The sequence below is a fragment of the Mucilaginibacter gilvus genome, from assembly GCF_004054195.1.
GTDB lineage: Bacteria > Bacteroidota > Bacteroidia > Sphingobacteriales > Sphingobacteriaceae > Mucilaginibacter > Mucilaginibacter gilvus.
Genome location: NZ_SBIW01000003.1, coordinates 230687 through 932502 on the forward strand (window position 1 = coordinate 230687; position 701816 = coordinate 932502).

A 701816-nucleotide genomic window follows, 5' to 3' on the forward strand; every position below is an offset into this window, starting at 1 on the left:
CAATCGCTAAAAAACCTGTATGGGGTAAGTAGTATTGAACTGGATACCATAACCGAATACAGCCGTTTTTACAAAGGCGTAATAGGAGCAAGGATGGCAGGATATGGCTTTGGATGTAGTGTGATAGCGTTGGTTAAAATGGATGCTTTCGCAGGGTTTAAGGAGGATATGATATCCTATTATACCGATCTGATAGGATATCCGCCAACGGTTTATCAAACTTCGGTAGGCAACGGAATTGGTGAACTTATCAATTAAAATTCACAGGTTTGATAAAAATAAGCAATATGAAATACATCAGCCTGATTGCAATACTGCTAACCATAACCGTGAAACAAACAGCACAATGCCAGCCTGGCAATACTATCGGTTATAAACTGGTATGGGCCGATGAGTTTAATAATGAAGGGCCAGTAGATGCCAAATACTGGAAGTTTGAGCATGGTTTTACCCGCAATAACGAGTTACAATGGTATCAGCCACAAAATGCGGTGTGCCATAACGGCGTGCTGGTAATTGAGGCACAAAAAGTTCATTTGCCCAACCCAAATTATGCCGCCGGCAGCAAAAACTGGAAAACAAACCGCGAGTTTATTGAATACACGGCATCCAGCATGAACACAGGCGGACTAAAAGAATTTCGATATGGCCGTTTTGTAATGCGCGGCAAGATAGACGTCGATTCCGGCTTATGGCCCGCGTTTTGGACGCTGGGCGTAAAAGGGCAATGGCCATCAAACGGCGAAATTGATATTATGGAGTATTACCGCGATATGTTGCTCGCCAATATTGCCACCGGCACAGACGTAGCCTATAAAGCGAAATGGTTTAGCACCAAAAAAGAGGTAAAACTATTTGGCCCTGAATGGAGCAGGCAATTCCATATATGGAGAATGGATTGGGACGAGAATGCCATTAGCCTTTATGTAGATAATGAATTGCTAAACCGCGTGGAAATGAAAGACCTGAACAACAGTGACGCCGAAAAAATAAACCCTTTTAAGCAGCCCCATTATATATTACTAAACCTGGCAGTAGGCGGCGACAACGGCGGCGATCCATCTGTAACTAAATTTCCCAAACGTTTTGAGGTAGATTACATAAAAGTTTACCAAAAACAGTAGCTAAAAAGTAAAAAACATGAACATTATAGCAGTTAAAAGAATAATAGTAACTACCCTGATTGGTGTAACATACGGGTTTGGCGCGATTGCACAAACACAAACCGTTCAGGCTGCAGATTTTGCTCTCCCAAAAATTGGAAAAGATAGCGCCTACTTGTTTGCTTATTTTACCGGGAATGGCAAGGGAGAGGAAGCCATCAGGTTTGCGTTGAGTGCCGATGGTTATAATTACAGGGCGCTTAACGCGAATAACCCTGTGGTATCTTCCGAAAAAGTAAGTTCGACAGCTGGCTTGCGCGATCCGCATATTTTACGCGGTGCAGATGGCAAAACCTTTTACATGGTGGCTACGGATATGAACGTGTCAAAAAATGGATGGGGCGCTAACTATGCCATGGTGTTCCTGAAATCGAAAGACCTGATCAACTGGAGCAGCAGCATTGTTAATATCCCAGACAACGTGCCGGAATTTGCCGATATAAACCGGGTTTGGGCACCACAAACCATTTATGATCCGTTGGCGAAGAAATATATGGTGTACTGGAGCATGCGCAAAGGAAACAGTGCAGATATCATTTACTACGCCTACGCAAATGCCGGTTTTACAGGTATTGAAGGAACGCCCAAACAACTTTTTTACAAACCAGACGGCGGTGCATGTATTGATGCTGATATTGTTTATAAGGACGGCTATTACAATTTGTTCTTCAAAACCGAAGGGCAGGGGCTCGGCATAAAAAAAGCGGTTTCTAAGACGCTAACAGGCGGTTACGAACTTTTTGATAACATCCTGAACCAAACTACCGACGCAGTAGAAGGTGCCGATGTTTTTAAACTCATCAACTCGGATACCTGGATATTGATGTACGATGTTTATATGAAGGGCAAGTACCAGTTTTGCAAAAGTACCGATCTGGAAAACTTCAAGGTAATAGATAACGAGGTCTCGATGAATTTTCACCCGCGGCATGGCACCGTGATGCATGTTTCGGCAAAAGAGTCTAAGAAGCTGATCGCGTTTTGGGGTAAAAGAAATCTTAAAGCCTCTTTTTAGAAATATTACCCATATTAAACTTTTGCCACACATCAAAGGTTTAGCTTTGGTACATGGCGAGAACGCGCAACACCATACCAACTACCGATATTACCTTTAAGCAGCGCCTTTCGGCATTGAAGAACCTGCCCGAGCTTTTTCGGTTGGTTTGGCAAAGCAATCCTTCAAAAACATTGTTGAGTTTTTTGTTGCGCATTACCAGGTCTGCCATGCCTGTTTTGCTGCTGTATGTGGGTAAGCTTATTATCGACCAGGTGGTAGAGCTTAACCGTTCCGGCGGCAGCCAGCAACATCTTTGGGAACTGGTTGCCATTGAGTTTGGGCTTGCCGTGGCAACGGATGGCCTCAACCGGATGATCAATTTGGTAGATAGTCTGCTGGGCGACCAATTCTCCAATTACACCTCCATTCGTATTATGCGCCACGCCGCCACGCTCGATCTTGACCAGTTTGAGGACTCGGTGTTTTATGATAAGCTGGAGCGGGCAAGGCAGCAAACCGTTGGGCGAACGGTACTACTCTCGCAGGTAATGAGCCAGGTGCAGGATCTTATCTCTATGGGTTTCCTGCTCACTGGGCTCATCGCGTTCAACCCCTGGCTTATCGTGCTGCTGTTGGTCGCCATTATTCCGGCCTTTCTTGGCGAGTCGTATTTCAATAGCCAGAACTACGCTCTCAGCCGTAGCCAAACCCCAGAACGCCGCGAATTGGATTACCTGCGCTACCTGGGTGCCAGCGACGAAACCGCCAAAGAAGTGAAGATATTTGGCCTGGCCGATTTTATTATTGGCCGCTTTAAAAAACTGTCTCAAAAGTTTTATACCGACAATAGTAAACTTGCGGTGCGGCGGTCGGGTTGGGGGACTTTCTTTTCTGTCATCGGCAGTATTGGCTATTACGCGGCTTACGGCTTCATTATTTACAATACCGTAACGGGTAAAACCTCTATAGGCGGGCTTACTTTTTTGGCAGGTTCTTTCCGCCAGCTTAGCAGCCTGATGGAAAATATGCTGAGCAGGTTTACATCGGTTTCGCAAGGTGCCATATATCTTAATGATTTTATCGAGTTTTTCGCCATTCGTCCAAAAATAACAACCGCCGCAAAACCATTGCCTTTTCCTAACCCTATTAAGGAAGGGTTTACTTTCGAAAACGTAGGTTTCCAATATCATAACGCACAGCTTTGGGCAAACAGGCATCTTAACTTCACTTTGCATACCGGCGAAAAGCTGGCGCTGGTAGGCGAAAATGGCGCAGGCAAAACAACACTTGTTAAACTGCTGGCCCGTTTATATGATCCTACCGAAGGGCGTATCCTGTTGGATGGAATAGACCTAAAGGAATACAATATTGAAGAGCTGAGACTCAACATGGGCATTATCTTTCAGGATTACCTGAGGTATCAGATGACCCTTTCTCAAAATATTGCCGTGGGGAATATCACGGAGATAGATAATACAGAACTCATTCATAAGGCGGCACAAGAGAGCCTGGCCGATGCTTTGGCCGAGAAACTCCCCGGGCACTACGAGCAATGGCTTGGCAGGCGGTTTAATGAGGGTATAGAACTATCGGGAGGGGAGTGGCAAAAGGTAGCACTGGCACGTGCTTATATGAAAGATGCGCAGTTACTTATCTTGGATGAACCTACCGCGGCATTGGATGCCCGTGCAGAATACGAGGTGTTTCAACGTTTTGCCGAACTCACCAAAGGTAAATCGGCAGTGTTGATATCGCACCGATTTTCCACCGCGCGCCTGGCCGATAGGATCTTGGTGCTTGATAAAGGAACTATTTTGGAAGTGGGTTCGCACACCGAATTGCTGGCTAAGAACGGCCGGTACGCCGAGTTGTTCAAACTGCAGGCAATGGGCTATCAATAAATCATCCTTAATAAAAAACGGGGGCTATTAACCCCCGCTTATTTATTGGCTACGCTTAGTAAGTAGTCATGTTGTACATTTCAATTTGCTGGCCTGTAGGGGTAGAACCTCCGTACCAGTGGTTGGTACCTACAAAATAGTAAAACTTGTTGTAGTAGCTGCCGCTGTTGTTGGTGAGGGTGCAGTTATAAACGCCGTCCACATAAAAATCAACCATGTGGGTGTTGTTGGCGCGTGCCTGGCATTTAAAGGTGTGGTAACCGTTATCATTATGCGATATCAATGCGGTAATGTACTGACCGCCACCCTGTAAGTAGGCTTTCAGGTCGTTGTTTTCCAGTGTTTTAACAAATCCCATCTCGTTGCCGTTCCACTGGGTTACATTATCGCATACAAAAACTGCTTCTTCACTTGCACCACTGTTGGCATTACTGCCGCCTTTAAAGGCACCGTTAAATTGCATCCCGGTAGCGTTTTGCCCGGTGTTTTGCTGGGCGGCGTCAATATCGGTACTGCAGTTACCAACCGGGATAGCGATACCATTAGTGCCCGAAATGTTGTAAGGCGTGCCGTTACAAGTTTTCCAGAGGTTAAAGGCGCTTTGTGGCAAAGCAGCGCGTGGCACCGTTGTTTTTGTCCCATCGCCAGAAGTGGTTGATTTGTTGGCATCTTTTGCGCAACCGAGAGCCAGTGTAAGCAGCATAAAGCCGCCAATCGTTAGTTGATCAATTTTTCTCATAAAATTGTTTGTTAGGTGAATAATTGATCAAAGCTATATTGCCTATAACTTAAACAACTCCACAGGAATTTCTTTTTAGTACACTATTTTCTCAAACGGAAAGAATACCGGTCATGGGTAAGAAATAGCTGATCGGGGCAATTGCTTGATATTTGAATTTTAAATAAATGTTTATTCGTTCTTTAACCTTAACGCTTGCAACCTTTTCCTCAATATTGCCGGGGCTTGCTTTTACTTTCTTCCTGTACTCGTAGTGAGAGATGCCCATTAACTTGGTGAACATCCTGGTAAAATAGTATTGGTCCTCTATCCCCAGGCTTAAAGCGATGTTTTTGATAGACATGGTGGTAAACGAGATATACTGGCAGGCCTTTTGAACTTTTAACTGGTTGAAATACTCGATAGGGGAATAGCCCGTTTTTGCCCGGAAGATAGCAGAGTAATGCGATGTGGAAAGCCTGGCATAGCCGCTTAGCTCATCAAGCCGTATCATGGTATTAATGTTGTCCTGCATATAACGGATCGTTTTTTCCACCGTATCGTTATCAGCTGGTTTATCGTCTAAGTGGGCGTTCCGCGTAATGGTGCATGGCTTTTGGGTAATAGCGAATTTGCTTTCTGGAATGAAAAAATAGACTAACCCTTTTTTTGCAACTCAGAAGCATCAGGCTTAGAAAAACAGAATAATTATTGGTTCATATATTGGTTGACTTAAAGCCGGTAGCGTATTTAGCTTGCCGGCTTTTTTTCGAATACAAAACTCTACAGCCCGTTTATTGCCGCATCGGCAACGATTGCGTAGTTTTAATTTACAGTATTCTTTCTTAATTGCCGTGGAGTAATTAATCTTGTTTAGTTTACGCTGCAAGCCATTATACCAAATAAATATTATGAAAAAAACAGTACTGCAATTATTGTTGCTACTCACAGGCATTAACGCGTTTTCGCAGGAAACGGTTATTAAATATTTATCCGGTACGGATAAGGACCATACCGTGCAATGGGATTTTTATTGCACCGATGGCCGTAAAAGCGGCAACTGGACAAAAATACCCGTACCATCAAACTGGGAGCAGCAGGGTTTTGGTACCTATAATTATGGGCACGATAAAGTAAAGGCCAACGAAAAGGGCTTATACAAATACGAATTTGCGTTGCCCGGCACGTCGGGCAAAAAGGTATTCATCGTTTTCGAAGGCTCAATGACCGATACTAAGGTAATGGTTAACGGCAAACAAGCCGGCCCTATACACCAGGGGGCTTTTTACCGGTTTAAATATGATATAACCGATCTGCTTAAACCCGCCGGGAAAAACCTGTTAGAAGTTACGGTTGATAAAACCTCGGCAAATTCATCTGTAAATGACGCAGAGCGCCGCAATAGCGATTTTTGGGTTTTGGGTGGTATTTATCGCCCGGTTTACCTGGAAATAGTGCCTGCAACATTTATAGCAAGAACATCGGTAAATGCCAAAGCCGATGGCTCGTTCTTGCTCAATGTTTTTACGCGGAATTTAAAAGGAAACGAAACCATTGTTGGGCAGGTACAGAAGCTAAATGGCCAAAATGTCGGCACGCCCTTAACCGTTAAGGCAAATACCACCGTAGATAGTCTCCAGCTACAAGGCAGCTTTAATAAACCACAGTTGTGGAGTGCCGAATTCCCAAATCTATACCAGGTAATTGTCAGCATTAAAAATAAGCAGGGCGTTGTACACCGTATCAAACAAAAGTTTGGTTTCCGTACGGTGGAAGTGCGAGCCAATGATGGGTTTTACGTAAACGGCGCAAGGGTGATCTTAAAAGGCACCAATCGACACAGCTTTTGGCCCGAAACGGGGCGCACGCTAAGCAAGGCTGTCCATTTGATGGATGCACGGCTGATGAAAGAGATGAATAACAACGCGGTGCGCATGTCTCACTACCCGCCCGATCATGAGTTTTTGGATGTGTGCGATTCCCTGGGCCTTTACGTGCTGGACGAACTCACCGGCTGGCAGGCAAAATACGATACCGTAGTAGGGCATAAGCTGGTAAAGGAATTGGTACTGCGCGATGTAAATCACCCTTCCGTTATATTCTGGGATAATGGCAACGAGGGAGGCTGGAACCGCGGACTTGATAACGATTACGCCCTTTACGACCCTCAGAAACGTACCGTATTGCATCCCTGGGAAAAATTTAACGGTACCGATACCAAGCACTACCCCGATTATAAATATATGGTTAAAGCCGCTGCAACCGGTCAGGAAGTATTTTTCCCTACCGAATTTATGCACGCCTTATATGATGGCGGGGCAGGGGCTGCGCTTGATGATTTTTGGGGCGCAATGATGAAGCACCCGCATGGCGCCGGTGGATTTATATGGGCCTTTTTGGATGAAGCGCTTATCCGTACCGATAAGAACGGGGTGTACGACTCCGACGGTAACCACGCGCCGGATGGCATTGTAGGCCCGCACCGCGAGAAAGAAGCAAGCTTTTATACCATCAAAGAGATCTGGTCGCCGGTTTATATTGATCCGCAGCCGATTGATGAGCACTTCGACGGAAATATCCCGGTGGAGAACAGGTACTCGTTCACCAATTTCGGCCAGTGTACTTTTAAATGGAAGTTGGTTAAATATCCATCGGCAAAAAGTAAAACTACGGTAGCCATTGTACAAGCCACAGGTATACCCGCTGCCCTGAATTTAAAACCGGGCGAAAAAGGCGTGTTCAATTTAGGCCTGCCATCATTATGGAGAAAAAGCGACGCGCTTTACCTTACCGCTTACGGTCCCGATAAAAAGGAAATTTTTACCTGGAGCTGGGCTATCCACGCGCCTGTTGGCGTGCCAAACATTGTTCCTGCACCTGCAAACACACCAGGCATAAAAATTACTGAAACCGAGAACACATTGAGCGTAAAATGCGATGGCATCAGCTATTATTTCGATAAAACTACCGGGTATATTCAAAAAGTAATTAAGCCAACCGGCACGGTCTCTTTATCTGGCGGCCCAGTATTAGCCGGGGTGAATACTATCTTAAAGCAGTTTACCTATAAAGCAGATAAAGCCCGATACACCATAGAAGCCGACTACCAGGGCGCGGCACCGCTGCACATTAAATGGACCTTTTCACCCGGCCAGCCGGTTAAGCTGGAATACCGGTATACGCAGCAGGGCGATGTAGACTTTATGGGTATTACCTTTAATTATCCCGAAGAAAAAGTTACGGGTATGAAATGGCTCGGCCGTGGCCCATACCGTGTTTGGAAGAACCGGCTAAAAGGCCAGCAGTTTGGCGTTTGGCACAAAGCCTACAACAATACCATAACCGGCGAAACCTGGGGCTATCCCGAATTTAAAGGTTACCACGCCGAAATGAATTGGGCCGTTATAGAAAATAAGGAATCACCATTCACCGTTTACACCGCCGATAAAAACACCTACCTGCAAATGTATCAACCCGCCCGTGAGCAGGCCGCGTTAAGCAATAACAATGTGGGACCCGTTTTCCCGGCAGGCAGTATCGGGTTTATGAAAGCGATAAACCCTATTGGTACCAAATTTCAATCCGCCGATGTGATGGGCCCGCAAAGCCAAAAAAACCATGCAGATGGCAAGCCGGTGAGCGGCACCCTATGGTTAGATTTTACTAACTAATTTATAAAGTATTAAAACCAATATAACCCAAATGAAAAAGCAGCTGCAAAATAAAGCTACCTCAAAATTTTTATCCGTTTTACGCTCCGTTATGGTGCTGTGTTGCCTTGGCCTCGTTGTAGTATTGTTACCCTCCTACATCAGCAAAAAACAATCCGCGCCGGACGCAGGGCTGCCAGCAATAACGGCAAAAGTGCAGCTGATAAGCGATGGTCTCCATTCGCCAACCTCGGTTACTTTCCCGGGCAACGGCGATGTTTGGGTAACCGAACAAACCGGGTTCATCAGGGTAATAAAAAATGGCAAATTGCTTACCGATCCCTTGCTGGATCTGAGGAGTAAAATGATCAAGGTGAATGGTGGTTACGAGGAACGGGGCTTGCTGAGTATAGCGCTGCATCCCAAGTTTAAATTCAACAAAAAGTTCTACGTTTTTTACAGTGCGCCAGCCACCGCCGGGTTAGACCATAAAGGTGTTGTGGCCGAATATCAATTAACCGCTAAAGGCACGGTTGATCCCAACAGCGGGCGGGTTATCCTCAGCATTGACGAACCCGAGGGCAACCACAATGGTGGCTGCATCCAATTTGGGCACGATGGCTATCTGTACATTTCATCAGGCGATGGCGGAGGCCAGGGCGATAAGCATGGCGAGTTTGGAAATGGGCAAAATATGAATACCTGGCTGGGCAAAATTCTTCGTGTAAATATCAATACCAAAGCAGGCTATTTGGTGCCAAAAAGCAACCCTTTTGTTGGGAAAATTGGTTATAAACCAGAGATATGGGCATACGGTTTTCGTAACCCTTACAGGTTCTCTTTTGATAAACTGACCGGGCAACTCTTTGCCGGCGATGTTGGCCAGGACCTTTGGGAAGAGGTTAATATTATAAAAAAAGGTGCCAATTATGGCTGGAAAATAGTAGAAGGCACGCATTGCTACAGCCCCGCGACGGGCTGCGATATTAAAGGCATAACCATGCCGATAACCGAATACAGCCACAAAGAAGGGATCAGCGTAATAGGCGGCTATGTATACAACGGCGTGCAACTGCCTGCCCTAAAAGGCAAATATTTGTTTGCCGATTGGATAGGGCAGGTATATTATTTAAAAAACACGGGGAAGGCATGGCAAAGGGGAAACATCACCTTGCAAAATATCCCGCCAAACTTAAAAGTGCTGGCATTTGGCGAAGATGAGGCAGGTGAGGTATATGTGCTTACAAATGCCGATATTGGCCCTGCTAATCCTAAGGGAGCCATTTACAAAATGGTAAGGAACTAAATACATCAAACTTAATTACTTATATATGAGAGGTCCACTCAGAAAATTTGTAAGCAGTGCGGTATTGGTTTTTTTTGCGTCAACAACGCTAAAAAGCCAGCCCAGGCAAACCTATACAAAGTATGTAAACACTTTTATAGGTACCGCGCCGCTTAATGATCCCAAAATTCTCGGTTACGAACTGCCTAAGGGATGGCGTTCGTGGGCGGGATTAACCTTCCCCGGCAGTTCGCTGCCAAATGCAATGGTACAGCTTAGTCCGGTTACCGCTTATGGCTCGGGAGCTGGTTACCAGTACGAAGATTCGGTGATCCTCGGGTTTACGCACACCAACAAGGGGCACTGGAACCTTTGCAATATCCCAATCCTGCCCGTATCCGGAGCGAGTGGCAAATTTGGATCGCACTTTACGCATAAAAAAGAAAGTGCATCTCCCGGTTTCTACGAGGTTTATTTGGATGATTACCATGTGGACGTAAAGCTCACATCCACCTTAAGATGCGGTTATCATCAGTATATCTATCAAAACAACACTAACAGGCAAATACTTTTCGACCTGGGCAAAGCCAACAGCAGGGTAACTACCTGGAATATAATGCAGGTGGGCGACAACGCCGTGCAAGGCTTCCAAGGGGGTGAGAACATTTATTTTTATGCCGTAATAAACGCTAAAATTGAAAAGTTAGACCGAACGGATGAAGGCAAACGTACCGGCTACTCGCTGATCACCCTTGCCGACGGTATTACGGGTCCGGTTGAACTTAAAATAGGGTTATCGTTCGTGAGCGCGGAAAATGCAAAGCAGAATCTCGAAAAGGAGATAGGCGATAAGTCTTTTGAAACCATCCGTGAAGAGGGAACTCGAACCTGGGAAAAACTCCTTTCATCTATACAGGTAACAGGCGGCAATGCTAAACAAAAGCAAATGTTTTACTCCTGCCTGTACCGGTCGTTTTTATGGCCGGCTTTGCGCAGCGATGTAAATGGGGAGTTTACGGATGCTAAAAAGAATGTGGTAAAAACGGGCTTTAACTACTATACCGAGCCTTCACTGTGGGATACCTACCGCAATAAAGATGTGCTTTTGGGTTTGATAAGTCCACAAGTTACACTTGATGTTATTAAATCTATGAAGGATGTAGGCGATAAAACAGGCTTTATACCCACCTTTTTTCATGGTGATCACGGGGCATCCTCTATCGCCGGTGCTTACCTCCGCGGGATAGATAACTTTGATATAAAAGGCACTTACCAGTTATTATTAAGAAATGCAAACGTAGCAGGTGGTGCCCGCCCGTATATTGCCGAGTATATTCAAAAGGGTTACATATCCGACCCGGATATAGCCAATCCGCAGGTAGAAACCAAGGCCAAAGCCGGCGTTTCAAAAACTTTAGAGTATTCTTATGATGATTATTCGGTGGCGCAGATAGCCAAGAAGTTAGGCGATACAGCAAACTACCGTATCCTGATGACCCGCTCCAAAAACTATAAAAACATGTTCGATCCCTCAACGCGTTTCATGCGAGGGCGCCTGGAGAATGGCGACTGGATAAAAAACTTTAACCCCCAATTCCCTTATTACGAGTACATGTATCGCGAAGCAAATGCCTGGCAGGTGTCGTTCTTTGCGCCGCATGATATGCCGGGTTTAATTCAGCTGTATGGCGGGCCAAAGGGCTTTGAATCTAAGCTCGATTCGCTATTCACCCTGCCTTGGAACCCCAATTACATTGCACGCAACGTAGAAACCATGATAGGCCAATATTGCCAGGGCAACCAGCCCGACCATGAAGCACCATTCGCTTATATCTTCATTAACAAGCCTGCTAAATCTCAAAAGATATTAGATCATATTATGAATGATCTGTATGGTATCGGCAAAGAAGGACTGGAACTGAGCGGGATGGATGATGCCGGCGAAATGTCGTCCTGGTATGTGTTCAGTGCATTAGGCTTGTACCCGTTCTCGGCTACAGATCCTAAATATATTGTTACCGCCCCGCTTTTTGATGAGGTAAAATGGCGAACCAGCAACGGTAAATTGCTCACCATTACCAAACCCGGAAAGGGCAGGGCCATTACCTCGGTAAAAGTGAACGGCGCAAAGATGAATGGATACTTTGTATCGCATGATCTGTTCAAACAGGGAGGTAAGATCTCTATCGCCACAAAATAGTCGCCCGGCGCAACAACACATTAACACAATTAAACTATGTCGTAATTAACCGTTTGTTTAAGTATCGGAAGAACGACGATTCTTATGCGCGTAAAATGTACGTACGGGCAAGAAAAATGAACGATCTGATCATACGGTAAATCATAATGTCGTACAGGTTCAATATCTTCGCCCAACTGAATATGGGAATGATCTGATACATTCCCCGCCGATAAAAACAGGAACACAACAATAATTATAAATATACATGAATCTAAACGTCTCAAAGACGGGTCTTACAGCCACCCTCTGGCTTTGCGGAACCCTGTTGGCATTTGGCCAGCGTATTGATCTTAAAGATCTGTCTGCTTTTAAAAATCCTGGAGGCTCCTGGTCGGTAGTCGGTAATGTTTTTGCCGATCTAAACGGTGAAAATGTATTAAAAACCACCAAAGGCGATGGGGTTTTGGTTAACCAGTCCACAGCCAAAAAAGCAGGGTCGGATCTGTATACTGTAAATGAATATGGGGATGTTGCCGTTGAATTGGATTATTTAACATCAAAAGGCGCAAACTCGGGTATTTACCTCCAGGGAAACTACGAGATCCAGATAGACGATGCCTGGGGTTTAAGAAAAGCAACGTCGCATAATAATGGTGGTATTTACCAGCGTTGGGACGATAGCAAACCCGAAGCCGAAAAAGGTTACGGTGGTATTGCACCCCGCCAAAACGCGAGCAAAGCGCCGGGACTTTGGCAGCATATCAAAATTATCTTCCAGGCTCCCAAATTTGATGCGGCCGGAAAGAAGATCAGCAACGCGAAAATACTAAGCATCGACCTGAACGGTGTAACCATCCATGAGAATGTAGAATTGTTTGGCGCGACAAGAGGAGCTGCCGGCGCTGAAAAAGCAACCGGTGCTTTGCGCTTACAGGGCGATCATGGTTCTGTTGCATTTAAAAATATTTCTATTACTCCCTTAACAGAATTGCCGAAAGTTAGACAGGGGAATGATGCCGATCCTATCTATATTGATGCGGCCAGCAATAACATGATCCGCAGTTTTGTGGATGTGGTTCCTGGCGTTCGTTCGGTACACGCTATTTCGGTTGGCGGGCCCGAGCGTACCGCTTACAGCTACGATCTGGATAACGGTACATTACTACAGGGATGGCATGGTGATTTTATTGATGCTACCCCTATGTGGGATGGCCGTGGTAATGGTACTTCGCGCGCCTTAGGGAGCGTTACCCGTTTTACTGCAAAACCGATCCTCGCTGTTTCAAAATTGGTAACCGCCCTGGATAAATGGGTAGCTGATACTGCCGGCACAGGCTTTTTTACCAAAGGCTATATATTGGATAGCCAGGAAAGACCAGCGTTTAAATATTTCATCTACGGTAATACGGTTACCGATGATGTAAAAGTAATGGAGAACGGCCAGGGTTTACGCAGGGACGTTTCGGTTGAGAAACCTGCAAATGACCTGTACTTTCTGCTTGCTACCGCACCCGATATTGAAGACCTGGGAGGCGGCTTGTATTTGGTGGGCGATAAAGCCTACTACCTGCAGCTTGCTGATGGAACGGCAAAGCCAATTATTAGAGATGTTGATGGCAAGAAACAAATGATTGTAGCCATTGGCAATAAGTTAAGTTATACCCTATTATTTTAAGCCGATTTGCAATGACATATACTTTTAAAACGATACTGACACTGGCATTAAGCTTAAGTTTTTCAACGCTTTTTGCCCAGGAAACTCCGAAGGAGGAAGATTTTTTCAAGATAACTAAAGTGCGTGTACCCGAGGGGCCAATTTTAGAGGTTGGCGGATTGATTACGTTACCTAACGGCGATTTAGGCGTATCTACCCGCAGGGGCGAGGTGTACATTGTAGAAAACCCTACAAGTACCAAGCCTTACTGGCGCAGGTTTGCTTACGGCTTACACGAGATATTGGGCATCGCTTATAAAGATGGTGCCATTTACGTAGCACAACGCGGCGAATTAACCAAACTGGTAGATAAAGACCAGGATGGCAAAGCAGAGATCTACGAAACCGTTTATGCATGGCCATTAAGCGGACACTACCACGAATATAGCTTTGGACCTAAACTAATGCCCGATGGCACATTTATGGTTACAGCCAACGTTGCCTTTGGCGATGAAGAATGGTGGAGAGCCGAAAGCCGTGTACCTATGCGGGGTTGGGCTATGAATATTACCGAAGGAGGCAAAATGATGCCTTATGCAGCGGGTTTCCGGTCGCCGGCGGGTATTGGAATTATAGACGGCCAATTTTATTATACCGAAAATCAGGGCGACTGGGTGGGATCGGGCGGTTTATGGAAAATAAACAAAGGCGACTTTATGGGTCACCCCGCCAGCTTAAGGTGGACAAGCCTGCCAAATTCACCTGTAAAACTGCAGTCAGATTTCTTTTACTCGCAAATGGATGAGCGCCGCCTTAAAAATGAGCAAGGCCGGTATATTAAACCCGAAAACCGGGTGAACGAATCGTTCAAAACCTTGTTCGAGATGAAGAAAGTGTTCCCTGAATTGAAGTTGCCATCGGTTTGGCTGCCATACGGTATCCTGGGTATCTCATCATCTGAGCCGGTTAAAATACCTGCTAATACATTCGGCCCCTTTGCCGGTCAGATCTTAGCGGGCGACCAGGGCATGAGCATCATTTCGAGGATCTTCCTGGAAACGGTAAAAGGGCAGGAGCAAGGTGCGGCCTTCCTATTCCGTAAAGGTTTCCGCTCGGGTGTGTTAAGACTGGAATGGGGAACAGATGGTTCCTTATTTGTAGGCGAAACTAACCGCGGCTGGGGTTCGGCAGGTGATGCCAACGAAGGCCTGGAAAGATTAGTCTACAACAACAAAATACCTTTCGAAATGAAAGCTGTAAGAGCGATGCCTGATGGTTTTGAAGTTGAATTTACCGCGCCGGTAGATCGTAAATCTGCAGAAGACCTGGCATCATACAATGCTGAGAGCTTTATTTACAAATATCACCCGGTTTATGGTTCGCCGCCGGTAAATACCGAAAAACTAAAAATTGCCGGTGTTAAGATTTCTGCTGATGGTTTAAAAGCGAGGATCATCGTTCAAAATCTTCGTCAATACTATATCCATACATTAACATTAGATGGCTTAAGGTCGCAGGATGGTTTCTATTCTTTGGTACACCCGGTAGCATACTACACCTTAAACCAAATCCCTGATGGCGGTAAGCTTTCTATGAGCGAAGTGAGTACTAAAAATTCAGCGGCAACTCCTGCCGCTGCTCCGTCAACCAAAAAAGCAACCGCACCGGTAAAAGGCGGGGCTGCTGCTACTAAAACCACCAGCACAAAAGCACCAACCTTTAAAGAGGTGGAAGGCTTGCTGACAAAAAACACTTGCTTATCGTGCCATAACCCAACAAAAAGGCAAATTGGCCCGCCGTTCGCAGAGATCGCGAAGCGTAAGTATTCACCAGAGAAGATCTTCTCGCTGATCCATAACCCACAGCCGCAAAACTGGCCGGGTTACTCCACCGAGATGCCGCCAATGCCACAGGTAACCAAAGCCGAAGCATTTAAAATCGCGGGTTATATCAACTCGTTACGGTAAACAAATTCAGATATCAACAAAAGAGGGTTAGCAGTCCAAAAATGCTAACCCTCTTTTGTTATAAAGTCGTTTTGTGGTTTATTTCAATATCCTAAATATAACCACCAGCACAAAAATATCGCGCAGCGCCTTAATGGCATTGTGGAGTGTGTTGTATATTGTGCGCTCGGTAAGGCCGGTTTGCAAGGCTATCTCGGCAAAACTCTTCTCATCAAAATAGCGCATCCGGATGATCTCTATTTGCCGCGGCGATAGCTGGTTCAAAGCTTTCTGCAACCGTTTTTTGGTTATCTCATCGTGCTGGCTGGCTATCAGGATGTTCTCGTATGGCTGTTCGGCCCCGGCCATGGTAATAGTATCCTCATCCAAAGTAGAGGTGAGCGTGTTGCGGGTATAAAGCTGGTACGTTTTATAAAGGATGCGCTTATATATGGTAAGTACGTATTGCTGTACGTTCTGCACATCGGCCAGTTTATGCTGTATGCGCCAAAGCTCGATAAACAGGTTGTTGATGCCCTCCTTCACCAGCTCGGGGTTTTTATACATCGATAAGCCAAAGCGGTACAGGTCGTCGTAAAAAATATCAAAGCACGCGTAAAGCCCTTGTTCACCACCTTCTGCAAGCAGTGCCCAGTTCTTCTTTTCGTGTGTGATCTTGTTACTCATTTAGCTGTTTTACAGGCAGGTTAAAGCCCGGCATATTAATTAATGATGAAATTAGTAAAATCTTTTTAAAATAATTTAAAAAGCGTTGGTAAAAACGAATAATCTTTTGCACTTGTGTGTAAATACCAACTAAATGGACTATAATAATTATAATGTCGAGGATTTTTTAACGGACGAAAGCTTTATTAACTACTGCTATGATTTAAACGAGGCAGATAAAGCGCATTGGGAAGACGTCATCCTTACGCAGCCGTTGTTAAAAAAGAAGATAGCCGATGCCCGCGAGCTTTGCCTGTTATTAGCAATACGGGTTACCAAAGCCGATAAGCAAAAAGAACTTGAAAAATTAAAGGCGGCCATTGCCCTCGAAAAACTCGAAAGCGTTCCTATTGTCAAAGTGCGCCGCTTATGGATTCCGCGCCTGGCTATAGCCGCTACTATATTGGCCCTGGTAATTGCCTATGGCGTTTACAAATTCAGCGCGCCGGTATCGGGTGCGATGTTGTACAGCCGGGTGAATAACTCAACCTACCACATGGTTGCCCAAACAGAAACCAGCAGCCGTAAAATTGTGGTACTGCCCGATGGTACGGTAGCTACACTAAACGGATCGAGTTCGCTGCAAATGGCGAACGACTACGGCCGAAGCGACCGCCACGTAGTACTTGTGGGCGAGGCGTTCTTTGAGGTTAAGAAAGATAAAACCCGCCCCTTTGTAGTGCTTACCAACAAAACCGCCACTACCGCGTTGGGTACGTCATTTAAAGTAAGCAGCTATGTTAATGCTAAAACCGCGAGTGTAATGCTCGCTACCGGTAAGGTAAAGGTAGAAGCCACCCAGCCGCAATCCGGCATTATCACTCAATTCTTAACCCCGGGCCAGCAGGTTGTGTTAGCTAAAGGCGCAAATACCTTCAAAAAATCAGGTTTCGATCAAAATGAGATCAAGAACTGGTTGGGTATTAAAATGGTGTTTACCAACGCCAGCTTTAGTCAGATAGCCGATAAGATAAACTATACCTACGGCGTGCGCTTAGTGGCCGATGGCAAAGCAGCAAACAAGATCATGTTCACCGGCCGGTTTGATAACAAAAGCCTTACCGAGGTGCTTGATGCCATTGGTTTCGTAAACAACTTCAGCTACGTGCAGAAGGGCGATACCGTAAAAATTGTGTTTTAAACTCAAAATCACGCTATACAATCAACTCATCCCTAATTCTTAAACTATGCTAAAAAAACTACCCGATCCGCATTTTATCTCTAAAATGTTATTGAGGATGCTTGGCGCAGTGTTCCTGGTAATTTGTACCAGCGCGCACGCCCAATCAGCGCCTCAAACCCTCTACACCTTTAACTGGCAAAAAGTGCCTGTAGAAAAAGTGTTTAAGCAAATAGAAGATGCCACCAAGGTACACTTCTCTTACAACCCCGCCGACGTAGACCTCAGCCAAAAAATAAGCCTGAAGGTTACCGATAAGCAGCTGGTTGAAATTATGGAAGCTTTAGCTGCCCAAATACCGGTTAAGTATAAGATCTCCGGCGAAACGGTATTGATACAGGCGGTAAAAACCAACAAAGGCGCAGCGGTATTTACCCTGCGTGGTAAAGTGTTGGATCCTGATAAGATGGTGTTGCCAGGCGTAACGGTTACAAACACCAAAACCGATAAAATAGCGGTAACTAACACAGCCGGCGAGTTCTCTATCGAGGCAAACAATGGCGATGCGATCACCTTTAAAATGCTTGGTTTCGAGCCGTCATTGCTTATCGCTAATGAGCAAGCTAACACCATTGTTGTAAACTTAGCCCTTAGCAATACCGAACTGAAAACAGTTGTGGTAACCGCCTTAGGCATCAAACGCGAACAACGTGCCTTAGGCTACGCCTTAACCGAAGTTGACGGTAACGACCTTAAAAAGGCCCGCGAAACCAATGTGATCAACTCGCTTGCTGGTAAAGTGCCGGGTTTAATTATCAATAGTACGGCGGGCGGCCCTGCAGGTTCATCAAGGGTAATTATCCGCGGTAATACTACCATTACCGGTAACAACCAGCCATTATATGTGGTAGATGGTGTGCCGATAGACAACTCTAACTACGGCCAGGTAGGTGGTGGCAAATATAGCGGCGGTCAGGATTTTGGGGACGCTATTTCGGCCATTAACCCCGATGATGTAGATAAGATAAGCGTACTGAAAGGCCCTGCTGCTGCTGCACTTTATGGTAGCCGCGCGGGTAACGGTGTTATTTTGATAACTACCAAACGTGGTGGTAACCGCAAAGAACTGGGTATAGAATTTAACAGCACCTCATCCGTAGAAAACCAGCTAACCACATTGGATGGCAACCAGTTTATATACGGACAAGGATCTGCCGAGCAACTGGTGATTGATGCTGCGCAGGCAAAAAATACCCTGTTCAATAACTTCGGGCCACGTTTAGACCCGAGTTTGAATGTGATTGGCTTCGATGGCGTTTATCGCCCGTTCGCGTTGGTGAAGGATAATATTAAAGATTTCTTCCGCACGGGTTCAACGTTTACCAATACGGTTGCATTTTCTAATTCAACTGATAAAACATCCTTCCGCCTTTCTATATCCGATCTGCGTAACCGCGATATCGTACCCGGCAGCAATATCCGCCGCAACACCTTTAACTTTAATGGGACGTCCAAATTCGGCAGCAAAGTTACTTTAGAGGCAAGGGTAATGTACATGAACGAGGATGTAATTAACCGTCCCTCGCTTGCAGATGATCCGGGTAACATCGGTAATAACTTTATCGGTTTGGCCAATAACGTAGATCAGTCTTACTTTAAAACCGGCTACAAAGATGCAGAGGGAAATTACGTAGAATGGGGCGGCGGTCAATACCGGTTGGATCCATACTGGGTGATCAACCAAATGAAGAACCAAACTAAAAAGAACCGCATGATAGGCGGCTTGCAAGGGAACTATACCATCACCAGCTGGTTAAATTTGCAGGGCCGTGCTTCAACAGATTTCACTTACTTCGATTACTCTAAGTTCAGCCCACGCTCTACACCGGGTTCGTTAACCGGCAGATTGGAAACCACTAATCAGAAGGTACAAACTACAGAAGCGGATATATTGTTAACTGCTCAGAAACAGCTCACACCATCATTTAACTTGTCGGGCCGTTTGGGTGCAAGTATTTCGCACACCTTTAATCCTGGTTACACTGGTAATTACATTAACATGGTGGCAACGGATGTAATAAGCTCTAACAGTTTCTCTGATAAAACCATACTGGATTTATCGCCCCGCGGCCGCGAAACGCGCTCGGTTTATGGCTTATTGAGTGCTGGCTACAAAAGCATTTTATATGTAGATGCAACCCTCCGCCGCGACGCGGTGTCTACGCTGCCATCAAACAATAATACTTATACCTATCCATCCTTAACAGGTAGTTTCATTTTTACCGATGCATTTAAGATTGATAAATCTATCCTGTCGTTCGGTAAGTTAAGGGCCTCTGTTGCCGAAGTTGGTAGCGATACCGACCCCTATCAACTGAATTTGGTTTACGCGCTTAGTCCGCAGAACTTTAACGGCACGCCGATAGGCGGTATTGGTAGCACCATTTTGCCGCCACTTGGCTTAAAACCAACCCGCACCCGCTCTTACGAGTTTGGTACCGAGCTGAAGTTTTTTACCGACCGGATAGGATTGGACGTAACCTACTACACCTCCAAATCGCGCGATCAGATCAACGTGGTGAACATCCCGTTATCAACCGGTTTCTCTCAGCAATTGATCAACGCGGGAGTTATCAGCAACAAAGGGGTTGAAGTTCAGTTGAACACCAAGCCTATTGTGCTGAAAGATTTTAACTGGGATTTGAACGTGAACTTTGCCCGCAACATCAACAATGTAGAGTCGCTTGCGGAAGGCGTACCTTATTTAACCTTATCTGATGCCCGCTGGTTGGGTACATCGGTAGTGGCAAGGCCGAACACTGCTTATGGCGCTATCTTAGGCTACGGAGCACAAGTTGACAAAGACGGTAACGCCGTGCTCGACCCGGTTACTTTAGCACCACTGCAAACCACCGACCGCCAGGTATTGGGTAAAGGTACCTGGAGCTGGACAGGCGGTATCAGCAGTTCGTTCTACTACAAAAATTTTGGCTTAAGCTTTATTGTTGATATTAAACAAGGGGCAAGCCTGTTCTCTATGACCAATCTTTTCAACGTCATCCGCGGTAGCAGCTTAACAACTTTACCGGGTCGTGCCGAGTGGATAAAATCTGAAGAAGACCGCCAAACCGCGGGCATGAGCATTGAGCAATGGACAGCAGCGGGTAATGTTAAAGGTTATGTTCCGCAGGGTGTGGTGCAAACCGGTACTGATGGCAGCGGCAACCCGGTTTACGCTAAAAACACGCGTGCGTTAGATCCATCCATTTATTGGGCAAATTACTATAGCGATGGCAACGGTGTAGCAACACCTTTCATCTATGATGCCAGCTATGTTAAAATGCGCGAGATCACTTTAAGCTACCATATACCAACGGTTATTTCGTCAAAATGGGGTATCAAAAGCATGACGGTTGCATTGGTAAGCCGTAACCCGTTCATCATCCACAAAAACGTACCCAATGTTGACCCTGATTCTAACTACAACAACGGCAACGGGCAGGGGCTTGAGTATGGTTCGTTACCATCCCGCAAAAGCTGGGGCTTTAACCTAAATGTGAAATTCTAACGAGGGTATTGAAATAGATAATCATAAAAAGATGAAAAGACATATAAATAAATTAACTATCATGCTTTTAACGGTTACCATGATTTTGGTATCGTGTAAAAAGTTTAATGATTTCGGTGACATGAACACCGACCCCACCAAATCGAGTAACCTCGAGCCGGTGAACCAATTGGTGCTTACACAGCTGCGCTATTCGGGCGAGCTAACCATTAATGAGCGTACAGGCATCATCATGACCATGCCGCTGGTGCAGCAAATTGGCGGCGCGTATTACACCCGCTACGGTTTTGAATACGTGAAGAACAGGCAATACATGTCGGAATTGTGGGAGCTTGGCTACCCCAACGATGTGCTGAACATTGTTGACGCTGCGGACCGCTCTGCTAAAAACCCGCTTAAACCGAACCTTACCGCCATGTGCCGTATTATGAAGGTTTACATTTTCGACAGGATAACAGACCTTTATGGCGATATTCCTTACAAGCAGGCTGGTGCCGGTTATATCTCAGGTGTTATCCGCCCTACTTTCGATGCGCAAAAAGACATCTATGATGATTTCTTTAAAGAGCTAACCGAAGCATCGGCCCAGTTAGATGCATCGAAGGATAATGTATCTGCAGATATATTTTACCAGGGTAATATTGCCGCCTGGAAAAAGTTTGCCAATTCTTTGCGTCTGCGTTTGGCCATGCGCTTAAGCAAGGTTGACCCCGAGAAAGCAAAAGCACAGGTACTTGCTGCTTACGCCGCCGGTGTATTTACCAGCGCTGCGGATAATTGCATTACCCACCATGCCGATGTGCAAAATAGCTATGCCGATATCCGCGGTAACTCGGTTTCGGTTGCCATAAACCAATACCCGGACGAAGGCCGCCCGCGTGTTTGCAATACATTACTTGATGCAATGAAGAGCACCAACGACCCGCGCCTCCAATACATTGCCCGTGCTTATTGGGTAAACCCCGATAAACCATCGGAAAGGCTGGATGTTACCGACGGCGTAAAAGCGCAGGTAGGTATCATAGGCGTTGGCCCCGGCAAGTATAACTACGATGATTACTTAGGTGCCATAAATGTAGACCTTGGCGGTGGCCGCGTAGTGCAGGTGCCAAACAACGGGCAAAAGGTGCAATTGGCCAACTGGATGATCACAAACGACGCGCCTTTCTTCCACATTACCTATGCCGAAACTGAGCTTTTATTAGCAGAAGCAGCTCAGCGCTGGGGCTTAAGCCTGGGTGCTAACGCGGCTACGCATTTTCAAAATGGTGTATCTGCTGCTATGAAACAGCTTGCCGAATTTAAAGGCGGTCCGGTTTTAAGCGATACGCAGATCCAAAACTTTAAAACAGATAACCCGCTTGCACCCGGCAACGAGCTAAAGCAGATAGATACACAACTATGGGTAGCTTTATTGCTTAACGGCCCCGAGGCTTATGCCAACTGGCGCCGCACCGGGTTCCCTGTTTTAGCGCCTGCCATTACCGGCGAATCTACGGCCACAACAACGCCGCGCAGGTTTGAATACCCGCTTACCGAAACCGAGCAAAACCTGACCAACATTAACAAGGCCATCGCTTTGATACCGGGAGGGCAGGATGACTGGACAGCGCGCGTTTGGTGGGATAAACTATAATATAACAATGATGAGCAAGAATATTTGGTGCGCCATTTTCATGGTGATAGGTATGATAAGCTGCAAAAAAGGCGGCGCAAAACCCGAGGTTAAGGTTGATGATACAACCCCAACTGTAAGCGCCTCCTTTAGAGTAGTAGGCTACCTGCGCGCGCACAACGTGGAGGACGGGCAGGCTATAAAGTTTGATTTCAGTAAGCTAACCCACCTCAACATCGCCTTCATTAATCCTGATGCTGCGGGTAATTTCACTGCGGTGGAGGGTTTGAGCGCTTTGGTTGCTGCTGCACATGCTAAAAACGTAAAGGTGCTCGCATCTATAGGCGGCGGGCTTGCCCCGGCGTATTATACCACGCTGATAGCTGATAAAGGTAGTCGCGCCAAACTGGTGAGCAGCATTGCAGCGCTGACAGATCAGTATAACCTTGATGGTATCGACGTTGATCTGGAAGGCAGCTTTGTGGACGGTAATTACGAAACTTTTATAGTCGACCTGAAGAAGGCCCTGCAGCCCAAAAGTAAGTTGCTTACCACCGCCATCGCCACTGTTTATGCCACGCAGTACACCAACAAGGCGCTGGCGCAGTTCGATTTTATTAACATCATGTCGTACGATAAAACCGGCCCCTGGAAACCCGAGAAACCCGGTCAGCACTCGCCCTATAATATGGCGGTAGAGGATTTGGATTATTGGGCAGGTACACGTGGCATCGCCAAAGAAAAACTGAGCCTGGGCCTGCCTTTTTACGGCTACGGTTTTGGTGCAGGTGTTCGCGAGGATATGACCTTCGCCGATATCATCAAAACCTATCCCGGTGCCGAAGATAAGGATGAGGTTACCGTGGCAGCCGGTGGCACCATGTATTACAATGGTAAGCCTACCATCAAAAGCAAAACCACGCTGGCACTGCAAAAGGCCGGCGGTATAATGGTTTGGCAGCTTTTGCAGGATGCCGGTGGCACAAATTCATTGCTCAATATTATTGATGCCGAAGTAAAAGCGGCGAAGAAATAAATTACAGATTACGGAATTTCAAAACATAAGAAAATGAAAAAGATCTATCAAAAAGTATCGTTCCTGCTGGTTTTGCTGGCGGCCATAAGCGCCGGATGTAAAAAAGATGTAGCGCAGGAGCAAGAGGCGGCTAACCCGCTTCAGCCGCGCATATTTGATATCCTGCGGCAGTTCTCGGGCGCGCAGGTGATCAGCGAGGGCGATACCGCAAAGTTTACCGGCGTGGAAATTACCCCGGCAGATAAAGCGATTGTGAGCTGGCAGGTGAACAATGTAGAAGTATCTAAGGATAAGAAATTTGTGTTTGCACCAAAAGCAGGCGGCGAGTTCACCATCAAACTCAAAGTTACCTACAACGGCGATTCTACTGTGCGCAGTACGAAAGTTTTGGTAAACCCTACCACCTATACCTTTAAGCCCTACACGCATATCAGCATGAGCTACCTTACAGGCGATGCATCAGCAGCCAATGTGAATTTTAACAACGTTACGCACATTGCCTACAAGGTAGGTTTGGTTTCCCCTGAGGGCGACCTGGATGTATCATCGGGCGAGGTTAACCAAAAAGCCAACGAATTGGTTGCGCGTGCGCATATTGCACATGTGCCCGTTATTATGGGCATCAGCGGCAGGCTCTCGGGTATCGACGGCTGGGCCATCTACGAAACCAACGATTTTGGTACCGCCATTCGCGATGCGGGCAAACGCGCCAAAGTTATAGCTGCCGTAAAGGCTTACGTCGCCGCAAAAAGGATGGACGGGGTGGATATCCTGATGACGGATATCAACTCGGGCAACGCGCCGGATAATATCCACGCTATCGGCCCGTTCCTTACCGAATTAAAGGCAGCTTTACCTGCCACAGCAATTGTTACGGTTACTGCAACGGTGAACTATCAACACTGGGAGTATCCCAATCTTTCTGCCGCAAGCTGGGTAAATATCCACGCTTACGAGGATAACGGTCACATAGGACCAGATGCACCGGTTGATCAATCATCCAGCTACGATTTTATGGTGAGCAGCGCCAACATCTGGACAAACTTCCACCTGCCGGCCAGCAAAATTGTGGTAGGTATGCCGGCCTTCGGTTTACGTTATAACGAATTGAATGCCGCGGGCAACAACGCCAGTTGGGGTTCGTACGATTACGCAACTTACAAAGCTATCATAGCTGCCGACCCGGCTGCTTTCGCCAACGAAGTAACCACTAAGCTGGGCGTAAAGACTTATTACAACGGTGTGCCTTTGATCAGCAAAAAATCGCAGTATGTAAAAGCCAGCGGTTTTAAAGGCGCCTATTTATGGGGTGGCGATTATGATACACAGGATGCAAACTCCTTAATGCTCGCGCTTTATAACGGCCAGAAATAAGTGGACCCCAACACCAATTAAACCTAATGATGAAAAGATTATTCGGGGCCGCAGTTGTATTGCTTTTATTGGCTGTGCATGGTAATGCAAATGCCCAAACAAAAACTATTAAATGGTGTGGCTACACCTGGAACGTAAAAGAACCTGCGGAACCTACTGGGCCGGGGCCAAATTACTGGTCGGCAAGTAATGTATGGGTTGATGGGAGCGGCTGGCTGCATTTAAAAATAAGTAAGAACGCGGCTAACGGCCGCTGGGAATGCGCCGAGGTCAGCAGTACCGACAGTTTCGGCATGGGTACTTACCAATGGCAGATAGATGCCGACCTGGACAAGTTTGATAAGAACATTGTGCTGGGTTTGTTCAACTACTCGGGTGTTGATGCAAGGGATGAAATGGATATTGAGTTTGCACGATGGGGCAACAGTGCTTACCCAAACCTCAATTACACCGTTTACCCAAAGGCCGGCGATCCGCCCAAACATACGAGCTATTCAACAGAATTTACCTCGCCAAATGGTACCTACACCACCCAGCGTTTCATCCGTACGCCCGAAAGTGTTACGTTTAAAACCCTGTACGGCCATTTAGATACCGACAGCCGCGACAACCTGTTTTTAACAAAGGAGTTTAAAAGCCCGGCGGTATCTATCAGTAGCGTAAGTATGCCGGCTTTCTTAAACCTGTGGTTATTTAAAGGGCTCGCCCCAAGCGATGATAAACCCGTTGAGGTAGTTATCCATAGCTTTAAGTTTACAGGGAAATAGATTAATATCGAACACCGAATGTCCAATACCGAATAATGAAGTAAAGTAAAAAGTACTTCGGCGTTCAAAATTCGATATTATTTTTCCTTACCCGGTTGCCTAAAGGCAGCCGGGTTTTATTTTTTTAACCGGGTTTCCTTACCATTTCAATGTGTTCTATGCCGTCTTCGTCGTAGCGGTCGCCATCTTCCACAAAGCCCAGCGAAGTATAAAACGGCAGCGCATAGGTTTGTGCGCCGATACGGATAGTTTGAGGGCCAAACAGTTCTTCGCAGCCTTGTATGGAAAGCTCCATCAACTTACGGCCCAATCCGCTGCCCCTGAACGCGGGTGAAGTAACCACCCGCCCGATGGCCGGTTCCGCATACGATAAATCGGCAGGCACCAACCGGCTGTACGCGGCAAGCTGGTCATCAGCATACAACAGCAGGTGATAGCATTGCTGATCCTTATCGTCCTGGTCTAAAAATACACAGTGTTGTTCTACCACAAATACTTCGCTGCGCAGGCGGAGGAGTTGGTAAAGCTCGTCTACATTAAGCTGGTGGAAGGGGAGGATTTTATGGGTGAGGTGCATTGGAGATGTTATTGGGGCGAAAATAATTGAATAATTTGATTATCCCGCGTCTTATTGTCACACTGAACTTGTTTCAGAAACAGGCTACCTTACACCACTCGCCCCGCCCCCTCCATCACCCTCTCCCTAACAATATTCTCTATCTGCTGCAACTGCTCGGCGGTTAACTGCTTTATGTTTTCCTGGCTCAGGATGGTATTGTTTATCTGGATGTAGTTGTTTTGCGCGGTTACAAGGGTGTTGGTGCCGGGTTTATTTATGGCGCCAACCATTTCAAAATAAAGCCTGGCCGCCCGCATGTTGCCGTTACGGCCAAACTTAAATACGTTGGCCAGCATTTCGTGGCTCATAAATTTAAATTGCTCGGCTTCGGCTATAAATTCCGGGTGCGACTTGTATTCTTTTAAATGCTTGATCACCGTTTGCCGGCTGAGGCCCGTTTCTTCGGCTATGGCGCTTTTGGTGGGCATAACGCCATACTGGCGCATAAAATCCGAAATGGCACTGCGGATCACGGTATGATTATGTTCCCACAGGTCGTTTTTTGTCCTGTCGGGGAGGATCGAGTCTATTTTAGCTAAAAGGTTGTCTCGTTCTGCGCCTTTCGAGTCTGCTAATATTTGGGCGAGCCTTTCCTGGAACATTTCACGCTCGGCAACGGTGAGTTCCTCCAAATTTTTTACTGTGATTTTTTTCAGCGCAAGCAGTTCATCCACTTTATGTCGCGCAACAGTTAGCGTTGCCATGGCGGTTGTTTTCTTATTCATCTTATTCTTTATTTATAAAGATAAAAATAAAGAATAATCTTTATAAATGCAAACGTCATTATGTTTATTTTTATAAAAAAGTGTAAACCCACTATAAAGTGTAAATATTTAATAATCAGTTATTTATAAAAAATATTTTGAAATAGTGTAAACTTTTGTAAACCCTGTCGGGTACTTATTGCGCTGCTTTGTTCTGTAGGTATAGGAAACCGATGGTTTGGATGTAAGGCTGTACAAAAGCATAACTGGTAAAAAATTTATAGCAGATATTGCTAAATTTGCTGAAGTGGTAGAACTGAACGAATACGAATGTGAAATGCTGGACGCGGTGCTGGAAGCCTTTGGCATCCCGGATAGCTTAACACGCAACCAATTGCTTACCCTGTTCGACCAGGATGAAGCTTCCGCCTTCGCCCTCGTTCAAATATTAATAAGGGAGGGCCTCGTAGCCGAAACCGGCAAGCACGGCGATTACGACCTCCCCGAAAAACTGGTACTGAAGCTAAAGGGAGATAAGTTCCTGAAAGCGGGCGGCTTCCTCAAACGCTACCAGGCGGAACAGGCAAAACCAACAGAGGTGAACAGCATCCTATCCAAATTACAGCAACAAAACCTTTCCCTCCAGAACGAAAAGCTCCTGAACCAAAGGGCAATTGCCGGCCTTAAAATGCGCCAATACATTTGGTGGGCGCTTATTGTGGTCGCCCTCATCATAGGCTATTTTGTGGGCCATGCAGTAAAAAAATAATTTCTCCCGATAACATCTGCATCAATAGTTTTTAACTATTTCCTATAGAATTAATCGATTGGGATTATCCCTTTCAAAACCCTAATTTTATAATTCTCTGTAAAACCAAATACTTAACAGAAACCTATAAAAAATGGAAAACGATTCAAACGACATCAGCAAATGCCCGTTTCATAACGGTGAGATGAAACACAATACTGCCGGTGGCGGTACCCGCAACCACGACTGGTGGCCCAATCAGCTAAAACTGAATATCCTGCGCCAGCAGTCATCTTTATCAAACCCAATGGGTAACGATTTTAACTATGCCGAAGAATTTAAAAGCCTCGACCTGGAAGCAGTTAAACAAGATCTTCACGCTTTAATGACCGACTCACAGGATTGGTGGCCGGCAGACTTTGGCCACTATGGAGGCTTATTTATCAGGATGGCATGGCACAGTGCTGGTACTTATCGTGTAGGCGATGGCCGTGGCGGGGCAGGAGCAGGGTTGCAACGTTTTGCACCGTTAAACAGTTGGCCCGATAACGTAAGCCTTGATAAAGCCCGCAGGCTGCTTTGGCCAATTAAACAAAAATATGGCCGTAAAATTTCATGGGCAGATCTGATGATCCTTACCGGTAACATAGCACTGGAATCGATGGGTTTTAAAACGTTTGGTTTTGCAGGCGGGCGCGAAGATGTTTGGGAGGCGGATGAATCGGTTTATTGGGGCTCCGAAACCACCTGGCTGGGCAACGATAAGCGTTACCCGGATGGTTCGCCGGGTGTTGAGGGGCATGGTGTACTGGTATCTGATGAGGATGCTGTTGGCGAACATCATTCACAGAATTTGGAAAAACCGCTTGGGGCCGCGCACATGGGTTTAATATATGTAAACCCTGAAGGCCCGGATGGTAATCCTGACCCCATCGCTGCCGCCAAAGACATCCGCGAGACTTTCGCGCGCATGGCTATGAACGATGAAGAAACAGTTGCACTCATAGCAGGGGGGCACAGTTTTGGTAAAACCCACGGGGCCGCCACTTCTGACCATGTGGGTAAAGAACCAGAAGCTGTAGACGTTGAGATGCAGGGATTTGGCTGGAACAATAGCTACGGTTCGGGTAAAGGAGCGGATACCATTACCAGCGGCTTGGAGGTCACCTGGACCACAACACCTACGCAATGGAGCAATAATTTTTTCGAAAACCTGCTCGGATTTGAATGGGAACTATCTAAAAGCCCTGGCGGCGCTCATCAATGGGTTGCAAAAAATGCAAAGGCTATTATTCCTGATGCGTACGACAGCTCAAAAAAGCACTTGCCAACCATGCTTACTACTGATCTTGCTTTAAGGTTCGATCCATCTTACGAAAAAATATCAAGGCGTTTCCTGGAAGACCATGGAGCGTTCTCGGATGCCTTTGCGCGCGCCTGGTTTAAATTAACCCACCGCGATATGGGCCCACGTGCCCGTTACCTTGGTAATGATGTACCACAAGAGGTATTGCTTTGGCAGGACCCTATCCCCGCAGTTGATCATGCTTTAATAAATGATGCCGATATTGCAGATCTCAAAGCAAAGGTTTTAGGTTCTGGCTTAAGCGTATCTGAACTGGTTTCCACAGCCTGGGCCTCGGCTTCTACCTTCCGCGGTTCTGATAAGCGTGGCGGTGCTAATGGTGCCCGTATCCGTTTAGCACCGCAAAGGTACTGGCAGGCAAATAACCCGTCGCAGTTGCAAAAAGTGCTGGGTGTACTGGAGGGTATTCAAAAGGAATTTAATAGTGCAGATGGAGGGAAGGTTTCGATGGCCGACCTGATTGTACTTGCCGGTAGCACAGGCGTTGAAAAAGCGGCAAAAGATGCAGGGAAAGATATTACGGTAGCGTTTACACCTGGCCGTGCCGATGCTTCACAGGAACAAACCGATGTAGAATCATTTGGCTACCTGGAGCCTGCTGCAGATGGTTTCCGTAATTATCGTAAATCAAAGATCGCGGTTTCAACTGAAGAATTGCTGATAGATAAAGCGCAGCTGCTCACACTTACAGCCCCTGAATTAACCGTGCTTATTGGTGGTTTGCGCGTGCTGAGTACAAACTTTGACGGTTCTAACCACGGTGTATTCACTTCTACACCAGGCCTGTTAACCAACGACTTTTTTGTAAATCTGCTGGACATGGGCACTGCATGGAAAGCAGCAGCCACCGGAAGGGAGATTTACGAAGGAAGAAACCGTAGCACCGGTGAAGTAAAATGGACGGCAACCCGTGCCGACCTTGTATTTGGTTCCAACTCCGAACTCAGAGCCCTTGCCGAAGTGTACGCAAGTGCAGACGCCGGCGATAAGTTTGTAAAAGAATTTGTGGCCGCCTGGAATAAAGTAATGAATCTGGATAGGTTTGATCTGGTGTAAGATGGGTTAAGAGCAAATTAAAGTGATATACAAGAGGCTGTTTCATATTGATGAAGCAGCCTCTTTTTTTATGTCGCGATGCATGTTTTTAAGGCAGCCGTAGTTCAAATAAGGGTATCTACTAATTGTCCTATGAAAATTACAGGCGGCAATGTCTTTTATTGATGATGTGATATTTACATTTGCCTCGTTTTGTAATAATGATATAAATGGAAATGAAGATAAGGACCTTTGGATCGATAGACGCTCAAACATTTCTTTTAGGTAGAAGACGGTTGATGATAAGAAACTTATTTTTCATGGGCTTTGTAGGATGCATAATCTTAGCATCCTGCGGCGGTAAAAAACAACAGAGTGCCGGTGCGCCGGGCACCCAGGTACTGGGTTATAAGGTGCTTGAATTACAGCCGCACAGCGCTACCTTAAATGTTGATTATCCTGCAAGTATACAGGGCCAGCAGAATATTGAAATAAGGCCCAAAGTTGACGGCTACGTAGAAAAAATATTTGTAGACGAAGGGAGCATTGTAACCAAAGGCCAGTTGCTTTTTAAAATAAACGCCCCGCAGTACGAGCAGGAAGTGCGTACTGCCAGGGCAGGCATTAAGACTGGCGAAGCCGATCTTGCGCTCGCACGGATGCAGGTAAACAAAGTAAAACCGCTGGTTGAAAAAGATATCATCAGCAAATATGAGCTGGAATCGGCCGAGTATACGCAGCAATCTAAGGCTGCTGCTTTGGCACAGGCAAAAGCAGCGCTGGCAAATGCGCAGGTTAACTTAGGTTATACCACCATTACCAGCCCGGTAAGCGGGGTTATTGGTTCATTGCCATTTAAATTGGGCAGTTTGGTAAACGGCACTACAACAGATCCATTAACCACGGTTTACAATACTGCCAATGTATATGCCTACTTCGCCATGAACGAAAAGCAATTGCTTGATCTGAACAGGGATAGCACGGGGACCAGATCGTTAAAAGCGGTTATCAGTAAAATGCCCAATGTATCGCTTATTTTATCAGACGGAACTACTTATGAGCATACCGGCCGGGTTGAAACCGTGAACGGCCTTATTAATACTGCAACTGGTGCCGCCAATGTACGTGCCAATTTTGTTAACCCACGCGGGCTCATCCGCAGCGGAAGCAGCGCCACATTACGAATCCCCAATATCATAAAAGATGCCATTTTGGTACCGCAAAGCGCCACTTACGAATTACAGGACAAACGTTTTGTGTACGTTGTAGATGCACAGAATAAGGTAAAAAATGTGGCTGTAAAAGTAATGGATAACACAGCCGGCCAATTTTATGTTGTTACCCAAGGGGTAAAAACCGGTGATAAGATCATCCTGGAAAGCTCTGGCAATATAGCCGATGGCACAATAGTTAAACCTATTATAGTGAGTGCAGCATCCGTTTACAGCGCCCTTAAATAAATAAACCTTTTTAGCTTATACATTAAAGCAATATCATGCTTAAAAAATTCATAGAACGCCCGGTTTTATCTACCGTAATATCAGTGATATTGGTAATACTGGGTGTTTTGGGCCTTATTACCCTCCCAGTTTCTCAATACCCGGATATAGCGCCGCCAACCGTGCAGGTGCAGGCTTTTTATAGCGGCGCAAATGCCGATGTAGTTTTAAAAAGTGTTATCATCCCGATGGAGGAGCAGATAAACGGGGTGGAAAACATGACCTACATGACCTCCAGCGCCAGTAATGATGGATCTGCATCCATCACCGTATATTTTAAAGTAGGCACCAATCCCGACCTTGCAGCTGTAAACGTACAGAACAGGGTATCGCGCGCAACAAGTTTACTACCACTGGTGGTAACACAGTCGGGGGTATCGGTATCCAAAAGTCAAAGCAGTAACCTTATCATTTTTTCGCTTTACAGCGAGGACAAAACCTACGACGAAACCTTTCTGCAGAATTACACCAAGATAAACCTGGTGCCTGCCATACAGCGTGTAACAGGCGTTGGTAATGCCATGGTATTCGGCTCTAAAGATTACTCCATGAGGATTTGGCTGAAGCCCGATGTAATGTCGCGCTATGGTTTGATACCCGATGATGTTACCGAGGCGCTGAACGAGCAAAATATAGAAGCCGCGCCGGGCAAGTTTGGCGAGAACAGCCACGAGCCCTTTCAGTATGTGATCCGTTATAAGGGGCGCTTGCAATCTGCCAAGGAATTTGGTGATATTATCATTAAATCGGTAGGGAACGGGCAGCTATTGCGCTTGAACGATATTGCCCGGGTAGAACTTGGCGCGCTTGATTATTCTTTCCAGGAAGTGACCAATGGGCATGAGTCAGTTGGTGTGGCCATCAGCCAAACCGCGGGCTCAAACGCCCGTGATGTGATCGACAATACCAAAAAGATCTTGGATGAAGCATCCGAAAAATTTCCGAAGGGCGTAAAAATAGCCTACCTGGTTGATGCCAATGAGTTTTTAAATGCATCGATAGAGAAAGTTATCAGCACGTTGATAGAGGCCTTTATACTGGTGTTTATAGTTGTGTTTGTTTTTTTGCAGGATTTCCGCTCTACACTCATTCCTGCTATAGCGGTACCCGTGGCTATTTTGGGTACATTCTTCTTCCTTAACCTGTTTGGCTTTACCATTAACCTGCTAACGTTGTTTGCGCTGGTGCTGGCCATAGGTATTGTGGTGGATGATGCAATTGTGGTGGTAGAAGCGGTGCATGCCAAATTGGACAAGGGCTATAAATCGGCACGCAAGGCATCTGTTGATGCTATGAACGAGATCTCGGGTGCTATTATTTCCATCACATTGGTTATGTCGGCAGTGTTTTTACCGGTTACGTTTATCTCTGGTTCAACAGGGGTGTTTTACAAACAATTTGGTATTACTCTGGCAGTGGCCATTTTATTATCGGCCGTAAATGCCTTAACGTTAAGCCCTGCCTTGTGCGCGCTGTTTTTAAAACCGCACCAGAAAGGGACTAAAAAGCATGGTTTTATCAATCACTTTTATGTAGTATTCAATACCGCCTTTGATGCGGTGAGCGGTAAGTATAAAAAATCTATCGGCTTTTTATCTCATCGCAAATGGATAGCGCTTTCGGCTGTGGCCGTATTTTCGGCAGTGTTTGTTTACCTCGTTAAAACCACGCCATCCAGTTTTGTGCCTAACGAAGACCAGGGGACTATATTCGCGGCTATTAGTTTGCCACCGGCCTCGTCAATGGAACGTACTTCGGCAGTTGCAAGTAAAATAGACAGTATAGGCCGCACTTTTCCCGAGGTTGAGAACTCGCTAAAACTGGTTGGCTTTAACTTTCTTGCAGGCTCGGGTAGCGCGTATGCTATGGTGATCTTAAAACTGAAGGACTGGGATCAGCGTAAAGAGAAGGAGCAGAGTCTGGAAAGTATTATCGGCAAGCTGTTTTATAAAACAAAGGATCTGCGCGAGGCAAGTGTATTTTATTTTTCGCCGCCCACGCTACAGGGGTTTGGCAATAGCGACGGATTTTCGTTCGAATTGCAGGATAAAGGCGGCCATACGGTTGATGAATTATTTAAGGTGAGTAACAGCTTCCAGGCGGCACTTAAGCAACGCCCGGAGATACAGAGCTTAAACTCATCTTTCAATCCAAATTTTCCGCAGTTCCAGGTGGATGTAAACGTGGCTAAATGTAAAGAGGCGGGTGTAACCGTAAACTCGGTATTGAGTACATTACAGGGTTACTATGGTGGTTTATACGCTTCAAACTTTAACCAGTTTGGCAAGCAGTACCGCGTTATGGTGCAGGCCGATTACGATTACCGCGCCAACGAAACAGGGTTAAGCAAAATATTTGTGCGTAACAAAGCCGGTGTAATGGCACCTATTACCACATTTATTACTTTAAAAAGAGTGTTTGGGCCCGAGGCTATCTCCCGCTTTAACCTGTTTACCGCAATATCGGTATCGGGTTCGCCAAAACCGGGTTACAGCACCGGCGACGCCATAAAGGCCATTAAAGAAGTTGCAAAAACACATTTACCCGCGGGTTATGATTATGAGTTCTCGGGTTTAACGCGCGAGGAGTTGAGCACCGGCTCACAGTCGGCTTACATATTTATCTTGTGTTTGGTATTTGTGTATTTTTTATTGAGTGCGCAGTACGAAAGCTATATTTTGCCTTTTGCAGTATTACTTTCACTACCGGTTGGTTTGGCAGGTACTTATCTGTTCGCCACAATATTTGGTATTGGCAGTAACATCTATCTGCAAATATCGCTCATCATGCTCATTGGACTATTGGCCAAAAACGCCATTTTGATAGTGGAGTTTGCTTTGGACCGCCGCAGAGCGGGAATGGATCTTATTCCATCGGCCATTGCCGGGGCCGAAGCGCGTTTACGCCCTATATTAATGACTTCCTTCGCCTTTATCTTCGGTATTATGCCATTGATGTTCTCTACCGGTGCGGGCGCTAATGGTAACAGGTCTATTGGTGTAGGCACGGTAGGCGGCATGTTTGTGGGGACAGTGTTTGGTGTATTTGTGATCCCGGTGCTGTTTATCATCTTCCAGCATTTGCAGGAGAAGGTGGGCCGGGATAAATCGCACGATGATGAAGATGATGATGTGGTTGAACTAAAACCGGCTAAATAATTTTGAAGATATTTTAATGATGAACAGATCTATAATAAAATATATAGCCTTTTTTGCTGTAATGACGGGTGTCCTGTCGGCCTGCAGAATTGGTAAAACCTATAAAACGCCCGATGTAAATACCGGCGGTTTGTACCGGGGTGTTGCGGCAACGGATAGCGCCACCATGGCTGCCCTGCCCTGGCAAAGCCTGTTTGCCGACATCGCCTTAAAAAGCTTGATACAGGAAGGCATTAACAATAATCTCGACCTTAAATCGGCCGTGCAACGGATCCTTGCCGCGCAAGCTACGCTGCAACAAAGCAAGGCTGCGTTTCTGCCAAGCCTCGGTGCCAGCGCAAATGTAACCCGCTCAAAACAATCTCAGGCTGGTTTGAATTTCCCGGCAGGTGTAACTATAAACACGCTAACTACCAACTACCAGGCTGGTTTAAGTACAGCCTGGGAAGCTGATATATGGGGCAAATTAAGCGGTACTAAACGTGCAGCCTTAGCCAGTTTTTTGCAGAATGACGCCGCAAAGCGTGCTGTACAAACACAGTTGGTAGCCGATATTGCAAATAACTATTTTACCTTACTGGCTTTAGACAAGCAATTAGAGATAACCCTCGAAACCCTGAAAAACAGGATAAAGGACGTGGAGACGATGAGGCAGTTGAAAGAAGGTGCCGTGGTTACCGGTGCCGCCGTGGTACAAAGCGAGGCTAACCGGTATGCTGCAGAGGTATCTCTCCCCGATATTAAACGCAGCATTCGCGAAACTGAGAATGCTTTAAATGTTTTACTCTCGCGCCCGCCTGGCCCGGTCAGCAGGGCTACACTGGCAAGCCAAAAAATAGCGAGCGACCTGCAAACCGGTTTCCCGGCGCAACTGCTAATAAATCGCCCCGACGTGCAGCAGAGCGAGCTGGCCTTTAGGGTAGCGTTTGAGAATACCAACGTTGCCAAAAGCTACTTTTACCCTCAGCTAACCATCACTGCGCAGGGTGGCTTGTCCAGCCTGCAATTGAGCGATTTTTTTAACAAATCGATATTTTATAATGCCATAGCCGGGCTTACCCAGCCTATATTTAACCAGGGTATTAATAAAGCCCGTTTACACACAGCGCAGGCTCAGCAGCAGCAAGCATTAAACAGTTTCCAGAAAACCCTTTTGGTAGCGGCGCAGGAGGTATCTGATGCCTTGTATGCCCATCAAACAGCTATAGAAAAAGAAGATGCCCGCGGCAAGCAGATAACCGCGCTGCAAAAATCGGTAGAGTACACCCAGGAATTATTACGTTATAGCTCGGCTACCAACTATACGGATGTTTTAACATCCGAGCAAACCCTCTTATCTGCACAATTAAGTGGTGTTAACGATAAGTTGCAGGAGCTGCAGGCAATTGTGAACCTATACCGCGCTTTGGGTGGCGGCTGGCGGTAATGAAAAAGGAGATGCTCTAATTAAACATCTCCTTTTTAGGATTAGGAAGGTTAAAATCTAAATTACCCCTTTTTTGTAACTTTAACCCAGTCCACCAGCATTTTTGCTTTATGATTTTTAATTAGTTTCAATGCATCTTCGGATAGGCCATAATAAGGTTTTTTAAGTCCATTTATTTTGAAAGGGTATATGCCGCCTACTGCAAAGTTCAGTATCAAATATTGTTTATCGGTAAACACCCAATTACCGTAATGCTGTGCCATGGTTTTGGTCACCCGGAACATTGGCACGCCGTCATATTTAAAAACAAGGCTTTGGGGCGTCCAGTCTACCGCGTAAGTATGCCATTTAGTAGCATCATTGTTTTTGTTAAAATATAAGCGGTTAACAAAAGGGGTTTCGCCGCTATAACCCGGGCCGTGTACGGCAGCACTAACCCAATCGGCCTCGCCAATAAATTCCATAATATCGGTTTCACCGCCGGCTGGCCAGTTAGGGTAGCCCAGCATCCACCAGGCGGGCCATAAGCCATCGGCTCCCACTAGTTTAATACGGGCTTCGGCAGTGCCGTAAGTGAAATCGAACTTATTTATGGTAGTGAGCCTGGCTGATATAAAATCGAAGGTCTGCCCGTCGAACGTTTTAAACCCCGGCGAATACATCGGGCTTAAAACCAGCGCACCATTACTCGCCCCCCCGGCAGCTGCACCGTTTGCGAAAGAAATTACATTGGCCGAATCTACGTAAGCCTGCAACTCTCCATTTGTGTGGAAACCAGTTACTATAGGCGTCCATTTGCTGCGGTCGAGCTTGTTTCCCGCAAAGTCATCGAAAAATATTACCTCGCCAGTTGTTTTTGCAGCGACCGTTTTTTTTACCTGGGAAAAGGCAGGAAGGGCAATTATCGCAGCCATGGTGGCAGCAAAGAAATGTTTTTTGTAAAGCATAAATTAATAAGGGATTATTATAATAAAAAGAGCACCGTTATGGTGCTCTTTTTATTGATGTTATTATCTGTAAACTCGTACGTACTCAACTTCCAGAGTGGCGTTGGTGATGCTTGTATCTACCGCGCCGCCAAAGTTGCCGCCCATCGCCAAGTTCATGATCAGGAAGAAATTGTCATTAAACGGTGTGCTTGCACTGTTGGCAAAAGTATGGAACACCGTGCCATCAACAGCAAACTTCATTTGGGTAGGGGTCCATTCCATGCTATAAACATGGAATTCGGTTGATGCGGTAGGTATCATGGTGGTGTTGCCTACGCCATTACCGCCAGAATGGCCCGGATAATGCAGCGTAGCGAATATTTTGTTTTGCTGATTACCTACGTGTTCCATAATATCAATTTCGCCACAGGCAGGCCATGGGGTGGTATCTATACTGCTGCCCAATGCCCAAAGCGCAGGCCAGGTACCGGCGCCTGCAGGTAGTTTTGCCTTAAACTCCACACGGCCATATTTAAAGTTGAATTTCCCTTTAGACAGTAAACGGGCAGAGGTATAGTTGTAGCCACTGAAGTTCTCCTTCTTGAGGGTGATCTTTAGCTTACCATCTGCCACGATAACGTTATCGGCGCGGTTGGTATAGTACTCCAACTCGTTGTTACCCCAACCGTTGTTGTTGCCCAGGTCGTAACCCCATTTGCCGGGATCCGGTGCTCCGGCTTTATCAAATTCGTCTGAAAAGATGAGCGACTCGCTCGCTGCCACGGTAACCTGCGAGGTTTGCGTAGTTGTGGTGCCTGCGGCGCTTTTAACGGTAACCTTTACGGTGTAAGTGCCCGCAACCGGGTACTTGTAAGTAACCGAGCCGGTAGTTGAAGTTTGGTAAACACCGTTGCCGAAATCGAACTCGTACGATGCCGCGTTGGTGGCCGTAACCGTAAATGTTACGTTACCGCTGTTATCCGCACTCGGAACTGTTTTTATCTCAATACTCGCCGGCTTTGTAGAGTCGGTTTTGTTATTGTCTTTGCTGCAACTTGTGAACAAGGCCACAAGTGCAATTACCATATAGATGTTTAAGTTTTTCATATCTTATTATTTAACTTTAAATTTCTGATACCAGGCAAGCCCGTCGATACCGATGTTACGCAGGGTAATTGTGCTTGCGGTGATCGACAGTATTTCATAAGTATTGCCACCAGTGCCAAAGTTTATTAAACCGTTACCTGGAACTACGAATTGTATGCGCGTAGAGTTTGCGGCTGTTGAGCTGGAAGTTGCATTCATGAAGGTAAGCTTACGTGGTGCCGAAACATCAATGGTGTAGCAATTGTCGCCGCCGGATGCACCGTAAGAAGCACTTGCAGCAGCTATAGAGAACGATTGCCCCTTGTTGTTAATAGTAAGGGTCACGTTGTTATTGGCATCCTTGCTAAAGGTCATCTCATCATCATATAAGCACTCGGCACGCTGGTTAGGGTCGGCGCTGTAATAGTCTGAGCTGTATGTGTTAGTAGGGCCAACACCTACGTGCCCGGGAGTTTCGCGGGCAGACACCCAGGTTTTAGCGCCACTGCCGGTGAGGTTTACCAATAGAGCAGAAGGTATCTCGAACGCTACAAAAACGGTTATCTTTTTGGTAGTGGTTGAGGTTACCCCACCGGTACCTATTGCACTAACAATTATGGTATAATCGGAAGTGCCGGGGTTGGAATATTTGTGCGTTACCTTACCGGTTGGCACAATTTCCACATTGCCATCACCATAATCTACCTTGTAGGATACTGCACCGGTTGCTGTGGTAGTAATACTTACATTACCACTGCCACCTCCATTTGGGTTAGCTGCATCTACACCTTCAATTTGCGTAGTTACAGCCACATCGGTAGGGGTGATGATCTTCCCGAAGGTATACTCCTGCTTTTTACAGCTCACCACCGCTATAACAGCCAGCAGGCAAGCCGCTGTTAATACTTTTATATTGATCTTCATTGTTGTTAAATTAATTAAGTGTTATATCATCAAAATAGAAAGTGTAATTGGCCGACCCATCGCCTGCTGTACCGTTATCAAATATGAGTACTATCTTTTGATAATAGTTTGCGGTATTGATGGCGCTATAATCGAAAGTTAATTCTTCCCATTCATTAGCTTTTGTAGTCGATACCTCTTTTTCGAAACTGATACCGCCGTTGGTAAGGTTCTCTACTTTAAGCAGTACCTTAGCGCCAACCCTTGGCGACCATACCTTCATTTTAAAGGTCTTCTTGGTGAAGTCGATCGGGTTATCAAGCGTAATAAAGCTGCCGCCATAAGTTGCGCCCGGATTTTTTATCATCTTGGCGACTTTTGTACTGGTGTTTATACCACCCGAAGCCGGGTTATTTACCACGGTAACGTTACCGCCTTCAAAATCGGTAAAGGCGTAGTTTAGCGTTGACGATTGAAAATCGAGCGGGATACCTAAAACCGATGAAGGAGCAGGTAAAACTTTTAAATCATCCCAATAAAATACTTTGCCAGAACCGGCTACGCCAAAGTCGAAAAATACAGACGCTTTATCGTAATTAGTAGTTGCGCTAAAGGCCGGTGTACCTGCCGAATTGTTCAGGAAGTTGAACGTTAAGGTTTCCCATTGGTTGGCTAATGTGGTTACTACGTCTGTCTCAACAGATTTTGCGCCGTTGGTATGATCTTCCAATTTTAATTTGATGGTTAAGCCAGCCGCCGGGGAGTATACGCGCAGTGTCATTTGAGCAAAACCCGCTGTTATAGGTACTTTGGTTGCAAAGCCTGCCGGGGTACCAATGGTAACACCTGCCCAAACTTCGGCACCACCGGGTTTAGTGGTCTTTTTAACCTTATTAGCGGCGTTGACCGGGTCAACTGCATCTATAGTGCTGTTGTTGCCAAAATCGGTAACGGTGTAATCTGTATTTAATGCATCAAACGTTACCGGTAAGCTAATTTGTTGGATAGGCACGCTCATTTTCAGGTCGTCCATATAAAACACTTTACCGCTTCCGCCCGTGCCAAAGTCAAAAAACATCGAAGCTTTATCATAAGTAAACGCCGGGTTAATAGCCGGGGTACCTGCCGAGTTGTTTTTAAAATCGAACGTTAAGGTTTCCCATGTATTGGCCACGGTTGTTTTTGTGTCTGTTTCAACAGAATTTGCGCCGTTGGCATGGTCTTCTAACTTTAACTTGATAGTTAAGCCGGCAGCAGGAGAGTAAATTCTCGCCGTCATTTTCGAGTTAGCTACAGTAATGCCAACTTTGGTTGCAAACCCGGTTGCTACGCCTAAAGTTGTACCCGCCCATACCTCGGCACCGCCTGGTTTAGTAACTTTTAAAACTTTGTTCGCGGCATTTGCAGGGTCGGCTGCTACGCCGGATTGATTGCCACCAAAATCGCTGGTTGTATAATCGTAGTTAGGGTCGTCAAAGCTTAGCGGTAAGTCTATCTGCTTGCCAACCTTAATAACCTGCGTAGCCTGGGTGGTAGCTACGCCGCCGCTGAGTGCGACAACGCGTACGGTATAAGTACCGGCTGCTTTGTAAGTATGTGCGGCTGGCTGACCTTCCAGGAAGGTGTCGAACGGTTCAGGGATAGTGCCAGTTTCATCACCGTAGTAAACATGATACATGGTCTCATAGTCTGCTTTTGCATCTACCGTAACCGTTAAACCATTGGTGGTTACAGCCGATGTGAGGTTTGCGGGAGCGCGGAATGATACGGTAAGCGCCTGGGTAAACTCAACGGTTTTACCGCCAATGTTGTGCCCAACCAATTTTACAGTATAAGCGCCCTCTGCATACTTATGGTTGATGGTTTTGCCTGCGTTTACCTTGGCATAAGTATCGCCGACGTCGCCAAAATAAACATCGTAGCTGGTTACACCTTCACCGCCCGGTATAATGGTAACCAGGCCGGTATTATCCTGTGTAATGTTGAATAACACAGCCAGTTTACCGGGCGCGGCGGCCTGGGAAACAAACGATGTGTCAATATAATCCTTTTTACAGCCCGCTACTGCGGCCAGTGCCAGGGTTAATGCTAAATAATATTTTATTGCCTTCATATCTGTAATAATTAAGGTTAATAGCCGGGGTTTTGTGTGATACCTGTAATGGTTATCTCTGTCTGTGGGATAGGGAACAACTCATTTTTACCTGCTGTAAAACCGGTAAGTTTGGTTGCTGCCTGCCCGGTTCTAACAAGGTCGAAAAAGCGGTCGCCGTCCATAGCCAGCTCCAGCCTGCGCTCATCCCAAATAGCTTGTTTAAGCGCATCGCCCGTGGCAGTAGCATCGTGTGCATTATCTTTAAATGCACGGCGGCGTACCTGGTTAAGATAATTCAGCGCTTTCGCATTATCACCACCGCCGCGGTTTAGAGCTTCGGCAGCCATCAGCAAAACTTCTGAATAACGCATCACACGGAAGTTATTGAGGTAGTTTAACTCTATCTGGCCCGACGTTTCTCCCTTGCGCGGTAAATATTTGCCGTTGTAAAGGCCGGTGTTTTTATAAGGCGCAACCTGGTAGCTGATGCCATAGTCGGGGTGTGCTGCTTTATATGCCTCGATATTGAAAGCGGTGATATCCTTACGCTGATCGCCGGCTGCATAAGCGTTAGCCAGATTTTGCGACGGCAGATTGGTGCTCCAGCCCGCTGCGTAAGGCATTGCGCCGCTGCCGCTAATGCCTCTTATACCGTTTTGCTGTACAGCGTAGTTGCCCTGGCCGCGGGTTGCACCACCCCAGTTGTAATATGGCGAACCGTTGGTGTATTGGATCTCGAAAACAGATTCGCTGCCGTTTTCGCCTGATGCCAGGTATATGGATGGATAATCGGCAACCAGGGTAAATGCATTAGCTGCAATTATTGGCTCCAGCACGGCATCTGCTTCCTGGAATTTATTCTCGTACAAATAAACTTTTCCTAATAGGCCCTGGGCAGCGTATTTAGTAATGCGGCCCTGTTGCGATTGTGTTGCGGGTAAAGCGGCAATTGCAGCAATCAGGTCCTTCTCTATCTGTGCATACACTTCGGTTTTTGGCGAGCGCGCGAGTGTTCTTGCATCGGTAAGCGAGATGCGCTTATCAAGGAACAAAGGCACATCGCCCCACATTTTTACCAATGTAAAGTAGTAGTAGGCGCGCAGGAAATAAACCTCGCCGTACATGGCATCCTTACCACTGAAATTAATGGTTTCACCAGCAGGGTTCTTGTCCTTGTTTTGAACAATGTAGTTGGTGCGGTTAACGCCTTCATAGGCTACCCTATACAGGTCCTCAAGCGCTGAATTTATCGGCGTAAGCGTAAAATCGTCTATCTGTTGCAGCGCAAGCACATCAGAGGCACTCTCGCCACCTGCAACTGAATTGTCAGATGCTACATCGCCAATTACGGTAGCCTGGTTTAACCATTGCACAGGTGTGTATGCACTGTTAACCATGGCGCGGTAATCGCTTTCAGATTTAAAGTAATCCAGATCGGTTACGATAAAATCTTCGTGCGGATTATAATCAATAAACTTTTTACATGAACCCATTATCGTTGCAACAACAACCAGGGCAATCATCTTCATATATATCTTTTTCATTGTTTTCCGGTTTAATTCATTACAAGTTAATATCAAGCCCTACTGCGTAAATGCGTGCCTGGGGGTAGGCGCCACGGTCAATACCATTCTCTAACAGGTTTCCACCGCCCGATATTTCAGGATCGTAACCGTTGTATTTAGTGATAGTGAATGCATTTTTTACCTGGGCGTAGATCCTTACCGATTTAAACACATTTTTTAGCGTAGCTTTTGAGAAGGTGTACCCCAACTGGATGTTTTTCACTTTCACAAAAGAACCATCCTCAACATACCTGTCAGATACGCGGATGTTGCTGTTAGGGTCGGTGAACGAATAACGCGGGTTGCGTGCATCGTTTGTAGTGCCTTCGCCTGTCCATCTTGCCAGTACCGCGCGGTATTTATTGCTATAGTTGGCGTTACGTTCATAAGCACGATAAATATCGTTCCCTATTGACGCGTAGGTTAAGGCGCTAAAATCAAAGCCCTTGTAAGCCATGCTAAGGTTCCAGCCTAAAGTAAAATTAGGAAAGGGGTCGCCTATTTTTACCTGGTCATCGGCGTTTATTAAACCGTCTTTATTGGTATCAACAAAGCGGATATCGCCGGGCTGTGCGCCGGCTTGTGTTGGCGCTGCAGCAATTTCAGCCGCGTTTTGGAACAAACCATCAGTTTTATAACCGTAGAAGTAAGCAGGCGTTTGGCCTTTTTCAAACACGGTAACGGTTTGCGACTGGCCATTAAAGAAACCACCACCCAGGATACGTGCAGTACCATCAGAGTTGGTAGCCGTTACCATGTTTTTAATGGTAGTAACGTTGAACGAGTTGTTTAGTTTAAACCCAGTGCCAATGGTTTCGTTATAGGCAATGGTAATATCTAAACCGGTGCTTTTTGTTGAGCCGATATTATAAGGCGGTACGGGTAAAGTACCATATACACCTGGCGCATTTGGTGTAAATAATAACCCACTAACCCTTTTTTGGTAATAATCGGCAGAGATAGACAGCTTGTTGTGAAACATGGTAAGATCGAACCCGATGTTGCCCTGTTTTTGTTTCTCCCATGCCAAATCATCATTACGTGAGGAAGCAAGGGTTGAGCCTGTGTAGAAAACGTTACCAAAGTTATAGCCGTTACTATTGGCTGTAGAGCCGTAATCCGGGCCGCCCGTGTTTATTTTATTATACTGAGGGGATACGTTTTCGTTACCGGTTACACCGTAGCTGCCGCGGATCTTTAAAAAATCGATGAACGAAGGTTTAAAGAACTCTTCGCTGGTAACCACCCAACCTAACGAACCTGCATAAAAATCGGCAAACTTGTTGTTCACACCAAATGCGTATGAACCATCGCGGCGTGCCGAAAATGATGCCAGGTAGCGGTTCTTATAATCGTAGTTAACACGGCCAAAGTAGGAAAGGTTCCTTCTGAAGTATTGGTAGTACCCGCCTGTTTGGGCATTTGGGTTATCGGCACTGTTGGTGCCTGTTGCAGCAGAGTAATCAGCAAATTCCCATGAGTTGAACGGAACGTCCTGCCTGCCTACATTCATACCGTTACCGGTGATCTTGGCCATCGAAAAACCTAATACGGTTTCGAAGTGATGGTCTGTAGCAACGTTGAAACTGTAGTTGGCAAAGTTCTCCCAGGTGTAGTTAAAATTGCTGTTTTTGCTTTGGTTTACACTGTTATGCCTACCTGTAATAGGGTTACCTGAGGCATCAAGGCCGTTTTCAACGTTCAGCGGGCCTAAGAATACCAGTGGTGTAAAGCTTTTAGATTTATCGTCGTATTTGGTGTAACCAAACCGGCTGTTAACTTTTAAGCCTTTGATAATATCATACTGCAATTCAAACTTGCCGTAAATTTTAGTCCCGGTGTTGGTGTTGTAAGTGTTATCTAACTGGGTAAGCGGGTTAGATATCTCAGATATCAACAGGTTGCTATAGCCGTACTTGCTCGTTACATTCGGGTCGGTATTGAGAACAGATACGGTTGGGTCGAAGTTAAGCGCGTTACCTATGGTGCTGTTAAAGGAGTTTTCCTGCACACCTTTGTTGTTGAGTAAAACGCCGGTGGTGTTTACGATGAACTTCAGTTTTGAGGTAAAATCGAAAGTGAGGTTAGCCGTGAAGGTACCACGATTAAAGTGCGATTTATCATAACCGCCAACTATACCACCCTGGCTAAGATAGCCTCCTGACAGGAAATAAGCCATTTTTTCGCTGCCGCCACGTGCCGATATGTTATGCGATTGCATTGGCGCAGTGTGGAAGATCTCTTTCTGCCAGTTAGTACCCGCACCTAATACAGACAAGTCGGGGAAAATAACGTTACCGCCTGCGGCTACGCTGCCTTCGTTTACAATGGCCCCGTATTCGGATGCATTAAGTACACCAATGCGGCGGGAAACATCCTGAACGCCGTAGTTGCTGTTGATAGAAAATTCTGTTTTTTGATTTTTGCGGCCCGATTTTGTGGTTACCACAATAACGCCGTTACCGCCCTTAAGGCCGTAAATAGCTGTAGTAGCCGCATCTTTAAGCACGTTGATAGATTCGATATCCGATGGATTGATGGAGTTGAAATCATCGAGCGTTTGGATAGAACCGTCAACTACCACGGTTGGGTCGTTACCCGAGAAAGATGGGATACCCCTTACCAGTACCGTAGGCCTTGCACCCGGCGAACCGGGCGTTAGTACCGTAACACCCGATACCTGGCCTTGTAGTGCCTCTTCGGCACGTACAGCGTTCAGCTTTTTAATATCCGAGCTTTTTACTACAGATATAGCACCCGATATGTTGGTTACTTTTTGTGTGCCGTAGCCTACTACAACTACTTCGTTAAGTGCCAGGGCGTTGTCATCCAAAGCAAAGTTTTCAGCGCCGGCTGTGGTAACGTTTTTTTCAACACTTGTCATACCGATGAAAGAAACCATTACTACGCCACCACCTTGCGGCAGGTTGAGCGCATAATTGCCATTTACATCTGTTACTGTACCCAAAGTGGTGCCTTTAATGGCAACGGTAGCACCGGGTACGCCTTTTCCATCGGATTTCTGGGTTACTTTACCGGTTAAGCGGAGGGTTTGTGAATAAGCCTCGCCAACAAAACAAAACAGCAAAGCGATAACCACAAGAAACTTGAGTTTAAATTGCATAAGGTTAAATGTTAGTTTATAATTAATTTAAAGGGGCCTAAGCCCACGGTTGGTTGTAAAAGTTTTTTCCTAAAAAGATTTAGGTGCATGAAAATGCACACGGTTAGGTTAGATCATAAATTTGGTTATACGTTATATTGGTTTATAAAAAGCGAAGGATGCGCTGTTCATGGGGTCAAATGTATGTGATAGGTTATCGTTTGTACGAATATGGGACTACATCACTACTACACCAAGGCTAAAAAAAGTGATAAAAAAAGCGATATTAGTATCACCATTTATACCTCTGATTAACGATGTTTTCTATCTGCTGCAAGATGCTGTATTTCAGATTTTTACTTATAATTATTTTTATGGCAACGGGCAGTGCTGCCTTGTCGCAAACCTATATTGCGCAACGAAAAACAGTTAATTACGAAAAACGGCAGTACAACGCAGGCACTCAAAACTGGAAAATACGCCAGGATGGGCAGGGGCGAATGTATTTTGCCAACAATGAGGGCGTCTTAGTTTTTGATGGTGCCAACTGGCAACTTTTTCCGTTGCCAAACCGCACTATTGTACGTTCAATGGAATTTGGCAGCGATAAAAAACTGTATGTTGGCGGGCAGGACGAGATCGGGTATTTTTCACCGGGCAACAATGGATCGCTGGTATTTACTTCTCTCAAGGGGCTTATTCCCAAAAACGACCAGGTGTTTTCCGACCTGTGGGATATTATAAGTTATGGTGACGATATTTTCTTCCGATCTAACGACAAGTTGTTTAAGTATAGCAATGGTAAAATAACGGTATATCATAGCCGGTCATGGCTGTTTTTGGGATGCTACCAGGATAAACTATTGGCGCACGATGAACAAAAGGGCCTGCTGGAATACGTTAAAGGTAGTTGGCAACCTTATATTGATAAAAAAGACCTTCCCAATGGTTTTTATATTACGTCAATATCCAAATATAGCACGTCGTTTAGCTTGATTACTACAGCTAAGGATGGTGTGTTTTTACTCAGCGATAAAACATTGCGTAGTTTTAAGCTTTCGGGCTCGGGTATAGATAATCATCAGCATTTTTCGGCAGCAGTGGCGTTAAACGATGACACTTACCTGCTAAGTACTTTTTTAAACGGTGTGTACCAAGTTGACCGTACCGGCAGGGTAATAGAGAACATTGCGAAAAAAGAAGGGCTGCAAAATATATTTGTGCGCAGTATGTATACCGATGCCAACCACAATGTTTGGCTGGGGTTGGATAATGGTATTGATTTTATAGCTTACAATAACGCGGTAAAACACATTAGCCCGGATATATTTAAAGATGGCGGGGGCTACGCTACCGCGTTATATCACAATAAAATTTACTTTGCGCTTTCAAACGGCATTTACCAGGTACCCGTAACCGATATGGGCGACCTAAGCTATGTGAAAAATAACTTTAAAGTTGCTGCCGAGGGGCAAACCTGGAACATCGCCGCAGTAGGGGGGCACTTGTTAGCCGGCCGCGACGATGGGTTATTTGAAGTGGGGGACGGCAAAATATCACCCATTTATAACGCCACAGGATTTTGGATCTTTCAGCAATTGACGGATAAACTTGGGTTGCAAATGATAGCTGCAGGTAATTACTATGGCGTACGTTTGTTTGAAAACAAAGGCGCATCCCTCACAGAGAGAGGTAATTTGGGTGCGTACTATGAATCTGCCAGGTTTTTGCAGGTTGATGAAAATAATATTGTATGGACATCTCACCCTTATCGCGGTGTCTACCGGCTCAACCCCGAAACTAAACAGGTAAAAAACTATACCAAAGAACAGGGGTTACCCTCGCCCTTGAATAATTTTGTGTTTAAGGTAAAAGGGCGTGTTGTTGTAGCCACGGAAAAAGGTATTTATGAATATGATGCAGGTACCGACACGTTTAAACCCGCGGAGGCGTTCAAAACAATATTCGGTACGCGTAGCATAAGGTATTTAAATGAAGATGCCACAGGCAATATTTGGTTTGTAGAAGGTAAGAGCCTGGGCGTGGTTGACTACTCAGCATCGCCAACTATCATCAATTTCCCTGAGCTAAATAACCGTATTCTTAGTGGTTTCGAGAATGTTTACCCAATTGATGCTGAAAATATATTTGTTGGGAGCGAAAACGGATTTTATCATATCAATTATGCAAAGTATAAGCAAAATATTCAGCCATTAAAAGTTTACATCCGCAGTGTGAGATCCGGGTCGGGTGCCGACAGTTTACTATTCGGCGGGTACAACAATAATATAAACAGCGGCTATAACCAGGCGGCTAACGATGCGCTGGACCTGGGCTACGGCTTTAATTCGCTTCATTTCGAATATTCGTCACCTGTTTTTGAAGAACAATCTAACGTAGAATACAGCTACCTGCTAAAAGGCTTTGACGAAGGATGGTCCGAGTGGTCAAAAAGATCCGAAAAAGATTATACCAACCTGCCCGCCCGCAAGTATGTGTTTGAAGTAAAAGCCCGCAATCATCATAATAACGAATCGGTTGTTACTGTTTACAATTTTACCATTAACCCGCCGTGGTATCAAACCATATTGGCATACTTATTATATAGCATTATAATTGCCGGCGTGCTTTACCTGTTGTATCAGATGCAGGAACGCCGACATTTGTTGAAACAGCAAAAAGGACTGCAGTTGCAGCAACAGAAAAATAACGAAGAGCAACGGCAGCTTGCTTATCAGCACCAGTTAGAGCTCGAGCGATCGGAAAAAGAGCTTGCTAACCTGAGAAGTGAGAAATTGCTGGCCGAGGTGGAGTATAAAACATCCGAACTGGCATCCTCTGCATTAAACCTGGTGCAGCAAAAAGAGTTTTTAACCAAGATAAAAGAGGAGTTACTGCGTTTACAAAAGCCGGGCACAGATGCGGTTGATGTAAAGGAAATTAAAAAGATCCAACGCATGCTCATTGAAGAGGATAAGCTGAACGAGCAGTGGCAGCAATTCTCTATCCATTTTGACAGGGTACACGCCGGCTTTTTGTCTTTACTTAAAGATACGTACCCTACCATTAACCAGCAGGAACTGAAACTTTGCGCATACCTCATCATGAACCTATCCAGCAAGGAAATTGCCCAATTGATGGCTATATCTGTACGCGGCGTGGAGGTAAGCCGATACCGCCTGCGTAAAAAACTCCAGATCCCCACCGAGGTGAATCTTTTTGAATTTTTGTTCAACATTCAGCGGGAGTTGATGAAGTAGTTGCCTTGCTGGTTTAAGTATTCTTTCAATTCAAACGAAGTTAAAATGCCCCATCGTTAAATTTTCATCCATTGCATAGCATTCGAGCTGCCAGACTTGGACACGGCGGCTTACTGTTCTTTTACAATGGCTGAAGTTGCGGGCGTTGTAACATGCTAATTATTATCAGAAAGCTTTTTTATCCGGTCTTCGGCATTTTTATTTTTTGGATCTAACTTTAATGCCATTTTGTAGTTGACCAGGGCATCTTTTTTATTATCCGTTAATTCCAAAACTTCGGCATAACTGTCATAAGTATTTGCGCTGGTGGGATAAAGCGTTGTGTTTAATTTAAAAATAGTAAGTGCTTCGGCAGGTTTCTTTTGACTGAGCAGCTGATACCCCCATTCATTTAAAGCCTTTTCCTCTAAATTGAAACCAGCGTTCCCTTTTTGCAGATCGGCAGCAACGCTGGCCGCGTGATTAAAGCCTTGTTTTAACAAGCCCGCTCTAAGCTTTTTAATATCAGGAGATAAGCCAAAGCCGTTGGCCTCATGCAGTTCGGGGACGTAGTAGCCGGCTATTTCATCTATAAATTGATCAGGGTTGCCTCCCATTAAGTTGGTGAGTACAACGATAGAAAGGTCATCTTTAAGGTAGATAAACAATGCGGACCTGCCGCCACCTACCGGGCCTACAGCGGGATGATCATTTCGGGTTAGGGTTGGCCAGCCTAAAGCGTAGCCATTGGTGAGCCTGTTAAATCCACCAACTTTGCCATTATTCAGGATCGCGGGTGTCCACATGGTTTCTATACTTGACTTTTGTTTAAGTAATTTTCCTTCTTTCAGCGCAATTATCCAATTTGCCATGTCGGCGGCTGTGGATTGGATGCCTGCCGCGGTTCTGAAAAACAGCGGGAACTGTATATAACCTACGCCAGGTGTTTGGTTTCTGACAAATTGCCCGTTTACCAATTTAGTCATGGTGTAGGCACCAGCGGAGTTTGGAACCACATCATAAGAGTCGCCAAACCTGGTTAAAGGCATTCCGGCTATTTTAAACTGCCTTTCTTCAATAAACTTAGTGAAATGCATGCCGCTCAGTTTATTAATAATTTGGCCAAGTAAAACATACCCGGTTTGATTATAACTAAACTTATCACCTATGCTAAACTCCATAGGTAGTGCTTTTGCCTTTTGTAAAGCCGCTTTTTCAACGCCATTGCCCAGTATTTGTTCATCTTCATCCAATATATCCGGCAGCCCCGAAGTGTGTGTTAAAACTTGCTGCAAAGTTATTTTTTGCCAGGCATCGGGTAGGCTGTCAAGATACACAGACAGGCGATCTGTTGTTTTAAGCTTGCCTTCTTCTGCCAGTTGCATAATAGCAACACCTGTAAATGCCTTGGTGATAGAATTGATGGAAAAAATGCTCTGATCTGTAGCCGGAATATTATTTTCGAGATTGGCAGTGCCGTAGGTGCTCAGTTTAACCACTTTATTGTTGCGGATAACCGATAATTGTAGAGCAGGTATGTGTTTTTGAAGCATTTTAGTCTTGATGAAGACGTCGATACTATCTGATGTAAGATCTTGCGCACTGGCAAAAAGCGGGGCTAAAAGAATGAAGAATAGCAGGCGGGCAAAATGGCGTTTAAGGTTCATAGTGTTAACAGTATAATGATAAGAGTTGCTATCATAGGGTATGTTACATATAATTTACAGTTGAAACAAACCTATGGTTTTTCCGCTGGCTGCGTTTTAATTTTCAAGATGCGCTGCAATTGCCTGGCGGTTTTGAATCCGCACTGTGCCGCAATGTATTCTATGGTATATTCGGGGTTATTAAGCATAGTGCTGGCAAACTCTTTACGAAGCAGGGTATGATACTCCAGGATCGTTGAGCCTGTTTTTTCTTTAAATACACGGCTCAGGTTACGGGGGCTCATGTTTACCAATGATGCGAGTGTTTCGATACTATTTTCCTTCGACAGGTTCTCGATAAGATAATCCTGAACCTCGTGTACCTGGGGGTTGATATGGTTTCGGTAATCAAGGTAGATGCTTTGCTGCTTGTGTCTTCCGCTCCTGCGGTGGTAAACCACCAGCCCACGGGCTACTTTATGGGTAAATAACGGGCCTTTTACGTCCTCCAGAATAGATAGTGCCAGGTCAATTCCGGCGCTGATACCCGCGCTGGTATAAATATTATTGCTTTTAACATACAGGATATCTGATTGCACCTTCGCCTGTGGAAACCGTATTTGCAATTCCTTTACCCTGCGCCAGTGTGTAGTGCATTCGGTATCTTTTAACAGGCCGGCCATCCCCAATGCAAATGCTCCGTTGCAAATAGAACAGATGGTAATTCTCTTTTCCGAACATTCCTTTAACCAGTTGAAAAAAGGGCGCTGGGCGCCGAATTGGATGCTGCTGACATATTCAAAATCCATTCCCGGGACGAAAATGAGATCACTTTCCCCAAGCTTAGCCTCGGTAAAATGAGCTACACGCCCAAATCCGAGGCCGGCTGTTGATTCAGGTTCGGGTGTGAAAGCGTAATATTCAATATCCACTTCAAATCCGTAAAACCTTGCTTCTGTAAATACCTGTACTGGTCCCGCCAGATCGAGCAGTTCAACCGAGGGCGGGATAATAAACGCGATTCTTTTCATTTGTAAGGTGACTTATATTATGCAATAAAGTTAACGAATAAGCCATTGCCCGGGAGGACAACAACAGGTCGTAAACAGACAATCAATAAGTAAAAGTAATGCCCGCTCCATAGCCCATATCGCTGTCGTAATGCGTGGAGGCGGAGATGTATTTGGTGAGCACATACCTCAGCCCGGCCATATACTCTTTATCAGAATTCACCATGAAGTTTAAACGCATGCGTGAGGATACCGGGACATCCTCCCTTGAAAGCTGAAAACGAATTCTGCCTTTAGTATCAAGGCGTGCATCTGCGGTGATCAACATTGGTAATGTGTATTCCAAACCAATACAGAATGCCCTGCGATCTGTTAAGGAGCTTTCGCTCCCAAAGATATTCCGTTCGGCCGCGTCTCCTTTTTTATGGCGGAAATCCCAGCCCACATATGGCAGCAACCACTGTATGGCACCAATATAGCGGCCTATATGGCTCTCGGTTTCGTAACCATCGGTGTTATTTAATCCAATGCGCCACTCTGTTTGAAACCGGTACCGGGTGTTGTTGAAGTTTAGCTCGCCGTCGCTACCGTTAGTTTCCAGCCCAATTTTAGCGGCGAGGTGGATCTTCCTATCATCCGCGTATATTTTGCGCAGCCCCGCAGCAGGGTCCGGGATCTCCGGGTTTGCCCGCGAATTTTCGTAACTGAAGATGCGACCCATTCCGCTCATCATGTGGTAAAGGATATGGCAATGGAAAAACCAGTCCCCGCTTTCTGTTGCTGCAAATTCCAGCGTGTCTGTCTCCATTGGCATAATATCTACCACTGTTTTTAACGGAGAGTATTCTCCCTGTCCGTTAATGAGTCTGAAAAAGTGCCCGTGAAGGTGCATCGGGTGCCTCATCATGGTGCCATTATATAGAATAATGCGGATGTTTTCGCCTTTTTTGATCAGGATCTTATCCGTTTCTGATACCGCTCTATTATTAATCGTCCATACATACCTGTTCATATTTCCCGAAAGATTAAAATGCAATTCCCTGGCCGGGGCATCGGGCAGCATAGTTTTTTCGGGCGAACGTAGCATGGCATAATTTAACGTAACTGTTTTGTCCAAATTTTCAGCGTACATTACCGTATTCATATCCATCTGTTGCAGGCTCATTTTCATGCCCATATCGTTCATGCTGCCGTCCATATTCATCATGCCATTCATCATTTTCATTCCGTCGAAATACTTCAGTCTTGGTAACCGGGTAGCAGGTACGGAATCACCATTTCCGAGCCAAAGGGAGGCTGATTTCGTCCGGTCTTCAGCGGTCGCTAAAAACTCATAACTTTTGTCGTTGGGCATGGTCACTATAACATCGTAGGTTTCCGAAACGCCTATCAGCATTCGGTCGGCATCAATGGGCATTACATCTTTGCCGTCATTAGCTACAACGGTAAGCGGGCCGCCGGCATAGTTTAACCAAAATAGGTAGATGAACTGCCGTTGATAATCCGGAGCCTAACTTTTTCGCCTGCTTTAAATTCAGGCGCTTTCTGCATCGCCTTGCCATTTATAAAAAACAGATCGTAATAAACATCGCTCACGTCCATTGCGGCCATTCGTTTCCATTCGTTGGCAAGCTTGGTTTTTAAATGCCCCGCCTTAATGGCTTCCCAGTAACTCTGTGTGCTCCCTTTGCGGATGCCATACCAATCGGTCGCGTTATGAAGCGACCGGTCTACTTCATCAGGATTTTCGTTGGTCCAGTCGCTCAATAGCAAGGTGTATTCTTTCATAGCAGGTTCTGCTTTCTTATGAATAATGAAAGCCCCATACAAGCCGCTCTGTTGTTGCATCATGGTATGGGAGTGGTACCAGTAGGTGCCATTTTGTACGATAGGGAAGGTATAGTAATGGGTTTCGCCCATTTTTATTGGCGAGGTAGTAAGATAAGAAACCCCATCGTATCGGTTGGGCAGAATGAGCCCGTGCCAATGAATAGATGTTTCCATCATCATGGTATTATGCACGTAGATCTCTGCCGTATCGCCTTCGGTGAAATTAAGGGTGGGCGCAGGGATAGAGCCATTGATAGCCAGTGCGGGTCTGTTTTTGCCGGTATAGTTTACTATAGTATCAGTGAGGTATAAATGGTATATGGCTCTGTTGCCCTTACGGGTAAAGAATGGTATGCGCTGTTCAGTGCCAGGTTTTCCCATATCGTCCATATTCATCATTTTAACCATCGGCTTTTTGTTTTTTGCCGTATCCACCGGCATTGCGATGGCACTGGGTGTTGCGGCAATTTTATTCGATGATTCCATCCGCATAGGTGATGGAACTCCTGAGTTTATGCTGCCTTGTTGCGCCAGGCAAAAAACAGGAAGAAATAAAAACAAAAGGAGGGCTCGAATGAACATGGCTGATAAGGTTATTTTATCGGGTTAATTGTTTCGGTGACGCTTCCGCAGGTAAGCATGGCCCTGCCGTAATAAGGGTTACTAATGGCTTGTACATTGCTGAGCCAATAGGCCTTTTTCATGGGGCAATATGCCCTGTAGACAGGCTCTTTTGAAAAAGAGGTGGATTTTATGAACGAATACATATCTGAAGACAGCGCAGCGAAAAGAAGCCGTTGTGCTGCGAGGTCAGTTGTTGCGGCTATTTTGTGTGCATTGGTTTGCAGTTTTTTAATAACGGTATTGTTCTTATCCGTATTTAAATTGACTACGGCAGATGCGAACACGCCTGCCTTTTCGCCGGCAGCATGTGCGTCGCCGTTTACTAATGCGTTCTTGATATCGTAGTACGTTTGCAGGATGCTGGTATTGTTGGAATTGCCCTGGCCGCTAACTTTTATGAGTGATGACAGGCAAAAGATGGCGATAAAAATTAATTGTTTCATGATATTTAAATTGAGGTAAAATTACGTGGTGTTGGTGTGGTGCCTGCGCCACAAGTGCGTCAGATACGGACAAGATAGAACAGGTTATTTCATGATGAAGATCATGCTAATACTCATCCCTATCATTATTGCATCTTCTATGATGGTTATGGTACTCATTGGCAGGTTAAATACCGCGCCCAGGCACGCGCATTTGATCTTACGTTTATTCAATACGCTTTGCAGAACACCAATAATACTGATGGCCATAACCGGGAGTGTGATATAGTTTATAATTACCGGCTGGAAATTGGCCGCGTAACTTAAGCCCAAACCCAGTTCAACAAAGGCATATATATAGCCCCATTCCCTGAACTTTTTGGCGACTATATCATACATAGCGTAACTATCAGCAAAACCATCCAGGTTGAGCAGCTTAAAGAAAGAGAAGACGATGAAAAAGCCCGCCATAAAAATTCGCATAAAGTACCTTAAGCTGAAGTTATCGCCCGAGGCAGCGGCAATGAATGAAATGGTTGTTATGTAAAAGAAGATAAGGAGGATGGGTTTGTAGGTTTCACCCCATGGCTTTCGCTCGTCGGCAGGTTCTTCGAAAGCAACTGGTGTAGGTGCAATTTTTTCTGATAGCTGGTATTTAGGATAGGCCCGCAATGCATCTTGAAACGAACGGGTTGAAATGTGGTGTGCCATTTCGATAGTTGCTTCGCCATTAGCAAGATTGATATCGATTTTGTTTACACCAGCAACCTGGTAAAGAAGGTCTTGAACCTTACGCTGGCAGCCGCCGCAGGTCATTCCGGTTATTTGATAAGTATGTGTCATGATGTTTTATTTTGACACAAACATACCGGGAAGCGGTGCCCGGTATGTTATAGAATTATGGGTGGGATTTATATCAGGATGAAATATTAAACCTCATTCAGGAATTTACGCAGGTGGATGCCGTTCTTGCGGAACTGGGTGGGCGTAAGCCCCGTTATTTTTTTAAACTGTGCCGACAGATGCGCTACACTGCTGTAATTGAGCTCGTAAGAGATCTCATTAAGGTTCATTTCATTGTATATTAGCAGTTCTTTAACTTTCTCTATCCTTTGCAGAATGATATATTGTTCTATGGTGATACCCTCGGTTTCAGAAAATAGTTTACTGAGCACGGAGTAATCCCTGTGTAAGGCTTCGGCCAAAACTGCTGATAAATTAAATTTTTTATCGCCCTGGTAGTGGATCCGATTGATGATGACAGATTTTATCTGATCGATCTGTTGTTTGTGATTATCATCCAGCAATTCGAAACCCAGTTGCTTTAACTGGCTCCGCAAGTCTTCGATCTGTTTTATCGTCAAGTCTTCGTGAAGAATCACTTCTCCCAGTTTTACATAGGCAGCGTTTGCACCAATTCCCTGGAAAATTTGTTCAACCGCTCTAATGCAACGGGGGCAGACCATATTTTTGATGTACAGGTTCATTGGTGCAAATGTCTATAAAGAAAATGATTTTTTGTTTCTGTAATACAGTACAAAAAGATAAAATCCCATTGTAAAATCAATAGACATGCAAAATAGGTCGTAGTGCGGCGGAAGCAAAGTAGGCGTAAATGCCAGGTCATAGGCCATGTCCCACATTCCGTGAAGGAAATAGCCGCCCACTAACAACAATGAGCTTTTTTTACTACCATAATACGCGATAAAAAGAAATACTATCGCCTGCAGGCAACAAAAGCACCCGGTAGGTAGGTCCGTCCACGTAAAGCCTACGTATAAGAAACCGATTGCTGAGAGGATAAGGCCATAGATCAGTTGTTCGTCAATGTTTCTGAGTAACCTGATAGAACCGATAATGAGGAGGCCGGATGATACACCTATTATTAATGCTATCATGATTTAATGCGTTGAAAGTAAGCGGTACGTCCGAAGAAAGAGATACCTATGTATCCGCGGACTTTTAAAATATCCCCTTTCAAGCTCATTTTGCAATCGTATGTTTTTCCGCTTTCCGGGTCATAAACTTTACCCGAAGTGTATGCGCCATCATTGTAATGGAAGCCGCTAAACAGGTCGATGCCCAGTAATTCGCGGTTCTTGAGTGTTTCATTCGGGTTTTTATTGTCTCTCCTGGGGTGTGCTACCCATACCGACTTTCCAAAATATTCCACGCCTTTTTTATAGATCTCAACTTTTGCGTCTTTTTCAGGTGACCAGTATAAACCTGTTATTTCATCACCCTTTGCTGGGCTCTGTGCCAAAGCAGCCGAGGACAGCATCATCCAGGCCGCAATGGCGGAGAGTGTTATTTTAAAAATTCTCATCATTTTAGTTTTGAATGGTTTGTTGTAATTCTGACCGGTAAATAAGCCTTTTGAACGCGAAATGGAATATCTCAGTGGTGTATGTCCTTACCGGATAGGCGTTAATGAATGACCACCCCAGCCTGCCCATATAGTTCATGGCGTCGATAATGGTGTTGAATTTTTTCACCTTGCCTTCCAGTGTTTTGATCCTCGTTTCAGTCCAGTAGTTTTTCTCATCACCAAAATCTACGTCGATGGTCACCTTGTTGCTTAACAACCTTGGTACGGCAATGATCTGGCAAAATTGCTCCACTTTTACAGAATCGGTCTGCGCCAGCGTGCGGAGTGACATTAGTATAAATGCCATTAGGAATATCTTTTTCATGATGTTAATTTGTTTTGGTTTAATTGTAATCCAGCATCAGTTTAACCACGTTTTGGAATTTGTCTCCATAAAGCTTACCTATGCGCTCCAGGCAGGCATCTATCGGATACTGTTTTTTTGTATCGTATCTAACGATCTCTGCACTGCCGAGCAGTGAATTGATGGCTTCTTTATTATCCAGAGAAAGCACGTGTACTTCATCCAGGTCTTTCGTGTTGTTCCCGCCGGTACTCACCAGTGCCAGGCCAAATTTGGTATGAACGGTTGCATCTGACGGTGTGAAGCATTTAAACGATTTAGGAAACGACCGGTTGTAAGTATCAATAATACTTACCATCTCAAATTCATTGATGCCTTCCTGCAGCAATAGGCCTAGCCTGCGGTTCTTCTCTACAACTACTTTGGTGACTGCGGTAAATTCGTTGCCAAAGCTAATGGCCGTGCTCAAGTGATTCGTTAAGATCTCCGGATGAGGATAGTGAATGTCATTAGCTGCAGAATGCATGGTCTCGCTGCCAAATAGATCATTAATAACCATTAAGGCACCTTCCACGGCGTTAGATACACCGGCGGTGCTGTACAAATTTCCACTATGCGCAACATTTACCTGTTGTATCCATTGCGGTTTTGGGAAGTGAGATCTCACCATTTCAAAATCAGATGCATGGCAGGTGATTGGTTTGCCATCAAATATGCCGGTAGCAGCAGCAGTAGATGCCCCGTCGCAAACGGCAAGGATTTTTGTGGTTGGTGTAAAATGGTCTTTAATAAAGGATATTAAAATGAGATCTTGTTTTTCATCACGCTTTGATAGGGCCGGGATAACGATCACATCGGCGACAAGCTTCATCGAATCTGCTTCATGGAAGGTAAGCTGGGGCAAAATAAAGAGGTCTTTTTTTATGCCTACAGGAGCCTTTTCTTTAGCAACGATGAACACATTTAATTTACCGGTGGTATTAAACAGGTAGAAGGGGGCCAGCATATCAAACATTTCTGTCACCTTGTTATCGGCAATGATGAGTACTGTTTTCTTGGATGGATCATAGGCAGGCTTTTTCCAATCAAATTTGTTATCGCCCGAATAGGAAGGTAGCTGGCCAAGGGCGATGATCGGCTGCAGCAATAAAACAAGCGTACTCCCTGCGACAATCACTGTCGATAAAGAAATGAGCAATACTTTTTTAAACTTTTTCATTGTGATTAATTTAATTATTACATCACAAAAGTGTTGCAAAAACAAAGGGGTCTGATGACAAGGAGATGTCAGATACGGACAGGTATAATGTAGCAGTAAGCGGCCAATATGCGCGACTATCAGAACCCCATAACTGGATATCTAATAAAACGTGACGGCGAGTGTAGCATTGGACAAGGTTGTTTCTGACAGATTATTACATAATCTGTCCCCTTTTGTGGTTCCTGAAATTATTTGATTGTTAAGGTGAGCCGGAGGGGGTAAATAATAAAACATCTGGTCAATTATACAGACACAGGCTGATGGTTTTGCAAATATGCGGGCATTTTATTAAGAACGATATCTATTCCTATAGTTTTAAAGTGAAATTCCCCTTTTTCATGGAATGAAGTCATTCTGCCCGCGATTAACCAAATCATAAGTTTCAACTCTTTTTTAACGATTGCATAAACTGTAAAGGCGATTTGCCATATTCCTTTTTAAATGCCCGCGAAAAATTAGAGTTACTTTGCAAACCTATCCTGTCGGCTACTTCGTTCATAGCTACGTCTTCGTGGGTCATGATCTGGATAGCTTTTTTGAGGCGGATGGTCCTGATAAATTCTCCCACGGATTGATCTGAGATGCTTTTTATCTTTTGATACAGCTTGGTACGGCTGATGTACAGGTGGTCGCACAGGAAATCCACATCGAGGTTCAGGTCCCGCATATGAACTTCTATCACCTTCAAAAGTTTATTCAGAAACTCTTTATCTTTTTCAGAATGGACCAGTTCGGTAGCTTCAGACAGGTAATCCTTAGCATATCGCTGCTTCATTTTTTCGCCCTGATCAAATATATTATGAACGGTTAGCAGCAAAAGATCCACGCTAAGTGGTTTGGCAAAATAATAATCGGCACCAGATTCCAGCCCCTCAATTTTTGTATCCAGCGCATCCTTGGCAGAGAGGATAATAAAGGGGATATGGCTGGTTTCAAACTGTTCTTTTATTAATTTACAGAGCTCTATCCCGTTCATGCCGGGCATCATTACATCGCTGATGATCAGATCCGGCACTTTTTCGATTGCTATTTTAATACCCTCATTACCGTCTTCGGCCTCATGAATAACGTAATAGTTTTCAAATGCCTGTTTTAAAAACGTGCGCAATTCCTGGTTGTCCTCTACCAATAAAATGTGTTTACGCGCTTTTGCCGAGGCAGCGGTTACGTGGTTTTCCTGCTCGGGGAGGGGTAGTAGTGTTGCATTGTCTATTACTTCCAGTTGGGCTTCAACAGCTATACCAGAGGTGTTTTTCTCCGTGTCGGTGTAATTTTCTTCGCCCCATGGGATGCCGATGATAATCTCGGTGCCTTTATACCTGTCGCTGTAAACATAAATATCGCCTTTATGCAGTTCGGTAAGGCTTTTTACGATGGAAAGCCCCACGCCCGAACCGAGATGGTTTTTACTGATGCGGTAGTAACGGTCGAAGATCCGGGTGATTGAATCGCTGGAAATCCCTATCCCCGTATCGGCCACCCTGAAATAGATGTACTTTTTGGCGCGATGTTCCTTGTTCAACAGCTCGAAGCCAGTATTAAACGAGGGTCTAAACCGGTCGATATCAAAAAACAATTCGAACGAGACGCGGCCTCCGGTATTGGTGTATTTAAATGAGTTATTTAAAAGGTTAAAAAGTATTTTTTCCAATATCTGCACATCAAAATACCCGGTAAGGGGCTGGCCAGCCGGGGTTTCGGTGTGGTCGACCACTTCAAAGCTGAGGCGTTTGCTTACAGCCATGTTTTGAAACTCCCAGGCGAGGTCCTTACAAAACTGGTTGATGCCAAGTGGCTGCACCTGCAGCCTGATAACGCTATCGGCAACCTTTTTGAAGTTCATCAGCTCGCTAATGAGGTTGATGAGCCGTTTGGCATTACGGTACATCAGCTGGTAGGAGTAATCGAGCGCAGTGTTTTTATTCTGGCTGATCAAACTCTCCAGCGGCCCCAGAATCAACGTCAAGGGCGTGCGAAACTCGTGCGAAACATTGGTGAAGAACATCAGCTGCTGCTGGTAGAGTTCTTCGCGCTGCTTGTGCATCTCCTCGCGTTTTTTCTCGTTCACGGCGCCCACCGCTATTTCCCTTTTTAGCCTATACCACCTTGCCTGGTAAATGTAAATGCCTGCCAGTGCCGAGAGTACCAACAAAACGTAAATAATCTTGGCACCTGCAGATTTCCACCAGGGAGGTGTAATGGTAATGGCCGTTTCAGTTTGTACTTTGCTCCATATGCCGTCATTATTAGTGGCCTCCACCACAAATTTATAGATGCTGTAATCCAGGTTACTGTAGGCCGCGCTTGGGTTTTTTCCATCCGTGAATTTCCAGTCCTTATCAAAACCGATCAGCTTATAACGGTATTTGCACTTTAGCGGGTTGGCAAAATGCATCGACGAGAAAGAGATAACAAAGTTGTTTTGCAGGTAGCTAAGCGTAAGGGTTTTACAATAACCAATAGCTTGCTTGATAGCGTTTTTTGAGGTGCCGGCCTCGCCGTATTCTGGTTTTTGGTTATTGATAAGAATATCCGTTAGCACCGGCATCGCTTCGATGTTGTTAGCCTTTATCTGGCTGGGGTAAAAGTAGTTTAGACCGTTTATTCCGCCAAAATACAGCCTGCCATCGGCCCCTTTGCTGGATGAGCCTACTTTAAAACTGTTGCCCTGCAGCCCATCGTTCTTATCGTAGCGTATTAGCCGGCCGGTTGCAGTGTTAAGGCATTCCAGGCCGTTACCGCCCATCCAAATGTTGCCGGCATCGTCTATTTCCATGCTCTCTACGTCTTTAAAAACCCCGTAGTCATCTGTATAGGCTTTTATGGTATAAGCATTTGTCTTTGTATTTAGTAGTAGCCTGTCTACCCCGCCACCGATAGTTCCTATCCAGTAGGTGCTGTCGTTTTGTTTAACTATAGGGTAGGTATAGTTAGAGCTTAATGAATTCGGCTTTGCCGAAGCGGTATACTGAAAAGTTTGGGTGATGTTGCCGGTTTTATCATACAATACCCGTTTTAAACCATGTGTGCTAGAGATCAGTAGCTGCGGGCGGTCTTTATCAGCAAAAATAAAAAAGCCTTCACCGTAGTATTTTACGTGGTAATAATTCTTTTCATCCTTCCATATTACACCAAATTTATCGGAGTGGTTACCAAACCAAATGTTGCCGTAGCAATCTTTCACAAAGGTATCTATCACGTAAGTAGGAAAGTGCTCGTAACCCGGCGGCCGCCATAATTCACGACCTCCGGGCTTTAAGATTTCTATCCCGCCCGAACTCCCTATCCATAAATTATGGCCATTATCCAAGGCAACTGCGGTAATTACATCATTTTTTAACCTGATAGGAGTGTTGTAGGTATTATAATAGGTGAATGCCTGTGTTTTTAAATTATACTTGTTTAAGCCATTGGCTGTTGTGCCAATCCACAAATTATCACCATCGGCGAGTACAGATCGGATGTGGTTGCCGCTTAACGAATTTGTATTTGCCGGGTTATGCTGCAAGGTGTAAAACAGTTTCTCGTTCAGGTCGCAATAATTTAGCCCGCCACCAAACGTACATACCCACAAACAGTCAGTGCGGTCGATAAAGGCCTTGCTCAGCGAGTTGGAGTTTAACCCGTGCGGAGAGCTTTGCGTATTTACCGCCTGTATAAGGTTAAGGTTGCTATCTAGCTTCAGCAGCGCGGAGCCGGTGTTTACCCAATAATCAAGCTTGCGGTCGCGCACAATATCCCTGATGTAGCGGTAGCCCGTGCACGTAAACTGCTTGCCTACGGTTAGAAATGTTCCGCCGGCGTGTTGTGTCCTCGCAATCCTCACTACCTTGTTACCGCTGCCCAGCAGCATGTTGTTAAATTTATCAAAGTAGATGCGGGAAAGTTCTGTGTCCGTAAGGCCTGTTATAACTACACGTTTAAACCTGCCGCTTGCATCCAGTGTGAAAACGCCTTTATTACTCGAGAGATGGAGCAAGCCATTTTTATCCGGCTCCATGGATGAGAAACGAACATCTGCCGGCGGAGTCAAATGTATCTCTTTGATAGTGTTGCCCGCTATGCGGTACATTTTTACCAGATTGTTTGTATAACCATAGATGATGTTACCGGCGGGTTTGTAAAGCTTCCAAAACGTGGTGGGGGTGGTTTTATTCAGTTCTTTAATATCGGTGTACTTTTCCGTTCGCGAATTAAAGTATTGCAGCCCGCCCTCTGTACCCAGCCATATATTTCCATCGCCGTCGGGATAAATACATCCTATCCTGTTTTTAAAGGCATTGTTTAGCGGTGTATTGCTGTTGTAATATTTTTTAACCGAGTAGCCGTCGAACCTGTCGAGCCCAAAATAGGTGCCCACCCAAATGTAACCTTTTTTATCCTGCGCAATATCGTTGGCATCGGTATGCGATAGCCCCTCATCCACCGTAAGGTAGCTGAATTTATAAGGATAAGACTGGCAAACCCCAAACCGCGGAACGATAAAAGTTGCCATTAGTAAAAGTAGCACGGTTTTTAAACCGTGGCCTGTAAACCCAACGAAGCTTCTTAGTTTCATTTAAGCAAAAATTCAAGTAATAGTAGCAAAAAAAAGCGCCCGAAAACGCGGTCTTTCTCTTACCTATATAATTAAAATATTGGTGTTAATAATTGGTGTGCCTACTGTTGATGAATTAACGGCCGTGTTTTATTTAACAAGAGCAAAAATGGCTTTATATGTGGAATAATATAATTATTGGATTATTAAATGTACGGCACGCTAATTAATATGTACGATTTGACAAGCCGGCAAAATAATTAATTAGAGTTATTTGCGGCGTAAACCTGCCGTCATAGTCTGCTTTAGGTTTATCGCATCAGGCTCCTGCCATTTTTAGTTGATTAGCGCTGTAACGCCCCGGGATGAGATCCGGGGCGTTATTTTTTGAAGTATTGTTAATTATAAATATTAAAGCAGGCTGTGTAAATAGTGCCATGACCTATGATCCAGTTAAACACAAGCTATCCTTTATCAAATTTTAACGCAGGATACTGAAATGCATTTCATGTCAAGAAATATGTATGCTGTGGCAACCTCCCGCCTCAATTAAGCAAGTTCTTTGTCCCAGCCAATTACTGTAACAAAACAAATACTTAGCTGATACAGCTTTTTCTGCAAAAGTTCTGCAACGCAACATTCACCGGCCAATTAAACGGCGGTAATGCCGGGGCGGGAGTGAAGCCGGATGTGTAGTTTTTTTTAAAGCCAATTTAACCCAATTAATAACCTGTAAACCCATGATTAAAAACCAGAGATCAACACCATTAACCTCAATTAAATCAACCTCTCATTATGTGCAATTAAAAGTTCAATTATGAAAAAGACTTTACTCAAAAAAAAATCTATTGTTAAAAAGCCCCAATTCTACCTGGGCAGTATTGCTCTTTTATTTTTCTCAGGTCTTAGTTCTGCTCACAATTTAACCGGCGTTATCAATACCCACCCCTACGCCTTTGTTAAGAGTACGAACGAGAATACGGTAACTATAAAAGGTAAGGTTACCGACCGCCTGGACGGCCAAAGCCTGCCCGGTGTTTCTGTGAAAATAAAAGGGACAAAAATTGGTACCGTTACCGATGTTAACGGAAATTTCTCGCTGCAGGCTGATGATAACGCAGTGCTTGTATTTTCTTATATAGGGTACGACGCCGTAGAGGTGGCTGTTAATGGTAAGTCGGATATCAGCGTAAGCCTACAATCATCATCTAAAAACTTAAACGAAGTAGTTGTTGTAGGCTACGGCACACAAAAGAAAACGTCTACAACGGCAGCGGTATCTACCCTTGCCGTGAAGGATATTGTACAAAAACCGGTAGTTAACTTAACTAACTCGCTGGTTGGTCGCGTATCGGGCGTTATTGCACGGCAGGGAAACGGCGAGCCCGGGCAGGATGGTTCACAGATTACTATAAGGGGAGCTGCTACAACCGGCCGTACAGGAGCCTTAACAGTTGTTGATGGCGTACCACGTGATTTTAGCCGTTTAGACCCCAATACCATAGCTACTTTAACTGTATTAAAAGATGCTGCTGCGGTAGCGCCTTATGGCGTAGCCGGTGCAAACGGGGTAATATTGATCACCACAAAGCAGGGGAAAGCAGGTAAGCCTCAATTAACTTACAATGGGTATTACGGTTTTCAGAACCCAACGGTGATCCCCAAATTTGTTGATGCTGTGCAATATGCCAGGTTGAAAAATGAAGCTGCAGTTAACGATGCGCCAATTGGTGCAGTTGTTAATCTTCCGTATACCGACAGGGATATTGAATTATTCGGAAACGGACAGGATCCTGACGGGCACCCCAATGGGCAGCCGATAAAAGACATCATCCGGAAAAATGCTCCAATACAATATCATAACTTTACGCTATCGGGAGGTACCGATGATGTTAAGTACTTTGCTTCTCTTGGCTATAACCGCCAGGATGGTATGTGGAGCACCACCTATATTAATAAATTTAACGGGTCGCTTGGTTTAACCGCAAAGGCTACGCAATCAACCACGGTAGATATAAAAGTAAATGGGTACCAGGAAGATCAGCACTACCCTGGCCAGGGAGCCGGTACAATATACAGGCAGGCCTACAGGCAACCTCCTATTAGCCCCGTGCGGTACAGCAATGGCTTAGCTGCAGCTTATATAGGCCAATCTTTATATGGTGAGATTTATGGCAGTGGCTACGAACAGACTAAAATTAATTCCTTGTTCACCCAATTATCCATTGATCAAAAGCTGCCGCTTAAAGGTTTAAGTATTAAAGGCGTGGTAAGTTTTGATAAAGGGAAGGACCCGTTGGATTTTAGCCCTGTTCAAAATTCTATTACTCGCAAATATAATATACCGATACCTTTTGCTACCGCCCAGCTTCCTGCTGGTGTTACACAATACGGCCCTGGTGTAAATTATCTTTACCCCATAAGTTTTCAGGGACAAGCCAAGCCACTATTTAGGCAAACGTATAACGACAATAACATGCGTACCTATCAGGGTATATTAAATTACGCTGGCACTTTCGGTAAAAGTGAATTTACAGGGCTTTTTGTTGCAGAATCCCGTAACGTACAATGGCAAACTTTTTATGCAGAACGTGTAAACTATGATTTAACCTTTGACGAGTTGGATTTTGGAGGAACAGCTCCGGCAGATTCACGAGTTGGCGGCGTTTCTGGTGGCCAAAAGCAACTGGGGTATGTTTACAGGTTTAACTATGGCTATGCCGGTAAATATTTTGTAGAAGCCGCAGGCCGGTATGATGGAAGTTACGTGTTTGCACCGGGGCACCGTTTTGGGTTTTTCCCGGCGTTTTCACTCGGATGGCGCCTTTCTGAGGAGAAATTTATCAAAGATAATTTTAGCTGGATAGATAACTTAAAACTTCGCGCATCATACGGCCAGTCGGGTAACTATCCAAGCGGTGGTCAGTATCAATATTTAAGCCAGTTTGGTGTTAATGCAAACTCTTCTGTAATTGGCGGTAGTACAACCCAGGGCGTTTCAGAAAATTTACAGGGAAACCCTGCCATTACGTGGGAAAGAGCTAAAAAAACAGATATTGGTTTTGAAGGAAGTTTCTGGAATGGCGCTTTAGGTATTGAGGCGGATTACTTTTACGAAAAGCGCTCTAACTTCTTAGTTAACCAGGTAGGTGTAATACCGGCAGAGTATGGTGTTACGTTAGGGCAGGTTAACGGTGGGATTTTATCAAACAGAGGTGTTGATTTAACGCTTTCAACTTTTAAGCAATTTGAAAATGGCTTACGTTTAGATGTAAGAGGCACCTTTACCTTCGCTAAAAGCAATGTAATACAGAAGTTTGAGAACGCTTCTACATTCAATAACCCTAACAGGAGAGAAACGGGACGCCCATTAGGCGAGCAGTTTGGGCTCGTTTCTGCAGGCTACTACACCTTAGATGATTTTGTAGACCCTACACTTAAAAGCCTCACTTTAAAACCGGGAATACCCGTGCCGAATTACGGAGCTGTTAAACCGGGCGATATTAAATATGCCGACATAAACAGTGCTTCTTTTGATGGTAAACCAGATGGTAAGGTTGATGCTAATGACAGGACAGATATAGGTAACCCGGAAATACCTCAAATAATTTATTCGCTTGCGCCGCACCTAACCTATAAGAATTTTGATTTGGATCTGCTTTTTCAGGGTACCGGCAGAAGCAATCTCCAACTTGGCGGCTTTTATGCGTTCCCATTCAATGAGTCTGGTTCGGCCACCCAGTTAGTGTACCTCGATCACTGGTCGCCTACTAACCCGAATGCTGCATATCCCCGCGTACAAGCTACGCCCAGCTCTAACAACACGCAGTTTTCAACGCATTGGATGAGAAATAATGCTTACATCCGCTTAAAGAGCGCAGAGCTTGGGTATACGTTTTCGAAAAAAGTATTAGGCAAAGCCTTCAGTTCTCTGAGGATATACAGTGCAGGCCAAAACCTGTTTTTATGGACTCCCTGGATGAAAGAGAAAATAGACCCTGAAAACGCTGGAAATTTTCAAAATTACTTTCAGCAAAAAGTAATAACGTTTGGACTTAATGCAACATTTTAACTTTAAGAACATGAAATTTAAATACAGTAAAAATATAGCAAAGATTTTTTTGGCCGGTATGCTGGTTATAAGTATCGGCTCCTGTAAAAAAGATGGCTTTCTGGATGTACCTGCAAGCGGTACTTTAACCAGCAAATCTACTTTTGAAACTCAGGCCAACGCCAATCTTTTTGTAAACGATATTTATGACCGCTTGCCGGATGGCAATAACGCAACCGACCAAACCCTTGAAGGCTGGACCGACAATAATAATTGTACAGCAACAGGCCACACAGGGCAGGCAGTTATACGCAATAACGGCCTTAGCGCAGGGAATTCTACCGACGGTCCTTCCGGGCAATTAGGATGGGTTCGTAATTTTGAGCAGATCAGGAGGTGTAATGTATTTTTGAAAGAAGCAGAAGCCAACAAAAGTGCATACGATGCTGCCTGGTATGAACAGCGGGTTGCAGAAGTTAGAGCGTTGAGAGCGTTTTTCTATTCAATTTTATTCAGGAATTATGGTGGTGTGCCTATAATTAAGGTGCCTTTAAGTAATTTAGATGGAAGCGATATATTATACGCCAGATCTACAATTGACGAAACGGTAGCATTTATAGAAACAGAGTGCGATGCAGTTGCTGCCGTTTTACCTACTACACAAACAGGCGCAAATGTTGGGAGGATGACAAAGGGTGCGGCGTTAATGATAAAAGGAGATGTACAACTTTTTGCGGCCAGCCCTTTGGTCAATAAAGCTAACGACGCGGCTAAATGGTCAAAAGCAGCTGCAACCCTTAAATCGGTAATGGATCTAAACGTGTATAGCCTGTTCAAAACTTCAAATGGTCCGGCTACAGGACCAGGGCCTTTAGCTATCAATTCAACTACTGGTTCCGGCACTACTTCGTCCGCTTATAGAGATCAGTTTTTGGCTATAAATAACTGGAATTCGGAAACCATTTTGGCACGCGGCTACGCATTGCCCAGCAAGGGCCATAGGCGCGAAGGCTTTATGGGCCCCGTTGTGGTAAACGGCGGCACGCAGGCTTGGGGAGGGTTTTCGCCTACACAGGGCCTGGTTGATGATTATGATATGGATAACGGTTTGCCAATTACAGACCCGGCATCCGGTTATGATCCGCAACATCCTTACTTGCACAGAGATTCGAGATTTGAACAATCCATCATATATGATGGATCTTACTGGCAGGGATATTTGATCACAACCAGGGTAGGGGGTAATAATGCCATTGACCTTGGCTCGGCCGGTGATATTTCAAATACCGGATATTATGCCCGTAAAACACTGGATGAATCTATTAAAGGCCAGGCCAGTTTTGGGGCTATCAATACGTCTAACTACATATTTTACCGTTATGCAGAAACATTGTTAAGTTATGCAGAGGCGCAAAACGAAGCCGTTGGCCCCGATGCAAGTGTTTATGAAGCAATGAGGTTAGTTAGGGCACGTGTTTTAATGCCCGCGCTTACTCCCGGCATGTCTCAGGCTACTATGCGGGCAACTATCCGCAGGGAACGCCATGTAGAACTGGCTTTTGAAGACAGGCGTTGGTATGATATCAGGAGATGGGAAATTACTACCAAAGGCGATGCCGTTTTAACCAAACCGATGGTTGGTATGAAAATCACCGGCACCGATGGCAGTCTTGTTTACACGCCGGTAGCCGGGTTCCAAAACAAATATTCCGATTATATGAATTGGCTGCCAATACCTACAGATGTTTTGAATAAGAATTCAAAACTTGTTCAAAACCCCGGATATTAACACAATTAAATTAGTTATAGTTTATCACAGCTCCCGGTTTTTACAGGGGCTGTGATTTTTTCTTTTTATAGATTTTTTTGCGCAAGCGGCGCATTACCATGCAAATAATCAGCAAAAATGAACATAAATGTGCGCGTAAGTTTAAGAATTTTCCCCGTTCTGCTTATGATAATATTGGCTTGCGGTTGTCGCCGGTCCGGCCCCGGCAATGAACCGAGAGAAGCAAAGGACACGCTTTTTAAATTGCTGCCGGCCGGGCAAACCCACATCGATTTTAGCAACACCTTAACCGAAGGCTTAAACACCAACGTGCTGATGTACGAGTATTTTTATAACGGCGGCGGCGTAGCCATAGGCGACCTGAACGGCGATGGGCTGCAGGATGTTTACTTTACAGGGAACATGGTTGATAATAAACTGTATTTAAACCGTGGCCAAATGCAATTTACCGATGTTACTGCCGAAGCAGGTGTAGCAGGACGCCCCGGCCCCTGGAAAACGGGCGTAACCATGGCCGACGTAAATGGCGATGGTAATCTGGATATCTATATCTGCTATTCGGGCAAGGTGCGGAGCGATAAGCGCATCAATCAATTGTTGATAAACCAAGGTAATGACAACAAGGGCGTGCCGATTTTTAAGGATATGGCAGCAGATTACGGCTTGGCTTTCCCATCCTACAGCACACAAGCCTACTTTTTTGATTACGACCGCGATGGCGATCTGGACCTGCTGCTGATGAACCATAACCCAGCACGTATCAGCACCGTAGATGAGATATCTGTAAAAGACATGATGAGCAGGCCAGATGCAGAATCTGGCATACGTTTGTTAAAAAATGAGAAGGGGCACTTTATTGATGTTACCGCGAAGACAGGCATCATCAATACCTCATTCTCTTACGGCTTAGCCGCCGGTATTGCCGATGTAAATGGTGATGGATGGCCCGATATTTATATATCTAATGATTATAGCGTACCCGATAGATTGTACATCAATAATGGCAAGGGGGGGTATTCCGATCAGCTTCAAAAACAAATTGGCCATACTTCCTTCTACTCCATGGGGAACGATATCGCTGATATCAATAACGATAGCAAGCCGGATATCTACACGCTGGATATGCTGCCGGAAGATAACAAGCGCCAGAAACTATTATTCGGTGCCGATAATTACGACGCCTTCGACCTGAACCTGCGGGTAGGTTTTTACTACCAGTATATGCGCAATATGCTGCACATCAACAATGGCAATAATACTTTCAGCGAGGTGGGGCAGCTGGCCGGTGTATCCAATACCGACTGGAGTTGGGCACCGTTGTTCGCCGATTACGATAATGACGGCTGGAAAGACCTTTTTGTAAGCAACGGTTATACCCGCGATTACACCAACATGGATTTTTTAAAATACATGGGCGATAACCTGCGCGACAGGAATGTAATGCGGCAGGACCTGTTGAACATTGTGAGCCAGATGCCATCGTCGCAAATGAAGAGCTACTTTTTTAAGAACAACGGCGATGCGAATTTCACCAATACCAGTGCCGATTGGGGCATCACCCAAACATCAAACAGTAACGGAGCCGCCTACGCCGATTTGGATAACGACGGTGACCTGGACCTGGTAACCAATAATGTAAATCAGGCGGCTTTTGTTTATGAAAACCAGGCCGTAAAACAAAATGGCAACCATTATTTAGCTGTAAAATTAAAAGGCGGCGACGCCAACACACAGGGGATAGGCGCAAAGTTCACCATATACCAAGGCAATAAAACTCAATATCTCGAACAGATGCCCACCCGCGGTTTTCAATCTGGGGTGTCGCCCATATTGCATTTTGGGTTGGGAAAAGACAAACAGATCGACTCGTTAAGAATAACCTGGCAGCGCGGTAAATCGCAACTGCTTCAACATATAAAGGCCGACCAACAGATAACCTTAAAGGAAGAGGATGCCGGATCAATAAGTACCCCCAAAACACAAAGTAAGGCCTTGTTTACAGAGGTTGCCTCGCCCATTGCCTGGCGCGAAAGTGAAACTACCACCAACGATTTTAAACGCCAGCCGCTGATGGTTAATCCGCTTTCTTACTCAGGAGCGAGCCTTACCAAGGGAGATGTGAACGGCGACAGGTTGGAAGATATTTATGTCGGCGGGCATGATGGCGAAGCCGCTGCTTTATACCTGCAGCAAAAAAGTGGTGGTTTTATAAAGAGGCCAAACGCTGCATTTGATGCAGATAAAGCAAGTACCGATGCAGCCGCTGTGATCTTTGATGCCAATGGCGACGGCAAACCCGACCTGTACGTGGCCTCCGGCGGTTATGCCGATTATTTGCCCGATGACCCCAAACTACAAGATAGGCTATACCTGAACGACGGTAAAGGCAATTTTACCAAAGCAAACAACGCGTTGCCAAAAATGCTGAGCAGCAAAGGCTGTGTAAAAACGGCCGATATTAATGGTGACGGCTTTGCAGACCTGTTTGTAGGTGGCAGGGTAGTGCCGGGCCGCTACCCCGAAACGCCGGAAAGCGCTATTCTGATCAATGATGGCAAGGGGCATTTTATGGATGCTACCGCTAAATATAACCCGGCCTTAAAAACCATTGGCATGGTAACCGATGCCGCCTGGGTGGACATGAACGGCGATAAAAAGCCCGACCTCATCCTCGCCGGCGAGTGGATGCCCATAACCGTTTTTGAGAATTTAAACGGTAAGCTGATGGATGCCACCCTGAAATACTTTGATAAAAAATATAACGGCTGGTGGAACTGCTTGCAGGTAAGCGATATTAACCACGATGGCCACCCGGATATTGTCGCGGGCAATCTTGGTTTAAACAGCCAGTGCAGGGCAAGTGATGCCGAACCTGCCGAGATGATCTACAAAGATTTCGACGACAACGGCTCGGTAGACCCGATGCTGTGCGTTTACATTCAGCATAAAACATACCCCTACGTAACCCGCGATGAACTGCTGGACCAGATGAGCATGATGCGTACCCGCTTCCCCGATTATAAAAGTTACGCCGAGGCTACCATGGACAAAGTGTTCACCCCCGAAGAAATGAAGGATGCGAAACAGCTTAGCGCAAATCATTTAGCAACAAGTATTTTTATCAGCAACGCAGGCGGAAAATTGCACGAAGTGGCCTTACCCGTGCAAGCGCAATACGCGCCTGTTTATACCATCACCACGCTGGATTACAACAAGGATGGCAAGGATGACCTGCTGCTGTGCGGCAATATCAACCACAGCCGCATTCGCTTTGGTAAGTACGATGCCAATTATGGCGTATTGGTTGTTGGGGATGGCAAGGGTGGTTATCAATACTTTACACAGCAGAGATCGGGCTTTAAGCTCAGCGGTGATGTTCGCGGCGTAGTTCAACTAAATGATGTTTTGCTTTTTAGCCTGGATAAAGGCAGACTAAAAGCTTACAAACAACAATAAGCAACATGAAAAGGAATTTAATAACCATACTATCAGCTATATGCCTACTGCTTGTTGTTCGCTGTGCCGAAAAGAGGCAGCAGCCGGTATTAACCAATAAAGATGTAAGCAAAGTAATAGCCCGCATGACGGATGTAATGGTACACGATGTTACCAACCCGCCGCTGGCTTCCCGGTTTTTTGCCTATACCTGCCTGGCGGGTTACGAAGTAATGGCCCAAAATGATAAGCAGGTAAAAAGTATGCAGGGTACCTTAAATCAATACCCGGTTATCAGCGTACCCAAACAAAACGAGATATACAACGCCCAGTTGAGCGCTGTGCTGGCCATGTTCGAAACCGCCGCCAAACTGCAGCCATCGGGGAGTTTGATGGGTAAGTACGAGGAGGGTTTTTTAGACTCCTGCCGCACAATAGGTTTTACGGATGAGGTGATCGATAGCTCAAAAAGCTATGCCAAATTCATCAGCAAAAAGATCCTGGCTTATGCCAAAGCTGATGGATACCGCAAAATAAGCAACTATCCCCGGTACAAACTAAAACGCACGCCCGGCAGTTGGGACTTAACCCCGCCGGCCTACATGGTTCCTGTGGAGCCTTACTTTAACACCGTTCGCACGCTGGCTATTGATTCTGCTTCGCAGTTTGTGCCCGATGCGCCGGTGCCTTTCTCTACAGATAAAAACTCGGATTTCTACAAATTTTTGCAATTGAGCTACAGTAAAAGCGGCGACAAGCTTACTCAGGAAGAAAAAAACATTGCCAATTTTTGGGACTGCAACCCCTTTGCCGTACAAAACGACGGTCACATGCTTATCGGCCTTAAAAAAATATCGCCCGGAGCGCATTGGATGGGAGTAACCGCTATCGCGTGCAGCCAATCGCAAGCCGGCTTCGCCAAAACCATAGAGGTGAACACCATGGTGGCCATAGGCTTAATGGATGCCTTTATTTGCTGCTGGGATGATAAGTACCGCACCAACCGCATCCGCCCCGAAACCGCTATTCGCAGGTATATCGATCCGCATTGGAAACCCTTGTTGCAAACGCCGCCGTTCCCGGAGTATATCAGCGGCCACTCAGTAATCTCTACCACATCAGCGGTTATCCTAACGCATTATTTTGGTAACAGCTTTAAATATACCGATGATGTGGAAAAGCAATTCGGCGTACCCCCAAGGCAATTCAATTCATTTACCCAAGCCGCAACCGAAGCCGCAATCTCGCGTTTTTGGGGCGGCATCCACTTTATGGATGCTATAGATAACGGCATTTTGCAAGGTAACAGGGTAGGGAATTGGGTAGTTAACAAAGTAAGCGGTCGCAAAGGATCAAAATAAATAGTACACTAAATGCCTGGCGACGGATTTCCGCGCTCCGTTGATGTTGTTCGCTTAATTTATGGTACACCATGCCAATAAATATGCATGATATGGCAATTTGCCGGGCCAAAATTTATAGTTCTTTGCCACACCGTGCAATTATCCACGGCCTCCTTTAAAAATAATTTTAGTATAACGATATATGAATAAAACCTTATTTGGTAAAAAAACAACCTGTGTTTTATTAGGCTTGTTTTTTGTTTTTAGCTACAAAACAAGTGTCGCGCAGCAACCAACGGCAAACTTCCTGTCGAAGTCTGATACTGCGTTTGTGCCAAAAGAAATTGAGGACCCCGAGAACATCGGCATAAACAAAGAAGCCAGCCATGCTACGCTGATGCCTTATGGCTCGTTAAAAGAAGCGCTGGCAGCAAATCGCGCCGCGTCGTCATTCAGCCGCAGTTTAAACGGTTTGTGGAAGTTTAACTGGGTAGACTGGCCCCAAAAACGTCCGGTTGATTTTTATAAAACCGACTACGATGTTTCTAAATGGAAGGATATCAAAGTACCATCAAACTTCCAGGTAGAAGGTTACGGAACGCCTTACTACAGCAATTTTAACTTCATCTTCCAAAAGGATTTTCCGCGGATAATGAGTGCCCCGCCGGAGAAGTTTACCGCCTATAAAGAGCGTAACCCCGTTGGCAGCTACCGCCGCGATTTTACAGTGCCTGCAGCCTGGACGGGCCGCCGGATCTTCATCTCGTTTGACGGGGTTGATGCCGGATTTTTTATATGGGTGAACGGCAAAAAGGTTGGCTACAGTGTAAATAGCCGCAATGTTGCCGAGTTTGACCTTACCCAATATGTGCAGCCCGGTAAAAATACACTCGCGGTAGAGGTTTACCGCTTTACATCGGGAAGCTATCTCGAGGATCAGGATATGTGGCGCCTGAGCGGTATCTTCCGCAATGTTACCTTATGGAGCAGCCCACAGCAGCACATCAGGGACTATTTTATAAAAACGGATCTGGACGATCAGTATAAAAATGCCGACCTTGCCGTTAGCGCCAAAATTAAAAATTACGGTACCACTACTATAAAGGCGCGCGAACTGGAAGTTTGCTTATTTAACGGCGCGGTTTTAGTGCCCGGCGCGGTTGCCAAAAAAGCTATCCCGGCTTTGCAGCCCGGTGAAGAAGTTGTGGTAAATGCCACCTTCCACGTAAACAACCCGCAAAAATGGACAGCCGAAACACCGAAGCTTTATACTACGGTTATCAATATTAAAGATGGTACAACCACATTGGAAACCCTTTCGTCCCGTACCGGTTTCCGCGAGATAGAGATAAAAGGGCGCTTGTTTTTGGTGAATGGCGTTCCTATAAAATTGAAAGGCGTAAACCGCCACGAAAACTGGCCGGATGATGGCCATGCCGTTACCGAGGCGCAGATGATCCGCGATATTATCCTCATCAAACAAACCAACAGCAACCACGTGCGTACCTGCCACTATTCGGACGACCCGCGCTGGTACGAATTGTGCGACCTGTATGGCATCTACCTCGTTGCCGAAGCAAACGTAGAATGCCATGGTGCCATGAATGAGTTTAATGATGAGCCGCGCATTAAAGCCGCAATTATCGACAGGAACGTAGCCAATACCGAAAACTTTAAAAATCATCCCTCGGTGGTGGTATGGTCATTAGGGAATGAGAACGGCAGCGGTGGCGGCAACTTCAGGGCTGCGCTGAAAGCTGTGAAAGAAATAGACCCGACCCGGCCTACCCATTACGAAGGTTTTGGCACTGGCGATAACCGCAACCCGGCCGATATGGATAGCCAGATGTACACCAATGTGGTAAGCCTGGAGAATGCCGCCAAAGACCCTAAACTCACCAAGCCATTTTATTTATGCGAGTATGCCCACGCCATGTTCAATTCCATGGGTTCGGTAGATATTTATAACGAATTGTTTGATAAATACCCGGCTTTATTGGGCGGCGCGATATGGGAGTGGCAGGATCAGGGCATCTACAACAACCGCGACCCAAAACATCCCATAACCGCGTTTGGTGGCGGTTTCGGTGAGTATCCCAACGATCGTTACTTTATTCATAAGGGCGTTGTATTTTCGGATAGGTCGCCCAAACCTCATTTTCCCGAGCTAAAGCATGCTTACCAGTGGATCAGCATCAAAGCAAAGGACCTGAAGAGCCAGACGTTCAGCATCAAAAATCGCTACCAGTTTACCAACCTCAGCAGTTTTACTGCCAAATGGGAGCTTAGCGAAAACGGTACAACCGTATCATCGGGTAACCTGCTTGTTGGCGCTGTTGCCCCAGGTACCGAAAAGAATGTAAAAGTGCCATATAAAATAATAGCAAAAGCTGGTGCCGAATATTTTGTGCGTATATCGTTCCGGTTAGCCACTGATAAGCTATGGGCCGCAAAAGGTTTCGAGATAGCTTCACAACAATTTGAACTGAAAACGCCTGTGCCTGCGGTAGTAAACAAATCGCAGGGGGGCAGCTTAGCGCTAAGCGACTCGAAAGATTTCATCAAGGTAAAAGGAACAGATTTTAGCCTCGAGTTTGATAAAGAAAAAGGCACCTTCTCTAAAATAGAGCAGAGCGGCAACAACATCCTGCGTGTCGAGGGTGGCCCCAAATTGCATTTATGGCGTGCGCCTCATCAAAAGGATGATATGTGGGCCTACGAAAACTGGGATAAATACGGCCTGCAAAATATCAACTGGGTTGCCACCGATGTAAAAAGCATGCAGGTTGCTACCAATGTGGTAGAGATTAGTGTAAACTTAACCGGCACGGGTAAGCAAAACTTTAAAGTGCAGCACAAAGCGGTATACACCATCAACGGCAATGGCTTAATAACCGCCGTTAACGATATCACCTTTAGCGAAACCGACCCGAAACTGGTACTTGCCCGGATTGGTGTACGCATGTTTCTGAATAAGGAGCTTGACCAGTTTGACTACCTGGGCCGCGGCCCTATGGAGAATTATGCCGACCGCAAAAGCGGCTTTGATGTTGGCCACTACGCCAGCACCATAGCACAGCAGCTAACACCATACGAAAAACCGATGGAATGCGGTAACCATGAGGACGTTCGCTGGGCAAATGTCAGATCGGCCGCTGGCCTGGGCATCTGTATTAAAAAAGTAGATTCTTTGATACAAGTAGGTGCGTTGCCCTACAGTGATGAAGAAATGACCCCGGTAGAGTACAAGATAGACTTGCCGAAAAGCAAAGGCACGGCATTATGCATCAGCAGCAAAACTTTGGGCGTAGGATCCAACGGTTGCGGGCCAAGGCCGCTGGAGCCTTACATGGTACGTACAAAGCCAACAACCTTTTGTTACCAGGTACAATTGCTGAAAAGAAATAGAAGATAACTATAATTGGTAATAGTTGGTTTAATTAAGCCGGATAGGGTGCAAACAGATTTGTTTAATGATCTGTTGCCCCTTTCCTGTGCTTGCCAGGCCCTTACCGGTTAATTCCACAGGGAGCCTGCCGATAAATTGCAGTGCTGGTTCCGCAAAGCCAAAAAAACCATTTAGATGGAAAGCCGGTTGGCGGCACCCTATGATTCGATTTTACTAACTAATTTATAAAGAATTAAAACCCATATAACCCAAATGGAAAAAGGATCAAATTGGGTTTCGTTGCATACAGGTAAAAGGCACGCAAATATTATTGAATGGTAACCCCGTGTTTTTAAAAGGCGTAAGTTTTCATGAAGAAGTACCCTAGCGCCAGGGCAGAGTAACCAGCGATGCCGATTCGAGGCAACTATTAACGTGGGCTAAAGAGCCGGGATGTAATTTTGTACGAACCGCGCATTATCCGCAAAATGAGCGCACCGTACGCATGGCCGAAACTATGGGTATAATGATGTGGGAGGAAATACCCGTATGGCAGGGCATAGCATTCGACGAACCCATTATATTAGATAAGGCTAAAAATATGCTTACCGAAATGGTTACGCGCGATAAGAACCGCTGCGGCATCATTATCTGTAGCTAGCTAACGAAACTACACCATCGGCTAATAGGGAAAAAGTATTAAAGCAAATGGCATCAAATTGTCGTGACCTGGATTCGACAAGGTTGGTTTCATCAGCTTTCGACCACTTTAAATACGAAGGTAACAAGATCATCATTAAAACACGCTATAGCGATAATGAACTGGGAGAACTCAGGGAACTGATCACCGACAAGATAAGGGTCGCTCGCGAAGAGTTTCTTTCCCTCGCAGGCTCCCTGAATTCTGCTAATAGCAATGGTACCGACGATACCGCCGCTGCCGGAAAAACACTGGAGGACGGTTCTGATTCACTGGAAAAAGAATCCATTAATCAGTTGGCGTCGCGGCAGAAAAAATTCATTGAACAATTGGAGGCGGCACTCATCCGGATTCAAAATAAGACCTATGGAATTTGCCGGGAAACGGGGAAACTCATCCCAAAGGAAAGGTTGCGCGCGGTACCGCATACCACACTCAGCATGGAAGCAAAAATGAAACAGCACTGATCATTTACGTTGGCGTGAGGGGTTGAAAGCGATAAGGTAAGTTGGCGGGACCGGACGGACACGTCTATCAGCCGGCTCTTCCGGCGCTATCTGATCTAAGTTGAGTTCGTTACCCAGGATCGCGGCTATCTCTTTTAGCACTTCGGTTTCGCCGCTGATATGAAGTGTGGGGTAATACTGTTTGAGGATAGTAGTTTTTTCCGCATCGTTGGCCAAGGTGATTGCCCAGCGCTCATCGGGTTTAAACCAGTGTTCTTTCGCTAAGTTGGCGAGGTCGTATAAAAATAAGCGGGCTTCCGCCTGGGGTTCGTTCATAATGAAGCAACGCTGCAGGCTGAATTTAGTTTTCAGTTAAGCCACACAGATGGGGCACTTTAGATGTTATCAAAATTCAAAACTGAACAAATCATGGCTGAATTACCAGATCTTACCGTTTTCGCAGCTATCCTGTCCCGGAAATTTAAAGGCCGCGTTTTGGACAAAATGGACATCACGGAAGTTCGGAAGTTAAATGTGCATGCGTCGAAACTAAGAGCAGCGCTGGAAGGAAGGGAATTAACCTCGGTGAAGCGGGAAGGCAAAACTTACAGTTTGACTTTGCAGGTGAGATATTGGGTTTACATTTGATGCTAAGAGGAGAACTGATTGATCTGGCGTTAAATGAATCGCCGCGATTCCAGATAATGACCTTCCATTTCAAAGGTGGCGGAGGCTTCGCGGTGATCGATTTGCAAAAACAGGCCACGCCAACACTCCAGCCAAAGGCCGCCGATGCACCAGACGCACTGGATATAGACGCAGCTTATTTTACCGCCTTACTGGCAAGGAAACGCTCAGTTATCAAAACCCTACTCATGGATCAAAAGCTGCTGCGGGGGATAGGTAATTCGTACGCCGATGAAATCCTCTACCATGCCGGCATATCTCCTTTTTCTACAGCAAACTCCATACAGCCCAAAGCAGTCACGAAGCTCTTTACCAGCATCCGATTTGTGCTCGAAAAAGCGATCAGGGATATTGCCGAAGCCAATGGCGATGAACTAAAAGGTGAATTAAAGGATTTTATGGAGATACACAGCGCTAAGCTTAAACTGACGGCGAAGGGAGAGGTGATCAAATCGGAAAAGATCGGCGGCCGCACGACCTATTATACGGAGGGGCAGGAACTTTTCAACTAATCCTTAAATAGGCGTCCGTACACAATTATGTAACAGGTCAACGATCTGCTACACTTCCTTTTCAAAAAGCCGGTTACCAAGATACCGTCATTCGAAATAACCGATCCCGTTGAATTGTAACTCGCCTGTTAAGGCACTCCAAAAATCGCAGCTAAGGGCAGACAATAGAGATTGTTCATTGGTTCTCTCGACAAGATCTTAATCAATCTACTTAGGAGTTAATAATGGTAATGTAAAGTAAAACTCTGACCCGGAGGCATCGCTGTTTACCCCTATGGTTCCACCATGGCGCTTAATGATCTCCGCTGAGATATAAAGCCCTAACCCCAGGCCTGAAAATTTTTTTGACGATTCCTGTACCCGATAAAACCTGTCAAATACGTACTGCTGCTTTTCGAATGGTATACCGATACCGAAATCCCTCACCGAAAGCTTAACGGTATGATCGGTTATATCACTTCTGATGATGACTTTTTCGCCCCCCGGCGAATATTTGATAGCGTTGGATAAAAAATTATTGATGACCTGTTCCAAACGGTGCTGTTCGCCATTTAATTTGGCAGAAACATGATGGGCTATAATAACTTGATGAGTTTGTGTGGTAACCTGTACTTGCGCTACTACCTCTTCGATGAGATTTTTTAAATCTATCTCCGCATAATGGTAAACCATTTGACCAGCGTGAATCTTGCTTACATCAAGGAGGTCATTAATTAGGGAGGTAAGTTTGCCTAACTGTTTATTGGCTTTAAGAATAAAATCTCCGGCGGTGGAGTTTTCCTGCGGAGGGATCAATTTTTGAAGGATCTGAAGATATGCTTTTGTGGTAGTAATGGGCGTTTTGAGTTCGTGGCTGGCGACATTCATAAACTCATCCTTCTTTTGCATCAATTCTTCAATCGCCTTTTTGTCTTTCTTTTGTTCAACAAGGGCATCTTTCAAATGCAAGCGCATAACATCAATGGTCGCCGCTAATTTTTCGGCTTTGGTCACTGCCTTATCAGCAAAATCGATGCGGGCTTGAGTACTGAATTCAACAAGTTCCCTAGTAAATAAATTTATCAGGATAGGCAAAATTTCTATTAACGGCCTGATCTGCTCATCTGTTGGTATTCCGCCCAGGAAAACAATCACTGACTGTTCCGGGCCCAGAAAACCTTTGGAGTTTTGTAAGGTGTTAGCCTCAGGGAAAGGTAACAAGCCCTGTTGGTGCCCGTTTTTAGAACATCCTGAAGTGAAGTCCAGCCAAAGTTTTCCATTGGGTAAAGTTTGGGGGAAACCTGGCGCAGGTAGCAATATCCCGATTTCACGATCAACAATAAATACAAATAAATTCGAGCACCCCAAAAAGTGCGCTAACTTGTTTGCTGCCTGAAACCGGTTGGTCGGGTCATTTAAGCCTGCTACTAATGATGACAACATTTAATCGGGAATTACGCAAACCACAGCGGTGCAATTCTGAAATCCGCTAAATTGCCCGTTTACCCTTGCCACTTGCCCATAGGTATTGCAGCCCGCATAATTTGCCCCTTGAAGCGTCTCATTGACTTTTTCCAGTTCGAAATCAAATTCTTTTCCCATTCGAAGCCTTGTGGCTACACAGTCAAAAAACAAGGCTACGTTTGGCTTATGATCGCCGAGTTGTTTTATCGCGCCCGCGGCTGCTTCGACCGCCGCTTGTTTTGAACAATCGTTATCTGTCGCCATAAAACTAACATAGGCGCCGTTTGGGATATCGCTTGCCATGGCAACGGAACCATCGGGAAGAACCGCTAATGGCACCCTAAGTTTATAATCACCGGCAACCTCGATCCCAATAATATTATGCAGGAAAAAAGAAATAGGCTCATCAGCATTGAAATTTTGCCCGGTGGTTTATGCATGGTCTTTAAATAATTCCACAGCAGAACGACCGTTTAAACTAACGAGTTTCATTCCATCGGTTTCTGTCACACGCATCCTGGAACCAACAGGCTTCCAGCCATGGGCAGCGCCAACACCAATAGGCTTGTTTGACAATATTTCCAATATAACTGCAGCATCAGTGTAAGCTTCCGTGTCGTAAAATACGTGCGTCTTTTGAAAATTTGCGTTATCGCCCGCGCCGCCGCCAAAAAACTGGTATTTTCCCGTCGTTTTTTCAGTTAACAACTCTATCAGTTCATCGGTAAACCCCGATAACGCGTCGGCAAATACCATTGCAGAATAATATTGATATTGGTAGTCATGCACAGGAGATAAGACGTTTAACAACTCATCAGCTACTTTGTCGCGGCTGGCAGTTATGGCTTCTCCAATGCCGGCCCTGAATTGCAACTCAGTAGAATACAAGGCTATTGCACAAGCGGAATTAGTGCCGAAATCATTTGAAGTAAATTCACCGGCCGAAGAACTGCCCACCAGAATTCCCGGGATGCATGTTTCCTTTATCGAACGGAGTAGCGCAGCGTAATCATACACGGAGGAGGCAAAAACGATCACTACATTTGGTGTTTTGTCAACAAGTTTTTCGATGATCTTTTCTCCAAGCTCTTTTCCGGCAGCGTTGCCCTCGTTTTGTTGGGTGAAAACAATTGCGGATTTAGTCATTGTTTTTTAAATATAGGTCTTTTAAGTATTTAATCGAAACAACGATCTATAGATTTTGATTTAAAAAAGCTAAAATTTTCTGTCAATTTAGTTATTGGGCATAATGGGTAACGCAGACAAAGCCATATTCACCCTTTGGAATAATACCTGCTATAATATTTAATTGGTTACATTTCCTTTTCTGTTACTTTTTTACGGATTCGGAACCGATAACATTGATCGATACGACCATGTTTAGCGATTTATTACCACGGATTTTTATCCATAAGGATAATGGACAGGAAATCAGATTGACCGACCCCGATAAAAACCTTAGCCCCGAAGAAGTATGTGACAGCTACTCTGTGCTATACGCCATACTGGCTACTGCCAAAATAGTGGGGCCGGAATTTAAGAACGACACCGCCGAATACCTACCCGATGCGCAGGACGTCTTAAAGGACAGAGCAAAATCAGCCCCCGTGCATCAGGTGCCGATGGTTTTTAAACCGCAGCTTTATGCCACTTTGTGAACCCGCCAAACACCTGCCTGAACAGGGGACAACCGAAACAGGTTTTTTTAAATCATCGGCACATTTAGGTAAATTGCATGACCTGACCTTATCAGATGTGAGCGGGTACAGTTATCCCTATAACATTTTACTTGCCCACCGTGACATAAAAGCCAAGCTGAACAGACAACCCTACGATAGAGAATTATTGATTACTCAAACAGGTAAAGGATAAACAGGTTTCCTTAGTGACCGAGCCGGTTTTTGAAGTTGGCAACCAACTCTTTTATATCCCTGTCGTTCCGCTTTTCCGCTTTTTGCGGAAGAAAGAAAATAAACAGTGTGGTGAATTATTGCTTGCCGTGATGAGTTATCTCTACCGTGAAGCGGGTGTACCATACTATCGTGATGAGGGTTGGTTTATGTTCAATGAATATGAAATGAACAAGGAGTTTTTTTTTAGAATGCCGTATCGAATAACCCGAGGAACACGAGGAAGATATTTCAGACATTCTAAAAAACGATATCTGCGGGGACATCATGCAACGTAAGTTGTTTAATCCTTACCACCAGGATGGCAAAGTTTGCTTCGGCACGGTGACTATCCAAATCCCAAGAGAGTGCAGGTTAGAGGAATTTATGCGCCAATGGGAAATCTACTTTTTTAATAGTTTTTTCAGCCATACCCTTGGTATAATTGGCAACGTTTGCTGCCCATTTACTGTTTTGGCTAAACGAAACGCAGATTTGGATAAATCCGGCTGGCTAAACCAGCCCATCTTTGTAGTAACAAAAGAAATCAAATTATGCGTGTTTTCGTCACAGGAGCCACAGGCTTCATAGGTACTGCCATTGTGCAGGAGTTAATAGGTTCCGGTCATCAGGTATTGGGCTTAGCCCGTTCAGATGTATCGGCTCAAAAGCTGATCGATGCGGGTGCAGAGGTTCACCGGGGCGACCTGGAAGATCTCGATAGCCTCCGTAACGGTGCCGCCCAATCAGACGGTGTGATCCATGCCGGATTTATCCATGACTTTACCCGCTTCGCGGAAGTTTGCCAGGTTGATAAAACAGCGATCGAAACGATTGGTGAGGTATTGGCAGGTTCCGACAGGCCATTTATAGTTACTTCCGGCACAGCGCTGGTTAGTCCGGGAAAGCTGGCAACAGAAGATATTACTCCACCGATCAACCCCGCCTGGCCGCGCTCTTCCGAACAAACAGGCGATGCTGTTCATGCGTCAGCCATTCGATTATCGCCATCGGTGCATGGCGACGAGGATAAACACGGATTCATACCCATACTGGTCAACAGCGCTAAAGAAAAAGGTATTTCGGCGTATATCGGCGAAGGACAGAATCGCTGGAATGCGGTACACCGGCTGGACGCGGCGCATTTGTACAGGCTGGTTTTAGAGGCCCCGGTAAGGGCACCCCGTTACCACGCTTGCGCCGAAGAAGCCGTTACCGTTAAAGCGATAGCCGAAGCCATAGGCAAACAACTGAATTTACCGGTAGTTTCAATACAGCCGGAGGATGCCGCTGAACATTTTGGCTGGTTCTCGCACATGGCCGCTATCGATTGCCCAACATCAAGCCAGTGGACGCAGGAGCATTTGAACTGGCTCCCAACACATTCTACCTTACTCGCCGATATCGGGAATGGCATTTATACCAAATAGGAAGTGATGAACTATTAGTTTACCGATAGGTGCATCACCGTTAAAGAACAAATTAAAAGAATGAAAATTATAGTAACAGGCTCCTTAGGAAACATCAGTAAGCCGTTGGCAGAAATGCTGATCGCCCAGGGAAATGCGGTAACCGTTATTGCCAGCGATCCCCAAAAAAAAGCCTCTATCGAAAATTTAGGCGCTACACCGGCCATTGGCTCTATCTCCGACATTAACTTTCTGACCAATACTTTCAACGGCGTTGAAGCTGTTTATGCCATGATCCCGCTGAGTTTCACCGAGCCTGATCTGGGGGGATATATGCACAGGATGGCGCAAAATTATGTACAGGCACTTCAACAAGCCGGCACCAAGCGAATCGTGCTCCTGAGTGGCTGGGCGGCAGATCTGGTTAAAGGCGAAAATGTAGAACACTTATTTGACGGGCTGAACTCCTCTATAACCATCATGCGGCCCGGTTCTTTTTATACCAATTTCTACCAGTCCATCGACCTGATTAAAGGAAAGGGTTTCATCGGCAAATTCCTGACGCTGCGTTATTCCGGGCTTTGGGCATTGCTGACAGGTAAGACCGGTCTGCTCATGGGGAACTATGGGGGAGAAGACCGGATCGTTTTTGTATCGCCAAATGACATCGCGGCTGCGGTTGCTGAGGAACTGTTGTTGTTGCCCAAAGAGAAAACGATCCGTTACGTAGGCAGTGAGGAAATGACCTGCAATGAAGCGGCAAAGATAATAGGCAGCGCCGTGGGCAAGCCCTGGTTAAAATGGGTGCTGCTATCGGACAAGGAAATGCTGCAGGGATTAAAGATGGCTAAATTGCCGGAAAAGCTGGCAGAAACCTTAGTAGAGATGCAGGCGATAATGCACAGCGGCAAAACTCTGGAGAACTTTCACCGGAACAAGCCGAAAATGGGTAAAGTTAAGCTTACTGATTTTGCAAAAGAGTTTGCCGTAGCTTACCATAAAAAATAACGAACTTTAACCTACTATGAATAGTACCCAACTTTTTCATTTTCATACGATCACCGAATATCACCGGGCTGCGGGTTTGCCAAAACCCGCGCACCCGCTCATTAGCCTGGTGCACATGGAGGACCTGAACAGGCCATTGGTTGAAGGCCCGTTCAGTATCGTTTATGACTTTTATTCGATCTCGATGAAAAGGATGAAGAACGTTAAATTCAAATACGGGCAACAGGCCAGTGATTTTGACGAAGGGGTATTGTTCTTTATGTCGCCCGGCCAGGTCTTTGGGATGGAAATTGAAAAGGGCAGTGTGATGCACCGACCTGAAGGCTGGATGATACTGATCCACCCGGATTTTTTATGGAGTACCCCGCTGGCTAAAACTATTAAGCAGTACGAGTTTTTTTATTACTCTGTTTATGAAGCGCTTTACCTTTCGGACAAGGAAGAAACGATGCTTACCACCATCACGCAAAATATTGAACAGGAATATCATGCCAATATTGACAAGTTTAGCCAAAGCGTAATTATTGCTCAGCTTGAACTATTACTCACCTATTCAGAAAGATTCTATCAGCGCCAGTTTATAACCCGGAAGATCGCCAATCATGAGATATTAACTAAGTTAGAACATTTGCTCACCACTTACTTTAACAACGGTGATCTTGCTCAAAAAGGACTGCCCAGCGTTACTTATATTGCCGAAAATTTGAATATCTCACCGGGCTACCTGAGCGGGCTGCTCAAATCCCTTACCGGTCAGAATACCCAGCAGCATTTGCACAACAAGTTGATTGAACTTGCCAAAGAGAAACTTTCGACCACCAATCTTTCGATTAGCGAGATAGCTTATGAGTTGGGTTTTGAACACCTCCAATCCTTTAGTAAACTTTTTAAAACCAAAACCAGTTTCTCACCCCTGGAGTTCCGCCATTCTTTTAATTGATCTCCGTCTCAACAAGTACCAGTACTATTATCTTTTCTACTTAGCATTTTAGCATCTGCATAAGATAGGCCAGTTAACAACTAAATACAAAGACATCCTTCTGTGTACAATATATAATTCAGAAAACTACTTAATATATTTGTACATGAACCTTCTGATTGAATCGATTCGACGTTACATTGCACTTTCCGAAGCGGATGAAGCAAGCATCAAATCATTATTTCGCGAACAAAAACTGGAGAAAGGGCAACATCTCCTGGAAGCGGGTAATGTCTGTAAAAACATTATTTGTATCGGGCAGGGCTTGGTTCGATATTATACGATAATTGATGGTGAGGAAAAAACAACCTATTTTAATAAGGAAGGCGAATTTGTGTGCGACTATGCAAGTTTTCTGCCGCAAATACCTTCACAGATCAATATCCAGGCCTTAGAGGCCTGTCTGCTATATACCATCAGTCACGCTAACATCCAACTGTTTTATGAACGGGTACAGCATGGCGAAAGATTCGGACGGCTGGCCCTTGAAGTAGTTTATCTCAACCTGATCAACCAGGTACGGTCACTTTATAATGATCCTCCCGAAATTCGCTACCAATTATTTTTATCGAAGTTTCCTGACATCGGGCAACGAGTGCCCCAATACTACATCGCTTCCTACGTCGGGATAAAGCCACAGTCACTAAGCCGGATCAGAAAACGGCTGACCGGAAAGCATTAGTTAACCTGGGTGAACGGCTGTTTGTTTTTTGTTAGAGACCTTCGTGTTGTAAATAAATTATAACATGAAAATAAAAAATGAAATGGCTGATTGGGGCCTTCGCTCGGCATCCTACTGGATGACCTTGTTCATCGCTGTGGGAATTATTATTGTAGGCGTAAGATTTATACTGTTTCCCCGAGTTGGTGCGGCGGGATTTGGAATTCCGCTTTCCAATAATGCAGACCTCGCCTTTGGCAGGATAAAAGGGATACGTGATATATTTTCCGGTTTGGCGCTTTTACCCTTGCTCTTTTTTAGAATGAAGAAGGCCACTGCATTTGTTTTTACGGCGGCTATTATAGTCCCCGTTACAGATTGCTTCCTGGTTTACTTAAACAACGGGCCAGACCCGTCACAGCTCGTCCCCGGAATAACAGCAGTTTTTATGGCGATCACGAGTTTTCTATTGTTTATGAACACTCAAAAAACCATAGCCTGATATGAGTATATTAACGATGCAAAAACTGCTGCTGATCGCACATCTTTCCGGCCTTGTATTAATGGTTGGAACAACAGTCACCGAATTTGTCGCTTTTCGTATTTTGACCGTTCAGGTCAAAGTTAATAAGCAAGTGCCGGACGGTATTATGAAGCTTCTGTCAAGCTTAACGGCAGTTTTAACTGCAGGCGGTATATTATTGACCATATCCGGTATAGGCCTGGCTTGGATAACCGCTGGTATTTTTCTTCATCAGTTATGGCTTCAGCTAAAGTTATCACTGGTTGTTCTGCTTGCACTAAATGGTATGTTATTTGGAGGCAAGCAGATGAAGCATTTGCAAAATAGCTGGCTTACAAACAGTATCGATAACTGCGAGGAAAGCAAAGACCGCATAATTAAAATTAATATTTTTTATAGCATTCAGCTGTTGTTTTTCCTCGCCATTGTTGCGCTGGCGGTCTTTAAACCTAATTAGAGCTATTATATTAAGAAAGTCGGTTACATCTAAACGCTTTATATTAACCGATTAGGTTCTTCAGTCGTTGGGAAATATGATGTGCCGTAGATCTGTGTAAGTTCAAAGCCGTTGCTCCCGTGCAATGCCTAAGATCACTTGGTCGTGCGGTCTGTACATTTGACCATTGGTAAGCATTGCAGTGACTCAGATGTTTGTTATACGAATAAGAAAGACAAACCCAGGGAGTTGACTTTTTTTAACGAACAAGCACTGTCAATAAAAGGGCTGAAAAGGATTTCATCCGCGCCCTTTGCTAGCTTTGAAACTTCATTTATTTTAATAAAAATGCCATTCAACAAAATCGTAATAGTGGATGATACTGGGTTAGGAAGTCGGGCGATCCGCGAACTCGAACAATTTGCAGTTGGAGGAGTGATAAAATATGATGATATCCCTAAAACCGAATCAGAAATAATAAAGAGAGTTGACGATTCGGAATGTGCTTTAGTATCCTGGAATACGCGTATCTCTGAAGATGTCCTAAAAAAATGCCCCGGCTTAAAGTATGTTGGTATGTGTTGCAGTTTATATGATGAAGCATCGGCCAATGTGGATATTAAGTTTGCCCGGGAAAACAATATTGTTGTAAAAGGTGTGCGGGACTATGGCGATGAGGGTTTGGTAGAATATATATTAGCTGAATTGATCAGGCTGGTAAAAGGCATAGGTCCCCATCAATGGAAAGAGGGCAGGTTGAATTAACGAACAGAAAAATCGGAATTATCGGGCTCGGTACAACAGGGAGGATGTTGGCAGATAGAGCATTGGTATTTAAAATGGATGTAAGTTACTATAGCCGTACCAGAAAGGAAGAAGCTGAAGACAGTGGGCTAAAATATTTGCCTTTGGATGAGCTTTTAAAACAGTCGGAAATAATTTCCATACATCTCCCAAAAAGCTCTGTAGTTTTAACCGAAAGAGAATTTAACCTGTTTGGAGAAGGCAAAATTCTGATCAACACTTCATTAGGCCTAACATTTGAAAAATCGTCATTCTTGAAATGGATGCAAATACCCAGCAACTTCTCGATTTTTGACGGCGACGGTATTGGCCAATTTAAACAAGAATTTGGTGAGTATGAGCGAATCATTTCAAGCGATGTTGTGTCAGGTTGGACGATGGAGGCAAAAAAACGGTTAGCGCAAAAGGTGATTGAGAACATCAAGAATTACCTTAATGTATAGCATTTGAATTGGGTCAGTTGCTCAATAAAACATATGGAATTATGTTCCAAGTCTTAAGACTTCGTTCTTCGTTCTTTTCTGGTAGGAGAGTTTTTAGGCAATTCAAAATGGAAATCTAATAGTTCCCTCGGATGAACCTCTAAGGCCTTTGCTAAAGCTTCCAATGTGGAGATCGTTAAATTGCTTTCGCCACTTAAAATCTTCCATACTTGTTTTTGAGTAAAACCTGTCCTGTCAACTATATCCTCATGAACTATACCTTTTACCTTCTTATTTCAGATATCTTTTCGATAATCTGGTTGATAAAGTTTTGGTTTCGGTACTGTTTTCCCATTCCTCAAATATAAGTAAAAACGAAACGTAAATACTAAATTTGCGAATCATTCAATATACCGAAGCATTCGCTTTGAGTCAATTTGTACTACCAAAATGGTATCTATCGAACACCGACTATGCTCCCTGGGTTGGATCATAACTATCTGATAATGAAAGAAAAAGGATTGCTTGAAATTGAAAAAAAAAGGGATAATCTAACGATTATCCCTTCGGGTGGAGCCGGAGGAACTCGAATGTTATTTTTGTCGTTTCATTAGATTTCGCTATTTTATACTCAATTTCAGCTATAATCATACTTTTTTTTAACCTTTAAAATTAAGGCAGATTAAATAAAGCCAAGTGAAATAAAGTTTTTTTGTCCCCTCGTTTGTCCCCCAATTAAAATTGTTCTTATATTCGGTTATCTAAATTAATCGAATGGCAGAGGCGAAATTTGTTCTTAAAGAACCGAAGGCTACAGATAAGACACTTGTCTACCTGTTTTACAATTTCAATTACAACAGGCTAAAATATTCTACTGGCGAAAAGATCAGCCCTAAGTTTTGGAATCCCGCAAATCAGAGAGCGAAGGAGTCAAAACAAAATCCTGAACATACTGAATTTAATTCGAGGCTGCGCAAAATTGAAAATGCCGTGAATAATTCCTATCGGAAATTGCTGAATGACGGTATTGAGATCACTACCGAAAAGTTAAAAGAGCAGTTAGAAATAGAGTTAGAAATAAGAGAGGCAAAAAAGAAAATTTCTCTATTCAATTTTATTGAGAAATATATTGAAGATAGCAAGTCCTTTAAAGCAATCGGGAGTGTAAAGATTTATAGAACTACATTCAATCATCTCAAGAACTATTCGAAAGTAAAGCAAAAACGGGTCGACTTTGACACCATAGATTTAGAATTCTATAATGATTATGTGATCTACTTAATGAAGGATATTAATCTTTCTGCAAATACGATCGGCAAGAACATTAAAACATTAAAAACCTTTTTGAATGAAGCCACAGAACGGGGATTAAATACAAACCTTGAATTTAAAAAGAAAAAGTTTAAGGGGTTTAGAGAGGATTCCGATAAAATTTATTTAAGCCAAGAGGATATACAAAAACTGGTCGATTTAGATTTGTCGGCCAAGCCATATTTAGATAGAACTCGTGATTTGTTTTTAATAGGTTGTCATACTGGCCTTAGATTTTCGGACTACTCACAAATTAAAAAGGAAAATATTTTAGAGGAAAATAAACTTAAAATTAGCACCCAAAAAACCAAAGAAACCGTAGTAATCCCTATTGGGCGAGTTGTTAAAAGCATACTCGAAAAATATGACTACATTTTACCAAAGCCAATATCAAATCAAAATACTAATCAGTATCTTAAAGAAATTGGCAAGCTTGCAAATCTTAACTCTGATATTGAAACGGGTATTACCAAAGGAGGAGTAAGGCAGAAACAAGTTTCTGAAAAGTATGAACTCATAAGTACTCATACGGCTCGGCGAAGTTTTGCTACAAATCTGTACCTGGCGGATGTTCCCGCAATAACCATAATGAAAATTACAGGTCATAAATCTGAAAAAGTATTTTTACAATATATTCGTGTAACTCAAGAACAGAATGCTAACAAGCTTCTTAATCATCCTTTCTTCAAATAATCACTTAGTCCAATGTTCACTACTGAATTTACAAAAGAACAGATTGCCAAATTTGAATTTGACTTTAGAGAGCTGAAAACTGTCAAAGACAAATATGCCTTTTGGAAGAATACGCTTTTAGAGAATTATAGCCTTTATGTTTCTGATAATCCTCAATTCAAAATTAATCCTAACACTCCTAAAGAATTTGAAGATTTGAACAAATTGATTTTAGAGGATGAGATAACGAAAAGTAAAAATCCTTTCGCAAACGTTGTTTTAACAATTGAAGGGTTGAGGTCAAAATTCTTCAACGATATTTTAAATGTTGTGGATAAGAAAAAATTTATTCAGTTTGAGATTTCGACAGTAATTGAAGAAATTAATTTAACATCTCGACCTGAGATTGTAAAGCCACAAATGTTGGGTCGATCATTTTGGAACCACCCTGACAATAATAATGTTCAGCGCGAGTGTTTTGTAAAAGCTTACAAGGATTGTTATCTAAATGGTAAAGTTGTCGAGTTTGATAAAGAGGTGTATTCGCCCTACCTTTTAGTTCCGTTAAATAATGGAATGGTTTACGCTCAATACCACATATTTTTAAATGATCAGTTAGATAGTTTAAATGAAAAAAAGAGCAAAAAGGAAGTTACTACGCTGCCTAAACAACTTTTATTGTTGCATTACTTGGGCATTCTTGACAAGTTCGATTTAAGCGATAACAAGAAATCATCGCTATTTTCAATTCTGCTAAATGGAGATAAGGAAAATATACGGAAAGCTTTGCCGAATTTCATTGGTAACCAGTTAAGAGAAATTAAGAACGAAAAACATTTGCAAGAAATAGCAAATTTGTTGAAAGAATCAGGCTTAAACAAAGAATATCAAACCGTTCAAAATGATATACTTAAGTTAAAAACAGGAAAACTGTAGTACCCCAACTTTACTACCCATGGGGCGGCTTGATAGTAATCTTGTGGCATGAAAACAAATAATAATTATAAGCAACCTGTAATGTTTACGGGTCTTAGCCTGGGAGATTTAAAGGATTTTTTTACCGAAATATTTGAGGAGCAATTTGGCAGAAAGCTGGAAAGTGGTTCGGAGTTCTACTTTAATGGGTTACCGATTGGGAACGGTAAAAAAAGCAACCCTGCACCTAAAGATACAACCGTTTATTTAACAAGGGGAGAGGTTTCCAAACAACTCCAAATCTCGCTCCCTACTTTACATAACTACACTAAAGAAGGACTTATAAAATCTTACCGCATGGGTGGGAAAGTAAGGTACAAAGCAGAGGAGATTGAACTCGCTTTAACGGAACGCAATTTTAACGCTGTTAACAGGAAAGGCGGGAACCGTGCAGCATAAAAATGATTACACCGTTATTGCTTTCTTTCCCGATAAGTCAGCCAAGAAATGGAACTACGTCCACAAGCTGGACGGCTTTGTAAAGTTCTTGAATCAAAAGTTTGGTAACTGGGAATATATCAATGTTTACGATAGGCGAACAAGAGAATATCTCCAAAGGATAAGAAGAGATGTTCAGCCGCCTCCTTTTCTGAAAGCTACTTAGTCAGTAGCTTTTTTTTTAACCTTTAAAATTCACCTTTAAACCTTTATGGTATTTATAAACCTGCAACTATTCAGATTCTATGATTTTAAAAAACACCTATGGCTGTACGTTAGTTCTGGACATTCCCGAACGTGCCGCAGGCTACGAAAACAAGTTTAGCGGTTCATCTTTAGATCGCCCCAAAAGCAACCCTAAACCCAAAACTAAATTCGGTTTTTCTGCGGAGGGTGCCGCCTCCAATATTCTTATTAATGAAGATCGCAAGAAAGGTAAGAATAAAGATCCCGATAAGACATTCAAAATGTCGCAACGGACTAAGACTAAGATTCGCAAAAAGTTGATTGCATTTTCCCGTGTATACAATAAGCTGAACTTTCTAGCTTTAACATTCGTAAACCAAGTGGCCGACGAAAAAGCGATTATTATACTCCGTAAATTTTTAGACAACACCAAGAAGAGAAGCGAGGATTTTCAATATATATGGGTTGCAGAGCGGCAACTAAAAAACACAACTTTTGCAGGGAACATTCACTTTCATATTGTGACCAATAAAAGTTGGGATATAGACAAGTATTGGAACTACTGGCTAACACTTCAGCGGGATAATGGAGTTGTCCCACGTGAGGAGGGTTTTAAGCCCTCCTCCGCCTTCGATATAAGGCGTATAAACAAAGAAAATATCAAAGCTATTCAGTTATACCTAACCAAGTACATATCTAAGAATACAGACGAGTTTAAATGCCAGGTGTGGAACTGCTCAAAGAAGATAAGTCAACTCTATACTGACTTCTATACCAAGGCAGAATTTTTAGATAATGCCTATAAGTTAGAAGGGGATAATATTTATGAAGCTTATTCAGAGAGGTGCACTTTACATTTTATTCCGTTAAACCAAAAATCAATTAAAATTTATGCGAAATTGGATGAGAAAAATATACTAAACAAATGAGCCGTTTGTGTCAATTTTAAATTCTTGATGACCGTAATAATCGCTAGAATATTTTGGGTGTTGACTTGGCGCACTGAATGTTTCAATGTGACTCATGACAACTTTTACTGCTTTGTTGATACTAATTTGTTTAAGTGTACCGATGTTATTTGTCGAGTGAATTTTAAACGAATTCTCTTCGAAATATTTTACTACATCGCTATTTGGATGCCTGTAAATGTTATCACCTACTGAAAAAACTATTTTGGTATCCTCTAATTTTTTTCTTTTGCTCCAAAATGTATTATTGTGACTACTCTGCGCTCCATGATGAGCGCTTTGGGCGACTCTAAGAGACTTTTCACAATCCCTTAAGGTGGTTTTGTCTAGTCGAATCAATGTTTCCTTTAAGCAATCACTCGTTAATAAAACATACCAATTAGAAGTATGAATCTTAATAGCCGTCGAAAGCCAGTTTGCTGCCGGATGGTTTTTCACATCGCTGTCAACATACGCATTTAACTTGATTCCTTTAATGAACTTTTGTTCTTCAAAAAATGTTGGTGAAAGGAAAGTTAAAGTTAAATCATCATTTAGCTTTACATCGCTATTCGGACCGACTGAGATTATACCCAAATCGAAGTGTTTGGCATTGTAATGAGTGATAATTGAGTGAAATAATTTATAAATATCACTTGAAGCCTTTGGCGAGGCTCTCGAAATAGTCCTTATCATTTCAGGCTGAGAACTCCCCGTATAAAGAAAATATTTAATATTTACTGAGTTAGAAATACAATAATCTAACAATTCAACCATTCCCGAATAATGGTCGTGATGGGGGTGTGATAAAATGACGTAATCAATTTCGGTTATAGAGTTATCCTTAATGTAATTTATGGTTTCATTGCCATTAATAGTTAAATTGCAATCTAATAAAATTGTGCCCAATCTATCAGGTTTAGACCAGTGGATAATGATAGAGTCGCCTTGGTTAACATTTAAAAATTTAACCTCAAGCATTTTCAGATTTAAATACTTTAATTGATGCCTTTTTGAACGCAGTTTCGAGCCTTTCCCATGAATCATTCATCTCAAATAAACTTAGGTCGACGAAGTTTTTGCCGTCTACGACATCAATTCTAATAGATCCCGATTTTGACTTTATACTAATCAATACAGGCTGGCCTTTTTTTAGATGGTCGATACTTTCAAAAACAACGGCGGGAAAAGAACGTGTTTGAAAAATCTTTTGTTCTTTGTCAATTAAGCATTCGCACTGTACTAAGTCATTGTTAAAGGATACAACTAAAGCTTGTAGATTGACAATATTCGCCCATTTTTCGTTAATAATTACAGCACGTGATTTAAACAAGTCATCTTTTGGCTCATTTTTTATTAATGTTTCCTCAGATTTTGCCTTTAAACCATGCGAAAACTTATCGCACGGCTCAAACAGGTATTGCACCCCACAGCCTTTTGAATTATCCCAATCCTTAATTTCAGAGTATATACGACGTTCGCGTATATGGTCAATTGCCTTAATTTTATAAAGAGAATAAACAAAATCTAAGTGTATAAACTTTTCGTTAAACGACACCCTTTTCGGTAAGACTTCGTCTTTATAATCAATTTCAGTGATAACAAGGTTATCGATTACATTCTTTTCCATATTCTAGTTAATACGATATTTGCCTTTTCAGCAAAGCCTTGGTAGGTTTTAAAATCGACTGAATCTACTTCGTCAACAATTTTTAGATCTGAGAAAACCCCTCCTGCCGTTCGTAATTCTTCTTCGTGTATTAATGAGTATTTAATTTTCCTATTAGTCAAATCTTCAATACCTACGTATGGACCAAATGACACTTCCGTTACATTATTATTGACTATTTCATTTAAAGTTATAGCAACATCTTTATATGGTAGAATTTCATTTAAATCATCCTTTAAGAATACTTTTTTGAAGTTTTCCAATTTATAATCGGCATTTACATTGATGGTAACGATATTAAATAGGCAATTTAAAATATTACCAAATTCATCTAATGAAGTAATCTTTTTAAAAATGGAAAAAAAAGGTTCTTCAACAATAGAATTACTTTCAGCTAAATTTTTTAAATTACTAGATGTTTGAAATATAATTCGGTCCCAAAACAAAGAAATATTAAAACCTTCACTATCAAAAATTAATGTAATCCTTTGTTTGATTAAATTTTCATTTTCAATATTTACTGAGCTAGTTCTAGTTAAATAGGGAGCAATAATTGTTCTAGATAAAATATGAAAATTTAAAATTGGCGTAAATCGAATTTCAAATTGGTGAAAAGATTGGATGATTGCCATAGTTTTACAGAGTTAAGCAAAATTAATGAACCAAAAACGACAAAATGTTATTTTTTCTTAATTTTATTCGTCCCCTTATTCGTCCCCTAAAACAAGAATCGCCCCTAAATACTTGATTTAAAGGCGATTGCTTGATCGTTAAGTGGAGCCGGAGGGATTCGAACCCTCGTCCAAACATGGTATAAGGTAAGCTTTCTACATGCTTAGCTGTTATTTAATTGTAGGGACTATGGAAGGTTAACCGCTTACCTATACCTTAATCCTTAGGTGCTTTGTTTCGCTTGCTTACCACACCTTTAAGCAGGCTATTTCCGTTTTTCGATGCCCCGGTTGCCGATCCAACAGAACAGAGAACCGGCGGGACAAAAGCTATGCTAATTCTAAATTAGGCAGCTAAGGCGTAGTTATTTTCGCCATTTGTAAGTTTGAGCGTTCAGATTTTAGCGCTAATTCACCCAACGCGCTGCATGCTTACTTATTTATCTCCATCCTGTCAATTCCGGTCGACCCCATTTTTTAGAGTTTACAGATAGCTGTTTCCAGTTTGCAGATAAGGCAAAGATACGCTTATTTTTGGATTTTGCCGACCTGAAAAGCCCGATTACACAGATGTAATTGATTGGATTTGCAAACTGCCAACCAAGCGCCGCAAACTGATTGCTACACAACCAAATATTTTAGCACTGGTATTTTGCTCATCAGCCACACCAATAACCACGATATTAAAAAGCATAACACAGCCACAGCAGGTATGCTGAGCCAAGGATTAAATACCTGGTAGGTGATACCGTTCAGTTCTAAAATGTTCAATATCAGTGCGTGGACAAAGTAAATACCAAGGGTGTATTTGCCGGCGTTTTCGCAAATGAGGATGAACTTGATGGGTAGCCTTATAACGGTGTTCTTTGCGATGAGGAATGCACTGGCAGACAGCATCACCACAAATGGCCCCACCGGTTCGTAAAAATAAGTGCTCAATTCTTTTGTCTTCACCACTACGTAAAAAGTGCCGATGGTGGCAATAATTGCGAAGCAGATGAATACTAAAACCGCTATAAAAACCACACCGGGGAAATTGAATTGTTTATTCGCTAAATAATAGCCGAGTACCAGGTAACCGATGTATCCGCTAAAATAACGTAGTTCTACAGCTGTTTCAAAACGGGTGAGGTAGGGGTTGCTTATCAGTATCGTAATAAACCAGATCGCCAAAAAGTACAGGAGTTCTTTCTCTGAGGCGTTCCGCACAAATTTGCTGATGATGGGGATAATTAAATATAGCCCCACTAACAAGTATACATACCATAAATGATAGGAACTGCCAATTTTAAGCTGATGTAATACCAGGTTAATATTGCCCCATAGCCCGCCATGGAAATAAATAATTTCTTCATACCATTGGTACGCCACATAAACCAGGCTCCAGAACAGGAAGGGGAGGAGCAACCGGCCAAGCCGTTTCTTCAGAAAATCGCCCAGTTCATAATCCTTCCCCAATAGCAATGCCCCTGTAATCATCACGAATACAGGCACCGCAAACCTGACCGCTGCGTTGTAAACATCCGCAGCCATCCAATTGCCCAGTGCAGACGTTTTATAATTGAAAAGCAGGGGCGATGCCGTATGCAAAACCACCACGGCCAACATGGCTATCAGTCGCAGGTTGCTAATCCAGCTTAGTTTGATTTGGTTCACTGGTTCAATAGTTCATTGGTGTATGAATGTATACAAAGCGAACTGCAAACTGATTAAACTCTTCCCGGATATGCTTTCAGGCCTTCAGCTAAGCAAACCATCGCTTTGTTAAGGTCATTATTATTCAGTACATAGGCCATGCGCACTTCGTTAGTGCCGGCGCCGGGTGTGCTGTAAAAGCCGGTAGCAGGTGCCATCATTACGGTTTGGTTTTCGTAACTAAAACTTTCCAGCATCCACTGGCAAAATTTATCAGCGTTATCTATCGGGAATTTGGCCACCACATAGAATGCGCCGCCGGGGTTAGGGCAGTACACGCCTTCAATTTTATTCAATGCCGATACCAGGGTATTGCGGCGTAGGGTATACTCTTTATTAACGGCGGTAAAATATTCATCCGGGGTATCCACGGCTGCTTCGCCTGCAATTTGCTCTACCATACCTGCAGAAAGCCGTGCCTGTGCAAATTTTAAACCTGCTGCAATAACCGCTTTGTTTTTGGTGATAAGGCAACCTAAACGGGCACCGCAGGCGCTGTAACGCTTGCTTACGGTATCCATTACAATTACGTTCTCGTCCAGTCCATCCAGATGCATGGGGGATATGAAAGTGCGGCCATCATAGCAAAATTCGCGATAAGCTTCATCGCTGAAAATGTACAGGTCGTATTTCAACGCCAGCTCTTTCAATCCATCCAGCTCTGCTTGCGAATACAGGTAACCTGTTGGGTTATTAGGATTGCAAATAATGATCGCCTTTGTTTTAGGACCTATCAGTTTCTCAAACTCACTGATAGGAGGCAGCGCGAAACCGTTATCTATAAACGATAAAATGGGTTTTACCACCACATCGGTTTGGTTGGCAAAGCCGTTATAGTTTGCATAAAAGGGCTCGGGGATAATTACTTCGTCGCCATCATCCAGGCAACTCATCATCGCAATAGTGATCGCTTCCGAGCCGCCGGTGGTAACAATTATATTTTCGGGCGTAATGTTGTAGCCCAGTTTGTTATAATATTCTGTAAGTTTTTTGCGATAGCTCAGCGTGCCTTCAGACGGCGTGTAAGCCCATACCTTAAAATCTATATTTTTAATGGCGTTCAGCATCCCTTCCGGGGTTTCAATATCCGGCTGGCCAATGTTTAAATGGTATACTTTTTTGCCGTCCAGCTTAGCTTTATCGGCAAATGGTGTTAGTTTACGTATAGGTGAGGCAGGCATCCGCTCTCCCTTTTGAGAAATTTTTGGCATGGTGCAAAATTAGTAAAAAAATATAGCCCAATAAGCGCCATTGTAAAGCCTTTTGGCCTTGCAAAAGATCTGCGGGCCTTTTTTACGCGGAAGTGTTCCAATTTAAATGTGGAACACTTATTTTTAAAACAATATTGATAATCAGCATTTTACAGTTTTTCATGAAACACTTTGGAATACCCCTGTTCGTTAAGTAATCCTTATAAGTTACTGATAATAAAGTAATTAACAAAAAATACAAATTCGACTCAAAACAAGGTAAAACACTTTTTTGGAACACCTATTTCAGGACGGGCTGGGTTGTACGATTCGCATAGTGTTTACCGCGGAATGATAAAAGTGGGGCGATTATCAGAACTATAAACAAAAAAAAGGCACCGATAAAATCGGTGCCTTTAATATTTTCACTCCCTCTCATTTGGAGGGGACAGGGGTGGATATTTATTTACTACTTGCTGTTACTTTCTCAACAACTTCGCCAGATATAATTAAATATTTGGTTGGGGTTTTAGAGTTTGATGTAACTACAATGGTTTTGTTAAATGCCGATACACCAGCTGCATTGTAAGTGATCTTAATTGAACCTTTACCGCCTTTTAATACCGGTGTTTTGGTATAATCGGCAATGGTACAGCCACAGGTAGGGCGTACATCGGTTAAAATAAGAGGCTCCTGGCCAACGTTGGTATACTCAAATACGGTGGTAACGGGTATACCCTTTGGTATTTTACCGAAATCGTGTTTTTCTTCGGTGAATTTAAACTCGGCTTTGGTATCATCCTGCGCCATCGCGGTATTTGCAGTGAAGGCAAGGCCTAAAAACACTGCGCAAATCATCATTATTTTTTTCATGGTTCCTGTTTGATTCTTACAAATATAAAAGGTTTAACGTAAATTAAAAACTATTGCACAAACTATATGTTTTACTAATACCAATTACAAAAACAGAATAGAATTTTATAATTTTACCGCCTAAACAAAATATTGTATGCCCGAAACTGTAATACACCATGGCAATGAACTAAAAGCTGCCGAACTCAGTTTTGATGATTTCAAAAAAATTGTGGTCAACGATTACCGCGTTGGTTACGAGAGCAGGCAGGCCAGTATTTTGGGCCGCAGGGAAGTACTTACAGGTAAAGCCAAGTTTGGCATTTTTGGCGACGGTAAAGAAGTTGCTCAGCTGGCTATGGCCAAAGTTTTCCGCAATGGCGATTGGCGCGCAGGCTACTACCGCGACCAGACTTTTATGTTTGCCACTGGTATGAGTAACCTTAAGGAGTTCTTCGCGCAGTTATACGCGCACCCTGATATTGAGAAAGACCCGGCATCGGCAGGCAGGCAAATGAATTGCCACTACGCTACACGTTATGTTGATAAAGATGGTAACTGGGTAAACCAGGCCGAAACAAAAAATACCGCGTCTGACCTGTCTACTACAGGTGGGCACATGCCACGGCTACTGGGCCTGGCTTATGCATCTAAACTATACCGCCAAAATAAAGAGCTGGAATACCTTAAACAGTTCTCGGTTAACGGTAACGAGGTTGCTTTTGGTACTATCGGCAATGGCTCTACCTCGGAAGGTTTGTTTTTTGAGACATTTAATGCCGCAGGTGTTTTACAGGTGCCAATGGCTATTTCTATATGGGATGATGCTTACGCGATATCTGTCCCGGCCAAGCTGCAAACCACCAAAGAAGATATTTCTGAAGTACTAAAAGGTTTCCAGCGCGATACCAGGGGTGCCGGTTACGAAATATTTAAAGTAAAGGGCTGGGATTATGTTGCGCTTTGCGAAACATACGAACGCGCTATCAAGATCTGCCGCGAAGAGCATGTACCGGTTATGGTACACGTAATAGAGATGACCCAGCCACAAGGGCACTCTACCTCGGGCTCGCACGAGCGTTATAAATCAAAAGCCAGGCTGGGTTGGGAAGATGAGCACGATTGCCTGGTACAGATGCGCAAATGGATGATAGAATCGGCCATCATCACTACCGAAGATATTGACGAACTGGAGGCGACTGCTAAAAAGCACGTGCGCGAATGCCAGAAAGAGGCATGGGCCGACCTGGAAGGTGAGATAAAAACCGAAATGGACGAGGCTGTTGAACTGATAGAGAATATTGCCGAATATTCGCCAAAACATAACGAGTTACACACGCTAACGCACGAACTGCAAAGCTGCGTTGACCCGGGCCGCAGGGATACTATTGCTGCCGTGCGGAAAGCATTGCGCATCACACTTGGCGAAAATTCGCACGAACGCACGGTGTTGGCCGATTACCTGAAGGATGAATTTGTAAAAAACAAAGAACGTTTCAACTCTAAGTTATTTACAGATACCCCGTATTCGCCGCTATTGGTGCCGGTTGTTAAAGCCGAATATGCAGAGGATGCCAGGCTTTTAGATGGCCGCGAAGTGCTAAACGCCTGCTTTGATGCCAATTTCGAGCGCGATAAAAGTATTGTAGCCTTTGGCGAAGATGTAGGTGCCATTGGCGATGTAAACCAGGGTTTTGCCGGGTTGCAAGCTAAATACAGCGATCTGCGGATCACCGATACCGGTATCCGCGAAGCTACCATAATAGGGCAGGGGCTGGGGTTGGCCATGCGTGGCTTAAGGCCCATTGCCGAGATTCAGTACCTCGATTACCTGTTATATGCCCTCACTGTTTTAAGCGATGATGTGGCCAGCTTAAGCTACCGTACCCGTGGTGGCCAAAAAGCGCCGCTTATCGTCCGCTCGCGTGGGCACCGGCTGGAAGGCATCTGGCACTCAGGCTCACCGCTTGGCACCATCCTAAACTCCATGCGCGGTATGCACATTTGCGTACCCCGCGATATGACACAAGCCGCAGGAATGTACAATACGCTGCTACGCGGCGATGAGCCCGCGCTGGTAATAGAGTGCCTTAACGGGTACCGTTTAAAGGAAAAACTACCAACCAATGTTGGCGAGTTCACCGTACCATTGGGTAAGGCGGAGATATTAAGGGAAGGCAACGATATTACGGTAGTAACTTATGGCTCAACCCTCCGCATTGTTATGGAAGCAGCCGTGGAACTGGAGAAAATGGGCATCAATATAGAAGTGGTTGACCCGCAAACCCTGTATCCATTTGATACCGAGAACGTATGTGCCAATTCGCTACGTAAAACCAATAAGCTACTGGTGGTTGATGAAGACATCCCCGGTGGAGGTTCGGCTTATATCCTGCAAAAAGTGATAGAAAAGCAAAAAGGCTATTACTCACTGGATGCGCAGCCAAAAACCCTTTGCGGCGCCGAGCACCGCCCGCCATACGGCTCAGACGGCGATTACTTCAGCAAGCCATCGCTCGACGATGTGATAGAAGCCGTTTACAGCGTAATGAACGAAGCAAACCCCGGGAAGTATCCGGCGATGTATTAAGAGATTATAATTGAAAATTTAGATTTGACAACTTTTTAAAAGTTGTCAAATCTTTTTCCCAGTGAAATCCAAGACTAAAATATCCTCAGCACGGCAATTGACTGGGAGCTAAACATATTATGTCGGCAATTACTTCATAAAATTTCATATGCCTGGTTACCTTATCAAAAATACATTCTGCATAGTAAGCTCACCTTCACACAGATCAAGGGAAAGTTTGAGGCGGCCATCGGTTTTAACTTGTCCGAACTTGGCACTCCCCAGAAAATATTTTTTAGGCAGCCAGGCAATTCGGATGTCTTCAGCGGCATTTTATCATTAGGAAGTTTTAAGCTCACAGGAGAGGATGGCAGGAATGGATTTAGACCGGAGGCGACAGTTCAATTTGTTGACGTACCAGAAGGCACATTATGCACAATTACTATAATACACCAACTCCCCACGTTTGTCTTCTTAATTGGCGCAGTTGCTTTTGTAGTGATAGGTGCCTGCTATACAATGATCGCAGATATTATTAATAGCAATTTTAGGGTTGAAAGCCTCTTAGTATTTTGTTTCTTACTGCTCATCTATTTGATATCCGCGATGGGGTTCAATATTGAATTGCCGGAGTTAAAAGGTTTTATAAATAAGTTATTGGAGTTAGATTCTACAAACTAATTTTCATTTTTTCTTCCTGTTCTCCAGCATCGCCACAATGCTTATCCTGGCGCAATCTGCAATTAACTGGGTGGCTACATCCATCGGCATCGCTTCCTCACTGGCAAAATTAACGCAGCCTTTCTGGAATTTGGCTAAAGGCAGCAACGGCTCATATTTTTGATGTATCGCCGGGTTCATATACATGGGCAGGCAATGTAACGAGATATGCGCTTTTACGCCCGATAGTGCGTATTTCATGGTTGTAGCCTCTTTGTAAATGATCATCTCTTTGCCCATCATGGGTTCTACAACGGGCGTTACGGTTTTATCGTTGGCCATGATTGCGTCGTGGATGGCGTTCATGATAGGCTGGCGTTCGGGGAGTTGCTCGCTGAGGTATTCGGTTGGGGACATGGGGGCTTAAATTGGTTAGCTAATTTACATAAATTATAAGACCAGCATATATTTATTGTGATTATGAAAAAGCGTCTTTCAAAATTAAGCCCCGTAAATCTTATTTCTTATCGCCTTAACAATCCTATAAATAACATATCCCCAAAATAGGATATTTACAATGTTCCAAAACCAAAGGCCAATTACAGCTGCTTTATCTAAAGTTTTATAGCTGGACCATTTGTAATAGTCCGGTTCGGTGCCGTTATGCGAATCATCATAACCCATCATTATTACACCTAACAAGGCATAAACCGCCAAGTCGATAATTACCGCGGCTGCCCCTAATGTCCATAGTTTCCATTGTGCCATATATCTGTTGCGATATTAAATAATGATTTAAACTGAAATTAGGCTTTTTTACCCAATTAAATTCTGTTCGCCTGTAAATTTTAACAAAAAATAAAATTATCTCTTGACAAATTGATTTTTACTTGTACATTTACGGCATAACAACAACAATGAACAATTCACGTGCATATTTTTATGGTTTCTACTTTTACTTTAGCAGTAAAAGCCGGGACTGATATGTACTAACAAAACATACAAAAAACTGAAAAGTCCCGGCCCAAAAAGGCGGGACTTTTTTGCTTTAACACAATGATGAAAACCGAAATACCAAGAGTTGCCATACAGGGGATCCGCGCTTCCTTCCACGAGGAGGCCGCATTTAAGTTTTTTGGCGAAAAGATCCACACGGTAGAGTGCAACTCGTTTAAACAAACCTTCGAGGCGCTGAAGAACGGCGAGGCCGACTACATTGTAATGGCCATAGAAAACAGCATTGCCGGCAGCATCCTGCCCAATTACTCGCTGTTGATGAGCTACAGCTTCCCGGTGGTGGGAGAGGTATACGTGCCCATACAGCTGCACCTGATGGCTTTACCGGGCGTAAAGTTTGAGGATGTAAAATACGTAACATCGCACCCCATTGCTATTCGCCAGTGTGTTGATTTTTTTGATGAATACCCCAACCTGAAAATAGTAGAGAGCAACGATACCGCAGCCTGTGCCAAACGCATCCGCGATGAGCAACTGACAGATACGGTTGCCATTGCCAATTCGCTTGCCGCCAACCTTTACGGACTCGATGTTTTAGAGCGCCGGATAGAATCGAACAAAAAGAATTTTACCCGCTTTTTGATCCTCACTACGCACGAGAATGCTAAAAAGAAAGGCGGCAATAAGGCGTCCCTTTGTTTCCAGGTGAGTAATGAGGTAGGCTCGCTGGCTAAGGTGCTCAACATCTTCGCGCAGGAGAACGTGAACATGAGCAAGATTCAAAGCATGCCGGTTTTAGGTAAGCGTAACGAATATAATTTTTATGTAGACATAGAGTGGACGGAAACCAAGCATTACGATGCCTGCATCCGACAGATCTTAAAATACACTCAAAACTTCAATATTTTGGGCGAGTATGAACGATACGAGGAAGAAATAGCACCGCTGCTGCCAAAACCAACAAAAGCAAAAAAGTATATCACGATAAAGAAAATAGAATAAAGCCTGGTGTCGGAGGTCGGAAAGTCCGAAAGAAAACAATAGAACCAAATCATAACAATAACCTAATATAATTAAAAAACTACTTCCGGATTTTAGCCGGACAAATAACAACGATATGAAACTTAATTTAAACATACAACCGCTTAATACCTGGATCAACAAAACAGGTATCGAACCATTGGTAATTGCCGGCCCATGCAGCGCTGAAACTGAAGATCAGCTGGTGGCTACCGCTCACCTTTTAGCTAAAACAGGTAAAATAAGCGCTCTCCGCGCAGGTATCTGGAAACCACGTACCCGTCCCGGAGAATTTGAAGGTATCGGCAGTATTGGTTTGGAGTGGTTAAAACGCGCCAAAGCAGAAACCGGCTTGCCAACAGCTGTTGAAGTTGCCACCGCTAAACACGTCGAAGAAGCTTTAAAAGCAGGTGTAGATATCCTTTGGGTTGGCGCACGTTCAACCGTTAACCCGTTCACCGTACAGGAAATTGCTGATGCGCTGCGTGGCGTTGATGTACCTGTAATGGTAAAAAACCCGGTTAACCCCGATCTTTCTTTATGGGTTGGCGCTTTAGAGCGTATCAACAACGCTGGTATCACCAAACTGGCGGCTATTCACCGCGGGTTCTCTTCTTACGAAAAGTCTGCTTTCCGTAACGAACCCATGTGGGACCTGGCCATCGGCTTAAAAACACTTGCTCCACACTTGCCGATCATTAACGATCCAAGCCATATCACCGGTAACCGCGACCTGATCGGTTACATCTCGCAAAAAGCGTTAGACCTTGATATGCAGGGCCTGATGATAGAATCGCACATCGACCCAAGCGTAGCCTGGACAGATGCCGCGCAACAAGTTACGCCTGCCGCCTTGTCTGATATCATCACCAATCTGCACCTGCGTAAACCGGAAGTTCGTAACACCGAACTGAACGATAAATTGGCCGAACTGCGTAACCAAATAGACAAAATTGACGACCTGGTGATCCAAAAAATGGCCGAGCGTATGAAGATAGTAGAGAAAATTGGTCAACACAAAAGGGATAACAACATCACCATTTTGCAGGTAAACCGTTGGGACGAGATCTTGCACAAACGCACCAGCTACGCAAAAGCTTTAAAACTGAGCACCGAGTTTACCGAGAAATTACTGGAGCTGATGCACAGCGAATCTATCCGTAAACAAACGGAGATCATGAACAAAAGCGAAGCAGGCCAGGCAGCAGAAAAATTAACACACGCGTAAGGAGCCTCACCTAAATCCTCTCCAAAGGAGAGGACTTTACAATATTTTTTTAGAACCCTCTCCTCTGGAGAGGGCAGGGTGAGGCATAAACGATTTAAAATGAAGCATAACATCATACTTACCAAAACAGGCAGATCGGCCAATGGAACCATACAACTCACCGGATCAAAGAGTGAGTGTAACCGGGCATTGATCATTGAGGCGCTGAGCGATGGTAAGGTAAAAGTGAAAAATGTATCCGATGCGGCCGATGCCGTTTTATTAGCCGGGATTCTGAGGAAGTCAAAAGTCGAAAGTCAAAAGTCGAAAGTTGAAAGCCCGGAGGTAGTTGTGGGCACAGATGAAGTGCATGAGGTAGAAGTAATAGATGAGAATCTTTCGTCTTCAGGCTATGAACCATCAACTATTAACCATGAACCAAAAACCGTCAACATCGGTCCTGCTGGTACGGCCATGCGTTTTTTAACGGCGTACTATGGCATCGGGAATGAAGAAGTAATATTAACAGGCAGTGAGAGGATGAAGCAAAGGCCAATAGGTGTATTGGTTGATGCGCTGAGGACGTTGGGTGCCCAAATTGATTATGAAGAGCAGGAGGGGTATCCCCCTATCAAACTTAAAGGTAGCTTTGAGCAGCAAACTCGTAAGATCAGTATAAAAGGTAATATCAGCAGTCAGTATATCACTGCGCTATTACTCATCGCTGTCAAGCTGCCTTTTGGTTTGGAATTACATATCGAAGGCGAGTTAACCTCGCGCCCTTATGTAGAAATGACGTTAGCTATGCTTAAGGAGGCTAATATACTGCACACCTGGGAGGGGAACGTTATTTCTATACCAAATCAGGAGTTTGCAACCACATCGTTACACATCGAACCGGATTGGAGCGCGGCATCTTACTGGTACGCTATAGCGGCGCTAAGTGATGAGTCGGAATTATTTCTGCCAGGCCTAACCTCTTACAGCCTGCAGGGCGATAGCGTTATCACCGAGATCATGGCCAACTTTGGCATCACTTCGCAGTTTAAAGATGGCGGCGTGCATTTAACCAAAGAAGTTAAGGCAATCTTCCGCAAGATCTTTGATATGAAGGAATGCCCGGACCTGGCGCAAACCGTTATAGTAGTGTGTGCTGCTTTAGGCCATGAGGCAACCTTCACCGGGCTGGAAACTTTAAAAATTAAAGAGACAGACCGGATATTGGCCCTGCAAATCGAGTTGGCAAAAATTGGCGTTAAACTGATAGAAAAAGGGCAGGTTTACAAACTGGATTGCAGCGAAAAGCAATTGCCGCAGCGCATGTTTGTAAGCACTTACCACGATCACCGCATGGCCATGGCCTTCGCGCCGCTGGCTATACTTATACCAGAACTTGAAATTGAAGATGCCGACGTGGTAGAAAAATCATACCCGGCATTTTGGACCGATCTGGCGAAGGTGGGGTTTAACGCGAGCCCCCCAACCCCCTGAAGGGGGAGCGGGAGTTTTAATCGGGCTTAATTTATAAATTCACAATACAAAACATTCCCCCTTCAGGGGGTTAGGGGGCCACATGGCAGGTAACTCATTCGGGCAATTATTCAGGATAACAACTTTTGGCGAATCGCATGGCGAGGCTATCGGCGTAATAGTAGATGGCTGCCCGGCGGGCTTAACTGTAGACCTCGACTACATACAGGGCGAACTGGATAAACGCAAGCCCGGCCAAAGTAAAATAACCACGCAACGCAAAGAGGCCGATACGGTGAAGATCCTTTCGGGTACGTTCGAAAGGAAAACCACCGGGACGCCAATAGCTATGATCATTCCGAATGAAGACCAGCGTTCTAAAGATTATGGGCATAATGTGGATGTTTTCCGTCCATCGCATGCCGACTATACCTACCAAACCAAATACGGCATCCGCGACCATCGTGGTGGCGGCCGTTCATCTGCCCGCGAAACCGCGGCGCGTGTTGCAGCTGGCGCACTGGCAAAACTATTGCTGAAAACACAAGGCATCGAAGTACTGGCCCACGTAAGTAGCGTTGGTAAAATAGACGCGCCAAATGTGAGCATTACCAGCGCCGAGGAGTTTTTAGCCGAAAGAGAAAAGAACATTGTCCGTTGTGCCGATCCGGCTACAGCAGAAGAGATGATAGAATTTATCGACAGAATTCGCAAGCAGGGCGATACCGTTGGCGGTAAAGTAAGTTGTCATATCCAAAATTGCCCGGTTGGCCTTGGTGACCCGGTTTTTGATAAACTCCATGCCGACCTTGGTAAAGCAATGCTCAGCATCAACGCCGTACATGGTTTTGAATTTGGTTCAGGCTTTTCGGGCAGCGAAATGCGCGGCTCGGAACATAACGACATTTTTGTAAAGAGCGAGACAGGTAAAGTAACTACCATCACCAATTTCAGTGGCGGCATTCAGGGCGGCATCAGCAATGGTATGCCTATCGATTTTAAGGTAGCTTTTAAGCCAGTGGCAACCATCATGCACAATCAGCAAACAGTTGATAGCGAAGGTAATGCCGCCGAAATTTCTGGCAAAGGCCGCCACGACCCATGTGTGGTTCCCCGCGCCGTACCTATTGTAGAAGCCATGGCCGCGTTGGTATTAGCCGATCATTGGTTGAGAAACAGGAATTCAAGGCTATAACTAAAAGCAAAAAGTCTAAAGCAGAAAGCCTAAATTTTAATTCGAGTTCAAAAAAATGCTCCGTCAGGAGCTACCGCTTTGTAGCCAGACAGAAAAGAATTCCTGCGTGCCGTAGGTACGCTTCCACATGTTTATGCAATTATTGCCATAGGATAACAATCATTTGCACGCCTATTCTATAAATTTACCGTTCAAAACCCTGTCCGCCGTGCCATCAATTGTTCAGCTTTACAAAAACGCTTATAGCGGGCTCTCCCGCAACAACTGGTATTTAAGCATTGTGATGCTTATTAACCGGGCAGGGACTATGGTGGTGCCTTTCCTTACGCTGTACTGCATCAATCAACTGCATTTCACGGTTAGCCAGGCAGGTATTATTATGGCTCTTTTTGGGCTGGGTTCCATCATCGGCGCTTACATCGGCGGTTGGCTGGCCGATAGGATAGGTTTTTACGATATGCAAACAGGCACCCTGCTTGCCGGCGGCTGTATGTTTATCCTGCTGGGTTTTCAAACCACGTTTCTGCACATGGCTATAGGGGCATTTATGTTGAGTTTCTGTAACGAATCCTTCCGCCCGGCAAATTCTATGGCTATTGCCTATTACAGCAAGCCCGAAAATAAGACACGTTCCTATTCCTTACACAGGTTGGCCGTAAATTTGGGCTGGGCCGTTGGTGCGGGCACGGGCGGCGCTTTGGCAGGCATCAACTACCATTTATTGTTTTGGGTAGATGGCTGCACCAATATCCTTGCTGCGCTGATGCTGCTGAAACTTATTCCGCGTTCAAGCTTCACCAAGGCCGCAAAGGTGATAAGTACCGCCGTAGCAACCGTTTCGGCCTATAAGGATAAAACTTACCTGTTGTTTATAGGCCTCACCACTTTCTTCAACATCTGCTTCTTCCAGTTCTTTTTAATGGAACCGGTGTTTTATAAACTCGAATGGAATTTCAGCGAAAGCCTTATTGGCTTTTTACTTGCCCTCAACGGCATCCTGATAGTAGTGGTAGAAATGGTGATGATAAACTACCTCGAAGGTAAAAAGCACCCCTTAATTTTCATCGCCAGCGGGGTTGCGGTTACGGGCATAGGCTACGTATTGCTCAACTTTTTACCGCCCGGCGTAGCGGCGGGTTTGCTGGTGGTGGTTATTATCACCTTTGGCGAAATGCTGAGCATGCCCTTTGGTACTTCCTTTTGGGTAACGCGCTCATCAGAACATAACCGCGGGCAGTACGCGGCCCTGTATACCATGTCGTGGTCGGCAGCGCAGGTGATCGCGCCCGCTTTGGGCAGCCAGGTGATACAGCACGGCGGTTTCCGGGTATTATGGTGGTTGCTGGGTGGTATTTGTGCGGCCGTTACCATAGGCGTGTTGCTCATGTATCGCTTTAATGCCGAAACCAAAGTAGTGGCCGATATTAAGCTGGCCAAAGAGGAGATGCAGGAGTAGGAAAGGATCTGGGAGGTTGACTGTCGTAGATGTTGCGCAAAATACCGCATTGCCAATCGATCCACAACCTCCCCCTCTCTCGTTCCGAAAGAGGGGGAGGTTGTGATTAAAATTTTTCTTAACCTTCTTTACCGCAGGTAGAGAGGGTCGACGCACGAAGTGCCGTCGGGGTGAGTCGACTTACCAAGCGGTTTGCCGAAAAGTTTACAACCCCCGAAAAGTCGTCCCCACGGCAAGCAATATAAATCCGATCATTACCAGCGTAAAGCTGTATATCGTTAAATATGGAACTGCTATTAAATGGCCAATAATACCGGCAATGCCGCAGGCTAAGCCAATTATCCAGGTGATTCTTTTCGGGGCGGATGGGTTTGTCATGATAGGGTGGGTGTTGTTGTAAGTTACTAATTATAAATATCTTATGCCATAACCCGGCTTTGATGAAAAGGTTTTACCTGTAGCATTATTATTTAGCCTATATATGAATAAACAGAATAGCCTATATTGCCGCTTATGAAACGCGTACTCATCCTCGATCTTGATAACACCATCTATCCCGTAGATTCCATCGCTAACCACCTATTCGGTAAACTTTTTAAACTGATTGACGAGCAGCTGGAACCCGGCGACGGCGATATGGTTAATAAAGCTAAAGACGAACTTACCCGCCGCCCTTACCAGCACGTAGCCGATGAATTTGGTTTTAGCGTACAGCTTAAGGAAAAAGGTATGGAGCTGCTTAATAACATTGAGTTTACCGATGCCATGCATGCTTTCCTCGAGTATGCAGATATCCGATCAATAGATATTGATAAATACCTGGTAACAACCGGCTTTACCAAACTACAATTGAGTAAGGTTAAAATGCTGGGCATCGAGGCCGATTTTAAAGGGATTTACATTGTAGATCCGGAAAAGTCTACCCAAACCAAAAAGGATGTTTTCGGGATGATCATGGCAGATAATGGCTACACTGTTGAGGATGTTTTAGTAATAGGGGATGATCCCAAATCAGAAATAAAAGCGGCAATTGATTTGGGCATCGACACTTTCCTTTTCGACCCGGGTGATAAGCATACCGAGGCAACTGTAACGCACAGGGGGAAGGATTATAAGGAGGTAGTAAGGATAGTAGGGAGGTAGAGTTAAGAAAAATGTCGAGGTAAGTGCAGCGACGAGAAATCTTCTACGCTAACACATTAACGCTAATGCATGATCGGAATGCTCCTTACAGGGCGTCTAAGTTTTCTCTTTCGCCACGTGCTCTATCGAAATTACTGTAGTGTTTATTTGTTGTTGCTATTAATCTACTCCCTACTTACCATTCACCCCTCACCACTTTCACCGTAACAATCAACTGCCCCAAGTGCCGCATAGTATGCTCTGCCGAGTGTGTATAAAGCCCGATAACCGTAGACGGTAACTTGCTCCTGCCCACGGGCCGGTAATCGTTTAGAGAAGCTGTATCGACACTGCTTAATTGAGTTAGCGCCGCATCCACTTGCTTGTTAAAAGCATTTACCAAATATGGGGTAGTGTATATTTTACTGGTCGGCTTGCCCTCTTTGCTTAAATAATCAAGCTGGTTTGGGGTAAGCATTTCATTTTGTGCATAAGTAAAAAGCCTGTCCAGCACGCCGGTTAAATGCTGCAAATGAAAGCCCGGTGATGCCATACCGACAACTTTCTCCCACAATAACTCATCGGGGAACCCTACCATCAATTCGTTCAGTTCTTCGCACGCCTGCAATAGGGCATGTGCTACCGGCTGCAATAAAACAGGGATATCGGGCAGGGGGCCGCGCAGCCAAACTTCGGGTTGGGTGCTCATGGGTTATGGCTTGGTGGCCAATCTATCCTTCACATCATCATGGTTAAGCGTTTGCGGCAGGTTGTAAATTTCTTTTGCGCGCCCTTTGGGGTTATCTGTCCAAAGCCAGCTGGTCCATGTCATAAACCAAAGCCATTTTGGCTGCGCCTTAAGTACCTGTGGATTAGGGATCTCGCCGTTCTCCGTCAACGCAATGGGCTTGCCTGCAGCCAGTGCAAGCAATTCGTTATAGTCGCTTTGCTCGTAATCGAAGTGGTAAACATCGGTGCCTAAAATATCTACATAATTAGCCCCGGGGTAATAATCTTTATAATGATATGCCTCATCCTCAGGGATATCGCGCAGGCTGTTGGCCCCCCATATCCAAATCAGGTTATTTAAATGATGGTAATTGGTGTACCTGTCATACATCATTTTGTAAAGCTTAGCAACGCCATCAGGCCCTTTTTTATTTCCCCACCAAAACCAAACGCCGTTCATCTCGTGATAAGGGCGCCAAAGCACAGGTACCTTAGCATCTTGTAATTGCTTCAAATAGCCGGCAATAACATCTATTTGGGCCATCCATTTTTTGTTTAACGCGGTGCCGGGTGTAGTTAATTCCGTCCATTGCGCAGGTGTTAATTTCCCTTGCACACTTTCCTTCCAGCCGTAGGGCGGGTTATCAATAGGCCTGCCCTGGTGCCACATCAGGGTAACTAAATAGCCCTCTCGCGATTTTTTGATAGACTCGTTCACAATGTTCTGTCCGAGGTCTTTATCACCCCATAAAATAAAATCGGTACCCCAAAGTGCCGGATACTTGCCGGTAATGGCCTTTGCCGAATCGGAAAATACGTTCAGATCGCTATTGTAGTTATGCTGACCCGATAGGATGTGCTTACCATTTATTTCGTACAGATAAGCCAAAAGGTCGGTAGCTTCTTTACTGGCATTTTTGTTTACCGGCTTAAAAGTTTGCGCCATTGGGCTGCAGGCAACAAGGAGTAAGAAGGGGATCAGGAATACTATTTTTCTCATAGGGTTTAACAAGCTTTATCTCCGGAAATAAACGTTTTAAATGAATTTAGAATTGTGGTATAGCTATTGCTATATGCAATCAAAATTAATATATTATAATTCATACCGATGATAAACTTCAACTTAAAAAAAATCTCTTTTATGCCCGCGCTGCTCTTGTTTGCAGCTTTGTTGTTGGTGTGCCAGAGCTGTAAAAAAAGCCGGTCGGACCTGGGCGCTCAACTCTACAAAAAAACCAAGAACAAGGTTTTTAAAGATGCCACCCCCGAGGGCCTTGCTGATGTATTTAAACAGGTTTTGGTGGATGAACGCAAAAACATGACCAACCCAAACCTCATCACTGCTTATTACGAGCAAAACGATTATGACCCCGCCTTTGTTATGGATCATATTTTCAACGGTGATGTAGACCTTACCGCCAATTACTTCGAAAAAGTAAGCCAGCACGGGTTGGATCCAAAAATGTTCAACGCCGATAAAATAAAGGCGCTGGTTGATAAATTCCAGGATAAAAAAGCTATCAAGAACATTAATGAGGCTTACCACGATATCGCCCTGCTGGAGATCACTACGGCAAATTCGCTCATAAATTATTCTAACGCTTTACAGTACGGTATTTTAAGCCCGCGTAAAATATACGAGCGCTACTTTACCGAAACTAAACGCCCTGATAGCGCAGGGATGGCCAAGGTATTTTACATTACTAACATGAAAGCTTACCTGGATAGCATCCAGCCTAAAGACCCACAATATTTAGCCTTACAAAAAGCTTTAATCGATGGCAGCACAGCACCGGGTATGAGCAAAGAGGAAACCACTCGTTACCTCGTTGCTAACATGGAGCGCCTGCGTTGGAAGAACAAACCAAGCCAGGCCAAGTACGTGATCGTGAATATTCCTGATTACCGTTTAGATGTAATGGAAAACGGCCAATCGGTGCTTAATATGAAGGTATGCGTAGGCGAGGGGCGTAATAAGGATAAACAAAATTCACTGGTAGATTATGACGAAAGCGATAAAATTGACCGTCCATTCAGCCGCGAAACCCCGCAGTTGAACAGTATGATCCACAGCGTACAGGTTAACCCGGTTTGGAATATACCTGAGAGCATAGCCAGTAAAGAAATAATGGTAGAAGCCGCTAAAGACCCGTACTACCTTGACAATAAGAATATTGATGCTTACGAGAATGGCAAGAAGATAGAAAATCCTGAAACTATAGACTGGGCATCGGCTCCGAAAGATAAATTTGAGTTTAAACAACGCCCGGGCGATGACAACGCTTTAGGGAAGATCAAATTCCTTTTCAATAATAAAAGCAGCGTTTACCTGCACGATACCCCGGCTAAGGAGCCATTCAATTGGGCAATGCGCGCGGTTAGTCATGGCTGTGTACGTCTCGGCAACCCGCAAGGCCTGGCCGAACAATTATTTGGACAAGGTGCTACATTTGATAGAATTTCCAAAGCCATGGGTGAAGATAACCCGGAACCAACCACCATTGGTGTGCCCACCAAAATGCCGGTGTACATTACCTATGTTACCTGTTGGGCAGATAGCAGCGGCATTATCCAGTTCCGCCCCGATGTTTATGGGTTAGATATTGTACTATACGGCCATCTGCAAAAGTTTTTACCAACTACAGATCAGTTGGCGAAATTGTAGATAGGCGACGTTAGATATTAGATTTGAGATAAGAATGAAAATCTAATCTATGAGATCCTTATAAATAATAAAGCCCGGCATCAAAGATGATACCGGGCTTCTTATTTATAATTGATTAGTACTATTAAAGGCTGGCAACACGGCTCGAATCTACTGTCGCAGTATTGTTACCGGCAGGCATCAGGTAGTTTAAAGGAGCACTTTCATCCAAAAATTTAGATGTATAGTTGCTGCTGTTACCATTGATAAATAGCATTGAATGTCCTTTAATGGTGTTGATAACCATGTCAGACACGGCAGGGCTTACTGCCGGGCAACCAAAGCTACGGCCTAAGCGGCCAATAGCGTTAATAGTACCCTGGCTCACATAGTCAGCGGCGTGTACAACAATACCACGTGTTAAAGCACCACTGTTGATGCCCTCGTCTAAGCCGTTAAGGCGTAACGAACGACCGTGTTTGCCAAAGTAAACATCATCGGTCAAGTAAAAACCAAGGCTGCTCTGGTGCGATTCGTTATTGTTTGAAAAAGCGGTAGCCATATCATTACCACTGCCTTGTCCGTGAGCAACAAGAGTGTTCAGCAACAGTGTTTTGTTAACCACGTCGATAATCCACATCCGTTTTTCGCGGCTCGACTTATTAAAATCGATCACGGTTATAATATTGCTGTTTTTGGGCAGTTTGTTGGCCAGTTTCAGGTTTAAATAGCCGGTGATCGCTTTCTGAAAAACGGCAACATCCATACCCGATTGCTGCAGTTGCGCAGCTTGGTAAATATCGTTTACGTATTGCGCAAAATATTCTTTCGCACCTAACGTAACTGCCGATTTTACTTCAATATTTTTTAACGCGTTTGAAGGTTTCCAGCTGATAACAGTTGTAGAAATTAACAATAAAACGCAGATAGTCCACCAAAGATTCTTTTTCATAATTTATACGGTTTAATCCAATAATTTAATCAAGTCAGGGAACGCAGGAGCAGGGTTTGTTGGTTTACAAATTGTGATTTGTTAGAACAAATATACGCAATATAGGTAAAAATATTGTCATTGCAAAGCAATCGTATACTTTAAGGATAATTTGTTTCAAATTGGTTAATTCATGTCTTTTAATAAAAAACAAAAAGCCCCATTCAATTCCATCTTAAATAAGGAATTGAATGAGGCTTTTTATACGTGGGAAGCCGGCGTTTTGTTGTTATTTATTCCAGGTGATCTTTTCTTCAATCGGAGTTTTGCGTACACCGGCAGGCTGGGTTTCGGTATAACCTAAATAGATAACCCCTAATACGCTGTCTTCTGCGCCCAAGCCAAAATGTTCTGCAAATGCAGGTTTTAAGGCCATGCCGCCTGTACTCCAAAATGCGCCGATGTTTAAGGCAGTAGCACCTAAAAGCATATTTTGCACCGCGCATGATGCTGCTATAACTTCTTCAAATTGCGGGATCTTTGGCAGGTCGCCACGTTTTTGGTAAGCGATTACCACGTGCGATGTGTTATTACCCTGGCTGCTTAAGTTAGCGAATGTGGTTGCGTTAAAAGTTTCTTCGGTAGTGCCGGCTTTGTAGATCTCGGCGTGCTGCGCGCAATATTTCAAAGGCTCTTCAAATACAATGAAACGCCAAGGCTCGGTTAAACCGTGCGTAGGTGCCCAGTCGGCCAGTTCCAAAATAGAGGCCACGTGGCCGTTTGGTATTTTATTACCGTTCATGGTAGACGGCTTGATGGTGCGGCGTGCCTTGATATTGTTGGCAATGGTTGCGAAAGTAGTTTCCATAGTATATTATTGTGCTGAGGCGCAAAAGTAGCAAAAATGGGCTTTGATTGGGCCAAAAAAGCCTTATAGAATTGTCAAATTTAAAAAGCCCTTAGAAGGGTAGCGGTAGCCGCAATTTAATGCGATAAAATTTTTACCTTTCGCCAATGCCGGTTACGGCCCGCACTACTGTATATATGAATAACTGGATAAAAAATTATAGCGGGATAATTTGGCTGCTTACCGGGATCCTCGTCGGCTCTGTAGTGGGCGTTGTACTTGGCAAAAATGCGGAAGTATTAAAACCCATCGGCGATATTTTTCTTAACCTGCTGTTTGTAGCGGTTATCCCGCTGGTTTTCTTCGCTATTGCTTCGGCTATAGCCAACCTGCAGGGCACGCAAAAGCTAAGCCGAATTATGGGTGTAATGACCGCGGTTTTTCTGGGAACTGTATTGGTGGCCGCTATATTAACCATTATCGCCTTATGGATCCTGCCGATTGGCAACAGCATGGGTGCAGCATCAGTGGATATATCAGGCGAAGCCGGCAAAAAATTCACCGGCGATTCTGTTGTGCAGTTATTTACCACCAGCGAATTCTTCAACCTCTTATCGCGCAAGAACATGCTGGCCATGATCATCTTTGCCATATTAGTGGGCTTCGGCGCATTACGGTCGGGCGATAAAGGTAAAGCGTTTGCCGGTTTCTTAAATTCCGGTAACGAGGTTTTCAAACAAGTGTTCATCATTATAATGAAAGCCGGCCCGGTTGGCCTGGGCGCATACTTTGCTTACCAGGTGGCTGTTTTCGGGCCGAGCTTATTTGGTACTTATGCCCATGTTTTAGGGATCGGTTACGGGGTTAGCCTGTTTTTATACGCTGTGTTTTATTCGCTATACGCTTTTGTAGCAGGCGGTGTCAGCGGTATCAGGCGGTACTGGCGTAATAATATTATCCCATCTGCCACTGCTGTTGCAACCTGCAGCAGTATTGCTACCATCCCTGCAAATTTAGATGCGGCCAAGAAAATGGGCGTGAGCAACGTAATAGCCGGTATCACAATCCCATTGGGTGGCACATTGCATAAAGATGGTTCCAGTATTTCCTCTATATTAAAAATGGCGGTTGTTTTCGCCATGTTCGGCAAAGGCTTTGATAGCCCTGGGGTAATTGTGCTGGCATTAGGGATGACAGTTTTGGTAAGCATTGTAGAAGGTGGTATCCCCAACGGTGGCTACATTGGCGAACTGCTTTTTATATCAGCCTATGGTTTCCCGCCGGAGGCATTACCACCTGCCATCATCATCGGCACGTTGATAGACCCTGTGGCAACCTTATTGAACGCTACCGGCGATACCATAGCCGCTATGATGATAACCCGGTTTGCGGAAGGTAAATTGGTGGCCGAAGAGGGGTAAACGCTAAGCGATTAAACTTCCCCCTTCTTATATTCCCGTTGCATCACCCTCGCCGTTTGTGTACTTCCATCATGGCTCCAGCCCGGTGGGTTAACAAAATACAAAAGCTTATTCTTTAACCCCGGCGCATGTTTTACATCATGCAAAAGGGCTTTCCATTCGTGGAAGAGGATGTTTACCGGTCCGAGATCTTCGGGTTGATGGGTGAGGCCGTATTTTACGGGTTCGGCAAGGTCTTCATCATGGAAGGTGCCGAAAAGCCTGTCCCAAATGATAAACATCATCCCCATGTTTTTATCAAGGTAGGGGATGTTGCTTGCATGATGCACCCGGTGATGCGCAGGCGTTACAAAAATATAGCCGTACCATTTGGGCAGCGGTATTTGGTATTGCGTATGCACCAGGTTGCCGTATAATTGGGTAAGCAGGTAGGCGTATAAAATATCCACCGCGCTAAAGCCAAACAGCGCCAGCGGCATATAAAAGAAAGTGCGGTACAACGGTTCGAACACGGTGGAACGGAAACCCGTACTAAAATTAAAATGCTCCGAGGAATGGTGGGTTATGTGCATAGCCCAAAACAGCCGACAATAATGCCCGGTATAGTGCAGCACCCAGTACAAAAAATCCTGCGCTACTATCAGCACAAACCAATATACAAACAGGTTATTGATCTGAACGAACTTGAACTGGTAAGCATAGTTCAGCAGAAAGAAAGCCATGCCGTTTACCAGCAGGTTCATGAAAAAAGCAAGCGTAGTAAGGTATAGGTTGGTGAGCGTGTCCCTCTTTTCGTAGTAATGCCGGTTTTCGCGATAGCTAAACCACATCTCGGTTAAAGTAAGGACCACCAGCAAGCCTACCAGTATCGCTACAGTTTCGTTTCGGGCATTTAAAGGGGGCATTTTTCTATAAAGTAGTGTAATATCTCAAACTGTCGCAAAGTTCTTGCTCCGTGCAGATATTATCAATACTGTATTGCCCAATGCTTGTCAGCAGGGTGCAATTTATTTGGCCGTTTTGATTTTTCTTATCGTTCTGCATGAGTTGGAACAATGCAGGATAACAATCATCGGCGATAGAATGTTTAGGATAAAGTTTACCAAATACTTCAGCTATCTCCGCCAGTTGCTCATCAGGCAGGCAAACTTTTTTATTGGATAACCAGGCCTCGCATACCATACCAACGGCAATGGCTTCGCCATGGGTGAGCGGGTTGCTATCGTTCAGCATAGAGTAAGTTTCCACGGCGTGGCCAACGGTGTGCCCAAAATTCAAAGCCTTGCGGATGCCTTTTTCGTGCGGATCCTCAATTACCACCTCGTTTTTGATCTCTACAGAACGGTGTACCAGTTCGATGGCTGGCAGGCTCAGGTCGCTGGTTTTTAGTTTATCCCAGTAAGCGGCATCGCAGATCAAGCCGTGTTTCAACATTTCGGCAAGGCCGGAAAGGATCTGGCGTTCGGGCAGGGTTTTAAAGAAATCCGCCACCATAAATACCGCTTTTGGCTGTGTAAAAGTGCCGATAATGTTTTTAATGCTATCCAAATCTACACCGGTTTTCCCCCCAACAGAAGCATCTACCTGCGAAAGCAGGGTAGTAGGCACCTGCACAAAATCGATGCCGCGCTTGTAGGTAGAGGCCACAAAGCCACCAAGATCGGTAACTACGCCGCCGCCAAGGTTTATCATCAGGGCCTTACGGTCGGCACCAAAATCTATCAGCATTTTCCAAACGCCTATGCAAAAATCAAGGTTCTTGCTTTCCTCGCCCGCGTTTATTTCAATGATATCGAAATTATCCGCTTCGGCAAGGTATTGCTGTAACAGGGGCAGGCAGTGCACCGCGGTGTTCTCGTCGGTTAAAACAAAACTGCGTGAGTATTTGCCTTCTTTTATAAAATTAACCAGTTGGGTTAAACTGTCTTCGAAAAATATCTGGTAGCCGTCGCTTTGTATCGTATCCATATTATATCACCTTGATCTGCTGACCTCTGAATTCAACCAAATCGCCGGGTTTAACTTTCAGGCGTTTGCGGTAATCTATGGCGCCGTTATAGCTTACTTCGCCATATTGCACAGCTATTTGGGCCTCGCCGCCGGTTTGTACCAGGCCGGCCGCCTTTAGCAGTTGTATCATGGGGATATAGTCGCCGATTACCTTAAATTCAATCATGGGTGGCAAAAATAAACTATTCGTGCAATAATGGGTTATCATTTTATAATTTTGCATTTTAGTTCATAGATCATAGTTGATAGTTCATAGCGCTTTTGGGTTTGCGATTGTAGCGGCCCTGTCCCACTAAACTTCTGCCATGAACCATGAACCATCAACCATGAACTATAGATGAATAACAAACTTTCCTTCGAAAATACCGAGATCGCTTTTAAACACTCCACTAATACCGACCTTAGCCGTGCCTACTGGCTGTTTAAGGTTATCAACGTGAACTTTTTGGTGAAGATAGGCCCGCCCATCACCAACTTTTTTATGAAGATTGGCCTGCCGATCAAAAGCATCATCAAAGCCACCATATTCAAGCATTTTTGCGGCGGCGAAACCATTGAGGAATGCAACAAAACCATCAAAAACCTGGCTGATGGCGGTGTGGGTACCATCCTCGATTATTCGATAGAAGGGGAGGATGATGAGTCTGTTTTTGATAACACCCGCGATGAGATCATCCGCACTATCGTTCGCGCATCTAAAGATAAGGCTATCCCGCTTACTGTATTTAAAGTTACAGGCGTGGGCCGCTTTTCTTTGTTGGAGAAACTGGACGAGAACCTGAAGCTGAACATGGACGAGCAGATAGAATGGCAAAAAGTTCAGGACCGTGTGCTGGAGATCTGCGAAATGGCACATAGCGAAGGCGTGCCTGTGATGATAGATGCCGAAGAAAGCTGGATCCAAAAAACCATAGACCACCTGGCTATTAACATGATGCGCTTTTTTAATAAAGAACAGGCCATTATTTACAATACCTACCAAATGTACCGCCACGATAAGCTGGCTTCCATTATTACCGATTTTACCGTTGCCGAGGATGAAGGCTTTATATTAGGCGCCAAAATAGTGCGCGGCGCTTATATGGAAAAGGAACGTAAACGTGCAGAAGAACGCAGCTATCCGTCACCCATACAGCCGGATAAAGCCGCTACCGACCGCGATTACAACGACGCGCTTGTTTTTTGTGCCGACCATGTAGATAAGATAGCCATTGTAGCCGGTACGCATAACGAAGATAGCTGCCGCCTGCTTGCCGACCTGCTCGACGAGAAGAAAATAGCCCACAATAACCCCCACGTATATTTTTCTCAACTGCTGGGCATGAGCGATAACCTGAGCTTCAACCTGGCCGATGGTAGTTACAACGTAGCCAAATACGTGCCTTACGGACCAATAAAGGCCGTACTGCCATACTTATTCCGCCGGGCGCAGGAAAACACCGCTATTGCCGGGCAAATGAGCCGCGAGCTGAGTTTGATTGTTAAGGAGAAGAAGAGAAGAAACTCGTAAAAATTTCGGAATTCGGATGTTGGAATTCGGATTTATTTGGAGCAGGATTTAACGGAGATTCATTTTGAACGTGTTACAAATCCTAAATCCCCAATCCGACATCCGAAATCAAAACTACTCCCTTACCACATCCGTATCCACCGGGATATAGCCCAGTTGACGGCTCATATTCATTACCTGTCCTTTGTGGTGAAATTCATGCGTTATGGCATGTGTGAAAATTTCAAATGGTGACCGGGTAAGCTGGCTGCCATCGGGCCGGGTAATAAGAATTTGCTGGCCCAGTGAATCGGTAAAATGATGCAGAAAATCATTCATCACAAGGTCTACCTGCCCGTATGCGTTGCGCACAGCGGTCAGGTTCTGATGCTCCTCGTTTTTAAAATACGGGCGCTGTTGCTGCATAATAGATTTTGATAACCAAAACAGGTAGCAGTTGGCCACATGCATCAACTGGGTTATCATACTTTCGTTGTTGAAGGTTGCGAGCGGCCTAAGCAGGTCTTCCGTTTTTACCGTTTCGCAATAATCAAACAAAGCCGTACGGGCAGAGAGTACTAACTGGTATTGGTGCAGCAGGGTGGTGTACATGGGTGCTAAATTAAATGTTCGCGTTGGGCGAAGGCCTGCAGGGTATCGGGCGCGGTCATTAAAAAGGTTTTTAAGCCTAACGTTTTGGCTGCCTCCAGGTGCTGCGGACTATCGTCAATAAACAACGTTTCGGCGGGAATAAGGTTGTTCTCTTTTAGCACTTGTTCAAAAATATGCGGTTCGGGCTTGCGTTTGCCCACCAGGTGCGAGTAATAGGTTTTCTCGAAGAGATGCTCGTTATCATCAAAACCAAATTCATCCTTCAGATACTTCATGATATAAGTGTAATGGATATCATTGATATTGCTGAGCAGAAAAGTGCGGTACTTGTCTTTCAGTTTCAATAACAGATCGTGGTTGCCGGGGGCGATGCCCAATAAAAGGCTGTTCCAGGCGTCGGTGATCTGCTGGTCGGTAACATCCGGGTTGCCTATCTTCTCTTTTACATAGGCACGAAACTCAGTGGCGGTAACCTCGCCACGATCGAATTTATCAAAGATCTGGTCCTGTTGGCGATGCCCGAAGAAGCCCTCGGCATCGGTAACGCCCAGTTTTTTAAAAGCCTGCTGCGCGATGCGAAAATCAATACTGAAGATAACGTTACCGTAGTCGAATATGATGTTTTTGATGTTTTCCATAAACATTTTGTAATTTGATGGCAAATATGTGCAAACGGCTTTAAAATTCTGTTGCGCACAAGGCCAAATTTAAACCTTTAATGCAATGCTAAGCAGCAAAAACGGGCAATTATTACTCATACCTTTACTTTGCCTGGTGGCATTTATCATCCTCAGCGTTTTACAAAAACCGGTTGCCGGCTGGATGCTTACACTCGCTTTTGTATCGGTGGGTATTTCGTTCAGAAGCTATCCAAAACTAAAAGGCTTTTCGTTCACCATGATGATCTTCGCGGCCTTTATTGTGGCGATGTATTATCCGCAATATTTCAGGCAGGTGGGCGGGTTTAAACTGTCGTTACTCATTATTCCGCTGTTGCAGGTAATTATGTTTGGCATGGGCGCGGAGCTGAGCTTTAAAGAACTGGCGGGCATTGTTAAAATGCCCAAAGCCATATTAGTCGGGGTAATTTGCCACTATACCATTATGCCTTTGATCGGGTTCGGGCTGGCCAATATCTTCCATTTCCCCAATGAAATTGCAGCGGGTATTATTTTGGTAGGCTGCTGCCCCAGCGGGCTGGCCTCTAATGTTATGGCTTATTTAGCGAGGGCAAACCTGGCGTTATCGGTAGCAGTAACCACGGTATCAACTTTACTGGCACCTTTATTTACACCATTGCTGATGCGTTTATTGGCTGGCAAGTTCATCGAAGTGCATTTTTGGGATATGGCCTGGGACACCACCCGCGTAGTGATTATCCCGATACTCGCCGGGCTGTTATTTGATAAACTGGTGCGTGGCCGCTTAAAATGGCTGGATAAGCTGATGCCCGTGATCTCCATGGCCGGCATTGGTCTCATCATTGTGGTGATCACCGCCGCCGGGCGCGATAGCCTCATTAAGGTGGGCTTTTTATTATTTGTAGCGGTGTTTATACACAATGTTTTGGGCTATACCCTGGGTTATTGGTTTAGCCGTCTGCTACGCTTTAAAGAAAAGGATTGCCGTACCATATCGCTGGAAGTAGGGATGCAAAACAGCGGGCTCGCCGCAGGTTTAGCCCTGCTGATGGGTGGAATGGGCACGGTTGGGCTGGCCGCTGTTATCTTTGGCCCGGTAATGAATATTTCCGGCTCCTCATTATCTACCTGGTGGCATGGCAGGCCACCCAAAGAGGATGGTGAGGTAAAAGCGGATTGATACCCCTTATTGATCTTTTAACAGTTTTTTGAAGAAGGGGTTAAGCTGCTCCGCTAAAATAGCATGGTCCTCCACACTGGGGTGCCCACTGCATCCGTGCGAATCCATCGGCGGGAAAAAGAAGGTGGCAACGGGCTTATCTTTAGGGTAAAGGGCGTCGATTTTGGTTTTGATGGATCTTAGACAGTTCTCCAAGATCTTACCCGATTCACCCTTTACCATTGGGCTGCTCAATAGCGCTATCTGCGCTTTTGGATATTTAGTTTTTACCAACTGAATAAATTTGACAAAATGAGCTTCATAAACCGCGGTATCAAAAGGTTTGCGCGCGTGTACGCCATCGCCTCTGCTGATATCATTAGTGCCTAAGGCGATGCTTACAATTTTTGGGCTGTAGGTATTAAAATCCCATTTTTGTTGCTGGGCCACCTGGAAATCTACATTCTCATAAACCTGCGGCATAGAGGGGCTATCCATGTTCCAGGTGCGGTAAATACCGATGCCGCTTACACTGCTTAAAACAAAATTGGCCTTCAGTGCCCGGGCTACCCTTGGGCCGTAGGCCATATAAGCGTTATGCTGATCGTGATAGGAGCCGGTGCTACAAGGCACCTCAGATGCATCTGCCGCGGCGCCACAGGTTATGCTGTTACCAATAAATTCAATTAAGGGTAGTTTTTGTACCGATAGCGGCGTTACTTTATTTGCCGCAACCTTCTCTATTATTATTGCCCCGGTATGTGCCTCGGTGGCTTTATAGAACCAGATGGTATGCTTGCCGGGCGTGGCGCTTATTACGATGGGCGCCTTTGAGTTTCCATTGAAGCGCAGCTTTTTCTGGTACACGCCATCCAGTTCGTATTGCAGGTAATTATGCGCGTTGGTATCGGCAAGGCTGACGTATACGGCGCATTCTTCGCCGGTAAAACTAACACCAAAATGCACTGCCGAACTTATCAGTTCCAGGTTGTGCTGCTGGTTATACATATAGCGACCGTATGGCTTTAATTGAATGGCTGTAAGGGTATCTGTTTTGGCGACAGATTGCGCATTGCATATTCCGTTAACTGAGAATGCGATAAACGCAAGTATAAATAAATGCAGCCGGGTTGCCATAGGTGTAAATAATTGGTGGATACAAGTATAATGCCTGCGCATGGTAAACCCAAACGCGTAGCTTCATTTACAAACAAAATGCTAAAAAAGTACCACGAATTTAAGTGAGCGCGTTTTTTCGACTTAGTTAATATGATTTATTATCCCGAATATTTTTAAATTTGGATAAGATTGATTTGTATGCACCTATACCTTACTGCATGAGGAAACTTTTACTTGTCGTATTTTTTTCAACGGCTTTCTTCCTTATTGCTGGCAGCGTACAGGCGCAGGAAAGCCAAACCGTAACCACAGGGGATTTCACCAAACCGGTGGTGTTCCCGGGCGGAAACTGCGTTTACCGGTGGACCAACAGCAACCCTTTTATTGGACTGGCTGCCGCAGGCGGAACCGGCAATATAGGGTCTTTTAAAGCTATCAATACACTTCCGATCCCGGTTGTAGCCACTTTTACGGCCGAGCCTATGGCATCCGATTTTGCGTATGTTCCTATTAGCTCCACAAATAGTGTTTCGGTTATCAGCACTGCAACTCATTCCGTAGTCGCAAGCATACCCGTGGGCGATTCGCCATTCGGCGTTGCCGTAAATCCTCAGGGTACTTTTGTTTACGTCGCAAATTCTAACGTTAATGCTACCGGAAACACAGTTTCGGTGATCAGTACGGCAACAAATAAAGTAGTTGCAGCTGTTTTTGTTGGAGAAGGCCCGCGTGGGATAGTGGTTGGCGCAGATGGGAGCCGCGTTTATGTAGCAAATTCCACGTCGGATAACGTATCGGTAATTAATGCAGCAAATAATGAGGTGATAGCCACTATCCCTACAGGGCAAACGCCGGTAGGGGTGGTTATAAGCCCCGATGGCAGCAAATTATACGTCGCAAATACAAACGGGGGTTCGGTATCGGTTATAGCGCTTTCAGATAACAGCGTAATTGCCACAATTCCGGTGGAGAAATTCTCCAACTTCCTGGCTGTTAGCCCCGACGGGAAAACCCTGTATGTAACCAACGGGGCCGGGACAACGGTAACTGTAATTAACGCAGCAACCAATACTATAAAAAAAACAATAGAAGTAGGCTCAAATCCATGGGGGATAGCGATATCTTTCGATGGCAGCAAAGCCTATGTAACCTTAACCACGGGTGCAACGGCTTAATAGACCTTGTTACCGGCACTGTTTCCACCCGGTCGACGCCCTCCCGGCCGCAAGGCATATCTATTGCTCCCGATGGTACTATTTACATTACCGATGGTGAGAGTGGCAACGTAAATTATTATAATGCCGATTTCTCCTACGGCGGGCAAATATCCGTCGGCGTTGGTGTGGCACCGGTTGGTAATTTTATTAAAAAAAGTCAGCCCTGCACGGCCGACCCGGTAACGTTTACTATTACGGTTAACCCGGCATCAACTGCCACCATAACCAACGGCCCGGTTAGCGGTGATATTTCTTCGTGTATTGGCGCGGCTTCTGCAAGCCCGTTTATACAGCAGTTTAAAGTAACAGGCACGGGCTTAACTGATAATATTACTGCCACCGCCCCAACGGGTTTCGAGCTATCACTTGCCCCGGCAAGCGGCTACGCAAATTCGGTGAGTGTTCTGCAGAGTGGTGGTACCGTAGGCGAGGTGCGGGTTTACATAAGATCTGCCGCCACGGCAAGCGGTGGCTATATATCCGGTACGGTGGCTTTGGCATCGACGGGCACGCCTGTAAAATACGTGGGTGTGAACGGTTGGGTAAATAAATTGCCCGCGGTGAATAACCCGGGCGACAAAATTGTTGCTAAAGGCGAAACGCTGCCGGCCATTAATTTAGCAGGCACCGCAAATATTTACCGGTGGACAAATGATAACCCATCCATTGGCCTTGCGGCAAGCGGGGAGGGGGATATTTCATCTTTTACGGCTATCAATACCGGTAGCACCCCGGTTGTGGCCAACATTAGGGTAACGCCCGTGCCGGCGCAGTTGGCCTATATTACAAACTTCAACGACAATACTGTTTCGGTGGTTGATATTGCCGGTAGCAGGGTATTAAAAACCATCCCGGTTGGTAAAAGCCCCAACGGTGTAGCCGTTACCCGCGACGGGAGCATGGTATTTGTCAGTAATTATGACTCGAATGACATATCGGTGATCAGCCCTTTTTCAAACACGGTGATAAAGACGATAACAGTTGGGCAGAACCCGTCGGCGATAACCGTTTCGCCAGACGGAAGCAGGTTATATGTGGCAAATAACGGCACCAATAAGGTAGCGATTATTAGCACCGCAACTTTTAAAACGCTGGATATTATAACTGTTGGAGAAAACCCCAATGGGCTCATCGTAAGTCATGATGGTACGCGGCTTTATGTTTTAAATTATGGCAGCCTGTCCATTTCTGTGATAGATGTGGCGTCGAACGCCATTGTGGCAACTATGACCATTATGAACAGCCCCGCCTTAGACTTTTGTTTAAGTCCGGATGACAGTAAGTTATATATTTCGACCCCCAGTTTTGACGATATCCTGGTATATAGTACAGTCACAAATTCTTTAGAAACAAAAATAAAACCCCCGTACGGGCTTCGGTATTTAGCCATAAGCCCCGACGGAAATACGCTGTATGGTAACACGGGGTTGGTAATGGACATACCAACAAGTACATTTAAACCCAGAACACCTGCTTACTCACAAGTGACAGGGTTCGCAATATCTGCCGATGGCCAGCTGTTACTTACAACCAATGATTTTGAAAATAATTTGACGATAGTGAATACGGCCAGCAATGCTGTTGTTGGTAAAGTTACTGTTGGCAAGTTTCCGTTAGTGATGGGTAATTTTATAAAGGAAAACCCCGGTTGCGACGGGCAGCCAATTGATTTTAAGATAACCGTAAACTCTACTAACATCCCACTTATTACCGCTACCCCGGCAACGGGTACCATTTCTGTCTGTTCAGGCAATGTATCGTCGGGGACCAATACACAGCAGTTTAAGGTATCGGGTACCAATTTATCAGCAGGTATAACGGGCAATGCACCGGCAGGGTTCGAAATATCGCTGACGGCTAATGGCGGTTATGGAACTGCCGTTACCATGCCCCAAACCAACGGAAAGGTAAGCAACACGGTAGTATACGTACGTTCAGTAGCTTCCAATACCCCGGGCACTATCTCGGGTGACGTTATTTTAAGTTCGGTTGGCGCAGAAAATACTACTGTTCGTGTTGCTGCTTTTATTAATGCTTTGCCTGCCGTTAATGATCCAGGCAACCAGGTTGTTGATAATGGCTCGATGACGAAGCCTGTTAGTTTTACGGGCGTAGGCAATATCTTTACCTGGACAAACGACAACCCGTCTATTGGTTTGGCTGCAAGCGGCACAGGCGATATTTCTGCGTTCACCGCCAGTAATACCGGTACCGGCCAGGCTATCGCCACAATTACCGTTACGCCAAAAATTAAGGGTTTTGCTTATATATCAAGCGCCTTAGATAATACCATATCGGTAGTTGACCCGGCAGACAGGCAGATTGTAAAAACCACCCCGGTTGGCCAATACCCTTATGGCGTGGTAGTTAGCCCCGACGGAACCAGGGTTTATGTATCCAACATTCTCGATAAGTCGATGTCGGTTATCAGTACAATAACAAACGATGTTATTGCAACCTTCCCGGTTGGCGATCATCCTTTAGGGATATCCATAAGCCCGGACGGTAGCCGTATTTATGTAGCCAACGAAGAATCTAATAACGTATCTGTCATAAACGCGTCAACAAATTCGGTTATGGCAACCATACCCGTAGGTATTTATCCTACGTTTACCCTTATAAGCCCTGATGGCAGCAGGCTGTATGTGGGCAATCAAAACAGCCAAACCATTTCGGTTTTCAATACGGTTAATAACGCCCTGGTAACTAATATACCAACCGCCGGGCGCGAGCCGTCTCAAATGGCCGTAAGCCCGGATGGGGCACTGTTGTATGCAGTAACGCTTGGGACTTACGATAATTTTGTTTTGGTTATAAGCACAACCACCAATAGCGTTGTAAAATCAATATTAGTTGGCAAAACCCCTCATGGGATAACCATAACACCAGATGGCAGTAAACTATACGTAGCAAATACCAGCGATAACAATGTTTCGGTGATCAACACTTCAGATAATGCTGTAGCGGCCACCATAGCTGTTGGTGTTTCTCCCACAGGTATATCGGTAACACCTGATGGTGATTTTGTGTATGTAGCAAACGAAACCCCTAACGCGCAGGGGACGGTATCAGTTATCGGCACCGCTATAAACCAGGTGCTTTATACCTTTGTGGTTGGCCATTCACCCGTATCGTTCGGTAATTTTATAGCCCCCGGTGTAGATTGCGCCGGCGACCCGGTTAGTTTTACCATCACCGTGAATCCCCCGCCGCAAGCCACCTTATCGGCATCGGGTACGCTTTTGCCGTTAACTACCATATACGGCACACCTTCGTCATCAGAGAGTTTCACTGTATCGGGTACAAATATTATTTCGGGCGTTTCAATTGCCGAACCTGCCGGTTTTGAAGTGAGTGCGGATAACCTTACGTTTAACAGCACGGCTACCGTAGCCGGCACAGGCACCATTCCGGCAACGCCGGTGTATATCAGGCTGACATCAAAAGCGACAGTTGGTACTTATGGGGGCGATATTTTAGTAAGCACGGGTGCTGCTACATTTGCAACGGTGGTAATGCCCAATAGTACGGTGACGCCCGCCCCGCTGATTATTACAGCCGATAATAAAACCAAAGCTTTCGGCGCAGTAAACCCTTCACTCACCGTAAGTTACAGCGGTTTTGTAAATAACGATAACGCCACAAAACTTTCGCGGCAACCGAGTGTGTCTACCAGCGCGACCACCGCATCCGAGGCGGGAGATTATCCCATAATTGCCAGCGACGCGGCTGCTTTAAATTACACTTTCAGCTATCTGCCGGGTGTGTTAACCATTGGGCCATCAGTAGCGCTGGTATCTATCCCAAATACTTTTACGCCCAATGGCGATGGCATAAACGATACCTGGAACCTCCAGTTTTTGCAGGGATACCCCAAGTCCACGGTGAACATATTAAACAGGTGGGGCGATAAGGTGTATTCATCCATAGGGTATGGCGTGCCCTGGGATGGCAGACTCAAGAACATTCTTTTACCCAGCGGCACCTATTATTACGTTATAAATCGCAAAGACGGACAACCCGTTATGAGCGGCTGGGTAGCGCTCGTGCGTTGATGTTCCAAATGGCCTTCGACCCAATTTATTTGACTGCCGACAACCGGTGCTTTGCCCGGTACTCATTCGGCGAACAATTGTAGATCTTTTTAAACTCCCTGAAGAAATAGGTTTTGTTATTGAACCCGGTGCGGTAAAATATTTCGGATACCGTGAGGTCTGACGCGGTTAACAGTACCGATGCCTTTTGCAGGCGAATATGTCTGATGAGTTCGGTCGGTGTCATATCCGAGAGGGTTTTTATCTTTCGGTACAGTTGAATTTTGCTAAGATTAAGCGCGTTCTCTAAAAAGGCACCGTCGAGTTCTTCGTCAATGTTGTCCTCAATTACGCGGGTTACTTTTTCAATAAAGCTTTTGTCGCTGGCATCCAGGTCGCGGGTATCTAACTGCAACCCGTTGCTGCCCGCGCTAAATACCTTGTGCAGTTTGTCGCGGTATTCCAGCAGTTTTTGCACACGCACCAACAGGTGCTCGGTTTGGAATGGCTTGGGGATATAGGCATCCGCACCACAGCTGTAGCCCTCTGTCATGTGTTGGATGGTGGTACGGGCAGAGAGCAATACAAACGGGATATGGCAGGTTTCGGCTGTGTTTTTTACGAGTTCGCATAGCTGCAATCCGTTCATATCGGGCATCATAACGTCGCTAATAATGAGATCAGGCATGGCACGGTTGATCACCTCGATGGCCTGTTTACCGGTTGATGCTTCGTACATAATATAGCCCTCGCCTAAAATATCTTTCAACAAAAAGCGGATCAGCTCTTCGTCGTCCACTATTAAAATAGCTTTCTTCTCCTCCTGTTCAAAGCTTTTTACCAGCGAGCGTTTGTTGTTATCCGCCAGGTTAAAATGACCAACCGGGTTCTGCGTATCCGGCAGCGAGCCGAAGATATAGGAAGCACTGTCGTTTTTATCGCTAATCTCAACGGTTTGGTGCGCATCAGCAGGTACAAAATTCAAGGGGAGCAGCACTTTAAAAGCTATCCAGTTGTTTTCGCAGCTTACGCTGATCTCGCCGCCCAGCAGGTTTACCAACTGGCGGGTAAACGCCAGCCCAATACCAGAACTGATCTTATTTTGCTGACTGCCATCAAGTACAAAAAAACGGTCGAATAGCTTGCCGGTTTCTTTATCGGTCAGTTTACAGCCGGAGTTAGCCACTACAATTTCCATCATCCCGGTCCCTTTTTTGGGGTAGGCATCAAATATGATATACTCTTTAGCCTCGCAGTGTTTAAAGGCATTGGAGAGGAGGTTGAAGATGATCTTCTCCAGTTTATCCTTATCCATCCACATACTCATATCGCCATCTACATTGCAGGAAAAATCGAGCTGTTTTTGTTCCACCAGGGCATTGAATAATCCCGAACGGTTAACCATCAATTCTGACACATTTAAATAGCTGTAATGGTTCTGTAGCTGGCCCGATTCTGCCTTGCGGAACTCTAATAATTGGTGTACCAGGAAATGCAGCCTCGATGCTTCCTGTTTTACGATGGAAAGGAAATTACCCCCTTTTTCTTGCTGCCCAGTGTTTTTTGATTTGAACAGGTAGCGCTCCAGGGAGCCTAATATGAGTGTTAATGGCGTTTGCAGTTCGTGCGCTATATTGGTGAAAAAGTTGAGTTGTTCCTGGTGCAGGTGCTCGTCTTTCTCGCGCAGCAGGTGTTCCATTTTTAATTCCTGCGCCATCACGAACTTATTTTTACGATAGCGTACGAACAGGGAAACCGCACAAAAAATAACGGTGATATACCCCGCGAACGCGATAGGGGTGAGCCACCAGTACTGCTTAACTGTAACGGTGAACGCGGTTACACCGGGTGTCCAAACACCCTCGCCATTGCTCCATTTTATCCGCAAGGTATAATCGCCGGGAGGGAGGTTGTTGTAGATGATCTTTTCGTGCTTGCCTATAAAGTGCCATCCTTTATCGCTGCCGGCCAAAAAATAAGCGTACTGGCATTTTTGCGAATTGGTATAGGTGATAGGCTGTAAGTTAAGCTCGAAATAATTATCCTGTGGCTTTAAAACGTAATGCTGGTTAATTACGGAGCCATTTTTAGTCAATACTTTTAGCCCTCTTTCGGGCGCGTTCTTACCAGCGAATTGCATATCCGAGATAAGCAGGTGGGGTTGCTCATTACTTACATTGATGTGCTGCGGCATAAAGTAATTAAAGCCGTAAATACCGCCGAAGTACAGCATCCCAGCCTTATCTTTCCAAACGGCGTTATCACTAAACTCATCGCTTTGCAGGCCGTCCGACTCCTTATAATGAACAATTTTTAACGTCTGCGGATTGATCTTGGCGAGGCCTTTATTGGTACTGATCCAGATGTTGTTTTGGTTATCATCATTAATGGCGTGGATGGTGTTGTTTGGCAGGCCGTTCTCGGTATTCAGTTTTTTAAACACCGGTCGGTCTGATTCTGCCGCTTCTTTTTCGTTTATCCAATTGAGGCCAAAGCTGGTACCCACCCAAAGCCGTTGCGCCTTATCTACAAAGAGCGACAGGACATCATTATTAGATAGGCTGCCATTGTACGAGAATGCCTTGAAGGTTTTAAAAGTCCTTGTCGCTTTATCAAATACGTTTAGCCCACCGTAACGACAACCGATCCATATATGGTTGTTGCTGCCTTGTGCCAGCGTATAGATCACATCATTGGCCGGGCCTCTGTTATCGCCAGTGAAGCGGTAGGTTTGCAGATAATTTATCCTTACCTGCCCCGCAGCGTTTTGCTCAAGCTTTAAATGCACCAAACCTGTTTCGTTTAACCCAAGCCAAACCGAACCATCCTTATCCGGCAGCACGCAATGCACCGAGCCGAATGAAGGATAATCTTTACTGTTGATGATCTCGCTCCAGCGGATAAAACTTTTGCGTTTGAGGTCGTAAACAGTTATCCCCTCGGCATCCGAGCCAATATAAGCCAGCCCGTCCTGCCCTTTTTCAATGGCGTAAACGCAATTGTCCAGCAGATCCACATTGGTGTGGAACGAATTGATAGAAGAGAAGGACACGTTTTTGCTGCCCCAGTCTTTTATAGTGATGATCCCGTTACCCTTGGTGCCGATCCACAATTCGCCGTTGATATCCGAGAATGCCCTTACCGGGATATGGAACGACTGCCCGTTCGGTTGCTTTTGTACGATGCCGAAGTAATTCTCCTTTTTGGCCACTTTCATTACACCGTTACCATCGGTACCAAACCAAAGCAGACTGGTGGCATCATTCATCAGCGAGGTGATCCGCACATTTTGCAGTACGGGGATTTGCACGGCAATAACGGGGGTGGGTTTAAATTGCTCATCATATTCACCAATGCCCTTTGATGCCCAGGCAAATACATAATGATTTTTAAAAAAACTCATCGAACGTACCTCGTGAGGCAGGCTGGCCAGTTGTTGTTTTTGATACTGCTTGTTTATCAAATTCAGCTGGCCGGTTTTGGTGGTGTAAAATACGTGGTGATTGCTGAAGAAAACGTTATCGATATCTTGTACCGATCTGAATTGCTTCACCGCTTCAAAACCCTGTTTGGTGCGCTTAAAGGCTTCGAGGATGCCATTATCCTTTAATAGCCATAGGTTATCCTGTTCATCAAAAAGGATCTTCACCAGCATAAAATCGGGCAGACCTTTGATGGCAATGTTATCAAAGCTGTCTTTTTGTTTATTGTAGTGATAAAGCTGCGAACTGTTTTTGTTTGCCGCGTACACCTCGTCGTGGCTGTCTATCGCCACGGTAAACCCGCTCGATTTGATCTTTTTAGCGTTGTAGAAGTAGTTGGTAAAATCGCCGGTGTTTTTATTGAATTTGCTGAGGCCCTGCACCGTACCGATCCAGATGTTGCGGCTTTTATCACCTTCTATCTGGTAGATCACATTGCTCGCGAAGGCGTTTTTGTTGCCGGCCTTTTCGTAGTTAAAAACGTGGATATTGTTGCCGTCGTAGTAGTTGAGTCCGTCCCAGGTGCCAAACCAAATGATGTTGTCGCTATCCTGGTAAATGGCGTTGATGCAACTGTTGGATAAGCCGCTGCTGTTATCTATTTGCTGAATGGTGAACTGCGCTCTGCAAATATTTGCAAACAGCGCGAACGGAAGCAATAGGATGAATGCTCGTAAAAATCTCATACAACCGGCATATTAATTTAAGCAGAAGCTGATACGGACAGATAGCAGAAGAGCATACCGACCGATCATTTATAATTGTATACCAAAGCTATGTTTTGGGGCTAAAATAAAGTAATACTATTTTAACATTTAGCAGTGATGAGGGCTTATAAACGGTGTTTGCGGCGTTTGAGACAATATTTTTACAATACAAAATTTGCACCTAAGCCATCAAATGTGCCGATTGAACCACTTTTACGATTGTATTAGCATATTAGCGGGGTGAGGTATCGGTTCACTATGATAAAGGTGCAAAATATGTTAACCCTTAAAAAATTAATTATTTGATAATCAGATAATTAACAAAAGTAACATTGAATTGTGTTAACTTTTGTAAACTTTTTTCAATGAATTTCATCGCCAAAAGTAAACAAGATTGGGCGGAGATATCCCCGCCCAATCAACCAATATAAACTAAACTATAATCTTACCAACCCGGCATTTTATCAAGGTTCACCACTCTTGGCGATGTATACAGTGCTTTAATATTCGCCTCCGTATTGCCCGAAAAGGTAAGTTCCGACCAGCTCATGAAGAACGTCCACTTTGGCTGGGCGGATAGCTCATCAGCTGTGGGCAGCTTTTCGCATTCGCCAATGGCAATGGGCTTACCGGCCGCTGCTGCTACCATAATATCGTATTTTGCTTTAGTGTAACCGCTGCCATCGTATACATCCAGCGCTGCTACATCCCAGTATGCATCGCCAGGCTTGTAGGCCGATGCATCGCTGCTTAAAGAGCCAAAATCCTGGATATCCCAAACCCAGATGAGGTTGGTGAGGCCTTTTGTTTTGGTCATGTAATCGTGTAGTTGCTCGTAAAGCTTGCGGGTACCGTTGGCACCGGGGCGACCGCCCCACCAAAATGCGCCCTGGTTCATTTCGTGGTATGGGCGCCAAAGCACCTCCACGTTTTTGTCTTTCAATTGCTGCAGGTACACGCAGATCTCATCTACCAAACCTTTCCATTTAGTGTTGATGACGGTGCCGTCGGTTAGTAGTTCCGTCCATTGCGCGTCGGTAAGTTTGCTTTGCACACCTGTGGCGTCGAAGCCGCAAGGTTCTGCCAATGCAGGGTTGCAAGAGTGCCACATAATATTTACCAGAGCGCCTTTTTTAAATTCGGCTGCTGCCTCGTCCGTCATTACCTGGCGGTTCATAATGTTATCCGCCTGGAACAGGAAGTCACCACTCCATAGCGCTGGGTATTTGCCGGTAACGCTGAATGCTTTATTGGTCCATGCCGCGGGGGTGGAGTTTGGCTCGCGGTTATGGATGCCGCTCAGCACTTTTGTGCCGCTAATGCTGTACAAATATTTTAACGATTTAAATGGCGTGTTAGGTATCACGGGCACAATTACCTCCGGTGCCGGCGGCGATTGTTTAACCTCTTTTTGGCAGGCGTAAAAGACAAATGCCATCGCCATTAAGCCTATTGCTGAAATTATAGCTCTCTTTTTCATAGATAACGATCTTAAGTACCGTATTACCGGCTGTTTTTTTATGGCGTATGCAAGTGAACTTGCGTTTGCCGTTTTCTTACTGATTTGCAGGGTATTCACCATCAGGCTTAAGTGTTAACAGCGGGCATAAACATTACGCCCGCTGTTATAAATTTACTATTGTTTTTTAACATCAACCCAAAGCTTGTATGGGCGCTTTACTATCTTATCATAGTCGCTGTAGATATTGCCGTAATCATCAGCACCCGCAATAGCGAATGTGAATGCATTGTCGGTAATGGTTTTCTTCAGACCATTGCCCAAGTCGCTGGTGCCCGCGCCATCAAACGTACACACCTTGGTTGTTCCATCGGTAAATGTGAACGTGATGGTATTGTTAGCATAGTTATGCAGCCATTTGCCGGTGCCTTTCGGGATAACGCGGTACTTGCCGTTTACATCGGTAACCGGGTTTTTGATATAGGTGAAATCGGCGTAAGCGCCATCGGCACCCGCCGCGTTTACCACATCGCCCTGTGTATTGCCATCGGCTGTGATGCCGGTGTAAGTAAAGGTTAAAGTGTTATCATACTCCGACGCCGGGCCGTTTGCCGGCCATACCGATTTGGACGCCATATTCAACACCGAACCACCGCCATACTGCGGGCCGGTACCGCCATACAGGGTGTAATCCTGAATGGTAAAGGTGCCTAAAAGCGCCTCGGTAAAGGGTTGGATGATCACCGTCCACTCGCGGGTTTCGCCCGTTTCGGAGGTTACGGTGTATTTAGCCCGATTGCTATTCGCGGCAAAATCTACCACCTGGCCGGATGCCGGGGTAACCGATGATTTGTAAGAGGTTTGGATAGTAGGCTTTACCGCGTTAAATGTAGTGCCTGCTTGTAGCAGTACACGTACTGTAACGGTAGCGTTCGGCCTGTCTACCACGGCGGGGCCAACCTGTACCAGCCCATCGCTCAGGCTTACGGCCTCTATGGCGCGCTCGTGGCTTTGAATGCCGGCCGCAGGGTCTTTTTTACAGGCCGCGAAGAGCAGCACCGTAAGTATAAATAGATAGTTTATGCGTTTCATCTTCTTGATTCTTTTTTCGTTTAAAGATTTGGGTTCCTGTCAACTTCCGATTGCGGGATGGGGAAAAAGTACGGGTCGCCGGTTACGGATTTACCGTATTTGGTTACCAGTATGTTCTCGATGTTATGCGTACGGCGCAGGTCGAAAAGGCGCTGCCCCTCAAAGCATAACTCCCATGAACGTTCCTGCAAAACCGCGTCGCGGAATTGCTGCACGGTTAATCCCGGCGGAAGATCGCCAAGCCCAGCACGGGTACGGATGGCTTTAACAGCCGCGTAGCCTTCGGTAGTTGGGCCGCTTGCTTCGGCGTAAACCAATAACACATCCGAATAGCGGAGGATAGGCGTGTTGCAGCTGGTTTGGTCGCCCGCCTGCCAGCCCGAATCGTTAAACTTATTGCTGAACGGACGGGTATACGAATCGGTAATACTTAAATTCTGTGTTGGGCCGGTGCCGGAGTTACCGCCGTTTACATCGCTGATGGTAGAGATGATGAGCTGGGTTTTCCGTTTATCATTCGCATCGAAACTGTTATACAGCGCAGATTCTGTTAAAAACTCATTGAAGCCACCTGGTACAAATACACCACCCGGCAACCTGAAATTGAGGTTAGGCATAAACATTTTTGGCAATTTGGAATAAAGGCCTTCGTTGGTGCCGGTACGGTCGGTACTGGCATCCCAAAGGTGTTCGGGGCCTGCCTTCTTGTTCACATCGTAAATGGCAACCAGGCTTGGGTCTAAGCCATAGGCGGTTTGCTCGTTGATCACCTTGGCCGAAAACTCTTTTGCTTTGGCGTACATCTCATCAGCTCCGGCCACAAAATCGTAACCTGGCGAGCCGCTTGCTTTACCTGATGCCAGCGTTAAGTACACTTTAGATAGCAGCCCCCAGGCACCAACCTGGTTTACACGGCCAAGGCGACGGGTTTGGTCCATCATGCCGGCAGCCTTGGTCAAATCTTCTATTATTTGTCCGTAGATCAACTGGATAGATGATTTGGCAAGGTTGGTTTTGCTCGGGTCATCAACTGGCTCTAAATGCATCGGCACTGCGCCAAATAAACGCACCAGGTTAAAGTAATGCAGGGCGCGCAGCGTGTATGCTTCGCCTATGATCTCGTTTTTGGCGGCATCGCTTATTTTGGTGATGGCCGGCACATAGGCGATAACCAGGTTGGCCCGGTTGATACCTACATAAGGCAGCTGAAAGCCCGGCCTTAAAACGCTGTTAGTTGGCGTGGCCGATAGTTTATCCAATAATACCTCGTCGGCATTTTTACCCGCCGCTATTTCGATATCTTCGGTTGGCGATTCGGTTAGGGTGATGAAATTACGCGAGTAATAATCCAGATCGGGTAGGATAGAGTAGGCGTAGATCAACGCCGAATTAGCATCTGCCTCTGTTTTGTAAAAGTTCTCGGTAGAAAGAAATCCGTACGGCTTTTCTTCCAGTTGTTTTTTACAGGCGGTGAAGCCGGTAACAGCTAAAACCAGCGCTATATATTTTAATTTTTTCATGTTGTTTGCTCTTAAAAATTAGAAACTAACGTTTACGCCCAGTGAATAAGTCCGTGGTTTGCGGTAGTTGCCACCAAATTGCCCGTTCTCCTGCACCTCAGGATCGAAGCTTGGGTTGAACTTGGTGAAGGTGTACAGGTTGCTCCCCGAGAAGTAAACCCGCAGGTTGGAAATACCTTTGATGGTTTGCGGCTTAAGCGTGTACCCTAAATTCACATTCTGGATGCGCAGGAACGAGCCGCTTTCGATATACCAATCCGACGCGTAGTTAACCCTCGTAGAGTTTACGCTTGGGAAAAGGTTCGTTGGGTTATCTGGCGTCCAGCGTTGCAATTGCGCGCTTGGGGTGAATTTAGAAAAGTTGAATACATCGTTCCCTTTTACACCGTAAAATTGGGTAGATAAGTCGAACCGCGCGTACTTTAAGCTGGTGTTAAAACTGTAAGTAAAATCGGGGTTGGGGTTACCAATAATGTACTTGCCGTTTTGGCCAACCGCCAGCGGACCGCCTGCAATATATTTCAGGTCGCCAGCTTTTTGTACCGTGCCGTCTACCGGGGAAGTACCGCCGGTTTGCTGTACAATACCATCGAACAAATACCCTACAAACACCTGCGCCGGGTAACCATTAATGTAGTAGTTAAGCGGCGCGCGAATTGCCTCAATATCGCCTTGCGCGGCCTCGATAGAGTTGCCACCACCAATGTTAAGCACCTTGTTGCGGTTTAAGTTGAAGTTACCGCCAACACTCCAATCGAATTTACCTTGTAGGATCTGCGCGTTCACGCCCATCTCAAAACCTTTGTTATCAATCACCCCATCGTTGATCTGGATAACGCTGTAGCCTGATGAAAGAGCTATCTGGTTCAATCTTAGCAGGTCGGTTGTGTGTTTAAAGTAGTAGTCGGCGTTGATGGTAAAGCGCTGGTTAAATAACCCAAGGTCTATACCAATATCCAGCTGACGGGTAGTTTCCCATTTCAGGCTTTTGTTACCTAAGCCGTTGAATACTTTACCATTGGTATTGGAGCCATCGTTAAAAAACGGCGGGCCGTAACCGGTTTGGAAGCCGCCATCGGTAAAGTATTTGTAGCTGCCCAACAGGGATAGCGATTGGTAAGGCGAAATGCCCTGGTTACCAACGATACCGTAGCTACCGCGCAGTTTTAATTCTGATACCTGCGGGATGTTTTTCATAAACGCTTCTTCGTTCACTTTCCAGGCTACTGCGCCGGTAGGGAAGAAGGCATATTTGTTGTTGGCGCCAAACTTCGATGAACCATCTGTACGGCCCGTAAAGGTGAACAGGTAACGGTTGAGGAAGCTGTAGTTGAATCTGCCGTAGTACGACTCCAATACCGATTTAGTGGAGTTGTTGCCCACCAGGTAAGTGGTTGCACCGGCAAGGTTCTCGTCTTTTAAAATATCATTCACAAAACCCTGGCCCTGTATGCTTGAGGTGCGCACGGTTTGGGCTTCGTAACTGGTACCTGCCACAAAGTTGATGTGGTGTTTGGTGCCGAAGTCCCTGTCGTAGGTTAAAAAGTTCTCTACGATGAGGTGGTTCGAATCATAATTGCTCACGGTACCCAAACCCTGGAACTGGTAGCCCGATGAAGTAGCATCCCTTGGCTGGTAATTATCGCTGATGGAGTTACCAAAGGCGTTGCTGATACGGGTACGGAAGTTTAAACCTTTAACGATATCCCAACTGATATAGGCCGACGACAAGAGGTCTAACGTTTTGCTTTTGTTAAGCACCTCGTTGGCAATTTGCACCGGGTTATTATAATCGTTACTGCCGATGTGGAAGTAAGTACCATCGGGATTGTAGGCCGGGAAAATGATGTTCCTGTCTACAGATAGGCCTTGCCCGTAGTTCTTGGTCCAGGTGGCGATGATGTTTACGCCAAGGGTAACGTTCGATTTTAGTTTTTGCTCCAGGTTGGCGCGGCCGATGTATTTTTCGTAACCGTTTTTAATGGCCAGGCCCTGCTCATTGTAATAATTGCCCGATACGGAGTATTTGGTTTTATCGGTACCGCCATCTGCCGAGAGGGTATAGCTCTGGGAGATAGGGTTGCGATAAACCAGGTCGACCCAGTTGGTATTGTATGGCCATGGCTGTTTTGTCGGGTCGATACCACGCAGCTCGGCAACAGAAGGGTAGTAGGTGCCACCGATGACCTGACCAACATACTGGGGCGCTTCGCCACCGTTGATACGCGATTCATTGTTGATGCTTGCCACATCCACCGGGTCGGTAAACAGATCGAGTTTGTTACCCAGGGTTGATACCGTGGTCAACGCCGTCAAACCGATGCGTGCCTGCCCGGTTTTGCCGCGGCGGGTAGTGATCAAAATAACCCCGTTGGCACCACGCGAGCCATAGATAGCTGCTGATGATGCATCTTTTAATACCTCGATAGATTCGATATCATCCGGGTTAACCTGCTTAATGCCGCCTGCATCCCCCAAGGGGATCCCATCGATAACCACCAATGCGTTGGCATCGCTGCGCGAGCCGTATCCACGTACACGAATAGTTGCACCTGCACCGGGCTGGCCCGACGGCGCGATAACCTGCACACCGGGGATTTTACCCTGTAAAAGCTGGTCTACGTTCGCCGACGGTACACGGTTAAGATCGCTGCCTTTGATGGAGCCAACCGAGCCGGTAACGTCGCTCTTTTTGGTAGTACCGTAGCCTACAACCACTACCTCGTTAAGGTCGCGACTGGCGTTTTGAAGCGATACATCAATTTTGCTTTGCCCGGCAGCCACTTGCACCTCGCGGGTTTGCATCCCTATGAACGAAAAAACAAGCGTGGCCTGCTGGCCGGGTAAAGAGATGGAGAAAGCGCCTTTAGCATCTGATACTGCCCCGGCGGATGTGCCTTTTACCGCGATGGTAACACCGGGCAGGGTAATTCCCTGCTGATCGGTCACCACGCCGGTTACCTGCCGTTGCTGTGCCAACGCTGTAGCAGCGCTGATACAAAGCCAGATGACACACATGAAAGTTGTGTAAATTGTCCTCATAAATTTTGAATTGGTTTATGAGAACAATGTTACCTGTGCCGTTATAAAAGCTATTCCACTATTGTTTCAATATGGTACACCGTTTGTTTAATTAATTTATATTCAAATAGTTAGATATTTAGTAGGTCTTGTCTTCCCTATCGACCAAGCAAACCCAACGCTAAAATAAAAGAGCAGCTACCGGATGGGCAGCTGCTCTTTTGCTGTTGTACATTGATAAGTGTTTTCGGAACTCGTGTAGAGTCTATCGGGTACGGCTGTACTGTTCGTCGGTAACCTGTTCCATCCAATCTACCGGCGAACCGTTTAGTTTTTCCTGTATCGCTATATGGCTCATGGCTGTTGTGGCGGTAGCACCGTGCCAGTGTTTTTCGCCCGGGGTAAAATATACCACGTCGCCCTGGTGGATCTCCTGCCTCGCTTCGCCCTCACGCTGCACCCATCCAGCCCCTGCGGTTACAATAAGCGTTTGCCCAAAAGGGTGGGTATGCCAGGCAGTACGGGCACCCGGTTCAAAAGTAACCAGTGCCATAGTCACGCGCGATGGCTCCGGCGGGCTGATCAGTGGATCTATCCTAACCGTTCCTGTAAAGTATTCGGCGGGGCCCTTTCCAGAAGGTTGCGTGCCATTGCGTTTTATTTCCATGTTGATCTATTTAAATTAGTCGTTTTATTGGAGGTAAATTACCTGCCAATTTACAGATATCAAAGATACCCCGGCCATGGGCGTAGTGTTAACAATCACCAAACAAAAAAGTGTATAATTCAAACAAATTTAAACCGAAATGAGCGCTAATTATATTTAGCCTTATAATCTAAAGGAGATACCCCGGTTATCTTTTTAAAAACTTCCCTAAACGCTTTATCGTCCGAATACCCCACATCGTTCATTACCTCAAAAATCGTTTTCCTGCCCTTTTCTAAAGTGTTTTTGGCAACTTCCACTTTTACCCGCTGCATGTATTCTACCGGCGTATTGCCCGTGGCTCGTATAAAACGCCTGTCGAAAGTTCGCCTGCTGATAGCCAGCTTGGAAGCCAGCTCCTCAAAAGAGATCTTCGCGCTTAAGTTCGCCTCAATAAAAGCCTGTGCCTGGCCAATCAATTCGTCACCATGGTTTTTTTGCGCCTGGAAGATAAAGAAAGGTGACTGCGAAGTCCTGTCCATATCGATTTGAAAAACTTTGGAGCAGAAGATAGCCGTTGCCCTGTCGAAATATTTTTCTACCAGTAAAAGCATCAGGTTTAAAAACGAGTAAGCCCCACCATTGGTGTAGATGCCTTGGTCGGCCGTTACCAATTTATCGGTATGCAGCTCAATATTTGGGAATAACCTTTTAAATTCACTGGCGGCATTCCAATGGGTAGAACATATTTTGCCATCCAACAAGCCGGTAGCCGCAAGTAAAAACGCACCGGTGCAAATGCTCGCGATTTCGGCGCCTGTTTTATACTGCTCCCTTATCCAATTAATAAGTACGGCGTTGTGCTTAATTACGTTCACATATTCGTGCGAAACAGAGGGGATGATGATGAGATCGGTTTTGGGCAGATCTTCAATATTTACGGGATGGATGGAGAAGAAACCACCATCCAGTTTTAGTTCGGTCATGAAACCGGCAATACGTACCTCCATTTTAGGCTTGTTCCCGAGCCCCAACCAATAGCCGTTTGCGCGGGCCAGGATCTGGAACGCGCCTGTTACACTGGCCAGGTTAGCATATTCTTTAGGGACAATGATTACAACTTGTTTCATACCTCGGGTTTTTTTAACAAATATACGTGCATGTTATGTCCAAATCAACCCGGTATAATGTCTGTTTCGCACCATGATACTGTGGTATTAAGACACTAGATTTGTTTATCAGTTCATCACAATAATTGAATAATGTATAACTATAAATTCATGAGAGGGGTTTTAATGGTGATGCTGAGCATATCCGCCATATCCTCTTTTGCTCAAAAAAAACAAAACAAAAACAAAATGAGTACAGCAGATTTTACAACTACCATAATGGTAGGCCAAACTCCAAAAGAAGCTTTCGACGCCATTAATAATGTACGCGGTTGGTGGTCCAAAGAGATTGAGGGCAATACAGCCAAACTCAACAGCGAGTTTAAGTATCATTACCAAAATGTGCATCGCTGCCAAATGAAAATAATAGAATCCGTGCCCGGTAAAAAGGTGGTTTGGCTGGTGATGGATAACTATTTTAATTTTATAAAGGATAACAGCGAATGGAAGGGAACGAAAGTGATCTTCGAGATTTCGGAGAAGGATGGCCAGACGGCTATTGTATTCACCCACGCGGGGCTGGTGCCTCAATATGAGTGTTACGAAGTATGCAGGGGTGCCTGGACAAACTACATCCAAAACAGTTTGCGCAACCTCATTACCACGGGTACGGGCCAGCCTAATGGCAAAGATAAGCCGCAAACCGAAGACGAAAGAAAACTTGGGACAGTCCAATAATGCCGAGGTGAATTAATGATCTGTGAATAAAATAAAATCAAAAAATATATGAACGATTACAAAAAAAGTATCAGCGTAAACAATTCGGCTGATGAAGTATATAAAGCCCTAACCGAACACATACAAGATTGGTGGAGCGACGATTTTTCTGGCGCGGCAGCGCAAAACGGCGACCAGTATAATATCGCCTTCGGCGAAACAAAAAAAACTTTCGAGATAGCGGACGCAATACCCGGCCAGCAAGTTGTGTGGGTATGCCTGAAAGCCTATATTGATATGGATACCCTGAAAAAAAAGGATGAATGGGTAGGCACAAGAATAATTTGGACCATAGCCAGCGAAGCAACCGGTACAACACTAACCATGCTGCACGAAGGACTGAACCAAACCATTGAGTGCTACGATGTATGCGAGCCGGGTTGGAACTATTTTATCCAAAGCTTATATACCTTCTTAGCCACCGGGACAGGAACGCCTTACCTTAAGAAAGAAGGTACGCTGGAGTGGGAAAACAAATAACCCTCCCAAAACAATAAGACGCAACCTGCCTTGGTGACGCCATTGAGGATGCTTGCGTTTTATTTACACGGCTATAGTTTTAGCACAGAGAAAATACCTAACCATCATTTCCCGCCATTATCAGATTTTAACGACTGGAAGTCTTCAATTTTTGATTTATCGGTGATAGTTTTTATGGTTTCATCCAGTTCATTGGCCGAAATTAAAAGATAATCGAGTATCTCTTTCTGTTCCTCTGCAGTGTTGCTAAAATCCTTCAGCATTGGTATCAGCCCCATTATCCGTGATAGGGGAGCGCGTACGATGTGAGATTGGATCCACGAAATTTCGCGTAAGCGTGTGTTTTGACTTTCAATTGCCTTGATGTAATTCTGTATTTCCGTTATGTCCGTGGCTATCGCAATGTTGGCTTTAATGCCCAAATACTTAATTGGTGCCACCTGGATTTCAACACTCATTAATTCACCGTTCCTTTTTTTATGGGTCAGGATTCTGCTGTAAGTACCATCCTTTTGATTGGCTCGTTCACTAACAGCACGCAGCATATCGGGGATTTCTTCAACTGGCCTTATCACATCTAAACTCATTGACAAAAACTCTTCACGCGTATAGCCATAATGCTGTACCGCCGCATTATTAACATCCAGAAACCGGAAGTTATTAATATCTGCAACCCATGCCGGCAAAGGGCTAAGATTAAAAAGTTCGCTATACATTTTTTTCGAGAGTTCCAGGTCGGCGTTAGAAACAGCCAGTTCCTCAGCTTGTTGTTGCAAATTCTTGTTCAACTTCTTCAACTGCTCAAGAGCATTTCTCCTTTCGGTAATATCGATGCCCGAAATACATAGCCCTATTACCTTTTTGCCATCATGAACAGGTTTTACGTTTGCGATAAAATAGTGAGAAACTCCATCTTTTGTATATGATATTTCATAATCTTCTGATTGGTTTGTTTGTATCACCCGGTCGTATCTTGCAAGCGCATTTTCTCGCCTGTCGGGTAAAAGTGAATCAGCCATATTACCTCCAGCCCGCAATTCCATACCGGCAGCATGAAAGTAAATATCTTTCATGTGTTTGTTAATAGCAATAATATTGTATTTAGTATCAAACAACATGTATGATACGTCCGTAGTTTCGAACATCGACTTTAGATTAGCTTCCGACCTTTTCAGCTCGTCATAAACTGCTTTTCGGTCAGTAATATTCACCATGGTGCCAATAAGCGCCGGCTGCCCGCGGTATAAAGTTGCTCCTCCTAATATTTCGAACCATATGGGCTGGCCATTCTTTTTAACTATCCGGGTCTCATACCTGCTGGTTGATGTGATCTCATTATCCACCCGTTGCTTAATGTTTTCTCTAACCACCCCGATGTCATCCGGATAAATAAATTTTTCGAAAGTTTCATTAATGATCTCTTCCTCGCTATACCCCATATCTTCAATAACCCTTGGGTTTACGTATACGATCTTGTCGTTTTGGATGATGTATACACCGACGATAAAGTTCTCCACGAGGTTTTGAAACTTATATTGCGATTCTATTTTCTCGGTGATGTTTTCTACCTGGGCAACAAGATATAGCGGACGCTTATCCATATCTGTTATGAGCGATACATTCAGGTTGATCCAAACGATGCTTCCATCTTTATGGATATACCTTTTTTCCAACCGATAGGTTTCCGATCTCTCTTGCAGGATACTACCCTGGGCGGCCAGGTCTTTTGCAAGGTCTTCAGGGTGCGTAACATCCATAAACGTGAGCGATAATAGCTCCTCCTCGGTATACCCCAGCATTTCATATAAAGACCGATTTACTTTTATCCACCGCCCCATCGAGTTTTCTTCTATCGAAGTAATCCCCATGCCAATTGCCGAATCTTCAAAAGCACCGCGGAACCTGTTTTCTGACTCCACCAGTTCTGCCTGTTGGCTATCCTCGTCAAAGTAAACCTCTATGGCTTCGGCTATGGAATTAATAAGGCTGCGCTCTTCCTTCAGGAATAGCCCTTCTGCTTCCGGTGGCATGTTCGCCGTATAAATTACTTCAATACTTCCTTTTCTGCCATCAAGTAAATTGAAATCGGCTTTCTGTCTGTTTATCGAATCCCGGTAGCCTTGCGTTTTGTATTCTTTGCCATCAAACAATATTTTCGCCTCACACACTTCCGGGTATTGCCAGCCCGGCGGCAATACTTCCACTATTTGCTGTAGCAATGTATCCGTATCTACATGCTCCTGCTGAAGTATCTGGTTAACCTTGTAAATAGTGGTGAGTTCTTTTACGCGCTCGTGTAACTGGTGCTGTGAGTCCTCTTTTTCTTTGCGGATATTGATGTTTTGTACCGCGATGGATAAGTTAGCTGCAAGGCGCTTAAGTGTAGACACCTCTTCTTCATCGAATGCATTGGCTTTGGCGGAATAGATGCCTAACGCCCCGCTTTTATCGCCGCCGAGGTTAAGATGCAACGAGGCCGATGATTGGATACCAAACAAATTTGCATCTTTTACAAACTGACCGAAATACGTGGAATGGGCAACATCGTTATTAACGACAGTTTTACCGGTGAGTAAAGCTATTGCGGTTGGCCCGTTAGATTGCTCGGGGTCATCAAGCACTATCTTTGCATCTTTTAAATATTCGGTAGCGCCAATTGCCACCAGCGGAACTACTGTTTGGTTGGCATCATCCGCATTGGGTTTATGGCAGATCCATGCAAGTGAATACCCACCCGATTCCACAATACAGCTACACACCCGGCTGTAAAGCTGATGAATGTCGTGTTCGGCCAGGATAACATCGTTGATCTGATTAAGCAGGTTTAGCTCTATATTCGTTTTATTGATCTGGGTAGTTTTGACGTTGATTATTTGTTTTAGTTTGTAAGGCTCCCGCATTTTTCTATAAGCCATTAAACCTGCAGCAAGCGATAGCAGGATGCCCATGCCCGATAATTCAAAGGGGAATCTATCAGCAACATAACCCTCACTGTAGCTGATGCGCAGCAGCCAGTCGCCCTCAGGTATTTCAATATCAATATATTCGCTTTCCCTGGCAGGTTTGGTGTAAGATAGGGGGAAAGGGGCAATAACCTTGTTCTGGATCTTTAGTAACTGATATGCGAACTTTTTCTTGTCAACCCGTACTTGCTCAAGCTCTTTTTGAATTACAGCCAGCCGCGTAAGTACCGTGGCAACAGCTTTTACTTTGTTGTTAATAATTATGGGCACCTTACCCAATATCCCTGTATCGCCAAAGCGCAGGCGCCTTGGCCCTGCAAAGTAAATGTCTTTCCGGTCTACGGCACGGGCTTCTTCCACTCTGCGTACGGGATCGGCATTAACGTTGCTGCCAATGGTGCCTTTATAGACCGCATCGGGGTAAACATTTTTTACTATACCGTTTTCGGTTATCTGTAGGGCCTGCGCGTAAGGGCTATTGCTTAGTATCTGGCGGGCTATGCTGTCAAACCTGGCGGGAACCCCATATTGCTTGTATATAATTGCAAGCGTATTGGCGGCAGCCACATCACTAAACAAAATATTACGGAACCGGTCTTTTGTAGCGGCAGCCTCATGTTCTAATTCGTTTTTCTGTTTAGCTTTTGAGATTTTATACTGTTGATAGGTAAGGAATTGGGTAAGTACAACCATGCCCAAAAACACAATAGCAAAAACTAAAGAGGGCAGCTTGTACATACTGGCGACAGAGGTTTATAAAGTATATGCAATGTAAACAAAAGTAATTGGCTATTTAACGAACACGTGGAAAAATGGTTTCAAAATATCTTGATACCAAAATTTAACTTCCTCCATATTACAGGGCTATCACGCTCAAAAATAGGAGAGAAGGCCATTATCGCTATTTCTCATTTAGGCTACAATTGTCCTCAGTCAGGCTACAAATAGCGAACGGGCACTGCTGACCTTTGATGTATCAATAACAAGAAAAGAAATCATGAAAAATAAGAATGAAACTACAGGCGTTGGCTCTGCTCAAACGCCCGGTACCAATAACAAAGTTTGGTTTATAACCGGAGCTTCCCGGGGATTCGGCCGCATTTGGGCCGATGCGGCGCTTAAGCGTGGAGATAAGGTTGCAGCCACTGCACGAACATTGTCGAGCATAGCCGACCTGAACGATAAATACGGCGATAACGTGCTTACTTTGGAACTGGATGTAACCAAGCCCGAGCAAGTGAAGAGAGCGGTTACGCAGGCACACGCGCATTTCGGGCGGTTGGATATTGTACTTAATAATGCCGGTTACTCATTAGTAGGTACAATTGAGGAAGCAGGTGCAGACGATGTTAGGGCGATGTATGAAACCAATGTTTATGGCCCGCTTGCAGTGATCCAGGCGGCATTGCCCTTGCTTAGGGCACAGGGTAGCGGGCACATACTGGGTACATCAAGCAACCTTGGGCACGTAACCTTACCTGTAATTGGTTACTATTGCTCCTCAAAATGGGCGTTCGAAGCTATCCACGAAAGCTTAGCGGCAGAAGTAAAGAATTTCGGTATCAAAGTAACTATTATTGAACCGGGTGCTTACGCCACCGAATTTGGCAGCCAGGAATCGTTGAAATTTGCAGCAGGGCTTGATATTTACACCGACTATAAAGCACAGTTTTTTGATAGTTTAAGATCGATGGAACGCGGCGACCCCAACGCCACCCCACAAGCTGTTTTTAAAATGATAGATTCGGAAAACCCTCCGTTGCGGTTCAACCTCGGCAGTCACAACTTAGAATGGACACGCTCTGCCTATGCCGAACGGTTGGCAACATGGGAAGAGTGGGGTGCTGTTTCCAGCTCGGCCCAAGGCGTATCAAAGTAATTATACTTGCTAACAAAAGAATGATAACCGATATTTATAAAACTTATCGGTTATCATTTTATATAAGTGCTAAAGATGAAAAAAGAACAAAACAGCCCTGTGCAAATTGCATCGCTATCTCAGGCGCACCAGTTTTTTGGTTTACCAAAACCCATGCATCCGTTGGTTAGTCTGATAAATGGTCGTCAGGTGCAGGCCGAAAATATGGCGCTGCCGCAACACCATGTGCTGGGCTTTTATAAAATATCTTACAAGCCCAAATTGGGCGGTAAGCTACAGTATGGCCAGAGTTATTATGATTTTGATGAAGGTGGCTTATTATTCATATCTCCCGGCCAGGTTATAGGTAACACCGGTAGCGATGGCGCGGTGTGTTCGGAATATACTTTGCTCATTCATCCCGATTTCTTTTTAGGGCATTCTTTGGCTAAAAACATCAAGCAATATGGTTTCTTTTCTTATGCTACTAATGAGGGTTTGCATCTTTCGGAAGAAGAAAAGGCAACCATTATGGAGATCTTTAAAATGATAGAAAAGGAGCTGAACAGCCGCATTGACGATTTTAGCCAGGACGTGATCATTTCACAGGTGGAATTATTGCTCAATTATGCCAACCGGTTTTACAAACGTCAGTTTATAACCCGCAAAGCAGTGAGCAACGATCTGCTGGCAAAGCTGGATGACCTGTTAGCCGATTATTTTAATAACGAAAGATCGTTAACACAAGGCCTCCCAACCGTTCAATTCCTTTCCGAAAACCTGAACATATCGCCAAGTTATTTAAGTGATATGTTGCGTTCGCTCACCGGTCAGAACGCGCAGCAGCACATCCACAATAAACTCATAGAAAAAGCCAAGGAAAGGTTATCAACCACCAATCTATCGGTAAGCGAAGTTGCCTACGCCCTGGGTTTTGAACATCCACAGTCGTTTAATAAGCTATTCAAAACAAAAACTAACCTTTCTCCCTTAGAGTTCCGGCGGTCGTTTAATTAAGCAATCATAGTGTTATTGGCCATCATAGGCTCGTTGCAGGGCCGCTACGTCCGGTTTTTTCATGTCCATAAAAGCTTGCGTAATGCGTACAATTTGTTCAGGGCTGCCGTTTTTCAGTCCTTCTAACATAACCGTTGATGCAACCTGCCAGGATACGCCGTATTTATCTTTTAGCCAGCCGCACTGCCCGGGTTTGCCATCAGCAGAAAGCGCTGCCCAATAGTAATCAATCTCATCTTGCGTTTCACAAGGTACCAATAGCGACACCGCGTCGTTAAAGCTAAAACCGTGTGGATGCGCGCTGTCCATGGCAGCCATCCAGGTTTGGTCTGCATGAAAATCAGCGAACATCAAACTACCTGCGTTATCTGGTCCCATTTCTTCAGTGCGAGGGGCCGTAGTACCGCGTTTACCGTCTTTAAACACCGAGCAGTAAAAGTCAATGGCTTCATTGGCTTTACCGGCCACCTGGCCGGTGTACATCAACGAAGGGACGATCACCGGCCTTTCTTCACCATCCGGGTTGGTGAGTATCAGTTGCCAGGACACACCGTATTTATCGCTTACCCAACCATAGCGCTCGCTGAAAGGGTAGCGGTCCAGCGGCATCATCACCGATCCGTTGTCTATCAGTTTATTCCAAACTTCGTTAATTCGGCTGGCGGCATCCGAGGAATCAAAATTGATCATGAAGGAAATAGCAGGGCTAATCTTTAGTCCCTTCCCTGCGCTGATCCCCAGGAACGACTGGCCGGCCATGTTGAATTCAACTATTTCGCATTCTCCGCCGGGCATAGGAAAATGGCTAACATAGTCTAAAGCCGAATTGGGTATTAACGAAGTGTAAAATTCGGCAGCTTCTTTGGCTTTATCCTGGTCGAACCAGATGTGTGGTTTGATAGGTAACATATGTAAATGATTTGGTGTTGATGTATTAAAAATTGTAAGCGCTATTGGTTTTGATAGATCATACAGCTATAACCTTTATAGATGATCTGTTTTTATTTTAGCGGCTTAACTATCTCAAAATTAACTTCTTTTTAAATATTAGAAAGGGGAAAAGGAGACATTTTAGGGGCGTATTGCGACAGCATTTAAGTTAAGATCAAACCATCGAACTAAATAAAGAGCCCTTTATCTTATATTGCGTACTCATAAAAACGCATGAAAAACCGATGCCCTTTGCTTCTTGCTGGATTACCTGCCTGCCAGCATTATCGAGTAATTGCTCTACCGTACGGTAAGAAAGTATCTTACTGACAGATCTCCCCATCAGCTAAAAATGAAGATTTTGTTTTACTGTCAAAGGATTTGATCGGCTTAAAGCTAAATACGATTATTCATCAGGAATACATTATTTTTGTGCTCATAAATGGAACAGACTGATGAATAACGACGAAGGAGAAGATGCGCGTACTGACAATGATAACGCAATTGGGAACGACCCCTTCAGCACTGTTGACATAGCCCAAGTCGCGGTCCATTCCGCAAATGCCGGCGTATGGATCATTGATACCGCAACTCAAAACTTCCTGTCATCGGCGCGTACTAAGGAGTTATTCGGCTTTTTACCTGAAGAGGAAATGTCTTTAGAGGCTGCGATGTCGCAGATCGTGGAAAAACACCGGAAGACTGTTTTGAAAGCGATGGATAACGCTTTTAAAACACGCAGTAATTTATATATAGAATACCCGGTTGTAGGATATCATGATCAACAACATCGTTGGCTGAACGTCACCGCCGGGTTTAGTGAATCGGATGCCAGCAATACTTATTTTTCGGGGATCGTTATGGACATTACTGATCAAAAACAAAATGACCTGCGCAGGTCTAAGTTTATCGGCATGGTCAGCCATGAGTTGAAAACCCCGCTGACAGCTTTGAAAGCTTATGTGCAAATGTTAAATAACTGGGCCAAAAAACAGAAGGACAATTTTACGATCGGCGCGTTATCGAAAGTAGACAAACAGGTCCGGAAAATGCTCAACATGATCAATAGCCTGCTTAATTTATCCGGCGCAGAAACTGGTAAGATCCATCTGAATAAACAAAATTTTACGCTGAATGAACTCATCAGCGAGGTGATTGAAGAAACCTTATTTATTACCTCATCGCATCATATTGTAATGTTGCCGTCTGAGTTGATCAACGTCAACGCGGACCGGGAGAAAATAGAACAGGTGCTGGTAAATCTTTTAAGTAACGCTGCCAAATACTCTGATAAAACGGCCCCAATCGAAATCGGCTGTACGCGAATAGACGATACGGTAACGGTCAGTATCCGGGACGAGGGCCTCGGTATCGCCCAGGATGATATCGCAAAATTATTTCTTCCCCACTACCGGGTGGAAAGTAAGGAAACGGAGAAGATCAGTGGTTTTGGTATTGGCTTATATTTGTGTGCAGAGATCATTCAAAGGCACCAGGGTGAAATTTGGGTGGAAAGCGAACTGGGAAAAGGGAGTACTTTCAAATTTACACTTCCTGGCTGTTAATTACCATCATGGAAAAAAAACTTATCAAAACACGTTACAGCGACAATGAACTGGCCGAATTCCGGGAACTGATCACTGAGAAGATAAAAATAGCGCGCGAAGAATTTCTTTCTCTCGCAGGTTCTTTGAACTCTACGAATAGCAATGGTACCGATGATACGGCCGCCGCGGGAAAGACACTGGAGGACGGTTCCGATTCACTGGAAAAAGAATCCATTAATCAATTAGCATCGCGACAGAAAAAATTCATCGAACAATTGGAGGCGGCGCTCATCCGGATCCAAAATAAGACCTATGGGATTTGCCGGGAAACTGGCAAACTGATCCAGAAGGAACGACTGCGCGCTGTACCTCACACCACCCTGAGTATGGAAGCGAAATTGAAACAGCACTGATGCTGCATTCGGTTAACAGTAATCCTCGGTCAAAGTTTTGACATCTTGCTTGATGCGTTGGTAATTCAATGACACTTCTTTGAGGGTAAGCTCGCGACCCCAGGTATTTCTTGGTAAGCGCTTTCTTCCTGCGCAATAGCGTCATGGTCATTCTGTATTTGACAATGGAAAGTTTTGAGATTGATAGTGTTGGTCGGATCATCGGCCAACATACCCACAAATTCATCTAATGACAAGCCTGCTATTTTAGAGGCTGGTATAGCATAATCTAATTGGGTGGAGCGGCTAACGGAAGTATCGCTGCTGTTGATAGATAGGCTTTCTTTTTGCTGGTTGATCTTGCCAAAACGATCAGATAGTTGTTTTGCAGTATCTCCGGTGACCTGCCCGCAAATAATATTACCGACAATGTTCATAATGACCTCCGCCTGTTGCCGGCTCATTTTCGGGGGCAGAGGGTTTGTATTTCCAGTCTTTTCGAGTACATTATGACCCTTATTTAAAGGATATAACTATTTATTATACAAGTGCTTAACTCTTTCTTGGCCCCCAAATGTAAAAACTAATTCCGGGGGTCCGGATTGGTGTTCCAAAGTGTGTATTCGTAAGGACTGAAAAGGATTGGAATAAAATAGAAAACCCTCTAAATCACCGATTTAGAGGGTTTGTGATTCTTCAAAAATCACATTTTGTGCGCCCACCTGGGCTCGAACCAGGGACCAAAAGATTATGAGTCTTCTACTCTAACCAACTGAGCTATAGGCGCTGAAAATAGTTGTTATTTTCGAGGCTGCAAATATGTAAAAATGCAGCCGGAATTACAAAAATCATTTCACTTTTTCCCGCGGGTATGTAATTGCCTGTTTTATAGGTGATTTATTTAAAGTCGGCAAAAGAATTATTCGGGCGAGGTATACAATTACCCGCAAGCCGTGCCCGGATTAAGCAAACGACTTACCGGTTCTACTATTAATGGAAATTTCTTCCCTTATGAAATGCTCCTTCTGTCGAAACTGCAGGCACCGTAGACCGCAGGTCATAATCGTATGGCTTGGTTGTTTCGTCGCCGCGTGCGAGGGTTTGCGGTAGTTCATCGGTTGTTTCTGTTAAACTCCGCAGTAATGCCGTTAAATTAAAGCAGCGCTGCACCACCAGGTGTGTTACGCCATTGGCAATTTGCAATTTCCCCGCCACCATCAACAAACGCGACTGCACAATCTCCTTGCGGTATTTGTCAAATAGCTTTTGCCATACCACAAGGTTGGCCGAACCTGTTTCATCTTCCAGTGTCATAAACAAAACCCCTTTGGCTGTACCCGGTCGCTGCCGAACGGTGATCAAACCGGCAACGCATACATAATCTCCATCTTTTTTATGCGAAAGATCGCTTACCCGTATGTTACGCAACTGGGTAAGTTTGGCGCGCAGCAAACCAACAGGATGATCTTTCAGCGAAAGGCCGGTAGAAATGTAATCCTGTACTACGTGCTCGCCGCGCGTCATTGGCGGCAGATCCGGTGCTGCTTCCAAAAAGCTTTCAGAGAATTGGCCATCAAATAAGCCTATTGGCCTGTCGGCTAAAGCAGATACTTCCCATAAAGCCATGCGGCGGTTGGCACCCAATGAGCGAAAAGCATCTGCATCTGCCAGTTTTTCGAGGGCAGCCTCCGGAATATCCACCGCTCGCAACTGGTCTATGTGGCTATAACCTTGGTTACGCATGGCTACCAATATGGTCATATCGTCTTCCTTTAGCCCCTTTACTTGCCTGAAGCCTAATCTAACGGCATGATGTCCATGGCTTTTTTCTTCGAGCGTATTATCCCATTCAGAATGGTTTACATCTACGGGTAGCACCTGTACGCCGTGGTCGCGCGCATCCCTAACAATTTGTGCCGGCTGGTAAAAACCCATTGGCTGGCTGTTGAGCAATGCCGTGCAGAATACATCCGGATAATGGCATTTAAGCCAGGAGGAAATATAAACCAGCAAGGCAAAAGAGGCCGCATGGCTTTCGGGGAAACCATACCCTTCAAAACCCTGCAATTGTTTAAATACCCGGCGTGCAAAATCTTCCTCGTAATCTCGAGCCATCATCCCTGCAACCATTTTGTCCTCGTAGTGCTTTAGTTTACCATTAGCCTTGAAGGAAGCCATGCTGCGCCGCAACTGGTCTGCCTCGCCCGGGGTAAAACCTGCTGCTACAATGGCAATTTCCATGGCCTGTTCCTGGAAAAGCGGTACGCCCAATGTGCGGCTTAATATTTCTTTAAGTTCATCTTTAGGGTATTCTGCATCTTCTTCGCCGTTCCGTCGCCGTAGGTAAGGATGCACCATATCGCCCTGTATGGGCCCCGGCCTTACAATGGCTACTTCTATTACCAAATCGTAAAACACGCGGGGTTTTAACCGCGGCAACATACTCATCTGCGCCCGGCTCTCTATCTGGAAAACGCCGATGGTATCTGCCCGGCAGATCATATCATAAACCTTCTCGTCGTCCTGCGGTACATTGGCCAGGGTCAGTTTCTCTCCGTAATGACGCAAAACCAAGTCAAACGCCTTGCGGATCATCGTCAGCATACCTAAACCGAGCACGTCTATTTTCAGGATTCCCAAGTCTTCCAGGTCATCTTTGTTCCATTCTACTTGCGTGCGGTTCTCCATCCGCGCATTCAGTATGGGGCAAAAATTGGATAGCTGGCCTTCGGTAATTACAAAACCACCTGTATGCTGGCCCAATTGTCGGGGAAAACCCATTAGGTCGCAGGTGAGCTGCAATACTTTTAATATCAGCGGGTCTTTGGGGTTCAGCCCCTGGTCAAGTAAGCGCTTTTCATCAAAACCTTCCTCGTAAAAATCCCAAATGGTAGCGCCGATGCGTTTGATAGTATCTTCGGATACGCCCATTGCCTTGCCTATATCGCGGATAGCACCTTTGTGACGCTCTTGCGTAACGGTGGCCACAATGGCCGCCCTATCGCGCCCGTAATCATCATAAATAAACTGGATGATCTCTTCGCGCCGTTCGTGTTCATAATCCACATCAATATCCGGCCATTCATCCCGCGCATCCGACATAAAGCGGGAAAACAATAAGCGCGATTCTTCGGGATTAACAGCTGTAATACCCAAACAAAAACAAACTGTAGAGTTAGCTGCCGAGCCGCGCCCCTGGTGTAAAATACCCAGTTCTTCGGCTTTTTGCGTTTTTTTATAAACCCGCAAAAAATACCAGGCCAGGTTACGCTTTTTAATAAAATCCAGTTCAAATTCAATCTGCTTTAGGTGTTTCTCGGGGATAGGGTCTCCCAAACGCTCGTTTGCGCCGACCCAGGTTAGTTTTTCTAAACGCTGCTGGCGGGTTAACCCATTCACCAGTTGTTCCTCGGGCTCCAGGTATTTGAGCATGTCTAATGAAAAGGTACAGGCATCAGCAATAAATAATGCGTTTTGAATGGCCTGAGGATAGCCGCGAAATAATCGTTCAATCTCCTCCAATGGTTTCAAAAAGCGTTCGGCGTTGGAGTGCAGCCTAAACCCTGCTGTATGGATGGTACACTTTTCCCTAATACAGGTGAGTACATCCTGCAGTTCGCGCCGACCGGCAATATGGTAATACACATCACCGGTGGCCACTAAAGGTACGCCTGTTTCCGTAAGGCGAAACAGGCGTTTGGCATCCTGACCCTGGTAATTAAAAGAGGCGGCTAAATAAAGCGAACTGCCAAAATGTTGCCGGTATGCCAGCAGGTCTTTTTTAAATGCTTCATCAAAATCAAACTTGCTGTTTAATTTATCCGGCGCAATCGCCACAAACAACAGGCCTTCTGTATGTTCATATACATCCGCCTTATATAATTCACATTTACCCTTCTCTGTACGCAGATTGCCTTTGGTAAGCAATGCCGATAGGCGCCCGTAAGCTGCAATATCAGTAGGGTAGGCCAACAAGCTGGTGCCATCCATCAAATCCAGTCGGCAGGCCGGGATAAAGCTAATACCAGTCTGCTTAGCGGCAATATGCCCGCGAACAATTCCGGCCAAAGAGTTCCGATCAGTTATAGCAATGGCCGAATAGCCTAATCTTTTGGCTTCCTCTGCCAGTTCGTGCGGATGCGAGCCCCCTCGCAGAAAGCTAAAATTGGATGTTACCTGTAGTTCCGCGTATGCTATCATCCTGTTCTAAGCAAAATAACCATGTAAATACCATTGTGCATCGCCACCATCATAATATCCCGAGCGAAACACCCAGTAACGCTGCCCATCGGTATCTTCCACAACATAATAATCCCGGTGCTCGCCGCTGTCGCGCCACCATTCGCGGCCAATGCGTTCAGGCCCATCCGCTTTGGTGATGTTGTGCCGTTTGCCTTTATAAATAAATAGCTTGGGCGGGTTATCCGGCACCAGTGCCATCACTTCAATGGCTTCGGGAGGGTTTAACAAACGCATAGGCCGCATTTGCATGGGCCAGGTAGTTTCGGGTTCTTCGGTGATGGACTTTGCTGCTTTTACAGAGCGCTCGGGCCAGTAATGTTCGGCAGGTAAAAAGCGCTGGATGGTTTGCGACCCTACTTTACCTGCTACACGGTCAAGCATTTCGGCCAACGAGGTATCCTCTAAGCCTTTATCCAGCGCCCACAGCTGTTCCTGCGGGGTTTCCATTTCTTCAACCTTTGGCACTTCCAGTACAAATAATTCTATCCCCAGGGCAGGTTCTATTTTAGAGATCTGCAGCTCGAAAAGCTTTAAAAGATGCGAAACACTATGTGAACCCCGGTTGGTGGTGATGCCTGTTTGCACCGTGCGGCCGTCTATCCGGTAACATTTAAGTACTGCTTTACGTACCCCTTTGCCTTCGGCCTGTAAGCGCATACATAATGCAGATAATAGTTTTTCGATAGCTATAGCGATGCCCGGCGCGTTACGGATCGGTTCCAAACAAGGCAACCGCTCCACGTACGGAACAGGCGGTATCAATGGTTCCGGGTATTCTGCTGCGCGACCCAAAGCCTGGTCTAACCGTAACAGTAATTCTTTGCCGAAACGCCGCCGTAAAGCCTGGGCGGGTATTGATAATAAAAGCCCGATAGTACGAAAGCCTAATTTTTGCAACCGCTCTAAAATTTCATCGCTTAACCTTAAAGCAGCCGGCGGTAAACCGGCAATGGCCTTAGCCTGTGCATCGGCCTCTACAATGGGCCTGGAAACGGCAAAATGGGCTACTGCCCAGGCAGCGCCGGGAGTATCTGCAATGGCCGCGCGGGCATCAAAACCCGCATTACGCAATTTTAAAACGATCTCTTTCAGGTAGCCGTGTTCGCCAGCCCAAAGGTGGGTGCAGCCGGAGATATCAAGAATTAAACCATCAGGCAGATCTACAGACACGATAGGGGTGTAGCGAATGCACCAGAGGCCTAACAAGCGCAGTAACTTTGCCGCTTTGCCGGGTATATCATCCACTACCACCAGTTCGGCTACGGCTGCCCGCGCATCGGCTACGGCCATACCGGTGAATGCGCCCTGTTGTTCTGCCAGCGGACTGGCTGCAGTGATGATAACGCGGTTTTTTACCGGTGCAGCCAGCACAAAAGGGTTTTCCTTCAATTCGGGCCGACGAAGCGCCAGGGCATCCGTTAGCAAATGGCGGAACACGATAACCATATAACGTTTGGGCATGTTTCAACCTACCTGCCTTTCTTCTATGAGGGTTAATTCCTCAACCGGGATAAACCGCCCTTCCTGCCATTCTAATATCCAGCTACCCGTTTGCCCATTGCGTACTTTTAGCAAGTCTACCTGCCAGCGCAGATAGCCTATACCTGGTAAACCGTCCATATCGGCACTTGGCAGGGATCTGACCTGCCAGCGCGCCGCACAGGAAGTAGAGCCGAGTTTATCAGCAGCATTGCGTAACACAAAACCGGTTACCCGGCTTTGTTCCACCGCCAGTTGCAGGCGGCGCGATTGCTTAAAATTTATTTCGCCCAACTCGCAAACCACTGCTTTTAGTCCGGGGCATTTTAAAGCTTCCTCCATCACCCATAATGCATCTTTATCTTTGGTGAGGCTGATAAAGATCACACGGTGTGCTTCTACGCCAAAAAGCGTGAGTGCCGGGGCAAACAACCGCCTTGCGCGCCCTATCCATACGCAAACGCCGCCCTGCTGCATCAACACAGAAAGAATGCCGGTAACCAGCCCCCCGGAAGCAGCCGCTTGTTCGCTGCTGCCACAAACCAGTTCATGGATAGCACCTACCGGGAACACACCATTTGGAAACGCGGCCTCTACCAAACCCAAACCTACCAAATTGCGCATACCCACAGGTGGAGGCCTATAGCCTTCCCATTGCAAAATATTTTTCTGCAGCCTTTCAATCATCTCTCTTTTTTCAACGGCCATGATAAACGACTTTGGGACTGTAAAGCTATGCTAATATTTTTAGTATTTTGTAATTATTACACATTTATTTTAACAAACGGTGTTAAATAATTAAAATATGATAAACCCTTCCATTTTGGAAAAAGCATGTTAGAATGATAAGAGATGAATGCAGCTTTACCGTAAAAAAGGCTAATTTTATGCAACAGGCCGATAAATAAAAAACTTGGCATAAGTTTGGGGCGTACGCTGTTTTACATCTTATACCATGCAACAAAACATACTTATTATTGATGATGAAAAAAAGCTGAACGGCCTTTTAACCCGCATTATAGAACTGGAGGGCTATAAGGTTTTCCAGGCGTATACCGGCAAAGAGGGGCTGAAGGTTTTGTCGCAGGAAGAGATCCAGGTAGTAATAAGCGACGTAAAACTGCCCGACGTAAACGGCGTTGAACTGGTAAAACAGATAAAAGAAAAGCAGCCCTACGTGGAGGTGATCAACCTTACCGCCTTCGGCACCATTGCCGATGGTGTGCTCTCCATTAAAAACGGCGCTTTTGATTACATCACCAAAGGCGATGATAACGACAAAATACTCCCCATGCTTGCCCGCGCTATGGATAAGGCGCAGTTGCAACTGCAGGTATTTAAACTGCAAAACAAAATTGTAAAGCAGTTTACGTTTGACGGTATTGTGGGGCGCTCAAAGGCCATTAATGCCGCTATAGATCTTGCCAAAAAAGTTTCGATTACCGGTACCACCGTGTTACTGCTTGGCGAAACGGGTACGGGTAAAGAGGTTTTTGCCCATGCTATCCATTACAACAGCAAGCGTAAAACAGAGAACTTTGTGGCGGTAAACTGCAGTTCCTTTAGTAAAGAACTATTAGAGAGCGAACTGTTTGGGCACAAGGCAGGTGCCTTTACCGGCGCATTAAAAGATAAAAAAGGTCTTTTTGAGGAAGCCGATGGCGGCACCCTGTTTTTGGATGAGATAGGCGAAATGGATATTAACCTGCAAGCCAAGATCCTCCGCGTGATTGAACAGGGCGAGTTTATTAAGGTAGGTGATACCAAAACCAGTAAGGTAAACGTGCGCATCATTGCCGCCACCAACCGCAAACTGGAAGGCGAAATAGCCAAGGGTAATTTTAGGGAGGACCTGTTCTATCGCTTATCTGTATTCCAGATCACGCTGCCATCCTTAAACGAGCACCGCGATGATATCGCTTTATTAGCAAAGCATTACCTGAAAGAATACACCCGCAAAGTGGGGCAGAAGATAGGGGATATGAGTCCGGAATTTTTAGCCGGATTGGAAAAGCATAACTGGAAAGGTAACATCCGCGAACTGAAGAACATCATCGAACGCGCGGTAATTATCTGCGATGGCAACACCCTAACGGCCGATCTGCTTCCGCTGGATTTTTATGATAATTTGGACAGCGCGCCATCCTCCTTCGCGCTTTCGGCCATCGAGAAAAATCACATCAACAAAATACTCCACTACACCAAAGGCAACAAAACCGAAACCGCCCGCTTGCTGGGTATCGGGTTAACCACGCTGTACCGTAAAATTGACGAGTACGGGTTGGAGGGGTAATTAATACATCCTAAATACTACTGCCTGTTAATTTAACCACAGAGAGCACGGAAGTTGCACGGAGAGTCACAGAGAATTTTATCTCATTCCTCTCTGTGTAACTCTGCGTTTTCCTCTGCTACCTCTGTGGTTAAATCCCATTCGCAAATCAATCCTAATCCACTCCAATTCAATAACCAACCCTTCCAAAACGGAAGGGTTTTTTGCGTTATAGTTTTTTCTTGTTAATGGTAAATGTCTATAAATTGTTATTTATCAGTTACTTATAAGTAAATCTACGAAAGTGGTATCTCTATTGGCATAGGTGATGAAAATAATAAGACAATGATCACCATAATCCTCTTCCTCTCCATGCTTTTGATAAGCCGGGTAATTTTTAAATCAATCGACTGGTTCGAAAAAATCTAACACATCATGATCGCATTATTCATTATCTCCATCGCAGTTTTCTTATACATGGTATACGTGCTGCTTAAACCCGAAAACTTTTAACCTTCAAACACAATGAACACAGAATTATTAGGAATCGCGGTCTCCTTTTTGCTGATGCTGGTTATCGGCATCCCACTGGGAAAATACCTGGCAAAAATGTTCGCCGGCGAAAAGGTATGGACCGATTTTATGAAACCCATCGAAAACGGAATCTATAAATTATCCGGCATTAACCCTAACGAGCCTATGGACTGGAAACAGTTTTTAAAAGCCATGATGTGCATCAACATGCTTTGGCTGGTTTACGGCTTTTTTGTTTTAATGAACCAGGATAAGCTTCCCCTTAACCCCGATGGCAACCCCGGCATGACTGCCGACCTGGCCTTTAACACCATCATTAGCTTTGTGGTAAACTGTAACTTACAGCACTACAGCGGCGAAAGCGGCGCCAGTTATTTAATACAGCACTTTATATTTATGTTTCTGCACTTTACCAGTGCGGCTACAGGTATTGCCTGCGCGGTTGCTTTCTTTAAAGCCTTCCGCGATAAAACCACTACAAACCTGGGTAACTTTTGGAATTACTTTGTAAAAGCTATCACCCGTTTACTGTTGCCATTATCAATTGTGGTAGCCTTAATATTAACCTTTAACGGCACGCCAAGCAGTTATGCAGGTAAAGATCAGTTCATTTCCCTGCAGGGCGATACCGTACATGTATCGCGTGGGCCTGCTGCACAAATGATAGCCATTAAACACTTAGGTACAAACGGTGGCGGTTGGTTTGGCGCAAACTCGGCAAATCCGCTGGAGAACCCTAACTATCTAACCAACATCACCGAAATTGTTTCGCAGATGATCATCCCTATAGCGATGGTGCTGTGCTTCGGCTATTTTATCGGCCGTAAAAAATTGGGCTGGGTAATATTTGGTGTAATGATGATAGGTGCTTTAATGCTCCTTATTCCAAGTATCAGCAGCGAAACCGGCGGAAACTCTGCCATAGCCAAAATGGGTATCTCGCAGCCAACCGGTGCAATGGAAGGCAAGGAGGTCCGTTTTGGGCCAACGGCTACTGCCTATTGGAGTACTTTTACTACCATCGTATCAACAGGTTCTGTTAACGGGATGCATGATAGTACCATGCCCCTTACCGGTTTATGGCAATTGCTGGGCATGATGATCAACGGTTTCTTTGGCGGTTGCGGTGTGGGTGTGCTCAACTACTTCATCTATCTCATTATCGCGGTGTTTATCTCCGGGTTGATGGTTGGGCGTACACCGGAATTTTTGGGCCACAAGGTGGAGGCGCGCGAAGTAAAGATAGCCGCTTTGATCACCCTGCTTAGTCCGTTTTTAATTATGGCGGGTACAGCCATAGCCGCCTTTGTTTTCACCAACCATGGCAATGCCGATTGGGCCGTGAAACCGTCTGCTTGGTTAAACAACCCCGGTTACCATGGCTTTAGCGAAATGCTGTACGAGATGACCTCGGCCAACGCCAACAACGGCTCCGGCTTTGAAGGGTTGGGGGACAACAACATCTTTTGGAACGTAAGCACCGGCGTCCTGATGATCCTGGGCAGGTTCTTGCCAATTATAGGCCCGGTAGCTATTGCGGGCTTGCTGGCCAAAAAGAAATTCATCCCCGAATCGGCAGGTACGCTGAAGACCGATACCGTAACATTCGGCCTGATGACCTTCGCTGTAATATTGGTACTAAACGCATTATCCTATTTCCCTGCGCTGGCTTTAGGGCCTATTGCAGAGTATTTTTCAATGCCTAAATAATCTTAAATCATGACAACCAGATCAAATAAATTGTTCGAACCGGCCTTGGTGAAAACTGCGCTGAAAGAGTCGTTCATTAAACTTAACCCAAATGTAATGCTGCGCAACCCGGTAATGTTTACCGTAGAAGTGGGCACCGTAATTATGGCTTACATGTGTGTGTACAGCTTTTTGCACACCGGCCAGGGTTCGTTCACCTATAACCTTATCATCTTCATTGTACTGCTGCTCACCTTGTTGTTTGCCAACTTTGCAGAGGCCATTGCCGAAGCGCGCGGTAAGGCACAGGCCGATAGCCTCCGTAAAACCCGTGAGGAAACACCCGCCAAGGTTTTGCTGAAAGACGGCAGCATTGTAAGCAGATCATCAAACGAGTTACGCAAGGGCGATGTGTTTGTATGCGAAACGGGAGATGCCATCCCAACTGACGGTGAAATTATTGAAGGTTTGGCTACGATAGATGAATCGGCCATTACAGGCGAATCTGCCCCGGTTATCCGTGAGGCAGGTGGCGATAAATCATCGGTAACCGGTGGTACCAAAGTGTTATCAGATAATATTAAAGTAATAGTAACCACCGAGCCGGGTGAAAGCTTTCTGGATAAAATGATCGCCCTGGTAGAGGGTGCATCCCGCCAGAAAACACCTAACGAGATAGCTTTAACTATCCTGCTGGCCAGCTTTACGCTGATATTCGTTATCGTATGTGTTACGCTTAAACCTTTTGCCGATTATGCAAATACCCCTATCACTATAGCCGCGTTAATTTCGCTCTTCGTCTGTTTAATTCCCACAACTATCGGTGGCCTGTTATCGGCCATCGGTATTGCGGGGATGGATAGGGCGCTGCGTGCAAACGTGATCACCAAATCTGGCAAGGCGGTAGAAACCGCAGGCGATATTGATGTGCTGCTGCTTGATAAAACAGGTACCATTACCATTGGTAACCGTAAAGCCACCCAGTTTTGGCCGGCCCCGGGCGTATTGCCCGAAACTTTGGTAAAGGCTGCTGTACTTTCTTCCCTTGCCGATGAAACCCCCGAAGGGAAATCTATTATAGAGCTTGCCCAGCACAGCGATATGAAAATTTCGCTTACCGCACCAGCCGGGTCAGAGTTTATTAAATTTACCGCGGAAACACGGTCCAGCGGGATAGATACTAAAGATGGCCTGCGCATCCGCAAAGGTGCGTTCGATTCTATCAGGAATATGTCGGTAGCCGCAGGTAACAAATTCTCTCCCGATGTGGAAGAACGCGTAAAGGCCATCGCATCAAACGGTGGTACGCCGCTGGTGGTAGCACAAAACGAGGTGGTTTTGGGTACCATAGAATTGCAGGATATTATTAAACCCGGCATTGCCGAACGTTTTGAACGCCTGCGCAAAATGGGGATAAAAACCGTAATGGTAACTGGTGATAACCCGCTTACCGCCAAGTTTATTGCCGAAAAAGCTGGTGTGGATGATTTTATTGCCGAGGCCAAGCCTGAGGATAAAATGAACTACATTAAGCAGGAACAAGCCAGCGGCCGCCTGGTAGCCATGATGGGCGATGGTACAAACGATGCCCCGGCATTGGCACAGGCAGATGTAGGTGTAGCCATGAACAGCGGTACACAGGCAGCCAAGGAGGCAGGTAACATGGTTGATTTGGATAACGACCCAACCAAGCTCATCGAGATAGTAGAAATAGGTAAGCAACTGCTCATCACCCGCGGTACGCTTACTACCTTTTCCATCGCTAACGACGTAGCCAAGTACTTCGCCATTGTGCCGGCCTTGTTCATCGCTTCTATCCCCGCTTTGCAGGCTATCAATATCATGCACCTGCATAGTCCGGAAAGCGCGATCTTATCGGCTGTCATCTTCAACGCTATCATCATCCCAATGCTGATACCATTGGCTTTAAAAGGGGTAGAATACAAACCTATCGGTGCCAGCGCATTGCTTCGCCGTAACCTGCTCATCTACGGTTTGGGCGGTGTTATCGCGCCATTCATCGGTATTAAACTGATCGATTTACTTATCTCATTAGCTTTTTAATAATTAGAAATCATGAAAAATCTTGTAAAATCCATACGCCTTACATTAGTGTTAATTGTGCTATTGTGCGTAGTATATCCCGTGTTTATTTCCTTCGCCGGTAAACTTTCTAAAGGCCAGGGTAATGGCGAAACCATCAGTGTAAATGGCAAAGTGGTTGGCTATGCCAACGAGGGCCAAAGCTTTACCCAGCAAAAATACTTTTGGGGCAGGCCATCGGCAGTTGGTTACAATGCTGCGGGATCAGGAGGTAGCAATAAAGGCCCAAGCAATCCCGATTATTTAAAGGACGTAGCCAGCCGTATAGATACCCTGCTTAAATACCACCCGTATTTAAAACGCAGCGAGATCCCCGCCGAAATGGTAACCGCATCGGGCAGTGGTTTAGACCCGGATATTTCACCCGCCGCCGCTAAGATCCAGATAGAACGCATAACACACAACCGCCAGTTAACCGTTATGCAGGTTACCGACCTGGTTGCCGCCCATACCGAAGCACCACTGTTAGGTCTGTTCGGCCCAGCCAAAGTGAATGTGTTGAAATTGAATGTAGCGCTTGATGATTTAGCAAAGCCTGCGAATTAACCACAGAGGGCACAAAGAGAGAACCACAGAGTTGCACAGAGAAAAAAATGAGATAGAAAGCCGCTGTGTAACGCTGCGAAACCTCTGTTAACTCTGTGGTTAAAATAAATGAGAAGAGTATCATGGCACAAGAGCAAAATCGTAAAGACGACTCTGTAAAAAACTTCATCGAACTGGTGAAGAAAAGCAGGCGCGGCAAGCTGAAGATCTACATTGGCATGAGTGCCGGTGTGGGTAAAACTTACCGGATGCTACAGGAAGCGCATGCCCTGCTCAAAAATGGGATAGATATCCAAATAGGCTACATAGAGACCCATAACCGCGCCGAAACACATGCCCTGCTGGCCGGTGTTCCGTTCATTGGCCGCCGTAAAATATTTTACAAAGGCAAAGAGCTGGAAGAGATGGACCTGCAGGGCATTCTTAACCGCCACCCCGAAGTGTTGATTGTAGATGAGCTTGCCCACAGCAATATGGAGGGGAGTAAAAACGGCAAGCGCTGGCAGGATGTTAGGGATATTTTAGAAGCGGGTATCAGCGTGATAACTGCCGTAAACATTCAGCATTTAGAGAGCCTGAACGAGGAGATAGAATCCATCACCGGCATCGCCATCACCGAGCGAGTACCTGATAAAGTGTTGGAACTGGCAGATGAGATCGTGAACATCGACCTGACCGCCGATGAACTGATCAGCCGTTTAAAAGAAGGCAAGATATACGATAAGGCTAAGGTAGCTACCGCACTGCAAAACTTTTTCCGTAACGAAAAGATATTGCAACTGCGCGAGATTGCTTTGAAGGAGGTTGCCCACCACCTGGAACGGAAGATAAACGTGGAGGTGCCCAAGCAGATAAAACTACGGCCCGAAAAATTTTTGGCTTGCATCTCCTCCAACGCCGAAACGGCTAAAATTGTGATTCGAAAAACCGCCCGGCTGGCTTCGTATTACCGCTCGCCATGGATAGTGCTTTACGTGCAAAGCAGCAGCGAAAGTCTGGATAGGATAAAACTGGATAAACAACGCCACCTCATCAATAATTTCAAACTGGCAACCGAACTTGGTGCCGAACTTATCAAAATAAAAAACGATGCCATCACTAAAACCATTATGCAGGTAGCCGAAGAGAAGGAAGTTACCACCATTTGCATTGGTAAGCCCCATTTAAATTTGTGGCAGGTGATATTAAGAACGGCTATATTTAACGAATTACTCACCAAAATTGCAGCGACGGAAACGGACCTGGTTATATTATCATGAAAGTAAAAACTAAACTCCGGTTAGGCTTCGGCTTTTTATTTGTAGTGGTGCTGTTTTTTGGCGCAACCGCATTGTTCTACATTCGCGATATCTCGGAGAACTCTAAGATCATCCTTAAAGATAACTACGAATCACTAAATTTTGCGCGCGAGATGCGGAATATATTAGATGGGAATGACTTGCCATTAAATAGAGGTTCCCTGGATAAATTCAATAGTTACTTATTAAAACAGGAAAATAATATTACAGAACCGGGTGAGCGGGAATTGACTCATAGTGTAAGAACTGCGCTTGATTGGCTCTCCGGATCTAAACCAATCATCGAAAAACAAAAATACGCATGTAGACTGATAAGGAAAGACCTTGCGGAGATCGAACGGCTTAACATGCAAGCCATTGTCCTCAAAGACGAGAATGCACGAAAGGCAGTAAGCAAGGCCACCTTATTTTTAGGGCTGGTAGGCAGCTTTACCTTTTTAGTGCTGTTTAGTTTCAGTGTGAATTTCCCCGGGTTTATTGCCAACCCGTTACGTGCATTGCTAATAGGTATCCGCGAAATTGGGCAAAAGAAGTATGATACCCGCCTCCATTTTGAAAAAGACGATGAATTTGCCGAAGTGGCCAACGCTTTCAACTCCATGGCGGCAAAACTGAATGATTGGGAGAACAGTAACCTCGCTACCGTAATATCAGAAAAGCGGCGCATCGAAACTATTATTGAGCAGATGCAGGATGCCATCATTGGTGTGAGCGAAAAACGGGAGGTGCTTTTTATAAATGATGCTGCCCGTAAAATACTCAATATCAGCGATGATAAAGTGGTAGGTAAAAACACCGACGCGCTTATCAAGGGTAACGACCTGTTCCGCTCCATCATTGGTGATGAGGCCACCGTTAAGCAGTTAAAGGTTGTTTTAGATGGCCGGGAGGCTTATTTTCAATTACAAAGCAGCAGTATTGTGGTGCCTAACGTAAATCAATCTGCCGATGTTTTGCAGCTTGCCAGCCGTTCGGCAGGGAAGGTGTACATCCTCAAAAATATCACCGAATTTAAGGAGCGCGACGAAGCGAAGACAAACTTCATCGCCACTATTTCGCATGAGTTGAAAACACCCATTGCATCCATAAAAATGAGTCTTAAATTGTTGAACGATGACCGTGTAGGGGCGATGAACACCGAGCAACACCAATTGATAGCGCACATAAAAGATGATAGCGACCGTCTGCTAAAGATCACCAGCGAACTGCTGGAACTATCACAGGTAGAAACAGGCAATATTCAACTGAATTTTGCGCGTGTAAACCCCATGAAGATAGTTGATTATGCCATCACTTCCATTAAATTCCAGGCGGAGCAAAAAAAGGTGACTTTAGAAATATTGCAGGATAACACCCTGCCCGAGGTACACGTAGATATTGAAAAAACGGCATGGGTGTTGGTGAACTTCCTCTCCAATGCCCTGCGTTACAGCGCCGAAAAATCAAAGATAGTGATACAGGTGGCGGCCAAAAATAATAAGGTGGAGGTCTCGGTGAAAGATTTCGGCAAAGGTATAGACGAAGCTTACCAAAAGCGCCTGTTCGACCGCTACTTCCAGGTACCAACCGATGGGCAGAATAAATCAGGCTCTGGTTTGGGGCTGGCTATCTCCAAAGATTTCATTAACGCGCAAGGCGGCACCATCGGCGTGGAAAGCGAAATAGGCGAGGGGAGCAGGTTTTATTTTAGTTTGCCGGGCAGTTAGCCCATAACCGATGGTCCATAGACGATAGTTGGATTTGATTCCAATCTCATTTTGCTATGGACTATCGACTATGGTCCATGGACTTTCTACATAAAACTATCCACTTCCCTATATGCTTTTATCAGCGCAAGTTCACCTTCTTTTCCTTTGCCGGCGTTGCCGTGTTCCATGCCCATTACGCCGCGGTAGCCTTTATCGTAAATGTGTTTAAAAATGTTTTTGTAGTTTATTTCGCCGGTGCCGGGTTCGTTTCGGCCCGGGTTATCGCCTATTTGGTAGTAGCCAATTTCGTCTATACACAGATCAAGCGTAGGGATAATGTTGCCTTGGTTGCGCTGCACGTGGTACATGTCATACAGTATTTTGCAGTTTGGGCTGCCAACGGCTTTACATATTTCGTAACCCTGGTCGGGCGTGCGGAGGAACAGGTTGGGGTTATCGCTCAGGGGTTCCAATACCATAATAATGCCGTGCAGTTCAAAAATGGCGGTCCCTTTTTTTATGGCTTCTATTACATGCCCGGTTTGCACACCAATGGGCAGCCTGCGCTCAAAATCACCCGGGACAACAGTTACCAGCTTGCTGTTGATGCGTTTGGCCACTTCCACCGCTTGCTGGCACGATTTAATGAAATTTTCGGTATGCTCGGCTTTGCCCGATGCCAGCATATTGCCGTCGTTGCTTAGGCCGGGCTGTACAAACACGCCCATAGCCATCCCCAGTTTAGCCAGTGTGTCGCCTATTTTTTTCTGCTGCTCAACAGGGCGGCCGCTCATGCCATTATCCTCGATAGCGCGAAAACCCTGCTCGTAAGCAAACTTTATCTGCTCCACAAAATCGTCGCCAGCGTGGTTTTTAAACATGCCATCGTGGATGCCATAATTTAAATTAAAGGTTTTGCCCGCTGTGGCCGAAGTGTTTTTATCAGATGCAGCGGCTTTTAAAACACCACTTGCTAATAAGGCGCCACCCGCCAATACCGAGCTTTGCACAAAGTTTCTTCGTTTCATATATAGGTTTATTTGGAGGAGGAAAGATAGCGTAAACAGGCGGAATGGCAAAGAGGATTATTGACCGCTCTCTTCAAAAACCCTCACCGTTTTCATATATCGCCCCACGTAATAGCTGTTCATGGGGGTTTCGGTAACGCCAAGGTTATCATGGCCCGAGGTGGAGTGGATAAACCGCAGTTCCTGCCCGGGTGTAGCTAAAATAATACCCATGTGGCCAACCACGCGCACGGTGCTGTCGGTACCGGTGAAAAGCACCAGGTCGCCGGTTTTGGCGTCTTTCAGGTTCACCTCGCGGTGCATATAGGTGAAACTTTCGGATGTACGGGGCACGGCGATGCCGAAGTGGTTAAATACGTAAGTAATAAACCCCGAGCAGTCGAAACCCTCAGCCGGGTCGGTAGAACCGTATTTATAAGGTACACCTGTAAGTGAGCGTGCAAAGGTAACCAGTTCTAAAGGAGTGGTTTGCCCGGTTACAATGCGGGTAGTTTGCCCGGCGCTATCCGGCGCAGGTGGCTGTATAATGCCTTCAGGGGTTTTCTTAACGGTATCGCCAGCGTCGGTTATTACATAGGTTGGCTCGTTGGGGCCGCCGCAACCCATGGTGGCAATTAGTAATATAATGTATAGCAGTATCCGTTTCATGTCTATACTACACCAGTTCAGCAGTTTAGTTTTAGGTAATAATACAGTGATGCCGCCTTGCGGGTTTACCGGGCCTGCCGGTATGTCGATGAGAGAAAACGCCGCTTCTTACAATTATTGTCAAGCATACATTTTTGCATTTGCGCCGTTTTAAACTGCAATATTTTTCTTTACTTGCATACCAATTATCAACCACTATGAAACGCTGCTGCCTTACCCTTGATTTACAGGACGACCCCTCCCTGATAGCAGAATATGAAGCCTATCACCAACAGGTATGGCCCGAGATTTTGCAGAGCATCAGCGGCAGCGGGATAGAGAACATGGAGATCTACCGCCATGCTAATCGGCTATTTATAATTATGGAGGTGAATGAGAGCTTTAGTTTTGAGGCCAAGGGTGCAGCAGATGCCGGCAACCCTAAAGTGCAGGAGTGGGAGGAACTGATGTGGAGATATCAAAAGCCCCTGCCAACTGCAAAGCCCGGCGAAAAGTGGCTGTTAATGGATAAAATATTTCAGTTATAAATTTATGCAGAAGATAGATGCGCACCAGCATTTTTGGAAGTTCGACCCGGTGAGGGATTCCTGGATCAGCGATGATATGGCCGTAATTCAGCGCGATTTTTATCCGGAGCATCTTGCGCCTGTTTTGGCGGAAAATGGCATAGATGCCTGCATTGCCGTACAGGCCGATCAAAGCGAAACGCAAACCAATTTTTTAATAGACTTTGCCAAAAGTAATCCGTTTATAATAGGTGTAGTAGGCTGGGTAGACCTGCGTGCAGATGACCTTTACGAGCGCCTGCAACACTACAGTAAGCGCAGCGTTGTGAAAGGCTTTCGCCATGTTTTACAAGGTGAAGCGGGAGAATTTATGCTGGGCGAGAAGTTTATGCGGGGGATCTCCATGCTCAATCAATATGGCTTTACTTATGATGTTTTGATCAGGCATGATCAGCTCAGTTATGCCGAACAATTGGTAGCCGCTTTTCCGCAGCAAAAATTTGTGATAGATCACTTGGCCAAACCAGCCATTAAAGCGCAGGAAACCGCACCATGGGCACAGCAGATAGCCGCTATTGCGCAGCATGAAAATGTATATTGCAAGGTAAGTGGTTTTTGTACCGAGGCCGACTGGGCCAACTGGCATCCATCAGACGTAAAACCTTACTTAGATGTGGTATTCCAGGCGTTCGGTACCGATAGATTGATGTTTGGTTCCGATTGGCCGGTGAACCTGGTGGCGGGTGGTTACAATAAAACAGTTGAGTGCCTCAATGCATACCTGGCCCCGTTTTCGCCAGCCGACCAGGAGAAATTCTGGGGTGACAACGCGGCATCATTTTATAATTTATAAAAAATGGACTTACAGCTTAAAGATAAAGTAGTAATAGTAACCGGCGGCGCACGCGGCATAGGTAAAGGCATAGCGGTAACCCTGGCCCGGGAAGGTGCCATACCCTTCATCATCAGCCGTACCGAAGCAGAGAACCTGATCACTTTAAACGAGATAACGCAGGCTGGTGGGCATGCCCACCATACCGTTGCCGAACTAACCGACCCCAAAGCCTGCGAGCGCGCCGTAGCCGAAGTGATAAAGCAATGCGGCCGTATAGACGGGCTGGTGAACAACGCCGGTGAGAATGATGGTGTAGGGTTGCAAAACGGCAGTTACGAGCGCTTTATGCAATCACTGCACAAAAATTTGATCCACTATTACCTAATTGCCCATTTTGCCCTGCCCGAGCTGATCAAATCGCAGGGAAGCATCGTTAACATCACTTCAAAAGTAGCTGATACGGGGCAGGGGGGGACATCGGCCTATGCGGCATCAAACGGTGGCCGCAATGCCATGACGCGGGAGTGGGCGGTGGAGTTGTTGCCGCATAATATCCGCGTAAACGCTGTTGCTGTAGCCGAATGCTATACCCCTTTGTACGACCGATGGATAAAAACCCTCGACAACCCTGAAGAAAAACTCGCATCCATTACGGCCAATATCCCATTAGGAAAACGGATGACCACTATTGATGAGATAGCCAATGCCACAGTGTTCCTGCTGTCGCCGTTATCAAGCCATACTACCGGCCAAATTACCTATGTAGATGGCGGATATACGCATTTAGACAGATCGTTGTAAGCAGTATCGGAGGTATTTTTGCGGCGAAGTAGCATATTCTGAAAGTAAATCGTATTTATTCAATTTTTCTACAGGTTTTATAGGGATTTTAGGAGATAAATTCATAAAGCCCCTACCAAATGAAAAAACTGCTAACCCTTATTTTTACTATTGCCTGCCTTTATGCAAAAGCGCAAACAACCGAAGGAGAATCGTATTCAAGCAAGGCGCTAACTATCGGCCCCGAATTTAACGCTACCGTTAAAAGCATATATAAATATGGTTACGGCGCTGCCGCCAAAGTAGAATGGCCCATAACCAGCGAAGCGGAGGTTACCTTATCAGCAGCTTACAACCGGTATTTTTATAAAAACAGCGATGGCTACAGCAGTGCCTGGCCACCGGCGGTTTTTATCCCGGTTAAACTGGGTTCCCGGTTTTTTTTTGTTGACAAGGTATATGGCGATTTAGACCTGGGTGCATCCATTGGCACTAACTACGATAAGCAAGCCGCTTTTATATATGAATTTGGCGTAGGTTATATCCTCCCCGCCGGCAAACATTCGGGCCTTGATGTGGGTATCAGATACGAGCGCTGGGGCAAAACCGTTTTAAAACAGGCCGTACTAAAAGTGGCGTACCGTTTTAACTGGTAAAGCCGCAAGCGCCGCGCTAACTTGTGGGCGCAATGATCTCATTCATAAGGTATGTTTGACGTTGGTACTTGCTTAACCAGTTAAGCTGGTTTGCGTTTGTTCTCGTACCAGTATCTCGCCAGCACAATGGGCAGGGCAACACAAGTGATGAGAATGGCGCAATTTTTCACAGCATTAAACCAGTTAAATGGATTAACATGGATAAGCGTGAGTGGTACCACTATCCGGTTCATCAATATGAAAATAAATATCCCGTACAGGAATGCGACGACCCCCGCATTTTTGCGCAAAAACGCGATACGGGGATATATTAAAAAGAAAAAAAGCGTAAAACTTGCAGCAATAATATAATGGAAGAAAAGTCCCAGCAAAATGGTCGGTGTCCCGCCACCATACGCACTTTCTTTACCCATAACCGCGCTGGATATATACTGAAATACAACAAGCTGACCGCCGGCAAGGATAAAAACGGCGGCGAGCGCGTCAAGGGTGCCGGCTATCAGGGCAGCTATAACGCCAGTTTGCAGCAATCCGGGTGTATTTGTATTGGGCATATATAATGTGGTTATAAAAAAGTTGGTTATAAAATAACGGGTTAAGCGGCTTTACGTTTGTTCTCGTACCAGTATCTGGCCAGCACAATGGGTAATGCAACACAAATAATGAGAATGGCAATGCCGGTAATGGTACCCTTAAACGTAAATTTGTTTATATCTAACTTCAATTTGCTAACCGGCAAAACCAGGAAATTCATTACCACCCACATCAGTGTGCCATAAATAAAGGCTACTACACCTGCGTTCCTGCGCAAAAGTGCTTCGCGCTGGTAAAGGATAAAGAAGAACAGCGTAAAAATGGCGGTTATAAGGTAATGAAAAACCACACCTATCAGTATCGAACGATTCCCGCCCAAAAAAGCGGCTTCGCGGCCAATAGCGCCTGCAGCAATGTATTGAAACACCATTTTGGCCTGCCCTGCGGCAAGTATGTAAATGGCGGCGAGGGCGTCAAGGGTGCCGGCTATCAGGGTGGCTATAATACCGGTTAGTAGTAATCCGGGTATATTTTGGTTGGACATGTATAAGGTGCTTATAAAAGGTGGGGTAAATATGCATATTTATTACCGTATAATATCGGCCATAAACAACAAAAGCCCCCTCACACTCGCTGCTTGGGGGCTTTAACCTAAACCTTATCACAATAGTGGCAGACGCCACCAGTAATAGATTCTGCAAATTTATTAAATAGTATTTGATATCACCAAGTGTTTTGTATAAGTATCAATGAATTTAACGTATTCGACAACACTTTTTCTTATAGGTTGTAGTGGGTTGCTTATAAATGTGTTTGTATGACACATAGTCGGCATTTTTCCTTACTCACGTCATATTTTTATGTGTTTAAACAGTGAATTTGATTTGTTTTTTATCAAAAGTGCAAGGAATTTATAATTTTATAAAAAATCTGCACCTGCCACTTTCTCCACCCTGCCGCAGCGAGGGGTGTAGATGTATTTATGGCGTGAATGATATATGATTTTAATTCGTTTTATATATTATATACTAATAATATTATGGGCTGTACCCCCGATGAACAATTCATCCTATTCACCTGCCTGGGCCGTGCCGGTGATATGGGCAAAGGCGACCTGTACCTCGACGTAAAAACGCCGTAGGTAACTGTCAACTATGCATGAACGCTTAGCAATTGGTGACCTGTCCTATCGTGAGATTGCTTCGTGCCTCGCAAAGACGCGCGGAGTGTTCGTGTTCAAACAAAGCGTCGTTCCCTTAAGTCCAATATTTGCAACTTCTCTATAGCCACTAATTATCCAGGGTCTAACCTCTTAAAAAGCCGTTCGTCAACACCTCCCCACCGTTCGTCAAACTAATTTCCCTACCTAACCGCCACTCTATTCTTTTGAATAAAAATCAAAGAAAATGGAAACCACGCAACGACAAACCTACCTGGACTGGCTCAGAATAATCTCCATTGCAGGTGTACTTATTTTTCATTCCGGAATGCCCTTTGCCGACGATGAGTCATGGCATATCCGCAACCAAGATACCAGCCAGCTGATGGCCATGAGCAATTATTTTATGCACCTGGTGCGGATGCCGTTGCTCTTCTTTATCAGCGGTACGGTGAGTTATTATATGATGCAGCGCCGTTCGGCATGGAGTTTTATTGGGCTGCGCTTTACACGTCTGTTCATCCCGCTGCTGGTGGGTATGCTCATCATCGTGCCGCCGCAGATCTATATGGAGCGCCTTACCCAGGGCTTTACGGGTAGCTATTGGAACTTTTATAAAACCGTATTCAACACAGGGGCTTACCCTAAGGGCAACCTTAGCTGGCACCATCTGTGGTTTATTTGCTATCTTTTTGTGTACGACCTCGTTTTCGCGCCGGTGTTTATGTGGCTCATTTCGCCAAAAAGCGCCCGGTTTAAGCAAGCGTTAAACACATTGGGTAAAGGCAAATGGGTGTATTTGCTTGCCGTCCCGTCTATCGTATGGTATACCATGTTTGCCCGCAAATTCCCCGAAACTAACGACCTGTTGCACGATGCCTGTTTTATTGTTTACTGGTTGCTGTTTTTACTGGCGGGGTTCGTATGCATTTTGCAGCCCAGCCTGATGGAGAGCCTGCAGCGCAACCGCCGCTTTGCCATCGCTATTGGCTTTATCAGCCTCGTGCCGATCTATTACTTTTGGCTCAACCCGCCCGCTAACGGTGCCGAATGGAGCGCTTTGCGCGGTTACAGCTTCCGGGCGTTTTCGGTAATTGTGGCCTGGAGTTGGGTTTTAGGATTAGTGGGCTACGGCAAGCAATATTTAAACAGGCCGCACCGTTCGCTGGCTTATTTAAATCAGGCGGTGTACCCGTTTTATATCCTGCATCAAACCATAATTGTTATTTTAGCCTACTACATTGTAAAAACCAACGATACGGTGATCATGAAGTACATTTACACGGTAGGGGTAACGCTATTCTTCACCATGGGCATTTATCATTTATTTATAAGGCCCTATGCGGTAACGCGGTTTTTATTTGGGATGAAGCCGTTGGAGAAGAAGAGAACAGAGGTTAGTAAATTAGAGATCAGTAAGATAGACGTTTTAGTGGAAGAAAAAGAGGCGGCGCTGGCATAGTCCGCTCAACTCACCCCGACTACGCTGTGCTGGTCGACCGTCTCTGCTCCGCAAAGAGGGTTAAAGAAAAATGAGCTTACCCTCTTTACCGCAGGTAGAGAGGGTCGGGCAGCGAAGCGAACCCGGGGTGAGTCAGCAACAGCCAGGCAATAACAGATAAATATGAAGCAATTCCTTAAAAATATATTCCCTGCCGTTTACGGGCTGCTCAACTACTTTACCATCAGGTTGCTGCAGGATACCGATTCCCACTCGCACTTTTGGAGGCGCCCATGGCAAACCACCGCTATTGAAATGGTCATGAGTATGGCCATAGGTTATGTGGTGCTGCTTGGCGTAACAAAAATATGCCGTTACAGCGATAGCAGGCAGCCCAATGCATCTCTCAGTACTGAGCTGGTTTACGTGATCATTCTGTCCTTGTTGGTGAATAACCTGCTGCTGGTGCCGATAGCTGCCTTTACCGACGATGGACTGTCGCTGAGCGATTTTGCCGAGATAAACATCATCCCACTATTATACACCGCTTTATATTACGGTATGGTACGCAGCCGCAGCTACCTTAAGGCTTATGTTGCCCACCAGCTCTTGGTAGAAAAACTGACGAACGACCAGCTGGAAACCGAGCTGAAATTTCTGCGGGCGCAGTATCACCCGCACTTTTTGTTCAACGCGCTCAACACTATCTATTTCCAGGTGGATGATGATGTGCCGGGAGCGAAGAAAAGCATAGAACTGCTCTCGGAATTGTTGCGCTACCAGTTGTACGACCGACAACACGAGGTGAGCATTAAACAGGAACTGGAGTACCTGCAAAACTATATCCTGCTACAAAAGGTGCGCGCCAGTAAAAAGATGGTGTTGCATGTGGATTTTGATGCCGCGCTTGCCGAACAGCAAATTTACCCGCTGCTGTTTTTGCCTTTGGTAGAGAACGCTTTTAAATACGTTGGCGGGAAGTACGGCATCAGCATTACTGCCGGAAGCCACGCTGACTGTATTTTATTTAAGGTTGAGAATCACCTGCCGGAGCAATACCAGCCAAATAATGAAAACAGCGGCATCGGTATAGAAAACCTTAAACGCAGGCTGGAGCTTTTGTATCCCGACGGGCATAATTTAACTTTGGATAAACAGGCGGATAAGTTTACTGCTATACTCCAAATCAATTATTAATATGAAACCCATCACCTGCATTATCACCGACGATGAACCCTACGCCCGCAAAGGCCTGCAGGCTTATGTGGAAAAAACCTCGTTCCTGCAATTGAAGGGGCAATGTGAGGATGCTATGGAACTTGGCGAAATGCTAAAACAGCAACCGGTGGATCTGCTGTTCCTCGATATCCAGATGCCGCATATTACCGGGGTGGAGTTTCTGCGATCGCTGAGCAACCCGCCCAAGGTGATATTCACTACCGCCTTTAAGGAGTATGCCATAGAAGGGTTTGAACTGGATGTGCTTGATTATATGCTGAAACCTATCAGCGAGGAACGGTTTAAGAAGGCGGCTTATAAAGCGAAGGATTATTTTGACCTGAAGGGCACAACCGAAGCCCCTACTTACCTTTTTGTAAAAGCAGAAGGCAGGCTGGAGAAGATAGTTTTTGATGAAGTGCTATACCTGGAGGGTATGGAGAACTACGTAGTTATTCATACCGCAACAAAGAAGATAATTACCCACAGTACGCTAAAAGCGTTGATGGATAAGCTACCCCGGCAACAATTTATGCAAACCCACAAATCATTCATCGTTTCGTTGGATAAGGTAAATACAATAGAAGGGAACATCTTGCATGTTGGCACCCACCGCGTACCCGTTAGCCGGCAACTTCGCGAGCCGGTGATGGAGCGGCTGATAAATCGGCGGTAGGGTACACACATATTCGCTCCCCTGTGAGCTACCGTGTACCACATCTTTTCTGTACCCCGTTAGGTGTTACCGCTTTGTAGTATTTGCAGGGAAAGTTTTTTTTTCGCCGTAGGTGCAACCCTGAAATGCTAATTAACCACCCATGCAAGCGATAGGATAGCCTTACAGGGCAATTTAATAACTCATTTTCGTTGCTCCAAAGCCATCGGCCCGATGGGGACATAAAGGGGTTTTCATTGTAAAAGATGTGGGTACACAGTAGCCCTGGGATGGGTGTGATGGCCTCAAAGGAAGGGAGGGGGTTTCTACGATATGCATGAACAAGTAGCGGTGAATGTCCCAATAAATTGTACCTTGCTGCTCCAATCTAAAACCTCCATTAATGAAAAAAATAGCCCTAATATGCCTTGCTGCCGCTTGCTGCGCGTTTATCTATAACGCCGCCGATACCGGCAAGCCTTACCAAAACAAAGTGCAGCAACTACCCGGCAGGTTGGAATGTGAATTTTATAACGAGGGAGGAGAAGGCATCGCTTATCACGATACGGATAGCCTTAACAACGGTAGCGGCAAGCTAAACCCGGCAAACGGTACATTTTTAAACGAATTCAGGATGAAGGAGGGGGTGGATATTTCTTATACCAAACCTCACCCGGTAGATGATAACCCTTACGGTATGGTAGCCCCGGTATTGGGTAAACTTTATGTGGGCTGGACAAAACCCGGTGAATGGCTCAACTACACCATTAAAGTAACCAAGCCGGGCAAATACCCCATCGGGCTGATGTACACCAGCAACGGCGACGGATTGATTTCTTTAGACATCGATGGTAAGGACGCAACAGGCCCTTTAAAAGTATCAACCACACATAATGACCGCGATACCGTAGCCTGGCGCCAGTGGCACCACTGGAACAAGGCAGATGCTATCGGCAGCATCAGCCTAACAAAAGGCCTGCATGTGCTCACCATACATATTGTTGCCCATGGTGATATGAACCTGGATTATTTGGCCATTGGAGCAAGAAAAGAGTAGAGCCCCGGGTGCCAATGAGCAATAGATTACTCACCACCACTACTTACAACTTACCACTATTCACCACGCACTTTTTTTATCGCCCTCGCCAGTATATCTACCGCTTCTTCCAGTTCCTTCACGTTCATGGATGCGAAACCCAGACGCACAAAATTGTGCCTTACCAGCGGGTCGTTATAGTGCTCGCAGCCGCTGCCGATAGTAAGGCCCATTTCAGCGGCTCTTTGGGTTACCTTAAGCCGGTCGATGCCGTTCTTGTACTCCATCCACACCGCGAAGCCGCCGTTGGGGATATTAAAGGATACATCGTCGCCCAGTTTTTCCTTTAGCAGGTGGCAAAGCACGTCGCGCCGTTCGTGGTAAAGTTTATTGGCTTTTTTAAGATGGCGGCCTATATCGCCGTTTTTTAGCAGGTTGGCCATTGCTTCCTCTAAAAGTTGTTCACCCTGCCGGTCAATCAAACGTCGCAAGCGGGTAGCCTGGTCTATAAGGTTTTGCGGGGCTATCATAAAGCCAATACGCAGGCCCGATGCAATGGTTTTACAAAACGACCCTACATATATTACACTGCCATAATCATCTGCGCTGGCAAGCGGTAAAATAGGGCTGCTGGCGTAATGGAAATCATAATCGTAATCGTCCTCAATAATGGCGAATTTGTAGGTTTTGGCCAGTTCCAGCAGTCGCATCCGCCTTTCGGAACATAAGGTGACGGTGGTGGGCTGGTGGTGATGCGGTATTACAAACAGCATCCTTATTGGCTGCTTTTTGCAGATCTCCTCCACGGCATCCAGGTTAATGCCAAATTCATCAACTGGCACCGTGGCAATTTGTGCCCCTGCCTGTATGAAAACCTCGTTGGCCATACTGTACCCGGGGTCGCCCACAATAACGGTATCGCCTTTGTTCAGCAAAACCTGGCTTATAATATACAGCGCCATTTGCACGCCTTTGGTAATAATAATATTATCGGCAGTTACATGCATCCCCCGGGTTTCCGAAAAGAATTTGGCCAGTTCTATCCTTAGGTTTTCAGAGCCTTGCTCAGGGCCGTACATCAGGTACTTGGTATTAAATTTTTGCGATGCAAGGCGGCGGTATTCGCGGATCATCAGTTCCAGCGGTGCTATACGCGTATCCGGCGACCCATTGTTAAACACCAGGTTACCTTCGGGGGGTGCCACAAACATATCCTGGCATATAATACGGGTATCATCTACATCGTAGAGGGTTTTGCGGGCAAATCCTACCGGGTGCGGAGCTTCTGTTAATGCTCTCGGCGCTATATTGGGCAGGTTTTTGGCCACAAAGATGCCTTTGCGCGGCAAAACATCCACCCAGCTTTGGGCGTACAGCTCATCATAAGCAGCAACCACGGTTTTACGGTGGACATTGAGTGACTGCGCCAGCACGCGGCTGCCCGGCAAAGCTACACCCGGTTTTAAAATGCCCTTGCGGATAGAGCAAATCACTTCGTTGGCTACCTGCAGGTACACCGGCACCTGCAGGTTTTTGTCAATGCAAACAAGGCTTTCTAATAATTCCATCTGGACTATCTTGATTGTTATTTCTGGACTATACGTATAGTCCACCAAGTACGTAATTTTATATCAACAAAACAAATCACATTATGCAACTCGCCGGAAACTTCAAGGCCCCGTCCGTTTTTTTAAGAATAGCCATTGCCGCAAGCTACCTGTGGGCATCAGCCGATAGGTTAGGTATTATAGGTGCCCATGGCCAGCCACATGTAGGCTGGGGCGACTGGCAACATTTTTTAGACTATTGTAAGCAGGTAATGAGCTTTTTACCTGATGCACTGGTAACGCCTTTGGCTGTTATAGCAACCGCGAGTGAAGTTATTATTGGGCTGCTGCTCATTATGGGCCTGTTTACCCGTATAGCGGCTGTTGCCAGCGGCCTGCTGAGCGTTAGTTTCGCGTTATCGATGGCTATTTCCTTCGGTATCGACGCGCCACTGAACTATTCGGTATTTACGGTAAGCGCCGCGAGCTTCGTACTGGCAACCGCGCCTTATTACGTTTACAGCCTGGATGCTTTGAAGGGAAAACAACCGTTCAGGTGACTGAATTATTACGCAGGTGACCACCTGATAGATATCATCAGGTAATACTTATTTTTTCTACAATATATATATATAAACTACACACAATGGAAACCAGATCTATCAACAAACTCTCTACCTTATTAGTTGTAGTAGCATTTGCTACGGTATACGTGGTATGGGGTTCCACCTACTTCTTTATACAAATGGCCTTGAATGGCATACCGCCCATGATAATGGGTGCCATGCGCTTTGTAGCCGCCAGCGTTTTATTACTGGGCTGGTGTTACTTAAAAGGCGATAAAATATTCGATAAACAAACTATCAAAGCATCCGTCATCAGCGGGCTATTTACCCTTTTTATAGCCAACGGCATTGTAATATGGGTAGAGAAATTCATCCCCAGCGCCATGGTGGCCATTATGGTATCGGCAAACCCTATTTGGTTTGTGATACTGGATAAAGTGAACTGGAAGGTGAACCTGAAAAGTCGCAGTACCATTTGGGGGCTCGTTATAGGCTTTAGCGGTGTGATTTTGTTATTTGGCGAGGCGTTTTCCAAATCGGTTGCCGGTGGGGTAGATACCCAGCATCTTGTTGGTTTGCTGCTGCTTATTGTTGGCCCCATTGCCTGGGCGGGTGGTTCGTTATATTCCAAAAAAACAGCTACAAACGCGCCGGTGCGTGTAAACACCGGTTGGCAAATGATGGCGGCGGGCATTGCGTTTATCCCCGCAGGGTTTATTGATAATGAATACGCCACATTTCACATCAGCGCGGTACCTGCACAGACATGGATGGCGGTGGTATACTTAATATTCTTTGGGTCGATAGCGGCGTTCAGCGCTTATGTTTGGCTCTTGCAGGTAAGGCCGGCTACACAGGTAAGTACGCACTCGTACGTAAACCCGGTTATAGCGGTGCTGCTGGGCGTGTTTTTCGCCGGGGAAGTAATCAGTTGGATGCAGGTTTTAGGGCTTGTTATTATCCTGTTGAGCGTATTGCTGGTGAACTTGAGCAAATACTCGTTTAGTAAAACTGCGGCGGTAAAAGCCATTAAACCAGCGCCTTTAAAAAAGACTGATGCCGTATTGGTGGAAAAGCTATGCGGCGTAAATCCTTGATCAGTATAGTTAATAGTGTGAAAGGCTGGTGGTTGTAATAGCTGCCGGCCTTTTTATTTTACCGTGTGGCCAATCAGTATTAAGCCAACAATATCCCATAAAAAATGACAGGCCATCAGTACTTTAATATTGCGGTACTTTTGGTAATGATAAGCAAATATAAACCCGATGAACATGGGGCCCAAAACGTTTACAATAGTGCCCCAGCGCATATGGGCCAACCCAAATAAAACCGAAGTGATAATTACCGGCCAGTGTACACTTTTATAAAATAGTTGCAGCCTGGGCATTAAATAACCCCTGAACACAAATTCCTCCACCACAGCGGCGGTGAGCGAAATAAATACTTTTAATAAGATGCTAAACTGGGCGATACCCGCCATGGCGTCGCTGCGCTTAAATAGCTTAAAAACCATTAAAAGCCCGGCAATAATATTGGTGCCGATGACGAACGTAAGCAGGATTCCGAACACGGATGCTAAATAAAAGCCGGCTCCGTAGCGTTTTTCGGGCCAAAGCAGTAAGGGCTGATGCTCCAGCCGCCATGCATACACAAAAATGAGAGCCAGCCAAACCCAGTAAAAAAACCTTGATATGGTGAACGATAGCGGCGACCATTCAGAAATACCAATGGCGGCGTTAATGCCGCGGTTAACAAAGGAAATAATAAAAAAGAATAAAACGGTTAAAACCATTCCCCGGATAACAATGGCGTGTTGAGATGTTGATTGTTCGGCGTTGAGCTGCATGTGTTAGGGTTTGTGGGAAATTAGAGTACCCAATATAGCTAATTATCGTCACAATCAGGCATGTTGTCCGGCTTCCTTCGCCAATAAAATAATATCCTTTCCTTCCATCACTTTTTTGCCGAATGGGTGGTTTACCACCTGCAGCATGGCGGCAGCCAGCTCTGGCAGGGTACAAAAGCCAGCCAGGTAAACAGCACCCCCTATCGGGAACATCCAGTTGATGTACTGTAATAACTATGCGTTTTGCTGAGCGCCTTTATAGGTTTAATAAAGCCGGGGCGGAACGCGTACACCTGTTTAAAAGGCCGCTTCATCAGGTCATTCTCGGTTTTACCCTTAACCCGCGATATGGGTATAATGCTAAACGAGTTAATTAGTTTGGGAGCTTGGCAATTCCCTTCCCTTGGGGAGATATAGCGCATTAAAAGACAGCTTAATCAATTTTGTAAGCCCTACTATGAACCGCTTCAATTTAGCCCTCTTTTACTAACCATCAAACATTCTTGCGTAGGATTTAGTGTCACCATAAATCCTAAAATCTTTTACTATAGAACTGTGAAGAAATTTAATAAACACAGTTTTCCGACGGGCTATTTCTCTTTGGAGAGTGCGGCTGCCCGGGCGTAAAAGGCGGGGCGGGGTTTAGCCGCTATGTAGTAATGCACAGTTCAATAAACCCCTGCCTCCTCTTCCCTTGGGAAGGGATCGCAATTTGGCCGCGCTTTTTTGGAATCTACCGCTCCCCCATCAACCCGTCATTAAACTTCAGCAGTAAATTAAATAGGTCTTCGTGCTCGTTCAGCGGCAGGGTAGCGCTGATATCATAAATATCGTGATAAGCCTTGATGCCGCCGAGCGTATACATAAAAAACGCCGGTACGCCTTTCTCGCTGAAAAAGTAATGGTCGCTGTTGGCGGCTTTGCCGCGGGAGTTCACTTTTACTAAATAATTGCCTTTTTCGTTCACTTGTTTCAGCAGCGCGAATTCCTTTGGAAATACGGATGCATTTACCACCGTAATGCCTTCTATGCCGGTACCTTCCAAATCGAGGTTGATCAAAAAACGGATGTTCTTTAGGTCGATCAAAGGATGTTCGGTAAAGTATTTAGAGCCTAATAAACCCGCTTCTTCCCCGGCAAAAAATATAAAAGCCATGGTATAGGGCTGCGGGTGCTCGCCGTAATATTTAGCAAGGCTGAGCACTTGTGTAACACCGCTCGCATTATCGTTAGCCCCCGGGAAAAAGGTTTTATCTCCCATGCCGCCCAGGTGATCGTAGTGCGCGGTGAAAACAATGATGGAATCGGGCTTTACTGTGCCCTTTACTACGCCGCAGATATTGCCGGTTTTAAAATTCGGGATGAATTTATTCTCGATATCAACCTTTATAGTTTGTGGCAGGGTTGTTTGCAGTTTTTTATCCAGCTGAATAACCGTATAATCCAATACCGTTTGCTCTGCCGACCAGGTGAGCTTGTTCTCCAGCGTAACTATGATGCGGTTTGCCTGGTCTATAAAATGGGTGCTATCCTGCTGCGTTAATTTGCCTTCGCCTTTTACGCCCTTGCTATCCGGTGTAATCAAAAAATCCTTGCCGGGCACAAGTGCTATACCATTTATTTCCACCTCCACTTTACCGGGGAAGGCATTTACGGAGTAGCTAAACTCCTGCAGGTAGCTTTTGCCGCTCATGGGTTTTACACCATAACTTTTGAGTTGCACGCTGATGAAATCTGCCGCTTTGCCCATCCCATCATTAGTGTAACCGCGACCCCAGAAATATTTGGACGTAAGCGTATCCACCATTTTACGGGCGAATTTGATATCCTGGGCCTGGGTGAGTTGGGTGGCGAGTAATAATAAGGTTAGGAGTTTGAGTTTCATAATTGTGTAATGGAGGTACTAATCTACAAAACAATGTTTACGAATTTCACGATTGCGGCTAATTCCACAAATTAAGATGAGGTGGTAATTCATTAATGTTGCGGCATTTAAAATTCGTGTAATTGGTTTTAATTCGTGAAATTAGTGTCTCTCAATTCTCTCAAACCTAATATGAAATTTCTCTACAAGTTTTGCTTCGCGATAGCATGTTTATTTAGCTTTAGTGCTAATCTTTCGGCACAAAACAAACTGCCGCAGTTATTGATCCGGCTGGATGATATCGGCATGAACCATTCGGTTAATATGGCGATGGAGCAAGTGGCCAAAACGGGAATGCCGTTTTCAGCATCGGTGCAGTTTGCCTGCCCCTGGTACCAGGAAGCAGTGGCTATACTGAAGAAGAACCCGCAGATCAGCGTGGGCGTGCATCTTACCTTAACTTCCGAGTGGCGGTATTACCGCTGGGGGCCGGTGCTGGGTAAACAGGCTGTGCCGAGCCTGGTGGATGGGGTGGGCTATTTCCGCCAATCGACCGGCGACTTTGCCAAAGGCGGCTACAAAATGGACGAGGTGGAACGCGAGCTTTCAGCCCAGATAGAACGCGCCCAAGCATCCGGTTTAAAAATAACGTATATCGATCCACATATGGGCGTGGCATTATCCACCCCGGCAATGCGCGCCTTAACCGAAAAACTGGCTCATAAATACAAACTGGCCATATCGCCGCTGAGTACGGTAAGCTATTTTGGCGAAACTTACCTGGAAATGTGGGGCGAACCTGTCGCCACTAAAAAGAAAGCGTTTTTGGCTTACGTAAGCAGCAAGCTTAACCCAACCCGCCCTAACCTGGTGGTGATCCACGTTGCCCAAATGGGGCCCGAGATGGACGCCCTATTTGACATGAACGCCGGTATGATGAACACCAAAGAAGGTAAACCCCTTACCAGCTATCATCGCCAAACCGAGTTGAATATGCTGCTCTCGCCCGAGTTTAAAATTATGCAGGGGAAGACGTTTGTGGCTATCAATTATGAGGAAATGTTGAAAGGGAAGGATATTAGTGTGCTGAAAGCAGTGGATGGGAAATAAAAGCTTATTGGAATGAAAAAGCACCTACACTTTTTTATAGTCCTGCTTATTGTCGCTTTATTTCCGGGAGAAGTCCGTGGGCAAGACCCAACTTGGGGGAAAATTTATAAAGTCGGCGACTTTCTCATCCACTCAAAAGATGTGATGAAGATTGATCTGTATGTAAAGCCCAACAATATTCAAAATCCTCAACATCGGGATACTTTATACGAGGATGAAAAGTATAGGATATTAGGCAATGCGGATATGTTGCTTGGCATATACAGGAAATATAAAGTTGGCTTTAAATTTTCTGATTACAGGGTTGCCTTGTACAAAGGCAAACTCGCCCCACCAAATTTCAAAAATGACCCGGCGGCCTATGAATTTCGTACCCAAATAAAAGATCAGTGTAAAATAAGGGCATTAGTTTTGCCGGGCATTTTACTCTGGTACAATGGGGATGTGGAACAGAATGCGCACAAACAGCTATTGTGGATAGAATAACGGGAAGTGTTTTTTATTCAAAATTGAATGAGCCATACAACTTTGCTTTCAACACTATTAAATACGAATCAAATAGTACTATGGTAATCATGAACGATTGGATGATTGAGGGATTTAAAGGATATGTTTATTGTGATAGGCCATATTGGAAATTGAAAGTAGCCAATTGGAGCGGTACCAAATTCGAGCTCTTGTCAAAACAGGACTAAACCGGCATCGTTGGGTCCACCTTCTCGGTAACCTTTTTATAAATAGAAAACCCACCGTAAGCGTACACAACAGCGATAAATACATACACCCAAACCGATATGTTACGCCCGGCTATTATTAAGTAGGAATAAGGGATGCTGAAACATACGCACGCGATGAGCAACTGCGTCATAAACGGTTTGCCGCTCCTCATGTTCTTGATCACCCAGCCGAGAAAGAAGAAAAATAACGGTTTACTTACCAAATAAAGAATGGCGAGCAGCAGCGGATTTACATCGTGCTTTTCGCCGAGGCTGAACAGCCAATCCTTAAAGTCGTAGATATATTCCATCATCGGATGCAAGGTAGGATTTTCTTGCTAATCTGCAATGTCGAGGCGGTCTGAATTGAGTATAGCGAAGGATTTCCTTCGGGACCGTCCTACAGCGAAAGCAAATGTAGACACTCGCATTTGCTAGTCAATAGAAAATAATATTGAAATTTTGTGATTTGCTAGATAAATTAAAGCCCTGAAATATTTCATCAAATATGATTTCAGGGCGACTGTTGAGATGGTCAACTAAACGGGTTAATTTAGAATGTCCATCGATTTGATTTATTATTGTTAATTGGTTCTTGTTAGCCCTTGTTATCGTTATAGTACAATTGAATTTAATCGCATCAGTGATATCGTCCGAAAAAAGGCTTGCCTTTACCTGTCGACCTTTTGCTATATGAACAACCTTAATATCAATAATTTTTAATCTTTTACTAGAAAATCCTAATAGAAAAAGTAATCGTTGTTTGAGGATTTTGTATTTTAATTTAGCATCAGTAAGCCACAATAATTCTTGAAAAAAAACAGCTATAATACCAAAGTATTGGTGTAGGTATTCGTTTTTTTTTACCCTTAATAAATTAAGTTTAGGTAATTTATTTTCAACATCTTCCTTGAATTCTTCATATGGTTCTTGTGATTTAATGAGTTCCAAAGAACCGTTTGAGGCGTTAATAATTCTCTCAAGGTCTTCGTTTTTGCCTTCGTGAAATTCGCCCCCATTATGCATGATTCTGTTACGGAGATACTGTAAATCCTTGAATTTCGTTTCCAAATATTCCAGTGACTTAATATCGACCTCAATTACTTTCTCCAAATAATTTAAGCAGGTTTTCACATAATTTCTGTCGTCCAAATCTTCAACTGACAAACGTTTACCAAAAATTAATCTTAACAAATCACAATATCTACGGAGTTGATTTTCGAACATAGCGTAAGTAATGACTAAGGAGGATTTATTAAAGTAATCCGCCATTGTGCTAAACCGATAGGTAAGCTGCTCATCATCTATTTGATGATTCTGTTCAATTTCATCGTGGCCAGATTCGTAAGAGGCTAAGTAGTGACTTTCTTCATCATTTTCACTTGTAGGATCGTAGTGAGAATCGTATATTTTTTTTGCCTCCTGTAAAGCGACATTAAATTCTTTTTCTAACTCAGCTTTAGCCTGCTTGTATTCCGCTCTATACAGTTTAGTGGTTGTTTCTGCGTTGAACTCGTGCATTGTCAGCATTTGTTGCAAATCAAAAAAATAAATATCAATAGCTGATTTCTTTTTGAGGAATAGAAAATACCATACTAAGCCAAAATCCATATTTGTTTTAGAGTAAATCATCAGCAAAGTACTCATTTATGATTAATATGACGTTACTATAGTTTTGGAATAAAAAAACGCCGGACTAAAAGCCCGGCGTTCCATCACAATTATATCACAGGTATTAATCCGCTTTTAGACCATACTTCTCACTGAACTTTCTATACAGTTGCTTGTGCAGGTTATCCAGGTTAATGCTGCGGCCTTGTATAAAGGCTGTTTCTACCTTTAGGGTGATCATATCCAGCGCGTCGCCGGCGGAGATGAACAGCGTAGCATCTTTACCAACTTCGAGTGAGCCGGTAGTTTTATCGATACCCAAAATTTTAGCGTTATTCAGGGTGATCATGGATACGGCCTGCTCTTTGGTTAGTCCGTAACCCACGGCTTCGCCTGCCTCAAACGGCAGGTTGCGCTGGCGCCAAAAGCCGGTACCGGTAAGGCCGTATAATACACCTGCATCCTGCAATATTTTTGGCATTTTGTAGGGTAGGTATACATCGTCCTCATCCTTATCCGGTAAGGCCTGGGTTTCGCGGAGGATCACCGGTACGTTGTTCTCTTTTAACGTTTCGGTAACCAAATAGGCTTCCTTGCCACCAACAATTACGGCTTGTACGCCAAACTGTTTGGCAAAGGCAACCGCCTGCATAATTTGTTTGGCGGCATCAGCGTTAACGAACAGTTTTTTGCTGCCATTAAACAAACCCTTCATCGCTTCGAAACGGAGGTTGCTTGTCGCGGGTTTTGCACCCTCGCCATAAGCTTTTGCTTCGGTGAAAAGGCGGGTAAGGGCATCTATCGCTTTTTGCGCGCGTTCGGCAGGTGTTTCCGCACCGGGAACAGCGGGGCCTCTGCGGCGACCAGCTGCTGCAGATGGCCAGTTAAGGTGAATGGCCATATCCGTTTTATAGGCAGCATCTTCCCAGTTCCAGGCATCCAGCTGCACTACAGATGATTCTCCCGGGATAAGGCCGCCGCTTGGTACCGGCTGAGCCAGTAAAATACCGTTGCTGCGTACCGTAGGGATCACCTTACTATCGGTGTTGTAGGCGATGATAGAGCGTACATGCGGGTTTAATTCGCCGGTTTCTTCGTCATCTACGGTGCCGCGCGCGCCCGATTCTACTTCTATCAAACCCAGTGTGGTCATGGGGGCTATAAAGCCGGGGTATATTTGTTTGCCGGCAGCGTTAACTACTTCGTAACCGGTAGCCGGGCCGGCCCCTTCGCCAATGGCGGTAATTTTTCCTTTATCGAATGCTATGTAGCCGTTGTTGATCACCTGCCCGTTGCCCACGTGGATGGTAGCTCCGGTGATGATAACGGGTTTGCTTTGCGCTTTTGCGGGCGATATATTGGCCTGCGCAAAGGCGAGGGTAGTGCCAAGCAATAATCCCCCGATGCTTAAAATTGTTCTTTTCATGGTTGTTATCATTTGGGGTTATCTAATTTTGCTGGCTGCCTGTTTCGCGGCGCGTTCTTTTTCCATTTCGGTGTACTCATCTGCTATTGCAAAGTTTTCTTCTTCTAAAGTTTCGCATTGATAGGAGCGTGGCCTGCGCGCGCCGGCTGGTCTTTGGGTATTTTGCCCGGCGTTTTTCAGCTCCAGCATTTTTTGGATGATACGGGCCGCATCTGCTTTAACCGTTTTTTGTTTTTCTGCATCCTGCGAGTAATCCCAATATAAAATGCCATCTACATAAGTTTTCTCCGCAACAGCGTAAATGCTCAGCGGGTTGGCCGACCATATCACAATGTCAGCATCTTTACCGGCTTTTATACTGCCAATGCGGTTATCCACATGCATCATTTTAGCGGGATTAAGGGTAACCAGTTTCAGGGCTTCCTCCTGGCTCATGTTGCCGTAGGTTACCGCTTTGCCGGCTTCCTGGTTTAGGCGGCGGGCCATTTCTTCATCATCAGAGTTAAAGCCGGTTACCAAGCCAACTTCGTGCATCAGCTTGCCGTTGTAGGGGATAGCTTCGGCAACTTCGTTTTTGTAGGCCCACCAATCGCTAAAGGTAGAACCGGCGATGTTATGCGCTTTCATTTTGTCGGCCACTTTATAGCCTTCCAAAATGTGGGTAAAGGTGTTGATCTTAAAGCCTATCGAATCGGCCACGTGCATCAGCATGTTAATTTCTGATTGTACGTAGGAGTGGCAGGTGATAAAGCGCTTGTTATCCAGTATTTCGGCAAGGGCATCCAGCTCCAGGTCGCGGCGCACGGTGTTGCCTTTTACGGCACGTGCGGCTTTGTATTCCTTAGCGCGGGTAAAGGCATCAATATAAACCTCCTCCACACCCATACGTGTTTGCGGGAAACGCAGTACCGAACCCGGGGTGATGTTGTTGTTGCTTCCCTTTACATTCTCGCCCAAGGCGAACTTGATAAAGCCATCAGCGCCCTCAAACTTAATTTCTTCGGGCAATAAGCCCCAGCGGTGTTTAATTAACTGGGTTTGGCCGCCAATAGCATTTGCCGAGCCATGCAGAATATGCGAGGTAGTAACCCCACCCGCCAGCTGGCGATAAATATTAATGTCTTCGGCATCTATTACATCGGCAATGCGTACTTCGGAGGTTACCGATTGCGTGCCCTCGTTAATGCCGCCGGTTGCCGCAATGTGCGAATGCTCATCTACAATACCTGCGGTAATGTTTTTGCCCGTGGCATCAATTACTTTAGCGCTGCCTGCTGCCAGGTTTTTGCCTATGGCCTTTATTTTGCCATTCTCTAACAATACATCAGTGTTTTGCAGGATGCCGTCTTTCTCGTTGGTCCAAACGGTGCCATTCTTCAGCAATACGGTTTCCACCTTAGGCAATTCGGTATTACCAAACGGCGCGAAGGGATAAATAACCGGGCCAACCGCCAAATTTGGTTTAGGTGCTGGCTTTGGTGTTTGCCCTGCAGGCGCGGCACCGGTGTAGGTGGCACTGAATCCTGTCGAGCTTCCATCAGGCAATATAGCGTTACCACGGATGGTAATTGGTGATACCGACGAAATATGCCCCGCCAAACGGATGACGCCCGCAGGCTTGGCTTTATAGTTAAAGTAGATGTTTACATCATCGCCGGCGCGGGTGATGGTGCCGCTTACTTTTACGCTATCGGTGCCGGTGCGCTCAATATTTACATTGTAGCTGGCGGGTGTGCCGCCAATTTTTAAAACGGTGTTGGCAAATCCGTCGCCGGTAAGGGCATAAGTTCCGCGCAGGTCTGCTACATCCATTTTTGATACCACGTACTGGCGGCCTTCTACCCAGTTCTCATAGATCACGTTCTCGGCCTTAAATAGGCTATCAGATGTGATGATAAAGCTGGCCATTTTGCCTTTTGCCAGGGTGCCCACTTTGTCGCTTACGCCCAGCATTTCTGCGGGGATGGTGGTTAGGGCATTCAGCGCTTGTTTCTCGGTAAGTCCGTAACTGATGGCGCTGCGCAGGTTGGTCCAGAAATCTTTAGCGCTGGCTATACCGTAAGAGGTCAAAGCGAATTTTACGCCTGCTTTTTCCAGTACGCCGGGGTTGGTAGGGGCAAGTTCCCAGCCTTTTAGTTGCTCGTAACTTACGCTGCGGGCATCCAGCGGGTCCTCAATATCATAAGGGGCGGGGAAGTTAAGCGGGACAATCAGTGTGCTGCCGGTAGCTTTTACAGCGGCGATGCGCTGGTATTCCAGTCCGTCGGTTTTTAGGATGTATTGTTTGCCGAACTCTTTAGCGATCTTCACCGCGCGGAGGATAGATTGCGGGTCGCCCACCTCAAAGATCTGCGGGAGCGCCTGGGTGCGGTTAAATTCATCCAGCGAAATATTGTACTCGGTTTTTTGAGTTTTGTACCATGCGGCATCCAGGTAAGTTTGGCGCAGCAGGGCTATGCTCCCCATTAACGATGATGGGTAATTGGTAGCAGCGGTTCCTTTGCTGAAAGAGTAATGCGCGGCGGCCTGGTCGTTCAGGATCACAAAATTATCGCGCTCATCAGCAAGGCTCACCACTACAGAGGTACCGCGAGCAATACCATCATGGATTAGTGATTGCACGGTGCCGAAACCGTTTTTCTTCAAAGTTTCGGCTGCATCGGCATTTACATGGAAAAGGGTTTTGGCATTGATCTCGGGGCGGATAGCCTCGTTCCAGCCGTAAGCGCCGGGCTTGGTTGATGTGTAAACACGCGGGCCGCCAAAGCCGCCGCCAACTGTGCGGGGCGCATCGGGGATACCATAAGTGGTGTAAGCATCTACCAAGCCCGGGTAAATGAATTTGCCTTTCAGATCGATAGCGATGTAACCCTTTGGTACGGTAACCTGCGCACCAACGGCCTCAATAACGCGGTCGTTAATTAAAAGGGTGGCTTTGTTGATGGTTTGGTCGGCATTTACCACGATGGTGGCGTTGGTAAACGCATATTTCCCGGGGCGGATATCCCAGCTGCCGTTTACCGGGAAAGTTTCCTGGGCGCGGCATAATTGAAATATCAGCAGGAAAAAACAAAAAAGTAAAGGTTTTTTCATTTGAAGTGATTGTTTACTGCTAAACTATTAAATTTTCGTTTGGGAATTATTGGGTAAGGCAAAATCATACAATTGTTACATCTGTGGGGGGAGGGTGGTGTCATAGCGATGAGTTTCAAACCCATTGCTATAGAAAATCATTTATTCAACCCCTGCTGACATACAGTTGTCACTCCGCCCTTCTTTCTTTGCCATCCCGTGCAAACGAATAACATTAATCTTGTTTAAATAAATGAAAGCTGAACCACGATATTGGATAACCGTTGTGTCAAAAGAACATCTGGAACGCGGCGTTGCCAGAGGTTTTATGCAGGCCAACCATGGCAAGGAAGGTTCGCTTAAACGGCTGAATGAGGGCGACTGGATTGTATTTTACTCGCCAAAACTGAGTTATAGCGGCAAGGAACCCCTGCAGGCTTTTACCGCAATTGGCAGGGTAAGCGACGGTAACATATATCAGCATAAAATGGCGGAAGACTTTACACCTTACCGCCGTAACGTGGACTTTTATGAGGCCGAAGAAGCACCAATAGCGCCGCTGATTGACGGGCTTGAGTTTATAGAAAACAAAAAAGCCTGGGGATTTAAGTTCAGGTTCGGCTTTTTTGAGATAGGCGAACTGGACTTTAGGGTGATTAGATCGGCAATGATAACAGGAGAATTGACACCTACTACCAAAACATAAACAATGGAAACTTTAAAATTAACAACCGAAATTACTTTCAACGCGCCAAAAGCAGCAGTGTGGAACGGACTAACCGACCCCGAAATGGTGAAGCAATACTTCTTTGGTACCAACCAGGAGTCGGCCTGGATGGAGGGCAGCCCTATCGTTTGGAGCGGCGAATGGGAAGGTAAAGCTTACCAGGATAAGGGCACGATACTGGAAATTACGCCCGGCGAATATGTGAAATATACCTACTGGAGCAGCATGAGCGGCCTGGAAGATAAACCGGAAAATTACCAGACAGTCAGCTATCAACTTAATGAAAAAGATGGGGTTACCGCCCTAATTATAAACCAGGATAACATCAAAGACGAGGCGGCCAAAGAGCACTCTGATGGGAGTTGGCAGGCGATATTCGGCGGCTTGAAGAAGTTATTGGAGGAGGTATAAGAACGGCAATAGAGTAGGGCAGGGGCATAAATATATGTTGTTGCTTCCTCTTTTTTTGCCCTAAATAGCTATTGTATTTATACCATGTATTTTGTATCGGTAACGCGTTTAAGGGTAAGAAGCTATCGGTTTTTACGCTCTTTTTCCCGGCTGATAAAAGTTAGGTAAAGTTGATAAAAACCATAGAACGCTTTTTTAACGGTAAGGAATTGATGAAAAATCTTACCTTTTGTGCAACTACTGCGGACGAAAAGCCGAGCGTAAGCTCGTTCGGATATAAATAGACAGAAGGTGTTAGGTGGTTTTAGAATGGCTGTTTGTTAGTTAATTATAAACTGGTATAACAAATAGTAACTGCAAAATAAGCTATAACATAGTAGTATGCCCTCATTCGCTAAAATATAAATAGTTTATTAATATAAATCCTATAATAATCTGTTAATTAGTATAATTATAAACCTATATAACAATTAGTGGTAGTGTATCAGTTTGAAATCGGGCTATTTATACTTGATGCTTGACCGAAGAAGTACTAATTTTGCTTTGTCTTATAACTTATACGAATAATGGCAAAGAGAGATATTAACGAAACGGCGTTCTTTATACTGGAACAGGTAACAGGTGAGAACCCAATAGAGCATGTAAAGAATGAATCAGCGGTTGCGCTCGGGCGTTTAGGAGGCTTGAGAGGCGGTAAAGCGAGAGCGGACAAGTTAACCCCCGAACGGCGTAAAGAGATAGCCCAGAAGGCTGCAGCAAAGCGGTGGGGTAAAAAAGATTAGTAAAAAAGTGTTACATTTGATGGAACGAAATTAAAGACGCATATGAGCCCCGTAGATCGAAATTAGTACGGTTCGAAACGGAACAAAGTAGTGAGGGGATCATGTGGATTTTAAATCTTCAATCATTAATTCTATTTTATCTGATACTCTATTAATATCAGCAATTAATTTTTGATATTCTTTCTCTGAATACCAAAGTATCTTTACACTGTCTCTAAATTCCGCTAATCCAATAATATTTTCGTCAATTGTAGATGGCATTACCATTATATAATGGGCGAAATAAATTCTATGGTCGTTTAATCTTCTTATTTCATCAAAAAGCGCACTTTCTGGATATTTGTTGTTTTTGGATTTTTTAAACCCATTCTTTACCGACCTCTTATCTATAATCGATTTAAAAGATGCTCTCTTTGCCTCAAAAGTTAGCCTATCCAACAGCACATCTGACATTTCGTTTTGCATATTGCTATCTCCCAAAAAATAGGTAACGATAAACCTTTCAATCTTTTTTTCAAGACCGGAAAATTCATTTATGAGCAAACCTCTTAAATAGTGGCCATGGTTCAAATGATTGAATTGCAATTCAGTTATATCTAATTTTTTGCTCATATAGTTGTTTTGTGGTGACAAAATACAGGTTATTATATATATAACAACAACACATCGAACTATTTAATTTCAAAATGATTTTTATGCTTGACAAATGATATTAATCATTATGTTTGCAGTATGAATTCGTTACCAACAGAAAAGAGAGTACAGATAATCAATTGCCTTGTTCAGGGCGTTAGTTTACGGGGTACGTCTGAAATTACCGGAGCATCCGTAAATACTATCACCAAAGTATTAGTTGATACTGGCAAGGCATGCCAAATATTCCACGATGAAAATGTACACTCATTAAATACCACCCGTGTGGAGTGTGATGAGATATGGTCGTTTGTCGGGATGAAAGATAGAAAGGCTACAGCAGCGGACAAAGCGGACGGTATGGGTGATGCTTGGACTTGGACTGCCATAGATGCTGATAGTAAAATGATTGTTTCTTACTTGGTTGGTAACAGGGATGCAACATCAGCTAACGAATTCATGCTTGACCTAAAGAGCAGGTTAAACAACAGGGTACAATTAACAACAGATGGTTTAAAGGCGTATGTAGAGGCTGTAAGGAACTCTTTCGGTCGTAAGGTAGACTTTGCCCAGTTGGTGAAGATATACGCCTCTGACAACCCTAAAGGCGCAAGGAAGCACACGGAGAGCCGTTATAGCCCCTCACCACTTACTAAAACAGAAATTAAGTATGTTTCGGGCAATCCTGATAGCAAATTAGTTTCAACCTCTTATGTAGAGAGGCAGAATTTAACCATGCGTATGCACATGCGCAGGTTTACGAGGTTAACTAATGCATTCAGCAAGAAGTTAGAGAACCATTGTTATGCAATATCGTTGCACTTTGTTTATTACAACTTCTGTAAGATACATAAGACACTACGTGTTACTCCTGCAATGGAAGCGGGGATAATGAAAGATGTAATGAGCATTAAGGATATTGCCAACCTTGCAAGGATTGAAGCACCTAAAACAAGGGGAGCATATAAAAAGAAAGTAGCCTAAATAATTATAATTTGATTAGGTTTATAACCCACAAAAAACCTAATATCCAATGAACAAATTACCCTATACTTTTTCTAAGGTTATAATAACAAATCAATCCAATGGGCATAAAAATATCGCTTTTGTGATTGATAATATCATAAACGCATCAATGCTATATGCTGTAATTGGACAGTCACAAGATGCTTATATTGTATATCGACGGGTGAGCGATTATTATTTAGATGTGATAGTTACTTTCCATGATTTAGAACAATATATTGAGGTCAATTACACAGAAGTTGAAGTCCCTGATTTCGCTACTATTATAGATAACCAACTAATCACAACTATGTCATTGTGTTATCCTCTTGCTGAGGGACAGTTTGGTGTGTTAAATGAACCGATTCCTCTAAAATACCATAACGCTCAAAATAGCTAATAGGGGTGGTTATTATCGCTCCCTCTTTTAATGGCCATTGTTCTCTCGGTATGTCTGATTTAAGCAATGATTCTTCGCTGAATAAATACTCTGTCTTTTCCATAATACTATTTTATTTAATCCCCCAAATCCCATTACCACAAGTTATAACGGTAATTAAACTACCTTTATATTTCAAACTGATACACTACCCAATTAGTAATACAGCAAAGTGGACTTTAAAACAGTAGAATCACCCATGTTTTACGTAGCAGGCATCTCCGTGCGTACCATCAACCAGGAAGGCCGGGCGGATAAAGATATCGGCAGCCTTTGGCAGCGCTTCACCCAGGAGAACCTGGCCGACAAATTGGAAGACAAGGAAGGCAACGAACTCTATTGTGTATACACCGATTATGAATCGGATCATACCGATTACTACACCGCAATCCTTGGTTGTAAAGTAAGTTCTATTGAATACCTGCCCGAGGGTTTTACCGGCAAAGCTATCGCGCCGGGTAAGTACGATGTTTACACGCCAGTGGGAAAATTTCCGGCAAACATCGCGGCCACTTGGCAGCATATTTGGGCCACTGCCGAAGGCCGGGTCTACACTGCCGACTTTGATGTTTACGATGTTGCCGGCAAAAGTTTTGAGGACATTGAATCGAAGGTTTACGTAGCCGTAGATTAAACGAATTTCGGGAGCGGGTTATTTCTCGCTCCCGTCGTAATTATAATCTGCAAGCGTCCAGTCTATCATCACTTGTTGTACCCAATCAATGAAGCTGTTGTTGCAAACTTCTACATTGCTTAACGATAGGTAGGTAACACTGTGCTCCCAAAAAACTACCGGGCAAAGGCCATTTGTTATTTTAGAAAGATCGAGGCAATAGTATTTGCCGGTGCCATCCGGCGAAAAAGGCAGGAAATGGGCGGGCATGGGGTTGCCGGCCCCGAAGTGTTCAAAATGATAAATCTTGTTTAACGACGATTCTTTCAATTCATCATCAAGTCCATAAACCTCGGTTCCCATTAATGATATGCCGTTGTGCAGGGTGAGGATATATTTAAAGTCGAGCGGCAAATTAAAACCGATCCCCTTCTCGAACAGCCGGATACTGTCGTCGTTTATATTGCTCCCCAGGTCCAGCATTTCACTGTCGAATTTGGATAGCTGATCCAGTAGCCGGTCGCATTGCGGGTAAATTGCTTTGTTGTCCATCATAGCCAAAGTAAAATTTTAATTACGTTGTTTAAAGGTTAATTTTTTGGGGCGAAAAATGTTTTGGTTTAGGTACATTTGAAAAAGCACTGATCGTAAACCAAATTATTTTCCCATGTTCCGGAAGTTGCATCTCGTATGGCTTTTGATAGCCGGTTGCATTTTATATTGCCTGCACGCCTGCAACTCCGCAGGGCAGCAGATGGAAGAGGAGCAGATCCCCGATACGGTGAGCTACAATTTTAACATCCGCCCTATACTTTCTGATAAGTGTTTTAAGTGCCATGGCCCCGATGCCGGACACCGGGAAGCCGACTTACGGCTGGACATCCCGGAGATTGCATACAGCGCTTTAAAAGATAACCCCGAAGCACACGCGCTTGTCCCCGGCGACCCCTCCCTGTCGGAAGTTTACCGCCGCATTTCTACCAAAGACACCGCCGAGCAAATGCCGCCCGCATCATCTAACCTAAAAAAGCTTAGCCCATTTGAAGTAGACCTGGTAAAAAAATGGATAAAGCAAGGCGCTAAATACGAGAAGCACTGGGCCTTTGTAGCGCCGCACGCTGCAGCTATCCCGCAGGTAAAAAATACCGCATGGATAAAAAATCCTATTGATAATTTTGTACTGCAAAAAATGGAGCAAAAGGGTTTCGAGCCCAACCCGGAAGCTGATAGAGAACGCCTGCTGAAAAGGTTGGCGCTGGATCTTACCGGTTTGCCGCCAACCCTCAAAATAATGGATAGCTTTTTGGCCGATAAAAACCCGGACGCTTATCAAAAAGTGGTGGATGAATTAATGGCAAGCCCGCAGTATGGCGAGAAAATGGCACTGCATTGGCTGGATGTTTCGCGCTATGCCGATTCGCACGGTTACCAGGATGATAATTACCGCAGCCAGTGGCCATGGCGCGATTGGGTGATCCATGCTTTTAACGAGAACCTGCCCTACGATAAATTCATCACCTGGCAGCTCGCCGGTGACCAGATGCCTAACGCCACCAAAGAACAGATATTGGCAACGGCATTTAACCGCAACCATAAAATTACCGAAGAGGGGGGCGTAATAGATGAAGAGTACCGGGTAAGCTACGTTACCGACCGTACAAACACTTTCGGCAAGGCCATGCTTGGTGTAACGCTGGAATGCGCCCACTGCCACGACCATAAGTACGACCCATTCTCGCAAAAAGAATACTACGAGGTATTCGCTTTTTTCAACAGCGTGAAAGAAGTGGGGCTGCAATCTACCGTCGGCGGCCCAGAAACTTATGCCAAGCGGCCCATGATGCAGATCAGCAACGACGATGTGAAAAAGGTGCTGAAATTCATTAATAAGCAAGATACTGATAAGCTTATCGTATCCATTATGGCTGATAGCGATAAGGTGCGCCCCACCTACATTTTAAAACGTGGTAATTATGATACCCATGGCGATGAAGTTAGCGCGGGTACGCCAAAATCAATCCTGCCGTTTACAGGGAACTATCCAAAGAACAGGCTGGGCCTGTCGGAGTGGCTCTTCAATAAAAACAACCCGCTTACGGCAAGGGTTTTTGTGAACCAGGTTTGGCAGGAATTTTTTGGCAGGGGCATTGTAAAGAGCTCCGGCGATTTTGGTATGCAGGGTGATCTGCCTTCTCACCCCGAGCTACTGGACTGGCTTTCGGTTGATTTTAGGGATCATGGCTGGGATATGAAAAGGCTGGTGAAGCTGGTGGTAATGTCGGCTACCTACAGGCAGTCGGCAGTGGTTAGTCCGGACAAGTTGAGAACCGATCCTGATAATATTTTATTTGCGCGCGGCCCGCGTAACCGCTTACCGGCGGAGTTTGTGCGCGACCTGGTTTTAGCCAGCAGCGGCTTGCTGAACCACAAAATTGGCGGCCCAAGCGTAAATCCTTACCAGCCGCCCGGCCTTTGGGAGAATGCCACATCGGGCAGGGGACAACTGGCTACCTATAAACAGGTACACGGCCCCGACTTGTACCGCAGGGGAATGTACACCCTTATTAAACGCACCGTTCCGCCGGCATCGCTGGCAATTTTTGATGCCAGTAATCGCGACCAGTGCGAAGTAAAACGCTTGCGCACCAATACACCGCTGCAAGCGCTGGTGATGCTGAACGACCCCACCGTGCTGGAATCGGCAAGGGTGTTATCAGCTAAGTTATTGCAGGATAAGAGTCAATCGAAAGATAAAATCATCAAGGCCTTCCGCCTCATCATGTGCAGGCATCCGCAGGAAAAAGAACTGGCGATATTAACGGCTTACTACAATGACGAGCTAAAGAGCATGACAAAGGCCGACGCGGAAAAGCTGCTGAAAGTAGGTGAATACCCCGTGCCGGCCAATGCAGATAAAGTGAAACTGGCGGCAATGATGAAAGTAGTTGACGCGATGTACAATTTAGAAGAGGCGATAACAAAAACCTGATATGGAAAAAGACTTTTTAGAAAGCAGGCTAAATATCAACCGTCGCAGGTTCCTTTCGAGGCTGAGCCTGGGCATTGGCAGCGTTGCGTTGGGTTCGCTGTTGATCCCCGATCTGTTCAGTGGGAAGGGCGATGAAGCGGAAGCCGATTTTATTGCCGGCATCCCCAACTTTGCGCCAAAGGCCAAGCGGGTGATCTACCTGTTCCAGGATGGCGCGCCCTCGCAACTGGAGTCCTTCGATTACAAACCCAAGCTGCGCCAAATGATGGGGCAGGAGCTGCCGCCATCGGTACGTGGTGACCAGATATTGACGGGGATGACCGCCAAGCAAGCCTCGTTCCCCCTGGTTGGTTCTTTTTACGATTTTAAGCAATACGGCGAGTCGCGCGCCTGGATCAGCGACCTGTTTCCCCATATCGGCAAGATAGCGGATGATATCTGCATTATCCGCAGCATGAACACAGACGCTATAAACCACGATCCTGCGCTTACTTTCTTTCAAACAGGGGCACAGCAGGGTAACCGCCCCAGTATGGGCTCCTGGGTGAGCTATGGCCTCGGGAGCGAGAATAAAAACCTACCGGCTTTTACCGTGCTGCTTTCCAAAGGCAAAGGCAACGGGCAGGGCGTATACTCCAAACTTTGGAGCAATGGCTTTTTAGATTCTATCCACCAGGGGGTGCAGTTCAGCAGCGGGGAGGACCCTATCCTGTACCTGAACGATCCGGAAGGCTTGAACCGCCACGAGCGGCGCAAGATGCTGGATAACCTGGCAGCGCTGAACGATATTAACTATAAACAATTTGGCGACCCGGAGATAAACACCAAGATACAGCAATACGAGATGGCCTACCGTATGCAAACCGCGGTACCCGAGATAATGGATGTATCGAAGGAATCGGACGATATTGTAAAAATGTATGGTCCCGAATGTTTGATACCGGGTACCTACGCGGCCAATTGTTTATTGGCGAGGAAGCTGTCTGAAAACGGCGTTCGCTTTGTGCAGCTTTACCACCAGGGCTGGGATCAGCATAATAACCTGCCGCAGGAAATGGCGGGGCAGGCCAAGGATGTTGACCAGGCCTCGGCCGCATTGGTTACCGATTTAAAGCAACGCGGATTGCTGGATGAAACACTGGTGATCTGGGGTGGTGAGTTCGGTAGAACGAATTACAGCCAGGGCAAACTGGATGTGGCCAATTACGGCCGCGACCACCACCCCCGCTGCTTCAGCGTTTGGATGGCAGGAGGTGGGATTAAGCCCGGTATGGTTTACGGCGAATCGGACGAGTTTGGGTATAACATTGTGAAAGACCCGGTGCACGTACACGATTTCCACGCTACCATCCTTAACCAATTAGGCATCGACCACAAAAAATTAACCTTTAAAAGCCAGGGCCGCCGCTACAGGCTAACAGATGTGGCAGGCAATGTGGTGAAGGGGATAATAACGTAAGATGCCCCTATAAATCTCCCCCTGAAGGGGGAGACTTGAAAAAAATAGTTCAACAATCGTGTTAATCCATAAATCCTAAAATCGTGTCAATGGAAAGAAGACAATTTATAAAGAACACATCAGTCCTCTCCGCAGGTATTTTTATTACAAAAGATATGTTAGCCAAAAATGATGGACCTATCTATGGCCATGGCAATATGCGCTACCGTTTGGATAAGGAATGGAGCAAGGCCGATTCGCAGAAGAACCCCGTGAACGATTGCCACGAGATGGTACAGGATAGCAAGGGCCGCATTTTGCTGCTGACGAACGAGACAAAGAACAATGTGCTCATTTATAACAAATCGGGCAAGTTACTGAGCACCTGGGGCCACGATTTCCCGGGCGCGCACGGGCTTACCTTGTTCAACGAGAACGGTATCGAGGTACTGTTCATCACCGATACCGTAAAACACCAGGTTTACAAAACAACGATGGATGGTAAATTATTGATGACCATTAATGTTCCACTGGAAACCGGTGTGTACAAAAAAGCAGAAGAGTTTGTCCCAACAGAAACAACTATCGACAGCAATGGCGATATTTTTATTGCCGACGGCTACGGTGCGCAATACATCACCCATTACGATAAGGACGGCAAGCTAAGAGGCTTTTTCGGTGGGAAAGGCGAAGGCGACGAGCATTTGGATAATGCCCACGGTATTGTGATTGACCGGCGCTACAGCACTCCAACATTGTTGATAACCGACCGCACCCGTAATTGCTTCAAACGTTTTAGTATGGATGGCCAGCTCCAGGAAGTTATTAAACTGCCCGGTGCCTGCGTATGCCGCCCGGTTATTAAAGGCGATCATTTATACGCCGCTGTGCTGCGCTCGCCCGATCTGGGTAAGGAAAACTCCGGCTTTACTACTATTCTGGATAAAAACAACAAGGTGGTATCTAACCTCGGTGGCACCGAACCGGTTTATGTAGATGGCGTACTGCAACCCATGTCCCAGGCCGATAAGATATTTTTGAACCCGCATGATGTATGCGTAGATAACGACGAAAACCTGTATGTGGCGCAATGGGCATCGGGCAAGGTTTACCCTTATAAATTTACACGCGTTTAAACCCTTGCAGCACCACGTTTAATATATGAAGAGCAGCCATAAAGGTTTTGCGGACGGGGCGCTTTTCGCGCTGAATGTTTTTATTTTAGTCTTATTACTTGCAGGCGATAGCCTGGTGGTGCCGCAATGGTTGCAACCGGCGGGCAGGCTGCACCCGCTTGTGCTGCATTTTCCCATAGTGATACTGATGCTGGCCATGCTGATGGAGTATTTCCGCTTCCGGCCGGAGTTTATCGACGAAAAACTGTATCAATCTTTTACCAACTATTTGCTGGTGCTGGGGGCTTTGTTTGCTTCGATCACGGTAATTATGGGGCTGTTGCTTTCGCATGAAGCCGGCTACGAGGGGAGCAATCTGCAATGGCATAAATGGTTTGGGGTAGGGGTGGCCTTTGTAGGCTATGGTGTTTACCTCATACGCAACCGCGAACGTTACACGGCTACCATCGCTAAAACCGGCGCCTTGGTTACTGTTTTTTGCCTGATCATGGCCGGGCATTTCGGCGGGAATATTACCCATGGGGAAGATTTTGTTTTTGGGCCGGTGATGGATAAGGATAAAAAACAGGTGCCCATTAACGAGGCGCTGGTTTACCAGGATGTGATCGCGCCCATCTTCGAGGCAAAATGTCAGAGCTGCCATAACGCAGCCAAAACCAAAGGCGGCCTAAAACTTACCGACGAGGAATCTATTCTGAAAGGCGGCAAAAAAGGAAAATTGTTTGTGGCCGGCAATCCGCAAATAAGCCTGTTGCTCCAACGCATCCACCTCCCCGAAGCCGAAAAGAAACACATGCCGCCCATAGGAAAACCGCAACTCACCGATGAGGAAAAACTACTTCTTTATTTTTGGGTAAAGAACAACGCCGATTTCAAGAAGAAAGTTATCGATCTCCCTGCTACTGATTCCCTGAGGGTGATCGCTTCTTCGTTTTTAAAACCTGCGGAAAGTACGGAAGAAGCTTACGCTTTTTCTGCCGCCAGCGAAAATGATATCAAAAAACTAAACAACAACTACCGCGTGGTTTACCCACTGGCTGCCGAATCGCCTGCTTTGGCGGTAAACATCTACAATAAAAGCACTTTTAACGTAAAGGCTTTGGAAGAACTTAGCCCTATTAGCAAACAAGTGGTATCGCTCGACCTGAATAAAATGCCCGTAAAAGATGCCGACCTGAAAGCCGTTGCCAAACTGGAGAACCTGCGCCGGCTGGTGCTCAACTTTAGCGATGTAACCGGGAAAGGGCTGAAAGAGCTGAGCGGATTAAAAAACCTTCACAGCCTTTCTTTGGCAGGAGTGAAGCTAACCCTTGCCGATATCAAACAATTATCCGCTATAAAAAGCCTTACCGAACTGGCCGTTTGGGACACAGGCCTGAAGCCTGACGATTTTAAATCGTTACAAGCTGGCAATAAACAGCTAAAAGTATTAACCGGGTTTAAAGATGATGGCAAGCCGGTTAAGCTGACTAACCCAGAGTTGAAAAATACGGCGGTGATATTCAGCGAGAGCTATCCGCTACAACTTGCTAATCCCATCAAAGGAGTTGAGATCCGCTACACCACAGATAATAGCGCGCCGGATAGCGTCCGTTCCCAATTGTACAAGCGCGTTACGGTTATTACCCAAAGTACGGTTATAAAAGCGCGCGCGTTTAAAACCGGGTGGTTAGGCAGCGATGAGGTGCAGTTCAACGTTTACAAATGCCGCTACACGCCGGATAGCGTGATGTTTATCACCCGCCCGGATGATAAGTATAAAGGCGATGGCGCAAAAACCATTATTGATAAGGACCTTGGCGGCACTGGTTTCGGTAATGGGAAGTGGCTGGCCTCGCAAAAGGATTTAGAGATGATGATGTGGTTTAATAAACCTATCGAAATGCATTCCTTAGAACTAAACACCATGCGCAATATAGGTTCGCAGATCTTTTTAGCGGCCAGCATAGAAGTATGGGGCGGGGCAGATAAAGATCACCTGAAACTGCTAAGCATCCTAAAAACCGCCACGCCACTTAAAGCAGATGCATTCGGTTTAGTGCCGTTAAGCTGTAAGCTTAAAACGCCGCAGAAGGTGGCTTGCATTAAACTAATTGCCAAACCAATTAAAGTAGTCCCCGATTGGCATTCAGCCAAAGGAAAACCGGGCTGGGTGTTTATGGATGAGTTGTTTATAAATTGATGAAATAATAAGTATAAAAAAGCGGTGGCTTGTGCGATTCCCCTCTTGAGAGGGGTGGAGGGGTGTGTTTCTTAGGTTGCAAAGTGACGAACACACCCCGCCACCACACATGCCGGCACTCGCCCCTCTCAAGAGGGGAATTAAAAAAAAATTCGCAGCAACTATCTCACAAAGCTCATCCGCTGCCCGTAGGTGCCTTCTGCCACTTTTCCGCCCTCGTAAACAACATTGCCGCAAACAATGGTATGTGTTACACTCGAACCGAATTGCTGCCCCTCAAACGGCGACCAGCTGCATTTATATAAAATATTGCTTTTGTTCACGTTCCATACCTGGTTCAGGTCAACGAGAACCAGATCCGCCCAATAGCCTTCGCGGATGAATCCACGTTTTTCTATCTGGAAACATTTGGCAACATTGTGCGCCATTTTTTCGGCAATTTGCTCCAGTGTTATTTTGCCTTGTTTGTAAAGTTCTAGCATAGCCACTAACGCGTGTTGCACTAAGGGGCCACCGCTTGGTGCTTGCAGATAGGCCTGGGCTTTTTCTTCGCTGGTATGCGGGGCGTGGTCAGTGGCAATTACATCTATGCGGCCATCCAGTACGGCGGCTAAGATTCCGTCGCGGTCCTCCGCCGTTTTAACGGCTGGGTTCCATTTAATGAGGTTGCCTTTTGTTTCGTAATCGGCATCGCTAAACCATAAATGATGGATGCAGGCCTCGACGGTTATGCGTTTCTCTTCCAGTGGGATCTCATTACTGAATAAATGCGTTTCCTTCTCCGTAGAGATATGCAAAATATGCAGACGGGTATTGTGTTTCTTGGCCAGTTCTACTGCCATGCTGGATGACAGGTAACAGGCCTCCGCGCTCCTTATCTTGGGGTGAAGTTTTATCGGGATATTCTCGCCAAGTAATTGCTTATAATGTTCCAGGTTGCTTTTGATGGTTGCCTCATCTTCGCAATGCGTAGCGATGAGCATAGGGGAGTTGGCGAACAGGTTCTCCAGCGTGGTAGGATTATCCACCAACATATTGCCGGTTGATGAACCCATGAACACTTTTATGCCGCATACGTTTTTGGTATCGGTACGCAGCACCTCCTCCAAATTATCATTGCTGGCACCCATATAAAACGAGTAATTGGCCGGCGAGTTTTGCCCCGCTATGGCATACTTATCTTCCAGTAATTCGCGGGTAAGCGTATTGGGTACGGTGTTGGGCATCTCCATAAAAGAAGTGATGCCGCCTGCTACCGCCGCGCGCGATTCAGTATAAATATTACCCTTATGCGTTAGTCCAGGTTCGCGGAAATGCACCTGGTCATCTATACAGCCAGGGAAAAGGTGAAGCCCTTCGGCGTTGATCTCTCTGTCGGCTGTTGCATTGATGGTGCTATCGATACGGTCGATGCGGCCGTCTTTCACAAGTAGATCGGCAACAAATTGTTTGCCTTCGTTAACAATGGTGACTGCTTTAATGAGGATAGTTGACATAGAGGCAAAGATAGAGGGATAGAGTCAAGAATCAAGAGACAAGAATTAAGATAGAAGTGTTAGTATTCCTTCGTCTTAGCTCTTGATTCTAACGTCTTGTCTCTTGATTCTAATTCTTCCCTCCCCAATAATAATTCAAACCTAAGCTAAAGTTGTTATTCAGCGACAGGTTTAATGTTGTGCCATTGGTTTGGTAGTTGTAGTTATAGTTGAGGTTGCCGAAGCCCATATTGATACGCAGTTTTTTTTGTTGGGAAGAAAACCACATTAGGGCCGCCGCCGACATTGAGTGAGCCTACCAAAAAATTGTTCAGCACATGATTGCTGCTGATGCCCATTTGAGGGTAAATGCCAAACTTGTCGCACAGCATCCAGTAGTAGTAGCGCAGGTTAATTGCCAGACCAATGATATCTGTGTGGTACTTATGTACATAAGTGTAGTTGTTTAAAGGGTTGGTGGCCGAGTAGTAATAGCTGGTTTCGGTGCCCGATAAACGCGAATAACCGGGCTGGATGCCTATAGTCCATTTATTGCCTAAAAAGAAGCCAAACTCCGCGTTAGCCAACGGTTAAGTTGAAACCCGAGAATTGGCTTTAGCCGAAAATTGCCAACCCTGAAATTTAAAAGCGATTTCCCGGGTGTTTTCTTCCTTCATTCCTCCTCTAAAACAAAAACCTTATCTTTGCCACCATGGGCATACCCTTTGAAGATTTTAAATTTAACCGGCAGATATTGAATGCTATCGCCGATGCCGGTTATACCGAAGCTACGCCGATACAGGAAAAGGCTATCCCGCCGATAATGAACGGGCAGGATGTAATGGGCATTGCACAAACAGGTACGGGCAAAACCGCCGCTTACGTGTTGCCGATATTAATGAAGCTGAAATACGCGCAGGGCGATAGTCCGCGCGCGCTCATTGTTTCGCCAACGAGAGAGTTGGCCATGCAGATAGAAGAGAACATTAAAGCCTTCGCGGCAAATACCGATCTGCGGGTTGTGGTGCTTTACGGCGGCCTCGGCCCAAAAACACAGATAGAGCAGATAAACAAAGGCGTTGATATTATTGTAACCACACCGGGGCGTTTGCTGGATATTTATTTAGCAGGCCACATTGTTACCAAAACCTTGCAGGTGCTGGTGCTTGATGAAGCCGATAAGATGATGGATATGGGCTTTATGCCGCAGATAAACCGCATTTTAGAGGTAGTACCGGTTAAACGCCAAAACCTGCTGTTCTCGGCAACTATGTCGGAGAAGATCCAGGAGTTGTCGCATAACTTTTTGGAATTTCCTACCGTGATAGAGGTAACCCCGCAGGCAACTACGGCCGAAACGGTTACCCAGCAGTTATACCACGTACCAAACAACAAAACCAAGATCAACCTGCTGAAGGCCCTGATGGATAAAGAAGGCGACATCAAAAAACTGATGGTGTTTTGTAAAACCAGGGTTGCTGCGGAGGATGTATACAAATTCCTGCTACGTAAATACGGAGAGGATGGCGTTAAAGTACTGCATGCCAATAAAGGGCAAAATACCCGCATCAACTCTATCAATTCGTTTAAAAACGACTTGGTGAAGATATTGGTAGCTACAGATGTGGCATCGCGCGGTATTGATGTAAGCGATGTAAGCCACGTAATAAACTATGATGTGCCGGTGGTGATAGAAGATTATGTACACCGTATTGGCCGTACCGGCAGGGCATACAACTCGGGTGTGGCTATCACATTCGCGGTGCCTTCTGAGGAGTACTATGTAAATAAGATCCAAAAGCTCATCAGGCAAACCATCCCGGTTTATAATATCCCGGAGGGCGTATTTATAGAGGAAACCCCGTACGAGGAACGCCAGGAGCAGGCCAAAGAGATAGATCTGCAAAAACGCAAAGAAGATCCCGACTTTAAAGGTGCTTTCCACGAGAAGAAATCATTGGCGCAGATCAAAAAATTTGAAGCTGCCAAAGCAAAAAAACAACCTAATCACCCAACCAACAAGAAACCCATAAAAAAATATGGAAGCCAAAATAGATCCGGCAAAAAACGCTGATCAACCACGTAAATTTAGGGTAAGCCCGTTAAATTTTGCCACCGCAGGTTTTTTTATACTGGCTGCTTACATTTTTATAAACGGCGCTAAAATTACAGGCACCCCTTACGAACATTGGAGCGGTACCATCACCTGGATATTTATACTGTTTGGCATCGTTGTGTCATTGCTGGATATAATTTTCCGTAATTTCTTTGCCGAAACCAAAAAACTATGGATTGTAGAGCTAAGCTTTATAACTTTGGTGGCGATCATATTTTTAATTGTTAAATAGAACTGATGAAGACTGCTGAAATAAAGCTGACTGTACAACTCGACGATAATAACATCCCTGAAAAAATTCTTTGGGAATCAACCGATTCAAAAAATAAAGAGGCCTTGCCTGTACAGGCGTTTATGCTTTCCTTATGGGATCAGAGCTACCAAAATACCCTGAAAATAGACCTTTGGACAAAAGATATGCCGGTTGATGAGATGAAACGTTTCTTTTACGAAACCCTGCAAACCATGGGCGATACCTTCTTACGTGCCACCGGTGAGAAAAACATGGTAGAAGACCTGCGCGATTACTGCGCCCACTTTGCCGATAAAATGGATATCAAAAAATAACGTAATGCGCCTGCCCTCACTCTTATCACTTATCGGTTTTATAGTACTTATTGCCGCTACGTATTGCCCCATGCTAAGTGCCTTTGGCCTCGTTACCATGGATGTTTACAAAATGAACCAACCCTTCGGCTTGTTGCTCTTGCTGGTAGGCACCATAGGCATATTGTGCACGTTTTTTAACCAAAACAAGGTAACAAGGTTTACCGCTTTTATGTCTTTGGCGCTGGTAGCCTTGCTTTTGCTGGCGGCGTTTCTAAAGGTTACAACCACTTTTAGCTTTATCCCCTTCAAGAGTATCAATGCCTTCCTCACCAGTAAGATCAAATTTAAATGGGGGTGGTATGTATTGTTTGCCGGCCCGTTGCTGGCGGTACTGGGTGCCTTGTTTCCTAAAAGGATGCTTAATGTGCCGGCTAAGTCATCTGCTGCTACGGTATAATTACTCCGAATGGGTTTAAAGGTTGTTTTCGTTGCAATATATTTAGTTACGAATAAATTTTTAAACATATTTGTAGCACATTAAACCACATTTTACTAAATGTTAAAGCTTTCCTTTCGCAACCAGGTATTAGCAGGCTTTGTTGTTTCCATTGTATTGGTATTATTTATTGGCATACTTTCTTTTAACAGCATTAAACAGTTAGAGGACGATACCGTTTGGGTAAACCATACCCAAAATGTAATAAAAACCACCAATAATTTACTGCAAAATTTAATAGATGGCGAGACTGGGATGCGCGGTTACGGTGCCACCGCCAATAAGGCTTTTTTAGACCCCTATAACGTTGCCGTACCCCGCATTAACGAGAATTTAAGTCAACTTGGCGACCTTATTTCCGATAATCCGTTACAAGTAAAACGTATTGATTCGCTTAAAGAACTTGTGGCACGCCAAATGGCCGTTTTAAAACTAAACATTGATACCCGCGAAGCCAAAGGGCTTGACTATATGGTTGCCCGCCACATGTTTTTGGCTGGCAAAGGCAATATGGATAGTATCCGCGATCTTAAAAACCGCGTAATAGAAACCGAAAACAGCCTGCTTGTACAGCGTAAAGTAGCTTCAGATAAGGCATCCAACGAAGCCATATGGGTTATTGTCATTGGTTCAACCGTTTTCCTGCTAATTATCTTCATCATGTTCTTCTACATTCAGGGAACATTTGCAAGGCAGAAAAAGATAGAGGATGAAGTGAAAATTGCCAATATTCAACTGGAAAAGGTACTGGCAGAGAATGAGGCCAAAAGCTGGCTGCTTATAGGTACCGGTACCCTGAACGATAAAATGCAGGGCCAGCAAAGCGAAAAAGAACTAACAGAAAATATACTGGCCGAAGTTGGTAAATACGCCGGCGCGCTAACAGGCACCATGTACTTGTTTAACGAGGCCGAGGAGCGGTTAGACCTGTATGCATCTTACGCCTACAACGACCCCGCATCGTTAAAAAAATCTATCCGCATCTCGGAGGGCTGGATAGGGCAGGCAGCAAAAGACGAACGCGCCGCGGTAGTAAAAGGTAAACTGAATGATAAGCTGGAACTGGGCTCATCTATCGTAAGCGAAGAGATTATAGAAACCTTCATCGTCCCTTTCTTCTTCGATAAAAAATTGAAGGGTGTAATGGAGATAGGTTTCCGCGGCGAACTGCGCGAACAGGTGAAAGATTATATCCTTTTGGTGGCAAATGATATTGGCATATCGGTAAACACCGCCCAGGCGCGTACCATTATGCACGATCTGTTTGAGGAAACTCAACAGCAGGCAGAAGAACTGGAAGCACAGCAGGAAGAAATGCGCGTTACCAACGAAGAGTTGATGAACAAAACAGAAATGTTGCAGGCATCAGAAGAAGAGTTGCGCGTACAACAGGAAGAGTTGCGCACCATTAACGCCGAACTGGAAGAAAAGGCCAGTTTGCTGGAAGAAAAGAATCAGGCCATTGAAGAAGCCCGCCAAAGCGTCACTCAAAAAGCCAACGAGCTGGAGATCACCGGTAAATATAAATCGGAGTTTTTGGCCAATATGAGCCACGAACTGCGCACCCCGTTAAACAGTATTTTGGTACTGGCGCGCATTCTTAAAGACAACAAACCGCTAAACCTGAGCGAAGATCAGATTAAATACGCCAGCGTAATTTTTAACGCCGGTAACGATCTGCTGACGCTGATAAACGACATTCTCGACCTTTCTAAAATAGAATCGGGTAAGCTGGAGATGCAGAACGAGGATATCCGGGTATCCGAAATTCTGGGCGATGTGCAATCGCTGTTTGCCGAAATGGCGATGAATAAGAATATCACCTTTAAAACCCATGTGCTGGATGTGCCCGCTACTTTCTTTACCGATAAGCAAAGGGTGGAGCAGGTTATTAAAAACCTGTTATCAAACGCGTTTAAATTTACACAGGATGGCGGTTCCATTTCGGTTACGGCAAAGCCGGGTGTATTAACCAAAACCATCAGTTTCAGCATAAAAGATTCGGGCATTGGTATCCCCGCCGATAAGCAGAAGATAATATTCGAGGCGTTTCAGCAGGCCGATGGCTCTACCAGCCGTAAATATGGCGGTACCGGATTAGGCTTATCCATTAGCCGCGAACTGGCAAGCCTGCTTGGCGGGCACATTACCCTTACCAGCGAGCCGGGCGAAGGCAGCGAGTTTACACTTACCCTGCCATTGGAGGCCCAACGTGTTGAGGAAGAAACCCTGCCAACGGTTGAAACCTTTAAACCGGCCGCCAGTTTCCTGAGTACCATCGCTAAAAAACCGGAGAGCGGCCGCGAACCAACCGTAGTAATTGTAGAGGACGATAAAAATTTCGCCAATATTTTGCAGGATTACGCCAAAGACCATGGCTACAAAGCTATTATGGTGCACGAAGGCACAGGCGCTTTTGAAATAATAAAAGAAAAGCAGCCGGACGCGGTTATTCTGGATATTATGCTACCCGGTAAAGATGGCTGGCAGATATTGAAGGAACTGAAGAACGACCCGGAAACCCTGGGTATCCCGGTACACCTTATGTCGGCAGGCGAGGCGGCGGCAAACCGTGTGCGTAAAGAAGGAGCTATCAGCTTCCTTAAAAAGCCGGTGGATACCGAAACGCTTGATAAACTGTTTACCGATATTATGGTGAACAGCGGTACCCGCTTTAAGCAGATACTGTTGGTAGAAGACCATAAGGCCCAAAGCCAGGCCCTGAAAGACCTGATGCAAAGCCAGGGCATCACCGTTGACCAGGCGTATGATGGCGAGTCGGCTTTCCGGATGCTGCATGAGAACGAATACCAGTGCGTGATACTTGATCTGAACCTGCCGGATATCTCCGGGCTCGACCTTTTAGATAAAATAAAAGAGGTGGATAAGTTTGCCGCGCTGCCGGTGATCATTAACACCGCTATGGAATTGGATAAAACATCTGTAAACAGGCTGATGCATTATGCCAACGCCATGGTGGTTAAAACCAATAAATCATCAGACAGACTAATAGACGAGGTGAACCTCTTCCTGAACAAAATAAGCGAATCAACCGGCACGCCGCATGCATCTGCCCCTATATCGCCCAAAAAATCGATAACAGCAAATAAAGATAGCCTCAAGGGCAAAAAGGTGTTGGTGGTAGATGACGATATGCGTAATATTTTCGCCCTTAGCAGCGCATTGGAAAGTTACGATCTGACCGTTGTGATAGCCAATGACGGTGAAGAGGCGATAGCGAAGCTGGAAGAGATAACAGATATTGATATTGTGCTGATGGATATCATGATGCCAAAAATGGATGGCTACGAGGCTACCAGGTATATCCGCAAGCAAAACAAATGGGCCAAATTACCTGTTATTGCGTTAACCGCAAAAGCAATGAAGGACGACCGCGAAAAATGCATAGCTGCAGGGGCTAATGATTATATCACAAAGCCGGTAGATATGGACAGACTCATTTCATTGATGCAATTGTGGCTGGATAGCTGATATGAAAGAAGTTTTAGATAAGGATAGTAATTTAACAACCCCGCAATTAACCGAACTGATAGATCTTGTGAAAAAGATCCACGGATTCGATTTTGGTGATTACACCAAAGCTTCGCTAAAAAGGAGGCTGGCGCGGATCATGATGCTTAAAAAACTTTCCTTTTACGATCTGAAACATATCCTGGTGAACGACCAGGCCTTCTTCCAGGAATTTTTGGAAGAGATTACGGTTAACGTAACCGAGATGTTTCGCGATCCGTCCTTTTATAAAGCCTTAAACGCGCAGGTTATCCCTTACCTTTCTACCTATCAGTATACCAAGATCTGGTGCGCGGGTTGCTCATCGGGCGAAGAGGTTTACTCGCTGGCAATCCTGTTGAAAGAGGAGGGCTTGGGCAAAAAATCGTTCATTTACGGTACCGATATCAATACTGAAGTTTTAAAAGAAGCGCGCAAAGGCATTTACAGTTTACGCAAAATAAAAAGCTACGCAGAGAACTACCTCTTCACAGGCTTGCCCGGTTCTATAACCGACCATTTTACCATTATGTACGATGCCGCTGCTATTCACAGCGAATTGAAACAAAATACGCTATTCTCCGTACACAACCTTATTTCTGATACGATATTCAATGAATTTCAGATGATAAGTTGCCGCAATGTTTTTATTTATTTTGAAACAGAATTGCAGGAACGCATCCTCGACCTTTTTTACAAAAGTCTCTGTCCGTTAGGTTACCTTTGTTTAGGCAACAAGGAAACCATCCGCAGTGATAACTTTCGTAAGAAGTTTAAGGTGATCAATCAAAAGGAAAATATATACCAAAAAATTGGCTCTTGATAACCAACTGATCCGGCGATTTAACAAATCGAAAATGCTGCTTTTGGGCGGCTCGGCGGGTTCTTTTAAATTGTTGTTTAGGCTGGTAAAATTATTACCACACGATTTTAACAAGACAGTTATTATCATTATTCACAGAAAAAAGAACTTTTTTAGCGAAATTGAAAAACTGTTCGCCGAAAACAGCCGTATGTTACTCAGGGAAATTAGTGATAAAGACCCTATAGAAAGCAACGCTATTTATATAGCACCGGCGAACTATCATACCCTGCTGGAAAAAAAAGGATATTTTAGTTTGGATGTATCAGAAGCAATATGGTATTCAAAGCCATCGATAGATGTAACCTTTGAGAGCGCTGCCGATGTTTTTGGCAAAAGCTGTACAGCTATATTGTTTTCGGGAGCAAACCAGGATGGGGCAGAGGGTTTGTTAAAGCTGCGTCAAAGCGGGGCATTAACCATTGCCCAACACCCTGAGGATGCTGAAATGGCAGAAATGCCAAACGCGGCCATTAGTATTAACGGTGCCGGATACATATTACGGACTACAGAGATATTTGAGCTATTACAGAACGGCACTTAACGCCTTACATATTAAATGACCCCTATTAATATTTTGATCGTTGACGACAGGGAAGAAAATATAGTTGCCCTTGAAGCACTTCTTAAGCGTAACGATATACGCTTGTTTACTACAACATCGCCAAACGATGCCTTAAAAATTGCCTGGGAGAATCATATTTCCATTGCCCTGGTTGATGTACAGATGCCCGAAATGGACGGCTTTGAGTTGGTAGAGATGCTAAAATCAAACCCACGTACCAGAGACATCATGGTAATTTTTGTAACCGCGATATCCAAAGAAAGCAAGTATGCCGTTAAAGGCTTTGGTGCCGGCGCCGTAGATTACCTTTATAAACCGCTCGACCCTTACATCACCTCTGCAAAAGTCGATTCGTTTATACAGCTTGCACGCCAGCAAGACGAGATAAAAGCCAAAAATATAGAATTGGAGGACTACGCGGTGGTAGTGAAAAACAGTGCCGACCTAATATGCTCTGTTTATGCTACCACCCTGCGAATAAAAACCGTTAACCCGGCAGTAGAAAAAATATTGGGTTACCGGCAATCAGAGGTACTTAATAGCAGCATATTAGATTTGGCAATTGATGCGGATAAAGAAGCCTTTAAAAAGAAAATTAGCGAGATAATTAAAGATAACCTGCAATTCTCGGTGTTCGAGTTTCAGTTTAACACCTTTGATAAGCGCACTATATGGGTAGATTGCCGCGTATCGTACCGCAATAAGGTTCTTTTTATGAACATAAGCGATTGTACGCCGCAAAAAAGTTATCAGGAGCAACTTATCAAATCTAAAGAAGCGGCCGAGTACGGTAAAAAAGTAAAGGAAACATTTTTGGCCAACATGAGCCACGAACTGCGCACTCCTGTGAATGGCATTATAGGCATCAGCAATTTGCTGCGCAAAACAGGTGTAACCAACCAACAGGGCAACCTGCTGGATATGCTGGAAATATCGTCGCGATCGTTACTGGGGGTTATAAACGACGTGCTGGATATTTCTAAAATAGAGGCAGGTAAGTTTAATATAGTTAGGTCCCCACATAATTTGCGCACTATTATCGAATCGGTACATGGCTTGCTTAAATTTAGCGCCGACGAGAAAAGCATTGAGTTTGAGCTGGAGATTGATGAGGGTATACCCGAGGTTTTGCTGATAGATTCGTTACGGATCAATCAGATCCTGATGAACCTGTTGAGCAATGCCATTAAATTTACAGATAGGGGTACGGTTAAGCTTAAGGTTGCATTGCTTCAAAAAACCGGCGATAAGGTACACTTGAAATTTAGCGTGGAGGATAGCGGTATCGGCATCCCTGCTGACCGCCTTTCGAGAATATTTGAATCGTTTGAGCAAGCCGAAGATGATACTGCCAGCAAATATGGCGGTACTGGTTTGGGGCTAACCATTGTTAAAAAGTTAGTTGAGTTAAAAGGCGGAGAACTTACGGTAAGCAGCAGGATAGGGAAGGGCAGTGTGTTTACTTTTACCAACTGGTTTGAGATAGCTAAAATGCCCGAGCATAAAGCCGTTAAACCAGCCGCAGCGCTCACCTCTTTTGAAGGTTTGAATGTTTTGGTGGCCGAGGATAATATGATAAACCAGTTTATGCTGGTGAAGATGTTAAAAGACTGGAAAGTAAATGTAATGGTGGCCGATAACGGTACCAGCGCCATCGAAAAGTTTAAAGAGCACGACTACGACCTGGTTTTAATGGATACCCACATGCCCGGCCTTAATGGTTATCAAACTACAAAAGCCATCCGGATGGATTTTGCTGAGCCTAAACGGAGTGTGCCTATCATATCGCTATCTGCTGCCGCTTATGAGCACGAGCATAAAGAAGCCATAGCTGCCGGTATGAACGATGTTTTACCAAAACCATTTGAAGCGCATGAACTGCACAGTAAAATTTTAAAACTGGTAGGCGATAAGCTTAAAAAAACAGTTTAGTTTGCCCCACGCCCATAACGCGGGCTTCATGGTCAAGCAGCCATTGTTTGCGCCACAGCCCACCCGCATAGCCGGTTAAGCTGCCATCGCTGCCAATAACGCGGTGGCAGGGCACCACTATCCACAGCATATTTTTACCGTTAGATGCCGCTATGGCGCGTATGGCCAGCGGGTTTTTCATTTGGTTGGCCAGTTGCAGGTAGCTCATGGTACTGCCATATTTTACGGCAAGCAGGTTCTCCCACACTTCTTTTTGAAAATCGGTACCGGCTTGGTTAAGCGGCAGTTCGAATTGCCTCCTGATTCCCTCAAAATATTCATCCAGTTGTTTAATGGCGAGGTTGATCAACGGCGAATCTGGTGGTGTTTCTACGCATTCCTCGTCGCGGATGCTGATGGAAACAATATGCGTTTCATCAGCCCTGATGCGGACAAAACCAACCGGCGTTTTATGGAATGCCTCGTACATACTATTATAAACTTTCTGCTTTAAGCAAGGCTTTGTAATACACCTTGCCCATGTTTTTGGTGATAAACTTGCGCGGCATAAAACTCATAAATACGTTGCCCACCCGGTTTAAAAAGCCCGGGATATGCACATGCTTGCGCGATATAAAAGCGTTTAGTCCTTCAATAGCCGCCTGTTCAACTGGCATCAGCCAGCTTTTAAGGTCGTTAAAGTTTTTACCTTCGGTCATTTCTGTGGCAATGCCGCCGGGGGCGTAAACAGTTAAAGAAAGCGCCGGATTTTTTATCTCTACAGATAAAGCATTGGCAAAAGCCATAATGAAAGCCTTGGTTGCAGAATACACTGCCTGGTAAGGCACCGGGAAAAACGCCGCCATGCTGGATACGATCATAACCCCACCTTCTGTTTTAGCCTTTTCGAAATGAGCGACCAGCTGGCTGGTCATATATACCACGCTGTTCACGTTGGTTTTCATTATGTTCTCGGTTTGTTCCCAGGGCATATCACTGTGGCGGCCAAAGTAGGTTACGCCCGCGTTTAATATAGCGCCGTAGAGTGTGCCATCGGCCAGGGTATCGTCTATCATCCGCACCACATCTTCGTGTACAGACAGATCTGCAACCATTACCTTTACCTTAATGCCTGCGGATGCTTCCAGTTCGGTTTTAAGCTGATCGAGTTTGTCTTTACGGCGTGCGGCAATGATGAGGTTTGCGCGGTGTTTTGTGGCCAGTTGTTTGGCCATTTCCTTCCCCAAACCGGATGAGGCACCGGTAACCAATATCCATTTATCCGTTAAGTCTAATTTCTCCATGATGAAAGGTAAAACTAAGGAAATATTGGGAAAGTATAGATTTTTGCGAAAGGTATGGGGGGAATAGCTTTTAAACTTTTTCGTTGATTTTGGCTGAAGCCAGGGATCTGAATATGTAATCCGCCCCCTAAAGGGGATGGCAATATTTAGACACAATGCTTTTTCAGGTCCAATGCCGTTCGGCTTTAGCCAACGGATAAGTTAAAACCAACGGAATTGGCTTTAGCCGAAATCGCCAATCTTGAAATTTTAAGAAAGGCGGCTCTGGGAAAATATGACATATAAAGTGTTTTACTTTATACTTTTGTAAGTTCTACTTTTTTATTTAATTTATTAATTATCAAATTTTTATATAAATAACCTAAAGTACATGGATGTTCCAAAGTGTTTCACGAAAAACTGTAAAGCACCGATAATCAAATGAGTTTTTAAAATAGGTGTTCCACATTCTAAGTGGAACACTTACAAGTTGCTATATTTGCCCCAATGAGGCTTTTTAACGAGACCTATAACTTATTAAAAAAGGAGATCATCCTGGAATGGCGCTCCAAATACGCCTTTAACGGGGTGTTGCTGTACATCGTTTCTACGGTTTTTATCTGCTATATCTCCTTCAACTTAAATCCCGGTTTTAAAAGCAGCCAGGGGTATCCCATCGTTTGGAATATCCTATTTTGGATCATTATGCTTTTTGCATCGGTTAATGCCATTGCCAAAAGCTTTATGCAGGAGAGTAAGGCCCGTTTGCTGTATTATTATACCATTGCCCGCCCGCAAGCCATCATTCTATCCAAAACCATCTACAACGCCATGCTGATGGGCTTGCTAAGCATACTGGCGTTGCTGGTATATATGCTCTTTTTCACCAACACGGTAGGCGACCTATTCTTTTACTTCATCACCGTGCTGATAGGCAGTATCAGTTTTTCTACGGTGTTCACCATGATATCTGCCATAGCCTCCAAGGCGGGTAATAACGGTACGCTGATGGCTATATTGAGTTTCCCGGTGATCATCCCGGTGATACTGCTGCTGATAAAAGTAAGCAAAGCCGCCATGGACGGGATAGACCGCGGGCACAGCTACGGCACCATCGGTGTGCTGGTTGCCATCAATGTTATCGTGATCACCACCTCATTAATATTGTTCCCGTTTTTGTGGAGGGATTAGCTTAAACAAGCCTCCGCTTCGTAGACTCACCCCGACGACGCTACGCTGGTCGGCCCTCTTTGCTCCGCAATGAGGGCAAAGAATACAATTGACCTGGCTTTCACCCTCTTTACCGCAGGTAGAGAGGGTCGGGCAGCGAAGGGAACCCGGGGTGAGTCAACCACAGTGATAGGTTATCCCCTGTATCTTTTTAATTACCATCCATTTTTTTCATCTCTGCTTCATAAATTATATCTTTATTAGCGTCCTCTAAAAAATTTAAAAGAACAATGCGCCGTAGCTGGTTTATACTGATGTTTTTATGGCTGCCCCTAATGGCGGCAGCGCAGGCTGGGTTTATAAGCGGTAAAATAACTGCTGCCGGTACGCACAACCCGGTTGCAAAGGCCAGCGTGTTCCTCAGTAACGCCAGTTATGGCACAGCCACCTTAGATGATGGCACCTTCACACTTAATGCCATAAAACCCGGGCAGTATAACCTGGTGGTAACTACACTGGGTTACGAAGAATATTCCAAACAGGTACTGGTTGGCAGCCAGCCCATTAACCTGGTTATTGAAATGACGCCCAAAGTAATGATGATGCGGGCAGTTACCATCACCAGTAATGCCGACTGGAAAAAGAACTACGAGCAGTTTAAAAAAGATTTTATAGGCACTACCGAAAACGCTAAACAGTGCAAGGTGACCAACCCGCACGTGCTGGATCTTACCTACATCCGCAGAAAGCAAACGCTGGAAGCATCGTCTGATGAGTTTTTGGTGGTGGAGAACAACGCCCTTGGCTATCGTACCAAGTTTTTGCTGAACAGCTTTAGCAGCGATAATTTGTCGCATACCATTTCCTACGCCGGCAAGGCGCTTTTTGAAGAACTGCCGGGCAGCGAATCCCAAAAGAAAAAGTGGAAGGCCAAACGCGAGGACGCCTACTATGGGTCGGCACAGCATTTTTACAGGTCACTTTATAAAAATAAACTTGCCGACGAGGGTTTCCTCATCTATAATTACACCCGCATCCTCAACCCAAACCGTTACCAGGAAGGCTTTATTCAAAAGAAGATAAAGCATTTTGAGATGGTTAACCGCGATTCCGCAAGGTATTGGATAGACCAGCAAAACGTACCTAAATGGGCCCAGGAGAATTTGATAAAACCGCCGTTGAAATCTATCGATGTGCTACGCGTTACGGGGCAGGAGGGCATCTTTGCTATTACGTTCCCGGCTTACCTGTATGTGGTGTACACCAAAAAGCACGAGGAAGAGAACTTTAGGGATATATACCGCCCGCTGGATATGGAGAATTTTGAAACCAGCGTGGTAAGCCTTTACAGCAAACGCTACGCTATTTTTGATATGAATGGCATTGTGATCGCCGAGAGTCCGCTTTACGAAGGTACCTGGAGCAAATCAAAGCTATCTAACCTGCTGCCGGTAGATTATGAGCCGGGGGATTAGGGTGGTTCATTAGTTCAGTTGTTCATTAGTTCATTGGTGGATTTGTTTATTAGTTAGGAAGGTATCATCAGCGTAATCTCAAAATCATTAAAACGGCAAAGCCTTCTTGAGTATCTTAGAAAAACAAATTATAAACGAAAAATCAGCGGTTCGGAAGCGATAGGGATTGGAAGGGTTTAGCCCGAAGGGCCGGAGCGCAGCGCAGCCCTGCAAAGCCCGGGCCGCAGGCATCGCCATTATTTATTGTCTGAACCCGAGTTTAAAGAACTGAATGAATTTTTAGAATTTAAAACAAAAGGAAGCAGGTTAGTATTCCACAACTCACCGCTAACCCTGCCATTTTCTCAACGCTTATAACTTAAATAAAATAACATTATAACTGTTAAAGCCTCGCACTGCAACAATACTAATTATACATAAACGCGCTATTCTTCAACAAACAAATAATTACCTTTGCCGCACAATATGAAATTCATTTATCAAACCTGGTGGAAAGTATTGGCCGTTGTGCTGATATTTTATACACTCACAGCCGGTTTTTTGATAGGCGTACCCCGACTGCCTATCCTGCATGAAACAATACGCAACACGTATTTTCACGTACCTATGTGGATAGCCATGTTTACGGTGTTCACCATATCGGTAGTTTACAGCATCAGATACTTACAAAGCGGTAAAGAGGAGCACGACCTCATAGCTGTGGAATGCGTAAATACCGGGCTTTTCTTTTTTGCCCTTGGGCTGGTAACCGGCATGCTTTGGGCCAAATACGCCTGGGGCGAGTACTGGAGCAACGACCCTAAACAAAACAGCGCCGCCATAGCCTTTTTACTATACTGCGCCTACCTGGTGCTGCGCAACTCGATAGACGAGGAACAAAAGCGCGGCAAGATCTCGGCCATCTACAATATTTTCGCATTCCCTATAATGGTGGTGCTGATAATGGTTCTGCCTCGCCTAACCGACTCGTTACACCCCGGCAACGGTGGAAACCCTGCCTTTGGCAAATTGGATATGGACAACCGGATGCGTATAGTGCTGTACCCGGCTTTTATCGCCTGGGCGCTTATTGCGGTTTGGATTGCTACCCTGCGCTACCGCATACGTTTAATAGAATTTAAAAAGAACGCGATAAATTAAGAGATGAAGAAACTGATATTTTTAGTGGCTATGCTGCTTAGTTTTGTTACTGTGAACGCCCAGCCGGGGAATGATGTACAAATGGCAGACGCGCTTCGTACATCGGGTATGATCTATGTAGTGGTGATCACCATTGTTATAATTTTTACGGGGCTGGCCATTTACTTGTTTAGTATTGATCGCCGACTGAAAAAAATAGAGAAGGAGAATTAAACTAATCCCCCTTAATACTGTTTAAACTTTGATTTCGAATTTTCTTTACATTTTAAACAGATACTGTCTTTTAAAAATTGTATTATTCGCAAAAAAAGAACCAACTTTGCGCAGTTTTTTGAGAGATTAATTTTTTATCCAATTCTAAATTATGAATATTAATAATCCGACTGCAGATCAGGATACTCACTTTTTTGGTGACGTATGTAAAAACTTTGATCATGCAGCGCAGTTTACCCAACACGATGCCGGTTTGTTAGACCAGATAAAATCGTGTAACAGCGTGTACCGTTTCCGTTTCCCTATCCGCAAAGGAAATGGTTTCGAGGTGATTGATGCATGGCGCGTAGAGCATTCGCACCACCAAAGCCCAACAAAAGGCGGTATCCGCTACAGCGAAATGGTGAATGAGGACGAAGTGATGGCACTTGCAGCCCTGATGACCTATAAATGCGCTATTGTGAACGTACCTTTTGGCGGTGCCAAGGGCGGGATCAAAATCAATCCTAAAAATTACACTGTTAGCGAGCTGGAGAACATTACCCGCCGTTACACGGTAGAATTAATTAAAAAGAATTTTATTGGCCCCAGCATTGACGTGCCAGCACCGGATTACGGCAGCGGCGAGCGCGAAATGAGTTGGATAGCTGATACCTATGCCACCATGAACCCTGGTCAGTTGGATGCTTTAGGCGCTGTAACAGGCAAGCCTATTGCGCTGCACGGTATTGCCGGCAGGAGAGAAGCTACCGGTCGTGGCGTTGCCATAGCTATCCGCGAGTGTGTGGGCGTTGCCGAGGATATGCAGAAGATTGGTTTAACCACCGGCCTTAGCGGAAAAAAAATAATTGTACAAGGCTTGGGTAACGTAGGTTACTATTCGGCTAAGTTCCTGTCGGAATTTGGTGCGCTTATCGTAGGCCTTTGCGAGTTTGAAGGCGCTATTTACAACGAGGATGGGCTTGATGTAGAAGCGGTTTTTCAACACCGTAAAGCAACGGGCTCTATCTTAGGCTATGCCGGCGCTAAAAAGGAGTTTAAAAATACCATGGACGGACTGGAGCAGCCATGCGATATATTGGTGCCTGCTGCTTTGGAGAACCAGATCACCGCGCAAAACGTAGGCAGCATTAAAGCAAAAATTATTGCCGAAGGCGCGAACGGCCCAACATCGCCGGAAGCGGAAGCAGCGTTCTACAAAAACGGTGGTATGATCATCCCGGATATGTATGCCAACGCGGGCGGTGTAACCGTATCGTACTTTGAGTGGTTAAAAAACTTGAGTCACGTAGCATTTGGCCGTATCAACCGCAGGTTTGAGGAAAACTCGAACCTGAACCTGGTGAATATGGTAGAAGGCATCACCGGCGTAGCTTTAACGCCAATGCAGCGTACAACCATCGTTAAAGGTGCATCTGAATTAGAATTGGTAAACTCCGGTTTGGAAGATACCATGATCCGTTCGTACCACGAAATCCGCGAGATATTAAAGAGTAACCCTAAGGTGGAAACTCTGCGTAACGCGGCTATGGTAGGTGCCATCAACAAAATAGCGGTATCATACATGAATTTGGGTGTATGGCCGTGATTTGGGATAGAGATTGAAGGTTTGAGATTAGAGAATAGTTTTTCAAATTCGATATCAAAGAGGCTGTATCATAAAAAGATACGGCCTCTTTTTGTTTTAGAGGTTCTCGCCGGCTAGTCCCTGCCCTTTATTGGAGGCATTTTGCGGCTGCGGATTCTCCAGTTCTTCGTTATCATTATCAGGCGTAACGGTAGGTATTTCTTTTTGCTTTTCGGTGTCGTCTGTTTCCGGTTTCAGCATCTCGCTATCAGCGCTCGCAATATTCCCTTTAATATCGTGGTTTTTGCCCTGGTTGTTTGCGCGGTCGAATTTTTCAATTGTAGTTTCCATATCTGTATAATTTAAGGTTGATACTATTCTCATTTACCTGTGTTGTATTTTGCGCGAGCTAATTAATATAGAATAGAAAAAACCGTACCAGTAATTATAATCCTTGATTTTATTTTCGCGGTATGCCTTTATTCCGTCGGTTAAAACCGACGGCAAGGAAGCGGTAAACGCCTGAAATGCATCAAAACAAAGCCTTATCTTTGCAGCCATGCAAAACCGACATGCATATTCGCAAATGATCAAAACCGAGGCCAAAAACCTGGGCTTTTTATTTTGTGGTATAGCCAGGGCTGAGTTTTTGGAGGAGGAGGCACCCCGGCTGGAAACATGGCTTAATAAAGGCATGCACGGCGAAATGCGCTACATGGAAAACTACTTTGATAAACGGCTCGACCCCCGTTTGCTGGTGGACGGCGCCAAATCGGTTATCTCCCTTGGGCTCAATTATTATTCCAACGAGTTACAGTTCGATCCCTCCGCTCCCAAGATCTCAAAGTATGCTTATGGATCTGATTATCACTTGATTATTAAAGATAGGCTGAAGCAGCTTTTACAGGTTATTAACGAAAAGGTAGGCGAGGTTGGAGGCCGTGTCTTTGTAGATTCGGCGCCGGTATTGGACAAGGCCTGGGCAAAAAAGGCCGGACTTGGCTGGATAGGTAAAAACTCAAACCTGTTAAGCAAGCAAGTCGGCTCTTTCTTTTTTTTAGCGGAGCTGATCGTGGATATCGAGCTGGAGTACGATATAGAGCCAACCGCAGACCATTGCGGTACCTGCACCAAATGTATCGACGCCTGCCCTACAGACGCCATTGTAGGCCCTTATGTTGTAGATGGAAGCCGTTGTATCTCCTACCTCACCATCGAATTAAAGAACGAGATCCCGCAGGAGTTTAAGGGCAAAATGGATAACTGGATGTTTGGCTGCGACATCTGCCAAGATGTGTGCCCCTGGAACCGCTTCTCTGTACTCCACACCGAACCATCATTTACACCGCACCCCGAACTCCAGGGATTAAAAAAGGAAGATTGGCAGGACATCACCCGGGATGTATTTCAAAAAGTGTTTAAAAACTCCGCTGTAAAGCGCACAAAGTTTGATGGACTGAAAAGAAATATCGATTTCCTGCGCCCCATTTAGTTATATTTGAGATACCAATTATATTGCCTTTATGAAAAAAAAGCTTTTTGCGTTTTGTGTTTTACTGATAACTATGGTTGCCTGTAGAAAAGCGTTTTTGCCTGTTTTAAATGATAACAGTACCGGCTTGCTGGTGGTGGAAGGTGTTATTAACAGTGGCGCCGATACTACGCTGATTACCCTAAGCCGCTCTATAAAGTTGGACAGCGTGAACCGTAAGTATGAAAAAGGGGCGGCGGTGGTCGTGGAAAGTGATAAAAACGATAAATACACTTTAACAGAAGTGGCTGCCGGCCGCTATCGTGTGGTAGGATTAAACCTGCCTGCTGATAGGAAATACCGCCTGCATATTTTAACCGCAGGCAACGCCGAGTACACATCCGACTTTGTAGAAAACAAGATCACCCCGCCTATAGATAGCGTTACCTGGCAACCTGATAACAATGGTGTACACCTTTATATGTTTGCTCATGACGATGCAGCCAAAACTCGCTACTACCGTTGGGACTATGATGAAACCTGGACCTATCAAGCGCGCTACAATTCGCTGTATGATTATGATGAGCAGAATAATAAGTTAATACCAAGGCTTAGAGATAGTGTAATAAACGAGTGTTATCATTATTCCACACCCTCAAACAATATTTTCCTTGGTTCTACCACCAAGTTAAGCGCCGATGTAATCTCCAGGACGCCTGTTGGCTATGCTATTGCCACTACAGGCCGGTTAGACCATGTTTATAGTTTCCATGTAAGGCAATACGCTTTAACAAAAGAAGCTTATGATTATTGGAACGAATTGCAGCAGAATACAGAAAAGTTAGGGTCGATATTTGATGCTTTGCCGTCATCATCGTTTAGTAACCTGCATTCGGTAAATAGCCCTAAGGAGCCGGTTATTGGCTATATAAGCGTATCAACCATTACAACTAAACGAATATTTATAGAGGGGCGTACGCTGCCTTTCTTTGTATCGTATCGTACCGGCCCGAATGAGGAAGCCTGTAGAAAGGTGGTATTAGATCAGCAGCCATTGCGTGATTTTGATGAAAGGCTAAGAGTGGTAATGTCTACCAAGGAATTTATATTTACCGGCCCCTATGACAATCCACTCACATTAGAACGCCTCGGATATATTTATGCGCCAAAAGCATGTGTAGATTGCCGTCTGCAAGGTGGAACAATAGAAAAACCACCGTATTGGCCGTAACATCAATAGAAAAGGAAGAGTCAAGAATTCAGGATACAAGAAAGCCCGCTATTGTTTAACGGGCCTCCCTATTTATACTTTTATCTTTTCGTTTATTGCCCCTTAAAGCCCTTTTCCAAACTTGCTTGCCAATTGTTTCAGCATATCGTCATCAACAGGTTTGGCGGGTTCTTCCTTCTTTTTAAAAGGCTGGCTGTTATATGGTTTGTTTAATTGAGGGCTTGTTTTGGGTGCATTGTTGGTGAATGCCGCCTTGGGCTCTGTAGCAGGTGCAGATGCAGTTTGCGCGGGTCTGGCTGCCTGCCTTTCGGCTGTTTTTTTGGCGCTCCAGCGTTTGTGTATCTCTTCCAGTTTGCGTTTAGTGTAAAGCGGGAAATCGCCCTGCATCATCCACGAGTAATAGCTTGGCTCTACATTCAATACATCTTCTACACGTTTACCTTTATGCTTTCCAAAGTTTATCGTTTCTTCACCCTCTTCATTATAAACCATTCGGCCGGCAAAGTCAACCGGGCGGCTCAGGTTGGTGAATTTATGCAGGGCCTCCACATCGCCCACTACGGGCTTGCTGCGGTTACCTTTTTTATCTTCGTATTCGGTATCAACATAACGCTCTACCTGGGCAAGTAAAACTTCCATAGTAGCGCGGGTGTCCGCCTCGGCAGAGTGCGCGTTAATAATCTCTTTTTCGCAATAAAATTTGTAAGCGGCTCTTAGCGTACGCTGTTCCATCTGGTGAAAAATGTTCTGCACATCTACAAAATAGCGATTTTCCAGGTCGAAGACTACGCCTGCGCGCAAGAATTCTTCCATCAGCATGGGGATATCAAACTTATTACTATTGTACCCGGCAAGGTCGCTGTCGCCAATAAAAGCGGCGATATGCTCACCTAATTCATGAAAACGCTTCTCATCTTTTACATGCTCATCGTAAATACCATGTACCATAGATGACTCCAGAGGGATAGGGATGCCGGGCTGTATGCGCCAGGTCATAACTTCCTCGCTGCCATCAGGGTTAAGTTTTATAACAGATATTTCTACAATACGGTCGGCACCAATATTTATACCGGTAGTTTCAAGGTCGAAAAAGGCGAGAGGCCGTTTTAAGTTTAATTTCATTGGTTGTTTATCAGGAATGCAAAGGTGGCAAAAACCTTAAAATTATCGGCTTTTATTTTTATGAATAAATTGTAAGGTAATTTTGCTATTTTCATAGCACCTAAATCAATTTAAACCTGATATGAATAAATTTTTACCTGTAGTTTTCTGTTTCATCCTCTTAAGTTCGCTGGCACATAGCCAGGATTTTACTTACGGCGAAAATTCTCCCGAGGAGTTGGGCATGAAAAAGTATAATATAGATACAGCCGCCCGCGCCGTTGTGTTAAACGAGTATGGTAAGGCCCGCATAAGCGATGACAGCGAAGGCAATATCAGGCTGTCGCTGGATTATCACATTAAAATAAAATTATTAACCACCAAAGGGTTTGATAAAGCTAAAGTAGAGATCCTATTGCGAATACTCTCGAACTCGGAAGAGGAAGCCAGCGATATAAAGGGTTACACTACCTATGTGGACGACAATGGTACACATCAAACGGTAGAGCTGGACTCAAAATCAATTTTTACCACAAAAGAAAACAAGTACTGGAAAACCGTTAAATTTACTTTGCCAAACCTGCGCCCTGGCTGTATCATTGAGTATAAATACACCACAAAATCTGCGGCTTTGGGGTCGTTTCCTTCGTGGAAACTGCAGGATGATATCCCAAAAGTGAACTCCAAATATGATGTTCACATCCCTGCTTTCTGGAATTTTAACGTGTCGTTGCGCGGCCCTTTAAAACTCACCAAAAATACCGCCGAATTTGAAAAGGAATGCTTTACCTGGTACGGCGCTAAGGCCGATTGCTCTTTTATGGTTTTCCAGATGGATAATATACCAGCTTTTGTGGAAGAGGATTACATGACGTCGCCAAAAAACTTCATGTCGGCGGTTTACTTTGAACTATCTGATTACACCAACCCCAACACAGGGCAAAAAATAAAGGTTTCCAAGGCATGGACAGATATTGACCTAAACCTTAAGCGATCGGATTATTTTGGTTCTCAAATAAAAAAGAAAGATCAGCTAAAACCCTACATAGCACCGGTAATTGCCGGTAAAACCGATGACCTTGAGAAAGCAAAGGCCGTATATGCTTATATCCAAAAAAACATTAAGTGGAATAAAATAACCTCTACGGGCAGCGAGAATGTACGCAAGGCACTTGATAGCCACAGTGGAACCGTTGGCGATATTAACCTGGCGCTGGTAGCTGCGCTAAACGCCGCAGGGATAAGAACCGAGGCAGTACTGCTGAGTACCCGCTCCAATGGCTTTATCAATAAACTTTACCCGGTAGAAGATGATTTTAACTACGTGGTTGCCCGGGCAAATATTGGTAATGAAACTTATATGCTTGATGCCACCGACCCATTGCTTGGGTTTGACATGCTGCCATTAAAATGTTTGAACGATCAGGGCCGGGTTATGAGCTTAGATAAGCCAAGCTTTTGGATCGATATGCTATCATTATCAAAACAGCGTAAATCGCAAACCAGCTCTTACAATCTTACGTTGCAAAACAATGGGAAGCTAAAAGGCACCATCGTAACTTATTATAACGGGTACGAGGGTTATGAGAAACGAACCGCTATAAAAAAATTCAACACACAGGATGAGTATATAGAAGACCTGGATGAAAGGCTTGTTAAAACCAAAATACTTTCTTTGGATATTACCAACCTGGATAGCCTTGACCAGCCGCTGGTTGAGAAGATGGAAGTGGAAATAGACGCATTTGATAATTTAAACCACAATAAGCTGGCGTTTAACCCCTTCTTTTTTGACAGGATAACTAATAACCCTTTTAAATTGAACGAACGTAATTACCCGGTAGATAAGGGTATGCCATCAGATGATCGCTTTATGCTAACCGTACACCTGCCTGCAGATTACGTAGTGGACGGCACGCCCCAGGGCGTGGCGATGAGCCTGCCTAACAAAGGCGGTAAATTTATTACCAACTTTGAGGCAGTAGGCAACACATTCACTTTCTCCAACGTGTTGCAGTTTACAAAAAGCGTATACGAGGCCGAAGAATACCCTTACCTAAAAGAATTTTACAATAAGGTCATAGCAACAGAGAAGGCAGAAATTGTGTTTAAAAAGAAGTAAATGAAACTAATTTGTACAACGGTTTTTATGCTGATGCTTGTAACCCTGGCCAAAGCACAGCCCAATTATGATGTAAGCCTTCTACCAAAAGAACTGATGCCTTATGCCAGTGCAGTGGTGAGAAACGAGGAAATCAGCTACGAGGTTAAAGACCTGGATAATGTTATTTACCACCTTAAGAGGGTTGTTACAGTACTAAATAAGAATGGTGATGATGAGGGTTCTATAGAAGTCTCCTATGATAAAAATACTTCGATAAAGTATATAAAAGGGATGATATATAATGAATTCGGCAAGCCCTTAACCAAATTTGGTGAGAAGGATTTTTCGGACAATGCTGCGATAGATAATTCTACCTTGTTTGCAGATGACCGGTTTAAATTTTACAGGTCGGCAACCGGCGGATACCCCTATACCGTGGAGTATGAATACGAATTGCGTTGCAAATTTTCTCTTACCATTCGAGATTGGACGCCCATCAGTTCTACAAATATGGCCATCGAAAAAAGCTCTTACCAGTTTATTTGCAAACCTGATTTTCTTATCCGGTATAAGCAGCTAAATCTGGATAGCCCGGTAGCCATTGGAAACAATACCGAAGGGCTTAAAGTGTACACCTGGCAGGCACTTAATAAAAAAGCATTAAAAAGCGAACCATACAGCCCGAGCCCCCGGTATTTTTTACCCCGGGTAATTGTTGCCCCCGAAACATTTATGTATGGAAATATTAATGGCTCGTTTAATAACTGGGAAGGGATGGGTAAATGGATAAACGAAAAATTATTATTTAAGCGCGGCGATATTCCAGCAGCTACCATAGCTTATTTAGCAGAACTAACCAAAGGAATAACTGACCCAAAGCTTAAAGCTAAAAAAATATACGAATACATGCAGGAAAAAACGCATTATATAAGTGTGCAGGTTGGCATAGGGGGCTATCAGCCGTTCATGGCATCGGAGGTAGACCGCACAGGCTACGGCGACTGCAAGGCCCTGGTAAACTACACTAAAGCCTTATTAGATGCGGTAGGGGTAAATTCGTGGTATTGTATTGTTAATGGCAACCACGATTATAAAATTAGTTTTGCTACCGACTTTGCAACCATGGGCCAGGCAAATCATGTTATACTGTGCCTTCCTTTTAAAAACGACACTACTTTTTTAGAATGCACCGACCAGAAGATACCATTTGGTTATTTAAGCGATTTTACTGACGACCGTACTCTGCTTGCCTGTACCCCGCAGGGAGGCAAGTTAATGCATACCCCTGCTTACGGCGCCCAAGTTAACCTGCAGGCACGTAAAGCAGGCTTTACTATTGATAATAATGGCCTGCTTACCGGTAGTATTAATACCGTTTTTAAAGGTATTCAATATGATAACCGCGAGGATATATTGGATGAGCCGGTATCCGAGCAACGTAAACTGTTTCCGAAGCTGTACCCCGCTATTAATAACCTCGATGTGGAAAATTACAATTTTAAGCAGGATAAACAGGTGTTGCCTTCCATCACCGAGGATATTAAACTGAATGCCCGCGATTTTGCCACTACCGATAATGGCAAGCTTTACTTTTCGCTGAATCCACTAAACCGTACCGGCCGTGCCCCCCGCGATGTACGCAATCGCTTAACGCCGTTGTATATAAATCAGGGGTATACCGATGATGACGAGATAACTTATAAGTTGCCAGCTGGCTATAAACTTGAATTTAGCCCGATGGATATAACCCTGGAAACGCCATTTGGAAAATTCACGGCAAATATGGTTATTGAAGGCGATAAACTGGTGTTTAAAAGGTATATACAACTAAAACAAGGCACGTACAGCAAAGAGCTATACAGCGAATTTGTGAACTTTTACCAAAAAATAGCCGACGCCGATAATTATAATGTGTCGCTGGTGAAGAATTGATCAGCTAAAGATGATGATGCCGAGGATGATGCCAACGATCATGATGATGTAGAGCATGATCTCGGTACCCGCAAAACGCTTATATTTAGTCCAGAAAGAATAATCCTGTTTTGGTTTTTCCATAACACCACAAAAATATACAAATTATATTTAGCTATGAATATAACCGAAGAAGAAGAAATAAAGAAAGAGTTTCAGCTGGAGCGAGTAGTGCTGTTCAGCGATGCGGTGTTTGCCATCATCATCACCATTATGGTTTTGGAGATGAAACTCCCCGAAAGCATACGGCATGCTAACGAAGGGCAGGTGAAAGGGGCCATCATCGATTTGCTGCCCAGGTTTTTGGCGTACATTTTAAGCTTCTTCCTTATTGACGTTTTTTGGGTTCGGCACCTTCGCATGTTCAGTATTTTAAAGGATTATGATAAGGGTTTGATCATACTTAACCTTGCCTTTCTGTTCTTTGTATCGCTCTTTCCTTTCGCCGCGTCGCTGATAGCGCTAAACCGCAAAATGATGATGTACTCCTGGGGCTTCAATATCTACTTTGGTATCATACTGATGATAACCGTGGCGCAAACGGTACTTATCCATTACCTGATCATCAAAAAAAATACGCTTTGCATTAAAAACGCCAAAGTAGAGAATATATTGGAGTGGCGTGTACAGCGGCTTAATTACGTTGCGGTGCCGGTTGTTTTTGCGGGAATGTGGGTGATCTCTTATTTCTCGGTATACCCGCAGACTGTGGTGTACGTATTTGCCATTTTCGGCATCGTGATGGGCAGGTTAAAGCGGAGATATTATCCCAAAAATGACAGCCAGCCATTTTTAAGCAGGTTATTCACATCGCGCAAAAAGCTGGTTCCCAAACCTATTGAAATAGTTGAGTAACGTATTATAACGCTGCGGCTCTATCGCTTAATTACAAGCCGGCGCTAATTCCCCGGTGTTGTTAAAGCTGGATCGATAACCGAGCCCGCGCGGGAAAAATATTGATAGATGCCGTTATCGTGCAGTTTTACAATTACCACACCGCGCCGGGTGCTGGCATGTACAAAGTAACCGTTTTGCAGGTAAACGCCCACGTGGCTAAATTGCTTGCCATCAAAATCGAAGAAAACCAAGTCGCCTTCTTTTAATTCTTCTTCGTATTTACGCTTGATGTTGTTTACCTGCATTGCACAGGTGCGCGGTACCGGCTGGTCGTAAACCTGCAGTTGCAGTAGAAATACCAGGCCAGAGCAATCAATACCATCCTTATCCATGCCACCAAAGCGATAAGGGGTTCCCATCCATTCGTCTATAAAACTGTAAAGCCTGCCGTTTTGGATATCGTTGCGTTTAAGGCCCATTATCGTGGCGTACTTATCGGCTATTTCCTTCTCCGGCTTCACTATTACATACGGGCCACGGTTTACCCTCACCGGCATATTTACGCCGCCGTTGTTGCTATTTCGAACCGTTAGTTTATGGGAATGGCAGGCGCTTAAAAGTATCGCGGCAGCAAAAACAAAGGCAAAATTGGTATGGCGTTTTAAGAACATGCACTAAAGATATCGCTAAACGGAAAAACGTTACAGCGGATGTTATAAACATTTCAACAATGGATCCTCGTATTCAACATGGAGGGTAGGGTCATCCTATGTTTGTCCAAGGATGTGCGGCCGGCCTACCCGCTATGGTTCGACAATCTCACTATGACTCACCACACTATTTGTGGGTATGGCTAAACAATGACGCTTGGTTATGGCAATCTGCACATCTGAAATCTGCATACCTGCACATCAAGAAGCTTATCCTTTTATCACCCGCTGTATTTCGTCTAACTTCATCAAAGCCTCTACCGGGGTAAGCGTATTTACATCCAGGTTATTTAATGTATCGCGAATCTTCACCAGCACCGGATCGTCTATCGAGAACATCTGCATCTGCACAGCTTGCTTTTGCACCTTGCGGATGCTTTCTTTAATGTGTTCGCCGCCGGTACGTTCGTTTTCCAGTTTCTTCAAGATCTCGTGCGCGCGGTTGAGCACCTTTTGCGGCATCCCCGCCAGTTTGGCCACGTGGATCCCAAAGCTATGCTCGCTGCCACCTGGCACCAACTTGCGCAGGAAGATGATCTGCTGCCCGACCTCCTTTACCGATACATTGAAATTCTTGATGCGGTTAAAGCTGTTGCTTAGTTCGTTCAGTTCGTGATAGTGCGTGGCAAAAAGGGTTTTCGCCTTTGCCGTTGTCTGGTTATGCAAATATTCGGCTATCGACCAGGCGATGGAGATCCCATCATAAGTGGAAGTTCCACGGCCTATTTCATCCAAAAGAATCAGGCTTCTGTCTGATAAGTTATTGAGGATACTTGCCGTTTCGTTCATCTCCACCATAAAGGTAGATTCGCCGGACGATAGGTTATCCGACGCACCCACGCGGGTGAATATCTTGTCAACCAAACCAATGGAAGCCGCTTTAGCCGGTACAAAACAGCCCATCTGTGCCATCAGAACAATCAGGCCGGTTTGCCTCAGCAAGGCTGATTTACCCGCCATGTTTGGCCCTGTAATGATGATGATCTGCTGCGAATCCGAATCGAGGAACACATCGTTGGTGATGTACTCTTCGCCAAGTGGCAGGTTCTTTTCTATCACCGGGTGGCGGCCGCCTTTAATATCCAGCACGCGGCTATCGTTTACGTTTGGCTTTACGTAATAGTTCTTGATCGATATGGTAGCGAAGTTTAGCAGCACGTCCAACCTTGCTATCAGCTGCGCGTTCAGCTGAATAGGTTTGATATATTCCGAGAGCGAATAAAGCAGGTCGTTATACATCCGGGTTTCCAGCGCCAGTATTTTTTCTTCGGCACCTAATATCTGCTCTTCATATTCCTTTAATTCGGGGGTGATGTAGCGCTCGGCATTCACCAGTGTTTGCTTGCGAATCCATTCTGTGGGTACCTTTTCGCGGTGGCTATGGGTAACCTCCAGGTAATAACCAAAAACGTTATTGAATGATACTTTTAGCGATGGTATGCCTGTAGCTTCCGCTTCGCGCTTTTGAATTTCCAGCAGGTAGCCCTTTCCGCCAAAGGCGATCTTACGCAACCTGTCGAGTTCTTCGTTGATACCCTCGTTCATTACCGAACCTTTTACCAGCATTACCGGCGGCTCGGGGTGCAGTTCGCGGGCTATTTTTTCGCAGATAGTAGGGCATGGGTTTAGCTGTTCGCCAATGGCCCGTAATGGTTCGCTATCGGTAGCCTCTGTTATCTTTTTTATTTCCGCAATGGCCAGTAATGCTTTCTTCAACTGGCAAACCTCGCGCGGGTTGGCGCGCTGAAGCCCAATTTTGGAAATAAGCCTTTCCAGGTCGCTTATCTGGCGGATGTATTGCTGCAGGGTTTCACGCAGTTCTTCCTGCGCAATAAAATGTTCCACAACGCCAAGGCGGTCGTTTATGGGTTTAATTTCTTTCAACGGCATCACAATCCAGCGGCGCAACAAACGGGCGCCCATGGGCGAACAGGTATGGTCGAGCACATCAACCAGCGTTAAGGCGTTCTCATTGGCCGAGCCAACCAATTCCAGATTGCGGATGCTGAACCTATCCAGCCACAGGTATCGGTCTTCTTCAATTCGGCCTATAGCGCTGATGTGCTGTAAGTTGCGGTGCTCGGTCTCATTTAAATAATGCAGTGCCACACCGGCCGCTACGATGCCTAAGTTCAGCTTATCAATCCCAAACCCTTTGAGCGTCTTTACGCCGAAATGCTTGAGTAGGGTTTCCTGGGCGTAATCGCCGCTGTAAGGCCAATCATCCAGGGTGTAGGTGTAAAAGCGGTCGCCGTAATTGTCTTTAAAATCGTGTTGCCTGCTTTTGGGAAATATAACCTCGCTTGGCGCGTAGCTTTGCAGCAGTTTATCTATATAACCCACGTTGCCCTGCGCGGTTAAAAACTCACCGGTAGAAATATCTATCAGGGCAATGCCAATACTGTTCTTTTCGAAATGTAAGGACGCGAGATAATTATTGCTCTTTTGTTGCAGAATGTTATCACTTATTGCTACACCCGGCGTAACCAATTCGGTAACGCCACGTTTTACAATAGTTTTGGTGGTTTTAGGGTCTTCCAGCTGGTCGCAGATGGCCACGCGCTGCCCGGCACGTACCAGTTTGGGCAAATAAGTGTCCAGCGAATGGTGCGGGAAGCCCGCTAATTCGATGAAAGTAGCAGCGCCATTACCCCGGCGGGTGAGCGTAATGCCCAAAATGCCGGCGGCTTTAATGGCATCTTCGCCAAAAGTTTCGTAAAAATCGCCCACGCGGAAGAGCAGCAGCGCACCAGGATATTTCACCTTGATGGCATTGTACTGCTGCATTAGGGGCGTTTCTTTGGTTTCGGTAGTTTTGGCCAAGTTTGTCCTTTTAATAATCTGCTAATTTAATCCATTGCCTTTGTATTAATGCCATTGTGGAAAAGTTGGGGGAATGTTAGTTAAGTGGTGAGCGGTGAATGGTGAGTGGTTTTGCTGAAACACGATCAGCGAGTTGACATGATAATTCTGCCCAGTTAATATATTATGCTAACCTTGCTATATTAGCGCATCACTACCAGCTATGAATGTTTTTAGTATAACCCAATTACGACTTCAAAACCAGCATTTAATAAACCAGGAGTTTACAAGCCCTGCCAATATTGTAAAGCAGATGGGCGCGGTGCAGTCGCAGGATTATGCGGGCGCGAAATGGGCATTGGGTCAGCGTTAAAAAAACAGTACCGATAAATTGATGGACAAAGCCTTGGCAGATGGCGATATCATCCGTACCCATGTAATGCGGCCCACCTGGCATTTTGTATATCCTGATGATGTAAGATGGATGCTGCACCTCACCGCCGGCCGTATCCAGGCTTCAGCCGCATCGAGGCACAGCGAGTTAAAACTGGATGAGAAAATACTCACCCGATGCGAAAATTTGGTTGTTAAGGCGATGGATGACAAAGCGCAACTTTCGCGCGATGAGATTGCTGCGCTGCTGAATCAGCATGGTATAGCCACTAACGAACAGAGGCTTGTACACATCATGATGCACATGGAACTGGAACAATTGGTGTGTAGCGGCGGGCGCGAGGGTAAAGCATTTACCTATGCTTTATTTGATGCGCGGGTTCCTAAAACGAAACTCCTTGAAAAAGAGGAAGCTATTGCCATTCTTGCCGAACGTTATTTCATATCGCATGGCCCGGCAACCGTAGCCGATTTTGCCTGGTGGAGCGGCTTAACCAATACCGAGGCTAAAGCCAGGCTGGAAGCCGTTATATCGAAAGTGAGCAGCCATGAGGTTGAAGGTAATACTTACTGGTTTACAGAGCCGGGATTAGCCACTGCTAAAGCAAACCCCGTTCATCTGCTACCTAATTATGATGAGTACATTGTAAGCTATAAAGACCGCGGCGCTACCATGGATGCCAAACACATCAGCGAAGCCGACCCGCGGGGAACGATTTTTAACCATACCATCCTTATCAACGGCAAAATTGAGGGGCTTTGGAAGCGCGCCATAAAAAAGGACCTGCTGGAAATAGAGATAACGCCTCTTAAACCCTTAAGCCTGAATAATTTAAAGGCGATTGAAAAAGTTTCTAGGCAGTATGCGATTTTTTTTGGACTGAAGAAAGGGATCGTGCAGACTAAGCCTTAGTTTGCAGCCGCTTCGCCACCTTGCCAATAGTTAACCCCTGCACCAAAATGGAGAATACGACTACGATGTAGGTGATGAGTACAAACTCGTCGCGGTACATATTTGTGCCGAGGGACAAGGCCATTGCTACGGAAAGGCCCCCGCGTAAACCGCCCCAGGTAAGAATAGCCACCACATTATCTTCGAATTTTATTTTATAGCGAAGTAACGATACCGGGATAAAAACCGAGATCCATCGCGCCAGCAAAACAACGAGGATAGTAATTCCTCCAATGATCATCATTACCGGGTTTATTTTGATGATCAGCATCTCCAAACCAATGAGCAGAAAAAGTACGGCGTTTAGGATCTCATCTATTAGTTCCCAAAACTTATCCAGATAATCGCGGCTCACGTCAGACAGTCCCTCGTGCCTTTTGTTGCCTGTAATAATACCTGCAACCACCATAGCCAGCGGGCCAGATATGTGCAGACGCCCAGCCAGAAAATATCCTCCCATTACAATAGCGAGGGTGATTAAAACCTCTACCTTATAATCATCTACAGATCGCAACGCCCAGAAACCCGCATAGCCAAGTATAGCGCCAAACACCAGGCCGCCAACCGCTTCCTGCAAAAATAGCTTGCTTACGGCCACTGCAGAAAAATCGCCGGAGCGCGCCACCTCTGCAATGCTAATAAAGATAACCACCGCCACGCCATCGTTAAACAGCGATTCGCCCGATATTTTAAGTTCGAGAGAGGCTGGTATCTTGGCTTGCTTTAATATCGCCAGAACGGCTATGGGGTCGGTAGGGGATATCAACGCGCCAAACAGCAGGCAATAGACAAAGGGTACACTGATATGAAACAGGATGAAGAGGTAGTACACCATGCCACCTACCAAAAAGGTAGAAATGAGCGTGCCCGCCGTAGCCAGTAATAAAATGGGCCAGCGTTCTTTTTTTAGTTTGGCGGCGTCGATATGGATAGCTCCGGCAAAAAGCAGGAAGCTAAGCATAAAGTTCATCAGCACATCCTGAAAATCTACCGAAGTGGCTAATTGAATAGCTTTTGCCGATAGTAACGATTGCGAACTACCTAACGTTGCAAGTAAAACCGAAGAAAACAGCGAGAGCACCATAATGCCGATAGTGGGCGGCCATTTTATAAACCTGTTGTTGATGTAGGCAAATAAAGCAGTAAGTACAATGGTAATGGTAATGATCTCCTGGGTGCTCATATATGCGCAATTTACCCATAATATAGCTCAATCAAGCGAATAAAACAAATGGAATACGTTATTTGCCCGAACGCTGATGCCGGGCTAATTAATTATAAACGGTACGTGCCGATGCTTCGTTGGCCATATCGATGATCACGGTATCCAGCCTCTCCAGTTCGCCGGAGATATAATCAAGCACAACCTGGTCTGTGGGGTCGTTCTTTAGGATCTGTACAAGCGCCTTCAGGTTGGCCAGGGGGCTGCGGATAAGGTGCGACTGTTTCCAGGCCATATCCTTAATGCTTTCTACATGGTGTTGGATGTTTTCATAAGCTTGCTGCAGGTGCTGCTCAGATCGCTTATGGTCTGATATATCGGTAGCCGCAAATACAAGTCCTAAAATGTGCTTATGGTGGTTTGCGATAGGGAACATGCGTACATGGTACCATTTTGGATAGCCATCCGGTTCGGGGTAGCTTACTTCATAGCTTATCGGGTCGCCATTTAAAACCATGGCGATGTATTCACTGAATTTGGGCAAACGCTCCACAGGGATCTGGGCAATAAGGTTTTTGCCCGACGCCGGGTTGTAATTAAACTCCTTTTGCGCATAGCGCAGCGCCATGTTATTGTATTCGATAATATTGAGCGCGGTATCTAAAAGCGCGTAGGCGGTATCGGTGTTGTTAATTATAGTTTGCAAATTAGCCTCAGACCGTAGCAACGATTCCCGTTCCGTCAGGATCTGTTCTTCGGCCTTTTTACGTTCGGTAATATCCAGCATGGTGCCGATGATGGATGGCACATTATCCAGCATTACCCTACTGCCATAAAACTCCACCCAGTTGTTGCTGCCATCTTTGCGCAGGCCAACAGTCTCGTAATGTACGCTTTCAATTTCGCCGCTGAGGCGGGCGCGGATGCTTTCGTTTACTTTATCACGGTGATCGGGGTGAATAATAAGGTTAGAGGGGTATTCGCCGTTAAGTTCTTCTGTGGTGTAGCCAAAAACCTCGGCAAAGCGGGGGTTTATGTATACAAATTTACCGCCCTGCACAATGTAAATGCCCACCATGGATTTATCCGCAATGGTGCGGAACTTCAGCTCGGCGTTCTTTAAGTCCATCTCCATCGCTTTTCGGACAGTAATGTCTCGAGCTATCACCATCACCCTGTCATCGGGGAAGGTTTTAACATTTACCTCTACATCAAACGCCTGCCCGTTTTTGTGCATAAACCGTCTTTCGCGCACTGTTGAAGTTTCTGGTGCAGATCGCGGGACATACTTAAGCGGGTCAATTTTAAGCTGTTCGGGGTCTATTGTGTCGGCTACTTTCATCTTAAGCAACTCTTCGCGGGTGTAGCCAAGCAATGCGCACATGCTTTGGTTCACATCTATAAAATCCCCGGAATGGTTAAGAAGGTATATGGCATCCGATGCTTGCTCTATAAGCTGGCGGTATTTTTCCTCGCTTTTTTTTAGCTGGTCTAATAAATCAAGCAACTCGGCCTTCTCTTTCATGGTGATGTTGTGCTAAACCTTATGGTATCATTGCGTAACGGATATGGTGATAAACCTAAAATTAGCAATAAATTAATTAGATAGCGTAACGGGACGAAAATAGAATTTGGGATAAAAATTGTGATGGAACTAACGTTTTCAATTATTGAATTTTGCCCAGCTCTGCCCAGCTTGTCTCTACGGGTAACCCGGCCCTGCTAAATTCAATATGAATCACCTTGCGGGGCTTGTGATTGGTTGTACGGCTAGAAGCGTGGAGTAACAAAGGCCGCATTACCATAATGCCGCCTGCCTTCACCTCACAGGTAGTTTCGGTTTCTACATCCCAATCGATCGTTTCGGGCCGGTAGATGCCTTTGAGATGGGAGCCGGGCACCACCTTTAATGCGCCGTTACCTGCATCTGCATTATCCAGGTGGATGCGAATGGTAAAATTATCCTCTAAAATATTTAATGGGGGCTGTACGCCGAACTGATCTTGTTTAGTAGTCCACGGTCCAAAGCCTGGCAGGTCGGTTCGCTTATCTACTGAGATGGTGAGGTCCTGGTGCCAGGCTACAAACCAGTTGGATTCTTCGGGTTTGTCGAAATAAATAGATTTCACCACGAAGTAACCATCGCCAAATAAAGCTGCTATGGTTGCCTTTAGCTTTGCGTTGAAAATAAGTGACTTTGCTGCCGGGATCTCTTTAAGGAATTGCCTGATGGCAAAAAGCCCGGCTGATTTACGGAATGTGCTTTTGTTAGCGTCGGCTTTGCTGATCTCGTGCAAAACAGAACGGATCTCATCTTCGGCGAAAACATCATCTACAACGGTGAATCCATTGTTAGCAATGTTTTGAAGATGAGATCCGTACATGGCTTATGCCTAAGTCTTTTTAGAAGCTATTTCTAACGCTGTTGCTGAAGGTTTTGGTGCTCCAGTAACCACTATCCAATATGCGGCGAACAGTTAGTAGAGGATAGTCCGGGTCGCGTTTGTCAGCAAGTTGAAAAGCCAATTTGAATCCTCTTTTTTGAATCTCAGGCAATACTGGTTTTTTCCAGACCCCAAATGGGTAGGCAAAGTAAACGATCTCTTTACCGGTTATTTCTTCCAGTTTTTTGGTTGGCTTATCTATCTGGGTAACCCAATCATCAACAGGGCGGTTGGTTATTTTGCCGTTTTTGCCTTTTATCACCAATACGCCGTTATGCGTGTACTTGTCTACACGATGGTGATCCCAGGTGTGGCTGGCAATTTGGTTACCATCGTCTGATAGTTTTTTAACCATATCGGCAGTCATGTAATGGGGGCGGCCGATAGATACCGTCATCACAAAATAAACGGCTTTAAAACCATATTTCTTCAACTCCGGGGCAGCAATGGTGAACTGATCAAGGTCCGTATCATCAAATGTAAGCATGATGGGTTTCTTAGGCAATGCAGCACCTGTAGTTAAATAATTATATAACTGATTTGGCAGAATAGTGTGGTAACCGCTATCGGCCAGCATTTTTATGTGCTCTTTAAAAGCCGCTATTTGTACAATATAATCTTTAGCACCTTTGCTGTCAGTAGCTTTCCAGTCGCGTATTTGGTGGTAGCAAACAATGGGTACTTGTTTGCGGGCCATTACAGCAGCGTTATCTACCGGGCCTGTTGCCAGTTTGGCCACTACATCGGGCGAGCTGGTTTGTGTGGTGGAAACGGTATCGTTTGCTTTTTTATCGGTTGATGATGGTTTGGACTGGCAGGAAACCATGCCTAAAACGAACAATGGTAACAGGGCAGAAAATTGTTTTAACATAGCGATAGATGATTGTTTATAGTTAGGGCGCTAAAATAATACAATTCTAAAGGATATATTATTAACTGTTAATAAATAAAATAGAATTATAGAACTATCCGCTTGCCCTCCGCAATGGAGCGTTTGGCCGCATCAAGTATCTGCATCACAGTCATGTTATACTTTAGCGAAGAGCGATCATTAATACCCAGCAGGCGATTTTTAAGCACCAGTTGCAGGTAGGTAACCGGGTTATCCAGTGGTGCTTCCAAAGCGTTGGTGATGTTAGCGTTGATTACGTTATCGTTTACCCTTGTCGTGATTTTACTTCGGTCCAGCGCGTGTATATAGCCTTTATCGCCAAAAACTTCAAGGTCTTTTATGGAGAACGGCCAGTTCCATGATGCTTCTATGAGGCCTGTCGCGGTTGGGTATTCTATTAAAATGTTAACGTCGTCTTCCACTTTGGGGTAAACATTGAGCTTAAAGTGACGGGCAACGGCGGTTACTGCAATTGGTTTCTGGCCTTCCATTAGCCAGGTCATCAGGTTGGCACCGTAGCAGCCAAAGTCGATGAGTACGCCGCCGCCGTTTAGTTCCGGGTCGGTGAGCCAGCTTAAAAACTCCTTGCTGCAGCCAATTTCTTTTGGCCCCTGGTGCCCGTCGTGTACCACCATTTTGCGGATGCGCCCAATGCTGTCCTTCGACGCCATATTGTACACGTGCTGGTAGGAGGGGTACCAGGTAGTTTCGTAGTTGGTAAGCAGTTTTATGTAATACTTCAGCGCCAAAAATTCCATGCGCTTGGCCTGCGCAAGAGTAGCAGCCAGCGGTTTTTCCACCATTACGCTGATCCCCAAAGGGGCGCAGATCTCCACCACATCGATGTGTTTTGCAACGGGGTTATAACCCAGCACCGCATCGGGTTTGGTGGTTACGGCCATCTTCTTCAGGTCGTCGAAAAAGATAGAATCGGGCAGATGGTATTTTTCCTGGTATTTGGCACGGAGCGCTTTATCTGCTTCGGCAATACCAACAATGATCACCTTGCCTTGCTGGTAATCGTTCAGAATGCCGTTTACATGATCGTGCGACATGCCCGCAATGCCAAGCCTAAGCGTACTCATCAATACCGGCGGTGTAAATTTTGCCTTTACCGTATCCTGCGCAAATAAAACTGATCTAAATACAGCCGAAAGTATGGCCAGGAAAAATAAAAATCGCGTTAATTTCATGCTACTAATATATCCTCTTTTTTACTTTTCTGTTGATAGTGAATACGGTACATCCTCGGCTTTGATGCCTCTCGCTTTATTTGGCATTGCCGACATGCTGAAATTCAACACCCCGCCCTGTTGTAAAGCAGCATGACTCAGCCAGTTGTAATCGTACAGCTTGCCGTTTACTGTCAGAGTGTTTACATAACGGTTAGCATCGCTGTTGTTTGGCGCGTTAATAACCACTTTTTTGCCGTTCTCCAAAGTAAGCGTTAGTTTTTTAAACAAAGGCGTACCCAAAACATATTGTCCGCTGGATGGGCATACCGGGTAAAAGCCCATTGCCGAAAACACATACCAGGCAGATGTTTGCCCGTTATCCTCATCACCGCAGTAACCATCAGGGGTAGCTTTGTACAGCTTATTCATTACATCGCGCACGTGCAGCTGGGTTTTCCACGGCTGGCCTGCGTAGTTGTATAAGTAAGGCATGTGCTGGATAGGCTGATTGCCGTGCGCGTACTGCCCCATTCCGGCTATTTGCATCTCGCGGATCTCGTGGATAACTTCACCATAGTAACTGTCATCAAATACCGGCGGTAAAGACCATACCGAATCTAACTTGGTCACAAATTTTTCCTTGCCGCCCATTAGACCGATAAGCCCGTTAATATCATGAAAAACGCTCCAGGTATAGTGCCAGCTGTTGCCTTCGGTAAATGCATCGCCCCATTTGAAAGGATTAAACGGAGACTGAAATTTACCGTCCTTGTTTTTACCGCGCATTAAACCTGTTTGCGGGTCGAACAGGTTTTTGTAGTTCATGCTGCGTTGTTTATACACGTCGGTTTCAGCTGTTGGGCGACCCAGGGCTTTGCCTAATTTGTATATGGTAAAATCGTCATAAGCATACTCCAAAGTACGCGCGGCGTTCTCGTTTATTTTTACGTCATAGGGTACATAACCAAGCGAATTGTAATAGTCAACACCATCACGGCCGGTAGCACGAGGCCCATCATTATTGGCACCATGGGTTAGGGCTTCGTAAAGCGTATTGATATCGTAACCGCGGCCACCCTTAAGGTAAGCATCAGACACTACCGACGCGGAGTTGTTACCAACCATAACGTCCGAGTAACCCGGGCTGCTCCACTCCGGCAGCCAGCCGCCTTCTTTATAGTCGTTCACCAAGCCCGCCTGCATCTCTTTGTTGATGGCCGGGTAAACCAAATTCAGGAAAGGGTACAAAGCACGGAAGGTATCCCAAAAGCCCGTACCAGCAAATTTATAGCCGGGTTTTACCGTGCCGTCCTGTGCGCTCCAGTGCATAATTTGCCCTTTAGCGTCTACCTCATACATCTTGTTAGGGAAGAACAACATCCGGTAAAGGCAAGAGTAAAATGTGCGGGTTTGGTCAACCGTGCCGCCTTCAACCGCCAAACGGCTCAGTGTTTTATTCCAGGTAGCTTTGGCCTTAGCTTCGGTAGCATTAAAACTATCTTTACCCACTTCTCGTTGCAGGCTTATTTCTGCTTGTTCTATGCTGATGAATGACGAAGCCACACGCAAGTGTACTTTCTCGCCTTTGGTAGTTTTGAAACCGATGATCGCGCTCACGTGTTTTGCGGTGAGTTCGCTACCGTCGTTCAATGTACTATCGCTGTAAAGCTGCGCCAGACCGATAGGTTTATCTACATAAATAACAAAGTAGTTTTTAAAATTTTTTAGTGGCCCGCGGGCGTACTTGGTAGAGTAACCCACAATTTTGCCTTCGCCACGAAATACTTTAATGTATGAACCTTTATCAAAGGCATCTATCACAATGAATGAGCTATCTGATTTTGGGTAAGTGAACCTGAATTGCGCGCTTCGCTCGGTAGGGGTTATCTCGGTAGTAACATCATGGTCGGCCAGGTAAACGCTGTAGTAGTAGGGTTTGGCTATCTCTGTTTTATGCGAAAACCAGCTTTGACGACCGTTTTGCGTAACTTTTAGCTTACCAGTTGCGGGCATAATGGCAAATTGCCCGTAGTCATTCATCCATGGGGATGGCTGGTGGGTTTGTTTAAAGCCGTTTATCTTATAAGCATCGTAAGTGTACTGCCATCCGTCGCCCATTTTACCGGTTTGTGGGGTCCAAAAGTTCATTCCCCAGGGCAGGGCGATAGCAGGGTAGGTATTACCGTTGCTCAGGTCGTATTTAGATTGGGTACCCATCAGTGGGTTTATCCATTCAACCGGGTCGGCTATTTTTGGTGCCTGCTGGGCAAAAGTTGTGGTGGCTAAAAGTATCGAGCTAAAAAAGAGGAATCTTTTTTTCATGTGTGAATTGATATTAGAGGAATTAAACCGGCTGTAAATATAAAAGACTGGCGGGTATTGCCAGTCTTTTATATTGATTTTGTTACCAACCAGGGTTTTGGGTGAGTTTTGTGTTGGTGTTTATTTCCCGCTGCGGTATTGCCCACAGGTAGTATTGCTGCTTCATGGTTACACCCTGTTCGTTAGGGGTGGAGGTAGCCTCTCCGAAGGAGTTATTTTTTACATTATACACCTTGTGTGTACGTTGAATATCGAAGTATGCTTTATCCTCATACGCCAGCTCGTGATAACGCTCTCGCCAAACAGCTTCTCTGAACGCTTCCTTTGGTAACGCGCCTACAGGTGCCAGCTGTGCGCGGGCCCTTATTTTATTAAGCTGGGCAATAGCTGTGGCATTCGGGCTGCCTTCGGCTTCGTTGCTTGCTTCGGCATATATCAGCATTGCTTCCGGTAAACGCAGCAATGTCCAGTTTTCATCAGAACTGCCATTGCCTAATGCACTTTCTACATGAAAAAACTTGTACAAAGCGTGTTCGCCAAATTGTATGATGGTGTTTGGGTCTTTATCCTTCGGATAACTGGAGAAATAAAATTGTCTTTCCTTCGCACGTAAGTCACTGCTCTCGTAGCTTGCCACAAATTCATCGGTGGGGATCATGGCTCCAAGGTGGTCACCGTAGGCACCTACCTGTAAATTAAATGGTAATGTAAGTTGCGGAATGGCATTGGTGCGTACACCCAGCAGGTAATTTATCTGGAAGATAAGTTCGCCAGTGTTTTTGTGGGCGTTATCGTGCAAATAATCGTATTTATCAAACAGCGTGTATTGATTCAATACGGGTAAAACCTCCTGTGCAGCCAATGCGTAATTTTCCGGTTTATTTAAAGGGAAGCCAGCCATCGTTAAGTATACGCTGCCCAATAATGTGCGTACAGCTCCAAGCGATGCGCGGCCCGTTTCTTCCTTTTCATCTATACCCGAAGCTTTGGCTGCCTGCAGGTCGCTTACAATCAAAGTATACACGTCGGCGATCGGGGTACGGGTAGGGTAAAGATTCTCGCTGTTTATAGCTACCGGTTCGGTAATCAAAGGCACATCGCCATAAAGCCTTACCAGGTGGAAGTAGAAGAATGCCCTTAAAAAGTATGCTTCGCCAAGTAGTCGTTTTTTATCCGCATCGGGCATAGTGATCTTGGGAATATTAGCGATGGCGATGTTGGCGTTTGAAATAGCGTTATAACTATTAGCCCAAACCGTTTGAAAACCCGGGTTGACCGAACTGGTAGTTTGTGTAATAACGGCCCGGTTGTTTACGCTTTGCCCAAGTGAGGTAGCATGCCCGGCAAATAATTCAAGCGTAATAAAAGGGCTCTCGCCATAGGCATCACCGTTTTGGAACATATACAACGAGGTATAAATACCATTTACAAAGGTTTGGGCCTGCGATGCGGTTGTAAAGTAATTATCCTTTACAAAGTTGCCTTTATTTTCCTCATCGAGGTATTTTTTGCAGCTGCCAAGCGGCGCAGCAAGGATCAGTATTAACAAACCGACCCTGTATTTTTTTAAGTTAAACTTCATAATAATGATCTATTAAATTGTTTAATTAGAAACTTGCGTTTACACCAAGCAGGAATGTTCTTGGTTTTGGATAATCATAAAACTGGATGCCTTGGGTAAAGTTGCTGTTACCGTTGTAGGTAGATACCTCAGGATCGTAACCGGTGTATTTGGTTATCAGGAACAGGTTTTGCCCTTGTGCATAAACCCTCAGCCTGCTCATTTTTAATTTCTTAAGAATGTTATTCGAGAAGTTGTAACCCAGTGTTACCGCCCTGCCGCGTATGAACGATCCGTTTTCTACCTTGGTAGAATAGATCTCGGTTTGATACCTCACATAGGCTGGCCTGTTTTCGGCTATGCTGGTGTTTTGGTTTTCCGGTGTCCACGCGTTTAATACAGTGGCGTAGCTGTTTGCCTGGCCGGTACGGTCCTGGCCCGAGTGGCGGGTTAGGTTCATAATCTGGTTCCCATAGTTAAACTGCAACTCTACACCCAAATCGATGTTTTTATAGCGGAAGTTGTTGGTTAAGGTACCGTAACCATCCGGAGTTGATTTTCCTAATACTTCGCGGTCGTCGGCACTGATCTTGCCGTCGCCATTCAGATCCTTTATTTTCAGATCACCCGGAAGCAGGTTGTATTTAGCCGCTTCAGTAGCTTCGCTGGTACCCCAGGTGCCTAACACCGTGTAACCGTAAAAGCTGCCGGGAGCAAGCCCAACGCGCATCAGGTTAAAGTCTGAAAGGAAGCCCGGCGACAGGTAGATATCGTCGTTATTAGCACCCAATGCAATGATCTTGCTTTTTAACAGCGAAATATTGAAGGAAGAGTTCCAGCTGAAATTATCGGTTTTTATATTTTGTGTGCTGATGGTGAACTCCAAACCCTTGTTTTGCAGCCTGCCAATATTTTTATAAACACTGCCAAAGCCACTGGTTTGCGGTAATGGCGCATTCAGCAGCAAGGCCTGGGTTTTCTTTAGATAAGCGTCGGCTTCCAACGTAACACGGTTGTTAAATAAGCCAAGTGATACACCAAAGTCTATCTCGGAATTTTTCTCCCATGACAGATCTTCGTTACCAATAGTGGTTTGGTGCGTGCCAATGGCTTGCGCGCCGCCAAAAATATAGTTGGTGGTCTCAATTCTGGCCTGCGATTGATACTCTCCAATCTCTGAGTTACCGGTTAGCCCGTAGCTTAAGCGGAACTTTAGGTCGGATATGGTTTTGTTATCCTTCAGAAAGGCTTCCTGCGATGCGCGCCACGCCAAGGCGGCAGAAGGGAAGAAACCATATTTAACGTTTTTACCGAAGCGGGATGAACCATCTTCACGACCGGTAACGGTTAACAAGTATTTCTCCTTGAGATTGTAATTGATCCTGCCGAAAAACGACTGCATTTGCCACGCGTCGTAATTAGAGCCAGGTATGCCTGGGATTTTACCTGCTGCAAGGTTGTAATAACCATAAAAATCGTCAGATAAGCTGCCAGTTGATGCGCCGAAACCTGTTTGCTTAAAATTTTGACGTTCGAAACCTGCCACCACGTTGATCTTGTGGATGTCGTTGAAGGTTTTATCGTAGGTGAAGTGATTTTCCCATTGCCAGAACGTGTTGTTACGCTCGCTGATAGAAGCCGAACTGTACTTCTGATCGGCAGTTGCGCCTCCAACCAAACCTGTTTGCGAATTAGGGAAGTAATTTGCGGAGGTGGTTATTCCCAGTGTACTGCGGAATTGCAGGCCTGGCAATAGGTTGAAGTTTAAATAACCGTTACCGCTAAACACGCGGATCTTATTAAGGTTTACAATTTCGTTTGCCTGCGCAACGGGGTTATCGCCGCCCTCCATATTGGGGTAGTCGGTACGTTTGCCGTAGCTGCCGTCGGCGTATTTTATAGGGATGATAGATGGCATTTCAATTAACATACGCGGGATGTTGTTACCACCGGTACCATTATCCTGCAGGCGGCCATCCTGCGCGTTGTAGTTTAAAGTAGCGCCAACTTTTAACCACGATTTTACCTGGTTATCAAAAGTTAGTCGGGCGTTATAGCGTTTTAAGTAGCTGTTAATGATGATGCCCTGGTCGTCGGCATAGTTTAAGAACAAACCGTAATTCAGCTTTTCCGTGGCACCGGTGAACGAGAGATTATGGTTCTGGCTAACCGCGGTACGGGTTGTTGCATCCTGCCAGTCTACATCATATAGCGGCTGTAAATTACTATCGAATAGCTTACCTATTAATGCGGTGCGAATCACCTTTGGGTCTTTTTCGGCATAGTCACCTTTCGCCCAGCCAACCGGGTCGTATTTTTTGATGTTAGCATATGATTGGTCTTCCACCGCTAAAAATTGTTTCGCATTTAGCACCGGGATTTTGCGTGCCATTTTGCTTACGCTTACATAGCTATCATAACTTACGGACGACGGCGCTCCTTTGTTGCCACGCTTAGTGGTTACCAAAATAACACCGTTTGCACCGCGTGTACCGTAAATAGCGGTAGACGATGCATCCTTCAATACATCGATAGATTCTACGTCATTAGGGTTAATGGAGTTACCGCCTTCTGTCCAAACCACGCCGTCGACAACGTACAATGGGTCGGTATTGGTGTTGATTGAGCTGTACCCACGGATGCGAATTTTGGTAGCACCACCTGGTGCACCCGAGTTGGTAGATACGTTTACACCGGCAATTTTACCGGCGAGTTCCTGCTCCAGGTTGGTTTGCGGCCTGTCCTGCAATTGGCGGCCGCTTACGCTGCCTACCGAACCGGTAAGGTCCACACGTTTTTGAGTGCCGTAGCCCACTACAACCACCTCACTTAGCGCCTGTGGCTGCTCTGCCAATACTACGTCAATGGTGGTGCGGTTATTAATGGTAACTTCCTGCGAGTTGTAGCCAATAAAGCTGAATACCAATGTGCCGTTCCCCTCTGGTACGGTGAGCTTGTATTTGCCGTTAACATCGGTTACTGTACCGGTTGTGGTACCTTTAAGCTTTACATTTACACCAGGCAAAGGGCCTTTGGCATCTGTAACTGTACCAACAATGTCTACTGCTTTAATTTCAACAGGGTTGTTATCGGCATCCTTCTTTTTTACCACAATGGTCTCCTGGAAGATCCTGTAGGTAAGGGGTTGGCCTTCAAAGGCTTTGTCGAGTGCTTCGGAAATGGTGACCTTAGATACTTCGATATTTATAGCACCCACTCTTGATACATCCTGCTTATCATACATAAAATGATAACCGGTTTGTTTTTCTATCTGGCGCAGGATCTTTTCAACCGAGGTATTCTTTTGTTTTAAAGAAACCACCTGGCTGTAAGTTTTGGCGCTGATGTTGGTGAGGGCTGCAATTATTAAAATGGCAGTGAGTTTCATAACCAAAATAATTTTGGAAAGTTTAGGCCACGCCAAGGGCATGGCCTTAGAATTAAAATTCATAAGTTTGTAGAGTTTGGGTTAAACATTAAGTTTCAATTCGTCAGATTGCGATGGTTGGGGAACCCAGATGCTTAGCCGGAGAAGTGGTCGAAACACTTCCCGGTTTTTTTATGATCTGTTGGCATGTTTAGCCCAACCGGGTTCGCTTTGCGGGCTAACTTGGCTGTCGTCGTAGTGCTTCAATCATGGTGTGTTTTTTAAGGTGAATATTGGTAATGTATATTGGGTGTTTTTTTGGCTGTTTATAGAACAATAATGTTCTTTCCTTCAATTTTTAATTTTACGCCCGTGTACTCCAGCATGTTAAGTAACTCGGATGCCTTTACGCTGCGTGCTATACGGCCATTAAATTCCCGGTGGGGAATGGTACCTTTGTAGATCACATCCACATCGTACCAGCGTGATGCCTGGCGCAATATCATATCTATCCCCGCGTCCCTGAACTGAAAGATGCCGTTCTTCCATGCGGTTTCGTCGTCTACATCCACATCATCAACCACTTTGCTTTGGCCGTTGGCGGTTATTTGTGCCTGCTGGCCGGGTTTAAGCCTGGCGCTAAAGTTTCCGCTTTTAATGTTTACCGCGCCTTCCAGCAGTGTTGTTTTCATCGTGGTTTCGTCGTCATAAGCCATTATGTTGAAATGTGTGCCCAGTACCTCAATTTCGGCACGGTTGGTTTTAACCTTAAAAGGCATCGCAGCGTTTTTCGCCACCTCGAAATAAGCCTCGCCGGTTATATCCACCTCTCGGGTTTTGCCCGTAAAAAATATAGGAAAACGCAAGGACGATGCAGCGTTCAACCAAACTTTGGTGCCGTCGGGTAAAATAACCTGGTATTGCCCGCCGCGTGGCGTTACGATGGTATTGATGGATGGGGTAGGGCTGTTGTCGGCCATGGCGGCGGCGTTATACAGCAACTGCCCGTCGGCAGTTTTTTTAACTACGGTAGCGCCTTGCTTAGCAAGTGTGCCGTTTTGGGCGTTATCCAGAATAATGGTTTTGCCATTGGCGAGGGTAAGTATGGCCTTGTTACCGCCGGGTAAAGCATCATGCGCAGGGTGTTTAACTGCTTTGGCCACCGTTTGCACTGGCTGTTGCTGGCGTAAATAGTATTGAACACAAAACCCTACGAAGAGCAACATCACTGCCGCCGCTGCAATTTTACCCCATAAGATCAACGTTCGACCGGGCTTCAGGCTGTTATCGGTATCGGCGGAGCCCAGTATGTTTTTTAAAATGGCATTTGATTTATCAACATTAAATAAAGGCTCACCTGGTTTGATCTCCTCCCAGGCCTGGCGGATATACCTGGACAGTTCTTCATCGCACTTGCCGTCATCTATTATAGCAAACAACTCGTCGCACTCCTGCGGAGTGGCCGTTTTGTTATAATATTTATCAAAAAGGTATTGCAACCTCACGCTGGATGTTTTCATTAAATGTTGTTCAATAATTGGCAGTGTATAAAGCCGGGGAGCTTTATGTTAAAGACACAAAAGGCAAATAAAAAGGGGGTATCGCTTCTTAACTTTTTTTCAAAATAATTGCAGCAAGCGCAATTACTACCGACATATCCATGTTCGACTGCACAAAGATGGTGATAGAATGGGTAGAAGCCTGCAGGTATTTTTTAACAGTTTCGCGCGACAGGCCCATCTGGCTGGCTATCTCATCGTATTTTAAGCGTTTATGGCGGCTAAGCAGGTATACCTTTTGCTGCTGCGGCGGCAGGTGGTCAATGGCCTCGTCCAGCAGGCTGTAGTAGGTATCTAAGCCGCTGTTATCTTCAGGGATCAGTGCCATCGCGTTTTCTTCGATGGTTTTTTGGCGGAGGCGTTCTTTTGCGAGTTTTCGCAAGCAGTTGAGCGCATGATTTTTAGAAATTACAAACAAATAGGCTTTGAAGTGCTGTATCGCGGCAAGGCTTTCGCGGCTAAGCCAAATTTTAAGGAAAACGTCCTGCACCACTTCTTCTGCAAGTTCGGCCGAACCGGTTATACGGTAGATATGAGTACCTAAAAGCTGATGATGGGTGTTGAACAGTTCACTAAAGGCGTGTTCATCTCCGCCGGCAACTCTCAGGAGTAACTCGTTTTCGCAAGGTATTACGTCTAACATAGGCTGTTATTGGTGCAGGCAAGTAATGAAAAATTAACTACAACCGCAACCCCAATAATGTTTTGATGTTAAAAAAGTATCACAATGTGTAAAATAGACACTTTTTAATTTCCTAATTGGTAAATATTTAACCAATGATAAATACAGCCCGTCGCGCAATTATGTTAAAATAATGACGGATTGCCCCCCAGTTTTATCCTTCCTAAATGCTTATAAGCGGCTTCTGTAGCTTCGCGGCCACGGGCTGTTCGCATTAAAAAGCCCTCCTGTATCAAAAAAGGTTCGTAAACTTCTTCAATGGTACCTTCTTCTTCGCCAACGGCGGTCGCTATGGTTTTCAGGCCAACAGGGCCGCCCTTAAATTTATCTATGATCGTCGTCAGGATTCTGTTATCCATCTCGTCAAGACCGTGTTCATCCACATTAAGGGCGTTCAAAGCATATTTGGCAATGGCGGTGTCAATGTTGCCGTCGCCTTTTATCTGGGCAAAATCTCGTGTGCGGCGCAACAGCGCGTTTGCTATACGGGGTGTACCACGGCTTCGGCGGGCAATTTCATAAGCGCCCTCGTCGCTAATGGGAGTTTTTAATATGGATGAGGAGCGCAGAACAATGGTGGTTAACAGTTTCGCGTCGTAATATTCCAGCCGGGCGTTTATGCCAAACCTTGCCCGTAAGGGAGCGGTAAGCAAACCGGAGCGTGTGGTTGCGCCAACGAGGGTGAAAGGGTTAAGCGAAATCTGCACAGAACGTGCGTTTGGCCCGCTCTCCAGCATAATATCTATCTTAAAATCTTCCATGGCCGAATACAAGTATTCTTCTACGAGGGGGCTTAAACGGTGAATCTCGTCTATAAAAAGAATATCGCCCGTTTCCAGGTTGGTGAGCAGGCCGGCGAGGTCGCCTGGTTTATCAAGCACCGGGCCCGATGTTATTTTAATGCCTACACCCATCTCGTTGGCCACTATGTGCGAGAGGGTAGTTTTGCCCAGCCCCGGAGGGCCGTGCAGCAACACATGATCTAACGCTTCGCCACGTTGGCGGGCTGCTTGTACAAATATTTTTAAGTTGGCTAATATCTTATGCTGCCCCGTAAAATCTTCAAAAGCCTGCGGGCGCAATACTTTTTCTATATCGCGTTCGGCAGGAGAGAGGTGCTCACGTTCCGGATCAAGATTTTCATTCATTGCCAACGAAATTAGTATTTTTTAGTTAGATGTTAGATACGAGATTTGAGATTTGAGACAAAAATGCTTAGCAGCAAGGCATTATCTCACATCTGACATCTCACATCTCACATCTCAAATCTATCCTTCCGGATACTTCCTGAAAATGCTATTGAATTTCATTTGCAGTACGCCAAACACGGCTTCTTTAAAAATTCCTTTAGACATTTTGGAGGTGCCGGCGGTGCGGTCGGTAAAGATGATTGGGATCTCTTTTACCCTGAAACCATGTTTAATAGTGGTGAATTTCATTTCTATCTGGAACGCGTAACCTACAAATTTTACCTTATCCAGTTCGATGGTTTCCAGTACCTTACGCCTGTAGCACATAAAGCCTGCGGTGGAATCCTGGATGTCGATACCGGTAATAAAACGCACGTAAACCGATGCGAAATAACTCATCAACACCCGGCTCATGGGCCAGTTAACAACGTTTACACCTTTGATATACCGCGAGCCAATAACCGCGTCGTTATCATCTATACAGGCCTGGCGCAGGCGAAGCAGGTCATCGGGGTTATGCGAAAAATCGGCATCCATCTCAAAAACATAATCGTAATGGTTGGCAATGGCCCATTTAAAGCCGTGGATGTAGGCTGTGCCTAAACCCAGTTTACCCGCTCGTTCTACAATGAAAAGTTTTTCGCCATAATCGCGCTGTAAGGATTTAACAATCTTTGCGGTACCATCGGGCGAACCGTCATCCACAATAAGTAAATGGAAATCGTGCACAAGCGAAAACACTTTGTGAATCATCCTTTCGATGTTTTCCTTCTCGTTGTAGGTTGGTATAATTACTATACTATCCGGCACTTATCAATAATTGAAATGAGGTAAATGTAAACGGCTAAAATAATCCAATTTATATTGGTTCAACACAAAAAAACAGGAAAGCTGCTGCAATCCTGTACTTTTTAGGTAATATTTTCTTTACACGCTATCTTTTGCCTTAAATGCAAACGGCTTAGGCGAGTAAATATTTTACACGATAGGGTTATCGGGATGAATTTTGCTGGTGTGATCGTCGCGGATATCCATGCCTTTTGCCAACACATCTGCCGCTAAGTAGGCTTTCTCTTTGATGAATGGGCTTACAAAAACAAATATCAACACAAAACCAAAGCAGATAGCCACAAACAGCCAGAAGAAAGATGCGCCTGTAAAACCCTTAAACATACCACCACTTGCAATGCTGTTGGTTACAACTGCATTAAAAAACGACCCCACCGAATAGGTGAAATACCAAATGGCTGTCATCGTGCTTTTCATGGACGGCGGTGATTGGGTGTAGGCATACTCCAGGCCAGTGATTGAAACCAGTACTTCGCCGGCAGAAAGGATTGCAAACGCCAATATTTGCCACCACACGGATGGATGCTGGCCTGCGTCAACTTTTACCTGCAGTAAAGCGATAATAACAAAACTAAACCCGGTAATAAACAAGCCGGCCCCAATTTTGCGCAACGCCGTGAGTTTAATGCCCAGTTTTGCTACCAATGGGTACAATACATAGTTGAAGAGCGGTATAAACGCAAGCAGAAAAACCGCGTTTACGGTTTGTATTTGCGAAGGAAGAATAGTCCAGTTGCTGATGCCAAGGCCAAGGTCGAGTTTTTCGGATTGCAGCACCCACTCGGCACTGTTCATATCCCAAAGCGACCAAAATACAGGGATAAAGGCAAATACCGCCATAACGCGCCAAACTGCTTTTATGCCGTCAACTTTTTGTTCGCTGTATTTTGCCTCAGCGCATTCCCAGGCGGTTTTACCGGTTGCTTTTGCTTTGCCGTTGAATTTACACATCATTGCATAAAAACTAACGGATACAAAATTGTCTTTGTTAATGCCTTTTGGAGGTAGTTTTACATAACTTTTTCTTCCCGAGAAAAAGATGATAGTGGCCAACGCCATCAGGATGCCCGGTACGCCAAATGCCCATGATGCTCCCCATTTTTCGTAAATAAGGGGGATGAGAAACAAGCTTACCATAGAGCCCGCATTGATACTGAAATAAAACCAGCTGTAAATGCTGCTCATTAAATGCTGGTTGCTATGGTCGAACTGGTCGCCCACGTTTGCGGATACGCAGGATTTGATGGCACCTGCCGAAAACGCGATAATAATTAAACCTGTTTGAAAACCGCCGAGGCTGGTATCAAACATTGAAAGTAAAAAGTGCCCGATCGTATAAATAAGGGAACCGATAAGGATAACGCGATATTTACCAAAGAACCAATCGGCCAGGATAGCCCCCAATAGTGGAGTAGCATAAACCAGTGTAGAGAACATGTGATTTATGCTACTTGATTTTGCATTGGCGATTGCGGTAGCATCGTGACTGAAAAACTGGTGTACCAGGAACACAGCCAATATGCTGCGCATTCCGTAAAAGCTAAAACGTTCGGCAAATTCGTTGCCTATAATAAAAGGTACACTTCTTGGGATCCTGCCTTTCGGCTTTTCTGATGCTATCGGGGTTTCCTGCATTATTGTAGTGGGGATAAAATTTGCGCTAAAAATACTATAATTATACTAAACCAAAATTTTATACCGAAATTATTACAGAATGGTATATCAATGATGGTTAATTGATTTGTTTACTGCTGTATTGTTTTTCTTACAGGCACCTGGTCTCTATCTATAATAGCCTGCTTTTTGGGGTCTATAATGTCAATATCCTCGGGCTGGGGAATGTTGCGCATATCCAGGTTCTCTACAAAAAACCATTTGCCGTCTTTTAGTTTATAGCCATCGTAACTCAGGTCGGGGCCAAAGGTATCGGGCTTATCCTTCATTTTTGGGTCGGGCGGGGCCAGGTGGTCAAAAACGATAACACCCTGTTCGGGTACGTAACGCAGCAGCATAGATGCCTGCCGGGTATACTCAAACACCACACGCTTACGGTTTTTGCCGTTGCCATTAAAAACGCCCATGCCCATTGCCGGTTTATTTTCCCGGTTAAACGAGATCACATCTATTACCTTTTTATTGGACCGAACGGTGCTGCCTTTCCAACCCAGTAAAACGTAGTAGGGGTTATTGGTATCTACCCGGATGATCTTATAATACTGGGCACCGTACCATTTGCGGTTATCGGTGAGGCTGTCTTCCGGGTTTTTTAGTAGCGGGGAGTAATCTTCCAGGGGGTACATTACCAGCTTATCGCCGGTGTTCATTTGTATGGTGCCGTAAAAGCGATAGCTGCCGTCGGCGTTCATAATATGCCAGCTGATGATACGGAAACGATTATCGGGCGCTTTAATGATGCTAACACTTTTTACCGAATCGAACGGGAAACGGAATGAATTGTTAACTCTTAAGGCAGCTACCAGCGTAGGGATGAACTTATAGTTGGCCGCTTTACGGGCCAGGTCGTCGGTATCGTTTATAAAGCGTTTGCCCAGGTTGGCCAGGCTATCCTGGTACATGCGCAGCAGTTTTTGATTGCCACTGTCATCTGAATGCTGGGCAAAGGAAAGGGTGGAAACAAATAGGAGGGTAAAAGCTAAAAAGAAAACTTTCATCAATGGGTTTACAATAAAAAATCTAACGTTAACAATAAGATTCACCTAAAATACAGCTAATTCCCTGTTAACGTAAATTTTCAATAATCATTGCGCTTGCGCCACCGCCGCCGTTGCATATACCCGCCGCGCCAAGCTTGCCGCCATTCTGTTGTAAAACATGTATCAGCGTAACAATAATACGCGCGCCCGAAGCGCCAAGCGGATGCCCTATAGCCACCGCTCCACCATTTACGTTAACTTTCGCGGGGTTTAAATTTAATAATTTGTTGTTCGCAATTGCAACCACGGAGAAGGCCTCGTTTATTTCGAAGAAATCAATCTGATCTGCCGATACTCCAGCTTTATGCAATGCCAGTGGGATCGCTTTTGAAGGGGCGGTAGTAAAATATTCCGGTGCTTGCTGTGCATCGGCGTAAGAAACTATTTTGGCTAAAGGCTTTATACCCATCGCTTCGGCTTTTTCTTTACTCATTAATACCAGCGCCGCAGCGCCGTCATTAAGGGTAGAAGCATTGGCGGCGGTAACGGTACCGTCTTTTTTAAACACCGGTTTTAGCGTGGGGATCTTATCGAATTTCACGGCAGCAGGTTCCTCATCATTGCTAAATAAGCTTACTTCGCCTTTTTTATCTTTTAGCTCTACCGGGGTTATCTCGTCGGCAAACTTCCCGGCAGCTTGCGATGCCTGCGTGCGTTTGTACGATTCTATCGCGAAAGCATCCTGGTCTTCGCGGGTAACGTTGCAATCTACAGCGCAAAGTTCGGCAGCGGATCCCATGTGGTAGTCGTTATATACATCCCATAGGCCGTCTTTCACCAAGCCATCGGTTATCTGGCCGTTGCCTAAGCGGTAACCATTGCGGGCCTTATCCAAATAATAGGGCACATTGCTCATGCTTTCCATACCGCCTGCCAGTACAATATCGTTATCGCCATTGGCGATGCTTTGGGCGGCCAGCATTATAGCCTTCATGCCCGAAGCGCAAACCTTATTAACCGTAGTAGCGGGCATAAAAGGCAGGCCGGCAAATATTGCGGCCTGGGTAGCAGGTGCCTGGCCCAAATTGGCCGACAATACGTTGCCCATATAAACTTCCTGGATATCGGAGGGTTGCAAACCGGCTTTTTCAACTGCCGACTTAATAACCACAGCGCCCAAAGCCGTAGCCGATAAATTTGCAAGGCTGCCGCCGAAACTGCCGATAGGGGTACGCGTTGCCGATACGATATGTACTTCTTTCATGATGTTGGATGCCTTTTATATTTGGTGGCGCAAAGTTATATTTTTTGCTTTAAGAATAACGCGGTGTGGATAATTTATTATGCATGCATAGTATTAGCCAGCATTTATGCTAACCTGCATCAAGTGTTTTAAACCGGTAAATAGGACGGGAAGAAAGTACGGTGTGGCTGTGTGGCTATCGTCAAAGCTTATACAGATGGAGGAGAGTATGTTACCTTCTATTTCCATTAATTTTTTGCCGTCGGCATTATTCCATACATATATCATCCGCCATATGTTGGGTTGGTTCAAAGTTGCTTTAAAGCCATTATTTAGCGTGAGTTGGAGCGTGTTGCTGAAGAATTTTGTTTCAGCATAACCCATTATTTTGCCTTCGGAGGTTTTAAAGTGATGTCACCGTTGCCAGCACCCAGTGCGGTAATGGAATTATCGTCGGTTTGAAGGATTGTTGCCGACGAAAACATCCCTTCGTTGTAAATTTTACCGTACTGGTTTTGCCCGTCGGTTAGGCTATAGTCGGGTGCGAACCAGCCATTTGTTACCAGCCAGAGTTTGTCGCCTTTTAAATAGATAAATTGTTGTAGGACATTCAGGGTAAATGTTTTTATAGCTATAAAGATATCGTGTCGTACTGAAAAAGTTTACACTTTTACTCATCAATTCAATCCTTTTTTTTTCGCGTAGCTTTCTTGCGGCTGGCCAGCGCTTGCTGCAGCAAATATTCTATCTGCCCGTTGGTGCTGCGGAATTCTTCGGCGCCCCAGGCCTCTATTTCCTTGAGTACCTCGGGGTTTATTCTCAATATAAATGCTTTTTTCTCTGCCATTACACTCCTTATGCCGAAACCGCTGCCGCCGCCTGTGCCTGCCGCAGTAAAATTAAGTTCACACCAATTAAAGTAAACAAAGGGATATTAAGATTTACCTTCTGCGGAGATGCATCAATCTGTATCTTAAAGGGCGTTTTTATCCCGAATGGTTTCTGTATGATTTGCAGTATATCGCCCTGTGCTGCGCTGGCAAGCGTTAAAGCTTTGGTAAATAGCTTTTTGTACAAGTAAGTAGCTTCGAAGCCATTATCCAGCTTTAGTAAAGTGTCGCGTTTCCAGCGCTGGGGTTCAATGGTGCCAATGGTTTGGTCGTCATCCTTATTCAGCAGCATAGCGCATTTAAACCAACCCTTGTGCTTTATAGTCCAGCTGCCCTCGGCGGTTTCTATGATTGCGTACTTGCGCCAATGGCTTTTGTAACTCAGTTTACCATATACCAACTGGCCGTCTGTAAGCTCGTAATAAGGGAAGAACCACTTATGACGGGTAATAAACAGCTCATTTGTTTTTATCTGGTCAAAATTCCGGAAATTGTTTATCATCTTAGTGGTATAAGGTGCCTGTATTCACAACAGGGGAAACAGCGCGCTCGCCGCATAATACTACCAGCAGGTTACTTACCATAGCTGCTTTGCGCTCTTCGTCAAGTTCTACAATGTTCTTTTCGGCCATCTTGTTCAGGGCCATTTCTACCATACCTACGGCACCCTCAACTATGAGCCTGCGCGCGGCAATAATGGCCGATGCCTGCTGGCGCTGCAACATCGCCTGTGCTATCTCAGGTGCATAGGCCAGGTGTGAGATCCGTGCTTCAACTACTTCGATGCCGGCACGTTCCAGGCGTTCGTTAAGTTCCTGCTCCAGCATGTGGCTTACCTCTTCGGCGCCGCCACGAAGAGTAATGCTGGCTGTTTCATCTTCAATATGATCATAAGGGTAAGAGTTTGCCAGGTGGCGTACCGCCGCCTCGCTTTGTATATTTACGTATTGCAGATAGTTCTCTACCGCGAACACGGCTTTAGCGGTTTCTTTTACCTGCCAAACTATTACCGCGGCAATTTCAATAGGGTTACCTACGCTGTCGTTCACTTTTAATTGCTGCCCGTTGAGGTTAAACGCACGTAAAGAAACTTTCTTTTTTACAGTGAAGGGGTTTACCCAATAAAAGCCACCAGACTTAACCGTGCCCATGTAGTTACCAAACAGGATAAGCACGCGCGACTCATTCGGGTTTACCACGATAAGGCCGCAAAGCACTAATACAATATCTACAACCGTGATAATCGCCCCCGAAACCGGGTTTTCTGTTACAAAGAAATATGATGCCGCCCCGCCCAGCAAAAAGAACAATAACAATGCTAAATAGCCCGAAGGCGCTGTGATAACTTTTTCAGAGTTCATGGTTTAAATGATTTTAAAATGATATCATAAAGATATCAAGTTTGTTTTGATAAAAGCAAGAAAAAGCACATTTAACCGAAACTTATATTATTTTTGATAGGTTAAACTCGCAAATGGCAAAATTATCATCGTCGCGGCAGAAGGCATTATTGCGCAAATACGCGCTGAATGTTAAATTTTTTATGATGATAGCCAGCGTGAGCGTTATCGTTTACGCCCTGCCCAAACAAGCCAAATTTGGCTACGAATACGAAAAAGGCAGGATCTGGAATCAAAAGGATCTCATATCTCCCTACAATTTCGCCATCTTAAAAACCAACCAGGAGATAGAAGCCGACGAAAAAACAGCGTTGGCTACGGTAACCCCCATTTACCAGTTAAATACAGATGTGGGAAAGCAATTGGTAGAAGGATTTAAAACTGACCTGGAGATCAAATGGCATACCGCGGGTATTAACGATAAATTCAAAGCCAAATACCTGCAAACAGGTATTTCCTTACTTACTGATGTTTACACCCGTGGCATTTTTAAGCCAAATTCAAAATATCAGCAGAGCAACCCAAACTACAGGGTAACTATACTGAACAATAACATTGCAACCGAGCGTAATACGGCCGACCTGCTTACCCGCGAAACTGCGATTGCTTACTGTGACAACGCCATTGGCAAAGTACCGTATGTTGACAGGGCGTTCCTGCTCAACCTGATGCAAGACAGGTTGCAAACCAACCTTACGTACGATCTGAAACTTACCCAAAGGCTGGAGCAGGAGGTAGTAGAAAACCTCTCCATTACCCGTGGTATGGTGCAAAAGGGCGAAACCATCATCAGTAAAGGCTCAGTAATAAATGATGAGGCGTTTCAAAAACTGGGCTCCTTTAAAAAGGCTTTCGAAGATAACGCGCGCATTAACGGTAACCATACGCTGGTGCTACTTGGACAGTTTTTACTGGTGGGCCTGGTTATAACGCTGCTGATGATATTCCTTTACCTGTTTAGGCGCGATATTTATGATGACAACCGTTTGGTGAGTTTGATATTGCTTGTGGTGACCGCTATGCTGGCCACACTATCGCTCGCCATTAAGCTTCAATGGCCGGGTAATTTGTACTACATCCCTTATTGTATTGTTCCTATCATCATCCGCATATTGTTTGATACCCGTTTGGCGCTAAATATCCACTTGCTTGTGGTACTTGTGGCCGGTTTTTTTGTACCGAACAGTTTTGAATTTGCATTTTTTGAGATCACGGCGGGGATGGTATCTATTTACAGCATCAAAAACCTGCTGCGCCGCGAGCAGTTCCTGATATCGGCACTCATTATCACCTTCGCTTACTTTGTTTCCTTTGTAGGGATATCGTTGGTTCGCGAAGGCTCGTTTAGCGCAATCGACTGGATGGACTTCCTTCCGTTTGCGGGGAGCGTAATGCTAACCTTGCTGGCTTATCCGCTTATATATGCCTTTGAAAAAATGTTTGCCATCACATCAGATATCACGCTGATAGAACTGACCAATACCAATGCGCCATTGCTGCGTGAGATGGCTTTTAGTGCGCCCGGTACGTTTCAGCATTCCTTGCAGGTGGCCAACCTTGCCGAGAATGCTATTTACTCGATAGGCGGCAACGCGTTGCTGGTTAGGGCAGGGGCCTTATACCACGATATTGGCAAAATGCAGAACCCGCTATTCTTTATAGAGAACCAAACCTCGCACTTTAACCCGCACGATAAGCTGCCTTACGAGGAAAGCGCCCAGATCATCATCCGGCATGTAAGTAAGGGAATAGAAATGGCGCGCAAAGCAAACCTGCCCGAGATCGTGATCGATTTTATTCGCACCCATCACGGCAATACAAGGGTAGACTATTTTTACCAGTCGTTTTTAAAGAATTTTCCCGAAAAATTCATCAATGAGAATATTTTTCGCTATCCCGGGCCTATACCATTCTCTAAAGAAGCCGGTGTTTTGATGCTTGCAGACTCCGTAGAAGCCGCTTCGCGCTCTTTGAAGGAGCCGGACGAGGAATCCATCAGTGTACTGGTAGATCGTATCGTGAAATACAAATTGGACCAAAACCAGTTGAAAGACAGTAACATAACCCTGAAGGACCTCGAAACGATCAAAACTATCTTCAAACGTATGCTGATGAGTATTTATCACGTAAGGATAGATTATTAATTATTTGGTGAATAGTTAAGTGGTTGATTAAGTGGGCTGTTTGTGGCGTTATACTGGCGTCAAGCTTATTTTCTCTAAAACTCCTCTATATAAAACGATTTTTTTTTTTGACAACTTGCCCGAATTACTATATTTGCAATCCCGAAAAATGGTACTTTATTATTAATACCTGGTGAGGTGCCTGAGAGGCCGAAAGGATCAGTTTGCTAAACTGACGTACGGGCAACTGTACCGAGGGTTCGAATCCCTCCCTCACCGCTTAGACCAGTATCATAGGGTTTCAAAAGCCTCTAAATCAACGATTTAGAGGCTTTTTTATTTCTGCTGCTATCACAAATCATTCATATAAGCCCAGAATAAAAAAGAGTACTTTAAGGAGTACCTGATTTTGGTTTTACTACTCTCTAAAAGTACCATAACTATATGTAAATCAGGATGTTCGATTATCAAACATCTTGTTTTGTAAGTGCTGTGAGTCGAATTTTGTTCACTCTTAATTCAGCATTTTATGTTAGAGAAAACCTTCAGTTTATTGGTTTACCTGAAAAAACCAAAGTTTAGAGATCTACTCCAACTATGAACGTATCGCCCTGCATAAACGGGCAAAGAACCCTTACGGTTATACGACCGATAAAGACCATATGGCCACTACCCACCGCTTTTTAACTGACTGGACACCTGATAAGTTCCTGGATTGGGCAGCCTCAATCCATAAGGATGTGCGGCTGTATATCCTTAAGATCCTTGACCGGAAGCAACACCCGGAGCAGGCTTACAAGTCCTGCCTGGGTGTTCTTGGCTTCGCCAAGAATGCCGGGAACGAGCGCTTAACGATGGCCTGCCAGCGTGCGCTCAGCTATGGTATTCATAACTATAAAACGATACAAACCATCCTGGAGAATAAGATGGACGGCTATGAGGAAAGTCTGTTTGCCGATGAGCTGCCTATGCCTAACCATGATAATATCCGGGGAAAAGACTATTACAAATAACCATTAAACAACAAATAACATGAACACAAGTACATTGGACAAACTGCGGAAGATGAAGTTCTTCGGCATGTTCCATGCCTTCAAAAGCAGCATGGAAACGGGTAAAACAAATGATTATACAGCGGATGAGCTGCTGGCCCACTTGGTAGATGCCGAGTGGGACGACCGGCAAAACAGGCGTATCGAACGGCAGATACAGTATGCCAAGTTCCGCTATAAAGCCTCTGTAGAGGACGTTCATTACCATGCCGACCGAAGTATCGACCGCAACCAGATCATGCGCCTGGCAGACTGTACCTTCATTGACCGCAATGAAAACATACTGGTTACCGGCAGCACCGGTATCGGTAAAAGCTATGTGGCTTCTGCTATCGGCTATCAGGCCTGTATGCTCGGCTACAGGGTATTTTATGCCAGTACGCCTAAGCTATTCGCCAAACTGAAGATGGCTAAGGCAGATGGCTCCTATATCAAAGAACTCGCTAAACTGGAAAGGACACAGCTGCTCATCCTGGATGACTTCGGTATCCAGCCTTTTGATGCACAAAGCAGGGCTGCGCTGATGGAACTAATTGAAGACCGGCATGGCAAGACCTCGCTGATCATTACTTCACAATTACCGGTAAGTAAATGGTTTGAAGTTATCGGTGAAAAAACGGTTGCTGATGCGATCCTGGACCGGATCGTTCATGATGCGCACCGCATCGAACTGAAGGGAGAATCTATGAGAAGAAAACGCAACGTTGAACCGGAAACCAGCTACTAATGAAAATACCTTTTAAATAACTATTTTTGTACACGCTTTTATAGCGTTTGCTGCACGCCCCACGTCAGCTAATTGCCTGGTCAGTTTGGCCCGGAATCAGGTGGTCAACATCTCCATAACATACAGGCTGAGCCTTCATAACCAAATCAGACAAAATTTGTACCTCGGTAAGCTGTCGGCCACGTTCACATTACAGTTGTATCACCTTCGGTAACACTTTTAAGGTCAGCCTTATTTACTATGGTTTTCTTAATATAATGTTCCAGGTGAAAGTCTTCCAATTTTTGCAATAGGTATTGCAATGTGAATTTCTCAGCGGTAGTCAATTTTCCGGTGATGATTTTACCTACGTAATTCATATCCACAAATACCTGATAAAGCAAATTTTTGCCTTTTTCGGTGATAGCAATGTGTTTACTTCTTTTGTCTTTAACATCATCCCATTGTGTAACCAATTCAGCAGCTATCAGCCGCCGTATTACTTCTGTCCCCGAGGTTTTTTCCTGTAAATTATGGCTGATGAGTTCAGATTTGGAGAGATGGTTGTGGGTAAGCAAAATAGCTAAGGCGGTAAAATCTTCGCCGGTTTGCAGCGGCGTACCTTCCAGGGCTTTTTTTATATACAACTTAGCATAGCGGCTCATAAATACAAACAACCGTCCAATGTTATTATCCAATTGGTAGGCTCTCTCCAACGCAATGGTATCATTGTTTCCAAACCTCACTTCGCTATTGGCAGTGTTGCCGGTTTGGTCACCAACTGTATTCAACAGAAAACCTGTGAAATCCTGGATGGAAAGCTCCCGTTCCTGGTTTTCCTCTTCCAATTGTTCCACAAGGCTTATTAATTGATGAATGAGTTGGTATGATTTCATTTTGTGTGCATACTAGTGCTTATTGGCATTCAAATTTAGTTTATTTTACTTAGTTCAGGGTTTTGTGTTTTAAAGGTAGCGTAAGCCGCCCGGTATTTTTGCCCGGGATCGGGTTCCGGCTTAAAGCTTTTCAACAGATTAAGCGCTCTAATCAGTGTGAGTTTATAGCCAGGTAATTCCGGGGCGTTCACGGCCAGCATATCGGCTACCTCTTTCCCAAGCAGGTAACGCATTAATCCCAATATATCATTAGCGGTAGCCTTGCTTGTATTAATTTGCAGAATATGGTCGGTTAAGGCATGGGTGAGTTCCTGCCCGTGTGGCGATATGCGGAACTGGCGATGCTTGATAGCGGCATCCAATTGTTGGGCCATTTTGGGATCTGCAGGGATCAGGTCTTTATGAAGACCGGTGAGGTAACCAATTACCGACCAAATGTGCATAAAAGCATCCTGATCTGCATGGCTCACGCTAAAACCAAGCATCCGTAACCCCCGTATTACGATGAGTGAGAACGAGAGGTTGGTGCCTGCCATATCTTCCTGGTTAATAGGCACACCCCATGAATTGTCCCACTTACCGCTTTGTATGGTATAATAACGAACCGCCGCGTGCATAATGCGTACTTTTAAGATCTCTTTATAAGCATTACCATCGTTGCCGAAAGCATCTGGCCCCATCACTTCCCATACAAAAACGGCCGTATCATACAGGCGTTTGGTTGTTTGTTTCCGTATCCGTTCAGATAAATGCAGCACCATAGCACCATTTGCTGCCGTATAGCAATAAGGGAGCGACAACAGCCCAAGCAAGCTCATGATAATTTCTGAATGCCGGGCAAAGAAAACCGCGCCAGCTTTCAATAGCTTTTGGTTTACCCAGGTTGGTAATTGCCCCGCATTTTTTATAAAAAGGAAGCCGGGATAAATTTCTTTTAGCTGATTTAAACCGTCTAAATTTGCTTTGCCGCTCATCCATTGCTGCAGTTGCAGCTTTTTTTCGGTATCGGCAAATATCTGTTGTATAAATTCATCAGCCTCCGGGTCTCCAAAAAGCCTTTTATCATTTAAAAACTCATTGCTGTAAATTGGCTCAATCATGGCTTAATTCATAGTTTTAATAATGGCTTCGGCAGTTAACCTCCCGCTTTTCATGGCTGCATTAATAGAACCGTTTAATAAATAATCGCCGCAACAAAAGCAGTTTTCACTTATACGTAAAGTAGATGGTTCGGGGTCATTGCATACATGTTCGTCATTAGGCAATGCATATGGGATGAAATAGGTCTTAATGTGCTTCCAGGTCGGTGAACCGGGATACCACTGTTTTAATTCATCCAACACTTTTGGAATTATTTCCGGGGAAGTATTTGCTTCATCATCGCCAATTAAAGTAACAGAGATCAACGATTGTCCGGTCGAACTATAAGCAGGTGATATTTGATCCATTATCGCCACGTTATTTACCAGCTTATTGGATAAAGTATTTAATGCAATAAGCGGTTCGGTAAACGGCGGCTTAGCAGATGCAAAATATATGCATACTACCGAATTCGGTTTTTTGCTGCTGCCATTGAGCGGAATTAGCTTGTTAGGAGATTTTGCAGCCGTTAGCAAAATATTTTTTGCGTAATAAATTGAACCTGTCGTTGTTGTTACAAAGTTGTTTTCAACAAAACTAACGTTTTGATTTAGTTCCAATTCATCTGCTGTAAGCCCTTCTGCTAATTGTTTTGGAATCATGCCCATTCCTCGGGCGGGGATAACCGTATCGCCCTCGCTGAACATTTTGAAAACGAATTCGAACATGCGGCTGGAAGTATTCAACTCGTTTTCCAAAAAGATCCCGGTCATAAAAGGACGAAAGAAAAAGCTGATAATCTGATCGCTAAACCCTTTGTTTTTTAAATATGACAGGGTGGTTGTTTCGTGTTCACTAAAAACGCTATCAATGCTTTTGCCGGATAGCCTTAATTTTAAGGCGAGTATTTTTACTTTATCGGCCAGCGTGCCCGCTGGAAAAAAAAGTGTTTTCCATAATGTTGAGGGTTGCCTCAACGGGTCGCCTATCTGTGAAACTCTCTTTTCAGTTAGAATAAGCGCACCGGGATCAAACTTTCGCAAGTCGAGCGCTTCATAATCTAAAAATCTTTTGGCTTCGGGGTAGGCGGTTAGCAAAACCTGGAAACCATGGTCGAGCAGAAAACCGTCTTGTTCATCTGTTTTTACACGGCCACCTATGGATGCCGTGGCTTCCAGTATCTTAATGGTTTTACCGGCTGCTTTTAAAACTTTAGCAGCGGTTAACCCGGCAATACCTGCGCCAACAATCAGTACGTCTGTTTCATCACCTATCATACTTTTTGCATATTTAGTTCACGGGGCTCCGTTCCGGGTTTAGCATAAGAAAGTCGGCCAAAAGCCTGCGAGAGAAAGTAGGAGTCTAAACCGGCTACGGTCATCGTCCCCGCTTTGGTATGGTCCACCGTGCCATCGTCTGCTATGATGAGATCATTAACTAATATCTGAACAATTTCGCCTACAACTATGGTTGTCCCGTTGATCTCCATATTTATCATTTCCTTTAATTCTAACCCGATACGAATAGTAGACTGTTCTACAAAAGGTGCTTTAAATCCATTGGTATAATACTTTTTAAAGCCGCATTGGTCAAATTCAGAAACGCCGGACGGATAACTTGCACTGGTTTGGTGTGCCTGCTTGTACCATTCCGGTAATACATTATTCAGGGTGTATTCCCCTGTAGTTTTGATATTGCCAAGGGTATCGTTGTGTTCACGTTCGGGTCTTATCACAATACCCAATAGCGGGGGATTTGCCCCTAAATGAAAGGCGGAACTAATGATACAAAGGTTTGTTATGCCATCGGTACTGGCAGTGCCCAGCAGGTTAAGCGCTTTATAGCCAACCAGGCCATTGATGAGGCTGATCCTGTATTGTTTCTCCATTTCGGCAATCTCACCGCTTTTTATACTTATCATTTTAACCAGCCTTTAATTTACCTAATCCACCATCTATACCAATCACCTGCCCTGTCATCCAGGCGGTTTCATCAGCTAATAAAAACGCTATGGCTGAACTGATGTCTTCAGGGACCCCATATTTACCCAGGGGATGCCTTTTGTTAGATGCTTCTTTCCTTTCCGGTGTGCTCAAAAATGTTTGAGCGAGCGGCGTATCCGTCAATGATGGCGCTATTACATTTACCCGGATACGGTTGGGAGACAATTCCGCAGCGAGGGAAAGCGCCAGCCCCTCCACCGCGCTTTTGGCGGCAGCAATGCTGCCGTGAAAGCTCATGCCGGTCTTCGCCGCTACAGAACTAATGAGCACCACAGAGGCCGATTGCGCGACTTTAAGCGGTTTTAGGGCTTGTTGTATTATTTTAACGGCTCCCGTAACGTTTACACGGTAATCGTTTAGGAAATCATCTTCGGTTAAGCGTGCAAAGGGCTTTAAAGTAATGCTGCCTACCGAGTATACCAGGCCATGTAATTGTTCGGGTAAAAAAGCGGCAGCTGGGCTGCAATCTTGCAGAATATCCAGTGTTAGATGATTCACGCCCACGGGCCATTCTGGTGATGATGTTCGGGAAATATTATACACCGTTGCGCCGTTTGCAGCCAAAAGTTTAATTAGCGAGAGGCCAATACCAGAACTGCCGCCAATTACTAATATGTTTTTGCCGTTAAAATTCATGAGCCTATGTATTTTAAAAATTCATTCTTAACGTCGGCCTCGCGGAAACGCCCGCAATATTCAGCCGTTAAAGTTGTGCTGTTAATATCCCTTACACCGCGACTGGAAACACAGTGGTGGTGCGCGTCTACAATTACCGCCACGTCCTCGGTACCTAATGCTTCCTTTATTTCGTTCGCTATTTGTATAGTCAATCTTTCCTGTATCTGCGGCCGTTGGCTGCAGTACTGAACAATGCGGTTCAACTTTGATAAGCCGATAACCTCCCCATTGCTGAAATAAGCAACATGCGCCTTGCCAGTAATGGGCACAAAATGATGCTCGCAGTTACTAAATACGCTAATGTTGCGTTCTACCAGCATCTGGTTATAGCTAAATGGGTTCTTAAACAAGGTTGGAACCGGCTTATTGGATGGATTAAGCCCGCTGAATATTTCTTTTACATACATTTTAGCCACCCGTTTTGGTGTGTCTTTCAGGCTGTCGTCATCAAGGTCGAGACCGAGAACGTGCATAATGCCCGCGAAATGATTTTGAATCAGCTGAATTTTGGTTTCATCGTCTAAGTCAAAAGCGTCTGGCCGCAGTGGCGTATCATATGCCGGGGCAAAATATGCGATATCTGTATCAGTTATTTGGTCGTTATTGTGAATCATATTGTGGTTAAATGAGGAGGGACCCTAATGCTGCCCGCATCGGTTGGTCGTTGATATAAAATACCCGTCTCGCGTTCTTAAGCCGTTAAGTTGAACAGGGCACTAATTATCGCTTGCTTCATATTTAATTTCTGTTTTAAAGTGTTCCATCACCTGCTCAAAGCAGATGTTAAGCCAAACGGTATAACTGCCCGGATCTGTTTTAAGTTTATAAGAGATTAACTCCATATTCAGGTATTCAAAATCCTTCACTTCCGATGGGTCGGGGATGGGTTGTTGGTTGCTGATGCCAAAGAACACATGGTCGAATTCGTTCTCTATCAAGCCGTTTTGAAGGGTTTCACAGTATCTGAAGCTGAATATCTCCTTCAGTTCACAATCAAAACCCATTTCTTCCTGTAACCTCCTGTGTGCGGCATTGCTTGTTTGTTCACCAATCCTGGGGTGGCTGCAACAGGTGTTTGTCCATTTTCCGCCTGAATGATATTTCGCGTCTGCCCGTTGCTGCAACAGCAATTGCCCATCTGTGTTGAAGATGAAAATAGAAAACGCGCGGTGTAACTGGCCTGTAATGTGGGCCCGCAACTTATCTAATGTGCCGGTTATCCGGCCTTGTTCGTTTACAGCAATTATAATCTCGCTCAAATTTTTATTTTTTAGTTTCTGTATGTGAATGCCCGGGTCGTGATGTTAATAAACGAGCCACCGATACTTTATAATGCGTTTAATTTATGGCGCAAAAGCGAATCGAACATCAAAATGAACTTGTGGCTATTAGATACCCTGATGCGCCCGTACATTACCTTGTCTGCCGTTGTTTTGGTGATTTTATGAAACAGTTTTTTGTAATATACAAATGCGAGGTAAACCCCCTTACGTGACGACCGCGGCAATAAGCGGATGCCCGTCAGTGCTTCATTAAATTCTTCCCGTATTTCTTTTTCAATTTCAGCCTTATCATTATTAGAAAAATTACTAAGGTCAATACCGGGAAAATAGGCGCGGCTCAGGTCCTGATAATCGGCTTTCAGATCACGAAGAAAATTAACTTTTTGGAATGCAGAACCTAATTTCATGGCGGGGTTTTTAAGACGCATATAGGTCTCTTCGTCGCCGCCGGTGAAAACCTGCAGGCACATGAGACCTACTACCTGCGCTGAGCCCAGTACATAAAGATCATATTGGTCTGGTGTATACCTGCGCTGCTCGAGGTCCATTTCCATACTTTTTAAAAACTGATCAATTAGCTCATGTTTGATATGATACTTATTTACAGTTTGTTGAAAAGAATTTAATACCGGGTTTAGGCTAATGCCACGCCTGATAGCTTCGAAACATTCCTGTCGCAATTCGGCCAGCAAACTTGCTTTGTCATAGTCGTGGAAGCTATCTACTATCTCATCGGCAAGGCGCACAAAACCGTATATAGCGTATATAGGCTGGCGCAGCTCTTTATTTAAAAAATAGATTCCCAACGAAAAACTGGTGCTGTAAAGCCTGGTAGTTGCTTTACTGCATGTTGCTGATAGGGTATCAAATCGTTCTTTCATGATAGTTTATTCAAATATTTTATCATTTGTTGTGCGGCTACCTTTCCCGAAATGATGGATGGCGGCACGCCCGGGCCGGGTACCGTAAGCTGGCCGGTATAAAACAAATTATCTAAATGTTTATTTTTAATAGAAGGTTTCAGGTTGGCTGTTTGCATCAGCGTATTGGCCAAACCGTAAGCATTGCCCTTAAAGGAATTGTAGTCGGCAACAAAGTCGTTAACGCAGTAGCTTTTTTTGTAATCGATGCTTGTCCTGATATTGGTGTCGGTATGCTTTTCCAGGCGGGACATGATCAGATCGAAATACTGCTTACGCAACGCCTCCGTATCATCAGCACCGGGCGCAAGCGGCATCAGCACAAACAGATTTTCATGGCCTTCCGGTGCAACCGTAGCGTCGGTTTTTGAAGGGCAGCAAACATAGAACAATGGCTTAGAAGGCCATTTTGGCTCTTTATATATTTCAACAGCATGTTGCTGCAGACCGGCATCGAAAAATAGGTTATGATGCTGCAGTTTAGCAACTTTTCGATTAAGCCCGAGGTAAAAGATCAGGCTTGAGGGTGCCATTACCCTGCTTTCCCAATACTTCTCATTATAGTTCCTGTACCTTGATTCTAATAGCTTACTTTCCACATGGTTGTAATCGGCACCGGCTATAACGCCATCGTACTGTTTGGATTGCTTTGTTGTAACTACTTCATTCACCAACTTACCTGCAGCATTCAGTTTGGTTACCGATTCGTTGGTGTAAAAATTCACACCTTGTTTTTCGGCAACGGTGCGCATGGCATCGATCACCGTTCCAAAGCCCCCTTCCGGATACCAGGTGCCGAGTTTTAATCCGGCATAGTTCATCAGGCTGTACAGGGCGGGTGTTTCCTCGGGCATTGCCCCTAAAAACAGTACCGGGAACTCCATGAGCGCTATTAACCGGGGATCTTTAAAATATCTTCGAATATGCTTGCTGAAAGAGTTGAAAACCTCCAGTTTGAACAACCCTTTGATCAGATCTTTATCGGCAAATTCAAATAGAGATAGCCCGGGTTTGTAAACCAACTTCTCCATCCCTATTTTATATTTATAGGATGCCCCGTCTAAAAAAAGCTTTAACTTTTCTGAACTACCGGCTTCAATCGATTCGAAAAGATCACATAAGCCTTTAAAATTAGCCGGGATATTAATAACATCATTTTTGCCATACACTACAGAAAAGCCGGGATCCAGCTGCTCAAGTTGATAAAGTTGTGGCACTTCGTAGCCGAAGTCTGCAAAGAATTTTTCAAATACTTCCGGCATCCAATACCAACTTGGGCCCATGTCAAAAGTATAGCCATTTGTTGTAGTTAAATACCTTGCCCGGCCGCCAATGCTACCATTCTTTTCGTACACATCTACCGTGCAACCAGCCTGGGCTAAATAAGAAGCCGCGCTTAATGCAGCGAAACCCGAGCCGATGACAGCTACTGACGAGATCGCGTTCTTTTTGGCAAAAAGAGAAGTGGACTTTTGATACAGGCGCATTGTAGTACAATTATATACTAAATTTTAAAATATAGTGCATAATTGAATTTATTTATTGCCTATTATGACTATTTCCGCAGTTTCCTGTCATCTACTACAGTAAAATACATAAGGTGTCGGTTTTGTATTAAGATTTTTTTATTTATTGCCGACTATTAGGAGGAATTGAATTAAAATAATCCCAAACCTTTAAAATCATTTTTAGAAAAATACTATTTTAAACAATCAAAACACTTCGATTCAATAATCATAGAAGTTGCTTGAATTATAACTAACGGAATATCAATTTAATCCACTCATCAACAGTAGCTTTGATTAAGCCTTGAAATGTTCTGGTTGTATGAATTCGATTAGATTCTAACCAACAAATAAATACTTACCTTAAATACTACATAGTATCAGCCGCGATGGCAAGCCGTAAATAGATTGTACTTAGGAAATTATTTAAAAGAAAGTTATAAACCATATCCACTTTATCAAACGTTTCTTAACAAACACGCTGCTATCAGCAGGAAGTAGATGACGGCGAGGTGTTCTTCACGATTCGCGCGGTTAATCGACAAGTAAGCGGCGACTTGAACCAACAATATGCCGACGAAACCCGAGAAGAGTATTGTGAGATAGCTGTTATCTACGATAAATTCTAAGGTATTGCGCCTGGTGCTTTTGATGAAGAAGTTATAGCTTAACAGCAACAGCAACAGCGTCAGGATTAGGCCAGAAAAGCCTAAGGTGATGCTCAGCAGGCTCAAGATAAAGGCCCGCAAGTCAGCTATTTCCGAAAGTGCCCGTAATCGGGAACGAAGCGGTATGGAAAAAAGAAAAAGCAAGAAAAAGTACCGCTATAGCAGCGATGAGCGATAACTGGTAAAAACCGGAGAGCAGGCGAATGGCGGGACTGGACATAAATAAGGTCTTTTATGCAAGTTTAATAATTGTTCGGTACTTTTAAGCTTTTATGTCCATATAAACCCTTCGAAACAGTTGTTTAGTTGAAGCCTGTTTTTTAGTTTTGCTAGTTAATCGGAACTGTCCTTCCGGAGTATATCACTTTCGTCCATAGGCCATACAATACCATCTGCTTGCGGTAGTTCTGCAGACACAGTAACTACGGTGCACAAAATAACATTCGCCCTCAACTGTTTAGCCAGGGAATAGCCGTAATCTACAGCATGCGTTGCGTCAGCAAAAAAATCTGTTGCAATGAGAATCTTTTCATGGCTTTTAATACTTAACTTCTATTGCCAAATCTTATTAACTCGGGGCCGATAGCTAATGATCGAGGTCATGGTTTAAAATAATATTGCACAGCAGAAACCCTTAAAGCAGTTTTTTGAAAATACGATAAATTGATAGCTATCATATTTTTCCTGACGGACAACAGTCCTATGCCAACGGATTAGCCATAGTTTTGGCATCGAAAATATTAGAGCTGCCATGTTACCTACAGAAAACAAAAGCAGGTGGATACATAAACTGATTCCATCTTTCGAAAATTTGTGAACATACTGTGGTTGCAACACCCGGATCACAAAAAATCACGCGGTAGAACAACCTTACATCAAAGCCCTGCTGCTGGAGTGGACCATGTGCCGTAACTTGTTTGAAAAAAAACCGCTCATAAGGGAAATTCACCTGGGTGTGGGTACACCACAATGGGCGTAAATAGACTGCAACTGCTGGATAGTAAACAGCAGGCCCAGATTCGCAGCCGTTACCCTAAAACTTTCGGCTAATTCTTCCGGGAGGGCAGAACTTTCAAATTGTTGCTCAAGTTGAAAGGGGATCACTGATTGTTGCTTTGGAAACCGCCAAACCGCTATGGAGATAAAACACGAATGAACGTCATAGCCCCGGGTTTCTTCCTTGCCGAACAAAACCGTACGCTGCTTACCCAAGCGAACGGGAGTTACACCGAACGCGGCGCGTTGGTATTATAACAACGCCATTTAAAAGTTTTGGTGTATCCGATGAACTGGGTGCGCACTGATACGGTTGTTAAACGATGCCTCGGAATTTGTAACGGGAACCGTTATTAATGTAGATGGCGGGTTTGCCATCACTAATGCGTATAACTCCAAAAAAATAGATATTATAACTGACTTTGATAATCTCCTGTCAAATACTTTCCAATATTTAAATAACGGCTGCGGATGAAAACGAAGGCTTATACCTTTGGATTCTTTTATTACTTAAATATTCTGAGGGGAGTACACCGTACTTGCTTTTAAACGTCCTGGAAAAATAGCTTGGTGTTCCAAAGCCTGTCATGTAAGCAATTTGGGCTACATTATAGTCGCTCGTTTCTAACAATGATGCAGCCTTCTCCAATTTCACCTGGCGAATATATTCAACTGGTGTATATCCTGATAATTCCAGCAATTTGTTGTACAACGATCCACGACTCATCCCTACATATTTACTCAGTTTTTCAACAGATAGCTCGGGGTCGTTTAGCCCGTTTTCAATACACTCCATTATCTTATTCATCAATTTGACATCAGCCGATTCGGTTTCTATCTGGCTGACTTTGAATTGGATATGTTTGGAGTATGTTTCTTTAAGGCTGTTACTCATAATGAGCAGGTTGCAAATTTTTGTGTACAAGATCTGGAAATTGAAAGGTTTTGTAAGATAATCGTTTGCCCCGGAGCGAAGACCTTTAAGTTGCTCTTCTTCCTTTGCCATTGCGGTAAGTAAAATAACCGGGATGTGGCATGTGCGTTTATCCGATTTAATTTTCTTACTCAACTCTATACCATTTAGATAGGGCATGCCAACATCACTTACTATCAGGTCCGGATGGGCGCTCAATGCTTTTTGCCAGCCTTGTTTACCATCCGCAGCTTCCAAAACCTGGAAATAATGTTTTAAATGATTGGCAAGATAGTGCCGGAAATCGTCGTTATCTTCCACCAATAAAATGGTGGCCATGTTAGACGCGCCTTCTGTGAGATCTTCAAATGGACGAGTCTCAATTCCTTCCTCGTGAGGGAAGCAAGCCTGTTCTAGAATAATGTCCTGCTCTTCATAAAAGGCAATGGCGGGCACCAACGGCAATATTATCATAAAGTCGCTGCCTTTTTCACGAGCGCTTTTGGCGCTTATGTTGCCACCGTGTAGTTCAACAAATTCTTTTGTAATGGAGAGCCCTATCCCGGTTCCCTGGTTCATTACCGAACCGTTTTGCCGCGATTGATAAAAGCGGTCAAAAACTTTAACAACGTCACTTTCATCTATCCCTATTCCGGTGTCTGAAACGATCAAATTTAAGATGGGTTGCTGCTTATCAGCATCGCAAATATCTATTTTTATGGTTACGCAGCCGCCACCCGGCGTAAACTTAAACGCGTTAGATAACAGGTTAAATATCACGCGTTCCATTTTATCGTAGTCGAATTGTGTTATCCACACTTTTTGTGAGCTTTCTACATTCAGCGTAATTTGTTTTTTATCTGCTATATCCCGGAAAGATTCGGAACATTCAATAATGAAACGGATGATATCTCCGGGTGTAAGGTTTAGTTTTAATTCACGCTCCTCCATTTTACGGAAATCCAACAGCTCATTAACTAAATTAAGTAGTCGTTTTGCATTTCTTTTGATCATGTTCAGCTGGCCAAAATCGTCACCTTCAAAACCACGGGTCATTAACTTTTCAACAGGGGCAAGGATAAGCGAAATAGGTGTTCTAAATTCGTGGCTCAGATCTGTAAGTATTTTTATTTTTACCTGGTCAACCTCATGCAGTCGCTCGGCTTTGAAGCGCTCACGTTCTATTGATTGTTTAGCCTGTAATTTTTCCTGGGCCACTTCGAACCCGTTTCTCAATTTTCTAATGCCTTGTCGGCGAATGAGTAACAAAACAGAAATGGCAACCAGCATGTACACCAAATAGGCATAAACAGTGCGCCAATAGGGCGGCAACACCGTAATTTTTATTTGGCTGTGCGCGTTGTTCCATGAATTTTCATTTTTACTTGCCATCACCTGGAAAACATAGCTGCCTGGATCAAGGTTTGTATAATTTGCAGTTTGGGTTCTGTTAACAAAGTTCCATCCTTTATCAAAGCCCGATAGTTTGTAAGCATACAGATCCTGCTTAGGCGCGGTGTAATCGACAGCTACGTAACTAATAGAAAAGTTTTCGCCATATTTAAGCATGATCTCTTTAGCGTTGCTGATCTGTTCATGAATAGGCGACTTTTGTGCAGGCATTACAGGCACGTTATTTACTTTTAAGCCGCTAAATATAACCCTGCCAGGTATAGATGAGGGGGGGAGCTTTGCCGGGTTGAAGTAGTTAAACCCATCCTGCCCTCCAAAATATAGGTCGCCGAGAGAGGTTTTGATGGCTGCAGAGGGCATAAACGAGCCCTGTTGAACGCCGTTTTCGGCGGTGAAATTCCTGAACTTCTTTTTTGTGCGGTCAAAGGAGCCGATGCCCCGGTCGGTACTAAACCAGAGTAAACCCGCATCGTCTTCAATAATACTTTTAACAAAGCCGTTTGTTAACCCGTCTATTTCTTTAAACGAACGGAACCTGTTCTTTTTTGGGTCGAAATAACTGATGCCATCATTTGTACCGACCCAAAGCGCGCCATCTTTGGTAATTGTTAAGGTTGAAATTATGTCATCAGCTAATCCACTGTTTGCCTTTGTGTAATGGCTTATACTTCCGTCTGCAGGCCGATATACCGCGATACCGGTACCTGTAGAACCGATCCAAACGTTGCCATTTGCAGCAGTTGCCATGGCAACAATAAAATCATTTAAGGGCAAATTGTGTTGGAAACCTATGCTCGCTTTTCTGTTTAGTCTTGAAAATGAATTGGTGAGCGGATCATAAATATCTACGCCGTACCCAAGTGTGCCCAGCCAAACCCTGCCTTGTTTATCCTCGGTAATGGCGGTTATATTGTTTTGGCTTAATCCCGCTGGTGTATTATCACTTGTAGTTTGCTTAAAGGTTTTATCACGCGGATCAATACAAAAAACACCATGGTGATAAGTGCCTGCCCACAACTTTCCATTTTTATCCATACGCATGGATAAAATTGTTGGCGTTGCGGTTTTGTCGAGCTTACTGGTTAGCTTATAGGCGCTAAATAAGCCGGTGTTACTATTAAAGAGTTTTAGGCCACCGCCGTCTGTAGCTACGAAAATGTTCTCGCTTTTATATTCTGCAAAAGAAGTTACAAATGGTGCCGAAAGCCCATACGGATCAAACGGATTACTTTGCTTTAAATTAAAAAGAGGCAGATGTTTATCATATTTACTCACACCGCCACCAAAAGTACCAACCCAATAAATGCCTTCCGGGTCTATTAAAAAGCTTCGGATGGAGGTGCTCTTCAGGCTAAACATATTGCGGGGATCCGGCTTTAATTGCCTGAATTGAGCTGATTTTAGATCATATATATTCACCCCGTCCTCGGTTCCTATCCAAAGACTGCCATCTGCGCTGGCGGTTAAAGCAAATACTGCATTATTACTGAGGCAATTTGTTGCTCCTTTGATGCATCTGTAAACTGCAAATTTACCCGGCGAAACCTGTTTATTAAGGCCGTCGAAAGTGCCGAACCAGATATTTTTGTCAGCGTCTTCGGCAATTGATTTGATAATGTTGTTGCTGATGGTTGTTGGGTCAGCCGGATCTTGAGCGAATCTTGTAAGCTTTTTTCGATGCCGGTCAAAGCAATACACTCCATTATTGGTTCCAACCCACATGTTGTAATTGCTGTCTTCCAATAAGGCAATTGCTACAAAACTACCGGTTTCGGTAGTTTTAGGAAGTTTAATGGGTAGGCAGGTAGAGCGGCCGGTTTTAAGATCAATCATTCTCAAATCTCCGTAAGTACCAACCCAAAGGTTTCCATTATGGTCCTCAAGTATAGTTCTGGCAGATATCGTGGGCAATTCCTTCCAATTGCCGTCACCATTATATTTTTTAAACCTGTCGAGCTTTTGGTCGTAATAGCAAAGTCCGCCGGCTGATGTACCTATCCAAAGTTTCCCGGAATGATCTATAAACAGGGCCAGCACTTCGTTAGATGGCAGGCTTTTATCATCGCCCTGATGATGCCTGTATATAGTGAAATTGCTGCCATCGTACTTACTTAAACCGTTAGTAGTACCAAACCATATCAACCCGTTATGATCTTTAACAATAGCATTAACTGTGTTTGACGACAGGCCTTCTTTTACGGTGATGGAAGTAAAATTGATGTTATCCTGGGCAAAGCCAATATGCGGCATATTGCTTAACATTAAGCACAGCGCAAGGCTATATCTAATTAACTTCAACATATAGTGCTTTGGCTATGTAAGCATATCAGTTTTTGAAAACGGATATAATTACGAAGGTTTTAGTAAGAATAATTGGTTATGGTAACAAATATATTACTCTAAATGAAGAATCCTAAACAAAGCTGATAATAATGAGCGATTTAATACAATCGATTGTAAAAAACTGTTCAGTTGAATTAATTTTAGCTATAACTGCTGCAAACAATAACGTATAATAGGGGTAGATCAAAGAAAAAAAGGACAGCGTTGCGCTGTCCTTAACCAATTAACTAAACAATAAAGGCGAGAGCCTAAAAGAGATATGGGAAAATTTTGTCGGGTTAAAATTGTCTATTTTTAAAGTAACGCAATAGTTCTGTTCGCCATTTCTACGTCACATATGTATTATGCTAAATTGAATAACTACTGTAGTTCCAGTTGCTCTTATCATGGAAACGGCTGGTAGTATAATTGAAACAGCCGTGATAATTAAACTGCTGTTATTTGATCTTAAAATATACCAAATACAGCATAGTAGACTGCTTACCCACATCTAACTATTCTTATTATTTTATCAGGTAGGCAATGCGTTTTCCTATGCGGGCTTATAACGACGATATCTTTCCTCATTAAAATAACTTGCTGAATCAGCGGTAATTAGTTAATACTAAAATTCTATTACACCCTGTTAATATTCCCCAAAGGTTGCCATTGCACATTTGTACGATGATTTTGACGATATGTGATATACAAAACATTCCAAACCGCAGAACTTAGCAGATGTCAAAAGGTGTAGAACCCGCCTGATAACCAAATTATAAATCAATAACCAAATTTTACTCATACAAGATTTTTCAGACTCCGCTTACGACTCATTTTGCAATCGATTGCTTTGGGTTTAACGGGTAAACTGCTTGTTTGATTTTTAAGCCTTATTAAACCAATTTAAATGAGCAACCTATTATGGTAACATAAATGAAAATCTAAGGGCACTTGTCAAGGACAAAATCTGCTCCCCATAACCAACTAACCAATATTCAATAGGAAAGATAATCCGCACGATTAGAATTAAAGGAATGGCCTTGCAAAAAAGGCTGCTCGCTACCATTCCATTGTCGGTTTTAACTACCTAATCCCTAATAACCAAATTATGAAAAGATCACTACTGAACATTTATAATAAAGCGGCGCTCTTATTGCTTTTTAGCATTTTGAGTTGTGCTACCGCTTTGGCGCAAGACAAGAGGCTCACAGGTACTGTGTTTGATGAACAAAATCAACCTCTTCCCGGTGCCACCATTAAAATCAAATCCGGACAGATAGCTGTAGGTACAGATGTCAACGGTAAATTCACCATTAGCGTGGCCAATAACGAACAAACTTTAATTGTTCACTTTGTAGGCTATGTAGATGAGGAGGTAACTATAGGCAGCCAAACCAACTTTACCGTCCGGCTTACGCCCAGCTCCAAAAATCTGAACGAAGTTATTGTGGTGGGTTACGGAACCGTGCGTAAGAAGGACTTAACGGGAGCTGTTGCTTCCGTTTCGGGCAAGACATTGGCAGAAGTACCTGCCCCAAACTTAATTGACCAATTAAAAGGCCGTACCGCAGGTGTAGACGTAGTGAGTAACGGTGCTACACCAGGCACAGGAGGCCAGATCCGTATAAGGGGTAACCGTACTATTACCACCGGTAATAATGATGGCCAGGATGGCCCGCTTGTTGTTTTAGACGGGATTCCTTACCCCGGTAGCATCAATGATTTTGCTCCGGAAGATATCGCATCCATTGATATCTTAAAGGATGCATCTGCTACAGCCGTATATGGTTCGCGTGGTGCAGGTGGCGTTATTTTGGTTACTACTAAAAGGGGGCGTGCCGGTAAAACGGTTATTTCCTACGACGCGTATTATGCAAACGCTAAGGTGCTTGGGAAATATAACATTTATGACGGAGCCGGTTACGCCAAACTTAAGGCTGATGCAGCTACCTATAATACAGCTTCTCCGGGTACCAGCGCTTATCCTATAACCCCGGCCGAACAGGCGGCATTAACAGCCGGCGTCTCAACCGATTGGCAAGACCTTATTTACCGTACCGCACCAACCCAAAGCCATCAACTAACTGTATCTGGTGGTGGTGATGCCACCCAGTTTAATATTGGTGCAGGCTTTTACCGCCAGGATGGTATCATCGTTAACCAATATTTCGATCGTGCGGATCTGCGTACAACAATCGATCACCGCATCAGCAGCCGTGTTAAAATTGGCTTGAACAGCATAAACACATTGCGTTACACCAGCCTGCCGGGTGGTGGCGGCGTACCGGGTGGCCTGGTAAGAACCACGCCACTTGCACCGCTGAAGAATGATGACGGCACCGTAAATCTTTTCCCGCAAATAGGAAGCATTGATGCCGCTGCAGTAAGCCCTTATACTTTAATTACCAAGGCAAGTTCTATATATGACCGTACCCGTCGCTATTCTACATTCAATAGCTTTTATGGCGAGGTAAATATTCTGAATGGCCTTAAATACCGTTTAAATGTTGGTTTGAATTTTATACAGGAGAATGGTAACACTTACAACGGAACACTCACCTATGTAAATGGCAACTCTTCATTAAATAACGCCAGCCTTTATAATAACGAGCAGTGGAATTATAACGTTCAGAACTTGTTATACTATAACAAAACGTTTAAAAAGCACCGGATAGATTTTACCGCGCTTTACGAAATAACAAAGGATCATAACAAGAACAGCAATTTCGCTACCACCGGGGTACCAACAGATTATATCCTCAACTCTAACTTTAACCTGGCAAGCGGCGCTATAACGAGTGGCGGTAGTTTTAGCGAGCAGGGCCTTCTTTCGTACATGGCACGTTTTGCTTACAGCTATGATGATCGCTACATGGTAACCCTTACAGCGCGCCGTGATGGGGCATCTTCTTTAGCTCCGGGCCACCAGTGGTTCACTTACCCATCAATTGGCTTAGGCTGGAACATCAGCAACGAAGCTTTTATGAAGAACATTACCCTCGTTAATAATTTAAAAATAAGAGGTGGCTTCGGTATCTCAGGTAACCGAAATGTAGGTGCTTATGCCACACTGGGCGGCCTAACCTCAACAGCTTACAACTTTGGCAGCGGGGGCCAACTTGCGTATACGGTTACAAGTTTGCCAAATCCAAATTTAGGGTGGCAGTCAACAGCGCAAACAGATATAGGTTTAGATATCACCATCCTGAATAACCGTATCACCGCCAATATTGATGTTTATCAGCAAAAAACAAAAGACATTCTTTTACAGGTTAGCCTGCCGCCAAGCAGCGGTACCGGTAGCACATTCCAAAACCTTGGTAAAACTGAAAGCAAGGGTATAGAGATTAACCTATCTACAATTAACATTCAAACAAAAGGTGGTTTCACCTGGAGTACCGATTTTAGCTTCGCGGTTAACAGGGAAAAAATAACGCAACTGACAAACGCAAGCCAATTGAGCGACCCAGGCAACGGATGGTTTGTGGGCCAACCTTTGAACGTTATTTACGACGTAAAGAAGATAGGCATCTGGCAAACTGAAGATAAAACCAATGGAACGCTTGCAAAACAAACCTCTCCGGTACAGTTCCCGGGGCAGATAAGGGCACAAGATGTGAATGGCGATGGTATAATTAACGCTAACGACAGGCAGATCCTGGGTGATTTCCAGCCAAAATGGGTTGGAGGCTTTACAACCCGCTTTGCTTACAAAGCCTTTGACCTTTCCGTGATTTTTTATGCGCGTATGGGTATGAAAGTACTGTTGCCTTATTTTACTGCTGATGGAGGTGCTGCTGGTTTCGCTTTCTTTAACCAGGGGCGTGTTAATCAACTAAAAACAAATTACTGGACGCCAACAAACCCAACAAATGAGTTCCCGGCACCGGATGCCAGTACAGATCGTTTGTTGTTTGGCTCAACGCTTGGCTATTACGATGGCTCGTTCATCAAATGCCGCAGCATCAACCTGGGTTATGTGTTGCCAACCAAATTAATCAATAAAATAGGTTTAAGCAGTTTACGTGTTTACGCTAATGCTACCAATCCATTCATCGTTTACTCGCCAATAGTGAGAGATCATTTGGCACTTGACCCGGAAGGAAATGGATATGGCGGTTCGGTAAATAATACTGGTGGCAATGCCGCGGTGACCAATCGTGCTGTAAGCGTGAATCTTAATAACCCATCTTACAGGCAATTTACCGTAGGTGTAAATGCTAAATTTTAAACTTTAAAAGATATTGATATGAAAACATATAGAAAATTTGCCTGCGCTTTTTTAATATTAACGGCATTGGTAAACAATGGTTGTAAAAAAATATTGGAGGAACACCCGCAATCCAGTATAGTGCCATCTTTTTTTAACACGCCATCGGGTGTTTTAGGCGGAATTGCCGGCGGATACGCGGCAATCCGCGAGTCGACCTATGGTACTGAAGGTTTCACGGCCGAAATGGATGCCGGTACCGATGATCATTTGGCAGGTGGTAGTGCAAGTGGTATTCAGTTGTACACTTACAACGGCATCAATTCAAGCGTAGGCGGCGCCGGTTTTGGAGATGCTTATCGGGCCATTAATACCATGAATGGCGTATTGCAATATGGCCAGAGCATTGATTTAGATGCCGCGACACGTAAACAATACCTTGCCCAAGCGAAATTTTTAAGGGCGTTTTGGTATTTTTTGCTGGTACAAAAACATGGAGATGTTCCATTGCACACTGCCTTCATAACCGTTCCTACAAAGGCGGATTCCCGTGCACCTGCGGCCGACGTGTACAAAGTAATTATACAGGACCTGACAGAAGCAGCAGCAGACCTGCCGAATACGCCGGCAGCACCTTTTACAGGCAAGGCGGCTTGCAAACCTGTTGCCCAGTTTTTACTGGCACGGGTGTACCTTACCAGAGGCTGGTTAACCAACAACCAGGCAGATTTTCAGCAGGCTTACGCTCTTTTTACAGATATTATTGCTAATAAGGGTACTTACGGCCTGGATCTATGGCAAGACTATGGTGACGCTTTTAATCCCACCAATGATAATGGCAAAGAAACCATTTTTGTAAGCGACCATAATATCGATACCAAGTACGGTATTTATCCGCTTGGGCAAGCCCAGGGTGGTGGTCCGTACAATCTGTTGCCATGGTTCACAAACTTTAACTACCCCAATTTAAGCGGTATAAATTCGTATGAAAGTGCTTCCGGAAGCCTGGTTACTACTGGGGCCGGTGGAATGGTGCGCGACGTTCAATACGGCCGCCCCTACACCAGAACAAGGCCTAATTCAGATCCTGTTAAAACTGGTGCCAATGCCGGAAAACGCTATATATTAGACCAGGCATTTGTTAACCGCGACGTTGATTCCCGTTATGAGAACACATTCTATACCGCATGGATTTCTAACGTGGCCACATCAAACACCGCTGCTGCGGCAAATAACAAACGTGGAATTTCATATACGATGACACCCGGAGTAGATACCGCCATTTATATGCCGGCTGACAATATAGACGGTGCCCCGCAATTTGTTGGCACCCGTCCTTTTAAAGGTATTGTTATCCCACCTAAATATTGGAATAACAACATCTTCCCGTCTGTAAAGAAATTTATGGACCCAAGCCGTGCCGCCGCAAACTTTAACGACCCATCAACCCGGCCGGTGGTGATATGGCGTTTTTCTGATGTGTATATGCTGGCCGGCGAGGCTGCTTTTAAACTTGGGGATTTAGGAAATGCGGCCAAATGGATAAATGTAGTTAGGCAACGTGCAGCGTTCCGCAAAACAAATACTGCCATCCAAAATTCAGCAGCGGTTTTAGCTATGACGGTTCAGCCATCAGACGTAACGCTTGATTTTATTTTGGACGAACGCAGCCGCGAGTTTTATGCTGAATGCCAGAGATGGCTCGACCTGGTACGTACACGCAGCTTAACAGCTAGGGTAAAAGCCTGGAATAACGAAGCCGCGCCTTACGTAAAAGATGAGTTTATGCTGAGGGCTATTCCGCAAACCGAAATTGATTTAGTAACAGAAGGCCCCAAAATGCCGCAAAACCCGGGCTATTAGCGTTGGTAGCGGTATAGCTTAACTGTTAACCATTTAAAAGAGGCTGTTCCGTTATGGAATAGCCTCTTGGGGCTCAGATTTGAAGGGGCTGCAATTACGTATAACCATTTGGCAGTTATACTAAGCGAATTGTTGTATCCCGATGATATTGAATTAATTATCTTACATCAACACATTGTTGCTTGCAGCCTGGATTTGAATAAACAATGAATTATTTATCGTATAATACTTATGAATTATCATAAAATTAACCGGATGCCTCAAAAAAAACCATTAATGATTTTCTTTGTCAGTATTGTTTTTGCCACTGCAAGCTTGTCGTACAAGCCTGATAGTAAGCGCGAAAAAGGGTTGAAGGACTATTATAAAAAATATTTTTCCATTGGTGTCGCGGTAAACGTGCGGGCTTTATCCGGCAATGAAGCAGATTTAATAGTCCGGGAATTTAACAGCGTAACTGCAGAAAACGATATGAAGATGGGCCCGATACACCCATCTGAAGGTACTTATAACTGGCGCAATGCCGATTCCATCGTCAACTTTGCCTTTAAACATAAAATTAAGGTAAGGGGGCATAATTTGTTGTGGCATAACCAGGCACCCGCATGGCTTTTTAAAGATAGTGTAGGGAACCAGGTGAGTAAAGAAGTATTGCTGGCACGCTTAAAAGAACATATCACAACAGTTGTTAAACATTTTAAAGGTAAAATATATGCCTGGGATGTGGTAAACGAAGCCATTGATGATAAACCGGAAAATTACTTTCGCAACTCGTTATGGTATAAAATATGCGGGGAAGATTTTATAGCCAAAGCCTTTGAATATGCACATAAAGCAGACCCTTCAGCTGCCCTTTATTACAACGACTATAATAGCGAAGAGGAAGGCAAGCGTGAAAAAATATATAGGCTGCTAAAAAGCCTTGTTGATGCAAAAATACCTATAACGGGGATAGGGCTACAGGGCCATTGGAAACTGGATAAACCATCACCGGATTTAATACGGAAAGCCATTGAAAAATACGCGTCCTTAGGGCTTAAAATCCAAATTACCGAACTGGACCTTACGGTGCGTAAGCCTGTTAGCCCTCAAGACCGGCTCGCCGGAGCGACACAAATGCCTATGGCGGTTGATTCCGGGTTGACACCGGATTTGGCACGGCAGCAGGAACAGCGTTATAAAGAAATTTTCGAAATTTTCAGGGCCTATAAAAATGTGATTACAAACGTTACTTTCTGGAATATTTCTGACCGGTATAGCTGGCTTGATTCTCGGAATGGCGGAGTGGCGGGAGGTGCTGCCGCAAGCGACCCAACCCGGCGTGTGATTAGGAAAGCTTATCCATTATTGTTTGATGAAAAGCTGCAGCGTAAGAAAGCCTACTTCTCGGTGGTCGACTTTTAACAGCAGCGTTGTGAGATCTTATCTCTCATCTTTTCACATGCAGCAAGGTAATCTTTTTCAAATCAATTCTTTGACAATCATAAATGATTAACACCCCAATATGAGGCATCTTTATACGGTTTTTTTCTACGCCATTGTACAATTGAGTTGTAGCATAAATTTGCTGGCGCAAAATAAGGCAGCTGATTCTTCCGCTTTTTACTCTTCCGTTAAAACCTATGTGAACCCGGTTTTGCCAGGCGATCACCCGGATCCCACCTTACTTAAGGTTGGCAACGATTTTTATTATTGTGGATCAACGTTTCATTTTAACCCTTACCTACCCATTTACCATTCAATCGACCTGGTACACTGGGAGGTAATTAGCAGGGTGTTGCCGTCATCAAAGGCGGGTTGGGTAAGTGATCGCCCTTCGGGCGGGATATGGCAGGGGGCTATTACCTACTTCTATGGTTCCTATTGGATCTATTTTTCTGCTGGCGGGCAGTGGTTTTGTAAGGCCAGTTCGCCTGTTGGACCATGGTCTGCGCCTGTAAAGGTAAATTCAAACCCTAATACGGGCAACCTGGGTTACGACAACTCCATTTTTATAGATGATGATGGTAAGCCTTATATGGTTATCAAAGACGGGCAAAAAGTAAACCGTATACATGAATTGGGCAGAGACGGCCAGCTAACAGGTTCCGTAATAAATATGGACTGGGTGAACGCCCGGTTACAATACAGTTGGGCCGAAGGCCCCGTGATGTGTAAACGCAATGGATACTATTATTACTTCCCAGCCGGCGATGTATCTGGCGGGCAATATGTTTTGCGCGGCTCGGCATTAACAGCAGATTCTACAAAATGGGAAAGGCTCGGGGAGTTTTTCAAACCCATAACCGATTCTTTAGCCGGCTTTCGTCGCCCCAACCACATTGCCGCGCCATTTCAGCTTTCAGACGGAACGTGGTGGACGATAGGGCAGAGTTATGAAAAATACATAGGTAACGACTGGTCGGGCACCGGGCGGCAAACCGCTTTATACCAGGTAATATGGGAAGGAGACAGGCCCTGGGGAGTGGCACCAACTTCTCAACCCATCCTGATGCCGGCGTTACCAAAATCTACTATTCCGTGGCGAAGTGTAAAAACAGATTATTTTAATGACGGTAAACTTGGACCCTGGTGGCATTTTTTAACGAAGAAGGCATCCAACAGTTATTCGTTAACGGCCCGGAAAGGTTGGATAAGGCTTACTCCGGACACTAATCGCACGCATTTGATGCAAAAAGAAACCGATCATTTTTATTCGGTAGTTACCAAAGTATTCTTAAACGCGGCTACGTCTGAAGCTAAAGCGGGAATTTACCTTACAAATGGAAACCAAAAGGTATTTGCAAGCCTATATTCCGGATACGAAAACGGCGAGAAAATCATATTTAAGTTAGACACCGCAACACGGGCAATTACTAACTTGGCTGGTAACACCGTATGGTTAAAGCTGGTAAGGGACCAGCACCTGCTAAACGCTTTTTACAGCGGTGATGGGAAAAAATGGATAAGGGTGGGCCAGCCAATCAACGCGGTAAAACTTGATATGGCGCAGCCGAGTTTTAATTCGTGGGTAGGTACCAGTGTTGGTTTGTTTGCCGAAGGTAAACTCGCAGATTTCGACTTCTTTGTTTGCAAAGATGGGGCAACATGGTTGCCCGCTGCAGGGTATAGTAATTATTTTGGTGTACGGCAGGTTGATTCTAAATGGGGAAAAGTAGTTACCAATACATCCGCCCCTGGTGGATGGCTGATGATCTCCGGCGTTGAATTAGGAACAACCTCGCCATCAGCAATTGATATACTACTCTCGTCTAAAACGAGCGGATATGTTGAGGTATGGTTGGATGATTTACAAGGGAAGCTGATAGCGAAAATACCATTCACCAATACGGGATTAAACAATTGGAAGGTATTCACCAACCACGTTAATGCAGTTACCGGGCAGCACGATGTATTTATAAAATTCCCACCGGGGCAGCCAAGTAACACATTTATTAAGAGTATTAAGTTTTCAACCAATTAGCAGCTATAAGTATGAAAAAATTATTGATCTTGTTGTTCTGTGTAGCTTTATTACCGGGTTTGGTGCTCGGCCAAAATAAAAAACGAGCTAATAAAAATAAAAGCAGGAGCGTTGTTCGGGCCGGGGTATATGTTAACCTCTTTCGCGAAGCGGGATATAGCCAGGCCGATATTGACAGAAAAGTTGAGAAAGCCTATTATGCAGTATTTGAAGGCCCGCAACGCGTTTTTTTTAAAGTAGGGGATACCATGGGTTATGTAACCGATATTAAAAACCATGATGCCAGGACAGAAGGACTCTCTTATGGAATGATGATTGCCGTACAACTAAATAAAAAAGATGTGTTTGACCGGATATGGCGATGGTCTAAAAAGTATCTCCAACATCAGGACGGCCCAAGGGAAGCTTATTTTGCCTGGAGCATAAACCCAGAGACGATGAAACGTAATTCTCCCGGCTCTGCTTCAGATGGTGAGTTATATTACATCACCAGCCTGTTATTCGCATCAAATCGTTGGGGGAATAACACCGGCATTAATTATTACCAGGAGGCACGCCGAATCTTGGATGCCATGTGGAAAAAAGATGGCACCGGTAATATTTACAACTTAATTAATACAGAGCACAAGCAAATAACCTTTGTCCCGGAAGGGAGCAATTATAATTGGACAGACCCATCTTACCACCTTCCGGCCTTCTATGAAGCATGGGCCCTATATGCCGGGGATGGTCACGAACAATTTTATAGAGATTGCGCCGACACCTCGCGGGTATTTCTTCATAGGGCCTGCGACCCGGTAACAGCTTTAAACTCGGACTACACCGAATTTAGTGGTAAACCACATGCAACTCCCTGGATGAAACCTGGTTTTCGGTACGATTCCTGGCGGGTGCCGATGAACATCGCGATGGATTATGTGTGGTTTGGGAAAGATAAAATGTGGCAGAAGCAATATTCAGTTCGCTTTCAGAACTTTCTGCGGTCGAAGGGTATCAATTCGTTTGAAGACCAGTTTAACCTGGATGGCTCTCGCCCGGAATTTATTTTGAAAGCCGGGAGTGTTATAAATTTAAGGCACTCCCTTGGCCTGGTGGCCACCGCTGCTTCGGCGTCTATCATGAACGAAAATAAAGCGAGCCTCGACTTTGTGCATGCATTATGGAATGCCAAATTGGAGCCTTATGATGATGGGTATTTTGACGCCTATTATGATTGCTTGCTATATTTGTTTAGCCTGATGCACCTTAGTGGGAAATATCAGTTGATTAAACCACAAACTAACTAATCGCTTTACCCAAAAAAAACTATGCTACCAAATATGAAAAAGTTGATACTAATTAAACAGGCGCTGTGCTTTTTAATAACCTTGTTGTTCACGTCTTCCATTTTTGCTCAACAGGAGACTGTAAAACAGCCGGAACCAGGTTTTGATGTTGTTCGCACTGATATTCCCCATGGGGAAATCGACACCATCAATTATTATTCAAAAACCGTTGGGAATAGTCGTAAGGCGCTGATCTACACTCCGCCGGGCTTTTCGAAAAAAAATAAATACCCTGTGTTATATCTTTTGCATGGCATTGGCGGCGATGAAAAAGAATGGCTCAACGGGGGCACGCCACAAGTTATACTGGATAACCTTTACAGCCAGGGGAATTTAGTTCCTATGATTGTTGTATTGCCTAACGGCAGGGCGATGAAAGATGACCGTGCCATCGGTAACATTATGGCACCGGACAAAGTAGCAGCGTTTGCTGTTTTTGAAAGTGACTTATTAAATGATTTGATACCCTTTGTAGAGCATGAATTTCCGGTGTTTAAAGACAGAGAGCATCACGCTATTGCAGGACTATCTATGGGTGGAGAGCAATCCCTTAATTTTGGTTTAGGCAACCTGGATAAGTTTGCATGGGTAGGAGCTTTCTCGGCCGCCCCAAATACTAAAAAGCCCGAAGAATTGGTGCCCGACCCCGAAGTTGCCAAAAAACAGCTGAAACTACTTTGGATCTCGTGCGGTGAAAGCGATGGCTTACTGTCATTCAGCAAACGCACTCACGAATACCTGGCAGAAAAAGGAGTGCCGCATGTTTACTATATCGAGCCTGGTGTACATGATTTTAAGATTTGGAAAAACGGCTTATTTATGTTTTCGCAGCTGCTTTTTAAGCCAATATAAATAGTTTAGGGTGCAGCGTTTGCAATGGCCGGCGGCGGTCGTTGTTAAATAATTTGCCAGATTATTTTTTAAATGTTATATATGAAATTCAGTTCCCGTTTTATTCTCAGTAGTATATTAATTCTCTCTACCCTTAACTGTTTTGCACAGGATAAGGATTTTTATATTTTTTTATGCTTCGGCCAGTCAAACATGGAGGGGAACGCCAAAATTGAGCCGCAGGATACAACCGTTGATAAGCGGTTCCGGGTCTTTGAAACGGTGGATTGCCCAGCCCTCGGTAGAACTAAAGGTAACTGGTACACGGCTGTCCCTCCGCTGGCCCGTTGCAATACCGGCCTTACACCTGCCGATTATTTCGGCAGGACTATGATCGCTAATTTACCGGAGAAGATAAAAATTGGTGTTATAAATGTTTCGGTAGCCGGTTGCAGGATTGAATTATTTGAAAAGGACAGTTACCTGTCTTATGTGCCAACGGTGCCCTTGTGGATGGCAAATATAATTAAAGAATATGATGGGAACCCATACGGCCATTTAGTAGAGATGGCTGCCCTTGCACAGAAATACGGTGTAATAAAAGGCGTTTTATTACATCAGGGCGAATCTAACCCTAACGATAGCTTGTGGACGCAAAAAGTAAAAGGGATATACGGCGATCTTTTACATGATTTGCATCTGAGAGCAAAAAAGGTGCCTTTGCTTGTTGGCGAACTGATAAACGCCGACCAGGGCGGCAAATGTGCTAACATGAACGGCATAATTGCAGGGTTGCCAAATTTGGTTCCCAATTCGTACGTTATATCGTCAAGTGGTTGTCCGGCAAACTCTGATAAACTGCACTTTACTGCCGAAGGTTACAGGATGATAGGCAAACGGTACGGCGAAAAAATGCTTTCTCTGTTAGGTTATCCGGCTGTAGGTATAAAGTGACCGGTTCGAAACTTCAACGTCTTAATTTACACCTGTTGCCAGTATGCCCTTCGGATATCCATAACCGTTTGCGCCGCCAGTTTACAGGCATCGTTAATGCCTGTATCGTCATTCATCTTTCGTTTACCTAAACATGAAGTCAGTAGGAGCAAAGCCCGGTATTTTTGTCGAAGATGTGTGGGTTAGCATACCTTCAGCCGACATGGCCGGTTTTTCCGGGGAAGATTCAGCGTCCAGTAACATGGCAATATCAAATGAACTTCACTTATTTTGTAGCACAAATTCATTCGTTTCTCGTTGAAAATAGTAATCCTTTCCCCATATTTCATAATTCGTCGCCACCTGCATTATCCCATCCATCAGGAAGTTGATCTCTTGGTTGGTCATGGTAGGGTGGATAGATAACCTTACCCAGCCGGGTTTGCTGCGCAGATCGCCAGCGCGGATATCGCTGCGTATTTGACTGGAACGGGAACGGCCCACTTGCAAAAGATAATGGCCGTAAGTGCCGGCACACGAGCAACCGCCGCGCGTCTGGATGCCGAACCGGTCGTTCAAAAGTTTAACCACAAGGTTGTAATGCGCGTTTTTGATGATGAATGATATTACGCCCAGCCGTTGTTTAACTTTCGATTCAAGCACGTCGGCGTTACTGATGGTTGCGAAACGACTAAGAACTATCGTCAGTAATTCCTGCTCCCGCAGGCGAATGTTTACTACTCCCATGGCTTCTTTCGACAGAATGCAGCGCGCTGCTTTAATAGCTTGCAGGAATGGAGGGGTGCCTCCATCCTCCCGCTGTTCAATATCGCTCACGTAATCATGCTCCCGCCAGCAATTGCTATAGTCAACCGTTCCACCGCCAGGATGATCGGGTATATTATTGGTATAAAGTTTTTTATTGAAGATAAGTACGCCGGGCGTTCCGGGGCCGCCAAGAAACTTATGCGGTGAAAAGTAAATTGCATCCAAATGAGTTCCCGGTTCCTGCGGATGCATATCCATAGCCACATAAGGCGCCGAGCAGGCAAAATCTACAAAACAGAGGCCGTTTTGCCAGTGTATCATTCGTGCTATTTCATGGTATGGTGTTTCTATACCCGTTACATTTGAGCAGGCGGTTATGGCGGCAATTTTATACTGCCGGTTTTTGTATTGGGAAAGCAAAGCTGCAAAATGCTCCAGATCTACATTTCCTTGTATATTCCGGCCAATGATCTCTACAGTTGCAATCGTTTCCAGCCAACTGGTTTGGTTGCTATGATGTTCCATGTGGGTAATGAATACCACCGGGCGCATTACCTCGTCAATTTTCGGCATAACACCACCCCGCAGGTAGCTACTCAAACGTTCCGGAATGCGCAAGCCCATTATCCGCTGCAATTTATTAATGGCTGCTGTCATCCCGCTGCCGCAAAATACCAGCACATCGCCGTCATTTGCGTTAACGTGGCGTTTAACGGTTACTTTCGCTTCCTCATACGCCTGCGTCATTAAAGAGCCGGTAACGGTGGAGCCGGTATGTGTATTGGCTACAAACGGCAGGATATGTTGTCGCAAATGATCTTCCACGGGCTGGTAGGCCCTGCCGCTGGCTGTCCAATCGGCATAGAGGATCTTTTGCATTCCAAACGGCGATACAAACGTTTGGTCGCCGCCAATAATATTGTCGCGGAAGGGGGCGAAGAATGCTTCCATGTTTTGGTTGGTAACCATATTTTAGTATTTGGATTTTGAGGTTTTTTTAGGGCCGAACAACCCAAACATATCATAAGGCTTTTGCTGATAGTAGCCATTAAACAAGCGAACTACCAGGAAAATGTAGCCAATAAATACCAATACCATCAACAGTTGCGCCTTCGAAGTTTTTTGGATAGGTTGCCTCGCCTTTACATCACACACCTCACCGGGGCAATACTGCACTTTTTCTTTAAAAAAAATAGCGTACACTTTACAAGCGAGGCAAATACCAAAGGCCGATTCGAAAAATAGAAAGATCATACACAGCAGGCAAACAATGCCCGTGATGGGGCTAAATGAGTTCAGGATAACCATAAAAATGAGCATGATGAACGATAGGATAACACCTATTATCCAGGCAATTTTTTTTTGCCGGGCACCCACATACTCGGGCGTTTGGTTTCGCACAATGAGCCTGCCTACGATCAGCGCAGGGGAATATCTTGGACTGATAAAAACACGGATCAAAAAATCTGTAAAGAATAGGGTGATAGCGTACTTAGCCAGTGCAAAATCACCGGTAAGTATAATAAGCAGGTAAGAAGTAAAGATAACCAGGAATAATATCCCTGCCGCGGCCCTTATTTCGCGTTCGTTAAGTACCGGGATGCTGTAGCCTTCTACATCCTCGCCAAATTGTATTACTTTTTTCATATGTTGTTGTTTTGTTTAGCAAGAGTAATTATTAAAAATTACAGCAAAACCGGGTGTCAACAAACAGCGGGAAATAGTCTACAAACAACAGGGAATAGTCGACAGGAATAATTAGGGAAGTGCTAATTTTACGTTTCGGCACATGAAGTTACCCATCAGTAAACAGTTACTTAAGTTTTACACCCAAACAACGTTGGGCTATCTGCTGTTTTGGCTCGTGATAGATTCGGCAGAGGGCCCCGGATCTTTCTGGATCAGGCTTTTTAATAATAGCTGGCTCGTTATTTATATCGCCGCACTTAACTTTATATTTTTTTGAACATACCCTTTCTTTTTTAAGAAGAAAACGGCATGTCATTTTAAAGATCATTTTATGGCCGTTGGCAACCTTTTGCCTGTTGCTGCTATTTTCCTTTGGCTTATACGCCTGGCGTGCTATAGGTATCAGCCTTGGTATTTACACGGGGCTTATCCAATTTGAAACCGTAGAAAAGGGTGCAAGCTATATTGTGCCACATGGGATGGTTTCTGTGTTTTTTTACGCCATATTTAAATACCGCTACAAATACCGCCAGCTAAAAATTTCGGCGCAGCAACTACGGTTGGAAAAACGCGAGGCGGAGCTTAATTTCCTGCGGGCACAAACCAATCCGCATTTTTTGTTCAATACGCTTAATAATATTTATTCGCTCGCCCGGGATAAAAGCGATCTGGCACCCGAATCCATCCTTCGACTATCAAAAATGCTGAGGTTTATGCTATATGAAACCGGCGGGGATTTCATAGCCATAGAGCATGAGGTGAGGATAATAAGTGAATACCTGGAGTTAGAAAAGCTGCGTTATGACGATACGTTACGGGTTAATTTTAATTACGATATTGAGGATATCAAACAGGCTATCCCGCCCTTGCTGCTGATACCGTTAGTGGAAAATGCATTTAAGCATGGCGTTTCTGAAACGAGGGACGACCCGTATGCTGACATCCATCTATCGGTGAATAAACGACAACTCACCTTTATAGTCAGAAACTCTACCGAAGACGCAGGTTTATCGGAAGTGAAAGAGAATATCGGGCTTGCAAACCTACGCAGGCAATTAGAACTGCAGTATGCCGATTACAGTTTAGTGCTAAAACCCATGGCGTCGCAGTTTATCGCTACGCTGAAGATCAATCTTGCCAGCCATGTGTAATATCAAATGCATTATTGTGGAGGATGAGCCGCTGGCTGTAAAAGTGCTGGAAGCCTACATTGCAGATGTGCCGTTTTTAGAACTGACCGGTACTTTTAAAGATGCGCTGCTGGCTACAGAATATATGCGCCATCACCGGCCCGATCTTATTTTCCTGGATATCCATTTACCCAGGTTAAAAGGCATGGCTTTTTTAAGAACGCTGGCGCAGCCGCCTGCTGTAATTGTCACCACGGCGTATCATCAGTACGCTGTGGAGGGGTTTGAACTGAATATTACCGATTATCTGTTAAAACCCTTCGCGTTCGAGCGGTTTTTGCAGGCGGTAAATAAGGTTAACGCGGCAACACCTGCAAATATGCACGCGGAAAAACCCGGCAATGATGCATCTTTTGTTTTTTTGGACGTACAGCACAAGAAGGTGAAAATATGGTTTGCCGACCTGGTATATATTGAAAGCCAGCGCGAATACATTAAAGTGGTTACCAGCAAAGGTACATACCTTACCAAGGTAGGCACCCACGAAATGGAGGCAATACTGCCCGGCCATTTATTTAAACGGGTCCACCGCTCTTTTATCATTGCACTAAATAAGATCGAATCTTACTCGGCAGAGTCGCTGGAAGTTGGCGGTGTTTCCATTCCTATCGGCAGGGCATATAAAGAGAGCTTCGAAAAATTATCAAGGTGAATTTGTCCCTGAATAAACATTATTGCTCAAACCATATTATACTTTAACTTGAGTTAAATATTGGCTATATGCATAACCTTCTTCGCCATTTGCAGTACGCACCAAAATCCACTGGTAGTTGGCTAATGTAATTTGGGTTAAGCCGGAAGGATCACGATGCCATTTTTTTTACCGCAGCATTGTGCCTAAAAACGGGGTATCTCTGGTCCGTCGTAAGGTTGTTCTATCGCGGCGGCGATCATGATCAACCGGTGCCTGCAACGATGGTCTTTGGGGTCCGCCATCATCGCATCCAGATTGTTTTTAACTGCCTGCTGAACATTGTGTTGGGTCGAGGCTCTATCTAAACGTAGTGTTTTTGGTAATAAAGCATGCTCAAAATAGGCCTCTAATTCTTCATCTGTCATTCTGCAAAAATAAAAAAATAAGAGAGCATCCGGGTTAAATTTAAAACAAGTTGGTTTATGCGGGGCAGTAATGCTGTTTCTTATCTTTATGGAGTGGCAAGCGAATGTTTTGCTAAAACAAGCTTCAATTTAAATAAGTACATAATATTTGTTGCTACATTTGTTTACCAATTACTATAAAACCTGAATTTTTAATGACCGAACATGACGATGAACGGGCACTAATACTGCGTATTATTGAAGGTGACCGCTCAGCCTTTAAGGCGAACACCGCATTTAAATTTGGCAGCTTGAGAATTATGCGGAAACCGGAGTTGTTACAGATACAGCCTCCTTTTCTGTTGACCGCACCGCGAGTTTTAGTTACCACAACCGTATCAATTACAAGGTTATTGCAAACTGGGATATTGCCGAGCATAAATCACAGGGTGTTACCCAAATGACCATGAGCGAAGGCGACCTGGAGGAATTTTGGTTTTTTAGGCAAAACAACCCCGCAGGGCTGCAAAAATGTGAGCAATTGTTCAATACGTTAAAACAGATTCCATACTTATCGAGAACCTACTGAAACAATAAATGAAAATTAATTGATTTTATGAAGAACGTCTCTATATTGTAATATACGATGAAAGAACAAAGAGTTTTATATTCTTAGGTCTTAATAATAAAATGGCGTTCTGCTGTTGTTGCGGGTAATTCACTACGATAAGACAATAGCTGTGGCGAACCACAGCCTTCACTAAAACCTTTTATACTATTTATGGCAAAGTTTGCACAATTGAAAAGCCTGATAGAAAATGCAGAGCAAGACGCGGAAAAGTTTTATGGTAACAATAACCATGCGGCCGGTACGAGGCTAGAAACAGTTTACAGAAAATTAAACACGCTGCCCAGGAAATAAGGCAGGAAGTACGAGCAGTTAAAAGTAGCGCAAAAAAATAGCGATACAATGGTCAGATGGACGAGCGGTTAGGCAAGGGTCTGCAAAACCTTCTACAGTGGTTCAAATCCGCTTCTGACCTCCAAATATTTGCAGGAGTATACACCCTTAAATTGAAAAAAATGTCTGTAACTATAACTGATGATAATTTTGACGAATTGGTACTCGGGGGCGATAAACCTCTTGCTTGATTTTTGGGCTGAATGGTGCGCGCCATGCAACATGGTCAAGTAGGGGCGGTGCCGAAGAAAACTTTAGTAGAAAAACTAATTATACAACTGCATTTAATATTATTTCTAATTAAATTATATTAAATCTATAGGATTTATAGAATTAAATTATATATTTGCTTTGTCATTTAGTTCTTTTAATAACTTATCCAGAAAGACAGAGGGAAAGGCCCTACGACGTCTTAGCAACCTGTACCAGCTTTTAAGCTTGTAAAAGGTGCTAATTCCTGCTCCATTTAATTGGGACAAAGATAAGATGACTATAAATTAAAAGCTAGATAGCTTTGTCCATTATGTCTTCTGTTTTTTGAGATAAGTTACTAAAAGAGATTGTAACATAAAAAAAATCAAGACAATGAGAATTTACCTGGACAATGCCGCCACTACCCAACTGGATAACGAAGTTTTTAAAGCTATAACGCCTTATTTATTGGAATTTTACGGGAATCCGTCATCGCACCATGCACATGGCCGTGAGGCAAAAAATGCTATAGACGGCGCACGTACTACAATAGCCGATCTGCTGAACGGATCGCCAAACGAAATTGTGTTTACCAGTGGCGGTACAGAGGCTGATAACATGGCCATACTATCCAGCGTGCGCTCGCATCAAATAAAACATGTTATCACCACGCCTTTTGAGCACCACGCCGTGCTACATACGCTCGAAGTTTTAAAAAACAACGGCGAAATAAAACTAAGTTTTATTAATACTGATAACCGCGGTAACCTGGATATTAACCAATTGGATGATTTGTTGAGAGAGAACGCCCGTTCGCTGGTATCAGTAATGCATGCCAATAACGAAATAGGTAATCTTAACAATATTGAACTTATTGGCGAGGTTTGTAAAAGCAGGGGCGCACTTTTTCATTCAGACACGGTACAAACCATGGGGCACTACCGTCACAACTTGTCGAAACTAAAAATAGATTTTATAGCCGCATCCGCCCATAAATTTCATGGGCCAAAAGGTGTTGGCTTTTTATACTGCCGCAATGGCGTACAATTATCGCAATTGCTTCACGGTGGGGCGCAGGAACGTAAGCTGCGCGCCGGTACCGAAAATATCTATGGCATTATTGGCCTGGCAAAAGCCTTGGAAATTGCTTACAGCGATATTGATGGTCATCAGGTGTATATTCAAAAATTAAAAGATAGAATGATAGCTAAACTGCAGGAACAAGTAGGGGATGTGCAGTTTAATGGTAATTCGTCTATCGCTGAAAAAAGCCTTTACACCGTACTCAATGCAAGCCTGCCAGTTAGCTATGCAACCGGCGACCTGCTTACTTACCTGGATCAGCATAATATCTCCGTATCGGGCGGCAGCGCCTGCTCAACCGGTTCGGTTTCGCATGTTTTGAATGCCATCGGTGCCGATACCTCTCGGAATAATATCCGTTTCTCGTTCAGTAAATTTAACACCGCTGCGGAAATTGATTATACGGCAGACAAGTTATCTGCTTTGTACAAAGCCCTAGCCGCATAATTATTAAAATTTATAATCACATTTAGCTTTAATGATAAAACCGCCCCTGGGAAAGGTGGAATTATTTATGGGGCTTATCTCGGTTAAACCATCATCAATCAACCAATCAGCATTTGGCGTCATTATCATAATAGAAATAAAACAAAAAGCCTCCTGAGCACAATGCTCAGAGGGCTGTTTGAGGAATGTGTTTTTTATTGGCTAATTAAAAGCCGCTATCATCTAATGCAAACTTGCTTTTGCGTTCCTTCCATTTGCCTTTGGTAAAATCAGGAAACTCAACTGAAGCATTGCCTTCTTTTAATGATTTTGTAGATAACGGTGTGATCACACTCATAGTAACCGAATCATAAACGTCTATAGGCGTTTGTTTCTTCTGCTTTACCGCTTCAACAAAGGCATTAAATACAAACCAGTCCATACCACCGTGGCCTGCGCCTTCGGCTTCTTTTGCGTATTTTTTCCAAAGCGGGTGGTCGTATTTGTCGAACCACACTTGCGCCGGGTCCCAGGCATCATCTTGTTTCGATTGATGGTCGATATAAACGCTCTTGTTTACATCCATCCAAATGCCTTTGGTGCCCTGCACCCTAAAACCTAAGGAGTATGGACGTGGCAAGTGCGTATCATGGCTTAACAGAACCGTTTCGCCATTAGCGCAATTGATCATGGTGGTGGTAACGTCGCCGTTTTTGTAATTGATCTTGGCGTTTTTATGGCCGGGTGACTGCTCTTCTACATAAGCCGCCAAACCGCGGGCTTTTGAACTAAACGAAACCAGGTTGGTAAAACGGTTACCGGCGTTAATGTTAGCGTAATGCATGCAAGGGCCGGCACCATGGGTAGGGTAGATATCGCCATCCTGATCTATATTATATTGCGTACGCCATTGTGCTTCGCTTAGTGCATTTGGGCCATATTCCACACCGCCGCCATAATACTGTTTACCGTTGTTAAATAATACGCCTCTTAAATTATGCTGATAACCGCCTTCGAGGTGAATGATCTCGCCAAAAAGGTCTTGCCTTGCCATATTCAGGGCCGCCATCACATCGCGCCTGTAACAAACGTTTTCCAGTGTCATATATGGCATACCGGTTTTCTCGGATGTATGTACAATATCCCAGTGCTCGTCAACCGTTTGGCCGGCTATTACTTCGCAGCCAACGTACTTGGCGGCTTTCATGGCATCAATAGATTGCTGATAGTGGAAGGCCCACGGGGTGGCGATAATAACAGCATCAATGCCTTTATGGTCAAGCAGGCGTTTATAGGCATCAAGGCCACCGGTGTATTCTTTAACAGGGGCGTGGCCTTTTTTTGCGATGTATTCCCGGCAGATCTTTAACGAGCTTTCCTGTATATCGCAAATGGCGACAACTTCTACATCATCGCGTAGCAAACCTTCAGATATATGACTCATGCCACGGGCACCAACGCCAATATAGCCCAACCTTACTTTTGCCGGTGCCGAAGCGAATAAACTGCCAGAGGGTAAAATGGTGATGCCTGCGGCCGCGATCGCACTGTTTCTAATAAACTCTCTTCTTTCCATAATGAATTTATATATGCTAATTATTTTGAGTTACAATGTATAGGTTTAATACTGATACCACTATCTGATGCAGGTGATGTATATCATTTTTCAAATGTATAAAATTCGTTGTGTGTTCGCACACATTTAATAAATTTTATAATATTTATTTTTTTGACGCTAACTGATAGTGGGATTTCACCGTTTCAATGGCGTAATTGGTTAAGAAGAATTAACCTATATGCCACCTATGAGTTTTTTTGGCGTATGCTTGTAAATAGCTTAAAATAGCTGCCCTTACAGCTAATTAATATATATTTGCAACGTTTTTAACATACACCAATTAAAAATGTCATCCGGAAAGAAAGCAGTTGTTAGAATTAAAGATATTGCCTTAAAAGCCAAAGTATCAACGGGTACCGTTGATAGGGTTATTCACAACCGTGGCCGCGTGGCAGAAGATGTAAAAGAACGCGTACTGAAGATACTGAAAGAGCTTAACTACGAGCCCAATATCATGGCCCGTATGCTGGGCTCAAAAAAGCAATATGTTTTTGCCGCGTTACTGCCCGATCATAGCTACGATGCATTCTGGATGGCACCTAAACTGGGTATTGAAAAGGCAGAGCAGGATTTAAGACAATACGGTGTAAGCGTGGAACAGTACGTTTTTAACCCGCACGATCCGCAGGATTATGTAAAAATGGCTACCAAGCTTACCAAAAAAAATCCTGACGGGATTTTGTTATCACCTATATACTATAATGAAACACTTCCGTTTTTTGAGAAATGGAACGAGGCTAAAATCCCTTTCGTGCTGTTTAACACGCAGATAGCTGAGTATGATCCATTAAGTTATATCGGCCAGGATTCTTACCAGAGCGGTTTGTTAGCTGCCAAACTGGTGCATTACGGCCAGCCAAACCCATGTTCCATTTTGATAGCGCATATTGATGAGGAAATAAGCAACGCACAGCACTTAGTGAAAAAAGAGCAGGGGTTTCGCAATTATTTTATCCAGCAGAACCTTTCGCACCATTATAATATTATCAGCACCGAGCTAAACAGATCCAGCCAATCGGGCTTTATTAAAAAGCTGGATGAGATATTGGAGAGTACTTTAGATCTGAAACAGATCTTTGTTACTACATCACAAGCCTATGATATTGCTAAGTATCTGAATCAGAGGCACGTAAAAAACATTAAACTTATCGGCTACGATTTGATAGCTCCTAATCTTTATTACCTCGAAAATGGTGATATCAGCTTCCTTATCAACCAAAACCCAAAAGGGCAGGGGTATTGGGGTATTTATCAGCTGGCAGAGCACATCGTATTTAAAAAGGAAGTACCCATCCTTAAATATCTTCCGCTGGATGTGGTTACCAATGAAAACCTCAATTATTTCCGCGACGAGAAAGGCAGCACCTTCGTTGAAATTTAATTTTAACAAATAAATTTTAAAGGTGTCATTTTACATATATTTGTGTTCGAACACGCAAATATTGCGCCCGATAAAATGAAGCAGTTTAAAAGTCGTCAGCTACCCGAACATATTGCCGAAAGCGGCATGAAAAGCATTTCCGCTTTTTTAGACGAGGAGGAGGCGCTGCAAGTTGATAATGCTCCATGGCACAATGCCGGCGACCTGCCACAAGTCTCTTTTTCACTCGCGCACAATCATCAAGGGGTTTATTTAAAATACAGGGTAAGCGAGAAACACTTGCTTGCGCGTTACAAAAACATTAACGACCCTGTTTATAAAGATAGCTGTGTCGAGTTTTTCATTGCTTTTGGTAATGAAAAAAAATACTACAATTTTGAGTTCAATAGTTTAGGAACCGCCCTTTGCGGCTACGGGGAGGGTAAAACCGATCGACTTGAATTGTCTATTGATGTTGTGGTGGCCATCAATGCTTTAAGCACTACCGAACACCTGGATGCCGAAACCGGGTTGTATAATTGGGAGCTTGCTTTGTTTTTTCCATTCTCGGTTTTTGAGCACCATAATATAAATAACCTTAGCGAGCAGGCCTGCCGCGTGAATTTTTACAAATGCGGTGATGATTTGCCCGAGCCTCATTTTTTGAGCTGGTCACCTATTGCGCATCCTTATCCCGAATTTCATTTACCAGAGCAGTTCGGATCGGTGGTGTTTGTTTAGGGTGCTCTCCTATTAATTTATTTTATCATCTTGGTTATGAATCCATTAAATAAGCAAATAAAAAAATATTAAAAAATGTGTGCGGACACGCAAATAAAATTACATATTTGTAAACGAACCCTAAAAATTTTATAATTATATATAAAATCAACTGTAGGTATATCCAATTTTTATGCGTGTTCGAACACTTTTAAGGTAACATACGATATCATTGTAAATAACTAACGCAAGCGTAAAATATTCAGCAAAAGTTAACCAGATCAACACACATAAAATATGAGCGTTTTAAAACAAGGGAAAATATTAGTTACCGGCGGTACAGGGTACATAGGTTCTCACACGGTTGTGGAACTGCAGAACAATGGCTACGAGGTTGTTATTTTGGATAACCTGTCCAACTCCAATATTAAGGTTTTGGGGCAGATTGCAACCATCACCGGTAAAACGGCTGAATTTATCCAGCTTGATCTGCGGGATAAAGCGGCACTTGTTGAATTTATCAGCGGCGAGAAGGATATTACCGGGGTAATTCATTTCGCCGCCTCTAAATCGGTGGGTGAATCGGTGAAGGAGCCGTTGCTTTATTACGATAACAATATTTGTACGCTGGTGAACCTGCTCGGTGCATTTGCGGGCCGCAGTATCAATTTTGTGTTCTCCTCATCCTGTACGGTATACGGTGAGCCTGACGTGTTACCGGTTACCGAGCTCTCCCCGGTAAAAACAGCTGAATCGCCTTACGGCAACACCAAGCAGATAGGAGAAGAGATCTTAAGGGAAACCGCATCGGCCGGCGATAGTCTTAAAGTGATTGCACTTCGTTATTTTAACCCTGTAGGAGCACATGCTTCGGCGCTAATTGGCGAGTTGCCAAACGGTGTACCTCAAAACCTGGTTCCGTTTTTAACCCAAACCGCTATTGGTAAACGCGAATTTTTAACCGTCTACGGTGATGATTATAATACGCCCGACGGTAGCTGCATTCGCGATTATATCCACGTAGTTGATTTGGCTAAAGCGCACGTGGCCGCTATTGGCCGTATGAAAGAAAATACAATGGATGCCGTTTACGAAACCTTTAACATTGGTACCGGCAATGGCAGCTCTGTTTTGGAAGTGATCCAGGCTTTTCAGCGGGTTAACGGCGTTACGCTTAATTTTCGCATAGGCGCATCGCGCGAGGGCGACATTGTTAAGATTTGGGGCGACGTGGATAAAGCAGCCGCAAACCTGAATTGGAAAGCCGAATTAGCGCTTGATGATATGCTGGGTTCGGCCTGGGCTTGGGAGAAATACATTAATAGTAATCCTTTTTAATGATGGCTAAGCTCAATAAAAAGATCTTTGTGCTGATACTTGGACTGGCGTTCATCTGCCATGCGGGTAATGCGCAGGTAACTTACAGCGCTGTGCCGCCGGGTAAGGCAAGCATCGCGCAGGCTAAAAGAGGTATCATCAGTCTTCAAAATAATGTGCTAACGTTAACACTGGGTGTTTCAGGTCAGCAGGTAGCGGTTACAGGTTTTGATGATAAGCAAAGCCACTCACATTTAGCTTTGCCCAACACCCCGCTTTTTGAGCTTAGCTTAAATGACGGCACTGCCATCAACTCCAACGAATTTATTTTAACGGGCAAACCGCAAATGGTAACCACCGCAGGCAATTCGCCGGGCAAAAAGGTAACTGCGAATTTGCAGAACAATAAATTGGGCCTTAAAGTACATTGGGAGGTTAGTCTGCACAACGGCGATAACTTTGTAAGGCAAACCTTTACCTTCTTGCCGAATGATTCTTTAAAAATAGCTAAGATCAGCCTCGTCACATTACCTTCGTCTTTTGGTGCTAAGCAAATGGGCACGGTTGATGGCTCGCCGCTGGTGAAAAATACGATGTTCTTTTCGCTGGAGCACCCCATGAGCCAGATAAGCATAGGTAAAGCCGCCACAAACGTTTATTTGCCGCGACAGGAGCCTTTAAAAGCTACTGAACCACTTACCATATCTGCTGTTTATGGCGTTACTCCTAAAGGCCAGTTACGCAGGGGATTTTTATACTATACCGAACGCGTACGTGCAAAGCCATACCGCCAGGTGCTGCACTATAATTCCTGGTTCGATCTTTCCTGGGTGGATAGGAAATTGGATGAAGCAAGTTGCCTGGATAGGATAACGGTTTTTACCGATAGCCTGATCAAAAAAAGGAAAGTGAAAATGGATGCATTTCTTTTCGACGATGGCTGGGACGATAACAAGTCGCTATGGCAATTTAACAAGGGATTCCCCAATGGCTTTAATAAACTAACCGCAGCTACCAAAGCAAGCGGCGCTATGTTGGGTGTTTGGATCTCGCCCTGGGGCGGGTACGACGAACCAAAGCTACAGCGCCTTACATTCGGTAAGAAACAAACTCCGCCTTTTGAAACTAACGATAACGGCTTTTCGCTAACCGGCCCGGTGTATAATAAGCGTTTCCGTGCAGTTACCACTTCGTTCATAAAAGATTATAACGTAGGTATGTTTAAGTTTGACGGCGTTGGTGCAGGCAACGGCGCAAGCGGTGCCAGTATCACCTATCAAAAAGATATCGAGGCGTTTTTAAAGCTGATAAACGACCTTCGCGAAGAGAAGCCTGGACTGTATCTAAGTCTTACCGTCGGCACCTGGCCATCGGTCTACTGGCTTAAATATGGCGACGCCATCTGGCGTGCCGGCGATGATACTGGCCTGGCGGGCGATGGCCCCAAACGCCAGCAATGGATCACCTACAAAGATGGGCAGGCTTACCAAAATATTGTAAAACGTGCGCCGCTATTCCCGCTCAACGCAATCATGTATCATGGCGTTTGTATTGCGGCAAACGGCTTACCCGGCAAGCTGGAGATCGATGATAAGAATATCGCCGATGAGATCTGGGCCTTTTTTGGCACAGGCACTGGTTTACAGGAACTTTACGCAGATCCACATAAGCTAAACAACCGTAATTGGGACGAGATACAAGCCGCCGCCAACTGGTCTAAAGCCAACAAAAAAGCGCTTGCCGATGTGCATTGGTTTGGCGGTAACCCACTAAAGGGACAGGTTTATGGTTACGCCGGTTGGGCAGATGGCAGGGGCGTAGTCACCATTCGTAACCCAACGGCACAAGCGCTGGTGTTTACGCTGAAAGTGAAAGATGTATTGGACCTGCCGGAAAGGGTGAAGGATAACTACCGGTTCTTCGATGCCAAAAGCGCAAAACATACACAGGTTTACAAAGGCCGAGTTTTTAAAATAAAACTTGCGCCTTACGAGGTAAAGGTAATGGATGCCAAACCATTTTAAATAGTTGGTGCTTAAAAGTATATAACACAAAGGTTTAGATAAATTGCAGTACAAATGCATACTAAGGGAATGAAATATAATTTTTCGGATATCATTGCGCAGTTCAGTATTCAGGCAGGTTCTTTCGGGATAAAGCCTTTTGGTTCGGGCCATATCAATGATACCTACCGGGTTACAACCCCGGCAGATGGGCGCGACTACCTGCTGCAAAAGATAAACAACTATGTATTTAAGGATGTGAATGGGCTGATGAATAATATGCTATACGTTACCAATCATCTCAAGCAAAAAGTGTCCAAAGCCGGCGGCGATCCGGATAAGGAGGTTTTAACTCTTATCCCATGCAATAACGGCCTTTACTATTGCCAGGACGAACAAGGTAGTTATTGGCGGATGACAACCTTTTTGCATAACACTAAAAGCTACGACCTCGTCACTACCGAAAAGCAAGCTTACCAGGGTGGTGTGGCATTTGGCCGGTTTCAGTATTTGCTCTGCGATATGGGTGCCGATATACTGGTACAAACCATCCCCAATTTTTTGAATATCGAATTCAGGCTGGAGGAATTAAACCAGGCTATTGAGAACGATGCGGCGGGCAAGCTAAATACTGTACAAACTGAGCTTGACTTTTTGCTAAGCCGTGCCGATAGCATGAAAGATATATTGCAATGGGGGCGTGCGGGTATACTGCCCCTGCGCATCACCCATAACGATACCAAATTCAATAATATTTTACTGGATGAGCAGGACAATATCCAATGCGTAATTGACCTGGATACGGTGATGCCCGGCTATGTGGCTTATGATTTTGGAGATGCTATCCGCAGCATCATCAGTACCTCCGCCGAGGATGAGGCAAACCTGGGCGCTATACAATTAAATATCCCTTTGTTTGAAGAGTTTACCCGCGGCTACCTCAGCCAAACCATATCTTTTTTAAGCGAGCAGGAATTGAAATCGCTTATAAAAGGCGTGCTGTTATTGCCTTATATGCAGGCGGTACGCTTTTTAACAGATTATCTTAATGGTGATACGTACTACAAAATTCAGTTTGTCGGCCACAACCTGCAGCGTACGCTTGCCCAAATGCAATTGCTGAAAATGCTGGAACTAAATAAGGAAACATTAACCGGAATTATAGAACGCGAGTGGTTTGGTTCTCACAACAGCCGCTTGACTTCAACGCAGCCGGTTTATTTTTCGGGAGTGCAAACTCAGCGCCTTTAATTATCACACCTAAAAATTATATAATGCCACGTTTAAATCTTTTAGAAGAAACAAGGTTTGAAAAACTACCTGTAACGGTTTACCCCGATATGCTCGCTGCCTCGAAAGTGGTTGCAGGGCGTATTGCCGGTATCATTAAACAGAAAACTCAACGAGGAGAAAAAGCCGTGCTTGGCCTTGCTACAGGCGCAACACCTATTGCGGTTTACAAAGAACTGGTTCGCCTGCATCAGCAGGAAGGGTTAAGCTTTAAAAATGTTACCACCTTTAACCTGGATGAGTATTACCCCATGAGCGCTACGGCTGTACAAAGCTACAAGGTGTTCATGAACAAGCACTTGTTCGATCATGTAGACATCGCTCCGGAAAATATCAACATACCCGATGGCGAGTTGGCACAGGAGGATGTGGCTGCTTTTTGCCTCGATTACGAAAAAAAGATCAGCGGTTATGGCGGGTTGGACCTACAGATACTTGGGATAGGGCGTACTGGTCACATCGGCTTTAACGAGCCGGGTTCCGCGCCAAATTCGGGTACACGCCTGGTATCATTAGATGAACTTACCCGAAGTGATGCCGCGCACGATTTTGGCGGAAAGGCTAACGTACCTTCAAAAGCCATCACTATGGGTATCGGCACGATTTTTAAGGCGCGCGAGATTATCCTCATGGCCTGGAATGCCAAGAAGGCCGAAATTGTTAGAAAAGCGGTTGAAGGCGATGCTTCTGCCGATATACCTGCTACTTATCTGCAGCATTCAGATAACGTGGAGTTTATTTTAGATGAAGATGCCGCATCAGCCTTAACGCGCTTTAATACCCCCTGGCTGGTAAAAGATTGCGCCTGGGACGAACAGCTGATAAAAAAAGCGGTGATCTGGCTGGCTAAAACGCTGAACAAGCCTATCCTAAAACTTACCGAAGACGATTACAATACCAACGGTATGGCACAACTGGCTACGCAAAATGGGCCGGTTTACCATATTAACATCCACATATTTAATAAACTGCAGCATACCATAACCGGCTGGCCGGGTGGTAAACCAAATGCCGACGACAACCAGCGCCCAGAGCGTGCAACGCCTGCGGTAAAACGTGCCATCGTATTTTCGCCGCATCCTGATGATGATGTGATCTCGATGGGTGGTACATTTATTCGTTTGGCCGACCAGGGGCACGATGTACACGTAGCTTACCAAACATCGGGCAATACTGCGGTTTGGGACGATGATGCTTTGCGCTTTGTGGAGTTCAGCCTCGATCTTTCAAAATCTCAGGGTGTGGATGACGAAAAATTGCGCGCTTCTTACCAGGAAATGCGCGAATTTATCAAAACCAAAAAACCAAACGAGCGCGATCCGCAGGAAATGGAAACCATTAAAGGCCTTATCCGCAAAGGCGAGGCCATTGCAGGTGCCCGTTTTGTAGGGCTGGATGATGACCATATCCATTTTCAGGGGCTGCCTTTTTACGATAAGCGTAAAATGAGCAAAGAGGTATCGTACGAGGAAGATATTGAGCAAACTATTGCCCTGCTGCAGCAGGTAAAACCTCACCAGATCTACGCCGCCGGCGATTTTGCCGATCCGCATGGAACGCATAAAACCTGTTTTGATATTATCCATGAGGCGATAGTTCGCTTGAGCAAAACCGAAGAATGGGTGAAGGATTGCTGGTTGTGGCTTTATCGCGGAGCATGGTTTGAGTTTGAAACGCACGAGATAGAAATGTGTGTGCCGCTATCTCCCGAGGAAGTAGAGCGTAAGCGCCTCGCTATTTTTAAGCACCAGTCGCAAAAAGATCGTCCTGTTTTCCCCGGCGACGATGCACGCGAGTTTTGGGTGAGGGCAGAGGACCGTACCAGCGAAACCGCCCGCACCTACAACCAGCTTGGTCTGGCCGAGTACGAAGCAATGGAAGCATTTGTAAGGTTTAAGTTTTAAGCCGGGTACTGAGGTAACGGGTTTAAGGGATTTAAGTCCTATTTCCTGCAACTTAAAAAAAGCGGATCTTGGGTAGCGAACAGGGTTAACATAACTTAACACAATTCAGATTTATTAAAATTAAAAATTTGATAATCAATAAGTTAAAAATTAACAGGGTTAACATAAAATATAGATATTTTTTATCTATTGGTTAATGTTCAGCCCTGTGGATAGATGAGATCGTACAAATCGATGCAATCAAAAAAATAGAAAGTAATGACATTAATAAAATCAATATCAGGCATCAGGGGTACTATCGGCGGCACGCCGGGTGAGGGGCTTACACCTGCAGATGTGGTGAAGTTCACCGCGGCTTATGGCCGTTGGGTGATCGGAACTACCGGCAAACGCAAAGTGGTAATAGGCAGAGATGCACGCATCTCCGGCCAAATGGTAAACCACCTGGTCGTCGGTACGTTGATGGGTTTGGGTATAGACGTGGTTGACCTTGGCCTATCCACCACGCCCACGGTAGAAATTGCCGTGCCGGATGAGCAGGCAGGCGGCGGCATTATTATCACAGCCAGTCACAACCCTACACAATGGAATGCCTTAAAACTATTAAACTTTAAAGGCGAGTTTATCAATGACGACGAGGGCAAAAAAGTGCTGGAGCTTGCCGAAGATACTTCACGGGCCTTTGCCGAAGTGGATGAATTAGGTAAAGTAACCCATGACGATACTTATCTGCAAAAGCATATCGATAGGATCTTGGCTTTACCGCTGGTTGATGTTGCTGCTATAAAAACGGCGAACTTCAGCGTGGTGATAGATTGCGTAAATTCTACCGGTGGTTTGTTTTTGCCTCCGTTGCTGAAAGCCTTGGGCGTTAACAAGATTGATGAGCTGTATTGCGAGCCAAACGGCCAGTTTCCGCACAACCCTGAGCCGCTGCCCGAAAACCTCACCGTAATTGCCGGCAGGGTAGTAGAGATCAAGGCCGACCTGGGTATTGTAGTTGACCCTGATGTTGACCGCCTTTGCTTTGTAAACCAGGACGGTAGTATGTTTGGCGAAGAATATACGCTGGTAGCCGTGGCCGATCATATATTAAGGAACACACCGGGCAACACCGTCTCTAATTTATCATCAACTCGTGCACTGCGCGATGTTACCGAAACCCTGGGCGGGGTTTATGAAGCTTCGGCGGTGGGGGAGGTGAATGTGGTTACAAAAATGAAGGCCGTCAACGCGGTTATCGGCGGTGAAGGCAACGGCGGCATTATTTACCCAGAACTGCATTACGGTCGCGATGCTTTGGTGGGTATTGCTTTGTTCCTTACACTGCTGGCAAAATCGGGCAAAAGTATTTTAGAGTTGAGGAGCACCTACCCGGAATATTATATCTCCAAAAACAAGATCACCCTTACCGATGATATGGATATTGATGCCTTATTAAAGGAGGTAGAAAGCAAATATAGCAATCAACCATACAGCATTATCGATGGTTTAAAAATTGAGTTCGGCAAGCAATGGGTACACCTGCGCAAATCGAATACCGAGCCGGTGATCAGGATCTATTCTGAAGCAAATTCCATGGAAAATGCCGATAAATTAGCAAATCAGATCATAGCAGATATTAATGCGTTGCTCGCCTTTTAGGGCCTGGCGCAATTAATTGAAATAGCGTTTAATATATGTTGTGTATTTAAGCTTCCTGCCAAATTTAATTCCCCTATGTAACCAGCGAGCAAGTATAAGTTTTACAAATGTGTTCGAATACATATTTAAAGCCTGCTTTATTTATAATAAAGCAGGCTTTTTTTTGCCAAAAATTTAATTTTTACTCTTCTTGTTAAGTTTTTGTAAATTTTATTTGCTTTTGTGTGTGCGAACACGCTATATTTAGATAATAATAATAACAAGGCTTACAAGGGCTATAGTGTGCGAACACACAGTATTATTATTGCCAGATAACTAAGTACACCTTTATATAAAATGAGTTTAACAGATCCGATCACTTTTAACATTTCTGCGATAGTGAAAAATTTTAATGTAACCGGCGAAATTGCCGAAGCTGAGGCTTTCGGTAACGGGCATATTAATGATACTTTTTTACTGAAAAATAAAGATCTGAACAGCCCCGATTATTTGCTGCAACGCATCAATCACCACGTTTTTAAAGATGTGCCCAAGCTGATAGATAACATCCACCTGGTTACCTCTTATCTTAAAAATAAAATGCTGCCCGGTGTTGATCCCGGCAAAAATCAAAAGGTACTAAAGCTGATAAGTACTACCGACGATAAGCTGTTTTATAAAGATGAACAGGGAAATTACTGGCGGGTGTACATCTTCCTGGCCGGCTCACGCAGTTATGATGTAGTGCTTACAGAACAGCAGGCTTACGAAGGCGGCAAGGCTTTCGGTTACTTCCAAACGTTGCTCTCGGATATGGATCCGTTGCAGCTGTCAGAAACCATTGTCGATTTCCATAACATTCAAAAACGGCTGAACGATTTGCATATCGCCATGGAAGAAGATGTGCTGAGCCGCGTTGCAGGAGTAGGCGCGGAGATCGATTTTATCCGCGAACGCGAACAGGGGATGTCGGTAATTTATAACTGGGGGCGGTCCGGACTTTTACCTAAACGGATCACTCACAACGATACCAAGTTTAATAATATACTGTTTGATGCCGACGATAAGGCGGAGTGCGTAATAGACCTGGATACGGTAATGTCGGGCCACGTAGCTTATGATTTTGGCGACGCTATCCGCACCATTATTAATACTACGGTAGAAGATGAGCCGGATCTGGAGAAGATCCAGATCAATATCCCGCTCTTTAAAGCCTATGCCGAAGGTTACATAAACGAAGCATATGCCTTTCTTACGGATACCGAAGTAGAATCCTTGTTTTTGGGTACCATGTTATTACCCTATATGCAGGGGGTAAGGTTTTTAACCGATTACCTGCAAGGCGACACTTATTTTAAAACTGCTTACCTCGGACACAACCTGGTAAGGGCAAAGGCGCAGTTTCAGTTACTCATAAAATTAGAAGAACAAGATCAGCTGCTCAGGCAGATCATTGCCAATACCGTGGCCGATCATAAAAGAAAATATAAGGAGGAGAAGAATTTAGGATAAAGTTTACCCCAAAAACCACCAACCAACCAACATTAAAATTTACACACGTACCTAACACTTTATAATATGAACAAAAATTATTTACTTAACATGAAGCTCTTTTGCGCGCTGTTGCTGCTGCTGAACATGCAGTATCTGGGAGCCGATGCCAAAAGCATAGCCAGGGGCATAGCTGATAACCGCCGGTTCGGCACAATTACCGGCAAGGTTACAGATGCCAAGGGCGAAGTATTGCCCGGCGTGGTAGTAACCGTAAAAGGAACAAAAAATGCGGCGCCAACAGATGTAAACGGAAAGTTTACCATTAATGCCAATGCCGGCGATATACTGGTATTTAAAATGGTGGGCTATACGCCCAGGGAGGTTATCGTAGGTTCGCAAACGGTTATTAATGTTAAACTGGAAGAATCGAACACCGGCCTTAACGAGGTAGTGGTAATTGGTTACGGTACAGCAACCAAGCGCGACCTCACCGGCGCGGTATCATCCGTAAAAACTGCCGATCTGGTAACCAGTTCGGGCCCCGAGATAGGGAGCATGTTAAAAGGTAAAGTAGCCGGTTTAACTATTCGCCAAAACAGCGCCCAGCCGGGCGGTGGTTTAGATATATTGGTGCGTGGTGCAGGCTCCGTAAACGCCAGCAACGCGCCACTGATCGTTGTGGATGGTTTCCCGATAACCGACTTGCAGCAACCTGCAACACTGGGCGGTCGCTACCAGGCGGGTACCCAGAGTATTTTAAACTCATTCAACCCTAATGATATAGAATCGGTAGAGGTGTTAAAAGACGCGAGTTCAACCTCCATCTACGGTTCGCGTGCTGCCAACGGTGTTATTTTGATCACTACCAAACGTGGTAAAGAAGGTAAAGCCAAGGTTGACTACTCTTATAACTATACCTATCAAAAATACAATAACTCGTTTGATGTACTGCCTTTGAATGAGTGGATGCAGGTACGCAACCAGGCAGGGCATGAGCAATGGGATTTTGATAACCACGTTGCGCCTTATGGTACAACAACCGTTGCCGAAGCTATTGCCAACAGCGGCCCCTACAGGAAGCTATACACCCAAAATGCCATTAACAACGTAGGCCGTGGTACCGACTGGCTTGCTTTGGTAACCCGCGATGGTATGACCATGCAGCACAATATATCGGTAGCCGGTGGTTCTCAGGCCACCAAATATCTGATATCTGGTAACTTTTACGACCAGGACGGTGTTATCAAAAATTCAGGTTTAAAAAGATACACAATCCGTACCAATATCGATCAGGAGCTAAGCAAGATCTTTAAACTCAGCTTAAACTTAACCGCCAGCCGTATCAACAATTTAAACAGCCAGTTAGGCGGCGATCAGTACGAGAACTCAGGTGTTATCCGCGCGGCTATTCAACAAGGCCCGCACATCCAGGCTATTGATGAGAACGGCAACTATCCGCTTAACCCGCAATTGGCGTTACAGCCTAACCCATACTCGCTGTTAACTATAACAGATCAGGGCCGCATAGAGCGCTTATTGGCAAACACCTACCTGGACATTACCCCTGTTGAAGGTTTGCTGATCCGCTTAAAAGCCGGATTGGACAGGGGTTACACCAAACGTGAAAGCTATGTGCCTAAAACGGTACTCTCTGGTTTCTTAGAAGGCGGCCGCGCATTCATCGGCAGTTCTGATAACAGCAATTACCTGTTAGAGGGAACCGTCAACTACAAGAAAACCATTGCTACCGACCACAACTTTGAAGTACTGGCGGGTGTATCCGAGCAAAAATTTGTAGACAAATACCAAACAGCAGGTGCTACCGGCTTTATTACCGACGCCTTCCTGTGGAACAACCTGGGTGCAGGCAGCAACCAACAGCCATCAACATCATCGGGTCCGCAAAACGTTATCGCTTCGTATTTCGGTCGATTTAACTACAATTACAAAAGCAAATACCTGTTAACGGTTACCGTACGTACAGATGGTGCCAGCGTTTTCGCAAAGAACAACAAATGGGGAACTTTCCCGTCGGCAGCCGTGGGCTGGAACGTGGCGGAAGAGCCCTTCTTCGCGGGGATCAAAAATGTAGTTTCGCAATTTAAATTGAGGTTTAGCTACGGCCAAACCGGTAACGCCAGTATCAACAGTAATGCGTTTGCCGCATACGGGGCATATCCCGCATGGTTATCTGCAAATGATGCAAGGCTGATAGGTGTATCATTAACCAGGCTGGAAAACCCCGATCTGAAATGGGAAACCACTACGGGTGCCAACTTAGGTTTAGATTACTCGTTGTTCAACGGCAGGGTAGAAGGTTCGGTAGAAGTGTTCAGAAATGTGATTTCCGACCTGCTGGATTTTAAACCGCTTAACTCTTACCAGGAAGTAAACACCATTATCGCTAACGTTGGTAAAACGCTAAGCCGTGGTATTGAGGTGAGCATCCGCACCCGCAACATCTCTAATGCTAACTTCTCGTGGAGAACACAGTTAAACTTCTCTAAATATAAAGACAACTGGAAAGAACGTGCACCGGATTGGAAACCAAACGTCTATCAAAACGAAACTGACCCGATCAGATCGGTTTACAGTAGGGCGTCTGACGGTATTTTGCAGGTAGGCGAGGCGCCACCGGTATCTCAGCCTGAATTGAAACCGGGGATGATCAAAATTAAAGATATCAACGGTTACCAGCGCGATGCCAACAATAACCCGGTAGTGGATGAGAATGGCAGGTTTTTACGCACCGGCGGCCCGGACGGTATTATTGATGACGCCGATACTAAACTGTTAGGTACATCAGACCCAAGCTTTATGGCTGGTATCACCAATATTTTCACTTATAAAAGCTTCAGCTTAAACTTCGATTTCAACGGTTTATTCGGTCGCGAAATGGCCGATCCTAACTATGTTACCTATGGCGTTAGTGCTTACGGTGTGTATTCAAACGGTTACAACGCCCTACGCACCGTGAAAGACAGGTGGACGCCAACCAACCCAACTAATACTCAACCAAGCTCTTTCTACGGATTTTCACCTTACAGTGTGGGCGATTTCTTCCTGCAAAAAGCATGGTTCATCAGGTTACAAAACGTGTCGGTAGGTTACACCCTGCCAAATAAATGGATAAAGGGTGTGTTCTCTTCGGTACGTGTGCATGTGGATGGTTCCAACCTTTTTGTGATAACCCCATACAAAGGTGTTGACCCGGAAACCGATTCATATACTGCAGCGTATCCGTATATCAGATCGTTTGTTGCCGGTATTAACCTGTCATTTTAATTAGAAGATAAAAGATATAACAATGAAAAAATATAAATTATTCATCTTGTCTCTCGCGGTGCTGCTTAGTAGCTGTACCAAAGACCTTGTATCTCTTGATTATTCGGAGATAAACCCAAACATCTTCCCCAAATCTGCGGAAGACCTGGACGCTATGGTGAACGCGGCTTACTATCCATTGCGCGGATCATACGGTAACGGGATCTTCTCCACCTCAGAAAAAGGGGTGATGTACATTAGCGATGCCACAACAGAGATCCTTTACGGTGTGTACGGCGACCAAAATTTGGCCACGCTGCAAAATTACCGCCCATCAGATCTCGCTTTTACGCACTATTACGATGATTACTATAACAAAATCAGCATGATGACCAACACCATCGATCTGATAGAAAGATCGACAGTAAGTGACGAACTGAAAAAGAAAGCGATAGCACAGGTACGTTGCGCAAGAGGGTTGTTAGCCTATACGCTGTTCGATCTTTACGGGCCTATTGTAATTGCTCCGCTATCTGTATTGCAAAGCCCGCTAAAAGAAGAGCCGCTTGCACGCTTATCAAACGAGGAAACAGTAGCTTTTATTAAGGCAGACCTTGTTGCAGCAGCAGCAGACTTACCTGCGCCATCGGAAGCAGAATATGGCAGGTTTAACAAAGCACTGGCTAAAATGATCCAGATCCGTTTAGACCTGCACGAAAAAAACTGGGCCGAAGTATTAACCCTTAGTAACGATATTATTGCTTATGGCTATTATACCCTCGACCCAAATTACGTTGGTATGTTTGGCCTTGAAGGTGCCAAAAACAGCAAAGAAACAATTTGGGCTATCCCATGCGATTATGGCGGCACCAGCGAAAATCAATGGCAGCTGATGGTGTTACCGGCAGTGTTTGCGCCAAAAGGCGGCTTTGGTACCATACAAAGCACCTGGTATTTTTACGATAGCTTTGAGAGCGCTGACAAACGCAAAACCATGTTGTTATCTGAATTTACAGGTACTGATGGTATTACGTACAATCGTGCAAATCCGGGTGTGCTGATCAATTACGGCCCTATCCCACTAAAAATAGACCAGGATGCCGCCCGTACTACAGGTTTAACTACGGTTGATATTATGATGTACCGCTATGCCGATGTGTTGTTGTCTAAAGCGGAAGCTATCGCCAATATCTCGGGCCCCAGCCAGGAAGCAATGGATTTGGTAACCAAAGTACGAGTACGTGCAGGTTTGGCGGCAAAACCAATTGCCAGTTACAGTTCATTAGCGCAGTTTAACGATTTGCTACTGACCGAACGCAGCCACGAGTTTTGGTGCGAAAATGGCCAGTACCGCGCCGATCTGATCCGTATGGGTAAATTTATATCGCGCTGCCAGGAGGTTAAACACTCTATCTACACAGGCCCTAATAAAGTTGTATATCCATTTTCGCAGGCACGCGTTGCTGAGGGCAAAGGTAAGTTTATACAAAACCCGGGGTATAATTGATTAGCTGTAACAATAGCTATTTTTTAACTAATAATGAAAAAGATGAAGACGAATAAGAAGGGAATAATAACATTAGGCATTACTGCCATGCTAATTGTGTGTTGCGGAATACTGGTAGCGTGCAAAAAAGGTAAACCCGCTCCGGATCCAACCCCGGCTGACACGGGCGTTAAGTTTGCATCATCCGCAGAGGTCTTTCCTAACCCGGACCGGGGTTTCACCAAAACCTTTACTATCCGTACGGCTTTAGACGCGGCTGTGCTGAATACTTACCGTACTAACCAGAACACCACCCTGATAGTACGGGTGTTTTACCTGGAAAACTACAAGGATAAAGCGCTTGACCAGGCTAAGTTCGATTTTATCCAGGCCGACCTGACCACCATTCGTAACGCAGGTTTAAAAGGTATCGTTCGATTTGCTTATACCGAGGATATGGCCGGGAGTGATGCACCGCTTGCAATAGTGCTGCAGCATATTGACCAGCTAAAGCCATTGTTTGCGGCTAACCAGGATGTAATAGCCTTTGTACAGGCGGGTTTTGTAGGTGCCTACGGCGAGTGGCACGATTCTACAAACGGGCTGGCAACGCCTGCTAACGAGAAGACTATTTTGCTGAAGTTGTTAAGCGCAGTACCAACCGATATTATGGTGCAGGTGCGTACACCGCTGCAAAAGCAAAATGTTTTTGGCACCAATGTAGCCATAAGCCAGTCGCAAGGTTTCTCGGGCAGCGATATAGCGCGTGTGGGCCACCATAACGATTGTTTTTTATCGAGCGATGATGATTACGGTACTTACGTAAATATCCCGGTAGAGAAGCAGTACGTAAGCAACGAGGCGCTTTATGTGCCGGTAGGTGGTGAAACCTGCCCGCCGCTGGGTGGATACTCCAGCAATTGTGAGCAGGGCCGCACGCAAATGAAACTGCTGAGGTGGACCTATCTTAACCTCGACTATTACCAGCCAACATTAAGCGCCTGGAGAACTTCGGGCTGTTTTGATGAGTTTGTAAGGAACCTCGGCTACCGTATTGCATTAGTTAACGCGGTTTTACCGGCCACGGCAGCGGTAAACAGCAGCCTGAAGGTGGATATTAATATCACCAACACGGGTTATGCACCGCTTTACAATAAGAAGAACACCAGTATCATTTTAAAGAATAAAACTACCGGTACTTATTACGAAGCGCCGCTAACCTATGACATCCGTACCTGTAAACCAGCAACAACCGTTGCGCCAAACGCTAACATAGGCGAATCGGTTAGTTTAAGTGGTATCCCGGCGGGCGACTATGCGCTTTACATCCGCATTGCCGACCAGGCACCTACGCTTAAAAACAGGGTAGAGTATGCGGTAAGGCTGGCCAATACCGGCACATGGGTAACAGAAAACGGTGGCATGAATGATCTTAAATCGAGTTTAAAAATTCAATAATCTGTTTAAAAATTAAAACGATGAAAAAAAATATTACCTACTTGTGCGGCTTGTTTATAGTCGTGCTGGCAATAAGTTCCTGCAAAAAGGGCGAGAACACCGGCAGCGGTACCAAAGCCGTATTTAGTTACGTGGCCGATGGTTACAATGTTAACTTCACCAATTTTTCTACCAATGCCACCGAATACAGCTGGGATTTTGGCGACGGCAGCGGCGAAGTATCCACCAGGAAAGCACCACAGCATATCTTCAAGAAAAAAGGCGATTTCCTGGTTTCGCTTACCGCGAAGAGTGGGTCAGCTACCAGCACTTTTATTGATACCGTGAGCATCATAGGCCCCAATATTAAAATTGACGGTGATTTTACCGACTGGCAATATGTTGACTATGCTTACACCAACACTTTACCATCGGGCGGTACGCTAACAGCTGTAAAAACATTCGCGTCATCAACCGAAATATTCTTCCTGCTGGAAGGTACTCCGGATATGAAGATGGAAATTTTGGACATGTACCTTGATACCGACAACAACAACGCAACCGGTTTCACGGTAGGGGCTTACCCGGTTAGTTCGGGTGCCGACCTGCTGATAGAGGGTAGCCTGGTTGGTGGCTGGGGTGGTGTTTACAAACATTCAGGGCCCCAAAGCGGATTTGGCTTCTCGCAGATCTATGACATGCCCGAAGTATTCCACTATTCTGCCTTTAAATCAGTAGCCGGTAAAACTGTTTTCGAATTCTCTATCCGTAAGGATAAGCTTGGCACAACCAAAGGCTTTGTAAATTATGCAATTATTGAGAGTACATCGGGTTACGCGCCAATAGGCACCATGCCAGAGAACGGGACGCCAACCGCTGCGTTCGGTAAAATAGCGCTGTAAACAAACAATTCCCTGCACTTCGATAGAAACTCACCGAGGTGCAGGGATTATATCAGCCCGGAATTCGCGGCGAAATGATCTTCTATTTAAATTATAAAACAATATGTCAACTGTACCGGCTATGGAGCTAAAAGCAAAAAAAGCTGCCCTGAACCCGATCATTATCATCGGCGCCCTCTTCTTTGTTTTTGGTTTTGTTACCTGGCTAAACGGTACGCTTATCCCGTTCCTGCAGCTTGCTTGCCAGCTCAGTACTTCCGAGGCGTTATTGGTAACGTTCGCGTTTTACATGGCGTACTTCTTTTTGTCGATACCGTCTTCGTACATTCTCAAAAAAACCGGTTTTAAAAATGGTATGTCGCTTGGCCTTTTTGTAATGGGTATAGGTGCCCTGATATTTGTTCCGGCTGCCAATACCCGGGCGTTCCCGCTTTTTTTGGTGGGCTTATTTGTGCAGGGGATGGGGCTTTCGTTATTGCAAACGGCATCTAATCCGTACATCGCAATTGTTGGGCCGATAGAAAGCGCCGCGCAACGCATCAGTATTATGGGCATCTGTAATAAGATAGCCGGGGTGCTTAGTCCGCTTATATTAAGCGCGCTGGTGCTTAAGGGCGCACAGGGTATCGAAACCCAGTTGGCGGCCCCTACGGACGCTCTGCAAAAGGAAACGTTGCTAAATGCACTTGCGGCGCGTGTGATTGCCCCTTACGTGGTTATGGCAATTGTATTGGCTGTATTGGCTTTGCTTATCAAATACTCATCCTTGCCGGAAATTAATACCGAAGAAGATGCAATTGCAGCAGATGGGAGCATAGTAGCTTCTAAATCGAGCGTGTTTAAATACAGAAACCTTAGTTTGGGGATCATCTGCCTGTTTTTGTACGTGGGTGTGGAAGTAATGGCCGGCGATGTAATTGGCAGCTACGGCAAGTCCTTAGGCATGAGCCTCGACCAAACGAAGATCTTCACCTCATACACTCTGGCATCGATGGTGATAGGCTATATCATCGGCATTGCAACCATCCCCAAATACATTAAACAGGAAAAAGCGTTAATGCTTTCGGCTTTAACCGGCATCTTGTTTTCGGTTGCAGCGTACCTTACAAGCGGGTACTTAAGCATTATGTTTATCGCCTTATTGGGCCTGGCCAATTCGCTGATGTGGCCAACCATATTCCCGTTGGCCATTAAAGGCTTGGGCAAGTACACCAAAATTGGTTCGGCTTTATTGGTTATGGCTATTGCAGGCGGTGCTATACTGCCGCAGGTGTATGCTTTGCTTGCTAAGAGCATAGGGGCGCAATCGGCGTTTTTATGCAGTATGGTGCCCTGCTATGTTTATATTTTTTACTATTCTGTGTCTGGTCATAAATCAGCTTCAAAGTAATCTGGCAGATCGGCACACACACCTATCGCATGAAGATGGTTTTTTATATTGGTTAATTGATTTTTGTTTAAAGCAGTGGAATGGGAGATGGCTTAACATGGGGCCGTCTCCAAACCGCTGACCACATCTGCATCCCCCTTCACGGCGCACCAAATTTTCCGTTTCCTTATTTTTTCATAGCTTGCCTTACCAATTTATAGCAGCATGAGATCAGTCCGTCTATTCCTATCCGTCATTTTTTTATCGGTTACCTTTTATTCCTGTAAACAGTCAACTTCCGGGTCAGGTGACGACTACAAAGGCTGGGGAGCCTACGCGGGTACCAAAGATGCGGCGCGATACTCTGCAAGCGAGGTGATCAATCTGCAAAACGTAGCTGGCCTTAAACAGACATGGGTATACACCTCTAATGATAGGGACACGGCCAACCGCACGCAAAATCAGTGCAATCCTATTATGGTTGATGGCGTACTCTACGGTTCTACACCAAAGCTTAAACTGTTCTCCTTAAACGCGGTAACCGGGAAGCAAAACTGGATTTTCGACCCTGCTTCGGTAGATACGGCTGCCAAATTCAATCCTATGTTTTATTACAAAGTAAACCGTGGCGTGGTGTACTGGCAAGATGCTGATGGCGGTAACAAGCGGCTGTTTTACAATGTAGGTAACAAAGTGTATTGCATCGATGCCGAAAAAGGTGTTCCCTTTACCAGTTTTGGCAATGGCGGTTATTTAGATATGACAGAAAATGTTGGCCGCGAGATCCACTCTTTCGTGGCATCAACCACCCCGGGCATTATTTATAAAGATGTATTGATTATGGGCGTTCGCGTGGCGGAAAGTGAAGACGCAGCGCCCGCACCAATAAGGGCTTATGACGTGCTTACCGGCAAACTGCGCTGGAGCTTTAACACCATACCACACCCGGGCGAAAAAGGGTACGAGACCTGGGAAAACAAAGATGCCTGGAAAAGCCTTGGCGGCGCAAACAACTGGTCGGGCATGTCACTGGACGAAAAGCGCGGGATAGTTTACATCCCTACAGGCTCTATAGGGGGCGATTTTTACGGAGGTAACCGCAAGGGTCAGAACCTATATGCCAACTCCCTGATAGCGCTGGATGCGGTCACAGGCAAATATATTTGGCATTACCAGTTTGTACACCACGACCTTTGGGACCGCGACCTGCCTGCAACCCCCAATTTAGTAACCATTAAACACGATGGCAAAGATGTTGATGCCGTAGCGCAGATAACCAAGAATGGCTATATATTTATGTTCGACCGTACTAACGGAAAACCAATTTTCCCAATAAACGAAACACCGGTACCTACCAATGGCCTGCCCGGTGAGCAGCCATGGCCAACGCAGCCCATACCAACCTTGCCCGAGCCTTTTGCCCGCCAAAAGTTCGGCCCGGAGGATGTTACCGATATCTCGCCGGAAACACATCAAGATATGATGGAGAAATATCTAAAAGTGAAGAACAGGGCGATGTTTAGCCCGCCCAGTAAGGATGGTGGCTGGATCTTCCCCGGTTTTGATGGAGGAGGCGAATGGGGCGGGGCTGCAGTTGACCAGCAAACCAAAATAATGTACATCAACAGCACAGAATTGCCATGGGCACAAGTAATGATAGATTTACCCAAAACGGACAATAACGATCATACCCTTGCGGGTACAGGGCACGCGTTCTATAACCAGCGCTGCATTGCCTGCCACGGTGCCGATTTAAAAGGCAACGGCAGCACCATCCCGTCACTGCTTAACCTGGAGAAGAAGTATAACGAGCTTCAAGCCAAAAGCATCATGGATAACGGGCGCAACATGATGCCATCGTTCAAAGCTATTCCCGAAGGGGAGAAGAAGGCCATATTAACCTTTCTGCTAAAAATACCGGAGAAAGAGGCAACCGGCCCAACCAGCAGGGGCGGACCACAACCCGCAATAGCCGAAACCAAAGGTGCCTTACCTGCCGCGCCATACACCATGGCAGGGTACAACCGCTTTGTTGACAAGGACGGCTACCCGGGCATTAAACCGCCATGGGGTACACTTAACGCCATAGACCTTACCAGCGGTAAATTGCTGTGGAAAGTGCCATTAGGCGAATATGCCGAACTAACCAAACGCGGTATCCCGATTACCGGTACCGAAACTTACGGGGGCCCACTGGTTACCAAAGGTGGGCTGGTATTTATTGCTGCTACGAAGGACGAGAAGATCCGCGCGTTCGATAAAAAAACCGGTAAAGTGGTTTGGGAAGCAAAACTGCTGGCTGCCGGGTACGCCACACCCGCCGCTTATGAGATAGATGGCAAACAGTATATTGTTATAGCTTGTGGTGGTGGTAAAATAGGGAGTAAGTCTGGTGATAGTTATGTTGCTTTTTCCTTGTAACGATAATAACAACGGCTGTATACCGGCTACGATTTAATATGATGGGCTTTGTTGTAAAGACCCTTTAACGATTGTATAAGCAACTCGAGGTTAAGAGGTTTAGATAGATAACCATTCATGCCAGCCTTGCAACAATTGTTTTCGTCTTCGGTGAGGGCGTTGGCTGTCATGGCCAATATGATTGTTTTAAGGCCGTATGTTTTGCGGATTAGCCGGGTTGCTTCCAATCCGTCGATATTTGGCATTTGGATATCCATCAATATAATATCATAGTATTTTTTACTCATCATATCCATCACCTCCCGCCCGTCATTAGCCAGATCGGGCTGGTAACCTAACTTGTTTAATATCCTGATGATGAGTTTCTGATTCATTAAATTGTCTTCGGCTATCAGCATCCTGAAAGGGTAATCCACCGCGAATTGCTCTGATAACAGCGACTTTTTGCTCTCCACCTTCACTATGGTATCCTTCGTTAGCTGGGCTTGCACAACATCGTATAAAGCCTGTTGCTTTACAGGCTTAGTAAGTACATTGTTAAAAAGGTGCGGATACATTTTTTTATTTTCATTACCTATCGAACTAAGCAGTATAATAGGTTGCAGGTTAGGTATGGCCCTTATTTGGGTGCTTAAGCTAACGCCATCCATATCAGGCATTTGCATGTCTGTTATAATAAGGTCAATTGCGTTATCGGCCTTAAGTATCTGCAATGCTTCGTAGGCTGATGAAACAGCAATCACGATCATCTTTATCTTCTCCAACTGCACCTTTAAAATGCGCAGGTTGGTGCTGTTATCGTCAATAATTAGTACGCGTTTGCCAATGCAAATTTGGTTGCCGTCGTTTTCTGAGGCAGTTGGTAATGCTGCTCCTTCTTTACAAAGAATCTCAAACGCAAAAGTACTGCCCGCCCCCTGCTTGCTTGTTACTTTAATGTGTCCGCCCATGAGTTTTACCAGTCTTTCGCTAATCACCAGGCCCAGTCCGCTGCCCCCGTATTTACGGGTTACCGATGAATCTATCTGGTTAAAGGCCCTAAACAGGTGCTCAAAATCTTTATTAGCGATGCCTATGCCGGTGTCGCGTACGGCAAAGGAGAGCCGCAGGCGATCTTCATCAATTTTAACACCCGTGACACCTACGTATATCTCACCTTTATGTGTGAATTTAGTAGCATTACCCACAAGGTTTACCAGCACCTGCCGCAAACGCGAGCCATCGCAGTGAATTTGGTTGGGAATATTATCGGCAATGTGGTAAATCAGCTCAATGCCCGCCTGCGACATCTTTTTCGCAAAAAGCCCAAATACATCTTCAATGCATTTTCTCAGCTCAAAATCGTGTTCATCAAGCCCCATGTTACCCGACTCTATTTTAGAAAAATCGAGAATATCATTTATAACGGTAAGCAACGACTCGCCACTGTTCAATATCGCATCGTTGTATTCGCGCTGCTCGGCGTTTAATTCGGTTTCTGAAAGGAGGGAGGCCATACCCAAAACACCGTTCATAGGCGTGCGGATCTCATGACTCATGGTAGCAAGAAACGTACTTTTGGCCAAATTTGCCTTATCGGCCTCTAACCGGGCCTGTTCTTCCTGCTCTTTTTGTGTTAGCAGCTCTTCAGATTGTGCTTGCAACTCTTCCGACTGCGCCTGCAATTCGCTTGCCTGTACCTGTAATTCGAGGTTGAGGGCTTTAAGATGCAGCGCCTGCTGACTTATCTGCTCTGTACGGTCTTCTACCTGCTTTTGCAGGCTCAGTTTTTGTCTGCGAAAGAAATTAAACCTCAGAATGTAAAAAACATAAGCGACGGCTATAAATAGTATTACGGCGAGCGTTCTAAACCACCACGTCATCCATAAAGGGGGCAGTATAATTATTTTGAGGGTGGTAGGTTTGTTATTCCAAATGCCATCGTTATTGGCTGCCTTAACTAAAAAAGTGTAAGTGCCGGGGTCGAGATTGGTATATGTGGCACTACGCTGGTTGCCCACATAACGCCACTCCGGATCAAAGCCTTCGAGTTTATAAGCGTATGAATTTTTTTGAGGTATGGTATAAGCCAGTGCCGAAAACCGGATGGTGAACACCGATTGAACATGATTTAAGGTAACTTCGCTGGCGTTAAGTATGCTCTGTTTTAGTGGCGAGTTTTCGCCATAATTTTGTACCGGCTTGTTAAATAATTCAAAGCCGCTTAGCACCACAGTGGGCTTGTTTGTATTAAAGGTAAGTTTATCCGGATCTATCAGGTTGAAACCGTTTATGCTCCCCATGGCAATTTGCCCGTTGGGTAATTTTGCGCCGCTGCCCAAATTAAATTCCTGGGTTTTTAGGCCATTATATTCATCAAAGTTTTTGAAGGTTTTGGTGCCTGGGTCGAACCGGATGATGCCTTTTAGCGAACTGAGCCATAAATATCCGCTTGCATCCTCCCTGATGTAATTTATAGTGTTGTTTATAAGGCCGTTATTGTCTGTGTAACTGGTAATCTTCCTGGTTTTGTAATCATAGCAATTAAGGCCGCCTTCCATGGTTCCTATCCACATGTGGCCTTGTTATCTTCATAAAAGCAACTGATCACATCGCTGCTAAGACCGCTGTTTTTGCTGTTAATGTGTGTGAATTTGTTGGATCGCGCATCGTATACCGATACACCATTGGAATAACCTCCCGCCCATATATTGCCATTTTTATCGCAGTAAAGGGCCTCAATTGCGTTATCGGCTATCGAGTTTGGGTTTTTATCATCATGAAGGAATTTTTTAAAAGTTTCGGTTTTGGGGTCAAAAACATTTACTCCGCCTGCATTGGTACCCATCCATATCTGGCTGTTATTATCCTCAGCTAAAGCATAAACCGAAGCGTTATTTAAATTGCCGGTGCCCTGGCCAATAGTGTAATTTTTAAATTGCCCGGTTTTAATATCATAGCGGTCTACGCCGTTGCTGTAAAACCCTACCCAAACGGTCGTGTTGGCTTTATTGATGAATATACATGAGGTGTAATTTGTTGTGATAGCATTTTTATTAATGGCATTATGGCTATAAAGGGTATATTTAGCCCTGGCGCGGTCATAATAGGCCATGCCGGCATCGGTAGCCAGGTATAAGTTGCTGTTTTTATCTGCCGCTATTCCCCGGATGATGTTGGCGATAGATGGATTGGTATTAGCCGAGGCTTTATAAGAAGGGAACAGGTTTAGGTTGCTATCGTACTTTAAGATACCCTCGCTGGAAGTGCCTATCCATAAGGCTTTTTGCTTATCTATCCATAATGCGTAAATGCCATCGTTTGGCATGTTATCTTGCTCCGTTGGCTGGCTGTTTATATCTATAAACACTTTTTTATTAACATCAAACAACTGTAATGTGGTGTTTGTACCAACCCATAGTTTGCCCGCAAAATTGGGCGTTAAGCTGTAAATTGGGTTATCGCCGTTTAGTGTGTATTTATCGCGCTCAGTGGCATACACCGTAAAAGTCGAATCAGCATTCAATAAATTTAGCCCATTGTAAGTGGCAAGCCATAAATTATGGCGCTCATCTTCGGCTATCGAGGTTATAATGTTATCGCTGATGCTTTTCTTATCAGCCTTACTGTGTGCAAAGTGAGTAAAGCCGTTGGTGCGTGTGTTTAACAGGTTTAGCCCTTTATCGGTGCCTATCCAAAGCCGGCCTGTGCTATCCTCGTATATGGTGTAGATGGCAGAGCTGCTTAAACTGTTAGGCAGGTTGTTGTGGTAGTATTGTTTAAAGCTGTTTGTTTTTTTATCATATAGGTTTAGTCCGTTATCTGTACCTACCCATAAATTCTTTTTGCGGTCGGTATAAACGTAGGTGATGTTATTATTGCTTATCGATGTGTTGTTTTTCTCGTCGTGTTTGTAGTTTATGAACCAATCGTAGGCGCGGTTATATTTGCTTAGCCCGCCTATACGCGTTGCCGCCCATATATTACCATCGGCATCTTCACAAACGGCCAGTACGTTATTAGCTGGTAAACTCTTGCTGTTGTTGCGTATGTGCTTGTAAGTGGTATAGTTATAGCCATCGTATTTGTTTAGCCCATCCTGTGTGCCAAACCACATAAAGCCGTACTTATCCTGGTAAATACATTGGATAGAATTTTGCGAAATGGCATTGGCACTATAAATATTGGTAAGTTTTTGAACAATACCCTGTGCAGAAACGTATGCTTTCTGAGTAGCAAGAAAAATCAACAGTAAAAAAAGCAGACGTTTAATATGCATTCAGGTGGCCGGGGTCAGTATCTTTTATACGCAAAATTTGTTTAAAGGTTTAAATATGGGCATTTTAAAAGAGATGGGGCAAAGCTTTTTACATATTGCGTGGTAATAGCACTATTACAAGTAAGTTGGCAATAAGGCGACGTTGCACTTTTAATAATAAAAAGCCCGGGCCATCGCTGGACACCGAGCTTTCACTAACACCCCCCGGTAGAAAGATCTTCTTTTATGTTTTTGATCGCCTCGTTAGTTATTGATTGGCATAAAGTGACAGTAAATTAAACAAGCCATCAATACTACATCTGTAGTATTTTAAGCATGGTGGCACTCAAAAGGGCGTGGGGCTTAAACAGCGAAAAATAATTTTACGCTTAAGTTTTTGCAAATGAATTTGTTAGCGGCGCTGCAGTAAATTCTTTAAAAAAAAGTTTTGCAACTCGGTTTAAAATCCTACTTTTGCAATCCCAATCGGAACGGGATGTAGCGTAGCCCGGTATCGCGCCACATTTGGGATGTGGAGGCCGCAGGTTCGAATCCTGCCATCCCGACAACAAGCGATACCAAATCAAATAAAAACCCTCTTAATCGAAAGATTGAGAGGGTTTTTTATGTTGTGCATTCTACGTGGGTTGCAACAACGGCAGCGCCACGTCGGCGCCAAGGGCTTCGTTGCAAGTAGAAAAGTTGTGGGGTAAAAGGAAAAGTATTTGTTTTGTTGAAACAAATACGGAGTCGGGCCTATTGCGGATCAAGCCCCAAACTTTTCGGACTGATCCCTGATCTCCTATTGCCCTAATCAAAATGTATAATAAACAAAAAAACCTTCTGGATATCGGAAGGGTTTTTTTGGAGCGAAAGACGAGATTCGAACTCGCGACCCCGACCTTGGCAAGGTCGTGCTCTACCAACTGAGCTACTTTCGCATTTTGTACTCAGAGCGGGAATTGAACCCGGTATGCAAATGCCTTAATATTAATATGTTATAAAGTATTTTTTAAACTACTCAATGAATCATTCAATAAACATATTGTCGACTATTCCGACGACTCTTCAAAGGTAATATAAAAATGTTTAATCTAAATAAGTTATACGAATATTCTTTAATCACAGTGCGAGATAAGAATAATGTTTGGAATAGCTATGTTCCTGAACCTAACTAAAAGCGGTTCTGTTAATCAATGAGTTATCGTATTTTTTAAATCATTGCCACGCTGTTACCACGACAAGAAAAAAAGGTAATAGTCAAAAAACAACAGTTACTCCGCCTGTCATATTATCAATTATCATTTTGCAGCAGCAGCCACATCGTTATAACTGTAAATCGTTTTCTTATTTAGAAGATAAGAAAAATCACTGATTTTATATCATAAATGTTTAGCCTAAATAGAATAAAACACCATTTGAGAAAAGTCACGGCATCTGACTGTTATTCAGCGCGTCCCTGGTCCGAGTCCAGGCTCAGGACATTTTTACCTGATTACATAAGTGTAAAAAGACGAACAACCATTAATTGTTTTTGAACTTATGATGTAGGCCTGCTGTATCTGACTGATCTGTATATTGCAGAATAAATAAACTTATGAACAGATCAACTGATATTTATCAACGAAGAATAAATCAGGTCATTGATCACTTGATTAATAACTTGGACAAGTCTGTTTCCCTCGACGAATTAGCTTCCGTTGCTTTTTTTTCTCCTTTTCATTTTCACCGTGTTTTCGTTGCTATGATGGGTGAAACCGTAAACGCTTTCACCAACAGGATGCGCAATGAAAAAACTGCGCGTCTTCTTAGGTTGTCCAAAAAAACAATTGCTGAAATTGCAACTGAGTGCGGTTTTTCATCTACGGCAACGTTGTCGCGTTCATTTAAAAAATATTTCGGCGTTTCGCCGGGTCAATATCGAAAAGGAGAAAAAATAAAAAACAGCAAGATTCGCAAAGATTTACAACCAATAACTGAATATCATTGTGACTTGACGCCGGAAGAACTGGAACAACTTTTTCCTGTTCGAATTAAGCATTTGCCGGAAAGGAGGATCGCATACATTAGGGTGACGGATGCATTTAAAAAAGGCATAGTCATCACTGCATTTGCGAAACTGATCGATTGGTCAAAAGAGGTCGGCCTGTATGGATCGGAGACTATTTTTGGCATGTCGAAGGACGACCCTGAAGTAACTCCAAAAGAGAAATACAGGTATGAAGCATGCATTACGCTGCCAAAAGATTTTAAGATGACTGCGGACAGCCCGGTACAAAGGACTGTCCTGCCTGCATGTAAATATGCTTTTACCAAAGTATCAGGTGATATCAATTTGGTAGCAGCTGGTATAAATTATCTTTTTGATTACTGGCTGATCAACAGTGAGTATGAATGCGAGACGCAACCCGGATTGGAAGTGTTCTTAGATAGGGAGAATGTATGCAACTGGAGCCATTTCGATTTGGATATCGGGATTCCCGTTAAAGCAATAAATAATTTCAAATCAAAAAAATGAAAAAAATAGTCTTGCTCCCCATAGTTATAGCCGCTTCCTTTCTATCAGGCTTTAAGGTAAACACAATCATTATTAACAATAATCAAAAAATGAAAAAAGTAACAGGTATAGGGGGGCTATTTTTTAAATGCAAGGATCCGAAAGCGATCAACGAATGGTATAAATTTCATCTCGGTTTCGACACCACGCCATACGGAGCAAGTTTTGAGTGGCGCGAGGCAGGAGACTGTAAAAAAAAGGGACTTACCCAATGGAATCCGTTTCCGGAAAATACAAAATATTTCGCGCCCTCGACCAAGGATTTTATGATCAATTACAGGGTTGATGATCTGGAGAGATTGGTTGAAGAGCTCAGGAAAGAAAATGTGACCATCGTTGATAAGATAGAAACGTTCGCCTACGGTAAATTTGTTCATATTTTAGATCTTGAAGGAAACAAAATTCAACTGTGGGAACCAAAAGATCAATAGGCAAATATGGCAAAGACAAAACAGCCGAAAAAAATGTAAGCGTACCGGATTTTATTGAATCATTCGCCCCCAGATTATTAGTCTAAGGTACGCATGTTAACAGGCAGGTAAACCAGTCGTTAGTTGGAAAAAAACAATACACATCGTTACAAGCAGCTTAGATTTCTTTTCTCGCCGGGCTCGATGGGCATCGACTAACAAAGAATGATATTTCCGCCGGCGTAATGGTCTTTGTATTGTATTACCTTATAAATGGCTCGGCACCGTAACTGTTAACTTCTTTAAGCTATATACAGTTTAGTACCAAAGTTCCGCACTTGACTCTGATCCTATCGGTTAAAGCTTTGTCATTAAATCCAGTTAGCTTGCGGCAAAACTCCTCCGTCGGCAGTTCGGTACCGATATTTTGCCCCTGGTACTCCATTCCTGCGTTGAAAGTATAGTTATCCAAAGTATAGCTGCGTCAGCCAACCAGGCCATTTAAGATCCATGCCAGGCGATGCTGATTTATTGCTTTCCGGTAAATAAAGGGTTAGTTCTTAAATAGCCACCATCTGCAAAGCTGATGATATACTCTGATTTAAAGTGGTTGCTCTTTTTATAGTAATCGGTAGAAATGATCTGTGCGCCTGATTGCTGCGCTGCCACGAAGCTGCTTTTATCATTAGTCCTTGCTTCTTCGGTGTCGCTGTCTGCACGGGTGCGAATGATGTATCCTTTTTTTACCAGCGCGGTAATTTGTGCTTGCTGTTTTTTGGCATCGTTCATTACGTAAATAGCCGATTCTGGGGCACCCGGCTCGGAATTGGTGAATAACACCCTGCCTTTTAAGGATGGGTGGCCGGCAATGTAAATGTCTGTTTTAGGTTTTGGCTCGTCCAGCAAAAAAATAAACTTGCCCTTGGCTTGTTTCAGAGTCGGCCAGTTTTGGTGCAAAACAGCTTGCTCCAAAGTACTGTATTTACCACGTACATTATCTGGTGTTAGCACATGGTCCATTCCTAAATTGTCGGCAATCTCTTTATCCAGCTTATCATAAATGCGCGAGTCAAATTTATCCGGAATGGTAAAGCCAGGTTTCTTCATCGGCTCATCTTTAGCATTCATGGTGATAAATATTGGGTTATGGTCCGGGTGAGCGTCAGACCATTTCCTCAATTCCTGCAGGCATTGCTTAAACGTAGCGCACTGGCTCCTGAAATCGATATCCTGGATATGGAAAACTTTAAAACCAGGTTGTTTCATTATGCCGTCGGTATCAAATGCCGGTTGGCCGGGTACCCAATCCAAGCCTTTCGGGTGGGCATATTTACCGCCAAGGGTATCGGCATAAACGTCTATTTCCAAATCCAGCAATCCTAAATCCAGTTGCTCGGTAAGGGTGCTGTGCTCATAATCTATCTTGCTCATCGCCACAGAATCGCGGCCTTGCAGCATTTTAAATAACCTGGGGTCGATGGCTTTTTTATAGCTGTTGTGCGAGCCTATTATTTGCACATGGTTAATAGGTGTGTTGTCGCCTGGTTTGTTGCCAGTTGTTAACGAACAGGCTGCAACCAGCAATAAACCGAATGTAATTTTCATGGGTTTTAAATTAGAAACAGCCCCGACGGAAGAAAGTTGGGGCTGTTTGTGTGTTTATTTGTTTTATTAATAACCCGGGTTTTGAACCAGGTTTGGGTTAAGTTTAATTTCCTGCGCAGGTATCGGAAAAAGCCTGCGGTTAACGTCCTTATTCATGGTAAGCACATCGTTTGGTAGTGGGTATTCCACTTCATACTGCCCAAAACGGATCAGGTCGTTACGGCGCCATGCTTCCCATGAAAACTCGCGGGCGCGCTCATCAAGCAGGCCTTGCAGATCAATACCGGCTACCGCTGGTGCACCGGCACGGGCGCGGATCTTGTTAACCAAAACATCTGGTGTTTGTAACTCGCCGTTAACGCTGGTGGCAGCAGCTCCACGTAAAATAGCTTCGGCTTTCATCATTATCACATCGGCCAAACGGAAAACAGGCACATCATTACCATTTAAACGGGTGGCCTGTATAATTGTAGGATCGGGATAATATTTCATCGAGCGTACACCTTCCGATTGACTTGCTATGGTATTACCCAGATCCATCGGCTTGCCGGGCACCAAAGTTAGTTTAGGCTCTATAACTATTTGCGTTGTGGTACCAGGGTAATATACCGGCTGGCTTGTAAAACCTCCATTACCATCAGGTGCAAATTGCGGGCCTGCCAGCCACGTTCTTGTACGCGCATCACCTGTTAAGTTAAACCTGTTATAAAACTCGGGCGTGGTACTCATAGCAATACTTAAACCTACGTTGAAACCATAAGCATTTACCAGGTAGTAAAAGAAACCGAAACGGGTGAACTGGTTACCCGGTATTTGCTGATCGTAAGGGATAGCAAATATGGTTTCGTTTATCTGCGGGCCATTATTTGGTAAAAACACATCGCGGAATTTCGCATCAAGACTGTAGTTCTTGTTTTTAATTACGCTATCAGCCATTGCAACTGCTTCGGTATATTTAGCAGCGCCAGTGTATACTTGGGCGTTAAGGTACATTTTTGCTAAAAGAGCAAATACCATCCCTTTTGTTGGGCGGCCATAATATAAAGTGTTTAAAGTACTGTTATTGGTTTTTTCGGGCAACTGCTGCACTACGCTTAATAGTTCACTTTCTATATACTGAAAGGCTTTAGCACGCGATTGGGTAGCTGGCTGTGTGGTCACCGGAAATTCTGTTATCAATGGAATATTGCCATATAAATCCATCATAAAATAGTTATATAAAGCACGCATAGCTTTAACCTCGGCAATAGAAGCCGCTTTTTTAGCGTCAGATGATGGGCCTGCGTTAATTACGCTGATGATGCGGTTACAGGTATTGATACCGCCAAAGCCCCACTGCCATATAGCCGTAACGTTTGGATGATCGAACGTCCAGGTGTGGTAATGCAGTTGGCGGTACTGGCCACCATCATCAAAGTTACCGTCGCGGGCAGGTAGTATAGCCTCATCTGTAGATAGCTCTTGCATACGCCAATAGGGTACCGCAAATTGCGACGACAGGTTGGAGTAAATCGTACCGATCAATGCGTTATAGTCCGCGTCGGTAACAGGGAAGTTTGATTTTACGTACTGCGATTCTACCGGCACATCTAACTTGGTGCAAGAGTAGGCGCCGGCAAGTACTGCAATGCTGGCACATAATATAAATATCTTTTTCATCTGTATTTATTGATATGGATGTTTAAAATGAAGCGGTTACACCAACACTAAACGTGCGGGTTTTAGGATAAAAATCTTTGTTATCAATCCCAGGGGTTAAGCCACCGATGTTTATTTCTGGGTCTACACCGCGGTATTTGGTGATCACAAAGATGTTATTGCCCGAAAGGTACAGGCGGATATTCTTTATAGCTTTCACATTCGGCCTGATGGTGTAACCCAATGTGGCGTTATCTAAACGCAGGTACGAGCCGTTTTCCAGAAAACGATCTGATACGAGGTAGCCGTTAACATCTTTAAACGATTCGCCCAATGTGAACCTCGGGATATTCTGGAACTTAGAATCGGCCGGGTTGTTTAATGATGCAAGCGTAGCGTTCAAGATCTGGTTGCCATAAACACCGCGTACCAGGAAGTTGAAATCGAAGCTTTTGTAATTAAAGCTGTTGCTCCAGCCGTAAATTAGTTTTGGCTGCGCACTGCCGGTAACGCGCTGATCGGTAGTAAGCGGTTGAGCTGCCGTAGTTGTTCCATCTGCTTTTTGGTAGGTGCTTACACCGTTTGCATCTTTACCCAAATAGTGCCACAGGTAATAGGTGCCGATAGCATAACCCGGCTGAATAATTTGGCTGCTCAAAAACGACTGCCCTTTACCCCCAAGCTGTGCTGTAAGAAGGTTAGGAATAGTAAATTGCGCGTTAGACAAACTCTCCACCACGTTTTTATTATGCGATACGTTGATAGATGAGCGCCAGGTAAAGCTGTTTGTTTTTACCGGTATGGCACTTAACGCTACTTCGATACCGCTGTTTTTAATCTTACCAACGTTAGCCGTTAATAAAGGCACAAAGTATTGAGTAGTTGATACGATGTAGTCAGTAATTAAATCTGAAGTTTTCTTGATATAATAATCTACCGAACCAGTTAAGCGGTTACCGAATAAACCAAAATCTAAGCCGATGTTGGTAGTAGCTGTGCTCTCCCATTTCAAATCAAGGTTTTCGTTACGTACGGGGCCAATAGGGTTAGTGATAACACCATTGTTGAGGAATTTACCACCACCCGGAGGGATGCCGTAAATTAACTGCGCGGTAAAGGCGTCGAAACCTAAGCTGTTACCCGATACACCGTAACCGGCACGTAATTTCAGGTCGCTGATAACAGGGATTTTTTCCATGAACTTTTCGCTGATAATTCTCCAGCCAACAGAGGCTGCCGGGAAGTAACCGTGGCGCTGATTGATGCCAAATGTAGATGAGCCGTCTTCCCTTAACGATGCCTGCAATAAGTACTTATCGTTGTACTGGTATTGCACACGCCCATAGTAAGAGATCAATCTCCGGGTTGAGATATAATTTTGGTCGAACTTGATCTGCGCCAGGTTGCTTGGGTTAGAAAGGAACAAATTGTTAAAAGTTAAATTATCGTTAGAAAAACCCTGGGTCTGCACACCAAAACCATCGTTGGTACGGTCTTGCTGGTAGGAGTAACCACCTAATAGCTTGACGCTGTGAAGGCCGAAGTCCCTGTCGTAATTTAAGAATGCTTCTACTACATCGCTGGTGTTTTTATACGCTGTGCGGTTAGCAACGCCATTTAAACCTACTGCCAGGCCCGATTTGCTATTTAAATAGCTGTTAACATTATTCTGATCTTTTTGCGTTGACCCATTCAGCGTAAACTTTAAACCTTTTAATATATCTACCGAGGCGAAGCCATTAATAAGGGTTTTATTATTGTCGGTTTTAACAAAATTGTTATCAATAAGCGATAGCGGGTTTAAAGTACCGCTGCCTGTACGGGCAAAGTTTTCTTTGTAGCTGCCATCGGGATTAAACGGACTAACAGTTGGCAGGTAAAACAATATACCCGATAGTACTTGGCTCTGCACAATATCATCGCTTTTTGTTGCGCTGTTTGTAAGGGTTATGCCAAGTTTAAGTCGGTCGTTAAAAAAACGCTGGTTGATGTATCCTTTAAAGATAGTACGCTCCAAGCTGGTGTTCTTTAATATACCATCGTTTTTAAAGTAGTTTACACTTGCACCGTATTCGGCGTTATTGCCTGCACCGCTATAGGAAAGGTTATGATTTTGCGAATAGCTTTTCCTTTCTGCAAGTTTTTGCCAGTTGGTGTTAGATCCGTCATCATCCAGGGGCTTAGCCAAAGCTTTTACGCCATTATCCGATAAGTATTTGCGCAGTTCGTCTCCGGTTAGTACATCTATCTGTTTAGATACCTTTTCCATGGCACCGTAAGCGCTGTAACTAAGCCGGGTTTGGCCTGCCCTCGCTTTGCGCGTGGTAACAATAATTACCCCGTTTGCCGCACGCGAACCATAAATTGCTGTAGAGGACGCGTCTTTTAAAACGTCGATGCTTTCGATATCGGCAGGGGCAAGCAGGTCTATAGAAGCACCCGGTACACCATCAATTACATAAAATGGCTGCTGTGCGGCGCCTTCGCGCAGGGTAGAGGGGCCACGCAGTATAGTAGCCGGCTGCTTGTTAGGGTCGCCGCTTTTTGTAATGTTTAACCCCGCAACTTTACCCTGCAAAAGTTCGGCAGGGGTAGTTAGCACGCCGGCGTTAAACTCTTCGGCTTTTACCGAAGTGATGGCACCGGTAACATCCTTTTTACTGGAGGTGCCGTATCCTATCACTACAACATCTTTTAATTGCCTCGCATCAGGAAGCAGACTGACGTTTACAGTGTTATCGGCCCCAACTTTTACATCCCTGGAAGTATAGCCAATGAAGCTGAACCTTAAAGTAACAATGTTGCCCGATACGCTTACCGCATATTTACCGTTTACATCGGTCATCACTCCGTTACCGCTGCTGGTAATTGTTACAGAAACACCTGGGAGAGGCTGGTTTTTTTCGTCGGTAACGGCACCGCTCACGGTACGCCCGGTTTGGGAAAATGCAGGTAATACGTTAATGACCATTGCGCAAAGTAGTATTATCCATTGCCGTGAATGATAATTTTTGCTGGTAATAAAGCGCTGGTAAATTTTTTTCATAAATGAATTGTTTTGTGGAGAGATATAGCCCGATTGAATTAACTGCAAATATATTTAGGCTTTATTAGCAAAATATCAACTGACCATTAGGTTATTAATAACATTTGCAATTAACAAGGGAACTTTTCTCAAACAAGCCTCATTGTATTAACAATATTTTAATACCAACTTAAGATTGCATGCAACCAGGTGATGCAAAAATAAAACAGGCAACCATTTGAATGACCGCCTGTTGAAAAACTTAAGGTTCTTAACGGTTAGTCATCTGCATCCTTCCCTGCTAAATTTGCAGGGTAGGCTTTTTTGCCTTTAGCGGCAAACCAAAGGATGCGGTTCATTACATCGTCGTTCCCGCCGTCTATATGATCGTACTCGGGCCGTAAAGATAGTTTGGCGTAGTGCAGTTCAGCCCCTTTTAATTTGGCAATACCGGGGTTAATCCTGTCTATAGCAACTCTGTTAGCCAGGCTTTGATAAGGTGTTGTATTGTGCCGTTGGTTAAAACAGTTAAACATAGGCAGCGCAGAGGCATCCAGTATGTTCATAGGGGGGATACCCAGTATCTGCTCGATAGAGCGTACCATGCTTACCTGGTTGTAATTGGTGCTTACCTTGTGTTGAAATACGCTGTATGGACTAATTACAAACCCCGTGGTACGGTATGCGGATACATGGTCCCATCCCGCCTGCGAATCATCTTCGGTTATAAAGATCACGGTATTCTTCCAAAAACGGCTTTTGGTAACCGCTTCTACTATGCGGCCTACAGCCAGGTCGTTATCGGCCACCATGGCGTTAGGCGTAGGCAGGCCGGGGCGGGTGCCAACGGTATGGTCTGCAGATAATGCCATAACCATTAGTTGTGGCAAGGCATCGCCGGGTTGCGCCTCATACGCTTTCAGTTCCTTTATAAATGCAGAAGCCCTTACCTGTTCGGTAATGCGGTGCTCGTCAGATCCCGGGAAGTTTTGCGAGAGCATGGGCCTTACGCGGGATATGGTACTGGTGTTAACAAATTTAAGGGGCCTGCCTGCCTGGTAGTCATTAAAGATAGTGGACCAGGTTAGCGCGTTATCCATGCGGGGTTGGCATGCTTCGCCATAAATGCGCACGGTTTTGCCATGGTCGGCAGCGTTATTCCAGATAAAGCCGTTGCTGCCATACACCAGCGCATCTTCCTGAACGTGCGGATAGCTGCGAAACCATGCCCTTACGTTCTTCTCCACATAATCGGTCACCATTGCAGCATCCGTCCATTGGTGCCCCTCTGCAGAACACTTGCCCGATGCATAATAATTATCCAGCAACATGTACTTGCGTGCTAAACTATGCTGGTTGGGCGTAATGCTGTCGCCATAGATGCATAACGATCTGTTACCGTTACCCTCGGGCATATCCCCCAACACCTGATCGTAAGTACGGTTTTCTTTGATGATGTAAAGCACGTGGTTAAATACTGATGGCTCGCCTATCCGCTCGGGCATTGGCTTAGGCGCCACGTTTTTTCGTGGTAGCAACAAGGCCAGTTCTTGCCTAAAGGTAAGATTCAGCTCTTTCACCCTTTTGGTGTAATCTTTTAATGTACTATCGTCCGGGATGCCAATGATAGATAGAGTGGCCTTTTGATGATGTGAGTTAAAGGATTCCACCACATCGTTGCCCGGGCGGTCATCCTGGCTTAATTCCCCACTCCCGACGCGTGCGCCTTCGCCTTCTAAATTGGTGACGAAAAGGTTATTGCCATCTATCGCCAGTCCTCCGGGGTAGGCTTCAGTTGGTATAAAACCTTTAACCTCGCTGGCGCCGGAGCCTTTTAGTGCCGCTTTGTTGCCCAATTTTATAACCGCTACTGCATTGTCCATCCCATTGGCTACATATAACGTAGTACCGGCGGCGTTAATGGCCAGCGCGTTGGGGGTATCGCCTACGAAGCTTTTTTTGCCCGGCATTAGCTTCACAGCTATTGATTGGATATTTTGAAGCGTGCCGGTTGATATTACCGATAACTCATCGCTGTTACCGTTGGCTACATATACAAATTGCCCGTCGGTGCTGGCAATAATAGCGTTTGGGTGCAAACCAACGGGGATCTGTTTTATAGTGGCACCGTTTACCGGGTTGATTACAGACACTGTACCCATTAAAGTAGCGCCTGTTTTTGGGTCGATGTAAGTTTGGCCGAAAGGTACGCCGGCAGTTTCTTTATTAACGGTGTCGGCAGGCACCGGCCCCGCCCAATTAGTAACATAAGCTTTGTCTTTTACAATTACCAAGCCGTAAGGGGCAACGCCGGTAGGCGCAGCGTAAACTGTTTTATTGTTCGTCAGGTCGGTTTTTACCAGTTGATTATTGCCGTTTAATACTACGTACAGATAGTCCTTGCCGTTCTCATTGGTAATGGCTATTTCATTTGGCAGTGCCAGCGGGGCCGGGATTTGCGGAGTAAACTCAATGGAGCTGATGATGCTTAGCTTTTCACCATCCCAACTGGCACGCAAAACAAGCGAACGCGAGTTTTTTCCATTAGCCAAAGCCGCGCTCCAGAAGATATTTATCCGGCCATTTATCCGGGCTACTTTTAAGCCCGAATAAGTGCTCATTAAGCCCCGGTATTTGCTGTTGTTGTTATAGGCCCAGCGGCTGGTGAGTTTTTTTGTGATGGTATCTATAATGGCTATACCATACCTGTCTTCAATCGCCAATAATGTTGTACCCGGTATAAGCTTAACATCCAGGCTGTGATTTTCAAGTTCGGGATCGCCAAAACTTACTACTTTGCCCGCGGAGGCAACCAGCCGGTTATAAGGCATCATTACAGGCAGGAGTTTATTAGTAAGTGTACTATCATCATAAGGGTGATGCATGTTCAGCACATCATTCTCAGCTGTGCTTCTTTTATCAAGGGCAGATTGGCAGCCGGTCAACATGGCACAGATAATAATAAGGGACGATACCGAGAGCGAAGTTTTTAGGCACATACTTTAAAAATACAAATTACCGTAACGAATATGTTTTAAAACACCATAAAGTGTTAATTAATATTTAATTCGTGGGAGTAAGGTGGTTTTCTGTCGGATATTAATTTTACTGTAACTCGAATTATGTGAAATTAGGATACAAATCCTCTAGTCGTTTGAGGCTTTGCTTCTGAGGTTGGACATAATTCGAACCAACTGCGTTTATTTATAGAACATGATTATTCTCTTTTATTCATTCTGCCGATAAAGCATCAAAAAGCCTTAAAATCACAAGGGGAGCCTCTTTTAACCAAAGATTTTGATATGACGTTTTTTACTGTTCTTTGAGTTTCTGCAGATGGTAGCTGTTGATTAGTAGCGCCGCAGGTTGAAAGATACCATAGCTCGAAGCGTGTACCCATTTTGGGCAGCAACGTTGCCAATATCCCTTATAGCGCCGGACAATGCTGCTGTGCTGTGCGTGGCATAAAATACCGGCCCGCCGCTTACCGAAAACGAGAAGCGTGAGTTTTGTGGCGCTACATTAATAGATGGACCAATGAGCAGTTTCGCCCCACCTTCAGCTTCATCGGCTTCCCAAAAGCCTTCCAGGTCTTGCCCCATAATTTCAAAGCCGGCAAATACAGGCCCGGCTAAGCGGTGCTGAAAACCGAAACTGGTAACCAGGTCTATCCCATCGCGATTGCCGGCGAAAGCTTTCTCCAGGCGAAGGTTGCCCCCCATCCGCCACCGTGGCGACTCGAAGGATGCCGTTATCCTGCTGAATAACGCGCCCACGCTTAAAAAGTCGCGGTTAGCACCAAGCCCTACACCAAAACGTAAGCCGTATGCTTGTTTGCCACCTACAAAATCGCGGATAATTTCTGCCTGTTGCGCGCTGGCTACACCACCGTTGTTCGCAAAGCCCAAATCGGCATTGGCATATAGGGTAAAGCGGTTGCCCAGGTAACCTTTAACGGCAATTTGCTGGTCGGCACCGTCGTAACCAAATGCGCCGGCGCTGCGCTGTGCGTAGTTACTGCTGGCATTAACCGCCCAGTAAGCCGAATTGCCCGTAAGCGTATTTACAGAAAAGAGAAAAGGCTGTGCAGGAATATTCCCGCCGGGTAAAGTTGGTTTTAAGCCTGTTACCTGCGCCATTGCTGCTGAAGCGAGAAACGAGCCCGCCAAAAGCGTAAAGAGGATCTTTTTCATGCTGCTGTAATTAAATTAATGTGACTTTAAAATTTCTTTAGCCAGGGTTCCTTTGCCATCGTTAGGCAAGCCTCGTATACCGAGGATCTGTGTCATTACATCATATATCTCCACGTTTTCGAATGGCTTTATCTGCGTGTGCGGCTTAAACGCGGGGCCCCAGGCAAAAAACGTAGCCTGGTTATCCTTTACTTCGTAAGGGCTGAAACCATGTGCGCCCGGGTTAGGCTTTGGCGAAAATATTTGAGGGTAATGCGCCATCAGCAAAATATCGCCAACGCGGTTATACTTATCATCCGCCGGGCCAAAACGGGTATTTAAAGGCACATCTTTTTTAAGTACCACATCGTAACCTTTTACGTTTTCGGATTTTAATTTGTCGTACATCGGCATAATATCTACCGCATTTTTTGCGTGGATGCAAACGTAGTTGCCCTGCGATATCACTACAAATTTAGCCGTATCTATAGATGCCGGGATGGCCAGCGGGTGTTGGCGGTCAACAGGCGTCATGCCGTGGTCTGATACAAATATGAAGTTCACCGGCAGCCCGGTTTCCTGTGCGGCCGCTACCATCTGGGCAACGGCATCATCAACAAATTGTACGGCTTGCTCAACTTCTTTAGAGTCGGGGCCGAACAGGTGCCCTGCATGGTCGGTATTTGGGAAATAGCAAGCCATAAAATGCGGGCGTTTATCCTCGGGCAAGCTCAGCCATTTTTTAATAGCGATAACCCTATCCTTCACAAATATTTCTTTGGCCGGGTTTGGTAAGTATCCGTAGGTAGGTTTAATGCCTTTTATAGCCGCCTGGCTATCTATCCAGTAAAAACTGGCGGTAAGCATTTGTTGCTTTTCGGCCGTTACCCAAATTGGTTCTTCGCCGTAAAAGCTGGCATCGCGCGGCTTGAATTTTTGCTTTTTGGCAGGATCGTAAAAATCATTGCCCACAATGCCCGAGTGCGATGGGTAAAGCCCGCTCACCAAGGTAAAGTGATTAGCATGGGTTGATGCCGGGAAAGATGGCATCATTGCTTCGGCACGGATACCTTCTGCGGAAAATTTAAGCAGGTTTTTGGCCTGGTATTTCTCCGCATAATCCCAACGGAAACCATCGGCAGATATCAGTATCACATATGGCTTTTTCTGTTGCTCGGCGCTGTTTGCGCGGCCGGGTATTACCCGTTGCAGGGTATCCAATTGTGCAAAAGCAACGCCACTAAAGGCCATGCACAACAACAATAGTTTGCAGGCTAAAAGGTGTTTTTTTATCATGGCTGAAAGTGTTTTTTAGCAGTATTTTAATCGTCGTCGTCTTTCTTTTTTTGCTCCAGGATAACAAAGGCGCTACGTTTTGGGGCAGGCATTGTAGCATTTTCGCCTTTAATGTATTTCCATATTACCTCGTTCATGTCGCGGTCGGGCACTTTATCTTCATTGGCCAGGTTGAACGATCCCGACCGTTTGCTGCTTTCGTTAACAGCAACATTGCGGGCATCAATATCCACCTGCGCGCCTATGAGTTTAAATGGCGTATTATCGGACTTGCTGGTAAAGCAATCGAACATCGGTAATGCGGCTGCGTCATACTGACTCATTGGCGGCAGGCCCAATATCAATTCGATAGTGCGCAGCATACCCGACGTAGAATACATGCCGTGAATTACCGCATTTCGTTTTACATACGGGCCAACCACATAGGCTGGTGAGCGGTGTGCGTCAACATGGTCGGGACCGGCCTGCGCATCATCCTCCAGTATAAACACTACCGATTGATTCCAGATAGCGCTTTGCGATAAATGGGCTATAATACGCCCAACAGCAAGGTCGTTATCTGCAACGGCGGCAATTGGCGAATACTCGCCCTTTTTTTGCCCGCTGGTATGGTCGGCAGAGATGCGTAGCGTACTAAATTGAGGCACGGCGTTAGCCCTCATCAACGAATCAAAATCCCGCTCCCAGGCATCGGCGCGTACTTGGTCTTTTATCTTCATATTAAAACCCGGGGAGGCCGGCGACATGTGCCCTTCCAGCGATTTTATCTGCGCTTTGCCGTAGGAACCAAATTCGCCGTAGCTGCGGTAGGTAACGCCCGCGCGTTTGCAATAATCCCATATATAGCCATCTTTTGGGCCCGATGCGAAGCCATTGTATGCCGGGCCGCGGGCGCCGTAATTGGTTGGCCAGGTTTTTTCAATAATGTCGGTAGCGTAAGCTGCCATGCTCCAATTATGCCCATCTGCGCTTACTTCGGCATCAACATAAAAGTTATCCAGCAGTACAAACTGGTCGGCAAGGGCATGTTGGTTTGGTGTTATCTTCCGTCCAAAAATGCAAAGCGAGGTGTCGCCGTTACCGTTTGGCATATCGCCCAATACCTGGTCATAAGTGCGGTTCTCCTTGATGATGTAGAAAACGTATTTAATAGGCGATTTCTCGCCAACCTTGCGGGGAATAGGATTGCCGGCCACACCATCGGCAGTGATGGTACGCTTGCTGTTAAAGGGCGTATTAGCGTATACCTGTTTGGTATAATTCTTTTGCAACTCCGGCGTAGGGCTGTCTATAAATGATAGCGAGCCTTTAAACAAGCCGCCGATATACTGTATCTCACTTTTAGCGGTTTGCCCAACGTGTTCTCCTATATTATTCTCTTTTTCGAATGGTTGAGGACCACGCGGGTTTGCTTTGGAGGTAAGCCCTTTTCCGTTGGCGACTATTATTTTGCTACCGAGGGTTTTGATGTTGGTTGGGTACCAGCCCACCGGTATAAAACCCAGGCTTTGGCTACTGCCGGGTTTGGCCACCTTGAATACCGCGAGGCAGTTGTTATCAGCATTGGCTACGTACAAGGTTTTTTCATCGGCAGATAAGGCTAACCCGTTTGTGGTAGAGCCAGCCAGCTTGGTGGGGTAAAGTACGGTGGATATGGTTTCGATAACCTTGTCCGTTTTTGTATCTATAACCGAAACGGTATTCTCGTTGGCATTGGCCACAAACAGTACGGTACCCTTATGGTTTAGCAGCAATTCGTTGGGGTGATCGCCGGTGTTAATGATGCGTTCTATTTTACCGGTGGCCGTGTTATAAACCGCGACCTGCGCCATATCCCAAATGGAGATATACAGTAGCTTTTCATCGGGCGATAGCAGGCAGCTATAGGCAATACCCGGCAGTTTCAGCTTGCTTACCACGCTATGCGTGGGAGGGTTTATAGTGTACAGGCAGCTATCCTCTTTGGTAACCGCGTACAAACGCTCGTTCTTTTTGGTGACCGCCAAACCCGTTGGGCAAACCTTTCCTTTTGGGAAGGGTACCGCCAGCCTGATGGTATCAGCATCGCCAAGTTTACCGTTTTGCAGCCCAAAATCGAGTATCGAATTATCGTACCCGCCGGATACATACAGGTGCTGCTCGTCGTAGCTGAAGGTTAGGCCATACCACGATCTTTTGAGCACCTTTTCATCCAGCAGTTTTTCGCCTTTAGGGTCGAACAGTTGTACCGATTGGGTGCTTTGCCCATTGTTGGTAACCGCCAGCAACTTGCCGCTTGCGCTCAGCTGGATATTTAGGGGCAAGTCGCCGGTAGGTAATGACCTGCCCGCGGGGCTAAGCTTCCAGCCGTTGGGGAGCAATACTTGCCCGGTTTGTTTTATTTTTCCGGGTACCTGCGCCTGGGCGCATACACCAAACATAAACAAGAGTGCTGTGCCCAGCACCCTTGTTTTAACGAACACATTATCGCCTTTTGCCATTTGTATATTTATTAAAATGAATATCCGGGGTTTTGCTCCATGCCAGGGTTCAGGTTTCTCTCGGGCAATGGTACTGGGAATAAAAACTTGAAAGCCCGTATATTAAAAGCGCTTGGCTCCAGGTTGGTATAGGTGGTTTTAGCTTTATCCGCGTAAGTCTGCATAATGCTTAAACCATTTGGCACACGTTGCAGATCATGAAAACGCTTGTTCTCGAAGGCCAGCTCAACGCGCCTCTCGTGCAAAATAATATCCCTAAGTGCCGATTGACCACTTTCGTTAGTGGCGGGTAAACCTGCCCTGGTACGCACGGCATTAAGCGCTATAAGCGGCGATTTACCTTGCTCGTTCTGCGCCTCGGCCAATAGCAGTAAGGCTTCAGAGTAGCGGTACATAGGCCAGTCGTCGTTTGAGTTTGAGGTGGCCAAATATGGGCCATGAACATACTTTTTGATGAACGGCGTATAAGCCTGGCCGGCTTTGGGTATGTAACCGGCAGCGCTTTTAACGGCTGTGATTTTCATTACAAAGCTGGCGTCATTGGTGCCCTCGGCGATACCTATAGAGGCATCTAAACGCTTATCGTTAGCCTCGTAGGTATTCAGCAGATCGAAGGATGGGATATTCCAGCCTGAGCCCGTGGTGTTGGTTGGGAACGCCGTACCGGTAATAAGTACGGTAGTAGTTGTTTTTGGCAAAAACTGAAAAATAACCGTGTTAGGCTGCGTGCCTACTGCGGTACCTTCTAAATATTGCACCTCGAACAAAGATTCCCTGCCGTTTTTGTTTGCCGGCAAAAAGGCATCAGCATAATTGGCATTAAGCCCATAGCCCATGGCCGGCAGGGTATTTAACAGTTCTTCTGCTTCGGCGTATTTCTTCTGGGTAACATACACATCGGCCAGCAGCATGGTTGCCGAGCCTTTGGTAGCTTCGCCGCTTTGCGGGAACTTTGCAGGTGGCAGCAGCTCTTTTATCGCATCCTTAGCATCGCTGATGATCTGGGCGTAAACTTCATCGGCAGTGGCGCGATTTTTAAATGCCTCCTCGGCCTTGGTTACCTCTGTTAAATACAAAGGCACACCGCCAAATAAACGTACCAGTTTAAAGTAGTTCCAGGCGCGCAGGAATTTGGCTTGGCCATCGGCCCTTGCCTTGCCTGCAACGGTTGCTTTTGCTGCTTGTGGTATGCGGCCTATCACAATATTTGAGCGCGATATACCGGTGTAGCAATGGTAGTAAACAGCGTTTACATAATCGTTATTGGCATCGTTGTTCCAATCAGATACGTTTTCGCGGTAAACGGTAGCGGTACCACGGTTGTTTGGGTTGGGGATGTAATGCGTGTTATCCGACCGCATCTCCGAAGTATGGTAATCGTTTATCAACAGATCGCGCAGGGGTACGTAGGCTGCTGCAACTGCTTGCTCCAACTGATCGTCTGTCTGGAAAAACGTTTCGGGCGAAAGTGAATCCTCGGGCACCAGGTTTATAAAATCTTTTTTACATGATGTTGCTGCCATAAGGCCCAGCACCATCATTACGATATATTTCTTTTTCATGTTGTTTTTAAAAAGGATTATTTAAATGTTGCGTTTAAACCGATGGAAAATGTGCGTGGTACCGGGTAACCGTTCTCATCGACCCCAATACCGTTCAAAGCATCAGAACCAGAAAGGGCTATCTCCGGGTTGGCACCGGTATACCCCGTGATGATAAATGCACGCTGTACTGAACCATACACCCTTAGGTTTTTAAGCAGAAGGGCGTTTTTTAGCTTGAAGGTATAACCTAACGAGATGTTTTTAGCCGTTAGATATGACCCATTCTCCAGCCACTGCGTATTCACAGAGCGGCCAATAGCGGTGGTGCCGGTTTTGGTACGCGGATAAATACCTGAGCCCGGGTTATCGATAGAACGCCAGTGGTCCAACGCGGATACAAGTGGTACGCGTGAACCATCCAGGTTGGTTAAGTACGCCCATTTTGAGGCTGCCAGTATTTTGCCCCCCACCTGGCCAGACATGGAAACGTTAAGGTCGAAGTTTTTGTAGGAAAAGGTGTTGGTTATCCCGAAGGTGAAATCGGGTGTTGGGTCGCCAATAAAAGTACGGTCGTTTACGTCATCAATAATGCCGTCACCGTTTAGATCCTTCATTTTCAGCGTACCGATATCTGATGAGCCGTTATCTGTTAGCCCTGTGCTTTTGTACTTGGCAGAGCTGGCCAAATCGGCAGCATCTTTATATAGGCCAAGATTAACAAAGCCGTAAAACTCGCCTAAATGGTGGCCCACCTGGTTGCGGTAATAATCGGATGTTACGGTGTTGTTTCTGCGCAGGTAGCCGGGGTCTACCAGGTTTTTGATCAGGTTGCGCTCAAAAGCTACATTGAGGTTGGTATTCCATTTAAAGGCGCCGGTGGTGTTTACCGTGTTTAGGGTTATCTCGTGTCCCCAAAACTCCAGCTGGCCAATGTTGTACTGGATGTTTACAAAGCCCGATGCCCTTGGTATGGGGCGGGCCTGTATCAACCCGTCAGACATTTTGTGGTAGTAATCGTAGTTTAACGAGATGCGGTTCTTTAGAATAGAAAGCTCCACGCCAACATCAAACTGTTTGTTTTTTTCCCAGGCAAGTTCCGAGTTGCCCAGCGTGCCAACCGTTTGGCCCTGTATAAGCGCTCCGTTTAGCAGGTAGTTGTATTTTGATACGGTAGGTATGGCGGTAAAGTTGCCAAAGCTGTTGTTACCGGTAATACCGTAGCTGGCGCGTAGTTTCAACAGGTCTATCAGCGGGAAACGTTCCATGAAAGATTCGTCGCTGATGATCCAGCCGGCAGAAACCGATGGAAAGTAACCGTACTTGCGGTCGGCACCAAACCTTGATGAACCATCCTGGCGGATAGCGCCCTGCAATAAGTATTTGCCTTTGTAATTGTAGTTTAAGCGGCCAATGGCAGATAGCAACGAGTATTGTGTGGTGTTGCTGCTCCCTGCGGATATAATAGATGCCGCGCTCAGGTAAGGGATGTCATCGCTTGGGAAACCTGTACCCGTAACCGAATTGCTTTTCGATTCGAAGCGTTGCACCGAGTAACCCGCTAAGGCTTGCAGGTGATGGTCGTTACCAAAATTCTTCTCGTAGTTTAAGTATGATTCTGCTGTGTAGGAAAAATTATCAACGGATGAACTGATCCCCGTAGATGCCGCAGGCGCGCCGGAAGATGTTGATAGAGTGATGGATGGCGAAAATTGGCTACGTGTTTCGGCACCTTTATCAATACCTACATTCGTTTTTAAGCTGATCCCAGGTAAAAATTCGTAGTTGATGTAACCGTTACCCAATATACGGGTGGTGATGTAATCGTCCTGTGTTTCGCTAAGCAAGGCAAGCGGGTTTACATACGCGCTCATGCCTGTAGAGAAGGCACCCACGGTGTAGGTACCATCGGCGTTGTAAGGCTGGGTAAGCGGGCTTGCTTCAAATATACGCTCGTAAAAACCACCAACGCCATCGCTGGTAAGTCGGTTGTTATGGTCCATACGGTAGCTTGGTGCCAGATTAAAACCAACCTTTAGTTGGTTGCGGCTGCCCAGGCTCAAATCGTGGTTAATGCGCAGGGATAATAATTTTGTACCGGAATTGATCAGCACGCCGTCCTGTGCTTCGTATCCAAACAGTACAGCAGAAGATGATTTTTCTCGGGCCGAAAGTATGTTTAAGCTATAGCTTTGAATAGGTGCGGTGCGGGTGGTTAGTTTAAACCAATCTGTACCGGCACCGTACTGCGATGGGTTTTGGTAAATATCCGGCACTACGGCGGTAAAAGGGGATTCGTAAAGTTTGGCATCGGTGAACTTCTCGTTCATAAACTCTGCAAACTGCGTTGCGTTCATCGTTTTAGGCACACTGCTGGCGGGGATCTTCTGCACGCCGTAATTAGCGCTGAACTCTATTTTAGAGTCACCCGGTTTTGCATGCTTAGTAGTGATAAGGATAACGCCGTTTGCCGCACGCGAGCCGTACAAGGCTGTTGCCGATGCATCTTTAAGCACCGTAAACGATTCAATTTCATCGGGGTTGATGTTGTTGATGCTACCGGTTATAGGCATCCCGTCTATTACAAACAATGGCTGATAATCTGTAGCTAAGGAAGCCGAACCACGGATACGGAACGCGATACCACGGCCTGGCTGGCCACTGGATTGGCCAACGCTTACACCGGCAACTTTGCCTGCCAGTTGCTCGCCAAACTGCATTACAGGCATATCTTGCAATGGTGCTGCGTTTAACTGGCTTATAGCGCCGGTTACCTCGCGGTTACGTTGCTTACCGTAACTCACGGTAACTTCGCTAAGGGTGCTGCTGCCTTTAAAAATAATATCCTGGTGGTAAGGCTTATCTGCCGATACCTGGATGTTGGCAAACTCCATCATTTTATAGCCCACAAAAGTGGCTTGTATGATATAAGTTCCTTCCTGTAAACTGAGGGTGTAATTACCGTTTACATCGGCAGTAGTGCCCCGGGTGGTACCGGCAACCCTAATGTTTGCGCCGGGTAGGGTGGCGCCGCTTTCGTCTGTTACCTTACCGTATATTTTACCGGGGGCGGCGCGTTTGGTGAGCACAATGTTGCCTGCCGATTCGCGAAAGATGATATTGGTGCCTGTAAATAAAGCGGTCAATACGTTCTCCACGGTTTCGCCCTCAAAAGATGAGGCTTCCACAGGCTTCTCTTTCAGCCCAAGGTAATCGGTGTCATAAGCAAAGCCAAGGTTGGTTGTTTGCTCTATTTTTTTTAACGCGGTGTAAAGGTTATCATGATTAAACCGAACCTTAACCTTTTGGTTAAGCCCCTGCGCGTTTACGCCCCCGGCGCTAACCGATAACAGGCCGAAGGTTAATAAGATACTAAAGGATAGGATTGTAATTCGCATAAATCGCTTACACAAGTGTGTACAATAATTCATATTTTTGTTTTGCTTACGTGATTTTGAATAAGTTACTGGGCATTGCATAACTGGATTGCCGTCCGTTGTCTGCAAAAAATTAAGAAGCGGTTCTGGGTAACAGGCCGCTTTTTTATTTAATAGAGAATTATATCGTTCCCCTCCTTTCTGAAATGCGTATGGTGGAGCTGGCTTATCAGCCCCAAAACCTGGCTTGCCGGCAGGTTGTGCATTAACCGGAGCGTAAACCGGTAGCCGCCCACTTTTTTATTGCCGGCTTTTATAGACAGCCCATATATGTTTTTTACAATGGTAGATAGCTCGTTAAAGCCCGCCTGGTCTAAATAGGTAAAGCCCTTTTGCCAGCTTTGGGCGTGGTTTAAGTCGACCGTTAATTGCTGAATTGCGCCGTTTATAATGTTGTAGTTAAGCTGCTGGCCCGGCATTAGCATAGCCAGTGTTTTTGATTTACCCGTAACGCCAACTTTGCCCGTTGTAACGGTTACGCTTATGGCATGAAGATTTTTATAGGCGCGGATATTGAACGATGTACCCAGCACCTGCACATTTAAAGGGGAAGTATGTACTATAAAAGGGCGTTCGGGATCTCTTTTGATTTGGAAAAACGCTTCACCTTCTTCTAACACCACTTCGCGAAGCTGCCCGCTAAACACGTTTGGTATTTTTAAACGGCTTGCCGCATTAAGGCGGATTAACGACCCATCCGATAACACCAGTTCTCTTAATCCTTTAGTGCCCGTGGTAACGGTGGTGTAAGTTTGCGTTTTTGATACCGGGCCTTTCCTAAGCCTCCAGCCAAAAAAGCAAATTGTTAAAAATATGGCAAAGCTGGCCGCTACCCTTAAAATGGGCAGTTGAATTACAGAATGTTTTAGGGTGGCGGCTTTCACGCCCCTGCTAATGGCCCGGCGTATTTTTTCGGCATCTTCACGGCCAACAAAGCGTTCTTGCTGTTCGTACGATTTGTACCAGGCTTCCACCAGGGCGCTTTCGGTTTCGTTAGCTTTTCCTTCGCGGTAGCGTTGTAATATCTTTCTTAATTTGTAGATGTCCATTAGCTGTGTTCTCAAGAATAAGTCGTTGAGAAAGCCGTTTGGTACTTTTAATTAATATGATGATTACGTTAATTATTTGTAAAGGATGGCAGCTATCAGCGCCATGTATGTGAGGTGTTTTTCGGGGTGTTTCTCTGCGATAACAATTCGCAGGCGGCGCGATACCTCGGAGATGTAGTTTTTAACCGTTTGGTCTGCCAGCCCCAGTTCGCCGGCAATGGCCTTTACCGAAAGATTTTCGCTACGGAGCTGGTATACACGTTTCAACATTTCGGGCATCAGTTCAACCGTTTGTTGTAACGTTTTTTCCAGCTCCAGGTAATCGGTGATGGAGTCGATAGAATCTTCCAGCATATTAATGCGATCGAGCGCATCTTCCAACTGTACCTCAGTCACCTTTTTTGAACGGAAGTGGCTGATTACGCTTAGCTTCACCGCGCTTTGCAGATAATTTTCCAGCGGGCCCTGTACGTTAAGGTAACTACGGCGCTGCCACAGTTTAATGAATATTTCCTGAACAATATCCTGCGCGGAATCGCTGCCGTTAAGCCTGGCACGGGCACTTTGGTAACACCGCGCCCAGTGCCTGTCAAACAAAACATCAAAGGCCTCGTGGTTATCCCTTCGTATTTGTAGCAGCAACTCTTGTTCAGATAAATTTTTCATCAATGTGATGCAAATGTACCCGTTTAATGTTAAGCTAACTTTAAGTTGTTAAAAACACAGTGCGCGGGTGAAAATCCAATTATGCTTTGATAAGATACAAGTTTGCTATGGAAGTGCTGGGAAATAAAAGGCCAGGAAAGGCACAGCCTGAAGAAAAATTTCCATTACGAGGGATTTTAAAATGCTAATAATCTGAAAAGCTTAACCATCCGGATACTAAGCATCAGGGAGCTATAGGTTCGATGTATCACAAAATCATGTTCAAGGATTTCAACTTCAAATTGATTGGACAAGCCATTGATTTAAGTTTATTTGATTAACAGTAAGATTAATAGTAAAAGAGGGTAAGAGCTGAAAAATCAGCCTCGGCAATTTGTGCAACCCAAATGTGCAGTTATTGAACCATTTTGTGAATGATTTAAGAGAGTTAGCTGCATAAGCAATTGTTTAACAGTTAAGTTAGAGAGGGTTCGAGTCCATTCTTTGAGCTACCAAGGATAGAATCTAATTGCAAGGTAGTGAAGGAAATCGTACTTTTTTTTTCGTTATTTAAAACGCTTCTTTCTTTGCATGGCAATGCCTTTGTTTAGGTGAACGTTCATGACGCTCTCTTTATGTAGGAAAGTGCGTGCAAAATGGCAAAGCGCTGTAACAAACTGATCTTTTTATTCGCTCGGCTAACTGAAAAAAATTACATGCAAACCTCGCGTAGGCCGACAATATATTATGTCGTGGGCCTTACATTCCTAAATTAACTTGCTAACCTCTTTAAATCATCCAAAAAGCGGTTCGATATCTTTCCCCTACGGGCTACTAAAGGGGAAAGGTTATCAAAAGGTAGCTTTTCCCCTTTTTTATGCTTTGTAACTGCTTGTTAATCTGTAATATAAGTTCAAGCGGCTCGCTAAGTCGAGGAGTTCGATGTGCTATCCCGTCAAAACACAGATTTTTAAGGTACATCGAAACTATAAATTTTGCGCTTTTCTATATCGCGCTGGTATCATGCCTTTTAACATTTCCCCAACTCACCAAATAAACTGTATTTTTAAAAAATTTAAATCTTCTTATCCAGTTTATTTTGCGCGTCCTGTATATCATATCGTTTTTTTTAGTGCTGCTAACAGGCGCCCGACTGCAGGCACAGGTTACGCGGGCTAAGGAGCTTTTTTACCACCTGGGTGAGAAGGATGGACTATCAGATAATCTTGTGAATTGCTTTTTTCAGGATAGCCACGGTGTAATGTGGATGGGTACACAAAATGGGCTGAATAGTTTCGATGGCTCCGAGATTCGCAACTGGTATTCGGGTACTGGGGGCAATGGTCATCTTGCGGACAACGTGGTGAATGCCATCGGAGAGGATAACACCCATGCAGTGTGGGTAGCCACCAACAATGGCATCTCGTCACTCGACCCTATTACGCATAAAATACGAACATACCGCACTACGGGCGCTAATTTTATATACAGCCTTGCAGTTGATGGCAATAAGCTATGGCTCGGCTCCGGAGACGGATTGCTTCTATTCGACATTCGTACTAAAACATTTACTCCTTTTATAAACAAGGTGAACAAGGCCAACAGTCTTAGCCGCCTGGACAATTATATCAACTATGTATATTTAGACAGTAAAAAAAGGCTTTGGACAGCCACTATGAATGGGCTGTGGATGTTTAATATCAAAAAGCAAGCGTTCGAACAGTATGATGGTCCAAAAAATGACCCCCGATTCGAAAGTATGTTTACTATGGTTTATGAGGACCATAAAGGCAAAATATGGGCGGGCGGATGGAGCAGAGGCCTTAAACAAATAATACCCGAAACGCACCAGGTTGTGAACTTTAATAGGGTGCCTTCAATGCCATCGCACATTATGAGTATTGTTGAACAGTTAAATAACCAGAAACAATACCGGCTTTGGGTAAACGACTTTTTGACTGAATTGAACGTGGATAAAATGCAGGCCCAGCCGCACGATTTAAAGCCCATAGCAGGGGCCACATCGCTCAATCCACGCTGCCTGTATGTATCGCACGATAATTTGCTATGGATATCTACTGTAAAGGGGGTTTATATTCTTGACCAGTCGCGGCAATTGTTCAAGAATTATTTTGTTTCGCAACGAACAAATATTTCCAACCAAAACCCATCCCTATTTGCCGGGGATGGAAAGCTATGGCTGGGCGGCGATAATGACTTTGTGCTTAAAATGCTTGATTATAATTTTAATGTAATAAAAGATTATACGCCGGTTTTTCACCACTTGAGTAAAGATATTAATAACAGCGGGCTCGCGGTAACGAACATAGTTCCACATACTGACAAGGAGCTCTACCTGGCAACCTCGGGCGGGGTGTTCAGGGTCGATAAAAGGACTAATAAAGTAAGCATACTAAGTAGCAGCGTTGGCGATAGTTCAAGAAAAACATCTTTTATCAATAACATTTATTTTAATCACGATAAAATATGGTGCTTCCCCTGGCGGTATGGTGTTTGGGAGTACGACGCCAAACAGAATAAATTTATATCTCTGGTAAATAAACTGCCGGATGGAAAAGTACTTAAAAACCTGAACCTGGCCAATGGCGTTGAAGACAAGGCGGGTAATATATGGATAGCCGATATGGATTACGGCTTGATAAAATATACCTCGTTAACTAAAAAATTCGCCCGGGTTGTTAACAAATATGTGCCACCCTTTAGCCGTGTACTTAATATAATGGCGCTTAATGGCAAACTGTGGACGGTTGCCAACAACGATGTGGTGGAGATAGACCCGGTAACAAATGATTCGCGTGTTTGGTCGTTACCCGAAGGAATGAACAGGTATACTCATGACTATACCAGCGATAACGACGGCAATATCTGGATGGCTACCCGTACCGGGCTTATCGCTTTTAATACCAACAACTTCGGCTCTAGCCGTTATACGGAAGAGGACGGTTTAATAAACAACGATATGGACGGCACGCTTAAAAAGCTTCCCTCGGGTGAGATGGTCTATGCAGGCGAAAACTATATAACCACTTTTACACCGGCTAACTTGTTGCGTACACCCGCCCGTAAGGAACTGTTGCTAACGGAGGTTAGCACAGGTGACACCGACCAGTTGCTGAGCTACACCTCAAAAGTAGTGGTACCGCCGGGTAAGGAGCGGGTTAAGATAAAATGGGCTTTTGTTAACTACTCTAATCCCATGCAAAACCGGTATTACAGCAAAATAGATAAAATAGATAAAGACTGGAACTATGCCGGCAACAAAGGGATGGTTGAGTATAACGGTTTAAGTCCCGGCGAATACAAATTCAGTTATCGTGCGGTAACATCCGACGGTTTGGCTGATGCAGAACGGACGATCACTATCATCGTGAGTCCAAGGTTTTGGCAAACTTGGTGGTTCCAGGGGATAATGGTATTGTGCTTTATTACGGGAGTCATGGTCGTTATACAATATGTACGGCTTCGCGAACAGCGCAAATCGGCGATCCAATTGCAACTATCGGCTTTGGAGATGAAAGCTTTGCGGGCACAAATGAATCCGCATTTTATTTTTAACGCGCTGAATTCCATACAGGAGTGTATCATCACTAAAAATACCGATACCGCTTATAGTTATTTGTCGAGCTTTTCGAAACTTGTGCGGATGATACTGGAAAATTCTGAAAAGCAATTTATTACGCTTGCCGATGAAGTAGAAACTTTGAAATTGTACCTTGCGATAGAGAAATTGCGCTTCGACGATACTTTTGAGTACCTTATACAAACCGCACCGGAGATCGATATTTCCTTTATCAGGTTACCTGCAATGATCATTCAGCCTTTTGTGGAAAATGCGCTTTGGCACGGCCTTATCCATAAAAAAGGAGATAAAAAACTGGTGATCAGTTTTGCACAGGCGAACAAACATTTGATATGTGTTATAAAAGATAACGGAGTAGGGCGGGGGCTGGCTGGGCAAATGACGTCAGCCAGTACCATAAAAAAGCACTCGATGGGCGTAAAAATAACAGAGGAACGGCTTCAGCTATTGGAAACCGAAGCCAGTATTGTTATTGAGGACCTTACCGATGACGACGGGAACCCGGCCGGAACAAAAGTTACTATAATAATACCTTTAGAATATTAATGATGAAAGCTATAATTATTGACGATGAGCCACGCGGCCGTAATATCCTGCTGCAGCTAATCACACAGAATTTTCCGCACATCAACGTGGTAGCAACAGCTGCAGGAGCTGACGAAGGTATCGCACGCATTGATGCATGGAAACCTGATGTGGTTTTTTTAGACGTTGAAATGCCCGGTAAAAACGCATTCGATATGCTGAAAGAATTGGGGAAAATAGACTTTAAGATCATTTTTGTTTCAGCACATAACCACTATGCCATCAGCGCGATTAAATTATCAGCCCTTGATTTTTTATTAAAGCCAATCGATCTTCATGACCTTACAATGGCCATTCAGCGTTTAACGATACAGCCGGCTAACCAGGTACAACAGGTACCTCATTTATTACAGCAGCTGCAGCAGCCCAAAAGCAATTTTGGTAAGATAGCTATAGCCTCTGTCAATGCCATCGAGTTCATCAACATTAGCGACATATTGTATTGCAAGGCCGATAATGTTTACACTGAAGTGTACCTGCACAACACAACTATTACATCAACCAAAAACCTAAAGGAATTTGATGACCTGCTCTCGGCTCATTTTTTTTTCAGGATACATCATTCGTATCTCATTAATATGAACCACATTAAGAAGTACTTAAAGGGCGAAGGAGGTGCAGTTATCATGAGCAACGATGTCGAAATAGAGGTAAGCCGCCGTCGTAAAAGTGCCTTCCTCGAAATGTTTTCTACCATATAGCTACCACTTGCTTGCAAATAACCGCCACTTACTAAAACGCTAAAAACCTTTATTCAATTGTTGTCACTTTTATGTTACCAAAACATAAGAGCAGGTAAGGCTATGCGCTGATCTTTCTCCATACCTGTGTTTTGGCAATTCGAATTTGTCACCTTAACCAGTGACAAAACAGGAATCAAGTTCAATCAAAACCAATTAAAAAGTATCTACTTATGAAAACACTAAAAATTCTTATCGCAATTTTTGCTTTAAGCGCCATCACAAAAATGGGCCATGGGCAAACGATTGCCGATCCTAAACAGTTGGCTAAAGACAATGCTGCCCGCCGTGTTAACAACAACGAAGGCAGTGCTATTGATAACGGCCTGGGTAAAGCGGAAAGCGCTATTAAAGGCCTCTTCAAAAAGAAAAAGAAAGTCGCCGACACCTCCAAAACGGTAACTGCGGCTCCTGTTGCTGCACCCGCAACTCAACAACAAACAGGTGGTTCTATTACTGCGTACAATAACTATGATTTTGTGCCCGGCGACAAGATCGTTTTTAGTGACGATATGCTTGATGACCAAAACGGTGAATTCGCGGCACACTGGCATTTAGGCGCAGGACAGGCTGTGGTTAATACCATTGCCGGCACCAAAGCCTTACTGTTAACCGATGGCAACTATGCCCACGTTAGTCCTTTAATTAAATCTGCATCTTTTTTAAGCGACCAGTTCACGATAGAATTTGACACCTATTCAAATGGCGGTTATCCACCTAAATTATATTTTTATAATACCAATGCCGAGGCAATCGCTGCTTCTAATGACCTGGCTGGCATTACCATAAACCACACAGATGCGCAGTGGGCCTCTAAGAGCGATGGTGCTGAGCTAACAGGGAACTTCCCACCAGCTATAGCTAGTGATAACTTTCTTAACAAATGGCACCATATCGCAATTGCTTACAAAAAGGGACAATTAAAAGTGTATGTTGATCAGTACCGCGTTTTAGTTGTGCCCAGCTCTGGTATAACCCCACATGCTATAGACATTGAAGGTATTGGTGATGCAAACACGCCGATTGTAATAGCTAATTTCAAGATCGCCAATGGAGGTGGGATGAACATGCTGGGCAAGAAGTTTACCGATGCCAAGATCATCACGCATGGTATCAACTTCGATATAGATAAGGCTACGATAAGACCTGAAAGTATGGGTACCCTGAATATGATAGTTGGGGTGCTGAAAGACAACCCGGATCTGAAATTCGAGGTAGATGGCCATACCGATAATACAGGTTCGCCTGCCCACAACCTTACTCTTTCGCATCAACGCGCCGATGCGGTTAAAAATCAGCTGATAGCGATGGGTATGGATGGTTCGCGCCTTACAACCAAAGGCCTTGGCGATACCAAACCATTGGCCGAAAACCTAACGCCAGAAGGCAAGGCAAATAACCGTAGGGTTGAGTTTGTAAAACAATAAATAACAAATACATCAAAACCACAACCATAAAAGCCAGCGGAATAATCACCCCCGGAGAATATCAACACCAAAACCAAAAAAGGGCGGGGTATAGCATTATATCCACCCTGTTATGTAAACCTCATAAAAAATGAAAAAGCAAGTCGTCATTACTGTTCTGTTTACGCTCTTTATAGGCAGAATATGGGCGCAATCGGCCTACCAGGTAACGGATAGCCAGCCGGTAACCCTAAATGGGTTAACCATGGGCTATAAAATAAAATCGGAAGAGGTAAAGGCAGTAGGAGACAAAGGTGACTTCAGCCGTTTTTCGGTGAGCTTTTATGTAACCAACCCCACATCCGAAGAAAAAATAATATTGTACAAACAAGGCTGGAATGTTCTTAACAACGTTTCAGACCAGCTGGCAAAATTCAATATTATTAATGCTACCGGCGCAAGGCTAACCTCAAAAGAGGCCCTAATAAGTGCTGCTCCATGCAATGTTTTGGCCTATGTTGAAGATAAGGATTGCGCCACCAACAAAATCACTAAAACCAAACGTTTTGTGCAGATAGGTTATTCTATAAAGGCAGGGCAAACTTTTAGTTCCACCGCCATTTTAATAGTACCCCTGAATCAAAAACCCAATGTAGAGGTAACTTCCCTGGCCAATCAATTACAACCAACAGGTTCGGCATCATACCCCGGGCCGCCACCGGGTTACGATCCAAATCAACCGCCGCCAACGGGGCGGGTTAACCCGGATGATTTTATAAAGATAAGGAATGCAGCAACCAATACTTATGTTAATGTTGAAATCGGTGCGCCACGGGCATCGGCCATTGATGCCGGATGGTGGAGCGCACAGTGGAGCTTGATCCGCCTGCCAGGCGCCCGCATCTACGTGATAAAAAGTAGGTGGAAGGATAATCAATATCTATCAACCGATACTGGCAGCCCCGGCACGTTTGTGAATTATGTTTCGGATGGTGCAAGGTGGGTCATCGAACCCGTATTTGGCACCAACACCGTACGGATAAAGAATTTGGGTACCGGGAGTTTTCTCGGCATATCCCAGGATAAATTAAGCATGACCAATAACGCTAACCAGGGTTCGCTGGAGTGGGTGTTTGAAGCTCCCTGAGCAAAACCTGATAGGATGTATCACCATAACCCTGAACAAAACCCTTGATCCTCACGATCAAACCTAAAATATAAAATGAAAAAGATAATTTACACGTTAGTGCTTATTTCGGCAGCCCATGTGGCGGATGCACAAGGCGGCCTGCTTAACAGGTTAAAGAACAAAATAAACAGCGGTGCCAAAACTACAGTATCAAACGACGTTGCAAGCGTGGCTGCACCTACATCGGGTATAAAATATACCGATCCGTCACAATTTGGCAAAGTCATCTATACGTTTTCAAAAGCGGAAATGAATGCTCATGGCGGTTCCGATGGCTACGGTTATAACATGTGGTTCCCAACGATAGCGGTAGTTAACAATCAGTTAAACGCAATTATAGCCGACAATAACGAGACCTCCTGGAGCTACAACAATGGCGGGCTTCAAAAAACGGGAGGGAAACCCAATACCCGGGATCAAAATAAAATAAACAATGGCAGCGAGTTTTACGGATGGAGCGTTGATTTCACCGAACATGATCAAGCCGCTTCGTTACAAAAAAAAGGCCCTCATGTTGCCAGCGGTATGATACCCGGTAAAGCAGAGCAAACTTACACCTTTAACGGTAAAGTGTTTTCCAGTTTTTATATCGGTTCGATCGCTCACAATGCCGACTCGACAGTAGTAGCGGTAGCAGGAGCCTCCCTTACAGGCGGAATGAAATATTTTCTTAGATCTTCAACAGGCCAGTCTGCTTCGTTACCGGCAAAATTTGGCGCAAGGCCTTTATTAAGTCCCAATGGGAAAGTTAGCGCTGCGCTGATGCTAAGCACAAATGGCAACAGTTATGATGTTGTTACAACAATGGGTGCAAATATCTCTATCGGTAATTTTATTAATGGCTTAGGCTGGCTGCGCGACAGCGGCAGCATTTTCAATGTAGAATCTAACGACCCAAAAGCACTTGACAGGAATGGCAAACTTTACAAAACATTTAATGTGGATGTTGATCCTAAAATGCTTTTCATTAGTGCCGACGATAACACCTTGTGCTGGGGAGGTTACCGCGGGTTATACTTTTCGGATGGAACGATCTTCGAGAACGGGCAATCGCCGCGTAAGGTGGTTTTGGATGGCAAGGAAGTCATTATCTTTTTAGATGTAGAATTAGCAAGCGGTAAACTTTACCTGTGCCGCCACGACCTGTAATAAACAAACACTATCTACCATGAAAAATAGTATTTCCCTCATTTTATTTTTATTCGCCACAACGACCATAAATGCGCAAAAAATAGCGTTGCCCCCGTTTTTACGATGGCAAACGAATAACGCGCCGGGTTGCAAAAACGTATTCATCACCAAAGATAGCATGTTGATGGCTGTTAAAAACAAATGTGTGAGCGAAGGCATATTGGCTAACTGGCGACCATCAGTTGGAGTGAACGAGGGCTTAAATTTTTCGGTCCCGTCAAACGGTCGCATACAGCTTACCATAACTTATAAATTTGATCCGGCAGGCGGGGATGTGCTGGCGTTTTATGGTTCCTTCGACCCGGTAAGCGATAACAGCGACATAGCCTTTAGCAGAATGTTCCAGCTGCCTGGCGGCGCTACCAGCCTGCCGGCAGCCGGCGGCTATGCTACGGCGATATTGCAGGTAAACTTTAGCAACGAAAGCGATAAACCAATATGGAATGCCTTAACCGCTTTAAAAGGGACAATGAATTTCCATTTTAACGTTACCGCCAACGGCGGCGAAACACACCATGGTAGTATAGCAGTAATTAAAAGTGTAAAACTGGAAGTGAAATAAATATTGGAATAGGCCAGGTAATTGGCCTTACATATTAATTATTTGATAAGATGAAAAAATATATTTTAATAACCGTGCTTATCTTCCTGTCGGCAAATTTGTTTGCGCAAACCGCTGATGAAGAGGCCCAGGCCCTACGTGGTGGGCGCACATCCCTTAATGTGGAAAAAAGCATACTGTCGGCGGGCGAACAAACCCAGATAAATATCGACGTTTTTATTCCGCCTGATGTAGACTCACACACCGGCGAAGCGAAAGGAGATGGCCATCCAGTGCACATTGGCGATGTTTCCCATACCTTAGCCAGCGCGGGGTTACCTATATCATACCATGCCCATAACTGGAAGGTATTATCGGGCGGTGGCTCATTAGATATTATTGACGAATATACAATACGCTACACAGCACCCGCCCAGGCTCCGCGAGATAATACGATGACAATATCGGTAGAGCTGATACCTACCGGCCACGATCTGCCAAAAGTGGTGTTATTAAAAACCTTGTATTTTGATAGGGGCGAGAATAGTTTTGCTTTTAATGTACCTGGATCGGGCATTAATGATGAAAGGTATTCACAGTCAACAACGGGCGCAAAAGTTTCGGCCACCAACCCGTCCACAGTGATAGCAATTGACCCGGCAATCCTGGCCCGGATACCTGCTGCCGACAGGGCGCGGTTGAAAGCTCAAAAAGAAAAAGTTGATGCGGCGGTATATGCTAGTGGCGTAAATGCTGTAAGCCTTACCAGCAATGCCAATGCTATTTATGATTCACAAAGTAATGTGACCGTTATAAAGTTTTTGAGCCTTGGCCGCAGCACAACGCAGGGCGGCCATACTACCGTAGCAAGGGGATCAAACTTGCTGATGATTACTTACACTGGAGGGCTAACTAAAGGCGAGCACCCTTTTAATGGAAGTTTAAACTCATTTACCTTTAGCCACGGCGGCACACACCCCGATCCAAAAACGTGTGTCTGCTCCATGAAAGGTAATAACAACTTGCAACACCTCCCTTGCAGCGGTACATTAACCATTACCAGCATGGATGGCAATTTCATAAAAGGCACCATTAGCACTACCGTTTGGAACAACAAAACCGGGGTGGATAAAACCTTCAACCGCGGAACGGTTTACGGGGTTTTTACGATCAGAAAGGCTTACTAATTTCAATATTATGAAAAATATTATCTTATTATCTGTCGTGATAATTTGTGCATTTACAGCCAATGCACAGCATAATCCTTCATTTCGCCACCAAACCCCGGCAGAAACTGCTTTTTTGAATAATACGCATGCTGCGCTGTCAGATGCAATACCCCATACCTATAAAGATTGGAAAACATCTCCAGAATCAACGTATGATGCCATACACGGGTGGTGCGACGTAAAGCCCGATTTTGACGACTGCACTGGCTACATTCCCAAAAGTGTAGGCAAGGGCGACCCATATTTTGCGGATGTCGATGTAGAGTTTAAAATGCCCGATGAACAAAGCGCCGGTTACATAACAGCCGTTTATGGCATGATAAAAGACTTTAGCAACGGCCCGCAAGTGGCAACTGCATTAAAAAGCAGTAACAAAACCAAATTGTACATTTTCGTATCTGCCAACCAATCAGTAGGGAATGCTGGAGCCTTTGTATTAAGTTATTGCGCTAAAACCCCGCCCGTAAACCTCACGTTACCGGTGCCTACTACGCTTGCGGTAAAGGGTATCCGCTCGGCGGAGTGTCCTATAATGGACGGCGGGCGTGTTAGCTTATCGGGCAATTATTATGATAACGCGATCGTGTTTTTGGGCAAACCCCTTACCAGCAAAAAAACACGAACAACAGACGACAATCTTACTGATACCCGGTATGACATAGGTTTTGATAAAACAAAGATGGGGAAATTGATAGTACAGAACGTGGTGGTGACCTTTAAAGGCGACTCGGCTGATATAGACGAGGCCATCAAACTGATAGACTGGCAGAAGTTGTACGCTCTTATAGATAAAAATAATTAGTTAGGGACGATGTTGCATACGGGCCGCAAAACGCAGGCCCGCAGCATCAAAATAAAAACATATTTTTTGTTGATGTCTAATTACTGATAAATGAAACGTTGCAGATTACTGGTATTTATTTTCCTGTTTTTTAATTGCGCAGCCCAGCTTTTTGCCCAGCCGAAAACCAAGAAAGAAAGCGACGCTATGGCAGCGCGTGTTCGCGCCATGACGCCGGCACAGATCATGAAGTTTCGCGACTCGATGATGAGTGTTGTACTGCATAAACAGGCAAAGGCATTACCCAACGGCGATCAGTTATTTATTAAACACCATTATAATACTGCTTATACTACTGTAACATTTTCTTACACAAGGCGTACATCACAAAACAAGGGGGGCACAGCCGGTTCAGGGATACAGCGGATCTTCGGCGTATCCCCTAAGGCGGCGATGCTATACGAAGCCAACGGGCATACCATGGTGCAATGCGCGCTTAACCCGGTTGGTGCCAATACTACGGTGTTGGAACAAATGGCGACGAAACTAAATGATAACAAAAAATACTTAGCGCCGGAGAAGGCTCTGGATGCTGGCGATGCGGCCAGTCAATTGGCATTCTCATCTATGACTGCAAATAACAATACACTTTCCGGCATCGCAACAGATAACGGCGCTTTTAGTGGAAAGGGCTGCACTACCAATATTTCAACAAAGGGGGTGCCGATGGCAATGGCTTTTAGTTTCAGTTACGATCCGGTTCAGAATATATCCACGGTAGGTGCAGGGGCAACTATAATGAGGCATACTGTGGGTAGGTGCGAAGACGGTAAATCGGGTGGTACTACCGACGACCAGGAGGGAATTGGCATGTTAGCCGGAACCGACCCTTCAAACGCAAAAATAGTTGGCGCAGCCTACATAACAAGCGACCCGAACGTTGCTTACGCTGTGGTAACCAAAACAGCTTATGGTTTTAAGGTTAAATATACCAAAGTACATCACGATCGCGAAAACAACGCTGATTTAACCGAGACACTTACCGCTACAATAGGCGACCCCCAACAGCAATACGAAGCGGTTATAATGCCTATGCCGGCCAGCAAGTACGAAACATGGCTGCCAAAAGGCCCCGGGGTGGCCGGAAGCGACGACCCCAAAGGCGACGATAGCGCGCGCTTTTATGTAGAGGTGCATGATAAAAACAATCCCAATAAATTGTATCCGGGTAGTTATACCGTGCGGTATGAGTTGAAGGACATCACCCATTACAAAGGCTATAATAGCAACTACCCGGTGTATGATGGAAACGAAAAGGCCGATCTGAAAATATCCGACTCCATTAAAAATAATTCGCCCGGCACTTTCGACCCCGCTATTGTTACTGATAGCATTGCTGAATCGAGGGAAGGTAAAGGTAATATTGCTATTGTAAGGATCATGTGCCTTGATTACGGCGCATGGGGCAAACTTACTGCCCTGGTATTTTTAGATGACGGATCGACTTTAACGGCAAGCCCATACTATGATAAAGGCGAAACCTTTATAACGGTCCCATATGATCGTGACGAAAATAAAATTGCAGATGCCTGGGAAAAAAGCGAGCGAATAATAGGTAAAGGATATGGGCTTGATTGGGACGAGGACGTGAAACCTGACAACGGGCATCCCGGTGATGACATCGCGTTGATAGATGAGTATCGTGGCTTTTTGACCGAAGATGATGATTTTAAACCACTTTATTCCAGGCTTTCCCCCCAGGTAAAAGAGCTTTTTACTATTGGCCTCTCAAACATGACAGCTTACGGCGCATCGTACAAAACAGCCATTAGGGTGGGGGCGTTAGGGTATGGTAAAGCCACTAACATAACTGTTTATCACTTCAGCAATTCAAAATACGGCTATCATGAAAATGAGATTGGCAATTCTACCTACGGACGCTGGGTAAATTACAACACCCCTTTAAATAAACATGTACATGGAATAGCAATATACGCTGATGATATCCCCGGGCCAGACGGTAAAGACAATGTGCTGGCTACTACTATTCCGCTTTCCGGCCTCGACCATCCGGGCAATGGTGCTTTTGTACCTGGTGACATAAGGGAGGTTCATTTATGGACAAATTTCATTGTAAACAAGCAGCCATTTAAACCCGGTGAGTTTTTACCTGAAAGACCGCAGGGCAATGATCTTTTTGCCCAAAGAATGGCAACTCGTATTGCAGAAACCAATGCCGAATTTCGTGTACATATTGATGCTAACCACGCATCACCTGTTATTGCCCAGTATTACGAGGTAAATATCGCCCGTATTATCTCGTACACAGTGGCCCACGAACTTTGCCATGCAACCAACATTCATCATCATCACGTAGCTGACGGGCAAACCGACGCCATGGCTTTTTTTAAAGGCGATGCAAATTGCCTCATCAGGTATTGGGGAGATAGCGACTATCCCATAAACTGCGCTACCTGGCGGCAGATGTACATTTTCGGCTTATGGAACCCTGCAAGCATGATAACACCCGGCGGCCAACTGATCACACTCTGCAGAACCGGCGATGCGTGTTTTTTCCAAATGAAATTAAAGAAAAATTAAAAATAAACCGGAGTCTAGATACCGGCAAAACGGGGCGTAATCGAAAAGCCATACGAGTAGAGCAACATAAACAAAAATCAAATGAAAAAAGTATTAACAATGGTGGTATGTGTTTTGGCACTTACCAGCTTCTCGTTCTTCAAGAACGCACAGATCAACTCGCTTCGTAAGCTGGGTAAAAACCTGTATTCTGCCTCTTCTACAACATCATTAAAAGCAGCTGACCAGGAAAAATTGAAAGCCATTTTTGCAAAGCAGTATGGCATCAAATCATTCACGGAAACAACAACTGTACATTATGTGGCTGATAAAGGCACTAAAAGAACAGGTAATGCCATGGCCGAGCAAAAGGTTAGCGCAGCATTCTTTCAGCAAAGTATGATAGAAGATGGTGAGCCCGAAGAAGTTACCCAACGTAACATGTTCTCGTTAGATAAAACCAACCCCGCTATTGGCGATATAGCCCAGGTGTTATCGGTTTATAACGTTCATTAAACACAAAATAAACTAAGTAACGCAACGCCTGACAGCTGCGAGCTTTGAGCAATGCAACATATTAATCTAAAGATCAATTTAAAAAACAAAAACAGTCATGAAAAAACTATTAACGATCAGTTCATGCATACTTGCATTAACAGTGTTCTCTTTTTTTAAGAATGCGCAAACCAACGAACTTAAAAAATTGGGTAAAAACCTTTACATGGTAAACACCACGGCTACCTTAAAGCCTGCCGACCAGGAAAAATTGAGAACTATTTTGGGCAAGCAGTACGGCATACGCTCATTCAACGAAACAGTTACGATCCATTACACCAAATTTAAAGGAACCAAAAACGTAGGTAACGGTATTGCCGAGCAGCGCCTCGGCAGCGGGGCTTTCCAACAAACTATATTGCAGGACGGCGAACAAGAGGAAGTTGTTGCTAAATGTATTTATGTAGCCTGTAGCAGCAGCCCATTAACCAGCGATGTAATCCAGGTTTTATCAACTTATAATGTAAGATAAGATTATTAAGTTGGATAAATATGAAGTTACCCTCATTACTACTTTGCAGTAACGAGGGTAACTTCTTCAGTCAACCTGCCCTAACTTCCGCAAGCAAGGGAAATTTTGCATACTGGTATTATTTGCCACACCCGCAAACCGCTTTCCACTATCAACAATGAGATCAAATCCTAAAATATTTAATACTTGGGCTGTATTCCACATCCTGTTCATTATGTGCACTTGCAGTTATTCGGCGTACGATAAATATTGCAGGTTTTACCATGTAAAGGAGGTTGAGGCGGTCAACAACGTTAATAAGAAACTGTTTTTTAATGCGCCGATGTTGTATTACGGCAGATTTACAGGTACGGGCGCCGGGTACGGTTTTTTTGCGCCGAACATCAAATCCGCCGGGATTATTTTGGGCGATTGCGATGGAAATAAGATAGGGGCCAATTTTAATAATTTCGAATCGATGATGCGTTTTTCGGTGCTGGCTACCCGGATAACCGATTACATCATCAATAAAAATGACACTTCCGGGATACGCGACCGATCATTAAAAGAACGGTATTACGACCTGGTGTTTAAAAGTATTGCTGTAAAGATATATAACCAGAACCAATGCCTGCAGGATACCTCGTATCTAAGCTATAATATTTTTATGTTCCCTACACTTACAGCGTACCGCGCCGGTTACCGCAATTACCGCCTCGCCAAAATAAAAGAAGTACGCTTAGTTAAACAAGCCAAATGATACAACGACTGCTACGGCATAACCTCAACCAAAATAACAATAACCTATGGCTTGTTTTTTTACGTTGTAGCGTTGCAGCGTTAACGCTGATCAACTTTACAGCCATACAGTTCGATTTCAGCAGCATATTTTCTGCAAATGCATTTATCCCGCCCGATATTAACGATGTATTGAAGAACCCATTGATACCATCCATCTATAGCATAGCCCAATTTGCAAAACCGTTAATGAGCTACGAAGCTGTATTGCTGGCTTTCCGGGTATTGTATCCATTAGCGTTATTGCTGCTGTTAACAGGAATGTTTACTCGTTTCTCGGCGTTGCTAAGTTTGGTGCTCCAACTCATCCTGCTTAATTCTATGGATTTTTACACCTACGGGCTGGATGAATTCACTACCATAGCCCTGTTCTATTGTTTTATATTCCCTACCGGTAACCAATTCTCGTTCGATGCCCATTTTTTTAAAAAACGAGCGGATACCACTCATTACAATAAATACTTGCTGTTGTTCAGGGTGCATGTGTGTATAGCTTATTTTTTTTCAGGATTTGAAAAGCTGCTGGGCTATAACTGGCGCAATGGTGAGTCGATATGGAAAATGCTACATGGCTACAATATGCTCTCGTTCGTCGACCTTGATTTCCTCTATAAAACTCCCATTTTCCTGATCGCCGGCTGGGCTACCATATTCCTCGAGATGCTTTACCCCATCTTCATGAATATCGAAAAAACCAGGAAATACTGGCTCATAGGTATCATCGGTTTTCATGTATTCATCGCCTTCTTTATGGGACTATATTTTTTTAGCTGTATGATGATAATTCTTAATGTAACGGCTTATTATATCCCGTATCCCGTATTTCGGCTGAAGACGATTTCGTAGTGGCTGAAGCCGCTGAGGGCAAGCTTAGGGGTATCAAAAAAAATGGCGTTTGTTTATTCAAGGGAATTCCATACGCCGGAAGCCTTTCGGGTGACAGGCGGTTTAAAAGGCCTGCAAAACTGGAGCCATGGCAGGGCGTAACGGATGCATTGGATGCCGGTAGCAACACCCTATTTTAATAAGGCCTCTATCGAAAGTGGTCCTGGTCTTAGGATGCTGCCAAAAGAAGCGGCAATGGAAATGACAAAACTGGTTTTCAAGGAGCTCGATATCGATATAAAAGACTGGAGAAAAATACTTGATGTTCCTGTGAAGGATCTGATCGAAGTTCAAAATAAAGTTCCTCGCTTGATGGCTAACAGAGATTATACTCGCAAACACCTGTTGTAGGGTTCGTCCCTAACAATTTTGCCCCGGTAGTAGACGGTGTCGCGCTGCCCCATGACCTTTTCGATCCCGCTGCCCCTAAAATATCAAAGGACAAGCCGTTGCCCAGCCTGTTAGTTTTTGGGTTTTCTCAGAAAGAACAGCAACCCGAAGCTTTTTTCTAACATAATTACGCATTAAAGGGGTAAAACAAATGTCGGAATTTGGCCGCTGCCAATCAAGATGTTTAAGATGCATAAATATTTGATTGAAAGTCTATTATGAGGTTTTCAGTGCGTCTTTTTTTTATATCAAATTACTCACTGAATAACTCAATAGAGTTATGTGTTTATTTACGAGTTTTGAGTAGGCTCTAAAACGAAAAAGCCCCTAAATCATTGATTTAAGGGCTTTTTGAAGCACTTTGCCTGTGCTTTTGTACTCAGAGCGGGAATCGAACCCGCACTCCGTTTACGGGAACAGGATTTTAAGTCCTGCGTGTCTACCAGTTCCACCATCTGAGCGAATGATCTTTCGAAATCTAAGTTAGTTATAAAAACTATCAAATATTTGTAAGAACCTTCAAAAATAAATCCCTTCTTTTTAACGGAAGGGATTTGAGCGAAAGACGAGATTCGAACTCGCGACCCCGACCTTGGCAAGGTCGTGCTCTACCAACTGAGCTACTTTCGCATTGGTATTTCCCTTTAAACTTTGGCTTCGGAGTAACCCTTTGCCTATCTCGTTTGAGGGAGTGCAAATATAGACAGAATTGAATGTTCTGCAAGGAAAAACTGAACTTTTTTTCAAGTTTTTTATAACTCGCTGTTTTTCAAAACCTCTAAGCTAAGTTCAGTTTCAAAACCACGACTGAAAGCGTACTGCTGCAGTTTATACTGCCTTTTGGCTGTGTTCTTCTCGGTTACGGTGCGGGCTTTTTTCTCTATCAAACGGGTTAGGGCGGCCATATAGTCGCTAAGGTTGATGGTTTGGAGCGCCTTTTTTATAAGCACCGGCGATACATTTTTTTGTTTAAGCCCCTGTTTTATCTTGATGCGGCCCCAGCTTTTCTGGTTAAACTTGCCACGTACGTAGGCATTGGCAAAACGCTCCTCATTTAAATAATTACCCTCTATTAATAGACTAATGATGTTTTCTACGGCAGAGGTATATAGCCCCCATTCGTACAATTTGTCGCGTACTTCCTGCTGCGAGCGTTCCTGGTAGGCGCAATAATGTTCAGCCTTAGTAAGGCCAATTCTTTCATCGGTAATTTTTATTTTTTTAGGCGCTTCCATCAAAACCAAAATTCGTTAAAATTCTTGTATTCGTAGAAATATAAGCAAATTCGTATCATGCAAAACACGTATTCTGTAAACGAGGTTAAGGGGATCATCAATGCCGGGGGAGATATAGTGACCGATAAGCCCATCAGTGTTTTGCTCACCGATAGCCGCCGTATTACCAACCCCACGGCCTCGCTGTTTTTTGCATTGAGCGATAGGCGCAACGGGCACGAGTTTATTGCCGATGCCTATACAGCCGGCGTACGTAGCTTTGTGGTGAAGCAGCGACCGGAGGTGATAATGGCCGATGCCAATTTCCTGATAGTGGCCAATGTACTGACGGCGCTGCAGGCACTCGCCACGTATCACCGGAATCAATTTAACCTGCAGGTGATAGGTATTACCGGCAGCAACGGCAAAACCATAGTTAAAGAATGGTTGTATCAATTATTCTGCCCAGAAAAAAATATTGTACGCAACCCCAAAAGCTATAATTCCCAAATAGGGGTGCCGCTTTCGGTATGGCAAATAAACGCGGGGCATAACCTGGGCATATTTGAGGCCGGCATCTCCACCTCCGGCGAAATGGAAAAGCTGGCGGCTATGATAAACCCGTCTGTCGGCATCCTTACTCATATCGGCACTGCTCATGACGAGGGTTTTGAATCGCCGGAGGCCAAACTGAAGGAAAAACTACAACTGTTCAAAAACTGTAAGCAGCTAATATACAACCACGAGGTGCTGTTGAATTATAAAGATGAGTTAAGCGATATTGAATGTTTTACCTGGAGTCGTAAACTAAATGCGGCCAACCTTTACGTTTTTAGCGAAACCGCGATATCCGATAAATATTACCTGCGGGCCATCTATAAAGAAAAGGAAATTGAATGCCTCGTCCCTTTCAGAGATGAAGCATCAATAGAAAACGCTATAGTTTGCTGGGCAACCATGCTGGCCATGGGGTACAGCCCTGCCGATGCCGATGACAGGATAGAACGCCTGAGCGCTGTAAGCATGCGCCTGGAGCTGAAGCACGGTGTAAACGATTGCTCTATTATAGACGACTCTTACAATTCCGATATCCAATCACTGGAGATCGCGCTGAACTTTTTGAGCCAGCAGAACCAGCATTATAAAAAAACAGTGATCCTTTCGGATATTTATCAATCTGGCTTGCAGCAGGATGCTTTGTACAAGCAGGTGGCACAACTTATTAAGGACAAAAAAATAGAGCGCTTTATTGGCGTGGGGGTCGATCTGGACAAGCACAAGAAATATTTTAACCTACCCGAAACGCATTTTTACGCCGATACTGCTGCACTATTGCAGGATATTGGTAAACTGCACTTTCGCGAGGAAACCATCCTGATCAAAGGTTCGCGCAGTTTTGAGTTTGAGCGTATAAGCCGCGCGCTGGGGCAAAAGGCGCATGAAACGGTGCTGGAGATAAACCTGAACACACTGCTTAGTAATCTCAATTTTTATAAGGCTAAGCTAAACCCCGGCGTTAAGGTAATGGCCATGGTGAAGGCATTCTCGTATGGCAGCGGCACTTTTGAGGTAGCCAATATGCTGCAATATAATAAGGTGGATTACCTCGCGGTGGCCTATACCGACGAGGGTATAGCATTACGCGAGGGGGGCATCACCCTACCTATAGTGGTTTTAAACCCCGAGCCGCTGGCTTATGATAAGCTAACCACCTATAAGCTTGAGCCCGAGATCTACAGTTTTACCCTGTTGGATGAGTTTGTAAAATACGCGCAGGAAAACGAGATCAGCAATTACCCTATTCACATTAAGATAGATACGGGCATGCACCGCCTTGGTTTCGAGGAGTATGAAGTAGAGACCCTTTGCGATCTGTTGGAGATCAATAAATACGTTAGGGTGCGGTCGGTGTTCTCGCACCTTGTGGCCAGTGATAACGAACAGCACGACCTATTCACTCTGAAACAAATAGGCATATTCGAAAAAGCTTACGCGCAGATAGAGGAAGCGGTGGGATATAGCGTGATAAAGCACATTAGCAATACATCCGGGATAACACGCTGGCCCACTGCACAGTACGATATGGTAAGGTTGGGCATTGGCCTGTACGGCGTGGACGCGGCGGTGCCTGCTGATGATGCGGGACTAAAACCCGTAGCAACGCTAAAAACCACCGTTTCGCAGGTGAAAAAAGTACTGGCGAACGATACCATAGGTTACAACCGCAACGGCAGTCTCAAAAATGATGGCATGATCGCTACAGTACGCATAGGCTATGCCGATGGGTATTTACGCGCTTTTGGCAACGGCGTAGGCAGGATGCTGGTGAACGGAGTGCTGGTACCAACGGTTGGCAATGTATCTATGGATATGTGTATGCTGGATATTACCGAAGTACCCGGCGGGGTGGGGGAAGGCGACGAAGTGATTGTTTTTAACGAGCAACAACGGATAGAACAGCTTGCCGCACAGATAAGTACCATTCCGTATGAAATATTGACAAATATTTCGCAACGGGTGAAAAGGGTGTACTTTTACGAATAGCGTATATTTGCCGCATGAAAAGGTTATTGGGTGCCCTGTTAAATTACTTTATTAAAGGACTGCTTATTGTGGTGCCGCTTGGCGCTGCATTCTTTTTGATATTTTGGGCGGTATCTACGTTGGATAATGCGCTTAACCTGAGTGCCCACCTCTGGGTAGACAAAAACGGTAAGCCTATTTACATACCGGGGTTGGGTATTGTTAACGTATTTGTTATCATTTTGGTAGCGGGCATACTGGTTACCAATGTTATAACTGACCCTATTAAGGGCTGGTTCAGGCGCTGGTTAAACCGTTTGCCCATATTTAAATTCCTGTACTCATCTATAAAAGATCTTACCGAAGCCTTTGTTGGCGACGAGAAAAAATTTAACGAACCTGTTGTGGTAGAAGTGAATGAATTTGGATTGAAGAAAATCGGCTTTATGGTACAAAAGGATATGTCATCAATAGGCCTGCCAGGAGAAGTAGCCGTGTATTTTCCATGGTCGTACTCGTTTGCGGGGCAAGTGATCATCATCTCCGCAGACAAAGTTAAACCTATCGATAAGAGCGCTGCGGAGATTATGAAATTTGTAATATCCGGCGGCGTTAGCGGGCTGGAGTAGCAGATGGTTGGGTTAATAGTTTTGGGTCTTTCTTTTTAAAACTCCTGATGGTTAGTATTATACTCACGGCCATCAATATAGCTCCTAATAAGAACGGCGCGCCCGGGAAATATATTTTCGATTCGTTTGTGGTGAAGTGGTGGAAGATGGTCGTCATCATCAGCGGGCCTATAACCGTGGTTACACTCACCAAACTGGCCAAAGCACCCTGCAATTCACCCTGTTCCTTGGCCGAAACATGTTCGGATATAAAACCTTGTAATGCGGTACCGCCAATTCCACCAAGGCAATAGGGAACCATAAAGGCATACATCAGCCAGGGGGTATTGTTAAATGCTATCAATATCAGGCCGATACCATAAAATGCGATACCCGCCATAATGTTTTTCCGCAACCCAAATTTGGGGATAGTCCAACGCACAAAACCGCCTTGTATGGCCACGATAAGTAACCCTAAAAATATACCAAGCGCGCTGATGCTTGATCCCGACCATTTGAATTTTTCGATAACATAAAACGGCAAACAGCTTTCTACAGCTTTCTGGCCAATATATACGATGGTATATGCGGTAATCAATGTACTCACCGCCAACGAATGGTGGCGTAAACCAATCAAAGAGCCAATTGGGTTTGAACGTTTCCATTCAAAACGACGCCTGTTCTTTGGCGTTAACGATTCGGGTAGGATAAAGAACCCATAGATGGCGTTTAACAAGGCAAAGCCTGCGGCGCATAAAAATGGCAGTTTAATATCGATATCACCCAAAAAGCCGCCCATGCCAATACCCAAAATAAAGCCAAGGCCGGTTGCCGCACCGATAAGGCCAAAGTTGGCGGCCCGTTTTTCGCCGCTGCTTACATCAGATATATAAGCGGTTGCGGTTGTGGTACTGGCTCCGGCTATGCCGGCTATAAACCTGCCGACAAACAGCCAGAAGATAGTTGGCGCGAAGGCCATAAAAAGATAATCGACACCAAAGCCTAAAAGAGAGAACAGCAACACAGGCCGTCGGCCATACCTGTCGCTAAGATTACCCAATATGGGGGCGCAAATAAATTGCATCATGGCGTAGGTAAAGGTGAGGTAGCCGCTGTACTGGCTTGCCATACTTACATCTACATGCGCAAGTTTTTCTAATAACTTTGGTAAAATAGGGATGATGATACCCAAGCCCAGCGTATCAATAAAAACTGTAACAAAAATAAATCCTAATGCTGCTTTGCCTTGGTGTGTCTTTTTCTCCATAAATATCAGGCGAAAGTAGTATACATGCTGTTATAAGTATTTTTAGAGGGGATTGTTTACTTCTTTTTTAAAACTTCTTACAGCCAATACCGCGCTTAGCAGCATTAAACCAGACGCGATAAAATATGGCGCACCCGGCAAGTAAACGGGGGCACCCGGTTTGGTGAAATAGTAGAAAATGTAGGTCATGAACCAGGGTCCGAATATGGAACTGAGGCTCATGATACTGGTTAGGCCGCCTTGTAACTCTCCTTGCTCGTTCTTGGGTACTTCGCTGCTCATTACCCCCTGAAGGGCCGGGCCGGCTATGCCACCCATAGCGTAGGGAACCATAAAGGCAAACATCATCCAGCTTTGATTAGCCAGGCCAAACAGCAGCATCCCAATGGCATATAATAACAGGCCCACCCAAATGCTCCGGTTTTGGCCAAGTTTGGGTATGATTACCCTGATGAGTCCGCCCTGTACAATGGCGATGGATAAACCAATGAAAGCAAGCGAGTAACCAACGATGTCTATAGTCCATTTGAATTTTTCGATGGTGTAGTAAGTCCAAACGCTTTGCACGGCGTGGGCGGCAAAGTATATTACAAATAAACATACCGCCAGGTTTATTACAGCGGGGTATTTGCGTAGCTGTTTTAAAGAACCAAGGGGATTGGCTCGTTTAATATCAAACTCGCGCCGGTGTTCTTTGTCCAGCGATTCGGGTAGTATAAAAAAACCGTAAACGGCATTTAACAGGGCTAAGGCGGCCGCGGCATAGAAGGGGTAATGAGTATCCATTTTACCCAAAACACCGCCAATAAACGGGCCGATGATAAAGCCAAGGCCAAAAGCAACGCCTATCATCCCAAAGTTTTGCGCGCGTTTTTCGGGCGTGCTTACATCAGCTATATAGGCGGATGCCGTGGTGAAACTTGCCCCGGTGATACCCGCTATAACGCGGCCCAGGAACAGCCAGCCAATGGTTGGCGCAAATGCCAGGAAAAGGTAATCAATACCGAAGCCTAAAAGGGAGAATAGAAGCACTGGTCGCCTACCGTATTTGTCGCTCAAATTACCAATTAAAGGCGAGCATAAAAATTGCATAACAGCATAAGCCACAAGCAATAAGCCAGAGATGCGTGAAGCTTCGCTGATGTTGCCGTGGATAAGTTTTTCTATTAGTTTTGGGAAAACGGGGATAATAATAGCAAGGCCGATAACATCAATAAGGAGCGTTATAAATATAAAGCTTAATGCAGCTTGTTTTTTTGGTTGGGCAAGGGTGTCCATAACCTGTAAATAAACAATAAATTTTTGAATATGGTTGAGGAATCATAAAAAAAGCGATACGGAGTGAACCGTATCGCTTTCAATTCTGTTAAACCGCTTAAAAGTTTGGTTTCAATACGTATTTATCGTAGAAACGGAAGATGTGCTCTGCGGCTTCTTCGGCGGTATCTACTACGCGGTACAGGTTCAGGTCGTCCTTGCTGATGTTGTGTTCTTCGTCTAACATGCGTTCTTCCACCCATTTAAACAGGCCGCCCCAGTAATCCAATCCCACAAAAACAATGGGGAAACGGGCGATCTTGCCGGTTTGAATGAGGGTTATTGCTTCAAAGGACTCGTCCATAGTGCCAAAACCACCCGGCAGGATAATGAAACCCTGCGAGTATTTCATAAACATCACCTTCCGGATAAAGAAGTAATCAAACTCCAGGATCTTATCCCTATCAATATACTTATTGTGAAATTGCTCAAAAGGCAACTCTATATTCAACCCTACCGATTTACCGCCGGCTTCGTAAGCGCCTTTATTGGCTGCTTCCATAATACCGGGGCCACCGCCGGAGATCACACCGTAACCACGCTCGGTTAGTAAGCGGGCGCAATCTTCTGCCAGTTTGTAAAACTTGTTCTCGTTTTTGGTACGTGCGGAACCGAAGATGGATACGCAGGGGCCAATTTTAGCCAGTTTCTCAAAGCCGTCTACAAACTCGGCCATTATTTTAAATATCTGCCAGGAATCGGTAACCTTTATTTCCTGCCAGTTCTTATTCTCAAACGCTTGTCTTATTTTATCCTCACTTGTCATAACTATATTTTAATACGAATAGAAACATCTGCTGCTCCCAAAATTTTTGAAAGTTCGAAAGTTAGCAAATGGTTTTGATAGTACAATAATTGATGCTTTAAGTTTTGTTAGCCTCAAGCTTTTGCTGCACTGATTTGTGCGCTTGCCGCTTTCCGGCTTGACGTTAGCCATAATCCCAAAAAGGTAATTAACCCGTTAACGATGATGAGTTCGTTATCAAAAACGTAACCGCCCAAGAGGTTCTTGCTCTCGGTACTTAAAAAGAAGCATATCGCCGGAGAGATCAAACATATAAACGGCACCAGTTTGTCTTTCACTTGCCTATTGCTTACAAACAAGCCAAAAGAGTATAACCCTAAAAGCGGCCCGTAAGTATAGGAAGCTACTTTAAATATCGCTCCAACCACCGCATCGTTATTAATGGCGTTGAAAACGATGATGGTTAAAAACATCAGGCCCGAAAAAGCGATGTGTACATAGTGGCGGATGTTTACGTTCTTTTTGCTGTTTACGTCAGCTTTTTTATTGAAGCCTAAAAAGTCTACGCAGAAAGAAGTGGTGAGGGCGGTTAGTGCCGAATCTGTAGTGGCAAAGGTGGCCGCTGTTAAGCCCAGCATGAATACCATAGCCGGTACAACGCCCAAATATTTTAGGGCGATGGTAGGGTAGAGGTAATCAGTTTTTTCTACGCTGATGCCGTATTTATTGGCGTAGATGTACAACAAAGCGCCCACGCTGAGGAAAAAGATGTTAATCACCACGAAGACCCCGGTGAAGCTGAACATGTTCTTTTGCGCTTCCTTGATGTTTTTCAGACTGAGGTTTTTCTGCATCAGGTCCTGGTCTAAACCCGTCATACCGATGGTGATGAACATACCACCCCAAAACTCTTTGGCGAAGTGGAATTTACTGGTAAGGAAATCGCTAAAAAAGAATATTTTAGAATAGCTGCTGTTCTTAATGGCTTCGATTGCCTCAAAAAGATTATAATTAAGGCTTCGGCAAATAAAAAATATAGACAAGAAAACTGATGATACCAGGAAGAACGTCTGCAAACTATCGGTAATAATGATAGTTTTTAAGCCCCCTTTAAAAGTGTAACTCCATATCAGCAGTAAGCATATTAACACCGTTACGGCAAAAGGCACCCCATAACTATCGAAAATGAATTTTTGCAGTACGATAACCACTAGATACAGCCGGAACGACGACCCGATAGTACGGCTAATGAGGAAAATACCCGCCGCGGTTTTATAACTCCAGGTGCCGAGCGCTTGTTCTATATAGCTGTATATGGAAGTCAGTTTTAAACGATAGTACAGCGGCAGCAGCACTGTAGCGATAATAATAAAGCCCGCCGCGTTGCCCAGCACAAACTGAAAGTAAGCGAACTGGTCGCCGCTTGGGGCGCCTACTTTGCCGGGCACCGAAATAAAAGTAACCCCGCTCAGCGCGGTGCCTATCATGCCGAAGGCCACCAAATACCATTTGGAGTTGCGGTTGGCCACAAAAAAAGTATCGTTATTGGCAGAATTTTTTGAGGTTAGGTGCGATATCACCAGCAATACCAAAAAGTAACCTACTATAAATGTGAGCAATATTCCGGGGGCCATGGCTTTGTCTGTTTTTTCGAATGTATGAGTTTAAGGCATATCAAGCAAATATTGAATGGTTGCCTGTAGGTGTTCCACTTTTTTATGTGGAAAACTTATTTTTAAAACAATATTGATTATCAGTATTTTACAGTTTTTGGTGAAACACTTTGGAACACCCCTTTTATTGAGATAATGTCCATAATTGTCTGATAGTTAAGTAACTATGTTTATTTGCAAAGCCAGCTAAAACACACCATTAATACCAAAGTGGAACACCTTTCTAAAAGTTTTTTAATAAACACGCGGAAAGAAATTATTTAACGATATTTTTGCTCTATATAATAAGGGCATATATAATGGCTGATACAACTACACCGATGAACAGGTTGAACAAACTTTTCGATACGAAAAAGGAAAACTTACTGTCTATTTATTTTACAGCCGGTTATCCGGAGCTGAACACCACAGTTGATATTGCCGAATCCCTGGAAAAAGCAGGTGCCGATTTTCTGGAAATTGGTTTCCCGTACAGCGATCCTGTTGCGGATGGGCCAACCATTCAGCATAGTTCTGAAAACGCGTTGCTCAATGGCATGACCTTAACCGTATTGTTTGAACAATTGAAAGATCTGCGGCAGCGTGTCAATATCCCCATTTTACTGATGGGTTACGTAAATCCCATTGTACAGTACGGTGTAGAACGTTTCTGCAAGGATGCGGCTGCTGTTGGTGTAGATGGTATCATTGTGCCCGATCTGCCTATGTATGAGTACGAAATGCTGTACAGCAACCATTTTGAAGACAATAACCTCAGCAATATATTCCTGGTAACCCCGCAAACCTCAGAAGAGCGGATCCGTAAGATTGATGAACTAAGCAACAGCTTTATTTACCTGCTCTCCTCCTCATCCATTACCGGTGGAAATTTGCAACTTACAGATAGCATAGAAGAATACTACAACCGAGTAAAAGCCATGAATTTAACTAATCCGGCTATCATCGGTTTCGGTATTTCAGATCATGCTTCGTTTAGCAAGGCTTGCCAATACGCCAATGGTGCTATTGTGGGTAGTGCCTTTGTGAAACTGTTGGGTACCGAGAATTATATGGAGAAGATCCCGGGATTTATTGCAGGGATAAAGGGGTAAGATTTTCGCGTTTATATAGTGGTACGCTCTGCCTCGTAGCCGTCATGTTGAACTTGTTTCAACACCCCATCATTATAGTAGCCGCTGTGCATGATCTTGAGCCTGTACCGTGGGGTGCCGAAATAAACCGGCATGACGTGAAGTTTTAAGTTATCGTTACAAATACTCTTCCAACTCGCCCTTACCTTCGCGGATAACTTCAAACTCGCCGTTAGTGCAGTCTACCACGGTGGAGGGTACGTTATCGCCGTAGCCGCCGTCGATCACTATATCTACCAGGTCCTGGTATTTTTCGTAGATCAGTTCGGGGTCTGTAGAGTATTCTATGATCTCATCCTCATCGTGTATCGACGTAGATAGGATAGGGTTACCCAATACCTTTACAATTTCTCGGGCGATGTTATTATCAGGAACACGGATACCAACCGTTTTTTTATTAGAGCTAAGCATCTTTGGCACAGCATGACTGGCATTAAAAATAAAAGTGAACGGCCCGGGCAACGCCTTCTTCAACACTCTGAAGGTGGTATTATCAATCGGCTTGATATAATCAGAGATATGACTGAGGTCGTAACAGATAAACGAGAAGTTTGCCTTCTCAGGTTTAATGCCTCGGATCTTGCAGATAGCCTCAATGGCTTTATGATTGGTAATATCGCAGCCAAGCCCGTAAACGGTATCTGTAGGGTAGATGATGAGCCCGCCTTTGCGCAGTACATCGGCTACCTGCTCAATGGCTTTTTCGTTCGGGTTCTCGGGGTATATTTTTATCAGCATAATATAATATCGAATTTCGAATGTTCAATTTCGAATTTCGTGTTGGTACTGTATATAAATACAAAAATGCCGAATAATTGTTATATCCGGCATTTTATATGAAGTTAAAGACTCTTTAATTTCGAAATCTCAATTCCGAAATCCCAAATCAATTACGCTTGTTTTGCGAACTGAACGTTGATGATCAGTTTAATATCCGAGCCTAACACTACCGAACCTGCTTCGGTTACGCCATCCCAAACTAAACCGAAATCTTTACGGTTGATCTTACCGGTTATTTCAAAACCTGCTTTGGTGTTGCCATAAAAATCGCCTGCTACACCACCGTACTCTACATCAAGAGTTACCGGTTTGGTAACGTCTTTAATGGTCAAATCGCCGGTTAATTTATAGTCGCCATCTTTTGTAAAAGAGGTTGATTTGAAACTGATCTTTGGATAAGTTTCCGCATCGAAAAACTCACCAGATTTAAGGTGGCCATCGCGTGCTTCCTGGTTAGTGTCGATGCTGTTCACGTCTAATGAAAAACTTACGTCAGCGCCTTCGAAATCGTCGCTTTCGGTAGTTAATTCACCTTCAAATGTTTTAAAAGCGCCTGTTACGGTTGATATTACTAAGTGTTTTACTTTAAATTGTACTTCTGAGTGCATTGGGTCTAAAACCCATTTTGTTGCTGTTGCCATGATGTTTTTATGTTTTAAATTTTGTTTCTCTTAATTATGATACAAATATAATAATAGATGTTTAAACATTTATTATTATATTTGTATTTTACAATAGGTAGACAATTGTAAGTTATAACATGTATTTTATGGGTATTGTTTGTAAATAACAACAAAAAGGGGCAGAGGTCCTCTTAATACACTTTATGCTTTTGTTAAATTACCGAGCTAAAAGCTCTCAATTTTCCCCGCAGGGTCTCTCGCAGAGCACCCTGCGGCGGCATGCAAGGCAAACGATATGCTATAGGAATGTCCTGATGCGGCAGGGTCGACCTTGCGGGGACTAAATACTACTTTATCACAATTTCATATTCATTGTGATTTGCATATTCGTGCCTATGAGTATAGAATATCATTTCATTGTTCTTAAACACATCACAAAGGGCTTGTTCATTGGGCGATATTTTAATAAGTTCTTCCCCGACGTGTTTATAATTATTTTTGCGGGCAGACGTTATAAGTTCCTTGTAGCTATCATAGCTGGCGATACAATAAACAATTGAGATTTGATCAAGTAATACTATCCTCCAAATTTTCAAGTCATCGTAACCGCCGATTTTTTTTCCGTCCCAGCTCGTGAATTTCCCGTTACTATTTCCCCAACTAAAAAAATATTTGTATCCTTTGCTCTCGATAAAATTGTTAATCTCGACGGTATCGGTTGTCTTATGGATAAAAAATAAGTCGTCAAGGCTTAGCTTGCTTTGCGCGCTTGTGGGGGAGGTAGATAATACGGCAGCAATTACAATAAAGATAGATAACAAAGATTTTTTCATGTTCATGATTTATTGTAATGATTCAAACTTATTGTCAATTCCATAAAGTGAAGCCAACAAAAAAGGGGCCGAAGCCCCATTGTATTTTAAACCGAAAATTTAACTGATCTCCGGTCTGCAATCTCTAACTTAAAGCGCTAAAACTTCTTTAACCCTGTCAGCAGCTTCTTTCAGCAAAATAGCTGAGAATACTTTTAAGCCAGAATTATCGATCAGTTCTTTTGCTTCGGCAGCGTTTGTGCCCTGTAAACGAACAATGATAGGCACCGGGATGTTGCCAATTTCGTGGTAAGCATCAATTACACCCTGTGCAACACGGTCGCAACGAACGATACCACCAAAGATGTTGATCAGGATGGCCTTAACATTAGGGTCAGACAAAATGATGTTGAAACCAGCTTTAACAGTTTGCGCGTTAGCGGTTCCGCCTACGTCCAAAAAGTTAGCAGGCTCGCCGCCGGCCAGTTTAATAATATCCATGGTTGCCATAGCCAAACCAGCGCCGTTAACCATACAGCCAACGTTACCGTCGAGCTTTACATAGTTAAGGTTGCTTTTGCTTGCCTCAACTTCTGTTGGGTCTTCCTCGTCGGTATCGCGCATAGCGGCGTAATCCGGGTGGCGGTATAAAGCGTTATCATCTAAGTTTACCTTAGCGTCAACCGCTAATATTTTGTTATCAGATGTTTTTAAAACAGGATTGATCTCAAACTGAGATGAATCGGTAGCATCGTATGCTTTATATAAAGCGGTGATGAATTTCACCATATCTTTAAAAGCGTCGCCGCTTAAACCCAGGTTGAAAGCGATCTTACGCGCCTGGAAAGGCTGTAAACCAACTTTAGGGTCAATTTCTTCTTTGTGGATCAGCTCTGGGGTGCTGTGTGCTACTTCTTCAATATCCATACCGCCTTCGGTAGAATACATGATGATGTTGCGGCCCGCGGCGCGATCGAGCAGTACGCTTACGTAAAACTCTTTTACTTCGCTTTCGCCGGGGTAGTAAACATCCTGTGCTACCAATACTTTTTTCACTAATTTACCTTCGGGCCCGGTTTGCGGGGTAACTAATTGCATACCAATGATCTTGCCTGCAATTTCCTTTACCTGTTCTGCATTTTTAGCCAGCTTAACGCCACCGCCTTTACCGCGGCCACCTGCGTGGATCTGTGCTTTTATAACCGACCAGTCCGACCCATAGTCTTCCTTTATCTTCTGAGCCGCAGCAACAGCTTCTTCCGGTGTATCTGCAACTATGCCTTCCTGTACTCTAACGCCAAAGCTTTTTAGTATCGCTTTGCCCTGATATTCGTGAATATTCATGTTTTTTGAAAGATTTGCGGTAAAACTACTATTTTCTTTTTATTTTAAGGTTGATTGAGCTGGATTAAGTTGATTGAGTTAAATGCATGCAGAATTTTGACATAAAACAAACCACTCACCACTTAACCACTCACATAATCAACCCAAAAAAATTATCTTTGCCCATGCTTAAAGCACAATCTATCCATAAATCCTACGGGCAGCTTCATATTTTAAAAGGTGTTGATCTGGAAGTAAACCGGGGAGAAATAGTAACCATTGTTGGGGCTTCGGGCGCCGGCAAAAGTTCGCTGCTTAATATCCTGGGCACGCTGGATAATGCCGATTCGGGGCAGCTGTTTATAGATAACGTGGAAGTAAATAAGCTGGATAATAAGAACCTCAGCGATTTCCGTAACCGGAAGATCGGCTTTATATTTCAGTTCCATCATTTACTGGTAGAGTTTAACGCGATAGAAAATGTGTGTATGCCCGCCTTTATAGCCGGCATACCGCGTGCCGAGGCGGAAAAACGCGCCACGGAACTGCTTAATATGCTTGGGCTGGGCGGCAGGCTTACCCATAAACCCGCGGAACTATCGGGAGGGGAGCAACAAAGGGTTGCCGTTGCGCGTGCCTTAATAAACAAACCCGCGCTGATATTTGCGGATGAGCCCTCGGGGAACCTCGATTCGAAGAACGCGCTGGAATTGCACGAACTTTTTGTAAGGCTCCGCAAAGAGTTTAACCAAACTTTTGTGATAGTAACCCACAACGAGGAACTCGCCGGTATGGCAGATCGTACTATATTAATGAAGGATGGTTTAATAGTAGACAGTTTATAAGTGAGTATATTAATAACATCCGCCACATCCGCATCGGCACATAAGCTGAAAAATAAGCTAAACACCCCGGATGTTTTATTGGGCGACCACGCCGACCTGCCTGATTTTATGGTGAAGAGTACAGGGCTGCTTAAGCTGCCGAGCCCCGTTTCGGTAAGTTACCAGCACGAGATGCTGACGCTTTGTTTGGATAAGGGTATTAATGCCGTGTACGTTTTAACGGTGCAAGAACTTGATTTGCTGCGCGAATCGGAACTATTATTTAAAGAATATAACATCGATATTTTAGATGGCCAAATTGAAATATAGCGATATAGACCCGCGTAAAAAGGCTTTTATTGTTGAACTGGATAATGTTTTGTACCCCGCGAAGGATTACATATATCAAATTTACTACCTGTTTGCCAACCTGCTGGAGTATACCGATCTTACTGACGCGAAACAGACAACCAATTTAATGATAGATACTTATATCGATAAAGGAGCCGATGCTGTTTTTGATGAATTGGTGCATACGCTGAAGGTTGACGAAAAATACAGGCTTAATTTAGACCTGCTGATGGCAACCGGGAAAGTGCCTTTAAAGCTGCTTTTGTACCAGAACATGCTGGAGTTTTTGCAAGAGGCTGTTACCGACAGGAAAAAGTTGTTTATTGTAACCAACGGAAACCCTCAGCAACAGCTCAATAAAATTAAACACCTGGAATGGCATGGTTTGGAACCCTATTTAATAGCTTATTTTGCCGATGAAACTAAGCCGAAGCCCGAGCCCGATGTGCTGCATTTGCTGATGAAAGAGCACCAATTGGAGCGAAGAGACCTACTGATGATAGAAAATTCGGAAACAGATGCGTTATGTGCCCAAACAACCGGAATAGATTACCTGAATGCGAACGAGTTTTTGTAATTTCAGGCCTGTAATATATTATTGATATATCCGTTAACCAACATATACTATATACATATATAAAATGCGAAAAATATTTTACCTTGTTATATTACTTGCAGTAGTTGTATCATCCTGCAAGAAAAGTAAAACACCGGACCCGGGTACAACACCTATCGAGCCGTCAAAAACCGGCACCACGCTTGATCTGATCCGAGATTCTATTTTCCTGTATGCTAAAGAAGCTTATTACTGGAATGACGGCTTGCCTGATTACGCGACCTTTAAACCGCGAACCTTCACCGGTACCGATGACATAAGCGCCATACAAAAAGAGGTTGACGCTTTATCTCAATATAAAATAAACCCTAATACGGGCAAGCCATACGAATACTATCCGTCCTCACCCGGGGAAGCAAAATACTCGTTTATTGATGACGGTACAGTATCTGCAGAATTAAACGGCGTAAACGGCGATTTTGGCTTTGCGCCGATCTATGCCGCTACTAACGATTTGCGCGTGCGTTATGTTTACCCTAACTCACCCGCAGACCGGGCGGGGCTAAAACGCGGATACCAGATCACCAGTATTAACGGGCGTACCAATTTAGCTTATGACGGTAATGGCGGGCCGGGTACAAATTTAAATTTTGTAATAAACGCTTACGCCCAAAGCAGTACCATTAACATGGTACTTAAAAAACCGGATGCTACCAGTATTACGGTGACCCTTAATGCAGACACTTATACCACAAACCCAGTGATAACACATAATGTTTTTGACCAGGGTGGAGGCAAAAAAGTTGGATACCTGGTATTTAACAGCTTTACGTCGTTGGCAAATGCCAAGCCAAAATTAAACGAGGCATTTAACGATTTTGCCGGGCAAAACATTACCGACCTGGTTGTGGATCTGCGTTACAATGGCGGGGGGTTTGTTTCAACTGCCGAATATTTAAGTAACCTGATTGCGCCTGCTGCTAAAAGCGGTTCGGTAATGTACAGCTCTTATTTTAATAGCAACTTAACAGGCTTAACAACCACAGCAGCCCGTAATGCGAGTATCCTAAAAAACCAGGTGCGTAAAGATGCGACTACCGGCGAAATTTATAACTATTCGCAATTTGATTATTCGGTAGCAGGCAACGCGGTTGATTTTTCTAAAACGGGGGTGCCGGTTTCACTTACACTTAGCCATGTGTTTTTTATAGTAACAGGTTCAACGGCATCTGCAAGCGAGCTAACCATCAACAACCTGCGCCCTATAATGGATGTTAAATTGATTGGTACTACCAGCTATGGAAAACCGGTTGGCTTTTTTGATATCGATATTAATAAATACCAGATGTACATCCCCGAGTTTGAAACCAAAAACTCTGCAAACCAGGGCGGCTATTATGCCGGCATGAAACCCGGTACCGCTGATTATCCGGGAGTTGAACACACTGATGACGTTACCAAAGATTTTGGTGACCCAACCGAAGCGCTCCTCGCATATGCTTTAAATTATGTTAAAACCGGTACATTCAACGTTGCTGGCCAGGTAATACAAAGCACCGCCGGAAAAACTAATATCATGTCGGTTGACCAATCGAGGGAAGCCGGTATAGAAATGGATGGCAATAAGTTCCGCGGAATGGTGTTTAATAAATCGCTTAAAAAGAAATAGTTTTAGGTATTATAATAACGGTGAAAAGGCGTTTCGGGAAACCGGGACGTCTTTTTTGTTTAGTCGGCCAGTTCGCGGAGGTCAACAGGCACTACACGCGAGATGCCTTGCTCTACCATGGTAACGCCGTAAATAATATCGGTACAGGCAATGGTGCGTTTATTATGCGATATAATGATAAACTGCGACTCCTTGGAAAACTTGCGGATGATATTATTAAACTTATCAATATTGGTATCATCCAGCGGAGCATCCACCTCGTCGAAAATACAGAAGGGGGCAGGCTTCAGCAGGTAAAGCGAGAAAAGGATGGCCGTAGCGGTAAGCGTTTTTTCGCCACCCGATAGCTGGTTGATGGATAGGGGGCGCTTTCCCTTCGGCCTGGCAATGATATCTATTTCCGATTCCAGCGGGTGCGAAGGGTCGGAGAGGATGAGGTCGCAACTATCTTCCTCGTTAAACAGGGAGCGGAATACTTTGATAAAATTCTCGCGCACCAGCGTAAACGCCGTCATGAATTTTTCCTTGGCGGTGTCATCTATCTCCTGTATGGTAGCCAAAAGCGATGCCTTTGCTTCCGCAAGGTCCTTCTTTTGCGCCTGGATAAAGCTGTGCCGTTCGCTCATTTCGTTATAGGCCTCAACCGCCATCGGGTTAATAGCGCCGAAATCGTCCATCTGGCGTTTCAGTTTATCGGTATGCTCGCGAATTTCGGCTTCGCTTTCGGTTTGATTCTCCTCGGTTTCGGGCAGGTCAGATATATCTACATTAAACTCTACCGAAAGGCGCTCTTTAAGGGCGTTCAGTTCCAGTTTTAGGTTGTTGCGGGCATCCTTCAGTTCATTTTCTATGAGTTCGGCCTGGTCTTTATTACGGCGTAATAACAGTATCTCGTTCTCGCTCCCGGTGATGTTGCCGCGCCAGTTATAATATTCGCGCTCGGCTTCCTGGGTAGCTTTTTCGAGGTTTTCTTTCTGCTCGTACATTTCCAGCAGGCTATCATCACTGTAGCCGGTTTGCTGTAGGTTTTCTTTGATCAGCATCTTCACCTTCTCCATCTCGGCGCTGTTGTGCATAATGCGGCCATCAAGGTTCTCCAACTGCGATTCGCGGTACTCAAGGTCCTTCATCAAACCCGATACCTTGTTCTGCTGCTGGTGGAAGCGGATGTTTTCCTGGTTGTAAGCGTTGGATTGCACCGATACAAACTCGTTAAGCTCATTAAAGGCCTGTTGCTTGTCCAACATCAGGTCGGCCTGCATCTCTTTTTGGGTACGGTATTCTGCTAAAGCAGGCAGCAGCGTTTGTATCTCGGTTTTAATACCGGCTATACGGTTGGCAATATCCTGTTTGCGGTTGAGGCTGTTCTCTATAAAGGCCTGGTATTGTTCCTGCTTGGTTTTAACGGTGACCAGCTCGGTGTTGAGTTTATTAAGATCGGTTTGCTTTTGCCTGATCTCGTTTGCCCGGCCCGATGCTTTTAGCGAGGTTAACGTGCTTTGTAATGCCTGACTTTGGTTTTTGAAAGAACCAATACGCGTTTCCGCCTGCTTAATTTCCTTGAGCAGGTTATCCAGGTTTTTGGCACGGCCAATACGCTTACCCTCAAACAAACCTACCGAACCACCGGCCATGGTATGCTTTGATTTATTGAACTTGCCGCTTTTACCTATCAGCACCACACCATCCGGCAGGTTGGCGTTATTGATGTCCTGCTCGGTATTATCGTTTACGAGGTATACGTTTTTAAGCAGGTGGGTACAAAGGGGAGCATAGCGGGTATCGACCTCTATGACCGATAGGGCAGGTATCCCCGATATTTGCTGTGGAGGTGACGCCGTGGTTTCGTCCTTATAATTATCCAGTATAAAAAACTGCGCCCTGCCTTTTGAGGAATTGCTCAGCAGGTTAATGGCCGCTATTGCCTCGTCGTAATTATTCACTACGTAGTGGTTCATCAGCGGCTCCAGGTAGTTTTCTATCGCTATGCGGTACTCTTCCTTACAAAATAATATATCGCTGAACAGGGCGATGTTTTTGGCCCAGTTGGTGTTCTTCTTCAGGAAACGGATAGACTCCGGGAAGCCTTCCAGATTATCAACCATACTCTTGGTAAGGTTGTATTCGTTTTGCTTGGCATCCAGCTTACGGCTATCAGCGGCTATGCTTTCGGTAACTGTTTTCAGTTCACCTTCGGTGGATACGATCTGTTCCTGTAATTTATTTTCGGCATCAACAGCAAGTTCGTATTCGCTTTTCAGCGTTTCGGTGCGGCTATCCAGTTCGGCAACAACACGGTTAAAGTGGGAGAGTTCCACCTCTTTGTTGCTGGCATCCTCCATGTTGCGCAGGCTTTCCTGCTCAAGCGCCTGTTGCTGTATGTTCAGGATATCAATATCCTTTTCGGTTTTGTAAACCTGGTTTTGCAGGCGATTATTTACAGCGTTTAGTTCGTTCAGTTCGGCACGCGCTTCTGTTTGCGAGAGGCGCAGGCCATCTACCGCGGCTTTCAGTTCGGCAACGCGGGTAGTAATGGTTTGCAGGTTTTCGTCTTCCTGCATTTTCTCCTCGTTAAGGCGTTTAATATTATACTGAACGTGCTTGTGTTGGTTGGTATCCCGCTCCAGTTCTTCCTTTAAGCGGCTTTCTTTATCCTGTTGATGCTTTAGCTGCTCATTCTTAATCCGCTTCTCGCTTTCGTAAGCGCGGATCTTCGAGACAAATTCATTAGTGGTTTTCTGCTGTGCGGCAAGGTTTTTCTCTTTAGTGAGGCTATCCAGTTTTTGTTGCTGCAGGGCAGCTTCCAGCGTATCTATCCTGGTAGACAAGCCAGACCTTTCTACACGCTGCTTTTGCTCTTTTTCTTCTATCTCTCCCAGTGTTTTGCTGAACCCGGCGATGCGGAAGGAGGCCAGCGACATGCTCAGAATTTTATACTGGTCGCGCAGGCGATAATAACGTTCGGTTTTCTTAGCTTGGTTCTCTAACGTTTTAAGGTTCTTTTCAATTTCGAAAAGCAAGTCTTCCACGCGCTCCAGGTCGGTCTCGGTATCTTTTAACTTGCTGAAAGTTTGTTTTTTGCGGAGCTTATATTTAGATATTCCCGATGCCTCCTCAAACAAATTACGGCGCGAACCTTCTTTGTTATTGATGATCTCGTCTATCATCCGCAGCTCGATAATGGAGTAGGAATCGGCACCCACGCCGGTATCCATAAACATATCGGTGATATCCTTCAGGCGGCATTGTACATCGTTGAGGCGGTACTCGCTTTCGCCGGTGCGGTACAGGCGACGGGTAAGCGTTACCTGCGAAAAATCGGTAGGGAGGATATTTTTGGTGTTATCGAAGGTGAGCGATACCTCGGCAAGGTTAGCCGGCTTACGGCTCTTGGTTCCGTTAAAAATAACGTTATCCATCTTCTCCGACCGCAGCATCCGGGTGCTTTGTTCGCCCAAAACCCAGCGGATGGCATCTACCACATTGCTCTTACCACAACCATTAGGCCCCACAATAGCCGTAACCCCCTCATTAAAGTTGATGGTTATTTTATCGCCAAAGCTTTTGAAACCCTTGATTTCTAATTGTGTAAGCTGCATTCAGTAAGATAGTGCGTCCGAAAAATAAAGCTTTAAGTTAAGGAAAAAATTCGGATTTTGTAAAGAGGAGCGAAGCGAAAACTGGTAAATGCTTAGGCCTTTTTCAGGTATTTGATCAGATGCTTTTCCAGGTAGCCTGTGCCGGTTGTCAGTTTTTCGTAACCCACCCATGTTTCTACAATTACACCTTGCGGCGAAATGATGTAGAAGCCCGGAAAGCTCGGTGCACGGTACTTTAACATGGTTTTGCCACGGAGGCCAGTACCATCGTTGAGGCTTACCCAGGTTACTTTTTCATCTTTGATACCCTTTAGCCATTCGCCTTTTTTATCAGCGGAGAAGGTTATCACATTTAGTTTGTTTTTATACTTTTTGGTCAGCATCCGCAACTCATCCGCGGAGGCCACGCAGGGGCCGCAGTGTACCGATGAAAAATCGAGCAGGATGTACTTACCGGTGTAGCTGGAAAGCTTGTGAGTTTTACCTGCAGCATCATAAGCTTCAAAATTGTAAATTTTGTCGCCAACCTTTAGTTCTACTATTTTGTCGATGTTTTTTAAACCGTTTAATTTATCGGGATTTTTGGAAGAAGCCTGCGCACAAAGCACGGCTGGGCTCATCATCGATAACAAAAATATCAGATGCCATTTTTTCATCGTATTACACATATATCTCGCCCTTTAAATAAGTAACGGCCTTACCGGCCATCAGCACCCGGTCGCCTTTAAGTTCGCACCAAAGCTCGCCTTTACGGGCGCTAACCTGGTAGGCATGCAAAATGTTTTTGCCTAAGCGCGCAGCCCAGTAAGGTATCAAATTGCAATGCGCCGACCCGGTTACCGGGTCTTCGGGTACTCCTGCAGCGGGCGCAAAAAAACGCGACACGAAGTCAACCTTTTTGCCCGGCGCGGTAACAATGATGCCGAGCGTATCTATTTTGGCTAATGCAGAGTGATCTGGAATGATGTTTAAGATATCATCTTCGGTTTCGTAAACCAGCATATAATCGCGCGAGCGAAATACTTTTAAGGGTTTCTTACCGCCCAAAGCCGCTACCAAACCTTCGGGGGTATCTGCCGCGAATGGTGGCCTTGATGGGAAATCCATGGCGTATTTATCGCCATCGCGCTTTACCGCCAGGGTACCGGCTTTTACCGTCTCGAAATAAATAGTGTCACCTTCATACCCCAGTTCCGTAAAAATAATATGTGCCGAGGCAAGGGTGGCGTGGCCGCAAAGGTCTATCTCCAGTTCGGGCGTAAACCAGCGCAGCAGGTAGCCGGTGGAGTTCTTTACAAAAAAGGCGGTTTCGGCAAGGTTATTCTCCAAGGCTATTTTTTGCATCACAGCATCGGGCAGCCAATCGTTCAGCGGACAAACAGCAGCCGGGTTGCCGCCGAACAACTCATCGGTAAAGGCATCGGCCTGGTAAATTGGGATGGTCATGGTAAAATTGGTAATTACTTCCCGCTAAGATAACCGTAAGTAATTAATTCGCTGTTATCGTTGATGTGTTTTGTTACGCCATCGGCTAATAAAATCACTTTATCGCTTACTTCTAAAATATTGTAATACTGGTGGTCGGTTACGATGATGCCTTTGCGTTTGGCGCAGGCGCGTATCACGGGCTTAAACTCTTCGGCCTGGATGGGGGAGATGTGCGTAAAAGGCTCGTCGAGCAAGATAAAATCGGCACGGCTATGGATTATCAACATCGTTTCCAGTTGACGTAGCTCCCCGCCCGAAAGTTCGTGGATCTTTTTACCTGCATTACGCTGGAAGAGGGGTAATGCTGTAAACTCAGCCCAAGATTGCGGGTCCACTATTTGTTTTGCCAGCTTTTCTATCTCAATACCCGCAGGTAAATAATTATGCTGCGGCAGATAGGCGATACGGTTGTTGTGGTAGCCCTTGTGAATAAACTGATCATCTATACTTACATACCGGTAATTTGCCTCCAGCGTGCCGAAGATGATCTTGAGCAAGGACGATTTTCCGCAGCCATTCCGCCCCAGTAAACCTATTACCTCGCCCTGTGTGCAATTTAAGTACACACTCTGTAAGATCTTGCGCCCGTCGAACTCCAGTTGTACACTATCTACTTTTAATGTTTTCATCGTTTTATTAAAATAAAAGTAGCGAGCATGGCAGAATAGATGGCGATGTCTACAGCGTACACATAAGCATACATCCGCCGGATGCTGTACCCGGCATTGCGGTAATACATGTATACATTTTTAGCGGTGTAACTTTGCAGGTAGGTGGTAGAGGCATACCCTATCAGCTTAAAAAAGAAAACTAAACCGGCTACTTTCACCCCGTTTATGCCAATAAGCCACAAACAGGCAAAACTAAACGCGAGGTTCCAAAGGAATATGGGTTTATAAAAGTACCAAATGAGCTTTCGGATATCAGACATTGAATGGATTGCGAGCAGGATTGAATGGATTGCGAGCAGGTGGACAATCGCTAAACGCAATCTGTAAATTGATATTGCGTAGAAGGAACAATCGGGCATAAAAAAACCTCCGCTGTTTGGGCGAAGGTTTTTAATATTGGTTGGGCAATTATCCCAGGTACGATTTCAGGATCTTACTTCTTGAGGTGTGGCGTAAGCGTTGTAATGCTTTGTCTTTTATCTGGCGTACACGCTCGCGGGTTAAATTAAACTTTTCGCCAATTTCTTCCAGCGAAAGTGGGTGGCTACTCCCCAGGCCGAAGAATAGCACGATAATCTCGCGCTCGCGCTCGGTTAGGGTCGATAAAGAGCGCTTTATCTCTTCTGATAAAGATTCGTTTATCAGTATCGAATCGGTGTTAGGCTCTTTGTTTTCCAATACATCCAGCAAGGTGTTTTCCTCTCCCTGCACAAAGGGTGCGTCCATACTTACGTGGCGGCCGCTGTTGCTCAGCGTATCAGATATCTTGTCTACGGTGGTTTCCAGCATATCGGCCAATTCTTCGGGCGATGGCTCACGCTCAAATTCCTGCTCTAACTTGCTGAATGCCTTGCTTATTTTGCTTAAAGAACCTACCTGATTTAAAGGTAAGCGCACTATACGACTTTGCTCGGCAATAGCCTGCAAAATAGACTGGCGGATCCACCAAACAGCGTATGAAATGAATTTAAATCCCTTTGTTTCATCGAAGCGCTTGGCCGCTTTTATCAGGCCCAAATTTCCTTCGTTTATAAGATCGCCAAGGGTAAGGCCCTGGTTTTGATATTGTTTAGCAACAGACACCACAAAGCGAAGGTTGGTTTTAGTTAACCGTTCTAATGCGGCCTGGTCGCCCTCGCGTATTTTTTGAGCTAAGATTACTTCTTCTTCGGCAGTGATCAAATCAACTTTACCAATTTCGTGCAGGTATTTGTCGAGGGATTGCGACTCACGATTGGTAATGGATTGCGTTATTTTGAGTTGTCTCATCTATTTAGTTAAACCTCAATTCTGTTTTTTAGAATGGAACGTGCAAAGTTATATTTTTGTTTCTTAAAGTTAAAAAACGCCGTTGCTAAAATGCAATATTTATTGATATTTTAAAAGCAATTTTAAAGTTTATCCAAGCTAAAAGTTTCTTTTATCCTGATGCCTTTTTCGGTTTGCTGCAAAGTACAGCACTCGTTTACCGGGTCGTGTTCCAGATACAATATGTACTCCTTTTCCACTGCTTCGTTCCAGTAAATTTTACGTTCCTCCAGCGTTTTCAGCGGGAACATATCATAGGCCATTACATAGGGTAGAGGCAAGTGCCCTACCGAAGGCAGCAGGTCTGCCATGTATAATATTTGCTTCCCTTTGTAATTTATTAACGGCAGCATCATGGCATCCGTGTGCCCGTAGGCCAGGCGGATACTGATATCGTCGGTAAATTTTGCGCCGTTCAGGGCATCAATAAACCGCAATTGCCCGCTCTCTTGTATTGGTAAAATATTCTCTTTCAGAAAGGACGCTTTCTCCCTGTCGTTAGGGTTTACTGCCCAGTCCCAATGCTGCGGGTTGCTCCAATAGGTCGCATTTTTAAAAGCCGGTTTCAGTAGCTCGCCATCGCGTAAAACCGCGCCGCCCACGTGGTCGAAATGGAGGTGGGTGAGGAACACGTCGGTAATATCGTCTCTATGAAAACCTTTGGCGGCTAATGAGCTATCCATCGTAGCATCGCCGTGCAGATAGTAATGACTAAAGAACTTCTCACTCTGCTTATTGCCGATGCCGGTATCTATCAATATCAGCCGATCGCCGTCTTCTACCAACAGGCAGCGCATAGCCCAAGTACAAAGGTTGTTCTCGTCGGCAGGGTTGGTTTTTTGCCAAATGGATTTTGGCACCACGCCAAACATGGCCCCGCCATCCAATTTAAAAAAGCCAGTATCAATAGTATGGAGATTCATAATTAAAGCGAATTGGGAACACGAATTTCATAAATTGGTGCGAATTGCACGAATTTAATTAAGCCAATTGCAGTAATTAAAACGGTGCCCTGGCTAAAATGGCAATAACTGATATAATTTACGGGGAATAAAATAACTCTTAATACGTGTTAATTTCTTAAAACTGTAATTTCATAAACATTGTTGTAATTCTGAACAAAAGCTCAAAACCGCTATGGAAAATAAGGAAGGCATAAAAGTCGAAAAACAAGATCATCAGCCCGGGATAGAACTGGATAAACAGGTTTTCCTGGTGGTGTTTCTTGCCTTGTATACTTAAATATAATCAGTTATCAATCAATACATTAAAGCCTCAAGTTAATCCTAAACAAAAAACACCAGCTGGTTAGTGCTAATGTTTCTTGTTTGAATAAATAGTGTTGTGCAACCGCTGCTACCGGGAAGGAACGCAATAGATTTAGTTTTGGATACCGGGTGGAGCAGCGCTGGTTTAGCGCTGCTGCTTTATGCTATGTAACTCGGTGCCGAGGATCCTGGTCTCAAATTCGGTGATGGGGTACTTGCTTTCAATTAGTTTGAGCAGCATGTTTACGGCTATTTCGCCCATCTCGAAAGCCTTTTGCCTGATGTAAGATAATTCCGGTTGTAACAGGTCCACAACATCAGAATTGGAGAACCCCAGTACCATTATTTCTTGCGGATCGAACTTTAGCTTCTTTAATGCCCGGATGCAGGATATGCTGATCCTATCACTCGTAATAAATATCGCGTCCGGCTTATCCCTTACGGACAATAACTCATTTACAGCATCCTCCACTTCCTGGTCATCGCTGCCACCTTTAAGGCAGTTCCTGATGAGGTCGGGTCTCAGGGGAATGTCGTTTTCAAGCAATGCTTTTTGGTAGCCGGCGAAGCGTTCGTTGGTAATGGATAACCGGGGCGCGTTGGCCAGTAAAGCGATTTTCTTACAGCCCGACTTAATAAGTGATAACGTAGCTTCGTACGATGCGTTAAAATTATCGGAGGTAACCTTAAAGGTATCTATTTCGGCAATTATCCTGTCGAAAAAAACGATCGGCAAGCCATCTTGGTGAAGCCTTTGCAAAAAGGTATAATCAGCTGTGCCGGATGACATCGAGATCAGCAAACCATCAACAGAACGATTGGCCAAATGATCTACGTTGATGAGTTCCCGTTCGGATGAATCGTGTGTTTGTGTAATGATGGTATGATATCCTTTTTCATACGCAATGGACTCAATACCGGCTATCGCCTGCGAAAAAAAGCTGTTAGCAAGTTCGGGCACAACAATGCCGATGGAATAACTGCGCCTGTTTTTGAGACTCACCGCATTAGGGTTCGATTTGTAATTCACCGACTTGGCATAATCCACCACAATTTTTTTGGTACCCGCGCTAATTTCATATTCATCCCTTAAAGCCCTTGAAACGGTTGAGGGAGAAAGCTTAAGCGCAAGGGCGATATCTTTTATGGTGGCCGGTTTATACATTCCTGACGAAGCTAAACACAATTATATGGATAATAAAATATTCTCTGAGTCATTGTGTTTAACCGGAGGAGGGAAAGTATTAACGATATGCAGCTAACCTTCGGCAGCCTGAATTCTAATTTTGTATCATTACATTTTTTAACATAAACATATACTTTAACTAATCTGTAGTTCATATTTAATGGCGTGCTTGCGCCCCAAATACCATGAGAAAAATTCTATTCGGCCTAACGGCTATACTGCTTGGGGCAACTGTAAGTTTCGCCCAGGCTCCCGATCCTCATTATCAATTGGTTAACGCGGGGAATTGGGTTAAATCAAAAAATTATTACCTGCTTACTTTGTTCGAACAAGATAAAGCGGCGAATGCCCTGCTCAAAGCCGATCCGCAGCTGGCGCAGCTAACACAGGCCAAGCTTAACGCCTTGCAAACCTCGCTTGTCAACTGTAAAGACGGGCTGTGCCTGCCCGCGCAGCTTAAATTCAGCGATGATGAAATTAACACGGTGAGCGCCCGGCTGTTTGCCCTTTACAAAGATGGCAACGCATTGGGCAGCCTGGTGAAAACACAACTCATCCCATCCGGCACTTATATATTATACAATACCGGCAAACCGGAGGAACTGCTAGTGAAAGCCTGGGAACAGGATGCCGCTGCGGTTAACTACACCATAGCGGTGTACGCCGAAGGGAAGAAACCCAATTACCCTGTTATAGATTCTATCAGTTTTAACACCGCCAACAAGGGCCATTATACTTTAATGTACGATTGCTCCACGGTTGTATCTGCGGAGATTAAAAACACCCGCCTGTTTTTTGAACCAGCGCTGCAAGCGGCCTTAACTTACCTGCAGATAAACGAAAGGCAGGACGCTGCCGGCTACGAGCCAATGGCCACAACGGCCAACAAGGCGGCATTCGAGCGCGTAAAAACCATTAAGTGGGATAAGTTTGCCTATTCGCACATACTGGTGCCTGGTGCAGGCCCCGATAATTTAACCACGCCGCTGAGCGGTGAGGGGATGCTTCGCTGCAGGCTTGCCGCTATGCAATACCGGTTGGGTAAAGCGCCTTTCATCGTAGTTTCGGGCGGGGCGGTGCATCCGTTCAAAACAAAAAATAATGAGGCAGTGGAAATGAAGATCTACCTGCTCAAAACCCTGCACATCCCCGAGAGAGCGATCATTATTGACCCTCACGCACGCCATACCACAACCAATATCCGCAACGATGCCCGGTTGGTGTTCAGATACGGCATTCCGTTTAGTAAACCCGGCTATATTGTAACCGATAAAGCGCAAATGGATTTTATTATGACGATGGCCGGGCGCTGCCAGAAAGAACTCAATTATGTACCTTATAAACTGGGTAAACGCATCTCGGAAACTGAACTGGTGTTTTATCCGCTGATCGAATCCTTACAAATAGATCAGGATGAGCCCCTTGATCCATAGCAACCATGGAAAAGAAATTTATACTCATTGCCGTGCTTTGCGCCATACTTACAGCATTTACCAATGCAGGTATAGATACCACTTTACAACGGCAATAACTATCGACTCCCTGGGTGCCTGCCAGGGTATCTCTTATCAAAACGGGCGCATTTTTTTATATGGCGATAGGGAAGTAGGCATGATACGTGAGTTTAAAATGCTGAACGATAGTTTGATTTACCAGCAGCACGAGATAAAATTAACCTAAAACGGGCAGGACCTGATCAACCACCCAACCGGCATCGTTTACAACGGAACTTCACCTACTTTCATCGGCAACTCTATCCGTTTACAATGTAGACTGGGCAGGGCTGAAAAAAACCGGTACGCTGGATAGCAACCTAATCCACAGCAGATTACGGCAACCACGGTAATAGTTAAGTTTTTCTACTTCCTCACCTGCCCATTACCCTTTACCACCCATTTATAACTTGTTAACTCTTCCAGCCCCATTGGGCCGCGGGCGTGCAGCTTTTGGGTGCTGATGCCAATTTCGGCGCCAAGGCCAAATTGCGCGCCGTCGGTAAACCCGGTAGAAGCGTTTACATAAACCGCGGCCGCATCTACCCGGTTCAGGAAGGTTTCGATATTGGTTTCGTCCTCAGATATAATGGCTTCACTGTGTTTGGAACTGTTAATGGCGATATGCTCCAACGCTTCCTGGAAGGTATCAACCGTTTTTACCGACATCTTCATCGACAGAAATTCTGTACCGAAATGTTCTGGCTGCGCTACATGGAGCAGGTTGGCGGGATAGGTTTCTTTTAAAATGGCGTATGAACGTTTATCTGCAAACACCTCAACACCTTTTTCTGCCAAGGGCTTTGCGATTGTGGGCAGATCAGCTAAGCGCGTGGCGTTAATGATCAAACAATCCAGCGCGTTACAAACGCTTACCCGGCGGGTTTTGGCGTTGTCTACTATGGCCGTAGCTTTTTCCAGGTCGCCGCTTTCATCCAGGTAGGTATGTACAATACCCGCCCCGGTCTCAATCACCGGTACTTTGCTGCTATTGCGCACATGATTTATCAGCGACTGGCTACCTCTCGGTATCAGCACATCAACGTAGCCTACCGCGTTTAAAAGGGCCTCTGTGGCCTCGCGTTCTACAGGCAGGAGGGTAGCAGCATTTACATCTATATGATGAGCTGATAGTACGCCGTGAATTATACCTATAATGGCACGGTTAGAAAAATCGGCATCGCTGCCGCCTTTTAATAGGCTGATGTTGCCGGTTTTAAAACACAGCGCAAATACATCGAACGTAACATTTGGCCTTGCCTCGTAAATTACACCTACCACACCAAGAGGTACGCGTATTTTGGAGATCTGCAGGCCGTTGGGCATGGTTTTATCAGATAGTATGGCTCCGAGCGGACTGGCCAAACCGGCTACACTTTTAATATCGTTGGCAATATCCTGTATCCGCACGGCGGTAAGGGTAAGTCGGTCGTATTTAGGGTCAGCCGGATCCATACGATCCAAATCCTTTTTATTTTCGCGGAGCAGGTGATCGGTTTGTTCAACAGCCGCTTGGGCTACATCAAGCAGAATGGCGTTTATAGCGGCAGGGGCGAGGCTGAGGCTTCGGCCAGCTTTTACCGCGTTTTCAAAATAATATGTGTAATCCATGTTATCCCTGTAAATAAAGATAGTCATAATGCACCAGCGCGCGCTGGTTTTTTTTGCCGGTAAACTCGCGGGCCTTGTCGGCACCGTATTCGGCGAGGCCGAGGCCTATCACTTTGTTATTCTCGTCTACGATTTTAATGATCTCGCCTTTTTTAAAGTCCGACAGCACCTTAATAATGCCCACCGGTAGCAGGCTGGATGCTTTGCTGGAAATTAGTACGGTTTTGGCGCCCTCGTTCACTTGCACCACCCCCGTAGCGGCGGTTTCAGAGTGTGCTATCCATTTCTTTTTGCCCGATGCTTTTTTGGTTGGCACAAAACGAGTGTGTATCACGTTGTTATCCAGCACATCAAGCAAAATATTATCAGTGGTGCCGTTGGCAATGTGGACCGCTATACCCAGCTGGGCCGTTTTTTGCGCGATGGTTGATTTGGTGATCATGCCGCCGCGGCCAAACTGCGAACGGCTGGTACTTACAAAGGACGAAAAATCGATACCGTCGCCTTTCACCTCCTCAATAACCGCCGAGCCGGGTAGTTTTGGGTCCCCATCATATATGCCGTTTACGTTAGTCAGCACTATTAAGGCCTGCGCGTTCAGCATGGAGGCGATAAGCCCGGCCAGTTCGTCGTTATCGGTAAACATCAGTTCGGTTACCGATACCACGTCGTTCTCGTTTATAACGGGTATTACCTGGTGCTGCAGCAAAATCTCCAGGCAGTTGCGCATGTTTAAGTAGTGCAGCCTGTCGCGGAAATCTTCTTTGGTAACCAAAACCTGTGAGCAGAGGATCTTAAATTTTTCGAACAAATTAGAGTACGTATTGATGAGCTTCACCTGCCCGATGGAGGCCAGTAACTGGCGTGTGGCAACGGCGTCGTATTTATCGGTAACGTTGATGAGGCTACGCCCGGAAGCGACTGCGCCCGAAGAAACCAAAATTACTTCGGTACCATGTTTTTTGATGGCGGCTATCTGGTCAACCAGATGGGCTATCCGTTCGGTATCCGGCAAGCCGTTTGGGCCGGTAATTACGTTGGAACCTATCTTGATAATAACACGCCGGTAATTGAATGACATTAATGTAGATTAAATTAGTCGTCAATAATAGGGAATTATGAGGGAAATACGATATTTATGTTCAGGTTTTAAGAGGGAAAGGTATCATGCGGACGGGTTAACTTCGTCATCTATCTTTAAAGCCTTCCATATTTGCCTAGATACGGAGGCTTTTTCGGCAACAAGTTTTGCTTTGGCATCCGCGGCGTCGGCAATCAGCAAATTATCTTTGTAGTAATAGTACTCATAATAATAACCCCAAAAACGCATAAACTGTTCGTCGTCCGTTTGTAGAAGCCTGGCATGTTTAATATCGATATTCTTTGCGGAGCTGTCTGCCGTATATTGTGCCATCATCGCCAGCATTGCTTCTTCTATTGCACCAGCTTTGCCTTTGCTTATTAAGCGCTGATAACGTGCCCGGTCGGTAAAAAAGATCCCCGTTTTTGTGGGTAGCGTGGTTGCCAATACCAGCGCTAAAGAGCATGCGCCTGCTGCTATCCAAAAAGCACTTGCCAAATCCGGTTCACAATAAATTCCGATTAAAATTCCCGTTACACCGAAAAAAAGAGAAGCCAACGGGCCGGCAATTACTAAACGCGCAAATTTTTTGCGGTTTTCTGCACTTTGCTGTACCGGCATTGTTGCCGCCACGCCGCCCATCATCCCCAGGTCTTTATTTAAATAAACCTTAATGCGGCCGTTTTCGCGTTTGATGCCCAACAGGCCAACTATAAATAACTCGAAGCGGAAACCCTGTGCCAACCCGGTTAACAGGTGCCCAAGTTCGTGTATAGCTATGGCAATAAATAAGGCCACTATGGTTATTCCCCCAACTAACAATCCGTTCGGCTTTTCGCCTTTCGGGAACAGGGCAAAGCCCAACGCGGAAGCATCGGCAGTAAGTAAAAGTAAAAAGGCAACTACGAGGAAAGGTTTAAGCCGGGTAAGTTTCATCTGCCTATTGGATTTTAAATACCATATTTAGTTACGGCAAGAGTAATATTTTGTGAGAGGGACACCAACCGTAAAGGGCAGTGGCTTACCGAAATAAAGAATTTTAGGCGTAAATATTATTTTTTAGCATAAATATTTGGATGCTAAAAAAGATTTAATAATTTTGTCTATATATTCTATAGACAATGTATTATTTAGTTACATCATCATCGGTCCATACCTTACGAATGCAGTGCCCAACTGTATGCTGTTGTTGTTAATTAGTTGACACGCAACCTATCACAATCCATTTTTGATTTCTTTCAACCTAATTACATGAAAATTTATACAAATTTTATAAAACTTACTGTGCTGTTTTTACTGCTCGTCCCGACGGTGGGGCTGGCCCAGTTAAACGGTAGTTACATTTTAAGCGGTAAAGTAAACGACGATCACGGCTTGCCGCTGGTAGGTACAACAGTTACCATTAAAGGCACTACAAACGCCGCCATAACAGACACAACCGGTAAATTCAGTTTAACCACCAGCAGCAAATTGCCGTTTACTTTGGTGTTTACAGCCGTTGGGTATCAGCCTCAGGAATTTTACATTAAGAATGCCAACAGCGCGGTGAATATACAGCTTACCTCGCAGTCGCTATTAATAAACGAGGTAGTGGTTACCGCATCCCGAAGGGAAGAAAAACTGCTGCGTTCGCCGGTGGCCATTGAAAAGCTGAGCATTAACGCGCTTAAACAATCGCCGGGCCCAAGCTTTTACGATGCATTGGAGAATGTAAAAGGCGTGCAGATGACCACCACCAGTATTACGCTAAAAGTGCCAAACACCCGTGGATTTAACAGCCCCAATAACTTTAGGTTTATGCAACTGGCGGACGGGGTAGATATGCAATCGGCCACGCTGGGCGTACCGCTTGGTAATGCCATTGGCCCAACCGAACTGGATATAGCCAGTATAGAGATCACCCCCGGCGCTGCCGCGGCTTTATACGGTACCAACGCCATCAATGGCTTATCAAACTTGTTCACCAAAGATGCCTTTAAATACCAGGGTTTAAGTTTTTATCACCGCAGCGGTATTAACCACGTGGGCGATAACCTTGGCTCGAGCGCATTGACCGAAGATGCATTCAGGTTTGCAAAAGCATTTAATAATAAATTCGCGTTTAAAGTAAACGCGAGCTATTTAAAAGGGACGGACTGGCAATCGAACAGCCGCCTGGATCAAAACCCTACCAACCTGAAAACGGCTAACCCCGCTTACCCGGAATTAACCGGAACAAGCAACGCCGCTTATGATGGCTGGAACAAATATGGCGATGATGCGCTTGCAGGGAGTAACACCGTATCTATAAAAGGTATTGTTGTTGATGGCGTTGCCCGCCCCAACCTAACGGTTGCCCGTACAGGTTATAACGAAGTTGACCTGGTAAACCCGAATGTAACCAACCTGAAACTGGATGGTACGCTGGCCTATAAGTTAACCCCTAACACTACCTTATCATATACTTACCGTTACGGCAGGATGGATGGTGTTTTTCAGCGTGGTAACAAGATTTCTTTGAACGGCGCTACCGTGCAAAACCACAAAGTGGAATTGAAAGGCAAGGATTTCCTGGTGCGTGCTTATGAATCGATAGAAAATACAGGCAACTCCTTCAACGTGAAACCACTTGCAGATAATCTGGATTTAAAGCACGCAGCCAATTCTGTATGGGGAACTACGTTTAAAAGTGCACTTACTACCTATGCAAATGCTAACGGCGGACTAAAATCAACCAACCTTGCTGCCGCTGAAGCATTTGCCCGCGCCGCAGCTGATAAAGGCAGGGTAGAACCCGGCACGCCGGAATTTGATGCTTTGCGTAAAACCATTATCGGTATCAATAACTGGGATTTTAAATCGAACCTGATCCCTAATGCCCCGGCTACCGGTGGCGCGGCTTTGGTTCAAAAGAGCCATCTGTTTAACGGTGAGGCCCAGTGGGACCTAACCAGCAAAGTTAAATTTGTAGACCTGCTGGTTGGTGGTGATGTGCGTGTGTACCAGATCATCCCGGATGGTAATAACTTTGTGGATTTCAGCCGCAGTATAGCTGATCGTAACACACCTTTAGCTGATGGCAGCTTTGGCGAAAACGTTATCTACAAAAAATACGGCGCGTTCACACAGGTTACCAAGACCTTTTTCGAAGAGAAGTTGAAATTATTCGGCTCGGTACGCTGGGATTATAACCCGTATTTCGACCCAAAATTCACACCTCGTTTGGCAGCTGTTTACTCGCCTAATCAAAATCATAATTTCAGGTTCACCTTCCAGAACGGTTACCGCTTCCCTTCGTTGTTCGAGTCCTTATCCTACGTAAACAATGGCCGCGTGAAACGTGTAGGCAGTTTGCCTTTCATCAACGAAGGCTTGGGTTACCTGGAGAACAGCTATACACAGCAGTCTGTAACGGCGTTTAACAATGCTGTTAAAGCAGCCTCTACCACTGGTTCGGATGCAGCCGCGTTAGCTAACCGCAACCTGCTGCAGGTCGCCGATCTTCCGAAAGCACGCCCGGAGCAGATCACTTCGTTCGAGTTAGGTTATAAAGGCATCTTTGTTAATAACAAGGTATTCCTTGATGTAGATGCTTATGCCAACCGCTACAATGGCTTTTTAGGCCAGGTGCAAGTGTTTGTGCCGAATAGTACCACAGTGGGCTCAGATGCGGCGGTGTTAGCCATGCTTGATGTCAACCGCGACCCTACAACCGCTACTGCCACCAACGCCGCAAGTAATGGACAAAGCCGCTACCGTGTTTATACCAATGCCAAAAATATCTACAACAACTACGGTTCCTCTTTAGGGTTGACATATAATTTCTACAAGCGCTACACCGTATCGGGTAACGCCAGCTTCAACAAGCTGAAGACGCAGGAAACCTCAGATATTTTCGTAACCGGTTTTAACACGCCAAAATGGTCGGGTAACTTCTCTTTCGGTAACCGCGAGGTGGTGAAGAATGTAGGTTTCAATATCGTTTACAAATGGCAGCAGGCATTCCTGTGGGAGAGCCCGCTGGTAACCGGTAACGTACCGTCTATCCACACGTTTGATGCCCAGGTTACGTTACGCATTCCAGAATACTATGCTACGTTCAAGATCGGTGCAACCGATATTTTTAACAAGCGCTATATCCAATACGCAGGTGGCCCAACTATCGGCGGCATTTATTATGCTTCGGTTACGCTGGATGGTTTGCTGAGCGGAAGTGGAAAGTAGCCCATAGACCATGGTAGATAGTCCATGGATCGAAAGATTTTTATTTAGGTTTAATTTAGTTTTAAAAAGCGGGCAAGCGAGTTGCCCTCTTTTTTTTTGTTTGCGATGCGATTAATCCCAGCTATCGCCTTTGCTTTCCACCTTTGGTTGAGGAATTTCCTTCAGTTTAATTATCGATCCGTTTTGATGGTCTATCTTCATCTCATAAGTACCATCGTCACCGGCCCCGGCCATCACCGTCCCCAAAACACCAAACATGGCACCTGCAACAATTACACCGGCGGTATTGGCTGGTGTTTTGGCCATGCCCGTAAAGATAAATTCGTCCTTCACCTTTGTAAGCGGGTAAAAACCGTACGATGTGCAGATATACGGCTCCCTTTGTAAACAACCGCGTAAGTTTTTTTCAACTTAACATCCCTTAGTTTGCCTTTTTCGTCGGGCGATTTTACGTTTCCTTCAAAAAGATAATCATTTACTACCCTTATTTCTTTATCCGGCACCTGATCTTTAAAAGATCGGTAAGTTAGGTACAACCCATCGGCATAAGCACCGGTATTGTATACTTTAATGGCACGCTTTTCTACGCTATCGATATGTGTAACGTCGTTATAAGTATAAACCAAAGCATCAGTTCGGGGCGCAATAATAAGGCTCGATTTGATGAACGCGGTTAGTTGCTGGCTCCCCGCACGCAATATTTTGTTGGTAACATCTAAAGAAGAACGTAAATGGATAAGGGTGTCTATAGAATTTATCTTTTGATATGCAGCGCCATTCCTCGTATACATTTCGGCTTTTATAGCACAGTAACCGTTTTCGCCAAACGCTCCGGTTATTTCCAAAAAATTGAATTGCCTTACCTGGAGCAGTAACTCGCCATTGTTTGCAGTAGAATCAACCAGAGAACCCAGTATTAGCTTAACTTCTGCCAGAAACGGATCTTGAGAAATTACTTTTCCGTTCCTGTTAAAAGCTCCCGTTTGCACAATTCCAAAACTGCTGGTATCTGCACGTGTATCTGCAAGGATTATAGAATTATATAAACTGTGGCTTATTTTAGCCTCAGATAGCGTAAACTCAAAATTAACGTTCTTTTGCGCATAGGCGTTCGCACAAAAAAGTACAAGGAGGATTGGTGAAATAGTCTTTTTATACATTGTGATAGAGTTCAGTCCAGCCAAAGTTAAAATGTTCAGATTAAAATAAACCATTTTAAACAACAAACCCCGTACGAGTTGCACCTCGCACAGGGTTTTTCTGCTCACTATAACAGAATATAATTGGTAATTATATCTAATCTACGGCCTGCCTTAGTATCAGTGCGCCTACGGTAACATTGGTGCGGCTATCAATAATGATAGCGCCCCCGTTGGCTTTGTTGAGCTGGTAAGGGTCAAAGGCTAATGGCTCGGCGGTTTTAATAACAATACGGCCGATATCATTCAGTTTAAAATCCTCGGCGTGATCTTTCTCGAGGGTGTTGATGTTCACTTTATAAAGTACCTCGCTTATCTTACAGCGGATGGTTTTGGTGTTGTGCTGCACCAAATAGGTGAGGGTAGTATCCAGCGGGCGGGTATCCATCCAGCACAGATCAGCCTCTATGAGGTTTGATAACTGCGGCTGCCCGGCGCTGTTTACAATGATATCGCCACGGCTGATATCGATATTATCCGTTAGATGTACCGTTACCGACATGCCTGCTATCGCCTCCTCTGGTGTTTTGTCGTAAAATTCAATTTTGGATATGGTCGAGCTAAATCCGGATGGTAATACAGTAACCTTGTCATTTACCTTGAACGAACCGCTGGAAACACGACCGGCGTAACCGCGGTAATCATGCAGTTCATCGGTTTGCGGTCGTACCACCCATTGTACCGGTAGGCGGGCGTGGGCAGAGGTATCGTCTATCTCCAGTTCTACATTTTCTAAATGGGTAAGCAAACTGTCGCCGGTATACCAGCTTATTTTTGCCGATGGGTAAACAATGTTATCGCCCTTTAAAGCGCTCACCGGGATGTAGGTAACATTTTTTAACCCAACTTTTCCGGCTAATACTTTATAATCGGCCACAATGCTGTTGAACACATCTTCGCTGTAATCCACCATATCCATCTTGTTTACTGCAACCACTACCTGCTGGATCTGCAGCAGCGATACCAGGAATGAGTGACGAGTAGTTTGCTCGATAACGCCTTTACGGGCGTCTATCAGAATAATGGCCAGGCCCGCGTTGCTTGCACCGGTAACCATGTTGCGGGTGTATTGGATGTGCCCCGGTGCATCGGCAATGATAAATTTGCGTTTGTCGGTCTCAAAGTATTTGTATGCAACATCAATAGTAATGCCCTGCTCGCGCTCGGCTTTAAGGCCGTCGGTAAGGATGGCAAGGTCTATGCTGCCGTCGTCGTTTTTACGGTTGGACGCGTGGAGGGCTTCCAGCTGGTCTACCAATATGGCTTCGCTATCGTACAACAGGCGGCCTATCAATGTGCTTTTGCCATCGTCTACACTGCCTGCGGTTATAAATTTTAGTATATCCATTTTTTCAATTTCGGATGTCGAATTTTCAATTTCGAATTTAATTTCCCTCTTGAAAGAGGTTAGGGGTGTGTTTCTTTGTTCTTAGCTTTGCTAACACACCCCTGGGATGTTAGTGCTTTTTGTTCTGTTGTGCTGCCCCTCTCGAGCGCGGAACTGTGGTTCTGCTCTTGTAAGCTGGCGGTGGGGACACCGCCAGTAGGGAGGAGCCCCCTGAGGCGGTGTCCCCACCGCCGACTGCTAACCCTTAAAAGTACCCGCCTTTTTTCCTGTCTTCCATGGCGGCTTCGCTTACTTTGTCGTCCATGCGGGCGCCGCGTTCGCTTATTTTGGATGATGCTATCTCGTGGATAATATCGTCTATCTCGAAAGCGTAGGATTCAACAGCCGCGGTACAGGTCATGTCGCCAACGGTGCGGAAGCGTACGTTCTTGCTCTCTATTTTGTCGTCGGCATCCATGTTTAAAAACGGTGACGCCGCCATTAGCTGCCCGTTACGGGTGATACAATCGCGCTGGTGCGCAAAGTATATGGTTGGCAAAGGGATGTTTTCGCGGCGGATGTAGTTCCACACGTCCAATTCCGTCCAGTTGCTTATCGGGAACACGCGTACGTTCTCTCCTTTGTGGATCTTACCGTTGTAGATGTTCCAAAGCTCGGGGCGCTGGCGTTTAGGGTCCCACTGGCCAAACTCATCACGAACCGAAAAGATGCGTTCCTTGGCGCGGGCCTTTTCTTCATCGCGGCGGGCACCACCAATACAAGCATCGAACTTGTGCTTGGCTATGGTATCCAATAAAGTTACCGTCTGCAAAGCGTTACGACTGGCGTTCTTGCCTTTTTGCTCAATCACTTTACCCTCATTAATACTATCCTGTACATGGCCTATGATCAGCTTTTCGCCAATACGGGCAACCATTTCATCACGGTAGGTAATGGTTTCTTCAAAATTGTGCCCGGTATCTATGTGTACCAGCGGGAAAGGGAACTTGCCCGGTCGAAAGGCCTTCATGGCCAAATGCACCAGGGTAATAGAATCCTTACCGCCCGAAAACAACAGCGCGGGTTTTTCAAACTGCCCGGCTACTTCGCGCAAAATATAAATGGCCTCTGCCTCCAACTCGTCCAGGTAATCTAACCGGTATTTACTCATTCCTTTAAATCATTTAGTTCAACTGCATGTAATCCGCATTCTTTTTTGCTTTGGTCTTCCCACCACCAACGCCCGGCCCTAAAATCTTCGCCGGGTTGTACCGCGCGGGTACAAGGTGCGCAGCCAATGCTGGGGAAACCCCTGTCGTGCAGTGTATTGTACGGTATATTGTATTGTTTGATGTATGCTTTTACGTCGTCCAATGTCCAGCCGAAAATAGGGTGGTACTTGAACAGATTGTTGCCGCCATCCCATTCCACGTTGCTCATGTCTTCGCGGTTGGCAGATTGATCGGCACGGATGCCTGTTACCCATAGTTTGTTGCCCGCTACGGCGCGATGAAGCGGCTCTATCTTACGGATGCCGCAGCATTGCTTACGGTTCTCTACCGATTCGTAGAAGCTGTTGGGGCCTTTGGCGTTCACCATAGCCTCCAAAGCGGTATGCTCGGGGTAATAGGCGTGGATAGGTTTGCCATAGATCTCCATGGTGCGGTTCCAAACGTAATACGTTTCGGGGAACAGCCTGCCGGTTTCCAGTGTGAAAACTTTGATGGGGATATTATTGGCGAAGATCATGTGCGTGATCACCTGGTCTTCCCAACCAAAGCTGGTAGAGAACACGATCTCGCCCGGAAACTCCGCTGCCAAAGCCTGCAAGGACGCGACAGTATCTTTGCCGTTGATTATTTGCGATATGTAAGAAGTATCGGCCACTATATTAATTTGAGTACGAAGTTAATAATGCTGCGCAAGCTGATGAGGATAACGATAACCGATACCGAGAACATGATGGCTTTTGCAGATATTTTATTAGAGATACGGGCGGCTATGGGCGATGCCAAAGCACTGCCGATAACCAAGCCTGCTACGGCTTCCCAATGCTTGCCATTAAGCATGGTAATAAAGGTTAGCGAGCTGGTAAGCGCGATAAAGAAGCGGGATAATTTTACCGTGCCTAAAGAGAAGCGCGGATGTCGGCCGCCGGCTATCAGGGTTGATAATACGATAGAACCCCAGCCACCACCTCCAACGGCATCTATGAAGCCACCGCCAAGGCCTAAAAGGCTGATGTTTTTTATTTTGCCTGAAGTTCGTTTACGGTTAAGATCGATGGCTTTTTTTAAGATTACAAAGCCCAATATCAGTGTGTATAATGATACAAGCGGTTTGGTGTATTGCGAGTAATGTTCTAAAGATGATAATAGGTATGCACCAGTTACCGCCCCAATTATACCCGGGACAAGCAACAGCTTAAACAATTTCCAGTTAACGTTCCCCATACGGTAGTGCATCCAGCCGGCAATGCCGTTGCTCATAATTTCCGATAAATGTACACCCATACTTGCCGAAGCAGGAGGGATGCCCATAGAAAGTGAGAAGGTAGTAGAGGTAACTCCGTATGACATGCCGATGGCCCCGTCGATCATCGCGAAAATGAAACCCGCACCTAAAAAGTAATAGAAAAGGGGGTTGATGTTTGCGACGAAGGCCTGGAAACCAGGTTCCTTCGACCATAGCGCTGTAATGGTGATAACAAGGAAGGCCACAAACGTGCCCCAAACTACCAGTTTTAAATTATTGTTGCTTGGCGGTTTTTCTCCACCTATTAAAACGGCGGTAACCCTGTTCAGTTCCTGAACTTTATAAGCAAAATCGCCGGAAAGGCTGTTTCTGATCTCGCTCATTTGCTGTAACGTGGTATCCAGTTCGGCGGGTAGTGCTTCGTTTAACACCTCTTTAAGGCGTTTAGCCACGGTTGGCGATTTGCCATTTGTAGAGATACCTATCTTCAGGTCGCCTTTTTGCACGATAGAACCCAGGTAAAAATCGCAAAGCTCCGGTTTATCTGCAACGTTAACCAGCAGTTTACGGTCATGTGCCGATTGGCGGATGTACCTGTTCAATTCGGCGTCATCTGTTGCTGCCATAGCCAGGTCGGCGCCGTCCAGGTCGGTATCGGCAAATGCTTTTTTTATGATAGTAAGCTTTGGCGTATTGGCGGCCAGCGCTTCTATTTGCGGCAGAAAGGTTTTAGAAATAACGGTTATAGCGGCACCTGGGCTATTTTGCAGCATGGCCGTAAGCTTTTCCAAGCCAACATTGCCACCGCCAACAAGCACCGTATGCAGGTTCTCCAGCTTCAAAAATACAGGGAACAATTGGTTGCCCTGTGGTTTTGGTGGAGGGATCTCCGTTAAATTTTTATTCCTGGGCAACAATGTCATAAAACTCTCTGATGGGCTGAAACTTTGGATGTAAAGATACTACCTCGCCAAATACAATTAATGCCGGCGAAGTAATTCCGTTCTCTTTGGCAACCTCGGCAATGGTACTTGCCACGCCAACTACCACTTTTTCGTCTTTTGTGCTGCCACTTTGTATTACGGCAACAGGCAGGTTGCGTTTGCCTTCGGCAATAAATATTTCTGCAATTTCGGCCAGTTTGTGGATCCCCATCAGCACTACAACCGTAGCATTGGTTTTGGCGGCTTCGTACAAGTCGGCAGAAACTTTACCATCGCTTGTGGTGCCGGTAACTACCCAAAAGCTTTCGCTCAATCCACGGTGGGTAACCGGGATGCCTTGTAGGCCAGGTACGCCGATAGAACTGGAAATACCCGGGATAACCTGTGCAGGGATGCTGTAATCTGCAGCATGGTCTAATTCCTCATAACCACGACCGAAAACAAACGGATCGCCGCCTTTTAAACGTACCACATGGCCATAGTTCAAGGCGTAATCTATCATCAATTTGTTGATGTTCTCCTGCGAGAAAGAATGATCGCCGCTGCGTTTGCCCACGTATACTTTGGTGGCATGTTCTGGGGCAAATTCCAATAATTCTTCGTTCACCAAAGCATCGTACAAAACCACATCCGCGGTTTGCAGGGCTTTGATGCCTTTTATAGTAATGAGTTCGGCATCGCCCGGGCCTGCGCCAACAAGTGTAATGCGCGGCTCTTTTAGGGTTTTTTTTGTTTGAGTTTGTATCATGATTGTAACACTGCCTCTCTTTTGTCTTTAACCGTTTGCAAAAATGCGGTGGCCTGCTCTTTATAGGCCGTTGCGAATGCTTCCGATGGTTCGTTTTTATTTATTTGCAGCACCAGTTCGCCAAAAGTACCATCGAAGGTAATTTCGCCGGTTGCTACGTAGCTGTTATCAAATTCTTTGATGATGCCGGATTGGGTGCTGCTGTTTACACCTTTATCAAGCAATAAAGCCTTAGCCGCGCTAATCATTGTGTTGTAGGAGTGATATATTGCATCGCTCCACAGGCCTTTGGCGTAAGCACCGTTTGCCCAGCCCAGTTTTTCGTCACTTTCGAATAGCAAGGTGGCAACCAGGTCTATAATTACACCGGCGCACTCACCCACGCCAATGGCGCTTACGTAAGTTTCCTGGTGGCCCCAGTCCACAAATTCATCGTCTGTAAGGGTGGTGAGGTCAGCAAGGGGTTTTAGCAGGCGGTAGAAGTAGTCTTTACCCTGCCTGTCGTAGTAGGCGTGGTAGGTTTCGTTTTCTTCTGCCAGTGTTTTGTAATCGTCCAGCACGGCACGTAAAGCATGTGTAGCACGTTTGGATGGTACCTTTATTACCCTATCGGCAGCGCGGCCTACGCCGTTGCCTACGGTACCACCGCCCAGCATTACCTGCACCGATGGCAGTACCCTGGCACCCGCTTTTAGCGAACTGCCGTGGAAGCCAATGTGTGCCAAACCATGCTGGCCGCAGCTGTTCATACAGCCGCTTATTTTTATCTTGATCTCTTTGTTGTAAATAAAATCTTCGTATTCGTTATAAATAAGATCTTCCAGCACCTTGGCCATGGTCATGCTATTGCTGATACCGAGGTTACAGGTATCAGTGCCGGGGCAGGTGGTAACATCTGCAATACTGTCAAAACCGGGTGTTGCAAAGTCTAAAGCGTTTAAACCTTCGTATAAGGCAGGCAGCGCTTCCTTACGGATGAATTTTAATAGTAAACCCTGGTTTTGCGTAATGCGGATCTCATCGCCAACATAAGGGCGAATGGCTGCAACCAATTTACGCGCCACATCGGTAGGGATATCGCCCACAGGTACTTTGATGAATACGCCAAAGAAACCGGCTTGCTTTTGTTCGAAAACGTTGGTAGCCAGCCATTGTTCGTAACGGAATGGGTTGGTAATTTCTATCGACCGGTACTCTGTAGCCTCTGGCAAAGCAGGTGTAGGAACCGTATCGCGATTGATAGGGTAGGTTTTTACTTTGATAGCGGTGCGCTCTTCCTGAGCCAGGCGCAACACTTCTTCTAAACCTATCTTTTGTATCAAATATTTTAAGCGGGCCTTGTTGCGGTTATTGCGCTCGCCGTAACGGTCGAACACGCGGATGATCGCTTCGGTGTAAGGTATCAGCTGATCTTCCGGCAGGAAATCTTCAACAGCACTTGCCAGTAAAGGCTGTGCGCCAAGGCCACCACCTAACATTACCTTAAAACCACGTTCTCCGTTTTCTTTCAGTTTTGGGATAAAGCCCAGATCGTGAATGTAAGAGAAAGCGGTATCCTCATCACTTGAGGAGAAGGAGATTTTAAACTTGCGGCCCATTTCCTGGCAGATAGGGTTCCTTAAAAAGTACTCGAAAGTCGCCTGCGCATAGGGTGATACGTCAAAAGGCTCCTTAGGATCGATGCCCGATGTGGGGGATGACGTCACATTCCTTACGGTGTTGCCGCATGCTTCGCGAAGGGTGATATCGTCACGCTCCAGTTCGGCCCAAAGTTGCGGAGTACGATCGAGGCTAACGTAATGGATCTGGATGTCCTGGCGGGTGGTGAGGTGCAGGTTGCTGCTTCCATACTCGTCAGATATATCGGCTATTTTTAATAATTGTTTAAAAGTAACCTTACCAAAGGGGAGTTTAATGCGCACCATTTGCACGCCGGGCTGCCTTTGGCCGTAAACGCCACGTGCTAAACGCAGGCTGCGGAACTTTTCATCATGTATCTTGCCCTCACGGAACGCACGGATCTTCCTTTCCAGGTCGATAATATCCTGCTCCACTATGGGGTTCTCCAGTTCGGTCCTGAAGCTCTGCATATTCGTATTTAATTTAGTTTGTTATAAAAAAGCCCCTTCGCTGTGGCTGAAGAGGCATATATTTTCAAATTTACATACTTACAACCACGGTTTATCGCTTTGCATACAGCAATACATCAGGTTGGCGTGATATGTGAAATTTGTTGTCATTTATTATTATGTCCCAAATATATACATAGTATAGGGGATTAGTAGAATTTATTTGAAAAAAATATAGATTGGATTTTTGGGATGATGAAATGGCTGGAGTTAGTGAAAGGACACGAAGGGTATATCTATGGTTTTTAACCGCGATATAACGGATTATTTATTAGCAAGGAGTTTACGCTTAATGTACCTGTTTGCCGGTACTTCGATATAACGGTTAATAAGCGTGGCGAGGATAATGATAACCGGCAGCGTAACCAGGAAGATGGACACCCATGTGTTTAACCGAAGCTGTTTAAAATTGATTAGAAGGGGAATTAATATGGAGTAGCCTAATAAATTATGAATAACATACAAGCTATAGGATATTTTACCAAGAAAGAGGGTTATCGGGTTGACAATGAACTTTAGAAGATCCTTACTGTACAGTACAAATATACCGAAGTATATTGCGAGTATTAACAGGTATTGGGCCTGGCTAAAATAATACACCTTGTTGGTATCGTAGTAGAAAAGCCCCTGGGTTACAAAACAAGCCGCAAGCAGTGTATACTGTGTATAGTTTTTTTGCCCGAATTTTATCTGGTAAAACGTTATGCCTGCAATAAAAAGGGGGAAATACACCAACAGGGGGCAATAGTGCAGCAACGCTTTAAAAACATCTAAGTATAAGGGCTTGATAATTAACAAACTTAACAGGCAACTTGCTATAACGACAAAGCCAATAAGCGTTATTTTTTTTAACCCCCCGGCAATGTATATCAATAGAATAAAAAGATAAAATAAGAGTTCGTAGATAAGCGTCCAATACACATTATCAATATCCTTTACATTAAAGTAATACTGAAGCATAGTTAAGTTTATGGCGTAGTCTTTAAAGCCCGGGAAAGTTAACGGTTGCCGGGTAGCCATGTGCCATGCCGTAAAAACACCAGCTGTAATAGTAACACATACCCAGTAGGCGGGGTAAATTCTTGCGAAACGGGATATTAAGAAACTTTTAGCCGTTTTCGACTTTTGAATAGTAAGGAAGATGACAAAACCGCTGATCAAAAAAAACAAGTCAACGCCGGTGCAACCGAACGTAAAAATATTTTGAAGCGGAGGCTTACCGGCAGTGTAGTGGAACAGCACCACGCTAATTGCGGCAATACCTCGTAACGAATCTAATTCGAGCAGCCGCTCTTTTGAATGCATGCCCAAAGATAGAAATTTGGGACACAAAAAAGCACCACCTTTAGGAAGTGCTTTCAATATCTCACGCAAAAAATCTTACGTCGTGTAGCCAAGTATCTTTAATACCTGCTTACTGTTTTGTTCCTCACCAAACACCTCAAAATTGAACGTTTCATCCCTGTTTCTGCGGATAATAACATGCTTAGGCGATGGTAACAAACAATGATGAATACCGCCATAGCCGCTCAATACTTCCTGGTAAGCGCCGGTGTTGAAGAAACCGAGGTATTGTACCTTACGGGTTTTCGGCATAAATACGCTGTTCATGTGGGCTTCCTGGTTGTAGTAATCCTGCCCGTCGCAGGTGATACCGCCAAGATTTACACGCTCGTATTCGTTGTCCCAGTTGTTTACCGGTAGTAGTATATATTTCTGATTTAAGGCCCAAACATCCGGTAGGTTGGTGATAAAACTGCCATCCAGCATCAGCCAGCGCTCGCGGTCGTTTTGTTGCTTGCGGCCCAGTACTTTATATAATATACCCGAAGCCTCGGCCACGGTGTATTTGCCAAATTCAGTAATGATATCCGGCTCCATGGTATCGTGCTCAGCACAAATTTCTTTAATACGGCTCACGATCTCGTTGATCATGTACTCGTAATCAAAATCGAACACCAATGAATCTTTAAAAGGCATCCCACCGCCAATATCCAATGTATCTAAAGCAGGGTTTACCTTTTTAAATTTGCAGTAAAGCGTAACATATTTCTCCAGCTCGTTCCAGTAATACGGTGTATCTGAAATACCCGAGTTGATGAAGAAATGCAGCAGCTTAACCTGGAAATTCGGGTTGTCCTCTATCTTGTTGTGATAAAAATCTATCACATCCTCCATACGAACGCCTAAACGCGAGGTATAGAATTGAGAATCCGGCTGCTCTTCTGCCGCTATACGGACGCCGAGATTACATGGGGTTTCCATTTCTATCTCATCATCGTACAGGTTAAATTCCTCTTTATTATCCAGCACGGGGATGATGTTGGTAAACCCGTCGTGCAGCATATCAATAATATACTGCTTGTACTGGAAGGTTTTAAAACCGTTGCAAATAACCGTAACGTCCTTATTCAGAGCACCTTTCTTCTCCAGTGCATCAATCATCGGCATATCAAAGGCCGATGAAGTTTCCAGGTGGATCTCGTTCTTTAAAGCTTCTTCCACAATATGCCTAAAGTGCGAGCTTTTAGTGCAATAGCAATATTTATAGCTGCCGCGATAGTTGTTTTTGATGATGGCCTGTTGGAATAACAGTTTTGCCTGTTGTATCTTTTTGGTGATCATGGGCAGATAAGTAAAGCGTAGGGGGGTGCCATACGTTTCAATCATCTCCATTAAATTAAGGTCCTGAAAGTAAAGTTCATCGTCGATGATCTCGAAACCATCCTGCGGGAACCCAACGCTTAAGTCAAGAAATTCCTGGTAACTCTGCATTTATTAAAATTTTGGCAAAAATGTAATTTTAAAACGGATTTTTGGCAAAAATGTTGGGCTAATTTATAGGCTCATTGTAATTTGTTTGCGAGAGTTTACCGAAGTGCTTTTTCGACCAATACCGCTATTTTTTTGAAAAACAGTATCCGGCTTTTCCAGTATCATCCGCTCATTTGCAGAAAAAAACGAAAAAGCGGCGATTTTACCTCCCAAAATTTGCTAAAATTTGTGCTTTTAAGGGCAAAAAATGGCAAAAAAAGGTCTTTTTACATCCCTTTTTACGACCTCTTTTTTGATCATTCGTTTCGCCGTAATTATTGGCGACGAGCCCATCGGACACTGGTTGCCTCTCTTTTATTTCTTTTTCTTTTGCAAGCCATCTTGCCTGATTTTGTTGGCCTCGTTTTTCAGCGCGTTATCGTCATTTACCTGGAGCTCGTTGCTTATTTGCTTAGTGGGTTTTACCCGTCGCTGCTTTTACTGAACCACGTGCCAGGCTTCATGTGACAAATGTTTTTCCTGGCCTTCGGCAATGTGAGTCTCCGCGCCATGTGCATAGGCTTCTGCCTATAGATTAGAGGGCCTGGCCGAATTGTAATGTACTTTCACTTTATCCATGCTGATGCCCGAGAGTTGTTCTATGCCTGCCTTGAGCCCATCGGGCAGGGCTGAGTTATTGATTTTTTTTAGGGGCATAGCGTGAAGATACACATTTTATAAAGCACAGGGCTCTTTGCTTTTAACAAGGGCCCTGCGCCATAACGGGTATTTAATTATAAACCGAAACTGTGAGTTACACGTAAACCCAGGGTGCCATAATGGGCGTTCCCACCTGAATAGTTTTCATATCTAATGCCAAAGTCCCAGTTTTTTGTGGCATAGCCAATGCCCGGTGCCAAAATGAGTTTGGTGTTACGCCCTGTTTCAATGCCGGTGTTCCGGCTTATACCATCGTTAATTTGGAAACCGGCACCAACCTCTACCCCTATATAGATATTTTTGGTGATGAAGGCCTTTAACCCCAGTTTTACGGGTATCATGTCCTGGTGTTCTGTCTCAAATGGGGCGTTCAATCCTGTATTGGTATACGTTTTTGAGAAGAAACGGTAATAACCCGATGTAAAAGTTACGGCTAATTTGTTTGTAAGGCCATATTGCAGCTGCGGCGTGATCCCCAACCCGAAATTGGAGGAATACTTTTGGAGTTTGCCCGTTGGCATCAGGCCGTCCACCCCAATATTAAAATCGAATTTACCTTGTGGCGTGCTTTGAGCGAAGCTGTTTGCGCCGATAAATAGTAAAACTGCGGTGAATACCGCTGCTGCGAGTTTTTGTGCTGTTTTCATTTGTGATATTTTTGTTTTGATTTTAGCTGAAACGAAAATATTTTCCTATGAATATCTGCATGGCGGGTATTTAACAATGTTTAACATGATTATTTAACGCAGTTTAACAATGTGGGCGACGGAGGGATTTACGGGGTCGAATGGTATCGCAGGGGCCTTTTCAAGTTTAAGTTAACCCACAAAGTTTAGGCATGTGGGATTAGATCGGCATTGCCCTGGATCATATTTTATGGGTTAACTTAAATTTTCAAGAGACCCTGCGACGACGAAAGTTTTTCTACGGCGCTATCAACGGTTGCCAATTCATTTATGATTAAGATTTATAAAAGTAACGAACAAAATGAGATCAATAGCTAAACTCGGTCCGTATTGTTTACGGTGAGGACACCGCAAACGGGGAGGGACGTGGCCTGTGAATCCCCCGTTCCGGTGTCCTCACGGAACTATGCACCTGCTGGTAGCACAAGTTTATACCACCTCCAAATGCACCTCCGCCATCATACACCTTGCACTGCCGCCGCCATTGGTTTCAATCGTATTAATATCAGCATAAACCAATTTGCCAAACTGGCTTAAAGTGTCTTTTTGTTCCTCCGTAAGTGAGCCATGCGCTGTTTGCGACATCACGATTAACGTTTCGCCGTCCGCGTTCTTTACTTCCAGCATATTGCCGGCAAATTGGTTCATCTGTTCAAAGGTGATATCGATAATTTGCTTGTCGGTTATTTTTAGCGACTGGATTAAGGTTTCCTTTTCGGCGGCATGAGTAATGCTATCCAAACAAATTACGGCAAAGGCGCTGCCAATGCACATCGATACGTTTGTATGGTAAATAGCTTTACCGTTTTGGTCGAAGGCATCAAAGGTGATGGATTTGTATCCTGAATAATCGCAAAAGGCTTTCAGTACTTCGGCATCCGTGCGGGGCGAGAGGCAGGCGTAGGCGATTTTGTTTTCCCTATCCAGTACCATACTGCCGGTACCTTCTAAAAACTGGTTCTTGGCTTCAAAGCGGCTCAGATCTACCAGGTGAGTAGCTTTAAAATTCTCTTCCAGCCGACTAATAATATCCTCGCGGCGCTCCAAGCGGCGGTTCCCGGCCTGCATAGGGTAGAGGATCACGTCGCCGGTATCGTGGAACGAGACCCAGTTGTTCGGGAAAATGGAATCGGGGGTATGCGGCTCTGGCGTGTCTTCTATCACGGTAACATCCACGCCGTTTTGGCGCAGTATAGCCACAAAGCCGTCAAACTCCCGCAGTGCTTTGTGTTGTACGGTTAGCTGGTCGGCCTGTTGTATCTGGAATGCGTTGCTCTCCGCCGTTTGCGCGTTAAACCCGAAATTCACCGGGCGTATCATTAATAGGTGGTTGGTGCTTTGGCTCATTGGTTCACTTGTTCATTAGTCCATTGGTTTGAACGGGATTCTGCTAATTCAAATTGTCTGAACTCGAATTTTCGAATTTATGAATTAACAGAATTAAGAAGCCCTAAATTCGATAAATTCCTTAAAATTCGAGTTCAGACAAATTATTCAGACTATATCCGCCTTGTAATCCAGAATATCGCCGGGTTTGCAGCCCAGTTCGTGGCAGAGGGCTTCCAGCGTATCAAAGCGTACGCCTTTTACTTTGCCGGTTTTTAGCAGGGAGAGGTTGGTCATGCTGATGTCCAGGCGCTCGGCAAGCTCCTTTAGCGACATCTTTTTCTTCGCCATCTCCACATCAAGGTTTACTATGATAGCCATTATACAAACTCTCCAATCTCTTTCTTTAATTCGAACCCGTATTTAAATATATCTGCCAGGATATACAACATGGCACCCAGTATGAGCCCGGTAAAACTTTGTTCCCAAACCATGTTCATCAGGTGCATTTCTTTTACATTAGTCTTTAAAATTACAGCCGTACTAATGCCTAATAATATGCTGAGGACTGTGGTGAGCGAAAAACACAGGGCTGTTATTTTAAGGCGGCGCACATTCTCGTAGGTAAAAGGCGCATTGTGCTTAATAGTATTAAAAAACTTTCGCAGCTGGTAAATAATGCTCATGACCAAAGCCTCGAAAGCGAACAGGAAAAAATAGGCCGTTGCTGCGTGGCTGAAAGTATTATTGAGGTGCATCCTTATCGTTGCCTGGTCGGGCGTGAGGGTAATGTTGCTCACATCTGGCGTTATTGCTGTTAATGGGCTGGATTTGGTTATCTGCGGATATTTTACCGGGTTGCTAAACTCGGTGTAATGGTCAGTGCTTATCTTAAAGGTGAGTACGCAAAAGGCAAATACCGCCAATATCATATTGCCGTACCAAAATATGTTAAGCAAAACCCTTATAGTTGTTAAAAGCCAGGATGTAGTTTTCATGTTTGTAATGATTTGATGATACAAACATATAAACAATATTTATAAAACAAAAATTATTTTATGTAAAACATAAAATAATTTTTGTTTTATCTTAAATTACGCTATCCCGTTGCAGCGGCATGCTCATGCAGTGGAAACCGCCACGGGCACGGGATAATTCGGCCGAAGGCATCAATATCAGGGTATCCGTCATGCTTTGCGGGTCGAGCTCGTCGGTTTCAAATTTTTGGAGCAGCTCCTGCACCTTAACAATGCTGAAACCGCTTTGCTTAAAGGCTTCCACGGTTTTGTCGTTACGGTCGTACCCTAAAACAACGCCCTCTTTCAGGGCCAGCAGGTTACAGCTATCGGTCCATTGTTCGCGGGCATCGTAAGGGAACTCGTTATTGCCCGAATAGATAAAGCGCGTAGGTTCCCCGCTTTGCAGATCTTTCTGACTGATGTTATCCAGCAGTGCCTCCAGCGTGGAAAATGTTTTTGGTTTTTTACCCTTGCGGAACTGTACTATCTCGGGCTTATCCTTATTCTTTTTATCGGCAAACCAGGCGATGGGCTCGGCGTCCTCCTGGCTTGGTTCGCCGGGGGTGAGGGACCGCAGCAGCACCCAAACGTTGCGTTTTACCTGGGTAAATACGGTGTCTATGTGCATATAATCCCGTTTGTGCGGAATTTTTACAATGGTTACCTTCTCCACTACATCGTTCTCAAACAGTAATTTAATGGCCTCGTTGGCACCGCTTACTGATGTGCGCTCGCTCCAGCCGATAAGCAGGTGATTTGGTGCAACCATCATTACGTCGCCACCCTCTAAAGTGGTTTTGCTTTCCTGTTCTTCGCCGGGGCGCAAGAAGTGCTGCACGGTATCTGGAATCTCTAAAATATTATCACGGTAGCCTTCAAATAAAGGGTGATTAAAAAAGATGTAGCGCACCAGCAGGGTTTCGCGTGCGCGGGCTTTTTTGGCGGGCTTGTTCAGCAGCATGTGGTTGTTAATGGCGATGCCGATGTCCCTCGAAAATATCATGTTTGGGATAGGGGCGAAGATCATCTGCTCATCGTTTAGTGAACCAGAAATAAAGATCTTGGCCAGTTCAACCGGGTTAATATCTATCAGTTGCAGTTGCAGCCGATAGGTTACACCCTCTATGGCGCAAACGGCGGCAACCAGCTTTTTGCGGATATCCGCTTGTTGTAAAATATCACTCAATAGGGTTTGGATCTCCACCACCTTGGTAGAATTGTGAAAATCTGCATTATCCGGTTTAAAGAAATTGCGTTTATTGGCCGGGTCGTTTATTTCGGCAAGCTTGCCTTTTATTTTGGTGGGATCGAGGAAGTACATCAGCAGTTTAATGTAGTGGTCGTATTCGCCGCCGCGCATGGTATCCAAGTGTACAATGTCCTCAAAAAGCCAGTCCTGCGCCTTGGAAGGTACTACTTTACCTAGGCCGCTATCCGGGCTATGGACCAACAGAACGCGCAAGGTGCCAATTTCGGAAGTTACATCAAGCTTAAAATTTGGATTATGAGGTGTCATAAAAGGTAGTAAGAGTAGCGAAGTTAGAGATTTAAGTCGAATAGTCCATAGTCGATGGTCCATAGTCGATAGATGGATAAACCCAAAATATAACACGCCTTTTTTGCTATGGACCATCGAATATGGACCATGGACTTTTTTTTACCATGAACTATGAACCATCATCCATGAACTATTACTAATTTTGCCCGATGGATTTTATTATTGAGGCTGTTGTTAAGGCCATAAAGGATTTATACCAAACCGATATCGCTGCAAAGGATATCAACCTACAGGAAACCCGTAAAGAATTTGAGGGCCAGGTAACGCTGGTTACCTTCCCATATACCAAATTTTCGCGCAAAGGCCCCGAGCACACCGGCGGCGAAATTGGCGAATACCTGCAAGCTAACGTTCCCGAAATATCGGCCTTTAACGTGATCAAGGGCTTTTTAAATATTAGCTTTGCCGATAGCTTTTGGCTGGGTAAACTGAATGATGAGATCTTACAGGACGATTTCGCGGTAGCAAAACCGAACGGTAAAAAGGTAATGGTAGAATATTCTTCGCCAAATACCAATAAGCCGCTGCATTTGGGTCATATCCGTAATAACCTTTTAGGGTTCTCCGTTGCGCAGATATTGGATGCTGCCGGGTACGATGTGGTAAAAACCAACCTCGTGAACGATCGCGGCATCCACATTTGCAAAAGTATGCTGGCCTGGAAAGAGTTTGGCGAGGGCGAAACCCCCGAAAGCTCGGGCTTAAAAGGCGACCATCTTGCCGGCAAATACTACGTTTGGTTTGATAAAGCCTACAAGCAGCAGATACTGGAGCTGGTAGAAGAAGGTCAAACCGAAGAGGAGGCCAAAAAAAACGCGCCGCTGATAAAAGAAGCGCAAGCCATGCTGCAGCGCTGGGAAGCAGGCGACGAGGAAACTATCAACCTATGGAAAACCATGAACGGGTGGGTTTACGCCGGTTTCGAGGAAACATACAAATCCCTGGGCGTTACCTTTGATAAGTTCTATTACGAAAGCAATACCTATTTATTAGGTAAGGATAATATTGACGAAGGCCTGGCCAAAGGCGTTTTCTTTAAAAAGGAAGATGGCTCGGTTTGGATAGACCTGACGGAAGACGGCCTCGACCAGAAACTCGTGCTCCGTGCGGATGGCACCTCGGTATACATTACCCAGGATATTGGCACCGCGCAGCTAAAATACGACGACTACCAGATGGACGAATCCATTTATGTGGTGGGTAACGAGCAGGATTATCACTTTAAGGTGCTGTTCCTCATTCTACAAAAGCTGGGTAAGGAATGGGCGAGGGGTTTATACCATTTAAGCTATGGGATGGTGGATCTGCCGTCGGGCAAGATGAAATCACGTGAGGGTACGGTAGTAGATGCCGACGACCTGATGGCCGATATGTTTAAAACCGCCGCCGAAACCACCGAAGCCATGGGCAAGGTTGATGCCTTTAGCGACGAAGACAAAAACAAACTTTACCGTACCATCGGTATGGGCGCGTTAAAATATTTCCTGCTGAAGGTTGATCCTAAGAAACGCCTGTTGTTCGATCCCAACGAATCGGTAGATTTCCAGGGGAATACGGGGCCGTTTATACAGTATACCCACGCCCGTATCAAATCTGTACTGAGCAAAGCGAATTATTCGCCGCAAACCAGCGCAACTGATGTTGCGGTATTAGGTGGCGTGGAACGCGACCTAATTGTACTGTTAAGCAAATTCCCCGAAACGATTGCAGAAGCGGCAACCGGTCACAGCCCGGCCCTGGTAGCCAACTACGTTTACGAACTGGCCAAACTGTACAACAAGTTCTACCACGAAAGCCCTATTATGCAGGCCGAGTCGGAAAGTTTGAAGCAATTCAGGTTGCAACTGTCGGCAGCATCTGCAAAGGTCATCAGCAAAGGCATGGGGCTGCTGGGCATAGATGTGCCGGAGAGAATGTAGGGAAGCCCCGCCCCCTAACCCCTTGAAGGGGGAATTTTTGATTAGCTAATTTCAAATATAAATGCCCGGTTGAATACAGCCGGGCATTTATATTTCAAAAGTTCCCCCTTTAGGGGGCGGAGGGGCTCGCCGTTTGGCGTTATCTCCAGTGCCCTTTTCTCCAAACGTAGCCACGGGTGCTGTGTACCCAGGCACCTTGTACGTAAACACGCTGAGCGCGTGGGCGTGCGTAGAATCCATTTCTGTAAACATAACGGTTACCGCGCCAAACCCATTCGCCGGGAACCCAATAAGCATTTGCATAAGGGGCAGCGGGCCGGGTATAAACCGGCTCAACCGGCTGATCGGTAACATAACCCTCGCTTGCGCATGATGACAGGAACACGGAGCCTGCTAAGGCACACATAATTCCCAATTTTGATATCGTTTTCATCTGTATATGTGTTAAAGTTTTTTGACAGATGAAAAAAGAAAAGGTTTAGCCCCCTAACCCCCTTAAGGGGGAACATAATTTTTAAAATCAAAAAGCCTCTTAGTTTTAACTAAAAGGCTTTGTCGGTTAAGCTTTTCAAAGGCTCCCCCTTCAGGAGGCTGGGGGGCTCGCGAACTTTGCCGCTACTGTTATCTCCTTACTCCCCGCTGTATACTGATAAAAACCGGTGCCCGATTTTGCGCCTAACTGGCCCGCCATTACCATGTTCACCAATAGCGGGCATGGCGCGTATTTAGGGTTGCCGAAGCCTTTGTGCAGTACGTTTAATATGGCGAGGCAAACGTCCAGCCCGATAAAATCGGACAGTTGCAGCGGGCCCATAGGGTGGGCCATACCCAGTTTCATCACGGTATCAATTTCGTTTACGCCAGCTACGCCTTCAAACAGGGTGTAAATGGCTTCGTTTATCATGGGCATTAAAATGCGGTTGGCCACAAAACCCGGGTAATCGTTCACCTCCACCGGCGATTTTCCTAATCGGATAGACAGTTCCATAATGGTTTTGGTAACCTCATCGGTAGTGGAATACCCGCGAATCACCTCTACCAGCTTCATCACCGGCACCGGGTTCATAAAGTGCATACCTATTACCTTGTCGGGCCGGTTTGTGGCGGCGGCTATCTCTGTGATGGATATGGAAGATGTGTTTGATGCCAGTATGGCTTCGGGTTTGCAAACATCGCTCAGCTGTTTAAATAATTTTAGTTTTATTTCGCGATTTTCGGTAGCGGCCTCTACCACCAAATCGGCATCAGCAGCGCCTTCGTAGGCATCGGTATAGGTTTTTATATTGGCGAGGGTGGCTGCTTTGGCGGCATCGTCTATTGTGCCTTTTTTTACTTGCCTGTCCAGGTTGCTGGCAATGGTTTGCAGGGCTTTTTGCAGGGCGGCATCGCAGATATCTACCAGTGAAACGCTAAATCCGTTTTGCGCAAAGGTATGGGCTATGCCATTACCCATGGTGCCCGAGCCTATTACAGTAATATTTTTCATGTAGGTAAAATTATAATTGCGGGGGCTATATTAAACAATATTTCAGTTTGATTTACAGTTAATATTGCATAATTTAACGTTTGTAAAGCAGTGGGTTATCTGCGTCTGAATCAAATATCGCTATACAAACACCCTATGAAACACCTTAAGTTACTATTGGCCGCTTTCGGCGTACTGGCGCTCGGCCAAACCGCAAGCGCGCAAATTATGTACGAGCGCGATTTTAAACCCGTTACCACCAAACAATATACCGATGTAGAAGGTTCGGCCTATCTGTATGATGATTGGAAGCCCGGCACAGTTAAGCTGACCAATGGAGCAGTTAGCAGTGATAAAATGCAGCTGAAATATAATGTTGTGGATGATGTGCTTACGTTTAAAGATAATGCCACAGATAAGGAAATGGCTTTTGTGCAACCTGTGTACGAATTCAGCATAAGCAGTTTGGATGATTTTAATGATAAGCTGTTTGTGAAAAGTTACCGAAACGGTTTTACGGGTATAGATGGCACCACCGTTACCTCTTTTTTTGAGGTGCTGGCCGATGGAAAAGTGCGGCTGCTAAAGAGACTAACCAAAGCGATTTTGGAAAACCAGGCCTACGGATCGGCTACCAAAACCCTCACTTTTAACGAAAATGTGAAGTACTACCTGCTTACAAACGGGAAAGCTGTGCCGGTAAAAAATGATAAAAAATCGATACTCGCCGCCCTTCGCGATAAGCAGGCCGAATTGGACGTTTATATCAAAACCAACAAAGTAGACTTTAAAAACGATGCCCAACTGGGTGAATTTATTGCCTACTATAACACGTTATAATGCTGGATGCCGAAGAAATAAGCTTTTACCTCTCCGTTTTTAAGGGCCTCGATCTAAAGGATATCTACGACATTGTAAAGATAGCGCATGTAAAAAAACTGGCCGCCGGCGATGTGTATATCGAGCAGGGGGCCACGCATCAAAAATTGGGGTACATTCGTAAGGGGCTCATCCGCGCTTATCATTTAAAAGAAAATGGCGACGACCTGACCCTGTTGCTGCAATGGGAGGGTAAGTTCATTGCCTCGCACGACGCTATTATTCACCTGCGCCCTTCTCGCTTTATTTACCAGGCACTGGAAGATACCGTGCTGATGGAGGTAGATTATGGAAAAGTAGAGCCCCTGCTAAATAATAACCCCCGGCTGTCCTCAACACAGGCAACTTTTTTGCGTAGTATGCTGGCCGAATCGATGGACAGGGTGGAGGCGTTTGTGCTTTTATCGCCGGAGGAGCGTTACCTGCAGCTGGTGAGCGAAAAGCCAAACATCGTAAACCGGGTGCCCGATAAATACCTTGCTACCTTGCTGGGCATCACACCAGTATCATTAAGCCGCATCCGTAAGCGTATTTCTTCTCAGGGAAAGCATTAATTATCTTTTGTTAATTTTTCGGGACTGAGCCAACGCTAACTTTGGCATTAATTCAAATTAGTATGGAAAAGGCGCTCCAGGTTTTAGTTACGATATTTAGTATTACCGCTCTCCGCTATTTTGTACTGGCGGGTGTGCCGTTCCTTTTGTTTTATAAGCTGATAGCTAAATGGTATGCCAAAGGGAAGATCCAGAACCGCGGCGCCAGCGCTAAAGACTTTGCGCGCGAGATACTGCATTCGATGCAAACCTCTGCCGTGTTCGCGGTGATCGCTTACCTGATCTTGTATACGCCGCTAAAAAATTACACCCAGCTTTACGATTCGTTTACCGATTTCCCGCTGTGGTACGTGCCAGTAAGTTTGGTGCTGAGCCTGGTGATACACGACAGCTATTTTTATTGGATGCATCGCCTGCTGCATCATAAAAAACTATTTAATTACGCGCATATTCTGCATCATAAAAGCACTAATCCATCGCCATTGGCATCGTATTCCTTTCATTTTTTTGAGGCCTGGGCCGAGGGAGCGGTGCTGCTGGTTATTGTGATGGTGATGCCAATACATCCTATAGTGGTGGTTTGGTTCACCATTGTTGGCTTTGTGATCAACGTTTACGGGCACCTGGGGTACGAGGTAGCACCAAAGTGGTTAAGAGGGTCCTTTTTGTTCCAGATCGTCAACACATCGGTACACCATAATATCCATCACAGCAAATTCCGGGGCAATTATGGCTTATATTTTAGGGTGTGGGACAGGCTGATGGGCACCGAGCACCCAGACTACGTAAAAGAATACGACCGCCTGCAGGAAAGCCGTTTCGCTAAAAAACCTGTTGAGGAGTTGGAAATAGTTGAAAATATCGAACACCGAATGCTGAACGTCGAATAATGAAGGAAAGAACTTCTGCGTTGGATATTCGAAATTCTATTATGCGATATTATTTTACAAAGTGAGGTAGTAGCCCGCCTCAGCAACGCTTAACTGGGTAATTTCCGCTAAAAGCGGGACGTTCCCTAAAAGCGGTATGCCGGTATAATTAAGGATGTATTCTTCCGATGAAGCATTCGTGTCGCCGTTAAAAATAATACCTTTTATGGGGATGTCGCGCTGTTTCAGCACCTCTGCGGAAAGTAGGGTGTGGTTGATGCTGCCTAAATAATTTTGCGATACCAGTATCACTTCGGCATCCAGTTGTTTGATCAGGTCGATCAGCAAGCAGTGATCGTTCAACGGCACCATTAGTCCGCCGGCACCTTCAATTATTAGCTGGTTGTTGGTTTTTGGGGCGATGATACGCTGCTCGTCAATAACAATATTATCCAGCTTTGCCGATTTATGGGGCGAATAAGGCTGCTTTAAGCGATACGCCTCGCCATGAAAAATAGTTTTATTGTTGGTTACCAGGCTTTGCACCTTCATGGTATCGGAGTTATCCAGGTCGCCGGATTGGATGGGTTTCCAGTAATCGGCTTTTAGCTTTTCTACCACAATAGCGGCTATCAGCGTTTTGCCTATGCCGGTGCCTATGCCGGTGATAAATAAAGGTTTATTGGGCATGAGTGATGGTGTTTAAGGTTGAGATAAGCAGTTTGATCTGTTCCAAAGTATTGAAAGAATGAATGCAGATCCTGATCCTTTCTGTCCCTGTAGCAACCGTAGGGCTCAATATCGGGCGGACATCTAAACCGGCTGCCTGTAATTGCCCGGATATATGTTTTGCATTTTCGTTACTGTTTACAACAATGCACTGGATTGCGCTATCGCTTGGCTGTAGTTTGTATTGGCTATCGATGTTTAGTTTTTCTTTGAATAAGAGGATATACTTACGAAGCTCATTCACCTCGCCGTCTGCTTCTTTAAGCAATGCATAAGCCATTTTTACCGACGCCAGCTGATGAAACGACGCGGCCGTGGTATAAACAAAGGAACGGGCGAAGTTGATGAGGTATTCGCGCAGCAAATTGCTGCTCAAAACTATGGCCCCATGGCAACCCAAAGCCTTGCCGAAGGTAATTATTCGGGCGAAGATCTTGTTTTGCAAACCTAATTCGGGGATCAGTCCGGCAGCGTATAAACCTACGGCGTGGGCCTCGTCCACTATTAAATTGGCGTTGTATCGTTCAGTTAAAGTTATTATTTCCAAAATAGGAGGTGTGTCGCCATTCATCGAGTACACGCTTTCTATTACCACATAGCAGTTGCCTTTAGCCTGCTTTAGCTTGCCCTCCAGGCTCTCGAGATTGTTATGGCGGAACGTATAACGGTTGGCATGGCTTAGGCGCGCACCGTCGATGATAGAGGCGTGTATCAGCTCGTCGCAAATGATAGTATCGCCCTTTTGCGCGAGAGCGGAAAAGAGCCCTACGTTAGCATCATAGCCCGAATTAAAGATCAACCCTGCTTTAGCCTGGTGGAATATCGCTATTTGCTGCTCCAAATCTTCGGCATATTTTAAATTGCCCGATAACAGGCGCGAACCTGTGGAACCATTTAAACTACCGGGGTAGCGGGCAATTTCTGCCGCGATGCTGTTTTTTAACGCCGCCGAACGTGCGAAGCCAAGGTAATCGTTACTACAAAAATCTATCAGACTGTTTTCGTGTTTTAGCGCACGGTAAGTGCCCGATGCTTTCCGCTCATCCAGCCTTTTATTCATGAAAACTTCCGCCGCTATCATTTCCTGTTTAAATTTCGGCTAAAATAAAAAAAGCGGCTCATCGCCGCTTCATTTATTTTTCCGCAAAAAATTATTTCTGTGGTGGAGCACCGCCGCCGCCGTTTTGCATACGGGCGCGTCTTTCGTCCATTTCTTTCTGCCATGCTGCAGCTTGCTCAGCTGTTAATAAAGCTTTCACTTTATCGTTAGTAGCCTGCATCATCGGGCGAAAGGTAGACCTATCGGCACCTGTAGTACGTAAGCTATCCATCTGTTTGGTTTGTGCTTCGTAAATAGCTGTGATCTTAGTTGTTTGGTCGTCGGTTAATTTTAACGATTCTTTCATCGCCTTAACCCTGTCGGCCGCTGTCATTCTCATACCACCACCCTGTGCGCGGCTTACTGCTGATATTCCTAAAAGGAACATGCAGATCAACATAATCTTTTTCATTTTAAATTTTTAGTTTTTAATTGATGTTTTGATAAAGATAACGCCCAATAGTTTAACAAAGTTGTATGTAACTTAATTGTTGCTTCTTTGGAGAGGTTGTAAGGGTTGTAAAAGTTAGGTAGAGGTTGACGAGAGGGGGGGACGGACGCCATGCGTCCTAACCAATGCGTCATTGAAGAACGAAGTAATCTCTGGACTTTGCATGGCCGTGTTGCAAAAGTGACCTTCCTATCGGGAGATTGCTTCGTTCCTCGCAATGACGCGTGGAGTGTACTTGGGTTGTGTATGACTTAGTAGGAAACGCCCTAATTCGAGCTCTTCAATCCTGCTATGGAGCGCTGCATCTGAGCCATCATGGTGGTGAGGCTTTCCATAGTAGGCTCAGGTGTTGGCATTGGCATGTGGGTGGAAATGTAGGCTTTGGCTTTCCAGATCTCCAACACGTCTTCGCCGTTAATATCATAAGGTTCGTAAACCGGGTTATCAGATATCAGCTTTAGTTTTTTGTTATCTTTAAATTTATTGCCGGTACGTTTGTATACCACGCCATCGCTTTTTGATACGATAACGTAGGTTTCGCCTGCCTTTACATCGGCCCAGTTCTCCTGATATTCACCTATTATAATAGTGCCCGATTGCAGGGGCAGCATCGAATCGCCTTTGATCTCGAAACCGCGGAAGGTGCCCTGCTTAAACATTGGCAGGTATAATTTTGGTAAAGCGGCAACGTATTCGGTGTCGGCGTAGCCGTTTAAATAACCGGCGCTGGCCTTCATGGGTACCAATTCAATGTTTTCGTTATCGTCTTTATCTACCGAAATACTAAGTACGCGCAGGTTGGCCGGGTTGCCTTTTGGCTTGGGCGCCCACTTCTCATCGATGGTTTCGTTGATAAAATCATCAATTGAGACATCAAAAAATAATGCTAAATTTTTTAGTAGTTCGTATTTTGGCTCCGCACGTTCTTCTTCGTATGCGCCTACTAATGAACGCTTTATGCCCACCTGATCTGCAAATTGTTGCTGGGTTAGGCCCTTTTTTTTGCGTAAAAACTTAATATTTTGTGAAATATTTGCCATAAAATTTGGAATTGCTAAGTTTATTAGTAATTTTATGCTCATAAAGTTAGTAATTATTTTTTAACCGGCAAATTTTTTTATCAAATGAAGAGGTTCGTTTATATCATCACCGACAGGAACAGGAAAAATTTACATGTAGGCATGTGTACAGACCTGTTAAAAACCCTAAAATTTTATGGCGAGATGCCAACGTTGTTTTTCGATAGCGCGCAGCAGTTAAACCGTTTGGTTTACTTTGAGGAGATCAATACCGAGGAGCAGGCCATGGAACGCTTTAAACTGGTAAGCACTTTTACCCGCCCACAAAAAGAAAAGATGATACGCCCCGTAAACCCGGATTGGATAGACCTTACTATAGGCCTCAACTACGAAAGCGGCCAAAAAATAAGGCCATCCGTTTTTGCCGGACGGCCTTCTATACAACCTATGCGCAGGGCGGTTACTTTTTAACAAATTTTAACGCGCCCGAGTTCATGCAGAAGCGTTTGCCGCCACGGTCGGCAGGGCCATCGTCAAACACGTGGCCAAGGTGCAGCCCGGTGCTTTTTTCTATGACCTCATCGCGGCTCATGCCGTAGCTGTTATCGGTCACAACTTCTACCTTACCAGCGTCAACCGCTTTTACAAAGCTTGGCCAGCCGGTGCCGCTGTCGAACTTATCGGCAGAACTAAATAATACATCGCCGGTAGCGGCGCTTACGTAAACGCCTTTTTGGTGGTTATCGTAATAATCGTTCTTGTAAGGCGTCTCGGTGCCGCTTTCTACCATAATGTGGTATTGGTTCGGCGTTAATACCTTTTTCCATTCGGCTGCCGGTTTACTTTTTGTACGGCTTGCGCTTGGTTTTTTGGTTTGCCCGCTAATGTTCTGGCAACTGATGATGCCGAATATACTTACGATCAGTATCGCTAAAATTGATTTTTTCATGGTTCTTTTAATTTTCTGGTTTCTGTTAAGCTAATTTTTAATTACGCTTTGCTGTATAAATTTACGAAATATTGTGCCAAAGCGTTTGTCATCTCTTGGTCGTAATAAACCGGCGTTCCTTACAATGTTTTTTATAAAATCTATAAAAAAGATTGCGGGTTTGCGAGCTTGGCTGATGGAGTTTCAATCTGGAGATTTCATGAAGTCATCTATTGATAACCGTCAACGCGGACGCTGATAAATTTTACAGTCAGGCGTGGACGCCTGACCGGGCGGGGGGATAAAATCTTTTTCAACCCAGTGCCATAGTTTTTATATTCTCGGCATAAAGAATTGCTTCGAATCCGGTGACGAAAATTGAAATTCATGTCGCCGATTTGAGTATCCAACACTTATATAATTTACTTTTTTTTAAAGGATATATAAATGACGTATCATCACCATCTATTGAGAAATAAATTTTGATTTTATCTTTATCAAAATAAAAAGGCCCTCTTGTCGCATCTAAATTCAAACTGTGATTTAAATCACTTTTTTTATCGTATATAATATTGTCATCAAATTTAAGTGTAGCGCGTTTTTTAAAATCCCCATAAACATTAGCGTAGATGACATTTTTACAATGTTGCTTTTGGTTACACGAAATGCAAAAAATTAAAAACAGGCTATTGAGCATTATTAGCAGTTGGTGGTGTCGCGGGTCTCCCATATTGATTGTTTATTTGATGGTTGATAATGTTATTGAATATGCCTGACCATAACTGATTTGTATCAACATAAGTACTGTTTGATCCAAATGTCACTGCTGGTTGCGGACGGTTCATTAGGTTCATGCCGTAATATCCATTTAATTGTTTTTGTGACCCCACATGAAATTGTTGGCAATTGGCCCGTAATCGTAACCCTCATTGGGCATATCCGTAGGCGAATTGGGTGGACGCCTGAATGGGCGGATTTTACTTGTTTGCAAGAAAACACAATCCTTTTATATTATCTCCGTGATATAGAGCAGTTATTGAATCTCTTTCCAAGCAAATAGAAGTAGAATCATCATATCCGAAACAATTAACGTGTAAAGATACCGGTATAATTACATTTCCAATTTTAACTTCTCCTGTCTGCGAATGTAATTTAAACTCATAGTAATGATTTTGGATTATACTTTTACAAAGCAGATTTTTATCTTTTTTTGATACAATTTTAAAAAGTGAATCCCCTTTGCGTGCATAAATCAAGTAGTAGGAATTAATAGAGTCAATCTTATAAACGTTGTATTTATAATCCTTTTTATTTTTAATTCCACTCCGATTCGAATTCATGTTTGACCGAACGGTACATCCTGAAAGGAATGCAATAATCGATATTATCGAAAATAACTTCATAAATTTTATGATATTTCATCATTATGGTATCTTCCCATCCAAGCGTCCTCGCTTGAATGCAAAAAGCTTAAGCGTCCAGACTTAAATTACCAAATTAAAAGTAATTTTCCATAGTTAAATCTATGTCTGCAACGCTTCAACCGGCGATGGGTATGAATTTATACTCGTCAGCGTGGACAGCTAACTGGTCACCCCCCACAAGCTTTTTGTATTTAGGTGCTATTAACACAAAAGGATTGAGTTCTGTCTCAAATCTCACATCTAATATCTCACATCTAACTTACCATCCCGGGGTAAAGTTGAAACCAAATACCGGTTTCTTTACGTCCTTGCGGTTGAAAGGGAAGGCATAGTATGGTTCCAATACAAAAGCCCCAAATACGTTTATCCTTAATGATATACCCGCGCTAAAGGCCGGTACACGCGATACCGTGTAAACGGTTGTAGGTTGCCCCGTGGTTTGGTCCGGAACTGTTGCGGTTGATAAAATATCCGGCTCTGTTTTAAACAGGGTGATCTTATCGCCTTTGTTCCAGGCTAACCCGGCATCAAAAAATAAATTCAGATCGGAGAAGAGAAATTTGGATGGTATTACCGATAATTTTTCCGGCCCGGTAAATGGCAGGCGGATCTCAAAGTTTGCTACCGCTATACGGCTACCATTAAGCTGGTTGCTATTCCATAGGCTGGTATTGGAGGTAGTGGTGGCATTGTTGGTGTAAAGATCGTAACCGCGTACAAGCCATGGGTAACTAACCGAAAGCGGATAAAAATTGTTGGCATCATCACCAAAACGGCCGGTACCGTAAAACCTTGCCGCAAAAGTAATTGGCTGCACTCTTACATATTTGCGCAGATCGATATTAGGAGCGTAATATTTGTAGGTGCCAAAGTTATAGTCTATACCGAGTTTAAACCGGTAGCCACCAAGCGGAGCGGCTATACCAAAGTAAGAATCGTCGCCGGTGAGGGAGGTACCTATAGTATACGTACTAAACGGGCGGTAATCATACCCGGTTTCGGCCTGGTATTGTTCGCGGGTTATTTTGTGTTTTTTAAAGTCGATAGGCTGGTAATATGTACCGGTGGCATCGGTAACAGGGAGGATATAGGTGCTGTAGCGATCGATACGGAAGCTGCTGCGTGCCGCGCTTGCGCCAATTTCGTATCGTAGCTGCTTGGATATTGGGTACTGCACAAAGCCCTGTACCGCGTCCTGGAAAATGCGGATGATGTCGGTATGCTGGTCTAATACATTTGTCGGTTTTCCCTGGTAATCAATAGTAGCAGCACTAATGCCATAATTGCCAAACTGGTAGGGGATATGCGAGAGCCCGAAACCCCAGTTCCAACGGCCTTCCTGGTTAATGTAAATGCCCTGCGCGCCAAAATCATAAACCTCGCCATTTACCGATGCGCTGGCGTAGATCTGGTTTCGGCCCAAAATATCGCTGAATACGCCCACAATGCCGCTGGATAAGCCGGTACCATAGGTGCCTACCTGCGCGCCAACGCCATTGCTGGCCAGTGCATCAAGCTTAAATTTTGGCTTGTATGCTATGCTGTGGATAGAATCGGCAGATAGTTTTGGGTAGGCCAAAAAGTTGTTCAGGTTTGCGTTTATCAGGTCTACTCCAACCGCGCGGGTAGGGGGCAGCATGGCAACATCAAAATTGGTGGTACCACCGTCAACTACAAGCGGCGTAAATTCAGATGCCTTTGCGTTGTAGACGGTGTATTTTTGAGCGCGGTAGTACGAGTAGATGATATCATCGTTTGCCGAGATGCTAAGCGCCGGAGAAAATTCTGTAATACCGCAAATACCGGTAAACAGATCTGTCATTTGCTCCACCTTGGCCGATGCTAAAGTATAGCGGTACAAGTTGCGGAAACCATCGCGGTTGCTCAGGAAGTAAACCTGCGTACCATCCGCAGAGTACAACGGGTTGAGGTTATTGGCGTGGTTAAATATTTTGATATCGGTAATTTTACCGGTAGCGATATCCAGCTCGGCCAGGTTAAAGGTGATTTCCTGCGATAATACCTGGTCGTAAGTTCCGCGGTCGCTGGCGTAAATGATCTTTTTACCATCTCTCGAAAAGGTAGGCTGGTAATCTGAGTATTTATCGTTGGTGAGCTGTTTTACGGTTTTTGTATCGAAGTTATACAGGTACAGATCGCCCTGTCCCTCGGATAAGCCCTGGAACGCTATGTTCTTACCATCGGGCGACCAGGTTAGGTTACTAAACTGCTCCGCCTTGCCCATCGAAATATCGTTCAGCACGGTACCATTGGGCACGGCAACAACCAGCATCCGGTTTCGGCCTTTGCTGAATACGCTAAAGGCAAACTTCTTGCTATCCGGCGACCATGCGCCTGCCGATTCGATAAAATTGAATTCATCCACATGCGAATTGGCGGTTTTACTGGTGAGTCGCTTAATGATCCGGCCCGTTCGGGCATCGGAGAGATAGAGATCGATACTAAATAAATTTTTGGACGACAGGAAGGCGATGTACCGCCCGTCCGGGCTTACGGATGGGGCCACCGTCATATCGCCGCCTATTTTATCGTCGATAACTCTCAGGCCGACCGGTTTCTGCACCGTATCCTTTAAAAATGGTTTATAGGTGTTTTCTATCGAGTTTTTCCAAAGGCGCGACAACGTTTTATCATCATACCCCAGGGTGCGCCTTATACCATATTGCAAGCCAAAACGTGCCGTGTTTTTAAAGAACGGTACAATAATGGTATCGCCATAAGTAGACCCAAGGAACGACCAGAACGCCTCGCCATAACGGTAAGGGAAGTATTTATTGCCGTTGGTTAAGGCTTCTACCGTCGGGATATCGTGGTTGAGATAGGCATCGCGCATCCACATGGCGGTGTAGGCATCTTTTTTACCCAGCGAAAGGTATTCTGCCATACCTTCCACCATCCAAAGCGGGATATTGCCAATGTTTTCAAAGTTGGAAGAATCGCGACCTAACAGCATGTGATACTGGAAAGCGTGAACCAATTCGTGCCCCAAAACGTGGCGGGTGGTTTGGTTGGTTTCCATCACCGGCATCACTACCCGGTTTTTAAGTCCTTCGGTAATACCGCCCGTACCTACGCTGATCTCTCCATCGATGGCGGTTGTCTGCTGAAAATCAGGGTGGTTGGCGTATAGGATAATGGGGTTAGGTTTGGCAAAAGTATCGCGAAACACTTGCTGATGAAGCGTATACCATAACTCGGCTTCCTGCGCAAAACGTTTCATCATACTATCATTTTTTATGTAATAGTAGATCTCGAAATGCGGTGTTTTATAAACCTTAAAATCCAGTTTTTTATACCTTACCTTATTTTGCCCAAAGTATTGCGCTTTGGCCTGCGGGCTAAACAATAAAGCTGCGGCCAGCAAAAACAATACGAACGGAAGTTTTATTGCGAATGGGTAACGTTTATTCATAAAGTCGACTTAAGAATATTGCGTAATTTAATTAAAAGCCTGCTGAATGCCAAACGCAGAAATTTACTATTTATTAGGTGTAGGCGGAATATTCTCGGGGTTTTCCTCCGTAGCAGGGGCGGGCACTACACCAGAGGTATCTACCGGCATATTTGTACTGTCGGTTTCGGTGGTATCCCGGCTGTACTGTTGCGGTGTTGGGCAGTTATATTCCTTGGTTATCTTTACCCATGGCTTCGGGAACGGTCCGTAGGTGTAGCCCGAATTAGCATCGGCGTAAACCTTTTCCATAAACTCGCCAAATATAGGCAGGGCTGTATGCGAACCTTCCCCGGTTTCGGATGTGGTGAAATGCACGCTCCTATCATCGGCACCTACCCAAATACCGGTTACCAGGTCCTTAGTAATCCCCATGTACCAACCGTCTACATAATCGCTTGAGGTACCGGTTTTACCGCCGATCTGATTATTCTTCTTCCAAAGGCCAGGATACTCCCAAAGGGCCTGCGAAGTGCCGCCCGGTTCTTCCATACCGCCGCGGAACATGTAAAGCATAAGCCAGGCGGTTTCTTCGCTTAAAACCTGCTCGGTTTTCAGCGTAAATTCCTGTATAATATCGCCTTTCTGATCGGTTATTTTGGTTACCAGCAATGGGTCTACTTTCTGACCCTTGTTCAGAAAAGTACTGTAAGCCCTTACCATTTCAAATACCGAAACATCGTTAGAACCCAATGATACCGATGGTACCGATTTCAGCGGACTTTCGATGCCGATCTTATGTGCGTACTGTACAATTTTATCCCAGCCCACATGCTCGGTTACCTGCGCGGTTATCGAGTTAACCGATTTGCCCATCGCCCAGCGCAGCGACATCTCGCGGCCGGAGAAATTAAAATCGGCGTTATTGGGTTCCCAAACATCATCTTTACCGTTATCCTTAAATTTAATGCTTACGCGTTTATCGGTAAACTTATCGCAGGGGGTAAAGCCGTTATCTATAGCGGTAACGTAGGCGAATGGCTTAAAGGTGGATCCTGCCTGGCGTTTTGATTGGTTTACGTGGTCGTAATTAAAGTATTTATGGTCGATACCGCCAACCCAAACTTTGATCTTGCCTGTGGATGGCTCCATGGTCATCATCCCGGTATTGAGGATTTTGGTGTAGTATTTTATCGAATCTACGCTGCTGAAAGTGGTATCCTGGTCGCCTTTCCAGGTGAAAACGCTCATGCGTTTTTTGGTTTCGAAGTAGTTGTTTATCAGGGTAGTATCGCCGTTATATTTTTTGCTCAGTAGCTTGTATATCGGCAGCCTTTGCTCTGCTTTAAGCAGAAAATCTTTTATCTCTACGCCCTTGCTATCGCGCCATGGGTTTTTATCGCCCCATAGGTTGTTGAAACGCCTCTGCAGCATCTTCATTTTATCGGCAACGGCATCTTCGGCGTATTGCTGTAGTTTGCTATCTATAGTGGTATAGATCTTCAGGCCATCCTCGTAAAGGTCGTATCCGTTGTCTTTACACCATTTATCCAGCCAGCGTTCTACCGCGTGGCGGATATACGAATCGCCCTGCCCAGTTTTATCTACATAGCTGCCGTCGAGCGTGATAGGCTGTTTGCTGCTGGTATCGTAGCCAACCTTGTTTAAGTAATTGTATTTCAGCATTTGCGCAAGTACCACATTGCGGCGCTCCTGTGCCCGCTGCGGATAAACCCGCGGGTTATAGGTAGAGGTTGCCTTCAGCATGCCTATTAAAGTAGCGGCCTCGGCAGGGGTAACCTGGTTGGGCATTTTGTTGAAATACTTTAACGTAGCGGTTTTGATACCATACGAGTTATTGCCGAATGGAACTGTATTGAGGTAAAGCGTAAGGATCTGTTGTTTGGTATACTGATGCTCTATTTTATAGGCGGTGAGCCATTCTTTACATTTAAAAACAACCGTCTTTACTCCCGGGATATACTTTACCAATCCCTGCGATTTGCGTTTACGCGTGTTGAACAGGTTTTTTGCCAATTGCTGGGTAATGGTACTTGCGCCGCGGCGGTCGCCTTTTGCGGTTGATACCAGGCCGCTTACAAAACCGATAAAATCTACCCCGCCATGCTTATAAAAGCGCACATCCTCAGTAGCAACCAGCGCGTTAATGAGGTTGGGCGATATGTCCTTATATTCTACGGGAGAGCGGTTTTCTTTATAAAAACGACCTATCAGCTTGCCATCTGCCGTGTACACCTCGGATGCAAACTGCTGGGTAGGGGTTTTGATATCCCTCATATCGGGCGAATAGCCAAACAGCCAAAGAAAATTCAATTCTATGGCACAGAAAAAGAGGATAACAAAGTAAACAAAGATGGTAAGGTATCTCAGGTATCGGTTTCTTATACTTCTGAACATGGGGTAAAGATGGAAATTTATGCAACTATTACCATAGCCGCGGCACAAAAAATTAACAACGCAATTTTATTAACTAAATTTTAATTTAATACGTTGCATGTTCATTTATTTTCTGCGCAGAGACAAATAATTACGAAGCGCTGCCTTTATCCATTTCACGGCACACTTTTTCCAGCTCTTTTAACCTTTTAACTTGCCCGGGGCGGGGGTTGATAAAGGTGCGCACGCTTTTTACGAGGTCAAAAGCATCCTGATAAGTTGCACCAGCTTTGATAAGGTAGGCGATAGCCATGGTAGGGCCTCGGCCCAATCCCTGCCTGCAATGTACGTATACAGTGCCCCCTGCTTTGATCTCGTTATCCATAAAGGTGGCACCTTTCAAAAGTGTATCCAGATCGGGTGGTGTATTGTCTACCGTAGGTAGGTGGAGATATTTAAAGCCTTCGTACTGCGCTTCGGTGTAAACCGAGTGGATGCGCATGTTTACAATTGCCGTTACCCCAAGGGCTTTTAATTTTTTTAGGCCAATTAAGTTATACTGACTGCCGAGGAAGAGGTGGGCCGTGATCTGGCTGCGTTTAATGTTGGGCAGGCCATACACATAACGGTGCGTTATATCTGCCATCTTCTGTAAAAAGATGTACGCAACCAAGGCCGAGCTTTTTATTTTGCTAAACATTGTTTTTATTTTGGCACCAAAACGTTGAGTGCTTTTGGTATGATACTTATTTCGATCTTTTTGGCCTCGTCTTCGCAGTCGTCGCAAATATATTTTACTTTATCGCTCAACTCTATCACAACTTCTTTGCACCGCCAGTGTTTTAAAACGTCGGATGTTGTATGGAATAACGTACTGCCTGCAACCTGTAACATCGACAGCGGATCGGCGCTTTTTAATAGGATCACGTCCAGTTCGCCATCGTATACGCTTATCCCCGGCAGGAACGACATCTCGCCGATACCGATGTTCCCTGCATTGGTTACGGTTAACGAAACACCCTCTTCATTTATTTGCTTCCCATCGATAGTTAGTTCATAAGATAGGGGTTTTGCAGCAATAGTGGTTTTAAGTGCGGTTATACCATATGCTACCTGCCCCAGTTTACTTTTAAGCCCTGCATCGGCATCGAGTATCATATCTGCCATGATGCCGAGATTTATCCGAAGCAGGAAAGGTGTGCCGTTAGCTATGCCCATATCCATCTGCCTTACTTTGGCGTTTCCCGCCACAATGAGTTCTATCGCCCCGGGCGAATCCTGCGGTATACCCAATTCTTTAGATAGAATGTTGGCTGTACCGCCGGGTATAACGGCCAACGGTGTTTTATTGCCGTAAAGCGCCGCAGCTGCTTTGGTAACGCTGCCATCCCCACCGTAAATAACTACCAGATCTGTTTTACCAATAAGCTGTTTCGCTGTATTAAAAGTGTCTTCTTCTTTACGGGTAACGGTAATATCCCAATCGATATCAGACCCGTTAAGCGCATTGTGCAGGTAGCTAAGGATAGGTTCCTCTTTACCCGAACCCGGATTGATGATAAACTGAATGTTCTTGAATTTCATTTGTTATGACTTGGCAAATACCATTCCAGTATCGTATATAATACAGGGGGTGAGGAATAATTATATAAAATAAACTTTCAATATATTTTGAAAGTTCAATATAAATATTCTACATTTGTACATGCAATAAGCACAACGATAAAAAACATAGAAATCATGAACTACTTTATTTTAACCTACGCGGTTTACCTCACCGTTAGTATTTTATTAACCGTTTGGGTAGCTAAAGTTTTATTTAACAACGGTCGCATTTTTTTGGTGGATATTTTTCATGGCAATGCCCCGCTGGCCGATAGCGTGAACAAGCTGCTGGTAGTAGGCTTTTACCTTGTCAATATTGGCTATATGTGTTTGGTGCTAAAAGAGACCAACACCATCAAAAGTACCCAGGAAGTGATAGAGGTACTGAGTTATAAAATAGGTACTATTATCCTTATCCTTGGTGCCATGCACTTTTTTAACGTGGTGGTTTTCTTTAAACTGCGCAACAAAGCGCAACTGGTAAAAGGCGAGAGAGCTAACGTAGTATTTGTACAACCTAAATAACCCGGGCCATGAAAACGCTGAACGATCACCTGATACTTTACGATGCCGATTGCCCTATGTGCAAGGCTTATACCAAAGCCTTTACCCGCAGCGGTATGCTGGGCGATGGGGGCAGGGCCAGTTACCAAAACATTCCCGATGAGGTTTGTCCGCTGGTTGACAGGCAGCGCGCCGTGAACGAAATAGCCCTTGTAAACACGCAAACCGGCGAAGTAAGTTACGGTGTAGAGAGCTTGTTTAAAGTGATCGGCAACAGCTTCCCGGTGTTTAAGCCATTGTTTGGGTTTGGGCCATTTATTTGGTTGATGAAGAAGGTGTACGCGTTTATCTCTTACAACCGCAGGGTAATTATCCCTGCGGCACATGAGGTTCAGGGCATACAACCCAGCTTTAGGTTGGGTTACAGGCTTATTTATCTGGTGTTCACCTGGTTGATGGTGGGTAGTATTCTCACGGTTTATGCGCATCATTTAACCCCGCTTGTTCCGCTTGGCGATCTGCTGCGCGAGTATTATATCTGCGGCGGGCAGGTGCTGTTCCAGGGGATAGTGATCAGCCTGTACAGGCCCGCTAAACGCTGGGAGTACCTGGGCAATATGATGACGATATCTTTAGCAGGTGCGTTATTGTTGCTGCCCGTATTGCTTGTAGCCAAATTTGTTGCCCTAACGCCAATAATATGTACCTTATGCTTTTTGGGCGTGGCCGGGCTGATGTTTTTAGAACACATCCGCCGTACCAAACTGATGCAGTTAGGCTGGCTGCTTACCATCAGTTGGGTGGTTTACAGGCTGCTGCTGTTAATTGTTATCTTAAATTAAACATATCATGAAATATCATAAAATAGTGCTTGCCGGCGGTAATGGTTACCTGGCTACGGTATTAGCTAAATACTATAAAAACTTTGCTGAAGAAATTATTCTGCTGAGCCGCAAGCCTGCACCCGCCGATGGTAACATTAAAACCCTTATTTGGGATGGTGAGACCGAAGGTGAATGGGGCACCGCGCTCAACGGTGCGGATATGCTGATAAACCTCTGCGGTAAAAATGTGAACTGCCGCTATACCGAAAAAAATAAACGGGAGATCATCCGCAGTAGGGTAATGCCTACTACATTGCTGGGCAAGGTGATAGGCAAGCTTGCTACGCCGCCAAAACTGTGGATAAACCTGGCATCTGCTACCATTTACCGCCACGCGGAAGACCACGCGCAGGACGAAGCCACCGGCGAAATAGGGTATGGCTTTTCTATAGACGTATGCACCCAGTGGGAACAGTGCTTTTTTGACGCCGATACGCCAAATACCCGCAAGGTTGCCCTTAGGCATGGTATTGCCCTGGGCCGCAGCGATAGCGTTTTCCCGCGCCTGCTTAACCTCGTTAAATTGGGGACGGGCGGCAAACAAGGCGACGGCGAGCAATACATTGCCTGGATCCACGAGCACGATACCGCCCGCATCACCGAATTTTTGCTGGAGCATACCGAGCTGGACGGCGTTATCAATTGCGCGGCGCCTGAAGCAGTTAAGAATAAAGACCTGATGCGCATCATCCGCAAAGCTTACGGCATTCCATTCGGCTTGCCTGCACCTCAATGGCTGCTGGAGATTGGCGCGAAGGTCATCGGCACCGAAACCGAACTGATCCTGAAAAGCCGCTGGGTAACACCTAAACGATTACTGGACGCGGGGTTTGTATTCCAGTTTCCGAAAGCAGAGCATGCGGTACACGATATTTTAAGTTTGAGGGTTTAAGCCATGGCTATTATTAAACTAACCACTAAAATAAAAGCACCCGCAGCAGTATGTTTCGATCTTTCCCGAAGCATCGACCTGCACGTAAACTCCATGGAACATACGCATGAGAAAGCCATCGCCGGCAAAACCTCAGGGCTTATCGGGCTCAACGATTGGGTAACCTGGCAAGCCAACCACTTCGGACTGAAGCTAAACATGACCATCCGCATCAGCGAGTTTGCAGTCAATGATTACTTTATAGACGAGATAGAAAAAGGCCCGTTCAAAATGATGCGCCACCTGCATCAATTTAAGCAGGTGGGCAGCTTTACATTTATGGAGGATGAGTTTATCTTCAAATCGCCGTTTGGCTATCTGGGTAAACTGGTTGACGGCTTGTTTTTAGAAAAGTATATGACGAAGCTTTTGCTGAAAAGGAATGCTGTAATAAAAGCAGCTGCTGAGGAGCATCGCTATGAATTACAGAGTTAAGGAATTGCAGAGCGCAATGCATTATTCACAAATTTCCTACTGATAGGGGAGCTTGCCTTCCCCGCGCGTCACTGCGAGGCACGAAGCAATCTTCCGATAGAAAGGTAGGCAGTATGCAAAACGGTCATGCAAAGTTCTGAGATTGCTTCGTGCCTCGCAATGACGGGTTGGGGATGATTTGTTTAATTGGAAGCTACGTCCGCTGCTTTTATAAAAAACCTTTCTTCGTTATGTGCTTCTAAAACGCTTATCTCATCGCCCACACTTAGCACACCTTCGCCGGTGTGTACCAAATTCTGCCCGAAATAGATCTTATTATTTTTTAACCGGTATTTGGCCAGCGTTTTTAGCGGCTCCTTGCCCTTTTTAGCGTTTTCCTGGTCAATTGTGGTCATTACGCAGCGGGCGCAGAGTTTTACACCGTGCATATCTATGCCATTTACATTGATATGTTTCATGGTATCCTCGCTGTACGCCTCACCACCGGTAAATACAATGTTCGGGCGGAAACGGTTCATGGGCAACGCATCAGGCAGGCGGGAGTTCAGGTCATCCAATGAGGCCTGGCCAATGATCAGCATAGGGTAGGCGTCCGAAAAGGAGGTGATGGCACCCTTGTTGGTATACCTTGGATCGGTTGGACGGTGGATGTTATCGGGCATGTAAACCAGTCGGCAGAGTAAGTTTAATTTCTCCGAAAACCAATCGTCTATATGGCTGCTCACCAATTGCGCCCGGCAGGTATCGTCCCAAATTCTAACCTCCAGCATTTCTTCGCTTTGCGGTAAAAATGGGATGGTAATGGAGGTGTTATCGGGCAGGTAGGTTACCAAAATGCCCTCGTTACTCAAAGCTGTTTTTAACAGCGCCATTTGCGCGTTCTCGCGCTGGGAAAGGAACCTATTATTGGCATCTATCAGCATCCAGCGGCGATCGTGCTGCAGGCCGCGATCGGTAAGGATGGCCGTATCAACTATTATGCCGCCTAAGGATTTGATGGGGTAGATGTATAGTGCGCTTACCTGTAACATGCCGTAAAAATAAGTCTTTGGTGCGAGTTTTGGCGATTAGCGATCAGTTAATCAGCGATTAGTTAGCATAGGATAATTTAACACGATTAAGTGATTTTTATGATTAACACGATAAATCAGGGCAATCTTATGAACTTTTAATCAAGGTTCAGAAAAAATGCGATAGGGATTGTAGTGGAAATCCCGGAATGAAGTGCTGCTTTTATCAGCAGTGCTGAACGAGGAGTTGGAACGAAAAGCCCGGGCCGCAGGCATCGCCATCATTTGTCTGAACTCGAATTTTATGGAATTGGAAGAATTTTCAGAATTTAAACAAATAACAGTGCAGGTGTATTTTCACTCACCACACACATTAAATGTTCAACTTACAGTTGTTTTTGCAGTTATAAATCTATAAAATTGTTTAACCTTTTATTAACGCCACTATTTCAGCGGCAAAAATCTTAAAATTATGCCAATAGACGCACCCAATATTAACGGTAAGGCGACAGCCCAAAACACGTACGATGCTATTGTTGTAGGATCGGGCATCAGCGGTGGCTGGGCTGCCAAAGAACTTACCGAACGTGGCTTGAAAACCATTATGCTGGAGCGTGGGCCTAATTTTGAGCACATAAAGGACTATAAAACAGCCAATAACAACCCGTGGGATTTTGAGCACCGTGGTAATGTAACCCAGGCTCAGCGCAACCGCAGACCGGTTATATCGCGTAACTGGGGTGCGCAGGAGGCTGTTATGGATTATTGGGTAGATGAGCAGGACGCCCCTTACGCTGAAGTAAAGCCCTTTAACTGGTGGCGATCGTACCAGTTGGGCGGACGCTCTATATTATGGGGCCGACAAAGCTACCGCTGGAGCGACCTTGATTTTGATGCCAACGCGAAAGATGGCTGGGCGATAGACTGGCCGATCCGCTATAAAGATCTTGCCCATTGGTACGATCATGCCGAAAAATTCGCGGGCATCAGTGGCTCGCTGGAAGGGTTGCCGCAATTACCCGACGGGCACTTTCTGCCGCCTATGGATATGAACTGGGTGGAGAAGGATGTTGCCGCCAGTATTAAAAAGAAGTTTGGCCGCCACATGATCATTGGCCGGGTGGCTAATTTAACGGCGGCTATCCCCGGGCGTACCAAATGCCAGTTCCGCAACCGTTGCTGGGAAGGTTGCCCTTTTGGTGGCTATTTCAGTACGCAATCATCTACTTTGCCGGCAGCACTGGCAACGGGCAATTTAACGGTAAGGCCACAATCTATCGTTACTAAAGTATTATATGATAAGGATACCAAGCGTGCTAAAGGGGTTGAGGTGCTGGATGCCGAAACCAATAAAACTTATGAGTTTTACGCCAAAGTGGTGTTTGTAAACGCTTCCGCTTTAAATAGCGCCTGGGTGCTGATGAACTCCGCAACGGATATATGGCCGGATGGCCTGGGTAGCAGCAGCGGCGAACTGGGCCATAATATTATGGATCACCACTACAATCTGGGTGCAAGCGGTGTAATGGAAGGCTACGAGGATAAATACTTTTATGGCCGACGCGCAAATGGCATTTACCTGGCACGTTTTGCCAACGTGTTTGGCGATAAGCGCGATTACCTGCGCGGTTTTGGCTACCAGGGCGGAGCGAGCCGGCAGGGCTGGAGCCGCGAAATTGCCGAACTTACCATTGGTGCGAAATACAAAGAGGCGCTATCCGAGCCCGGGCAATGGCAGATGGGCCTGAGCGGATTTGGCGAGCTATTGCCGTATCATGAGAATAAAATAACGCTTGATAAGGAGCGGAAAGATAAGTGGGGCCTGCCTATCCTTTCTATGGATGCAGAGATAAAGGATAACGAGAAAAAGATGCGCGTGGATATCGTAAATGAGGCAAAAGCGATGCTGGAAATGGCGGGTGTTAAAAATATTGAGACGCACGACAGGGGGCATAATGTTGGTGATGGCATCCACGAGATGGGCACCGCCCGCATGGGTAACGATCCTAAAACATCGGTATTGAACAAGCACAACCAGGTTTGGGACGCACCAAACGTTTTTGTTACCGATGGCGCTTGTATGGTGTCCTCGGCTTGCCAAAACCCCTCTTTAACATATATGGCCCTTACTGCCCGCGCCGCGAATTTTGCTGCAGATGAGTTGAAGAAGGGGAATATTTAGGGGGGACAATTATTAATAAACGTCGTCCTGAACTTGTTTCAGGATCCTACAGGACAGGTATCGAACTTTGCTAAACGGCGATGTATGTGCACTACTTTTATGATGGGGTGCCGAAAAAATTTCGGCATGACGTAGGGTTTTTAGTATAAACAAAAAGAGGTTAGCCGTAAAACGGCTAACCTCTTTTTGTTTGATGTTCTAATCTCTTACTTACAATACAGCGCCAGTTTATCGCCGGCTTCTTTTAAGCCGAGGGCTACAGCCTTGTTAATGTCTGCACAACCTGCTGTTTTCTCGCCGCGCTGGGCTTTGATGATGCCGCGGTTGAGGTAAGCGGTCGCATTTTTAGGGTCCATTAAAATAATGGCGTTTAAATCTGTTAATGCCGCGGCCCAGTTCTTCAAATTCATTCGGGCTGTGGCACGTGCCATGAGTACTGTGGTGCTTTTGGGTTCCAGTTTAAGCGCCGTAGCGAAATCTTTTTTCATGGCCAGGGTATCACCCGTAAAACTTTCGGCAATAGCACGGCCCGTATAGGCTTTTACGTTATTTTGGTTGAGCAGCAACACGTTAATGTAATCATATACGGCCCCTAAGTATTCCTGTTTAATTAGTTTAAGATCGGCACGGGCAAGGTAAGCCTCGTCGTTGGTTTCGTTGAGGGAGATGCCTTTGTTGATATCAACTAATGCCTCATCGTATTTTTTTAGCGCCACCAGGCTATTACCCCGGTTGATGAATGCTTCTGAAGAGGATGGGGCCAGTTTTATAGCCAGGTCGTGATCTGCCATTGCGCCTGCCAGGTCATCCAGCTTGCTTTTGGCAACGCCGCGATAGCTGTAGAAGTTTACATTCTTAGGGTTTATCACAATGGCATCATCAAATACCTTTAAAGCCTGCGTGTAACGGCCGGAAGCGATAAGCGCTTTGCCATAATCTATATACAGATCGTTGTTTTGCGGTGTGGATTCAATTGCGGCTTTGTAATCGGCCAGGCTTCCTTCCACATCGCCATTCTTCATTTTAATGCGGGCGCGATGGAGTAAGGCGTAAGGGCTGCGTGCATCCAGCGTTAGCGACCTGCTATAAAGCGCTATGGCGGCGGGATAATCGTGCTGGGCCGCCTTAATATCTCCGCTGCCTACGTAGGCATAGGTGGCTTTAGGCTCTATTTTAATGGTGGTCGCAAAATCCGCCAGTGAGCCAACTGTATCATTCAATTCTATCTTAGCCTTAGCGCGCGACATATACCCATAGGCGTTTTTAGGGTTTATGCTGATGGTGGTATCGGCATCGGCAATAGCGGCGGTAAAGTTTTTCATGTTGATCTTTACATCAGCCCGGTTTTGGTAAGCTTCGTCATATTTAGGGTTCAGGGCGATAGCCCTACTCAGATCCTCAATGGCACCATCCCGATCATTCATATTGTTTTTAGAGATGCCCCGGCCCATGTAAAGTTCGGCCTTTTTTGGGTTTTGCTCAATCGCTTTATCAAAAAACTCAATCGCGCCTTTATCGTCATCGGCATTGCTGGCGGCAGAGGCCAGGTAATGGTAAAGTTCGGGCATCTGGGGATTAAGACTCACTACCCTGCGGTAATCAGCAATGGCGCCCTGGTAATCCCTGATATTTGCTTTAGCGTTACCACGATAGAACCATGCTTCAGAGTTATTAGGCTCTGCCTTAATAGCGGCGTCGAAATCAGCAATAGCCGCCTTGTAATCGCCAAGGTTCCCTTTTGAGTTTGCGCGGTAGTAAATAAGGTCGGCATCACCCGGTAAAAACTTTTCGGCAATGTCAAAATCAACAATAGCACCCTTATTATCGTTCAGGTTAGCCTTAGCCACCGCGCGGTATTTGTATAACTCTCCCTTTTGCGGATTCAGGGCTATCGCTTTATCAAAATCGGCAAGGCTGCCCGCATAATCCTTTAAATTGCTTTTTGCATTGGCACGGTAATGCCACGCATCTAATAACCTTGGGTCGAGGTCCAATGCTTTAGTAAAATCGGCAACGGCACCTCCATAATCACCTATATTGGTTTTAGCATTGGCCCGGTACAGGAACGCCCTTGCCACGCCGGGGTTCATTTGAATAGATCGGTTAAAGTCGGCAATGGCCTCCTTATAATCCTTCATATTTGCTTTTGTGTTGCCGCTCGTCATGTAATCGGTAGCGGTTTGGGCCATGCAATAAACCGGCAACAAAAACAGAATAAATAACAATCTCTTCATTAATTTATTTTTCAAAGATGCCTAATGTAAGTAAAACGGAATAAATGGTTTGCTAAATTAGGTAAATACGCCCGTTTTAACCTCATGATTAATATAGCTATAAGCTATGAGTTACAGGGTTAATTGTAAATAAAAAAGCACAGCGGGCGGGCTGTGCTTGTCTGAATCAGGATTTTCAGAATTTTAGAATGAGCAGAATTTAATATAAAGGAATTTTCGATTGGCAATGGGAGTTTCTGTTGTTATTCTGAAAATCCTATAATTCTGTAAATTCTGATTCTGATGAATTTTTTATTCAAACCCACCATGCCTGTTAGCTTTGGTTTGTGCCGGCCATTTGGTTTGTTCGCCGGTTTTGGTGTTTATGGGTAATACGATCTTGTCGCGTGAGGTTTTGGCTGGGTCTTCGCAGGCCATGTAAACCAGTATGGCGGTTAGCATAGCGTTATTTTTTACGTCGTCGAAAACTATCTTATCGTAAGTATCGCGGTTGGTGTGCCATGTGTAACTGCCATAGCTCCAGCTGTTTGAGCTTAATGAAAAGCCGGGAGCGCCCACCGCTACAAACGACGCAAAATCGGACCCTCCGCCGCCTGGTGTACCAGGGAAGTTGGTAGTGATCTGCTCACGAATATTCGCGGGTACCTTGCTCAGCCAGCGGCCAATATAATCGTAGCTGTTCAAAAAGCCTTGTCCGGAGATATTCACCACACGGCCTGTGCCGTTATCCTGGTTAAATAAAACCTGCAGGTTGGCCACTATCTCCGGGTGATCTTCCACAAAAGCGCGTGAGCCGTTCAGGCCTTGTTCTTCGCTGCCCCAGTGCCCAACTAAAATGGTGCGTTTAGGGTTAGGGTATACTTTTTTAAGGATGCGCATGGCTTCCATCATAGTTAATGTACCGGTGCCGTTATCGGTAGCGCCCTGGCCGCCATCCCAGGAATCGAAGTGTGCAGAAAGCATCACATACTCATCCGGTTTTTCGGTTCCTTTTATTTCACCAACAATGTTAAAGGTTGGTACAGCACCAAGTTCCTTAGATTCTGCTTGTATTTTAATGGTTGGTTTGCTGCCGCCTTCGGTTAAGCGGTACAGCATCCCATAATCTTCCAGCGCTATATCAACCGTAGGCGTTTTTTTGGTGTAAGCGCCAAATATCTTATCAACCCCAAAACCTGCCGACCAGTTAGAGGTAACGACACCCGCCGCGCCGGCTTTTTCCAATGCGGGGGGTAAACTACGCGCGGTTAAACCGGTATTGCTGATGCGTTTGCGCCATGCATCAGTTTGCGCGGTGCGGTCGGCCTTCATTTTATCGAAAGATTTCTTGGTGGCAAACTCCGTCCAGTTATAATCGGGCCTGCCGGTAGGCTGCAGCATAGAGATCATTACAAATTTACCTTTCACCGCAGGCAGCCATTTTTGAAACGCGATAGAATCGGCAAATTCAGGCAGAATGATGGTTTCGGCAGTAACCGCTTTTTTCATGCCGGGGCTCCAGGCCAGTTGCGTGCCTTCCAGCGATTTTACACGCGGGGTAACCATGTCAATATGTGATACGCCGCGTTCCCAACCGCGCCAGTCGCCCCATTTTTCGTAACGGGCCGTGATGCCCCAGTCTTTATATTTTTCCAGCGCCCATTGGCCTGCTTTTTCCATCTGCGGCGTGCCTACCAAACGTGGGCCAATACCATCAAACAGTTGTTTGGCAAGCGGCACCAGCTGCGAGTTTTCTGTCTCTTCTTTTACAATGTTATCTACAACAGGGTCCTTGGTTTGCGCGGTAGCTGCTCCGGCGGCAAAAAGCGCTGGGATAACCAGCATTTTTGTGATGTTTTTTGCACTGAGGAGGTGCAATAGCGTATTGGTAGTTTTCATATAGGCGAATATAAATAATAGCCATGGGTTTATGATTTGGTAACAGCAATTTCACAAAGCGTGCAACTTACCAGTTTGTGCTATTTTTTTAAAACCAAATACCACTCCGATGCTTTGATATAAAGAGATCTAAGTAAAAATTAATTTAAACTATGGCGCAACTGGATGTACAACCCAAGCAACGGAGTCCGTTTTGGATATGGATCGTGATACTTTTGGTGATACTTGGTGTACTGTTTATGCTGTGGCGCGGATGCAACCGCAGTTATCAGCCGCAGGCTTTAAAAACTACCGATTCGGATTCTACTCATGTAGATACCAATAATACATCCACAAAAATAGCCGTTACCCAGCCCGATTGGGAAGCCGTGGATTTTGAACTGCCGCGATCAACATACGATGAAATTACCGATACCGCCATTGTGGTACGCGGCACCGATAAATACACCATTTACGGTTTAGGCGAAAATGTCCTGTTTGCCGAAGATCAAAGCACCTTACAAGGCGGTGCAGATGGGCGACTGAAACTGATCTCGGCATCGCTCCATAAAAGGTTCAATAACGCGGCGATAGGTGTTTACGGGCATACCGATAGCACGGGCGCATCATCAACTAACCGGATCTTAGGTGCCCAGCGTGCCAATGCCGTTAAAGATTGGTTGATAAGTAAAGGTGGGTTTGCCGATGCGATGATATCGGTACACTCGGTTGGCGAGGCTAAACCTATTGCCACCAACGGAACCGAAAGCGGCAGACAGCAAAACCGGAGCGTGGAAATCGTAGCGTTCCCGGCAGATACCACAAAGAACTAAATACAAATTCAACCTTAAACAATAACGACATGGGTTCAGAAGATAACGATTACAGCAAACTGGAAGAGTTGAGCGAAAGTGATTTCGAGATAGCAGACGGGCAGCCGGATATACAGGGCTGGGACGTGCGCGATTCTGATAATAATAAAATAGGAGAGGTGGATGAGCTGCTCTTCAACCCTCAATCGCGCAAGGTGCGGTACGTTATACTACACATGGAAAATAACGACATAGACCTGGAGGACGGCCGCATTCTGATTCCCATTGGCGTTGCCGAATTGCATGAGGATGATGACGATGTGATTATACCCGATATTACAAAAGCACAGATCTTAGCTTTACCGCTTTACGAACGGGGTAGGGAGATCAATGCTGATACCGAGGCACAGATCCGCAACGTGTTTGTAAGCCCGGAGGCGAATGTAATGCTGGGTACCGATTTTTACGACCACGACCATTTCAGCGAAACCAAATTCTACGGCAAGCGCCGCCAGCCGGGAGCGGATAATACAGTAAGCCAAAGTTATTTGGATGAACCGGAGGAGGGGAAATAGTGAGTGGTGAGTGATGAATTATTAATGGTGAATAGGGAGTTTGTGTGAGCCGTAACCGACTATTGCACACTCGCTACTCACCATTTACTACTCACTACTAAGTACGCGGTCTTTTTAAGTTGTAGGCAACCAGGTAGTTTAGGTTATCGGTAACCACGGTGCGTTTATCAAGCGATTGCTCATCCTTGCTGAAAGATTGGTTCAGCCTTGATTTGATCTGGTGAAATACTTCCAAAACAGCTTCAGGTAACATTTTGGTTGCTATAGTAGGGTAGTATGTTTTTTGCAGGCGTGCTTTTTCTACATCGCCAACCAGGCTAAACTCCCAAACATCATCGGGTTTAAAACCGTGCTCTTTGGCGGTGTTCATCAGGTCGTACAGGTATAGGCGGGTTTGATTTTCTATTGTTTTTTCGTCCATGCAGGAGGTTATTTTTTCTTAGAGGTGAGGTCGGCAGATGAAGTGGATTTGCCCGACTGGTAGGATGATACTTTTTTGTTTACGTTTAGGCTTTTTTCTTTCTTGGTTTCTTTAACCTGTTTCTTGTCTTTGCTCATGATATATGGGTGTGTAATTAGCTAAAATGAAAATATGCCTCGCCATGAAACGCAGCAGATGCTTTTAAAATGTGTTTGTTGTAATTGTTTAAATGTACCTTTTATTTATTGAAAATGAGCAGGTTTTTATAATTAATTTAAGGTAAAAGTTTAAATTAAGAAATAATGCCGTATATAATGATTACCTTGCACGCTTATTAAAAACAATATAATAATGTCAAAAGAAGGAACTGTAAAGTTTTTCAACGTCACAAAAGGCTTTGGATTTATTTCACAGAGTGATAACAGAAGCGATGTTTTTGTTCACTCAACTGGCCTGATCGATGAGATCCGCGAAAACGATAGCGTTACGTTTGATGTAGAAGAAGGCAAAAAAGGCCTAACAGCGGTAAATGTAAAAGTAGTTTAACAAATCACTATAAAATTTAATCGTGAGCATCTGCTGTAAGGCAGATGCTTTTTTATTCTCTTAAAATAAGTATTAACTAACCCACATACCAATATGGCGAAATCGCAAGCAACTTTTATGAAAAAACAACTGGAAAAAAATCGCCAGAAAAAAAAGGAAGACAAGGCATACCGCAAACAGGAACGCAAGGATAACACCGGCAGCACCGACCTGGAAAGCATGATGGCCTACGTAAATGAATTTGGAGAGATTACCTCAATACCTCCCGAAAAATAAACATCATCTTCTTTAAGCTTATAGCACAAAGGCACTAAGCTTAAAGAAATCCTGTTTTCAACCCAGCAAAACAGTTTTAAGGCCGGTAGCTTCTACCATAAACATCCGGTTAACAAATGCCTTTAAGCGCTCCAGTAAACTAAGGGGTTTTTCGGTTTTTAGCATAACAATTTCTTCCTGTTCGGTTCCTCGCGTGGGGTGCTCATGCTCGTGCATTTCTTCGAGGATGCTTTCGCGTATCTCGGGGTCGCGGTTTACAATGTCATCCAGTTCGGTAAGGTCGTTAAAGGTTGCGTTGCCGTTGCGTTGTTTTTTGATAAGGATATCGAAGCGTTCCTGGCGAAAGGTACGCCGGATCAATGGCCGGTTATTTCTCATGATGGCACTAGTTATAATCTATCGGTGTCAAAAGCAATGCCATGGTTTTAAGATGTTGATTTTTAGGTAGTTGTGTTGATTACCTATTGTGCGCTGTACTGTGGTGATACAGTGCGCTGTACGGTTATGGAAAGTATTGTGATGCATTATTTAACGATGTGTGATAGATATATTTTAATAACCTGCGGCGATAAATTTATGTTTGGGAGGTTGATTGCTGATTTGATTTGTAAAACTTCGGTTAAATGGTGAACTTTCTGCATTATTAAAGGTATAGCAGCAATAATATGAAAGACACCACCATCCAAACCCTGCACCCCGATGCCGGAAAAACTAATAAGGTTATTTCCCTGGAAAAGTACGAAACCATTAAAGTCGCTATACTGGAAGTTTTGAAAGAGGGCGACTTAAGCCATACGCAGCTTATGGAGGCGATACATAAACGGGTGAGTAGTTATTTTAAAGGAAACGCCCAATGGTATGGCGAAACCGTTAAACTGGATCTGGAAGCGAGGGGGGTGATACAGCGGAGTAAAAGTAAGCTTCCAATTTACAGCGTCGCTTAAAAGTTATCACATCAAATTTATAAAACCCCATTATTTACTAAAAAAATTAGTAAAATACCCCTATAACGCTTACCTTCGGGTAAATTACCCCGTTATGGAAAACACACAAGAAACCCAACAGCTGCAGCAATACCTCGCCGAAGCGGTAGAAATGCTGGACGACCTGAAACCAAAACTGGCCCTATTTGAGAAGCAGCGCTACTTTCGCTTTAAGGCCGCTTTAGAAAACTACTTAAAGCTGAATGATGGCTTACGGAGATCGTGGGCCGAAGCCGGCGTAACGAATGGTAAATAGTCCGTCATTATTATCTTATCTCCCCCGGGGCCTAGTTTGTTGATGTTGCCCGGCTGTTTTTTTTTGTCTCCAGGCTTTTAGTGCCGCTGTTTCTATAGCAGGCAACTAACAATTCTTTTCTTTTCTCCTCATTTCCTTATAAAACGAACAAAATTGTACTGAAAAATCGTGGTTTTGTCCCATTTTATGCGTGCATAGCATACGCTTTGCTTTAAAAAATGGTTAAATCTTTGTTAATATTATGAAAAGTGTAAAAATATGGCCCGTACTATGGCAATATTTTATATAATCACAATTTTTAATTCTCTAATTTCTTCTTTTGAAAATTATTTACTTGTTTTTGTATGTTAATAATTGAATTTTTGGTAGTGTTTATTGAAAATATCTTATTTATGATTTGTTTTTATTGAAATTCATTCATATTTTCATAAAAAATTATTAATTAATACCTATTCTATAGATTTTATTATTAATAGTTGTGTTTAGATAGTGATTTCAACCCCCATTTGCTAAAAAGACTTTTTTTAACATATCAATCCACTTAATTAACAACAAATGAAGAGTAATTCTACAAAAATCAACCTGCTGGACTCCTTTCGGCAGCTGTCGAAAGAAAAATGGCAGCTCGGCGCTACCATTTTTATCGGGAAACTAACCGGCTTGTTCCTGGTTGTAATGGCCATGATGGTGCTGCCAAACTTTTTTGGTACGCCGGCTCATGCTGCAGACACCTACACTGCGCACGAAACATCAATGATCAACACCATTAACACCGTTTGGACCCTGGTTGCAGCTTTCCTTGTATTTGGGATGCAGGCGGGCTTTGTAATGCTTGAGGCTGGTTTCGCCCGCAAAAGAGAAACCGTTAACGTTTTAATGGAATGTATTTTTGATACCTGCCTTTGCGGTATCTTGTTCTACGCTATTGGTTACGCCTTTATGTTTGGCCAGGGTAACGGCTTTATTGGCTGGGGCGGCGCAGATGGTAAAACTTGGTTCTTTTTACAAAACATACCTGATACCTACCTGGCTTACGGTGTACCGGTATTGGCGCACTGGATCTTTCAGTTTGCATTTGCCGATACTTGCTCTACCATCGTATCGGGTGCTATGATAGGCCGCACAAGCTTCCGTGGCGATATCCTGTACTCAATAGGTATCACAGGCTTTATATACCCAATCATTGGCCACTGGGCCTGGGGACCGGATGGTTTCCTGGCTACCATGGGTACATCTGGTGTGTTCGCAAAATTATTGGGCCAGCCATTCCGCGACTTTGCAGGATCAACCGTAGTGCATACTATAGGTGGTGTTGCATCATTGGCCGGCGCAATAGTTTTGGGGCCACGCTTAGGCCGCATATTTGCACGTGATAATAAAGAGAAAGGCGGCTTACCTGCAGGCCATAACTTACTCATAGCTGCCGTGGGTGGTTTTATCCTGTGGTTTGGCTGGTATGGTTTTAACCCGGGCAGTACCCTAAACGCTATGGACATGCAAGGGATTGGCCGTGTGGCTGCCAACACTACTTTAGCAGCCTGCGCCGGTGGTTTCACCGCTATGCTTGCCGCTTTATGGTGGGGCCCTACAAAAGGCAAATTCGATCTGGCTTTTACAGTAAACGGTTTCCTGGCTGGTTTGGTTGCTATTACCTGCCCTTGCTACTGGGTTAGCCCTTTCGGTTCAATCATGATAGGTGCCATTGGCGGTATCATCATATTTGCCGGTGTTTATATTATTGAGTGGTTCCGTATCGACGATCCGGTTGGCGCATTCTCGGTACACGGTTTAAACGGTATCTGGGGAACTTTATCATTAGGTTTATTCGCATCAGGCCAGTATGGTTTTACTACCCCAACCGGTGCTGATAATACTGCCCCGGTTACAGGTTTATTATACGGTGGTGGTGGCGCGGTGCTCGAAGCCCAGTTACTTGGTAGCTTCATCATTACCGCTGCTGTGTTCATCGTATCTTTCTCTATGATGTATCTCATCAACAAATTACCACATCCATGGAAACTGCGTGTTGAAGAGCATGGCGAACTGGGTGTTGGCGGTATTGACGTATTTGATCACGGTATCGAAATTTACCCTGCTCAGGATGAAGAAATTACCTTAGGCGATCTGATGGATAAAGGCGTTAAACAGCCTGCCTAATCCTTTTAATAAAATTACTCCCGGCTTTGCCGGATATTTCAATGCCAAGCAGCCCCGTAAACTACCGGGGCTGCTTTTTTTGTGGCCTAACGAAACGGGCGTTGCTTAAATTCCATCTGTTTATGTTAAAATATCATTGACGGTAATAGCGGCCATTACTGTAATTTAGACAGCTATAAACGCTACGCCAATTGAAAACTTTCTCTGCCACCTTGCGCCCATTTTTACGGGCATCAGTCATACTTATTTTATTGCTCAGCACTTTTGCTGTTAACCATGCATTTGCGCAGGCTGAAGTGGAGCCATGGGGGAATATTACCGGCATCCGAAATAAAGGACAGCTTTACGGTTTCGAGACCAGCCTGCGGGTGATTGGCGCTAACGGTAAACGTATGGCCGCAACGGCCAAAGAAAAGCAGTCGCCCAAGTATAGCCGCAGGGGGGATGACCAGATCGTAGTTACCCGGATAGACAGCCTGTTTTTCAGCCAAACCGTTACTGATGCGGGTTCCGGTAAAATAAAGGTGAATGTGCAGGTGATAGCTAAAAAGGATACCGCCTTAAAGGGTGTTTTCTTTTGCATTACATTGCCCGTAGCGGAGTATGCCGAGAGCCGCCTGCGGTTGGCCGGGGTAAAAGAAGATTCGCTAAAACAATATGCGCCGGGCTTTGCCAATAGCTTTGTAAGTGTAAAGGCCAGGGGCGTGGAATTTACCGCTGCCACACGGAAATTAAAGGTGAGTTTTGATGAGCCGGAGATGGTTATTGTACGTAAGGATTCGGTAGGTAATCTGCAACTGTACGTCCCGCTTGCGCTGAATGAGGTGCATCGCGGCGATGTAATAACTAAAACGCTAAGTATTAAAGCCGAGGGACTGATAGATACGCAACCGGTTAACCTGGTTATCAATACCGCACAGCCGGGGCGTGAGTTCGCCGGACTTGGCGGTAACTTCCGCTTGCAGAACCCGAAGACCGACCCGCAGGTAATAGACTACAGCCTGCAAAACCTGCGCGTAGCCTGGGGCAGGGTAGAAATGCCCTGGCGCTTTTGGCAACCCGAAAAGGATATTGACCCCACAACAGAAGCAAACAATGGCAAACTGAACCCTTTTGTGTTAAAATCCATGCAGATGGCGCATAGGTTGGATAGCATGGGCATTCCGGTGATCCTGTCGGCATGGTCGGCACCCAACTGGGCTATTGTTGGCCCGCCACGCTTTAGGCCAACGCCTCAAGGTGTTTGGGGCAACCCGCTGGATCACACGCAGGACGAAGCTATTTACAAATCTATAATCAACTACATTCTTTACCTGAAAGCCAAATACGGTTTCGAAGTGAAAATGTTCTCGTTCAACGAATCGGACCTTGGTATAAACATTCGCCTAACGGGAGAGGAGCACCGCGATTTTATTAAAGGGCTTGGCGCGTATATGGCCTCCAAAGGCCTCCATACCAAATTATTGCTGGGCGATAACTCGGACGCGACAACATATAAGTTTATATACCCGGCAATGGACGACCCAGCCACCAAGCCCTATATCGGCGCGATATCTTTCCACTCGTGGAGAGGGTGGGATAACGTTACCCTGCAAAAATGGGCGGATGCCGCTACCAAAATGAATGTGCCGCTAATTGTGGGTGAGGGCAGTATAGATGCCGCCGCCTGGAACTATCCCGACATTTTTCAGGAGCAAACCTATGCGCTTGAGGAGATAAACCTGTATACCCGTTTGCTGGCCATCTGCCAGCCGGTTTCTATATTGCAATGGCAACTCACTGCCGATTACTCTCCACTAATAGGCGGTGGTATTTTTGGCAACCCCGAACCGCTGCACCCGGGGCAGCGGTTTTGGAATTTAAAGCAGCTTTCCACTACGCCCAAAGGGTTATTTGCCATGCCGCTAAGTGTGGATCGGCCCGGAATTTCCGCCGCAGCTATGGGCGATAACAGTAAAGGCATTTATGCCTTGCAATTGGTAAATAACGGCAGCACGCGCGAAGTAAATTTAACCGGACTGCCGGCGAAAATTGTACGGCTTCGTTATTATATCACCAACAGGAAAACCAATATGAAAGAAGAACGCGCTGTGGAGGTAAAAGATGGTGCGGCGAAGTTTAAACTGCCGGCTGTAAGTTATGTGAGCCTGATAAGCGAATAAGCAATTCAGGATTTGATCCCCGCCAGTTAAAACAGCGGTGCCGCAGTTACTTTATCAGCCGGAAAGTGTATTGGTAATTTAAAATATTACCGTCGGCCTCTACGTTTTTTATTTTTACGGTGTAGGTAATATTGTCTTTCAGTCCATCTGTTTTACATTGGATGGAGTTGGGCAGGCCTTCGTTCTGATTATCAAAGTTAACAGCAGATATAATTAAGAATGGCCATCATAGGTGCAATTTAATATTTAGCGCATTAAGTTTGGTATAGCAGGCCCCAAAACCACCAATTATTTATAAAAGGCCAGGGCTTGTGTTAATATTGCATCTATCTTTTCCACCGGGATGTCTGCTGTAGCATCTATCAGTAATATTTTCATGCGGGCGCGTTTTTCCAGCAGCAGGTCGGGATGATTAAGCCGGTTGCCTTCTACAATGCCAATATAGGGTTGCAGGTATTTTTTATGCACCCATAGGTAACAAAACATTTTGCCCTTATAGCAATACATGGGCATGCCATATTTCCATTCTTCGGTAAGGAGGGTGTTTAGGGCCAGGATATGCCCGCGCAGAAATTGCAGGCAACTTTGGGTTGGTTTTGGCTGGTTGAGAAAATACTCGTCAATTGGGCGCGGCATATTGTAATTGTCTGAGCTCGAATTTGATTGAATTTTTAGAATTGACAGAATGCTTTCAATATACTCAAGCTGATATTCTATAAATCCGCTTAATTCCCTAAAATTCGAGTTCAGATGAATAACTATTGCTCTACGCGAGGTATAGGACGGAAAATACGATTCCAGCGGATCTTCTTAAAGAAAGACTGAGTGCTATCGATACTCATCCAGGTGATCACGGCTTTACCTACAATATGATCTTCGGGTACAAAACCCCAAAAACGCGAATCTACGGAGTTGTGGCGGTTATCGCCCATCATCCAATAATAATTCATTTTAAAGGTGTAGTTGTCGGCTTTTTTATCGTTGATGAACACTTCTTTACCTTTAATTTCCAGTTTATTGTGCTCGTAAACCTCGATGGCCCGGCTGTATAGTGCAACGGTGCTATCATTTAGTTGGATAACGGTGCCTTTTTTAGGGATCAATATAGGGCCATAATTATCTTGGTTCCATTTAAACAGAGCGTTTTTCGGGAAAACTTGGGAGTCAACTTCGCCCTTCGGCTCATTTACCTGTGTGACAGATTTTACATTAGAGAAGTTTTTCACCTGCGAATAGCTGTCGGTAGGTATCACCATTTCGTAGGTGCTTGTGCCATCAAAACCTCTTACTTCTACATGCAGATCGGTTAAAACGTCCTGATTTAATGGAGTACCGTTGGTGACTACTAAGTAAGATGTTTGTGCTTGTGGCGCGTTTTTTACAATTTTTCCGTCGGTATATGCTTGTCCGTTAACTATGGTAACGGTTTCGCCGGGGAGCCCAACGCAACGTTTTATATAATGCACACGCATATCTACCGGGCGGGGGACAGTTTCGGCAGGATAGTTAAATACAACCGCGTCGCCTTTTTTTACATCGCCCAAGCCCGGCAGGCGGTAGTAAGGTAGCTGAATGCCGTCCCAATAAGTTTTCATGTTACCATATATGGTCGATTCTGTAAACGGAATGGCTACAGGTGTCATCGGCATACGGGCACCGTATGATAATTTGCTTACAAACAGGTAATCGCCGGTCATCAAACTACCCTCCATAGATGCGGAAGGAATAGCAAATGCCGAAAATAACAGGCCGCGAATAATGGTTGACGCGACCAGTGCGAACAAAATTGCATCGATCCACTCACGGGTTTTGCTCTTTTTTGGCTTTGCCGTATCCGTTTTTTTGCGCGATAAGAATTTCCAGTTCATAGCTATTGTGGTATTAATTTAGCGTTCCTTACTCATTTAGAGCCTAACATACGAAAAATGTTACAGTCACTGGGATGATTTTTAGCCATAATTTGTAGATTTAGGGCACCTATTTTATATCAACCCTATGTTACGACGTAATTTTATCAAACTCTCCGCCGCATCCATGGCGGCAGTAATGTATAGCAGAATCACGTTTGCCGCCGATAGCGGCTTCGCACTCATTAACCATCCCGACGAAGCCTGGATAGAACTGGCAGAGGGTTGGGTAAAGCTTACCGGTGCCGGTGGCTCAGTTTATACGCACAAAGATGTGCGCGTAGAAGTTAAAAGCGCGGGCAACGCGCAATCGGTTTACGTGCAGTCGCCAACAGCGGCGTTGATGGCTGTTCGCTTCAAGTGGAAATATGAGACCAAAAAGTATTCGAAAATATTGGGCGACCATTGGGAACGCACTTACGGCGACCTTGCCTGGAAGAAACCTGAAGCAAGCGCTAAAAACCCCTGGTATGTTTTGCTGCATGATGATAAGCAAACCGCGGCATTTGGTGTGAAAACAGGCGGCAATACTATTTCCTTTTGGAACGTAACCGCAGATAGTTTAGAGCTAACGATGGATACCCATTCGGGGGGGCGGGCGTAATGCTTGGTCAGCGGAAACTGCATACAGCGGATATTGTAACCAACATGAGCGCCCCTAACGAAACGCCCTATGCAACGCTGACCCGCTTTTGCAAGATAATGTGCCCAAAACCACGGCTGCCTAAACAGCCTGTTTATGGCATCAATGATTGGTATGTGGTTTACGGGAACAACTCTTTCAATTCCATAAAAGAGCAGACAACCGTGATGAGTGGTTTGGTAAGCGATACGAACAACCGGCCCTTCTCGGTAATTGATGATGGCTGGCAGCAACCGGATGATTTTAGCATAGTGAACGATAAGTTTAAGGACATGCATAAAATGGCAGACGAAATAAAGAGCCATGGCATGCGCCCCGGTTTGTGGACACGCCCGCTGATTGCCCGTAAGGACGATAGTGCCTCACTGCTGGCTCCAAAAATACCGGGCCGTGGCCAAACGGGTGAACTTATACTCGACCCAACCCTGCCCGAAACCATTGAACGCGTAAAACACAATATTAGCCTTTACAAACAATGGGGCTACCACATGGTGAAGCACGACTACAGCAGCTACGATATTTTCGGTAAGTGGGGTATGCAGATGACCGACGGGCTCACTGCGCAGGGTTGGAAATACCACGACCAAAGTAAAACCAATGCAGAGATCATCAATAATTTGTACAATGCAATCCGGCAATCGGCAGGTGATATGTATATCATTGGCTGTAACACCATGAGCCACTTATCTGCCGGCGTGTTTGAACTGAACCGTACCGGCGATGATACCAGCGGTAAAGAGTGGGCCCGTACAAAAAAAATGGGGGTGAACACCTTAGGTTTCCGCCTGCCGCACCATAATACTTTTTATGCTGCCGATGGCGACTGCGTTGGCCTTACCAAAGATGTACCTTGGGATAAGAACCGCCAATGGCTGCAATTGCTGGCAGAAAGCGGTGCGCCGCTGTTTATCTCTGCCGAACTGGATATTTTAGATGCTGATAAAAAAGCTGCCATTAAAAAGGCCTTTGCCGATGCTGCCAAAGTGCAGCCAACCGGCGAACCGCTTGACTGGCTGACCGAACAATGGCCGGCTAAATGGAAATTGAATAATCGGGAGGTTACCTTTAACTGGGATTGATAAATAATTGATGAATTTTACTTTTTTATGGAAAGCAAAGCACTCAGCCTTGAGCAGATTGCGCAGTATCAGCGTGACGGCTATCTCGTGATCAAACAATTTTGCAGCGACGCCGAGATAGAAAAACTCTACAGTACCGCCCTTAATGATGACGCTATGCGCAAGAATGATTGCAATGATGCATTGACAGGATGTTTGGATTCTCAACCTTCCAAACTAAAAGCATCCGCGTCTTTTAGGAACGGTAACGCCCGGCGGATCTTTTTCACTTCGTCGTAAATGATGGAGAAGGTGTATACGTCTTCTTCGTCGCGTTTGTAATAAACTACATCGCCGTTGGGGCTAATGCAGGTAGAATCGCCGGAATGATAAACCTCGTTGCCATCGTGGCCTACGCGGTTCACGGCGATAACATAGCTCTGGTTCTCTACCGCGCGGGCGGGGATAAGGGTGCGCCAGTGCAGCGCGCGTCTTTCCGGCCAGTTGGCTACGATCATTAATACATCGTAATCCTCATCAACATTACGCAGCCATACCGGGAAACGGAGATCGTAACATATTACCGGGCAAATTTTCCAGCCATTTATTTCTACTATAAGTTTTTTGGTGCCTGCTGTGTAAGTATTATGTTCTTTGCCAAGGGCAAAGAGGTGTCGCTTGTCGTAATGCTCGTAGGTGCCGTCGGTTCGCATCCAAATGAGGCGGTTATAAAATTTACCATCCTCTTTGATAATAATGCTGCCGGTTACCACGCAATCATACTTAATAGCGGTATCGTGCATCCATTTCATCGTTTTACCGCCCATGTTTTCGCCCAAAGCTTCGGCATTCATAGTAAAGCCGGTGTTAAACATTTCTGGCAGAATAATGAGGTTGGTTCTTTCGCGGATGTTGGATAACCTTAGCGAGATATTCTGCAGGTTTTTATCAATGTTCTCCCAAAATAAATATCCCTGGTAAACGGTAACTTTAAGATTATCCATAAGCGGTGTTTTTTGAGCAACGGCTGGTAAATGTATACGTAAATATTTACTAAAGGTTAAACCTTTAACAACCTATCAACGGCTTTATCGATAGTTTCTTGCCTTTTGGCGAAACAAAATCGCAGTACATGCTTGTCGGTACCCTTGCGGTAGAACGCCGAAACAGGGATAGAAGCCACCCCAATTTCCTTGGTTAAACGTATGGCATAGTCCGAATCTTTCTCATCGGTAATGGCATCATAGGTAACCGATTGGAAGTATGATCCCGCGCACGGCAGCAGTTGAAAACGTGTATTTTTAAGTCCTTCGCGGAAGTAATCTCGCTTTTGCTGAAAAAAATCCGGCAGGCTTAAATAGGTGTTCTCGTCTTTTAAATATTCGGCAATGGCGTGCTGCATCGGCGCATTCACGCTGAATATCAAAAACTGGTGGATCTTCCTGAACTCCGTCATGAGGTAGGCTGGGGCGAGGCAATAACCCATCTTCCAGCCGGTAGCATGGAACGTTTTGCCAAACGACGATACAATAAAGCTGCGCTGCTGTAGTTCGGGGTAGCGGGCCATGCTGTGGTGCGTTTCGCCGTCGTATATCAGGTGCTCGTACACCTCGTCGCTCAGTATCAGAATATCCTGGTTTTTTACCAGGGCGCTTAGTTCGTCGATATCCTCCTTACGCAAGATGGTTGCTGTGGGGTTATGTGGCGAATTGAGGATGATCATTTTTGTTTTACCGTTGATGAGGCGTTTCACCATATCCCAGGCAATGCGGTAATCGGGCGGGTCCAGTTCTAATGACTTCACCACGCCGCCCATCAGTTTAATGGCAGGGGCATAGCAATCATAAGCCGGTTCAAAAATGATCACCTCATCATTGGGATTTATCACCGCGCTGATAGCTGTGAACACGGCTTGCGTGCCCCCTGCGGTAACAGTAATTTCGGTATCGGGGTTATAAACGGCACCGTAAAGTTTTTCGGTTTTAATAGCAATTTGCTCGCGCAGGGCCATCAGGCCGGGCATAGGAGCGTATTGGTTGTGGCCATTTTGCATGGCCTTGTTCACCAATTCTACCAATTCGGGCGCGCAATTGTAATCGGGGAATCCTTGTGACAGGTTAATAGCCCCAAGCTCGGCAGCAAGTGCGGACATCACCGTAAATATGGTGGTTCCTGTTTGGGGTAGTTTAGATATAACGGGTATCATCAACGGCTAAAATAGCCAAAAAAAGGTATGGGTTGGCACAATGTTGAAAAATGGAAATAATTAAACCCATCAGATGTTGGAATGCCAGTTGCCCGGCACTATTCCTCAACTGACCAAAACTGCACGGCATTGTTGGTGCGGTAGCGGGTAACAGTAGTGTTTGTTTCTCTATTTACATTTACTGTTTTATCGGGCGTTTGTACGTAGTATTCCAGTGGTAAAAGCATCACATAGCCCACACTACGGTTTTTGCCTGGTGTTTGGTAATCAAACTCGCTTTTTATAGGGCTATATAGCATGTACAGGTTTTTAGCCATGTAATTGTACAGGTAAAAGTTTTTGGTTATCACCTGCCGGTTGTTCCAGTTGGCATCGGTGTTTAGTACCAGCGGTTTATTGTTTACCAGGCCTTCACGCACTTCCTCAATGCCCAGCATTTCCCCCTTATCATTAGTAACGTAAGCGTTGTTTGTTGGGTCCATCCATATCCATTTTTGGTTGGCGGGCAGGTATACCACGTTGATCACATGCGAATCGAAATCCGTTTTCAGGCTATCTTTAGGGAAGCAATAAACCTTGCGCGCTTTCCAGCCCATCGCCAAATAGCAATCCTGTAATACCGAAGCCAGTTCGCCACAAGATACGCCTACTTTGCGCGACCTGGCCGCACCGATGATCTCATCGGCATTGATGAGTTTGATGCCACTTTCATGCTGCCCGTCATGGTTTACGGTATTGTGCACCCAATGCAGCAAATTCTTCATTTTTTCTAAGTCGGTGCCGGTACCCGCCACAGAATCAAGGTTGAATTTTTTGCGCAAAGCCACCAGTGCGGGGGCAGTTGCAGGCTGGTAACTAAAGGCCGGTATTACCCGCTTTTGCGCGCTATTGTATTTACCCGCTTTTTGCAAAATGTACAAATAATCGCCAATGGAGCGTATTTTGGTACGAATTGCTGTAAATCCAGGTTCGGCTTTTATGTTTGCAAAATCGGTATCTTCCCCCAAGTGTTTGTAATCGGTATAACCCTTTACTACCGCACTATCTAAATATTGCAAAGCCTTTTCCTTACTATTGGTTATGGCGTAAATGCAGCTTAAATTGTAGTAAGCGTTTGTTATATTCCCACCAAAGTAAACTTTATCCTCTCGGCTTAATTTGTTGTATTGGGTTGCAAAATCCTCTACCAATTTCCGCCCCGTTTCAGCGTCGCGTTTATCATAAGCTTTTTGCAGTTTATCGCTAAAATTGTCGGCGTAGGGAGTAAAGGCAGGTTGAGGCTTGTTCTGGCCAAATAAACTGGCGGTGGTAAACAGGGCGAGGCTTAGCAGGGCGTATTTAAATTTCATGGGGATGTGTTGTTCATTTCAAATATAAATATATCGGTATTGTAAAAAAAATATTATCTAAAGCCAACATTTTTTGCTTTCGGGGCTATTAATTACCTTAGTAGGATGAAATTCTCCAAGTCGCTCATCGCCATATTAATTGTGCTGTTTGCTGTTTCCTGCTTGTCTGATAAAAAATCTGCCGTGCCGGTGGTTGGTTTTGTAGATGCCTTTGAGGATGCCACCATAGCGCAGGCAAAAGATGGCTTTGTTGCCGCACTTAAGGCGAATGGCTTTAGCGAGGAGCAAAAAAATATCGAAATAAAATACAGCAACGCGCAGGGCAGCATCCCTACGCTTACTACTATAGTGAACCAGTTTGCGGGCGAAAAGGTTGATCTGCTGGCAACCTCTACTACCTTATCAACGGTGGCTGCCATTCAAAAAACAAAAACCATCCCTATCTTCCAGATGGTATCGCCCACGCCCGAACGGATGAAGGTGGCTGATGCAAGCGGCAAAGGCCCGGCAAATTTGTTTGGCACCATGGAGGAATTGAATTATATTGATACATCGTTCGCTATCATCCCAAAACTATTGAAGCCAAAAGGCGCGCAACTGACCATTGGCATGATCTATAACCAAAGCGAGCCGCAATCTGCCGACGCCTTGAACAGGATACAGGGCCTTGCTGCAAAACTGAATGTAAAGATCATCGCGTTGCCGCTAAATTCTTCGGCCGACGCGCAGTTGGTAACACAGGCGCTTTTGGGTAAAGGTATCGACGCTTTCTTCGCTAACCCGGATAATACCGTTTTTGCCGCCTTTGAAACTATCCTGAAAAGCTGTAACGAACATAATGTGCCTATTTTCACCAGCGAGGCCGGTTTGGTACAACGTGGCGCTGTTGCAGCCTTTGGTGCCGATATTTACCAGTGGGGCTATCAGAGTGGCGTACAGGCGGCAAAATATTTAAAAACGCACAAAACCGACGGCCTGACTTTGGAAATGGTAAAAGTGCGCAAGCGTGTTTACAATGCCGAGGCCGCAAAAAGATATAACATTGCCATCCCGGCAGATTATACCGCTGTAAAATAATGGGGCTGTACCTGAGCGCGTTATTACAGGGGCTTTGCTTCGCGGGGATAGCCTTCGGTATCTATATCTCCATGAAGATCTTTAACATCCCCGATATTACTACCGACGGCAGCTACACGCTGGGCGGCGTGGTAACGGGCATTATGCTTACCCACAACCAGCCCGGCTGGATGATTTTATTAGCAGTGATAGGGGCGGGGGCCGTCGCTGGTGCGCTTACCGGGATCATCCATACCAAATTAAAAATAAATGCCCTGTTAGCAGGCATCCTGGTGATGACGGCGCTCTACTCCGTAAACCTTACTATTTTAGGTCGCTCTAATTTACCGCTGCTTAGCCTGCCCTCTTTGTTTTCGGTGCTGAACGTATTAACCGACCCAAACCAAAATTCGTTAATCATCCTTTCGCTGTTTGTAGCGGCGCTTACACTGCTTATTGGTTACCTGCTTAAAACAGATTTCGGCATTGCTATGCGCGCTACTGGCAATAGCGAGCAAATGGTCCGCGCCCTTGGCGTAAATACCGACAGGATGAAGATCATTGGCCTTGCTATTGCCAATGCGTTAACCGCTTTGAGCGGCTATCTCATCACCCAGTTTCAGGGTTTTGCGGATATCAGCATGGGGATAGGTGTAGTAATTATCGGCCTTGGCTCGGTTATCATCGCCGAAACTTTGATCAACTGGCTGCAGATAACGTCTGTATGGCTCAGTCTGGTGCTGGTACTTGCCGGCGCGGTTATCTTTCAGTTAGTGCTGGCCTTTACATTGGATATCGGCGTAAACCCTAACCTGCTAAAAATGGTAACTGCCATGTTTGTATTAATTATAGTGGGCCTGCCGCGCTTAACCTCCAGTAAGGCATGATAGAACTAAAAAGCATCAGCAAAACCTTTAACGCCGGTAAACCTAACGAGGTGAAGGCGCTGGGTAAGTTAAACCTGGAGATCAAAGAAAAGGAGTTTGTGGTAATTGTCGGTTCCAACGGTTCGGGCAAAACCACGCTGCTTAATTTGGTGGCAGGTACCATCCTCCCCGATACAGGCAGCATCAGCATCGCCGGGAACAATGCCACCAAACTGGCCGACTACCAGCGCAGTAAATGGATAGCCCGTATTTTCCAGAATCCATTATCGGGCACAGCCGCCGATCTGAGCATATTGGATAACTTCCGACTCGCGGCCCTTCGTACCCAAAATAAGGGATTGACCATCGGGAAAAACGAAAAGTTTAAAACTTTGGTCCGCGAAAAAATAGCTGCACTGGGCATGGGCCTCGAAGATAAAACCGAGCAGCCGATTGGCACACTCTCCGGCGGGCAACGGCAAGCGCTCACCCTGATGATGAGCGTAATGGATGAATGTAAGATCCTCCTGTTGGACGAACCAACCGCCGCCCTCGACCCACGCTCTGCCGAAAACGTGATGCGCACTGCCGATGCGCTTATTAAACAATATGGCCTTACCGCTATACTGGTAACGCACAATTTAAAGGACGCTGCTAACTACGGCAGCCGCATTATCCAGATGAGCGAAGGCGAGATACTGAAAGATATCTCTACAGCAGAAAAAACAAAGTTAAAACAGGCCGAGCTGTTTGAGTGGTTTGGATAAAATATCGGGCCCTGTTGTAGAAGAGACACACAATTATTGGTAAAATAACTATTTTAATATGTTAACCCTGTAAATGTTTTAAGTTTCTGATTATTAGATATTTGAAAAGTTAACATATTGAATTATGTTAACTTTTGTAAACTTTTTTGCGTTTTGAATCCGATTGGGATGCTCATACAGACTGGTGCATCAGGGACCCAGATCGCCTAAAAAAATTGGCAAAGTAATTGCATAGCCTTCCGTACTATGAAGAACATTACATTCCAAAACATATCCGATTCTTACCAACTGGTAAGCGGCGCAAAAATAAAAAGCAAAAATTACGACGAAGTGTACGAACTTGGCGAGTACGACGGTAACAAACGTGGCTATACCCTGTTCGCTTTTGAAGACGGCCTCCGTTTCGACGATTTCAGCGTGATCATCTCCGAGTATGAGCTAATGAACAATTACATGATAGAAGTTGTGAAAGTAAACCGGATGGCGGCGTAACTACATATCTTTCCAGCGTCAGTCCGAACAACGTTCTGAGCCCTAAGCCGTAAGTAACCATAATGCGCGGCGATTATCATAGGGGGATACTTTGCATACGGGCGCCGAAATAAATTGGCGTTACGTTAACCGTGCCATCGTTTTGAATCACTATTTTTTGGCGTTTTATAAATGCGATTTAATCGTGTGAATCTTCAAATCCTTTAATCGTGTAAATTGGATTTGCTTATATCCTTCATCTTCTGTACTTTCGCCACAAATAATAAAAGATGCTATTAAATAAAGTTTACTCCACCACCCACATGTGGCCCCTGGGCACGCAGCAGGAGAGCTTTGCATCAAGGATACATTTCTCTTCATAGTACAGCCGGTTAACCCGGAACAACAAATTTTTAATTTTTTATCGAACACAAAACCTGAAGGCTTATGCCGTCGGAATTTATATTTCATTTTTATGAACACATATTATACTATCGAAGAGAAGTATTTACATGCAGTTGATAAGCTATACTTCAATACGCCGAGGGGGCTTAAGATGCTTAGCGCCATTATTGCCGACGACCCATTGTATGCACGTGCGCATTACCAAATAGGTAAAATATATTATCGCGACCTAAAGGACTACCAAACAGCAGGCTATCATTTTAAAACCTGTATGGAATTGGAGCCCTTATTCCCTGATAACTATTTTGAATACCTAAGCCTCGTGGTATTTCTTGACATGGCCAGGCAGGTGGAGGTGGTTTCTGCAAAAGCATTAATAACCCCCGGCGTAAGCATTTCGGAGATCCACGAATTACTTGGGCTGTACGCCGAAAAAAGCCGCCAGTACGCCAAAGCATTAGAAGCTTATCGTAACGCTTACATGGAAGCAACTATAAAAGAACAGCGCGACAACAGCGAAGAAGCTATCGACCGTGTTAAGGAGAAAATGCAGCAAAGCTTTGCGTATCAATATACGCTGAGCGGATAAAAGGAGAGGGGCTGACTTATTTAAGTCGGCCCCTCTTGCTTATATGGCATAGCTACTGTTACTGCAACCGTTACTTCCCTTATTTTTTATAGCTTATCTTATAAATATTTCCTTTTACATCATCCGTTACATATAACGAACCATCGGGGCCCTGGGCGAGGCCGCAAGGGCGATGCGTAGCGCTACCTTTAGCAGTATTCTCTGCCGAACCTGAAAAACCATCAGCAAATACCTCCATTGGGCCATCTGCTTTGCCGTTTTTCAATGGCTGGAAAACTACAAAATACCCAGCCTGTGGCTCTGGCGCGCGGTTCCATGAACCATGAAAGGCAATGAATGCACCGTTCTTATATTTCTCGGGAAACTGGCTGCCTGTATAAAATAACAAACCGTTAGGAGCAAGGTGGCCGGGGAAAGCTGCTGCCGGTTCCAGGTATTTGCTGTCGCCTTCTTTTTTGCCATCTCCACCGTATTCTGGCATTACAATTTTTTTCTTTTGTTCCTGGTCGTAATATACATAGGGCCAGCCGGCGTTGTCCCCTTTGTTAATAGCAAACATACACTCGGCAGGTAATATGGCCGATTGTTTTTCGGTATACATATCGGGGAAAATATCGTGCAACTGGTCGCGACCGTGCTGCATTACAAAAAGCTGGTTACTGGTTTTATTCCAGTCCATACCCACCACGTTGCGCAGGCCGGTAGCATATCGTATGCCATCTTTATAAGTTTGGTTTAGCTTATCAGCCTTAAATTGCCATATACCCCCCGCCGAATCTAAAATAGGACAGCCGGGCTGTCCCATCGAGCCCTTTTCGCGGTCTTTTACCTGGCACGAGTTTGAGTAAGCGCCAATGTTTACATATAAGTTGCCGGCATCATCCAGCAAGATCGCCTTTGCTTCATGCTCGTTACGTGATATTAAGCCCGTTACAATTTTCTCCGGTTTATCGGGGCTTTCCACCTCGTTATTGGCATTCAGTTTAAAACGGAAAACCTCCTCATCTGAGGAAGCATATAGGTAGCCCTTTTTTACATAGATCCCCGTACCATCAAAAGTGCCGAAAGATGTTTTTACGGTGGCGGTGCCATTAGCTTCGGTTAAATACAAAATGCCCGCGTTGCCACCAGCGCTTTTATGTTTTACATAGATGCCTCCCTGCGGCGTAATGGAAATGTGCCTAACGCTGCCCAGATCTTTAGCAATAACCGCCGCGCTGAAGCCGGCGGGAAGGCTTAAGCCTGCGCCCGAAGAATCGGTAGCGGTGCTATCGGTTTGGGCCGTTTTGGTTTTATCGCTGTTGCAAGCTGTGAACAAAAGGCCGAGGCAAGCCATAGCCAGCATTGGCAAAATGTGTAATTGTCTTATATTCTTCATGGTGAATGTGTTGATACTCAAATTAACTGATAATACAACACATACCGAAATCTGTTTGATTAAACAGGCTCTAATCATCATGATTTTACCGGATAGGGCAAGATTTATTTTAACTCGAGAAAGGAAATCTTTATTTGCTAAACCGTTATCAAATTTGATAAATAAAAATATAATTCTTATTTTTTTTATTTTATAAGAATTATATTCTGTTTAAGTATTGTACTGTGATATTATTGCTATCGCGCTTTAAACTTTCGTTTACAGATGTCGTCATAGATGTATAAAATTTGAAACGAAATGAAAAAGATATATTTATTATCCGCAATGGTTTTAGCCGGTTTGTTTGCTAACAAAGCCCAGGCACAAATATCGGTACATATTGGTTTTAACGTCCCCGTAAGGCACGTGTATGTGCCTGCGCCACAGCCCGAAGTTATTTATAACGACGACTTTGACGACAGCGACGATTACTATTACTTACCCGAGGTAGAAGCCTATTACAGCATCCCTTTACAATGCTACTTTTATAACGATGGTGGCCGCTGGATAAGGGCACAATATTTACCTGGTGCATACCGCAATTACGATTGGCGTGCCGCCCGCAGGTTTGAAGTACGTGGCCGCAGGCCCTACATGAACCACGATGTTTACCGTGGCCGCTGGGGAGGTAACGCTAACCGTGGCGACTGGAACAGACGAGATAATACTTATGCCAACCGTGGCAATAGCAACAACGGCCAATGGGGGCGCAATAATAACCAAGGCAGCTATGGCCAACGCGATAGGGACGACCGTAACCGTGGTGGCTACGGACAGCCAAACAGAAATCAAGGCGGTAGCCGTGGCGGATGGGGTGGACAAAATGGTAGCGGGCAACAACCGCAATTCCCTTCGCAACCATCTAACGGCGGCCAACATGGCGGCTGGGGTGGCCAAAATGGTAGCGGGCAACAACCGCAATACCCTTCGCAACCATCTAACGGCGGCCAACATGGCGGCTGGGGTGGCCAAAATGGTGGTGGGCAACAACAGCAGCAACCGTCACAACCCTCTAACGGCGGCCAACACGGCGGCTGGGGTGGTCAAAACGGTGGTGGGCAACAACCACAGCAACCATCTAACGGTGGTGGAAACCAAGGCGGCCAACACGGCGGCTGGGGTGGCCAAAATGGCGGTGGGCAGCAACAACAGCCTTCGCAACCTACCAATAACGGTGGTCAACACGGAAACGGCGGTGGCAACCAAAATGGCGGTGGACGCGATAGAGGTAACGGTGGCGGCGGACAAGACAGAGGTAACGGTGGTGGCGGGCAGGTAGCTCAAAACAACGGTGGCCACATGGTAAGGCAAAGCGGCTTTATGCGCCCAGCCAGGTTCTAAGCAATTCTATCCCAATATATATAAATGCAGAAGCTTCCCGATATCCGGGAAGCTTCTTTTTTGCTTTATTTTTTAGTAGCTGCTGGCAGTGGTGAGCAGTTCGATCGCTTCGGGGCTGAGGTTAAGTTCGGCGGCTTTGGCAATTTCTTTTAATTGCTGTATGCTGGTTGCGCTGGCAATTGGCCCGGTAATGCCCGGCCTTGCCATAACCCAGGCAAGTGCCACAGCAGCAGGTGTGGCGTTGTATTCGCCGGCAACTTTGTCCAAAGCGGCCAAAATTTTATAGCCCCGTCCGTTCAAATACTTTTTGATGCCACCGCCACGCTTACTTTTAGTCAGATCGGCCTCTGAGCGGTATTTGCCGGTGAGGAAGCCGCTGGCCAGCGAAAAATAGGTGATAACACCAAGGTTATTCTCCCTGCAAAGCGATTCGTACTGGTGTTCGTAATCTGCCCTGGCGTATAAATTATACTCCGGTTGCAGGCTTTCGTAACGGGCTAAGCCATTATCCTTGCTCACCTGTAAGGCTTCGTGCAGGCGGGCAGCGTTATAGTTAGATGCACCTATCGCCCTTACTTTTCCCTGTTTGATCAGGTCTGTAAAGGTTGCAAGGGTTTCCTCCAAAGGTGTTTTGGTATCGTCCTCGTGCGATTGGTAGAGGTCGATATAGTCGGTTTGAAGTCTCTTAAGGGAATCTTCTAACGCTTTGGTGATGTAGGCCTTAGATAACCCGGTTTTATCTTCGCCCATGGGTTTTCCCACTTTGGTTGCCAGGATGATCTGATCGCGTTTGCCGCCTTGTTTCAGCCAGTTGCCTATGATGGTTTCCGATTCGCCGCCGGTATGGCCGGGTGCCCATTTGGAGTAAACATCAGCTGTATCTACAAAATTAAAACCGCCGTCTACAAAGGTATCCAGCAGGCCGAAGGAGGTTTTCTCGTCCGCCGTCCAACCGAAAACGTTACCACCGAAAACAAAAGGGTGTACAATTAACCCCGATCTTCCTAATTCTCTTTGTTCCATATTAAATATCTGTAGTCGCGGGTATCTGCTCCGCAAATTCGTCTATCCATCCGCCAAAATATGGCTCGGTACCGGCAAGGCGTTCCCATTTACCATCGGCATTAGGGGCGATGATAAGTTGGAGGCTGCCATCCAGCGAATTAAATTCATAAGCGCCGCTATCCAGGCGGGTTGCAATACCGTTCACTTCACTGTCCGAACCGGTAAGCACCGCGTCAAATTGTTGTTGCATAATATGTATGTTTTATTATTCAACAATGGGTAGCAGTTTGTGTTTGAATACGGATTGTGGTTTGAGCTAAGTATTTGGCGGAGAGTTTGGTAGAGTTAAGCAGTCCGTCTTGTTTATTCCTCCTTATTTGCAATCCTTTAAATCCCTCGCCACATCTTCCGAGGTAACCGTGCCCATTTTATTACCGAACGAGTTGGTAACGTAGGTGAGCACCCGCGCAATATCAACCGGCGACATATCATTGGCGGGCATATCGCCCACAAAGCTTTTACCATGCACCACCAGCAGGGCGCCTTTAAGCCCGTTATTTACAATGCAGGCCAGTTGTTTTTTGTTTGTTTTGAGGAAGGTGCTATCAGTTAGCGGCGGGATGAGGTTTGATAACCCTTCGCCCTTGGTGCCGTGGCAGTTTTGGCATCTTTGTTTGTAAAGCTGTTCGCCGCCTAAATAGTAGCGCTTAAATTCCATATCCTCCTGGCTGCCGCAGGAGGCAATAATTACCGAAAGCACTAAAACGAGACCGGCAATTATTTTAAACTTCATTGGGCAATTTGGGTGTTGGTTTCGGCACGGAGGATCTTAATATCGCCAATCATCCGGGCAACATCTTTTTCGTCGGTACCATCGTAACTGCCACGGATATGTTTTTGCTTATCTATCAGTACAAAATAACCATCGTGTATAAATAGCTCCTTGGCGCTTTCTTCGGGGCGGCGTACCAGGTAACTTGTAGAGAGATTATACGTATCATCTTTTTTACCTTGCAGCAGCCACCAGCTGTTGCCAGTAATACCCAAGCCATCGGCATATTTTTTTAGTACGGGCACACTATCGTGTTTAGGGTCTATACTGTGCGAGATGATCTTAAAATCGCTGACGTTCTTGAACTCGTTGTAAACCTTCAGCATGTTGCGGTGCATAATAGGGCAGATAGAAGGGCAGGTGGTGAAAAAGAAATCGGCCACATAAATATCGCCTTTCAGGCTGTTTTGGGTAATGCTGTCACCATATTGGTTCACAAACTTAAACGCCGGGATGGTTTGGTAAATGGTATCCACCACTTTTTTACCATCTTTGGTGATGGTTTTAGTGTCCCGATTGCCGTAAATAGGCAGTGTTGCCTGCTTGTCCTCACTTTTACAAGCCGCGTAAAGCAAAATTACGCCAATTAGCGTAGCCAGTTTCCTCATTTTTTTATCAGCGATTTTTTATAGTTGTTGGTGGCGGTGATTACCGCGTCAAAATCTTTGTCGATAGCTTCTATCTGTTTTTTCTGGTCGGTCAGGTAAGCCATTATTGCATCATGAGATTTGCCTTTGTTCTCGGCATCAAACTTATGCATCCAATCCTCCATTTTTTCCATGGCTTCCTCCTGTCCTTTTATCAATTTGGTTGCAGTGCTGTCGTTATTCGCCAGGACCCCCGTTTTAAGCAGGGTATCCAATTGAATGTTCGCCCTCTCCACCTGCTCGTTTTTTGCCATTACGCTATCATGTTTGGCTATCACCTGGTCCAGCAGTTCCTTTTCTTGTTTTTGAGGATCGGCACAGCTAAAAAACAGCATACTTACAATTGCTGCGGCAAGTAATTTTTTCATGATGTGGTTTTTTCTAAATCTCGTACGTATAGTATATAATCGTTAGCAGGCAGGGTGGCCCCGGCTTGTTTAAGGTGTTGCCCAATTTGCGCACGGTGATGTGTGCCGTGGTTGATCACATGCGCCAGTATATCGCTCAACGTATTTTCAAAGCCATCGCCTTTAAGCGTTTTATAGGTAATGACGCGGTCGAAATTTTGGGGCTGCAAAGTTTCCAGGTAGCTTAGCCAATCAGCATGGTTGGCTGTAATAAAGCCTGTCATTTCTTCGGTACTGTTATCCGGCCACAAGGGTACGCCGGGTGCTGGCAGATTTTTACAGCGCAGCAGCCAAATTTGTTGTGCGGCTAATAAATGCGCCATCCATCCGCGGGATTTTTCTAACCCGCCAAACTGTGCTATCAGCCCGTTCATCTGCCGGTTTGCATGGGCATCGTAATTAAACAGGCGGATAAAATAGTTTTTCATCATGGCAAAAGTACATAACGGTTAGTGGAAATTTAAACAGGGGAGAGTAAATATTACAGAGAAATAAAGAAAATAACGCACAATGAATTGTGAATGCAGAACATCGAATTTACTCCACCATTCCATATTATCCATTTGTTGCGCTATGATTTAGAGACTTTCGCTCTTAACCTAATCATAACATAAACAACACCTTAAGCACACATACGCCCCGTACATTAGCATAAACAATAAAACACCGCGACAATGAAAATCTTCAGCAGACTAACCGCCATCATTAACGATATACGCGAATACCTGTTTTTAAAAAGCATGCGCTCATCGTTTAAGCACTAATTTTTACGAAAGCGTTTCGTTTATACAATTATAATGTACATTTTGGGCCTCGCATTAGCTCAAATTAATGGCATCTGAACAAGCAGGACAAGAACTCGATAAAAAACTTTTTGGCAATGATTTTGCCTGGGGGGTATCTACAGCCGCCCTCCAAATAGAGGGCTCGTGCGGTGCCGATGGAAAAGGACCGTCTATCTGGGATACCTTTACCTCCAAAAAAGGCAAAGTACTAAACGGCGATAAACCAACCACGGCCTGCGATTTTTATAATAACTACCAGGAGGATATCGACCTCGTAAAAAAGCTGAACATCCCAAATTTTCGTTTTTCTATAGCCTGGCCACGCATTTTACCAAAAGGCGCGGGCGAGGTAAACCAGGCGGGGATAGATCATTATAATAAAGTAATAGATTATTGCATTTCGCAGGGTGTTGAACCCTGGCTCACCATTTATCACTGGGACCTGCCGCAGGCCTTAGAAGATAAAGGTGGCTGGACAAACCGCGATATCATTGGCTGGTTTACTAATTATGTACAAATTTGTGCCGATGCTTTTGGCGACCGCGTGAAAAACTGGATGGTGATGAACGAGCCTGCAGTTTTTACAGGTGCGGGATACTTTTTAGGGATCCACGCTCCCGGGCGAATGGGTTTAAGAAATTTCTTGCCCGCCGTGCATCATGTGGTATTAAGTTTGGTAGCAGGCGCAAAGCTAATGCGCAAGACACTGCCCGATGTGCATTTGGGTACTACGTTCTCCTGCTCCCATATAGAACCCCATTCGGACAGGCCGAAAGATATCGCAGCCGCCAAACGTGCGGACGCGCTGATAAACAGATTGTTCCTGGAGCCAGTACTGGGGTTGGGTTACCCAACAGAAGTTGCCGCAATAAAAGGTATTCAAAAGTACTTTAAGCCGGGCGATGAGGATAACATGCATTTTGATTTCGACTTTATAGGGCTCCAGAATTATACCCGAGAAATTGTTAAGTATTCCTTTTTTACGCCCTACATTGGCGCAACGCTGGTTAAAGCCGAAAAACGCGGAGTAGAGCTTACCGATATGAAATGGGAGGTGCATCCGCCTGCTATTTATCACATGCTGAAAAAGTATGATAGCTATCCGCAGATAAAAAAGATCATCGTAACCGAAAATGGTGCCGCTTTCCCTGATGTGGTTACCGGTGATGTAGTTGACGACCCTAAACGTGTAACCTACTTGCAAAACCACATCCAACAGGTTTTAAAAGCAAAACAGGAGGGCTGCAAGGTGTTTGGCTATTTTGTGTGGACGCTGACTGATAATTTTGAATGGGCCGAAGGTTATCACCCAAGATTCGGGCTGATACATGTTGATTTCGACACGCAAAAACGCATAATCAAGGTATCAGGCCAATGGTACGCTGACCTGCTCGGGTAGCTGATTTTTAAAGCTGAGATCGGGGGCGGGGAGGCTCACGAAAAATATAGAGCCGTTAGTTTCGTTGTTCTCAAACCAAATTTTACCGTTGTGTTTCTCCACTATCTGGCGGCAAATTGATAAACCCAGCCCGAAAGATTTTTCGCCATCAGTACCCGGACGTTGCGCGCTGGTGAACATGTTAAACACCTGGTCTTTAAGTTTATCCGGAATGCCTATCCCGTTATCTTTTACGGATACGATCACCTCTTCGTCAGCCGTAGCAACCTTTACGTTGATTGACTCGCCGGTTGGGCTAAACTTGATAGCGTTGCTGATAAGGTTACTAATTACCCGCCAGATCTTCTCCCGGCTGATGATCAGTTCCAGTTGCTTGCTCAGGGTTTCTAAAATGATCGTCTGGCCTTTTTCTGCCGCTTTAAAACGCAAAAGTTCCACGCTGTTGCTCACCAGCGAGTTGATTTCAACAGGCTCTAAATTTAATTTTACCGAAGCGATGTTGGTAGCCTCCAATATCTCGTTGATAAGTTCCAGCGAGTTTACAGATGTTTCCTTTACCAGGTTAATGAGCTCTTTCTGGTCGTCGGTATAATCGTCTTCGGCCATCATAGCAGTTAATGAGGCTATGCCGCCAATAGGGTTACGCAGATCGTGTGCCACGGTGCGTAAAATACGGTCTTTTTCCTGGCTGCTGATGTTCAGTTCGTTCAGCGCGTTTTCCAGCACATGGTTCTGCTCGTTTATTTGCTGGTTGAGGATATTTACCGTCAACACATCTTTTTTAGAGCGTTTCCAATTGCGAAACACCAGGAATATTATTGCTGAAGCTAATATGGCCACCAGGCCAATAACATATAAATAGATGGCTTGTAGTTTATTATCATTGCTCAGCGTATCTATCTCGTGTTGCTTTTCGTAATTAGCAAGCTGCTGGTTCACATCGCTTTCCATGAGCAGGCTCGCACGTGAGGTTATCGAATCTTTTAACAAGTTGTAGCGCTGTATGTAGGTTATCGCGCTACGCAGATCGTTCTTCTTGATGTAATAATTACCTAACAGGCGGTTATAATCTGCCTCAGCGTCGGGATTTTTTATGGTATCAAGTTGGTTACGTAAATCGCTAAGCAGGTTTTTAAGCGAATCCTGCTGATTCATCTTCAGGTATAAATTACCCAGCTTTACTTCGGTAAGCTCCGCGTCTACATTATCATAGCGCGGCTGCAGATTAATGGCAATGCTTTTGCGCAATAAACTCATTGCCGTAGCAGTATCGCCTTTTTGGATGTAAACTTCTGCTTTGTTACCATAAACCACACCGCGTGCCATATCAAGGTGCAGCTTCCTGTCAGGGAAGGCCGGTGCACTGCTGTTGATAAGCGCCAGGGCCTTATCGAAATAAACAATGGCGCTATCATTATCGGCGTTATGGCGGTAGCTGAGGCCTACGTTATCTAATAACTCCTGCCTGCGGTAAAAGCTTACAAAATCTTTATTAAGGGTGTAGTTCTCAACTTTGTTTTGTTTGTAGCTGTCCTTAAAATAACTGGCGGCCAGTTTATAATGCCCCTTTTTGTACATGATCATCCCCATGCGATAGGTATAATCGCCAAGGGCAGCCAAATTCAGGTAGCTTTTACCGGTGAGATAGCCCTGGTAATAACTTTGGTAAGCATCGTTGTATTGTTTCAGTTCGAAATACGAATCGCCACGGGCAAAGTTGGCCTCGGCGTAATTCATGGAGTATTGCTTTGGGTTTACGCTGTTTTTGGCAGTAGCTATCATACTGTCGGCGTAAAGCAGGGCGGTATCGTAATCGTGTTTTAATTTTTGATAATGCACGTAGTGAAACGCGTAAAAGCGGAAACGATCATTAATGGTAGCGTGGGGAAGCCGGTTAAAGGCCGAATCCATAAAATGAATAGCCGCGTCGCTATTTCTGAGGCCCCAAATTTTGTCGGCTTTGGTTTGTACCGTCAAATATTCTTCAGAATAATTCCCATCATCGACAGCCTTTTTTTTCCCGCACGACACTATCGTAAACGTTAATAAAAAAAGCCACCAATTACAGTTTAGGAGTTTCCTTGCAGAATACTTTATTTCGCGCATCAATGTTTTAGGGTCAGTAAACACTTCACCAACAAATATAATATTCGGCGCAATATTTTAGCTATAAATCAACCTGAAAAAATTAACTAAAAGCATTTTCGCCGGTAACGTCCATGCCGGTTATCAGCAAATGGATATCATGCGTGCCCTCGTAGGTAATTACCGATTCTAAATTCATCATGTGGCGCATTATTGGGTACTCGCCGGTAATGCCCATACCACCAAGCATCTGGCGGGCTTCGCGGGCAATATTTATTGCAATCTCCACGCTGTTACGTTTGGCCATGGATATCTGTGCCGGGGTAGCACGGTTTTCGTTCTTTAGCAGAGCCAGGCGCCAAACCAACAGTTGCCCTTTGGTTATTTCGGTTATCATTTCGGCAAGTTTTTTTTGTTGCAACTGAAAACCCGCTATTGGCCTGCCAAATTGCACGCGTTCTTTTGAATAACGCAGCGCGGTATCATAGCAGTCCATAGCCGCACCCAGCGCTCCCCAGGCAATACCGTAACGCGCCTGGTTAAGGCAACCCAGCGGCCCTTTTAATCCCGATACATTGGGGAGCAAGTTTTCTTTTGGAACTTTTACATTATCAAAAACCAGTTCGCCGGTGGCCGAAGCCCTTAAGCTCCATTTGTTGTGTGTTTCGGGCGTGCTGAAACCTTCCATGCCACGCTCTACTATCAGTCCGCGTATTTTGCCTTCTTCGTCCTTGGCCCATACAATCGCAATATCCGCGAAAGGGGAGTTGGAAATCCACATTTTAGCGCCGTTAAGCAAATAATGGTCGCCTTTATCTTTTATATTGGTTAGCATGCCGCTTGGGTTGCTGCCGTGGTCGGGTTCGGTCAGGCCGAAACAACCCATCATTTCGCCCGAAGCCAGTTTGGGTAGGTACTTTTGTTTTTGCTCTTCCGATCCATAAGCGTTTATCGGATACATTACCAATGAACCTTGTACCGATGCGGTAGACCTGATGCCCGAGTCGCCGCGTTCTATCTCTTGCATAATAATGCCGTATGCCATATAGTCCAGTCCCATTCCGCCGTACTTCACCGGTATAGTTGGCCCGAATGCGCCTATCTCCGCAAGTCCCTTTAAAAGCTGTTTCGGGAACTCGGCTTTTTGCGCGTAATCCTCAATAATGGGGCTTACTTCTTTCTTCACCCAGTCGCGCGCGCTTTGGCGGATGAGTTTATGTTCTTCTGATAAAAACTCGTCAATCTGGTAGTAATCCGGTGCTTCGTACAGGTCGGTTTTGGCCATGGTAGTATGTATTGGTTGGCCAAATATAGGTTTTTGGGGAGGGTTTAAATAACCTAAAATCGTTGTTTTTAATAGGATGAGGGCCCTTTATGGCAAAAAGTAGGTTTAGATGGTTTAAACATAGCTTTTGGGTGAAAAATATTTTTTGAGAAGCCTCACCTAAATCCTCTCCAAAGGATTGCACTTCAAAAAAAAGAATAGAACCCTTTACTTTGGAGAGGGCAGGGTGAGGCTTTAACGCTTATTTGCGGTTCGTTTTACCAAATAATCCCTTACTTTTACCACATGGTAAAAGTGGCTTTACAGGGCGCGGAGTTTTTTGCTTACCACGGGTTTTACCCTCAGGAGCAGCTTTTGGGGACCCGTTTTGTGGTGGATATTGAAGTGGTTTTTGAGAACGCGTACGATTTTAACGATGATAAAATTGCAAACACGGTAAATTATGAGGAACTCTATCTCATCGCTAAAACGGAAATGCATCATACACGCAAACTCATAGAAACCGTGGCGCAGGGTATTATTGACGGCATAACAGATAAATACGACTACGTGAAAATAGCATCCGTCACCATAAAAAAGGCACACCCGGCATTGGGTGGCCCGGTACAAAATTCGGTGGTGAGTATTAGTTATAACAAAGATAAAGCGAAGAATGGCCTTTAATAAGATAAACGCGGAATTGCTTGCCGCAATAACCAATATTGTTGGCGAGGATGCTATATTAAGCACACCGGCAGCCATAGCAGACTACAGCCACGACGAAACTGAGGACCTGGTATACTACCCCGAAGTAGTGGCCAAGCCAAAGGACACCGCCGAAGTTGCCGCTTTAATGCGATTTTGTAACCAAAACCTGATCCCGGTTACGCCACGCGGCGCTGGTACAGGTTTGGCGGGCGGCGCGCTGGCTATTCATGGCGGCTTGATGATATCTATGGAGCGTTTTAACCAGATCCTGGAGATTGATGAGTTGAACCTGCAGGCCACCGTAGAGCCGGGCGTTATTACCGAAATCTTTATGAATGCTGTTGCGGAAAAAGGCTTGCTTTACCCTGTAGACCCGGCAAGTAAGGGCAGTTGTTTTATTGGTGGCAACGTAGCTAATTGCAGCGGCGGGCCAAGGGTAGTAAAGTATGGCACTATCCGCGAGTATGTGTTGAATATGGAAGTGGTACTACCTACTGGTGAAGTGATCTGGACCGGTGCCAACACGCTTAAATATGCATCGGGCTATAACCTTACTCAATTGCTCATCGGCAGCGAAGGTACCTTGGGTATTGTTACTAAAATAGTAACCAAACTAATCCCCAAACCCACTTTGGATGCTTTGATGCTTGCTTCCTTTAATTCTAATGAGGACGCCTGCGCTGCTGTTTCGGCGATATTTAGGGCAGGGGTGGTACCCTCAGCGCTGGAATTTATGGAGCGTAAAGGCATAGAATGGGTGATAGAGCATGATGGGCTGGCGTTCGACCTACAGGATGGCGCAGAAGCTTTCCTGTTGATAGAAGCCGACGGTACCAACCAGGATGTGATATTTGCCGATTGCGAGAAGATAAACGAAGTTTTAGAGGCTCATAATTGCCGCGATGTACTGTTTGCAGATACTTCGGCACAAAAAGAAGAGATCTGGCGGATTCGCCGCACCATGGCGGTTTCGGTAAAATCAAACTCGATATATAAGGAAGAAGATACAGTAGTGCCTCGTGCTGCTTTGCCTAAGCTCATTAATGGCATCAAAGAAATAGGCAGCCGTTATGGTTTCGCCTCGGTTTGCTATGGGCACTGCGGTGATGGCAACCTGCACGTAAACATCATTAAAGCCGGTATGAGCGATGAGGACTGGAACAATAAATTAAAAGATGGCATCACCGAGATTTTTGAACTAACCGTTAGCCTCGGCGGCACCATCTCCGGCGAGCACGGTATCGGCGTGGTGCAAAAGGAGTTTATGCCGTTAAAATATACGCCTGTGCATTTCGCTATCTGGAAAGGGATAAAAGCTGTTTTTGATCCGAATGGGATATTGAATCCAGGGAAGATTTTTTAGATTTCATATGTGCAGATGAGAAAGCTCAACACGGAAAGATATTTAGATTAAAAATGTGCAGATGAAGCGCATTATTTGGATGGTTTGTTTTTTTTAATCAACCTTTTCCAGTTCTCCTTTTACAAAAGTGATTCTGTAAACTTGTTTGATGTCTATCGGGATATTGTTGGATTTTAACAATGCAATTATTTTGTTGAAAAGCGTTGGGTCTTTTTGCTTTATTAATTCATTGATAAATGAGTTATTGATAATAAAAACCTCTGTTATTAAGTTATTGCCCTCATGAAAAATGTTGACATTTACCCTTACGACATCTTTTGCAGGGCCGATGGTCTTAAATTTTGGATAATAGACTTTAGAGTTTCCTGTCTGGACGATTTCTCCATTATGCCCATACGAGGTCCAGTCGCCCTCGGGAACCCCATGGTTAAAAGTGGTTTTGCCGGATAATTCGCCGGGGTCAAAATAGCCTTTTGCCACACCGTCATAAAGGGTTCCGTCTTTGTCGACATATAGGTTGTTAACCACCCGCAAATTCTCAATAAGTTCTGTGTGGCAGGAGCAAAGACTTAAAATTAAAATTGTTAGCAGCAGTTTACATTTGTCCATCAATTTATAAATCATCTGCACATCTGAATCTGCGCATCCGCAGCTTAATTCGTATTCAAAATCAGCCTCGGCTCATCATAATCTATCATCTTCTGCCGTCCATCCCTCGGGATAGCTATCGACTTGCCTGCCGTGTAATCATAACTGATGCAAACTGTTTTGCAGGTGGTGCAAATCTCTTCGCCTTTTTCGGTTTGTTTGGTTAAAACATGCATCACATCAAAGCTGCTGTTGCCTATGCGGATAACGCGTACGTAGCAGATCAGTTTATCTTCAATGGTAACGGATTTAAGGTAATTGATCTCTGAGCGGCCCACTATGATCCAGGTTTCCTTTAAATTCCAGTGGGCAACATCGCGCCAGTAGTTAAAACGGGCCACTTCAAAATAGGTGAGGTACACTGCATTGTTTACGTGCCCCACGCTGTCGATATCCGAAAAGCGGATGGCTATATCGGTTTTATACTTGTAATCTGTTAGTTTTTCAGCCATAAGCAGTTGCTTTCTTCTTAATTATTTTTCTGTAGCAGTATTCCAATTATGCGTTGCCTGTTAAAGCGTTCATCAAAAAAATAAGCTGCTACAAAACCCAATATCCAGATGATCATTCCGATAAAATCAGCAATATTTAAAAGCACTGGAAGTATGCCGCCGAGCATACAAAAAATGAATCCCGCAAGTGAATAGTAATTTGCCTGTTTTAGCTTTAATAAATATCCGTCTTGCCTCAAATTCATTTTGAACGCAAAGTTCAAAATCGGGAACCATAAAAAGTAAAACAGGGCCTTTTGTAAAAAGGACAATTCATTATAGAGGATCTTCTGTACAGATATTTCTGTTTGCTTTAGTTGCTCCTCGGCATATACAGTTTTTTCGACATCACCCACATTACGTTTAGTTAGTTCGGCAGACGCAACCATAATTGCCAGCTCGGTATAATCAGACGGTCTATCCATCATAGCCAGCAATTTGTTAGTGGGCAAGGATGAGTAAGTCGATTCAAGCTGTTCTTTACTAATCATTTGTCATACTCTTTTCTTTAATAATTGAGTCAGTCGGACTATTTGTCGGGTTTATTTTTATTTTATAGACATTCTGTCTTGTAAACGTTCGATTTTTACTGTTGGTATAACAGTTGATAAATCATCAACGAAGTTAATAAAAACAAAAACTCAGGAGGATATAAAAATGACATTAGTAAAATTTAACAACGGGTTAAAAGCAAACGCAAACCCATTTTTTAGCGATGTATTCGATTCTATCGTGAACGATTCGTTTTTAAGCGATAAATTGGTTGCACGTGTACCGGCAGTTAATATTGCCGAAAACGACAATGAGTTCCACATAGAATTAGCGGTACCGGGCTTAAAGAAAGAAGATTTTAAAATTAACCTGGATAAAAATGTATTGAGCATTTCGGCAGAAAAGAAAACCGAAAACGGCCAGGAAGTAAAAAAATACAGCAAACGCGAATATAGCTACAACTCGTTTGTACGCTCGTTCACCTTGCCAGACAGCGCCGACTACGCTAAGATCGAAGCTGATTACACAGACGGCATCTTAAAATTAACCGTTGCAAAAAGAGAAGAAGCTAAATTTCAATCGAGAGAAATAGCTGTAAAATAATTGAAGAGTGTTTTCATAAGTTTGGTTTAGTTTAAAGGTCAGTCCGCAAGGGCTGGCCTTTTTTATTTCGAATGTCGGATGTTCGATTTTGAAATTTTACGAAGTAAGACGACCCATAAATTCGAAATTGAACATTCGAAATTCGACATCTAACTAAGCTCTCATATTTATATACTGCATTGGCTGGCCGAAATCTTCGGTGCGGCACAGGCTGATCACGGCTTGCAGGTCATCTATTTTTTTGGCTGTAACGCGCACCTGGTCGTTCATAATGGCAGCCTCCACCTTTAGTTTACTGTCTTTTATCTTTTTTACCACTTTTTTGGCAACCTCTTTATCAATGCCTTCCTTTATCTTAATCTCCTTGCGGATCATGTTGCCGGATGCGTATTGTTCTTTCCCAAAATCGAGCGCGCTGGAATCTAAGCCTTGTTTAGACATACGGCTGATGATGGCATCCTGTATGGCTTTAACGCGCATATCATTCTCAGTAACAATGGTTATCTCGTTGGTTTTTTTGTCGAGGTCGATGGTGCTTTTGCTGCCGTTGAAATCGTAACGGTTCAGAATTTCTTTTTTAGCGGTGTTGATAGCGTTATCCAGCGTTTGGCCGTCTATCTTGCTTACAATATCAAATGAAGGCATAATTTGTGGTTTTGTGTTGCAAAGCTAATGTAAGATTTGCATAAGCTATAAACTATAATACAGATATTTGGTTTACCTGCTTTACATACATTACAATAATTTAATATTATCTTAACAAATAAAAAAGCAGATTTGTGCTTTATGGATACTAAAAACATTCCGTTAGTTAACAGGGAAATAAGCTGGCTATATTTTAACGACAGGGTTTTGCAGGAAGCTGCCGACCCAACCGTGCCGCTTATAGAACGTGTTAAGTTTTTAGCCATCTTTAGCAGCAACCTGGATGAGTTTTACCGGGTACGCGTAGCCACCCTCAGCCGCCTGGCCAACCTCAATGAGAAGGCAAAGGAAATACTGGGTTATAACCCCAAAAAGCTGCTGAGCCAAATCAAAAATATCGTCATAAAACAGGAGAAGAAGTTTCATAACCTTTACGAGAATATTTTGGTAAAGGAACTTGCCGAAGAGAAGATCTTTTTGCTGAACGATAAGCAGTTGAACGTAACGAGGGGCGCCTTTGTGAAGAGCTTTTTCAGGGAGCGATTGTTATCGACCCTGGTGCCTATTATGCTGGATGACGAGCTGCCATTACCGCAGTTGCGCGATAGGGCGATTTACTTTTTTGTACGATTAACCAAAGGAAAAAAATCACGTCTGGCGCTTATAGAGTTTCCGGATAACCTGTCGCGGTTTTTGGTGCTGCCGGATACCAATAACCTTAAGTTTATTATCCTGCTGGATGATATCATCCGGTACAATCTCGAGGATATCTTTTTCATATTTGACCACGATAGCATCGACGCTTATTCGATACAGCTTACGCGCGATGCAGAACTGGACCTGGACAAAGAGGTAAGCGAGAAATTTATTGATTCGCTGGCCAAAAGCATCCAAAAGAGGAGCAAGGGCAAGCCCATGCGCCTGGTGTTTGACAGCGAAATGCCGCAGGATATGCTGCATTACCTCGTTAAAAAAATGAAGCTGACCGGCGAAAACCTTATCCCCGGCAACAGGGTACAGAATTTTAAGAATTTTATCAGCTTCCCCAATGTGGGCCGGCCCGATCTGGAATATGTAAAAAACCCGCCCCTCCCGGTTCCCGGTTTATCATTTGGTAAAAGCTTGATAGAGTTGATCGCTAAAAAGGATTACCTTATCAGCACCCCATACCAATCGTTTGATTATGTGATCCACTTTTTACGTGAGGCAGCCATAGACCCTAAGGTAAAGGAGATCAGCATAACTGTTTATCGCCTGGCCGAGAACTCTAAAATTATATACGCGCTCATTAACGCCGCCAAAAACGGTAAAAAGGTGAATTGTTTGGTAGAGTTACGCGCCCGTTTTGATGAGCAAAACAATATCTATTGGAGTAACAGGCTGGAGGAAGAAGGCGTAAACGTGCTCTATGGTATCGATGGCTATAAGGTGCACTCTAAAATTTGCCTCGTATCGCGTACCGAAAAAGGTAGTTTGGCTTATTATGGCTGTTTATCTACCGGTAACTTTAACGAGAAAACGGCTACCATTTATGCCGACCATACCCTGCTTACCGCAAATAAAAAAATAACGGCCGATATGGTGAGCATCTTTAAGGCGCTTAACAAACTTACCCTGCCAAAAGATCTGAAAAGCCTTATTGTATCGCCTATAGATTCTCGCCCGGCTATTTACAAGCTTATAGACAACGAGATAAGGCTGGCAAAAGCCGGTAAAAAGGCCTATATGATTTTTAAAATGAATAGCCTGGCCGATGAGCAGATGATAACCAAGCTATACCAGGCAAGTAATGCCGGGGTTAAGATAAAAATGATCATCCGCGGGATGTGTTGCCTCATTCCGGGCGTAAAAGGCTATAGCGAGAATATTGAAGTGATCAGTATTGTAGATAAATATTTAGAGCACGCTCGTGTGCATATCTACGGCAATGGCGGCCAGGAGCTGATGTACCTTACTTCCGCCGATTTAATGACGCGTAATATTGATAACCGGGTGGAGGTTGGTTTCCCCATATACGATGAAACGCTGCGCAAAGAGGTGCGGGATATTATCGATATCCAGCTGCGCGATAACACCAAAGCCCGCGAATTAAGCGGCGACGCCACCAATAAATACCACAAAACAAAAGCCGATACGCTTACCCGTGCGCAGATTGATATTTACACATACCTGAAAACTAAAAACACAACAAATTGAGATACGCTGCAATTGATGTCGGTTCCAACGCTGTAAGGCTGCTGATAGCCAATATTATAGAAAATAACGGTTCGGTTTCCTTTAAAAAAAACACACTGGTGCGCGTACCTGTTCGCCTTGGCGACGACGCATTCCTCAACAAACATATCTCTGATAAAAAGGCCGACGACCTGGTAAAATCTATGCAGGCCTTTAAAAACCTGATGGATGTTTTTAAAGTGACCGAGTATATGGCCTGCGCTACATCTGCCATGCGCGAGGCCGATAACGGGCAGGAAGTAGCCGAACGTATAAAAACAGAAGCCGGTATAGACCTGCAAATTGTACACGGCCAAAGCGAGGCGGAGATCATATACGCCAGCCATGCCGAGATCAATATAGATAAAGACAAAAACTACCTGTACATTGATGTAGGTGGCGGTAGTACCGAGCTTTCGCTGTTTTCGCGGGGTGAACTGCAGGCCTCACAATCTTTTAATTTAGGTACCATCCGTATTTTGGACAACCAGGATAAAGAAGAAACCTGGAACGAAATGAAGGATTTTATCCGCGAGCATACCCGCCATCATAAAAACATTTTCGGTATCGGTACCGGTGGTAACATCAATAAGCTGTATAAGCTGTCTAACGAAAAGGATGGTGCCCCGTTGACGTACGTCAAGCTAAAAGCACTATACAACTACCTCGATTCATTTTCGATGAAGGAACGTATCAATGTTTTGGGTTTGAACCAGGACAGGGCCGATGTAATTATCCCCGCCTGCGAGATCTATTTAACGGTTTTAAAGTGCGCCAATATCAAAAGTATGTACGTGCCAACAGTGGGTATGGTTGACGGTATTATTCAAACACTTATCGATAAAAATCAGAAGCCCTAACGTTAAATTTATTTAAAATAATTGTTTAGAAATTAAAAAACTGTTACTACATTTGTAGTGCCCGCTCAAAGGGCATGTTTTTCATAGGTAGATGTAGGGTCGAGAACTTGTTTTCGACCCTTTTTTGTACCCTAATATTTGTTGCTTAAGTTTGTTGCCAGGATGATGAAGAGAAAAATTGTAGTGGCCGTAACCGGCGCAAGCGGAGCTATCTACGCTAAACTTTTATTGGATAAATTACAGGCACTGCAAACACAGGTTGCCGAAGTTGCCGTAGTGATGTCTGATAACGCCAAACAGGTTTGGGAGTTTGAGCTGGATAATGCCGATCATCAAACCTACCCATTTAAGTTTTACGCCAAAAACGATTTTATGGCGCCCTTTGCATCCGGCTCGGCAAAGTTCGATACCATGGTTGTGGTGCCCTGTTCTATGGGTACGATGGGTAGGATAGCCTCCGGTGTTTCCGACGACCTGATAACCCGGGCCGCCGATGTAGTACTAAAGGAACGCCGTAAATTGATACTGGTAGCCCGTGATACACCCCTCAATCTCATCCATATCCGCAATATGCAAACGGTAACAGAGGCGGGCGGAATCATTTGCCCGGCCATACCATCGTACTATAGTAAACCAAAAACCATCGAAGATTTGGCCATGACGGTAGTAAACCGTGTGATAGACCTCATTGGATTGGAGAACGAAAGTTATAGGTGGGAGGGGATCTAATCGCTCCATTTGCTCCTCTTCCTTGTAGTTTCAGAAATTAGAGAACTAATAAAAGCATGATAAGATTTGCATGCTTGTTTTGCAATTGTATTCGCAAGCTGTAAATATTACGCCCCAACCAGTAACCCGGACGAATCGCCTAATGCTAAGGCTTTACTGACCACTGCTCATGCGCGATAGGACACGGGACAGAAGGAAGAGATAAAAGGCCTACAATAATTTTCTTTTTGCTTGATGAAGTATGCTCAAATAATTAAATTTGAGTTTAAACACCTACCTCATCTTATGAAAAAGATCTATTGTCTCCTCTTATTATTATCGGCACTAAACTACCGCCCGGCTGTCGCACAGATAGATACGGTTGCCAATATCTCTACCGAAGATAAGTTGTACGGGCTGAGTAAATTCTGGTCGGAAGTGAGTGTTAATTTTGCCTATTTCGACCATGCAAAAGTAAATTGGGACAGCACATACCGTGCCTACATCCCCAAGGTTATCGCCACCAAAAACACCTGGGAATATTATATGCTGATGCAGCGGTTTTGCGCGCTGCTTAAGGACGGGCACACCGGCGTGGGTTTCCCCGAGAAATTGCTCACCCATAAATCTCGGTATAAGTGGATCTACATCGAGAATTTCAACAAAAAATTCATCATTACCGATATCCCGGTTCAGTATAAAGACCAGGTTCCGCTGGGCTCGGAAGTGCTGAGCGTTGACGGCGTTCCCACAAAAGAATATGCCGAGAAAGAACTGATACCGTACATCAGCTCATCTACCGATCATGTGCTTTGGAATACCGCCGCTGCTATGATGTTTTATGGAACAGATTCAACCAAATTATTCCACCTCAAGCTTAAAACGCCTCAAGGCAAGGTGATACCTTACGACTATCAGTTTCATACCTATGGTACCAAATGGGTGCGGCGCAATGGCAATACTCCCTGGAAAATGCTCGATTTTAAGGTTATTGATGGAATTGGTTACGTAAAGCTGAACAGCTTTGCCGATGAAGCCATCGACACCGCTTTTAAAAAAATAGTACCTCAGTTGTATGCCTGTAAAGGTGTAATTTTAGATCTCAGGGATAACGGGGGCGGCGATACCGGCGTAGGCGCGGAAATCTTAAAATATTTTACCGATAAAAAAATGCTGGTAGGTTCGGCATGGAAAACCCGCGATAACTTGTCGTCGTTTAAGGCATGGGGTTATTACCAAGCAAAGGATACGTCTAAAAAAGTACCTAACGCCTGGCAAAAGAAAGCGCTGGATTCGTACAAAGGTAACTACTGGTACCAGGGCGATACCATGACATTTAATAATGATGTAAAAGAACAGAAAATAACCACGCCTTTAATTGTACTCACCAGTAATAACACAGCCTCGGCTGCCGAAGACTTTTTAATTATTTTGGATGGCTTAAAAGGCCGGGCTACTACCATGGGGCAACGCACTTACGGGAGCACCGGGCAGCCGCTGCCCATAAGTTTACCCGGCTTAACCGACGGGCGCATCTGTACCAAACGCGATACGTACCCCGACGGGCGCGACTTTGTGGGCATTGGCGTGATACCGGATATTGAGATCCCGAGAAACCCAAGCGACGTGATAGCAGGCACCGATACGGTATTACAGGCAGCACTTAAAGAGATGAGTAAGAAGGTGAAATAAAATGGCGGGAGATAGTTTTTACATTTGAATTAATAACTACTCACCACTCTCCAATCAACTATTCTCTAAAAACCTTATCTTTGCCGGCTGAAAATGAATAAGAAAGTCGCATTTTATACGCTTGGTTGTAAGCTTAACTACTCGGAAACGTCTTCGATTGGTCGCCTGTTTACGCAGGCCGGTTTCAATACGGTGGAGTTTAGCGATACGCCGGACGTGTTTGTAATAAACACCTGCTCGGTAACCGAGAACGCGGATAAAAAATGCAAAAAGATAGTAAAGGAAGCGCTTAAAATTTCTCCAAACGCTTACGTAACCATAGTGGGTTGCTACGCCCAGCTAAAACCAAAAGAAATTGCCGAAATACCCGGCGTGGATATGGTTTTGGGCGCGGCAGAAAAATTTCGGATAGTAGAATACCTTACCGATTTAACCAAGAACCCCAAAACATTAGTATATAACCAGCCGGTGTCTGAAGCTAACGAGTTTGTACCCTCTTTCTCCTTTGGCGACCGTACCCGTACCTTTCTTAAGGTTCAGGACGGCTGCGATTATTCTTGTACATTTTGTACCATCCCGTTGGCCCGTGGCGCAAGCCGCAGCGATACCATTGAGAACGCGGTGGCGCAGGCTGTTGAGATAGCTGAATCGGGCGTGAAAGAGATTGTACTGACCGGTGTGAACCTGGGCGATTTCGGCATCCGCAACGGGAACCGCGAGGATAAATTCTTCGACCTGGTGAAGGCGCTGGATGAAGTAGACGGCATCGAACGGATCCGCATTTCGTCCATCGAACCAAATCTGCTGAGTGATGAGATCATTGAATTTGTAAGCACCTCGAAAAGGTTTGTGCCGCATTTTCATATTCCGTTACAATCAGGATCCGATAAAATATTGGGGTTGATGCGCCGACGGTACAGGCGCGACCTGTACGCCAGCCGCGTAGCGAAAATCAAAGAAGTAATGCCCCATTGCTGCATCGGCGTAGACGTTATTGTAGGATTCCCCGGTGAAACAAGGGAAGATTTTGTGGATACCTACAACTTCTTGAACGAACTGGATGTTTCTTACCTCCACGTGTTCACCTATTCGGAAAGGGAAAACACCCCTGCCGCCGAAATGACGGGTACCGTTCCCGGATCTGCCCGTGCAGACAGGAGCAAGATGCTGCACATTTTATCAGACAAAAAACGCCGTGCATTTTACGAGACGCAGTTGGGTAAAGCCGATGAGGTTTTGTTTGAAGGCGATATAAAAGATGGCTTTATGCACGGTTTTACCCGCAATTACGTTAAGGTAAAAGCCAAATACGATCCTGTGCTGGTTAACGAAATAAAGACTGTGCATTTAACCACGATTTCGTCGGATGGTGATGTGGAAATAACAGAAAGCGCAGAAGTTTTAGTACATTAAACCTATATTCGCCCTCACAAATACCACCCGATGTTTCCAACTATATCCTCGCTTTTACAATATCTTTTTGGGATCAATATCCCCCTACCTATACAAACTTTTGGCTTTTTTGTAGCGCTCGCCTTTATGGCCGCTTATTGGGCTTTTACAAAAGAGTTTCAGCGTAAAGAGAAAGCTGGCTACATCAAATCTTTCCAAAAAGATGTGATGGTGGGCGAACCTGTTTCAACCGGCGAACTGATTGGTAATGCTGTATTTGGCTTTGTATTCGGCTTTAAAGTGGTAGATGCGGCGATGAATTATTCCGCCTTGATAGATAGTCCGCAGGATTTTCTTTTATCGTTGCGTGGCAGCTGGGTAGGCGGTATTATATTCGCCGCCGGTTTTGCATACTGGGCGTACTATGAAGCAAAAAAACAAGAATTACCAAAGCCGGAAAAGCGCCGGGTAACGGTACACCCTTACGAAATGATGGGCAGCATACTGCTTTGGGCTGCAATTTTTGGCTTTGCCGGTGCCAAAATATTCAACGCCCTCGAAAATTGGGGCGAGTTTATGAAGGACCCGGTGGGGATGCTCATTGGCTTTAGCGGTTTAACTTTTTATGGCGGGTTAATATGTGGTGGCGCAGCGGTGCTCTACATTGCCAACAAACACGATGTTAAACCATTGGATATGCTGGATATTGGTGCAGGAGGCGTGATGCTTGCTTATGCACTGGGTAGGGTAGGCTGCCAAATGTCTGGTGATGGGGACTGGGGGATACCCAGTCTTGCTGCAAAACCGGGCTGGTTAAGCTGGGCACCCGATTGGATGTGGAGTTTTAAATTTCCGCATAACGTTAACGAGGTTGACCCGGGCAACCGCATTGCCGATTGCGTTGGTAAATTTTGTAATGAACTAAGGCTGCCGGTTTACCCCACATCGTTTTACGAATCGGTTATCTGTTTGCTGTTGTTCGCGTTTATCTGGAGCATCCGCAAACGCGTAAAGGCGCCGGGTGTGCTGTTTGGAATTTATATGATCCTTGCCGGGGTAGAGCGTTTTACAATCGAGCTGATTCGCGTAAATACCAAATACAATGTTGACGGCATCCCGTTTACCCAGGCCGAGTTGATCTCCCTTATTATGATTTTAGGCGGTTCCACATTAATATACGTAGGTACGGCCCATTATAAAAAGTCGCCGGTTGCTCATGGCTAAACGGTTCTGGTACAAAATAACAAAAAGCCATATCATAAGGTTCCTGTTATCGGCGAGTGCCGGTTTTCTGGTAGATATGGCCATGTTTTATATGCTGTTTCATTACCTGTTTACAGCGGGTATTTATAACATATTCTCATTTCCCATCCGTAATTCATCCGTAGCGCTCATTATATCGTATACATGTGGTGTTATTGTGAATTTTTTGATGACGAGGTATTTAGTCTTTAACCAATCGAAACTGTCGCCACGCAAGCAGTTCTTTAGGTTTGCCACCGTTGCTTTTGTTGGCTTTTTTGCCAACCTTGGAGTACTTAAGGTACTTATACAGTCGTTAAATATTTACCCGCCCTATGCGCGCGTAAGCGCGGCCCTTAGCTTGTTTGTAGCCAGTTATTTTGTGCACAAAGTTTTTTCGTTCAGCTTATCATTACGCCAACACCAACCAAATGAAGCTTAATTCCATCATTAATGAGGTAACAGAGGTTGCCAAAGAGGCAGGTCAGTTCATCCGCCAGGAAAGAATAACTTTTGATGCCGACAAGGTGGAATACAAAGGTCTTAACGACATGGTGTCCTACGTAGATAAAACCGCCGAACAAAAGATTGTAGCGGGGTTAGAAAAAATATTGCCCGAAGCAGGCTTTATCACCGAAGAAAAAACCACCACCAAAATCGGCGACACCTACAATTGGATCATCGACCCATTGGACGGCACCACCAATTTTATACACGGCCTGCCCGTTTATTCGGTAAGCATCGGCCTGCAAAAAAATGATGAACTGGTTTTAGGTGTAGTATACGAAATTTGCCAGGACGAATGCTTTTACGCCCACAGCGATTCGCCCGCGTACCTTAATGGCAAGGAAATAAAAGTAAGCAACAAGCCTACAGTTGCTGAAAGCCTTATCGCTACCGGTTTCCCGTACTATGATTTTAGCAAGCAAGGAGCATATATTGAACTCTTTACCGAACTGATGCGCAATTGCCACGGCCTACGCCGTTTAGGCTCCGCCGCGGTAGATCTGGCTTACACCGCTTGTGGCCGTTTCGAAGGTTATTACGAATATAACCTCAACTCCTGGGACGTAGCTGGTGGTATCGTCATCGTTAAACAAGCCGGCGGCCATGTAGTGAACTTTAAAGGCGGCGATGAGGTGTTAAACACAAGGGAGTTACTGGCAACTAACGGGAAAATAACAAAGGAGCTGCTGGATTATATTCAGAAGTATTTTAAATAAGGCTACCGCCAAAATTGCCACCATGGCGGCTTTGATGTATTGATATAGAAAAACAACGGAAAAATATCGTCATTCTTTCGGTCAACTGCGCTTCTATTATCAATATAATCATAACGGTCCAACTCATCCTTTTCGCCGGTAAGTACTATTTCATCATTATCTAACCAGTTAAGTATTCGCCGCAATTCCTGTTCGAGTTCGGGTGTGATACTATCTATCAATTTATGGGTTTGTTTAACATCAAGTTCATTCCAGTTTTCGGAAATATAATCAGCTGGTAAAGAAAACATTGATAAGCCAAAGCCCAATCCAAAACGCCTGAGGAAATAGTAACCGTCGCAATACAAGTCGTAAAACTGGGTCAAGTATTTTGGCAAATTTTGGTCGCGTAGCATTGCCATTGCTATCAACTTACGTAGCTTATAGGTTTCGTACCGGCCCATACCGGCCAATGACGTCAAGAGGTTAATCAGCTCATGCCTGGCGCCAGCTTTTGAATAAGAAAAAGAAATTAGATTGAAATACTGGTCTGGCGAAAGAAGTTCTTCTAACTCTTTATTGTTATAAACCCATTGCTCAAAGTCATCTAACGGAATTTCTCCATTCATTACTTTGAAGAATTCGATTTCAATGGTATTAGGGAGGGATATCAATTTTTATAATAGTTTAAAATAAAAGTGCAAAAAAAAAACACGAACCAGTTACGATTCGTGTTCACAATATCTTAAGTTGTTACTTATAAAGCTTCAGAAACCACTTCGGTAACCTCAGGCACCATGCGTTTCAATAGATTTTCTATACCTGATTTTAGCGTTATAGTTGATGACGGGCAACCACTGCATGAGCCGCGAAGCTCAACAGTAACTACGCCTGCATCAAACGAGCGATAGCTGATGGCGCCGCCATCCTGCTCAACAGCCGGGCGAACGTAATCATTTAGTATCTGCTGAATTTTAATTTCGGTTTCTGTACCTTCAAATTCAACATCGGTTGCTTGTTCAACTTCCTGTACTTTCAATTCAGATTCAACAGCGCCTTTTACAAACTCTTTCAGTATGGGTTCAATATCGGGCCATTCACTACCTTCTGTTTTGGTAACGGTAACAAAGTTGCTGGCGAAAAATACGCCGTTAACAAACGAAAATTTATATAATTCTTTAGCGAAAGGAGATTTCTCCGCGCTTTCCCTGGTAGCATAATCCGTGCTTCCGTTTATCAGCAACTTGTTTACAATAAACTTCATGGTTGCCGGGTTCGGGGTACTTTCGGTATATACGTTGATATTCATGGATGTACTATTTTAATGAGATAACAAATGTAATCAGCTTTTTGGTTGTTAGGGCAAGCGTCGTTTAGTTTTACCTGTTACTGACAGAGGGGTTTACACGTTCACGGCTTTGTCAAACGTATTTTCCGAGATTAAAGATGAGCTTATTCTTCATAAACTTAACTTCATATTCGCCACTTTCTACATAAAAAGTCGCAATATAAATCCCCCACAATACATCATACTTCGAGTTGTCCCGCTTTATACTTTTTAGATCTGTTAGGGGAAGTACATATGGTACTATGGAGTAAAGGTCGTAAACATATAACTCAGCATCTTTTAAATATAGCCTTTTATATTTTGTTAAATTTAAAACGAATCCGGTTATGTAAATGAAATTAAGCAGGGCCACAAGAAATAATATCCGGCAGGAAAACACAAATGGAATTAGCAACCAGTAAGTGATGTACACATCCACAACAAGAAACAGTAGCACAAAGGGATACGTTAAATGCGAGTGCAGCCTTTTCATGCTCTCCTATATCCCCGTATAATTCTGCGGCGTTATCGCCTTCAACTCTTCCTTAACGCTCTCGCTCATCTCTAAAGTATCCACAAACTCGGCAATGGTTTGGGCGTTTACCTGCGTATTGGTGCGGGTAAGCTCTTTTAATGCCTCGTATGGGTTCGGGTAGCCTTCGCGGCGAAGGATGGTTTGTATCGCCTCTGCAACCACCGCCCAGTTTGCCTCAAGGTGCGCGTTTATGGCAGCCTCGTTCAGCAACAATTTGTTTAAACCTTTGATGGTAGATTTAAAAGCGATGAGCGTATGAGCAACCGGCACACCAATGTTGCGGAGTACGGTAGAGTCAGTAAGATCGCGCTGTAGACGGGAGATAGGCAGCTTGGCAGCCAAATGCTCAAACATCGCGTTAGCAATACCTAAGTTACCTTCGCTGTTCTCAAAATCTATCGGGTTTACTTTATGCGGCATAGCTGATGAACCTACTTCGCCGGCTTTTATCTTTTGCTTAAAGTAGTTCATGGAGATGTAGGTCCATACATCGCGGTCCAGATCTATCAGGATATTGTTAATGCGTTTTAAAGCATCGCATTGGGCAGCAAAATTATCGTAATGTTCTATCTGGGTGGTAAACTGCGAGCGGTACAGCCCCAATACATCGTTTACAAAATGGTTACCGAAGGCTTTCCAGTCGGTAATAGGGTAGGCCACTTTATGGGCGTTGAAATTACCTGTAGCACCACCAAATTTGGCAGAATAAGGCACATCGCGCAGCAAATGCAGCTGATTTATTAAACGCTCCACAAAAACTTCAATCTCTTTACCCAGGCGTGTAGGCGATGCAGGTTGGCCGTGGGTATGCGCCAGCATAGGTATATGCGCCCATTCGGCAGCGTAATGCCTTAAAATATCTATCAGGCTGTGCAGTGCCGGGATGTACACATTATTAATAGCCAGTTTAAACGAATAAGGGATAGCGGTGTTGTTGATATCCTGTGAGGTTAGCCCAAAATGGATAAACTCCTTAAACTCCTGTAAGCCCAGTTCATCAAACTTTTTCTTGATGAAATATTCAACCGCTTTTACATCATGGTTGGTCGTTTTTTCAATCTCTTTTATAGCGGCAGCATCGGCTTCGGTAAATTTGCGGTAAATGTCTCGTAACTTTTCGCTCTGCGTACCGTCAAAAAGCTCTAATTGCTTTACCGGCAGCGAGTGCAGGGCCAGGAAATATTCAATTTCTACAAGCACCCGGTATTTTATTAGGGCGAACTCTGAAAAATAAGCGGCTAATTCTGCTGTGGCACTACGGTAACGCCCGTCGATAGGGGATATGGCGGTAAGGGAATTTAATTCCATGTGGTAATTTTTTGCAAAGATAGCAATTTGAAATTTAGTGTGGATTTTTGGAAAGAGGTAGATTATCATAGCGGTGAGCATATTCGCGAAGGGGGCACCTACGGAGCCGGAAATGCATCGCGGCGCGTCTATAAACAGGATACTCCTACGGAGTGTTCAGGGCTATTTACTACTTGTAAGTATACTGCGTCTCAAATAAAGTTGGCTTGTTTCAACGCTCCGATAGGCGCATCGTTTTCATAGCGAATTAAGATCACAATTTTGGCTCCGTTGGTGCCTGCTTAATGTACATTGTCACCGAACAGTAATATCCGATGGAAACTTTGAAATCTAAAAATGTTTCCATAGTTTTGACTCCGAAAGTCAATGAGTCAGGAAGAAAGAATAATAAAAGGCGCGCTCGACCTGTTTTTACAGGCCGGCATCAAGAGCGTAACCATGGATGATATAGCCCGGCATTTGGGCATGTCCAAAAAAACTATTTACCAGTATTTTGGCGACAAGAACGAACTGGTGGTTGCCCTGGTAACAGCCCGGCTACAGGAAGATGAGCGCGAGATGAACGCTATAATGGAGAGTTCTTCTAACGTGATAGAAGAGATGATCAAAATGATGAAATGCTCGGAGGATATCCTGTCGCGGGTGAACCCTATCGTATTTCATGATATGCAAAAATATCATCCCGAGGCATGGCAGGAATTTCAGCGGTTTAAGGCCGAGGTGATCATCAATAAATTGGAGGAACTTTTATTAAAAGGCATAAGCCAGGGTTTCATCCGCGATGATATTGATGTGAAGATATTGGCTACCATGCGCGTAAACCAGGTAGAGATGGGCTTTAATACCCAGATCTTCCCGATAGCGCATTTTAATAGCTGGAAGGTTCAGGTGCAATTGCTGGAACATTTTAATTACGGTATTTGTACCATGAAGGGGCACGAACTGCTGGATAATTATAAAAAACAAAACGCTAACTAAATAAAAGACTCTGCTGACATAGGGCTGTCAATTAAAAGAATTTCTTTGTAACGTAATAACAACAGAACATAACAAACCTATCATATATATGAATACTAAAATGAAACGATCACTACTTATAATGCTTTGCACTGCAGCAAGCTTCAGGGGCTTTGGGCAGGCGCAACCGGCAAACCAGGCTTACAGCTTTACTGTACAGGATGCGGTTAATTATGCTTACGAGCACCGCGATTCCGTTGTAAATGCAGGGCTGGATATTAAAAGTGCCGATTATAGGGTAAAAGAAATTATTGGGCAGGGCTTTCCACAGATTGACGGCACCGCATCTATTCAGGATTATTTAAAAATACCTACAACACTGTTGCCAGGTGAAGTTTTTGGTGCACCGGCCGGCACATTTATCCCGGTTAAATTTGGTGTTAAATACTCCTCAAACCTGGGCGTTTCGGCGAGTCAATTACTATTCGACCCCAGTTACATTATAGGTTTACAGGGGCGTAAAACCTATAAGGAGCTTTACAACAAAGCTTACAATCGTACAAAAATTGATATGAATGTTGCTGTTACCAAAGCCTACTACCAGTTATTAGTAAATTTGGAACAAATAAAGCTGTTGGACGCTAACATTACCCAGTTGAATCAGCTGCAAGACCAAACTGTTGCGCAAAACAAACAAGGGTTTGTAGAAAAGATAGATGTTGACCGTATTGCAGTACAATACAATAATTTGGCAACCACGCACGAAAATACTTTACGTTTGCTTGCTTTAAACTATCAGGTACTGAAATTTCAAATAGGTATGCCGATTGACTATAGCCTCACGTTAAAAAGCGGTTTAGGCGATGTAAAATTAGATGAAAACGTTGCCGAAATGTCAATTGATACCGCAGCCTACAAAAATAGGGCTGAATACGGTTTACTGGAAACCAACCTGCAACTGAACCGATTTGATCTCAAACGCATTAAAGCACAGTTTTTACCAACTTTATCAGCCAATGCTGCTTACACATTCTCTTACCAAAACAACAACTTTGGTGATTTGTATAGTACCAGCTTCCCATCAAGTTACGTAGGGCTTACCTTAAAAGTGCCTATTTTTAGTGGTTTCCAACGTACTAACCGCGTTAAGCAATCGCAGATAACTGTATTGAAAGCAGAGAACAGCCTGGCACAGGCAAAAAATGGTTTAAACCTTCAGGCTCAATCGGCAAAAACTATGTACTTTAACGGTTTACAAAGCCTTAACAATCAAAAACGTAGCCAGGAATTAGCCCGTGAGGTATTGCGTGTAGCAAAAATTAAATATCAGCAGGGTGTAGGCAGCAGCATTGAAGTTACCCAAGCACAAACTGACCTGCAAAATGCAGATAACCAATATATCCAAGGCCTTTACGATGCACTTGTAAGCAAAGTAGACCTGGACAAGGCATTCGGAAGAATTCAATAAATAAACTTAAACAAAACTCATATATACTCTATATAACAATGAAAAAACTATTATACATACCGGCCATACTGTTATTAGCAGCGTGCTCAAAACCAAAAGATAAAAAGGCAGAACTTGCCGACCTGCAAAAACAACAGCAGGAGATCAACGCCAAAATAACAAAACTGCAAAGTGAAGTAGGCAACGTTGATTCCACAAAAGCGGTTGAAGTTGGCGCATTGGAAGTTAAAACCGGCACGTTTGTAAACTATGTACAAATTCAGGGTAAAATTGACGCGCAGGATAACGTAACCGCTTATCCGCAATCGCCGGGTACCATTGTTTCGCTTAACGCAAAACCTGGCCAGCATGTAAGCAGGGGACAGGTACTTGCGCAATTGGATGCCAGTGTACTACATCAGCAAATTGCCCAAACAGAGGCAAATGTTGATCTGCAAAAAACAATATATCAGCGCCAGAAAAACCTTTGGGACCAAAAAATTGGAACTGAAGTGCAATTTTTACAGGCACAAACAAATTACCAGGCAGGGTTAAAATCTATCGCGGCATTGCGTTCGCAGGCAAATTTGTATCGCATTGTAGCGCCAATATCTGGCACTATCGATCAGATGGATCTTAAGCTTGGCCAGGTTGCACAGCCGGGTACTACAGGTATCCGTATTGTGAATGCTGATGTTTTGAAAGTGAAGGCAGATGTGCCCGAGTCATATTCGGGCAGTGTGGGTACAGGTAACAAAGTGATGATACTGGTACCCGATGCACACGACTCGTTAACTACCAATGTAACCTTCGCTGCAAAAGCTATCGACCCTACCTCACGCAGTTTTGCAGTAGAGATAAAATTACCACACCGCGCATCATTACGCCCTAACATGACAGCTATTATTAAAATAGCGAATTACACCAAGAACGGTGCGATAGCTATCCCGGTTAAATCGGTACAGCGTTCAGAAGAAGGTGATTACGTTTACCTGAACGTAAATGGCGTAGCTAAACGTACAGCTATTAAAGTTGGCGCTACGTATGGTGGTATGTCTGAAATTTTATCGGGCCTGAAAGCGGGCGACCAATTGGTGACCGATGGCGCTACAGATATTGAAGATGGCGACAAAATTAAGGTTACTGCATCTGCTAATTAATTGAACACTTGATATAATAGATATTATGAAAGATGTGAAAAAAGAGTTTGGCCCCTCCAGTTGGTCAATTGATAATAAAACCGCTATATACGTCCTTATATTCTTTATAACGGTAATGGGTATCATCAGGTACAACCAATTACCTAAAGAAAACTTCCCGGATATTGAGGTTCCTAAAATATTTGTAACCACGCAGTTTTTGGGGCAATCGCCTCAAAATATTGAGAATTTGGTAACCCGCCAGATAGAGAAGAAACTTAAATCTCTTAAAGGATTAAAAAAGGTTACTTCTAACTCGGTACAAAACGTTTCTATCATTACCGCAGAATTCAACACCAATGTTAAGGTAAAAGATGCTAAGATAGATGTGCAGGACGCGGTTGATAAAGCCCGCCAGGATCTGCCGCAGAACGATAATAACTTTAAAGAGCCAACGGTATCTGATGTTAACATCTCCGATCTGCCTATTTTATACGTTAACTTATCCGGCGATTACGACCTTAAAAAATTAAAGGAGTTTGCCGATATATTGAAAGATGATATAGAAAGCTTTAAGGAGATCTCGTTGGTAAACGAGATAGGTGCCCTAACGCCCGAAATACAGGTAAACGTGGATATGAACAAGATGGCTGCCGCGCAGATCAGTTTCAGCGATATAACGCAGGCTATTGGCAACGAAAACATTCTGGCATCTGCAGGTACTATTAAAACGGATGGCATACGCCGCGCGATAGATATTAAACAGGATTTTAAAGATGCCGACCAGGTAGCCGCTATGGCTATTCGTAACCCGAAAGGGCAGGCTGTTTACCTGAGAGATATCGCCGAAATAAAAGATTCGTTTTTAGAACAAGAGAGTTTCGCACGTTTAAAAGTTCCGGGTAACGATAAGTTTAAAAACGTGATAACCCTTGCGGTGAGCAAGCGGGCGGGTGAAAACCTGATCCAGGCATCTGATAAGATCAATACCCTGATCAAGGATAAACAAAAATCAGTTTTCCCTAAAGGCTTAAACATTACCGTAACCGGCGATCAGAGTAACAAAACCCGTACTACGCTTAACGATCTGATTAACACCATCGTTATCGGTTTCATACTGGTTACCATTATCCTGATGTTTTTTATGGGTACTACCAACGCTATTTTCGTGGCACTATCGGTACCGCTGTCTTGTTTCGTGGCATTTTTGGTGATGCCAGTGTTTGATATTACCTTCAATATGATCGTGCTATTCTCGTTCCTGCTTGCGTTAGGGATTGTAGTAGATGATGCTATTGTGGTGATAGAGAATACGCACCGCCTTTTCGCCAACGGAAAAGTACCCATTAAAGAAGCGGCCAAGTACGCGGCCGGCGAGGTTTTCCTTCCTGTATTTTCTGGAACTATGACAACGCTTGCGCCTTTTATACCGCTGATGTTTTGGAATAGTTTGATAGGGGAGTTTATGAAATACCTGCCTATTACGCTTATCATTACGTTATTGGCATCGCTTGTTATCGCTTATATTATGAACCCTGTTTTTGCGGTAGACTTTATGAAACCACACCATGATGGCGAACACGATAATCCAAAGTTTGATAAAAGCACCCGTAAAACCACTTTTATAATGGGCGGTTTTGCCATATTCCTCTACTTATTAACGTTTTTGCCTGCAGACAGTGCTCTACACATTACGCTGTTCACACCCAACGTGCTGGTGGTGCTCATTATATTTTATCTATTAAACCATTTTGTTTTCCTGAGATGGATAGACAAGTTTCAGAAGGGCGGCTGGCCGCGTTTCCAAAACTGGTATGCCAAGTGGTTGGAGAAAGCTGTTCAGCGCCCGGTTACCATGTTAATGGGCACGTTCGCGCTGTTTATAATAGCCATAGTAAGTGTAGCCCTGTTTGGTAAAACGCCGGTGTTTTTCCCTGCGGGCGATCCGAACTTTGCATACGTGTACATCACTATGCCTATTGGTACAGACCAGGCTACTACCGACGCTGTAACGAAGAAGGTAGAGCAGCGCGTAGCCAAAGTGGTTGCACCGGATGAGGATATTGTAACATCCATTATCTCCAACGTAACCAAAAGCGTAACAGATCCGCAGGATGAGGACCAGGGCGATTACCAAAACAAAGGTAAAGTAACCGTAGCTTTTGAGGAGTTTGGTAAACGTAATGGTAAAGATACCAAGGTGATCTTAACCAAGATACGCCAGGCAGTACAAGGTTTCCCGGGCGTTAAGATCGCCGTTACGCAAGAGGCTGCAGGTCCGCCTGTGCAAAAAGACATCAGCCTGGAAATTGCCGGGGATAATCTTGATTCCCTTGTAAAAACCGCCAATAGGCTAAAAAACTTTATTGGCAAGCAAAATATTGCGGGTATAGATAACCTTGTTGCCGATGTGGAAAGTGACAAGCCGGAAATTGTATTCGACATTGATCGCGAACGCGCTAACCGCGAAGGTATCAGCACCGGCCAGATAACTCAAAACCTTGCCACCGCTATATTTGGTGCCAAGGCCGCGGATTTCCGTAACACTAAAGAAGATGATTACCAGATAAAGGTACGTGCTATGGAAGAGCAGCGAGGCAATATTGATGAGCTGCGCAACTTACGCATCACTTATCGCGATCTGGCCACCGGTGGTGCTATTCGCCAGGTACCTATCTCGGCCTTTACCGATATTCGTTATACAAATACTTTCAGCAACATTAAACGTAAACAACAACGCAGGGTACTTACACTATCATCAAGCGTTATACAGCCTTATAACCCAAATGAAGTGAACGCCAGTATCCTTAAAGCTATCGCTAACTTTAAACACTCTGATGGGGTAACCATCAGGCAGGGTGGTGGCCAGGAAGACCAACTGGAAGCCGTTACCTTCCTTGGAGGCGCATTGCTTACTTCTTTTGGGCTGATCTTTATCATCCTGATGATCCAGTTTAACTCGGTTGGTAAAACGTTCATCATCATCAGCGAGATCTTCTTTAGTATTATTGGGGTATTGCTGGGCGTAACCATTTTCCACATGACCATGGCCATTGTAATGACCGGAGTAGGTATCATAGCTCTTGCCGGTGTAGTAGTGCGAAACGGAATCTTACTGGTAGAATTTACCGATATGCTGATAGAGCAGGGCACCAGCCTGCACGATGCAGTGGTAGAAGCGGGCCACACCCGTATGACACCGGTAATACTTACCGCAACGGCTGCTATTTTAGGTTTAATACCTTTGGCCGTTGGTTTCAATATTGATTTTGTGGGCCTGTTCACGAGCTTTGAACCACACATCCACTTCGGTGGCGATAACGTTGCCTTCTGGGGCCCGTTAGCGTGGACAATGATTTTTGGTCTTGGTTTTGCAACCGTGATCACCCTGATCCTGGTACCATGTATGTATATCATCCGCATAAACATGAAGAACTTTTTCTTTGGTAATCAGGATGAGAAGAAAGCTAAAGAGAAACGTAAGTTAGAATTAGCAGACGCGTCCAATTAAGTTGACCTACTAAAATATCAAGGGCCGCGCAGATCAACTGCGCGGCCCTTTTTTTGTTGGTGCCGACTTTACTAAGCTTTATATTTCCTGATCAGTACTTTCAGGCTTTTGGCAATTTTGTTGAATTGTCGTTCGTTTTTGCCGCCGGCATCAAGCGCGTCATAAACCAATCCGGCGGTAACGGCATACACGGCATGGTGCAGCGCGTCAATGGCTATCTCCTGCGGCTTTTGCTCGGCGATAGGTTTGGCGGCATCGTGTTTAGGCAGCATAATAAGCGCTGTGCCCAAAACAGCACTAAAATGTACCAGTGTTGCTGGCCAACCCTTCAAACCGGTCAGGCTAATCAGTCCCCGGGCTATGCCCCACCCAGTGCCATAGCTCCAGTGCAATTCCTGCGAAAGCTTTTGCTTATCTTCCTTTGATGCCGGTTTTATCCCCACGGTGTCTTCAGCAACTTTTACGGGCGAGTCGCTGGGTTCGCGTTTGGTTATTTTCATCTCTATCATCTGCGATAGTGTTATAGCCGCCGTAGCCGCTATACCTGCCAGTAAGCCTCTGCCAAGCGTGCTGCCCAGTTCGCCAAGGGCATTGTTTTGATGTATTTTCATAGGTTGGTTTGTATTAGTAGGTAGATAACAAATTACATTAGCTATTGATTTATAAAATTAACCGTAAGCTTAATCGATAATGTTGTGCGTTTAAGGAATGATTATTGTAAGTCATTTGGGTAAACCGACATAATTATGACAGCCATCCTACAAACACCCGCCGGTAAAGCCGCGGCATTAGGCTTAATAGCAGGCATGCGCACATTTTATGCGCCGGCTGTGTTAACGCATCTTTATAGCCGTCATCAAGCGGAGTCATTAGCAGGGTCGCCGCTGGAGTTTATGAAAAGCATTACGGCATCCAAAGTTTTTAAAGTACTTGCAGCCGGCGAGTTAATTGGCGATAAACTGCCGAACACACCTAATCGTACCGCAATCCCAGGCTTAGTTGGTAGGGCATTATCCGGCATATTATGCGGGGCGGTTGTTTACAAGGCAGAAGGCAGTTCTCCCTTAATAGGTGGTTTAATTGGCGGTGCGGCATCTATAGCATCCACATTCGGTTGTTTCTTTTTGCGTAGGGGGATTGGGAAAAGTACTAAAATACCCGACCCATATATCGGCGCTATAGAAGATGCCCTGGTTATAGGTGCCGGAATTGCGATTGCGCGTAGTGCCTGATTTTAACATTTGAATATCATCTTTTAATGTCGCATATACAGTTGACCCTGAAAAATTGATATTTTTGTTAAATAAGTCAGGAAGTATACATTTACACACGCGGATACGAGAGAAATGAGTGCAGGCATAGATCAGCAGGATATAAAGCGAGAAAAAATTCTGGAAGCATCGCATCAGCGCTTTTTGCATTATGGTTACTCTAAAACCACGATGAACGAAATAGCCGGCGATCTATCTATGTCTAAGGCTTTGCTGTATTACTATTTCCCCGATAAAAGTGAATTGTACATGGCAGTTATGCGTAAGCTGGCCAATGATTATTTACAGCTGCTGGAAGATAACATAGGGCAATTTACCAACCTGCGCGATGCTTTCCTGTTTCAGGTGAATACTCATCACGATTTTATTGTGACCAATTACAATTTCTTTGATTTTGTAAGATTGAACGAACAAAACCTGCCCGATACCATTTGGACAATTGTAAACCAGATACGCGACGCCGAAACCAGGCTGCTTACCCAGGCTATCCAAACAGAAGCGGAGAAAGGCACCATCCAACCTATAGATAATCCCGCCGAAATTGTTGATGTGTTTTTAGATGCCTTACATGGTATTAAAGTAGGGGCGATGCAGAAAAAAGTTAACTTCCCAAAAAAGGAACATCTCGATGAGATCCACAACAAGCGCCTGCTGCTAATAGATATTTTTGTAAAAGGATTAAAGTAGGGAGTGGTGAGTGGTTTAGTGTGATGTTCAATTTACCCATCTCTCTTCACTATTCATTACTTTTACCACTCACTACCCACCAATAGTGTTTATCACAATATTTCCCACCAAAATTTTATGAATAGGGCAGGCATCCGCAATGGTTATCAGCCGCTTCTTTTGTTCGGGGGCAACTTCCCCTTTAAATTTCAGCCTGCTTTCTATCAATATCCCGGTCGCGGTTTGGTACATTTCAAGTTCTACCGTTATCTCCTCTATCGCCCACATTTTACGGTTAATGTACATGCGCAGGGTAATAGCCGTGCAGCTTGCCAGGCTGGCCATCAATAGATTATAGGGCGATATCCCGGTATCGGTGCCGCCGTCATCTATCGGTTCGTCTGCAATTAGGGTATGATTGCCGCTTTTAACAACCGTTTGATATTGAGCCCGGCCAATTACCGCCGAGCCATCAATTATGAGCTCTTTTTGAGGGTTATCCATTTGTATGGGTTAAGGGCTATTCCTGGTTCAGGTCCAGCATTTTCCAGCTTTCTTCTTTTGTTGCGCTGCCGCCCATGTACTTTAACGATATGGTAAATTGCGTGGTAGTGCTTTCGCCGTCGGTTTGGCGTGCCGAATAAGATGATTTGATAACGTATACCGAATCAGATTTCTTGGCGAACTTGTAGCTGTCATCGTGAAAACTAACGTCGGTTGACCTAACCGTTGGCCTGATGTACAGCTTGGCCATGGCGTAAGCAGCATCGCTGTCCGGCAGGCCGCTAAAAACCGACATGGAGTTGGAATTTGCTATTTTAACAAGTATAACCACAACCACAATGCCGAATATTACCAGAAGCCACACACCCTTAAGTGCCGACTTTTTCTTTACTTGCTTATCTTTAAGGTAATTATTTTCCATCTACGAAATTAACCCGTTGAATAACGGTATTAATTTTCAAATTTAATAAAAATCATAACATCTACGATTACCATTAAATTTTCTGTACTCGTTACCGCTGTAGGGAAGGGTGGTTTCGTAACCGATGCTGCCTTCGGTGGTGCCGCTGGTATTGCTGTAATTTAATCCCTTGCCCGATGGTACATCGTGGCTTACCCCTAAACGCATCTTTTCGCCGCCATCACGGTTAATAAACACATCAAATATAAATGATATCACTACAGAACCCGGGCCGTTACCCATACCGCCGCTGCGGTACCAAAGCCCCGCGTTTATGCTGCGCCGTTTGTACTGAAAGCCTACGCTTAAAGATTGCGCCTGCGATTGCTTGTAAAATACCACCGATGGTATCACATACGATTTTTGATCTTCATCTAAATTATCATCCTGTGTAATGTTATACCTGTAGCTGGCGTGAAAAACGCCACGCATAGGTAGTTTGGCAGGTACACCAGTGAACGATTCATTTGGGCGGTTTATGTGCTGCATGGCACCGCCTACGTTAAAATTGCCGGCGGTAAGGTTAATACCCGCGCCCGAATCAAAATAGAATTTGTTATTGAACAAAGCCGCATCCGCGCCGGATGTTGAGCCGGGGATATAACCCAAACGGGGGTCTATCTGGTCGCTAAAAATAAGTTTTGTATAATCTACAGCGCGGTTGGTAACGCCCGCCTGTAAACCAAAGCTTAGTACATAACTATCGGAACCAACGCTGTAGGAGTATATGCCGGAAACGTTATTTTTGGTAAGGTAAGCTGTCCCTTCGCTGGCGCGGGTGAACATTAGCCCAAAGCCGCCGCCAAAGCGCGGTACGTTATAATCTATAGATGCCGTGAGATAAGACAGGCCGCCGCCAGCAATAGAGGAGTATTGGTTGCGATAAATTAAATTCATACGCAGGTCGCCTTCAAACTGCCCGTTCAGGGCCGGGTTTAAATAGTTGGGCGAATTGAAAAATTGCGAGTACATGTGGTCCTGCGAGGATGCCCTTACACCGCTGAGTATAGTAATCAAAAAAACATACAATTTAATCGTTCGTTTCATCACTATCTTATTAAATGTATTACGCCCGTGCGTTTTGGTAAAGTGGCTGGCCCATATTGCATACCCTTCCACTCGGTTCCGTTGATGAATTTGGCCGATGCTTGCCATACATATACACCCTGCTGCACAGGTACCCCTTTATAAGTGCCGTCCCAGCTTTCTACAGGCTCGCCAGTGCTGTTTAGTTTAGTAGTTTCCCAAACCAGTTGCCCCCAGTTATTAAATATCTGCATCCGCCAGGTTTCTATGCCCGAACCTTTCATTACAAAGGTACGCAGTTCGCTGGTGCTACCGGCCGGCATAAACGCGTTTGGTATATATAATTGCCCCGGCACACCGGTAATTTGCACTTTGTGTACTACGGTACTATCGCAGCCATCGCGGTTTATTACGCGAAGGGTAACCTTATAAGTCCCAGTATCTGCATAAGTATGCCCGGGGTTTTGCTGGGTAGATGTGCTGTTATCGCCAAAATCCCAGGCCCAGCTTACCGGGTTGCCCGATGTCTTATCGTCGAATGCAAAGTGGTAATTAGGGATCTTGGTAATAAAACCGGGGCTGGCATCAAAATCAACATTTGGCGCAGGGTTAACTTTAATGAAGTTGGTTTTTACAATAATATTCGTACAGCCGGTGGATAGGTTATTAACCTTTAAGGTAACCGTAAATGGCGAATTTTTTGCGAGATATAAGTGCGGTAGCGGGGTATAGCCAAAAAAGTGCGCTGTACCATCGCCAAAATCCCATTCGTAACTTAACGATTGCGGAGGCGTAGCACCATTAGCAACAGTAGTGTTTGAAAATTTAACCCGTATAGCTTTACATCCGCTGGTTATATCGGCGGTAAAATCGGGCAGCGGCTGCGGATAGGCCTCAAACTTTATTCGTTCGGTAGATTCAAAAGTGGCGCAGTCGTTTTGTGCAACAATGCTTACAAAGTATGTACCCGGGGCTACAAAAGTATACGGCTGTTCAGTTTTACTGCCTTGTATCTCATCAATCATCACTCCGGCCGGGCTGTAAATGCGGTAAAAGAATTTAGTTCCACCCGATGAGATATTTACAAACGTGGCGGTAAATGGATAACAAGCTTCGCTTTTGTTATCCTTCGAAAAAAATAACGGCACAAAGGTAGCAGGGTAAATATTGATAGGGGTAGGTACACTTTTAGTGGTATTGTCGCAAAGGTCGGTTGCAACCATATAAACGGTATAAAACGCATCGTTACGTGGTGGCCCTAATGACGCGAAGACAGCGTCCGATTTATCTGTTTTCCTAATTGTGGGTAGTACCTGTGTGTTACCATCGAATACAAAAAAATCATAGTATTGATTATTGCCGGGCGATGTGTTTTTTAATCTAATAGCTAAAGAGCCGCAGGCGGAAAGTTTTTCGGGTTGCACCACTGCGGTTGGAGCCGAGGGCCTCACAAGAATATCCATCTTAAAAGGCTCACGCGCCACGCAGTTGTTAATGATGGTTAATGATACCGTGTACACGACGTCCTCCCCGTCGGTGCCCGGCTGAAAAGTGTGCTGTGGGTTAACGGCGTTGGTGTTGCCGGTTCCATCCCCAAAATCCCATAAATAAGTGGTGCCTGCAAAGTTTGACGACTGATTGGTAAAGTTAACGGTAACCGGCCCGCAAACTGTAGTGTTATAGTCGTTTATGAATTTTGGTGTAACATCCGGGTTGTTTACAATAGTTATTTCGTTTTGGCTGTCGGGGCAGGGGGCACTCCCCTTTATAGTCCAGGTAAATTTGTAGGTATTGCCGCCAATTAAGCCGGTAATTTGTGTTTTAGGGTCGGTCGCGTCAGCGAAAATTACGGGAGGGCCGCCTGTTTGTGTCCATATCCCCGCAAAAGGCGTAGGGTCGTTACCGCTTAAGGTAAAAACAGAAGCATTACATAAAGTAGTTAATGGTATACCGCCACTTGCCGGTATTACCGGTTGGTTTACTGTAATGGTTGCTATAGCTGAGTGTTCGATAGCACAGGTGCCGTTTTGCACCACGGCCCTAAACTGGGTGGTCTGCGTAAGATCGGTGTATTCGTACTGGTTTGTGATATCAAGCAACGTAACCCAATTAACGCCATCGGTTGATGATTCCCAGCTTAAAACTTTACCCACGTTGCCAGATAGCACCAGGAAATCGTGGTTAGCATCCGCGCATACAGATGCCGAACCAGCTATGATACCGCCGATTGTAGGCGCATCTACCGTAATGGTTACCTCATCAGTATTTGGTGTGCACCCAGGCGAAGTGTTTATGCTCCATACAAACTGGTAAACGTTGCCAGGTTTTAAGCCGTTAACCACCGATGTGGCGCTTGCGCTGTTTGCGAAAGTAACGCCGACCTGCCCCGATATCAGCGTCCACTGCCCTGTGCCCGGTGATGGGTCGTTACCCTGCAGGGTGTAAGTTAGGCCATTACAAATGGATTCATCCGGGCCGGCCAGTGCCGCTATGGGCGGTGGCGCAATAACCACGGTTACGGTTACGGGGGCGCCTGCACAAGCGCCATGGTATGGGGTAATGGTGTATTTAACGATGCCGTAAAGAGTGCCGGTATTGGTCAGCAGATCGGGTATGGTGGTAACAGCAACGGGTGTTGTCTGCTCAGAATTGAAATGGATATCTGCATCGGCAACACTCGTCCAGGTGTAGGTGGTGTTTGCCTGCGTAGATGTGAGTACCACGCCGGTGGGTTGCCCACTGCATATCGGCACTGCCGCCGGCGTTGCCGTTAAAACCGGGATGCGGTTTACCGTTAAAGTTAGTGGGAAGGGAACGCCCGGGCAGCCATTGGTAGTAGGGGTTATGATGTAAACGATGGTAGCATCGCCAACGCCGGTATCGTTAATCACATCGTTAATGGTATTACCGCTTCCTGTCGCGCTAAAGCCCGTTGCACTGCCCGATGTTACGCTGGCCGTCCAGCTAAAGTTGGAGACGGGATTTGCCGAGGTGATAGTATACGTAAAATTAGAGCCGGTACACACGTCTGCCGTATTTGCGCTGGTGATGTTGTCTTTACGGGTAATGGTGATCACCGCCGGGGTGCTGATGATATTACAAGGTGCTGCAAGGTTAGTGGTAACTTCCAAAATGATAGTTGATGTGCCTGCGGTTATTTCGGCTGCGGATGGCGTATACGTTGGATTCATTGCATTGCGACTGGGACTGAACGTGCCTGTGCCGCCCACCCACTTAAAGCTGTTATAAACCCCGGTAATATTGGCTGCCGCTAAACTAACTATATTGCCTTCGCAAACGGCTTGGTCGCCGCCTGCGTTAACCAGTGGTGCTTCCTGGAAAGTTAGTACCTGCGAATCGGAAGCCACATTGCAATTATTGGTGTGGGTTACGGTAATGGTATAGGTATTATAATCGGTAAATTTTACCTGTGGATATTGGCTGTTGGCTGTTGTGCCGTTCTCGTAACTAAAGGCACCGCCGGTAATTGTCCAAACGTAGGTAGCAGGCAGGGTTTTGGCCGTTCCCGTAAGTGTAGTTTTTGTAGTAGTAGCGTTAGGGCCGAAGGTGAGTACCTGGTCTTTACCGCAAACGAGCCCGTCGGCAGATAATTTTGCCACCGGGTTTAAATTGATTACCACTTCCTGAGGTTCTGAAGATACCAGGCCGCAACTGATGGTGGTGATATCTAAGGTTAGGGTATACAAGCCGGCTACGGTAAAGTTAAACTTTGGCGTTTTACTGGCGGCGGTGGTACCGCCCAAAAAGGTGGGTTGCGCGGGGCCTGTAACACGCCAGGTGTAGGTGGTATTCACATCGCAGTTTTCGTCAACAATAGAAGTGTTTACGGGTGTAACCGGCCCTGATGTACAAATGGTTGAGTTAGCTAATGTAAAAGAGGGTTTTGGCGCATCCTGTATACATATCTCTATGATTTTGTCTTCTACATCGCAAATGGCATTTCCGTTTTGCAGGTGAAGGCCAACGTGGTGTTTACCGTTTGTAGTAAAGGTATATTCAAGTAATTTTTCCAGCGGGTAGTTTACGGCAACCACAATACCATCTACTACCCAGGTATATAAGGCGGCTGCGTTGGTACAATCAAACGATGTGCTGTTAGGGTCCTGACCGGGGATTGATATGTTGCCGAAAGTTACCACCGTATTGGTACATGCCGTTTCGCTGTATCCTATCTTGTTTTTTGGCGCTTCTATAACCCTTGCATAGCCGGTAACGGGCGTGCCCAATTTGCCGCAGAACGGGCTTGTGGGCTGCAGATCTATCTGGAAAACGTTTTGCAGGCCATTTGCTACGTTACCGCAGGATGCCTTTTTGTACGTATGGTCAATAAAACCACCGGTTGCCACAATTTCGCAAAGCGTATAATTGGTGCTCAAGCCATCGCCCCAGGTAACGCTGTAGATCAACCCCGGATAATTTTTTTGGATCCCATTTGGGGAATTGATATCAACGCTATAGGTAAGTTTGGTTTGCCCGTCTAAACACACCTGGTTACTGCCCGATGCACCAAAACTGTTATTTACAAGGTTGTTAATCAAGCTAAATGCCTTTGTACCCACTATACCGGCGTTGGTTGCTCTCACAATAACCGTGTAGTTGGCTGCCTTGGCAATAAAAGGTGCGGCCGGGAAGGTAATGCTACCTTCATCGGTTTGCGAGAGCTCATTAAAGAAAGTGGCAGATGCCGCTGCACCGGCCGATGATGCATTTACAAAAGCATAGGAAGTATTATCGGATCCTATACATGAGCCAAAGATCTCCGGATTTGCCGTATTTACAGCTTGTGACGATGTGCCCGCCGTTATGCCTGCCGAAGCACTTATTGTAAATGGCCCGGAAGTTACCGGGAGGATGGCCGGGTCTGTACATTGTATCCTAATCCTGTAATTTGGGCTGGTGGCGGTTCCGTTGGGGATGATGCCGTTTACAAACGTGCCGTAAAAACCAGCGTAACTACCAATTAATGTGGGGGCCCCAAAGTTTCCGTTGGCATCAGAAAGGTACAAGTTAAAAACATTGGTAGAACTGGAGCAGGCCGTTGTTGTATTGAGATGAAACGGTACGGCAATAGTAGAACTCTGGCCGTAGGGACCTGGATCTATGTTGCCGATAATAACAGTTTGTGCGCGGACCCCTGTTATGACGAAGCAGCTAAAAGTAAAAACAAACAGTAAACTCCTTGTAAAAATTCTCTCCATCGAATCTCTTGCATAGCGTTACTATACGGCACGCTAAAATAACAAAATTGTTACAAACTATAAGCGATATTATAAAACCAAAACCGAAGTATATTGTATACGCAAACCGAACCTTGGGGGTTGCAAACGATGGAATAATTTTACATAACGTAAATTACACTTCGTTTTTAGATAAAAAATTACGAATAAGCTAATTAAAGCCGTTTTTTCTATGCAAAAAACAGGTAAGAAATAAATATGGCGGCAATTACACCGGCCAGATCGGCTATTAACCCGGCAGGGATGGCGTATCGTGATTTTTTGATGCCTACCGAGCCAAAATAAAGCGCAACGATAAAAAAGGTTGTATCTGCAGAGCCGTTAAAAACCGAACCGAGACGCCCGGCAAAACTATCAGGCCCGTAGGTTTGCATGGTGCTTATCATCATGGCTTTAGAGCCGGAACCGCTTAGCGGTTTCATATAAGCAACGGGCAGCGCATCTACAAAACGGGTATCTAAGTTTGCCTGGCTCACTACCCAGCGCACGCCATCGTTAAGATAGGTAAGCGCGCCGCTGTTGCGGAAAACGCTGATAGCCACAAGCATGGCTACAAGATAGGGGATGATCTTTACCGATACACCAAAGCCTTCCTTGGCGCCATCTATAAAAGCCTCGAATACATTGACGCGCTTGCGCATGGCACCTAATATAAATACAACCGGGATACAGTAAATGAGTGTATTGCTGATCACTTTAGATACGAGGGTGATCTGGTCGTGGTTTAACTGGGTGGTGAATGTCCAGACCAACAACGTAATAAAGGCTGTCATACCGCCCAGCCACGCGATGATCACCTTATCCCACAGGTTTATTTTTTGTTTGACAGACACCGCCAGCATGCCCACAACCGTAGCTACATAGGTCGCTATGATACAGGGGATAAAAACATCGGCAGGATCTTTAGCGTGTAGGATATACCGCTGCGCTATAATGGTAACGGGTAGCAATTGTAAACCGGAAGTATGCAGCACCAAAAACATGATCTGCGAGTTGGAGGCGGTTTCTTTATCAGGGTTAAGTTCCTGCAAACTGCCCATAGCTTTTAAGCCAAGCGGGGTGGCGGCGTTATCGAGCCCAAGCAGATTGGCCGAAAAATTCATCATCATCTGGCCGTTGGCAGGGTGGTTCTTTGGTACCTCGGGGAACAGCTTGCCCAGAAATGGGCCTACTATTCGGGCCAAAAAGTTCATGGCACCGGCGCGTTCGCCAATATTCATAATACCCAGCCATAAAACCATATTACCCGCAAGCGGAAGGGCGATATCCATCACTGATGACTTCGACATATCGAACATGCCATCTACCAGCAATTTAAAGGCATCTACATCGCCCAAAAAAATGAGCTTGCAAAGCGCAATTACAAAGGCGATAAGGAAAAATGCTATCCAGATGTAGTTAAGGGCCATAAGTATGTTTCAGGCCTTGAAGTTAATTTTTTTTGAATAATTTATACAGAATAAGGATATTTAAAATGAATTTTACCTTCATTAACAACCTCGCCATGCCCCACATTGCCGAACAGCTAACTAACAACGTAGCCAATTTTTTAGATAACCAATCATCTGCTATCAACTGGAAAAATACAGCCGCCCCCGGCAAATGGAACAACAAGCAAATCATTGGCCACCTCATAGACAGCGCCCAAATCAACCTGCAGCGTTTTGTGCGGTGTACGTACGAAGAAAAGTTTAAGCTGATCTACTACCAGGAAGAATGGGTTCAGGCCCAAAGCTATGCCGAAGCTGATATTAACGACCTGTTGAAGCTTTGGGAACTGGTGAACCTGCAGATAGCACGTGTATTGGCCAATTACCCGACCGACCGCTGGCAAATAAACTGCGATAGTAACCAGGACGAACCAATTTACAATACCGTTGAATTTATCGCTAATGAGTACGTAGCGCACATGCTAAATCATTTAAACCAATTAACGTAAATGCAAACCGGAGGGTTTAGGGCCTAATGCCGGTAATTAGTGAAGGATAGGAAATAGATTCATCCCCAAATCGTCATGCCAAATTTATTTCGGCAGCCCATCCTAAAGTATCAGTCACGCATAGCCGCCCACCCGCCGTGTGGGGTCCCGAAACAGGTTCTGGATGACTTTGACGACGATATCTTAATTATACGCCGTTATCGCTTTGTCAGATACGATCTGGATATCGTAATTCCGGCGTAGCGGGTTATATGGTGGTGTATCGTTCACCATAATATAAATGCTGCCCAGGTCTTTTACAATGTAGGCCTGTACGTCGGCGGTGCTGGTAGCCTTGTTCAGGTAATCTGCAATGGAGTTGTAAATAAGGTTATACTGCTGTAACTCGTTCGTCTCAATTTCTAAAAACAAGCGTTTACCATCTATCCGCACATTCACATTGTTATAAGTTCCGCCTTGGATCGCCAGTGTATATTTTCGGGTATTTTTCTTGATGTTCTTTTCGGCCAGCGTGTACCCTTTCGAAGTAAAAAAGGTATCTGCCTTGGTGATGTTATTATGCAGCAGGTAACTCAGGTCATCGTACGAAATCAGGCTGCTTTGGGCAAAGCAGGCAATAGTAGAGCAAAGGATGAAGGCGGTTAACAGGATTTTTTTCATAGCGTGAAAGAATTTATCTAACACAACTAATTTGACTAATTAAATCCGTCAAAGTTTAACGCCACAAAATTATTACGTAAGTTTTTTGTGTAGAGACGCGATACTTCGCGTCAATGGGACAGGTAGGGGATTTGTATTTCGGGTTTGCGTAGCTGTTATGCATGCGGGAGAAACAAATATTGCTTTTCTACAAAAAAAACCAGGAAAAACGTATACGCCTAAACCTTCCCATTCATCAAGTAAATGTCATTCCTAATACCAAATTCGTTAAAATTGACCAGATTGGTAGAATTAATATTATATCATTATTACCTTAGCAAAATTAATTAAACATCATGCCTACTATAAAACTTGCCCGCATAAGCGGCGAATATGGCTTTGAAGCCCACGATGAATACGGCCACTCCATACGGATGGACAGCAGCCCCGAAAGTGGCGGCGAAAACTTTGGGGTACGCCCCATGCAAATGCTTTTGATGGGTTTGGGCGGATGCTCGGCCATTGATGTGATCGCTATCCTGCGCAAGCAGCGCCAAAATGTTACCGATTACGAAATGGTGATCAGCGGCGAACGCGAAGCCGGTAAAGAGCCTTCGTTATGGCAAACCATCAATTTAGAATTTCACTTATACGGAACCATAGATGAGGAAAAGGCTAATAAGGCCGTTGAACTGTCGCTTGGTAAATATTGTTCGGTTGCAGCCACCCTTTATAAAGCGGAAGCCGAGATAACATGGCAGGTAATTATACACCCTGCTAAATATAACATACTACAAAAATAAAATGTCACAAGAATTAGATCCCATAACCAAGGCCATACGTATCCGCGCCCCCAAAACCCTTCAAAACGAGCATTCATCGCCGTTATATTTAACCAGCAGCTTTACCTTTAGCGAGGCCGAAACCATGCGCGCCGCATTTGCTGATGAGAACGATGAAAATATTTACAGCCGTTTCAGCAACCCAACCGTTGATGAATTTGTGGCTAAAATGTGTGCTTTAGAAGGCTGCGACGATGGCTTTGCTACTTCAACCGGGATGAGCGCTATCTTCTCCACCTTTATGGGCCTGCTTAAAAGCGGCGACCACCTGCTGTGCTGCAGCTCGGTTTTCGGGAGCACTTTTACCATCGTGAACAAATATTTGCCGCGTTGGGGTATTACCTGCACGCTTGTACCTGCTAATGATAAAGAAGCCTGGGAAGCAGCCGTGCAGCCAAATACCAAAATGCTTTACCTCGAAACGCCAACCAACCCACAGTTAGAAGTTATCGACCTGGAATGGGCAGGTCAGTTCACCAAGAAGCATAACCTGATATTTAACGTAGATAATTGCTTTGCCACACCTTTGCTGCAAAGGCCGGTAGATTTTGGTGCCGATATTATTGTACACTCGGCCACCAAATGGATAGACGGACAGGGCAGGGTACTGGGCGGTGTAATTGTTGGCCGTAAGGACCTCATCAAAGAGATCTACCTGTTTTGCCGTAACACCGGGCCGGCCATGTCGCCGTTTAACGCCTGGGTGCTGAGCAAAAGCCTGGAAACTTTAGATGTACGCATGGAACGCCATTGTGCAAATGCCCTTAAAATTGCCGAAACACTGCAGAGCAACCCCAATGTAAGCTGGGTTAAGTACCCGTTCCTGAAAGGGCACCCGCAGTACGATATCGCCATCAAACAAATGAAAGCAGGTGGCGGCGTTTTGTGTTTCGAGATAAAAGGCGGCGTTGTTGCAGGCCGCAAGTTTTTAGATGCATTGGAACTGCTTTCGGTAACCGCCAATCTGGGCGATAGCCGCAGCATTGCATCGCATCCGGCAAGCACCACGCATTCGAAATTAACCGACGCTGAACGCTCATCGGTAGGAATTACGCCGGGGCTGATCCGCATATCGGCCGGTTTGGAAAAAGCCGAAGACGTAATAAACGATATTGTACAAGCTTTGGAAAAAAGCATGGCATAAATAAATATGGAGCAAGTAATTCCCATAGAAACCCTGCACCTTTTCCCGGTACTGGATAAGTTACTCCTGGAATTACTTGCCTCCTTATCTGCCGAAGACTGGCACAAACCCACCGTTGCCAAACTATGGAACGTAAAAGACGTTGCAGCCCACCTGCTGGATGTAAGCGGGCGTAATATAGCGTTCCTGCATCACTATCAAAATAACGAACCTCCACTACAGATAAATAGCTACCAGAATCTTGTAGTGTTTTTGAACGAGTTGAACGCCGTTTGGGTAAAGGCGATGAAAAGGGTTAGTCCGCAATTGTTAATAGAACAGCTGGAAAACGCCCTGCCGCAACACCTCAAATACCTGCAGTCGCTCGATCCATGGGCACCATCCATGTTTTCTGTTGCCTGGGCAGGGGAGGAAGCCTCGCTCAACTGGTTCCATATTGCCCGCGAGTACACCGAAAAGTGGCACCATCAGCAACAGATCCGCGATGCGGTTGGCAAACCGGGGTTAATAACCAAGGAGCTTTTTTACCCGCTTATAGACACCTTTATGTATGCCCTGCCGAATACTTACCGCAATACACCTGCAAGGGTAGGCACGGTTATTAAATTCACAGTTGGTACCGAGGCAGGCGGCGATTGGTTTTTGAAAAGGGCAACAAATAAATGGGAATTGTTGAAAGGCTTATCTCCCGAAAAAATAGATGCCTCGGTAACCCTCGACCCGGATACTGCCTGGAAACTTTTTACCAAAGCTGTTTCACCAGAAGTGGGAATGACCGCTTCTGTTACAAGAGGCGACATTATTCTCGTGAACCCTATGTTTAATATGGTGGCGGTGATGGCATAGATAATGTTTTAAAAATAAGTGTTTCACCCGCAATAGTGGAACACTTGATCTTTTGCCTAAAAAACCTGCACACGGGCCACCGGCTCTTTCAGGTAAAATCAATTAAGATCCAAAAGCGTACTATTTTTAATCCATATTTAAGCTTTGCCGTCTTTATAGCGATTTATTTGTCCGACTTTGTTGCCTATGAGGGACTATATTCCCTAATTTGCTAATTGATAGCAGTTTAGCTAAACTGCTTAGCATAGCTATGTGTTTGAACAGTCATTTAAGTTACGCTTGATCTTAACTGGCATTAATGTTGTCAATTGGGGGTAGGTCTGTTGTAAATTATAGCGGCCGATACCAAATCATTCAACATGAAAACAAATTTAAAAAAAGCAACGTTGCTGTTAACCGGCCTGATGGTTGGTAGTAAGTTGTTCGCGCAAACCCCCGATTCTGCTTCTACAAGAAATTATGTACAGCCGTTTTCAGACGGCGGCGCATTTCGCACATGGTCCATCGGTGTAAATGGCGGCTTATTAACCCCCTTTACAGTTTTTGGCTGGAACCACAACCAGGATTTTAGCCACCCAACTTCTCAGGTAGGATACGGTGGTTACATTAAAAAACAAATATTGCCATCATTTGGTATTCAGGCCGATTTTCTTCGCGGTAAAGTAAGCGGGGAAGAAGGACAGGGAACCAATTCATCTTTCGAAACAAAATTAAACTACGCAGCCAGCATTAGCGGTGTTTTTACCTTAGCTAATATTAACTGGCGCCACCAAAAAGGTGCTATACAGCCTTATTTAACAGCTGGTTGGGGTTTAATGGGCTACAAACCAGCGGTAAATGGTGTTGCTTTTAAAGCTAATAACGAGAGCGTGAAAGAAGCTTACATACCGGTTGGCTTAGGTTTAAAATTCAATTTAGGCCCGGGCGTAAATTTAGATATGGGTTACCAGGTAAACTTTGTGCAGTCTGATAATTTCGACGGTTACAAAGTTAACGGCGGTGCCGATAAATTCTCTTACGCGCACATCGGTTTAGAGTTTGCGTTGGGAAAAAGCTCGAAACCACAGTTAGCTACACACAACCCGGTAAACAGCATGCGTACCGAGTATCTATGGGAAAACCAAAAAACCAAAGACGCTTTGCAGGCACAAATAGATGCTGAAAAAGCAGCGAACGCTAAATTACGTAGCGATTTAGATGCTACAAACGCCAATTTAGCAAAATTTACGGTTGATAGCGATGCTGATGGCGTACCTGATCTTTACGATAAATGCCCTAACACACCTGCCGGTACTAAGGTAGATGGTTCTGGCTGTCCGCTTGCAAAACCAGAGGTTAAAGTCTACGTAACCGAAGAAGACAAACGTGTTGTTAAAGATGCAATAAACAATCTGGAGTTTGATTTGGGCAAAGCAACTATCCGCGCTAAATCTTACCCAAGTTTAGATAGGGTTGCTAAATTACTGACTGATAAAAATTTCAGCCTGAAATTGGCAGGCCATACAGATAATACTGGTTCTGATGCTTTAAACTTAGCATTATCTAAAGATCGTGCGGAATCTATCAAAGCTTACTTAGTAAGCAAAGGTGCCAATGCATCGCGTATAGAAGCAACAGGTTACGGTGAAAGCCAGCCAATTGCTACAAACAAAACCGCTTCCGGCCGCCAGGCTAACCGTAGGGTAGAATTTACCTTATACTAAAGGTTAAGAATCAAGATGTAAGAGTCAAGATTCAAGACATATTGAAACAGAGCGTGCCGGTCATTTGATGGGGGCGCTTTGTTTGTTTACGGAGTATGGAATACTTCTTCCATATCGCTCCAGATCTTTCCTCTGGCCGTGGCATCGGGGAGAGGTAGCTGAGTAGGGTCGGTTCCTTTCCACCATTTTCGGGTGTTAGTATCGGTGGTCATTTTTTGCATATCGGCAGTGAAATTATTGCCGGTGTATTCAAAGTAGCTAAACAAATAGGGTTTGCCGTCGATGTTTTTCAGATAGATGGAATAATTGCGGATGTTGCATTCCTTTATCTTTTTAAGTACGGCAGGCCAGGCATGAGCGTGCAGATATTTATAGCGTGCAACTTTATCCGGTTTTACCCCGGTAATGCTGGCGTAACGTTTCACAACAGGTTGCTTATCTGCCGGTTTATGGATGTAAGCCGCGGCACAGATGATCAGAAGTATCAAAACGATAAAAAAAACCTTCATCTTCTCCATATTAAGCTTTTATAACCGGCAGTTTTTCCGCATCCTGATTTATGTCAAGTATTACCACATTATCGTTATCATCGGGTAATTTATCTGGAAGGGTTAATTGGATATTTTTCCCGCTTTGTTTCACTTCAACTTTTTCACTGTTGAACAGGGTAGCCTTATTAATAACCACATTCGGCAGGGCAGGGATCGTTATCGTATTGCCGGCGCTTTTAAATATGTGGATATAGATCTTGTTGCCTTTGCGGGTGCTGGCAAAATTATCGTTCGGTACAAATGGGCCGCCTTTGGTATTGTAAATGCTGCTGCTATATGTTTTCATCCAGTCGCCAATTTCCTTCAGGCGGAATACCTGCCTGGCCTCAATGCGGCCATCCATCATCGGACCAACATTAAACAGCAGGTTGCCATTGCCGGCAGCTGTTTTTGCGAGGGTTTGGATGCATTCTTTTAGCGATTTCATCTGATCGTTTGGTTTCCAGGCCCATTGCTGGCAAATGGTAATGCAGCTTTCCCAGGGTTCGTTCATATTCAGTTGGCCAATGCGCTGCTCCGGCGTAAGGTAATCCCCAACCGATTCATTGTTAAGCGCCTCGCTTACTTTACCCAGGCGGTTGTTTACCAGTATTTGAGGATTAATGCTTTTGGTATAATCGTAGATCTCGCGGCCATCGGCGTTTGTCCAGGGTTTCTCCCAATAGCCATCAAACCAAAGCAGGTAGGGGTCGTATTTGGTGATGAGTTCTTTTAGCTCGCCTTTCATCGTGGCTTTAAACGCCGTAATATCTCCTTTTACGTTCTTGGTGGAGTCATAAGGGTTTTGGATAGGATAATTTTTATCGTGCCAATCCAGTACCGTGCAGTAAATGCCAAATATCATCCTTTGTTTTTTGCAGGCTTTTGCCAGCTCGCCAACAATATCCCGCTTAAAGGGACTATTCATAACATTATAGTCGGAAAATTTGGTGGGCCACAAGCAAAAGCCATCATGGTGTTTGGCGGTGATCACCAGGTATTTAATGCCAGCATCTTTGGCGGCTTTTACCCATGCATCGGCATTGAACAGTACGGGGTTAAACTCTTTATAAAGACTATCGTAATCGGCTTGGGCTACTTCTTTATTGCGGCTCCAGCCAATTTCTGTACCTCTTACGGTTACCGGCCCAAAGTGTACAAACATACCGAAACGCTGATCCATAAATTCGGGCATCAGGTTTTTTTGTGTTTGCTGGGCAAAGCTTTGTGCCGAAAGAATAAACAGTAAGCAGGTAATCAAATATCTTTTAGTAACCATTCCGGATAGATTTATAATGATGAAAATTGGTTGGCTTAAAAGTAATGAGGCTGTTTGCCGCTGTAAATGGATAATTCGAATAAGATAATGGATTATACATTTGAGTTGCGGGTTTTGCCTAAAAGAAAAACTCGCAACTCAAATCTGCAGTAGGGTATACTTAAAATTAACATTTACGGGCGTGGTGGTAACGCGAGGCGAAGATTTAATATTGGCAGAAATTTCTACGCTTGCGGACAACCATTTGCCCTTAAAAGGCCTCGTTTAGCCCCAAAAAGAACCCTCTTGCGCCGTACTTACCCCAGGCGTAGTCGAGGCAAAGGTTAGTACGTGTTGCTTTGTTGAAGAGCACCCGTAAGCCGCCGCCATAACCCGGCTGCCAAACCTGGAACAGTTTGGTGCCCGCTTCATCATTGGCGGTTTGCAGGTTAAAAAATGCTACCCCGCTTAGGAATTTGTTTTTGGTTATAGGGAAGCGGTATTCGGCTTCGGAGTAGTTGTATTTGGTGCCTTTAAAGTATTGAGATACATAACCCCGCCCGCTGCGGAAACTACCATCTTTAGCCGTACCGGGTAATTCGAGGTAAGGGATATTGCCGGTGATGAGGTATGAACCCCAGTTCCAGAATGCGATCACATGCTCCGGGTGCGTGCTGGAAAGGCTAATATACTTACGGAAATCGGTAGTGAATTGCACCGCGTTTTTAGAGCTTCCCATCCATTTCTGGTTTACCCGAAAACCAGCATCAACATAAAAACCCTTATAAGCGCGGTTTTGATTATCGCGGGTGGTATACTGCACGTTAAACAGCAGTCCGTTTGCCTGGTAGCTGCCATTGCTAAAGCCATGGCGTTCGTTGTAAATACCGTAAGGCGTTAACCCGGTAGATTTTTGGTCCTCAATATTGCTGCGAATATCAAACGATACCCCGGCACCAACAAACAGGTTCTTTTGCACCTCTTTATATACCTTCTCGCGAATATTGAAGTAGATAGAATGGAGCGCGCGCCCTTTACGGTCCGCGTTTGCCAGTACCTGGTCTTCCTCGCTGCCGTTATTGGCTTGGGCTATGCCAAGCCCATAATCCGGCGATACGGTTTTAGCAATAACTAAATTCCCCTGGAAGTTCCAGGCGTTACCCGGCGTATAAATATTATGGTTCACATAAAAGTAAATAATACCCTTCGTGGTGACAGATGCCGATGTAGCTGCTACGGAGAGCAGCGTATTAGGGTCGTTACCCAGTTTACGGCCGGCCACCGCCTTTATGCCAAGTTGCGAACCAATGCTTGGGTTAGATGCGATATTAGGTATAATAGTTATGCCCGATGGCTTTTTAAAAACACTATCGGGTTTGCGCTTGGGGTGTAATATAGCCTTAAATGCATCGCCAATATCGTATTGATTGGCAAAGTCGTTGCTTTGTTTATTCTGCTGTTTCAATGCTATACGTTGCGCTCTTGCGCCTTTCACGGTATCAGCAGGGGTAGGCTGCACCTGGGCGTGAGCACCGTATGTAGCTCCCAAAAAACATATTAAAAATAATGTAGCTAAGTTTTTGTAATTGGGGTGGTTATGTTGGTTGTTCAAATCGGCAGTTTTAAATTATCCCATTTTAAAGCAACAGGGTGATTTTAAAACCGAGAAGGTTAAAAAAATGTTTGTACTGGTAGCATGCTTGTTACTTAAGTATGACTAAAAACGATAGAAACAACAAAGCCCCTTCTTTTGAAGAGGCTTTGTGCCAACACCGAAGCACTGCATATTATAATTTTACTCCCCCCGCTTCAAGCCAAATTTTTCAATTTTGCTGTACAGGTGGCTGCGTTGGATATCAATATCATCGGCAGTTTTTGATACGTTCCAGTTGTTTTTTTCGAGTTTGAACTTGATGTACTCCCGTTCGGCAAAATCCTTGTATTCCTGGAAGTTTGTAAACTGGTCGAAATCCGTTTGCGGCGCGGCTGCTACAGCTGCGGTAACAGCAACAGGGGCGCTTGGGTTGGCAAATGCCTTTACATCGCCATCGGTAATGGTTTTATCGCTCAGGATGATGAGGCGCTCCACCATGTTGCGCAGTTCGCGGATGTTACCCGTCCACGGTAAAGCTTTAAGTGCATCCAGCGCCGCATCCGAGATCTTTTTGGTAGGCATACCGTACTCATTGCAGATCTCATCTAAAAAGGCTTGTGTAAGCAAGGCGATATCGTCACGGCGTTCGGTAAGCGGCGGTACGTGGATCAAAATAACGCTGAGGCGGTGGTACAAATCCATCCGGAAGTTACCGGCCTCAATTTCTTTTAACAGGTCTTTGTTGGTTGCCGCCACTACACGTACATCCACATCTATTTCTTTTTCTCCGCCAACGCGGGTAATTTTGCTTTCCTGTAGGGCACGCAGCACTTTGGCCTGTGCGCTTTGGCTCATATCGCCTATCTCATCTAAAAACAGCGTACCGCCGTTTGCAGATTCGAATTTACCGATACGTTGTTTTATAGCCGAAGTAAATGACCCTTTTTCGTGGCCAAAAAGCTCGCTTTCAATAAGTTCAGATGGGATGGCCGCACAATTTACCTCGATGATAGGGCCGTTGCTGCGATTAGATTTTTCGTGCAGCCAACGGGCAACCAACTCTTTACCGCTACCGTTAGCGCCGGTAACCAGCACACGGGCATCGGTAGGGCCAACACGCTCTATAGTTTCTTTTATTTTGATGATGGCCTGCGATTCGCCTAAGATAGGGCGCACCTTGGAGGCCTTACGTTTTAATACTTTTGTCTCAACAACCAGGCTACCACGATCCAGCGCGTTGCGTACGGTTATCAGAAGTCGGTTAAGATCGGGCGGTTTGGAGATAAAATCAAACGCGCCTTTTTTGCTGGCCTCCACAGCGGTTTCTACCGTGCCGTGGCCCGATATCATAATAAAAGGCAGGTCGGGTTTTAGGCTCAATCCTTCGGTAAGCACTTCCATGCCATCCATGCGGTTCATTTTTATATCGCACAGTACCAGGTCATAATCGTTTTTGCGGATAAGCTCCAGCCCGTCTACACCGTTATCAATGTCTTCAACGGTATAATCTTCGTACTCTAAAATTTCGCGCAGCGTATTGCGGATAGACCGCTCATCATCAATAATTAAAATTTTTGCCATGTGTCTCTAAAACGGAAATAAGGTAGATATGTTTGCGTGCAAGATATAAAAATGTATAGAAAAATACACAATTTTTAGTGAATGGAGAATGTCGAATTTCGAACGTTCAATTTCGAATTTAGAAAGTGCCGAAGCGCAGACACCAATGAACAAAAAATCCCCTCCGAAGAGGGGATTTTTTAACAGCTGCAAACCTGTAAGCCGGGTTCTGTGTTCCTTTGCAGGAATTTCTATCATTAATCTGGCCCTGCCGTTGCCGGCAGGTTCAATCAACCTACCCATTCTGACGTCCCCGTAGGGAGGCGGGAGCGAGCAGCTCCGCTTTCAGAACCTATTTGGTTTTTCAACTCCTGAGGTTTACCGCGATCCCGGTCGCCCGGAAAAGCCGTGAGCTCTTACCTCACGTTTTCACCCTTACCCTTGCGGGCGGTATATTTTCTGTGGCACTTGCTGTCGCCCGCTGCGGGCGCCTTCCCGTTAGGAAGCAGGATGCTCTGTGTTGCCCGGACTTTCCTCCACCTACTAAGCGCGGGTAGCGATAGAACGTTTTGCGGGGTAAAGATAAGTTTTTAGTTCATAGATGATGGTTCATAGTTCATAGCAAAATGCCAAAAAAGGTTTTTCACTATGAACTATCAACTATTAGCCATGAACTATTTAAACTCCGGCTTTAAATATGCGGCCATCGCCTTGCGCATCTTCAGCACTTTAGGGGTTGAAACGGCTGCAATATATGGGTTGCTATCGCCATTGGTGCGGTAATAGCCCTGGTGATATTTTTCGGCAGGGTAAAACACTTTAAAGGGCACTACCTGGGTAACCACCGGGTTTGGGTAATGCTTCGAGTCGTTCATTTTTTTAATGGCGGACTCCAATGTAGCTTTTTCACTCGCGTTGCGGTAAAAAGCGATAGAACGGTAATCGGTACCAACATCAGGACCTTGACGATTAAGCGTGGTTGGGTCGTGGGCTGATAAAAATGCCTCGGCAAGCGTGGCGTAAGTGATCACCTTTGGGTTGTAGTATACCTGTACGGTTTCCGCGTGATCGGTGGTACGGGTGCTCACCTCTTCGTACGTTGGGTTAGCGGTGTTACCCCCTGCATAGCCGGCTATCACCTTGTTAACACCTTTCAATTCGCTCATAGCTTCTTGAGAGGCCCAGAAACAGCCGCTGCCAAATGTGGCAACCGCTTCGCCTGCGGCGGGTTTTGGCAATACCGCCATGCCTTTTGGCTGCCCGTTGGCGCATCCTACTATGAGTAATACCGATGCCACATATAATGCTAATTTTTTCATGATTCTTGTTTTATCTGTTTGTAGTAATAAACGTAGAAACCTTACAGGTTAGTTGGTGAGTAGTGAGCAGATAATGGTGAATAGTTAGAAAAGGGGCTAAATTTTGCATTTCGCTGACTTAACAACAAAACCACTCACCTCTTCCCTGCTTTTATCATCCAAAGCAGTTTATCAAGGCCGTTTAGCTTAATTTCGTAAGTGGTGCTCATCAGCATACCCAGTTTGCCGGGAGGGAAGCCCTTGCGCTGCATCCACTCCAGGTAACTGATAGGGATATCGCATATCAGGGTATCTTTATACTTACCAAAAGGCATCCGGGTCTTCACAATATCCACCAGTATCTGCGGGTCGGCATTTATATTTTCCACGGGGTAAATGTAGGGAATTTACAGGCGGACTACCACAATTTTGTTGCCTTGTTAACCACCAAAAACCCTACCAAAGCCGCGGCTATTGCCAGGGCTGCCTTCGCGTGTTTGTTGCTTACCGCAGGCGGAATATAGCGCACGCCGTTCTCATCGCTCACTGCCGCGTGGCCCACATAGCGCCCCTGTTTTGGCACGGCGACCTCCTCGAAACGGTTGGCCAATACACTCAGTTCGGTAGCCAGTTCGCGCCCTCGCATCACGGGACCATGCCCGGTTGCCGCTATGCGCGGTTGCAGGGCCGCAAGCTTACGTACCGATTTCGCGGCTGCTATCCAGTCGCTGGTAATGTATTTTGGCGGACCGCTTACTTTCTTTTTATAAAGCGCCAGGTGCCAGGCAGATTCTGCCTGTGTGGTGGTGAAGGCATCGCCGGCTATCAATGTCGTATTTAGTGGCATAAACAAAGAAATATGCCCGGGCGTGTGGCCGGGGGTATGGATCACTTTCCATTCGGGCAATTCGGGAATGCCATCGTATAGGTCTATCTCTATTAGGTTGCGGCGCACGTTGATAGGTTTTGTAGAGAACAGGACGGATGCAAGGCTCATGAGCCCGCCGCCGGTTTGCGGGTCGGCAGGAGGGTAGGACGATTTACCGGTGAGGTATGGGGCTTCTAAATGGTGCGCGTAAACCGCAACGTTCCATACCTTCAGTAATTCGCACAGCGAACCAGCATGATCGCTGTGCCCATGAGTTAAAACAATAGCCGACGGACGGGTCCCAGGGCCGAATATTGCTTCGGCCATGCCGATTATCTTATCTTCGGATCCTTTAGTGCCGGTATCTACCAGTACCCAGCCTTTGCCAGCGCCACGGCGGTTAGCTATCATATAAACGTTTACAAACAGGAGCCTCATGCCCCAAACGCCCTGCGCTACCTGGAAATATTTAACATTTTTTTTAGCAAGCATAATTTTTATAATGGTTGCTAAGTAACAGGCAGAAGGGAGGAATGGTTTTAATTTAGGGAATTGCATCTGTTTTATCAGACAGCTTCCACACATTTTTTCAAATCTCTTAGTCTTTGCCGTACGTTGAGGCGCAACCGGCGTTTAATAAAACCGCCCACTATAGTAAATGGGAAACGCAGCCTGTAATTGTAAAAAAAAGTCACCTTGGCGGTCTCGGCGCCGGCCTCTCTAAACGTCCACGATCCTGCGAAGGCTTTAAACATATACGGGCCTTGGGTCATTTTTACGGCGGCCACACCCGGGCGGCTAAAAGTTACATACCTGGTTTCCATCCCCACGCCATAACGGGCTACACACCAGGCTTTAACGCCCTTTCCCGCTTCGGTAGCGCCGTTTATAAGTTCAGCCTGTTTTAAAAAGTTGTCCCAATCCAGCCGCTTGCTGTAATCCTGTGTGTAATCAAAAATTATTGCAGCGGGTTTATTGATGATAATCTTTTCGGAGAAGTTGAAAGACGCCATTAAGTATGAGTGTGTAAGGGTTGGCTAAAGTTATAGTTTTAAGTCGGCTAATTCCACTGTTCCAAAGTGTTTTTTTAATTTTTATTGTTTTTTGATAAGTAACTTATAATAAGAATATTGCATACTTTATTTAAAGTATAGGGGTGTTCCAAAGTGTTCCATCGAAAACTGTAAAATGCTGATATTCAATAGCGTTTTTAAAATAAGTGTTCCACTTTCAAAGTGGAACACCTGCACAATGATTAATACGAGCCGTAACCTGATACCAACCCGCTTAACGAGCGCTAACATCCATAATTTGCATATCTGCACATCCTCCCTTATCTTGCCGCCTCAACCTGATTATTTTTAAACCTTCATGAGCAAACCCCATTACCCTATCCTGGATGGCCTGCGCGGTACTGCCGCTGTACTGGTAGTTATTTTTCATCTTTTTGAAGCTTACTTTCCCGACCTGCCTAAGCACCCCATGCATCATGGCTACCTCGCGGTAGATTTTTTTTACCTGCTCTCGGGCTTTGTGGTAGGCTACGCGTATGACGACCGCTGGGCAAAGGGCATGACGATTAAGCAATTCTTTAAGATCAGGTTCATCCGCTTACATCCATTGGTAATACTGGGCACCATCATTGGTGCCATCTGCTTTTGGTTCGATCCCTACAAGGATATGCAAATTATAGACATCGGTAAGTTCATCGTGGTGATATTATTAGGTTTTACGCTTTTACCCGCCACTACAGATGTACGCGGCTGGGGCGAAACACACCCGCTGGATGGACCCTGCTGGAGTTTGATGCAGGAATACATTGCCAATATATTATATGCCATCATTGGGCGAAAGCTGAGCAAAGGTGCGCTTTGGGCAGTGGTTATTGTTAGTGGAATAATTCTCCTGGTGGTATCGGTAGATCATAGCGACCTGGGTACCGGCTGGGGCTACGCTAAGATCAAATCGGCGTTTATTGCCAGTTGGTTCTACGGAAAAGGGGCTGATGGCTACCCAAATATATGGGTTGCCCCGGTGCGCATGATGTTCCCTTTCTTTGCCGGGTTATTGCTTTTCCGTACAGGTAAACTCATTCGTATCCCTATGGCTTATATAGTTTGCTCGTTTTTACTCGCCGCTTTATTCTTCTTTCCATATTATAGCTGGAACGGTTATTTCGACGCGCTTTGCATCATTATCTTTTTCCCAATCATCGTAGCAGCGGGCGCGGGCGGGCAGATCAGCGGGCGCTGGGCAAAACTTTGTAAATTTTCGGGCGATATATCGTACCCCATTTATATTTTGCACTACCCGTTCATTTACGTGTATACTTTCTGGATCATCAAAGCAAAACCCGAACCATCAAGCATTATACCTATTGCCGCGAGTTTGTTCTTCTTCTTTATTACAATGGCTTACGCCGCCCTGAAGTTGTACGATGAGCCGGTAAGGAAGTGGTTGAAGGCGAAGTTAGCATAGTCTGAATCAGAATTTACAGAATTTTAGAATGAACAGAATGTGTGATAGCAATTATTCTGTTCGTCTTAACATTCTGCATAATGCAAAATCGTTTGTAACGCCAAAAGTGCTCGAAGTCAAAGTGTTCAGAATTCTGAAAATTTCAAAATTCTGAAAATTCTGATTCAGACAGATTATAGCTTGTTAAACCAGCCCTTTTTCCAAAAGATAAACAGCAATCCTACGCCAATGCCGAGCATCAGGATGATGGCGTAAACATAGCCGTGGTGCCAGTATAGTTCGGGCATGTTGTCTGGTATTACGTGTCCATGCTCGTCCGTGTGGCTGAAGTTCATTCCGTAGATGCCGGCGATAAAGGTAAGCGGGATAAATACTACCGAGATGATGGTGAGTACTTTCATGATCTCGTTCATTCGGTTGCTTACCATGCTCAGGTACAGGTCGATAATGCTGCTGGTGACCTCTTTATAACTCTCTACCATATCCATTGCCTGGATGCAATGGTCGTAAGCATCGCGCAGGTATAGCTTTACATCTTTGGTGATCAGCTCGCTCTCGCTGCGGATCATATCATTTATCTTATCGCGCTCTGGCCAGCAGGAGCGGCGAATAACGATAAGGGTGCGCTTAAGCTGCTGTGCCTCAAACATGATGCTTTTATCGGGGCTTTCGTAAAGCTTATCTTCGGTTTGGTCAATCCGGTCGCCAATTTGAGAGAGTACCACAAAGTAATTATCAAGGATGGTATCGGTAAGTGCGTAAAAAATGTAGCCCGGCCCGGCGGTGCGGATAATACCTTTGCCAGCCTGCAAGCGTATTTTTATAGGCTCAAAATAATCCTTGTGGCTTTCCTCAAAGCTAATAATGATATTATCTTTTACGATGCCGCTAAACTGGCAATTAACAAGCTCGTTATCGTCATTAAAGAAAATAATGCGGCTGGTGCCGAAAACGTAGTTGTCGTATTCATCAAATTTGGGCCGCTGATGCGTGTTTACCACATCCTCCAAAACCAACTGATTGATACCCATAAATGTGCCGATATCTTCTATTAGTTTGGCATCGCCCAGTCCGTTTATTTTTATCCAATGGGTATGTTCGTTGCACTTTTTTAACTGCTGCGTTATGGTTTTCATATCGCTGCCCTCGCGGGTTTGCAGGTCGGTTTCGTTAAACGAATAGATAACTATCTGTGGCGGCAACGCGTCATCCGGAATATTGATGGTGCCGGGGCGCTCGCCAACTTCAAATTTGTGCTTGCGGTTTTTAATGTGTACCCGTTTGGTAAAAGAGCTCATTTATAAATAATTTACAGCTTGCGGCCCCTGGTTAAACAGCAGATCTACGATGCTTTGGTTTTTGAGAAAGCCTATCCGATCTTCAAAAACCTGAAAGTAGGGCTTTTGTTCCATATCCGCTGGGTTTTTAGCGCTCATGCTATAACGCAGGTCGGTAAGGGTAGGGTATGCGGCCTCGTAAGTTTCGGTAAATTGTAAAGGCAGCTTTATTTTCAGCAGGCGCAGCAGCAATTCCAGCAGTTCTAAATTATAATCGAACAGGTAGGGGTAACGCTTCTCGTAAAAGGGCGCGAAATCGGCCTCGTAATATTCAAAATAAGCGGAACTGCGGTAACAGGCCTGTAAACTCAGCCAGTGCAGGCGCTGCCACTTAAAATCATAGCTTATCTGCACTTCCTTTATTTTGGTGTGGTTTTTGGCACCTTTTATAACCGGCACCGTAAGCGACAAAGAGCCATCGGGCGAGTAAATGTTTGTGCGGTTGCGGTAAGTTTGTTTGGGGAAGTGTTCCTCTTTTTCTATCAGCACATTTGGCTTAAATTGCTGCATTTTGGTAAAGTACTCCACCGGCGGCAGATAGAACATTGGTAAAACAGCACCATTCTCAATCATATATATTTTTTATGTTTGTGGCAGCAAAATTGGTTAAAATAATGTTAAAAAAGGCGGCAGATAATATAGGTATATTTTTTTGGTACCTGTTTTCCTTACTGCCCTTTTGGTTTCTGTACCTCATATCAGATGGTTTGTACGTACTGATATACTATGTAGCTAAATACAGGCGACGTGTAGTGCGCGAGAACCTTAAAAATTCCTTCCCGGATAAGAGCGAATCCGAACGGCTTAAAATAGAGAAACAATATTTCAGATACATGGGCGATCTGCTGGTGGAAACCTTTAAGATGATCAGCATATCCGAAAAGGAACTGCGAGCCCGTATGCACATGAAAAACCCCGAAATTGTAGAACATTACTTTAGCCAGGGCAAAAGTATTATCGCGGCGGCAGGGCATTACGGCAACTGGGAAATGGCGGCACTGGAGTTTGGGATGCTGTCGAAAAATAAGACGATCATTGTTTACAAGCCGCTAAGCAACCCAAGGTTCGACGAATTTTTGAACAAACAAAGGGCGAGGTTTGGTTCTATGTTGGTGACGATGAAACAAACCCTGCGCACCATGATCTCGCTGAAGGACGAGCGCACGATAAGCGTACTGGCGTCCGACCAAACCCCCGGGGTGAACGAGGTTACTTACTTCACCAACTTTTTAAACCAGCCAACCGCCGTATTTTTAGGGATAGAGAAGATAGCAAAAATGACGGATGCCGCCGTGGTGTTCTACCGGATAGAGTGCATTAGGCGGGGCTATTATACCTGCGAACTGGTGCCCCTTGTGGATAATCCGAAAGAAACCGCGCAATACGAGATCACTAATATGCAGGTTGGTTATTTGGAAAAGCAGATACAGGAAACCCCGCAATACTGGCTTTGGAGCCACAGGCGCTGGAAATTTAAGCCGGAGGATTTTAAACGATGACCAATACCCCAAAAGTTGCCGTTGTGATTTTAAACTGGAACGGTTTAAAACACCTGGAACAGTTTTTACCAGGTGTACTGGCATCTACTTACCCCAACCTTGATATTATTGTTGGCGATAATGCCTCTACGGATGGCTCTATCACGTTTTTAACGGGCAGGTATCCATCTATAAGGTTAATTGAAAATGATCATAACTACGGCTTTACAGGCGGCTATAACCGTGTGTTGGCGCAGGTGGAGGCTGATTACTACGTACTGCTAAACTCCGATGTGGAGGTTACGCCCAACTGGATTGAACCGGTGATCACCTTAATGGAAAGCGACGAAAGCATCGCCGCTGCCGGCCCTAAGCTAAGATCCTTCGCGCAAAAAACACATTTTGAATATGCAGGCGCGGCTGGTGGCTTTATAGATCGCTTTGGCTACCCCTTTTGCCGTGGGCGCATCTTTGATGTGCTGGAAGAAGATATGGGCCAGTACGATACACCGGGCGAAGTTTTCTGGGCATCGGGCGCGGCCTTGTTCATCAAAAAGAAATTATGGGATGCTGCCGGTGGCTTCGATGAAAGCTTTTTTGCCCACATGGAGGAAATTGACCTGTGCTGGCGCTTAAAAAACATGGGCTATAAGGTAATGTATTGTCCACAGTCTATGGTATACCACGTAGGTGGTGGCACACTAAATGCCGAAAGTCCGTTTAAAACTTATCTCAACTTCCGCAACAACCTGTTGCTGCTGAAAAATAACCTACCTTTTTGGAAAGCATTTTTTACCATAGGCCTCCGTTTTTGGCTGGACCTGCTGGCTTTGGTAAAATTCCTTGCCGATGGTAAAAGTAAAAGTGCATGGGCTATAAGCAAGGCACACCGGAATTTTGTAAGAAAGTTATTGTCTAAGTCAAAAGTTAAAAGTCAAAAGTTAAAAGTTTCTTCGGGAAATCTTAGTGGGTATTACTCGCGCAGCATTGTTTGGGATTTTTTTGTGGGAAAAAAGAAGAAATTTAACGAATTGGTAGAGAAGGCGCTTCATTAAAGCATTTGTCATGGTGAGCTTGTCGAACTATTAACAAACGCTGCATGTCGTTCGGGTCTTCGACAGGCTCAGACTGACAATTTTATATCCCCGTATCCGTCACATCTGTATTGGTCACTTGTGCTTCCTCGCCGGGTGGCTTGGTGTTTTTCCTGGCGGTTTCAGTTACTTTATCATCCATTTTTACATGAATATCGCTCTGCGGGAATGGTATTTCGATGCCCTCTTTAGCAAATATGGTGTAAATGTCCGACAGGATGTGGCTTTTCAGCGATAGCCAGGTAGTAATATCGGCTGCCCAAAACAGCAATCTAAAATCTACCGAACTTTGGTTGAGGTTATGCACAAATACCAGCGGGGCGGGCGTTTCCATAATATCCGTACGGTTGCAAAGCAGGTCGGTAAGAATAGTTTTTACCTTTTCAATATCCGAACCGTAGGCCACGCCAATAATCAATTCGATACGGCGGTTGCTGTTGCTCAACGTCCAGTTAATTACGTGGTGCGATATCAGGTCGCCATTTGGGATAATTACTTCGGCACCGTCGCTGGTGGCAATTTTACTGCTGCGGATGCCAATTTCCATAATGGTGCCGCTGCGGTTATCCACCTCAATAATATCGCCTATCTGGATCGGTTTCTCAAAAGCCAGTATGAGGCCGGATACGAGGTTGTTTACAATGTTCTGCAAGCCAAAACCGATACCGATGCCAAACGCACTGATGATAATGGTGATCTTATCCAGCGGGAAACCCGAAGCCGTGATCGCCAATAAAAAGCCAACCGCGAATACCGCGAGTTTAATGAGCAGGGTAGACGTGCGGTTCTTCTTTTTCAGGATATCGATATCCGAACCGCTTTTGCCGGCGACATCGTACAGGTAACTGATGATTTTGGCCGCTACCGACGATAGCCAGATAACCGCGATGAATATGATAATACTCTGGAATGTGAACTGTGTATTGGTGCCGCCAAGGCTGCGGGTATCGGTTAAGAATTTTTGAATGTAGTCGAAAACGGCGTCCTCAATGCTTAGGTTTTGGGTAAGCATAATTAGCCAGAGCAAACTGGCCAGCACCGTTAAAATACTGCGGAATTTGGTCTGCAGCATTTTAAAATCGATGAAAGAACTGAGGTTGTTACTGTTTTTGTTGGCCTCCAATTGTACAAACAGGCTTTGCATAATAATCTGCACCAGGTAGTACATGCCCAATGCAAGCCATAAATTATACACAGCTGTTACGCCGATAATTTTAGAGAGCGTTACCCTACCGAAAATATTGCAAAGCGCGGAAGCCACCAGTAGAATGATAAAGATCCGCAGGATGGTTTTGGTATGCGGCATGTAATCTTCGGGCGCGTTTTTTACCACCCGGTAAAAACGAACGGTGATAAATGTAGTGGCCAACGCCAGCAGCAGCACAATAACCCTATCGGTATTGCTTACCTCTACAAACAGGTTACTAAAGCTATAAACGCATGTAAGGCAAAATAATAAAGCGAGATATTTAAATAACTGTTGCGGGCAGGTTTTCCCAACGAGGTACAAAAGAGAGGCGATGAGCACCGTGAAAAAGATTTCGAGCACAACTACCGGCGGATGATCATAAAAGTTGGGCACAATGGCGAAAGCGACGATCATAGCCGATACTACAGGGTAGAACGACACGTATTTGGCATGACTAAAAACCGTTTGCGGCGATTCCTTTATCCGCAATAGTTTGCGCCGGTTGGAGTAAATCCATGTGTAAAACAACACCAAAACCAGTATGCCTGCAAAGTGAATAAGCGGATCGCGGGTTGCGAAAAAGGTTAATAGCCGCGTATTCATATCCACCGTTTTGCTGAGCGCTGTTTTAAAAGTGCTCTCGGTGTTGCGGTCCATCTCCCAAATACTGTTGTTCTCGTCAGACAGGGCGGAAATGCTGAACTCGCGAATCTTCAGGTCTATCTGGTCGCGCAGATCTATAAGTGCGATGTAAACCGAGGTGGCCCTGTTTTGCAGCGAGCCAATTTTGAGAAGCAATTTTTTGTTGGTGGTATCCAGCCTATGATATTTACTATCGATAGCTATTTTTTGGATCAGGAAAGATGTTGCAAGCGCGCTATCCGCGGGTACCATTTTAAGCGATGAGTCTTTACCCATCGCCGAAAGTTCATTTTGGTTTTGGATGAGCTTGGAGTTGACGACGGCAAGGCGTTCCTGCCATATATCCAGTTGGTCGTCGCTGCGGGTGAGGATGTCGCGAATGGCGTACAGGTAGCGCAGGGTGCTGCTGCGGTCGTTATCTATCAGGGTTTTGATGAGGCCCACGCGCTTTTCAAAAGCGGGCAGTTTCTGGCTGATATCCACCGTATCAATATTGCGCGATAGGCTTGTTTTGATCTGGTTGAAGGAAGAGGTGTAATACTCTATCTTTTGCAGTAGCCCGTTAATGGAGGTGTCGGATTTTTTAAGGCTTCGCATCATCGAATCGCGCCGCAGGATAGTTTGCCTCAACGAATCGCGGACGCCCAGTTTTTTGCTCTTCTTCGTGGTTTGCCCAAAGCCGTCTGTGTTAAATAAAGCGAATACGAACAGGAGGGGAGCGGCTATTTTAAGTACTTTATTCATGGGAAGGGCTAAGCATAAGCAATGTGGAAACACTTACCGACTGAAAACGTTTTAATTATTTCGGACTAAGCCAGCAGCAGGCTCTCAATAGCCAACCGGTACGAGTGCATCCCGAACCCGGCTATAACCCCACGACAACTGGCGGCCAGCATAGAGGTGTGCCTGAATTCCTCGCGCTTGTAAACGTTGGAGATGTGTACCTCTATAACTGGTGTGTTAATGGCCGCGATGGCATCGGCAATGGCAATGGAGGTGTGGGTATAGGCACCGGCGTTCATCACAACACCATCGAAGGTAAAGCCTACTTCGTGCAGCTTATTTATTAATTCGCCCTCAACATTACTTTGGTAATAACTAATGCTGATGTTTGTAAAATGCTTTTGCAATTCGGTTAAATAGTCCTCAAAGCTGGCGCTGCCGTAAATAGATTTTTCGCGCACGCCAAGCAGGTTTAAATTTGGGCCGTTTATAATTTGTATATTCATTTGTTTCAAACTTAGGTATAAATCATCAAAACTAAAATCTATTGAACTGGGCTTCGGCAATAAAGGGATTTAAAGCTTACCTCAAACTGGAAAGGAGCTTGGCTGGTAATTCTATCAAAGCTTATAGTAGAGATTTAGATAAGCTATATCAATACGCTGATTCACTGTTAGATAAAAAATCACCTAAAGATTTTTCTTTACAAGATCTGCGCCAGTTTATTGCCTGGGTGAACGAATTGGGTATGATCCCATCCACTCAATCGCGGATAATTTCGGGTATCAAAGCTTTCTATAAATTCCTGCTGATGGAGGACTATATCAGCGCCGATCCCTCCGAATTATTGGAAACACCGAAGATCCAGCGCAAGCTGCCGGACACTTTAAGTGTGGTAGAAATTAACGAACTCATCGCCGCTATCGACCTCTCCAAACCCGAAGGCACCCGCAATAAGGCGATGCTGGAAGTATTATACGGCTGCGGCCTGCGCGTGTCGGAATTAACCGAACTCAAGCTCTCCAACCTATATCCCGAGATAGAATTTATAAAAGTTACCGGCAAGGGTAGCAAAGAGCGTTTGGTACCCATCGGCGGCGAGGCTATCCTCGCCCTAAAAATGTGGACCGACTTTGTAAGGGTGCATATACCAATTAAAAAGGGCGAGGAGGACCTGGTGTTTCTCAACCGCAGGGGCAGCAGGCTAAGCCGGGTGTATGTGTTTTTGATGATCAAAGACCTGGTAGCAACTGTTGGTTTAAAGAAGAAGATCAGTCCGCATACCTTTCGCCATTCCTTTGCTACCCACCTGGTAGAAGGCGGTGCTGATTTGCGTGCAGTACAGGAAATGCTGGGCCACGAGAGTATTACCACCACGGAGATCTATACGCATCTGGATAGGGAGTATCTGAAGAGTACCATCATTGGGTTTCACCCGAGAAATTAGGGTAATATGGAAAAATGTCATTGCGAGCCGCAGCGGGAGAGCCTGAGCGAAAGGGCGGCGTGGCAATCTCATAAAACAGTCCACAATGCAAAGTTCGCCACCTGTCCTATGAGATTGCCGCGCTATCGCTTGCAACGACAAAATGGTTAAATCGTTGCTTTAACCATCCTATCCCTGCCGCTCATATCCTTACGTAACTCAATGTTAGTAAATCCTTTATCAGCTAATAGCTCAACGGTTTCTTTTCCGAAAGCTTCATTGATCTCAAAGAAAAGCAAGCCACCGGTTATCAGTTTTTCTGCAGCGAAATCAGCTATAGCTTTGTAAAAAAGTAGGGGGTCATCCTCAGGTACAAACAAAGCCGAATGCGGCTCAAAATCGGTTACGTTGGTATGCATCAGGGTTTTGTCGTGCAGGGTAACGTAGGGGGGATTACTTATAATGATTTCGAATTTTCGATTTTCGATTTCGGATTTAGAAACTTTCAGTACATCTACTTCAATAAATTCCACATCAACCTCATTGATAACCGCGTTTTGTTTGGCGGTTTGCAAGGCTTCTGCAGAAATATCTACAGCCGTAACCGCAGCATCAGGCAGGTTCTTTTTCAAGCTGATGGCAATACAACCGCTTCCCGTACCGATATCTAAAATTGAAAAAGACTTTTGACTTTCAACATTCAACTTTAAACTTAATAAAGCCCACTCTACCAATTCCTCCGTTTCGGGGCGGGGGATAAGGGTGGCGGGGTTCACTAAAAAGGAGAGTCCGTAAAACTCGGTGCTGCCTAAAATGTACTGTACGGGTTTGCAGGTTTTAAGTTCGGTAAGTATAGCGGGGAGTTTTTCCCGGGCATCCGTGGGCACATCATCCTCCGGAAACGCTTTTATTTTTGCTCTGGATAAGTCTGTTATCTCGCTGAGCACCATAAGCGTTATCGCTTCTGTTTCCTGTGCGCCGTAAAGCTCATCAAGCACCTGGTGAAAATTGAGGAACACATCCTTAATAGTTTTCATGCAACAAAGTAACATAAAACCTACTTTTGTACCATGCAGCAACACCAAATATATATGCACCGCTGCCTGGAGCTTGCTGCTTTAGGTGCAGGCCGGGTAAGCCCGAACCCCATGGTTGGTGCCGTAATTGTGCATAACGACAAAATAATTGGCGAGGGCTACCACCAAAAATATGGTGAAGCACATGCGGAGGTTAATGCCATTAATATGGTGATATCCAGTTATGATAACTATGCCGAACTGTTAAGTGAAGCCACCATTTATGTTTCGCTGGAGCCCTGCGCGCATTATGGTAAAACGCCGCCCTGTGCCGATCTTATTATTAAACACCATATTCCAAACGTAGTTGTCGGCAGCCGCGACCCGTTCCCCCAGGTAGATGGCAAGGGAATAGAAAAGCTGGTAGCCGTTGGGGTAGATGTTACCGTAGGCGTGCTGGAAGATGAATGTCGCTGGCTGAACCGCCGCTTTTTTACCCGCGTACAAAAGCACCGGCCCTACATCATCTTGAAATGGGCGCAAACCGTTGATGGCTTTTTTGCACCGGCAGATGGCAGCCAGCATTGGATAACCGGCACCGAAGCCCGCAAGCTGGTACACCATTGGCGCGCCGAAGAAGATGCCATTTTAGTGGGCAAAAATACCGTACTGGCAGATAACCCGCAGCTGAACACGCGCTATGCGGAAGGGAGATCGCCGAAGCGGGTGGTGATAGACAGGAGGCTTGAATTGTCACCCGATCTTAACATCTTTGACCGGGCGGTTGAAACCTTGATTTTTAACGAAATAAAAACCGATATTGACGGCAATATAAAATACATAGCCCTGGAAGACTTTGACCGCTACGTACCGCAGTACATGATGTACCAGTTGTACCTGCAAGATATCCAGTCGGTTATTATTGAGGGCGGTGCTCATACGCTAAATTCATTCATAAAAGATGGATTGTGGGATGATGCACGTATTTTTACCGGGGCGGATGTTTTAACCAATGGCATACCGGCACCAAAAATAAGTGGCCAAAACGGCGGGCAATATGCTGTAGGCAACAACCAATTACAAGTGTTTTATAATAAGCCTAAAAGCTAATGTTATACGTTTTTCTGAGTGTTTGCTGCAGTGTAATCGTGTCGGTTTTATTAAAACTGGCAAGGCGCTATAGTATTGATATATCCCAGGCCATCACCTGGAATTACCCGGTGGCTATTTTGCTCACATGGTTCTTTTTCCGCCCCAAATTAGATTTCACAGCGCTGCAGACCGGCCCCGTGTCTATCTACATTGCCGTAGGTGTTTTGCTGCCGGTAATATTTATGATCATGGCATCATCTGTAAGGGTAGCGGGCATTGTACGTACAGATATAGCGCAACGCTTATCGCTGTTGATACCGCTGGTAGCAGCGTTCTGGCTGTTTAAGGAGCCCTTAACGCCCATGAAGATCGTGGGTATCGTTATCGGTTTCGCGGCTATTGTATGTTCCATCCCATGGCAAAAGCAAACGGCAAACCGCAAGGTGCTCAGCAACGCCTGGTTTTACCTGCTGGTGGTGTTCTTTGGGTTTGGCGCTATTGATATTCTGTTTAAGCAGGTTGCCGCGCATAAAGAAGTTGTTTACACTACATCGCTCTTCCTTATTTTTATTTTGGCCTTTGTTATTGCACTAATAGGGCTGGTATACCGCATAGCCACTAAAGGGGCCCGCATTTCCTGGCCGCACGTTATGTTTGGCTGGATAATCGGTGTGGCCAATTTTGGCAATATCCTGTTTTACATTAAAGCGCATCAGCAATTATCAACAAGCCCTTCATCGGTGTTCTCGGCCATGAATATTGGCGTGATCACCGCAGGTGCCGTTGTTGGCCTGGTGGTGTTTAAAGAACGGCTGAGCCTGCTTAATAAAGTTGGCATAGCTTTAGCAATAGCTGCCATTATTGTTATTACCCTTTCGCAAAAATAAATGCTTTTCGACGATACGTACAAAACTATTGCCCAACCGGCGGAGGGCATCTTTCGCGACCGTGGCAGTAAATTCCTCGGGTATGCGTACCCCATCAGTTCTGATGCTGATATTAAACCCATCGTAGCCAAATTAAAGGCCGAACACCCTAAGGCTAACCACCATTGCTGGGCCATGCGCCTGGGGATAGACCGTTCCGTTTTCCGTGTGAATGATGATGGCGAACCTTCCGGTACAGCGGGCAGGCCGATCTTGAATATCCTGGTCTCCAAAAATATTACCAATGTGCTGGTGGTGGTAGTTCGCTATTTTGGGGGGACACTTTTAGGTGTGCCGGGCCTGATCAATGCCTACAAACTCACTACCGAAGCCGCGCTGGAGAAAGCCGAGATCATCGAAAAAACGGTTAATGATATCTACACTATTACTTTTGAATACGCCCAGATGAACGATGTAATGCGGATCATCAAAGAGGAGCAGTTGCAAGTGCTGGAGCAAACTTCGGAGTTGAATTGCAGTATTCAATTCTCCATCCGCAAAACACAGGTGGAGCAGGTAATGAGCAAGCTGAACAAGGTAGAGAAGGCGAAGGTAGTTTATAATTACAGCGGCTAATACACGATTGCAGGATTTTAGGATGAACAGGATTTGATTTGCGGAACGATCAAAACTTCCTTCTACTTCATTGCCGCCGGTCTCAACCGATGGAACGCTGCTTGCAGGCATTGGCCTAAAACGTTTCTAAATTGCGTTTTTAAGACGGCATTACTCGCCAATTTTGCCTAATTTGCCTCCATATGCAATCTTTTGAAATAGATAAATCGGACCTGCTGCGCATTAAAACCGCGCTTGAAGGGGATGATGCTGGTTTAGAGGTGGTTCTGCAAGAGTACCACGCCTCTGAAATAGCTATCCTATTTGAAAAGCTGCCGCAGGAAGCCAAGGAGCGCATCATCAATATGCTGCCGGCAGATATCGCCTCGGAAGTACTCTCCGAGATGACCGAGGAATCGCACCCGGAGGACCTGTTGCTGAACATGCATCCGGATAAGCGGTCGGACATTGTAGAGGAACTGGATTATGACGATGCTACGGATATTATTTCGCAGCTGGAGGAACATGAGCAGCACGAGATCCTGCAGGATATTGACCAGGAGGATGCCCATAACATCCGCGCGCTTTTAAAGTACGACGAAGACACCGCGGGCGGTCTGATGAACTCCGAAATTATCAAGGTGAACATCAACCTTGATAAAAAAGAAGCATTGGACGAGATCATCCGTCAATCGGAAGAGATGGAGGAGTTTTACACCATTTATGTGGTGGACGATGAAAACGTACTGCAAGGCATCCTTTCCATCAAATCTATTATCAAGGCACGGTCAGACGCGCGTGTGAGCGACCTGGTGGACAAGAATTTTATCTACGTAAAAGCCGAACTCGACCAGGAAGATGTGGCGGGCCTGATATCGCAATACAACTTAACCACCATCCCCGTGGTAGATGATAACATGAAACTGCTGGGCCGTGTTACGGTAGATGATATCATCGACGTAATGGAGCAGGAAAGTACCGAGGATATCCTGAAGATCTCCGGCGTATCCGAAGACGAAGAACTAAGCGGTAACTGGAAAGAGGCCGTAAAAAGCCGCCTGCCCTGGCTGGTGATCAATTTGGGTACGGCATACCTGGCCGCATCAATCATCAGGCACTTCGATAGCACCGTATCGCAATTACCGCAGATAGCGGCTTATATGACCATTATTGCAGGTATGGGTGGTAACGCCGCCACGCAATCACTGGCGGTAACCGTCCGCAGGATCTCGTTAAGCGATCTGAGCGACGCGCAGGCTTATAATACCGTACTGAAAGAGTTTTTGGTAGGGCTGTTAAACGGCGCTGCTAACGGATTAATTGTTTTTGCTATCGCCATGTTTTATGACGCCGACCCATTACTGGGCCTGGTATTGTTTTTAGCCATGACGGGCAATTTGGTAATAGCCGGTTTAACGGGTGCATCCATCCCGCTGGTGCTGAAAAGGGTAGGGATAGACCCCGCCGTGGCATCATCCATCATCATTACCACCTTTACAGATTGCGCCGGTTTTTTGCTACCCCTATGGCTAGCAAGTAAGTTTTTACTGCATAGTTAAAAGAGAATAGAGTTTTATTTTAAATTTGACCCATCAAAATACTGATACCCATGACCGAAGTACGTTACAACTGGACACACGACGAAATAGCAGAAATATACCACGCCCCCTTGTTAGACCTGGTTTACCGGGCGGCAAGCATTCACCGCGAAAATAAAGATTATGCCGAGGTGCAGATCAGTTCGCTGATCTCTATCAAAACTGGGGGATGCCCCGAGGATTGCGCGTATTGCCCGCAAGCGGCGCGTTATAATACAGGTGTGGATGTACACGCCATTATGCCAAAGGAAGAGGTTATTGCCGTTGCGCAAAAAGCCAAGAACGGTGGTGCAAGTCGCCTTTGTATGGGGGCAGCCTGGCGCGAGGTACGCGATAACCGCGACTTTGACAAAGTAATTGATATGGTGAAAGCCGTGAACGCCATGGATATGGAAGTTTGCTGCACGCTGGGCATGCTTACCGAAGGGCAGGCGCAAAGATTAGCTGATGCAGGCCTGTATGCCTACAACCATAACTTAGATACATCTGAAGACGACTATAAACGCATCATCACCACCCGTACTTACGATGATCGCCTGCAAACATTAGAGCATGTGCGCAAAGCAAAGATCTCGGTATGCAGCGGTGGTATCATTGGCCTTGGCGAAACCGTTGCCGACAGGGTTTCGATGCTGAAGACCTTATCCAACATGCCAAAGCACCCAGAAAGCGTGCCTATCAACGCGTTAGTGCCGGTTAAGGGCACACCGCTTGCAGATCAGCCAAGGGTATCTGTTTGGGAGATGGTAAGGATGATAGCAACCGCGCGTATTGTAATGCCGAAGACCGTAGTAAGGCTTTCTGCAGGCCGTACCGAAATGAGCACATTAGAGCAGGCGTTCTGCTTTATGGCCGGTGCCAATTCCATTTTTGCCGGTGAGAAACTACTCACTACGCCAAACCCTTCTTTTGATGAAGACATGGCCATGTTCGAACTGCTGGGCCTAACACCACGCAAAGCCTTTAAAAACGGCAGGCCGAATGTTTCCAAAGAAATAAAGGAAATGAGTATAAACGAGGTGATATAGCTAATGGCAAGGAAGAGATATAATCTTACTCTACCGTCGTTTGATGAGTTACTTGTCCCAACAGTTAAAGCCTTAATGAAATTAGGAGGCTCTGGTTCGGTCGAAGAAATCAACAATCTTGTTTACGAAATTGCCAAAATTTCCGAAGAGGTTCTTCAAGTTTTACATGGGGAGAGTGATACACGCACTGAAATCGACTATCGGCTTGCATGGAGTAGGACTTATCTAAAGAAATTTGGACTTCTTGAAAACTCATCCCGTGGAATTTGGGCTTTATTAAAGGCTGATGTGGACGTTTCAAAGTTAAGTAATGCTGAAATAGTACGCTTTGTTCGAGAAAAATCAACCATTGACAAGCTTGACAAAGCCGAAGCATTAGAGCCGATAAATACGAATCAAGTCAATAAGGAAGTTGAAGAAGAAGTTGATAATACAGAAGAATGGAAAAATATTCTGTTAAATACGCTGTATAAAATTACTCCTTCTGCATTTGAGAGATTAGCTCAGCGAATACTTCGTGAAAGTGGATTTTTTCAAGTAGAAGTTACGGGAAAAGTGGGCGATGGCGGAATAGATGGAAAAGGGATTGTAAGAGTCAGTGGCCTGCTAAGTTTTCATGTCATATTTCAATGTAAGCGCTACAAAGGGTCAGTGTCTCCAAGTCAAATCCGAGATTTTAGAGGTGCTATGCAAGGCCGTGCGGACAAAGGATTGATAATTACTACTGGAACTTTTACGCGCGAGGCCATTAAAGAAGCTACACGTGACGGCGCGCCACCAATCGATTTGATAGACGGCGAACTTCTTTGCGATAAGCTAAAGGAATTAAAGTTAGGGATAGCTACCAAACTTACAGAAACTATCGAAGTCCGAAAAGAGTGGTTTGATAATCTTTAAAAACTTCAATTAAAACAAACCTGCCATAATATCTCTTTTATACTCAAAAAAGAAATATTATGGCATTTGACCAATACCACGAACCACCAGAAGAGTTATCTGACAAAACCCGCACCTTCGCACGCATGATCGTTTCCCTTGGTGAGGAAGCTGAAGCAATAAACTGGTACGAGCAGCGCATCTCGGTAGAAAAAGACAAACAAGCAAAAGCAATTATGCAGAACGCCCAGCACGAGGAGTTTAAGCACTTCGGTATGGATCTGGAGTTTTTGCTGCGCCAAAAACCCGTTTGGCGTAAAACCCTGCAAGCTATTTTATTTAAAGAAGGTGATATTGTAGAATTAGGCGAAGAGGGCGAAGAAGCTTCGGAGTAAAATTAGTATTCGATTTTTTAAATTCGAATTGCCTACATTCATAACATGCAAATTTTATGGTGCTGGCGGTGTAAAATAGAAGTACCAATGCTGGATGACGACGAAATGCCAATGGCACGGAGTCTCTATAGCGCCGCTTTCAAGAATGCTCTCATCATGACCGGTTTAAACCTTGCTTGATTATTATAATCAGGTGACGGGTTTTGATGAAACCAATTATAACGCCGTAATGCACCACATAGTTGCTTTATATGGGTCGGCTTGCGAAGTTTGTTCTAAACCATATAGAGCGCCGCAAGCTGCCTTTTGCGCTGCATGTTTCAAGAATATGACCATACCTAATACCTCACTTTAGTTAATCTCCTGTTTTCATTAACCGCGCTTCCGCTCAAAACAACCTTATTGTACTCCAAACAGATTTTGGCTTAAAGGATGGCGCGGTATCGGCTATGAAGCATAATGCTCAAAGCTGATTTTTTTACCTTACGTATAAGTATTCGGTATTCGAAATAGGCGAACCCCAGGGCGTAATCACGCCAAACCAATCGGTGTCATGCCCTCACTCAATAGGTGTAATCCCCCGAATGAATACCTTAACAATAAGTTAATAAAGTGTGCATAACTTATTGAAACTTAACTCACACCTTTGAGCGTATAATTATAACTTAACAAACATTCACTTACACTACAAAACTTATGAATTATTTCGCTAAAATGAAATTCTCGTTGTTGCTATTGGCAACAGCCGGCGTACTGGCCACGGGCTGCCAAAAAAATGAAGGCTTTAAAACCGAAAAAGCCGACACGGAAACCGTTGCGTTAAAAACCGACGCGGTTACGTTAACCCAGGGTTTTGAAGTTGGCGCAACCAGCCCTAAAACGGCTTATGATGTATCGCCAACCGGCTCGTCAAGCGGCGACAATGTTACCCTGTCGGGCAATTCCTGGAACGTGTACGATGCCTTAATTGGTAACCTGGCTGCAGATAAAAGGGCAGGATCATGGTCGGTACGCATCCGCAACACGGGAAAAATTACCATGTTGTACAATTTAACCACCGGCATCAGCAGCGTCACGGTTAAACATGCCACTTACGGCACAGATGGTAACAGCACCTGGGGCCTGTTTTATTCAACAAACAGCGGCAGTAGCTGGACACAGGCCGGCAGCAATGTTACCACAGGTACAACGCTTGTAACACAAACATTCACCTTTGCTGTTACTGGCACGGTACGTTTGGAGGTCCGTAAACTAACCGGCGGTGCAGATCGTATCAACATCGACGATATTACGGTGAATGATAACGCTGGCGGCGGCACAGGCGGTGGTACGGTACTTACCGGTAAGAAATTCCTGTTTGATGCCAGCCACCTGGAAAACGCGGGCAGCGCAGACTGGCAAATTGATGCCGACGGTACCGAGAACGTACCGATGTACACCGGCGGTACTACCGTTGAAACTAAAGCACAGCGTTACCCAACACCATCATACACAGGCATCACTTCAACTACAGCCGAAAACTACTGGAAAGGCGCTATGTCTGCCTGGGCCGTGGAACTGGTTAAAAAAGGCGAATTGGTAGAAACCCTGCCTGTTGGTACGGCACTTACCTATGGTAATGCATCAAACCCAGAGGATCTGAGCAATTACGATGTTTACGTAGTAGTAGAGCCAAACCGTTTGTTTACCGCAGCAGAAAAAACCGCTATCATGACCTTCGTATCAAACGGTGGTGGCCTGGTTATGGTTGCAGACCATACAGCAGCTACAACAGCTGGTACCGATGCAAACGGCTACAATCCGTCTGACCGCGACGGCGATGGTTACGATTCGCCCCGTGTTTGGAACGATCTAATGACCAACAACGGCATCAATAACAACAATCCTTTCGGTTTTACCATAAACTATGTTGATATCAGCGAAGGTCCGTCTACCAACGTATACACTGGTACTAACGCTAATGCGGCCATCGTTTTAAACGGCGCAGCGGGCACGGCTTCCAAGCTGGCGTTTTACAATGGCTCAACAGCCAACCTTACGCCGGCTACCAACGCCAGTGTGCAGGGATTGTTCTGGAGAAACAGCGCAACAAACGGCGGTACGGCAAACGCCATGGCCCTGTTAGCTACCTATGGCACCGGCCGCGTATTCTTTATAGGGGATAGCTCACCATCTGACGATGGCACCGGCGATACCGGCGACAGCCTGTTCAACGGTTGGAGCGGTGACTCGCCATCAGGCTTTACCTCGCACCCGGCACTGCATTTAAACGCGGCACTATGGGCGGCTAAAGCACAATAAAAAGGATATTCAAGATCAGTTTTCGTTTATAGTTCAAAGCGGCGGGCCTTTAAAAACCCGTCGCTTTTGTTTTAGAGTACCGTGAAAATCATTTTGCTTTAATGTAGGTATAGGTAATTGTATCGTTAAGTGTAGAGCTTCCGGTAGTAGCTGCCTGCACTACGGTTGGATAGCCATTTGCATCGTAAGTATTAGCGTAATTGGTGGTGGAGGTATTGCCCTCACTTGTAACGTACGAACTTTTAATCAGCTCGTTTTTGTTGGCAAATTGAAGGTCGGGTAACATCCATTTATAACCGCTATACAAATAGGGGTTCTTCCTGGTGCCGTACTCGCGGGTAAAATTAAAGTAGTATTCTTTAACACCCGCACTTGTAAAATGCTCGTTATTGTCGGTTGTATTGTTGCCGTTTGTATAAGCATAGGCAACAGTACCTTTTCCTTCCGATGGGATAGTTGTTATTACATGATTTGTAACAACCAGATTTGCTGTTGTAATAGCTATGTTGTGAAAGTTGGAAGCGTTGGCGGGCATCGAATAAGCTACAGACACGGGTGCGTTGTCTTTGTAGGTATAATCAAATATAGATATAGTGCCTTCCCTTGTAATGGTTGATTTGATGAGGTTACCTTGCCCGTCGTAAATGTAAACATGGTCTGAGTTTGGACCGGCATGATCGTCATAGCGCTCGTGCATTGCAGTCATCTTGTTGCTATTGTCATACTCGTAAGTTAACACCACCCGGGTAGTTCTTCCGCCAGTATTTTCAATTGTTGTTACCGATTCAACAAGCTGTTTTACCTCCTGAGCTGGCGTTGGCTCATTGCTGTCGTTTTTGCAACCAAACAATATAATACATATAAAAGCGAATAGTAGAGTTTTCTTCATTTGACAAGGATTAGTGGCGCAAAATAACAAATAAATTTAGCCGACATCCCAAAACAAACCTCCGCACTTTGAAGTTACCATGATATAAACTACGTCACACCCAATAAATATAACCGTTATGAAAAACTTTGAAACCTTAGTGGATGCCACTAACGACCTCACCAAACGCGGATACGAAGCCAACCTTAGCTTGGAAGGCGACACTATAGATGATAAATCTAAGGATATACACATGACTGCCGAAGATTTCGAGATAGACGAGTTCTACCGTTTCGAAGGGCAAAGCAACCCGTCAGACATGTCGATAGTTTACGCCATCAGTTCATCAAAATACAATCTGAAGGGTATCCTGATAAATGCTTACGGTACCTATGCAGATGATAGCTCATCAGCTATATCGGCAAAATTGCACCATAACCAGGTAAGTTCTAACCTACACGGCAGCGACAGGCCGGTTGAGTAAGTTGATAAGTAAAAAGTCAAAATTCAAAAGTAAAAAGCTTGTTATGCGATCTGTTTTGAATTTTGACTTTTTACTTTTGTTTTAAAGCTGCCAGTAATTTCTTTCCCCTTACCTGTATGGCAGGCCCGCCCGTGCGCATCAGGAACTCCAATTGATTGGCCAGTTCCTCGGCTATCCAGTCGTAACGCTCACTCAGGTTAAACAAGGCGTCAGCGGCAAATACTTTTACGGCCGGTTTTACTTTAGGGTGTATTATCCAATCAAAAAACTGTTCTACGGTATCTTCCAGGTTTATCTCCTCCAAAGCAGCCTTTACCACATCGGGCGCGTTAGGGGCCGTCATAAACATCATAATGCGGGCGTAGTGCCGTTTGCAGCTTTCGTTGTTCACCTCTGTAATGCGCGAAAGGAAGTACTTTAAATTGGCAGAGTATCTTACTATATCGCTCAGCATTACGCTATCCAGCAGCCACATAGCGCGGAAACCGAGGGTTTTATCCTGGTGAAATGTGAGGTCGATCAAATCATCTACACTTAAAGCCTGCTCATTTACAACGGCCGTTAATTTGGCGATTTTGGTTTTGCCAAAGGTTTTGTAAAGTTCCTGTATGAGTTCGTCCTGGCTAAGCATGAATTGGTAAATCAGAAATATAAATTTATATTTTTTTTGCCCATTGTTCGCCTATTTTTTAAGCAGGGATGAAAAACTACCGGCAAAGAAGGAGAATTTTATGTTAGCCCTTAAAATATTCAAATATCTGATTATCAATTTTGGAAATTTTTTTCACCAGGGTATCAGATATGTTTGCAAAAAAAGCATTGAGAAGAACGATAAGTAATCGGGCAGGTTTATGTTTTGCTGCAAGAAAGAACGAAGTGTAATATCATGTAATCAGAGTCTAATCAAATCTGTGTAATCTTTAAAATCGGTGAAATTCCGGTTGCAACAACCTCAACAAAAAGTATACATTTGTCGGGTTAAAAATTTGTTAGTTCATGGTTAAATTCAACCGTTTCACACTGGATAACGGCCTTAGGGTTATCGTCCACGAAGATAGTACCACGCCAATGGCAGTGCTCAACATCCTGTATGATGTGGGCGCCCGCGACGAGGATCCGGAGCAGACCGGATTTGCACATCTGTTTGAGCACCTGATGTTTGGGGGCTCGGTAAACATCCCCAACTATGATGCTCCGTTGCAACGGGTAGGGGGCGAAAACAACGCCTTCACCAGCAACGATATCACCAATTATTATATCACCCTGCCATCCGCTAACCTCGAAACCGCCTTTTGGCTGGAGAGCGACAGGATGCTCAGCCTTGCCTTTAGTAAGAAAAGCCTTGAGGTTCAGCGTAATGTGGTTATAGAAGAGTTTAAACAACGTTACCTCAACCAGCCTTACGGCGATGTTTGGTTAAAGCTGCGCCCTATGGTTTATAAGCAGCATCCGTACCGCTGGGCAACCATTGGTAAAACTATAAAACATATAGAAGATGCCCGTATAGAGGATGTTAAGGCGTTTTTTAAGAAGCACTACAACCCGCAAAACGCCGTTATGGTAGTGGGTGGTGATGTAAAGACCGAAGACATTAAAGTGCTTGCCGAAAAGTGGTTTGGCCCGATACCAAAGGGGGAGAAGTACACCCGCCAACTTCCTCAGGAAGCCCCTCAGCAAGAGGAGCGCCGCGACACGGTTACCGCAAAAGTGCCTCTGAATGACGTATATATAGCTTTCCAGATGGAAGGCCGACTGCACGAAAGCTTCCACGCGGTGGAGTTGATGTCGGATATTTTGTCGCGCGGGAATTCATCGAGGCTTTACAAAAGTTTAGTTAAGGACAAGCAATTGTTTAGCGAGGTACACGCCTACATTACCGAAAGCATGGATAAGGGGATGTTTGTAATGCAGGGCAAACCGGTTGCCGGTGTAAGTACCGAACAAGCGGAAGCAGCCCTTTGGCAGGAACTGGAAAACCTGAAGAACGAAGAAGTCCCGGCAGACGAATTGACCAAAGTGAAGAACAAAACCGAATCTACCATGGTGTTTTCGGAGATGTCGCTTTTGGATAAAGCGATGAACCTGGCCGTTTACGAGTTGATGGGTGATGCCGATGATTTTAACCAGGAAGCCGCTAAATACCTGGCAGTTACCCCCGCAGCTATCAAGCAACAAGCCAACCTGCTGTTCAGGAAAGATAACTCTTCTACGCTAATCTACCTGGCGGAGAAGGAAGAAGAAGTAGTTGAAGCAATAAGCTAATTACATCATCATTAATTATTGATAATGAGTGTTTTAAATAGAAAACAAGCGCCGCAGTTCAACGGTGTAGAAAATATAACTTTAATAAAGCCGGAGCATAAAAAGCTGGCTAACGGGTGCAATGTTTATGCCTTCAATTCTGGTGGCCAGGACCTTGTGCGCATAGAATGGATCTTTGGCAATCTGCGTTTTAACGCGGATAAACCGCTGCTGAACGCGGCCGTAAACACCCTGCTCACCGATGGCACAGGCAACATGACCGCCGCCCAAATAGCCGATCATATTGATTTTTATGGCGCCTTTTTGCAGGTAGATTACAGCTACGATAATTCGCAGGTTACGCTATATACGCTTACCAAACATTTGGCAAGCACCCTGCCGGTGATTAAAGACATTATCACCAATTCTGTTTTCCCGGAAAAGGAACTGGAAACCTTTGTGCGTAATCAACAACAAAAATTGCAGGTTAGCCTGCAAAAAAACGATTTTGTAGCCCGCCGCATTTTCAATAAAGCATTAAACGGGGAAACCATTTACGGCCTTGCCGCCGAGCCGGAAGATTTTAAAAGCCTAAAAAGAGAAGACTTGCTGGCACATTTTAAACAAATGTACCAGCCCGCCAACTCCACCATGGTAATTGCCGGTAAGGTAGATCAGGAAGCGCTTGACCTGTTAAGCGATACCTTTGAAAATGGTTGGGACAATGAAGCCACACCTGCGGATACCATGCAGCCGCCGCTAATTCCTTCTTCAGAACGGTTCTTTTATACCGAAAAACCTGCCGCGCTGCAATCGGCGATACGGATAGGTACGCCTTTTATTAACCGTACCCATGTTGATTTCCCCGCCATGCAGGTATTAAACACGGTATTGGGCGGTTATTTTGGTTCGCGGCTGATGGCCAATATCCGCGAGGATAAAGGATATACTTACGGAATCGGCTCCGGCATGACCTCCTTTAAACAAACCGGTTCGTTCTTCATCGCCTCGGAAGTTGGCGCTGATGTATGTCGTTCAGCAGTAACGGAGATAGAGAAGGAAGTAAACCTGCTTAAAACGGAGTTAATAGCCGAAGACGAACTTTCGCTGGTGCGTAACTTTATGCTGGGTTCGCTCTTGGGCAGCCTGGAGAATGTTTTCTCGCATGCTGATAAGTTTAAAAACCTCTTTTTCGCGGGGCTGGATTACGATTATTACGAACGATATACTTCTACCGTAAAAAATATCACTGCCGAAGATCTGCAAGCATTAGCCAATAAATACTGGGACTTTGAAAACTTTTATAAAGTGATAGTAGGAAAGTATTAATTTGAAGATTTGGTAATTTGAAGATTTGAGAATGAATATAATGTTGTTTTGTAACGGTATACGCCGTATTCAGGTTACTTTATCTTCAAATTTTCAAATTACAAAATTTTCAATTTGAAATTTGAAAGTCATTTTCAAACCAATCTTGTTTTCAAATTCTAAAATTTCATAATTAATGCTACCTTTGCCCGGCAAATAATAACTCCAAAATAATTATTTGCTATGCAGTTAGACCCATCTAAATTTGTTGCCGAAGGATTAACTTACGACGACGTTTTACTACTCCCCGCTTATTCAGAAGTATTACCGCGCGAAGTTAACACGAGTACTTTTTTAACAAAAAATATCCGTTTAAACATTCCTATCATATCGGCAGCGATGGATACGGTTACCGAGTCTGGCTTAGCCATTGCTATTGCACAGGCCGGCGGTATCGGCATACTGCACAAAAACATGACCATACAGCAACAGGCCGACGAGGTGCGTAAAGTAAAGCGTTCTGAAAGCGGTATGATACAGGACCCGGTTACATTACTGGAAGATGCCCTGCTTGCCGATGCGGTCAACATCATGCGTGAATATAGCATCGGTGGTATCCCGGTTATCGATGCAGAACATAGGCTAAAAGGTATTATCACCAACCGCGATCTTCGTTTTCAAAAAGATTTGACTGTGCCTGTTAGTGAGGTGATGACCAAAACCAACCTCATAATAACGCCAGAAGGCACCAATCTTACCGAAGCCGCCGCCATACTGCAGGCCAATAAAATTGAAAAACTGCCAGTTGTAAACGCTGCCGGCAAATTGGTTGGATTAATCACCTACAAAGACATTCAAAAAGTAAAGAATTTCCCTAACGCCTGCAAAGACCAGTACGGCCGCCTTCGCGTTGGCGCAGCGGTTGGTGTAGCGTCAGACAATATAGATCGTGTAACGGCATTATACAACGCCGGTGTGGACGTGGTAACGGTTGATACCGCGCACGGGCACTCTAAAGGTGTAATAGAAATGGTAAAGGCCGTAAAAGCCCTTTATCCCGAGCTACAGGTGATAGCAGGCAACATTGCCACCGGCGAAGCTGCCATCGCGCTTGCCGATGCAGGTGCCGATGCTGTAAAAGTGGGTATCGGTCCGGGTTCTATCTGTACCACCCGTATCATTGCTGGCGTGGGTGTTCCTCAATTATATGCGGTATACGAATGTGCCAAGGCTTTAGAAGGCCGCGGGATCCCGGTTATTGCAGATGGTGGTATCAAACAAACGGGCGATATCGTTAAAGCTATTGCAGCAGGTGCAAGTTCTATTATGGCAGGTTCGTTATTTGCTGGTGTAGAAGAATCACCGGGCGAAACCATCATTTACGAAGGTCGTAAGTTTAAATCGTACCGCGGCATGGGTTCGGTTGAGGCAATGGCGAAAGGTTCCAAAGACCGGTACTTTCAGGACGAAACCGATGTGGTAACCAAACTGGTACCCGAAGGTATTGTAGGCCGTGTGCCGTTCAAAGGCAATATGGCCGAGGTGATATTCCAGTACATCGGCGGTTTACGTGCCGGGATGCACTACTGCGGTGCTGCCAATATCGAAGACCTGCAACGCGCCAAATTCGTACGCATTACCGCTGCCGGTATGCGCGAAAGCCATCCGCACGATATTACTATTACAAAAGAAGCACCGAATTATACAAGGTAAGCATCTGTTAATGAAAACTATTAAATCCGTTGCTGCATTATTAGGCTTGCTATTTTTTATATCGGCTTGCCATGACAACTCAAAGTCGCAATTGAGCGAGTCAACCGTTGTGAATCTATTAGCCGATAGCGTAGACGACGAAAGTTGGGGTGCAGATGTACGCCTTTCGATTGTCAAAATTAAAAAGCTTGATACCTCGGATGTATACACCTTAAAAGCAATTTATAAAAATAAGCCTGTCGGTTTCGCTATTGAAGTGCCAAGAGTCACGGACAAAAATAGTGAAGGATTTGGCTCAGGGATAAAAATTAAAAGCTTAGGTAAGCTTAGCGACGATTTTAAAAATGCCATGGCTGAGCTTTATAAGCAGAAGATAGATACAACAAAGAAATTTATTGATATGACCGAAGCCGCTTATGTCGATTTGATTCAGTTTTCTAAAAGTATGGAGTCTAACGCAAAGGAAGACCCTTTGTATTTCAAGATGATGAAGTTGTTTTTGATGTCGAAGGAGGGCGAGGAGGCAGAGTTGTATTTTAATATAGATAAGGAACGAAAGATCGTAGAGTTGAAAGAAAAAGACGAAGAATATAGAGCGATCGTTATACAGTTAATATCCGCACCATAATTTAGTATTAGTTAGAATTCTTAATTGATAGCTTTAATCGCATCGTTTTTAGATATCTGATGCTTTTTGGCTTTACATTAACAACCATGAGAGCAATCTGTGTATTCTGCGGCGCCAACTTCAACGGCGACCCGCTTTTAAGGCAATCTGTTGAACAGCTGGCCGAAATTATGGTAGGCCACGATATCGAACTGATCTATGGCGGTGGCAAGGTTGGCGTAATGGGTATTTTAGCCGATGCCATATTGAGTCGGGGCGGTAAAGTTACCGGCGTGATCCCGCAGTTTTTGATGGATAAAGAAGTGGGGCATACCGGCATTACCCAATTGCACATTGTAGAGAACATGCACCAGCGCAAACAGCTAATGAACGACCTGTGCGACGCCATCATCATGCTTCCCGGCGGCTTTGGTACACTCGAAGAGTTTTTTGAGGTGCTTACCTGGCTGCAATTAGGCTTACACAGCCATCCTGTTGGAATATTGAACACCGGCGGGTTTTATGATAACCTGCTGGCGCAAATGGATGTAATGGTAGCGCAGCGCTACCTGAAACCCACCAACCGCAAATTGGTCATCAGTTCTGCCGACCCGGTGGAACTGATTAACCTCATGGATAAGATTGAAATAAAACCCGATGAGGTTTGGTTTAGGGACAGGAATTTGACATAATATTGCTTCTCTATGATGGAATTAATTTTCCGCAGTTCCCGTCCTCACAAACATCCGTATCCTGTGCGTTGGTAATATGCTCACAATCCCGTTGGTTTCCTGCTTGTTGGATAATACAATATACATTTCTACCGAAATTCCATCTTTTGCAAAGGTGTCTGTTTCTTTAAAGCGCCCGGTTGCTATGGTGGCAACATTGCTTACTACGCCCGTTGTTTGTGGTTTCCCAAAATGGGCAGTTGCTAACTTGGTTAACGAAAGGTATTTATCGATATAAGGGTTTAGCTTTTCCTGTGGTAATTTAACCGCATCGCCGGTTTTGGCAAAATTGGTATCGTCCCATTCGTAAAGTATATAGTTTAAGGTAGAATCTTTGGTGTTGGGGAAGTAATACACCAGCAGATCGGGCAGTAGTTTTTCTTTCCTGCGGAACACCAGCGGCTGGCCAATTCCAGGGCCGCTGAGGTAATCGCTGGCCAAATCAACCTGTTTACCTTTTTCAATTTTACGCGCGTCGTTTAAGCGCTTGCCTTTCAGGTCGAAAATGTATTGAGCGTAAGACTGCAGCCCGAAACCAGCCACAAAAAACACAAGGAGCGCTATTTTTTTCATATATATATATGTATAACGCTGGCAAAAGTAGATACTTATCATTAAACAAGAGAATATTAAAAACTCCGCACTTTCTGCGGTAACTTGCCTGCATATAAATCAATTTATTATGCACGCATAGAATTTCCGTTTATTTTCCTAAAATTACATCACCTATTATAAACACTTATGGATCTGGAATTTAATAAGAATGAGGACGTTAACAAGCAACTCGTTTACGAATTTAACACCAAACTAAAAAAGATATTCCTTGGCGGCGGCGAAAAGGCTGCTGCAAAACAAAAAGAAAAAGGCAAAATGCTTGCTCGCGAGCGCGTTGCCTACCTGCTGGACGATGATAAACCCTGGCTGGAAGTTGGCGCATTTACCGCCGATGGCATGTACGGCGAACATGGCGGTTGCCCGAGTGGCGGCGTGGTATGCGGCATAGGGTATGTAAGCGGCAGGCAATGCGTTATTGTGGCAAACGATGCTACGGTAAAGGCCGGCGCGTGGTTCCCTATTACGGCTAAAAAGAACCTGCGCGCGCAGGAAATAGCGATGGAGAACAGGCTGCCGATCATCTATCTGGTAGATTCGGCAGGGGTGTATTTGCCGCTGCAGGACGAGATCTTCCCGGATAAGGAGCATTTTGGCCGCATTTTCCGCAACAACGCGCAGATGACCAGCATGGGCATTATCCAGATAGCGGCTATCATGGGTTCCTGTGTGGCTGGCGGGGCTTATCTGCCTATCATGAGCGACGAGGCGATGATCGTAGAAGGTACTGGCTCGGTTTTCCTGGCGGGATCATATTTGGTAAAATCGGCTATTGGCGAGGATGTGGATAACGAAACCCTTGGCGGCGCTACTACCCAGTGCGAAATAAGCGGTGTTACCGATTATAAGCATCCAAACGATAAGGCCTGCCTCGATTCTATCCGGAACATTATGAATAAGGTGGGCGATTATAATAAAGCCGGTTTCGACCGGATAAAACCCGCCGCGCCAAAACTAAACGAGAAAGATATTTACGGCATCCTGCCCGATAACCGGGAGAAGGCTTATGATATGCGCGAGATCATTTACCGCCTGATAGACGATTCGGAATTTGAAGAATATAAGGCGGGTTACGGGCAATCTATTATTTGTGGGCTTGGTAGGGTTGATGGCTGGGCGGTCGGCATTGTAGCCAATCAGCGTAAGGTGATCAAATCGAAAAAAGGGGAGATGCAGTTTGGCGGCGTTATCTATTCCGACAGCGCCGATAAAGCCACCCGTTTTATCATGAACTGTAACCAAAAAAAGATCCCGCTGGTGTTTCTTCAGGATGTTACCGGCTTTATGGTAGGCAGCCGTAGCGAGCATGGTGGAATCATCAAAGATGGCGCTAAAATGGTGAACGCGGTTGCTAACTCCGTGGTGCCGAAGTTTACCATCGTGATAGGTAACTCTTATGGCGCTGGCAACTATGCCATGTGCGGCAAGGCGTATGACCCACGACTGATCTACGCATGGCCATCGGCCAAAATAGCGGTGATGGGTGGTTCGCAGGCCGCCAAGGTTTTGGTGCAAATGCAGGCGGCCGGCTTAAAAGCGAAAGGCGAAGAGGTAGATGATGTAAAGGAAGCCGAACTACTGAAACAAACCACCGACCGCTACAACGCCCAAACCACACCATACTACGCTGCCGCAAGGCTTTGGGTGGATGGCATCATCGATCCGCTGGCAACGCGCAAGGTGATCTCCATGGGAATAGAAGCAGCTAATCACGCGCCGATAGAGAAAGCTTTTAATGTAGGTATAATACAAACGTAAGGCTATGGTTTTGAAAGCTATTTTGTAGATTGGCCTGATGAATATCGATATTTCCGACCGAACCTATGCCGAATTAATGGCAGTGCTTATTGGCTTAACTATACTGGTTTACGGTAACGGCAGGCGAACTCGGTTCGGTAGATTGCTGAAAAACGGTATTCGTGTTGAGGGAGAAGTTATTGAAATTAAGGCGTAACCTCAATGCATTTTGTAGCAGCGTCTTTCAACCCGTTGAAATAAGAAAAACAACCAGGAGGCAGAGCCTCGACACATATTATAGCAACGGGTTTCAACCCGTTGATTTTAATATTATCTTTAGTCCCGTAAACAACCTATCTGCCTAAGCATGGAAATTTTTCTCTTTATAGCTGTTTTTTTACTTTTAAGACGAATAATAAAAGTCATCAAATTCACGCCGTTACGGGCCGGGTGGAGCTCAATACTCAATATCGCAAGTGGCCTGCTGTGGGTACTATATTATTTAAACGCGCAGGAAGTAAAAGATCCATATAGTATGCTGGTTGCAGGCCTTTTCCTGGGGGGGGTGCTGTACTACTTTAAAAAGAATCCCGATTTTGATATGATGCGGTTTTATATAGAATCGCATTATCCGCTGCTTGCTGTTACCTTTATAGATTTTATTGCAGATCTCTTTTTCCCAACTTTTGTTGATAACCACGAAGGGATTTTCGCGGTAGTTATACTGCTGGCTTTCTCCTGGATTTTCGCACGTTGGGCAAGCTCAAAAAAACAGGAGGAGGAGTTTAGGGCCATTAACCAGCAAAACGTAATTTTAGATAAGCTGGTGGCCGAACGTACCGCCGAGCTTACACAGCAAAAAGATGAGCTACAGGAAGCCGTAAAACTGCTTCAAACCACACAGCAGCAGCTGATCCAATCAGAAAAACTCGCTTCGCTTGGCGAGCTTACCGCGGGTATCGCGCACGAAATTCAAAACCCGCTTAACTTTGTAAACAATTTCTCTGAAGTGAGCATGGAACTGATAGACGAGATGGGCGAGGAACTCGCCAAGGGCGATACAGAAGAAGCGATGGCGATAGCTAACGATATCAAACAAAACCTGGAGAAGATCCGCCACCACGGCAAACGGGCGGATGGCATTGTAAAAGGCATGTTGCAGCATAGCCGTGCCAGCAGCGATGTGCAGGAACCAACCAACGTGAACAACCTGGCAGATGAATATCTGCGCCTGGCTTACCACGGCTTACGTGCAAAGGATAAAAGTTTTAATGCCGAACTGATTACCCATTTTGATGAGGGGTTACCATTAATAAAGATAGTTCCGCAGGATGTGGGCAGGGTAATGCTTAATATGTTTAACAATGCTTTTTACGCGGTACAGCAAAAGCAAAAAACAGGCCTTGCTGGCTATAAGCCAACTGTAGAGGTAACCACGTTAAAAAGCGGACAGTTTTTAGAAATAAAAGTAAAAGATAACGGCATCGGCATCCCCGAAGAAATAAAGGACAAAATATTGCAGCCCTTTTTTACCACTAAGCCAACCGGCGAAGGCACGGGGCTTGGCCTTTCTTTAAGTTATGATATTATTGTGAAAGCCCATGGCGGCCAAATAGATATCGACTCGGTTGAGGGCGAGTTTACCGCTTTTATTATTAAATTACCGCTATAAACCTAAGCCGGTTATATGAGGAAACTTTACCAACTATGCTTTTTATTTATCCTGTTACCGTTTTGCCTTCGGGCACAAACGGTACCGCTGCAGGTTTATGATATTAAAACAGACAGCGCAGAAAATACCTGGCTTGGCAAACAGTACTTCCAGATACTGCCAGATCCATCAGAAAAACTCACCCTGCAGCAGGTTAGATCCATGCAGTTTCAGCAGGTTAAAACTGAGGGATTCCGCGTAAAGGATTTTAACACGAGCGCATATTGGTGCAAGTACAGTTTCAAAAATACGCTGCCCACACCAGTAAATCTGGCTATCACCGGGTCCATATCCCAACTGGATGTTTTTGCAATTGACAGCGCAGGTAAGGTTAACAAAAAAACGACCGGGTACGATGTACCGTGGTCGCGGCGCTCTGGTTTAAAACGCTTTAGACAGGCCGTTTTCGCTTTGCAGCCGGGCCAGCAAATGGCCTTTTATGAACGGCAATTCATCGACTTTAAATTAGACAGGCGTGCTACGATAGTCCCCGGTTTTAAAATATTGAAAAACGAACAGCGGGACGCGATTGATTTTTATGAAGACAGGTTAAAAGATGTTGGCATCATATCATTCCTATGCGGCATCCTCATCCTTGCGGCGCTGGTAAACCTGTTTTTTTACAGCGTAAGCCGCGAAAAAGTTTACCTGTATTTTGCCCTTTTCGGCTTTTTTTATACCCTGCTGGCAGGGAATTTTACACTGTACGACGTTTTTTTGAAGGAAATACCGGTGCTCGCCCGGTTCAGCCAGTTGCTGGCCCTGTTTTGCGGCTTTTTCCTCTGGAAATTCCTGTCGATATTTTATGAGGCACCAACCCTTTATCCCCGCTGGTATAAGGTAAGCAACTATCTCAGCTATACCATTTCCCTTTCGGCTGCCACACTGCTATCGCCGCAAATAATAGGTAAGCTGGCGTTATCCGCTACTTTGGCTGGCGTAGTTGGCATATTTGTTTTAAACTCACTGGTTATACTTTCTTTCAGCCTGTTCAAAAGCCGTCAGGAAAAAGTTTTCAAACTGATTACCGCGCTGCCCTTTTTATTTATAGGCATCATTTACCTCATTGCCGATATTATTTACGGCACAGGGGCTGGTGATAACACCTTCGTAAAGGTTGTACACACCCATGGCGGCGATATTACCCTGCTTTGCTTTTACTGGCTCGTGATATTATTTTTGTGGAAGATGATCCAGCGTTTTCAAACCCTGCAAAAACAAGTGTTGCAGGAAGCGCTTGAAAGAGAACAAATGGCGCGTGAAAATGAGGCCGAACGTTTAAACCTCATTGCATCGCAGAAGATAGAACTGGAGCAGCAGGTAACCGAGCGAACCGCCGAGTTACACCAATCGCTTAACGATTTAAAGCAGACACAAAACCAGCTCATCCAGTCCGAAAAAATGGCCTCCCTTGGAGAGTTAACGGCCGGCATTGCGCATGAGATCCAAAACCCCCTCAACTTCGTCAATAATTTTTCGGAGGTGAGCGTAGAGTTGCTTGATGAGCTGGAGATAGAGCTCACCAACGGCGATAAGGACGAGGCAATAGCCATTGCCAACGATGTGAAACAAAACCTCGAAAAGATATTGCACCACGGTAAACGCGCCGATGGAATTGTAAAGGGCATGCTACAGCATAGCCGCGCCAGCAGCAGCGCAAAGGAACCCACCGACATTAACAAACTGGCCGATGAATACCTGCGCCTGGCATACCATGGCCTTCGGGCGAGGGATAAAACCTTCAATGCAAAGCTGATAACCGATTTTGACCTAAGCCTGCCGATGGTGAACATGGTGCCGCAGGATATTGGAAGGGTGCTGCTAAATTTGTTCACCAACGCGTTTTACGCGGTTCAGCAAAAACAAAAAAGCGGGCAACCGGGGTATAAGCCAACCATCCGGATAAAAACCTTCGCTCCCCCTTCAGGGGGCTGGGGAGCTATAGTTCGTGATAACGGCACAGGCATTCCCGAGAGTATTAAAGATAAGATATTGCAACCCTTTTTTACCACCAAGCCCACGGGCGAAGGTACCGGATTGGGCCTATCCTTAAGTTACGATATTATTGTAAAGGCGCATGGCGGCAAGATAGAGATAGACAGCAAGGAAGGGGAGTACACAGAATTTGTAATTTCCATCCCGGCTAAAATTTAAAAGTTTATATTTACACAGCTTATGAAAATATTGGTAGTAGATGATGAGGCGGATGTTCAACCGCTTTTTTTACAACGTTTCCGCAAAGAGATCCGCAATAACGAAATAGAATTTAGTTTTGCCCAATCTGGCGAGCAAGCCCTCCATTACCTGCACGAAAAACAATCTGAAGTGGTGCTGATCCTCAGCGATATCAATATGCCGGGTATGAGCGGCATTGAATTGCTCACCCACATCCGCGAGGATTTTGATACCCCGCCGCCGCCCGTGGTGATGATGATAACCGCTTATGGCGACGAAGAGAACCACCGCCAGGCGATGGAAAAAGGCGCCAATGACTTTTTAACCAAACCGCTGGATTTTACCCTGTTAAAAGAAAAACTTAAAATCTTTACCGATCAACAATAATGGCCAAGATATTAGTAGTAGATGACGAGGCTGATTTGGAGCTGTTGGTAAAACAAAAGTTCCGGAAGAAGATAAGAGAGAACATTTACGAATTTGTTTTCGCCCAAAATGGCGAAGAAGCACTCGAAAAAGTAAAAGAGCATCCCGACCTGGATATTATCCTGAGCGATATTAACATGCCTATAATGGACGGGCTTACGTTGCTTAGCCGCCTGCCCGAGGCAAACCCAATGATAAAGGCTGTTGTTGTTTCGGCATATGGTGATATGCAAAATATCCGCGTGGCCATGAACCGTGGTGCCTTTGATTTTGTAACCAAGCCCGTTGATTTCGAGGACCTGGACCTTACCATGGAGAAAACCATCCTCCACGTAAAGCAACTGCAGGAAACCATCAAGGCCATCAAGGAGAACAATATCCTGAAAATGTACGTGGACGAGAACGTGCTCAACTTTATGACGCACAAAGAGTTTGAGAACAGCCTGCTGAAGAACGAGGTGATTAACGCCACCATTATGTTTGTAGATGTATGCGGTTTTACGGCTATTACCGAGAACGTGCCGGCTAATACGGTGGTAACGCTCATCAATAGCTTATTTGATAAAATTGTAAAAGAGATTGTTGCCCAGGGTGGCCATGTTGATAAATTTATGGGCGATGCCGTGATGGCCGTTTTCCGCGGGGATTATCACCTGGACAGGGCCATTGATGCCGCGCTTGCTGCCCGGGCGCACATCGCGCAGATGGATGCCGTACACGCCGGAGAAAAATCATATCAGCCGCAGATAGCTGTAGGTATCAACTCCGGTGAAGTGGTATCGGGTAATATCGGTTCCGCATCTTTAAAACGGCTGGATTATACCGTGATAGGCGATGCCGTTAACCTGGCACAGCGCCTGCAATCGGCAGCTAAAGGCGGGCAGATCATCATTTCCGAAGAAACTTACCATAAAGCAAAAGAATCGTTCAGCTGCGAGAAAATAGGTGATGTGAACCTAAAGAACAAAGCTAAGGCAGTGACCATTTACGAAGTGCTGGAGTAATTTTTTGTTAAAAGTTGAAGGTTAAAAGTATAAGAATACGTCAACTGACTTTAAACTGCCAACAACCTTTTTACCTTCAACTTTTAACTTTCTACTTTTAACTTTAGTCCGCCAGCGGCACATGTTTGGCATCTATCTGTAGTTTCGGGTTATCTTCGTTTATCTTCTTCACGTACAGTTCATCTGCCAGTATCACAATAATAGCCAGCAGGGGCACAGCTAAAATAATACCCAAAGCACCGGATAACGTACCCATAATTACCTGGCTGATAATGGTTAGAGCTGGCGGCAGGTTAATGATTTTATTTTGAATGATGGGCGTTACAATATTGCTTACCACGGTTTGCGATACAATGTAGATCAGCGTTACAATTACGGCGGTATTGGTGCTCACCGTTAGGGCCAGCAAAACACCGGGTATCATGGCCACCAGCGAACCAAAGTTGGGAATTATCTTCAGCATGGCGGCAATTAATGCCAGCACCAACACAGCGGGAATGCCCATAATGGTGAGCCCTATGGTCAGCATAATAAATATCAGCACAACCGAGAGCAGCATCCCCTTTAGCCAGCCTTTAAGTGATACATTAATGCGGTTCATGATGCAGAGCCAAAGTTCCTTTTTATCCGGCGGGATGATGATCATAAAACCATCTTTATAAACAGATGGGCTAACGGTAAAAAATATCCCCAAAAACATAATGATGTAAATGTTGCCAAGCACCCCAAAGCTGGTGCTGAAGAAATGCTGCGCTGTAATAAATATCTTGCCGGAGTTATCGTCAAGATAACCAAGCACCTGCTGGCCAACAGGTGTTTCGGCGAGTTTGGTCCGCGCGGCATTTATGGTATTTGGCAGCGTATGGCTCAACTGCGCCACCTGCTGCTGAATTTTTGTACCCATAAACCAGAGCAACACCGCTAAAATGGCGAAAGAGCCGCCAACCGACAATATCATAGCCGGCTTACGTCCCCATTTGGTTTTCCGTTGAATGATATTGCCCAAGCCATGGAAATAGGTGGAGATAAGCGTAGCAGCCAGTATCATCAGCAATACGTTAAACGCAACCCTCGCAATAAGCACCACTATTACCAGCAGGGCCACAATGCCCACGGTATGCCATACTTTTTGGATGTAGGTAAGTTCTCTCTTAGGGCGGGGCGTATTTTTCGGCGTTGTTGTATCCATCATATCCTTCACGTAGTTAAGGACAATGTTTACTCCCAAATGTTTTGATATGTTTTACACAACGCCCATGCAGCGAAAAATAAATTGCCTAAAACCAATCATGTCGTCAATAGGAAAACGTCTCTACATGCAACACTTTTTCCTCGTATTGCAAAAGGTATTTAGCATCCTCCGGGTAATACTTGGCCTTCTCGTAGTCGTCACCGGCGAATTTTTTGATATCCTCGTATGATTGCCATTTGGTGACGGTCCAAAAATGGCAAACATCGTCCTCCGGTTTTCTCCATACTTCAGTGGAAAGGTTCCCTTCGGTATTTTTATAATCTGTTAAACCGCTTTCCTCCAAAAAGGTAAAGTAAGCATCGCTGTGTTCAGCTTTTGTGGTGCCGTGCCAGATGCGGGTAATAATTTCAGGCATGTGTAATAGATTCTTTTTTTGATGTTTATAGCTTCCCCGCTGTTCAATAAGCCCGCCCGGCATACCACAACGAGAGCGTATTTAAAACGCCCATAATCGCATTAATATTTTCATAGCGTGCCATTTATAAATATATTAGGCCATATTTCACAACCGCATGAAAACCTTATTCGCATTATTTTTCTCCCTGCTTACCTTGCAGCTAAACGCGCAGCATAAAAAATATAATCAATTCTATCAATACGGCATTGCCGATGCATTTTTGGCCGGGCTTTATCACGGTACTTTAACCGTGAAGGAAATGAAGCCACACGGCGACTTCGGACTGGGCGCTCCAGATATGCTTGATGGTGAACTGATGATACTCAACGGCAAAGTTTACCAGAGCCGCTCAACCGGTGTTACCACCGTTATGCCCGATACTGCAAAAGTGCCACTGGTACTAACTACCAACTTTAAAGCGGATACTGTATTTTACATCAATACAGTTGCAGATAAAAAGGGAACCTTCGCCCAAATAGATCAATACCTTACCAAAGCTAATGGCCTGTACGCTATCCGTATCACCGGCGATTTTGCTTTGGTAAAAACACGGGCTTTCCCACCGGTAGAGAAAGAACCATTTTTGCCTTTGGCCAGCATGCTGGATCGTCAAAAGTTTTTCACTACCGAAAATGTTAGCGGCACGCTGATGGGTTTTAAACTCCCAAGCTATTTAAACAGCGTAACCATTGCCGATTATCATTTTCATTTCCTCAGCGCCGATAAAACTAAAGGTGGCCACGTTACCGATGTTAAGGTGACCAGGGTAAAGGTGGAGATAGCTAATTTAACGGGCATGAACATTGAGATACCACAGGATGCCTACTACCAAAATTTCGACTTTAAAACCGTTAAAAAAGGTGACGCGCTAAAGGCCGAAACCGGTATAAAATAAACAAAGCCTCCCCAAAATAACAGAAAGGCTTTTGCCATAGTATAAATATAGGGTTAAAGGATGTAAAAAACTTTATCCTGCTCACAGGCGGTTTTGGCCAGTGGGATAGCCTCCAGATTACTATCGTTCAGCATCTGGTTTCTAAAATGATCAGCGTCATCGTTGCCGCTATCCAAAAAAGTAATAAGCTGGCGGGTTAGCGATCTCGATTCGTTCACGATGGCACCCAGATGCCCCGGGCTTCCCACCAGCGGTCGTACGCCTGGTTAGAGCGAAAGGCCAGCAGTAGCGATATAATGGTAGCCAGGATGGATGGCACCTCTGTAGGTATAGAGATGCGCAGATGAGGGAAAAAATGGTGGAAAGCCGCTATCAAAATAGCATACCAGTTTCGCTTAATCCTCTACCAGCAGTATCTTCATCCGTGCAAATATAATTTAACCGGGGCAACAAAAAACAGGGTGGAGGGTTTTAAAAGGCGGATTTTATGATTTTGACGGGCATTATGCGACGAGGGACTCACCCCGACGGCACTACATGCGTCGAACCTTTCTCATTCCGAAAGAGGGTGTGAAGAATAATATTCCGGAACATATAACCGCCATATCTCCCCCTCTTTCGGAACGAGAGAGGGGGCGGGAGTGAGTCGAATCGCAAAACGGACACTACCACTTGAAAATAGCAGGTAATGCCCGGCCATTACCCTCCCAACAAAATCTTCCACCCCACCACTTTACAATCTCGTTCTGCTATAGTCTATATATCCGTCCGTTGAGTATATTAGCAACATAAATGAGCAAAGTATTTACCATTGCAGAAGGCTTGGAAAACCTCGGTGCGTTGCGTAGCGGCGGGCAGGGGTCGGTATATAAAGGGAAACGAACCGGCGCCATCTACTCCGCTATCAAGCTCATTCCAACGCCGATCTATGCCGAGAACGAAGACGATAAGAACTATCGGAATTTCCAAAATGAAGTTGCCAAGCTGCAAAAGGTAAATGAGATACCCAACCCTAACATTGTAAAGATACTAAGCTCAGGCTTGACAGAAAGCGGATCGTTCCCATTCATCGAAATGGAATTTATTGATGGGCCCGACCTGAGCGAGCTCCTACTGCCGCCGCACCAAAAAATCTTCACGCTGAAAGAAACGCTAAAAGTTGCCGACCAGCTCGCCAGCGCCCTTGCGCATTGTCACCGCCTTGGGGTAAAACATGGCGACTTGAAAAGCAATAACGTAAAATATAACATCCACAGCGGCAATTATGTGCTGCTTGATTTTGGCCTCGCTATCATGACCGAGGAGCAGCGGCGCAGCAGTATGCGAAACGCTGGCGCGGTAGAATTTATGGCACCTGAGCAGTACGACGGCAAAATGCTGCTGCAAACCGATATTTACAGCTACGGCGTTATATTGTACGAATTATTGGCAGGCGAGGTGCCCTTTGTATTAACCGGCGACGGCGAAAACGGCCGCAACGCCGTAATGCTGAAACACATGGAATCGCCTGTTCCAGATCTGCTGGAAAAACGCCGTGCCAACCTGCCCGATACCTGGATACAGCAAAAGAAAGCCAGCGAAATGCAGGTGCCCGACTGGATGCTGAAAGTAGTGGCCAAATGCCTGGAGAAAAAAACTGAAGCGCGTTTCACCGATGCGCTGGAGCTTTATGAAGCCCTGTCGGTACATCAAACCCGGATGGAGCCGATAGCGCCTGTTGGTGAAACGGATAAGCAATATGTCGATATAGAATGGTCCTTAAAATTGCAGCTCATCAAAAACCAGTTACAAGACAGGCTGATCTCGGAGATGATACTGCTTTACAACACAAACCCATCCGCCACCCTGGCCGATGAGAACAAAGCCTACTACCTGCACGACCAGGTAAAACTCCACCATAGCCGTTTGAATGAATTGCTGCGCGAAAACGGAAAGGCGGATAAGCTGCGCGAAGACGATATCCAAGCGGCGATGGATAAAATACAGGAGACCGAACTTTTAGCGCGTCCATCAAAATTATATGTCTCCAAAATAGCACTCTATGGTTTGCTGGCAGCACTTGGAGCCTTACTGTTCACCACCATTTTGTTGTGGCAGGTTTACAAGCATGACGCAACGGCCATGAAAATTATGAGCCATATTTCAACAGTTCTAAAAAGCGTTTTTTCGAGCAAAAAATAGCGCTAAAAGAAAGAAAAACGACCAAAAAATCGAGTAAAAAGGTAAAAAAAGGGAAATTTTAGCAAGTAATTTTTCATTATTTTGTGTTCGTCACAACAAAGCGGCTACTTTATTGTAATTTCATAGTAGGTTCACCGTTATACGGGCAATGGTAATTTAACACAATAAATGAGTAAAGTATTTACAATAGTAGAGGGCTTGGAAAACCTTGGCGCACTGCGCACAGGCGGCCAGGGTTCAGTATATAAAGGCAAGCGAACGGGTACCATTTATTCGGCAGTAAAACTGATACCAACACCCATCCACACCGAAAGCGGCGATGATAAAAACTACCGAAATTTTCAGAACGAGGTCGCCAAACTACAGAAAGTCAACGAGATACCAAATCCAAACATCGTAAAGATATTAAGTTCGGGCGTTACCGAAAGCGGCTCTTTTCCATTTATTGAGATGGAGTACATCGATGGCCCCGATCTGAACGAACTCCTCGCGCCACCCCACGAAAAGATTTTCACACTTAAAGAATTACTTAAGGTAGCTGATCAATTAGCCTGTGCATTAGCGCATTGCCATAAAGTAGGGGTTAAGCACGGTGATATAAAAAGCAATAACGTAAAGTATAATATCCATACGGGCAACTACGTTCTGCTCGATTTTGGTTTGGCCATCATGAGCGAAGAACAGCGCCGCAGCAGCATCCGCCATGCGGGTGCCGCCGAGTTTATGGCACCGGAGCAGCACGAAGGTAAAATGCTGTTACAAACGGATGTATATAGTTATGGGGTTATACTTTACGAACTGCTTACCGGCGATGTACCCTTCCCATTGACTGGCGAGGGCGATACCGGCCGCAACGCCGTAATGCTGGGCCACATGGAATCTGAAGTGCCCGACCCTATAAAAGCCCGCAAGCTAAACCTTCCGGAAGGATGGGCCGAACAAAAACTTCGTCAGGAGATGCAAGTTCCGGCATGGCTTATTAACCTCATTAGCAAATGTTTACAGAAAAAACCTGAAGACCGTTATGCCGATGGGCAGGAACTGCACGATGCCATTGTTACAGGCAGCATCTCGGCTTCAGCGGGAAGCGGCAGTGTTGGCGGTGTATCAAAAGCCAACATAGAAGCGCTAAAAGCCGAGAATAAAAAACTGCAGCAGCAGGTACTGGAACTCCAATCTGAAAACCAGGACGCAGATGGAGATGCACCTGCCGTGCCGGATGACGAATCGAAAATGATAGTATCTAAGCTGGCATTCAACGCGTTAGTAGCTTTACTGGTATTGTTTGTTGGTTTTTCTGTATATGCCGCATTTTACAAGAAAGATGCCCGGCTGCCCAAGGCTACTACCTCTCAGGATTCCCTGCAAACGGTGCAGGATACAAGCCAAATGGCTAACCCGCAACAAGATGTACCTGCGAACCAGGTTTACAAAGAACGTCGACAACGCGCTGATTCTTTAAAAAGAGTGCGCGATAGCCTGATAAAAGCTACTATTGACAGCACCACTGCTGCACGGGCGGCAGCAAGGGACAGTGCAACAATAGATACATCGTCCAAGCCATAAACAACATTAAAATATAGGTGAACAGGCAAAAACATCTTTTACAGTTTTATGTTCAGTAATCATATTTGAATCTTACATCACAAATGGAATCAAAACCAAATTTTTGGCAGCGTATAGGTATACAGGATTGGTTTCTGACCAACGAGAGCACCGGCGTAAACGGCAAAATTCCCGCGCTTACACCCGATAGCGTTTACAGCTACATCGTCGAAAAATTTCAGGACTCTATAAAAGGTCTCTCCTTTGCCGACCGTGTAGTTTTTTACCATGAATTCATCATCAGCTTTAACGCAGACGACTACAAGGAATTCATCGAAAACAAGCAGGGTTTATTCGGCCTTATCGTACAGGAAACGGTAAAAAAATTCTACGAGATCCTGAAAGAATACCGTGTCGCCGGCAAAAAAGTAGAGCCGTCCGGTTCAAAATGGGTCTTCCGTCTCGTATCGCACCCGGATTATCAGCGTGGGGATAAAGGCTTCATGGGCAAGCTGTTACCCGATAATAATAACCAGCCTGCCAAAAAGGAAGAAAACCTGCGGGTAACCTTCATTCCGCGCCAAACGGGTATCGCTCAAACCTTTGATGTAAACCAGGATATCCTAAAAGGCTTTATCTACTACAGCGAGGGTTACTTTGAAATTCCTTACCAGGAAGACCTGGAATACAGCGAAAAAGAAGCTATCAAGCAAGATAAAAAGAGCATCGCCCGATTTGAAACCATCATCCCGGATAAACAGTTCGCCGGTAAAAAGGTGGAATACCTGATGAAGGATGACGATATCATCGTATCCGGCAGTGATGAAGAACGTGAGGAGCAAAGCGTGTTTAAAATTCCGAGCGAATGGGTAAATACACCGCATTTACAGGTACGCTTTAACAAAGCGGATGCTAAATTCTACCTGGCGTCCTTCGGCGAAATGACCACACTGAACGAAATGGCGGTGCCCACCAGCGATATCAACTCACCAAAATGGGTGGAACTGCCGGTAAATTCCCGCATATTACTGAATGGCATTATTGGCTTAAACCTGTTTAAATCGTAAAAACATGTCGCAAATATTATCCATAGGCTTATTGGTAATGGTGGTTTGCCTGCTGGTAACACACTTTATCGATATTAAAAACTCCGGTAAAACTAATGGCTGAAAACTTTTTTGGATTAACGGATACCGGTAAGGTACGCAGCAATAACGAGGACACCTTTATTGCCCAGCGCTTAAGAAGCCAACTCATTTTGGCCAGCGTTATAGACGGCGTAGGAGGCTACAACGGCGGCGAAGTTGCCGCGGCCATAGCCCGCGAACAAATGTTAGATTACCTGAGCGATAAGCAAAGCGATCCAATCCCGGCGATGATAGAGTCGTTTAAGTTGGCCAATAACGCTATCTCCGCCAAAAAGCAGGAAGTGAAGGAGTTGGACAGCATGGCCTGCGTGGCTACTATGGCGTTGGTAGATATTCAAAACAATCTGTTTTACTATGCCCACGTGGGCGATACACGACTGTATTTGCTGCGCGATACCACGCTGGTGAAGATCTCCAAAGACCATTCCTTCGTGGGTTTCCTCGAAGATTCGGGTCGTCTTACGGAGAAGGAAGCGATGGATCACCCTAAACGCAACGAGATTAACAAGGCACTGGGTTTTACCACCCAGATAGATGCCGACGAGAGTTTTGTAGAAACCGGGCAATCGCCATTTTTACCCGGCGATATGTTGCTGCTATGCAGCGACGGGCTTACCGATATGGTGAACAAAGGCGATATTACCGATATCATCACCCAAAAGGTCTCCCTGCAGGAGAAGGCCACCCGGTTGATACAAGCGGCCAATAAAAACGGCGGGCACGATAATGTTACCGTTGTGCTGGTGCAGAACGATAAAGCATCTGCAAACCAGGTACAAACCGCACCAACTGTCGACATAAAAAAAAACGCTGAACCAGCCGTTGAGATAAAAAAAGAACATCAGGCTGTTAAAGCCGTTATAAACCCTGAAAAGCAGAAAGCTATGCCTGATAAAAAAAGCAACTTACTGAGTGTGATACTTACCATATTATGCTTAGCATTTTTGGGTGCCGCTGTGTATTATTACCTGCAATGGCAAAAGGAAATAAACAAGCCGATTGCAGAGCAAACGGCCGCGGTTACCCCCAAAAAAACTCCCCGCAACCAGCAAGAGATCCAACTGCAAAATGCCATTAATATGGCTAAAGGAGATACGCTTACGCTTGTTGATACTCTTTTTAAACAGCCAATTATCATTAGTGACACGTTGGATATCAACAAATTACGCCTGTTTATAAAAGTAAAAGGCAACTTAACTTTACAATGCGATACTGCCTACAAAGGTCCCGCGTTTTCCGTGTTTAAAGGTGCTAAAGCTATTGGCTTAGAGAACATTAAACTGCAAGGTTTTACGGTGGGCATAAGTACCAATAATACCGACCTGCACCTTAAAAACGTACAATTTGTAAACTGCAATACCCCTGTGCTGCGTTCATTTACGCTGCCGGCCGGCAAACCCGTTACCGAGGGCTTCCCGGTTACTGTCCTATATGCCGATTCTGTAAGTAAATCCCCAAAACCTGCCAATGGAACAAGGTAAACCGCAAGAAATTTCTCCCGGCCGCGGCAAAGAACGGATCTTCCTGTTCTTAGTGGCCATACTATTCTCCGTGCTGTTTTACCGGTTATACACCGTTCTGCAGCTTCGCTTTAAGGATGTGGATAAGCGCCTCTCCGAAGGCACCATGGTGAACCTTAACGATAAAGACCCGGCACGGAAGATTCATGTTCTGCTTACCAAAGGCTACTATTTTGAAGACAGGAAAGATATCGAACTGATCACCAAAACGGTAGGCGATAACATTGGCACCGGCGTAAAAATTGATAACGTTGGCGAGCTGAACAAAAAGAAATATTACGTAGTGGCCGATGATGCCTTTGTAAGCGGCGGTGGATCGTTTAAAAGCAGGGTTACCGCATCTCGTTCTCTATTAGGTTATACCGGAGATGATTCGCTGCTGTTTGTGAGCGAACGTACCGCGCAAATGAAATTACCCGTTCAAACCGATGTGGCATTAGGCAGCTACAGTATCAGCGGCAGCATCTTAAACAAAACCGCTCCTGTACCCGGGGTATTGGTACGACTGGACATGATCATTCCGCAGGATAGCCTCTACAGCGATGAAGAAACAGATGAGGTGAAAACAAAGGTTGAAACTGGCGACGGCTTCAAAAAAACGTTTTACGCGGATAGCGGCGGCAAACCAAAATTACAGGAACTAACCGCTTACGCCCGTACCGATGGATCAGGCGTGTACCATTTTAAAAATCTGCCTAATAACAAAGCATTTAAAGTTTTACCACTACAACCCGGTTACCAGTTTGGCACATCGCAGGGAACTGTGGATTTGGATGAGGACGCGGTATTTAATTTCAGCCAGGCACCACATACCGTCCGGTTGTTTTCCACCCGAGATTTTAATATCCTGAAAAAGGAGCGTTCGCTTATCATCCGCACACCGGCTGAATTTAACAGCTGGTTTTGGATCATCGCGGGCAGCTTTATTGGCGCGTTCTTGTTGGTGCATTTGATATTATCATGGCGTTTTAAGGCCGCAGATCAATTAATATTACCTGTGATAATGATCCTCGCTGGATTGTCATTTATAACGTTGTTGAGCCTGCAAGACCCACTGCGCGACCGTTTCCTCGCCAAGGACTCCTTAGTATATTTAGGAATTGGACTGGTTTCTATGCTGGTGATGCTATTCTTCAACATGCGCCGCTTTACAACAGATTCATGGCTGTATCGCCTCGTATTCTTTAAAAATAATCAACGCGCCTCCAACGGCTGGCCATGGGTGGTTATAGCTGCCGGTTTATTGGCCATGACCATTAAATTTGGTACCGGCCCCGAAGGTAGCGGGGTAAAGGTTAACCTGTTCGGATTCCAGCCAAGTGAAATTGTAAAATACCTCATCATTCTTTTCCTGGCGGGATTTTTTGCCGCTAATGAAAAACTCATCAGCGAATACACCAGCTGGTCAAAACGCTGGTCGTTCTTTGCCTTCGCGCTGATAGCCATTTTGGTGACTTTATTGCTTTTCTTATTACTGGGCGATCTTGGGCCGGCAATGGTGGTTTGTTTCACCTTTATCGCATTATTTTCGTTCTCCCGGGGAGATTTTATGTTCATGGCTATAGCGGTGGTCATTTATGTGATTTGCTCGTGGGTATTGAAGAACGTTTGGCTATCTGCATTGGCTACCGCCGTAATTGTAGGCTTACTCATGCTGTTCCAACGCCGCAAACTGAGCGAATCGGCCATTATGGTATTAGTAATCATGGCGGCTTTCTTAACCATCGATCAGATCCCATACTTAGGTAAAATATTCCCCGGCCCTGTACAGCGTTTGGTGGATAGGAAAGCCATTTGGCAAGATCCCTGGAATAACGAAGTTTATGGTGGCGACCAGGTAGCAAACGGTCTTTGGGCCATGAGCAGCGGCGGAGTATCTGGTCAGGGTGTGGGAGAGGGCTTTGCCAAAACCATTCCCGAGGCACATACCGATATGATATTGCCTTCGATGGGTGAAGAATTTGGCTGGACGGGGATCGTTTGCATCTTCTTGTTATTCCTACTTTACCTGCACCGCTCTATCATTATAGGGAGGCGAACGGGTACGCCATTCCTGTTTTATTTATGCGCAGGCGTGGGAATCTCCACATTTGTGCAGTTCCTGCTGATAGCGGGCGGCTCAACGGGTGCTTTGCCGTTATCGGGGGTGTCCTTACCTTTCCAAAGCTATGGTGGCTCATCCTTAGTAGCCAACTTGCTGGCATCCGGTTTTTTACTCTCGGCATCATTGGTACGCGGCTCGCCGGTGCAGATGAAATACATATCTAATCAACAGGATAAAAATTTGGTGCCGGCGCTAATCGCGGCAGTGATGGGCGTTACTTTGTTAACTGTAAGCGTATCAAGATATTTGTTCGATAACAAAAAATGGGTGGTACAACCCGCGTTGGTGGCCGATAAAAGCGGCGCGCGTATGTTCAGTTATAACCCGCGGATCGCTATCCTGATGAACAGACTTCAGGCAGGGTCAATATATGACCGCGATGGCGTATTGCTGGCTACCAGCAAGCCTGAGATGATTAAAAAACAACTGGGCCAACTAACCGATGCAGGGGTGGGTAACTACAATATTGATTCGGCCATGCACAAAAGGCTGGACAGGTATTACCCTTTTGAAGAGCAGATGTTCTTTTGGACGGGCGACGATAACTCCGGCGTGTTCAACGGCAGCAGTAACGGCTACTTCGCCGAATACGAACACGCGGCGGAACTGCGCGGCTTTAAATTGCCAACCACCAACTATAACGTAACCGCTAACCGCTACCGCGAGGACAGGTTCCTGGCGCGTGGTGTAAAAGAAATGACCGTGGTAAAACGCGATTACAGCGCGCTATCGCCATTATTATTAGCCGGGTTAAACAGCACGGCGGTAGATTCGTTCAAAAACCGAAACCGCGATGTACAGTTATCCATGGATGCCGGCCTGCAAACCAGCATCCAAAAATCAATGGCAACGGATACATCGCTGTTAGATAACCGGGTATCGGTAGTGGTGATGGAATCCAATACCGGCGATGTACTCGCCTCATCCATGTACCCTTTGCCACCCGTACATAATTGGGAGAAACTCACTATGAGCAATGCCGAGCAAAACCAGCTGAGCAATTGGATGACCACTACCGACCTTGGCTTCACCTACGCGTCTCAGCCAGGTTCAACAGCCAAATTGATCACCTCGTTAGCCTCTTTCAACAAACTTGGGCTCGCGGCAGCCAATAAAAAATTCCAGGTAAGCGATTACGAACGCATCCGCACCAAGGGCCTCGAACCGGATGAAACGGGTTTGATAACGCTGGAAAGAGCCGTTGTAAAATCAAATAACGTGTACTTTATCAAGTTGGCCAACGAGGAGCACCTGCAGGAAGATATGGCAACGCTCTACTTAAAAACAGGTATGTTCCTGCGTGGAGTAGGTGGTTATTATTACGGCCGCCAGCAGGAAAATGCGGCACAGGAGGAAAAATGGCGTACCGTATGGCGTAAAACCGAGTTTAACACCAAACCGCGTTACGATCCTAATAACATCCGTCGTACCCGTGCAAAAGGCATTTCGGGTATGGCATGGGGGCAGGGTGAACTCATCGCTACCCCGGCATCTGTCGCAAGGCTCGCTTCTGGCATTGCCAATGGCGGCACCATGCCAAACAACCGGTATGTGCTTAAATTCAGCGACTCGGCAACTTCGGTAAAACCGGGCATCCAGCTGGCTAACGATCCAAAGTACGCCCAACTGATGCGCCAGTACATGATAGAACAAAGCGCGCCAAAGGCTTTCACTTTGGGCATCTCAGTAGCGGGTAAAACCGGTACGCCGGAACGGATCTGGAAGAAACAGCAGATAAACGATGGCTGGTACGTGTTTTTTGCGCCAAAACAAAAGGGCAGCGGTAATATTGTGGTTTGCGTGCGTATAGAATCCACAAAGGGGTCATCTGACGCGGTTAAATTGGCCGGGAAGCATGTAATACCATTTTTGTTGAAAAAGGGTTATATAAAAAGCATTGTTGAGCAAACAAATGAATAATGGTAGGGGTTAAAAAGAGTGTCGTCAAGGCACAATTACACATAAAATTACAAGTATTAGCATGATATTTAATTTGTTCAGCAGCGAGGGGAAGAATCGCCCGGATGACGTGAAAAGCCTACGCCATGCTTTACTTCAGTTCATCAAACAGGAATTACAAAAGGCCGAAGGGGGCGAGGGGGCCAATATTAAGGGCCTGAGCCTGTACCTCAACTGTAGCGCTACCGACAGGCACATGTACGAAGCCGCGGTTTACGCAGAGCAGCCGGATGTGTTTAAAGACGAAATTCAAAAAATAGCCGACGACTTCGATCTTGGTTTACCCGCTCGCTGGACGCTGGATGTGCTGTTCGACGAAGAAGTGCCCGGAGAAGCGGTTAAGCTACAAAACCTGGATGCCGCGTTTTTCATTAAAACGAGCAAGCATTTTATTAAACAAACAGCAACTGCTTATATTCGTGTTTTAAATGGCGAAACCGAACTGAAAGAATATACACTTGCATCCGGCGTGGATAAAACAAACATCGGTCGCGATAAGAAGGCGCAGGCCGAGGATGGCTTTTTCCGCACCAACCAGATCGCCTTCCCGTCAGAAAGCGGCGACGTTGCCAACAAATATGTAAGCCGCCAGCACGCCCACATCGAGTGGAACGTAGAAGCGCAACGTTTTATGCTTTTTGCCGATGAAGGTGGTATCCCGCCGAGGAATAAGATCAAGATAAAGGAAGATAAAAGCGATAAAGTAATAAAGCTGCATTCAACCGCTATTGGCCACCCGTTAAAGGAGTGCGACCAGATCATCTTAGGCGAATCTGCCGTTTTAGAATTTAGCTATCAACCCCTTACCTAATGAGTAAAGTTTTTACCATAGCGGATGGATTAGAGAATTTGGGTGCCCTGCGAACGGGCGGTCAGGGTTCTGTGTATAAAGGTAGGCGAACAGGCGTCATCTACTCCGCCGTAAAGCTGATCCCCACACCCGTTTACTCCGAAAGCGGCGACGATAAAAACTATCGCAACTTCCAGAATGAGGTTGCCAAACTGCAAAAGGTAAACGAGATCCCCAACCCCAACGTTGTAAAAATATTAAGCTTCGGCATTACCGAGAGCGGCTCATTTCCGTTCATCGAGATGGAATACATTGAGGGGCCCGATCTGAGCGAACTGCTGCAACCACCACATGAAAAGATCTTCACGCTAAAAGAACTGCTAAAAGTTGCCGACCAGCTGGCCTGTGCGCTGGCTCATTGCCACACTGTAGGCGTAAAACACGGCGACGTAAAAAGCAATAACGTAAAATATAATATCCACACAGGTAATTATGTACTGCTCGATTTCGGCCTGGCCATTATGAGCGAAGAGCAGCGTCGAAGCAGCATCCGCAATGCCGGAGCCGTGGAATTTATGGCACCTGAGCAGCAGGAGGGCAAAATGTTACTGCAAACCGATGTGTACAGCTACGGGGTGATTCTGTACGAATTACTTACCGGGCAAGTGCCATTCCCATTGGATGGGAATGGAGATACCGGTCGCAATACCGTAATGGTGCGCCATCTGGAAGCCCCCGTACCCGATGCGATGAAAACCCGCAAGGCCAACCTTCCGCAAAGCTGGGATGCTGATAAACAGGCATTAGAAATGCAGGTACCTGCCTGGTTGCTTAATCTGGTAGAAAAATGCCTGCAAAAGAACCCATACGACCGTTTTCCCGATGGTAACCAACTCCATAATGCTATAATAGGTGGCAGCCTGGCATCGGCAGATAACGGCTTAATGGGTGTTGGCCCGGCTACCTTATTAAACGAGAACGAAAAACTGCAAACCCAGCTGCAAGAACGCAGCGACCCAGAAAAAGTAGGCATCCTGAAAATGGACGGTGGTGTGGTACACATGCACAAAACCGTGTTTAGCGGCCTGTTATTTCTAATGGTGCTGTTTATGGGCTTGTTTGCTTATTCATCGCTTACCAAAAAATCGGGTGGTGAAGCATACAATCCTGTAGCCGCCGAAGCTAAGATGAAACCTTATAAATCGGCGCTTTTTATTAACTCTTATAATTTCGATAGCGTAAAAAGAGCGCGGCAATTGGCCCGTTTAAAGGCCGATTCCATTGCTAAAGCTAAAGCAGAAATTATAAGGCAGCAAGCAGCAGGCACAACGGAAATACCCCATGCGGGCGAAAAACCTAAAAAGAAGAGAAAGAAGTTTTTGGGATTATTTTAGCAGGGAAAGGGGTGGCGATTCCTTTCTTCCGCACCAAATGATAGTTTAACTGGTTCCGCCGCAGCTATATACCCGCAGCCCACGGGTACGTATTTTGTCCTTTGCCTGCAATAAGTAGATAAATTTTAATGTGCTGCCGCTATCGAAATTCCGCTGCTGATACAGCCCGCCGATACCGATTTGAAGCTTTTTGATACCGCCGCCATCCATTCAGCCGCCGCGGTAGATTTTATTTTAAATTAGGACAGTCCACCGCTATTACTTAACACTAAAAATTGCATACTTTTAAAACGTTATGCAAGTAAAAAACGACAAAAAGATCATCCGTGCCTGGGCCATGTTCGATTGGGCCAACTCGGCCTATAACCTAGTGATCACAACTACTATTTTCCCGGCTTACTATGTTGCTATCACCACTAACGACGATAATGGGAACCAGGTGCATTTTTTTGGTCATAACTTCATTAACACGGCGCTGCAAGATTATTCGCTGGCATTCGCTTATCTTATTATGGTGCTGCTGCTGCCTATCCTCAGCTCCATTGCCGACTATCGCGGCAATAAAAAGGTGTTTATGCAATTCTTTACCATATTGGGCTCGCTTGCCTGCTGCGGGCTTTTCTTTTTTGATGCCGAACATATCGAACGGGGAATCATTTGCTTCGCCTTAGCAGCTATTGGTTACAGCGGTGGTTTTGTGTTCTATAACTCCTACCTGCCGGAAATAGCGACACTCAACATGCAGGACAGGGTAAGCGCCAAGGGTTTTAACTATGGCTACGTGGGCAGCGTTTTGCTGCAGCTGATATGTTTTGTATTTGTACTGATGCCCGATAAATTTGGTTTAACAAAGGGGAGCGCGTCGCAATTATCTTTTTTGCTGGTAGGTATCTGGTGGATAGGTTTTGCTACCATACCTTTTAGGATATTACCAAAGGGCAGCCCCAACGCGCGTACGCACCAACACAACATTATTAAAGGTGGGTTTATAGAACTGGGTAAAGTTTGGGCAAAAATAAAACACATGCCTATGTTAAGGGGCTATTTGCCGGCATTCTTCTTTTATTCGATGGGGGTGCAAACCATTATGTTGGTGGCTACCGCCTTTGGGGCCAAAGAGTTAAAAATGGGTACATCGCAACTCATTTCCATCATTTTAATTATACAGATCATCGCCATAGTTGGCGCCACGGTTATGTCTCGCTTATCGGGCAAATATGGTAACGTCCGGATCTTAATACTGGTAGTATTTATTTGGATAGGGGTTTGCATCGCGGCTTATTTTACCACAACCGTTACCGAGTTTTATATGATCGCGGTAGTAGTTGGTGTGGTGATGGGAGGGATCCAATCGCTTTCGCGCTCCACCTATTCTAAATATTTGCCGCAGGACATTACCGATACGGCATCTTTTTTCAGCTTTTACGATGTTACTGAAAAACTATCTATCGTAGGAGGATTATTCAGCTTTGGCTTTATAGAAGAAATGACTGGCAGTATGCGTAACTCCACGCTGGTGTTGTGCGGCTTTTTTATAATAGGATTGCTATTCCTGTTTTTGTTGCTCAGAATCGAGAAGAAAGTTCTAAAAAATTCGGAATTTAGCGCGGTATAATTTTGTGCAGATGATTGTAGAGCTGTTTATTCCGTGTTTTGTAGACCAGTTATATCCCGATACCGCTTTTAATACGGTTAAGGTGCTCGAAAAAGCCGGATGCGTGGTAAACTATAACCCGGCGCAAACCTGTTGTGGTCAGCCTGCGTTTAACGCCGGTTTTTGGGATGATGCCAAAGCCGTAGGCAGCAAGTTCCTCAACGATTTCCCGGAAGACAGCGTTATTGTATCGCCATCGGCATCCTGTACGGGCATGGTGCGTAATTACTACAATGATCTTTTTACCAACACCACATCGCACAATAAGTGCCGCAACATCCAAAGTAACATATACGAACTGAGCGATTTTTTGGTGAACATACTACAGGTAGATTATTTTGGTGCCGAGTTGGAAGGCCGCGCCGTTTATCACGATAGCTGCGCCGGCCTGCGCGAATGCAAGATCAAAGAGGAGCCACGTAAACTGTTATCCAAAGTATTGGGGCTGGAGCTGGTTGACCTGAAAGACGGCGAAACCTGCTGTGGCTTTGGCGGTACTTTTGCCGTTAAGTTTGATGCCATTTCTACCGCTATGGCACAGCAAAAGGTTTATAACGCCATTGATGCCAAGGCCGACTACATTATTTCTACCGATGCCTCCTGCCTGCTGCACATGCAAGGGTATATCAATAAAAACAACCTGCCCATCAAAACCATTCACATTGCCGATGTGCTTGCGCACGGCTGGGGAAATGTGTAACCGGGATTTATACGATTTAATGGATTTTATCTTTATAGTCGTTCAGTCTCTATAACTCGTAAGTAACACTTTTCTCCGGTATGATCACTTTATAACCTTCGGGTTCCAGGGCATCTGCTAATGCCTGCATACTCACGGTCTCGCCATGTACCAGGAACACGCCCTTAATCTTGTTTACATCTTGCTGCTTAATATTGTTCAACAGGTCCTCATGGTCGCCGTGAGCGCTTAATACATCCGTTTTCTGGATGGTGGCATACACGGACAGGTCGCGGTCTTTAATGTGAACGATAGGATCGCCACGCAGTAATCGGTAACCTAAAGTACCTTTGGCGCAATACCCGATGAACAGGATAGTACAGTAGTAATTTTGGATATTATAAAAAAGGTGATCCTGTATACGGCCGCCCTCCAGCATCCCTGCCGAAGAAATAATGATACAAGGTTCGTAGTAGTTAGAAACCTGTCGGCTATCTTTCAGGGTTTCTACATAGGTAAGGTTATCAAATTCAAATTCGTCGCCCTGCTTATTGTAAAACTCCTGCGCCTCGGGGTTTACCAGGCTATGATGCTTGCGGAAAATGTCGGTAGCACGTGTGGCCATCGGGCTATCTACAAAAATGGCAACCGGCGGCAGCAAACCCGTGCTAAAGATCTTGTTAAGCGCAAACACCAGCGACTGTGTACGCCCGATACTGAATGCCGGGATAATTAACCGGCCCTGTTCTTTAATACAAACCTTATCTATAGTTTCAACCAAGGTTTCTTCTACAGATTTGCCCTTGGTATGCATCCGGCCACCGTAGGTAGCTTCACTTACTATATAATCTACAGGAGGCAGAGGCTCCGGATCGTTCAATACCGGGTAATTTTTACGGCCAATATCGCCGGTGAAAGCAATTGATTTCTCGACGCCGTCTTCCATCACCTTAAATACAGCTGCGGCAGCGCCCAGTAAATGGCCCGCCTGGATAAAGGTGAGTTCGATATCGCCATTGATGCAGAACGGGCGATTGAAACCAATAGTTACAAAGCGTTCCACCGTATCCATTACATGTTTTTGCAGGTACAATGGTTGCGGCCCGCTGCCACTGCTATGCTTGTGGCGTTTGCGATTTCGCCTGCCTTTATCTGCTTTACTTAAAAAAATATTTACCGAATCGATAAGCAGGAGTTCGGTAAGATCGGCAGTAGGGGGTGTGCAAAGTATCTGTCCTTTAAAACCCATGCGGACAAGCGTAGGTAAATTGCCCGAGTGGTCGATATGCGCGTGAGTAAGCACCACCACATCAATTTGCTCCGGGTCGAAGCCGAAATCTTCGTTCACCTGCAAATTATGGTCCTTTTCGTAATCAAGCCCGCAATCAATCAGTATTTTATATTGGCCAACCTGTAGCAAATGCATACTACCGGTTACCTGCCGGGCCGCCCCGTGTATAGTTAGTTTCATTTTTTTAGTTCATTGGTTCATTAGTTCAGTTGTTCAGTTGTTCATTGGTGCATAGTTTGTTACTGTGTCGCCAATAATTTATGTGGACTAAGAACTCGTTTGTTAATTGCAAAATAGGTAATTGTTCGTGTGTTCTTGCAGATTGCAAGTTCATCAGCTTTGCACCAATGAACAAAACCTACTGCACATCATATTGCAATTGGCTCAAATACCGGTACAGACCCTGCTCGTTTGCTACCAGTTCCTGGTGGGTGCCGTTCTCAATAATATTGCCTTTTTCCAGTACGATAATTTTATCCGCCTCGCGGATGGTGGATAAGCGGTGGGCGATGATGATGGAGGTACGCCCTTTCATCAGTTCCTCCAAAGCTTCCTGCACCAAGCGCTCCGATTCGGAGTCTAACGACGAGGTTGCCTCATCGAGGATCAATATAGCAGGATTTTTTAACAATGCACGTGCAATTGCGATCCGCTGGCGTTGCCCGCCAGAAAGTTTTACACCACGTTCGCCCACAACGGTTTCATAAGCCTCGGGGAATGAGGTGATAAACTGGTCGGCATTGGCGCGTTTAGCGGCTTGAATTATTTCTTCTTTTGTGGCGTTTAACTTACCGTAGGCAATATTTTCCATAATAGTACCGCCAAACAGCAATACATCCTGCGGAACAATGGCCACCTGATTACGAATGTCCGTCAGGGCAAATTCGTCCGCAGGCCTGCCGTCGAATAAAATAGTGCCGCTTTGCGGATGGTAAAATTGTAGTATCAAAGCGGCTGTGGTAGATTTACCGGAACCACTCGGCCCAACTATAGCCACACGCTGCCCGGCTTTAGCATCGAACGATATGCCGTTTAAAACGGTGAGTTCGGAACGGGAGGGGTAGGCGAAGTGAACGTCGGAAAAGGATAGATTACCATGTATCGTTTGCTTTATTTCATTCTCGCTGGCGTTGATGGAAACATCCTCGCCGGTTTCGCCTAATATCTCCAGCACACGCTCTGATGCGCCCACCGCTTTTTGCAAATTGGCATACAGATCTGGCAGACTGCCCATAGCCGCGCTAATGAAAGCGGCATAAACAATAAAGTTTGTCAATTGCCCGAATGTTAAGCCTTTATCATGGATAGATACCAGGTAAGACCCATACCATATTTCGCTGAACACAGTACCGAAGAGGCAAAAAACAATAAACGCCCCGAACATGCCACGGTACTTAGCGCCTTTTACGGCGATAGTAACCACACGCTGTAGAGTTTTATCATACCGACCGGCCTCAAAGGCTTCGTTTACGAAGGCTTTTACATTGGCAATGCCTTGCAGTGTTTCTTCCACAATAGTGTTCGATTCTGCCAACTGATCTTGTGCCTCGCGGGAGATCCCCCTAATAAATTTACCAAATACAATAGCGATTACGATGAGCACAGGCAATATCACTAACAAGGCGATAGTAAGCTTCCAGGAGATAATGACCAATAAAGTGATACCACCAACCAGGATAATCACCTGCCTTATGATTTCGGCAAAGGTGGTTGTGAGTACTTCCTGTATCTGCGAAAGATCGGCAGAGATGCGGCTATTCAATTCGCCAACCCTGCGGTTAGCAAAAAAGTTCATGGGGAGGGTGATGAGTTTAAAATAGGTATCGCGGCGGATAGCCGCCAACGATCTCTCGGCGACCTGCACAAACCAGGTAATGCGGAAGTAGGATACAAAGCCCTGTAAAAAAAGCACCACAATAGCCACTTCGCCTATTTTTTTAAGGTCGGCAGGTATAAAGCCAAAACGTTTTACACCTTGCGAAGCATCAATTAGCGCACCAAAAAAACCGGGGAAGGCCAGCCCAACCAAACTGGAAATAACCAGGAACGTCAACCCGCCCGCAAACTTTATCCTGTATGGTTTAATGTAGCTTAACAGCTTACCCACATTGCGCAGGCTTTGCGTATTTATTTTCGCCTTGGGTAACTCAGCTTCTGCCTTGCTGCTACTATTCAATCGTCCTCGTGCCATGGATCAGTTTATGATTATCAACCTGCAAAACTAAGGGTTTATAGTTCCATTTATACTATGGGGATAAAAATTGACGCAGGGGTGAGGAGTAGGAAGCCGCTTGTGCTTAGTTTTTATAAAAGTGCGCAGCAGCTTCTTCAAACGTTCGGCCTTTCGCGTCGAAAAGCAGTGTATGATTTGTGAGGAAAGGAGGATGGGCTAAATTCCAAATGCTATCTTCTGTTATACCCGTAAAAACCGTTGACACCATTTCGGTAAACTTAGGCCAACCGGGCATAGATTCATCTAAGATTAACGATTTCCCACTTTTAAAGAACATATCAATGCAAATCTCGTCGGTAGTAATTAAATCTCTTTTATAACCAAATATGGCATCTACGTCCTCCCATCGATAAATAATAGCATCTGGAACTTCCGTTAAATAAAAGCCATCGTCCGTGTAACTAAAAAATTCGGATTTATTTGACATTATTTTTTTGCTAAGTTCCGAACCGGGTGTTATAAAAATGTTCTTTGGGTTTAATAGCTGAATCAATAACACCACTCCACCAAACCCAAAGAATATAATTGTTATTAGAAGGCCGGGCCAATTTTTGGATTGAGAACCCCAAATTCCTATCAAAACAAAAACGAAGCAAACAACTACGGCTAAGATTTGCCTGATTTTGCTTTTCCAAACAATTTTCTTTCCGTCATAAGTTTGATTGTACATTTCTGACGACTCTCGCTACTGAAAATCTATAATCACACTATCCCCCACGTTCAATCCTAACAAACCGCTGGCGTTACCTTTATTAATCGCTATCTCCAGGTGGTCACTGATGCCGAAGAGGCAGAGTTTTTCGCCCTCTGGCACTTCATTGTAATGCCAGCTAAGGTGGGTGATGGTTTCGTTACGCTTAAAGGAAAGCACAAAGCGACGGCCCTGCTGCACGCGGTTAAAAAACTCCTTAGTAACGTTAGTGATCACATTCTGGAAGGAATCGATATAGATCACCGCGCCGCGGATCAGATTATTGTCGATAACAGGGTGCAGGTTCGTTTTGTTTTCCACATTGGTAACCGGCAAACCTATTTTGGCCAGTGTACCGCCATTGGCTAAATGGCAGGCGGCTTTCACAAAAATATCCGCCAGCGGGAAGTGCAGGAATTTAAGGTCCTGCATAATGTTTATCTCCACAATTTCCTCTGGCTCAGCGTCAAACATCAGCGAGAAGATGCCATTATCGGCACCTACAAAAAAATGGTTCTTATAGCGTACGGCAAGGTAGCGGGTTGCATTGTTGTAAACGGTATCTATACCTATCAGATGCACCGTATTATCGGGGAAGTAGTAGAAACTATTCTTTAATATAAAGGCAGCCTGCTGCACGTTAAAAGCGGCAACATTGTTAGTAATATCTATAATATTTACTGTTGGCAGTAACTTTAAAATACTACCTTTAAGGGCAGCCTGATAAATATCTTTATCGCCCAGGTCAGTAGTTAAAGTTATAATTGCCATTAATTTTATAATATTTATTACTAATCTTGTGTGAGCATTTAAAGGTGCAAATATTAAATTTTTAATTCATAAAAATCTGCAACTGCAAAAATCAATTAATATTGAACGAGCTAAAACTATCAATTGACCAAGTAAACCCCGCCGTTTTATGGGGTCCGAATAATGATCATTTCGAGATCATTAAGAAGCAATATCCTAAGCTTAAAATAGTTGCGCGTGGCAGTGAAGTAAAGGTACTGGGCGACGAACAGGAGTTAACCACCTTTCAGGAAAAGTTTGATCGTTTGGTGCAGCATTTAGAAAAATACGAAAGCCTTACCGCAAACGACGTGGAGCGCATCTTAGGCACCAAGCCTAAGCCGGCATCATCTACCGGTGAACCAGCCGCGGCAGATAAGTTTGCCAGTGGCGAGGTATTGGTTTTTGGGCCTAACGGTATAATGGTACGCGCACGTACTACCAACCAGCACCGTATGGTAGATGGCATTGGCAAAAACGACATCCTGTTTGCCATTGGCCCCGCGGGTACCGGCAAAACCTATACCGCTGTTGCACTGGCGGTAAGAGCACTCAAAAACAAAGAAATTAAACGTATTATCCTTACCCGTCCGGCGGTTGAAGCCGGGGAGAACCTGGGCTTTTTACCGGGCGACCTGAAGGAAAAGATAGACCCGTACCTGCGCCCGCTTTACGATGCGCTGGACGATATGATCCCCGCCGAAAAGCTGAAACTTTACCTGGAGAACCGCACCATAGAAATTGCCCCACTGGCATTTATGCGCGGCCGTACGCTGGACAATTGCTTTGTAATTTTGGATGAGGCGCAAAACGCTACCGATATGCAATTAAAGATGTTCCTGACCCGTATGGGCCCATCGGCAAAATTCATTGTAACCGGCGACGTGACCCAGATAGATCTGCCCAAAAAGCAACAATCGGGCCTGTACACCGCACTACGCATCTTAACCGACATCAAAGGTATCGACATAGTTTACCTGAGTGGAGAAGACGTGGTTAGGCACAAACTGGTACGCCGAATTTTGGAGGCTTACGGAGATATACAATAATAGTATCGAGTATTTAGTATCAAGTATCAAGACAGAATTGAATGCCTGATACTTTATAACAAGTGCTACATAGAATTCGGTAATTGGTGTTAAGAAGTTTGTATCAAGATTTGGAAATCAGATATAGGTACTAACTACTTGATACTTGCTACTAACTACTACAACATGGACGCAATAAAAGAAACACATTTCAATTTCCCATCACAATCGGCCTACTATAAAGGCAAAGTGCGCGATGTATATACCATTGCCGATAAATACCTGGCTATGGTGGTTACCGACAGGATCTCCGCATTTGATGTGGTATTGCCGGAGCCAATTCCGTTTAAAGGGCAGGTGCTGAACCAAATTGCCGCCAAATTTTTAACCGTTACTGCAGATATTGTACCCAACTGGGTGCTTAGCGTTCCCGACCCAAGTGTTACCATTGGCCGCATTTGCGAGCCCTTTAAGGTAGAAATGGTGATCCGGGGTTATTTAGCCGGCCATGCCGCCCGCGAATATGCCATAGGCAAACGCCAGGTTTGCGGTGTAAGCTTACCAGACGGATTAAAAGAGAACGACATACTACCCGAACCTATCATCACCCCAACTACCAAAGCATCGGTAGGGCATGATGAGGATATCTCGCGGGAGGATATTTTGGCCAAAGGCATTGTTAGCGAAGCTGATTACGTACAGTTAGAAAGCTACACCCGCCAGCTTTTTGCCCGCGGTACCGAGATAGCAGCAGGGCAGGGGCTGATACTGGTTGATACCAAGTACGAGTTTGGTAAAGTGGGCGATACCATTTACCTGATAGACGAGATCCACACGCCCGATTCGTCACGTTACTTCTATAGCGACGGTTATGCCGAGCGCCAGGAAAATGATGAGCCTCAAAAACAGCTTTCCAAAGAATTTGTTCGGAAATGGCTGATAGAGAACGGTTTCCAGGGAAAAGATGGCCAAACAGTGCCTGAAATGACCAGGGAGATAGTTCTGTCCATATCTGAAAGATATATAGAACTATACCAGCAAATTACCGGCGAAGCTTTTGTAAAACCCGGTGATGAAGATGTTTTACAACGGGTAGAGCGCAACATTAATACCGCCCTGGCCGAACTGTAATTTTTTTAATTAAACATAAAATAAGTTATATCTTAGCTTTTTAATACTTTAAAAATGAAATATACGGTTGATAAGCACGAGAAATACATCCTTATTAAGCTTAACGAATCAAAATTAAACTCGCTGATAACCCCTCAGCTAAAATCAGAGCTTATTCTGATCAATACCGAAGGGCAAAGGAACATCGTTCTCGATCTTTCGCAGGTAAAGTTTGCCGATTCGTCTGGCTTAAGCAGCTTATTGGTTGGTCATCGCCTTTGTAAAAATGCAGGTGGGGCGTTTATTTTAGCCGGGCTTAATGATGCTGTTGCCCGTTTGGTTACCATTTCGCAGTTAGATAATGTATTATCCATTGTTCCCTCTTCCGAAGAGGCTATCGACCTTATTTTTATGGAAGAGATAGAAAAAGAACTCAGAAGAGAAGTAAGATAATTTTTGGGGCACCCGGTATGAAATTCGAAGTAACTATACTGGGCAGCAGTTCCGCTACACCCATTTTTAACCGCAACCCAACAGCACAGGTACTCAACATTAACGAGAAGTTGTACCTGGTTGATTGCGCCGAAGGAACGCAGCAGCAAATGCTGCGTTTTGACGTTAGGGCCAGCCGTATAGACTACATCTTCATCAGCCACCTGCATGGCGACCATTACCTCGGCCTGGTAGGTTTATTATCATCCCTGCATCTTAACGGACGCAAAAAAGCACTCAAGGTATTCTGCCCTGCGCCTTTAAAAGAGATCATCGATCTACAACTAAAATATTCTGAAACAACGCTGCATTATCCTGTAGAATTTGTTTTTACTTCGGATGAAAAACGGGAGGTGATACTGGATAACCAGGATATTATTGTAGAAACCATCCCGCTGGATCACCGCATCCCGACCACCGGCTTTTTATTTAAGCAGAAAAAACGCCTGCGTAAGCTGATCAAAGAAAAACTGGAGGAACTGGAGATACCGGTACCTTACTACACTGCCTTAAAAAAAGGGCGCGACTACGAGGCACCTGATGGTACCATCTATAAAAACGATACACTTACTATTGATTCTGACGAACCAAAAACTTACGCTTACTGCTCTGATACGCTGTATACCGAAAAGTATTTTGAGCAAATAAATTCGGCCACGTTATTATACCACGAATCTACTTTTTTGAACGATATGCTGGATAGGGCTTTAATAACCCATCATACAACGGCATTGCAGGCGGGTGAAGTGGCTTTAAAAACAAATGCTGCTAAATTGATCATCGGGCATTTTTCTGCACGTTATAAAACCTTAAATGAGTTACTGGATGAGGCCCGAAGCGTGTTCCCAAATACGGAACTTGCTGTAGAGGGAAAAACGTTTGTAATATCGGAATAATCAATTTGCTTTAAACGGCTGATAAATTATAGACACAGCCCTATCATAAATTGTTGCTTCCTGAACGCTAACCTCGAAACTATCGGAAACGCATTCGAAAACACTTTCTTTAAAAGGTATAATGTAGTGATGTTTTGTATTATAGGCCGCAGGGTTATAATAGGGATGGAACCTCCCCATCTTGCCTAATTTTTCTACAAGGTCAGAATTCAGCAATTCACAAAAGTCAAACTGACCTAAACCAAGATCGTAGTATGGATGCCCATCTAAAGCTTCACCATTAGGTGGGCCAAAAGAATGATAGAATACACTGATAAATTTCAGGCCTATTATTCTTTCCTCTTCTGTAGCGTTTTCGCTGCCATAAAATATCAGTCGTAAATTATTATCATCGCTAATAATAACGGGGCAGGGAGCACCACCGTCTACACGGAATGTTTTTTTTATGGCTACTAATTCCATCTTAACACGGAGCTGAAGACGCTATATGAAAACTTAATTCCCCTTCTTACCAAATACCGAGAAGTTCACGTAACGGCTTGGGTGGGCCTTAATATCGATGAACAAATTATCCAGGTTCTTCGAAGCTGAATTCAGGTTATCATACATTTTGGTATCATTCATCAATAACCCTAAAGAACCATCTGTACTGTTAACTTTTGCCATAGTTGCCTGTAACGAAGACACCGCTTTGTTGGCATTATCTAAAGTTTCTTTAATATTAGAATTAGCCAGATCGCCGCTAAATTTTTGAAAGTTTCCGGCAATGCCATCCAACCTTGCTGTGCTCACTTTAAGGTTGCCCGATGTAGCTTCCGCGTTAGCCATTATCTGGTTGATATGCCCGCTTTGTGCGCCTACCAATGCATCCAATTTTTTGGTGGTACTTTCCAATGTTTCCAGCGAGTTGGCAATGCTGGCAAAGCTCCGGTCTACATTTTTCTGAAAATTCGGGTTCAATATCCTGTTGATAGCACCCATTGCAGAATCTACCTTATTTATCAAAACTTCGGCTTTACGTTGGATAGGCTGCAGGCTTTCGGCCAAACTGCCCTGAATATCGGCACTCAGGGTATCTCCGTCCACGGCCAGGCTGTCACTTTTACCTAACTCAAAAACAATGGCTTTGCCGCCAAGTAAGTCGGTACTTTCCAATTTAGCCAGCGTGTTAACGGGTACATCATATTTGCTGTTTATTTTAAATTCAACAGTGGTGCGCCCGTCACTATGAAGCTGCATCTTAGATACCCGCCCTATCTGGAACCCGTTAACCAGCACTGGTTTGGATACGGTTAGCCCCTCAACGCTGCGATAAATGGCGTAAAATTTATTGGAACCCGAAAAAACATCGTTCCCCTTTAAAAAACTGTAAGCAAGTATAAGTATAGTGATAGAGACGGCGGTTAGTGCCCCAATTTTGGTTTCGTTTGATATTTTCAAGGTGGGTATATGTTTATTTAATTGTAGTTACTCCTTCAATTTGATTTTTGTAGCTCTTTATGGCCCGCACTATAGAATCAACAATTTCATTTTGCCCATCTGCGGAGTTTAAGTATTCCTCTTCATCGGGGTTATTAATGTAACCTGTTTCTACCAGTACCGATGGCATCGCGCTGTGGCAAAGTACGTAAATACCCTGTTCGCGCAATCCTTCGCTACGGCGTCCATCATTCCCAACAAGTTCATCGTTAATAAAGTTTGCGATATTCACGCTTTGTTTACGAAATTTTCGCTTGTACTCGTTTGTCAGGATAATAACCGTAGGGTCGTTCGGGTCAAGCGCGTCGCCGTTCAGGTCAGAATCGTCCTCCACCTGGTTGTTTTTAATGGCATTTTCTTCCTCGCGCGAGCGGTGCAAACCATAAATAAGCATCAGCACACCTTTACCCGAGCGATCTGGCACTCTAACAGAGCGGTAAACAGGTTTACGCTTCTTAGTGCCCACCCGTTCGCGTACAACCCTGTCTGACAGCGAATTGCAATGGATAGATATAAACAGGTTACCTTTTGCCTGGTTGGCTATTTCTGCCCTGTTCTCAAAGGACACATCATCGGCCGTGGTACGGGTTAAAACCGCCTTTACACCATTAACATCTTTTTCAATTGCTTTTTGCAATTTTAGTGCGATGGCAAGCGTTACATTCCTTTCCGAAGAAAAAGATCCATCTGCACCGCGCGAATAATGCCCCTGAGGCGAACCCTCTGCTTTTACACCGTGCCCTGCATCTATAACAACAGTTTTAAGTTTAAAACTATTTACTATGGTATCTTTTTTTGTGGATGCTTCAACCTTAAATGAAAACAACAATAAGCATATAAATAATGCCGCCGAACCCGAAATCAACTTTTTCAACCTGTTCAATATTTTATTTTTCATTATGTTTGAACGCTGTTAACTGTACCTGCAAAAATACTATTCATAATCAATTTTGAAATTAGTTAGCCTTTTTTTTCTGTTTGCAATTATCTTAATAGCAAGTGTGGCGGCGTCTGCAAATAGCGCGCATGGCAAAACTTCTGCTAAAGATACCATTATAAAACTTGATTCTGTACGAGACCGTAAGCTACTTAAGCTAAAAAAGCCGGTGAAGGGTGCAAAAAACAGCAATGGCGCGGGTTATTCTACCGCTAAACAAGATACCACGCCGAAAGGTTCGGGCTTAAAATCTATCATCAAGGCTACCGCCGAAGATTCCTCTTATACAGATAGGGTGAACAAACTATCGTACCTGTTTGGTAATGCAAAAGTTGTTTACGAAGATTTTGAATTGAACGCAGAATACATCCGCATCGACGAAAAAAACCATTTGATATTCGCCCGCGGCATCCTCGATCCAAAAAAACGATACGGCCCCGGCAGGCCCATTTCCAAATCTAAGGATGAGAAGCCGGTGAAGTCCGATTCGTTGATGTTTAACTATGATACCAAAAAAGGTAAGATATGGAACCCGGCAACCGAGCAGGATGGTAACTACATATCGGGCGGTTTAGCAAAAGTATTGCCGCACGATGAGGTAGCCTACCGCAATGTGATCTTTAGTACGTGTGCGCTTCCCTTCCCCGATACGCATTTTGGAATTGTAATTACAAAAGGTATAGGGCAAAAGAACCGCATTATATCGGGCCCGGCCTACCTCGAAGTGGAGGGTGTACCGTTGCCTTTCGCTATCCCGTTCGGGTTCTTTCCAAAACCAAACACACGTACATCGGGTGTTATTTTGCCAACTTTTGGCGAAGACCAGCGCCTGGGCTTTTATCTGCGCAACCTGGGTTATTACGTGGGTATCAATGATAATATTGATGTAACGTTCATGACATCGCTATACTCTAAGGGCTCTTACGAAATTAGCGCCAACTCACGTTATTTAAAAAGGTACAAATACGGCGGTAACCTAACACTAAGCTACGGCTCGCACAATTACGGGCTCGTAGGCGACCCTGCACGCAAGGATTTTAACATTACGTGGTCACACTCGCAGGATCCTAACGCGCACCCGGGTACAACTTTCAGCGCATCGGTAAACGCCGGTACATCAAGCTACTATCAAAACAGCCCGGGGCAGAATAATTACAACCTGGAGGCCCTTACACAAAACAACCTCCGCTCGAGTATCAACTACGGCAAAACCTGGCCTGGTACGCCTTTCAACTTAAACGTAAGTTTGGGCCACTCACAGGATCTTACCAAAAAAACGGTAACGCTGGAGCTCCCTACATTTAGCTTTAACATGGCTACCATTAGTCCTTTTGACCCCAAGGACCGTATTGGCGAACAGAAATGGTACCAAAAAATAAACATAGGCTATAGCCTTGTTGGTACCAACAAAATAAACAGCGTACCCGAATCTGAATTATTTACAAAGAATACGCTGAGCAAAAGGTTGCAAAACGGTTTTCAACATACTATCCCGGTGTCGCTCAACATAAACGCTTTTAAATATTTTCAGTTTAGCACGGGTGGCAACTATGTAGAGCGGTGGTATTTCCAAAGCATCCGCAAAAGTTTCGACAGAGGAAGTATAAGCGGTTCGCTTACCCCAATTACCGATACCATACCTGGCTTTGCCCGAGCTGGCGAATACAGTTTAAACGCCGGCGTATCAACCAAAATTTACAGCACCATACAGTTTAAAAAAAGCACCTTAACGGCAATTCGTACTACTACAACGCCGCAGATAAGCTTTAGCTACCGCCCAGATTTTGGCGACCCAAGCTACGGCTATTACCGTACGGCTGTAAGTACCGCAAGCGTGCCTTATCCGTACACTTCCCAACGGTATTCCATATTCGAGCAATCGGTATACGGCGGGCCGTCTTCCGGCAAGCAGGCAGGTATCGGCTTCTCGCTGGATAACACCATCGAAGCCAAGCTAAAACCAAAGAGCACTGATACATCAGGAATAGCCAGGAAAGTACCTATATTACAGGGGCTTTCGCTATCTACTTTTTACAACTTCGCGGCCGATTCGCTTAAATTATCAAACATTAGCGTATCCGGGCATACGTCCGTATTAAACCAAAAGGTAAACATCAACTTTAGCGGCACATTTGATCCATACTCCACGCTCATACGCGATTCCATTACCAACGGCAACGTGCAAAATTATATCCGCCGTATAAACAGGCTAAGCATACGCGATGGTAAATTTCCATTGCTGCAGAACTTTAACCTATCTATGAGCGCGAGTTTAAACCCTTCAACCTTCCGGCCAAAGCAGCAGCAAAATGCCAATGGTACGCTGGCCGCCATGAACCCCGATCAGGTACAACGCCTGGCACTCATCAACAGCGACCCAAGTGCTTACGTTGATTTTAACGTGCCCTGGAATTTATCCATAAACTATAGCTTCAACTATCAAAATAATATAATCAACAGCAACGTAAGCAACACAGTAATGCTTAGCGGCGATGTAAGTATTACACAAAAGTGGAAGGTACAATACAACACCACGTATGATGTGCGTGCAGGAAAACTAAGCAGCGCTACATCATTCGCTATTTACCGCGATTTGCACTGTTGGGATCTTTCTATACAATGGTTGCCGTTTGGGTACTATAAATCGTATAATGTTACCCTAAAAGTAAAGGCGTCTATTTTACAGGATCTGAAACTGAGCAAGCGTAACGATTATACCAACAACCAATCATTTCAATAAAATGCTGGCAGAAATTATAACCATTGGTGATGAGATACTGATAGGGCAGATAGTGGACACCAACTCTGCGTGGATGGCCGAAAAGTTAAATCATGCCGGGATCCGCGTAAAGCAGATCTCTTCGGTATCGGATAATCGCGAGCATATCCTCGCGGCCCTTGCCGAAGCCGCCACCCGTGCCGATATTATTTTGATAACCGGCGGGCTTGGGCCTACCAAGGACGATATCACCAAGAAAACACTGGCCGATTATTTTAACGTGGGCATGGTTTTAAACGATGCCGCGCTGGAAAATGTAACCAGAATATTTGAAAAGTACAACCGCCCGTTATTGGAGGTGAACCGCAAACAAGCCGAAGTACCTTCCAATTGCGATGTTATTTTAAATAAAAACGGCACCGCGCCGGGGATGTGGTTCAATAGCGATGGTAAGATCTATGTATCGATGCCGGGGGTGCCCTTTGAGATGAAATACATGGTAGAGGAGGAGGTGATACCTAAACTGAAAGCCAAACTGAAACTACCGGTTATTATCCATAAAACACTACTTACGGTAGGGGAGGGAGAATCATTCCTGGCCGAAAAAATAGCAGATATAGAAGATTCCCTTCCGCCAAATATAAAGCTTGCCTATCTGCCAAAACTTGGCCAGGTACGCTTACGCCTGAGTGCCGATGGTGATGATGCAGCCTTATTACAACAGGCTGTAGACTTGTATGCGACCAAACTTGTAGAACGTGTAGGCCAGTCCGTAGTGGCCGAAGAGGATATTCCGCTGGAAAAAGTGGTGCTGAATTTAATGGCCGGGCAAGGGCTTACTTTATCTGTTGCCGAAAGCTGTACAGGGGGGTATATCTCTCATTTAATAACCCAGCATGCGGGATCGTCGCAGGTGTTTTTGGGTGGTGTAGTATCCTATTCTAACCAATTAAAGCAAAGTATTTTAGGGGTAAAAACTGACACATTGAACGATAACGGCGCGGTGAGTGAGCAAACCGTGAGAGAGATGGTGGAGGGTGCTTTGCGCAATTTTAGTTCGGATTATGCGGTTGCCGTAACAGGGATTGCCGGCCCTGATGGTGGTATCCCGGAAAAACCGGTAGGCACCGTATGGATTGCGGTGGCAAATGCAAATAAAACTGTTATAAAGAAATTCACATTTGGTAACAAACGGCTGCAAAACATCGAAAGGAGTGCCGTATGGGTATTTTTTATGTTAATTACTTTACTTAAAGAATACAAAAAGTAAACGCCAAAAACTATAATTTTGACCAAACCAACAATACTTGTGTATGGCCAAATACCAATTGTTACTGCCGAAGATGGGGGAAAGTGTTGCGGAGGCAACTGTGATTAAGTGGACCAAAAGTCTGGGCGATCGCATCGAGATTGACGAGGCAGTGATGGAAATTGCAACCGACAAGGTGGATTCTGAAGTCCCCTCACCGGTAGCTGGTAAACTTATAGAACAACTTTACAAAGAAGACGACGTAGTACAGGTAGGTACTGTTATCGCGGTTATAGAAACCGAAGCAGATAAAGCAGAAGCACCCGTGCCAACTCCGACACCCGTAACCGAAACAGTTCCACAACCTGTTGCTTACACCGCACCTGTTGCATCACCCGCTCCGCAATATGTTGCGCCGGTACCGCCGGTAGTAGCGGCTCCTGTGCAGGATATCCCTGGCATAAATCAGTTAGAACAAAGGCCGAGCCCAACAATCAGCAACGTTAAATTCGATAACCGTTTTTATTCGCCTCTGGTTAAAAGCATAGCTATACAGGAAGGTATTGGCAATGATGAACTGGATCATATACCAGGCACCGGCGCGGAGGGCCGCTTAACCAAAGACGATCTTTTAGATTACATACAGCACAGACCGGCTAAAGCTGCGGCAGCTCCTGTTCCGGCAGCAGTGTCGACAAAACCTGTTGCTGAACCCGTAAGTCATTCAGAACCAGTTATTACTTATACCGCGGCCATACCACCGCCTTATACTCCGCCGCCTGCACCTGTTGAACAACCTTCATCGGCAACGGCCGAGGAACCGGTAACAGGGCCTACAGCCGCTCCAGCGGAAGCGCCAAAAGCTTCCTTTGAAGCACCAAAAGCTGCTCCAAAACCAGCAGCATCAGTATCTGGTGGAGATGAAATTATAGAAATGGACCGTATGCGCAGGCTGATAGCCGACCACATGGTGTACAGCAAGCATACTTCGCCGCACGTAACCTCTTTTGTTGAGGCTGATGTTACCGAACTGGTAAACTGGCGCGAAAAAATAAAAGGACCGTTTGAAAAACGCGAAGGGCAGAAGTTAACCTTCACCCCCATATTCATCGAGGCGGTTATTAAGGCCATCATCGCGTTGCCGATGATCAACGTATCCGTTGTTGGTACGCAGATCATTAAGAAGAAAAATATCAACATTAGCATGGCAACCGCCCTGCCAAATGGTAACCTGATAGTCCCGGTTATTAAAAAGGCCGATGAATTAAGCCTGCTGGGCATAACCAAAGCCGTAAACGACCTGGCACACCGCGCCCGCATAGGTAAGTTGCTGCCCGATGATGTGAAGGATGGTACGTTCACCATTACCAACGTAGGTTCGTTTGGGAACGTGATGGGCACACCAATCATTAACCAGCCACAAGTGGCCATTTTAGCAGTGGGCGCTATTAAGAAAAAACCTGCCGTAGTAGAAACACCACAGGGTGATGCAATAGCCATCAGGCACATGATGTTCCTTTCCTTATCTTATGATCATAGGGTAGTGGATGGTGCATTAGGCGGCACGTTTGTGCGCAAGGTAGCCGACTACCTCGAAAACTGGGATATAAGCCGAAATATATAGTTAATTAAATGTGAATTTTACAAAAAACAAAAGGCCCGTAAAGGGCCTTCCGTTTTTTGTGCCTGAAGAATCTACTAAAAAACTTCGGCGGCATGTATTTTTGCCGGGGCTAAACTGACCCCCGTTAGCTGATCGGCAAATGCTACGAATGCCTTGTTATCAGATATACGCTGTTGATTGTCTATCAGTTTTTGTAAGTTAATTTTTCCGATAACGAATTTGTAACTACCTGAATAATAGCGCTCTTTTATATACTCAAACCCAAGGGCTTCTACCAGTGCTTCGTCCTCGTAGCGCAGATAGATATTTATCTCTACGTCGTTTGTAAAGTGCAGGTCTTTAATTGCTTTCGCCTTTTTATATTCATACCCATAATCGTAACGAAGAGCGGCGATATCAGATAATACAGCCGAACCTGTAGGGTGGCCGCCAGCGCCTTTTCCAAAGAAAAATTGCTGATCAGCAAAGGCTGCTTGCACCGTTACACCATTGTATTCGTACTCTACATTATATAAAAATTCGCTTTCGGTCACAAATTTAGGCAGTACAAACATTGCTACGTTACGGGCATCCAACTCTTTGGCAACGGGTACCAGTTTTATCTTCAGGTTCTTTTCACGGGCGTATTGCAGGTCGTTGGCGCTCAGGTTTTGAATACCAATGTTGAGTACTTTCTCTGGCTCCACAATAACGCCGTAGGCATGTGCCGCAGCTATAATAAGCTTGAATTTGGCATCGTAACCTCCAACATCCATAATGGGGTCGGTTTCGGCAAAGCCCAGATCCTGCGCCTGTTTAAGGGCACTGTCGTAATCCATATTCTCTAAGAAACCCTTAGATAGAATATAGTTGGATGATCCATTGAAGATGCCGCTGATAGAGTGCAGCAATTCGTTATCATAATACTCCTCCAGGTTGCGGATGATAGGGATACTCCCGCAAACAGCACCTTCGTATAATAGCGAAGTACCGTGTTTCTCCTGAAGTTCAATCAGTTCCTTCAAATAAATAGCGATCATTTTCTTACTGGCCGATACCACGTTTTTGCCAGACGACAGCGCACGCGATACTATTTCAAAAGCAGCTTCGGTATCGTTTATCAGTTCAACAACAGTATTTATCTCGGAGTTATTTAGTATCTCATCCCGGTCGGTAGTGAACAGCTCCTGCGGCAATGTGCGCAGTTTGCCAGGGTTTTTGATGGCTATTTTCTTTATTTCGAGGTTGAGGTTTTTGGTACGGATAATATCGTATAGTCCCTGGCCCACCACTCCAAAACCGAAGAGGCCAATGTTAAGTTTCTTACTCATTAAGCAGTTTTTTGCAATTCTATAATTTTTCCTTTTACATCAGTTTTAAAAAACGATGTGATGATATTGGTGAGGTCTTGTGTTTCAATTAAAAAGCCATCGTGCCCGTAAAACGAGTCCAGTTCGGCAAAAGCCGATTTTGGGATATGCCTGAACAGGTATTGCTGCTCCTCTACAGGGAACAATACGTCAGATTTGATGCCGATAACCAGCGTGCGGGCCTTTACCAGGCTTAGCGCTTTATCAACACCACCACGGCCACGGCCAACATTGTGCGAGTCCATCGCCTTAGTTAAATACCAATAGCTATAGGCATTGTATCGGTTTACAAGTTTTTGCCCCTGGTAACTCTGGTAGCTGGATGCTTTAAAGTTATCGGTAAGGGCGTTATCATCTTCCTGCTGTGTAATATCGTAGGTTTTGTACCCGCGGTAGGATAGGAGCGCTATACTACGCGCCGCTTTAAGCCCTTTGCTGCCGCCATCGGGCGAGTTGGCATAAAAGGTACGGTCGGCAGTGATGGCCAGTCGCTGCGACTCATTGAAGGCAATTCCCCAGGGTGAATGGCGGGCATTGGTGGCAATCAGTATCAGGTTTTTGATGCGCTGCGGTTCTATAATGCTCCATTCCAAAGCCTGCTGACCACCTAAAGAGCCACCCAAAAGAATCTCGATATGCGTTATCTCTAAATGGTCGGCTAATAGTTTATGCGCCTTTACAATATCACGGATAGTAAAATCGGGGAAAGCAAGATAATAGGGCTGCCCCGTGGTTGAGTTAATACTAAGAGGATTAACCGTGCCATACGGCGAACCTAATATATTGGCACAGATCACAAAATGCTCTTCGGGGTTAAAGTGGTCATTCTCGCCAAAAAAGCCTTTCCACCAATCAAAAACATCTGAATTTGCGGTGAGCGCGTGGCATACCCAAACTACGTTATCACGGTTTTTGTTAATGGTGCCATAAGTATTATAGCCTATTTGCAGCTCTTTTATTTTACTGCCGCTTTCCAGTTCAAATGTACCTGTGTATGTAAAACTTTGTAAACTCATTTCTTTACTTTTCGTCAATCGGGAGCAGTTGGCTAAAACAACTACTCCCTCATAACATCACTTATAAAAAACTAAAAAAAACGCCTTATGCTAATTCCAACTCGGCCACTTTGGCAAATGCCTGGGCAAAGTCAGCTTTAATATCATCAATATGTTCAATACCAACCGCAACGCGCAGCGAGGTAGGTGTTACGCCTGCAGAAAGCTGCTCGGCTTCGCTCAATTGCTGGTGCGTGGTAGCCGATGGCTGAATGATCAGCGTTTTGGCATCGCCTACGTTGGCTAAATGACTCACCAGTTTAAGGTTATCTATCACTGCTGAGGCCAATACTTTATCGCCCTTTAATTCAAATGAAAGTACCGCGCCAAACCCATTTTTCAAATACTTTTTGGCAAGCTTGTGTTGCGGAGACGACTCCAGCCCCGGATAATTTACTTTAGCCACCTGCGGATGTTCCTCCAGCCATTTGGCCAGTTCCAAAGCATTATCTACATGGCGTTGTACGCGGAGTGAAAGTGTTTCCAGTCCCTGTATATTCAGCCATGAATTGAACGGTGATTGCGACGGACCGAAATCGCGTAGCCCTTCTACACGGGCACGGATGATAAACTGAATATTACCAAATGGTCCGTTCACGCCGAACACATCGGCAAAAACCAAACCATGGTAACCTTCAGACGGCTCTGTAAATTGCAGGTACTTGCCATTGCCCCAGTTGTAATTGCCGCCGTCAATAATAACGCCGCCAATACTGGTACCGTGCCCGTTGATCCATTTGGTGGTAGATTCTACTACCACGTGCGCGCCATGTTGTAAAGGGCGGAACAGGTAGCCGCCTGCGGCGAATGTGTTATCTACAATCAGCGGCAGATCGTGCTTGTTGGCTAATGCCGCTAATTTTTCAAAATCGGGGATGTTAAAGCCGGGGTTACCAATGGTTTCCACGTAAATAGCCTTTGTTTTTTCGTCGATATGTTTCTCTATCGCTTCGGCGGTATCGTCGGCAGCGAAACGAGCATCAATGCCCAGGCGCTTAAAAGCAACTTTAAATTGGTTGTAGGTACCGCCGTATAAAAATGGCGAGGTAACAAAGTTATCGCCCACCTGCAAAATATTATTTAAAGCGATGAATTGAGCCGCCTGACCAGATGCTGTGGCCAAAGCCGCAACGCCTCCTTCCAAAGCAGCAATGCGTTTCTCAAACACATCGGTAGTAGGGTTCATCAGGCGGGTATATATATTGCCAAATTCTTTCAGGGCGAACAGGTTTGCCCCATGTTCGGCACTGTTAAAAACGTAAGAGGTGGTTTGGTATAAGGGCACTGCGCGTGCACCCGTGGTTGGGTCAACTTCCTGGCCGGCGTGTAGTTGTAAGGTTTCGAATTTTAAGCTTGACATATTCTGTAGATTTAAAGGGTTTTGAATGAAAATGTATAATTACGACAGGATATTGCTATCCTTTAGGGTATCACGTGTGCTTTCAGAAAATTAAAAGGGGGAACGTGTTACAGGATCAACAGCAGCAACACATACAAATACAGCCAATAATTTGGTTGTATGCAGAAGATAGTCCCGGTTGGGATTGATGTGTGTTTTGTTGAAATACGTAAGTTGTACTTTTCATGATCTTAAAATTTATATCCCCCGGGTATACTTTTTCCGGGACAGGAATTGGCACCTTCTCCATTTTGGAGGGTTGCCAGCGGGTTTTCGAGCCTGATCTCTCGCCGCTTCTTTATAAACCAAAATCCTTTTGAGGGGAATTGATTAAGGTATTACTACCGATTAACGTGGGCAAATATAGGTGAATGGCATTTTAATATCCAAATAATATTTTAATTTTATTGTCATATAATGTTGGATGAAGCTTAGAGTGAAGATATGGCTCGTGATTCTGAAATATTCTAAAGACGATCATTCCTACGGAACGAACGAAACTATTTATTTTTTCTACCAACATGCGTCTATATGAAGCACGTAAATTAGAACACCATAAAGCATGCAAGAGCATCCTATTCAAAAATTATAAGGGTACATATTTTATGAATGGATTAGTAAAGTTCCTGTTCCATCGGAGCATTTGGTTGGTAGAAGTAGAAAGGAATTCATAAACGTTCCATCGGAACGCTGGTAACTCGCAAGCATTATAAATTATTATTCCAGTTCTTTAAATATGTACTTCTCTTACCAATCAATTTTGTTTCACTCAAAAAAATGGAACACTTGTACTAACCTAATGCCTGCGCCATATCCGCTATCAGGTCATCAATATGCTCTAACCCAACCGATACACGCAGTAAATTCAACGGGGTTTGGGTATCCGGCCCCTCTACAGATGCGCGATGCTCCACCAGGCTCTCTACCCCGCCGAGGCTCGTGGCCTGGGTAAACAATTGCAGGGCATTTACAACTCTTTTAGCTTCATCTTCGCCGCCTTTAAGCAGAAAGGATAGCACAGCGCCAAAACCAGTCATTTGTTCCTTAGCTATTTCATATTGCGGATGCGATTGCAGGCCGGGGTATAGTACTTTCTCTATTTTATCGTGATTATCTAAATACTCTGCCAGCAATTGCGCGTTCTTTACGTGCCCACGCATCCGGTAAGGCAGCGTTTTTATGCTGCGGGTAAGGTAATAGCAATCTGTAGGTGAAGGGATGGCACCGCCCATGGTTTGTACATTGCGAATCTTTTGCCACCAGTCGCTTTTCTTGGCAGTAATTAACGCGCCGCCCATCAAGTCGCTGTGCCCGCCGAAGTATTTGGTGGTAGAATGCATCACCATATCGGCACCCAAAGCCAAAGGCTGCTGGCAAAGCGGCGTAGCAAAGGTGTTATCGCAAACTACCTTTATATCATGCCCCGCAGCAATTGCTACAACCATTTTTATATCGGTTACCTTTAATAACGGGTTGGATGGTGTTTCGAGCCAAATGAGTTTGGTATTGGGTTTGATATGAGATCTAAGCACAGTACTATCGTTCACATTTACAAAATCAAACTCGAGGATGCCCGCGAACAGTGTTTTTAATTGATTGCGCAAGCCGTGGTACATATCATCCGGCGCTATAATATGGTTGCCCGGCTCCAGCGATTGGAAAACCGACATGCCCGCCGCGTTACCCGATGAAAATGCCGCCGCTTCTTCGCCGCCTTCCAACTTTGCCAGTACATTTTCAAGGGAGGCACGGTTAGGGTTTGAAGCCCTGCTGTAGATGTGGCCGCCGGGAAAACCGCCGTCATCACCGCGTTCAAAAGTGGTGGCGGTTACAATAGGTTGTACTACCGCGCGGGAAGTTGGGTCGATATGATTGCCGGCGTGGATGGCGATGGTTTCTACTTTCATGGATAGAGAGAGTTAGCCTTCAAAATAAATGCAAATTTTTGGTATTTGCTGTAGCGAATATAAATTTGGCTGCGTAATGTTATAAAATCCCTGTCAATGAGATACCTATCCTTACTTATCCTGGTTGTGTCGCTTGCCTTATCAGCCTGCAAAAAAGACGGCGTAGACACCGATTACGATAAAAGCTATTCGGCCTGGCTGTCCTTCAAAAAATCATCCAACAATTCTTATAGTTACGTTACCTACTACGGTTCAGTGTTCGGCTATCACTCCCAATCTAAAATAACCGTGCAGAACGGAAAGGTAGTGGGGCGTGACTTTTTACAAATACGGCAAACTAGTAATGCCGGCGTTGTGGACACCCTAAAAAAATGGGCCGAAAGCGGCGCGGCACTAAACACCCACGAAAATGGTTTTGCCGCTCTGACGCTCAACCAAGTTTACGCCAAAGCAAAAGGAGAATGGCTTAATGTGAACAAAACTGATAATTACGTTTACTTAGAAACCACCAACAACGGTATCATTTCCAGTGCCGGATACGTTCCAAAAAACTGTGCCGACGATTGCTTTATAGGTATCAATATTAAAGATGTAAACGTTTATGTTAAAGAAATAAAATAACTGGTAAACGTTATTTTACACACATGAAAAAGCTTTGCATCCTTATCGCACTCATTGCTATTTTTGATACCTCCTGCAAAAAGCAAAACGCGAGCCCCGTAACAAGCACAAAACACCCCACCAACGGGAAAGGCCAAACCTTATTTGCCGCATCAAATTATGAAGCAAGTGTGGATGCCTGGGCAACATACAAAGCCAGCATTAGCAATTCATATAAATATACGGCGCTAAACAGTTCATTCGCCGGGTTTGAACAAAAACGTCACATTTCATTGTTCTCGCCCTACCTATGCAACATTGATGCTGAATCATGATGTAAATATTTACACGGTAATGAAATTACTGGGGAACCTTCATAAAAACAACTCAGATTTATGCAAAGGTAGTAGGTACACGAAAAGTTGAGGCCGTTAATCAATTACCAATATTTACTATATGATGTATACTAACAATAGGGCTTGTTAGCTATTTTTAACCAAATGCCCGTAAGGTTATCGGCATAATTATGCTCTTCAGCTTCTTTTTGGTTTGTATTACCCTACTGTGAGGGTTACTCATCTGCCTACGCTACTCTTTCATCTTTCTGTAAACGATAAAATAGCACATTACACGCTATCGTCCGGTTAGTGCGCTTACTCAATTAACGCAAGTCCATAAATTCTTATAGGGTGGGGGGACTGGAGGAATATAGTTTAATGGGCCATATTAATGCAATCGATGTAAGAAATGATAATGGCCCTGTATAAGTGTCAAGCGCACAATTGTATCAATTATATTACAAATAGAGTCGGAGCAAAGAATATTTTATGCAATCGATTGTAAAGTAAAATATTGTTCATAATTTTAGTGGCGTATACCAATTACACCAACAATCTAAAAATATTATATCGATGAGGCTGAAATGCCATGCATCTATTTTTCAGTTTATGCAATCGATTAAAATTTGCTAAATGAGGAAGGAGGAACATTTTTAATGAAAATCGAGACGGGATGGTAGATCGTGTTTCGAAGGCATTTTACCAAAATTACCAGCAACTAAATAACCAATTAGAACTATCAAATAAATAATCAATTATTATGGGAAGAAATTTACGAATAGTACTACTGTTTGTATCCATTTTGTTTGCTGCCCGCAGTATGGCACAAAATGGAAGCACGGTAGTAAAAGGAACTATAACGGATGAAAAGGGGGTAACCCTTCCGGGAGTAACCATATCGGTAAAAAATGCACAAATAAGTGTCATTTCCAATATCGATGGTAATTATACCATTACAGTACCTGCAACAGGCAAGGTGCTAACGTTTTCATTTATAGGCATGGAACGCCAGGAAGTAAGTATTAATGGCCGTGGAGTCATTAATATTACTTTAAAATCTTCTACCACCTCTTTAAACGATGTAAACGTTGTAGCTATAGGCTACGGCACCCAGCGCAAGCAGGATGTAAACGGCGCCATATCATCTGTTAAAGCAGCCGATATTGCAAACATTCCCCAGGTAAGTGTGGACCAGTTACTACAGGGTAAAGCTGCGGGCGTAACAATTACGCAAAATTCAGGCGGCCCGGGTAGCGCAACATCGGTACACATACGCGGTATTACATCGCTAACATTATCTAACGAGCCATTATATATTATTGATGGCGTACCGGTATCCGGCGATGCCAATAACAGAACCACAAGCGGTAGGTCGCAACAATTATCGGGCAACAATGGCGAAACGGGTGTTAGCCCGCTGTCGTTCTTAAACCCAAGCGATATCGAATCTATTGATGTATTAAAAGATGCATCGGCAACCGCTATTTATGGTAGCAGGGCTTCTAACGGTGTAATCATCATCACTACAAAAAAAGGTAAAGCAGGGAATTTTAGGGTAGGGTACGATGGTTACTACGGCATTCAGCAGCAAGGGACACAACTGCCTATGCTAAACCTTAAGCAATATGCCAAATTACAGAACGCGCTGGCTGATGTTATTGGCATATCCAGAAGAGGTGAATTTGCTAACCCGGAACTGCTTGGCGAAGGCACAAACTGGCAGGATGAGATCTTTAAAACCGCCGCACAGCAAAGCCATCAGCTAAGCTTTTCGGGGGCGAAGGATAACACCGATTATTACATTTCCACCGGGTTTGTAAATCAGGACGGTACTGTATTAGGAAATGATTACAAACGCTACAATGTACGTGCTAACATTAACTCGCAGGTTAAAAGCTGGTTTAAAGTTGGCGGTACCATGGCGGGCAGTTATAGTTTCCAAAACACATCGTTAAGTAATAACACCGGTATTATTTACACCGCGCTTTTAAGCGCGCCAGACCAGGTTGTTTATAACGCCGACGGTACCTTTGCCGGCCCACAGGCCGACCAGGTAGGAGGCCAGAATAACCCGGTACAACAGGCTTTGCGCATTACCAATAATCTGGCCCGCTATAATTTTAACGGCGGTTTGTATGCCGATATTAAAATACTAAAAGATCTTACCTTAAGATCTGAAGGAAACGGCGACCTGAATTTTAGCGCTGCGAAGCTATTCAGGCCAACTTATAATAACGGCCCGCGCTTTGTTAACCTTACGGCCTCTTTGCAGGAATATAACAGCAATTCGGTGTATTGGACGTGGAAAGAATATTTAACCTACACCCACACGTTTGCAAAAAAGCATTATTTGCAGGCAACCGCCGGCCACGAATTGATCAACATCAATTACAAGGATAACTCGGCTGGTGTACAAAGCTTTTTAAGTAACGATCTGCAATCGCTAAGCCTCGGCGATGCTAAAACCGCTACCCTTGGCGAATACATTGGCCCAACCGATGTTTTAGAATCGGCTTTTGCAAGGGCCATCTATACGTATAACGACAGGTACAGCTTAACAGCTACCTTCCGCTCTGATCGCTCATCTAAATTTGCGCAGGGCCACCAAACCGGGTATTTCCCGTCTTTCGGTGCATCATGGCGTTTATCAGAGGAGCCATTTTTTCAGAACCTGAAAAGCGTTGCGGATAATGTTAAAATAAGACTTGGCTATGGCCAAACCGGTAACCAGGCTGTGCCAAACTACCTGTATGGTTCTGCCTTAAACGCTGTAGTAACCGGGCAGGGCACGGGCTTTGGTATCGACAAAATTGCCAATCCTAACCTTACCTGGGAAACCGCTATCCAAAAAAACCTTGGTTTAGATTTCTCGCTATTTAACAACCGCATAGATGCAAGCGTAGATTTTTGGAAGAAAAGCTCCAAAAATTTCCTTTTCCAGGCAGCGTTGCCAGCGTTCCTGGTAGGCCAAACCGCAGAGTATTCTGGTACAGGTGTTATTAGCCCGCCTTATGTTAACGGTGGCGAATTAAAAGCAAATGGTTTTGATATTTCCATTACCAGCAGGAATATTGTTAGTAAAAACTTTAAATGGAACACCTCAATCGTATTTAGCCATTACGCTAATAAAGTAGCTTCGTTATATACCGGCGTGCCATTTATCAGCCAAAATGTAACTACCAGTTTCCTGGCGTTACCGGTTACACGTACGCAGGTAGGTACATCTGTAGGAGAGTTTTACGGCTACAAGGTGAAAGACCTGTTCAGAACCCCTGAGCAGTTGCGTAATGCGCCAATTCAATTTGGCCGCCCTATGCAAACCGGCAGCGGTGGAACTTACTTAGGCGATATTCAGTACGAAGATCTGAACAACGATGGAAAAATAGATGCCAACGATCAAACATTTTTGGGTAACCCAAATCCTAAATTCACCTACGGCATCACCAATAACTTCTCTTACAAATCGCTGGATCTGTCCATTTTCTTAAACGGATCTTACGGAGCTAAAATATTCAACGTTTTAAATTACCAGATAGCCGGCTTAGGCAGTTTGTATCAAAACCAGGTAGCTTATGTGGCCAGTTTTTGGGCGCCAAGCAACCCAACATCTAACGTTCCTCGCCCGGTTGCAGGCGATAACCCCAACTTGCTAAACTCAGATCGCTTTATTGAGAGCGGGTCGTTCCTGCGGATCCAGAATGTAACGCTTGGCTTTACTTTACCATCTTCGCTGGCCAAAAAAATCAAGGTCGAAAGATTGCGCTTTTATGCAAGCGGGCAAAACCTGTACGTGTTTACGCCTTACAAAGGGCTCGATCCGGAAATAGGCTCGGTAAACCAGAATGTATTTTTAACCAACGTAGATTTAGGAAGGTTCCCGATACCAAGAACGATAGTGTTTGGTGTTAATGCATCATTTTAACCTTTAGAAAACTTAGATATGAAAACATATAAAAAATATTTAACCGCGTTTACAGTAGTGGCTTGTGTAGTATCCAGCAGTTGTAAAAACGAGTACTTTGATCGCCCGCCAAAAAGCCAGATCACGGTAGATAACTTTTATCAGAATGCCGAACAGGTAAATGCCAGTACTTTGCTATTATACAGCGCTCCCTGGTTTGGGTACTCGGGTAAAGGCGGTTGGTCTATAACAGAGATGAGCGGCGGTAACGGGCGTACCTATTCTGCCGATATCATCAACTTTCAGGATTTTTCTGTTACCGGTACCAATTTTGAGATTTCCGCGGTTTGGAACTCCTTATACATTGAAGTTGCGCAGGCCAATGCCATCATCAATAACTTACCTACCAAAGTTCCAGCGTCCGTTGACGGGGCGGTAGTGAATAACGCCTTAGGCGAAGCACGCTTGTGGCGGGCACTTGCCTACTTCCATTTGGTTCGTGTTTTTGGGGCCGTACCTATCATCGAAAACACCTTTGATTATGTTGCCGATTATCAGGTACCGAGGCACCAGGTAACCGATGTTTACAAATTTATTGTAAACGACCTGAAGTTTGCAGAAGCCAATTGCTATGCTAAGACCAGAAGCGGCGTTTCTCCTTCAAATGCCAAGGTGTCCAGCGGTTCGGCATCTGCTTTACTGGCAAAGGTTTACCTGTACATGCAGGATTATGCCAATGCTTTAGCCGAAGCGAATAAAGTAATCAACAGCGGCGAGTTTAAATTATACGGTATAGATGTACCCGGCAAATCATTCGCCGATCTGTTTCTTACCGCCAATAATAACAACGAGGAATCGGTTGTGGCTTTACAATGGGCCGGCAATGGTGGCTACGGGCGTGGTAACCCTTTCCAGGCAGCTGTGGCTTACAACAGCCAAATAACCGGTACCGGCGATGGCTACGGCCAAATGGCACCAACCTTTGACCTGCAGGATAAATTTGACCCCAATGATTTAAGGCGAAAAGCAACTTATATGCTGCCGGGCGATAAATACCCCGAGATAAACCAGGCCGCAGGCGGATATACATTACCTGCCGATGCCAACTCACAGGGCACACATGCGCAGGTGAAAAAATATGTGGTTGGTACACCGGCAGATAACGGCGGTACTGGCGGCGCACAATCCTCAGCAAATAATACTTACCTGATGCGTTATGCCGAACTGTTTTTGATAAAGGCCGAAGCGATAATGGCCGGTGCTAAAACCAGCGCCGATCCGGAAGCGCTTGCTGCCATCAATACTATCCGCAGAAGGGCGGGCTTAGGCAACTTAGCGGTTATTGACCGTACAGGTTTTGTAACCAACCCTACTTACGTAGCCGGAAGCAATAAAAGAGGCGAGCACTGGGCAACAGTTTACCGGGATGACCTGCTTGACGAACGCCGCCGGGAGTTCGCGTTTGAGAATGATTACTTCTACGACCTGATGCGCCTGGACGGCTATAATAAAACATCGCACCCTATTGCCCTGCAAATTATAAAACAACAGGATAAGGGTACGTCGGATAGTCAGACCCCGCCTAACCGCTACGGTAACGGATACCTGACCAATATAACCGATGCAAGTTTTGTATTCCCCATACCGGCTACAGAAACTGCGGCCGATCCTAAGCTGAATGAGGCCCCGGTTCCTTATGTTTTTAAATAATTAAATATAATTATCATGAAATTAAATCTAAAAATAGTTTATCTGGTGCTCTCCATTCTTTCAGTTTGGGGGATATCGGCCTGTAAAAAAAGCCAGGACGGCGGTACGGGCGCGCCATCGGTAACCCGCGTACGTTTGCTGAGTAAGAATGATACGGTAAGAGATGTAATACATCCCATCAACCTCGATTCGAACAGTATATATGACCAAACACGGCTTAATCCTTTCGATTCTACCGTTGCGGCAGGCAGATTAAATACCCAATATGCTATACTGGGCGCTAATTTGCTTACTACAAAATCTGTAACCATCAACGGAGTATCGGTTTACTTTAACCCCGGCCTGGTTACTGATAACAGCATCATACTTACATTGCCTCCCACGCTGCCCTTTGGGCCATCGCAAACTAATACCTTAACTATTGTTACACAGCATGGTGCGGTCGATTTCGCGTTCTCAATCCAGCAGCCACCGCCAATTATTACAAGTTTTACCCCATTGGCGGCAAGCGCGGGCGATATTATTACCATCACCGGTACGGTGTTCAACTCGGTATCGGCGGTTAAGTTTGATACCACACCCGCCGAAATAGTAGGTACACCTACCAACACCCAGATACAGGTAAAAGTGCCTGCCGGTGTTGTACAGTCTTATATTTATGTAACTACCCCCGGCGGTACAAGTAAATCTCCCGGTACGTTCGGCTTTAAATCATTGGTATATGATGATGCTTTCTCATCGGGATGGGGTTCGTGCTTCGGCTATAACAGCACACGCGATCTGGCTAATACCGAACATCCAAAAAGAGGGACAGCAGCCATTAAAACAACATTTAGTGATGCTTATGGCGCATTCCAGGTGGGTTATAACGGCGCCACATTGGATGTGAAGAAAGCAGGACTGACCGCTATAAAATTCTCGGTTTACGGCGGCGCAAGTACCGATGGTAAACAGATCCAGGTAGTTATCAACGGTAGTTACGGCTCGTCTGTGGTACTAACGCTTTCTACCGGTAGCTATACCGACTATACCGTTCCGCTTAGCTCCTTGGGTAACCCGGCTTCTATATCAGAGCTGGTTATTCAGAATTATGGCGGCAATGTACCGAGCACCATTTACATTGATGATATCGGTTTTATTTAACAGTAATCAGCTAAAGCGCCCTTTTTGTAGCGGTGCTTTAGCTTGTTTTTAATTTTATATAAAGTATTTAAATATGAAAAAAATATCGAAAATATTGCCGGCCGTTATGGCGGGGATATTGATAGTCTGTGGTTCGTCTTGTAAAAAGGCAAACTATGATAATGTGGAGGTGCCGGAAATTCCGCTGCTAACCAGCACAGGGAATGTAAAGCCGGCAGATAGCGTTGGAGTGCTTAAAACTTTAACAGCGTCGAGTTTCACCAATATGGGTATGGCGGTAACTTATGGGCCAATGGCATCTAACGCTGCTTTTTTAGCCACGGTGAAAACCCATGCTAATAATATCACTTTTGGTAACGAGCTAAAGGAAGGCTCTGTTGTTGCTAACAATGGTACTTATAACTACACTACTGCCGATGCCTTGTACAACATCGCGTCAACCAACGGCCTGGATGTTTTTGGCCACACGCTGGTTTGGCACTCGCAGCAAAATATTACTTATTTAAATTCGCTGATAGCACCAATAGCTACTACGCCGGTATTAACAAATGTGTTGGCTAACGGCGGTTTTGAAGCAGGCAGCGGTTCGTCTTTCACAAATTGGTCGGCTTACAACGGGGCGACTTCTTTCTCCTCAGGTTCAGGCGCAAGCGAAGTTCGCACCGGAGACAGATCGCTTAAGGTAACTGTAGCGGCTGATGGCCAGGCCTATTCGGTGCAGTTGGCAAGCGACCTGTTCGCTACAACCATGGGCACATCGTACACCATGACGTTTTACATTAAAGCGGCTACTACGGGCGGTAAAATGCGTATCTCTACAGGCACCACAGCTCAATACTCTGGCGATTACAACATCACAACCGTATATGCGCCATACACCTTTACATTTAACGCAAAGGACGCGCAAACAAGAGTTTTAATAGATATTGGTTATAGCGCCAACACTTATTTAATTGACGACGTAACGGTTACCGGCCCGGCCAGCGGCAGTGGTTCTATAGAACAAACGCCTGCGCAAAAAGCTACTGCGATTGATAACGAAATGAAGCGTTACATCACTACTACCATGCAGCATTATACAGGTAAAGTAAAAGCCTGGGATGTGGTGAACGAGCCTTTTATAAACAACGGTGCTATCCGCACTAATACCAACTATACCGCGCCAGCTAATGAGTTTTTATATGGGCAGTATATTGGATGCAAGTACGATGCAAGCAATTACATCTTAAAAGCTTTCCAATACGCAAAGGCAGCCAACGCGGCCGCACTAAGGTTTATTAATGATTATAACCTGGAGTCGTCGCACGCTAAAACAGATTCGATGGCGGCTTTGGTTACTTTTATTAATAAGCAAGGCGCATTGGTAGATGGCATTGGCACACAAATGCACTTAGGATTAAATGCTTCGCATTCAGGCATCGATTATATGTTTAAAACATTGGCAGCCACCGGGTTGAAAATAAGGATATCTGAGCTTGACGTTGTTTTAAATTCGTCCAAATCGGCCACTTATACACCGAGCGTAACGGGGCTTAATTTACAGGCCGACTTGTACAAATATGTGATACAATCGTACCTTAAAAATGTACCTGCGGCGCAGCGCTACGGGGTAACTGTTTGGGGTGTATCAGATACCGATAGTTGGCTAAACACAGCTGCAACACCAGATGTACCGTTGCTTTTTGATAAAAACTATAAGAAAAAAGTTGCTTTTGCAGGCTTTATACAAGGCCTTAAGTAACCGGCACCGCATGCCGAAATGATAACACGGGGTAAGCTCTTTTAATATAAAATGAACTTGCCCTGGTTATATTATGAGATAATTTACCGCTATACATACCTTGTTACTCGAATGATGAGTTTCTAATGATTAAGGCAACTGCAAATGATAAACCTTTAGTGGTAGCATTACTTGGTAAAGCCTTTAACGGGCATAACAGCGTTATTACCTGCTTGGCGCCGATAAAACAGGCGCTAAATACTTTAATGCCTTGATGGAGTTTTCCTTCGAGATGTGTTACAAGTTTGGGGATATTTGGCTATCTGATGATGATAAAGCCTGTGCATTGATCTTATATCCGCAAAAAAAATGTGTAAGCCTAAAACTGAGTTTGCTTAGGATAAGGTTATTGCTTACCGCTATAACTTCCAGCGATTATAAGAGCAGGCAGTACCATTTAGCGGCAATGGAGAAGATGCGCCCTAATTTAGATATGGCATTAATTTGGTATATTGGGGTTGACCCAAATTATCAAAACCGGGGAATTGGAACGCGTTTAATTACCCAAGTGCTTCAGCGGATAAAAAGCTGTAGCTTACCGGTTTACCTGGAACTTTCTGCATATCAATATTTAGGATGGTTTGAACGGTTTGGTTTTGAAGGCTATGAAGTATATGATTGTGCCGATTATAAATTTGTCAACTTTTTTCTAAAGAACGATCTTAAATAAGTATCACCGTAATATGAAATTGTACTTAAGGCTTTTTACTCTTTGTTTTTGTTGGTTTGTAACACCTTCTTACGCCACAGTTCGCTTGCCGCAGTTAATAGCCGATGGCATGGTTTTACAGCGAAACGTACCCCTAAATATATGGGGCTGGGCAGATGCCGGGGAAAAGGTAACCGTAACATTCAGGGGGAAGCAATATAAAGTTAAAACTACAGCCAGCGGAGAATGGGCGGTGATATTACCGGCCATGAAGGCAGGCGGCCCTTACATAATGGATATAACCGCCGGTAACACGGTGATTATAAACGACATTTTAATAGGCGATGTATGGTTTTGCTCCGGCCAGTCGAACATGGTGATACCTATGGAGCGGGTTAAAGAGAAATACCCCGAAGATATTGCAGCGGCAAATAACCCGCAAATAAGAAACTTTTTCCTGAGCACTCAGGCAGATGTAACGGCAGAACACGCCGACGTTTTGCCCGCCAAATGGGATAAGGCCACCCCTAAAAGTGTGTTGAATTTTGGCGCGGCAACCTGGTTTTTTGCCAGTCGGCTTTACAAGAAATACCGTGTACCTATTGGCATCATCAATTCAAGCGTTGGGGGCGTTCCCATCCATGCATGGATCAGCAGGGAGGGGCTAAAAAATATTGCTCCGTTCAATGCACGTATCCTTCAAATGGATAAGGCCGGTTTTAAAGATAGTGTTAGCAGGTTGCCTGTTAAAGCTAATCCGCCTACCGAACAAAATGACCTTGGTTTTTTAGAAACCGTACACTGGAACGATGTGGCCTATGTGCCAAATAACTGGCACAAGTTCTGGCTGCCGGGCTACTGGGCAGACGAGGGCATTAAAGGGTTGAACGGTGTGGTTTGGTTCCGTAAGGAAATAACCCTGCCCGATTCCATGGCCGGCAAGCCTGCAAAGTTGTTTTTGGGCAGAATGGTAGATGCGGATGAAACTTATGTAAATGGCAAATTCGTTGGCCGTATCACCTATCAGTATCCGCCGCGCAGGTATAATATCCCGGCGGGTTTATTAAAAGCGGGTAAAAATATCATTATCGTCAGGGTCACCAATACATCAGGAAAAGGCGGTTTTGTACCCGGTAAAACCTATAACTTAAAAGTGGGGACTGAAGTGATAGACCTTAGGGGCGAATGGCAATATAAGGTAGGCTCGGTTTTTTACCCGGACCAGTTTACACTACTACCTGCATTCATCGCCCAAAACGAACCTTCCGGGCTATTTAATACTATGGTGTCACCGGTTACCAGGTATGCGGTAAAAGGTTTTTTATGGTACCAGGGCGAAACCAATACCGGCGCATCCGAAGGCTACGGTAATCTGCTAAAAACATTAATTAGCGATTGGCGCGACAAATGGCACAATGCCGGTTTGCCATTTATTTATGCCCAGCTTGCCAATTTCGGTGAGGTGGAATACTCCCCATCAGAAAGTCAGTGGGCGGATGTACGGCAGGAACAGCTCAGCGCGTTAACAGCACCCAATACCAGGATGATTACCCTTATCGATTTAGGTGAGTGGAATGATCTTCACCCGCTCAACAAAAAAGATGTGGGGGAACGCTTTGCAATAGCCGCCGAGAATTTAGCGTATGGTGAGTCGTTGGTAGTTCCATCCGGGCCAATATATCAATCGGCAAAAATTAACGGTAATGTGGTGGAATTGACTTTTACCAATATTGGAGGAGGGCTTATTGCCAGAGGAGATCCTATGCTGTCGCAATTTGCTATCGCGGGCAGTGATAAAAAATATGTTTGGGCAACCGCTGTTATAGAAAACGATAACGTGGTGGTACATAGCGATGCAGTTGCTAACCCTATGTATGTGCGGTACGCCTGGGCCGATAACCCGGAAGCCGCCAATTTGTATAATAAAGAAGGGTTGCCTGCATCACCTTTCCAGGCAGAGATCAAACAGAAATAGCTAAACCAGCGTAAAATGAAATATTCCATATTCTTTTTGTTATTGATGGGTTGCGTAACGGCCAGAGCTCAAACCCCGGCACCCGTAAATTTCAACGCCGAACAGGATCATCAAAATATGATGAAGCAATTGGGTATTAAAGCCCTGCGCCCGGGGCCAAGCGGCAACGAGGCGGATGCCAATCATGCAAATTATGATGAGGCCCTGGCAAACCCATTTACCAGTTTGCCCGACGCGCTAACACTGCAGAACGGCAAAAAAGTTACCACGACCGAAATGTGGTGGAAGCAGCGCCGCCCACAAATAGTGGAGGATATGGAGCGCGAAGTTTACGGCCGTATTCCAAAGGATGTGCCAGCCGTAACCTGGGCCGAAAAAGTGGTGGATAAAGAATTGGTTGGCTTTTACCCGGTGATAGCGAGGCAACTTGTTGGCCACGTTGATAATTCATCCTACCCGGCTATAAATATTAATATAGAAGCAACGCTGGTGCTGCCCGCAAATGCCAAAGGGCCCGTGCCGGTGCTGATAATGTTTGGCCGCAGCACTTTACCCGCACCGGGGCAGCCACTTGCTGCCGATGTGGAGAAAATAAACGATGCGATTAAGGAATTGCTGATTAAGGCACATCCGGAGTTGAAAACTGTTTTTGAAAGTTACCCTGCTTACAAGCCAATTTTAGAGCAATCGCCGTTTGGACCGGGCGGTTTTCCGGTAATGCGTGGCGACCCGCCTACCAATATGCAGTTGATAGCAGCAGGCTGGGGCTATATGCTGTTAGATCCTTCATCCATACAGGCGGATAACGCCGAGGGGTTAACAAAAGGTATCATTGGCCTGGTAAACAAAGGCCAGCCGCGTAAACCGGATGATTGGGGGGCTTTGCGTGCATGGTCATGGGGAGCGGCCCGGGCATTGGATCATTTAGAAACATTACCCGCCGTAGATGCTAAACACGTAGGTATCGAGGGCGTTTCGCGCTATGGGAAAGCAGCATTGGTTACCCTGGCTTTTGAGCGGCGCTTTGCTATGGGGCTCATTGGATCATCGGGCGAAGGTGGTGCCAAATTGCACCGGCGTAATTTTGGCGAAGCGGTAGAAAGCCTTACCGGCGGCGAATATTATTGGATGGCCGGAAATTTCATCAAATATGGTGCGTCTGAAGCAACTTTTGGCGCTAAAACTGGGAACGATCTACCGGTAGATTCGCATGAATTAATTGCGCTGTGTGCCCCCCGCCTTACTTTTATAAGTTATGGCATCCCGGAGCAGGGCGACGCCAAGTGGCTGGATCAGCAGGGGAGTTACATGGCCACGTTGGCAGCCGGCCCGGTATTTAAATTGCTCGGCGCAAAAGGCATCGGGGTTACCAACGATTATAAAACGGAAAAATTGCCGCCGGTAAATACAAGCTTATTGGACGGAGAACTTGCCTGGCGCCAGCACGACGGGGGGCATACCGATGCGCCAAACGTGAAATATTTTATCAAGTGGGCAAATAAATTTATGCGTTACGGTAAAGAATACGCGGGGAAATAGCAGATATATACTGATATAAAAACACACTGGTAATGAAAAATATTACATACGCCCTCAGCCTTGTCTTCATTTTAAACCTTGTTAACGCAAAGGCGCAAAAAGCTGCATTGTGGAATAACAAGCAATGTGCTGTTGTTTTAACTTATGACGATGCTATTAATGCCGACTTGGACAACGTTATCCCCGCGCTCGATTCGTTAAAGTTAAAGGGCACGTTTTATTTGATAGGCTCATCGCCGGTTGTGAGCCTGCGAATGCAGGAATGGCGCAAAGCAGCCGCCAAAGGGCACGAACTGGGCAACCATTCGTTATTCCATCCCTGCGATGGCAGCTTGCCGGGCAGAGGCTTTGTTACGCCCGAGAATGATCTTAGTAAATACACCATTACCCGCGCGGTAGCCGAGATAAAACAGAACAATACCTTACTTAAAGCGATAGATGGTAAAGACGAACGTACGTTTGCTTACCCCTGTGGCGACCTTAAAATTGGCGGCGATCTTTTTTATAAGAAACTAAAAGCTGATTTTGCCGGCGCAAGAGGAGTAGGGGCAGGCCTGCAAACCGCATCGCAGGTGAACCTGGATAACATCAATTGTTATTTTATTAACGGGCATTCCGCCGAATACATGATAGACCTGGTTAAACAGGCCGAACGTACGCATACTTTACTTGTTTTTTTGTTTCACGGCGTAGGCGGCGGGCATAATATCAACGTTGATATTAACGAACACAGCAAACTTCTCCATTACCTCAAGGCAAACGAAAACCACATTTGGATAGCCCCCATGGTAACCATTGCTACTTATATAAAAAAGCACCAAAACTTAACTAAAACGTACTGATTTATAGGGACAATAACATGTATAAACTATGTGGAAATAATTTACGCAATCGATTGAAAATATAAATTATATTTTTAGATTTGTTTAATTGATTGTAACAATAATATTACGACCAAGCCAATAAGACTGAATAAATTGACAAACACCGCGTATATAGCTAACGAATGTGTGCTTGAGTTATGGAGTGATCTTAGGCTCGGTAACGAAAAGGCGTATACACGTTTGATGAGCATTTTTGTAAACCCCATGTACAAGTATGGTTCGCGGTTTATCAATAATCCAGATTTTGTAAAAGATTGTATCCAGGATGTGTTTTTTGAACTATGGAACAGGCGCGAAAAGATTCGCCAGGCCGAGTGCGTAAAATCATATCTGTACAAAGCGCTCCGGTTGAGGATTTTTCGGGAAAAGTCGAAATGGACGCAAACTGACGCTATTGAAAATAACTATGAGTTTATGATAGAATTTGATGTAGAATCAACTATCATCAGCCAGGAGGTATCGCATGAGATCTGCTGCAAACTGCAGGTTATGTTGGGGGCTTTGCCAAAGCGGCAAAAAGAAATACTTTACCTCCGGTTTTATGAAGGAATGAGCCAGGAGAAAATAGCCGAAGTTATGGATATTAACAGGCAGTCGGTTTATAATCTGATGCACGAAGCTATTTTAGGGCTCCGTAAATACTGGGCTAAAAGCCCTGTTTACTATTGCTTGTAATTAATTTCAGCCAAATAAAAAAAAATCAACTTTTTACAGTAGATTTTCTCATTTGCCGAATGTATAGTATATAAACCCAGTTATATCCACATTCATGCCTGCCAACACCTACCATAAAATTGAGGATTTTTTAATGGACGATTCTTTTGTAGAATGGGCATTAGCTAAAACCCCCGATGACCACCATTACTGGGCTACTTTCATACTGAAATTTCCGGAGTGCGAAGATAACTTTAACCTGGCCCGCCACATTATCCAATGCTGCAAGATCAGCCATGCTAAAAGTTTACCGACCGATGAAATTAACGAGATCATCAAAAGCGTAAACAACAGGATATTAAAGCAAAAAGAGGATTCTTTTCCGTATCCTAAACTATGGAAAAGCAACTTTTTACGCGTTGCTGCAATGCTCATATTGGTAATTTCCGCAGGATTGCTGCTCGTTAAAAAACAACAAGGTACGGGTGATCCGGGCGTTTCTGCAAGCAGGACAGAAGCTACTATAACAAAGGTTCAAAACAATGGCAAAACCCCCATACTTATAAAACTTCCGGATAATAGTTCGGTAGTGCTGCAACCCAAAACTGTAATTACGTATCCTGTTGCGTTTAAAGGTGCCACCCGCCAGGTATCATTAAATGGCGAAGCCTTTTTTGAGGTGGCAAAAAACGCAAAAAAACCATTTTACGTACACACAAATGAACTTACAATAAGGGTTGTTGGCACAAGTTTTAAAGTGAATGCTAACGACAACGACGATCAGTTTAGAGTGCTTGTAAGCACCGGCAGGGTAGAAGTTTTCGCCAATAATGCAGTCGACTATAAAAAAACCGCACCGATAGTTTTAACACCAAATCAACAGGTTATTTTATACAGAAAGAATTCCCGGCTGGAAACATCGGCGCTAAACAAACCAATGCTGTTGTCTGAAAAATCTACCGCTATCCATTTCAATTTTACCGAAACCCCTTTTTCTAAAGTGATCTCCACAATTGAAGAAGCATACGGGGTGCATATTATTTACGACGAAAAGGTTATGGGTAATTGTCAGCTCACGGCTTCGCTGATAGGCCAAACGCTGGATGAGCGGCTAAAGCTTATATGCCAGGCGGTTGAAGCAGAATATACCATTAGAGACGGGCAAATAAAAATCGAAGGCAAAGGATGCGGAATTTAAACACTTAAACCCACCATATATGTAAAAATAGATACAAAATAAGCAAAGCAATCGGCGGTGCTATCACACCGCCGATAATGTCGGTTCATTCCTGTTGTCTGGAAAACAATGTACAGGAAGTTTTCTCGAATTTTTCAACTCAAACAACCAAACCAAATTTATGAAAAAAAAACATTTATTAACTGCTTTTATGCGCATAACGGTTATAAATATAGCTCTAAGTTTCACCCTCATCAGTGCAGCTATAGCTAACAGCTCCAGCGCCCAGATCCTTGATAAAAAGCTGAGCTTGAACGCCAGGGAGACGGAGATAAGTAAGATTTTGACCACGATAGAAAAGGAGGCAAATATCACTTTTATCTACAGCCCGGTTTTGATCCAGGCCAGCAATAAAGTAACGGCCAGTTTTAAAAATCAGTCGTTATCATTTATCCTTAACAAATTATTAGGCGAGAAGAACATCAGGTACGAGGTATCCGGCGATGTAATTGTGCTGAACAGGATTCTCCCCACGGGCGAACAGGCCGGAACCGTAATGGTTAAAGCCTCAATAAACCAGGCGATAACCGTGGCCGGAAGCGTTACAGACGACTTAGGGCAGCCTGTACCGGGTGTTAGCGTGACCGTTAAGGGCACAACTACCGCGGTTGGTACCGAAAAAGACGGCAGCTACAAAATAATAGTGCCCGACGCGCAGGCGGTGCTGGTTTTCAAGTTTTTAGGCTATCTCACACAGGAAGTTACGGTAGGGAGCAACACAGTTATCAACGTGCAGCTAAAAACCGATTCCCGTTCGCTTAACGAGGTGGTGGTAGTAGGGTACGGTTCTCAACGCAGGAGCACGTTAACAGGAGCCATTACCTCATTAAGTGCCCGTACTATTAATTCGCTGCCGGTGGCAAGTGTAGAACAGGCCTTGCAAGGCCGTGTTGCGGGCTTAAGCGTAACCAATAACGGCGCGCCGGGTACTCAGCCAATTGTGACTATAAGGGGTATCAGCTCCATTAATTTTGCGTCAGATCCATTGTACGTTATCGATGGTTTCCCCACAGGTAATCTTTCTACTTTTGATTCTAAGGATATAGAATCTGTTGAAGTGTTGAAAGATGCCAGCGCGGCGGCCATTTATGGTTCGCGTGCTACCAACGGCGTTATTTTGATAACCACCAAAAAAGGATCGCGTAACGGTAAAGTACAGGTAAGCCTTGATTCTTACGCAGGTGTACAAAGTCCTGCAAAAAAACTGGAACTGTTGAACACCGACCAGTACGTTCAGTACGCAACTGCACTGATCGGTGCCGCAGGTTTACCGCCAAGGCTTAGTGCAACCAATTTTAATAAGCCTATTTATGACGGCGCAACACAAACATACGCGCAAACAAATACCGATTGGCAGGATGAATATTTTAAACGTAACGCGTTACTTACGTCAAACAACCTGTCTGTTAGCGGCGGGAACGACGTTTCGAGGTTTTACACATCGGCAGGTTACTTTAAACAGAACGGTATTGCACAAGGCTTAAGTTACGACAGGTACAACTATCGCATCAACTCCGATCATAAGATAAGCCGTGTATTTACTTTTGGCGAGAATCTTTACACAGCGGTAAGCAATCAACATTATGATGCTACCCAGGGTAACAGAACCCAATTGACCAACGTGGTGAGGATGACCCCTTATATCCCCATAAGCGATCCTACAAAGATCGGCGGCTTCCAGGGCCCGATAAGTAGCTTCGACGGATCTGACCCAACAAACCCGGTAGAATCTGCACTGATTGGTTCAAATACCATAAAATCGCTTAAATTGTTGGGTACAGCGTATCTTGATGTGAATTTTACATCGTGGCTGAGGTTCAGGTCTACTTTCGGTATTGATTACACCAACGGCTACACCCAAAACTACACCCCGATATACAACGACGGCGGTACTTTAAGCGCAACATCATCGGCTATCGCCAATCAGCGCCTGTCATCAACCACAAAATTGTACACAGAGCAATTGTCTTTTGACAGGACCTTTGGCCAGCATCACGTTGCGGCAACCGCTGTTTACGAGCAACAAGGCTTATACTTTGTTACCGAAACATCTTCTGGTAACCAGTCTACAAATTTAGTGAAAACGCTGAACGGTGCTTCAAATATCTCTGCGAATAACGTCAATCAAAGTAACTTACTGCAATCATACGTTGGCAGGGTTAACTATGACTACGCCGGCAAATATTTATTAAGCGCATCCATCCGCCGCGATGGGTTCTCTATTTGGGCACCCGAGCATAAATACGCCAACTTCCCTTCGGCCTCTGTCGGTTGGAAAATTGACCAGGAAGATTTCCTGAAAAGTAGCACAACAATTTCAGAATTGAAGCTTCGCGCGGGCTACGGCTTAACGGGCATCCCTCCGGGCGGGTTGGGTAACTACCCTTATTTGTCGCCGGTAAATTCTAATCAGGCATTTTATCCAATCGGCAATATCGCGCCTGGATCTGGTAATGCTTCATTTACCAACGGACTTTCCAACCCCGACCTGAGCTGGGAGAAAACAAAACAGCTGAACATCGGGCTCGATTTAGGTTTATATAATAACAAGATAACTGTAGTTGCCGAGTTTTTTAAACGTAAAACAGATAACCTTATCCTTACCGTTCCAACGGCGCCAAGCCAGGGTTTCCAGGGTGTAGGTACATTTGCTAACGTTGGCTCTATGCAAAACACCGGTGCCGAACTGCAGTTAGGCTATCACAAAACTTCCGGTGAATTTAAATGGGATGTTACCGGGCTGGTAAGCGTTATCCGTAACAAAGTGGTGCAATTAAATACAGCTAACGCGTCTATTCCATCCGGCAGCGACGCCGATTTTGGCGGCGGTGATGTGTTTACCAATACAGTAACGGGCAGGCCTGTACAATCTTTTTACGGTTGGATAGCAGATGGTATTTTTAAAAGCGCGGCAGAAGTTGCCAGCAGCCCAACCCAGGCCAATGCCGCCCCGGGCGATATCCGGTTCCGCGATATAAGCGGGCCATCCGGAACCCCGGATGGTATTATCGATTCGTACGATCGTACCTACATTGGCAGCTTTCTGCCTAAATTTACTTACTCGCTTAATTACACCGCGTTGTATAAAAACTTTGATGTAGCCATCTTCTTCCAGGGCGTGCAGGGTAATAAGATTCTGAATGCCGAGAAGATCATACTGGAAGGTATGCCAAGGTTATTTAATTCGGGCGTACAGGTTTTAAATGCGTGGACCCCCCAAAATGCAAATTCAACCATACCCAGAGCCATCGCCGGCGATCCAAACCGCAACGGCAGGCTATCAACCAGGTGGATAGAAGATGGATCGTACCTGAGGTTAAAGAATGTAATAATTGGTTATAATTTGCCAAAATCGGTGCTTAAAAGGTTAACTAATAATACAGTTAGCAGGTTTAAAATATACGTGTCTTCACAAAACCTGGTAACGTTTACCAAATACACCGGTTTCGACCCTGAGGTAGGTAATAAAAATCAAAATACTTCTGGCGGTAACTTAACAAACGGTGTAGACTTTGGCCAATACCCGGCTGCGAGGTCTTTTCAATTTGGTATACAAGCTGGCTTTTAAACACAACATTTAAAGTAAAATATTATGAAGAACAACATTTTTTTTAAGTCTCTATTAACCCTTATATTGGTTTTTACTTGCATATTCTCCTGTAAAAAGAATCTGGATACAACCAACCCCAATGTAGTTACCACAAGCAACTACTTTAAAAATTCTAACGAATTAGCGGCCGCCACGTTTGCAATTTATTCTGCGTGGCACGGCTCTAACCTGGTGGGCCGCGAGTGGTTCTTTTTACACGATCTGCGAAGCGATGATGTGTTAACCGGTGGTAGCCAGCTGGAAGCCCCGCGTAACCAGATCTTAATTGGCGTGGTGGATCCATCAAACCCGGTGATGAACGCCGTTTGGAACACGCTATATACTGTTATCCACAGGGCAAATACAGTAATAGATAATGGCCCTAACGTAACAGATAACGCCGCGCTGCGGGATAAGCTTGTTGGGGAGGCTAAATTCCTGAGAGGCTGGGCTTACTATGAGCTGGCAAGCATGTGGGGTAGTGTGCCGATATATACAACAACTGTTAAAAGCCCTACCGATTATCAACCAAAAGCTAAAATGGAAGATGTGTATGCCCAGGCAGTGAAAGACCTGCAGGATGCCGCTGCTGTTTTGCCGGGCAAATCAACCAGCGAAGCTGGTAGGGCTACAAAAAGTGCCGCTAATGCCATGTTAGGCAGGGTGCTCATGCAATCGGGCGATTACACGGCCGCGAAAACCGCTTTGTTAAAGGTGCCTACCGCTGGTGCAGATGGCTATTCATTAACCCCCAGGTTTTTAGATAATTTTGAAGAGGAGACAGAGTTTAACAGCGAGTCTATCTTCGAAATGATCTATTCAGATAAGGGAGATAATAACTTTAACTGGGGCAGCGGCGTAGGTGACGGTGTCTCTGCCGATCAAACCACCGTACGTAACCAGGAATACAACCCCATAGGATGGCGTAACCTTATCCCATCTAATAAAATGTTAAACGAGTTTGAGAATGTGGCTACAGGTGCTGCGAAAACCGATCCGCGCTATGCTTACACTTTTTACCAAACCGGCGATACCTTCAATAATGGTACTGCCACACTGGTTGATGCAGATCAAAACGGAAATTCATCAATTGTGAACGGCAAAACTATTAAGGTGGGATTCAGGAAGTTTCAGCTTATCTATAAAGAAGACCGCGCTACGGCGTCCTTCCACCCCGGCAGTAACAACCAGCGGGTTTTAAGATACGCGGAAGTGCTATTAAACCTTGCCGAATGCGAGAATGAACTGGGTAACAGTACCGCAGCAGTAGGTTATTTAAACCAGATAAGAGCCCGCGCAAGCGTAGCTATGCCGCCTTACCCAACCACTCAATTTCCTGTTGGTTCAAAAACCGATGTGGCTAAAGCTATTATACACGAGAAATCGGCAGAAATGACCAATGAGGAAGTAAGAAACATCGATATCCTGAGATGGAGGAAGAAAGGATATTTTGCAACCGAGCCGTTATCGTGGTATAGCGCAGCTAAAGAGTTTTTACCGATCCCACAATCAGAGATAGACAATAACCCCAAACTTTAGCATAATTAAAGCAAAGGCTGCTATTTAGCAGCCTTTGCTTTTTATAAGCTTTTTACACCTTTATATGCGTGCTATTATTTTCCTTATCGCTTCTGCATTTTTACTTTTCTGCGCTTCCTGCAAAAAAGCTACGCTGTTTGAACAGGTTCCGGGTTCTCAATCAAATATTCATTTCAATAACCTCATCACCGAGAATGATTCGATAAACCCTATCGATAACGCATACATATACAATGGCGGTGGGGTAGGTGTTGGAGATTTTAATAACGACGGCCTGCAGGATATTTATTTTACAGGCAATATGGTATCTAATCGCCTGTACCTAAACCAGGGGAACTTTGTATTTAAAGATATTACCGCCGCTGCCGGTGTAACCGGCGATGGGAGATGGGGCCGCGGCGCTACCATTGTTGATATTAATAACGATGGCTTTGCCGATATTTATGTTAGCAACTCATTGCTAACCGATAGCCTGAAACGCCAGAACTTTTTATATGTAAACCAGGGATTGGATAAAGACGGAATGCCGCATTTTAAAGATATGGCACACGAGTATGGGCTTGATCTTAAAATGCACTCCACCATGGCCGCTTTTTTTGATTATGATAACGATGGCGACCTGGATATGTACCAGGCCGTAAACTGGCCTAACAATGCATCTTACGCAAATATTTTCAGGCCGATATTTAGGGATGGCACTTACCCCAGCACTGGCAGGCTTTATCGTAACGATTGGAATGCCAAATTAAGGCACCCGGTTTTTCGGGATGTTTCAAAACAAGCACGAATAGGTATAGAAGGGTATAGCCATGGCGTTTCTATAGCAGATATAAACCGGGACGGCTGGAAAGATATTTATGTAACCAACGATTTTCTTTCGAACAATATTTTATACATCAATAACCGCGACGGAACATTTACGGACAAGTCTAAAGAATATTTTAAACATACCTCGTTCAACGCCATGGGCCAGGATATTGTTGATATGAATAATGATGGCTTGGCCGATATTTTTGAGCTGGATATGAACCCCGAGGGTAACTACCGTAAAAAAATGATGAGCATGGCCAACAGCTATCAAACATTCCAGAATTTCGATCATTATGGCTATCAGTATCAGTACGTGCGCAATACGCTTCAGTTAAATCAGGGGCCAAGGGTGGGCCAAAACGACTCGGTAGGCGCTCCAATATTTAGTGAGGTTAGTTTTATGAGCGGCGTGGCCCAAACCGATTGGAGTTGGGCCCCATTAATAACTGATTTTGATAACGACGGTTACCGCGACATCATTGTAACCAATGGATACCCCCGCGATGTAACCGACCATGATTTTATAACGTTTAGAAACAATCCGTATTTAACGGCAACAAAAAATCAGATCTTAGAACAGATCCCCCAGGTTAAGATCCACAACTACGCTTTTAAAAATACCGGCGGAATAAAGTTTAATGATGAAAGCGAAAGCTGGGGATTTGCCGCGCCTACATTTTCGAGCGGGGCGGCGTACGCGGATCTGGATAATGACGGCGATATGGACGTCATCATAAACAACATTGATGATGAGGCTTCGGTATATAAGAATAACAGTCGCCAAAACACGGGCTCCAGTAATCACTACATAAATATAGCATTTGTTGGGCCTAAGCAAAATATAAACGGCATTGGGTCATGGATAGACATTTATTACAATAAAGGCCGGCACCAGGTTTATGAAAACAGCCCTTATCGCGGGTATTTATCGTCAATCCAAAACATGGTACATTTCGGTATAACAAGCGCCACAGTTATAGATTCGGTTGTTGTGAAATGGCCCAACGGCAAAAAGCAGATACTGAAGAATGTGAAGGTCGACCAATTGTTGACACTGAAAACTTTGGATGCCAAAATGCCTTATAACTGGCAGCAACCGGGCTCAACAAAGTCACTATTTACAGAGGTTACTAAAGCGGCTGGCGTAAATTTTATTCATAAAGAAAGCGAATACGTTGATTTCAACATCCAGAAATTGCTCCCGCATAAATTATCGGCTTACACCCCGGCGCTGTCAAGTGCCGACATTAACGGCGACAGCCTGGACGATATTGTAATTGGCGGTAATGATGGTTCGCCGGCACAAGTTTTTCTGCAACAGCGCAAAGGCAAATTTGTACAGCGCAACCTCCTGGCAGCCGGGGTTATGCCCAAAAACGAATATAAAGATGGTGGTATTTTGTTGTTTGATGCCAATAATGATGGTAAGCAGGATATATACATCACCGGTAGCGGTTATGAAAAAAAGCACAATACCCCATATTATCAAGACCGACTCTATCTTAACGATGGGTTGGGCAACTTTACATTAGCACCAAACGCCCTGCCTATTAATTATTCCAGCAAATTATGTGTGCGCGCTATCGATTATGACAAGGATGGAAAACCCGACCTTTTCGTATCGGGCAGGGTTGATCCATGGAACTATCCAAAAGCGGTTTCGAGTGTTATTTACCACAACGATAGTGAAAACGGTATAGCGAAATTTACCGATGTAACCGGCAAAGTGGCTCCGGACTTAGCAAATGCCGGGATGATATGCGACGCCTTGTTTACCGATTTTGATAACGATGGCTGGGTAGATCTGATGCTCGCCGGCGAATGGGCGCCAATAAAATTTTTGAAGAACAAGCAAGGCGTTTTTTCTGATGTGAGTGTTACTACAGGTTTAAACAGTAAAACCGGCTGGTGGAATAGCATAGTCGCAGGCGATTTTAGGCATACAGGGCGTATGGATTATATTGTTTCAAACACAGGGCTAAACACGCTATACCAGGTAAGCGATACATACCCCGGCTACATAACCGCTAAGGATTTTGATAAACGTGACCGTTTTGACGCGTTCCCGTCCTTTTTTTTGAAAGGAGAGGATGGCGTAAAAAGAGAGTATCCTGTGAACGTGCGCGATGATGCTATTAAGCAAATGATCACTTTGCGCCAAAGATTCACCAATTACCGGTCATTCGCTAACGCGACGATCAGCGATATGTTTACTACAGAGCAGCTAAAGGGTGCTTTGAGATTAAACGCTAATGAGCAACGATCATGCCTTATAAGGAACGATGGCAATGGCAAATTTACTATGATACCCCTGCCTGCGGAGGCGCAAACCGCGCCTCTTAATGGTATGATTGCCGATGATTTTGATGGAGACGGTAATACAGACTTATTGGCAACCGGCAATGATTTTGGTACAGATATGGCAATTGGCCGCTATGATGCGTCGAACGGCCTTTTTTTAAAAGGCGACGGGCGGGGCAACTTCAAAGTGCTGTCAATTCTTCAAAGCGGGATATTTATCCCCGGTGATGGTAAGGCTTTGATCAAGCTTGCTGTAAATAACGGTATTATGATTGCGGGAAGCCAGCATAAAGGTGCTTTAAAATTGTTTAAATTAAATAATGGGCTTAAAGTTATTAAACTTTTACCCAGCGATGTAACCGCGACCCTAAAGCTCACCAACGGCGCTATAACGAGGCAAGAGTTCCATTACGGTTCATCGTTTCTGTCACAATCATCACGAATTTGTATTATCGGGGGTATGGTTGAAAGTTTAATTGTGGTAAACAATAAAGGAGTGAGCCGCAATATAGCGCTGTGATAATTTTGAAAAACACTAAAGGCCGCAATGCGGCCTTTAGTAAATAATCAACTATCCAATCTCAAAAGACAGTTATATTAGCTTGTAAATCAATTATAAAAAGATAAATATGAAACATTTAAATTGCTTTAACAATCGATTGCAAAATAAATTATATTTGATGTTGAATTGTAAACGCCCAATATTTTGAATGAAGTTAAAACACCCGGTTATAGGTGGGTAATTTGTGCATTAATTTTCTTTGCAACAACGGTAAATTATCTTGATAGGTCTGTTATCAGCCTCCTCAAATCTAAACTTACCAAGGAGTTCAGCTGGAATGATGGGGATTACGCCAATATCGAGATAGCCTTCAAAATAGCTTACTCCCTTGGTTTGCTTGGCGTGGGCCGTATCATAGATTATTTAGGTACAAAAAAGGGATATTTGCTGTCAACTTTTTTTTGGAGCATAGCCGCAATTTGCCATGGCTTTGTAACAAGCACATTTGGTTTTGGGGTAGTAAGAGCCGCGCTCGGAGTAAGTGAGTCGGGCAATTTCCCGGCGGCTATTAAGGCTGTTGCCGAATGGTTTCCCAAGAAAGAACGCGCCATGGCTACCGGGATATTTAATTCGGGCGCTAATATAGGTGCTATAGTAGCGCCATTAACGGTGCCTTTTATAGCTGTATTTTGGGGATGGCGCTGGGCTTTTATACTAACCGGCGCTATCGGCTTTATATGGATAGCGCTTTGGCTTATTTTTTACGAAATACCTTCCCGGCAAAAAAGATTGACCGTGGCCGAGTTTAATTATATTAATGCCGATGAGGAACAACCGCCTGCGGAGCAACACCCAATGCAGCTAAGCTGGCTTAAGCTATTATCTTACCGGCAAACCTGGGCTTTTTCTATCGGCAAATTACTTACCGATCCTATCTGGTGGTTCTACCTCTTCTGGCTGCCCGATTTTTTAGAGAGCCAGTACAAAGTAACAGGTACAGCTATCGCCTTACCTGTTGCCCTGGTTTATACGATTTCGGTATTTGGCAGTGTATTAGGTGGTTACATTCCTAAACTATTAATGGAACGCAACTGGCCTGCATTTAAAGCCCGCAAAATATCAATGCTGTTTTATGCTATCGTTGTTACGCCTATCGTTTTCGCGCAGATATTAGGCGGCGTAAATATGTGGCTGGCAGTATTTATCATCGGCCTGGCAGCAGCTGCCCACCAGGCATGGAGCGCTAATATTTTTACTACAGTATCAGATATGTTCCCAAAAAACGCGGTAGGTTCTGTAACCGGAATTGGCGGAATGTTTGGCTCTGTTGGCGGCGTTTTGCTTTCGTTATTGGTTCAAAAATCATTATTTATTCATTACCGCGCTATCAATCAGATAGAAACCGCCTACTACATTATGTTTGTAGTATGTGGCAGTGCTTATATTTTGGCTTGGGTGATCATGCATTTCATGATCCCTAAATTAAAACCCATTAAGTTTTAAATCTATGTTTAAAAACGCTATTTATGCCTTCGGGGCAACTACTTTATTTGCCTTTATAGGTAATTCATCTGCGAAAGCTCAGCAGGCGGGCCCGGTAAAGGGCCTTAAGGATTATTACTCTTCTTATTTTCCTGTGGGCGTTGCGGTGTCACCCCAATCACTCAAGGATGGTAAAAAGAGTGTATTGATAATCAGTCAGTTTAATAGTATTACGCCCGAAAATGCTATGAAAATGGGCCCGATCCACCCGGCGGAAAACCGCTATAACTGGCGGGACGCGGACGCTATTGTTGCTTTTGCACAGGCAAATGGCATAAAGGTACGCGGCCATAACCTTTGCTGGCACGAGCAAACCCCCAGCTGGCTTTTTACAGGTGACGATGGTAAGCAAGTATCTAAAGAAGTGCTCTTACAGCGCCTGAAAACCCATATTGACACTGTGGTTGGCCGCTATAAAGGCAAAATATACGCATGGGATGTGGTGAACGAAGCCATTGATGATGATAGTACCAAATTTTTACGAAACTCATTGTGGTACAAGATATGCGGCGAGGATTTTATTTTTAAAGCATTTGAATATGCCCATGCTGCCGACCCCAATGCCGTCCTTTTTTATAACGATTACAACACCGAACGCCCCGAAAAAAGGGAACGCATCTATAAATTATTAAAGCGGCTTATCGAGGCCAAGATCCCGGTTAATGGGGTGGGGTTGCAGGCGCACTGGTCGTTATTTGAGCCGTCGGAGAAAGACCTGGAGGCCACTATTCAAAAATTTTCCTCCCTGGGATTGAAAATACAAATCACGGAATTGGACATGTCGGTATACCCCTGGGAGAAGAACCGGCGCGACAAATTGCCCGGCGAATCTGATGCTTTTACAGCCGAAAAAGAGCAGCAACAGGCCAGGCAGTATGCTATGGTTTTTAATATTTTCAGAAAATATAAGGACGTGATAACCGGGGTGACTTTTTGGAACATAGCCGATAACCAGACCTGGCTCGACGATTACCCGGTAAAGGGCCGTAAGAACTACCCTTTGTTATTCGACCAGAATTTACAGCCTAAAAAGGCATATAGGGGAGTGGTTAAATTCTAAAACAAGTCTTAAAAGGCATTTGCGTTTATTTGCGTGTTTTTACCAAAAAAAGGTGCTTTTTGTGGCAAAAAGGGTCATTATTTGCGTAATAACCGCAGGCTAAAAATCATAGAAAAAAAACTATTTAACCGGTACCGATTAAATAGTTTTTTGGGTGGACGACCGGGTGATGAGTTTTGGCTTGATACTGATAATTTTGGGCACTACCATCGTATCGGTATTTTCCATTTCCTGGAAGTACAGGTTGGCCACCGTTTTTCCCATGTAAAAACTAAACTGATCTATAGTGGTAATGGAGGGGCTGGTTATCTCTGTAAAGTCCTCGTTGGAATAACCGCAAATGCCTAACTCTTCCGGTACTTTAACATTCATGGCGGTTGCTACCTCTAAAACACCCAAAGCCGAAAAATCTGATGTGGACGCGAAGATCGCATCAGGTGGTTGCGGCAGGCTTAGTAACTGGCGGGTGGCGTTCGCGCTTAGTTCTTTAGTCCAGGCGTTCTCTATCATTAGGGCTGGTATAACAGGTATGCCATTTTCTTCGAGCGCGCGCAGATAACCATTTTTTCGCTGCCTGAAAATGTTGAGTTTTTGCGGCCCCTCCAGCAAGGCAACACGTTTGTACCCTTGTTTTATCATGTGGCTAACGGCCTCGAAAGACGATTGCTCGTTATCATTGGTTACTTTTAAAGTTTCCAGTTCATCGGCAACACGGTCAAACTGAATGAGTTGTATACCGTGGTCTATGATGTTTTGCAGGTGTTTATGGTCAATGGTTTCAACCGATATAGATATTACAATACAATCCACATGTTGATTAATGAGCGTGTTTACGCATTGTACCTCCTTATCATACAATTCATTTGATTGACAAATAATGAGATTATAACCCTGTTTATAGGTGGCATCTTCAATACCGGCAATTACGTTGGAGAAAAAGTTTTGATTGATGCGCGGCACCACTACACCAATAGTTTTGGAATGCCCTTTACGCAGGTTTGATGCCAGCGTATTGCGGGTGTAATTGAGTTCCTTAGCCGTTTTTAAGATCAGTTTTTTAGTGGCATCGTTAACCGAACTACTATTATTTAGGGCTCTTGATACCGACGAAGGGTTAAGGTTTAGCTTTTCGGCGATATCGTAAATGGTAGTTCTTTTTTTTGATTTCATAACGGATGATGAATTGTAAAATAAATTAAAACAATCGATTGCTTTTTAATGAATTTAATTTAATTTCGTTTCTGCAATTATAACCAAAAACAGCTACTATTTATGCTATTGTTAGGTATCGATTTAGGTACATCATCCGTGAAAATAAGTGTGGTCGATATAGACGGGCAACGTCTCGTAGCTTCGGCACAATACCCCGAAACTGAGGCACCTATCCTCACCCCGCAAACCGGCTGGGCCGAGCAGTCGCCGGATAGCTGGTGGAAGCAAACAGAGCGGGCCATTGCCTTATGCCACCAAAAGGGCGGTTACGACCCGAAAGATATCACCGCTATAGGCATTGCCTACCAGATGCACGGTTTAGTACTGGTAGATAAAGACCAGAAAGTTTTGCGCAACAGTATTATCTGGTGCGACAGCCGCGCGGTGGAAATTGGCGATAAAGCATTTGAGGATATAGGGCACGAAACCTGCTTATCGCACATGCTCAACTCTCCGGGTAATTTTACAGCCTCAAAACTGGCCTGGGTAAAGCAGAATGAGCCAGGTATTTATGATAAGATAGATAAGATAATGCTCCCTGGCGATTACATCGCCATGAAGTTAACGGGCGAGATCACTACATCTGCTTCGGCCATGTCCGAAGGGATCTTTTTCGATTTCCAGTTCAACGGGCTTTCTAAAGACATTATAGAGTATTTCGGTTTCAGCGATAGTTTGTTCCCTGCTGTTAAACCCGTTTTTTCGGCACATGGCAGGGTAACACCGGCTGTAGCCAATGCGCTGCAGCTTAAGGCGGGCATCCCGGTTACCTATAAAGCCGGCGATCAGCCCAATAATGCTTTATCCTTAAACGTATTAAAACCGGGTGAAGTAGCGGCAACAGCCGGTACATCCGGCGTTATTTATGGCGTAAGCGACCAGCTTGCCTACGATCCGCAATCGCGCGTAAACACATTTGCCCACGTAAACTACGCTAATGATAGCAAGCGCCTTGGCGTGTTGTTATGTATAAACGGTACGGGCAGCCTTTACCGCTGGGTTAAAAATACGTTTGCGGCAAACATGAACTATCAGCAAATAAACGCCGAAGCAGAGAATGCGCCTTCAGGCAGTGGCGGCCTGCGCATAATGCCTTTTGGCAACGGTGCCGAGCGCATGCTGAGCAATAAGCAAGTAGGGGCGCACCTGCATAATATCGATCTGAATTTGCATACACCCGCGCACATCTTCAGGGCGGCGCAGGAGGGTATTGCCTGCGCGTTTAGGTACGGGCTGGATATTATGAGGGAGAACGGGATGTCGCCAACGGTAATACGGGCGGGCAAGAACAACTTGTTTTTGAGCAAGCTGTTTACCGAGAGTTTTGTAAATGCCACCGGCGTACCCGTAGAACTGTATGATAACGACGGAAGTATGGGCGCGGCGCTTGGCGCGGGGATAGGTGCCGAGATATTTTCACCGACAGAAGCATTCAGCAATGCGAAACCAATCCGGCGGGTAGAGCCGGCAGCCACCGGTTTCGAAGAAGTTTATCAAAGCTGGAAAGCTATTCTTAACCAGCATTTAACAAGTATATCATCAATTCAATAAAATAAAAAAAATTAAAAGCTATGTCAATTGTAACGGGAGAAAAAGAGTTTTTTAAAGGAATAGGCCAGGTAAAATACGAAGGGCAGCAATCTGATAATCCACTGGCGTTCCGCTGGTACGATGCGGATAAGGTAGTAGCAGGCAAAACCATGAAAGAGCATTTGCGCTTTGCCTGTGCTTACTGGCACTCGTTTAACGGTAACGGCGCCGATCCGTTTGGGGGTGCTACGCACGTTTTTCCATGGGATGCTAAAACAGACGCGGTAGAACGCGCTAAGGATAAAATGGATGCCGCGTTCGAATTTATCACCAAAATGAATTTGCCGTATTACTGCTTTCACGATATTGACGTGGTAGACTATACCAATGACGTAGCCGATAACGAAAGGCGCTTGCAGGCTTTGGTAGCGTATGCCAAACAAAAACAAGCTGCAAGCGGCGTAAAATTGCTTTGGGGCACCGCCAACGTATTTAGCCATGCCCGTTATATGAACGGTGCTTCTACCAACCCCGATTTCCATGTACTGGCACATGCCGGCGCACAGGTAAAGGCTGCTATTGATGCTACCATTGCTTTAGGTGGCGAAAACTACGTGTTTTGGGGTGGCCGCGAAGGTTACATGAGCCTGCTGAACACCGATATGAAACGCGAGCAGGAGCACCTGGCCAAATTTCTGCATACCGCTAAGGATTACGCGCGCAAACAGGGCTTTACCGGTACTTTTTTTATCGAACCAAAACCATGTGAGCCAACCAAGCACCAGTACGATTATGATGCGGCAACCGTATTCGGTTTCCTGCAGAAATACGATCTGCTGAACGATTTTAAACTGAACCTGGAGGTGAACCATGCTACTTTAGCGGGCCATACCTTCCAGCATGAACTGCAGGTGGCTGCTGACAGCGGCTTGCTGGGCTCGATTGATGCCAACCGCGGCGATACGCAGAACGGCTGGGATACAGATCAGTTCCCGAACGATATTACCGAGGTGGCAGAATACATGCTCATCATTTTAGAGGCCGGTGGTTTCTCTGGCGGTGGCATCAACTTCGATGCGAAGATCCGTCGTAACTCAACAGACCCCGCAGACCTGTTCTACGCGCATGTTGGCGGCATGGATGTTTTTGCAAGGGCATTGCTTATAGCGGATGACATCCTGCAAAAATCTGATTACAAAAAAGTGCGGACAGATCGTTATGCTTCTTTTGACAGCGGCGCTGGTAAAGACTATGAGAACGGCGCGCTTTCTTTAGAAGATCTGCGTAACTACGCCGCGGGTAACGGCGAACCTGCTGCTAAGAGCGGAAGGCAAGAATACCTGGAAAATTTAATAAACCGTTACATCTAACAGCCATACTGCTATAAACCTAATATTAAACTGAGCAGATAAATGAAATCCCTTTCGTATGGCGATTACGCCGTGTTCCTGGTTTATTTTTTGATCGTAGCATGTTACGGTTATTGGATCTATCGCCGTAAGCACAATGCCGACGCGACCTCCAAAGATTACTTTTTAGCCGAAGGCTCGCTTACCTGGTGGGCCATAGGCGCGTCTTTGATCGCGTCTAACATTTCTGCCGAGCAGTTTGTTGCCATGAGCGGGAACGGCTTTACCATGGGTTTGGCCATTTCTACCTACGAGTGGATGGCGGCTTTAACACTTGTTATTGTAGCGGTATTTTTTATACCGGTGTATCTTAAAAATAAGATATTTACCATGCCGCAGTTTTTGCACCAGCGGTACAACAGTACAGTTGCCATGATAATGGCTGTGTTTTGGCTGCTGCTGTACGTTATTGTAAACTTAACATCTATCCTGTACCTAGGGGCTATTGCCATCAACGGCATCTCGGGTATCGATTTTAAGTTATGTATAGCCGGCCTGGCCTTTTTTGCTATCATCATCACCCTTGGCGGGATGAAGGTTATTGGTTATACCGATGTTATCCAGGTGTTTTTCCTTATCCTGGGCGGGTTGGTAACCACCTATATAGCGGTAACCAAGGTAGGCGAATTTTACGGCCACCCCGGCTTGTTAAACGGCCTGTCTGACATGTACAGCCACGCTAACGACCACTTTCAGATGATCCTGAAGAAGGATAACCCAAGCTACGGCGACCTGCCCGGCCTAACGGTGCTGATAGGTGGTATGTGGATAGTGAACCTTAACTATTGGGGTTGTAACCAGTACATTACGCAACGGGCATTGGGCGCTAACCTCAATACCGCGCGTAGCGGCATCCTGTTCGCGGCTTTTTTAAAGCTTTTAATGCCGCTTATAGTGGTACTGCCCGGTATTGCCGCTTACATTTTGTACAAGCAAAATGTGTTTAACCCGGAGATGATGGGCAGCATTACCAGTAACCATGATAATGCCTACCCGGTATTGTTAAATTTACTGCCGAATGGCGTTAAGGGGCTAGCATTTGCAGCATTAACCGCCGCCGTAGTTGCTTCGCTGGCGGGTAAGGCAAATAGTATTGCCACCATCTTTACGCTGGATATCTACAAAAAGAAGATCCGCAAGGATGCTACCGACCACCAGTTGGTTGTAGTGGGCAAAATTACTGTAGTGGTGGCCATGATACTGGGCGTTGCTATTTCACCATTTTTAGGGATCGATAAAAAAGGCGGCTTTCAGTTTATACAGGAGTATACAGGTTTTGTATCACCGGGGATCTTCGCCATGTTTATCTTGGGCTTTTTCTGGAAAAAGGCTTCATCTAACGCGGCCCTTTTTGCAACAATCGGCGGTTTCGCATTCTCGGTATTCTTTAAATTCCTGCCTAAGATGGTCGATCTGTCGTCACTGGCGTTAAGCGGATTTTCTACTAAGAACGCGGAGAGTGGTTTGTACGAGATCCCATTCCTGGATAGGATGGGCTTTGTATTTATCATTTGCGTAGCCGGTATGGTTATCATCAGCTTAATAGATGCTGCCAAAGGCAAAGAAACCAACGGATTGGAAATAGATGCTAAAATGTTTAAAACATCCAATGCTTTTGCAGTAGGGGCAATGCTCATCTGCGGAATATTGGTAGCACTATATACCATTTTCTGGTAAACAGAGACGTAATATTAAAAAACGAAAAGGGTCGGTTCAATTTGAACCGACCTTTTTACGTTATGTTTTATTCGTGCTAAAACCCTATAGAGTTGCCGCCATCTACCGGTAATATTACCCCGGTGACATATTTTGACGCCTCTGTGGATAGGTAAAATATCGCTTCGGCAATGTCGTTAGGTTCGCCCAGCTTACCCATCGGTGTTCTGGATAGTACCTTTTGTTTCCGGTTTGGATCATTGTCCAGCGCCTTGGCCGACATATCGGTAGCAATAAAGCCCGGCGCCACACAATTTACCCGTATGCCCTGCGGTGATAGTTCGGTAGCCATTGCCCTTGTCATTCCCTCAATGGCGGCCTTGCTTGCAGTATAAGCAATTACGTAGGGGATCCCATACTGCGATGCCATGGAACTGATGTTAACAATACTGCCACTACCGGCCTCAACCATATGTTTAACTACTTCGCGGCTCAGTACAAAAACGGCGGTAAGGTTAGTTTGAATGATCTGCTTAAAATCACTGTCGGTAACTTCAACAAAGGGTTTCTTTTGGTTGATGCCGGCGTTGTTCACCAATATATCCGGCCCGCCAAACTCATTAACAATATTGCTTACCAGGCCCGGGATGCCCGCTATATCGCTCAGATCGAAAGCGCGGTAGCTGCATAGTTCGCCCAAAAGGCTAACGGCTTGTTTCAGCTTAACCTCATCACGACCGATAATAACGGTCCGGATGTTATTTTCTGTCAGTTTCTTTGCAGTAGCGAAGCCGAGGCCAGATGCGCCGCCGGTTACGATGGCCACTTTTGTATTATGATTCATTTTATATTGGGGGCGATTATGAACTTTTATTTCGCAGCGATGATTCCCGGATAATTAACTCCGATCTTAACACCACACTGTGCATTTGTTTAACATCATAGTTGTTTAAATGCGCCACCATTAGTTTCGCGGCTGCTTCGCCCATTTCATAGCCTTTATAGTTTATGGTGGTTAAATTAGGTTCTACAACGCAGGCTGTAGGGTCGTTATTAAACCCGGCGAAAGCAATATCCTGCGGGATGTTTATACCGTGTTTTTTAAGCGTTTGCATACAGCTGATGGCACAGAGGTCGTTTGCAACAAAAACGCCATCGGGTAAAACAGGCATTTTTAATATTTGCCCTGCTGCTGCCACCCCCGCCTGGCTGCTTAGGTCGTTAACGATCAGTAAGCTGTCATCAAACTCCAGCTGATGTTCTTCCAACGCTTTTTTGTAGCCGTTAAACCGCTCGGAGTAAACGCTCCTGAGGAGATTAGCAGTGATATGTACAATACGTTTGCAGCCCTGGTCTATTAAGTGAGTAGTAACTTCCCTTGCTGCTTTATAGTTATCTATATAGATCTGCGGGCAGGCGGCGTGTTCAAAAACACGATCGAAAAACACTAACGGGATCTTTCTTTTGATGAAGGGCTCAAAATGCGCTATATCAGCCGTATCGTAAGCCAGCGAAACCAATAATCCCTCCACCCGGTTATTCAGCATGGCTTTGGCGTTGCTGGCTTCCTTCTTCATCGTCTCCAGCGACTGGCTGATGAAGAGGTTGTAATTGGCATCGTTCACTACTTTTTCTATCCCGGCGATCACATCAGACATAAAACTGCTGTTGAGTCTGGGCACAATAACGCCAATTACATTGCTTTTTTGATTACGCAGGTTGCTGGCCATATAATTGGAGCGATAGCCCATTTCTTCGGCTGCGTCAACTATCAGCTTTTTGGTTTTATGGTTAACCAGAGGATGATCCTTAAGCCCACGGCTTACTGTAGCTGCCGAAATTTTAAGTTTATCCGCTATATCATAAATAGTAATTTCCTTCATCATTATGTTGTAGGGCAATGGTTGCCCGGTGTATCTGCCGTAATGGTTTAAACCGCTTTATTTGGATGGATAAATATAAAATTATTTGGCAACAATACGGAAATTTTACAATCGATTGTAAAATCGCTTTCAACAGTGAAGATAATTTTAAATCTTTGAGAAGTACAAAGCACCACGCGATGATACAATAAACCGATAGAATAGTATGATACCTGATTTAGAACAAACATTCCGGTGGTTTGGCCCCTCCGATCCTGTAACCTTAGCTGCCATCAGGCAAACCGGCGCAACCGGCATTGTCTCCGCCTTGTATCATATCCCTTGCGGAGAGGTGTGGAGCTCAGTCGGGATAGCGGCGTACCAGGCTAATATTAACGCGGCAGGTTTTAAATGGGCGGTGGTGGAAAGCGTTAACATCCACGAAGCCATAAAAACCGGGGCGGCGGAGCGCGATAAATACATAGAGCGGTACGTGGAAACGCTGGCCAATCTGGGTAAGGCAGGTATAGGCACGGTATGCTATAACTTTATGCCGGTACTGGATTGGACCCGCACGCACCTGGATCACCGGCTGGCGAATAATGCATCGGCTTTAAGGTATGATGCCAAGGCTTTGGCCGCGTTCGACCTTTATATTTTGGAGAGGGCAGGAGCTTATGAAGAATTTACCACCGGGCAGCAAATAGCCGCCAAGCGTTACCTTGATCAATTGACCACCAGTGAGATAACGCAACTAACAAACACCGTATTAGCCGGCCTGCCCGGGACAGACGAGGTGTTCACTATTGCCGAATTTAAAGCGCATTTAAAAAGATACTGCGAAGTAGACGCGCGGAAACTAAAGGCGAACCTGGCTTATTTTTTAAAGGCTATTGTGCCCGCCGCAGAGGAATATGGCATTAAAATGTGTATCCACCCCGATGATCCGCCGTTCCCGATTTTGGGCTTGCCAAGGGTGGTATCTACCGGGCAGGATCTCCAGGATGTTGTTGACGCATACCCTTCGCCCAGTAACGGTATCACGCTTTGTACCGGCTCGCTTGGTGCCCGGGGCGATAACGATATCCCGGCGATCATCTCAAGTTTGGGCAGCCACGTGCATTTCCTGCACCTGCGTAACGTTCAGCGCGAGGCAGATGGTAGTTTTTACGAAGCAGGACATTTAAGCGGCAGTACCAATATGTTTGAGGTGATGAGGGCCGTGGTTACCGAGCAGGCAAAACGCCAAAAGGAGGGGAGAAATGATATCGCTATCCCTATACGGCCAGATCATGGGCATAAAATACTCGATGATTATAACTACAACACTTACCCCGGCTACTCGGTAATTGGCCGGCTAAAAGGACTGGCAGAATTAAGGGGATTGGAGATGGGTGTTAAACGGGCATTGTTTTATTAAATCATTTTATGCAATCGATTGTTTATCTCGTTTTTTTTATTCAGATTTGTTTTGTAGACTATAAACCCACTATAAGTTATTTCCTGAATTTGAACCATGAAGGCAATCATACCGTTGAAACGATTTGCATTTTTTTTAGGGCTCCTGGCTCTTTCGTGTAACGTTTATGCCGATAACGGTTATAAGCTTTGGCTTGGCTATCATGCGGTGGCGGATAAGAAGTTAGCCGCGCAATACGTGCAGCAGTTGCGGTATCTGAAATTTACAGCCGGTTCGCCAACCCTTAATGCGGCAAGGGAAGAGCTGCTCGTAGGTTTGGAAGGCATGCTTTCACTAAAACCCCAAGATATTGAAAAGCCGAATTATTCAACGCTGTTTGTAGGTGTTTCTTCATCTCTAAACCTTCCAAAAAATACCATCGCACAAAGCGAGATCCAGCAAACCGGGAAGGAGGGGTATCTTATTCGGTCGGTAACCATCAATAATAAAAAATGTATTGTTATTACGGCCCAAACCGATATCGGTATATTACATGGTGTTTTTGGATTCTTAAAATTACTGCAAACACAGCAGGCCATAGGTGTTTTAAACATACTGGAGTACCCGCGCATCATGTACCGGGTGCTTGATCATTGGGACAACCTTAACCGCACCGTGGAGCGGGGTTACGCCGGCTCATCCATTTGGAATTGGCATAAGCTACCCGGTTATATCGATCAGCGTTATATTGATTACGCCCGTGCCAGCGCATCCGTGGGCATCAATGGCTCGGTAGTGAATAATGTAAACGCCAACGCGCTGATGCTTACGCCGGAGTACCTGGAAAAAGTGAAAGCACTGGCGAACACCTTCCGGCCTTATGGTATAAAAGTATACCTCTCTGTTAAATTTAGCAGCCCCATCGACATAGGTGGTCTTAAAACCTCCGACCCATTGGACCCGCAGGTAATACAGTGGTGGAAGGATAAAGCGGATGAGATCTACCGCGGCATCCCCGATTTTGGCGGCTTTCTGGTGAAGGCCAATTCCGAAGGGCAGCCCGGTCCGCAAGCCTATAAACGCAGCCATGCCGACGGCGCCAACATGCTGGCGGATGCTTTAGCGCCCCACAATGGTATTGTAATGTGGCGGGCTTTTGTATACGACAACAATGTGCCGTATGACCGTGCGAAGCAGGCTTATAACGAGTTTAAACCGCTCGACGGGCAGTTTAAAAGCAATGTGATCGTCCAGGTGAAGAACGGGCCGATAGATTTTCAACCCCGGGAGCCTTTCCATCCACTATTTGGCGCCATGCCTAACACGCCGCTCATGATCGAATTTCAGCTGACGCAGGAGTACCTCGGTTTCTCTACAAACCTAGTTTACGAAGCACCTTTATTTAAAGAATGCCTGGAATCCGACACCTATGCCATGGGAAAAGGCTCCACAGTGGCAAATATTATCACGGGTAAGTTTAACCCTAAGCTCATCACCGGGATGGCGGGCGTCGCCAATATAGGTTCTGATGTTAACTGGTGCGGGCACCCTTTTGCCCAAGCCAATTGGTATGCGTTTGGCCGCCTGGCATGGAACCCTGCACAAAGTTCGGCTACAATTGCTGCCGATTGGGTGAAGATGACCTTTACCAATCAACCTGCTTTTGTTGCGCCGATGCAAAGCATTATGCTGCAATCGAGAGAGAATACGGTTAATTACATGACCCCGCTTGGCCTGCATCATATTATGGGCGTTAATACCCATTACGGCCCCGGCCCTTGGGTGGATAACGCGGGCCGCGCTGACTGGAATGCTACCTATTACCATAAGGCCGATTCGGCGGGCATAGGATTCAACCGCAGCAGCACGGGCAGCAACGCTGCTGCCCAATATCAGCCGCCGGTGAGGGATATGTTTGAAAATTTAACCACCTGCCCTGATGAATATTTATTGTGGTTCCATCATGTACGGTGGGATCATAAAATGCGGTCGGGAAAGACGCTTTGGGACGACATGGTACATCATTATTACATGGGTGCCGATTCTGTTAAACAAATGCAGCGCACCTGGGATAAAATGGCCGGCTATGTAGATAAGGAACAGTTTCAAACTGTTAAACAGCTGATGGCAGTTCAGTATGATGAAGCCATCAGTTGGAGAAATTCTTGCGTGCTGTATTTCCAAACCTTTGCCAACAGGCCCATCCCGGCAGGGTACCAAATGCCAGCGCATCCGCTAAGCTATTATAGGAACAGGAAATACCTGCAGGCACCCGGCATAGGCGGCAATCAATAAAATGAGTTAATTAACCAAGCATAAATTATAAACCACATGTATCCATTTATGAAAGCAAAGCCATTTTTAATGCTGCCATTTGCTGTATGCTCGTTGTTTGCCTGCAATTCGCCGGCACAGAAAGCAAATACCGCTAAAACCGACAGCACAACAGTTAAATACCTTACCAAGCCGCTCATCAGCAGTATTTACACCGCCGATCCTTCGGCACACGTATTTGAAGGGAAGATCTATATCTATCCGTCGCACGATATCGACGCGGGCATCCCCGAGAACGATAACGGCGACCATTTTGCCATGAAGGACTATCATATTTTATCGATGGACAGCATCGGCGGTAAGGTTACCGATCATGGTGTGGGTTTCGATATCAAAGACATCCCATGGGCGGGCCGGCAACTGTGGGCACCCGATGCCGCTTATAAAGATGGAACTTATTACCTGTATTTCCCGGTGAAGGACAAGCAGGATGTGTTTAAAATTGGCGTCGCTACTTCAAAACGCCCCGAAGGCCCTTTTAAAGCGCAGCCGCAACCTATAGCGGGTAGCTTTAGTATAGACCCGGCAGTATTTACCGATACAGATGGCAGCTCATATATGTATTTTGGCGGCATCTGGGGCGGGCAATTACAACGCTGGGATAAGGGCAAATACGATAGCAATGGCTCTAAAACCGACCTGCAGAAAGATGATGCCCCGGCCATTACCTGCAAGGTTGCCAAATTAAAGGGGAACATGCTGGAGTTTGACGGTGCCGTAAAAGATGTGGTGATACTGGATAGCCTGGGTAAACCCTTATTGGGGAAAGACCATAACCGCAGGTTTTTTGAAGGATCGTGGATGCACAAATACAACGGCAAGTATTACTTCACCTATTCTACCGGCGATACGCACCTGCTTACTTATGCTATAGGTGATAGCCCGCTTGGGCCCTTTACCTATAAAGGTGTATTTATGAAACCGGTACAAGGCTGGACCACCCACCATTCCATCATAGAAGTTAAAGGCAAATGGTACATATTTTACCACGATACGGAGATCTCGGGCAAAACACATTTAAGAAACGTGAAGGTGACCACGCTGGAACATAACGCCGATGGCAGTATAAAACTGATCGACCCATTTTTGTAACAAGGAAACTCCCCGGCAAGGGATTAAAAAAAATACCTCCATCAGATTGACAATAGCGACAGGATTCAACCCCGGTCGCTATTGTCATCTACTACGTTTGGTTGATGGGTTAAAATATTTGGTATCCTGCGGAAAGGTACACCAGGATGTGGAACCTTCTTTAGAGGGTTCTTCCGGCCCCCGCCACTCAAAGGTTGTTCCGTATGCACTGGAAGGCAATCCAGGGTTTTTGGCGTACCACTCGTTCATCCCCATTGGATCATCAAATCTAAAAAATACGCCGCCAATGCCTGTTACTCTTTCATATTTATCAGTTTTATTTTAAGCCGTAAGTTTACCGGAGCCGGTTAGCTCTATTTTTAAGGGTCAGCACGACTATTAACGATATTACAACCCCAACCGGCGCAATTTCTAAATAGGTGAACAGTGTTCTAAAAGTGAAGCTCGCATTGTATTGCGCCATCATAGACGATACATCGGCAACCTTTTTTTGTATTCCGCGGCGCTTGCCCCGCTTGCCTTTAATTCAGCTATTGCCTGGGCCTGGTATTTTCGCCATAATCCGGAACGAAATAATTAACGTCGATCAGCCAAATCACCACGTATTAAACTCATGGTATTTTATTTGTGGATGGTAAATGTTGTTGTACTTTTACGCCGCTTAAGGTTCCCGGCGTTAAAACCGGGATTAAAAGGGAATACAGTGAAAATCTGTAACTGTCCCGCAGCTGTAAGCTCTATCAACCGAGGCCCGATCTTAAAGTCACTGCCCGCTTTTGCGCGGATGGGAAGACAGGGCAAAGGGGAGCAAGTCAGAATACCTGCCTCAGCATACTATTATTCATAGCTTTCGGGGATTGAAGCTTGAATGTGAATGCTCTTCTTTGCAGTGTATTTCCATTCTGTTCATTTCTTGTATGCTGTGGGGTTTACTCACAACAACATGAAAAAAAATTACGTAATTGTTGCTGCAGGCCTGGGGCTTGCACAACTGGCGCTGCATAGTACTGCAGCCCGCGCCCAGGATACCACCCGGGTACTTAACGATGTGGTAGTCACGGCCACCCGCTCACCAAAAAAACTACGTGAAATAGGCCGGGTGGTTACCACCATTTCTGCACAGCAAATTGAACGCTCGCAGGGTAGAAGCCTGCCGCAACTGTTAAACACTATTCCGGGCATCACCTTTTCGGGTGCTCAAAATGCTCCGGGTATCGGTACGTCGGTTTTCCTGCGCGGCGCATCATCTGGCAACACTTTAATATTGATCGATGGTTTCCCGGCCAATAATGCGGCCTCCATTGACGGCAGTTACGACCTGAACGCTTTCCCTTTAGACCAGATAGACCATATCGAAATACTAAAAGGAAGCGGATCTACCTTATATGGATCGGATGCGGTTGCTGGTGTCATCAATATCATCACCAAACATGCGCAAGGGCAGGGGCTGAAAGGCAACCTACAGTTTGTAGGCGGCAGCTACGGTACATTTAAAGAATCGGCGGGTTTGAACGGCAGGCTGAATAAAACAGGCATCGCCCTCAATTTGTCAAACTCCGATTCTAAAGGTTTTGCTGCCGCTACGGATGCTTCGGGTACCGGCAACTTTAAAAAAGACGGTTTTCACCAGCGTTCGGCCAGTGTGAATGTAGACCAGGAGATCACCAACAAATTCGCGCTGAACGGTAACTTGCAGATCAGCCGCGACAATGGTAACCTGCCTTACGGTGCTTTTAAGGACGATCAGAATTACGATTACAAGCACACCTTTGTATTCGGTGGTATAGGTGCAAAAATTCAACTACCAAAAGGTTTGCTGAACTTTAACATAAGCCAAAACACAGTACACAATAACTTCATTAATCTGCCGCCTGATAACGGTGGAACCCACTCGGAAACTATAAATATTGGCCATATTACCAATGCCGAAGCCGTGCTGAATTACAGCTTGGGCAATTATTTTGATATCACCAGCGGCGCGGGGTATAAATACAGTTACACCAACCAGCATAGCCTATACGAAGTGCCGGATTATAACCCTGGCCCGAGTGATACCACGGCTCACAACGATATTGGCAGTGTTTATACGTCGTTGTTCTTTAAATCGGGTATCTTCCACATGGAATTGGGCGGTAGATACAATCACCACAGTGCCTTTGGCGATAAGTTTACCTATACGATCAATCCGTCGGTATTACTTGCCGATCAGTTTAAAATGTTCGGTACAATTGCTTCTGCTTTTAAAGCGCCATCCTTATACCAACTTTCATCAGAATATGGCAACAGTGCGTTAAAGCCGGAATACACCCGCAGTTACGAAGCCGGTTTTGATTGGGAAGTTATAAAAAACACCTTGTCATTCACTACATCGTTCTACAAACGCAATGCTAAGGATGTGATTTATTTCTACACACAGCCGATCTCTCCTTTCAAATCGTTCTACAAAAACGGCGCTTTGCAAAAGGACAAAGGCTTCGAAACCGAGTTGAAATACCATGATAAAAAACTGACTGCTTCGGCATGGTATGCTTATGTAACTGGTAAGCTAACCGATGCAAACGTATTGCAAATCAATAACCTATACCGCAGGCCAAAAAACACTTTCGGGGCTAATATATCGTACCAGGCCACTGCCGATCTTTCTTTCGGTGTAAATTACAAGCACACAGGCAACGCCACCGACCTAACTTACGACCCGAAGACTTTTGAACCGGTAGTGGTAGTTTTAAAGCAATACAACCTGGTAGATCTGCACCTGCAATACAGCGCCAACAAAGAGCTTAGCTTTTTTGGCGATGTATACAACGTGTTGGATACAAAATATGTTGACTGGTTAGGGTACAACACCCGCCGCGCCAACTTTATGCTGGGGGCAAATTACCGGTTTAAATAGTTTTCGTTTTTACAATGGATAATCAATAAATTTGCTTCATATATAAAATTATGTCACTACAAAAGATCAACACGCGGTTCGTTATACTCGTTTTAATGGTGCTGGGCGCTATTACTATGCGCATTATTAATACGCAGGTGCCTGCCTTAAGTAATTTTACACCCGTTGGTGCGGTTGCTTTATTTGGTGGCGTTTACTTTACCCGTAAATGGGAAGCTTTCGTGGTGCCTTTATTGGCACTTTTTATAAGCGACCTGGTTATTAACTACATTTATACTTCAACGGTGGTTTTTTTCGCCAGCTCTTTGTGGATGTACGGCTGTTTTATGCTGATGGTATTTGTTGGGACTTTGATCAAAAAGGTAAATATAGCTAACCTTGCTGCTGCATCTGTGGTATCGGTACTGATCCACTGGCTTGTTATGGATCTCCCCGTAGTGTACGGTATTGCCAGCACATGGGAGAACTACTTAATGCTGTTGGTAAAAGCCATTTATCCATTTGAAACCAATATGCTGATCGCGGATGCCATTTATGGTGCTATCCTTTTCGGAGGTTTCGAACTGGCAAAAAACAAATACACTGTTTTACAAAGCAAGAAACAACTGGCCCTTTAAGCCGGTTTATCCATATATTTTAAAAGCGGTTTTGTTTAGGCAGAACCGCTTTTGTTTTTAATTTATTCCCGTAGAGACGCGATACTTCGCGTCTGATAATATTTTAAAATTGCCAATGAAAAAGATCGTCATCCTTACTGGTGCCGGTATCAGTGCCGAGAGCGGCCTGAAAACCTTTCGCGACAGCGATGGGTTGTGGGAAGGCTACAACATCGAGGACGTAGCCATTCCCGAGGCCTGGGAGCGTAATCCGCAAATGGTTCAACAGTTTTACAATGAGCGCCGTAAATCGGTTTTAGAGGCCAGCCCTAACGTAGCCCATTTGGCGCTTGTCCGGTTGGAGGAAAAATACCACGTTACCATCATCACCCAAAATATCGACGACCTGCACGAACGCGCAGGTTCTACCAACGTAGTTCACCTGCACGGCATTATCACCCGCTCCCAATCCAGCGTAAACCCAAGGCTCACTTATCCTATAAATGGATGGGAAATTAAGATGGGCGAAAAATGCAAATTGGGCTCCCAATTGCGGGCACATGTGGTGTGGTTTGGCGAGGCTGTGCCCATGATAGAAACCGCGGCGCAAATTTGTGCCGATGCTGAAGTTTTTATTTTGATAGGCACCTCCCTTGCGGTATACCCGGCGGCAGGGCTTATCAACTACGTGCCGCGAGATGTAACGCGTTATATCATCGATCCCAATATTCCGGTATCATCCAGCCCAGGGGTAGTGGAGATGCCTTATAAGGCTACCATTGGCGTAACCATGCTGGTAGATGAACTGATGGGGGAAAATAGATAAAACCAAAGTCATAACAAAAGGTTCTACTCACTACTCACTACTCACTACTCACTACTCACTACTCACTACTCACTACTCACTACTCACTACTCACTACTCACTACTCACTACTCACCAAAATGACTCCCTGCATCTTCAACTGGAGCGGCGGTAAAGACAGCGCACTCGCCCTTTACCATTGCCTGCAAAACCCCGACCTTGATATCCGCTACCTGGTTACCACTATCAATGATGCTGCCGACAGGATCTCGATGCATGGTGTGCGTACCGAATTGCTGCTGCGGCAGGCAGAGGAGATAGGCTTACCCCTTTACCAGATCCGCCTGCCCGAAATGCCCGGCATGCAAGAATATGATGCGGCGATGCGCCGGCACCTCGCGCATTTTAAAAGCGAGGGAATAAGCCATTCTGTCTTCGGCGATATTTTTTTGGAGGACTTGAAAAACTACCGCGATGCCCGCCTTGCCGAGGTAGGGATGACCGGCATTTACCCGCTCTGGAAACGCGACACCCACGAATTGATCGGCGAGTTTTTGGGCTTGGGTTTTGGTACCGTTATCGCTTGCGTGCGGGAACGGCTGGAGAAATTTGTAGGCCGGGAAATGGGGGAAGAGCTTATCGCCGGTTTACCGGATGGGGTGGATGTTTGCGGCGAGAACGGCGAGTTTCATACCTTCACGTTTAAGGGCCCGATCTTCAAAAATGATATAAGATACAAAACAGGGGTGAAGGTGTTTAAGGAATACAAGGCCCCCAAAAATAACGACGATAATTGTGTTATCAATACCGATACGAAACCCGACGGTTTTTGGTATCAAGACCTGATGTTAGCTTAAACCTCCCATTTGTTTGGCATTTAAGGCCACCAAATTAAAATTTACGAGGATACATAAATTACATAACTATCAGTGTTTTATGTATTTTAATTAATAAATGAAATGATATAGAGGTTTTTTTTTTGTTGATAAACGAGCCATTTTGCCAAATATAATTCCGAAAATGAATTTTTAATAAATCAACTGCTTGTAATACAGTATATTGACGCTAATAGTTGTAGCGATAGAATGCATTCTTATAGTCCTTGCCCATTTCAGCAAACCGGGTGGAAACGGTCTTTAAAAACGCTTCGTCCAGTATTTCAAAAACGCTGTTCACGCCATCGGTCAGGTCCATTTCCGGAATCTTATAAGTCTGCTCCAGGGTGCCCTGTTCTATCTTTACTATAAATTTTTGGTTCATGCTGAGGATGGAGATCTTAAATTCCGGGTGGGGTAACTCTGCTATTATTCTCATGGTTTTTTGATTTCGAATGTCGAATTTTCAAATTCGAATTTATTTAAAGGTTTATTTTTTATTTTCCTAATTCCGAAATCCAACATCCTAATTCCGAAATTCATCCAAAGGGTTTCTCCCGTTCATCGTTCCGCTGCTTTCCAAAATGGTAAACCGGGCGAAAAGTTCTTCGCTGTACCATCCTTCGCTTCGCGTTTTTTTGATCACCTCGGCATGTTGTTTACTGCCGTAGGCAAAGGCCCGCATGTGCTCCATGCTTTCCCAAACCGAAAACGTTGCCTGCCGGTAAACGGGTGCTTCGCCTACCCCGATGGAGGTGATGTAGCCCGGGGCTGTGGCCATTAGTTCGGCCACTTCATCTACGTGGCTCCAAAAGTTTTTAAGTCGGCTCATTTTAATGGTTGCCCTGGTAAGCACGGCCATCGGGCCATCTGCTATCTTTAGGTCGGGTTTGCCAAAGGGTTCTTTGCCGTCCCATTTGCCATGGCTTTGCATGGGCTGGCAAAGTACTGTCCATTGCTCGCTGCCCAAAAGCTTCCACCATTTGCTCACGAAAGAGGTCTGATGGAACCGCTCGTAATCTTCCCTGCTTTCCCAAACGGCTAAGAGGCCCCATTGCTGCCAGTCGGGCTGCAGGTCGAAAGTGCCGTTGCGACCGCTGCCCAACAGTTTCCAAAAAGTGCAGCCCCGCTGCAGCCACATGGGTAGCCGATGTACTGCCATAGCCAGCAGGGCGAAAGGTACAAACGCTTTCCGGTAACGTATAATGGTGAGGCTGACGATCATCTACTGCGAAATAAAATATTAAATATGATATTCGGCTTATTTAGTTTTACACGTTCATACTTACTTTTGCACCATGGCAGAAGACCTTACAATAACCACATCGGCCGATAAAGCCGAACAATATATCTCGCTTATCCCCCAAATTGAAGCACTTCTTTTTGGCGAGCCCGACTTGGTGGCCAACCTTGCCAACGTGGCTGCCGCGCTTAAAGAACAATTCAAATGGTTTTGGGTAGGCTTTTATTTGGTGAAGAGTAACGAGTTGGTGCTCGGCCCGTTCCAGGGGCCGGTTGCCTGCACCAGGATAGGTTTGGGTAAAGGCGTTTGCGGCGCGGCATGGCAGCAGGGGCAAACTTTGGTGGTGCCCGATGTAGAAGAGTTTCCCGGGCATATTGCATGCAGTTCGTTATCCCGCTCAGAAATTGTACTGCCGTTGTTTCATGATGGCGAAGTAGTGGGGGTGCTGGATGTAGATAGTTCGGAACTTGCCGAATTTAATGAAGTGGATGCAAAGTATCTTGGCGAGATAGTAAAGCTCATTAAATTTTAATGACTAAGGTATTCCTGATACCCGGCCTGGGTGCTGATACCAGGCTGTACAAAAACATTGTTTTGCCCTCAGGATTTGAGCGCTTACCGGTAGATTGGGTAACACCTGGCGTCCTTGATATTTTAACTACTTACGGGCAAAAGCTTGTAAAGCACTACAATATACAGTCCGGCGATATCGTAATTGGAGATTCCCTTGGTGGTATGATCGCGGTTGAAATAGCCAAGCAGGTGAAGCTGCAAAAGGTGATCCTGATATCCAGTATTAAAACTGCCGACGAAGCTCCATGGTATTTTAAACTGTTTCAGAAAGTTCCGGTTTATAAACCTATCCCCGCAAGCATCATGACCAAGGTTGGCTTTATGGTGAAACCGATATTTGGCGATATGGCAGCCGGAGACCTTGCGATCTTTCAAAGTATGCTTGCAAACTCGTCGCCGGTGTTCTTGAAATGGGCCATGCACGCGGTGCTGTATTTCAACAATACGGAGTCAATCCCCAACCTGTTCCACATCATTGGCGATAAAGATCAGGTATTTCCCTGGAAAAAGATAAAAGATCCAACCGCTATAATCAAAGGTGGCACACATATTATGGTGTTTGACAGGGCCACTGAGATCAATAAATTATTGGCCGATATACTACAACAGCCATGAAATTACCAGAAGAATATTACCTCGGCAGCGATGTGGTAGCGCTGAGTCGGGATCTGATAGGCAAATACCTTTTTACCTGTATTGATGGTGAAACTACAGGTGGTTATATTGTTGAAACAGAAGCTTATAATGGCATCATTGATAAGGCATCCCACTCTTACGGCAACCGGATAACACCCCGCACAAAAACCATGTTCGAGCAGGGCGGTATCGCTTATGTCTACCTGTGCTACGGTATCCACGAGATGTTTAACATTGTAACTTCTGTTGGCGGGCAGCCACATGCCATACTTATCCGGGCCGTAGTCCCTACGGATGGGCTCGACATTATTATGCAGCGCCGCAATATGGAAACGCTGAAGCCAAACATCACCAAAGGCCCGGGTTCAGTAGCTAAAGCACTGGGTATCTCGCGCAAGATAAATGCCTTTAGTTTGCAGGGCGATACCATTTGGGTGGAAGACCGTGGGCTAAGTTTCCCGGATGCAGAAGTGGTTGCAGGGCCGCGAATTGGGGTGGACTATGCCGGGGAAGACGCGCTACTGCCATACCGATTTTATGTAAGGGGAAATATTTTTGTGAGCAAGCCCAACAAATAAGCCGCTGGTTTGTTATTGCACATCTAAACCCCTACAGCGATGAGCGAGCAATCAAAAACCGAAAGCCTGAAATACTTCCGCGATGAGATCAATGAAGTTAAAACAGCAATGCTGACTACCTACAACTCCGAAAGGGGTTTCAGCAGCCGGCCAATGGGTACCGCCGATGTGGATGCCGATGGTAACATCTGGTTTTTTACCAATGAAGACTCTGCCAAGGCCAGCGAAATATCAGTGGAAAACACCATCTCACTAACTTATTCCGACCCCAAGAACCATACCTATCTTAGTATCATCGGCGAAGCCGAACTGGTGGCCGACAGGGCTAAAATGAAAGCGCTTTGGAATCCTTTTGTACAAGCGTTTTTCCCCGATGGTGTAGAAGATCCTAAGCTTACCTTATTGAAGATAACCCCAACCGATGCCGAATATTGGGATAGCAATAGCAGCAGTATGGTAGTGCTTTTCAATGTGCTAAAAGCAGCTGTAACAGGTAAACGCTATGATGAAGGCGCTCATGGAACGATAGCGTTATAGAAAGGGTTATAATGTTCTGATATAGAGATGCAATATTTTGCGTCTCCCATAGGACAGGTAAACGATCTGCCTACACAATTTGCGTATTGGATTTGCAAGGGGAAGACGCAAAATATTGCGTCTCTACATTAAAAAAAGGTTTTCATATTAACTCGATATCTCCGTGTCTTTCTGCGAAACCTCTGCGTCCTCTGTGGTTAAATCGCTATAACAATTCTTAAAAATCAAACTCAATTTGTTAATATTGGCTGATGATCTACCAAAACACATGGGCGTTCGCCCAGGCGCACGATGAGCGGGACGAGCTGAATCAGTTTCGCGGAGAATTTCTTATCCCCAAACATCATGGCGAAGATGCCATATACCTTTGCGGTAATTCGTTGGGACTGCAGCCACGTTCGGCAAAACAATACATTCAACAACAACTAAACGCCTGGGAAGACAATGCCGTGGAAGGCTGGTTTATGGGTAACGACCCATGGCTGAGCTATCATAAGCAGCTTATCCCTACACTGGCTGATATTTTAGGTGCAAAGCATGCCGAGGTCACCATCATGAATTCACTTACAGTGAATGTTCATCTTTTGATGGTAAGTTTCTATAAACCAAGCAATAAACGTTATAAGATACTGATGGAAGCAGGCGCTTTCCCCTCGGATCAGTACGCGGTGGAGAGCCAGGTAAAATTTCATGGCTTTGAACAGGCCGACGCGGTAATTGAAGTAAAACCCCGCGATGGCGAAGTAACCTTGCGCACCGAAGATATCCTGCAGCAGATAAAAGATAATGCCGATGAACTAGCCCTGGTGATGTTCAGCGGGATAAATTATTACACCGGGCAATTCTTTGATTTGGAAGCTATTGCCAAAGCGGCCCATGAAGCGGGGGCCTATGCCGGGTTCGACCTGGCACATGCTGCCGGTAATGTACCCGTAAAACTGCATGACTGGAATGCCGATTTTGCCTGCTGGTGCTCGTATAAATACATGAACTCGGGTCCTGGCGGCATTAGTGGTGCCTTTGTGCACGAGAAGCATTTTAACGATACCACGCTTGATCGCTTTGCAGGCTGGTGGGGCTACCGACATGATAAACGCTTTCTGATGGCACCGGGCTTTCAGCCGGAGGTGGGCGCAGAGGGCTGGAACGTGAGCACAGCGCCCGTTTTACTACTCACGCTGCACAAGGCATCGCTGGATATTTTTGAACGAGCAGGCGGGCTAAAAAAGCTTCGTGCTAAAAGCGAGCAGCTTACCGCATACTTTGAATTTTTAATAAACGGTATCAATCAAAAAGTTGGCGACGATGTATACCGCATTATTACGCCGGGTAATGCCGCTGAGCGGGGCTGCCAGCTTTCGGTGGTTTGTAAAAATAATGCCCGGGCCATATTCAATTACCTGGCAGATAATGGTGTTATAGGCGATTGGCGCGAGCCGGACGTGATCCGCCTGAGCGCTGTGCCGCTTTACAATACCTTTGCCGATGTTTACAAAGCCTCAGAATGCCTTTTTAAAGCGCTCACAGCTGTTAAATAATCCAAAATGATATACTATAACCCCAGGCAGTGGTTCTCGCTTATATTCCGTTTTAACAAGGCTGATACGCTGCGCGAGCTTTTCCCGCTGATGACCTGTGTGAGTATTTACGCGGGTGTTGTTACGTTTTTCCTCATCGATTTTTTTCAGATCCCCGAAACCACTATCCTCAAAAAGGTGATCTATGTGCATCAAACCATTGGGTTTGTGTTTTCGTTATTGCTGGCCTTCCGCATCAATTCCGCGTATGACCGGTGGTGGGAGGGGCGCAAGATCTGGGGCAGCCTTACCAATAGCAGCCGTAATCTGGCTATTAAACTCAGGCATCTGGTCAACGAAAAAGAGTTTGCGTTCTTTAGCTATACCATCCCGCTGTACGCACGCAGCCTGCGAAACCACCTGCGCGATACCTATTCGGGTGAACAGCAAAACTTTTTTGCCATAGATCCGCATAAGCATGTGCCCAATCAGGTGGCTTCGGAAATTATCAAGCAGATCTACCGCTTAAACAGGGAGGGACAGATAAACCCGGAGCAATTGGTTAGCATAATCGCCGAAATTACTTCATTTACAGATGTTTGTGGTGCCTGTGAGCGCATCAAAAAAATACCGATTCCGTTTTCTTACAGCGTGTTTATCAAAAAATTTATCTTCACCTACATTATGACTTTGCCCTTTGCCTGGGCTTTCGACCTCAAGTATTTCATCATGCCCGTGATCGGGTTTATCCTTTTCGTATTCGCCAGTATCGAGCTGATAGCAGAAGAAATTGAAGACCCGTTTGGTTACGATGCCAACGATCTGCCGGTAGATAATATCTGCGAGAACATCGAGAAACACGTCGGAGAGATATTTTCCGCGTAAATCCGCTATGCTTAAAATAGCTTACGACCCCATTTACGCGCACCCTTTGCCACCGGGGCATCGTTTCCCGATGCTGAAGTATGAACTGATACCCGCGCAGTTATTGCACGAAGGGACGATAACGGAAGTTAACCTGTTTTCGCCAACGGAATTGGACGAAGCCACCATTCTATTCACCCACGATAAAATTTATTGGCAAGAACTCCGCGATCTTCCCCTGCCGCCAAAGGAGCAGCGTCGCATTGGTTTCCCACTTTCGGCCCAGTTGGTAGAACGCGAGATCCGCATAGCTAAAGGAACGGTTGACGGCTGCCACTATGCGTTTGAGCACGGCATAGCTTTTAACGTAGCGGGGGGTACCCATCATGCAGGCAGCAACTGGGGCGAAGGTTTTTGTATGCTGAACGACCAAGCGATAGCCGCTAATTATTTATTAAACAAGGACTTAGCTAACTCTATCTTAATTATTGATTTAGATGTACACCAAGGGAACGGCACCGCGCAGATCTTTGAGCAAGAGTCGCGAGTGTTCACCTTTTCGATGCATGGGGATAAGAATTTCCCGTTCCACAAGGAGCCGTCGGATCTGGATCTTTCGCTGGATGATGGTATAGGGGATGAGGCGTATCTTGCTCTTTTAAAAAGCACCTTACCCAGGTTGATAGATAAGTGTCAGCCCGATTTTATCTTTTACTTATCGGGCGTAGATATTTTAGCGTCGGATAAATTAGGGAAATTGTCGGTAAGCAGGGAAGGCTGTAAGGAGCGCGACCGTTTTGTATTGGAGCAATGTAAAGGCCACGGGATCCCGGTGCAGGTGAGCATGGGCGGCGGTTACTCGCCCAATCTTAAAGATATTGTGGAGGCGCATTGCAACACATTCCGCGTGGCCAACCAGCTTTACTTTTGATCTGCTATAACTTTCAGTTTGTTTCTTTTGCTGATAGTTTGAAAACGGAGGAAGAGCATAATGGATGCCGATATTAAACCGCAAACCAAGCCGTACCAAACGCCCAGTACCCCGAGAGTGAGGTAGATGCCCAGTAGGTACCCGACAGGCAAACCGATAACCCAATAAGAAACAAAAGTAATGATGGTGGGGATATTTACATCGCCTATGCCGCGCAGCACACCCAGCCCCACAACCTGTGTTCCGTCAAACAACTGAAAGATCGCGGCAACGATAAGTAGCTGTGATGCAATTGATAATACACGCTCATCTGTAGTATAAATATATGGTAGCACATGATTGAACAGCGTGAATATAACGGCTGTACAACTCATAAACACAATTACAATATGGTAGTTTGATATAGCGGAAAGCCGCAGGTTATGGTGATCGCCCGAGCCGAAATAGTTGCCAGAGCGGATGGCCGCTGCAGAGGAAATACCGCTCGCCATCATATAAGTAATGGCCGCCAAACTAATAGCTACCTGGTGTGCCGCCTGAGGAACCGGGCCAATAACGCCGATCAAAATAGCGGCAGCCCCAAATGCGCTTACCTCAAATGTGTACTGCAAAGCCACCGGAGCGCCGATTTTGAGGATCTGTAAACCACGGATCCGGTCAACGTTTCTTACTGTAAAATCCTGCAGATACTTGCGGAAAGTAGGAGAACGCAATACATAAAATGCCATTACAATTGCCATCACACAACGGTCGATAAGGGTGCTTAAACCCACCCCTCGTATGCCCATGGGCGTAATGCCGAACATGCCTTTTACAAATATTACCCCGAGGCAAATGTTCAGCAGGTTACCCCAGATAGATACCTTCATAGCCTGTTTGGTAAATCCCAATCCTTCGGCAAATTGTTTAAAGGTGCTGAACACCATTAAAGGGATAAGTGATAAGCTTAGTAAAAACAGGAAGGGTTTAGCTTGCACCACCACGGCAGTCGACTGGTGCAATTGATCGATAAACGCCATCACACCAAAATAAATGGCGCAGAACAAAACGATGCCTGTAATTATATTTAGCAATAAACTATTGGAAAGGAGCTTGCTGCACGCTTTGTAATCGCCACGGCCGTAGTTTTGGGCGATGAGCGGCGTAACGCCATAGCTGATGCCAATGCCTATCACGAGCGGAACTAAGAACAAACTGCTTACCAATGATACCGCGGCCAGCGAAGTAGTCCCCGCGAAATGCCCCACGATAACGGAGTCTGACACCTGCACCAAGGTATGCCCCAGCTGCGATATCACAACCGGGATAGCCAGTTTCAGGCTATCGGTATAATAAGGTTTGTATTTGTGGTAAATGGCTTTCATTACTAACGGGGAGCAAAAGTAATAAGTTTAAGTTTGCAAGCCTATAGCGTTTATGAGAAGTTGGCACAGGATAAATAGGGAAGAAAGTTAAAAGTTGAAAGTCAAAAGTTAGAGTTGGTTGTTAGGGGAACTTTCAACTTTTAACCTTATACTTTCAACCCTATGCTAACTCGCCGTATAAAACTCTTCTTTTTCGGTAGTATGCACACGGATCACGCCGGTGAGCACCAGATTCACCAAGATGCGTTGCGCACGGCGGCGGCCTATGTTCAGCAGCTCGCAAAATTGTTTGATGTTGATGCGCTCGCTTTTATCGAGGTGCTCCAGCAGGGCTTTTTCTTTGGAGGAATATTCTATCAGCACACCGTCGTTGCTGGCCGATTGCTTTAGTACTTCTAACACGATTTTACTTGCCAGTACGCTTTTATCTTTCACGCGGATGTATGCCCACCATTTGCCATCCTCGGCAAGGGAATAGTGGGGTTTCTCGGTACTCGCGGGGATATCAACCACTACTACCAGTTTATCGTCCCAATAAATTTCTTCAAACACAGGCTCAAGCGCGGGGCGGCAATAAAAATGGGCGGCCTTGGTTATCATGTAACGCTCCTCGTCTTCAGATTTTACGCCTTTTATAGTGCCATCGTCCAGTACGCCAATAAGTAGCCTGCCGCCAACATTGTTGGCGAAGGATACCATGGTTTTGGCTATCTTTTCGCAGCTGGTAATGGTTTTTTTAAAATCGAGCGATACGCCTTCCCCTTCAAAGATCTGTCGTTTTAAATTCATTTCCGATAGTTTAGTCCGCTTTATAAGGCGTATGTATCTGCATCCAATTTTCAGGATTGTTAATCCGCGTAAATCCAAACTGGCTATAGAGCCCCTGCGCATCTGCAGTCGCTAAGCTCCAGCGGCGCAGGCCCTGCAAGTCGGGATGGGCCAGTATGGTCTGCATCATCCATTTGGAAAGACCTATTCCGCGGTGCGTTTCCAGCACATAAACATCGCACAAATAAGCAAATGTTGCTTGGTCGGTAACTACCCTCGATAGCCCGACTTGTGAACCATTATGGTACAAACCAAAGCACATAGAGTTTTCCAGCGCTATTTTCAGCTTCTCCGCAGGCATCCCTTTTGCCCAATAGGTGGTAGTAAGATAACTATATATTGCCTCAAAATCAAGTTTTGCTTTATCTAAAGAGATCTCGTAGCCCTTTTTAAGGAAGGCGGCATCGTTCATAAAAACAGCCATTGTGTTATATTAATGTTTTAAGCAGGTCGAGGTCGCGCACATAAACCTCGTTCATCAGCGAGGCGCAAACTTCTCCGGCCTGGTTATAAATATCTATTGGGAACAGCTTCTCATACTTCCCTGTCACTATTAACGTTTCTTTCGCCTCGGCAATATTGGCTTCGCTTAATTTTATCTCAAAAAATAAGTTGCTGATTGCCGGCTTTAAGAAGTTTATCTTAGATGATTTAGACCAAATAGCCAACCGTTTTTTACCATCCGCGTTTAATATCTGGTGAAATAATACCGGGTAAAAGGGGTCGGCCGCGGCAAATATCGTCCCGCCGAAAATAGAGCCATTATAGTTTTTATTAAGGAAACTCTTGCTCACCGTCACCCGCACACCTGTAAATCCCTTGTCGAAACCCACCACCCAGATCCGTTGAAAAAGAAGGGGAGGGTAGAGGCGCATCACCCATTTTAACGAATTTTCTGATACTACCATTACCGTTAAATATCAGAAAAATATTGAGCAAAAGCTGATTTTATAACACGAATATTATGATTTGTGGTACGGTGTTTGCAAATCTTAAGAGAATTTACAAAAACCACTTGTATAACAAGTGGTTTTATAACAGTAAATATTAATAACGTCACTCAAAACTCCTATCTATTATGAAAAAGCAAATTTTAAGTTTCGCGTTAGTCGCGACAATGATCGGCACTATCGCCGCAGGTTGCAGTTCAACAAAGGATACTAGCTCAGGGTCTGACAGCACCAAAACAGATTCTACAGCTGTGATGAGCACGCCAACAACCACAACTGATACCGCCAAAGCTGACACGGTGAAAAGAGATACCACAAAAAAGGTTCCTTTATAACACCAGTTTGGTTAACGATTAAAAGGAGTAGAAATTATTTTCTACTCCTTTTTTTATGGTCTCAAAATCAGTTAGAATGCTCAGTAAATTGTTCTTTACTTGAGCGTTCTAATAAACAAAGGGGTTTTATTGGCTTTACAATAACCGGGAGGTTTCCGCCAATAGCTAATGGTCTTTTACAACCTTTATTGAGGCACAGTGCAAGTTGGGTCCCAATAGTAGTAACCATATAGGTTTTGAGTTTGCCCGTCGTTACCAGTTGTGTATAAGGCAAAGAAAACGAAGAAGTTCTCGGTACCCGATTTTTGTACGGTGGTATCCAGGCTTGTGAAGCTTAACTGAGCCTGTATGGCCGGCAATCCGTTGGGGCTGGTTACATTGGGCATTACGGCCCTGTTTCTTTGAACCAAATTGGGCGTAAACTGGTTAAATACACTGTCGCCGCTCCAATATCTAATGCCGTAAATAATCACCGCGTCATCAGAGTTTTGGTAGATGGAAGTGCCGCGGAATCTTACCCTGTCGCCGGGGAAGGCACGGAAATTAAGGTCGGCCGTTCCTTGGCCGCCGATGACGCCACGTGGATCGTAAGCGATCATATACTGGCTGTTGTGATCAATACCCGTAGGTTGATCCGGGTTCTGGCTTGGGTTTGGAAAATTTGTTTTGATATACTCTGTGTTGATAACGATGAGTACGTCGATGTCCTGCGCTGAGGACATAGCAGATGCTGTGGTCATAATAATAAGGTTTAAAAGGTGCTTACTCTTGGATCAGATTTTCGGCTTTCTCTGTGTTATTATAACAAAGATATTGCTTATAAAGAAACCGTAAAGGGCAGATAAACCCTTTCAAAATAATTTTATAGCTTATAGGAATATCACAATTCGATAAAGTGAATTATAAGTACTGATTTACGATAAGGAAATAATGTTATTGTTTAATAATCAACTTATTGTGACAGTTATTTTCTTCAGTTCACTTTTAGAAAAAAAATTTCCGTAAACTACTAAAGCATTTCAATTTGATAACAATTTTAACTATTATATAATTTAAGAAGAGGGGTGAGGTGAAAAAACTAACTGTTCAGAATTTAATGTAAAGGCAAGAGTATGCTGATAGCGCTTCTGTTACAAAAAGGGAAGCGTATGAGAAAGGTATAAATGTCTTTTTGGAAGATGAATTATAGCTTATATAAGATGTTTACCACGCTATAAGCGGTTGTGTATAAGTCTTCGTTTCGCGTTTTATAGGTGGCCGGGAAATTTCCCGACCACTTTTGTTTTGCCGGCTTTAAACTTAGAAAGCAGTTTTAATTACACCGCCATCCACCCGCAGTGTAGCGCCATTTGTAGCTGCAGCAAGCGGACTTGCGATATAAACCACCATATTGGCAATTTCTTCGGGCGTTATAAACCGTTTTAATAAGGACGTGCCGCGCATATTGGTGAAAAATTCCTTTTCCATCTCCGCATCAGTAAAGCCCTGTTCTTTAGCTACGGCTTTTATAAACTCGCTGGCACCTTCAGATGCCGTTGGGCCAGGCAACACGGTGTTTACCGTTACACCAGTGTTTGCCGTGAGCTCTGCCAGGCCGCGCGCTACCGATATTTGGGCCGTTTTTGTTACTCCATAATGGATCATTTCGGCAGGAATTTGCACGCCCGATTCACTGGAAATAAAGATAATGCGTCCCCAATTTTTCGCAATCATTTTATCAAAATAGGCCCTTGATAAGCGCACGCCGCTCATTACGTTCACTTCAAAAAATTTAAACCATTCTTCGTCCGGGATGGTTTTAAATTCTTTTGGATCGAATATTCCTATATTGTTCACCAGTATATCAACTTCGGGCAGTTCCTTTATCAGGTCATTTATCTGGGTAACATCTGCAAAATCAGCTGCGATACCTTTAACGTTTTGATTGCCGGTTTCCGCGATTATTTTTTCCACCGTGGCGTTTACACGATCCACGCCACGACCGTTTACAATTACGTGCGCTCCTTCGGATGCTAACAATTTTGCTATGGCGTAACCAATACCGGCAGTTGAACCGGTTACCAGCGCTATTTTATTTTTTATTTTAAGATCCATTTTACGTAAAGTTTTTTTGGTGTGATGTTTTAATTAAAGCAAGAGTAGAACATTCTGTTTGTAATTATATCAGCATAAACTAAATATGGTGCAGTATTGACACTAAAACGCTTAAATGATAGTTATTAATAAAAGTCTTATAATTAACATTATGTTAAGTAATAAATTAAACGGTCGTAAGAAATCTATATAAAACAAAAACGCCACCTCTTCCGAGATGGCGTTTGATATGCTTTGTTGCTATTATATTATTCTTTAGCGGCGTCCATTAACTTGGTGTATTTATCAACGTTTGGCTGATCTTTTTTACCGCGGTAATAAGTTATCAGGTTGGCTAGCGCGTCTCTCGATCCTGGTTTCAAATCCACAGCTTTTTGCAGAAATGGTTTTGCTACATCAAACTGTACTGCCGATTTTGCCATCAACGCATCGTATTGTTTTTGTGCAGTTGCGGTGCCGGGTAAGTTATTGGCTGCGTTAAACGAATCAATAGCGGGTGAAAGTAAAATGTAACCAAGGTTTAAATTTGCTTCAAAATAACCGGGATCTATCTCCAATGCTTTTTTGTACATCTCTGCAGCCTTGTCGTAGTTCTCTGTCTTTTTTGCTTTTAACGCGGCTTTGCCCGGAAGATCTTTAGTGGTTTTTACTTTTTCTGCAGCAATATCGCCTGTTTGCGAATACACCAAACCAGCATAGTAATAAAGCGCTTTGTTTTTAGGATCGTTAGCTATAGCTGCAGTGATCTTAGAAAGCACTTCTTGTGATTTACCTGTTTGTAAACCGATCTCGATTTCTTTTTTACGCAACGTTGAACTGTTTGGGTATTTTACCAGGCCCTCAGCTACTGATTTTAACGCACCGGCGGTATCCTTACTTACCAGGTACATGCCTGATAGCTCATCATAAATACGCTCACCGTTTGAATATTTGGTAGTAACCAGTTTGCTGTAATTTGCAATTGCTGCCGGGTAATTTTTAGAGTTATAAGCTGCAAGGCCTGTGTAGAATATAGCGGTAGTATCTTCAGGCGAAATACTGCGGTAGTAATCAAATGCCTTGTAAGCTACGTCGTATTTGGCACCCTGATAAGCTTTTACCCCAGCCGATAACTGGTATTGAGCTAAGCTAAGGGCCCCATCCTCAATTATTTTTTTGTTTTCGCCTTTTGCGTCGGTCTCTTTAGCTTTTTTCAAAGCTTCTTCTGCAGTTGCAAATAAAGGCGCTGAAGTAGTTGTTACAGTATCTAAAGTGGCAAGAGTTGCGTAGATGGCACCTTTAAGCGCATAGGTTTGTGGCAAAGTACTTGTTTTTGCATCTGTTGCAGCCTTATCTATCGATGTTTTGGCATTGTTAAGGCTTGTTAAAGCCAGTTGGCCCTGCCTTATAGCTTGGTATTTTTCAAATTCGGTTTGTGCGTTACTCAACTCCCTTTTTTGTGCAAAGGTTGTTGCTGAAGCAAAGGCCAGCAGGCCAGCCATTAAAAATTTAATTTTCATTTTAAATAGTTTTTGTATTTAAGTGTAATGAACCTGCGGCCAAACGGCGGCTATTCATGTTTAGTTGGTTACTTGTTGCAATTTGTTATTTACCCTATCCAACTGGCTTTGGTTGCCCGTTTTTTTATAGGCCAGTTGTAACAGCGCTAAACAGTTTTTATCACGCGGGGCCATTTCGTTGGCTTTTTCAAGCCATAATATAGCACTGGTGATGTTTTTATCATTGTTATCCTTAAGCGCGCTCTTTTTAAAATAAAGCAAACCGAGATTAAATACCGGTTCGTAAGCAGCGCCGTTAAGTTCAATGGCCCTAAGATATAAAGATTCTGCTTTGTCGTACTGATTTAAATTATCGTAGCAGTTTGCCGCCACAAAGGCAATATCAGCATTGTTTGCATTGTTATCTATCAAAGCCCCAATTAGTGGTTCTAACGCTTTATAGTCCTTTTTGTTATTATAAATATTAGCCTCATCCTGCAGTAGCTGCTTATCGGCAGGTAATATTTTACGTGCGCGCTTTAATATCTGCAGCGCTTTGGCGGTATCTCCAATTGATTTATAGATGGATGATGCCGTTTGAAAATACTCCAGTTTCGTGCTATCCGCAGCTATTAAATTGCTGTAATTTTTGGCTGCTTCCTGCAAATTGCCTTGTTTATTATTGGCATAAGCCATGTAGGCGTTTACCGGTTTAAACGAAGGCGCGTAGTTTTTCGCCTTTTGAAAAGCCGCGGAAGCTTTGGCAAAGTCGTTATTGGTAGTGGCTACAAAACCTTTGCGAATATAAGCATTGGTGAGGCAGCGCCTCGAGTAATCAAGTTCTGGTTGAAACTTGTAGGCTTTTTGCCTAGTAGAGAGCTTATCAAGCAAGGCTGATGTTTGATCTATAAACGTTTCCGGCTGGTTCATCTTATTTAAAGTATCGGTGTTAAGGATACTCGAATAAACAATGAGACGATAAACGTTCTTCGTCAGATCGCTGGAGTCGGACCTGGTAACAATTAAACTATCGGCTGATTTTTTTGCTCGTGCAAGGTACGCCAAGTCGTTTTTTTGCTTATAAAAAGCAAGGTTGTTTACCACTGCCTTTAGCGCTTCTGACTGTGCAGAAACTAAAGATGTAGTAAACAACCCTAAAACCAGTAATATTATCTTACGGTTATGCTGCATAAGTTTTATTCTGTTTTGTCGTCAGCTTCAGGCTCCTCTCCTGCTGCGTCAGTATTATCAGTTGGTTTTGTACTTGGTGTTTCGGCTACCGGTATGGCTGCAGTTGATGCCAGGGTTTCGGTACCTTCTTCAGCAACTACTGCCGAACTATCCAGCTCCTCGTCCTCATCATGATCCACCTTGGCTACCGAAGCTATCTCATCATTACCCTTAAGGGTGATCAACCTTACACCTTGCGTAGCGCGACCCATGGTACGCAATTCCGCAATGGCGATACGAATAATGATACCCGATTTGTTGATGATCATCAGATCCTCTTTATCAGTAACACCTTTTATGGCAACAAGTTTTCCTGTTTTTTCGGTAACGTTCAAGGTTTTTACGCCTTTACCACCACGGTTGGTAACACGGTAGTCGTCAATATCGGTACGTTTACCGTAGCCTTTTTCAGATACCACCAATACGGTAGTTTCCTTATCGTCGATGGCTATCATACCAACAACTTCATCGTTATCGCTGTCTAAGCTAATTCCGCGTACGCCTGTAGCAGTACGACCCATCGGCCTAACAGTAGATTCGTTGAAGCGGATAGCACGGCCCGATTGCAGCGCCATTACAATTTCGCTGCTGCCGGTGGTCAATGTTGCTTCTAATAGAGAGTCGCCGTCGTTAATGTTGATGGCGTTGATACCATTTGCACGCGGGCGTGAGTATGCCTCTAAAGATGTTTTTTTGATAACACCTTTTTTGGTACACATAATAATAAAGTTGTTCTCCAGGTAATCTTTATCCTTCAGCGATTTTAGCTTGATGTAAGCCTTAATGTTCTCTTCTTTAGGGATATTGATGATGTTTTGGATAGCGCGGCCTTTAGAAGTACGTGTGCCTTCCGGGATTTCGAATACACGTAACCAGAAACACTGCCCGCTCTCGGTAAAGAACAGCATGTAATTGTGGTTAGATGCGATAAACAGGTGCTCAATAAAGTCGGCATCGCGGCTGTTGCTGCCTAAGCTACCTTTACCACCCCTGCCCTGCCTGCGGTATTCCGTAAGCGAGGTACGTTTGATATATCCTTCGCGCGAGATGGTGATCACTACATCCTCATCTTCAATAAAGTCTTCGGTTTGCATTTCTGCCGATGAGTGTACCATTTCGGTTTTACGCTCGTCACCGTATTTAGCTTTTATATCTAATAATTCGTCTTTGATGATCTGCATCCGCAGGCCTTCATCAGCCAAAATAGATTTTAAGTAATCGATGGTTTTCATTAACGCATCGTACTCGTCTTTTATCTTATCACGCTCCAGGCCGGTTAAACGCCTTAAGGTCATATCCAAAATGGCACGTGCCTGTATATCGCTCAGCTGGAAGTTTGCCATCAAACCTTCGCGTGCTTCGTCCGGAGTGGATGAAGCGCGTATCAGGCGGATAACTTCCTCGATATGGTCGAGCGCTATCAGCAAACCTTCTAAAATATGGGCGCGTTTTTCGGCCTCGGCTAATTCGTATTTGGTACGGCGGATAACTACCTCATGCCTGTGCTCAACAAAATGATGGATCAGATCCCTTAGGTTTAGCATCATTGGCCTGCCATGTACCAGCGCGATATTATTTACGCTGAAGGATGTTTGCAGGGCAGTATACTTGTACAAGTTATTTAGTACGATAGCGGCGTTGGCATCGCGTTTTATCTCGTAAACCACGCGGATTCCCTCGCGGTTACTTTCGTCGCGGATAGCGGTGATACCTTCTATTTTCTTTTCGTTCACCAGCTCGGCAGTACGCTCTATCATCAGCGCCTTGTTTACCTGGTAAGGTACTTCGGTAACGATGATTCGTTCGCGTTCGCCATTGTAAGTTTCAATTTCTGCGCGGGAGCGGATAACGATTCGTCCGCGGCCCGTTTCCAGTGCCTGGCGCGGGCCTTCAAACCCGTAGATGATACCACCTGTTGGGAAATCGGGGCCTTTAACGTAGGTCATCAGTTCCGCAATTTCTATGTTGCGGTTATCTATCAGCGCTATGGTAGCATCAACAATTTCTGATAAGTTGTGCGGTGCCATGTTGGTGGCCATACCTACCGCTATACCGCTTGCGCCATTCACCAAAAGGTTAGGGAATTTTGCAGGCAGAACGGTTGGCTCATGCAGCGAGTCGTCAAAGTTCAGCTGGAAATCGATGGTGTCTTTATTGATGTCGGCCAGCATTTCCTCTGCAATTTTTTCGAGCCTTGCTTCGGTATAACGCATTGCCGCGGGCTGGTCACCATCTATCGAGCCGTAGTTGCCCTGGCCCTCAACAAATGGGTACCTCAGGCTCCAGTCCTGTGCCATACGCACCATGGCATCGTATACCGAAGTATCGCCATGCGGGTGGTATTTACCCAGTACCTCACCTACTATACGTGCAGATTTTTTGTAGGGCTTGTTGTTGTACAAACCCAGATCGAGCATGCCATACAATACGCGCCTGTGTACCGGTTTTAAACCGTCGCGCACATCGGGCAGAGCCCTTGATACGATAACCGACATTGAGTAGTCAATGTAGGCCGATCGCATTTCCTCATCAATATTTATCGAAATTATTCTGTCTTCTTGTTGTGGATTATCGTTTTCAGTTCCTTCAGCCATTTGTTTTTCTTAGTGGAAAATATAATCAGTATTCGCGTTTAAAATTGGTTTTTTTATACGACCTGCGAAGTTAAAAAAATTAACACAGAAAAGTGTCTTTTTTACTAACATTCGGGGCTTTTATCAACGTTTTAAGGGTAAAAAACGGGTCAAAAATGTGTTACAAAAGGGCATTAAGGCTTTACTTTTTTCCAGTATTCCTGCACGGTTGTACCGTTGGGTAATAGCCCGCTAAAGCTGAGCGTGTCGTTGCTGATATGGTACACATAACGCACGCTGATATTGAGTGTTTTAGATGGCTCGCGGCTGTAGGTTTGCGTTTCCAGGCAGGTATCCTGCTCCAATGTGTATTTGCCCTGCTCGTATACGATGGTATCCTGGCCGGGTTCTATAAAGGTTGCCTCATACTCCGAATCGGTGTACCGCCGCTGTAATTTATAATCTTTAGATGGCCCACCTGCCTTGCCGTTATAAACGCCGCCTGCGTACACATAGGTACCTGAGAGCGTGCCCTGTAAACGAAAAGATAAAAGTATAACAGACAAAGCGATAGCTGGAAATAACTTATTTTTTAACATTGTACTGTTAGTAGCGAAAAGTATGCCGAAGTAAAAAAGAGGATTACCGTCAGTGCAATCATAATTGCATAGGCATTGCGCACCGCAAATTCATCCCGGTAATATGCGCGGAATGCAAGCACTATCATCACTGCGCCGAAAACAAGAAAAATAGCTGTAGAAATAAAGAGCATAACGCCCTGGCTCGTTTTATCAGTAAAAATAAATAACCCGATTACTATCGCTGCAGAGTAAATAAACAATGCCAGCCCGCTTGCCAAAAGTTTTTTGATATCTAAACCCAATTGATCCCTTTTTTAAGTAATGATAGGGTTCGCTCCTCTTCGCTGCCCGGCTGCGCGTGGTAATCATATACCCATTTGGCAGTTGGTGGCAGGCTCATCAGGATGGATTCGATACGGCCGTTGGTTTCCAGTCCGAAGCGGGTACCTGCATCGTAAACCAGGTTAAACTCGGTGTAGCGGCTGCGGCGCTGATATTGCCATTGCTGTTGCTCGGGCGTAAACTCTTTGTAGCGGCTGCGGTTAACCAATTCGGTGTAGGTTGGAATGAATGAGCGGCCAAGCACTTTAGAGAACTCAAAGATCATCTCCCAGTTCATATCCTCGTTGGCGGTAAGCCTGTCGTAAAAAATCCCGCCTACGCCACGGGTTTCGTCGCGGTGCTTGATAAAAAAGTAATCATCGGCCCAAACTTTAAAGCGGTGGTAAAACTCATCGTTAAAATGGTCGCACACGTTCTTTATTTGCTGGTGGAAGAATTGGGCGTCTTCATCAACCACATAATGCGGCGTAAGATCAATGCCCCCGCCAAACCAATGTACAGGTGTTTCGCCGGTATCGGTTGGCATTTCAAAGTACCGAATGTTCATGTGGATAATAGGCACCAGCGGGTGGTTGGGATGTATCACGATAGAGATACCCGTAGCGAAGAAATCCTCTTGCTCTACATTTAGCGCTTTCTTCATGGTGTGCGGCAGTTTGCCGTGCACCGCGGAGAAGTTAACGCCGCCTTTTTCAAATATATTTCCGTTTTGGATAATGCGGGTGCGGCCTCCACCTCCCCCTTCGCGCTCCCAAAGCTCTTCTTCAAATTTAGCCAGCCCGTCGGTAGCTTCGAGGGCTGCACATATCTCGTCCTGTATTTCGCGGTAACCTGCAGCTATTTGTTCCTTACTAATCATTAATTTAAAATTATTGATTTAGTGAATTAGTGTTTCACAACAACAAAACTAAACAAAGTATTGATTAAGCTAAACATGTTCTTAATCACTAATTAACTTACTCCGGCTTCTTCCTCTATATAATTCAAGTCCTTACCAAAACTTTCCTTAAGGCGGCTAAGCGAATATAACGCCAGCGCGGTAACAATAAACATCATTACATAACCACTTTTAAGGATGCTGGAATCTTTACCGCCGTGCGCTGTAAAATATTTTACAAACGTTTCGAACAGTAAAGTAATAGGAATAAGCGCCCCTCTTACAAAATTAGGCACTGTAGTAGTAACCGTGGCGCGGATGTTGGTACCAAACTGCTCTGAAGCAATAGTAACGAATGTTGCCCAGTAGCCTACCGAAAAACCCATAAATAAACAGAGCCAAACAAACTGCTTTTCGGTAATACCGTATGCGTTTAAGTAGAGCATTACGCTGATGAGCGACAACACCTGGAAAACGAACATGGTTAATTTACGCGACTTAGTTAACTGCGCGAATAACCCCGCAAAGAGATCGCCGATGGAAATACCGATGTACGACCACATAATACCATTACCCGCCAGCAGAGGCTTAGGAGCACCCAGTTCGCGGCCAAACTCAGGAGATTGTGTTATTAAAATGCCCACCACGAACCAAAGCGGCATCCCTATTAAAATACAATGGAGGTATTTAAAAAAACGCTGTTTATTGTTAAAAAGCATCAATATATTACCTTTTGACACTTTGCTTTCGGCAACATTTTTGAACATGCCCGACTCAAACGTCCCTATCCTGAGCAGCAGTAGTAAAACACCCAGGCCACCGCCAATAAAATAGGCATTCCGCCATCCGAATTTTGTTGCTACAAGATTTGCCGCAACGGCGCCGAAAAGACCCACAACCGCAACGATCATGGTGCCATAGCCACGGTTTTCTTTACTTAAAGTTTCGCTTACCAGTGTAATGCCTGCACCCAGTTCGCCTGCAAGGCCGATGCCTGCGATGAGCCGGACAATTGCATATAGATTTACGTCATGAACCAGCCCATTGGCAAAGTTTGCCACCGAGTATAAAAGAATAGAACCAAACAAAACCTTTATGCGGCCAAGCTTATCGCCCAGTATGCCCCATAACACTCCGCCCAATAGCAGGCCCCCCATTTGCATATTAATGATATACTCTCCCTGTAAACGGAGGTCGGCATCAGAAACGCCTATGTCGTGCAAACTGGCTTTGCGTACAATGCCAAACACGAGGAGATCATATATATCAACAAAGTAACCTAAGGAGGCTACTATTACAAGGAATATGGCGTTTTTGGTAAGCTTTGCAGGAGCTGTAGCAGTCATAATGGATGAGGAGTTATGGTTGGTGTGGCTAATGTAGATAAAGCGGGGAATGTTGCCTAATTTTTTTGCATAAAAAAACCCCTGTACATACAGAGGTTTATAATATGGTTATGGTGGCTTAAACTTTTTTTACGTTAACCGCCTGTAATCCTTTTCTGCCTTCTTCTACATCGTACTCTACGCTGTCGTTATCCTTAATAGCGTTTACGCCGCCCTGTACATCTTTAAAGTGAACAAACAGATCTTTACCATCGTCGGTAACAATAAAGCCGTAACCTTTTTGGGTGTTAAACCATTTTACTTTTCCAGTTTTCATAATATTAGAATAATCGTATTAAAAAATTTTGTTTAGCCGATCAGTAAGTAATTCAACTGAGTATAAAAATGGTTTAATATTCAATTATAGAATGTACAACTATCTTTTCAAATATATAAAATTATTAATAACCAAATAAAATTATTTATGAGGGTAAAAAAATGTAACTAAAGGGTTAAAACAATAAAAGCCACCCAGTTGGGCGGCTTTTATTGTTAAGCAATTGTTGTGATTGCCTGGTTGAATTATTTTACGTTCTGGAAGAAGTAAACACCTGCAGATGGTGTAACCCTTACTAAAAGTTCTTTACCATCTTTAGCAAGATCTACAAAGTAAACAGTGTTATCAAAGCTATCGTCGCCGCTTTCTAATTTGATAACTTCTTTGGCGAAGTAACCTTCGTATTTAGTAGCGATCTCTTTTTTAGCTTTCTCAGGCAATGCTTTGAATTGTACATTCTGAGTTACGCCGATCAACTCGCCGCGCAGGTTGTAGAAAGCTGACATTTTTACATCATCTAATGTAAAAGTTACCTTTTGGAAGTTAGGGCTAACTTTCCAGGTAGCGTTTTCTGCTCTTGCGAAATCGTTGTTGAATTTAAGGATAGCGGCGTAAGAAACGTTCTCAGTACCGTCATCAGTTCTGGTTGCGCTGGTTGCAGCATATATGTTAGTAGTAAACAAGCTGGCAGCGATTGCGATGATTACAAATATCTTTTTCATGTGTTTTAAATTTTATATTTTGTGTTGTGTTATATTTTAATTTACATAACAAAAGTACAGTATGATTAAACATATTCAAAATATATGCTGATTTTTATGAATATTTGATATATAAAGCGCTGTTAATATTAAAATGTAAAAATTAGGACAGATACTTAGTGTATAATTTACATTATCTCAATAAAAAACAGATATACTTATTGTAAAAAGTACACTAAGTATTTTTTGAAGAGAAAAGTCCATTGTTTGTGACATTTACCTGACAAAAAAAGGAATTTATAGCTAATTTTTAGCCATTATCGGCAAAGCCCGGGTATAAGGCCATGCCCCCATCTACAAAAATAGTGGTGCCGGTAATGTAATCTGCATCGTCTGAAGCGAGCCAGGCGGCCAATTTTCCAACATCCTGTGGCTGCCCTATGCGATTATAAGGTATCAGCTCCAAAAGTTTGTTTAATGCCGAGGGTGTTTCCCATGCAGGTTTATTAATTGGTGTTTGTATGGCACCCGGTGCAATACCAACCACCCTTATTTTATGTGGTGCAAGTTCCTGCGCGATGCTTTTCATAAACATGCTGATGCCGCCTTTACTGGCCGCATAATTTACGTGCCCAGCCCATGGTATAATTTCGTGCACACTGCTCATGCAAATGATCTTGCCCGCAGCAGCGCTTCGTTTTTCCACCACTCCCCTCTTCATGAACTCTTTAGCTGCCTCGCGCGAGCACAGGAATTGCCCGGTAAGGTTAATGCTGATAACGGTGTTCCATTGTTCCAGCGTCATATCCACAAATTTGGAATCTTTTTGCAGGCCGGCATTGTTTACCAATATATCAACCGTGCCATACTTTTTAATAGCGGCGGCAAACATGGCCTTCACTTCGTCTTCCTTACTCACATCACATTGAAACGCGAATGCTTTACCACCTGCGTCTTTAATAATTTTCACCACTTCATCCGCAGCATCGTGGTTATGCGCAAAGTTTACCAATACCTTGGCGCCAGCGTCTGCTAAAGCGATAGCTACTGCCCTGCCGATGCCACTATCGCCGCCGGTTACAATGGCCGCCTGGCCTTTTAGTTTTTGTGTTGTTTTCATGGTGATATAGGAAAGGAGGTTAACGCGATATGGTTTGTATCCTGCAGCAATTTATCAAATAATTTGCGATTGAAGCTCTGCGAACTATATAAAGGAACGGTTCTGATAGATACGCTTTTAAGTGCCACAGAAATAATTAACCAATAACTAAATTTACGGGTTAATCTATGTTAACCTTGTAAATTTCAACTTATTTATTATCAACAACTTAAAAAGTTAACACTTGAAATTGTGTTAACTTTTGTAAACTTTTTCGGTTACAAGTTGATGCAGTATTTTAATTTAAGAGAAATCTCAGCGTAGGTAACGGGATTATTTTATAACGCCTTTATATAATCCAAAAATAAGTACAACGCTTTCTTTTTATCTTCCGTCAGGTCAAAATCCAATTTGTGCATCAGGTAATCTTCCAGGTCGAAATCGGCTCGTTTGGGGAGTTCGTTCAGGAGTTCTTTACGATGTGCAAGGCCCAGGCGTAAAGCGTTGTTAAATGCTGTTATAAAATCTGCAGGGATGGGTTTGTTGGCTATCCACGCAGCAAAAACAAAGGGTAGTCCGGTGAATTTTAGCCACTCGGCAGAAAGATCGTACGAAAAAGGATAGTCATCTTTTCTACCGAAGGTGCGGTCGCCTATTTGTACAAAGGCAGTAGTCGGGTTGGTCGAAATGGCATAGTCTGGCGCATCTTTAACCAACTCGGGCTGTACCTGCCAAAAATTTTTGAGCAATACCCGGGCGAGGTTATTGGAGGTGCGCGATTGCGGGTCGAGTTGAATGGTTTTTACATCTTCGATAGCGCAATTGCTGAAAATAAATACGGAGTTTACCGCGCCAAAAGCGCCGATGCAATAGGCCGAAACGATCTCCCACTGCGGCAGACTTAAGGTAGCGGCCACAGGAATCAGGCCAATATCTGCCTCGTCGTCAATAAGTTTCTGTGCGCAGTCGGATGGGATATCAAGGCTCAGGTCGATATCGTTGATGATATCTGAGTGTTGTAATCCGTATAAAAAGGGCTTGGTGTTAGTATAGCTAACCGCGGATATTCTGATCTTTTTCACTTAGCTGTTCAGGAGTTTTTAGGTGGAGCGCGTTGTTAAAATCTACTATTGTAAACTTGCTTCCATCATAAGTCAATTTATAAAGCACCAAATTCTGGTGCGGGAAGTTATCCATTTCGGTAAGAGGCTTATCAGTAAGGATACACAACAACAGGCGCATAGCACGGCCATGCATACATATGAGCACTGTTTCCTCTTCGGGATGGCTCATGATCACATCCATGGCCTCTAATTGGCGTATTTTTACTTCGTTGGGGCTTTCGCCGCCTTCGAATTTAACATCTAGGTTACCGGCAACCCAGTTGCGCATTACTTCCAAAAAATCCGCCCTTAATTCGGGCGATGCCGCTTGCCCTTCGTGAATGCCCCAGGCTAACTCATCAAGTCCCGGAAGTTTCTCATAAGGGAGCCCCAGATCAATAAAAGGCTGCACACTTTGTTGCGTGCGTTTTAAAGCGGAGATATAGATCTTATCAAAACCAACCTGCTTGTAAGCGGCAAAAAACTGGCGGGCCTGAAGACGGCCCTCGTCGTTAAGGTCGGTATCTTTACCCCGGCCTTGTATAATTCCCTGCTTATTCAGGTCCGTTTGCCCGTGGCGAACGATGTATAATGTTTTGTTCATTAGTTCAATAGTTCATTTGTTCATTGGTGCCTGGTGGTTCACAGTCGCTGGCTTACTACCAATGAATTATGAACCGGTGACCCAATGAACTAATTAATCACCGGCAGTTTATAATACTTCGGTTTTTCGGTTTCTTCAAACTGGAAGTCGTTGTAATCGGTAACTACATTATAAAGCGTATCACGCTCTATAGGGTAGCGGCCGGCATTTTTTATCAGGTCTACCAGTTGCTTGGTGCTCATGGCCGGATGCTGCTCTTCTGCGCCCGCCATCGAGTAGATCTTGGTGGTATCGTCCAGCGTACCGTCTATATCATCCACACCGAAATTAAGCGACAATTGTGCGGTGGTGCGGCTTATCATGGCCCAATAGGCTTTTATATGGTCGAAATTATCAAGGTAGATCCGGGCGATAGCGTAGTTGCGTAGATCCTCCAGTACGGTAGATTCGGGCACGTTGCTCATCTGGTTATCCTGGTTGCGGAATTTCAACGGGATAAAGGTTTGGAATCCCCCCGTCCTGTCCTGTAATTCGCGCAGGCGCTCCATATGATCAACCCGGTGCCAGTATTTTTCAATGTGACCATAAAGCATGGTAGCGTTGGAGCGCATGTCTATTTTATGCCACTCCTCGTGTATGGCCAGCCATTGGTCGCCGGTACATTTATCTTTAGCTATCAGCTCGCGCACCTCGGGGTGGAAGATCTCTGCCCCTCCGCCGGGTATAGATTCTAAGCCAGCATCCTTCATCAGTTGCATACCGGTGGCGTAATCTATCTTAGCCTTCTTAAATATGTAGTGATATTCAACCGGGGTTAAAGCTTTTACATGCAGATCGGGTCTATGCTCCTTAATACGGGTAAATAGTTCACTGTAAAACGCAACATCGTATTGTGGTAATACGCCGCCTACAATATGTACCTCGGTAACCGGGTGTCCGTCGTATTTTTTAACGATATCAAGCATCTCCTCCATCGTGTACTCCCACCCTTCCGATTTTTGCTTAAGCAAACGGGAGTAAGAGCAAAACTTACAATCGTACACACAAAGGTTAGTTGGTTCGATATGGAAATTACGGTTGAAATACGTTTTATTACCGTGTTTTTGTTCGCGGAGGTAGTTGGCCAATATGCCGAGATAACCCAGTTCGGCCTTCTCGTAAAGCAAAACGCCTTCATCAAAAGTTATACGCTGTTTATCAAGTACCTTTTGTGCGATGGCTTTAAGTTCGGGTAAAAGCTGCGGGTTGTTTAACAGTATCTTGAAATTTTCTGATACTTCCATTTTTAGACAAATAGTTTAGGCAAAGGTAGCAAAATACAGCAATTTTGTAAGAGCAGTATTTAGTTAACCGTGTTTAAACATCTAAAATGACGGTGGGTTTACAGAGGACCCCCGGACTTATAATTTGCTGATTTCTGTAATCATGATACCTGTAAAGCAATCGTCCACACAACCCTTTGGTACATAGCCGGCGAAAGAAATAAGCCCATTGTTCTTCGCGTCGAAGTAAACGTCGTTCTTCGTATCATCGACCTTTAGCCAAACGTTTTGTGCTTTGGTATAAACCTGGTCCAGCGTAAGCAGCTCCGCTCCTTCGTTGCCATGGGTGCCTAAATTAGCGACTTCCTCGTGCCAACACAATAATGGCTGCCAACGATGCTGCCGATCCGCTTTCTTGCTGGCAGCAGTCGCTGCTAAGTGATAAGCATCATCTGTTTTTATGATTTCAATCATGATCGGGAAAATCAATACAGCCTACTTTTGAATCGGTCCTAATAAATACATTCTTTAATTTCTATACTATCTAAAGATAGATGCATCGCTCTTAAAACTTCGCTATGTCACTAATACTAAGCACTAAGAAATTTTTGGATGAAACAGGAAATATGGCCAGGTTTGTTGGCCGCTTTTTTTCTGCCGGCATTCGTCCACGATATGAAAATAAAGAATTGCTCAACCAGTGTTTTATTATCGGTTATCAATCATTTCCGCTGGTAGGCTTAACATCCTTTATTATGGGCCTTGTATTAACTATGCAGCTACGCCCCTCGTTAGTCGATTACGGTGTAGAGTCGCAGCTGCCTGTAATGGTTGGCCTGGCAATTGTCCGGGAGATTGGTCCGGTTATAACGGCTTTGATATTTGCCGGGAAGATCGGCAGTAGTATTGGCGCGGAATTAGGTTCAATGAAAGTAACCGAGCAGATAGATGCCATGGAGGTAAGCGGTATTAAGCCCTTTAAATACCTGGTGGCCACCCGTGTATTAGCTGCTACCTTAATGCTACCGATACTGACGATACTGGGTGATGCCGTTGCGTTATTTGGCGCTTACCTGGGTGTAAATATCAAGTCAGTAACCAGTTTCAGCTTATTTTTTTTACAGGTTTTTAAAAGCCTGAGCTATAGCGACGTATTGCCCGCCATCTTCAAAACCTTTTTCTTTGGTTTTGCTGTAGGCTTAGTGGGCTGCTATAAAGGCTTCAATTCTAATAAAGGGACACAAGGCGTGGGTATTTCTGCCAATTCGGCGGTTGTATTGTCGTCCGTATTGATTTTTATCATCGACCTTTTAGCGGTGCAGTTGACCGAAGTATTAGGCCTCAATTAAACAGATGAAAGCGACGATCAACCCCCATTCAAATAATATCGATACGGAAGATAATAAACCTGTAATCGTTATAGAACATTTACATAAACGTTTCGGCTATAAGAAAGTGCTGAATGACTTTAATCTTATCGTTGAAAGGAATAAAAACGTGGTGGTGTTAGGGAAGTCAGGATCGGGCAAATCGGTCCTTATCAAATGCATCATTGGTCTGCTAAAACCCGATAGTGGCAACATTAATGTATTCGGCGATAACATTCCGAAGTTAGGTGAAGACGAATTGGATCAGGCAAGAGCTAAGATAGGCTTTCTGTTTCAAAGCAATGCACTATACGATTCTATGACAATCCGCGAGAACCTTGAATTTCCGTTAAAGCGGCATTGGGTCGAAATTGCTGATGATGAGGTCAACCGGCTGGTTGCCGAATCATTGGAAAATGTTGGACTGGCGCACACGTCTGGCCTGATGCCATCTGAGCTGTCGGGCGGGATGCTTAAACGCATTGCACTGGCCCGCACTATGATACTTAAGCCAGAAGTAATTTTATACGATGAACCGACAACGGGCCTGGATCCGGTAACCTCACGGGAAATAGAAGACCTTATTATTGCGCTGCAAAAAAAATACCATACTTCTTCTATCATTATATCACACGACATGAATTGTGTGAAAAGAACAGCCGACGTGGTTGTGTTACTACTGGACGGCAAATGTTACGCGCAAGGTTCATTTGAAGAACTACAGTTGTCTGAAGACCAAAACATTAAGCAATTTTTTGAATAGAATACCATGGCAGAACAAAAAGCAAATAATATCAAACTCGGCATTTTCGTAATGTCCGGTTTATTGGTGCTGATCGTCTCCTTTTTTATTATAGGTAAAAACAGCAATATCTTCGGTACAGATTTTAAATTGAAAGTGCGACTTAATAACCTGAACGGTTTAACTGAAGGCAACAACGTTTTATTTTCGGGGATACAAGCTGGTACAGTTAAGACAATTGAACTGATCAACGACACCACTATTGAAGTTACCATGCAAATTAATAGTAAAGTAACATCGCACATCCATAACAATGCCCTGGCAGCAGTGGGTACAGAAGGTTTGATGGGTAACAAAATTGTTAATATTACCCCAGGAAAAGCGGCCGGTCGGCAAGTAATAGATGGTGACCTATTGGGCGCGCAAAAGGTAGTAAGTATGGATGAGGTCATCACAACTTTGTCTAAAACCAACAATAATGTTGCCAGTATATCGGAGGTTTTAAAGGGTACCGTGCTACGTATTGACAGCAGCGAGATCCTAAAATTGATTAACGATAAAGAGATCGGTATCAGCTTAAAATCATCGCTAAAAAACATTCACCAGGCAACCGACAACGCTAATCAACTAACGATAGGCTTGAACAGTTTAATATCTGGAATTAGAAATGGTAAAGGTGCGGCTGGGCTACTACTGACTGACACCACCATGGCGGCCAATTTAAAGTATGCCATGGTCAATATCAGATCGGCAAGCAATAACGCTAATCAAATGACTCTACAGCTAAATACCATGGTAAAAGGCATAAACAATAAGTTGACCAATGGTGAAGGGCCTGTTAATACTTTATTGAGGGATTCTGTTATGGCTAACAACATGCGTAAAACTATGGAAAATCTGAAAAACGGAACAGACGGATTTAACCAGAACATGGAGGCCTTAAAGCGCAATTTCCTTTTCAAAGGATATTTTAAAACTGTAGAAAAGAAGCGTATTAAAGATTCTATAACAACACAGCAAGCCCTTAAGGCTAAGCCATAAATCATCATTAAAATGGAGTTTAAAAGAATACTAATTGCTATTGATAATACCCCCAGCGCGGAGAAGGTGGCTATAAATGGCTTGCAATTGGCCCGGCAATACCAGGCGGAGATTGCTCTTGTAAGTATTGTTGATGGCTCGATAATGGAAAACCATGATGGTGCAACTCCAAGGGAACTGGAGGATATGGCCGAAGGCAGCTTTAATACAAGCCAACAGCAGGTAATTGATCAGGTTTTTAAAAACTACCCGGTTAAAACTTTTGTGGAACAGGGTGACCCGGCAAAGGTTATTGTAATGGTAGCTGAAAATTGGAACGCCGACATCATTGTAATGGGAACACATGGCAGGAAAGGTATTGCACACCTGCTAATGGGCAGTGTTGCCGAAGATGTATTAAGACATTCTAAAAAGGCGCTGGTGATTATCCCGATCTTCCAATCGTGATACTAAAATGTAACGATTGATACAGGTAAAAAAGGAAGGTATAATAAGCGATTTGGTGCTGAACTCTGCAACTGTTAAGGTAAATGATACTGTTTACTTGTTTTACCGTGCGGTTGAAAAAGGAAACTTTTCGTCTATCGGCTTTGCAAACTTAGGTGCCCGCAGTGCAAGCAGAAATTACCATGGTAAGTATTATAAACCCGACTATAGATGTAAGTAGTGATGGTGATCTTTAAAGGGGATCACCGCTTAACGTAAGCATACTGAACCGGCTGTTACACATTAAAAACTAATAAAGATGTTAAGGCACCTTGGCAATAACCGAACCGCACAGCACAATCTAAAATTGGCTATGATACTGGGTTTGACCGCCGGGTTTGTTAATGCGGCGGGTTTCCTCGCATTCGCCGTACTAACCACAAATATTACCGGCCATGCAGCGCTTTTTGCGGAAAGAGTTGCCTTGCAGGATTGGAAAACTGCGAAAGTAGTAGCCTTATGGATGTTCCTGTTTTTTTTCCGGGGCTTTTATTTCAAGCTTAATTGTTTCGATTACCAAAAAAGGCCAGCGCTCCTCCTATGTTATTCCTGTATTTGTAGAGATCCTTATCTTAGCCATTACTGCGCTTTACGGAAATATTTATCAGGGAAATTTACTAAATAAAGAATTATTTGCGGGAAGCTTGCTTTTTGCTATGGGCATGCAAAACTCACTAGTGTCCATGATATCAGGATCAGTTGTAAGAACTACGCATCTAACTGGAACATTTACTGACCTGGGCATAGAATTAGCTCAATTAGTTAGCAACAAAAAAATAAAGCAGAATGATTTGGGATCTAAGATAAAGCTGAGGTTTTACATTATTTTCTCTTTTATGGCCGGTGCCATTACAGGTGCATGTCTTTTTCGCCTCTGGCGGTTTCACTCTTTTTTTATCCCAACCGGTTTATTATGTTTTGCCTTAATTTACGATGTCCTTAGGATCAAGATAAAACACTACTATCATAAAAGTCGGCACCATTAAAAAAGCCAAACCTCGGCCTGTTAAATACTGAGGCACACGGATTAAAGTTATCACATAAAGTTGCTTTTTATTCTATCCCTAATAATGCCGCACCGTGGATATTGCTATGGCGTATTTGCTGATTGCTTCATTAGCTTGCTGCAAATAAATACCTGTGTTTGCGTATGCCAGGACACGATCCAATTAACAAAAAATACTTGCCAGCCTGACAGGTCATATTAGCCACCGATTTGACAAAACTTTCTCCCCATAGTAAGTCAAAAACCGGTAACCATTATGAAAATATTCGCCGCGATTAATAATTGTGAAACAATGCAATGACTTAGCACCGGGCGATCTTAGTAGTAAAGCAGCGGATCGTCAAACCAAGATGGCATCAAGTTTAATTTCAGAAGCCTGCAATTCTTCATACCAGGCATTCACCAATAACGAAGTCTGATCGGGAAGCTCGCTGAAGAGCTGTTTATAATAGGCTACTCCGTTTAGGAGTTGCGCTTTGAATTTTTTGAGTTGTTTTACTTTCTTATCATTCAAATCCTTTAGATGAGTTTGAAGGTCGGTTTGGAGATAATCTATATAAAGATTAAGTTCTTTAATGAACATATGAGGCCGTTTAACATTACGCAAAAGATCGAGTTTACCATATATGTGTCCGACCATCTCGTCCAGTGAATAGGCCCGGTTGAAGTAAGCCAGATTGGGGCCCGGGCAAATAGCTACGGCTTTGTTTTCTTTGGGCTTGCTGATATTGTACTTAATATAAACCGATGAGCACAAGCCTTCACAAAGGCAGATTTTTTCTGTTACGGCGTTATATTGTTCTGCATAATCATTCGGGTAGAGCCCTGAACTTTGAAGTTGATTGATCTTTAAATTCTGATACTCTCTGGAAGCAGTGCATATCGGCTGCACCGTAAATTCGGTATTGGTACACAGGTATTTTTTGGTACATGGACTCCCTGGCTTACCTGCTGCCATACGGGCCAATCGTTGCATTTCGCTGCTGGCCGGCATAAAGTTATTAAAAAGGATGCCTAATGGTGATGATGCACTTAAGTGATAATCGGTTTCTGCGGCAGCCGAAAGTTGTATTAGGGTCTCCTCGTCCACATTGGTCGCTTCCGGCACCAGCAAAAATGGGCTCCCCCATCCCGTTGCGTCTAAGTTATAGTATTCTATCAGGAACTCGTTTTCGGCCGCAGTTCCTATTCCACCCTGTACGCATAATTTTTGTTTTGGCGTAGCTGTAAAGTTGATTCCCTTTTGCTGTAGAGCCGGTTGAAACAGCAGCAATAGTTCTTTCAGCATTTCATTTCTTTTCTGCTTAAATTCTTCCAGTATCGGCCCAAGCAAATAGCCTTCCGTTGCAAAAGCGTGTCCTCCGCAATTTAAACCCGATTCTACCCGGAACTCCGATACCCACAATCCTTTTTTTGCGAGGAATTTAGCCTGAATCAATGCCGACCTGAAATCGCTTACTTTTAAAATAATCTTTTTTTGCAGCTCACCATTTTCGTTTGGGAAAAAGGCGTCGAAAGTTTCAAGAAAACTATACAGCTTAGGATTCATACCTGCGGACAGGATTACAGATGAGCTGAGCTTGCTATTGGCAAATCCACGCAGGGCGGCCAAGGCATCTGTGTTTTCATCTCCCGTGTAATCACCAGCTGCAGTAAAGTTCATCCGGTCTACTTTCGACATGATGTTAACATCAATTGAACCTTTAGTCATCCCACACCGAAGAAGTTCCTGGAAAATGACTTTACTGGCCCCTTCCGGGTATTCCATCATCAGATCGTACCCTGCCTTTAGCTGAGAGCCATCGGTCAAAAGCTCAAAATAGCGGCAAATATCGCTGCCGGTTTCAAAAGACTGGGTACATAAGTAATCGAATTGCTTGTTAACTAAATCGTCGATCATATTTAGGTAGGCGGTGATTCTTAGTGCACGGGCATCTATTGCTTTTTTAGCAATTGGTATAAAGGGCAAATGATTTTCTGTGGAGTGATATTCGCGAATTCTTTCTATTAGGTCATCATCAACTATTGACATAACGGATGAGATACCATAACGGGCAACTTTAAGCGGGGTATCGATAGAAAAACCTAAACCTAAAACCGGGATATGAAAAGTGTGGCTCATAATAAGTAATTAGACAAGAAATGGCTTTGATCAGCAATTTCAATTGCCAAAGTTACCTACGGCCAAAGCTTTTAAAACTGACTACAGTCACTTTTTGGCGTATTGGTGGTCACCATCTATGGAAGGCCAAATTCGCAGATTTGGCCATTAAACCAATTGCAGATGCGTCAAGATATCACCATAGAGAAAACTGCTTGTTACCATTGCGGAGATAGCTGTATTACACATGAGTATGTTGTCGAGGAGAAAAGTTTTTGCTGCCATGGCTGTAAAATCGTTTTCGAAATCTTGTCGGCAAGTAAAATGGATAATTATTATAGCTATAACGATCATCCCGGCGCTACGCGGGCCCGCACAGATAAACGCTTCGAGTATTTAAATTCCCCGGAGATCAGCAGCGAACTGATAGATTATACCGACAGCCAGGTAACTATTGTTACCTTTTTTATTCCGCATATCCATTGCAGCTCCTGCCTTTGGTTGCTGGAGCAATTAAATAAGATGAACCCTGCTGTCCACTACTGTAGGGTTGATTTTTTGAAAAAGCAATTGAATATCCGTTTCGATCATCAACAGCTAAGCCTGCGCCAGATAGTGGAGATACTTTATGATATAGGCTACGAACCCCTTATTAGCCTGCAAGACGTTATAAAAAAACAGAATCGTACTACTAAGGACAACCTTGTACAAAAGATAGCCGTAGCCGGATTTTGTTTCGGGAACGTAATGCTGTTAAGTTTCCCCGAATATTTTGGCATCAGCGCATACGAAGCTACATTCAAGCACTTTTTCGGGTGGCTAAACGTTTTATTTTCCCTGCCCGTGGTATTTTATAGCGGCCGGGGCTACTTTGTTGCCGCCTGGCAAAACCTTAAGAAAAAGCTATTTGGGATAGATTTTCCGCTGGCCCTGGGAATTGCCGTGCTTTTCATACGGACAGCGGTTGAAGTGGCGACCCAAGCGGGCGCCGGCTTCGCTGATACACTTTGCGGGCTGGTGTTCTTCTTACTGGTGGGTAAATTCGTCCAGCAAAAAACCTATCATCATATCTCGTTCGATCGGGATTACCGGTCGTTTTTCCCGGTAGCCGTTTATGTTATAATTGATGATATTACAAAAGCTATCCCCTTAGCACAACTACAAACCGGTAACCGCATGCTGATCAGGCATAACGAGATCATTCCTGCGGATGCTATATTATTGAATGGCGAAGCGCTGATAGATTTTAGTTTTGTTACCGGCGAAAGCGTACCCGTAAAGAAAACGCTTGGCGAAGTAGTTTACGCCGGAGGCAGGCAAACCGGCGGTGCTATTGAACTGGAGGTGATAAAACCCGTGTATCAAAGTTACCTTACCCAGCTTTGGAACAACGAAGCTTTCACCCGCCAAAATGACAACGGTAAGCAAACCTTTAACGAGAGGGTAAGTAAATATTTCACGATAGTATTGCTGGCCATTGCTTTCGGTTCTCTTTTGTTTTGGCTTCCAACAGATCTGCGGCGGGGCTTCGCTGCCTTTACCGCGGTATTGATAGTGGCTTGCCCCTGTGCGCTTGCCTTAAGCACCCCCTTCACCATGTCGGCGGCACTTTCCATTTTCGACCGGAATTTCTTCTACCTGAAAAACGTAGCAGTTGTTGAACAAATGGCCGCTATAGATACAATTGTCTTTGACAAAACGGGTACTATCACTACGGGCAATACCAATGAGATAAAAATGGAAGCCGTTTTATCGGCAAAAGAACAACAACTGATCTATAGCGCTTGTATCAATTCAACACATCCAATAAGCCGGATGATCTGTCAATACCTGGGTAACCAGAACCGGTTAAGCATAGCACGTTATTCTGAAGTACCAAACTTAGGCATATTGGCGACTATAGCCGGGCACAGGGTGCGTGTGGGTAGTTATAAACTGGTACTAGGTTACAAAGAGATAGACGCAAAAGCAAGCAGGGCTTATCTAATGATTGATAATGAAGCACTGGGCTTTTTTGAGTTTTCGCACCGTTACCGTGAGGGTATGGAAAATTTAACCGTACTACACCCCACTTATAAGACATTCTTACTATCCGGCGACCAGGACCATGAACGTGAACAGCTTGGTCATTTTTTCAAGGAAACCCCCGATATGCATTTTAACCAGTCGCCGCAGCAGAAGTTAGATTTTGTGCAGGCATTACAGAGACAGGGCCGGCGCGTGATTATGATGGGCGATGGGCTGAACGATGCGGGCGCTTTAAAGCAAAGCGATCTTGGGATAGCAATTACTGATGATGTTAACAATTTTTCGCCGGGCAGCGATGCCATTATGGATGGGCGCTCGTTCAGTAAATTGCCGGCGTTTTTACGATTTTCTAAAGATACTGTCAAAATTGTCCATTTTTCTTTTTTCATTTCGCTCACTTATAACATAATCGGGCTCAGCTACGCCGTCACCGGGATGCTGTCCCCCCTTACCGCTGCGGTTTTAATGCCTTTAAGTACCGCAACCATCATCTCTTTTACAAGTTTGGCCACTCATTTCGCTGCCAAAAGGAGAGCGCTGATATGAACATTATATACTTCCTTATCGGCTGCAGCGTATTGCTCGCCCTGATCTTTTTAGCCGCCTTCTTTTGGGCGCAGCGGAGCGGGCAGAATGACGATCTATACACACCGTCTATGCGGATACTGCTAGATGATGAACCAGAGTCGCCGGAAGAAAAGTGACCCTTATCATACATACGGCTAACCCTAATCACTGTTTACTAACTCGCCTCATCTTAATTTTACCACATCATAAAACATACTATGCAGCCTGATAAATTTTACTACGACAATAAGATCGTCCGCAATTTTGGTATAGCAACCGTTATTTGGGGCATCATCGGGATGACGGTGGGGCTCATTATTGCCATACAGTTGTACGCCCCAGGTATGAACATGAATAACCAGTATACCACTTATGGCCGCATCCGTCCCTTGCATACCAATGCTGTGATCTTCGCCTTTGTGGGTAATGCCATATTTATGGGCGTATATTACTCATTGCAACGGCTGTTAAAAGCACGCATGTACAGCGACTGGTTAAGCAAGGTCCATTTTTGGGGATGGCAACTCATCATTGTGTCTGCCGTCATTACCTTACCATTGGGGCTAACCACCTCCCATGAATACGCTGAACTGGAATGGCCTATAGATATCGCTATTACCCTGATTTGGGTTGTCTTTGGGATCAACATGTTCGGGACAATAATTAAACGGCGAGAGAGACATTTGTACGTAGCTATATGGTTTTACATCGCCACCTTTGTTACCATAGCGGTATTGCATATCGTTAACTCCGTTGAATTGCCCATATCTACATGGAAAAGCTATTATGTTTACGCGGGGGTACAAGACGCACTGGTGCAATGGTGGTACGGCCATAACGCCGTAGCCTTTTTTCTTACCACGCCATACCTGGGTATGATGTATTATTTTCTGCCAAAAATGGCTAACCGGCCAATTTACTCCTACAAATTAAGTATTCTGCACTTTTGGGCGCTGATATTCATTTACATCTGGGCCGGGCCTCACCATTTATTGTATACAAGTCTGCCGGACTGGGCACAATCACTGGGCATCGCGTTCTCCATTATGCTTATCGCACCAAGCTGGGGCGGTATGATCAATGGCTTGCTAACGCTGCGCGGAGCCTGGGATAAAGTGCGTGATGATGTAGTGTTGAAATTTATGGTAGTTGGTTTAACAGCGTATGGCATGGCCACTTTTGAAGGGCCGATGCTTTCTTTGAAACAAGTTAACGGCTTCGCCCATTTCAGCGATTGGATAATTGCCCATGTACACGTTGGCGCCCTGGGCTGGAATGGCTTCTTAACCTTCGCTATACTGTACTGGGTTATACCCCGCATTTATAAAACAGAGCTTTTCTCTAAAAAACTATCGGCTTTCCACTTTTGGATAGGCACACTGGGTATATTATTTTATGCCATCCCTATGTACTGGGCCGGCTTTACACAAAGCCTGATGCTGAAAGAATTTACGCCCGAAGGTATGCTAAAATATCCCAACTTTTTAGAGACCACTTTGCAAATCCTCCCTATGCACATGATGCGTTCTGCAGGTGGTGCAATGTACCTGTTAGGCGTGATAGTAATGGCCTATAATTTAGCCCGCACCATGCTGCAGGGAAGTTTAGTTGCCAACGAAGCTGCCCAGGCAATGCCACTGGCACCTGCAAACACCATTATAAAAGAAGGCACCTGGCACCGCGCACTGGAACGTAAACCCATCCAAATGATGATCATAGCGTTACTGGTAATTCTCGTAGGGACTTTTGTTGAATTGATGCCAACGCTCACCATTAAATCTAATATCCCCACCATAGCCAGCGTAAAACCTTATACACCACTGGAGCTACAGGGGCGGGATATTTATATGCGGGAAGGTTGTGTTAATTGCCACTCGCAAACGGTACGGCCCTTCCGCTCGGAAACAGAACGTTATGGAGAATACAGCAAAGCCGGCGAGTTTGTATACGATCACCCGTTTTTATGGGGATCTAAAAGAACAGGGCCAGATTTAGCGCGGGAAGGTCAAAAATATGGCAATGCCTGGCATTATAATCACCTGATGGACCCGAGGCTGATGTCGCCCGGTAGTATCATGCCTAATTACGATTGGCTGATCTCGCAGAAACTGGATACCACTACCACAGCAGCGAAGATCAACGCTATGCGTACGCTCGGTGTTCCGTACACGATAGGTTACGAAAACCTGGCCAATAAAGACCTGGACAAACAGGCTAAAGAAATTTCTGAAAATTTGGCGAAAGACCACATCAAAGTAAAAAGCAACAAAGAGATCATTGCCATTATTGCTTACCTGCAACGGTTGGGGATGGATATTAAAGCGAATAAATCCGGTAATAAATAAACGATACCATGTTTAAACAATTCACAGAAAACATCACCGCTAACCAGGGTTACCTGCTTTTTTCGCTGGCTATATTCTTCGTTTTTTTTGTTGTAGTCACTATTATGCTCGTCAAAATGAATAAAAACCATGTAATCAATATGAGTGACCTGCCGCTGCACGACGGCAATGGAGAAACGCTTAATAATAATGAATTATGAGAGTTTTCCGTATCATTTTATCGATCCTGTTACTTGGAACTTCCGTTAGGGCGAGCGCTGCGGACGACACTATAACATCGGGCGATATACAGAATTATATAGGATATGGCGCATTTGTGACCGTTTTGATCGTTATCCTATTAGCGATGCTAATGTTGTTACGAACATTTACCGTGCTGACAAAGATCGCGCTAAAAGCACAGGGATATACAAACGAGCAGATAAAAGCCGAAATGCATCCTGCCAAAAAAGAGAAAAAACCCAAAGGTGAGGCCTGGAATAAATTACTGTCGCTAAGGCCAATGGCTGAAGAAAAAGACTTACTGATAGCGCATGATTACGACGGCATCCAGGAATTGGATAACCCAATTCCTGGATGGTTTATGTACCTGTTTTATGCCAGCATCATTTTTGCAGGGGGGTATCTTTTAACTTATCATGTTTTCCACTTCGGGCAATTGCAATATGAAGAGTATAATACCGAAATGGCACAGGCGGCCGTAGCTAAGAAGCTATACCTCAGCAAGGCTGCAAACCAGGTAGACGAAAATACAGTAAAATTAGAAAGGGACCCCGAAATGTTGAAAGCAGGGCAGGTCATATTTATCCAAAACTGTAAGCCTTGCCATGGCGAACATGCCGAAGGAAGTGTTGGGCCAAACCTTACAGATGACTATTGGCTGCACGGCGGCAAGATCAGTGACCTGTTTAAAACCATTAAATATGGCGTTCTGGCCAAGGGAATGCCGACTTGGGAAAAACAACTCTCGCCAAAGCAAATAGCTGATGTTGCCAACTACGTAAAATCATTGCAAGGCACCAAGCCTGCCGGCGCTAAAGAAGCACAGGGCACCAAAGATGAAGCAAGTGAAAAGCTTGCAGCAAATAAATAGTATGGATGCATTATTGGCGGTGAAGGAAACGGGAGAACGGAGGTGGATGTATCCGCTGCTGCGCAAGGGGCCATTATACAAATGGCGCAGCCTTACCAGTTATGTTTATTTGATCGCTTTTTTTGCCGGGCCCTTTGTTCGCATAAATAGCCAGCCTTTGTTGCTGCTTAACTTTATGGACAGGCAATTTGTAATACTGGGGCAGGTTTTTTGGCCACAGGATATCTTTTTATTCGTACTGGCTACACTCGTTTTCCTGGTTTGCGTGGTGTTATTCACCATTGTTTTTGGGCGGGTATTCTGCGGATGGATCTGCCCGCAAACCATTTTTATGGAGATGGTTTTCCGCAAGATAGAATACTGGATAGAAGGTGATGCCGGGAAACGTAAAGCTTTGGATGCTGAGCCGTTGAATAATAAAAAAGCGATGAAGAAAACGGCAAAGCACCTGCTTTTTTTATTGTTTTCATTTTTAATTGCCAACACTTTTTTAGCTTATGTAATTGGGAGCGACAGTTTATTGAATATAATTTCCCAGCCTATTGCTGCGCACCCGGTAGGCTTTATCAGTCTCTGCGTATTCACCATTATATTTTACCTGGTATACAGCCAGGTACGGGAACTGGTTTGCACAGTAATTTGCCCATACGGAAGGCTGCAGGGCGTGTTACTTGACCGTGACACGCTGGTAGTGGCGTACGATGATAAGCGTGGAGAGCCGCGGGGTAAATTATCGAAAAACGCTGAGGCAATCCCGGTTAAGGGTGATTGCGTAGACTGTGGTTTATGCGTAGCCGTTTGCCCAACAGGTATAGATATTCGTAACGGTACACAGATGGAGTGTATCAACTGCACCGCCTGCATCGATGTTTGCAATGAGGTGATGATCAAAATTAAAAAACCTTTAAACCTTGTTGGCTTTTTTTCTGAAAACATGATCCAAAACCAGGTAAAGCCCAGTTTTACCGGCAGGATGAAAGCCTACACCGCTGTAATCGCTATCATGATGACGGTACTTTGCTACTTCATTTTTAGCCGTAGCGATTTAAATATGACTGTAATGCGCGGCGCAGGCATGCTTTACCAGGAACAACCCGGTGGCTACATCAGTAACATATATAATGCAGAGATCATCAACAAAACCAAAATACCAACGGAAATAATTATACAGCCGGTTGACCCGGCTGTTAAGGTTAATTACATCCAGGCACCCGGCACGGTCGGTGGAGGAACATCTGTAAAAACGGTTTTCTTTTTACTCATCCCCGAGAGCCGGATACATAAAGCAAAAACAACCGTGAGCTTACAACTCATCCAAAACCATAAAGTTATGCAAACAGTAAAAACAGCCTTTGTAGGTCCAGTAAACGATTGATCATATGAATTGGGGAAAAGGAATTATAGGGGGAATGGTGCTGTTTATGCTTTTTATATTGAGCATGTGTATTTACATGTTTATGGCGCCCGAAGATGGCTACGACCACCAGTATTACGAAAAGGGCTTGAACTTTGACAAGGATTTTAAAAAAGAGAAACAGGTTCAAACGGATCATGCTTCGCCGGTTATTACGGTCTCGGGGAAAATGATCAATGTACTATTTAATAAGCCCGCTGCCGGCACCATCAAATTCGTTCGCCCGTCAAATGAGGCATTAGACAATGAGATCAAATTGGACAGCACGGCCGGAAAAAACATTGCTATTCCCGCTGGATCCATGGCTGTTGGCCGCTGGCAAATTGTAATAAATTGGGAAAGCAGTCATAAAGCCTATTTATACCAACAAAAAATCGACATTAAATGAACCAGAATAGCATCGCTTTCTTTATAGGTTTGTTTGGCAGCGTACATTGTATAGGTATGTGCGGACCACTGGCGCTGGCTATTCCATCCTTCCAAACCAAGTGGTGGTTGATTGTAGGGGATAAAATAATTTATAACCTTGGCCGAGTCATTACCTACTCTTTGTTAGGTTTCCTTATCGGTTTACTGGGTAAACAACTCTGGTTGGCCGGCTTTCAGCAGGGTGTTAGCTTGTTCAGCGGCGTATTGATCATTTTAGCTGGCTTATCTCGCTTGCTTAAAATACGCCTCGGGCAGGGAACCTTTATATCAAGGTTTTTATCGCCCGTAAACGGGCTTCTGTCCTACGCGCTTAAACATAAAGCAGGTCACCTGATAGTGGGTATATTGAATGGCTTTTTACCCTGTGGTTTTGTTTACCTGGCTTTGGTTGGTGCAGTTAATACGCTTTCGGCCCCTTCCGCGGCGCAATATATGTTTTGGTTTGGTATGGGTACTTTTCCGCTAATGTTGTTAGCTACTCTCAGCTCAGGGTTTATTGGACCATCTGTTCGCCGCCGAATCAATCAAACGATGCCTTATATCATGGTTTGCCTTGGCATTTGGTTCCTGTTACGGGGGATGAATTTAAATATCCCTTATCTCAGCCCCGAGATTAAATCTTCCGGCGCAACTATTTGCCACTAAAATCAATAAATCGGCGTTATATTGCCATACTGAATAGCTGCGTATCGGGCCGCTGTGCCCATAACCTGGCATCGATCGCCATACAGATATTTCGCAAATATCCATTACCTATCGAAGTAACTTTTAATCCTCTGGAGTTCAATTCAATAAGGCCGTCATTCGCCAAAATCTCTAAACGTTCCAAACCGGCAAACAGCGAAAGGCAAGGCTCGAGGTGATGATTCCATGATGTTTTTCCTTTGCACATGATATTTTGAACATGTTTGCGAATTATCAGGTCATCTCTGGTGAGCAAATGTCCTTTAAACACGGGGAATTTGCCATTGGCTACCAGCTCAAGGTATTCTTCCACAGTCTTTACATTTTGTGCAAATGCATACCCGGAGTCGCTGATAGCGGATACACCAAGCCCTATTAACAATTGGGTGTGCTGATCGGTATACCCCATAAAATTCCGGTATAGCTTACCGTTATTCATGGCGGTAAACAATTCATCGGCGGGCAAGGCAAAATGATCCATACCAATCTCCAGGTACCCGAAACTATTCAGCAAATCGCGGCCGGTTTGGTGCAGCGCTTTTTTTGCAGCCGCATCCGGCAGGTGCTGTTCGGTAAAACTCCGTTGCCCGGGTTTTAGCCATGGTACATGGGCATAACTGTAAAAGGCAATCCGGTCGGGCATTAGTTCCGATACCATTTCTATAGTTCGGGTGAGCCCGGTTACCGTTTGTAAGGGCAAACCATATATCAAATCAAAATTGATGGATGTATAACCTATCTTACGGGCAGCCAGCGTTACCTGCTGTACTTGTTCAAAGCTCTGCTCCCTGTTGATGATCCGCTGTACATTCAGGTCAAAATCCTGAATCCCCAAACTTAGCCGGCGAAACCCAAGGTCATATAATACTTGTAAGTGTTCTTCGCTGGTGTTTGCCGGATGTGCTTCAAAACTGAAATGGGCATCCGGGTGAATCTCCGTATTTAAGAGAATGGCATATAGTAGTATTTTTAGGTGTGCTGCACTAAAAAAAGTTGGTGTACCGCCACCCAGGTGAATTTCCCTTATGAGAGGTTTCTTTTCAAACAGGTTAAGGTACATGGTCCACTCCAGCATCAGGGCTTTGATGTAAGGCTGTTCTACCGCGTGATTTTTGGTGATCCGGGTATTGCAGCCACAGTATGTACACAAATTTTTGCAAAACGGCAGGTGGATATATAAACTCATTCCTTCCATTGCGTTGCTCTCGGAAAAACTTTGTTTTATGGACTGTTTCCAATCATTTGTGTTAAAAGCGGCAACATTCCAAAAGGGCATAGTTGGGTAACTGGTGTAGCGCGGTAAAGCAACATTATATTTTTCGGCCAGACCCGTTTTTTCTGTAGGTAACATAGCAGTTCTAATATTTTCGATACCAAACTAAGGCTAATCCGCTGGCTTAGGAATGCTGTCCGTCAGGAAAAATAATGATAGCTATCAATTCATCATATTTTTTTGAACCACTGGTTTAAGGGCGTCTTTGGTGTCTAACGTCACCTCGAAACATGACGCGCGTCATTAGCTGCCGACCCCGAATTGATGAGATTTGGTAATAGAAGTTAACCAAAAAATCATGAAAAAGATTCTCATACCAACAGATTTTTCGTCCGACGCAACCCATGCCGTAGACTATGGCTATTCCCTGGCTAAACAGTTGAGGGCGAATGTTATTTTGTGCAATGTAGTAACTGTCCCCGCTGAAATACCACAAGCCGGCTTGATTGTTTGGCCTCTGTACGAAAGTGATGTGCTCCTGAAAGATAGTGGAGATGAATTGGCAAAACTGAAAAAAAGGCTTCAACTTAATAGCGGTTTGGATGGGTTTATTCCTGAGGTTACCGTTATAAATGAATACGGGATGCTCCCCGATGTTATTAACCAAATTATAAATACAGGGTTTGTAGACCTGGTAGTGATGGGCTATCACCACAGCGACGGGCTAAGCACCTTCATGTTAGGAAATCATAGCAAAAGAATGATTGACGCTGCAACCCAAACTTTGATAATTGTGCCAAATAACGCTAAGGCTAACCCCGTAAAAAAGATCGCATTCGCAATTGATTTAGAAAATGCCCAAAGCGACCTGGGCGAAGTGTACAAGTTAATTCCACTGGCTAAAGAATTGAATGCAGAAATTCTTATCGTCCACATTCAAGATGAACAACATCAAACTGTACACTTAAAAAAATGGATGGATAATTTGTTAACCGAGTTATCAAACAAAGCGGACTATCCAAATATCCACTATAGAATTGTTAAAAGTGAAAATATAGAGAAGGGATTGAAATGGTTGTGCGAGCATGGGCAGATAGATATGTTGGCGATGCATCACCATCAACATGGTTTCTTTGATTCGTTAATGAACGGAAGCCATACGCAGAACATGGCCGGCAAATTATCGATACCATTGATGGTAATGCCCGCTTAATGCTATCTCACCTTAACCATTACCAAGTATTTTAGCCTGACATGCTACGCGTGTTTTACAAAATTCATCATGCAAAAATCTATCAGATCCGGCCCGTGTTTTAAAGCTCCTGGCAATATGGGCATCATAACCATACTCCTGATGCTCTCTTTTATTACTAACGCTAAAACGGCAGGTATAATTTTGAAAATCAACAAGGCCGACAGCCCAGGAAGAGACACCATTTTATCTGAAATGATCAAATCACAGCTTGCAAAACATAAATACGACTTATATTACCCGCTGTCAGTATCGCGATTTTATAGAAACACCGGGTTCAAGCTGGCTTTTGTTGCGCCGGAAACAGTAAAAACCCATGCAGGGGAAGCAATGATGTTTTTAGACTGCGTTATTCAATACGGGTTAAACCCATCTGATTATCATTCAAAAATACTGACATACCAGAGGTTGAATAAGTTGGTAAAGCTGGGCAGTAACGAGGGTATCAGAGAAAAGGTTTTTTTTGATATGATGCTTACAGATGCTATGATAGCGATGATAAACAATTTGCATTATGGAAAGCTCAATCCGTATTATTCAATTGATGAAATTGACTTGGGGATTACCCCAAAAGATGTTACCGGGGGTATGCTACAGTACGCTATGACTCAAGAAAATTTCATGAATGCTATAGAACTCGCACAACCAAAATCGACTGCATATATCGACCTGCAACGGCACATGCGTTTATTAACAGGGGTGTACCAGCTTGATTGTTATGATACTCCTGACAGCACTGTTCGTACAATGGCTGTAAATATGGAAAGATTAAGGTGGATTCAACATGATTCGACAATTTACGTTGACATCAATTTGGCAGCGTTTGAGCTAACCCTCCACTCAAAAGACAGTATCTATAGATTCAATATTACTATTGGCGATCCGGCAACTCCCACTGTAGTTTCAAAAAACATTATCAGTCGCTTTACCGTCACCAGTAACCAACCGAATCATTCCGCGGGTTTCGTTTTCATTTTAGCCAATTTGTCCATTTACGGCACAAATGAGCGCCAATCTTTTAAAATACCGGCGCAACGCTTCACTAGTGGGAATATTCAGTTAGCGCAAGCTGGTAAACTGGCCGAGTTGCTATCAGTCACTACTGGCTCTGTTAATAGACTTTCTAATATAATTAAAAACATGAAAACAAAACAGGTGAGAAACTTTAACCTGAAAAAAGGCACAGAAATCGTAATTACCTATTTAACCTGTAAAGTGAGCGAAGGAACGTTAATTACCTATAATGATGTTTATAATTTGGATCCCCTTTTAGAATTGCGCTTATATGGTATTAAAAACCAATTCTCCCAAAAACGAGATGTAAACAATTAAATATCTTATGTCTTAGCTTAAATGCGTAGAACGGTATAAACGTTCAGAGCAATCGTCAACATCTGTTTAAGAGAATCAACAGTTGCTACTCCAACTTTGAATATAGACGAGAAATTAATAAAGTCGTCGTCTGTGATTCATCAAAATTTACATTTGTACCCCCTGCCAAAACTATACGCAAAGAAGCGATCGTAGTTCCGACCGCAATTTGTTCGACACTAAGTAGGATATACACAACTGATTTATATTATATGGAGCATAGAACTTGATGTTCGTAAAATTTTGCATGATGTTAAAAACTAAAAAACAGAATATTCTTTCTGGGCGAAATACGAAAAATCGCCGGTAATGAGATCATTCTCTACGTCGTCATGGTTGTAGGTGTTAATTGGGAATCGTCATCATTAGTTATTTTCGGGGCAATAAGTTGTATTAACGGTGACCAGCTGAACAGGCTTTAACCCGCGACCATGACCGGCAGCGGCAGGAATATACTAAAAGTACTGCCTTTCCCCATTTCGCTGTCAACGGTAATATTCCCATTGGCAGCGTCTATTATTTTTTTGGCCAGGTACAATCCGATACCTTGTCCTTCCAGTTCTTTATTTAAACGCCCATACATGCTAAAAATGATGTCCACCTGATTTTTTGCTATCCCAATGCCATTGTCATTAACAGTCAGAATAATGTGCTCGGCGTCTTTAAAGATGGCGATATGGATCAACGGAATATTGCCATTTGTGAATTTGATACCATTAGCTACCAAATTATAGAGGATGCTTCTCAGGTTCTTTTTAGAGAACAGTACTTCTTTAACTTCCAGGTTTTTGGTGATTAGAGCACCGGTTTTTTTTATCCTTGCTTCTAAGCTCCATTCAATATTGGCAATGATCTCCTCCATGTTTACCATTTCCATGCTGATCATATCGCCTTCGATTCTGGCGATAACGGAAATGTCGTTGATCAATGTCCGGAACTTTCTAACAGAGGAATTGATGATAGTGATAAATTTGGATAAACCCGGGTCGGTGACCTTGATCAAATTCATTACCCCAATGCTGGTCTCAATATTGGCTAAAGGAGCCAGCAGATCATGTGAGGCCGTATGGACAAAATTATCAAGGTCAGCATTAATCCGTTCCAGACTTTTGTTTTTGCGGTCCAGTTCCACCTGTGTGAACTTCAATTCTGTAATGTCATTAAACGTAACTATCGCACCATTCCTTTTTTCATCGATTAATTGCACGTAAGGCATCGTCATAATCTGGTACCATTTGCCATTGTTGGTTTGGATCTCCTTGGTGATAACAGTACCTTTTGCCAAAACTTGTTTGATATCCTCAATAATGGTCTCGAACTTGATATTAGTCGATATATTACTAAGCGGACGGCCGATATCTGTTTCCAGTAGATTGATCTGTTTGACAGCGCCCGGGGAAAACTTCATGAGAAGCAGGTCATTGTTGATAAATAACTGCCCGTTGACGTTGCTCCTGAAATAGTTATTCAGATCGTCGTTGATCTCGAGTAATTCTTTGTTCTTTAATTGATAGTCAGCGTTGATGGTGTGCAGTTCTTCATTTACCGATTGCATTTCCTCATTAGTACTTTGCATTTCCTCGTTAGCTGAGATGAGTTCCTCATTGAACGACTGCATGTTCTCATTAGAAGCATCCAGCCGCTCATAAGCCGAATGCAATTTCACCTGCAATTCTTTCAGTTCTTCCTCCAGGTTCAGGGTATATTGATCCTGGTATATTTTTTCATCAAAAATGCTATCATCAGCTATAGCGGAATTTTGTTGCGCGTCACTGCAAAGGGTCACCATTAGTAATTTTTGCTCGTTCTTATTTACTTTTAGCCTATCAATTGCCAATGTGACTTTGACCACCACGCCTTCATGTCTAATCTTTATACCGCTCAAAGTTGCAGGCTCTCCGGTTTGATCAACTTTCCGTTTCAGGGTACTAAAAGCGACTGCAAGCGGTTTGGGTAATTGCTCCGGCAGGTTTAAATTGAAATGTTGCTTGATGAGGAATTTGGTATTACCATATGATTTAACCACAGAATTGTTGTCATCAATGCATACTGCGAAATAATCTTGCTGTTCGGCTAATTGTGTATTCATTGCTTCAGACACCGTATTGCTGTTGCTCAGGGTATTCTCCTCTCGGCGGATTGCCGGTGTACGCTTGATATCCAGCAGTTCGGGAAGCGTAAAAGCGTCGAAGCTCACCTCCCTTCTCGCTTTTAAGTTCCTATAAATCTTCCATTTTTTGTTGACCACTTCCAGATTCTTGATGATTGGTATCGGGTTTTCACTGGAACCGAGGAATAAATAGCCATCCATTTTTAGTCCGAAAAGCATCATTGAAAAGATTTTTTTCTGCAAAACAGGCGCCATATAGATCAGCAGGTTACGGCAGCTGATGAAGTTCATATTACAATAAGGAGGATTCTTCACCAGGTCATGCTGGGCGAAAATAACCATGTTACGTATCTCAGGCTTTACGCGGTAACATTCGCCCTCCTTGATAAAATATTTTTCAAGCCTTTCTTCCGAAACCTGTTTTGCGATGTCTTTGTTATAGATGCCTTTGCCGGCATGGGCCATGGCCACACTGTCAATGTCGGTAGCAAATATCTTCACCACCACATCCTTATATTTTCCGGTAAGTTGTTCCGCAACTAAAATGGCCATCGAATAGGCTTCCTCACCAGTGGCGCAGCCGGCTACCCACATTTTCAGTTCTTCGCCAGGTACTACTTTCTCCAAAACGACTGGTAATATTTTCTTTTGGATAAAGCCAAATGCTTCCTTATCCCTGAAAAAAGATGTTACGCTGATCAGGAAATCCTTAGCAAGCGCTTCCACCTCTTCTGTATTCGACTTTAAAAAGGTCAGATATTTTTCCAAAGATAAAAAGTTCCCCTCGTTCGCCCGCCGTTTGGTTCGTCTGAGGATGGTCGGTAATTTATAATCTGAAAAATCGAGCGGCGACCGCTCTTTGATCAGTTCAACGATCTCCTTAATATTTTTCTCATCATGCGGATGTTCAGTAAGTACCGTCAATCCCTCCTTTACATAGTCTTCTATTACGTCCGGCATCGCGGCCGGTTCCAATATAAAATCGACCAGGCCGGTTGCGATCGCGTGTGAAGGCATACTGTTGAACTCTGACGTTTCCGGATTCCGGGCGATGACCATCCCACCGGCCTTTTTGATGTTCTTTATACCTTCAGTACCGTCAGCGCCTAAGCCGGATAGCACAATACCGATAGCTTTATTACCGCAATCTTCAGCCAGTGAGTTGAAAAATGCGTTGATCGTCAAATGCGGGCCTTTAACTTTAGTCTTGTCACTCAGGCGTAAACGACCGCCAGAAATGGTCATGAACTTGTCATTAGGAATAAGGTATACCTGGTTGCTTTTTAACTCGGAGCCATCTACCGCTTCTGAAACGACCAGTTTACTGTGTTTACCTAAAAGTTCCACCATACGACTTTTGAAATCAGAGGATAGGTGCTGTATAATGACATAAGTCACCCCATCCAAAGGGGTATGATCAAAAAATAAATTAATTTCTTCCATTCCCCCTGCAGACGCGCCGATAGCAATGATGTGATGAGGAATAATTTTCTGCATGATAAAGGATTAATTAAAGTTTTAAAAAAAGCAATATTGATCCTGTCGAGAGGAAAGGGGCATATCAAATATACGACTATTAACCAGTAATATCTTTTTCTTCAATAACTTAACATTGAACTAACGTCTTTGAGCCTAAAAAGGTTATACTTCAAAGGTTTGCTGAAAGCAAAAGCTGCTGTCATCCTATTGCCAGTAACAGGATCAGCTTCAGTTTACCTGTCTGACAGGTACAGATAGTATCTCCAGTAAATCGTCGTTATTTATCAAGATCATAATTTTTAGGCTCGGCGGTGTTCAACTGGATGAGACTGGCCCAGCCTTTAAAGGGGTGACTGAAATTGATTTTTATACATTTCATAAGGTGTTAGATAACTTTTCAACTAAGCTTTTGGAGAAGTTGCGCTGTTAATTAAATCAGCTAATAAATATTAGCTACACTTATCAGTTATAAAATTAATAAGCTGCTCTTCCAGCAGTGCTGTATTATATATAACATTAACCGCGTTATTAGAAACGGTTATTTCATTATCTGTGATGATTACCGTTAAAGCCACTCCTTCTATCACTTCCGGAAACAAAACATTGATCACGTCGTAAACGTGGGCAAAATCTATTGCCAAGCTGGAATCTAACTTTGAATTGATATAATCCGGAAATTCCTTTTTTAACAGGTCGAATAATTTTTCAGCGCTTACCGGCTGTATCATGACAATAGTTTTCATATTTGATTTTATAATTAAATATTGTAGTATAAATTATGAAGCAGGCAAAAGCCGGTTATCCTCATTGGCCGTATCGAGGTCTTTGATAATTTGTTCTGCTGTTTCCTGTAAGTTTGAGATATCGGCACCGGCAGGCCGGGTAATGATATAGTTTATTCCCATATTGCATAATTTTTGGGTAATATCTTCGGGAATTCTAAAACCTTCCGGCATGATGATGGCTTCTTTCCCTTGCGCATAATGGACCGTGTCCACAGTTAGCGGATTGGCAATGAGCGTGATGTCATGCTTTTTTTTATTGGCTTTGGCAAAGTATTCTTTTTCAAAATCCAGGACACTATAAGCAACCGCTTTCATAAGTATTGTATTTATCTAATACAAAAATAAGCTTAGCAAAACGCTTAAAACGTGCGTTGCGTTGCATATAAATATGACGTTGGTCAGTTTTTCATTTTAGCGAGCGCTTCTAATCGTAAGATTGTAATGACAGCACCTTTTTTATCGATCAGACCCTCATCCTTAAAATCGGTCAATGTCCGGCTCACTGATTCGGTTGCCATACCGGTCATCGCCGCCAGATCTTCGCGGGAGATCTTAAACCCATGTTCCGATTCCGGTTGTTGCTCATACAGGCGAACCATCGCCTCAGCCATTTTTTTCCTTACCGAGTTATAGGCCATTTGTAACCATTGCTCTTCCTTTTCCCGTATATCATGAGCTAACAATTTAATGAATTCCCTGGCGATGTCCGGATATTGACTTAACAATTGTTCCAGCAGATCTTTAGGGATCAGGCATACCAGGCAATCTTCCATCGCCGTAGCGGTATCAGCGTGTTCTTCTTTCAGCAGCATGGCGTTAATGCCTAAGTATTCATCAGGGCCATAAATACCGGTCATCAGTTCGCGCCCGTCCTTAGCCAATTTAATAGCTTTAACCTTCCCGCTAAGCAAAAGATAAAGCCCGTTGCCCTGATCGCCTTCATAATAAATGACCTGGTTTTTTTTATATGCCCTCGTACGACGCTCCTGAATGACTTTTTTGAGTTCAGACAAGCCATCCTTTTTGCTGATGAACTTATTCAGCCGGTCCAACGATTTACTATAAAATTTTTCCTGTTGCTCCTTTTTCCTCAAGCGAATATCTATTGCGTTTAGCAATTCCAAATCATCAAAAGGTTTGGTGAGATAGTCATCAGCACCCATTTCCATGCCTTTGCGCAAATCCAAACGTTCCGCTTTGGCAGTTAAAAAGATAAAAGGAATATTTTCTATTTCGGGATTCTTATTCAGCATATATAGTACGCCGTAACCATCTAATTCAGGCATCATAATATCGCAAAGGATTAACTCAGGCTTATACTGAATTGCCAGGTCAACACCTATTTTACCATTAGGAGCTTCATAAACTTTGAACCCAGCCAATTCCAGTATTTCAACCACATTTTCGCGGATGTCGTCATTGTCTTCAATAATTAACACTGTCTTACTCATGATTTGGAAATGAAATGGTAAATAATGTACCCTCGTTAACTGCACTTTTAAATTTTACTGACCCATTCATCAGGCCTGCATAGCGGGTCACAATGTTCAGACCCAGGCCGGTCCCCGGGATCGTACCGGTGTTGTGCGCCCGGAAAAAAGCTTCAAAAAGGTGTTGCTGGTCGGCCTCGGGTATGCCGATTCCATTATCTTTTACGGTAATGATGCACTGTGTTTCGTTGATCTCGGTGTTAAAATCGATAAATGTGTTCTCCCCGGAATATTTAATGGCATTGGTGATCAAATTATGAATGCAATTTTTCAGCAGGTTCTGGTCAAGCCTAACCATACTGGCTATACCTTCGTGCAGATAGATGATATTCTGGTTCTTTTTAGCCATTACCTGCATTTCTTCTGTGATCTCTTCAGAAAATTTCACCAGGTCAAAGTCGGTATAAGTTACCACCTCTTTACCGGCTTCCAGTTTTTCAAGTGAAAGGAAGTCGTTTAAAATCGTTGTCAAGTTTCCAACCGCGTTTTTTATTTTACTTACATGTTTGGTAATATGCTCACTTTTTAGCGGCTCAGCATATTTCTCTATCAATGAAGCTGATAGTTTAACAGAGGTCAGCGGTGTTCGAAACTCGTGGGAGGCCATCGATACGAAGCGGCTTTTCAACAAGCTCAATTCTTTTTCTTTATCCAGCAACACACTCATTTCGTCTTGGGCCACTTCTAATGCCTGAACGCTTTTTTTAAGAGAAAGCGTGCGTTCTTCAACCTGTTCTTCCAAATGCGCGGCATATTTTTTCAGTTGCCGTTCGGCTTCCTTTTCCTTACTGAGGTCATGAATAAATCCGGTAAATATCCTGCGTCCGGAAAACTGTACCTCGCTCAAGCCTAAGCGAAAAGGGAAAATTGTACCATCTTTCCGCAGTCCCAGGACTTCCCGGCCAAGGCCCATAATGTTTGCCTTTCCTGTGGTCTGGTAACGATAAATAAAATCATCGTGCTGGTCTTTATCGGGGTTCGGCATTAGCATCCTGACATTTTCCCCAATCACTTCGTCCGACTCGTAATCAAAAAGTGCACATGCTGCCGGATTGATCAGTTCAATCGTCCCTTTTTCATCAATGGTAATGATACCATCTATCGCATTTTGTATAATGGCAATTAATAGTGCGGTGTTTTCCATAATTGGTGAGGACCTGACAATTGATCGCCGAAACAAATATCAGCTAATTCAAGGAGGGAGCTAGTTGACAAATCGCAGGGAAATTAATGATGCTCATCATTACAAGCAATTGAAAGCGATTTTGTTACAACTAACACTGAATTAGTGACCACTGTCACTTTTCGCAAAGGCGGCTGTCATTTAAAAAAGAGGCTCCCCGGTTTAGGTTTGTTTTGATGACAAACCGATCAGAACTATATATTTTAGTAATTAATTGCGGATCGTCCAGCCTGAAATTTAGCCTGTACGATGCCACTGGTTCCGAGCCCGGAATATTAGGGAGTATCAGTGGTATAGGTTGATATTCCGGGGATGTTGACCACCTGATTCCGTGGCAAAGTGACCAGGCGATTAGCTGGCGAACGATAGCAGCGAGAGCTGTAAAAGCGTTTTCAAAGTTAGTTATTAAAAGTGGTTA

Annotated in this window: 586 protein-coding genes, 7 tRNA genes, 2 other RNA genes, 3 pseudogenes and 3 riboswitches (1 of these 601 cut by a window edge); of the genes and pseudogenes, 316 read left to right on the forward strand and 282 right to left on the reverse strand. The window is 44.9% G+C overall.

What is annotated here, in order from left to right; translation table 11 throughout:
- The 4 genes in view from EPL05_RS07040 to EPL05_RS07055 are tightly spaced (at most 53 nt apart) and all read left to right on the forward strand, a layout consistent with a single transcriptional unit that may run on beyond the window.
- Positions 1–258, forward strand: partial view of a galactokinase gene (locus EPL05_RS07040; RefSeq protein WP_128533250.1) — the 3' end only. It extends 909 nt beyond the left edge of the window; only the last 258 of its 1167 coding nucleotides appear in the window; its start codon lies beyond the left edge, outside the window; its stop codon occupies positions 256–258.
- A 29-nt stretch (positions 259–287) separates the two neighbouring features.
- Entirely contained in the window at positions 288–1124 is an 837-nt protein-coding gene (locus tag EPL05_RS07045; protein WP_128533251.1) for a glycoside hydrolase family 16 protein, read from the forward strand.
- A gap of 16 nt (positions 1125–1140) precedes the next feature.
- The gene (locus EPL05_RS07050; RefSeq protein ID WP_128533252.1) at positions 1141–2178 is read left to right on the forward strand and encodes a glycoside hydrolase family 43 protein; all 1038 of its coding nucleotides are present in this window, start codon (positions 1141–1143) and stop codon (positions 2176–2178) included.
- 53 nt (positions 2179–2231) lie between these two features.
- Positions 2232–4061: an ABC transporter ATP-binding protein gene (locus EPL05_RS07055; protein ID WP_128533253.1), complete on the forward strand. Its 1830-nt coding sequence runs from the start codon at positions 2232–2234 to the stop codon at positions 4059–4061.
- Between the two features lie 55 nt (positions 4062–4116).
- Here EPL05_RS07055 and EPL05_RS07060 read toward each other — a convergent pair whose 3' ends face one another.
- Positions 4117–4800, reverse strand: coding sequence for a hypothetical protein (locus EPL05_RS07060; protein WP_128533254.1), 684 nt, complete (start codon positions 4798–4800; stop codon positions 4117–4119).
- Between the two features lie 91 nt (positions 4801–4891).
- The gene (locus EPL05_RS07065) at positions 4892–5314 is read right to left on the reverse strand and encodes a helix-turn-helix domain-containing protein (protein WP_128533255.1); all 423 of its coding nucleotides are present in this window, start codon (positions 5312–5314) and stop codon (positions 4892–4894) included.
- Positions 5315–5690: 376 nt separating this feature from the next.
- On the opposite strand from EPL05_RS07065, the gene EPL05_RS07070 reads away from it, so the two are divergent.
- From EPL05_RS07070 to EPL05_RS07090, 5 genes are all read left to right on the forward strand, one after another.
- Positions 5691–8450, forward strand: a complete 2760-nt coding sequence (locus tag EPL05_RS07070) for a glycoside hydrolase family 2 TIM barrel-domain containing protein (protein ID WP_128533256.1) — start codon at positions 5691–5693, stop codon at positions 8448–8450.
- Between the two features lie 31 nt (positions 8451–8481).
- On the forward strand, positions 8482–9735 hold the full coding sequence (locus EPL05_RS07075) for a PQQ-dependent sugar dehydrogenase (RefSeq protein WP_243837241.1): 1254 nt from the start codon (positions 8482–8484) through the stop codon (positions 9733–9735).
- A 25-nt stretch (positions 9736–9760) separates the two neighbouring features.
- Positions 9761–11914: a GH92 family glycosyl hydrolase gene (locus EPL05_RS07080; protein ID WP_128533257.1), complete on the forward strand. Its 2154-nt coding sequence runs from the start codon at positions 9761–9763 to the stop codon at positions 11912–11914.
- A 247-nt stretch (positions 11915–12161) separates the two neighbouring features.
- Positions 12162–13571, forward strand: coding sequence for a 3-keto-disaccharide hydrolase (locus EPL05_RS07085; RefSeq protein ID WP_128533258.1), 1410 nt, complete (start codon positions 12162–12164; stop codon positions 13569–13571).
- A gap of 11 nt (positions 13572–13582) precedes the next feature.
- Positions 13583–15517: a c-type cytochrome gene (locus EPL05_RS07090; protein WP_128533259.1), complete on the forward strand. Its 1935-nt coding sequence runs from the start codon at positions 13583–13585 to the stop codon at positions 15515–15517.
- 78 nt (positions 15518–15595) lie between these two features.
- On the opposite strand, the gene EPL05_RS07095 is transcribed toward EPL05_RS07090, so the two are convergent.
- A complete protein-coding gene (locus EPL05_RS07095) occupies positions 15596–16183 on the reverse strand; it encodes an RNA polymerase sigma factor (protein ID WP_128533260.1) in 588 nt (195 codons plus the stop codon).
- A 133-nt stretch (positions 16184–16316) separates the two neighbouring features.
- On the opposite strand from EPL05_RS07095, the gene EPL05_RS07100 reads away from it, so the two are divergent.
- From EPL05_RS07100 to EPL05_RS07125, 6 genes are read left to right on the forward strand one after another with little or no spacing between them, the layout of a single operon-like run.
- A complete protein-coding gene (locus tag EPL05_RS07100) occupies positions 16317–17363 on the forward strand; it encodes a FecR family protein (RefSeq protein WP_128533261.1) in 1047 nt (348 codons plus the stop codon).
- 46 nt (positions 17364–17409) lie between these two features.
- Positions 17410–20910 (forward strand): SusC/RagA family TonB-linked outer membrane protein, encoded by a 3501-nt coding sequence (locus EPL05_RS07105; protein ID WP_128533262.1) that lies wholly within the window; start codon positions 17410–17412, stop codon positions 20908–20910.
- A 31-nt stretch (positions 20911–20941) separates the two neighbouring features.
- The gene (locus EPL05_RS07110) at positions 20942–22546 is read left to right on the forward strand and encodes a SusD/RagB family nutrient-binding outer membrane lipoprotein (protein ID WP_128533263.1); all 1605 of its coding nucleotides are present in this window, start codon (positions 20942–20944) and stop codon (positions 22544–22546) included.
- Between the two features lie 7 nt (positions 22547–22553).
- Positions 22554–23561, forward strand: a complete 1008-nt coding sequence (locus EPL05_RS07115; protein ID WP_166727656.1) for a glycosyl hydrolase family 18 protein — start codon at positions 22554–22556, stop codon at positions 23559–23561.
- A gap of 33 nt (positions 23562–23594) precedes the next feature.
- Entirely contained in the window at positions 23595–24935 is a 1341-nt protein-coding gene (locus tag EPL05_RS07120) for a glycoside hydrolase family 18 protein (RefSeq protein WP_128533265.1), read from the forward strand.
- 26 nt (positions 24936–24961) lie between these two features.
- Positions 24962–25702: a glycoside hydrolase family 16 protein gene (locus EPL05_RS07125; protein WP_128533266.1), complete on the forward strand. Its 741-nt coding sequence runs from the start codon at positions 24962–24964 to the stop codon at positions 25700–25702.
- Between the two features lie 124 nt (positions 25703–25826).
- On the opposite strand, the gene EPL05_RS07130 is transcribed toward EPL05_RS07125, so the two are convergent.
- Together EPL05_RS07130 and EPL05_RS07135 are read right to left on the reverse strand one after the other, a co-directional pair.
- Positions 25827–26279, reverse strand: a complete 453-nt coding sequence (locus tag EPL05_RS07130) for a GNAT family N-acetyltransferase (RefSeq protein WP_128533267.1) — start codon at positions 26277–26279, stop codon at positions 25827–25829.
- An 89-nt stretch (positions 26280–26368) separates the two neighbouring features.
- Entirely contained in the window at positions 26369–27046 is a 678-nt protein-coding gene (locus tag EPL05_RS07135; RefSeq protein ID WP_128533268.1) for a hypothetical protein, read from the reverse strand.
- A gap of 217 nt (positions 27047–27263) precedes the next feature.
- On the opposite strand from EPL05_RS07135, the gene EPL05_RS07140 reads away from it, so the two are divergent.
- The 5 genes from EPL05_RS07140 (at position 27264) to EPL05_RS07160 (ending at position 36257) form a co-directional block, all read left to right on the forward strand.
- On the forward strand, positions 27264–27794 hold the full coding sequence (locus EPL05_RS07140) for a hypothetical protein (RefSeq protein ID WP_128533269.1): 531 nt from the start codon (positions 27264–27266) through the stop codon (positions 27792–27794).
- A gap of 133 nt (positions 27795–27927) precedes the next feature.
- Positions 27928–30195: a catalase/peroxidase HPI gene (katG, locus tag EPL05_RS07145; RefSeq protein ID WP_128533270.1), complete on the forward strand. Its 2268-nt coding sequence runs from the start codon at positions 27928–27930 to the stop codon at positions 30193–30195.
- Between the two features lie 278 nt (positions 30196–30473).
- Positions 30474–31634, forward strand: a complete 1161-nt coding sequence (locus EPL05_RS07150) for an efflux RND transporter periplasmic adaptor subunit (protein ID WP_128533271.1) — start codon at positions 30474–30476, stop codon at positions 31632–31634.
- Between the two features lie 35 nt (positions 31635–31669).
- A complete protein-coding gene (locus tag EPL05_RS07155) occupies positions 31670–34831 on the forward strand; it encodes an efflux RND transporter permease subunit (RefSeq protein WP_128533272.1) in 3162 nt (1053 codons plus the stop codon).
- Between the two features lie 16 nt (positions 34832–34847).
- Complete coding sequence (locus EPL05_RS07160) at positions 34848–36257, forward strand: efflux transporter outer membrane subunit (protein WP_128533273.1); 1410 nt, start codon at positions 34848–34850, stop codon at positions 36255–36257.
- 62 nt (positions 36258–36319) lie between these two features.
- Here EPL05_RS07160 and EPL05_RS07165 read toward each other — a convergent pair whose 3' ends face one another.
- The 6 genes from EPL05_RS07165 to EPL05_RS07190 all read right to left on the reverse strand — a co-directional run bounded on the left by EPL05_RS07165 (position 36320) and on the right by EPL05_RS07190 (position 45959).
- Positions 36320–37204, reverse strand: a complete 885-nt coding sequence (locus EPL05_RS07165) for a glycoside hydrolase family 16 protein (RefSeq protein ID WP_128533274.1) — start codon at positions 37202–37204, stop codon at positions 36320–36322.
- Between the two features lie 63 nt (positions 37205–37267).
- Entirely contained in the window at positions 37268–38293 is a 1026-nt protein-coding gene (locus EPL05_RS07170) for a family 16 glycosylhydrolase (protein ID WP_128533275.1), read from the reverse strand.
- A 6-nt stretch (positions 38294–38299) separates the two neighbouring features.
- Positions 38300–39196, reverse strand: coding sequence for a PKD domain-containing protein (locus tag EPL05_RS07175; protein WP_128533276.1), 897 nt, complete (start codon positions 39194–39196; stop codon positions 38300–38302).
- A gap of 10 nt (positions 39197–39206) precedes the next feature.
- Positions 39207–41288 (reverse strand): hypothetical protein, encoded by a 2082-nt coding sequence (locus tag EPL05_RS07180; protein WP_128533277.1) that lies wholly within the window; start codon positions 41286–41288, stop codon positions 39207–39209.
- Between the two features lie 17 nt (positions 41289–41305).
- Positions 41306–42814, reverse strand: a complete 1509-nt coding sequence (locus tag EPL05_RS07185; protein ID WP_128533278.1) for a RagB/SusD family nutrient uptake outer membrane protein — start codon at positions 42812–42814, stop codon at positions 41306–41308.
- Positions 42815–42833: 19 nt separating this feature from the next.
- Positions 42834–45959: a SusC/RagA family TonB-linked outer membrane protein gene (locus EPL05_RS07190; protein WP_128533279.1), complete on the reverse strand. Its 3126-nt coding sequence runs from the start codon at positions 45957–45959 to the stop codon at positions 42834–42836.
- A 353-nt stretch (positions 45960–46312) separates the two neighbouring features.
- Here EPL05_RS07190 and EPL05_RS07195 point away from each other — a divergent pair, with 353 nt between their 5' ends.
- Positions 46313–49198: a triple tyrosine motif-containing protein gene (locus EPL05_RS07195; RefSeq protein WP_166727657.1), complete on the forward strand. Its 2886-nt coding sequence runs from the start codon at positions 46313–46315 to the stop codon at positions 49196–49198.
- A 155-nt stretch (positions 49199–49353) separates the two neighbouring features.
- On the opposite strand, the gene EPL05_RS07200 is transcribed toward EPL05_RS07195, so the two are convergent.
- From EPL05_RS07200 to EPL05_RS07250, 12 genes are all read right to left on the reverse strand, one after another.
- A complete protein-coding gene (locus tag EPL05_RS07200; protein WP_128533281.1) occupies positions 49354–50844 on the reverse strand; it encodes a serine hydrolase in 1491 nt (496 codons plus the stop codon).
- A 71-nt stretch (positions 50845–50915) separates the two neighbouring features.
- On the reverse strand, positions 50916–51854 hold the full coding sequence (locus EPL05_RS07205; protein ID WP_128533282.1) for a GlxA family transcriptional regulator: 939 nt from the start codon (positions 51852–51854) through the stop codon (positions 50916–50918).
- Positions 51855–51936: 82 nt separating this feature from the next.
- Complete coding sequence (locus tag EPL05_RS24190; protein ID WP_208394693.1) at positions 51937–53250, reverse strand: multicopper oxidase domain-containing protein; 1314 nt, start codon at positions 53248–53250, stop codon at positions 51937–51939.
- A gap of 50 nt (positions 53251–53300) precedes the next feature.
- The gene (locus EPL05_RS24195; RefSeq protein ID WP_208394694.1) at positions 53301–54149 is read right to left on the reverse strand and encodes a multicopper oxidase domain-containing protein; all 849 of its coding nucleotides are present in this window, start codon (positions 54147–54149) and stop codon (positions 53301–53303) included.
- 107 nt (positions 54150–54256) lie between these two features.
- Complete coding sequence (locus tag EPL05_RS07215; protein WP_128533283.1) at positions 54257–54730, reverse strand: DUF3347 domain-containing protein; 474 nt, start codon at positions 54728–54730, stop codon at positions 54257–54259.
- Between the two features lie 84 nt (positions 54731–54814).
- Positions 54815–55552 (reverse strand): heavy-metal-associated domain-containing protein, encoded by a 738-nt coding sequence (locus tag EPL05_RS07220; RefSeq protein ID WP_128533284.1) that lies wholly within the window; start codon positions 55550–55552, stop codon positions 54815–54817.
- An 86-nt stretch (positions 55553–55638) separates the two neighbouring features.
- The gene (locus EPL05_RS07225; protein WP_128533285.1) at positions 55639–56196 is read right to left on the reverse strand and encodes a helix-turn-helix domain-containing protein; all 558 of its coding nucleotides are present in this window, start codon (positions 56194–56196) and stop codon (positions 55639–55641) included.
- Positions 56197–56208: 12 nt separating this feature from the next.
- On the reverse strand, positions 56209–56607 hold the full coding sequence (locus tag EPL05_RS07230; RefSeq protein WP_128533286.1) for a DUF6010 family protein: 399 nt from the start codon (positions 56605–56607) through the stop codon (positions 56209–56211).
- Positions 56604–57038 (reverse strand): DUF2147 domain-containing protein, encoded by a 435-nt coding sequence (locus EPL05_RS07235; protein WP_243837242.1) that lies wholly within the window; start codon positions 57036–57038, stop codon positions 56604–56606. The genes EPL05_RS07230 and EPL05_RS07235 overlap by 4 nt, the downstream gene beginning before the upstream one ends.
- A 1-nt stretch (position 57039) precedes the next feature.
- Positions 57040–57402, reverse strand: a complete 363-nt coding sequence (locus tag EPL05_RS07240) for a hypothetical protein (protein WP_208394695.1) — start codon at positions 57400–57402, stop codon at positions 57040–57042.
- 19 nt (positions 57403–57421) lie between these two features.
- On the reverse strand, positions 57422–58600 hold the full coding sequence (locus tag EPL05_RS07245) for a DJ-1/PfpI family protein (RefSeq protein WP_128533288.1): 1179 nt from the start codon (positions 58598–58600) through the stop codon (positions 57422–57424).
- A gap of 424 nt (positions 58601–59024) precedes the next feature.
- Complete coding sequence (locus EPL05_RS07250) at positions 59025–63137, reverse strand: hybrid sensor histidine kinase/response regulator transcription factor (protein ID WP_166727658.1); 4113 nt, start codon at positions 63135–63137, stop codon at positions 59025–59027.
- 859 nt (positions 63138–63996) lie between these two features.
- Here EPL05_RS07250 and EPL05_RS07255 point away from each other — a divergent pair.
- From EPL05_RS07255 to EPL05_RS07285, 7 genes and pseudogenes are all read left to right on the forward strand, one after another.
- Positions 63997–67251: a SusC/RagA family TonB-linked outer membrane protein gene (locus EPL05_RS07255; protein WP_128533290.1), complete on the forward strand. Its 3255-nt coding sequence runs from the start codon at positions 63997–63999 to the stop codon at positions 67249–67251.
- A gap of 10 nt (positions 67252–67261) precedes the next feature.
- On the forward strand, positions 67262–69019 hold the full coding sequence (locus EPL05_RS07260; protein WP_166727659.1) for a RagB/SusD family nutrient uptake outer membrane protein: 1758 nt from the start codon (positions 67262–67264) through the stop codon (positions 69017–69019).
- A 165-nt stretch (positions 69020–69184) separates the two neighbouring features.
- The gene (locus EPL05_RS07265) at positions 69185–72475 is read left to right on the forward strand and encodes a VCBS repeat-containing protein (protein WP_128533292.1); all 3291 of its coding nucleotides are present in this window, start codon (positions 69185–69187) and stop codon (positions 72473–72475) included.
- A 5-nt stretch (positions 72476–72480) separates the two neighbouring features.
- Positions 72481–73815 carry a vanadium-dependent haloperoxidase gene (locus tag EPL05_RS07270; protein ID WP_208394696.1) on the forward strand — a complete coding sequence of 445 codons (1335 nt, stop codon included), beginning with the start codon at positions 72481–72483 and terminating at the stop codon, positions 73813–73815.
- A 184-nt stretch (positions 73816–73999) separates the two neighbouring features.
- The gene (locus EPL05_RS07275) at positions 74000–77212 is read left to right on the forward strand and encodes a glycoside hydrolase family 2 TIM barrel-domain containing protein (protein WP_128533293.1); all 3213 of its coding nucleotides are present in this window, start codon (positions 74000–74002) and stop codon (positions 77210–77212) included.
- Positions 77213–77588: 376 nt separating this feature from the next.
- Positions 77589–77846 (forward strand): annotated as a pseudogene (locus EPL05_RS23925) (glycoside hydrolase family 2 TIM barrel-domain containing protein); the annotation flags it as partial.
- A 47-nt stretch (positions 77847–77893) separates the two neighbouring features.
- Entirely contained in the window at positions 77894–78352 is a 459-nt protein-coding gene (locus EPL05_RS07285) for a TraR/DksA family transcriptional regulator (RefSeq protein ID WP_128533295.1), read from the forward strand.
- On the opposite strand, the gene EPL05_RS07290 is transcribed toward EPL05_RS07285, so the two are convergent.
- A complete protein-coding gene (locus EPL05_RS07290; RefSeq protein ID WP_128533296.1) occupies positions 78353–78667 on the reverse strand; it encodes a hypothetical protein in 315 nt (104 codons plus the stop codon). It lies immediately after the preceding gene.
- Positions 78668–78760: 93 nt separating this feature from the next.
- Between EPL05_RS07290 and EPL05_RS24285 the strand changes: the two genes are divergently transcribed.
- Both EPL05_RS24285 and EPL05_RS07295 read left to right on the forward strand, forming a co-directional pair.
- Entirely contained in the window at positions 78761–78979 is a 219-nt protein-coding gene (locus tag EPL05_RS24285; RefSeq protein ID WP_243837243.1) for a DNA-formamidopyrimidine glycosylase family protein, read from the forward strand.
- The gene (locus EPL05_RS07295) at positions 78979–79530 is read left to right on the forward strand and encodes an Fpg/Nei family DNA glycosylase (protein WP_243837244.1); all 552 of its coding nucleotides are present in this window, start codon (positions 78979–78981) and stop codon (positions 79528–79530) included. The genes EPL05_RS24285 and EPL05_RS07295 overlap by 1 nt, the downstream gene beginning before the upstream one ends.
- 207 nt (positions 79531–79737) lie before the next feature.
- Here the strand turns inward: EPL05_RS07295 and EPL05_RS07300 are convergent, their stop codons facing one another.
- From EPL05_RS07300 to EPL05_RS07310, 3 genes are read right to left on the reverse strand one after another with little or no spacing between them, the layout of a single operon-like run.
- Complete coding sequence (locus EPL05_RS07300; RefSeq protein ID WP_128533297.1) at positions 79738–80952, reverse strand: sensor histidine kinase; 1215 nt, start codon at positions 80950–80952, stop codon at positions 79738–79740.
- The gene (locus EPL05_RS07305) at positions 80953–81372 is read right to left on the reverse strand and encodes an FIST C-terminal domain-containing protein (RefSeq protein ID WP_128533298.1); all 420 of its coding nucleotides are present in this window, start codon (positions 81370–81372) and stop codon (positions 80953–80955) included.
- Positions 81373–81405: 33 nt separating this feature from the next.
- Positions 81406–82119 carry an FIST signal transduction protein gene (locus EPL05_RS07310; RefSeq protein WP_128533299.1) on the reverse strand — a complete coding sequence of 238 codons (714 nt, stop codon included), beginning with the start codon at positions 82117–82119 and terminating at the stop codon, positions 81406–81408.
- Between the two features lie 230 nt (positions 82120–82349).
- Here EPL05_RS07310 and EPL05_RS07315 point away from each other — a divergent pair, with 230 nt between their 5' ends.
- The 11 genes from EPL05_RS07315 to EPL05_RS24205 all read left to right on the forward strand — a co-directional run bounded on the left by EPL05_RS07315 (position 82350) and on the right by EPL05_RS24205 (position 89125).
- Positions 82350–82631, forward strand: coding sequence for a PRTRC system protein C (locus tag EPL05_RS07315; protein WP_128533300.1), 282 nt, complete (start codon positions 82350–82352; stop codon positions 82629–82631).
- Positions 82632–82858: 227 nt separating this feature from the next.
- Positions 82859–83161 carry a hypothetical protein gene (locus tag EPL05_RS07325; protein WP_128533302.1) on the forward strand — a complete coding sequence of 101 codons (303 nt, stop codon included), beginning with the start codon at positions 82859–82861 and terminating at the stop codon, positions 83159–83161.
- Complete coding sequence (locus EPL05_RS24610) at positions 83151–83453, forward strand: hypothetical protein (RefSeq protein WP_128533303.1); 303 nt, start codon at positions 83151–83153, stop codon at positions 83451–83453. The genes EPL05_RS07325 and EPL05_RS24610 overlap by 11 nt, the downstream gene beginning before the upstream one ends.
- Positions 83417–84292 carry an SDR family oxidoreductase gene (locus EPL05_RS07335; RefSeq protein ID WP_128533304.1) on the forward strand — a complete coding sequence of 292 codons (876 nt, stop codon included), beginning with the start codon at positions 83417–83419 and terminating at the stop codon, positions 84290–84292. The genes EPL05_RS24610 and EPL05_RS07335 overlap by 37 nt, the downstream gene beginning before the upstream one ends.
- A 60-nt stretch (positions 84293–84352) precedes the next feature.
- Positions 84353–85279, forward strand: coding sequence for an NAD(P)H-binding protein (locus EPL05_RS07340; RefSeq protein WP_128533305.1), 927 nt, complete (start codon positions 84353–84355; stop codon positions 85277–85279).
- Positions 85280–85295: 16 nt separating this feature from the next.
- On the forward strand, positions 85296–86219 hold the full coding sequence (locus EPL05_RS07345) for a helix-turn-helix domain-containing protein (RefSeq protein WP_128533306.1): 924 nt from the start codon (positions 85296–85298) through the stop codon (positions 86217–86219).
- A 145-nt stretch (positions 86220–86364) separates the two neighbouring features.
- Positions 86365–86940: a Crp/Fnr family transcriptional regulator gene (locus EPL05_RS07350; RefSeq protein ID WP_128533307.1), complete on the forward strand. Its 576-nt coding sequence runs from the start codon at positions 86365–86367 to the stop codon at positions 86938–86940.
- Positions 86941–87004: 64 nt separating this feature from the next.
- The gene (locus tag EPL05_RS07355; protein WP_128533308.1) at positions 87005–87421 is read left to right on the forward strand and encodes a DUF4267 domain-containing protein; all 417 of its coding nucleotides are present in this window, start codon (positions 87005–87007) and stop codon (positions 87419–87421) included.
- A gap of 1 nt (position 87422) precedes the next feature.
- Positions 87423–87899, forward strand: coding sequence for a DUF2214 family protein (locus EPL05_RS07360; protein ID WP_128533309.1), 477 nt, complete (start codon positions 87423–87425; stop codon positions 87897–87899).
- 327 nt (positions 87900–88226) lie between these two features.
- Complete coding sequence (locus EPL05_RS24200) at positions 88227–88643, forward strand: Rossmann-fold NAD(P)-binding domain-containing protein (RefSeq protein ID WP_208394697.1); 417 nt, start codon at positions 88227–88229, stop codon at positions 88641–88643.
- Complete coding sequence (locus tag EPL05_RS24205; RefSeq protein WP_208394698.1) at positions 88619–89125, forward strand: NAD(P)-dependent oxidoreductase; 507 nt, start codon at positions 88619–88621, stop codon at positions 89123–89125. The genes EPL05_RS24200 and EPL05_RS24205 overlap by 25 nt, the downstream gene beginning before the upstream one ends.
- A 53-nt stretch (positions 89126–89178) precedes the next feature.
- Here EPL05_RS24205 and EPL05_RS24615 read toward each other — a convergent pair whose 3' ends face one another.
- Entirely contained in the window at positions 89179–89382 is a 204-nt protein-coding gene (locus EPL05_RS24615; protein WP_128533802.1) for a helix-turn-helix domain-containing protein, read from the reverse strand.
- 496 nt (positions 89383–89878) lie between these two features.
- Between EPL05_RS24615 and EPL05_RS07375 the strand changes: the two genes are divergently transcribed.
- The 4 genes from EPL05_RS07375 (at position 89879) to EPL05_RS07390 (ending at position 93615) form a co-directional block, all read left to right on the forward strand.
- Complete coding sequence (locus tag EPL05_RS07375) at positions 89879–91108, forward strand: site-specific integrase (RefSeq protein WP_128533310.1); 1230 nt, start codon at positions 89879–89881, stop codon at positions 91106–91108.
- A gap of 12 nt (positions 91109–91120) precedes the next feature.
- Positions 91121–92023 carry a hypothetical protein gene (locus EPL05_RS07380; protein ID WP_128533311.1) on the forward strand — a complete coding sequence of 301 codons (903 nt, stop codon included), beginning with the start codon at positions 91121–91123 and terminating at the stop codon, positions 92021–92023.
- 48 nt (positions 92024–92071) lie between these two features.
- A complete protein-coding gene (locus EPL05_RS07385; protein ID WP_208394699.1) occupies positions 92072–92461 on the forward strand; it encodes a helix-turn-helix domain-containing protein in 390 nt (129 codons plus the stop codon).
- Positions 92462–92745: 284 nt separating this feature from the next.
- Complete coding sequence (locus EPL05_RS07390; RefSeq protein WP_128533312.1) at positions 92746–93615, forward strand: rolling circle replication-associated protein; 870 nt, start codon at positions 92746–92748, stop codon at positions 93613–93615.
- On the opposite strand, the gene EPL05_RS07395 is transcribed toward EPL05_RS07390, so the two are convergent.
- The 7 genes from EPL05_RS07395 to EPL05_RS07425 all read right to left on the reverse strand — a co-directional run bounded on the left by EPL05_RS07395 (position 93604) and on the right by EPL05_RS07425 (position 99731).
- A complete protein-coding gene (locus EPL05_RS07395) occupies positions 93604–94614 on the reverse strand; it encodes a ComEC/Rec2 family competence protein (protein ID WP_166727660.1) in 1011 nt (336 codons plus the stop codon). The genes EPL05_RS07390 and EPL05_RS07395 overlap by 12 nt on opposite strands.
- Complete coding sequence (locus EPL05_RS07400) at positions 94607–95263, reverse strand: hypothetical protein (protein ID WP_128533314.1); 657 nt, start codon at positions 95261–95263, stop codon at positions 94607–94609. Before EPL05_RS07400 ends, EPL05_RS07395 begins: the two co-directional genes overlap by 8 nt.
- Positions 95248–95934, reverse strand: a complete 687-nt coding sequence (locus EPL05_RS07405) for a hypothetical protein (protein WP_128533315.1) — start codon at positions 95932–95934, stop codon at positions 95248–95250. The genes EPL05_RS07400 and EPL05_RS07405 overlap by 16 nt, the downstream gene beginning before the upstream one ends.
- A 140-nt stretch (positions 95935–96074) precedes the next feature.
- Positions 96075–96445, reverse strand: a transfer-messenger RNA (tmRNA) gene (gene ssrA, locus EPL05_RS07410).
- Positions 96446–96594: 149 nt separating this feature from the next.
- A complete protein-coding gene (locus EPL05_RS07415; RefSeq protein WP_128533316.1) occupies positions 96595–97629 on the reverse strand; it encodes an acyltransferase in 1035 nt (344 codons plus the stop codon).
- Between the two features lie 53 nt (positions 97630–97682).
- Positions 97683–98879: a pyridoxal phosphate-dependent aminotransferase gene (locus EPL05_RS07420; RefSeq protein WP_128533317.1), complete on the reverse strand. Its 1197-nt coding sequence runs from the start codon at positions 98877–98879 to the stop codon at positions 97683–97685.
- Positions 98880–99320: 441 nt separating this feature from the next.
- Complete coding sequence (locus EPL05_RS07425) at positions 99321–99731, reverse strand: DUF1573 domain-containing protein (protein WP_128533318.1); 411 nt, start codon at positions 99729–99731, stop codon at positions 99321–99323.
- Positions 99732–99867: 136 nt separating this feature from the next.
- On the opposite strand from EPL05_RS07425, the gene EPL05_RS07430 reads away from it, so the two are divergent.
- Entirely contained in the window at positions 99868–102300 is a 2433-nt protein-coding gene (locus EPL05_RS07430) for an alpha-ketoacid dehydrogenase subunit alpha/beta (RefSeq protein ID WP_128533319.1), read from the forward strand.
- Positions 102301–102540: 240 nt separating this feature from the next.
- Positions 102541–102960 carry a hypothetical protein gene (locus EPL05_RS07435; RefSeq protein ID WP_128533320.1) on the forward strand — a complete coding sequence of 140 codons (420 nt, stop codon included), beginning with the start codon at positions 102541–102543 and terminating at the stop codon, positions 102958–102960.
- Between the two features lie 3 nt (positions 102961–102963).
- Here EPL05_RS07435 and EPL05_RS07440 read toward each other — a convergent pair whose 3' ends face one another.
- The gene (locus EPL05_RS07440; RefSeq protein ID WP_128533321.1) at positions 102964–103356 is read right to left on the reverse strand and encodes a DUF1801 domain-containing protein; all 393 of its coding nucleotides are present in this window, start codon (positions 103354–103356) and stop codon (positions 102964–102966) included.
- Between the two features lie 84 nt (positions 103357–103440).
- Positions 103441–103707, reverse strand: a complete 267-nt coding sequence (locus EPL05_RS07445; protein WP_128533322.1) for a hypothetical protein — start codon at positions 103705–103707, stop codon at positions 103441–103443.
- A 291-nt stretch (positions 103708–103998) separates the two neighbouring features.
- Between EPL05_RS07445 and EPL05_RS07450 the strand changes: the two genes are divergently transcribed.
- The 5 genes from EPL05_RS07450 (at position 103999) to EPL05_RS07470 (ending at position 110244) form a co-directional block, all read left to right on the forward strand.
- Complete coding sequence (locus EPL05_RS07450) at positions 103999–104898, forward strand: prephenate dehydratase (protein ID WP_128533804.1); 900 nt, start codon at positions 103999–104001, stop codon at positions 104896–104898.
- Between the two features lie 115 nt (positions 104899–105013).
- A complete protein-coding gene (locus tag EPL05_RS07455) occupies positions 105014–106144 on the forward strand; it encodes a bifunctional 3-deoxy-7-phosphoheptulonate synthase/chorismate mutase type II (RefSeq protein WP_128533323.1) in 1131 nt (376 codons plus the stop codon).
- 99 nt (positions 106145–106243) lie between these two features.
- Entirely contained in the window at positions 106244–107614 is a 1371-nt protein-coding gene (gene aroA, locus EPL05_RS07460; RefSeq protein WP_128533324.1) for a 3-phosphoshikimate 1-carboxyvinyltransferase, read from the forward strand.
- A gap of 82 nt (positions 107615–107696) precedes the next feature.
- Complete coding sequence (gene aroC, locus EPL05_RS07465) at positions 107697–108788, forward strand: chorismate synthase (RefSeq protein ID WP_128533325.1); 1092 nt, start codon at positions 107697–107699, stop codon at positions 108786–108788.
- Between the two features lie 208 nt (positions 108789–108996).
- The gene (locus EPL05_RS07470; RefSeq protein ID WP_243837246.1) at positions 108997–110244 is read left to right on the forward strand and encodes an MFS transporter; all 1248 of its coding nucleotides are present in this window, start codon (positions 108997–108999) and stop codon (positions 110242–110244) included.
- A gap of 204 nt (positions 110245–110448) precedes the next feature.
- On the opposite strand, the gene EPL05_RS23930 is transcribed toward EPL05_RS07470, so the two are convergent.
- Positions 110449–110622: a hypothetical protein gene (locus EPL05_RS23930; RefSeq protein ID WP_166727661.1), complete on the reverse strand. Its 174-nt coding sequence runs from the start codon at positions 110620–110622 to the stop codon at positions 110449–110451.
- Positions 110623–110757: 135 nt separating this feature from the next.
- Between EPL05_RS23930 and EPL05_RS07475 the strand changes: the two genes are divergently transcribed.
- Entirely contained in the window at positions 110758–111387 is a 630-nt protein-coding gene (locus tag EPL05_RS07475) for an HAD family hydrolase (RefSeq protein WP_128533326.1), read from the forward strand.
- A 175-nt stretch (positions 111388–111562) separates the two neighbouring features.
- Here EPL05_RS07475 and EPL05_RS07480 read toward each other — a convergent pair whose 3' ends face one another.
- Both EPL05_RS07480 and EPL05_RS07485 read right to left on the reverse strand, forming a co-directional pair.
- Positions 111563–112075: a DinB family protein gene (locus EPL05_RS07480; RefSeq protein WP_128533327.1), complete on the reverse strand. Its 513-nt coding sequence runs from the start codon at positions 112073–112075 to the stop codon at positions 111563–111565.
- Positions 112076–112078: 3 nt separating this feature from the next.
- Entirely contained in the window at positions 112079–113095 is a 1017-nt protein-coding gene (locus tag EPL05_RS07485; RefSeq protein WP_128533328.1) for a glycosyl hydrolase, read from the reverse strand.
- A 108-nt stretch (positions 113096–113203) separates the two neighbouring features.
- Here EPL05_RS07485 and EPL05_RS07490 point away from each other — a divergent pair, with 108 nt between their 5' ends.
- Entirely contained in the window at positions 113204–114760 is a 1557-nt protein-coding gene (locus EPL05_RS07490) for a L,D-transpeptidase family protein (RefSeq protein WP_128533329.1), read from the forward strand.
- A gap of 124 nt (positions 114761–114884) precedes the next feature.
- Here the strand turns inward: EPL05_RS07490 and EPL05_RS07495 are convergent, their stop codons facing one another.
- Both EPL05_RS07495 and EPL05_RS07500 read right to left on the reverse strand, forming a co-directional pair.
- Positions 114885–115691, reverse strand: a complete 807-nt coding sequence (locus EPL05_RS07495; RefSeq protein WP_128533330.1) for a murein L,D-transpeptidase catalytic domain family protein — start codon at positions 115689–115691, stop codon at positions 114885–114887.
- 268 nt (positions 115692–115959) lie between these two features.
- The gene (locus EPL05_RS07500) at positions 115960–116538 is read right to left on the reverse strand and encodes a nitroreductase family protein (RefSeq protein ID WP_128533331.1); all 579 of its coding nucleotides are present in this window, start codon (positions 116536–116538) and stop codon (positions 115960–115962) included.
- 176 nt (positions 116539–116714) lie between these two features.
- Here EPL05_RS07500 and EPL05_RS07505 point away from each other — a divergent pair, with 176 nt between their 5' ends.
- Positions 116715–117938 (forward strand): dicarboxylate/amino acid:cation symporter, encoded by a 1224-nt coding sequence (locus EPL05_RS07505; protein WP_128533332.1) that lies wholly within the window; start codon positions 116715–116717, stop codon positions 117936–117938.
- Between the two features lie 11 nt (positions 117939–117949).
- Here EPL05_RS07505 and EPL05_RS07510 read toward each other — a convergent pair whose 3' ends face one another.
- The 3 genes from EPL05_RS07510 to EPL05_RS07520 are packed head-to-tail and all read right to left on the reverse strand — an operon-like array spanning position 117950 to position 120114.
- Positions 117950–118843, reverse strand: coding sequence for a sterol desaturase family protein (locus EPL05_RS07510; RefSeq protein WP_128533333.1), 894 nt, complete (start codon positions 118841–118843; stop codon positions 117950–117952).
- Positions 118844–118847: 4 nt separating this feature from the next.
- Positions 118848–119906, reverse strand: a complete 1059-nt coding sequence (gene aroB, locus EPL05_RS07515; protein WP_128533334.1) for a 3-dehydroquinate synthase — start codon at positions 119904–119906, stop codon at positions 118848–118850.
- A gap of 1 nt (position 119907) precedes the next feature.
- Complete coding sequence (locus tag EPL05_RS07520) at positions 119908–120114, reverse strand: RNA-binding S4 domain-containing protein (RefSeq protein WP_128533335.1); 207 nt, start codon at positions 120112–120114, stop codon at positions 119908–119910.
- Positions 120115–120285: 171 nt separating this feature from the next.
- Between EPL05_RS07520 and EPL05_RS07525 the strand changes: the two genes are divergently transcribed.
- The gene (locus EPL05_RS07525; RefSeq protein ID WP_128533336.1) at positions 120286–121458 is read left to right on the forward strand and encodes a proline dehydrogenase family protein; all 1173 of its coding nucleotides are present in this window, start codon (positions 120286–120288) and stop codon (positions 121456–121458) included.
- A gap of 114 nt (positions 121459–121572) precedes the next feature.
- Here the strand turns inward: EPL05_RS07525 and EPL05_RS07530 are convergent, their stop codons facing one another.
- Both EPL05_RS07530 and EPL05_RS07535 read right to left on the reverse strand, forming a co-directional pair.
- Positions 121573–122049: a DinB family protein gene (locus EPL05_RS07530; protein ID WP_128533337.1), complete on the reverse strand. Its 477-nt coding sequence runs from the start codon at positions 122047–122049 to the stop codon at positions 121573–121575.
- Positions 122050–122054: 5 nt separating this feature from the next.
- Entirely contained in the window at positions 122055–122687 is a 633-nt protein-coding gene (locus EPL05_RS07535) for an HAD family hydrolase (RefSeq protein WP_128533338.1), read from the reverse strand.
- 85 nt (positions 122688–122772) lie between these two features.
- Here EPL05_RS07535 and EPL05_RS07540 point away from each other — a divergent pair, with 85 nt between their 5' ends.
- Positions 122773–123870: a bile acid:sodium symporter family protein gene (locus EPL05_RS07540; RefSeq protein WP_208394700.1), complete on the forward strand. Its 1098-nt coding sequence runs from the start codon at positions 122773–122775 to the stop codon at positions 123868–123870.
- Between the two features lie 6 nt (positions 123871–123876).
- Here the strand turns inward: EPL05_RS07540 and EPL05_RS07545 are convergent, their stop codons facing one another.
- Positions 123877–124986 (reverse strand): SGNH/GDSL hydrolase family protein, encoded by a 1110-nt coding sequence (locus EPL05_RS07545; RefSeq protein WP_166727662.1) that lies wholly within the window; start codon positions 124984–124986, stop codon positions 123877–123879.
- A gap of 200 nt (positions 124987–125186) precedes the next feature.
- Here EPL05_RS07545 and EPL05_RS07550 point away from each other — a divergent pair, with 200 nt between their 5' ends.
- Complete coding sequence (locus tag EPL05_RS07550) at positions 125187–126143, forward strand: beta-propeller fold lactonase family protein (RefSeq protein WP_128533340.1); 957 nt, start codon at positions 125187–125189, stop codon at positions 126141–126143.
- Positions 126074–130240 (forward strand): beta-propeller fold lactonase family protein, encoded by a 4167-nt coding sequence (locus EPL05_RS07555; protein ID WP_128533341.1) that lies wholly within the window; start codon positions 126074–126076, stop codon positions 130238–130240. Before EPL05_RS07550 ends, EPL05_RS07555 begins: the two co-directional genes overlap by 70 nt.
- Positions 130241–130265: 25 nt before the next feature.
- Here EPL05_RS07555 and EPL05_RS07560 read toward each other — a convergent pair whose 3' ends face one another.
- From EPL05_RS07560 to EPL05_RS07590, 7 genes are all read right to left on the reverse strand, one after another.
- Positions 130266–134387, reverse strand: coding sequence for a hybrid sensor histidine kinase/response regulator transcription factor (locus EPL05_RS07560; protein WP_128533342.1), 4122 nt, complete (start codon positions 134385–134387; stop codon positions 130266–130268).
- A 466-nt stretch (positions 134388–134853) separates the two neighbouring features.
- Positions 134854–135888, reverse strand: a complete 1035-nt coding sequence (locus EPL05_RS07565; protein ID WP_208394701.1) for a glycoside hydrolase family 26 protein — start codon at positions 135886–135888, stop codon at positions 134854–134856.
- Between the two features lie 156 nt (positions 135889–136044).
- Positions 136045–136959 carry a hypothetical protein gene (locus EPL05_RS07570; RefSeq protein WP_128533343.1) on the reverse strand — a complete coding sequence of 305 codons (915 nt, stop codon included), beginning with the start codon at positions 136957–136959 and terminating at the stop codon, positions 136045–136047.
- A 20-nt stretch (positions 136960–136979) separates the two neighbouring features.
- A complete protein-coding gene (locus EPL05_RS07575; protein ID WP_128533344.1) occupies positions 136980–138479 on the reverse strand; it encodes a RagB/SusD family nutrient uptake outer membrane protein in 1500 nt (499 codons plus the stop codon).
- Positions 138480–138497: 18 nt separating this feature from the next.
- Positions 138498–141521, reverse strand: coding sequence for a SusC/RagA family TonB-linked outer membrane protein (locus tag EPL05_RS07580; RefSeq protein ID WP_128533345.1), 3024 nt, complete (start codon positions 141519–141521; stop codon positions 138498–138500).
- Positions 141522–141765: 244 nt separating this feature from the next.
- Complete coding sequence (locus EPL05_RS07585) at positions 141766–142167, reverse strand: (R)-mandelonitrile lyase (RefSeq protein ID WP_128533346.1); 402 nt, start codon at positions 142165–142167, stop codon at positions 141766–141768.
- 146 nt (positions 142168–142313) lie between these two features.
- On the reverse strand, positions 142314–143276 hold the full coding sequence (locus EPL05_RS07590) for a GlxA family transcriptional regulator (protein WP_128533347.1): 963 nt from the start codon (positions 143274–143276) through the stop codon (positions 142314–142316).
- Positions 143277–143504: 228 nt separating this feature from the next.
- On the opposite strand from EPL05_RS07590, the gene EPL05_RS07595 reads away from it, so the two are divergent.
- Both EPL05_RS07595 and EPL05_RS07600 read left to right on the forward strand, forming a co-directional pair.
- Complete coding sequence (locus EPL05_RS07595; protein ID WP_128533348.1) at positions 143505–143993, forward strand: SRPBCC domain-containing protein; 489 nt, start codon at positions 143505–143507, stop codon at positions 143991–143993.
- A gap of 48 nt (positions 143994–144041) precedes the next feature.
- Complete coding sequence (locus EPL05_RS07600; RefSeq protein WP_128533349.1) at positions 144042–144512, forward strand: SRPBCC family protein; 471 nt, start codon at positions 144042–144044, stop codon at positions 144510–144512.
- A gap of 104 nt (positions 144513–144616) precedes the next feature.
- Here the strand turns inward: EPL05_RS07600 and EPL05_RS07605 are convergent, their stop codons facing one another.
- Positions 144617–148213 (reverse strand): PAS domain S-box protein, encoded by a 3597-nt coding sequence (locus EPL05_RS07605; RefSeq protein WP_128533350.1) that lies wholly within the window; start codon positions 148211–148213, stop codon positions 144617–144619.
- Between the two features lie 259 nt (positions 148214–148472).
- Here EPL05_RS07605 and EPL05_RS07610 point away from each other — a divergent pair, with 259 nt between their 5' ends.
- Both EPL05_RS07610 and EPL05_RS07615 read left to right on the forward strand, forming a co-directional pair.
- Positions 148473–149354: an SDR family NAD(P)-dependent oxidoreductase gene (locus EPL05_RS07610; protein WP_128533351.1), complete on the forward strand. Its 882-nt coding sequence runs from the start codon at positions 148473–148475 to the stop codon at positions 149352–149354.
- 75 nt (positions 149355–149429) lie between these two features.
- A complete protein-coding gene (locus EPL05_RS07615; protein ID WP_128533352.1) occupies positions 149430–150350 on the forward strand; it encodes a helix-turn-helix domain-containing protein in 921 nt (306 codons plus the stop codon).
- A 12-nt stretch (positions 150351–150362) separates the two neighbouring features.
- On the opposite strand, the gene EPL05_RS07620 is transcribed toward EPL05_RS07615, so the two are convergent.
- A complete protein-coding gene (locus EPL05_RS07620) occupies positions 150363–151259 on the reverse strand; it encodes a VOC family protein (RefSeq protein WP_128533353.1) in 897 nt (298 codons plus the stop codon).
- Positions 151260–151735: 476 nt separating this feature from the next.
- Here EPL05_RS07620 and EPL05_RS07625 point away from each other — a divergent pair, with 476 nt between their 5' ends.
- Together EPL05_RS07625 and EPL05_RS07630 are read left to right on the forward strand one after the other, a co-directional pair.
- Positions 151736–152845 (forward strand): PAS domain-containing sensor histidine kinase, encoded by a 1110-nt coding sequence (locus EPL05_RS07625; RefSeq protein WP_128533354.1) that lies wholly within the window; start codon positions 151736–151738, stop codon positions 152843–152845.
- An 8-nt stretch (positions 152846–152853) separates the two neighbouring features.
- Positions 152854–153240, forward strand: a complete 387-nt coding sequence (locus EPL05_RS07630) for a TraR/DksA family transcriptional regulator (protein ID WP_128533355.1) — start codon at positions 152854–152856, stop codon at positions 153238–153240.
- Positions 153241–153305: 65 nt separating this feature from the next.
- Here the strand turns inward: EPL05_RS07630 and EPL05_RS07635 are convergent, their stop codons facing one another.
- The 5 genes from EPL05_RS07635 to EPL05_RS07655 all read right to left on the reverse strand — a co-directional run bounded on the left by EPL05_RS07635 (position 153306) and on the right by EPL05_RS07655 (position 159648).
- The gene (locus EPL05_RS07635) at positions 153306–153683 is read right to left on the reverse strand and encodes a type IV secretory system conjugative DNA transfer family protein (RefSeq protein ID WP_128533356.1); all 378 of its coding nucleotides are present in this window, start codon (positions 153681–153683) and stop codon (positions 153306–153308) included.
- Between the two features lie 249 nt (positions 153684–153932).
- A tRNA-Ile gene (locus EPL05_RS07640) sits at positions 153933–154006 on the reverse strand.
- A gap of 203 nt (positions 154007–154209) precedes the next feature.
- The gene (locus EPL05_RS07645) at positions 154210–157419 is read right to left on the reverse strand and encodes an error-prone DNA polymerase (protein ID WP_243837247.1); all 3210 of its coding nucleotides are present in this window, start codon (positions 157417–157419) and stop codon (positions 154210–154212) included.
- A 6-nt stretch (positions 157420–157425) separates the two neighbouring features.
- A complete protein-coding gene (locus EPL05_RS07650) occupies positions 157426–158922 on the reverse strand; it encodes a Y-family DNA polymerase (protein WP_128533357.1) in 1497 nt (498 codons plus the stop codon).
- Between the two features lie 3 nt (positions 158923–158925).
- Positions 158926–159648: an ImuA family protein gene (locus tag EPL05_RS07655; protein WP_128533358.1), complete on the reverse strand. Its 723-nt coding sequence runs from the start codon at positions 159646–159648 to the stop codon at positions 158926–158928.
- Between the two features lie 247 nt (positions 159649–159895).
- Here EPL05_RS07655 and EPL05_RS07660 point away from each other — a divergent pair, with 247 nt between their 5' ends.
- The 7 genes from EPL05_RS07660 (at position 159896) to EPL05_RS07690 (ending at position 169088) form a co-directional block, all read left to right on the forward strand.
- Positions 159896–161233, forward strand: a complete 1338-nt coding sequence (locus EPL05_RS07660) for a sigma-54-dependent transcriptional regulator (protein ID WP_128533359.1) — start codon at positions 159896–159898, stop codon at positions 161231–161233.
- A gap of 414 nt (positions 161234–161647) precedes the next feature.
- Complete coding sequence (locus EPL05_RS24620) at positions 161648–161725, forward strand: potassium-transporting ATPase subunit F (RefSeq protein ID WP_078346467.1); 78 nt, start codon at positions 161648–161650, stop codon at positions 161723–161725.
- Between the two features lie 12 nt (positions 161726–161737).
- Positions 161738–163456 carry a potassium-transporting ATPase subunit KdpA gene (gene kdpA / locus EPL05_RS07670; RefSeq protein ID WP_128533360.1) on the forward strand — a complete coding sequence of 573 codons (1719 nt, stop codon included), beginning with the start codon at positions 161738–161740 and terminating at the stop codon, positions 163454–163456.
- Between the two features lie 9 nt (positions 163457–163465).
- Positions 163466–165499, forward strand: a complete 2034-nt coding sequence (gene kdpB / locus EPL05_RS07675; protein WP_128533361.1) for a potassium-transporting ATPase subunit KdpB — start codon at positions 163466–163468, stop codon at positions 165497–165499.
- Between the two features lie 9 nt (positions 165500–165508).
- Entirely contained in the window at positions 165509–166084 is a 576-nt protein-coding gene (locus EPL05_RS07680; RefSeq protein WP_128533362.1) for a K(+)-transporting ATPase subunit C, read from the forward strand.
- 122 nt (positions 166085–166206) lie between these two features.
- Positions 166207–167343 (forward strand): sensor protein KdpD, encoded by a 1137-nt coding sequence (locus EPL05_RS07685; RefSeq protein ID WP_128533363.1) that lies wholly within the window; start codon positions 166207–166209, stop codon positions 167341–167343.
- The gene (locus tag EPL05_RS07690; RefSeq protein ID WP_128533364.1) at positions 167340–169088 is read left to right on the forward strand and encodes an ATP-binding protein; all 1749 of its coding nucleotides are present in this window, start codon (positions 167340–167342) and stop codon (positions 169086–169088) included. Before EPL05_RS07685 ends, EPL05_RS07690 begins: the two co-directional genes overlap by 4 nt.
- An 86-nt stretch (positions 169089–169174) precedes the next feature.
- On the opposite strand, the gene EPL05_RS07695 is transcribed toward EPL05_RS07690, so the two are convergent.
- A complete protein-coding gene (locus EPL05_RS07695; RefSeq protein WP_128533365.1) occupies positions 169175–170098 on the reverse strand; it encodes a hydroxypyruvate isomerase family protein in 924 nt (307 codons plus the stop codon).
- Between the two features lie 57 nt (positions 170099–170155).
- Positions 170156–170746 carry a C40 family peptidase gene (locus tag EPL05_RS07700; RefSeq protein ID WP_128533366.1) on the reverse strand — a complete coding sequence of 197 codons (591 nt, stop codon included), beginning with the start codon at positions 170744–170746 and terminating at the stop codon, positions 170156–170158.
- A gap of 197 nt (positions 170747–170943) precedes the next feature.
- Here EPL05_RS07700 and EPL05_RS07705 point away from each other — a divergent pair, with 197 nt between their 5' ends.
- The 4 genes from EPL05_RS07705 (at position 170944) to EPL05_RS07720 (ending at position 173523) form a co-directional block, all read left to right on the forward strand.
- On the forward strand, positions 170944–171273 hold the full coding sequence (locus EPL05_RS07705) for an L-rhamnose mutarotase (protein ID WP_128533367.1): 330 nt from the start codon (positions 170944–170946) through the stop codon (positions 171271–171273).
- Between the two features lie 4 nt (positions 171274–171277).
- Positions 171278–172105, forward strand: coding sequence for an amidohydrolase family protein (locus tag EPL05_RS07710; RefSeq protein ID WP_128533368.1), 828 nt, complete (start codon positions 171278–171280; stop codon positions 172103–172105).
- Between the two features lie 3 nt (positions 172106–172108).
- The gene (locus EPL05_RS07715) at positions 172109–172888 is read left to right on the forward strand and encodes an SDR family oxidoreductase (protein ID WP_128533369.1); all 780 of its coding nucleotides are present in this window, start codon (positions 172109–172111) and stop codon (positions 172886–172888) included.
- Positions 172889–173007: 119 nt separating this feature from the next.
- On the forward strand, positions 173008–173523 hold the full coding sequence (locus tag EPL05_RS07720; protein WP_128533370.1) for a hypothetical protein: 516 nt from the start codon (positions 173008–173010) through the stop codon (positions 173521–173523).
- 80 nt (positions 173524–173603) lie between these two features.
- Here the strand turns inward: EPL05_RS07720 and EPL05_RS07725 are convergent, their stop codons facing one another.
- A complete protein-coding gene (locus EPL05_RS07725; RefSeq protein WP_128533371.1) occupies positions 173604–174077 on the reverse strand; it encodes a hypothetical protein in 474 nt (157 codons plus the stop codon).
- Between the two features lie 41 nt (positions 174078–174118).
- On the reverse strand, positions 174119–174601 hold the full coding sequence (locus tag EPL05_RS07730; RefSeq protein WP_128533372.1) for a hypothetical protein: 483 nt from the start codon (positions 174599–174601) through the stop codon (positions 174119–174121).
- A gap of 862 nt (positions 174602–175463) precedes the next feature.
- On the opposite strand from EPL05_RS07730, the gene EPL05_RS07735 reads away from it, so the two are divergent.
- From EPL05_RS07735 to EPL05_RS07750, 4 genes are all read left to right on the forward strand, one after another.
- Complete coding sequence (locus EPL05_RS07735; RefSeq protein ID WP_128533373.1) at positions 175464–176678, forward strand: acyltransferase family protein; 1215 nt, start codon at positions 175464–175466, stop codon at positions 176676–176678.
- A 162-nt stretch (positions 176679–176840) separates the two neighbouring features.
- Positions 176841–177854: a sensor histidine kinase gene (locus EPL05_RS07740; protein ID WP_128533374.1), complete on the forward strand. Its 1014-nt coding sequence runs from the start codon at positions 176841–176843 to the stop codon at positions 177852–177854.
- Between the two features lies 1 nt (position 177855).
- Positions 177856–178551 (forward strand): LytR/AlgR family response regulator transcription factor, encoded by a 696-nt coding sequence (locus EPL05_RS07745; protein ID WP_128533375.1) that lies wholly within the window; start codon positions 177856–177858, stop codon positions 178549–178551.
- Between the two features lie 382 nt (positions 178552–178933).
- Positions 178934–179587 (forward strand): carbohydrate-binding protein, encoded by a 654-nt coding sequence (locus EPL05_RS07750; protein WP_128533376.1) that lies wholly within the window; start codon positions 178934–178936, stop codon positions 179585–179587.
- Between the two features lie 56 nt (positions 179588–179643).
- On the opposite strand, the gene pdxR is transcribed toward EPL05_RS07750, so the two are convergent.
- Positions 179644–181134 (reverse strand): MocR-like pyridoxine biosynthesis transcription factor PdxR, encoded by a 1491-nt coding sequence (pdxR, locus tag EPL05_RS07755; protein WP_128533377.1) that lies wholly within the window; start codon positions 181132–181134, stop codon positions 179644–179646.
- Between the two features lie 83 nt (positions 181135–181217).
- Here pdxR and EPL05_RS07760 point away from each other — a divergent pair, with 83 nt between their 5' ends.
- Together EPL05_RS07760 and EPL05_RS07765 are read left to right on the forward strand one after the other, a co-directional pair.
- Positions 181218–181673 carry a DoxX family protein gene (locus EPL05_RS07760; RefSeq protein WP_128533378.1) on the forward strand — a complete coding sequence of 152 codons (456 nt, stop codon included), beginning with the start codon at positions 181218–181220 and terminating at the stop codon, positions 181671–181673.
- An 86-nt stretch (positions 181674–181759) separates the two neighbouring features.
- A complete protein-coding gene (locus EPL05_RS07765) occupies positions 181760–182776 on the forward strand; it encodes an EamA family transporter (protein WP_128533379.1) in 1017 nt (338 codons plus the stop codon).
- 53 nt (positions 182777–182829) lie between these two features.
- Here EPL05_RS07765 and EPL05_RS07770 read toward each other — a convergent pair whose 3' ends face one another.
- The 3 genes from EPL05_RS07770 to EPL05_RS07780 form a co-directional block, all read right to left on the reverse strand.
- Positions 182830–183525, reverse strand: coding sequence for a CPBP family intramembrane glutamic endopeptidase (locus tag EPL05_RS07770; RefSeq protein WP_128533380.1), 696 nt, complete (start codon positions 183523–183525; stop codon positions 182830–182832).
- Between the two features lie 54 nt (positions 183526–183579).
- Positions 183580–183738 carry a hypothetical protein gene (locus tag EPL05_RS23935; protein ID WP_166727663.1) on the reverse strand — a complete coding sequence of 53 codons (159 nt, stop codon included), beginning with the start codon at positions 183736–183738 and terminating at the stop codon, positions 183580–183582.
- Between the two features lie 520 nt (positions 183739–184258).
- Positions 184259–185410 carry a M28 family metallopeptidase gene (locus EPL05_RS07780; protein WP_128533381.1) on the reverse strand — a complete coding sequence of 384 codons (1152 nt, stop codon included), beginning with the start codon at positions 185408–185410 and terminating at the stop codon, positions 184259–184261.
- Positions 185411–185581: 171 nt separating this feature from the next.
- Here EPL05_RS07780 and EPL05_RS07785 point away from each other — a divergent pair, with 171 nt between their 5' ends.
- Together EPL05_RS07785 and EPL05_RS07790 are read left to right on the forward strand one after the other, a co-directional pair.
- Positions 185582–186499: a ChbG/HpnK family deacetylase gene (locus EPL05_RS07785; protein WP_128533382.1), complete on the forward strand. Its 918-nt coding sequence runs from the start codon at positions 185582–185584 to the stop codon at positions 186497–186499.
- A 12-nt stretch (positions 186500–186511) separates the two neighbouring features.
- Positions 186512–186985 (forward strand): hypothetical protein, encoded by a 474-nt coding sequence (locus EPL05_RS07790; protein WP_128533383.1) that lies wholly within the window; start codon positions 186512–186514, stop codon positions 186983–186985.
- 205 nt (positions 186986–187190) lie between these two features.
- On the opposite strand, the gene EPL05_RS07795 is transcribed toward EPL05_RS07790, so the two are convergent.
- The 4 genes from EPL05_RS07795 to EPL05_RS07810 form a co-directional block, all read right to left on the reverse strand.
- Positions 187191–187529 (reverse strand): hypothetical protein, encoded by a 339-nt coding sequence (locus tag EPL05_RS07795; RefSeq protein ID WP_128533384.1) that lies wholly within the window; start codon positions 187527–187529, stop codon positions 187191–187193.
- 124 nt (positions 187530–187653) lie between these two features.
- Positions 187654–188826: a hypothetical protein gene (locus EPL05_RS07800; protein WP_128533385.1), complete on the reverse strand. Its 1173-nt coding sequence runs from the start codon at positions 188824–188826 to the stop codon at positions 187654–187656.
- Positions 188827–188950: 124 nt separating this feature from the next.
- Positions 188951–190252, reverse strand: coding sequence for an amidohydrolase family protein (locus tag EPL05_RS07805; RefSeq protein WP_128533386.1), 1302 nt, complete (start codon positions 190250–190252; stop codon positions 188951–188953).
- Positions 190253–190270: 18 nt separating this feature from the next.
- Positions 190271–193345, reverse strand: coding sequence for an amidohydrolase family protein (locus EPL05_RS07810; protein ID WP_128533387.1), 3075 nt, complete (start codon positions 193343–193345; stop codon positions 190271–190273).
- Positions 193346–193577: 232 nt separating this feature from the next.
- Here EPL05_RS07810 and EPL05_RS07815 point away from each other — a divergent pair, with 232 nt between their 5' ends.
- From EPL05_RS07815 to EPL05_RS07825, 3 genes are all read left to right on the forward strand, one after another.
- The gene (locus tag EPL05_RS07815) at positions 193578–194030 is read left to right on the forward strand and encodes an EVE domain-containing protein (RefSeq protein ID WP_128533388.1); all 453 of its coding nucleotides are present in this window, start codon (positions 193578–193580) and stop codon (positions 194028–194030) included.
- Between the two features lie 3 nt (positions 194031–194033).
- Positions 194034–194462, forward strand: a complete 429-nt coding sequence (locus tag EPL05_RS07820; RefSeq protein WP_128533389.1) for an SRPBCC family protein — start codon at positions 194034–194036, stop codon at positions 194460–194462.
- 566 nt (positions 194463–195028) lie between these two features.
- Complete coding sequence (locus EPL05_RS07825; protein ID WP_128533390.1) at positions 195029–195244, forward strand: histone H1; 216 nt, start codon at positions 195029–195031, stop codon at positions 195242–195244.
- A 99-nt stretch (positions 195245–195343) separates the two neighbouring features.
- Here EPL05_RS07825 and EPL05_RS07830 read toward each other — a convergent pair whose 3' ends face one another.
- Positions 195344–195856, reverse strand: a complete 513-nt coding sequence (locus tag EPL05_RS07830) for a hypothetical protein (protein WP_128533391.1) — start codon at positions 195854–195856, stop codon at positions 195344–195346.
- Positions 195857–195976: 120 nt separating this feature from the next.
- Between EPL05_RS07830 and EPL05_RS07835 the strand changes: the two genes are divergently transcribed.
- From EPL05_RS07835 to EPL05_RS07845, 3 genes are all read left to right on the forward strand, one after another.
- Entirely contained in the window at positions 195977–196861 is an 885-nt protein-coding gene (locus EPL05_RS07835; RefSeq protein ID WP_208394702.1) for a DDE-type integrase/transposase/recombinase, read from the forward strand.
- A gap of 49 nt (positions 196862–196910) precedes the next feature.
- Positions 196911–197282, forward strand: coding sequence for a hypothetical protein (locus EPL05_RS07840; protein WP_128533392.1), 372 nt, complete (start codon positions 196911–196913; stop codon positions 197280–197282).
- Positions 197283–197493: 211 nt separating this feature from the next.
- Positions 197494–197955 (forward strand): GyrI-like domain-containing protein, encoded by a 462-nt coding sequence (locus EPL05_RS07845; RefSeq protein WP_128533393.1) that lies wholly within the window; start codon positions 197494–197496, stop codon positions 197953–197955.
- An 18-nt stretch (positions 197956–197973) separates the two neighbouring features.
- Here EPL05_RS07845 and EPL05_RS07850 read toward each other — a convergent pair whose 3' ends face one another.
- Entirely contained in the window at positions 197974–198489 is a 516-nt protein-coding gene (locus EPL05_RS07850; RefSeq protein WP_128533394.1) for an SMI1/KNR4 family protein, read from the reverse strand.
- A gap of 112 nt (positions 198490–198601) precedes the next feature.
- On the opposite strand from EPL05_RS07850, the gene EPL05_RS07855 reads away from it, so the two are divergent.
- The 4 genes from EPL05_RS07855 (at position 198602) to EPL05_RS07870 (ending at position 205679) form a co-directional block, all read left to right on the forward strand.
- Positions 198602–200923 (forward strand): PSD1 and planctomycete cytochrome C domain-containing protein, encoded by a 2322-nt coding sequence (locus EPL05_RS07855; protein WP_128533395.1) that lies wholly within the window; start codon positions 198602–198604, stop codon positions 200921–200923.
- A gap of 1 nt (position 200924) precedes the next feature.
- On the forward strand, positions 200925–202382 hold the full coding sequence (locus EPL05_RS07860) for a DUF1501 domain-containing protein (RefSeq protein ID WP_128533396.1): 1458 nt from the start codon (positions 200925–200927) through the stop codon (positions 202380–202382).
- An 89-nt stretch (positions 202383–202471) separates the two neighbouring features.
- The gene (locus EPL05_RS07865) at positions 202472–203497 is read left to right on the forward strand and encodes an NHL repeat-containing protein (protein ID WP_128533397.1); all 1026 of its coding nucleotides are present in this window, start codon (positions 202472–202474) and stop codon (positions 203495–203497) included.
- A gap of 25 nt (positions 203498–203522) precedes the next feature.
- Positions 203523–205679, forward strand: coding sequence for a c-type cytochrome domain-containing protein (locus EPL05_RS07870; protein WP_128533398.1), 2157 nt, complete (start codon positions 203523–203525; stop codon positions 205677–205679).
- Positions 205680–205840: 161 nt separating this feature from the next.
- Here EPL05_RS07870 and EPL05_RS07875 read toward each other — a convergent pair whose 3' ends face one another.
- Positions 205841–207175: a dihydroorotase gene (locus EPL05_RS07875; RefSeq protein ID WP_128533399.1), complete on the reverse strand. Its 1335-nt coding sequence runs from the start codon at positions 207173–207175 to the stop codon at positions 205841–205843.
- Positions 207176–207378: 203 nt separating this feature from the next.
- Positions 207379–207741: a hypothetical protein gene (locus tag EPL05_RS07880; protein WP_128533400.1), complete on the reverse strand. Its 363-nt coding sequence runs from the start codon at positions 207739–207741 to the stop codon at positions 207379–207381.
- Positions 207742–207866: 125 nt separating this feature from the next.
- On the opposite strand from EPL05_RS07880, the gene EPL05_RS07885 reads away from it, so the two are divergent.
- The 8 genes from EPL05_RS07885 to EPL05_RS07920 all read left to right on the forward strand — a co-directional run bounded on the left by EPL05_RS07885 (position 207867) and on the right by EPL05_RS07920 (position 217184).
- A complete protein-coding gene (locus EPL05_RS07885) occupies positions 207867–209228 on the forward strand; it encodes a DEAD/DEAH box helicase (protein ID WP_128533401.1) in 1362 nt (453 codons plus the stop codon).
- On the forward strand, positions 209194–209502 hold the full coding sequence (locus EPL05_RS07890) for a hypothetical protein (protein ID WP_128533402.1): 309 nt from the start codon (positions 209194–209196) through the stop codon (positions 209500–209502). The genes EPL05_RS07885 and EPL05_RS07890 overlap by 35 nt, the downstream gene beginning before the upstream one ends.
- A gap of 5 nt (positions 209503–209507) precedes the next feature.
- The gene (gldC, locus tag EPL05_RS07895; protein ID WP_128533403.1) at positions 209508–209837 is read left to right on the forward strand and encodes a gliding motility protein GldC; all 330 of its coding nucleotides are present in this window, start codon (positions 209508–209510) and stop codon (positions 209835–209837) included.
- 4 nt (positions 209838–209841) lie between these two features.
- Positions 209842–210276 (forward strand): hypothetical protein, encoded by a 435-nt coding sequence (locus tag EPL05_RS07900; protein WP_128533404.1) that lies wholly within the window; start codon positions 209842–209844, stop codon positions 210274–210276.
- Between the two features lie 99 nt (positions 210277–210375).
- Positions 210376–213807 carry a hybrid sensor histidine kinase/response regulator gene (locus EPL05_RS07905; protein WP_128533405.1) on the forward strand — a complete coding sequence of 1144 codons (3432 nt, stop codon included), beginning with the start codon at positions 210376–210378 and terminating at the stop codon, positions 213805–213807.
- Position 213808: 1 nt separating this feature from the next.
- Positions 213809–214648: a CheR family methyltransferase gene (locus EPL05_RS07910; RefSeq protein WP_128533406.1), complete on the forward strand. Its 840-nt coding sequence runs from the start codon at positions 213809–213811 to the stop codon at positions 214646–214648.
- A gap of 34 nt (positions 214649–214682) precedes the next feature.
- On the forward strand, positions 214683–215231 hold the full coding sequence (locus tag EPL05_RS07915; RefSeq protein ID WP_166727664.1) for a chemotaxis protein CheB: 549 nt from the start codon (positions 214683–214685) through the stop codon (positions 215229–215231).
- A gap of 15 nt (positions 215232–215246) precedes the next feature.
- Positions 215247–217184: a response regulator gene (locus EPL05_RS07920; RefSeq protein WP_128533408.1), complete on the forward strand. Its 1938-nt coding sequence runs from the start codon at positions 215247–215249 to the stop codon at positions 217182–217184.
- On the opposite strand, the gene EPL05_RS07925 is transcribed toward EPL05_RS07920, so the two are convergent.
- Complete coding sequence (locus EPL05_RS07925) at positions 217168–217653, reverse strand: methylated-DNA--[protein]-cysteine S-methyltransferase (RefSeq protein WP_128533409.1); 486 nt, start codon at positions 217651–217653, stop codon at positions 217168–217170. The genes EPL05_RS07920 and EPL05_RS07925 overlap by 17 nt on opposite strands.
- A gap of 4 nt (positions 217654–217657) precedes the next feature.
- Entirely contained in the window at positions 217658–218467 is an 810-nt protein-coding gene (locus EPL05_RS07930) for an SDR family NAD(P)-dependent oxidoreductase (RefSeq protein ID WP_128533410.1), read from the reverse strand.
- Between the two features lie 486 nt (positions 218468–218953).
- Here EPL05_RS07930 and EPL05_RS07935 point away from each other — a divergent pair, with 486 nt between their 5' ends.
- The 5 genes from EPL05_RS07935 to EPL05_RS07955 all read left to right on the forward strand — a co-directional run bounded on the left by EPL05_RS07935 (position 218954) and on the right by EPL05_RS07955 (position 224032).
- Positions 218954–219637: a heme exporter protein CcmB gene (locus EPL05_RS07935; RefSeq protein ID WP_128533411.1), complete on the forward strand. Its 684-nt coding sequence runs from the start codon at positions 218954–218956 to the stop codon at positions 219635–219637.
- Positions 219638–219906: 269 nt separating this feature from the next.
- Positions 219907–221091 carry a carboxypeptidase-like regulatory domain-containing protein gene (locus tag EPL05_RS07940; RefSeq protein WP_128533412.1) on the forward strand — a complete coding sequence of 395 codons (1185 nt, stop codon included), beginning with the start codon at positions 219907–219909 and terminating at the stop codon, positions 221089–221091.
- Positions 221092–221565: 474 nt separating this feature from the next.
- Positions 221566–222231 (forward strand): cytochrome c biogenesis protein, encoded by a 666-nt coding sequence (locus EPL05_RS07945; RefSeq protein WP_128533810.1) that lies wholly within the window; start codon positions 221566–221568, stop codon positions 222229–222231.
- A 3-nt stretch (positions 222232–222234) separates the two neighbouring features.
- Positions 222235–222444, forward strand: a complete 210-nt coding sequence (locus EPL05_RS07950) for a CcmD family protein (protein WP_128533413.1) — start codon at positions 222235–222237, stop codon at positions 222442–222444.
- Positions 222445–222595: 151 nt separating this feature from the next.
- Complete coding sequence (locus tag EPL05_RS07955) at positions 222596–224032, forward strand: Glu/Leu/Phe/Val family dehydrogenase (RefSeq protein WP_128533414.1); 1437 nt, start codon at positions 222596–222598, stop codon at positions 224030–224032.
- A 96-nt stretch (positions 224033–224128) separates the two neighbouring features.
- Here EPL05_RS07955 and EPL05_RS07960 read toward each other — a convergent pair whose 3' ends face one another.
- The gene (locus EPL05_RS07960) at positions 224129–224362 is read right to left on the reverse strand and encodes a hypothetical protein (RefSeq protein ID WP_128533415.1); all 234 of its coding nucleotides are present in this window, start codon (positions 224360–224362) and stop codon (positions 224129–224131) included.
- Positions 224363–224570: 208 nt separating this feature from the next.
- Here EPL05_RS07960 and queG point away from each other — a divergent pair, with 208 nt between their 5' ends.
- The gene (gene queG, locus EPL05_RS07965) at positions 224571–225503 is read left to right on the forward strand and encodes a tRNA epoxyqueuosine(34) reductase QueG (protein ID WP_128533416.1); all 933 of its coding nucleotides are present in this window, start codon (positions 224571–224573) and stop codon (positions 225501–225503) included.
- 31 nt (positions 225504–225534) lie between these two features.
- Positions 225535–226713, forward strand: a complete 1179-nt coding sequence (locus EPL05_RS07970) for a DUF4249 domain-containing protein (protein WP_128533417.1) — start codon at positions 225535–225537, stop codon at positions 226711–226713.
- A 102-nt stretch (positions 226714–226815) separates the two neighbouring features.
- Here EPL05_RS07970 and EPL05_RS07975 read toward each other — a convergent pair whose 3' ends face one another.
- Positions 226816–227835, reverse strand: coding sequence for an exonuclease domain-containing protein (locus EPL05_RS07975; RefSeq protein WP_128533418.1), 1020 nt, complete (start codon positions 227833–227835; stop codon positions 226816–226818).
- A 121-nt stretch (positions 227836–227956) separates the two neighbouring features.
- Between EPL05_RS07975 and EPL05_RS07980 the strand changes: the two genes are divergently transcribed.
- Both EPL05_RS07980 and EPL05_RS07985 read left to right on the forward strand, forming a co-directional pair.
- Entirely contained in the window at positions 227957–229936 is a 1980-nt protein-coding gene (locus EPL05_RS07980) for a transglutaminase domain-containing protein (RefSeq protein WP_128533419.1), read from the forward strand.
- Positions 229937–231850 carry a DUF3857 domain-containing protein gene (locus EPL05_RS07985; RefSeq protein ID WP_128533420.1) on the forward strand — a complete coding sequence of 638 codons (1914 nt, stop codon included), beginning with the start codon at positions 229937–229939 and terminating at the stop codon, positions 231848–231850.
- Here EPL05_RS07985 and EPL05_RS24455 read toward each other — a convergent pair whose 3' ends face one another.
- Positions 231851–231973, reverse strand: coding sequence for a hypothetical protein (locus tag EPL05_RS24455; RefSeq protein ID WP_262708159.1), 123 nt, complete (start codon positions 231971–231973; stop codon positions 231851–231853).
- A gap of 33 nt (positions 231974–232006) precedes the next feature.
- Here EPL05_RS24455 and EPL05_RS07990 point away from each other — a divergent pair, with 33 nt between their 5' ends.
- Entirely contained in the window at positions 232007–232744 is a 738-nt protein-coding gene (locus EPL05_RS07990; protein WP_128533421.1) for a TMEM175 family protein, read from the forward strand.
- A 44-nt stretch (positions 232745–232788) separates the two neighbouring features.
- Here the strand turns inward: EPL05_RS07990 and EPL05_RS07995 are convergent, their stop codons facing one another.
- A complete protein-coding gene (locus EPL05_RS07995) occupies positions 232789–233397 on the reverse strand; it encodes a C40 family peptidase (protein ID WP_128533422.1) in 609 nt (202 codons plus the stop codon).
- Between the two features lie 249 nt (positions 233398–233646).
- Positions 233647–236223, reverse strand: a complete 2577-nt coding sequence (gene mutS / locus EPL05_RS08000) for a DNA mismatch repair protein MutS (RefSeq protein ID WP_394342722.1) — start codon at positions 236221–236223, stop codon at positions 233647–233649.
- Between the two features lie 238 nt (positions 236224–236461).
- On the opposite strand from mutS, the gene EPL05_RS23940 reads away from it, so the two are divergent.
- Together EPL05_RS23940 and EPL05_RS08005 are read left to right on the forward strand one after the other, a co-directional pair.
- Positions 236462–236611, forward strand: a complete 150-nt coding sequence (locus tag EPL05_RS23940; RefSeq protein ID WP_166727665.1) for a hypothetical protein — start codon at positions 236462–236464, stop codon at positions 236609–236611.
- Positions 236612–236632: 21 nt separating this feature from the next.
- The gene (locus tag EPL05_RS08005; RefSeq protein WP_128533424.1) at positions 236633–237544 is read left to right on the forward strand and encodes a winged helix DNA-binding domain-containing protein; all 912 of its coding nucleotides are present in this window, start codon (positions 236633–236635) and stop codon (positions 237542–237544) included.
- On the opposite strand, the gene EPL05_RS08010 is transcribed toward EPL05_RS08005, so the two are convergent.
- From EPL05_RS08010 to EPL05_RS08095, 18 genes are all read right to left on the reverse strand, one after another.
- Positions 237534–238766 (reverse strand): cation:proton antiporter, encoded by a 1233-nt coding sequence (locus EPL05_RS08010; RefSeq protein ID WP_128533425.1) that lies wholly within the window; start codon positions 238764–238766, stop codon positions 237534–237536. The two genes, EPL05_RS08005 and EPL05_RS08010, sit on opposite strands and share 11 nt — an antisense overlap.
- An 88-nt stretch (positions 238767–238854) precedes the next feature.
- The gene (locus EPL05_RS08015; RefSeq protein ID WP_128533426.1) at positions 238855–240270 is read right to left on the reverse strand and encodes a PAS domain S-box protein; all 1416 of its coding nucleotides are present in this window, start codon (positions 240268–240270) and stop codon (positions 238855–238857) included.
- A gap of 142 nt (positions 240271–240412) precedes the next feature.
- The gene (locus EPL05_RS08020; protein ID WP_128533427.1) at positions 240413–241129 is read right to left on the reverse strand and encodes a phytanoyl-CoA dioxygenase family protein; all 717 of its coding nucleotides are present in this window, start codon (positions 241127–241129) and stop codon (positions 240413–240415) included.
- 19 nt (positions 241130–241148) lie between these two features.
- Entirely contained in the window at positions 241149–242060 is a 912-nt protein-coding gene (locus EPL05_RS08025; protein WP_128533428.1) for a polysaccharide deacetylase family protein, read from the reverse strand.
- A gap of 86 nt (positions 242061–242146) precedes the next feature.
- The gene (locus EPL05_RS08030) at positions 242147–243274 is read right to left on the reverse strand and encodes a Gfo/Idh/MocA family protein (protein ID WP_128533429.1); all 1128 of its coding nucleotides are present in this window, start codon (positions 243272–243274) and stop codon (positions 242147–242149) included.
- Between the two features lie 21 nt (positions 243275–243295).
- Positions 243296–245578 carry a GH92 family glycosyl hydrolase gene (locus EPL05_RS08035; RefSeq protein WP_128533430.1) on the reverse strand — a complete coding sequence of 761 codons (2283 nt, stop codon included), beginning with the start codon at positions 245576–245578 and terminating at the stop codon, positions 243296–243298.
- Positions 245579–245660: 82 nt separating this feature from the next.
- Positions 245661–247160, reverse strand: coding sequence for a RagB/SusD family nutrient uptake outer membrane protein (locus EPL05_RS08040; protein ID WP_128533431.1), 1500 nt, complete (start codon positions 247158–247160; stop codon positions 245661–245663).
- Between the two features lie 25 nt (positions 247161–247185).
- Positions 247186–250527 (reverse strand): TonB-dependent receptor, encoded by a 3342-nt coding sequence (locus EPL05_RS08045; RefSeq protein ID WP_166727666.1) that lies wholly within the window; start codon positions 250525–250527, stop codon positions 247186–247188.
- Positions 250528–250832: 305 nt separating this feature from the next.
- Positions 250833–252026, reverse strand: coding sequence for a FecR family protein (locus tag EPL05_RS08050; protein WP_128533433.1), 1194 nt, complete (start codon positions 252024–252026; stop codon positions 250833–250835).
- A gap of 88 nt (positions 252027–252114) precedes the next feature.
- Positions 252115–252708, reverse strand: coding sequence for an RNA polymerase sigma factor (locus tag EPL05_RS08055; protein ID WP_128533434.1), 594 nt, complete (start codon positions 252706–252708; stop codon positions 252115–252117).
- A gap of 164 nt (positions 252709–252872) precedes the next feature.
- A complete protein-coding gene (gene ruvB, locus EPL05_RS08060) occupies positions 252873–253895 on the reverse strand; it encodes a Holliday junction branch migration DNA helicase RuvB (protein ID WP_128533435.1) in 1023 nt (340 codons plus the stop codon).
- Between the two features lie 120 nt (positions 253896–254015).
- Positions 254016–254747, reverse strand: coding sequence for a polyprenol monophosphomannose synthase (locus EPL05_RS08065; protein ID WP_128533436.1), 732 nt, complete (start codon positions 254745–254747; stop codon positions 254016–254018).
- A 168-nt stretch (positions 254748–254915) separates the two neighbouring features.
- Complete coding sequence (locus EPL05_RS08070; RefSeq protein ID WP_128533437.1) at positions 254916–256421, reverse strand: POT-type proton-dependent oligopeptide transporter; 1506 nt, start codon at positions 256419–256421, stop codon at positions 254916–254918.
- Positions 256422–256531: 110 nt separating this feature from the next.
- The gene (locus EPL05_RS08075) at positions 256532–257458 is read right to left on the reverse strand and encodes a hypothetical protein (protein ID WP_128533438.1); all 927 of its coding nucleotides are present in this window, start codon (positions 257456–257458) and stop codon (positions 256532–256534) included.
- A 67-nt stretch (positions 257459–257525) separates the two neighbouring features.
- A complete protein-coding gene (locus tag EPL05_RS08080) occupies positions 257526–258704 on the reverse strand; it encodes an acetyl-CoA C-acyltransferase (RefSeq protein WP_128533439.1) in 1179 nt (392 codons plus the stop codon).
- A 661-nt stretch (positions 258705–259365) separates the two neighbouring features.
- On the reverse strand, positions 259366–259530 hold the full coding sequence (locus EPL05_RS08085) for an Arc family DNA binding domain-containing protein (protein WP_128533440.1): 165 nt from the start codon (positions 259528–259530) through the stop codon (positions 259366–259368).
- A gap of 8 nt (positions 259531–259538) precedes the next feature.
- On the reverse strand, positions 259539–260075 hold the full coding sequence (locus EPL05_RS08090) for a hypothetical protein (protein ID WP_128533441.1): 537 nt from the start codon (positions 260073–260075) through the stop codon (positions 259539–259541).
- Position 260076: 1 nt separating this feature from the next.
- Positions 260077–260934 carry an SPFH domain-containing protein gene (locus tag EPL05_RS08095; protein WP_128533442.1) on the reverse strand — a complete coding sequence of 286 codons (858 nt, stop codon included), beginning with the start codon at positions 260932–260934 and terminating at the stop codon, positions 260077–260079.
- Positions 260935–261047: 113 nt separating this feature from the next.
- On the opposite strand from EPL05_RS08095, the gene EPL05_RS08100 reads away from it, so the two are divergent.
- From EPL05_RS08100 to istB, 4 genes are all read left to right on the forward strand, one after another.
- Complete coding sequence (locus tag EPL05_RS08100) at positions 261048–263117, forward strand: HD family phosphohydrolase (protein ID WP_128533443.1); 2070 nt, start codon at positions 261048–261050, stop codon at positions 263115–263117.
- Positions 263118–263288: 171 nt separating this feature from the next.
- Positions 263289–263375: transfer RNA gene (locus EPL05_RS08105), tRNA-Ser, on the forward strand.
- 383 nt (positions 263376–263758) lie between these two features.
- On the forward strand, positions 263759–264109 hold the full coding sequence (locus EPL05_RS08110) for a hypothetical protein (RefSeq protein ID WP_243837248.1): 351 nt from the start codon (positions 263759–263761) through the stop codon (positions 264107–264109).
- A 19-nt stretch (positions 264110–264128) separates the two neighbouring features.
- The gene (gene istB / locus EPL05_RS08115) at positions 264129–264875 is read left to right on the forward strand and encodes an IS21-like element helper ATPase IstB (protein ID WP_128533444.1); all 747 of its coding nucleotides are present in this window, start codon (positions 264129–264131) and stop codon (positions 264873–264875) included.
- A 185-nt stretch (positions 264876–265060) separates the two neighbouring features.
- On the opposite strand, the gene EPL05_RS08120 is transcribed toward istB, so the two are convergent.
- The 12 genes from EPL05_RS08120 to EPL05_RS24625 form a co-directional block, all read right to left on the reverse strand.
- The gene (locus EPL05_RS08120; protein WP_128533445.1) at positions 265061–265750 is read right to left on the reverse strand and encodes a MarR family winged helix-turn-helix transcriptional regulator; all 690 of its coding nucleotides are present in this window, start codon (positions 265748–265750) and stop codon (positions 265061–265063) included.
- 35 nt (positions 265751–265785) lie between these two features.
- A complete protein-coding gene (locus tag EPL05_RS08125; protein WP_128533446.1) occupies positions 265786–266850 on the reverse strand; it encodes an oxygenase MpaB family protein in 1065 nt (354 codons plus the stop codon).
- A 3-nt stretch (positions 266851–266853) separates the two neighbouring features.
- Positions 266854–268107, reverse strand: a complete 1254-nt coding sequence (locus EPL05_RS08130) for an NAD(P)/FAD-dependent oxidoreductase (protein ID WP_128533447.1) — start codon at positions 268105–268107, stop codon at positions 266854–266856.
- Entirely contained in the window at positions 268104–268751 is a 648-nt protein-coding gene (locus EPL05_RS08135) for a flavin reductase family protein (protein ID WP_128533448.1), read from the reverse strand. The genes EPL05_RS08130 and EPL05_RS08135 overlap by 4 nt, the downstream gene beginning before the upstream one ends.
- 1 nt (position 268752) lies before the next feature.
- Positions 268753–269469, reverse strand: a complete 717-nt coding sequence (locus EPL05_RS08140; RefSeq protein WP_128533449.1) for an SDR family NAD(P)-dependent oxidoreductase — start codon at positions 269467–269469, stop codon at positions 268753–268755.
- A complete protein-coding gene (folE, locus tag EPL05_RS08145) occupies positions 269466–270125 on the reverse strand; it encodes a GTP cyclohydrolase I FolE (protein ID WP_128533450.1) in 660 nt (219 codons plus the stop codon). The genes EPL05_RS08140 and folE overlap by 4 nt, the downstream gene beginning before the upstream one ends.
- A 102-nt stretch (positions 270126–270227) precedes the next feature.
- Positions 270228–270770 (reverse strand): isopentenyl-diphosphate Delta-isomerase, encoded by a 543-nt coding sequence (gene idi / locus EPL05_RS08150; protein WP_128533451.1) that lies wholly within the window; start codon positions 270768–270770, stop codon positions 270228–270230.
- Between the two features lie 68 nt (positions 270771–270838).
- The gene (locus EPL05_RS08155; protein ID WP_128533452.1) at positions 270839–271675 is read right to left on the reverse strand and encodes a phytoene/squalene synthase family protein; all 837 of its coding nucleotides are present in this window, start codon (positions 271673–271675) and stop codon (positions 270839–270841) included.
- Positions 271672–273201, reverse strand: a complete 1530-nt coding sequence (locus EPL05_RS08160; protein ID WP_128533453.1) for a phytoene desaturase family protein — start codon at positions 273199–273201, stop codon at positions 271672–271674. Before EPL05_RS08160 ends, EPL05_RS08155 begins: the two co-directional genes overlap by 4 nt.
- Before the next feature lie 476 nt (positions 273202–273677).
- Positions 273678–273953 carry a hypothetical protein gene (locus EPL05_RS08165; protein ID WP_128533454.1) on the reverse strand — a complete coding sequence of 92 codons (276 nt, stop codon included), beginning with the start codon at positions 273951–273953 and terminating at the stop codon, positions 273678–273680.
- Between the two features lie 16 nt (positions 273954–273969).
- On the reverse strand, positions 273970–274107 hold the full coding sequence (locus EPL05_RS23945) for a hypothetical protein (RefSeq protein WP_166727667.1): 138 nt from the start codon (positions 274105–274107) through the stop codon (positions 273970–273972).
- A 113-nt stretch (positions 274108–274220) separates the two neighbouring features.
- Positions 274221–274430 (reverse strand): universal stress protein, encoded by a 210-nt coding sequence (locus EPL05_RS24625; RefSeq protein ID WP_128533811.1) that lies wholly within the window; start codon positions 274428–274430, stop codon positions 274221–274223.
- A gap of 274 nt (positions 274431–274704) precedes the next feature.
- Between EPL05_RS24625 and EPL05_RS24630 the strand changes: the two are divergent.
- A pseudogene (locus EPL05_RS24630) lies at positions 274705–274854 on the forward strand (oxygen-independent coproporphyrinogen III oxidase); the annotation flags it as partial.
- Positions 274855–275337: 483 nt separating this feature from the next.
- Here EPL05_RS24630 and EPL05_RS08180 read toward each other — a convergent pair.
- On the reverse strand, positions 275338–279510 hold the full coding sequence (locus EPL05_RS08180) for a hybrid sensor histidine kinase/response regulator transcription factor (RefSeq protein WP_128533455.1): 4173 nt from the start codon (positions 279508–279510) through the stop codon (positions 275338–275340).
- A 1129-nt stretch (positions 279511–280639) separates the two neighbouring features.
- Here EPL05_RS08180 and EPL05_RS08185 point away from each other — a divergent pair.
- The 7 genes from EPL05_RS08185 (at position 280640) to EPL05_RS08215 (ending at position 292177) form a co-directional block, all read left to right on the forward strand.
- Positions 280640–283762, forward strand: coding sequence for a SusC/RagA family TonB-linked outer membrane protein (locus EPL05_RS08185; RefSeq protein ID WP_128533456.1), 3123 nt, complete (start codon positions 280640–280642; stop codon positions 283760–283762).
- Between the two features lie 18 nt (positions 283763–283780).
- On the forward strand, positions 283781–285604 hold the full coding sequence (locus EPL05_RS08190) for a RagB/SusD family nutrient uptake outer membrane protein (RefSeq protein WP_128533457.1): 1824 nt from the start codon (positions 283781–283783) through the stop codon (positions 285602–285604).
- A gap of 276 nt (positions 285605–285880) precedes the next feature.
- On the forward strand, positions 285881–287008 hold the full coding sequence (locus tag EPL05_RS08195) for an endo-1,4-beta-xylanase (protein ID WP_243837249.1): 1128 nt from the start codon (positions 285881–285883) through the stop codon (positions 287006–287008).
- A gap of 100 nt (positions 287009–287108) precedes the next feature.
- Entirely contained in the window at positions 287109–289067 is a 1959-nt protein-coding gene (locus EPL05_RS08200) for a family 43 glycosylhydrolase (protein WP_128533458.1), read from the forward strand.
- Between the two features lie 11 nt (positions 289068–289078).
- On the forward strand, positions 289079–290353 hold the full coding sequence (locus EPL05_RS08205) for a glycosyl hydrolase family 8 (RefSeq protein WP_128533459.1): 1275 nt from the start codon (positions 289079–289081) through the stop codon (positions 290351–290353).
- Between the two features lie 33 nt (positions 290354–290386).
- Positions 290387–291244: an alpha/beta hydrolase gene (locus EPL05_RS08210; RefSeq protein WP_128533460.1), complete on the forward strand. Its 858-nt coding sequence runs from the start codon at positions 290387–290389 to the stop codon at positions 291242–291244.
- 81 nt (positions 291245–291325) lie between these two features.
- Positions 291326–292177, forward strand: a complete 852-nt coding sequence (locus tag EPL05_RS08215; RefSeq protein ID WP_128533461.1) for a sialate O-acetylesterase — start codon at positions 291326–291328, stop codon at positions 292175–292177.
- Positions 292178–292438: 261 nt separating this feature from the next.
- Here EPL05_RS08215 and EPL05_RS08220 read toward each other — a convergent pair whose 3' ends face one another.
- Entirely contained in the window at positions 292439–293893 is a 1455-nt protein-coding gene (locus tag EPL05_RS08220) for an aminotransferase class V-fold PLP-dependent enzyme (protein ID WP_128533462.1), read from the reverse strand.
- Positions 293894–293896: 3 nt separating this feature from the next.
- On the reverse strand, positions 293897–294571 hold the full coding sequence (locus EPL05_RS08225; protein WP_128533463.1) for a DUF4395 domain-containing protein: 675 nt from the start codon (positions 294569–294571) through the stop codon (positions 293897–293899).
- Positions 294572–294951: 380 nt separating this feature from the next.
- Here EPL05_RS08225 and EPL05_RS08230 point away from each other — a divergent pair, with 380 nt between their 5' ends.
- A complete protein-coding gene (locus EPL05_RS08230; RefSeq protein ID WP_208394704.1) occupies positions 294952–295764 on the forward strand; it encodes a sensor histidine kinase in 813 nt (270 codons plus the stop codon).
- A complete protein-coding gene (locus EPL05_RS08235; RefSeq protein WP_128533464.1) occupies positions 295757–296455 on the forward strand; it encodes a LytR/AlgR family response regulator transcription factor in 699 nt (232 codons plus the stop codon). The genes EPL05_RS08230 and EPL05_RS08235 overlap by 8 nt, the downstream gene beginning before the upstream one ends.
- 185 nt (positions 296456–296640) lie before the next feature.
- On the opposite strand, the gene EPL05_RS08240 is transcribed toward EPL05_RS08235, so the two are convergent.
- The gene (locus EPL05_RS08240) at positions 296641–296862 is read right to left on the reverse strand and encodes a DUF6965 family protein (RefSeq protein WP_128533465.1); all 222 of its coding nucleotides are present in this window, start codon (positions 296860–296862) and stop codon (positions 296641–296643) included.
- A gap of 760 nt (positions 296863–297622) precedes the next feature.
- Between EPL05_RS08240 and EPL05_RS24290 the strand changes: the two genes are divergently transcribed.
- From EPL05_RS24290 to EPL05_RS08260, 4 genes are all read left to right on the forward strand, one after another.
- A complete protein-coding gene (locus EPL05_RS24290) occupies positions 297623–297763 on the forward strand; it encodes a histone H1 (protein ID WP_317127885.1) in 141 nt (46 codons plus the stop codon).
- A 50-nt stretch (positions 297764–297813) separates the two neighbouring features.
- Positions 297814–297887: transfer RNA gene (locus tag EPL05_RS08250), tRNA-Cys, on the forward strand.
- A 56-nt stretch (positions 297888–297943) separates the two neighbouring features.
- Complete coding sequence (locus EPL05_RS08255) at positions 297944–298036, forward strand: thioredoxin domain-containing protein (RefSeq protein WP_243837250.1); 93 nt, start codon at positions 297944–297946, stop codon at positions 298034–298036.
- Positions 298037–298174: 138 nt separating this feature from the next.
- Positions 298175–298290: riboswitch (SAM riboswitch) on the forward strand.
- 97 nt (positions 298291–298387) lie between these two features.
- Entirely contained in the window at positions 298388–299524 is a 1137-nt protein-coding gene (locus EPL05_RS08260) for a cysteine desulfurase family protein (protein WP_128533466.1), read from the forward strand.
- 205 nt (positions 299525–299729) lie between these two features.
- On the opposite strand, the gene EPL05_RS08265 is transcribed toward EPL05_RS08260, so the two are convergent.
- On the reverse strand, positions 299730–301079 hold the full coding sequence (locus EPL05_RS08265; RefSeq protein WP_128533467.1) for a Gfo/Idh/MocA family protein: 1350 nt from the start codon (positions 301077–301079) through the stop codon (positions 299730–299732).
- A gap of 328 nt (positions 301080–301407) precedes the next feature.
- Here EPL05_RS08265 and EPL05_RS08270 point away from each other — a divergent pair, with 328 nt between their 5' ends.
- From EPL05_RS08270 to EPL05_RS08335, 14 genes are all read left to right on the forward strand, one after another.
- A complete protein-coding gene (locus EPL05_RS08270) occupies positions 301408–302502 on the forward strand; it encodes a substrate-binding domain-containing protein (protein WP_128533468.1) in 1095 nt (364 codons plus the stop codon).
- A 75-nt stretch (positions 302503–302577) separates the two neighbouring features.
- Entirely contained in the window at positions 302578–303222 is a 645-nt protein-coding gene (locus EPL05_RS08275; protein WP_166727668.1) for a carbohydrate-binding family 9-like protein, read from the forward strand.
- A 276-nt stretch (positions 303223–303498) separates the two neighbouring features.
- Positions 303499–304539, forward strand: coding sequence for a UDP-glucose 4-epimerase GalE (galE, locus tag EPL05_RS08280; protein WP_128533470.1), 1041 nt, complete (start codon positions 303499–303501; stop codon positions 304537–304539).
- Positions 304539–306542 (forward strand): enterotoxin, encoded by a 2004-nt coding sequence (locus tag EPL05_RS08285; RefSeq protein ID WP_128533471.1) that lies wholly within the window; start codon positions 304539–304541, stop codon positions 306540–306542. The genes galE and EPL05_RS08285 overlap by 1 nt, the downstream gene beginning before the upstream one ends.
- Before the next feature lie 69 nt (positions 306543–306611).
- The gene (locus tag EPL05_RS08290) at positions 306612–307772 is read left to right on the forward strand and encodes a phosphotransferase enzyme family protein (RefSeq protein WP_128533472.1); all 1161 of its coding nucleotides are present in this window, start codon (positions 306612–306614) and stop codon (positions 307770–307772) included.
- 23 nt (positions 307773–307795) lie between these two features.
- On the forward strand, positions 307796–309715 hold the full coding sequence (nagB, locus tag EPL05_RS08295; protein WP_128533473.1) for a glucosamine-6-phosphate deaminase: 1920 nt from the start codon (positions 307796–307798) through the stop codon (positions 309713–309715).
- A 258-nt stretch (positions 309716–309973) separates the two neighbouring features.
- Positions 309974–311359 (forward strand): phosphoglucosamine mutase, encoded by a 1386-nt coding sequence (glmM, locus tag EPL05_RS08300; protein ID WP_128533474.1) that lies wholly within the window; start codon positions 309974–309976, stop codon positions 311357–311359.
- A 336-nt stretch (positions 311360–311695) separates the two neighbouring features.
- Positions 311696–312850 (forward strand): phosphotransferase enzyme family protein, encoded by a 1155-nt coding sequence (locus EPL05_RS08305; RefSeq protein WP_128533475.1) that lies wholly within the window; start codon positions 311696–311698, stop codon positions 312848–312850.
- 66 nt (positions 312851–312916) lie between these two features.
- On the forward strand, positions 312917–316117 hold the full coding sequence (locus EPL05_RS08310; protein ID WP_128533476.1) for a SusC/RagA family TonB-linked outer membrane protein: 3201 nt from the start codon (positions 312917–312919) through the stop codon (positions 316115–316117).
- A 22-nt stretch (positions 316118–316139) separates the two neighbouring features.
- Positions 316140–317603, forward strand: coding sequence for a RagB/SusD family nutrient uptake outer membrane protein (locus EPL05_RS08315; RefSeq protein ID WP_128533477.1), 1464 nt, complete (start codon positions 316140–316142; stop codon positions 317601–317603).
- Between the two features lie 42 nt (positions 317604–317645).
- Complete coding sequence (locus EPL05_RS08320) at positions 317646–319040, forward strand: DUF4832 domain-containing protein (protein WP_208394705.1); 1395 nt, start codon at positions 317646–317648, stop codon at positions 319038–319040.
- Positions 319041–319060: 20 nt separating this feature from the next.
- Positions 319061–319921 (forward strand): PKD domain-containing protein, encoded by an 861-nt coding sequence (locus EPL05_RS08325; RefSeq protein ID WP_128533479.1) that lies wholly within the window; start codon positions 319061–319063, stop codon positions 319919–319921.
- A 103-nt stretch (positions 319922–320024) separates the two neighbouring features.
- Positions 320025–321311, forward strand: coding sequence for a sugar MFS transporter (locus tag EPL05_RS08330; protein ID WP_128533480.1), 1287 nt, complete (start codon positions 320025–320027; stop codon positions 321309–321311).
- Between the two features lie 204 nt (positions 321312–321515).
- Complete coding sequence (locus tag EPL05_RS08335) at positions 321516–323711, forward strand: outer membrane protein assembly factor BamB family protein (RefSeq protein ID WP_128533481.1); 2196 nt, start codon at positions 321516–321518, stop codon at positions 323709–323711.
- A gap of 26 nt (positions 323712–323737) precedes the next feature.
- Here EPL05_RS08335 and EPL05_RS08340 read toward each other — a convergent pair whose 3' ends face one another.
- Positions 323738–326266: a response regulator gene (locus EPL05_RS08340; RefSeq protein ID WP_128533482.1), complete on the reverse strand. Its 2529-nt coding sequence runs from the start codon at positions 326264–326266 to the stop codon at positions 323738–323740.
- Positions 326257–327969 (reverse strand): ligand-binding sensor domain-containing protein, encoded by a 1713-nt coding sequence (locus EPL05_RS08345; protein ID WP_128533483.1) that lies wholly within the window; start codon positions 327967–327969, stop codon positions 326257–326259. Before EPL05_RS08345 ends, EPL05_RS08340 begins: the two co-directional genes overlap by 10 nt.
- A gap of 471 nt (positions 327970–328440) precedes the next feature.
- Here EPL05_RS08345 and EPL05_RS08350 point away from each other — a divergent pair.
- Positions 328441–328514, forward strand: a tRNA-Pro gene (locus EPL05_RS08350).
- Between the two features lie 299 nt (positions 328515–328813).
- On the opposite strand, the gene EPL05_RS08355 is transcribed toward EPL05_RS08350, so the two are convergent.
- A tRNA-Gly gene (locus EPL05_RS08355) sits at positions 328814–328889 on the reverse strand.
- A gap of 656 nt (positions 328890–329545) precedes the next feature.
- On the opposite strand from EPL05_RS08355, the gene EPL05_RS08360 reads away from it, so the two are divergent.
- Together EPL05_RS08360 and EPL05_RS08365 are read left to right on the forward strand one after the other, a co-directional pair.
- On the forward strand, positions 329546–330466 hold the full coding sequence (locus EPL05_RS08360; RefSeq protein WP_128533484.1) for an AraC family transcriptional regulator: 921 nt from the start codon (positions 329546–329548) through the stop codon (positions 330464–330466).
- A complete protein-coding gene (locus tag EPL05_RS08365; protein ID WP_208394706.1) occupies positions 330463–330936 on the forward strand; it encodes a VOC family protein in 474 nt (157 codons plus the stop codon). Before EPL05_RS08360 ends, EPL05_RS08365 begins: the two co-directional genes overlap by 4 nt.
- Before the next feature lie 507 nt (positions 330937–331443).
- Here the strand turns inward: EPL05_RS08365 and EPL05_RS08370 are convergent.
- From EPL05_RS08370 to EPL05_RS08420, 11 genes are all read right to left on the reverse strand, one after another.
- Complete coding sequence (locus EPL05_RS08370; protein WP_128533485.1) at positions 331444–332520, reverse strand: phosphatidylinositol-specific phospholipase C1-like protein; 1077 nt, start codon at positions 332518–332520, stop codon at positions 331444–331446.
- A 66-nt stretch (positions 332521–332586) separates the two neighbouring features.
- Entirely contained in the window at positions 332587–334179 is a 1593-nt protein-coding gene (locus tag EPL05_RS08375; RefSeq protein WP_128533486.1) for a RagB/SusD family nutrient uptake outer membrane protein, read from the reverse strand.
- Between the two features lie 22 nt (positions 334180–334201).
- Positions 334202–337204: a SusC/RagA family TonB-linked outer membrane protein gene (locus tag EPL05_RS08380; RefSeq protein ID WP_128533487.1), complete on the reverse strand. Its 3003-nt coding sequence runs from the start codon at positions 337202–337204 to the stop codon at positions 334202–334204.
- A gap of 257 nt (positions 337205–337461) precedes the next feature.
- Entirely contained in the window at positions 337462–340182 is a 2721-nt protein-coding gene (locus tag EPL05_RS08385) for a bifunctional YncE family protein/alkaline phosphatase family protein (protein WP_128533488.1), read from the reverse strand.
- Between the two features lie 351 nt (positions 340183–340533).
- Entirely contained in the window at positions 340534–341376 is an 843-nt protein-coding gene (locus EPL05_RS08390; protein WP_128533489.1) for a hypothetical protein, read from the reverse strand.
- A gap of 15 nt (positions 341377–341391) precedes the next feature.
- The gene (locus EPL05_RS08395) at positions 341392–342651 is read right to left on the reverse strand and encodes an alkaline phosphatase family protein (protein ID WP_128533490.1); all 1260 of its coding nucleotides are present in this window, start codon (positions 342649–342651) and stop codon (positions 341392–341394) included.
- A 26-nt stretch (positions 342652–342677) separates the two neighbouring features.
- Entirely contained in the window at positions 342678–345131 is a 2454-nt protein-coding gene (locus EPL05_RS08400; RefSeq protein WP_243837251.1) for a bifunctional YncE family protein/alkaline phosphatase family protein, read from the reverse strand.
- Between the two features lie 11 nt (positions 345132–345142).
- Entirely contained in the window at positions 345143–346693 is a 1551-nt protein-coding gene (locus EPL05_RS08405) for a RagB/SusD family nutrient uptake outer membrane protein (protein ID WP_128533491.1), read from the reverse strand.
- Positions 346694–346710: 17 nt separating this feature from the next.
- Positions 346711–350070, reverse strand: coding sequence for a SusC/RagA family TonB-linked outer membrane protein (locus EPL05_RS08410; RefSeq protein ID WP_128533492.1), 3360 nt, complete (start codon positions 350068–350070; stop codon positions 346711–346713).
- Between the two features lie 149 nt (positions 350071–350219).
- On the reverse strand, positions 350220–351158 hold the full coding sequence (locus EPL05_RS08415) for a FecR family protein (RefSeq protein ID WP_128533493.1): 939 nt from the start codon (positions 351156–351158) through the stop codon (positions 350220–350222).
- A 72-nt stretch (positions 351159–351230) separates the two neighbouring features.
- Positions 351231–351824, reverse strand: coding sequence for an RNA polymerase sigma factor (locus EPL05_RS08420; protein ID WP_128533494.1), 594 nt, complete (start codon positions 351822–351824; stop codon positions 351231–351233).
- 1111 nt (positions 351825–352935) lie between these two features.
- On the opposite strand from EPL05_RS08420, the gene EPL05_RS08425 reads away from it, so the two are divergent.
- The 15 genes from EPL05_RS08425 (at position 352936) to EPL05_RS08495 (ending at position 368686) form a co-directional block, all read left to right on the forward strand.
- Complete coding sequence (locus tag EPL05_RS08425; RefSeq protein ID WP_128533495.1) at positions 352936–355950, forward strand: sensor histidine kinase; 3015 nt, start codon at positions 352936–352938, stop codon at positions 355948–355950.
- Positions 355950–356690, forward strand: a complete 741-nt coding sequence (locus EPL05_RS08430) for a LytR/AlgR family response regulator transcription factor (RefSeq protein WP_128533496.1) — start codon at positions 355950–355952, stop codon at positions 356688–356690. The genes EPL05_RS08425 and EPL05_RS08430 overlap by 1 nt, the downstream gene beginning before the upstream one ends.
- A 212-nt stretch (positions 356691–356902) precedes the next feature.
- Positions 356903–358156, forward strand: coding sequence for an OmpA family protein (locus EPL05_RS08435; RefSeq protein WP_128533497.1), 1254 nt, complete (start codon positions 356903–356905; stop codon positions 358154–358156).
- Between the two features lie 130 nt (positions 358157–358286).
- Entirely contained in the window at positions 358287–359282 is a 996-nt protein-coding gene (locus tag EPL05_RS08440; RefSeq protein ID WP_128533498.1) for an RICIN domain-containing protein, read from the forward strand.
- Between the two features lie 75 nt (positions 359283–359357).
- Positions 359358–360473 carry a hypothetical protein gene (locus EPL05_RS08445; protein ID WP_128533499.1) on the forward strand — a complete coding sequence of 372 codons (1116 nt, stop codon included), beginning with the start codon at positions 359358–359360 and terminating at the stop codon, positions 360471–360473.
- Positions 360474–360492: 19 nt separating this feature from the next.
- Positions 360493–361077: a hypothetical protein gene (locus EPL05_RS08450; RefSeq protein ID WP_128533500.1), complete on the forward strand. Its 585-nt coding sequence runs from the start codon at positions 360493–360495 to the stop codon at positions 361075–361077.
- A 50-nt stretch (positions 361078–361127) separates the two neighbouring features.
- Positions 361128–362243, forward strand: coding sequence for a hypothetical protein (locus EPL05_RS08455; protein WP_128533501.1), 1116 nt, complete (start codon positions 361128–361130; stop codon positions 362241–362243).
- A gap of 10 nt (positions 362244–362253) precedes the next feature.
- The gene (locus EPL05_RS08460; RefSeq protein WP_128533502.1) at positions 362254–363087 is read left to right on the forward strand and encodes a hypothetical protein; all 834 of its coding nucleotides are present in this window, start codon (positions 362254–362256) and stop codon (positions 363085–363087) included.
- Between the two features lie 90 nt (positions 363088–363177).
- Entirely contained in the window at positions 363178–365667 is a 2490-nt protein-coding gene (locus EPL05_RS08465) for a hypothetical protein (protein ID WP_128533503.1), read from the forward strand.
- A gap of 81 nt (positions 365668–365748) precedes the next feature.
- A complete protein-coding gene (locus EPL05_RS08470) occupies positions 365749–366162 on the forward strand; it encodes a hypothetical protein (RefSeq protein WP_128533504.1) in 414 nt (137 codons plus the stop codon).
- Between the two features lie 97 nt (positions 366163–366259).
- Positions 366260–366673: a hypothetical protein gene (locus EPL05_RS08475; RefSeq protein WP_128533505.1), complete on the forward strand. Its 414-nt coding sequence runs from the start codon at positions 366260–366262 to the stop codon at positions 366671–366673.
- A 157-nt stretch (positions 366674–366830) separates the two neighbouring features.
- Positions 366831–367412, forward strand: a complete 582-nt coding sequence (locus tag EPL05_RS08480; protein WP_128533506.1) for a hypothetical protein — start codon at positions 366831–366833, stop codon at positions 367410–367412.
- Positions 367409–368296, forward strand: coding sequence for an HTTM domain-containing protein (locus tag EPL05_RS08485; RefSeq protein ID WP_128533507.1), 888 nt, complete (start codon positions 367409–367411; stop codon positions 368294–368296). The genes EPL05_RS08480 and EPL05_RS08485 overlap by 4 nt, the downstream gene beginning before the upstream one ends.
- Positions 368296–368475: a carboxylesterase family protein gene (locus tag EPL05_RS08490; RefSeq protein ID WP_166727669.1), complete on the forward strand. Its 180-nt coding sequence runs from the start codon at positions 368296–368298 to the stop codon at positions 368473–368475. The genes EPL05_RS08485 and EPL05_RS08490 overlap by 1 nt, the downstream gene beginning before the upstream one ends.
- Positions 368450–368686, forward strand: a complete 237-nt coding sequence (locus EPL05_RS08495) for a hypothetical protein (RefSeq protein WP_128533509.1) — start codon at positions 368450–368452, stop codon at positions 368684–368686. The genes EPL05_RS08490 and EPL05_RS08495 overlap by 26 nt, the downstream gene beginning before the upstream one ends.
- A 415-nt stretch (positions 368687–369101) precedes the next feature.
- On the opposite strand, the gene EPL05_RS08500 is transcribed toward EPL05_RS08495, so the two are convergent.
- From EPL05_RS08500 to EPL05_RS08510, 3 genes are all read right to left on the reverse strand, one after another.
- Positions 369102–369186 (reverse strand) — tRNA-Leu (locus EPL05_RS08500).
- 96 nt (positions 369187–369282) lie between these two features.
- Positions 369283–369355, reverse strand: a tRNA-Gly gene (locus EPL05_RS08505).
- Positions 369356–369477: 122 nt separating this feature from the next.
- Positions 369478–369960 (reverse strand): regulatory protein RecX, encoded by a 483-nt coding sequence (locus EPL05_RS08510; protein ID WP_128533510.1) that lies wholly within the window; start codon positions 369958–369960, stop codon positions 369478–369480.
- 57 nt (positions 369961–370017) lie between these two features.
- Between EPL05_RS08510 and EPL05_RS08515 the strand changes: the two genes are divergently transcribed.
- Together EPL05_RS08515 and EPL05_RS08520 are read left to right on the forward strand one after the other, a co-directional pair.
- Positions 370018–372483: a bifunctional UDP-N-acetylmuramoyl-tripeptide:D-alanyl-D-alanine ligase/alanine racemase gene (locus EPL05_RS08515; RefSeq protein WP_128533511.1), complete on the forward strand. Its 2466-nt coding sequence runs from the start codon at positions 370018–370020 to the stop codon at positions 372481–372483.
- A gap of 14 nt (positions 372484–372497) precedes the next feature.
- Positions 372498–373091 carry a DUF502 domain-containing protein gene (locus EPL05_RS08520; RefSeq protein WP_128533512.1) on the forward strand — a complete coding sequence of 198 codons (594 nt, stop codon included), beginning with the start codon at positions 372498–372500 and terminating at the stop codon, positions 373089–373091.
- Here EPL05_RS08520 and EPL05_RS08525 read toward each other — a convergent pair.
- The 4 genes from EPL05_RS08525 to EPL05_RS08540 form a co-directional block, all read right to left on the reverse strand.
- Positions 373075–374337, reverse strand: a complete 1263-nt coding sequence (locus EPL05_RS08525; RefSeq protein ID WP_128533513.1) for a TCR/Tet family MFS transporter — start codon at positions 374335–374337, stop codon at positions 373075–373077. The two genes, EPL05_RS08520 and EPL05_RS08525, sit on opposite strands and share 17 nt — an antisense overlap.
- A 42-nt stretch (positions 374338–374379) precedes the next feature.
- Entirely contained in the window at positions 374380–375615 is a 1236-nt protein-coding gene (locus EPL05_RS08530; protein ID WP_128533514.1) for a TCR/Tet family MFS transporter, read from the reverse strand.
- Positions 375616–375712: 97 nt separating this feature from the next.
- The gene (locus EPL05_RS08535) at positions 375713–376420 is read right to left on the reverse strand and encodes an LOG family protein (protein ID WP_128533515.1); all 708 of its coding nucleotides are present in this window, start codon (positions 376418–376420) and stop codon (positions 375713–375715) included.
- A 113-nt stretch (positions 376421–376533) separates the two neighbouring features.
- Complete coding sequence (locus EPL05_RS08540) at positions 376534–378033, reverse strand: sodium:solute symporter (RefSeq protein ID WP_128533516.1); 1500 nt, start codon at positions 378031–378033, stop codon at positions 376534–376536.
- Between the two features lie 359 nt (positions 378034–378392).
- Between EPL05_RS08540 and trpA the strand changes: the two genes are divergently transcribed.
- A complete protein-coding gene (trpA, locus tag EPL05_RS08545; RefSeq protein ID WP_128533815.1) occupies positions 378393–379163 on the forward strand; it encodes a tryptophan synthase subunit alpha in 771 nt (256 codons plus the stop codon).
- Positions 379164–379174: 11 nt separating this feature from the next.
- Here trpA and EPL05_RS24460 read toward each other — a convergent pair whose 3' ends face one another.
- From EPL05_RS24460 to sucC, 5 genes are all read right to left on the reverse strand, one after another.
- Positions 379175–379297: a hypothetical protein gene (locus EPL05_RS24460; RefSeq protein ID WP_262708161.1), complete on the reverse strand. Its 123-nt coding sequence runs from the start codon at positions 379295–379297 to the stop codon at positions 379175–379177.
- 22 nt (positions 379298–379319) lie between these two features.
- A complete protein-coding gene (locus EPL05_RS08550; RefSeq protein WP_128533517.1) occupies positions 379320–379940 on the reverse strand; it encodes an L-threonylcarbamoyladenylate synthase in 621 nt (206 codons plus the stop codon).
- Between the two features lie 152 nt (positions 379941–380092).
- On the reverse strand, positions 380093–380623 hold the full coding sequence (locus tag EPL05_RS08555; protein WP_128533518.1) for a YceI family protein: 531 nt from the start codon (positions 380621–380623) through the stop codon (positions 380093–380095).
- Between the two features lie 329 nt (positions 380624–380952).
- Positions 380953–381438 (reverse strand): hypothetical protein, encoded by a 486-nt coding sequence (locus tag EPL05_RS08560; protein ID WP_128533519.1) that lies wholly within the window; start codon positions 381436–381438, stop codon positions 380953–380955.
- 129 nt (positions 381439–381567) lie between these two features.
- Positions 381568–382761 carry an ADP-forming succinate--CoA ligase subunit beta gene (sucC, locus tag EPL05_RS08565; RefSeq protein ID WP_128533520.1) on the reverse strand — a complete coding sequence of 398 codons (1194 nt, stop codon included), beginning with the start codon at positions 382759–382761 and terminating at the stop codon, positions 381568–381570.
- A 164-nt stretch (positions 382762–382925) separates the two neighbouring features.
- Here sucC and EPL05_RS08570 point away from each other — a divergent pair, with 164 nt between their 5' ends.
- The 4 genes from EPL05_RS08570 (at position 382926) to EPL05_RS08585 (ending at position 386140) form a co-directional block, all read left to right on the forward strand.
- Positions 382926–383585: an ABC transporter ATP-binding protein gene (locus EPL05_RS08570; protein WP_128533521.1), complete on the forward strand. Its 660-nt coding sequence runs from the start codon at positions 382926–382928 to the stop codon at positions 383583–383585.
- Positions 383586–383894: a hypothetical protein gene (locus EPL05_RS08575; RefSeq protein ID WP_128533522.1), complete on the forward strand. Its 309-nt coding sequence runs from the start codon at positions 383586–383588 to the stop codon at positions 383892–383894.
- The gene (locus EPL05_RS08580; RefSeq protein ID WP_128533523.1) at positions 383875–384492 is read left to right on the forward strand and encodes an HAD family hydrolase; all 618 of its coding nucleotides are present in this window, start codon (positions 383875–383877) and stop codon (positions 384490–384492) included. Before EPL05_RS08575 ends, EPL05_RS08580 begins: the two co-directional genes overlap by 20 nt.
- Before the next feature lie 64 nt (positions 384493–384556).
- Positions 384557–386140, forward strand: a complete 1584-nt coding sequence (locus EPL05_RS08585) for a S41 family peptidase (RefSeq protein WP_128533524.1) — start codon at positions 384557–384559, stop codon at positions 386138–386140.
- A gap of 59 nt (positions 386141–386199) precedes the next feature.
- Here EPL05_RS08585 and smc read toward each other — a convergent pair whose 3' ends face one another.
- The 8 genes from smc to EPL05_RS08625 all read right to left on the reverse strand — a co-directional run bounded on the left by smc (position 386200) and on the right by EPL05_RS08625 (position 395639).
- On the reverse strand, positions 386200–389739 hold the full coding sequence (gene smc / locus EPL05_RS08590) for a chromosome segregation protein SMC (protein ID WP_128533525.1): 3540 nt from the start codon (positions 389737–389739) through the stop codon (positions 386200–386202).
- Positions 389740–389831: 92 nt separating this feature from the next.
- Positions 389832–390395 carry a peroxiredoxin family protein gene (locus EPL05_RS08595; RefSeq protein ID WP_166727670.1) on the reverse strand — a complete coding sequence of 188 codons (564 nt, stop codon included), beginning with the start codon at positions 390393–390395 and terminating at the stop codon, positions 389832–389834.
- Positions 390396–390399: 4 nt separating this feature from the next.
- Positions 390400–391185 (reverse strand): PhzF family phenazine biosynthesis protein, encoded by a 786-nt coding sequence (locus EPL05_RS08600; RefSeq protein ID WP_128533527.1) that lies wholly within the window; start codon positions 391183–391185, stop codon positions 390400–390402.
- 14 nt (positions 391186–391199) lie between these two features.
- On the reverse strand, positions 391200–391856 hold the full coding sequence (locus EPL05_RS08605; RefSeq protein WP_128533528.1) for an ATP-binding cassette domain-containing protein: 657 nt from the start codon (positions 391854–391856) through the stop codon (positions 391200–391202).
- Positions 391853–392158: a hypothetical protein gene (locus EPL05_RS08610; protein WP_128533529.1), complete on the reverse strand. Its 306-nt coding sequence runs from the start codon at positions 392156–392158 to the stop codon at positions 391853–391855. Before EPL05_RS08610 ends, EPL05_RS08605 begins: the two co-directional genes overlap by 4 nt.
- A 148-nt stretch (positions 392159–392306) precedes the next feature.
- Positions 392307–393167, reverse strand: a complete 861-nt coding sequence (locus EPL05_RS08615) for a sigma-70 family RNA polymerase sigma factor (RefSeq protein ID WP_128533530.1) — start codon at positions 393165–393167, stop codon at positions 392307–392309.
- 122 nt (positions 393168–393289) lie between these two features.
- Positions 393290–394129 carry an MBL fold metallo-hydrolase gene (locus tag EPL05_RS08620; protein WP_128533531.1) on the reverse strand — a complete coding sequence of 280 codons (840 nt, stop codon included), beginning with the start codon at positions 394127–394129 and terminating at the stop codon, positions 393290–393292.
- 490 nt (positions 394130–394619) lie between these two features.
- The gene (locus tag EPL05_RS08625; RefSeq protein WP_128533532.1) at positions 394620–395639 is read right to left on the reverse strand and encodes a LacI family DNA-binding transcriptional regulator; all 1020 of its coding nucleotides are present in this window, start codon (positions 395637–395639) and stop codon (positions 394620–394622) included.
- 206 nt (positions 395640–395845) lie between these two features.
- Between EPL05_RS08625 and EPL05_RS08630 the strand changes: the two genes are divergently transcribed.
- The gene (locus EPL05_RS08630) at positions 395846–397093 is read left to right on the forward strand and encodes a YdcF family protein (protein WP_128533533.1); all 1248 of its coding nucleotides are present in this window, start codon (positions 395846–395848) and stop codon (positions 397091–397093) included.
- Positions 397074–397340, forward strand: a complete 267-nt coding sequence (locus EPL05_RS08635; protein ID WP_128533534.1) for a hypothetical protein — start codon at positions 397074–397076, stop codon at positions 397338–397340. Before EPL05_RS08630 ends, EPL05_RS08635 begins: the two co-directional genes overlap by 20 nt.
- Before the next feature lie 179 nt (positions 397341–397519).
- Here the strand turns inward: EPL05_RS08635 and EPL05_RS08640 are convergent, their stop codons facing one another.
- From EPL05_RS08640 to EPL05_RS08650, 3 genes are all read right to left on the reverse strand, one after another.
- A complete protein-coding gene (locus EPL05_RS08640) occupies positions 397520–398764 on the reverse strand; it encodes a glutamate-5-semialdehyde dehydrogenase (RefSeq protein ID WP_128533535.1) in 1245 nt (414 codons plus the stop codon).
- 1 nt (position 398765) lies between these two features.
- Entirely contained in the window at positions 398766–399845 is a 1080-nt protein-coding gene (gene proB / locus EPL05_RS08645; RefSeq protein WP_128533536.1) for a glutamate 5-kinase, read from the reverse strand.
- Positions 399846–399929: 84 nt separating this feature from the next.
- Positions 399930–400781 carry a M50 family metallopeptidase gene (locus tag EPL05_RS08650; protein WP_128533537.1) on the reverse strand — a complete coding sequence of 284 codons (852 nt, stop codon included), beginning with the start codon at positions 400779–400781 and terminating at the stop codon, positions 399930–399932.
- 315 nt (positions 400782–401096) lie between these two features.
- Here EPL05_RS08650 and EPL05_RS08655 point away from each other — a divergent pair, with 315 nt between their 5' ends.
- Positions 401097–404048, forward strand: coding sequence for a TonB-dependent receptor (locus EPL05_RS08655; protein WP_128533538.1), 2952 nt, complete (start codon positions 401097–401099; stop codon positions 404046–404048).
- A gap of 111 nt (positions 404049–404159) precedes the next feature.
- Here EPL05_RS08655 and EPL05_RS08660 read toward each other — a convergent pair whose 3' ends face one another.
- From EPL05_RS08660 to EPL05_RS08735, 16 genes are all read right to left on the reverse strand, one after another.
- Entirely contained in the window at positions 404160–404381 is a 222-nt protein-coding gene (locus EPL05_RS08660; RefSeq protein WP_128533539.1) for a hypothetical protein, read from the reverse strand.
- The gene (locus EPL05_RS08665) at positions 404378–405208 is read right to left on the reverse strand and encodes a hypothetical protein (RefSeq protein ID WP_166727671.1); all 831 of its coding nucleotides are present in this window, start codon (positions 405206–405208) and stop codon (positions 404378–404380) included. The genes EPL05_RS08660 and EPL05_RS08665 overlap by 4 nt, the downstream gene beginning before the upstream one ends.
- Before the next feature lie 136 nt (positions 405209–405344).
- Positions 405345–406595 carry a sulfate adenylyltransferase subunit 1 gene (locus tag EPL05_RS08670; protein ID WP_128533541.1) on the reverse strand — a complete coding sequence of 417 codons (1251 nt, stop codon included), beginning with the start codon at positions 406593–406595 and terminating at the stop codon, positions 405345–405347.
- A 244-nt stretch (positions 406596–406839) separates the two neighbouring features.
- Complete coding sequence (cysD, locus tag EPL05_RS08675) at positions 406840–407745, reverse strand: sulfate adenylyltransferase subunit CysD (RefSeq protein WP_128533542.1); 906 nt, start codon at positions 407743–407745, stop codon at positions 406840–406842.
- A complete protein-coding gene (locus EPL05_RS08680) occupies positions 407742–408461 on the reverse strand; it encodes a phosphoadenylyl-sulfate reductase (protein WP_128533543.1) in 720 nt (239 codons plus the stop codon). The genes cysD and EPL05_RS08680 overlap by 4 nt, the downstream gene beginning before the upstream one ends.
- Positions 408461–409972 carry a TSUP family transporter gene (locus tag EPL05_RS08685; protein ID WP_128533544.1) on the reverse strand — a complete coding sequence of 504 codons (1512 nt, stop codon included), beginning with the start codon at positions 409970–409972 and terminating at the stop codon, positions 408461–408463. Before EPL05_RS08685 ends, EPL05_RS08680 begins: the two co-directional genes overlap by 1 nt.
- Complete coding sequence (gene cobA / locus EPL05_RS08690) at positions 409950–410741, reverse strand: uroporphyrinogen-III C-methyltransferase (protein WP_128533545.1); 792 nt, start codon at positions 410739–410741, stop codon at positions 409950–409952. The genes EPL05_RS08685 and cobA overlap by 23 nt, the downstream gene beginning before the upstream one ends.
- Positions 410738–412831, reverse strand: a complete 2094-nt coding sequence (locus EPL05_RS08695; protein WP_128533546.1) for a HEPN domain-containing protein — start codon at positions 412829–412831, stop codon at positions 410738–410740. The genes cobA and EPL05_RS08695 overlap by 4 nt, the downstream gene beginning before the upstream one ends.
- Before the next feature lie 303 nt (positions 412832–413134).
- The gene (locus EPL05_RS08700; protein ID WP_128533547.1) at positions 413135–414175 is read right to left on the reverse strand and encodes an acyltransferase family protein; all 1041 of its coding nucleotides are present in this window, start codon (positions 414173–414175) and stop codon (positions 413135–413137) included.
- Between the two features lie 75 nt (positions 414176–414250).
- The gene (locus tag EPL05_RS08705) at positions 414251–415645 is read right to left on the reverse strand and encodes an arginine decarboxylase (protein WP_128533548.1); all 1395 of its coding nucleotides are present in this window, start codon (positions 415643–415645) and stop codon (positions 414251–414253) included.
- A gap of 567 nt (positions 415646–416212) precedes the next feature.
- Positions 416213–416341: a hypothetical protein gene (locus EPL05_RS24465; RefSeq protein WP_262708163.1), complete on the reverse strand. Its 129-nt coding sequence runs from the start codon at positions 416339–416341 to the stop codon at positions 416213–416215.
- A 77-nt stretch (positions 416342–416418) separates the two neighbouring features.
- The gene (locus EPL05_RS08715) at positions 416419–416991 is read right to left on the reverse strand and encodes an outer membrane beta-barrel protein (protein ID WP_128533549.1); all 573 of its coding nucleotides are present in this window, start codon (positions 416989–416991) and stop codon (positions 416419–416421) included.
- A 468-nt stretch (positions 416992–417459) separates the two neighbouring features.
- Positions 417460–418377 (reverse strand): citrulline utilization hydrolase CtlX, encoded by a 918-nt coding sequence (gene ctlX / locus EPL05_RS08720; protein WP_128533550.1) that lies wholly within the window; start codon positions 418375–418377, stop codon positions 417460–417462.
- Between the two features lie 147 nt (positions 418378–418524).
- The gene (locus EPL05_RS08725) at positions 418525–418737 is read right to left on the reverse strand and encodes a helix-turn-helix domain-containing protein (protein ID WP_128533551.1); all 213 of its coding nucleotides are present in this window, start codon (positions 418735–418737) and stop codon (positions 418525–418527) included.
- Complete coding sequence (locus EPL05_RS08730) at positions 418737–419354, reverse strand: DUF2975 domain-containing protein (RefSeq protein WP_128533552.1); 618 nt, start codon at positions 419352–419354, stop codon at positions 418737–418739. Before EPL05_RS08730 ends, EPL05_RS08725 begins: the two co-directional genes overlap by 1 nt.
- A 91-nt stretch (positions 419355–419445) precedes the next feature.
- Positions 419446–420891 (reverse strand): arginine deiminase family protein, encoded by a 1446-nt coding sequence (locus tag EPL05_RS08735; RefSeq protein WP_128533553.1) that lies wholly within the window; start codon positions 420889–420891, stop codon positions 419446–419448.
- A gap of 191 nt (positions 420892–421082) precedes the next feature.
- On the opposite strand from EPL05_RS08735, the gene argS reads away from it, so the two are divergent.
- Positions 421083–422852 (forward strand): arginine--tRNA ligase, encoded by a 1770-nt coding sequence (argS, locus tag EPL05_RS08740; protein ID WP_128533554.1) that lies wholly within the window; start codon positions 421083–421085, stop codon positions 422850–422852.
- Between the two features lie 139 nt (positions 422853–422991).
- Here argS and EPL05_RS08745 read toward each other — a convergent pair whose 3' ends face one another.
- A complete protein-coding gene (locus EPL05_RS08745) occupies positions 422992–423285 on the reverse strand; it encodes a YXWGXW repeat-containing protein (protein ID WP_128533816.1) in 294 nt (97 codons plus the stop codon).
- 150 nt (positions 423286–423435) lie between these two features.
- Entirely contained in the window at positions 423436–424338 is a 903-nt protein-coding gene (locus tag EPL05_RS08750; protein WP_128533555.1) for a 3-hydroxybutyryl-CoA dehydrogenase, read from the reverse strand.
- Positions 424339–424473: 135 nt separating this feature from the next.
- Here EPL05_RS08750 and EPL05_RS08755 point away from each other — a divergent pair, with 135 nt between their 5' ends.
- The 3 genes from EPL05_RS08755 (at position 424474) to EPL05_RS08765 (ending at position 426640) form a co-directional block, all read left to right on the forward strand.
- A complete protein-coding gene (locus tag EPL05_RS08755) occupies positions 424474–425157 on the forward strand; it encodes a hypothetical protein (RefSeq protein ID WP_128533556.1) in 684 nt (227 codons plus the stop codon).
- Positions 425157–425750, forward strand: coding sequence for a Crp/Fnr family transcriptional regulator (locus tag EPL05_RS08760; protein WP_128533557.1), 594 nt, complete (start codon positions 425157–425159; stop codon positions 425748–425750). Before EPL05_RS08755 ends, EPL05_RS08760 begins: the two co-directional genes overlap by 1 nt.
- A gap of 62 nt (positions 425751–425812) precedes the next feature.
- Positions 425813–426640: a sterol desaturase family protein gene (locus tag EPL05_RS08765; protein ID WP_128533558.1), complete on the forward strand. Its 828-nt coding sequence runs from the start codon at positions 425813–425815 to the stop codon at positions 426638–426640.
- A gap of 54 nt (positions 426641–426694) precedes the next feature.
- Here EPL05_RS08765 and bioD read toward each other — a convergent pair whose 3' ends face one another.
- The 4 genes from bioD to EPL05_RS08785 form a co-directional block, all read right to left on the reverse strand.
- A complete protein-coding gene (gene bioD / locus EPL05_RS08770) occupies positions 426695–427309 on the reverse strand; it encodes a dethiobiotin synthase (protein ID WP_128533559.1) in 615 nt (204 codons plus the stop codon).
- The gene (locus tag EPL05_RS08775) at positions 427299–428429 is read right to left on the reverse strand and encodes an aminotransferase class I/II-fold pyridoxal phosphate-dependent enzyme (RefSeq protein WP_128533560.1); all 1131 of its coding nucleotides are present in this window, start codon (positions 428427–428429) and stop codon (positions 427299–427301) included. Before EPL05_RS08775 ends, bioD begins: the two co-directional genes overlap by 11 nt.
- A 70-nt stretch (positions 428430–428499) precedes the next feature.
- Positions 428500–428859, reverse strand: a complete 360-nt coding sequence (locus tag EPL05_RS08780; RefSeq protein ID WP_128533561.1) for a Spy/CpxP family protein refolding chaperone — start codon at positions 428857–428859, stop codon at positions 428500–428502.
- Between the two features lie 305 nt (positions 428860–429164).
- Positions 429165–429938: an XRE family transcriptional regulator gene (locus EPL05_RS08785; RefSeq protein ID WP_128533562.1), complete on the reverse strand. Its 774-nt coding sequence runs from the start codon at positions 429936–429938 to the stop codon at positions 429165–429167.
- A gap of 84 nt (positions 429939–430022) precedes the next feature.
- On the opposite strand from EPL05_RS08785, the gene EPL05_RS08790 reads away from it, so the two are divergent.
- Positions 430023–430388 (forward strand): GIY-YIG nuclease family protein, encoded by a 366-nt coding sequence (locus EPL05_RS08790; RefSeq protein ID WP_128533563.1) that lies wholly within the window; start codon positions 430023–430025, stop codon positions 430386–430388.
- Here the strand turns inward: EPL05_RS08790 and msrB are convergent.
- The 5 genes from msrB to EPL05_RS08815 form a co-directional block, all read right to left on the reverse strand.
- Positions 430378–430866: a peptide-methionine (R)-S-oxide reductase MsrB gene (gene msrB / locus EPL05_RS08795; RefSeq protein WP_128533564.1), complete on the reverse strand. Its 489-nt coding sequence runs from the start codon at positions 430864–430866 to the stop codon at positions 430378–430380. The two genes, EPL05_RS08790 and msrB, sit on opposite strands and share 11 nt — an antisense overlap.
- Positions 430867–432528: 1662 nt before the next feature.
- Positions 432529–435702, reverse strand: a complete 3174-nt coding sequence (locus EPL05_RS08800; RefSeq protein WP_128533565.1) for a DPP IV N-terminal domain-containing protein — start codon at positions 435700–435702, stop codon at positions 432529–432531.
- Between the two features lie 66 nt (positions 435703–435768).
- A complete protein-coding gene (locus EPL05_RS08805; RefSeq protein ID WP_128533566.1) occupies positions 435769–438099 on the reverse strand; it encodes a penicillin-binding protein 1A in 2331 nt (776 codons plus the stop codon).
- A 130-nt stretch (positions 438100–438229) separates the two neighbouring features.
- Positions 438230–438778 (reverse strand): dual specificity protein phosphatase family protein, encoded by a 549-nt coding sequence (locus EPL05_RS08810; RefSeq protein ID WP_128533567.1) that lies wholly within the window; start codon positions 438776–438778, stop codon positions 438230–438232.
- A gap of 5 nt (positions 438779–438783) precedes the next feature.
- Positions 438784–439662 (reverse strand): diacylglycerol/lipid kinase family protein, encoded by an 879-nt coding sequence (locus EPL05_RS08815; protein WP_128533568.1) that lies wholly within the window; start codon positions 439660–439662, stop codon positions 438784–438786.
- A 156-nt stretch (positions 439663–439818) separates the two neighbouring features.
- Here EPL05_RS08815 and EPL05_RS08820 point away from each other — a divergent pair, with 156 nt between their 5' ends.
- From EPL05_RS08820 to EPL05_RS08835, 4 genes are read left to right on the forward strand one after another with little or no spacing between them, the layout of a single operon-like run.
- Complete coding sequence (locus tag EPL05_RS08820; RefSeq protein WP_128533569.1) at positions 439819–440208, forward strand: hypothetical protein; 390 nt, start codon at positions 439819–439821, stop codon at positions 440206–440208.
- Positions 440209–440216: 8 nt separating this feature from the next.
- Positions 440217–441029 (forward strand): thiol-disulfide oxidoreductase DCC family protein, encoded by an 813-nt coding sequence (locus tag EPL05_RS08825; RefSeq protein WP_128533570.1) that lies wholly within the window; start codon positions 440217–440219, stop codon positions 441027–441029.
- A gap of 7 nt (positions 441030–441036) precedes the next feature.
- Positions 441037–441963: a TIGR01777 family oxidoreductase gene (locus EPL05_RS08830; RefSeq protein WP_128533571.1), complete on the forward strand. Its 927-nt coding sequence runs from the start codon at positions 441037–441039 to the stop codon at positions 441961–441963.
- Between the two features lie 3 nt (positions 441964–441966).
- Positions 441967–442437 carry an SRPBCC family protein gene (locus EPL05_RS08835; protein WP_128533572.1) on the forward strand — a complete coding sequence of 157 codons (471 nt, stop codon included), beginning with the start codon at positions 441967–441969 and terminating at the stop codon, positions 442435–442437.
- A 182-nt stretch (positions 442438–442619) separates the two neighbouring features.
- Here the strand turns inward: EPL05_RS08835 and EPL05_RS08840 are convergent, their stop codons facing one another.
- Positions 442620–443468 carry an MOSC domain-containing protein gene (locus EPL05_RS08840; protein WP_128533573.1) on the reverse strand — a complete coding sequence of 283 codons (849 nt, stop codon included), beginning with the start codon at positions 443466–443468 and terminating at the stop codon, positions 442620–442622.
- Positions 443469–443919: 451 nt separating this feature from the next.
- Here EPL05_RS08840 and EPL05_RS08845 point away from each other — a divergent pair, with 451 nt between their 5' ends.
- A complete protein-coding gene (locus tag EPL05_RS08845; RefSeq protein WP_128533574.1) occupies positions 443920–445629 on the forward strand; it encodes a GMC oxidoreductase in 1710 nt (569 codons plus the stop codon).
- A 206-nt stretch (positions 445630–445835) separates the two neighbouring features.
- On the opposite strand, the gene EPL05_RS08850 is transcribed toward EPL05_RS08845, so the two are convergent.
- Both EPL05_RS08850 and EPL05_RS08855 read right to left on the reverse strand, forming a co-directional pair.
- On the reverse strand, positions 445836–447863 hold the full coding sequence (locus EPL05_RS08850) for a tetratricopeptide repeat protein (protein WP_128533575.1): 2028 nt from the start codon (positions 447861–447863) through the stop codon (positions 445836–445838).
- A gap of 291 nt (positions 447864–448154) precedes the next feature.
- The gene (locus tag EPL05_RS08855; RefSeq protein WP_243837252.1) at positions 448155–449741 is read right to left on the reverse strand and encodes a M20/M25/M40 family metallo-hydrolase; all 1587 of its coding nucleotides are present in this window, start codon (positions 449739–449741) and stop codon (positions 448155–448157) included.
- A gap of 152 nt (positions 449742–449893) precedes the next feature.
- On the opposite strand from EPL05_RS08855, the gene EPL05_RS08860 reads away from it, so the two are divergent.
- Both EPL05_RS08860 and EPL05_RS08865 read left to right on the forward strand, forming a co-directional pair.
- A complete protein-coding gene (locus EPL05_RS08860; RefSeq protein WP_128533576.1) occupies positions 449894–450553 on the forward strand; it encodes an OmpA family protein in 660 nt (219 codons plus the stop codon).
- A gap of 29 nt (positions 450554–450582) precedes the next feature.
- Entirely contained in the window at positions 450583–451107 is a 525-nt protein-coding gene (locus EPL05_RS08865) for a PRC-barrel domain-containing protein (protein WP_128533577.1), read from the forward strand.
- A gap of 97 nt (positions 451108–451204) precedes the next feature.
- Here EPL05_RS08865 and EPL05_RS08870 read toward each other — a convergent pair whose 3' ends face one another.
- Both EPL05_RS08870 and EPL05_RS24470 read right to left on the reverse strand, forming a co-directional pair.
- Positions 451205–451528 carry a hypothetical protein gene (locus EPL05_RS08870; RefSeq protein WP_128533578.1) on the reverse strand — a complete coding sequence of 108 codons (324 nt, stop codon included), beginning with the start codon at positions 451526–451528 and terminating at the stop codon, positions 451205–451207.
- Positions 451529–451536: 8 nt separating this feature from the next.
- On the reverse strand, positions 451537–451665 hold the full coding sequence (locus tag EPL05_RS24470) for a hypothetical protein (protein WP_262708165.1): 129 nt from the start codon (positions 451663–451665) through the stop codon (positions 451537–451539).
- Positions 451666–451879: 214 nt separating this feature from the next.
- Between EPL05_RS24470 and EPL05_RS08875 the strand changes: the two genes are divergently transcribed.
- Together EPL05_RS08875 and EPL05_RS08880 are read left to right on the forward strand one after the other, a co-directional pair.
- Complete coding sequence (locus EPL05_RS08875) at positions 451880–452074, forward strand: cold-shock protein (protein ID WP_128533579.1); 195 nt, start codon at positions 451880–451882, stop codon at positions 452072–452074.
- 93 nt (positions 452075–452167) lie between these two features.
- Positions 452168–452350: a hypothetical protein gene (locus EPL05_RS08880; RefSeq protein WP_128533580.1), complete on the forward strand. Its 183-nt coding sequence runs from the start codon at positions 452168–452170 to the stop codon at positions 452348–452350.
- Between the two features lie 57 nt (positions 452351–452407).
- On the opposite strand, the gene EPL05_RS08885 is transcribed toward EPL05_RS08880, so the two are convergent.
- On the reverse strand, positions 452408–452728 hold the full coding sequence (locus tag EPL05_RS08885; protein ID WP_128533581.1) for a hypothetical protein: 321 nt from the start codon (positions 452726–452728) through the stop codon (positions 452408–452410).
- Between the two features lie 287 nt (positions 452729–453015).
- On the opposite strand from EPL05_RS08885, the gene EPL05_RS08890 reads away from it, so the two are divergent.
- From EPL05_RS08890 to EPL05_RS08905, 4 genes are all read left to right on the forward strand, one after another.
- Positions 453016–453294, forward strand: a complete 279-nt coding sequence (locus EPL05_RS08890) for a DUF6958 family protein (protein ID WP_128533582.1) — start codon at positions 453016–453018, stop codon at positions 453292–453294.
- Positions 453295–453388: 94 nt separating this feature from the next.
- Positions 453389–453589 carry a hypothetical protein gene (locus tag EPL05_RS08895; protein WP_128533583.1) on the forward strand — a complete coding sequence of 67 codons (201 nt, stop codon included), beginning with the start codon at positions 453389–453391 and terminating at the stop codon, positions 453587–453589.
- 555 nt (positions 453590–454144) lie between these two features.
- A complete protein-coding gene (locus tag EPL05_RS08900) occupies positions 454145–455746 on the forward strand; it encodes an ammonium transporter (RefSeq protein ID WP_128533584.1) in 1602 nt (533 codons plus the stop codon).
- A 191-nt stretch (positions 455747–455937) separates the two neighbouring features.
- On the forward strand, positions 455938–457908 hold the full coding sequence (locus EPL05_RS08905) for a glycoside hydrolase family 30 protein (RefSeq protein WP_128533585.1): 1971 nt from the start codon (positions 455938–455940) through the stop codon (positions 457906–457908).
- Positions 457909–458196: 288 nt separating this feature from the next.
- On the opposite strand, the gene EPL05_RS08910 is transcribed toward EPL05_RS08905, so the two are convergent.
- Positions 458197–458544, reverse strand: a complete 348-nt coding sequence (locus tag EPL05_RS08910; RefSeq protein WP_128533586.1) for a DUF1801 domain-containing protein — start codon at positions 458542–458544, stop codon at positions 458197–458199.
- Between the two features lie 122 nt (positions 458545–458666).
- Positions 458667–459776 carry a signal peptidase I gene (lepB, locus tag EPL05_RS08915; protein ID WP_128533587.1) on the reverse strand — a complete coding sequence of 370 codons (1110 nt, stop codon included), beginning with the start codon at positions 459774–459776 and terminating at the stop codon, positions 458667–458669.
- A 127-nt stretch (positions 459777–459903) separates the two neighbouring features.
- On the opposite strand from lepB, the gene EPL05_RS08920 reads away from it, so the two are divergent.
- Together EPL05_RS08920 and EPL05_RS08925 are read left to right on the forward strand one after the other, a co-directional pair.
- On the forward strand, positions 459904–460419 hold the full coding sequence (locus EPL05_RS08920) for a hypothetical protein (RefSeq protein ID WP_128533588.1): 516 nt from the start codon (positions 459904–459906) through the stop codon (positions 460417–460419).
- The gene (locus tag EPL05_RS08925; RefSeq protein ID WP_128533589.1) at positions 460419–461537 is read left to right on the forward strand and encodes an alpha-amylase family protein; all 1119 of its coding nucleotides are present in this window, start codon (positions 460419–460421) and stop codon (positions 461535–461537) included. The genes EPL05_RS08920 and EPL05_RS08925 overlap by 1 nt, the downstream gene beginning before the upstream one ends.
- Positions 461538–461740: 203 nt before the next feature.
- Here the strand turns inward: EPL05_RS08925 and EPL05_RS08930 are convergent, their stop codons facing one another.
- The 3 genes from EPL05_RS08930 to EPL05_RS08940 all read right to left on the reverse strand — a co-directional run bounded on the left by EPL05_RS08930 (position 461741) and on the right by EPL05_RS08940 (position 465071).
- Positions 461741–462520, reverse strand: a complete 780-nt coding sequence (locus EPL05_RS08930; RefSeq protein ID WP_128533590.1) for an amidohydrolase — start codon at positions 462518–462520, stop codon at positions 461741–461743.
- 56 nt (positions 462521–462576) lie between these two features.
- Positions 462577–463722: a methionine aminotransferase gene (locus EPL05_RS08935; protein ID WP_128533591.1), complete on the reverse strand. Its 1146-nt coding sequence runs from the start codon at positions 463720–463722 to the stop codon at positions 462577–462579.
- 98 nt (positions 463723–463820) lie between these two features.
- The gene (locus EPL05_RS08940) at positions 463821–465071 is read right to left on the reverse strand and encodes a transglutaminase-like domain-containing protein (protein ID WP_128533592.1); all 1251 of its coding nucleotides are present in this window, start codon (positions 465069–465071) and stop codon (positions 463821–463823) included.
- 105 nt (positions 465072–465176) lie between these two features.
- Between EPL05_RS08940 and EPL05_RS08945 the strand changes: the two genes are divergently transcribed.
- The 5 genes from EPL05_RS08945 to EPL05_RS08965 all read left to right on the forward strand — a co-directional run bounded on the left by EPL05_RS08945 (position 465177) and on the right by EPL05_RS08965 (position 469225).
- Positions 465177–466148 carry an ABC transporter substrate-binding protein gene (locus tag EPL05_RS08945; protein WP_128533593.1) on the forward strand — a complete coding sequence of 324 codons (972 nt, stop codon included), beginning with the start codon at positions 465177–465179 and terminating at the stop codon, positions 466146–466148.
- The gene (locus tag EPL05_RS08950; protein ID WP_128533594.1) at positions 466148–467014 is read left to right on the forward strand and encodes an ABC transporter permease; all 867 of its coding nucleotides are present in this window, start codon (positions 466148–466150) and stop codon (positions 467012–467014) included. Before EPL05_RS08945 ends, EPL05_RS08950 begins: the two co-directional genes overlap by 1 nt.
- Entirely contained in the window at positions 467011–467760 is a 750-nt protein-coding gene (locus EPL05_RS08955; protein WP_128533595.1) for an ABC transporter ATP-binding protein, read from the forward strand. The genes EPL05_RS08950 and EPL05_RS08955 overlap by 4 nt, the downstream gene beginning before the upstream one ends.
- Positions 467761–468006: 246 nt before the next feature.
- The gene (locus EPL05_RS08960) at positions 468007–468252 is read left to right on the forward strand and encodes a hypothetical protein (RefSeq protein WP_128533596.1); all 246 of its coding nucleotides are present in this window, start codon (positions 468007–468009) and stop codon (positions 468250–468252) included.
- A 454-nt stretch (positions 468253–468706) separates the two neighbouring features.
- Complete coding sequence (locus EPL05_RS08965) at positions 468707–469225, forward strand: tetratricopeptide repeat protein (RefSeq protein ID WP_128533597.1); 519 nt, start codon at positions 468707–468709, stop codon at positions 469223–469225.
- Positions 469226–469304: 79 nt separating this feature from the next.
- Here the strand turns inward: EPL05_RS08965 and EPL05_RS08970 are convergent, their stop codons facing one another.
- Complete coding sequence (locus tag EPL05_RS08970; RefSeq protein ID WP_243837253.1) at positions 469305–470603, reverse strand: PQQ-dependent sugar dehydrogenase; 1299 nt, start codon at positions 470601–470603, stop codon at positions 469305–469307.
- A 297-nt stretch (positions 470604–470900) separates the two neighbouring features.
- Between EPL05_RS08970 and EPL05_RS24210 the strand changes: the two genes are divergently transcribed.
- Complete coding sequence (locus tag EPL05_RS24210) at positions 470901–471983, forward strand: hypothetical protein (RefSeq protein ID WP_208394707.1); 1083 nt, start codon at positions 470901–470903, stop codon at positions 471981–471983.
- A 72-nt stretch (positions 471984–472055) separates the two neighbouring features.
- On the opposite strand, the gene EPL05_RS08980 is transcribed toward EPL05_RS24210, so the two are convergent.
- The 6 genes from EPL05_RS08980 to EPL05_RS09005 all read right to left on the reverse strand — a co-directional run bounded on the left by EPL05_RS08980 (position 472056) and on the right by EPL05_RS09005 (position 475305).
- Positions 472056–473006, reverse strand: a complete 951-nt coding sequence (locus EPL05_RS08980) for an aldo/keto reductase (RefSeq protein WP_128533598.1) — start codon at positions 473004–473006, stop codon at positions 472056–472058.
- Position 473007: 1 nt separating this feature from the next.
- Positions 473008–473238 (reverse strand): hypothetical protein, encoded by a 231-nt coding sequence (locus EPL05_RS08985; protein WP_128533599.1) that lies wholly within the window; start codon positions 473236–473238, stop codon positions 473008–473010.
- 123 nt (positions 473239–473361) lie between these two features.
- Complete coding sequence (locus EPL05_RS08990; protein ID WP_128533600.1) at positions 473362–473781, reverse strand: c-type cytochrome; 420 nt, start codon at positions 473779–473781, stop codon at positions 473362–473364.
- Positions 473778–474428 carry an SCO family protein gene (locus EPL05_RS08995; RefSeq protein WP_128533601.1) on the reverse strand — a complete coding sequence of 217 codons (651 nt, stop codon included), beginning with the start codon at positions 474426–474428 and terminating at the stop codon, positions 473778–473780. Before EPL05_RS08995 ends, EPL05_RS08990 begins: the two co-directional genes overlap by 4 nt.
- Positions 474425–474835: a hypothetical protein gene (locus tag EPL05_RS09000; RefSeq protein WP_128533602.1), complete on the reverse strand. Its 411-nt coding sequence runs from the start codon at positions 474833–474835 to the stop codon at positions 474425–474427. Before EPL05_RS09000 ends, EPL05_RS08995 begins: the two co-directional genes overlap by 4 nt.
- Positions 474832–475305: a DinB family protein gene (locus tag EPL05_RS09005; RefSeq protein WP_128533603.1), complete on the reverse strand. Its 474-nt coding sequence runs from the start codon at positions 475303–475305 to the stop codon at positions 474832–474834. The genes EPL05_RS09000 and EPL05_RS09005 overlap by 4 nt, the downstream gene beginning before the upstream one ends.
- 400 nt (positions 475306–475705) lie before the next feature.
- On the opposite strand from EPL05_RS09005, the gene EPL05_RS09010 reads away from it, so the two are divergent.
- On the forward strand, positions 475706–477058 hold the full coding sequence (locus EPL05_RS09010) for a GH1 family beta-glucosidase (protein ID WP_128533604.1): 1353 nt from the start codon (positions 475706–475708) through the stop codon (positions 477056–477058).
- Here EPL05_RS09010 and EPL05_RS09015 read toward each other — a convergent pair.
- Positions 477026–479089 carry a tetratricopeptide repeat-containing sensor histidine kinase gene (locus EPL05_RS09015; protein ID WP_166727672.1) on the reverse strand — a complete coding sequence of 688 codons (2064 nt, stop codon included), beginning with the start codon at positions 479087–479089 and terminating at the stop codon, positions 477026–477028. The two genes, EPL05_RS09010 and EPL05_RS09015, sit on opposite strands and share 33 nt — an antisense overlap.
- A gap of 157 nt (positions 479090–479246) precedes the next feature.
- A complete protein-coding gene (locus EPL05_RS09020) occupies positions 479247–480428 on the reverse strand; it encodes an acyl-CoA dehydrogenase family protein (RefSeq protein WP_128533606.1) in 1182 nt (393 codons plus the stop codon).
- A 285-nt stretch (positions 480429–480713) separates the two neighbouring features.
- Between EPL05_RS09020 and folB the strand changes: the two genes are divergently transcribed.
- Both folB and EPL05_RS09030 read left to right on the forward strand, forming a co-directional pair.
- Complete coding sequence (folB, locus tag EPL05_RS09025) at positions 480714–481091, forward strand: dihydroneopterin aldolase (RefSeq protein WP_128533607.1); 378 nt, start codon at positions 480714–480716, stop codon at positions 481089–481091.
- Positions 481081–482478 carry an FAD-binding oxidoreductase gene (locus EPL05_RS09030; protein WP_128533608.1) on the forward strand — a complete coding sequence of 466 codons (1398 nt, stop codon included), beginning with the start codon at positions 481081–481083 and terminating at the stop codon, positions 482476–482478. Before folB ends, EPL05_RS09030 begins: the two co-directional genes overlap by 11 nt.
- A 93-nt stretch (positions 482479–482571) precedes the next feature.
- Here the strand turns inward: EPL05_RS09030 and EPL05_RS09035 are convergent, their stop codons facing one another.
- Genes EPL05_RS09035 through EPL05_RS09045 form a run of 3 tightly spaced genes read right to left on the reverse strand, consistent with a single transcriptional unit; the run spans position 482572 to position 484108 of the window.
- Entirely contained in the window at positions 482572–483102 is a 531-nt protein-coding gene (locus tag EPL05_RS09035; RefSeq protein WP_128533609.1) for a hypothetical protein, read from the reverse strand.
- A 29-nt stretch (positions 483103–483131) separates the two neighbouring features.
- On the reverse strand, positions 483132–483578 hold the full coding sequence (locus EPL05_RS09040; protein ID WP_128533610.1) for an acyl-CoA thioesterase: 447 nt from the start codon (positions 483576–483578) through the stop codon (positions 483132–483134).
- 17 nt (positions 483579–483595) lie between these two features.
- Entirely contained in the window at positions 483596–484108 is a 513-nt protein-coding gene (locus EPL05_RS09045; RefSeq protein WP_128533611.1) for a hypothetical protein, read from the reverse strand.
- 166 nt (positions 484109–484274) lie between these two features.
- Between EPL05_RS09045 and EPL05_RS09050 the strand changes: the two genes are divergently transcribed.
- Entirely contained in the window at positions 484275–484712 is a 438-nt protein-coding gene (locus tag EPL05_RS09050; RefSeq protein WP_128533612.1) for an Hsp20/alpha crystallin family protein, read from the forward strand.
- A gap of 153 nt (positions 484713–484865) precedes the next feature.
- Here the strand turns inward: EPL05_RS09050 and EPL05_RS09055 are convergent, their stop codons facing one another.
- Positions 484866–485357: a YajQ family cyclic di-GMP-binding protein gene (locus tag EPL05_RS09055; protein ID WP_128533613.1), complete on the reverse strand. Its 492-nt coding sequence runs from the start codon at positions 485355–485357 to the stop codon at positions 484866–484868.
- A 141-nt stretch (positions 485358–485498) separates the two neighbouring features.
- On the opposite strand from EPL05_RS09055, the gene ppk1 reads away from it, so the two are divergent.
- From ppk1 to EPL05_RS09095, 8 genes are all read left to right on the forward strand, one after another.
- Entirely contained in the window at positions 485499–487553 is a 2055-nt protein-coding gene (gene ppk1 / locus EPL05_RS09060; protein WP_128533614.1) for a polyphosphate kinase 1, read from the forward strand.
- Complete coding sequence (locus EPL05_RS09065; protein ID WP_128533615.1) at positions 487550–488431, forward strand: Ppx/GppA phosphatase family protein; 882 nt, start codon at positions 487550–487552, stop codon at positions 488429–488431. The genes ppk1 and EPL05_RS09065 overlap by 4 nt, the downstream gene beginning before the upstream one ends.
- A 162-nt stretch (positions 488432–488593) precedes the next feature.
- Positions 488594–489160, forward strand: coding sequence for a UbiX family flavin prenyltransferase (locus tag EPL05_RS09070; protein ID WP_128533616.1), 567 nt, complete (start codon positions 488594–488596; stop codon positions 489158–489160).
- Positions 489161–489445: 285 nt separating this feature from the next.
- On the forward strand, positions 489446–490831 hold the full coding sequence (locus EPL05_RS09075) for a S41 family peptidase (protein WP_166727673.1): 1386 nt from the start codon (positions 489446–489448) through the stop codon (positions 490829–490831).
- A 93-nt stretch (positions 490832–490924) separates the two neighbouring features.
- A complete protein-coding gene (gene mtaB / locus EPL05_RS09080) occupies positions 490925–492244 on the forward strand; it encodes a tRNA (N(6)-L-threonylcarbamoyladenosine(37)-C(2))-methylthiotransferase MtaB (protein WP_128533618.1) in 1320 nt (439 codons plus the stop codon).
- Positions 492245–492274: 30 nt separating this feature from the next.
- Positions 492275–493447, forward strand: a complete 1173-nt coding sequence (locus EPL05_RS09085) for a prolipoprotein diacylglyceryl transferase (protein WP_128533619.1) — start codon at positions 492275–492277, stop codon at positions 493445–493447.
- Entirely contained in the window at positions 493440–493907 is a 468-nt protein-coding gene (locus EPL05_RS09090; RefSeq protein ID WP_128533620.1) for a GtrA family protein, read from the forward strand. Before EPL05_RS09085 ends, EPL05_RS09090 begins: the two co-directional genes overlap by 8 nt.
- Positions 493897–494688: an inositol monophosphatase family protein gene (locus tag EPL05_RS09095; RefSeq protein ID WP_128533621.1), complete on the forward strand. Its 792-nt coding sequence runs from the start codon at positions 493897–493899 to the stop codon at positions 494686–494688. The genes EPL05_RS09090 and EPL05_RS09095 overlap by 11 nt, the downstream gene beginning before the upstream one ends.
- 2 nt (positions 494689–494690) lie before the next feature.
- On the opposite strand, the gene EPL05_RS09100 is transcribed toward EPL05_RS09095, so the two are convergent.
- From EPL05_RS09100 to purB, 3 genes are all read right to left on the reverse strand, one after another.
- Positions 494691–495296: a hypothetical protein gene (locus tag EPL05_RS09100; protein ID WP_128533622.1), complete on the reverse strand. Its 606-nt coding sequence runs from the start codon at positions 495294–495296 to the stop codon at positions 494691–494693.
- 128 nt (positions 495297–495424) lie between these two features.
- Positions 495425–495976: a NifU family protein gene (locus EPL05_RS09105; RefSeq protein WP_128533623.1), complete on the reverse strand. Its 552-nt coding sequence runs from the start codon at positions 495974–495976 to the stop codon at positions 495425–495427.
- Positions 495977–496493: 517 nt separating this feature from the next.
- A complete protein-coding gene (gene purB / locus EPL05_RS09110; RefSeq protein ID WP_128533624.1) occupies positions 496494–497837 on the reverse strand; it encodes an adenylosuccinate lyase in 1344 nt (447 codons plus the stop codon).
- A gap of 366 nt (positions 497838–498203) precedes the next feature.
- On the opposite strand from purB, the gene EPL05_RS09115 reads away from it, so the two are divergent.
- The 4 genes from EPL05_RS09115 (at position 498204) to EPL05_RS09130 (ending at position 504891) form a co-directional block, all read left to right on the forward strand.
- The gene (locus tag EPL05_RS09115; protein ID WP_128533625.1) at positions 498204–498815 is read left to right on the forward strand and encodes a TetR/AcrR family transcriptional regulator; all 612 of its coding nucleotides are present in this window, start codon (positions 498204–498206) and stop codon (positions 498813–498815) included.
- Positions 498816–498915: 100 nt separating this feature from the next.
- The gene (locus EPL05_RS09120; RefSeq protein WP_243837254.1) at positions 498916–500262 is read left to right on the forward strand and encodes a TolC family protein; all 1347 of its coding nucleotides are present in this window, start codon (positions 498916–498918) and stop codon (positions 500260–500262) included.
- A 38-nt stretch (positions 500263–500300) separates the two neighbouring features.
- Positions 500301–501401 carry an efflux RND transporter periplasmic adaptor subunit gene (locus EPL05_RS09125; protein ID WP_128533626.1) on the forward strand — a complete coding sequence of 367 codons (1101 nt, stop codon included), beginning with the start codon at positions 500301–500303 and terminating at the stop codon, positions 501399–501401.
- A gap of 25 nt (positions 501402–501426) precedes the next feature.
- Entirely contained in the window at positions 501427–504891 is a 3465-nt protein-coding gene (locus EPL05_RS09130) for an efflux RND transporter permease subunit (RefSeq protein ID WP_128533627.1), read from the forward strand.
- Positions 504892–504962: 71 nt separating this feature from the next.
- Here EPL05_RS09130 and EPL05_RS09135 read toward each other — a convergent pair whose 3' ends face one another.
- Positions 504963–505502 carry a hypothetical protein gene (locus EPL05_RS09135; protein WP_208394708.1) on the reverse strand — a complete coding sequence of 180 codons (540 nt, stop codon included), beginning with the start codon at positions 505500–505502 and terminating at the stop codon, positions 504963–504965.
- Between the two features lie 135 nt (positions 505503–505637).
- Here EPL05_RS09135 and EPL05_RS09140 point away from each other — a divergent pair, with 135 nt between their 5' ends.
- Together EPL05_RS09140 and EPL05_RS09145 are read left to right on the forward strand one after the other, a co-directional pair.
- Positions 505638–506123: a DUF4126 family protein gene (locus tag EPL05_RS09140; protein WP_128533628.1), complete on the forward strand. Its 486-nt coding sequence runs from the start codon at positions 505638–505640 to the stop codon at positions 506121–506123.
- Positions 506124–506237: 114 nt separating this feature from the next.
- The gene (locus EPL05_RS09145) at positions 506238–506849 is read left to right on the forward strand and encodes a TetR/AcrR family transcriptional regulator (protein WP_128533629.1); all 612 of its coding nucleotides are present in this window, start codon (positions 506238–506240) and stop codon (positions 506847–506849) included.
- A 72-nt stretch (positions 506850–506921) separates the two neighbouring features.
- On the opposite strand, the gene EPL05_RS09150 is transcribed toward EPL05_RS09145, so the two are convergent.
- The 5 genes from EPL05_RS09150 to EPL05_RS09170 all read right to left on the reverse strand — a co-directional run bounded on the left by EPL05_RS09150 (position 506922) and on the right by EPL05_RS09170 (position 515485).
- Positions 506922–507332, reverse strand: a complete 411-nt coding sequence (locus tag EPL05_RS09150; protein WP_128533630.1) for an OsmC family protein — start codon at positions 507330–507332, stop codon at positions 506922–506924.
- Between the two features lie 16 nt (positions 507333–507348).
- Positions 507349–507753 carry a hypothetical protein gene (locus EPL05_RS09155; RefSeq protein ID WP_128533631.1) on the reverse strand — a complete coding sequence of 135 codons (405 nt, stop codon included), beginning with the start codon at positions 507751–507753 and terminating at the stop codon, positions 507349–507351.
- A gap of 42 nt (positions 507754–507795) precedes the next feature.
- Positions 507796–508839 (reverse strand): PorP/SprF family type IX secretion system membrane protein, encoded by a 1044-nt coding sequence (locus EPL05_RS09160; RefSeq protein ID WP_128533632.1) that lies wholly within the window; start codon positions 508837–508839, stop codon positions 507796–507798.
- Between the two features lie 2 nt (positions 508840–508841).
- Positions 508842–514037: a PKD domain-containing protein gene (locus EPL05_RS09165; RefSeq protein WP_128533633.1), complete on the reverse strand. Its 5196-nt coding sequence runs from the start codon at positions 514035–514037 to the stop codon at positions 508842–508844.
- Positions 514038–514246: 209 nt separating this feature from the next.
- Complete coding sequence (locus tag EPL05_RS09170) at positions 514247–515485, reverse strand: nucleoside recognition domain-containing protein (protein WP_128533634.1); 1239 nt, start codon at positions 515483–515485, stop codon at positions 514247–514249.
- Positions 515486–515550: 65 nt separating this feature from the next.
- Between EPL05_RS09170 and EPL05_RS09175 the strand changes: the two genes are divergently transcribed.
- The gene (locus EPL05_RS09175) at positions 515551–516015 is read left to right on the forward strand and encodes a DinB family protein (protein WP_128533635.1); all 465 of its coding nucleotides are present in this window, start codon (positions 515551–515553) and stop codon (positions 516013–516015) included.
- 183 nt (positions 516016–516198) lie between these two features.
- Here the strand turns inward: EPL05_RS09175 and EPL05_RS09180 are convergent, their stop codons facing one another.
- Positions 516199–516675 (reverse strand): hypothetical protein, encoded by a 477-nt coding sequence (locus EPL05_RS09180; protein ID WP_128533636.1) that lies wholly within the window; start codon positions 516673–516675, stop codon positions 516199–516201.
- 335 nt (positions 516676–517010) lie between these two features.
- Here EPL05_RS09180 and EPL05_RS09185 point away from each other — a divergent pair, with 335 nt between their 5' ends.
- The 4 genes from EPL05_RS09185 (at position 517011) to EPL05_RS09200 (ending at position 521189) form a co-directional block, all read left to right on the forward strand.
- Positions 517011–517457: an OsmC family protein gene (locus EPL05_RS09185; RefSeq protein ID WP_128533637.1), complete on the forward strand. Its 447-nt coding sequence runs from the start codon at positions 517011–517013 to the stop codon at positions 517455–517457.
- A gap of 1 nt (position 517458) precedes the next feature.
- Positions 517459–518640, forward strand: coding sequence for a trans-sulfuration enzyme family protein (locus EPL05_RS09190; RefSeq protein WP_128533638.1), 1182 nt, complete (start codon positions 517459–517461; stop codon positions 518638–518640).
- Between the two features lie 6 nt (positions 518641–518646).
- A complete protein-coding gene (locus tag EPL05_RS09195; protein WP_128533639.1) occupies positions 518647–519486 on the forward strand; it encodes a maleylpyruvate isomerase N-terminal domain-containing protein in 840 nt (279 codons plus the stop codon).
- A gap of 359 nt (positions 519487–519845) precedes the next feature.
- The gene (locus tag EPL05_RS09200) at positions 519846–521189 is read left to right on the forward strand and encodes an OmpA family protein (protein ID WP_128533640.1); all 1344 of its coding nucleotides are present in this window, start codon (positions 519846–519848) and stop codon (positions 521187–521189) included.
- A gap of 86 nt (positions 521190–521275) precedes the next feature.
- Here the strand turns inward: EPL05_RS09200 and EPL05_RS09205 are convergent, their stop codons facing one another.
- The 9 genes from EPL05_RS09205 to EPL05_RS09245 form a co-directional block, all read right to left on the reverse strand.
- Complete coding sequence (locus EPL05_RS09205) at positions 521276–521698, reverse strand: L-rhamnose mutarotase (RefSeq protein WP_208394709.1); 423 nt, start codon at positions 521696–521698, stop codon at positions 521276–521278.
- A gap of 10 nt (positions 521699–521708) precedes the next feature.
- Positions 521709–522998, reverse strand: coding sequence for an alpha-L-fucosidase (locus EPL05_RS09210; RefSeq protein WP_128533641.1), 1290 nt, complete (start codon positions 522996–522998; stop codon positions 521709–521711).
- A gap of 250 nt (positions 522999–523248) precedes the next feature.
- Positions 523249–524526, reverse strand: coding sequence for a BamA/TamA family outer membrane protein (locus EPL05_RS09215; protein ID WP_243837256.1), 1278 nt, complete (start codon positions 524524–524526; stop codon positions 523249–523251).
- 246 nt (positions 524527–524772) lie between these two features.
- On the reverse strand, positions 524773–526152 hold the full coding sequence (locus tag EPL05_RS09220; RefSeq protein ID WP_128533642.1) for a sigma-54-dependent transcriptional regulator: 1380 nt from the start codon (positions 526150–526152) through the stop codon (positions 524773–524775).
- Between the two features lie 181 nt (positions 526153–526333).
- Positions 526334–526707, reverse strand: an RNA gene (gene rnpB / locus EPL05_RS09225) — RNase P RNA component class A.
- 98 nt (positions 526708–526805) lie between these two features.
- Positions 526806–527450, reverse strand: coding sequence for a peptide-methionine (S)-S-oxide reductase MsrA (gene msrA / locus EPL05_RS09230; protein ID WP_128533643.1), 645 nt, complete (start codon positions 527448–527450; stop codon positions 526806–526808).
- 134 nt (positions 527451–527584) lie between these two features.
- A complete protein-coding gene (locus EPL05_RS09235) occupies positions 527585–527818 on the reverse strand; it encodes a DUF3820 family protein (protein ID WP_262708168.1) in 234 nt (77 codons plus the stop codon).
- A gap of 29 nt (positions 527819–527847) precedes the next feature.
- Entirely contained in the window at positions 527848–528789 is a 942-nt protein-coding gene (locus EPL05_RS09240) for an MBL fold metallo-hydrolase (RefSeq protein WP_128533644.1), read from the reverse strand.
- A 74-nt stretch (positions 528790–528863) separates the two neighbouring features.
- Positions 528864–529310 carry a type II toxin-antitoxin system RatA family toxin gene (locus EPL05_RS09245; protein WP_128533645.1) on the reverse strand — a complete coding sequence of 149 codons (447 nt, stop codon included), beginning with the start codon at positions 529308–529310 and terminating at the stop codon, positions 528864–528866.
- 358 nt (positions 529311–529668) lie between these two features.
- Here EPL05_RS09245 and EPL05_RS09250 point away from each other — a divergent pair, with 358 nt between their 5' ends.
- On the forward strand, positions 529669–530775 hold the full coding sequence (locus EPL05_RS09250; RefSeq protein WP_128533646.1) for an acyltransferase family protein: 1107 nt from the start codon (positions 529669–529671) through the stop codon (positions 530773–530775).
- 173 nt (positions 530776–530948) lie between these two features.
- On the opposite strand, the gene corA is transcribed toward EPL05_RS09250, so the two are convergent.
- Both corA and EPL05_RS09260 read right to left on the reverse strand, forming a co-directional pair.
- Positions 530949–532073, reverse strand: coding sequence for a magnesium/cobalt transporter CorA (gene corA, locus EPL05_RS09255; RefSeq protein ID WP_128533647.1), 1125 nt, complete (start codon positions 532071–532073; stop codon positions 530949–530951).
- Positions 532074–532685, reverse strand: coding sequence for a WbqC family protein (locus tag EPL05_RS09260; protein ID WP_128533648.1), 612 nt, complete (start codon positions 532683–532685; stop codon positions 532074–532076).
- A gap of 41 nt (positions 532686–532726) precedes the next feature.
- Between EPL05_RS09260 and EPL05_RS09265 the strand changes: the two genes are divergently transcribed.
- Positions 532727–533611 (forward strand): lysophospholipid acyltransferase family protein, encoded by an 885-nt coding sequence (locus EPL05_RS09265; protein WP_128533649.1) that lies wholly within the window; start codon positions 532727–532729, stop codon positions 533609–533611.
- Positions 533608–534645: a glycosyltransferase family 2 protein gene (locus EPL05_RS09270; RefSeq protein WP_128533650.1), complete on the forward strand. Its 1038-nt coding sequence runs from the start codon at positions 533608–533610 to the stop codon at positions 534643–534645. The genes EPL05_RS09265 and EPL05_RS09270 overlap by 4 nt, the downstream gene beginning before the upstream one ends.
- Before the next feature lie 82 nt (positions 534646–534727).
- Here EPL05_RS09270 and EPL05_RS09275 read toward each other — a convergent pair whose 3' ends face one another.
- Positions 534728–537259 carry a mechanosensitive ion channel family protein gene (locus tag EPL05_RS09275; protein WP_128533651.1) on the reverse strand — a complete coding sequence of 844 codons (2532 nt, stop codon included), beginning with the start codon at positions 537257–537259 and terminating at the stop codon, positions 534728–534730.
- Between the two features lie 65 nt (positions 537260–537324).
- Positions 537325–537744, reverse strand: coding sequence for a type II 3-dehydroquinate dehydratase (gene aroQ / locus EPL05_RS09280; RefSeq protein ID WP_128533652.1), 420 nt, complete (start codon positions 537742–537744; stop codon positions 537325–537327).
- Between the two features lie 41 nt (positions 537745–537785).
- Here aroQ and xerD point away from each other — a divergent pair, with 41 nt between their 5' ends.
- Complete coding sequence (gene xerD, locus EPL05_RS09285; RefSeq protein WP_128533653.1) at positions 537786–538685, forward strand: site-specific tyrosine recombinase XerD; 900 nt, start codon at positions 537786–537788, stop codon at positions 538683–538685.
- Positions 538686–538831: 146 nt separating this feature from the next.
- Here the strand turns inward: xerD and prmC are convergent, their stop codons facing one another.
- Positions 538832–539701 (reverse strand): peptide chain release factor N(5)-glutamine methyltransferase, encoded by an 870-nt coding sequence (gene prmC, locus EPL05_RS09290; protein WP_128533654.1) that lies wholly within the window; start codon positions 539699–539701, stop codon positions 538832–538834.
- 33 nt (positions 539702–539734) lie between these two features.
- Between prmC and ribD the strand changes: the two genes are divergently transcribed.
- The 8 genes from ribD to EPL05_RS09330 all read left to right on the forward strand — a co-directional run bounded on the left by ribD (position 539735) and on the right by EPL05_RS09330 (position 548451).
- Entirely contained in the window at positions 539735–540790 is a 1056-nt protein-coding gene (ribD, locus tag EPL05_RS09295; RefSeq protein ID WP_128533655.1) for a bifunctional diaminohydroxyphosphoribosylaminopyrimidine deaminase/5-amino-6-(5-phosphoribosylamino)uracil reductase RibD, read from the forward strand.
- A 38-nt stretch (positions 540791–540828) separates the two neighbouring features.
- Positions 540829–541659 (forward strand): EamA/RhaT family transporter, encoded by an 831-nt coding sequence (locus EPL05_RS09300; protein WP_243837257.1) that lies wholly within the window; start codon positions 540829–540831, stop codon positions 541657–541659.
- Positions 541660–542274 (forward strand): IMPACT family protein, encoded by a 615-nt coding sequence (locus tag EPL05_RS09305; RefSeq protein WP_128533657.1) that lies wholly within the window; start codon positions 541660–541662, stop codon positions 542272–542274.
- Between the two features lie 182 nt (positions 542275–542456).
- Positions 542457–543812, forward strand: a complete 1356-nt coding sequence (gene mgtE, locus EPL05_RS09310; RefSeq protein ID WP_128533658.1) for a magnesium transporter — start codon at positions 542457–542459, stop codon at positions 543810–543812.
- Positions 543813–543862: 50 nt separating this feature from the next.
- Positions 543863–544879 carry a biotin synthase BioB gene (gene bioB, locus EPL05_RS09315; protein ID WP_128533659.1) on the forward strand — a complete coding sequence of 339 codons (1017 nt, stop codon included), beginning with the start codon at positions 543863–543865 and terminating at the stop codon, positions 544877–544879.
- A gap of 3 nt (positions 544880–544882) precedes the next feature.
- On the forward strand, positions 544883–545776 hold the full coding sequence (locus EPL05_RS09320; RefSeq protein ID WP_128533660.1) for a restriction endonuclease: 894 nt from the start codon (positions 544883–544885) through the stop codon (positions 545774–545776).
- Positions 545777–545835: 59 nt separating this feature from the next.
- The gene (locus EPL05_RS09325) at positions 545836–546150 is read left to right on the forward strand and encodes a ferritin family protein (RefSeq protein WP_128533661.1); all 315 of its coding nucleotides are present in this window, start codon (positions 545836–545838) and stop codon (positions 546148–546150) included.
- 696 nt (positions 546151–546846) lie between these two features.
- Complete coding sequence (locus EPL05_RS09330; protein WP_208394710.1) at positions 546847–548451, forward strand: hypothetical protein; 1605 nt, start codon at positions 546847–546849, stop codon at positions 548449–548451.
- An 88-nt stretch (positions 548452–548539) separates the two neighbouring features.
- Here EPL05_RS09330 and EPL05_RS09335 read toward each other — a convergent pair whose 3' ends face one another.
- Positions 548540–549340 (reverse strand): hypothetical protein, encoded by an 801-nt coding sequence (locus tag EPL05_RS09335; protein WP_128533662.1) that lies wholly within the window; start codon positions 549338–549340, stop codon positions 548540–548542.
- A gap of 118 nt (positions 549341–549458) precedes the next feature.
- Between EPL05_RS09335 and EPL05_RS09340 the strand changes: the two genes are divergently transcribed.
- A complete protein-coding gene (locus tag EPL05_RS09340) occupies positions 549459–549803 on the forward strand; it encodes a phosphoribosylpyrophosphate synthetase (RefSeq protein WP_128533663.1) in 345 nt (114 codons plus the stop codon).
- 70 nt (positions 549804–549873) lie between these two features.
- On the opposite strand, the gene EPL05_RS09345 is transcribed toward EPL05_RS09340, so the two are convergent.
- Positions 549874–550434 (reverse strand): hypothetical protein, encoded by a 561-nt coding sequence (locus tag EPL05_RS09345; protein ID WP_128533664.1) that lies wholly within the window; start codon positions 550432–550434, stop codon positions 549874–549876.
- A 365-nt stretch (positions 550435–550799) separates the two neighbouring features.
- Between EPL05_RS09345 and EPL05_RS09350 the strand changes: the two genes are divergently transcribed.
- From EPL05_RS09350 to EPL05_RS09370, 5 genes are all read left to right on the forward strand, one after another.
- Positions 550800–552065: a M16 family metallopeptidase gene (locus tag EPL05_RS09350; protein ID WP_128533665.1), complete on the forward strand. Its 1266-nt coding sequence runs from the start codon at positions 550800–550802 to the stop codon at positions 552063–552065.
- A gap of 24 nt (positions 552066–552089) precedes the next feature.
- Positions 552090–553373, forward strand: coding sequence for a M16 family metallopeptidase (locus EPL05_RS09355; RefSeq protein ID WP_128533666.1), 1284 nt, complete (start codon positions 552090–552092; stop codon positions 553371–553373).
- A gap of 222 nt (positions 553374–553595) precedes the next feature.
- The gene (gene guaB, locus EPL05_RS09360) at positions 553596–555065 is read left to right on the forward strand and encodes an IMP dehydrogenase (RefSeq protein WP_128533667.1); all 1470 of its coding nucleotides are present in this window, start codon (positions 553596–553598) and stop codon (positions 555063–555065) included.
- A 10-nt stretch (positions 555066–555075) separates the two neighbouring features.
- A complete protein-coding gene (locus EPL05_RS09365; protein ID WP_128533668.1) occupies positions 555076–555693 on the forward strand; it encodes a hypothetical protein in 618 nt (205 codons plus the stop codon).
- 86 nt (positions 555694–555779) lie between these two features.
- Entirely contained in the window at positions 555780–556364 is a 585-nt protein-coding gene (locus EPL05_RS09370) for an LOG family protein (protein ID WP_128533669.1), read from the forward strand.
- A 21-nt stretch (positions 556365–556385) separates the two neighbouring features.
- Here the strand turns inward: EPL05_RS09370 and EPL05_RS09375 are convergent, their stop codons facing one another.
- Complete coding sequence (locus EPL05_RS09375; RefSeq protein WP_128533670.1) at positions 556386–556976, reverse strand: hypothetical protein; 591 nt, start codon at positions 556974–556976, stop codon at positions 556386–556388.
- A 168-nt stretch (positions 556977–557144) separates the two neighbouring features.
- Between EPL05_RS09375 and EPL05_RS09380 the strand changes: the two genes are divergently transcribed.
- From EPL05_RS09380 to EPL05_RS09400, 6 genes are all read left to right on the forward strand, one after another.
- Positions 557145–558773 (forward strand): acyl-CoA carboxylase subunit beta, encoded by a 1629-nt coding sequence (locus EPL05_RS09380; protein ID WP_128533671.1) that lies wholly within the window; start codon positions 557145–557147, stop codon positions 558771–558773.
- Between the two features lie 37 nt (positions 558774–558810).
- Positions 558811–558969: a hypothetical protein gene (locus EPL05_RS23950; protein WP_166727674.1), complete on the forward strand. Its 159-nt coding sequence runs from the start codon at positions 558811–558813 to the stop codon at positions 558967–558969.
- 150 nt (positions 558970–559119) lie between these two features.
- The gene (locus tag EPL05_RS09385; RefSeq protein WP_128533672.1) at positions 559120–560424 is read left to right on the forward strand and encodes a sensor histidine kinase; all 1305 of its coding nucleotides are present in this window, start codon (positions 559120–559122) and stop codon (positions 560422–560424) included.
- Positions 560425–560439: 15 nt separating this feature from the next.
- Positions 560440–562617: a sensor histidine kinase gene (locus EPL05_RS09390; RefSeq protein WP_128533673.1), complete on the forward strand. Its 2178-nt coding sequence runs from the start codon at positions 560440–560442 to the stop codon at positions 562615–562617.
- A gap of 21 nt (positions 562618–562638) precedes the next feature.
- Entirely contained in the window at positions 562639–563025 is a 387-nt protein-coding gene (locus EPL05_RS09395) for a response regulator (protein WP_128533674.1), read from the forward strand.
- Entirely contained in the window at positions 563025–564068 is a 1044-nt protein-coding gene (locus tag EPL05_RS09400) for an adenylate/guanylate cyclase domain-containing protein (protein ID WP_208394711.1), read from the forward strand. Before EPL05_RS09395 ends, EPL05_RS09400 begins: the two co-directional genes overlap by 1 nt.
- Positions 564069–564171: 103 nt before the next feature.
- On the opposite strand, the gene EPL05_RS09405 is transcribed toward EPL05_RS09400, so the two are convergent.
- The gene (locus tag EPL05_RS09405) at positions 564172–565260 is read right to left on the reverse strand and encodes an AI-2E family transporter (protein ID WP_128533676.1); all 1089 of its coding nucleotides are present in this window, start codon (positions 565258–565260) and stop codon (positions 564172–564174) included.
- A 103-nt stretch (positions 565261–565363) separates the two neighbouring features.
- On the reverse strand, positions 565364–565675 hold the full coding sequence (locus EPL05_RS09410) for a hypothetical protein (protein ID WP_208394712.1): 312 nt from the start codon (positions 565673–565675) through the stop codon (positions 565364–565366).
- A gap of 157 nt (positions 565676–565832) precedes the next feature.
- On the opposite strand from EPL05_RS09410, the gene budA reads away from it, so the two are divergent.
- A complete protein-coding gene (gene budA, locus EPL05_RS09415) occupies positions 565833–566612 on the forward strand; it encodes an acetolactate decarboxylase (RefSeq protein WP_128533677.1) in 780 nt (259 codons plus the stop codon).
- 53 nt (positions 566613–566665) lie between these two features.
- Here budA and EPL05_RS24295 read toward each other — a convergent pair whose 3' ends face one another.
- Complete coding sequence (locus EPL05_RS24295) at positions 566666–566830, reverse strand: hypothetical protein (protein ID WP_243837258.1); 165 nt, start codon at positions 566828–566830, stop codon at positions 566666–566668.
- Positions 566827–566988: a bestrophin family ion channel gene (locus EPL05_RS24300; RefSeq protein ID WP_243837259.1), complete on the reverse strand. Its 162-nt coding sequence runs from the start codon at positions 566986–566988 to the stop codon at positions 566827–566829. Before EPL05_RS24300 ends, EPL05_RS24295 begins: the two co-directional genes overlap by 4 nt.
- A 416-nt stretch (positions 566989–567404) precedes the next feature.
- Here EPL05_RS24300 and EPL05_RS09425 point away from each other — a divergent pair, with 416 nt between their 5' ends.
- The 9 genes from EPL05_RS09425 to EPL05_RS09465 all read left to right on the forward strand — a co-directional run bounded on the left by EPL05_RS09425 (position 567405) and on the right by EPL05_RS09465 (position 581607).
- Positions 567405–568793, forward strand: coding sequence for a serine/threonine protein kinase (locus tag EPL05_RS09425; protein WP_128533678.1), 1389 nt, complete (start codon positions 567405–567407; stop codon positions 568791–568793).
- Between the two features lie 168 nt (positions 568794–568961).
- Complete coding sequence (locus EPL05_RS09430; protein WP_128533679.1) at positions 568962–570359, forward strand: protein kinase domain-containing protein; 1398 nt, start codon at positions 568962–568964, stop codon at positions 570357–570359.
- Positions 570360–570442: 83 nt separating this feature from the next.
- Complete coding sequence (locus EPL05_RS09435) at positions 570443–571405, forward strand: hypothetical protein (RefSeq protein WP_128533680.1); 963 nt, start codon at positions 570443–570445, stop codon at positions 571403–571405.
- A gap of 95 nt (positions 571406–571500) precedes the next feature.
- Positions 571501–572967, forward strand: a complete 1467-nt coding sequence (locus tag EPL05_RS09440) for a PP2C family protein-serine/threonine phosphatase (protein ID WP_128533681.1) — start codon at positions 571501–571503, stop codon at positions 572965–572967.
- The gene (locus EPL05_RS09445; protein WP_128533682.1) at positions 572954–577030 is read left to right on the forward strand and encodes an FtsW/RodA/SpoVE family cell cycle protein; all 4077 of its coding nucleotides are present in this window, start codon (positions 572954–572956) and stop codon (positions 577028–577030) included. The genes EPL05_RS09440 and EPL05_RS09445 overlap by 14 nt, the downstream gene beginning before the upstream one ends.
- A 61-nt stretch (positions 577031–577091) precedes the next feature.
- Positions 577092–577880, forward strand: a complete 789-nt coding sequence (locus EPL05_RS09450; RefSeq protein ID WP_128533683.1) for an FHA domain-containing protein — start codon at positions 577092–577094, stop codon at positions 577878–577880.
- Entirely contained in the window at positions 577880–579253 is a 1374-nt protein-coding gene (locus tag EPL05_RS09455) for a serine/threonine protein kinase (protein ID WP_128533684.1), read from the forward strand. The genes EPL05_RS09450 and EPL05_RS09455 overlap by 1 nt, the downstream gene beginning before the upstream one ends.
- Positions 579254–579548: 295 nt before the next feature.
- A complete protein-coding gene (locus EPL05_RS09460; RefSeq protein WP_128533685.1) occupies positions 579549–580868 on the forward strand; it encodes an MFS transporter in 1320 nt (439 codons plus the stop codon).
- A gap of 10 nt (positions 580869–580878) precedes the next feature.
- Complete coding sequence (locus tag EPL05_RS09465) at positions 580879–581607, forward strand: (Fe-S)-binding protein (RefSeq protein ID WP_128533686.1); 729 nt, start codon at positions 580879–580881, stop codon at positions 581605–581607.
- Between the two features lie 49 nt (positions 581608–581656).
- Here EPL05_RS09465 and EPL05_RS09470 read toward each other — a convergent pair whose 3' ends face one another.
- The 4 genes from EPL05_RS09470 to EPL05_RS09485 all read right to left on the reverse strand — a co-directional run bounded on the left by EPL05_RS09470 (position 581657) and on the right by EPL05_RS09485 (position 586572).
- Positions 581657–583057 (reverse strand): MBL fold metallo-hydrolase, encoded by a 1401-nt coding sequence (locus EPL05_RS09470; protein WP_128533687.1) that lies wholly within the window; start codon positions 583055–583057, stop codon positions 581657–581659.
- A 178-nt stretch (positions 583058–583235) separates the two neighbouring features.
- Complete coding sequence (locus EPL05_RS09475) at positions 583236–585068, reverse strand: ABC transporter ATP-binding protein (RefSeq protein WP_128533688.1); 1833 nt, start codon at positions 585066–585068, stop codon at positions 583236–583238.
- 106 nt (positions 585069–585174) lie between these two features.
- Positions 585175–585780 (reverse strand): hypothetical protein, encoded by a 606-nt coding sequence (locus EPL05_RS09480; RefSeq protein ID WP_128533689.1) that lies wholly within the window; start codon positions 585778–585780, stop codon positions 585175–585177.
- 15 nt (positions 585781–585795) lie between these two features.
- Positions 585796–586572, reverse strand: a complete 777-nt coding sequence (locus tag EPL05_RS09485; RefSeq protein ID WP_128533690.1) for an SAM hydrolase/SAM-dependent halogenase family protein — start codon at positions 586570–586572, stop codon at positions 585796–585798.
- A 101-nt stretch (positions 586573–586673) separates the two neighbouring features.
- Between EPL05_RS09485 and EPL05_RS09490 the strand changes: the two genes are divergently transcribed.
- The 4 genes from EPL05_RS09490 to EPL05_RS09505 all read left to right on the forward strand — a co-directional run bounded on the left by EPL05_RS09490 (position 586674) and on the right by EPL05_RS09505 (position 590116).
- On the forward strand, positions 586674–587639 hold the full coding sequence (locus EPL05_RS09490; protein WP_128533691.1) for a PhoH family protein: 966 nt from the start codon (positions 586674–586676) through the stop codon (positions 587637–587639).
- 165 nt (positions 587640–587804) lie between these two features.
- A complete protein-coding gene (locus EPL05_RS09495) occupies positions 587805–588749 on the forward strand; it encodes a phosphoribosylaminoimidazolesuccinocarboxamide synthase (RefSeq protein WP_128533692.1) in 945 nt (314 codons plus the stop codon).
- A gap of 54 nt (positions 588750–588803) precedes the next feature.
- Entirely contained in the window at positions 588804–589181 is a 378-nt protein-coding gene (locus EPL05_RS09500) for an STAS domain-containing protein (protein ID WP_128533693.1), read from the forward strand.
- A 17-nt stretch (positions 589182–589198) separates the two neighbouring features.
- Positions 589199–590116, forward strand: a complete 918-nt coding sequence (locus EPL05_RS09505) for a ribonuclease Z (RefSeq protein WP_128533694.1) — start codon at positions 589199–589201, stop codon at positions 590114–590116.
- Here EPL05_RS09505 and EPL05_RS09510 read toward each other — a convergent pair whose 3' ends face one another.
- Genes EPL05_RS09510 through EPL05_RS09520 form a run of 3 tightly spaced genes read right to left on the reverse strand, consistent with a single transcriptional unit; the run spans position 590117 to position 592493 of the window.
- Positions 590117–590578, reverse strand: a complete 462-nt coding sequence (locus tag EPL05_RS09510; protein WP_128533695.1) for a hypothetical protein — start codon at positions 590576–590578, stop codon at positions 590117–590119.
- Positions 590579–590611: 33 nt separating this feature from the next.
- Entirely contained in the window at positions 590612–591556 is a 945-nt protein-coding gene (locus EPL05_RS09515) for an MlaD family protein (protein ID WP_128533696.1), read from the reverse strand.
- A gap of 13 nt (positions 591557–591569) precedes the next feature.
- The gene (locus EPL05_RS09520; RefSeq protein ID WP_128533697.1) at positions 591570–592493 is read right to left on the reverse strand and encodes an N-acetylmuramoyl-L-alanine amidase family protein; all 924 of its coding nucleotides are present in this window, start codon (positions 592491–592493) and stop codon (positions 591570–591572) included.
- A gap of 52 nt (positions 592494–592545) precedes the next feature.
- Here EPL05_RS09520 and EPL05_RS09525 point away from each other — a divergent pair, with 52 nt between their 5' ends.
- The 3 genes from EPL05_RS09525 to EPL05_RS09535 are packed head-to-tail and all read left to right on the forward strand — an operon-like array spanning position 592546 to position 598124.
- Complete coding sequence (locus EPL05_RS09525) at positions 592546–595272, forward strand: putative LPS assembly protein LptD (protein ID WP_128533698.1); 2727 nt, start codon at positions 592546–592548, stop codon at positions 595270–595272.
- 1 nt (position 595273) lies between these two features.
- Positions 595274–596521 (forward strand): competence/damage-inducible protein A, encoded by a 1248-nt coding sequence (locus tag EPL05_RS09530; protein WP_128533699.1) that lies wholly within the window; start codon positions 595274–595276, stop codon positions 596519–596521.
- 43 nt (positions 596522–596564) lie between these two features.
- A complete protein-coding gene (locus EPL05_RS09535) occupies positions 596565–598124 on the forward strand; it encodes a dihydrolipoamide acetyltransferase family protein (protein ID WP_128533700.1) in 1560 nt (519 codons plus the stop codon).
- A gap of 74 nt (positions 598125–598198) precedes the next feature.
- Here the strand turns inward: EPL05_RS09535 and EPL05_RS09540 are convergent, their stop codons facing one another.
- From EPL05_RS09540 to EPL05_RS09555, 4 genes are all read right to left on the reverse strand, one after another.
- A complete protein-coding gene (locus tag EPL05_RS09540; protein WP_128533701.1) occupies positions 598199–599434 on the reverse strand; it encodes a homoserine dehydrogenase in 1236 nt (411 codons plus the stop codon).
- The gene (locus EPL05_RS09545; RefSeq protein ID WP_128533702.1) at positions 599434–600489 is read right to left on the reverse strand and encodes a homoserine O-acetyltransferase family protein; all 1056 of its coding nucleotides are present in this window, start codon (positions 600487–600489) and stop codon (positions 599434–599436) included. The genes EPL05_RS09540 and EPL05_RS09545 overlap by 1 nt, the downstream gene beginning before the upstream one ends.
- A gap of 85 nt (positions 600490–600574) precedes the next feature.
- Positions 600575–601888 carry an O-acetylhomoserine aminocarboxypropyltransferase/cysteine synthase family protein gene (locus EPL05_RS09550; protein WP_128533703.1) on the reverse strand — a complete coding sequence of 438 codons (1314 nt, stop codon included), beginning with the start codon at positions 601886–601888 and terminating at the stop codon, positions 600575–600577.
- A gap of 234 nt (positions 601889–602122) precedes the next feature.
- A riboswitch (SAM riboswitch) is annotated at positions 602123–602234 on the reverse strand.
- 484 nt (positions 602235–602718) lie between these two features.
- Positions 602719–603834, reverse strand: coding sequence for a trans-sulfuration enzyme family protein (locus tag EPL05_RS09555; protein ID WP_128533704.1), 1116 nt, complete (start codon positions 603832–603834; stop codon positions 602719–602721).
- 96 nt (positions 603835–603930) lie between these two features.
- Here EPL05_RS09555 and EPL05_RS09560 point away from each other — a divergent pair, with 96 nt between their 5' ends.
- The 17 genes from EPL05_RS09560 (at position 603931) to EPL05_RS09640 (ending at position 631587) form a co-directional block, all read left to right on the forward strand.
- Positions 603931–604455, forward strand: a complete 525-nt coding sequence (locus EPL05_RS09560; RefSeq protein WP_128533705.1) for a hypothetical protein — start codon at positions 603931–603933, stop codon at positions 604453–604455.
- 23 nt (positions 604456–604478) lie between these two features.
- Complete coding sequence (locus EPL05_RS23955) at positions 604479–604769, forward strand: hypothetical protein (protein ID WP_166727675.1); 291 nt, start codon at positions 604479–604481, stop codon at positions 604767–604769.
- A 763-nt stretch (positions 604770–605532) separates the two neighbouring features.
- Positions 605533–608694 (forward strand): SusC/RagA family TonB-linked outer membrane protein, encoded by a 3162-nt coding sequence (locus EPL05_RS09570; RefSeq protein ID WP_128533707.1) that lies wholly within the window; start codon positions 605533–605535, stop codon positions 608692–608694.
- A gap of 18 nt (positions 608695–608712) precedes the next feature.
- Positions 608713–610383: a RagB/SusD family nutrient uptake outer membrane protein gene (locus EPL05_RS09575; protein WP_128533708.1), complete on the forward strand. Its 1671-nt coding sequence runs from the start codon at positions 608713–608715 to the stop codon at positions 610381–610383.
- Positions 610384–610398: 15 nt separating this feature from the next.
- Positions 610399–611526: an IPT/TIG domain-containing protein gene (locus EPL05_RS09580; RefSeq protein WP_128533709.1), complete on the forward strand. Its 1128-nt coding sequence runs from the start codon at positions 610399–610401 to the stop codon at positions 611524–611526.
- Between the two features lie 73 nt (positions 611527–611599).
- Positions 611600–613267, forward strand: coding sequence for an endo-1,4-beta-xylanase (locus EPL05_RS09585; RefSeq protein WP_128533710.1), 1668 nt, complete (start codon positions 611600–611602; stop codon positions 613265–613267).
- 253 nt (positions 613268–613520) lie between these two features.
- A complete protein-coding gene (locus tag EPL05_RS09590; protein ID WP_128533711.1) occupies positions 613521–613976 on the forward strand; it encodes a GNAT family N-acetyltransferase in 456 nt (151 codons plus the stop codon).
- 13 nt (positions 613977–613989) lie between these two features.
- On the forward strand, positions 613990–615930 hold the full coding sequence (locus EPL05_RS09595) for a sialate O-acetylesterase (RefSeq protein ID WP_128533712.1): 1941 nt from the start codon (positions 613990–613992) through the stop codon (positions 615928–615930).
- A 15-nt stretch (positions 615931–615945) separates the two neighbouring features.
- Positions 615946–617469: a glucuronyl esterase domain-containing protein gene (locus EPL05_RS09600; RefSeq protein ID WP_128533713.1), complete on the forward strand. Its 1524-nt coding sequence runs from the start codon at positions 615946–615948 to the stop codon at positions 617467–617469.
- Positions 617470–617501: 32 nt separating this feature from the next.
- Positions 617502–618311 carry a polysaccharide deacetylase family protein gene (locus EPL05_RS09605; RefSeq protein ID WP_128533714.1) on the forward strand — a complete coding sequence of 270 codons (810 nt, stop codon included), beginning with the start codon at positions 617502–617504 and terminating at the stop codon, positions 618309–618311.
- Between the two features lie 225 nt (positions 618312–618536).
- Positions 618537–619028, forward strand: coding sequence for an RNA polymerase sigma factor (locus EPL05_RS09610; protein ID WP_128533715.1), 492 nt, complete (start codon positions 618537–618539; stop codon positions 619026–619028).
- A gap of 94 nt (positions 619029–619122) precedes the next feature.
- Positions 619123–620205, forward strand: coding sequence for a FecR family protein (locus tag EPL05_RS09615; RefSeq protein ID WP_128533716.1), 1083 nt, complete (start codon positions 619123–619125; stop codon positions 620203–620205).
- A 160-nt stretch (positions 620206–620365) separates the two neighbouring features.
- Positions 620366–623812 (forward strand): TonB-dependent receptor, encoded by a 3447-nt coding sequence (locus tag EPL05_RS09620; protein ID WP_128533717.1) that lies wholly within the window; start codon positions 620366–620368, stop codon positions 623810–623812.
- A 24-nt stretch (positions 623813–623836) separates the two neighbouring features.
- Positions 623837–625372 (forward strand): RagB/SusD family nutrient uptake outer membrane protein, encoded by a 1536-nt coding sequence (locus tag EPL05_RS09625; protein WP_128533718.1) that lies wholly within the window; start codon positions 623837–623839, stop codon positions 625370–625372.
- Positions 625373–625436: 64 nt separating this feature from the next.
- Positions 625437–629003: a VCBS repeat-containing protein gene (locus tag EPL05_RS09630; RefSeq protein WP_128533719.1), complete on the forward strand. Its 3567-nt coding sequence runs from the start codon at positions 625437–625439 to the stop codon at positions 629001–629003.
- Positions 629004–629189: 186 nt separating this feature from the next.
- Positions 629190–630488 carry an MFS transporter gene (locus EPL05_RS09635; protein WP_128533720.1) on the forward strand — a complete coding sequence of 433 codons (1299 nt, stop codon included), beginning with the start codon at positions 629190–629192 and terminating at the stop codon, positions 630486–630488.
- A gap of 4 nt (positions 630489–630492) precedes the next feature.
- A complete protein-coding gene (locus tag EPL05_RS09640) occupies positions 630493–631587 on the forward strand; it encodes an endo-1,4-beta-xylanase (protein ID WP_128533721.1) in 1095 nt (364 codons plus the stop codon).
- A gap of 138 nt (positions 631588–631725) precedes the next feature.
- On the opposite strand, the gene EPL05_RS09645 is transcribed toward EPL05_RS09640, so the two are convergent.
- A complete protein-coding gene (locus EPL05_RS09645) occupies positions 631726–632757 on the reverse strand; it encodes a LacI family DNA-binding transcriptional regulator (RefSeq protein ID WP_128533722.1) in 1032 nt (343 codons plus the stop codon).
- Between the two features lie 102 nt (positions 632758–632859).
- Between EPL05_RS09645 and EPL05_RS09650 the strand changes: the two genes are divergently transcribed.
- The 3 genes from EPL05_RS09650 to EPL05_RS09660 are packed head-to-tail and all read left to right on the forward strand — an operon-like array spanning position 632860 to position 637415.
- The gene (locus EPL05_RS09650) at positions 632860–634350 is read left to right on the forward strand and encodes a xylulokinase (protein WP_128533723.1); all 1491 of its coding nucleotides are present in this window, start codon (positions 632860–632862) and stop codon (positions 634348–634350) included.
- Between the two features lie 20 nt (positions 634351–634370).
- The gene (gene xylA / locus EPL05_RS09655) at positions 634371–635699 is read left to right on the forward strand and encodes a xylose isomerase (protein WP_128533724.1); all 1329 of its coding nucleotides are present in this window, start codon (positions 634371–634373) and stop codon (positions 635697–635699) included.
- A gap of 42 nt (positions 635700–635741) precedes the next feature.
- Positions 635742–637415, forward strand: coding sequence for a sodium/sugar symporter (locus tag EPL05_RS09660; protein WP_128533725.1), 1674 nt, complete (start codon positions 635742–635744; stop codon positions 637413–637415).
- A 76-nt stretch (positions 637416–637491) separates the two neighbouring features.
- Here the strand turns inward: EPL05_RS09660 and EPL05_RS09665 are convergent, their stop codons facing one another.
- Complete coding sequence (locus EPL05_RS09665) at positions 637492–638238, reverse strand: SDR family NAD(P)-dependent oxidoreductase (protein ID WP_128533726.1); 747 nt, start codon at positions 638236–638238, stop codon at positions 637492–637494.
- A 16-nt stretch (positions 638239–638254) separates the two neighbouring features.
- Entirely contained in the window at positions 638255–639280 is a 1026-nt protein-coding gene (locus EPL05_RS09670) for a LacI family DNA-binding transcriptional regulator (protein ID WP_128533727.1), read from the reverse strand.
- Positions 639281–639482: 202 nt separating this feature from the next.
- Between EPL05_RS09670 and uxuA the strand changes: the two genes are divergently transcribed.
- The 7 genes from uxuA to EPL05_RS09705 all read left to right on the forward strand — a co-directional run bounded on the left by uxuA (position 639483) and on the right by EPL05_RS09705 (position 649232).
- A complete protein-coding gene (gene uxuA / locus EPL05_RS09675; RefSeq protein WP_128533728.1) occupies positions 639483–640676 on the forward strand; it encodes a mannonate dehydratase in 1194 nt (397 codons plus the stop codon).
- 96 nt (positions 640677–640772) lie between these two features.
- Positions 640773–642950: an alpha-glucuronidase family glycosyl hydrolase gene (locus EPL05_RS09680; protein WP_128533729.1), complete on the forward strand. Its 2178-nt coding sequence runs from the start codon at positions 640773–640775 to the stop codon at positions 642948–642950.
- Between the two features lie 48 nt (positions 642951–642998).
- Positions 642999–644081: a glycoside hydrolase family 43 protein gene (locus EPL05_RS09685; RefSeq protein WP_166727676.1), complete on the forward strand. Its 1083-nt coding sequence runs from the start codon at positions 642999–643001 to the stop codon at positions 644079–644081.
- Positions 644082–644728: 647 nt separating this feature from the next.
- Positions 644729–644924, forward strand: a riboswitch (cobalamin riboswitch).
- A 100-nt stretch (positions 644925–645024) separates the two neighbouring features.
- Positions 645025–646974 carry a TonB-dependent receptor plug domain-containing protein gene (locus EPL05_RS09690; protein ID WP_166727677.1) on the forward strand — a complete coding sequence of 650 codons (1950 nt, stop codon included), beginning with the start codon at positions 645025–645027 and terminating at the stop codon, positions 646972–646974.
- A gap of 50 nt (positions 646975–647024) precedes the next feature.
- The gene (locus EPL05_RS09695; protein ID WP_128533732.1) at positions 647025–647591 is read left to right on the forward strand and encodes a DUF6580 family putative transport protein; all 567 of its coding nucleotides are present in this window, start codon (positions 647025–647027) and stop codon (positions 647589–647591) included.
- A 115-nt stretch (positions 647592–647706) separates the two neighbouring features.
- Complete coding sequence (locus EPL05_RS09700) at positions 647707–648396, forward strand: Sir2 family NAD-dependent protein deacetylase (RefSeq protein ID WP_128533733.1); 690 nt, start codon at positions 647707–647709, stop codon at positions 648394–648396.
- A gap of 119 nt (positions 648397–648515) precedes the next feature.
- Positions 648516–649232: a Dph6-related ATP pyrophosphatase gene (locus EPL05_RS09705; RefSeq protein ID WP_128533734.1), complete on the forward strand. Its 717-nt coding sequence runs from the start codon at positions 648516–648518 to the stop codon at positions 649230–649232.
- 208 nt (positions 649233–649440) lie between these two features.
- Here the strand turns inward: EPL05_RS09705 and EPL05_RS09710 are convergent, their stop codons facing one another.
- Complete coding sequence (locus EPL05_RS09710) at positions 649441–649689, reverse strand: hypothetical protein (RefSeq protein WP_128533735.1); 249 nt, start codon at positions 649687–649689, stop codon at positions 649441–649443.
- 87 nt (positions 649690–649776) lie between these two features.
- Positions 649777–650475 carry a DUF3291 domain-containing protein gene (locus tag EPL05_RS09715; RefSeq protein WP_128533736.1) on the reverse strand — a complete coding sequence of 233 codons (699 nt, stop codon included), beginning with the start codon at positions 650473–650475 and terminating at the stop codon, positions 649777–649779.
- 73 nt (positions 650476–650548) lie between these two features.
- On the opposite strand from EPL05_RS09715, the gene EPL05_RS09720 reads away from it, so the two are divergent.
- The 7 genes from EPL05_RS09720 (at position 650549) to EPL05_RS09750 (ending at position 656129) form a co-directional block, all read left to right on the forward strand.
- The gene (locus tag EPL05_RS09720; RefSeq protein WP_128533737.1) at positions 650549–651025 is read left to right on the forward strand and encodes a GAF domain-containing protein; all 477 of its coding nucleotides are present in this window, start codon (positions 650549–650551) and stop codon (positions 651023–651025) included.
- Complete coding sequence (locus EPL05_RS09725; RefSeq protein WP_128533738.1) at positions 651025–651681, forward strand: alpha/beta hydrolase; 657 nt, start codon at positions 651025–651027, stop codon at positions 651679–651681. Before EPL05_RS09720 ends, EPL05_RS09725 begins: the two co-directional genes overlap by 1 nt.
- Positions 651678–652280, forward strand: coding sequence for a DNA-3-methyladenine glycosylase (locus EPL05_RS09730; RefSeq protein WP_128533739.1), 603 nt, complete (start codon positions 651678–651680; stop codon positions 652278–652280). Before EPL05_RS09725 ends, EPL05_RS09730 begins: the two co-directional genes overlap by 4 nt.
- A gap of 39 nt (positions 652281–652319) precedes the next feature.
- Complete coding sequence (locus EPL05_RS09735) at positions 652320–652817, forward strand: pyridoxamine 5'-phosphate oxidase family protein (RefSeq protein ID WP_128533740.1); 498 nt, start codon at positions 652320–652322, stop codon at positions 652815–652817.
- A gap of 251 nt (positions 652818–653068) precedes the next feature.
- Positions 653069–654355, forward strand: coding sequence for a kynureninase (kynU, locus tag EPL05_RS09740; protein WP_128533741.1), 1287 nt, complete (start codon positions 653069–653071; stop codon positions 654353–654355).
- 6 nt (positions 654356–654361) lie between these two features.
- Complete coding sequence (locus EPL05_RS09745; protein WP_128533742.1) at positions 654362–655219, forward strand: bestrophin family protein; 858 nt, start codon at positions 654362–654364, stop codon at positions 655217–655219.
- Between the two features lie 7 nt (positions 655220–655226).
- Positions 655227–656129, forward strand: coding sequence for a histone deacetylase family protein (locus tag EPL05_RS09750; RefSeq protein WP_128533743.1), 903 nt, complete (start codon positions 655227–655229; stop codon positions 656127–656129).
- Here EPL05_RS09750 and EPL05_RS09755 read toward each other — a convergent pair.
- From EPL05_RS09755 to EPL05_RS09770, 4 genes are all read right to left on the reverse strand, one after another.
- Positions 656120–657493, reverse strand: a complete 1374-nt coding sequence (locus EPL05_RS09755) for an MATE family efflux transporter (RefSeq protein ID WP_128533744.1) — start codon at positions 657491–657493, stop codon at positions 656120–656122. The two genes, EPL05_RS09750 and EPL05_RS09755, sit on opposite strands and share 10 nt — an antisense overlap.
- A 165-nt stretch (positions 657494–657658) precedes the next feature.
- A complete protein-coding gene (locus tag EPL05_RS09760; protein WP_128533745.1) occupies positions 657659–658282 on the reverse strand; it encodes an AlbA family DNA-binding domain-containing protein in 624 nt (207 codons plus the stop codon).
- Between the two features lie 10 nt (positions 658283–658292).
- Positions 658293–658745, reverse strand: a complete 453-nt coding sequence (locus EPL05_RS09765; protein ID WP_128533746.1) for a GNAT family N-acetyltransferase — start codon at positions 658743–658745, stop codon at positions 658293–658295.
- Between the two features lie 4 nt (positions 658746–658749).
- Positions 658750–659229 (reverse strand): PaaI family thioesterase, encoded by a 480-nt coding sequence (locus EPL05_RS09770; protein ID WP_128533747.1) that lies wholly within the window; start codon positions 659227–659229, stop codon positions 658750–658752.
- Positions 659230–659399: 170 nt separating this feature from the next.
- On the opposite strand from EPL05_RS09770, the gene EPL05_RS09775 reads away from it, so the two are divergent.
- Positions 659400–659606 (forward strand): coproporphyrinogen III oxidase, encoded by a 207-nt coding sequence (locus EPL05_RS09775; protein WP_128533748.1) that lies wholly within the window; start codon positions 659400–659402, stop codon positions 659604–659606.
- A gap of 185 nt (positions 659607–659791) precedes the next feature.
- On the opposite strand, the gene EPL05_RS09780 is transcribed toward EPL05_RS09775, so the two are convergent.
- From EPL05_RS09780 to EPL05_RS09855, 16 genes are all read right to left on the reverse strand, one after another.
- Positions 659792–660346, reverse strand: coding sequence for an inclusion body family protein (locus EPL05_RS09780; RefSeq protein ID WP_128533749.1), 555 nt, complete (start codon positions 660344–660346; stop codon positions 659792–659794).
- Positions 660347–660905: 559 nt separating this feature from the next.
- Complete coding sequence (locus EPL05_RS09785) at positions 660906–661700, reverse strand: SDR family NAD(P)-dependent oxidoreductase (protein WP_128533750.1); 795 nt, start codon at positions 661698–661700, stop codon at positions 660906–660908.
- Between the two features lie 248 nt (positions 661701–661948).
- Positions 661949–663199 carry a tetratricopeptide repeat protein gene (locus EPL05_RS09790; protein ID WP_128533751.1) on the reverse strand — a complete coding sequence of 417 codons (1251 nt, stop codon included), beginning with the start codon at positions 663197–663199 and terminating at the stop codon, positions 661949–661951.
- A 60-nt stretch (positions 663200–663259) separates the two neighbouring features.
- Positions 663260–664369, reverse strand: a complete 1110-nt coding sequence (locus EPL05_RS09795; RefSeq protein WP_128533752.1) for a tetratricopeptide repeat protein — start codon at positions 664367–664369, stop codon at positions 663260–663262.
- 5 nt (positions 664370–664374) lie between these two features.
- Positions 664375–667002 carry a DNA gyrase subunit A gene (gene gyrA, locus EPL05_RS09800; RefSeq protein ID WP_128533753.1) on the reverse strand — a complete coding sequence of 876 codons (2628 nt, stop codon included), beginning with the start codon at positions 667000–667002 and terminating at the stop codon, positions 664375–664377.
- A 173-nt stretch (positions 667003–667175) separates the two neighbouring features.
- The gene (locus EPL05_RS09805) at positions 667176–667580 is read right to left on the reverse strand and encodes a hypothetical protein (protein WP_128533754.1); all 405 of its coding nucleotides are present in this window, start codon (positions 667578–667580) and stop codon (positions 667176–667178) included.
- Positions 667574–667864, reverse strand: a complete 291-nt coding sequence (locus EPL05_RS09810; protein ID WP_128533755.1) for a hypothetical protein — start codon at positions 667862–667864, stop codon at positions 667574–667576. Before EPL05_RS09810 ends, EPL05_RS09805 begins: the two co-directional genes overlap by 7 nt.
- Entirely contained in the window at positions 667855–668763 is a 909-nt protein-coding gene (hemF, locus tag EPL05_RS09815) for an oxygen-dependent coproporphyrinogen oxidase (RefSeq protein ID WP_128533756.1), read from the reverse strand. The genes EPL05_RS09810 and hemF overlap by 10 nt, the downstream gene beginning before the upstream one ends.
- A gap of 92 nt (positions 668764–668855) precedes the next feature.
- Positions 668856–670127, reverse strand: a complete 1272-nt coding sequence (locus EPL05_RS09820) for an MFS transporter (RefSeq protein WP_128533757.1) — start codon at positions 670125–670127, stop codon at positions 668856–668858.
- Positions 670128–670245: 118 nt separating this feature from the next.
- A complete protein-coding gene (locus EPL05_RS09825) occupies positions 670246–670443 on the reverse strand; it encodes a cold-shock protein (protein WP_128533758.1) in 198 nt (65 codons plus the stop codon).
- Positions 670444–670688: 245 nt separating this feature from the next.
- Positions 670689–671165: a hypothetical protein gene (locus EPL05_RS09830; protein WP_128533759.1), complete on the reverse strand. Its 477-nt coding sequence runs from the start codon at positions 671163–671165 to the stop codon at positions 670689–670691.
- 289 nt (positions 671166–671454) lie between these two features.
- The gene (locus EPL05_RS09835; RefSeq protein ID WP_128533760.1) at positions 671455–672264 is read right to left on the reverse strand and encodes an SDR family oxidoreductase; all 810 of its coding nucleotides are present in this window, start codon (positions 672262–672264) and stop codon (positions 671455–671457) included.
- Between the two features lie 317 nt (positions 672265–672581).
- Positions 672582–673325 (reverse strand): menaquinone biosynthetic enzyme MqnA/MqnD family protein, encoded by a 744-nt coding sequence (locus EPL05_RS09840; RefSeq protein WP_128533761.1) that lies wholly within the window; start codon positions 673323–673325, stop codon positions 672582–672584.
- The gene (locus EPL05_RS09845) at positions 673297–673950 is read right to left on the reverse strand and encodes a histidine phosphatase family protein (protein WP_128533762.1); all 654 of its coding nucleotides are present in this window, start codon (positions 673948–673950) and stop codon (positions 673297–673299) included. The genes EPL05_RS09840 and EPL05_RS09845 overlap by 29 nt, the downstream gene beginning before the upstream one ends.
- 89 nt (positions 673951–674039) lie before the next feature.
- Entirely contained in the window at positions 674040–675233 is a 1194-nt protein-coding gene (gene mqnE, locus EPL05_RS09850; RefSeq protein WP_128533763.1) for an aminofutalosine synthase MqnE, read from the reverse strand.
- 117 nt (positions 675234–675350) lie between these two features.
- Positions 675351–675686, reverse strand: coding sequence for a hypothetical protein (locus EPL05_RS09855; protein ID WP_128533764.1), 336 nt, complete (start codon positions 675684–675686; stop codon positions 675351–675353).
- A 104-nt stretch (positions 675687–675790) separates the two neighbouring features.
- On the opposite strand from EPL05_RS09855, the gene EPL05_RS09860 reads away from it, so the two are divergent.
- The 6 genes and pseudogenes from EPL05_RS09860 to EPL05_RS09885 all read left to right on the forward strand — a co-directional run bounded on the left by EPL05_RS09860 (position 675791) and on the right by EPL05_RS09885 (position 679834).
- Positions 675791–676561, forward strand: coding sequence for an MlaE family ABC transporter permease (locus EPL05_RS09860; RefSeq protein WP_128533765.1), 771 nt, complete (start codon positions 675791–675793; stop codon positions 676559–676561).
- A gap of 4 nt (positions 676562–676565) precedes the next feature.
- Entirely contained in the window at positions 676566–677342 is a 777-nt protein-coding gene (locus EPL05_RS09865) for an ABC transporter ATP-binding protein (protein WP_128533766.1), read from the forward strand.
- A gap of 6 nt (positions 677343–677348) precedes the next feature.
- Complete coding sequence (locus EPL05_RS09870) at positions 677349–678362, forward strand: MlaD family protein (RefSeq protein WP_128533767.1); 1014 nt, start codon at positions 677349–677351, stop codon at positions 678360–678362.
- A 12-nt stretch (positions 678363–678374) separates the two neighbouring features.
- A complete protein-coding gene (locus EPL05_RS09875; RefSeq protein WP_128533768.1) occupies positions 678375–678809 on the forward strand; it encodes a universal stress protein in 435 nt (144 codons plus the stop codon).
- Between the two features lie 16 nt (positions 678810–678825).
- On the forward strand, positions 678826–679029 hold the full coding sequence (locus EPL05_RS09880; protein ID WP_128533769.1) for a hypothetical protein: 204 nt from the start codon (positions 678826–678828) through the stop codon (positions 679027–679029).
- A gap of 132 nt (positions 679030–679161) precedes the next feature.
- Positions 679162–679834: pseudogene (locus tag EPL05_RS09885) on the forward strand (YoaK family protein).
- Between the two features lie 360 nt (positions 679835–680194).
- On the opposite strand, the gene EPL05_RS09890 reads toward EPL05_RS09885, so the two are convergent.
- Positions 680195–681976: a hypothetical protein gene (locus EPL05_RS09890; RefSeq protein WP_128533770.1), complete on the reverse strand. Its 1782-nt coding sequence runs from the start codon at positions 681974–681976 to the stop codon at positions 680195–680197.
- Positions 681977–682138: 162 nt separating this feature from the next.
- On the opposite strand from EPL05_RS09890, the gene EPL05_RS09895 reads away from it, so the two are divergent.
- From EPL05_RS09895 to EPL05_RS09930, 8 genes are all read left to right on the forward strand, one after another.
- Positions 682139–684529: a heavy metal translocating P-type ATPase gene (locus EPL05_RS09895; RefSeq protein ID WP_208394713.1), complete on the forward strand. Its 2391-nt coding sequence runs from the start codon at positions 682139–682141 to the stop codon at positions 684527–684529.
- Positions 684526–684687 carry a cbb3-type cytochrome oxidase assembly protein CcoS gene (gene ccoS / locus EPL05_RS09900; RefSeq protein WP_128533772.1) on the forward strand — a complete coding sequence of 54 codons (162 nt, stop codon included), beginning with the start codon at positions 684526–684528 and terminating at the stop codon, positions 684685–684687. Before EPL05_RS09895 ends, ccoS begins: the two co-directional genes overlap by 4 nt.
- 81 nt (positions 684688–684768) lie before the next feature.
- Positions 684769–686895 (forward strand): cytochrome-c oxidase, cbb3-type subunit I, encoded by a 2127-nt coding sequence (ccoN, locus tag EPL05_RS09905; protein WP_128533773.1) that lies wholly within the window; start codon positions 684769–684771, stop codon positions 686893–686895.
- 8 nt (positions 686896–686903) lie between these two features.
- Entirely contained in the window at positions 686904–687095 is a 192-nt protein-coding gene (locus EPL05_RS09910) for a hypothetical protein (RefSeq protein ID WP_128533774.1), read from the forward strand.
- A complete protein-coding gene (locus tag EPL05_RS09915) occupies positions 687092–687988 on the forward strand; it encodes a cbb3-type cytochrome c oxidase N-terminal domain-containing protein (RefSeq protein WP_128533775.1) in 897 nt (298 codons plus the stop codon). The genes EPL05_RS09910 and EPL05_RS09915 overlap by 4 nt, the downstream gene beginning before the upstream one ends.
- Positions 687954–689363: a cytochrome c oxidase accessory protein CcoG gene (ccoG, locus tag EPL05_RS09920; RefSeq protein WP_243837260.1), complete on the forward strand. Its 1410-nt coding sequence runs from the start codon at positions 687954–687956 to the stop codon at positions 689361–689363. Before EPL05_RS09915 ends, ccoG begins: the two co-directional genes overlap by 35 nt.
- 4 nt (positions 689364–689367) lie before the next feature.
- Complete coding sequence (locus EPL05_RS09925) at positions 689368–689790, forward strand: FixH family protein (RefSeq protein WP_128533776.1); 423 nt, start codon at positions 689368–689370, stop codon at positions 689788–689790.
- The gene (locus EPL05_RS09930) at positions 689787–690476 is read left to right on the forward strand and encodes a sulfite exporter TauE/SafE family protein (protein WP_128533777.1); all 690 of its coding nucleotides are present in this window, start codon (positions 689787–689789) and stop codon (positions 690474–690476) included. Before EPL05_RS09925 ends, EPL05_RS09930 begins: the two co-directional genes overlap by 4 nt.
- A 16-nt stretch (positions 690477–690492) precedes the next feature.
- Here EPL05_RS09930 and hemN read toward each other — a convergent pair whose 3' ends face one another.
- On the reverse strand, positions 690493–691866 hold the full coding sequence (hemN, locus tag EPL05_RS09935) for an oxygen-independent coproporphyrinogen III oxidase (protein ID WP_128533778.1): 1374 nt from the start codon (positions 691864–691866) through the stop codon (positions 690493–690495).
- A 220-nt stretch (positions 691867–692086) separates the two neighbouring features.
- Here hemN and EPL05_RS09940 point away from each other — a divergent pair, with 220 nt between their 5' ends.
- Entirely contained in the window at positions 692087–692941 is an 855-nt protein-coding gene (locus EPL05_RS09940) for a universal stress protein (RefSeq protein WP_128533779.1), read from the forward strand.
- 69 nt (positions 692942–693010) lie between these two features.
- Positions 693011–694312: a L,D-transpeptidase scaffold domain-containing protein gene (locus EPL05_RS09945; protein ID WP_128533780.1), complete on the forward strand. Its 1302-nt coding sequence runs from the start codon at positions 693011–693013 to the stop codon at positions 694310–694312.
- Positions 694313–694769: 457 nt separating this feature from the next.
- On the opposite strand, the gene EPL05_RS09950 is transcribed toward EPL05_RS09945, so the two are convergent.
- The 5 genes from EPL05_RS09950 to EPL05_RS09970 form a co-directional block, all read right to left on the reverse strand.
- Positions 694770–697958 carry a chemotaxis protein CheB gene (locus EPL05_RS09950; protein WP_128533781.1) on the reverse strand — a complete coding sequence of 1063 codons (3189 nt, stop codon included), beginning with the start codon at positions 697956–697958 and terminating at the stop codon, positions 694770–694772.
- Positions 697959–698389: 431 nt separating this feature from the next.
- Entirely contained in the window at positions 698390–698683 is a 294-nt protein-coding gene (locus tag EPL05_RS09955; RefSeq protein WP_128533782.1) for a hypothetical protein, read from the reverse strand.
- A 33-nt stretch (positions 698684–698716) separates the two neighbouring features.
- Positions 698717–699040, reverse strand: coding sequence for a Rossmann-fold NAD(P)-binding domain-containing protein (locus tag EPL05_RS09960; RefSeq protein ID WP_128533783.1), 324 nt, complete (start codon positions 699038–699040; stop codon positions 698717–698719).
- 83 nt (positions 699041–699123) lie between these two features.
- Positions 699124–700176, reverse strand: a complete 1053-nt coding sequence (locus EPL05_RS09965) for a response regulator (RefSeq protein ID WP_128533784.1) — start codon at positions 700174–700176, stop codon at positions 699124–699126.
- The gene (locus tag EPL05_RS09970) at positions 700169–701359 is read right to left on the reverse strand and encodes a PAS domain-containing sensor histidine kinase (RefSeq protein ID WP_128533785.1); all 1191 of its coding nucleotides are present in this window, start codon (positions 701357–701359) and stop codon (positions 700169–700171) included. Before EPL05_RS09970 ends, EPL05_RS09965 begins: the two co-directional genes overlap by 8 nt.
- A 215-nt stretch (positions 701360–701574) precedes the next feature.
- On the opposite strand from EPL05_RS09970, the gene EPL05_RS09975 reads away from it, so the two are divergent.
- Complete coding sequence (locus tag EPL05_RS09975) at positions 701575–701700, forward strand: hypothetical protein (RefSeq protein ID WP_128533786.1); 126 nt, start codon at positions 701575–701577, stop codon at positions 701698–701700.
- The last annotated feature ends 116 nt before the right edge of the window (positions 701701–701816 follow it).

What these genes read in the sequence shown, in the direction of transcription:
- EPL05_RS07045 (WP_128533251.1), top strand. Translation starts at nt 288, where the DNA reads ATGAAATACATCAGCCTGATTGCAATACTGCTAACCATAACCGTGAAA.
- EPL05_RS07050 (WP_128533252.1), top strand. Translation starts at nt 1,141, where the DNA reads ATGAACATTATAGCAGTTAAAAGAATAATAGTAACTACCCTGATTGGT.
- EPL05_RS07055 (WP_128533253.1), top strand. Translation starts at nt 2,232, where the DNA reads ATGGCGAGAACGCGCAACACCATACCAACTACCGATATTACCTTTAAG.
- EPL05_RS07060 (WP_128533254.1), bottom strand. Translation starts at nt 4,800, where the DNA reads ATGAGAAAAATTGATCAACTAACGATTGGCGGCTTTATGCTGCTTACA.
- EPL05_RS07065 (WP_128533255.1), bottom strand. Translation starts at nt 5,314, where the DNA reads ATGCAGGACAACATTAATACCATGATACGGCTTGATGAGCTAAGCGGC.
- EPL05_RS07070 (WP_128533256.1), top strand. Translation starts at nt 5,691, where the DNA reads ATGAAAAAAACAGTACTGCAATTATTGTTGCTACTCACAGGCATTAAC.
- EPL05_RS07075 (WP_243837241.1), top strand. Translation starts at nt 8,482, where the DNA reads ATGAAAAAGCAGCTGCAAAATAAAGCTACCTCAAAATTTTTATCCGTT.
- EPL05_RS07080 (WP_128533257.1), top strand. Translation starts at nt 9,761, where the DNA reads ATGAGAGGTCCACTCAGAAAATTTGTAAGCAGTGCGGTATTGGTTTTT.
- EPL05_RS07085 (WP_128533258.1), top strand. Translation starts at nt 12,162, where the DNA reads ATGAATCTAAACGTCTCAAAGACGGGTCTTACAGCCACCCTCTGGCTT.
- EPL05_RS07090 (WP_128533259.1), top strand. Translation starts at nt 13,583, where the DNA reads ATGACATATACTTTTAAAACGATACTGACACTGGCATTAAGCTTAAGT.
- EPL05_RS07095 (WP_128533260.1), bottom strand. Translation starts at nt 16,183, where the DNA reads ATGAGTAACAAGATCACACACGAAAAGAAGAACTGGGCACTGCTTGCA.
- EPL05_RS07100 (WP_128533261.1), top strand. Translation starts at nt 16,317, where the DNA reads ATGGACTATAATAATTATAATGTCGAGGATTTTTTAACGGACGAAAGC.
- EPL05_RS07105 (WP_128533262.1), top strand. Translation starts at nt 17,410, where the DNA reads ATGCTAAAAAAACTACCCGATCCGCATTTTATCTCTAAAATGTTATTG.
- EPL05_RS07110 (WP_128533263.1), top strand. Translation starts at nt 20,942, where the DNA reads ATGAAAAGACATATAAATAAATTAACTATCATGCTTTTAACGGTTACC.
- EPL05_RS07115 (WP_166727656.1), top strand. Translation starts at nt 22,554, where the DNA reads ATGATGAGCAAGAATATTTGGTGCGCCATTTTCATGGTGATAGGTATG.
- EPL05_RS07120 (WP_128533265.1), top strand. Translation starts at nt 23,595, where the DNA reads ATGAAAAAGATCTATCAAAAAGTATCGTTCCTGCTGGTTTTGCTGGCG.
- EPL05_RS07125 (WP_128533266.1), top strand. Translation starts at nt 24,962, where the DNA reads ATGATGAAAAGATTATTCGGGGCCGCAGTTGTATTGCTTTTATTGGCT.
- EPL05_RS07130 (WP_128533267.1), bottom strand. Translation starts at nt 26,279, where the DNA reads ATGCACCTCACCCATAAAATCCTCCCCTTCCACCAGCTTAATGTAGAC.
- EPL05_RS07135 (WP_128533268.1), bottom strand. Translation starts at nt 27,046, where the DNA reads ATGAATAAGAAAACAACCGCCATGGCAACGCTAACTGTTGCGCGACAT.
- katG (WP_128533270.1), top strand. Translation starts at nt 27,928, where the DNA reads ATGGAAAACGATTCAAACGACATCAGCAAATGCCCGTTTCATAACGGT.
- EPL05_RS07150 (WP_128533271.1), top strand. Translation starts at nt 30,474, where the DNA reads ATGATAAGAAACTTATTTTTCATGGGCTTTGTAGGATGCATAATCTTA.
- EPL05_RS07155 (WP_128533272.1), top strand. Translation starts at nt 31,670, where the DNA reads ATGCTTAAAAAATTCATAGAACGCCCGGTTTTATCTACCGTAATATCA.
- EPL05_RS07160 (WP_128533273.1), top strand. Translation starts at nt 34,848, where the DNA reads ATGATGAACAGATCTATAATAAAATATATAGCCTTTTTTGCTGTAATG.
- EPL05_RS07165 (WP_128533274.1), bottom strand. Translation starts at nt 37,204, where the DNA reads ATGCTTTACAAAAAACATTTCTTTGCTGCCACCATGGCTGCGATAATT.
- EPL05_RS07170 (WP_128533275.1), bottom strand. Translation starts at nt 38,293, where the DNA reads ATGAAAAACTTAAACATCTATATGGTAATTGCACTTGTGGCCTTGTTC.
- EPL05_RS07175 (WP_128533276.1), bottom strand. Translation starts at nt 39,196, where the DNA reads ATGAAGATCAATATAAAAGTATTAACAGCGGCTTGCCTGCTGGCTGTT.
- EPL05_RS07180 (WP_128533277.1), bottom strand. Translation starts at nt 41,288, where the DNA reads ATGAAGGCAATAAAATATTATTTAGCATTAACCCTGGCACTGGCCGCA.
- EPL05_RS07185 (WP_128533278.1), bottom strand. Translation starts at nt 42,814, where the DNA reads ATGAAAAAGATATATATGAAGATGATTGCCCTGGTTGTTGTTGCAACG.
- EPL05_RS07190 (WP_128533279.1), bottom strand. Translation starts at nt 45,959, where the DNA reads ATGCAATTTAAACTCAAGTTTCTTGTGGTTATCGCTTTGCTGTTTTGT.
- EPL05_RS07195 (WP_166727657.1), top strand. Translation starts at nt 46,313, where the DNA reads ATGGCAACGGGCAGTGCTGCCTTGTCGCAAACCTATATTGCGCAACGA.
- EPL05_RS07200 (WP_128533281.1), bottom strand. Translation starts at nt 50,844, where the DNA reads ATGAACCTTAAACGCCATTTTGCCCGCCTGCTATTCTTCATTCTTTTA.
- EPL05_RS07205 (WP_128533282.1), bottom strand. Translation starts at nt 51,854, where the DNA reads ATGAAAAGAATCGCGTTTATTATCCCGCCCTCGGTTGAACTGCTCGAT.
- EPL05_RS24190 (WP_208394693.1), bottom strand. Translation starts at nt 53,250, where the DNA reads ATGCCCATTGATGCCGACCGAATGCTGATAGGCGTTTCGGAAACCTAC.
- EPL05_RS24195 (WP_208394694.1), bottom strand. Translation starts at nt 54,149, where the DNA reads ATGGAATCATCGAATAAAATTGCCGCAACACCCAGTGCCATCGCAATG.
- EPL05_RS07215 (WP_128533283.1), bottom strand. Translation starts at nt 54,730, where the DNA reads ATGAAACAATTAATTTTTATCGCCATCTTTTGCCTGTCATCACTCATA.
- EPL05_RS07220 (WP_128533284.1), bottom strand. Translation starts at nt 55,552, where the DNA reads ATGACACATACTTATCAAATAACCGGAATGACCTGCGGCGGCTGCCAG.
- EPL05_RS07225 (WP_128533285.1), bottom strand. Translation starts at nt 56,196, where the DNA reads ATGAACCTGTACATCAAAAATATGGTCTGCCCCCGTTGCATTAGAGCG.
- EPL05_RS07230 (WP_128533286.1), bottom strand. Translation starts at nt 56,607, where the DNA reads ATGATAGCATTAATAATAGGTGTATCATCCGGCCTCCTCATTATCGGT.
- EPL05_RS07235 (WP_243837242.1), bottom strand. Translation starts at nt 57,038, where the DNA reads ATGATGAGAATTTTTAAAATAACACTCTCCGCCATTGCGGCCTGGATG.
- EPL05_RS07240 (WP_208394695.1), bottom strand. Translation starts at nt 57,402, where the DNA reads ATGAAAAAGATATTCCTAATGGCATTTATACTAATGTCACTCCGCACG.
- EPL05_RS07245 (WP_128533288.1), bottom strand. Translation starts at nt 58,600, where the DNA reads ATGAAAAAGTTTAAAAAAGTATTGCTCATTTCTTTATCGACAGTGATT.
- EPL05_RS07250 (WP_166727658.1), bottom strand. Translation starts at nt 63,137, where the DNA reads ATGGCAACTTTTATCGTTCCGCGGTTTGGGGTTTGCCAGTCTTATCCT.
- EPL05_RS07255 (WP_128533290.1), top strand. Translation starts at nt 63,997, where the DNA reads ATGAAAAAGACTTTACTCAAAAAAAAATCTATTGTTAAAAAGCCCCAA.
- EPL05_RS07260 (WP_166727659.1), top strand. Translation starts at nt 67,262, where the DNA reads ATGAAATTTAAATACAGTAAAAATATAGCAAAGATTTTTTTGGCCGGT.
- EPL05_RS07265 (WP_128533292.1), top strand. Translation starts at nt 69,185, where the DNA reads ATGATAATATTGGCTTGCGGTTGTCGCCGGTCCGGCCCCGGCAATGAA.
- EPL05_RS07270 (WP_208394696.1), top strand. Translation starts at nt 72,481, where the DNA reads ATGAAAAGGAATTTAATAACCATACTATCAGCTATATGCCTACTGCTT.
- EPL05_RS07275 (WP_128533293.1), top strand. Translation starts at nt 74,000, where the DNA reads ATGAATAAAACCTTATTTGGTAAAAAAACAACCTGTGTTTTATTAGGC.
- EPL05_RS07285 (WP_128533295.1), top strand. Translation starts at nt 77,894, where the DNA reads ATGGCATCAAATTGTCGTGACCTGGATTCGACAAGGTTGGTTTCATCA.
- EPL05_RS07290 (WP_128533296.1), bottom strand. Translation starts at nt 78,667, where the DNA reads ATGAACGAACCCCAGGCGGAAGCCCGCTTATTTTTATACGACCTCGCC.
- EPL05_RS24285 (WP_243837243.1), top strand. Translation starts at nt 78,761, where the DNA reads ATGGCTGAATTACCAGATCTTACCGTTTTCGCAGCTATCCTGTCCCGG.
- EPL05_RS07295 (WP_243837244.1), top strand. Translation starts at nt 78,979, where the DNA reads ATGCTAAGAGGAGAACTGATTGATCTGGCGTTAAATGAATCGCCGCGA.
- EPL05_RS07300 (WP_128533297.1), bottom strand. Translation starts at nt 80,952, where the DNA reads ATGTTGTCATCATTAGTAGCAGGCTTAAATGACCCGACCAACCGGTTT.
- EPL05_RS07310 (WP_128533299.1), bottom strand. Translation starts at nt 82,119, where the DNA reads ATGACTAAATCCGCAATTGTTTTCACCCAACAAAACGAGGGCAACGCT.
- EPL05_RS07315 (WP_128533300.1), top strand. Translation starts at nt 82,350, where the DNA reads ATGTTTAGCGATTTATTACCACGGATTTTTATCCATAAGGATAATGGA.
- EPL05_RS24610 (WP_128533303.1), top strand. Translation starts at nt 83,151, where the DNA reads ATGCAACGTAAGTTGTTTAATCCTTACCACCAGGATGGCAAAGTTTGC.
- EPL05_RS07335 (WP_128533304.1), top strand. Translation starts at nt 83,417, where the DNA reads ATGCGTGTTTTCGTCACAGGAGCCACAGGCTTCATAGGTACTGCCATT.
- EPL05_RS07340 (WP_128533305.1), top strand. Translation starts at nt 84,353, where the DNA reads ATGAAAATTATAGTAACAGGCTCCTTAGGAAACATCAGTAAGCCGTTG.
- EPL05_RS07345 (WP_128533306.1), top strand. Translation starts at nt 85,296, where the DNA reads ATGAATAGTACCCAACTTTTTCATTTTCATACGATCACCGAATATCAC.
- EPL05_RS07350 (WP_128533307.1), top strand. Translation starts at nt 86,365, where the DNA reads ATGAACCTTCTGATTGAATCGATTCGACGTTACATTGCACTTTCCGAA.
- EPL05_RS07355 (WP_128533308.1), top strand. Translation starts at nt 87,005, where the DNA reads ATGAAAATAAAAAATGAAATGGCTGATTGGGGCCTTCGCTCGGCATCC.
- EPL05_RS07360 (WP_128533309.1), top strand. Translation starts at nt 87,423, where the DNA reads ATGAGTATATTAACGATGCAAAAACTGCTGCTGATCGCACATCTTTCC.
- EPL05_RS24200 (WP_208394697.1), top strand. Translation starts at nt 88,227, where the DNA reads ATGCCATTCAACAAAATCGTAATAGTGGATGATACTGGGTTAGGAAGT.
- EPL05_RS24205 (WP_208394698.1), top strand. Translation starts at nt 88,619, where the DNA reads ATGGAAAGAGGGCAGGTTGAATTAACGAACAGAAAAATCGGAATTATC.
- EPL05_RS07375 (WP_128533310.1), top strand. Translation starts at nt 89,879, where the DNA reads ATGGCAGAGGCGAAATTTGTTCTTAAAGAACCGAAGGCTACAGATAAG.
- EPL05_RS07380 (WP_128533311.1), top strand. Translation starts at nt 91,121, where the DNA reads ATGTTCACTACTGAATTTACAAAAGAACAGATTGCCAAATTTGAATTT.
- EPL05_RS07385 (WP_208394699.1), top strand. Translation starts at nt 92,072, where the DNA reads ATGAAAACAAATAATAATTATAAGCAACCTGTAATGTTTACGGGTCTT.
- EPL05_RS07390 (WP_128533312.1), top strand. Translation starts at nt 92,746, where the DNA reads ATGATTTTAAAAAACACCTATGGCTGTACGTTAGTTCTGGACATTCCC.
- EPL05_RS07395 (WP_166727660.1), bottom strand. Translation starts at nt 94,614, where the DNA reads ATGCTTGAGGTTAAATTTTTAAATGTTAACCAAGGCGACTCTATCATT.
- EPL05_RS07400 (WP_128533314.1), bottom strand. Translation starts at nt 95,263, where the DNA reads ATGGAAAAGAATGTAATCGATAACCTTGTTATCACTGAAATTGATTAT.
- EPL05_RS07405 (WP_128533315.1), bottom strand. Translation starts at nt 95,934, where the DNA reads ATGGCAATCATCCAATCTTTTCACCAATTTGAAATTCGATTTACGCCA.
- EPL05_RS07420 (WP_128533317.1), bottom strand. Translation starts at nt 98,879, where the DNA reads ATGCCAAAAATTTCTCAAAAGGGAGAGCGGATGCCTGCCTCACCTATA.
- EPL05_RS07425 (WP_128533318.1), bottom strand. Translation starts at nt 99,731, where the DNA reads ATGAAAAAAATAATGATGATTTGCGCAGTGTTTTTAGGCCTTGCCTTC.
- EPL05_RS07430 (WP_128533319.1), top strand. Translation starts at nt 99,868, where the DNA reads ATGCCCGAAACTGTAATACACCATGGCAATGAACTAAAAGCTGCCGAA.
- EPL05_RS07440 (WP_128533321.1), bottom strand. Translation starts at nt 103,356, where the DNA reads ATGTCCCCAACCGAATACCTCAGCGAGCAACTCCCCGAACGCCAGCCT.
- EPL05_RS07445 (WP_128533322.1), bottom strand. Translation starts at nt 103,707, where the DNA reads ATGGCACAATGGAAACTATGGACATTAGGGGCAGCCGCGGTAATTATC.
- EPL05_RS07450 (WP_128533804.1), top strand. Translation starts at nt 103,999, where the DNA reads ATGAAAACCGAAATACCAAGAGTTGCCATACAGGGGATCCGCGCTTCC.
- EPL05_RS07455 (WP_128533323.1), top strand. Translation starts at nt 105,014, where the DNA reads ATGAAACTTAATTTAAACATACAACCGCTTAATACCTGGATCAACAAA.
- aroA (WP_128533324.1), top strand. Translation starts at nt 106,244, where the DNA reads ATGAAGCATAACATCATACTTACCAAAACAGGCAGATCGGCCAATGGA.
- aroC (WP_128533325.1), top strand. Translation starts at nt 107,697, where the DNA reads ATGGCAGGTAACTCATTCGGGCAATTATTCAGGATAACAACTTTTGGC.
- EPL05_RS23930 (WP_166727661.1), bottom strand. Translation starts at nt 110,622, where the DNA reads ATGACAAACCCATCCGCCCCGAAAAGAATCACCTGGATAATTGGCTTA.
- EPL05_RS07475 (WP_128533326.1), top strand. Translation starts at nt 110,758, where the DNA reads ATGAAACGCGTACTCATCCTCGATCTTGATAACACCATCTATCCCGTA.
- EPL05_RS07480 (WP_128533327.1), bottom strand. Translation starts at nt 112,075, where the DNA reads ATGAGCACCCAACCCGAAGTTTGGCTGCGCGGCCCCCTGCCCGATATC.
- EPL05_RS07485 (WP_128533328.1), bottom strand. Translation starts at nt 113,095, where the DNA reads ATGAGAAAAATAGTATTCCTGATCCCCTTCTTACTCCTTGTTGCCTGC.
- EPL05_RS07490 (WP_128533329.1), top strand. Translation starts at nt 113,204, where the DNA reads ATGATAAACTTCAACTTAAAAAAAATCTCTTTTATGCCCGCGCTGCTC.
- EPL05_RS07495 (WP_128533330.1), bottom strand. Translation starts at nt 115,691, where the DNA reads ATGAAAAAGAATCTTTGGTGGACTATCTGCGTTTTATTGTTAATTTCT.
- EPL05_RS07500 (WP_128533331.1), bottom strand. Translation starts at nt 116,538, where the DNA reads ATGGAAACTACTTTCGCAACCATTGCCAACAATATCAAGGCACGCCGC.
- EPL05_RS07505 (WP_128533332.1), top strand. Translation starts at nt 116,715, where the DNA reads ATGAATAACTGGATAAAAAATTATAGCGGGATAATTTGGCTGCTTACC.
- EPL05_RS07510 (WP_128533333.1), bottom strand. Translation starts at nt 118,843, where the DNA reads ATGCCCCCTTTAAATGCCCGAAACGAAACTGTAGCGATACTGGTAGGC.
- aroB (WP_128533334.1), bottom strand. Translation starts at nt 119,906, where the DNA reads ATGGATACGATACAAAGCGACGGCTACCAGATATTTTTCGAAGACAGT.
- EPL05_RS07520 (WP_128533335.1), bottom strand. Translation starts at nt 120,114, where the DNA reads ATGATTGAATTTAAGGTAATCGGCGACTATATCCCCATGATACAACTG.
- EPL05_RS07525 (WP_128533336.1), top strand. Translation starts at nt 120,286, where the DNA reads ATGAATAACAAACTTTCCTTCGAAAATACCGAGATCGCTTTTAAACAC.
- EPL05_RS07530 (WP_128533337.1), bottom strand. Translation starts at nt 122,049, where the DNA reads ATGTACACCACCCTGCTGCACCAATACCAGTTAGTACTCTCTGCCCGT.
- EPL05_RS07535 (WP_128533338.1), bottom strand. Translation starts at nt 122,687, where the DNA reads ATGGAAAACATCAAAAACATCATATTCGACTACGGTAACGTTATCTTC.
- EPL05_RS07540 (WP_208394700.1), top strand. Translation starts at nt 122,773, where the DNA reads ATGCTAAGCAGCAAAAACGGGCAATTATTACTCATACCTTTACTTTGC.
- EPL05_RS07545 (WP_166727662.1), bottom strand. Translation starts at nt 124,986, where the DNA reads ATGGCAACCCGGCTGCATTTATTTATACTTGCGTTTATCGCATTCTCA.
- EPL05_RS07550 (WP_128533340.1), top strand. Translation starts at nt 125,187, where the DNA reads ATGAGGAAACTTTTACTTGTCGTATTTTTTTCAACGGCTTTCTTCCTT.
- EPL05_RS07555 (WP_128533341.1), top strand. Translation starts at nt 126,074, where the DNA reads ATGGGGGATAGCGATATCTTTCGATGGCAGCAAAGCCTATGTAACCTT.
- EPL05_RS07560 (WP_128533342.1), bottom strand. Translation starts at nt 134,387, where the DNA reads ATGAGATTTTTACGAGCATTCATCCTATTGCTTCCGTTCGCGCTGTTT.
- EPL05_RS07565 (WP_208394701.1), bottom strand. Translation starts at nt 135,888, where the DNA reads ATGAAAAAGAGAGCTATAATTTCAGCAATAGGCTTAATGGCGATGGCA.
- EPL05_RS07570 (WP_128533343.1), bottom strand. Translation starts at nt 136,959, where the DNA reads ATGAAACGCATAAACTATCTATTTATACTTACGGTGCTGCTCTTCGCG.
- EPL05_RS07575 (WP_128533344.1), bottom strand. Translation starts at nt 138,479, where the DNA reads ATGAAAAAATTAAAATATATAGCGCTGGTTTTAGCTGTTACCGGCTTC.
- EPL05_RS07580 (WP_128533345.1), bottom strand. Translation starts at nt 141,521, where the DNA reads ATGAGGACAATTTACACAACTTTCATGTGTGTCATCTGGCTTTGTATC.
- EPL05_RS07585 (WP_128533346.1), bottom strand. Translation starts at nt 142,167, where the DNA reads ATGGAAATAAAACGCAATGGCACGCAACCTTCTGGAAAGGGCCCCGCC.
- EPL05_RS07590 (WP_128533347.1), bottom strand. Translation starts at nt 143,276, where the DNA reads ATGAAACAAGTTGTAATCATTGTCCCTAAAGAATATGCTAACCTGGCC.
- EPL05_RS07595 (WP_128533348.1), top strand. Translation starts at nt 143,505, where the DNA reads ATGAGTACAGCAGATTTTACAACTACCATAATGGTAGGCCAAACTCCA.
- EPL05_RS07600 (WP_128533349.1), top strand. Translation starts at nt 144,042, where the DNA reads ATGAACGATTACAAAAAAAGTATCAGCGTAAACAATTCGGCTGATGAA.
- EPL05_RS07605 (WP_128533350.1), bottom strand. Translation starts at nt 148,213, where the DNA reads ATGTACAAGCTGCCCTCTTTAGTTTTTGCTATTGTGTTTTTGGGCATG.
- EPL05_RS07610 (WP_128533351.1), top strand. Translation starts at nt 148,473, where the DNA reads ATGAAAAATAAGAATGAAACTACAGGCGTTGGCTCTGCTCAAACGCCC.
- EPL05_RS07615 (WP_128533352.1), top strand. Translation starts at nt 149,430, where the DNA reads ATGAAAAAAGAACAAAACAGCCCTGTGCAAATTGCATCGCTATCTCAG.
- EPL05_RS07620 (WP_128533353.1), bottom strand. Translation starts at nt 151,259, where the DNA reads ATGTTACCTATCAAACCACACATCTGGTTCGACCAGGATAAAGCCAAA.
- EPL05_RS07625 (WP_128533354.1), top strand. Translation starts at nt 151,736, where the DNA reads ATGAATAACGACGAAGGAGAAGATGCGCGTACTGACAATGATAACGCA.
- EPL05_RS07630 (WP_128533355.1), top strand. Translation starts at nt 152,854, where the DNA reads ATGGAAAAAAAACTTATCAAAACACGTTACAGCGACAATGAACTGGCC.
- EPL05_RS07635 (WP_128533356.1), bottom strand. Translation starts at nt 153,683, where the DNA reads ATGAGCCGGCAACAGGCGGAGGTCATTATGAACATTGTCGGTAATATT.
- EPL05_RS07645 (WP_243837247.1), bottom strand. Translation starts at nt 157,419, where the DNA reads ATGATAGCATACGCGGAACTACAGGTAACATCCAATTTTAGCTTTCTG.
- EPL05_RS07650 (WP_128533357.1), bottom strand. Translation starts at nt 158,922, where the DNA reads ATGCCCAAACGTTATATGGTTATCGTGTTCCGCCATTTGCTAACGGAT.
- EPL05_RS07655 (WP_128533358.1), bottom strand. Translation starts at nt 159,648, where the DNA reads ATGGCCGTTGAAAAAAGAGAGATGATTGAAAGGCTGCAGAAAAATATT.
- EPL05_RS07660 (WP_128533359.1), top strand. Translation starts at nt 159,896, where the DNA reads ATGCAACAAAACATACTTATTATTGATGATGAAAAAAAGCTGAACGGC.
- EPL05_RS24620 (WP_078346467.1), top strand. Translation starts at nt 161,648, where the DNA reads ATGATCGCATTATTCATTATCTCCATCGCAGTTTTCTTATACATGGTA.
- kdpA (WP_128533360.1), top strand. Translation starts at nt 161,738, where the DNA reads ATGAACACAGAATTATTAGGAATCGCGGTCTCCTTTTTGCTGATGCTG.
- kdpB (WP_128533361.1), top strand. Translation starts at nt 163,466, where the DNA reads ATGACAACCAGATCAAATAAATTGTTCGAACCGGCCTTGGTGAAAACT.
- EPL05_RS07685 (WP_128533363.1), top strand. Translation starts at nt 166,207, where the DNA reads ATGGCACAAGAGCAAAATCGTAAAGACGACTCTGTAAAAAACTTCATC.
- EPL05_RS07690 (WP_128533364.1), top strand. Translation starts at nt 167,340, where the DNA reads ATGAAAGTAAAAACTAAACTCCGGTTAGGCTTCGGCTTTTTATTTGTA.
- EPL05_RS07695 (WP_128533365.1), bottom strand. Translation starts at nt 170,098, where the DNA reads ATGAAACGAAGAAACTTTGTGCAAAGCTCGGTATTGGCGGGTGGCGCC.
- EPL05_RS07700 (WP_128533366.1), bottom strand. Translation starts at nt 170,746, where the DNA reads ATGAAACGGATACTGCTATACATTATATTACTAATTGCCACCATGGGT.
- EPL05_RS07705 (WP_128533367.1), top strand. Translation starts at nt 170,944, where the DNA reads ATGAAACGCTGCTGCCTTACCCTTGATTTACAGGACGACCCCTCCCTG.
- EPL05_RS07710 (WP_128533368.1), top strand. Translation starts at nt 171,278, where the DNA reads ATGCAGAAGATAGATGCGCACCAGCATTTTTGGAAGTTCGACCCGGTG.
- EPL05_RS07715 (WP_128533369.1), top strand. Translation starts at nt 172,109, where the DNA reads ATGGACTTACAGCTTAAAGATAAAGTAGTAATAGTAACCGGCGGCGCA.
- EPL05_RS07720 (WP_128533370.1), top strand. Translation starts at nt 173,008, where the DNA reads ATGAAAAAACTGCTAACCCTTATTTTTACTATTGCCTGCCTTTATGCA.
- EPL05_RS07725 (WP_128533371.1), bottom strand. Translation starts at nt 174,077, where the DNA reads ATGCCCAATACAAATACACCCGGATTGCTGCAAACTGGCGTTATAGCT.
- EPL05_RS07730 (WP_128533372.1), bottom strand. Translation starts at nt 174,601, where the DNA reads ATGTCCAACCAAAATATACCCGGATTACTACTAACCGGTATTATAGCC.
- EPL05_RS07735 (WP_128533373.1), top strand. Translation starts at nt 175,464, where the DNA reads ATGGAAACCACGCAACGACAAACCTACCTGGACTGGCTCAGAATAATC.
- EPL05_RS07740 (WP_128533374.1), top strand. Translation starts at nt 176,841, where the DNA reads ATGAAGCAATTCCTTAAAAATATATTCCCTGCCGTTTACGGGCTGCTC.
- EPL05_RS07745 (WP_128533375.1), top strand. Translation starts at nt 177,856, where the DNA reads ATGAAACCCATCACCTGCATTATCACCGACGATGAACCCTACGCCCGC.
- EPL05_RS07750 (WP_128533376.1), top strand. Translation starts at nt 178,934, where the DNA reads ATGAAAAAAATAGCCCTAATATGCCTTGCTGCCGCTTGCTGCGCGTTT.
- pdxR (WP_128533377.1), bottom strand. Translation starts at nt 181,134, where the DNA reads ATGGAATTATTAGAAAGCCTTGTTTGCATTGACAAAAACCTGCAGGTG.
- EPL05_RS07760 (WP_128533378.1), top strand. Translation starts at nt 181,218, where the DNA reads ATGCAACTCGCCGGAAACTTCAAGGCCCCGTCCGTTTTTTTAAGAATA.
- EPL05_RS07765 (WP_128533379.1), top strand. Translation starts at nt 181,760, where the DNA reads ATGGAAACCAGATCTATCAACAAACTCTCTACCTTATTAGTTGTAGTA.
- EPL05_RS07770 (WP_128533380.1), bottom strand. Translation starts at nt 183,525, where the DNA reads ATGCAGCTCAACGCCGAACAATCAACATCTCAACACGCCATTGTTATC.
- EPL05_RS23935 (WP_166727663.1), bottom strand. Translation starts at nt 183,738, where the DNA reads ATGTTCCCGATAGGGGGTGCTGTTTACCTGGCTGGCTTTTGTACCCTG.
- EPL05_RS07780 (WP_128533381.1), bottom strand. Translation starts at nt 185,410, where the DNA reads ATGAAACTCAAACTCCTAACCTTATTATTACTCGCCACCCAACTCACC.
- EPL05_RS07785 (WP_128533382.1), top strand. Translation starts at nt 185,582, where the DNA reads ATGAAATTTCTCTACAAGTTTTGCTTCGCGATAGCATGTTTATTTAGC.
- EPL05_RS07790 (WP_128533383.1), top strand. Translation starts at nt 186,512, where the DNA reads ATGAAAAAGCACCTACACTTTTTTATAGTCCTGCTTATTGTCGCTTTA.
- EPL05_RS07795 (WP_128533384.1), bottom strand. Translation starts at nt 187,529, where the DNA reads ATGATGGAATATATCTACGACTTTAAGGATTGGCTGTTCAGCCTCGGC.
- EPL05_RS07800 (WP_128533385.1), bottom strand. Translation starts at nt 188,826, where the DNA reads ATGGATTTTGGCTTAGTATGGTATTTTCTATTCCTCAAAAAGAAATCA.
- EPL05_RS07805 (WP_128533386.1), bottom strand. Translation starts at nt 190,252, where the DNA reads ATGAAAAGAACAATTTTAAGCATCGGGGGATTATTGCTTGGCACTACC.
- EPL05_RS07810 (WP_128533387.1), bottom strand. Translation starts at nt 193,345, where the DNA reads ATGAAAAAACCTTTACTTTTTTGTTTTTTCCTGCTGATATTTCAATTA.
- EPL05_RS07815 (WP_128533388.1), top strand. Translation starts at nt 193,578, where the DNA reads ATGAAAGCTGAACCACGATATTGGATAACCGTTGTGTCAAAAGAACAT.
- EPL05_RS07820 (WP_128533389.1), top strand. Translation starts at nt 194,034, where the DNA reads ATGGAAACTTTAAAATTAACAACCGAAATTACTTTCAACGCGCCAAAA.
- EPL05_RS07825 (WP_128533390.1), top strand. Translation starts at nt 195,029, where the DNA reads ATGGCAAAGAGAGATATTAACGAAACGGCGTTCTTTATACTGGAACAG.
- EPL05_RS07830 (WP_128533391.1), bottom strand. Translation starts at nt 195,856, where the DNA reads ATGAGCAAAAAATTAGATATAACTGAATTGCAATTCAATCATTTGAAC.
- EPL05_RS07835 (WP_208394702.1), top strand. Translation starts at nt 195,977, where the DNA reads ATGAATTCGTTACCAACAGAAAAGAGAGTACAGATAATCAATTGCCTT.
- EPL05_RS07840 (WP_128533392.1), top strand. Translation starts at nt 196,911, where the DNA reads ATGAACAAATTACCCTATACTTTTTCTAAGGTTATAATAACAAATCAA.
- EPL05_RS07850 (WP_128533394.1), bottom strand. Translation starts at nt 198,489, where the DNA reads ATGATGGACAACAAAGCAATTTACCCGCAATGCGACCGGCTACTGGAT.
- EPL05_RS07855 (WP_128533395.1), top strand. Translation starts at nt 198,602, where the DNA reads ATGTTCCGGAAGTTGCATCTCGTATGGCTTTTGATAGCCGGTTGCATT.
- EPL05_RS07860 (WP_128533396.1), top strand. Translation starts at nt 200,925, where the DNA reads ATGGAAAAAGACTTTTTAGAAAGCAGGCTAAATATCAACCGTCGCAGG.
- EPL05_RS07865 (WP_128533397.1), top strand. Translation starts at nt 202,472, where the DNA reads ATGGAAAGAAGACAATTTATAAAGAACACATCAGTCCTCTCCGCAGGT.
- EPL05_RS07870 (WP_128533398.1), top strand. Translation starts at nt 203,523, where the DNA reads ATGAAGAGCAGCCATAAAGGTTTTGCGGACGGGGCGCTTTTCGCGCTG.
- EPL05_RS07875 (WP_128533399.1), bottom strand. Translation starts at nt 207,175, where the DNA reads ATGTCAACTATCCTCATTAAAGCAGTCACCATTGTTAACGAAGGCAAA.
- EPL05_RS07885 (WP_128533401.1), top strand. Translation starts at nt 207,867, where the DNA reads ATGGGCATACCCTTTGAAGATTTTAAATTTAACCGGCAGATATTGAAT.
- EPL05_RS07890 (WP_128533402.1), top strand. Translation starts at nt 209,194, where the DNA reads ATGGAAGCCAAAATAGATCCGGCAAAAAACGCTGATCAACCACGTAAA.
- gldC (WP_128533403.1), top strand. Translation starts at nt 209,508, where the DNA reads ATGAAGACTGCTGAAATAAAGCTGACTGTACAACTCGACGATAATAAC.
- EPL05_RS07900 (WP_128533404.1), top strand. Translation starts at nt 209,842, where the DNA reads ATGCGCCTGCCCTCACTCTTATCACTTATCGGTTTTATAGTACTTATT.
- EPL05_RS07905 (WP_128533405.1), top strand. Translation starts at nt 210,376, where the DNA reads ATGTTAAAGCTTTCCTTTCGCAACCAGGTATTAGCAGGCTTTGTTGTT.
- EPL05_RS07910 (WP_128533406.1), top strand. Translation starts at nt 213,809, where the DNA reads ATGAAAGAAGTTTTAGATAAGGATAGTAATTTAACAACCCCGCAATTA.
- EPL05_RS07915 (WP_166727664.1), top strand. Translation starts at nt 214,683, where the DNA reads ATGCTGCTTTTGGGCGGCTCGGCGGGTTCTTTTAAATTGTTGTTTAGG.
- EPL05_RS07920 (WP_128533408.1), top strand. Translation starts at nt 215,247, where the DNA reads ATGACCCCTATTAATATTTTGATCGTTGACGACAGGGAAGAAAATATA.
- EPL05_RS07925 (WP_128533409.1), bottom strand. Translation starts at nt 217,653, where the DNA reads ATGTACGAGGCATTCCATAAAACGCCGGTTGGTTTTGTCCGCATCAGG.
- EPL05_RS07930 (WP_128533410.1), bottom strand. Translation starts at nt 218,467, where the DNA reads ATGGAGAAATTAGACTTAACGGATAAATGGATATTGGTTACCGGTGCC.
- EPL05_RS07935 (WP_128533411.1), top strand. Translation starts at nt 218,954, where the DNA reads ATGAGGCTTTTTAACGAGACCTATAACTTATTAAAAAAGGAGATCATC.
- EPL05_RS07940 (WP_128533412.1), top strand. Translation starts at nt 219,907, where the DNA reads ATGCGCCGTAGCTGGTTTATACTGATGTTTTTATGGCTGCCCCTAATG.
- EPL05_RS07950 (WP_128533413.1), top strand. Translation starts at nt 222,235, where the DNA reads ATGAAGAAACTGATATTTTTAGTGGCTATGCTGCTTAGTTTTGTTACT.
- EPL05_RS07955 (WP_128533414.1), top strand. Translation starts at nt 222,596, where the DNA reads ATGAATATTAATAATCCGACTGCAGATCAGGATACTCACTTTTTTGGT.
- EPL05_RS07960 (WP_128533415.1), bottom strand. Translation starts at nt 224,362, where the DNA reads ATGGAAACTACAATTGAAAAATTCGACCGCGCAAACAACCAGGGCAAA.
- queG (WP_128533416.1), top strand. Translation starts at nt 224,571, where the DNA reads ATGCAAAACCGACATGCATATTCGCAAATGATCAAAACCGAGGCCAAA.
- EPL05_RS07970 (WP_128533417.1), top strand. Translation starts at nt 225,535, where the DNA reads ATGAAAAAAAAGCTTTTTGCGTTTTGTGTTTTACTGATAACTATGGTT.
- EPL05_RS07975 (WP_128533418.1), bottom strand. Translation starts at nt 227,835, where the DNA reads ATGAAATTAAACTTAAAACGGCCTCTCGCCTTTTTCGACCTTGAAACT.
- EPL05_RS07980 (WP_128533419.1), top strand. Translation starts at nt 227,957, where the DNA reads ATGAATAAATTTTTACCTGTAGTTTTCTGTTTCATCCTCTTAAGTTCG.
- EPL05_RS07985 (WP_128533420.1), top strand. Translation starts at nt 229,937, where the DNA reads ATGAAACTAATTTGTACAACGGTTTTTATGCTGATGCTTGTAACCCTG.
- EPL05_RS24455 (WP_262708159.1), bottom strand. Translation starts at nt 231,973, where the DNA reads ATGGAAAAACCAAAACAGGATTATTCTTTCTGGACTAAATATAAGCGT.
- EPL05_RS07990 (WP_128533421.1), top strand. Translation starts at nt 232,007, where the DNA reads ATGAATATAACCGAAGAAGAAGAAATAAAGAAAGAGTTTCAGCTGGAG.
- EPL05_RS07995 (WP_128533422.1), bottom strand. Translation starts at nt 233,397, where the DNA reads ATGTTCTTAAAACGCCATACCAATTTTGCCTTTGTTTTTGCTGCCGCG.
- mutS (WP_394342722.1), bottom strand. Translation starts at nt 236,223, where the DNA reads ATGCAGCAGTACAATGCCATCAAGGTGAAATATCCTGGTGCGCTGCTG.
- EPL05_RS23940 (WP_166727665.1), top strand. Translation starts at nt 236,462, where the DNA reads ATGAATGTTTTTAGTATAACCCAATTACGACTTCAAAACCAGCATTTA.
- EPL05_RS08005 (WP_128533424.1), top strand. Translation starts at nt 236,633, where the DNA reads ATGGACAAAGCCTTGGCAGATGGCGATATCATCCGTACCCATGTAATG.
- EPL05_RS08010 (WP_128533425.1), bottom strand. Translation starts at nt 238,766, where the DNA reads ATGAGCACCCAGGAGATCATTACCATTACCATTGTACTTACTGCTTTA.
- EPL05_RS08015 (WP_128533426.1), bottom strand. Translation starts at nt 240,270, where the DNA reads ATGAAAGAGAAGGCCGAGTTGCTTGATTTATTAGACCAGCTAAAAAAA.
- EPL05_RS08020 (WP_128533427.1), bottom strand. Translation starts at nt 241,129, where the DNA reads ATGTACGGATCTCATCTTCAAAACATTGCTAACAATGGATTCACCGTT.
- EPL05_RS08025 (WP_128533428.1), bottom strand. Translation starts at nt 242,060, where the DNA reads ATGTTAAAACAATTTTCTGCCCTGTTACCATTGTTCGTTTTAGGCATG.
- EPL05_RS08030 (WP_128533429.1), bottom strand. Translation starts at nt 243,274, where the DNA reads ATGAAATTAACGCGATTTTTATTTTTCCTGGCCATACTTTCGGCTGTA.
- EPL05_RS08035 (WP_128533430.1), bottom strand. Translation starts at nt 245,578, where the DNA reads ATGAAAAAAAGATTCCTCTTTTTTAGCTCGATACTTTTAGCCACCACA.
- EPL05_RS08040 (WP_128533431.1), bottom strand. Translation starts at nt 247,160, where the DNA reads ATGAAGTTTAACTTAAAAAAATACAGGGTCGGTTTGTTAATACTGATC.
- EPL05_RS08045 (WP_166727666.1), bottom strand. Translation starts at nt 250,527, where the DNA reads ATGAAACTCACTGCCATTTTAATAATTGCAGCCCTCACCAACATCAGC.
- EPL05_RS08050 (WP_128533433.1), bottom strand. Translation starts at nt 252,026, where the DNA reads ATGAAAACATCCAGCGTGAGGTTGCAATACCTTTTTGATAAATATTAT.
- EPL05_RS08055 (WP_128533434.1), bottom strand. Translation starts at nt 252,708, where the DNA reads ATGTTAGACGTAATACCTTGCGAAAACGAGTTACTCCTGAGAGTTGCC.
- ruvB (WP_128533435.1), bottom strand. Translation starts at nt 253,895, where the DNA reads ATGAATGAAAATCTTGATCCGGAACGTGAGCACCTCTCTCCTGCCGAA.
- EPL05_RS08070 (WP_128533437.1), bottom strand. Translation starts at nt 256,421, where the DNA reads ATGCAGGAAACCCCGATAGCATCAGAAAAGCCGAAAGGCAGGATCCCA.
- EPL05_RS08075 (WP_128533438.1), bottom strand. Translation starts at nt 257,458, where the DNA reads ATGAAAGTTTTCTTTTTAGCTTTTACCCTCCTATTTGTTTCCACCCTT.
- EPL05_RS08080 (WP_128533439.1), bottom strand. Translation starts at nt 258,704, where the DNA reads ATGAAAGAAGTACATATCGTATCGGCAACGCGTACCCCTATCGGCAGT.
- EPL05_RS08085 (WP_128533440.1), bottom strand. Translation starts at nt 259,530, where the DNA reads ATGGCAGAGAAAAAAGCATTTATATTGAGAATAAACCCCGAGGTACTC.
- EPL05_RS08090 (WP_128533441.1), bottom strand. Translation starts at nt 260,075, where the DNA reads ATGATAAACAATTTCCGGAATTTTGACCAGATAAAAACAAATGAGCTG.
- EPL05_RS08095 (WP_128533442.1), bottom strand. Translation starts at nt 260,934, where the DNA reads ATGAACTCTGAAAAAGTTATCACAGCGCCTTCGGGCTATTTAGCATTG.
- EPL05_RS08100 (WP_128533443.1), top strand. Translation starts at nt 261,048, where the DNA reads ATGGCAAAATTATCATCGTCGCGGCAGAAGGCATTATTGCGCAAATAC.
- EPL05_RS08110 (WP_243837248.1), top strand. Translation starts at nt 263,759, where the DNA reads ATGGCCACTACCCACCGCTTTTTAACTGACTGGACACCTGATAAGTTC.
- istB (WP_128533444.1), top strand. Translation starts at nt 264,129, where the DNA reads ATGAACACAAGTACATTGGACAAACTGCGGAAGATGAAGTTCTTCGGC.
- EPL05_RS08120 (WP_128533445.1), bottom strand. Translation starts at nt 265,750, where the DNA reads ATGAAATCATACCAACTCATTCATCAATTAATAAGCCTTGTGGAACAA.
- EPL05_RS08125 (WP_128533446.1), bottom strand. Translation starts at nt 266,850, where the DNA reads ATGATTGAGCCAATTTACAGCAATGAGTTTTTAAATGATAAAAGGCTT.
- EPL05_RS08130 (WP_128533447.1), bottom strand. Translation starts at nt 268,107, where the DNA reads ATGATAGGTGATGAAACAGACGTACTGATTGTTGGCGCAGGTATTGCC.
- EPL05_RS08135 (WP_128533448.1), bottom strand. Translation starts at nt 268,751, where the DNA reads ATGATAAGTATAAAAAGCGGTGAGATTGCCGAAATGGAGAAACAATAC.
- EPL05_RS08140 (WP_128533449.1), bottom strand. Translation starts at nt 269,469, where the DNA reads ATGAATTTTAACGGCAAAAACATATTAGTAATTGGCGGCAGTTCTGGT.
- folE (WP_128533450.1), bottom strand. Translation starts at nt 270,125, where the DNA reads ATGATTCACAATAACGACCAAATAACTGATACAGATATCGCATATTTT.
- EPL05_RS08155 (WP_128533452.1), bottom strand. Translation starts at nt 271,675, where the DNA reads ATGAAAGAACGATTTGATACCCTATCAGCAACATGCAGTAAAGCAACT.
- EPL05_RS08160 (WP_128533453.1), bottom strand. Translation starts at nt 273,201, where the DNA reads ATGCGCCTGTATCAAAAGTCCACTTCTCTTTTTGCCAAAAAGAACGCG.
- EPL05_RS23945 (WP_166727667.1), bottom strand. Translation starts at nt 274,107, where the DNA reads ATGTCCAGTCCCGCCATTCGCCTGCTCTCCGGTTTTTACCAGTTATCG.
- EPL05_RS08180 (WP_128533455.1), bottom strand. Translation starts at nt 279,510, where the DNA reads ATGTTGAAGTTAATTAGATATAGCCTTGCGCTGTGCTTAATGTTAAGC.
- EPL05_RS08185 (WP_128533456.1), top strand. Translation starts at nt 280,640, where the DNA reads ATGAAAAGATCACTACTGAACATTTATAATAAAGCGGCGCTCTTATTG.
- EPL05_RS08190 (WP_128533457.1), top strand. Translation starts at nt 283,781, where the DNA reads ATGAAAACATATAGAAAATTTGCCTGCGCTTTTTTAATATTAACGGCA.
- EPL05_RS08195 (WP_243837249.1), top strand. Translation starts at nt 285,881, where the DNA reads ATGATTTTCTTTGTCAGTATTGTTTTTGCCACTGCAAGCTTGTCGTAC.
- EPL05_RS08200 (WP_128533458.1), top strand. Translation starts at nt 287,109, where the DNA reads ATGAGGCATCTTTATACGGTTTTTTTCTACGCCATTGTACAATTGAGT.
- EPL05_RS08205 (WP_128533459.1), top strand. Translation starts at nt 289,079, where the DNA reads ATGAAAAAATTATTGATCTTGTTGTTCTGTGTAGCTTTATTACCGGGT.
- EPL05_RS08210 (WP_128533460.1), top strand. Translation starts at nt 290,387, where the DNA reads ATGAAAAAGTTGATACTAATTAAACAGGCGCTGTGCTTTTTAATAACC.
- EPL05_RS08215 (WP_128533461.1), top strand. Translation starts at nt 291,326, where the DNA reads ATGAAATTCAGTTCCCGTTTTATTCTCAGTAGTATATTAATTCTCTCT.
- EPL05_RS08220 (WP_128533462.1), bottom strand. Translation starts at nt 293,893, where the DNA reads ATGGTTACCAACCAAAACATGGAAGCATTCTTCGCCCCCTTCCGCGAC.
- EPL05_RS08225 (WP_128533463.1), bottom strand. Translation starts at nt 294,571, where the DNA reads ATGAAAAAAGTAATACAATTTGGCGAGGATGTAGAAGGCTACAGCATC.
- EPL05_RS08235 (WP_128533464.1), top strand. Translation starts at nt 295,757, where the DNA reads ATGTGTAATATCAAATGCATTATTGTGGAGGATGAGCCGCTGGCTGTA.
- EPL05_RS08240 (WP_128533465.1), bottom strand. Translation starts at nt 296,862, where the DNA reads ATGACAGATGAAGAATTAGAGGCCTATTTTGAGCATGCTTTATTACCA.
- EPL05_RS24290 (WP_317127885.1), top strand. Translation starts at nt 297,623, where the DNA reads ATGGCAAAGTTTGCACAATTGAAAAGCCTGATAGAAAATGCAGAGCAA.
- EPL05_RS08255 (WP_243837250.1), top strand. Translation starts at nt 297,944, where the DNA reads ATGATAATTTTGACGAATTGGTACTCGGGGGCGATAAACCTCTTGCTT.
- EPL05_RS08260 (WP_128533466.1), top strand. Translation starts at nt 298,388, where the DNA reads ATGAGAATTTACCTGGACAATGCCGCCACTACCCAACTGGATAACGAA.
- EPL05_RS08265 (WP_128533467.1), bottom strand. Translation starts at nt 301,079, where the DNA reads ATGGAAAGAAGAGAGTTTATTAGAAACAGTGCGATCGCGGCCGCAGGC.
- EPL05_RS08270 (WP_128533468.1), top strand. Translation starts at nt 301,408, where the DNA reads ATGTCATCCGGAAAGAAAGCAGTTGTTAGAATTAAAGATATTGCCTTA.
- EPL05_RS08275 (WP_166727668.1), top strand. Translation starts at nt 302,578, where the DNA reads ATGAAGCAGTTTAAAAGTCGTCAGCTACCCGAACATATTGCCGAAAGC.
- galE (WP_128533470.1), top strand. Translation starts at nt 303,499, where the DNA reads ATGAGCGTTTTAAAACAAGGGAAAATATTAGTTACCGGCGGTACAGGG.
- EPL05_RS08285 (WP_128533471.1), top strand. Translation starts at nt 304,539, where the DNA reads ATGATGGCTAAGCTCAATAAAAAGATCTTTGTGCTGATACTTGGACTG.
- EPL05_RS08290 (WP_128533472.1), top strand. Translation starts at nt 306,612, where the DNA reads ATGAAATATAATTTTTCGGATATCATTGCGCAGTTCAGTATTCAGGCA.
- nagB (WP_128533473.1), top strand. Translation starts at nt 307,796, where the DNA reads ATGCCACGTTTAAATCTTTTAGAAGAAACAAGGTTTGAAAAACTACCT.
- glmM (WP_128533474.1), top strand. Translation starts at nt 309,974, where the DNA reads ATGACATTAATAAAATCAATATCAGGCATCAGGGGTACTATCGGCGGC.
- EPL05_RS08305 (WP_128533475.1), top strand. Translation starts at nt 311,696, where the DNA reads ATGAGTTTAACAGATCCGATCACTTTTAACATTTCTGCGATAGTGAAA.
- EPL05_RS08310 (WP_128533476.1), top strand. Translation starts at nt 312,917, where the DNA reads ATGAACAAAAATTATTTACTTAACATGAAGCTCTTTTGCGCGCTGTTG.
- EPL05_RS08315 (WP_128533477.1), top strand. Translation starts at nt 316,140, where the DNA reads ATGAAAAAATATAAATTATTCATCTTGTCTCTCGCGGTGCTGCTTAGT.
- EPL05_RS08320 (WP_208394705.1), top strand. Translation starts at nt 317,646, where the DNA reads ATGAAGACGAATAAGAAGGGAATAATAACATTAGGCATTACTGCCATG.
- EPL05_RS08325 (WP_128533479.1), top strand. Translation starts at nt 319,061, where the DNA reads ATGAAAAAAAATATTACCTACTTGTGCGGCTTGTTTATAGTCGTGCTG.
- EPL05_RS08330 (WP_128533480.1), top strand. Translation starts at nt 320,025, where the DNA reads ATGTCAACTGTACCGGCTATGGAGCTAAAAGCAAAAAAAGCTGCCCTG.
- EPL05_RS08335 (WP_128533481.1), top strand. Translation starts at nt 321,516, where the DNA reads ATGAGATCAGTCCGTCTATTCCTATCCGTCATTTTTTTATCGGTTACC.
- EPL05_RS08340 (WP_128533482.1), bottom strand. Translation starts at nt 326,266, where the DNA reads ATGTGGATAGGAACCATGGAAGGCGGCCTTAATTGCTATGATTACAAA.
- EPL05_RS08345 (WP_128533483.1), bottom strand. Translation starts at nt 327,969, where the DNA reads ATGCATATTAAACGTCTGCTTTTTTTACTGTTGATTTTTCTTGCTACT.
- EPL05_RS08360 (WP_128533484.1), top strand. Translation starts at nt 329,546, where the DNA reads ATGAACAGATCAACTGATATTTATCAACGAAGAATAAATCAGGTCATT.
- EPL05_RS08365 (WP_208394706.1), top strand. Translation starts at nt 330,463, where the DNA reads ATGAAAAAAATAGTCTTGCTCCCCATAGTTATAGCCGCTTCCTTTCTA.
- EPL05_RS08370 (WP_128533485.1), bottom strand. Translation starts at nt 332,520, where the DNA reads ATGAAAATTACATTCGGTTTATTGCTGGTTGCAGCCTGTTCGTTAACA.
- EPL05_RS08375 (WP_128533486.1), bottom strand. Translation starts at nt 334,179, where the DNA reads ATGAAAAAGATATTTATATTATGTGCCAGCATTGCAGTACTTGCCGGC.
- EPL05_RS08380 (WP_128533487.1), bottom strand. Translation starts at nt 337,204, where the DNA reads ATGAAAAAAATTTACCAGCGCTTTATTACCAGCAAAAATTATCATTCA.
- EPL05_RS08385 (WP_128533488.1), bottom strand. Translation starts at nt 340,182, where the DNA reads ATGTGCCTAAAAACTTCGCTCTCGGTATCGTCCCTTATTATTATCTGT.
- EPL05_RS08390 (WP_128533489.1), bottom strand. Translation starts at nt 341,376, where the DNA reads ATGAAAAAGATCCTCTTTACGCTTTTGGCGGGCTCGTTTCTCGCTTCA.
- EPL05_RS08395 (WP_128533490.1), bottom strand. Translation starts at nt 342,651, where the DNA reads ATGATAAAAAAACACCTTTTAGCCTGCAAACTATTGTTGTTGTGCATG.
- EPL05_RS08400 (WP_243837251.1), bottom strand. Translation starts at nt 345,131, where the DNA reads ATGGCAAAAGGCGATAATGTGTTCGTTAAAACAAGGGTGCTGGGCACA.
- EPL05_RS08405 (WP_128533491.1), bottom strand. Translation starts at nt 346,693, where the DNA reads ATGAAAAAGAAATATATCGTAATGATGGTGCTGGGCCTTATGGCAGCA.
- EPL05_RS08410 (WP_128533492.1), bottom strand. Translation starts at nt 350,070, where the DNA reads ATGCGAATTACAATCCTATCCTTTAGTATCTTATTAACCTTCGGCCTG.
- EPL05_RS08415 (WP_128533493.1), bottom strand. Translation starts at nt 351,158, where the DNA reads ATGGACATCTACAAATTAAGAAAGATATTACAACGCTACCGCGAAGGA.
- EPL05_RS08420 (WP_128533494.1), bottom strand. Translation starts at nt 351,824, where the DNA reads ATGAAAAATTTATCTGAACAAGAGTTGCTGCTACAAATACGAAGGGAT.
- EPL05_RS08430 (WP_128533496.1), top strand. Translation starts at nt 355,950, where the DNA reads ATGATGAAAGCTATAATTATTGACGATGAGCCACGCGGCCGTAATATC.
- EPL05_RS08435 (WP_128533497.1), top strand. Translation starts at nt 356,903, where the DNA reads ATGAAAACACTAAAAATTCTTATCGCAATTTTTGCTTTAAGCGCCATC.
- EPL05_RS08440 (WP_128533498.1), top strand. Translation starts at nt 358,287, where the DNA reads ATGAAAAAGCAAGTCGTCATTACTGTTCTGTTTACGCTCTTTATAGGC.
- EPL05_RS08445 (WP_128533499.1), top strand. Translation starts at nt 359,358, where the DNA reads ATGAAAAAGATAATTTACACGTTAGTGCTTATTTCGGCAGCCCATGTG.
- EPL05_RS08450 (WP_128533500.1), top strand. Translation starts at nt 360,493, where the DNA reads ATGAAAAATAGTATTTCCCTCATTTTATTTTTATTCGCCACAACGACC.
- EPL05_RS08455 (WP_128533501.1), top strand. Translation starts at nt 361,128, where the DNA reads ATGAAAAAATATATTTTAATAACCGTGCTTATCTTCCTGTCGGCAAAT.
- EPL05_RS08460 (WP_128533502.1), top strand. Translation starts at nt 362,254, where the DNA reads ATGAAAAATATTATCTTATTATCTGTCGTGATAATTTGTGCATTTACA.
- EPL05_RS08465 (WP_128533503.1), top strand. Translation starts at nt 363,178, where the DNA reads ATGAAACGTTGCAGATTACTGGTATTTATTTTCCTGTTTTTTAATTGC.
- EPL05_RS08470 (WP_128533504.1), top strand. Translation starts at nt 365,749, where the DNA reads ATGAAAAAAGTATTAACAATGGTGGTATGTGTTTTGGCACTTACCAGC.
- EPL05_RS08475 (WP_128533505.1), top strand. Translation starts at nt 366,260, where the DNA reads ATGAAAAAACTATTAACGATCAGTTCATGCATACTTGCATTAACAGTG.
- EPL05_RS08480 (WP_128533506.1), top strand. Translation starts at nt 366,831, where the DNA reads ATGAGATCAAATCCTAAAATATTTAATACTTGGGCTGTATTCCACATC.
- EPL05_RS08485 (WP_128533507.1), top strand. Translation starts at nt 367,409, where the DNA reads ATGATACAACGACTGCTACGGCATAACCTCAACCAAAATAACAATAAC.
- EPL05_RS08495 (WP_128533509.1), top strand. Translation starts at nt 368,450, where the DNA reads ATGCCGGTAGCAACACCCTATTTTAATAAGGCCTCTATCGAAAGTGGT.
- EPL05_RS08510 (WP_128533510.1), bottom strand. Translation starts at nt 369,960, where the DNA reads ATGGAAGCGCCTAAAAAAATAAAAATTACCGATGAAAGAATTGGCCTT.
- EPL05_RS08515 (WP_128533511.1), top strand. Translation starts at nt 370,018, where the DNA reads ATGCAAAACACGTATTCTGTAAACGAGGTTAAGGGGATCATCAATGCC.
- EPL05_RS08520 (WP_128533512.1), top strand. Translation starts at nt 372,498, where the DNA reads ATGAAAAGGTTATTGGGTGCCCTGTTAAATTACTTTATTAAAGGACTG.
- EPL05_RS08525 (WP_128533513.1), bottom strand. Translation starts at nt 374,337, where the DNA reads ATGGAGAAAAAGACACACCAAGGCAAAGCAGCATTAGGATTTATTTTT.
- EPL05_RS08530 (WP_128533514.1), bottom strand. Translation starts at nt 375,615, where the DNA reads ATGGACACCCTTGCCCAACCAAAAAAACAAGCTGCATTAAGCTTTATA.
- EPL05_RS08535 (WP_128533515.1), bottom strand. Translation starts at nt 376,420, where the DNA reads ATGACAAGTGAGGATAAAATAAGACAAGCGTTTGAGAATAAGAACTGG.
- EPL05_RS08540 (WP_128533516.1), bottom strand. Translation starts at nt 378,033, where the DNA reads ATGGCCCCCGGAATATTGCTCACATTTATAGTAGGTTACTTTTTGGTA.
- trpA (WP_128533815.1), top strand. Translation starts at nt 378,393, where the DNA reads ATGAACAGGTTGAACAAACTTTTCGATACGAAAAAGGAAAACTTACTG.
- EPL05_RS24460 (WP_262708161.1), bottom strand. Translation starts at nt 379,297, where the DNA reads ATGCCGGTTTATTTCGGCACCCCACGGTACAGGCTCAAGATCATGCAC.
- EPL05_RS08550 (WP_128533517.1), bottom strand. Translation starts at nt 379,940, where the DNA reads ATGCTGATAAAAATATACCCCGAGAACCCGAACGAAAAAGCCATTGAG.
- EPL05_RS08555 (WP_128533518.1), bottom strand. Translation starts at nt 380,623, where the DNA reads ATGGCAACAGCAACAAAATGGGTTTTAGACCCAATGCACTCAGAAGTA.
- EPL05_RS08560 (WP_128533519.1), bottom strand. Translation starts at nt 381,438, where the DNA reads ATGAAAAAATCTTTGTTATCTATCTTTATTGTAATTGCTGCCGTATTA.
- sucC (WP_128533520.1), bottom strand. Translation starts at nt 382,761, where the DNA reads ATGAATATTCACGAATATCAGGGCAAAGCGATACTAAAAAGCTTTGGC.
- EPL05_RS08570 (WP_128533521.1), top strand. Translation starts at nt 382,926, where the DNA reads ATGCTTAAAGCACAATCTATCCATAAATCCTACGGGCAGCTTCATATT.
- EPL05_RS08580 (WP_128533523.1), top strand. Translation starts at nt 383,875, where the DNA reads ATGGCCAAATTGAAATATAGCGATATAGACCCGCGTAAAAAGGCTTTT.
- EPL05_RS08585 (WP_128533524.1), top strand. Translation starts at nt 384,557, where the DNA reads ATGCGAAAAATATTTTACCTTGTTATATTACTTGCAGTAGTTGTATCA.
- smc (WP_128533525.1), bottom strand. Translation starts at nt 389,739, where the DNA reads ATGCAGCTTACACAATTAGAAATCAAGGGTTTCAAAAGCTTTGGCGAT.
- EPL05_RS08595 (WP_166727670.1), bottom strand. Translation starts at nt 390,395, where the DNA reads ATGAAAAAATGGCATCTGATATTTTTGTTATCGATGATGAGCCCAGCC.
- EPL05_RS08600 (WP_128533527.1), bottom strand. Translation starts at nt 391,185, where the DNA reads ATGACCATCCCAATTTACCAGGCCGATGCCTTTACCGATGAGTTGTTC.
- EPL05_RS08605 (WP_128533528.1), bottom strand. Translation starts at nt 391,856, where the DNA reads ATGAAAACATTAAAAGTAGATAGTGTACAACTGGAGTTCGACGGGCGC.
- EPL05_RS08610 (WP_128533529.1), bottom strand. Translation starts at nt 392,158, where the DNA reads ATGTCTGATATCCGAAAGCTCATTTGGTACTTTTATAAACCCATATTC.
- EPL05_RS08615 (WP_128533530.1), bottom strand. Translation starts at nt 393,167, where the DNA reads ATGAGACAACTCAAAATAACGCAATCCATTACCAATCGTGAGTCGCAA.
- EPL05_RS08620 (WP_128533531.1), bottom strand. Translation starts at nt 394,129, where the DNA reads ATGAATCTCCATACTATTGATACTGGCTTTTTTAAATTGGATGGCGGG.
- EPL05_RS08625 (WP_128533532.1), bottom strand. Translation starts at nt 395,639, where the DNA reads ATGTATAAACCGGCCACCATAAAAGATATCGCCCTTGCGCTTAAGCTT.
- EPL05_RS08630 (WP_128533533.1), top strand. Translation starts at nt 395,846, where the DNA reads ATGAGAAAAATTCTATTCGGCCTAACGGCTATACTGCTTGGGGCAACT.
- EPL05_RS08635 (WP_128533534.1), top strand. Translation starts at nt 397,074, where the DNA reads ATGAGCCCCTTGATCCATAGCAACCATGGAAAAGAAATTTATACTCAT.
- EPL05_RS08640 (WP_128533535.1), bottom strand. Translation starts at nt 398,764, where the DNA reads ATGGATTACACATATTATTTTGAAAACGCGGTAAAAGCTGGCCGAAGC.
- proB (WP_128533536.1), bottom strand. Translation starts at nt 399,845, where the DNA reads ATGTCATTCAATTACCGGCGTGTTATTATCAAGATAGGTTCCAACGTA.
- EPL05_RS08650 (WP_128533537.1), bottom strand. Translation starts at nt 400,781, where the DNA reads ATGAAACTTACCCGGCTTAAACCTTTCCTCGTAGTTGCCTTTTTACTT.
- EPL05_RS08655 (WP_128533538.1), top strand. Translation starts at nt 401,097, where the DNA reads ATGAAAATTTATACAAATTTTATAAAACTTACTGTGCTGTTTTTACTG.
- EPL05_RS08665 (WP_166727671.1), bottom strand. Translation starts at nt 405,208, where the DNA reads ATGTATAAAAAGACTATTTCACCAATCCTCCTTGTACTTTTTTGTGCG.
- EPL05_RS08670 (WP_128533541.1), bottom strand. Translation starts at nt 406,595, where the DNA reads ATGGATATACTAAAATTTATAACCGCAGGCAGTGTAGACGATGGCAAA.
- cysD (WP_128533542.1), bottom strand. Translation starts at nt 407,745, where the DNA reads ATGAGTAAATACCGGTTAGATTACCTGGACGAGTTGGAGGCAGAGGCC.
- EPL05_RS08685 (WP_128533544.1), bottom strand. Translation starts at nt 409,972, where the DNA reads ATGACATTGTTGCCCAGGAATAAAAATTTAACGGAGATCCCTCCACCA.
- cobA (WP_128533545.1), bottom strand. Translation starts at nt 410,741, where the DNA reads ATGATACAAACTCAAACAAAAAAAACCCTAAAAGAGCCGCGCATTACA.
- EPL05_RS08695 (WP_128533546.1), bottom strand. Translation starts at nt 412,831, where the DNA reads ATGCAGAGCTTCAGGACCGAACTGGAGAACCCCATAGTGGAGCAGGAT.
- EPL05_RS08700 (WP_128533547.1), bottom strand. Translation starts at nt 414,175, where the DNA reads ATGCATTCAAAAGAGCGGCTGCTCGAATTAGATTCGTTACGAGGTATT.
- EPL05_RS08705 (WP_128533548.1), bottom strand. Translation starts at nt 415,645, where the DNA reads ATGCAGAGTTACCAGGAATTTCTTGACTTAAGCGTTGGGTTCCCGCAG.
- EPL05_RS24465 (WP_262708163.1), bottom strand. Translation starts at nt 416,341, where the DNA reads ATGCCCCTAAAAAAAATCAATAACTCAGCCCTGCCCGATGGGCTCAAG.
- EPL05_RS08715 (WP_128533549.1), bottom strand. Translation starts at nt 416,991, where the DNA reads ATGAAAACAGCACAAAAACTCGCAGCAGCGGTATTCACCGCAGTTTTA.
- ctlX (WP_128533550.1), bottom strand. Translation starts at nt 418,377, where the DNA reads ATGAGCCAAAGCACCAACCACCTATTAATGATACGCCCGGTGAATTTC.
- EPL05_RS08725 (WP_128533551.1), bottom strand. Translation starts at nt 418,737, where the DNA reads ATGGCTATCATAGTAAACCTTGATGTGGAGATGGCGAAGAAAAAGATG.
- EPL05_RS08730 (WP_128533552.1), bottom strand. Translation starts at nt 419,354, where the DNA reads ATGAAAACTACATCCTGGCTTTTAACAACTATAAGGGTTTTGCTTAAC.
- EPL05_RS08735 (WP_128533553.1), bottom strand. Translation starts at nt 420,891, where the DNA reads ATGACACCTCATAATCCAAATTTTAAGCTTGATGTAACTTCCGAAATT.
- argS (WP_128533554.1), top strand. Translation starts at nt 421,083, where the DNA reads ATGGATTTTATTATTGAGGCTGTTGTTAAGGCCATAAAGGATTTATAC.
- EPL05_RS08745 (WP_128533816.1), bottom strand. Translation starts at nt 423,285, where the DNA reads ATGAAAACGATATCAAAATTGGGAATTATGTGTGCCTTAGCAGGCTCC.
- EPL05_RS08750 (WP_128533555.1), bottom strand. Translation starts at nt 424,338, where the DNA reads ATGAAAAATATTACTGTAATAGGCTCGGGCACCATGGGTAATGGCATA.
- EPL05_RS08755 (WP_128533556.1), top strand. Translation starts at nt 424,474, where the DNA reads ATGAAACACCTTAAGTTACTATTGGCCGCTTTCGGCGTACTGGCGCTC.
- EPL05_RS08760 (WP_128533557.1), top strand. Translation starts at nt 425,157, where the DNA reads ATGCTGGATGCCGAAGAAATAAGCTTTTACCTCTCCGTTTTTAAGGGC.
- EPL05_RS08765 (WP_128533558.1), top strand. Translation starts at nt 425,813, where the DNA reads ATGGAAAAGGCGCTCCAGGTTTTAGTTACGATATTTAGTATTACCGCT.
- bioD (WP_128533559.1), bottom strand. Translation starts at nt 427,309, where the DNA reads ATGCCCAATAAACCTTTATTTATCACCGGCATAGGCACCGGCATAGGC.
- EPL05_RS08775 (WP_128533560.1), bottom strand. Translation starts at nt 428,429, where the DNA reads ATGATAGCGGCGGAAGTTTTCATGAATAAAAGGCTGGATGAGCGGAAA.
- EPL05_RS08780 (WP_128533561.1), bottom strand. Translation starts at nt 428,859, where the DNA reads ATGAAAAAGATTATGTTGATCTGCATGTTCCTTTTAGGAATATCAGCA.
- EPL05_RS08785 (WP_128533562.1), bottom strand. Translation starts at nt 429,938, where the DNA reads ATGGCAAATATTTCACAAAATATTAAGTTTTTACGCAAAAAAAAGGGC.
- EPL05_RS08790 (WP_128533563.1), top strand. Translation starts at nt 430,023, where the DNA reads ATGAAGAGGTTCGTTTATATCATCACCGACAGGAACAGGAAAAATTTA.
- msrB (WP_128533564.1), bottom strand. Translation starts at nt 430,866, where the DNA reads ATGAAAAAATCAATTTTAGCGATACTGATCGTAAGTATATTCGGCATC.
- EPL05_RS08800 (WP_128533565.1), bottom strand. Translation starts at nt 435,702, where the DNA reads ATGAATAAACGTTACCCATTCGCAATAAAACTTCCGTTCGTATTGTTT.
- EPL05_RS08805 (WP_128533566.1), bottom strand. Translation starts at nt 438,099, where the DNA reads ATGTTCAGAAGTATAAGAAACCGATACCTGAGATACCTTACCATCTTT.
- EPL05_RS08810 (WP_128533567.1), bottom strand. Translation starts at nt 438,778, where the DNA reads ATGTTTAGCAAAATAAAAAGCTCGGCCTTGGTTGCGTACATCTTTTTA.
- EPL05_RS08815 (WP_128533568.1), bottom strand. Translation starts at nt 439,662, where the DNA reads ATGAAATTCAAGAACATTCAGTTTATCATCAATCCGGGTTCGGGTAAA.
- EPL05_RS08820 (WP_128533569.1), top strand. Translation starts at nt 439,819, where the DNA reads ATGAACTACTTTATTTTAACCTACGCGGTTTACCTCACCGTTAGTATT.
- EPL05_RS08825 (WP_128533570.1), top strand. Translation starts at nt 440,217, where the DNA reads ATGAAAACGCTGAACGATCACCTGATACTTTACGATGCCGATTGCCCT.
- EPL05_RS08830 (WP_128533571.1), top strand. Translation starts at nt 441,037, where the DNA reads ATGAAATATCATAAAATAGTGCTTGCCGGCGGTAATGGTTACCTGGCT.
- EPL05_RS08835 (WP_128533572.1), top strand. Translation starts at nt 441,967, where the DNA reads ATGGCTATTATTAAACTAACCACTAAAATAAAAGCACCCGCAGCAGTA.
- EPL05_RS08840 (WP_128533573.1), bottom strand. Translation starts at nt 443,468, where the DNA reads ATGTTACAGGTAAGCGCACTATACATCTACCCCATCAAATCCTTAGGC.
- EPL05_RS08845 (WP_128533574.1), top strand. Translation starts at nt 443,920, where the DNA reads ATGCCAATAGACGCACCCAATATTAACGGTAAGGCGACAGCCCAAAAC.
- EPL05_RS08850 (WP_128533575.1), bottom strand. Translation starts at nt 447,863, where the DNA reads ATGAAGAGATTGTTATTTATTCTGTTTTTGTTGCCGGTTTATTGCATG.
- EPL05_RS08855 (WP_243837252.1), bottom strand. Translation starts at nt 449,741, where the DNA reads ATGAAAACTACCAATACGCTATTGCACCTCCTCAGTGCAAAAAACATC.
- EPL05_RS08860 (WP_128533576.1), top strand. Translation starts at nt 449,894, where the DNA reads ATGGCGCAACTGGATGTACAACCCAAGCAACGGAGTCCGTTTTGGATA.
- EPL05_RS08865 (WP_128533577.1), top strand. Translation starts at nt 450,583, where the DNA reads ATGGGTTCAGAAGATAACGATTACAGCAAACTGGAAGAGTTGAGCGAA.
- EPL05_RS08870 (WP_128533578.1), bottom strand. Translation starts at nt 451,528, where the DNA reads ATGGACGAAAAAACAATAGAAAATCAAACCCGCCTATACCTGTACGAC.
- EPL05_RS24470 (WP_262708165.1), bottom strand. Translation starts at nt 451,665, where the DNA reads ATGAGCAAAGACAAGAAACAGGTTAAAGAAACCAAGAAAGAAAAAAGC.
- EPL05_RS08875 (WP_128533579.1), top strand. Translation starts at nt 451,880, where the DNA reads ATGTCAAAAGAAGGAACTGTAAAGTTTTTCAACGTCACAAAAGGCTTT.
- EPL05_RS08880 (WP_128533580.1), top strand. Translation starts at nt 452,168, where the DNA reads ATGGCGAAATCGCAAGCAACTTTTATGAAAAAACAACTGGAAAAAAAT.
- EPL05_RS08885 (WP_128533581.1), bottom strand. Translation starts at nt 452,728, where the DNA reads ATGAGAAATAACCGGCCATTGATCCGGCGTACCTTTCGCCAGGAACGC.
- EPL05_RS08890 (WP_128533582.1), top strand. Translation starts at nt 453,016, where the DNA reads ATGAAAGACACCACCATCCAAACCCTGCACCCCGATGCCGGAAAAACT.
- EPL05_RS08895 (WP_128533583.1), top strand. Translation starts at nt 453,389, where the DNA reads ATGGAAAACACACAAGAAACCCAACAGCTGCAGCAATACCTCGCCGAA.
- EPL05_RS08900 (WP_128533584.1), top strand. Translation starts at nt 454,145, where the DNA reads ATGAAGAGTAATTCTACAAAAATCAACCTGCTGGACTCCTTTCGGCAG.
- EPL05_RS08910 (WP_128533586.1), bottom strand. Translation starts at nt 458,544, where the DNA reads ATGCCGCGCCCAATTGACGAGTATTTTCTCAACCAGCCAAAACCAACC.
- lepB (WP_128533587.1), bottom strand. Translation starts at nt 459,776, where the DNA reads ATGAACTGGAAATTCTTATCGCGCAAAAAAACGGATACGGCAAAGCCA.
- EPL05_RS08920 (WP_128533588.1), top strand. Translation starts at nt 459,904, where the DNA reads ATGTTACGACGTAATTTTATCAAACTCTCCGCCGCATCCATGGCGGCA.
- EPL05_RS08925 (WP_128533589.1), top strand. Translation starts at nt 460,419, where the DNA reads ATGCTTGGTCAGCGGAAACTGCATACAGCGGATATTGTAACCAACATG.
- EPL05_RS08930 (WP_128533590.1), bottom strand. Translation starts at nt 462,520, where the DNA reads ATGGATAATCTTAAAGTTACCGTTTACCAGGGATATTTATTTTGGGAG.
- EPL05_RS08935 (WP_128533591.1), bottom strand. Translation starts at nt 463,722, where the DNA reads ATGATACCCGTTATATCTAAACTACCCCAAACAGGAACCACCATATTT.
- EPL05_RS08940 (WP_128533592.1), bottom strand. Translation starts at nt 465,071, where the DNA reads ATGAAATTTAAATACGCCCTGCTAAGCCTCGCCCTGTTTACCACCGCC.
- EPL05_RS08945 (WP_128533593.1), top strand. Translation starts at nt 465,177, where the DNA reads ATGAAATTCTCCAAGTCGCTCATCGCCATATTAATTGTGCTGTTTGCT.
- EPL05_RS08950 (WP_128533594.1), top strand. Translation starts at nt 466,148, where the DNA reads ATGGGGCTGTACCTGAGCGCGTTATTACAGGGGCTTTGCTTCGCGGGG.
- EPL05_RS08955 (WP_128533595.1), top strand. Translation starts at nt 467,011, where the DNA reads ATGATAGAACTAAAAAGCATCAGCAAAACCTTTAACGCCGGTAAACCT.
- EPL05_RS08960 (WP_128533596.1), top strand. Translation starts at nt 468,007, where the DNA reads ATGAAGAACATTACATTCCAAAACATATCCGATTCTTACCAACTGGTA.
- EPL05_RS08965 (WP_128533597.1), top strand. Translation starts at nt 468,707, where the DNA reads ATGAACACATATTATACTATCGAAGAGAAGTATTTACATGCAGTTGAT.
- EPL05_RS08970 (WP_243837253.1), bottom strand. Translation starts at nt 470,603, where the DNA reads ATGAAGAATATAAGACAATTACACATTTTGCCAATGCTGGCTATGGCT.
- EPL05_RS24210 (WP_208394707.1), top strand. Translation starts at nt 470,901, where the DNA reads ATGAAAAAGATATATTTATTATCCGCAATGGTTTTAGCCGGTTTGTTT.
- EPL05_RS08980 (WP_128533598.1), bottom strand. Translation starts at nt 473,006, where the DNA reads ATGGAACAAAGAGAATTAGGAAGATCGGGGTTAATTGTACACCCTTTT.
- EPL05_RS08985 (WP_128533599.1), bottom strand. Translation starts at nt 473,238, where the DNA reads ATGCAACAACAATTTGACGCGGTGCTTACCGGTTCGGACAGTGAAGTG.
- EPL05_RS08990 (WP_128533600.1), bottom strand. Translation starts at nt 473,781, where the DNA reads ATGAAGTTTAAAATAATTGCCGGTCTCGTTTTAGTGCTTTCGGTAATT.
- EPL05_RS08995 (WP_128533601.1), bottom strand. Translation starts at nt 474,428, where the DNA reads ATGAGGAAACTGGCTACGCTAATTGGCGTAATTTTGCTTTACGCGGCT.
- EPL05_RS09000 (WP_128533602.1), bottom strand. Translation starts at nt 474,835, where the DNA reads ATGAAAAAATTACTTGCCGCAGCAATTGTAAGTATGCTGTTTTTTAGC.
- EPL05_RS09005 (WP_128533603.1), bottom strand. Translation starts at nt 475,305, where the DNA reads ATGATGAAAAACTATTTTATCCGCCTGTTTAATTACGATGCCCATGCA.
- EPL05_RS09010 (WP_128533604.1), top strand. Translation starts at nt 475,706, where the DNA reads ATGGCATCTGAACAAGCAGGACAAGAACTCGATAAAAAACTTTTTGGC.
- EPL05_RS09020 (WP_128533606.1), bottom strand. Translation starts at nt 480,428, where the DNA reads ATGGCCAAAACCGACCTGTACGAAGCACCGGATTACTACCAGATTGAC.
- folB (WP_128533607.1), top strand. Translation starts at nt 480,714, where the DNA reads ATGGTAAAAGTGGCTTTACAGGGCGCGGAGTTTTTTGCTTACCACGGG.
- EPL05_RS09030 (WP_128533608.1), top strand. Translation starts at nt 481,081, where the DNA reads ATGGCCTTTAATAAGATAAACGCGGAATTGCTTGCCGCAATAACCAAT.
- EPL05_RS09035 (WP_128533609.1), bottom strand. Translation starts at nt 483,102, where the DNA reads ATGATTTATAAATTGATGGACAAATGTAAACTGCTGCTAACAATTTTA.
- EPL05_RS09040 (WP_128533610.1), bottom strand. Translation starts at nt 483,578, where the DNA reads ATGGCTGAAAAACTAACAGATTACAAGTATAAAACCGATATAGCCATC.
- EPL05_RS09045 (WP_128533611.1), bottom strand. Translation starts at nt 484,108, where the DNA reads ATGATTAGTAAAGAACAGCTTGAATCGACTTACTCATCCTTGCCCACT.
- EPL05_RS09050 (WP_128533612.1), top strand. Translation starts at nt 484,275, where the DNA reads ATGACATTAGTAAAATTTAACAACGGGTTAAAAGCAAACGCAAACCCA.
- EPL05_RS09055 (WP_128533613.1), bottom strand. Translation starts at nt 485,357, where the DNA reads ATGCCTTCATTTGATATTGTAAGCAAGATAGACGGCCAAACGCTGGAT.
- ppk1 (WP_128533614.1), top strand. Translation starts at nt 485,499, where the DNA reads ATGGATACTAAAAACATTCCGTTAGTTAACAGGGAAATAAGCTGGCTA.
- EPL05_RS09070 (WP_128533616.1), top strand. Translation starts at nt 488,594, where the DNA reads ATGATGAAGAGAAAAATTGTAGTGGCCGTAACCGGCGCAAGCGGAGCT.
- EPL05_RS09075 (WP_166727673.1), top strand. Translation starts at nt 489,446, where the DNA reads ATGAAAAAGATCTATTGTCTCCTCTTATTATTATCGGCACTAAACTAC.
- mtaB (WP_128533618.1), top strand. Translation starts at nt 490,925, where the DNA reads ATGAATAAGAAAGTCGCATTTTATACGCTTGGTTGTAAGCTTAACTAC.
- EPL05_RS09085 (WP_128533619.1), top strand. Translation starts at nt 492,275, where the DNA reads ATGTTTCCAACTATATCCTCGCTTTTACAATATCTTTTTGGGATCAAT.
- EPL05_RS09090 (WP_128533620.1), top strand. Translation starts at nt 493,440, where the DNA reads ATGGCTAAACGGTTCTGGTACAAAATAACAAAAAGCCATATCATAAGG.
- EPL05_RS09095 (WP_128533621.1), top strand. Translation starts at nt 493,897, where the DNA reads ATGAAGCTTAATTCCATCATTAATGAGGTAACAGAGGTTGCCAAAGAG.
- EPL05_RS09100 (WP_128533622.1), bottom strand. Translation starts at nt 495,296, where the DNA reads ATGAATGGAGAAATTCCGTTAGATGACTTTGAGCAATGGGTTTATAAC.
- EPL05_RS09105 (WP_128533623.1), bottom strand. Translation starts at nt 495,976, where the DNA reads ATGAATATCAACGTATATACCGAAAGTACCCCGAACCCGGCAACCATG.
- purB (WP_128533624.1), bottom strand. Translation starts at nt 497,837, where the DNA reads ATGGAATTAAATTCCCTTACCGCCATATCCCCTATCGACGGGCGTTAC.
- EPL05_RS09115 (WP_128533625.1), top strand. Translation starts at nt 498,204, where the DNA reads ATGAGTCAGGAAGAAAGAATAATAAAAGGCGCGCTCGACCTGTTTTTA.
- EPL05_RS09120 (WP_243837254.1), top strand. Translation starts at nt 498,916, where the DNA reads ATGAAACGATCACTACTTATAATGCTTTGCACTGCAGCAAGCTTCAGG.
- EPL05_RS09125 (WP_128533626.1), top strand. Translation starts at nt 500,301, where the DNA reads ATGAAAAAACTATTATACATACCGGCCATACTGTTATTAGCAGCGTGC.
- EPL05_RS09130 (WP_128533627.1), top strand. Translation starts at nt 501,427, where the DNA reads ATGAAAGATGTGAAAAAAGAGTTTGGCCCCTCCAGTTGGTCAATTGAT.
- EPL05_RS09135 (WP_208394708.1), bottom strand. Translation starts at nt 505,502, where the DNA reads ATGAAAATACATCAAAACAATGCCCTTGGCGAACTGGGCAGCACGCTT.
- EPL05_RS09140 (WP_128533628.1), top strand. Translation starts at nt 505,638, where the DNA reads ATGACAGCCATCCTACAAACACCCGCCGGTAAAGCCGCGGCATTAGGC.
- EPL05_RS09145 (WP_128533629.1), top strand. Translation starts at nt 506,238, where the DNA reads ATGAGTGCAGGCATAGATCAGCAGGATATAAAGCGAGAAAAAATTCTG.
- EPL05_RS09150 (WP_128533630.1), bottom strand. Translation starts at nt 507,332, where the DNA reads ATGGATAACCCTCAAAAAGAGCTCATAATTGATGGCTCGGCGGTAATT.
- EPL05_RS09155 (WP_128533631.1), bottom strand. Translation starts at nt 507,753, where the DNA reads ATGGAAAATAATTACCTTAAAGATAAGCAAGTAAAGAAAAAGTCGGCA.
- EPL05_RS09160 (WP_128533632.1), bottom strand. Translation starts at nt 508,839, where the DNA reads ATGAAACGAACGATTAAATTGTATGTTTTTTTGATTACTATACTCAGC.
- EPL05_RS09165 (WP_128533633.1), bottom strand. Translation starts at nt 514,037, where the DNA reads ATGGAGAGAATTTTTACAAGGAGTTTACTGTTTGTTTTTACTTTTAGC.
- EPL05_RS09170 (WP_128533634.1), bottom strand. Translation starts at nt 515,485, where the DNA reads ATGGCCCTTAACTACATCTGGATAGCATTTTTCCTTATCGCCTTTGTA.
- EPL05_RS09175 (WP_128533635.1), top strand. Translation starts at nt 515,551, where the DNA reads ATGAATTTTACCTTCATTAACAACCTCGCCATGCCCCACATTGCCGAA.
- EPL05_RS09180 (WP_128533636.1), bottom strand. Translation starts at nt 516,675, where the DNA reads ATGAAAAAAATCCTGTTAACCGCCTTCATCCTTTGCTCTACTATTGCC.
- EPL05_RS09185 (WP_128533637.1), top strand. Translation starts at nt 517,011, where the DNA reads ATGCCTACTATAAAACTTGCCCGCATAAGCGGCGAATATGGCTTTGAA.
- EPL05_RS09190 (WP_128533638.1), top strand. Translation starts at nt 517,459, where the DNA reads ATGTCACAAGAATTAGATCCCATAACCAAGGCCATACGTATCCGCGCC.
- EPL05_RS09195 (WP_128533639.1), top strand. Translation starts at nt 518,647, where the DNA reads ATGGAGCAAGTAATTCCCATAGAAACCCTGCACCTTTTCCCGGTACTG.
- EPL05_RS09200 (WP_128533640.1), top strand. Translation starts at nt 519,846, where the DNA reads ATGAAAACAAATTTAAAAAAAGCAACGTTGCTGTTAACCGGCCTGATG.
- EPL05_RS09205 (WP_208394709.1), bottom strand. Translation starts at nt 521,698, where the DNA reads ATGAAGGTTTTTTTTATCGTTTTGATACTTCTGATCATCTGTGCCGCG.
- EPL05_RS09210 (WP_128533641.1), bottom strand. Translation starts at nt 522,998, where the DNA reads ATGGTTACTAAAAGATATTTGATTACCTGCTTACTGTTTATTCTTTCG.
- EPL05_RS09220 (WP_128533642.1), bottom strand. Translation starts at nt 526,152, where the DNA reads ATGGCAAAAATTTTAATTATTGATGATGAGCGGTCTATCCGCAATACG.
- msrA (WP_128533643.1), bottom strand. Translation starts at nt 527,450, where the DNA reads ATGAAAAAATTAGCATTATATGTGGCATCGGTATTACTCATAGTAGGA.
- EPL05_RS09240 (WP_128533644.1), bottom strand. Translation starts at nt 528,789, where the DNA reads ATGCTTGCTAAAAAAAATGTTAAATATTTCCAGGTAGCGCAGGGCGTT.
- EPL05_RS09245 (WP_128533645.1), bottom strand. Translation starts at nt 529,310, where the DNA reads ATGGCGTCTTTCAACTTCTCCGAAAAGATTATCATCAATAAACCCGCT.
- EPL05_RS09250 (WP_128533646.1), top strand. Translation starts at nt 529,669, where the DNA reads ATGAGCAAACCCCATTACCCTATCCTGGATGGCCTGCGCGGTACTGCC.
- corA (WP_128533647.1), bottom strand. Translation starts at nt 532,073, where the DNA reads ATGAGCTCTTTTACCAAACGGGTACACATTAAAAACCGCAAGCACAAA.
- EPL05_RS09260 (WP_128533648.1), bottom strand. Translation starts at nt 532,685, where the DNA reads ATGATTGAGAATGGTGCTGTTTTACCAATGTTCTATCTGCCGCCGGTG.
- EPL05_RS09265 (WP_128533649.1), top strand. Translation starts at nt 532,727, where the DNA reads ATGTTAAAAAAGGCGGCAGATAATATAGGTATATTTTTTTGGTACCTG.
- EPL05_RS09270 (WP_128533650.1), top strand. Translation starts at nt 533,608, where the DNA reads ATGACCAATACCCCAAAAGTTGCCGTTGTGATTTTAAACTGGAACGGT.
- EPL05_RS09275 (WP_128533651.1), bottom strand. Translation starts at nt 537,259, where the DNA reads ATGAATAAAGTACTTAAAATAGCCGCTCCCCTCCTGTTCGTATTCGCT.
- aroQ (WP_128533652.1), bottom strand. Translation starts at nt 537,744, where the DNA reads ATGAATATACAAATTATAAACGGCCCAAATTTAAACCTGCTTGGCGTG.
- prmC (WP_128533654.1), bottom strand. Translation starts at nt 539,701, where the DNA reads ATGAAAACTATTAAGGATGTGTTCCTCAATTTTCACCAGGTGCTTGAT.
- ribD (WP_128533655.1), top strand. Translation starts at nt 539,735, where the DNA reads ATGCAGCAACACCAAATATATATGCACCGCTGCCTGGAGCTTGCTGCT.
- EPL05_RS09305 (WP_128533657.1), top strand. Translation starts at nt 541,660, where the DNA reads ATGCTTTTCGACGATACGTACAAAACTATTGCCCAACCGGCGGAGGGC.
- mgtE (WP_128533658.1), top strand. Translation starts at nt 542,457, where the DNA reads ATGCAATCTTTTGAAATAGATAAATCGGACCTGCTGCGCATTAAAACC.
- bioB (WP_128533659.1), top strand. Translation starts at nt 543,863, where the DNA reads ATGACCGAAGTACGTTACAACTGGACACACGACGAAATAGCAGAAATA.
- EPL05_RS09320 (WP_128533660.1), top strand. Translation starts at nt 544,883, where the DNA reads ATGGCAAGGAAGAGATATAATCTTACTCTACCGTCGTTTGATGAGTTA.
- EPL05_RS09325 (WP_128533661.1), top strand. Translation starts at nt 545,836, where the DNA reads ATGGCATTTGACCAATACCACGAACCACCAGAAGAGTTATCTGACAAA.
- EPL05_RS09330 (WP_208394710.1), top strand. Translation starts at nt 546,847, where the DNA reads ATGAATTATTTCGCTAAAATGAAATTCTCGTTGTTGCTATTGGCAACA.
- EPL05_RS09335 (WP_128533662.1), bottom strand. Translation starts at nt 549,340, where the DNA reads ATGAAGAAAACTCTACTATTCGCTTTTATATGTATTATATTGTTTGGT.
- EPL05_RS09340 (WP_128533663.1), top strand. Translation starts at nt 549,459, where the DNA reads ATGAAAAACTTTGAAACCTTAGTGGATGCCACTAACGACCTCACCAAA.
- EPL05_RS09345 (WP_128533664.1), bottom strand. Translation starts at nt 550,434, where the DNA reads ATGCTTAGCCAGGACGAACTCATACAGGAACTTTACAAAACCTTTGGC.
- EPL05_RS09350 (WP_128533665.1), top strand. Translation starts at nt 550,800, where the DNA reads ATGGTTAAATTCAACCGTTTCACACTGGATAACGGCCTTAGGGTTATC.
- EPL05_RS09355 (WP_128533666.1), top strand. Translation starts at nt 552,090, where the DNA reads ATGAGTGTTTTAAATAGAAAACAAGCGCCGCAGTTCAACGGTGTAGAA.
- guaB (WP_128533667.1), top strand. Translation starts at nt 553,596, where the DNA reads ATGCAGTTAGACCCATCTAAATTTGTTGCCGAAGGATTAACTTACGAC.
- EPL05_RS09365 (WP_128533668.1), top strand. Translation starts at nt 555,076, where the DNA reads ATGAAAACTATTAAATCCGTTGCTGCATTATTAGGCTTGCTATTTTTT.
- EPL05_RS09370 (WP_128533669.1), top strand. Translation starts at nt 555,780, where the DNA reads ATGAGAGCAATCTGTGTATTCTGCGGCGCCAACTTCAACGGCGACCCG.
- EPL05_RS09375 (WP_128533670.1), bottom strand. Translation starts at nt 556,976, where the DNA reads ATGAAAAAAATAGCGCTCCTTGTGTTTTTTGTGGCTGGTTTCGGGCTG.
- EPL05_RS09380 (WP_128533671.1), top strand. Translation starts at nt 557,145, where the DNA reads ATGGATCTGGAATTTAATAAGAATGAGGACGTTAACAAGCAACTCGTT.
- EPL05_RS23950 (WP_166727674.1), top strand. Translation starts at nt 558,811, where the DNA reads ATGAATATCGATATTTCCGACCGAACCTATGCCGAATTAATGGCAGTG.
- EPL05_RS09385 (WP_128533672.1), top strand. Translation starts at nt 559,120, where the DNA reads ATGGAAATTTTTCTCTTTATAGCTGTTTTTTTACTTTTAAGACGAATA.
- EPL05_RS09390 (WP_128533673.1), top strand. Translation starts at nt 560,440, where the DNA reads ATGAGGAAACTTTACCAACTATGCTTTTTATTTATCCTGTTACCGTTT.
- EPL05_RS09395 (WP_128533674.1), top strand. Translation starts at nt 562,639, where the DNA reads ATGAAAATATTGGTAGTAGATGATGAGGCGGATGTTCAACCGCTTTTT.
- EPL05_RS09400 (WP_208394711.1), top strand. Translation starts at nt 563,025, where the DNA reads ATGGCCAAGATATTAGTAGTAGATGACGAGGCTGATTTGGAGCTGTTG.
- EPL05_RS09405 (WP_128533676.1), bottom strand. Translation starts at nt 565,260, where the DNA reads ATGATGGATACAACAACGCCGAAAAATACGCCCCGCCCTAAGAGAGAA.
- EPL05_RS09410 (WP_208394712.1), bottom strand. Translation starts at nt 565,675, where the DNA reads ATGCCTGAAATTATTACCCGCATCTGGCACGGCACCACAAAAGCTGAA.
- budA (WP_128533677.1), top strand. Translation starts at nt 565,833, where the DNA reads ATGAAAACCTTATTCGCATTATTTTTCTCCCTGCTTACCTTGCAGCTA.
- EPL05_RS09425 (WP_128533678.1), top strand. Translation starts at nt 567,405, where the DNA reads ATGAGCAAAGTATTTACCATTGCAGAAGGCTTGGAAAACCTCGGTGCG.
- EPL05_RS09430 (WP_128533679.1), top strand. Translation starts at nt 568,962, where the DNA reads ATGAGTAAAGTATTTACAATAGTAGAGGGCTTGGAAAACCTTGGCGCA.
- EPL05_RS09435 (WP_128533680.1), top strand. Translation starts at nt 570,443, where the DNA reads ATGGAATCAAAACCAAATTTTTGGCAGCGTATAGGTATACAGGATTGG.
- EPL05_RS09440 (WP_128533681.1), top strand. Translation starts at nt 571,501, where the DNA reads ATGGCTGAAAACTTTTTTGGATTAACGGATACCGGTAAGGTACGCAGC.
- EPL05_RS09445 (WP_128533682.1), top strand. Translation starts at nt 572,954, where the DNA reads ATGGAACAAGGTAAACCGCAAGAAATTTCTCCCGGCCGCGGCAAAGAA.
- EPL05_RS09450 (WP_128533683.1), top strand. Translation starts at nt 577,092, where the DNA reads ATGATATTTAATTTGTTCAGCAGCGAGGGGAAGAATCGCCCGGATGAC.
- EPL05_RS09455 (WP_128533684.1), top strand. Translation starts at nt 577,880, where the DNA reads ATGAGTAAAGTTTTTACCATAGCGGATGGATTAGAGAATTTGGGTGCC.
- EPL05_RS09460 (WP_128533685.1), top strand. Translation starts at nt 579,549, where the DNA reads ATGCAAGTAAAAAACGACAAAAAGATCATCCGTGCCTGGGCCATGTTC.
- EPL05_RS09465 (WP_128533686.1), top strand. Translation starts at nt 580,879, where the DNA reads ATGATTGTAGAGCTGTTTATTCCGTGTTTTGTAGACCAGTTATATCCC.
- EPL05_RS09470 (WP_128533687.1), bottom strand. Translation starts at nt 583,057, where the DNA reads ATGAAACTAACTATACACGGGGCGGCCCGGCAGGTAACCGGTAGTATG.
- EPL05_RS09475 (WP_128533688.1), bottom strand. Translation starts at nt 585,068, where the DNA reads ATGGCACGAGGACGATTGAATAGTAGCAGCAAGGCAGAAGCTGAGTTA.
- EPL05_RS09480 (WP_128533689.1), bottom strand. Translation starts at nt 585,780, where the DNA reads ATGTACAATCAAACTTATGACGGAAAGAAAATTGTTTGGAAAAGCAAA.
- EPL05_RS09485 (WP_128533690.1), bottom strand. Translation starts at nt 586,572, where the DNA reads ATGGCAATTATAACTTTAACTACTGACCTGGGCGATAAAGATATTTAT.
- EPL05_RS09495 (WP_128533692.1), top strand. Translation starts at nt 587,805, where the DNA reads ATGGACGCAATAAAAGAAACACATTTCAATTTCCCATCACAATCGGCC.
- EPL05_RS09500 (WP_128533693.1), top strand. Translation starts at nt 588,804, where the DNA reads ATGAAATATACGGTTGATAAGCACGAGAAATACATCCTTATTAAGCTT.
- EPL05_RS09505 (WP_128533694.1), top strand. Translation starts at nt 589,199, where the DNA reads ATGAAATTCGAAGTAACTATACTGGGCAGCAGTTCCGCTACACCCATT.
- EPL05_RS09510 (WP_128533695.1), bottom strand. Translation starts at nt 590,578, where the DNA reads ATGGAATTAGTAGCCATAAAAAAAACATTCCGTGTAGACGGTGGTGCT.
- EPL05_RS09520 (WP_128533697.1), bottom strand. Translation starts at nt 592,493, where the DNA reads ATGAAAAATAAAATATTGAACAGGTTGAAAAAGTTGATTTCGGGTTCG.
- EPL05_RS09530 (WP_128533699.1), top strand. Translation starts at nt 595,274, where the DNA reads ATGCTGGCAGAAATTATAACCATTGGTGATGAGATACTGATAGGGCAG.
- EPL05_RS09535 (WP_128533700.1), top strand. Translation starts at nt 596,565, where the DNA reads ATGGCCAAATACCAATTGTTACTGCCGAAGATGGGGGAAAGTGTTGCG.
- EPL05_RS09540 (WP_128533701.1), bottom strand. Translation starts at nt 599,434, where the DNA reads ATGAGTAAGAAACTTAACATTGGCCTCTTCGGTTTTGGAGTGGTGGGC.
- EPL05_RS09545 (WP_128533702.1), bottom strand. Translation starts at nt 600,489, where the DNA reads ATGAGTTTACAAAGTTTTACATACACAGGTACATTTGAACTGGAAAGC.
- EPL05_RS09550 (WP_128533703.1), bottom strand. Translation starts at nt 601,888, where the DNA reads ATGTCAAGCTTAAAATTCGAAACCTTACAACTACACGCCGGCCAGGAA.
- EPL05_RS09555 (WP_128533704.1), bottom strand. Translation starts at nt 603,834, where the DNA reads ATGAAAGTAGAAACCATCGCCATCCACGCCGGCAATCATATCGACCCA.
- EPL05_RS09560 (WP_128533705.1), top strand. Translation starts at nt 603,931, where the DNA reads ATGAGATACCTATCCTTACTTATCCTGGTTGTGTCGCTTGCCTTATCA.
- EPL05_RS23955 (WP_166727675.1), top strand. Translation starts at nt 604,479, where the DNA reads ATGAAAAAGCTTTGCATCCTTATCGCACTCATTGCTATTTTTGATACC.
- EPL05_RS09570 (WP_128533707.1), top strand. Translation starts at nt 605,533, where the DNA reads ATGGGAAGAAATTTACGAATAGTACTACTGTTTGTATCCATTTTGTTT.
- EPL05_RS09575 (WP_128533708.1), top strand. Translation starts at nt 608,713, where the DNA reads ATGAAAACATATAAAAAATATTTAACCGCGTTTACAGTAGTGGCTTGT.
- EPL05_RS09580 (WP_128533709.1), top strand. Translation starts at nt 610,399, where the DNA reads ATGAAATTAAATCTAAAAATAGTTTATCTGGTGCTCTCCATTCTTTCA.
- EPL05_RS09585 (WP_128533710.1), top strand. Translation starts at nt 611,600, where the DNA reads ATGAAAAAAATATCGAAAATATTGCCGGCCGTTATGGCGGGGATATTG.
- EPL05_RS09590 (WP_128533711.1), top strand. Translation starts at nt 613,521, where the DNA reads ATGGAGTTTTCCTTCGAGATGTGTTACAAGTTTGGGGATATTTGGCTA.
- EPL05_RS09595 (WP_128533712.1), top strand. Translation starts at nt 613,990, where the DNA reads ATGAAATTGTACTTAAGGCTTTTTACTCTTTGTTTTTGTTGGTTTGTA.
- EPL05_RS09600 (WP_128533713.1), top strand. Translation starts at nt 615,946, where the DNA reads ATGAAATATTCCATATTCTTTTTGTTATTGATGGGTTGCGTAACGGCC.
- EPL05_RS09605 (WP_128533714.1), top strand. Translation starts at nt 617,502, where the DNA reads ATGAAAAATATTACATACGCCCTCAGCCTTGTCTTCATTTTAAACCTT.
- EPL05_RS09610 (WP_128533715.1), top strand. Translation starts at nt 618,537, where the DNA reads ATGAGCATTTTTGTAAACCCCATGTACAAGTATGGTTCGCGGTTTATC.
- EPL05_RS09615 (WP_128533716.1), top strand. Translation starts at nt 619,123, where the DNA reads ATGCCTGCCAACACCTACCATAAAATTGAGGATTTTTTAATGGACGAT.
- EPL05_RS09620 (WP_128533717.1), top strand. Translation starts at nt 620,366, where the DNA reads ATGAAAAAAAAACATTTATTAACTGCTTTTATGCGCATAACGGTTATA.
- EPL05_RS09625 (WP_128533718.1), top strand. Translation starts at nt 623,837, where the DNA reads ATGAAGAACAACATTTTTTTTAAGTCTCTATTAACCCTTATATTGGTT.
- EPL05_RS09630 (WP_128533719.1), top strand. Translation starts at nt 625,437, where the DNA reads ATGCGTGCTATTATTTTCCTTATCGCTTCTGCATTTTTACTTTTCTGC.
- EPL05_RS09640 (WP_128533721.1), top strand. Translation starts at nt 630,493, where the DNA reads ATGTTTAAAAACGCTATTTATGCCTTCGGGGCAACTACTTTATTTGCC.
- EPL05_RS09645 (WP_128533722.1), bottom strand. Translation starts at nt 632,757, where the DNA reads ATGAAATCAAAAAAAAGAACTACCATTTACGATATCGCCGAAAAGCTA.
- EPL05_RS09650 (WP_128533723.1), top strand. Translation starts at nt 632,860, where the DNA reads ATGCTATTGTTAGGTATCGATTTAGGTACATCATCCGTGAAAATAAGT.
- xylA (WP_128533724.1), top strand. Translation starts at nt 634,371, where the DNA reads ATGTCAATTGTAACGGGAGAAAAAGAGTTTTTTAAAGGAATAGGCCAG.
- EPL05_RS09660 (WP_128533725.1), top strand. Translation starts at nt 635,742, where the DNA reads ATGAAATCCCTTTCGTATGGCGATTACGCCGTGTTCCTGGTTTATTTT.
- EPL05_RS09665 (WP_128533726.1), bottom strand. Translation starts at nt 638,238, where the DNA reads ATGAATCATAATACAAAAGTGGCCATCGTAACCGGCGGCGCATCTGGC.
- EPL05_RS09670 (WP_128533727.1), bottom strand. Translation starts at nt 639,280, where the DNA reads ATGATGAAGGAAATTACTATTTATGATATAGCGGATAAACTTAAAATT.
- uxuA (WP_128533728.1), top strand. Translation starts at nt 639,483, where the DNA reads ATGATACCTGATTTAGAACAAACATTCCGGTGGTTTGGCCCCTCCGAT.
- EPL05_RS09680 (WP_128533729.1), top strand. Translation starts at nt 640,773, where the DNA reads ATGAAGGCAATCATACCGTTGAAACGATTTGCATTTTTTTTAGGGCTC.
- EPL05_RS09685 (WP_166727676.1), top strand. Translation starts at nt 642,999, where the DNA reads ATGAAAGCAAAGCCATTTTTAATGCTGCCATTTGCTGTATGCTCGTTG.
- EPL05_RS09690 (WP_166727677.1), top strand. Translation starts at nt 645,025, where the DNA reads ATGAAAAAAAATTACGTAATTGTTGCTGCAGGCCTGGGGCTTGCACAA.
- EPL05_RS09695 (WP_128533732.1), top strand. Translation starts at nt 647,025, where the DNA reads ATGTCACTACAAAAGATCAACACGCGGTTCGTTATACTCGTTTTAATG.
- EPL05_RS09700 (WP_128533733.1), top strand. Translation starts at nt 647,707, where the DNA reads ATGAAAAAGATCGTCATCCTTACTGGTGCCGGTATCAGTGCCGAGAGC.
- EPL05_RS09705 (WP_128533734.1), top strand. Translation starts at nt 648,516, where the DNA reads ATGACTCCCTGCATCTTCAACTGGAGCGGCGGTAAAGACAGCGCACTC.
- EPL05_RS09710 (WP_128533735.1), bottom strand. Translation starts at nt 649,689, where the DNA reads ATGAGAATAATAGCAGAGTTACCCCACCCGGAATTTAAGATCTCCATC.
- EPL05_RS09715 (WP_128533736.1), bottom strand. Translation starts at nt 650,475, where the DNA reads ATGATCGTCAGCCTCACCATTATACGTTACCGGAAAGCGTTTGTACCT.
- EPL05_RS09720 (WP_128533737.1), top strand. Translation starts at nt 650,549, where the DNA reads ATGGCAGAAGACCTTACAATAACCACATCGGCCGATAAAGCCGAACAA.
- EPL05_RS09725 (WP_128533738.1), top strand. Translation starts at nt 651,025, where the DNA reads ATGACTAAGGTATTCCTGATACCCGGCCTGGGTGCTGATACCAGGCTG.
- EPL05_RS09730 (WP_128533739.1), top strand. Translation starts at nt 651,678, where the DNA reads ATGAAATTACCAGAAGAATATTACCTCGGCAGCGATGTGGTAGCGCTG.
- EPL05_RS09735 (WP_128533740.1), top strand. Translation starts at nt 652,320, where the DNA reads ATGAGCGAGCAATCAAAAACCGAAAGCCTGAAATACTTCCGCGATGAG.
- kynU (WP_128533741.1), top strand. Translation starts at nt 653,069, where the DNA reads ATGATCTACCAAAACACATGGGCGTTCGCCCAGGCGCACGATGAGCGG.
- EPL05_RS09745 (WP_128533742.1), top strand. Translation starts at nt 654,362, where the DNA reads ATGATATACTATAACCCCAGGCAGTGGTTCTCGCTTATATTCCGTTTT.
- EPL05_RS09750 (WP_128533743.1), top strand. Translation starts at nt 655,227, where the DNA reads ATGCTTAAAATAGCTTACGACCCCATTTACGCGCACCCTTTGCCACCG.
- EPL05_RS09755 (WP_128533744.1), bottom strand. Translation starts at nt 657,493, where the DNA reads ATGAAAGCCATTTACCACAAATACAAACCTTATTATACCGATAGCCTG.
- EPL05_RS09760 (WP_128533745.1), bottom strand. Translation starts at nt 658,282, where the DNA reads ATGAATTTAAAACGACAGATCTTTGAAGGGGAAGGCGTATCGCTCGAT.
- EPL05_RS09765 (WP_128533746.1), bottom strand. Translation starts at nt 658,745, where the DNA reads ATGGCTGTTTTTATGAACGATGCCGCCTTCCTTAAAAAGGGCTACGAG.
- EPL05_RS09770 (WP_128533747.1), bottom strand. Translation starts at nt 659,229, where the DNA reads ATGGTAGTATCAGAAAATTCGTTAAAATGGGTGATGCGCCTCTACCCT.
- EPL05_RS09775 (WP_128533748.1), top strand. Translation starts at nt 659,400, where the DNA reads ATGAAAAAGCAAATTTTAAGTTTCGCGTTAGTCGCGACAATGATCGGC.
- EPL05_RS09780 (WP_128533749.1), bottom strand. Translation starts at nt 660,346, where the DNA reads ATGACCACAGCATCTGCTATGTCCTCAGCGCAGGACATCGACGTACTC.
- EPL05_RS09785 (WP_128533750.1), bottom strand. Translation starts at nt 661,700, where the DNA reads ATGGATCTTAAAATAAAAAATAAAATAGCGCTGGTAACCGGTTCAACT.
- EPL05_RS09790 (WP_128533751.1), bottom strand. Translation starts at nt 663,199, where the DNA reads ATGAAAATTAAATTTTTAATGGCTGGCCTGCTGGCCTTTGCTTCAGCA.
- EPL05_RS09795 (WP_128533752.1), bottom strand. Translation starts at nt 664,369, where the DNA reads ATGCAGCATAACCGTAAGATAATATTACTGGTTTTAGGGTTGTTTACT.
- gyrA (WP_128533753.1), bottom strand. Translation starts at nt 667,002, where the DNA reads ATGGCTGAAGGAACTGAAAACGATAATCCACAACAAGAAGACAGAATA.
- EPL05_RS09805 (WP_128533754.1), bottom strand. Translation starts at nt 667,580, where the DNA reads ATGTTAAAAAATAAGTTATTTCCAGCTATCGCTTTGTCTGTTATACTT.
- hemF (WP_128533756.1), bottom strand. Translation starts at nt 668,763, where the DNA reads ATGATTAGTAAGGAACAAATAGCTGCAGGTTACCGCGAAATACAGGAC.
- EPL05_RS09820 (WP_128533757.1), bottom strand. Translation starts at nt 670,127, where the DNA reads ATGACTGCTACAGCTCCTGCAAAGCTTACCAAAAACGCCATATTCCTT.
- EPL05_RS09825 (WP_128533758.1), bottom strand. Translation starts at nt 670,443, where the DNA reads ATGAAAACTGGAAAAGTAAAATGGTTTAACACCCAAAAAGGTTACGGC.
- EPL05_RS09830 (WP_128533759.1), bottom strand. Translation starts at nt 671,165, where the DNA reads ATGAAAAAGATATTTGTAATCATCGCAATCGCTGCCAGCTTGTTTACT.
- EPL05_RS09835 (WP_128533760.1), bottom strand. Translation starts at nt 672,264, where the DNA reads ATGAAAACAACACAAAAACTAAAAGGCCAGGCGGCCATTGTAACCGGC.
- EPL05_RS09845 (WP_128533762.1), bottom strand. Translation starts at nt 673,950, where the DNA reads ATGAACAAAACATTATACATCGTTCGCCACGGGCAAACGGACCTGAAT.
- mqnE (WP_128533763.1), bottom strand. Translation starts at nt 675,233, where the DNA reads ATGGAAGTATCAGAAAATTTCAAGATACTGTTAAACAACCCGCAGCTT.
- EPL05_RS09855 (WP_128533764.1), bottom strand. Translation starts at nt 675,686, where the DNA reads ATGATTGAAATCATAAAAACAGATGATGCTTATCACTTAGCAGCGACT.
- EPL05_RS09860 (WP_128533765.1), top strand. Translation starts at nt 675,791, where the DNA reads ATGTCACTAATACTAAGCACTAAGAAATTTTTGGATGAAACAGGAAAT.
- EPL05_RS09865 (WP_128533766.1), top strand. Translation starts at nt 676,566, where the DNA reads ATGAAAGCGACGATCAACCCCCATTCAAATAATATCGATACGGAAGAT.
- EPL05_RS09870 (WP_128533767.1), top strand. Translation starts at nt 677,349, where the DNA reads ATGGCAGAACAAAAAGCAAATAATATCAAACTCGGCATTTTCGTAATG.
- EPL05_RS09875 (WP_128533768.1), top strand. Translation starts at nt 678,375, where the DNA reads ATGGAGTTTAAAAGAATACTAATTGCTATTGATAATACCCCCAGCGCG.
- EPL05_RS09890 (WP_128533770.1), bottom strand. Translation starts at nt 681,976, where the DNA reads ATGAGCCACACTTTTCATATCCCGGTTTTAGGTTTAGGTTTTTCTATC.
- EPL05_RS09895 (WP_208394713.1), top strand. Translation starts at nt 682,139, where the DNA reads ATGCGTCAAGATATCACCATAGAGAAAACTGCTTGTTACCATTGCGGA.
- ccoS (WP_128533772.1), top strand. Translation starts at nt 684,526, where the DNA reads ATGAACATTATATACTTCCTTATCGGCTGCAGCGTATTGCTCGCCCTG.
- ccoN (WP_128533773.1), top strand. Translation starts at nt 684,769, where the DNA reads ATGCAGCCTGATAAATTTTACTACGACAATAAGATCGTCCGCAATTTT.
- EPL05_RS09910 (WP_128533774.1), top strand. Translation starts at nt 686,904, where the DNA reads ATGTTTAAACAATTCACAGAAAACATCACCGCTAACCAGGGTTACCTG.
- EPL05_RS09915 (WP_128533775.1), top strand. Translation starts at nt 687,092, where the DNA reads ATGAGAGTTTTCCGTATCATTTTATCGATCCTGTTACTTGGAACTTCC.
- ccoG (WP_243837260.1), top strand. Translation starts at nt 687,954, where the DNA reads ATGAAGCAAGTGAAAAGCTTGCAGCAAATAAATAGTATGGATGCATTA.
- EPL05_RS09925 (WP_128533776.1), top strand. Translation starts at nt 689,368, where the DNA reads ATGAATTGGGGAAAAGGAATTATAGGGGGAATGGTGCTGTTTATGCTT.
- EPL05_RS09930 (WP_128533777.1), top strand. Translation starts at nt 689,787, where the DNA reads ATGAACCAGAATAGCATCGCTTTCTTTATAGGTTTGTTTGGCAGCGTA.
- hemN (WP_128533778.1), bottom strand. Translation starts at nt 691,866, where the DNA reads ATGTTACCTACAGAAAAAACGGGTCTGGCCGAAAAATATAATGTTGCT.
- EPL05_RS09940 (WP_128533779.1), top strand. Translation starts at nt 692,087, where the DNA reads ATGAAAAAGATTCTCATACCAACAGATTTTTCGTCCGACGCAACCCAT.
- EPL05_RS09945 (WP_128533780.1), top strand. Translation starts at nt 693,011, where the DNA reads ATGCAAAAATCTATCAGATCCGGCCCGTGTTTTAAAGCTCCTGGCAAT.
- EPL05_RS09950 (WP_128533781.1), bottom strand. Translation starts at nt 697,958, where the DNA reads ATGCAGAAAATTATTCCTCATCACATCATTGCTATCGGCGCGTCTGCA.
- EPL05_RS09955 (WP_128533782.1), bottom strand. Translation starts at nt 698,683, where the DNA reads ATGAAAACTATTGTCATGATACAGCCGGTAAGCGCTGAAAAATTATTC.
- EPL05_RS09960 (WP_128533783.1), bottom strand. Translation starts at nt 699,040, where the DNA reads ATGAAAGCGGTTGCTTATAGTGTCCTGGATTTTGAAAAAGAATACTTT.
- EPL05_RS09965 (WP_128533784.1), bottom strand. Translation starts at nt 700,176, where the DNA reads ATGAGTAAGACAGTGTTAATTATTGAAGACAATGACGACATCCGCGAA.
- EPL05_RS09970 (WP_128533785.1), bottom strand. Translation starts at nt 701,359, where the DNA reads ATGGAAAACACCGCACTATTAATTGCCATTATACAAAATGCGATAGAT.
- EPL05_RS09975 (WP_128533786.1), top strand. Translation starts at nt 701,575, where the DNA reads ATGACAAACCGATCAGAACTATATATTTTAGTAATTAATTGCGGATCG.